The sequence below is a fragment of the Acidicapsa borealis genome (assembly GCF_059115245.1).
Genome location: NZ_JCACNY010000001.1, coordinates 2,301,426 through 3,224,171, shown reverse-complemented (window position 1 = coordinate 3,224,171; position 922,746 = coordinate 2,301,426). Strand labels below are relative to the sequence as shown.

Here is a 922,746-nt window from a genome sequence, read left to right as displayed (position 1 = left end):
GTATCCGGTGCTGCCGGCTCTCTACATTGTGATGGCGGGATGGATCTGTATCGTATTATTGCGATACAAGCCGCAATATACCTGGCCCGGATTGATCATCGTACTGCTTGGCATTCCGGTTTATCTCTTCTGGACGCGGCGTGGTCGAGTAGGCGTCGCATAGACATCTGATTTCCATTTCACCGTAAAGGAAGGCTCCTTTTCATGTCCCGATTGATGCGCATCAAGCCGCTCTCGCTTCTCTCGTTAGAAGCAGGAGAAGAAGGCGAGCACACACTCAAGCGATCCCTGGGAGCTTTGAATCTGGTCACGCTTGGTATAGGCGCCGTTATTGGTGCTGGTATTTTCACGCTGACCGGGACGGCTGCTGCACTGCATGCTGGACCTGCTGTGGCGCTGAGTTTCATCCTTGCCGGGTTTACCTGTGCTTTTGCCGGCTTGTGCTACGCGGAGTTCGCATCGATCATTCCCATCGCTGGGTCGGCATATACCTATGGCTACGCGACTTTGGGCGAACTGGTGGCGTGGATCATTGGTTGGGATCTGTGCCTGGAGTACGCCTTTGGCGCTGCGACGGTGGCTTCGGGCTGGGCGGCGTATTTCAACAGTCTTCTCCAGCAGGTGGGCATCGTAATCCCGCCTCCGCTTACAACAACGACGGGGACTGTCCTGGTGAGATATCAAGGCATCTGGATAGAGAAGATGTCCTTGCCACCTGGTGTGAGTGACGTGGGTCTGCAACATGCGACTGGCCTGTTCAACCTGGTTGCCGTACTGATTGTGGCAGTGGTTACGACGATCCTGGTCGTGGGTATCAAGGAATCGGCCAACTTCAACTCCGCGATCGTGATTGTGAAGCTGGGAATCGTAGGTGTATTCCTGGTGATCGGCGGTTACTTCCTGTTCAAGCATCCTGAGGTTGCGAGCCGCAACTGGCACCCGTTTATTCCTCCTTCAGACGGACACGGCAATTTTGGGTGGGGTGGCATTCCGACCGCGGCAGCTTCGATTTTCTTTGCTTACATTGGATTCGATGCTGTCTCGACTGCAGCGCAGGAGGCTAAGAATCCGAAGCGGGATATGCCGATCGGTATTCTGGGCTCTCTGGTTGTCTGCACGATCCTGTACATTCTGGTATCACTTGTGCTGACCGGGCTGGTCAGCTATAAGACCCTGAATGTTTCGGCTCCCGTGGCACTGGCTATTGACGCGACCGGAGTGGGCTGGGGATCGATTCTGGTCAAGATAGGTGCGGTGTTTGGTCTGGCGACCGTAATGCTGGTGATGCTGCTCGGCCAGTCGCGCGTTTTCTATTCGATGTCGAAAGATGGCCTGCTGCCGAAATGGGCTTCAGCGATTCATCCGAGGTTCCGAACTCCGTGGATTACGACGATCATATTCGGCGCATTTGCAGCGATCATGCCGGCTGTCTTCAATATTGACGTGCTGTCGCAACTGGTCAATATCGGTACGCTTCTGGCGTTCACGATTGTATGCGCTGGCGTCTGGATTCTGCGTGTGCGCAACCCAAAACTGGAGCGGCCGTTCAAGACTCCGCTGGTGCCGCTGGTGCCGATTCTGGGAATTGTCTCGGCTGTTTACCTCATGTCTCGGCTGACTCTTTTCACTTGGGGAGTGATGATTGTCTGGTTACTCCTTGGACTGATTATCTATTTTGGATACTCGATCAAACACAGCAAGGTCCAGGCGTTGCCTGAGTCTTCGCAGACAAACTGACCTGACGGATCGCAAATAGAAACGGCCTCCTGCGAGGGAGGCCGTTTCTATTTGTGTACTGAGAGGGATTGCTTACGCTGTAGCCTTGGCGCAAAGTTCGTCGAAGGCGCGGGTGAGTTCGCCGGCGATCTGCGGGGCGGTGCTGGACTCGATGATGTAGCGCTGCATGAGGTAGACGAGCTTGCCGTCGCGGAGGATGCCGATAGCGGGCGATGTCGGTGGCTGGCCGGCGAAGTAGGAGCGGGCACGCTCGGTGGCTTCGCGGTCCTGGCCTGCGAATACGGTGATGCTCTGGTCGGGCAGCGTTGCGTGTTGCAGAGCCATGCGGACGCCGGGGCGCATCTTGCCGGCCGCACAGCCACAGATCGAGTTGACGACCAGCATGGTTGTGCCGGGTTTGGCGAGGGCGGCGTCAACTTCTTCCGCAGAACGGGCTTCCTGGATGCCGGCGCGGGTGAGTTCTTCGCGCATCGGTATGACCATGACTTCGGGATACATGTGGTTCTCCTTGGGTGCTTTCAGTTGCTCGACTTGTCAAAAGCTTACAGGTAGTTGATTCGTTTTGAGTTGCTTGGATTCATTCCGCCGGCAGATCACGGGCTTTCCAGCCGGTGGCTTGGAAAATTGTCGAAGGTTGTGCGCACGAAAGATCACTCCTTCTCGCGCCCGTAACCACCTGTGCATATCTTACTCCCGGCGGGGATGCCGGGAAACTGAGGAATTGGTCAAAACGTGCTGGGGCGTGCCGGGGATGGTGCGGGGGACGCTAGACGGCGGGTTTGCAGTCACATTTTCGCGAGTGTACTGAACGGGCGAGCCAAAGGCTGGTAGCAATAAGGACGACCCAGAGCAATACGCGAGCTTCCCGGGGAAGATTGAGCCAAGCTCCGCAGGCGGCTACGGTGGCTGCTCCGGCCAGGCAGGTTGTCGTGCGCAGGATCGATTGGGAGCGACGGCGGAGGATTCTCCATAGGGCAAAGAGGAAAATCGCCAGGCCTCCGATTTCGAAGCCACGTTGGGCGTATCCGGCTGCGGCGAAGGAACCGGAGAGTGCCATCCAGCAGAGGGGGCATTTGGGGAGCAGAAGGCTGGCCGCAGCACCGGCGCTGCCGAGGAGGCTTTGCGCCGGTGTGCTGCGGATTGACGGTTTCAGCGGGATCGGTGTGGTGGCCAATGCTTCTGCTCCGGTTTGGTGGGGCTAGAGTGCGGCTGCGCCGGCTTCGGCTACTGCGTGGTCCTGGTCGCCCGAGCCGCCGCTCACGCCGATGGCGCCAACGACTTTTCCGTCCTGCTTGAGGGGGATGCCGCCGGCGAAGATCATGATTTTGCCGTCGTTGCTGGCGTGGATGCCGAAGAACTGGTTGCCGGACTGCGAGTGGGTTGCGAGGTCTTTCGTGGCGATGTCGAAGGCGCGCGAGGTGTATGCCTTCTTGATGGAGATATCGATGCTGCCGATCCAGGCTCCGTCCATGCGAGCGTGTGAGATCAGGTTGCCGCCGGCGTCGGCTACGGCGATGTTCATTGGCTGACCGATTTCGGCGGCTTTGGCCTCGGCGGCTTCGATGATGCGTTTTGCGTCTTTCAGGGTGATCATGAGTACTCCTACAGCGGGTTAGCGCGCTTGGCGCGTTAGCGAGTCAGCAAGTGAGCTGGATTCGTTCAGTGTTTGCAGCACGAGGTTGATTTGGCCTCTTTTTCTGCTGCGGCGGATGGTGGGACGTCGTTGGCTGGGTTTTCGTCGAAGAAGCCGTTGGGCTTGAGTAGGAAGCCGATGTAGGCAGTGGGCATGACGGGGTAGTCTTCGGGGCGCGGGATATGCGTGTGGCCGAAGGTGTACCAGAAGACGAGATCGGTGTCGGCGATGTTGCGGTTGGCCTGGACCCAGGTTTCGAGTCCTGCACCGCCGGTGCTCTGGTTGGGATAGTCGCCGGCGGCGAACTTCTCGTCTGGATGGTAGGGTGTGACCCAGACGTGATGGTCTACGAAGCGGGCACGCTTGCGCCACCAGGCGTTCGGCGAGGCGAGGGGAAAGGCGTTGTCGCCGGGGAAGAACTTGTAGCCGGTGGGATAGCCCATGGCGTTCTTGACGCTGGGGTTGATGATCTTCCATGCGCGGCCGGTTTCCAGGTTGAGATGAGCGAGGGATTGCTGCTCGGTCTCGAGGTTGGTGGCTTTGAGGTAGAAGGCGTTTTCGAAGGAGTTGGCTTCGCCGAGCTCTTCGGCAACCGCGTCTAGCTGCTGGACGGTGTTGCGCAGGCCGTCGATGCCGAAGTCGAGGCGCATGTTGAAGAAGTGCTGGTGGTTGGGGGCGTAGAGCAGCGGGGCAATCACGGTACCGTACTTGGGCCGGTCGCCTTCGCGGACGGTGGCCAGTGAGAGGATGCCGGTGAGCTTGATTTCAAACTGGATGTTGCCGTCCTGGTAGAAGTACCAGAAGAATCCGTATTCGTAGTTTTCGACTGTGGAGACGGACGAGATCACGAGGCGGCGGGAGCGACGAACTTCCGGGGTGTCTGGAAGACGGCGGTCGGTGTGCTTCCAGAGGATGCCGTAGTCTTCTTCATGGATGCAGATGGCATTGGGGATGGTGAGTGCGCCGCCACGGCTGTCGGTCATGTGCGCGTCAAGGTACTGAATGTAGCCGAGGCAGTCGCAGCCGAGGCGCAGGCTGTTGGCGCACATTCCCATGCCGTATTCGCCGACGTCGAAGGCGTTTTTCCGAACCTGCTGGGGCTGGGGATCGCCGTAGGGCACGACCATTTCTGTGAGTGAGGCGCGGTAGAGGATGGGGCGCTTCTTGCCTTTGTCGGTGTAGCGGATGTCGTGGAGGGTGAGGCCTTCGCGGGCGTTGAAGCCGATGACGATATCCCATTTCTGCCAGGCGATGCTGTTGCCGTTCATGGTGAAGCTGGGGCCTTCGGGCTGGGTGATGACGAGCGGCTTGATGTCGGTGCGCTGGTTTGGAACTCGGGCGGCGGCGTAGTTGCCAGACTGCGGTGGGAGAGGCCACTGGCCGTATTCCTCGACGCGAATCACTTTCATCAGGTTGAGATCGACGACGGGGCGGATGCCTTCGATGGGGCGGGCGTAGCCGTTGTCGGTTGCGTCGGAGCGGAGGAAGCAGAGCGGGCGGGTTAGGCGGCGGGTGCTGTCTTCTTCAGAGCCGTAGTTGCCGGCACTCCAGATATCGACCATGACAAGGGAAGTGTCGGTGATGCCGTACTGACGCTCGAGTGCAGCCCGGAATTCTTCACTGTGGATGACGGCGTGTTCGCACTCGACCTGTTCGTCGATGGAGAGCGTGGGCTGTGAGCCTGCAGGCGCTGTCGTTTGAGCGGTGACTTTGTCCTGGGTGAGGTTGAGAGTTACGGTATATGCGGTGTTGAGACCGTTGTCGAAGAGGACGGCGTCGGCTTCGCGATCCGGAGTCGCAGACGTTGGCAAAGCATAGATTGCGGCCTTGTCTGGCTCGTGGAGGGTGATGCTGATGATGCGGGTGGTCGCGGTGAAGGCGGGAAGACTCTTCAGGAGAGTGACGGCCTGGGCGACTTCTGGGGCAGTAAGTGGTTCGAGTGGGTGGAACGGCATTTGGGCGATGTTCCTTTCCGCTGATTAGCTGGAGTATAGATTCGGATTGCCGCGCAAAACCTATCGGATGAAGATGATTCTTGTGTTTAATGGCTGGCGCTTACGAAATCGGTGTGGGGATTTGCGGGTGCGCATGGCGGGGCGCTATGGTGAGCCATGGCGTTGAATTGGTGGAAGAGTGTGCGCTGGACGGCAACTCGGATGGCGGCCCAGACGGCATTGATCCTCGGGCTTGGCTCTTCAGCGTGGACTGCGTTTTGTCATGCGCAGACTCCGGCCGCCGATGCCGCTGGCTTTGATGCGCTGCTGAAGCAGGGCTTTTCACTGCATCAGGCTGCGCGGTATGCCGAGGCGATTCCCTTGTTGGACCAGGCACGGCGGATGATGCCCCAGGATTACTTTGCCAATCTTTTGTTGGGGATTGATCTGCTTCGTTCTGGCAAAGCGGCGGATGCGGTGCCGCGCTTGCGGATGGCGGCGAGGGTGAGGCCGACAGAAGAGTTCCCAATGGATTATTTGGGCGAGGCTGAGGAGGCGCTTGGCGAGCACGCGCTTGCTGCGGAGGCTTATCGGCAGGCAGTAATTTGTGGGCATGATTCGGAACAAGCGCTCGAGGCGTGGGCCGGGTTTGCGTTGGAGCGGTTTCGGAGTGTCGGGGAAGGTCTTCGAAGTTCGCAGGAAGGGTTGGCTGTGGCCAAGCGACTGCAGGCTGCGGATGTGAGCGCTAAGGGTGGCGCAGGTTGTGCTGAGGCAATACCGGGTTTGGAGCGCCGGTTGGCTTTGAAGAGTGCTCGTCTGGATGCGGAGGCGGCTTACCGGCTTTCGGTTTGCTATGCGGTGGAGGCGGGAAAGGCTGCGGTTCGGCTGGAGAGTGCTTCGGAGGATATGGCGGCGGTGTATCGCCTGCGCGGGGATGTGCTGTTGCGGTTGAAGGGCGATGGCGCTGGGGCAGAGGTTGAATACAGGAGAGCATTCGCAGTGCGCGCAGGAGATCCGGCGCTTCTGGAGCGGCTGGCTGAGGCGCAGTTGGCGGCGGGTGAGATGGATGCGGCCAAGCAATCGGCGCGAGGCGCGCTGGCGATCGATCCTCATCGCCTGGGAGCGCAGCGTACGCTGGCTGCTTTGGCGATGAACAATCGGGAGTATGCAGACGCGATCCCGCTGCTGCGGAAGTTAGCCGTAGAGGCTCCGGGGGATCGGGGTGTGGAGGTCGAATTGGGGAGAGCGCTGGCGCAGACGGGCGAAACGGAGGAGGCGCTGAAATTGCTTGCTCCCGCACTGGCTGCGGGGTATCCGGATGAGAAGGGCGCTTCGCATGCGCTGCTGGCGCGGTTGCTGCGCAAGGCTGGACGCGAGGCTGAGGCGGGTAGGGCTGAGGTTGAGGCGAAGCGGCTTTCGGATGCTTACCAGGCTCGGGACCATTCCGGGGAAGTAGAGAAGGTGCCGGATGCGATTCACTAGGCGGACTCTGCTGGGGGCACTGCCCACGTTGGCGGCAGGATCCTGGCTGCGGCGCGCATTTGCGGATGCAGCCGGGCCTACTTCGGGCATTCGTTTCGTGGATGGAGCGAAGGCGGCGGGGTTGGATTTTGTGCTGCGCAATGGGGCTGCGGGGCGCAGATATCAAGTAGAGACAGTACCGGGCGGAATGGGTGTTATTGACTTTGATGGAGATGGGTGGCCGGATCTTTTCTGTACGAATGGTGCGGCTTTGCCTTCGTTGGTGAAGAGCGGCCCGGAATACTGGAACCGGCTATACCGGAACAATCGCGATGGGACGTTCAGTGATGTGACGGAGAAGGCCGGGCTGGCTGGGGAAGGGTATTCGATGGGCGTAGCTGTTGGGGATTACAACAACGATGGCCATGAGGATCTGTTCGTTGCCGGGGTGCACGGGAATCATCTGTATCGCAATGATGGCAACGGTACATTTTCGGACGTGACGGAGAAGGCTGGGTTGGCTGGGCCAGGTTCTCTGGGACGACCGGCCTGGACGGTGGCTGCCTGTTGGATTGATTACGACGGTGACGGGAATCTCGACTTGTTTTTATCCAATTACTGCGACTGGGCGCCCGGAATTGATCCGATCTGCGGCGGGATGGAGGCGGATGCTCGAACGTACTGCCATCCTGATCGCTATAAAGCACAGCCGATGCAGCTCTTCCACAACAATGGCGATGGGACGTTTACGGAGATCACACACAAGCAAGGTTTGCCGGAGATGCTCGGTAAAGGGATGGGCATAGCTATGGGAGACTTTTCCGGAGATGGAATTCCAGGGTTGTTTGTTGCCAATGACAATGCGCGTAATTTCCTGTTTCGCAGGGGAAGCAAGGGGTTTCAGGAGACGGGGATTGAAGCTGGGGTAGCGTACAACGGCGATGGACGGAATATCTCCGGAATGGGCGCGGATATAGGGGATATCAATGGTGACGGGCGCGCGGACATTGTGATGACCGGGCTGAAAAATGAGACGTATGAGGTGTTTCTGAATCAGGGCGACGGGACGTTTGAGGATGGGAGCGCACAGACTGGCTTGCTGAGCCTGAGCCGACCGTGGAGCGGGTGGGGTTGCGGGCTGATCGATCTCAATAACGACGGATGGCTGGATTTGTTTGTGGCTGGTGGTGGGCTTGACGTTCAGGATGCGCAGCCGAATCGGGTATTCCAGAATCTGGGTGGGAAATTCAAGGATGTTTCGGCGGATGCCGGGCCCGGGTTTGCAAAGGCAGCGCTGCACCGTGGAGCGGTGTTTGCGGATTTTGATCGTGACGGACGGATCGATGTAGCGGTGAGCGCGCTGAATGCTCCTCTCGAACTGTGGTGGAACCGCAGCGAGACTGAGGCACGACATTGGCTGCAACTGCATCTGACCGGGAAGAGCAGTAACCGGTCGGCGATTGGGGCTATCGTCAAGTGTAGTGCGGGTGGGCGCACACAATCGCGCATGGTGACGAGCAGTGTGGGGTATGCGTCTTCGAGTGATCTTACGGTTCATTTTGGACTTGGAGATGCCGCGCGCGCGGTGGTGGAGATTCACTGGCCTTCGGGGATTGTGCAACGACTATTCGATGTTGCTGCAAATCAACGATTGACGGTCACGGAATCAGAACGCCCAAAGTAAAGGCCGTTTGCGGTGCAAATATTACAAAACCGCTAAAGCATAAGAAATATCGTCCTCTCGCATAGACGGCCATTTCTCGCAGGAATATCAATTAGTGCAGACGGGCCCGGCTCAGATTGAGACGTTCTGGCAGGGCTGGCTATTGGGAGGCGAGAAAGACATGCGTTCACTGTGGAGACAATTGGTGGGATACCGGGGTTTGATGTTCGCGGGTTTTGTGTTGTTGGTGGCCGCAATATCTTGTCCTTCGATGCAGGCCCAGACTGCGAATGCGCAGCTCACGGGAGAGATCACCGACACAACGGGCGCGGTTGTTGCTGGCGCGGAGATCAAGGCCGTGAACACTGCGACCAATGTGACTTACAGCAGTGTGTCCAATGGGGCCGGAATCTTTGTACTCCCTGAGTTATTGCCGGGTAATTACTCAATTACAGTCAGTGCGCCGGGATTTGGTACAGAGAAGCGCGCGGGCCTTAGGCTCAGCACCGGCGATCATCTTTCGCAGAACTTCGCTTTGAAGCTTGGCTCGGTAGAGACGACGGTGACGGTGAGCAGTGCTGCCGCGCTGATTTCTACGGATGAAGCGAGCACTTCCGCGGTGCTGGATAACAAGATGATCACGGAGTTACCGCAGCTGAACCGGAATGCGCTGGATCTTACCTCGACGATTCCTTCCATTCAGGGTGGCGGACCGGCTGTGGACCAGATTGGCACGCTGGGTAACTCGGCTTACTTGATCGCGAATACAGGAAATGGATTCTCAGTATCGGGTGGACAGGTTAACGGGACCAGCATCTATGTCGATGGAAGTTCCGTTCAGGAAGCTGAATTCAACGCAACGAACCGCGCTATTCCCACGCCAGACTCGATTGCGGAATTCCGCGTGGACAGCGGGGTTTTGACTGCAGACAAAGGTCGCTATGCCGGCGGTATCATTTCCATGCAGACACAGAGTGGCGCCAACATCTTCCATGGCCGCAGCTTCTTCTACTTTCGCAATCAGGATCTGAATAGCAACAGCTGGGTGAACAATTCACTGGGAACGCCGCGGCAGGATTTCAACCAATACAACTATGGCGCAGCAATTGGTGGACCAGTGCGCATTCCTCATATCTATAACGGCGTCGACAAAACATTTTTCTATGCCGCGTGGGAGGGGGAACGGTTTTCGCAGGGGCTTTCCGTGGTCAGCACTGTACCCACCGTGCTGAACCAGCAGGGTGATTTTTCACAGACGGTAATTAATTACAGCAACGGCAATCCGGTAACTGCAAATATCTTCGATCCGTTCAATGGGACTTACTCGAACAGTCCGGCAGATTGCACTGGGCCATTGGCAGGACAGTCGCCGTGCTGGATTCGTCCCCAGTTTCCAGGAAATAAGATTCCCGTCAACTATGGAAACTCGGTGACTTGTGGCAGCCAGACCTGCCCTATCTCCGGGCAGAGTAAGCTTTTCCTGAATTACCTTGCACTCTGGCCACAGCCAAATCATAGTCCTGCCGCGAATAACGATCACACGAATAATCGCTACGACACGATTAATACAACGCGTCCTACGGACAAGCTTTTCTTCCGAGTGGATGAGGCTTTACGGGCCAATCAGCATTTGCAGGGAACGCTCAGCCGGTCGAGCTTAACCAACAATATTCCTGCTCCATTTGCCCATGCGGCTGAGTCGGTAACGACGGACCGTGACTGGATTGGAAGCCTCCTCTACACATGGACACCGTCGCCGAAGACGGTCATCAATGCGCATCTTGGCTTTGCAGTTTCGAAGCTGATCAGCAACGGCGTTTCGGGCTTAGGCTCGGCCCCTGATCCAAAAGTGGATACTTCGAAATGGGCTTTCGATCCCTTGCTGGAAAATAACTCGGAGAAGTCCACAAATCAGATTCCTCCGGCTATGACCATCAGCGGATACACGCCGGTTGGTGGTGCAGAGTTTGACTCGTTTATCACTCAGTCGGATAACGGTTCTGTTTCTGTTACCCGGTTGCTGGGGCGGCATACGTTGAAGCTCGGTTATGAACAATCGTTCATTCGCTTCACAGAGCAGGGTGGCGATAAGACAGGAGCTGCGTGGGTCAATCCGGGCGGCGGTTCAAACCAATATTGGAATCAGAACGATGGGCTGACGGGTAGCCCGCTCGCTGAATTGATGATGGGGTCGTCGCAGTTCTTTCAATGGGGCAACTGGGACATCACTCCGTACGGATGGAACCAAGCTGCTTATGCGATGGACGACTGGAAAGTGAATTCCAAGCTGACGATTCAACTTGGTGTGCGCTGGGATCATGATGGAGCGAGGCAAGGGCGTCACGTACAAGGCAGTCTTGTGTATGACCTAAATGCGAAGAACGTGTTGACGGCAAACAGCGACTGGAACTGGGGCCAAGTGACGGCAGCTGTGCCGGAGTTGGCTGGAATGCCTGCACCGGAGTGGCTTTCCAAGGGAGCGACCGGCCGGGTGGCGCTGCTGGGGACGAAGGAGTATCCGCAGAAGAATCTGTATACAACGAACATTGCGAACTTTGCGCCGCGGCTTGGTATCAACTACGCGATCAATGACAAGACGGTGCTGCATCTTGCGGCGGGCATGGTGGATCAGGGGCTGAACGGCCTGGCTACAGACTGGTTGAGCTTCTACTACAACTCGAATACCTTCAACCAGGTATCGACGCTGGACGGGCAGCATTGGATCAGTGAGTTTGGTAACGATCATGGGTTGCGCAGCTTCCCTCAGCAGGCTAGCGGATCGAATCTTGGGTTTGTGCCGCCCCTTACGAACAATCCTGACTACTGGTATGCAAGCTATGGCGCTGCCGGTAACTTCGATCAGGCTGGAACTACGCTTGGACACTACGATACGCCGATGGACTACATGTGGGGTGCGAGCATCCAGAGGCAGCTTGGTAAGGACTGGGCTTTGACGGCTGAGTATCAGGGCATCAAGGGTGTGCATCTACTGACGAATATCTTCGGGTGGAGCCTGAATAACACGCCGACGTCGTTCTATTCGCTGGGCAGCCATTTGAACGACCAGGTGCCGAATCCGTTCTATGGGCAGTCGCAGACGTTCGCGAGTCAGCCTACTGTTTCGCTGAACCAGTTGCTGGCACTTTCGCCCCAATATGCTGGAACAAACTCGACGACACCGGGACAGGCGACATGGGGTAAGTCGTTCTCGAACTTCGCTAATATACAGATCCAGTCGCGTAATTATCACGGGCTGGCACTGCTGGCTTCCTATGCTATTCGCAAAACGCTGAGCAACACGGCGAGCAGCGACATTCATCAGTACGGGGCGACTGCGGGTAAGCTGCAGAATCCGCATGATCTGATGGAAGGCTATGGTGTGGCTCTCTATGAAGAGCCGCAGACGGTGAAGCTGAACTATAACTACGATCTGCCGTTCGGACGTGGCCGTGAGTTTATGAATCATCCGGATGGTATTGGCGGACATCTGCTCGATGCTGTTGCCGGCGGCTGGGCATTCGCGGGCATCACGACGTGGGATCCTAAGGGAACTCCAGTGCTGTTGCCGGCTGTTGATGGTGGCAACACTGCTCCCGGCGCGGCGTTGCGGTGGTCCTTGGCTAACCATAGCTATAAGCGTTCAGGAGCGAGCTACAGCGATGCGCTAGTGGTAAATGGACAGTTTGTGAACAGCACAGGTAAGGGCGTGCTGAACAGCGGCGCCTTTGAGCGGACAGCGGATTACACTTTGGCTAATTCCCCTGTGATGTTCTCGAACCTTCGCAATCCTGGAGACTTCTACACGGATGCAAGTATTCTGAAGAAGTATTATTTGAGCGACAATCAGAGTCGATATTTGGAGTTCCGGATTGAGGCCCTCAACATCTTCAATCACCCGAATTTTGGACAGATCATTGCCGATCCAGATTCACCGACCTTTGGCGGCATCAATGGCAAGACGGGCCAGAGGGTGATGCAGGTGGGTGGTCGATTCTTCTTCTAACGTGGCTGGTCATTGAGGGCACGGCATGGCGGTTGTGGCCGAGCGGAGCAGCCGCCATGTGTTTGTCAGGCAAAATTAGCATGAGTAGTCAGTGTGGTCAGACGATGGCACATAAGTTCGTGAGCGGTTTGCGATGGGCCGGCGTATATGGCTCGTTTGCAGTATTGGGCTTGTGTTCGGTGGCTGGCATGGCGAGACCTTCAGCAAAGGTTTCGCTGCAGACTTCGGACACGATGGTTGAGTTGCAGGCTGGACAAGAGGCGCCAGTGTTGCTTCGGCTGGTGGAAATTCGTTCCGGCAAGCCCGCCAACACCTGGGCGAATACTTCGACTCAAGCGCTTCCCGCAACGATCTATGAGGGAAGCGCGGCGGTGCCGGTGACATGGAAGCTTGTCGCTGGCGCTGGTCAGGTGGATCGTAAGCGGGTTGAGCTCATTTATGAGTCGATAGAGCCGCATCTAAAGCTGCACTGGATATGGGATGCGCGCGCGGCCTTTGGTCCTGTGGAACATCGTGTCTTGATCGAGAACTTGAGCGGTCGCGAATTCTGGCTGCCGATGATCGATAGTCTTTCCGTTGCTTGGAAGAGCGCGCCGGGCGAAGCGATTCGCGAGTTCCATGTAGAGAAGGGCGCGAACACTCCTTCCAAGGAAGGAACGCATCTGTCAACGGTCGGAGATGGCTATGCGTGGACAGGAAGGTCCGGGACGTATGCGCATCCCGAGGCTGGTGAAGCACGGGAGATCATTCCTGGTGAGTTTGTTTATCTGGATGATGCAGCAAAGGCGGGTTGGTTTGCCGGGATTGAGTTTAGCGGGCGCACGCGCGTTCATCTGGAGCGACATGGAGACAAGTTGATTAGCGTGCTTGGGCTTGATCCGGAGCCTGGGCCGTATCGTACGCGGCTTGAGGCGGGCGGGAGCTTTGAGACGCCACAGGTGTTTCTTGGGACGTTTCGTGGCGGGCCGGATGGTGCAGGGAACCAGTTGAGGCCATGGGTGCGAGCGGTCTTGGGGAATCCGCAGGCCTGGAAAGACCCGCAATATCCAGTGATGGTGAATAACAGCTGGGGTAGCGGCATGCAGGTGGATGAGGCGCTCGCGTTGCGAATGATCAAGGAATCGAAGGAACTAGGCCTGGAGATGTTTCATATCGATGCGGGCTGGTTTCGCGGGGTGGGTGACTGGTACCCCGACCCGAAGAAATTTCCGCACGGGTTGACGGCGATCGCTGATGAGGCACACAGGCAGGGGCTGCGATTTGGCATATGGGTGGACTGGACGCAGGCGGCGCTCGATACCGAGCCGGGTGCTTTGAACGTGCGGGATCCGAAAGTGAAGGATTGGCTTGTGAACGATCTGCCTGCAGACTGGAAGCCCGAGGAATTCAAGGGGCAGACGATCGATCTCGGTGTGCCTGCGGCGCGGGAATATGCGCGTGGCGAGGTCAAGCGGATTGTCGAGGACTATCACCTGGACATGTTGGAGCATGACGGCTACCTGGTGGCGCAGGGATGTACTCGGGATGACCATCCACATGCTCCTCCGATCATGAGCACGATGCACAAGACGCATGACAGTGGGTTTGATTTTTCGCTGGGATCGAACTCAACGGATGTGAGCTATCACGCCGTGCGGGCTTACTACGATATCTACTCGCAGCTTCGCCGGGAACATCCAGGGATACTGCTCGAAATCTGCAATGATGGCGGGCGCATGGTGGATTTTGGGTCGGCGGCGCATGGCGATTATTTCTCGATTACGGACTCCTATGATCCGCTGTCGAATCGTAGGGCTTTTTACGATGCGAGCTATGTGCTTCCGACGGCTATGCTCGAAAGTTACGTAGAGAAATGGCCGGTGCCTACGCTCGATAACTTCCGTTATATGCTGCGGAGCGGGATGATGGGCTGGACTACGATCATGCTGGATACAACGCAGTGGTCGGAAGAGCAGCATGCGGCTGCGAAGGATGCGATTGCCTTATACAAGGGGCAGTTGCGTCCGCTGATTCGTGATGCGCAGCTTTATCACGTTTCGGAACGGCCGGACGGAGTGCGCTGGGATGGGATGGAATACTGGGACCCATCCCGAGGCAAGGGAGTTGTGTTTGCGTTCCGTGGGAAGACTGCGGATGAGGCGCGGCATGCATTTGTGCTGAGCGGGCTCGATGCGCAAACGCGCTACAAACTGCACTACCAGGATGGGAGTGCGCCGGATGCCGAGACGACCGGCCGGGAGCTGATGACTACTGGGGTGCCAGTGCATTTAGAGAATGCGCTGAGTTCAGAGATGGTGTTTGTCGAGTCGGTTCAGCAGGGTAAGTAAACAGATAGCGCGGCACACTTTAAGGGAGTCAGGCAATGCTGGGTACATCGCCCGTTTGGAAAAATGAATTTGCGGGCAAGGTCGCTTTGGTGACAGGTGCAGCCCAGGGAATTGGGCAGGCAATTGCCGAGGATCTGCATGCCCGCGGAGCTCGTCTGGTGTTGGTGGATCGCAACGCCGCTGGCGTGACGGCTACGGCGGCAGCGATGGGCGGACGTGGCGGGGCTCCAGTCGATTTCATTGTTGCCGACTTGTCTGATCCGGATGCGATTACGAAGTTAGCGAAGCAGGTCAACGAGCTCGGTGCGGCGCAGGGGTATGGAGTCGATGTGCTGGTGAACAATGCCGCGATCGAACTCGATCTTCCATTCCGCAGCGTGACAGCCGATGTTTTTGACCGCGTACTCGCGGTCAATCTGCGAGCACCGCTGCTGATGAGCCAGGCTTTGGCATCGCAATTTCCCGCTGAGGGCGGCGCAATCGTGAATATCAGCTCGATCCATGCGAATTACGCATTTGCGAACTCGATTCCATATGCGTGCTCGAAGGCCGGTCTGGTGGCGTTGACGCGGAATTTGGCGCTGGAACTGGCACCACAGCGGATTAGGGTCAATGTGGTGTGTCCTGGGTATATTGACACCCCGATGTGGGAAGAGTGGCTGCGGCTGGCAGCGAACCCTGAAGCACTAGCGAGCGAGACTGAGGCGTTACATCCGCTTGGGCGTCGCGGTTTACCGGCGGATGTCGCATCTGCTGTGGCGTATTTGGCGAGTCCACAGGCGGCGTGGGTGACAGGAACGCAGCTGGTGGTGGATGGCGGGTTGACGATTCGTGCGCACCCATAGTCTATTTCGCCAGGTAGATGCTTCAACGGGGCGAGAATTTCAGGATGCTAAGCAGCTTATGCGAGTGTTTTAGGCGGAATTTTAATGAAATTCATCAATAGCCGATGATTTTGGCTGCTTTTCCAGTATCGCGTGTATTCAACGCACCCTATGATGAAGGCTCAATTCAGATATCGATCCCCCGATATCAACTCTTGATATTTGCGACAGGCATAGCCTCAGAGGCGGTCAGCATGAAGAAGCGGAAGTCTGCGTTCAGCGGCACACTCAAGCAGGAGTTCAAGAAAGATCTTGAGCTGTTCGAGTATTTCCTTGTTCTGATCAACAATTCCAGTCCGATCCGGAATGTCGAGTTGATGTGGGCGGAGGATCTGGAGCAATTCGATCCTGGGGAAAAAGTCACTACGGGCGATGCCTTGGTGCAGCTGCAACCACTAGGGTCGCTGTCCTCCCTTGCGACGAATGGTATGTCTGGGCTGGCGGGTGTGGAACAGCCGGCGCGGACTTCGCCCAGTCCCAGCACCTATTTTTGTGATCTGGTGCATGGCTTCGGGGCACATGAGGAAACTACCTGCGGGTTAAGCGACAAGCCTGCGAAGGAACGTTGTCGCAATACCGGCTGCAGCCAAGTGTATCCCTGTCACGTTGGCCTGACAGATATTGCGGTGCCGGTGGTGTGCGAGGGTCGCTACCTCGGAACGCTGTTCAGCGGTCAGGTGCTGGCAAAGCAGCCTTCGGCCGAGGGATTTGCACACGTGAAGGCTGTTCTGGAGGGTCAGGCTCACATCGATATGGTCAAGCTTGAAGAGGCTTACTACAAAGTTCCCGTAGTGACTACGGCTCAACTCGCGGAGATGGTGCGGATGCTGGAGGTGTTTGCGCGGTATCTGGCCAATGCGTGGAAGCGGCTGGAGATCATGAGCGAGTTCCAGCGGGTGCGGGAGAGAGAGTTGGCGCTGGACCGGCGGCAGTTGGCGGAAATGCTGCTGGCTGGGCAGGTGAATAATGGAGCGGAGAGCAACGGCGAGGCAATGCGGGCGCTGGCGCGGAATGTGGGGATGGACAAGCTACCGGATCGGGTGCTGGTGCTTCGAATGCCGGCCGTTGCACAGGAGACGAACGAATTCTCCGCAAGCAGGCGCGAGGCAGAGCGTGCTGCAACGATCGGCAACCATCTCACGCTGGCCAGGGTGGCGCATCTAATCGAAGATCGATGCCAGACCTGGCCGAACACGCTGGCAACGGTGGTGACGCCGGGCGAGTTGTGCATCTTCACGGCGCAGAAGTCGCGGACTCCGGGGCACGAACGAATGTTATTGGAAGAGATGGCTCAGACGCTGCTACGGACGGCGCGCGGGCAGGGACTGTCGCTGGCGCGGGTAGGCATCAGCGGATCGCATACACAATCGGCGGAACTGTTGCGGGCGTATCATGAGGCGGCTTCGGCACTTGATTCCGCGCATGCAACGGTGAACTGGTTTGAGGCACTGCCCGAGCGGCAACAGCAGCCAACGCAGACCTTGGCCAAGGTACTACGGGCGTTACAGTCCTCCGACCATGCGGCGATTACGGCTTCTGTGCGGGAGTTCCTTGCTGCTGCTGCGCCGGCAGGGGCTACTGTTGCGCAATTGCAGCAGGCGCGTGGCTTGCTGACGTGGGCGTGCGAGCACTTGGCGCGGGAGTTGACTGCGCTGGGCACCAGCGTGCCGGCGGTGACTGCAGCGAAGGAGCGTGCTGTCCAGGTGATTGTCGGATCATCCAGTTCTTTTGCCATGGCGGAGGCATTCCGGAGTTTCGTGGAGCAGATGCGGCAGCAGTTGCAGCAGATCTACAGTCAACGCGACGAGAAGATTGTGTTGGAGACGCAGAGGCTGGTGCGCGAGTTCGGGCCCGAAAAGGTTACGATCCAGGATATTGCGCAGGATCTCAAGCTTTCGGCGGGGCATCTAGGGCGCGTATACAGTCGGACCACAGGGCACACGCTGGAGGAGTACTTGATCCGGCAGCGGCTGGAGATGTCGCGGCGGTTGCTGCTGGATCCGCGACTTCACGTCTCAGAAGTGGCGGATCGATGCGGGTTTTGCAATCCGGCTTACTTTGCTTCGGTCTTCAAGAAGTATATGCACTGCACGCCGCGTGCGTATGCGAGCCAGCCGCAGCGGTGGAGTGTGCCCGAGTTTGGCATGTCGGCAGAGATTCTGGAGCAGGCCGGCTAGATTCTCGAGCAATGAGTTTTGCTGAGTCAAGAAATCAAGGTGGGTTATGCGCGTATTGATGTATACAGCGCCGCATCAGGTTGCGGTGCAGGATATTGCACGACCGGAGTCTTCGGCTGGAGAGACGGAAATCGCAGTAGTTTCGGCGGGAATTTGCGGGTCGGACATTTCGGGGTTTCTGGGGCATAGCAGGCGGAGAATTGCTCCACTGGTGTTGGGTCATGAGCTGGTGGGACGGACTCTGGATGGACGGCGCGTAGTAGCCAATCCGCTGGTGAGTTGCGGAAAGTGTACGGCATGTCTGAGTGGCGCGCAGAATCTTTGCCCAACGTGGCGGCTGCTGGGGATGGATCGGACTGCCGGATGTTTTGCGGAGTACGTGAGTATTCCGACGAGCCAGGTCTATGTGATTCCTGACAGTCTGCCGGATACGAGGGCCGTGCTGGCCGAGCCGCTTGCGAACATCGTGCATCTGTTCCGCCTGGCTGCGCCGCTGCCTTTTTTTCGGATGGGGATTGTCGGTGGTGGAACTATGGGCGCATTGGCGCTCTTGACGGCACAGCGGCTCGGAGTGCGCGAGGTGCTTGTGCAGGACGTGAGCGAGCAGCGGCTGGCCGTAGTGCGCTCGATGGGCGCGACCCTGGCGGTGAATGTTGCGACGGAAGAAGGACGCGCTGCGGGAAGCGATTTTGCCGGCTATGGGTTGGATCTGGTGCTGGATGCGAGCGGTTCAGACACGGCGCGTCAAGCGGCGTTTGATCTGTGCCGGCCGGGTGGAATGGTGATGCTGCTGGGAATGGCGAAGGAGCGAAGTGAGATTGATTTCGTGACCAGCATTCGCAAGGAGCATCGCGTGGCGATGTCGTTTGCTTATACGCCGGCGGACTTTGAGCGTTCGCTTAAGCTGCTGACGGCGGGCGAGATCGACCTGACGCCATGGACCGTTGAAATGCCGCTGGAAGATGGGCAGAAGGCCTTTGACTTGATGACCAAGGCGCCGGGAGACACTCTGAAGATGCTGCTGCGCGTGAGCTGATGCGCAGCAGCTTTCCGGGTCTACTTGCCGAAGCGGTAGCGCTCGATGGTCTCTGGGTTGAGCGTTACACCGAGGCCGGGCGCTGCGGGGATGCGGACGGCTCCGTCGGACTCGACAGGGAAGTGCTCATTGGTGGTTTGCCAGCGCAGCGGCGAGTGGCTGAGGGAGAATTCAAGCGGCTCGACGTTCGGCTGGGTCGCGAGGAAATGCAGGTTTGCCGCGATCTCGATGTTGGTTTTGTAGCCGTGGGTGATGACGCGCTTCTGGCGAGCGTAAGCGGCTGCGGCGATCTGCAGGATACCTGTGAAGCCTCCGACCTGGGAGATATCTGGCTGGCAGATGCTGGCGCCGCCGTGGTCCATCATTTCGATAAACTCGCGAACATGGGTAAGGCCGAGGTCGCCGACACCTGTCTGGATGCCGTGTTGGCTCATCTCGAAATGACCCTCGACGTCGTCGAGCGGCAGCGGAGCCTCGAGAAACCAGATGCCGACTTCCTTGAACGCGGGGAAGAGGCGCAGGCCTTCGGCGGCGGTGCGGTAAGAGAGTGCGGCGTCGACGATGAGATGAGCCTCATCGCCAGCCTGCTGGCGTGCGGCGGTCAGGAGCTTGCCGGTGTGGGCGATATCGTCGAGCCACCACGGGTCGGCAGCGAATTTGAAGTTGCGGAGGTTTTTGGCCTGGCCTGCGGCGACCTGCTCACTGACTCCTTCGGGAGTCTGTGCCATGGGATAGATGGTGCCATAGGCCGGAAGACGATCGCGCTTTGCTCCGCCGATGAGTTCGTGGACTGGCTTGCCTTCGATCTTACCTTTGAGGTCCCAGAGGGCTAGGTCGAGCCCACCGATGGCGTGCATGGCTAGACCGCGACGGCCTACGTAGTCCGTCGATTCGTACATGCGATGCCACAGGTCTTCTGGATCGGACGGATCGGCTCCTACGAGGACCGCGGAGAGCGAACGAGCATGGTTGTGTGCCGAGGGGCCGCGTACGATGGCCTGAATGGCGGGCGCCATGGATTCGGTTTCGCCGATGCCGGTGAGGCCGGAGTCAGTGGAGACGACAAGAACGCAGTCGTCGTAGGAGCCGTCGAAGAGTTCGATGAGTGGGTCTTCTGCACGCAGGTGAATGGCTTCAACGGATGTAATCTTCATGGCTTTGAACCTCTATTGGGCCGATGATAACGGGCTGAGTTGGGGCGATGAAAGATACAGACAGCCAGAGCGAAAGAATGAACCGGAAAACACGAGTGCAAGCGCATTGCCCACGGCTGGCTGGGCGGGTATGCTCGGCCTAACGAGGAATGGGATGACGGCAGAAACAGGATCGAGAAGATTTCCTTTGTGGTTGATCTGGTCGGTGACGACGATCCTGCTGTGGGGTGCGTGGGGACTTGTTTCGAAGATCGCGTCCGATGGCGTGGATATGTATGTGAATCAGCTCTTGTATACAGTGGGCCTGCTGCCGCTAATGGTGTTTGTCGGCTGGACGGTTTGGAAACGCAGCCCGCGTGAGGAACCTAAGGCGCGGCGCAAAGGTGTCTTCTGGGCTTTTCTGACGGGCATTCTCGGTGGGCTGGGAAATCTTGCTTTTTTTCAGGCTTTGGTGAAAGGCGGCAAGGCTTCGGTTGTCGCTCCGGTCACGGCGCTGTTTCCCATGGTCACCGTGCTGCTGGCGATGTTGTTCTTGAAAGAGCGGCTGGGAAGGGTGCAGTGGGTTGGGCTGGGGCTGGCTTTTGTGGCGATTTATTTATTGAGCGCTTAGGGGGGATTGCATGCAGTTATGGCTGGGGTTGGCGGCGCTGGCGCTGATTTTCTGGGGTATCACTGGGATTACGCAGAAGCTCTCGACGAATTCGATTTCGAGCGAGCGTTCGTTCCTCTGGTTCTGCTGGGCGATGGTGGCGCTGTCGGCAGTTGTGCTGCTGGTGGCGCACATTCATTGGGGCTTGGGGACGCTTGTAGTGGTGTGCGCGATTGCCGGTGGTGCACTGAACGGGATGGGCGCGTGGACGAGCTTTCGCGCATTAGAGTCAGGTGGGAAGGCTTCGATTGTAATTTCGCTGATCTCGCTCTATCCACTGCTGACGGTTGGGCTGGCTGTCATTTTTCTGCATGAACGGTTGACATGGATGCAGACGGCAGGCGCGCTGGTGGCGATTACCGCCGCGATTCTGCTTTCACTGGAGCCGACTCCGGCGAAGAGCGCTTAGCTTTCTTCGCCTTGAAGAATCGTTCCGTCGGCATTGACTCCGACGATTGAAGCAAGTCCTTCCTGCGTCGCGAAGACGACGGTGGTTTCGAGGCTCTCATTGGAATTGAGCCATCTGGCTTGGCCCTGGTCGATCATGGACTGGATGCGGAACGGATATCCAGTGGCTGGTTCGAGGACCGCTACATTCAGGTTGCGCCAGCCGCCGTGGCTGGCGAAGAGCCAGCAGCTTGAGAATATCCCGGGGTCGAACTTAAGCGCGGCTGAAAGGCCGTTGGCGCGATTGGTGATGCCGCACCAGCCTGCTGCGAGCTCTGTTCCATAGAAGAAGTGCACCGCTCCAGAATCCGATGCGGGGATTTGACGGAGGTCGATGCTGCGGTCTGGGAGTGGGGCTTGAGGCCAAGGAAAGCTGAGCGGAGCTTCGCCCAGGCTTCCTGGGAATCCTGGCTCGCGGACCGCGATCATGGCTGGGAAGTCGAGGCGATGATCGGCGGAGACGGCGAAGGCTGGGTGAAGCTTCCAAAGGAAGGGAAGTCTGTCTGCGCCCTGATTGAGGAACCGATAGTGGATCTTGAAGTTCCGGCTGGCGCGCTGGAGAACTATCGTTCGCTCGACGAGGAAGCTGGTGATAGGGGTCAGAAACTTGAGGCGAACACCGACGGTGTCAGCTTCTTCGAAGGTTTCGAACTTCCATGCACCTGTCCAAAGCTCTCCGTGGTCAGGAACGAATTCGCCCTGGAGATCGCCGGCCTCGTCGTTGGGGAAGAGCTCGTCCCAGCCGCCACTCCAGACGTCATCGTAGCGGGCGTGGATAGCCTGCTTTGCCGGCTCAATACGCGGATGGTTCCATAGCAATGGAGCATCGAGGGGCTTGTAGGTGATCTGCCAGATTTTGGCGCCGGCTTCGGGCAATACGACGATGCGCAGAAAGCGGTTCTCGAGAATGATGGTCTTAAGGCCGTGCAGCGTCCAGTCGGTCGATATCGAGAGAGATTCAGTGATGGCCAATGCCGGTGTCCCGTTCCGGCGCTCATATGCGAAGCGGTTTGAGCGCCGTCTCAAGCGTAGCGGGATGCGCGGAGTTGCTCAAGAGAGAAACCGCTGGATAAACGAGCATAGGTTTGCTTTCCCGGCTCACTTCTTGTTCAGCTGGCAGTGTGCTGCGATACGTCACACGCTAACTGAGCTTGTGGCGGAGGTAGCGGTTCCAGTACATAAGCAGGCCGGTGGCGGTTAGGACAGCAAGGCTGATGCCTAGGAAGCACCACACAGTTTTGAAGCCGAGGCCCCAGACGGTGCCGAAGTGAAGCGGATGCTGAGCCCACATGAACCAGTCACCGGCGGAATGATTCTGGCCGTAGTGCCAGACAGTGAGTGTCTGCGCATTGGTTGTATCGATGGCTACGATATCGCGATGAGAGAAGTCTGCAGGACGGCCCACGTCCATTTGTGCGTAGACGAGCGTTCCGGTAAGCGAGGGATCGCTGAGGCCGAAGAGCCGTCCGTGCGGCGAGGCCTGCTGCGCTGAGGCGATGATTGCATCCAGCGAGGCGCGTTGTGGCCCGGCGGAGAGTTTGGCTGGCAGAAGCGGTGGGGCCATGCCTTTGAGTGGCGAGACGGCGTTCACTACCGCAGTGAACTGGCGGAACCAGCCAAAGTAGACACCGGAGATAGACCACCAGACGACGATGGCCAACGTCCAGATGCCTATGGCGTGATGGGCGTCGAAGTTGAGGCGGCGCCAGTTGCGGCGAAAGTCTATCTTGAGGGCACGCGTCCAGTTCTTGAGGCCCTGCCACCAGAGGATCATTCCGGTGATGGAGAGCAGCAGAAGGATGGCCGCGCCGACGCCGTTGACCTGCGCTCCGTACGACGTGTTGAGCAAGAGATACACGTGCAAATCGTGGACCCAGTTGACCCAGGTTTTGGGTTGAGGGCAGAGGGCGGCCGTCGTGGGATCGGCGATGAGATTGAACTCTTCGCCGGAACCAAGTGCAGCTTGCAGGCTATACGCCGGGACGGTGGGCCACGGTGTATCGATGGCGACGACATGCGCGCCGGGATAGGCATGTTGGAAGGACTGCATGACGGTGGGGATCGAGGCTGTATTCGCGGGATCGTAGGGCGAAAGGTGTGCTGGCAAAGTGGTCGAAGTGAACTCATCTTCGAAGACGAGAATCGCACCCGTGAGAGCGATGACGATCATGTAGAGCGAGATCAGGATGCCCGACCAGAGATGAATCTGAAACGCAGCTTTGCGCAGAAAGAGTTTGCGCGGATTGTGGATTGCGTTATGGAGGAAGGCCACGGTCTGACTCGCTCTTATGCAGGTGGACTGGCGCTTGGGTGAAGCGCCAATCCGTTCTCTTCTAGTTTCCAGTGTGGGCGTCGTACCAGGCAAGGATGCGTGTGAGGGAATCGATCTGATGCTCGCGTTCGCGGAAGATGTGTGGCTCGCGCGGGTAACGAATCATGGTGGCGTCTTTGTTGAGGAAGTGGAGAGCGTGGTAGAACTCCTCGCCTTGCGAGATTGGAACGCGTGGGTCGGCTTCGCCATGAAGGATGAGTACGGGTGTGTTGCACTTGGCGGCGTAGCGTACTGGTGATTCGCGATCGTAAGAGGCGACGTTGGCCTGAAGTTCGCCCTGGTAGCTGGTCTCGTAGCGTGGTGAGATATCTGTCGTCGTCGCCATGCTGTAGAGGTCGGTGACGGCAGCGCCGACCATTCCTGCCTTGAAACGGTCGGTGTGGGTAACGGTCCACGAGGTCATGAACCCACCGAAGCTCCAGCCGCCTACGACGAGCTTGTCCGGATCGCTGATGCCCTGCGCTATGAGGTAGTCGACGCCGGCCATGATGTCGCCGAAGTCGCCTCCGCCCCAGTCCTGAAAATTGGCTTCAGTGAATGCTGGGCCCTGACCTTCGGAGCCGCGCGGGTCGGCGAGCAAAACAACATATCCATGCGAGGCGAGCATGGTGGCGTAGTTATACCAGTTGCCGTTGAAGCCAACCATCCAGGCTTCTTCGGGACCGCCGTGAATGTGAACTACTGTCTTATATTTCATTCCGACTTGATAGCCCGGAGGCAGAACAACGACTCCGTAGACCGTCTGATGATCCTTGGGATTGGTCCACGAGACTTCGCGCTGTGTGCCGATGTTCCAGTTGGCGACCTGCGGGTTGATTGTGGCAATGGCTTGCGATTTGCCATCGTGCCATACATAGGGATCGGTATCTTCCGTCGGTGTATCGCCGAGGAAGGCAAAGGTCTTGCCGTCAGGGGTGACGCTATAGGATTCATTCGATACGGGCAGGCCGGTGATGGGCTTGAAGGTAAAGTTTGAGGTGTCGAGATCCACGGCTTCGGCGTGTGCTGCGAAGATGATCGTGACCAGGAGGTGCGAACCGGTGCCCAGCCAGTGCATCTCGCGAATCGTCCCATGCAGCTTCGATTCAAGCTTGGTCTCTGCGCCACTGGAGAGGTTCCTGATGAAATGTTCATCGGTGATGCTGAGCTTGGTGAAGCGCGAGAAAGCGATGCGTTGGCCATCATGCGAGAAGGTTGGCGCGGCGTAGCCGGATACCTCTTCGGGAGTGCTCAGGATGGAGCCGCTCTTGGCGTCGAAGACGATGACCTTGGAGACGCGCCAGTAATCGTCGAGGCGCGGTGTCGCTGAGACGCGGGAAATGATGCGCGCGCTGTCTGGCGACCATTCAATCGTGCAGATATTCATGTCCTGCGAGGTAAGCAGGCGTGCCTGATGTGTGGCGAGGTCATAGATCCAGGTGCGGTCGTAGTGATAGTCACGATCGACAATGATTTGGTCGTTCTTGGCCTTTTTGCGGTCGCGCTCTTCGGGTGTGTCAGTGTCTGTTCGGACGAAGGCGATGGACTTGCCGTCGGGCGCATACTTGAAGGCGCGGATGCCGCCGGGGATATTTGTAAGCGGCTCGGCTTCCCCACCGTTGACCGCGATCTGCCACAACTGCATTGCGTCTGCATCGACCTCTGGCTTTGACGGAATGTCCTTGCGATTGGTCCCAGGTGCCAGGGAGAAACGATAAGGTGTGGGGGTGTCTCCTGCCAGTGGGTTGGGGCGGTTCGAAAGGAACGCGATATGTGTGCCGTCTGGTGAGAATGCTGGCGCATCTTCGGAGGCACCGCTGAAGGCAAAGGGGTGCGCTGAGTTCGCGCTGTTTGCGGATGCCAGATAGATGTGCGCATCGCGCTTCTTGCCTGCGGCTACCGGAGTATCGACGACGTAAGCAACAAGCTTGCCGTCTGGCGAAATTGCCGGTGATTCAGCGCGCTTGAGGTTGGCGATATCACTGGGTTGAATCGTGGACTTTTGCGCAATCAGTGAAACAGGAAAAATGGCAAGTAAGACCAGCAGATGTGTGTGGCGAAATGATTTCATTGAGCATGCTCCGGAAGATGTAACTGCCAGTTGAGGAATTCAAGTTCGTTCGCTGTTTGCTCGACTTCGGCATCGGCCGAGGGAACGCCGGAGTGGCCTGACTTTGAATCATAGAGCAGCAGGACTGGCTTGCCGGATGCTGTTGCGTTTTGCAGTGCCGCGGTCATTTTGCGTGCATGCGAAGGATCGACGCGTGTGTCGCCGTCGCCGGTGATGAGCAGTACGGCAGGATAATGCGTGCCCTTGATTACGTGATGATAAGGAGAATACGCGTAGAGCCATTTGAACTGTTCAGGGTCTGCTACAGAGCCGTATTCCGAGGTCCACCAGCGAGCGATAGAGAAGCGTTCGTAACGCAGCATGTCGATGAGCGGATAGCGGCCGATGGCAGCGCCGAAGAGTTCGGGATGCTGTGTGATTGAAGTGGTTACGAGGAGGCCCCCGTTGCTCAGGCCCTGGATGGCAATGCGCTCTGGCTTCGAGTAGTGATTGGCGATCAGCCATCGTGCTGCGTTAGCGAAGTCGTCGAAGGAGTTCTGCTTGGATTCGCGTTCGCCGCTACGGTGCCATTGTTCTCCGAACTCATTGCCGCCGCGAAGGTTGGCTACCGCGTAGACGCCGCCAAGCTCCATCCATACGGCTTCTTCCGGTGAGAAGCTTGGCAATTGAGCCCAATTGAATCCGCCATATCCGTAGAGCAGCACTGGCAGATTACCGTCCGGCTTCACGCTGCGTCTATGCGCGAGGAACATCGGTACCTTCACATTGCCTGTCGATGTGTACCACACTTGTTCAACGACAACATCAGCCAACTCAGCGGGGACTTCAGGAGCGCTGACGGCTGCGGGCTTCGCTGTACCCATACGCCATGTGTAAAAGCTATTTGGGGTCTGAAAGGACGAGTACGAAAAGCAGACCTCGGGCGAGAGCGGATCGGCATCGACAGTGTATACGGATCCCATTCCGGGGAGTCGAATCGCGTCTCGCTGCTTGCCGTCGAAGGAGTAGACCTGTAGCTCCGAGTGCGCGTTGCGCATGGCGTTGAGGATCAAGCGGTCGCTACTAACCGCGATGGCGTCGATGATACCGTCCTGCTGTTCCGGTATGACTACCTTCCAGTGCGACTGGTCTGGAGTGGCCAGGGGTGCGGTGAAGACCTGGCCGTGGCCCGCCTTCCAGTTCGTTTCTATGTAGAGCTTGCCGCCGGCAACGAGCCCGGTGAAGGTGGAGGGAATTCCCGAAACAACCGTCTTGAATCCATCGCTCGTGCGGAGGTCCTTGAGGAAGAGATCGGTCGCGCCGGAAGCGCCATACAGGACGGTGGCAACGAGATAATTGCCATCGGCTGAGATGCTTGCAGAGAGAATCTTTTCGGGACCCAGCTTGTCTCCGAAGATCATGGTGTCTTCTGCTACCGAATGGCCGAATTGATGGCTGTAGATACGAGGGCCTGCATCTTCGAACTTGACGTAATAGACTGTCGAACGGTTGGGCGAAATGAGCAGAGACCAGTAGATATATCGGGCTTCCGGTAGAGTGTCCGCGGCGAGGTCTGTACCTTTCGCAATATCGCGAAAGCGAATGCTCAACTGATCGCGTCCACCCTGGCGAACTCCATATGCAAGCAGCGATCCGTCTGCTGAGACACTGAGCAACTCGACGGTCGCGGAGTGATCGGAACTCAGTGTTACCGGGTCGACAAGCAACTCGTCCTTGCCGCTGATGCCATCGCGCATGAAGAGAGAGGCAGCCTGTTGTCCAGCCGGTTTTTTCTCGATGAAATAGCGATTGCCGCGGTGCAGTACGCGATGTGGCTCTTCAAGGTCGACCAGTTTGCGCGTGGCTGCGCGTAGTGCCTGCATGCCGGGTCGTGCAGAGAGCAGAGCGCCGGTGTATTGTTGCTGGCTCTCGATCCAAGTGCGCGTCTCGGTGCTCTTTGACTCTTCGAGCCACTGGTAGGGGTCGAAGACTGTAACTCCATGCAGGACGGCCCTTGTATCGTCTGCGCGGCTAGCTGGCGGAGGCGGGACGGCTGCCGGATTCTGAGGAGAAGCTGCGATTGCGCTTGGAATAAGGATGAGGGCGCATAGGGATACACGTCGAAGATAGGGAAGAGATGGCACAGGCGAAGCTCCGGCAGATGTAAGAGGCAATGGAAGAAGGTGAGCCACTCGCGTGACTCACCTTCCGATTGTATTTCCGGTTAGAAGCGGAGCTTGGCCGCGAACTGGAGCGAACGCGGTGCGCCGATCTGGTAGAGGCTGCTAAAGCCTCCGTCTGCACCACCGCCCCCGAGGCTGGAGGCGAGTGTCTGCGAGGAGATACCGAAAAACGTGTTGGTTGCCCCGTAATTGGTTAAAATGTTGCGCCCGTCGTTGACGCCTACGTCGCCGAACAGGGGCTTGTTAAGTACGTTGAAGGCTTCCGCACGGAAGAGGAGGTCGATGCCGTCGCGAATGGGGAAAGTGCGACGGAGAGCGATGTCTTCCTGCCAGACATTGAAGCCACGGACGCCGTTACGGGCGAAGTCACCTTGAGTGAAAGTGCTGGCTGGCTTTGAGAAAGCCGCTGCGTTAATTTTCTTACCTCCAGGTGCCGACGAATCCTGAACCCAAAGAGGTGCGTCAACATTGCGGTTGGGACGCTGGTTGGTTGCAGTTTCGTTATATACAAGCCCGAAGGAAAAGACACCTGTCGAGATGTTAATGGGGGCCGCGCTGTTGGAACGGAAGAGACTGTCAACAGCCCAGCCGTTGGCGAGGTAGTTGACGATCGCATTGCCCGGGTGCACCGTGGGTACTTCGTAGGTGATGGCGGTCGTAAAGGTATTGCGGATGTCGTAGTCAGAATCCCCGTAATCGAGAGTCGGGTTGTAGACGGTGTGATAGGGAACGGGCAGCGCAACTCCGGAGCCATTGTCCAGACCATGCGCCCACGAATAGTTGGCCAACATCTGGAAGTGATTCCACAGATTTTGCTTGAAGACAAACTGCAGAGCGTTGTAGTTCGAGTAGTCAGCATTCGTGACGACATCCAAGTACTGGAAGTTCGCGTTGCCACCCATGGCTGGCGTGAGCATTTCGTTGCGGAGCAAATCGCTGCCCTTGTTGCCAACATAGGTGATCTGTATGCTGCGGCTTGCACCTAGATTCTGCTGCAGGGAGACGTTCCACATGTACACCTTCGGATCACGCAATTGCGGATCAAAGGCGAAGACGAACGAATACGGCGGGTCAAGGGTGAACGGAATGGGTGCTGCCGCTGCGGTGGTCAACGGATACTTGCCTGCTTCACCGTAGAGATACTCAGAGCGGCTGTAAGGGAAGCCGAGCGTGCCTTGGCCACCCTGCTGGTTGCCGAGCCCGTAGAAGATCCCGCCTCCGCCCCGGACGACTGTTTCTGTACCAGCGGCAGGATGGATCACATACGAGAGCCCAAAGCGCGGAGCAAAATTGTGCTTGCTTGCGTTCCAGAGCTTGGTGCCCTTAGGCGCTAGAGCAACGTTGGCTGGATCATTGAGGTTGAGTGCAGTGTAGAAGGGATGACCGGTGTTTTCGCCCGGAGGAGGATCGAAATCCCAGCGAAGGCCGTAATTCAGCGTCAGGCGGGAGTTGACCTGCCATGCGTCCTGAGCAAAGAACGAAACGTTGTCGAAGACCGGCTTGAGTTCCGATGTTTCTGTGGTGTCGACATTGGCGTAGCCATTGGTTGGAATCTGCGTCTGGACTAGTTCCTGGACGCTGTCGAAGTCATAGCCTATATCCCAGGCGCGATAGCCGTTGGTCGGAGTCAGGTGGCGGAAGTCACCACCGAACTTCAGGTTGTGTTTGCCCTTGGTCCAACTCACGGTGTCCACGTAGTTCAACTGGCGCTGATGGTTGGTGGCGTCGTTGCCCACGTAGTAGTCCGTAGTGCCATCGTTGAAAAACAGCGCGAAGACCGAGTTGTTGATGCTGTAGTTCGGATCGGATTGAAACAGGTAGTCGCTGCTGGGGATGGTGGCTCCGCCGAAGGCGATTGGAACAACGGTCGTTGAGCCCTTGGCATGGCTGATGTTGAAGCGGAAGTCATTTACGATCGAGGGGCTGAAGATATAGGTTGCGCCAGCCGTGATTGTATCCACGTTGGCAGCCGTGGTGCTCAGACTTGATGTCGCATAGAAGTCGAATGCCCCGTGCTGTGATCCACTCGACGGAGCGTAGTTGCCACGGACGAAAAGGTTCAGTTTCGGGGTGGGGCTATAGTCCAGGCGAACGCTGGTCGCATTGAGGGTTGAGGGATTGGAGAAGCCGGCAAAGAACTGGCCGGTCCATGCGTTGGGGTCGTCCTGTCCAGAGGAAGGGAGTGGATATGCCTGCAATAGCGGCAGGACGACGGCATTTGCCTGACTGCGCGCATACGTGGTCGGAACCAGGTTGATCTTAGATTCCGGCACGCGCAGGCGGAGACCTTCATACGATCCGAAGAAGAAGGCTTTGTCGCGCAGGATGGGGCCGCCAACTACTCCGCCGAAGTCATTCTGCTTTTCGGCCAGACGGGCGATTCCTTCGTTGTTGTTGTACCAGCTGTTGGCGTCGAAGATATCGTTGCGGACATATTCAAATGCGGTACCGTGAAACTTGTTGGTGCCGCTACGGGTGACGATGGACAACTGTGCTCCAGGCGTACGGCCGTACTGCGCATCGAAGGAGTTGGTCTGAATCTTGTACTCCTGCATGGCATCGATCGAGACCATATTGTTGTATCCGCCGTTGCTGCTGGTGGCCTGCGATGCGCCTGCACCAGCTGCACCAAGGTAGACGTTGCTTCCCTGGGTGATGCCTACGTTTGCGCTGACACCGTCGATGGAGAAGTAGTTGGCATCGGTTCGCATGCCGTCAATGCTGAACTGGCCCGCACTGGTGTAGTAAGTTTTTGCCGTCACGTTGCCGGGAGTGAGCGCAATGAGCGCCTGGAAGCTGCGTCCGCTGAGAGGCATGTTCTCGATGAACTTACGGTCGACCGTGGTGGAGACTGAAGCCGAAGTTTCGATCTGCCCTATTTCTGCATTGACTTCCACCGAGTCCGATGATGAGCCCACAGAGAGCGTCAGGTTCTCGGAGAGCGCGTCCTGTGTGTGCAAGGTAATATCTGTGACGACCGTCTGCTTGAACCCGGCTGCGTCCACCGTGATTTTGTAGTGGCTGGCGCGCAGGGTCGAAAACGAGAATGCACCGTTATTGCCTGTGGTCGCTTTCACAGCGACGTTGGTGCCGAGGTCAGTAATGGTGACGGTGGCGCCGGCGACAACAGCTCCGCCAGGATCGGTAATCTGACCGGTGATGCTCCCCGTGTCACTCTGCGCGAAAAGCTGCGTACCAGCGCTTAGCGCCAGCAGTACAAGCGGTAGTAGGAACCTTAAATGACTGCGTTTCATGGAGTCCTCCTGGAGAAAGTACGGATAGGAAAAGTGGAATGAAAAGGCTCTGCTGATCACTATTCCCTTGAGTCTCAAACGTTCTGGGTTGTCTTCACGCTGCATCTTCATCGTTTTGCCTGCATTTTGAACGGAATTTGTAGGCCAGCCGATGAGCGCGCCGTCAGCAATGACGCGCTTGATTGTGCTTGCGAATGAGACCTGCAAGCGCGCGAGCATCGGGTGCCTCGCGAGTGTCGAGAACTTCAGCGACGGCCAGGGCATCGCGGATTGGTTCATCCTGGCCGAGTTTGAATTTGGCTTCGAACTTCGTCACGTTCATGCGGAAACCGACGATGCCGGCGAAGCGGCGCGTGATCTCACTGCGCGGAATTTCATTGGTCTTCCAACCCTTGGGGTAGCTCGACTCCATGTGTTGGGTCAGCGTTTCCAGCGATGCGTCGAGTGCTGGTTCTTCTTGCAATTCGATGGTTCCGTAGCAGTGAACGGCAGTGTAGTAGTAGGTCGAGGGCATGTCTCGGTTGGGATACCAGCTTGCCGTCACATAGCTCCAAGGACCTTCGAAAATGGCCAGTTGCGGTGCGGTTGCCTTGGCGAGATGCCGGGCATGTTCGTTGGCGCGTGCAATATGACCCACCAACACGAGATGCGAATCTGTGCTTGAGGAAGGAATGGGAGACTCGATCAGGAGCGGAAGATTGGTGGCCAGCGGTCCGTTCTCCCCATTGCTCACGAGCAGCGCCCAGGGATTCTGCTCGATAATGTCGAGCGCGTCCTGGGGAGAGGTTGGCTGCCAGCATGGTCGAACGAACATGAAGTGAACTCCTGACTGGTTGTGAGTGGTACTGATTGATGCTTGACTACTGCCGGACGATCTCGCCGCCGAGAACAGTGACGGCAGCCTTGACATGCTCGATCTGCACTGGATCGAGATGGAAGATGTCTTCGGAAAGCACCGTAAAGTCGGCGAGCTTGCCGGGCATCAGCGAGCCCTTGATATCATCCCGGCTCTCTGCATAAGCGGAGCCGACTGTGTAAGCGTGAACGGCCTGTGGCACGGTTAGCTTCTGCTCGGGAATCCAACCGTCAGGGTTTTTGCCGTCGAGGGTGCGCCGCGTGGTGGCGGCGTAGATGCCGTCCATTGGGTTGATGGGCGCTACGAACCAGTCAGAGCCGAAAGCAAGCACCGTGCCTGCATCGAGCAGCGACTTGAATGCGTAGGTGGTTAGCGCGCGCTTGTGGCCGATGCGCGTTTCAGCCCAGCGGCCGTCGTCGATGGCGTGATACGGCTGCACTGACGCGATGACCTTGAGCTGCGCGAATCGAGGGATGTCTTCTGGACGCAGATGTTGCGCGTGCTCGATGCGGAGGCGCCTATCTGCTGGACCATTCTCCTGCTCAAGACGTTCATACAAATCGAGGATAGTCTTGTTGGCTCGGTCACCAATGGCGTGCGTCGCGATATGAATGCCGAGGTGATCTGCGTTCTTCATGTCGGCATACATCTGGTCGGCGTGGGCCAGTTGATCTGTTGGCATTCCGGAAGACGAAGGCATGTCGTTGAAGGGATCGAAAAACCAGGCTGTGCCGGAACCGAGAGAGCCGTCCGCGAATGCCTTCACCGAGCCGATGACGAATGTGTCATTACCCATGTTGGTCATCACGCCGAGGTCGGCCAGGCGCTTGTAGTGGTCGAGCGGGAAGCGGGCGGCAACACGGACTTTCCATTTGCCCTGCTGTATGAGCCGCTGGTAGCCACGCACCATGATGGCCTGCATGTCTGCGGCGTGCGCGCCGGTGAAGCCCATGTCCTGCACACTGGTGACGCCGTTATCGAGTGCGTATTTCTGTGCCGCGAGTAAAGCCGCATCCACTTGTGCGTCGGACGGTGGCGGCATCTTCAACTCAACCAGATCCTTGGCTGCATCCTTGAAGATCCCGGTCGGATTGCCGTCTTTATCTCGACCTATGACGCCGCCCGGGACATCAGGAGTATCTCGGGTGATGCCTGTCAGCTTCATGGCGAGCGCGTTGGCCAGCATCATGTGGCCGTCAGAACGATTGACCCAGACGGGATTGTTCGGCGTGACAGCATCGATCCAGTCGTGAGAGGGCAGCTCGACTGGATTCCACTTCTGTTCATCCCAGTTGCCGACGACAATCCACTCTCCTGGAGGGATAGTTTTCACGAAATCGGCAAAGCGCTGAGTGAATTGAGCACGGCTGGTGACATCGCGTAGTTGAACGCTCGCGATGCCCTGGCCTCCCCAGAAGAAGTGAACATGCGAGTCATTGAATCCGGGAACGACACGACGACCACCGAGGTCGAGAACCTTCGTCTTCGGACCGGCAAGGCGCTGAATCTCGGCCGTGGTGCCGACGGCGACGATGCGATGGCCCGAGACCGCGATTGCTTCCGCTTCCGGCTGCCTTGGATTCTCCGTCCATACCTTGCCGTGAATGGCGATCAGATCGGCCTGCGCTTGCAGGTTGATCTGCGCCAGAATAGGCAGGAGAAGGAGGGTCGTCAGCATCAGGCGCTTCATCATCGGTGCTCCAAATTGCAATTGAGGCTACTGGTGAGTTGCGGAGTTCTGCCGGGTCAAGACAAGGGGAGCTATGAAATTGAACCGGTGCGAATGGCTGAATGCACTATGCGTTACGACTACCAGGGAAATTCAGAGGCGGAAGTTCTGTGTGATGCGATTGGGGGTATCGATCTGCTTCCAGCTTTCCTTTACAGTAAGGTGAATGCTGGACCACGTAAAGGGCCAGAGTTTGGCTTAGTGATGGTGCCAGATGTGCGAGGGTCTGCATGATACCGCTGCAAAGGCTGGTTTCAAACCGACTGGTTCTTGATCGCGAGACTGCAGGGTCGCTGCAGACGCAACTCGCTGCGCAGTTAAAAAAGCTGATTCAGACGGGTGAACTTGTGGCAGGCCAGCGGATGCCATCTACGAGGGAGTTGGCGACGGGACTGGGCGTTTCACGCAATACCGTGGTCGCTGCGTACGACATGTTGATAGGGCAGGGCTATGTTGAGGCTCAGATGCGCAGCGGCTTCCAGGTGTGCCACGCAGCGCAGGCTTTTCGTAGTCTGCCTGGAGTGGCGCCGAAAGACGTTCCGAATACAGGTCGGAGCGGAAAGGCATCCCCTTTACAGCCGGGTATTCCGGTGCCGTTTCGTCCCACGCAACCCGATGTGAATCTCTTCTCTCTCCAGACCTGGAATCGCCACCGGACAAGAGTGTTGAAGCGTGGTTCCTGCCTTCTTCACTATCAGTCCCGCTTTCCCGTTGGTCTTGATGAGCTGCGACAGAATGTGGCCGCCTATCTGCGCGACAGCCGGGGTGTGCGTTGCGACTGGCAGGAAGTAGCGATCGTGAACGGCTCACAGCAGGGACTTTTTCTGCTTTCGCACCTGCTCTTGAAAGTTGGGCAGCGGGTCTTTATGGAGGAGCCAGGGTATCCCGGCGCTCGTAATGCCTGGACGCAGGCGGGAGCCAGTGTTGTCCCTTCGCCGGTCGATGATGAGGGGATTTGTTTGCCCGAGGGTGACGCGGAGCCAGCGTCGCTGATTTATGTCACACCTTCACACCAGTTTCCGCTGGGCACGTGCATGTCTCTGGCGCGGCGATTGAGCCTGCTACGCTGGGCGCGTGACGCCGGAGCGTGGATTGTGGAAGACGACTACGATGCGGAGTTTCGCTACTCAAGCGCTCCGCAACCGAGCCTGCAGAGCCTCGATGAACATCGTCGCGTGGTCTATATCGGCTCATTCAGCAAGACTCTCTTTCCGGCGCTGAGGCTGGGATATGTGGTGCTGCCGCCTTCCCTGGTGGATCGTTTTGCCGAACTTAAGTCGATTGCAGACGACTACAGCCCGCTGATTGATCAAGCGACCTTAGCCAGTTTTCTAGAAAGCGGTGCCTTCTATGCTCACTTGCGCCGCTGCCGCAAGCATTACGCGGAACGGCAGAGTCACTTTCTGGAACAGGTTGCACGGTGTGGGTTGCCGCTGACTTTTCCGATCACCGGTCGGGGGATGAACCTGGCTGGAATGCTTCCCGATAGTTCCGACGACCGCGCGTGGAGCGAACGGCTGCGGAAAGCCGGGTTAGATGTGCCGCCTCTCTCGCGCTACGCCGTTCAGCCGACACAGCCCGGACTGTTGTTTGGCCTGGCCGCGTTCGATCTGCGGGCGATCGAGCGCGGCGTGGTCAGGATGGCGCAAGTCTGCGGCGAAGGCTAGGTGGTCTTTGGCGAGATTGTTTGAAACCCGGACGTCTCGTAGCGCCAATTGATCTTGCCATCGCGCAGGCTGACAACCGTGAAGCCTTCTGGCGTTCCCATACGCGAGCCATGCCACCAGTTGCCGCAAACGGCGCCGCTGGTGACGTAGTGTATCCCGTGATACTGCACGACTTCGTTGATGTGCGTGTGCCCCTGGAAGACTGCGAGTACGTTGTATTGCTCGAGGATGGGCAGTACTTCATACGAGTTCGCGACGACAAGCTGGGGATGGGCTGAAGGCGGCGTCAGACCTGAGCCGGTTGTTGCCGGTTTCTCGTAAGAAGTGAACGCTGTAACCAGCGGTACGTGGCAGGTAACGATGACCGGCGCACCCTTGGGCAGCTTGGCCAGGTCGGCGGTAAGCCATGCGAGTTGAGGAGCGTCGATGCGAGCCTCCCACGAACGGTCCGGCGTGGGCTGCACCGTATCCAGGGTGACGAAGTGGTAACCCTTGTGATCGAACGAGTAGTAGGTCGGGCCGAGATGCTCTTCAAAGAACTTCTTGCCGTAGCCAGGATCGGTGGCCTGCACGCCGGCCTTGTTCGTGATCCCAAACTGATCGTGGTTGCCGATGGTGTGGTGGACCTTGAGTCCCAGAACCTGCTCGGTGTGAGTGTAGAGGTCGAAAAGGCTGTCCGCATTCTTACGGTCCACGCCCATGATGTCCATGGCGTGGTCGCCGCCCTGAATTGCGAAATCGGCGTGGAGGGCTCCAGCTTTCTTGAAGGCCAGATTGCAGCCTTCCGGGGCATTCAGTTCCGGGTAGAGATGGGTGTCGGTAAAGAAGATGTAGTCAAAGCTGCCGGGAGTTGCGGTTGCGTTGACTCCTGCGCCATGCGCGAGGGAGGGAAACGTGACTCCGGCGGCAGCGGCGCCGGCGGTCATGGCGCTGAGGGAAAGGAACCGTCTGCGATTCAACAAGCTCATAGGGCGCATGGTAGCATGAGGCCGGTGAAAATTGCGCTTGTTGGAGCCTTCGTTTTCGATAGCGACGGTGCCTCAGGTCACTACTACGATTCACGTTGTCGTGACGGCGTATCCGAACCAGTGCATGCCAGACCAATTCCAAAATTGTTCTACTTTTCTCAACTATCAGGAGATCCCTTGCGAACCTATCAAAAAGTCCTTTCCCGCCCGTCGCTGTTTGTCGCCGCTGCATCCCTGCTTTTTGTCGTCTCGTGTCCGGCACAGTCGTCTGAGACTGGTTCCAGGCCGCCAGCGCCACATTCCAAAGAGATTCATGTGAAGCACGTTCTGGTGATCGCGCAGACCAAAGGCTTCGAGCATGACTCCGTCTCGACGGCGATGGCGACGATCTTCAATATGGGCAAGGAAAGCGGCCTGTGGGAGACGACGCTGCGCACGGATACAGAGCTGCTCACAAAGGGCGACCTGAGCAAGAAGAACGGCAAGAACCTGAATTATTTCGATCTGGTGGTCTTTGCCAGCACTACCGGAGAATTGGATATGGACGATCAGCAGAAGCGCGATTTGCTTTCGTTCGTCAAGGAGGACGGAAAGGGTTTCGTCGGCATCCACGCGGCTATGGACACTAACTACCAGTGGCCGGAGTATGGCGAGATGATCGGCGGGTGGTTCGATCAGCATCCATGGATGACGTTCAACGCGCCAATTGTGGTCGAGGACCCAAGTTTTCCTGCCGTGATGCACTTTCCGAAGGCTTTCACCAAATTTGACGAGATTTACCAGCCCAAGAGCTGGTCCCGCGAGAAAGTCAATGTGTTGCTCAGCCTGGATGCGAGCAAGCTGGATTACTCGAACAATCCGCGAATTCACCGCACCGATCACGACTTTGCCGTTGCCTGGAGCAAGATGTACGGCAAGGGTCGGGTCTTTTACTCGACACTGGGGCATACGGAAGAGTCCTGGTCTGACCCGGATATTCGCAAGATGTACTTCGAAGCGATCAAGTGGGCATTGGGCATGACGGAAGGCAGCACGGCTTCCCATCCCAAGCCAGCGATGTAGCTGGCATTACGGCGAGCACCTGCCCCTGAGGATTGTGAGGGTGGCTGTTATAGGCTGACGAGAATGGAGATTCAGGAACAGGTTCCTCTCGCGCCCTTTACGACCTTTGGCATTGGTGGTCCGGCGCGGTGGTTTGTCGAGGCACGGAGCGAGGCGGAGATTGCCGAAGCGGTGCAGTGGGCTCAGAGGCGGTCGTTGCCAGTCTTTGTTCTGGGCGGTGGAAGCAATCTCTTAATTTCGGATGCCGGTTTTGCGGGTTTGGTGTTGCGGGTGGCTCTGGCCGGGATTGAGACAGAGGATGGACCCGATTGGCGCTCGTTCCGTGTCGCAGCCGGCGAGAACTGGGATGCGCTTGTCTCACGCGCGGTAGCAGAAGGTTGCGCGGGGATTGAGTGCCTCGCGGGGATTCCCGGTACCGTTGGCGGTACGCCGGTACAGAACGTAGGCGCCTACGGACAGGAAGTGGCCGAGACGGTCGAGCTGGTTCGGGTACTTGACCTGGAGACGCTAGGGTTCTCGGAAATGATGGCCAAAGAGTGCGGGTTCGCTTACCGGAGAAGCATATTCAACTCCACTGAGCGCGGACGCTTTCTTGTGACACGGGTGGACTATCGGCTCCACCCCGGCGGCGAGGCGAATTTGCGCTATGCCGATTTGCAGAGGGCTTTTCCGTCTGGCATCATCCCGTCACTTACACAGGTTGCTGCTCAGGTGCGGAGGATTCGCCAAGCCAAGGGCATGCTGCTGGTGGAGGGCGATGTGGACTGCCGAAGTGCGGGGAGTTTTTTCAAAAATCCAGTCGTTGACGAGGAACAGCTCTTCGAAATCACCGCCCGCTTTGGAGAGCGGCCACCGACCTATCCAGCAGGCGAGGGCTACGTCAAGCTGCCGGCGGCCTGGTTGATTGAAAAGGCCGGTTTTCTCAAGGGATTTCGGTTGGGGCGGGCAGGAATATCTTCGCGGCACACCTTGGCGTTGGTGAATCTGGGCGGAGCCACTGCCGCCGATATTCTCGCATTGAAAGACCTGATTGTTGAGCGCGTTTCTTCGCAGGGCAGGGTGCAGCTGGAAATGGAGCCGGTGATGGTCGGCTTTTAGGGTTTCTTGTGAGCTGTTTTTTTTCGCATAGACGCTTTTGGTAAGGGCGCGGTTTCGATTTGCCGGTCCTCGCCGATCGCCAGGCGGTCGAGCAGTCGTCTGCGTTCGGCCGCGAGCACTTGCACTGCCGGTCCCTGGGCGATCAACCTGCCTTCTCGCATCAAGGCCACTTCGGCTTTTGTAGCGAGCGCATCGGCGGCGTCGTGGGTAACCAAAACAGTCTGAATGTTCTGCTCGGCAAGCCAGTCTCGCAGCCGCGCCAGGACTTCGTCGCGCGCGCTGGCGTCAAGTGCAGAAAGCGGCTCATCGAGCAGCAACAGTTGGGGCATGGGAGCGAGCGCACGTGCAAGCGCAACGCGCTGCGCCTCTCCACCCGAGAGTGCGCTGGGCATGCGCGTGGCGAGGTGCTCGGCGCCGACCAACTCCAATACAGAATTGATCCGTGTCGATCGAAGTGAAGGGGACAGGGACGGCAGACCGTAGGCGACATTGGCAGTGACACTGAGGTGCGGGAAGAGTGCCGGTTGCTGCGTGACCATCCCTGCGGAACGCTGAGCTGGATGGCTTCCGGGCGGAATCTTGAGGCCGATTTCTGTGTCTGTGACGTAGCGTCCGTGGATGGAGATTCGTCCGTAGTCTGGCTTACGGAGCGTGTCCAGTCCGGCGATCATGCGCAGCAGCGTTGTCTTTCCCGCAGCAGAAGGACCAAAGACTACAGTCCACGGAGCCGCAAACTCACAGTCGATATCCAGACTGAAATGCCCGCGCCGGGCTCGAATCTCGAATGCGATCATGGCGCACTCCGATCGGAATTCGTTCGGCCTTTCGAGATGCCGGAGACAAGAAAACCGGGACGAGCGTAAACCAGCGCAAGCGCGACGACACAGAAGAGCAGAAGCATCAGAGCCGTCCGGTTGGCGGCTGCGTAGTCAAAGCCTTCTACTTGGTTGAACAGGACGATGGAGAGTGTACGCGTGGCGCCGGGGATGTCTCCGCCAATCATAAGAACTACGCCGAATTCACCGACCGTATGCAGGAAACTGAGGATGGCGGCCGTAAGTAAGGACCGGCCTGCAAGCGGGATGAGGATGGTCGTGACGAGACGAACCGGGCCAGCGCCGAGTAGTCGGGCTGAGTCAAGAAGAGAAGCGTCGATGGCTGCGTATCCAGCGACGACAGGCTGCACGGCGAAGGGCAGGCTGTAGATCACTGAGCCGACGACCAATCCTGCGAACGAGAAAGCCAGGGGGTGGCCAAGCAATTCAGCAATCCAGCGGCCGGGACCAGTGCGTGGTCCGAGAAGAAAAAGTAGATAAAAACCTAGGACTGTCGGCGGCAGCACGAGTGGAAGACCGGTGAGCGCTTCGATAATGATGCGGAAGCGGGAACGTGTAAGCGTGAGCCACGCGGCAAGCGGGATGGCCACGCACAGCAGTATCACCGTGGTAATGGTTGCGAGTTTGAGGGTGAGAGCGAGTGCGTGCCAATCCATCGGTTATTTCACGGGCGTCAGGCCGCTCTGCAAGAGCTGCTGCTGGATTGGTTGAGATAGTAGGAAGTCGAGGAACTTACGAGCATTTTCATGCTGGGTCGAATGGGTCATCACGACAGCGCCTTGTTCAATAGCAGGATACAGTTCGGCGGGAATGACAAAATAGCTGCCTATCGACGCGAGGTGCTGAGTTTTGGCTGATGTCAGCGAGATCAGACCAGCATCGGCGTTGCCCGATTCCGCAAACTGCGCCGCCTGCGAGATGTTCTCAGCGGTAATCAGTTTGCCTTTGAGCGTATCCATCAGCTTGAGGCTGGTAATGGTAGCCATTGCGGCGCGGCCGTAGGGAGCGCGTTCGGGGTTCGCAATCGCCAGGCGGTTGAGGGCAGGGTCGCGCAGTGTGTCCAGCGTCGGGGTCGGCCAGTGAGAATCCTTGCGCGTCCACAGAACGAGGGTGCCACGCGCGTAGGTCAGGGGTGCTGCTGGGCCGCTGCTCTTGATATTCAAAATTCCCGCAGTGTCGGCAATGCCAGCGTCAATCAGGCGCTTTGGATAGCCGAGATCGGCAGAAAGGAAGAGGTCGAAGGGAGCTCCGTTCTGTATCTGCACAGTGAGCGCGGCGGAGGCCTGGTAGGTTGCCTCAGCCTGAATACCGGTCGATCTCTTGAAGGCCACCAGGATCGGAGGCAGGACAGGCTGCAGGTCGGCTGCGGCAGCGATTCTGAGAGGCCTATCCTGCGCAGCCGCAATGCCCGAAGCAACTCCCACGATCGCTAATGACAAGGTAACGGAGAAAAGAGCCGATGAGAGCAATGACAACAGCAGGAAGGGTTTTCTCATTCCGGAACCGACACTGCGCGCACTCTGAGACATCCCGCTTGCTCCCCCACACTACCCAAAACGCGGGTGCTTGCTGGTAGGCTAACACTTGAGATGAACGACAATCTGCATCAGTTGCGCTGTTTCGGTTGCGGCGCTCGCATTCGTGGGGAGCAAGCTGGAGCCACCTTCCGTTGTGTTGAGTGTGGCGATCTTTTCGAGGTGGAGTACCCGGGCTGGGGACTTGGTGCCAAGTCTGATGGCCGCCCTAATACAGACCGCCCAAATGCGGGAGCACTGAAGTGGCTTTGGCGCGAGCGCCGGGCTTCCGGAGAGTTACTGGACCATTCAGGCGTATGGCGTTTTCGTGAATTGCTGCCGGTGCTCAACAGCTTCGGCAATGCGGTCACGCTGCGGGAAGGGAACACGCCGCTCTATCATCTGCCGCGAGCCGCAAAGGCGTTGGGCGTGGACCAGCTCTTTGCCAAGCACCAGGGTATGAATCCGACCGGGTCCTTTAAAGACACCGGCATGACCGCTGCCCTGAGCGTGGCTAAAGAGCGTGGTTACGAGTGGGTTGCATGCGCGTCGACCGGGAACACCTCGGCGGCGATGGCCGCGTACGCTGCCCGTGCCGGGATGAAATGCCTGGTTCTCATTCCGCAAGGAAAGATTGCCTGGGGCAAGCTGGCTCAGGCGATGGATTATGGCGCGGTTACCTGCCAGCTCAACACTGATTTCGACGGCTGTGTGAATGTCCTCTCGACAATCGTCCAAGAGGCACCGATCTACCTGCTGAATTCCGTCAATCCCTATCGCCTGGAGGGACAGAAGACTCCGGCGCTGGAGATTGCCGAATACTTTGACTGGAGTGTCCCAGAGCACATTCTCGTTCCCGGTGGAAACCTGGCTAATAGTTCGGCTCTGGGTAAGGGTTTTCGGGAGATGAAGGCGCTGGGTCTAATTTCGCGGCTTCCGAAAATCTCTGTGATTCAGGCGGCCGGAGCTAATCCGCTGGCAGCGAGCTTTGCCGCGAACGACGGGCAATCCTTGGAGCCGGTGGAGGCCAATACGCGCGCAACTGCGATCCGTATCGGCAACCCGGCTTCGTGGCGCAAGGCGGCTAAGGTTATCCACGAGAGCGGCGGATGGTGTCTCGATGTGACCGAGGCGGAGATTGCTGTTGCCAAGGCGGAACTGGGCCGCGAGGGGATCGGATGCGAACCGGCATCGGCTGTGACCCTCGCCGGGTTGAAGAAGCTGGTGGCGCGCGGCGATGTGGCTCCTTCCGACACCGTCGTTCTGTTGCTGACAGGGCACACGCTCAAGGACGCCGACTATACCATCGATTTCCATCGCGGCACACTGCTGCAGCCGCAAGAAGCTGCGGCCCAAGCGCAGGAGATTGCCGCGCTGCGCCGCAATGCCGTAGAGGTCGAGGCATCGCCGGACGCGGTGCTGAGGGCTCTGGCGGAAATACAAAGCAGGTGGGTCTAGCTGTGAACGCCTTTCGACTTCGCCTGCCTGCTACTTCTGCCAACCTGGGAGCAGCTTTCGACACCGCTGCTGTCGCCATGGGTTTCTATCTCGAAATCGAGGCGGAAGTTGCCTCAGAGTTCTCGATCCTCGCTTCGGGAAGAAATTCGGAGCTATGTTCAAGGCTTGAAGACAACCTGATTCTCCAGACATATAGCTCCATTCTTAAGCGCGAAGGCCGTGCTGTTTCGCCGTTGACGGTCCGCATGGTGAACCAGATCCCTCTTGGAATGGGTTGTGGTTCTTCTGCGGCCGGGATTCTGGCGGCTGTGGCGATGGCGAACCACTTCGGTGAACTTGATTGGTCAAACGAGCGCATTCTCGCTGAAGCTTGCAAGCTCGAAGGGCATCCAGACAATGCGGCGGCCTGCTGGTTGGGTGGGATGGTGGTTGCAGCGATCGAGGGCGACCAGATTCATGTTGCGCGCGTCGATGCTCCTGCCGATTGGCGAGCGATGGTCGTGATTCCAGCCAATCCTCTGGCAACCAGCAAAGCCCGCGCAGTGCTTCCTAAGGAATATTCCCGAGCGGACGCCGTGGCAAATATCCAGGCTGCATCGCTGCTCGGCCTGGCCTTCGCCCATGGCCGGGGGGACCTCTTGCGACCGGCGATGGCTGACCGGATTCATCAGCCGTATCGCGCCGAGATTTGCCCGCTCCTTCCCCTCCTTCTACCCTTGGCAGGCAATCACGGAATTCTTGGAGTGGCCCTGAGCGGAGCTGGTCCGTCGGTCTTGTTGGTACTTGCGTCAGAGGCCGCGGCAGATGAGGCAACTTCGGCAGTTCATTCCTCGTTAGCTGGACGGGAGACAGCGGAGGTCCTCGTGGTCCCTTTTGCGACAGAGGGCGCTGCAGCAGTTCAGGAACGGTAAACATTCAATTGCACAAGCACTTAACTGCGCCTTACACATCAAGTTTCAAACTTTGGTGCAAACTTCACGGCCAAACTCGGAGCTAAGGCCGACTCTTTGGGGATTACTTTTTGCATTACCTAAGATTTCTTGCATTTCCCTGGACGAAAACCTAGATTCACCGTGTGGGCAGTTCTGGGGGAGGGCTGCTCTAGCGCCCGAGATTCCTTTATGGGATCCGGGCGCTTTTTCATGTCTGTGCAATTTCGTTGAATTCTTCCCTTTCGGCGACGGGAAGACGACTTGCGTTTCCTACTTTGCGACTTCCTTCCAGGTTTTGCATCTTATGGAGTGGCAAGTGCGGTTAGACTGGCGTAGAAGGTATCTCAAAACGTCGGAATCGCGAGGAGACACATGGCAGGAACCGGAGTATTTGAAGTAAGTGATGCAACCTTCGATCAGGACGTGCTCCAGTCGGAGCAGCCCGTATTGGTCGATTTCTGGGCAGTATGGTGCGGTCCCTGTAAGGCCATTGCCCCGATCGTCGACGATATTGCTGCGTCCTACGCGGGCAAGATTAAAGTTGCAAAAGTCAACGTCGATCAAAATGGCGCTACACCTTCCCGGTACGGAATCCGCGGAATCCCGGCTCTCTTGATCTTCAAGGGTGGTAAAGTGGCTGACCAGATCGTGGGCTATGTGCCTCGCGAAGTGATCGAAGAGAAGATCAATCGTGTATTGGCGCTGTCTCCTGCTGCTGTCAACTGACGGGCGCCGCCGACATTAAAAATCAAAGCGGTCCGGCACTCCTGCCGGGCCGCTTTTTGTCTTGCATCAGGCGATACCGCTAGCGGTATCGGCGCAATACGCCTAGCACGCGGCCCTGGATGGCTACCTGCGCTGCGGGGACGAAGATAGGATCCATTTCCAGATTGGCCGGCTGCAGCCGCACTTGGCCACCCTCCAGGTAAAAGCGTTTCAGAGTGGTTTCTGATCCGCGAACCAACGCCACTACGATCTCCCCCTGGCGAGCCGTCCTGGTACGCTCAACCAGCACGTAGTCTCCACTGATGATGTGCTCATCCCGCATCGAATCCCCACGCACTTCCAGTGCAAAGACGTCTTTGTTGCCGACAACGTCATGCAGGGAGATGCTTTCCACGTTTTCGGCGGCCTCGACTGGCAGACCGGCAGCGATCCGGCCCATCATGGGAAGGCGCTCGCTGGTGCGTGTACGTGTGCCGACCGGCACCACGTCGATCGACCGGCTGCGGTTGTGGACGCGGTCGAGCAGACCCTTCTTTTCGAGATTGGTGATGTGCTTGTGAACGGTCGCAAGGGACTTCAATTCCAGTCCTCGCGCAATCTCTTCAAAGGAGGGTGAATAGCCGTTGCGGTTAACGAACGACTCCAGGAAGTCGAGAACCTCTTTTTGTCTTCGAGTGACAGCCATGCGCGCATTCTAGCGAATGAAAAGCGAAATTGCCAGAATTATTTTCGCTCTCCGTTCTCCTCCCCGCACAATAGTGAGTTGGCTAAATTGTTTGCCCCTCCAATGGCCCTGACTAGCGAAGAGGGCACTCTCCATCTCTTTTGGGAAATTTTGTAAGGGAATCCCAATCTCGGAAGATCCTCTTTCTTCTCTTCACATTTGTCTTGAGTTGGAACGCTTTAAGCGGGAACGTTGATTCACGACACCCGGATTCGCCGTTTCAGCAAGCTTTAAGTACATGAGGCACCTACCGAGGGAAGAGAGCTATGAGGCTACTAATCGCGGAAGACGATCGGGCGCTGGCCATGTTTCTCACACGTGGACTGGAAGCGGAGGGGCACCGCGTGCGCTGCGCCATGGATGGTGCCGAAGCTGTGGAGGTATTTCGGGCTGAGCTGCCTGACCTGACCATCCTGGACCTGAATCTTCCAGTGAAGGACGGCGAACAAGCATTAGCCGAAATGCGCTCAGTCGACGCGCAGTCGCCGGTGCTGATCCTGACCGGAAGACAGGAGGTCAACACCCGCATCCGTTGCCTGGATCTAGGCGCCGACGACCTGATGATCAAACCCTTCAGCCTGCATGAGTTGCGGGCGAGGTGCCGCGCCTTATTACGCCGCAAGAGAGAGGCGAAATTGATGCTGCGTGTTGCAGATCTCGAACTTGACCGGCTGGACCACACCGTTCGACGGGCGGGAGAGCTGGTTTCACTCACGAACAAGGAGTTTGCCCTGCTGGAGCATCTGGTTCTACATCGCGGTCAGTGCATTTCACGGGTCGAGCTTTTGGATGCTGTCTGGAACATGGAGCCGGCGCAGACCACCAACAACGCTGGGACGGATCTGGTTGGAGATAACGGCAATGCCGGAGATATTTTCAGTGCTCCCACACAGGTTGCGGGCAGCGCGTTAAGTATGCAAGTGGTTATGAACGATCCAAACAAGATTTCCGCGGCTGCGCTAGGGCAGGGAACGGGTGACAATACAAACTCTGTTACTGCTGCGAGCCTTGCCACCCAGGCGATCATTAACGGTCAGACGCCCTCCGACTTTTACTCCAACCTAGTCAGCACACTAGGCGCTACTGTCTCTGAGACGACCATTCAGAACACGGCTCTGACGGCCTCAGTCAGCCAGTTGCAGACGCAGCGCGACTCGCTATCGGCGGTTAGCCTGAATGAGGAAGCGAGCAATCTACAGGAGTTTCAGCGCTCGTATCAGGCTGCTTCTCAGGTGTTTACGATCCTCAACAGCATTTACGCATCGGCTCTGAACCTAGGCGTCGAAACCTCAGTGGCATGACTGCGACGAAGCCCTAATCTTCGCCGGAAGAGGAAATTCTATGCGCGTGGACCCGTTTTTTGTGGTGAATCTGGCTGGTCCCTTGGATCGGACGCAGGTGACTCAGCAGCAGTTGACCGAGGAATTGTCGAGCGGCGTCCGGGTAACGTCTATCGGGCAGGATCCTGTGGCGGCGGCTCAGAATGTGCAGCTTTTGAATCAGATCCAGCGTGACGACTCGTTTACTCAGACAACGAGCCTGACGCAGGGACATCTGCAAGTTACGGATTCCGCGTTGGGAAGCGTCGTGGACCAGTTGAATCAGGCCATCGCGCTGGCTACGCAGGCCAACAACGGGACGCTTAGCTCCAGTGATTTGAAGTCGATATCGAGCGAGATTGCGGGACTGCGGGACGAAGTTCTGTCGCTGGCCAACACCAACTATCAGGGGCAATACATCTTCGGCGGCAGCCAGACGGCGGCGCCGCCGTTCACCATTGATAACACTACGACACCGGCCACAGTGACCTATAACGGCGACAGCAACGTGAATACGCTGACGGCTCCGAACGGCCAGACAGTCGAGTTGAATGTGCCAGGGAATCAGGTATTTACGGCACCTTCCTCGAACGTGCTTGCAGCCTTGAACAGTCTGATTGCCGACTATGCCAGTGGCACACAGGGCAGTGGTGTAGGGGACACGGCGGCGCTGAACACTGCCCTTAACTACATCGGGCAGCAGCGGGTGGCGATCGATAACTCGATTTCTCGGCTGAATGCTGCTTCCGGCGCGGCGAAAGCGGAATCGCTGCAACTGACGACGGTTCAGACGAACTTGATGCAGGCAGATCTTCCTGCCATTTCGACGCAACTCTCGCTGACGCAGTCGCAGCAAAAGGCCTTGATCAGCGTGATTTCGGCGCTTGGATCTGGAAGCCTCTTCGACAAGCTGTAGATGCGCGAAGAAAGATATGGCCATTGTTGACGCCGGAACTTCCGCGCAATATCTGGTCGGATACGCGCAATCCTCCTGTCACCTTGCGCAATCCGCGTGGCACACGTTGCAATCAGCGTGCGACGTTGCGCAATCCTCGTCTTGAATTTGGAGAAATTGTGACCTTTGGTCTCGGCGTCATCGCAGGACGTGTCTCGTTCGCTTCGCACTATACTTCTGGAAGAGGGACGAAAGCATGTTTGCGCCGCTGCGATTTATCTGGAATGCCACCCGTGGGAACCGGCTGACCCCTTGGAGGAGCGAGTACCTGAAGTGGCGTATCGAGACTTTTTCCGGCAAGAAGGCGGAAACGCTGGGTGCGCGCGAAATCTTCAAGTTCGTGTGGGAGTCCAAGTGGGAGCTGTTGGATTTTCTTTCCTGGACGGGCCGGGTGGAGCGCGATGTTCGGGTGGTGCAAGCTGGACGGCGTAAGTCCTGAGTAATCCTGAGCAGTCCGGGAGGCGGATTCGATGGGGCAGTCTCGAAAATGGACCCGGCGGGAAATGGTCCGGATGGCGGCTGTGGCTGGCTCGGCTGCGGTGGTGTGCTCATCGCTCCCCGTCTGGGCTTTTTCTAAGAAAGACAAGCAGGCTAAGGCAGATGGACCGGCGGCGGTGAACGGCGTGAATTCTCTGAGGGCGCATGCTTCCGCGGTTGGGCTACTGACCGGTTGCGCGGTGGTGCCGGAGCGGCTGGATCTGTCGCCCGCGACAGACGACCTATACACGCGGACGGTCATTGAGCAGTCCGGCATTCTAGTAGCTGAGAACGCGATGAAGTGGGCGAGCATGCGGCCTTCTCCTACGACATTCGAATTTTCAGCTGCGGATCGTCTCTTCGATTTTGCCGGGCGGAATGGCCAACTGGTTCGCGGGCACAATCTTTGCTGGCATGAGCAGTTGCCGTCGTGGTTTCAGGCGACTGCGACACGCGACAATGCGCGGGATTTGTTGACTCAGCATATTCAGACTGTGGCTGGACGCTATGCGGGCCGCGTGCATAGCTGGGATGTTGTGAATGAGGCGGTTCACGTGCCGGATGGCCGAGCGGACGGGCTGCGCAAGTCGCCCTGGCTGAACCTGATTGGGCCGGAATATATCGAGCTTGCGTTTACGACAGCGGCCAAGCCCGACCCGCGGGCAAAGCTGACCTACAACGATTACGACATCGAGCTGGATACTCCGGAGCAGACGGCCAAGCGGGCGCAGGTACTGTTGCTGGTCAGACGGCTGCACGCGCGGGGAGTTCCAATTCACGCGATCGGCATTCAGAGTCATCTGCAGGCGAACGGGCCGCGAGCAGGGACGGGAATCGTGAGCCTGATTCGCTCTGCGGCGGAGATGGGATTGGAGGTCTACATCACCGAGATGGACGTGAATACGCATGCTCTGCCTGGAGGACCAGAATTGCAGGATACTGCGGTGGCCGATGTTTATAGGAGCTATCTCGATTTGCTGCTTCGCGAGCCGAACGTGAAAGCGGTGCTGACATGGGGCATCACCGATCGATACACGTGGCTGAACCAGATCAAGCAGCCGTGGACGCAGCGTGCGGATGGTGCGCGACAGAGGCCACTGCCTTTCGATGATGATTACGTGCCAACGCCGGCGTTCTTCGCGCTGCGCAATGCGTATGACACGGCACGGGCGACGGTGACTCCGGCGGACATCATGAATCCGAGCGCAGCCGCACCGAAATCCGGCGAGAAGCCATTTGCGCCGTTCGCTGTGCCGGGCAGTCCGGGGACTGCTCCAGTTCCCCAAATACCTCCTCAATGAGAGCGACTGAGATCATAGGTGATCCTCACAGTTGACTGGAGAAGCCTCGTCAGGAGAAGCCTTGTAATTCAAGTACCGATCACACGAGTGAAAAAGCAATGGCTATTCTCATCTCGATTGCAGCAGCACTCGTTTCCGTTTGCGGTGTCTAAGATGTCAGGGCTCCAGTCGGGTCCGCATATTTCTTACGGAGATAGAAATGCTGCGTCCGAACGCGCTTCTCGCGAGTTGCCTCATCCTCTCCGCCAGCTGCTCACGTTCTCAGGCTAGAAGTACTCTAGTCTCCAAGACAATGCCGCAGCATTCGCCGAATGCGGTAGCAGGAGTAGACCCTACGGCCCTTGCGCTGGAATTGGATCGTGCCATCCTTGTCCTGAAGAAAGGATTAGCAGAAAACTGGGGAACTCGCGATCAATACCTCACCGCATTTGACAGGACGCCAAGCACTAACTCAGCAGGTCGATTGGTTGCGGAAGAGAAGGGGTATGTCGAGTGTGCCATTGGCGCACACCTCCGAGCTCATCAGGTCTGGGATGAGGGCCCTACCATCGGAGTAGAGGTCAGGCAGGCGATTATCGAGTTGGCGAAAACGCGCGACAAGGCATGTCAAGCGCGAGGGGCCCAAGCCTCATCTTCGAATCTAGAAGGTCAAGCCGCAGGGCTTCAGTTGCCGCGCTGCGCCGCCGGAGAAACACGCAGAGTCAAAGTCTCCGCTGGTGTAGCGGTTGGCCTGCTGAAGACCAGGATTGGTCCGGTCTATCCGTCCGAGGCGATCAAAAAGCGTGTCTCCGGCACGGTCATTCTTGGCGCCACGATAACCGCGGCGGGACTTGTGGAATCGCCACGCGTTATCAGCGGCCCTACGTTGCTGCAGCAATCCGCATTGAATGCTGTTCGACAATGGTCATACCGGCCCTATCTGCTGAACGACATGCCAGTCGAAGTCGAGACCACCGTCAACCTCGTCTTCTTGCCGAGGTAGCGGCACGGGCGTCTATCGGATCCTGTTCTCGATAATGGAATCGCAGGTCAGAAGACGAAACGGAAGAGTCATTCTCCGGTCCTGAAGCGTTCTGATCGAGATGCGAGGTAAGGGCGGTTCGCTAAGGCTTTTGACGGACCATAGGCAGCTGTCGCCGTACACTGTGCACCTTCGCTGGAAAGACAACTGCGGGTTGAAGGTGAGGTCACCGCATTCTTCTCTTGAGGAAAATGTGTGGCGATTTATCGCTCAATACTTTTGTTTTCTTGCGCGCTGAAAATGCTGGGTGTTAGCATCCGGGTGTCTTCTTCTTTTCCTTGTTTGCGGGCTTCCTCTGCTTCCTATTTTTCGCAATCTGGGTGTGTCCTTGGTTCAAGGTACGTTCGTTCGCCGCTGTGTAAACCTATGCCTGTTGCCGGGAGTCCTGCTGGCCACACTGCCGCTTGCCGGGACGATTCCTGCGACAGTCCAGGCGTCCGCCGCTTCCCACGCCGCTACAACGCAGGGCGCGCTGAATGGGATGCCGGTGGTGCAGAGCTACACCATCAAGGATTTTGGCACCGGAAACCAGTTCTGGAGTGTGGTGCAGGACAATCGCGGCGTGATGTATTTCGGCGCCTCGGGCGGCATCATTCTGGAATACGACGGTGTCACCTGGCGCAAGGTCTTCATCCCGACCGATGCGGTTCGTTCGATGGCGGTGGATGAGAATGGGCGTATCTGGGTGGGTGGTGAGCCGAACTTCGGCTATCTCGAGCCCGATGCCATTGGGGCGTTGCACTATGTTTCCCTCGTGGACAAGCTGCCGGCGGAGGAGCGGCATTTAGGCAGCATATGGCAGACACTGATCACACCGCAGGGGATCTACTTTCGCTCCTACGAGAGACTGATGCGCTGGGACGGAAAGCAGATGCGCGTTTGGGCTCCCGCGCCGGGCTCCAAGTTCCAGGGCATCGGTGAGGTCCACGGACATCTTTATTTGATCCAGGACGGAGTAGGTCTACAGGAACTGGTAGGGGATGAGCTTCATAGCTTGCCTGGTGGGGAGGCGTTCCGGGGCTATATCCGCGCGTATATTCTGCCTTATGACGACAGCCGCCTCCTGATCACGCATCGAGGCGGCCTGGTGAGCCTGTATGACGGGCAGAAAGCCACGCCCTTTGTCACCGGAGCCGATGCCTATCTTAAGGAACATTCTGCGTACAGCTCCCGTTTGTTAGCGGATGGGAGTTTGGCCATTACGACCCTGACGGGCGGCGCGGTGATTCTGGACCATGACGGCAAAGTACGCCAGACGATTGACGAGAGTACCGGGCTGACCAATGGGAATGCTCTGAGCGCCTATCAGGATCGAGAGGGTGCGCTTTGGCTGGGTACACTCGATGGGATCTCGCGGGTGGATATCGACTCGCCGATTTCGGTTTTTCTGCGCTACGCGGTCAATGATTCGATCCCGTTCCAGGGGTCGATCTACGCTGCGGCGAGCGGCAGCCTGAATGCTGTGGCGCGGTTGAAGACCGATCCGAAGACAGGCCGTCCGGTTCCGATCCCTTATCCGGCGGTGGCGCAGGTCTTCAGTTTTACGCCGTATAAGGATCTCGGCGGCACAATACCAGACCAGTTGTTGGCGGCGACCAGCGATGGGCTCGTGCGAGTGGAAATGGATAAGCTCGTTCCCGTCTTGCCGAATCCGAAGGGCGGCTCCTCGCCCTCTTTCGTTTCTTTTCCATCCAGCAAGACGCCGGGCAGGGCATTTGTTGGGCATAGCGAAGGTCTGAGCGCGATCCGGTGGAACGGCCATGCGTGGGAGGACGAGGGCGTGCTCCCGAAGGCTGCTTACGAAGCGAAGAATGTGATCGAAGATGGGGACGGAGTGGTCTGGGCGAGCGGCCAAGACGGGACTGTTCTGCGAGTGGAGCCGGATAAGGACCATTTTGCGCAGTCCCGGTTCGAGTATCTTTCGCACAATGCAGGACTGCCCGACGGCTCTTCGGATGCGGAGTTCATCGACGGACACGTCTTTGTCACGATGAACCGGTCGAAGAATATATATCGATGGGACAAGGCGGGTCACAAGTTTGTGGTGGATAACCGGTTCCTGCTGCCGGTGGATGCTCCCGACGCATCGGTTTCCCTCATTCCGGGGGATAAAGACAGCTTTTGGTCGGTTACGGATGCGGCGGATGGCCGGCGGATCGGCCAGTTTCGCCGGCAACCGGACGGATCCTGGCGGGTAGATGAGAACACGTATCGTGGCTTGAGCCGCTACCGTGTAGGGTATATACGCTTTGACCCGAGCGGCGCGATCTGGGCTTCGGGCGATCAGCTGATCCGACTGGCACCGCGCTCAACGGTGGCCGCGCCGCCGCCGCTGCCGACGCTGGTAAGGCAGGTAGTGGCGGGGTCGAAGGTAGTCCTGGGAGACTTCGCGGTTCCTTCGGCGATGAATCCGCAATTGGCTGCGGGAACGGATGCGATCCGGTTTCAGTTTGCGGCACTGACCTTCGACAACCTGACAGGCACAAGCTACCAGTACATGCTGGAGGGCGCGGACAGCGATTGGTCGCCCTGGGGAACGCAGAAGGAGGCGAACTACAGCGGTCTTGGGCCGGGGAGCTACCGCTTCCGGGTGCGTTCGCGAACGGATGATGGACGCGCGGGGAACGAAGCGGAGTACTCTTTTACGATTCTTGCGCCTTGGTACCGGACCACGCTCGCCTATGTTGCTTATGCTGTTTTGCTTCTGCTGCTGGGGGTCTTTGCGTGGAGGCTGATTGTTCGCTATGAGCGGGCGCAATCGAAGCGCAGGACACAGGATCTGGAGGATCAGGCGAAGGCTCTTGAAGCTACAGTGAACGAGCGCACGGAGGAGATCCGCGCGCAGGCTGCGGAGATCACGGCGCAGAAGGATTCGATCGAGCTGCTGAGCGAGATTGGCAAGGAGATTACAGCGTCACTCGATCTGAATACGATCCTCTTCAAGCTGTATGAGCGGGTCAATCAGATCGTGGACGCAAGCATCTTTGGCGTGGGCTTGTACAGGCCGGAGAAGAAGCTGATCGAGTATTCGCTGGCGATTGAGAACGGGCAGCGTTATGCGCCGTATACGCGCAGCACCGAGGATAAGAATCAGTTTGCGGTGTGGTGCATCGATCATCGGTTGCCGATCCTGCTGAACGATGTGGATGCGGAGTACGCGAAGTACATTCCGGTGTACGCGCATACCGGAGGGAGGCTTGAGGATGGCAGCGTCGCGCAGCCCCCGGCGTCGATTATTTACCTGCCGTTGGTGGCGCAGGAGCGCGTGTTGGGAGTACTGAGCATTCAGAGCTTCAGGAAGAATGCTTATACGGAGCGGCATTTGAGCCTGCTCGAAAACCTGGCGGCGTATACGACGATTGCTCTCGACAATGCGAATGCTTACCTGACGATCAACGAACAGGAGCACAAGGTTCGCGAGCGGGCTGCGGAACTGGCGACGGTGAACCGCATCACGCAGGCGCTGGCGACGCAACTGGATCGGGACAGGTTGATTCAGCTTGTGGGCGACCAGGTGAGGGATGTTTTCCGCGCGCCCATTGCGTATGTTTCGTTGCTGGACAGGGCGACGATGATGCTGCATTTCCCCTATACCTTTGGGGAAGAGGCGCCTTCACGGCCGTATGGGTCGGGATGGACTTCGCAGATCATCCGTACCGGGCAGTCTCTCCTGATCAACGAAGATATGGAGCGCAATCGCGAGCGGCTGGGCATTGAGCAGATCGGCAAGCTGACAGCCTCGTTCCTGGGAGTACCGATCCCCTCGGGAGGGCAGGTGATTGGCGTGATCAGCGTGCAATCGACTGACCAGGAAGGGCGGTTCACGGAGGCAGACGAGCGGCTGCTTTCTACGATTGCGTCGGCGGTCGGTGTGGCCTTCCACAATGCGCGGCTGTTTGAAGAAGCAAGCGCTGCGCGGGCTGCGGCGGAAGAGGCCGATGCGGCGAAGAGCTCGTTCTTATCGACGGTGAGTCATGAGCTGCGAACACCGCTGACTTCGGTGCTGGGCTTTGCCAAGATTATTCGCAGGCGGCTGGAAGAGCGGCTGTTCCCGCTGATTCCTGAAGAGGATCGGACTGTTGCGCGGGCCAAGCAGCAGGTGATCGAAAACCTGGGCGTCGTGGTTAGCGAGGGTGAGCGGCTGACCAAGCTGATTGATGATGTGCTGGATCTGGCAAAGATTGAAGCCGGTAAGTTCACCTGGAACATGGGCAGTGTCTCGGTGGCTGAGGTGATCGACCGTGCAACTTCGGCTACGTCGTCGCTGTTCGAGGCAAAGAAGCTAAAGCTGGTGACGGATGTTGCGCCGGATCTGCCGGAGATTACCGGGGATCAGGACCGGCTGATTCAAGTAGTGATCAACCTGATTTCAAACTCGGTGAAGTTCACCGATGCGGGGTCAATTACTTGCTCGGCCTACAAACGCGACAGCGAGTTGGTGGTAAGCGTGATGGACTCGGGCATTGGCATTGCGCTGGCCGATCAGCCGAAGGTCTTTGAGAAGTTCAAGCAGGTCGGCGACACGTTGACGGACAAGCCAAAGGGCACAGGGCTCGGGCTGCCGATCTGCAAGGAGATTGTGGAGTATCACGGCGGGCGCATCTGGGTTGAGAGCGAAGTGGGGCAGGGCAGCACGTTCTCATTCACGCTGCCGGTGCTTGGGCCTTCGGGACAACTTGATTTGCTGCCGGTGCGGCATTCGGTCGATCTTGAGGCGCTGGTGCGGCAATTACGCGATAAGGTTGCCACGCATCAGCCGCGTGACAAGTCAGTGCTGGTGGTCGATGATGACTCGAATATCCGATCGCTCTTGCAGCAGGAGTTGACCGAGGCTGGCTACACGGTGCGTCTGGCGGAGGATGGGCGCAAGGCGCTGACGCTGATTCGCGAGGAGACACCGGGGCTGGTGATTCTGGATGTAATGATGCCGGAGATGAATGGGTTCGATGTGGCGGCGGTCTTGAAGAACGATCCGGCCACGATGGACATTCCGATCATCATTCTCTCGATTGTCGAGGATAAAGAGCGCGGTTTCCGCCTCGGTGTGGACCGCTATCTGACCAAGCCGATCGATACGGCTTCGCTTTTTCACGAGGTAGATACGCTGCTCGGGCAGGGCAAGTCGCGCAAGAAGGTGATGGTGGTGGACGAGGATGCTTCGACCGTCCGGACGCTGGCCGATGTGCTTGAAACACGCGGCTATCAGGTTGTCGAATCGAATGGCTCGGAGCTTGTTTCACGAGCCGTCAATTCCAAGCCGGACATCATTATTTTGAGCTCTTTGCTTTCGAATGACGAAGCGGTGCGAGCGTTGCGCTTCGAGAAAGGGATGGAGAACGTTCTGTTCCTCATATACCAGTGAGACCGATGAAGATACTGATCGTTGACGATGAACCACACTTGCGCATGCTGATCCAGCAGACCCTGGAAGAGCTCGAAGACGATGGCGTTGAACTGTTCACGGCCAGCAATGGCGAAGAGGCGTTGGCGACGATTCGCGAGGAGGAACCGAACCTTGTGTTCCTTGATGTGATGATGCCGAAGAAGAATGGCTTTGATGTCTGTAATGCGGTTAAGCATGAACTGGGATTAAGCCATATTCACATCATTCTGCTGACGGCTAAGGGGCAGGAGTTCGACCGGCAGCGCGGCACGGAAGTAGGCGCGGATCTTTACATGACCAAGCCGTTCGATCCCGACGCGCTGGTGGCGAAGGCGCGCTCTGTGCTGGGCATCGCGGCGCCGGGACGATAAAAAGCTATGCCTGCCGTTTCCCTCAAAGCATTGCTCAGTGTGCGTTCCGGCAACCTGCCGGCACTGACTGCAATGCTTGCTGCGACAGGTGGCAGTGTTTCTATTCGTGACGCTTCGGATAAGGTGCTGCTCGGAGATTCTTCTTCGACGAATGCAGTGCGAGTTCCAGTTGAATTTGAAGATGCCATCCTTGGCTACGTAGATGGGCCGGAGAGCGCCGCGAGCGCAATCGCACTGCTCCTTGCACGGATGGCGGCGAAGGAGTCCGAGAGCAAGGCGCTGGGCTCTGAGGTGCTGCATCTCTATCGCGAGATGCATTTGATTGAGCAGCTCTCGGAGCAGCTCTCGGCACTCCTGCACTACTCGACGGTAAGCCAGTCAGCATTGGAACAGGCGCAGCGGCTGATCTCTGCGACGGCGGGCTGCATTCTGGTGATGGAGACGGCAGATGCACCGCTGGTCCAGGCTGCGTCCTTCGGGGATATCTGCGCGTTGACGCCCGATTCGCGCTTTGCGACTTCAGTGCTCGAACGTGGTGTGGCAGAGATCGTGAATGATTGCGCCAATGACCCACGGGTACTCTCATCGGAGTGTCATTTGAGTGCGCTGATGTGTGCACCACTGCGCTCCGGTCAGCGAACGGTGGGTGTCATTGCGATGGCAAGTAACGAACCGGGAGCATCGTATTCAGCGGCCAATCTGAAGCTGCTGAATACGATTGCGCTGCAGACTGCGGCGGCAATTGCCAATGCGCTGCTATGCGCGGAGATGGTGGAGACGGCGCAGGCACGCGCTGCGTTTGCGGCAGAGCTGCATGCGGCCAGTACCGTGCAAAATCTGCTCTTGCAGAGCGCTTCGCGACCGACGCCGGGGTTTCGCGTGGAGTCGGTCTATGTGCCGGCAAGCGAGGTGGGCGGGGATTTTTTCTTTGTGTCGTCGGCGCCGGATGGTTCGCTGACTGCGATTGTCGGGGATGTATCGGGTAAAGGGCTTACGGCAGCGATGCGCGTGGCGATGATTCTAGGCGTGCTGCGCCGTGAGACTTCGCATGATCCCAGCACAATTCTTGCGGCGTTGAATAATGCGCTTATCGTTGAAGGCCAGTTAGGGTTCACGACGGCTTGCTGTATCCGGCTGTCCCTGAACGGAGAATTTCTACTGGCCAATGCAGGTCATATCGCTCCGTATCTCTCAGGGCGCGAGGTGGAGACTGCACCTGCTTTGCCGTTGGGCCTTGTGCCGGACCAGCATTACGAACTAGTCTCAGGCAGTCTAGGAACGGATGATCGGCTAGTGGTGCTTTCAGATGGCGTACCTGAGGCTCGTGCACTTGATGGCGAGTTGTATGGTTTTGACCGGCTGGCTGAGCTGACTCTGCTGCCAGCGGCGGAGATTGCGGCAGCAGCGCAGGGGTTTGGGCAGGAAGACGATATTACTGTCCTCACCCTTGCCTTGGGCTTCTAGCTACGGCTGGTGGACTAGCTCTTCTTCGTTGTGATGCTCCACACCGTCAGCCTTGCGCCAGTAGGTCGCGTTGCCTTCAAAGAAGCCGTAGACGACTGGGATTAGCACAAGAGTCAATAGTGTTGACGTGAGCAGGCCGCCGATGACGACGATGGCCAGAGGCCGCTGAATCTCTGAGCCGGGACCGTTGGCGAAGAGGAATGGAACCAGGCCCAGCGCCGCTACTGTTGCTGTCATCATGACCGGGCGGAAGCGCAGACGAGCGCCTTCGCGGATGGCTTCCGCTTGCGAGAGGCCTTCGTTGCGCAGCTTACGGATATAGGAGACGAGTACTACACCGTTGAGCACCGCAATTCCCCATAGCGCGATAAAGCCGACCGATGCTGGTACTGACAGGTATTCGCCAGATAGGAAAAGGCCAAGCACGCCACCGATCGATGCTAGCGGAAGTACAGTGATGATGAGCGCGGCAAACCGCACGGAGTTGAAGAGAATAAAGAGCAGGAAGAAGATGGCTGCGATCGTGATAGGCACGATGATCATGAGGTGATGAAGCGCACGCTCCATGTTGTGGAACTGGCCGCCCCACTCGATGGTGTATCCAGCGGGCAATGGTACCTGCTGCTTGACCTTCTGCTTTAGCTCTGCGACGAAGCCGCCCAGGTCGCGGTCTAGTACGTTAATGCCGACGACGATGCGGCGCTTGGCCATGCTGCGATTGATGAGCGCCGGGCCTTCCTGCACTTTCACCTTAGCGAGGTCTTCCAGAGGCACGCGTGGGCCGTCGGGTGAACTGATCTGAAGATCCCGAATGTCGGGCACGCTATCGCGCAGATTCTGAGGCAGGCGGACTACGGCCTGAAAGCGGCGTTCGCCCTCGTAGATGTCGGTCGCAGTTTTCCCAGCGATGGCGGTCTCGATGACTTCGTTGACATCGGCGGCGTTGAGGCCATAACGGGCGATGGCGTTTCGGTCTATCTCTATGTTGAGGTACTGTTGGCCGCCGACGCGATCAACGCGTGTGTCCTGCGTACCACGCACCTGTGAGGCGACCTTGGCGATTGCGTTGGCCTTCTCAACAAGTACATCAAGATCTTCACCGTAGAGCATGACGGCGACATCGGCACGAACGCCCGAGACCATCTCATCGACGCGATCGGAGATGGGTTGAGACATGACCAGGTTCACGCCTGGGATAGACGCGAGGTTCTTGCGCATGTCTTCGGCGATCTTGTCCTGCGTGAGACTCGATGGGCGCTCATCATAGGGTGTGAGTGTTGCGAGCACATCGGCTTCATTGGGACCAGCCGGGTCGGCGGGAGACTCGCCGCGCCCGATGCGGGAGACGACGCTTTCAACGCCTTGCGATTTGAGCATGATCTTTTGCATGGCCATCTCCATCGACAGCGATTCATCGAGGGAGATGTTGGGGACGCGGTCGGCGTTGGGGGAGAGCGTGCCTTCGGCCATCTCAGGGATGAAGGCTGTGCCGAGGAAAGGGAAGAGGCAGAGAGCAAAGATAAACAAAGAGACAACAGAACCGACAGTGATGAACCGATGCGTGAGCGCCCAGTGCAGCAGCGCGTCATAGGGGCGGCGCAGCCAGCGAACGAGAAAAGTATCCTTCTCCGAACCACCCTTGAGCAGGTAGGAAGAGAGGACCGGCGAGAGTGTGAGCGAAAGGATCAGCGAGATGCCGAGAGCGATGGCGATGGTGTATGCGAGCGGCGCGAACATTTTGCCTTCCATGCCTTCGAGGGTCATAAGCGGAAGGAAGACAACGATGATGATGGTGACGCCGAAGACGACAGGCGTTGCGACTTCCTTCACGGAGTCAAAGACAAGCTTGATGCGTTGTGCTGGGGTCTTGACTTCATGGCCGCTATGACGCGCATGACTGAGCTTGGCAAAGACGTTTTCGACAATCACTACCGAGCCATCGACCATGAGTCCGATGGCGATGGCCAGGCCACCGAGTGACATAAGGTTCGCGGACAGGTTGACCGAGTTCATCACCAGGAACGTCAGCAAAGGTGTGAGCACCAATGTGGCGCAGACGATGAGGCTGGAGCGGATGTCTCCTAGGAAGAGCACAAGGACGATGATTACGAAGATGATGCCTTCGCCGAGTACTTCCGTGACAGTGTGGATCGCCGCATCGACGAGTTTCGACCGGTCATAGTAAGGCTTGATCTGCAGGCCGCCGGGGATCATGTGTTCGCTGTTGATCTCTGCGACGCGCTCCTTCACGCGACCTACGATCTCCTTGGCATTGCCGCCAGAGGTCATGAGGACCACGCCGCCAACGGCCTCGGTGTAGCCGTTTTTGATCATGGCGCCATAGCGGACTTCATTGCCGATGCGCACTTCCGCTACGTCGCGAATGTAGACGGGCGTGGCGCTTGACTCTTTGAGAACGATGTTGCGGATGTCGTCTACTCCGCGAAGAAGTCCGACAGAGCGGATGAGATATTGCTCGTCATGTTGCGGCAGGATGCCGCCCCCGGAATTGGCGTTGTTGCGGGCAAGGGCGTTGCGCACGTCCTGAATGGCGAGGTTGTAGTAGCGGAGTTTTTGGGGATCGACGAGGGTTTCATACTGCTTGACGTAGCCGCCAGTGGAGTTGATTTCGGCCACGCCGGGGATCGAGCGGAGCAGCGGGCGAACGACCCAGTCCTGGATGGTGCGGCGCTCCATGAGCTCTTCGCGCGTGAGCGGGCGCTTGCCGTCGGATGGTGTTTCGAGCGTGTATTGGTAGACCTCGCCAAGCGCGTTGGTGATAGGGCCGAGGATGGGCATGACACCCTCGGGCATGCGGTCGCGCAGCTCACTCAGGCGCTCTGAGACCATCTGGCGTTCGAGGTATAGGTTGCGGCCGTCTTCGAATACCAGCGTGATGAGTGAGAGGCCGGGCTTGTTGAGGGAGCGCATGTCGGTCATGCCGGGCAGGCCAGTCATGGCGATTTCGACGGGGATGGTGATGAAGCGCTCGACTTCTTCGGGGCTCTTGCCGGGGGCTTCGGTTGCGATCTGGACCTGAACGTTTGTCACATCGGGGAAGGCGTCAACCGAGAGATGCTGCGCGGCGTTAAAGCCGAAGCCGCACATGACTACGGCGACCACAACGAGGATGAGGCGGTGCTTGAGAGCGGCGTGAACGATGGCTGGCAACATGGGCTATTTCCCCCCGCGAATAGCGTTCTGCTTGCGCTGATTGTTGAGGTGGAAGGCGCCGTCGAGAACGATCTTTTCACCGGGCTTTACGCCGCTTTCGAGTACGCGGTCGTCCGCGTCTTCCGCGCCGAGGGTGACTTCGCGGAGGATGAAGTGGTTCGGCTCAAGCTGCACGAAGACGTGATCCTTGTTGTCCTCGCGCACGACTGCCGTAGCGGGTACAGTGATCTTCGGCTCGCTGGCATCGAAGAAGGTCATCGCGGCCAACATGGCGGGTTTGTACAGGCCCTGGGGGTTGTGCAGATCCATGCGAACCTGCACTGTACGCGTGGCTGGGTCGACGATGGGGGAGACGTAGGCTAGCTGGCCCTGGATGACTTCGTTGGGCAACGCGGGAATGTGTACCTTGACCTGCATGCCTTTGTGCAGGTGCGCTGCGTGTTCTTCGGGAACGTCAGCGAGCACCCAGACTGTGGAGAGATCGGCAACGAGAAAGGCAAGTCCAGCGGGTTGAACGATCTGGCCCAGCGTCACTTTGCGTTCGAGGATGGTGCCAGAGATCGACGAGAGCACAGGGTAGTCGGCGTTGAGCTGACGATTCTTTTTGAGTTCGGCCAGGGATGCTTCCGACATGCCAAGGCCGCGAAGCTGAGTGCCGAATGCGGCTACTTCGGCACTGGCCTGCAAGAGCTCGGCGCGGCGACGTTCGAGTTCGGCTCGACCGATAACATCGGCCTTGACGAGCTGCTCGGCGCGGTCGGTGGCTTGCTCTGCCAGCTTCTCCTGCGAGTAGGCCTTGATGAAGGAGAACTGGGTGTCGGAGAGGTCCGTGCTGTGCAACGTGGCTAGGGCCGCGCCGCGTCTGACGTGCTGGCCTTCAAGTGCGAGCAACCGTGTGATGCGTCCGGCAACAGGTGATCCTACGCGGGCAAGCTGGCTGGCGTCGGTGTCGATACGGGCGGCGACCTCGACCTTGGCGGCTACTTCGCGGCGTTGAGGTTCGCCGATCTTCAGTTGGAACGAGACATCGGGAGTGAGCTTGATCTCCTCCGGATTGTTGTCAGGCGTGGCTGCGGCTTGGACGGACTTCTTCTTGCAGCCGGCTGCGAGGAAGACGGTGCTCAGACAGATTGCTGCGATATAGGATCGGGTGTTGCGCGAGAAACGATGGCGTGCAGGGATCAAGGTCTTCCTCCGGGAATGACGACTCCGAGTTGTTCTAAATCGACGAGCGCTGACTGGCGGGCGAAGCGGGCGCCGAGCAGATCGCCGCGAACGCTTTGCAGGACACGCTGCGCATCGAGGACTTCGACGATGCCGCGCTCGCCAAAGCGATAAGCGGACTTAGCGGCCTCGACGGCGCTTTCGGCCTCGTGCATGGAGCCAGATTCGAGTGCGGTGGCTTGCTGGTCGGCGAGCTGGTACTGGTTGTACGCGCGTTCGAGAGACGAAATCAGCTCGATGCGGCGCTGGTCCCGAATGGCTGCGGCTTCATGAGCGATCGCGGTCGCTTCGGTGATCTGGCCTCGGCGCTTATCGAAAACAGGCAGCGGGACAGTGACGCCGATCCGCCAGAAGGTCTGGTCCGGCTGCCGCTCGTACTCCCCGTAGAAGTCGGGCCGGGGGAGACGCAGAGCCTTCTCATGCTCGATAGCGGTCTGATTCGCTGAAACGACGCTCTTCGCTTCAGCAAGCTGCGGATTTGTGCGCAGGACGAGTTCGCGGGTCTCGGTGAGTGGGGGGAGGGGGAGGGGTGTTTCCAGGTCGCCGGTGGGGTCGAAGACTGCATCGGCCGGAGCACCCATGACGGCACGTAGCACAGCGATTGAATTTGCCAGTGCGAGCTGTGAACTGCGGACGGCGAAGCGAGCGCGGGCGAGTTCGGCTTCGGCGCGGGTGAGTTCGAGGCGGCCTTTTTCGCCAACCTGAAACTCGACTTCCACGCGGCGGCGGAGGTCTTCGACAAGCGTCAGATTGCCCTGAGCGAGATGGACCTCTTCCTTGCTGCGGAGAGCGTTGTAGAAGGCGCGCTTAATGTCGGCGGTGAGGGCTAATTCTTCTGCCGCCGCACGGAGGCGGCTGGCGGACTCGTAGTTCCTGGCAACGCCGAGGCGTGCCGCGCGCTCGGAAGGGATTTCTACGGTCTGTGAGATCGAGAAGTGCTGCGTGATGCCCGGGACCGCGGGATTGGCCACGTCTCGAGCGCGCACGTCTCCACCCAGATATTGCACTTGAGGATTGCTGTAAGCTCGGGCGGTTTGGACCGCACCCGATGTGCGTTCGACAACGCTGCGGGCGGCGCGCAGGCGGGGGCTATTCTGCTGGCCCATCGCCAGAGCTTCGGTCAGTGTGAGGGGTTCGGATGGTGCTGATGAAATGGTGGGGGAGGTTTCGAGGAAGGACAGCTGGGTTGCGTCTGTGGAATGCGTTTCGGCGTTCGTTGGCTGCTGCGCGAGGACTGCGGCGCAGGAAACCGAAAGAAGGATGGAAAGGACAGTTCGATAAGCCACGCGCTCTACTTTGCAATTGCGAGGCCAAAAGGAAATGTGCGCAAATGGGGGTTATTTCGAGGCTTCTCTGTACCATTCCGTACAGTTGACGGTTGCCGGGTGTACGAAATGCGTAAGTGCGAACGCAGAATCGAGCGATGGCAGGCCAGGTGGAAAGTGGCGATGCAATTGCAATGATTGCGAGGTATGCATTCTTGGTTTGGCGATGGACCGATTACTGATGCTCAGCCTCTTGACTTCACCCGGAGGCACCAGATGACGGAGCACACTAGCCAGCCCAAGACGGGTGTGTGGAACAATATAAGCGGCATGGATAAAGCTGCGACCAATTTGAGCAAGACGATTTGGATTGCGGCGATGATCGTGCTGCTGGGTGTGGTGACCTGGTTTGTGCCACCAGAGATGGTGGAAGTTCACAACGTACTGCATCATCTGAACTTCTTACCGCTGATGATCGCCGGCATGCTGTTCGGCTGGCGCGGTGCGCTCTATGCTCTCTTGTTGGCCGCTGCGGTGGATGTGCCGAGCATCGTCCGGCACTGGAGCTCCATGCCTCTCGACGCGCAGGACCAGCTCGTGGAACTGGTGATATTTGGGGCGGCAGGGCTTATTGCTGGTGTGCTTTCGGATCGCGAGCGGGTGCAGAGGAAGCGCGTGGAGACGACTAAGGTCGAGCTTGAAGAGGTCTACGTCGCGCTGCGAGACAATATCGAACAGATGAAGAAGTCCGAGCGTCTTTCAGCTGCTGGAGAGCTTGCGGCAAGCCTGGCGCATGAGATTCGCAATCCGCTGGCAAGCATCTCCGGAGCGGCAGGGATCCTGAAGCGCGGCAATGCAACCGCCGAGAACGCTGTCGAGTGCCTGACGATTCTGGAAAAAGAGTCGCAGCGGCTGAACAAGCTGCTGACGAACTTCCTCGACTTTGCCAGGCCGCGGCTGCCCCGTTACCAGCGTGTCGATGCAGGCGCCATTGTGACTTCTGTTGCGGCTTTGGCCCGCCACGCGGCAACGCTGCAGCAGGTGGAGTTGAGACTTGAGGTGGGCGAGAGTCTGCCGCAGATCGAGTGCGACGCGGAGCAACTGAAACAAGTACTGCTGAATCTTGTCATTAACGCCGTGCAGGCGAGTGGCAGCCGCGCTGTGGTCGTGATTCGCGCCCTTGTGTATCGGGGCGTTCTGTCGATCGACGTGCGCGATGAGGGAACGGGAGTCCCGTTGGGGATGGAGGATCGCATCTTCGATCCATTCTTTACGACCAAGGAAGGTGGTACCGGGCTTGGCCTTGCAGTTGCAGCCAATATCGTGGAGCAGCATGGCGGCCAATTGAAGTGCTCTAACAACGCTGGTCGCGGCACGACCTTCCGTCTGGAGCTTCCTCTGGAGCAGCCCCTGAATGGGCCGCGGCTTGTGCGCAAAGGAATAGCGACACGATGAATGCCTTTGGCACTAAGGAGCTCAATCGCATTCTCGTTGTGGATGACGACAGCAGCCTGCGTTCTGTCATGAAGATGCAGTTGGAGGAGGCTGGGTATGACGTCGTGCTGGCTTCTGACGGTGCAGAGGCGTTAGCGATATTGCCTGACGCGAAGCCTCACCTGATCATCACTGACCTCAACATGCCGATGACCGGGCTGGAATTGCTGCGGCGCATCTCGGAAGAATTAGAAGTTCCTCCGACGCTGATTATCATCACTGCTTTCGGCTCGGTGGAGACGGCAGTACAGGCGATGAAGATGGGCGCGTATGACTATGTGACCAAGCCGCTGGACTTCGAGGCGCTGGTACTGGCGGTACATCGCGCTATGGAGCGCCAGAGTCTGCTTGAAGAAGTACGCAATCTGCGTTCGGTGCTCGATCAGCGATATGGATTCGAAGGGATCATAGGACGAGCGAAGAATTTTCTTCGTGTGCTGGATCAGGCAGCACGAGTTGCTTCGCGTGATACGACGGTGCTGATTCGTGGCGAGACGGGGACTGGTAAGGAGCAGCTGGCGCGGGCCATTCATCAAAACAGCCTGCGCAAGAGCAAGCCATTCGTGACCATCAACTGCGGGGCGATCCCCAGGGATCTTGTTGAAGCGGAGTTGTTCGGCTATGCGCGTGGAGCGTTTACCGGTGCAGTGCAGTCGCGCCCCGGCAAGATCGAAATGGCCGATGGCGGGACGCTCTTTCTGGATGAGATTGGTGAGCTGCCGCTGGAGGCGCAGGTGAAGCTGCTGCGCGTGTTGCAGCAGGGTGAGATTTCGAAGATTGGCGCGGGCGAAACGACGCATGTGAATGTGCGCGTAGTCGCAGCAACGCATCGTGATCTGACAGCCATGATCGAAGACGGAACATTCCGCGAGGATTTGTATTATCGCCTGGCCGTCGTGCCGCTGTTCCTGCCGCCGCTGCGCGAGCGCCGCGAGGATATTCCAGAGCTCGTCGAGCATCTGTTTCGCAAGGCTAAGGAGCGGCACGGAATCGAGGACGCGCAGTTGGCTCCGACAGTCATGCCGCATCTCACGGGATATCGCTGGCCGGGCAACGTGCGTGAGCTTGAAAACGTGCTGGAGCGGCTGCTGGTTTTGAGTGCTCAGCCGGTGGTGACCGAGGCCGATCTGCCGGAAGAGATTCGCCGTGTACCCGCGGAGGCCACAACGTTTCGCGTGGAACTGCCGGAGGGCGGAATCAGCCTTGAGGGGATTGAGCGCGAGCTGATTCTGCGCGCGCTGGAACGCTTCGAAGGCAACCAGACGCATGCCGCGAAGTATCTCGACATCAGCCGGCGAACGCTCATTTATCGAATGGAGAAGTATGGCATTGCGGCGGAGTAAGTTGTGCACGTTGACGGGTTGGATTGGAATTGCGCTAGGTTATCTGCTCATGCTCCTGCTCGCGGCGTGGGCGGTCTCTGCGCTGTACTTCGATCTGCCGGTCGCTTCGGTGCGTGCTGTGGCTGCGGCAATTTATCTGGCAGCATGGATCACCGCGATGGTTTTATTGCGGGGTCTGCTGAAGCGGATCCTCATCTCGGTTGGATGCTTTGCGGTGGTGCTGGTCTGGTGGCTTACGCTGCGTGCTTCGAATGATGGGCAGTGGCAGGCTGATGTTGCACAAACGGCTTACGCGGATATACAGGGTTCGCAGATCACATTTCATAACGTCCGCAACTGTGACTATCGCGCAGAACTCGACTACACCTGCGAGTGGAAGACCCGGCAGATCGATCTGAACCGCATTGAAGGAGTAGACCTGTTCATGGACTACTGGGGATCGCCGTGGATCGCGCACACCATCCTGAGCTTTACCCAGCAGCCAGGCCCGGATGGTTCGGCGCCTGAGCCGATCTCGTTTTCAATTGAGGCACGCAAGCAGGCAGGACAGAGTTATTCCAGCATTCGCGGATTCTTTCGCCAGTACACGCTGATCTCGGTGGTGAGCGAGGAGCGTGACGTGGTCCGGCTGCGTACGAACTATCGTCACGGCGAAGACATCTATCTCTTTCATACCGAGGCAACGCCGGAGTTTGCGCGGTCGCTACTACTGGATTACGCGAATATGACCAACCAGCTTCACGACCATCCGCAGTGGTACAACGCTGTAACGCGCAACTGCACGACCGAGATCTTTACTTTCCAGGCGATGAAGGGAAGACCGAAGGACTGGCGGATCCTCTTCAATGGGAAAGCTGACGAGATGCTCTACAATCAGGACGAACTGGCTACGGATTTGGCTGGACAGCAGTCCGCCGGCGCGAGCCGAATGAGCTTTGATGAACTCAAGCGGCGGGCGTTCATCAATCCCGCGGCGCAGGCTGCAGACAAAGACCCACAGTTTTCACGAAGCATTCGTGTGGGGCGGCCCGGGTTCGTGCATGTTCCAGAAGTGAGTGCCCCATAGGCAGATTGCCGCTACAGTATGACTCTGCGGTCTGCACCAGCTGCGATTAGCCATCGAAGAGGAATTCGAATCAATTCATGAAACAAGCGTTTCGCACTCCCCCTGTCCCTTCGTATGTTGCAGTCATCCTTGTAATGCTCATTGCCTCGGCTTCGGTCGGCATGGCGCAGTCCGGTGCTCCGAATCAGACACCTCCGGTAGAGCCGCAGGTGGAGGCGCCTTCTCAGCAGCCGAGTGGAGTTGACCAGGGTGGCCTTGGCCAGTTCAAGGTACAGTTGGTCCCGCCGAAGAGCGGCCGGGCAAGTGCGACGGACAACATCGATACGTCAGAAGCAAGCCTCAGCGCTGCGCCTGCTGTTACGGCGAATCTGCCTGCAGTAACTGGACGGCCGGTGATTGGGCTGGTTCTGGAGGGCGGCGGTGCGATGGGGTTGGCACACGTCGGCGTGCTGCGCTGGATGGAGGAGAATCACATCCCCGTCGACAGAATCACTGGAACGAGTATGGGTGCTCTCGTTGGCGGATTGTATGCCTCTGGGCACAGTGTGCAGGAGCTTCAGGAGATTGCGACGGGCAGGACGCTCGACACCGTGTTCACCTTGAGCGTGCCGTATACAGACGTGAGCTACAGGCGCAGGCAGGACAGGCGCGATCTGCCGCAGGCGATCCAGTTCGGGTTGAAGGGCGGGTTGAGCCTGCGCAATTCGCTGCTGACAGATCGCGCGCTGGACGCCTTTCTGCGCGAGCAGTTCACCTCGTACAACAGTCATACCGTTGATTTCGATCGGCTTCCGATCCCGTTTCGCTGCGTGGCGACCGATCTCAATGAGTTAAAGCCGTTGGTCTTCCGTGGCGGTCCGATGCCTTCGGCGGTCCGCGCCTCGATCTCGATTCCCGGCGTCTTCTCGCCAGTCGATTACCACCACCACTACCTCGTAGATGGCGCGATCATGGACAATCTGCCCGTCGATGTGATCCGGCGCGACTTGCAGGCGCAGGTGGTGATCGCCGTGCATCTCACGGATACGCCGTTTTCAGAGGGGGATATCGGTTCGGTTGTGGGAGTGTTTGCGCGAGCCTTCAGCGCAGGGACGCAGCGCAATGTGGAGGAGAGTGTCAAGCAGGCTGACATTCTGCTGCTGCCGGGTACGGAGAAGTTCACGACGATGGACTATGGCAAGGCGCAGCAATTGATCGACGTGGGTTACAAGGCGGCCGAGGCTCAGCGGGCGAAGCTGGTGCCGTATGCCCTCAATGACGCCGACTGGGCAGCTTATGTGGCGGCAAAAAACGCGAGAATGCGTCCCAAGCCGGGGCTGATGCAGTCGCTGCACGTCGAGACCGCGAGAGAAGCTGCCGGCTCAGACGGCGCCGAGCGCGAAGTGGCGATTGACCTGGCGCCGCTCAAACAGAAGCCGATTGATCCGCAAGCGCTCACCAAGGACCTCCGCCGCATACAGGGGAACGGAAGCTATGAAGCATCGTTTGAGACGTTTTCCGATGCAACACCTAAGCCCGGCCAGACTACCGGAGAGCATACCGTCAATCCACTTGATTCCCCTGACACAGGTGTGCTGGTGCGGTTGAACCCGGTGTCGAATGGGCCCCCGTTCCTGCTGATTGGCGGCGACCTGTCCGCGGCGAACTCGAATGTAACTCGGAGCGGCTTCGATTTCAGGCTGATTGATCAGAACCTGGGAGGCTTTGGTTCCGAGCTTCGTGCCGACCTTCGCGTGGGTTTTCTGACTCAGGCGAACGTGGAGTATTACCGGCTGCTTACCCCCGCTGGATGGTTCGTGCAGCCGAAGGCCGGTCTGCTGCGCCAGCCGGTGTACGAGTGGGTTGACCAGAAGCGCACCTCGGAGTGGTTTGAGCAGCAGGCCGGCGGTGGACTGGAAATCGGACGCACCTTCAATCGCAACTTCCAGAGTTCGCTGGAATACCGGAATCAGCTCCTTCGCTGGCATCTCACCTCAGGCAACGTTGCTGGGGACAATCTCTCCGGAACCGTTCAGACGGCAGTGGCGCATGCTTACTACGACAGTACGGAGTCAGGCACGATTTCGCCGCGCGGCTTCCGGATGGAGATCACCGCAGGCGCGCTGTTCCATGCCGTGTCTAGCGACACGGCGCCGCTGTTCCAGGCACGTGCGGCCAGGTCATTTTCCTGGAGAGAGAAGAATCTCTTTGGCGCCACCTTCGAGGCGAACAGCTACTTCCGCCGCAATGTAGCCGATCCACTTCGATTCACCCTGGGAGGCCCGTACCGTCTTTCAGCCTCTTCAACCGACGAATATCGAGCCACAGATGACTACCTGGCTCGCCTCGGCTACCTGCGCCGGCTGGCTTCGCTGCCCACCGGGCTCGGGCAGGGGCTGTATTTCTTTACGGCTTACGAGGCTGGTGAAGTCTGGACACCGGAGCGTCGGGCATACCTGCGCCAGGATATCTTCTCTGGCGTGACGCTCGATACTCCGCTAGGTGTGATTACGCTGGGCGGAAGCGTCGGCGATGCTGGACATAGAAAGGCGCTGATCTCGATTGGCCGGCTGTTCTAATGCGCGAAGTCAGCGGATGTGCAGTTCCTTCTTGTCTTCGAGCTTTCCGTTCAGCAGGTGAAGCGTGGCTGGAGTGCCGCCGATGGCGTTGAAGGCAACTTGTCCGATGCGGTCCAGCACTGGGGCTGCTTCGGGATCGTTCCAGACGCCTTCCTTCACAATGATGTAGACATCGACTCCGTGGCTACCCTTTGTCAGTACGGCTTCGCCACCCTTGCCCTGGAAGAAACCAACTTGGATCAATGCCTTGCCCAGAGCATCGGCATCCTGGCTGGTGGCCGAACCGGAGTACGACACGCTGTTGTCGCTGCCGACTTTGACACTCGGCCCGTATATCGCTTGATAGAAGGCGAGACGGTCCGGGCTGCTGTCTGAGGCCAGTGCACGTAGCGCAAGTGCCGAAAGTCCGCAGCCAACGAGGATCACGATTGCGGTGCGTAAAGGGTAGATGCGCTGACCGGAAGGGAAAATCGGACGGGCCAGCAGCGCTCCCACCAGGAAGCCAGTTACAAAGCCGCCAATATGCGCGGTCATATCGGTGTTGGGGCTTCTGAGGCCATAGACGATGTTGATCGCCAGAAAGATGCCGGATGACTTGGCGATTGACATAGCGCTTGCCTTCGGAACGACGCCACGCTGCACAGCCAGGTAGGCAAGCAGCGCTCCGTAGACGCCGAAGACTGCTCCCGAGGCTCCGGCGCTGACAGTGTTGGGGTGGATGTACAATCCCGCTAGATTGCCGCCCACACCGGCCAGGAGGTACATCACCAGATATCGCACGTTCCCGTAGAGTTTCTCCGTAAAGATGCCCACCTGGTACAGCACGATCATGTTCATGGCGATGTGGATCACGCCAAAGTGAAGGAAGCAGCCGGTGATGAGCCTCCACCATTCGCCGTTGAGGGTGAACGGGCCGAAGTTCGCTCCGAAGGGCAACACATCACCCGCCGTCGGCTCCATGAACGGCACGCCCTTGATGACCATGAGCACAAAGATCAGCAGATTGATGGCAATCAGCGTGATGGTTACTACGGATTGTGGAGCAGCGGCATAGGCGGCGCGGAAGTTCTCCGCCTCCTGCAGGTGTTGCTGAAACTCGGGAGGCACCTGGGGCTGGACCTGCTGCGTCGGCGTGTGGGTAAATGAGGGCGGCTCTTCAAACATGATGATTTCTCTCGCTATGTCTTCTGTTGGAGAATTGCAGGGTATTCATACCATACTGCGCAATCATGCGCTGTAACCCTTCAGCGATGTTACACATCTATGAAGACTGGGGCATTGCGAGTGACGGGTAACGCAAGGGGAGCAATTTCGGCAGGGGCTGGGCCAAACGGTTCGCCGGACGCGGTAATGGCGACCATTGCCCGCATTCAGGCCGGAGAAACGCAGCTCTTTCATTCCCTTATCCGCCCCGTGGAGCGCGCCGTCTACGTGATGCTGTTCACGATGTTACGGAACGAGTCCAACGCGGAGGATGCGGCACAGGAAGCGTTTATCAAGGTTTACCGCAACCTGCACAGCTTTCGCGGGGATGCCAAGTTCTCGACCTGGGTGCTGTCGATCGCGCGCAACGAAGGGCTGGCCTTTCTGCGAAAGCAGAAGACTCGCCCGGAGGAGCCGCTGGAGGCTGCAACGGACGAAGATCGCGGCGACTATACGCCGGCGCTACTGACCGACTGGCGAGAGGTTCCGCTGGAAGCGCTGGAGCGCAAGGAACTGCGGGAGTGCCTGTGTCAGGCTATTCTGAAGCTCCCACAGATCTACCGGGATGTAGTTCAATTGCGCGATATCGATGAGCTGGATGTGCAGGAGACGGCGAATTTCCTGCAAATCACGGAGGGCTCGGTCAAGGTGCGGCTGCACCGAGCTCGGGCCATGTTGCAGAAGGAGCTTGTCTCAGTCATGAAGGATTTTGCTCCAAAGGCATCGGGTTGGCGGGGGTTGTTCGGGAGGCGCGGATGAAGATCGATTGCAAGCACGTCTGGGATCACATCTCCGCCTACATTGACGGCGATGTGGACGAGGCTCTGCGCGCCGAGATTGACCGCCACCTGGAGCACTGCGAGATCTGCTCCGCGGTGATGGATTCGACACGCAACGTGGTCGTACTTGTTGCCGATGAGCGCGTCTTCGAGATTCCTGCAGGGTATAGCGAACGTCTGCATGAGCGGCTGGATGCCGTGCTGCGCGAGGAACCGCCGCCTGCTTAGCGAGTTTGCGTTTGCTGCACTGGCGGGGGGCCGGTCCGGTGGACCATCGAGTGCGTGGTGACTTCAGCGCCGACCAGGATCAGGGTCAGCAGTGAGAGCGCGAGCTGTAGCCGTTCTGAGCGGCGTTCGCGGGGGCTGATGCTGCGGCGACGCCATCCTGCGGAGGCGCGGGCGCGGAGTCTCCACACACGAATCAAAATGGCCAGATTCACCACCGCGCCGACCGTGCCCAGGATGAGCATGGGGATCCGGATCGCGTCCTGGTGGAACCCTCTCGCCGGGGTGTATACTCCGCTCGCGGCAGCCAGGGCGGTCAAGCCGATCGCAACACGAACCCCGCTCAGCGCCAGAACTGCCGTGCAGGCGCTTTGAAGTATGGCAAAAACCAATCCAGTTGCCCCAGCGATGCGTACACCAGTGGAAGGACGGGCTGTGGTAAGAGCGGCAGGTGAATCGGTATCAATCACAGGCCAAAGACTACCGCATTCCCCTATCCTCGATCAAAGTTGACATCGTTTTACAAAAAAGAGCTTCTAATTGGATCATTTCGCACGGACGCATATTTTTTGGTTGCGTCTTGTAACTTTTGCTCCCAGGCTTCACTCCAACGGGGCGAAACACCTTTCCTGTGGATGCACGAGAAAGCAAGTGCTTCTGCCAAGTAACGACCAGCGGAACCTTCCGCCAACCAACCTAAGTGAGGAATCAACATGAAGAACTCAATGAATGCACTTCTGCTCACCGCTGCTTTGACCGGTATGGTCGGTGGCACGATGGCCGCTGCACAGCCAGTCCAGAACAATAGCGGCTCCAAGACCACCTCGGTGAAGGCATCGGCAGCCGGCTATCGCATGGTTGGCATGGACGACAAAGACAAGCATGCTTGTAAAGGCAAAAACGATTGCAAAGGCAAGGGCGGCTGCAAGACAGGCGACAATGGCTGCAAGGGCAAGAACAGCTGCAAGGGCAAGGGCGGTTGCGCTACCGACGGTTCCAAGCCACCCAAGACTGTCTAACGTAACACTTCGCCACTCCGGCGAATGGAGTTGTTACGGGGACGGGCTCAACCGCCGTCCCCGTAGCCTTCTCGAACTAAGATAAGAATTCATCTGTGCAAGGGGCGCTCATGGCAGGGAACCGATTCAACGCATATCAGAATCACGGAGTCGGTATCGGTCTGCGCATTCCGCACTACGACCACATCTTTTCGCACAAACCGGCTGTCGACTGGTTTGAAATCATCTCTGAAAACTACATGGTCGATGGCGGGCGTCCGCTGCATATGCTCGACCGCATCATGGAGCAGTACAAGGTGGTCCAGCACGGCGTGTCGATGTACTTCGGATCTGCGCAGCCAGCCGACCAGGAGCATCTGCGCAAGCTGAAGCGCCTCGTCAAACGCACCAACACTCCCTGGCTTTCCGATCATCTCTGCTGGGGAAGCATTGATGGCAGCTATTCGCACGATCTGCTTCCGCTGCCGTATACGTGGGAAGCGGTTGAGAAGACAGCTGCCCGAATCCGCGAAGTGCAGGACTTTCTTGAAATCCCTGTAGCCGTTGAAAACGTCAGCAGCTACGCCGAGTTTGTCGCATCCGAGATGACCGAGTGGGAGTTCCTGAATGAAGTCGTCGAGCGCGCTGATTGCGGCATTTTGCTCGACGTGAACAACATCTATGTCTCCTCGGTGAACCACAATTTCGCCCCAATCGATTACGTCAACGCCATCCCTGCGGAGCGAGTAGCGCAGATTCATATCGCAGGACACACGAAGTACGAGAAGTACATCCTCGACACGCACGATCATCCCGTGATCGAGCCTGTATGGGACCTGTACGCTCGCGCCATCGAACGCTGCGGATCGACACCCACGCTGCTCGAATGGGATGACAGGATCCCCGCCTTTGACGAAGTCTGGGCGGAGGCGCGCAAGGCGGAACGCTATCTCCAGCCAGCGCAGGATCGTGTCCAGGAAGAGATGCTGGCGGCGGTGGCTCAATGAGCGCCTTAACGACCGCATCGATGAGTCTCGAAGAGTTGCAGCGCACCATGGCGGCTGCGGTGATGCAGCCTTTGACTTCCGACGAGGAGATGCAGGCGCACGACACGACCGGCCGTTGGAACGGCGCTCCCATGCAGCATGTCGTCGGGGAGTTCATCCGTCCGAACGATCGCCTCACCGCATTCGAGCGGCTTGAAATCTACAATCGCCAGTACTGGTTTCGCCTGCAGAGCGCATTCCTTGAAGACTTTCCGGGACTTCGTGCCGTAGTGGGAGCTGCGCGATTCGAGACGTTGGCTAACGCCTACCTAGGCGCTCATCCAAGCCGATCTTTTACATTGCGCAACCTGGGTTCAAAGCTGGCCGCATGGCTGGAGCAAAATCCGAAATTCGCAGAGCCCCGCATTGGGCTTGCGCTCGATGTTGTCCGGGTTGAGTGGGCCTGCATCGAAGCTTTTGATGATGCTGCGTTCGAGCCGCTCTCGCTTGCAGAGGTATCTGCCCTCGGGGGAGATTCAACGCTCACATTGCAGCCGCACGTGCATCTGCTTGCTCTGGACTATCCCGCGGATGATCTGGTGCTGGACATGCATCAGCGTCAGAGAAGGGAATCGAGCGAGGCTGGCACCCGCTCACACGAGGAAGCCGTACCGGTGAAGCCTCTTCGCTTACGCAAACGCGCAACCTGGCTTGCGGTGCATCGTGCCGATCACTCGCTCTACTACAAGCGTCTTTCGCGCGCCGAGTACCAAACCCTCCAAGCACTGCGAGAAGCAATGCCTCTGGGCAATGCGCTGGAAGCCGGCTTCAATGGATCGCGCTCTTCCACCGCGACCCGAATTCAGCTGGTCCAGGAATGGTTTGCCAACTGGGCCGAACTTGGCTGGATCTGCAAGCCAGAACACACGGAATAAAACCGAAAGACAGGTATCCAAATGATGCAACGTATAGCCACCTTGAATGAGTTCATCGTGGGAACGCTCGACCGTGGCCAAAGCCTGCTGTTATTGGCCGTTCGTCTCTACTGGGGCTGGCAGTTTGCCCAGTCCGGCTGGGGCAAACTCCACCGTCTCGACGGCGTCACCGACTTCTTCACCACGCTGGGCCTGCCCATGCCACACACCACCGCCATAGTCGTCTCACTGATTGAATTTGTCGGTGGCATCCTCTTCGCACTTGGCCTTGGCAGCAGGCTTGTATCGCTGGTTCTTTTCGTCAATATGTCTGTGGCCTATTGGACTGCAGATAGGGATGCGCTGATGCAGATCTTCAACGATCCAGGCAAATTCTACAATGCGGATCCCTATACGTTCTGGTTCGCGGCTCTAGTGGTTCTTGTATTTGGACCCGGCCTCTTCGCTGTCGATACGTTGTTGAAGCGGCTCTTCTTTTCCAGGAAGCAGACAAGCGTTTATGCCGTGGGAGCAGCGAGCTAAGCCGGCACGATATGATTTGCACATCCGCATTGTGCTAACGTAAGCAGCGGACCTTCCCTCAGTGCGAATCCTCTATCTACTCACGAGCCTTGGCATAGGCGGCGCGGAAAAACAGGTTAGCGACCTCGCTGAACGCATGGCAGCGCGCGGTCATACCGTCGCAATCATGTCTCTGAAGCATGTCGAAGAAGAATGGCCGGTGAAGCTGCCGGTCGTTCGACTGAACCTGCTCAAAACACCCATGGGTATTTGGCGCGGCCTGCGTTTCGCGAAGAGCTTCCTGACAGTCTTCCGCCCGGACGTGATCCATAGCCACACCTTTCCGGCCAATATCTTTGCTCGTATGCTGAAGGCCTATGGCTGCAAAGGCATCGTGCTGAACACCATCCACAACATCTACGAAGGCGGCTGGCACCGCATGCTTCTTTACCGCGCAACCGAGCCGTACGCTCAGGGTGTAACAGCAGTGAGCGACGCGGCAGCGCAGAGGTTTGTGCGCGGTGGCGCAGTGTCCGCGAGAAAGATGTCGGTGCTGACGAACGGCATCGATACAACATATTTCTCTCCAGATAAGAAGCGCCGCAAATCCGTTCGCTTGCGCATGCAGGCGGGACCCGCATTTATCTGGATTGCAGTAGGACGTCTCGCTGCGGCGAAAGACTATCCCAACATGCTGCGGGCATTTGCGCAGGTCCGCGATACGCATGCAGATGCTCAGCTTTGGATTGCAGGTGACGGCGATGACGGCGTGATCGATGTGACCGCAGCAGGCGTGCTTTGGCTGGGCTTGCGTCGGGACATTGTCGACTTGCTCGATGCTGCGGACGGCTTCGTGCTCTCATCGGAGTGGGAAGGAATGCCCCTGGCTGTTGGTGAGGCCATGACCATGGAGAAGACCGTCGTTGCCACCGATGTAGGCGGCGTTCGGGAATTGATTGGCGAAGCGGGCATCATCGTAGCCCCCAGGAACAGTGGCGTTCTAGCCGAGGCGATGCTGCAAGTGATGGCGTTGAACGAGTGGCAGCGCGGTGTGATGCGAAGGGATGCGCGCGAGCGTATTGTGCGGCTGTTCTCGATGGATGCGAAGGCCGCCGATTGGGAAGCATTGTATGAAAAGCTCATGCCCAGGGAGCAGGCATGAGGTGCTTGCTATCGCTCCGAATAAATGGAATGATTGCGCCGCTGGCCGTGGCTGTGCTGTTGCGATTGTCACTGATGATCGCAGCCTATCTGCTCACTGGAACCACCGTCATGACACAGGGCGATACGTTGAGCTATCTTCTGCCCGGACGCAACCTGCTGCTGCATGGAAGCTACGCTACAGCCGGTGTCCCGGAGATGGATCGCACTCCTGGATATCCGGTCTTTGCGATGCTGAGCGGCATGCTCTTCGACAATGTGCTGCTGGTTATCATCGCGCAGATTGCGCTGTCCGTGTTGTCACTCTTGTTGGTCAGGCGCATTGCGGCATTAGTCTTTTCAGACGCGCGCGCAGGTACTTTTGCAGCTTGGCTCTATGCTGTGGAACCTTTTTCGATCCTCTACTGCGTACGCGTGATGCCGGAGACTCTGTTTGTTTTGCTGCTTCTTGTTGTCATCGAGAGAGTCATTATCTTTCTGCGTACCGGACGACTCGCTGCCCTGGCGTTGTGCGGCGTCGCGCTCAGTGCTGCGACTTATGTGCGGCCAGTCAGCTACTACCTCGTGCTGCCATTGGTGATTGGTCTCATCGTTGTTTTCTGGCGGCAGAAGCGATTACGATGGCAGCCAACGCTGCTGCTGTTGGTCACCTTTCCTCTTCTGGCCGCATGGCAGGTTCGCAACTTTGTCGAGACGGGATACAGCGGCTTCTCCAGCATCGTCGAGAAGAATCTCTACTACTTTCAGTCGGCTGAAGTGACCGCTGAACTGCGACAAAGTTCACTCGAGCAGGAACAAGAGCGGCTTGGCTATCCCGATGATGCGAGTTATGTTGCACGCCACCCAGAGCAGCGCAACTGGAGCCAGAGCCAGAGATTACGCTTCATGAAGGCGGAAGCGCAGCGGGTCCTCATGGACCATCCGATGTTGTATCTCAGGACACATCTTGTGGGTGTGGGTATCGTCGCATTGACACCTGGCACGTCTGAGGTGCTTCAGATGCTCGGCGCCTATCCCGTAGATGGCGTGATGCCGCATCGCATGCTGAACGAGGGCATATTCTCTTCCTTGCAACGAGTGATTGCAGCGCATCCCATGATTGCCGTGGCCATGGGCATCATGGATGTGTTGCTTGTGCTGCTGTACTTTCTTGCCATCCGTGGCGCAAGTCATGTGCAAGAGAATCGGACGATGGTCCTGACACTTGTTGGTATAGCTCTGTATTTCCTGCTGATCTCGGGAGGAGCACAGGCAGTCGGGCGCTATCGTTTGCCGGTCTTGCCTGCGCTCTGTATCCTTGCGGGCGCCAATGCGAAACGGCACGAATCGCGAGACCAATTACGTTCGCAATCCGGGCCGTTTGCTGTTATGGCTAACTAGCTCTTAGAAGCTCCAGACAGCCTGCAAAAAGATGCGCCGTGCCGCTGAGCCCTGCGAGAAGATGCCGCCCTGCAGGCTCTTCGACTGGCCAAACGTATCCTTCTGTCCATTGAGCAAGCCTGGGGGAATGACTGTTCCGATCGGGGTGCCGTAGTCAATGTTGTTGAAGAGGTTCAGCGCCTGCACGCTGAAGTTCAAGTTGTACTTGCGGCCAGTGTTGGTGGGACCAAACATACCGCCCGGCCCACCGCGCCCGCTGCCGCCACCACCGAAGCCACCAGGACCGAAGCCTCCGCCAGGGCCACCACCACCCGGACCACCGCCGCGTCCACCCGGAGGTCCGCCACCCGGAGGTCCACCGCCCTGGTTAGCGTTTGGATCAGCCTTCACCAACTTAGGCCCTACGCCAAAAGTACGGCTGATGCGAATATTCACGGCCACAGCTGCGGGTCCGTTTCCGGCGTTGTTAGGAAGATAGGTTTCATCCGTCGTTGGTATTTTGCCCGTATCGAGGCACCCATAGCTTGTGAGTTTGAAGATGGTAGAGTCAGCCGTGCAGTTTGAAACCGGAGCGATGCGCGGACGATCATTGAAGAACGAGTCGCCGTTATTATCGTTCGCGTCCACGATGTTGAAGGGCTTGCCCGACTGCGCAATCAGGAACGGGTTGAAGCGCAGACCCCACGGGCCAGAGTAATTGCCGATTAGGAAAAGGCTGTTGCGTGAGACAAACGCGGCCCGGCCATAGTCATGACTGAGATTGTTAGAGTCGGAAGCCTGCGAACCGCCTGCGCCGTCTGTGTTGGCAAAGCTCAGTGTGTAGAAACCGAAGATGCTGAAGTTTGGGCTGAAGCGTGCATTCGTGTTCAATATGAGTTGGTTCTGCTTAAACACGCCTTCAGGCAGATACTGGTAGGCGTTGCCAGTACCGGTCGCGCCGAAAATCGAATTGGCATTGATTTCGACAAGCTGATGCACTCCGGTCGAGTGTAGGTAGGTCAAGGTCACAGTCTGTGCCTTGGTCAACTGCCGTTCCACGCTGGCGCCAAACTGCTGCGTGTAGGGCGAGTGATAGTTCGGCGCTACCGCGTAGGTAGAGCGAGCTGCGCTCGTTCCTGCACCGCATACGCTGGTATCCGTCCCGTCTTCAAACGCTGCAAAGCACGCGCCAGAGGGGTCGGAGATCGTGAACTGATCCAGAATGTCCGAGCGGTTAATCGTAAGAAAATTGTTCACGCCGAGGCGGTCGTAGAATATGCCATATCCGCCGCGCAGCACCGTCTTGGCCTGTTTGCTCTTGCCGCCGTCGACTGCCCATGCGAACGAGACACGAGGTGCCCAATCACTGTGGTCGCCCACATGATTCTGGGACTCCCAGCGGAGGCCGCCGGAGAGCGTCAATCGCGGACTGAACTTCCAATCATCCTGGATGAACGCTGCTCCATCGAAGACATTGGCTAAAGCACTTTGCGTCCCGCCGGCACCGCTGGTCGAGTATGTCAGCTGCTTGGCCGCAGCCGCTGCAGGATTCGTGACAGCAGTCTGAAAATCGGTCGTCGTGCTGAAGGTGAAGGTACCGTTGAAGCCAGAGTCTGCGTAGTTGGCATCGCGATTGTCGCGCAGCCGGGTGCCGAACTTCACCGCATGCTTGCCCAGCGACATGGTGGTCAGGTTCTGGAACTCCCAGCGATCGGAGTGGTCACGGATATTCTGCGATGCGTTACCACCGGCAGAGAAACCGGTAGAGACGTTGAGAGTCGGCTTGTTGCTGACAGGTGTCGTCGTCGTGATATTGCGAGCATATTGAAAACGCGTCTCGTTCACGATGCGGTCGGTGATGATCTGCGTATCGCTGAGCTGGATACTGTTGTCGTTGGTCTCGGTGCTGACAGCCAGCGTCGGTAGCTCAGTGGAACTGATGTCGCCAGACTCAGAGTCGCGGAAATACTGATAGCGCAGCGTGAGGGTGTTCTTGGCCCCGATCTGCAGATCGATGCGTGGCGAAACGTTGGTACGCGAGTGTGGATTCGAGAGCGTTCCACTCACACCATCTGCGGGGCAATCACCTGTGGCGTCGCAGGCTACGTTATATGGATTCTCATTATTGATCGAGCGGTGCTCCGCAGAGATGAAGAACGAAGTGTTCTTGTTCAGCGAGCCATTCAGCGTGCCGTTGTACTGGTAGCTGTAGTAGCCAGGTATTTTCTGCGCGAAAGGATTTCCGGTGTTGAAGTTGCTGTCGTTGCCCTGAATCATCGCCTGGCCATGCAGCTTGTCAGTGCCCGGCTTGGTGAGAATCTCGATGCGGCCAAAACCGAGCCGGTCAAACTCGGCAGAGTATGGGTTCTGGTTCACCCGAATTTCACGAATTGAAGACTTCGGCGGCAATTGTCCGCCGGTGAAGCCGTCAATGTAGATCTGTCCACCGTTCGGACCAGCAGAAGGACCGGCCAACGCCGAGAGCTCGTTGGATAATTCATCAGGATCGTCTGACAGAGCATCGAGATCCTTGCCCTTGATCACCAGGCTGTTGGCGTTGTTGTCGGCTTCGGTGCTCACACTGGGTGTTTCGTCAGTAACGACGACATTCTGCTGCTCGGTCTGGATCGCCATCGCGATTTCTAGGCGCTTGGCCTGTCCAGCTGTAAACACCATCGGCGCGGAGACGAAGGGAGCGAAGCCTTCGAAGGTCGTGGTCACGCGGTACGTTCCGGCAGGGAGCGTATGAATTTCGAAGTTGCCCTGAGCATCTGCGGTCGCCGTGGCCACAGTCTGCCCTTTCAGATTACTGACGGTCACCTGCGCGCCCGGTATCAACGCTCCCGACGGATCGGTGACCCGTCCGCGAAGCGTCGCCTGCGCAGCGGCGGCTGTGGCGGTAGTGGCCTGGGCCGCCTGAGGCGTTTCAGGCGTCTCAGCAATAGCCCCGGCTGTCGCGCTGAGCACCAGGCTGGTTAAGAACAAAATAGGCAGTTTTGAGTACACGAATCCCCCATGCATTGCGTTGCAAGATGACAAGATGAATTATTGAGCTGCTTCCGCTCCACCGGAACCCATGTTCCAGTTGGAGAGCAGCATGTTCTGCGTAGAGGCTGGAGCTTGCAGAAGCGGCTCGACGCCGGAAAGCAATGTGATTGCTGTGACCTCGCTCGTGCCCTGCGTTGAGACGAGCATGATCGCATCGCCCTTCTGGAGGTCGGCCAAATGAATTGCGGGCGCGCGACTCAGCATCTGCTGCAGATCGCCGCCGCGTCGCCCGGACGCTGTGTCTGCACCTTGGCCGCCCGGATAAGACTGACGCTGCTGGCCGCTGCCGGACGGAGTTGTCGGCGTTCCTGACGATGGTGGGTTCGCCATTGCCGCCGGTGTTCCGTTGGGTGCGCCGCCCTTCGCATCGCCTGCTGCTGGATTCGTCATGCTGGCCAGCATCTTTGCCATCGTTTCGGGAATCTTCCGCATCTGTGCGTCCGCCCCGATATGGACGATTACGTTCTGCTTGGTAGCCAGGTCCTTCAACGTGACCGTCATGGCTGACTTGTCGATGGAACTGATGACGCCGGAAATATTGCGGAAGCTGCCCGAAACTACCTCGGCTGCAGCCACCTCCAGTCCGTCGGGACTCTTGGTGCCACGGGCGCGCAACTGATCTCCCACCCGGATCGTCTCGATTGGCGCAGGTTTGGCCTGATCAAAACTGACCGAGTCCGGAGCATATCTGCGAAGAACCGTTGCCGGTGTAGTGTGCAGCGTGATCGTCTTTTGCGTCGGTCCGGCACCCGACGTAATGACAACGACGCCTGTGCCTGCGTCCACGCTCTTCACCAGGCCGCCAACACCGTTGCGCGCCCAGTCCTCGCGCTCCCTCTGCTGCTTCTGAGCGAGATCCGCCTGCGGAATCGCAACAATCAGAATTGCGGTGACCGGGTCGGAGGCCGGTTCAGGAGCGATGCGGACCAGAACTCGATCTCCTACAGCCAAATCGCTGAACTGGATCGTAGCCGCCTTGCTCAGGTCTTTTTCGCCGGGTGCAATGCGCTGGATCTTGATCCCCTCTGGCGCGGTGACCTTACGCTCCACTCCGGCATCGGTCTTGACGGAGAGCAGTCCGGGTCCAACAGATGTGATGGTGCCGACAAAGCGGTTCGCCGCTGCGGCCGGTGGCGCAACTGCAGGGGCCTGTGCGACTGCGGGACGCATCGCAGCTCCGGTCAGGTTCACGCCGAGGATCACGGCGCAGAATATCTTTGCAGTCTTCGATTGGAAAATGTTGGGTTGCATATTTTCTCCGGAGTTCAGGCAAACTAGCATAGCCAGGGAGCAATTCAGGCAACTTAGGCGTAACCGATTGCAAACCGCGTGACTCGATTCCCTCATGTAGACGAGGAGGCTTTCGAGAAAGTTTACTTTGGCTTTGTAACGAATCGTAACAGAATGTTTATTTTCAACACGTTGACTTCCCCCAATTGGACACTGCAAAAAGGGCTCTCCAGCGAATCACAGACCCCGACACGAATAGCCCGAAAGCGACCTGGGAAAGTCCTGGGTTTCGTATACGCATCGAGCCCTCGACAAGGATCCCCGAACGACCAAAAGATACTTGGCAGCATACCTCAAAGCCACACGTCCATGACCAGCGGGCACCGTGTCCCGGAGTCCGCAATGGCGATCGTTTGCATTCGCGAGAATTGTATCGACGTCGGTTGACTCCACACGTCAGAGGCGATCGTCTCTATCATGACCTTCGATACGAATCAAGAGTAGAAGGGGCGCAGATGCAGGAGGGCAGTGAAGCAGCCTGCCATCGAAGAAGCCTCACCAGCGCAGTGACGATGCTCTCCGAAAGACTGGTCTCGATAGCGCATAGCGCTCAGCCGTATCCATCCATTCCTAAGTCTTTGATTCGCGAAATAAAACGAGCTACATTGCTCAGACCCCATCCTGTTGTGAGGTCCATGCTGGGCAAGTCTTCCGCTTCTGCGACGCCGGAGCTTAGACGGACAGTTGTTCTGTGATCGCTGTCACAGCAACCCTTACAACCGGACGGTAACCTGTGATTGCCATCTGGGAGCAAGTCAGACACAAGCCGGTCAGCAGTCCATCCAGGCACTCTTCACCGAAGGTCAGGTGCAAATTGAGAAATTGGTCCAGGACGTTAGCGATGGCGATGGGACTTCTCTGTATTGCTCAGTCGCACGCAAATGCCCAGACCGTTTCGAACCCTCATCTGAAGGATCCACCTATCAGTACAGTGGTTCCACAAAATGCCTCAGACTTTGTCGGTTCTGAGACTTGCGCAACGTGTCACGCCACGGAGTCGAACCGCTTCGATTCAAGTCCTCACGCCAAACTGGCGCTGGAGCATGGAGGCAAGGGCGTCACCTGCGAAAGTTGTCATGGCGCGGGGAAGGCTCACGTTGAGTCAGGTGGCGACAAGACGAAGATTCTCGATCTTGCGGAAGCTAGTGCCAAGATCGTCGATGCCACTTGCCTTGGGTGCCATGCAGGCGCTCATCCGAACTTTCTTCGCTCTCCTCACGCGAGGGCGAACGTCAGCTGTGTCAGCTGCCACTCCGTGCATCAATCTGCTCCAGAGACTGCATTACTCAAAGTCAGCCAACCAGCCCTTTGCTTTCAGTGCCACACCGATGTCAAACCGAGCTTTGATATGCCCTTTCATCACAAGATCAATGAGGGCTTGATCAAGTGCTCCGACTGCCACGATTCGCATGGAACCTTTGGCAACAACAATCTCAAATCCACTGTCGATCAGAACGCGATCTGCACGAAGTGTCACACAGAGACACGCGGGCCTTTCGTCTTCGAGCACGCCCCAGTCAAGGCTGAGGGCTGTCTAGGCTGTCACACTCCGCATGGTTCGCAGAATGCAAGGCTCTTGAACATGCCGAATGTGAATACGTTGTGCAATCAGTGCCATAGTCCGGTCGCATCCGCTGCGGTCCATGGGATAAGTGCGGGATCGTCCGAGCTGACGCCGTGCACCAGTTGCCACACTTATATTCATGGCTCCAATGTCAATCCGGCGTTCCTACGATAATATGCGCGGATTGTTTTGACACGAGCTGTGAATCTTCTACAGAGGCGACGGGTTTTCTAGTGAGGCTAGTCATGAACACGGGCTTGTTATCCCGCAGATCAGATCAACGGTTCTTTCCGGCGACGGCCAGACGCATCGCTCCATGCGCTGTAGCTGTAGCATGGATGGCGACAGCCGGATTGGCCTTTGCCCAAAACCCAACGCCCACTGACCCAATCCCAACACCGGAGCCAACCGTATCTGCACCTGCCGGCTACAGCATCCACCACAGCCTAGACGTTGGGGGAAGGATCACCGGCCTTACGGGCAGTGGCGCCATGTATGACACCCTTGTCAACCTCCAATCCGGGCCTCGGGTGCTTGGTCAAACATTCGAGATGCGCGCTCTGAAAGGAACGAAGAATACCCTGGTCGACAGCTTCACCGGCGTGAGTACAGGATTCGGCGGCGATCCAAATAGCTTCACGAGAGTCAATGTATTCAAGGGTAAGATCTACGAGTTTACGGGGATGTTTCGACGCGACCGTCAATACTTTGATTACGATCTGCTTGGAAATCCGAACATTCCAGGTGGGCAGTCGATTCCGATCGGGCCGCCAAGTGCGCCTACAGGATCCTTTGCCTGGCCACAGGTTACACAATCTCCGTTCCTGTTCAACACAGTCCGCCGCATGACGGACACCAACCTCACCGTGTTTCCACTCGCAAGAGTTACATATCGCGCGGGCTACTCTCAGAACATTTTCGAAGGTCCGAGCCGCAGTCCGAGTGGTTATCCCTTCGCCATGTATGCCGCTGTGCTCGAAGAGTACCAGCGCAATAGTTCCGATAATTTCACAGGAGCCATTGACTGGAAGCCGATCCGGGGAACGACGTTCACCTTCGCGGAAGAGATCGATCACTACAAGGGAGATTCCTTCTTTACGATGCTCCCCAGCGACTTCAATGCGCAGGAGGCTGATGGAACGAAAGTAGCTCTGGGGGACTACGACAGTCAGACACCGTATCCCACAAGCAAGGCCTGCAATGCAAACAGCATAGGCGCCACGCCCATCTTCTCCGCGCCGTCAACACCAGGCGGTCTTCCGGTGATCAATGCAGCATGCGCCGTCGTCACCGGCTACCTGCGTTCGCAACCCACCAGGATTCTCTATCCCACTGAGATACTTCGATTCCAAAGCTCGAGTATCAAGAACATCGCGATGAACGGCGACTTCCGCTATACCAACGCGAACATGAACCTGCCGAATTATTACGATAGCTATCAGGGCCTGAGCGGTACGACTCGATCGCTCACTTACACTGCCAACGCGAATGCCCGCCGCGCCGTAATCGCTACAGACTTCGGCATCGTTTGGCAGGCATCCAAATCGATCAGCCTCTCGGAACAGGTGAATTTCTCCAGTGCACACCAACCGGGAAGCGCCACATTTACCAGTGTCACAACTCTTTCGACTCCTGCAACTACGGGGAACGAGACCATCAATTATTCGGGAGGGCTGATCACAAAAATTGCTGCACCCGGATCGTCATCCTTCGAAGGGAGTGGACCAGTCGGCACTGCGCTTACCGCGTACTTTGGCCAGAACTTTCTTACCAATAATGTAACGGGAACCTGGGATGTCTCATCACGTGCTACGGTTTCGCTCACTTTTCGTCATGAAACTCACACTATCGCTCAGGGTACACCCCACAACGTTCCACTGGCAGTTGGTGCGACTGAAGATGGAACTGTAACTATCAATCAGAATGGTGGAATCTTCAATGCTGCTCTGCGTCCTTCTGCAAACTGGAGCGTGAACGGCACTGTCGAAGTGCTCTATGCCGACAACGTCTTTACCCCGGTCAGCCCGCGACAGACGAAGCATTACCGCTTCCATACCATGTACCGTCCAAAGCCGTGGATTACGATTTCGGGTGCGTTCAATGATCTGGAGCGCCACAACAACACGAACAATAACCAGAGCGCAGTCTTGGCAGGCGACGATCCATACGAAGGCCCCATCAATCATGTCGATCACAGTAGAATCGTGAGCCTGGGTACTGTTCTTTCACCCAACGAACACTACGGAATTGATTTCAATTACGCCTACAGCGACGTATACACTGCGACGAATATCTGCTACGACAGTGGCGCTACAAACACTTTACCTGGCACCGCCTCTTTGACGAGCGGTGGGTTGCCGGATGTGTGCCTGGGAATTTACTCGCGAGGTTCGAAGACTCAGCTCGTGGATTGGCATGCGAGAGATTTCATGGATGCTCCGACGCAGTTCGGATCAGTGGCGATAACACTTTCTCCCGTAAACAAGATCCACTCTGCATTTGGCTATCGCATCAGCGCTGTAAATGGGAGTCAATTCTTCAATGATGCTCGATCTGTTAATGGATCGCTGAACTCCACTTACCAGTCGCCATTCGTCAATCTTGCGTGGACCATCCACAAGGGATTGATCGCAAAGGCGGAATACAACTTCTTCGGTTACGGTGAGGGCGGTCCGTCCGGGCCTCAGTATTGCAGCACTTCCACATCGACTACGTCGGCGGTCGTGCCGTGCGCCTCTTTGCCCTTTCCCACAGGTCTTACAGAATCGCCAGCCGGCCTGACTGCACCACGAAACTTTCATGCAAATAACGTGACCCTGAAACTGCACTACGAGTTCTGACGGTCGCGTAAGCCAAACCTTTGTCCCATAGGAGAAACAAACCATGTTGAATCGAACGTTTCGCGTTGCAGTCATAGTCCTGAGCTTGTCGATTACGGGTAGCATCGCCCAGGCGCAGGCGTCCGGATCTGCCACCTACACGGCCAAGTGTCAGATGTGTCACGGCGCAGATGGAATGGGCGCAACTCCTGCAGGCAAGTCGATGAAAGCGATTCCGTTCAACGACCCGCAAATCCTGAGTAAGTCAGACGCGGATTTGTTTGCGGCCACGAAGAACGGCAAAGGAAAGATGCCTGCGTACACCGGCAAACTCTCCGACGGAGATATCAAATCGGTGATTGCTTACATCCATACCTTGCAGAAGAAGTAGTGTTCGGAGTCGTGCGTATATGACCCTGTTGAGCGACTTCAGCAAGAACTGGCTACGCCCGATACTGTTCTTCGGGAACAACCCGGTAAGTCTCATTGGAGGTGCGATCACGAGCGCCTCCGCGATGACCCTCATTGGTTTCTGGGTCGTTGCAGTTCTGGGCCACGGCGGTTCCAATAACCCTTACCTTGGCATCATCTTCGATCTCTGCCTGCCCGCTGTTTTCATCTTCGGACTCATGCTCATTCCATGCGGCATATGGCTGCGGCATCGCCGTCTGAAGGCACTGGGACAATTGCCGCATACCTTCCCCAAGATCGATTTTGCAGACCCCGTGTTTCGGCACGGCATAGACTTCGTCGTCATTGCCACGTTCATCAACTTCGTCATCGTCGGCACCGCAAGTTATCGCGGCGTAGCCTATATGGATACAACAAGCTTCTGTGGTCAAGCCTGCCACGTCATGCAGCCGGAATTCAGCGCTTACCACTTCGCGCCACATGCCGGCATTGTCTGCACGGAGTGTCATGTCGCGCCGGGTGTGCCTGGATACGTGCATGCCAAGGTGAACGGAACAAAGCAACTGCTCATGGTGATCTTGCATAACTATCCACGACCCATCATGGCAGATGGCAAAGTCCCCGCCGCGCGCGATACCTGCGTGAACTGCCATAACCCGGACAGGCTCTCGGCAGACAAGCTGCTGGTGAGTTCAACATATGCCGACGACGAAAAGAATTCCGTCACGCGGTCACTCGCAATGATGCACGTTGGAGGCAAAGATCATTTAGGCAATCTGAGCGGGATCCACGGAGCTCATATGGGCCACATCGAGTACGTATCGACTGATTCGACGAATCAGTCGATCTCATGGGTTGGCAAGAAGAATGAGGACGGGTCTGTGACCGAGTTCACCGTCACGGGTGCACCAAGTGCTGGCTCCGGTCAAAGGCATGTGATGGACTGCATCGATTGTCACAATCGCGCAGCCCATTCTTTTGAGACACCGGAAGAGGCTCTCAATAAAGACATGGCTCTGGGCTCTCCCAGCGTGTCCCTTCCTTTCGCTCACAAGGAGGGGCTGGCGCTGATCAAAGCGACCTACACCTCGGAACAGCAGGCGAATGGAAAGATCACTGAAGGCTTCGAAGACTTCTATCGATCGCAGTATCCACTCGTGTGGAACGCACAACGGAATCAGATCAAGTTAGGTGCAAGAATCCTGGCAGGCATCTATAGCAGGAACGTGTTTCCCTCAATGAAGACCGGTTGGGGAACACATCCGAATAACCTCGGCCACAACGACTATCCAGGCTGTTTTCGCTGCCATGACGGCAATCACAACACCAGGCAAGGGAAGACCATCACGAATGACTGTTCGATGTGCCACAATCTGCTCGTCGTGGATGAGGCCAGTCCAAAACTTCTCACAGACCTGGGCATGAAGTAACCGTCGAACGGTCTCTGATTTGCCGTTATAGAAACGATTGAATGTAAATAAGAATAAGGTGGCGGAGAGACAGGGATTCGAACCCTGGATACCTTGCGGTATACACGCTTTCCAAGCGTGCGCCTTCAGCCACTCGGCCATCTCTCCAGTAATGAACTCGCCGTAAATCAGTGTACCAGAGGAGGCTGCCTAGCGGCATGCAGGCCGCAGGCTGGCTTCCAGGATGAAAGCGTTTACCATCCGCACCTCGATCCTGTATATTCGCAGTCGCACAGACACTGCCATCCTGCTTCAAATGAGGACTTCCGTCATGTCCAGCTTTTCGCGCCGCGACCTTCTCCGCACCGGCCTGATTTCAGGCACCGCCCTGTCCGCTTCCTCACTGATTACGCGCTCCGCATGGGCGCATGCCGACGCACTTCAGGCCCTAGCCGACGCCACGGAGCCCGCCGTCGCTCCACGTGAAAAGCTTCTCTTCGATTTCGATTGGAAGTTCCAGTTTGGCCACGCCAGCGATCCGGCGAAGGACCTCGGATTCGGCAACGATCAGGGTGATTTCGCCAAGACGGGCGACTTCAATTTCGCCAAAGTGAAGTTCGACGACGCAAAGTGGCGCACTCTCAATCTCCCACACGACTGGGCCGTCGAGCTACCCTTCGTCCGTGACGAAGCACTCGCTTCTCATGGCTTCAAGCCCCTCGGTCGCCGCTACCCGGATACAAGCGTAGGCTGGTACCGCCGCACCTTCGACCTGCCCGCTGGAGACCTCGGCCGCCGCATCACCCTCGATTTCGACGGCGCCTTCCGCAGCGTCATCGTCTGGGTCAACGGCTGCTTCATCGGTCGCAACGACAACGGCTACGCACCCTTCCATTTCGACATCACTGACTTTCTAAGCTACGGTGCCAAGAACGCCATCGCCATCCGCGTCGACGCCAGCTTCGGCGACGGCTGGTTCTACGAGGGTGCCGGCATTTACCGCCACGTCTGGCTCACCAAGACCGATGCCATTCACCTCGGCAAATTTGAGAGCTACGCGCGAACCGCCGTGAACGGCGATAGCGCCACCGTAAGTTTGGGCACGCTTGTGCAGAATGACAGCGCACAACCAGCCACCGCTAAAGTCTCCTGGAAGCTGCTTGATCCGGCAGGGAAGACCGTAGCCACTGCGGAAGCCGCGCAGCAGTCGATCGCTGCAGACGGTTCTGCCATCTACACTGCAAGCGCCGCAATCAGCAATCCGGCGCTATGGTCGATCGAGACTCCAAACCTCTACAGCGCCGTAGTTACAGTCGAATCTGCAGGCAAGACCGTAGATGCCGAGAAGTTCGCCTTCGGAGCGCGGACCGTACTCTTCGACGCCGACAAGGGCTTCTTCCTTAATGGAAAATCGATGAAGATCCAGGGTACCTGCAATCACCAGGACCATGCCGGCGTAGGGGCAGCATTGCCTGACCGCCTGCAGTACTTCCGTCTTGGCGTACTGAAAGAGATGGGCGGAAACGCCGTCCGCACCTCGCACAACGCTCCAACCCCGGAATGGGTTGAAGGCTGCGACCGCCTCGGCTTCATGATGATGTGCGAAACCCGCCAGATGAGCTCGAACCCGGAAGGCCTCGCGCAGCTGGAAGCCATGGTCAAGCGCTATCGAAACTCACCCTCCATCATCCTTTGGTCCATTGGCAACGAAGAGTGGGCGCTCCAGAACGACGATGCGGAACAGGGCCTTAAGATTGCCGGCACCATGGTCCGGCGCTGCCACGAGCTCGACCCCACGCGTGTCGTCTCCGCCGCCGTCAACGGCGACAACGAGAAAGGCATCTCAAAGACCTTCGACATCATTGGGTTCAACTACAACCTCAAATTTCCCGAGGATTACCACAAGAAGCACCCCAAGCTGGCCATCTACGGCTCGGAAACCTCCAGTGCCATCTCCACGCGCGGCGTGTACTCGTCCGATCCATTGCGCAACACCGTCAATGACTACGACGGCGTCGTGCCCTGGGGCGAGACTGCGGAAGAGTGGTGGAAGTTCTACGGCGAACGCGAATGGGAAGCCGGCGGCTTCGCCTGGACCGGCTTTGACTACCGCGGCGAACCAACTCCCTACGGCTGGCCGTCGGTCAACTCCCAGTTCGGCATCGTCGACATGTGCGGCTTTCCCAAGGACACCTTCTACTACTACAAAGCATGGTGGCCGCGCGGTCCCGTAGAGCCCGTCCTGCATCTCTTTCCGCACTGGAATTGGGAAGGGAAGGAAGGAGAGCCAATCAAGATCTGGGCGTACACCAACCTCGATGAAGTTGAACTCTTCGTTAACGGGACCAGCGTTGGCAGTAAGAAAGTCCCGCACCTCGGCCACGTGGAATGGACCGCCAAGTATGTCGCAGGATCCATCGAAGCCCGTGGCACGAAGGACGGCAAAGTCGTCCTGACCGAAAAACGCGAAACCACCGGCACGCCCGCGGCCATCAAAATCACAGCCGACCGTACAGAGATCGACGCAGATGGTGAAGACATCAGCATCATCCGCGTTGAGGTTCTTGACAAGGAAGGCCGCCACGTCCCCACGGCTGGCAATCTCATCGGCTTCAAAGTCTCCGGTGCCGGCGCGCTCATCGGCGTAGGCAACGGGGATCCGAACTGCCAGGAGTCCGACAAGGAGCCCAAACGCAGCCTCTTCAACGGCCTCGCCCAGGTCATTCTGCAATCCACCAAACGCCCCGGCGAAATTCACATCGAAGCCGTCAAGGAAGGCTGGGATGGACCAGAGTTAACCCCCGCCAAGCTAACGATCACCACCAAACGAGTAACGCTTCGCCCCGCAGTGCAATAGCGACCTAGCCAGCCAGCACACCACCGAGCGTCAACTTCGGTTGACGCTCGTCACTGGCTTCCAATTTATCCTTCATCATCTCCATGAACGCTGACATCGCCGGCGAAATCCACTTATCCTTGTGCCACACCAGGTGCGTGGCGATATCCAACGCCGGACCATCCCACGCCAGCGCTTTCAACTGCTGTAATCGCACCTCGCGAGACACCACAATCTCCGGCAGCAACGCCAGTCCCATCCCCGCCGCCACACACTGCTTGATCGCCTCTACGCTCGAGAATTCCACGATGCTCGCAGGCCGTACATTGGCCAAAGCCAGTACTTTGTCCAGCTTGGCCCTGTATCCGCAACCCGCCTCGGTCAACAGCAGCACCTGGCCCTCCAGATCGCCGGCACGTACCGTCGCGAAACGCGCCAGCGGATGACTCATGTCTGCCAGCAGATGGACAACCTCATTACGCAGGTGCATCGAAGTGATCCGCATTCCGGCCGCAGGCTGCGACGTTGGCGGAATCCCCTCATCATCCATATGAATCGCCAGATCCAGCTTGCCTGTCTCCAGTTCGGCCGCCAGCTTCGCATCGGCAAATGGCCGGAACACCAGCTCTACCTCAGGAAACTTCTTCCGAAACGCTCGTATCACCTCTGGCAACCGGTATGCCAGCACACTCTCAGGAGCACCAATGCGCAGCGGGCCGCTCGGCCCCGCACCCGCCACTATCGCTCTCTGGCCCTCCTCCATTGCCTTCAGAGCCCGCTCTACGAACGGCTGAAACCGGCGCCCGGCTTCCGTCAGCGAAACGCGTCTGCCCAGCCTGTCAAACAGAGGCGCACCCAGCTCCTCTTCGAGTGCCTTGATCTGCGTCGTCACATTTGACTGCACGGTGTGCACCAGCTCCGCAGTCCGAGTGAAGTTCAGCTCTTCAGCAAGTATCCGGAAAATCTGCAACTGACGAACTTCCATGGGAACTATCTCCAATTCAGATGGATACGATTCTATCAATCTATTGGACGCATCAGAAAAACGGGCAGAGACTTGGCCCATGAGAGTCCGAAGCCGCATCCATCTTCTGCTTTCGTTCCTAGTAGTCGTCACGGCCGAGGGCGCCTGCCTCAGTGCACAATCGGAGCCGGCCGCCAGCCCTGTGACCATGGCGATCTTCTCCGATCGCCCGCTTCCAGCAGAGGAGTGGTCCGCGCTGAATGCGGCGATCGAGTCCGAACGCACCGCCGGCGTCCCGGCGCTGGCTCATATCCGGCTTCAAATTCTGCGCGGCGATGCAATCGCTCCCGGCATCGTAGTAGACCAGTCTATCTCCGTCTTCCTGCATGGCAGCTGTATCCTGACCCCGCACATCACTCCGGCAATTCCGCGTCCCGTGACAGGTCCCCTCGGCTGGACCAAATCGACCCAAGGCCACCTTGAATCCTTTGCACACGTCGATTGCAACCGCATCACCCAGCTGCTCGCTCCACGAATCTCCGGTATGAACCGCGACGAGCGTAACCAGGCTATGTCCCTCGCTCTCGCCCACGTCATCCTGCACGAGTGGAGCCACATCGCCACCCAGAGCGCTCATCACTCCGAACGCGGCCTCACCAAGTCCACCTTCAACGCGCGGGACCTCGCGGTTCCGTTGGCGGAGCCTCTTGCCCGACTGCGCCAGCCATAATAGAAGGTCGTTGCAGACAGCTCCGGGACCAGCCGTGTATCCTCATCTGGGAGTCGCAATATGACCTGTTGGATGGCCCGGTACATGACATGGAAAACCCATTTACTCATAGCGCGCACAACCGTTGCTTTGCTGCTCGCCATGCCATTCTTCAGCCCGCTCCATAGCCAGACCTCATCCGATGCGCAGAAGCCCTACTACCTGCACGCGAATGACACCGTAGTCTTCTACGGCGACAGCATCACCGAGCAGCGCTACTACACGCAGATGATCGCGGTGTACACCACCACGCGCTTTCCCAGCATGCCCGTTACGTTCTACAACGAGGGCATCGGCGGCGACCGCGTCACCGGCGGCGGAGGCGGCCCGATCGACCTGCGCCTTACCCGTGACGTCTTCCCCGAAAAGCCCTCTGTCATCACCATCATGCTCGGCATGAACGACGGCGGCTATCGCGCCCTTACCCCTGAGATCGAATCGCAATACACCCAGGGCTACGAGCATATTCTCGAATCAATCCACAAGAATCTCACGGGCACACGCATCACGCTCCTCGGCCCGTCACCCTACGACGAAGTGACCCGGCCGGAGAAGTTCCCAGGCGGCTACAACGCCACTCTCGTTCACTTCGCGAAACTCGACGAGGGTCTCGCGAAGAAGCATAGAGCCACATTCATCGACCTGAACGCACCCTTCGTTGAAAGCCTGAAAACCGGCCAGGGCCTTATGCCCACCGCTACCCAAATGCTCATCCCCGATCGCGTTCATCCCGAACAACTAGCTCACTGGTTCATGGCAGCAGCCATCCTCAAAGGCTGGAACGCGCCGTCGCTCGTATCATCTGTCAGTATTGACGCGGCAAGCGCCAAAGCCCTCGATCAGCAGCGCGCCCGAGTCTCCGCGCTCACCGCCAGCAATGGCACGCTCTCCTGGACAGAGCTCGACGAAGCCCTTCCATTGCCCGTCGATACCGAAAACCATGCCGGCTACCATTACCTGAGCCAGCTCAGCACCTTCGTTGATGATCTCGACCAGCAGCCACTGAAGATCGAACACCTCAAACCCGGCACCTACCAGCTCACCATCGACGACAACCCCGTCGCAAAGTTCACCAGCGATGAGCTCTCCCACGGTGTCAATCTCGCTCTTTATGGAACCCCAATGCGCGGGCAGGCATACAGCGTGAGCTGGCTCATCCGTGACCGCGATGATGCCCACTACGTGCGCCTCCGCATGCTCGTCAATCAATGGAAGACAGGCGTCAATGCCGAACCCGGTGCGACCGACCTCACGCACTTCGAGGACGTCCTTCAGACCCGCATCTACGACGAAGCCAAGCCTAAACCCCACAACTTCCGGATCACACCAACCACCCCAGACGTCAAATAGGAGACATCGGTGCCTCACTTCGGCGCTTCGCGAAACCTCGCTCTAAAGACGACATGGATCTTCCTCGGCATGTGTCTCTGCTTTCTCGCGATGCCCGCACCGTTATCGCTCGCAGCTCAGTTGCAACCCGGAGAAAAGCAGAGCGCAGTCGGCGATGCACCGGCGGACGCCGGCCCACTGGCCACCGGCCTCTCGCCTGCATTCAAAAAGAAAGATGTCGCCCACGCCATCCGTAAAGTAGCCGACTGGCAACTCAATCGAGCGAAAGGGAACTACCTCCAGGACTGGACACTCGCTGCGCTCTACGCAGGTTTCATGGCCGTTCCACCTGAGATCAACGGCACCACGTACCAGTCCGCGATGCACGACATGGGCCAGCAATTTCAATGGCAGTTGGGGCCACGCAAAAGGTTCGCCGATGACCACGCCATCGGGCAGACTTACCTTGAGCTGTATCAACTTCACGCTGACCCTGCCATCCTCGCCCCAACGCAAGCCAGCATGAACGCGCTCGTGCAGAGCAAGGACGATCCCGCTAAAATCCTTTGGTGGTGGTGCGACGCGCTCTTCATGGGACCTCCTGTCCTCGCGGACCTCTCCCGCATCACCGGCGATCGCAAGTATCTCGACTACATGAATCACGAGTGGTGGCTTACATCGGCCCTGCTCTACGATCCCCAACTCCACCTTTACTCACGCGACGCGACCTTCCTCGACAAGAAGGAAGCCAACGGCAACAAGCTTTTCTGGTCTCGCGGCAACGGATGGGTCATGGCCGGCCTGGTCCGCGTTTTACAAGCCATGCCCGCCAACTACCCCGATCGTCAGCAATACGTGAAGCAACTGCAGGAGATGGCCAAAGCCCTCACCACAGTTCAAGGCGCTGACGGCCTCTGGCGTCCGGGCCTGCTGAATGCAGAAGCGTACCCACTTCCCGAAATTTCCGGCTCCGCATTCAACACCTATGCGTTAGCATGGGGCATCCGCAATGGCATCCTGGATCGCAAGACCTATATGCCTGTGGTACAGAAAGCGTGGGCGGGTTTACTCCAGCACGTCTACCAGGATGGCCGTCTCGGCTGCATCCAGCCGGTCGGAGCATCGCCCGACAAGTATGCTGCCACATCCAGTTATGTCTTTGGCGTAGGAGCCTATCTGTTAGCCGGGTCCGAAATCTACAAGCTCTCCCCGAAATAACACCTTCACCACTCGAGGGAATTCATTGAAGCATTTCTTGTGTGCACTCCATCTGTCTGCACTCTCCATCGCCTCTTCTGCATGTATTGCTACGTTCTCTTTGGTATCACCTTTGTCAGCCCAGCAAACCAAGGCTGATGCTCCAATATACAAAGATCCAAACGCCCCCATTGAAAAGCGCGTGGAAGACCTGCTTTCGCGCATGACCCTGGAAGAGAAGGTCCGCCAGCTTGATCTCTATTCTTCCGCCAGGCTGCTCGTCGACAAGACCAGCGACGAAACCCACGCCACGCCGGACGCAAAGTTCCTTCCCGCCAAAGCCGAAGAGGCCTGGGGAACACTCGGAGCCGGAGGAATTCACGACCTCTACCCCTCGCCCGCGTTGGCCAACGAAATTCAGAAATGGGCCATTAACCATAGCCGTCTTGGTATACCGGCTCTCTTCATCGAAGAAGGTCTTCACGGCTTCGACAACGGCACAGTCTATCCCGCTCCATTGAACCTGGCCGCAACCTGGGATCCATCTCTGGCGCAGCAAACCGCCGCTGGAATTGCCGCTGAAACCCGCGCCACTGGCGTACACATGATTCTCGCGCCGGTCCTCGATCTCGCCCGCGAACCACGCTGGGGCCGCATCGAAGAAGACTTCGGCGAAGACCCCTATCTCACCGGCCAGATTGGTTTAGCCTATGTCCGCGGAGCGCAAGGCACGAGCCTCGCTTCCGACCATAACGTCATTGCAGAACCCAAGCATTTCGCCGGCCATGGTTCGCCCGAAGGCGGCACCAATACTTCGCCTGTCCACATCGGCGAACGCGAACTTCGTTCCGTCATGCTCAAGTCCTTCGAGCCGGCATTTCGTGAAGGTCACGCCATGTCCGTCATGGCTGCTTATCACGAAATCGACGGCGTCCCCGTGACCGCGGACTCGTTGCTCTTCGAAACAATTCTTCGTAAGGAGTGGGGATTCCATGGCTTCGTCCTCTCGGACCTCGGTGCGATTGAGCGTCTCTACACGGCGCACCGCGTCGCCCCGACACCGAAGGACGCAATCTGCCTCGCCAACCGTTCCGGCGTCGACATGCAGTTTTATGACTTTCCGCATGATGTCTACCAGAAGGCCCTGATTGACTGCGTAAACGAAGGCTCTCTGCCATTGAGCGATTTCGACTACAGTGTACGAGCGATCCTGCGCGTCAAGTTCATGCTCGGACTCTTCGATCATCCTTACGTCGATCCTTCGCTCAACGCCCACGTGCACCGCGCTCCCGAGCACCTTGCTGTTTCACTGCAATCTGCGCGCGAATCGATGACGCTGCTCAAGAATGACAACAGCGTTTTGCCGCTTTCAAAGTCTCTGCGTCGCATCGCGATCATCGGGCCCAACGCAGCTATTGCCCGCTATGGCGACTACGAGAAGGAAGAGAATGGCAAGCGGATCAGCATCGTGCAGGGCGTGAAAACATTGCTGCCCCAGGCGAGATTAGAAACCAGCGACGGCAGCGATATTCCCGCTGCTGTTGCACTCGCGAAGAGCGCGGACACAGTTATCCTCGCGCTCGGCGAATATCAGGGCATCTCCGGCGAAGGCTTCGACCGTTCCAGCCTTGATCTCCCCGGAACGCAGGAGCAACTGCTCGAAGCAGTAGCCGCCACGGGTAAGCCCATCGTGCTCGTACTGCAGAACGGCCGGCCGCTCACCATCGGCTGGGCGAAGGCGCATATCCCAGCTATTCTCGAGGCCTGGTATCCCGGCGAGTTCGGCGGTCAGGCAATCGCGGAAACGCTCTTCGGCGACAACAATCCCGGCGGCAAACTAACCATCACTTTCCCGCGTAGCCTCGGCCAGTTACCTGTCTTCTACAACGCCGATCCCTCCCGCGTTCGCAAGTACGTTGACGATGACGGCAAGCCGCTCTTCGTCTTTGGCCACGGCCTTAGCTACACCACATTCGCGTACACTAACCTCGTTGCCAAGGCACCCGCTGCAAAGAGCAATGCAGATGTGGAAGTGACAGTCAATGTCACCAATACCGGCACCCGCGAGGGCGACGAAGTAGCCCAGCTCTACATGCGCCAGGACTACAGCAGTGTGGAAACGCCCGAGCGGGCACTGAAAGGCTTCTCGCGCATCCACCTCAAAGCTGGCGAAAGGAAGACGGTAGCGTTCCACATACCGCAACATGAACTCGAGATATGGAACATGCAGAAGGAATGGGTTGTCGAGCCAGGGCAATACACCTTCTGGGCTGGTGGTTCGAGCGAGGCTGCACTCACCGCCACGATCACCATGCAGCCATAGGTGGCCTGTGTGTGGAGTACTCTATCGCGTGTAGTACCAGGCCCATGCAATCAGTGGCATCTGCAGCGGCAAACGTATCCAGATCGCCCATAATGGAATGGTCGGGAAGTGGTCTGGATGCAGGCACATGTTGATGTGCACTGGAAGAAACGCGATGAGCATTAAGACCAGTCCCCATGCAGAAAAGGTTCTGGTGCGCGGCACGAGCACTCCGATACCGCCCAGTATTTCTGCCACGCCGCTGATCGCAACCATCGCCGCAGGCTCAGGAATGTACGGCGGCATCACGGCAAGATACGTCTGCGTGCTCAGGAAATGATTGGCTCCAGCGCCAAGGTAAAAAATCCCCATCAAACCAAGGCCGATATAGTATCCACGCGAATGTGTCTGGGCAGGGAAGTCATCCTCATCGTCATTCTCAGTCATAGATAAAGAGCCCTCGCAGTCGCCAAGCCTTGCAGCTCTTCAGTCCGGTTCGACGTAACATTTAAACTACTCCGATGGGCCAAGCTGCACAACACGGAAAAGGGCAAGAGTGGAAGAGGGAACTCGCGGCCCTGGTGAAGCTCGCGATCCCCGTCGTACTCAGCGAGCTCGGCTGGATGGCGCAGGGCGTCGTCGATACCATCATGGTCGGCAAACTTGGTCCTGCCGCCATCGGTGCGGTCGCCGTCGGCAACGCGGTTTTCTACACACCCTCACTCTTTGGCATCGGCCTGCTGCTCGGTCTCGATACTGTGGTGGCGCAAGCCTTTGGCCGCAAGGATTACGACGATTGCCATCGCTGGCTCGCGCAGGGCATCTATCTCGCACTCTTGATCTCGCCAATCCTGATGATCGTCGTTGCCATCGCCAGCTTCGGTTTTAGCCCGTTCGGTATTACGCCTGAAGTTGCCGGCCCGGCAGGCTCCTACCTCCGCATTCTCGACTGGAGCATACTGCCTCTGTTGATCTACGGCGCGTCGCGCCGCTATCTGCAGGGAGTCGGCCAGGTCCGCGTCATCACGCTGACGTACATCGGCGCCAACCTGCTGAACTGGGGAGGGAACTGGGTGCTCATCAGCGGCCATCTCGGCTTCCCCGCAATGGGCGTGCGCGGCTCGGCATTATCGACCGTCGTTGCGCGCATCATGATGGCCGCATCTATGCTTGGCTTTGCCTGGCGCTATGAACGCAAGCGCGGCCATCCGCTCTTTCAGCATTGGGCCCGTCCGCAACTCGATCGTATACGCCAACTTGTCCGCCTGGGCCTGCCTGCCGCCGGGCAGATCACCCTTGAAGTTGGCGCGTGGAACGTAGCAACGCTCTCCGCCGGATGGCTCACACCAATTGCGCTGGCAACGCACCAGATTGCGATCAACTACGCCAGCATTACCTACATGGTGCCATTGGGCATCTCGGCAGCAGCAGCCGTAAGCGTCGGCCACGCAGTAGGCGCGGGCGATAAGGCTCGCGCCCGCCGTGCCGGATGGCTTGCTCTCATGTTGGGAACGTGCGCCATGATACTCGCAGGCATCGTGTTCTTTATCATTCCGAAACCGCTGATCGAGCTGTACACGCACGACCCTCGTGTGCTGGCCGTAGGCCCCAGCCTGCTCTGGATTGCAGCCGCTTTCCAGGTCTTCGATGGAGTTCAATCTGTATGCACTGGCGCACTGCGTGGACTCGGCCAGACTCGCGCGCCGATGATCGCCAACTTCATCGGCTACTGGTGTGTCGGTCTGCCTCTCGGCCTTATCTTGTGCTTCGTGCTCAAGCGGGGCATTTACGGTATGTGGATCGGGCTGACGCTTGCGCTGATCGTGATCTCATCTATTTTGCTGCACCGGTGGCATAAGGATTCGCAGAAGTTGGCGCTCACGGGTGTGACGCCAAACGGCGCAATGCTGGTCTCACCAGCAGTTGAGTGATCGAAAAGGGGACTGAGCGGTCCCGAGGCAGGAGATTGTTCCACGATTTGTTCTACAGATTGTTCCTCGTGGAACAATTTCGATCCCCGGCAGCTAAACTTCTCTGTCAAGTAATTTTGTTGTAAGTTGCTTAATTTTGAGCAAGATACGATTGCGTTGAAGTATGGCTGTTTGTGCATCCAATTTCTGGCGATTTCCGGAATATCACGGATCGGCTATATTCGTTGTTTATTCGCCCACGGCACATTTCATCTCTGACTGGCTTCGCCGGCTGCGACCTTCTGGTTAAATTCCTGAGATTTGTTGCGAGGGACGCTCAGGGATCGCCAGTTTTGGCATTTGAGGTGTTTAGCCCAAAAGACGATTTGACCGCAGTGATACGGGTAATGGGCGAGTTGGCGATTGATGGTTTGCATGACCGAATGCGCTTCTCCGCGGATGGTTACGACGCGGCTTAAGTCAGATTCTGTCAGCGGTTCCAGGGCGGAGAAAAGCGCTTCCCAGCCGCTCTCCCAAAGCTGCATCAAGGCTTCGGGGGTCTGCGGCGGCTGTTCAAATTCCTCATCGCGATTGCGCCATGGCTTTTCGCCGTCGGAGTGGAGAAAATCGCTCCAACGGGAACGCATGTTGCCGGACATGTGCTTGACGATGACCGCAATCGAGTTCATCTCCGGGTCAAGCGACTCGTGGAGTTGGTGATCCTCGAGCTGAGCTATCGCCTCATCGGCGAGCCGCTTGTAGTAGCGAAAGACAGAGATCGCGTCGTCGAGATACGAGGTGGTGAACTTGAGTGCCATGGAAACCTCCACAAGGATCCGACTCAAGCATAAAAAGGGAAGCCCCTGCTGCGCCAATTGTGCGCACAGCAGGGGCTATCGGAAGGTAAACAGTGGGAGAATCAGGCTTTCGCTGCCGCCTCGATTTCAGCCCACTCGGAATCCGACAGTTGGACATCGGCTGACTTCAGGTTTTCTTCCAGATGTTTGATCGAGGAGGTGCCTGGAATGGGCAGGATCACCGGGGAATGCTGCAGCAGCCACGCGATCGAGATCTGTCCTACGGTTGCGTTGTGCCGCTTGGCTGCTGCGTCCAGAATGCCGCCGGGCTGAGCCAGCTTGCCGGCTGCGATAGGGAACCAGGGGATGAACGCGATATTGTTCTTTTCGCAGTACTCAAGGACATCTTCGTGGGCGCGATCGCTGAGGTTGTACTTATTCTGAACGCTCACGATGTCAACGACCTTGCGGGCCTGCTCGATCTCAGGCACCTTCACTTCGCTCAAGCCGATATGCAGTATCTTGCCGACTTTCTGCAGATCTTTGATCGCCCCCAGCGATTCTTCGACGGGAGTCTTAGGGTCGATTCGATGAAGCTGCCACAGGTCCAGCCTGTCCGTTTTCAGCAGACGCAGACTCATTTCGACTTGCTGCGTAAGGTACTCGGGGCGACCGACTGGCAACCACTTGTTCGGGCCCTGGCGGGTGAGTCCGCCTTTTGTTGCAATTACTAAACCGGGCGCGTAGGGTGAGAGCGCCTCGCCGATCAGTCTTTCGCTTACATCCGGACCGTAGGAGTCAGCTGTGTCGATAAAATTCACGCCGAGTTCTACGGCGCGCTTCAACACATTCCTGGAGTTTTCAGCATCTTTCGGCTCACCCCACACGCCATCGCCAACGATCCGCATGGCACCAAAACCGAGACGGTTGATCTCAAGATCCCCGCCTAGTTTGAACGTTTTTTGAAAATCACTCATACCGGGTTCGATGCGGCGGATTGCCGAAACGGTGCGGCCGGATGTCCCGCATTGAACGGAAGCGAGAAGTTGGTCTTACTTCTTAACAGCGGGTGCGGGGGCCATGGGGGCGTCGGAGTTATAGGTGTCGGCTACGCATTTCCATGTTCCGTCTGGCTGCCTTTTCCAGACTTCGAGCAGCTTGCCGGAGGCTGGAAGGGTGGAGCCTTTCGCGCCTTTGATCGTACCTTTCCAGGCACCAGTGAGGTATGCCAAATCGCCTGCCCGGGCGACCTCGATGGTCTTGACCTCCCAGGAGAGTTGAGCAAAGGTTTCAAGAGCACCGGCCCAAGAGTCCCGGATGGCCGGCTTCCCCTTGGAGACGGGTTCATCCGGTCCAAGCAGGAGGGCGTCGTCAGTGTAGTAAGAAACCACAGCCCCCAGGTTGTGCGCGCTTGCGTCTTTGGACCACTGCGCGTCCAGATCACGGATCGTCTGCTCATCCGCCACGCGCGTGTCCGGATTCGGAGCGTGCAGGCAGGCTGTGAGTGGCAGAAAGAAGACAGAAGCTGCGGCAAAGAGCAATTTTGCTGAGGATCGTTGGAAGACGTTCACTTGTAAGGATTCCTTGAAGTACCCGTTTGGGACGAGCCTAACATGTCTCAAGCGGTGTGGTTGTAACGACTGGTTGAAGGGGGCAAACCTATCCGTTAGGAGCAAGCTTCGATTGAATCATGTCTGATAACAGATATTCTGTAATAATTAAATCAGTTTCCATGTTTTTAATCATATTCCTTTCATGAATCATCACTTACGCTTCCCGTTACTTCCCCTAGGCAAGCCGCTTTTCATAGCAGAGAAAGCGTAGCCCTGGTCTAAACGCGAGTGTGATTTCGCCGGCGAGCTTGTAGCCGAGTTTTGGGAAGAGACGCCGGGTGACCTGATTGTTGGTGTTGGTGTCTACGCGTAACGCGGCGATTCCCTGGGACCGGGCTACCTCTTCTGCCTTAACCATGAGAGCCGCTGCCACGCCTTTTCCCTGGAAGGCCGGGTCTACGGCAACCCTGTGGACGACGATGGCGAGTTCGGTAATGTCCCAGCCTACCTGGGTGTATTCCTGGTCCTGATCGGTGGTAATCGCGGCCACTCCGGCGATCTGCCCGTCGAGCTCGGCGAGCCAGAGTTGATTGAGCGCGACATCCCGTTCGAAGACGCTAGGATTCGGGTAATGGTCATCCCACTGCAGGTTGCCGCTGGCGCGCATCAGTGGGACCACGCGGCGGACGACCGCCATGACTGCTGGTATGTCTGATAATGAGGCGAGCCTTATCTTCATGTCGCGTCGGTCAACTTCATATATATGTTTATCATACAGCCCATTCCTAATGCAGGATTGCCCGACAGCCCAAGGATGATCGTCTTGGGCCGTCGGGTCGGGTCGTTATTTCGCAGCCGTGACGGATGGAGGCCGATCCCCTGTCGCTGTGGCCCAACTGCTGGGCTGTTCGCCCATGGTGAACTCGAGCCGGCTCTCGTGTCCGAGCAGCTCTGCAACCGGAATCCACGAGCTGGATTGCGGTTTGCCGTTGAGCATGACCGATTGCACGTAGATCCCGGAGCCCTTGCGGGTGACGGTCAGCGTTCCCTTGCCGCCAAGTTGAATGACAGACTTGTCGAACATGGGCGTGCCGAGGACTACGCCGCCGAGTCCGGGGATGGCCGGATACATTCCCAGGGCGTTCCAGATATAGACCCCGGAGGTAGCGCCGAGATCGTCGTTGCCGGGGATGCCGCCGGGGGCGGTGTTGAAGGTTTCCTTTTCGACCCGGTCGATGACGGAGGCCGTCTTGGCGGGCTTGCCGAGGAAAGTGTAGGCGTAAGGGGTTACGAAGTCCGGCTCGTTGGCCATGTTGAAGCAGGGTTCGCCCCAGCAGACGAGCTTGGTGAAGAAATGGTCAAGGCGCTTTTCGACGACGGCGTCGTCACCGATGGCGTCGAAGAGGCCGCGATAGTCGAAGGGCAGCATGAAGGTGTACTGATAGGTGTTCCCTTCCTCGAATCCGGCCTGGTCGGTGGAGAGCGGCGAATTCTGGCGCTTGGGCAGAGATTTTTCTGCGTCAAAGCCCGGCTCCCAGGTGCCATCGGCTGCGCGTGGACGGAGCCAATGCGTTTCGGGGTCCATGACATTGCGCCAATTGCCGGAGCGCTTGAGCATCCGTTCGTAGTCGGCGTTGTCGTTGAGCGATTTGGCCAGTTGGGCGATGGAGTAATCGGCGCTGTCGGTCTCGAGCATTTCAGAGATCGAGATGTCGTCGGTCGAGGGGATGTAGCCGAGCTTCAGCGATTCGGCGAGCATGACGCGCTCGGGTCGGCCGTGCTGGCCGAGGCCGGGGGTGTCGGCGACTTTAAGCGCGTAATTCAGAGCTGTCTTCGCGTCGAAGCCTTTGGCTCCGAAGGCGTAGATGGAGGAGACGATGATTGCCGGCGAGTCCCCGCCCATGACATAAGTGCTGTCATTGGCCGCCACCCATCGCGGGTAGGAGCCTAGCTGTTCGGCAAAGTTTACGAGGGACTGGGCGAGGTCGGCGGCCTCCTGCGGAAACAGCAGGGCCTGGAACTGGACGGTGTTGCGGTAGATGTCCCAGTCGGAGACGTTGGTGTACTGGCCCATCTGGCCGGGCTTGACCTTGTAGATCTTGCCGTCCATGCCGGGGTATTCGCCGTTCATGTCGCTGAAGAGGGTCTGGCCGATGAGTTCGTGGTAAACGCCGGTGTAAAAGATCTTGCGCTGAGCTTCGGTGCCGCCATCGACTTTGACCTTTGCCAGAGTCTTCTCCCAGCGCGTTTGCGCCTGTTTGCGGACGGTGTCGAAGTCCCAGCCGGGGATTTCGGCTTTCAGGTTGGCGCGGGCGTTGTCGTCGCTGACGTAGGAGAGGCCAACTTTGATGATCTGCGTGGACTGGCTGCCCAGATCAACCCAGGCTGCGGCGCGTTTGCCAGAGACGTTCGTGGTTTTTTCCTGGAGTGTGCCGTTCTGCCAGAGAGCGACGGAGGTTGGCTTGCTCTTGAACTGGAAGGCGACGTGGATCGTGTATTTCGTCGGTGTGCCGCAGAAGCCGCCGGCGGTGATGGTGCCGGTGACGGCGCCGTCCGGTCCTACGGTGAGGGCTTCGGCGTCGTGCTCGCGGCCTACTGGCGGCAGGATGGCCATGTGGACGTCGGCAGAGGCGCTGCCGGGGCCATTGATGAGCAGGCCGGCGTGCTTGCCCTTCGGATAGGTGAGGCGGGCTATGCCGCTGCGGTCTGTGGTGGTGAGTTCGACGCGGGTACCGTCGGCGAGAACGACCGAGTAGTAGCCGGCCTGGGCGGTTTCTTTGCTGTGGTCGAAGGCGGCGGTTTCTGGATGCTCGAGGTCGCGTTGCGCTGCGGGGCGGTCGCTGAGCGGCAGGATCGGCATATCGGCGTAGAGCGGGCAGCCGGCGCCGCTGAGGTGCGTCACGCTGAAGCCGCGGATTGCCTTGTCGCCGTAGTAATAGAAATTCTGGCTGGTGTCGGGGCTCCACTGGATCATGCCGAACGGCACGGTTACTCCGGGATAGGTGTTGCCGTCGTTGGCAGTTCCGATCATGGGATCGACGGCGGCAACGAGCGAGTTCTGAGCGGAGAGTCCGGCAGCGCTCAGCAGCAGCGAGCCCAGAGCCAGGAGCGAAAATGGTAACGATACCTTTTCGGAGCGAGAGTTGCCAGGAATTTTCATCCCAGACAACTTATCAGACGATGCGCTGACCTGGCTTTCGTACGGACCGACTACTTTTCGTCGAGGTGTTTGACGATGGCCGGAGGGGCGGATCCCTGCTGGTTCGCAAGCAGCCAGTTCACTCGCTCTTCGATCTCGCCGGGCTTCATCTGGCCCAGAATGCGAGCGCGTACGACGCCTGTTTCGTCCAGGAAGAGGGTCGCGGGAACGATGTTGCCGAGTTGGAGGTGCTTCATGTCGTCGTCGGTTGCGCCGATCCAGATGGGGTAGGTGATCTGGCGCTTCTGGATGTAGGGAGCAATTTTCTTCTGTGTCTCTTCTTCATCGACAGAGGCTCCGATGAAGGCGACGTTCTTGCCGGCATAACTAGCAGCTGTCTTGACGAGCATCGGCATCTCTGCGTCGCATGGACCGCACCAGGTGGCCCAGAAGTTGAGTACGACGACCTTGCCGCGCAGGTCGCTTAGCTTTACTTTGCTTCCCTGCATGTCTTTCAGGGTTAACGAGGCGGGCTTCTCAGCTCCGGCACCCGCAATCGTGACCCAGCCCAGCACGCATAGAGCCATACATGCGAGACGCAGCAGACGGTAATTCATGACTTCTCCCATTTCCTCATCGTAATGACCAGTTGGCAAAAAGTTGCCCCATCCTCACCCTGCCGTACGCGAGTGAGAATGAGGCATGGCTGAAATTGTTGCAAAAACCTAAGACTGCGAGCTTAGAAGCGGTGCTGGAAGCTCGCCAGCCAGAGCCAGTCAGCAAACGCTGCATCGCCGTGCGTGCCCAACTGCATGTCCGGTACGCTGGCAATGCGGTTGCGGTAGATGGCGCGATCGATGTTGGCGGTGATAACGTCGTGACCGTTTTTCATGCTGTAGACGACGCCGGGTTCAAACGAAACAGCGTAGCCTGGGCGCCGGAAACCTTCGTTGCCGCCGATGAGGTCATGGGCTACAACGCCTTCCTTGCGGAGGCCGGCGGTTACGGTGAGTCCGGGAACCCGGGCGACCATGTAGGCGAAGCCGGCTTGCAGCAGATATTCGTCCGCAGCCGAAATCTTGGCATCCTGCGCTGGTTCTGGCGTTCCGAGCGGCGAAACGTTGGCAACGCCGTTGGTTTCGGACGGAGTGACCAGGTAGCTGCCGTTGAAGTAGGCCTGCGTCGAATGGCTGAGGGATTGGAACGAATTGATTGCGAATGGGATTGCCCAAACGCCGATTCCTGGCTGGACGGAGTAATCGGCGGTGTTATCGGTTGCCGGGCCGCCGGCGATCGGGGCGAAATGGTTCTGGATGTTGTCACGACCGGTTGGCATCTGCACGCCGAGGCCGATCTGGATGTTATGGGAGGGGTTCTTCTTTGGATTCCAGATCCAGCCCTGGCCCATGAAGCTGATATCGCCGACGCCGGAGAGGCCGAAATCGCCTACCAGGTTAACGCCTGGAACCCCATTGCCAAGACTGCCCGCAGCGATGTAGTAGCGGCGGCTGGCGAACTCGACGGGAATATTTCCCTCGACGCTGAAGCGCGCGGTGATCTGGTAGGTGAGGCCTGCGTCGAAGAGATTCACGCGGTTGCGGACGTTGGAATGGCCTTCGGTGCGGTAGACCTGCTCCACGGAGCCGACAAAATGTCGGAAGGAATACAAATGCCGGTAATCCAGATTCAGTTGCCAGTGCCCTGCTGTGAGATAGCCGCCGTCGTTATCGGGGCCTCCAACAGAACCCACGGAATGAGCTACGACGCATCCCTGAGCTTTTGATTGGGTGCTGAATCCTAGTGTTGCTAATAATGCTAAAGTTGCGCACGCGGCGACGCGTACACCCTGCCTCTTAAAAAACATCCAGTACTCCTTATTGTTTTTGCGTACTGGAGAACCATACTTGGTGCAAAAAAGGGTGTCATGGATCCAAAGTCAGAGGTGACAGTCAGCCTTAAGGTTGAGCCGGGTGAGGGTAATTACATCTTGTAGCGGCCGAGATCCTCGTCGTTCAAGCCCTCAAGCCATTTGCGCAGATGCTCGGTGCTGGCACTGTCCGGGGGACCTGAGGTGCTTAGGCGAGCCATGGCGAGGACTGGTTCGGCGACGTAGATTGGGCAATCGGAACGCAGAGCCAGGGCGATCGCGTCCGATGGGCGGGCATCGACGGTCATTTGTTCGCCGTTCTGGGTAAGCCAAAGTACCGCATAGAAAGTGTCATCAATAAGCTCTTTAATAACAACACGATCGAGGCGGCCATTCATGTAATGAATCAGGTTTTTCGTGAGATCGTGCGTCATCGGACGAGGTGTCGACATCTTTTCTATTTCGATGGCAATGGCATTGGCTTCGTAAATGCCGACCCAAATAGGCAGTACAGTGTCGGAGGCGACGTCCTTAAGGATGACGATGGGCATATTCGTGTTGGGGTCCATCATCAGTCCGCGAATGCGCATTTCTACGTCCATGTCGTCCTCCTTGCTTCCGTTCGTCTTCTAGACCGCTTCGCCGACCAGGCTGTTGGGGAACGTCTTAGTGATGAGAACGTTCCGATAGCTTCCCGGCGCGGGTGCGATGGGGCTGGCGGTGGTGAAGTTGACGGGCTTGTTCTGGGAGCTGCGGCCGATGATCTGCCCGCGTGCTGTGTTGGTTCCCTCAACCATCACTTCCATGACTTCGCCTAAGTGCTTGTCATAATTGAGGCGTTGAATGTCCCGCTGACGATCAAGGAGCACTTGAAGCCGGGTCGATTTCTCGGCATCCGGAATGGAATCAATCATGACGAGTGCCGGCGTATTGGGACGAGGCGAGTACTTGAAGCCGAATACCGCGTCGTACTGGACCTCATTCAGCAGGTCGACGGTCTCGATGAAGTCGTCGGGAGTTTCGCCGGGGAAGCCGACGATTATGTCGGTCGAGAGCGCGATCTGGCGCTTGGCGGACTTGATCCAGGAGATGCGCTCCAAGTACCAATCGCGGGTGTACTCACGAGCCATCATGCGGAGGATGCGCGACGAGCCGGACTGGACAGGAAGATGCACGTGGTCGCAAAGGGTCGGAGTTGCGTCGATGGCTTCGACGATGTCCTTCGTGAAGTCGCGGGGATGGCTGGTGGTGAAGCGGACGCGACGGACTCCGGGCAGTTCACCAAGGGCCACGAGTAGTTCGGCGAAGGTGCGCTTGCCGGAGGGGTCACGGAAGCTGTTCACGTTCTGGCCGAGAAGCTGGATCTCGGAGTAGCCGAGGTCAACGATCTTACGGGCTTCGTCGAGGACGGAGTCGGAGGTGCGGCTGCGCTCCTTACCCCGCGTGTAGGGGACGACGCAGTAGGCGCAGAACTTGTCGCAGCCTTCAATGATGGTGATGTAGCCGCGGTAGGGATTCTGGCGCGACGTGAACTCAGTCTCGAAGGTCAGGTCGGTCTGCCGGTCGTCAAGGCCGGTGATGCGGTTTTCGCCTGCTTCGAGGCGGGCGAGCATTTCTGGCAACTTGCGGTAGGAGGCGGAGCCGGCGACCATCGAGACATACGGGGCGCGCTCGAAGATCTTCTCGCCCTCCTGCTGAGCGACGCAGCCGATCACGGCAAAGCGCTTGCCCTGCTTGTGGAGCTTCTTATAGTCGTTGAGGCGGTTGAAGACTTTTTGCTCCGCCTTGTCGCGGATGGAACAGGTGTTGTAGAGCAGCAGGTCGGCTTCTTCTTCCACCTGTACCTGTGCGTAGCCTTCTGACTCCAGAGTGCCAATGACCTTCTCGGAGTCATGCGCATTCATCTGGCAGCCGAATGTTTCGAGATAGAAGGTTTTGCCGGTCGCCATAGTCTCTCCAGTATAGCGCCGTGAAGATTCCGAAACTTTCGCCGGGTGCGGAACGTTCTTGAGAACAGACTGAATCCATGCGTAGTTTTTGGAACGAAAGACTTTACGGAGTGCTGTCATGAGCGCTATGCGCGCCTGTTTGTCTAGGTTTCGGCCGTGTTTTGTTTGCTTTGGTGCTTCCCTGCTAGTTGTTCTCAGTGGCTGTGCTGGTCTGAAAGTGAAGATGGGTTGGCGAGTCTCGCTGGTAAAGATTCCGGTGACTTCCCTGGAGGCCAAGCTGGCTAAGAATCCTGGGATCGCGCCGGGGGAAAAGGCTGCGCTGGTGGTGACGCTGACCGATCAGACGGGCAAGGTCTGGGTGACCGAAGGCGCCGGCAAAGGCAAGGTTCTTTGGAAGGAACTGGCTGTCACGCCCACGGTTGTTTCTTTCAACAATAAGGGAACGCTGACGCTGCCGAAAGATCCGCGCGTGAGCGATGGCAAGGCGGGGCACGTGAGCATCACGGTGCCGAGCCATCCCGGACTGCAGGCTGAGCTTGATATTCCGCTGCGTTATGACTATGCGTTCCGGGCAAACTTTCAAGGTGCCAGCGGAACGAATGGCTTTGACGGAACTGCCGGCATAGACGGAACGAGCGGTAGTCCAGGCTCAACCGATCCGACTAATCCTTCACCGGGCGGTAACGGAACAGACGGCACGAATGCGACCGACGGAGGCAATGGCGGTGATGGCAGCGATGCTCCTGCGGTGACGGTGCGGATGACGATGCATCCCGCTACTCCGGGTCTGGCTGAGACTCCAGCCCTGGTTGAGATTTGTGTCTCCTCTGCGAATGGAAAGGAGCGATTCTACCTTGTCGATCCGCAAGGGGGTTCGCTGACAATTGACTCGCAGGGCGGGGCTGGCGGCAACGGCGGAAAAGGCGGCCGAGGAGGCCGGGGCGGTGCTGGTGGCATTGGCACCCCGAATGGTTCCAACGGACACGATGGCTCGGATGGGCACGATGGAATGAATGGCTCACCAGGGCGAGGCGGGTTCATTACCGTGACTTATGATCCTGCGGTGAAGCCATACCTCAGTCTTTTGAGGACCGCGAGCGAAAATGGACCCAATCCCGGTTTCTACGAGGAACCTGTGCCGCCGCTCTGGTGAGCGACGGTCCCGGAGTGTCAGGGTTTGGGAGTGAAGTCGCGCAACTGCTCGACTGTGGCGGCGTCGAGCTTGCCGAGAAGAGCGACGATGAGGTCGACCAGCTGATCGAAGTCCTTGCGGTTGAGAATGCCGCTGTGGGCATGCGTGTAGCGGATAGGGGCTACGAGATTAATCGTGGGTACTCCGCCGTTGCTGGTCTGGATCTCCGCGGAGTCATCGCCATAGCCCTGCACCAGGTCCAGCTGAAGCGGGATCGACTTCTCCTTCGCGGTGCGTTTGACGAGGTCGACAAACTTGCGATTGGCGAGGGCGCTGGAGTCGTAAAGAAAGAGGCCGGGGCCGGAGCCTAGCTTGGCCTGCGTCTCTTCTGGGTGCCCGCCGTAGGTGTCACCGGCAATGCCGCCCTCGATGGCGATTCCGATGTCTGGCTTGATGAGTTGAGCTGCCGTCCTGGCGCCGCGGAGGCCAATCTCCTCCTGGGTGGTCGCAGCGAAGAATATCTGGTTTGGGTGAGGCGACTTCGCGGTGCGGCGCATGGCTTCGAGCAAAGCCGCGCATCCGACGCGGTCGTCCCAGGCTTTGCCGAGATAGTTGTCAGTACCGTTGAGCTGGACGAAGGGGCTGTCGGGGACGACGGGGTCGCCCGGTTCGAGGCCCATGGCTGCGGCCTCATCGGCACTTTTCGCGCCTACATCGAGGTAGAGCTGATCGCGAGGATAGACCCGTGTGCGCTCGTCGGCCGGCGCGACGTGGATATCGCGGATACCGGTGACGGCATGAATGGGACCTTTGGAGCCGAGAATGATCCAGCGCTGATCCACCAGGGCCTGATCGAGCCAGCCGCCGAGCATCTGCATGGTTAGAAAGCCGTTGGGAGAGATCCGGCGCACCATGCCGCCTAGCTCATCCATGTGGGCGTCCACCATGATGCGTGGGCCGCTGCTTCCCTGCTGGGCGATGACCGATCCGAGGCCGTCATAGCGCAGGCTGTCGGACAGCGGCTTCATGACGCCGACCATGATGGCGCGGACAGGCTCTTCCGCTCCCGGAGGTCCGGGGGCATTGGAGAGTTGTTCGAGCAGCGCTTTGGTTGAGTCCTGCGCAAAGGCAGGCAACGTCAGGAGAGCAAAAAAGGCCAGTACAAGCTTCTGCATGGCCACGAGAGTAACACACGGGGTAGGGACGGAAGACTGTCTCGTGCTAACGCATTGCGGTGTGGAGATAGGACAGGAGGGCTTGCATTTGTGGCTCGGTAAAGCGGCCCTGGAAGGCTGGCATGTTGCCTTTGCCGAGCAGCACCTGGTTGCGAACGACGCTATCCGATGCGGGGATACCGCTGGGGAGTTTGGGCCTCAGAAGCACGCCGTGAATATCGGGAGGCGGGGGTTTGAGGGCCAGATCGTTGTCTTCGTGGCAATGGGCGCAGCGGACTGCGTAGAGATGCTGGCCTTCGGCTTGCTGCGGAGTGAGGGGAGTTTCTGAATGACATCCGATGCAGGCCATCCATGGGGATAGGAGCACTGCCAGCGCGAGCGTGTTTCTCTTCATTTTGCTTCGGCCACCAAGACAATGGATGCTCCGTTCCAGGAGCTCTTTCCGGAGGATACAGGAGCGGTGGCGTCGAGGGGCATGATGCCAATGTTCTTTGCAGGGAGATGGAACCGCTTTTCGATGTAGGAGGAGACGAGCAGCGAGCGGGAGCGGGACAGGATCAGCTCTTCTGCTGCAGAGGTTTGGTTGGCATATCCTTCGACGACGATGGGCCGGGTTGCGATGGATTCGCCGGCAGCGCCGATGAACTGATCGATCTGCATTTTGCCGGCTTCGGAGAGGACTTCGTGGCCCTGCTGGTCGTGGGTGAAGGCATCGTCGGCGTTGAGCCAGCCCCGCTGATTCTTCTGGTTCTGGAAGTACCGGTTGCTGCGATATTGCTGCGGCGTCAGTTCGGTCAGGCTGTAGAAACCCCGCTTCTTGAAAAATCCCCTGAAGAAGAAGCTGTGCTTTAGGGCTTCGGTGTCGTCAGCGAGATTTACCGTTGCGAGATTCACATTGGACAGAGTTTCGCGGATATTCTGTCCGGCGGTAGCGCCGCTCGAATCTGGTCCGAGTGCCTGATTCAGGGTCGTATTCAACTGTTGGGTCGTCAGGTCGATTTGGTGTGAGGCATCCCTAGCGTTGTTGAGGGTGTCCTCAGCTTTTTGAGGGAGGTTGCGGGATTGGAAGTCTGAGACGACCTGCTTTGCCTGAATAGAGACCTGGTTGAGATTGGTCGAGGCCTGGTCGGCATTGGCGACCACCTCTTTCATCTTTGCGGCGGTTTGGGGATCGTTCAGCAGCATGCCCACAGCTCCCTTGCCGTGGCGCGCATCGGACACGAGACCATTGGTGTTGACCACGGCGGCCTTCATCGAGTCGAGTGTGCCATCCAGCCTCCCGTGCAGGTCACCGATGGTTGCATTGGCCTGATCCATAATGCTGGTGGCCTTGTTGAGGACGGCTGAAATCTCGATCGGTTCCTTACTGAGGAGGGTGGTGCCGGGAGTTGCGACAGGGGCGTTGTCGCTTCCCTGCTGGATCATCAGGTATTTGTCGCCGACGAGGCCGTCGGTCTCTACCGAAACGACGGAGTCCTGGCGGATGAGGTTGTGGAGTGTGTCGTCGATGTGGAGGCGAAGGCGGAACTTAGCGGAAGGACGGCCGGGAATCTGGAGGCTGGTGAGCTCTCCCGCGTCGTAGCCTGAGACTCGGACTTTGGAGCCTGGAACGAGACCGTTGACGTCGCTGATCTCTGTGTAGAGGTCTTCGTGGTGGCTGAAAGCTTTGTGGCGGTCTCCGATAAGAAAGAGCGCGCCGCCGAAGAGCAGGAGTGCGCAGACGACGAAGATGCCTATGGGAAGCATGGGGATTTTCATGTGCAGGACTCCGAAACGAGCTGGCGTACGACGTCGTTGTCGCTGTTTTCAAGTTCAGCTGCAGTACCAAAGCCGACGAGCCGGCCCTGGTCGAGCACGGCAATGTTGTCGGCAATGCGTCTGGCGCCGCGGACATCGTGAGTGACGACGACGAGGGTGGTGTCGCTCTCCTCCTTGACTTTGAGCAGGAGGTCATCGATTTCAGAAGCGGTGATGCGGTCCAGCCCACTGCTCGGCTCATCGACGAGAAGAAGTTGCGGGTTGAGGACGAGGGCGCGGGCCAGACCGGCACGTTTCCTCATGCCGCCGGAGAGCTCGTTGGGCATCTTGCCTCGCTCTTTATCCAGGCCAACCGATTTGAGCGCCTGGCAGATGGCGATCTCGATTTGCTCTTCGGATTTGGATTTGTCGAGGCGGCGCAGGGGGAGCGCCAGATTGTCACCGACGGTGAAGGAGTCAAAGAGCGCTGCGCTTTGGAAGAGAAAGCCGATATGGCGCCGGACGCGGGAAAGATTGTCGGGATTAAAGTGTGAAATGTCCTCTGACTGGATGCAGACTTCGCCTTGATCTGGCTTGAGGAGGCCGATCATGAGCTTGAGGGTGACGCTCTTGCCGGTGCCGCTGCGGCCCAGGATGCAGAGGGCCTGGCCCCGGGGAATCTGAAAGGATACGTCGTCCAGGACTTTGCGCGTTCCGAAAGACTTGGTGACGTGCCGGAACTCCACCGCGAAGTCGCTTGCGTTGCCTGGAGAGGATCTGGCGACCGGCTCGGCAGCAGATTCTGGGCCGATTGCCTCGCGGGCGATTGCCTGGCTCATACCGCACTCTCCGGAAAGAGGAAGAAGATGCCTTTGACGAGGATGACATCGATGAGGATGATGAGCAGCGACGAGAGGACGACGCTGTTCATCGAAGCCCGGCGGACCCCATCGGAGCCCTCATTGGTGGTGTAACCGAAGTAGCAGGAGACGGTGCCGATGATGAAGCCGAAGACAGTGGTCTTGAGAGTGGGAGCGAGGAAGTTGGACCACTGCACGCTGTCAAAGGCGCGACTGACATAGAGTTCGAGAGAAAGATGGGAGCTAAAGTATTCGGAGATAAAGCCACCGATGAGCGCAGCGAAATCCATGAAGACAGTGAGCAGTGGAAGCGCGAGGATGCAGGCGAGGATGCGGGTGACGACGAGCATTTTGAAGGAATCGACGGAGAGCGATTCAATCGCGTCGATCTGCTCGGTGGCGCGCATGTTGGCCAGTTCCGCTCCGATGCCTGAGCCGACCCTGCCGGCGATCAGCAGGCCGGCGAGAAGCGGGCCTAACTCATTAAAGAAGCTGGTGGACTGAAGGGTGGGGATCATGGCGTCGGCACCGAAGCGGACGAGTGTGCTTCGGGTGTGAAGGGTGAGCACGACACCGAGAGAGAATCCGGCCGCGAGGATGAGAGGGAGTGAACGCCAGCCAATGTCTTCGAGGACGACGAGAAAGTATTGCCACTCGACGGGAGGGCGAAAGGCCTGAACCAAGGCTTTTACGCCGAAGTAGCTTAACTCGCCGATAAAGCGGAAAAATCCTGACACAGTTGCCATGGGCTGCTTGAGCCTCACGTTTTGGATGCGTCCGAGAGAGTGAAGATGCAGCGGAAGCGCACAAAAAACGGCCGCGTCATGGATGATTCATGACGCGGCAGAGGGTATACAGAGTCGGTCCGCAGAAGCTGTATCGGGCGATACGTTTTCCGGTGTTTATTGTGTGATGAAGCTTGAGGCTAGGCTTTCTTTGTATCCGCAAATTTGGCGCTGACTGCGTCCCAATTCACGGCTGAGAAAAAGGCTTTTACGTAGTCGGGGCGCTTGTTCTTGTACTTGAGGTAGTAGGCGTGCTCCCAGACGTCGATGCCGAGGATGGGCTTGAGGCCTGCGGTCAGCGGGCTGTCCTGGTTGGGCGTGCTCTCGATTTCGAGGCCTGATGGTGAAACGACGAGCCAGGCCCAGCCGCTGCCAAATACGCCGACGGCCTCCGCGGTCAACTTCTCCTGAAAGCTGGAGAAGGTGCCAAACTTCGCGTCGATGGCTTTGGCCAGTTCGCCTGTCGGCGCTGCTCCGCCTTTGCCGAGCGTTCCCCACCAGAAGGAGTGGTTGGCGTGGCCTCCACCCTGGTTGCGGACGGCCTTGCGGATCGGCTCCGGAACTGCGCTGAGGTTGGCCACTAACTCATCGACGGGCTTGCCGGCTACTTCGGGATGCCCGGCGACGGCAGTATTGAGCTTGTCAACGTAGGACTGGTGATGTTTGTCGTGGTGCAGGTGCATGGTCTCGGCATCGATGTACGGCTCGAGTGCGTCATAGGCATAGGGCAGCGGCGGAAGCGTGTACGGGCCGGTGGGCGCTGGTGCGGGCGCGGCCTGGATGCCCGAAGAGCTTGCCTTCATACTTGCGGAAGTCAGCAGGACGGCGCTGGCCAGTCCTCCCATTTGCTTGATAGCCATTCTGCGATTCATCGTGAAAATCTCCTCGGCATTGTGATTCAGGTTGCTGGAACCTGTACGTTACGCCCAACACATTAAAAGGGCGCTAACCGGAAGGATGGTCCAAATGCCTCATCCGATGCCGGTTGTTCGGTCCACCCTATCGTAAGCTGAAAATATGCAATTGCCCACTCTTGCTGAAATCGAAGATGCACAGAAGATTGTCTACAGCTCCATGCAGGCAACGCCGCAGTATACGTGGCCGCTGCTGAACCAGCGCGTTGGTACTGAAGCCTGGATCAAGCATGAGAACCATTCGCCGGTCGGCGCATTCAAACTACGTGGGGCGCTGGTTTACGCAACGTGGCTCAAGGAGACGCAGCCCGGGCTTACCACAATTGTTGCTGCTACGCGCGGCAATCACGGCCAGGGTGTCGGGCTGGCTGCGCGGCTGCTTGGGCTGAAAGCTGTTATCGTCGTGCCGCATGGCAATAGCAGGGAGAAAAATCTTGCCATGCAGGCGCAGGGCGCGCAATTGATTGAACATGGCGACGATTTTCAGGAGTCGCTCGAATATGCGCGTACGCTGGCCTCGCAACCGAGTTACGCGATGGTGGAGTCGCTGCATCTGCGCCTGGTGATGGGGACGGCAACATACGCGCTTGAGTTCCTGCACGCCGCCCCGAAGCTGGAAACGGTCTACGTGCCCGATCGGGCTTGGTTCGTCGATCTGTGGCGTATCCGCGGCTCGGAATGTTCTCGGTCTCGACACGGAAGTGGTGGGTGTTGTGGCGGCAGCATCGCCTTCATATGCGATCTCTTTCCGCGAAAAGCGCATTGTCGAATTTTCCTCCACCACGCAGATTGCCGATGGGCTCGCCTGCCGCTTGCCCAATGGGGACGCCATGGATGTGATTTGGAAAAACGTGAGTCGCATTGTTGAAGTGTCGGACGCTGAAATCTCCTCGACGATGCGCGCCTATTACGAGGACACGCATAATCTCGCGGAGGGCGCGGCTGCTGCTGCGCTCGCTGGAGCACTCCAGGAGAAAGACTCGCTTGGTGGCAAGCGGATCGGGATTATCCTGACTGGCGGTAACGTTGATCGCGAGAAGTATGTGCAGGTTCTGGAGGGAAAGCTTTGAGCGAGCAACCTTCGCAGGATCTCACTCCCCTCTTTCATGGTGCGCAGAATCACTGCTTCGGGTGTGGACCGAACAATGATGTCGGGCTGCGGTTGCAATTTTCTGTCGCTGAGGATCAGAGTGTCGCCTGCGAGACTGCAGTCTCCGATCAGTACGAGGGGCCTCCCGGCTACCTGCATGGCGGCATTATTGCGACCCTCCTGGATGAAGCGATGAGCAAGGCGAATCGCGCACGCGGCGTCACCGCCATGACCCGGCAGATGCAGGTTGAGTATTTGCGGCCCGTGCCTTCGGGATCTTCAATTCGCATCGAGGGGCGTGTGACACGTAGCGAGGGCCGAAAGCACTGGACGGAAGCGCAGATTCGGAACTCGCAAGGCACCGTTCTGGCTACTTCCAGCGGCCTCTTCATCGCCATCAAAGTCTGATAGGGCGCGGGAGCAAAAGCGGTAATCAAATTTATGGTTACCGAATTCTCTCCCGGTCTACCACCTTTGCCACAGCCGTGTGACGCCGAACGGGTATGTTGATTTTCTCGCGCGGCGGTGATACTTCGATTCAGGAATTCGGCGCAAGCCAGATAAGAAATCGGCACAAGCCTGAATCCACAAGTACGACTTTCAAGTCTTGATTGCACTCCTTAGCCTAGGTTCTCGCGCTGGTCGCGGGCACGCTCCTTGTGTCCGCGGCTGCGTCTTTTTTTTCTTGTTTTGCAAAGCGGCGTGCCTGTTAGCCAACTGGGTCCGCGACTGCAAGCCCGGACGTTCCGGCGGAAGATTCCAACAGGCCACCCCGGTAGAATGGGACTGTGCCTTCCGAAACTGCCAGCCACCGCGCCGTAATCGAATCCTCTTCACTGGCAGAAATCCTCCACAGCGCCTTTGGTTTCTCCGCCTTCCGAGCCAATCAGGAAGCGGTCTGCCGTGCTGCGGTGGAGGGGGATGATGTACTCCTCGTTATGCCCACGGGCGCAGGCAAGTCCCTTTGCTATCAGCTTCCGGCGATTGCTCGCGGTGGAACGGCCCTTGTCGTGAGCCCGCTCATCGCGCTGATCGAGGACCAGTGCGCCAAGCTCGCGAGCCTGGGATTTTCGGTCGCACGGATTCATTCCGGACTGGATCGTGCCGTCAGTCGTCAGGCCTGTGTGGACTACCTGAATGGCACGCTGCAATTCCTGTTCATTGCGCCGGAACGCCTGCGTGTGCCGGGCTTCCCGGAGATGCTGGCGAAGCGCAAACCTGCCCTGATTGCCATTGACGAAGCCCATTGCATCTCGCAGTGGGGTCATGACTTTCGCCCCGACTATCGAATGGTTGGGCAGTATATTCCGGCACTGCGTCCGGCGCCGGTGGTGGCGCTTACGGCGACCGCCACACCGTCGGTTCAGCGGGATATTCTCACGCAACTGGGACTGACTACAGCCAAAAAGTTTATCCACGGCTTTCGCAGGACCAATCTCGCTATCGAAGTGGCCGAGGTGCCGCTGCCGATGCGCGGCGAACTGATTGCCGAACTGCTCAAGGATCCGGCACGGAGGCCCGCCATCGTGTATGCGCCTGCCCGCAAGAAAAGCGAAGAGCTGGCCGCGCTGCTGAACCACAGCTTCCCTGCTGCGGCGTATCATGCCGGACTGCCGGCGGAGATCCGCGAGAACGTGCAGCAGAATTTTCAATCTGGGAAGCTGGATTGCGTCGTCGCGACCATCGCTTTTGGTATGGGCATCGACAAGGCTGATGTGCGTACGGTCATTCACGCTGCGCTGCCTTCGACGCTTGAGGGCTACTACCAGGAAATTGGACGCGCTGGACGGGATGGCAAGCCGAGCCGTGCCATCCTGATGCACTCCTACGCTGACATTCGGACGCATGATTTCTTCCTCAAGCGCGACTACCCTCCCATGGATTCGGTGCAGAAGGTCTACCGCGCGCTTACAGACGACCCCACGCCGCTCGATGAGATTCGCGACGCTCTGCTGGCGAATCCGAAGAACGGCGATCTGGATGAAGAGATCTTTGCCAAGGCGATCGAGAAGCTCTTCATTCACGGCGGCGCGGCGGTTGACTACAACAACAACGCCAGCCGCGGCGATAACCACTGGTCCGCGCCTTACACGCGCCAGTCGGATTACCGCCGCAACCAACTCGACCTGGTGCAGCGCTACGTCGATGGCAACCAGTGCCGCATGGCAGCCCTGGTGCTGCATTTCGGAGATGTGCAGGATGGGAAGGTGCGCTGTGGTGTCTGCGATTTCTGCAGTCCTTCGGGCAGCTCCGCGCAGAACTACCGCCCTGCGGACCGCGCCGAGATGGCCACGATGCACGCCATCCTCGACTGCCTGCGGCTGTCGCCGGGCAAGTCCATCGGCAAGCTGCTGAAGGAGGTTCCCGGCAATCTCAATCGCAAGGAGCTGGATACCTACCTTGCTGCGTTGGCGAAGGCTGATCTCATTACTGTCGAGGACGCGGAGTGGATCAAGGACGGCGAAACCATCCTCTTCCGCAAAGCCATTCTGACTCCGCGTGGCGAAGAGCTCGAACCCTCGGCTGATTTCGAAATTCAATTGCCGGGCACAGACCGCACCGGCAAGTCGCAGCAGGGCGGAACTCTCTTCGGGATCAAGAAAACTGCAGCCAAGAAGGCTGCTGCGCCGCAAGCAGCAGTCCCCGAAGAGCTCAGCCCCGACGCGCAGCAGTTGGAGCACGAGCTCAAAGGCTGGCGTACCACGATCGCGAAGAAGGTCGGCATGCCGCCGTTCGTCGTGCTGCACGACAAGACGCTGCGGGCCATTGCACATGTGCGTCCGGCGACTCCCAATCAGTTGCAGGAAGTTCCCGGCATGGGCCCGGCCAAGGTAGACAAGTACGGCGACCAGATCCTTGCTATTTGCAACGCGAGCTAGATTTGTCGTCGAGGTCCAGACCTGTCACTAGAACTTGATGTTGGCAGAGATCGTCAGGCTTTGCACCATGCCGGCAACGCGATTGTTGTCATACTCGCCGGCCAGCAGTTCACTCTTGCCTGACTGTTGGGAAGCGGGCAGTTGCACCTGGTAGGCGGCGTTCCAATGCCAGCGTTCGCGACTCCATCCGGCTCCCGCAGAAAGCGTGTTCTGCAGGATGGCCGAAGTCAGCTGCATGAGTGTTTTGTTGGGAACGGGGTTGGACATGAAGGCGTAGCCTCCGCGGACTACCCAGCCGCGTTTCAGAGGCATCTCTGCGCCCATGCGGACCACTCCCTGATTGCGCCAGTGAAACGGGTAGAAGTCTGTGATGTCGCTGCTGCCCGCAACGCTGTTAATGACGGCATTCGTACCGCCGGTAAGCTTGATTGGCAACTGTTTGAAGGCGTTACTCCAATCGACCCAATCCCCTTCCAGGCCGAGCCGAATGCGACTCGCCTGCCACGCCGCACCCACGGTTGCGGTATGCGGGAACTGATTGTCTACCTCTGCCTTGTACCGGAAGGTCGGGTCGGCACTGACGCCAAGCGCGGAGAAAAGTGCCGAAGCTGTTCCGGAAAGGCCGCCGTGGCTCTGCACATAGGTCGCGCTCTTCCATGCCGCACCGATACGCAGGCGCTCTGTCGGCTGCCATTGCGCGCCGGCACTGCCGCTCCAGCCAAAACCCCGCGTGTGCAGGTCGATCAAGACTTTGAGACCGGCCAGCTGCGGCTGCTGCTGAAAAATGTACGGAGCCTGCAGGGTGTTGGTGTTGTAGTCCAACCCGAGGGAAGCACCCAGCGCCCATTTCGGCCCGAAACGCTTCGCCAGAGCCACGGGGGTTCGCATCACGGCTGTCTCGGAGCTATTCGTCTGCAAACCGTAACTGACGCCAGCCGTACCCGCAGGATCGACATAGCGCCAGTGAACGCGCATGAGCGCATCGGGCGTGACACCGAGCGCAGCCACCCAGCCACTTTTGCTGAGCGGCAGGGCAAAGGCGCCATAAGCCACGGCGCCGGCATTGCCTGTAAGATGGCCGTGGTTGTCGGCGGAGTTCTGGTAGGAGCCGGTGGCCAGCAGCCCCGCACCGCTGACGTTGAGTACTCGCTCATGCAATCCCGCGAGCCCCGCTGGATTACCTTCCAGCGCGTCGAGTGGATCGCTGTGCTCGGCGGTCATCGTACCGCCGCGCCCCGCTGCTACGGCGCTCAGACCATTGGCGAACGCACCGGCAGTCTGTGCTGCGGCACCAACCTGGAACATCCCGCAGCTGACCAACACAATCAGGATGTAACACGTCTTCCTTCGATTTGCCGGAGGGAATGTCATTGGCACCTCTGCATCCGGTTCGCGTCCTATGCTCGCGCGCCCTGAATTTCAGCAAGCGGCTATCGCCTGTTTAGCCACTACAACGTTCGGCATCAGCGAGATCGTTACTATGGTTATCCGCCAGGTCCGATTTTCGGGAAATCCCTCAGTCAGTTGCTTCTATGACACGAAAGAGTCATGAGGCCCCATAACTCTCTCGACCATAAGTTATGACTGGCGCGTTGATCTCTCCGTTGCGCTGAGCTTTGAACGGCGTTTCCCTGTATGGATATGGGTTTTTCGTTATGGGAATAAGCCATCCCGGCCGAGATTTCAAACTGAACTCAGCGGCCAAGAACTTCGGAAATTCTAGATCCATGTCGACTGCCATTCAGTTTCTGCGAGCTGGGCCCCAAGCCCGCCTCATGCTTGTAAGTTAAGCAATATAAAAGATTAGTTTAAGCTGTTCGCTGCTGCCAGAAGAAAGACCAGCGGAGCGTTCCAGTTGATGGCGATTTCGTTGAGCGAGTAGGCGCGCTGATCATCCAGCCACATACGCATCGGCGGCTGCTTCGGGAGGGTTGCCGCGATCTCGTCGCCGCCTTTGGCATTGGGACCACCCGACAAAAGACCGGGCCATGGGGCTGCGATTCGATCCGCGGCGCTCGGGCGGTGATGCGGGTGTTGAAACGGCCGCTGTCCCAGCCCTGTCACCCAGGAAACGCCGAAGCAATTGCGTCCGACCAGATAGTGCAGGTTTCCCAGGGCCGCATCGCGCAGGACGCGGTCTGGGTGCATCCTGTCCGCCACGAGCAACAGCAGAGACTGGTTCGCCGCCTCGCCGTTCGAACCCCAGACATAGTCGTGCAGGCCCAGTGTATTGCCGTAGCCATTGGAATGGCTGCGAACAACAAGTGCCGAGGCTGCGGTGAGCGTGGCTTCACGGATGCGAGCCTTGACCGCCGCATTTCCTTCACGGTCGGCCAGGGCGTAGGTCCAGAAAGCCATCGAAGCCACGTCTCCCCATCCAGGAACACCTTCTTCGAGAGAGCCTTTGGGAACGCTGTCGAGCAGCGCCTTCTCGTACTGTGCTTCGCCGGTGGTGCGCCAGAGTTCAGCTGAGGCCCAGAGGATCTCGTCACCAACCTCTCGATCTCCGTACTCTCCGGTCGCTACACCGGGCGGATTTCTGAAAACGACGTTCGGATAAGCAATCGCCCAGCTCCACGCCCGTTTCGCCGCTTCCAGACAACGCTTCGCGAACGCGGCGTCGTAAGGCGCGTAACAGCGCGCGGCAATTGCCATCACAGCTGCCAGGTCCGCTGTGGCACCGGTGCTCTTGTAAGGCTCGCTGCCGGTCCCGATGATGTAGCTCACGAGCGAGTCATCCTGGGGCAGGATGAAAGCGCAGAACTTTTCGCTGGTCTGCTTGTGCCACACGCCGCCGTCGGCGTCCTGCAGGGTAAGCATCCACTCCAGATTCCAGCGCACTTCGGCGAGGTAATCCGGCAATTTGCCGCCGCTCTCTGGAATGGCGAGAGAAAGACCGCTCAATGGCTGCGGATACATTTCCCATGCCCAAAGCAACGTGCCGGTCGTGATCCCGGAGTTGACTATATAGCGACCGTAGTCTCCCGCATCGTGCCAGCCGCCGTGGCTCGCTGCCGGCCCGGTTCGTCCGGAAGAAGCGTGGTACGCCCCTGCTCCGTGACATGCGGGATGCGCATAGCCGCCGCCCAGGTCCACGACACAGCCGCAGCGTTGCCCATAGTAACTGCGCATGGTCAGTTTCAATGCGTCCGCATAGACATTTGGCTGGATGACAAATGGCTCGCTTACCTGGCCGCCCGTCTCGAGCGCGTAGGTGCCGGGTGTCTGCAAGGGGGAGAAGTCCGCAATCTGAATCGAGTCGCCAGAAGCAGCATCCACCGATGCTGCTTCCAGTTTCCCTTTGAGAATGACTGCATGGGTGCCGGCCGCGCGCACGCGGAAACCGTCGCCAGCCCGCTGCTTGCCCGGTTTGCCGCAGATGCTTGCCTGCTTCAACCCGTCCGGAAGGTAACCGAGCTGATTGAGAAATATGCCCTTGCGCTTGTCTGTTGCGTTGGCCGTCTGTGCCAAGCCAAAGGAAGAAGTCTGCAACTCCGGGCGAGCATACACGCCTGAATAGAGCGCAACACCCGACACGCCAAGATAGCGAAAGAGCTCACGACGGTTCATTGCGCCAATTCTATCCCGCGCCCGCCAGAGCACCTTCGCTATCCTTCACAGATTCTGCATCATCTGTGCAGTCCAACTTGAAGTTGTGAAGCAAGCCGGTCGTCGCCAGCCCTTAACCGGAGATGCGGCGGCGACCGTGCGCACCGTCTCTAGGGTCGGGGCCAGGAACGCTGTCCTGTCCGTTGCCGGCGACATGAGAGCTGACGTTCCGCCCGCTGTGACCACGGTAATATCGGTCACTCCGATGAACCCAAAAACGGCTTTCAGGTAGGGTTCAACGAAGTTATAGGCACCGTATGGACTTCCGGGCTCGTAGTTGCCGCCGGTGGCGATCAAGATGGTCAGCTTTTTGCCAGTCAAAAGGCCCTTCGGGCCGTCCGGACCGTAGGAAAAGGTGCGTCCTACGCGGGAGATCTGGTCGATCCACAGCTTGAAGACCGACGGAATCGAGAAGTTATGCATGGCCACGCCGAAGACGTACTCATCTGCCTGCTCCAACTCTTCGAGCAGCGCATCAGAAGTTGCCAGCGCCGCTGTCTGCTCGGGCGTACGGGCCTCGGGCGGGGTGTAAACCGCATAAATCCATCCCGCGTCGACCGGTTTCAAGGGTTCGGACGCCAGATCACGATAAATTACCGTGCCGTCCGGATGGGCGGCTTTCCAGGTTTTCTCGAATTCCTGTCCGAGTTCGCGGGTGACTGAGGTTGCCAGTGGGCTGGTGTCCAAATGAAGTAAGGTTGCCATAATCGCGAGTCTCCTTAAACAACGTATGTCGCCTATCTTAGGCGACACTCGTCGTTTAGTGGATTCTCTTTTCTTGGAAATTTTGTGATTTGCTACTCTGATTCAGGCGCCAATTCCTTATGCCAATCTCTGACTGCGAAGTTCGTGATCCTCGTATCCGCCGCACCCGCCAGCTTCTACAAGGGGCGCTGAAGACCCTGCTTCAGACGAAAAACTTCGACGAAATCACAGTGCAGGACATTACTGAAGCGGCCACGGTGAATCGCGCCACCTTTTACGATCACTACGCGGATAAATTCGCGCTTCTGGACGCTTTGGTCGCCGGAGGCTTTCATGCTCTTCTCCATCAGCGCGATGTACGGTTTGAAGGCAATTGCCCCTCAGAGGCGAGCGAGATCATTCGTGCAGCTTGCGACTACATTGTGCTCATGCGAGACGGACATTCCGATTGCAAGGAGCAGAGCGCCTTTGAGCCACTGATCGACGCTGCGATCACCGCCGCTATTCGTCGCGTCCTGACCCGGAACGACTCGCCCAGGTTGCGACTCTCCCCGATGACCGCGAGTGCAGCGAGTTGGGCGATCAACGGCGCTGTCAAGGCTTGGTTCAACACGCCCGACCGGCCATCGGTAGATGAGGTTGTGCCGCAAATTTTGGCTATGATCCTGCCGATGCTCGAGGGCGGCTCGCCGGGAGCGAATGGGTCGCCTGCGCATCAAGAGCACGTCGCCGCAACTCGCTAGGCGACGCCGTAGCTGAAGCCTATCTCCCGGAGCCATTTGCGATAGGCGATGGCCATGCGGTCGGAGCGTAGGTGCAGCTCTGCCTGCAGATCGAGCGGCAGCATTTCCGGTCTTTGCGACTCCACAATCACGCGGTCCTGGGCTACGACGCGATCCTGAAACGCAATCAGGTCTGCGTTGGAAATCTCCTCGCCGTAGTTGATCGCCATGATCATGCGCATCTCGCTCGTTTCTTCGTCGATTGGGGCCACCTGGGCCAGAAATCCCAGCCGCTGCTTGCCGCTGAGCTTCACGAAGCCTGCTGTCAATGGCCCTTGGACTGAATAGTGATAGGCAATCATTGCACCTACGCCGGTGCCGTCGGGATCCGGCTGCCAGATGCGAATTTCCTTCGCTTCCGGCCCTCGTACGCCCATGCCAACTTCGTAATCCTCGATCTCGCTGCGCTCCGGCTCTCCAAGCAGCCCGGCGTGCACGATGCCGAGGTGTGCCACATCCAGCAGATTCTCAATCAGTCGAGGGCCAAGTGCCCGGAAACGGTACGGGCCGGCGTGAAGGACGCGAAAGCCGGGCTCAGCGGCGACGGGAAACTCAGGAAGCCCGGTGGTGGGTTCGCCAAGGCAGACCCAGATCACCCCGTACTCTTCTCGAACCAGATAAGCGGTCGCCCGTGCCTTCGCCGGAGGGGTCATGCCTGGCTGTGCAGGAATGGCGACGCACTGCCCTGAGCCTGCGTATTTCCAGCCGTGATATGGGCAGACGAGACAATCTCCCGAAGTGGTTGAGGGCTGGATGACGCCGAGGGAGAGCTTGGCGCCACGGTGGATACAGAGATCGAGCCAGCAGTGCAGATCGCCATTCGCGGAACGCCACAGCACAACATCCCGGCTGAGGATTCGCCGGGCAAGCGTCTTCCCTGCTTCCACCTCGCTCGACCAGGCTACCGCGAGCCATTCGCTCAGCAGCATTGGATCGTTCAGACAGTTGTTGCCTTTACTGGTCATGCCGCCCCAAACAGAAATGCCGTGAATGCTCGCAGTCTACACGAGCATTCACGGCATATTACGACGATTGGTTTAGCGCTGTTCGTTCAGTTTGGAATCGACTGGCTTCAAAGCTGACACTGACTTAGTTCCAGTACGGCGCTTGGGCTTAACTGGTGGCGCGGAGCTGGGCGGATTCTTCTTGCCGTTGGCCCGCTTGCCCGTCTCGATGACGCCGCGCATCCAGTAGTCGCCGGCTGCGTCCACTTCGATGCCGTGAACTTCACGCTCAAAGCCCGGAAAGCGCTTGCCGAATTCTTCAAGTGCAAGGATGAGGTTGATGACGGGACTGTCCGGACCGCCTAGTCGCTCTCCGGGCATGCAGACAGGGATTCCCGGCGGATACGGCACGAGCATGACGCCGGCGACGCGTCCGGCCATCTCGGTGAACTTCACCTTTTCCGTGCCGTTGCGCAGGAGCTTCTGGTAGGTCTGCGCAGGCGTAAGTACCTGCACTTCTTCTACTTCGCAGGCTTCCCCTTCAAGAGCCGACAGCCGCAACTCCACCATCGCTGAATGCATCTCGTCGCTAAGCTCCTTCAGAGTGACGTTGCGGTAGCGCTGAGGATATTTTTCGACCAAATCTGGCAGGGCCTCGTGAAGGGGCGCTTCGGTGTCGTAGAGGCGCTTGAATTCGAAGAGATTTTCGAGCAGGCTGCCCCATTTGCCCTTGGACGTTCCGACCGAGAAGAGAACCAACACGGTGTAGTCGCCGGTGCGGGCGATTTCGACGCGTCGTGCGTCGAGGAATTCGGTCAGGATGGCCGCGGGAATTCCCCATTCCGCAACGACTCCCTGCGCATTCACGCCGGGCATGAGGATCGTGACCTTGGTCGGGTCCAGCATGCAGTAGTCGTCTTCAACGTCTTCGTCCTGGTAGCCGTGCCAGTCTTCGCCTGGCTTCAGCGTCCAGCAACTGGAGTTGGTCGAGAGTAGCTCGTCGGGAGCGTCTTCGATGAGGTAGCTCTTGTCGTCCTTTGGATCGACAACGCGGTCTGGCTGGAAGAGGCGGAAGAACCAGCCATCGCCTTCTTCGTAGACGCGGAGCCGATGCGCGATCGACGACATGGCTTTGCGGAAGCTGATGGCGTCGGTGATCGTCTCTTCCATCAGCGTCGTTCCGGCGGGCTCGTCCATCATGGCCGCGGCGACGTCGATCGAGGCGATGAGCGGATAAAACGGCGACGTCGTTCCGTGCATCATGAAGGCTTCGTTGAACTGGTCGAAATCGAGCGGAGCACGCGGGCTAAGCTTGATGTGCACCATCGAAGCCATTGAGAACGCCGCCAGCATCTTGTGCGTGGACTGGGTAGAAAAGATCGCTGGGCGTTCCGGCATCTCGTCGGGGACGTCCATCGCAAAGCGACCGCGATACAGCGGATGAAACTTCGCGTAGGCATACCAGGCTTCGTCGAAGTGCACGCGCGATACGGATGGGGCAAGCTCCGTTACGACCTTGTTTACGTCGTAACAGAGGCCATCGTACGTCGAGTTGGTTACGACGGCGTAGGTGGGAGTCTGCGATGCTGCTCCCTTTGAAAATGGGCTCTTGTCGATCAGTTCCTGGATCGCGGCAGGACTGAATCGCTTGAGCGGAACCAGGCCGATCATGCCGTAGCCGTTGCGCGTGGGCGTCACGTAAACAGGGCGCGCTCCGGTTACGGTGAGCGAGTGGCAGATGGACTTGTGGCAGTTGGCGTCCACGATGACGATGTCATCCTGCCCGACGACGCCGTGACCGACGATCTGGTTTGAGGTCGAGGAGCCGCCGAGGACGTAGAAAGTCCAGTCTGCGCCGAAGATGCGCGCCGCGTTCCGCTCGGACTCGCCCGGAGGTCCGACGTGGTCCAGCCACGAACCCAGCGGCGAGGTGGAGATGCCGAGATCCGAGCGCATGATGTTCTCACCAAAGAACTTGTGGAACTCCATCCCAACCGGATGCTTGAGGTAGGCCACGCCGCCCATGTGCCCCGGCGCGTCCCAGCTGTAGGCGCCCTGGTCGTTGTACTTCTTGAGCGCCTTGAAGTACGGAGGCAGGAGTTGCGCCTCGTAGCGCTCCACGGCGAAGTCCACGCGGTTGGCGATGAATTCCGGGGTGTCACCGAAAAGGTGAATGTATTCATGTACCTGCCGCACGACTTCCAACGGAAGTTCGCTCACCAGTGTGCGGTCGGCGATGAGGAAGATTGGCACTTTCTTGCTGCGGTGACGCACGGCGCGAATAATGGTCAGCGCGGCGCGTTCATCGAACTGATTGTCGCCTTCGAGGTCCCAATCCAGCAGAATCGCCGAGTGTGAAGGGTCAGACTTGACCAGTGATAGCCCATCTTCCGGCGTTGAAGTCCGAACAACTTCGTACCCCTCTTTGCTGATCGCGTGAACCAGGCGCTCCATAGCCCGATCTGAAACAGAATCCGTTCCGCCAACTTCGCTGGCGATCAGCAGTACCCAACGACCCTCATCCATCTTGCCCATCTCACCTCGATACTTCCTTCGTAATCCTACAACTTGCGGACGGTCAGCAATCCCCTGCGGGTCTCCGTCCGGCCAAATTCATAAATTTGTAACACCTCCGGCAAATCGCTGGATTTCGGCTCAAATTTCGTACCGCAAAATCCGGGTCTCGCCCCGGCTGCAGCACACCCGCATCACTGGTACACTTAGGTGTTGAAACGACAAGTGAAAAGCAGCGGATACGAGTCCGCGCTACCGGATTTTTAAGGAAGTGAGGAAGACAATGGCGGAATCGAACAGCAACGGAACTCACATCAACACCAGCCTTCGGCTCAAGGTCGGCCTGGCAGAAATGCTCAAGGGCGGCGTGATCATGGACGTGATGAGCGTCGAACAGGCCCGCATCGCGGAAGAAGCCGGCGCTGTCGCCGTCATGGCTCTGGAACGTGTGCCGGCAATGATCCGTGCCGAGGGTGGAGTTGCCCGCATGGCCAATCCGCGCCTGATCAAAGCCATCAAGGCCGTTGCGTCGATCCCGGTCATGGCCAAGGCCCGCATCGGCCACTTCGCTGAAGCCCAGGTGCTGGAAGCGCTCGGTGTCGATTTCATTGACGAGAGCGAAGTGCTGACACCGGCTGACGAAGTGCACCACATCGACAAGCACAAATTCACGATTCCTTTCGTCTGCGGCGCCCGTAACCTGGGCGAGGCTCTGCGTAGAATTGCGGAAGGCGCAGCCCTCATCCGCACCAAGGGCGAGCCGGGCACTGGCGATGTCGTCCACGCTGTGCAGCATATGCGCCAGATTCGCAAGGAGATCCGCGCTCTCACCGTTCTCGGCGAAGAAGAACTCTTTGCTGCCGCCAAAGAGCATGGCGCTCCCTACGAACTCATCCGCATGGTCGCCAAGGCCGGCAAGCTGCCTGTGCCGAACTTCTCGGCAGGCGGCATTGCCACCCCGGCAGACGCTGCGCTGATGATGCAGCTCGGCGCCGAGACAGTCTTCGTCGGCTCCGGCATCTTCATGAAGTCCGGCGCGACTCCGCTCGACGTAGACAACAACCCTGCGGAACGCGCTGAGGCTGTCTCACGCGCCCGTGCAATCGTACTCGCCACCGCCCACTTCGACGATCCGAAGATCATCGCCGAAGCCAGCGAAATCGTTACCGGCGAAATGAAGGGCTTGGCCGCTGCCGCAATCGAAGAGCAGCACCTGATGCAAACCCGCGGCTGGTAGCATTTGCCGTGCAGGCTGACCGCCCTTCGGGTGAAAGCAAGGACAAGAGCCGGAGATGCCTCGCGCATCTCCGGCTTTTGATTTGCCCTCGCATACCTGAAAAACGGCTATTGATATCAGCGATTGGACCCGCAAGCCTTCGAATGGTATCACTAGTAGGAAGGAGTGTCTCAGGAATGATCTCTACTGCCGATGACGCGCAGACCAACCTACGCGACCTTGTTGAGACCACTCTCAGAGATGGTCCTCTGGTCATCACTCAGAACGGGGTGGAGACAGCAGTCCTCGTGTCCATTGACGAGTGGAAGCGCATCAGCTCAAATACAAAACATTACGATACGCAAGCGCGAAGAACCCTGAAGGAAATCTTGCTCGACCCAAACGGTCCGCATGACATCGACGTCCCGCCGCGTGGAGAATATCGGAGCCGTCCGGTGGTTGAGTTCGAGTAACCGATGATTTTCCTTCTCGATACGAACGTGATTTCCGAGTTGCGGAGAACCAAGCCACACGGAGCCGTGCTGGCATGGTTTCAAGGCATAGACCAGATCGATATTGCGATACCAGCCATTGTTCTTGGAGAACTCCAGGCTGGCGTAGAGATTACTCGTCGACAGGATCCAATCAAAGCCGCAGGACTTGAGGCATGGATAGATGAAATCAGCCTCACCATGGCTGTGCTACCAATGGATGGCTCGATTGCTCGAGAGTGGGCCAGAATCATGGAAGGGAAAACCAAAATTCTTTCAGAAGATGCGATGATTGCCGCTACCGCACGCATCCACGGACTCAATGTTGTTACGCGGAACACACGTGATTTTGAACCTTTTAAAGTGAATATCTTTAATCCCTTTACATTCAAGTCCTGAAACTTTTCTTCAAGATTGAGCGAACGGGTTTCCGTGCGACTAAAGAAGTTTCATGTATTCTGTCTCCGCCCAAGAATCTGCGATCAGGTCGTGCGGAACATGAAATCTTCAATGCATTTCTTGCTTGCTCTTGCCATATTCACGGGCGCATGCTCAGGCAAGGCGCAGACGGCTAACACCTGTGCAGCACTCGCAAAGCTTGCCCTGTCCAACACCAGGATCACTGCGGCGGAAGAGATCAAGGCTGGCGCGTACAGGCCCACTTCATCGGCTGACCGCGAAGGCGACCCCGCCGACGCGGCGATTTACCAGAAGCTTCCCGCCTTCTGCCGTGTGGCTGCTGTGCTCGCACCGTCCAGCGATTCGGAGATCAAGATCGAAGTATGGCTACCGGTCGCAGGGTGGAACGGAAAGTTCCGCGGCCAGGGCAATGGCGGCTTTGCAGGGGTCATCGACCGCCGCAATCTTGCCGTCGCTGTTAGCCTCGGCTATGCCAGCGGTGGCACCGACACTGGTCACGAAGCCAGCGGAATTGACGCTCGCTGGGCACTCAATCATCCAGAGAAGATCACCGACTTCGGCAACCGCGCCGTACACGAAATGACGCTGAAGTCGAAGGCGATTGTTGAGGCCTATTACGGCAGCGCCGCCAAACGGTCCTACTTCGCAAGTTGCTCCGACGGCGGCCGCGAAGCGCTCATGGAGGCTCAGCGATTCGCAACCGATTACGACGGCATCCTCGCTGGCGCCCCCGCTAATAACTGGTCGCACCTGCTTGCGAATGCGGTGGTCAATGCGAAGGCGCTTACGGCTACCCCTGCCAGCTACATACCAGCCAGCAAGATTCCAGCGATCTCGGCAGCCGTGCTCGCAGCTTGCGACAAGACCGATGGCGTCGTCGACGGCATCGTGAGTGATCCGCAGCATTGCCGCTTCGATCCTGCAGCGATGCTTTGCAAGGGGGCGGATTCCAATAGCTGCCTGACTGCGCCACAAGTTACGGCGATGAAGCAGCTCTATGCCGGATCGCATGACGCAAGCGGTAAGCTGATCTTTCCTGGATACGTTCCGGGCGCGGAAGAAGGAGGCAATGGTTGGGGAAGCTGGATCTTCGGGCCCACGGCAAACCAGAGTGCGATGTATCTCTTCGGCACAGGCTATTTCTCGAATATGGTCTATAGCGATGCCAAGTGGGACTACAAATCCTTCGACACGGACGAGGGTCTGAAGGCCGCGGTGGATAAGACCAGCGTTGCTCTCGACTCCACCAATCCTGATCTGAAAGCCTTCGTCAAACGTGGCGGCAAGCTTATCCTTTACCACGGATGGAACGACCCAGCGATCTCCGCGCTCAACACGATCAACTACTACGAAGCGATGCTGAAGACCACGGGAACCGCTGAGGCTACGGCAGCGGTGCGCCTGTACCTGGCTCCGGGGGTTCAGCATTGTGCGGAGGGGCCGGGACCTGATCGCTTTGGCCAGGGAGGCGCATCTCCCGAAAGCCCGGCGACGGATCCCGAACACAACATGTACGCTGCGCTTGAGCAGTGGGTCGAAAGCGCCAAAGCGCCCGAGACCATCATTGCCACCAAGTTCGCGGGAGAAGGCGAAGCGCGCCATGCCACCATGACCCGCCCGCTCTGCCCTTATCCGCAAGCGGCCAAGTACAAAGGTAGCGGAGACTCGAACGACGCAGCCAACTTCACCTGCGTAGTGGGATCGAAATAGCGCTCTTTCATTTCGATGGGGCTGATGCAGGGCCATAAAACAGCGGGAGCTCCCTGCTCGTAATACGCGTATCCTGGGCAAAGCTGTAGAATCCTGCCAGCGCCACTACCTCAGCTCAGAAGGTCTGCGTCCCTTGCGTCCTCGATCGGCAATCATGCATTTTTTTTCTGCACGGCGAGGCCCTGTCTTCGTCTATTGCGTTTTGCTTCTTGGATTTTTCGGTGTTTCCACAATTTCGTTTGCGCAGCTGGACAAGCCTTCTGAATCCGCGAACGCTTCCCCAGCGCTCATCGATCTCAGACAGGGCCGCCAGGCCATCACTGTCGTCAGCAAGCAATGGAAGTTCCACCCCGGCAACGATCTGCAATGGGCGAACCCCACCTTTAACGATCATGACTGGAAGTTGCTGAACGTCAGTGACGACTGGGATAAGCAGGGATATCACGAAGAGCAGGATCAGGCATGGTTTCGCTTTGCCATTCTTGTTCCCGCAGACACCCCAGGCCTCGTCATCGAGATGCCCAAGATCCACAAGAATTACCAGCTCTTCGCCGACGGTAAACTTATCGGCCAGGTTGGCTTTTTGCCGCCTGAAAAAAGCTACTCGACCAAGGGCGCTGCGAGGGTGTTTACCCTTCCAGTAACACCTTCTGACAAGCCTCAACGCATGACGATGGCGCTGCGGCTCTGGCAGAGTCAGGCTTTCAAGTGGGCTGAGCGTGACGAGTTTGGCGAGGTGTTGATCGGCGAGCCGGACGTTCTGCTGGCTGACTTCGAACGCTCAAAGGCCGCCGATCTTGTCCTGAATCAGGGCATGGACTCAACGACTTTCATCTTCACGATTCCAGTGACGATTGCAGCCTTGCTCCTCTTCTGGCTCACGCGAAAGAGCCTTTACCTCTGGTTCGCTGGTGACATGCTGATGGGCTATGCCCAGTTCACCTGTACCGTGCTAGCCGGCCATTATGCCTGGCGGTCTGATGTAACACTCGGCATCCTTGTCGTTAGCGATATCCTTGCTGCGTTTGCGAACATCATGTTCATCATGGGGCTGCTCGGGTTGAGGCGGTCACGCTGGATGGCCACGGCGATCGGTTGCACGATTGTCGCCGAACTGAGTACGCAACTCGTGGTATTTCGCTTGCCCTTCGTCTGGGCCGACGGTCTCTTTTTTACCTTCACATTCGCGAGCCAGCTCATTCCGGCATGGTTGATGTTCCGGGCATGGCGCAAGGGCGGGACGGATACCGGCATTTTTCTCGTGCCGTTTGCTTTCAATTTGCTGGTTGCGGCCTCGCTCAACTTTGGATACACCCTCATGGATGCGGGAGTTGCCCCAGGCGTATTTTTGGGATTTCCGAATTTTCTGATTCTCGATAAGCCCTTTCCGGTCAATATAGTCTCTACGGCCAACTTGCTCCTGATGTTTGGGTATCTGGCTGTGATGGTCTATCACTTCGTGCGCATGAGCAGCGAGGAACAGCGCCTCTCCACTGCACTGCAGGCTGCCCGTGAGATCCAGTACAGCCTTGTACCCGCGCGGCAATCCGTTCACGGCTCTTTGCAAGCGGATATCGCTTATCTGGCTGCTGAGGAGGTCGGCGGCGACTTCTGCCAGATTCTCCCCCGTGCCGACGGCTCGGTGCTGGTCGTCGTCGGTGATGTGGCGGGCAAAGGCCTGAAGGCAGCCATGGTCGGAGCGATTGCCGTCGGCGCGTTGCGCACCATGACGGAGGAGCAAGTGACACCATCCATCCTCCTGCGCAGGATGAACGACCTGATGGTTCGCAACGATGAGCGTGTCTTCATTACGTGCCTGTGCCTCGAAATCGATCCGGACGGGACGATGACGATCGCAAACGCCGGCCACCTTTCGCCGTATCTCAATGGGGTTGAGATGGAATGTAACTCAGGACTGCCCATTGGCCTTATCTCCGGATTTCCTTACGGGGAAATACGGGCGAGTCTTCCTGACCGGGCGCGCATCACACTTATGTCTGATGGCGTGGTGGAAGCTCGCTCCAAATCCGGCGAACTCTTCGGCTTTGAACGGACACTCGGCATCAGCCGCCAGAGCGCCAGTCAAATTGCCGCTGCAGCCGAGCAGTTTGGCCAGGAAGACGACATCACAGTCGTTACACTGGATTGGATGGCATTGCCAGTAGCCGCTGCCTGAAATCGGAGACCCCCACTTGAACGAAACAGCCTCGTCGCCGCGTATCGGCGTCCTTGCCATCCAGGGCGACTATGAAGCCCACGCCATCGCGCTCCAGGAGTCCGGCGCGACACCGTCTCTCGTCAGAAACAAGGAAGCACTGGCCGGACTCGATGGCCTCGTGATGCCCGGCGGCGAATCCACGACGATGCTTAAGTTCCTCTTGCAGAACGGCTTTCTGGAGTCGCTCCAGGCGTTTGCTCACGAAAAACCGGTCTTCGGAACCTGTGCCGGAGCCATCCTACTTGCCAAGGAAGTGCGAAATCCCAGCCAGCCCAGCCTCGCCGCACTGGATATCGCCGTCGAACGCAACGCCTACGGTGCCCAGCGGGATTCGGCAATTCTCATGCTGGACACCGAACTTCCGGGAGGTCCACTGGAAACAGTCTTCATCCGCGCCCCGCGCATCGTGGCGGTGAACGAACAGGCTGTTCCCGAAGTCGAAATTCTCGCTGAACGCGACGGATTTCCTGTCCTTGTTCGCCAGGGAAACATCTTCGCGGCGACCTTTCACCCGGAGATGTCCGCAGACCGGCGTGTCCACGAGCTATTCGTTGGTACGGTGAAGGAAGCACGGGAGCAGCCGGCCAATTCGCCAGGGAATGCGGAAGCAAGAGGTTCAAAGCAGGCAACTTCTTTGTGAGGATATGCAACGTCCGCTGATTCCAGTGCATCATTTTTGCAGTGCGTGTAAGCTGAGTTCTATCGAGGGCCTAGGCCATGCCCACCACATACACAAAATATCCGGTAGAAACCGAGCGTAAAGACCCTGGGATCGGTGGCAAGCCGCCCGTAGACCGTCGCCCAACCGGCGGCGGGGGTAGCGGCGATGATGATGAATGGAAGAAAATGGGCAAAACCGGCCCGCGTGAGCTGCTGAACCGCATCCGCCTGTCGGTTTTTGTCTGTCTGGCCGGGGATATGATGTTCTTCCTTGCGCTGGCCGTGATGTTTTACGCTCACCAGGGGGCTGGCCATTTCAATCCCCGCAACCAGGACTTTATCGGCGACTGGCACCCGGTCCAGCTTCCGCCGATCCTCTTCCTGAACACTGCGGTTTTGATCCTCAGCAGCCTTACCATGGAGGTTGCGCGCCGTCACATCTTCCGCGAATTTGACGTTGTGGAAGAGTGGCTGGGTATGGGCCGCCCGGCCCTGCGCCGCACCTTGCCGTGGATTGCCGCAACGCTCGTTCTGGGCGTCCTGTTCGTTGCTGGCCAGTGGAATGCGTGGACGCAGCTCACCAGCGAGGGATTCGGTTTCGATCGATGGGCGACCCCTGCGCTTTACTTTTTCTACATCATCACCGGAATTCACGCTGCTCACCTAGCGCTCGGCATCCTCGTTCTTGCCGGCAGCCTTGGTACGCTCGGCTTCCTGCGTAAGGTGGAATACAGACAGATCGTCGTCGACAGCGTTGCGTGGTACTGGCATGCCATGGGTCTTGCCTGGGTTCTGTTGTTCGCACTGCTGTCCAAGGGATAAGTCTCTTATTGTCGACGTACGAGATTCGTAGAAATATCATGCCGGTAGCAGATCGCCCGGTTGTCGTTCCAGGTTACTTGGGGGCTCTTAACGCCGGTGGATTTGCGGGGATGGCGAAAGTGTCTTTCGCCTCGACCTGGAGATTGGCGGCGTTCGGGTCTGCCACTTTCCACATGACTCCCTGCAGCTTGTGATCACGCACCTCAACGGTGAGGTAGTGATAGACCGGAAACCCCGAATCTCGGTACAAGTCATGCGTTCCGCGGTAGAGGATCGGATACGGCACTGCGCCTCCACCGCCCGTTACCACATATTCAATCCCATGCTGCTCGAAGCGTTCGTAATTATGGATGTGCCCACTGAACACCACAACCTTGGCATGCATATGACTTACGCGAGCTTCGAGCATGCCGCGCAGTAACAAAGCGTCCTTGGTAGGCAAGCTCGCTACGAGCTGCGACTGTGTGTCCGCCACCCAAGGTATGTGATACAGAATCAGTAGGAACTCGACCGACGGCGGAATGTGATCGAGTTGCGCCGCAAACCACCGGCCCTGGTCTGAGTGCGGACCTACCTGCGAATTCATGTCCAGCGACAGTACTTCAACTGAACCCAGCAACGCAGAGTACCAGCGGTGCCCCTTTAAGTCCGGATAGTTGTTCAGGTAGTTTGCAACGCCCTTCGCCTTGTCGTGGTAGATTTCGTGATTGCCCATTGTGGGAAAGACGGGAAACCCTGCTTCCTTCCACGAAGCGGTCTCCTTCTGGTACTCATCCCAATCGGCCTGCACCTCACCGGTATACGGCATATCGCCTGTTACCAGGAGTGCCTGCGGTTTCTCCGCGCCGATCTTCTCCGCCAGCCATCTTCGCAGCCTGGGGTTTGTCCCATCTGTGCGCGCGGGATCGGTAAAGCGCATGTCGCCATAGGCAATCAGCCGCAGTGGTTGCCCGGCGGAGAACTGCTTCAGCACAAACGTCGGTTTCGATTCCACCGCAGCAGGCTTGGGAGACTGCGCAGGCGCATACAGAGCAGCGCAAGCCAGCAAAACTAGAAGAATGGGGGACCGGAAGCCATGAATCATCCAGCCCAGATTACCACCGCCCCAGTTCGCTCAGTACAACGTTATGCCCGCTGCACATGCAGCCACGCCCGCAACCGCTCGCTCAGCGTGGGTACTTCCGGGCAACTGAAGTAGACCTCGCGGTTACGCGCCATGAGCACTTCGATGGCCGCTACCTGCGGATGCTTCCCTTTCCCAACTTGCTGCCGCTCCTCGATGCAAGCCAGGGCGTGCTCGTCCGCCAGATACTCGATCGCGTGGCCCAGGATCTCAATCGCGCGGCCTGCCTCGGGAGAAATTCGACGACGCCTCACGACCTGTGGAGCTGGCGGGTTCTTCGCCATCGGGACACGCGCATTAACCGGCGTAGGGGCAGGACCACACAGCATGCTGTCGTTGGTCGCGCAGGCTATCAAATGAGCTACAAGATTCGCTGTATGGGTTGCCATGAAGAGTGTCCTCACAGCTCCCATCGGCACGATTCTGACCTGTTCCAGAGGACGAAAGTAACGTTTGGAGCGGAAAAATTTGAGAACTCTCATGTCTGAGATGCGCAGCAGCGTTGCTCAAACCCGCTTTCATCCAGCGGAAAGTATCCAGTCAGCCGTCCCATTTCGAAGCTGCCAGCCTGTTCGCAAACCTAATCCCGGCTTGACTCAGCGAGGGCGAAAACCTAAGCTCAAATCAGTGGTTTCCCAGCAGGTTCCGGGTTTGCAGCCCATTTTGCTCCTCCGGACGGTGCCTTCACCACATTCACTAAACCGGTTGGCCTAAACAACTTCGCCAAACCAACGAGCAAAAACCAGCTCGCTAGACAAGTTCGACAAACCAGAGAGTGTGCATGACAACTCCAGCGTCAACGATCCCTAACTTCTGGCAGTACCTGCCGCTGCTCCTTCAGATTCTGGCCGCTTTCGGGCTGGGCCTGGGAATGGCCTTCGGCTCCTACTTCATCGGCAAGCACCGCAATACCAAGACCAAGCTGGCCACGTATGAGTGCGGCATTGAGGCCGTTGGCGACGCACGAGGCCGCTTCAGCGTGCGTTTCTACATGGTCGCCATGCTCTTCATCCTGTTCGACGTCGAAGTGGTCTTCATGATGCCGTGGGCCGTGATCTACCGCGACCTGCCTAAGTACGTCGGGCCGTGGTTCGGCTTCTGGGAGATGCTGGTCTACCTCGGCTTTGTCGCCGTCGGACTCTTCTACATTGTGAAAAAAGGGATTCTGGATTGGTCGAACGATAAAGGGGATCTTTAAATGAGCACCACACTGCCCGATAAGGAAGCTGTTCTCCGCGAGAAGGCCGACCACCCTGGATTGTCCGCCGTTCTTTCCGCGGTGCCGGAAGCTTTGATCGACGCTCGCTGGGACCGGGACGAGATGACGCTGACCGTCGCCCGCGAAGGGATCGTAGCCGCAGGGTTCGCCGTGCAGGCCGCTGGATACAACTTCCTCGAAGACGTGACCGCCGTCGACTGGCTCCCTGCTTCGCCGCGCTTCCAGGTTAGCTATCACATTTTGTCTCACACTCTGAAGGAGCGCATCCGCCTGCGCGTGATGCTGGATGAGGCCAGTCCTGCGGTCGAGACGATCACCAGCGTCTGGCCCTCGGCCAATTACTACGAGCGCGAAGTTTTCGATCTCTTCGGCATACGCTTCGACGGTCACCCTAATCTTCGCCGCATCATGATGCCCGAAGAATGGTCTGGCCACCCGCTGCGCAAGGACTACCCTGTAGAAGGCTACCGGTGAGGTTGTGCGAGTGTGAAAAGCGATTTGCACACCCGCACTCCACACTCACACGCGCCGTTGTAAACTGAAGAGTCGCGACCTAAATCGACCGAAACCGTAACGCAAGGCAGCACGCGGGAGAGCCGACCTGATGGCCCAGTTCACAGAAACACCGATTCTCGAAGCACCGATCGCCGAGGGCTCCGCCGACCAGACCATGGTCCTCAATATGGGTCCGCAGCATCCTTCGACCCATGGCGTTCTCCGCCTCGTGCTCGAGATCGACGGCGAAATCGTCGTCCGCCTGTACCCGGAGATCGGCTATCTTCACACCGGCATTGAGAAGACCTGCGAAGCGAAGTTTTACCAGCAGGTTGTTCCCCTGACAGACCGCATCGACTATCTGAGCCCGATGCACAACAATCTCTGTTATTGCCTTGCCGTCGAAAAGCTGCTTGAACTTCCGATCCCAACCAAAGCGCAATGGATGCGTGTTCTCCTCTCGGAACTGACCCGCCTTAATTCCCATCTCGTTTGGCTTGGCACGCACGCCATGGATATCGGCGCGCTGACGGTCTTCCTCTACACCTTCCGCGAGCGCGAAGACATCCTCCGCATCTTTGAACTGGTCGCCGGCCAGCGCATGATGACCAGCTACTTCCGCATCGGCGGACTGTCGCTTGAACCGCCTCTCGACTTCTTCGACCGCGTACGCGCGTTCATGAAGACCTTCCCGGAGAAGATCGATGAGTACGCCAACCTGCTCACCGGCAACCCGATCTTCGTCAACCGCCTGCAGAACGTAGGCCATCTCTCTGCTGCCGACGCCATCGCGCTGGGCGTGACTGGTCCGCCGCTGCGCGCCTCCGGTGTGGACTTCGACCTGCGTCGCGACATGCCCTACTCCAGCTACGAGAAGTTTGACTTCAAGGTACCGACGTCGGACCGTTGCGATGTTTGGGGTCGCTACCTGGTTCGCCTCGCCGAAATGCGCGAGTCGGTGAAGATCATCAACCAGGCGCTAGACGGCATGCCGGAAGGCCCCGTCAAGGCGGACGCGCCAAAGATCGTGTTGCCCGATCGCGAAAAGATGAAGACCCAGATGGAGTCGCTCATCCATCACTTCAAGATCGTCACGGAGGGCTTCGCCGTACCTGCAGGCGAGGTATATCAAGGGATTGAATCCAGCCGCGGCCAGATGGGCTATTACGTTGTGTCGGACGGCACGGCAAAGCCCTATCGCGTACACATGCGCAACCCAAGTTTCGCATCGCTGCAAGCTCTTGAAACCATGTGTAAAGGCCGCATGCTGGCCGACGTTGTCGCTGTCATCGGCTCCATCGACGTAGTGCTTGGTGAAATTGACCGCTAGCGTTTGTTTTGAAGGGTTCGGCTTCAGCCGTGCCACACATTGCGATAGCAAGACCGGGGCAACCGCCTCTGAGGTAAAGATTTCTTGACCGTGGCCATCGACAATCCGAAGCTTCCCGCAGCCAGCCAACTCTGGCCGGAACTTTGGGTTTCGCTTGCCTCGGTCCTGCGTAGCTATACCGCAGCCCACGGACTGAACCGCCAGCATCAGGCCACTGTCGAACTGGGCACCGAACACATCATCGTCCGCGCGGGCGACCGCTGGCTCAAGCTTGACCGCCACGATGCAGAAGTCATCTGGTTTCGCGAAGACGGTACGCGTGGTCTGATGCGCTTTACCGTCGAAGGCAAATTGAAAACCCACGTTGGCATTGAAGAACATGAAGACGCAGAGGAAGAAATGGACATGCAAGCTGAAGCCTGGGCCAGGGAGTTAATGCAATGAGCGCCGAAACGATGTCGATCTTCTCACCTGCGCTCGCGTCCAAGTTTGACGCGTTGGTTCTTAAATATCCGTTGAAGCGATCCGCTCTCATTCCCATGCTGCTCTACGCACAGGACGAAGTCGGCTACCTCTCGGATGCTGTGATGGACGAGATTGCAGAACGCCTCTCGATCACGCCTCTCGATGTACGCAACGTGGCGACCTATTATTCGATGCTGCGCTTCAAGCCTGTGGGCAAGTACAACGTCCAGGTATGCACGAACATCAGCTGCATGCTGCGCGGGGCCTACGATCTGTTCGAGCATCTGCAGGACAAGCTCGGCATCGGCCATAAGGGCGTAACCGCTGATGGAGTCTTCTCGCTTGAAGAAGTCGAATGCATCGGCGTCTGCTGCTGGGCTCCGGCCATTCAGGTAAACTACGACTTCCATGACGACCTGACCAACGACAAGGTCGACGCCGTCCTCGACAGCTACAGAGCAAAAGCCAAGGAAGGGGTCAGCTAATGCCCAGGCTCGTATCCCACCCCGATGAAGTCAAGATTGTCACCAAACGTTTTGGTATGGGCGCCGCTGAAATCGACCGCTATGTCGAACTCGGCGGCTATGAATCCGCCAAGCGCGCACTCGCCGAAGGTCCTGAGTGGATCATCAACGAAATGAAGGCCAGCGGCCTTCGCGGACGCGGCGGTGCAGGTTTCCCGACCGGCCTCAAATGGTCTTTCGTCCCCAAGGTCTCGGCTAAGCCCAAGTATGTTCTGGTCAATGGCGATGAGTCCGAGCCGGGCACCTGCAAGGATCATCTGATCTTCCTGCACGATCCGCATGCGGTCATCGAAGGCACGATCATTGCGGGCCTTGCCATCGGTGCGAAGACCGGCTTTATCTACCTGCGCGGCGAGTATCGCTATCTCATCCAGATCGTCGAGAAAGCTGTTGCCGACGCTTATGCGAAAGGCTATCTCGGCACCAATATCTTCGGCAGCGAGACTGAGTTCCAGGTCATCGTGCAGACGGGCGCCGGGGCCTACGAAGTCGGCGAAGAGTCGGCGCTGATGGAGTCGCTTGAAGGCAAGCGTGGTGTTCCTCGCATCAAGCCTCCCTTCCCTGCTGTCGTCGGCCTCTACGGCGGTCCCACGGTCATCAACAATGCCGAGACCATCGCATCGGTTCCGCACATCCTCGCCATGGGCGGCCCGGCGTACGCAGCGGTTGGCAGCGAGCGCAACGGCGGCACGCGCCTCTTCGGCATCAGCGGTCATGTCAACAACCCTGGCATCTATGAGCTGCCCATGGGCTACAACCTCAAGAAAATGATCTACGAAGTTGCTGGCGGCATTCGCGGAGGTCGTACTTTAAAGGCGGTAGTTCCCGGTGGGTCTTCCACTCCCGTTCTGCTACCGAGCGAAATTGAAAACCTGGGCATGGACTTCGACCAGGTCGGCAAGGCTGGTTCGATGCTTGGCTCGGGCGGCGTAGTCGTGATCGACGACCAGACCTGCATCGTTGAATTCGCATTGCGCACCATCAGTTTCTACCAGCATGAAAGCTGCGGCTGGTGCATTCCCTGCCGCGAAGGCACCGACTGGCTGAAGAAGTCGCTGACGCGTTTCCATGCCGGCTTCGGCACCATGAAAGACATCGACAACATTCAGTACCTCGCGGAAAACATGATGGGACGCACCTTCTGCCCGCTCGGCGACGCAGCAGCCATGCCCACCATCGGCTTCGTGAAAAAGTTCCGTAAAGAATTCGAAGACCACCTTGACGGTAAACCATGCCCCTACGCCAAGCACCTTGAAGTGGCTTTGGTCTAGCAACGCAATATAGGTAATAAGACAAATTCACAACGGGCTTAAGCCCTTGAGGGAAGCACACAAGCCCCTCGCGAGCAAACGAGAGACGAATGGCAGACGTAACCTTCACAGTCGACGGCAAAAAGCTCACAGCACCCGCAGGGATGCTCCTCATCGACGCATGCCGCAAGGCAGGCATTGAGATCCCCGCCTTCTGCTACTATCCCGGTCTTTCGCTGCAGGCCGCCTGCCGCATGTGCGTTGTTCGCCAGGAGAAGGTGCCAAAGCTCCAGACTGCCTGCACCACCACGGTGGCTGAAGGCCAGGTTTTCACTACGGAATCGCCGGAGATCGCACAGGCTCGCAAGGCCACTATTGAACTCCTCCTCGGCAACCATCCACTCGACTGCCCCGTATGCGATGCCGGCGGCGAGTGCGAACTGCAGGACATGACCTTCAAGTACGGCGCAGGCGTGAGCCTCTATGCCGAGGCCAAGAATCACCGCGAAGAGCAGAAGTGGTCCCCCGCGGTCTACTTCGACCGCCCGCGCTGTATTCTCTGCTACCGCTGTGTGCGGATGTGCGGCGAAGGCATGGATGTCTGGGCGCTCGGTATCCAGAACCGCGGCTCTTCGGCCATCATCGCCCCCAACGGCGGTGATCATCTCGACTGTGAGCAGTGCGGCATGTGCATCGACGCCTGCCCTGTCGGTGCGCTGACGTCGGACACCTACCGCTACAAGACTCGCCCCTGGGAGATGAATCACGTCTCGACCGTATGCACCCATTGCGGTGACGGATGCAAGGTTACGCTCGGCGTGCGCCAGGCCAACGAAGGCACCGAAATCATCCGTGCCGACAACCGCGACAAGTCCGGCATTAACGGCGACTTCCTCTGCGCCAAGGGCCGCTTCGGCTTCGACTTCGTCGAGTCCGCCGACCGCCTCACCAAACCGCTCATCCGCAACGCCGCAGGCAAGCTTGAGCCCGCCACATGGGAACAGGCCATTCGCCACGTTGCCGCGAAGCTGAAGGAAATCCGCGACAGCAAGGGCGGAGCATCGATCGGCGTGATCGGCTCGAATACGACGACCAACGAAGAGAACTACCTCCTTCAGAAGTTCGCTCGCACCGTGCTGGGCACGAACAACATCGATCACGTTCGCTCGACGGATTACGCAGGGTTCGCCCACGCCCTCGCCGGAACCACTGGCCGCACCGCCAGCCTGCGCGATACGGAGTCAGCCAAGGCCATCCTCCTCATCGGCGGCAACCCGACCGAAGAGCATCCGCTGCTGGCCTGGAACCTGCGTACTAACTTCCGCTTGAATCAGGCGCGCCTCTACATCGCCACCGACAGCCCGATCAAGCTGGAGCGTCAAGCGATCAAGACGCTTCGTCTTCCTCTCGAAGGCTATGACTCGCTGGCCGGTTTCCTCAGCGGAGATGACTCGGCCCTTGAGGCGACCACCGACACCAAGTCCTTCCGCGATGCTATCGCTGCCGAAGATTCGCTTCTCGTTATCTTCGGCGAAGAGTATCGCGGCACCGCCATCGGTTCGCTCGTCAAGTGGGGGCTGGGCAAGGAAGGCGTGAAGTTCGCCTACCTCGGCGACTACGCCAACTCACGCGGCGCAGCCGACATGGGGCTCTTCCCTGACCTGCTCCCCGGCTATGTGCCAGTAACCTCCGCCGGTGCTTTCGGCGAAGAGTACAGCAACCTGTCTACCGCCAACGGCCTCGACTCGACGGCCATCTTCGACGCCGCGGGCGCAGGCAAGCTCGGCGCGCTCTACGTAGTCGGCGCAGACCCGGTCACGAGCTTCGGAGTCGATCCTGCCGCGCTCAAGAATACCTTTGTCGTCGTGCAGGATATTTTCCTCACGCCGACTGCGGCTGTAGCCGACGTAGTGTTCCCGTCTCAAAGCCTCTACGAGAAGACCGGCACCGTAACCAACAGCTATGGCGACGTGCAGCTCACCAAGAAGGCTGCCGACAAGGCAGGCACCAAGCCCGACTTCGAGATCCTCGTCCGTCTCGCTGGTGGCATGGGTGCCGATGTGAAGAAGCTCGTCCCCTTCGGCAAGACGAATGGTGTTTCAGCCGACATGGGCCAGTCCCGCGGCGCGCAATCGGGCGAAGCAGACCGGCACGCCGTCTGGCTCACCGCCAACGGCCTCGAACCTCGCCTCAGCCCTTTCGATCCGCTCGCCGTACTCGACGAGATCGAGAGGCTTATCCCCTCCTATAAACTGGACAGACTCAACCTCTTCGGCGGCAACGACACAGCCACCCAGCCCGGTTTCGTTCCGGTCAGCAGCTTGATCTCGGCAAAAGATCTGATCCTGCCCGCCCATGACGGCCTCTTCAGCTCCGGCGTCCTCGGCGCGCACACAGCAGCTCTTGTGGAGCTCAACCAGTATCAAAACGAGACGATAGCCGGAGTGAACGCCGAAGTCGCCGCAGACTGACGTAACCGGCAGCAGCCCGGTCGTATGGCCGGTGATGAACAAAAAGATAGAAACGAGGCTGTCGCCTCTGAGGTTTGGATTTTGAACATCTTCTGGGTGTTTCTGCTGTTGAGCATCTTAAAAATCGTGGTCGTGCTGGTGATCTTCCTCACCGCCGTGGCCTATACTGTGCTGCTGGAGCGCAAGCTCGTTGGCCGCATCCAGAACCGCTGGGGACCCAGCCGTGTTGGCCCATTTGGTCTGCTCCAGCCTCTCGTCGACGGCGCCAAACTCTTCCTCAAAGAAGACATGATCCCGACCGGCGTCTACAAGCCGCTCTACCTGCTGGCTCCGCTAATCGCCCTCGGCTGCTCACTGCTTTCAATTGCAGTCATTCCCTTCGGCGCGCCGATCACCTATCGCGGCATCAAGCTCTTTGAGATCGCCGACCTCAACGTCGGTCTGCTCGTCATCCTCGGCGTTACGTCCATCTCGGTTTACGGCATTGCGCTCGCCGGTTGGTCTTCGAACAACAAGTACTCGCTGCTTGGCTCCCTGCGTGCCTCGGCGCAGATGATTAGCTACGAACTAGCCCTGGGACTCTCGCTGGTTGGCGTCGTTCTTCGCACCGGTTCCCTATCGCTCTCTGACATCGTCAAGGTCCAGTCGGTCCACGGCATCTGGAGCTGGAATCTTTTCGGCGGCGGACAGTTCATCGCCTTCTTCATCTATCTCACCGCCGCATACGCCGAAACCAACCGCGCCCCCTTCGATCTGCCCGAAGCGGAAACAGAGCTCACTGGCGGCTATCACACCGAATATAGCTCGATGAAGTTCGCCATGTTCTTCATGGCAGAATACGGCAACATGATCACCGTAGGCTGCGTTGCTACGCTGCTCTTTCTTGGCGGTTGGTCAAGTCCGTTTGGAAATACCTTTTCTGCGATGCAAGGAACATTCGTTTCGGTCGTCATGCCGATTCTTTGGTTCGTAATGAAGGTGTTCTCGTTCCTCTTTCTCTACATCTGGGTACGCGGCACACTCCCGCGTTTCCGCTATGACCAGCTTATGGGCTACGGATGGAAGTATCTCGTCCCAGTTGCCATGCTCAACATCGTGGGAACGAGCCTCGTGCTCGCACTGCCCTAACTTTTCAATGCGTTACAATCGGGTTTGACCGGACGCAGCTGGCTCGCTTCAGATTCAGCATTATCAACAGCAGTTACAGACATTCTCTGGACGATTGAAGACACAATGCACCTGGTTCTCTTCCTCATCTTCGCGGGCTTTTGTCTGGCAGGAGCGATCAATCTCCTCCTCCAGACGCACCCCATCAACTCGGCGCTCTCGCTGATCGTGGTCATGAGCTCGCTTGCCGTCCTCTACCTGCTGCTGGGCGCTGAGTTCCTGGCCATTGCCCAGATCATCGTTTACGCCGGAGCGGTCATGGTGCTCTTCACCTTCGTCGTCATGCTGCTCAATGTCGGCGAGGAAGAAAAGACACACGGCAGCAAGGTTGCCAAGACGCTCGGCTTCCCCGCCGTTGCCGTGCTGTTGGGCGTGCTGACGACCATCCTGCTGCAGGCGCAGAAGAGCTTTGGTAACATCGTCCTCGCTGATGGCGTCACCACTCGAGAGTTGAGTCGCGTGCTCTTCACTGACATGCTGCTGCCTTTTGAAGTCACCTCCGTCCTCATCCTCATCGCCATCCTGGGCGCGGTAGCTCTGGCGCGAAAGGAAGGTCATTCCTAATGTCAAACCTGCCATGGAATGAAGTACCAAGCTCCTGGTATCTGATCCTGAGCGCCGCACTCTTCACACTCGGCGTCATCGGGTTCCTTATCAAGCGTTCGCTCATCACCGTTTTCATGTCCATCGAGCTCATGCTCAATGCGGTGAACCTTTCGTTCGTGACCTTTGCCCATGAATGGCATGCCGTTAAAGGCCAGGTTTTCGTCTTCTTCGTCATGATGGTCGCAGCCGCTGAGGCTGCCGTTGGACTCGCCATCATCATCAGCATCTACCGCGCACGCGCCACACTGAATGTCGATCAGATCGACCTGATGAAGCTCTGATGAACCTATACCTCTATCTCATTCCGCTGCTTCCTTTCGCCGGCTTCCTGGTGAACGGCCTCCTTGGCAAGCGCCTGCCTAAGCCGCTCGTCTCCGCCGTCGCACTGGCCTTCCCACTGGCAGCCTTTGGAGTCGTTCTCCGCGCCGCCATGCTGGTCTGGCCCGGCAACACTTCCGGCCCGCTTGCCGCAACGCTGCCTTTCAAGGAAACGCTTGGCTCGTGGATCAGTGCCGGCCCGCTGCACATCGACTTCACCTTCGCCGTCGACCAGCTCACGCTGGTCATGCTGCTCATCATCACTGGCGTCGGATTCCTCATCCATCTCTACTCGGTCGGGTACATGGCCCATGAAGAGGGCTACTGGCGCTACTTCGCCTATCTGAACCTCTTCCTCTTCTTCATGACCATCCTGGTCCTCGCCGAGAACTACCTGCTTATGTTCGTCGGCTGGGAAGGCGTCGGCCTCGCGTCCTACCTGCTGATCGGCTTCTACTACGAGAAAAAGTCCGCAGCGGACGCCGGCAAGAAGGCCTTCGTCGTCAACCGCATCGGCGACTTCGGTTTCCTTCTGGGAATGTTCCTGCTGCTCTCCCAGTTCGGTTCGCTCAGCTTCGGAGATATCAACAGCTGGCTCTCAACTCACCAAAGCACCTCGGGCGGCATCTTCACTGCTATTGCGCTTTGCCTAGTTGTTGGCGCCGCTGGCAAGTCCGCCCAGATCCCGCTCTACGTTTGGCTCCCCGACGCGATGGAAGGCCCCACCCCCGTCTCCGCTCTCATCCACGCCGCCACCATGGTCACCGCCGGCGTGTACATGATCGCCCGGACACACGCCATCTTTGCGCTGTCGCCCTTCGCGCTGTCGGTCGTAGCCATCATCGGCGCGGCGACGGCACTCTTCGCGGCAACCATCGCCCTTGTCCAGACAGATATCAAGCGAGTGCTGGCGTACTCGACAATCTCGCAGCTTGGTTACATGTTCCTTGGCTGCGGTGTCGCGGCTTACTCGTCGGCGGTCTTCCACCTCATGACCCATGCCTTCTTCAAGGCGCTGCTCTTCCTGGCCGCCGGCTCCGTTATTCACGGCCTGTCCGGCGAGCAGGACATGCGCAAGATGGGTGGCCTCTGGAAGAAACTCCCCGTCACCTTCTTCACCATGACGGCTGGAGTCATTGCCATCGCTGGCATTCCACCCTTTGCCGGCTTCTTCTCAAAAGACGCCATCTTGTACGAGGCCTTCCAGTCTGGCTCGCTGGGCAAGCTGCTCTACGCCGTCGGCCTCTTCACAGCATTCCTGACCAGCTTCTATATGTTCCGCCTCTGGTACCTCACTTTCCTGGGTGAATCCAGAGCGGATGCTCACGCGGACTCCTCGCACGCCGAGCCGAACCAGCATGCCGAGCATGCGCACGGCATCCACGAGAGCCCTTGGATCATGCTGTTCCCGCTCGTCGTTCTGGCTCTGCTCTCCATCTGCGGTGGTTGGATCGGCATTGAGCGCTTTGGTGGCTTCCTCGCGCCGGTCGTCGGCAAGGTGATCGATCCTGCAGAACTTCCCGGCGACAAGAGCCTTGACCTGATCCTGAGCATCGTCGCCGTCGCTTCCGGAATATTCGGCTGGCTTCTGGCGCACATTCTCTATGGCAGCAAGAACAAGCGCGCCGAAGGCATCGCCAAGAGCTTCTCCGGCGTACATACCCTGCTGACCAACAAGTACTGGATCGACGAGATTTACCACGCTGTCTTCGTCAAGCCGCTGCTGCTGATTTCCCAATTTGTCCTCGGCTGGATCGGCGAAGGTGTCATCATCCGCGGCTCAGCGTGGCTCATCGCCGGCATTACGAATCTCATTGGCGAGTTCCTCCGCCGCTGGCAGTCCGGCAACCTCCGCTCCTACGCCGCATGGCTGGGCGCGGGAGCAGCCGCTGTGCTCGTCTTCGCCTACATCTTCGGCTACACCAACTTCGACTTCGCATCTGTCGCGCACTGGGCGGGGCACTGAGACAATGAATAGTTTCGATACCATCATCCTCTCCCTCATCCTCGTGACTCCGCTCATCGGAGCCGCGCTGATCGTGCTGCTTCCCGATCGCGGCAAAGTGTCAGCCACCATTGCGCTTCTCACCGCTCTCGTCACTTTTCTGCTGACGCTCCACCTGCCCGCACACTTCGTTTATGGTCAGACCGGGTTCCAATTCGAACAGGAAATCCCCTGGATCGCCAACCCTAACATCAGCTACTCCGTTGGTGTTGATGGCCTATCGCTTTGGCTCGTGGTACTTACCGGACTGCTCGCCCCAATCGGCGTTCTCGCAAGCTGGAAGACCATCCAGACCCGCAGCAAGGTCTTCTACTCACTCTTCCTCGTCCAGCAGACCGCGATGGTCGGCGTCTTCGTCTCGCTTGATCTGATGCTCTACTACGGCTTCTGGGAGCTCTCACTCGTTCCCATGGCCATCCTCATTGCCATGTTCGGCCGCGGTGTGACAGAGAACGGTGGACCCAAAGCAGCCCTCCGCTTCTTCCTCTATACCTTCATCCCATCCGCGCCGCTGCTTGTTGCTATCCTCTATCTCTACGCGAAGACAGGAAGCTTCCACTTCAACGCATTGCGCGTCGCCATTCTGAACGGCCAGTGCCCTGCCGAAGCGCTCTGCTGGGTAGCCTTCGCGTTCCTCATCGCTTTCGCCGTCAAAGTCCCGGTCCTCGGCCTGCATGGCTGGCTGCCGGACACATTCTCAGAAGCCCCAGTCGCCATGGGCATGATCGTCGCCGGAAAGCTCGGCCTCTACTCGCTCATCCGCTTTCACGTTGGCCTCTTCCCTGTCCAGGCCCGTCAGGCGGCTCCGTGGCTCATCGGCCTGGCGGCCATCGGCATTCTTTACGGCGCTCTGCTCGCGCTGGTCCAGAAAGACTTCTGGAAGCTGCTTGCCTATGGAACGATCAGCAGTCTGAGCTTCTGCACCCTAGGCATCTATGGCTTCACTCTTGCAGGCCTTGATGGCGCTGTGTTCCAGACCGTCAACGAAGGCGTCATCGGGGCAGCCTTGTTCGTCTTGCTCGGCGTCCTCTACGACCGCTTCGGTACCAGCAAGATCGAGACCTACGGAGGCCTTGCCAAGAAGACCCCCTACCTCGCAACTCTCTTCGTCGTCACCAGCCTGGCCATGGTCGGCCTTCCGCTGATGAACGGCTTCATTGGCGAATTCCTCGTCCTCTCGAACACTTTCACCGGCGTCAGCAAGGGCTGGGCTATCGCAGGCACTGTTGGCGTCATCTTGTCGGCAGCCTACATGCTGACGCTGATCCAGAAAGTCTTCTACGGGCCGCAGTCGAACGGCGTCATCGCCAATCCAGGTAAAGATTTGACGTTTGCCGAAAGCATCATTCTCTGGCCCCTCGCTGTGCTCATGCTGGTCATGGGTGTCGCACCAAATCTGTTCCTGCAGGGCATCGAAACGCAGGCCAGCAACTCTGTCGCCATCTCGAAAGCGGCTCCCCATCTCCTCGATTGCATGACACACCATAACTGTAAGACCGTAGTGATCTTCACCGATAAAAGAGGCCAGCAATGAACCCTGTTATCCAGCAGGTCCCTGACCTCTACCGCATCCTTCCCGAAGTTCTGCTCACCCTGACGGGCGTGCTCGTCATGCTCATTGACGCAGCCCTGCCGCCCGCCAACACCCGGCGCGGTCTCGGCTGGGTCGCCAGCTTCGGAGTCATCGCCGCCCTCTGGGCCAGCCTCTGGCAGCTCTCCCTGCCCGCCGGCACAGCATTCTCGAACACCATTCAGACCGATGCCTTCTCTGTCTTCTTCCACGTCCTAATCTGTGGGATCGTCCTGACTGCGCTGCTCATCTCGCTCGACACGCTTCCAGCCGGTCAGCATCATCGCGGCGAGTATTTCGCCCTTATGACCTTCGGCGCGGTAGGCATGTGCCTGCTGACCTCGGCGGTCGAGTTACTCGTTGTCTTCATCGCCCTCGAAATCTCCTCGATCGCAACTTACGTCCTGGCGGGCTTCCGCAAACACACAGGCAAAGGTCCGGAAGCTGCCATCAAGTACTTCCTCCTCGGCTCCTTCGCCACCGGGTTCCTGCTCTACGGCGTCGCCCTGGTCTTTGGAGCCACCGGCACGACCCAGCTCAATGATCTAGCGGCGCTCATCCCCGTCGCCAAGTCGCACTCCCTGATCCTTGCGGCCTTCGCGTTCCTTATGGTTGGGATTCTCTTCAAGGTTTCCGCAGCACCCTTTCATGTCTGGACGCCCGACGTTTATGAAGGCGCACCCTCGCCCGTAGTCGCACTGATGTCCACGGCCCCGAAGGCCGCTGCCTTCGCGCTCCTCATTCGCGTCCTCTACACGAGCTTCCCATCCATCCGGCCCGTCTGGCTGCCCCTGCTCTGGATCGTCGCCGTGCTCTCGATGACCGTCGGTAACCTCGCCGCGCTCCGGCAGGAGAACGTCAAGCGCATGCTCGCCTACTCCTCGATCGCCCATGCCGGGTACCTGCTGGCAGCGTTCGCCGGGCTCGGAACATCGGGCATCGCCGCAGCCGCGTTCTACACCGCTGCCTACGCCGCGATGAACGTCGGAATCTTCGCAGTCGTCACCGTCGTCAGCGGCTACGACGAAAAACTGCCCCTCATGGCCGACTTCCGAGGGTTGCTCTATCGCTCGCCACTGCTAGGTGGTCTGCTGCTTTTCTTTCTCATCTCGCTTATCGGAATTCCCTTTACAGGCGGTTTCTTCGGCAAGTTCTACTCCTTCTCGACCGCCGCGCAAGGCGGAGCCATCTGGCTCACCCTTATCGGCCTGCTCAACTCCGGTGTCGCCGCAGCGTACTACCTCAAGCTGGCCCTCTCCGTAGCCCAACCAGCCGCAGCCAACGCCGCTCCAGTGCCTGCTCCCAAAGTCGGCATTGCAGTAGGAGCAGCCCTCGGCCTCTCAGCTTTGGCCACGCTGATCCTTGGGGTTGCTCCCAGCCAAGTCCTCGGAGCAGCCCAGGCTGCAGCAAGCACCTTCACCACAATCCTGCCCTCAATCAAGTAGGCCGTTCAAGAATCTCTACCCCATCCTTCCTGCGTAGTATCCAGGACGGATGGGGTACGTTAACTGCCTCGGGCACTCACACCGGCCATCGCTCGGTAGAACTCGACGGTCATCCGGAGCACGCGCTCCTGCGAGTATCTCTCTGTCGCCCATCTCCGCCCTGCTTCTGCCATGCGTTTGCGCCGATCCGGATCCCACAGCAGACGTAAAGTCGCATCGGCGATCGCCCCCACGTCGCCAACAGGAACCAGTATCCCCGTGACCTCGGGATCAACCGCATCCCTGGCACCTGTGGATTCTGTTGCGATGACTGGAACTCCGGAAGCCGCAGCTTCAAGTGCCACGTTGGGAAAGCCCTCACGGTGTGTCGGCAAGACCAGAATATCCATCACCCGGTAGCAGTCCACAACGTCCGTGACGTATCCCGTATGTCGTATCCGTGGATGCTCGCGAATTCGTCGCCGCCATTTCTCCTCGAGCGCATCTTCTGCCCCATCAAACCAACCCACCAGCAACAGCCAGCAACGTGACTCCCGCCGCAGCACCAACTCAAATGCCTCAATCAACTCCGGAATGCCTTTGTCCGTAGTCAATCGTCCAACAAACCCGACGACCCAGTCGCCATCCGGGATATGGAGCATCTGCTTCATCTGGCTCAATCCGGGCGAAAACCTGTTCGTATCCACGCCGTTGCTACTGCCGTTGCCGACCATGCTCAATTTTTCGGCAGGCGCGATCTTCAATTCCAGCGCTTTCCTTAAGAGACTCTCACTGTTACAGAACACTCTGTGAGCGCAACGGGCTGAGATGCGCTCCGTTGCAAGCAGAAGTTGCTTCTTGAACCCGCTCGCCGACTCCAGCTTGAGTCCTCGCAAGGAGTAAACGCGGTGCGGCACTCTTAATGTCCAGGCAGCTATATTCCCCAGCAATCCAGCCTTGGGCGTACTGAAATCCGTGATCAACGGCCGTATCCGGTACAGGAGTGTCCACAGTTGCACCAGCGAACGCAGGTCAGCCATTGGCGCGATGCAGCGCTGCATCCGAATCGGGCACACCTTCACGCCCTCGGACTGAGCCGTTCTCAAGAGCAGACCATCGGCCCCCGGCGAGGCCATCAGAGTCACATCGAAACCAGCTTTCTGCAGGGCCCTCAATCGTCCTGTCAGCACCAGGCAGGTCTGGTCCGTCGTAACGCCGACAACCATTCGTATCGACGCCCGATCCGTTTTGCCAGAGGAGGAACCCGGCGTTCTTTGAGAGTGATGATCCGTCCCCGGCAAAACTTTAGACATACCCATACAGCCCAATTTGAATGGGAAATCGGCGGATTGAAAAGAGCAGAGCTGCAAAAGTCCCGTATCAATTCAGATGGGCTGGACCATTGCGGGAACTGTATCGGAATGGGACACGTTGCGACGAAGAACAATCAATCAACAGCAATATCGTATTCGCAAGTTATCTAGATTTGAATTCACATCAGCACTTATGCCCCCGCGAACCAAACTTCTGCTGACCATCCCACATCTCGGCGGAGGCGGCGCGGAACGAGTCACCTGGCTGCTCGCGCGCCATCTCGACCCCGTGCGATTTGAAGTTCATCTCGCGCTCATCACAGCAGACAAACCCGGCTCACAGCCGCTGCCGGAAGAAGTTCGCCTCCATCGCCTGAATGTCGCCCGAGTCCGCTCAGGTTTGCTGCCTCTGTTGCGTCTTATCCGCACCCTGCGGCCCGATGTCGTTCTCTCTAATATGGCGCATTTGAATTTTCTGATCTTGCTGTTAAAGCCATTGCTACCCAAGCAAACTCACATTCTGATCCGCCAGAACAGCACCGCCTCCAGTTCCGTCCGTAACCGGATTGAGCGACTCTCATACCGCTATCTCTACCCCCTCGCGGACGCCATATTGTGCCAATCCCAAGCGATGGCGGACGACCTGGCAATCCGCTTCGGAATTGTGTCAAAGAAACTCGTCATCCTTCCCAATCCAGTTGAATTCCCGCTTCCGATCCGCGAAACAGCGATCAGCCCGATGCTGCTGGCGGTAGGCCGCCTCGCTCCAGAAAAGGGTTTCGATCTCCTGCTCTCGGCCTTCGCTCAGCTTCTTCCAGACCATCCCAGCCTGGAACTCACCATCCTCGGCCAAGGTCCCGAAGAAGGGCAACTTCGTGAGCAAGCCGAGGCTCTTAACATCGAGTGGAAAGTTCACTTTCCCGGTTACACGGACCCCGCGCCCTACTTCGCAAGCGCGACACTCTTCGTCCTGCCATCCCGGCACGAAGGCATGCCCAATGCACTCCTCGAAGCTGCAGCGCATGGCCTCCCCATCGTCGCTACTCCATGCTCTGAAGGCGTGAAAACACTGCTGGACAATCAACCTGGCACCTGGCTCTCCCAGGGCACCAGAGCCGAATCCCTCGCGAAGACTCTCCATCATGCGATCTCTGAGCTGGAAACTTCGACAGGCCGGTTCCAACATACCTTCCTGGCTCCATTCCGTCTCGAAAGCGCAATAGCAGGCTACGAAGCAGAAATCAGCCGCCACGCCCCGTCCACCCACCTTGCTCTCATCCTCCCCACCATCGACCAGATTGGTGGTGCCGAGAAGCAGGTTCTTCTCCTGGCCGGGGGATTTGCCGCCCGAGGCTGGCGGGTCACGCTGATCGCGCTCAGTGGCACCGGCCTCGCTCAGAAAGACACCTTGGCTGCAGCAGGCATCAGCTTCCTCTCGCTGGCTATGCGCAAGTCATGGATCGACCCTCATGGCTGGCTTCGCTACCTTCGCTGGGCTCGCAGCAACCGTCCGCGCATCGTCCACAGCCACCTTGCTCACGCCACGTGGTTCGCCCGTTGCATGCGTCTGCTGTTGCCAGTATGCGTCCTCATCGACACCATCCACACCAGCCAAACCGGCAGCGTAGCCAAGCAGCGTGCCTACCGCATCACCGGCTTCCTCTCAAACCAGGTCACGTGCGTAAGCCGCACAGTCTCGCAAGCGGTAACAACCGCCAGAATCGCCCCAAACCATAAAAACTGCATCCTCCCGAACGGCATTCTGGTGCCAAAATCGGCAACTGCGGATGCCCCGTCGCTACCCGCCGCTGCAGACGATTTTGAGCGCAGTCCATTCCGTTGGATTGCCATAGGACGCCTTGTTCCGCTCAAAGACTACCCGACCCTCATGAAAGCCGTGGTGCAACTCCCCACCACAACCCATCTCACCATCCTCGGCTCTGGCCCGGATGAATTGTCTCTTCGCGCCCTCGCCAAAGAACTACAAATCGCAGAGCACATCGAATTCGCAGGCTTCCAGCCCGACATTCATCCATGGCTAGCGCAGGCGGACGCGTTTGTTCTGAGTTCCCTTTGGGAAGGCCTGCCTGTCAGCGTCCTCGAAGCCGCATCCGCCGGTCTACCCATCGTTGCCACATGCGGCCCCGGAACCAGCGAAGCTGTTCCGCCAGGGGGCAAGCTGGTTCCGATCAGCAACCCGGAAGCCCTCGCCACCGCCATGGCGGAGATCATGGCGCTCTCCGAAATCGAGCGGCACGCCCTCGGGACAGCAGCCCGGCAGTTCGCCTCGTGTAACTTCGCGTTACCGCTCATCCTCGATCGATGGGAAACTCTCTATCACCGGCTCCTCGCCGAAAACCCAACGCCATCGCGCATGAGCTAGTGGCGAGCCAGCATTCTTCTTCGCAGTCGGCTAACGGCAATCCGGGCCAGCATCCACCGGTGAAACATATGGTCGCGCCAGCCGCGCCTCCGTGAAATTCCGTTCTCTACCACGGCATCCACGGAACAGAAGGACTCCGCAAACCGGCCTAGAAAGTTCCCTAGTTCCTCTACCGCAGCGTCCGAAGCGGTATTTGCATGCAGGCAGATCGTCCACACGCCATCCCGCTTCTCCACCGGCGCCCAGAGCTGCTGCGGAATCCAGGTCACTCCATGCTCCAGGAATGGCTCTCTAGCAAAACCATCGGAAACGAGAACGATCCCCTCTTCCCGCAGAACCTCCAGTGTGACGCGGTCAAAACCATGCCGCGGAGCCACCCATATCCGCGGGTCGAGTCCGTTCGCCCGCAACATGGACAATCCAGTGTGAATCCACTCCAGTTGCCTATCCTTTGCGACACCTGCAAATTCTGTATGTTTGTGCAGAGGAATCAATCCGCCACCGGTTCCTTCGCAAACATGGCAAAAGCCATGAATCCCAATTGTGGCGCCAGAAGCCTGGAGCCGTCGCATCCGTTCCCAGAACGTTGGATCAGCCTCTCCCCGCACCAGTTCAGAATCCCGGTTATCCGGCACGACCGCCAGGATAGGCCTCATGCGATGCTGCTCAATGAGCCGCTCGAACCGCAGCCACTGCTCCAGATCCATCGTCGGACACAGATCGTCGAAACGCAGCAGATATCGCGCACTCAAGTGACACCCTCCGCTTCTGCCTCAGGGGGCGGCAACAGCCGGTAAGCCCACCACGCCAGAAAGACGAAGGTGCTCACAGTCCACAGGGAAGTAGCCAGCGCAATCCCGGCGACCCCGTACCACCGCATGAGCAGCAGGTTCAACACCACGTCCAGCACTAGATTGATGATGCCGCAGTAAAGGATTAGCTTCGTCCGCCGGATCGCCACCAGGTACCGGTAAAACACCCGGCTAACGATATAGAACGGCAGCTGGATCGCGTACATCGCCTGCACAGGCGCGACCGCTGCGGTATCCGCTGCCGTGAATGCACCATGCTGAAATGTCAATCGAATGAGCAGCCGCGACCCAAGGATCATCGCCACCGCCACCGGCACTGAAACCAGAGCCGTGATCCGGACGTATGTGTTCAACGTGTGCCGGCACCCTGCCCAGTTTCGCTGCGCCACCATTTGGGAAAAATAGGGTGTCACTGCAGTCGCGATCGCTCCGGCTAGCAGGTTCAACACCACACTCACAAACCGGTTCGCGTATACCAGCGTCGAAACAGACCCAGAAGGCAATGCCGCCGCCATCCCCTGATCCACTAGCAGCCCACTCGAAGCCACCAGTCCGCTCAAGAGGATCGGACCATACTGCCCCGCCACCTCTCGCACGGCCGGCCGTATCGCCTCGCTCGCTCCATGCCAGTACAAACGGAAGCGATATCCGTGTGTCTCCATCATCCAGACCATCAACCCCGCGTGGATCGCTGCCCCGGCCACATTCGTCCAGACCAGCGACCACACCCCAATGCGCGGCGCCAGCAGCCACGCTCCCAGCATGATCGTCAACGGCGTCACGACCGGCACGATGGAAGGCCAGGCGAACCGCTCAAACGTGTTCATCACTGCCGTGCAATTGGAAGCAATTCCAGCAATCAGCACCACTGGCAGCAGTCCGTAAAACAGCCGTTCCGTCAGCAGCAACTTGTCCGGCGAAAAATGCTGCACCATCAGCGGAAAGAACAGTCGAGCCGCCAACCCCATGGCCAGCGAGCCACCAGCAAGCAGCAGACAGGTCCACGCCATTGCACTTGAAAGCAGCTCCTGCGCCCGGTCATGCCCCTGTTGCTCGCGCACCTTTACGAGGGTCGGAATCAGCGCCTGGTTCATCGACTCCGAAAACAGATTTACCAGCAGCCCCGGGATCAGGAAAGCAATCAGAAACGCATCCATCCCGTCACTGCGCCCGAACGCCCCGGCAACAACGAATTCCTTGATCGTTGCCACGACCTTCACCAGCACACTTGCCAGCGTCACAATGGCAGCAGCTCGAAAAATGCGCTGGTTCACGCTCAGCCCACGCAACGGGCCGGAATCGGAACTAGGCATCACACTCGAACTGTCGGAAGGTGAAGTCATCAGGGGAGGAATCAGACCTAACACCACTCTATCGAACGGCCTCTATCTGCGACGCAAGTTCCATGCGCTCCACTCCTGAAAACAGACGTTCCATCGCGTAAGGCTTCTCCGCCGCCAGCCGCCCGGCAACCGCCATCGCTCCAAACAGGAGCCATGTCACGCGATTCTCCTCGACCGAACCCACCATCGAGGTCATTCCCCAAACTACGAGCACGCTGCCCAGCGCGATCCGTAACAACCCCGCGGTCCGCCACACGGCCGCTACTGCCACAATCACAATCCCCAGAAATAGAGCCAGCCCGGCGACTCCGCCCATGACCATCACGGCCATCACTGTGTTGTGAGCTGTATCTCCAGGGGCGAGCTTTGCCGCCGCGGCGTAGGTCCCTGCACCATACCCCCACCACGGCGCCTGCACGAACGCCCGCCACCCCGCGCTCCAGATTCCGAGCCGGTCGTTCAGATCCCCGCCGCCGACCTCTTGCGGAATCGTAGCGAGACGCTGCAGTGAGTCTCCCGGCACGTAAGCCCAAAGAGCTGCCGCAGTCACAGCCAGCCCAGTAAATACACTGGAAGCCGATCGGGGCCGCCAGCTGAGCAGCAACACCGCCGACCCCAGCAGAGCCGCCATCGCCCCTGAGAATCCGCCCCGGGAAGCGGTTAGTAGTACCGCCAGCAGGCCGACGGGCACATAGAGAATTGCCATCAGCCGGACATACCACTGCTCCTCGATTGCAAACAGCAGCGCGGCCAACGGAAACCCCAGGTCAAGAAACCGCGCCACATCGTTCGGATCGGATCCCTCTGCAAAGAAGCGGACCTGCTCCGCTGCTGCCGCATCCGCAGAGAGATAACTCACCATTGTCAGTACGGCCAGCACCCAGCATCCAGCGACGAATGCCCGCATGACTCCGCGCAGCCCTACCGGCGACGCCACCACCTCCCAGGCAATCCAGACAACCATCATCACCTGAAAATACGCTCGCATCTTTTCCAGCGTCGCAACCGGATCAACCGTCCAGAAGTAACTCGCCGCGAAGTAGAGATACAGGCTCAGCACCAGCCATTGCATTGGGCCGGGCATCCGCATTCCCCAACGCCAAATTACCACCGCAACCGTACCCGCCAGTAGCAACAACCCGAGCACCCGCGCCACATTCCCGAGCGGCTCGCCAAGGTCAAGCGAGTACTCCCATGGCACAGCAAAGCTGTACAGCATCAGCAACCCAAGACAAACTCGCCGCACAGCCACCCCCTGTCGCTCAACTCTGTGGTCAAAACCGTTGCGAATACACCAAACCCGCGTAGATTGAAACTCCGATCGCCGACTGGATCGCAGACTCCAGCGTCTTGTTCATGAGCGCCTTGGTCGCCGAATCTGGCACGAACAAAATATCCCGGTCACGCACCGGCTGATCGGGATCCTCCCCGCGAATCATGCGACGTAGATTTAACGTCGTCAGTGTCCGCCCACCCGCCTGGTCGCGAATCAGGACCGCTTTCGAGAACGAAGCATTCGGTGTCGTCCCCCAGGCCAGCGAAAGCGCCTGGACCACGGTCAGCCCCTGTACGGGATCCACCGCAAACCCGCCCGGCCGCACCACATCCCCAATCACGTACACCAGCCCTGCACGGCTGACCATCACCGTATCTCCAGGCAAGAGCTCGGGATTATGCTCCGTCTTGATATCAGTCCCGCTCGGGTCAAGCACGAACGGATACACCGTCTTGGCGTCGTCACGATGCAACACAGTCACCAGGCGTCCCGCATTGGCGGTCAACCCACTTGCCGTAGAAATCACATCCAGCAGCCGGTGATGCAGCGTGTACGGATATACGCCTGGCCGCGCCACTTCGCCCATCACACTCACATCCTGTCCTACCGCATTCGTCACCAGCACTGACACCTGCGGGTGCAGTAGGAATTCTCCGTCAACGAAGGCCCTCTCAACTGCCCGGGAAGCCTCCTGCTCCGACAACCCCACCAGCTTTACCTGCCCCAGCATGGGCAGATGGACCGTCCCATCCGAGGCTACCCTTACAGCCGACCGAAACTCAGGCGTATGAAATTCGCTGATCTCCAGGAAGTCTCCCACCCCAATTGGCAGCGCCATTGCCGACCCAAGAAGTCGCGCTCCCTGATCCGGCTCTGTTGCTGCCGGAGCCAAAGTATTCCAGACAGGCGGCGAATCCTTCGGGTTCGGGGTTCGCGGCACGGGTGCATCCAAAGGCACCTTCACCACCCCACTCGGCAACCCCTGCGTATTCGGCGTAGGCGCCTGCGCCCAGCCCTTTGCCCCAACGAAACCGAGCAGCAACAATACCGTCGCCGCCACTTTCAGTGGCCGCCAGCGGTCCAGTCCAACCACCGCCGCCAATGACACCCAGAATCCTGTAAACAGCGTAATCGCCAGATAAACCGGAAGATCCGGCGCGACCGGCTTGAACGGCTCGCGTGCCCAGTCCACCACCACGATGCTCGAAGCGTGCACGCCGGCCGATAATCCGGCCTCCTGAATCCGCCTTCTCAGTCGCGAACAAAGCTCCCGCCCCGCCTGCACCTCTTCATGCAGCACTGCGTACTGAATCGCCGCGTCATTCTGCTTTACACCCTCCGCCATGCGCGACTCAACCTGGGTCTTTAGCAGTGCCTCTCGGCCCGCCGCAGCCTGCCAGGTTCTCCGAAATGCCTCCACCAGGTTCGCGTCTTCCGCACTGATCTGCGCATTGATATCCGCCCGCGCGCGCTCCAGTTCCACAACCCGCGGAAACTTCGGCCCATGCTCAGCCTTCAGCTCCGCCAACTCGACACCGAGATCGCTCGACTTTGTTCGAAGCTGCTGTACCAGCGACGCCCCGCCGGGCCCCATCTCAGCCTGTAATTCCGGGTTTGCCGCCAACACCAGCTCGGGATTTCCCGCCTGTGCTTCCCGATAAAGCGCCTCTCGCAATATCCGGTCTCCACTAGCCGCAGCCAGCAGCCGTCCGGCTTCGTCAATCTGGATCGCCGTGGGATCATGGAGAGTTTCTACAGGCTGCCCACCGGGCACCGTCTGCTGTGTTGTCGTGAACCCATGCTGACGTTCGAAATCCGCCAGCCGACGCTCCTTGCCTTGCACATCCGAGGTAAGCACATCCAGCTGCCGCTGCAACCACTCTGAACCCTGTTCAGTTGCCTCCAGCCGGGTTTCGCTCTCAATCTCCATGTAATCGCGAATTACCGCATTGACCACCTGAGCCGCCAATGCCGGGTCTTTGCTGCGAAACCGGAGCTCAATCAAGAATGTCCGCGGCATGGTCCGAACCATCAGCCGCTTCTCAAACGAATCCAACAGCAGACTTCGTTGCTCCGCTGTAGCGTTCCCGTACTGAAATCCTCCAAACCGCCGCACAAAGGACCGGTTAAACGCCTCGGATTGATAGAGCCGCTCCTCGCCGATCACCCGCCACGCCAGCCGCTCACTGCGAATCACATTCACCAGGGTCTCCAACTGCAGCGGTGTGCTCAAAATCGAGGCCGGAGCAAACGCCTCGGCCCCGTCTACGCTGAGCGTAGAGACAGCCTGCATCCGGAGCGCCACCTTACCGGAAGCCTCGTATTGGTTCGGCGCGATGAGGCAATACAAGAAGCACAGCACCACCAACCCACCCATCAATCCCAGGAATACAGACGAGCGCCGCCGTACCGCTCCGGTCAGCTTCCGAAAGGAATACAGTTCTGCTCGCCGCGCACTATCCTGCGGCAGAGCAATACGCTTATTGTCAGTTCCAGGAAAATCCGCCACGCAGCAAAGTCCTCAAGCCAGCAAACCACCAGCAAGGTCAGTACGCGCAGATTGGGAAGAATCAAACCAAATGCAGCAAAGTGAAAGTGCAGCCAGTGTCCCGCATTCGAACAATTCCGTCAAATCTATTTTTCAAAAACCTAATTTGTGCGCTCGAGATGGCACGTCTGCCCACCTCCGCCGCGCTTCCGAGGGAACCCCAACGACATGCCCTAGTCGTTGGCGAGGTGATTCAGGTGGGACCAAATTCGCGCCAGGCGTGAAAAGCTATTCCCTGTTCCCTAAGCCCTGTTCCCTGTACTTCGGTACCACGCGACGGTTTGCCGCAACCCATCCTCAAAGCTCACCGAAGGCCCATATCCCAGCAGCTCCCCAGCCAGAGAAATATCTGCGAGCGAGTGCTTGATATCCCCGGCCCGCTCCGGCGCATAGTGGACTGGACCAGCATAGCCGGTAATCCCTCGCAATACTTCGACGACTTCATTCAGCGTGATCCGCACTCCGGTAGCCACATTCATGACCCGCCCAGAAGCCTTTTCCGCCGGGGCAGCGGCCGCCAGCAAGTTTCCTTCGACGGTGTTCTGAATGAAGGTGAAATCCCGGCTCGTCTCCCCGTCCCCATAGATCGTGGGAGCCTCACCAGCCAGCATCTTCCGGCAGAAAACGGCCAGCACTCCCGAGTACTGCGAGGTCGGGTCCTGATACGGTCCAAAGACATTGAAGTAGCGCAGAGCCACCGTTTCCAGCCCATAGACCCGCGTAAATGACCGCAGGTAATACTCCCCCGTCAGCTTTGCTACCGCATACGGCGAGATCGGATCGGGAAGCATTCCCTCGTGCTTCGGTAGCGTCGGTGTATCCCCATAAGCAGAAGAAGAAGCGGCATACACCACACGCCGCACCCCTGCTTCCTTTGCCGCCCAGAGCAGCTGCACCGTGGCATCCACACAGGCCACGTTCGATCCCACTGGATCGATCACTGAACGAGGCACGGAAGGCAGCGCGGCCTCGTGGAAGATAATCTCCACTCCCTCACAAACCCGCCGGCAAACCGATGGATCAGCCAGATCGCCTTCAACAAACTCCATCGCCTCAAGCCCCACCAGATTCTCGCGCTTACCGGTGGAGAAATTGTCCACCCCCCGTACCGAATCCCCGCGCCCCAGAAGCGCAGCAGCAATCGACCGCCCAATAAACCCAGCCACTCCAGTTACCAAATACTTAGCCAAACCACACTCCTCAATAGACCACTCCCCAGCATACAACCGGCCATCGAACCGATACAGGCACCCAAGACAAAGCCCCGCGACTCAGACTGAGCCACGGGGCCGCATCGAATGTTGGAAATCAGTTCACAGTCTCTTCCCGCTGCGTCACCAGGTCCGTGTCCACCAGTCGAAGTTGCACTGGCAACCCGCCTACAGAAGGCGCTGCCGTCCGGGCAATGCTCTCGAAAGCCGCCACACTCGTAGGCCTGTTCCATGCCCCCTGATTGACTGCAAAGGACATTGTCGTGACCCCTGCCTCCTTGTTGATCGACACGTAGAAATTCTTGCCTTGCAGATAGTCCTGGTCCTTCAGCGACTGCCCAAAGGCGCGTGCATCCGCTTCGGTCGCCGTTCCCTTGTAGACAACGGCATCCCCCTCGCCAATCGCCACCCGGCCAACTGTTCCCTCCTTCTGTACTTCCTTCTCTCCGTTCAGCAGCTTCACATGGATCGGCATTCCGCCCACGGTCGGCGCCGCCCGACGGAAGATATCTTCAAACGTCTCCAGCATCCCCGGCTTGTTCCACATGCCTTCCTTCAGGATGATCGAAATGGTAGTACCGTCGGACGCCTTTTTCAGAAAGACATTCGCACCCTGATCCTGCAGCAGCCCCTGCGTCTTCAGAGAGTCGCCGAGAGCCTGCGCTTCATCCTTCGTAGCTGTCCCTGCATAGTAGATTTGATCGCTCGTCCCAATCGTCACCTTCGTCTTCGTCAACGATGGCAGCAGCGGTAGCAGAACCAGGCCCATCACAAGCGTCAGGAACGCCATTCCAACGCCAAAGCCAATCCACTTCGTCGCAAGCTTCCCGCCCGCGTCGACATGCTTGGCAATCGCTGGCCCCTGCAGCCGCTCTGCTACTTGCCGCATCGCCACAATCAGCCCAATCGCAATCGGGTACTGCACGCCATGCGGAATCACAAAGCCAAGCCCTGCAGCAGCCGCCATCACAGCAGCGCCACAAAGGTACGAAGACCAGGCCTTCCCCTGATCCCCCAGCCGCTGATAGTTGAGTCCCAAGAGAATCGAACCCGCCAACGGTCCGCCAAGGAACGAAGCAAGCGTGATATTGCCCACATCGAACAGCTTGTAGCGTGGCTCCCCGAATTGCTGGCTTACGCCCCACATCGAAGGTGCCTGGGCGGCCTGAGGTGAGTACTGCTGCGCGTACTGCGGCGCATTCGGTGGAGGCGGCGGTGGCGGAAACGGGTTCGAATAGTTGGACATAACGGTAGCGCTCCTCAATCCCATCGCTCAAGATGAGAATCTACCTCTATATGCGCAAAATCCTCGCGAACCCGCTCAAAAATTAGTGACTATTTCAGCGAGGCGATCTCCAGTCCGCGATAATAGGTCTCCGCGCCCTCGGTCTGGAACAGAATCCGTCCCTTCGTCGAGTTCAACTCGGTACCTTCATTCACAAGCTTCCCATTGACGTAGTACCAGACGTGGTCGCCCTTCACGACCAGTTCCAGCAGATTCCACTCGCCATGAGCCTTCTCCACCTCGTTCACCGGATCGCGATACCCCGTCACATCCTTCCAGGGGCCGCCGCCAAACCGCTGCGACTTCACATATTCCTTCGGTCCCGGCGCGTCCTCGCTGGCCACTTCCACACCCTTCACTTTCAGCGCAGCGCCCTTTACCAGCCAGATATCACCTGTTCCGCCTTCCTGGATCTGGAACTCAAACGCGCGCGGCCACGTATCCTTCGGCACTTCCAGCAGCGGCTCCGAGATGTGGTACAAAATCCCGCAATCCCGCGCCTTGCCGATCTTGTCCTGGTACGTCTTCTCGCCCCACTTGAACTCGGCGCGAAGATAGTAGTTTTCATAGGACTTCAGCGTTACGATGCCGCCAAAGTCATTCCCAGAAACATGGATAACACCCTTCTCCACGGAGAAGACATGGTCAGGGTCGCGGTTCATCCCTTTCGACTTCAGCATGATGTCGAAACCGGTAAGATCCTTCCCGTTAAAGAGCCGCTCCATCTTGCCATGCGCAGGAATATCCTTGGCCCCCTGCGCCAGTCCCATTCCCGAAGCCAACCCCGCAACCAATACAGCCGAGAGCAAAGCTCCAGCAAAACGTAACGAAGACCGCATCCCATCACCTCGTCTACCAAACCTACACGCAAACCACCCAACCAAGGCAAGCATCTGGTGAACCCAGTATTCCCACAGCCGTACAATAAGAAAGACATGACCACCGCCACGCCCGCCCCAGCCCCGACCCGCCTAGAAGCTCTTAAACGCAAATTTGAAACCCGCGAAGCCCGCATCGGCATCGTCGGGATGGGCTATGTAGGCCTCCCGCTCGCGCTCCTCTTCTCTGACGAAGGCTTCCGCGTCACCGGCTTCGACATCTCTGCGGAAAAGGTCGAAACCCTCAACTCCGGTGGCAGTTACATCGTCCGCATCCTCCCCGAAGCCATCCAGCAAGCCCAGAAATCCGGCTTCTGCGCGACCAGCAACTACGCCGACGTGGCCGAGATGGACGCCGTCATCATCTGCGTCCCCACTCCGCTCAACGAGTACCACGAGCCCGACCTGAGCTACGTCACCGGCACTGTCGAATCCATTGCCCCTTGGGTCAAAGAGGGACAGCTCATCGTCCTCGAAAGCACCACCTACCCTGGCACCACGGAGGAACTGGTAGTCCCTCGACTCGAAGCCGGAAACAAGCTCAGCCTGAAAGTAGCGCGGACCACAGAAAACAGCGGCCTCCACGTAGCCTTCAGCCCCGAACGCGAAGACCCAGGCAACGACACCGTCGCCCGCCACGATATCCCCAAGGTAGTAGGAGGCTGCGGCCCCGTTGCTTCGGAGCTTGCCGCCGCCATGTACGGCAGCATCTTCCGCCGCGTCATCCCCGTCAGTTCGCCGTCAGTTGCAGAGATGACCAAGCTGCTCGAAAACATCTACCGCTGCGTCAACATTGCCCTGGTCAACGAGCTCAAGCAGCTCTGCATGAAGATGGGCATCGATATCCATGAAGTCATCGACGCAGCCAAGACCAAGCCCTTCGGCTTTCAGGCCTTCTACCCGGGCCCCGGCCTCGGCGGTCACTGCATCCCCATCGACCCTTTCTACCTGAGCTGGAAGGCCAAACAGTACGACTTCCACACCCGCTTCATCGAGCTCGCAGGCGAAGTCAACACCGCTATGCCCTACTTCGTCATCGACCAGATCGCCGCCGGCCTCAACGAGCACAGCAAAGCCATCAAGGGCAGCAAGATCATGGTCCTCGGCCTGGCGTACAAACGCGACATAGACGACCTCCGCGAATCGCCCAGCCTGACCATCCTCGAGTTACTCCGCGAAAAGGGCGCCAAGGTCAGCTACAACGACCCGTACTTCCCAAAGGTAGGCCACGGCCGCCACTACGCCCTTAACATGACGAACACATCGTTGGATAACTTAGGCAGCTATGACGCAGTCGTCATCGTCACCGACCACACGACCTATAACTACCAACAGATAGTCGACGAATCGAAGTTAGTCATCGACACCCGCAACGCCACCAAAGGCATCGTCAGCGAAAAAATCCTCCGCTGCTGATCGATATGAGATATCAACTTGTTTTACAATTCCGGGCATCCAGCGTAGACGATTACGACAACCTGATCGAATTGGAAGATGCATTGATCGCGATGCCGGCTCGGGAATTCGAAGTCGATGGCCATGATATGGGGTCTAAGGAGTTCAATAGTTTCCTCTTTACGGACGATCTCGAGAGTGCCTTCGCACAAGTGGAAAGGGTCATCGAGCGTAAACAGTCAAGACAGCCAATCAAAGCGGCATATCGAGCCGTCGGTACAAAGGATTTTGTCTTCCTTTGGCCACCCAATCTACAAGACTTGAATGTTGAATAGAAATCGACTCTTCATCATCAGGAAAGGAGCTAAGTGTCGATACAGCCCATCATCCGCCCAGTGACACAGGAAAACGACAGCCAATGGCTAACCCTCTGGCAGGGCTACAACAAGTTCCACGGCCAGCAAGCCGAAATCGCCCTCCCCGAACCCATCACCCAGGTGACCTGGTCTCGTTTCCCTGAACCAAATGAGCCAGTCCACGCCCTCGTAGCCGAGCAGGATGGTGAACTCGTAGGACTCGTCCACTATTTCTACCACTGAACCACTCTATCTATTTCCCAAACCTGCTACTTGCGTGACTTATTCACCTCAGAAGCAGTAAGAGGCCGAGGCATAGGCAGACAGTTAATACAATCCGTAAATGAAGAAGCGCGAAAAGCTGGAGCATTCCGAGTCTACTGGTTAACTCACGAAACTAACAAAACGGCTACGTATTTATATAACAAACTAGCCGAAAAATCTGGCTTCCTGGTTTACAGCAAATCACTCGAATAATTTATCTATCCAACTCAGCAAAGACCTCGTTCAGAACCACCCGAATCGGCGTTCCGTCCACAGTAAGTTCTCCCGTTTCAACCAAGTGAAACCCTCCTCGATCCGCCCACCAGGCCACACGCTTCTTCGGATCGAAAACCCAGATATGTTCCACCCCAAACGCCAGGTACTCGTCGGCCTTCTCCTTCAAATCCCCAAGGCTGTCATCAGGCGAGAGTATTTCGATCGCAATCAACGGTGGTTGATCCAGCACACTCTCAAATTGCACCCCGGCCCGCACCACGAGCACGTCCGGAATCCGGAAACTCTTCAAAGCCACCCGAGTCCGTAATTCCGGATACACCTCAACTCCCCAAGCCACACGATTGAGCATGAAGAGAAAGCCCAGAAACATCTGCAGCCGAGAATGCCCTTTATCTCCCACATTCCGCTCCACTATGCGCCCATCAATATACTCGCAATCCGGGCTGTAGCTCGTCCGCAGATACTCGCGCACCGAAACGTATGTCTCGTCAATCGGTAAAGTCGCCATACCATCAGTATCCTCTCATTTCAACCATCCGCCAATCCCCGAAATTCACTTGCCATCCGCCCCTGGCCCCATTATTGTTCCCCCATTGCTGTAACTTTCCCGAAAGGATATCTATGCGGAAATTGGTTTTACCTCTTGCTCTCGCTTGTCTCGCGCTCTCAGCGCCCGCCGCCCAGGCCGCTCACATCACCTGCAATAACTCTGGCCAAGTCCCCAACGCAAACCTGCTCAGCTACGATTTCAGTATCGATGTCGCTGTCAGCAACACAGGGTCGGGCGGTAGCGCCAGTAAAGCCACGACCAGCCTGTCTGTCACCGTGCCCCTTGACGCAAGCGCCGTAGCGCTCAGCCAGTTTGTTGCAGCAGGCAAACACACTGCCTCCTGCACCATCAGCGATTCAGGTTCGCCTATCGAACTCGTACTGTCTGATGTCGTTTTTTCGAAGTTCGAAATCGTCAACGGACCAACGTCCACTGGAAAGTTGAGCAGTGCAGTCCTGCTCAATCTCAGCTACTCCAAGTACGCCTTCACTGGAATCTAACAGCGACACCTGTCCGGCTGCTGACGCCGGCAGCCGGACCCTTACAACCAGCGTCACAGACCCTCAAGGAAAAGCAATTCGGGCGGCAATAAACACGCGCCGCACTAGCTTGCGTGCCCGCTTCGGTAGCATCCGTTGCGAAAACGGCATCACTAACCGGGCGCATATCTGTCGCAGTACCAGGCTTCGGTCATCCCAGGGAATAAACCGCCAGACGCTGAACCGGTTCACGAGCAACTCCCAGGGCTGAACGCGCAGAAAATGCGCCATCTGCACTGGCTCGCAATCGGAGCCATCGCCCAGGCCTTCCCGGCATAGAGTTTGTCCTGCCACGAACCAGCCGCGAATCCTTCCCGCTGCATCCTCGCCGTAGAACCTCGACATATCAACCCACGCATTCGGACGCATATCCGCCTCAAAGTAGTACCGTCCCGAACCATCCGCAGCGTCCATGCAGGTGATGTTCACGCATCCATTCCCATCCAGTGCAAGTCCCAGCCGCTCAAGCTCGTCAAATACGGCATCCTCCACCAGCGGCAAAGGAAAGAACGTTCGTACCGCCGACACCGCCTGCGATTCCCGAATCGACCGCTCCACGCGGGAATACGCAAAATGCACCAACTTCCCGTCGAAATAGATCGCCGAAAGATCCAGCTCTCGGCCAGCAATCCACCGTTGCACCAGCAACGGCCGCACTCCGAAAAGTCTTTCTAGCGCTCGAATCTCTTCCTCACACGCGCAACGATGAACCCCAAATCCCCCACGATCGGAGTCCGTCTTGATCAGCACCGGATAACCAAGTTGCGCGGCCGCCGCCAGGGCCTCCTCAAGACTCCCCGCCACCCGATACGCCGGTGTTTGCACCCCACCCTCGGTTAAAGCTTTGGAAAGCCCGATTTTGGAGTAAATGTGGTCGAACCGGTCCGTTCGAGATCTGGCCAGATGCCTGGGTTCCCTTCCCTCGGGCCAATCCAGTCGACTCAACTTCCAAAGCGTCGGATCGTCGCACGCAATCACCCAATCATAGGGCCGGTCGCGACGGCTGATGCGTTCCCACGCCAGCTCTATCATGGCTTCCGCTGAATCGAGACGATCGACCTTCCGAACAAACCGGCTCGCCTCGGGCAGCCCACTGGTTGTAATCACGTCCACCGCAAAGCCAGCTCGGGCTAGCAGGAAAGGAAGGGGCCCGATCAGAATGCTCGCCTCGCCAACCACACATGCTTCCATCGACCCGCCAAATTCTGTAATAACTTGTTTACAACACTATACGCAGCCCCCCGAAGCATCTGGCAAGAGTCGACTTCGAATCAGATCGATCAGTTCCGCAGAAGCCCACTCCCCCGCTGCCAGCATAAAAATACTCTTGGTGTCGGCAGGTACGAAAGATGCCTGTGTTGCACCACCTGCAAACACAAGAGCATCGGCTCTTCGGGCAAAATCGATAAGGGAAAACTTAGGGGGGCGCTCCTCGCCCGCGATTACGGAAATCGAAAACATGGCCTCAGTGGGACGAGCCAGGGAACTTGCGACGATTAGGTTCGACTCCACCAGCAGCGAATCGCAATCGGTTGCCAACCTGCGCACTTTCTCAAGGAGCGAGAGCGCGTCGCCGACTCCTCGAATCAGAAAAGCGCGTCTGGCACCAGCCCTCAGATACCTCCCGGTATCCTTCTCAGAATCGCGGTCCGCTTCTTCCCGGAACCCGTCTTCCAGCTCATGAGAATGTGGTGAAACCTTGACAGCCACCCACCTTAACTCAGGCATGGCCGCCATCAGTGCGCAGGCTACAGCAGTCTTCCCAGTTCCACGCCCGCCACCGCCAACCACCAGGACTGCCAAGTCTGCCTTCCTTCCCTACAAAGACACATTCGGGTACCCCATCCTTTCCGCGTACCATGCGGAAAAGGGTAGAAAAACTAATCCCAATAGCCTTTATTCCTTCTTCCGCCGCGCCAGCCGGCTAAGCGTAGCCAGCTCCCGCAAATACTCACGCAAAGGCTTCGCCGGAGTTCCCCAGAGCACTGTTCCAGTCGTATCGACGGTCTTCCCGCTCAACACCCCAGCTTGCCCGCCCAGAATCACTCCAGGTCCAACATGCGCATGATCCCCAATCCCTACTTGCCCGGCAATCACCGCGCCCTTACCCACCGTAGAAGATCCCGAGATCCCTGTCAGCGCGGCAATCACAACATCCTCGCCAATATCGCAGTTGTGCCCTATGTGCACAAGATTGTCGATCTTCGTCCCCCGCCGGATTCGCGTCTCACTCAGCGCTCCCCGGTCGATCGTCGTATTAGCGCCAATCTCAACATCGTCCTCAACGATCAGCTGACCCTGCTGAGGAAACTGCGTATATGCTCCCGTCTCTTTATCGCGGACATAGCCAAACCCATCCGCTCCGAGAACCACTCCGGCATGAACCAAAACCCCGCGACCGATGGATGTACCGCGATAGATCACAGCCCTCGGATAGATGTGGCAGTCCATTCCAACAGTTACGGAATCTCCGATGACGACCCCGGCTTCAATTCGACTGCCGTCACCGATTTCGGCCTGATCCCCAATCACTGCTCCCGCTCCAATTGACACATTCTCTCCAATTCGTGCGCTGGGAGAGACTACTGCCGCTGGATGAACTCCGCTCGCAACCTTGGCGATTGCAAGCAGCTTGGCTGCTTTGGCAAACCAGAGCCGAGGCTGCCGGTAGGCGACCACCGCGCCTGCATTCTTCTTGCGATCCGTTGGAACAGCGAAGCCTGCCGGCACTACCGCCAGCCCAGCACAGGACCGCACTGCCCGCTCGGCACCGTCCGCATTCTCGCCAAAAACAATCTGCCCCGCGTCTGCACCTCCGATGTCAGCGACACCGACCATCTGTGTCCCTGCATCTCCGAAAAGCAGCTCCCCGCCCAGCTCGTCGATCAACTCGCCAACAGTCACCCGCGCTCCCTCGTCTTTGTTCCTATTCCCTAATCCCTATTCCCTCGTCCCTGGTCCCATCCGGCCGAGTCTTCCAACGGCGGTGAATCCACAACCACTGATCCGGATACCGCCGCACCCAGCTCTCAATCACCGCGGTACATCGTCGCGTCAGCTCCGTCACATCCGCTTCTGAGTCACCCGTCTCAGGAAACCCAATCTGCGGCCCAAAGTGCAGCACATACTTCCCCTCAGGCTCTTCCCAAAGCAGGAAACCGGGCACCACCGCCGCGCCTGTCCGAAGGGCCACTCGAGCCAGCCCTGATGCCGTGCATGCCGGCGTGCCAAAGAAGTCCACAAACACCCCAGCCGGCGGCGTCATGTTGGTGTCCATCAAGATTCCAACCGACTCCCCCGCCCGCATCGCCGTAATCAGTCCACGCGCAAAGTCATCTTTGTGAAACACCTTGTTCCCATGCAAACACCGGATCCGGTTGACGAACCGGTCCAGGAGCCTGTTATCCAGTCGCCGGATCACCATCCCCATCGGATGGCCCATCAGCGAATGATAAAAGCTCGAAAGCTCCCACGCTCCAAGATGCCCCGTCAGAATGAGAACGCCCTTACCCTCAGCTTCCGCCGTCAAAAAGTGCTCCAGCCCCGAATAGCGAATCAGTCCCGCTGTATTCGCCGCCGTATATCGCTCCATGCGGCAGAACTCTGCCAACTGCCAGCCAAGACTGCGGTATACCCCACGAAGAATCCGCTCCCGCTCCTCCACCGGCAACTCAGGCATTGCCATCTGCAGGTTGCGCTGTCCCGTCCGCCGCAGCCGTCCAAGTGACGCATACACCACTCGCCCCAGCCCAGCTCCCAGCCAGCGTGCCAACCCGCGCGGCAACCATCCAAGACACCGGGCAAGGCCCCAAACCACTAAGAATTGTAAGTATTCAACGGTTCTCGTCATTTAACCCGCATAAGAAATCACTCCCTCAAGTGTAACCGGGCGCACATCACGGGCCTACGAAACTGAAGATGGGAGGAATATCGAAATCTTGAGAAGGAAGCATCGCGTCAGCCATCGATTGCACAAAGAAGAAGGGAACAGTCAGTCCACCAAAAGCCGCAAAATTAGCGACCCAGCGGACCAACTGTTCCCTATTCCCTGATCCCTATTGCCTAAGCTTAGTTCGCTTTGGCAGTAACGAAAGCCTTGGCCACGGTCTTCACGAACGGAACCGCGCCAGCCGGAACAGCAACATTGCCCTTCAGAATGCTCTGGAAGGTATGCGCCTGTCCGTAATACTTTTCCGTGTCGTCGGTGCTCTGGCTGACAGCGACGCCGTTGAGATCGATGCCGGCAAACAGACCCTTGCTCCGTGAGTAGGTCAGCAACTCAGCATTCATTTTCCAGTCGGTAGCTGCCTGCGAGTTGCGCCCCACTGGACCAGCAGAAGCAGCAGCGTCGCCGCCGATCTTGAACTTGCTCTTCAGCAAATCCTGAAAACCCTTGTCGTTGACAGCAACCAGAACAAGGTCAGTCGCCTGTCCGCCAATCTGGAAACCAAACGATCCACCGGCCAGAGTGATGAACGCCGGTGCGCTCCAACCGTGCCCTGTGCGGCAGCTCACAACGCCGCGGCCGTACTCGGCGCCAACCAGAAATGCGCCCTTCTTAAGGCTCGGGATGACAGCAACGCAGGTTGCCTGCTCAAGAATATTCAGTGGAATCGAGTTGTCCGGTGTGTTCAGAATCTGATCCAACGCGGTTTTGGCCGCGTCTACTCGGTCCTGAATGTCGTCACGGTTAGAAGCTGCAAATGCAGAGCCAGGGATAAGGAGACCCAGGCAAAGGGCTAGAACTGGAGAAACCATTTTCTTCATCATCATTCGTACTCTCCTCGTGCGCGAAGTACTCTTTTTGACTTCGCTGTAAATACTACATTCAATTCGAAGTTGCTTGGTCACAGGCCAAATGAAAGACGGATCGGCCTGCATATGTATGCAGCGGGATAGTCTTAATCTGCGTACCCAAAAAGTGGACGTTGGCAGACTGGATACCATCCCGAAGGGGTTCGTCGGCTACGGAACCCGAATCCGAAACGTGAGGCTTCGCTGGCAGATAGCAAACGAAATCTCACACCTTCACTTGACTAAGACGCTGTATTCGCAAAAAAGGTTGGCAGGGAAATCGCACGAACCGTTGTGTTCACCTTGAAAGGAACCATGGGAGGGAAGCAGATTCGCAGCAACGGAGCGCTGCAAAGCCACGATGATAACAAGCAACGAACCAAAAAAGAGGACTTCCCTGCTGCCTCGAAGTACAAGATATCAGGGAAGTCCTTCCCCAGATCTGCGTTGTTATGCAAGTATCATGCGGCACTCAGCGTAGTACTTCAACATAACCAACGGGCATTGTCTTGAAGTAACTTTCCTAGGTAATCGGATATATACAGAACATACAATATCGACGATGAGCTGCTCCTGAGCGTGCAAAGACGTCTCCTTCTCGCAAACTACAAAGAGGGTGGCAGTGACGTTTTTTTGATGGATTAGGAAGAGAGTCTATCTATTGAGCACACACCCTACCACCAAGTTATCCCAATTTAGGAAAGTTGCCGCTGTTGGTCCCGTAATGAAACTTGAGTTGCCTGAACTGATAGAGACACGCGGTTATCCGAACCCGTCTTGCGAAGCAGGCTCGTCACATACGCCTTCACCGTGCGCTCTTCAATACCTAGCTCCATCGCAATCTCCCGATTGGATCGCGCCGTCATGATCAAATCCAGCACCTGCCGCTCACGGGGGCTTAAGACTGGAGCGGGTGGCGGCGTTCCCGGTCCCGTGGTGGCGAGCAATCGATCAATCAACATAGACAGCAATCTTCGCGGTGCCCAGATCGATCCCTGGATGACCGCCTCCACTGCCTGTCGCACCGCCAGTGGCCCGCAATTGAAATCAAGATATGCGCGGGCTCCCGCCCGAAGGGAGCGAAGAATTAACTCATCATCTCCGGAGGGACCGAGCACTACCTGACGTATGTCTGGCCTGGCTCTTCTCACCAGAGTCTGCGTCTCCATGGTTCTCGCAGTGTCTCCCAGATCCAGCACTAAGTGATGTACAGAAAAATCGAGAAAGATAGATTCGAGATCTCCAAGAACGATCTGAATACTAGGATGATTGTCAAAAACGCTTACCAGGCCGGTGAGTCGAATTGGCTCGGACGCAATAACTCCAACCACAGGCGGAAGCGGCCCGCAACTATAAGGCATAGATACTTTACCCCCCGATAAAGTCCCAACCATAAACGCAGCGCGACACTGGTCTCTCCCCTAAGAGACCACGCTCAGCGTAACCAATATATCAGGGGGCCCGTATTCCAGAAGTAACTTGAAGTCTGCGTCGAATTGTAACCGTGAACAAAAATATCTGCAAGGAGCTTTCATTGCAGGAAAGCCACTTGCGAATAAAACATCGAAACTACCTAAAAATCATTGACTAGAAGTCTCATGCCGATGGGAAAAAGCTCTTCAATGTCCTCGCAAGCCGTCCCGGAATGGATCAGGCGAGTACCACGCACCGCAGCTAAAGCCTCGGCAGAACAATCCCCTGTTGCTTCTGATATTTGCCCTTGCGGTCGGCATAACTCACTTCGCACGGCTCCGATCCGCGAAAGAACAGAATCTGGCAGAGCCCTTCGTTCGCATACACCCGCGCTGGCAAAGGTGTTGTGTTCGAAATCTCCAGAGTCACATAACCTTCCCATTCCGGTTCAAACGGAGTTACGTTCACGATGATCCCACATCGCGCATACGTAGACTTGCCCACGCACACGCTGATCACATCCCTCGGTATCCGGAAATATTCGACCGACCGCGCCAGGGCAAAGGAATTTGGCGGTACGATCACCGAATCTGCCTGTACGCTCACAAACGATCGCTCATCAAAATGCTTCGGATCGATAATTGCCGAATTCACATTCGTGAAAATCTTGAATTCGTCAGAAACCCTCAAATCGTATCCGTACGAAGAAAGCCCGTAGGAAATTACGCCTTCCCTCACCTGTTTTTCGCTGAATGGCTCGATCATTCCATGCTCAAGTGCCTGTTCTCGTATCCAGCGATCGCTTTGAATCGACATAGTCCGTTCTTCCTCCCCTGTCAGGCGGCACGTGGCCCCCATGCGGCGGTACAGATGCTGAGTCCCTAAGTTGCTTATGCTATTGGAGTACGCGAAGATTGACAACCGCGCCAACTCACAATAGCATCTGGCCAGCAGGCCACTGCGAGCAGGCGAGCAATTCAACACACCAAGGGGCTACGACATTGATCAAGCAGGACATCGTCCATCACGTCATCGAGCGGACAGGCTTGCCGCGGGCCAAGGCTGAGGCGGCTGTCGATACTGTTTTTGAAGGCCTCAAGCAGGCCCTCGCTGCCGGCGACCGCATTGAGCTGCGCGGCTTCGGCGTCTTCAGCGTCCGGCCGCGCAAAACCGGGATCGGGCGCAATCCACGAACCGGTACCGAGGTCAGCATCGCTCCAGGCAAAGCTGTTCGCTTCAAACCAGGCAAGGAACTACACGTTCTGGACACGGGAAAATGACCACACAGCCAGTTGCCTCCCGCGCCGCCGGCAACTGGGTGTGAAGTAGAAATCCACATCCGGTCCTGCCTTGCGTCCATTCGCGCGCTCAAGGGCCCCAGCAAGGAAGAGAAGTTGAACGATACCCAGGGGACAGTCTCAGTAACGGCTCCCCCTATCCGGTCCGACGACACCGGTACAGCCGGAGTGTCTGCCCCGGTGTCGCCAACCCTCCGTAAAACGGAAGACCGTGGCCTTCTCAGCAAGTACGGCATGCCCCTCCTTCTTCTGCTCATCAGCATCGTCACCACGACGGCCATTGGCGCCCGCTTCATGCAGAACTTCAACGACGGTCTACCCGCCGTCGCGCGCGATGGCGACCTGTGGCCCTGGCCTTGGCTCCTCGCCGATCCCTCCCGCTTTTTTCTCGGATGGCCCTTCTCGCTCTCTCTTCTAAGCATTCTGCTCGCCCATGAATTCGGCCACTACTTCGCCTGCCGCTACCATGGTATCCGCGCCACTCTACCCTGGGTTCTCCCCGCCCCCACTCTCAGCGGCACCGCCGGCGCCGTCATCCAGATCCGCAGCCGCATCCCGAGCCGCCGGGGTCTCATGGACGTAGGTGCTTACGGGCCGCTAGCTGGCTACCTGGTAGCCCTTGCCGTGGCCGCCATCGGTTTTTGCAAATCACACCCCGGAAAGCCTTCCCCAGCCATCATCCACTTCGGCGAACCTTTTTCGCTCCACATCATTCACCGAATACTGCTTGCCTTCCGTCCCGAAACTCCCTCCTTTGAAGCAGCCCTGCGCCACCCCATCCTGATCGCTGGCTGGGTAGGACTCTTCGTCACCGCCCTGAATCTCATCCCCGCAGGCCAGCTCGACGGAGGCCACATCCTCTACGCCCTCTCTCCGCCCTTGCACAAGTGGGCTACCAGGATCATTCCCGCTGTTCTCCTCATCTGTGGCTTCTTCTACTGGGTCGGATGGGTCCTATGGGCAACCCTGCTCCTCATCCCCGCGATGCGCCATCCACGCGTCCCAGCCGATCAGCCTCTCGATCGAAAACGCATCCTCTTGAGTGTCCTGTGCCTGGCCATCTTCCTGCTCACCTTTGCTAAAGAGCCGTTCCGGGATAGTTCCATCCACCACTACATCCACTGGCCTGCCGGACAAAACAAAAGGCCAGCCCCGGATACCCCCTGAGCCAGCCTCGTTTTCATTCACTTCTCACTGGATTGCTTGTCATTCCCGCAGCGAATCTGCTTCTACAATCTAAGTCTGACCAGCAACAGCTAATTCGCAGCCTTTGTGATATCCAGGGCAGATTCCTTCACCGGCCTTCCCTTGACCTCACTTGCCTGCCCGACCACCGGCCGCTCCACCAATTCCCGCGCCGGCTTGTGTGTCACTTTCAGCAGTCGCCCGCTCTGCGCAAAAGTGAGGGTCCAGTCCTTGGCCCCTGGCTTTGCCGAAGTATCCGCAAACCGCACCTCAGCGCCGCCCTTGCCCGAAACTGCCAGCGTTGCCGGGATCACCAGCGGATAGTGCTCGTCTGTGGCCGACTCAGCAATCAACCCGGCCCGCACGTGGCCACCCGCAAGCGCGCCGTAGCATAGCCCTAACGTCAGCCAGTCCGCCGAAAGTCCCGCAGGCTCTTCCTTCACCATGTGGTTGAAATCGTTCAACGTCAGCGCATTCGAAGAGGCCGGTGTCCACAGTGAATACCCCCGTCGCCGTACCGGAATCACGCGCACATGCCCCTCGCCCCGCGGCACCACAACAGAAAACAGCGTCACATCCCCGGCGCCATTGTCGCGGCTGTACTCGAGCACAACCTGGTTCGGGAAAACAGGACATACCGCCTGCTCATATCCCCAACCTTTGTCGCCGCTCCCAGCGCCATCCAGCCGGAACCCCTGCAGCTCCGCACGGCGCTCAATCTCGTCTTCGTTGGCCTGCACCAGCGATGTATCAGCGGCCGTCATCTGCTCCGGAGTGCGAAACTCCAAGGTCTGCGTCCGGCCAGTCGGCACTCCCAGCGGAAAAGGCGTAGGCGTCTCCGGCCCGTGTGTCTCCCGCACCGTCAAGCCGTGCAAATCTTCAGCAGGTCCCGGCTTCGCACTCTGCGCAAACGCCGCTCCACTCAGCCACACCACAGATACAGCAGCGAACGAGACAGCTCGGAAAGAAAAAAGGCTCATATCACCTACAGCTTACCATCCGCCAAATTCCAGAGTCGGCTCCGATGGATAACGAGCCCCGCCAATCTGATCTCTTTGCCGCACCCTATGACAGAAAAGGCGCCCCCGAAGGAGCGCCTCTTTCGCAAAGCCCACCTGAGGTCTAGGCTGGCTTCTTGTGCGCCGCTGAAGGCTTGTGCGCAGGAGTCGTCGGCTTCTTCTTCTCCGTAGGAATTTCACCATCGCGCAGGATAATCTGCGGTGGGTCCTGCGTGTATGAGTCAAAGGTCCCAATCACACTCTTCAGCTCAGTACCCGCTGCTGGAATCGCGCTGTCCGCCAGAGGAGTCTTGAGGTTCACCGTAACGTCAGCCTTCTTGTCGGCCTTCGCATCGTCAGTCACAGCAAGCTGGAGCTGGCTGGCCGTCGCAGCAATCACCACCGCCGGGAACTGGGCAGTCTGATCCTTCACAATAGCCCAGACCTTCTCGGCATTCTCCTTGGAACCATTCGCAAGAATGAATTCCTTGTCCGAAAGTCCCAGTGCGTTCAAGTCAGGATTGTCCGCAACAGCCTTGTCCGCAATTTCCTTCGGTGTTGGAGCAGCCTTGATCGCATAATCAGCTGAAGGGAAAACAGACGTGCCGGCTTTGGTCTTGATGTCGTCAAAGCCATCCGTGCCGCCGTGATAGCGGTTGTACCAATACTTGTCCGTCTTGTCGATCACCGGCTTGAAGTTGTCGGGAGCAAAATCTTCCGCACGCGAAAGGAACCAGATTGCGTTGACGGGGTCAGGAGGCGTCAGCTGCAGATACGTCTGTCCCAGGATTAAAGTGTCATTGAGATAGGGAGGCTTCTTCGTGCTTTCCGGATCAGCCGCCGCTGCCAACTCCAGCTCCGTACGGAACTCCGAGATCGCAGTCTTGTAATCCTTCTTCGAATACAGCGCGTCATACGCCAGCACGGAGTGGAAGAAAGGATCGGTGGTAGCCTTTTGCGTTTTCCATTCAGCGTCACTGACCCCATCCGGCTTGGTCGCCACCAGGCCCTTGGTCGCCAGTGCCGCCGCATCGTCCAGCAATTGAGCCTGCTGCGACGGATTGCTCTGCGCCACCTGAGCCGCTTGTGTCTTCTTGATATACGCGATCAGGTACATCGACTTCAGGTTGTTCGGGTCAAGCTGTAACATTCGGGTTGCTGCGTCGACCGTCTTCGTCTGGTCAAACGTGGCATAGGCACCCAGTACGCCATCCAGGACGGCCTTTTTCACAACACTTTGCGGGTAGGTTATCAGAAACGTTTCGCCCGCCGCAGCCTTCGCCTTGGGGTCGGTAGACGTCGCAAAATCGTTGTAGGCCTTGTACTCCGCAGGATCTTTAATCGTGACTTGGTCTGTGGCTGCTGGAGCCTGTGCCAGAAGGGTGGGCGCGGTCGCAAGGCTGAGCCCGGCAAGAAGGATTACGGGCGCGAATACAAACTTCTTCATTCATTGCTCCTGGGAGTTCGAGAAAATCACCAACAATCAGCGGTTAAAGACCCTTCAATACAACTATTTCGGTGCCCCGCAAGAAAAAGCTACCACATTGCCCCTTAGACGCGATAAGGCAACAAACGGCAATGTTGTCTTGTTTTGCACCCGCTTCCCCGGTCTGCGGAACGGGCGCTGTAGGGGGATTATAGAAACACAGCCGCCAAGTGACAAGCATCGAATCTGCAGCACCTTGCATGCAGCTAGTTCGACCTCAAATGCAATAGGCGAACAAGTTCCTCCTGCTCCGCCAAAAACGCATCGTGGCCATGCTCTGTCACCATCTCACGATACTCCGCCTTGGCCCCCGCATTCGCCACTTCCTCCGCCATTCGCCTCACGTGCGCGGGAGGAAACAACCAGTCCGAGCTGATCCCTACCAGCGTCATCTCGGCCTGTATCCGCCCAAAGGCGTCAGACGCAGACCGAAACGCACGCGCCGGATCCCAAGTATCCATCGTCCGCAGAATCGCAAGGTAAGCGTTCGCGTCGAACCGTTCCAGGAACCGCTCTCCCTGGTAATCCAGAAATCCGGCCACATCAAACCGGCCGGCAGATCCGCCGCCTAACCCTCCGCCGTGATTGTCCAGCGCCCACGGATCTTCCCCATTCCGGTTTGGTTGCCGCGCGAACCGCTCCTCAAACAAGGCGGCAGACTTGTAGCTCAGCATCGCAATCTGTCGCGCCAGCGCCAATCCCTTCCGCGGCTGCCTGAGATAATTCCCACCCAACCACTCCGGATCATCCTGGATCGCTCGCCGCTGTAAATGATTCAGCGCCAGCCCCATCGCCCCCAGCGGAGCAACAGCAATGACGACCGCCCGCGCAATCCGCTCAGGATACAGAATTGCCCAATCCAGCACCTGCATCCCGCCTATCGACCCGCCCACAGCCAGCTTGATCCGTTCAATTCCCAACGAATCCAGCAAACGAGCCTGCGCCCGCACATTGTCCGCAATCGAAATCAGCGGAAATTCCGCCCCGTAAATCTGCCCAGTCTCCTCATCCACTGAACCCGGCCCGGTCGACCCATAGCAGGACCCCAGCAGGTTCACGCAAACCACGCAATCCCGCTCCAGATCCACAATCCCACCCGGCGCAAACAAACCCGGCCACCAGGTACCCACCAGCGCCGACCCGGAAAGCGCATGGCATACCAGCACAGCATTATCGGCAGCCTCGTTCAGCCGACCATAAACGGCGTAGTGCAGCGTAGGACGCACCAGCGTCCGCCCACACTCCAGCAGCAAGTGCCCCTCCAGCACAAAGTCGCCTTCATACGTAGGCACCAGCAAGTCCGTACTCACCAAAATCGCCAAACCATCTCCGTAAACGGCTGCTGCTTTTGCCGTTTTCCCTGCCATTTCCTTTTGTTGTTGTCATTCCCGAAGGGAATCTGTTTTCAAGTCATTCGACCGAAACAATTGCCCGTTGCCCCATCCTTTCGGCGTTCTCTGCCGAAAGGGTGGGACAAACAGATACCCGGCGACCTACCCTACCGCCACAGCAGCCGTAGCCTTAGCAATCGCCTGCTCCAGATCCGCCAGGATATCCCGCAAATCCTCAATCCCCACCGACAGCCGCACCAGTTCCGGCGTAACCCCGGTAGAAGCCTGCTCCTCGACAGTAAGTTGCTGATGCGTAGTAGAAGCCGGATGGATCACCAGCGACTTGGCATCGCCAATATTGGCCACGAGAGAAAACAACTTCAGTGAGTCGATCAGCGTCTTCCCAGCCTCATACCCACCCTTGATCCCAAAGGTGACCAGCGCACCCTGCCCATCGGGCAGATACTTCTTCGCGCGTTCATAGTATTTGCTCGAAGCCAGCCCGGGATAATTCACCCATTCAACCCCAGCATGACCCTCCAGCCACTTCGCCACCGCCAGAGCATTCGAAGAATGCCGCTCCAACCGCAAATGCAATGTCTCAATCCCCTGCAGCAACAGGAACGAGCTAAACGGCGACAAAGCCGCCCCGGTATCCCGCAGGCCCTGAATTCGCGCCTTCAGGATGAAAGAAATTGCCCCAAAAGCCTCCCAGTAAGACAGCCCATGGTACGAAGGATCAGGCTCTGTAAACTCCCCGAACCGCCCCGAAGCAGCCCAGTCAAATTTGCCGGCATCCACAATTACGCCGCCAATCGTCGTCCCATGCCCGCCCAGAAACTTCGTCGCCGAATTCACCACGATATCCGCGCCGTGTTCGATCGGCCTCACCAGCGCCGGCGAAGGCGTCGTATTGTCCACAATCAGCGGCAACCCATTTTCATGCGCAATCGCCGCCAGCGCAGCGATATCCACCACATCCAGCTTCGGATTCCCCAGCGACTCCGTATAGATCGCCCGGGTCCGCTCATTCACCGCCGCCCGCATCCCATCAAAGTCATCCGCGTCCACGAACCGGACCGTGATCCCCAGCCGCGGCAGCGTGTAGTGAAACAGGTTGTAAGTCCCGCCATACAGCGAAGTCGTCGAAATAATCTCATCGCCCGCCTGCGCCAGCGTCGTGATTGCCAGCGTCTCCGCCGCCTGTCCAGAGGCAGTAGCCAAAGCCGCCACGCCGCCCTCGAGCGCCGCCACCCGCTTCTCAAACACGTCGGTCGTTGGATTCATCAACCGCGTGTAGATATTCCCAAACTCTTTCAACCCAAATAGACGCGCCGCATGATCCGCATCCTGAAAAACATACGAAGTCGTCTGATAAATCGGCACCGCCCGCGCCCCGGTCGTAGGATCAGGCACCTGCCCGGCATGCACCGCCAAAGTTCCAAAATGCTGCTTCACTTCATCCGCCATAGAAACCTCCTCATTCGAATCTGTGATCAAACAGTCTTTTTCGTGACTCAGAAATGTGATTTGTCATCCTGAGCGAAACGTGGAATCAGCTTCCGCCTTCTTCCGTGAGCAAAAACAAAACGGCCCAAGTCCGTCAGGACCCGGGCCGCTCGGCTGAAACTTGGCGCTTAGCGCAAACTCAAGCCAACGGCACAGATCCCCCGCGCATGCTCAGAAACATGCAGCAGCAACCCATCCCGAATTGGCAATCGTTCATCATCGACTGAAGTATCCCCTCCCCCACCTCACCAAGTCAAATCAAAAGTCCTACTCCTGAACTCCCAGCGCATACCGCCGGCAGTGCTCCAGATAAGCCATCTCATGCGCCGCCACCAGTTCCACGACGCTCGTCCACAGCCAGCTCGGCGCATCTAGTGAGATCCCTGTCTTTCGCTGACGGTTCAGCTTCACCAGCCAATTCTTCCGTGTAGTTGTATCCATCTGCCGCGCATGAGCCCGGCCCACCACGCCCGCCAGGAAACGCGCCGCACCAACCGCCTCCTCCTGCGTAATCCCCTCCAACTCAAATTTCAAATCCTGCGGTCGAAGCTCCCGAATCACCACCGACCGGCCCAGTAACTTCGCTGCCACCATCCTCTCGCCAAGATAAGGCGAAAGCGCCCGTGCGCCCGTCACCAGCCTCTCAGCCGGATCTCGCGGCACCCCGCCAGCAGCAACGCTCGGCGCACTAGCCTTCACCGCTTCTTTGATGTCGATCAGGCAAAAACTCTTCCCCACACTCAGCAGCACTGCATAGCGCAACTTCCCAAGCGAGCTGCAGCCCTTCATCCAGTAAGCCGCATCCAGCACCTTCGCTTTGTGCTTCTTGCCGTCGTTGCGCAGCCGCGCCACCAGTTCCCGTGCAGCCTTCGACTCAAACAGTTCCTTGATCTCCTGGTGTTCCGTCTTCGAAAGCGCCCAGAACTTTGCCCCGAGCGGAATCGTCGGCCGCACATCCTCGATCCGCTCCGTCGCCAGATGCCGCCACTTCCGCTGCAGCGATTCCTTGAGCACGAGCCGGATCGACTCCGCCGCCTTCTTTGGAAGCTCAACCTCCCCGTCCTTGGTCTTCAGCGCATCCGAATAGCCCACCATCATCTGCTCCACCATCAGCGCCGTCGTCACTCCCGGCAGATCCGACCCACGCGAGGCCATCGCCAGCGACAACGCCAGCCGGATCAAATCATGCGCAGGATTGCCAATCACGGTCTGGTCCAGATCGCGAATCTCAATCTCGATCTTCCCTTCCGCATCCGCTACCGGCCCCAGGTTCCCCACATGGCAATCCCCGCATATCCAGATCGGCGGCCCGGCGGGTATCTTGCTCTTCGCCTTCTCCAGCCACTCGTAAAACTTCACCGTGCTCCCGCGCACGTACGCATGCGCCGATCGCGCCATCTTCAATTGTTGCTGCCGCTGCAAGATCTCCGCGCGGTCTCGTTCCTTCGGTTGTGTGAACGTCATCGCGTAACACTATCACCTGCTGAAAGCCCTTTCCCGAAAATCTGTTCTCTTTAGCTCAGGTCCTGCACAACTTCAAACACCCGTTGCGCCTCTCACAAACGGGCACCAATCCGATTCACATCGACTCGCAAGGGAGAAGCATCAATGGCACTCAAGGACGTTCTCATCGACGAACTGCGTGATATGTACAGCGCAGAAAACCAGCTCATCAAAGCCCTGCCAAAACTGGCCAAAGGCGCAAAGAACACCGAGCTGAAAACCCTCTTCACCGCCCACCTCGCCGAAACCAAGGGCCAGGTCGACCGCCTCAAGCAGGCCTTTGGCATCCTCGGCACAAAACCCACCGGCGAACACTGCAACGGCATGGAAGGCGTCATCGAAGAAGGCGCGGACGCACTCGAAAAAGACGAAGAAGGCCCATCCTTCGACTCCGGCATCATCGGCGCCGCCCTCCGCACCGAGCATTACGAAATCGCCGGCTACGTAGCCGCCATCGACATGACCAAAACTCTCGGCCTCTCCGACGTCGAAGCCCTACTGACAGAAAACCTCAACGAAGAACTCTCCGCCGCGAAGAACATCCAGGCCGTCTCCCAATCCATCTTCCAGGAAGCCTCCGGCCAGCCCGAGGAAGAAGAGGAAGCCCCCAAAACCGCAAAAGAGAAGACCTCCGCAAGAAAGAGTAAGGAAGACGAAAAGAAAGCCGCTCCAGAACTAAAGAAACGCAGCAAATAAAACAAGATGAGGCCGCCAACCCGGCGGCCTCACTTATAAGCCTTTTGGTTTGTAATTCTGCAGGAAATCTGCTGTTGCAATCTAAGAATAGAAACGCATTTTCACGGTCTAACAAATAAAACGAGAATGCATCCTACCAATTCATAAACCTTCTCCGCCGCCGGTCCACGCTCTTCCGAATCACCGCATACACCTCTTCCATCGCCACCGGATACGTCAGGAAAGCATCCCCTGGATGCCGCGACCCCGGCACCGAACCCTGCGCGGTATGAAACACCACCGCCACATTCGCTGTCCGCGGATCGTTCCTTAGCTTCCTGCACACCTCAAACCCGTTCATATCGGGCAGATTCATATCCAGCAGCACCGCATCCACCGGATGGTTCTGCGCAGACTCCACACCAGCCCCGCCAGTCAACACATGCGAAGCATCAAACCCAGCCAGCTGCAACAACTCCGCCAACCCCTCGGCATGCGCCTTGTTGTCATCAATCACCAGCACCCGAATTGCAGCTTCCCCCGTCAACGTGCTCTCCGCCTAATCTCTTTGTTTAAGTATCGAAATACCTGCATACCAGCATAACCTGCATGGTACCAACCCACGAGAGAACCCAGCACTGCATAAGGATTTCCTCAAAGAACCCTATGCAATTCATCAGGAATTGATTGCCATTCCATAAATCCAAAGCCAGTCTTTAGGGAATCTTGATAGCTTTGCGAGTCTCCTCAACTCAGGGCGGTTGCCAGATAAACCGCCAGGAGACCATCATGAAACGCCACAGAAAGAAAAAGAGCATACCTTCTACCGTCCTGATACTCGCCCTACGTACACTCTCGCACCGAGCTTTTCTCCGCACCTGCGCCACCGTCCTCGTCGCTTTGGCTCTCTGCACTCAGGTCACGCTCGCGCAATCCACCTTCGGCAGCATCCGCGGCATCGCTCAAGACAACTCCGGCGCAGTCCTTCCCGGCACACAGATCACCCTCCACAGCATCGACGAAAACACCGACCGGCTCATCAAAGCCGACGACGCGGGCAATTTCGTCCTCGAAAACGTGAAAGCCGGCCACTACACCGTCCTCGGCCATCTAGAAGGCTTCGCCGACACCAGGCTCAACGGAATTACCGTGGAAGCCCGCCAGGACCTCCGTCTCAACCTCACCCTAACCGTCGCCGCCAACACCACCACGATCGAAGTCACCAGCGCCGCCGACCAGATCAACACAGAAAATGCAGCCATCGGCGACTCCAAAGACAACACGCAAATCACCGAACTCCCGCTCAACAACCGCGCCACCACCACCAGTCCGCTTGGCTCCTTGACCCTTTCGCCGAACGTCCAGCAGGACTCGAGCGGCAACATCGCCCTCGGCGGCGCCAGCTCATCCATGGTCAACTTCTCCGTCGACGGCATCTCCACCGCCAACGTCCGCCAGAACGGCGCCCTCCAGGATGCTTACCCCTCGCAGGAAGGCATCTCCGCCGTCAAAGTCACCGCCTTCAATAACAGTGCCGAATTCTCCCAGGTAGGCGACGTTACCTTCACCACCAAGAGCGGCACCTCTTCCTGGCATGGCAGCCTCTTCGAATATCTCCAGAACGACGCTCTCGACGCCTCACCCTACGGCTTCAGCGGCAAAGCCCCCAAGCGCTTCAACACCTTCGGCGGCTCACTCGGCGGCCCGGTAAGCATCCCGCATGTATCGGATCTCGGCGGCAAGACCTTCTTCTTCGCCGACTACGAAGGCAACCGCCGCACCACCGCCATCGCCCAGCAGTTCCTCGTTCCCACGCAGGACGAACGCAACGGCAATCTCTCCGCTCTCGGCAGCGATGTCATCATCCCCGAAGCCAGCATCACCCCCACAGCGAAAGCCCTGCTGGCCTACTACCCGCTGCCTAACGTCACCGGCCAGCCCAATTACAACTACGAGCACTTCCAGTCCACACCCGCCACCACCAATGGCGCGGATCTTCGCGTCGACCAGACCATCACCTCGAAGCAGTCGGCATACGCCCGCTTCAGCCGTAAAAACATCGCCTCTGACTACGCCAACCCGCTCCTGCCCAACGACGTAGACAGCATCCACAACCGCAGCCTGCTCGTCTCTCACACCTATGTCATCAGTCAGCGCCTGCTCAACGAAGCCCGCTTCGGCTTCACTAACGCCATCACCACTGTCAACTTCCCCATCGAAGGCGCAGATGCCATCGCCCAGCTTGGCCTGCAGGGCGTAGACCTAAGCCAGCACCCCACCACCCACGCCTTCCCAACCTTCAACTTCAGCGCCGGCACCAATTTCACCCCCATCGGTCGTGACAAAACCGGCTCGACGATCTCGAAGACGCTGCAGTTCAGCGACAATCTCACCTACACCCTCGGCAAGCACACGCTGAAGGGAGGCATCGACGTCCGCCGCCTACGCTACTTCGATACCGAGCTCTTCCTTCCCTCCGACGACTTCGGCCTCTTCACCTTCCAGCCCACCTTCACCGGCAACGCCTTCGGCGACCTGCTGGAAGGCACGCCGACCTCGATCTTCTTTGCCGTTTCCAGTCCCGACGTAGGCGGCACCGCCACCCAGTACAGCCTCTTCGCCCAGGACGAGTTCCAGCTCTCGAGCCGACTCACCCTCAGCTACGGACTACGCTGGCAGCTTCTCCCCAGCTTCCACGAAGACGGCGGCAACCTCGCCAACTTCGATCAGCGCAACAACTCCATCGTTGTACCCAACGAGCTGAGTTCCTACCTCACCAAGGACAACCTGCAGGCCTCCAACCTCGCCTTCCAGCAGTCCTTCAACGCCTGCAACCTCAACTACACCGCACTCCCTTGCACGAACTACGTCACGGCGTCACAGGACCATCTCCCACAAGGTCTCCGCAACACCTATCACTTCAACTTCCAGCCCCGCGTCTCCATCGCCTATCGCCCCTTCGGCGATACGAAAACGGTTATCCGCGCAGGCTTCGGCATCTACACCATGACCAACCTCGGCCCGCTCTCTTTCAACAACAGCGGCAACCCCACCTCCAACCTCCACACCTACGCCAATAGCGAAGTCACAGACGCGAACGGTACGCATCCGCTCATCCAGTTCCCCAACACCGCACCCGCCTCAGTAGGCGTCCAGTACGGCGGCGGCAGCCTGGACCAGGGCGTTGACCCCGACTACCGCGACCCGCAATCCAACCAATGGAGCCTGACCGTAGAGCGTCAGCTCGGCGCCAGCACCTCCCTCCGCGTTAGCTACGTCGGGATGCACACCTATCGCCTCAACATCACCTCGGACCTGAACCAGATACCCGCCAGCACCACCCCCTACTCCACCACCGCGGCCAGCCCGTACGTGGACCCCCGCGCCCAATACCTCAACTGGTTCTCCCTCTACAGCACCTTCAACCAGGGCAAATCCAACTATCGTGCTTTCGAATTCGAAGCCACCCATCGCATGGCCCACGGCCTCTACTTCGACGCCAACTTCACCCAGTCGAAAAACCAGGCCGACAACCAGGGCGATGCTCCCAGTTCCTTCGCCGGAGAAGTCAATTACGGCATCCCCGTAGCCGACCGCTTCCACATCGACCGCAACTACGGCAACGTCGAAGGCACCCGCCGCCAGCGCTTCCTCCTCACCGGCGTCTACCAGCTTCCCTTCGGAGCCGGTCGCGCCTTCCTCAATCACAACGGCCTGCTCGACCGCGCTCTCGGAGGATGGGAACTGACCAACGTCACCCTGCTCGAAACCGGTCCATGGCTCACCCCTTCGATCAGCGGCAGTTACGACCAGTCCAACACGAACGTAGTCAACCGCGGCGCCATCCTCCGCCCCGACGTCGTCAGCACCAACTACTCCGCCGGCCGCTCCAACGCTCACTACTTCAACCCCGCCGCCTTCGCCCCAACCCCCTCCGGAGCAGGCCGCTTCGGTAACGCCGGCGTCGGCATCCTCGAAGGGCCTGGAACCGCAGCCGTCAGCCTCGGCGTCGGCAAGAACATCAAGATCTCCGAGCACCTGAAAGGCCGCTTCGAGTCCACCTTCACCAACGTTCTCAACCACACCAATTTCGCCCCACCCACCACTCAAATCGACAACACAGCAGCCTTCGGCGTCCTGAGCGCCCCGCAAACCGCTGAAAATGCAGGCAATCGCACCGGCCAGGTAGCATTCCGTCTGGACTTCTAAACCGCATCAAACTGCATCGAAAACCACAAGAGGCGTGTTCCGAATCAAGCTCCGGAGCACGCCTCTGTGCGAAAACCACCTCTTCAAGCGATAATCATTCCCATGATCCGCCCGTGCTTCCTCGTCATCGACCGCGAAACCTCAAGTTCCATCTCCACCCGGAAGCTCATCCTGGAGACCGCCAAGTTCAACGTCATCACTGCCTACAGCTCAGAAGAGGCCATCCAGACCCTGAAGAAGTACCCCGCCCTAGACGGAATCGTCGCCGACGCCGTGATGACTGACCTCTCCTGCGAAGAGCTCGTAGACGCCCTTAAAGACATCAACCCGACCATCCCCATCGTCGTCATCGCCAGTCCGCGCTGTACCCCCAGCAAGCGCGCCGACCACGTCCTCGACAGCTTTGACCCCCGCAAGCTCCTCGGTCTCCTGCAAAGCCTCTTCCCGGAAGCCACCATCCAGATCGAAAAGCGCAACGAAGATCTCGAAGACCGATATCACCAGGTTGAAGGCTCCAGAAAATAACCGTCCTCACAAATCCGTCCTCCGCATCGCAACATCCAGAAATACCCCTCCCCCCAAGCTCCCGTCACAGTTTCGGCTCCGAAACCACTCCTATTGCGGCGGACACTTCCGCCGCGTTCGGAGCAATCCCGCTTCGCCACCCTAAGCCGATAACCACCCACCATCGGAGTCCGGCAATGCCACAGACCATTCGCAAATTCTGGGGACCCCTCCAGGGCCGTACCACGCTCAATTTCAACTGGCCCATCATCAACCACGACTCGGTCGTCCTGGTCACCGCTTCGGAATACGCTGCCGCCGTACCCGCAAGCAACGAGCACCGCTTCATCGGCGCTGCCTCCATCACCGTCGAAAACATTGCACCCCACGGCCCGCCGTTCGACCCCAACCACGGCGTCACCTTTGTCGTGAATGTCGATTGGGGCGCACCCCTCACCATCGTCACCGACATCACCGTCCTTGACGCCCCGCCCATTGAAGTGGACTAAGCCTGCACCCATAAGGAAAAAGCGATGCCCAAGACCATTCGCAAATACTGGGGAGCCTTCAAAGGCCGAGTCACCCTCAACTACAACTGGCCCATCATCGACCAGGACTCAACCGTCCTCGTCACCGTCAGCGAATACGACGCCCGCCGCGTCCGCTTCATCGGCGCAGCCTCCATCACCGTCGCCAACATCGCCCCCCATGGCCCGCCCTGGGACGGCAATCACGGCGTCACGTTCGTCGTAAACGTCGACTGGGCTTCACCCCTGAACATCGTCACCGACATCACGGTTCTCGATCAGAAACCCGTCGAGGTCCAGTCCTACACCCCACCCACCCCGAATAACATCGGCCTCCGTATGCAATATCAGGAGTCCGACGAGTGGTGCTGGATCGCCGTCGCCACGAGCATCAACCACTTCTACCACCCCAACAGCACCTGGACGCAGTGCAAGGTCATGACCGACGTCGGCCAGCGCATCAACAAGTTCGCCAGCAACACCAGCGGATGCCCCAGCAGCGCCGTCATCTCCGCCAACCCCGCACTCGCCAACGCGCTCAACAATCCATACAGCTCCGCCGCCGAGTACATCCTCGACAATCCCAACTACGGGGTTGATCGCGAATACCTCAAATCGGGGGGCGTCTCCGACCCTCTAACCACCACCGGCAACTTCGCCAGCTACCACGGTTCCGACCTCACCCTCGCGCAAATCACCGCCGAGATCAACGCCGGGCACCCCATCGCTGTCGACATCACATGGAACAAGGCAAACTCAGGCTCCCACGTAGTCGCCATCGCAGGCGTCTCCGGAGACAACCTGCTCATTCTCGATCCTGCCAATGGCACTTCAGTAGTCCGCTTCGGCGTCTTCCCCAGCACCTACTTTGACGGCGCCAAGCTGGACGGCTACACCTTCACCAAATCCTGAAGAACTCACACTGGAAAAGGAAGCGGCCCCATTGTTCAGGAATGGGGCCGCTCACTGGCTGAAATTTCGCTAATTGAGTTGAAAAGCCTGAAAAACCCGTAGAAGATAATCCCGTCGACTCAAGCCATGGAAAGGCACGTACGATGGCCACCACATCTCTGCCCAGCCGCACCAAGCAGCCCGTTCTTTATCCATACGCGCAGTGGTATTTCTTCCTCGCCATGGCCATTACGTGGCTTGGCTTCTCCCGCACTTACTTCGTCGTCATCACAGCGGAACCATTCATCCATCACATCCACGGTGCGCTCATGGGTGGCTGGATTGCCCTCCTCATCCTCCAGCCCATCCTCTATCAGCGCGGCAAACTCCAACTCCACCGCACTCTCGGTCGCTGGGGAGCCTACATTCTCGTCCCCGGCATTGTCGTCTGCGGCTTCCTGATGGTGCAGCGAATGCTCGCCCTCGGCACCGCACCGCCGTTTGTCATCGACCAGTTGGCCTTCCTCGACCTCGCTTCACTGATCGTGTTCCCAACCCTCGTCATCCTCGCCATCTTCTACGGACGCAACACCGACCTCCACGCCCGCTACATTGTTTGCACCGTCCTGCTCCTCATGCCACCGGCCCTCACCCGGGCGCTGTTCATGATTCCGTCGATGCGATCTTTCCAGGTCAACGGAAACACAGCGGAACTCCTCGTAGACCTCGTGCTCATCGTCCTCATCGCTGGCGATTGGCGCCGCGGCAAGATATATGCCCCCTACCCTCTTGCGCTTGCCACCTTTACGGCATTGACGGTGGCCTCAAACTACGCCAAAGACTGGGCCTGGTGGCACCGCCTCACGAGTTGGATCGCCTGAGATGCGAATATGAGTGAAATCTCACTCTGCATCAGAATCACCTACGCTCTTCCGCCCGCAAACACCAGTTGACCAGAGCGCCCACGCCACCAGCAGCGGCTGAAAAAACAACCGCGCGAACCGCTTCTGATCCGTATCCAGTCCGAACGCGCTGCGCCGCTGTGTGTACTGCGAAATATTCCCCGGAAAAATAGCGGTAAAGAACGCGCCTGCCACCAGTCCCACCAGCCGCTTCTGCTTCGGCAGAAACAGCAGCGCAGACCCCAGAGCAATCTCCACCACCCCCGACTGCAGAACCACGGTATCCGTGTCGATTCCAGTCAGCTCCGGCACCCAGTCCGGCACCTGCGCCTTGAAATCCTCCCGTGCAAACGTCAGGTGCGAAGTCCCCGCCGTGGCCAGCATCACTCCCAGCGCAATCCGCGCCGCATCTTGCGCTCGGCTTGTCGCGATCTCCCGTTTCCCTGCAACTTCATCTTCCAGTTCATTCAGCAGCTGAGCCATTTCGAGCCCTCCATCCCCGCTTGGATGCCAAAACCAGAGACGCCGCCGTCAGGACCCCGATCCTGCTACCCGGTCGACGACACACCCCAAGGCCTAAAAGCCTGTGAATAACCAGCCGCGAGGCAAAATCCGGAATCGTGAAATAAATCCCTGCGCAATGACAGTTCCGGGAGATTCCCTGCGCAATGAGAGGTAAGGGCTGACAGCTTCCCCCGATGCGACCAGGCCTGGACCCATGTCTGCGAAAGAGGAAGGTAACTAGTATGGCGACGGCGACGAATCAGCTTCCACACGAATCAATCGTGCACCTGCCTTCGAAAGAAACCCGAAATGCGGGCAAACAGTCAGGTCAAAGTTCTTGCGCCACGACCGGCTTCCGCTGGTGGGCATGGCTCATGTGCCTGGTCGCCGTTGCATCGGCCCTGCCGCTTTCCGCAAGCGCGCAAACCTTTAAGCCAGTACCGGCCCTGAGTTTCAGCAAGACCTTTGGGGGCGACAACCCTCTTCCTCAGGTCATCACGATCGCCAGCACAGGTACGGCCTTTGACTTCAATGCCACCGCGACGGCAACCACCGGCGGCGCCTGGCTGACCATTACGCCGAGCTCCTTTGGATGCTGCGCTGCAACCCCGACCACAGTCACCGTAACCGCAAATCCCGCAGTGACTCTGGCCGCAGGTACCTACACCGGCCAGATCCTCGTCAAGTCCAACTCAGGCACCACCACCATGACGATTCCCGTCAGCCTGACGGTCCACGCAACCACCGACACCTACTTCGATCAGGTGGCCGGAGGTTTGACCTTCACTATGCAGACAAACTCCATCGCGCCCCCCGCGCAAACCATCTCGATTCGCAATGCCGGCACCGGATCGCTGGCCTGGACCTCGTCCGTCAGCACATCCGATGGCGGCGCCTGGCTCAGCATGGCAGCCGCAAGCGGTACCGCGCCCTCCGTAGCGAACGTCAGCGTCAATATCGCAAAACTCCCGGGTCTCGGATTGACCGCAGGAACCTTCACAGGGCAGATCATCCTGAAATCCACCAGCGACACGATAACCATTCCAGTCACAATGCAGGTTGGCGATTCCGTCTTCCGCCAGATCAACCCGATCAGCTTCACCAAGGCCTATTCAGGAGCCAACCCCGTCTCACAGGTCATCACCGTCGCCAGCACAGGCTCGCAGTTCGACTTCAGCGCGGCAGTGCTCAACTCAACCGGCGGCAGCTGGCTCACGATCACCCCAGCCTCCTACGGATGCTGCGCTGCCACTCCGCAGGCCATCACCCTCACCGTAAACCCGGCCGTTACCCTCGCTGCAGGCACCTACATGGCAGAAGTCCTCGTGCGGTCCAATGTCGGCGATGAAGCGCTCAGTATTCCCGTCACGCTCACCATCAATCCATCGACCGCAGCCTTCTTTGACGATATCGCCGGCGCTCTCAACTACTCCATGGCAACCGCCGGCACAGCCCCGCCCCCACAGATTCTCCAGTTGCGAAACGCCGGCACCGGCAGCTTGGTATGGACTGCCGCAACAACCACGGCGGACGGAGGCAAATGGCTGACGATCAGTGCCGCGAGCGGAACCATAACCACATCACCCGCTACATTGACAGTCACCGTGACACCGGCAAACCTGCCCGGCCAGGGGCTCGTAGCCGGAACATTTGTCGGACAGGTAGCCTTCCAGACAACTACGGGATCGGTGACCGTTCCAGTCACCATGGTTGTCGGCGCAGGAGTCTTCCGCCAGATCAACCCCCTCAACTTCACCAAGGTCTTCGGCGGAGCCAATCCACTGCCGCAGGTATTCACAGTTGCCAGTACAGGCACGGACTTCGATTTCAATGCCGTTGTGGTCAACTCCACCGGAGGCAGCTGGCTCTCCATCACACCCGCGTCCTACGGTTGCTGCGCCTCAACGCCGCAGGCCATCACCGTCACCGTCAATCCAGCCGTCACGTTGGCAGCAGGCACCTATCAGGCAGAAATCGTCGTAAAGGCCAATGCCGGCAGCCCATCCTTGACAGTACCGGTAACGCTGACCATTCAGCCGCCAACCGCAACCTTCTTCGACACTCTGCCCGGACAGTTGACCTTCTCCATGGTCACCAAGGGAGCCAATCCTCCGCCGCAGCCCCTCGAAATCAGAAACGCGGGAACTGGCACACTCACATGGACCGCCACCACCAGCACCGCCGACGGCGGCGCATGGTTGACCATCTCTCCCGCCAGCGGAACCGCGCCCTCAACTCCCAGCGTCGCCGTGACAACCTCGAAACTTCCAGGAGGCGGACTGACCGCCGGCACCTTCACCGGTCAGGTCACGCTCATCAATGGAGTCAATCGCGTCACCATACCGGTAACCATGATCGTCGGAGACTCCGTCTTCCGCCAGATCAATGGACTCGACTTCAACAAGCTCTTCGGCGGACCCAATCCGCTTCCGCAAGTGATCACCGTCAGCAGCACTGGAGCCGCATTTGATTTCAGCGCTGCAGCGGTAAGTTCCACCGGCGGCAATTGGCTGGTCATCTCTCCCAGCTCCTACGGCTGCTGTGCTGCAACTCCTCAGGTCATCACCGTGAGTGCCAACCCCGCAGTCACCCTCGCGGCCGGCACGTACACCGCAGAGATCATCGTGAAATCGAACGCAGGCAGCCCATCCATCGTTGTCCCCGTCTCGTTAACCGTTAACCCGCCAACAGCAACCTTCTTTGACGACCTGCCCGGAGGCATCAGCTTCTTCCAGGCAACCTCAGGAACCGCCCCCGCGGCACAAACAGTCCCCATCCGGAACGCAGGAGCAGGCACACTCAATTGGGGTGCTACGGTAACCACTTCAGACGGTGGCGCATGGCTGGCCCTCTCGCAGGCCACAGGGACCGCGCCGTCGAATCTGACCGTCAGCGTAAAGCCCGCCAGCCTGCCCGGAGGAGGGCTCGTTGCCGGAATCTTCAACGGAACCATCCTTCTCAGCAACGGAACAGACCGCCAAACCATCCCGGTCAGCTATGTCGTCGGAGCAAATGTCTTCAAGCCAGTTCCCGCTCTGTCATTCGCCAAGTCTTTTGGTGGAAGCAATCCGGCAGCACAGGTCATCAGCCTTGCCAGTACAGCCGCCGCCTTCGATTTCACAGGAGTCGCCACCAGCGCCACCGGCGGCAACTGGCTCACCATCACCCCATCTTCCTTCGGTTGCTGCGCCGCCACCCCTCTTTCCGTGACAGTCACCGTGAACCCGGCAGTCACGCTTGCAGCCGGTTCCTACGTCGGAGAAGTCGTCTTCCGCTCGAATGCAGGCGATCAGGGATTGGTCGTTCCCGTCACCCTCACCATCACCGGCACAGGAGCAACCGCAACACCAACATTCACACCGCCAGGAGGCAGCTACTCAACCACGCAGTCAGTCACGCTCAGCGACACCACACGGGGCGCGGCAATCTATTACACGCTCGACGGAACCACACCGACCACCGCCTCAAAACAGTACAGCCTGCCTATCTCGGTGACCGCCACAGAAACCATCAAAGCCATCGCAATCGCCCCCGGATTCACCCAGTCGGCACTCGGTACGGCCATCTACACAATCACAACTCCACCAGCCGCCACACCAGTCGCAACACAGACCGTAACCATCAGCGAAGCGACTACCGGAGCAACCGTCTACTACACCACCAACGGCTCAACGCCCACCACAGCATCAACGAAGTACACCGGCCCCATCACCTTCTCGACCAGCGCAGTTCTCAAGTTCATCGCGGTCGCAACAGGTTACTCTCAATCGGCTGTCCGGACAATAACCGTAACCGTTCAATAGAGCGTCCCAACAGCACAAGCAGGCGGCCCATTCCAACCATGGAATGGGCCGCCTGCTTGATGTAAACATTTGAAAAAGGGCATAACTTTGGTCGCTCTACCCTGCTGCCACGAGCTCCCGCGTGTGATCTTTAGAACTTCGCTTGGCAGGAATCGAACAGACCGTCCCCGACCGCGCGTATTGCCTCGGAGAACATCCCATCACGCGACGAAAAGCCTTGCCGAAAGCGCTCTCGGACTCATAGCCCAACGACTGCGCAATGGCAGAAAGACCATCCGAGGTACTCTTCAAACGATCCGCAGCCAACAGCATCCGCCACTGCGTGAGATATTCCATCGGCGTGACACCCACCGTCTCGCGAAAACGCAGCGCAAAAACCGACCGCGACATGCCCACGCGTTCCGCAAGCAACTGCAACGTCCAGCCATAGCCTGGATCAGAATGCATGCTGGCAATCGCAATGCTCATATGTCTGTCAGCCAGCGCAAAGAGCCAGCCGCGGCCAGCACTCGCCCCATCCGCCAGGTGCAGCCGCAGCGCCTGGATCAGCATCATGTAAGCAAGCTGTTGCGCAATCAGCGAGCTGCCCGGCTGCGGGTCGCGCAACTCCTCACGCATCCGCTCCAGCGACCAGCGCATCGCGGCCTTATCCGACTCACGACGGATGTGAACAATCGGCGGCAACGCCTGAAGCAGCATCTCCGCATGGCCGCCCGTCAGCTTAAAATGGCCGCCGGCAATGTACCGCGCAGCACCCGTGACTTCCGGTGTCTCGCTCCGGACGCCGAGCCGCGCAAAGGCCTCAGCATAGGGCATCGGTTCGAGCGAGAGGTCCGTAGTGAGCTGGAACGGAAGTCCACGCGGAAGCAGAAAGCAGTCTCCAGCCCGCAGCAACACCGGCTCTGCGACACTTTCCACCACCAACCAGCATTCACCCGCAAGCACTGCATAGCACTTGATCCCGTTATGCTTCGGAAAGTGAATGGCCATGTCGCCCAGCACCGCAAACCCTCCAGCGACATAGAGCTGCGGCTTCATCAGCGCCAGAACCTCCGACAGCGGATCCATCCGCTGACCCGATTCCAGGTTCAGCTGCAAAAGCGGTCGACCCGACCTTTGAGGCTCCGAATTGTGTGGCGGCAGGACGATTGAACCGATCATACGGACTTTCAGTATAGATCGTCCGCGTACTGAGCCCATCTACTATGGGACGGCATAAGTTGGCCCTTTCCAACACGGCCGCAGTCCACTTAAGGGAGACACATCATGCGTATCTTTGTCACCGGAGCATCAGGATTCATCGGTTCGGCACTCGTTCCAAGGTTAATCAAAGCCGGGCATAGCGTCCTCGGGCTTACCCGTTCCGAGGCAGGCGCCGAAGCACTTCGTACCGTAGGCGCCGACGTCAAATATGGCAACATCGAGGACCTGGACAGCCTGCGCGACGGGGTAGCCAACTCCGACGGAGTCATCCACCTTGCCTTCAACCACGACTTTTCGCAGTTCCAGAAAAACTGCGACGACGACCGCAAGGCGATCGAAGCCATTGGCGAAGTCCTCATCGGCTCCGACCGTCCCTTCATCATGACCTCAGGCACAGCAATCGCAGCGAGTGTGGACGGCAAGCCATCCACCGAAGATGGTCCAATAACCTCCTGGAATCCGCGCGCAGCCTCAGAAGCGATGATGAAGGAACTGACTGCTCGCGGCGTCAACACCACCGTAGTCCGTCTGCCGCAGGTGCATGACACCCGCAAGCAAGGCCTCGTTCCCTACATCACCGCAGCGGCCCGCGAAAAGCGCGTCTCCGCCTACATCGGCGACGGCAGCAATCGCTGGCCCGCCGCCCACGTCTCCGACGTAGCGCGGCTCTACCATCTCGCCTTCGAGAAGGCCGAACCCGGCGCAATCTACCATGCCGTCGACGAGGAAGGCATCTCCATGAAAGCTATCGCGGAAGCTCTTGGCCGCGGCCTCAAAGTCCCGGTTGTGAGCATCAAGCCCGAAGAGGCAGACACCCACTTCGGCTGGCTCGGCCGCTTCGCCGCGCACGATATGCCGTCCTCAGGCGCCATCACCCAGCAGAAGCTCAACTGGAAGCCCACCGGCCCCGGCCTCATCGCAGACCTCGACGGCATGGACTACACGCAGTTCTAAACCATCCAGCAGCGCACCGGCGCCCATCCCCAGGGCCGCCGGTCCGCTGCATCGATCGGATCTACCGCGCCCCGCGCACTTTGCCTCTGAAAGAGTCTTCAATCACCGGCATGAATGCGCACTGCCGAAGCTTCTCCGGCGAAGTAACGGCCCCGTATCCAGAAAGCTACCCTGACGAGACCAATGAGCGCCGGAACTTCGATCAGCGGCCCAACCACGCCCACGAATGCTTCTCCCGACTTGAGCCCGAACACCGCAACCGCGACCGCAATTGCCAGTTCGAAATTGTTGCCAGCAGCGGTAAACGAAAGTGTCGCCGACTGAGCGTAGTCGGCACCCAGTTTCTTTCCCATCCAGAAGCTGACGAGAAACATCACCAGAAAATAGATAACGAGCGGGATAGCGATCTTGACTACGTCGAGCGGCAGGCGCACGATTAGATCGCCTTTCAGCGAAAACATCACGAGAATCGTGAAGAGCAATGCCACAAGCGTGAGCGGACTGATGCGAGGCACAAAGCGCGTCCGATACCACGCCTCTCCCTTCCACCGGATCAGAACGAAGCGCGTCAGAAATCCAGCCACGAACGGAACCCCAAGATACAGTCCCACACTCTTGGCAATCTGACCGATCCCGATCGGTAAGACGCTGCCCTGAAGCCCCAACCACTTCGGCAGAACCGTGAGAAACACCCACGCATACAAGCTGTAAAAGAACACCTGGAACACACTGTTGATCGCAACCAGGCCGGCAACATAATCCGTATCGCCATCCGCAAGTTCATTCCACACCAGAACCATTGCGATACAGCGCGCGATTCCGATCAGAATCAGGCCGCGCATATAAGCCGGTTCACCGCGCAGAAAAAGGATCGCCAGCAGAAACATCAACACCGGACCGATCAGCCAGTTCTGCACGAGCGAAAGTCCAAGAACACGTTTGTTCCGGAAGACCTCGCCAAGCTTTTCATAGCGAACCTTCGCCAGCGGAGGAAACATCATGATAATGAGGCCGATTGCAATCGGAATATTCGTCGTACCGCTCTGGAAGCGGTTCACAAAATCAGAGGACGAAGGAACAAAATGCCCGACCGCAACCCCAATCGCCATCGCAAGGAAGATCCAGAGCGTCAGGAAGCGGTCGAGAAAGGACAGTTTCTTCCGAGCAGCCGGTGCGCAGACTTGGCCGTGTGTCACAGGAGAAGCAGACATCAGCACCCTTCGCAGCAAACTTCGTTGATGGTGATGGGAAGCGGTGCACCTTCAAGAAGTGCGTACCGGGAAGGTGAGCAGCAGGCCTTTGTGAGCTTAGCCCGATCCGCTTGCATAGCTTTTTCCTCTTTCAGCCAGCTGAGAGTCTGCCGCAAAACCTGGGCAGCCCCGATGTGTGGCGGCATGACGATGCGGTAGTGCATCCACTTCCCTTCCCGGCGAGCCTCAACAATTCCTGCGCTGCGCAGATACGCCAGATGACGGGAGATCTTTGGTTGAGGACCACCCAGAATCTCGACAAAGTAGCAAACGCAAATCTCTTGTTCGCCCATCAGGTTGAGTAAGCGCAGCCGGGTATTGTCGCCGAGCGCCTGAAAGAATCGCTCCGTGTCATATGTCTTTCTTGCAGCCATGTCTAACTTATACGCCTTGACGTATACGAGTGCAAGACATATAGTCGCCTAAGCAGATATGAGGGGGCATCGATGTCAGAGCAACTATTGGAGTCTGTCAAGTCGAAGTACGGAGCAGTTGCAGAGAGTACGCTATCCAGCGACCACGCAGGAGTGAAAGCCGTCGCAGAGGCCTTCGGCTACAGCGCAGAGGAATTGACCTCGATTCCGGCGGAGGCCAACATGGGCCTCTCTTGCGGCAACCCCACAGCAACAGCGCATCTACGCCCAGGAGAAGTTGTGGTCGACCTTGGCTCAGGCGGCGGCCTCGATGTGTTTCTGGCGTCCAAGATGGTCGGGCCTGAAGGCCGCGCCATCGGCATCGACATGACAACAGCCATGATTGAGCGCGCAAAAGACAACGCAAAAAAGGCTGGATATACAAACGTCGAGTTCTACCAATCCACCATCGACAGGATTCCTCTTCCAGACGCCTCCGTGGATTGCATCATTTCAAACTGTGTCATCAATCTCGCCCCCGACAAGCCTGCCGTATTCCGCGAGATCGCCCGCGTACTCAAACCAGGCGGACGCGTAGCGCTCAGCGATATCGCGCTCAAGCACGATCTTCCCGATGCCGTTGCGAACAGCATGGCAGCCTACGTCGGCTGTATCGCTGGAGCGATTCGCATTGACGACTACCGCGCTGGACTGCTCGAAGCTGGATTCCAACACGTCGAAATCGTGGACAGCGGGGCCGACCTCAATGCTTATGCCAAGGTTGAGAACCAGTCCGCATGTTGCTCTCCCGGCATGGATGCCAACAACCCTTTTCAGGTCGTTCCAGAGTCCTGCTGCACTCCCGCCGCCTCGCCATCGCTGCATGAGCAATTGACGACTCTCCTCTCGCAATACGACGTAAACGCGGCTGCAGCAAGCGTCAAGGTCTACGCGCTGAAACCCATGGCCTGATCCAAGATTGCTGAGCAAGCTTTATGCAGCCGCACAAGAAAGTTCTTCTCCGCTGCATGAGCAAATGCTAAGGAACGGGAGACCGCTCGTGCTTGCACTTCCCCTCGCAACAATCGACTTGCTCGCGATCATGCGTGAATTCCTCAACGTCGGCACGAGCAAAGCAACAAATTTCTCAACACCCCAGGAGAACGGATGATCAAAGTGATCTTCGCCTGCGTACACAACGCCGGTCGTTCGCAAATGGCGGCAGCTTTCTTCAATCAGCTTGCCGATCCATCGAAAGCTACCGCTGTATCCGCAGGGACAGAGCCAGGTCCGCGAGTCCATCCTGAAGTCTTAGAAGTAATGAACGAGGCTGGCATCGATCTCAGCAAGGCTCAGCCCCGGAAGCTCACGACAGAACTCGCCGAGCGGGCGCAACTGCTGATCACCATGGGTTGTGGCGAGAACTGCCCTTACGTGCCTGGCCTTCGCAGAGAAGACTGGCCCCTGCCCGACCCCAAAGGTCGCCCGCTGGATGAGGTACGCCGGGTTCGCGATGATATCCGCTCCCGAGTCCGCGCATTGTTAGAGACAGAGGGCTTGTTGGCTGCTTAGTCATTGTGTGGCGGCGGACAGCTCCGTCTCTCCAGATGGGTGATACGAGGGAGGGTTCCGAAGAACCCTCCCCTGCGTTTACTACATCTGTGCCTGTCGGCGTGCCGTTTTCATGATGGTAATCATCAGCTTTTGCAGTTGATCTTTCCGGTCAGCCTCCGCTGGCTCCGGACCGCGATCCGGGAAGTACACCTTCTCTTTTATCCGCTTTTCCCGCAGTCGCCGCGCCGTCACATCCGGCCGCATCCGCATCGACAGGCTCGCCGCATCCAGGTCCCACTTTTCCATGCGCACCTCCGCCCGGGTCACACCCATCCGCCTGAGCGTCGTCAGCGCAGCCGCGGGATTCAGGAATCTCCGCAAACTCTTCCGGTGAGCCGTCACCATCTGCACACGCACGCCGGAGATTAGCTCCGCCCATATCTCAAATTCGGCACCCTTCGTCTCAATCCAGATCTGACGAACCGACCTCGCCTCGATCAGGGTGACAAATTCCCCTTGGGTGTACTGCACCGTCTCCACTGCAACCTGTCTCTTCCTGCCCATCGCTCTTCCCTCCTTGTTTTTCCGCAGTTCGATTGCGCAATCGTTCGAACCGCATTGCGCGCCAATCCTGCCGGCATTGCGCACGCCTGGACGCCGATTGCGCAGCATCGAACAGTTATTGCGCAACCCCCGACGCGGCTCCCACGCGTAAACTCGCGAAAGCCTATAATCAGGATTGGATTTTTGTGTTTGGGTCCCTGCAATCATCTTAGCGAAACGGACCATAATTCAACGCAATCCGGCAGTCCCAAAGGTCAAATGTCGAACGATGCAATCCAGATCCGCGGCGCGCGGACACACAATCTAAAGAACATAAGCTGCGACATTCCCCATGGGAAACTCACCGTTGTCAGCGGCGTAAGTGGTTCAGGAAAAAGCAGCTTAGCCTTTGACACCGTTTACGCCGAAGGCCAGCGCCGCTACGTCGAAAGTCTCAGCGCATACGCCCGTCAATTCCTGGAACGTATTGAAAAGCCAGATGTTGACCTCATCGACGGCCTCGCTCCTGCCATCGCCATCAAGCAGAAAAACACCACGAGAAATCCCCGCTCAACCGTAGCCACAGCGACGGAAATCTATGATTACATGCGACTTCTGTGGGCCCGCTGCGGCACCGTCCACTGCATCCATTGCGACGGATTAGTAGGCCGCGACTCGGTCGACGAAATCGCAGAGTCGATTCTCGCGTTACCCGAAGGCACGCGCCTGCACGCCATCTTCCCCGTCCGCTCGCAAGCCATTGAAGCCAAAGAAGATGCGAAGGCTACAGCGCCTGCCAGGCGCCCCCGCAAGACAGCCGCAAAGCAGGTCCCGGAAGTGGACCCCTCGCCACTATCCGAAGCTATGAAATCTCGGCTCGTAGAGCTAAGAGCCAATGGATTCAATCGCTTATACCAGCACAACCAGATCTTCGAATTCTCCAGCCCGGAATCGCTGCTCGACCTGGACTTCTCGCTCCCGGTTTTCGTTCTCGTCGACAGAATCGTAGTCTCCGCAGAAAATCGCGCCCGTATCGTGGACGCCGCCGAGATTGCCTACCGCGAAGGCGGCGAGATCATCTACGAAGAAGTGCCCCGCGACGACACCGGTGCGGAACGCACAAGGCACCGCTTTTCAACAGCTTACGAGTGCCGCACCTGCCACCGCCCCGGTCAGGAACCGGAGCCGCGCCTCTTCTCATTCAATAATCCCTTCGGCGCCTGCCCCCGCTGCCAGGGCTTCGGCAACACCATCGACTTCGACCTGAACCTGGTGATTCCAGATAAGTCCTTATCCCTCAACGACGGAGCCATCGATCCGTGGAATCGCCCCAAGTACCGGACCTGGTTCACCGATCTCAAGCGTCAGGCCAAAGCCCTCAGCGTTCCCATGGATGTGGCGTGGCAGGATCTGACACCCGAGCAGCACGAGACCCTTCTGTACGGCAAAAAGGACATTGGATTTCTGGGGGTGTATGGATTTTTTGAGGAGATGGAGCGCAAGAAGTACAAGCTTCATGTCCGCGTAATGCTCTCGAAATACAGAGGTTATGCCACCTGCCCCGAGTGCCGCGGCCAGCGCCTACGCGCCGAAGCCCGCTCCGTCCGCATCAGTGGCAGAAACATCTGTGAATCCGCTGCGTTGACCATCGCTGCCGCATTCAAGTTCTTTTCGGAGCTCAAGTTGAGCCCAATGCAGACGGAAATCGCTGGTCCGATTCTCGAAGAAGTGCGCGAACGCATTAGTTTTCTAGATGCAGTCGGTCTCGATTACCTCACGCTCGACCGCCTGGCCAGCACCCTCTCCGGCGGCGAGGCGCAGCGCATCCAGCTCGCGACTTCGCTTGGCTCGCGGCTGGTTGGCGCGCTTTACGTACTCGATGAACCATCCATCGGGCTGCACACGCGCGATACCGATCGTCTCATCCGTATCCTCAAGAATCTGCGCGACTTGGGCAACACCATCCTGGTAGTCGAACATGATCCAGATGTACTTCGAGCCGCAGATCACCTGCTCGATCTCGGCCCAGGCGCCGGCGAATTCGGCGGCAAACTGCTGGCTGAAGGCACAGTTGAAGAAATCCTCGCGAACCCGAATTCGCTGACAGGCCGCTATCTTTCCGGCCAGTTGAGCATTCCGGTTCCGACACGCCGCCGCGAGCCTGGCAAGGAAAAGCTGATCCTGCGCGGAGCCCGCGCCAACAATCTGAAGAACGTCGATGTTGAGATTCCACTAGGAATGCTGGTTGCGATCACTGGAGTTTCCGGCTCAGGTAAGTCTTCGCTGGTGCATCAGGTTCTCTATCGCGCTCTCGCTCGCGCCCTTGGCCAGACGGAAGGCGCAGATCCAACCGGACTCTACAAGGATCTCAAAGGCGCTGAGCGACTGAACGACGTAGTGCTTGTCGATCAAACGCCGATTGGGCGCACACCTCGTTCCAATCCAGTCACTTACATCAAGGCATTTGATCTGATTCGTGAGCTTTTTGCCGCACAGCCAGACGCGAAAAAGCAATCACTTACGCCCGGCCATTTCTCCTTCAACATCCCCGGCGGACGTTGCAAGACCTGCGAAGGCGACGGTACCGTGACGGTCGAGATGCAGTTCCTGGCCGACGTGGAGCTGCCCTGCGAAGACTGCAACGGCACCCGGTTCCAGCCGAAAATTCTCGCCGTGCAGTACAAGGGCAAGAACATCCACGAAGTGCTTAACCTCACGGTGAAGGAAGCCCTGCGCTTCTTCGTCGGCCTGCCCCGCCTGTTGGACAGGCTCGCGGTACTCGACGAGGTCGGCCTCGGCTATCTGCGACTGGGCCAGTCGGCCACGACGCTTTCGGGGGGCGAGGCCCAGCGTGTGAAGCTGGCCGCGCATCTTGCCCAAGTGCGAGCGTCGAATGCGAACATCCGCACCTCGGGCGTGAGCCGCGTACTCTACGTTCTCGACGAGCCGACGACCGGCCTGCACTTCGACGATGTCTCCAAGTTGTTGACGGCATTGCGCAAACTGATCGACGGCGGTGGCTCGCTGGTCGTCATCGAGCACAATCTGGACGTAATCAAGTCAGCCGACTGGGTCATCGACATGGGCCCGGAAGGCGGTGCCGGCGGAGGTCGGGTCGTCGCTGTCGGCACACCCGAGGAGATTGCTGCGAATCTGCATTCGCACACCGGAAAGTGGCTCCGAGAGGTGCTGTAGCGGACTCATTTCAACCTGGTCAGAGGGAAAAACCTGATTCCGGCGGATCATTCGAGCCGTCTAATCTTCATATCCGTTTCAGGCTTCCTGGCCCGATAAACTGGAGATGAGGTTTTGTGTGCGTCGTTTCGCTTTTGCTCTCTTTCTGTTGCTTCCTCTTCTCACTCCCGCATGCGCGCAGGAATCTTCTTCCCTGGACAAACCCAAAGAGCCTGCTGCCAGTGATTCCGCTGAAATAACGTCGTCCGAGGTGGCCAAGGCGGAAGCGGCCATGGTCAAGAGCGACTGGAAGACGGCTGAGACGGTGCTGGACACGTGGCTCGCCGGCCATCCCGGCGATGCTCGCGCGCTGTTTGACGCGGGCTACATCGCGGATGCGCAGGGTCGCAACGACGACGCTGTTGGCCTGTACCGCAAGGCGACGGTGGCGGATCCGAAAAGCTTTGAAGCGCAGATATCGCTGGGGTTGCTCCTAGCGAGGTTAAATAAGCCAGCCGAAGCGCGTGCGGCACTGGAAGTGGCCACGACGTTGACTCCTGATCCTCCCGCGCCAGCGGTAAAAGCGAAGGCGTGGCGTGCCTTGGCGCAAATCGACGAAGCGGGGATCGACGGCAAGCCCGACGCGGCGCAGGCCTCGATCGATCTGCTGGAAGCTCTCAAGGTATCTCCGGAAACTGCAGCGGACACTGTGATGGCGGCGCATCTGGCAGAGATGAACAATGACCAGGCGGGCGCAGAGACTGCGTATCGCCGGTTGTTGAAGAACGATCCGGACTCGAGCGCTGCGCAGGCTGGCCTTGCGCATCTGCTGATTGTGCAGAAGAAGTATCCTGAAGCGGAAGAGATGCTGCAGGCGGCCTTGAAGAAGTCCCCCGACGACCCTGCGCTGACCGCACAACTGGCAGCTGTATTGGTTGCGGAAGATAAAACGGATGCGCTTCCTCTCCTCCAGGGTTTCCATGACAAGCACCCTCAAGATGTGACAATCACCAAAATGCTGGCGCAGGTGCAGGCGGATGCAGGAGAGTACGAAGCCTCGGACAAGTTGTACGTCAGGCTACTCGCTGCAAATCCCGAGAACGCGGATTTGCTTGTCGGTCATGGACAAAACCTGATCCGCCTTCATAACTACGCTGAAGCGCTTACCCTTTTCCAGCGGGCCGCGCGGATTGATGAGACGAACGGAGACGCCTGGAATGGCGTAGCGTTTGCATCCTTTGAATTGCATCAGCCGACGGTTACGCTGCAAGCCCTTTCAGCCCGATCAAAATATTTACCGGATTCGCCAACAATTCTCTTCCTATGGGCCACGGCTTACGATACGCTTCACGACAAGAAGCAGGCAGCCGCCTACTATCACAAATTTCTGGACGCCTCAGCCGGCAAGCTTCCAGATCAGGAATGGCAGGCAAAGCAACGATTGGTGCTACTGGAGAAATCGAGGTAGCGCGCCGACAAACTGAATAGCTGTGGAGGTCCTGTTATGCGTGTCCTCTGTTCCCTTCGCTCAATCGGCTCCGTTTCAGTTCTCTCGCTTGTCGTCGCAATCACCTGCTCTGTCAACGCAAACGCTGCCATCGATAATAAGCAGCCCGATGCTCAAAGTATTGCTGCGCTTGAGGCCAAGGCCAGTCAGGCCTCGCCTCGCGAGCAGTGCTTCCTGTACGCCGAACTGGTGCATGAGATGATCGAGTTTTCCTCGGCACAATACGCCGCCGGAGAGTTTGACAAGGCATCAGAAACACTGAAGCGTGTCAGCACGTTTGCGCAAAAGATCCATATCGCCGTTGCCAACGACGAAAAGCGGCTGAAGAACGCCCAGATCCTGCTTCGACACACTGCATTCCGCCTGAATGAGCTACTGCATGCCACCGCAGTCGAAGATCGTCCCCTGGTCGAGCAGACTCTGGCGCAGTTGAACCAGGTGCAGACTGAGACAATGATGCAGGTATTCCGCAAGTAACAGACCAGTTTCGACTCCGTGCGTCCTTCCCGTCTAACATGTTTCAATGAAAGGTCTGTGAGGACCGGCCTGTCATTCATGAGCACTCCGCCTATCGTTCGTGCCATCTTTTTTTGCGCGCTCATCGCTGCCAGCCCCCTGGGTGCTCAGCACGTTCGCACCGCCAGCCTGACAGAGGCTGAGGTGGAGCTGGTACGGGAGAGCGCCGTCTTCCCTGCCGAGCGCGTCAAGGTCTATACCAAGTTTCTGGAAGAGCGCGCGGCTCGGATCAAGGATCTGACTGGGCGTCCGAAGTCGGCGCAGCGGGTTTTGAAGCTGGATTCTGCCTTGCAGGATTTCACCGCGCTGATGGACGAAGCCGGCAGCAACCTAGACCAGTATTCGGACAGGCATTCTGATATTCGCAAAGGGCTGAAGCCATTGACCGAGGCGATGCCGCGCTGGCTCAGCATTCTGCGGACGCTGCCGGGTGAGTCCGGGTTCGATCTGGCGCGCAAAGAGGCGATCGAGAGCGGCGAGGAACTTTCCGATCAGGCGACCCGGCTGCTGCGCGAGCAGGAAGAGTATTTCGCTGCGCATAAAGACGAGAAAGATCAGGAGCGCAACGACGATGCGGTGAAGCCTGCCGATCCCAAGCCTGCTCCCAAGCCGAGAACTTAGCTCAGGAACCTCATCAAGCCGGTTGGTGGCAGATCTGGCAAAAGGATACTGCGTGGCTCGCCCAGGTTGAGGCAGAGGGCTTCAGCAGCCAGATGACCACTGCGCGCGGCGGATTCCATGGTGGACGGCCAGCCAGTCGCAGTCCAGTCTCCGGCGAGAAAGCAGTTGGGCCAGGGAGAGTCGGCGGTGGGACGGATCGTGTCCACTCCGGGTTGCACGCCGAAGGTGGCGCGGACTTCCTTGATGAGCGCTGACTTCACGATTGTCGCTTCTTTCACAGATGGGAAGAATTCCGCGAGCTGGGTGATGGCTCGGCTGAGCGCCTGTTCACGGCTGAGCGCGGCGAATTCGCGGGATACGCTGATGACGAGTTCGATATAGCTGGCCCTGCGGTCGCGCGAGGGCTGCCAACGGGACTTGTGATACATCCAGTGGATGTCGCGGTCGAGGAGAACGGCGTGGTCGAGCTCGGTGATTTCGCGATCAAACCAGAGATGCACGCTGCAGATGGGCCAATGTTCCAGCTTGCCGATGCGATTGGCGAGCTGGGTCGCAGCTGGGTTTTGAGGCATGCGCGAAAGAAGCTTGCCGGTGGCTTCGAAAGGCAATGCCAGAATGAGATTTTCTGCGATGAAGGACTGGGCTGAGCTTTGCAGGTTCCAGGTTTTGTTCGCTTCGTTCCAATCCGCGGACTCGATGTTGGTGTTGAAGACGATGCTGCCGCCGCGGGCTTCGATGTACGCCTTGGCTCCCGCGTAGAGCTCAGTCAGCGGCACGCGGCTCATGCCCATGCTGCCCGCGTAGGCGGAGTTGAGGAAGAGCTCGCGCATGACCTTGGTGGCGTAAGGGAGCGAGATGTGATCGAGCTCTGAGTTGAGCGCGCTGGCGATGACAAGGTGCCAGAAGCGGTTCATGGCGCCTCTACTCTGGTGGTGTGCCTTGAGCCATTCGGAGAGACGGCGCGATGGATCGGGCCGGCGAGTGAACATGACCGAGGCCAGGGCGCCGATGATCGAAAGCTTGTCGGCGAGCGAGAAGCATTTCGCCTTCAGAATGCCGGAGAGACCGTGCATCGGCGCAGGCAGCGATGTCGGCTTCAGCGTGGAACGGCGGCCGCCGGGCTCGATCAGCGTCATGCGGTTGTCCCAGAAGATTTTGTCCGCGACGCCGATGCGTTCGTAGAAGCCGACGAGGTTGGTGCAGCAGCCGAAGAGGACGTGCTGGCAGTTGTCGATCATCTCGCCTGTGCCGGGATGCAGGTAGGAGGATGCCCGACCGCCCAGGTAACCGCGCCGCTCGAAGACTGTCACTTTGAAGCCCGCATCCGCTAAAGCACACGCCACTGCAAGTCCTGCGACACCGCCGCCAATGATGGCGACAGTGCGGGCGATTGTGTGGACCGGCTGAACTTCGGTGGCGGGAACTGAGGACATAGGCCTATTTCGAGGATAGCGGCTTTGGCGGCTTGAACAGACGCATGGCACCCATGCGTGCCATGCCGCTGGCAAGGATGGTCAGCTTCTGGATGGTCGGTACGCTGCGGCGCTGGGTGAAAACGTCGTAGTCGGCGGCGATGATTCGTTTGAGGAGCTGGTGGTAGATGGAGACAAGCACATGCAGGGCGGGACGGCTTTCGGCGTCGATGAGCGGCAATAGTTCGGCAGCTGAGGCGTAGTAAGCTTCGGCGCGGTCTGCGATGGACTTGAGCAGGGCGCGTTCAGTTGCGGTTGGCTTGGTGACCCCGTGGTTGCTCAGCTGTTCGACGGTCACGCTATGCGCGGCGAGATCTGCGAGAGGCAGGTAGATGCGGTTGCGCTCGGCGTCTTCCGCTACGTCACGAAGGATATTGGTGAGCTGGAAGGCGATACCGGTTTCTTCTGCGAGCTTTTCAGCCCGCGGGTCGGAGTAGCCGAAGATCCGGATGCAGACCAGCCCGACAACTGAGGCTACAAGGTAGCAGTAGCGGTAAAGATCGGCGAAAGTTTCATACGTATCGGGCCTAGCGGAGGTGGGAGCCTCCAGGTCCATAGTGGTACCGGCAACCAGTTCATCGAGCAGGCTGTAAGGGATGTTGAAGCGCGCTGCTGCGTCGCGCACGGCCACGAACACTGGATCTGCGGTCGGAGTTCCCTGCCGGGCTGCGTGCCACTCTGCCAGCCAGCCATCGAGCTGCGCCCGGCGTGCTTCGCGGGTGAAGCTTTCGTCGTCGGAGAGATCGTCTGCCTTGCGCATGAAGGCGTAGATGGCGCAGATGGCGTTGCGGCGTGCAGGAGGCAGAGCGACGAAGGAGTAGTAGAAGTTCTTGGCTTCGCGCTTGGCGATGGCGCGGCAGATCTCGTAGGCTTCTTCCAGCGTGGGCTGGGTCACTTGCTGTTCAACCACGGTCACGCCGCCTTGGCCTTGAGGCGCAGCCCTGGCAGTAGCTTGCCACTGACGGCGCGCAGGGCTAGAGCGATCTTGGTGGTCTTCGAGATAGCGGGGCGGGCGCTCAGAACATCATAGTTGCGCTGCTCGACTGCATTGAGGATTTCCAGGCCGCCGCGGCTGAACAGGTCCAGGTCGAGCGCGAGGTCGTTGTCGACCATGCCGATGAGCGGCAAGCCGGTTTCAAAGAGCTGGCGTGCCCAGGCGACCTGATCGGCGAGCAGGGCGCGGAACTCCGCCGTTGCAATCCCACCCGCGATCGTGGCCTCGGTTACGCCGAAGCGCTCCATGGCGTCCTGAGGGATGTAGATGCGGTCGCGCTGCTGGAAGTCGCTGGCTACGTCCTGCCAGAAGTTGGCGAGCTGGAGCGCCGAGCAGGTGGCGTCGGAGAGCCGGAAACGATCCGGGTCCGAGTAGCCGCAGGTGTAGAGAACGAGTCGGCCAACCGGATTGGCCGAGTAGCGGCAGTAATCCAGCACCTCTTCCGCGTTGCGGAAGCGGGTTTTGGTCTGGTCGCGCTCGAAGGCGGTCAGCAGGTCGGAGAAAGGCTCCTTGGGAATCTGGCAGGCGCGGATGGTTTCCGCGAGCGCCACGAAGACCGGATGCCGGGCCTTGCCCTCGTAGCAGGCATCGAGTTCCTCGCGCCACTGGGCCAGCAGTGCCAAGGATTGCTCTCGACTGCCGGTCTCGTCGCCGAGGTCGTCCGAGACGCGGCAATAGGCGTAAATGGCGTGGAAATGGGGCCGCAGCTTCTTCGGCAGAAACCAGCTAGCGACATGGAAGTTTTCGTAGTGCGTCTCGGCCAGATGCTTACACCAGGCGCGGGCCTCGTCGAGCGTGGGCGCAACGGCGGGGATGCGGTAACTGGCGGGCAGCGCCGCCCAGCCCTGCTCTCTCAGGGACTCGATATCGGCGATGGATCCAGTGGTCACAGACACTATCGTACCGCTTCCGCAGCCGTGCCGGGGAGGATGGCTGTCTTGATCAGGTTGGCTCCGGCCTCGCGGTTGAGCAGTTGGGCGAAGACAGCATTGAAATCTCTTAGGGCCGCATGTCCGGTGATGAAGCGGTCGGCCTTGAACTTACCGCCAGCGATGAGATCGAACGCGCGGCGGCATATGGCAGGCGTGTGGTGGAAGGTCGCCTTCAGCGTGAGGTCTCCGTAGTGCAGGCGATTGGTGTCGAGCTTGACCTCAGTGCCTGCTGCCGGGCCTCCGAAGAAATTGACCGTGCCGCCGTTACGAACCATCGCTACCGCCTGCTGCCATGTCTCAGGGAGAGCGACAGCTTCGATGGCGATATCCACCCCGCGTCTGTTTGGCGTCAGTTCTCGAACGGCTGCGACGACGTCGTCAGTGTGCTTTGTCTGAATCACGTGTGCGGCGCCCAATGCACGCGCTGCTTCGACCTGCGAGTCGTGCTTGACGACGGCAATGACTTCGCATCCAGCCAACGCTGCTACGTGCAGGATCATGAGCCCGAGCGGACCACCGCCGATGACTGCAACCGTGTCGCCTGGACGTGGGCTGGAATCTTCAAAGCCATGGACTGCGCATGCAAGCGGCTCGGTGAGAGCAGCGTGCTCGTACGGTACATGCGCGGGGATGTGCAGGGTATTCTTCGCCACGATGCGCGCGGGGATGCGAATGAATTCCGCGTATGCGCCGTTGTTGAAGAGCAGATCTTCGCACAGATTTTCCTGACCTCGCTCGCAGAAATAGCATTGGCTGCAGGGCGCGGAGTTGAGCGCCACGACGCGGTTGCCGAGCCTGCAGGTCGTTACACCTTCGCCCACGTCTGAGACTGTGCCTGCCAGCTCGTGTCCGAAGAGAGCGGGCGGCGTAATCATCTTCGCGTGATAACCGCGGCGGAAGACCTTCAGGTCGGTCCCGCAGGTTAGAGCGGCCGCTACGCGAATAATGATTTCGCCGGGCGCAGCGCGAGGCACAGGCACCTGCTCGATGCGCACGTCTTCCTTGCCGTAGAGTACGGCCGCGGTCATGGTTGATTGAGATTCTGGCATCGCGGGCTAAAGACCAGACTCGATACCGGGCTCGATACCGGGCTCGATCATGATCTTCATCGAGCTTGCGGTTGGGTGCGAGGCAATGTCAATAGCCTCGACGGCCTGTTCGAGCGAGTAGCGATGGGAGATGAGCCGCGTGAGGTCGAAGGTGCCGTCGAGGTAGCCTTCGAAAACCAGCTTTGCGCCCTCTTCCTGGATGTCCACTGCGGCGGAGTAGGAGCCAAGCATCGCTTTCTCATCCATGCAGACTGCGCCGGGATCGAAGGTGGCCTCGCCATGCTGGGTCTGCGCAAAGAGCAATACCGTGCCACCGGGACGCACGGCATCCATCGCAGTCTTGATGAGCGCGTCGTGGCCTACGGCGACGAGCACGGCATCGGCGCCACGGCCTTCCGTTGCGTCGCGCAGTTGCTGGGCAACGTCGGTACGGGCATCGATCGGATGCTTGAGGCCGAAGGTTGCTGCGACTGCGTGACGTTCGGGATAGAGATCAGAAGTGTAGACGGTTGCACCGGTGCGCTGCGCCAGGGCTGCGAGCAGAATTCCGATGGGCCCCTGGCCGATGACAAGTACCGTTTCGTCGGGCTGCAGGTTGAGCATCTTCACGCCCTTGAGACAGGTATTCACCGGCTCGACGAAGGCAGCCTGCTCAAAGGGAATGCCGTCGGGGATGCGAACGACACCGCCGTCGCGAACGATCCAGTCCATCACGCGCACATAGCCGGCGAAGCCCCCGCCGGCGGGCTCAAACCCTGCGGTCACGCCGACCTTTTTGTATGTGGCGCATTGGGCGAAAGTTCGTTTCCGGCAGTAGTAGCAGTCGCGGCACGGGATGTGATGGAAGACCATCACGCGGTCGCCAACGGCGAAGTCTGTGACGCCTTCGCCAACCGCAGCAATGGTGCCGGCCGTCTCATGTCCGAAAATGCGCGGGGCAGAATGCGAGCCGGTGTGGATCTTCTTCAGATCTGTGCCGCAGATGCCGCATGAAGCTACCTGAATGAGGACTTCGCCCACGCCGATAGAAGGTACAGGGACAGTCTCGACGCGCACGTCGTTGACATTGCGATAGACGGCTGCGCGCATCGTTGTTGGGATTACTTCTGCGGTCGTGGAAGAGGATGCTGTGGCAGTGCTCATGCGGTTCGATTCCGGTGTTGCGAGATGTGCTTTCGAATTGCTTCCTGCAGGTTCGCTGCTGCCAGTTTACTGCCTTTGGCCATGGCGATGACAGGCTTCAACAGAGCAGGGTGCAGGGCGACGTGTAATCCGAATGCCGCCTCGCGAAGCTGGCCGCTGGACGTTGTAAAGGACGAAAGATCAGGCAGTTCGAAGCGGGCGTCATCGCTGATGGCTTTGATAGCGTGGAATGGCAGTTCATGGGCGCGTGCGATGCGAGCAACAGCCGCTGCTTCCATGTCGACCGCAGACGCGTAATAGCTCACGGCCAGTCGTTCTTTCTCAGTCACAGTGGCTGGAATCGGCACGGTGACCAGGACTTCCAGGCCTTCGATTGCTTCCCGATCGGTGTCAGCGAAGAAGCGTTCGCCTGTCTTGCTGTCGACCACGACGTCCGGCGTGATGACTTGCCCTACGCGCAGCCGATGAATGCATGCCCCCGCCCAACCGATGGAGATGAGCTGCGTCGCTGGACCGAGAGACAGTGCCGCTTCGACGGCAATCCGCGCGCGGTCGGCACCCATGCCTGCGCAGGCGATGATCGCTTGCGCGTGCTCGAAAAGATGAATGTTGCGCGAAAGCAGCTTTGGCTCAGCGCGCCAGCCGCGTTCACGAACCAGGCCGGCGATTTCACGCGGAAGTGCCGCGATGTAGACGGGACGAGGTGTGGGCTGGCTGCTCATGATTTCGGCGCGTAGCCGTTGGCGCGGAACCACTCGATGGCTGCCCGCATCGCGGGATAGACAGGCGCGACCCGGAAGCCTAGCTCCTGCTGGGCGCGGGCAGAAGAGGCGTACATCTTCTTGCGGCCCATGCGAACCTCTTCGAGTGTGGCGCGCGGCTCTTTACCTAGGATGCGGCCGGTGATGTTCTCTTCGAAGAAGGCATAGGTGGCGGCGACGGCAAATGGGATTCTTGTTTTAGGCGAAGGGATGCCGGTGATGGCGGACATCTTATCGAGGATCTGCTTGAGTGTGAGGTTCTCGCCGCCCAGGATATAGCGCCGGCCGGGTGTGCCGACTTCGAGGGCCATGGCGTGCGTGCGCGCGACTTCCTGCACGTCGACGAGGTTAAGGCCGGTATCTACGTATGCGGGAAACTTGTGATTCAGGAAGTCGACGCAGATGCGCCCTGTCGGCGTGGGTTTGGTGTCATGCGAGCCAATGGGCGTCGTCGGGTTGAGGATCATGACATGCTGCCCGGACTCCGCAGCTTTGATGGCCTCCTGCTCGGCGAGGAACTTCGACCGCTTGTAGTGACCAACCATGTTGGCGAGCGATACAGGCGTCTCTTCGTTCACGATCAGGCCATCGCTGCGAAAGCCCATCGTTGCCACGCTCGAGGTATAGACAAAGCGCGGAACGCCGGCTTCGCGCGCCATACGCAGCAGTTCGCGGGTGCCATCGACGTTGGCGCGATACATGGCTGCGGGGTCGGGGATCCAGAGGCGGTAATCCGCTGCGACGTGCATGACTGCGTCACAGCCTGCGAGTGCAGGGGCAATGGTGGCCGGGTCGCTCAGGTCGCCCACATGCGTGTCGCCCGTGATGCCTTCCAGATTGGCTAGATTGCTGCTCTTGCGGACAAGAAAGATCAGCTTGGCGCCCTGATCGGCAAGGGTGCGCGCCACATGGTGGCCTACAAAGCCGGTCGCGCCTGTCAGAAAGATTTTCATTGGAAGGACTTACTGGTCGGCTTTGACGCCGCAAGCGGCTCCAGTAGTCGACTTCGAAATGTCTGCCTTTTGAATCAGTGTAAGTGTAACGCTGGAGCCATCTTCGGTGGCCTGAAACTCGAACGTCGCTCCGGGGTAGAGCCCCGTGATCGCCTGCAGATCGGCAGGGAGAGCAATGCACCCACAGTCCTGAACGGAACCGCGGGCGTTGATCTCTTCCGCCATGACTAGTCGAGCGCCTCGGGCATCAGGGCGATGTTTTTCTCGCCTGCGGCCTTCTTCTCGGCGTACTTCTTGAGCCAGGCTTCCCAGTGCTTGCCGGCTGCGCGATCCTTGCCGCTGAACTCGATGCGGGCGATGTCGGCGTAGCTGGCTTTGCGCTTATCGAGTGCGTTTGCGGGGTAGTACTGGATGAAGGAGTCTGCGAGGCCTTTGCCGGTCTGCCGGTTGAAGAGATATCCCTCGACCTTCTCGCCGTTCTTGAAGGTCAGCGAGATATCACCACGATAATCGAATGCCTTTTCCAGAGCGACTTTCAGATCAGCTTCAGAGGCTAGTTCGGGAATCCAGCCTTCCAGATTCTCGTGCGCGAAGCCGTCGACTACTTCAATGTCATCGACATTCACAACTTGAACAGGCTGGCTCATGCGCGTGTCTCCTCAAGCTGGGCCACGGGAGCAGCTGGCGCGATGCTGTCGATCTTCACGAAATGGTCGTGCTGCGCGGCGAAGGTGGAGTGATTGTTGAGCAAGTCGAGTGCGCCCTTGTCCTTGTAGCTGGAGAAGAGTGCTGCCTTGGCCATCGCGAAGAAGCCGGAGAGGGAGCCGAATCCGTGGCTCACGGCGCTCGGCTCATAGCCGCAGCTCACCATGCAGTTGGCACACTTGGGATTGCCGCTGGCTGTGCCATACTCTTCCCACTTCGTCGTTTCGACGAGTTCCTTGAAGGTGTCGACGTAGCCATCCTGGAGCAGGTAGCAGGGCTTCTGCCAGCCAAAGATGTTATAAGCAGGCGAGCCCCAGGCGGTGCACTCGTAGTTGCGCTTGCCCATCAGGAATTCGAGGAACAGGGGAGACATGTTGAACTTCCACGACTTCTTGCGGTTGGACAGAATCGCGCGGAAGAGGCGGCGTGACTTGGCGCGGCCGAGGAAGTGCTGCTGATCGGGAGCCTTGTCATAGCTATAGCCCGGAGAGAGCACGATGCCCTCGACGCCCATGGCCATCACTTCGTCAAAGTATGCGCGAACCATGTTCGGATCGGTGCCGTCGAAGAAGGTCGAGTTCGGCGTTACGCGGAAGCCACGCGCAACCGCCTCCTTGATGCCCTCGACTGCGAGATCCCATCCGCCTTCGCGGCAGACAGACATATCGTGGTGATTGCGCTGGCCGTCGAGATGGACTGAGAAAGTCAGGTACTTCGAGGGTGTGAACTCGTGGATGCGCTCCTTGAGCAGCAGCGCGTTGGTGCAGAGGTAAATGTATTTCTTGCGGGCGATGAGGCCGTTGACAATCTCAACGATGCGCTTGTGCAGCAGCGGTTCGCCACCGGGCAAAGTGACCATGGGTACGCCGCACTCTTCTACCGCGGCGAAGCACTCCTCGGGCGTGAGTTCCTTCTTGAGGATGTGCGGCGGATACTGCACTTTACCGCACCCGGCACAGGCCAGGTTGCAGCGGAAGAGCGGCTCCAGCATCAGCACCAGGGGATACTTCTTCTCGCCCTTGAGCTTCTTCTTGATTACGTATGATGCAACGGCCCACATCTGAGATATAGGTACAGCCATTCGTCAAACCTCCTGCGCCCGAGGGCGGTTTTGCATTGCCCTAGGCGGGTGTTTCCATCGCCCGCTTGTAGGTGGTCAGCGCCAGCAGCGGGAAGAAGTTGCGATACATGTGGTACGCGAGATAAAAGACGCGCGGGAAGCCGGTTCCGGTGTACATGGATTGCCGCGTGATGCCTTCGCCGGTCGATTCATCCCAGGAGCCATCGGCCTGCTGGCGGTCGAGCAGCCAGCGTATTCCCTTGGCCACGGAATCGCTGCGATCGTCGCCAGCGGCGAGCAAACCAAGAACAGCCCAGGCCGTCTGTGAAGGCGTGCTGGGCCCGATACCACGCTGGTTTGGGTCGTCGTAGCTGAGAAGGCTTTCGCCCCATCCACCGTCGGAATTCTGCACCATGCGGATCCACTCGGCGGCCTGCTGAATCTCCGGCTCATGGTTCCAGACGCCCATGGCCTCGAGGCCGCGCAGAACCAGGAAGGTGCCGTAAAGATAGTTGACACCCCAGCGGCCAAACCAGCTGCCGTCCGGCTCCTGCTCCTTGTAGATGAACTCAATGGCCCGCTGCACACGCTTGTCTTCCCGTGTATAGCCATAAGCTGCCAGCATTTCGAGCATGCGCCCGGTGATATCGACTGTCGGCGGATCCAGCATCGCGTTGTGATCGGCAAACGGGATGTACTGGAAGATCATCTTCGTGTTGTCTTTGTCGAAGCTCGCCCAGCCGCCGTTCTTGCACTGCATGGCGAACTCCCACGCAATGGCGCGCTGCGACACATCGTACTGATAACGCTCGCGTGGATTGCTGACCTTATTCAGCGCCAGCAGCACCTGCGCGGTGTCGTCGGTGTCCGGGTAGAACTCGTTGTTGAATTCGAAGTACCAGCCACCAGGCTCAGTATTCGGAACCTTCACTGCCCAGTCACCCTTGTGGCGAACTTCCTTCGAAAGCATCCAGTCCGCCGCCTTGAGCAGCCGTGGGTCGTCGCTGGGAACACCAGCCTCGCCGAGCACAAAAACCGCGTAAGCCGTGTCCCACACCGGGGACATGCAGGGCTGCATGCGGAAGGTGGGCTCGATCAGATCGGGAACGCCCGGATCTTCGATACCCAGCTTTTCAAACTCGTCACGCGCGCGGATGACCTGAGGATCATCGTCAGAATATCCGAGGCAGCGCAGAGCGATGATGGCGTTCAACATGGCCGGGTAAATGGCACCGAGACCGTCGGACATCTCCAGCCGTTCGAGCATCCACTGTTCGGCCTTCTTGAGCGCGAGTTTGCGCAAAGGACGGATGTAGACAGCTTCAACCCAATGGAAGGCGCGATCGGCGACGAGAAAGAAGTTTCGCCAGCTGACGATTTTGTCTCGATTGAAGCGGAGGCGAAGATTGGCGTTCTCGCGGCCACCGACGAAGAGTTCGGCGATGCCCTGCTCTGGCGCGATCTTCTTGTAAGGCTTTTTCGCGTAGATGATCGAGAGCGGAACGAGAATGGCGCGCGACCAGGATGAGATTTCGTAGATGTTGAAGTAGAACCAGTTCGGCGCGAGGACGATCTCCGGCGGAATCGCCGGGACAGCGTCGTAGTCGTATTGTCCGAGCGCGCAGAGGTAGATTTTGGTGAAGGTATTGCACTCCACCACACCACCATGCGCGAGAATCCATGCGCGGGCTTTGACCAGGGTCGGTTCATCCGCACTCATGCCCATCAACTTGCAGGCGAAGTAGCACTTGACGGAGAGGGAAATATTGCCGGGGCCGCCGGGATAAATGCTCCAGCTGCCATCCTCATTCTGATAGCGCAGCATTTCGATAAATGCCCGGCGCATTTTTCCGGGGTCGCCGCTTTCGAGCAGGACGTGGAGGAAGATGTAATCCGCCTCGAGCATCGAGTCGGCCTCGAGCTCCGCCGACCAGTATCCGTCCGGGTGCTGCTGAGCCAGAATATAGTCGCGCGAACGGTGAATCGAGGCTTCCACCTGGGACAAATCGGCGTCGATCCGGCCGAAGCGCGGAGCGACAAATCCAGATGCACCGGGTTTTGCCTTCGTGGGTATTGAGCTCATGTGTACCAGTTTGACGGGTGACGCGTCGGTTGCTACGGCAGCACCCACAGCAGAGTGCAGTTCTCAATTACAGCTATGGAAGTTACTCTGCGCATCTAGCGAACAGGAATAGCCTGACCGCCGCCCGCGCCGCCAATTGCCTGGATGATCTCGGGTGGCAATCCAAAGCGAACATTCTCCGGCATTACTTCTACTTCTTCGACGCTGGAATATCCGTTAAGTTGCAGATAATTGATCACATCCTCAACCAGAACCTCAGGAGCCGAAGCGCCAGCGGTAACCGCAACCGAATCAACACCCTCCAGCCACGTTGGATCAATGGCAGCAGAGTTATCGATCAGGTACGCCTGGGTGCCCAGGTTGTTCGAAACCTCAACCAGACGGTTTGAATTCGAACTGTTCGTCGAGCCAACCACGAGAACCAGGTTCGCACCCGGCGCTACGTTACGCACGGCAACCTGGCGGTTTTCCGTTGCGTAGCAGATGTCCTGCGTGTGGGGACCGACGATATTCGGGAACTTTACCTTCAACGCGTGGATGATGTCGCGCGCTTCATCCAGCGAGAGGGTGGTCTGCGTAAGGTAAGCAACGCGGTTCGGATCCGGGACAACTAGCGCCTCAACTTCTTCGACATTGGAAACGACCTGGGTAGCCTCAGGCGCCTCGCCCAGTGTGCCCTCGATCTCGTCATGATCGCGATGGCCGACCAGTACCAGGGAGTAACCCTGTTTGGCGAACTTGACAGCCTCAACGTGGACCTTGGTCACGAGCGGGCAAGTAGCGTCGATCACTTTAAGACCGCGAGCCTTGCTTTCGTCGCGAACCGCCGGAGAAACGCCGTGAGCGCTGTAAATGACGCGCTGCCCCTCGGGAACCTCGGAGATTTCATTCACAAAGATCGCGCCCTTTTCCGCCAACTCGTTGACGACGAATCGGTTATGCACGATTTCGCGGCGAACGTAGATCGGTGCGCCAAATGTGTCGAGGGCAATCTTCACAATATCGATCGCACGAACGACGCCCGCGCAGAATCCGCGAGGCTTGAGCAGAAGAACGCGCTTCTGACCAGCGGTTACGCCTGCGTGGTCAGAACTGGATACGGAGGTGGCTACGGAAGTTTCGGCTAGTAGTGTCACTTCCCAAGTATACCAAGGAGTTAGCCCCCCGGGGATAAGGGATTCGTGGGTGGGGAAACCAGGCAGCCAACGGTCATTCCGCTAGGCTGAATGGCTGTTGCCTGCTTTTCAACCCTACAGGATCAATTTGCGATCACTTCTTTCTTGCGGGCTGCTTAGCGATGATCAATCCCGCAATCTTGTCATAGGTTGCCGCCGGCACAATCCCCTTGGTCTTCAACTGCGTCTTCATCGCATAGGGGCGGCCGTCGATGATGCGTTGCGAATAGGCATCGCCAATACCCGGAAGGGCTTTAAGTTGATCCTTCGTCGCAGAGTTGATGTCTACCAGAACGCTGGATGCAGCCGCAGGTGCGGCAGTAGCGATTGGATCGGCCTTCCACGCTACTGCCGGCAAGACGCCGAAAAGAAGCGCAGCAACAAAGCACAACACCGGAGCGATCGATCGATTCAGTTTCACCATTCCCTCTTCCGTTGAGCAGGGTTCCGGCCGTGAGAAGCCGGGCGCGGTAAGCACAATCCCGATTAATGCGAGTCTGGCAAGTGGATTCCTGCTTCGCAAATGCCGTGCTAGCGGCTAGCTTCAATCATCTGGCTGGCGTGGTGCTGGCTGGCTTCCGTTACCACAGCCCCGCTCAACATGCGGGCAACTTCTTCCACTCGAGCACGGTCGTCAAGCAGCCGGACGGCGGTCTTGGTGCGGCCGTGATCCTCACGTTTTTCGATGAGGAAATGCTGATCAGCGAAGGCGGCGATCTGCGGCAGGTGGGTCACGCAAAGCACCTGCTGCGCACGGCTGAGAACTTTCAGTTTGTGGCCGACAGCCTCAGCAGCGCGGCCGCCGATGCCGATATCGATTTCGTCGAAGACCAGTGTGCGCGGCGAAACCAGCTTGTTACGCACATCGGCAGGCTTGGGCTTGCCGCTTCCCTCTTCCACGCTGACCTTGAGCGCCAGCATGACGCGGCTCATTTCGCCTCCGGAGGCGATTTCGTCGAGCGGCTTCAATGGTTCGCCAGGGTTGGTAGCTATGCGGTATTCAACCGCGTCCCAACCATGTGCAGCCCAGGCCGACTCACTCTGCTGGCGGCTCACGGTAACCTCGAAGCGCACCTTCATGGCGAGATCGTTGATCTGCCGCTCAGCCAGCTTGGCCAGTTTACCGGCAGCGGACTGACGGTTCTCGGTAAGCGCCTGCGCTGCGGCGACGTAACCAGCACGCGCCTCGGCCAGCTCCATCCGAAGTTGCTTCAAAATCTCGTCGCGATCCTCAACTTCAGCCAGCTTCGACGACACGCTCTCGCCGAATGCAATCACCTCAGCGATCGTATTCCCATATTTGCGCTTGAGCCGGTCAAGCGTAACCAGGCGGTCTTCGATCTCCGCCAGCCGGTCAGGTGAGGCATTGATGCCCTCGGCGTAATCACGCAGGGTATCTGCCAGGTCGTCGACGATGGCTCGCGCTGAAGTCAACTGTTGCACCGCATCGGTGAACTTGTTGTCGTAGCGAGCCAGCTCCTCAACGTTGCGAAGAGCACTGCGCAGCGCCGATTCCGCCGAACTCGAACCATCATAGAGCTGATCAAATGCGCCCATGGCCGCCGCGTACAACTTTTCAGCATTCGCTAGAACGCGTTTCTCATTCTCGAGTTCGTCATCTTCCCCGGCCACGAGCTGCGCGGAATCAATCTCCTTGCGCTGGTAGCTCCACAAATCCACCATGCGCAGCCGGTCCTGCTCACCCTCTTCGAGTTCCGCAAGCTTGTTGGCCGCCGCCCGCCAGCCAGAATAAGCAGCAGCGACCGGTCCAGTCTCGATACCCGCAAAACGATCAAGTAGGCTCCGCTGCTGCGCCTGGTCAAAGCTGCTCAACGTCTCGCTCTGTGCGTGCACCAGTGCCAGCTCCGGCGCCAGCAGCTTGAGCACGGTCACCGTCGCAGGCTGGTTGTTGACGAAGACACGGCCCTTGCCGTTCACGAGAATTTCACGACGGAGAATGATTTCCGTACCCGTCGAATCGATCCCGTTCTCTTCGAGAATGCCGTCGGCAACCGCGGTCGCCTCAAAAACGCAGGAGACGACCGACTTGTCCGCACCGTGCCGAACCACATCCGCGGATGCCTTGCCGCCCATCAACAGCGCAAGTGCGTCTACTAATATGGACTTGCCCGCGCCGGTTTCGCCGGTCAGCAGGTTAAGCCCCGGCCCGAAGACCGCGATGGCATGATCGATGACGGCATAATTCTCAGCGCGAAGCTCTACCAACATAATGTGCTCATTCTCGCTGAATTTACCGGTTCACGCTGGCGGTCTGTGTGAACCTGGTTAACCACTTGGATACTGCCAACCCATCTGCTAGTTTTGAAAGTGAGGTACAAGCCGATTTTTTACGCTCCCCTTGCCCTGCTACTTCAGACTGACCCTGCAGCTCCGCCCACGGCGGCCAGCTCCAATGCCATCGTCGAGATGGTCTCGAACAGCGGACCTGTCGCGCTCTCCGTTCTGCTCGTTCTGGCCATCGCCAGTATCTATTCGTGGACTCTGATCTTCGGCAAACTTGCCGCTTTTTCAAAGGCCACCAAGCAGAGCCGGCGCTTCCTGCGCACCTTCCGCAAAGCGACGCGCCTGCAGGATATTGCCGCGATCACTGCCGATTACGCTCCAAGCCCGCTCGTGCTCGTCTTCGAAGAAGTTTACGAAGCATACAAGCGGCAGACCGGCGGCTACGGCCCACCGCGCAACCTTGCCCCACTGGAGCGCTCGGCCCAAACGGCCAGCAGCGAAGCCGTCACCCGGCTGGAACAGCGGTTGACCTGGCTGGCCACGATTGCTTCCATGAGCACCTTTGTCGGCCTCTTCGGCACGGTGATGGGTATTGTCGACGCCTTTCACGGCCTCGGCACCGCCGGGTCGGCCACCCTGCGCGCGGTCGCACCAGGCATTTCGGAAGCTCTGATCACCACCGCTGCTGGCATCCTCGTTGCCGTTCCTGCGGGTGTCGCCTACAACCAGTTCGCCGCGCGGCTGCGTAACTTTGCTTCCGGTACAGACGATTTCGCGCGCGAACTGCTGAATTCTCTTGAAGAGATTCCGCAGCGTACGGCTGCCCAGGCTGCGCCACAGGGTGGTCCTCGTCCGCTGGACCGGGAGTTTTAGCGATGGCCTTCACCAGCAGCAGCGGACGCACGCAAACCTCGATGGCCGAGATCAATATCACGCCGCTCGTCGACGTGGTGCTTGTGCTGCTCATCATCTTCATGCTGGCTGCGCCGGTGCTTCAGTCTGGCATTGAAGTGGCTGTGCCCAAAACGCGAACTGTAAAGGAAATTACTGAGCAAAGGCTCGTGGTCAGTATTTCCAAAGATCAGTCCGTTTACCTTGGCGACAAGATCATAAATATCCACGATCTCCCTGTTCAATTGCGCCAATCAGGCCAAGACTCTGGTCACGACCCGGCTCACCAGTCGATCTACCTTCGTGCAGACGAGCGAGTTCCTTTTGGTGTAGTGGCAACGGTGATGGATGCAGCTAAACAAGCTGGCATCACCAACGTCAATATCGTCACCCAACCCCTGGAGTCAAAACCCGGCGGAGAACGGTAATTTTCACCGTCGAATCCATTGCAACGACAGAATAGCCAACGGGAACCATGAGCAGCCTGATGCCAGCGCCGGAGTCGATCGAGAGGATTGAGCGGGAGTTCGCGCGCGAGCCGATCGGCAAATTCATGTTCGCGGCGCTGGCTTTCCATGGGCTGATGATCGGGGCTGTTTTCGCGTACGCCTTTGTGCATGGCTTCCTGCCGCACTACGTCGGTGGCGGGGGCGAAGGCGATGCAATCGCTGTGAACCTCGTCAGCAATGCAATTCCTCTTCCGGCCAACGAAAAGCCCAGCGACAACGTTCTGGCTACGGAGCATCCGAGCGAAGCTCCGGCACCGCCAGCGCCGAAGGCTCAGGCAACCGTCGATCAAACTGCGATACCGATTCCCAACAAAATCGAAGCCCCCAAGAAGCCAGCCGAAAAGAAGCAGGAAATCAGCAAACCGACCAAGCCAACCACTGCCCCGCCGGTGACCAAGCCGTCACCGCACAACGTACCTGTTCCCAAGCCTGATAACCGCGTTCAGGTAGGCGAGCAGGCGAATACGCAGCTTCAGCGCGCCACGCAGACTTCGACCACTACGACCGTGGGCACAGTAACGGCCAGTTCAGGAGGGATTAAGGGCTTTCCTTATCCCTGGTATCTGCAGAACCTCGAACGCAAGATGCAGCAGAACGTTTATATGAACGAAGTCGACCCCCGTACTCCCAAAGGCGCTGAAGCCAATATCACCTTCGTGATTCATCGCGATGGAACCCCCGCGGAGGCCAAGCTGGACCGCTCCAGCGGCAGCCCAACGCTGGATCGTGCCTGCCTTAACGGCGTTCGCCGAATCGACACCTTCGGCCCGCTTCCTTCCCCGCCCGGCGAAGGCAACCTCTACGTCTCGCACCATTGTGACAACCACTGAGATCCTCTCAGCTTCAGGTTGACACTTTTGGGCCATTCTCGCGACGGATGCGCAAAACTCCTTGCTCCAATCTCTTATGATGGATGTGTCTTCACGTGTCCTGAATTTTCACAGGCGCATCCAATTCTCGTACCCTGGTCTCAACCCTGGCTCTTTCCAGGAGAAGGACAGATTCACGAATGACTGCATCCCTTCGCCATCTTCCCCGCTTTCTGGCTGGCATCGTTTCCATCGTGTTCCTCGGTTCGTACTCTCTCTCCGCAACAGCACAGGTTGGGCAGCAGGACTGGGTTCGCACGGGCAGCGGCCTTTCTGACCAGAAGATCCGCCTCGCCGCAGCCGACTTCAAGCCCCTCGGCAGCGATCCGCAAACCCCGTCCCTCAAAGCCAGTTTTGACGCCACACTGTTCAATGACCTGTCGAACGCAGGTGTCTTCGACATGGTCTCGAAGAGCATGATTCCGCCTGCCAGCCCCGGCTCGCCGCAGGAGATCAATCTCGGTCAGTGGGCAGCGGCGCCAGCCAATGCATCGATGGTGGCCTTCGGTGGTCTGTCTACGGCGAATGGCCGAATCTCCGTTTCGGGATGGGTCTTCGATGCCAAGAATCAAGGCAGCCCGCAGGTCATTGGCAAGCAGTACAACGAGGTGGCGAATCAGGACAACGCCCGCCTGATCGCTCACAAGTTCGCCGACGAAATCATTGCCCGTCTCGGTGGCGGCCTGATGGGCATCGCCGAGACCAAGATCTACTTCGTCAGCTCCCGCACCGGCACCAAGGAAATCTGGGTGATGGACTACGACGGCCAGAACCAGCACATCGTAACCAAGCAGGGCACGATCTCGCTCTCACCGCGTATTTCGCCAGACAACAGCCGCCTTGCCTACTCTGCCCTAGGCAAAGAGGGCTGGACGATCCGCATGTTCTCGCTGGAGCTTGGCCGCCCGGTTGGCTTCCCCGCAGGCATTGCAGGAGGCAGCAACTTCTCCCCGGCATGGGCTGCGGACGGCACCAAGATCGCCTTTTCTTCCTCGCGCTCGGGTGACCCTGAGATCTGGGTGGCTGATGCCAATGGCGGCAATCTGCGCAAGCTCACCGCCTTCCACGGTCCGGATGTTTCCCCGACCTGGAATCCAAAGACCAACTCGCAGCTCGCCTGGGTGAGTGGACGCACCGGCCTGCCGCAGATCTACACCATGGATCAGGACGGCGGCAACGTGCAGCGCATGACCGACGGCGGCTATGCCATCTCACCATCATGGGCTCCCAACGGCCAGTTCCTCGCCTTCAGTTGGAACCGCAAGTATGGTCCCGGAGCCCCTGGCGGGCAGGATATCTACGTGATGGATATTGCCTCCCTCAAGTGGATTCAACTGACCCACGATGCCGGCAGTAACGACTTTCCGAGCTGGTCTCCGGACGGCCGTCACATCGTCTTTGAACGCTCCATTGGCGGACATGCAGAGATCTGGACCATGCTTGCCGACGGTACGGAACAGCACGCCCTGACCCACTCCGGCAAGAACTTTATGCCAAACTGGAGTTGGAAATAGTTTTCGCCGGCAACACCGTCATTGAGAACGGTAACCCGGCAAACCGAACCCCCGCGGTACGTTTTGCAGTCTTTCACGGAACGCAACTGAGGCTGGACCGCTTGCAAGTTAAACGACAAATTCGTACAAGGAGAACACATTGAAATTGACACGCAACATTTCCACTTGCCTGCTTCTACTCGTTGCTGTGATTGGCTTTGCAGGTTGCGGTAAGAAAAAGGTTCGCGACACCACGCCTCTAGCTCCGACCATGAGCGGCCCGGCACCTACTGCGCAGCTTACCGCCACGCCGACCACCATCACTGCAGGTGATCAGGTCGTGCTTTCCTGGCGCACCACCGACGCAACCAATATCACCATCGAAGGTATCGGCGACGTGCCCAGCTCCGGCGTGAAGACCGTGACCCCGACGGCTTCAACCAGCTATCACCTCGTAGCCCGTGGCGATGGCGGCTCTGCCGACGCCACTGCGCGCGTGACCGTGAATGGCCCGCAGATGGCAGTCGCCGTACCTACCGACAACTCTGACGCCAACATGACTGCCGACGAGAAGTTCAAGGCGAGTGTGCAGGACATCTTCTTCGACTACGACGCCTACGAAGTGCGGCCCGATCAGGCCGGCCAGCTCTCGAAGGCCGCAGCCTACCTCGCTCAGAACCCCACCATCAAGGTCCTGATCGGCGGCTACTGCGATGAGCGCGGTTCCAACGAATACAACCTCAACCTCGGCCAGAGCCGTGCGAGCTCAGTGAAGCAGGCCCTTGTCCAGGCCGGTGTGGCGAGCGATCGTCTGCGTATTGTGAGCTACGGTAAGGAAAAGCCGTTCTGCACAGAGTCCACCGAAGAATGCTGGCAACAGAATCGTCGCGCCGGATTCACTATCGACAGGTAAGTTGACCCGATAAATCGTAACTGGAAGCACCGAATCTGAAACCGAAACTGCGGCAGTTGGAATACTCTTCCGGCTGCCGCAATCTCCATCTAAGAGAGATTGCGAGAATGCTCATGCAACGTCGTTCCACTTCCTTCCGATTTGCACTTCCCTCCATCGCCTTGGCAGCACTGCTGATCCCTGCGCTGCCCTCGCAGGCGCAATCCACCAAGGACCGCCTCACCGATCTGACGGACCAGGTTAAGATACTCACCGACATGACCCAGCGCCTGCAGTCCACAGTCGACTCAAAATTTGGCGTGCTGCAGCACCTGGTCGAGCAGAGCACGGACAGCGTGAACCAGATGAGCGCGGCCGTAGCCACCATGCAGCAAAAGCTGAATGCACAAAGTGAAAACAGCAGCGGCAAGCTGGATGGCGTCTCAGGACAGGTGCAGTCGCTCAACGACTCCGTTGACGAGATGAAGTCCCGCATTGGCAAGCTGGACAAGCAGCTCCAGGACATTCAGGCCCAGCTCCAGACCATTCAGAGCCAGCCCGCCGGGGGAACACCACAGCCCGGCCAGCCACTTCCCGGATCCGGAGTAGTCGATCCCAATCAGCCTCCAGCTCCCGATGCTGGACAGGCTCAGGCTCCGCCACTCAAAGAGACTTATCAGAGCGCCCTGCGCGATTACAACGCGGCACACTACGATGTGGCAACCTCCGAATTCGGTGACGTGCTGCACTACTACCCTCACGACGACCTGGCCGGAAATGCGCAGTTCTACCTGGGCGAAATCGCCTACAAACAGCAGAAGTTCCGCGAAGCAATCAAGGCCTACAACTCGGTCCTCGAAGACTTCCCCGGCAACCCCAAGTCTCCCGCGGCGCAGCTCCGTAAGGGCCTGGCGCTGATCCAGATCAACCAGAAGGACTCTGGCATACACGAGTTGCGTTCGCTGATTCAGCGCTATCCGCAGTCGCCGGAGGCCCTGCAGGCGCGCAGCAAGCTCAATGCCATGGGCATCCGCATCGCTGTGCGATAGGTAACTTCATCGCATTTGGGCAAAGAAAATCCCCGCTCAATCGAGAGACTGAGCGGGGATTATTGTTGTCTTGAATCATCCTACTGGAGGCTGGCCATGACCTTATTCAGCACTTCCTGCGAAGGCCGCGTGACGGATTCGGGCAGCGAGCTCAGTGGTTGATCCACCAGGTTCAACAGATCGATGAACGTAGGCTTCTCGGTGTCGACATAGAAGACTCCCGTGAGTACCTCTCCACTTTCATGAGCTTCCATCAGCGTCTTCACTGCCGCGATCTTATCGGTCGGATCGTAATCCTCACGGATCTTGCGCAGACGCAGGCTGGAACCATCGTGCATGCGAACATCGGTCGTTGTGCCGTGATCGTACTCAACTTCGATATCCTCGAAGCTGGGCACAAATCCAAGCTCATTGATCGGCTCGTCATGCTCCTGCATGAACTTGTAGCTCTTCGTCGAGCCTTCGTGATCGTTGAAGGTCACGCACGGGCTGATGACGTCGAGCATCACAGTGCCCTTGTGAGCAATAGCCGCCTTCAGCATAGTCAGCAGCTGCTTCTTGTCGCCCGAGAACGAGCGGCCGACGAAGGTTGCGCCGAGCTGAATCGCCAGCGAACAGGTGTCGATGGGAGGAAGATCGTTGATGACGCCGGTCTTCAGCTTCGAACCGATATCGGCAGTCGCCGAAAACTGGCCCTTGGTGAGACCGTAAACGCCGTTGTCTTCGATGATGTAGATCATTGGCAGGTTACGGCGCAGCAGGTGAACAAACTGTCCCATGCCGATGGAAGCCGTATCACCATCGCCCGAGACGCCAAGCGCCTTCATCGTGTGATTGCCGAGGATCGCACCGGTCGAGACGGAAGGCATACGCCCGTGAACACTGTTGAAGCTGTGCGAACGGCTCATGAAGTAAGCCGGGCTTTTCGACGAGCAGCCAATGCCGGAGAGCTTCATCAGCCGCTCAGGCTGCACACCCATCTCGAACATCGCATCAATGATGCGCTCGGAGATGGCGTTGTGTCCGCAACCGGCGCAGAGCGTCGTCTTGCCGCCACGGTATTCAAGTACGGGAAGCCCGATGCGATTTACCTTAGGAGCCGGCGGAACCGGCGGTGTTGCTGTAGCTGTGGCCATCGACTAGAGGCCCTCCTTGGTGACCAGATCCGAAGTCACCGACTGCGCGTCCATCGGCAGCCCGTTAAAGTGCAGAATGCTCCTGAGTTTGGTCACCTGATCAGCCGCCAGATCGAGCTTCAGCAGGCTGGCCAGTTGCGCATCGCGATCCTGCTCCACGACATAAATGCGGTCGTGGGCAGAAACAAAGTCAGCCACCTCATCCGTGAAGGGATACGCGCGAACACGCAGGTAATCCACATCCAGATCGTAGGCCTTCTTGATTTCATCGAGCGACTCGGCGATAGCGTAGTGCGATGTGCCATACGCGATGATGCCGATTTTCGCGCCAACGCTCTTTTCGAGGACAGGCTTAGGCACCAGGGTCGCAGCCGTCTCGAACTTGCGTGCCAGCCGCTCCATCAGGTCGACGTAATCCTCGGGCTTCTCCGTGTAGCCAGCCTTTGAATTATGCCCTGAGCCGCGCGTGAAGTAAGCTGCCTTGGGATGATCCGTGCCCGGCAAAGTACGGTAGCCGATCGCATCGCCGTCCACATCTTCGTAGCGGGCAAATCCACCTAGCCGGTTCAGATCCTCAGCCGTCAGTACCTTGCCACGATCCAGAGGCGTAGTCGGATAGACAAACGGCTCCGACATCCAGTTATTCATGCCCAGATCGAGATCGGACAGCACGAAGATCGGCGTCTGCAGCCGCTCGGCAAGGTCAAACGCCTGGTAGGCGAACTCGAAGCACTCCTTCACCGAACCCGGCAAGAGCACAACATGCTTGGTATCGCCATGGGAAAGAAAGACCGTTGAAAGCAGGTCAGCCTGCGAAGTGCGCGTCGGCATACCCGTCGAAGGACCAGTACGCTGCACGTCAAAAATCACGCCCGGAATCTCGGCAAAGTAGCCCAGTCCAGAGAACTCCGCCATCAGCGAAATACCGGGCCCTGAAGTAGCCGTCATCGAGCGAGCGCCTGACCAGCCTGCGCCCAGCACCATGCCGATCGCAGCGAGCTCATCCTCTGCCTGAACGACCGCGAAAGTCGCCTTGCCCTCTTCGGTCACGCGGAACTTCTTCAGATACTCGATCGTCGCTTCTACTACCGAGGTCGAAGGCGTAATCGGATACCATGCAACCACAGTGACGCCCGCAAATACCGCGCCCAGACCTGAAGCCGAGTTACCGTCAATGACGATCTTGCCGGCCGTAGCGTTCATTCGCTCGATGAAGAAAGGATCCTGCTTGGTGAGCTTTTCGACAAAGTAAGCAGCACCAGCCTTGACTGCACCGAAGTTCAGGTCAAGAGCCTTTTGCTTCTTGGCAAACTGCTTGCCGAGCGCAGCGTGTACCGCGTCCATGTCGATCTCGAGTAGATGCGCTACGACGCCGACATAGACCATGTTCCGTACCAGCTTGCGCAGCTTGGCTTCCGGACAAACGGCAGCTGTAATTTTGTCGAAGGGAACCGGATAACAGACCACATCATCGCGGTACTGCTTCAGATTCAGACTCTCGTCATAGATCGCCACACCGCCGGTTGGCAGTGCCAGGATATCTTCACGAGCTGTTTCGGGGTTCATCGCGACCAGGATGTCGATGAATTTCTTGCGGGCGACGTACCCGTCTTTGCTGGCGCGGATGGTGTACCAGGTTGGAAGTCCGGCAATATTTGAAGGGAACAGATTCTTTCCGGAAACCGGAACGCCCATTCCAAAAATGCTCTTCAGCAGAACGCTATTGGCCGATTGCGAACCGGACCCGTTGACCGTTGCGACCTGAATGCTGAAGTCATTGACAACGCGCTTTGGCGCGTCTGTTACCGCTGATGTGCTCTGCTGTTGACCCAGAGCGAGGTCTCCTATCGCCATGTGGCGGGATCCCCTTCACTTGAAAATACAGAAAGAACTAATGCTTCTCTCAGCCAACAATTATAGTCACTTAGTCATAGATATGTCCGAATGTGGACCCAAGTGGTTACTGTTCAATCGGATAGGCCTCAACCAAGCTGTCGATTTCCCTCATTGGTCCCAATATGCGGGTCAATTGAGACAACTCATCGAAATTATTATGCAGTGCATCAACAAATATGACGATCAAATGTACCGTTCCAATGGATTTCCCTCAATGAAAGCCGCTGTTTGCCAGTGAAATCGCGGAGACTGCTCAGTTCCGGATCTGCGCCAGCAGACGCTCAATCTCGGCCTTCGATTCCGCCGTCAGTGGCAGCAGCGGCGAACGCCCATTTCCGCCGAAATACCCGTTCCAGTCGCAGGCATACTTAATTCCCGGCACACCGAGCTTCCCGCCGATCACGCTGCTAGCCTCGGCAATGTGCTTCTGCCGGTCAATTGCCAGCTGATCATCATGCTCTTTCCAGGCAATGTAAATCTCCTGGCATGCCTGCGGAGCGCAGGTGGCAAAGGCCAGAATCGCGCCGCTCGCACCCGAGTCCAGCGATTCCTTCAGCGTCCCGGCCGAGCCGGTCAACACCTGGAAGCCAACTTCGCGCGTACGCGTCTTCAGCGCAGGAACCGGCGGCGCCACAGCCAGCGCAATCCCGCCATCTCCACCGGAAGCGAGCCCCTCAGCAGAGATGAAATTCCCAGAGCCAGTAGGCTTTGCCGCCAGCATTCTTCCCGTCACAGCCTCAAAGATCGTGGTAACCGTCACAGTCCTTCGTGGAGCCAGCCGCGTCGCCTGCACCACATCTCGCACACGCTCCACCTTGCCGCTCGACTCTTTCAGACCGATGATGTTCGGATGCTGCGCCAGTTCCTTCACCACTTCCAGCGGAATCTCAAACTCGGTGAACTTCGGAATCGAATACAAAATCACCGGCAGAGGCGACCGGTCTGCCACCGAGCGGAAATAATGCAGAATCGCCGCGTTGCTCAACTGAGGCCGGTAATAGCAGGGATTGCGCACCAATACTGCGTCGTACTTGAACTCCGCCGCAGCCTCGGCCAGCGCCATCGTAGCGTGCACGCTCTCCCGGCCTACTCCGGCAATCAGTACCTTATCGTCTGCCGCTGCTCCAGCCGCCACGCGCAAAACTTCGCGGGTCTCCGCGTCATCCAGTGCCACAGCTTCGCCGGTAGACCCAAGGACGACGAGTCCAGCCAGCCCGGTCAGCGAAAGCCGCGCAACGTTATACTCGAGCTTTTTCCAATAAACTCGTTCATTGGCATAAAACGGGGTGGTGACGGGGGCAAAGATTCCTTCAAGCAACATATTTCCATTCTAAGGCTTCCTGCCAGAACCTTTTCAGGATGGCGCGCTCACTCTCTCCCGCACCAAAATCGCCACCTTTCATCCCGCATGGAGTATTTCCCAGGTAATCACTCCTGGCGTACACTCAAGTCACCACTGCAGCCAGCCGGAGCGTACCGCAATGACCGCCGAAATCAGCCCGAGTACCGCAGCAGACGCCGACGAAATTGCCGTCCAGGAAGAGCAGGAGAACGTCTCCAATCTCGGCAACCAGGCGCTCTGGGTTCTGATCCACACAATCCTGGCCGCCGGTTCCTGGGTCGCCATGATGCTGGCGGTCACCCTTGCAAAGCCGGAGAGCGTACCCGTCCTCATCACCACAGCGATGACCTTCGCGGTCCCCTGCCTGGCCGGCTATCTCTTTACGCGAGTCAAGCAGAACGAAATGGCACCCTACACCTGGCTTATTGGCCTGATTTGGTTCCTGGTTATCTGCCTCTGGATCCTGGACATGCCGACCGGCCCCAATCAGTGCTACCACTGCGATGCGTCGCAGAAGATCTATCTGACCTTCTTCAGCCCCAATGAAGAAAGCGGCCTCATCGACAATGAGGGCCGCTTGTTCGGGACTTGGCCGGCGATTGCCTTCGTCGCCTATGGCATCGGCGGCAGTTTCGGGCTCAAGAAGAAAAAGTGATCAGCGGTCCGTGGTCAGCGATCGACGGCTTTTGGAAGCAGACCACTGACCACGGGACCCTGATCACTAGCTCACAGGGTGCAGCTCTTGCAGCGAAATGACAGATGTATGCCGACGCTGCATTGCAGAAATACCTTCAGCAGCGGCCTGCGCCGCAGCAATCGTGGTGATCGTTGGAATGCGCGCCAGTACGGCAGCGCGCCGGATTGCCTTCTCGTCGAAGAATGTGTCCTGCCCGCGCGGCGTATTCACAATGAGCTGAATGCGATCGCCCTTGATCAGATCCACGATGTTCGGCCGGCCTTCCTTCACCTTGAAAACCCTGTCCACGATCAGCCCACCCTGCTCCAGTACCGCCGCCGTACCCTCAGTCGCAACTAGATGGAAGCCGAGCTCAACGAAGCGCTTCGCAAGCGCTGTCGCGGCAGGCTTGTCATGATCATTCACGCTGAAGAAGACCGTTCCCTCACCCGGCAGCACCTGTCCAGCGGAGAGCTGTGCTTTGGCAAACGCCTCACCAAAGTTGTCCGCCACACCCATCACTTCGCCCGTCGACTTCATCTCCGGACTCAGGACAGTGTCGGCCCCAGGAAACTTGTTCCACGGGAAGACCGGCGACTTCACGTAGAAGTACGGCCCAGGATCGAGATCGGTCTTGCTGTCCAACTGCTCCGGCAGGAACTCGCGCAACTTGCGCCCAGTCATCAGCCGCGCAGCGATCTTGGCCAGTTGCACGCCCGTAGCTTTTGAAACGTAAGGCACGGTCCGCGATGCACGCGGGTTCACCTCGATCACGTAAACATGATCCACATCCTGCTCATCGCGCTGAATCGCGAACTGCAGATTGACCAGACCAACGACCTTCAGCGCCAACGCCAGCTTGCGTGTGTAGGTCCGAATCGTCTCCAGCGTCTCCGGCCGGATCGAAACCGCCGGCAGCACGCACGAAGAGTCGCCCGAGTGAATGCCGGCCTCCTCGATATGCTGCATGATCGCCGCGATGACGACATCTTCCGAATCGCAAAGCGCATCCACGTCAACCTCGACAGCCGACTCCAGGAAGTGATCCACCAGCACCGGCCGGTCGGAAGAATACTCAACCGCCGTCGTCATGTACCGCGCTACTTCCTGAGCGTCGTAGGCGATGACCATCGCCCGCCCACCCAGCACATACGAAGGCCGCACCAGCACCGGATATCCGACACGCTCGCCCACCGCCAGCGCCTCTTTCACCGACGTAGCCGTGCCGCCCGGAGGCTGCGGAATCGCCAGATCTTCGAGCAACTTGCCGAAGCGCTTGCGATCCTCAGCGAGATCGATCGACTCCGGTGAAGTTCCAATGATGGGTACCCCAGCCTTGCGCAACCGCTGAGCCAGGTTCAGCGGAGTCTGCCCGCCAAACTGCACAATCATGCCAATCTCTGCGCCCGACTTCGCTTCGTGCTCGTAAACTGCAAGCACGTCTTCAAGCGTCAAGGGCTCAAAATAGAGCCGGTCTGCAGTGTCGTAGTCCGTCGAAACGGTTTCCGGGTTGCAGTTCACCATGATGGTCTCGTAGCCATCTTCCTTCAACGCAAAAGCCGCGTGGCAGCAGCAGTAATCGAACTCGATTCCCTGCCCGATGCGGTTCGGTCCGCTACCCAGGATGATGATCTTGCGCTTGTCCGTCGGGGGCGCCTCATCCTCTTCGTCGTAGCTCGAATAGAAGTACGGCGTGTGCGACTCAAACTCCGCAGCGCAGGTATCCACCAGCTTGAAGATAGGCCGAATGCCATGCTCGTAACGCAGCTCACGCACCTTGGCAATGCCTTCGTGTCCCTCGAGCTGCCACTCATTCGCAATACGCTCATCGCTCAAGCCCATGCGCTTGAACTTGCGCAACTGCTCCGGCGTCACCGTCTCGGCAGACAACGTTCCAGCCAGCCGCTGCGCTTCGCAGATCTCACGCACCTGGAAGAGGAACCACGGGTCCATCGTCGTGTAGCGCGCCACTTCGCGCACACTCATGCCCCGCTCAAAGGCGAAGCGGATGTAGTTCAACCGGTCCGGCTGCGGCGTCACCAGCTTCTGCGTCAGGCGGCGCGGTTCCAGCTCTTCCGATCCGGTCTTCTTGCCCGTCTCCAGCGACCGCATCGCCTTCATGAGCGATTCCTTGAAGGTCCGCCCAATCGCCATCACTTCGCCGACCGACTTCATCTGCGGCCCCAGCGTCTCATCCGACCCAGGGAACTTCTCAAACTGCCACTTCGGAATCTTCGTTACGACATAGTCGATGGTCGGCTCGAAGCACGCTGGCGTCATGCGCGTAATGTCGTTGGGAATCTCATCGAGCGTGTAACCCACAGCGAGCTTCGCCGCAATCTTCGCAATCGGGAAACCCGTAGCTTTCGAAGCCAGCGCCGAAGATCGCGAAACACGGGGGTTCATCTCGATCACCGTCATGCGCCCGTTCGCCGGATTCACGGCGAACTGCACATTCGATCCGCCCGTCTCCACGCCAATTTCGCGCATCACGGCAATGGCCGCATCGCGCATCTTCTGGTACTCGCGATCCGTCAGCGTCTGCGCCGGAGCCACCGTGATCGAGTCACCGGTGTGCACGCCCATCGGGTCAAAATTCTCAATCGAACACACGATGATCACGTTGTCTGCAAGGTCACGCATCACCTCCAGCTCATACTCTTTCCAACCCAGCACGGACTCTTCGATGAGGCACTCATGCACCGGCGAAAGGTTCAAGCCATTGGATAGAATCTCGATCAGCTCTTCACGGTTGTAAGCAATGCCACCGCCTGAACCACCCAGCGTAAAGCTGGGCCGGATCAGCACCGGAAAGCCATTCTTCTGCGCAAAGTCCATGCCGTCGCGAAGATTGTTCACCAGCATCGACTTCGACACTTCAAGGCCGATGCGCACCATCGCATCCTTGAAGAGCAAACGGTCTTCGGCCTTCTTGATGGCTTCGAGCTTGGCGCCAATCATCTCCACGCCATACTTGTCGAGAATGCCCGAGTCGCTCAGATCGACAGCAAGATTGAGCGCCGTCTGCCCGCCCACCGTCGGCAGCAGAGCAAACTTGCCCGAACCCGGCCCCATCATCGCCGACTCCACACGGATGATCTCCTCCACGTACGAGAGCGTCAGCGGTTCGATGTAGGTGCGATCAGAGAACTCCGGATCCGTCATGATCGATGCCGGGTTGGAGTTGACCAGCACCACTTCATAACCGTCCGCTTTGAGCGCCTTGCAAGCCTGCGTACCGGAGTAATCAAACTCCGCCGACTGCCCAATCACAATCGGCCCCGAGCCGATCACAAGAATCTTCTGTATGTCATTTCTGCGTGGCATTCTTCTTCACTGCTTCCTGAAATCGTTTCTTGTTCGCGTGAATCTCCCCCAGGAACTCATGCTTCTTGGTGGTGATCCAAGGGCATGTTAATCCGGAGAGACCGAGAATTACATAGAGAGTATTTGGGTGGAAAGAATTGCTGATATCTCGACCAACATTCAAATTCCCAGCGGCCATTTCGAAGCCGGGCATTTTGACTGTCAAGTGATGCAGTCCCGGACCAGACTTGATACGAAATTTCCCATAGACGTCAGTCTTAACGGACATCGAATTGACGCCGTCGGAATCAAGCGATACCAGCGCCTCTGGTATCGCTTGACCATCAGGATCGTAAACTCGCCCCTGAATTTTTCCTACAGAGGTACTACGAGGAGATACGCAGTCAATCTGCGCTTCAGCTTTGAATGAGAAAGAAATAGCCCCCAAGACCCCGGCCCAAAGTATCAGGATTGGGAGCCATTTCTTCATCCCTTCCACTCATCCATCATGTTGCGAAAATCGCGGAATAGATAATGCGAATCATGCGGCCCCGGAGCAGCCTCAGGATGATATTGCACACTGAACAGCGGCAGCGTCTTATGCCGCAACCCCTCCAGCGTGTTGTCATTCAGATCGACGTGAGTCAGCTCAACCTCATTCGCATTCACCGAATCCGGATCGACAGCAAAGTTGTGGTTATGCGCCGTAATCTCGACCTTGCCAGTGATGTTGTTCTTCACCGGATGATTGCCGCCATGATGCCCGAACTTCAGCTTGTACGTCTTGCCACCCAGCGCAAGCCCTGTCAGCTGATGCCCAAGGCAGATCCCGAAGATCGGCACACGGCCCATCATCTCGCGAATCGACTTCACCGCGTAATCGACCGGCTCAGGATCGCCCGGCCCATTCGACAGAAAGACACCATCCGGCTTCAGCGCAAGCACATCTTCCGACCGCGTCTCCGCCGGCACCACGGTCACCCGCATACCTTCGCGCGTCAGCATCCGCAGAATATTCCGCTTCATGCCGAAATCGTACGCGACAACATGCAGCAGTGGCTTGCCGTCACCATCTCGCGGCGAGCCAGCCAGCATCGTGTCTTCGCTTTGCGCCAACTCATCGTTCGCGTCAAAGTTATAGATCGTCTTCGTCGAAACCACGCGAGCCAGATCGGTCCCGTCCATCTTGCGAATGGAGCGAGCCTTGGCGACCAGCTTCTCAGGGTCGTTCTCTAAAGTAGAAATAACCCCGCGCATCACGCCATAGGTACGCAGATGCCGCACCAGCGCGCGCGTATCGATCTCCGCCAGCACAGGAACCTTGAAGCGCTCCATGTACTCGTCGGTTACCTGCTCCGAACGCCAGTTCGAACTGACAGGCGAAAACTCGCGCACGATCAGGCCTTCGATATAAGGCTTGGCAGCCTCATTATCGGCAAGATTGGTGCCGTAGTTTCCAATTTGTGGATTGGTAAGGACCACGATCTGGCCCGCATACGAAGGGTCAGTCGCTATTTCCTGATAACCAGTGAGTGAAGTATTAAAGACCACTTCGCCGAGACATTCGCCCGCGGCTCCGTACCCTTCGCCCGTAAAAATGCGCCCGTCTTCGAGCGCAAGAGTCGCTTGCATCGCGTCTCCCAGGAGTGGATTCAATCGATTCTATCAGGTTTTGCGGGTGAAGTCTCTGCAGAGCTACGCCGCTTGCAGGATGCCTTGTCAAAGTTTGAGAAATAGCGCATTGTTGGCCACTCGCGTGATCGGCCATACTTGGGAGCAGGAGGCCCTGTTGAAAGGCCTCAGTGAACGACCCCAACATCCTGCGTAGGCCAATAGACAAACGACGCCTTGCCATAGATAAGATCCCGCCGCACCGGCCCGAACTCACGGCTGTCTTTCGAGATCAAACGGTGGTCGCCCATCACGAAATACTCATCCGGCGGTACCACCATGCTATCCATCGACTTCGTATCTCGGTAGTCCTCTGGAACGTAAGGCTCTTTCAGAGGATTGTCGTTGACATAGACCTGACCTCCATCGATCCGCAGCCTGTCGCCAGGGATAGCGATAATCCGCTTAATGTAACTCTGAGTCTGGTCTTGCGGATAACGAAAGACCACTACGTCGCCACGTTCGATATTGATGAATTTATATACGAATTTATTGATGAATAAGCGGTCCTGATCCACCAGCCGCGGCAACATGCTGACGCCTTCCACGCGCACCGGCTGATACAGAAAAGTAATGATCAGCACCGAAGCAGAGGCCGAAAACAGCAGATCTCTCAACCAGAGTTTCCAGCCCTCGTGCGGCCGTCGAACTTCGGGTGATGCTGCGGGTAGCTCAGCCGCTTCAGCCTGCTGTTCCAACGGTTCTGACGTTACTTCGTCCATATAGGTGATTTTACTAGGAATTTCACTGGCAGCCCAGAGTGCCCGGAGGGCAAACCAGATGCGCCCGCGGTCCGCCCGGTTTGCCAAGCGGCTTCGGCTGGTTAGCTGCGGGGACGAGCGCCGTCGCAGGACTGGCTCCATCCTGCACCGTCGCCGAAAGATTCGCCTCTTCCAGAATCAACGGCCTCTGCAGCACCATCTCCACCTGAGTCCCGCTCGGAATATCTACATCCGCACCTCGCGTGAACAGCGCCACGATGCCCGTCGCAGCCAGTCCTGCTCCGATACCGGCGATCCCCCCTGCCAGCGGATGTCCACCTTCCAGCCCACCGATCGCCCCGATTGTACCTCCGGTAGGAATGGCGATTTTCGCCACTTCCCCGGCGTTGCGTCCCTTATCGGCAGACTGCTCAATCGTTCCTTCGCCGTTGTCCTTCACGGACTGCTTCTTGGCGCCCGGCAGGCTATTCACCATCCCAGGAATCTCAACCACTGTTCCGTTCGGAAAGATGATGGAGGAAAAATGCATATCCAGCTGCGACTTGCCCTTCACTCGCCCGGCGCGCACCACGCGGTCCACGACCCCCTGTACATAGACGCCCGAAGGAATCATCACTCTTGTTCCAACAACCACCGGGAAAGTCGACGCCAGATAAACCCCGTCACCTGGTTTCGCGCTCTTGGTATTGACTGAGCTCCGCAGTTGCAGCAGAACCTTCGTTCCAGCCGGGACGATATATTGCTTCTTAGCTGGAGGAGCAGGCACTTCCGCGGCTGGAGGGTCTCTTACCGGCTGCTGATTTGGCTGTTGGTCTGTCGGTGTTCCAACGACCGGCGTTTGCGCTATGCCCAGCACAGCACAACTCGAGAAACTCGCAGCCAGCAATATGTGACGCAAACCAGCCATGCCATCCTCCCCGCAAAAGCCCAACATAACTCTAGTCCCTATTTTCGATAGACGCATCTCGAGAGGCTCAGGATAGCGCGAGCAGAATCTTACTGGAAGAAAATTCCCAGCTCCTCCCGTGTGGCACCCGGCATTTCGCGTTACGATGCGAAGGTGGCCGCTGCCCCTCAACCCGGTCCGCCCTCCGCTTTCGCGCCGCAAGATCAGCAGTCGCGATTCGCTGCGGCATACTCTGTCCTGCGCGAAGCAACCGCCGCGCAAGCCTTTCCAGGCTGCGCCTTCGGTCTGCTCCACAATGGCCAGATCCTCCTGCAGGACTCTCTTGGCAGCTTCACCTACGAAAGCTCGGCTCCATCCGTCACACCGGAAACCGTATATGACGTTGCCAGCCTGACGAAGGTCGTCTCCACGACAGCCGTAGCGATGCTCCTCCACCAAAGCGGAAAACTGGATCTCGATCTACTCCTCGGCGAGTTGCTTCCCGGCTTCATTATTGGCCGCGACGATTCGCGACAGGCCCGCCGGGTCACGCTTCGCCACCTGCTCGCCCACAGTTCAGGCCTTCCCGGATACGTGCCGCTCTTTCACACCGCCACCACCCCATATGCCGTCCTGCGCGGATGCCTTGAGCTCCCCATCGAAGCCGAGCCAGGAACCCGCGCCGAATACTCTGATCCCGGCTTCATCCTGCTCGGGAAGGCCCTCGAAGCCCTCCTGAATGAACCGCTGGCCGCATTCGCCTCCCGTGAAGTTTTCGCGCCCCTCGGTATGGCAGCCACTCGCTTTTGTCCCACCCCGTCGCAGCGCCCCGGCATACCGCCTACAGAAGAGGACGAGCTTTTTCGACAGCGTCGCATCCAGGGAGAAGTTCAGGATGAGCACGCCTACCTGCTCAAGGGCGCCGCCGGACACGCCGGCCTGTTCTCCAACGTCCCCGACCTGCTGCGTTTCGCCCAGTCCATTCTGACCCCGGACCCGGCTTCCCTCTTCCATCCCAAAACGATTGAGATCTTCGCTCAGCGCCAGCCTCCGCCCGGCAGCTCACGAGCCCTGGGATGGGACACGCCCTCCGAAAATTCCTCCATCGGAACCCTGTTTTCGCAAAACTCCATCGGCCACCTTGGCTATTCAGGCTGCTCCCTCTGGATCGACCGAGACGCCAGCATTGCCGCCGTTCTGCTCACCAACCGCACCTGGCCACACCGCGAATCCCAGCTCATCCGCTCCGTCCGCCCCGCATTCCATGACGCGCTTCGAAAAGCTGTTTGAAAGTTCTCCCGTTCGGTTTACATTCGGTTTGGACTACCCCAAAAGCCGTAACAAGGGGGAGTGACCAGAAAACTTCACTCCCCCGAAAGCGTAAAGAAACGAACAGTCTCTGGGCACGGCGAGGGACTACAATTGGGAATCGGGGCCAAAATGATGATGACTACCGCATTACTGCACGAACCCGCTAGCGCCACAGAAAAGCCGAAGAAAGATACGGCGGCGCAGTTGCAGCTTTTGACTACGGAAAGCTCGAACGAAGCATCGCAGGGCCTGGACACGAAATCCGCCCTCGAAATCGCCCGCATTATCAACCATGAAGACTCCAAGGTTGCCGCGGCCGTCAAGAAAGCACTCCCCGAAATCGCCCAGGTCATCGATCAGGTCGCCCGCAGCCTTCGCGACGGCGGACGCCTTATTTATGTAGGTGCCGGTTCCAGTGGCCGCATCGCCGCCCTCGATTCCTCCGAATGCCCGCCTAACTACTCAACCGCCCCCGGACAGGTTCAGTACATTATGGCCGGCGGACCGAAGGCTCTGGCCTCGGCGGTCGAAGTCAATGAAGATTCCGAAGAACTTGGCCAGCGCGACATTGCCCGTCGCCGCCCGACCCGAAAAGACGTCGTGATCGGTCTCTCGGCGTCTGGCCGCACTCCGTATGTCGTAGCAGCTGTAGCCTATGCAAGAGCCCGCGGAGCCAAAACCGCCGCCGTCACGTGCAACTACGGCACCCCGCTCGCCGCCGCCGCTGACACCGTCATCGTCGCTGAAGTCGGACCCGAGGTCATCTCAGGCTCCACCCGCATGAAAGCTGGCACCGCCCAGAAGATGGTCCTGAACATGATCACCACCGGCACCATGACCCGCCTTGGCTACGTGTATGAAAACCTGATGGTTAACGTGCACATGCAGAATTCCAAGCTGGTCGAGCGCGGCATCCGCATCCTCATGCGCGCCTGCTCCATCGATCGCGAAACCGCCGTCAACACCATTAAGAGCGCCGGCCGCAGCGTCCCCGTTGCCCTCGTCATGCTCAAAGCAAAGGTCGACAAACCGGAAGCAGTCCGCCGCCTGGCGAAATCTGACGGGAACGTTCGCTTGGCCATTGAGGATACCGTCCTCGAACTCTGAAACATATCGGTTAACCGCTCAAAGAAAGCCTGATCGTCCGGACTGGAGATCAGGCTTTTGTTTTTCTTGTTGTCATTCCTGAAGGGAATCTGCTGCTTCTCAGTAGGTAGTCAGCTTCACCCGCAGCACGACATCCTCATCCGCCTTCAGATTCAAACCATAGTCCGTCTGATCCCCATTCCAAACCCTGTCAGTCACCCAATCGCGTTCCGGCGTCATATGCTGCTCCTCGACCCGAATAAAAAGCCGTTTTTTGCCCGGAGCGGCCGGCACAAAGTCCACCCTCGCGTGATGTCCCGCCACTAGAAACTCATCCGGAAAAACCTGCGCCACAATCACCCCGCCATCGACAGGCGAATTCCCTTTCGGCTCCATCCCATTCCCAAACGAAGGCATCCCGTAGCTCACTTCCGCATTCCACCCCTTGAACTCCAGGGCCTCCCGATGCACCGCAGGGTCCTCGCTCGACCCTTTCACGAGCCTCCCCTCATACATCCAGTGGGCCAGCTTTCTCTGCATCGGAGCCAGCAGCGCATACTGCCGTGCAAATGGTGTTAGCGTACTCGCCTCCATCCCAAGTGGCCCCTTCGTTTGGTTGCTGTACCCGGTCAGGTCCAGTCCAAACGGCGCCCAGCCAATCGCTCCGTGCCCGATCGCTGCATACACATACCGCGCAAACTCCGCCGGATTCCCCGTCTCCGGAATCAGCAGTGCATTGTCCTTCCGCGCATACAACTCCATCGCCTTGCGATATTTCGGATACTCCGCGAGATAAATATCTGGCGCTACCAGGCTGATCGAAGGCGCGGCTACCTTCCACAGATCGATCTGGTTATCCGTCGGAGCACCCGACTCATAGCTCCCAACCGTCGCATGAAACGGATCGCGCAAGGCAGCATTCACATACAGCGGCAGCGGATACTCAGCCTTTCCCGCAGCTGCAACTTCCTCGACATAGGTAGCGATGCACCAGGCCTGGAAAGTCTCGTCCGCCTCATCCCCGAAAACCTGCTTCCAAGTCCCGGGCTGTTTCCCAAGCCGCTTGACCAGACGCTCCGGCACCTGCCCGGCAAAAGCTTTCTCGGCCGCCGCACCATAATCCCGCACAGCTCCCCAGATCCCGACCTCGTTCTCCACCTGCACCATCACCACCGTGCGCTCGCCATCCACCTCTTTCAAGTGCTGCATCAGCGCCGCAAACGCCTTCTTATCCGACTTCAGCCGCGCCGGAGAAAACGTGCTCGGCGAATCGACCGTCTGCCCATCCTTCCCACGCACAAACGGATACTTCACCTGGTCCGTTTTCACCCACTCCGGCGTGTAGTGCGAACTGCCGTTTTTCCATGTACCGAACCAGAGCAGCACTAGCCGGACCTTATGCTCCCGCGCCTGCTTCAGAATCATGTCTACCAGCGAAAAGTCATACTTCCCCTGCACCGCCTCAACCTGCTCCCAATAGATAGGCAATTCGACCGTATTGGCATGCAGCGTCTCTGCCGCTGGCCAAACCTTCCCTAGATACGCCGGCCACGCGCTCGAATTGTTCGCCTGCACTCCCAGCATCAGGAACGGCTCCCCATCCACCATCAGCGCGAAATGCCCGTTCTTCTCAGCGATCGAAGGAATCGGCTTAGGCCCGTTCGAACTCGTGCCCTGCGCGACACCCTCCCGCGCCGCGCCTAATATCCCCAAAGCGACCAGCACCACCACCGCAATAAACCGATTAATCAAAGCCTTGAACCCCCGGTGCCGCAAGTATAACCTCCCCCCTCCGCGCCCGGCACCCAGGCGGATTTACACTTGAAACTCAGGAGTTCGCACTCATATGGATAAGTTCGTAGTACGTGGCGGCAACCCGCTCGTCGGCACCATTCGCGTTTCCGGAGCAAAAAACTCCGCCCTCCCCTGCATGGCCGCCGCCATCCTCACCGAAGACGAAGTCACCCTAGAAAACATCCCGCAAGTCCAGGACATCGAGACCGAGCGCAAACTCCTCGCCTCCATGGGCGCCGAAGTCGAACTCGGCTATGGCCGCGCCCAGCACCGCACCACCATCAGCGCCCGCAACCTGAGCGATCCAGTCGCCAAATACGAAATCGTCAAGACCATGCGCGCCAGTTCCCTCGTCCTAGGACCGCTCGTCGCCCGCTGCGGCATGGCTCGCGTCGCCATGCCCGGCGGATGCGCCATCGGCGGCCGCCCCATCGACCTGCATCTCAAAGGTCTCGAAAAGATGGGCGCCGTCATCACCCAGGAACACGGCTACCTCGAAGCCCGCGCCGAACGTCTCAAGGGCACCCATATCGTCTTCGACAAGATCACCGTTACCGGCACCGAAGACCTGCTCATGGCCGCCGTCCTCGCTGACGGCGAAACCCTTTTTGAAAACTGCGCCCGCGAGCCCGAAGTCACCGACCTCGCTGCCATGCTCGTCTCCATGGGAGCCCGCATCGAAGGCGCCGGCACCGCCACGATTCGTGTCAAAGGCGTCGAACGCCTCCACGGCACCCGTCATCGCATCAACCCCGACCGCATCGAGGCCGGCACCTTCCTCGTCGCCGGAGCCATCACCAAGGGCGACCTCATCGTCGCCAACTGCAACCCCAGCCACCTTGGCGCCATCATCGGCAAACTGCAGGAAGCCGGCGCCCGCGTCGACATCCTCAACGCCGACACCGTGCGCGTTCGTGCCGACGACGGCCTCGAAGCCACCGACATCTCCACCCAGGAATACCCCGGCTTTCCCACCGACATGCAGGCCCAATACATGGCCCTGCTCACCCAGTGCGAAGGCGTCTCCCAGGTTAAGGAGAACATCTTCGAAAACCGCTTCATGCACGTCCAGGAACTCAACCGCATGGGCGCCAACATCGCCGTCGACGGTCGCACTGCCACCGTCCGTGGCAAGACGCCCCTTTCCGCCACCGCCGTCATGTGCAGCGACCTCCGCGCCTCAGCCTCTCTGGTACTGGCCGCGATGGTCGCAGACGGCGAATCGATCCTCGACCGCGTTTACCACATGGACCGCGGCTACGAGCGCATCGAAGAAAAGCTCCGCGGTGTAGGCGCAGAAATCCGCCGCCTCGGCAACGTCTTCGCCAAAAAGGAAGCCTCAGTAGCCAACGTGTAAGGAAATATCGGCAAATTTGATCGCCCATCCTTCGCCAATCGGGGAAGGGTGGGTCTGGCAAGAATCGACAGGATCAGGCATCCCGCCTTATAACTGTAAGTCTTATGTTTAAGAGGCGATGGAAATGGTTCGGGCCGATTATCTCGGATGAAGGCTTTAGCCTCAGCTTCAGCCACAATACTGTTCTATACACAGACCTCAGGGGTACTTTCGCCTTCGGATTCGAAGACGGATTTCTATTTCCTACGCCGTTTCAGGTGAAAGGCGAGCCTCTCAGCATCACTCCGACTGTGCTGGATCAAATGGTAGATCGGACACTGCGCGGACTTCGATTTGACGGACACATCGTAGAAATCTATTCCGACAAGAAGTAGTTCCAGGAACTAACGCCAGCTAACCGCCAGATGCCATCTCAGGCCGCGCGCCGAAGTTTTCCGCAGCACGGTCTCGTACTCATGAAGCTCCCGGCCCACCATTTCTGAGTCCGACCCAAGCGCAGTCGGGGACATTGCCAGAAAATCCTGCAGCGCTCGCACAGTCCGCAAACCATCCTCAGGCCTGAACCACTGCGGCTGTGGAAGGTTCTGCGTCCACTCCGGATTTCCTGCGCCCTGTTCCATAAGCAGCGCCATCGAGTTCCGGTCTGCCGAGAAAAATTCGAGAAACGGCTGTACGCTCAGCCGCTCCGACAGGCGCTCCAAGGCGTCCTCATTCCGGGCCAAAGCCTGCCCGTTCACGAAGATATCGAACCCCGGATCGTCGCCCTCGACCACGATGTACATACTCGCGCTCATCGGCTTGAGTCTACCCGAAAACCAGCCATACTTCAGCAATATCTACCACCCACGAACCCGTCTAACACTTTTGATCGAAAATTCGCATAAATAATGAGTACTAAAGTGCCACATTCTGTATGGTTACTACCACCATTGCGGGATCAAAATTCCATTATTTTTCCTGCATTCTTAGTTGGAGCGAATAGGGCCCAAATTCTAAGGAAAGGCGCACCCATGGATTGGTCAAGAGTTCCTGACTTGCTGGCGATCTTCGCTTTGGCCTGCGCCTTTAGATCCCTTCTCCGTCACAATCACACCCCTGCCCATCGCCTCTGGCTCGTAGGCTGGACGACCATCGTGATGCACTTCTCGGCGGCAATCTTCGCCAGGCTTCCCGGTGTCATCGGGATCCTGGCAGATATAGTCTCCCTGCTCACTCTCGTTGCGGCAAGCATCTGCTTCATGTGGGCCACCGTTCCCACAGAGAAAAGCATTAAGAGCCGCCGCATGGCGGCAGCAACATTCCTGAGCACTTCTCTCTATATGATTCTGGATTGCCTGCCGAACGTCCCGGGGTGGGCTTTCGACGCCTCCGCGATTCTTATCGCCGTCGGCCCACTCAGCGTAGCAATCACGTATCGCCGGTACTACCAGCATGGATTGCGCTGGCTTACGGTCGGACTGCAGTTCGCTCTTGGCGCCGAACTCCTCGTCCTTCGCCGCCAGTCCGGCAACGCCGAACTCGGCGTGTACGCCATCCTCTTTGTCGTCTACATGGGCTGCTGTGTTTACTTCTGGTACTCCCACCAGATTTCAACCACCGGCTCGATCATCACCATCGGCGGATTCCTCGCCTGGGCATTGGTGTTCGCGATCTCCCCGGCCCTCTCCTACTTAATGCCCAACTTCGTGCTGGAAAGCGAGGTCTGGAATATCCCCAAGTACGTCGTCGCCATCGGCATGCTCCTTCTGCTTCTCGAGAAGCAGATTGAGCGCTCACAGTATCTCGCCCTGCATGACGACCTCACCTCGCTCGCCAACCGCCGCCTCTTCCAGGACCGTCTCACCAGCGCTATCGAACGGGCCAAGAGGAGCAACACCAGTGTCGCCCTGTTGCAGATCGATATGGACGGCTTCAAGGCCGTCAACGACACCTATGGTCACCACATGGGAGATCTTCTTCTGAAATACGTCTCCGGCATTCTGGAAGCGCGCGTCCGTCGCTCCGACACCGTCGCCCGAACCGGTGGCGATGAGTTTTGCATCATCCTCGAAGACTCCGGCCGCCGCCAGGCCGCAGATTCCATTGCAGCCGGACTTCGCGAAACGCTCTCCCAGCCCACCATGCTTGACGGCCAACTCATCAACGTAGGCGCCAGCATCGGCGTAGCCATCTTCCCCAAAGACGCAGAAGACGCAAGCTCACTCTGCGTCGAAGCAGACCTCCGCATGTACGCCCACAAGCAGGAGAGCAAAGAGGGAGTCGCTGGCAGTCGCGAAGCCCTGCCACAAGTGCAGGAACAGATCCGGCAACCACACACCATCGCCAGCTAGTTCTTCTGCGAAGTTCCCTCGATCCATACCTCCCGAAATGAAAACGGCCATCCCGCTCAGGGAAGCCATTCCTGCCGGCGTGTACAAACTCAATGCGAACCGCCAGCAGCGCCTCCAGGAGCAACAGACTTCAGCTTCTCCGTAGCCGCCTTGATCGCCTTGCTTTCCTCCACAAGCACCTGCCCCACCGTCACCGTAGAAGCGTCGGCAATCGACCATTTCCGCTGCTCAATCGCCTCGCGGACTGCAGGCAGCGTCTTCACTCCGTAGCCTGTGTAAGCTCCCGGCGCATAAAGCTGATGTTTGAAGTAGCTTCGCCCCGGCAAACCCTCCGAGCGGAAGTAAGCACGCTCTGTCTGCATCAACAGCTGGTTCACAGCATCAATACCCGACGCATCCAGGGCCGCTCCACCATTGGCCTCGGCTGCCTTGACGGCCTTTTGATACTCCTTTGCGCTAACAGTCAGAGCAGCAGCACCATTCTCCAGCGGAGCAAAGTTCAGAAACGGCGGCATCTCCTCTCGCTTCGGAGCAGCAATCGGATTCTTCGGATCGCTCGTCGCCTCAAACACGCCCTCGTCGATCTCCTTGTTTTTCTCGGCAATCTCATCCTGCTCCGACTTCAGCAGTTTCTTCACCTCATCGACATAGGTTTCAACGGTATCGGCCGTATTGGCGAAGTTATAAGGCAAGAGCTGTGCATCCGCCATCCGCATCACCGCCGTGCCGCTCACCTGCGCCAGCGCTTTCCCGTAGACGAAATCCGTATCCTCGAAATGCGTGTAGAAGTAGAAATCATCATAGATCGAGTGATACTGGCTCCCTCGATCCTCACCGCCAAACCCGATGTCCAGCGAAGGGATGCCGGCAAAGTCCAGGAACGAAACATAGTCCGACCCATCCCCCAGCGCACCAATGCGGAGATCAGGCCGATTGCGTACCTCCGTCCGATCCCCACCGCGGCCACGAGCAATCGAAGCCTTCCGCGTCCGCTCCGTCACCGGAATTCCCTTTTCCGGATCCGTAACCTCAGCGCCTACCCCATTGATGAAGTGCTCCAACCCATGCGAACCCTCCATAAACAGATACCCGCGTCCCGAGCCGTCGGTGTTCAGGTACATCACCGCTTTCTTCTTCAACTCGTCAGCATGCGTCTCCACCCACTCGGTGGATCCGAGCAAACCCGGCTCCTCACCATCCCAGGCCGCGTAAACAATTGTCCGCCGCGGCTTCCATCCCTGCTTCAGCAACTCGCCCAAACCGCGCGCCTCTTCCAACTCAGCCGACATACCCGAAACAGGATCGCTCGCCCCATTCACCCCCGCATCATGATGGTTCCCGCGAATCACCCACTCATCCGGCTCCGTCGAACCCGGAATCTTCGCAATCACGTCGTACAGCGTCTTGATATCCCAGTTCGAAAACATCTTCAGGTGAACCTTCGCGACACTCGCCGGCTCTTTGGTTCCCTCGCCCTGCCCAAGGTGATACGTCAGCGGCAAACCGCCACGCCACGCTGCCGGAGCCACCCGCCCGGCAATTGCCTGTAACAACGGCGTCGCATCTGCATACGAGATGGGCAGCACTGGAATCTTGGTAATGATCGGCGAATCCTTCCGCTCCAGCCGCTTCGCATCTTTGGTCGCGCCAACTTCCGGCGTCAGCGGATCACCCGGAAAATCGGTATCGTTCACGCCGCCGCGTTGCACCCCGTCCTTCGGCCGTCCTGCGCCCTTCGGAAAGGAATCAGCAACACCATACCCATCGTTCGCCGGATCGGAGTAGATAATGCATCCCACAGCCCCATGCTCCGCAGCCACCTTCGGCTTGATCCCGCGCCACGCCCCGCCATACCGCGCGATCACCACCGCGCCCTTGACCGAAACGCCCAGCCGGTCCAGCTCTTCATAATCCTCGCGAGTCCCGTAATTCACATACACCAGCGGCCCGGTCACGTCCCCATCCGCCGAATACGCGTTATAGGTCGGCAACTGCTCCGCAGTCTGCCCGGAAGTCGGATCGTCCGCCACCACCGGCTCCTTCAGGCTCGCCGTAAACACCGTCTTCCCGGCAGCATCCTTCAGCTCAACCAGCCGCTCCTTCGGCGTCGGAAAGAGCACGTAGAAGTTCTCAATTTGCGCGTCAAACCCCCACTCTTTGAACTTCGACAGCATCCATTCCGCATTGTCCTTGTCATACGGCGACCCGACATGATGCGGCCTCGCCGAAAGCCGCCGCATATTCTCCTTGATGTTGTCCGGCACCGGCGTCGCCCGAAACTTCTCCTCCCATCCACGCTCAGCATCCGAAGCTGCCTTCGAATACCCATCCAACGGCCCGGCGGACTGCGCTTCGGACTTCATTTGGCCCATCAACAATTGCGGCGGAAAAACCAGCGTCGGCAGTAATGCCACTGCAAACAAACGAGAACGGATCATCGTATCTCCAAAAATCGAAAGGTATGTGGGAGTGCGGGCCGGCGAGGTCGGGCAGATCGAATACGCATCCAGCACGCGTCTTGAATCAGGTATCTTCGGCTCACGCAAAGTATATCCGCCCTGTCTCCAGCCTCCAGCGAATTCGAATTTCTTTATTCGTCGCATTCACCCCGTCTATCCATTTCCCGGCCATGCGTCGAATTCCCCCTCCCGGAAGGAAAACCAAGGTATGCTGTCGAGGTGAAATTACTCATTCTCACGCTGGCTCTTCTTTCCACCGCCGCGTCCGCCCAGTCGCGGATGACGGCGATGCTCAACAAGCCCGTGCCAGATGCCGACCGCCGCCTAACCTACGGCGCTGAACCGCTTCAATTTGGAGAGCTGCGCCTGCCAAGAACCCCAGGCCTGCACCCGGTCGCCATCATCGTGCATGGCGGCTGCTGGCTGGATCACTTGCAGAAAGCCGACCCCCGAACCACCACCTACGAGCCACTCAGACCACTCGCCGCAACCCTCGCTGCGGACGGTGTCGCCACCTGGAACATCGAGTACCGCCGCGCTGGAAGCCCCGGAGCAGCCTGGCCAGACACCTTCCTCGATCTCGCCGCCGCCACTGATTACCTCCGCAAGATCGCACCCACCTACAACCTCGACCTCAAACGAATTGTCATCGTCGGGCATTCTTCCGGTGGCCAACTCGGCCTCTGGATCGCCGCCCGGCCAAAGATCCCAGCCTCCACCCCGCTCTACGTCAAAGACCCGCTCGCAGTGAAAGCCGTCATCGATGTAGACGGGCCGCCCGACCTGGCCGCTGCGCAGCCCGTGGAATCGAATTTCTGTCCGGATCCAGGCATCGCCCCGCTCATGGGAGGCACCTCTGCCCAGCAGCCCATTCGTTACCGCGACGGCTCCGCCCAGTCCTTCCTGCCGCTCGGCATGCCGCAGATCATCGTCACGGCAGGCCTTCTCCAGCACTCAGCCCCGCTCGTGAACTCCTATCGAGCCGCAGCTGAAACCAAAGGCGACCAACTGTCCGTAGTCAACTTGGAAGGCGCAGGCCACTTCGACATGCTCGACCCAGACGGAAAATTCGGCAAAATCCTCATACAGCAAATCCTGAGAGCCACCCAATAGGCGCGGACGCGCTCGGCCGTTGTAGTTGCGTGAAAGTGAGCAGGAACTGTTCTGTACAATTCAATACATTTACAAGAGCGAAGTTATCGCTCTATATATGAATAGCTTGATAATAAATATCTAAAGCTTTTGTTAAAGCAATCATGCTGTCAGGTAACTGTTATGGTTCTGTCGAATACGTTCCATGAGTACCGTGATACCGTGAGCAAACTCTTCAACCCGGCCCAGCAGGCTAACCACGAGCCACCCCTTCCGCGGCATCCCGAAGAAATGCCCCGGATGCACCCAGACACCAAGATGCAGCAGGTCCTCCACCGTCTCATCGTCCGGCCTGGTTGCCGGGATTCGTAGCACGGCATACCAACCACCCTCCACCCTCAGGCGATTCACCAGCACATCGCCCTCGAAGTGATCTCCAAGCGCCTGATCCAACTCAGCCAGGTTCTCCGCCACCCGATCGAGAATCTGTCTTTGCATCCCTAGTCTTCCAGCCAGCCAAACCGGCAACGCCCGCTGGACCGGCGCGTTCATCGAAAGATACGTATCCGCCAATATCTCCAGCCGCGCCAGCGCCTCATGAGAACCCGGCCCCACGGCCACCAGCCATGCCGCTTTCATTTGAGGAAGGCCACATATCTTGCTGATTCCACTAACGATAAAGACTGGTATATCCAATCCGAATCTGGCAAAGCTCCGCGCCAGGCCGCCATAACCCGGTAGCGGATAGTCCAGAAATACCTCGTCCACGATCAGCGCCAGCCCATACTCCCGGCAGATCACCTCCAACTCTCGCGCCTCGCTCATCTTCACGAAGTGTCCGGTCGGATTATTCGGATGCACCAGCACGACTGCTCTTGTCCGCGGTGTGATGCTCTCCCGAAGCCCATGCATATCGAGTTGCCACCCATGGTCATACACCAGCGGCGTATGGACCAGAGTCACTACCTCAGCGTCAGCAAGAAAATCGAACAGAGGATAGCTCGGCTGCGGCACAAGAATCGCATCCCCAGGATCGCAAAGTAACTTGAATAAGTAGCTGTATGCCTCACTTGTGCTTGTAGTTAAGATAATCTGCTCAACTTTAACTTCGATCTGATGCTCCGCATAGTAAGCACTGACCGCCTCTCTCGCCCTGAAACTACCTCTCGGGTCCGGATCGTAATCAAAAGCCTCGGCATCGCCGAGCGGCGTCAGCAAATCTTCCGGATACGCAAACCCACACCGAGTAGGATTCGAGGCCGTGAGATCCGCCACCGGCAATCCCGCCGCAAGCCGCTCCCGATGCGCCCGCGCCAGCTCGCTCTCTTCGGTATTCCATTCTGTCCGCTTTGAAAATCTCATGAAAGCCGCTGATTCCACTCCATTTGTCACAACGCTATCAACCCTCGACCATTCGGCTCAAGCACAATAGAGTCAGGCAGGGACGCAACACCCACCATACACGCTTGAGGAGTGCAAAGTGCCTATACGCGCAGTCGTCTTCGATTACGGCATGGTTCTAACCGATCAACCCCTCGCCGAAGCCCGCGAACACCTTTACCGCATCTCCGGCCTGAATCATGAACAGCTTGAGAAGCATTACTGGGTGGACCGCCACGCATATGATCGTGGCGACATCTCCGGTCTGCATTTTTGGGAGCGTCTCGCAGCCGCAGCCAACCTTCCGCTCTCCCCAGAAGAAATCGCCGAACTCAACCGCTGGGACGCGCGCATGTGGACCACGGCCAACCCCGCGATGATTGCTTGGCACGCAGTCCTCAAGCAGAAAGGCCTAACCACCGGCATTCTCTCCAACATGGGTGATTCTGTGCTCGAAAGCATCGAAGCCACCTTCGCCTGGATAAACGACTTTGACGTCCTCATCTGGAGCTACCAGCACCGCCTCGCCAAACCCGAGCCGGCAATCTACCAGCTCCTCTTGGAAAAGCTCGGCACCGCGCCGGAAGAAACACTCTTCCTCGACGACAAGCTGGAAAACATCGAAGCGGCGCGCCGCGAAGGAATTCAGGGCCTGCAGTTCTCGACAGTCAGCCAACTCCGTCAGGACCTCATCTCCACGGGCCTCGACGAATACTTGCCCCTGCCCTAAATAGCAACCTCATCGGCATCTTGGGTGACTCCCGTATTGCCCTTTTCCGCAAGCGGAACCCAAAGCCGGAAAGTCGTCCCTTTCCCCGGAGTACTTTCCGCTTCAATCCCTCCACCATGTGCTGTCAGAATCGCCCGGGCGATCGCCAACCCCATCCCCGATCCCTTGGCGTTCGTTACCCTCTGTCGGCCACGATAGAACTTGTCGAAAATCAGCGGTAGATCAAATACATCGATCCCCGGACCATCGTCCCCCACCGTAAACTCAACCCTCCCCGGCACACGACGGCTTGAAAGCACAATCCTGCTGTTCGCAGGCGTATACCGGGCCGCATTCTCCAGCAGATGCCGCAGCACCCGGCCAATCAAATGCGGGTCGAACCACACCGTCGTCTCCGGCTCCGGTACGTCGATCAACACGCGATGCTGCGCCAGAAGCGCATGCGATTCCTCCACCGCCTGCTCCAGAAACGAGCCTGGCAACATCGGCTTTGGCTTCACTCGAATCCCGTCCGACTCGATCTCCGCGATCTCCATCGCCTCGCCGATGAGTGCATCCAGCCGGAAGCTCTCCTCGTCCACAATCGCCGCCAGCTCCGTACGAGTCTCCTCGTCTAACCCCTGTCCATCCACCAGCGTCGTTGCCGCCGCGCGAATCGCCGTCAAAGGCGTGCGTAGTTCGTGGGTCAGCGAATCGATCAATGCTGAACGCAGCCGGTCCGCGGATCGCGCCGCTTCCAGCCGTGCCGTCGTCTCAATGGCATGCGCCCGTGTCATCGCAATCGCAACCTGCGCCGCGATCAGCGTGGCAACCTCGCGCGAAAGCGTCGCCGGCTTCCACGCCAGGGTACCCACACTGTTCATGCCAAACACCAGATCGATAGGAACGTAGCCTTCCGGCAACATAAGTCCCTGGTCAGGAGGAGCGGCACCCATCCGTAAGATTCGCCGCAAATTCTCCGAATTGCTCTCAGCCTCGGTCGAAGCAGGCAGTCCCTCAGGCCCCGAACTGCTACCAGGCACCGACGAATACAGTTGATCCTCACTCCGCACGTACAGGACAACAGCCCCAAGCGAAAAATTGCGCTCCACCAACCGCGGAATTTCCCTCACCAGCCCCGCCGCATCCTCATGCAGCATCATCTCCTGGCTCAGGCTATACAGCCTTTCCACGTCTTCTCGGCGTTGTTCTGCCTGTCGTGTCTGCCTGCGCGCACGCTCCGCCACGCGCCCCGTCACCACGCATGCCACCACGAACGAAACCATCGCAACTACATCCTGCGCGGAGGCGATTGTCAGTTTGAATCGTGGCGGAAGAAAGAAATAGTCGAACGAGAGGGCGGACAGCATCGCCAGGTAAAGCGATGGCCAGGTCCCGACCAGCGTAGCGAACCAAACCACCACCACCAGATAAACAATCCCGGCAGTGCTTGCATCCGCACCCAGCAGCAGCATCACAGCCGTAATTCCGGCAGTGACAGCGGTCGCCAGCACCCATCGCGCCCGACGACCAAGCAATGATAAATTTCGGAGCATTTCCATCCAGTGCGATCATAGCCGTTTTCGATACCATGCCATGCAGAATGCCCCTCCTCAGCGCAGGCCGCCCCCTCCGATGCTGTATCGTTTTCCTTGGACATCCCCTCATTTCAGCCGAGGGTAACGGAGCAAGATGAGTACTGGAGTAGCACAAGGACGAATCCTGGTCATAGACGACGAAGCGCAGATCACGCGCGTACTGCGCGCTTCCCTTTCCGCCCAGGGTTATCAGGTCCGCACCGCCAACGACCCCGAAGAAGGACTGCAGGTCTACCGCGAATGGGGTCCCGATCTGGTCATCACCGACCTGATGATGCCCACCATGACCGGTGTCGACGTATGCCGCGCCATCCGTCTGATCGCCACCACGCCCGTCCTGGTCCTTTCCGTCCGCGACCACGAGCGCTCCAAGGTAGAAGCCCTCGATGCCGGCGCCGACGACTACGTGACTAAGCCCTTCAACATCCAGGAACTGCTCGCCCGCGTCCGCGCCCATCTCCGCCGCGCCCCGGAACGGGCAAACCATGCCACCGAGGTCGGAGATTTTGTCGTTGACGCCTCAGCCCACAGCGTCATCGTCCTCGGCAAGCCAATCCATCTCACCCCCAAGGAGTTCGACCTGCTTCTCTACCTCGCCCGTAACTCAGGCAAGGTAATGACCCACCGCGCCCTGCTCACCGCCGTCTGGGGAGCGCAATCCGCGCATCAGCCCGAATACCTGCGCGTCTTCGTAGGCCAGTTACGCAAAAAACTCGAAGCTGAAACCGGCAAGCAATATATTCAGACCGAGCCGTGGGTCGGCTATCGATTCCTAGCCGACGGCTGGAGCGAAACCGAGGAGCACGCAGGCGAGCTCTAAAACAAAGCCAGACCTGCCCACTGGCACAACGAATTCCGTTGGGCATCGCCGCCTCTTGTTGTAAGGTTCAAGTGCGGACCGATCAACAAAAGCAATGACTTAGGTTGCCGGGATCGAACTGACACCGGATCCGTGCAGTGTATGCAATCGCATCGGAAAGCCCTGGCAATCCTCCTTCAGACGGCAGCGGCTGAAGGCATCTGGGACTGGGAACGCGGCAAGCCACTTTATCTTTCCGATTCGTTGCCACGTCGAAGTAAACCAATCTCTGAAATTTGTGAAATTCTTGCAGTGCTGGGAATATGCACCATCTGACTGCTGTAGGAGGAGCGGAACAACGCTTGCTCCTGCAGGCTTCCATCTTTTCTTCGAACGGCGAGACATCTCATGAGCACCACTCCAACTTCGAACTCGACGGAAGATCCGGAAGCGTCGCTGGTTGCCGGAATCGCTGCCGGCTCCCGCGAATGCGAAAGCGAGTTTGTGGCCCGCTATCTTCCCAAGGTGCGGACGTTGCTCCTGATCCGCTCCCGCAACCCCGAGTTGACCAAAGACCTGCAGCAGGACGTGATGATCGAGGCTCTCTGCGCCCTCCGCAAAGGGCAGCTCCGCGACGCCGAGCGCCTGCCCGCCTTCGTCGCAGGCATCGCCCGCAATCTCCTCAATAATCATTACCGCGGCCAGACCCGAGCGCCGATCCATGAAGAACTTCCGCCGGAACTGCCCGATACCTGGGAAGAGAATCCCCTGGATTCTAAGGAGTCCCTCGAGCGCCGCCAGATGGTCGACCAGGCCCTGGCTACCCTCGACCCTACCGACCGCACCATTCTGCAAATGACCCTCGTCGACGATCTTAAGCCCGGTGTCATTGCTGAACGCCTCAATCTCAGCCCCGAGGTCGTCCGCCAGAGAAAACTCCGCGCTACTCGCCGTGTCATGGAATCTGTCCAGCAAATGTCACAATCCCGCAGCACCGCCCACATACGTGCAGGAGATTTTTCATGACCGAGTGCAACGGCGGTCCCGTCGAAGAATTCGGAGCACTCTACATCACCGGCCAGTTGTCGGACGAAGAGGCAGCACGCTTCGAAGACCACTACTTCGCCTGCGATCAGTGCCATGAGCTCCTTCTCGTTCTGCGCCAGATCCAGGAAGGCCTCCAAGAGCAGGTCACCAGTGCCGCACGACTCGAGTCCGCAACCCAGCCGCAGCCGCCCCTGCGCATCGTCTCGCGCCGTCCCGCACCGTCTTCGTCCGGCACCCTGCTGCGCAAACCGTCCCTGCGCGTAGCCGTATGGGGCTCCATCGCCGCCGCCATGCTCCTCGGCTCGGTCCTCGCGCTCGTCAAGTTCCAGACCGGCAGCCTGATCCACCTGGACAACAACACAAGCAAAGCTGCCAGCCCCAATCCCGTCCCGCCCGATCCAGTAAAGCCCAAGACCAAGGCCGGCAAACAGCCCGCTCCTTCGTCCGATCAGCAAATAGCCTCCCTCGCAGACCTGCAGCTCCCCGTCTACCAGCCCGAAGCACTTCGCGGCACGGATTCCTCAGGTCAACAGCACTCCGCGCTCGCCAACGGTCTCAAGAGCTATGCCGGTGGAGACTGTAACACCGCTCTGAATCAGTTCAAACAGATCATCGAAGCACTCCCCGAGAAGAATCCCGACACCATTACCGCCAACTTCTACTCCGGCCTCTGCCGTTTGAAATCGCACGATCTCCTCACCGCTCAAACGCATTTCGAAAGGACCATCGCCGCCGGCGACAGCCCTCAGCTTGAAGCCGCCGAGTACTTCCTCGCGCAAACCCTGATCCTCAAGTCCGACGCCGCCAGCGCCCGCAACTGGCTCCGCAAGACCATCTCCCTGCACGGCGATTACCAGCAGCGCGCCGAAGCCCAGCTCACGCGACTCGTTCACATCGCGCATCAGCCCTGGAACCTCAGATGAGCTCTTCAACAAACGCGCCCTCAGCGGCAGCTATCTCTTAAATGCCATGAAATCCCTCGTCCTACTCGCGCTGGCGTCCCTGCTGCTTACCTCCAGCGGCACCAGCCAGACCCGCATCGCGGGCATTCAGGGAAGCAATGGCACGATCTACGCCAACGAGAGCGACGATGAAGCAAACGCTGCGTCGCAAACACAGAAGCCACCCGCCGAGACCGACCCCGGCCTCGAAGCCATCCAGCAGGCCCGCCGCCAGCTTCGGAGTGCAGAGGCCGCTCATCCCGGCAATACCCCGGAAGTCACGGCAGCTCTCGAAAACCTGATCGGCCTCATCCTTGACGCCCGCCTCACCAACGCCGAAACCCTGGCTCTAGCCCGCCGACACGTTCTCGTCGCTGAAGGCGCATTCAACCGCCGCAGCAAGCAGTACGTCGCCGCCATCGACGAGCTTGCGGAAGTCCTGGTCGCCCTCGACCGCCCCGCCGAAGCCCGCCCTCACGCGGAGCTGGGCCTCAACATCGCATCCATACGCTTTCCGGATACAACGGAATATGGCGACGCCGCCGACGTTCTCGCTCTTGTCTGCCGCGCCCTCGGCGATTTCTCCTGCGCACTCCGCGTCGAGCGCCTTGCCGTCGCCACCGCCCGTAAAGTCGACCAGGACAAGCCCTTCGAAATCGTCGGTGCGCTCTCCAACCTCTCCCAGACCCTCAACGCCAGCGGCGATAAGATAGCCGCCGTCGCACCGCTCGAGGAAGCCGTCGCCCTCGCAAACGAAAAGATCCCCAACGACCCGCGCGTCGCTGTCATCGAGAACAATCTTGGCTTCCAGTACTACCAGACCGGTAACTTCAGCCAGGCCATCATTCACCTCACCCGCGCCCTCGACCTCAACCGCAAGCTCTACGGCGAAAACGCCCCGCTCGTCACCGATACCCGCGCCAATCTCGCCCAGTTCTACGGCCGCAGCGGACAATTCGATCTCTCGTTCAAGACCTACGACGAAACCCTCGCCCACATGAAGATCAGCGGCACCGACGCCGCCAACACCCACTCCAACTACGGCCGCTCCCTCGCCTCAGGAGGCCGCCTCCTGCCCGCCATCCAGCAGGGCCTGATCGGCGCCCGCCTGGGCCGCGAAACCTTTGTTCTCGGCGCTCGCACCCTCCCCGAACGACAGGCCCTCGCCTATGACCGCATCCGCGCCCACGGCGTCGATCTAGCTATCTCCGTCCTGGCAAAACATCCCGAGCTACCCCTCGCCGAAACCTACCAGGAAGTCATCCGCTCCCGCTGCCTAGTCGCCGAAGAGATGGCCCGCCGCCAAACCAATCTCAATCGCACCCACGATCCCGAGCTGACTCAGTTGCTAAAAGAGCTGGATCGCACCCGCACCGAGCTTCTGGAACTCGAGCAGTCCCAGCCCAGCCCCGTCGCCACACCCGAAGCCATCGCCCGAGCCACCGAAGCCATGGAGCACGCCGAGGCCGCGGTAGCCCAGAAATCTTCCGCCTTCCGCCACGACGAGCGCATCCGTACCGTCCTTCTCGATGATCTGCGCCGCAACATGCCCAAAGGCTCGGTCCTCATTTCCTACGTACGCTATGGCCGCTCCAAGGTCGAAGAAGTCGATCCAACCGGGGTAAAAATCTACTCCTACGTGGCCTTCGTCTTCCATCCCGACACCGGCAATCTGCGCATCTTCGACTTGGGACCGGCAGACGACATCGACAAGCTCATCGAATCCGCCCGCCGCACCGTCGACACCGAAATCCACTCCGGCGGCATGGGTGGCAAACGGAACGAGCGAAGCACTCACACACTGCCCATGTTTCTCTGACGATTCACTATGCGCATCATCCTCAGTGTGGGCGGACGGTAACGCTAGTTCGGCGCGTTTCGTTTTCCGGGCAGCCTCGGAACCAGCTTCAGTTGCTTCTTCCCAGCGGCGATCAGCTTGTCGTTCCCGCATGGATGCTCGATGAAGAGCATTGCCGCGGCATGGCGGTGGTCGAACGACCAGTGATAGCGCTCTCCGCGCTTCTTGCCCTGCGCTCTCTGATCGACACCCAGCCAGAAGACGGCTGCCCCGATGACTCGCTACCTTCAGAAGCATCTTCGCCAGGAGGTGCATTCGGTGAGCCCACCACGCCAGGGATCTCTTCCCTGGGACAAGACCAAGCCCCAGCAGCTCCCGCAGACAGCGCAGGTGCGCTGTCGCGAGTTGCTCAGCCAGATGCTGCTCCGAACCATGAGCGGCGTAACCCCCGCAGAACAGGAGAGCGATGAGCGAGAAGATTCAAGCCATTCACATTGATCGGGAGGCCTGCGTCTATGTACGGCAGTCCTCCATGCAACAAGTCCGGACACGTCTTGAAGGGCAGCGTCGCCAGTACGACCTTCGCGAACGTGCGCAGACACTGGGCTTTCAGCGTGTCGTCGTGATCGACGAAGACCAGGGCCGCACTGGAACGGGTTCGGTCGAACGTCCCGGCTTCGGCAGATTGCTTGAGTCCGTTTGCTCCGGCAGGGTCGGCGCCGTCTTCGCTTTGGAGGCCTCGCGTCTGGCAAGGAACAACCGCGACTGGCATCACCTGATCGATCTCTGCGCGATGGCCGGGACACTCGTCATCGACCACGACGGCGTCTACGATCCCAGTCTGCTCAACGACCGGCTTCTGCTCGGTCTCAAGGGCACCATGAGCGAGTTCGAGATCAGTCTGCTGCGCCAGAGGGCGATGGAGGCGCATCGTCAGAAGGTGCGGCGCGGCATGGTGATGACGCAAGTGCCTTTGGGCTACGTCCGCACCGAAGAGGAAGGGATAGAGAAGACGCCCGACCGCCAGGTGCAGGAGGCCATCGCCGGTATCTTTCGCAAGTTCCATGAGCTGGGCAGCGTGCGTCAGGTGCTGCTCTGGTACCGCGATGAAAAGCTTCCCCTTCCCGTTCTCTCGCGTGAGTCCGGCAACCGCAAGACGGTCTGGATCGAACCCATCTACTCCAGCCTCTGCGGCATCCTCAAGAACCCGGCCTATGCAGGCGTCTTCGTCTGGGGCAGGAAGCATACGCGCACCTCCATCGTCGAGGGCCGCGCCCGCAAGACACGCGGTCACGCTCGACCGCAGGACCAGTGGGAGGTCGTCATCCCGGACCACCATGAAGGGTATATAACGTGGGAAGAGTTTATGCGCAACCAGCAACAGATTCGCTCCAACGCAGGATGGAACGCCCGCATGGGAGGACTGAGCGGCGCGGCGCGCAACGGGCCCGCACTGCTGGCGGGACTGCTGCGATGCGCACGCTGTGGCCGCGCGCTTCAGGTCTTCTATACCTCCAGCAAGCGGGACGGGCCGCTGCCGCGCTACGAGTGCAGCGGAGACCGCGCCCATAAGTTGAAGCGCAGTTGCATCACCTTCGCTGGTTGGCGAGTCGACCGGGAGATCGCAGCCGAGGTGCTCGAAGCCCTGCGCCCTCTCGGCGTGCAGGCCGCGCTCGATGCGCTCGAACAGACCCAGAACCGAACCGATGAGAAGCGGCGCTCGCTCGAACTCGCACTCCAGAAGGCACGCTATGAAGCTAGCCGTATCGAACGGCAGTACCAGGCAACAGAGCCGGAGAACCGTCTCGTCGCAGCAGAGTTGGAGAAGCGATGGAACAACGCACTGACTCATGCCGACGATCTGGAGCGCCGCCTGGAAGACGCGACCGCATCGGCACTTCAACTCACCCCGGAACAGCGGGAACAGTTGCTCACGCTCGGCGACGATCTCGAACGCTTGTGGGACCATCCCAGCTCGCCGATGGCGTTGAAGAAGCGCGTCCTCAGAACGGTGCTTGAGGAAGTCGTCGCCGATACCACCGATGAGCCTCCCGCCGTCCATCTCAAGCTGCACTGGGCTGGCGGTACCCACACGCAACTGACGGTGCGCAAGAACAGGACTGGCGACCATAACAACGTCAACTCGGAAGAAGTAACGGAGTTGATTCGTGAACTCGCTCTTGTCTGCGACGACCGCGCCATCGTGTCTATCCTGAATCGGTTGGGTTATCGAACGGGTCACGCTAACACTTGGACGGAGAAGCGTGTGCAGCACGTTCGACATACCAAGGGATTTCCGGCATGTCCGCCGCCGGAACAGCGCCTCTGGATCACGATGCAGCAAGCCGCCGTCGCACTGGGTATCAGTCAGGCGTCGGTTCGCCAATTGATCGAACGAAAGATCTTACCGGCAAAACAAATCGTCAAGTTCGCCCCGTGGACGATCGAACGCGCTCACCTCACGCTGCCAGCCGTCCATAGAGCCGTCCGTCTCATCCACACGGGCCGCCGATCTCCATCGCGCGTAACCAGCAACGCCCAAACCCCTATGTTTATTGACTCCAGCGAGGTGTAGCACTATGTCACTGCTTTCTGCGCGCCTATCGCGAATCCGCCGGCGCACTCCGCGACAAAGTCTGGGATCCGCTGCTTCCCGAGTTCACAGGTGCCCGCCTGCTGCTCGTCGTCCCCGACGGCGAACTGAATCTCATCCCCTTCGCCGCTCTCCCCGACGAAGATGGTTATTGGCTCGACCACGGCCCAGTCATTCACACGCTATCGAGCGAACGCGACCTGATCCCCGACGACCGCGCCGCTCGCAAATCCGGCTTGGTCGCCATCGGCAATCCAGCCTTCAACCGTCCGCTGACGATCGCTGCAAACCAGCCCGCTCCCAGCGAACTTTCACCCGACACCACCCGCAGCGCCACCCTCTCCTGCGACGAGTTCAAGCAGGTCCGCTTCCATCCCCTCCCCGCCTCAGCGTTGGAAGTACAAGACATCTCAGCACAATGGCAGGCAGCCAACGGCGGTAGCACCGCGGAACGCCTGCTCGGCGCCGACGCCACCCGGGAAGGCTTCCTCCGAGAAGCCGTCCGCGGCCGAGTGCTCCACGTAGCAACGCATGCTTTTCTGCTCTCCCAATCCTGCGGAGACGGCAATCCCCTGCTCCACTCCGGCCTCGTCTTCGCCGGAGCCAACAGCCAGCGTGAATCGTCGCTGCTCACCGCCCAGCAGATCGCGTCGCTCGATCTGGATGGCGTAGACTGGGCCGTCCTCTCCGCCTGCAACACCGGCACCGGCGAACTACGCGACGGCGAAGGCGTCCTCGGCCTGCAGCGTGCCTTCCGCGTCGCAGGAGCCAGGTCGGTCATCATGACCCTCTGGCCCGTCGACGACAACATGAGCCGGCGCTACATGCACCAGCTCTACACCCAGCGATTTGGCCAGAAAGCTACCACCGCCGACGCGGTATGGAACGCTTCCCGCAAGCTGCTCGCCGACCGCCGCGCCGCAGGGAAAAGCACCCACCCCTGGTACTGGGCAGGCTTCGTAGGCTCCGGCTCCTGGGAGTAGGAAGTAGTTCCCTCAGCACCGTTCATCAATTTGCTTCGAGAAGGGTTGCTGTCCCATGGTTGTTATTCCCAAAAAATCAGCCTTAAGGCCCCGATTTAGTCCCGGGAAAGATTCGTTATCGCGCAGCCGAGCGCGATGCAGGTGAAGAGGAGGGCGCAAAAAGCCTCCTCAGCGTCTCAAGACGCCGCTCAATATGGCGAATACTCATCATGGTGAGCGGGAGCAACTCGTCCGATGCGGCATCGTGAGCCGGAAGGCGGTTTTTCGGTTGCCTTCATCGGCCCGCGATCGCTCTTCGCCGCGCGACACAACCCTGCACAACCGCCGCTATTTCGTTGATGCCAACAGGGTATGTGAGAAAGGCATCGGCAATCCTGGCAACCGTGGCCGTCGGTTGCGATCCAGTATGGAAGATGATCGCAGCAGCGGCCGTCACGGAATTCGCTCTTAGCTTTTCACAGACTTCATAGCCGGTCATGTCCGGCAAGTCCAGGTCGAGTAGTACCGCGTCGACTTGGAGCCGCGCCGCCATCTCCAGACCGTTTGTACCATCGCAAACCGAAACGCAGTCAAAGCCGGAGAGATTGAGCAATTCTGTTAAACCTTCGGCATGGTTCTTATTGTCGTCTATAACCAAAACCTTTATCGGTTCCATAACTCTTGCCTCCAGCAGTCTGAAATGGATCGAGGGGCCAGAGAAACTTCCAGGATTCTAGCACTGTGCGCGCAATGGAGAGTCGCCCGAAGAGAGGGAGATACAGCGTTTACGGCTCGTGTTGATAAGACCTGGGAATATTTGTGGTTGCCTCGCAGGGATTCTTATCGTCATATAAATCAGTCACTTCCACGACCCATATACAAAATATATACAACGTGCTCAGAATTAGTTCCTGCCATCAAACTGATAGCTGCTCAGTAGAGCGTGATTTCGGTGTTTCCAGACAGGTTCGACCGCTTAAGATTCTGGGATGATCGAGTCACCAGCTTCAACTCCACCTGAAACATTCCTACACTTTACGAGTACCGCATGGACGGCTATAGGGTCGATCATTAGTGCCGGATCACTGATCTTTCTTGCTGGATTCAACTTAATTTACTTGCGTAGAGCGCATGAGCAAAGCGTAGCCGCCAGAGAACAGGCTGACGTAGCCAAGAGAACACTAGATGCTTTGCAGTCGCAGATAAATCACGACAAGCGAACCGATTACATGAAGACTCAGGCGATCATCTCCGGATGTGCCGTTGAGCTTGCTCAATTAGCTATTCGACTGAAAGGAGAAATTAGGACTACCGCTGAACGCTTTTCAATCCTCCCTGACGATTGGAACGAAGCAGTGGTGTACATCTCTCGTGAATTCCCTGAGATTCAATCCAAGATTATGTTCGCAGGTTCTTCACTGAAAGGTTTGGAAGGAGATATAGATCAACTACTAAGAGTTCCATTCAACCAGCGTGGACCTAACAGTTCAACCGGACAGCGAATACAGAACGTTGCGGTCTCTCTCAATAAATTTAGTTTCGAGCTAAACAGCATTCTTGCCGAGATGTCGAAGTAACAGTCCAGTCAACAGGCGTAAACTGTCAGGGCTAGGGGGCAGAATACACCAAAATGAGCGATAACGGATTCTTGAAAACTGCGGCAGTGCTGGTGGGAATCATCGCGGGGATTATTGGAATCTACCGGGCTTTCAGGCCAGCGGTTGACACCGGCAAAATACGGTCGCAGGCTGCTTATCTCCAGCCGCTGAATGCCACGATAGAAAAAGTAGAAGGCAAACGTCCCGTGCTCAGCATCACGGTTCAGAATCTGAGCAAAGAGGGAGACGCAATCGATACCAAACTAACTTTTGAGGACAGCGGTAATTCCATTTGGAATGTTAATCGGACCGAGCCATTGATACGTCCAAATGAACAAACGACCATCAGATACTATCTGAACGATGGAAGACTGCCAATGCGCAGCTTGACTGTCAGAAATACAAAGATTCCTTTTTATTTCGACTTTGAGGGGTCAATCACATGGCATGATCGAGTGTCAGATGGCGACCTCACCAGTCGCTTTTGCTTTGAAGGGATGCCAGATGTCTTCAAAGACGGAATGAATTACATCACCAAAGATCAAGACTTGAAGCAATGCCCATCTCGCAATTAAGACCTTCACACCTGATACTCACGTAAACTGGTCTGGCGAGGGCGTCAGCCCCGCCGTTAACCGGGAACTCGCAGGGACAAGGGCGACGAGGCAACTTCCTGTGAACTTGACTCCCAAGCCTCGATTACCAAAAAATGTGCAACACATGAATCAGCCCTTCAACAGCCTTCGTTATGAACCAGAGAGATTTAGCCCAAGCTGTGATCCGGTCAGGCCAACTGTTGTGAGGTTATGAAGTCTGCGCCATGTAGACACAATGGCATCTACTTTCCGAATAACGGGTATCACCCCAAAAAGCGAATCCCCCGCCTTTTGAGGGGCGACGGTTCAGAAGGTCTGCGAACGCAGACTGGGTTGATTTCGAATTTACCTGTGGCTTAATTCCACGTCAACTCAATTCTCTACCTGAACTCTATGCGCAAAATACCCTCTCTATGTTGCATTCGTAGTACAAGGCCAATAGGAGGAATTTATGCGTAAGGTATTCAAGATTCGCCGAAAGAAACTGAAGGCACTTGAGCGCAACCGGCGACCTGTGAGAACACGCCGTCGAATCAGAGATGGCTCAGGCCGCTGGGCTGGATAGACTACTTCCCTGCTTTCTTCTGCCTTGCCCACCGTGCTTTTACGCCATCAGCAATCCGCTGGCGACCCCGGGGGTCAGGTTGCGCTTCTTGGCTTGGGTTGCCGGGGCAACACCCACATCCTTACGTCGTCGTCCTCGCTTCGCTGGAGCCGTTGTGGATTCTGTCAAGATGGCCTTCGCCTGTTGAAGTTTAGCAATCTCTGCGTCGAGTGCGGCAACGATGTTCTTCGAGTTGAAAGTCATGAGGCCAGTATAGCCGTCAATGTGTGTGGTAGATTCAATCGACCATCAAAGCCAGCCGGTTAGAAGGTGGCCATGAAGATAGGTCTGAAGGTAATACCACAGATGAACAACTGTCCGAAATGCTCTCTCAGAGAGCGCATTAAATCATGGCTTAAGTTTGCAGCATATGCAATCACGGTCGTGAAGTCTCTAGTTGAACTGATCCACGAGTTCAGCAACTAGTAGAGACCCGGTAGGAGAAATCTGAACCGGGTCACTTTAATTCTCAGGACTCCACAGCCGAGAGTAAGCCTACCGCCTCAATTTCCAAGTCAATATCTACAAAATAATGCAACGCTATATCGCTCTCCGTCCTAGAACCATGGAGAATGATTTTTGCCCTCTTTATCTCCTCTGGAAGTTTCTTCGCATCCGAACCATCAAAATTGACCCACCCATCCCTTCCGAGAATTGCAACTATCAGATAACGACTCTCGAATTTTGGAAGGTCAATCTTGGCACTGCTACGTTCCAGCCATGAAGCGGCGGCGGAATGAGCAACTTCGGTCGCAGTTGCATTCAGATAAAAAACTGAAGCCTGCACATCTCTCCATTTTGGAAGTGATTCTTCACCCAAAGGTTGATTTCTGAACTCCGCAACCATTGCCTTGGTAGAACCGGTGCGCTTCTCTTCTGGTTCAAAAAAGCTATCCCCTGCTTGGTCTACCCAAATGACCTTAGCCTTCTTGGCAACGATATTTGGCAATCTTCTTGGCTTCTTAACCATCAAAGGTAATTGCAGGGTTGACGGTTGCGGATTACCTGAAATCTCGGTCTTGATTTCCAGTAAATTTGTGCTCTTGTCGTCAGGTGCTTCTGGCTTATCCGAGGACAACGCCACATACGCAATGAGACCGAGTAGCAAGGCGAAGTTCCAAGTTTGCAGGTCTGCTTTAGCTATTGCGTCCGGAAGATGGCTCTTTATGAAGTCTGTCTTTTCAGCAATCTCGAACACGATGCTTATAGGTACGACGATGTATATGGCTAATTTTCTGCGCAAGATCATTGAAGAATCGTCTCAGTTATGACCACCTCCCGCCAAGACCAAAATCTTTACCTCCACCTTGCGTTTTCGCTTCTTCTTTGCCTAAAATCCCGGCATGGCGTTCTTCAACCCAGCGCGAGAAAGACTCCAAGTCGTTGTCCGATGCAAGCGATGTCTCAGAGACGTGCCAGCCGGGGTCGATTCAACGCCGTCAACTTACATCCCTGTGAAGTGCATCCTGTGTGGGGAGAAACGCCTCTACCTCCCAACAGAGGTTGGTGCCGGGATTCCACACCGTGAAGCACTTCGGGTGATGCGAGGGCAGGTGAGAAGGATCACTAGTGCGTAGAGGCAAAGTAGACCCCACGAAGTTTGACCTCACCCACCAGTGCCCTGCTTGCGGGTACAAGATTCCCCCGGCAGAATTGATGCACGTCGACGGGGTCAACATCACGTGCCCCAAGTGTCAAGCTGATACCCCGTACATCACCGACAGGCATCAATCAACTTCGTAAGTCACCCAAGTACAATCTGTTGATAGAGAGACCACTATGGAAACAGATTCGATCACGGCCCTGTTCAACACCCCTATACCGCCATGCCTTTGGCACTACACGTCAGTAGCTGGTTCCATGGGCATCGTTTCAAGTAAGAGCATCTGGGCAACAGATGTTCGCTGTCTGAACGATACCGAAGAGTTCACCCACATTAGAAGAATTCTTCAGCAATGCATCGAGGATGCTCCAGAAGTCGGAGAATTTGGTTTTCAGCAAAAGTTTACGATTGAGTGGGTCGTTACAGAGTTGTTGAAGTCAGACTTTATGAATCCGGATAGCGCACAGATTTTTGTGGCATCATTCTCGGAAGCCGGTAATGATCTGCATCAGTGGCAGCACTACACACATGACAACAATGGCGGTGTGAGTCTTGGCTTTGATCTGCATCGGTTTCGACCGCCTCCGGAAATGGGAAGTGCCGCCACCCTAGCACCTTGCGTATATGATCCGAATCAAAAAGCAGAGCTAGTCCGTGAGGCTTTGGAATATTTTGTTAAAGAGAGCCGTGCCGTATGGATCAATGCAGTCCAGCAACTTATTGAGGATTTGAACAAAACTGGGGTAAAGCCGACTTCTGAACAGATGGCGGAATTCGCGACTACCGTTTACACCAGTCAAGAATTTACTGATGCTGCAAAGACTGGGCTTTTCCAAACTCAATTACGCATATTCCGTTTGGCTGGGTTGTTCAAACATGATGCTTTCCACCATGAACAAGAGTGGCGACTAGTTCTTCCGATTTCCCCCGGAAAAGATAAGACAAGCCTTGTACAACCCATCCAGATTCGCAAGGGACAGATGATTGAAGAAATTCCCTATATAGCTTTTCCACTGGGGATAATCAAAGTGGGCGGTGATCCAAACGATGTCAAATTACCAATCGTAGATGTCATGCTTGGCCCAACATCCTCTGAGACCTCGGTCACCGAGTACAACGATTTTCTAAAATCTGAGAACATTTCAGTGACGGGCCACCGCTCCAAGATACCTTTCAGACGCCTTTAACAGTACTGAAATAAACTGATCTGGCGAGAGGTCTGGCCTCAGCAATGAGAACCAATAAACGAGAGGGCGACGAGGCCGCTCCCTGCTGGCCTGACCCCGAAGCCTCGAATCGAGTGATGAAGGAGATGTGATGCTCAAGAATGGTTCATACGTCCGCATGGTGTTGTCTCCCCAAACGCAGCGGGGGACAATCACCGAGGAAATCAACCACCGCGACCAACCCCAATTCGTGTTCCGCACAGACCCGCGCTTTACAGAGCAGGTGGAAGCATTCATCTACGACGGGGACGTTGAGGAGGGCGAAAGGCCGAGTGACATCGAGGTGGCACGTATCAACGCCCTGCTCAAAGCAAACCCGGTGCAGTGACAGATAATGCCCCAAAGACGTGAAATCTCGCCAGCAATGAATCTATCGGCTGAGGACGTTTTTGCAGCCGTGCCACCAGAACTGCAAAGTGTCATTTCAACCATCCGTGCAGAGAAAGACGCAGATACTCGACCACGCCCATCCAGTTCTCTGATAGACCAATCAGCGATGCTGACACCTTCTAAACGAGCAGTTCTGCTCGACAAGGTAGCTTCGTTGGTGGATGAGAATCTTGCAGGTCGGTCGGAGATGTGTCTTCAGTTTGCGTCTCTACTCAGTCTTGCTCTCCGGCACCTTGGTTATCAAGCCTACGCTGTGACGGGCAACGCCACTTATCTGTCTGACAAGGGCAAGAGAATCTTCACTTGGACTCACGCATGGGTGAGAGTCGGAAAAGAAGCTATCGACGGCAATACTGACAGCATTGCAGAAAACATTATGGTTCCAAAGACCGTCTACGCAGCACCCTACTGGGGAGCAGTAGGCAACCTGCAGGATAGAGTTCTTGCGCAGACTGGATACGTCGAAGATGATCCTGACGTTCTGAACACTTGGTGGCCTGAATTGAAAATCTGGCTAGATGCGGAATTGACACGGATTTGATGTGAACTGTGGGCTTCCGTTCTACGCAGCAGCGGCAACTAGAGCGGCTACGGTCGTCTCAACTTGCGTGATTAGGCTGTCGATCAACGCAGCGTAATCGTCCCTGTCTTCTCCAAGCCTGTTCGCTACCGGGTGAACTAGCGCGATGATTGCCATGAATATAGGGCACTCCAATCTCAGCGTTATGTCGGGTACTTTGAAGGTGAGGACGATGGCCTCATCATCGTGTTTTAGTTCCGCTCTGTTGAGCACTTGGGTGAGGGGTTCCTGACCTTCCCTGAACCCTGTGACCCTGACCTCGATTCTCCCAACTGACAAGATGACCGTTTTAAGCAGCTTGTGTTTATTCGCGTTATCGATGTCTCTGATAATTGCGAGGTCATGCACGGCAACTCGTGGTGGGAGTGGGTCGTGGTAAAGCTGCACGGACTCAACCGCATCCAAAAGTTTCCCTTTAATGGCTGCATAGGGTCTTCTTTGTTCAGAGTTGGGGGGAGTGTCCCAGATTGGGAAACTAATCTTCTCAGCTTTAACGGGGATGACGCCGCAGAACTGTTCAAGAGTAAGCGCCCACATCGTGTGGTCGAGAGCACAACGGAGGTTATGAATGATGTCCGCGATGATGAGAGACCAACGAATTGTGTCAGGCTTAACTCTGACTTTGACGATAACGCTTGCGCGAGTCTTCTCAGGGCTTACGTAGCAGTAAAATCCACAAGGGTCTGTCGCAAGCCAAGCACGAACCTCACTGTCTAGTCCGTCAAGCAGTTCTTTGGCACGGATGATCTTGAGCCGGGCACTGGTAAGGTCTGGTGACATGACCAATCATAAAATGATATGAGAACGGGAAACGTGGCAATCTTACTGAAGCAAATGAATACCCTGAACTTTAGGTTTAGTTGACGCAGAATACACTGGTCGGCGAGACATGATTGCAGTTTTGTAGTCGCCGTCATGCGGCCAAGCCATCTGCTGGAACTCAAATTTCAAAGATAACTCCGCAGTAGACAGCAAAGCGAAGGCATCATTCAACTCCGCCTCGACAAATTGCGCCACTCGGTTGATGCATTGCTAGATAGAGTTCAGAGCCGTTCGGAGAGTAGAGTACTGGCACAGAAGCGGTAGATGAACATGCAGGGGATATTGGTAGGTCATCGGGCATTGTTGCTACTTGCCACGGCGAATGTTCTGGACATACTCCATCGCTTTTTCAACGGTCACTTCAAGCCCATCCAATGCAGTCTCCAGACGGTCTAGCTTGCCATCTAAATCCTCATACCCAAGCAGAACGGCTGACACGTTCTGAGCATTCGCAAGCCGGCGTGAATCCTTTACTACCTGCAACGTCGCTAGGGATGCGATGGGTGTAAAGCTGCTAAGAGCCAACGTAAGCTTGGTGTTTGCAGCCTTTTCAGCCTCCGCATATGTCGCTGAAGTCACTTTCTCCGAATCATCGCCAACGATCTTGTAATGCAGTTCGTGCAATTCTGCAAAAAATTGCTCCTGCGGGAACCTCCTTTGGAATTCAGCCCGTTTCAAACCCTCATCTACATTGTCGGCGAAGGGAGCAGGTAGTCCAGCAATCCTGTTTTCTATCGTTGCGACTCTTTGCCTCAAGTCATCCTCAAGCGTAGTCCGCATGTCGGCCAAGGGTATACCCATTTCCTCGTTGAGTTTTGCTGCCACCGCTGAACTTGCTCGACCAAACGAAAACGAAGAACCTTCAATGCCATACGCGGCAAGCCAAGGCTCATGTACACCGCCCACCGTGATGCCATTGTCAAAGTAATCGACAAAGAGCGCCATTACCGTGGAAAACAGCACATGTCCAAACAGTCCCAGAACACATGGATTATGCGAGTCTCTGTGGTAGGCGGCATTCCGATACGAATGTCCAATCCGAAGAACGGTCGCGTTCGACTCTGTAATCAGGTTCAAGTCGCGAGCCACGGCTAATTTTCGTCCAAAACCCCTCCCAATTTTGTCCCTTCGCTCAGGATCATATTTCGGACGCCTTATAGCCGCCAGCTCGGATTGCCGGTCGAATTCTCGAAGGGAAATATCGTACATTAGCGTGTCTGAGATGCTGTCGAGGAGTATGACGGCTACCTTGGCTTGAACCGCTGAATCCGTTCTTAGAAAATCGCGTATCAGCTCAAATTGCTCCGTAAGAAGACGTAAACTCTCAGTGTTAGTCTTAGGCATAGCGCTAGGGTATCAAAGCCGAGCATCGAGTGTTACATGGCGTGTAGGGTTTTGCTAACTCGGCTAAGGGATATGCTCTGAAGGACAACATTAAGAAGCTCAAGAAAGTCTCTCTTCCAATAGAAGTGAAGACTCTCCTCTTCAAAGGCGATGGCGGGGTTAATCGCACGATTTGAGCGTGTGCTTCTTTGCTGAGTGCTGGTGCATTTCACTCAACCAGCACCAGCAATATATAACTGCACCTCCATCCGAGTCAGACAAAGTTTCTTCCGCAACTCTGCAGCCACTGTATCAATTTCATGGGCATATTGTATGATGAGCTTCTCGGCTTCATTCTCCCATTTTGTAATCTGGAACAACTCTTCCGTTTGAAGTTTCGCGCATAGTGTCTTCATTAATTTGCGATCGGAAAATCCCGGCGAATCACTTGTCGAGGATATCGCCTTACGATCCACATGGCGATACCGCGCTTCAGTAACATATCCCGCTGCCGTTGCAATCCCAATCTGCTCGGCCATGATCTTCATTTCCGGGGTCAGGGACGGAGATTTAATTAGCGCATCGATGGCTTCAGACTGAGCAAGATCGTATTCTGTTCGGCCATGGCAAGTTGCCGGGTCAATAGATGTGTCTTGTAATGTGAGTCCGAAAACCGTATTGATGACAGCGTGGGCCGCTTCATGGACTGCCAGAGAATACAGCATGTGGTCCTCAGCGAACTTATGCAGCATACAGATAAAATAGCAGAACGAAGTTCTCAGGCCATCCAATCCGTGCACACACAACGACCACCACTAGGATCGGCTCCATGGGAGGTAGAGGTCTATAGACTAATCGTTATTGACCACTGCCAAGGCCACGATTTGGATGGCAAATAGCCCTGAAAATGGAGGGTCGGGAATGAGACCTTGTAAACCACCGACTAGTTCTCCAGTTGCTGCAACCCTTAGACACGATGACTGTGCATCGCAAGCGTAGGAAAGCAGTAGTCTTCAGTGCCGCCTTTGCTACAGCATCCCGGCAAGACGCCTCCAGCTACATTTGCATCCGCTTTCTCATCTGGTCAATTACCGCCCTCGTCTCTCGGTTGACATCATCCACTTTTTTGCGAGTGGCGTCCAGAGCATCTATTAGTTCTTGTTCGGTCAGAACTTTGCGGCCTAGCTCCCGTGTTTCTAATCCGCTTTCGCCCTGTGCCGACGCTGGAGCAGCCTGATGCTCAATCTTCTCGCCCGCCGTCGTCGCACTCGCCGATTGGTGAGGGGCTGGTCGTGGCTCATTGCCATCGATGCCGTCGTCCGGCCTCGTCCTGACCTTACAATCCCGCAGGATATGGTCGCACGCAAGGTTAACGCTTTGGTGCTGTGCTAGGGCTACACGGCGTGCGTTATCACTCATTGTCCGTAGCCGGTCATCGTGTAACAACTCAGCGAAAGCATGTTTCTTGGCCTTGACTTCCTCATCTAATGCTCCAAGCGGGAGGTTAAGGAGACGATATGCGTTAACGCACTCTTCGCAAGTTGTCTCCGTCGCATAAACGCGATAGGAGTGACTCGCACTGTCAGCATAGCCAACGTTGATGTATGGCTTCAACACATTGAGGTATTCTCCTACTACCATCTTGACAGCGATGGAATTAGTTAGCAGAGCGGCAAACGACAATAGAACGGTGCGATAGGTGACGGCAGCTTTTGATGCCAGTTGTGTCTGTGCGTGAACGTCATACATGGTTAGGATCGACACAACAGCGGGGAGCCTCAACGGCGATGCGGTGTTTTGATTTGCAAGTGTTGGATACAAGTCGCATATCAACATCTCCCAATCCCGAGCAGTAAGGAGTTTGGGCTCGACCACACAGCACAATGCTTTCAACAAATGCTGAGGGGCACCTAACATACAGTTGTCATCGACTCTCTGTAGTCTGCCCCAGATTTCCCAAATATCCATGAGGATTGCCTCATTAGCGTTGACGAGGGTATCACCACTGAGCACAGAAGTACCGCGCAACGCATCCTCAAGTGGCTGTCTACAGGAAGAGGCGAACTCCTTCATATTCTCAATAGTGTCACGGTGCTCTCTTTCAAATGCTGCCTGTACAGTCGCTTGCTCATTCCTCTTTAGGCTGTCCTCATTCCACCATTCGCCAATACTCAGTTGTTTTGCTTTGGGTTCCTCGGCAGACAAACGACGGCGGATGAACTTGTACAGGCCACCAATGACAAAATAACCTAGCATGAGGAATTTGAAACCGAAAGCCTCCCCATTCATAGGATGAGCCCATGAGAGACTATCGTAGTTATAAGCTAAGCACGTTATTGTTAGAAACACGACGACGCCACCAAGTATCGTGTAGTACGGCCTGTAGAAGAGACTGACAATAATGAGCGCGGTCAGGAGCGACAACATAAATGCACCTAATACGTGGAGCGGGGCGAGGGGGTAACCATCGCCCCCCAACAGCACGTAAAGCGGGTATCCCAACCCGATGAGAATTACGATGCCTATGATGATCAACGTTTGTATTAGACTTTTAGCAGCACGCACCGGAGTCAGCAACGTGTTCATGCCTTCGTAGTATTTATCTTCCGGTGTGGGCATAGCTGTCTCCCTTTACGTTGATAGGTCTTCACTGGACTCTGCGCTACAACAAAATGCTGAACAGTGGACAGCAGAGTTGTGGTGGATGTCTCTTCAATCTGGGTTCAATCATCCATCGTCCATCTCGGTATCTTGACTACTTCCCGTCTCGAATCGAGAGCGCGAGTGGGTGCTCATGTCGTATTGCATGATGCTCCGTACTAGGCGAGATTTCCTTTGTGACAGCGTTGAGCACTCCGTTCTCCCCGTTCAGGTCTAACCAAGCAAACTGCCCGTTTGGGTTTACTTCGCAGAACCAGTATCGCTGCTCATCGTCCAACAAGAAGTCGAGACGCCCAAAGTTTAGGTTCAGGTTATCCATGTATGTGGACACTGCTTGAAGCAGCTCTTGGGGAAGGACAACCGGCGTCCATCGTTGGTCTTGGGACATGTGCTTCCGCCAGTCCGGAGAATCGCCGAGGAAGTCTCTCTCCAATCTGAAGCCGAACATATCGCCCCGCACGAATACCACCGTGACGTCGTAAATGGCCGGTACGTACTGCTGAAGGAACCATGGATAGCGCAGGTCAAGGTCGTCAGTGTTAACTTTGGTCGTATAGAGCACTTTGCCGTCTACGGGTTCTCCAGAGAGCGACTTCACGACTGCATCTGTTGCTGCTGGAGCATGGCTGGACACGAATTCATATGTTGGAACATGGAAGACATCTTTTGCACGAAGCAGTTGGAGAAGTTTTCCGGTTCTGAGTTCGGCGAATGGTTCGACTAATACGAACCTATTCTCTGCCCAGAGCAGATTCACTATTTCGTTCAGCAGATAGCGCCATTCAGCATGTACGAATTGCCTCGCAGCACCTAGACTCTCTGCGTCCGGGTCCGCATTGAGAGGCTTACGCCAATAAGCTTTCGCGACAGTCTTACTATGGACTGCTCTTCCATCTGGGGCTGAGATGGAGAAGCCACTCTGGTCGAAGCGAATCTTGTACTTGTCAATTTGATCGAAGTTAAATCGGAAGACACTTCCTTCCGGAAGCCTGTCGAGAAGCAAGTCGGTCGTCACATCGTACGAGTTTGTGATTATGAGTAGTTCGCTCATCTTTAAGGAAGGGGAGACGAACCTCATAAGGTTCGCCTCGCTCCATGTCAATCATTGCCCTATCGATCAGAATCCATGGGTTTCCCCGTCGTGCTAAACGTCTGCGTTGTGCCCATCTTGTATGCGTATGACGTGCTAACGTCAATGCGCCTTTGAGTGGAAAAATCATAACGGTGTTCCCCGACAGCTAAACTTACCGGGGCTTGTACAAGTTCAACGGGTGTCAGTTTCATGCATTTCTCCTTAGGGTCGTTCTAGGGCTGTTGTTTCAGATTATCTCTCTTGCTGGGATTACTTGGCGGTAGAATATCACGCTAATCTGCTCGTGGTGTTTCTGCTCGTAACACTTTAATTCTCAGAGCGTGGCGAATCAAGTTTCATTCTTCCGCGCTTTGGGTACGAAGGTTCGGGAGCTTCGAAAGAAGCGTGGGTACTCGCAGGAGGACATGCTCAGTTTTGGCTTTTCCACCCGCCACTGGCAACAAGTGGAGGCCGGTCGCCCCATAACCGTCACCACACTGCTTCGAATTTGCGAAGTGTTCGAGCTTTCGATGTCCAAATTGGTCAGTGGCCTAGATAAAGAAGGCGTGTACGAAAAGCTGGAAGTCGTACCACTCCCCCGTCGCCGCAAGCGGTCGTAATCACCGCCGATTGACGTATTGGTAGCCGTTCCGAATCATCGATAAATCCCCGCGCTCATAAAGCGCCTGAACGCATGGGGAGCAGACACTGGAGGTCTTTGCCGCGTGTTTGCCGGAGTGGCGGACGGGAACTGGGTCGTCATGCACCGAGCAGATGAGCAGAGCACATTCGGCACACGGCACCCAGTCCGTCTCCAAGCAGGGAAAGGAATGGGCGGTGTGGCAGTCAGGCTGGGGGAAGTCCATGTACGATGCCTCTGCCCTATTGTTGCCTCAAAATCTCAACGCTCTCCCGAAGTACAGCCACCTGTTTCGCCAAATTGTCAGTCATCTTGCGAACTTCATCGAGGATTTTGCCGCTGTTTGTTTGGATGGTCTCAGTCCATATCTTCATGTTCGCCAAACGAGCAGCTTCCTTCTCGACAGCCAAGATAGCGGCGTCCATGTCATCCCAATTGCCTTCTTCGTCGTCCTGATCCTTTAGTCGGCGAACACACAGAGCTTTTGCCAGCGATAGACCGGCACGCAGGATTACATCGGACTCAATCTTCTCGGCGTCCCACACCAAAAACACATCCTCGCCTTGTCGAAGCAGTATGTCGATTCCTTCCGGTGCCGTCAAAGCAGAGAACAGGAAGAGGCCCACTTTTGCCCCACGGTTCTTCCGGGCTGTTTCAATCTCGATCCGAGCCTTTGTCAGCGTATAGCTGGCGTCTTCCTTCGCCTCGATCACAAACTTTTCCCCGGCGGCAACACAGTCGGCACCAAGCTCAATTACGAGGTCGCCGACCTTACAGTTCTTGATCAAGCCGGTAGTGTTTCCAGTCCTGCTTGCAACGTCACCAGATTTCTGGGCTTCCTTTTCCAAGAATTCACAAGCTGTAGCTTCGAAATCCTTTCCATGCTGGGTCGAACGGGCGGATTCTTTACGTTGTGCTTTCATCGCTTCGAGTGCCGACTGAACATTACCTTGGAAAACCTGAACTTTCTGCTCATGGGAATGGAGAATTTCGACCAGTTCCCGCTTCAGACGAAAGAGTGCAGAGCCCTCGTTGTCGAGGGTCAGGTTCGCATCAATGGAACCCTTAGCGGCGTTGATGACGGTCGAAAGCCGGGAAAGGGCGGAACCATCTTCGTCGAGGGAAAACTCTTTCGTTATGGTCTCCTGTGCGGTTTCCACCCGCTTTACGAGCCGACTCAGAGCCGAGTCTTCCTTGTCTAAAGAGAACTCCTGCACCACATTGCCGATGTCCCCTGCGAGGTCTGTTCTCATCCTCCCGTTGGCTTCGGTCAATTCTTTGACCAGCCGCTTGAGGGCGCTTTGGTCGTTATCCAGCGAGAATTCAGCGAGGATTAGCTTTTGCTCCTGATCAATCACCAACGAAATGGCGGAGCGAACCGATGAGACAAGTCCGTTGGCCTCTTCCGGGTTCAATAGCTTCATCAACGGGCTGTTCTTGCCGATGTGCTCGGCAAGGGTTACAGCCAGCACGGAGCCGGTGCCGCCGATTTGCCGCTGTAACACCTTCTCAAGGTCGCCATCCTCTTTTATGAGACGCTCGATGCGCTCTTGGAAGCGCCCGTTATTTGGGTCGAAGTATTCCTTGAGCGAAGCCGTAAGATTCGCGCGGATATCGTCTCGGGAACCATCCAAGGCATTCTTCATGTCTTTGAGCAGCTTCTCGCCTTCCCGCCTTACCGCGTCAGCATCAATCTGTCCACGAGCGTGCTTCAGAGAGAGAACGCCAATCCTGAGCGCGGCTAGGGCATACTCATCTCGCTCCCTACCATCACTCTTCTGAAGCAACTCCACGACAGTCTCGGAGTCGGTGACAACCAATGTGAGTGGAATTGACTGGGCATCGTCGGCTGCTGACGCGACAGGCTTGCGGGGAGGTAACGCATCGGCAAATAAAGCGTCGGCCATCTAGTGACTCTCCTTCTAAAATGGGGGAGTTATGGGCTAGGAATTCTGATAGTGGCCATTGTAGCGAAAAGCCACCAGACGGTCTGGTCAGATGTCAGGTGGTTTCTGTACTGACAGAATCGGCGGTGCAGTCCGCCGGGTTCAATTCCATCAAGGCAGGAGTTTGCCGCCGAGAGTCGTGGACGTTGACACTTTGCCGTTTGATTGGACAACGGTGACCGTCTGACAGACAGGTCGGCCAGTATGGATATTGTATAGCGTATTCGTGCTAATGCTCTTTCCGTCAAGAGTCCGGAAATGGTTGATCTCACCGATGAGCTTGCCGCTATTGTCGTAGGTCTTCATAGTTGCTCCTTTGTGATGTGAAGTAATACGGGGCGTCCCTTTCGGTTCCGGAACACTTCAATTGCAAGCGTCATGACCTCCTCGGTTGCCTCATCCCTCAATGAATGAAGTTCCTCAGCTTCAGCCAGAGAGTCCAATGTGTCACTCAGACTCTCGCTCGTTGGGGTTTGCCCCCTGCCGTTAGGGGGCTTGAATCTGACAATCACCTTCTCCGTCATGCTGCTACCTCCTCTTTGCATTGATTCTTCTCAGGAGCCTGAGCGGAGCCAGATTGCTTGGCTTCTCGTACCCACCGCACAACCGAGGCTCTACTCACGCCGTATCGCTTCGCGACATCAGTCAGACTCATCCCGCCGAGCCGGTCGGAAACGATGGCGTCATGGTCAACCTCTAGAGGCTGTCTGCCGCACGGAAGGCCGTCCATCTTCCGTCTCCGCATACCGGCGCGGATGCGCTCCCTAATCAGGTCCGCCTCCAGTTCAGCGATGCTCGAAATAATGGTTAGAAATAACCGTCCCATCGCACCGTCGGTCGCGATGTTTTCTCGGCGAGAGACGAACTCTACGCCTAGGGAGTCCAACTCATCGACAACGCCTAGAAAGTGTTTCGTACTGCGTGCAACGCGGTCGAATGCGGCGACAATGACAACGCCGAACTTCCTCTTGCGGGCATCCTTTAGCATCGCGTCGAGGCCGGGGCGACGTGCCTTGCTGCCCGAGATACCGACATCGGTGTACTCGCAAGCGACCTCGTAGCCACGCTGCTCAGCGAATTTGCGGAGATCATACAACTGGTTGTCCACACGCTGGTCTGAGGTACTCACTCGGGCGTAGATTGCACATTTCTTCATGCCAGTTGCCTCCTATGGCTCTTAATCAAAATCATCTGAGAGATGACAAACGTGAATTGTCTGGGCTTCGTTCGCATTATGACCTTTTTGCACTTTGTCCAATGGTCATAATATAGACCGCCTTTGAGCGAGATGCAAGATTATTCTGACCGGAGGTCAGTATGTATAATTCCCGCATGGGCTGGCGGCTACAAAAAGTGGCGGTGTGCGATATTTGCGGCCACGCTTGGATTCCATCGGTCGAGCGTCCAACTATCTGCGCCAGTAAGAAATGCAGAAGCACACTGTGGGATAAGGGCGGCGTGGATGGGCGTACGAAAGAGGCTAGGGTTAAGAAAAAGCGGACCCAGAAAACTCCGAAAACTTCCCCGGCGGAGAAAGGGGCGACTACATGAGCAAGAAGCTGCTTCTCGGAATCGTTGTTATTGTCGCGGTTGTCTTTGTTCTTACGCGAACAAGACCCGTCACACCAGCGCCGTCAAAGGTGATTACGTCTTCCTCGGACACAACATCTTCCGAGAAAGACCAAACTGACACCTCTTCGACATCAATAAGCCCACTGACTTTTCACGGAAACCCGTGCTCCTCCGATTGCGGTGGACATGAAGCGGGATATAACTGGGCGGAAGAACATGGGATCGACGATGAGAGCGACTGCGACACAGCCGGGGAGACTTCGAACTCGCCATCATTCGCGGAAGGTTGCAGAGATTATGTGATTGAAAACAAGGCTGACAATGACAAGTCCGATGATGATTCTGACGAATGAGACTGCGGTGAATGATGAAAATAGATGATCCAATTGAACACACCCGCGCTCTATTACCAGAGGAAGCTCCAGACGTGATTGGTGACGTTCTCCAAATAGCTGGCGCATTTCTGCCATTGGCTGGAATCATCTCAGCGGTCGAAAGCACATTGAGTAATGCCGAGCGTTGGCAGCGGGTCACAACCGCTGTTCGCTCTCTGTGCAATGAATTGGAGCGGACTCAGAATCGTTGGCCATCTGATATGCAAACTGTCTTTGCTTCAGTCTGGTTCAAGAGAATGTTGCAAACGTTAATTGAAGAGTCCAAACGTTCCGTAAATGAAGATCATGCAAGCCTGTTAGCGAGGGTTGCCGCGCATGGTTGTTTCCCGACTGGACAGGACGAACATCGGCAGGAAGATTTGGCGACGTACGTTCACGATCTCGCCGAACTCGGGGAAGACGACATTCAGATGCTCAAATTGCTAGGTGAATCCTACCGGGAAGCTTTGACTAAGACTCCAAATCTGCATGATCCCAACTACTTCTCGATGCACTACAAGGGTTTCTGCGATAGAGCGCACCAACTGAAAATTCACAACGACGACCGATTGTCCACTGGATCACGATTAGCGGGATTCGGTTTAGCGATCCTCAGTCCAATCCCATACACGAGCACAGGTTCCTCTGAACAGTTCTATAGGCCCAGCAAGCGGGGATTCTATTTGCTCTCGCTACTTGACGCCGCAGAGCTTCCGGCTGACAAACAAAACTGATCTTTGTACCTAAAGCGGGGCCTTTTAACTTCTCGCTCTTTATGAGCGCCTTACGATTAAACCTTGATCAAGCGTGCTACCACTGGGTCATAGACGTATTCAGTAATAGTCCCATCCTTGATGCGCTCAACTGCTTCGTCGACAGCATGGAGCGGAACGAGGAACCATTCACGCGGCCTGACCGGGGTTCCGAAGCGGTCTTTAATTTCCAAATTCAACTGAGCGCTGTCGAACACCCGGTGGATGAGGTTCTCCAGCTTGACCCGGTTTATGTTGTACAGGCTGTAAGTCGCAACAACTTCCACGTCGGCCATAAGGAACGTGGGGTCAAGCCTTGCGTTAGCAAAGCGTGCTTCAACCTTACCGCCCGTGACGCCAATCTTGTGGAGAACGTTGCGGTGTGCGGCGATCTCTGGCTGCTCTGACTTGCTCCGCAATACGTAGATGGTACCGCTGCCGAGTTGGTCACCGGTTAGCTCCTGAGCAAACAGCGGCCCGTTGTCCGGGTTTGTAATGATTCGTGCTGTCTCATCCCGATGAAGCGCACGTTGGAATGAGCGCATTAACAAATCGCTTTCGGTTCCGTTGTCGTAAATGACCCGCAGGCGGCTGTCGCGCCGGTCATACTGTGTCTTGAAATCTTCACCAACTTCGGCGATGTAGGCGATTTGCCCCTGAACGATGAAGAATGGATTCGCCTGAATCTCCGCAAGCCTAACTTCATCAAGCTTCTGAAACGGTAGAGTCTGTCTCACCCCGTCCTTTAGCTCTCGCTTCACTTGCTCAAAGAGGGGCTTGTACTCTTCAAAGTTCTCGCAGACGGCACGATGAGCAATCTCTTCCGCAGCCCGCTTTTCTGCACTGCTGCGGACGTGCCGAAGCTCGTTTATGTCGCTGGAGCCGATAGCGCCTTCGAGTTCTGAACGCAGTTCGTCAAGGTCGACGTCATCATCACTATGGGCTGGCTCCGCAGATACGACCAACAGTCTTTGATGGTCGAGGGGAGCAAGGAGAGCGCGAAACTCCTCAAGCTCTCTCAGCCGGTTGAGACGAACTGCGTACTGCCGCTCAAATATGTCCTTGTCTTCGCCATGCTGCGGTACGTAACCATGCTTCTCGACAAAGCGTTGAATCTCCTCAAAACCCGCTATGACTCTCTCTTCAACAGCAGATCGGCCTCGCGTTTTCTCTGGTTCAGCGTACTCGGAAAGCTCAGAACGAAGTTCATCAAGATCGAACTCATCCGGCATACCGTCCCTCCTTGTCGAAGCGGAGGAATGCCGACGCACCTTCGGCCATCTTCTTTTCCCATGGGTCTTGTGCGGTAGGCGAAGGGACTCTGCCACGCTCCTTTTTGAATTTGAGCGCCCGTACCGCTAATGTTTTAGCCTCGTCGGGCGTCAGGACTGTTCGCTTGGCCGAAATAGCCGCAGCGACATGCCTCAAGCTTTCCTCGCTCATCGTCTTTGCCAAAATGGCGTAAGCCTCTCCGAATGGATTGATCCGGTCAATCAGGTCAATGTCGAGTTCCCGGACGTCCATCGCAAAACGCCTCACACCTTCAATTAGCGACATATTCGCCTTGGGCTCGTCGTCGCCGCTAGACGCTTGCTTCGCCTGTTGAGTGAAGTTGAGAGCGGCAATCGCGTGCTGACGAACTGCCTCTTGTTCTTCGGCATCAAGCGCGGGATACTTATCCTTGACAATCTTGCCCATCCGCACTTGCGTCAGCTCTTCTGGTACAAGTTCCTCATCAAACAATCCACGCTCGATGGCCGTCTTGTCCTGTACGAAGGCGGCTATCACTTCATTGAGGTCTTCTTGACAGATGCGAGTCGCCTCTTTTGTCTTGGGCAGTGTCAGCCCCTTAATCTCAATTTGGATTGCACCCGTCTGCTCGTTGACGCCAACGTTGCATCTGTTCTCGTCGTAGCCACCGGCTCCGTATTCGTAGCCCGGAGTAGGTTGGTTCGCCGAATTCTTTGGGCGGAACTCGAAGCGTGGTGCAAGAACCTGTTCCATGAGCAAGCTGGCGGCAATGGCCTTGAGCGTATCGTTGACAGCTTCGGAGACAGCCTCCTCGGCGGCATCCGGCTCTGCAATGAGATTGGTAAATTGAGCGGTGGCCTTCCCCTCGGCATCGCGAGTGACACGCCCGATGATTTGAACAATCTCGGTCAGGCTGGAGCGATAGCCAACCGTCAGGGCATGTTCACACCAAATCCAGTCGAAACCTTCCTTTGCCATGCCCAATGCAATGATGATGTCCACGTGGTCACGAGTGAATTTTTTGGTGGGGTCTTTTAACGCACTCACAACGCGATCCCGTCTGGCCGAGTCATCATCCACAAGGTCGGCAATTCGAAGAATCTTGCCACTGGGAATCTTCACAAGCTGGAAACCTGTTGCCGGGTCGATGCCCTGCCATTCTCCCAACGCCCCGATGATGTGCTCCACTTCTTTAATCTTGTCCTTGGTACTCTCCCGCGCATTCACATTGGGGATGTGGACAATCGTCTTCTTCGCCGGGTCAAGCACGCTTAGAATCTCGTCAGAGTACGAGCCACTGTAGAAGTAGTAGCCGATATCGAGTTGCTTAAGGTACTCGTACCCATTCAATTGCTCATAGTAGGTGTAGGTGACGGTTTCAAATTTGCTCTCGTCCACCGGGTCAAGGATTGCCCCGGCATCGCCACGGAAGTACGAACCCGTCATAGCGAAGAGGTGTACACGGTTCCGGTCGATAAGCTGGCCGAGATACGTACCGAGGATGTTCCCATCATCGGCGGCGTCCTCGGCCACGGCCTGAATCATCGAGCCGAAGATGTCAGGGTTGATTTTCTTCCAGTCCAGATTGCCAATGTGCAGTAGGTATGAACGTGCAATCTTGCTGAAGCGTGGTACTTCAAGGTTGCCGGAGAACAGTCCACCGTTCACATAGGGGAAGCCGATAGCCCACCGGGGGATGTTGCCTGCATCCCTGTCTTCTGCCTTGGTGTTCATGGCAAGGAATAGCGTACGAATCACATCATGGGTGTTGGAGGAGTCCCGGTCGCACATCCGTTCGATGGTGCCGGTGAACAGGTCGGTGTTGAAGATGCCGGTGTCCTCCGCGAAGAAACAGAAGATGAGCCGCGCCATAAAGTGGTTCATGTCATGGCGGCGTTCCCCTGTCTCCCAGTCAGGGTTATCCTTCCGCAGTTCAACATAGAGGCGGTTAAGCCGACTCGTTGCCCGGATGTCGAATGAGTTTTCCGCGATTTGCCGCACTGTGGTTATTCCAGCGAGAGCCAGAAAGAAGCCGAAGTGGTCAGGGAAATCCTTATAGGCGCAGGCGACCGTTTCACCATTGGTCAATTCCTCCGCCTCAAAATCCACGCCGTCAGTCGCCAGAATGAACTTTGCCTTGGCTTTAGCGGTTGCCGGACTTTGACGGAGTGCAGCCAAAGTCCGCGTCACCTCACCTGCATCGCATGTAGCAATGTGGATATTGTTCGTTTGGAGGACGCCGCCGAGATCAGATTTGTTCGAAGCACCGGCCTTGAGACGCTTGATGGTTGTGTCCTTGTTACCAAAGGCTTCGAGGAAAGCGTAGGGGAAGTGTTCCCGGTCAAACTGCCGCTCAGCCAGCAGCGATACTGCCTCTTCAATCTCAACTGCGTTCAACGGTACTTCCCTCCCGCTTCAAGTACACAACCTGCAATGCTTCCATTCGAGGTCGGTCAAACGGATGCCACAGGCGGCCCCCACTGCCCACTGTTGGTTGGACATGGCGGATGCAACCGAATTCCCGCCGTGCCTATGAGTAATGGATTCTCAATCTTCTAGCGTAGTCTCGCGACTAGCACTGGTCAACGTGTGCTCGGAAGTCATTGGAATCGCTGGATTGCCCACCTCGTATCGCGTTAGTCGCGATCAATACCTCGTTGGACAGGGGGAAAACCCAAGAGCGATAATAATTTCCAACCTTCTAGGTTAGGAATAGAATGCGCCTCTTCGTCGCCATCACCGACTCGGACTGGTTTGGCTACTTGACAGACCTGCGCCCGGACGAAGTCAACTTCTGGCGACCGAGCGGAGCAGAGTCCTTCCATTCCCTCGTTCCCGGGGAGCCACTTCTATTCAAGCTCCATAGCCCGAACAATTTCATCGTTGGGGGTGGTTTCTTCAGCCACTACACCGTCGTGCCAGCGAGTTTCGCGTGGGCGGCTTTTGGGAAAAAAAACGGTGCTAAGACCGAATCTGAGATGCGACGGCGGATTGAGAAGTATCGGCGTGTAGAACCGGGCACTGCCAACGATTACAACGTCGGTTGCATTCTTCTGCAAAGCCCCTTTTTCTTCCAGAGGGATGAGTGGCTTCCTGTCCCCGACTGGCCTAAGCACACGGTTCAGGGAAAGGGGTTCACAACCGACGAGGAGGCCGGTCGCCGGATTTGGTCGGAGGTCAGTCTTCGGCTGGAAGCTCGTGCCCTACCGACAATGGAACCAGAACTCTTCGAAAATGGATCTCGGTTTGGGGAACCTCAGACGATTATGCCTCGCCTCGGTCAGGGTGCGTTCCGCGTGATCGTGACCGACGTATATAAGCGGCAATGCGCCCTCACCAACTCGCATGTACTTCATGTGCTTGATGCTGCCCACATCCGACCCTACGCTGAAGGTGGAAGTCATAATCCCACGAATGGCCTCCTGCTCCATCAAGATATCCACACCCTGTTCGACAGGGGATACATGACGGTCATGCCGGATTTCCGTGTTGAGGTGAGCCGTCGTCTCAAGGAAGAGTTCGATAATGGCAAGGAATATTACGCGCTGCAAGGCAAGGTAGTGCACCTGCCCGGTGACCCAGCATTCAGACCGTCCGTGGAGCAACTGGCGTGGCACAACGAGAATAGGTATAAGCCTTGAGGGATAGGACTACTCAATCGATATTGGTTGACAAAACTCCTAGGAGCAAAAGGTTCTGGTAACCGACTAGGACTCCACTTGAAGTGGTCAGACAAGTGACTCTTTTAACAATGTGAGGAGAACAAGAAAGTGGCGATACTCTCTACTCGTGAAGGACTAAACGGTATCCTCGATGCCGCGACCCAATGGAAGGAACAGTGCCTCCTCTCAAGCGGTTCCATATTCTCAGACAAAGAACTTTGGAACGCCAAAAATATTGACCTGCTCGATAAATATTTTGTGCAGAATCCCATTGAAGGTAAGGACAGCTTCATCAATAAGCTTCGCCTGCAGTTGAAGCCAGCAGAACAGGAAGTAAAGCAATTGGCGGCAGAGATGATATGGGCTTTGCTTCTTTTCCCATCCAACATCTCTGGCAACAAAAAGAGGGAAAGCGTGATGGAGGTGTGGTCATGGTCTGGAATGAAGATCGACAGTGAACATCCCATGCTCAAAATACTAGACTTCGGCGTTGGCTCAGGAGGGATAGCGTACTTCATCAAGAGGCCGTATGAACTGGCTTTCCAGATAGAATTACTTCAATTCTTGAAGGCCGACGGTTCACCCGGACGAGCATTGCTGAAGTCTAGCCCGTGGGATTTCGGAAACTGGGTTGATAGTCTTCCGAGCACTGGAAAGCGTCAATTCAGGCATATGCTGCTGTACCTTCTATTCCCTAATGATTTCGAGCGTGTGTCGTCCGGCTCCGAGAAGCAGACGATTGTGGACGCGTTTCCAGAACTTGCTTCCTCGTTCGTGGCCACGCGGGACGAATCGTCAGCGATTGAACTTGACCGGACACTCTTGATCATTCGAAGAGGTTTACAGCAAAGGTTTCCGAGGGAAGAAATCGACTTTTACCACCCTCCCGTCAAGGAAATTTGGAAACCAGACAGTGTGGCCGACAGCCCCGAAGAAAAGCTTCCCCAAGCTGAAGAAGAAGTGCCAAGCGATTTTGAAGTCGATGGCGCGTATTCGATAGATTCAGCAATTCAGGACATCTTCTTGGAGCGATCCGAATTCGAGGAAATCCTCGAAACGATTCGCAGCAAGAAGAACGCAATACTTCAGGGGCCTCCGGGAGTTGGAAAATCCTTCGTCGCGCAGGAAATTGCATATTCATTGATTAAGTCTAAAGACCCACAGAGAGTGAAGTTCGTTCAGTTCCACCAGTCATACTCGTATGAGGATTTTATTGAAGGCTTTCGCCCTCAAAAGAACGGCGGGTTCGAGCTGCAGAAAGGGATATTCCGCCAGTTCAGCGAAAAGGCTACTTCAGAGCCACAGAATCAGTATGTTCTCGTGATTGATGAGATAAACCGAGGAAACCTCAGTAAGATTTTCGGCGAACTGCTGCTTCTGATTGAGCACGATAAGCGGTCTCCACGATTTGCGCTCAATCTTGCCTACTCGAAAGACAGCTTTTTTGTCCCTCCGAACCTCTACATTGTCGGGTTAATGAATACCGCTGACCGTTCCCTCGCACTTGTCGATTACGCTCTCCGTCGTCGCTTTGCTTTCATTCCGTTGTCTCCGAAATTCAAATCACCGAAGTTCCGTGCATGGTTGGCGGAAAGAGCCACGGAACAAATTGCCGATGCGGTGGTAGAGCGAATGACTGATCTAAATAATCTGATTGAAGCGGACGGATCACTTGGTCGCGGATTTTGCATCGGTCACAGCTTCTTCTGTCCGAGCAAGCTGGAGACAAATTTGGACGAGAAGTGGTTTAAGCGCGTGGTGAAGACAGAAATTCAGCCACTGCTCGAAGAGTACTGGTACGACGATCCTAAACAATCAAGCGGATTGATCGATAAGCTGAGTGCATCCATTTGACAATCCCGATCCAAAACGTCTACTACCTGCTCTGCTTCGCGTGGAGGTATGCGCCAGAAGAACTCGCCTTTGACGTTGGCGCAATTCCAGCAAGTTCCGATGTTCTGGATTTATGCTCTTATGTGCTCGTCTCGGGCGTAGACCGTCTTCTCAGGAGGGGGCTAGACAGAGGGTACACAGTGCTCGTGGAAGAGGCAGCGGTTCTCCGTGGCCGGATTGAGTTCACTCAGACCGTCAGACAGCGGCGTCACGCGACCATACGTGCAGTGTGTAGCTACGATGACCTAACAGCGAACATACTACACAATCAAATAATTCGCTCATCGATAGGTATCTTGATGGGAGCGGGGCATGTAAGTCTTGAACTGAGAGACAGCCTCAAGAGAACTTACTCAAAATTAGCAGGGGTGGACACGATACGAGTGGACGCCAGCCACTTTGGAAAGATTCAACTCAATCGGAACAACCGATACTATGGATTCCTACTCTCAGTGTGCAGACTCGTCCATTCCCTTTTGCTTCCAGACAGGGATACAACCGGAAAGACCCAATTCACGGACCTCCTGTCAGACGAGAATAAGATGTCAAGGGTATTCGAGGAGTTCCTTCGCAATTTCTATAGACAAAAGCAGGGAGAATTTACAGAAGTGGGGTCTAAGACTCTGAAGTGGGAGGCGTCTGCACTCGTTCCGAGCGATTTACAATTTCTTCCCCGAATGCAGACAGACATCACGTTGTACAGCAATACGAGAAGCGTGATAATCGACGCAAAATATTATCAAGATGCTCTTCAATCACATCACGGTACTAAGAAGGCACACTCTGCCAATTTGTATCAGCTTCTTGCATACCTACGAGCCGAACATGCGCTCAAGTCGGTGATTCTGCCGGAGGGAATGCTGATCTATCCAGTGGCAGACAGTTCGATGGATTCTTCATTCGTCATTGATGGATTCCCCGTAACGCTTTTCACATTGAATTTGAATCAGCGATGGGAAGCAATTGAGGAGGAACTTCTGTCTCTTTTGGGAACTCAGAGGCATGTGGCGCATAGCCCCTCTGTATATAGAGAGAATCTCAATTGAGCGGAACGGTGAGATGCACGCTGCAATGCAATAAGAGCAAAGCTTTACATTATCGTTAGTTGGTAGATCATCGCAGGAAATGCAACGCTTGTTCAGAACTGACAAATCTCGCGATGCTCGATAATGGAGCATTTGATTCGGGGCATATTGCGCTACTCCTTATAGAAGCCCTCAGGACGCGGCAGCACGTGAAAGCAGGGGAAGACGTCCCGGCGGCGGCAAGGTAGGCTCTACGGGTGGTCAAAAAGGTCTACGGAGCAATTTGAGCAAGGGTGACCGAAGCCACGGCAGGAGTGAGGCTCCATCAGAGAAATAAATGTGAAGATTGCTACGCAAAGCAGCTAGGCTCATCTACCGGTTTATGCACTGAGATCGGGAATGGCCACTTTGGGCTCAATTTTGGGGTGCCACGCATATTTAGAGATATGATCTACGAATCATGCCAAACCTTTCTGAACTTAAGTCTGGAGTAGACGACATCGCCCAGCGGTTTTTCACGCTTCTCGAATCTCTACCTATCCCAACCGACGAGGTAACCGGTCGGTTCTATCACATCACGACTAGTCTTGGTAGAACCGCGCTCATTAACTACAGTTTGCTTACGAGAGCATTCGACGATGATGCTCAGGACTACCTAGCGTGGTCATGTCGCAATCTGCTAGAGATCGATGTTTTCATGCGCAATATACTCTTATCAGAAGTAAAAGCAGACGAATTCGCCTCTCATAGGTGGATAGACGGTATCGAAATTTTGAAGAAGCTGAAGAAGCTGGAACTATTGGCGAACCCGTCTCTGACAGTAAGCTCATTCGACGCCATGTTGTCTGACTTCACTTCAAAGATGACTGCCGAGGGGGGCGTTATTACAGGGCACCTGATAACGCGCAATTGGGCTAACGATGTAGGGCTTGCTGAGGAATTCGACAGCCTTAATAAAGTGTGCTCTAAGTTTGTTCATCCAACTGTGTGGTCAATTCTGACGGAAGATGTCGGCGCTGCTCGATTTCCTGATGCCCGTGACTTGTTCTATGGCTACGGAGCGAACTACTTTATGGACATCTACCTGAAATTCAAGGGGCACATTGATAAACACGGCTTGAGGCATCCCTAGCGGGATGGAATTCCTCGCAGTCCCCCACTTTTTCATTGAGCCTTAGTTCGGTTTCCCGCTGTACGACCTGCCAACGTGAGCTAGATACTTGAGAAAATCTTGTCCATTGAAAGACACCTCTACCATTTCGCTGGGATAGATCACAATTAGCATTCGATCCTTCATGTATGCCATCCACTGTTCGAAGGAATAGTCCACGTATGTTTTCGGGTAGTTCTCTACAGCCTTCTCATAGTGTTCTTTAAGATCATTCACTGGAATAGGACCACGAGAAGTTAACTCTGCTAAGGCTTTGACTTGGCTTCCAAATATTGTGTACCACGTAATGTCGTGCTGATAAGCGACCGCACCGACACCTATGAAACGGGCATAGAATGCTTCCTTATTGGTAGCAGAATACTTTTGAGCGACTATTTTGATATTGTTTTCCATTTCTGCTGTTACCGGACTGTAGTATGCCTTGGCGAAGAACACATTCGTATCGAAGTCAACACTGGGATGCTGACCGAGCAACGCTGATAACGATGGAACCCCCGGAACTATTCCCGGTGCTTGTACTGGGACGATAGCGGCAGACTCTTCCTCCTCCTTGACGAAGGACATCGTGACTAACACGATGGCATCAACCACGAGCATTGTTCCTAGCCCGTAACCTACTCCGATGGAAATCCAGTGGGTCCAGCCGCTTACCTGTGCCCCGAACGCGCTTCCTGCGATGGCCAGACCTGTAGCGAACGTCAAACACCGGAAGTTCGTGAAATGCTCTCTCGTGGACATAATTCATTGTCCGCTCAAGCATCCCTCGATGACAAGTACGCAGTTCGCTACTCACTCATATGCGCTTTAGCTGTTCCCCGGCTTCCACAACACCAGTGTCCTAGTCCCAACCATCGTGCCCGATGCCTTAAAGCTGCCTGATGGGTTGGCCTCATCCATCATGCAGTATTCGTCCAGAAGCTCTTGGAAAGCTGCGGTCTTTTTGTCTTTGCGGTATTGCCAGCCGCCTCCGCCGATAGCAGCAAGCCTGCCACCCGGCTTCAAGAATTTGAACGCATGGGTAATGTGCTCAATGTCGCCCTGTTGTTCAAAGGGCGGATTCATCACAACCCGGTCGTAGATGGGCTCGGGATCAACACTCAGGAAGTCTGCCAGCGAATCTCGTAGCACTTGATTTTAGCGTCAGGATGAAGCTCTCTAATCACATCAGCAAGGCCACCAGAACCGGCAGACGGTTCGAGGACGGATAAACCTCCATCCCAAATGTCTGCGTAGCCTACAACGACCTCCGCAAGCTCTCTAGGGGTTGGAAAATAGCCATTCTTGGACAACAGCATGACTTCGCCGGTGCTGATGATGGTTTGGATTTCAAACGATGGGTCATGCGGGAAGACATGGCCTTTCTTTGCCTTATTCCACTTTCCTCCGACCTCTTTCAGAACTTTGTCAACTTCGGTGTAGGTGGTTCGGTCGAGTGTGCCGGGTAGGGTGAGAATGTTATTTAAGATTGTTGAGGCTGATAGGGCTTCTACTGCGAGTGCGGATAGCTTTGTTTTTCTCATACCAAGGAACTTGGTATTTGCCTTTTCTACCTCACCCGCTCAGAATTAAGACAGGTGACGGGAGGCACTACTGGAGAGAAACAACATGACAAATAGAAATGGAAAGACCTGCTACGCCTGCGACCAACCGGCAACGACTAGAGAGCACGTTCCGCCACAATCGTTTTTCCCGGAAGGCCATCGAATCAATCTCATTACTGTGCCCTCATGCCCAGCTCACAACAATGCAAACTCGCTTGACGTGGAATACACACGGAACGTCGTTTGTCTGGCTTTGGGAGTCAACGAGGTAGGAGACAAACATTTTCAAAACAAGGCCATGAGGTCTCTTGAACACAGCCCAGCCTTGCTCTATGCATCTTTCTCAGACATCCGCCCTGCAATGGTTCAGGGTGAGACAGTTGGTGTATTCACTACCGACGTCGAGCGCGTTAACGCGGTGATGAGGGGTATTTTCACAGCGTTGCACTTCCGGGAGACCGGAGAGAAGATTCAACTTTGGGAAGTCCTGACACCAAACTTGTCGCTGCCGCAAGAAGGAACTACGCTGGAACAGGTATTGGCCTTTCGTGCCGTTTATTCTCTAATCTCACAGATGAGGTTTGAGATTCGACCTACGACTACACCAAAGGTCTTTCACTATGCGGTAGCGGAGATAGACGGAGGCCGGGTGTACAGGATGATGTTCTACGACGGTTACCTAGTCTATGGATTTATGTCTGAAAGCTCAACCGAGCCTCCGCAATAGCAGCATACTCTTCACTCAACTCGATGCCGGAGACATCATCCCAACCGGCACGGGTTCCTCCAATCATTTCGCTGCTGGCGCCGGAGAATGGCAGAAGCGCAGCCGTCAGCTCCGCTTGTATGGAGTAGAGCCAAAACTATCTAAGGCTTGTTGGGCTCAATCGAGAGGGCAGGAGTCGCCTGTATACAGCGCCAAGCGCCAGAATTGATGTTCGTCACTGCCTTACCAGTGAACCTGTTAAATGAAAGAGTTTCCAATGCGTGTTTGTCGTTGTTCAAGGCCAAATTTAACCTGACGGTGTCGTCATCTACACTGACTTCTAGTTGTGGGAGTTGGGCGGCACGCAATGCTTCATCGGATTTAGGATTTCGAGTTAGTGTTCCGTCCGCATTGAGAGATACCAATTGAGTCTTGCCGTCGCCTAGCCAGATTCCCGGGGTCCATAGAGACGAATGATCTTTGGGGTATTGTCTCCATTCGAACTCCGCCATCGCTCCATTGATTTTCAGTCCCTTATGGTAGGTTGTCAGTAATCCCCAGCCATTGGGTTTGGTCTTATCCGGATTGTCGATGTCTTGGCCTATCTCTACGAAGATGAATAGGTCATCAGCCTCATGCGGTAGATCAACTGCGAAGCAGCCATAAGATTTAACGGTCGATGCTTGCTTGATTTCGATTCCTTTGGCGACCACAAGCTCATTAAATGACTTGCAGCCTAGCATGATGCCTGCATCAGGAAGGGATTTTGAGGCTTCCTTACTCTCGTTATAAACGGCACAGGCAATCTGGCTCAGAGAGGCAACGGGTGAGATGATCAGGAACAAAGTTACCATTAGACGAATCACGACTCGCTCCCTTGTATCGGCATGTTTGATTGGTAATGTCTGATAGTACAGAGACGATGGAACCCGTGTCTAGGGATAGCAGCAAACCCGGATTCCGCATCCGCGAGGGCGGCCGGGGCTTTCTCGTAATTTGTTTTAACGGAACTCTCCCGGTCTCTGCTATCGGTCTTGTCGATCGGTTCGTTGTTGGGCCTCTTCCTCCGTTTTAGACTATTGAGAAATCATCTAAATGACGTATCCGTCATTTGATAGAGGTACGCTGACGTGTTCACTTACGGTTTAATACTTACGGGTTTTGTTACGGGATATTGACGGATTATACGCCGTTCCGCATTAGAATCAGTTGTTTAAGTCTTTTTCCGTAAACAGTAATGTATCCAATACAAACAGTTGCTGTTCTTGACACAGACATGAACAGTTCGCGATACGAATAGGCTGTTCATAATAAAGACATTCCGTATTCGCCATGTGGACGGAAGTATTCCAATAAGAACGGTCTACAATTGCTAGGTCATAAGCTAAATAAAAAAATCATCACTGGCACATTCTGTTTTTATGAACTACGAGTGTCTCTATTGTAGGCAACCCCTACTTGGAGAACTACATGGATACACTTATTATCATCGTGACGCCTGTTCGGATGGGCATCAACATACACAAGGCCAACCGCTACACTTCTATTTCCAACATGGAGGAAAACTCCAATGTCATTTGAATTTACAGATAAAGTCGTAAAGATTGAAGGTTGGTATGGAAACCACAAAACAAAGTTCGGTGCGATAGATAAAGCCGTCCTACTTGATCTCGCGGAACGTGCAAATAAAGACAATCAAACATGGGCTGGTTACACCCGACTCTGCAAGCGCACGTACTATTCCCGAGCCGCCGTATCGAAAGCGATTCAAAACCTTCATGCTCTTGGCCTCATCTCTATTTCCCCTCCTACCGAGGATCGAAGAACCAACACCTATACCCTCAACTATGACAAGATTTGCGAGGCAGCAGGTGTTGATGCTGATTCGGTCAAGGGGAAAGGCAAACTTTCCGGTCGGAGATTCACTCGTAAGCCGTCGATATCAACGGCGGAGGTGGAAATACCTTCCGATGAAGTTATGGGAGGAGGCTGGCATCGGTGCAATTATGGGGAGTTCCATCACGGTCGATGTGATTGCGATGACCCGGTTGGCTTGTATGTAGATTCATCATCATCAATACCTGCTCCGTATCTGCTCGAGGACGACGACGACGAACTAGCATGACGAGAAGCGCCACCTTAAAGACATCTCGCCGCATCTGCTCACTGAAACACTATTCAAATCAGCTTGCGGCGAGATAACTTTGGGAGAGACGCACATAGTCGGACTCTGCCTTGCGAGAAATCCGAGCCCTAAAGAAAGCTCTCGAAGGGCAATCAGAATCGGCGAAAGCGTTTTGGTACATCTCAACACTTGGCTTTTGCATTTGTGTTTGTCGTATTGTCTAGGAAGGGACTGAGTCGTCCCGACGGGCAAGTATTGAAGCTCGTTCCAACTCTTCGCCGTAGTCCGACAAAGCTGAGGTGAGGTCTTCGACGTGCAATCGATTTCGGTTGAGTGCCTCAGTCTGCTCATCCAGTAGCAGGTTAAAGCGTTCGGTCTCTGCATTGATGCTTTGCATGAGCGTACTCACTTGCGCAAGAAACCGAATCAATGTGACAAACCGGTTGAGATCATCAGGTGATGGAGTGCCGTAATTATTCATGGCGATCCCCACCGGCATCGGCTGGATCATGATCGCAGGAAGGCGGGTTGCTATTCCGACTCAAACTGCGAAGCTTGGCTACTTGGTAAACCAACTGCTCACTGCATCCCAGTTCGGACGCGATTGCAGCATAAGGCTTTCCTGAATAGCGTATCCGGCATTGGATTGCGTCATAAAAGACCTCTCGCACTGCATTGATGGCATCTTGCAACTTATTTTTCTTGATATTTGTCATTTACTGTCTCCGTAGACGGTCTTGTCTGAAACCACCGTCTATAAAGGTGAGAGGTAGAGCGTTCTTGTATGTTGATTGTTGACTGACAAAATAGAAAGTCCAATAGACATGCAAAAAGTACGGTATCTTCGTAAACACGTAAACTGGCTAACACTTGTGAGAAGCCGCTCTCTCACAACTCTGGCAGTTGACACCATACTTAAGGAAGTGTAAAGGTACTGTATTACGAGTTTTTGAATAAGTAGACCGGCTCAAATTTGTACGGCGACCCAGCACGAGTTCCCGGCATTGCGTCCAATGCAAGCCGACGGGTTTCGATGAGCCGGAACCCACACCACCGTGACAGCCATCGCCATCACCGCCAACAAAATTAAATATTTCATTTCGCCAGACCGGGTTCCCTGCGCGGGTACGGCAAAGATGGCAGCTTGACCGCGTTCCTTAATCGCTTCACAACTCCCGGTGAGCCATAGACCCCGATATAGCGATGCTTCGGAAACCCCGGGACAAACAGAGCGCCTTGTTCAAACAGTAACCGCTTCTGTTCAGCACGAGAGCGTCGGTACTTCATCGGTTCGCCCTCCCGATGGCCGCGCCGGTCGCGTGCGAGGCCACTAACCTGTCGGCTGTCATGCAGCCTCCCGTTGAGGATAAACTGCTGAGCTGGCTGTGTGGTCCCGGTGTAAGTCCAGTTCAGCGAAGAGTAAATTTGACCCAATTCCCCGGCCTCCTCGGTCCCGTAGGCAACAAAGAGATGCTTAGCGTAAATTTGTGACATTTGTTTGCACGCTTCGGAAATGAGATAACTGGCACTGTTCTTCGGTGTCCACGGAAAACAGCAACCACGCACCAAGGTGCAAACTGTGTGGGCGTTTTCCATTCCGGCCACGGATTCGGCGACATGAGTTCCGGCAGTTGCGCCAAAGCAACAGACACCACCCAAGTGTTCGCCGAAGTACAGGCCAAAGCACCAGCGTGCAGACCCCATTGACTGAAGCCATTCGTAGCGCATCACCAGCGCCTTCGCTGTAGCGTAGTCAATCTCCTTCACAGATGCGCGTGCGAAATCTTTAGCCAGCTCCCGCTTGACGACCTCATCTTCTTCGGACGGGGCAGTCTCTCGGATCGTGCGCTGAAATGCTTTCATGCTGCCTCCTCTTGCCTTTCAATGATCTTAATGGCCCAAGTAAGTTCTCTTGCATCACGTAGCAACTTGCGCCATGGCTTCGATGCGCTTTCAAGGTCACGCTTTTGCCGGTCGCTGAGAGTCACATTGCCCGAGTAGACGACGCGTTCCATCACCCTGATGTACCGTTCTGCCACTTCTGCAATGGCCGAAAGCCGCTTGTTGATCTTCAGGTCGGCCTTTGGTTCCTCCGTCTCGGGTTCTGTGGCCTCAGTCGCAGCAACGGCTTTAGCGTGAGCTTGTTCGTACTCGGCAAGGTATGCTTTGGCCTGTGGATTCCCGTTTTCAGCCAACGGCCCCAACTTTGCCTTTGCTTCGATGAGATTCTTTTCTGCCTCAGTTACGGCTGCACTCGCGGATGCAGGGGCGGGATTGCTCCTTCTACGTGCTGTTTTGCCCTTCATCGCTCTACCGGCTTCGGTTGGGCCAACCACCTCACCCAACTGTTTCATGGCCGCATCAATCCGACTCTTCCAAGAACGGTAGGTTCCCGGTGGAACGCCCACGGAAGCCAAGAACTCGTGAAACCCCGGTTCCTTCAGGTCGTGGAGGTCGGTGCGAGCACCCTGCTTTTTGTTGTACCGCGCCTCAGCCTCAAGCAGTGCGGGGTATAACTCGGTCCATCTTCGTCTGAAACCCTCGACGTGAGCATTGCAGCGGGCGGACCGATACTCGACATATTTGCGAAGCTGAAGACAAGTCATCGTGCGAAAGCTGGCGACTTGTGTTGCAGCCGCAACACAGGTTGAATTAGTGACTAAGGCCGTGCTGGATGCCATTACTCGCGGAGAATCTGCGTGAGAAAGGGAAATATTCTGGGAGTTTTGATTGGCAACCTCAGTTGCGGGGGGAACGTGTGTACATCCAATTAAATTTTCGTAGCTCATTAGCTTCCTCAATCATTTACTAGGCTGGCTCACGAATCGCCGTCTTTACAAATGATGAGGGGATAAATGATTGCAGGCTGGGAAGAAGTCTGGAGTTTTAGACGGATGACTTTTTCATAGTCGCGTAAGAGCCTCTATTGTGTGGTTTGACTTTCTGTATGACTTGCCCAATGACATTCGCGCTATCGATAATCTTCTTGGCGAGAGCTTCCTTTTTGGCGCGGATGGTACCTCTGTCCACTGAGCCTGCACCAAACGGAGCCACCTGCTCATCTGTACAGCCATGTGCGAGCAGTGCACAACGAATTACTGCATGACACTCCGCTTGAGAAAGACCATGTGTCTCCTGAAGTTCCCAAACAAGACCTATGCAGCAGTCCACGAGTTTTATCGGCTGGATGTATTCTCTTTTAACTAGAGTAGATGCAGTTGCAAGGGAAGCTGAGAGAAGATGGCAGCAGTTGAGCACATAGTCAAGTGAGACATGGAAACCTCCATCTTGAGTTGGTAATTTCGCATTTCGAAGCTGAATAGCGTGAGAGAAGGAAACGACAGATGCCCGCATCTTGTCCATCCTCTCGGTGAACTGCTTATCAGATTCGATTGCAAGAGTGCGTTCTTTAACGTTCGGTACGGTACCTCTCCAAAGGTTCCTTAACACATCAACTCGCGCGTCTTCAGGCTTTGCAAACTTGGCAAGATCAGGTTCAACTCCAATTCTTCTACAAGTTTCTATCACGAAGGCAACGGTTGAGGTGCGCCTCGCGGCCTCACTGCTAATCCACTTCTTGAGCCCTTCCGCAGCCTTCGTGCGAGTTATTGGCGCTTTAGACAAGGCGGAATTCCACTGGATAAAATCCCGCTGAGGGTAACTAGGAATTGCTTGCTGCTTCCGGCGCGAACCATTTGTTTGAGTCTTGCTGCCGGTTATTGGCTGCTGTTCCTTGACACCTGTCCGCTGAGGTGATTTGGCGGTACCTGCCGCCTGTCCTTTGCTCGACTCTGATCTAGCCGACGACTGACGCGGAGGAGGTTCAGGTGTGGCAGATGACTGTCGGGTAGTCTGTGCACCTCCCTTTTTGGGAGGAGTGGACAGGTATTTGTATGCCAGATTTATGCGCTTTGCTCTATCCTCTGCGATCAACAACCCTACTGTTTCTTTTCCATGCTTGTCTGGATGCCATGCCTTGATCTGATCCCGATATGCTGCCTTGATCGAAGCCTCATTCGCTGACTTATTTAAACCAAGCTCGTTGAGCGCTTCACACCTACGACATTGAGTTCTGCTTCCTACAACCTTCTTACCGCACTTGCAAACGCCCATAATCTGCTTACCTCACTTGCAGTGTAGCGAAACTATGCCGGTGGGAAAAAGTCCATATCGGAGAATGAGCAACATCTTCCCAAGCTGAGAGCCTGTCTCCAATGACACTAAGAGAGTACCAACCGTTCCGCCAATGTCATGAAGTTGAAGAATTGTACGGGGCATCGATGGCACGTTAAACCAATATCAATGAGGAAGGAAATGCATCAGCTTGCCTGTTGCAGAGGGTTGAAATATGGAAGCAGAGAAGGCATATCGAAGCGTGATTCGTCGGTTAGAGAATCACTTCAAACTAGAGCAACGCTACGCAGTTACTACAAATAGCGTTTACCTCGATGTATACGGCTCGTGCAACAAAAGATGCAAAGAGCATCATGACCCGTGGTGCGGTAGTAATCCTTGCGTGACAAGGCTTCGCTGCTCGGATCATCCTAGCAATAACTTCAGAGGGGTTAGCTTGGAGAGCGGCGAGGACAATGGTAAACAAGCGCGTGAGTTTGTGAGAGAAGTGTTTGAAACCCTCACCAAGCGCCGTTACCAGAAAGATCGTGGCTTGTACACAATCTGGAGTTAACCGCAATACACGCAACAACTCACGCCGAAGATTCAACCCGAGTCGCTGCTTGTGTTCAACATTCACTCTTCAATCCTGAAAGGATGAGAAAGCGATGAATCATGCCAGCGGAGTTCCAACTTAAGTTCTTAAGACTGCCACAGGTGAAAGAGTTGACCGGGCTTTCCCGATCTGCAATCTATTCCCTGCCCGACTTCCCTCGCCCGATTAAACTCGGACACACGAATGCCTCCGCATGGGTCGAGTCCGAAGTGATGGACTGGATGCGTAGGCAAATTGAGAAGCGTGATTATGCGGTTGTGCGTCCGAGAGCAAGCTGAGCATCGAGATAGTCGGCCCATGCCTGCATCATCTCCGTGCGTTGAGGTACATACTTCGCATGGTTGTATGCACGTTCAACTGCATCGCCAGACAGATGTGCAAGCTGAGTTTCTACATGCTCTCGTGCGTATCCCTTCTCTCGCATCGTCGTGGAGAACACTCCACGCCAGCCGTGACCAGTCATGCGTCCTTTGTACCCCATTCCATACATGGCAAAGAGTACGGTGTTGTTCGACATCGTCTCGGCTTTCTGCTCACCGGGGAACACGATCTTCCGGTTGCCGGTGATGAGGCGTATGGCTCTGAGTATTTCGACTGCCTGACGTGACAGCGGTACTATGTGAGGCGTCTGAGTGCCCCGGACGGTCTTCATGCGCTCTCTTGGGATCACCCATGAACTCTTCTGCAAGTCAATCTCATCCCACGTCGCACCGATCATCTCTTTAGTTCTCACTACCGTGAGTGCCAAAAACTTCTGAGCCAGCTTCGTCAGTGCCTGTCCGTCGTACTCATCTATATCGACCATCAGCTTAGGTAGATCACTGGCCGATACTCTCGCCATGTTCTGAACCTTACGCGACTTGAGCAAGTCTGCTGGCCTGATGCTGGCAACCGGGTTGAAGTCACAGATGTCTCTCGCAACTGCGTATCGGAAAATCTGACCCACGGTTTGCAACGCTCGACGGGCGATGTCCAACGCATCGCGTGTTTCGATTTGCTGGATCATCTTCGCTACGTCGCCAGCTTTGATTTTGGTGATGTCACGCGAACCTAACGCAGGGAGGACATCTGCCTGCAATCTTCGTCTTGTGGTCCCTGCGTGAATAGGGTTCTTATCCGACTTCCAGTGTTCCCACCATGCCTCTGCAACGGTCTCGAACGATGTGCTCTCTACATCTGCGTCGGGTTTAGCCATCGGGTCAATCCCATTGGCAACTTGCTTTCGTGCCTCCAGATGTCTCGCTCTCGCATCAGCCAAACTGACGACGGGATATGACCCCAGCGACATCAGCCGCTGCCTTTTATTGAACTGATACTTGTAGCGCCAGAGTTTCGAGCCGTTCGTCGATATGACGAGCGACAGCCCATGTCCATCTAAAAGTGAATAAGGCTTTGCCCCGGGCTTGGCCTTCGTTATCTCCAATTGCGTGATCGCCATTTGCCCCCCGCTTTTCTCGGTATACAAGTTCAGCTCGAAATATATACAAACCGTATACAAAAGACTACTGGCTCCGGGGGGATTCGCTGGGACGCCTGAGGACGGTAAGCGAGCTAAGTTGTTGATATTATTGAATGCATGGGATTCGCCGGGACGTGCAGGGATGGATGTTGGTTGCCTCGCAGGGATTCGAACCCCAATATGCTGAGTCAGAGTCAGCTGTCCTACCATTGAACGACGAGGCAACAAGCAAAGGTCGAAGGACTCAACCTTGCGACTTTCGTCAGGGTTCCAGCAGAGCGCCGGTCAACCACCAACTCACTCATCATACGAGGAATCCCGCCCATGGGTCAATCGCTCGTCAACCATGGACGAACGAGCGCTCCATATCCATCCTCTCCGCTCTTCAGGAAGACAGCAAAGGTTTTATAAGTTTTTAACGCCGTTTCCACGTCTAATGAGACGTATCCAATCAACGACTCCTCTACTCGCCAATCTGCAACTGCGTTAGAATCTCACTGAGCGATCGGAAAATGGAACTTGTACTCAATCTCGCGTGGGCGCTCTGCTCCCTCGGCCTCATCTGGCTCTGGGTTCGCAGCTCCCCGTCGCGTTCCAAACATCCGATCCCGCGCGCCGCTCAAGCTCTTGCTCTGGTCATGGTCGTCCTGCTCCTGCTTCCCGTCATCTCGCTCAGCGACGATCTGGCAGCGGCGCAAGGCCCGGCAGAGACAGACTGCTGCGTCCGCCGTGCTCTCCAGTCCCACGAACTCCACCCCTCCGTCGTCCCGGCTTCGCTGGCGATGCCCGAGCAGGAGTTCGCCATCTTTGCGCTGAACGGCCTTTCTCTGGCCACGGTTCAAATCGACGGGCAAACGGCGCCCACTCCCATCCTCAGCCGTTCACTCGACAATCGGCCGCCGCCTCGCGCCTGATTCAGCCATTTTTCCCGGCAATCTACCCCTTCAGATAATGTGAATTCCGGCTGTCGTGCTCTTCGCGGCACCCCTAAGGTGACATGAAACAACCCCGACCCTTGCTGTATGCAGCTGCACTGCTGTCTCTGGCCCTCGCCTCCACGCGCCTCCACGCGCAGCAGGCAGCGGTTCCGCCGTCCCTAACTTGGGAACAGGTCAAAGCGCGCTTTGAAGCCGCCAACCCCGCCCTCAAGGCCGACGCCCTAAGTGTCGACGAAGCCAAGGCCCAGGAAACCACAGCCTTCCTTCGTCCCAACCCTACCCTCACCGCTGGCGAAGACGGCACCCAGCTAAACCCGCATCACGGCGTCTGGCAGCCCCTCTCCGGTACGCAATATCAAACCGGCCTGAGCTACCTCTACGAGCGCGAACGCAAACGCCAGCTCCGCCTCGAAACCGCGCAGGACGCGACCAAAGTTGCCCAGTCCAACCACGAAGACGTAGAGCGCAACCTGGTTTTCCAGCTTCGCTCTGCCTTTGTCCAGACGCTCCAGGCCAAGGCCACTGTCAAGCTAGCCGAGGCCGACCTCGTCTACTACGACAAGCTCATCGGCATCACCCAGGAACGCTACAAAGCCGGAGACATCGCCCAGATCGACCTCGACCGCATCGAGCTCCAGCGCGTCCAGTACGAGTCCGAACTGCAGTCCGCAATCGTCAACTTGCGCACTTCGAAGATTCAACTCCTGCAATTGATGAACGACCGAACCCCCGTCGAGCAGTTCGACGTTGACGGTCCCTTCGGCTTCACTGAAGATCTCCAGGCTCTCGAAGCAGTCCGCCAGACCGCCCTCGACAGCCGCCCCGACCTACGCGCTGCCATCCAGACCATCGAGCAGGCCAAAGCCGCGCACAAGCTGGCCATCGCCAACGGCTCAGCCGACCCCACCTTCGGTGGCACATACACCTACAATGGCTCGTTCAATAACCCCTACGCCGAAAACGCCCTGGGCCTCAACATCAGCATTCCGATCCGCCTCTTCGACCGCAATCAGGGCGAAAAGAAGCGCACCCAGATCGACATCGACCGTTCGCAGCAGCTCACCGACTCCTCTCGAGCCCAGGTCTTCGCCGACGTGGATTCCGCCTACGCCCAGGTTCAGAGCAACATTACCCTCCTCAAGCCGTATAAGGCGAAGTATCTCGACCAGTCCACCCGCGTCCGCGATACCGTCACCTTCTCCTATCAGCATGGCGGCGCCTCGCTTACCGACTTCCTCAACGCGCAGAGCGAATACCGCACCGTGCAATTGGCCTACCTGCAACTCATCGGTACCTATCTAACAGCGGCCAGCCAACTCAATCTGGCTGTCGGACGCGAGGTGATTCCCTAATGCGGCTTCCTAATATCTCCCACTCTCTTACGTTCGCAACAGCTCTCGCAGCCTGCCTCACCCTCGCAGGCTGCAAGAAGGAAGAAAAGGGCGACACCGCGCCTCCGCCGGCCAAGGTCACCACCGTTGCCGACATGAACCTTATCAACGTCGACCCGGCCAAAGCGAACCTGTTCTCCACCGTGCCAGCCGGCAAGCTCGAAGCTGCCTCGCAGCTCAACGCCACCGGCACCGTCAGCCCTGACGTCTCTCGCACCATCCCGGTCATCTCGCTCGCCAGCGGCCGCGTCGTCGAAATCAAAGTCCGCTTGGATGACGCTGTGAAGAAGGGCCAGCTCCTGATGAAGGTCCAGAGCCCCGATGTCACCAACGCCTTCGCCGCCTATCGCAAGGCCGTCAACGACGAGCAACTCACCAACAAGGCCTACCTCCGCGCCAAGGAGCTGAAGGACCATGGCGCTATCTCCCAGGCCATGCTCGAACAGGCCGAAAACGCCGAACAGGATGCCAAGGAAGGCCTCACCGCAGCCGACGAGCAACTGAAGCTCTATGGCGTGGACCATGACCACCCCACCAGCGTCGTCAACGTCTACGCTCCAACCTCCGGCGTCATCATCGCCCAGAATGTCACCAATGCAGCCGCAGCGGGCGTCACCTACTCGGGCTCGTCGACCGCAATGACCATCGCCGACCTTTCCCGAGTCTGGATCCTCGCCGACGTCTTCGAAAACGACCTCGCTAAGCTCCAGCTCGGCCAGTCCGCGCAAATCAAGATCAATGCCTACCCCGACAAGCCCTTGACCGGCCGCATCAGCGACATCGGCCCCGTGCTCGACCCCACCATGCGCACCGCCAAAGTACGCATCGAGGTCGCCAATCCCGGCATCCTCAAGCTCGGCATGTTCGTTACCGCCACCTTCTCAAGCAAGAAGCTCGAGACCCACGCTGTCGTCCCCGCCACCGCTGTCCTTCACCTCCATGATCAGGACTGGGTCTTCGTCCCCGCCGGTAACAACCAGTTCAAGCGCACCTCCGTCCGGGCCGGAAAAATGGTCGAAGGCGGCAATCAGGAGATCCTCTCCGGCATCGATCCCGGCCAGCAAGTCGTCACCAAGGCCCTTCTGCTCGAAACCGCGGGGGACCAGTAGATGATTCGTGGCATAGTCGATTTCGCGCTCAAGAGTCGATGGCTCATCCTCGGTGGTGTCATCCTGCTCACCGGATGGGGCATTATGGCCTTCCGCAACCTGCCCATCGAAGCCTATCCCGACGTGGCCAACAACTACGTCACCGTCATCACCCAATGGCCCGGCCGCAGCGCTGAAGAGATCGAGCGCCAGGTCACCGTTCCGGTCGAAATCCAGATGGCCGGCATCCAGCACCTTACCAGCTTGCGCTCCAGCACGCTCGCCGGCATCTCCAGCCTCATGCTCATCTTCGACGACGAGTCGAAAGGCTTCGAGAATCGCGAGCATGTCCTCGAGCGGCTCAACCAGGTCAATCTCCCCGCCGGACTAACCCCCCAGATGGGCACGGACTGGAGCCCCGTCGGACAGATCTACTGGTACACCCTCGAGAGCACCAACCCCTCCTATGACGTTATGGAGAAAAAGTCTCTCGAAGATTGGACCATCGAAAAGCAGTTCAAAGGCGTAAAAGGCGTCGTCGATGTCGCCAGCTTTGGCGGCCCCACCAAGGAGTATCAAATCAAGCTCGATCCGGAGAAACTCATCTCCTACGGGCTCAGCATCGGCCAAGTCGAACAGCAGATCGCCAACAACAACTCCAACGGCGGCGGCAGCTTCATCGAGCAGGGCGCGCAACAAATCAACGTCCAGTCCATCGGTCTCTTTTCAACCGTGCAGGACATTGAAAACACCGTAATCAAGCCCCTCAACGGCACCCCGATCCGCGTCAAGGACATCGCTACCGTCCAGCAGGGGCCCAAGATCCGACTCGGTCAGATCGGCCGCGCCTGGCATCACACCGACAGTTCCGGCACAAGCACCATCCTTGACAACCCAGACACCGTCGAAGGCGTCGTTCTGCTCCAAAAGGGCACCGACTCCGACCCCGTTCTCCAAGGCATTCACGAGAAGGTCAAAGAGCTCAACACCAACATCCTTCCCAAGGGTGTAACGGTCATTCCCTTCCTCGACCGCTCCAAGCTTGTCGCCTTCACCGTCGAGACCGTCGAGCATAACCTGCTCGAAGGCGTCATCCTCGTCTCCATCATTCTCTTTCTCTTCCTCGGCAACATCCGCGGCGCCATCATCGTCGCCCTGACCATCCCATTCGCACTTCTCTTCGCCTCCATCTGCCTGGACCTGAGCCACATCCCGGCTAACCTCCTGTCCCTCGGCGCTCTCGACTTCGGCATGGTCGTCGATGGCTCCGTCGTCATGATCGAAAACATCGTCCGCCATCTCTCCAAGCGCGACGACACGCGCACCCCGGCCACCAAGATCCGCGAAGCATCCCACGAAGTCCTTCGCCCCGTCTTTTTCGCCATCGGTATCATCATTACCGCATACCTGCCCATCTTCACCCTGCAGGCCGTCGAAGGCCGCCTCTTCAAGCCCATGGCCTGGACCGTAGCCTTCGCACTCCTCGGAGCACTCACGTTCTCCATCATCATCTCGCCCGTGCTCGCGAGCATCCTCTTCCGCAAAGGCGCCAAGGAGTGGGAGAACCCCGTCCTGCACTGGCTCGTCGAGCACTATCGCGTCGCCGTCCGCAAGGCCATCCACCATAACCGCATCACCGTCGGCATCGCCGCTATCCTTTTCGGAGTAGCAATCTTCCTCGCCTTCGGCGGCCCCATCGGCTCTGAATTCCTGCCTCACCTTGATGAAGGCTCCATTTGGGTCCGCGGCACGTTGCCTCCCAGCGAAGGCCCCACCACGAGCATCGACTTCACCAACAAGGCACGCCAGGTTCTCGCCAGCTTCCCTGAAGTGATCCAGGTCATCAGCCAGACCGGCCGGCCCGATGACGGCACCGACGTCACCGGTTTCTTCAACACCGAATACTTTGTCGACCTCAAGAAGAAAGAAGAGTGGCGCCCAGGCTTCCATCAGGATAAGGAACAGCTGATCGCCGCCATGGACAAGGAGCTGGAGAAATTTCCCGGCGTGCTGTGGAACTTCTCCCAGCCCATCTCCGACAACATGGAGGAAGCCGTCTCCGGGGTCAAAGGCGAGCTGGCCGTCAAGCTCTATGGCGATGACCTACGCACACTCGAACACAAAGCCGAAGAGATCCAGTCCCAGATGTCCACTGTCCCCGGCGTCCAGGACCTTGGCATCTTCCGCATCATCGGCCAGCCCAACCTCAACCTCTCCGTCGACCGCGCCGCCGCCGCGCGCTGGGGCATCAACGTCGCCGACATCCAGGACGCGATCCAGACCGCCGTCGGTGCCAACGCACTCACCCAGGTCCAGCAAGGCGAAGCCCGGTACGACGTCACCCTCCGCTACGAAAAGCAGTATCGCGACACCCGCGAGGCCATCGAGAACGTTCGCCTACTCGCTCCATCCGGCGAACGCGTCTCGCTGGCCCAACTCACCAAAATCTCCACCGACGATGGCGCTGAAGAAATCTACCGAGAGCAAGGTCAGCGCTACATAGCCATCAAGTACTCCGTCCGCGGCCGCGACCTCGGCTCCACAGTCGAAGAGGCCATCAACCGGGTCAACACCAAGGTTCAGCTGCCCACCGGATATCACCTCGAATGGGCCGGTGAATACCAGAGCCAGAAGCGGGCCAACAAGCGCATGTCGATCGTCATCCCGATTACCGTGCTGGCCATCTTCCTCATCCTCTACACCATGTTCCGCTCCTTCAAATGGGCCCTGCTCATCCTGGTCAGCGTCATCATGGCCTCCGTCGGTGGGCCGCTCGCCCTGTTCATCACCCACACCAATTTCTCCGTCTCATCCGCCGTCGGATTCCTCGCCCTCTTCGGCGTCTCCGTCCAAACCGGCGTCATCATGCTCGAATACATCAACCAGCTCCGCGGCCGCCGCAAAGGCATGGAAGAGTCCAGCCAGCAGCACATCGTTGAGGCAGCAGTCGAAGGCGCAGTCCTTCGACTCCGGCCCATCATGATGACCATGCTGGTAGCAACACTCGGCCTCATGCCGGCAGCCTTCTCCCACGCCATCGGCTCAGACTCGCAACGCCCCTTCGCCATCGTTATCGTAGGCGGCCTGTTAGCCAACCTGGTAATAGGAATCTTCCTCCTACCCACCCTTTACGTAATGTTCGCCCGCGAAACCGACGAGCTCCCAACCTCCGAGATGGAAGAAGAGTTCTAAAACAACAAAGGCCCCTCAAACAGAGGGGCCAAACCACCATTGCACGAGTTTTTGCTTTGTCTTTGCCTTTGCAGTTGCTGTTCGGTTTGTCATTTTCGAAGGGAATCTGCTGTCGGCCCTTGCATTTGCTGTTACTTGAACTGACCACTGTTCTCTGATCACTGTCCACTGTCTTGCTACTCCTCCCGCAACACCTCAAGAGGACGCAACCCAAGAATCCGGTAGCTGGCCAACCACCCAGTAGCCGCCGCTAAAACCGCAGTACCAACCAGAGCAATCAGAGTCGCACGCCACTCAAAATGCCACTGAGCTTCCATCTGCCGCAGCAACACCTTCGTCAACAGATTGGCAAAGACCGCGCCAACGGTCCCAGCCAGCAGCCCCAGCACGCTGAACTCAACCGAAAAGATGCGGACAATCCGCCAACGAGTAGCCCCGAGAGTCTTGAGCACAACAGCCTCCCGAGTCCGCCGGAACCGCGTACTGGCAATCGATGAAGCCAGAATCATTAACCCCGCAAAGATCGAAAATCCAGCCAGGAAGCGCACCACAAACGTGATCTGATTCACGACCGTCTCGATCCGGTCCAGCACGTCCGCCAGGTTGATCACCGTCACCGTCGGGAACGCCAGAAACAGCGCCCGCTCCACCTGCCCCACTTGCTTCGAATCCACCCGCACCGCCCCGTACCAGACCGTAGGCGCATCCTTCAGCATCCCCGAAGGCAGCAGAAAATTCGCTCGCCCGGCGATATGCTGCCCATCGGTATGGAAGATCGCAGCGACCGTAACATGCAGCTCCTGCCCAGCCACCTCCAGCTCCACCGCCGACCCCACACCGAGCTTGATCCGCGAAGCGATCCCCTCATCGATCGCGATGGACTTGGCATTCGCATCCGTCCACCACTTCCCCTGCTGGACCCGGTCCCCATCCGGCAGCTTGTCCGCCCAGCTCAGCTGCACGCTCTCCAGCATCCGTCGCGGAAAATGCTCCACCTTCAGCTTCTCCAGCGGCACCCCATTCAGCGCAACAAACCGCCCACTCACCACCGGCAGAAGATCCAGCTCCGCCTTCTGCCCAGCCTTCTGTCCCGGCTGCGTAGCAAAGAATGCCTTCATCCCCGGCACTTCATCGGTCGTGACATCCACCAGAAACATATTGGGTAACTTCGGCGAAGCCGTCTCCTGAATCTCCCTAAGCACCTGCGACTGCATCAGGTACACCGCCAGAATCAGCATCACTCCAGTCCCCAGCGCCGCCAGCACAGCAGAAGACTGATTCCCCGGCCGGTAAAGGTTCGCCAGTCCCTGCCGCAAAAACTGCGGCAACCGCAACCGAACCAGTTTCAGCAGCCACTTCAGCAGCCGCAGAAACCCAGCCGAAAGCGCCAGCAGGACCACAAGGATAAACACCAGCGCCCCGCCAAACCACGCCCCCACCTGCGCCGAATCCGTAAGCAAAGCAGCTATCCCCACCAGCGCCACCAGGATCACAAACATCGCGACAATCTGCAGCTTCCGCTGTCCCCATCGCGTAAGAAACGCAGCAATCCCCTTCTGCTCCGCGTCCTCCACCATCCTCCGCAGCACCAGGATCGGCCGCACCTTCCGCACATCAAGCAACGGCGGCAAACAAAACAGCAGCGTAGTCAGCAACCCGGTAGCCAGCCCAGCCAGCGCCGACTTCCACGGAAACGCCAGCGTCGCGTGCACCGGCAGCAGGTTCCCAAACACCGCCGGCAGCGCCAGCATCACCCCGCCACCAGCCGCCACCCCCAGCAGCGCCCCAGCCAGCCCCAGCCCCATCGTCTGCAAGAGAAAGATCCGCAGCAAATCCCCCGACCCGGCCCCAATCGCCTTCAAGATCGCAAGCACATCCATTCGCTGCTCTAGATGCGCGTGCATGGACATCGCCACGCCAATCGCCCCCAGCACCATCGCCACCAGGCAAATCAAACTCAAAATCGAAGTAGCCCGGTCCAGCCCCTCCGTCAGCGCAGGATTCCCCTCGCGATAATCGATCACCTGCGCTTCAGGCAGAATCCCCTCCACCTGCTTGCGCACATCCGCCACCGCGCGACCCACAGGCACTTGCACCAGCAGCCGCTCCGTAGCCCGGCTCCCCGGCGCCAACAGCGTCGTAGAATCCAGCGCCGCCCGCGAAATCAACACCCGCGGCCCAAGCCCCGCACCAGCCGTGATCCGATCCGGCTCCTGAACCAATCGCGCAGCAATCCGAAAGCTCCGCCCACCCAGCCTGATAGAATCCCCGACCTTCGCATGCAGCCGGATCAGAAACTCATCCGCCACCACCACGGAATCCGCCGTCAGCGCCTGCGCCAGCGGCATATCCGGCTCCAGAATCGCCCGGCCATAGTACGGATACTCCCCCGGATCGACCGCCTTCAGCGCAACAAGAATCGGCACCGGATCAGGCGGCACCGAAGCCATCGAAACCGTCTCCGTCACCAGCGTCGCCCGAACCCCCTGCCCGCGCAGCCCCTCAATCTTCTTGTTTTCAACATCCGAGGGCAACTGCTGCGTCCGCGCCGCAATATCCCCAGCCATCAGCGAGCGCGCCTCGCGCGTCAGCGTCGACCGGAAACTCTCGCTGAACCCGCGCACACCCACCAGCGCCGCCACGCCCACAGCCACCGACAGCACCACAAACACAAATTTCCCCGGCGCCGACCGCAAATCCCGCCCAGCAATCACCGCCGCCCGCGTCCACGTCAAAGATCGTTTGGCCATCTAGCTCAGCCCGCCAGCAGCCGTCAGCACATCGGCCCGCAACACATCCTCAACCACCATCCCATCGCGAATCACAATCTTTCGATGCGCCAGCGCCGCCACCTGAGGATCATGCGTCACGAGCACCAGCGTCGTCCCCGCATGCTCATTGCGCCCCAGCAGCAACTCCAGCACCTTCTCACCATTCACCGAATCAAGGTTCCCGGTAGGCTCATCCGCCATCACAATCGGCGGCTCCACAATGAATGCTCGCGCCAGCGCCACCCGCTGTTGTTCACCCCCGGAAAGCTGCACAGGATAGTGATCCATTCGCTCGCCCAACCCCACCTGCTCAAGCAACTTGCGCGCCCTCGGAATCCCATTTCCCGGCAGATTCAGCTCAAACGGCAGCAACACATTCTCGAGCGCCGTAAGCGTAGGAATCAGCTGGTACGACTGAAACACAAACCCCAGCTTCGACCCGCGCACAACAGAAAGCTCAGCCTCATCCAGGTTATGAATCTGCACCCCATCCAGAATGATCTCGCCCTCGCTCGGCGTATCGAGGCCCGCGAGCAGCCCCAGCAGCGTACTCTTCCCACTCCCGCTGGCACCCACAATCGCCACAAACTGCCCCGAAGGAATACTGATATCGATTCCCTTCAGAATCTCCACCCGCCGCGACCCATTCTGGATCCACTTCTTCACACCGCGCACTTCAATCATCCGCGTCTCACCCTCACCTGCACTCACCTCTGATCCTACGCACTTTTCCGCCCCACCGTTCCAGCGCCTTCCATCCCACGCAATTTGTCGTAGCCTTTGCCTTTTTTGTTGTCATTCCCTGCGGGAATCTGTTGTTGCCCTTGCTTTTCCTTGTGTCATTCCCTACGAGAATCTGCTGTTGCCCTTGCCTTTCTTTCTGTCATTCCTTACGGGAATCTGTTGTTGCCTTTGCTTTTGTTACTGTCATTCCCTACGGGAATCTGCTGTCGCCCTTGCCTTTCTTTCTGTCATTCCTGAAAGGAATCTGCTGTTCTAAGCGCCAAAGGCGCGCCGCTATACCAGCCCAGGGCAACGCCCTGGGTACGCGTCACAACAGAAACCAAGGGCTGAAAGCCCGCCCCATCCCATAAACTAAGAACGTGAAGACCCGCGCAATCCTCGCCCTGTTCGCGATCACGGCCATCACCGCCCAAGCCGCCCAACAAAAGACACTAGTCTGCTTCGGCGACAGCATCACCGCCGGCTACAACCTCGACGCAGCCCAGGCCTACCCCGTCCAACTCCAAAAGCTGCTGAACGCCAAGGGCTACAACTACAAAGTCCTCAACCAGGGCGTAAGCGGCAACACAACAAAGGATGCCGTAGCCCGCGTCCAATCCATCGTCGCCCTCCACCCCGAAGTCGTCCTCGTAGAGTTTGGCGGCAACGACGGCCTCCGCGGCCTGTCCCCCGACATCACCCGTAAAAACATGGACACAGTCCTGACCACCCTGCAAGCCGCCCACATCCGCATCCTGCTCGTCGGCATCACCCTGCCACCTAACTACGGCGCGGACTACATCAAGAGCTTCAGCGCAATTTACAAAGAAGCGGCCACAAAGCACCACATCCCGCTCATGCCCATGCTCTACGACGGCATCTACACCGTCCCCGGCACCATCCAGGCCGACGGCATCCACCCCACCGCCAAGGGTTCCCAGCTGATCGCCGAGCACTTGGTCCCGCTCCTCACCCCACTACTCCATAAATAATCGAGTTCGCCAATCTAGTACGCCGGCACGCCAGGCCCAGCCGCACGAATGGCGGCAGCAATCGCATACGCCTTCGTCCGGTTGTAATCGTCCGTCCGCCCCATAATCAGAAACCAATCAATTAGCGTAAAAATCCCAAACACGCCAAAAGTAAACAGCTTCAGCAAGCCCAGCCCAATATCCCCCAGCAAAAATCGGTCAATCCCAAAGTGACCCAGAAATATCGAAATCACCAGCATGATCGTCCGATCCTTCCGCACGGAACCATATTGCGCATTGAAATAAAACTTCTGCTGGTCCGTCATCCCCTGCGTCAGCGCAGCCAGATCGTAAACCGTCAATTCCGCCATAACTCACCCGCGAAGCCGCTTCTCACTCCGAAGCCAGCCGCATCCCTCTCACGATCAAAAATCTCTCTCTGGAATATCACCCACCCCAAGCCCTGTAAACATAAAAGCGCAATGCGTCACGTTCGTTGCGCACGCGCAATCCCCAACTCAAAGGCTTTACTAAAGGCAAAACGTAAGTCCCATGTGATACTCTGCGTCCCTCAGAAAGCCAACCATCTTTCGCCGCACCTGGAGTTCACTGTGCCATTCAAACCGCGGTATTGGCTCATCGTCCTAGCCTTAATTCCAGCTTTCAATTCCCTTACAGCACAAGAGCCTTTCCGAAACCCCAACCTCCCCGCCGAAACCCGCATCACCGACCTCCTAAGCCGCCTCACCCTCGCCGAAAAGATCCATCTCATGAGCGGCAGCCCCACAATCCCCCGCCTCAAGCTATCCTTCACCGGCCAGGTCGAAGGCCTTCACGGATTAGCATTAGGCGGCCCCGGCCACTGGGAAGGCAAAGGCAAAGAGCCGCTCCCAACCACAACCTTCCCCCAGGAACGCGGCCTCGGCAATACCTGGGACCCTGCGCTTATGGAGAAGATTGGTGCCCTGGAAGGCTACGAAGCCCGCTACAACTACCAGAACCCCAACCTCGACCGCGGTGGCCTTGTCGTCCGCGCCCCTAACGTCGACCTATCCCGTGATCCCCGCTGGGGACGCACCGAAGAGTCCATGGGCGAAGACCCATATCTCGTCGGCACCATGACAGTCGCCTTCCAGCACGGCCTGCAAGGCCCTGACCCCAACCACTGGCAGACGGCCTCGCTTATGAAGCATTTCCTCGGCAACGAAAACGAAGATACTCGCGACTCCAGCGACTCCGTCTTCAGCGAGCGCCTCTTCCGCGAGTACTACTCCGTTCCCTTCCGCATGGGCTTTGAAGAAGGCGGCTCCCGCGGCGTCATGGCCGCCTACAACTCCTGGAACGGCACCCCCATGATGGTCCACCCCATCCTCAAAGACGTCATGATCAAGGAATGGGGCAACGACGGCATCATCTGCACCGACGGCGGCGCGCTCGGTCTCCTCATCACCGCCCACAAAAGCTATCCCGACAAGGAACATGGCGCCGCAGCAGCCGTCAAAGCCGGCATCAACTACTTCCTCGACACCTACGAACCCGACCTCACCAAAGCCTTCGAAGACAAGCTCATCACCGAAGCCGAACTCGACCAATCCCTCCGCGGCTGGCTCCGCGTCCTCGTCAAACTCGGCAAGTTCGACGCCATCACCGAATCCCCCGCAGGCGCAGACGAATCCGGCCAGATCGCCCACGGCACATCCACCCTCAGCCCCACCGACCCCTACGCCAAAATAGGTCGCGAGTCAGACACCCCACCAGCCCAGCGCGAAAGCAGCAAGCAGCTAGCCCGGCAAGCCACCCAGGAGTCCATCGTTCTCTTAAAGAACGAAAATCACACCCTCCCCCTCGACGCGACTAAGCTGAAAACCATCGCCGTAATCGGTCCCTACGCCGACGAAGTCCTGCTCGACTGGTACAGTGGCACCCCACCCTATTCGATCACCCCGCTCAAAGGCATCCAGGAAGCCGCACCAAACGCAAGAGTTCTCTTTGATAAAGGCGAAGACCCAGCCAAAGCAGCAACCCTCGCCAAACAAGCCGACATCGCCATTGTCATCACAGGTAACCACCCCTACTGCAACGCCACCCGCTGGAAGCAGTGCGACAACCCCAGCAATGGCCGCGAAGCCGTCGACCGTAAGACCATCGTCCTCGAACAGGAAGATCTAGTCAAAGCCGTGTACGCCGCCAATCCCAGGACCGTAGAAATCCTCATCAGCAGCTTCCCCTACGCCATCGTCTGGAGCCAGCAAAACCTCCCCGCCATCCTCCACCTCACCCAGAACAGCCAGGAGCTGGGTCACGGCCTCGCCGACGTCCTCTTCGGCAAAGTCTCCCCCGCCGGCCGCCTCGTCCAGACCTGGCCCACCGGAGACGACCAGCTCCTGCCTATCCTCGACTACGACCTCACCCACGGCCGCACCTACCTCTACGACAAACACAAACCGCTCTACCCCTTCGGTTACGGCCTGAGCTACACGCAGTTCGCCTATCAGAAAATCACCACCAGCCAGAAATCCATCCCCGGCACAGGCGAAATCAAAGTCACCGTCTCCATAAAGAACACCGGCAAAACCGCCAGCGACGAAGTAGTCCAGCTCTACGTCCAGCACTTGGGCTCCGCGGTAACCCATCCCATCCAGGAGCTGAAAGCCTTCCAACGCATCCACGTCGAACCAAACCAGACCGCCGAAGTCCCGCTCACTCTAAAAGCCCGCGACCTCGCCTACTGGGACACCGCCTCCCACTCCTGGCGCGTCGAAAAAGAACCGATCCGCATCCTCGCCGGCGGCTCCTCGGACAACCTGCCCCTGATCACAGAGGTCCAGATCACCACCGCATCCGAAGCCAGGCCCTGATAGCATTCGCCAACCCAGCGCCAGATACGAATCATAAGAAGAGCTGAGGCTCGCCACACCAATCAGCGCCAAAGGCGCGTGCCATACCAGCCCAAGGCAAAGCCCTGGGTCGGCATCGAATCGCGGGATTCGAGGGCTGAAGGCACGACCCATCCCCGTCCGTCAACAGGACGCCCAGACGCAACCAGAGCTCAGACCATTGGGGGAGAATGGGCTGAGCTCTGTGCTCCATGCGATCTTACGACCGCATAAACTGGTTTTCGGAAGCTGGGCTGAATAGCCCGAAGAAGTCTATGGTGCGCCCGGAGAGATTCGAACTCCCGACCTATTGATTCGTAGTCAATTGCTCTATCCAGCTGAGCTACAGGCGCAAACCGTTGGTCACCCAACGAGTCTTAGAATACCAAGAGTTGCCGCGAAAAGCAACGCAGCCAACACCTTGCGGAACCAGGCGCGAAACCTAATTCTTCGTCGCAGGAGGCGGCTCCACCGAAGGCACCACCACCGGCGCAGGCACCTCAGGAATCGGCAACGGCGCCTCCTCAATCAGCTGTAACCCCGAACGCCGCACCAGCTGCGTCACCGTAGCCGCATTCAGCCGCGTAGCGTCATACTCCACTAGCAGCGTGCTCGCCGCCCGGTCAAACGAAAGCCGCCGAATCCCATACACGTCGCGCGCATTCGCCAAAGCAAACGTCTCCGCCTCGGTAGGCAGCCCGCGATACCGAAAAACAATCTCAACCGTAGTCATATCCGCATCATACCAATTCCGCAGAACCGTTCCGCAATCTGTCTCTTTGTTTGTCATTCCCGCAGGGAATCTGCTGCTGCCTTTGCCCTTGCTCTTCTTGTTGTCATTCCCGGAGGGAATCTGCTGTTGCCCTTGTCGTTGTCGTTGCCCTTACTTTTCTTCTGTCATTCCCCTCAGGGGAATCTGCTGCTAAAGCGTCTTCAAAAACCGCACAATCTCCGGATCAGTCCAATCCGTAGCCCCAATAAACCGCCGCCGAATCTTCCCATCCCGATCAATCACAAAAGTCTCCGGCCAACCCGTCGTCCCATACTTGTTCGCCGAAACTTCCTGCGGATCGCGCACAGTGATGAAATCCACCCGCCGCTGAATCAGAAATCGCTTATAAGCCGACTCATCCTCATCAATGCTCACTGCCAGAATCGGATACTCCGGGTGCTCACGATGAAACTGCTGCAGCGAAGGCAGCTCCTGAATACAAGGCGCGCACCAACTCGCCCAGAAATTCAGCAGCACAACCTTACCCCGGTAATCCGCCAAATGAATCGAAGTAGTGCCATCCGCAACCTGAAAATCCGGCGCAGGCTTGTTCACCAGCAAAGGGTGACTCCCGCGATCACAACCAGCCGACCCAATCAGCAGCCCAGCCACCACAAAACCCGAAATAAAATTCCGCATGCCCACATCTCTATAATACGGAGCGGGAGCCTCACCCACCATGCCAGAAGGCATCACCGAAGAAGAACAGTCCATCCACGCACCCGAGTCCATCCAGCCAACGATGGAACTCACCGTCATCGTCCCCGCCCGCAATGAGGAGGACTGCCTCGCCGCCTGCCTCCACTCCCTCGTCTCCCAATCTGACGAATTCTTTCAACTAGGCCGCGATTGGGAACTCATCGTAGTCGACGATCAATCCACGGACAACACCCGCAAGATAGCCAAGTCCATCCCCGGCGTTACCGTCATCAGCCCCCAGAAGCTCGAAAAAGGCTGGACCGGCAAAGCAAACGCCTGCTGGACGGCCGCAGAACAGGCCAAGGGCCAATGGCTTCTCTTCACTGACGCCGACACCGTCCACGAACCCGGCAACCTCCGCCGCGCCATCCACGAAGCCGAAAAATACAAAGTCGGCGTCCTGAGCTACTCCCCCAGGCAGCTCGTCTCAGGCCTCTGGCAGCGCGCCCTCATGCCCCTCGTCTTCAGCGAACTCTCCCTAGCCTACCCCCCCGCCAAAGTCTCCAACCCCGACCTCCGCATCGCCGCCGCCAACGGCCAGTTCCTCCTTGCCAGTCGTCAGGCCTACAAAACCATCGGAGGCCACGCCAGCGTCAAAGGCCACATCCTCGAAGACGTAGAACTAGCCTTCCTCGCCAAGAAACGCAAAGCAGGCCTACGCTTCCGCTACGCCGCCGACGCTCTCTCCACCCGCATGTACCGGACCACCACTGCCATGATCGAAGGCTGGACCAAGAACCTCGCTCTCCTTTTCGGCAACTGCCTCATCCTGGCCGCCTGGCGCCTCCTCGACATCTTCCTCATTCTCGGCCTGCCCATCCTAGGCTGGACCTATCGCACCGCGTCCCTGCAATACCTCCCATGGTTTACCGCAGGCCTGCTCTTCACCCTGGTCTGGCTCCGCAACCTCTGGCGCTTCTACGCCCGAGTAGCCAAATCCAACTTTCCCGCCCTCGACTGCGCCCTGTCGCCGCTCGCCCTGCCTCTCTTCGCAGCACTCCTCTACCGAAGCTGGTTCCAGAACACAATCCTCCACAAAGTCACCTGGAAAGGCCGCACCTACCCTTCCTAAGTCCGTCTAATCTCTGCGTTCCAAAGAGCGAAACGAGTATCATGATCAAAACAGGAAGCTGACAGCAAGCATCTTCGAAAGGGACATCCCGATGATGATTGAAATTCAAAAGCCAGAACTTGAAGCTCTCATCCACGAACGGATGCAGTCTGGCCAGTTCGCAGACATCGAAGACGTACTAATGCAAGCCTTGAAGTCGGTCCACACGCCAGGCTCCATGAACCCCAATAAGCCTACGTCCAAGTCGAGGACACTCCGCGAAGTCTTCGAAGCCGTCTCCGGGATGGCCGACGATCTTGATTTCAGCCGCAATCCTTCTAGCAGTCGGTCGGTGCAAATAGCGTGAGTGGGTTCCTGCTGGACACCAACATTCCATCCGAACTCATCCGAACGCGGCCAGAATCGAAGGTTGCCGACTGGTTTTACGCCCAGGACGAATCAGAACTCTACCTAAGCGTCGTCACCATCGGCGAATTGCGAAAGGGCTTCTCTCTCCTCACAGCAAGCACCCGGCGCACACAGCTCGAAGAGTGGTTCGAAAACGACTTGATCCCGCGCTTTTACAATCGGATTCTACCCGTGACTTACCTCATTGCTGAGAGGTGGGGAAATCTAGACGCACAAGGCCAGAAGAATGGAACTCCCCTGAACACTGCTGATGGCATGATCGCAGCAACTGCCCTAATCCACGACCTGACAGTCGTCACTCGGAATATAAGAGACTACACGGGACTCGGCGTTACGTTATTCAATCCATGGGAGTTCTGAGAGCTCATCAATTTCTCACTGGGCCAACATATAGAAGAGCTTTGTTCACCAATGCAACACCGGCACCAAATGCTGAAACCGCCCAACCCCCGCAGCATCCTATCCCTGAAAGCAACCCAAGGACACACAGCATGATTTTCCTCACCCGCCGGGCTACATTCTCCGCAGCGCATTACTACTGGAACCCCGCCTGGTCAGAGGAGCAAAACCTCGCGACATTCGGCAAGTGCGCCAACCGCAACGGCCATGGCCACAACTACACTCTCGAAGTTACCGTCTCCGGCACCCCCGACCCCGTCAGCGGCTTCGTCGTCGACCTCAAATGGCTCAAAGACGTCATCGAGCACGAAGTCCTCGACATCTATGACCACCGCCACCTCAACCTTGAAGTCCCGGAATTCGCTGATACCATCCCGACTACCGAAAACATGGCCGTAGCCATCTGGAAGCGCCTCGAAACCCCGGTAGCAGCGGCCGGCGGTGCCCAATTGGCCCGAGTTCGCGTCTACGAAACCGCCGACATCTTCGCCGAATACCGGGGCGAGTCATGACACAGATCGCAAAAGCCTACTTCACCCGCGCCTACCACTTCAGCGCCAGCCACCGCCTCCACACCGAAGATCTCTCACTCGAAGCCAACCGCGCTACCTTCGGCAAATGCAATAATCCCAACGGCCACGGCCACAACTACCGCGTCGAAGTGACCGTTGTCGGCCCCATCGACCCCGCCACCGGCATGGTCATCAACATGGCCACGCTCGACAGCGTCGTGAATGAAAAAATTTTCGCCCGCTTCGACCACATGAATCTCAACCTCGATCCCCTCTTCGCAAAGCAGGTCTCGACAACAGAGAATCTGTGTATCGCGATATTCGATATCCTGAAACAACAGTTCCACCCGGCACAACTGGACAAAATTCGCGTCGAAGAGACTGAGAACAACTTTTTCGAATATTCCGGCAACGAAACCAGCCCCACATGAATCCGTAGTAAGCCGGAAGCCGTTCCAATAAGAATTCGCAAAGCACTCACCATTTCAAAGCAAGTCGCCCGCGCTGAGACGCAGGCCAAGGACAACGCAATGGCGCACCCCATGGTGGTATCGAAATCCCCCAAGTCTGTAACCGCACTCCAAGAGACAGAGCCCGGACTCGCCGGGTACTCCACTCAGGATCTCTACCGCGAATTGTTGGGCCGCTTTAATGAAGATCCCAACCGCGACGGCCTACTCGATACCCCAAGCCGCGTTGAAAAGTCCATGGCCTTCCTCACCAAGGGCTACACCATGAACCCAACGCAGATCCTCCGCGGAGCCCTCTTCGACGTCGATTACGACGAGATGGTGATCGTCAAGGACATCGAGCTCTACTCGCTTTGCGAGCACCACATGCTCCCTTTCTGGGGCCGTGCTCACGTCGCTTACATCCCCAACGGCAAAGTCATCGGACTCAGCAAAATCCCGCGCCTCATCGATGTCTTCGCCCGCCGCCTCCAGGTCCAGGAACGCATCACTCGCCAGATCGCCGACGCCATCCAGGAAGCCATCGAGCCCCAGGGCGTAGGCGTCGTCATCGAAGCCCGACACATGTGCATGATGATGCGCGGCGTCGAAAAGCAGCAATCCACCACCGTCACTTCGGCAATGGTAGGCTGCTTCCAACAACAGCAGACCCGCACAGAGTTTCTTTCCTTAGTCCGCCACCCCGGCGCCACCAACATCTAGTCTTTAGCTCTTTGAATTTGCTCTTGTTTTTCTTGGAGGAAGCAGGGGCCTTCGGGCCCCTGAATAGCAGCCCTTGCAATGAGGGCTGCGGTCCCGGGCCTCTTCAACGCCCTTAAAATAGAGAAGTGAACGCCCTCCTCGTAGTAGACAAACCCCGTGGCATTACCTCGCACGACGTAGTCAGCCGCATCCGTCGCCTTACCGGAGAGCAATCCGTAGGCCACCTCGGCACCCTCGACCCCATGGCCACCGGCGTCCTCCCGCTCATGCTTGGCAAATACACCCGTCTGGCCCAGTTCTTCTCCACAGCAGAAAAAACTTACACCGGCACCATCCGCTTCGGCTTCGCCACCGACACCTACGACGCCGAAGGTCAACCGGCCGGCGAAGTCACCGAACCCACTCTGACTCTCGAAGAAATCCGCGAAGCCGCCAAGCCGTTCGACGGCGAAGTCTCCCAGATGCCTCCGGCCTACTCCGCCAAGAAGATCAACGGCAAACCCGCCTACAAACTGGCCCGCGAAGGCCAGCCAGTCGAATTGAAACCCAAACTCATCCAGATCTCAAACTTCACGATCAATGAGCTAGCAGGCCTGAAAGCCACCTTCCAGATCACCGTAAGCGCGGGCGGCTACATCCGCTCCGTAGCCCACGAACTCGGCCAGATCCTGGGCTGCGGAGCCCACCTGAGCAGCCTGCGCCGCATCCAGGCCGGCCCATTCACACTGGCGCACGCCCACACGCTCGAATCCCTCGCAGCCCTGGCTCCAAATCTGGGTCCAAATCTCGACGCAGCCACGCTCCACCCGCGCACCTTGCTCCCCGAAATGCCTTCAGTCACGGCAGACCCGGTAGCCCTCGGCAAACTCCGCAACGGCGCCCAGGCCAACCTCGCCGACTACTCCACCGCCGAACTCGTCAAGGTCTTCTCCAGCCAGCGCGACCTCGCCGCCATTGCCAAGCGCATCGCCGGCACCCTTTTCCAGCCGCTTGTCGTCATGGGTTAAGCAGTAAGCTGGAGTGCCCCTGATCCGCGATCAATCTCACAGCTGCCTTATCAAACGAGACAAAGGTATCTCCGCCCATCCAGCGCCCTTCATGGGCAATCGCTCCATCTGCAAAATCCCCGCCCGCATCCAAAGAAGCTAAACCAGCCAATACCGCTCTTCGATCCATTTGTATGTATTCAGTATCGTGAAGTGCTCGTATGGCTGCACTGATGTCGTTTGCGGGTATCTTGTAACGGCTCCTCAAGACCCAAACCAATTCGCAGAGACAGGCTGTCGATACAGCCACGATCTCTGCGCGATGCAAGAGCTGGTCAACCGCTTTCGCCTGACCCAGGTCGTCGCGTACTACTCCGCGAACAAGAATATTTGTATCGACAGTGATCCTCACAAGAGACCGGCCCACCCCTTCTCTATCGTTTCGTTCATTTCTTCAAGGGTCGCTTTTACGGTTGTCTTATCCGCGAGCAGTCCCAAGAACGCATCGATAGAACCTTTAGGGCGATCAGCTTTAAGTTCGATTCGTCCGTCCGGCAGCATATCCACAACGATCTTGCTTCCCGGCTTTACACCTAAATGTTTTTGCAGCTCCTTGCGAAAGGTGACCTGCCCCTTAGCTGTTAGTGTCAGAGTAGTCATAACAAAACCTCGAATACCAGTAATGCAATATTACCTTACTTTTAGGATAGGAGATTGCGCATGGGATCTCTTACGAACGCAGAAAAGCCCAAAGCAGCAGGCTTCGGGCTTTCCTATCACTGACCACAATGACCAAACCAACTGCGAGCGCCAGACGCACATTGCGCATTCTTCACAAAGACCGAACTTCGTTGAACCGGCTAATACAAACGGAACCGAACCTCGATATTCAACATCACAGGCACCGGTTTCCCAGTCTTGCTGTCGATCGAAGGCTTGAACCTGTACTGCTTCACCGCTTCAAGCGCCTTCTCGTCCAACCCCATACCGAGGGACCGCGCAGTGTGCACATTCTGCGGATTCCCATTGGCATCCACAATCAGCGCAACCACCACCGTGCCTTCATACTTTGCCCGGCGCGCCTCGTCGGAGAACTCAGCCTCCACCGAATAAATCAGCTTTGGCTCAGAAACGCCATTCCCAATCTGCCGCGGCCCGCCACCAGCATTGCCACCAGAGCCAGGTCCATAGCCATTGCCGTTTCCCGGTCCTACACCGCCGCCCTTGCCGCTTCCGATTCCATTTGCACCAGTGCCATTGGAAAGCACAACGCTCGGACCCTGCGTAGCGCCAAAATTCGGTAGATTCGGGTTATCAGGCAGCTTCAGATTCGGCTGAACATCGATTTTCGGATCCACCGCCAGCGTCGGATGATCAATCTTGGCAATCATCGGAGGCACAATCGGCTTCGGATCAAACTTCGGCAGCTTCCCCTTCGAAGCAGGAGTCAACGAATGGTCGCCACCGCCACCGCCGCCGCCCACAGGCTTAGGATTCTTCGGAGTCTTCGGCTGGTACGCAGGCACATCCAGACTCGTGAGCTGCAGCTGCTTCGGCAGAACCTTATTGATTTCCTTGCGGAATGCAAACAGCAGCAGCAGAATCAGCCCGACATTCGCCGCAGCAGCAATGATCCAGGCCACCGGGCTGCGCTTCTCCGCCATCGGGTCAATAACCGGAATTGGCGTGCTCGTCAGCTCCAGCGGCGGCAGCTTCGTCGGGAAGAAGATCTCATGAACGCTGTCATACAGGCTCGACCACGCGGATTTCTCTTCAAACGCCTTGCCTAAAAAAGCATCGAGCTCATGCCCGGTCTCGGCATACGGCTGCGGCGGCGTATACACATCGTGTTCGCGGCCGTTCTGCGAAGCCCCGGTTGTCTCTGTTTCAGGCGGATTGAGCAGATCGTTTGCCATAGTTTCTGCCGATTCTCACTTCCCTGCTGCCCTACGTGGCTTGCACATTCGACGTTGCAGGATCGGCCAGGGTTGCGTGACATTGAATTCTTCAAATCTTCAAAGAACCCATTTCACTATTATGCGGGACCAACTGCCCCGCTGTCTCGCCCTGGAACCCGTTTCCGCTACCCCGATTCCGTCCCGTACCCAATTGAACACAATCGCTTCCACACACACTGCATTACAGGCTCTTCACAATAGACGATACGCAGCCAGAGTAGTTACCGGATTTTCTTTCGCTATCGATTCCCATCAAAATCACACTGCAATATGTATCAGAAAACCCACTACGACTGAGGCAAGTGAAGCGAAACCACCACATCGACAGAATTCGAGCGATACCACTAACACAAATCGACGCGAAACCCGTTACTCTTCGCGAAAGCAAGACCGCTCAAGTCGCAACAGCTCCAAGCGCCAAAGGCGCGCCACCATACCAGCCCAGCCCAACGGGCTGGGTTAAAGCCGCAAGTCAACGCCCGAGGGCTGAAAGCCCGGCCTATCCGTCACCTCGATAACCCGGCCTCAATCCATTTACACTGAAGCTTACAAGCGAAGCACACGGGAGTAAGAATGTCCGCAGTACCAGAGCTTAAGTCGACCCTCACCCTGCCCAAAACCGACTTCCCCATGAAGGCCAACCTGCCTCAGAACGAGCCCGCGCGCCTCGAAAAATGGGCCCAGCTCGGTCCCGCCGGCATCTACGGCGAACTCCGCAAAGCCGCAGCAGGCAAGCCCAGCTACATCCTCCACGATGGCCCCCCGTACGCCAATGGCCCGCTCCACCTCGGCCACGCTCTCAACAAGGGCCTCAAGGATTTCGTCGTCAAATCCAAAACCATGGCCGGCTTCGACTCCCCCTACATCCCGGGATTCGACTGCCACGGTCTCCCCATCGAGATCAAAGTCGACGAGCAGCTGGGCCGCAAAAAGCTCGAAATGCCCGCACCCGCCGTCCTCGAAGCCTGCCGCGAGTACGCGCAGAAGTATGTCGACCTGCAAACCTCCCAGTTCGAGCGCCTCGGCGTCTTTGGCCGCTGGAACGACCCGTACAAAACCATGTCCCGCGACTACGAAGCCCGTACGCTGGAAACCTTCTACGGCTTCCTCGAAAAGGGCTTCGTCTACCGCGGCCTCAAGCCCGTCTACTGGTGCATCCACGACCGCACCGCCCTCGCCGACGCCGAAATCGAATACGAGCAGCACACCAGCCCCTCCGTCTACGTCCGCTACAAGCTGACCTCGGACGTTGCAAAGCTAGGCCCCGAATCCGCCGCCCTCGAAGGCCGCGAAGTCTACACCATCATCTGGACCACCACCCCCTGGACCCTGCCAGCGTCGCTCGCCGTCGCCTTCCACCCCAGCTTCGAATACGTCGCTATGGCTTCCGGCCAGGGGCCTAACGCGCCCGTCTACATCGTAGCCAGCGAACTCGCCGCCAAGGTAGCCACCGCCTGCCATCTGGGCGAACCGCTCGTCCTGGCCCGCTTCCCCGGCAGCCACCTCGATCGCGCCACCTTCCAGCACCCATTCCTCAATCGCAGCGTCCTCGGCGTCAACGCCGATTACGTCACCGCCGATGCCGGCACGGGCGCAGTCCATACCGCCCCATCCCACGGGGCTGATGATTTCTACACCGGCGTCCGCTACGGCCTCGATCCAACCACCCGTGTCGACAACGCCGGCGTTCTCCACTACGACCCCACCGTCTGGACTGGCGCCGAGCCGCCCACCTGGGACGGCAAGAAAGTCTTCGCCGCCAATCCGCTCATCATCGAACTGCTCTCCGAGCGCGGCGCGCTCATGGGCCGCCACGACCTCGAGCACTCCTACCCCCACTGCTGGCGCTGCCACAAGCCGGTCATCTTCCGCGCCACCGAGCAGTGGTTCATCGGCCTCGAAACTCCGGTCTTGCGTGAAGACGGTTCCGACACCACCTTCCGCCAGCTCACGATCGAAAAGATTGCCGAAGTGAAATGGGACCCAGCCTGGGGCCAGGAACGCATCACCAACATGATCGCCACCCGCCCCGACTGGTGCATCAGCCGCCAGCGCATTTGGGGTGTGCCCATCGCCGTCTTCCTCTGCAACGTCTGCAATAAGCCGCTCGAAGACCCGGCGCTCAACGCAAAGATCGTCAAGCTCTTCGAAGACCACGGCGCGGAAGCCTGGCACACCACACCCGTAGAAGACCTGCTGCCCAGCGGCACCGCCTGCAAACACTGTGCAGCCGAAGGCCAGTCCAGCACGGACTTCCGCAAGGAAATGGACATCCTCGACGTCTGGTTCGACTCCGGCGCAAGCTGGCACGCCGTCGCCGAAACCGACCCCGACCTGCGCGACGCCTACGCCAAGCCGGACCGCACCGTTCTCTACCTCGAAGGCGGCGACCAGCACCGCGGCTGGTTCCACTCCTCGCTGCTGACGTCCGTAGCCCTGCGCGGCAAAGCCCCCTACTCCAACGTAGCCACCGCCGGCTGGACCCTCGACGAACTGGGCCGAGCCATGAGCAAATCCCTCGGCAACGGCGTTGACCCCGTCAAAGTAGCCAATGAAATGGGCGGCGAAATCGTCCGCCTCTGGGTCGCTTCCGTCGACTTCCGCGAAGACATGGCCGCCAGCGACAACCTCATGAAGCGCTGCGCCGAAATCTACCGCAAGCTGCGCAACACCTTCCGCTTCCTCCTCGGCAACATCGCCGGCTTCGACCCGGCGCAGCACGAAGTCGCCTTCCACGACCTCGAACCGCTCGACAAGTACATGCTCGCCCGCACCCGCGAGCTCACCGAACAGATCCTCGACTGGTACCAGCGCTTCGAATTCCACCGCATCTACCACTCCGTCAACGAGTTCGCCATCGCCGACCTGAGCGCCTTCTACCTCGACGTGCTCAAGGACCGCATGTACACCTTCGCGCCCAGCTCGAAGGCCCGTCGCTCCGCGCAAACTGTCCTCTGGAAGATCACCGAGGCCCTCACCCGCCTCGTCGCCCCCATCCTGAGCTTTACCGCCGACGAAGTATGGGATTACCTGCCGCAGCTCGCAGGCCGCGAAGCCAGCGTCCATCTCGCGCTCTTCCCCAAGCCGGAAGACGTCTACCCCGAACACCCCGCAAAGTTGTTGGAGGAGTGGAAGCAGATCTTCGGTGCACGCGACGCAGCCATGATCGCACTCGAAGAGGCGCGCCAGGAAAAGCGCATCGGCAAAGGCCTCGAAGCTGAAATCGAGATTCGAACAACCGGGCTTGCCTTCGAAGTCCTTCATCGTCATGCCATCGGACTGAAGGAAATCCTCAATGTTTCGAAGGTAACGGTGGTCGAAGATTCCACGACAAAGGTTCTCGCTCTGCCAGCCTCAGGAACCAAGTGCGCTCGCTGCTGGAACTTCATGCCAGTCGTCAGCAATTACGGCGTCTGGGAAGGCGTCTGCACCCGCTGCCACGAAGCTTTGAAAGCCATGGGCGTAGAACCCCCGTCCGGCGAGGTTTAAGCGTGAGCCAACCATCACACTCGCACACGCACGCTCGCACTCGGCTTCCGTGGCTGCTCCTACTCTCCGCAGCGGTCGTCGGTTTGGACCGCTGGAGCAAACTCTGGGTCATCGGCCACATCGAGCTCGGCCAGGCCATCAACGTCATCCCGGGCGTCTTTCGCATCACCCACGTCCTCAACGACGGAGCAGCCTTCTCACTCTTCGCCGACTCAGCCTCCCCGGAGCACGTCCGCTGGGGCCTGATCGCTTTCTCAACCCTGGCCGCACTGGCTGTCCTCATCGCGCTCCTGAAAATGGGCCGCCAGATCACGCTGACGGCGGTTGCCCTCGCCCTGATCCTCGGCGGCGCCATCGGCAATGACTACGACCGCATCCGCTTCGCCTCCGTAGTCGACTTCCTCGAAGTCCACATCGTCCACTACCACTGGCCCGACTTCAACGTAGCCGACTCCGCCATCGTCGTGGGCGCATGCCTGCTCTTCCTGGACGCCCTCATCCCCAGCAAGCAAAGAGCAAAGACCGAAGCACTTCCCGAGGCAGAAACCGCAGAACCCGCTGACTGACGGCAGAGAAACCCCAACTGCCGTCCGTCCAGTAGCCGCCAACGCTTTCTCGTTTGTCATTCCCGAAGGGAATCTGCTGTTGCATTTGCCTTTCTTTTTGTGATTCTTGAAGGGAATCTGCTGTTTCTCTCCCAAGACAGCTGATACGCCACCCCGCACAGCGTGTTACCCTCCGAATCAACCATGAAACTAAAGCACCTGTTACCAGCCCTCTGCCTCGCCGTTGCCGCCGTCGCCTCCGCCCAGACCGCCAAGCCGGAAGCCAAGGCCACTTCCGCCATCCTCGCCGGCAAGCTGATCGACGTCCGCACCGGCCACGTTCGCAGCAATGCCTACATCGTCATTGCCGGCGACAAAGTCCTCTCGATCGAAGACAAAGCCCCAAGCGGCCTTCCCGTCACCGACCTATCCGCCTACACCGTCCTGCCCGGCCTCATCGACGCCCACGGACACATCCTCTCTGACCCCACCAGCCAGTCGTTTGCAGCCGGGCTTCGCACCTCAATTCCCCAGTCAACCCTATGGGGCGTCTACAACCTCCGCCTCTGGCTCGATCACGGCTTCACCGCCGTCCGCGACGCCTGCGAAGGCCCCGCAGACTACCCGCAGTTCGCCCTGCGCGACTCGGTAAATCGCGGTCTCATTCAGGGTCCGCGCATCACCGCCGCTGGCAGCTGCGTCTCGCTCACCGGGGGCCACGGCGACGGCGCGCCCTTCTCCGCCGACATCCATCTCCCGCGCGGCGAGAACATCGCCGACACTCCCGACGAAGTCGCCGTAGTCGTCCGCCGCGACATCAAGTACGGCGCCGACTGGATCAAGCTCATGGCCACCGGCGGCGTCATGGACCCCATCTCCGATTTCCACGTCCAGGAGCTCAGCGAAGCCCAGATGGCCACCGCCGTCGAAGTTGCCCACCGCGCCGGCAAGAAGGTCATGGCCCACGCCGAAGGAGCAGTCGGCATCAAGGCCGCCGTGCGTGCCGGAGTCGACTCCATCGAACACGGCACCATGCTCGATGAGGAGGGGGCAAAGCTGATGGAAGAGCGCGGTACCTGGCTCGTTCCCACGCTCTACTGCTTCCAGCACGATATGGAAACCGGCCTCTCCAAAGGCCGCGACCCCGACTCCTATGCCAAAGGCGTGGAGATCCTGGCCGCCCAGGGCCCGGCCTTCAAGCTAGCCCTCAAGCATCACCTGAAGATCGCCTATGGCGTCGATGACGACGACGTGGATGAGTCCGTCTCCCGAGAATTCGGTGCACTGGTCGCCGGCGGCATGAGCACCCTTGGAGCCATCCAGGCAGCTACCATCAACGGTGCCACCATGCTCGGCAAAGACAAGCTCTTCGGTTCCATCGAGCCCGGCCACTACGCCGACATCATCGCCGTCACCGGCGACCCGCTTGCCGACATCACCGTCATGTACAAGGTCGACTTCGTCATGAAAGGTGGCCAGATCATCAAAGACCCCGCCCACCCTGACCGCAACCCCGTCGTCCATTTGAAGTAATTCACCACACGAAATTTAAAGCACACATACACCCTTCGTAGCGAACAGATAACCCATTCGCGCGAAGGGCGCACCTTTGTGGGCTGCACATCTCGCGCACCATATGGTATTCGTTGAATTCGCAGCAGTTACAGTGCGCAGTGGTGCGGTATGGCGGATGAATCCGGCGAAGTAACGCAAATGCTCGAACGCTGGAGAGATGGCGATCCAGCAGCAGTGGAAAGCCTGATCCCTCTCGTCTATGCGCAGTTGCACCGTATTGCGAAGGGCTACATGCGCCACGAGCGCGAAGACCACACCCTGCAGCCCACCGCGCTGGTCAACGAAGTCTACATGCGCCTGCTCAACCAGCGAAAAGTCGCATGGAACGATCGCGGCCACTTCTTCACCTTCGCCGCCCGCATGATGCGCAACATCCTCAAAGATCACGCCCGCGCACACCTCGCCGAACGCCGCGGCGGCCCCGGCGCCATCAAGCTCCCACTCAACGACGACATCGCCTGGATCGGCAGCTCCTCCGCCGACATGCTCGACCTGAACAGGGCCCTTGACCGTCTCGAACAGCTCGACCAGCGTAAGGCTCAGCTCGTGGAATTGCGCTTCTTCCTCGCCCTCACGATGGAAGAAACCGCCGAAGTCCTCTCCATCTCGCTCGCCACTGCCGAGCGCGATCTCAAGTTTTCACGAAGCTGGCTCTTCCACGAGCTCAACGCCACACGCAGCGAAAAGTCCGTCTAGCCCCTTCGGTCCCCCGGCGCTATCCACCAGCAGGCGCACAGCCCTAGCCGCTGTGTGACAGGAATCCCTCGATGCGTGTCGCGATCTCTTCGCCATGGGTCTCAAGCGCGAAGTGTCCCGTATCGAGAAGATGTGTCTCCACGTTTGGTAGATCCCGCTTGTATGGATAGGCACCTTCCGGAGGAAAGATGAAGTCATTCTTCCCCCAGACAATCAGCATGGGCGGCTGGTACTTGCGGAAGAATTCCTGGAACTGCGGATAGAGCGGCACGTTGGTGCGGTAGTCATACAGCATGTCGAGTTGAATGTCCCCATTGCCTGGACGATCCAGCAATGCCTGGTCCAGCGTCCATGTCGTCGGATCAAGATGCGTCAGCTCGCTCACACCGTTCTGATACTGCCACTTGGTCGCGTCCGCCGATACCAGGAAGTTCAGCGCAGCTCGATTTTCCGCGGTTGCTTCTCCCCAGTATTTCTTGATCGGATCCCAGAACTTCAACAGACCTTCGTCATACGCATTTCCGTTCTGCACCACGATCCCCTTGATCTTTTCAGGATGCAGAAGTGCCAGACGATAACCAATCGGCGCGCCGTAGTCCATCACGTAGAGCGAATACGAGGCGAGCTCAAGCTTCAACGTGAGTTGCTCCACGATCCTGGCCATGTTCTCAAACGTGTAAGCGAACTTCGTATGATCGGGCGCACTACTGAACCCATACCCTGGATAATCCGGCGCAATCACTCGAAACGACTTCGCCAGCCGCGGAATCAGATTCCGGAACATATTCGAGGAAGTCGGAAACCCATGCAGCAAAAGAATGACAGGAGCTGTTTTGGCACCTGCGTCGCGGTAGAAGATATCGACATCCCCAATCGTTACGGTGTTGTAGTGGACGGTAGTAGTCAGCTCAGGCAAGGTTGCGGTCGCGCTCATTGTAGGCTCCTTCACGGAAAGTCGGGCGAGTGAATATCACCTCGTCCTAGACCATAGCCATTGAACCCGGGGCTGCCTATTACGTCTTCACATTAGGCAAACCGCTCACAACATTTCGACCGTCACAAGGCGCCTCTCAAGCGCACCCGGATAGCTCTCAGCCAGCAAACGGTAGCGGCGCCGAAGCACCCTAATGGGAACACGTAATTGCTATGCACTGAGCACCCTACTACCTTCGCACCTAAGAAACGCTTCCCGCGAATTTCGGATAGGACAAGGAGGGATCATGAACCAGGTCATCGAGAGACGTTCAGCACCCGCACACATACCCGTTTCAGCCTCTGCAGAAAGCACACTGGTCTCACTCGCGAAGATCGGCGATCGCTCCGCGTATTCCGAACTTTGCAGGCGACACTCGAAGCAGATTTTTCACACTGCGTATCGTGTGACCGGAAATCGCGAAGATGCGGAAGACGTCGTACAGGACTCTTTGATGAAGGCCATGATTCACCTGAAGGGCTTCGATGGAAGATCCGCATTCTCCACCTGGCTTACCCGCATCGCCATCAACTCTGCTCTGATGTTGAAGCGTAAAGGAAGTAACCGTACTCATCTGTCACTCGATTCTCACGACGATGCAGATCTGAACGGCAGCATGCAGGTGCCGGACCAATCACTCACTGCAGAAGATCAGTTCATCCTCTCCCAGAGAAGTACTCAAGTCCTCAGGGCCGTCAAGGGGCTTCCCACCAATCTGCGCATTCCAGTTGAGCTTCAACTCATGCATGACGTTTCCGTCAAGGAACTGGCCGTTCTCGCAGGCATATCTGTCGCTGCAACAAAATCCCGGCTCCTCCGGGCAAGACTACGCCTGCGGCGGTCCGTTGTAGCAAAACACCTCTAAGGTCCCGCCCACAGCACACTTCCCGGGAGCACCGCGACGCCCCAATGCGAGGAAGGGATAGCCCGTGAAAGCGAACATGCAATGCGACCTCATTGACGTTACTCCGCCCATGGGCTTGGCATGGGAGCGGCCACTCGGTCCATTGGAAACATGGTTCTACGTGATGGACCAGAATCGTCCCAACCACTTTTCCATGGCTATCGACGTAGTCGGTGAAATCACGCAGGAAGAATGCTCCCTTGCTCTCGCCCGCCTGCAGGCTCGACACCTTCTTCTCAATGCATCGATCGTCATGAGCGCCACGGGACAACCCTCATTTCGAGGATCATTCAAGGACAAAATTCCGTTACGAATAGCAACGTGGGAAGGACCCGGCAGTTGGAAGACAGAAGTGGAAAAAGAGATAGGATCGCGGATAGACACAGCAAGAGCACCCCTCTTCAGGACGGTCTTGCTCACGCATGCGGACCGCTCACAATTGATCTTCACCACGCATCATAGCGTTACCGACGGAATTGGCCTGCTGCTCTTGATCAGAGACTTCTTCCGTATCTTGTCAGGCCACATACTTACGCCTCTTCCCCTCCCCAAACCCATCGAAGAGATTCGGGATTTCTTGGGTCTTTCTCCTCCCGCACCCATCTCCATGGACGACGGGATTGCTGGCGCAAACCTCCCCATAACCTACCGCCCGGCAACATCCAATGTGAGCGTGACTGCTCTTCGACTCAGCGAAGATGAGACGGATCGCATCGTCAACGCCACGCGCCTGCAAGAGGTGACCTTGCACGCAGCTCTCACCGCTGCCCTCGTGATCGTTGGTCGTGAACTCTCCAGTCGATGGAGACACGCTCCCGTGCGAGTGTTTTCACCCATCAACATCCGCGATAGTCTCCAGATACCAGAGGAAACATCCGTAGTCCTGGGCGCGGGAGCGATTCGCTTTGGAGTTGACGAGAACCCTACTTTCTGGGACATCGCGCGCAAGGCACTCAGAGCTCTCGCCCCTTTTCGCCATCCCGAGAGCAATTTCTTCCTCACGCAGTTAGTTGGACAAATTGCCACCGACGCAGACATGACCGCAGCCGTCACAGCGGAACACTTCGGGTATGAGCTCATGCTGACAAATCCGGGAAGGGTCACTTTCGATCTCGATTCGGATCGCTTTCAAGTGGTCGACATATGGGGACCATCCGTCGCATTTGGGTTCGATCAGGAACAATCCGTCAGTGCCCTTACATTCAAGAACGCGCTCCACCTCACGCACGCCAGTCCGAAGCCCATTGCTTCCCTGTTACCGCGAAGTGCGCAATTGCTGCTCGAAGTCAGCCAGCTACCATAAGCAAGGCTATTGCTGGTCGAGTTGTGCCTTGAACGAACGTAGTCGCTGCAACGGGAGATAACCCGTGTCCGCACTCTTCCAGTTCTCTGCAGCATCGTGATAGGCGCGCGCAGCCTGCGCGTGGTCCCCAGCATGCTCGGCGGCTACTGCCAGCTGAAGTGCCGAGAGGGACAGATACGGAGAAGCCGGATAAATGGAACGATGATCCAGAACCTTTTGAAATTCTGCCGCAGCCTCTTGCCACTGCCCCTCGTTCAAGTAAGCGAGCCCCCGATAGTAGACAGTTGAGAAAAGCAATTCAGGGCACAATTCATAGGGCTGCGCTTTCTGAAGGGATTGAATTGATTTCTCCGGATCGTGTTGGGCCAGCGCGATCGCTGCATCCACCGTGGCCAGTTGCAGCGAGTTCAAAAGCGTGTCTTGAGGTGAGAGATTCGCTGCCTTCCGCGCCTGCGCACGAGCACCCGCATCGTCTCCTGACCTCGCCATCACAAGCGCAGCCTCGGCCTTGACATCGGCGCCCTCACCTGCCATCTTCAGTGCCGCCACAATATGCTGTTTTGCTTTGCCTGGATACCCCGCGTCCGACGCAAGCTGTGCTTCTTCAAGCTCAATCATCGCTGCAAACTCAGTGAGGTCATGATGGAGCGCATTCTCTCTTGCCTGCGAAAAGAGATGCTCTGACTCAGCCAGCCGTCCGTGTGATGCGGCGATTTCAGCTTCGAACAGGAGGAGTGTGCTTTCGAGAGGTTTACCCTGTCCCCACCGCATCTCGCGCTGCATCGAAGCCTCGTCATTTCTCAGGAAAGCCCCCGCATAGCAGGCCAGGTGCATATCCACCATGTTGCTCTTTTCTGCCCTTGCTCTGCATAGCTTCGCCAGCGCCTCGTAATCTCCAGACATGGAAAGCGCTCGTGCCAGCAGCGCATATGGTTGCTCCAGTTGAGGATTCAGTTGAATTGCTTTGCGCGCCAGAACACCTGCCTGCTCTCCCTGACCCAGACGCAAGTATTCCAGCACAAGATTATTGACGGGAACAGCATCGCGTGGGTAAGAGTCGATCCAGAGTTGGTAGATCTTGATTGCCTGCCAGATCTGACCAGTGGCAGAGCTGTAGTAACCGGCTGCAATATAGAACCGTTCTCGGTCTGTGGCGCGCTCGCGAAGGTTGAAAGCCTTCCGGTAATACTCGCGGCTGAGCGCTACCTCTCCGCTGGCAGCATAGATCCCACCAAGGCAGGCATAGGCCAGCGTAAACTTTGGATCGAGAGCAATGGCCATCTCGAGGTCAGGGATCGCCTCGGATGCACGCCCGCTTCGAAATTTCGCATCTCCAAGGGAATAAGCGCGCAGCGCGCCCATCGAGTCTGACGTCGCCTGATCCAGAGGAATGTTAGACCTGAGAATCGAGCTTTCCGGCTCGCCTAACCGCCGCCGCATCTTATCGGTGGCAACGCTGAGAGCCTGCAGTACATCCCTGTTCGAGCGCGCCACAGCCAGTTCGCTCGCAAGCGACTGGCCATCCGCGCACCGCCAGGCCGAGACCCGTACAGCATACTGTTCCTCTCGCTGTATCAGTTCTCCACGCAACAACACTCGCGCAGGTACCGCAGTGCACGCGTGAAGTTCATCGGACAGCGTCGGAACATCGGACGTACGGGCAAGCTGCCGCGCAACAGCCAGGTTCAGATAGGAAGACTCTTCCAGTTTCACCCGAAATGGAAGAGTCAGGCCCGTGTCAAAGTCATGGCTTCCCGTACGATTGACAAATGCGCCGACGACCACGCTGTCCTCACTGTGAATGAGAGGACGCGAGAATCTCCAGTAGCCATAGAAAGCGAGCCCTGTCAGGAAAACGGCCAAGGTCAGCAACCCATACAGAGAGGGCCGCCCGAAGACACGCATCTTGTCCTTCGGTACAGGCACCGGCGGCACTTCAGTCAAACCGGCAGGCACCTGCTCCGCGGCTGCTTCAATTGACTGCTCCTCCGAGTGCAATTCCAGCACCGGCTCGATCAGAAACTTATATCCCTGCTTGGGCACCGTCTCCAGATAGACCGGATCGGAAGCGCAATCTCCCAACGCCTCGCGCAGCTTCGTCGCCGCAACACGAAGGTTCGTATCAAAATCCACGAACGTGGTGTCGCCCCAGATCTTGCTGCGCAGTTCTTCCCGCAAAACCACTTCATTCGGCTTCTCAAGCAATGCCAGGAGCATACGGAAAGGCAGCTTCTGAATCCGTACCTGCTTCCCCCGATGGAAAAGCAGTTCATCGCCGATACGAACCTCAAATTCATGGAAACGGTAAGCGATAACTTCCTGGCTGCTGGAAAGTGATACGGGCATGGTAACTCCATCATAACAATCACTGTACCCGGTAAGGAGTGCCGGCAGGCGCTGCGAAGACCCGGCTCTAGAGTCACCATCGAAACAATTCCACAGACACGCGCATAAACACCCCGGTTAACAGTCAATTTATTTGACAATCCTCCAGCCACCGTCCCTCATGGATCAAGACACAACATAAAAGACAGCATCCAGTGCCTAACATCCGCAGGATTCGATGGAAAAAGATGTACCGTCACACTCCTTCATTTCCCCGGAGTAACCTTCGTTCTTGCCGTCCTTGATTGACTTTTACCCCAGGCTCTAGACCGAACGACTCGACTCACCAGTTTTACTCGCCGGCTAGGCAAGGTCACGTTCCATGCGACCGCGCACCAAGCCTCTCCGCAATAGACGACACAGGGCCACCCCGCCCCTGCTACGCCTGCGAACTAGCTTCCATGGGATCCCTGCATGCCGAATGGCAGCGTCCCATCGTGGCGTTCGATGATGCATGCAACGATTCGCAATTCCAACCTATGTTAATTGGAAATCCAAATGCTTCTTGTTGAACCTGAAGTTGATCCACGTGTTGATCCCGGCGACCAGATTGATCCTGATAGCGGTCTCTCTGAGTTCACCTATCATCCGAAGCCCATGCTGACTCCAACGCTTTGGAGTCGCCTGACCTATGTCCCGCGATTGATCTGGTGGCGCTTCAACGGGCCAGAGTCTGAAGCCGCAGCCTGGCGTCGAAACCATTACTGACACACGCACATAACTCGCAGATTCCAGGTATCTCGCAGTCGACCATGCAGATATGCCTGTTCGACTGTGCAACCGCAAGACAGCTACACAGACTCGCGTGTTAACCGGCCAGTTAACGGCCAATTTATTTGACAATCCTCCAGCCACCGCCCTTCATGGATCCAGCCACCACGCAACAGACTGCATACAGCACCCAATATCCACAAGATTCAAATGGAGAAAATGTGACCTCAAGTCGTTTAATTTCGGCAGCCCGAAAATTCTTCCCTTTCGCCGGACTAGCCGTCGTGTTTGCCGTCATCTGCCAGGCTCAAACTGTCCCTCAGATCACCCAGCAGGTTCTCGATTCGCAGCTCACAACTCTCAAAGGCAATGTCCATCCATTGGCTCAGGCGAAATACGATCAGGGAGCCTTGCCGGATTCAGCGCCATCTGGCGGCCTGACGCTGGTACTCAGGCGCTCCCCGGAGCGCGAGACCGCATTGCAGCAGTTCCTCGCAGAGGCACACAAAAAAGGCTCTGCCAATTTCCACAAATGGCTGAAACCGGATCAGTTTGGCCAGCAGTATGGCCCCTCCGACGAAGACATCGCGACCGTGGAATCCTGGCTTCAATCGCACGGCTTCTCGATCGGGAAAGTAACTCCAGGGAAAACGGCGATTCAGTTCTCAGGCACCGCAGGACAGATCAAGAGCGCCTTCCACACCTCGATCCATCGGTACAACGTCCACGGGGAAGCTCACCACGCAAACTCGACGGATCCGCAAATTCCTGCCGCCCTCGCCCCAGTCATTGCAGCGGTCAATGGCCTGAGTGATTTTTCGCCGAAGCCTTTGGCTCACCCGCTCGGCAGAGCCACCATCGATTCAGCCTCGCATAAAGCTACCCCGCAATGGACAATCCCGGGCGACACGCACCCGTATTACACCCTCGCCCCGAAGGACTTCGCCACGCAGTACAACCTCGCGCCGCTATATGCTGCCGGGATCAACGGCGCCGGTCAAACCATCGGCATCATCAACGTATCCAATATCGACCTCGGACAGGTCAGCGCCTACCGCAAGCTCTTTGGCTTGGACAAATCCGGTGCCACCGCGAATCTCCCCCAGGTCGTCATCGAAGGTGCCGACCCCGGCGTGAACTCCGCAGCCATCGAAGCCTATCTGGACGTGGAGCAAGCCGGAGCGGTCGCCCCCCAGGCGACAGTCAAACTCTACATCGCAAACGACCTCAACTACGCCATTCTGCGCGCTGTTGCCGACGACGAGGCAAGCGTTCTGAGCGTGAGTTTCGGAGAATGCGAAGCCTATCTGGGCGCAGCCCAGATGTCGTTCTACAACGCAATCTGGGAGCAGGCAGCAGCCCAGGGACAGACCGTACAGGTCTCCACCGGCGACTCTGGCTCGGCAACATGTGATGCATTTGGAAATCAGTTCGCCCTGCTCGGATTGCAAGTCAACGGTTTGGCCTCCACTCCCTGGAACGTCGCGGTGGGCGGCACCGACTTCTATTACAGTGACTACGCCTCCGGCGGCGCCAGCATGGCTACGTACTGGAGCCAGACAAACGATGCCAACTATGGATCGCTTCTCAAGCCCATCCCCGAGCAACCCTGGAACGGCACCGTCTATGGGCTGAACACACTGCCTGTGGCCTCCTTCAGCGCCGCCGGCGGCGGGCAGAGCAGTTGCGCAGTCCCCGGCGTTGGGACCAACCCGATCTCGGCGACTGGAATCGCTGACTGCTCCAAACTGGCCGGCTTTCCCAAACCGGCGTGGCAATCCGGACTCGGCGTTCCAGATGACAACGTCCGCGACCTGCCCGACGTCTCCCTGTTCGCCTCTTCCGGCTCCAACTACACCTTCTATCCGCTCTGTGTCGAACCCGGCGACTGCGTCAACACCGACTCCTCAGGAGTCTTGTACGTCACGGGCGTCGGGGGCACATCGGCCTCAAGTCCCTCCTTCGCCGGCATCATGGCACTCGTCAACCAGAAGTACGGTCCGCAGGGGCAGGCCAATTACGTCCTCTATCCACTGGCAGCCCGCAATCCCGCTGTCTTTCATGACGTAACTGTCGGCTCAAACAACGTGCCCTGTACTCTGGACTATCCCCCGTACACGGTCGACTGCACTGCCGATGCAACCGGAGGCGGTTTCTCTCTGCATGACTGGCCAGCCACCGAGGGATATGACCTTGCAAGTGGCCTGGGCAGCGTAGATGCCAACGCACTCGTCACGAATTGGGACAGCGTCAAGTTCGCGTCTACCAACACCACATTCGAAGCAACACCAGGCAGCATCACACACGGCCAGAAAGTTACTCTCACCGCGTATGTAGCACCCACCTCCGCTGCATCGGTCACCCCAACCGGGAGCGTCGCCGTCATCGCAGACGCAAACCTGCCTGACAATCGAGGTCAGCTTGCCTTGAAGCTGGATGCCACCGGAACCTCCGCGACGACGGTGGACTATCTTCCCGGAGGCACCTATAAACTCTACGGCCACTATGGCGGAGACTCTGCCTTCGCCAGTAGCCAGTCAACCCCCGTCTCGATCACCGTAAGCCCGGAAGAAAGCTCTCTCGTCATTACAACGGCGCAATTCAGCAATTTCCCTTTCGGCGGTCCGTTTCCGAACGGATCCACCTTCCCCTACGGTGCACCGGTCGGATTGACCGCGCAACCCGTCGGAGCCAACGGACAGACCGATTCGTACGCCACAGGGAGCGTCACGTTCCTCGATAACGGCGCTCCGGTCGCAACCGTTCCCCTCGGTGGCGGCAGTGCCAGCTATTACCCGCAGGGTCTGACCGTCGGCAACCATAGCTTCACCTACAGCTATTCAGGGGATGCAAGCTATCGCGCCTCTTCCGTCACCACACCAACCACGTTCAGCATCGTCCAACCGCTCCCTCAGCAGATTCTCATCGGCTACATTCCTGGCACACTCAACCTCAGCGCCGGTGCGTCCTTCCTGGTCCTCTTCGAACTCTGCCCACAGGCATCCGCGGGGATTGCACCCACCGGCAGCGTCGTCGTAAGCCTCGGCCCGCTAACCCAGACAGTAACCCCTATTCCCGCCGCTCCTGGGTCAGGCCAATGCTCCCCCGGCGAAGCAGTCTTCAGCAACCTCGCGCAGGGAACCTATCCAGTCGCGACCGGATACCTGGGCGACAGCTTCTACGCAGCGCAGCCTATCTCACCCGCTGGTTTCTCCGTCCAGGTAGGACCGGCAAATGGCTTGTTGCCGACCTCCACCGCTCTCACCCTGACCTCGCCAAGCGACCAGAGCACCATCCAGCCCGGCACATTGGTCACAATCACAGCAACGGTGACAGGCAGCTCCAGCGCGCCAACGGGTATCGTCGAGATCATCGGCATCAACGCGGCGGGTAAGCTGAAGCCCACAGCAGACGGACATACTTCGACCACCACGATCACCTTCCCTGCATACGAAGGAACCTCAGGAGCACCCTTGTCCGCAGGCCTCCTTTCCGCGAGCTATCAGGGCGACTCCACCTACAACACCTCCATCAGCCAGGTACTGCAATACAAATACAACGCTCCCGGCGACTTCTCAATCGTCACCACGACACCGAATATCACCATCGCTTCAGGCGCGTCCGGCTCCGCCAACATCGTGGTTAACTCGCTGGCCCCCTTCAGCGGCAACGTCAATCTCAGTTGCGTTGTGACTGGCAGTGGAACGGTTCTTCCCCTGTGCACCGTACCCGCCAGCGTAGCCGTCACCTCCAACGGAATGGTCTCCACCACTCTGCAATTGGCAACATCCATTCCAGCAAAAACCACGCAGTCGGCCAAACTCTCATCGCGCGGCCTCTGGACCACTGGTGGCGGAGCAGCTCTGGCCTGCGTCTTCCTCCTCGGCATACCCTCGCGCAAACGCAGAGGTCAGGCGATCTTTGGCCTTCTACTGTTCGTCAGCCTTGGCTTTGGATTGCTAACCGGCTGCGGCGGAAGTTCAAAGACTTCAATCCCCACCCCACCGGTGCAACCGACCTTGGTTCCCGCCGGCACGTACAACGCGGTTCTCACAGCCTCGAACGGCACCTCAACTCACAACATCGCAATCACCATCGTCGTGCAGTAGACATCAGCTCGCTACTGAACCAAAACCGATTCAACCAGGGGTTGCAGATGTTCGTCTGCAACCCTTTCCTTTTGGAGGATGGCCCAAAGTCAACGTTGTAGGTATGCCGGTCTTCGCACCTCGGGAGTCGCGTCGCGCCGAAAGCGAAGAATTCAAATGCAAGAGATGGCTCACGCAAGAAATCGAGATGCTAGGTCGAATATTTCGACAGCATCTCGATCGTGTTTTTCTGAAGCTTCTATTGGTGCCCGGAGGGGGACTTGAACCCCCACTCCCTTGCGGGTGACGGATTTTAAGTCCGCTGTGTCTGCCAATTTCACCATCCGGGCATCTACCGCGCAGCTCCTCAAAAAGCAAGCCAGCGCTAGCATCATGCTACCGGAGATGGGGCCTGGAGCGATAGTTACGGTACGCGGAAAACCAGCGACTCACTGCACCGAGCGATAGCGGATAGTATCCCCGTCGAAGCCAAACTCCGCCGAGCATTCGTCGCCCCCGCAAATCATCGTTTCAAAGCCATGCAGCTGCCGCCGCGTGATCAAGCCGACAGTGCCGCATCCAGGGCACGCAAGCACCGCAACGAAGGGGTTGTTGCCCTGACCGAGCGAGTTCGGCCCTTCCAGCAGAAAGACCGTGCCAGGTTCCATCTTCTCGGGAATCCATGCTTCGAGGAACTGCAACTCAGCTGTCATACTTCCCCTCCAATGGGTGAATTCGACAGGGTTGCGACCAAAACGTAAGCCGCAACCTTGGGTAGTTCGCAGCAAGCCGTGATGTGAAGCATCTTCCGGAACAGGTTCTTTACGTTTACGTACGCTCAGTCTTTCGTGCGAAATCAAATTCGTCAATCACAATCGCAAACTGATGTCCCGTATGAACAAAAATTCATCATGCAACCCTACCGCTGCGTCGCTGCCCCCAACGCCGGCCGCACTGCCGTTCGCATAGAAGCGGTAGGAGCCTTCACCGCAGCAGCGACAGGCTGAGCCGCAACTGGCGACACCTCATCCCGCAGCGGCTCCCTGACCCCATCTTTAGGCTGCCCCGCAGCCAGCCCGGTAGCCTGCGCCTTCTGCAGACTCTGCGCGTAGACATCAATACCCCGATAGATATCCTGGTTGCGCAAAATCCCCTGCACATACTCCCGCGTCTCGGTAAACGGAATCGATTCCACAAACTCATCGATGCCGTGATACGGCCCCGAAGCCTGCCAGTCCGTCACGCGATTGTCGCCGGCGTTATAGGCCGCAAGCGCATACTCCGGCACCCGTCCAAACTTCTCCATCGTCTCCCGCAGATACCGCGTACCCAGCCGGATGTTCAACAACGGATCAAGCAATTGCCGAGGCTCAATCGATCCAATCCCCTCTTCGCGCGCCATCTGCCTGCCCACCGAAGGCAGGAGCTGCATGAGCCCGTACGCGTTCGCCTTCGAAATCGCGGACGGATTGAACTCCGACTCCTGCCGGATCAGAGAAGCCACAAGGTAAGGGTCGAGCCCGTTCTTCGCCGACTCCGCCTTGATCGTGTCCCAGTAAGGCTCAGGGAACAGAATCCGCCAGTACTCCAGCGGAATCGACTTGATCGGCGCAGAAGCCGCAAACGGAAGCGTCCGCTTCAGTACCCGCATCGCACGGTACGTCTCTCCGTACGACATGTAAATCTTCGCCTCGGCAATCCCGCTCCACGACGAGCTCCCCGGCGCTGCAGCAATCTCCTGCGGAACATACTCCGTCAGCCCGGCATTCACCAGCAGATGCGCCTTGATCAGATGCGGCTCACCCTCCGGGAACGCCACCTCCAGCTTCGGAATGACCGCAGGAGCATAGTTGTCTAGGACCGGCGCCGCAGCCGGCACAGCATCCCCCAGTGCAGCTAAGCGCTGCTTGGCCATTTGCGCATAGAAGTAGTGCGAATAGACCGATACAACCTTGCGATAATGCGCCGCAGCCATCGCCGGTTGATGATCCAACTGCTCATACAGCCGCGCCCGCCAGTACAGCGCGCTGACAGTCTCCTTCGCGCCGGGATACTGCTTGATCTGTTCCTCAAAAATCTGCGCGGCCTGCGGATACAGCCCCTGCCGGTAAGACCACCATCCCGCCCGCCAGTGCGCTGCCGCAGCATTCTTGTCCGCCGGGAACTTCTCCGCCAGATCGGCATAGTACGTTACCGCGCGCGCATAATCCTTGCGCAGCAGATACATGTTGCCACTCGAGAACAGCGCCTCCGCATACCACTGGCTTCGCGGAAAACTCGTCTTCAGAACGTCCACGTACGCAGCCTGCGCAGTCAGATCATCGCGGTTCCGCGCCAGCTCCATCAGCAGATAAAGCCGCCGCGCGCCATTCTCATCGTTGGTTTGCGCCAGGCCCTCAGCCTGCTCCCGCGTCAGCCGCTTCAGCTTGAGATCACAAGCCGCAGCCGCCACGGCAAAGCCGTTCCGCTGCGCCAGATCCGCGCCACTCTGCCGCGCCAACGCATGATACTGCTCGGAAGCCTCAGCATACTTCCCGCCGTTGTAATACGCATCCGCCAGGCTGCGAACCTCGGTCGGCGTCAGCGTCGACTCCAGCCCCAGCGCCGTCAACCGCGTCCGCGCCGTCGAAGCCTCAAAGGTCAGCGGCCAGGTTAGCAGCACATGCTTGTACACCCGCCCCGCCTCAGCGCTCTGCCCCAGCGCTTGGTCAACCTCGCCCAGCGCAAGCTGGTATCCCGCGCGCCCCGCAGCCTCAGGAGCAGCCGCCAGCACCTGCCTCGCGCCCGCAGCATTGTTCATTCCCAGCAAAACCTGCGCTTCCAATTCCGGGATCTGCCCGTTAAAAATGCTCCCCGGATTCCGAACCGCGAATCCCTTAAGCAAATCTTCAGCTGCAACATCGTTCCCGGCATCATGCTGCGCCTTCGCTCCCAGAAAGTCGGCATAATCCGCCAGCGCATCCCCAGCCACCCGCGCCAGCCGAAAGTTCGTAGCCGCCTCGGCAAACCGGTTGTCCAGCAGATAAGCATGCCCCAGCGCAAGATAAGCAGCCGAAGCGGCCTCGCCCGTGTGCGACTTGGCATAAGCCGCAACTCCCGCGTATGCCGCTGCAGTGCGCTGGGTAGCAAGTTGTTGCGCCATCGGCCGCAGCTCCGTAGAAGCCACAAACGCCTGCTTCAACTTCGCCGCCTTCGCCGACCTCCCGGCGTTCCGTCCCGCAGCAGACTTAGCCGTCGCCTTGCCGGTCCTGGGCTTATGCTTCACCGCGGCAAACCCAGGCAAGGCAAGCGTAAACATAGCCAGCGTCAGCCCCATAACGCCAGCCGCAACCCGATCCCGGTAATTCCAATTCATGCTTTGAGTCTATGCCGATTTCCCATCTTTCGCAGTTCCGCCACGCCCAGCGAATCCAGAAAGCGAACCACCCCCGTCAACCTGCTTGGAAACACCATCCTCGTCCGTTACACTGATCTTTCGGCACAAGCACAGCGTGCAAAGTGGAAAGGCAGCGGATTTTTCGCATCTATCACGAATGGCGACCATCCAAGTAACTGGGGAGAACGAGCAGCATCCCGACGTAGCACTGGTAGACAGTGCGCGTGGAGGAGACGTTCATGCCTTTGAAACACTGGTCAACAAGTACGACCGGCAGATCTTCCGCATTGCGCAGCACATCACGCAAAATCGCGAAGACGCGCAGGATGTAGTCCAGGATGCATTTCTAAAGGCGTACGAGAAGTTGGATCAGTTCCAGGGCAACAGCAAGTTCTACACCTGGCTGGTTCGCATCGCGGTGAACGAATCCCTCATGCGGCTGCGCAAGCGCCGCACCGGGAAAATGGTCTCCATCGATGATGATATTGAGACTGAAGAAGGCAGCGTCCCGCGTGACCTCGCCGACTGGAGTCCCAATCCGGAACAGAACTACGGCCAAGCAGAACTAGCCGAGATTTTGCGAAAAACGATTCAGGGACTGCCGCACGGTTTCCGGATCGTCTTTGTACTAAGGGATGTGGACGGGCTGTCCACGGAAGAAACGGCTGAAACCCTCGGATTGAGCGTTCCCGCCGTCAAATCGCGACTGCTCCGCGCGCGGCTCCAACTCCGCGAACGTCTCAGCCGCTACTTCCGCAAAAAGAAGGCTGGTGAGAAGTGACCTGCACTGAGTTTCTGGCTCTGCTCGACGAACTGATCGATGACGATATCTCCTCGGCCACCCGCGCCCAAATGCAGGAACACCTCGGGGGCTGCGACCACTGCGAAGTAACCCTGAGCACCACCCGCAAAACCATCGAAATCTACCGCTCCCACGAAGTCTACGAACTCCCCAACGCAGTCCGCGAGCGCCTCCACGCGGCCATCATGGCCCGCTGCAAAAATGGCTGCTAAAACCACCAAAGGCCGCTCCCCAGGAGCGGCCTTTGCAAGTTGTTCCCTGTTCCCAGTTCCCTGCCTTCACATCGCCTTCCGCCACCACGCCGACTTCTCAAACCCAAGAAAATGCGTCTTCGCCCCGCGCGATAGATAGAAGTCCTGCGCCTTCTCGCCCTCAAACTTCGAGCAGTCCGGCCAGCTGTCATCCTTGTCGAGCCGCGTAGCCTTCTGGTGCGGATCCACCAGCACAATCTCGTGCGACGAGCAGGCCACAACCGTCTGAGCCTTCAGGCTGAACGAGGTTCCCGATGCTCCGTCCGCCGGCACACGGTTCGCCAGATTCGTAAGCACCACCATAAACAGAAACACGGCAGCAACAACCAAGATTCGTTTCATAGCAGGGGGCAGTCATCGCGAAGTAAATTTCCGACCGGGATGGCCAATCTTGCTCAGACTTCCCAGGCAGTTAGCTCGCAACTGCACACAGTATAGCCCTGAATCAAATCAGCACAAACAAGAATGCACCCCAGCTCACGGAAGGGGTGCATCCTGTTACAGCCATACCAAATCAGCCAGATCGGGCTAGTTGTTATCCTCGCGCCGGTGCAGCGTTGGCTTATCATCCGGGCTCGCGTTGGGGTCCGTCTGCTGAGCCGTCTTGTCATCCTTCGAAGTGCTCGCCTTGCGCAGCGAAGGCTTCTTCCCGTCCTTCGAGTCCGTCAGCCGGCGCTTGTTCTGAATGCGCGCCAGTCGGGCCTTCACATCGTCGAACTCTGAAGTCGTAACCGTGTACTCGTCCTTCGCCGGCAGAATGTGCGAAATCTCATTCTGCGAGTGCTCAATCCGGTCAGGCGTTTGCGGATGGTCCGAGAACGCCTTTGAAACCAGCCCCGGCTTGCGCTTCTCCAGCGCCTGGATTTTCTCAAAGAAGCTGATAAACGCCTGCGGATCGTACCCGGCGCGGTACATATACTGCACGCCCAGATAGTCCGCCTGCGCCTCAAACTCGCGCGAGAAGTGCAGGAAGGTAATCGGCACGCCAATCGAAGCCGCCTCGTAAATTCCGTACCCTGTCCATCCACCAATGAAGATCAGCGGAATCGTTCCCAGCTGCGCGTAGTTCGCGCGCGTCATCTGCCGCGCTGCGTGGTGCGCACACACATGAGCCGTCTCATGCGCCATCACGCCCGCCAGCTCCGCTTCCTCATCCGCATTCAGGATCAATCCCGAATTGACGTAGAAGAAGCCCCCCGGCAGCGCCATCGCATTGATCTCGTCCGTATCGATCACCTTGATCGTGAACGGCACCTTGCAGTCGGAGTTCTTCACGATATTCTGCCCGATGCGGTTCACATACTCCGTGACCACAGGATCGGTGATGAACTTGGTGCTCTTCTCAATCTCCGCAGCGTACTGCCGTCCCATGCGAATCTCGGAGTCCGTCGAGTACCAATTCCCCATGCCGCGCGCGCCGATGTCGCGATTCCCCACCGCGCTCACATCGTCGATGCTGCCAGGCTTGATCGTCTCCATATGGCTGCCCGGTTCCGCCAGCACAATCGGCGTCCTCGCTGCAGCCGCGGCCTTGGCATCCTCCTGGGCCTTCTTGCTGGCCTTCGAATCCTTGCTGTCCTTGCCCTTGTCTTTTGCCGCATCCCCCGAATCCTTGGAGGAATCATCGGGCGGCTTGGAAGCATCCGCTGGCGTTGCATCCGGAGTGGTCGTCTTAGTCGCCTGCCCGTCGCCCGACTGAGCATAGCTCGCCGTCGCCATCCCCAGCGGCAAAGCCAGCAGCAGCCCCGGCAGCAAAATCCGTGTGCGCAAATAGCTCAGATTCATCTGTAGCCTCCCGGCAGCCGCACCTCGCCTCACTCTGGATGCAGTTCCACCTCGTTAGACGACAGTATGCGCTCTTTCGTAACAACCGTACGATCTGATTTTCATGCCGCGCATAAATCTTTGCCCGCCAATAAAATCCACTTCAAACTTCACTCAAACCCCGTTCCCTAAGTATCAATTGGAAGAAGAAGCCGTCTGCGATAAAGTGGAGGGCAACATGCAAGCCAAACAACCGCCGTACCGGACCCTCCGAATGCCAGCTCCTCTCCGTCGCCGAAACCTTCCCGCGACCATTTTGAACTCGGCAGGATTTCTGGTTGCGGTTGTGATGCTGGCCCTCGTCGCCTTGACCGCCCCGGCCCACGCAGTGCAGGCAAAGCCGTCCGCTCAACCAGACCAGCCCGGTCAGTCCGATCACCCCCACGGGCCGCCTCTCGGTCTTCCCCTGCCGCACCCTAGAATCAGCGCGCCCAAAGGCAATGTGCCGCCAGCAGGAACTGATGTCAACTTCGACGCCACAGGCATCGGCTCGCCCCTCGTCCTCGACCACAACTGGCGCCTCGGCATTGCCCCCGGCTCTGAACCCGCTAAACCTGATTTTGACGACTCGCAATGGCCGGTCCGCGACGCCAAAGAGGCCTTGGCAGACATCAAAGAACCACCCGACGACGACGATCGTCCTCCCAGCCCCGAGGACCGCCGGAAGCATCCCCGCGGCAACCGTCCCTTCGCCTGGTTCCGCATCCACATCCAGTTGCCCGAAAATCATGCCCCCCTGGTCGTCATGGTCCGCGTACCCGTCTCCCGCAACTCGCAATTCTCCGTCGGCACCGGCACCGTCGGTATGGACCTCTACGCCAACGGCAAGAAGGTCATCCCTGCAGGCCCGCAGCCATCCACACCCGAGTCCTATCAACAAATCTCCCGCATCTATCCCATAGACATCCCAAGCACCCAGACAGACCTGGTCATCGCCGTCCGAACTCCCTTCAACAACCTCGGCATGGATGCCTACACCAGCTTCTTCGCCCATCGCACCTTCTTCATTGGTGAAAAGGAAGACCTGGCCTCGCACCTCGATCTCTGGAACCACGCCATGCTTTTCGAACGCCTCCCGTCCCTCATCGACGGCGGCATGAAAATGATGCTGGCCCTGTTCCTCTTCGCACTCTTCTATACCCAGCGCGATCACCGCGAATACCTCTGGCTCGGACTCCACCTCATCTTTGTCGCACCCATCGTCTACATCAATACCGCTGGCAGCATGGGACAGCTGGATCAGCTCTGGATGGCTTCCCTCTTCACAGAATGCCTCCTTATCTCCGCCTACTTCTACTTCGAGTTCCTCGTATCCTTCCTCGGACTGCGCCGGCGCTGGTACATCATCGCCCTGCGCTACTCCGCGCCGTTGCTGCTCTCCGTAGGACCGCTCCTGCTACTGGTGCGCGAAAGCCAGGCCATCGCCATTGGTCTTGTAATATCGATTCTCTTCGCCGCCCTATGGACCTTCTCCTGGATCCTCTTCGTAGGCCTGACCCTCACCATCGCCGCCATCAAGCGCAACTACGAGGCGGCCCTGCTCCTGCTGCCGCTCCTCCTCAGCATCGTCGGCACCATCGAACTAGCCTCCACCGCCGCGTCCTCCAGCTGGCTCGGTACCCCCATGCAGTCCCCGCTCACCTTCGAGGCCGGCCCCATCCCCATCCACTTCTCTGACATTGCCGACTTCGCCGGAATCTTCGTCATCATCCTCATCATCTTCGTCCGCTTCCAGCGCATCCACCGCGAACGAGAACGCGCCTCCAGCGAGCTCGCCGCCGCCCGCAGCGTTCAGGAGCTGATGATCCCCCGCGAGTCCCCGCAAACCCCCGGCTTCCACGTCGACACCGTCTACAACCCGGCCACCGAAGTCGGCGGCGACTTCTTCCACATCCAGGCCACCGGAGACGGCGGCCTCCTCGTCGTCATCGGCGACGTAGCCGGCCACGGACTCCAGGCCGCCATGAACGTCTCCATGGTCATGGGCGCCCTGCGCCGCTCCCCGCAAACGGACCCCGCCGCCCTGCTCGCCGGGTTAAACGAAGTCCTCATCGGCAGCTCCAGCCTCACCACCTGCGAAGCCGCCTACTTCTCCGCCACCGGTGAACTGGTCATCGCCAGCGCCGGCCATCCGCCGCCGTACCTCAACAGCCAGGAAATCGTCCTCCCCGGCGGCCTTCCCCTAGGCGTAGTCCCCGGCGTCACCTACGAGGAGACCCACCTCTACCTTCACCCTGGCGACCGTCTCCTCATGATGTCCGACGGCGTCTCGGAAGCCCGCAAGTCCAACGGTGAGCTCTTCGGCTTCGAGCGCGTCCGCAACCTCAGCAGCCAGTCCGCCTTCTATATCGCCAACGCCGCCAAGGAATTCGGCCAGGAAGACGACATCACCGTCCTCACCGTTCGCCGCCTGGTCCATGGCGCCGCAGCTGCCGCCTGAGTTAAGCAAATGGTAAACTCACTTTCAACGTCGTCAGAAGTCAGGAGTCAGGATGGCGACCAACGTAATCTATGAAGCAGAAGATAATTTAGGCAAACTCCTTGATCGCGCTGAGGCTGGAGAGGAAGTTGTCGTCACCCGCCACGGGAAACCATCCGCCCGTCTTATACTACTGCCCGTTGTGACAGAGGCCGACACGCAGCGAGCCCTTGAAGCCCTTGATCGCATAAGCCAGCATGCCAAAGAAATGAAATTAGGGCCCTTTAATTAGGAGGGGTGGAAAGCCTACCGTGATGAGGGGCGTCGGTGAGCCTGGTACTCGATTGTTCGGCAACAATGGCCAATATCTTCGAGAAAGAACGAACCATCGCTATCGAAGACGTTTTCTCAAGAATCGCAATCTCTGGCGGTTGGATTCCGGCTCTCTGGAAGATAGAAGTTGCAAATACTCTTAACGTAGGAATGAAGCGTGGTCGAATCAACATGGTGGACCGGCAGAAAGCCCTGTTGCATCTGAGCTCCCTGCCGATCTTCCTTGATTCACAAACTGACTTTTTCTGTTGGAATCGGACCATCGGGCTAGCTGAGCAATACAAATTGGCCGTACACGACGCTACCTATCTCGAACTAGCTTTGCGCCGGTCCCTCCCGCGAGCCACCCTCGACCAGGACCTCCGCACAGCAGCCCAGGCCGAAGGCATTCCGCTCCTCGGCCTGTAACTAGCCGCTAAACCAGGTTCTTCTTCAGAAACGCCAGCGACCGCTCCCGGGCCAGCTTCGCCGCATCCGCCACAAAAGCATGTGGATCGGCATCCCGGTTGAACGCATGTCCCGCGTCATACCAGAAGATCTCCACATCCGGATTCGCCGCATGAACCGCGTCCGCCACCGAAGCGGGAATGTGCTCATCCTTGGAACCAAAATGCAGCATCACCGGAGCGTTCGGCTTCTCCGTAGCAAAGTTGCCAATGTACCCGCCGTAATACCCCACCGCCGCGCCAATCTTCAGTCGCGTCGCCGCAAGCCAGGCCATCGTTCCACCAAAGCAGTACCCGACAACGCCAACCTTCTTGCCCGATTCCTTAGCTGCATATTCGATCGCCGCTTCCACATCGTTCAGCGAAACCACCGGGTTCAGCTTCGGAACAAAGCTCATCGCCGCCTTCCACCCCGCCTCGTCATAGCCCAGCTCCACGCCTTTTTCGAAGCGGTCAAACATCGCCGGAGCCACCGCCAGAAAACCATCCTTCGCATACCCATCCGCCACTGAACGAATATGCGCATTCACCCCGAAAATCTCCTGCACAACGATCAGCGCAGCAATCGGTTCGCCCACAGGCCGCGCCACATAAGCGCCGATCTCAAACCCATCCGCAGTCTTTAACGTTACAAACTCACTCATGAAATCTCCTCAAAAACCTCGCCGGAATAACCAGCCAATCCAAGCCTAAACCATCTCAGAGAACCCGACTTCATCTCACAAAAAAGCCCCATCCACGAAGGATGAGGCCTTTGCATTTGCCGACCAAAGGGAGGCGTCCGCCCGCACGGCAGGTGCCAGGTGCCTAGTCGTAGTATTCCAGTCCAAGATGAGTGATCAAATCCTCACCCATAATGTGCCGCAACGTGTTTTTCAGCTTCATCAGCTGAATAAACAAATCGTGCTCTGGATACAGCCCCGGCGCAGTCTGTGGGCTCTTCCAGTAGAAGCTCAGCCACTCCTGAATCCCGATGTTCGCCAACTGCGGCGTCCGTTTCGCCAGATCCAGAAACAGCACCAGATCCAACGCAATCGGCGCAGCCAGAATCGAATCGCGACAAAGGAAATCTACCTTGATCTGCATCGGATAGCCCAGCCAGCCAAAGATATCGATGTTATCCCAGCCTTCCTTGTTATCTCCACGCGGCGGATAATAGTTGATCCTTACCTTGTGATACAGATCCTTGTAAAGGTCGGGATATAACTCAGGCTGCAGGATAAAGTCCAGCACTCCCAGCTTCGACTCTTCCTTCGTCTTGAAGCTCTCCGGATCATCCAGCACTTCGCCATCGCGATTGCCCAGGATGTTCGTCGAATACCAACCCGCCACACCCAGCATCCGCGCCTTGAACGCAGGCGCAAGCACAGTCTTGATAAACGTCTGCCCCGTCTTGAAATCCTTGCCCGTAATCGGCGCGCCATACTTCTTCGACAACTCCACCATCACCGGCAAATCGACAGTAAGATTCGGCGCACCATTGGCAAACGGCACACCCTCCTTCAGCGCGGCATAAGCATACAACTGCGAGGGCGCGATCGAAGGATCGTTGTCCACCATCCCCTTTTCAAAGGCCTCAATCGACTGATGCACAGCCGTAGGCTCAAGAAAGATTTCCGTCGATCCAGCCCAAAGCACCACTACACGATCCACAGTCTTCTTGAACGCCTGAATGTCGGCAATCAACTGCATCGCAAGATCGCACTTATGCTTGCCCTTCTTAACATTTGTCCCACTCAGCCGCTTCACATAATGCTGGTCGAACACCGCGGGCATCGGCTTGATCGCCTCGAGAAAAGGCTTGATCTGCGCCAGATGATCATTGTCCAGCACCTTCGCATGAGCCGCAGCCTCATACACGTTGTCATCGAACAAATCCCAGCCAGTGAAGACAATATCGTCAAGATCTGCCAGCGGAGCAAAGTCCTTGATCAGCGGCGACTTTCCATCCGTCCGCTTGCCCAGCCGTACAGTACCCATCTGCGTCAGCGAACCAATCGGCTTAGCCAGTCCACGCCGTACAGCTTCAACACCCGCAATCAAAGTAGTGGCCACAGCGCCCATGCCCACCACCATCACACCTAACTTCCCGGTAGCCGGCGCAATCTGCTGCGCGGCTGTTTCATGCGTTGCCATTCTGTCTACAACCATCCCTTCTGTTCTTAGTGCTTCCATAGACCGCAGTAGCCAAATTAACTTACAAATCCAGCGAACTTGCTGACTCGCTCACGCGCGCTAACTCGCGGCTTCACTACCGGCGCCGCGCTTCTTCCAGTGCGTCCAGACAAACCAAACCACCGCTGCTACCAACGCAAGTTCCACGACTAAATGGAAGCGATGAAACCACTCATGAAACCGCGGATCGCTGTTCCACTTATCGCCCAGTTGCTTGCCCACATAAGCCAGCGCAAAACACCACGGCCACGATCCCACAAACGTATAAACGTGAAATCGCAACTGCGGCATCCGTGCAATCCCAGCGGGAAACGCGATAAACGTCCGCACCACCGGAAGCAGCCTTCCAATCAGCACAGCAATCGACCCACGCTTCTCAAAGAAGGCCGTCATGCGGTCCAGGTCGCGAGGGCTCATCAACACATAACGGCCATACTTCAGCACCAATGGCCTTCCGCCCAAAGCGCCCACCCAGTAAGCAACCACGGATCCAAGGTTGCAACCGATTGCGCCTGCTGTGGCTACCAGGATCAGCCCCATCCACGCATCACCACCGCCAAATCGTCCGGTCGACACCAGGTAACCGGCAAAGGGCATGATGATTTCAGATGGAAGAGGAATACAGGCCGACTCTATGCCCATCAACAGCGCCACACCAGCGTAGCCAGTAGAGCTGATGACACGAATTACGAACTGCACAAGAAACGACACAATATGTTCGGTCACAGCAACCAAGTATAACCGCCCACCCACACCCGCCGTTCCAGTAAGCAGCCCTCTCGTTACCACTTTCAATAGAACAAGAATTTCAACACCAACCAAAGCTCCAGGCGCCAGAGGCACGTCAAGATATCAGTCCAGAGCATCCCCCTGGATAAACATCAAAGAAAGACCCTAAGGCCGAAAAGCAGCCCTATCCACCCCTCGCGCATTATCCTTGAAGAAAGAGGATCAAACCGTGCCAGAAACCCCAGCAGTCCCCCTCACGCTCGAAGGCTCCCCCATGCTCCACCAACTCTTCCGCTTCCATTGGAAGGCTTGGCGCACTCTCTCCCCTGCCGAGCAGCAGCGCATCGCCTCCGCCGCCATTGCCAAACTCAGCACCCTGGCAGACCCCGGCGATTCCGGCACCAAACACCAGACCGCTCTCTTCTCGCTGCTCGGCCACAAAGCCGACCTCATGCTCGTCCACGTCCGCGAATCCATGGAAGCCCTCAACCAGGTCGAACTCCAGCTCGCCCAGACAGAACTGTACGACTACCTCGAGCAGACCTACTCCTACGTCTCCATCGTCGAACTAGGCCTCTACGAGTCCACCGCCAAGACCTACTCGGCACTCACCGCCCAGGGCATCGTCCCCCACACGCCCGAGTGGGATGCCGGCATCCAGGAAACCCTCGACCGCCAGGCAGCAGCCATGGCCACGCGCATCTACCCCGCCCTGCCCACGGCCAAATACATCTGCTTCTACCCCATGGACCGCAAGCGCGGCGAAGCCGTCAACTGGTACACAGAATCCATGCCTGACCGCCAGCACATGATGCACGACCACGGCCTCATCGGCCGACGCTACGCCGACCAGGTCCGCCAGATCATCTCCGGCTCCATCGGCCTCGACGACTGGGAATGGGCAGTAGACCTCTTCGCCGACGACCCCGTCGTCTTCAAACGCCTCATCTACGAAATGCGCTTCGACGAAGTAAGCGCCAAATACGCCCTATTCGGCAGCTTCTACGTAGGCCTAAAACTCCCCTTCGAAAAGTTAACCAATTGGCTAAACGGAACGCTTTAACAGTCATGAATCTAACTGCGTCCCAATTTCTAAGGAACCCTGAAACGATTGCGATCAACGAGTCAAATCTCTACTACGCAACGAAGATTTATACCTTCGGCTTCAACCAGCTGGAAATTGAGATCGAAGAAGCCTACGTCAACGAATCCAAGCGAGGCCAGATTCTCGCAGCCATTCTGCCCGGGCTGGGTTCTCTGAATGAATCCAGCGCGCCTATCGAGGTAAGTCCGAGTGGCAAGAGCTTCCGGCTTAGTTGGAAGCTGTGTGCGGCGTATTGCGTTACGGAGGAACTAGTTGGCAGTTGCGGCCATTACGAAGATGAAAAATACGAAGGATCCGTACTGCGCATATACGAGAAATCGAACTTTCTCGCACATCTTCAACGCGACACGGGTGGTCACACAGGCGACCTCAAACACGTTAAGCTCGTAACCTTAAACCACCTGATCGACATCGCTTTCTATGATTGGCCGGAAATTGTCGAATTATCGCCTGAACAACAATTGCCCGTTTTATGACGCAATCATGATCTGCACGCGAGTGCCCTATCCTTTCCAACCTCATCTGGAAAGCGTGGGCTATCACTGACGCCGCCCATCGTGGAACAATAAACCCCATGCCCACGAAGCCCACAAAATCCGCCGCGAAGAAACCAGCAGCAAAGAAGCAGCCAACAAAAAAATCAGCCATCAAGAACGCGGCAAAGAAGCCCACAAAGAAAGCCGCGGCAAAGCCCCTGCCAGCCAACCGCCCCGCCGGAAAGAGAATCGCACAAGCCCCCTCCGGCCACGGCGTAGCCAAGCTCGAAATCAAGCCCGACCGAGTCAAAGAAATCCTCGACATCCTCCATCAGACCTACCCCGACGTCGAGTGCGCGCTAGTCCACAAAGACGCCTGGCAGCTCCTGGTCGCAACGATCCTCTCCGCCCAGTGCACCGACGTCCGCGTCAACATGGTCACCCCCAAACTCTTCGCTACCTACCCCACCCCGGCAGCTATGGCCGCCGCACCCATTGAAGCCCTGGAAGAGCTCATCCGCACCACCGGCTTCTACCACAACAAGGCAAAATCCATTCAAGGTGCAGGCCGAGTCATCAGCGAGCAGTTTCACAACAAAGTCCCCGAAACCATGGCCGAACTCCTCACCGTCCCCGGCGCCGCCCGCAAGACCTCCAGCGTAGTCCTGGGCGTAGCCTACGGCAAAGCCGAAGGCATCGTTGTCGACACACACGTTTACCGCCTGACCCGCCGCCTGGGACTCTCCCGCAGCGACACCCCGCAAGCCGTAGAGCAGGACTTGATGAAAATCATCCCCCACAGCCGCTGGATCGAATTCAGCCACGAACTCATCCACCACGGCCGCCAAATCTGCGAAGCCCGCAAACCCAAATGCGCCGCCTGCCCCCTCGAACAACTCTGCAAAGCCCCAGACAAAACCTGGCATTCGTAAGGGCAGCTCTGCAGGGTTTTCGGACCTGTTTTTCTTGTTGTCATTCCCGTAGGGAATCTGCTGTTGCCCTTGTCCGCACTAAAATAGGGCCACGCATGCCAAATCAGCCCATCACCGAACAAGACCTGACCCACCTCCGCCATGCCATCGACCTCGCCGCCCAGGCCCGCGCCCACGGCGCCCACCCCTTCGGTGCCCTGATCGTCAATGGCGAAGGCAAAATCCTGGTCACCGCCCGCAACAACGCCGTCCCACCCAAGGGCGACCCCACCCAGCACGCCGAACGCCTGGCCTGCTCCCTCGTAGGCCGCCAGTTCACCCAAGCCCAGCTAGCCACCGCCACCCTCTACACCAGCACCGAACCCTGCGCCATGTGCTGCGGAGCCATCTTCTGGACCGGCATCCGCCGCATCGTCTATGCCTTCCCCGCCAAATCCCTCTACGCCCTCACCGGCCCCAACGCCCCATCCCTGGAACTCCCCTGCCGCGAACTCCTCGCCCACGCCAACCACCCAACAGAGATCCACGGCCCCCACCTCGAGGAAGAAGCCGCCAAAGTCCACGAAAACTTCTGGACCAATCTATCGGAAGAAACAGAAAAGCCTCCCACTCCAGCAAAAGAGTGAGAGGCAATCCAACAGAGCCGGCTGTTCCCTATTCCCTGTTCCCTATCCCCAGCACCACAGCATCAACCAGCCGCTGCAGATCCGAAGCCAGCGCTTCCCCAGCCGGCTCCCACCCAAACTCCCGCATCGTCGCCGAAGTCACAGGCCCAATCGAAATCCCCGGTACCACGCCATTAGGCCCAGCCAGCGGAAATCCAACATCAGCCTCCCGAGCCACCTCCGCCAGATTCCGCACCGAAGAAGAGCTGGTAAACGTAGCCGCATCGATCCCCGTCTGCAGCGCCTCCGCCAGCCGTTCCCGCGAACCCTCCGGCAGCACCGTCTGGTAGGCATCCACCACCGTCAAATTCGCACCAGCCTTGGTCAAGCCCTCAGGAATCACATCCCGAGCCACCGCCGCCCGCGCCAGCAAAACACGCCGCCCTGCAATCTCTACCCCCAGCGCATCAACTAGACCCTCAGAGTTATAGCTGTCCGGCACCACCGTCACGCGGAAACCAACCTTCCGCGCCGCCTCAGCCGTCGCCGAACCCACCGCCGCCACCTTCAGCAGCTTGATCTCGGAAACATCCAACCCCAGCGCCGTACAACGCGCCGAAACCGCCTGCACCGCATTCGCGCTCGTCAAAATCAACCAGTGATAGGTATCCAGCTTCTTAATCGCGCCATCCAAAGCCTCCAGCGAATTCGGCGGCCGGATCTCCAGCACCGGAACCTCAACAGGCTCCGCCCCTAGCGCCTTCAGCCCATCGCTCAACTTCCCGGCCTGCTGCACAGCACGGGTCACCAGCACACGCTTGCCCGTCAAAGGTCCCACAATCCCTGCCACAACTTCACTCAAAGCATCCCAATTCCTTCAAACAGTTCCGCTGCACCCTGCTTCACCAGGTCCGCCGCAACAGCACGGCCCAAGTCCTCCGCACAATCCCCAACAGCCCGAGCCCGAATCACTCGTTCCCCAACCGGCTCAGCAACAATACCAAGAATTTCGTAGCTCCCTGCCTCAGCAGGCCAGCAATAAACCCCAATCGGCACCTGGCATCCACCGCCCAGTGCCGCCAACGCAACCCTCTCCGCTGTCACCGCGAACCTCGTCGTCGCATCGTCCAGAAACCTAACGGCCGCAGCCGTCCGCGTGTCTCCCGCGCGAATCTCGATACCAAGCGCACCCTGGCCCGGCGACGGACACACAACCTCGGGCGAAATCCGCTCTCGCACCCACTCCGTTTTTCCGAGCCGGTCCAGGCCCGCCGCCGCCAGCACAATCGCCGCCGCTTGCCCCTCTCCGAGTTTCCTAAGCCGCGTGTCCACATTGCCGCGAAACTCCACATACTCCAGATCGCTCCGCAGATGCCGCAGCTGAGCACGCCGCCGCAAACTGCTCGTTCCCACTCGCGACCCAGCCGGCAACTCAGCAAAACTCGCAAAATCCTTCGAGACCAGAACATCCCGAGGATCAGCCCGCTCCGGCGTCGCTCCTAGAACAAACTGCGCTGGCAATTCGGTTGGCAGATCCTTCAGCGAATGAACCGCCAGATCGATCCGCCCAGCCTCCAGCGCCTGTTCAATTTCGAGCGTAAACATCCCCTTCGTCCCAACCTGAGCAAAAGTGACCTCCTGCAAGCGGTCTCCTGTGGTCTTAATGACTTCAATTTCAACCACATACCCCTGTCCGCGCAGCAACCCGGCAACATGATGCGCCTGCCAAAGCGCAAGCTGCGATCCTCGCGACCCAATCCGAATCTGCCTGTCAACCGTCAAGAACGCACCTTCTCCGCCGCCAAAGCCACAGCATCCTCGATCTGTGCCTCTAGCAAAGACTCCCCGGAAGCTGGCCCAATCAATTCCGTTCGCTCAACAAGCACCGGCCCAGCCTCCGCCTCAATCCCATACACCGCCCGAATCGCCTCCACCCGCGCCAGATCTCCATCCCGAGCCGCCTGCTTCAGCGCCGACATCGGTCCATGCAAAAACTTGTTCATCAGCGCCCGGCTCATCGCCTCCACAGCCGCCGCCTGCTCCACCGTCAATCCCGCCAGCCTCGCCTGCGCCCGCCGCAACTCAGCCTGCCGCAGCTCCTCAGCCCGCATCTGCAAACCCACGATCGCCGGAGCCACATTCACCGTCCGCAACTTCAGGTGGTACCGCTCGACCTCGGCAGCAATCACTGCCTCAGCGTCCGCCGCCTCCCGCGTCCGCTCCTCAAGATGCGCAGCAGCCACCTGCTGCAGATCGTCAATGTCGTAGAGGAAAATCCCCTCCAGCCGGTTCATCTCCGGATCCACATCTCGCGGCACAGCAATATCGATAAAGAACATTGGCCGGTTCTTCCGCTTCTGCAGAAAAGCCTGCCCATCGGATTTTCTGAATATCGGCTCCTGCGCCCCGGTCGAGGTAATCACGATGTCCGCCGAAGCCGCCGCCGTCCGCATCTCGCCCCACGGAATCACCTGCAGTGCCACCTTCGTATCCCCAGCAGCAGCAAATTTCTCCGCCATCGCCACAGCCCGCTCCGGCGTCCGGTTCGTCACCAGGATCATCCCCGCGCCCTGCCGGATCAGATGCCGCGCCGCCAGCTCACTCATCTTCCCCGCGCCAATGAGAAACACCGTCTTCCCATGCAGCGACCCAAAGATCTTCTGCGCCAGGTCGACCGCCACAGAAGCAATCGAGACCGTCGAACTCCCAATCTCCGTCTCCGAGCGCACCTTCTTCGCCGCCGCAAAGGCCGACTGCAGCAGCGGATCAAGCTGCGCCGCCACCGTTCCCGCCTCGCGCGCCACGGAGTAAGCGTCCTTCACCTGCCCCAGAATCTGCGGCTCCCCCACCACCATCGAGTCCAGACTGGCAGCCACCCGGAACAGATGCCGGATCGCCTCCCGGTCACGAAACTCGTAAAGGTGGTCCTGCAACTCCGCCGGCTCAATCCGGAAATGCCGATGCAGAAACCCAGCCACATCCGCATCCGGCTCGGCAGCAGTCAGTATCTCTACGCGATTGCAAGTAGAAAGAATCATCGCCTCAGACACGCCAGCGATCTCCACCAGCGAATGCCCCGCCCCAGCCAGTAACTCACGCGGAATCGCCACCCGCTCGCGCAGCTCAATCGGAGCCGTCCTGTGGTTGATCCCCAGCAGCCGCAGAATCATGGCGCCGTAAACCTGTGCACCTGGCTAAGCTGGTTGGCCGCAAACACAATCAGCATCACCACGAACACGCCGCTCGAGAGATAAGCAGCCCTCCGCCCCCGCAACCCGGCACTCCGCCGGATATACAAGAGCACGACATACAAAATCCACATCGCAAACGAGAGCAGCACCTTTGGATCAGCAAAATACTCCGGCCCAACACTCGCCTGCGCCAGCAAAGACCCCACCAGCAATCCCAACGTCATGCAGGGAAACCCAAACAGCAAAGTGGACTGCGCAATCCGCTCCAAAGTATCCAAAGGCGGCAACCGGTCCAGAAACCCCGCCCGAAGCAGCGGCTGTGGATGCCCCACCCTCGCCACGCCATCGTTTTTGTAGCTAGCTTGGGAAGTGCCGACCCCAGCAAACCCCACCACCCGCAACGGATTCTTCAACCGCCGCTCCTGCACCAGGTACAGAAAACTGGCCACCATGCTGAATCCCAGCGCCGCATAAGCCGCCAGCAGGAAGGCAATATGCACCACCAGCCAGCCCGTCTTCACACCCTCCGAAGGAAAGGCATACCGCGTGGTCCCCAGAGCCGGAACAAACACCAGCAGGAACGAAGCCGGCAGCGCAAACACCCCAAACGAAAGCGTCCCATAAATTCCGCCAATCGCCAGAAACAGCGCCGCAATCACCAGTCCCAGCAGCGACTCCACCTCGCCATACCCCACCGGGTAGTAACGATGCGCCAACCCCAGCATCTCCGTCACCGAAACCAGGTGAAACAGAAACGCCAGCCCCGCAGCCGGCAAACAAACCTTCCGCCACCGCGGAAAAGCATAGAGCACAGCCGGCAGCGCAGTAAGACTCGCCACCGCATACAAAACCGCCGCCACCCTAAGCCAAACCAGATACATGCCAACCCCAGCTAAACCCTAATCTCTAAGTATACTGTGCCCCCAAACACCACAAAACCAACCCAAGACCGACCTCGGAGCGATCTCTCTTACTCCCTCTCACAAGCTTGTCATCCTGAGCGAGGCCCGAAGGCTGTAGTCGAAGGATCCGCTATGCCTTTGCAGTTGTCGTTGCCTTTGCCGTCGTTTTTCTTGTTGTCATTCCCGAAGGGAATCTGCTGTTGTCAAATTCGTGCGCAGCACGAACTCTCTGAAATGCAAGTCCCTATCCTTATGCGCCCCATGCAAAGGGTAGGCCTAGCAAGTGCTTCGTGACACGATCCCGAAGTCCTCCCAAGTTCGACGCCACCAATCAAGCAAAAGGCGCACCCAAAACTCGCACAAAGCACGAACCGAAGACACCAGGGCATTCACGCCGACGTAGAAAAGCGCCAAAGTGGCGCACCATACCAGCCCAGTGCAACGCCCCGGGTTCATACAATCGATACGTCACAGGGCTGAAAGCCCGGCCTATGTAACTGGGTTACGATGTACCCCAGGTTCAAACGAGCGCACGAAAAAAAAACTTCCCCCAAAATTGCGTTGGATTTAATCGAAAAAGCGCATAATGGGAGCGACAACAAAGCAATCGACAATCAGGAATCACAAATGCGCAATAGAACTGTACAAAAGCGCATCAAAACGGCGCGAAATTCGTCCATAACCGCCACACCAGCATAGGTTTAGAGCCAAAACACTTACCCCACCCCCCTCAACGGATCTTGCACGCATTTCACCCCAAAAGCCAGGCAATCCACAACCTAAACTAGGCCCAACCAACCCCTCCACGGTAAAGTGAACACAAGCCGTGGCCAACCCAACCAACACATCCGAAACACCAGCGCAAAATCCAGGGGCAGACAACCTAACCCCCTTCATGCGCCAGTGGACAGCCGCCAAGCAGGAGAACCCGGACACCCTCCTGTTCTTCCGCATGGGAGACTTCTACGAGCTCTTTTACGACGACGCCGTCATCGCCGCCCGCGAACTCCAGATCACCCTCACCGCCCGCGACCGCGAACGCGCCATCCCGATGTGCGGCGTCCCCTACCACTCGGCGGAAGGCTACCTGCAGCGCCTCCTCCGCAAAGGCTTCCGCATCGCCATCTGCGAACAGATGGAAGATCCTAAGCTGACCAAAAAGATCGTCCGGCGCGAAGTCACCCGCGTCCTAACCCCAGGCACCGCCCTCGACACAACGCTGGGCCAGGAACAAAACAACTTCCTCGCCGCTTTGCATCAAGAAGGCCAGACCTCAGCAATCGCCCTGCTCGACCTCTCGACAGGAGAGTTCAGAACCGCCGAATTCACCGGACCCGAAGGACACAGCCAGGCGCTCGACGAGCTCCTGAAGGCCCAGCCAAGCGAACTGCTGCTGCCCAACTCGGCGCCAGTAGAATTCGCCGCCGAAATCGACCGCAACGGCGACAAAATCATCGCCCGCACCAGAATCGACGACTGGGTCTGGACCCGCGACTACGCCGTCCCGCTCGTCCAGCGCAAACTAGGTGTGCAGTCCCTCGAAGGCTTCGGTCTGCACACGCATCCCGCAGCAGCCATCGCAGCCGGAGTAGTCCTCCACTACGTCCAATCGACCCAAAAGCTCGACGCACTCCACCTCGACTCGCTCCGCTTCACCGAGCGCTCCACCGAACTCCAGCTTGACCCAGTCACCGTCCGCAACCTGGAATTAGTCGAGCCGCTGATCTCAGGGCAAGACACGCGCTCCACGCTCTTCCACACCCTCGACTGCAACTGCACCCCGATGGGCAAGCGCCTTTTAAGGGCCACCATCCTCCGCCCTCTGTTCGACGCCACAGCCATCAACGCCCGCTACGAGGCAGTCGCCGAAGCGCTTGGCAACCTGATGCACCGCGAAGAACTCCGCCGCAGCTTCAACGGCATCCTCGACCTCGAACGCCTGCTTTCGCGCCTCTCGCTCGACAGCGCCGGCCCAAGAGACGTAGCAGCCCTGGCCGCAAGCCTCGCCAAGCTGCCCAATGTCCAAAACGCACTGAAGGTATTCACAGCACCGAAGTGGGCCGAGCTGACCCAAAACCTCGACCCGCTCATCGATATCACCAGCCTCATCCAGAACACGCTCATCGCCGAGCCACCACTGACGCTGGCCGACGGCGGAGCCATCGCCGAAGGCGTCTCAGCAGAGCTAGACGAGCTACGAGCTATCAGCCACAGCGGCCGTTCCTCCATCGCAGCCATCGAAGAGCGCGAACGCCAGCGCACAGGTATCGGCTCACTGAAGGTCCGCTATAACTCCGTCTTCGGTTATTATATCGAAATCAGCAAATCGAACCTGGCCAACGCGCCCGCCGACTACGAACGCAAGCAGACGCTGGTTAACGCCGAACGCTTCACCACTCCTGAGCTCAAGGACTACGAAACCCGCGTCCTCAGCGCCCACGACCGCAGCATCGAAATCGAAAAGCAGCTCTGCACGCAGCTCCGCCAAAGCGTCCTGGAAGCAGCCAGCCGCATCCGCCGCGCCTCAGCCATCGTCGCCGAAGCCGACTTACTCGCCAACTTCGCCCACTTAGCCAGCATCCGTAACTACATCCGTCCCGAACTCACCGAAGAACCAATCCTCGAAGCAGTAGCCGCGCGCCATCCAGTCATAGAGAACTGGATGACCGAGTCCAACACCAGCCGCTTCATTCCCAACAGCCTCTACCTGCACGGCAGCAACGGCGAGAACGCCGAGCCAAGCCCGCCGCCAAGCCTGCTCCTCATCACCGGCCCCAACATGGGCGGCAAAAGTACTTACCTCCGTCAGGCCGCCATGCTCGTCCTCATGGCTCAGATGGGCTGCTACGTTCCCGCGGCCAAGATGCGCTACGGCCTCGTCGACCGCATCTACACCCGCATCGGCGCCAGCGACAACGTAGCCCGAGGCCGCTCCACCTTCATGGTCGAGATGACCGAAACAGCTACGATCCTCAACACGGCAACAAGCAGATCTCTGGTCCTGCTCGACGAAATGGGTCGCGGGACTGCAACGTTTGATGGCCTCTCGCTCGCCTGGGCCACCGTCGAATTCCTCCACGCCGAGATCGGCGCGCGCACACTCTTCGCCACGCACTACCACGAGCTAACTCTGCTCGCCGAGAAGCTCCCGCGAGTCCAGAACCTGCGCGTCGGCGTAAAAGAAACACCATCCGGCATCGTCTTCCTGCACTCGATCGAACCCGGCGCAGCCAGCAAGAGCTACGGCATCGAAGTCGCCAAACTGGCAGGCCTGCCCAAGGCAGTCCTCGAACGCGCCCGCCATATCCTGCGCCAGCACGAGAAGCAGGAACGCCGCAGCGTCCAGGTCGAAGCGACAGCCGCAGCCGAACCCATGCAGATGACCATTTTCACTCCGCTCTCGCAGCGCATCGTAGACCGCATTGCCGAAACCGACATCAACTCACTCACTCCCTTGCAAGCCCTGAATCTGCTAGAAGAGCTAAAGCAGGAGCTGGGCAAACCATGACCGCGAACATTCGCCAGGCAGCAGGCAGCGTATTAGTCGTCGGACTCGCAGGTACGGAGCTCAGCGGCCTGGAACGCGCCTGGCTCAAGCTGATTCGCCCTTGCGGCATCATTCTCTTTCGCCGCAACATCGCCGATGCTGGTCAGACGCGAGCCCTGCTCGCCGAAGCCACTTCGTTCTGCGCGTCGGCCAACATGCGCTGCGTCGACATCGAAGGCGGCACAGTCGACCGGCTCCGCGATGCCGTTGCGCCCATGCCTTCGGCGCAAGCCGTCGCCAGCACCGGCAGCCAAAAACTGATGGAGCAGCACGGCGAACTGATCGCCCGCGAAGCACTTGCGGTCGGCTTCAACACCACGCTTGCGCCAGTGCTCGATCTCGCTTTGCCTGCCTCCGCTGCCGTCATGGGCACACGCGCCGCAGCCGCATCACCGCAGGCTGTTACGGACTATGTCCGAGCCTTCCTCAACGGCCTTGCTGCGCATGGCGTCTCAGGCTGCGGCAAGCACTTTCCTGGACTTGGCGGAGGAACGCTGGACTCGCACCACGCCACGCCGGAGATTCAGCGAACCTATCGCGAACTTTGGAACGAGGATCTCGTTCCCTACCGCGAACTTGTTCGAGAGCTGCCGATGGTGATGGTGAGCCATGCGGCATTCCCGAAGACTCGCAGCAAGAATCTTCCGGCCACGGCTTCACCCTTCTGGCCGACGACTGTGCTGCAGAAGCGGATCGGCTACAAGGGCCTCATCTTTTCCGATGATCTAGAAATGGGTGGGATCCTGAACTACGCGCCGATGGAAGAAGCGGCGATCCTGGCTCTGCGCGCCGGCATCCACATTCTCGAAATCTGCCATAGCCCGGAACTGATTCTGCGCTGCTACGAATCGCTCATCCGCGAGGCTGAACGGTCCGCAAGCTTTCGGAACCTGCTGCTGGAACGCTCGGCAACCGGAGGCAGGCTGCGCAAGCGGCGCTACAGCGTGCCACCCTCGCGGGCGCATACTGCGAAGCAACTCGACAAACTGCGCGATCAGGTTCTTGGCTTCCGTGCTGCCGTGGAAAAGGTGCAAAAACCATGACGCGGATTGCGCAACGTGCCACGCCGATTGCACATCGTACGACGCGGATTGCGCATTGGGCAGTCAAACAATACTCAAGTAAGGACGCTGATTGCGCATCTGCAAACGCGGACTCCACAGACACGAATTGCCCGGAGGGGAACGGATGATCGTGGCAGGCATCATGAGCGGAACCTCGGCGGATGGCATTGACGTGGCCCTGACGAGAATCCAAGGGAGCGGCGACGGCTATCCAAAATTGAAACTGCTGGCTCACGAGGCATTTTTGTTCCCGGCTGCGTTGCGCAAGGCCATCCTCGGAGCCATGAATGCCCAGGCCACCTCGACGGCTGAGCTGGCCCGGCTGAACTGGCGTCTTGGTCTCGCCTACTCCGAAGCGGTTCAGAAGACCCTGGCCAAACACCCCTTGAAGCTGGACCTGATCGGCTGCCACGGCCAGACGCTCTATCACCAGGCCACACCGCAAAGCTATGCAGGCAAAAGGTTTGCGTGTACCTGGCAGGCTGGAGAGGCAAGCATTCTGGCTGGAGAGCTCGGCGTCCCGGTAGTCTCGAATTTTCGCCCAGCGGACATGGTTGCCGGCGGACAGGGAGCGCCGCTGGTACCGCTGCTCGACTACGTTTTCTTCCGTCACGCCAAACGCGGTCGCGTCCTGCAGAACATTGGCGGCATCGCCAATTTCAGCGCCATCCCGCCATCTGCTGGTCCGGAGGACGTCCTGGCCTTCGACTCCGGCCCCGGAAATATGATCATCGACGCGCTGATGCTCAAGCTTTACGGCAAGCCTTACGATGCGAGTGGCCGCATTGCAGCGAGCGGGACAATTCTCGAAGCTGTTTTGCTTGCATCACTTAAAGGAAGATACTTCAAGAAGAATCCGCCGAAGACTGCGGGGCGGGAAGAGTTTGGCCGCGAATATGCCGCGGCATTTCTAGCCAAATGCCGTAAAGTGAGCCAGCGGAAACAGGACGCAATCGCGACCGCAACGGCGCTTACCGCTGCTTCCATCGCGGACGCTTATCTCCGCTTCGCGCTCGACCACATGCGGGGTGCGCAGGTGGATTACACCGTCTCCGGCGGCGGAGCGTGGAACCAGACGCTGATGGGCCAGCTGGCTGATCGGCTCGAGCCCCACGGTTGTAAGGTCGGCAAGACGGACGAATTCGGTCTTCCGGCAGAAGCGAAGGAGGCAGCGGCATTTGCGCTGCTGACCTGGCAAACCTGGCACGGCAGGCCGGGCAATCTGCCGTCCGCGACCGGCGCGAAACGGCCGGCGATTCTGGGGCAGATCACCTATGCCTAGATCCCTGAACCGATTTTTCACTCTCATCATGGCATGTGCTTTGCTCTGCTTTGCGGGGTGCAGGGGTGGAAACGCCCGCAGGGACACGGTTGTGTTCCTGATCGAAACCAGCCCGACCAGCCTTGATCCCCGGATTGGTGTCGATGCCCAATCGGAGCACATTGACGAGTTGCTCTTCGATGGACTCGTGGTTCGCGATGCCAGCTTTCGTGTGGCTCCTGGGCTTGCCGAGCGGTGGGAGCAGCCCGACCCGCTGACCATCGTCTTCCATCTACGGACAGGCGTTCAGTTCAGTGACGGGAGTGCGTTGACCTCGCGCGATGTGGTTTGGACGCTGAACTCCATGCGTGATGGAACTGTGATTACGCCGAAGTCGGGTAGCTACGCAGCGATTGCCAAAGTGGAAGCGCCTGATGCGGCGACTGTCGTGCTGCATCTGAAGAAGCCGGACAACTTCTTGCTGACGAACCTGTCTTCCGGTGCAATGGGAATTGTGCCCTACGGCAGCAAGCGTGATTTCTGGCAGCATCCGGTTGGGTCGGGGCCGTTCCGGTTTGTCAGCCAGGAGATCGATAAGGAAGTGGTGATCGAGCGCAATCCGCGCAGCTGGGAAACGACGGCACAGGGTAATATTCAGCGCGTCCGGTTTGCCGTGGTTCCGGATGTGACGACGCGGGCGCTGGAGCTACGCAAAGGCTCGGGCGATGTGGCGACAAACTCCATTGTTCCAGATATGCTGCCAGTGCTGGCGGCGCAGAAAGATCTGCAGGTGGAGAGTACGGGCGGAACGCAGGTGCAGTACCTGGCCTTCAATACCGTCGATCCGGTCCTGCGCGATGTGCGGGTTCGTCAGGCCATTGCCTGCTCGATCGACCGCCAGTTGATTCTGAAAACGCTGTTGGCCGGAAGAGCGCGTCCTGCGGTGAGCCTGCTGCCGGAGGGCCATTGGGCGTGGACAGGCGACGTGGCGCGGTATGACTACGATCCTGCGCGATCGCGGGCCCTGCTTGAATCTGCCGGTTACCGTGCCGATAAGCATGGTGTTCGCGTTCATCTGACGATGAAAACCAGTACGGATGATGGAACGCGACTGCTCGCGGCTACGCTTCAGCAACAGCTCGCTGCCGTGGGCATAGACCTGCAGATTCGGAGTTATGAGTCGGCTACGTTTCTACAGGATCTGAACCGTGGATCCTTCCAGATGTACGGGCTGCGTTGGGTTGGCGGCAACGAGCAGCCGGATATTTTTACCACGCTGAGCACGGCGCGTATTCCTCCGAAGGGACCGAATCGTGGGCGCTACAGCAACCCGGTGATGGACAAACTTCTGGACGATGCCAGCCAATCGACTGACCAGGCGCGGCGCACGGCGGATTATGTTCAGGTCCAGCAGATTCTTGCTCGCGATCTGCCTGCGATCAATCTCTGGTATCCCGATGCGGTGGTTGTACACGACCGGAGACTGTCTCAGATTGCGCTCAGCCCCTCTGGAAGCTACGACTTTCTGCGGACTGCGCACTGGCAGCCATAATCGATAACTCTCGAAGGTCTCCAGAAATATCCAAATTTGCTCTTGCTATTCCCATGAGCGGCGCCTGTTCTCCATCGCTCTTCAGACCAGTCGATGAGGTGCGATTTGCCTTGTTTTTTCTCCGCTATGCCCTAGTAAATGGTTTTAGCCTGACATCTGATCCAGCTCCGGTCATGGTTGCCTGTGCACTTTTGGCGTGATAGCTTGGGGCATGAAGTTCAATAAATACAAGTTTTCGGTGTTCACGCTGGACTCAGCAGAGGGCGTGTTACGACGCCATGACCGCTATCTGCGTGTTCCTCCGCAGACGCTGCTGTTGCTGACGGCACTCCTGGAGCGGGCGGGATCCGTGGTGAGCCGTGAAGAGTTACGGAAGGTACTTTGGCCCGATGGGGACGTGCTTGAACATGATCACGCAATTAACCGTGCGGTCAATTATCTGCGCGCGGTGCTTCGCGACAACCATCGGGAGCCGATGTTCATTGAGACGCTGCCGAAGAGGGGATACAGATTTGTTGCGCCCGTGACGCGGACCCTGGAAGAGGCAGAGATGGTGGACCCAGTGGTTGAAGCGGTAGTTGTGGTCCCGTTGCAGGCATCGACAAGCGGCGCCCAGGATGCGGTGTCCAGGGGCGGCTTGTCGCTCACCCTGCTGGGCAACGAAGGGCATGAAATCGAAGATATTTCGCCGCAAGTGGCTGGGGCTGGACCAGAATCAGCTGTGGCCGGTCGGGTTGACGTAGAGACGACCGAAGTTGAATCCAATCCGGGATTGCCGCGTTCCGGTGCGGGAGGGCGGCGAGGATTCCTTGCCCATTTGTCGCAGCGTTTTCGGCAGGCTCCGGCGGCGTACGGGGTGAGCGTGTTGCTGCTGGTTGGGCTGGGAATCTTCCTCGCGATGCAATGGCCGCGCCGGAACAGTGGCGGGGAAATGACGATGGGAGTACTCCCGTTCGTGACGAGCGGGTCGGACGCGCCGCAGCTGGCGGGCGCCATGCGAGCGGAACTTACTGACACATTTTCGCAAATGCCGGGGTTGCTGGTGCATGCGCAACACTCTCTCGATGGCGTGCGTCAGGATGATCCCAATTTGTTCGTACTGGCGAAGTCGCTGCGCCTGGATCTCTTGCTGCTGATCGGGCTGTCGGCTGACGAGAACCAGTGCGCCCTCAAGGTTGAGGTGATACGAACCCGGGATGGAGCGCATCTGGCTTCGTTTCACTACTCTGGAGCGCCGCAGGATCTGCTGGCTTTGCGCAGCCAGGCGCAGCGGGATATTCTGTCGCGTCTGCATCTGGATGGGAAGGCGACAAATTCGGCCGGTACCGAGAGTGCCGCGGCCTACCGGGATTCTCTGCGCGCGTGGAGCAGTGCCAGCAAGGTGTCTCCAGCTGGGCTCAAGGAGGCACAGGCGCTTTACCAGGGAGCCATTCAGCAGGACCCCGGGTTTGCCCTCGCTTATGCAGGACTGGCTTCGGCGTACCTGAACCTGGCGAGAACGGAAGACCCGGTGGAGAATCTTCGCGAGGCGAAACTGTTCGCTGAGCGTGCACGAACGCTGAATCCGCGGGTAGCCGAGGCGCATGCGGTGCTGGCCTGGGTGGCGATGCGCCGCGACTGGAATATCGCGCTGTGTGAGACCGAGATGCGCACGGCAGTGGAATTGCAGTCGAGTGACGCTTCTTATCATGCGCTGCTGGCCGAGTGCCTGGGATACGAAGGCCGGGGAGACGAGGCTTTGCGTGAGATCGAGCTGGCGCGGGATGATGATCCTCTTTGGCCGCAGGTGAATGCGATGGATATTTTTGTCTCCGGCGTGACCCGGCAGTATGAGCGCGGGGTGGACGTTGCGTGGCGCAATGTCGCTGAGCGGCCTCACTCGACCTCGGCGCGCGCGCTTCTGGCCTGGTCGCTCTTCGATGCGGGCCGGTATGAAGAAGCGATTCACGAGTGGCGCGAGATGGCTGTGATGGAGAAAGATACCGCGCGGGTTGCGCTGGAGGACAAAGGGCTGTCGGAGCTGCGGCGCGGCGGCCCGAAGGCTTACGCCGAGGTCCGATTGGGCGCGATCGAACATCATCCGGAATGGACGAAGTCGCATCCTGGCGATTTCGCTCCCGAGGAGTGGTATGCGTACGTCGGCGATCGCGACCGTGCTATAGCCGCGCTGGAGCAGGTGGTGGCGCGGCGCGAGCCGTCGGCCATCAACATGGCGGTCAATCCGATGCTGGACAACCTGCATAGCGACCCCCGGTTTCTTTCGATCCTGAGTCGTGTTGGGCTTTCCTTGCCTGCTGCTCCGCATACACCACCGCTGAGGGCTTCGCTGGACCGCCAGCCCGATCGTTAGCCTGAGCTCTGATGGGATGGCCGTTGCCGTGACGGATATCTTCGCTGAGAAATGCGTGCCGCATCGATGACTCGATGCGGCACGGTTGCTTGTGGGTTACTGGACGGTCACCGCAACGGTCGTGGTGTTGACGATGGTTCCGGTGGCGCTGTCCTTTCCTGTGACGGTGAAGGTGTAGTTCCCTGCTCCGGGGGGTGGCGTGGTGACGGAGTGGCTGCTTCCTCCGCAGCCGGTGACCATCGCGATGCCCACTGCGAGAAGCAAAAGCGTCATCAGGGAGGTACGGTAGCGCCGGAGGGCCGGGATCCACAGCAGCAATCCGGCAACCGCGATGCCTGCCGCGGCGGGGACCAGCATGCCCGGCTTTGTGGAGCGAAGCGCGGCCGAGGTGCTGGTGGTGGTGATGGTCATGGTTGCCGTGACGGCGCTGGTTCCCGTAACGGTAACACCGCTTTGTGAGCCGAAGGAGCAGGCGGCATCACTGGCAGCGCCGGTTGGGGCGGACGCTTCGGCGCAGGTCAGATTCACCAGTCCGGTGAAGCCTCCAGATGGGGTGACGGTGACGGTGGACGTACCGGATGAGCCTAGGCTGGCGATCGTGACTGCAGTACCGGTGAGGCCGAAGCTGGCCGGAACGGTGGCTGCGTTGACGGTGAGTTGGATGGTTGTAGTTGCCACGGTCGTACCACCGCTCGTGGCGGTGATGGCCAGCGTGTAAGCTCCTGCGGTCGTGCTGGAGGAGGTTTGGACCGTGAGCGCCGCAGTTGTTGCTGTTGCGCCGGTGATTGAAGTAGTGGCCGCCGGGCATGTGGGTGCCGAGACAGCGCCGGCCGGAGCTGCGGAAACAGTGCAGCTGAGGCTGACTGCGCCGCTAAAGCCGCCGGCGGGAGTGAGGGTGATTGTCGAGGAGCCGGTGGCGCCAGGACTGGAGACGGTGACTGCGGTACCGGCGATGCTCAGCGAAGGCACGGCAACTGCATCCACTTTGACCGGAATCGTGGTGGATGCGGTGACCTTGCCGGTTGTATCGGTTCCCGTAACGGTGAGGCTGTAGCTTCCGGCCGCGAGGGTCGAGGCTGCATGGATCGTGAGCGTCCCCGAGCCGCCGGAGGTTGTGGCCGTGATCGAAGCTGCGTCGCAGGTGAGTCCTGTGCCGGAGCAGGTGAGAGCCACCGACCCGGCGAAGCCGCCCGACGAGGCGAGGGTGATACTGGACGTGCTGCTCGCGCCGGGTCCACCGGTGATCTCAACCGGGGTGCCGCTGAGAGCGATGGCTGGAACTGGAGCATTGACGGTGACCGGGATGACGGCAGTCGAGGTGAGTTTGCCGGTTGCCGCATCGGTTCCGACGACCGTCATGGAATAGCTGCCGGACGGGGTCGACGCCGAGGTGGTGATGGAGATGCTCGCGGTGGCCGCTGCGGTGCTGGTCACATTGGCGGTCGCTGAGGTGCAGGCAGGCATTTGAGCTGCCTGGGCTGGCCCAGTGATGGAGCAGGTGAGATTGACCGTTCCGGTAAATCCGCCGAACGGGGTTACGGAGATCGTTGCCGAGGCGGAGCTGCCTGCGCTCGGAATGGTCACACTGGATGGACCGCTGACGCCGATACTGGGTGTTGGCACTCCGGTGACGTAGATCGCCACTCCATTTGAGGTGGCGGAGCTGTAGTTGGTGTCACCGCCGTAGACTGCCGTAACGCTGTTGATGCCGTTTTTCTTGAAGAGTGTTCCCGGAATGGTTGCGGTGCCGATGGCAAGATCGGTGCCGTCGTTCGCGTTGATGCCGTACTGCATGGTTGCCGTCCCGAGAAGAGTATTGCCGCTCATGAAGGTGACGGGACCGGATGGCTCTGCGCCGATGCTGTCCGTCACGAGCGCGATGGTGAGCGTAACCGTGCCGGAGTAGGCCACCGACGATGCGCTGGCAGAAAGCTGCGAGGAAATCTGCGCCTGTGTCACGGTGAAGTCGACTGGAGAACTGACGCTTGGGTTATAGCTCTTGTCGCCGGAGTACGAGCCTTCCAGCTGGTAGGAGCCGGGAGCGAGCGCAGTCTGGCTGAGGCTGCTGAAGGAGGCAGTTCCAGCGCTGTTGATGCTTACGGGAGTGCCAAGCTGCTTGCCCTGGTTGCTGTAGGTGACTGTGCCGGTGGGAATGCCGTTGTCCCCGCTTGCGGCCGTCGTACTGGCCGTAGCGAAGAGGTAGGAACCGTAGGGAACGGTCGTGCTGGATCCGAGCTGGTGGGCGGTGGATGCGTCATAAAACTTGACCGCCAGCGAAGTGATGCTGGCTTCCGGCCCAATGGTGACAGAGATGGGATTGGACTTGCTGGGTGCGAAGTTGGTGTCACCTGCGTAGTAGGCGTATAGGTTATAGGTGCCGCCCGGCAGATTGTTGAGCGTGCCGGCCACGACGCCGTTTGAAGAGGTGCCTGAGTTGACTGGATAGAAAGCAGTCGGTGCGCCGCTGCCCGGCATGACGGAAACATCGCTATCGCTCACGAAGGTCATGTCGCCCGAAACCGAGGCGCCGGGATTGATCGCGACGTTGAAGCTGAGTGGATCGCCATGCGTGGCGTGAATGGGAGCGGTTCCGAGCGAGGACGCGGTTGATCCCATTTCGAGGTTGGAGGTTGTGGGCTGGTACGCGACGCTGGGCCAATCGCTGACGAGATTGCTGGCGTTGATGGTTCCAAGTCCGGTGGCCAGATCGTAGCCGGTGGCAGTGTTGTATCCGGTGAGGTAGCCGTTGGCATTGCAGTTCGGGCTGCCGGTGTAGCAGGCCACGGAGTTGTTGCCGATGGTTACATCGTTGAAGTCGGCCGGCTTATGCTCAGCGAGCTGATACAGGGTGGGATTGACGTTGCCGAGGCGTCCGCCGATGGACTGGCTGACCAGGGCAAGCATGCCTGCGAAGGCTGGTGCAGATGCCGAGGTACCGCCGATGCCGGATAGCGTCGTGTTGCCGGTCGGTTTACCGTTGGAAAGCTGGCAGTCGGTGAAGGTCGTGTTCCCACCCAGGTCGGCATCGTCTCCGCAAATGCCCCAGACGGCGAGGTTGAATCCGTTGGAGGCAAAGAGCGAGACATCAGGCACATCGCGCGCGCCATCGGCGGGAGTCAGATTCGCCTGGTAAGAGGGCTTGGCGTAGCCGCCAAGACAGTTGCCGCTGCTGTCGATAGTACTGCAGGAGCTGACGCCGCCTCCGCCGCCGATGATATCCGAGCCCTGGGACGAGGGTTGATTCATATCCAGCGTGGTGTTGACCGTTGTGGAATCGTTCCAGACCGACTCCGGGATATAGCCGTTGACACTGGCGTAGTAGGGGGCGACGCCGCCACTGGCGTTCATGTACTGCGAAAAAGAGGACGGATAGTTGGAGGTCAGGACAGAAAAGTCGGTTCCGCCAACGGCCGTCGCATAGGGGGTTGAGGCGAGACCGCTGACCGCCAGCCCGTATTGCGCGTAGCCTTCGGTGTTGTCGTTATCGCAGTTCGCCGATCCGCTGTCGCCGGAGGAGACGGTGACGCTGATGCCCTGCGCGGCGGCCTGTTCCCACATCTGGTAAATCCCGAGGTTGCCCGCAGTTCCCTGTGCAGCCTCGCATCCGCCGAAGCTCACGTTGAGGATGTCGACGGCGTTGTCATCGAGCGCGCGCCAGATTGCGAGGAAGAGTCCTGACTGCAGATCGGTGCTCTGGGCTGTATAGAAATTGATCTTCGCGCCCGGAGCCAGACCACCGAGGATTTCGTTGTCGAGAAGCGCTTCGCCGGAATCGCCGTTGAGACCCGGGTCGTTGCCGTCGATAATGACGCTGGGCAGGTGGGAGGCTGAAGTGTCATTGAGGAAGAAGGCGCGGTAGTTGGCGACGTTCTGCATATTGAAGTTGGCATCGCCGGCGATACCCACGGTTACGCCCGCGCCGTCGAGGGTCTTGCCGGTGAAGTTGGGGTTCAGCTGCGCGTTTGGCGTGTTGTAGAGGATCGCCGCATCCGCAGGGACCATGTAGAGGGCTTGATACCCGTTCGGATCGGTCCATGTGATCTGGCCTTTGACGCCTTTGGCGTCGGCGTTCAGGTGCGCGGGTTTTCCGAGCACGCTGTGGGACCTTGGCGTGAAGTTGTTGAGTTGGGTGATGCCTGCAACCACCGGGGCAAGAGCGGCTGGAATCTCCGGATCGGATGCATTGGCGAAGTGTTCTTCACCGTTGACGCGATAGCGATGGATCGAGGTGTGGAAGGCCTGTTGCACAGCTCCGGCGGTGCCGGAGAACTCGATCAGGTTGCGGGACTTGGCGACGCGGCCGATGGTGAAGCCGTAGGAGCGGAGCCAGGACGAAATGGTTTCAATGTCCTGATCGGAGGCGCCGTAATTTGCTCCGAACTGCTCGGGGGTAAGCCATTTGTGATAGCTGGCAGAATTCTTGTCCTTGAGGTCGGCGAGATATTCGCGAAGAGCCTGGGCTTGTGTGGGGCTCTGCTTCAGAACTAGCGTGAGACGGGCAGCTGGAGTCGACGCGGCAACTGCTCCCTGATCGAATTTCTTCTGGGCAAGAGGATGCGTGTTGCCCTTGAGAGTAATGCGGTTACTATCATCCACCACTGTAGTGATGCGCTGGACCGGAGAGGGCCGTGAAGGCGTTGTGGCAGCGCCAGCGGAAAGAGTACTGATAAGAGCGAGGGAAAGACCCAGGGAAAGAATGACTCTGCGTAGCATGGCTATCCTTTGGCTGTTAGGCGAGACTAAGGGAGATTTGACCTCGACTGCCACAGCTAGAAAAATGAAATGCGAGATCGTGGATGAACGTCGCTGGATGAGTTTGCGGACGCTGGATTCGATATTTGGAACAGCAACAGATATTGAAGCCAGAGAACCGGCGGCGCTGTGAGGCTGCCGCCAGTCCGCGGACCAGGAGCTACTGCAGGGTCAGGTTGACGGTGGAGCTCTGGATGATGCTGCCGGAGGTTACCGTGACGGTGAAGGAGCTCTGCCCGGTAATGACCTGCTCGATGGCAGTCGCAGTGCCCGCGGAGTTGTGGGTGCTGTCTCCCGCGTAGCTGGCTGTGATGCTGTGGCCGCCAACGGCGAGAGTGCTGATGGAGAGTTGTGCGGAACCATTGCTGATAGTGCCCTGTCCGATCTGCGTGCCGCCGTCAAAGAACGTCACGCTACCAGTGGCCTTGGTTGCGCCCGTTCCAGTGAGTGCAGCGGTGAGAGTGACTGAGCTGCCACTTGCGCTCTTGATCGCCGAAGAGCTGACGTTCAGCGTGGTCGCCTGCGGGCCGTGATTGGAACTGCCGCCGCAGCCTGCGAGCGCAGTTGCTCCGGCTGCTCCGGCCAGAAGGATCAGCACTACCATCCACGCATTGCGACGTCTCCGGGCAGGGATGCCGAACATGACCAGCGACGCGAAGGCGATTGCGCCACCAGCGACTGGAAGTACGGACCGGCGCAGCATCGAGCTGGTTCCGCTGGAGGACGGGGGTGGAGTGGCTATGGTCAGTGTCGACTGCATCGCGGTAGAGCCCAGCGTGCCGCTCGCAGGCGAAAAGCCGCAGCTGACGCCAGGTGGCAGATTACCGCAACTCAGGCTGACGTTGCCCGTGTAGCCGAAAAGCGGTGTGATGCTGACGCTCTCCGTGGCCGTGGATCCGGCGCTGACAGTGATGGCGTTCTGATTGAGCGCCAGAGTCAGCGAAGGTGCTCCGACTACAACTGAAACCGCAGTCGAGGTGGCAGCGTTGAAGTTGCCGTCGCCTGCGTAGCTGGCGGTGACGGTGTAGCTACCCGCGGCGAGCGTTGAGGTGTTGAGTGTGGCGATACCGGTGGCACTGAGCGGAGCCGAACCAATCGAGTTTGCCCCGGAGAAGAAGTTCACGATTCCGGTCGGGACTGCGCTGTTGCCGGAGGTGACGGTGTCGGTCAGGGTCAGGGCAGCGCCTGCATCCGTCTGGGCCGCCGAAGAGGTGAGAGCCTGGTTGACGTTGGCTTTGGAGACGGTGAAGGCGGCAGTGGCTGTGCTCGGTGCGTAATCATTGGAATTGGTGGGAGTGAAGGTCGCGGTCAGCGTGTACGATCCAGCCGCCGGCAGGGTTGCGCCGGAGTTGATCGCGATTGCCGCCACTCCAGCCTGCTGCGCCGTATAGGTGATGGAGCCAGGGATGTTGTTCTCCACCTGGGCATCGAGCGCGCCGGCAGGAATACCGGTGCCGAAGACAGCGGTTGAGCTGCCCGGAGACCAGTCCAGCTTAGTGGCGATGGTGCTGTTGGAACCCGACAGGGTTACCGCAGGCGAGGTGGAAGCGGCATTGGAGCTGTCGCCGAGGTAGCTGGCGGCGAGCGTTTCCTGCTCGCTGGAACTGCCGTAGAGGGCCACGTTGGAGTACTTCTGTGTCCAGAGCGAGCCGAAGAGCATTGCTCCGACAGTGCCCGTGGCTGGTTCGTTGACGAGGATGCCTGCGTAGCCATTGCCGGCAAGGTTAGCGGTCACAACCTGGTAAGGCGAGCCTTGCGTGTTGATGAGCGTGGTGCCCCAGAAGTTGAAGAGCGATTCCTGGCCGTTGCCGTAAATTACCGACACCTGGTTGTAGTAGCTATCCGCTACGACTATGTCCAGATTGCCATCGTTGTTCACATCGCCAAGGGCAACGCTGTTTGGCCCAGGGAAATACGTTGGCGGACCGTTTTGACTATAGGCTGCCGGGAAGGTCTGCGGCCCGGAGAAGGTTCCGTCGTGATTGTTGATCAGGACGGCAATCTCTCCGTTGTCGTAGATTGGCGCCACGATATCCGGGTAGCCATCATTGTTGACGTCGCCGACAGCTCCGGCGCGCGTTCCGAGGCCGGTCGCATACGTCGTCGCTGCCTGAAATGTCCCGTCGCCGTTGCCCAAGGATACGATCACATCACCGTCGAGGTGGCTGAAGGAAATGAGATCAGCCTTGCCGTCGCCGTTGAGGTCGGCGGTGATGAGATGCAGTGCTAGCGATGGCGGCTCGGTGGACGCCAGGTTCGGAATCGTCGCCGGTGCGGGATTGAAGGTACCGTCGCCGTTGCCGGCATAGATCTGAATCGATGCAGTACCCAGACCCGGGTCGTTTACCAGCGCCAGATCCTGGACTCCGTCGGAGTTGAAGTCAGCCGTAACAATGTCGCCGAGGATGGCGCCGCTCGCTCCGGGTACATTCGGAACACGCAGCAGTTGGCCCTGGCGGAAGGTGCCGTCGCCGTTGCCGAGCAAGATGACTACGGCGTTCCCGTTGCCAAAGCTGATGGCCACGTCCACTACGCCGTCAGCATTGTAGTCGCCAGCCGTGATGCTGCTGGGAACGGTGATCGTTGGGTCCGCTGTCACGACTGTGCCGGTCGCCGTCTTGAAGGTGCCGTCACCGTTGCCAAGCGACACCATCAATTGGGTAGCCAGTGAATCGCTGGCGGCGGCGAAGTCGGGGATGCCGTCGCCGTTGAAGTCGGCAGAGACAATCACCGGGTTCTGGCTGCCGGAAGCTGCAGGGAGTTCAGGCGAGACCCCTGGGACTGCGGTTGTAGGGTCGATGGTTGCGGTCTTGAGGTTTGCGCTTAGGCTGGGCTCGTTGAGGGTGAAGGTGCCGGTGGGCGCGATGCCGCCCTCTGCCAGGACCGTTGCGGTTACATCGTAGTTGGTGGCAATAGTTGCGTTTGGTGCTGCCGTCAGAGTGGTGCTGGTCGTCTGTGGTGCTGCGGTGACGATGATGGGAGGCGTCACGTTGCCGGTTGGATGGAGAAGATTGCCTGCGCCGCTATAGATGCCCAGGATGACGTGCGTTCCAGCACTGAGCCGCGTTACGAACTTGGCCGTTCCTGGTGTGCTGCCGGCTGCCGGACTGAGACCGACGACCGGGACCACAGCCAGGGGCTTGCCGTTATCCGAAAACTGCACGCTGCCGAGACTTACTGGGACTCCGCCTGCGGTGAGCGTGGCCACAATCGTTACCGGCTGGTTGCTGGTTGCCGAGGTTGTGCTGGGGGTGATGGTCAGCGTCGTCGGCGCATCGCCGGAAACGCTGGTCAGCGACCCGGCGCTGGTGGTGGATGGAAGGAAGTTGCCGTCGCCTGAATATGCGGCGGTGATCTGGTCTGCGCCTGCGGGGATAGCTGAGGCATTCACGGTGATGGTTGCCGTGGCCGTCCCTTCGCCGGATATGGGATCACCACCCGGAATTACGTTTGTTGTACCAACGGCGGTACCGTTCAGGGAGAAGACGACCTGCCCTGTCGGCGGCACTGCACGGCTGCTGGTGGTGACTTTTGCCGTCAGGGTCACCGGGGTTCCGATGGCGACAAGGCTTGAGCTGGCCGAGGCCGCAATGCTCGTTGGAGCCTTGACGACGTTGTAGGTCTGCGTGACGGGCGTTCCTGCGTTGTAATTCGGATCGCCGCTGTAGGTGGCTGTAATGTTGAAGGCGCCGATCTGAGCGACCTCAACCTGATAGGTGGCCGCGCCGTTGGTGAGCGGGACGTTGGCCAGCGTTGTGCCTCCGGAGGTAAATGCAACGCTGCCTCCTGGCGCTGTTACCCCTGTCGCGGTCGAAGGACTGGTGACGGTCATCGTGGCGTTGAGGTTGGCTCCGTAAGGGATGTTGTTGCCGGTGACAGGCAGAGCCGCTCCGGTGTAAACGTCACTGGCGCTGAAGCCCAGGGTATTGATGGCTGTCGCCTCGGCTACAACCAGGGCAACCTGCGTGGAAGAGCTGTTCTGCAGACCTCCCTCGCCGATGTAGTTGGCGGTAATGCTGTAAGCGCCCGGCAGCAGGTTCGCTACCTCCTGACTGAATACGCCGTTGACTACCGGGATCGATACCTGGTTTTGCTGCGCACCAATGATCGCAACTGTGCCCGAGGCCATAGCCGCGCCGGAAGCAGGCGTGACGGTGCCGGAGATGATGATTGGCTGACCGTAGGTCGGATTCGTGCTCGATACGCTGAGAGTCGTGGTCGTCGGTACCGTGGCACTGGACAGCGTGGCCCACTGGTTGACGAGATTGGCTATGTTCATCGAGCCGAGGCCGGTGACCGGGTCATAGCCAGGATTCGAGTTGAATGCCGACAGCACGCCGATGTCGCCACCGGGGCCCTGCTGCGGACCGTTGATGCAGTTGGGGCTGCCGTCATCGCAGGGGGTGGAGTTGGTGCCAACGGTGATGTCGTAGAATACGCAGCTATTGCCCGAAGCCTGATCAGAGGAGGCGTTGCAGGCGCTGGTCTGAGACTTGTTGGGCGAGGTGGTGGTGCCGTATTCCTGTTGCGCCAGAGCATACAGGAAGGAATTGGCAAGACCTTGCGAGGAAGAAGTCTTCTGATTGACCAGCGCCATCACGCCCGCAAAAGCCGAGGCTGAATAGAGCGTGCTCCCGGTGGCGAAATACTCGACCGAGTCGGGGTTGGTATAGTCGCAGGCGGGTACCTGCTGATTGTTGACTACCCCGGACATGCAATAGAGATAGCTGCTGCGGAATGTGCCGGTGCCACCGAAGAATGAGACATCCGGGATGTCGCGAACATTGTCGTTGGGAACGCCGGCTACGTTTGCCTGCCAGTCAGGCTTGGGATAGCCGGCGACGCAGTAGGCGCGGGTGGGATAGGCCGCTGGATTGAACGTGGTGCATGTGCTTGCACCGCCTCCGCCTGCCTGGGTGGACGAGAGGTATTGGTTGGGTACATTGACATCGTCGCACCATTGCGCGGGAGTCTGATCGCCGGAAGTTGCGCCGAAGGCAGCAAAGACCTGCGGGCTGGCGCAGGTGCCGTTCCAGGGAATTTCAGGAATGTAGGAGAGCGCCGAAGCCTGGGTGGCTGGATCGTTGGTTGCGCTCCAATACTTGGTGGGGTCGCTGATATTGGAGGGAAAATCCGTACCGCCAACCGCTACATCGAAGGGCGTGGAGGCAAAGCCATTTACGGCCCGGCCATTGTCCACGAGATTGAAGAAATAGATGTCGCACGCCGCCGCGCCGCTGTTGCCAGTAGCCGTGACGACGGTGATGCCTTCGGCGGCTGCCTGCTGCCATGTCTGATAGACAAAGAGATTGCCAGCCGGACCGAGGGCGCTTTCGCAGCCAAGATTTGTATCGGTGATGACAGGCGCTACAAGATTGTCGACCGCATAGGTCATAGAGAGGAAATGCCCGTCAGAGACTGCGGTTCCGGCAGTAGTGACCAGGTCGATTGTGGCGTTCCTGGCGATTGCTCCGGCCCATTCAACTGCAGCGGTGGCGTCAATCTGATCGCCGTCCTGGGTCACGCCGGGATCGTCTCCGCCGTGAATCGTATTGATATGTGCTGCCGGCAGACCAAAGCTGCTACGGAATTGATCGATGTCGCCAAGGGCCACGTCGCTGTAGCCGAGAACGGCAATCTGCTGGCCAGTGCCATCCACGCCCGCGTCCCAGAGCGGCTTGATGTTGTAGATCGTGGCGAAATCGTAAGGTGTGAGAGGGTAGATCGGGGCTCCGTCATTGGGATTTGTAGTGGTCAGGCTGGGGCGAGCCGTTGCATTTTGGGAGTTATTGCCTTGAGCCTCCGATGCCAGCGCTTTGCTAGCGGACGCATCCGCGACGACCGACCAGGTCTTCGTGTGCTTGTCGAACTTGACCAGGCTCGCGGCGCGCGAGGTGGGCTGTGAGGGAAAGTTGTTCAGAGAGGCGATACCTGCAACCACCGGGGCCAGGGCTGCGGGAATTTGCGGATCCGCCACATTGGCCGTGTAAACCTTGCCGTTCAGGGCAAAGGAATGAATCGACGTATGGAACGCGGTCGCAACCTGCCCGGCGGTGCCCGAGAACTCAATCGTGCTGCCGGCGCGAGAGATTGTCGCAACTCGGAAGCCAGAGCTGGTGAGCCAGTTCGTCACAGTTGCAATGTCGTCTGCGGCAGGACCATAGGTGGCTCCGATCTGCTCAGGAGTCAGCCATTTGCGATACGTCTTCGACCCGGGGCGCTCCATTTCAGCAATCGCCTTGGTCAAGGCTTTGTCCTGCTCAGGCGCACGCTTCAGCACGAGCAACATGCGGTTAATCGGGGTCAAGTCAGGCGCCGCGCCGTGATCAGCGCTGTGGCTCACCATAGGATGGACGCTCCCATAAAGGGTGACGCGGTGATTGGCGTCAACAGGAGCGGTAATGCGCGGAGCCGGCCGGGATGGCCCAGCCGCGTTGGCAAGGACCGGTAGTGCCGCAATCATGGCAAACACAAGGCTGTAACCAGCAAGAAGTTTCCGTAACATGGCGTCCTATCAGTGCGGCCCCTGGAATGGGTAATAGCCCATCCGCCGCCTCGAAGAATTTTGGGATAGAGAACGATGGGACTGTTCGGCCGGGATTGCTTGAGAGCAGCCGAAGACAGGTTGATTGACTTCTCAGAGCCGTCCATCCGGTCTGCTTGGATGGCTGGGGTACTGCTATGCGATGGGACCGTGGAATCCCTCTCAGCAATGAGCGGATGATAGGGCGGCTACCGAATCCGCCGCCCGCCCATAGGCACTGCTTCGATGGGCTGATCATAAACACAGGTTTAAGAAAATTTTCCTACGCAAATTCCAATCGTTATATACGGGCCATATACGCACGTAAATTGCTTAAAAACATATATTTACAGGTCAATATTTTCAAACACTTCTTGTCCGGCTGGCGACAGAAGAACCTGTTAAAGCTGAATAGTTGATCTGGGTTGATCCCGGTATGCGGATCCAGCACTTGAACTGCACTACAACAATTGCCGTTGCATCCTGGTAACGTGTGGAATCTGGGGGACACACCGGTATCGGCGTCTCAAATTTTTAGACGCCCGTTCATCGGAGACTTAATGGTTCTGCCGGAGGAGATGCTAACGGGAATAAGCCCCCTGCTGCGCAGAATGGATGCGCGGCAGGGGGCGGGTCGGAGCTCTTACGGTTATTTCGTGAAGATGGAATTTTTGTTGTCGTATTTCTGTTCGGTCTTGCTGGCCTTCTTTGCCATTTCGTCGGCTTCCCGCTCGACACGCGAATGAGCCGTATTCTCGCCCTTTGCGTCATCGGACTTGAGGGGTGTTGCGTCTTTTTCTACCTGCGGCATAATAATCTCCTTGCTAGAGAAGATGCATAGATCATCTCGGGGGTTATCCACGAGGGTTTATGCACCCTTCACCTCAGGCTGGCCATTCTGTGGCACTGACGATTCGGATACACCTGATTTTCCCTGTAAGTGGCTAATTGGAAGGCGGATGTAGAAGCGGTTCCCTGCGGTGAACGCCGGGTCTACCCCGATCTTTCCGTCATGTACCTCAACCGCCCACTTTGCGATCGAGAGGCCGAGGCCAGTGCCGCCGGTCTCACGCGAGCGTCCTTCATCCGCCCGATAGAAGCGGTCGAAGATCAAAGATCGGTCTGCGACGGCGATTCCCTTGCCGTGATCAGAGACTGTAATCTCGGCAGTTTCGTTCCCTAGCCTGTTTACCTCTATCCGGATCTCTCCGCCTTCAGGCGAATACTTGATGGCATTGTCGATAAGGTTCAGGATCGCGTGGCGGAGGATGCCTCGGTCTACGTGAATCATGAGTGTTCGATCGCCTTCGATGAGGATGGTCTGCTGCTTATCTTCCGCCAGAATGCCGAGGAGTTCCGTGACTTCTTCCACCAACTCTATGCAGGAAATGGTCGAGAGTTGGAGGGTGATCTGGCCGCTATCGGCGCGAGAGATCACCAGCAAACTATCCACCAGGCGTGTGAGGCGTCGGACCTCTTCGAGCATGCTGGCAATGACTTCCCTATATTCATCGCCTGAATGGGTATTCCTCAAACTCACTTCCCCGATACTTCGCAGGGATGCCAGCGGGGTACGCAACTCATGCGAAGCATCGGAAGTGAACCGCCTGAGTTGCGTGAAGGAGTCTTCCAGACGCTGCAGGAGTTCGTTGAAGACCTGCGCGGTGTGCCCTAAATCGTCTGACGGGTACTCGACGGGCAACCGCTCGTTGAGCCGTTCCGCGGTGATTTTTTGAGCTCTGCTGACCATAGTCGTAAGAGGAGAAAGTGCGCGGCGCGTAATTCTGTAAACAACGAACACTGCAATTGCGACAGCCAATGGGGCAAGCGCCAGGAGAACGAGCAGGAACCGCCATACGCTGGCGTAAAGAGGAGCTCGTACATACGCCTCTCGAATGATGATTGGACGGCCATTGAGTAGATGGAAGTGGCTAATGATGAAGACGTCGCGCCCGTCGCTCAGTCGAGCCGTGCGCTCGTTGTAATTGTCGTTCTTACCCTCATCGTGCAGTACCTCTCCACCGAGGTTGACTCCATTGAGACGGTCGCCCTGATAGAGAATTTGGCCGTCCGGCGAGAGTACCTCTAACAGCCGCTCGAGGCGCAGCCTGAGTTGCGGACGATTAAAATAAGTTTCGTTGAGAAGGACGCGTCCGTCGGAAGTCTGATAGAGCAAACCCTCGACTGTCTCTAGATCTTGTATTTGTGCATGCAAAGCCTGATCGACGAGTTGCCTGTAGTGCACATAGGTGGCAACACCAATGTGCAGGATCAGGAGGACTGCGAAAGCGCATCCGTACCACAGCGTTAGCCGTACGCGAAGGTTGCCAACGCCCAAGGAGATGCGCACTACTCTTCCCTCAGCACAAATCCTACTCCGCGGACAGTATGGAGCAGCTTCACATCGAATGGATCGTCGATTTTACGTCGCAGTCGAGCTACCTGCACGTCAATCACATTATCGAGCGAGGTGTACCGCGACATTTCTTTCCAGACATCACGGGCAAGCATTTCGCGGGAGACAACGCGGTTTCGATTGAGCATCAGATACTCGAGGAGATCAAATTCACGGCTGGTTATCTCGATGGGAACGCTTTGGCGCGTGATCACGCGGCCGGTAAGATCCATGTGCAGATCAGCAAGATCCAGAGAAGATTGGGGCGCTAGACTCGTTCGCCGTAGAAGTGCTCGAACGCGGGCGATCAGCTCGGACAATGCGAATGGCTTTACGAGATAATCGTCCGCACCTGCGTCCAAACCAAGCACTCGATCCTGCACGGAATCAAGGGCGGTTAATAGCAGCACCGGGACATGCAATCCTTCGCGCCGAACCTCTCGGAGAACACTGAGTCCGCTGCGTTTGGGCAGCATGACGTCCAGCAGCACGAGATCCGCGCGACTGCCCGCAAGCCAACGCAGGGCCTCTTCGCCCGAGAGGGCTACCTCCGCAGCATACCCCTCCTCGATCAAGCCCTGCTGCAATGCAAGTGCCAGCTTACGTTCATCTTCAACAATCAGGATTTGCATAGTTCCTTCAGTAGAATCATTCCAGGCAGCAAAGATGTGCAGTCTGTTGCTGAGATCGAATTTACAGCAATGACATCCCTTCGTTAAGCGTCGCGGTCATTTGTCAGGGAAATGTAAGGTGACCGGAAAAAGAAAAGTGTTTTCCTGAACATGTCGCCGCACCCGTATGAAGTTTCTGCGGATTGTCCACTTCGGACACGAATCAGACCGTCAGGCTGATTCAAGAAAGTGACCTTGCAATGTGGATTGTCAAAATAGCGCTGGATCGACCTTATACATTCATCATTCTTGCCCTTTTGATTTTGCTCTTGAGTCCGGTTGTCATCTCACGGACGCCGGTCGATATGTTTCCGGAAATCAATATCCCGGTCATCTCCCTTGCGTGGTCCTACACTGGTCTCAACCCCGAAGAACTTGAGGGACGGCTGACAACTCCCTTTGAAAAGAACCTCACCACGTTCGTCGATAACGTCGAGCATATCGAGTCGACTACATACAACGGTGTTGTGGTCGTTCGATGCTTTCTGCAGCCGAATGCCAATATTGCCACTGCAAATGCGCAGGTTTCAGCGGCATCCGAGTTTCTGCTTCGCCAGCTTCCTCCGGGCATTTTGCCACCGCAGATTGTGACCTATAGCGCATCGAGCGTGCCCATTTTGCAGCTTGGAATATCTGGCAAGGGCTTACCTGAGCAAATGTTGAACGACTATGCTCAGAACACGATTCACTCGCAGCTGATTACAGTGCCAGGAGCGGTGATTCCTGCAGCGTATGGCGGTAAGCAGCGGCAAGTCTCGATCAATCTCGATCAGGCAGCGATGCAGTCCAAGGGAATCGCTCCAGCAGATTTGCTCAATGCGCTCACGCTCCAAAATGTCGTCACACCGTCGGGTACCATCAAGATCGGCGAAAAGGAATATGATGTGCGGACCAATGGAGCGCCACGCACCATTGATCAACTCAGCCGCGTTCCTATCGAGCAGCAGAATGACGTGACCACCTATCTCGGCGACGTCGCAACCGTGAGCGATGGCTTCCAGGTGCAGACAAATATTGTTCGACGTGACGGGAGTCGCGGCGTCCTGATGTCGGTGCTGAAAAACGGTCAGGCTTCCACCGTCAGTGTGGTACAAGGCATTCGGGACAAACTGCCTCGCATCGCGACGATGGTGCCTTCGAATCTGCGGATTACGCCTCTTTCGGATCAATCCATCTTTGTGAAGGGCGCTGTCAACGGAGTCATACGCGAGGCGATCCTTGCTGCAGCTCTGACGGGCTTAATGATCCTGCTTTTTCTGGGCAGTTGGCGAAGTACGCTGATCATCGCGGTTTCGATTCCGCTGTCAATTCTCAGTTCTGTGATTGTGCTGAGCTTCCTTGGGGAGACCATCAACACGATGACGCTTGGCGGTCTCGCATTAGCCGTAGGCATCCTTGTCGATGACGCTACGGTGACGATCGAGAATATCGAGAGATTCCTTGAGAATGGTCATCCGCTGCGAGAGTCGATCCTTGAAGGCGCTGCACAGATCGCGGTGCCGGCATTCGTGTCGACCCTGTGTATCTGCATCGTATTCCTGCCCATGTTCTTCCTCACAGGTGTGGCGCGCTATCTCTTTGTACCACTTGCAGAAGCAGTGATCTTTGCCATGCTTGCTTCGTACATTCTCTCGCGCACACTGGTTCCAACTTTGGCGGTCTACCTACTGCGTGCCCATGAACATGGCGCTGCTCCGCGCAACATCTTTTCGCGCTTTCAACATGGTTTCAATCGAGGCTTCGAGTGGTTGCGGAAATCGTACGAGACACTTCTCACCACACTCGTTGGTTGGCGCAAGGTGTTCGTCCCTGCATTCCTCCTCCTCTGCGTGGTGTCTTTTGCGCTGGTGCCTTTTCTTGGGCAGGATTTCTTCCCGGCTGTCGATAGCGGCCAGTTCACGCTGCATCTTCGCGCACCAACGGGCACTCGCATCGAAGAGACAGCACGGCTTTGCGATGAGGTAGAGGCCACGATTCGGAAAACCGTTCCTCAGAAGCAGTTGAGCGGAATTCTGGATAATATCGGTCTGCCTTACAGCACGATGAACACGCAGTTTATGACCTCCGGAGCGGTCGGCGCAGCGGATGCCGACATCATGGTCAGCCTCAACGAAGATCATGGACCAACAGCTGACTATGTGCGTCAATTGCGTCTGTCTTTACCGAAGGAATTTCCCCAAGCTACGTTCTATTTCCTCCCGGCGGACATTACTTCGCAGATTCTCAACTTCGGCTTGCCTGCCCCAATCGATATTCGATTTGAGGGAGATGATGTCGCGGCCAGCCGTGAACTTGCCATGAGCATGTTGCCCGAACTTCGGAAGGTAAAGGGCTTGGCAGACATACGCATTCAGCAACCGTTTGACTACCCTACTCTTGATCTCACTGTAGAGCGAACCAAGGCTGCTCAGGGTGGATATACGGAGCGTGATGTCTCATCGAGCGTGCTGAATTCACTGAGTGGAAGCTTCCAGACTTCTCCCATGTTCTTCTTGAACTGGAAGAATCATGTGAACTACAACATGGTTGCGCAGACACCTCAATACACGATGGATACTTTGACTGCGCTTCAGAATATTCCAGTGAATCATGCGGCAGGTACAGGCGCTGCAGTCTCCGCTGCGCATGGTATGCAAGGGAGTGAAGCAGCCCGTCCAGCGGAGATTGTCGGGGATATCGCAACGATTCATCGTGGTCAGGAGATGGCGGTTGTCTCTCACTTCAACACGCGACGCGTCGTCGATATCTATGCGACCGTACAGGATCGCGGACTGGGCGCGGCAGCGAATGATGTTGACAAGATCATTCATGCTGCGCAGAACAAATTGCCGCGCGGTACATTCCTGACGATGCGAGGCCAGGTTGAGACGATGCGTAGTTCCTACATTGCTTTGATTGGCGGGTTAGTGTTTTCGATCGTGCTTATCTACATGCTGATCGTAGTGAACTTCCAGTCATGGCTTGACCCGTTTGTCATTATCACAGCGCTGCCCGCGGCCCTGGCTGGCATTGTACTGTTTCTATTCTTTACCCATACGCGATTGAGCGTGCCCGCGCTTATGGGCGCGATTCTTTGCATGGGGGTGGCGACGGCGAACAGCATTCTTGTGGTGAACTTTGCCAAGAGCCAGTTGCAGGAACATGGTGAACCGATTCGTGCCGCCATTGAGGCGGGCGGAACGCGCTTCCGCCCTGTAATGATGACGGCCTTGGCTATGATCATCGGCATGGTGCCGATGTCGCTTGGACTTGGGGATGGTGGTGAGCAGAATGCGCCTCTTGGCCGCGCGGTCATTGGCGGTTTGCTCTGTGCAACAATGGCGACACTGGTCTTTGTCCCTGCGGTCTTTGCAATGGTTCACAGCAGCAAAAAGCATGACACCGCGAATGCAAAGGATCGATTGAATGCACACTTAGTCTGAGCGTTGGACAATGGGCAAGTTGTCGAGAACTTGTATCACAATGGACGTGTTGGAGACTCAGGTGGGACTATGGAAATGTTAGAGGCGAACAAAGAGGACGTGCGGGAATCTGATCCGGAGGGTATGAAGCCCTTTCCGCATCCTATGGTTCAACCGACGAATACGCGCATGGTTTGGATAGTTTGCGTTGTCATCGTCGTGCTCGCTGTTGGGATTGTCGCTGGCATTCGCTCGCGAGGGTCGGCGGAGGCTGCACTCGCCAATATCGCGACCGAGTCATCTGTGCTGACTGTGCGGGTCACGCACCCCACTGTGGGCAATCAGCTTGAGAAAGTCGATCTGCCCGGCAATGTCCAGGCATTCAATGACACACCTATTTACGCGCGCACCAGCGGCTATCTGAAGAGATGGTACGTCGACATCGGCACCCATGTTCGTAAGGGCGAGTTGATGGCGGAGATTGAGACGCCGGAAATGGATCAGCAATTGCAGCAGGCGCAAAGCGATCTCAAGGCTGCTCAAGCGAATCTTGACATGGCTGCCATTACGAGCAAACGCTGGCAGAATCTGCTGGCCAAGCATGCAGTTTCAAAGCAGGAAACGGATCAGGCGATGAGCGATCTTTCTGCACGCCAGTCGGCGGTTGCGGCGAGCGAGGCTAACGTGAGACGCCTGGAGCAATTGCAATCGTTCGAGCATGTAACAGCTCCGTTTGATGGTGTCGTGACAGCTCGCAACATTGATATTGGATCGCTGATTGAAGCAGGTGCGAATTCAAGTCCGAAGGAGCTATTTCACCTTGCGGCACTCTATCGCTTGCGCGTGTATATAGCTGTGCCTGAGGCGTACTCAAGCGCCGTCACGAACGGAGGCAAGGTCACGCTGACTGAAGTTGATCATCCCGAGCAGACGTATGTCGGCGTGTTGTCGCGCAACAGTAACGCCTTCGATCCGATGTCCCGCACTTTGACGGCTGAGGCGGATGTCGAAAACGCAAAGGGCACGCTCTTACCTGGCGCATATGTATTCGTTCATTTTCAGCTGCCGGGCAATGCGCATTCTGTGACACTTCCTTCGAACGCACTGCTGTTCCGCTCTGAGGGACTTCGTGTCGCTGTGATTCGCGATAACCGTGTCGTACTGACTCCGGTGACGATAAGCCATGATTATGGCAACAAGGTTGAGATCACATCCGGAGTCGTCCCAGATGACATGGTCGTGCTTGACCCGCCAGATTCATTGGCGGCGGGACAGACGGTCAAGGTGATGGCAGCCGATACGGAGCCTGTTCCGGGGGGACAAACCAACAAGCATGGTGCTGCATGAATGTGACTCTCAAATCTTTTTTGATCCTTGGCGCTCTACCGCTCCTTCTGGTGGGTTGCAAGGTTGGTCCGAATTACACTCGTCCAAAGGCAACGGCACCTTCTGTCGAGATGCCTGCAGCTTTCTCTGAGAAGCCGTCAACGTCAGTCGAATATGGCGAATGGAAAACGGCTACACCTGCCGACGTTGCGATTGGCGGTGCCTGGTGGAAGCTCTTCTCGGATGCTGATCTGGATAAGCTCGAAGAACAGGTGGCAATTGCCAATCAGAGCCTCAAGGCTGCGGAAGCAAACTTTCGAGCTGCACGCGCACAGGTGTCGGTAAGCAAGTCACAGCTGGCTCCAACCATTGGCGTTGGGCCTTCCGTCGGAGTAGTACGAGACTCCGTCAATCAGCCTTATTTCAATCAAAACTCAGCGAACAACGGGACAGGCGACTTCTCTCTGCCCGTCGATCTCAACTACGAAGTTGACCTGTGGGGACGTATCCGGCGCGGGATCACGGCTGCGCGGGAACAGACCCAGGCGAGTGCCGCGGACCTTGCTGCAGTGCGGTTGAGTTTGCAGGCAGAACTTGCGCTCGACTACTTCAATCTACGGGCCATTGATTCGCAACTGCACTTGCTCGACGACACGGTGAAGGCCTACCAGCAGGCATTGCAGTTAACGCAGGATCGTTATGATGAGGGCATTACTCCACTCTCCGATGTTTCCCAAGCGCGCACGCAACTGCAGGCTGCGGAGGTGATTCGAACGGATCTCGGAAACGATCGAGCTGCGGATCAACATGCGATTGCGATTCTGATTGGGTTGCCCCCGGAAAACTTTCATCTCGACCCAGCGCAGGCTGACGCTGCACAGAAACCATTGCCGACTATTCCTCTGACAGTGCCTTCCACCTTACTCGAGCGACGCCCGGATATCGCTTCGATGGAGCGGCACATGGCAGCCGCCAATGAACAGATCGGTATTGCCAGGAGCGCGTATTATCCGACCTTGAATATCTCTGCGGCGGCGGGATTTGTCGGAACATCTGCGGTCAATTGGCTTAGCTGGCCGAGCCGTTTCTGGGCGATTGGCAACACTTTGACACAGACAGCCTTCGATGGTGGCAGGCGCCGTGCTGGAGTGCAGGCAGCACAGGCAAACTACGATGCAACAGTGGCTAACTATCGGCAGACTGTGCTGACCAGTTTTGGGCAGGTGGAGGATAATCTTGCTGCGTTGCGCGTGCTTGAGGCTGAGGCAAAGCAGCAGCATGATGCGACTCGCTCGGCAGAAGAGACCCTCGATCTCTTCAACACGCGCTATGAGGGTGGAGTGGACACATACCTACAGGTGATCACTTCACAGACAGTTGCACTGCAGAATGAGCGGAATGATATTCAAATACAGCTGCGGCGAGAACAGGCAAGTGTTCTCTTGATCAAAGCGCTTGGCGGTGGGTGGACTACGCAGGACATTCCCAAGATATAAACAGCGCTCGGAGTTATTCGTTAGCTTCGAGAGCTCTTTGATTGGATGATCTGCGGCCATACAGGGCATAGCAAAGGAGGCCAACTACGCCCCACACTGTGCCGACGATCCATGCCAGGCGGCCAAGGTTGCACCACAGAAAAAGACAAACGGCAAAGCCCGCCAGTGCACTGAGAACGGGCAATGATCGTTTCAGCCTCGTGCTACGCCATGCGTTCAGGCCGGCGGCAATGTTGACACCCATAAAGGCGAGCAATGCACCGTAGTTCAGGAGCTCAGTGCCAAGCTGGTAACTGAATGCCAGAGCTCCGATCAGGCAGATTGCGCCGATCAGCAGGATATTGTTGCGCGGGATGCGGTTCTTAGGATGGACCTCTCCGAAGAAGCGGGCGGGAATGGCGCCGTCTCTTCCCATCGCCAGCAAGAGCCGTCCAGCACCGAGTTGTGAAGCCATGCCAGAGCCGATCGTTGCGAGAAGCAGGGACGCGTTTACGATGGTGAACATGAGAGCTCCGCCGGCGCGTCCCGCCACGCTGACATAAGCGGTATCGATATCAGGAAAAGCCTGTCCCCGCGGCCATACCAGTTGCCCCAGATAGACTTCAATCGAAGCGAGTATGCCGGTGATGAGACACGTAGCTACGATGGCGCGAGGTACGTTGCGGGCGGGGTCTTTCGCTTCATCTGTCAAGGTAGAAATACCATCGAAGCCGATATACGTGAGGACTGCGATGGATGTACCGCGGAAGAGCGCAGTGGATGAGAACGTCCTCGGGTCATAGAACGGAGTGGTGTAGAACGAGCCTGCTTGGTGCGGCAATAGGAACAGATAGCGCAAGATCGATACGACAACTAGCAGGATGACAACGCCCAGTGCGGCGGCCATCATGGCATTGATGCGAGCCGATGTTTCAACGCCACGCAGATTCAGGATGGTGAAGAGTGCTGCAAAGAAGATGGCCCAGATGGGATAAGGGACTTCAGGAAGAAAGTTCTGCGCTGCTTTGCCGCACCAGATGGTGCAGATCAGCGGGTTGAGGATGTAGTCCATGGCCATGCACCAGCCGGTGATATAGCCGAGCGAAGGACTCAATTCACGACTGACGTACAAGAAGGCAGAGCCGCCCTGTGGGTAGACGCGCGCCATGCGTCCGTAGCTGATGGACGTGAAGAGCATCGCCACCAGTGCGCAGAGGATTGCTGTCACAACATGGCCGTGTGCCTCTTGATAGATGACACCAAACACGGGCATGGGCGCGGTGGGTTGGATGAGAATGATGCCGTAGAGAATAAGATCCCAGAAGCGCAAACTGCGCTTGAGCGTTACGCCTGATGAGCTGGTTGTAGAGTCTGGCATCCGCCTCCTTGGCAATGACAATGTGCTTCTTACTTTTGCGTCTCTTGTGCAACAGTTTTCCTGACGTCTGCCTTGAGTGTTGTAGGAGCGATGTTCCATCCGGTGATGACGACAGAGGATTCCGGCTCTGGCTGCGGCGGCTTCGCCGACAGGACACGTGTTTCTCCTGGCAGCAGTTCGATGTAGTTATCCGACCAGGGCATAGGTGTAATCGTCGATCCGCCTTTACCGATAGCATCTGCTGCGATCTGGAAGGCGAGGGCTTTCGAGGAGTTGTGCAGGCGGACCCGCCAGGTGCCATCAGCGTCGATCTCGAAGGATGATTCGACTTGTGCCTTCGGCAGCTTGCGCAGCTCTGTGAAGTCTTCGTGGCTAATGGCTGGCGTATGCGTGTAGTCGGTCTTATTCCAGTCAAACTGCGTAGGTTTGCTTGGCACCCAATAGAAGTTTCGCGAAACAACCTCGCCCTTGCTGTCTTTCAGCGTGAGTTGCACGAAGTAGAGTGACGAGTCTGCCGAGAATTTCTCCTCTGGAATGGTGATGGCTTTGATGGCTGAATCTGCGGAGGAATCTACGGCAGCATGACCGGAGAAGAGTTCCTTCATATGAAGGTCATACAAAGTGACGCTGGCATCGAGTTTGCCAAGAGCTTGGTATTCACTATTCACAACGTAGACACTGTGATCATCATAGGAATACTGCACATGGATGGGTTCACAGGCCTTTTTGGTGCCGTAGTAGCCACCCCCTGCGTCGAGATAATAGTCATAAAGGTGCCAGATCATGGAAGGCCATGCGTTATTGAGCATCCACTGAATGACTCCAGTGGACCGGTACTTGTTGCGACCGTATGCTTCAAACATTGCGCGTTCGCCAGCGTAGGCCATGGTCTGTGAAACACGGAGATAGTCGTCGAGGTTGTTCGCTTCGCCGTAGCTTGCGGCGAGTGCATCGTTATAGACGGTGAGCTTCCGGAACCCTCCGCCACCGTAGTGCAGGGACCAGGTGTCGTCCGGCGGCCACAAACTCTTAGCAGGGATAAATTTCTTTAGACTGCTGAGAGTGGGAATGGCAGGACCCGGGCTGGTTTCTGTATTGAAGCCGTAAGCTCCACCGTACTTATTGGCGTCCGTAAGCCAGTAGGATGGCGCTACGTAATCGTAAGGGCCGGTCATCTTTACTCCGCTCTTGCCGCTCACTGTGGTGGGCGACTGCGATGCTGAAGAGAGCGTCGGGTTGGGCCAGTGAGTCTCGGCCTCTACATCGAGGTACGCCTTTTCGACGTCGGCCGGCGGAGGACCGTCACTGCCGTTGAGCCAGATGAGCAGGCTTGCGTGATAGCGCAACCGAAGCATCTGCGAATGCAGGGATTCGATGGAGACTGCATGATTTTCTGGGGTCCATTTATTCCAGTGCTCCCATTGGTCGCAGCAACACCACCCAAGCATGACGAGAATTCCCTGCTCATCGGCAAGGCGGAAAAACTGTTCGGTTTCCAGCTTGCCTTCCAGCCGGATGGTGTTCAGATGCATGTCGCGCACCAGACGGAACTGCGCCTCCAGGCGCTCAGGCTGCTGACGGAGAAGCATGTCCTGGGACCAGCCGGCGCCACGAATCAGGATTGGCTTGCTGTTGACCTTGAAGAGGCGAAAGCCCTCTTGCGTGAGTTCGGAGGTGACTTCGCGTATACCGAATCGAACTGTCTGTTCATCCGAGATCTTGCCGCTCTCTTCAAATGCGATGGTGGCTGACTCGAGGTGGGGCTTGCCCATCTGATAAGGCCACCATAATTCGGGATGCTTGAGGCTCAGCGCTGGATAGTTGTTGGTGTCGAAGACAATCGTCTTGTTCTGGTTGGGCTGAAGCTCAACTGGCTGACGAACACGGATGCCGGCAATGGTAGCTACGACTTCGCCTTTGACTGCGTTGGCGGATGCATTATGAAGTTCGGCGTAAGCTGTCAGTTCTGCCGTAGGATCAGCCTCAGCTCCAGTCAGATGTGTTGTGACCAGCGGCGAGCGCACGGAGACCGGGCCGCTCGTAACCAGATCAACTGCACCCCAGAGGCCCATGTCTTTGTCGGGCGGGCAGGGGTTCCAGTCCACCCAGTTGATGCCAAGGTCGAGTTCGGTCGGCGCGAACGTCTCCACGGCAACGACGTTGGGCTTGCCTGGTTGTGCAAGAGACGTGATATCGAATTCATATGTCCGATACGCTCCGGCCACTTGCGTGGAATCGGCGATACGCTTGCCGTTGATCCAGATGTTGGCGCGATAGTTGATTCCGCCAAAGCGCAGCCATAGGGTGCGGCCTTTGTCTGACGCTGGGATGATGAACTGCTTGCGATACCACCAGCCGCAGCGATAGGGGCTGTCATCGGACATGGGCAGATTCGCAAATATCTGGCCCACTGGATAGGTGGTGCCAGGGATCTTGCGCAGGTTGTCCCCGTAATAGGGATCTTTGATCTGTCCAGTCGCAAGCTGCGCGGCCAGCACTGTCGAGGGCACGGTAATTTCTGACCACGCTTTCGGATCAAAGGCCGTTTGCGAAATCATCTCGCCCTTGGCATCTGTCTTGCATGCGGATTGCAAACGCCAGCCTTCGTGAAGCGCAACGCTGCCCTGCCCCAGAGAGTGGACAGAAGTGCCGAGAATGCAGAGGGGCAAAGCTAACAACAATCTCAATTTACTTCGCATGACAAATGCCTGCCTTTCACTGGCGCAAGGGCGCGGTTGAATCGCGGACGATAAGTTCTGGGGGTAAGAGCCGCAATGTGCCGGGCAATGCGAGCGACTCAGCAGATTCTGAAATGGAGACTTCTCCCCTGCTCTGGGCAAGAGAATCGAGGACCCAGCGAGCGGTGATGCTTCCCATCTCTTCCATTGGTTGGCGGATGGTGGTCAGACCGGGAGTATTCATCGCCGCGTGAGGAACATCGTCAAAGCCGACGACAGAACAGTCCTCGGGAACGCGGCGGCCAGCCTGACGCAGTGCGCGAATCGCGCCCAGACCTGTGAGATCGTCAAAGGCCAGGAGAGCGGTGAAGTGAGCGCCGCGCTCGACCATGGATTGAGTAAGACTGAAGCCCTCGTCGAAGTTCGAGGTGGGCTCAATCGCAGGCGAGAGCTGAGCAACGCAAGTAAGGTCGAACGCGAGGCCAGCATCGGCGGCAAATCGTTGCATGCCATACCAACGCCGGTCGCTATCCGAAAGCTCAGAGGGCCCACGAAGGACGGCGATCTTACGGTGGCCGAGTTCATAGAGATGGCGGGCTGCCGTGTAGCCACCCGATTCGTTATCGACCTGAATGGAGTACACACCGCGAGCGGTGAGGTCGCGGCCCACGGCGATGGTGGGAATCTGAGATCGCTGAAGCTCGGAAAGCTGGTCGAATTCTCCGAAGAGCCAGTTGGCGACGAGAATGAGACCTTCCACGCGGCGTTCCATCAGCATCTCCAGGTGGCGGCCGAACTGCTTGCTCTGGTTGTGCGCGATCATGATGATCGGCAGATAGGGAGTCGGGTAAAGGGTCTTCTCGATTCCCTGCAGGATGAGTGTGCAGAATGGGTCGGAGATGTCCGAAACCATGATGCCGATTGTATGACTGCGGCGGCTGCGGAGGGAGCGTGCCGAGGCGTCTGGCCGATAGCCGAGTTGGGCTGCGATGGCGCGAATATGCTCTTTGGTTGCTGACGCAACATAGCGGGACAGCGCGGCCTCGTTAAGAACGATTGAGACCGTCGAAGTCGAGAAGCCGCTGGCCCGTGCCACATCGACTATCCTGACGCGATCGCTGCTGGGTCTCTCTTTAGGCAAGTACTCATTCCTCGATCTACTGCGTACGATGATGATGAAATCATCAGCACGGTTACCGCGAACTGCCTACTGGAATTGCGGATGATAGAAGCTGGCTGCCGCGCCCAGCAAGGTTGCATGCTCACCCGTGGTGGCACGGACGAATCTTACGTTATCTCTCGGAAATGCTCCTGCATGAACTTGGAAAGACGCAATTGCTGCTGCCATGAACGCATCACCCGCCTGCGAGAGGCCTCCGGCGATGGCAATGCGATCCGGGAAGAAGATGTTGGCAAGCGATGCGGTGGCGATTCCGAGCCAACGTCCGGCTTCTTCGAGTAGGGTCTGCGCAGAGACAATACCCTGTCGAGCATCTTGAACCAGCTCGCGGAATGTGGAGCGGTTGCTAACGAGGCTGTAGCGCTCAGCAAGGTAAGCGGTCGAGAGAAGCGCCTCTGCGCAGCCGTGTCCTCCGCAACTGCAAAGCGGACCGTCGGGGAGGACGATGACGTGGCCTGCGTCGCCCAGACAGCCGTGTGCAATACGCATCAGCCGCCCATTTGCGATCATGCCGACGCCGAGACCTGTGCCGCCGGTGAGGCAGAGAAAGCGATTTGCGCCGCGTCCTTCGCCGAATATCAGTTCTGCAACTGTGGCTGCGTTCGAGTCAGCATCAGCGTGGACGGGCAGGCTCAACTCTTGTGTCAGGAACTGAGCTATCGGGAATCGCTCAAGCCAGGGAAGGTTAGCGTTGAACGTGAGAAAGCCCGCTTTATCGACGAAGCCGGCGATCGCCACTCCGACTGCGGCGACAGGCGACTCAGCCTCACTCAAGATCTGTAGCGCGGAAGCGACAACGCTCTTGAGGAAGGCTGCAGGGTCGGGGCCCGATGTCGGCAGTGAACGCCATAGCCGGATCGTTCCGGCCCGGTCGACGAGCGCCAACTTAGTTGTGCTGCCGCCGATATCGATGGCAAGGACGTTTGCTTCGTCTCTCTCGGCGGTATTGGCCAGCCTGTGCATATTGATTTTCGTTATCCGTCCTGGCGAATGCCTATTCTTGCGCTGCACTTTGAGCGTCGGCCGAAGAGTCGCCGAGCGGATCGGACTGCAAGCGGTCATTGATGGATTTGAAGAGCTTTGCTGCAGCCTGAAGCTCAGCATTCGCTTTTTCTGTCTGGCCAAGATGCTTGAGAATCTGACCGCGGGTGAAGTGAACACTCGCGCTGTTGGGTGCAAGCGCCACCGCGTGATCGACCATCTCCATTGCATCTTTGTACCGCCCTGAATCGGCATAGAGTTTGGCCAAGCCAAAGTAAGAATTGACAAGCTGTGCGTTGCGCTCGATGGCCTTGCGGAAGTTCAGTTCGGCTTTGTCCGTTTGGTTAAGCAGCACGTACATCGCGCCGAGATCTTCGTAGTTGTAGGCGAAGTCGGGTTCGATGGCTGTGTCTCTCTCCAGCTCCGTCTCAGCGCTGGGCAACTCATGACGCTCCAGGTATGTGCGACCCAGAAAGTAGTGAACCAACGGCAAATTGGGCTGAGTTTCTGCCGCAGCCTTAAACTCTTCGAGTGCCTTGCCTGTATCGTGTTCGGCGAGCCGCGCCCTGCCGAGGTAGAGATGAAACTCGGCAGTTCCCTGCCCGACTGTCAACATCTGGTCGAAGGCTCGTCTCTGCAAAGCGGAGTTTCCAGCCTTGCTCGCGGCAATGCTGAGCACGTAAAGATAGTTGAGTTTGCCGGACTGTTTTTCCCAGAGCGGTTCAAGGGTAGAAGCGGCCTCTTTGTAGTCATTTATGAAGAAGTAGCAGAGGCCGAGCAGGTATCGAGCCTGCTCGGAAGCCTGCCTCTGCCGCAAGACGGAGGAAAAAGGCTCAATTGCCGAGGAGAAATCGTTCTTGCGGTAGTAGACGAGGCCGATATTGAGCAGGACGCCGGGCTCATGGGGAGTGAGCTTCTCAGCCTGATTGAGTTGTACGAGAGCCTCGTCCCAGCGCTTCTGGCGCATGAAAACGACACCGAGATTCGTATGGGCGGCACCGGAATTTGGATCGAGTACCAGAACTCTGCGGAAATCGGCCTCGGCCTGCACCCATTCGCCGCGCTGCATGGCCTGCTTGCCCTCCGCGAAGAGGGCTGCGGGGGACGGTTTCGCGGCGATACCAGGTTGAGCGATGGCCGGCGAAACAAGTCCCGGAAGATTCGGCATGAAGAGCGAGACAAGCAGAAGTATCGGCAGGCGCAGTCCTGGGGAGACCGGCTGTCTGCCTTTGCACGAGTTTTGATTCATAAAAAACTTTCGCTTGACATGCACTTAAAACGTTTTAATATCACAGAAATCAATTTGCAAGTTCCATTTGCAATCATCGAAAAGTTTTATGTTCCCGGCTCTAGTTGATCGCTTGGCCTTTATTTGTTCATCAAGCGCGAGTAGTCAGGCGGTTCATGATCAGTGAATGCGTCAATCGGCTCCACGATCTGTTCGCAAGGAAAAGTCCAACTACTCACGGAGGCACTGTCACCCTATGAGTTCATTCCGTCATTCCGTTCCGGACCAGTTTGCCAAGTCTCAACCTTTTGCCTTTGCGTTGATCTCCCTAAAACTGATGCGACTAGCGCTCATGCGACCGGCCCTGATGCTTGCCGTCCTGGCTCTGATGGGGGCCCCCGCCTGCAAGCTGCTTGCTCAGCAGTCGAGCGCGATCAATGGATCGGTGACTGACGAGAGTGGCGGCATCGTACCCAACGCCAAGGTGACGCTGACCAACACAGCCCAAGGAACTGCTCTCAAGGCGGTCAGCAATTCAGCGGGCGAATATACATTTCCAGGGCTGGAAGCAGGGGTCTACAGCCTGCAGGTGACAGCCCTCGGATATAAAACATTCCAGGCAAGTGCGATTACTGTGCGCGTTGCGCGTACGGAGCGTATTGACGCGAAACTTTCCGTTGGCGACGTGACGACAGAAGTGAAAGTGACAGGCAGCGATCTGGGCGCAATTCAGACAGAGACGCCGGAGATTTCTTTCACCATCACCGGCGAACAGATTACACAGCTCGTACTCAACGGCCGCAATTTCAGCCAGCTTGTGACACTCTCGCCGGGCGTCGCCAGCCAGACAGGACAGGACGAAGGAGAAACCGGCGTTGCGGGGAGCGTCTCCTACAGCATGAACGGTGGTCGTCCGGAGTACAACAACTGGGAGCTCGACGGCGCCAGCATCATGGATAACGGCAGCAATTCGACATTGAATGTTTACCCCAATGTCGATGCAATTGCTGAGACAGAAGTACTCACCTCGAACTACGGCGCCCAGTATGGACGCAACGCATCAGGCACGGTGCAGGCCCAGACCAAGTCTGGCACGGAACACTTCCACGGCGACGTCTTTGAATTTCTGCGTAATGACGCTTTCAATGCGCGCAACTATTTCCAGACGTCCGTTCCCGAATACAAGAAACATGACTTTGGATTCACCGTCGGCGGTCCGCTCTTCATCCCAAAGCTTTACAACCCGGCACGCAAGAAGACTTTCTTCTTCTATTCGCAGGAGTTTCGTCGTGAGCTGGTTCCGGGGCAGGTCTTCAATCAGCCTGTGCCATCGGATGCGGAGCGTGGCGGGAATTTTTCCGACCAGTGTCCGGACAACTCCGGCAGCATGGACAACTGTCCGAAAGATCCAACGACGGGCGCGTATTATGCGAACAATCAGGTGCCGGTCGATCCGAACGGTACAGCGCTATTGGTGCTCATACCCCACGCAACATCCGGCACCGGAAGCTCTTCGATCTATCAGTCGTCTCCTGCGCAATTGACGACCAATCGTGAAGAGCTCTTCCGCATTGATCACACCTTTAACGACAAGTTCCGCGCCTTCTATCGCTTTATTTACGATTCCTGGTCGCAGGCCAGCCCAACGCCAACCTTCCAAAGCAATCCTTTCCCGACGGTGCAGAACAGCTTCGCCGGCCCTGGTGTGGACATGGTGGTTCACATGACCTACGCCGCTTCGCCCTCGCTGGTGAATGAATTCGTGGCAGACTATACAACCGATCACATCACCCTTATCAATACCAGTCCAGGACTGGGACGGCAGGATTTCACAGGGAATGGCTTCTTCGATAACGGATACGGTGGCGTACTGCCCTCGATCGGTCTGGGCGGCGGCACCGCGTACGGCGGCGGTTTTGGTGTCAGCACCGGGTATTTCCCATGGCAGAACTCGAACCCAAGTTACAGCTACCGCGACGACCTGACCAAAACTCTCAAGAACCACACGTTGATCTTTGGCGCGAGCTTCATTGCAGCGCAGAAGAACGAGCCCAGTACCGGATTCAATCAAGGCAGCTTCAGCTTCAGTACCTCGTCGACGGTGACCACGGGCAATGCTTTCGCGGATCTGCTGACCGCAAATGTCGCGTCCTTCTCTCAGACGTCGGCACAACCCAAGTACTACAACCGCTACAAGATCCTCGAACCGTACCTGCAGGACAACTGGCATGTCAGTCCCCGGCTCACGCTCAATCTCGGCCTCCGACTGAGCCTCTTCGGCACGTATCACGACATCAGTAACCAGTCGGGGAACTTTGAGCCGGCAACATGGAGCACGGCAAACGCACCAACTATCGATACCGATGGCTCGATCACCGGCCAGGGTGGCGCCATTGTTCCCGGAAGTGGAAACCTCTTCAACGGCATCGTCCGCTGCGGGCTGAACGGAGTCTACTCAGGCTGCATGACCGGGCATCTCTTTAACCCCGCGCCAAGGCTTGGTTTTGCATTGGATGTCTTCGGCAACGGCAAGCTGTCGGTTCGCGGCGGCTACGGTATCTTCTTCGAACACACCAATGGCAACGAGAGCAATTCGGAAGTTCTTGAAGGCACTGCGCCCGTCGTGCAGACGCCGAACAAATATAACTTCGTCGGTTACGACCAGGCAGGCGGCAGCGGGCTCCAGTTCCCGCTCAGCATGATTGCCATCCCCACGCACGCGACGTGGCCCTACGTACAGCAGTTCAATCTTGCGGTACAAGGCCAACTGCCAAGCCATACCGAGATGCAGGTTGCTTACGTCGGCAGCCTGGGCCGGCACATGCCTGTGCGCCATGAATTGAACCAGTTAAGCCCGTTGACCGCTGCCGAAAATCCATACCAAAAGGGCCAGCCGATCGGCCCTAACGATTGCACGCCGGATGATGGCGGTAACTACACCGTGAACGGACAGACGCTTTCCGGCAACGTCCTGAATCATCTCTTGATCGCCTGCGGCAACGACCCCAATCCCTATCGTCCGTTCTACGGGATTAGTGGCATCGACCAGATCAACAATGTAGGCATCTCCGAATACGATGCACTTCAGGTATCGCTGAGCCGCTACTTTGGTCATCTCAATGGCAGCCTCGCATACACGTACAGCCACTCGATCGATGATGGCTCCGACGGGACGTTCACTGAAATCATCAATGGCCCCAATCCGAAGTACAGCCTCGCCAGCTCCAACTTTGATCAACGTCACCTGTTGGAAGCAAGCCTTGTGTACGACCTGCCCTTCTTCCACAGCCCGGGTCTCTTGCACTCTCTGCTTGGAGGATGGCAGATTTCAGACTTAACCTCCTTCCAGACTGGTAACCCCTTCAGCATTGCCAATACAACGATCAACGACAATGCCGGCACTGGCAACACTGTCAGCACAGTGACTTCCTATCCGGACATCGTCGGCAGCCTTCATGGCCATATCACGGACCGCCATCCAACCGGCGTACAAGGACCGCGTCTCTTCAACACCGATGCAGTCACGCAACCACAGGGGCTTACCTACGGTAATGCAGGGCGCAACGTGCTCAACTTGCCTGCACGGACCAATTTTGACATGGGCCTCTTCAAGAACTTTGCCATCAAGGAAACGATGCACTTCGAGTTCCGAGCGGAAGCCTTCAACGTCTTCAACCACACGCAATGGAGTGGCGTCGACAGTTCGGCCTGCTACGGAGACAGTTGTTCTGCTTCGACGTCGCTGACCGCGACTTCAGCGCATAACCCACGCATCATGCAGCTTGCGGCGAAGTTCATCTTCTAGCGCGAGAGATTTCAGTTGAACGATCGCGGGGAAACATGGTCTCGTAAAAGCTCACTCGTCTAAGTATTGGAGACCGTCGGGATGATCCAACGCTGGTTCACTGCATTCGCCTTAGTTGCCTCTGCCATCTTCCTGTCCAATAGCGCGCATGCTGAGGATTTGCAGGACTTCAGCGCGCGCTTCTGGCAATGGAGGGCTCAGGAGCAGCCCTTCACCAATGACGATATTCCCCGAATTGACCGCCCGGCCGGATTCAAAGTGGATTGGTCAGCGGCAACAGTGTCGCAACGCTTACGCGAGTTGCAGGAATATGAGAAACGCTGGCAGCAGCTTGCACCAGCATCGACAGCCTCTGTCGCAGAGCAAGTGGACTACAGGCTGGTTGGCTCAGCCATTGCGCGGGTCCGGTGGGAGCTTTCTGTTGTTCAGGACTGGAAGCGCGATCCTGCCTTCTATGTCGATCAGACCCTGGGCTCCATCTTTGTCTTGCTCCTGCAACCACCGCCGTTTTCGGCAGGACGCCAGAACGATCTCGTCGCCCGCATGCAGCAGATTCCGGTCACGATCGCCGCAGCCAAAGAGAACCTGACCGATATGCGGCAGCCGTTTGTGGAGCTGGCAATCGACGCGCTGGATCGTGTGTCGGAGCGGACGGAAGCCATGGAGGTTGCCCTTGCGCCGCAGCTTTCAGCAGCGAACTACGCGGCGTTGAAGCAGGCAACTCCAGCGGCTTTGACGGCACTGACCGAGTATCGTGCGTGGCTTGCTGGCAAACTACTCTCAGCGCGAAAAGATACGGCCATCGGCCGGGATAACTATCAGTGGTTTCTGCAAAATGTAGCCCTCGTACCCTACACACCGGAACAGATGCTGGCACTCAGCAGGCAGGAGTGGAGCCGCTCGGTGGCCTTCGAGTCGTACCAGCAGGGGAGGCTGGCTGGACAAGGGCCTGCACCCATCTTCCCGACCGCCGCAGCTCAAATTGATGCGGAAGCAAAGGGCGAAAGTCAGATAAGAGAGTTCCTTGGCAAGGAGAAGATACTAACCGTACCGGACTGGATGAAGCACTATCGAAATCAACTGCTGCCGCCGTATATCGTCGCCTTTGAAGATCTGGGTGTGACCGATGACCTGACGGGTCCATCACGCCTCAAGGAGGATGGCACAAGCTATATTCACAATCCAAGTGCCGATCTGGGTTTCTTTCATCTATCGACGGCGCGTGATCCGCGGCCGATCATTGTGCACGAGGGAGTGCCGGGACATTATTTTCAACTCTGTCTCGGCTGGCACAATGCGGACCCCATCCGGCGGCACTATTACGATTCCGGCGCCAACGAAGGCATCGGCTTCTATGCCGAAGAGATGATGCTGCAGGCGGGACTCTTCGAAGACAATCCCCATACACGCGAGACCATCTACAGCTTTATGCGGCTCCGTGCCTTGCGCGTTGAGGTGGATGTGAAGCTGGCGCTGGGCGAGTTCACTCTGCAACAGGCCGCTGACTATCTCAGCACGACAGTGCCGATGGATAGGAAAACTGCGCTTGCCGAGGCAGCTATGTTCTCAAGTACGCCCGGCCAGGCCATCACGTATCAGATCGGCAAAGCGCAGATTTTCGAACTACTCTCCGATGCGCGGCGGAAACAGGGCGACAACTTTTCGCTACTCGCGTTTCATGACTTCGTCTGGAACAACGGCAATGTCCCGATCTCTCTGCAACGATGGGAGATGTTGAACGATGCAAGTGAGGTTCCACAGATTTCACCATTGCCTCGACAGAATTAGCGATGTGGGTAGCCATCGTGGTTACGGATTGGGCGGCGACTGTTTCGCGTCACTTGCCGTCGCCGGTTTCGTCATCTCGACCTGCTGCGCCGCCAGCCACGGCAGTAATTTCGCTGTGACAAGCGCCGCTCCGTCATCGGAAAGATGGATGCCATCGCTCTGCCGCAGTCGTACTGTGCGGTGGTCTACTTCTCCAAAGTCGCGGAACTGGCCGCTGTCATCGCCAACAGTGCCGCCAATGCTGAACCAGATCGCATGCGGAGAATTGCTCACAACGCTGTAGGCAATACGATTGACCAGCGCAATCTTTGCGTTATAGGCGTCTGACTTCATCGGTGGCAACCCCACCCATACAACCGTGGCGCCATCCGCCTGAAGCATTTGCAGATACGCTTCAACCCGCGCCTGATAGATCCTCTTCCATCCCTCCGTACCAAAGGGATAGGTCACGCCGCCGTCAACAAAACCTTGCCCGTCGTTAGCGCCGATCGCCACCAGAATCACATCCGGCTTGGCCCCTTTTAGCATCGGGGGATATTGCTCCTGCCAGTTGTAAACCTCCGGCCGCGCCAGCCCTGTGCCAGACTTGAACGCCGATATCAAAACCAGATCCTTATAGCGCGGAGCCTGCCGCTGGATCGTCGAGGCCAGACCGACAGCCATCATGGAGTCGCCCGCCAGCGCAACAGTTCTCTTTTGGTCGGCCGCCACCAAAGGAATCGGTGGCAACACACTGTTCAGTGGCGGATCATCGGCCATCAGCATCAAGGGTTTTCTTGCGGTATTCACTGGCTTCGCCGGGATCAGCGGCGTCCCCGGTGCGTTCACGGACGGCAGCTTCTTCGTTGCGCTTGCCCCGCCAGCCGTAGAGTTTCCCGGCTTGCCGTTTGCTGCCGCCAATAACGCCGGATCATCACTCCAACCAACCCGCACCAACGCAACTAGCAATCGCTGTCGCTCCCCTTCAATTCCAACTCGCTCCAACCCTTGATGAAGAGCAGCAGCTATCGGTAACGCAACAGTACGCTCCGGCCCCAGTTCAAGCCGCTGCGCCCAGTCATACAAGCCTCCAGATTCAACCAGCAGAATGCTCACCGCGAATACGCCAAGTGCGGCGGCCATCTGCATGAGACTCGAAAATCGGCGATAGCTATGCATAACTCGGCGTGAACTCAAAAGCGAAAATAGATGAACGGCGCAACCCCGGTCGGCCCCAGCAGTTCAATCACGAACACGCCCACGGCGAGGACTGCGCCGTTTACGGCGACCGGCACTCGCGACATCGTAGCTTCCACGGTGCGCCGCCACACGGCGGGCATGTATTGGCCGAGAAGGCCACAGGCGAGTGCGATAAGCGCGGGCGCTGTCGCCAGGGTGACGACTCCAGCGCTGCCAAGCTGACGAAAGATTCCAATTGCGAGTTCGAAAGTCTGCGCCCGGAAGAAAACCCATCCGACGCAAACGGCGTGAAACATGAGCAGCCGCGCAATCCATCGCCAGGCCACGCTGTACCGCAAGCGCAGCAGTGCAGGAGAAGGAATCGCAGCCCACAGCCGATGGATCACCAGGTACAGTCCCTGCAGGCCACCCCAGATGACAAAGGTCCACGCAGCCCCGTGCCATAGCCCACCCAGTAGCATCGTGATCATCAGATTGATATAGGTACGAACGGTGCCGTTACGCGAACCACCCAATGGAATATAGAGATAGTCACGCAGCCAGCTGGAAAGCGAAATATGCCAGCGCTGCCAGAAGTCCTGCGGATCTGTCGCCGTGTACGGTGCATTGAAATTGCGCGGGAAGTGATATCCGAGGAGCAAAGCGCAGCCAATCGCAATGTCTGTATAGCCGGAAAAATCACAGTAAATCTGCGCAGCATAACCGTAAATCGCCAGCAACACATCACCCGCATGATAGTTCGCCGGAGCAGCGAAGACAGGCTCGACAAGCCGCTCCGACAGCGTGTTCGAAAGCACGACTTTCTTGAACAGGCCGGCAAGAATCAGCAGAAACGCGCGATTGACGCGGATCCGACTCGGGTCGGGCCGATGCGCAAGCTGAGGGATGAACTTCGAAGCGCGCAGAATCGGCCCAGCGATGAGTTGCGGAAAGAATGCGATATACAACAGCACATCGATCACAGCCACCGGAAGCCGCAGCTTACGCCGGTACACATCAAACATGAGCGAGATCGCGTGGAACATGAAGAACGAGATTCCAAGCGGCAGCAGTGGCGCAGGCACGTTCCAAGCTGGAGGATGCGCAAAGATTCCCCACGCGTTCAGCAGGCTCAGCAGCAGAAAGCTCGTGTATTTGTAGTACGCCAGCACCACCAGGCAGACGGCAATCCCACTGACGAGAAGCCGCTTCCGAACCGTTTCGGTCTCGCTCCGCTGGATACCCTTCGCAATCCCATAAGCGAAGAGCGAAACCCCAAGAAGCAGCGGAACGAAAGCCCAGCTCCAGAAACCGTAGAAGACGTAACTCGCCAGCAGCAGAAAGACCTTATGCGCAGTGAGGCGCGGCGCCAATACCCAGGCGACGGCCAAAACGATAAGGAAAAAGACGGCATATTCAACGGTGGGGAACAGCATCGATGGGTCTCACGAGGTAGGGCTGGCTCCAGAGTACGACGGACAGGCGTTCCCTTCATGAGCGAAACCGGCAGACGTAGCGAAGTTGTCAATACACCGGCACGCCCGGTTCCTATTTTCGCTGAAGCATCAGGGCGATTCCACTGCGGAAGTCGGGGGAATGCACCACCGTTTCACTGCCCTGCGACTTGATCGTTCCCTGGCTGCTGGTTTTCCCGGAAAGAGTGTCGATCCACTGCACGGAGTATTCCCCAGTCGGCAACGATAGACCCAATTCTGCAGGACCATTGCCATCAAGGTAAATGGCATACACCCCCGTCTCACTGGACAACGCATGCGTATAAACGCCTGAGGCTCGCAGGACCGTGCCTGGGTCTGGCTTCATCCTGGCGAGCGGTAAGGACTCAAGAAAGTGCTGCAGAATCTGCAAGCGCCGCCGCAACTCAGGACTTCCTCCACCCGGGCCGTTCGGAGCCAGATCGCTGCCATCCTCGTGTCCCGGCGAGAAGGAATAATCGAGCCCGTTGAAGACACTTCCGCCGGCAAGCATGAAGTTCCAAGCTTGGCGAACATACTTCTCGTCCTCGCGGCCAAGAAATCCTGTTTCATCGTAGGAGATGGCCTTGTCCAAACCGTAGTTGAGCGTCACGGCTTCGGGATAGGCGTAATGAAAGTTAACAATGCTGACGCCCGCAATCAATTGTCGAATTGGCAACAGGAAGTTTGAATAGTTCTGGGCAATGAGATGCTTGTTCGGCAGCGCTGCTTCTTCGCTCGTGACCCACTTTGCCACCTCCGCCTGCCAAGCCATCGCCGCTTCATCCGGCAAATCAATCGAGTTTGGATACTGGTCGCGCCCGGGTGGAAACAGAAACGGGTTCACCACATCCGTCAGCACCGGCCGGTCTGACCACGGCTCATTCTGTATCTCAAAAATCACGTTAGGGTTCCGGTTAGCCTCGTGCACCAGCTTGCGCACATACTTCTCCTGATACCCAAGTACCTTGCCGTTGTCCGCAGTGTTGACCTTCTTCCAGTCCAAATCCCCAGTGTGATTGACGTTGTTGGCCTGGTTAAATGGACTCACGTTCCACTGCGTCTCGTTGTATTGCGCGGAAAACAACGAAATCTCAACGATGATCCCGCGCTTCTCCGCTTCATCCAAAAAAGCATGCAGCCGCTTAAAATACGCCGGATCCCAACGCTCCAGATCGAATCTGTTGCCTCCACCTGCGTACCCGTCCGTTACACTCCGCGCCCACGGAATGAGAAGCCTGCCCGACTTCGGAGCAAGATCATTGCGCAGGATGCCAAACGACTTCTCCGGCACTTCGATATAGCTGCCACCAAACAGGCGAGTGTAACGAAACCCCGCTGACTCAATCGTGTGCAGATAACGGCTCGAATCCACATCAAGATTCAACACCGCACCGTAGTGCTCACCGCTCGAGATAAGAGCCATCGTCTTGCCGTGATACTCGAAATAATGCGGATTCTCCGGACTCAGACGCACCGGAGCATTGCCGCTCTGCCCCATACAGCCCAGCGATGCGGCAACCAGAGCAATCGCACCCAGCATGACTGCGCTAACTCTCGGGAGAGAAGGCAGTATCCAAGAACATTGTTTTCGAGCGTTTCCAGACATGGCGGCGATTATAGCTGCCGCGCCCCAACTGCTGCTCGCAGCCAGGGCACGGTAAGGAGGCAGAGTCAATTCACCCCGCTCACGTCGAAGCTGTAACTCCCAGCCGGCAGAGTGAAGTCGGTCTTCTGTCCACCCTTGACACGTCCCGCCAGATTGCTTTGAGCGATCGCCGAGCCATTCACCTTATAGTTGGCAGCCTCCGCATCACTCAGCGTCAGCAAACCACTCGTGTTGGCAGGAATCGTTAGATCCCAATGTGCAGCGCCGTTCTTGATCGTCCACGCCGAATGAATGTCTCCGTAGGGCGACGGATACGTGAAGTCGATACTGCCCAGTTGCTTGTCAAACGCCGGATGCAGATCGATCGTATGGAACCCGGCATCGATCGGCGTTGTATCCACACCGGCTGCGTAGCGATAGATCCAGTCCGCAACGGCGCCATAGGCATAGTGGTTATACGAGTTCATGCTGGGATCCTTCTTCATCTGGTCGCCGTTCCAGCGCTCCCACATCGTCGTCGCGCCATGATCCACCAGATAACCCCATGAAGGATAGTTTGTATTGAGCAGCAGCTTATAAGCCAGATCGCGATGCCCACTCTCCGTCAGCACCGCCAATAGGTACGGCGTTCCAAGAAATCCCGTCCCAAGCAGGTCATGATTGTCCTCAATCTTGTGCACGAGCCTCTCGGCCACCGCAGGCCGTAGCGAATCTGGAACAAGATTCATATGCAGTGCAAGCACGTAGCCAGTCTGTGTATCGCCGCTCTTGGCTTTCGCATCCGGATTGTTAATCACGCCAAACTGCGACGGCCCCATATCCGCCCCAGCCACAAAGCCATCTTCATGCACAAACGCCTTCGTAAACGCAGCCTTGATATTGCCGAAGAGTTGAGCATACTTGGCCTCGTCCTCTGTCTTGCCCAGAGCATGCGCCATCTGCTGCATCAGCGTCACGTCATAGGCCCAGGAAGCAGTCGCCACCAAGGGATAAATCGTCGGACCTTCTGGCGATAGCCAATCCCCAAAGCCAATCCCGGCATTCTTCGTCCATAGGAAATCAGGATTGGAGCGTTCGATTGCCGCAAGATATTTCGTCATCGCGTCCCAGTTCTGCTCGACGATGCTCGTGTCGCCAGTCTGTACCCACGAGGTCCACGGAATGATCACGCCAGCATCGCTCCATCCCGCGCCGGACTGCGAAGAAGTAGTAGCAATCGCAGGGGCAAAGATGCCGAAGAGGTCTCCAGCGACGTCCGTTCCAGCACCGCTGCCAACCTGCGTCCCACGGATGTCGCCTGTGTATTTGCGCGAAAACGCAGCCAGATCCATATTGAAGGTCGCAGTACGCCAGAACACCTGCGCATCCGCCGTCCAGCCCAGCCTCTCATCGCGCTGCGGACAGTCCGTCGGCACACCGACAAAGTTCGACCGCTGCCCCCATAGAATATTGCTCCACAAACTGTTGATCATGCTGCTGCCCGTCTTGAGTTGAGCCGTGAACGGTGCGTCCGTATGGAAGACAATGCCCTTCACCGCTCCTGCCAATGGCTTGCCCGGAAGTCCCGTCATCTCGAGATAGCGGAAGCCATGAAACGTGAATTGCGGCGTGAATTCCTCGACGCCTTTACCTGCAAGAATGAAGTGGTCCGTCGACTTTGCCGTGCGCAGATTCTCGGTATAAAGCGTCCCGTCCGCATTCAGAATCTCACCCGTCCGGACCTGCACATTCGTCCCGGCGGGCCCTTGCAGATGCAGTTGTTCGACGCCGGAGAAATTCTGTCCCATGTCGAAGATGTACACGCCCGGCGAAGGTTCCGTCATCGCTTTCGGCGTAAGGGTACGCTCCACACGAATCGGCTGAAAGTCCTGTCCATCAATCTCGATACCGGCAAGATCAGGCGAACGGACTTCCACAGGCTTCCAATTTGCCGCAGCGAAGTGAGTCCCATTCCAACCAGTCTGAATTAGCCGAGCATCCTGCGTCTCTCCGTCGTAGATTTCCGCCTTCAACGTAGGCGAAACATCCGCCTTCCAACTTCCATCCGTCGTCACCCAGTCAACACTGCCATCCGTATACGTAATACGCAGTTGGGCCATCAGAGACGGCGCAGTTTTCCCATAGAGATTGGGCTGCTGAAACCATTCCAGCGGCGTCGAATACCACCCCGGAGCCACCAGCGCTGCAATCGCGTTACCTCCCTGCATCAGCATCGGAGTCACATCATAAGTCTGATACTTCAGGCGCAACCGGAAATCCGTCCATCCCGGCGACAGAACATCATTTCCAACTCGCTTACCATTGAGAAAGACCTGATACGCGCCAAGCGCAGTAGCATAGAGCCGCGCAGACGCAATCTTCTTCTTCACATCGAAATCGTGGCGCAGCGCCTTCACCGTCTGCGCAGGCCACGGACTGCTGAGCGGCTCTGCCGCAGGTCCCGGAGCAGTCTGAAACGCAATCACCGGCTTCCACGACGCATCCTCCTCCGATGCCTTCATCCAGCCGTCTGCAGGATGCACCGAAGTCTTCCATCCCGAGGCAGCATCACTGGCAAAGTGGACAATCGAACCATCCGCCATCTGCGCCACCAGCGTCGCGCTCATCGGCGGAGCGTCCTTGCCTGCCATGCCATTGGGATTCACCACATAATGCGTAATCTCAACTGCCAGCAGATTCGCCCCGCTGCGAAGCTTCGATGTCACATCCACCTGCACATACTTCTTCCACGGCAGCTGCTTCCACGGCGGCAACGCCGCACCAGTCGCAACCTTCTCTCCGTTAATCCACGCAGAGGCAACATCTTCGCCAGTCACAAACAGATAGGCATGCTGCGGAACGCCGCTCAGCGTGACCGGCAACCGGTAAGCAATCTTCTGTTCCGCCGTCTTGGTCCCCGCCATTCCTTCTGCATCCGGACTCGTCACCCACGTTGCGTTGGCCGCGCGCACAGCAGCTTCTTCCCACGTCTGATATCCAATCCACTTGCCACGCCATCCATCCGATGAGACCAGTCCCGTCTCCCAAGAACTAACCTCGCTCGCCGGATACTGCTTTCCATCCTTATCCCACGCCAGCAATCGCCAGAAGTAGCGTGTGCTCGGCACCAACGGAGAGCCATGATAGACCACCCCAAGTGACTGCCATGTGCTCACCTTGCCACTGTCCCACGCATCGGGCTTGCTGGAAGTGAGCAGTGCGGGAGTAGTAGCAACCTGAATCTGATAAGCAGTCTGTACAGCGCCCTGTCGTCCATCCGACAACTGCCATGCGAACCGCGGTGAAGGATCATCCAGGCCCAGCGGCGACACAAGATCATCCACGCGAAGCTTCACCGGCGCACCAGGTTGCTTTGCTGCTGCCTGCACCACCACCGGCGCACACAAGGCTGCACTGAACGCACTCAAAAGGCCCATCTTCATCCATCGCTGCATTGGTCTTCGTCCTCTATCTGGTTAGAAACAATACCGGTCGTGCAAAATTATGGTTGTACCTTGTCATCCAGCTGCTGCGGCGTAACCTCGCCCGCTTCACTCAGGATTCCGGTCTTCGCCACCTTGCTGTTGGAGATGGCATGCAGGCGTTGAAACTCAGCCATCGCCTTCTTCTCCGCATCACCGGACTGGCCACTCTGCCGGAAAGCACGCGCCAGTCGATACCAGGCCACCTCGTCCTTAGGATCGAGCTCGATCGCGTGCTTCAATGGCGCAACAGCATCAGCGGCCTTCTGACTCTCCAGCAACACTCCGCCAAGCCCCACATACGCCTGCTCAAATTCCGGATGCCTCGTCACGACTGAAGTAAAGCCTTGTCCCGCCTTCTCCAGATTGCCAAGATCGTAGTCAATCTGAGCAAGCTCATACGCGGCATTGCCGTTGCCAGGATCATCATTCAGCTCCGCGCGGAACTGCTCCTGCGCAGCCTCTCGATCCTTCGCCTCATGCGAAGCCTCAAAGCGGCGCAGATACACTCGTCCCATCCGATAATGAATCCCCGGCCTGTGTGGATCGACGTTCAGCACACGTTGAAATGCAGCAATCGCGCCCTCGTAGTCCTTCTGGCTCTCGTAAGCCTCTCCCTGCGCCTGCAACATCCAGATCGAATCAGGTGCATCGTCATGCAGGCGCTGCATCGTCAGGAAGGTATAGTTCCCGTAGATCCTCCCTGTTTGATAGAGAATCTCTGGATCTTGCGGATACAGTTTGTTCAGCGCCAGCGCAGTCATCACTGCATCTGCATCGCGGCCCAACCCCGTGTATGTGCGCAACAGCTGCAGTCCGCACATGCGCTTCACTTCCGTATCCGTTGACTGCTTAAATCCCTTTTCCAACCCCGGCAATGCATCGTGAAACTTGCCCTCTTCAGCCAGGGACATGCCAAGCAAACTGTCCAACTTCGGCAACGAGGGCTTGAGCTTCTGTGCCGTTCGAATCTCGCGTTCTGCCGAATCGTAAACACGCAGTTTGAAATAAATTACTCCCAGCGTTGCGTGAACCTCTGCAATACCGGGCTCCAACTTAGCCAGCTTTTCAAAATTATCCTGTGCCTCAGCGTAATGTCCGGCTGCAAGTGCCTGCTGCCCGGCCGAGGCGTATTCTGACGCAGCCTCGCCTCCGCCAGCCTGCCCCTTCGCGAGGAAGGGGAACATCCATGTAAGAGCAACAAGCCATGTGATTATCGTTCGGTTGCAAATCATCGATGTAGTGTATCCCCTGCATAGAAAAGTCCGCCACGCCGAGCAGGCGTGGCGGAGATAAGAGGTTCAAGAGAGACGCGAAATCAGAAGCTGAGCTTTCCGCTGAGTTGCAGAATACGTGCAGGTGAAGTGCTGGTGATCAGCCCCTGGTATGTATCCCCTACGCCGTTGTCGATCGACGATCCACCACCTGAACCACCGCTGGCCAATCCGCCCACACCCACTGCGTACTGGTGATGATTGAACGTGTTGAACGTATCCAGGTGGAAAGCGAATTTGATTCGGTCCGTGAACTTAATATCCTTGCTCAGCGCGATATCCCAATTGTTCAATCCCGGCTGGCGAAGATAGTTGCGGGCAGTATTGCCGTACACACCGATCGCAGGCTGTGTAAAGCAGGCCATGTTAAGACGCTGGAACTTGGCCGTCAGATTACCGTGAATATTGCATCCCGGCGTATAGTTAGCGCGCTGGAACTGTGTATCCAGCAGACCGCTCGCATCCGAAGCTGCAATGCTGAATGGGAATCCAGTCTGGAAAGTAGTGATGCCGGCAACCTGCCAGCCACCAACAGCCAGATCCGTAACGCGATTCACGTTGCCCAGGAACTTCTTACCCCGGCCAATCGGCAGCTGGTACACATAGCTGGAAACAAAGCGATGGTTGACCGAGAAGTCAGAAGGACCATAATCCAAACCAGGATTGTGGTTATCCATCGTTCCCTGGTAACCGCTGCCCGTAGCGCCAACACCGGCGGCTGCCGACTTGTCGTCCATGCTCTTGGCCCAGGTATAAATACCGGTAATGGCCATCGCTCCAGCGCGATGCTCGAACTTCACGTTCATCGCGTTGTAGTTGGAATAACCATGCCAGTCGCTGTTGATGTAGAAGCCGGTAAAGTTCGGGTACGGCAAACGTGTTGACACTGGGCAATTGTGCGTTACATCGGTCGGGTCCGTCTGGCAGAAAGGCAGATCCGCAGCGGGAATCCCATAAGGCTGGGCGATGTTCCGCCGATCCAGAAGGTGGGTTCCCTTGGTTCCGATGTAGTTCACTTCCAGTGTGGTGTTGCGTGCGAGCTCATGCTGAATCGAGAGCGTACGCGACTGGATATACGGGTTGCGCGGATCCTCAGACTCAATGACCGCGATGAACGAGAGCGTCGATACCGGGAACGGTCCAAGGTTGCCGTAGCTCGGGAAGAGAGCATTGGTCGTCTTCGGCACGCTTGCACTCTGCGTCGGGTTCAAGCTGTTGCGAATCGCGTAAGGATAGATATCGCCTGAATCGTCGATCTCACGCCCTTCGGCTGAATCCCAGAAGATTCCATAGCCGCCACGCAAAACAGTTTTATCTCCGCGGAGGCGATAGGTAAATCCAAAGCGCGGCGCAAACGGAGTCTTCGAAGCGGGCTTTGGCACATTCGAACCGCAGTACCGCAGAATCGGGCCGCTGGTGGAATCACCACCGGGAGCAACGCCGAGAGTTGCAAGAGACTTATCCGCGTAGCAAAGTCCGCCGCGCGCGTTCGTCGCATCCAGCCAGAAGAAGTGATTCTTTTCTTCGTAAGGCGCTGCACGGTAATCGTAGCGAAGGCCAAGGTTGAGGGTCAGCCGCTGCGTCACCTTGAAGTCATCCTGCGCGTACGGAGCAAGATAGCTGAAGATATGCGTCTGCGGGTTACCAGCTTCCGTCTTCGGGCTGAGCGGACCAGGAACATATCCGGCCGCACCGCTGTAGTAGCCAAGCAGCATATCGGCCACAGCATTGCCGGTTCCGCAGAGGCCAGTCTCATTCGGGCAGTTAATGTTGTTTGTTAATAGCGTGGCTGCGCCGAAGTTGTAATCGCCGTAGAAGTCATCATCGAGGTTACGAATTAGACGCCAGCGGCGATAGTCGATGCCAAATCCAAGTGTATGTTTGCCGTGAACCATGCTGACCGAATCGGCATATTCCCAGGCCGGCTGCTCGGAGCCGGTGTAGGAATTCACCGGTCCGCCAAAGCCGTTGTATTGAGAAAGACCAATGTTCGGCCACGTCTGCTGCAGCGGTCCAAAGGTCGTAAACACACCCGTCAGGCCGAGAGCGCTGACAGCCGAAGCAGGAGGAGCAGGAGCACCCTGCGGAGCCTTTGCATCCAGATAGCCAAACCGGAAGTTGTTCACCGTCTCTTTGCCCAGGCTGATCGTGTGCGAAACTTCCCAGTTCTTCTGCGTCTCGTACTGCGTTTCGAGCCCGTAGTTCAGGGTTCCGGTATTCAACGAGCTGTTCTGATATGTCGAGTAAGTGCCGCGCCCAAAGATCGAACCGAACTTGCCGAGCGTCTGGTCCAGTCGGTAGGTCTGTTGGTCCGTGGTCAAAGGCAGACCAAGGTTCTTGATGAAGTTCACTGTACCCGGTGCAACGTTACCGTTACCAGTGTTCGGCGTCGGGAAGTAGCCATTGGCTATGGCTACCTGCGCCAGGCGGGAGGTGATTCTATCCGTAGGAATTTTGTTGCCCGGGAATGGCTGACCGGTCAACGGATCCACCGGAAGACAGTTCTGACCTTGGTTCAAACGGGTTGTGCAGGCGGCTGTTCCGTAGGCAGGTAGCGGTTCAGCAGAGAAGTCGCCACCGAGAATCGCTGAGTTGGGGACCGCCTGCTTCGAAACAGTGCCGTTGTTGATCCGCCAGCCCTCATAATTCGCCAGCCAGAAGGTCTTATTACGACCGTCGTACAGCTTCGGAATCCAGATTGGGCCGCCTGCTACAAAGCCGAACTGATTCTGACGAAGAACAGGATTCGACGTTGGGACGCCGCTGTTGTAGTCCACCGCATTGACAAACGGCTTGGCATCGAAAGCATCGTTACGATTGAACTCAAACAGCGTTCCGTGAATCTGGTTCGTACCGCTCTTGCTCACCAGGTTGATCTGGCTCGCGCTGAAGCCGTACTCCGCAGAGTAATTTCCGCTCTGCACCTTGAATTCCTGAATGGCATCCTGCGACAGGATGACCGCAGGCGTGACCAGTGCCTGGTCGGTGTTGATCAATCCATCGAGCGTGTAGTTGTTGCCCTCAGGCCGGCCGCCGTTGATGCTGACCGCGTTACCCACGCCCTGACGCATCGTTCCCTGCTCGCCACCGACGGTAACCGCGCCAGCGCCCACGAGCAGCAGCTGCATGAAGTTGCGGCCATTCAGCGGCAACTCACCCACTTGCTGTTGGCTCATCAACTGCGAAAGAGCAGCTGAGTCCGTGTCGAGCGTCAACGCCTGCGCTGTGACCTCGGTCGTTTCGCTCACCGCACCCGGCTTCATCTGGAGATCGATGCGGACCTTCTGATCAACCGCAAGCGGGAATCCCGAAGTCAGCGACTTCTGGAATCCAGGAGCCTCGGCTGTAACCGTGTACATGCCCGGATTCAACGAAGGCGCGTTGTAATCGCCCGCCGAATTCGAAACCGTACGGAATATCGAGTTGGTGGCCGTATTCGTCACCGTAACCTTCACATTGGGCAAAACCGCCCCAGTGCTGTCGGTCACCGTACCCAGAATCGTACCGGTCGCTCCCTGGCCGAACGCTGTGCCTGCCGAAACAAGCAGCAACAGTGCCGAGAGTAAAACTAAACCTCTTCGCATCATCTTGAAGCCTCCTTAAACTTTGTGCCGCCATGTGACTGCACATTCCGCTTTCGTTGCTGGCGTGCGCCCTTCGGGATTTAAACCTTCCCCAAAACACGGGCCCGGTTCGCGTCACGCTAACGACGAATTTCTGCGCACGCCGAGACTAACGATTGATTTCAAAAATTGTCAACAACGAATTTATTTTCTGATTGAAATTTTATGAGAAAGGGCTAGCTCGCTGAAATGCCCCATCCCCGAGGCGAATCGATCGCCTCGATGCAGGATTTCATTCGCTTATGTATCGAAAGTGCCGCTATGTAGGAAAACGTAAATGGAACCGACTTTCGGGCTAGCTAAATCGAATTATTCAAGATTAATAAATTTCCTATTGAAATCCGTAAATGGCGAATTGCCTGGTCTCTTGACCAGGCAATTTGCCATCCGCTCCCTACTTCATCCATGAATACTGGGTTACGTTGATCTCAAGCATAACTGCCGCCCGTCGGCTGCTTACCCGCGCGGTCTTTCGCGATCCGCTCGACATAGCCGCCTTCCCGCAGCGCCCGCAGAGGATCCTCCGGCAGGCCGCGCGAGACCCGCCAGGCAGCCGCCAGCGGTCGCACATCCTGCCAGAAGGCAGCACGCAGTGTCTCCTCGGCACGCACCAACTCACAGCTATCCTGCAGCGCCGCGAGTGCTTCTCGATCCACGAGAGCGGCTTTCAGCCAAAGCTCCTGGGCGCTCACCACCGTCTGCACCATCGCCTCCATCTTGCCCTTCATGTTGTGGCTCTGGTCGATCATGAAGGCGACATCCAGCTCCAGTCCCTCTGTGCCGGCCGTCAGGATCTCATGGAATATGCGGAAGACCTGGTAGGGATCGATCGAACCCAATGTAAGATCGTCGTCTGCGTAGCGCCGGTCGTTGAAGTGGAATCCGCCCAGCATCCCGGTATGAATCAGCCAGGCTACGATCTGCTCAATGTTCTGCGCCGCATAGTGGTGCCCTGTGTCGACAAGGACTTTGGCCTGCGGGCCTGCCGCTTGGGCAAGATGCAGCGCCATACCCCAGTCAGCAATATCCGTGTGATAAAAAGCGGGCTCGAATGGCTTGTACTCCACGAGGAGGCGCTGACCGGGGGCCATGTGCCGGTGCGATTTCTGGAGCGCTTCCTCCAGCCATCCCACCCGCTTCCGAATGCTCTGAGTTCCCGGATAGTTTGAACCGTCCGGCAGCCACAGCGATATGTCCCGTGACTTCAATGCTCCGGCAATCGAAATCGAGTCCACCATGTGCTGCACCGCCCGCCCGCGAATTTCCGCCGACGGATTGCACAAAGAGCCAAATTTATATTCCTGGTCCTGGAAAAGGTTGGGATTGATCGAGCCCGATCGAATCCCATACTTCTCCTCCAGCGATTTCACAGCCTCAACATCCGCCAGACCATTCGGCAGGTCCCACAGGACGTGGAGCGCCATCGTCGGAGTGCTACCTGTCAGCCGGTGCACTTCAGCCGCGTCGCTAAACTTCTCTTCGATGGTTGAGGCCGCCGCGGCCTGTACGAACTTGCCAAACCTGGTTCCGGTGTTCGCGAAGCCCCAGGAGGGAATTTCAATTTGAAACGCGTCGAGAATGGGAAAAGCCAGCTCGGCCATATCAATCTGTGATTCTGCCATGTCATTCATTCCTTTCATCCTCTCGCGTTCCTCTCAACGACACAATGCAACAATGCGGCAGGCGCCAAATATCGAGCCGTCCTTTGCAGTACGATGCAAGAACGATGGGATCGCCTCCGCGGAAATTCTTCTAAAGGGGCCCCGTAAACGCTACAGCCTGCAACATCTCCCTTAAACTCGTTCAACATCGGGCCCAAAGATTCTGTAAAGATATAGATTGTCTATTGCATCAAGTCAAGGCTCGAAATGGTGCTCCTATCACGATGCCTGTCCAAATTCTGTTCCAGAGGCAGATCTATATTTGTTATTCAAACCAGGCTCCAACAGAAAAGGACGCAAATATTCCGCAACACCTAAAATTTCAGATCAGGAACATTTGCCGATCGGAACTTTTTCATGATACTCCTGTAGCGCATGAATACAAGGCCTTTGAGCCGGGTCCAAATCCCCGGGTTCTTGTCCTGAACCTCGCCGTATTCAACAATACGAATCAATCCTGGAGGCAGTAACGTGATCGATCTCTCTCCTCGTGGAGCAACAAAAGCAAGCCGCTCAATTGGTAGAACACCTCAGACACTGATCCGGTACAGTCTCCAGGCATGCGCATCGCTCTTACTTGTGCTTCCATCCGTTTCTATTTTCGCGCAGGCGCCCGGACAGGGCACCGTGACCATTGACTGGGACAAGACTGTAGTCACCTCCCGCTCCACTCCAACACTCCAGGTCGTCGTCAATCCGATGACTCTCGAAGGCTCGCCCATCCACGACGGTGCTTATGGTGCTCTCAAGGACCTGGGTGCCGAGTACGTCCGTTACGTGCCGTGGCTGCCGTACCCAAAGTGGGCCGTTGCTGAACTGGAACCGCCGACCGCTACCAAGACGTCGTGGGACTTCTCACTGATTGATCCCCAGACCAAAGACTTCCTGGCCGCAACCGAAGGCCATACTACGATCCTGAACTTCAGCACCATGCCGACCTGGATGTTCAAGACTCCAAAGCCAGTCCCCTACCCCAGCGATCCCAATCAGGTCGTATGGGACTACACGCAGGGAACGGAACTCCTCGATCCGACCGGTAAACAGATTGGCGACTACTACGCGAGGCTGATCAGCTGGTACGCCAAAGGCGGATTCACCGACGAACTCGGCAAGCGCCACGATTCTGGCTATCACTACAAGATTCCCATCTGGGAAGTACTGAACGAGCCGGAATTCGAGCACAACACCACACCGAAGCAATACACCGAGCGCTATGACGCCATTGTGTCCGCAATTCACAAGGTCAGCCCGGATACGAAGTTCATGGGCATGGCGCTCGCTCAGCCCAGCCTCGTTCCCGACTACTTCGAATACTTCCTCAACCCGAAGAACCACAAACCCGGAATCCCGATCGACTACATTTCTTACCACTTCTATGCCTCGCCCGGGCCAAACGAGACGATCCACGAATGGCAGTACAGCTTCTTCGCCCAGGCCGAAGGCTTCCTGAACACCGTTCGCTATGCTGAGGTCATTCGTAAACGGCTCAATCCGACCGTGAAGGTCGATCTGGACGAACTCGGTGTCATCCTCTTCGACGACAATACGACCACCAAGCCGAATAAGGTCGTGGATCGCGTTCCGGCTGAGTATTGGAATCTGGCTGGAGCGATGTATGCCTATCTGTACATCGAGCTGGCAAAGCAGCAGATCGACATCGTCGGCGAATCGCAGTTGGTCGGCTATCCGACTCAGTTCCCCAGCGTGAGCATGATCGACTGGGACAACGGCAAACCCAACGCCCGCTTCCTCGTGCTCAAGCTGCTCAAAGACAACTTCAGCCCCGGAGACAAGCTGGTCGCAACTTCGATTCCAGGCGCAGCGAGCAACGATGTCGCAGGACAGGCTTTCGTCACCGCGAAGGGCAAGAAGCTGCTGCTCGTGAACAAGCACGATCACGCTGTTGACGTTCCGCTTCCCGCTGGTTCGGATGGCGCAAAGGCAGTCGCCGTGGATCCGAAGAGCGGAGAGAATCCAGCGCGTGATGTAACGATCAGCGGCGGTAAGATCACGGTTGAGCCATTCTCGGTCACGGTGGTGAGTTGGTGAGTCAGCAGAAGCAGCGCGTAGCCTTCCTCCTCCATTTGAAGCCTGGAATGGAGGAGGCTTACGACGAGTCGCACCAAGCGGTCTGGCCGGAGATGCTGGACCTGCTCAAGCACAGCGGAATTTCCGAGTACTCCATCTTCCGCCGCGACACAATGCTTGTGCTGGCAATGACCGTCATGGATAGCTTCGATGAGGTTTGGGAGCGCATCGAAGCTGATCCGATCAACACGCGCTGGCAGGAAGCGATGAAGCCTTACTTCGCTGAGCTCGGCGCCTTACGCCCAGGCGAGCGCTTCCCGATGATGCGCGAAGTCTTCTATCTTGCATAAGTAAGAGTCTTGTAAAACTCCAGGAGCGATTGCATGAGCAGACTTCGCGTGGGCCTTTGCGGCATCGGCCTCGACGCCTATTGGCCCCAGTTCGACGGCCTGAAAACACGCCTCGAAGGCTATCTGCATCGCGTGTCTGACATGATCCGCGAACACGATGTGCAAGTCGTTCCGCTCGGTCTCGTCGATAACCTCAAGACTGCTCGCGAGGCTGGACGCAAGTGCCGCCGCGAAGAGTGCGACATTCTCTTTCTCTATGTAACCACCTATGCTGTATCGAGCACTGTCCTCCCTTTGGCGCAACGCGCAGGCGTTCCAGTCGTCGTGCTGAACCTGCAGCCCGAAGCAGCCATCGACTACGAAGCTTTCGCCAAGCTGCCGGATCGCACTGCGATGACTGGACATTGGCTTGAATACTGCTCGGCTTGTCCAGTGCCGGAGATTGCCAACCTGTTCAGCCGCGCTGGAATTCCCTTTCACCAAGTCACTGGCTATCTCGGCGAGTTGCATGTGACTGCAGAACTCGCCGGATGGATCGCTGCAGCGAAAAGTGCGGCAGCGCTGCGCGAGGCGACGCTTGGTTTGATGGGACACTATTACAGCGGCATGTTGGACATTTATACCGATGTGACGCGAGTCTCAGCCATCTTCGGTACGCATATCGAAATGCTCGAAGTCGATGAGCTGAGCGCGCTGCGCGAGGACATTGACGAGATCGCGCTCAACGACAAGATTGCCGAGTTCCATCTCAAATTCTCCGTTCAACCGGATTGCTCGCATGCTGAGTTGGCACGCGCTGCTCGAACATCCGTTGCGCTCGATCGCTTCGTTGCCGCGTATGATCTGCAGGCTTTGGCTTACTACTACCAAGGCTCAGGCAATGCAGCGAACGAAGACACAATGAGCTCGATCATCCTTGGCACTTCGCTGCTGACTTCTCGCCACATTCCAGTCGCTGGCGAGTACGAAGTGAAAAATGCGATTGCGATGAAGATCATGGATTCGCTTGGTGCGGGTGGGTCGTTTACCGAGTACTACGCAGTCGATTTCAAGGCGGACCAGGTTTTGATGGGGCATGATGGGCCGGGTCATTCGGGTATTGCTGAGGGGCCGACCAAGGTGCGGCCACTTGGGGTGTATCACGGCAAGGTTGGGCGCGGGCTTTCGGTGGAGATGTCGGTGAAGCATGGGCCGGTGACTTTGCTCTCGGTCGTCGAGGACCGTGAGGCTGGGTTCAAGCTGCTGGTGGCCGAGGGGGCGAGTGAGCCGGGGCCGATTCTGGAGATTGGGAATACGAACAGCCGGTACAGCTTTCCGGTTGGGGCGCGGGGGTTTGTGGAGCAGTGGAATACTCAGGGACCTGCGCATCATTGCGCGATTGGAGTTGGGCATCGGGCTGAGGATTTGAAGAAGCTGGCCCGGCTGCTTGGGATTCCGTGCGTTCAGGTTTGCTGAATTTTGGCGCAAATTTTGGACCTAGGGTGGGGGGTACCTGATTTTTCTCCTATCCTTCTGATTCCAGTTTGGTTATAGCCTTTTCTTGTGGCGCTAAGAGGGGGTTAAGGGTGGTTAATGCAGCGCAAATCAACAGCAGATTCCCTTCGGGAATGACCACAAGAAAGACAAAAGCAGCGGCAGATTGAGTTCTTACATTTAGTGTGCGCTTTTTGCATTTAATTCAACGCAAGTTTTGGAAAATTATTTTGTGCTGAGCAGGTTGCCGTAGCCTACGATGGCGGTCGACGAAACGAGGACCAGCAGCGTGAGAAAGACAAGTGTCTTGGTTCTCCCGCTGACGCCGCGCCATTCGTGGAGTGCGATGCCCCAGAGGGTGCTGAAGATGATGATCGAAGCCATGTGCAGGGTCCAGCTGGAGAAGCCGTACTTCTTGCCCATCTGGGTTTCGCCCATGGTGTAGAAGAAGAACTGCAGATACCAGGTGAAGCCGGCGACTGCGGACAATATATAGTTGCGCAGAATGGATGGCTTCTTTCCAGCGATGCCTAGCCAGTTCCTGGGGATGCGGCGGTACTCGGCGAAGGATCGGTTGCGGTAGCTGAGGATCATGCACCAGACGAAGTTGGTGGTGAAGCCGCCGGTGAGCACGACGATCAGTACGGGCAGACCGGCCCAGACTGCTCCTGTGCCGTGGGCGAGAGTGAGCTTGTTGATCTCCTCTCCGGCGGCGAGGCCAAAGGCCATGCAGGCGCTCATGACGCCGCAGAAGGTGGCGACGGCTAGGCCCAGTTTGAGGTTGAATTCGGGGATGTCTTCCTTCGATTGCTCGCGGGAGAGCTCGCTGTCTTTGGAGATACCGGCAAGTGCTCCGAAGATGATTCCCAGGACACAGACGCCGACGCCGATGAGGATGACCTGGCCGGACCGCTGGGAGAGCAGTTCGTGCATCTGACCGCGGAAGATGGGCGGCATCAGGGTTCCGAAGACTGCTGTGTAGCCGAGGGCTACTGCCATGCCGAGCGAGAGGCCGAGGTAGCGCATGGTGAGGCCGAAGGTGAGGCCACCCATGCCCCAGAGGACGCCGAAGAAGTAGGCCCACCAGATGGTCGAGCTGGACGCTTCGTGCAGGACCGGGATCAGGTCTTTGGTGAGGATGGAAGCCATGATCCAGGGGGCGATGAGCCAACTTACGATGCCTCCGGCGAGCCAGTAGGTTTCCCAGGACCAGCCGGTGACTTTGCGGTACGGAACATAGAAGCTGGCGGAGGCCAGGCCGCCGAGCCAGTGAAGGAAGACGCCGAGAATGGGGTTGGGAACCAAGGATCTCCTTCACCTTGAAACATTGTGCTTAATGAAATACAGGCGAATCGTAGGGGTTGGCGCGGATGGTTGTCAATGGATTCGTTGTTGCTGTTTGGGCGGGTTGATACGAAAGACAACAGCACATTCCCTTCGGGAATGACAACAGAAGGAGTAATCGCAATCAGTTTCTCATCGGAAGATTTGCGTGTGCGAATTCCAAACACGGATTCTCCAATTTCTGCGAATATAGACGATACGGTTGGATAACTTGATGGCTTGCTTGCGGTTAGAGAGCTATTCGCCGAGTTTGGCTCGTGAAGGAGTTCATCGTTGGCCAGCGGCAAAATTAAACGCTTATATCTGATCCCGATTCTCTCGAAGGCTCTCGATGTGCTGGAGATGCTGGAGGAGCAGAACGCTGCGATGACGCTGGAGGATGTATACCAGCGGACGCAGATTTCGAAGACCAGCGTGTACCGGATTCTCAAGACGCTGGTGCATCGCGGGTACGTCGCGCATGGGGAGAGCGGCGAGTACCGGCTGGTTTCGCGGCCTAAGCGGCTGCGGTTTGGCCTCGCAGTGCAGTCTGCTGACCTGCCGTTTTCGCAGCAGGTGGCGGCCAGCGTGACGGCGGCGGCGGCGAGTTCGGGCGTAGAACTCATTATTCTCGACAACCATTTTGACGCCGAGACGGCGATTAGCAACGCGGAGGAGTTTGTTCGCAAGAGGGTCGACCTGGTGCTGGAGTTTCAAGCGGAGGAGCATGTGGCGCCGCATGTGGCCTACATCTTCAAGAACGCCGGGGTGCCGCTGATTGCGATCGATGTGCCGCACCCGAATGCGACGTACTTTGGCGTGGACAACTTCGAAGTGGGGTACGAGGCCGGGGTTCTGCTGGCGCAGCATGCTTTGCGCAAGTGGAAGGGCAAGGCGGACTGGGTTCTGGGGATTGGGCTTGCCGAGGCGGGGAGCTTTGTGCAGAGCCGGATTACGGGCGCTTTCGAGGGGATTCGGACGCGGCTGGCGGAGCACGATGCGCAGATTCCAGCGGAGCGGTTTCTGCGACTTGAAGGTCGCGGGATGCGCGGGCCCAGCAACCTGGCGATTCAGGAGTTCCTGGGGAATCATCGCAAGGGCGAGCGGTTTCTGGTCGCGACGGCCACAGATTCGAGTGCCCTGGGTGTGCTGGATGCGGCGCGGAATGCCGGCCGCGAAGCGGATTTCGCGATTGCCGGGCAGGATTGCATTCCCGAGGTCATTGAGGAAATGAAGTCGGGCAAGAGCGCGATTATCGGTTCGGTTTCGCATGAGGCGCAGACGTACGGGCCACGGCTGGTGCAGCTGGGCATCACGATTGTGCGTGGAAATTCGGTGCCGCCTTACAACTACGTGAAGCACCGGGTGGTGACGCCTGAGGACCTGAAAACGGAGTCCGAGACCGAATAATCCGAGAGGCAGGGCTGGGCTGCGAAGAGCGCCCGGCCTTCTTTTTAATTTCAAGAATTCGAATCGGAAATACTTCCCCTATTGTTTTTTCGTATGCTATGGTGGTTGGGTTCCCTGAGCTGGGGCCGATAGACTTGACCCTGTAACTTTCCTCTACCTAAGGATTTTGACTATGAGTACTGCTACGACTTCTTCGCCTACCTTGAAATACCTGGAAGACCGCTGGGATGATGCGGTGGCCGCCACGCTGGATGCGCCGGAGTTGCTGCGCTACCGGTCCAATCTGCTGGGATCGGACCTGCGGATTACCAACTTTGGTGGCGGAAATACCAGCTCGAAGCTGACGGAGATCGATCCGCTGACGGGTGAGCCGGTGGAGGTGCTGTGGATCAAGGGTTCAGGCGGCGATGTGGGCAGCATCAAGCGGTCGGGCTTTGCGACGCTCTATCTAGATAAGGTGCTGGCACTGGAGAAGAGCTATCGCGGCGTGGAGTTTGAAGACGAGATTGTGGGGCTGTATCCGCTGGCGGCTTTCCGGGCGAACCCGGTGGCGGCTTCGATCGATACGCCGCTGCACGGGTTTCTGCCCTTCCCGCATGTGGACCACCTGCATCCGGACTGGGGGATTGCGCTGGCGGCGGCGGCGAACGGCGTGGAGAAGATGGAGGAGTTCAACGCTGAGTTTGGGCATAAGCTGGTCTGGCTGCCGTGGCAGAGGCCGGGGTTTGAGCTGGCGATGATGCTGAAGCGCGCCGTGGCCGCGAATCCAGGGTGCGACGGGATTGTGCTGGGTGGGCATGGGTTGTTTACGTGGGGTGAGACACAGCGCGAGAGCTACCTGAACACGATCACGATTATTGATCAGCTGGGGCAGTTCATCAGCCGGCATGGGCTGAATGTTGGGACGGCGGTTTTTGGCGGGCAGGTGCAGGAGGTTCGCGAGGACCGGAAGGCGATTGCTGCGGCGATTCTGCCGTTTCTGCGCGGGCAGCTGGGCCAGCATCGGCGGGCGATTGCGAGCTTTTCGGACTCTGAGGATGTGCTGGGATTTGTGAATTCGCGGGATGCGCAGGAGCTGGCGTATTTGGGGACGAGTTGCCCGGATCACTTTATCCGCACGAAGATTCGGCCGATGTTTGTGCCTTGGGCTGAGGGTGCGGATGTGGCGGCGCTGAAGGCTCAGGTGATTGAGTCGCTGAATGTGTATCGCGCGGATTACGCGTCGTATTACAAGGATCATGCGTTGCCGGATTCCCCGGCGATGCGCGATGCCAGCCCGACGGTGGTGCTGATCCCGGGTGTGGGCATGTTCAGCTTTGGCAAGAACAAGACTGAGGCGCGGATTACGGGTGAGTTCTACACGAACGCCATTCATGTAATGGAGGGCGCGAGCGCGCTGGGGCATGGGTTGCCGGCGATCAAGACGGGCGATGAGGTGCCGCAGGCTGGGCCGGCTGCCCCTTCTTCGGCGTTCTCTGTGTGTACGAATTATGTGGCGCTGCCGCCTTCTGAGGCTTTTCGGATTGAGTACTGGGCGCTGGAAGAGGCGAAGATTCGCAGGCAGCCACCGGAGAAGGAGCTTAGCCGCAAGGTGATTCTGGTGGTGGGCGGGGGCAGCGGCATCGGGCGCGAAGTGGCGCGGCTGGCGGCGGAGCGCGGGGCGCATGTGGTGGTGGCGGACCGCGATACGGCTGGGGCGGAGCGGGTGGTTGGCGAGTTGAAGAAGATTGTGCCGGCTGAGTTTACGGCGTGGTCGGCGGTGGATATTACGAACCGCGAGACGATTCGCGGGGCGCTGGCTACGGCTGTGAATGCGTTTGGTGGCGTGGATATTTTGATCAACACGGCTGCGCTGTTTCCTTCTTCGCCGGATGGAACGATTTCGGATGCGATGTGGGCGACTACGCTGAGCGTCAACGTTACGGCGAACTATCAGTTGGCGGATGAGGCGGCGAAGCTTTTCAAGGAGCAGGATCTGGATGTGACGCTGGTGCTGACGAGTTCCGCCAACGCTGTCGTTCCGAAGCGCGGCAGCGAGGTTTACGACATCAGTAAGACGGCGCTGAGCCACCTGGTGCGGGAGCTTGCTGTCGGGCTGGCGCCGAAAGTTCGCGTGAATGGGATCAGCCCGGCGACGGTGGTGAAGGGCTCGACGATGTTCCCGCGGGACCGGGTGCGGGCTTCGCTCGCGAAGTACAACATTCCGTTTGAGGAGACGCTCTCGGATGAAGAGCTGCGGACGCTGCTGGCGCACTTCTATGCGAAGCGCACGTTGACGCATGTGCCGATCGATCCGGTGGATTGTGCGGAGGCGATTTTGTATCTGGCTGGGGATAAGTCGCGCTGCACTTCCGGGCATTTGATTCCTGTGGATGGCGGGCTGCCGGAGGCTTTCCTGCGGTGATCCAGACTTCGGCGCAACAGCGGGAAAGAAGGGCTTCGGTGGCCATTGATCTGGGCGCTGAGAGCTGCCGTGTCTCGCTGCTGCGGTGGGTTGACGGGGAACCCGAGATTGAGTTGATACACCGGCTGCCGAACGGGCCTGTGTTCGATGCAGATGCTGGGCCGAATGGTGAGTTGCGATGGCCGCTGGATCGGATTCTAGCGGGGCTGGAAGAGGGTTTACGCAAGGCTGCTGAGGCTGCGCCGGAGGGGATTCGGTCGCTGGCTGTGGATGGCTGGGCTGTCGACTATGTGCGGCTGCGGGCGGATGGAACGCCGATTGCGCTTCCCTTCTGCTACCGCGATGTTCGCAATGAGATTTCGAAGACTGCGGCCGACAAGCTGATTGGGCCTGAGGAGTTTTTTGCGCAGACGGGGGCGCAGCCGTTGCGAATCAATACGGTGTATCAGCTGCTGGCCGATCAGGCTGCTGAGGTTTCGCCGGGGACGCCGTGGTTGCTGCTGCCGGAGTACGTGCTTAGCTGGCTGGGTGGGCGGCGGGTGGCCGAGTATACGAATGCTACGCATACCGGGCTGGTGGATATTGAGACCGGGGACTGGTCACGGCCTATCTTTGACCGGCTTGGATTGTGGATTGAAGCTGCGCCGGAGATTGTGCCTACGGGTACGATTCTGGGCAAGCTGCGTGGGCCGCTGGCGAAGCTGCCGGCGTTTGCGGATACGACACTGATTGCTCCGGCTTGCCATGACACGGCTTCGGCGATTGCTGCTGTTACGGCGGACTTGTCGCATACGGCCTATATCGTTTCAGGGACCTGGTCGCTGGTGGGGACGGTGGTGGATGCGCCGATTACTACTGCGGAAGCCGAGCATGCGGGGTTTACGAATCAGGGTGCTGGTGCTGGCGGGTACTGCTTTCATACCAATGTGAATGGCATGTGGGTACTGAAGCAGTGCATGGACCACTGGTGCGACGAGGGGCGCGAGATCGATCTGGTGACACTGATTGCGGGGGCTGCGGAGGTCGCGGAGATTCCTGGGGTGATTGATGTGGACGCTCCGCAACTGCTGCTCGGTGGGCGCATGCCAGAGCGGTTGAATGAGGAGCTTGCGAAGGCCGGCTTGGCTCAGATTCCTGATGTTCAAGGCAATGAGCCGGTGTTTGCGCGGATGATCTTTGCCAGCCTGGCGAGCCGCTACGCCACCGTGCTGCGGAACCTTGAGACGCATACGGGACGGAGCTTCAGGAAGATCACGATCCTGGGTGGAGGGAGCCGTAATTCCCTGCTGAGCAGGCTGACAGAAGAGAGCACCGGACTGCCTGTTTCGGCGGGTGAGGCGGAGGGCTCTACGCTCGGAAATTTCGCGGTGCAAATGGCCGCGCTGGAACAAAATCCCATCTCGCCGGCGCTCGTTCGTGGCTGGGCGGAAAGGCTTACGGCGGCCGCACTCGCAAAACGCTGATATCTCATCTGAAGGTCAATCCACTCTCTCTTTTTCGCTCTCATTCCTCTGTTTCGATTCACGTCAGACCATCCAGTATTTGGAGACCAGCCTATGCAATTGCGCACCCCACGAAATAGACCGTCCCTGCCTCGCAAGATAGCTGCCGCTACGACGGCGCTGCTGCTTGCCGCTTCCCCTGTTCTAGCCTCTGCACAACAAGCATCCGATTCGCTGAAGGCAGGCTTTGAAAATCCTCCGGCATCCGCGCGGCCTCGCGTCTGGTGGCACTGGATGAATGGAAACATCACGAAGGAAGGCATCAAGCTTGACCTGGAGTGGATGCATCGCGTGGGTATTGCCGGGTTCCAGAACTTCGACGCTGCGCTACAGACGCCGCAGGTGGTCGATAAGCGCCTCGCTTACATGACGCCGGAGTGGAAGGATGCTTTCAAGTTCGCCACGACGACGGCAGACAGCCTGGGCATGGAGATGGCTATCGCCGGTTCGCCGGGTTGGAGCGAAACCGGTGGGCCGTGGGTACCCGGTTCCGAGGGCATGAAGAAGTATGTGTGGAGCGAGACGCTGGTGGAAGGCGGGAAGCCTTTCACCGGTAAGCTGGTGCATCCGCCTACAGTGACGGGAGCGTTCCAGAACCTGGGCATTCACGATATGTTGGAGGCGCCAGCCGGGTCCAAGCCCGCGCCGCAGTTCTACGCGGATGGCCCGGTGGTCGCGTACAAGCGCGCTGCCGGCGACGTACCGCTGGAATCGCTGCATGCGAAGGTGACTGCCAGCAGCGGGTCGCCGGATGCGGCGATGCTGGCGGATGGAGATTTGGAAAAAACGACCAAGCTGCCGATTCCCAAGATTGGAGAAAGCTCCTGGATTCAGTGGGAGTTCCCGGAGGCCGCGACGATTCGTGCGGTCTCGATCGTAACCCCGGACCCGGGCCAATTCGCCGCCCTGGCGGGTATCGCGGCGCCGGTGAAGACTCTCGAAGCGAGCGATGACGGGCAGACCTTCCACGAGGTTGCCAAGCTGGATGCCGGTGCGGGTGGTGGGGCGACGAGCAGTGCCGCGCAGCACACGATTGCGTTTCCGGCGACGAAGGCGAAGTACTTCCGCGCGGTCTTCAAGCGTGGGCCGGCGCCGCAGATTCCAGAGTGGGCACAGGGGATGGATTTCAGTTCGATGGGAATCAAGATTCCGCCGCCAGCGACCGATTACGACATTGCCGAACTGTCACTTTATCCGGGTGCGCGCGTTAACCATTTTGAAGATAAGGCGGCGTTTGTACCTGTCAATGATCTATACGAATACTGGTCACCGTCGGGCGACACGAGTGCGGCGGTGGCCAAGTCTGAGGTCATCGATCTGACGAGTAAGATGCATCCGGACGGAACGCTGGACTGGACTCCGCCGCCGGGAGACTGGGTCGTGCTGCGTTTTGGTTATTCGCTGCTGGGCATTACCAATCATCCGGCTACTGCCGAGGCCACCGGTCTCGAAGTAGACAAGCTGAACCATACCTATGTGAAGAAGTACATGGACGGCTATCTCGACAGCTACAAGGAGACGGTGGGCGCGGACTGGATGGGTAAGAAGGGTATCCGCTACGTGATCACCGATAGCTGGGAAGCCGGTTCGCAGAACTGGACCGACGACATGATGGCGCAGTTCAAGAAGTATCGCGGTTATGATGCAACGCCGTGGCTGCCTGTCCTGGCTGGTGTGGTAGTGCAGAGCCCGGAGGCAAGCGACCAGTTCCTTTGGGACTTCCGCAAGACCATCGGCGACCTGATTGCCGACGAACATTACGGACAGGTGCAGGCTTCGCTGAAGGCTCGCGGCATTAGGCACTACGGCGAGTCGCATGAGTCTGGACGCGCTTTTGTCGCCGATGGCATGGAGGTCAAGAAGCTGAACGACATTCCGATGAGCGCGATGTGGACGCAGTCGCCGGGCGTGAACAACCCGACGTACGGCTACAACGCGGACGATCGCGAATCGGCTTCCGTGGCGCATATCTATGGGCAGAACATTGCTGCTGCGGAATCGATGACAGCGGCGGCGGCCCCGTGGGCCTGGTCTCCAGCGACGCTTAAGCCTACTGCCGATCAGGAACTGCTGAACGGCATCAACCGCTTCGTGATTCATGAGTCGGCGCATCAGCCGTTGATTGACAAGAAGCCGGGGCTGACGCTTGGACCGTTCGGGCAGTGGTTCAACCGCAACGAGACCTGGGCGGAGCAGGCCGGGCCATGGATCAACTATCTCGCCCGCAGCAGCTACCTGCTGCAGCAGGGGCACTTTGGCGCGGACCTTATCTACTTTTATGGGGAGGATTCGAACCTCACGGCGATCTTCGATCAGAAGGCACCCGAGATTCCAGCTGGGTATGGGTTCGATTACATCAATGCGGACGGGCTGATTCACGAACTGAGCGTGACGGGCGACCGCATCACGACCAAGTCTGGGATGAGCTATCGCGTGCTGGGTCTGGATGCGTACAGCAAGCATATGTCGCTGCCGGTTTTGCGGGCACTGCATAAGCTTGTTTCAGAGGGTGCGACCGTTGCAGGTGCCAAGCCTGCGGACGATCCGAGCCTTGCCGATGATGCGGCTGAGTTCAGCAAGCTCAACACGGAACTGTTTGGCGACGGCACGGGTGTACACAAAGTGGGCAAGGGCACGGTGTATGCCGGTCAGTCGCTCTCGGATGTGTTTGCTGCTCTCAAGCTTCCGGCGGACTTCGACTACTCGAAGCCGGAGCCGGATGCGCGGCTGGAGTTTGTACACCGCAAGCTGCCGGATGCCGATGTCTACTTTGTCGACAACCGCAAGGACCGCAGTGAGAGCCTCGATGCGACCTTCCGCGTGACCGGTAAGGCGGCTGAGCTATGGCATCCGGAGACGGGCAAGACTGAGCCTGCTTCCTACACCATTGCCGATGGCAAGACGACTGTGCCGTTGACGCTGGAGCCGTGGGGAACGGTGTTTGTGGTCTTCCGCAAGGCGGCGAAGGGAACCTCGTTCGCTGTGCCGAAGATGACCGAGGCTACTGTGGCCACGGTGGACGGGCCGTGGGATGTGACGTTCGATGCCAAGTGGGGCGCGCCTGCTTCGGTGAAGCTGGACAAGCTCATCTCGTGGACGGATAGCCCCGATGCTGGCGTGAAGTACTACTCCGGCATCGGCACCTACACCAAGACGATCGATCTGCCGGCTGCTTCCTTGAAGAAGGGTTCGCAGTTATGGATCGATCTCGGCGATGTGAAGAACCTGGCCGAGGTTACGGTGAACGGTAAAGCGCTTGGGCAGGTGTGGCATGCTCCTTACCGGATCGACGCGACGAGCGCGCTGAAGGCTGGCGCGAACACGGTCACAATCAAGGTCACGAATGCGTGGGTGAACCGGATGATCGGCGACGAGCAGCCCGGCGCGACGAAATACACCTTTGCGGATGTGAAGCCTTACAGGGCGAAATCGCCGCTGCTGCCTTCGGGGCTGCTGGGGCCGGTGACGGTGGTGCAGGAAAGCAAATAACTTTGTTCAACAGAAACGCCCGGAGCTCTCGCGAGTTCCGGGCGTTTTTCTTTGCTTGAAGTTTATGCTTCGACGGAAGCCTGCAGACGTTCTGACATCTTGCTGAGCAGCTTGGGGCGGACGCTGGGGCGGGTCCAGGGGCACTCGGCGATGCAGATGCCGCAGGAGGCTGCTTCGGCGAAGAATGGGATGCACTTGTCGAAGTCGACATACCAGCGGTTGACGCCGCGGACGAGCTGCTTCTCTTCGAGAATTGCTCCCGGCGGGCAGGCGCGGGTGCAGACCTGGCAGGTCTTGCAGAAGTCATCGACGCCGAAATTTATGGGGCGAGAGGGGACGAGGGGCATGTCGGTGGTGATGCCGGCCAGGCGAACGCCTGCTCCGAACTTGGGGCTGATCAGTGAGCCGTGCTTGCCGAGTTCCCCCATTCCTGCTTCAATGGCCGGCGGAATCAGCACTACCGCGCTGGCGCCCGGACCGGGGTAGGCGGTGGCGTTGTAGCCTTGCGAGCGGATCCAGTTGGCGAGGCCGTAGGAGGAGCGAGTTCCCTTGGCGTACTGGTCGCCTACGTCGCATACGCCGATGCCGTTGGTCTCGTCGGAGGGGACTTCCTTCAGGCGATCGTAGTTATGCGCGAGGCCGAGGACGATGATCCAGGGCTCCTTCACCTCATACCCCTGAAAGATGTACGTCGGTTGCATTGCCGCCACGCCGAAGTCATCTGCCTCGTGTGACAGAGCGAACTCCCTCGCCATTGCCGTCAGTTCTTCGGGCGAAGCTGGATTCTTTGTCGCCGCTACAGGAACCTCTTCGGGGTAAGTGTAGGCAGCCATGAAGGCCGGACCGGAGCCGGGGCAGTTGCGGGAGCTTTCGCGGGCAACGATCTGGAGTTCGCCGTAGGGGTGCATGTCGGGCGGGTGCCAGAAGAAGGGCGATGGCTGGCGGACTTCAGTCTCGCCGAGGCCGTTGATAGGGTTGCCGGAGACTTTCAGTGCTGCCAGTGTTTCCGGGCGCGGGCGATACGTGCCTCGCGCGGGGCGGCGGGGATTTGTGCCGGAGGGCTTGGCGGCTGGCAGCGCTGTGGGCTGGCCTGAAATGGCTTGTTCTGAGACGGCTTGTTCGGGCACGCGGGACCTCGCTGAGGCGATGGGAAATCGGTCCAAGTATAGGCGCGGCGAGATGAAGCTGGCATCGACCGAATGGTGGAGACGGGCGGCGCGAATTCCCTGCCCCGCCGGCGTTGATTATCATCCAGGTATGCCCAAATTTGACGGACAGACACTGCTGATTGACGCTGACGATACTCTCTGGGAAAACAACATTTACTTTGAGCGAGCGATTGCGGCGTTCATCAGCTATCTCGATCATGAAGAGCATTCGCCGGAGCAGGTGCGGCTGGCGCTGAACCAGGCAGAGCGGGAGACGATTCTTTCGCATGGATATGGGCTGGGAAGCTTTACGCAGTCGCTGATTACCTGCTTTGAGCGGCTGACGGCGCCGCCTCATACCGAGACGCAGCATGAACAGATTCGGCGGTTTGCGCAGAGTATCGCGGAGCAGGATATCGAGCTGCTGCCGGGGGTGGCGGAGTTGCTGCCGGAGTTGGCTTCGCGGCATCGGCTGATCCTGATGACGAAGGGCAGCCAGGCGGAACAGGCGGATAAGCTGGCGCGCAGCGGGCTGGCGGAATATTTCAGCGCCGTCGAGATTGTGGCGGAGAAGAATCCTGCGGCTTATCTGGATGTCACGGCGCGGCATGAGTGTGTGCCGCATTCGACGTGGATGATTGGGAACAGCCCCAAGTCGGATATCAATCCGGCGCTGGCGGCGGGGCTGCATGCTGTGTTCATTTTTCATAAGGACACATGGGTGCTGGAGCATGCGGAGATCGATGCGGCGCCTGAGGGGCAGCGGTTGATCGAGATTGATGCGTTTGCGAGGCTGGCGGAGATCTTCTAGCGCGAGAATCGGAAGAGCGGGCCCGATTGACAGGCTGTTACCGCAACCGATAGCCTTGGGCCGTTCCGCCCACTACTCTTTATTAAGGAATTCATGTCCTTTCTTGCCAGCTTGAAATGCATTGTGACGGACAGCCATTTCCTGGTGCCGTTTGTGGTTTTGCTGGCGGGGATTGCCCTGCTGATCGCCCTCCATTGATGTCGACTCCTGCAACCAAACCCGCGCGGCAGACGATGTCGCTTCATCAGCTTGGCGTGGTTGCCGGGCTTACGGCTGGCGTGTGGCTGGGCGCTGCTGAGGCTCCTACGAAGCTGGTGAATGCGGGGCTTTCGCCATTTACGATTTCGCTCTGCATGGTGGCTGGTGTCTTCACGGCGCGATGGACGTTTCCCACGCTGCTGAAGGGCACGAGCTATGTGGCGAAGGATCTCGCTAGCAAAAAGCATCTGATCGTCTGGGCGCTGCTGGCTGGGGCGCTGTGGGCAGTGGCGAATACGCTGACCGTGTATGCAATTCGCGATGTGGGGCTGGCGATTGCTTTTCCGATGTGGAATGCGAATTCGCTGATTGGCTTGTTCTGGGGGCGGGTGCTGTTTCGGGAGCTTGAGGGTGCTAAGCGCACTGTGATTATGCGAGTGCTGCTGGGGTCGCTGGCGATTGTGGCGGCGGCGATCATGCTGGGGTTCAGCAGCATGCACGGCGGGGCTGCTCCTGCGCCCCATGCGGTTGAGGGGATTCTGGCAGCGATTGGCGCGAGCTTTATGTGGGGCACGATGTATGTGCCGTACCGCAAGGCTTACCTGAGCGGGATGAATCCGCTGTCATTTGTGACGGCGTTTACGGTGGGCGAGCTGGCTACCGTGGGGATCCTGGCGGTGACGCTGGGCGGTGGCGCTCATGCCGTCCTGCTTGAGTTGCAACACGCTCGCGGAGTCCTGTTCTGGCTCTTCCTGGGTGGATTTGTCTGGGTGATTGGCGATCTGTTTCAGCAGTTTGCTACGAAGTATCTGGGGATTGGGCGCGGCATTCCGTTGTCGAATACCAACCAGCTTTGGGGTTTGGCGTGGGGCGCGCTGGTCTTTGGCGAACTGGCTGGGGCGGATCATTCCCATCTGCTGCTGGTGCTGGGCGGGTCGGCCATCATGATCGTCGGGGCGGCGCTGATCAGTTCCGCGGTCGCTACGGGCAAGGAAAATTCGTCGCGCAACGAGGCGATGCTGCGCGAGTGCGACCGCTATGGGCTGGATTACCAGGCTACGCTTTCGTCGATGGCCGGGGACAGTTCGGACCATACGGGCAAGCGGCGCTGGTGGGATTATGCGATTGTGCTGGTGGCTACGGGGGTCTTTGTCTACCTCGCCGCGCAGGCGCGGTATCCGGAATTGCAGATGAACATGACCTGGGTGGTGGTGCTGGGCGTGCTGCTGCTGGTGAGCCTGGCTGCGGGCTGTTTGAGTCTTTGGCGGACGACGAAATTTTCATAGTTGGAATTTCAAAGTAGATTTCCAGCCGGTTGCCGCGTTCGACATTGCCAGTCACCTGATATTTGCGTATCGTTTTCATAGCTTGGGATTCGCCTGTTTTCAGGCTCTGAAGGAGAACTCATATGGCCACGATGATTGTGAACAAGACGCCGCTCGGTGCGGATATGGAAGAGTGGGATGAGTTCCTGAAAGGGCGCTATAAGGAGGGCAAGAGCGAAGAAGAGTTTCGCGTGTACGACGCCCAGGCCAACCCTGGCGTTGCGGAGTTTTACCGGCTGAACCATGAGAACCAGACCTTCGACTACGTGATGCAGAAGGAAAAGGAGTACTTCGGCCTGGACAAGGGCGAGAAGTCGATCTGGGAGGCTGCAGAGTTTCTGAACACGCTGGTGGACGAGAGCGATCCAGATACTGACCTTACGCAGATCGAGCATCTGCTGCAGACTTCGGAGGCGATGCGCGCCGATGGGCAGCCTCGCTGGATGATCGTGACCGGCTTCGTGCATGACCTGGGCAAGGTGCTTTGTCTCTGGGGTGAGCCGCAGTGGGGCGTGGTGGGCGATACCTTCCCTGTTGGGTGTGCGTATTCGAAGGATATTGTCTTCCCGGAATACTTCGCCGCGAACCCTGACCTGCACCACCCGGTCTATTCCACCAAGTACGGCATCTATGAGCCGAACTGCGGTCTGGACAAAGTGCATATGTCGTTCGGGCATGACGGCTATATCTACGAAGTGATGAAGAACTACCTGCCGATGGAGTCGCTTTACCCGCTGCGATATCACTCTTTCTACCCGGCGCACAAGCATGGTGCGTATGACTACCTTATGAACGATCAGGACCGCAAGATGTTCAAGTGGGTCAACGAATTCAACAAGTATGACCTGTACTCGAAGGGCCACTCCAAGCCGAACATGGCTGAACTGAAGCCTTACTACGACGATCTGTTCGCGGAGTTCTTTCCGGCCAAGATTGCTTGGTAAGCTGATAGCCCAGGTCTGTCGGGATTGACTCGGTGTCCCGGCCTCTGCTCTACTCGAAGAATCATGAGCATTTGCATCGACATTCGCGCAATTCGAATTAGCAGCCCAACTCCATTTCGGGGCGCGCGCGGGAGTCGACGTCCGGTTTAGTTCCGAAGCAATTCGGCAGGCAATGTGAGCCACCTCCCGCAATGCGGTTGGTGGCTTTTGAATTTTCCGGGCTAAGATTAGCCCTCAGAGATTGAGGAGATTCCTCGTGGGAACAGCAACGCAACCGACTGTAAGTCTCGCCAGCATCGAAACCGCCCGTGAACGTATCGGGGATGCGATTCACCTTTCGCCATGCCAGCTTTCGCATCACCTTTCCGAACGCATTGGGATGCCGATCTTTTTGAAGCTCGAAAACCTGCAGCGTACCGGCTCGTTCAAGGAGCGCGGTGCACTCAATAAGCTGCTGACGCTGACTCCGGAAGAGCGAAAGCGCGGGGTCATTGCCGCTTCAGCCGGTAACCATGCGCAGGGTGTGGCCTTCCACGCAACCAAGCTGGGAATTCGTTCGCAGATCGTGATGCCGCAGGCGACGCCGCTGGTGAAGGTGGTTTCGACGCGGGGGTTTGGTGCGGAAGTCATTCTGCACGGGGCTAATTACGACGAGGCTTGCGAAGAGGCGTTGGCGCGATGCGTGCAGCAGGGGCTTACCTTCATTCACCCTTTTGACGATCCGGATGTAATCGCCGGCCAGGGAACGATCGCGCTCGAGTTGTTGGAGCAGGTGCCTGATCTCGAAGCGGTGGTTGTGCCGATTGGCGGAGGTGGGCTCATCAGCGGCATCGCCTGCGCGCTGAAGGAACGCAACCCGAAGATTCGCGTCATCGGCGTCGAACCGGAAAAGTTGCCGTCGATGCTTCGGGCACGCGAGGCTGGGACGCCGATCACGCTGTCGCCGCAGGCGACGATTGCCGACGGCATCGCAGTGCGCCGCGCCGGGGACCATACGTTGCCGCTAGTTTCGCGCTATGTGGACGAGATTGTGACCGTCGATGATGAAGAAATCGCGAGCGCCATCTTGATGCTGCTGGAGCAGGAGAAGACGCTGGCCGAGGGCGCGGGTGCTGCGGCTCTCGCTTCCCTGCTGCAGGAGAAGACCAGCCTTCGTCATCAGCGGACGGCGGTGCTGGTATGTGGCGGGAACATTGATGTCTCGCTGCTGGCGAAGATCATTGAACGCGGCCTGGTGAAGGATGGGCGGCAGCTTCGTATTCGGGTTTACTTGCTGGACAGGCCGGGCGCGCTTCTGCACCTGACGCAGATTCTGGCCGACCAGCGTGCGAACATTGTGGAGACGATCCACAATCGGTCGTACTACGGCGTGAGCCTGGCGGAGACCGTGATCGATGTGACGCTCGAAACGCGCGGAGCCACGCACATTACAGCCATTAGCCATGCGCTCGGCGAGGCTGGGTTCCGCTTCGAACGTATTCTTTAGAGGCCGCATGTACACGCCTGCCTTCAACAAAGTCGACGACCGCTCTGTGCTGCAGGAAGCGATGCGCACGTGGTCGTTCGCTATTCTCTTTGGACCCGGTCTGGATGGGGCGCCGACCGCGACGCATTTGCCGCTGGTTGTGCATGACGAGGGTGAGTTCGGCTCGCTGGAGGGGCATTTCGCAAAGGCTAACCCACACTGGAAGGCGTTGGCCGGGCGCGAGGTGCTGGTAGTCTTTGCCGGGGCGCACAGCTATATTTCGCCGACGCTCTATTCCAACCCAAAGTCCGTCCCGACCTGGAACTACATCGCCGTGCATGCAACCGGCGTGCTTGAAGTGATGGATGAAGATCCGGCGGATGACCAAGGCACGTTCGAGCGCAAGGACGCGCTTCTGAAGCGGCTGATCGCGGTCAACGAGCCATCCTACGCGGAGCAATGGGATGCGCAGCCGATCGGCTACCGGATCTCAATGGCCAATGGCATTGTCGGTTTCCGCATCCGCATTGCTAAACTCGAAGGCAAGTTCAAACTGAGTCAAAATCGACCAGAAGACGATCGCGCGCGGATCCAGGCGGCACAAGCTGAGGGATCGGCGGACGAACGAATACTTTCTGCGTGGATGAAACGTCTGATTCCTTGAGCGACAGTCCCGGGTGATTCGGCGAGGCTCTATGGGCGGACTACCGGCAATGGACGTTGCAATTCCGACTCGGTTCTCGGCGACAGTGTTTCGCCTTAAGGCGGCGCTGCTGCAAATTGCCCGGGTTGCAAGGAATGTTCGCGGAGGGATTCGGCGGCATCCGCAACATGCCGCTCCAGAATTCGTCCATTGCGCGGCGGCATCTGTAACGAGATTGTGGACGGACACGAACCCTTCGGAAGCCTGGCATCAGCGAGGAAAAATACAAAATCTGCGTGTGGCTGCAAGCCGGCTGGATGGGTGCGTGATTCCAGCGGGAGAGGTGTTTTCGTTCTGGGCACAGGTGGGCCGGGCATCCGCGCGGCGGGGGTTTGCGCATGGAAGGATGCTGCAGGAAGGTTGCATGATTCCATCCATCGGCGGCGGCATCTGCCAGCTCTCGAATGCGCTGTATCAGGTTGCGCTCGATGCCGGATGCGAGATTGTGGAGCGGCATTCGCACTCGCGCGTGGTGCCGGGTTCCGCAACTGCCGAGGGGCGAGATGCCACGGTGGCCTGGAACTATATCGATCTGCGCTTTCGGCCGAAGGTGGCGATGCAACTCCGCGTGCGGCTGACGGCAACCGAACTGCAGGTCTCATCGCATACTGTTGTCGCGGCACAAGCACCGGCCCAGCGGAATTTACTCCCCGTTTCGGTACCTGTCGTTTCAAACGATCATGCTTGCGAAAGCTGCGGGAAGACAGCTTGCTTTCGGCACGCAAGTGCGTCAGCCCAGCGAGACGAACGAGCATTGAACGTTGACCAGGAGGATGCTTCAAGAACTGTTTGCACAGATTGATGCTGCTGCGCTTACGCAGCAGCTTGGGCTTTGATATACTCGGAGAGTTGCCCCCAAGCGGAGGTGGCGAAATTGGCAGACGCACAAGCTTGAGGTGCTTGCGCCGCAAGGCATAGGGGTTCAAGTCCCCTCCTCCGCACCAAAGATTCCCGTCGTGATCATCCTGAAGGACTTAGGCAGGGATAGACCAGCAGACGAGGCCCAGGAAAGCAGTTCCAGAATGCATTTTTTGCTCTATACGGTTATTGTTCTTCACGTGATCATTTGCCTGTTTCTGATTGGCGTTGTTCTGCTGCAGCAGGGTAAGAGCGCTGATCTGGCCGGAACTTTTGGCGGTCAGGGTTCGCAGACAGCCTTCGGCCCGCGCGCGGCAGCCAACCTGCTCACCAAGATGACCAGCTGGGCGGCGGCTCTGTTCATGATCACTTCCCTTTCGCTGACGATTCTGTACCTGCGCACGACTGGTTCCAACTCTTCGGTGTTCTCTGGCGTTAAGGGACCGGCACCGGTTTCCGCACCTGCCAAGCCGGGCAAGTAAGCTCTTCGATCTCACGCCATAGGCAGGCCTTCGGGTCTGCCTTTTTCGTGCCCATTTTTGTCTCTTCAGGCTCCTATTCTAGAATTGACCTATGGCTGAGTCGACCGTCGTGATTGAATCCTTCCCTGTTGGGCCTCTCCAATGCAACTGCACAATTCTTGGCGACTCGGTGACGGGTGAGGCGATCGTGATCGATCCGGGAGAGGAAATCTTTCGCATTCATGCGCGGCTGACTAAGCTCGGGTTGAAGGTTAAGCAGATTCTCATTACGCATGCGCATATCGATCATGTGGGTGGAGCGCTGAAGCTGAAGCGGCTAACCGGGGCGCCGATTCTGCTCAATGAGAACGATCTGCCATTGCTGCAGATGATGGAGCAGCAGGCGGGCTGGCTGGGTGTGGATACGCCAGAGACGGAAGCGCCGGATGCAAGCTTGCAGGATGGGATGACGGTTGGGCTCGAAACCCTGCCGGGAGAGGTGATTCATACGCCTGGGCATACTCAGGGGAGCGTCTGCCTGCTGTTTGCGCCGCTGAACCTGCTGGTCGCTGGGGATACGCTCTTTGCCGGGAGCATTGGCAGGACCGATCTGCCTGGGGGTAATAGCCGGCAGATTATCGACTCGATTCATAGCCGGTTGATGGTGCTGCCGGAAGAGACACGGGTGCTGCCGGGGCATGGGGGCCTGACGACGATCGGTGAGGAGAAGGAACGGAATCCGTTCCTGGTCAAATACTAGTTTCGGCAATCTGCGCTAGCCGTTGTGGAAGTAGAAGATGTTGCCGTCGAGATCTTCGACGGTGAACTGGCGGATTCCCCAGGGCTTCAGTTCGAGAGGGTCCGTGATGTTTGCGGCCGTGGATTTGAGCTGCTCATAGGTCGCGTTGATATTTTCATCGAAGACCCAATGGATGGCAGGCTCGAATGACGACTCGCGTCTTCGGAAGAAGATTACGACGTTATCGCGTGAGACGGCTCCAATTTCCTTCTCGGGGGTTAGCCAGCCTATCTCAAATCCGAAGACGTCTCTGTAGTACTGCTGTGCGCGTTCGACATCGACGACCGGCAATTCTGGCACAGGCTGGCCTTTGATGATTCCCTTCCCGCTGGCGATCATGGAGTCCTCCGCTGCTCTCCTTTATCTGACGAGATTACTGATTCGTCAATCGGAATACGGTTCAGCTTCGGCATTCAAACCAAAAGGCTCCCGCAACCTGCGGGAGCCTTTTCGTCTTCTGATTGCTGCTTAGTTGCTGCTGGGGCCGCGTCCACCGCCACCACCGCCAGGACCGGGACGGCCGCGACGACGACGACGACGGTTGTTATTGCCGCCTGGGCCACCAGGGCCACGTCCACCACCGGGGTTTGCGGAAGGAGCTGCCGGAGCAACGCCATCGGCCAGATTGAAGTTCGGCTCGTTCTCCTCGTCGAACTCCTCGCCTTCGTCTTCTTCGGAGTCATCGCCGCCTTCGATCAGGATGGTGCTCTGATTGGAGGTGGGCTGACGCTCGTCGAATTCGTGACGGGGACGCTCAGTCCGTTCAGGACGGGCAGGGCGTTCGGGGCGCTCGGAGACTGGCTCTTCAGAGGCAGAGATTTCCGATGCGGGGATACCGATAGGACCATCACCGATTCCCAGCTTCGCCTTCTGTTCCTTGATGAGCGCCTTGCGGCTGAGCTTGATGCGGTTGCCCTCGATGGCGAGGACCTTGACCATGATCTGATCGCCTTCGCGCAGCTCGTCTTTCACTTCCTTGACGCGATGTTCCGCGATCTCGGAGATGTGGAGGAGGCCGTCGGTTCCGGGGAAGAGCTCGACGAATGCGCCGAACTCGGCCAGCCGGACAACCTTGCCGAGGTACGTTTTGCCCAGCTCGGGGGTTGCGGTCAGGTTGTTGATGATGGCTAGTGCCTGGGCGAGGCCGTCGGCATCGCTTGAAGCAACATTGACGCGGCCGGTGTCGTCCACATCGATCTTGACGCCGGTCTGCTCAATGATGCCGCGAATGGTCTTGCCGCCCGGTCCGATGAGGTCGCGGATCTTGTCCGTCGGGATATGTACGGTGCGGATCTGCGGAGCGTACTTGGAACGCTCGACCTTGGGGCCGTCGAGGTGGGCATCCATGGTGTCCAGAAGGAAGAGACGGCCAACGCGGGCCTGCTCCATCGCTTCCTGAAGGATCTGGCGAGTGAGACCGCCGATCTTGATGTCCATCTGGAGAGCGGTGATGCCCTTGCGGGTTCCGGCAACCTTGAAGTCCATGTCGCCGTAGTGATCTTCCGCACCTGCGATGTCGGAGAGGATGGCGTAGTTATCGCCTTCCTTCACCAGACCCATGGCCACACCGGCAACCGAACCCTTGAGGGCAATGCCGGCGTCATAGAGAGCGAGGCTCGCGCCGCAGACCGAGGCCATCGACGAGGAACCATTCGACTCCAGAATGTCGGAGACGATGCGGACCGTGTAGGGAGACTCGTCCGGGCTGGGCAGAACGGCGGAGATGGCGCGCTCGGCGAGTGCGCCGTGGCCCACTTCGCGACGGCCGGTGCCGGTCATGCGGCCTACTTCGCCAACCGAGAACGGCGGGAAGTTGTAGTGCAACATGAAGGGCTTCTTCTGCTCGCCTTCGTAGCTCTCGAGGCGCTGGCCGTCGTCGGTGGTGCCGAGGGTTGCGGTGACGAGTGCCTGGGTTTCGCCGCGGGTGAAGAGAGCGGAACCGTGGGTGCGGGGCAGAACGCTGGTTTCGATGGTGATCTCGCGGATCTGGTCGAAAGCGCGGCGGTCGGGACGGATGCGGTCGACGGTGACCTGGGTTCGGAAGATGCGTTCGCGGAGCAGCTCGTAGTAGGTGCTGAGCTTCTTTTTTGCGCCCGGATCATCCGCAGGAAGCTCGGCAACGAGCTCAGCCTTGATGCTCTTGATGAGCGCATAGCTGTCGGTCTTCGAGTACTTCGCGGTATCGAGAGCATCCTTGAGCTTGTCGCCAACCTTGTTGTAGAGCTCGTTGTAGTAGTCCTCGTCGATGACGGGAGCAGTGAAAGCCCGCTTGGGCTTGCCGGCGAGAGCAACCAGCTGGTCGATCGCGGCGGCGATCTTCTTGATTTCTTCATGAGCGAATTCGATGGCGGCGAGGATGTTCTCTTCCGACTCTTCCTTCGCGCCGCTCTCGATCATCGTGATGCCGTCTTTGTGGCCGACAACGATGATGTTCATGGTGCTTTCCTTGCGCTCGGCGTAGGTCGGATTGACGACGAACTCGCCGTTCACGCGACCGATACGCACCGCGCCAACGGTGGCGCCGAAAGGAATGTCCGAAAGAGCAAGAGCGCAGCCAGCGGCATTGATGCCTACGACATCAGGATCGTTTTCCTTGTCGGCAGACATGACCAGGGCGATAACCTGAGTTTCATTGCGGAAGCCTTCAGGGAAGAGCGGGCGGATGGGGCGGTCAATCTGGCGGCAGGTAAGAATTTCCTTCTCGCTGGGACGGCCTTCGCGCTTGATGAAGCCGCCGGGGATGCGCCCGCCGGCGTAGGTGTACTCGCGGTAATCGACCGTGAGGGGGAAGAAATCGATGCCCTCTTTGGGGTCTGGGGAGGCTACTGCGGTGGCCAGCACGACACTCTCACCGAGCGTCACAAATGCTGCGCCAGAAGCCTGTTTGGCGATGCGTCCGGTCTCAAAGACCAGGCGCTTTCCGCCAGTCAGCTCGACTGCTACTTCATGTTTCATAGAGTCCTCTTTCGTTTTGTCATTTTCATCATTATGGAAACTTGGGAGCCGGAATCTGCCGCAGCATTTGCGAGGAAACGAGGACGAATTCCGTCGAGAGTAGCGGCAATTCCGCTTTCGGGCTCCAGACGTGCAGAACCCGCGCAGAGCGTAAAACTCTGCGCGGGTATGTACTCATTTCTGCGGTGGCTATCGACAGTTACACCTTGGCCGCAGTCCCTTTGGAACGATGCAGCCGGGACCACAATCCGGTCTAGGCGATTCCTGGTCAATGTCGAGGTTCGCTTACTTGCGGATGCCCAGTTTAGCGATGATCTCGCGGTAGCGGTCCGTGTCATGCGTCTTCAGGTAGTCCAGCAGACGACGGCGTTTGCTGACGAGCATCAAGAGGCCGCGGCGCGAAGCGTGATCCTTCTTGTGGGTCTTGAAGTGCTCAGTCAATTCGACAATACGCGTGCTCAGAATCGCAATTTGGACTTCCGGCGAACCGGTGTCGGTATCGTGGGTACGAAAACGTTGAATCAGGTCAGTTTTTGCTTCGGCGGCTAACACAGCTATCTTGTTACTCCTGGTCTTCCAGAGTTTGAGACTCCAGAAAAGATCATCAAATCACTCAATGTCTCCAGCTAGATTACCACGAAACGGTACTCCGGGGGAATGGACGTACCGCCCGGTGGAGTTGGCTCCTGAATTCGATCGGGGCTGTGCCATCGCGGGAATCTTCGCCAATTCTGGCCGTCATGGCTCATCCACCGCCCAGTAATTGGCACGGGCTACGATGTGGGCTCCGTAATCGTCCACCGTGCGGACGCGCAGGGTGTGCAGGCCGGGGGTCGAGTGGGTGGGGTGGAAGCTGAGCAGGTAGCGGTTACGGGCATGCTGGGCAACCTCGCTGACGCGATCCTCGAAGGCCTTATCGCGCGTAAACGGAGCGTATTCGCCGCCACTCATGACGGCAATCTGCTTGGCGACGTTCTTTTTCATCAGCGCGGTGGCCATCATCAGTGTGCTGATCATGTTCATCGTCCGGTTGTCGCCGTTGTCCTTCATGTCATGCAGAATCTCAGCGCGGGAGGGGGAAAACGTGAGGCTGAGCACGAGCACGTCGGTCAGTCCGATACGCTCAACCAGTTTTTCCGGCTTCATGTTCTTGCTGCCGTGGTCGCGCTGTTCGCTTACCAGCAAAAGGACCCGTCGGTACTCCTTGGGTTGCGACTGGAGTAGATCAACGGCATAGCCGACCGTATCGAGAATGGCTCCGCCGCCGTCACCGGGCTGCATGTGGCGCAGATCGCTGGTCAGGTCTTCCGTTGACTTGGTGAAGTCACGGACGAGCTGGGGCTGGCTGTCGAATCCGATGATGGCGGCTTCGCTCTTTCCGTCGCCGAGGAAGAGATCGAGCAGAGGGCCGAGCTTGGCGACCTTGTCGAATTCGAGGCCTGCCATTCTTCCCTGCTCCACGGCGACGACAAGCGCAACCGGAGCTGTGTCCATATCTTCCTCGACCTTGATCTGCTGGGGAACGCCGTTGTCTTCGAGGATGAAGTCCTTGCCCTTGAGGCCGTAGATGACCTGGCCATGGTCTTTTTCGACCAGCGTCGGCACGAGTACGACGTTGGTGGTCACGCGCAGCGTTCCGGTCTGGTCCGGCTTAGGCAAAGGCTTTGGCGGCTCGGCTGGCGGCAGTGGCTGTTGTGCCTGCGCCGTTAGCCAAGCGGACCCAAAAACTCCCAGCACAAACACCCAACCTGCCCTGCGAACCGACGATTGACGCACACACGCTCCCAAAATCTCTGAACTCTCAAGACGTACTCTCAGCTTAGACGAATCAGGACGCGATTCTGCCTTAGAAGAAACAGCTCCCGATGCCTTTATGGAGTTCGGCACTCGGATGGGGTATACAGAAGCGGCACGCTGGGCTGACATTCAGTACGCATACACGCCAGGCAGCGACATGGTGACGGCGGCAGCCAGATGGATCCGAGGATTCGCGGTCCGGCTATGGGCTGCGATGCCACTGGAAAACAGACATTCAACCTGCCGCGGAGATGCCGTACTTTCCTTCAAGAAACTCCTGGAGCTCTGCCGGAAGTGCGACAGCCAGTTCCTGCCATGTAAGCAGCTTAAGGCGGCAGCGAAGCTCCGCCTGCCGCACCGCGCTTAATACCCTGAACCACTGCTCGATGAGATCAGGCCTCCGGGCATCGCAGAAGATGCAGAACGATTGGCCCAGCGCATGCGCCGCGAGGGTGCCACGGATCAGTTGATACCCGCCAAATTTCTCGTTCCTGAGAGGCAATTCTTCCAAGTTGAAGACCGCGTCAAGGTCGCGATAGCGGGCAAGCAGCCTGGGGCTTGCCCATTGAAAATCCGACTCGGTCAGCTTGGCTTCGACGAGCAGGTCGCCGAGCCTCATGTCGATCTCGGTATTGTCCCGTTTGCCGTTTGCGAGCGGAACGCGCGGCTTGTAGCCAAACTCCGGATCTGCACCCGGCTCCGTGTTCAGCAAACGAGACACCTCCGGTCTGGTGATCACGCCGGGATAGCAGAAGATGTTCATCAGCAGAGCATCCGAGCTGTTCGAGCAATCCAGCTCCTTCCATTCCCAGTTGGCGCGTGCGCGCCTCTTTTTGTAGGCAGTATGAACCTTGGCAAGTCGTCGCGACCACGCTTCGCTGGCGCAAATCCGCTGATAAGCCTTCGCGTGGAAGTTCCCGTGAAGGCCTCGCTCATCGCGCCCGAAGAGAATGCTCGGTACGGAGCCATCGGTGCGATCGTGGAGAAAGCCGCACGTCGCGGCCAGCCGCATACTGCGAAGACTCAATTCAGCACGCAGGCCAACCCCGTCGGGAATTACGATTCGCAATTGCGGGTACAGCGTCATGCTCCTATAATAGGCGAATATTCGGCGAAAAAGCCGATCCGATTTAAGAGCAGTTTAGGGGTCCGCAATCGATGACCAGGGCACCTCGAAAGATCGTTCACGTGGATATGGACGCTTTCTACGCGTCGGTCGAGCAGCGGGACAATCCTGAGCTGCGCGGAAGGCCGGTCGTAGTCGCATGGCGCGGCAATCGATCTGTGGTCTGCGCTGCCTCCTATGAGGCGCGGCGATACGGAGTCCGTTCGGCGATGCCGGCGGTTCGCGCGGAGAGGCTCTGCCCGGAGGCAGTTTTCATTCCTCCTGACTTTGTGCGGTACAAGGCGGTCTCGCGGGCGGTGCGGGAGATCTTCCAGCGTCACACCGATCTTATTGAACCGCTTTCTCTCGACGAAGCCTACCTCGACGTGACGGAAAACAAGCTGCAGCTTCTCACGGCGACTCGCGTTGCGAAGATGATTCGTGAGCAGATCCGCGAGGAATTGAACCTGACCGCGTCGGCGGGCGTCGCACCCAACAAGTTCCTCGCCAAGATCGCTTCCGATTGGAAGAAGCCCGACGGCCTTTTCGTGATTCAGCCGCATGAGGTGCAGGCCTTCCTACTTCCCTTACCTGTCGGTCGTATCCCGGGCGTCGGGCAGGTGACAGAGGCGCACATGAACGGCCTCGGCATCAAGACCGTTGGCGATCTGTATGCGATTGAGATCGCCACGCTGGAGCGTAACTTTGGCCGCTATGGTCATCGCCTGTACGAGCTGGCACGCGGCATTGACCACAACCCCGTGGTTCCCAATCGAGCCGGCAAGTCTATCTCCGCTGAAGACACCTTTCCGGAAGACATTCCGCTCGGCGAAACCAGGCCGCTGGTTCGAACTCTCGCCGAAAAGGTCTGGACTGCATCTGGTCAGAACTCGCGCCTGGCGCGAACCATCGTGCTGAAGCTCAAGACCAAAGAGTTCCAAACGCTGACGCGGAGCCTCACCCCGGCGGTCATGCCGTCGTCCATGCAGGAGTTCGCCGATGTCGCGGTATCGCTCTGTGAGCGCGTTCAGCTTGGCCAAGGGCAATTGTTTCGCCTGGTTGGCGTTGGCCTGAGCAATTTTCAAGCTGAGCCCGAGCCGGACGTTCCTCTTTTCGCGAACGGCGATCTTGAGAGTCTGCAGTCCTCAGCCTTTCACGAATAGTAAAAACCTCGTTAGACAGATCGCTTCACCCGCGGGGATTGTCGGAATTTGTACGAAATGGCACATAATGCATAGCGGCAGGAGCACAGCATCTCTAACGTAAGAATTTGACACTGACCGACCCGGCAGAATCAGATATCAATCTCTGCGATCATCAACAGAGTCAGGAGACACAATGCAACAGCGCAAACTTGGCAACAGCAGTCTCACAGTATCAGCCCTCGGCCTGGGCTGCATGGGTATGAGCTTTTCGTATGGAGTGGTGCATGACGAAAACGAGATGATCCACCTGATGCATAAAGCCGTGGACATGGGGATCAACTTCTTCGATACAGCAGAGGTCTATGGTCCGTTCACGAACGAAACGCTTCTCGGCAAGGCGCTTTCGCCCATGCGCGAGAAAGTGGTGATCGCTACGAAGTTTGGATTCAATCTGAATCCGGATGGCAGCCCCGGCTGGCAAGGGTTGAACAGCCGGCCTGAACGCATCCGGCAGGTAGCCGAGGCATCACTGAAGCGTCTGCAGACAGACGTGATCGACCTGTTCTACCAGCATCGCGTTGATCCTGACGTGCCCATTGAAGACGTTGCCGGAACAGTAAGAGAACTCATCGCGGAAGGAAAGGTCAAGCACTTCGGCCTCTCCGAAGCGGGCGCCGGAACGATCAGGCGCGCCCATGCGGTGCAGCCGGTCACTGCACTGCAGAACGAGTATTCGTTATGGTGGCGTAAGCCGGAGCAGGAGATCATTCCACTTCTCGAGGAACTCGGTATTGGCCTCGTCCCCTACAGTCCGCTGGGAAAGGGATTCCTGACTGGCAAGATGGATGCATCCGCGGAACTCGGCAAGAGTGACTTCCGCAGCCAGTTGCCTCGATTCGCGCCGGAGGCGATGAAAGCCAACCAGGCCTTCGTCGATCTCCTCAGTGCGATTGCCAAGCAGAAGAGCGCTACTCCTGCGCAGATTGCACTCGCATGGCTTCTGGCGCAGAAGCCGTGGATCGTCCCAATCCCAGGCACGACGAAGCTTTCTCGCCTAGAAGAAAATATCGGAGCAATCTCAGTTGAGCTCAACGCGACTGAGCTGAGCGAAATCGATACGGCTGCTGCGAAGATTCCCGTCGAAGGCGACCGGTATCCCGAACATCTGGAAAAAATGACAGGGCGGTGAGAAGTTGTTGGGGCGGCGATTTGCCGCCACGCGCAGTGGTTGGATGCATCTTCGCCTACAATATCCTTCATGCCGGCTCTCAGCTCTTCTGTCAGTCAAATATCAGTACTCGATTCTCATACGGCGGGCGAGCCTACGCGGGTCGTGATGAGCGGCGGACCGGATATTGAGGCTGCGCTCGGTCTCAAGCCGCTTGGCGAACGGCGAGAACTATTGCGGATGCAATTTGACAGCTTTCGCCGCAGCGTCATACTTGAGCCGCGCGGGTCGGATGTGGTGGTTGGGGCGCTTCTTTGTAAGCCGACAGATCCCGCTGCCGCTACCGGGGTCATCTTCTTCAATGACGTGGGGTACCTGGGAATGTGTGGTCACGGCACTATCGGAGTAGTGACAACACTCGCCCATCTTGGTGTGATCACCCCCGGCTTGCATTTGATCGAAACACCGGTCGGGAATGTACGTACTGAACTGCATGCAGATCTAAGCGTGTCTGTAGAGAATGTCCGGAGTTACCGGGATCAAGCGAATGTTTCCGTGGATGTTCCCGGATATGGCTGCTTCACGGGAGATGTTGCGTGGGGCGGCAATTGGTTCTTTTTGATTGGTGAACATGGGTATGATCTGCAGTTAGCCAATCGTTCTGGACTCGTTGCGGTGACCGTCGCCATCCGTGCAGCGCTTTCTGCGAACGGCATTATGGGACGGGATGGGGGGATGATCGATCACATCGAGCTGTTCTCCGCGCCCGAAGATCCTCTCAATTCCAGCAGGAACTTCGTTCTCTGCCCCGGTACTTCCTTCGATCGCTCGCCTTGCGGTACGGGCACGAGCGCCAAGATGGCCTGTCTGTTTGCGGACGGAAAGCTTTCCGCAGGCGAGCTATGGCGGCAGGAAGGAATTCTCGGTTCGGTGTTTACGGGGTCTGTCCAGCCGGATGGCGAAGGCGTTATCCCAACGATCACCGGGCGCGCATGGATGACGGCGCAGTCGACACTCCTTTTTGACTCCACCGACCCCTTCCGCGAGGGCATCCGTTTCTAATGGCCAGCTTTGACGTCATCGTGATCGGGGCTGGCATCATTGGCTGCGCCTGTGCGCTGGAGTGTGCGCAGGCCGGACTTCGCGTGGGCGTGGTGGAGCGAAATGTACCCGGGGGTGGCGCGACGGCTGCTGGAATGGGCCATGTTGTGGTGATGGATGATTCTCCAGCCCAGCTTGCACTTACCAGATACTCGCGCAGTCTTTGGCTCGACTTACTCGCAGAGCTGCCTCCTTCGGTCGAATATCAATCGCGTGGGACCATCTGGGTGGCTGCCGATGACGACGAGATGCAAGAGGTCCGTAACAAGCAAGCAACCTATCTCGCTGCGGGGGTTGCATCTACGATCCTCAATGACAGAGAGCTCGCAAGGGTGGAGCCGAATCTACGACAGGGTCTCGCAGGAGGCCTGCTCGTACCGGACGATGGAGTCATCTATCCGCCGGCTGCGGCTGCCTGGTTTCTCGATGAGGCTGTCCGCAGAGGCACCACTCTATTTCGAGGACACTCTGTTGTTGAAGTGACGAATGGTGAGGTGCGCTTGAGCAATGGACATTTGCATCGTGCGGCGCATGTTCTTATTGCCAGTGGAGTGGACATTGACCTCCTGCCGTGGCTGCCTATCCAGAAGCGCAAGGGTCATCTGCTCATCACTGACCGATATCCTGACATGGTGCATCATCAGCTTGTCGAGCTCGGTTATCTCAAGAGCGCGCATTCGCTGTTGGAGGATTCCGTTGCGTTTAATATTCAGCCGCGTCTTACAGGGCAACTGTTGATTGGATCTTCTCGTCAGTACGGGGATGAGGAGCGCGCTGTCAATCCGGCCCTGCTACGCCGCATGCTCGATCGTGCGCTGGAATACATGCCCGCCCTGCGGCAGGTTTCGGGTATTCGCGTGTGGACCGGCTTTCGCGCTGCAACGCCAGACAAACTTCCACTCATCGGTCCGACGCAAGATCCATGGATTCATCTCGCTGTTGGATTTGAAGGCCTGGGTATTACCAACGCGCTTGGCGCGGCCCGTATCGCGGTAGATCACCTTCTGGGCCGCACCCCCGAGATTGATGCTGCGCCTTATCTTCCATCGCGCTTTGAACTTGCATCTCTGGCTCCGTGTCATGAGGTGACTCGTGCCTGAACAGTCGATGGTTAGTCTGTCGATCAATGGGTTGCGCATCACGGTGCCGCACGGTTCGACTGTAAGTGTCGCCATGCTTACTGCTGGCGTTGCCTGTCGTACATCTGTGGTAGGTGAATCTCGAGGTCCTCTTTGCGGCATGGGGATCTGCTTTGAGTGCCGTGCGGTTGTCGACGGCCTTGCGCAGCGCCGGACATGTCAACTGGAATGTCGCGAAGGTATGGAAGTGGTGACACAGCGATGAGACAGACAATCACCCCTGTACGAAGTGTGGATGTTGTTGTCGTAGGTGCTGGTCCTGCCGGGATAAGTGCGGCGACTGCTGCGGCGAAGTACGGAAAGAGCGTTGTCATTCTTGATGACAACCGGGCGTGTGGCGGGCAGATCTGGCGCGATGGTGTGAAGACAGAGCGCAGTTCAGGAGAGCGGGAAAAGGCAGCGGCTGTCGCTGCTCTCCACGCTTCCGGCGCGGAGTTTCTTGCCGGAAGATGCGTGGTTGATGCGCCTCAGAGAAATGTCGTAGCGTCGATTGTTGAAGATGGCGGCGAAGAGCGAATTGAGCGCTTCCAATGGCAAAGTCTGATTCTTGCGACCGGAGCGCGGGAGCTCTTTCTTCCCTTTCCGGGATGGACGCTGCCAGGAGTGTTTGGAGCTGGCGGCCTGCAGGCTCTGGCGAAGAGCGGCCTGCCTGTGGAAGGCAAGAGAATCGTCATCGCTGGAAGCGGCCCATTGCTTCTGGCAGTAGCTGCATATCTGCAGGATCGAGGCGCGCTCATCGTATCGATCGCGGAGCAAGCTTCCTACAGTCGTTTATTGCCGTTTGCGGCTGGACTTATTACTGCCCCATCCAAGCTGCTGCAAGGAGCGCAATATCGCAAGGCTTTGTCGAAGGTTCCGTATCGGATTGGTTGCTGGCCGGTGGCCGCGGAGGGTGAGACTGCTTTGAAGTCAGTGCGGCTTACGAACGGCCGGCGCACCTGGACTGAGCAGTGCGATTACCTCGCCTGCGGCTTTCATCTCGTACCTAACACCGAGCTTGCTTCCCTGCTTGGCTGCCGGATCGAGGATGGCTTTGTAAGTGTTGATGACGAGCAAAGGACTTCCGTTGAGAACGTCTATTGCGCCGGCGAGCCTACTGGCATCGCGGGGCTCGGAGCGGCATTGATCCAAGGAGAAATCGCCGGTCTGGTTGCTGCGGGGGAATTGAAGCGTGCAACGGCGCTCTATGCTCGCCGCGACCGTGAGCATGGCTTTGGTAAGCGCCTCGACAAGGCATTCCGAATTCGGCAGGAAGTACGAAAACTTGCTGCGCAGGACACACTGGTATGCCGATGCGAGGATGTTCCGTTTGGACTGCTGGAACGCTATGGTTCCTGGACCGATGCCAAGCTTCAAACGCGCTGCGGAATGGGCCCGTGCCAGGGGCGCATTTGCAGCGCTGCCACTGAAGTCCTCTTTGGCTGGAAGACTGAATCCGTGCGACCACCGATCTTCCCAATTTCCGTCGCTGCGCTCAGCGATGAGAGCTCTATTCTTACAACCCAAGACACAGTTCTTCAGGAGATGCCATGCAATGGACAGGAGTAATGCCTGCCGCCACGACACCCTTCGATAGCAATCTTGCAGTCGATCACAATTTGCTCTTCCGACACACTTCATGGCTTCTCGACAACGGCTGTTCAGGCCTGGTAATGCTGGGTTCTCTGGGTGAAGGAGCGACGCTCGAACACGAAGAAAAGCTTGCCATTCTTAAGACGGCTTTGCGGGCCTCTGAAGCCAGGAAGACGCCGGTTGTGGCAGCGATCTCTTCCCTTTCCACTGCCGCGTCGGTGCGTCTGGCAAAGGAAGCCGAAGAACTCGGCTGCTCTGGCCTGATGGTTTTGCCTCCCTATGTCTACAGCACCGATTGGCGCGAAATGAAGGCGCACGTTGCGGCTGTGTTCTCGGCCACGAAACTGTCGTGCATGATCTACAACAACCCCGTGGCATACAAGACCGACTATCTGCCTGAGCAGCTCATGGAACTGGCAAGCGAATTTCCAAATCTTGAGGCGGTCAAAGAATCGAGTACGGATGTGAGAAGAGTGACTGCCATTCGAGCCATCCTTGGAGATCGGCTGTCCATTTGCACAGGTGTCGATGACGCTATCGTAGAGGCAGTCGGCGCTGGTTCGCGCGGTTGGGTTGCGGGCCTCGTGAATGCATTCCCCGCGGAATCTGTTGAGCTCTACAATCTCGCTGTCGCAGGCAAGCACGAAGAGGCATTCGCACTCTATCGCTGGTTCCTGCCTCTGTTACGCCTTGATACCGTGCCCAAGTTCGTCCAGCTCATCAAGTGGGTCCAGGGCGAGACCGGTACTGGCAACGCACGCGTTCGTCCCCCCAGGCTTGAGCTCGCCGGTGCTGAATTGGAGGAGGTTCAGAGCTTGCTCAACACAGCTCTCGCAAACCTTCCTCTGATCAAGTCCACTCCATTCCCAACGTTGCAAGAAGTATAAGGATGACAGGCACTATGACCGATAGCCCGGAGTTGACAGGATTTTCTATGATCGCTGGCCAGGTTGCAGAGAAGGTCGCCGGTGATGCCAGTGATCGATTCCATGCCTTCGATCCCAGCAACGGACGAGCGCTGCAACCGGGTTACGCGACTGCATCGCGACGCGAAGTTGATCTGGCTGTCGAAGCGGCTGTGGCGGCAGCTCCATCGCTGGCCAGGAGCTCCGGAGCAGAGCGCGGTCGCTTGCTGCGGACTATCGCTGACAAATATGATACGGCTGCGCCGCAGCTCATTGAGCGGGCTCATCTTGAAACGGCGCTCCCAATCCCACGTCTCACGGGAGAGGTCGCACGAACAAGCGGGCAGTTACGGCACTTCGCCAGCGTAGTGGAAGAAGGATCATGGGTAAGTGCACGCATTGAAACCGCAGATCCCGCAAGAACTCCGCCGAAGCCCGATCTGCGTTCGATGCTGCGTCCGTTGGGACCTGTAGCAGTTTTTGGCGCGAGCAACTTTCCACTCGCGTTTTCTGTGGCCGGAGGAGATACGGCTTCGGCGCTTGCAGCGGGCAATCCGGTCGTATTCAAAGCACACCCGGCACATCCGGGGACGAGTGAAATCGCGGGTTCTATCATCGCCGATGCGATGCGCGCTTGCGGCTTTCCTGGCGGTACGTTCTCGCTGCTCTTCGATAGTGGGCACGCGGTGGGCGCGGCTCTCGTGCAGCATCCTGATATTTGTGCTGTCGGATTCACTGGCTCTTTTCTCGGTGGGCGCGCGCTGATGGACCTGGTTGCGCAACGCTCTCATCCCATTCCCGTCTACGCAGAAATGGGTAGCAGTAATCCCGTGTTCATCCTTCCCGGTGCGCTTGCGGAACGCAGCCAGCAATTAGCTACTGGGCTGCATGGTTCGTTCACTCTGGGGGGTGGACAGTTTTGCACCAAACCAGGTCTGGTGTTTGTGGAAACGCAGCAGGCGGACAGCTTTACGGAGCAGTTACGTGCAGCGACCAGCAATGGTCCTGCGTTTTCCCTTCTCACGGCAGGCATCGCAAGCGCTTATGGGGGAACGCAACAACAGCGAGAGCGACTGCAAACTGCAAAGGGTGCGCACGGTGGCGAGGGCTTTTCTGCACAGCCCACGTTGCTTGAGACGAGCGGAAGTGAGTTTCTCTCCGATCGAACACTGTCCGAAGAAGTCTTCGGTCCTACGACCTTGCTGGTGCACTGCACTGATCGCGAGCAGATGTTGAACTCCGCACGCGGACTGGAAGGTCACCTTACCGCAACCATCCTGGGCACCGATGCAGACCTTCGCGCATACGCGGATCTGCTGGAGATTCTCGAAACCAAAGTGGGCCGGCTTATCTTCAACGGCTTTCCTACCGGTGTCGAGGTGTCGCATGCCATGGTGCACGGCGGACCGTATCCAGCCACGTCGGATGGACGGTCGACTTCGGTCGGTAGTCAGGCCATCTTCCGCTTCGCTCGTCCAGTGTCTTACCAAGGACTGCCGCAGGAGGCTTTACCCGAAGCTCTGCAGGATGGCAATCCTCTCGGCATACTTCGGCTGTGGAATGGGAAGTGGATTGGTCTGAATACCGTGTGATTTATCTCGACGAATAGCTTACTGCTTGTATCCTTGCCACTCGCCACGGCTCTTAGATGCAGATCGGGATCTGAGTCTTGCGACTTCAGATCCCGGCGGAAGGAGAGGATGGGTGAGCCATCCTCTCTGCCGTCTGTGTGCTATTTGGATTGACAGCTGAATGTTTAACCCACTCAGCTCATTGGATTGTGAGAGCAAGATTTGCGCTGCTGCTATTGCCATTGTTGTCTGTCACGCTGATCGCAATCGTGCTTGAGGAAACTACGTCTACAATGCCCGCTGTGCTGGAGGATCCGGCATAGGCTGAGTCGCCTCCGTAAACGGCGGTGATCGTTTGGCTTCCGGCGGGGAGTGATGCTGCGGAGAACGTAGCGGTGCCGGAAGTCAGCGTTTGCGAGCCCAGCGATTTTCCGCCAGACATGAAGGTTACGTTACCGGTTGGTGAGCCACTGCCGGATGCTGCTGTGACCTTGGCAGTGAGAGTTACTGGTGTGTTGAAAGCCGGGACGGACGACGAGAAGGACAGTGCCGTTGTTGTCGCGATCAATGGCTGCGTCTTTGCAGGGGAACTCGAACCCCCGCATCCAATAACGAATGACATGGAAGCGAAGGCTACCAACGCTATCAGGTGGAATAGGCGACGGCGGCGTGCTGGCAGGCCGAGCATCAGTAGCCCTGCGAGACTTGCCACACCGCCCGCACCAAGCCATCCGCGACGCGCAGGCGTATTGCTAGCCCGCGTATTCTGCTTGATTCGGAGCGGGGATACGGTTTGTAGGGTAAGTGTTGAGGTAACAGAGCCAGCGCTTGCTGCGACCGGAGTGCTGAAGGCGCAGGTGAGTCCGGCAGGCAAATTGGACGGGCAGGCGAATTTCATTACCGCAGCGCTTAGTGCGGTTGTGCCATTCGGTGTGACTGTGACCAAGACTCTACCGGAGGTGTTGGCTGCGATCGTCAGTGAGGCAGGGTCAATGGCAGCGGTGAATGCTCCGATGAGACTGACAGAAGCTGTGGCTGGAGAAGCTGATCTGTAGTTTTCGTCCCCGGAATAGGTCGCGGCAATGGTATTCGCGCCCGATTGCAAGGTAGCGGCGACGACAGTGATGGACGCACTCGAGAACGGAGTCGCTGTCGTCGAAGATGCAACGGTTACAGGCTGTGTGCCAAGAGTCTTTCCGGTAGTTGTGTTGGTGAAAATCACAGTCCCTGTAGGATTGACGCCGTTCGGCACGCCAGGAATGGAGAGCGTGAACGTGGCGTACTGTCCACTTGCGACCGAGTTTCTGCTTGCTGTCAGCGAAGTGGCCCCGGCGTTTGCCGGAATGATGTTGACCGTGAGGCCGGAAGAGACACTGGGCGCGAACGTTGCATCGCCGGCATACCGAGCGAAGAGTTGGTAGGTCCCACCCAGCATGTAGTTTGCCGGAATAGTGACCTGGCCGTTGGAGAGCGTGCCAGCGGCGATCGAGAGGTTGCCTGCAATCGTGCTGTTGGTAGTGATCCCTACATCGCCGCTGGGAGTTCCAGAGACGGATGTTGGAGCTACAGAGATGGTCACGTTGACAGGAGTGCCATACTGCGCTGTTGTCGTACCTGCCGCTGCGATGGTGCTTGTGGTGGGCAGAAACGTGGTTGAGGCTGTGCTCCATTCATTGACGAGATTGAAGGCGTTGACAGATCCGAGGCCGGTACTGAGGTCGTAGCCTGCGCCAGCGTCAAACCCAGGCAGGACAGCGAATTGATCGCCGGTTGCTGAAGCTGTGCAGTCCGTAGTTCCACTGAGGCATGGAACTGCATTTGTGCCATCGGTGATGTCGTAGAAGACGCAGGAGTTCCCGATGGCGACGTTAGCTGCACTGCAAGTGGCTGCGTTGCCGCTCTTGACGTATTGGGCAGTTGCGAGCTTGTATAGCGTGTAATTGACGTTACCCAGTTGCGATGCCGACTTCTGCTGGACCAGGGCTAGCATGCCGGCAAAGATGGGGCTTGCAAAGGATGTTCCGCCTGCGCCTTCAAAGGCGTTGTTCACGTCGCAGGCTCCGATCCCGGTGGCGTCAGACTGGCAATAAACATAGAGGCTGCTCCAGATGCCGTTGCCTGCCATGAGAGAGACGTCAGGCAGATCACGAACACCATCGTTGGGAATGCCCTTGATACCGTTTTGCCAGGCTGGCTTTGCGGTCCCGCCTGCGCACGCCGTAGCGTCGCTGTTGAGGATGGAGCAGTTGCTGGCGCCGCCCGAGCCTCCTGCCGTTGTGAGGAAGGAGTACTGTTCGTTCGCGTCATTGCAGAGTGCTTCCGTTGTTTTATCCGTCACGCCGCCAGCCTGGAGAACGGAAAGAATCTGCGTGCTGCCGCAACTGTCGTTCCACGGAGACTCAGGAATATAGCTCTTCGCAGACTGGAGGGTGGTGCTATCGTTATCGGTGTTCCAGTATTGATCAGGATTGACGAAGGAAGCATAGAAATCAGTACCGCCAACCGCAACGTTGTAGGGCGTGGATGCGAGGCCGCTCACGCTTAGGCCATGCTGTGCATAGGGTTGATTGCCATCGCATACCGCGGAGCCTGCATCGCCTGTGGCTACCAGAACGGTAATGCCCTGCGCCGCTGCCTGTTGCCAGATTTGGTTGTAATAGAGATTGCCCTGTGTGCCTAGCGCGAGTTCACATTCTCCGTAGCTTACGTTGAGAATGGACGCGAGGTTGTTGTTAATAATGTAGGCCGCGGCTGCGTCGATACCTGCTGAAGTCGCGGTGTCCGCTGCTACAACGAGGTCGATAGTTGCGTTTTTGGCGACTGCTCCGGCCCACTGCACGTCGAGATCAGCCTCGCCTTCATTTCCGTTGGGACCGGGGTTGACTCCGTAGTAGATGACGTTGAGCCTGGTGGCGGGAAGACCGAATGTGCTACGGAAGTAATCGACGTCTGCTGTATTGATATCTGTGTCACTGACGATCGCGATGGTTTGATCGGTGCCGTCAATGCCCGCATCCCAGAGAGACTTGAAGTTGTAAATAGTGGCAAGATCATAGGGAGCGATGGCATGCAGCGTCTGCCCCTGATACGGGGTGTTGAACTGCGGATGCGCTTCCTTCGACGAAGCCGCCAGCTTCCAGGAGGATTTGTCACGGCGAATGATTTGAGACTGTGTGTGCAGTGCTTTGCGCGGGAAGTTATTCAGCGAAGAAAAACCGGTAACAACCGGTGCGAGCGCTGCGGGGATCTGCGGATCCCCCGCGTTCGCGTAGTAGGACTTGCCATCAACCTGATAGGTGTGAAGTTCGGTATGAAAGGCTGCTTTGAGCTGTGCATGCGTGCCTGAAAAGAAGATGAGATTCCGGCCCGGGACTGGAGCTTCAACCTGGAGGCCATACCTTTCGAGCCACTGCGTGATCTTCTGGACATCCTGCGGTGCTGCTCCGAACTGGGCTCCAAATTGCTCCGGCTTGAGCCATTGATGGTAGTTGGAGGATTTGGGATTCTGCTGGTCGTCAAGAAGCTTTTTGAGCGATGCCTGCTGCGCATCGCTGCTCTTCAGCATGAGAATCGTTCGGCCGATTTGCATGGAGTCGGACACCGCTCCGCGATCTGCTGCGGCGGTGGCCAGAGGATGGCGACTGCCAGTCAATGCGACAAGACGGCTTTCGTCGATGGGCTGGGTAATCAGTGGCTGCGGGGCGCCTGGATGAGAGGCTGAAACCTTAGCGGGAAGCTGCGCCGATGCTGCGGCTGCGATCAATATAGACAAGAGAAGAAGTGCAAAGTTACGCCATAAATTCGAAAGAAGCAACATGCGGGTAGAGCCCTCCAAAATCGTATGTGTTGCCGGTCGCGCCTGCCTGAGCGCTTTGCATGCGAATGGCCGCAGTGCAGCATCTGCTGCGGTGCGGCCATTCGCCAAGTAATTACTGCTGTGTCTTTGTGACCGTCAGCGCAATCGTCTGAGTCTGTGTGATGGAGCCAGAGGTAGCCGTGACAGTGATGGTCGAGTTGCCGATGGGCGTTCCTGGATAGCGATTGCTGCTGCCGCATCCGCTCAACGTCGCCATGGAAACCACGGAGAGCAACGCGAAGGCGATGATACCCATCGTGCTGTAGATCCGGCGCCGGCGGGGAGCGACAAATAGAAGCAATCCGGCCAGGCTGAGACCGCCGGCGACCTTGCCCAGTGACTTGTCGCTGGCTTGGTAATGGTTATTGCCGGGCGTTGTGGCTACGATCACCGAGACACTGCCCGATTGACCTGGGCCGAGTGTGACGCTTGCCGGGTTTACCGCGCAGCTCGCTTCTACAGGAGCACCGGAACAGGCAAAGTTGATCACGCCGGCGAAGGTGCTGTTCGATGCGAGACTCAAGGTGATCGTTCCGGTTGCGCCCTGCTGAACCGCAAGAGTAGTTGTCGTGGGCGTGAGAGTGAACATGGGAGCCAGAGGGCTAATGCTAACCGTAACGGCGCCAGAGGATGCATTGTGATGATCATCCCCGGAATAATTTGCGGTGATTCTGTTCTGGCCGACTGGAAGCGATGAAGTTGTGAATGTTGCAGCGGCGCCGTTGAGCGGGGCTGCGCCGATGATTGCTCCGTTGTCTGAGAAGGTGACCGAGCCGCTCGGTACGAAGCCATTGGCAGCCTGGCTGACGGTAGCGGTCAGTGTAACGGCCGATCCCTGCGCAGGCGTGACGGCGGAGGCTGTCAAGCTCAGCGTGTTCGCCCCCTGATTGAGGAACTCAGCAGTGTTCAAGTTGCTCGTAACCAACAGATCTGCGCCACCGGTGTTGCCGAAATTCCCGGTAAAGAGATACGTTGACCGGACATCCTGCGCGGAATCGAGCTCGGTAAGCACGGGACCGAACGAGCCATGCTGATTCGGAAGAATCTGTACCAGCGGTACGTCCGGCGGGGGACGGAGAGGATGAGCGAGGCCGTAGTCATTATTCACCGTGGCAACTGCGAGATCCGGGTATCCGTCGCCGTTGAAATCTGCATAGGAACCCCAGAGTGCGTAGAAGCCTCCATCGACGAGGTTGGGCGAGCCGAAGTTGAAGTATCCCTTTGTTCCGAGTGACGGCAGCATGAGAACACCGGTAGTGTCGGGAACAGTGCTGAAGGAGCCGGCCACTGCCTGGCCCGCTGTGGTCAGCGTGAGATCCTGCAAGCCGTCATTGTTAAAGTCGCCGGGGATGATGTCGGAGACGATGTACCCATTGGCATTTTCGGTGAGAGCACCGGTATTGAAAGTGCCACTGCCATCGGCATTGTTGGGAATTGCGTAGACACTGTAGTAGGCGTCGATGTTATCGAGGTCATCCACGGCGAGGTCGAGGTTGCCGGGTGCTCCATTGAAGTTAATGAGCTTGACCATGTAGAGTGCGCCGCCAAGCTGGGTAAAGGTCGCGGGCTGATACGAGCCTGCTCCTGTCCCCAGGAAGGTGAAGTAGCCGGATGGAGTTGAGCCGAGGCCTCCGCAGGCGAGATCGCCACCGTAAGGGATGACGATGTCCGGAACGCCGTCGCCGTTGATGTCGCCAGCATCCGCGTAGTTGAGGGTGCAGTCGGTGTGCACGCCGAGATTGAGCGAAACAGGCGGTCCAAAATTGCCGTTTAGATCGCCGGTATAGAGCAGAACGCCGTACCCTGTGACGAGCAGGAAGCTGGTTCCCGAGCCACTGCGAAAGGTGACTGGCTCAACGAAGGCCGCGTTTTCGTCGTAGAGGGTCATGCCGGGGATGATGGTCTTGAATGTGAAGTTGCTGGTCTGATTCCCGGTGTTGGCGTGACCGTTGTTGATGCCGAGGACAACATCCGGTATTCCATTCACGATGGAGTTGGTGAAGTCATAGGCGATGACGTCCTGAAGGCCATCTCCGTTGAAATCGCCGGTGGCCTGCACCAGCAGATTCCCGCCAAGGATGTCGTGGTTTCCGGCTTGTCCTGAGACTGTCGGGGCGGCATAGAACTGACCTGCGCCAGCTGAATTCAATGAGCCGAGGTTGCGATAGTAGCCCAGGTGATTGAGATAGGCGTCGGTCCAGAAGAAGGAGTTATGGCCACTTCCGTCAAAGTCCGCCGGTTGAGGCTGCTGATAGCCGCCCATGCCACCCACGACCTGAGCCGGAAGGCCAAAGGTACCGTCGCCGGCTCCCGGATATATGAGGGCTGATCCCGACGTGTAGACGATCAGGTCCAGGTTACCGTCACCGTTCATATCCGCGAGATTGAGCGAGCTGATGTTGGGGATCGGCGAGCCTGTGGACGGAAGTGCAGCGTCATGGGACGAGACGGAGGACTTCTGAAAATCTTTACTTCTTGATTTGGTGAAGGCAGTCAGGGAGCCTGGGTCATTCTCGTTCGCACCTGCGAGAATCTTGGGCGCGGGCAGCACGGCGCTGGTGGTGCCAGGCTTGAACGGAATGTCGTAGATGGCACCGTCACCGTTCGCGAAGACAATATCTGTTGTCGGAACTCCGACACTGGCGCTGGGAGCGGCGTTGCCGCTGCGCTTGGAGGCGGAAGCGATCGGCACGCTGAGATTGGTCGCGTAGAAAGATCCGTTGCCCTGGTCGTAGGTGGTGACGGGAATAGCTCCTGCCTGAGGCTCTACGGGCTTAGTAAACGTTCCGTCGCCGTTGCTGGCAATGTAGAGGACACTCTCCCCTTGTTTGGCGGCGGTGTTTGAGCCATAGCAGTAGAGCAGGAAAGCGATCCCTGCCGGGGTGGCGCTATCACTGGTGACAACCGCAGCCTGACCCGGATGGGAGTAGTAGAAATCGGAAAATGCGGTGTCGCTCTCGGTCGTGGGCACGATGAGCGAGCCCGCGTTGTCCCCTTGATTGAGAAAGGTCTGCACGGCGATGGTCGTCTTCAGAGGCCTGCTGAAGTCCTGCCCGATGGTGATGGCCGCGACGTCGGGGTGACCGTCGCCGTTGAAATCGCCAACCAGCATGGCGCCGCCTTCAAACCAGCTTGCTCCGGACTGCGGCTGGACGGAGTAAGTTACGGCGTCGCCGAAGGTTCCATCGCCGTGGCCGAGCCAGACCGCAATCTGGTACTCACCGTTGTCTTCGCCAACGAGGTCAAGATTGCCATCCCCGTTGATATCCACGGCAACCAGGGCGGTCAAAAATGGAACCTGGGACTTGAGGCTGGCATTCGGCGGTAACGGAATGGCGTTGCTGAAATCCTGAAAGTTGCCTGAGTTGAGGAAGGTGGTAATCGAGCCCCCGGCCTGGCCAACTACGAGATCCGGCTTACCGTCGTTGTTGAAGTCACCGGTCACCGAGACTTCGATGGAGCTGCCGTCTCCGGTGGAGACACTGTCAATGGTGTAGAAAGGCGCCGCGACAAAGCTCGGAAAATTGGGACTGCTGCTGTTGCCTGCCCCTGTTGCGTCGAACTGACGAACGGCAGCGTTGACTTTCGAATCAGGGTGTATTCCCTGCTGGTGGGCCGTCCGAATGATTTCGGTGAGTTTCGGTTGGATTACGCGATCGAAGGGGGTCTTGAACTGGGGAGCGATGTGGCGGGTTGGGATGGGCGAGTTACCGCCAGAGTCCGCTGTCGTAGACGCGCCATGGTGTGCGGCTAAGGCTTCCGCCGTTCTGGGTTTTGCAGAGCTTGCACACCAGCCAGTGATCGCGGTGATTGCTGCAGTCAGCACGAATGCAGCCATCCGCCGACCGAAAGATTTCTTTCTCATACAACTCCTTGGGAAGTGAGTGAAGACGTGAGTCAGTTAGCCGGAATTTGCGGCGCCGCGGGATTTCAACAGGTGGCAGGCGCGACAAGCTCAAAATTCTTATGAAAGGACCTAGTCCGAGGTTGAGAACAAAGCAAGCCGAAGTTAATGTCAACAGAAATTAAATTACCCCAAATTAACTGACATTAACGGAATAAGTCTTATTTTATGAATTACTTGCGAGAATCTTTCCTGACGACTCCGTGCCGTGAAAGCTCTCGTGATGCGACAGCTACAATGAATCTGGGATGTTTGTTCAGGATTCATACTCATTGACATACACTATTTTTCGATTTGATGGCTTCAGCGTGCTCGCCGGTTCTGGAGTTTTGCTACGGGATGAAAAGCGAGTCAAGATACAGGATCTGCCCTTTCGTCTACTTCTCCTGCTGCTCGAAACGCCCGGTCAGGTCATGTCGACCGAGGAACTGTGTAAGCGGCTTGGCCAATCGGAGAACCCGCTTGAAGTAGGCAGCCTTCGGGTAGCAGCGACCAAATTACGCGAGGCTCTCGGTGATGATGCCAACAGTCCTCGATTCATCAAGACGATCTCAGGGCAGGGCTACAAGTTCATTGCCCGTGTGTCGGCAGATGCTGAGGCCGTTATCGCGACAGATATCTCTGCGGCGGAGATGGAGACCGCTCCGCATACGCAGGAGCCATCTACCGTCGAATCGTTACATGGCAATCGGTACGGGGCGTGGAAGAGGCGCCTGCGGTTCTCTAGGCGTGCGATGAGGTGGGCAGCCGCTGCGTTCGGTGTGGGGATTTCAAGCGTTGGAATCTGGATGGGGCTCCGCATTCTCGAGGCCCACCGACATCGCGAAGGTCTTATGGGGGACACACATCCGGGATCGGTGGTGGTGGGAGGTTTTGTCAACGAAACCGGTAACCACGATATGGACGAGACGCTGTCCTCTGCGCTCCAAGTCAAATTGGAGGAATCGCCATTTCTGAGCCTTGTTGCTAACAGGGCTTTCCGTGACCTGGTGCGAAATCCCGAAACCGCAACGTTGGAGGAGGAGCTCAGTGCCTGCCGTTTATTGAAGGGCCACACTCTTCTGCGTGGACAGCTGACGCCCCACAAGATAGGCCAGGAGATAGCGCTCACGGCATGGACATGCTCGGATGGACAGCTACTGGATTCGGAAAAGATCGACGCCGACTCGACAGGCGACATTTTGCCTGCGCTCAATCTGGTAACAGAACAGATGCGTCGACGGCTGGGGGAGCCGGATGACACTCTGCAGAAGTTCCATGTGCCGTTGAGCCAGGCTACGACGACTTCCCTGGCGGCGTTGCGAGCCTTCACCCAAGCTGAAGAGAAGCGGGCTACGGGGTCGGAATCAGATTCCATTCAAGACTACAAGCTTGCTGCTGATCTCGATCCACAGTTTGCACTTGCCTACGCCCGGTTGGGTGCCATCTTCTTCAACTCCGGCGAATACGTGCTAAGTCAACAAAACTTTGAGAAGGCATTCGCTTTGCGTGGGCGTACGACGGACCGGGAGCGGCTTTACATCACGGCCAACTACTACGGCTTCACGACCGGCGAAATCAATCGAGCAATCGAAGCTTATGAGTTGTGGCACAAGATCTATCCGCAGGATGTAGCGCCAATCAACAACCTGGCAATCGAGTACCTTCTGTTAGGCCAACCCGAGAAGGCCGTGGCGCTGGCCAAGACCGCGATTCAGTCGGACCCGACGGCATACCTTCAGTATGGCACCTGGGTCCAGGCATATCTGAAAGTCGGAGACTATGCTTCGCTCAATGCATTGTGCGACGGGCCGATGAGCCAGCAGAACAATTCGCCTGTATTTCACATGCACTGCTTCCAGGGCGCCTATGCGCAGCACAACGAGGCCGCAATGGCGCGCCAGCTGCAATGGGCAAAGGGTAAACCGCAAGAAGGACTGATCCTGCAGGAAGCCGCCATGGTCGCCCTCTGCCGGGGCATGAGCGCGGAGAGTTGGCGTTTGTTCCGAAAGACTGAAGAGGCTGGACTCAAGAACGACATGATTGAGTTCACCGCCGGCACGATGCTGAACGAAGCTACCTTCAAGGCTGACGTGGGGCTGACACGGGACGCACAAGCGGAAATCCTGAGTGCCAAACGGCTAGCTGCCAAGGGAGCGGACTTGTATGCGTCCGCATCCCTGGCATTGGGCCGTGCGGGGGTTGTGGCCGAGGCCCAGTCTGATGCCGATAAGGCCGCATCAGAAGCTCCGTTGAATACGCTACTCAATTTGGGAACACTGGCTTCGGCGCGCGCCGCAATTGCGATGAATCGACATGATCCCGATGCCGCTTTACAGTTTCTCGAAAAATCGCGGCCTTATGACTTCAATGAATTTCTATTTCTCGCGCCGGGGTATTATCGTGGCTTGGCCTACCTCCAGAATAAGCGCCCCGGGGATGCGGCGGAGGAGTTCAAACGTGTGCTGGATCACCGCGTGATGGCGCCTGACTCGCCATACATTCCTCTCACGCAACTGGAACTTGGGCATGCGCTTCAGTTGACCGGCGACCGCACTGACGCTGCGATTGCATATCGCCAGTTAGATGAGCTATGGAATCGCGCTGATCAGGATTTTCCACCGCTGAAGCAGCTTCACAGCTATGAACGCGAATTGGAGCGGCAAGGTCCGATGTGAGATCGACGTTTCCAGGGAGCGCGATCGAGCGATTGGTCTTCCAGGGAAGGTCGACTTTCGATTAGTAATGAGAAGACGCTGCACGGAACAAACGGAAGCTACGGAACGTCTGAAAAGGAAAGGCCTAATGGACTGTCAAAGTAGCGTTTCGCTCAGTATCGCTCTATATTCTTCTTCGGTTTTGTCGCTCTTATCTTGATTGCAGCTCAGGCAGCAAAGGACGAGATTGCGCCTCGATATTTTATGTCCGCCCTTAGATTTCGGTATCTTGTGGTCAAGAGTCGCGGTGTTCCTCAAGAGTGTGTCGTCGCTCTTCAGTACCGTCAACGACCGGCAGTAATAGCAAGTCGGATCTGCCGCGAACATCTCCTCGCGGATCTTAGCCAGTATCCCTTTTGCTTGTCTCTGAGAAGCGGGCTTACGGTGCATGCACAATGATCTCGTATTCTGAATCGCTCGGCTTAGTTGAAATCTCCGGGTCCACATCTGCAGTGAACCCGGAGATTATGGAATGCTGTTCCTACTTCAGACCTGGCACCTTCGGAAGACCACACGGACCAATCCAATTGGGGCCGTCTGGATCGTTGCTCAATGTGATACCGAGGATGACGACATAGCGATTCTGCGGTAGTTCTACGGATGCAACTGTCTTCGACGCATTGATAGGCAGAGTGTATTCGTAGAGGTTAAAGTTTTGGGCATCTTGCGAGCCATCGTTGAAATCGCGATACGGCATGAGAACTGCGACGGACTCGTTCGGATATCCCTGTGGTGTGAACCAGTCGCTGAAGCCCTGGGTAAACGTCGTCGTTGATCCATCGGTGTAGTGCACCAGGATAGTCTGCGATGCTTGATCTCCTTGTACTCCGGTACCCAACAGATGGAGTTCGTTGAAGACTCCCTTGGGCATCGCTATCTTCTGTCCGTTGGCATAAGCGACGTTCGGCTGGTTCGCTGCGCCCAGATTGAACTTGTGATCATGCACCACGATGCTCGTGGGACCGGTCACATCTCCCAACAGATTTCCGGAGTAGGCCGCGCCACCTGCGTCGATACCGCCATCGCCAGCGAACGTGGTTCCATCGCTGTAAATGCCCGTAGCATTAAACGCCGTTGTCAGATTCGCCTGCGTGCCAAGCTGCTCAGTAACCAGCGTTGCAGCGAGGATGATGACAGCGCGATTGTTCGGAAGAGTAAGGCTCTTGACGGAGCGAGTGGGGTCAAGCAGCAACGAGTAGCCATACACATTGAAAGGGCGATTGTCCTTTGTACCCGTAGACGTGTTTCGGTAAGGCATGGCAACAGCTTCCGCCTCATTCGCATTCGGATTGGGGCTGAACCAGTCACTGAAATTTTGCAAGAAAGTTGTCGCCGTTCCGTCTGTGTAGGTTACGACAAGCGTCTGTGACGTCTGGTTGCCATCGATGCCGGTCCCTAGCAATTGGAGCGTGTTGAACTTGCCGGCAGGAAGTGCGATCGTTTGGCCCGCTCCGTAGACGGCGTCATTGGTATTGGCCGGCCCGAAGAGGAACTGCGTACCGTCGAGAACACGAGCCGAAGTCAGGACCGTCGCTGAATACGCTGCTCCACCGCCATCCAATCCACCGCTGGTGAAAGTCTTTCCGTCGGCATAGATAGCGGGAAGGTTGTAAGAGGAGGCTAGATTGATCGGCGTACCGGAACCGCATTTACCCAGGCCCGCACTGACGGCCAGCGTGAGCGAAGAGAGCGTGTGCGTGATGCTCCCTGAAGTACCGACAACACTGATGGACCTTCCTGGTTGCGTGTACGCTTTTCCGGCGGCCGCAACGGCCAGCGTACTCTGCGATTTCGTGCTCGAAGGATACAAGATGTCGAACACTCCGTAGGGCAATCCCCCTGAGAGAGATAGAGCAACCTTACCCGCAAACCCATTTTCCGGACCCACGGAGATCGTATCGGTGACGTAGTTGTCCTGATTGACGTACAGAGCCGAAGGCGTCGCCGTCAGTTCAAAATCCGGCAGAGCGAGCGTAATGTAAGCCGTCTGGGTGATGCCATTGCTCGTGCCTTTCACAGCGATGACAATCGTGCCGCCGGGAGTCGCGCTCGTCGTTGACACGTTCAAGATCGACGAGCCAGAGGTGGCAATCGAAGTTGAACTCAGACTTGCGGAGACGCCAGTCGGAGCGCCAATCAGTGAGATCGAGAGTGCCACATTCCCGCTGAAGCCGTGTGTCGGGGCAACGGCGATGGTAGTTGTTCCGCTGCTGCCGGGAGTGAGGTGAATTGTTGATGGAGTTGCGGCAACAGTGAAATTCGGCGTGTTTTCGCGGTAAGCAGCCAGGGCGGCGATCACGCTCGCGCCGTTGGGGCTGCCCCATCCGGTGACCAGGTCATAGCCGGCATTGGCAGTAAAAAGATTTGGGCTGCTGTCATTGAAATTATTGCCCGAGGTGATGTCATGGAAAACGGTCTTGTAGCTGTCGGACTGTCCAATACCGTAGATCGTAGGATTCACAAATCCAACTGCAAGCCCATTCGCCTGCTCGTTCGCCAATGCCAGAAAACCAGCAAAGCGAGGGGCAGCGAGGCTGGTACCTCCGATGCCGCCCGAGCACGAACCATTTGCGCAGAAGAAATTGTCCGTGTTCGCTTCCATCGAAACATCAGGGATATTGCGGTATGCGGTCGACCCTTGATTCTGCTGTGTGATCGCGGACTTCTGATAGGCAGGGATTGGGGATTCTGTATTCCACCCGCCACCACTGCCAACCCATCCCGTTTCGGAGACCCACGCGCCGCCAGGCCCCGCCGTTGTCAGGTCAGTTCCACCAACGTCAGTGATGTTGGGACTGTTGCCGGGATAGCCAACCGTACCCACCGAAGCTCCACCATCGCCCGAGGCAACAAACGTGTTCTGTCCCTGGGCCGAAAGCTCCATGAATATCTGTTCGTAACCTGGCTCAGTGTCCGGTGTGCCACCCCAGCCAAAGGACAGGCTGAGTTGCTTTGCAACGTTGTCAGCTGCAGCCTGCGTAAATGCAGCAAGTGCATCGCTGTCACCGTAAGCTTCATAAACAATCAGGGCCGAAAGATTCGGCGCCATGGAGATGGCTTGCTGGATATCGATCACTTCTTCGCCGTCATCACATCCACCGGACGAAGGGGTGCCCGAGCAAACACCATCCACACCGAGAAGAACGTTGTAGATGGGAACCTTGAGCGGCTGACCCACAGCAGTGAAGTACGCCTGCACGTCGCTCAAATTGTAGGGTCCGAGTTCGATAAGACCGATCGACTGCCCTGCGCCAGCCAAGGTCACTCCGGGGACATACGCTGCGCGCATATCGCTGCCAAGAAACTGCCCGCCATCGCCAGAACCCGTGGTGTCACTCTTCAGCAATGCGCCGGCTGAAGCGCGTTTCAACATCGGGCGCGGCAGGTTGTAATTGCTCAAGCCATGCACACTCAACACGGGAAGGCTTTTGTCGATCGTGGGCTCGACATCCGGCGCATAGAACTTGCGATTCTCAGTCGGGTGCTGATACTGCCCCATTGTGACCCGGAAGATTTCATTGACCGTCGCGACCGAACCGGAGAGATTGACCAGACTCCTGTTTGCATAGGTCTTCGTTACTGTCAGACCATGCTGTTTGGCGTAGGTGAGAACCTTGTCATAATCCGCTTGAGTCGGCCCATACTGCTCCGTGAATTGCTCAACACTCAGATATTTCCGGTATTGGGGACTTGTGGGGTCATTGAGTTGTTTGATGAGCGATTGGAGCTGTTGCTGATTGCGATTCGGCAGCGACAGCGAAAATCCAAGGCGCTGGGAAGCAGGTAAACGACCGAGAGCAGGAGCTCCAACGGGAGCGGAAAGCCGTGTGGGAAGAGCCATTCTCTGTTGGCCTTGGGACGGCACAGCGAAAATCATGGCAACTACAAATGTTGCTAGGGCTAAAAATCCCAGACGTGGGAAGGAGGTTCGGCGCATATCTCTTTTCTCCATCCTGCATGAGCAGGGGTTGGCGTGCTTGGATGAAGTTGCTGCGTAAATCCAATTACATGCAGCTGGCCAGAAAACTACACAACAAGGCAGAAAAGAGGCATGCGAAACAAGGACAACTCTGTGCTACTGCAACTAAAAACAAAGTGAGCGCAGAGAAGTACCATAGGAACTGAACTGCTGAGAATTGGGTGACGGTCCCTACGCGTTCGATACGCGCAAGTCCAAGCGCAGATGGCGGGACATGAACACCAGGATTCAATGTCAGCGGAATTATACAAACCTAAACCAACAAATGGTATCGATTCCAGTTTTAGATCTACTTCTGTCCGAAATGATGCTGTGAGTACTTTCCTGACGATTAATTTTGGCGACCAAATTTGCGCCGTGAGTTCATCAAGGCATGCTCATGCTCGATTCGCCTCAAATCAGCAGGTCTTGCCGCAAGTTTTGAATTTCCCGTTTGACAGTCCTAGACAGCGGTTTCTACTATACGGTTGTCATTGTAGTGGAAACGATACCACTCAATTCCTTCTCCGTTCGTTCGTCGGAACGCTCCAGTACTACCATTCCACCGCTCCCGCAGTTCACCTAGCGTCAACTTTCTCTCCACGTGAGGTCCCAGTGTCCCGCTTCCACCGAAATCCACTCTTCGCCGCAATCGCCGCCTTTGCCTTCGCTTCCGTATTGAATTCAGCTCAAGCGCAGACCATGACTGCCCCCGACATCACCAAGCAGCCGACCCTCTACGTGGTCCCGTATGCCCACCTCGATACCCAGTGGCGTTGGGAATATCCGCAAGTCATTAGCGAATACCTGCTCAAGACCATGCGCGTCAACTTCGACTACATGGATAAGTATCCACACTATGTCTTCAACTGGTCCGGCTCCAACCGCTACCGCCTCATGAAAGAGTACTACCCGGCCGACTACGAGCGCCTGAAGGGGTATGTCGCCAAAGGCCAATGGTTCCCCACCGGCTCCTCGGTCGAAGAAGGCGATGTGAACCTTCCCAGCGCCGAATCCATCTTCCGCCAGGTGCTCTATGGCAATACCTACTATCGCCACGAGTTTGGCAAAGCCAGCTTTGAATACATGCTGCCGGACTGCTTTGGCTTCCCCGCTTCGCTGCCAACCATCCTCGCCGCCTCCGGAGTGAAGGGTTTTTCCACCCAGAAGCTGAGTGCAGCGTGGCAGCCTGCTCCCCGGATCGGCGGCCCAGATTCACCGGAGAAAACTCCCGAAGGCATCCCATTCAACGTAGGCATCTGGACTGGCCCGGACGGTGAAACCATCCTCGCCGCCCTCAATCCCGGCGACTACGGCAGCCAGATCACCTCCGATCTCAGCAAGTCCCCTGAGCCGGAAGGACCACCGATCGCCGGCTCACCCCTACGCCGACGCCGCGAAGTCGACTGGCCATCCCGCATCAATATCGACGGCAAGGCCACAGGCGTCTACGCTGACTACCACTACGTCGGGACAGGCGACATAGGCGGGGCCACCAATGAAGAGTCGGTCAAGCTCCTTGAAGCCACCGTCACCGGCGGCGAAGCAGTTCTGCCCACCACGTTCTCACCCACGCCCGCTGGAGCGACTGGCGATATCGTGACCGCCGGCACCCCGGTCAGGATGGGCGATGGTCCGGTCAAGGTCATTTCCGCCACCGCCGACCAGATGTTCCTCGACATCAAGCCCGAGATGCAGACCAAGATGCCGACCTATCAGGGGGATCTTGAACTCATCAATCACTCCGCCGGCTCACTCACCTCGCAGGCCTATCACAAGCGCTGGAACCGTAAGAACGAGCTCCTCGCTGACGCCGCGGAAAAGGCCTCAGTAGCAGCGGCATGGATGGGCGGACGTCCTTATCCGCACGAACAACTCACCAACGCCTGGACCCTGGTCATGGGCGGCCAGTTCCATGACACCGGCGCGGGCACAGCAACTCCACGCGCCTATGAGTTCGCGCAGAATGACGACATCATTGCGTCCAATCAGTTCGCGGACGTCCTCACCAGCGCGACTCAGTCCATCGCCTCTGCTCTGGACACAGAGGTTAAAGGTACCCCCATCCTTGTCTATAACCCGCTGAACATCGAGCGCGAAGACATTGTGGAAGCAACCGTTCCAGGCGGCAGCACCAAAGGGGTAGAAGTTTTCGGTCCCGATGGCAACCAAGTCCCGGCGCAGATCAAGGATGGCAAGGTTCTTTTCCTCGCTAAAGTCCCCTCTGTCGGCTACGCCGTTTATGACGTTCGCGAAGGCAAGAAGTCCGAGACTTCCAAGGAATTGAAGGTCACCGACTCCACCCTCGAGAACGCCCGCTACAAGGTTAGCCTGAACGCAGCAGGCGATGTCAGCAGCATCTTCGATAAGTCGATCAACAAAGAACTTCTCGCCAGCCCCATGCGTCTCGCCATCAACAACGACGCGCCCATCAACTGGCCAGCGTGGAACATGGACTTCGACCAGGAGCAGGCTCCTCCCCGCGCCTTCATCGGCGGGATGGCTAAGGCACGCATCGTCGAGGACGGCCCTGCACGCATCGCCATCGAAGTAACCCGCGAAGGCGAGGGCTCCAAGTTCGCCCAGACCGTTCGCCTCTCCGCAGGAGACGCCGGCAACCGCGTCGAATTCGGCGAATCGATCGACTGGCGTTCGCTCTCTGCCAACGTCAAGGCGGTTTTCCCGCTCGCGGCAACTAACAAGCTCGCGACGTACAACTGGGAAGTCGGCACGATCCAACGTCCCGTTGCCTTCGACCGCCAGTTTGAAGTGGCGTCGCATCACTGGATTGATCAGACCGACGAGTCCGGCAGCTTCGGCGCCACCATCCTCACCGATGTCAAGAACGGCTCGGACAAGCGCGATGAGAGCACCATTCGGCTGACGCTGCTTCGTTCGCCTGGCGAGGCATCTCACATGAAGGGCGCCTACACCGACGAGCTCAACCAGGACTGGGGCCACCACGAAATCCTCTTCGGCCTCGCCGGTCATGCTGGCGACTGGCGTCAGGGCAGGACAGACTGGCAGGCCTACCGCCTCAGCACACCGCTCATCGCCTTCAACACCGCGAAGCACGCCGGAACCTTAGGCAAGAGCTTCTCACTGCTCTCGATCGACAACCCCAACATCCGCGTCCTTGCTCTCAAGAAGTCCGAGATCAGCGACGAAATCGTCATCCGGCTCGTCGAGCTGAACGGCAAGCCCGCGGACAACGTCAAGGTCAAGTTCGCCGGCCCCGTTGAAGCCGCCCGCGAAGTCAACGGACAAGAGCTGCCTCTCGGCTCGGCGACCGTCACTGAGGGTGCTCTCCAGACCTCCTTCAAGCCCTATCAGCCGCGCACCTTCGCTCTGAAGTTCGGCGCGCCCGCCGTCCACGAAGCCGGTGTAACCTCGCAGCCTGTCACTCTCAACTACGACCTAGCCGTCGCCAGCAATGACGACACCAAGTCGGTCGGCGGCTTTGACAAGCAAGGCAATGCCCTGCCTGCCGAGATGCTCCCCACCAGCCTCAAGATCGACGGAGTCGACTTTACCCTCGTCCCCGCCGGGACCGGCAAGCCAAACGCTGTCGTCGCCAAGGGCCAGACCATCGATCTCCCTCAAGGCAGCTTCAACAAGGTCTACGTACTCGCCGCCTCGGCAGATGGCGACCAGCAAGCTACCTTCAAAGTCGGCAAGACTCCCGAACGCATCACCGTGGAAGACTGGGGCGGCTTCATCGGCCAATGGGACACGCGCCTTTGGAAGCCCAAGCCTGAAACTGTAACTGAGGGCGGTCGTCGCGGAACACCCGAACACCAGGTTGCGCTCCGCAAAGACTATGCCATCTCTGCAAACCACCAGGATTGGGATCTCAAGAGCGGCGGCACACCCGACTGGTCCCCCAAATACCCGCAGGACTATATCGGCCTCCGTCCCGGCTACATCAAGCCTGCAACCTTGGCCTGGTACGTTTCTCACCACCACACCGCCGATGGCCTCAACGAGCCTTACCAGTACAGCTACCTCTTCGTCTACGCGCTCGACTTACCCTCCGGCACTAAGACAATCACGCTCCCCGAAAATGCCAACGTCCGAATCCTGGGTATCTCAGTAGCCAAGGAAGAACCGGCAGTAAGCCCAGCTCAACCACTCTTCGATACTCTCGATAGAACAAGCAGAACCGAGAAGTTCGAAGCCGCCAAGAAGTAACCCGTTCCACGCAAGAAGTCTTATATCGAGCAGTGGGGGTTGAATGACCGCGCAGACCAGCGCTAGTCTTGAACCCTCACTGCTTTTTCAATCTTGAAGGCTTCCAACCCAACTGAGTACCAGCTTTCTTATAGACGAGCGTTCATACAGCTCCGACGGCCGAGAATCCTGTTGTGCTTTGCCCGGCTACCCTTGAAATCAAAACTTGGCGAGGGCGCCGACTTCAGGAGCCCATGATCACGAATGCGATCTGATCGCTCAGTACATTCGGGGTATCGACCGTGGCGATGCTGTGAAAGCACTGCCGACGCAGCAGGAGTAGTTTTCCCGAAGCAAAACAGCGCAAGGACGATCTACCTCGGCGTTTTCGGATCGCTGCCTGTCGATCTAAGTCTTAGCGCGTTGGTAATAACGGATACGGAACTGAGACTCATGGCTGCGGCGGCCACCATTGGGTTGAGCAGAAGATGAAACGCTGGGTAGAGGACTCCGGCAGCCAGCGGGATACCTAAGATGTTGTAGATGAAAGCGAAGAAGAGATTCTGACGAATGTTGCTCATCGTGCGCTGACTGAGCAGACGGGCTTTGAGGATGCCCCTGAGATCGCCTTTTACAAGCGTGATTCCGCCGGTCTCCATGGCCACATCGGTTCCTGTTCCCATTGCGATACCGACCTGAGCCTGTGCCAATGCCGGCGCGTCATTCACACCGTCCCCAGCCATAGCGACAATACTCCCCTGAGACTGGAGCTTCCTCACAACTTCAGCTTTCTTCTCCGGCAAAACATCAGCCTCGAAATCAATCTCCAGCTTTTGGGCGACGGCCTCTGCTGTCGTGTGATTGTCGCCCGTAACCATCACGACCTTGATTCCGGCTTCCTGCAATTCCTTGATTGCTTCTGCCGCCGAATCCTTGATCGGGTCAGCTACCGCGATCAGTCCAGCAAACCGCCCATCCGATGCAATCAACATCACAGTCTGACCCTCTTTCTGCAGGCCTTCTGCTCGACTCTTGAGTGCGTCCGGATTAGCGCCAAGATCTTGCATGAGCACTGCGTTGCCTATGCCGATGATTTTCCCCAGCAGGCTTCCGGTGACGCCCTTGCCCGTAATCGATTGGAAGTCTGCGACGTCAATCAGCGCAACTTTCCTCTCATTTGCGCCTGCGAGGATCGCCGCAGCCAGCGGATGTTCGCTTGCTTTCTCCAGACTTGCGGCCGATTGTAGAAGGTCCTGCTCATCGAAGCCTTCGGCTGGAATTACTTCGGTGAGTCGTGGCTTGCCATCGGTAAGGGTTCCCGTCTTGTCCACGACCAGGGTATCGACCTTCTCGAAGATTTCAAGAGCTTCCGCATTTCGAATGAGGACGCCTTCGCGTGCACCGCTCCCGGTCCCGACCATGATCGACATCGGAGTTGCCAGCCCTAGAGCACACGGACAGGCAACGATCAGCACAGCGACTGCATTCACAATCGCGTGGGCATAGTGTGGCTGGGGACCATAGATTGCCCAGACCACAAACGTGATTGCAGATGAGACCAGAACCGCGGGGACAAAATAGGAAGCAACCCTGTCGGCAAGGCGTTGAATGGGTGCACGTGTCCTTTGCGCCGCACTCACCATCTTTACGATCTGGGCCAGAAGGGTATCGGATCCCACGCGGTCAGCTTTCATCACGAAGCTGCCAGTGCCGTTGATCGTGCCGCCAATTACCCTCGCAGCGACCATCTTCTCCACCGGAACGGGCTCGCCACTCACCATCGATTCGTTGACTGAACTTCGTCCATCCATGACTACGCCGTCCGTCGGGACTTTCTCGCCGGGACGCACGCGGAGTTGGTCCCCTACCTGAATTTCACTCAGGGGTACATCCTCCTCTCCATCAGCGGAAATCTTCCTTGCTGTTTTCGGCGCAAGTTCAAGCAGCGCCTTAATTGCACTGCTCGTTTGACTACGGGCATTGAGTTCCAGAACCTGTCCAAGGAGCACCAGGACTGTGATCACCGATGCAGCCTCGAAGTACAAACCAAGATTGCCCGACATGTCTCGGAAGGTTGCGGGAAAAATACCTGGAGCCAGCACTGCGATGACGCTGTAGAGATAGGCAGAACCTGCACCAATCGAAATCAAAGTGAACATGTTAAGACTGCGATGGACGACGGACGCCCATCCCCGCTCAAAAAATGGCCAGCCCGCCCAAAGCACCACGGGCGTAGCTAAACCAAACTCAATCCATCCGAGTTGTAATCCTGACAGCAGATGTTGAATTGGGTGTCCAGAAACAATGTCAGAGACCATGATGGCAAGCAACGGCAACGTGAGCGCTACTCCAACCCAAAAGCGGAAGGTCATGCTCGCCAGCTCTGGATTGGGCGAGTCTTCTGAGCCTAACGCCACGTTTGTAGGTTCAAGAGTCATCCCGCAGATGGGGCAGTTTCCTGCCTTGTCGCGGACGATTTGAGAATGCATCGGACAGGTGAATTGCACCGCTGGCTTTGCGGTTTCAATAATTGAGGGCTCGAGCGCCATTCCGCATTTCGGACAGTTCCCAGGTTCAGGCTTATGAACGTCCGGATGCATGGGGCAGGTAAAGTCCCCAGCGGCCTGATTTTTGCCTAAGTCTTTCTGCGGTGAGACTACTTGAGTCCTGGGGACATACTTGGCTGGATCATGCCGAAACTTCGCTGCGCACTCGTTGCTGCAGAAGGCAAACTTTTCTTCGCTGTGAACCACTGATATCGCCGTTGCAGGATCGACCTGCATACCACAAACCGAATCCCGAACCAGCCGGATCGTCTGATTGACATCTTTGCCCATAGCGGAGCCTCTCGTGAGAGCGTCGTCTTCCCTTGGATCGAAGCGGTAAGAACTTCAAGGTAAGTTTGGAAACTGGCCTAGTATGGTCAATCGGGTACGCCGCTCTATGCCTTCGATGCACCGGCCTGCATGAGTGTTTCGTCTCTGAAGTTTCGCTCTTTTATCGTTGAAAGGATTCGCTGACTATCTTGCTTGAAACATCATTTCGGCAGAGTTCAATCACGCAAGCTGGTATCGGGGAAAATGTGATCAGACGGCACAGCTTCGGTCTCTCGCCTGCCACGAATTCTCGTGCGGTACGCCGAGATTTGAACTAGCTGTTGGAAGTGTTTTGTCACGCCAAAACACGCAACTCACCCGAGGTCTAAACCCAAGCAGTTTGGCGAAGAAGCGAAAAGCTGAGAATCGCGACAAGACACTGATGCCCAAACAGGGAGGCCATCAGACTTATGCATCGTCAAGATATCTCTGGGAATGCCACAATGCCACCGAACCTATTATTTCTTAGGTTGATGGCGGGGACGACGGGGCTCGAACCCGCGACCTCTGCCGTGACAGTGAGCCTGAAACCCGTAACTTATAGAATCGCCGGGCAATGGGTGGCTCCAATAGGCCCTAAAAGGTACACCGAGGAACCGTTATTGTGTCCATGCTGTGCCCTCAATTTCCTTCTAAATCGGCGCCGAACCGCGCTGCGACCTCTGCCATTCAGCGGCAACGATCTTCGTTGAAATAGCTGCCTTCTCATCAGGATTCCAAGGACAAGATGTATGAGATGGCGCATTCGCGGGTCGCGGTCCGTGACGCAACAAAGGCATCGATGGCCGCATTCCCGACGACCACAGCAGTCGGTCCCGCCAATGCGATGAGGTGTGGCCATGACAGGGCTCCGAAGAGCGTGAGTCCTACAGCTCCGACCGGCACCGTGCCGACTGCAGTCAACGCGCCCTTTGCGAGACTGCCGACGAAAGTCTCCCCGATGGTTTCCAGTTTCTTGCGGTACGCTGTCGCAGCAGGCATGATGTCCGTCGAGACAATCTTTGAGACCGCAGCGTTGTAATCATCGTCGGATTTGATGGCACCTTGCTTCGCTTGGAGGACGGAAAGATGTTCGAGAAATTCCTCGCGTGCGATTGCCGAGTCTTTTCGATAGCAAACTGCATCGCCAAAGGTCATCTCCTCAAGAACAGCGGAAGGAATGAGTTCGTCGAAGACCTTGAAGCTGAGGTCGGTCAACTGCACCGTGGGAGCCGACTTATTCGCTGCGGCAATGGCGCGATGGTATTTGCTGCCAAGAAGTTCACCGAAAGGAGCCGCATCGGCGAACGGTGTCATTCCGTTGGTATTGCTTGCCCGGAGTGCGACGTTGATATTGAGGGAGCATCTCGCAGCGGCATGAATCAAGACCCTGGCTTGCTCGGTTGCAGTTTTGGTCCGGAATGGCTGCACCTTCCCATCCACTAAGAGCTCCATGGCATTTTCATGCTGACTCAAGCCCTCAGCGAGATTCAGCTTGCTGAGAGTTCTGACCAAGTCCTCTTGCATTCCGGATTCGCCATAGTTTCCAGGAGCGATCTCGATATCCCGGAAGGTTGCGGATGTTCCCAATCCCGCCTGGAAGCGCGACAGAAAGAGTGGGTCGTTGATATCCGCTGCCACCTGCTCCAAGGTTTCTGTAGGCAGCGGTCCACTTGGAGCATCGTGGATATAAAGAGGGACTCCATGTTCGCGAAAACTTGCCTCGTAGGCACGCAGTGGAGAAGCACACCCGATCGTCATCGGCTGACCTTGGCCGCCACCACCAAAGGAATAGGAAGCACGATCGACGAAATGGATTTCGTCGAAGAACAAGATCGCTTTCTTTAAGGTCAAATCCGACGAAATCATGTCGGGGTAGTAGAACGCGTTGATTGGTGTTCTCATCGAAGGCCCCTCACTATCGTTGACTCTCCGCCTTGAGGAGCGGAATGCACCGTTGCGATTGAATGAAGTTAGTCTCCTCTGCTTCCGATTCCGTCATGATGAGCAGATGTATCGGCCACTCGTTGCATAGCGTCTCCAACTCCTGTCGAATGGCAGATGCCCCTTCCACGTCGGCACAAACTGCCAGCAGATCGATATCGGAAAATAAATGGCTCTCGCGAAAGAACGAGCCGAATCCGTACCACGCAGTGCGGGATCGATCGCCGGTCTGGATGGCTACTAGGATGTCCTGATATGCGGGATTGTCCCTCATCGAGAGCCGAGCCTCCCGAGGAACTGACGCCAGGGCAGGATCGCAACCTGCATCGTCTTTGCGGTGTCCAACGCGTCTTTGGTTGGAGTGCCATTCGGATTGGTCATCAAGACGATATCGAACGGGCCATAGCTCGTGCGTGCCGTTCGCACGTGTTCAGCGGTCAACTCGTACTCATTGAGCAGTACGACGCGCAGGGACTTCATCCCCGGTCGATGAACCAGATACACCCTATCGTATTCCTGGTCGAAATGGCTGACGTTATCGTGCTGGTTCAGCCCACGCTCGACGAACGCGTTCTCCTTCTTGACGAAAAGACTCACGTCGTCCAGCTTCTGGTGGATCGCTGACATCAGTTCGCCGATACCACCGAATGCGCAATCATGGTTGCGGGCTGTGGCGATACCAGACTCCGTCCAAATGCCATTCTTTGGGACGTTCACGACGAAAGAGGCCGACCGTGCCTCCTCCAGTAATGGATCAAGGATGTCATCAGTTACTCTCGATGCAGAGAGAACCAGTACCTCGAAGGACGGCAGACGGTCTTTCCTATTCACGCGAAAGGTAAACGGGCTCGTCACCTTGGTGCTGCTTGCGTCGGTTGTCTCGGCGATCCTGTCTGCTACCCAGGCGGTCGTATCCTGAGGTGGTCTAGGCACGTTGCTCTCCATCGGTCACGATCGAGTCCATTTCTGTTGGAAAGCGGCGCTGAACCCCTAAAACAATGTCGGTCAGATGGTGCGCTTCCAGGTCGAGTATGTGTTGCCGGAACAGCTCAAGCGTTCTCGACTCATTCGGCACAAGGTGGTTCCGGTTCACGTCCAGGATCGCAAGAATGCGCCTGTTGTTAGGAATAATCCTCTCTCGCATGTACCGCTGCCAGGTGGATGCCATCTCGCTTTCGGGGTTCTCCTGATATCCAGCATCTGGGCCGTATTCCTCGAAGATGACGCGATTTTGCAGTAATAGAGGCTCTATTGCCGATCGCACATCCCTACGTTCCGCCATAGTGACGGCCCCAAACATCTGATCGAGCCTAGCCTGCTGATCTCGTTTCCAGCCGACCAGTAGTGCGTCCGGAAATTGGCTGGGCGCCTTATCGATGAGGGTATGGCAGTTGGCGCAGAGCAAAATGAGATTTTCAAAGGCACCCCGGTCGGCTGCAGACATGGCATCGACTGCGCGTGGCCCTTGATTGCTGGCGGCCAGGATATGGGCCATTTCTGCGATGTGGATGCGATCTGTTCCAGCGGAGATAAACAATGGACGGTAGCAGGCAGGATTCTGACAATAGCCTGCGGATGCCGCGAACAGGCGAAGTGCGGTAGTGCGATCTGGGGCAGCGGCACCGCGTGAGCAACTCATCGTTCACGGCTCTCTTTCAGTGGAACCAATTTTAGGGCATTCCATGACACATTAGCTAGATCGCATCTCGCATTAAGCCAAATCTACTCACTATTCAATCGCACGATTTCCATTGAGGCGAGACGCAGAAACAAACGGCACTGCGATTAGGGCCGCGTTGATTTGAACAAAGGAGACTCCAGCGTGACCCCGTGAACCGTGGAAGGGGTATACATCACCGTAAAATCGCGACCTTCTACGGGGAGCCAATCGTAGGTCAGCATGGTCTGTACCAACTGATGAAGGTTCTTGCTCTTCTGAAAATCGGGCAAGAGGGCGTCGAAATCAACTAAGGCGATTGCGTCGTTCGGCGGATGCCAGTACCAGAAGTCTCTTATCAAAAGCAGGTAGTACACATGCGTGTATTCGTCGAGCGGTTTATTGAGCTTCCCACGCTGCTTCAAGAAGTTTGGGTACTTGCGAGTGTAGTCACGAATGAGTGCGAGTTGACGCAAGCCCTTAGCAACATCGGCTTCACGGTCGATGCGCTCCAACACTCGATTGGGCTTTCGGATCCACTTCAGTTCTGCGAGAACCACGGTCGATGATGCCTCATCTTCCAGCAGGATGTCGATCTCTGTTGATTTGTCCGGTAACTCAATAGAATCTTCGATGCGGTATCCCGGGTTCGCTGTTCGCAATGCGGTCTTCATCGCAGCATCCTTTTCGGTGTTTTGCGCTGAAAACAAAGCCGGGTAGAGATAAGAGAAGGTACGAAGAACATTCTCATCTACTGCGCTGGCGAGGGGAAACTGAGGCGCTACAGCGAGGGTGAACTGATCCAGTGGAACAAAGGGGTTAATACAGAGGCTTGCGTTCTTACTGAGAGGATCAAGCGTAAGGTCTGTGATGATCTGCTGGCATGTATCCAAAGATAAACCGGATATCTGTTGTAGCTCGGCTATCCAAGTCGCACGGCTCTTCACCATGACTAGCGATGAAACGGGTACGGGCTGCCCCGGCTGGTTCCAGGGATAGCAAACATATTCGTGAATGGCGCAAAGGATCAATAGCGCGACATAGAAGGATTTGAACTCCTTCAAGGTATACCCATTCAAAACGAAGGAGTCGGGATGGCGAAAATTGCTCTCCAGACGTTCCTGATATTCCGGGCGAAGAGCTTCAATGACTTCCGGGGTGGGTTTATAGGTGAACTTTCCAGCGCCACCTCTCGGGCGAATCCTTTGATGGAAGTCGTTCAAGAGACGGGTAACATGCGTTGGTGTGTTCTTTCGCTTCATATATGGAGCGTTGCCAGTTATTCCAAGAGGACGCTCCCCTTGCTGATAGGCGATGACCTGACGCTGACGCGGTGTGTCGTCAGGGATATGGAAGCGAACGCATTCGTCGGTAATCAGTTCGGCTTCTTCGTGGTTCTTGTGCCACATGGGAAATACATTGGCAAAATCGAGATAATGCTTGCTGATCAGCAAAGCGTGTTCGGCATCTTGTATCAACGTGCCGTTCCAGGTGTATGTTGTGCTCAATCTGGAGGGAGGCTTACCGTGTTTGGCAATGAAATTGAAGCCTGTGACACACTTGTCCAGCACGACGACTGCGACACGGTGAAGCGTTGTGTTCGCTCCGTATTGTTGTTGCCGATTCTCCAGTTCCAAAGCCATGCGGGTTAAGAGCGCCCATGTAGCCTGATTGCGCGGTCGGTGGAGCAAGCGTAGAAGTTTGTAGCAGCCATCTGCTACGTCTTCGATGTTCTGAATCTTCACGCGCTCGTCGACTGGGGCTGCATTATGGAGATATCGCATGGGGAGGCTCCGATTTCATCTTGCTATCCTCGCTTTAGGAACGCGAGTACTCCGCGGGAAAGATATTGGGGCGAGAGTCGTCACCCATCACGCGCGACATATCATCCTTCAAAGACAATCACGCCCCCGTCACCCCATACTCCCGTTGCTGCAGCAGGCTTAGAGGGGGCGTCCATACTTAGCCTCGAAGTCCTGGTTCGCGCGAATGTAACGTCGCTGCAGCTTTGCAAGCTCTTTTTGCTCTGATTGGGACAGAATGTAGGTTCCACGACCAGGAAGGTTCGCCTTGAAGGTATTCATTCGTGAACTTGCCTTGAAGAGTTCGTGAATAAGATCATCGTCAATCAATGCCATGCGACGGTTGTCCCGTAAACGCCATCCCTCAAAATCAAAGGTAGCGTCGGGATCTGCGACAAATAGGCGTTTCCGAAAGCCGTCCGGACATGGCGTGATATCCAGAAGAGAGTTTCCACTGCCTGCCTCATACACGGCGTGGTGTTCGGCTTCTATATAAACGCCTGGCCGCTCCCAGAGAGCCCAGCCGGTTTGCATGATCCCCCCAGACTCCACTGTCTTCCTGCGAACATTGATGAAGCAATCACCTGGGCTGCAGCCGTTCTCGGGGGTGATTCGAAGAACGAGAGGGGGCGTTGAAAGGTCAAGAACATCGCGGATGAAGGATAGAACATGGGCCTTTGAAGGATCTGGCAAAACGATATTCAACGCTATACCTCACTCTTTTTATCAACGGTGATCCCTTAGGAACTTTTCAAACTGCTCGTAGGAAGCCTTCGATTGACTTTTCTGAAGCCGACCAACAAGCGTGCTGTCGATCTTTGCGTGCATGAATTGCACCACCTCTTCGAAGCGTGAGATCGGAATATGTTCCCACGTGGCTTTGAAACGGTTTTTGATGCTGGCGTAAACGGCTGGAAACTTGAAATTTCGGTCGGTCTGCCTTTTGGCAAACTCCTGATACCTGTCGATGAGGTACTTCAAATAGGCTCTGTGGTTAGGACTGCCCCCGATAACGTCCTGAGATAAGAGTATTTTGGGACGTGCTTGACGGGGTGCTTTGATCGTAACCGTATGAGTTTGGATCGTACCTATTCGGAGGTCACCCTGAACCCGGATAGACTGCTCTCGTAACAACATCGCTTGTCGGCCCATATTCGTCGTGATCTCAGTATCTTCAGGGCCTTCGATCTCACGCTTAAGTGCGATAAGAATATGCACCGGGTAGGACTGAGGATCGTCATCGACGACTTTGTGATGACGTCCACACATCAGTATGAGATTTTCCACGGCGTTTCGTTGAGCATCTGTTTGACTCTGGTCATATCGTGGGCCGCCTCTGTTTAGGGCTTTGATGTGACAAATTTCTCCAGTGACACAATCATTGCCTTCCACAAGAGGGCATAGGCATCCTGGATAGGCGCATCTGTTACCCGACCTGGCAAATAGCACTTTTATCGTTTTTGCAGATGGCAGACTCAACGGCATGTCCGTTCATTTGGAATGCATAGTGATCGAGATGATGAATTCACTTGGCATTTCCCCGCTTCTGTGCAAGAGCTTCCCCATATGCAGTGAGCGGCCTCTTTTGTGATCCAGAATGCAGAACAATGGAGTCGATGTCTCCAGGCGGGATGTCAGACGACTTCCGGAAAATGAGAGATTTCTTGCGAATACCAAGTTCTACGATCCGTTCCATGGACCCATCAGAATTGAGTATCGCCGGAATCAGAAGGAATTCTCCCTTCTCCTCATATACCTCCTTGAATAGAGCCAGGTATGGTGAGCCCGGCTTCGGATTCATGCGGTTGAGTCGGGTCGTGGAGGTGAAGAAGGTTTTCTTGTCCGGCTCCAACCCTGCTTCTTTGTAACGCTCGAAGACGTTTTCGAAGTTCAATCCGACGTGGACGGTGTAACCAGCGTCTTCTCCAGGGATTTCGCCTTCGATGATTGCAATCCGAAGCTCTTCATGGGTATCCGCATCACCGTAGCGATTACGCCAATCGCGAAAGATTCGGAGAGCGGCGTCGCGGTTTGTAAATGCGAGCCCAAGAATTGGCAGTGACTCTGGCATCACCAGGAAGGCGGTGCCACGCCATTCGGCTTTGTTCCAAAGGGGGATATCTATCGGTGTGCGTAGAAACGAGCCGATATCTGTCTGTACTTCCTTCTTCGGCATGGCAGGACGCTCACCTAAAGGCGGCTTTGCTGCTGGCGGCAAACCAAGCAAACGGTTATAGAGACGCTGTTGGCCGGCATCCGTTTCGATGGAGAAATAGCTGGCACCTTGAAGAGGGATGGGAATGTAAGCCTTGTCGGAGTCCCGCATGAGAACGGGTATGAACTTTCGGTTTTCGGCGCCCTGGTTATAGAGGTGCTGGTAGATGATAGTGCCTTCCCACTTCACTCCATTGCCTTTGCCTTGCTCCTCTTCGCCCATCACTCGCGCCAAATATGTCTTTGTACAGATCACAATTACGAGGTCGCAGCTGGCAATTTTCCGATCCATCCATCGTGGCCATCCCTCAGGGGGCGAGACTTCATACTGATCTATCACGCAGTCGATGCCTTTCGAGCGCAGGCGGTCTGAAAGGGCAAGTACGTCTTGAACATGAGACTCGCTGTCCCAGCTATAGCTAATAAGCACTTCGCCGGGCTTCTTTGTTGCTGTATCCATTCGACCTGTAGACCTCATTTATCCGATTTGCTGCGCGGCCGCTCTCCTAGTCCGATTCCAGGAATCTCGGCTTCGATTTCTTAAGGCTTTACGGTAGTCCGTACCAAGTGGAACGTCCCCCGCCGTGCCTGAGTAGCAAGCCCTTATCAACCATCGAAGAGAATGTAGCTTTGAGTGTGTTTGGACTCGCACCGAACTCTCGGACCATGTCCCTGGTCGTGACACGTCCCTGATCACGTGCATAGTCGAGAATCTTGATAGCGAGGTCCGGTAGCGTGGAAAGAGAGATTTTCTCTCTTTCCACCTTTACTGCGAGGCGACGCTTTTGCTGTTGAAGTGCCCGCATGAAGAAGAGCAGCCATGGTTGCCAGTTGGGCGTGTCTGTTCGGATGGTGCTTTGCGTTTGCCGTAGGCTCAAATAATAGGCGTCCTTACTGTGCTCGACCACGCTCTCTAACGACGAATAAGGGACATAACTGTAGCCTGCCTGAAGCAAAAGCAACGTGGTCAGAACACGGCTCAAACGGCCATTTCCGTCCTGAAACGGATGAATTTCCAGGAACACCACAATGAACACAGCAACGACCAAGAGAGGATGAAGATAGCGCACTTCGCGCGCTTCATTCAGCCACGAGACGAGTTCGGTCATGCGGTGCGGCGTGTCGAATGGCGTGGCGGTCTCGAAGACGATGCCAATCATCTTGCCATCAGCATTGAAGGCTCCAACATCGTTACGCAGGGTCTTGTAGTTCCCACGATGCCGCTCGTCTTTCTGGCTGTACTGGAGAAGATCACGATGGAGCTGCTTGATGTGATTCTCAGTCAGAGGAATATCTGCCCACGCCCGGAAGACAGTCTCCATAACGTCTGCGTAGCCGGCGACCTCCTGCTCATCTCGAGTTCCAAATTGCCTGATCTCAAGGCTCCCGAGGAGGCGTTCTACCTCCCGATCTGTCAGCTTGCTACCTTCGATACGAGTGGATGATCCGATACTCTCCACGGTAGCTACTCGGCGCAGGGCATTCAGTCGCTCCGGCGCTATGCTGCCGAGAGCGCGCCAAGCTCCCTTGAACTCATCCACTTCCGAGAGAAGTGCAAGAAGCTCTTGCGTGACGAGAATGGTATCGGTGCTGACCATACCGGATAATATACCGGATTATACCGGAATCGCTGCCGTAAAAATTGCTAGTTTATACCGGATTGGGCACTGGATTCGGAATCCGTGGAGCAATGACGAAACTCACGAAGGCACTCCAAGCTCACCAAAATGATCGGACTGCCAAGAACGACAATGACTGAGCATCACGTTTTGGAATACCCAAAACTCATTCCGTTATTGGACACCGAAAGCTGAGCAATCTTAGCTTTGCGCCATGCTGACACCGAGTCAGCGGAGGTGCAAAGATGCTCAGAATCCGCCGCGCAATCCGGTTGGGAAAGACTCTCAACCGGTCGTTCAATCTCCCCGCCAAATGGCGGACAAACCCCTTCTCAAAGCAGTCCCTCCGCCACGTCCTTCACGTAATGGGGCCGACACTTGCCGCGCTCCTGTTTGCAGGAGTCGGAAGTGGTGTCGCTCATGCCCAGGGAACGATGGACTTCTCCGGGGCGCAAACCTTGATGGGAACTTTTAAGACTTTCTGTATTTATGCGGGTGCTGTCATCTGCTTCGGCGGCTTGATCTTCGCCGGAATCCGCATGATGTCAGGGAGATTTCAGGACGCTATTCCTGGACTCTTCGGCGCTCTTTTCGGTGCCGGAGTGCTCGGCTGGGGAGCGGGCTGGATAGGCAGCTTAACAGGTCAACAGATGTGAACAGGAGGCATCTGTGACAAGCCGTCGGGGAGAGCCGTTACCGATCAATCAAGCGCTGAATCGACCGAGAGCCAAGCTTGGTCTCGATCTTACAGCATGGATGGCGATCATATTCGTCTGCGTAACGGTTTTCCTCGTAGGGTTTCGCCTGCTGGCGATGCTGGCCTTTCCGACGCTCGCTGTAAGCGCATGGCTCATCGTTCGCAAACACCCAAAGATGTTCCAACTCTGGGGCCTGAGCCTCAACCAGAAGTCCTACTATGACCCACGCAAACACTGAGCAAATGAAACATACGCCGTGGTTCGCAAAGGCCGGAGCCGCGTGCTCGATTGTGCCAATCTCACGCTTCATCGGCCCGGCGGTCTTTGCGCTCAAGGGAGGCGGCTATGGATGCCTGTTCTCACTGACCGGCATCGACGAAGAGGGTTTGACCGATCAGGAACTAGATGCGCGGATGCGGTCCATTGAGGGAGCACTGCGTGGGCTGCCTGAAGGCTCCTGCTTGTACCAGTATGCCCGCGTTAGATCGGGCTTTGAGCTTCCCCGCCAATCGAAGTACGGCAACCCCGTCACCGAGGTATTCGTAGACGACCGCCTTACGTTCCTTGAGAAGACGGCGGCCTTCCGCCGCATCGACCTTCATTGGTGTCTCACGCTGGAGCCGTCGAAGGCCAAATCGTTTGAGCGCGAGCCACAGGAGAACACCGCTGACACGTCGCGCATGTTGGCTGAACTTCAGAAGACGGCAACCATCCTTGAATCCCATCTCGGCAGCGCGCTTGGATTGCGCCTTCTGCCGAAGAACGATGTCTTTCAGTTTTTCAGCTATCTCTTCAACCTTGAGGATTGGGCGAATGATGACCAGCTCCGCAGCGATACCGGCGTAGACCGTCAGATCGTGAAGAACCCGGTTGCGTGGCACAGCGACTACCTGCAAGTCGGCAAGCGCCACGTACAGATGTTCTCTCTGAAGACGACGCCGGAGGCATCGCGGCCTTGCCAGTTCTCCGGCTTGCTTACGCTCGATTGCAATAGCGTCTTGTGCTCGACATGGCGTGTGAAGTCCACCACGGCGGCCCGCAGTGAGATCGACGCGCAAGAAAAGTTCATCTCGTTCTTCAAGGTGGGTGTACTGACTCGCGTGATGAGCGGGAGGGATACGGCATCGCTCGAAACCGGGGCCCGTGCAAAGGCCGCCAACAGCAACGTCGATGACTTGAGCCAGGTCATCCGCGAGTTGGATAAGAAGGCGCAGGGCGAATATTCGCTCCGCTTGCTACTGGCTGCCAACAGCGCGGAGCAGTTACGCGATACCGTGCCTGCCGTGCATCGGATCTTCGTCGATGCTCGCGCTCAGGTGATGGAGGAGACTCTTGGCAATCTGTCCGCGTTCTACGCTATGTTTCCCGGGAATCACAAGTTCAACGTCTTTCCGCTGTGGCTTGCCGAGGACCACCACGCTCGTCTGTCCTCGGTGTTCGCTCCCCACATCGGACACCCGCATTCCGAGGACCTGGACTCGGAGTACCTAAATATCTTCGAGACCCGTACACGGACGCCGTTCTTTCAGGATGTGTATGTGGATGGCGTGCGCGTCATGCTCATCATCGGTCCAACCGGCACCGGGAAGTCGGTTCATGGGAACCAGATCATCGCGCTTGAGCAGAAATATGGCGGTTTTACCTACATTTTCGACATCGGCGGCAGCTACGAGAGCGTTGTCGAATTATACGGCGGACGGGTCGACCGCGTGGGAAAAGACGGACCGCGTGTCAACCCCTTTGCCCTGGAGCCGACCGAGAGCAACATCAAGTTCCTGTATTCCTTCGTGAAGCTCCTGCTCGCCAATGGCGGTGCGGAGTTGGAGCCGGAAGACGATGATGTGATCCACAAGGCCGTGCAGGATATGTACCTGCTCGATCTGGAGAACCGGCGTCTGTCGAATCTCTTCCTGCCCAAGAAGCTCGACCGCTATATGTCGAAATGGGTTGGCAAAGGCATCTATAACGCCGTCTTCGACAACGTAGAAGACAGCCTCTCGCTCTCCCGGCTGCAATGCTTCGACTTCCAGGGCGTGAATAACGAGCAGTATGCTGACCTGATCGAACCGTTGATGGTGTGGCTGCTCCGGCGTATCAACGATGTGCTCTACAACCCCGCCAATCTTGGCGTGCCCAAGCACATCCTCATCGAAGAGATCTTCTCTTCGATGAAGAACAAGCAATTGCTTGATGGTGCTCTGGCCTCGATCAAGACCGTTCGCAAAAATCTAGGCGGCGTGACGATGATTGGGCAGTCCGCCGACGACCTCGGGGCCAATGCTGACAGCATCGTGAACTCCTGCACGTCGTTCCTATTCCTCAAAGACGCGACATTCAATCGGAAGCGGTACGCCGAGTTGTTCAAGATGACCGAACAGCAGCTCGCTCTCTTCGAAAGCTTGCAGGACCGCGAGGGTTTGTACATGCGGCGTGACGGCCTCACCAAAGTCGTCACGCTCAATCTCGACAGCCGCAGCTATGCGACGTTCTCCACCAAACCCAAGGACCGGGTGCGCCGGTCGAAACTCATCGCCAAGTACGGACTCACCGAGGGCATCACGCGGTTCGCCCAGGGTGAGTCCGCTTAACCCGAAAGGACCAGAGCAATGAAACCACCGATCCCCGTCATCGTTACCGTTGGCCTTGCATTGACCGCAAGCATTGCGTCTGCGTCCGGCCCAGCGACACCCGAGCAGAAGCACCTTCAGCCGAATGCGCCGCGCACCATCACCGTGTCCGAGGCGGACACGCCGCCTGTGGTTCGTGCCGGTTTACTGCAATCGACGCTCATTCTGCTTCCAGATCAGGAGAAAGTTGCGAACGTCTTTGCTGGGGACACCGTGGATTGGGTGTTCGATGGCGGCCACGTCGCCAGCCGCTTCATCAGCATCAAGCCGAAAGTCGCGGGTGGTACGACGGACGTTCACATCGTCTCCGATCACGGCAACGAATACACCTTGCAGTTGCGGGAAGTCTCCGGTGAGGATGATCCCCACTTCGACTCTAAAATCTTTATCGCTCCCGGCGACAAAGCTGCAAAGGACAGACTGATTGAGATGCCCGTCTTCGTTCCGGCCGCCGAGCTGGACAAGGTGAAGCAGGAAGCGGTCGCCGCGCAGGCGGCCCAGGCCGCAACGCTGAAAGCGGAAAAGACGCAGGAAGAGGCGTATCGCAGCCAGTATCCCGGCTCATTGCACTTTGACTACACATGGGACAAGTCGAAGGGCAAAGAGCTTGGCTTGCAGGCGATATGGCGCGATGACAAATTCACCTATCTGCGCGGTCAATTTCAGGAGACGCCTGCTCTCTATGAGGTCAAAGATAAAAAGCCCTCGCTCATCAACTTTGATTTCTCGAATGGCCTCTATACCGTACCGAAGCACTTAGAGAACGGCTACCTCGCCATCGGTAAGCAGAAGGTCGAGTTTCACCGCACCGAGGAAGTGAGGTAGCCATGCCGGAACCAAATCAGAACGTCTCTGCAACCGTGCCTGAGCAGCCGGAGGCAAAGCCTCCAGTGCGGAAGAGTATGCCGGTGGTCATTGCCCTGGTCGTCATCATCGGGCTTATCGGCATCGCTAATCTGTCTAGCCTGTTGAGCGGCAGCAAGAAGAACGCTCCGGCCAGCGCTATGCCAATGCGTCCGGCAGCGCCGAACGCACGGCAGGTCAACAGCTTTGAGTCGCAGCAGCAGTTGCAGGCGCAGCGTGATGCCGAGGCGCGGCAGCACCAGCAGGAACTCAATACCGCGCTCCAGCAGCTCCAGCAAACGGAGGGTGCGCCGGGCCCGGAGGCCGCAGGCGCGCCGCCGATGACCGCTGCGCAGCGGTCGGCGATTTATGGCGATAATCCCAACGCCCCCGCGCACACGTCCGAGATGTCGCAGGCACAGGCCGAGGCCAAGCAGAAGCAGCTTGCCAAAGAAAAGCAGCAGCAGGACGCGATTAACAGCGACACCGTTGCGATTGACTTCGAGCGCATGACTGCCGCTACTGCCCCAGCCGGGATAACGGAGGCCGCGCGAGGGACGGCTGCTACCGCAGCCGGCAGCGCGGCACCGGCCAAACCTGCATCTGTCGAGGCAAAGGCAGACAGCAAGAGCAACGCGATGGCCGGGTACAACTTCGATACCTACGATGGCAGCCTGTATCGCATCTTCGAGGGAACGGTACTTGAGGGTGTCGTCACCAATCACATTGATGGCGGGTTTAGCGGCCCCATCATGGTCTCGCTCACGACCGACCTATACTCCCACGACCACCAGCAGCTTCTCTTGCCCCAAGGGACACGGTTGCTTGGTGATGTGCAGAGTGTCGGCAATGCACAACAGCGCAAGATGTTCGTCACCTTCCATCGTGCCATCTGCCCCGATGGGTTCTCTCTGGAGTTTGCCAAATTCATCGGCCTTGACCAGATCGGTACGACCGGCCTCGCAACAAAGGTGGATCACGGCTACCTGCAAGCCTTCGCCGCCGCTGCCGCTATCGGTGGTTTGGGCGGCCTAGCCCAGATCGGCAACAACGGCAGCGTTCTTGAGCCTTCCACTCAGATTCGGAATGGCATCTCCGAGCAATCCGCCACCGAAGGAGAGCAGGTCTTGAATCATTTCCTGAATCGGCTCCCCATCATCACGCTCAAGGAAGGTTCCCGCGCCCGCGTGTATATCTGCACTGACTTACTCATCCCTGCTTACGCAGAGCATCGCGTCGATCCAACGATGTAGGAAAGGAGCATTGCGATGAACGATCGTTACGAACATCTCCTTCGCAAGTCGCGTGATGCCAGACGTGGAGGACATGACGCGTGGGCCGTGCAGTCCACTGGCGAGAAGCTCGCCGTGGCGCTTGTCCTCAATCGTGCCGATTGGCTTGAAGAGATGCAATACACCATCCCCGAGGCCATCGAACGCAGCGGGCCGGAATGGGTGGCGATCATCCCGCAGGTAGCTCGGCAGCTTGCGGAGGAGGAGTAATGGCCATGCATACGACTGTGTTCCATCGGTTCACTCAGGTGTCTGGAATTATTGCCGCGATGCTGCTTGCTCTTCTGCTTATAGGAACAGATACAGGCCGGAATGCTCTCGCATGGGTGTACCTCCAGACCACCGATTCGATTTCACGCGCAACACATATCCACGAGTTTCCCCTGGACAGGTTGGACCCGACCTGCCCGCAGTGCATGTAGTTCAACCCAACCGTAGGAGGCTCTATGAAGATCACACTGACTAACCGCCGCAAGTGGCTCCTCGGGGCAGGCGCAGCGGTGCTACTCACCGCGACGCCCAGCTTCGCCCTGTTCGGCATCGGGGATATCGTCTTCGACCCGACCAGCTACGCCAGTCTCGTCTCCCAGCTCACCACGCTGGAATCGCAGTACAACATGCTTAAGAACAACATCACGCATTTCTCAGCCAAGCAGCAGTGGCAGACGACCCTACATGCTCTCGAAAACGTGAATGTCGCAAATATGTTTGGCGAAACGGCGGGTATGAGCATTGCGCTCAACACCAATTCGCCTTCTACATCAAGCACAGCATGGAAAGCGGCCACGGTCACGATGAATGGCAGTGCGTCGGCCTACCTTGCCAGTCAATCTCTCGGCAGCTCCCGCACATCGCAGCTCGCCATGATCGAGACTGCCGACTCTGTATCTCCCGACTGTCTGACGGCTGTGGGTCAGTACCGCGCCTCCAGAAGCCAAAACAGCACAGCCAACAGCTTATTGCTCTCGCAGCAGTTCGACGGCTCAAACAGTACCAACAGCGAAGTCCAGCAGCTCAATCTTCTGAACGCATCGGAGGCGCAAAGGTTGAGCGAGATGCAATCGCAAGGCACGCTCCATGCCTGCCTCGCTTCGCAGATGACGGTCGCCAATATGGAACGTCGCAACGCCCACGTTGAAGACCTCAACACCGCAGTGTTCGTGCAGCAACAGCGTTCCGCCAACGACACGAGCGCCGCCAACGAATCGAGTACCTGGCAGACCTACCTTCCTTAGTCCGAGACCCGATGCTGAAAGCGATCAACACGAAAATACTGCTTGCCATCCTCGCGGCGTTGACCGCGATAGGCGGCGCATTGACCTACCAGCGGCATGAGGCGGCGAAAGCCGCCGCTGCCGCCGCAAAAGCAGCGGCCATCCTTCAGCAACAGCAGAAGGAGGCCGAAGATCAGCGCCAGCGTGATGAGGCATTCCGGCAGCGTGTAGAGGCGGACAAGAAGAAGCACAGCTCCGCCGCTGCCCACGAAGGTAAGACATGGCAGAAGTACATCCCCTAAACCTCACCTGAGAGAGTGTGCGATATGGTTTCCCTGGCATTGTTGGCACAAGCATTACCGAGCGCAAGTTCCGGCGTCGATTGGCTGTATCAGTTCACCAATAATCTGACCAATCTCACCACGCAGAACGGTGGCGCGTTGACCCAGCTTGGACTTACGGAACTTAGCTGTATCGCACTCTTCACCCTCATCAGCATGGTCATCAACTGGAATACCACGAGCATGACTCTGCGCTTCCATGCTCAGCCGGTCCACGCAGGCGATCTAGTCAACTTCCTGCTCCGGCTCATCCTTTGCTGCCTGCTCGAAAGCTATTGGGTTAACCCGTTCCCCGGCGCGAGCTTTGGCATCAATCACTTCTTTTCCTACATCGCGCAGGCGATGGTCGCGGCGTTCGATCAGAACTCGCTCGACAGCCTTCTCCAGCTCTTCAAGACCGCTGGCGACAATACCGCAATGCCGTCTCTCATGGCTCCCGTTCAGATCCTTTGCTACTTCGTGGTGCAGGCTTTGTTAGGCATAGCGTCGGCCATCCTCTTCGTCATTAATTGCAGTGCCTTCATACTTTATGGAGTGACCGCACTGTTTGGTCCTATCTTTGTTCCGTTGCTGATGACAAAGACGTTTCGAGCAAAGTTCTTTCACTTCCTTGACGTGCTTATTAGCTTCGCCATGATTCGGGCTGTAGCAGCCGCATTCATCTTCGTTTGGGGTGGTTTTATGAACGCCTTTATCCAGCAGACGTTCAATGGAAATTACTCAATGGAGATGTGGCTTGCCAATCTCATTCCGTGCATCATGGTATTTGTCGCATTCATCGTGAACATGCTCTTTATTCCGAGCATGACTCAAGCAATCTTTGGTGGAGCGGCGGGAATGGCTGAAAGCATCACGAAGGTTGCTGGCACGGCTGCATCGCTAGGAATGTCAGGAGGAGGATAAGGCCCATGTTCGACTATGCACTAAAAGTCGCATTTGTTCGTCGCATATTGCGGTTGCGGATCGTCAGGTTGGCGATTGTCCTGATCCTTCTAGGTTCTGTAGTGGCCGGAGCTATCTACACCTATGTGATCTTCCAAGCGGTTGAGCAAAGGAGCCATTCCCATGTCCACACACACGGCAGTCCATGAGCAATACGTAACGCCAGAGCAGGCATTGCTCGCAGACCACATCGGCAATGAGGTCTATTCCTCTCATTATGCCGAGCGCAAAGCATACCGCCTCATTCTCGGTTGTGGGACGATTCTACTCTGCGGGTCGATGTGCCTTAACTGGTCCCTGGCGCATCGGCCCATTGTCAACCGCTACGTTCGCATCGACGAGATGGGCCGCGCCCAGGCGATCCAATACAGCGATCTCAATTACAGTCCGCGCGAGGGCGAAGTACGCACGTACCTCATGGACTGGGCCAACTATCGCTACACCATCAACCGCGACACCATTGGGAAGAAATACTCGCTCAATTACTACTTCATGGGGCAAGCGCTCGCCTCGCAGTTGATGCTCGAAGACAACCAGAACCACCTCGTTTCTCAAGTAGTGGCAGGCCAGATCGAGCAGAGCGATGTGAATGTCAAGAATGTCACCATCACGTCGATGTCCCAGGAGACTGTGCAAGGTGCCGCCATCGCCCGTGGCACGGCACTTATCGCCATCGACAGGCTCTACTCTCCCAGCCATTCGCGGGAACCGCGCACAGAGCATTGGCTCCTGAGTGTGACCTACTATCTGAATCCCAAACAGGTCAGCGATCAGGCGAAGATTTACCCACAATACGAGTTCATCAATCCGCTGGGACTGACCATCACCGAGTTCCATGAAAACCGTGTGTCCGTAGATCCGATCATAGTCGGAGCAGCAGGGACAACTTCTATGGCTGCGCCAACCTCGGCGGCGGGAGTGTCGCGGTGAGCTACGAACTGATCCTCCCGTTCTTTCCGCCAGAGTTGCGCGAGCTTCTGCTAGACCCGTCCATCTCAGACCTGATGATTAATGGCACTACGGGCGTCTACGCAGATCGTGGTGGCGTTGTGCAGCATATCCCGCTCACTGCGCCATACACGAATGAACGACTCCAGGCGGCGATAGAGCGTGTCGCTCGTATCCTCGGGCAAGACCTCACCACACAGAATCCCATTCTGAATACCCGCTTGCCGGACGGCTCGCGCGTTGCCGTTGTCGGCCCTCCATCTTCGATCAACGGGCCGACCCTCACTATCCGCAAATTCAACCGCTGGTATAGCTCCGATGAGCTGATTGCATCGGGCAGTATGCCGCCCCATGTTCGGGATACTGTCGTGCGTCTGATTGGAGACAGAAGGAACGGGATTATCAGCGGTGGAACCGGTAGTGGGAAGACAACTCTGATGAAGGCGTTCCTTGACCATATTCCGGAGTGCGAACGCTTGCTCATCATTGAGCAACCCGCCGAGCTGAAGGTATCTCATCCCAACGCAGTTCGTTGGGAGGCCGTCGAGGAGATTCCCGGCCAGGTTGCCATCACCCCGAGCGAGCTTCTGGCTGCTGCGCTTCGCCACAGGCCGGACAGAATCATCATGGGCGAGATTCGCAATGAGTGCGGGTATGACCTCCTGCAAGCGATGAATACAGGGCATGGCGGCACCCTCTCCACCATTCATGCGAAGTCGGCGCTTGACGCGTTGAACCGCCTCTCCAATCTGGCCCTGAGTGCCAGGCCCAATCTCAACCACGCATTCATGCGTTCAGAGACGGCAGAAGCCATCGACTTTGTTCTGTACTGCGAGCGCGATCATACGGGCCAACGCCGGGTGCGCGAGGTGATTGCCGTGAACGGCTACAGCCATGCCGAGCAGTGCTTCCTTACGGAAGACATCTATCGAGCTTCCACGACGGCAAGCGCGGCATAAGTCAAGGACGGAAACCCGAATCGGAGCCTACCGGCATGAAAGACCTTCTTGAGCATGATGTAGCGAATACGCCTCGCCTCTGGCATGTGCTCTTGAGCATGGCCGCTCCGAACTTCAAGACGAGCGAATCGGGACGCAAGACGCGCCTCTTTGTACGGAGGTCAGGCAGAGACGTGGTTTTGGTTTGCCGATGGATAGCGTCGTCAGGAAGCAGAGGGTGTGCGTGGTTCTGGAGTGTGTCTCCCAAGTTCCATTCCGTCCATGTTCGGTCACTGCTTCGGGGCCTATGCGACGCCCGGCGGCAGGCTCGCTCTTCTGCTTTGCTACGCACCCTCCGGGTTACGGTTTCCATCTTCGACGGACCCACCGTAAATGCAGAGCTTCGGCCTTGGGAGTCGCGCCCATTCGCTTGGCTTCGCCCGGTGTGACCCGAACAAAGTTCGGGAATTCAGAAACGGAGACACCACCATGTACCTCAATCGCGCAACCCTCATCGGCTACCTCGGCAACGACGCAGAGATTCGCAACGGCAAAAACGACCAGAAGTTCACCACGTTCTCGGTTGCCACCAAGACCTCCTACAAGGACAAAGAGAGCGGCGCGTACGTCTCGCATACCGAATGGCATCGCTGCATCGTCTTCGGTAAGTTTGGTGAATTCGCGGCCACGCTCAAGAAGGGCGCACACGTCCAGGTTGAGGGTGAGATTCGCCACACCGAGTACACGCCCAAGAAGGCGAAGAAGCCGGTACGCACCGATAGCGTCCGGGTGACTTCCATCCTCAAGCTCGATCGCGCGGAGAAGGCCGCCGCAGACGAGCAGGAGTTCGATGAGATGCCCATAGAGGAAGAGGCCGAATAGGCCCCTTCCTTCGCATGGTGAAGCCCGGCACATCACCGGGCTTCTCTTACTGCTTAGGCCCGCATGATCGTACTCGCAAAGAGGTTCCGCTATGAGTCAAATCGCCGCCAGCTTCCTCAGACGTTGCTTTGCCCCTGAAGAGACGATAGCCGTCCTGTTGCGGGGAGAGAATGGCGCTGCTCCGATGCAACGAGTCGTGCGCTTGGAGCAGGCTTTAGAAACACGGTACATGGCGTGGCTCTCCTACGAGAACCAGCATGGCCGCAACAACGTCTATGTCGCTGCCAATCCGCTTCTCCCCGGCAGCCGCAGACGCACGAAGGAAAGCATCGCTTCCGTCCGGCATCTGTATATAGACATCGACACGGATGGAGATGCCCGACTCGCTGCGCTCCTGGCATCGGAGCTGGTGCCGCCGCCGACTTCGATTCTGTCTACGTCGCAGGGCAAGTATCAGGTGCTTTGGCGCGTGGAAGGCTTCGACTTTGCCTGTCAAGAGCAGATGCTCAAGCTGCTCGCCATCGCCTTCGGCGGAGATCCTGCTTGCACCGACTGCAACCGTGTCCTTCGCGTCCCCGGATTCCTCAATCGGAAGTACGATCCGGCGTACAGAGTCACGGCCGAATATCCCGACGATTCCATCTGGACTCCCGATGACTTCGGGCTGGACGCGGTCGCGGTCGATGCCATGTTCTTCGACCACGTCATTCCGCCCCAGGGGCAGACGGGAAAGCATAGCCATTCCGAGAACGATTGGGCATGGGTCTCCCATGAGCTTGCTCACGGCAAAGATGCCACGAAGCTGACGAGGGAGCTGGCTTCGCGCCGCTCCGACAAGCCCAATCCTCTTTACTACGCGCAGCGCACTGTCGATGTCGCTTCGGCTCGCCTCTGGCTCATCGAAGGAATCGCCATTGATGACGTAATCACGATGCTTGAGTCCCGCCGCCGTGCCGAGCTTTCCGCGGTACTTTACTCCACTCGTGCGCGGGAGATTGCAGCGACCGGCTCAGCGCATGATTGCCCATCGAAAGACCGCCTGATTTCAACCCAAAGGAGAATGCAATGCCGCTACTTGAAGTCACCCAAACTCGCCACCTCAGCGCTTCCATCCGTCTCACGGATACGACTGCTTTGCAGACCGATCAATATGCCGCTTTCATCCATGCTTCTGCGGATGATGTCGTGGAGCAGGCGCTCACGTATGTCTTCGCTAAAGACCGCGACTTTCAGGAGTATCTGAAGTCGCCGGAAGCACAACGGATTACGCCGACGCTTCGCGTGCGTCGTGCCAGTGCCAATGATGGTGCGGAAGCATCGGCAAAGAAGCCGGTCTCCGCTGCATCATCCGCTCCCCAAACACCGGCAGTTGTGGCGGGTTCGAGAGCATGATCCTCCCTCTACATCCGTGGCAGTACCAGAGCGGTGCTGCGCACCGGGTGTATTTCGACACTCCACCCCTAGTAGGGAGCTGTTTAGCTCCCTGCGGGAGCTAATGGGTTCCGTGGCAAAGTACAGGACTTACGAAAATCAGGGAGCTAGTTAGCTCCCTGCAATTTTCGAGAATTGGAGCACTGCGGCATGGCGATTCTTGATGCACAGATGACTACAAAACGCGGCAAGATTCGTGGCCGTGAGAGCCGAAACCAGACGCTCACGACCAAAGTCACGGCGACGGAATATCGCGCCGTAGAGGATGCCGCAAGCGCGGAAGCCAAGACAACCGGCGAATGGTTGCGCGACCTGGCATTGGATGCTGTTGCCGCACGAACAGAAGCCGGGGCAGAAACGGTCATGCTGCCGGAGATCGTAGGCGTCCGTTTGCTGCTCGTGAATGCGCTGCGCTCGGTTGCTATCGGGCAAACGATGACACCCGAAGCATTCGACAAGTTATTGGACCAGATCGGTACGGCGAAGCATGAGCTGGCCGGAAAACTCCTGGCCGAAGGAAGGAGATAAGGCAATGACAAAGACGATGTGGGGTCGCAAGGAGACGATCATCTGGCCGCAACACCGGCCCATCTATACCTATGGCGCGATTTTCGCCGCCATCATTCTGACGGTCGTGTTTGTCTATGCTCGACTTCGGTTTGTCGGTACGCCGTTGCAGCGGTTTTATATGCCGGTCTATGTACGTACATCCTTTCTTGGATCACTCAGCCGGACGCATCGCAGCCAGTACCGGATGCTCTTTCTGGCAGGACGCGGCATAAAGCCAAGCCCTGCCATGACTAATGACGTCGTGCATGGAAAGACCATCGAGCCGGGCGGGAAGATCATTCCACTGGCGCTCTCCCCTTCTGCCGTTCAGCACGGAAACGACCTGCTCTTTCGCGGCCCGGTCCGGAACTATGTGGACGCCCGGCTGTGCGACTACCTCAAAGTCGCCATCTATAAGAATGACCTGTCGGCCACGCTCAAAATCCCGCTGATTTGCGTCGCTGGCATCTTCCTGCTCCTATTGCCGTTCGCCGTCACAAAAGACGTGAAGCGGCAGAAGGCGCTCAAGTATGGACGGCGGCTGAAAGGCCCAGAACGTCTCACGCCGCAGGAGTTCAATCGAGCCGTCAAGGGCGATGGTATCGGCTTCAAAACCGATGACATGAAAGAGATGATTCGCATTCCGGCGAAGGCCGAAGCGCAGCACATGCAGATCATCGGCGACACAGGTTCAGGCAAGTCCGCCTTGCTATTTCAAGTGCTCCGGCAGGTGCAGGGTCGTGGCGATTCCGCCATCGTGTATGACCCTGCCCGCGAGTTCGTGAAGCGGTTCTACGATCCATCACGTGGTGACGTAATTCTCAATCCGCTAGACGCTCGCTGCCCATATTGGGGGCCAGCCGAAGACCTGCGCAGCCGTTCCGAAGCAAAGGCGTTGGCCGCGTCGCTCTTTCAACCACCACAGGATCGTAAGGGAGAGTTTTTCATCGAGTCACCGCAGAAAATCTTTGCCTTCCTGATGGCCTACAGGCCGACGCCGGATGAGCTGGTGCAGTGGATGTCGAACCCGGATGAGATCGACCGCAGGCTGAAAGGGACGGAACACGCACACCTGATTGACCCGCGAGCGCAGCAACAGCGTGCCGGTGTTCTCGGCTCGCTTGGCCTGGTTGCGGACAGCCTGCGCCTGCTCCCGAAGAGAGGCGAAGGCAACGGCGCATGGACGGCAACGGAATGGGCCGAGAAACGGAAAGGGTGGATCTTCATTACGTCGCTTCCAGCAGAGCGCGAAGCCCTCCGTCCGTTGCAGAGCCTATGGATTGACTGGCTGGTTTTGCGGCTCTTGAATGAACCGACCAAAGAGCAAAAGCGAGTATGGTTCGTCATTGATGAGTTGGCGAGCTTGCAGAAGTTGCCGCAGCTTCATACGGCCATCACCGAAGGGAGAAAGGGTCAGAATCCCGTGCTGCTTGGCTTCCAGGGCAAGGCGCAGCTGGAGTATCTGTACGGCCATCTAGCCGAGGTGATGCTGTCGCAGCCTGCGACCAGCGTTTGGCTTACGACCAAGGAGCCGAATGCCGGGGAATGGGTGTCCAAGTTCATCGGCAAAGTCGAGATCGAACGTCTGCGTGAGACGCACTTCGATGGGACACGCGCAGGACACAATTTCACCATTGAGAGGCAGGTTGAGCCGTTGGTGCTGGAGTCCGAAATCTCCGGTCTGCCGGACCTTCATGCCTTCATGAAATATCAGAACAAGGTCACGTACTTTTCCTTTCCGTACTTCGATATGCCGGAGGTCGCCAAGCCCTTCGAGCTGCGCGAACGCCCAGATGACAAGCTGCCGTATATCCCAAAGACGGAACCCGGTACGGCTGAATTGGCACAAGAGCCGCAGCCATCCGCTGCTCCCGTCGAACCTCAGCCACAACCCAATGAGCCTGCCGCAGCGCACGAGATACAGCAGGAAGTCACCGTGCAGGACGATACCAGCGAGCAACAGGCCCTCACCTTCAAGGGATAAGGAGCTGCCATGCTGAACATCTCGAAGCCGCTCTCCGCGTCCCAGGCACAGACCTATCATGCCAAAGAGTTCACCGCCGCCGACCAGAACTACTGGAAGCAGGGCGACACCATTCAGGGCGAATGGCAAGGCAAGCTGGCCTCTGAGTTTGGTTTGTCTGGAGCCGTGGGCGCGGAAGAGTTTGCCTGTTTGTCGGAAGGTCAACACCCGGATACCGGCAAGCAGTTGGTATCGCATCGCGTCGTCCATGAATACAAGAACGCGGATGGCAAAGTCATCTCTCCGGTCGAGCACCGAGCCGGTTGGGATGCCACGTTTTCCGCACCCAAGTCCATCTCTCTGACCGCCCTTGTCGGTGGCGATGACCGCGTGCGCGAAGCACACCGCGAAGCCGTGAACGTCGCCTTGAATGAATTGGAGAAGTACACGCAGGCTCGCATCGGCGGCAACAATCCCGCCGAGACTACTGGCAAGTTTGCGGCGGCGAAGTTCGAGCATGACACCGCCCGTCCGGTCGATGGTTACGCTGCGCCGCAGCTCCACACGCATGTCGTCATCTTCAACATGACCGAAGGCGACAACGGAAACATGCGGGCCTTGCAACCGCATTCTCTTTTTGAAAGTCAGCAGTTCGCCACCGCCGTCTATCAATCCCACCTGACCTACAAGCTGCGCGAGCTTGGCTATGAAATCGAAGCCGGTAAGAGCGGCGCACCTGATGTGAAGGGCTATACGGCAGCCTATCTTGAGGCATCCAGCCCACGTCGTCAGCAGATAGAGGAAGCCCTCTCTCGCAGTGGCTTCACTGGCCCGGAGGCTGCGCAAATCGCGGCACACAACACCCGCGATCGGAAGGTGATTCTGTCTCCCGATCAAATCCTCGCGGCGCACAAACAGATAGCCGATGAGTTCGGCAATCAGGCCGATAGAGTTGTTGTCGAGGCGCGAGCGCGCCGACAGGGGCAGGCGCAAGAAGCACCCGCCAAGGAACACCAACAACAGGTGCGCGAAGCTGTGACCTTCGCCCGCGATAAGGGCTTCGAGCGTGAGGCGGTTGTAGACGAACGCGCTCTCTACGTGGATGCGTTGCGCCGGGGTATGGGTGAGATGACCTACCCGGAGGTCCGCGCCAGCTTCGAGACCCGCATCGCCTCCGGCGAGTTCAAACAAATCGTTGACGATGACTCGAAGGCCGGGCGCAGGTTCACCACCGCGGCGACCATCAAAGCCGAAAATGAAATCGTGCAGAAGGTGCGAGACGGACAGAGCCGCGCACCGCAGATTATGGGGATTGAAAGCGCGGTCCCGCTCGTAGATTCCCGTCCTCATTTCAATGCCGCACAGAAGCGGGTTGTCGAAGAAGTGCTTATTTCTTATGACCGCGTACAGGGATTGCAGGGACGGGCAGGCAGCGGCAAAACTTCAGTCCTGGCAACCATCCGTGAAGGAGCGGAACAGAACGGCTACTCTGTGGAAGGATTTGCGCCGACATCGCGTGCTGCGAAGCAATTGCGAGACGCCGGAATTCAGGCGGACACGTTGCAACGCTTCCTCGCGGGCGGCGGCCTGCAAGCCGCCGACGATCCCGCGAGAAGGCATCTCTACATAGTCGATGAGTCCTCGTTGGCATCGACACAGCAGATGCGCGACTTCCTGAATAAGATTGGCCCGCAGGACAAGGTTCTGTTGATTGGCGACACTCGCCAGCATCAGGGCGTCGATGCCGGGAAGCCCTTTGAGCAGTTGCAGGAGGCGGGCATGAGGACGGCGCAGCTTGACCAGATCATGCGCCAGAAGGATGCCGCACTTCTCAAAGCCGTAGAGCATTTATCTAACAATGAAACCGCTGTGGGCGTTGAGATGCTGGCGCAGCAGGGCCGCATCACTGAGATCGTTGATCCGGAACAACGGGTCGCAGCTATCGCCAAAGACTATTCTGCCCATCCCGAAAATACGCTCATCGTGTCGCCGGATAACACTTCGCGCCGCACCATCAATCAGGCCGTCCGGCAGGAGTTGCAGACGCTTGGAGTCTTGGACAGCAAGGACCATTCCATGCGCGTGCTCACGCCGCGCAATGACATGACCGGAGCCGACCGCGAATGGGCCGCACGCTATCAGCCCGGCGATGTGCTGCACTACGTTCGCGGCAGCAAAGAACACGGCATCGAGGCCAGAAGCTATGCCCAGGTCGTGACGACCAATGCTCCTGAAAATCTCGTAACCGTGCGAAAGGCGGACGGCCAGCAAGTGACCTACGATCCCTCACGGTTGCGTGGCGTCGCTGTCTACCGCGAGATCGAGCGGGAGTTTGCGATTGGAGACAAGATCCAATTTACGGCTCCATCGAGAGACTTGCAGGTTGCTAACCGTGACCTTGGCACCATTCAGCACATCGGAGAGGATGGCAAGATCAGCGTTCGCATGGATGGTACAAAAGACAGGGTGGTGCGCTTCGATGCTAACGACATGCGGCATCTGGACCACGGCTACGCTGTCACGTCGCACAGCTCACAGGGACTCACATCGGAGCGGGTGTTGGTCAACATTGATACGGGGATTCATCCCGAGCTGATTTCGAGCAGATTCGCTTACGTGTCCGTCTCTCGCGCCTCGCACGATGCACAGATTTATACCAATGACGCTGCTTCGCTCGCTGGCAAACTCAGCCAGGAAGTGAGCAAGAGTGCTGCTGTCAGCTTTGGCAATACACAAGGCAATTCCACGCAGCAGGGACTATCCCTTGGTGTACGCTAGTTGGGGATTTACCCATGTTTCGAGAACACGGCGGTAGCCTCCAAGTGGAGATGCTAAGACCTATTTAAGAAACCGATTCCTCATAGGTCAATCTTCGACGACTTCTCTTTGCGGTGAACCATGGCCACATGAGCTTCGCCGTTCGGTAGTCCTGAATACAACATTTGAAGCTGATGGAACCCATTTACCGAATCGCTGCATTCGATCACGAATAACAAGCGTCCACCTATATCCGACGGCTTGAAAGGTGCAAATTGCACCTCCGTCGTTTCTCCTTTAAGTAGTTCGTGGACGGTGTGTTCACCCAAAGTAACATGACCGGTCCGAGTCAAAATCGAATCGTCGATCCGAAACGTTGCACTTACGACCTGCGCCCAAGAACCAAGATAAATTGCAGCCCCCTCGCCGACGTTCCGAATTGTCACAATAGCTCGAACCGCAGTGACCGTCGGATCGAGAAATCCCAACTCACTGGCTGGACTGTGTTCGGTGGCAGATGTCTCCAACTGGACGGACCCGCTTGAAACCAGAAGAGGCGTGATTGCGGCTCTGTTCGTGATCTCTCCCAGTTCCATCATCCTGCGCGCATACCGGGTGTAGAAATACAACCCCACCAAACCTAGTAAGCCCGCTAAGGCGGCCAACCCCGTCGCGTTCTGCCCGTACGTCAACCAGTGCCACGGATGGAGAATCTGATAAGAGAAGTTCTTCATAGATATCTTGCTTTGTCCTTAAATGCCTGACGATTTGTGAGCTTGCGTCATGTTGCCGCCTCGCCAGCCTTCGCCAACGTACCAGATCGTTTGCTCCCCACTACGGTGAACGACATTTAGTGAGTCGGTGAGGGTCAGCTCTCCTTTGATTTTGGCGTTGGCGAGACTCAGCGTTTCGGGAATATAGAACTCAAGGTATCCCCGTAAGTGCTGCCCGCGTGCAACCAAGTTCTCGCTCAGAATCGCCGCAAGATCATCCGTTTGCATGTTGACCAGGTTCTCAGCACCCGTGCCGGGTTCCCGCATTGTGACCAAGTTGAACGGATCGACCGTCGTCCAACCTGCGTCTTTCACAGTTCGTCCATCCTCAAGCGTCAATGTCACTGTGAAATGCTTCATGGTTGCCATTCCCACGGAGCGGTTGACTACGGTGGCTTCCAGAAGGACGAAAGGCCCCCCGCCGCCCGTCCAGCGATAACATCTGCCAAGTTCAATCTTCAGGTCTGGGGCTACAAGGTATTCCTCTGCCGCGATACCTTGTTGTCTCTCCGTTGCCCAGATGCGATAGGTAGCAATGAGCGCGCAGATGCCGGCAAATATCCCGAATGTCATCCGGGCATACCTTGCGTTATAGAAGAGCGCAAGGGCTGCGGCAACCACTGAGAGGGACCCAGACATAAGCGATCCAGCGTCTTTGAGTAGTGCGCCTAAGAATGTCTGGATGGATGCACGAGGAACCATGCTTAGGCACCGCCTCTATACAGTAGACGTTCCATTTCGTGAGCTTCCGTGACGCCGAGGCCTACTAGATGGCTCAGAAATCGGTCAAGCCTCGTCCGCACCGCGTCAGCTTCGAACGCTTTTGGCGATTCGTTCAGAATCTTCACAAGCACCGCACAGATGCGACGACCGACGCTCCACTCGACCCAGAACTGATTGCTCTCGGGAAACCGTTCAAGCCATTGTTCAGCGCAACCTAACACGTATGGCACTTGAACTTCGTGCGGTGCGACCTCAAAGTAGTTCAAATACAGAAAAGCCAAAAACGGAGAACGGCATGCGCCGATGAACTCTTCAAGAAGCGGCAAAAACGGATCTGTGTCTCGAATGAGATTTGGAGGAACGTAGCATTTCGATGGAGCGAAGTGAGCGTTGTAGATGTTGAAGCAGATAGCCGCAAACGCCGGCGCGATATCCGAAGTCACGCTTGTTTCGTCCCGATCCTTGTTCCATGTGAACATGCGCGTGCTTTGCAGTTGCGCCATAACGAAAGCGCGAACGCGAGTGAGTTGCGAGGGGGAAAGCGTTTGGAAGTCGAGATAGCCAACATCGGCACTGCGTAAAAACGGTGTCACGGTATCCATCAAGGGCTCGTCCGGAAGCTCTGTAAAGAAGTCGCGGAGGCGCTGTTCAAACGCTTCCTCTTCCATGTGCTTCATACACCTGGCTGCAGCTTCAAAGTAGACGGCATTCCACTCAGAGGGGCCACGTTCAAAACGCTCCTCCTTGTCTCCTCCATACCCGTTCGCTTGCTGCGTCCAGATCAGGTAGGCCTCGATCATGTCCGCCAGCCATGACGCGGGAGACTTTCCGAGCAGTGGACGGCTATGTCTGAGCCACAAAGCTGCGCGGTGATAGTCAACTCGGACATGCATCAACTCTTTTGAGACAGGTTCGGGCGTCTCGGGGGAAAGCGTTCGTTTCCGCGGCGGTCTGGGCTTTGCACGCTTTATCGGGAATGCTGGCCACATCGGTTCGCTCGCATCACCATTTAGCCAGCTTTGTTCGCGTCGGATGCGGTCGGCAATTCGGGCTTCCAAGAGCTTGTTGCGTTGAGCTTTTTCTGTTTCCGAGATGTTCCAGGCATTGTCAGGCCTGATAGCTCCTTCGAAAGCACAACGTATCAGAGAGGCAGTAAGCTTAGGGTCGGTTTGCTGAATGAGGGGTAAGGTCGCCCCATAGCCGTGAGCGGCTCCATACCCGACAGCGCATGCGAAACGTAGGAGGCGGTCTTCATCTCCTGCACGACGGGAACGACGCATTAGTAAAACCTGTCCCGCGAAAGCAATGGCTGGCGGATTGAAACGCAAACCGTCCCGATGCAAATAAACCGGGTCAGCCTCACCCTCGTACACTCGTTCGAATATGGATCGCACCCAAGAGCCTTCCTGCTCCAGAAGCTCTATCGAACCACTGCGCGCTACTAGCGTTGCAGTGGATACGACTGCCTCTGTCATTGTCAGAAATTCCCCAGAAGCATCGAACCCCGGTCGCTTGTCAAAAACGCTCTCGTGCTTCTTCGCCCACGTCACCGCTTGAGCTAGAAACTCCTGTGTCGTTTCCGCGCGTTTATAAAGCTCATTCAAGATCGCCATTCGAAGCATGTTTTCTTCCAGATGCGGCGCCGCCTTCTTTCGAATCGGTCCCATCTGGTTTTCTTCTGCTGGCGGTGCCTTGTATTGGTATTGCCCTGTCGCTTCGCCTCCGGCTCCGACCACAGCAACCCAATTCTTTTGATCAAGGACATTCAAAGCATGAAGAGCCATCATCCGTGGGTCACCAAGATCGGAGTGCTTCATCGGCTGGCCCAGGCGCTTACTCGCGTCGTCGAGCAGTGTGTGAACGACCCGTCGTTTGTCGTTCGGGCCAAATGTGACCTGTGTCAGTAAATCGTACAGACTGACCTTTCTGGAAGGACGCTGCCTAAGGCTGTCTAGAGTTGCTAATCCATTCGGCTCTTTCTGAAGATCCTTCAGGCCGAAGATATCGGGGAACTCCACATTTTCATGGCCAGGACGCCCTAGTTCCAAACAAAGCAGCTCTGGACATCCGAGGAACGGGAGGGCGGCGTCCGCAGATTCCGGCCAGTGGGAAATGAGCATGTCTACGGCAATGAGCAGCACAGCGGTTGAGCAAGCAGGATTGCTCACAATATCGCTCACGACCCCCTCGACTGAGTCTCTAGCCTCAATCCGACGATGCCCCCATGCTTCCAATGCCATCAGTGCGGAGACGGCGAGGCTTGGAGCATTGCCATACTCCCTAGACCACATATAAAAATCAGACCAGTCATACCGTTCCTGCTTGCCATTGCGAACCAGCAAAACTGGCCGGTCATCCTGCTCATTCTCTCGCTCAAAGCCTACGGCATACCGCACAAGGTCGTGGACGAGACGCAAGCCTTCTTGTGGAGCATGAACCAAGAGATCGAGAAATGGGCCTTGTGCAGGACTCGACGGCAGAAATTGTGAGTCGGTGTACTCGAATGGCCGTTCTGGCAGCGCATCATATTGGCCTCGCCGCCTCCGTCGTGGCTCCTTTTTGATGAATGTATCTAAGGCAAAATCAACGAGGTCTTTCGGAGCGGTTTGCGCCAGTGTTCCTTTGAGCTTGAGAATTTCAATGCGCGTCTCTTGACTGTTCTTTGTCCCTTTGAAGGATTGAAGGTATTTGCTCGCAAGTTCCGGTGTGTGCTGGCTGAAGAACAACAGCGTTGTCCGACACTCCTCCTCCATGACCTTGAGCTGGGGCCTTTGGATAGTTCCTCCAAATGCTCGCTTCGACAGGTCGTAAGGATCAGCTTCGTGTTCAGCCTCAATCGCAGTCAGCCACTCATACATGTATGGAAGAATGAGCTTCGTGAGCGGGTCGGCTCCGAGGGTTCCCATGATGTATGTGGAGTACAGCTTTACAACGTCTGGAAGAAGGGTCTTTGGCAGTTGATCCACCATGACAAGCGACCACATGATGAGATGGGCAGCCGACCTGTTCCGAGGGACTTTCCAGCTATCAGGGATCAGGCCAAGCTCAATGTTTGCTCCTTGCAAGCGCCGGAGGGCCGGTTCAAACTCCACTGCCAGTGTGTAGCGAACAAGTTCCTTGAAGAGTGCGCCTTCGTCTTCCAATAGCAGAAGGCCTGCAACCATCATGCGCTTCACTGAATCTTCGGAGCGAACGATTGCGAGAACAGCCGCCCTTCTCCAGGTCTCATGTGATCCGTTCAGCGTTGTGACAAGCTCTTTCCATCGTTGCACGCCCTCGGAGTCTTCCAGCGCAAGCCGCGCGGCCAATTCTGTACCGCGAGCTTGGTCAGGGTTCGCTCTCTCTTGAATATTCGGAACTGAGGTGAACCCACGATCTTCGAAGAAAAGGTTCGCAAACGCCCACTCGCGTAAGACATCGTGCCGAAAAGCAAACCGATCCCTGCCATACTCCCGTATGCTGCCGCTTTGCTTGAGCGAATCGATTACTTGGGCGCTTTCATTTGAACCATCGAATAATTCATTGGATACGAGCGCGTGACGACCTAGTTTCACAAGGAATCGAGCGCGCTCCCGTAGGTTTGCGTCTTCAGCTCCATCGGCAAGCTCCCACCAATGTCTTGCCATCTGCGCCTCTGTCGCAGGCCAAGAGTCGTTATCGCTACGTTCAACGAGTCGAGAGAGCCGGAACAGATTTCTTACAATTTGTCGCGCCGGATGTTGTTCCGAAAGAAGAGAAGCCAGTCTCGGAGCACCGGTACGCAACTCATCAACCTCTTCACCACTCAGTTCGTCAAGCTGAAGCAAAGCTGGGGTTCCCAAACGAGTCATGGCGTCCTTCGGTAGCCACGATGGTTCGAGCTTGCCAAAGTCGATACGAGCGGTAGCAATCACTCGCATGGTTGGGTGCCGTGACGCGAAACTCACAAGATCGCCGACCGTCACCCGTTCTTCTGGACTGTAAAAATCCAGGTTGTCTACGAACAGGGCCTCGACACCGCTGAGGGACACCTCATTCATTAGGTCGCGCCCATCGCCGTCGTAGCCAGTGAGTGCTTTAAGTGTCATCCAACCGCGTCCCACCACCCGATTCGGACTTAGCACAAGGTGACGAGCTTGCACCGATGAAGATTCAGCCAGTCGGCGTAGTAGTCCCGATTTTCCGACTCCAGCGTCCCCACGGATTTCGATATAGCGCGAACTTTGCATCGCGTCCTGGACGGCCAGGACACGCGCTTCGCGTAGGAGGGTCACTCCTCCAACACTTTCGTCAAAGCCGTTCATCGCCAGTTCTGTTTCTTCGAAGAGCGTTGCGAGCGCCTGCCGATTGCTTCGCGTTCCAACCAACCTAAAGGCGTGTAAGGCGGTAATCAGCTCTGCGCGATTCTTACTTCCGCCGACCTCCGCCATATCCTCAGCCAAGGTAATGAGTTGTGACCACAGTTTCGAGGCTTCTGCGGAGCTTCCGTTCTCAAGCGCACGCAACGATCGTTCACGCATGAGCTCTGTTGTTGGAGCCGCAGGTGAGTCGAAATCGAAGACAAGAATCTGTACGCGACGCAACAACTTCCAGACGAACTCGTCTCCGTGGTCGTATCCAGCAGCCTCCAAATTGTTGCGGAAGACCGATACGAAGTTCCGCATCGCTTGGTTCGACGTCCCGGTACGATTCAGGCGTTCATGGAACGTCTTCGCGTCCTCTAGGTTTCTCGCCCAGCCCAAGACATCCTGATAGGACGGCTCCGTGCTTTGCGTTGGGCGAGCTACAGCGATTCCAAGTTGATGATGGTTCGTCCAGAAACCTTCGAGAGACGCTGCCTTTCCCATCTGGGCGACGACATCCCGGAACTCTTCATCGGAGGCGGTGAACGTCATGCTTCGCTTTACTTGAATTTCCAGAGTCGCGGCATTGCCGTTCTGATCGACTCCGCGGATAACGATGTCATCAAGCGGATGTCCTTCTTCGCTCCGCTGTGTTCGGACGGATTCAATCCGGCAACCGGGCAGACCACGGGCATCGACCTCCAGAAGCATCGACAGCAGATAGCTCGCACCGACTTTCCCCTCAAAATGTGTTCCCGCGCCACCACTTGAAGCTGGACTCGTCATCTTGCGCCCGTCTCCGAAACACTAGATATGCTGTTGTTCCAACAGTCCATTAGACCCTATTTCCCTGTGTAGTCGGATAATCAAACTTGCGGGTGATTTTGCCCATAGGAGAACGATGTCGTCGTCAAACCTCGATAGCAAGTTTCAAGGCATCTGGCAGCGAGCGCTCAATGAACCTTCGCTTGAGAATTTAACGCCTGAGATCATCGTGGAGTGGGCAGTAAGCAAGGGCCTAGCGAATCCGATAGCGACCTTACGCGATGTCGGCCCATTCCATCCGACACCGAGCATCGTATTGGAAGTTGCCGGCGGAAAAGCTTGCTTTCCCAAAAAGAGCGCGACTGGCGACCCTTCGTGGGAACTGCGGCGTCAGGCCAAAGAAGATGAAGCAGTCCTATGGAAAAAGATGGAATGGTTTGCCCCTCTCTGGTTGCCGATGGGGAAGATTCAGAAGATGTTGGCTGCGGTTAAGCACTGCACGAACGAAAGGGCGATCGAGCTTTTCGACTACCATACGTCAACGCTCTACACGCTGGCTTTCAAGGCAGTATGTATCGCTCAGATAATGCCTCTGGCCAGAAGTCTTCAGGAGATCGTTCCTTTAGCTCGGGAAGCCTATCTCGGCTTCTATAGCGGCTATAAAGCGTCTAGTATCGCCGCGCTCATTCCCGCGATAGAAGGCAGTCTCACCAGAATTGCCGCGCATCTCAGTCCGGACGCATCTGCGCCAGATAAGATCGATCATGCAATCAACCGTGCAATTCGAACAGCGGCTGACCTCCACTTTGAGGGAATGTGGGCTCCTGACACATACAAAAACGTTGATTATCTCTTTGCGCAAGATGAATGCGTATTTGCCTTTGAGACGTTTCGCCGTTGGCTCAAAGACTTTTTTTTCTGCAATACAGACTCGTATCAAGGGTTGACATGGCTCAACCGGCACATGTTCGCACATGGAACGGCTTCTTCATGGCAAGAACCGGCCAACTTCAGCCGGTTGCTAATTGCGCTCACGACCTTAGCTGCAATCGAATCCTGGTACGACGCGAGCCACTCTGTGTCGTTTATGCTCCCCGCTATGAATAATGACAGTACATTGCTCTGGCAGCAGGCTCGACTGCAGGCTGACGTCCAAATGAAGCTGAAACTGATCGAACAGGATACCTATCAAAAACATGGTCGGCTTGTTCCAGAAACGCCCTCCGACAACGGCGTTACGCTTCGGAGCGCTCTGCTTTCTGAAGAATGTATGCGCGATCTGGTCCGTCCATTGCGCGATGCAGGCTGGAGTGTCGAAGTAGGCGAGCCTGACGCGAAGGCGCTGCATATGACCGTCACAGCATCCCACCGGGACAAGCGCCTCGCTGTAGCGCTGCTCTTTAGTTGCGGAACCGCTAACAGCATCTACCAGATGCTGGCTGAAAAATGTGACGTGATTCTCTACCGAGGCGCGCCATACCATCAGGAATCATTCGCCCACGGTGTCTCTATTCATGTTGGCCCTGTACTAGGATGGCAGCCTCCGCAGGCACGTTGGCGTTGGAGATTCTTCTGGGATAGCATCGCGAGCTGGATTCGCAGGTGTCTCAAAGCGATAGTTTCGCTATTCTCATAAGCATGATTGGTCAGATTGAACTTACGGATTCCGAAACTGCCCTTTACGCTCAGGTATCGGAGGCAGAACGCTTGCTTGGCACGGATCATGATTACCAGCGGGTTCAGCTTGCAGGGGTGGCTTCGCGAGAGCTGATCCAGCTCCTGATGCAACGACACGCGATTCCAGAGCAGCGGCTTCGTTACTTCGCTGAGAAAGCCTACAATCCTTCCGACGCGCGTGCTTCGAAACGGGACCGGTTCCTGCAAAACGCCGGTTCTGCTGATGCGATGTACGAGCATCCCCACTTTTGGAAGTGCTTACTGTACTTCATTAACGGCGCCGACTTGCCGCGTCCGGTCGTCCTGGCATTTGCCGAAATTGCTAAGAATGAGATGCGCGACTGGGACGCTCTTTCCAAATATGCGCGGAAGGCAACCCGGACTCTTCCAGGCGATTCAGGGAGCAAGGCAGAGGAATTCTTCAAACTTGCGTTAGATTGTGGATGCAGCTTGACCGAAGCGACGGGTATCCGCCGTGCCGTGATGCAGGTGAAAGCGAAGTAGCTTTACCTCTGATGTTCGATCCGGCTGGTGTCTACCGCGCATCGTTCTGCCGCACTACTTGCGGAGTTCGCTCCCAGCCAACCACCGTGAACGGCGTTTCTCAGGACCGGTGTTTTCGGCAGGCGCGAGCGATTCATTGAGTGCATTGGCCTGTTACCAATAATTGAAGTCAGAGGCTTGGCTGAGTCGCAAACGTCCATCTTCGGATGGATGTTATGCCTAGGCCTGGGCCGGGACCTTGAACCCAAGTCCTCTGCCGTCCCGCCGTAGAGGTTTGAATCATGCAACCCCAACAAACCACGTACATCGGTTCGCCCGTTCCAGCATTCTCGAGCGATCCTAGTCAGCTTATCAAACCCTCAACGAGCCCACGCCTTCTGTCTTCTCGGCCTAATTTTCTAGCCCAGCATATCCAACATGTTTCCAACATGTTGCAACTTGAGCACCTCGCGCTCATATTATCTACATGTTCATTGACGGCATATCTTTCTCAGGCGATAATGAACGCTCCCTCTGATAGCTGGTCCTTTTGACGATCTGTCCAAATGGGGACCATTTATTTCAACACCGCATTCAAAAGGACAGATTACTGATGAGCACAACCGAACTGACTACCCTTGGTCTCGCTCTCGACCGTTTTCTTCAAGAAGAGATTGCTATTCCGGTGACCGCCCGCAGCAGTGCCTCAACAAGCCAAAACTATCTTCGCGGCGTTCTCAGGAACAAGGCATCTGCTGACGCCGAATTTCCCGAAATTCTCACGAAAGCCGATGCGGACTTTCTCGGTGGATCTTTTGCACGCCACACCAAGATCTGGCCGCTAGACGATATCGATCTCTTCATTCCTCTGAACGGCGGCGATTTGATTTACATAAACAATGGATACCGCCTTCCATATCGAATAGCTGCGGATTCGGCAACCACCCGGCTGACCTTGCCGAAATGGAAGGTTGGCGAATATGTGAGTTCAGTGAAGGTGTTGGAGGGATTTCAAGCCGCTCTTCAAAAAACATATCCTTCGTCGGAGGTTAGCGCGGATCGTCATTGTGTCAGCATGCAAATGACGGTAGCGGCAACAAGTGCATCTGATGGAATCGGCTTCGACGTGGTACCGTGCTTCCTGTTGCATCCCGATGACGGTTCCGAAAACTTTTATCTCGTTCCCGACGGCAACGGAGGGTGGATGCGATCCAATCCTAGAAAGGACACCGACATTTGTGCAGATCTTCAGGATTATCACGGAGGAACATATCGCAAAGCCGTACGCCTCTTGAAATATTGGAACAAGACTCAGCTTGACGATCAATTTCAGTCGTACTACATCGAGTTAGTCGTTTCCAAGCGATTTGGTCAACTTAAGGCGGAAGGGAAGAAAGTCAGCTACACCGCGCAAGCATTTGATTTTGCATTTGGCGCACTTGCGGCTGCATACGCTTCCGGCGCGGCTCGCTCGTTAGTCGTTGACGCACCCGATGTGCCAGCACCGAATCTTACTGCAACGCAGGTGGCGACACTAAAATCCGACACAGCAAATGCGAATATTGCATTTCGGCAAGCCTACAATGACAACAGCGCTGAAACCGCATTTGTAACGATGAATGCCATTTTTGGCGTGGATTTCTTTTGATGAATCTTTATCAAGCTTCCCGTTGGTTCTTCTCGCGCAGCGAGAGATGCATGAAGTGGTCTCTCTACTTAGGCGTGCTTCTTTTGGGTTTGACTGTTGTAGGCATAACTGGACTAAGTCCAGTAGAAGACGCATTTCTTATCTTGAGCGTGGCTACGATTCAAGTTTCCCAAATGTGGATGAAATACCGCTCGCTCTATTGGTTTGGAAAAGGAGACGAGCCTCGGAGGATGGACCAATTCCGATCAGGCTTGGGACTAGCTCCTTCGCGTGAAAGATGCGCTGCAATAGAACTCATCACGGGGGAGTGTAACGAGCCTACCAAAGCCGATTATTGGCTTTCTCGAAAACCTGCAGGACCTCTTCGGATGACTGAAATGATCCTCGAGTCGTCTTTTTCGACCAGGTATTACGCCCAGAAGTGCTTAGTACGCTTTTGGACAATTGGGGCGATTGGCTTGGGAGTCTGCATCGCCGCCATCATCACTGCATTTGAGCTCAGGAAGTTGGACCAAACCTCCGATCTGACGGCGCACATCATCATCACGATCTTCATATTCTTCCTTACCGGAGATTTTTGGATATTGGGTTCTCAGTATAGGGACCTGAAAGTTTCAGCGAACGACTCTCACTTACAAGCTGTTAGCCTTTTGGAGACTGGAGCTCAAATAACCGAAATCCGAGCCTTGGAGCTGGCGATGAGCTACAACACAGCGGTTGCCCAAGCACCGCCCTTGCTATCCGGTTTCTATAAAAAGCGGCAGCCAGAAGTTGACGCAGTCTTTAGGCGGAATTACGCCACCTTGCTCGGAATCTGAAACGTACTTGGGGGCTGAGTCCATCGAATTGGACCTCAAGCCAACCGGTTTGAACGGGAGACTCACATTCGTGCGTCGCGTGGATCGAATGTGGCAGAGATCGGCCAATCATCAAACCGCAGTGCAAAGTGTAGAGCAAGCAGTAGACGGTCGGGCGAGTTATCGGCAACTCGGAATTTGCCGATCCTTTTTCTCGGTTTGCGCAAAATCGCCAACTCACTCGTGGAGGCAGACGGGGCTAGTAACACGCATTGGCCTGTTGGCAACAATTGACAATTTCTCAGAACTATTCACCTAGTCCTCAGCGCTCAAGACGAACAAGGGGCATGAAGACATCGTCTACGATTTCGCGGATGACTTCGTCAGAGAGCGGTCGACGGGTCATAAGGATGTCATGACGAACCAAATCCGTAGGGAGCGCGATATTCCTTGGCGTTAGCCGAACAACATCGATCTCTCCACGATCAACCCCGCGTTTCAGGATGCTCCGCACCAGTTCGCCATCCGTGAGCTCTTCTCTGACATCGCGGAAGTTTGATCCTTCCTCAGCAAGGTCCCGGCTCATGTCGAAAGCCAATTGAACCAGATTCGGCCGCACGCGGTTAGACATGTGAGTCAATAGGAGACGAAGCTCCTCGCGGACACTTCCCATATCCGGGACGCTTACGGGGTTCAGTTTGTATTGGCGAGCCAAGGCTGCTGTCGCCAGCTTCGAGCGCGTAGGCCAACGGCGCGAGAGTACCGGACGGCTGGTTCCAGCTCGCTTTGCAACCGATTCCATCGTCATGCCCGCGTAGCCGACCTCATTCAACTCTGCCCATGTGGCGTCAAGAATCGCGTCCTCGAGTGCCGTACCCCGTCGTCTGTTGCTGCTCGCTTTCATGTTTATAAGATACATCTTGCATCCTAACCGCTTTTGGAGCATGTAAGATACATAACGCATCTTATAACGCGTAGGAGGTTCTATATGCCGCAGAGCAGTAGCAGGACACCCCGCTCCATCCTGATCTCAGGTGCTAGCATTGCCGGCCCGGTTTTGGCTTATTGGCTCGATCAATATGGTTTCGAGGTAACGGTAGTGGAGCGAGCGTCCGCCGTGAGGAGCGGCGGGTATCCGATCGACATACGCGGTACAGCGTTCGATGTGATGGAGCGCATGGGCTTACTGCCAGCGGTTCGGGCCGAACACATTGAGTCGCGCACGATAAGCTTCGTGGATGTAGATGGAAGGGCTATGGCCACGATCTCGCCCTACGATCTGGCCGCGAATGAGGCCCGCGACGTCGAGCTACCACGCGGAGTGCTTACAACCCTCTTCTACGACCTGACCAAGAAAGGCTCTATTCGCTATCGGTTCGACGATTCCATCGAGTCGCTGGATGATGACGGTGCCGGAGTCGAGGTCCACTTCAAGAGCGGCGAGGGGGAGCGATTTGATGTAGTGGTGGGCGCGGACGGCCTGCACTCCAACACCCGCAAGCTGGTGTTCGGTGCGGAGGAGCAGTTCCGACGCGATCTCGGATTTAGCTTTAGTCTCTTTTCCTTGCCGAACGATCTGGGCCTTTCACACGGTGCGATGATTTACTCCCAGCCAGGGCGAGCGGCAGTTGCTTTGGCCGTGCGCGACAGTCCGGATTTATTTGCCATGCTAGCCTTTGCAACCGATAAGCAGAGCGCTGGCGCACGTCTCAGTAAGGAAGAGCAGATCGAGCGTACGGCCTCCGTGTTCGCGCATGATGGTTGGGAGGTGCCCAGGCTGGTCGAAGCGATGCGACGCACCGATGACTTGTACTTCGACACTGTTAGTCAGATCCGTATGCCTCGGTGGTCGAAGGGACGCGTAGCTATGGTCGGCGATTCAGCCTTCGCACCCTCTTTCCTGTCTGGTCAAGGCACGAGTCTCGCTATCGTCGGTGCCTATGTGCTCGCTGGTGAATTGGCTTCGCACGATAATCCGGCAGACGCATTCGAAGCCTATGAACGCATTGCCCGTCCTTTCGTGGAGGCAAATCAAGATTTGCCGCTTAGGAACGGTGGAACGTCGTTGATCCTGCGTACCCAAGAGGAGCTGAATGCCCGGAATCAAAGGTTTGCTTCTCTTGCGGAAGGTGTCGTTCCTAAACAGCAGAATGACTATGTGAGACAGGTTCATAACTCACTGCGCCTAACGGATTATGAAAGATAGCCTGCACTAAGACTGCTGGCTCGACCAAACGCTGTAGGCATGTGCGTCCGTGATACGTATAGGCTCGGGCTTGAGAAGCCGATCAGACGCGATGCATTGAGTCAATGCTCAGAAGAGTCCTCGATAGTGCCAAATCGCCGATGCACTCAGCCATAAAAGTTGATTGCTTTCGATACGCCGACTTACCGATACTATCCGAATCGATGTGTGCATTTGGCGATCTTGCATGAAGCACGTGCCCCAGTCCACCCAGCGGATTGCCGGAGCAAAGCGTGTTCTAACGGCGACCGTGCACTGTCCCGGGTTCACTCCGCGGTCGTGGACTTGTTGTGCGGAAAAGGTTGATGGTTTCTTATCCCCGCTACCAGCGTCGTGATCTCTTGAATCACCAGATCGGGCCTATCGTTCTGGATGTAATGATCGCTGCGTTTGGCGATGATGCGGATGCTCTGAGTGGACAGAGCTTTTGATTCCTCCTGCATCTGGTTCCAGACGACGGAGTTCGCTTTCGCGACAGAAGCGGGCCAGTTCGAAGAAAGTACCGTGGGGTCGCGCGAAAGGATCAGGACCGGAAGATCACCAAAGGGTCCTACATGGATCGTCTCTTCTCCTGAAGCCCGCTCAGCATCGAGTTCATTCTCTATTGCGTCCATTTGAGATGGAATACACGAATCTGCCTTGATCCATGCGCTGTAGGCGTCGAAGCCTGGAGGGATAGATGTGCAGGCGCCCTGGAGCCTATACCAGCCCAGCATCATGAGCAACTTCTGCCACGGCATCTCACGACGCTGGTCCTCCTGGATCTTTACCAGTTCCTTGGGAACGCGGTCGTCCTGCAGCGGCGTAGCTCCATCGACGAACACAAGCCCGGCCAGATCGCCAGGAAAATGCGCCGCATAAGACCTCAGATAGAGTCCTGAGATGGAGTGTCCCACCAGCACAAACGGCTTCTGGACAGAGGCCGCCCCGACGAGCTGGTGGAGTTCCGAGGCAATTGTATTCGCATCCTGAACGCCGGGACGCGATTCGCTCCAGCCGAAGCCGGCGCGGTCGTAAGAGCAAACTCTAGTCTGCCGTGAGAGCGCAGGTTGCACCCTCGCCCAGCTCGTGAAGTCATCACCCAAACCTGAACTCAGCACGATCGTTGGGGAGCCTTCGCCCGTGCAGTACAGGTGCATCGGATGGCCGCCAATGTTGTATAGCTTGCCGGGAACTCCAGCAATCGCACGATAGTGGCGAATGCTCAGCTCGTTGTAGGCAAATCCACAAACCCCAGCCAATACACACACAAGAATAATGATCGTGCTGATTCTGATGAGAAGCTTGCGGAATACCATCCAACTCATCCTAACAAAGCTGCCTCAGTTGCATGATTGAGCCGTCGCGTCTCGCTGGACGCGTTCAGACCAATGCGCTCATGGCGCAAGGGACTTTGGCCTACAGCGGGACATTAGTCCTGTGAAGCGCCGTTGCCTCCAGTAATCGGCGCACTTCCGAGACGCCGAGTTCAGGATAGGGGTTTGCAATTTAGGTATTACCTGGAGCGGGCTTACCTATCGGATCGGAACCTCGGGACCGTACTTTGCGTATGGTGAGGTATGCGAAGAATGTTGCCGTACGGCCTTGTACTTATGTTCACCTCGCAGGCTGGCTTGATCTTCGCCCAAAGCAAAGCCCCATCGCTCAATGGCGCACGGATTTCTCCTACGCTTTACTTTCCAAGTGCGACAGCCGAACTGTCCTCGCGGGCACCCTTGCAGGCGCGGGTGACAGAGAAGATCAAGCAGCTTCCGAATGCTTCCGTCGCGCAACTTGCCCGCGGTCTGGATGGAGTGGACGACCTCTTCGTCGCCCTGCAACGCCATCTTGCTTACATCAAGGTGCAGGCTTTGGAGAATATCGAGGACCAGGCGCTGCGTGCCGGCGGCGACCAGATTGCTGCCGCGCAGGCACAGTTGGATGCGGCCATAGCACAACGGCTACGGCTGGTGCCGTCGCCCGAGATCGCGGCTCTCGGGCGATATGCGTATCTTGCCCAGCAGCTTCAAGGGGAGGTATCTCACGGTTTCTCGCCGGATGCCGAGAGGTATCGCGATGCGGTGACGATACCGCTAGAAGCTAGCCTTTCCGACAGTTACGACAGAACGATCGAATCTCTGGGAAAGGGCGGCAAAGGGATCGCTTCGCCTGATACGGCTACGCGCCGCGCAGCTCTAGCCGCGCGCAAGAACTCTTACGATCAAGCTGCTCCTGCCGTGGCTACGTTGCTCGGCACGCTTGTTGAGGTGGAAAATCGCGACGCCATCGCCCAAGGCTATGCGAACGCAGCGGAACGCAAGTATGAGTCGCTAGGGCTGAACTCCACGCTGGTCGATCAGATGGTCGCCTCGGTGCAATCGCAGGCCAGCGTCTATCGGCATTATGAGCAAGTACGTGCTGAGCATACCGCGAAGACGCTGGGGGTTTCTACTGCACTGGCCGATGAACAGGACATCGCCAGTGCTGGCGCGAACCAGATCTCACTCGCGGAAGCCCGCGGGATGATTCTTGCGGCGCTTAAGCCGCTCGGGCCGGATTACACACGTCGATTCTCGGCTCTACTTGATCCCGCGAACGGTCGTCTCGACCTGACAGGCGGAAGCCATCGTGCTGAAACGGGGACGTCAATTAGTGCCTACGATGCACCGACCGCCCTTTACGTAGAGGGTTATCAGGGTTCGCTGCGCGATGTGAGCAAGATCGCGCACGAAGGAGGACACACCATTCATCGGGAGCTGATGAACAGTAGTGGTATCCCCGTATACGAACGAGAAGGTCCGCATTACCTCTTTGAGAGCTATGCGATCTTCAACGAACTGCTGCTGCTCGACCAGGCCACGCGATCGGCAACAACGCCGGCTGCGAAGGAGTATGCGCTGGAGCGCCTGCTCTCCAAAATCGCTCTGGAATTATTTGTCTCGACAGAAGAGACTTCCTTTGAAAAGAATCTCTATACGCAGGCTGCCGGGCACGCAATGCTAGACCGCGAGAAGGTCGATTCGATCTTCCAGAGCACACTTCAACCGTACGAGTTCTATCCGATGGCCGACGCGGGCGCTTCGCGCAACTGGATGCGCAAGTCCCTCGTGTTTGAAGATCCGCTCTATCTCGTGAACTATCTTTATGCCTCGGTGATCGCGGTCGCGCTGTTCGACAAAGCCCACTCTGACCCTGGCTTCTCAGAAAAGTATGCAGCGCTTCTGCGCCGTGGTTTCGACGCGGATCCAAAAGTGCTGCTCGCCACAATAGGCATCCGCCTCGACGACGCGCACCTGGTCGAAGGAGCTGCCCATCTCTTCGAGCAAAAGACAAATGAATTGCAGGGACTATACGCGTCCCGGTGAAGACGCATCGCGGAGAACTCGGCTGTCTCCACAACCGAGAATGCCTAAGACCGTTAGGAAATCGTTGCGCTGCGCGCGGGGGCAGAGTCCTTTAGCGAGGTCTGGCTTCCTTATTTATGTGCTCTCTGTCCAACCTGGACTCCCGGCGTAAAGAACTGGAATCCCATCGGCGAGGGGGGCTGTGAACCGGCGTGCGCAACGCTCCTACTCCAGGTCCCTTGCCCCAGAGCGCCCCTGTGATCATCGCTTCGTCCGAGCATTTTCAGGTCGAGCGGCTTCTTTGAAAAGGGCGCTCCTGCGGATCACTTCCCGTAGGCCGAATTATTGTTACCCTGTGCAGCAAATCCTAGCGCGTCGCCGAATCGATCCAGCTATGCAAAGGGTCTGTAAGGGTGGACGTGCGAAAGTCACAGCCCGGTCGGTAGTCCGGGTGACGATTTGCGTTCGTACAGTCCCCCCATCCGCTTAGGATGTAAGGCTACCTGTACGTCCTTTCCCCATCCCGGGGAGAGGAGCGATCTATGCAGATCGCAAAGTGGATCATCGCCTTTATCGCAGTTGTTTAACTCCTCACTGGTACAAAACATCGGGCGATCCAGGAACGACAGTTGGATCGTGGATCAACGCCATATGCAACCAGCGGTCACTTTGCTTCCTTCGGACGTACAATCGACCAATGACCACAAAATCGACGAGCCGACAGGCAGAGCGGCGGGATAGACGGCGTCAGGACATTCTTGACGTTGCGAGCCGTCTCTTTTCGAAACTCGGGTATGAGAATGTGACCCTCAGGGCGATCGCGGAAGAGATGGGTTATGCGCACGCGAGTCTTTACCGATATTTTCCAGATAAGTCGAACTTGTTGGCGGAGATTTGTCGAGAAACATTTTCGCTGCTTGTCATCGAGTTCGATGCGGTGTTAAGCGCGACAACTGACCCTGATGAACGCCTCTTCCAGACGACACGAGCCTTTCTCCGATTCGGCCTCGACCACCCCCAGCATTTTCGGATTGTGTTTTTCGGGCCAGAAGACCGAAACGGGATCCGGGCCGGTGACTATATCAACGAGATCGGTCGGCCCCTCTTCGATCGTCTGGTCGACGTTTTTATCGCCTGTTCGGTTGGACAAGGGGATGCAGCCAAGCCTCCACTCGATGCACGCACATGGTGGTTCTGCATCTTTGGGCTTACACAGGTTCTGGTCACGCAAGGCGAGCTCCCGCATTTGCCCAAGCCGGAGACGGTGATGGAACGAACGATCCAAGTTCTGTGGGCAGGACTGAACGCGGTGCCTCAGGTATCGACCCCTAAGAGGAGTGCGATAAAAAGTCCGCGGTTTGCCAGAAAAAAACCGTAAGTCACTTTGCAACCATTGGTCATTTATCGCATCTATTAAGACATGAACGATGTAGGCCGCTCGCCGGCCGAACTGCGTCGCTCACTAGGCATCCCCATGCCTGTAATTATGGGCCATTTCAAGCAAGAGACTGCGACGGTACGGAGTGAGTGAAAAAGATGGCGCCAACAATTGCGGTAGCAGGAGCAACGGGAAATCTGGGAATGCGCCTTGTGAGGGCGCTTCGCGAACGTGGTGCGGAGGTTGTGGCCCTCGTAAGGACGGCAACCGATGGGACCAAGGTGGCTGAACTCGAACGGCTTGGGGGCAAAGCAGTTGAGGTCGATCTGGCCACGGCTACTGATGTCGCTGAGGCGATGAAAGGGGCAACTTGCGTCGTGTCCGTCCTTGCTGGACTTCATGACGTGATCGTGGAGAGGCAGAAGGTCCTGCTTGAGGCTGCAATTCTGGCAGCTATTCCGAAATTCATCCCGTCAGATTTCTCGACAGACTTCACGGCGCTCACGCCCGGAGAGAATAGGAACTTCGACCTTCGTCGCGAGTTCCACCAGACGCTGGACGTTGCGCCTATCGCATCGACGGCCATCTTCAACGGAGCATTCGCCGAAATCCTTACCTATAACGTGCCTCTCCTTGACTTCAAGGAGAAAGTCGTCGGGTACTGGGAAAATCCTGACTGGGACATCGACTTCACGACCATGGACAACACGGCTGCGTTCACTGCTGCAGCGGCACTCGATCCGGATACGCCGAAGTCTTTGCGGATTGCGAGTTTTCAGGTCAGCCCGAACGATCTCGTAGCCTTTACCGCAAGGACTTTTGGGACGCCGTACGAACTCGTGCGACTCGGCAGCCTCGAAGACTTGCGTGCTTACAACAAGCACGAACGTGCGGCTCATCCGCAGGGGGAGAACGAGTTGTATGCAAAGTGGCAACAGAGTCAGTACGTGCAGAGCATGTTCAGCACGCATCACGAGTCGCTCGATAACGACCGGTACCCAGGCCTCATCTGGTCCAAGCTCGAAGATGTGATCAAGCCGCGGTGAGGATCGCTCGCTTATCCCAGTCTCTGAATCAGAGCATGAGGAAACCTTCTATGCGCCGTCGCACATTCTTGAAACAAAGCACCTTCGTTTCCGGTGCAGCACTCTTGTTGCGTCATTCTGCCCTTGCTGCTCCCGACCACAGCAACGCCTTACACGGAGACCCGCACATGTCTACCAAGATCGAGGCCTTTCGCCTCAATGTACCGGAAAGCCAGCTCGCCGACTTGCACGACCGGCTCACCCGCACACGGTGGCCGGAGCGGGAAACAGTAGAGAATACCAGCCAAGGGCCGCAACTGACCAAGATCCAGGCCTTGGTTGCGCACTGGCAGACCAAATATGACTGGAGGAACTGTGAAGCACTCTTGAACGGCTTTGGCCAGTTTAAGACCAACATCAACGGCCTCGACATACAGTTTCTTCACATCGTCTCACCTGAGCCCGATGCACTGCCGTTGCTGATGTGCCATGGATGGCCCGGTTCGATTCTCGAGTTCCGCAAGGTGATCGGGCCACTCGCCAATCCAGCCAAGTTCGGCGGCGATCCCCGCAAGGCATTTCATCTCGTGATCCCTTCGATGCCCGGCTTCGGCTTCTCTGACAAGCCGTCCGGCACCGGATGTAGCATTCCTCAGATCGCCGACGCGTGGATCCCGCTGATGCATCGCCTTGGCTACAAGCGCTGGGGCGCGCAGGGTGGCGATCTCGGCTTTGCGGTAATCGATTCGATCGCAGAGAAGAAACCGAAAGGATTCGTTGGCTTTCACTCGAACTTCATCATGATGCAACCTACCCCGGATGAGATTGCGCTGGCGACACCCCAGGAAAAGGATATGTTCGCCAGCGAAAAGGACTTCTGGGATAACCTGTCCGGCTATGCCAAAGAGCAGTCGACCCGGCCACAGACCATCGGGTATTCACTGGCAGATTCTCCGGTCGGTTTGGCTACTTGGATCTACGCCATGTTCCAGGACACCTGCGGTACCCCGGGGAACGCGGAAGCGACCTTCACCCTTGACGAGTTATTGGACGACATCATGATGTACTGGCTGCCGAACACAGGCGCTTCTTCGGCAAGACTGTATTGGGAGATGGTGAACTCTCACTGGCATCCCTCCGCAAATCCGTCAAAACCTATTCATGTTCCAGCCGGATTCACCATGTTCCCACAAGAAGCCGTTCGCAAATCCCGGCGACTCATTGAAGCGAGGTACAACAATCTCGTTTACTTCAATGAGGCCGCGCACGGTGGGCATTTCGGCGCACTGGAACAACCTGAAGTAATTGTTTCCGATGTTCGGAATACATTCGATACCTTGCGGTAAGAAGGCTTCAGCAGGTTACTGCCTGAAGCCATGCTGCAAGTGTGTCGAAAACCTCCGTTCTTCCCCATAGGTACCGGTCAGGACACAGGAATCGTCAGACGTTGCTGGCAGGAAGGGTCAAGATTCTCGCAGCCCCTTCGCGGCGTTTCTTGACTTCTTGGTAGGCAGGGCTTGTGTACCAGCGCCTTGCCTCGTCCATGGATGGAAACTCAAATAGAACCACACCCAAGACGCCTCCTGCGCCCTCAAGAATTTCGAACGGCGCGTAGGCTACAAGCGGCTTAGCCTCGAAGCCCTCGAACGCTGGCTTCACATTTGCCCAGTAATCTTCAAGGCGATCGCGTTCAGTTGACTGTCCTCATCAGGGCTCCAGCGACTCTGACGTGGAACAATAGAAAAATGGCAATGAAGGCGAAACCATCAAAGCGTGACGCCATACTCGAGGCGATGCTCGACATTGTTGTGGAGCGTGGCTTCCATGACGCTCCCATGTCCTTGCTCGCCGAGCGCTCCGGAGCCAGCGCCGGTGTTATCTATCACCACTTCTCCAGCAAGGAAGAGATCATACAGGCGCTCTACGAGCACATTCGCGGCCTGAAGCTGGAAGCCCTGCTCGCTGGATTTTCCCCGGACGAGGAACCCCGCAAGACCTTCCTGCGTGGCTGCCTGAACGCCTACAACTTCTACCGGAAACATCAGCGCGAGATGCGGTTTTATGAGCAATATGAGCATGCCGGTTTCAGCTGCAAGACACGAAGCCGCGAAGAAACCGCGCGCGTAAAGGCCTACGCCCGTCTGTTCTCCGGCAGGTCGAAGGGCGGCGTGCTGAACGATTGGCCTGCGGAGGTCATTCAGGAATTGACGTTGAATACCATCAGCCGCCTCGCCAGCCAGGGCAGGAAGCTCCCCGAACCTCTGCTGCTAGAAATCGCCGATAAGCTCTGGAATCTCGTTGCAATGAGCGAATAGAGCGAACGTTCGGTTTATCGTGTAGACTCGCTTCATGGAAAATGATTCGGTTCTCGTCACCGGTGGCTCGGGCTTTGTTGCCATCCATTGCATTGACCAGCTGCTACGTGCGGGTTATCCGGTTCGCACCACGGTGCGCTCGCTCAAGCGTGAAGCGGATGTTCGAGCGATGCTGAAGACCGCGGGGACACCACGCCAGGAAGCCCTCACATTTTTCCAAGCCGACCTGATGCAGGACAAGGGATGGCCAGAAGCCGTTGCTGGATGCCGGTTTGTCCTCCACGTAGCCTCACCCTTTCCAGCATCCGTGCCTAAGCACGAAGACGAGTTGATTCTTCCGGCGCGTGAAGGCGCTCTTCGCGTTCTCCGGGCCGCCCGCGACGCAGGTGTCCAGAGAGTTGTTCAGACCTCTTCCTTTGCCGCCATTGGATATGGCCACAAGCCCCAAGCGGCTCCGTTCGACGAGACCGTGTGGACAAACGTCCACGGTGCAGGTGTCAGCGCCTATGCGAAGTCCAAGACACTTGCGGAGCGTGCTGCCTGGGACTTTATAGCGCGCGAAGGGGGCCACCTCGAATTGTCCGTGGTCAATCCTGTCGGCATCTTCGGTCCGACCTTTGGCCCTGACTACTCAACCTCTATTCTCATCGTGCAGAAGCTGCTTGATGGGGAGGTTCCGGCCTGTCCTCGTATCAGCTTCGGAGCAGTGGATGTTCGCGACGTAGCTGACATGCACCTCCGGGCGATGACAAACCCCGCCGCAAACGGAGAACGCTTCCTCGCCACAGCCGGAGAGTTCATCTCGCTGCTCGACGTGGGCACAATTCTCAAGAAAAATATGGGTTCGATGGCAAAGCGTGTTCCCAGCCGGGAGATGCCAGACTGGATCGTGCGTTTCCTGGCTCTCTTCATCGCGGACATGAAAGCAATCTCGCCAGAGTTGGGCATCAAGAAGAACGCGTCGAACAAGAAGGCCGAGCGCATTTTGGGCTGGACCCCGAGGTCAAATGAGGAAGCCGTCACAGCAAGCGGTACAAGCCTCGCTCAGTTGGGCCTTCTAAAGGGTAAGTAGGCAGAGACGCATTTCTTGAATATGGACTGACGCCAAATCGCCGAGTATCCATTCGACCGGTTCCAGGCTAGAAACGCGCTGTGGCCTGTTGTCGCTGGTGGAGATCAGTAGAGTTTCTTCAGGTGCTCGGATGGAGTAAGCCCTGTCGCCTTACGAAACATCGCGGAGAATGCCGCATGGCTTGCATAGCCCAGGGCGGTTGCAATGCGCGAGCTGGACTGTCCTTGCGCCAGTCGAACCTGTACCTCCAGCAGGAGAAGCTGCGCTTTCCATTCGCCAAAGCTCATTCCCGTCTCCGAACGAAAGAGACGCGCGAGTGTTCGGCTGCTCACGTCTGACCGTGCTGCCCAATATTCCATATCCCCGGACAACGTCGGGTTCCGCTGCATAGCAGAGCATGTCTTGCGGAGTTTAGCATTCCGAGGCCACGGCAAAGAGAGCGGCAGAGTATGGCACACGCGGAGCTCGCTGGAGATGAGTGCTGCAATCTGCGCTCCGCGGCTGGTAGGAGCGTATCGGACTGGTTCCTGCAGCATGCTGACGATAAGTTCCCGCAGCAAGGGGGATACGCTGACCACCGCACAACCGGTGGCTGGAGCGACCACGGTGTGGTCAAAGAAGACCGTACGCATGCGAACCGAACCTCGCATCCGGATAGAGTGCTGAGTCTTCGCCGGTACCCACAAGGCTCGTGTAGGCAGCAATACCCATCTGCCTTCACGTGTTGAGAGCACCATGGTGCCCTCAATGGCGTAGATAAGCTGCGCCTTGACGTGCTCATGCAAGGGAACATGATCGTCCGCAGCGTAGTCAAAGGCTAGGGCCGTAACGGGACGGGCCACGCGCAAACATGCCGCGAGCGCTTTATCTGTCCTGATATCGATAGTTTCTGTCTGCATATCGCGATCCAGCCGCTCTAGCCTTTCAGTATATGAGCGGCGAACGCATTGTCACCACAAACCGCAACATGTGGTTGATCGCAGCCGCGGCCATCATCGCGCCGTTTATGGAGGTGCTCGACACATCCATTGCAAATGTTGCGCTGCCGTATATCGCAGGCAATCTTTCGTCGTCATTGGATGAAGCAGTTTGGGTACTTACCTCGTACCTGGTTGCCAACGCGGTGGTGCTGCCGATGAGCGGTTGGCTCTCAGGACGGATGGGACGGAAGCGGTTCTACCTGCTCTCGATTCTGATGTTCACCGTAAGTTCGTTCTTTTGCGGCATCGCACCCAGCCTGCCGATACTTATTCTTTTTCGTGTGCTGCAAGGTCTGGGCGGAGGGGGGTTGCAACCAACCACACAAGCCATCCTGGCTGACCTGTTCCCGAAAGAACGAATCGCAGCTGCATTTACGCTCTACTCCGTGGTTATCGTTCTGGCCCCAACGCTGGGACCGGTGCTGGGTGGGTGGCTCAGTGATCACTGGGGGTGGCGCTGGATATTTTTTCTGAACATCCCGTGCGGCATTGCGGCGTATTTTCTCAACCGCGCTCTACAACCGGAGAAACCGCAGGATCACACGAAGGAGGACTCTATCGACTACTCCGGGCTCTTCGCCATCACGGTAGGACTCGGATGCCTGGAGTATGTGCTGGATCGTGGTGAACGCGCGGATTGGTTCGCATCGCCCGCGATTTGCACGGCAGCAGCCCTATCGTGTGCGTCTCTTCTATTCCTCGTCTTTCACGAGTTGTTCCGTGCTAGGCACCCGGTGCTGCAACTTCGCCTGTTGGCGAACCGCAATTTTGCGCTGGCGAGCGGCATGATCTTTTTCACATACTTCGCCCGCTATGCCAGTACCGCGCTGCTTCCCGAGTTCACGCATGGAATGCTGGGTTATACCGCCACAGACAGCGGCATGGCGCTTTCTCCGGGATCATTTGTCCTCTTGCTGTTTCTTCCGCTGACTACGTGGCTGATGAAACGGATTGACCATCGCATCTTGATCATCAGCGGGCTTATGCTGACGACATTCGCGTTCTATCGGTTGAGTGGCCTTTCGCTTCAAGTCGATTACGGAGCGATTGTGAAGCTTCGCATTCTCGAAAGCTCAGGGGTAGCGCTTTTTCTTACACCCATCAGCGTTCTTGCGTTCTCTCAATTGAAGACGGGAAAGAATGATGCGGCGGCCTCACTGTACGGACTCTTCCGCAACCTAGGCTCCGCCATCGGCATCTCCGTCGTGAACACCATGCTCGTGCGAGATGTACAGGTCCATCGAACGTACCTCGTTCAAAACCTGTCCGCATCTTCGACCCTCTTGTCTGGCACGTTGAAGGACCGGGCCTCCTATTTCGGCACGTTGTCTGGCGACTCCAGAACCGACTCCACGGTGCGCGCCCTCGGATGGATTCACGAAGAGATCAATCGGCAGGCACTTCTGCTCTGCTATATCGACTGCTTTCGGTTGCTGATGTATGTTTCACTTGCGCTTTCGCCGGTCGCAATCTTCTTCGCTGTCCGCAAGCGACCTACGTGAGTCAGGAAGCGTGCGATGGGCAAGTGACGGGAACCGTTTTTCAGTTCTCTGATTTTCAACTGATGCAAAATCGCCGATGCACTCATTGAGCAGGCTGATTACTTACTATAAGCCGACTTGTAGGTACCAAGCAGGATTTCGTTGGAAACAGCTGTTTCTGAGCTGGTCTGGAGCGTTCGATTTGAATCGCGTCGTACCGGCTTGGAGATTGGGCGTATGTGAAGCGGGGAAGCCAGCCTTGCCACCACACGATTCTTTACGCTATGGTGGGTCGTGCGAACGGGACTTCCCCGTTGCCCTTACATCTCGAAGTGGAGAACACCCGTGTCGAAGCAGGCGTGGAGCAGAAGACAAATTGTCCATTTTGGAGCGTTGGGCGCAACCGCGGGACTCGCGCGATATGCAGCTGGTCAGCAACTGCCCACGCCCGCACGCCTGGAAGATGAGCGGCAAGCGGTAATGACCACGACATTCGATAAACCTTGGCAGCCCGGGTCAATCTACGAGCCGACGTTCCGTTGGGACATGCTGAACCTGAATATCAGCGATGAGGACTTGGCGCAGGCCGCTCGCTCGGCGCATACGATGCAGGGTTTTGGCGCATGCTTTAACGAGCTTGGCTGGGTCGCTCTCAAGAAGCTTTCGACAGCGGACCGCAACCTTGTCATGCGGGAACTCTTCGACCCGCACGCCGGCGCTCGATTCTCTTACTGTCGCATGCCCATCGGAGCAAATGACTTTTCGACGGCGGCTTATAGCTACGACGAGACCGATGGTGATTTCGAGTTGAGGGATTTTTCGATCGAGCACGACCGAACATCGCTCATCCCATTCATTCATGCCGCTCAGCAACATCATCCGTCGCTGCGCCTCTGGGCATCGCCATGGACACCGCCAAGCTGGATGAAGCGAAATCATTTCTACGCAGAAGCAGAAGCTCGCGGCGGGTGGAAGCCGAACGGTATCCGGCCCGACCAGATCGGCCACGAAGGTCAAGACTTTTTTATCCTGGAGCCTCGCTATTTAAACGCCTATGCGCATTACTTCTCGAGGTTTATAGAGGCATACCGCACCGAGGGCATTCGGGTGGGGATGGTGATGCCGCAGAACGAGTTCAACTCAGCGCAGAATTTCCCAAGCTGCACTTGGACGCCCGAGGGTCTCATCCAGTTTGTACGCGCCCTCGGCCCGGAGATGCAGAAACTGGGTGTCGAGATCTTCTTCGGAACAATGGAACGTGGCAATCCTGCGCTCTTTGCAACTGTTCTTGCCGATCCAGTTGCGGGTCCCTTCCTCAAGGGTATCGGTGTCCAATGGGCTGGAAAGAACGCGCTCCCCGGACTTCACAAACGCTTTCCTGATCTGCCCGTCTATGGCTCGGAACAGGAGTGCGGCGACGGAACCAATACATGGTCTTACACCGGCTATTGCTGGGATTTGATGAAAGAGTATTTCCGGAATGGCGCCCGGGGCTACATGTACTGGAACATCGCACTCGAACAAGGGAGCAAGAGCACCTGGGGCTGGTCGCAGAACTCGCTTGTGCTGGTCGATGCTGCAGCCGGTACTTTCCGTTACACCCCCGATTATTACCTGCTCAAGCACTTAACCCACTACGTAGACATGGGGGCCAGCTTGCTTCCGACCAGCGGCACCTGCGATAACGTCCTGGCCTTCCGGAATCCAGGCGGCGGTGTTGTGTTGCTCGTTCGCAATGAGCTTCCTCACCCACAGTTCCTGCAGGTCCAGATTATGGACCGGGGATTCTCGCTTGAATTGGCAGCAGACTCCATCAGCACCGTCACCTTCCCTTAAAGCTGACGGCGTAGAGGCGGGTAACACCCAATTCAGGTGCAGATCACTCCCGAAAAACGCTCTTCTCGGCAACTGATGCGTAAAGGACGAGAAGCTGACTGATCAGGTTCGCCTCTTAGAACAGCAGCGCCAATGACTTCCTATGGTTGGGCCGGCCTATAGGTATGGCGTTCCTTTCAAGGCAGAACGCACCCCGTTTGTTCCCCGATCAATCAGGTCCAGAAAAGCTGAATTCGCTTCCTTCAAGTCGTGATCCTGCTGGAACATGCGATGCGCTTCCACGAGAGCCACGGCCCAGGTTGCGATCAGCAAGGACGCCGCAAGTCTCGCAATAGGATCAGGCAACTTGCGCTCCACCGACTGGGCGAGCGCGACGGTCAGCATGTCTGTCAACTCGTCACGGATCGCCCGTGCGCGCGCTTTCAGTGCTTCACTCTCCTGAATCGCAGCCATAAATCTGTCGCTGCCTTCGTCAAAGAAGCGAACGTAAGGACGCTGATGAGCGACCGCCCAGTGCGCAAAAAGTCGCAACGCTTCTATGGGAGGCGTTCCCGACTTTCGTTTCTGGAGGCTGGCCAGCATCTCTTCGCGACCCTCCTCGTCAAGGTCGAAGAACATGTCTTCCTTGCGAGGAAAGTGATTAAAGACGGTCATCCGCGATACATCAGCTGCGTCCGCAATCTCCTCTACCTTCACCTTGTCGAAACCACGCTCGATGAAGAGGCGCGTGGCAACGTCAGAGATCCGCTGTCGCGTGGCCAGCCGTTTCCGAGTCTGTCGATTGAGCGCTGGAGTCATTTTTGCAACCTCACTCAGTTTACAGCATCTATATTTATACTTAGTATAACTTTAGAGGTTTACATGATCGAGATCCCGGAAGGCATTAGCACAAGTGAAACGACAACCCCAAGCGTTCTCATCTCAGGCGCCAGCTTTGCGGGACTGACTGCAGCTTGGTGGATGCGCAAGCTCGGATACTCCGTAACCCTCGTCGAGATTGCAAAGGGACTCAGAAAAGGCGGAACGCCGGTCAACATACGGGACGGCGTCATCGACGTTGTCCGTCGTATGAATTTGCTGGAACGTATTAAGTCACACAGCCTGCCATTCAGACCCGTCACCTTTCTGGATGCCGACGGATCGCCCTTGCCGCTCGATCTTTCGCAGGCAGAAGAGCAGCCGGAAGAAGAATATGAAATCGAGCGTGACGTGCTCCTCGACATGCTCTTCGGTGAAGTCGCGGACGAAGTCGAGTTTCTCTTCGCGGAAAGCATCGCCGGCCTGCGGGAGTCCGCAGATGAGGTAGCCGTCACCTTCGCGAGCGGAAAACAGCGTTCCTTTTCCCTAGTGCTCGGCTGCGATGGCACTCATTCGGCAGTCAGGCGGATGTGCTTCGGCGAAGAGTCTTCCTTCCTCCTATTTCTCCAGTGCTACTTCTCTCTCACCATCGTCGATAAGCTGCTCATCGAAGAAAACACATCACAGATGCTCAACGTTGCGGGCAAGACCGTCATGCTGAATGCGTACAACGGCAAGACGGACATCGCATTTTGTTTTTCCTCGGATAAGGAAATCGACTACGATCGCCGGAACACGATCGAGCAAAAACACATGGTCCGCGAAAACTTTGAAGGCGGGGCCTGGAGAACACGCGAGCTCCTCGACGAGATGGACCGCTGTGAAGATTTCTACTTCGATAAGCTATGCCAGATTCGGATGCGACCGTGGACGAAGGGGCGCGTCGCTCTGGTAGGCGATGCATGCTGCTGCCCGTCACCGGCCGCGGGGAGGGGTGGCTCCGTGGCAATCCTTGGCGCTGCGGCCTTGGCCGATGCGCTTTCGAAATACCCGGGTGATGTCAGAACAGCCTTCCAGCTGTATGACGAAAGTTTTCGGCCCACCGTAGAAGCGATCCAAACACAGGCAGTCGAGTTCGGCCTGGAGATGTTTCTGCCTAGAACCGAAGAAGCGATACACGGCAGAAACGCCCGACTCAGCATGCGATGAGTAGTTGTCGTGAGTCCTGATAAACGCCCTTGTCGTCCGTATCTTAGTTTTGGTGCAAGAGGAAAGGAAACAATCGAGTTCAGAAGTGATTTACTTGCAGTCAGTTGGAGTAGGTAGAGGGTGCTTGAGCACCCTTCCGCACCTTCGAAATTCGATCGTCACGCATTTCTGGCGGACCTCTGCCCAAGTCGACCTCACTGCCTACGCACGGCAGAGGTCAAGCTCTCACAACACGATTTCGGCGAGGGTGCTGGCGAGGGTGCTGAAATTTCAGGCTTACGTTCTTCCCAGTGTTTTTGAGTGCTCAAGGGTGCTGTAGTTAGCCATCAACGCCCATGAAATCATTTAGATACTACCAGTTAGCGTAACTGTCACGGCAGAGGTCGGTGCAATCTCCTAACGCTGCCGTGCCTATTTCGAATGTGTGATAAATCGTCAAGGCACTCGTTGACTGTAGACGGGGCTAGAAATCTGCATTGGCCTGGATGCAGCAATCCAGGCCTAAGTCACATGTCCGAAAGCCGACTTTAAGGCCAAGTGCCCCAAAGCGTGTTTTCGGAGACTGGTCTGTTCCTCTGATCGCGCAGTCTTCGGCAGAGAGCAGACACGCTTGCAGGATGCGGGTTTCCGAGGACTATTACTGTTCTTGTCTTAGAAGTCTACCGATTCGTCAGTGCCCGCCAACTGAAAGCGGCATCTTGACGAAGCTATCGCTATGCCAGCGAACTACAAGAGGAACGCCAGCATCCTTGATGGACTCATCGCTCACGTCTTTTCCAGTTCCATAATTGATCTGGGCATAGGGATTCTTATTGACGTCCAACAGCACTACCAGCTTGCTGCCCGGAGCCATCACGCGGCTCACTACATTCGTCGTGAACGGTATCCTGATCGATTTTCCAGGCGTCAGGAGAACGCGCTTCTCCGGGTGTCCGGCGTAGCTTGCACGCCCCAACCAATAGCCCAGATGGAATAGCCGTCCATCGGCCATCTGTTCAAACACCGCCACTCCGAGGTCGGCATCCCTTTTGTTGAGGGTAACGTCAAGTTCTCCTATAAAAGCTCCGCTAACGGTTTGAGGCTTTGCGAAGGGCTTGCTCGCGTAGACCAACTCCGTGACCGGCCCATCATCTTCAAGCTTTGCTTCGATGATGGGACGAGGGTAATAGTGCATGCCGTTCAACTTGGAGCGATCCGCGAGGTCCACTGTCTCGGTTACTGCCGCGCTCTTATCAGTCTTTTGTTGAACGAGTGAGTAGTGTCCCTCGTCCTTTGCGCTGCTGAAGTAGAAAGGAATTTGCTGCTGTGTCATTTGGGCCAGAGATGAAGCGTGATGCCACTCGTTCGCGCCCATCACCTCGAAGTTGATTTTGTCTTTGAGCAGCGTAGGTTTTGGGCCGCCGCGCATAACGTAATCCATCCATTCATATTCAAGCTCTGGCGTGCTGAACTGCGCTGCGGGATCGATTTTGTAGCCGCGTAAAACCTTCGCCTTTTCGGTGCGGTGACTCCCGAGGTGGTCATAGGGTCCGATGACGACATAATCCTCCGCCCGCGGATTGTATTGAGCGTGCTCTCGTACGAAGTCCAGCGCCGACTGTTGTGCGTCGTCGTAATAGCCGGTGATGGTAAGAACCGGAATGTTGATCTGCGCGAAATCCTGTTTGTAGGGCACCATGTCCTGCCAGAACTTGTCGTACGCAGGATGCTGAAGCCAGCGCTGCAGCAAGGGATTTGGCTGCCCGTCGATCTGGTCGATCTTGCGATATGGTTCACCGCTGGCGAACCACGTCTCCTGCATACGCTGCCAGCGGGCGGAGTCGCTGTTGGTCTTATCGTCCAGCAGCTTGTTGTCCGTAACGTAGAATGCCCAGCTGTAGTTGGCATTCAGAAAGATGTTGTTCGCCATCGGAAGACCGTCTCCGGGGATGGCTGCAGCCGAAACGGCAATGGTTTTCAACGCCGGGTGTAACCTCTTTGCTGCCGCCCAGGCGGTGAATCCTTGGTAGCTTCCTCCTCGCATCCCGACCTGACCGTCGCTCCAGGGCTGCTTCGCGATCCAATCAATGACGTCGTACCCATCCGAGGCCTCGTGTTCGTAGGGCACGATAGGGTCCGGGCTCAGGCGTTTGCCACGCGTATCGGCTATGACGCCAACGTAGCCGCGGTCCGCTGCATCTTTCGCTCTGGCAAGTTGTGCAGGCGGATCGGTGTAAATATCGACCGTCAGCAGCGCAGGTAGCCGATCGGCTGTCCCTTTTTTCTTCACCACGACCGCCGAGACAACACCACCGTCCCGCATGGGAATCAGCACCTTGTCCCATATCTGATAGTCGCCGTCAGGCTGAGCTGAGGGAGGCTGGACTTGCTGAGCCGAAACTGCGGAACAACCTGAGAACAGCGTTACTAAAACAAAAAGCGCCGTTGCGACCAAACGCTGTGCAAACCGGGGGATCGTCATGATGACGAGTTTACAATTTGATCGAGTCGCGCTCGAAGTGCGAAGTCTCGAACGACTTGAGCTGCGACCGAAAGGCAAGCGCCCAGACGCTTTGGATTGGAGGCCAAACACAAGACAACGAACGACACCGGCGAAGTGGGTTGCGCGGATGCCCTACCGCTGCTAAGGGAAGCAGGCCCGAAACTGCCAGGAGACGCCATCTATGACCAAATTCTCTCCCCAATCGCAAATCGGCTGATCAAGCGTTGCGATGCTGTGCTTCGGCTACCCAGGGGCTTCGAAGGGAGCTGATGAGGACGTGCGACTCGCGCAAGAGCGAGGCCTGCCAGTCTGGACATCACTTGGTGAGGTTCCCGGATACGCTAAACTGGCCAAGAGATAAGCGCATGATTCGTGGCGGTGAACGCCCCATGGTCCTGGAGATTTCACGACGATGGCGGTGAGCTAACAGAAGCCGACGGTGTCAGCCTCAACGGAGCGTCTTGGCACACAAAGATTTACCGTGAGAACCGGTGTTCTAAATAAGATCTTTGCTCTCTCAACCCCGGATGCGCCCCGGTCGGGAACTTCTTCGGTCCGATACCGTAAGAGTGATATATGCGTGTTTCTCTGCTGCTTCTAGCCGTTTCCCTTTGCAACTGTCCTTTGATGTCCCAGGCGAACCTGTCAACAGCAGGGTCCACGTTGCAGCCTCTGCAGGTCCCGAGCGGGAAAGCAGTAAGCAAGCCTTTTGCATTTCCTTTGCAGCTGGAGATGCGCGTCCCATTTGACCCTACAGCGTTTCCAAACGGAATCAACTCGTATCTGCTGTATGAGCTTTACTTGACGAACTTCGCGCAGACTCCCATCACTCTGAACCGTATCGATGTCCTGGATGCGGCCGGTACAGGAACACCGCCGATTGGGAGCTTCGATGCCACTCAACTCGAAGCCATGGTGCAGGGCTATGGGGCCAAGACAACTGCCGGCTCAAAAGAGAAGTTGACTCTTCTTCCCGGCCAAAGCGTCGTCGTGTTCATATCCGTGGTCGTCAATCGTAATGCACCTATGCCGAGCAAACTGATTCATCGTGTGATTGCTGCTGACTCGATGGTTCAGGGTGCGGTAATTTCAACCCAACACACCACGTTGCACGTGCTCAGTCCTCCCGTAGAAGGTGCAAGCTGGCTTGCGGCAGATGGTCCCAGCAACGATGAAGACAACCACCATCGCCGCGGAATGGTTGTTCTGGATGGAAGAACGGTGGACTCCAGGCGTTACGCAATCGACTGGAAGAGGGTCAAGAACGGAGTCTCTTTTGCCGGCGATCCTCGAGATGTGAACTCTTATTTCTCCTACGGCCAAGCGGTGCTGGCAGTCGCGGACGGACGTGTCTTCATGGCGCGAGATGGTCTGCCGAATAACATCCCTGGGCACAACGAAGCATTTCATCCTGCCGTTCCCATCACGTTCGACACCATTTCAGGCAATACCATCGTGCTCGATCTCGGTGGCGGCCAGTTTGCCTACTATATGCATTTGAAGCCGGGAAGCGTACTCGTGAAGTCGGGAGACTCCGTTCGAAGAGGTCAGGTATTGGCACGTATCGGTGCCTCTGGAGACGCACGTGAGCCACACCTGCATTTCGAGGTCACCACTTCTTCGACACTCCTTGTGGGAGAGGGAGTGCCGTACTTGATTGACCACTTCCGCACACAGAACGAAGGCGAAAGTCAGCCCGTGATTCATAATGACGAGTTACCACTCGGCAAGAGCATCATCAGTTTCGCAAACTCAGAGCATGAGTGACCGTGAGACGTCGCGAACATTCATCTCGGTCCTTTTCGCATTCGCCGTCCTGAGACGGTTCTGGGCCGCTTGAAATGTTCTCGACGAGCGCATCGGCCTGATTGCGTCAGCTGAGCGAATTTCTGCCATCAAGTCTGGAAAATGCGGAACTGCCGAACAGTGGCTTCCGTATATCCATCTACGCAGAAGATGCAACTCTTATTCAGGCCATTCGTTCGGGCGCCCCATTGGTGCGCTCAAAGTGGAGCCGTTTGCAGTCCGGATAGCTAAGGCGAACAACCAACAGAAAGGAAATAGATGAGCAAGACGAGCACAGCGTTATTCGGGATACTTTTGACCGTACTGTCGATAGCCGCTCCTGCGTACGCAGCCGTACAGGTGAATGACTGTTCTCCGAACGTCTCGACCCTGCAGGCCGAGAAAAAGCATTATCGTCAACGTTTCATATCGGTAGGTGACGACGTAAAGCTCGAGGTTCTGGATTGGGGCGGAAGCGGGCGGCCGTTGGTATTGCTGGCGGGCCTGGGAAACACAGCACATGTGTTCGACACGATCGCGCCTGAACTTGCCCATCACTTCCACGTTTATGGGATTACTCGACGCGGCTTTGGCGCGTCAACGGTGCCCAAGACAGGCTATACCCCCGAACAACTGAGCGAGGATGTGATGGCGGTACTTAAAGCCCTCGACATCCACCGGCCTATCATCGTGGGCCACTCGATTGCCGGCGAAGAGTTGAGCGCAATCGGGAATCGCTTTCCCGATCGACTCGCCGGTCTGGTCTATCTCGATGCCGCACATGAATATGCAGTCTACGACCTACAACGGGGCGGTTACCTGCCTGATCTAAAGCAACTCAGCACGCAGATCGCGCGTATGCATGACGACCCGCTCGACACACAGCAGATGATCGCTCTTCTGGACGATACCAGCGCATTACAGCGAAGCCTTGCCGAAACGATCCACTTCAGGAGCATTGAGGAAGCTGGCAAAGCCGGAGCATCACCGGCTGGGCCGAGTACGACCACGATGGCGAGTTTCGCGGCGTTCCGTTGTTTTGTCTCATCTCAGTTGGGCGGTTTATTTCCCGAGGATGAGATACGCCAGACCTTCACCCAAACGGCTAGAGGCGGAGTCGGCGATCAGAAGGCGCCAGACTTTGTCTCCACCGCGATCTTGGAACAGGAAGAACGTTTTCAGGCACCCAATGTGCCGATCCTGGCCATCGTTCCGGTACCGAGTGCGTCTGATCTACCGGTCGGCAGCGATCCTGCGAAGCGTAGCGCCGCTGAAACATACCGCACGCAGTCGCAGGAAGCCGAGATAGCTACGCTTCAACTTCAGCGGCCGTCTGCGAAAATCGTACGGATACCCCATGGACACCACTACATCTTCCTCTCGAATCAGTCGGAGGTCGTGAGTGCCATCGACGCCTTCGGCAGCGGATTGCCGTAGCAGCAAGAACTGCATTGCGTAGCGACCAACTTCCAGAAATCTGCCAAGGAGGAGCGTCGCTGCGTGGTGGCCCGGTCTAACTTCCGAACTCTTGCTCCAAGGCTGCAAGTTCCATCGCGTAGATATCGCCGACGAGTTTGATTCCGGCTTTTGCCATGCGGGCCTCAGTCACTTTGCCGACACCAGGAATCCGACCCACTGGGAGCGTGAGGAGGAACCCCTGCACCTCATGAGGCTGAATCACAAACTGGCCATTTGGCTTGCGCCAATCCGAGGCAATCTTCGCCAGGAATTTATTGGGAGCTGCGCCTGCCGAGGCCGTGAGCTGCAATTCGTCCCATATCTGTTGCCGGATCGCCTTCGCAACAAGGGTGGCGGTCGGTATGCCTGTCTTGTTCTGCGTGACATCGAGATAGGCTTCATCCAGAGACAACGGTTCTATAGCGTCGGTGTGGCGTTGGAAAATCTCCCGCACCGCCTGCGATGCTGCCTTGTAGCGCACGAAGTCGGGTGGAACAAAGACGGCTTCAGGGCACAACCGCTCTGCGCTTACCGCAGGCATCGCGGACCTCAATCCAAAACGCCGCGCCTCATAGGAAGCCGCACAGACCACCGAGCGTTTTCCTTTCCATGCCACAACCACAGGACGTCCCCGAAGGCTTGGATCGTCGCGTTGCTCGACAGAGGCGTAGAAGGCGTCCATGTCGACATGAACGACCTTGCGACTGCCGATTCCGGAAATATCGGCCCCGCCTAAAACCTTGAGATCAAGCATGGCAGAGCCCGCAGGATCGACAGTGCTCCGAGAAGGCGTCCCACTCCGCAATGCCCGTAAAGGCTGAGTTTTTCAGGTCAGCCAGATCGCTCGATGTCAGGAAGGTGAAATCCGATGGACGGTTCTGGGCGAACGCACGCAACAGCGCTATTGCTTCGGGGCGGGGCGAGTTCTCAGCGACTTCGAATAGATGTCCAACTACTTCGTCTCTGATCCGTCTGCCCATCGGTTTTCGGTCCTCAAACCCATCCTTTCATATTCTCTTTATGTTCGCCCAGAGGTGTCATTGCAACGTTCGGTCGTTGGCGATAATGTTGCAATTTTTGACCCGTTCCTGAATGATTTGACTGGGACGGGCACGCACCGTCCTGGGGTGTGGAAACCCCTTCAAACCGAAGTGCGCCATACGGCGCACGAAGATTCCCTACGCCTTTGCGGTCGGGGAGCCTGCGACTATGTCCAGGCCCCTAAAGCTAAAGGTCCAGGAACCGCGCGGTTTGACGGTTTTCCAACTCCCCGATCACGGGTTTTCAAGGGCTGTTTGCGGGGGCGCACCGCAAATGTTTTCCCCTGAATCCGGTTGAGGAGACAGATTCCATGTACCCCGCGTCATCGCCCGAACCCCTTCGCCTGGCTCGCTTCGTATTCGTGACCACTAGCGATACCGTTTCCCAGCATCTTGCGCTATCCTTTTTCGTTTTGCGAACAAATTTCCCTTGGGCCATCCCCCGGCCTTACGACCTGCCTTGATGGCGGGCCGAATGCCCCTGCCGACCAAATGATGCGTCATTTGCCGCATCCCTTATGACGGAGGATTGGAGTGATCGAGTGTGCGGAGTTCATTGGCAAAGTTGTAAGCAAATTCACGATCTACGAAGACACCATCGATGGCCCGGAGATCTGTATCGAGTTCACCGATGGCACCGTATTTTCTTCTTGTCTAAAAATGTCCACATCTCTGGAAGCCACGATGACGCGGGATGACGGCGGCCAACCACGCGTGCTCAAGGACTACTCCACGCCACCGATCTCACGCTGAACTTGGCTGTCGGTGCTACGGGTCAGATCGGCTCCCACCTCTGCGGCACTTTTCAAGGCCGTTACGAAGCTCCGGCTCGGGTCTGTCCCTGCAAACACATTCTGGATACGTGGATCTATTGGTGATGCGCCGCTGGAATTAGAATCGCCTAGAGGTTTCCATGTCTAAAGATCTTGACAATCCCAAAGTGGTGAATATCTATCACGGTCGCGTCAGCCAGTGGTATGGCCGTATGTTGGACTGTGTCGAAAACCTGCCGCCTGATGAGCGCGTCGAGTTCGACAAATGGGATCGTGAACGCCCTGTGGGCGTCGCGACTTCGGATTGGCCAGGGTTTGCCAAGTACCTGCCTGCGCGTCCGTGGGACACAATCCAGTAATATTCGCGATCAGGAGCGATAACAATCCAATGATGATGGGTGCCGGTCTCCTCTCGAAATTCGTCGAACTCGTCGCGAGCAAACTGATCGGAAAACGTCTCGACATCGCGCTTGATGATAAGCGTAGGGCTTGTTACTCGTTCGTCGAACTGTTGTCGATTCTGAAAGGCTTCTACGCCGTCACAACCAGCTTCCTTGAGGAACTCGAAGCGCATGAATCTGAATCGTGGGTGACGATCAATCTAATCGTTATCCACCGTCGGACAATCGGATCATTGACTTCGCGCTTCTTCGAATTGACTGACAACCTGTTTCTAACTCTTGAAGTGCTCGATCCTGCTCTGGCGGAGCTCTTTGAGCAGATTCACACCTTCAAAGGATCTCTCTTCTATTCCTTGGCGGACTCGGTCACCATTCCGGAAGAGGAGCCGAGAAATCAGTCGATCCTCTACAGGCATCCTTCCGAGCGTGTCCTTGCCATCGATCTGGAGCAGTTCTATCAATCTCTTCGACGGCACCGGGCAAACGATGTAGATCGACCGTGGATGTGGCCAACTGAGCTTGTCGAAGTCGCCGACTGGCAAGAAGCCTTTCCTTCGATCCAATTCAAGACTGAAGATAAAGAGAAATTGGCAGGATTTGTAAATGACCTCAGAGATCAGGCAAACCGATTAAACGCAGCCATCGAGCAACTGCGGGTTCTGATCAAGGAAAATTTCACTCTGGACGAGGTTCTAGCCAGCTCAAGCAAGCTACCTCGGGGCTAAGGCCATTTGCACTCTCATCCGATATCACTAGTTCTCTCGTCAACGTTTATACAAACTTCGAGAATCGTCGTTGGTCTTGGTCGTGGTGGGAAGAAGCCTCTTCCCACGCTCCAGTCGCAAAGCGTCTTCCGCTCCCATCTCTGCGGGCCGTTCCCGCCCGCAACGCCCGCCCCAATAATTCCTGTGCGCTGACGCGCACTCATACGGAAGACAAGCCTTCCTAAGGGGGGCGCCGCCCCCTCGCGCGCGCAAGGAGTCTCCCCAGGCTTCCGCGCTTCGCTTGTGCAGCCCTTCGCTCTTTCCGCTCCAGCTTTGCTTCCGCTTCAAGAGTGGGTGATCCCCCTCTCCTTGCACTTGCTACCCCCCGCCTTCGCCAGGAGGCGTTCGGCATGTACATGCCGCGTTCAACGCGGACGTGCAAAAGCAAATGCCGACAAGGAGACTCCACCATGAGCAGCACAGACACCACCAACGTTGCCAGCATCGACAGCAAGAAGCCTTCCACCAAACAAGAACTCATTGCCGCCAATATCAAGCTGCTGATTGAGCAGTTGGAGGCCGGACACTCCGAAGCCCTCACCAACTACCTCACCGCCATGAGCCGCTTCCATTCGTATTCCTTCGGGAACGTCTTGGAGATTGCGCGGCAGAAAGCAGTGACATAGTGCTACACCTCGCTGGAGTCAATAAACATAGGGGTTTGGGCGTTGCTGGTTACGCGCGATGGAGATCGGCGGCCCGTGTGGATGAGACGGACGGCTCTATGGACGGCTGGCAGCGTGAGGTGAGCGCGTTCGATCGTCCACGGGGCGAACTTGACGATTTGTTTTGCCGGTAAGATCTTTCGTTCGATCAATTGGCGAACCGACGCCTGACTGATACCCAGTGCGACGGCGGCTTGCTGCATCGTGATCCAGAGGCGCTGTTCCGGCGGCGGACATGCCGGAAATCCCTTGGTATGTCGAACGTGCTGCACACGCTTCTCCGTCCAAGTGTTAGCGTGACCCGTTCGATAACCCAACCGATTCAGGATAGACACGATGGCGCGGTCGTCGCAGACAAGAGCGAGTTCACGAATCAACTCCGTTACTTCTTCCGAGTTGACGTTGTTATGGTCGCCAGTCCTGTTCTTGCGCACCGTCAGTTGCGTGTGGGTACCGCCAGCCCAGTGCAGCTTGAGATGGACGGCGGGAGGCTCATCGGTGGTATCGGCGACGACTTCCTCAAGCACCGTTCTGAGGACGCGCTTCTTCAACGCCATCGGCGAGCTGGGATGGTCCCACAAGCGTTCGAGATCGTCGCCGAGCGTGAGCAACTGTTCCCGCTGTTCCGGGGTGAGTTGAAGTGCCGATGCGGTCGCGTCTTCCAGGCGGCGCTCCAGATCGTCGGCATGAGTCAGTGCGTTGTTCCATCGCTTCTCCAACTCTGCTGCGACGAGACGGTTCTCCGGCTCTGTTGCCTGGTACTGCCGTTCGATACGGCTAGCTTCATAGCGTGCCTTCTGGAGTGCGAGTTCGAGCGAGCGCCGCTTCTCATCGGTTCGGTTCTGGGTCTGTTCGAGCGCATCGAGCGCGGCCTGCACGCCGAGAGGGCGCAGGGCTTCGAGCACCTCGGCTGCGATCTCCCGGTCGACTCGCCAACCAGCGAAGGTGATGCAACTGCGCTTCAACTTATGGGCGCGGTCTCCGCTGCACTCGTAGCGCGGCAGCGGCCCGTCCCGCTTGCTGGAGGTATAGAAGACCTGAAGCGCGCGGCCACAGCGTGCGCATCGCAGCAGTCCCGCCAGCAGTGCGGGCCCGTTGCGCGCCGCGCCGCTCAGTCCTCCCATGCGGGCGTTCCATCCTGCGTTGGAGCGAATCTGTTGCTGGTTGCGCATAAACTCTTCCCACGTTATATACCCTTCATGGTGGTCCGGGATGACGACCTCCCACTGGTCCTGCGGTCGAGCGTGACCGCGTGTCTTGCGGGCGCGGCCCTCGACGATGGAGGTGCGCGTATGCTTCCTGCCCCAGACGAAGACGCCTGCATAGGCCGGGTTCTTGAGGATGCCGCAGAGGCTGGAGTAGATGGGTTCGATCCAGACCGTCTTGCGGTTGCCGGACTCACGCGAGAGAACGGGAAGGGGAAGCTTTTCATCGCGGTACCAGAGCAGCACCTGACGCACGCTGCCCAGCTCATGGAACTTGCGAAAGATACCGGCGATGGCCTCCTGCACCTGGCGGTCGGGCGTCTTCTCTATCCCTTCCTCTTCGGTGCGGACGTAGCCCAAAGGCACTTGCGTCATCACCATGCCGCGCCGCACCTTCTGACGATGCGCCTCCATCGCCCTCTGGCGCAGCAGACTGATCTCGAACTCGCTCATGGTGCCCTTGAGACCGAGCAGAAGCCGGTCGTTGAGCAGACTGGGATCGTAGACGCCGTCGTGGTCGATGACGAGTGTCCCGGCCATCGCGCAGAGATCGATCAGGTGATGCCAGTCGCGGTTGTTCCTTGCCAGACGCGAGGCCTCCAAAGCGAAGACGGCGCCGACCCTGCCGGAGCAAACGGACTCAAGCAATCTGCCGAAGCCGGGACGTTCGACCGAACCCGTTCCAGTGCGGCCCTGGTCTTCGTCGATCACGACGACACGCTGAAAGCCCAGTGTCTGCGCACGTTCGCGAAGGTCGTACTGGCGACGCTGCCCTTCAAGACGTGTCCGGACTTGTTGCATGGAGGACTGCCGTACATAGACGCAGGCCTCCCGATCAATGTGAATGGCTTGAATCTTCTCGCTCATCGCTCTCCTGTTCTGCGGGGGTTACGCCGCTCATGGTTCGGAGCAGCATCTGGCTGAGCAACTCGCGACAGCGCACCTGCGCTGTCTGCGGGAGCTGCTGGGGCTTGGTCTTGTCCCAGGGAAGAGATCCCTGGCGTGGTGGGCTCACCGAATGCACCTCCTGGCGAAGATGCTTCTGAAGGTAGCGAGTCATCGGGGCAGCCGTCTTCTGGCTGGGTGTCGATCAGAGAGCGCAGGGCAAGAAGCGCGGAGAGCGCTATCACTGGTCGTTCGACCACCGCCATGCCGCGGCAATGCTCTTCATCGAGCATCCATGCGGGAACGACAAGCTGATCGCCGCTGGGAAGAAGCAACTGAAGCTGGTTCCGAGGCTGCCCGGAAAACGAAACGCGCCGAACTAGCGTTACCGTCCGCCCAAACTGAGGATGATGCGCATAGTGAATCGTCAGAGAAACATGGGCAGTGTGTGAGTGCTTCGCAAATGCCACAGGCCACGCGGGTGGCCGGGTTCTGGACGTGGAAGAACCTAGGCCGCAGCGTGAAGGCCGGACAGAAAGGCATTCGCATCCTTGCCCCTATCGTCGGCGTTCGCCGCAAGAAGGACGAGGAAGCACAGAAGGACATCACCAAGCAGAATGAGCGCGTGTTGCTTGGCTTCCGCAACGCCTACGTCTTCGACGTATCGCAGACAGACGGCGTAGACCTGCCGGAGATGCGCGAGGTCTCCGGCGACCCTGGCGAGAACTTGGACAGACTGGCCGCGTTCGTCCAGAGCAAAGGCATTCAGCTTGTCTATAACCCCAACATCGCACCCGCCCTCGGCATGAGCTACGGCGGACGCATCGCCATCCTGCCCGGACAATCGAAGGCCGAAACTTTCGCCACGCTTGTTCACGAGACGGCGCACGAACTCCTGCACAAGGCAGAACGCCGCACGGCAACCACCAAGACCGTGCGCGAGACAGAGGCCGAAGCCGTGGCCTTTGTGGTTGGGAAGGCCGTTGGTTTGGTGACGGGTTCCGCGTCTGCTGACTACATCAACCTGTACCACGGCAATGCCTCGCTGCTGGCCGAGAGCTTGGAAGTCATTCAGCAGACCGCCATCGTCATCCTTGCTGCATTGGAGCCGCCCGTCGCGGACGCAGCCACCGACGAACTTACGGAGGTAGCCGCATGAAGACCGTACTCGACATCCTTCGCAAAGCGGGAGGCTGGCGGCCCAACCTCTACCTCAAGATTGAGAACCCGCCTTATATGGAACTCGTCATCGAGGCCATCGATGAGTCCGGTCCGTGTGGTCTGCCTTCGCTCTCGGTTGCCCACTACGGCGTCCAGAATGGCGACGCCATGCGTGACCCGGAGATGTGCTTCGAGCTTGGCCTCGCAGGTGACGCTTATCTGAACGGCTTCTACTACCGGAACGATTACGCAGGTATCGAGCAGTGGAGCCGCTTCATTCAGGAAGGCAGTTACTGCTATCACATGCAACTCCACCAGCAGCACCAAAGCTTCGCCAAGCTCTGGGACAACAACCTACGGATGCAGGGCTTCTCCGAAGTCTTCACGGACAGGTGCATCCTCGGCTAGTCCGCTCCCGTTGGAGCGGAACCATGCCCAACGTGTGCCGCTCCGTGACCTTCAACCCTGAACCGCTCGAAAGGAGCACACTCTCATGGAAACCCAAGTCATCCAAGCCACCGAATACCGCAGCGTCTCGCTGTCGCTCTTGAATGAGTCCAAGACCAACCCGCGCCGCACCTTCGAGGAAACCGCCTTGAAGGAACTGGCAGATTCCATCCGTACCCAGGGCGTTCTGTCTCCGCTGCTGGTGCGCCCCATCACGGAGAAGGGCTTCGAGATCATCGCCGGAGCACGGCGTTACCGGGCCGCGCAGATGGCCGAACAAGCTACCGTTCCTGTCCGCATCGTCAACCTCTCCGATGCCGAGGCGTTGGAGGCTCAACTGGTTGAGAACCTTGTCAGAAGTGAAATCCATCCGATGGAGGAGGCACAGGGCTTCCGCGCCTTACTCTACTTGGAAGAGCCAAAGTACAGCATCGAGCAGATCGGGGCGCGTGTCGGAAAAAGCCCTGCGTTCGTCGCGCAGCGCCTCAAGCTGACCGACCTCATCCCGTCCGCCGTCGATGCCTTCTATGCAGACGAAATCGGCGTGGGGCATGCGCTGTTACTGGCGAAACTGCCAGCCGACCAGCAGGAAGACGCACTCAAGGCATGTTTCAAAGAGGTCTACAACGGAGCCGCCAAACCCGGCCGTATTCTTCTGCCCGTCCGGAACCTCCAATTCTGGATTGATTCGAACATCTTGCTCGTCCTGAAGGATGCGCCGTTCAACAAGCGTGATGCGCAGCTTGTTCCCGCCGCTGGCACTTGTGCCGATTGTCCTAAACGAACAGGCCATAACAAGCTGCTGTTCGGCGATGACCTCGGCAGACAGGGTGACCGCTGCACCGACCCCACCTGCTATCAGGCCAAAGTCTGTGCGCATGTAGCGAAGACCATCACCGCCAAACCGGAGCTGGTGCAGATCAGCACGGCTTATGGCGGACAGAAGGAAGGTAGTCATGTATTGCCGCGCAACAGGTACACCGCCATTAGGGACGACAAGCCGACGTCTACCGACGAAGCGAAGCGCCCGGAGTTCAAGGTGTGCAAGTTCACCACGGAGGCCATCATCACCGAAGGCTCCGATGTGGGCACCATCCATAAGGTGTGCGCCAATCCTGCCTGCCCGGTACATCATCCGAAGCAGAAGAACGACGGTGACGACCAACGCTGGAAGGCCGAACAGGAGAAGCAGCGGAAAGAGCAAGCCATCGCGAATGCAACCGGGCTTCGCGTCCTCTCCGCCATCGGCGCTGCCGTGCCGGTGCGCTTGCTCAAGCGTGACCTGCTGTTTGTCATCGAGCGGTTGGTGTCGGTACTCGATGAGAGCCGCATCGAGATGCTGGCGCGGCAGCATGGCATCCGGCAAAAGCGAGACGATGGAGGCCTGAAGAAGACTCTGACCGCCTTCTTTCGCCGTGCTGATGAAGGAGCGCTCTCGCGGTTGCTGGTGGAGGCTTGCATCCTGTTGGCCGCTTCGCGCGGTAATCCAACCGCCATCCTCAAGGAAGCCGCGTCTGTCTATAAGGTGGACGCGGACGCCATCGCTGCGAAAGTTCGGCAGGAGTTCGCTGCTAAGGAGAAGGCGAAGGAGGCATCAGAGCCAGCAACCAAGATCGCGAAGAAAGCGGCTTAGACAATTTCATTCAGTTGAGGGCGGCGAACCTGCCGCCCTTCCTCTTGCGCCGAAACGGCGGCAGGGGAAACACATGCTGTTTTCCCCCTGCACCCTCATTCGCTTGACTCCGGCCCCCGCTCGCCGGCTGCGCGGCAAAGAGTCGAGTTCCTCCTCTTTGCATTCTTCCCCTTTGCTCCTTTCGCGCATCTCTCTGAAAACCTACCGCACTGCGAGGAAGCAGTTAGAGAATGGCCATGAGCGATGTGCTCAATCTTAGTAGCGCATATCCGTCTATCGGACCGCCTCCATTCGATTACGGAGGTGTTATCTGATCCTTCATGGCGACCGTGGTGCTGTAAGGGGCGTGGGATCGTATCCCGTATACAGACACGTCACGTAAATGAGGGTCTTCGAGTAGACGCCTGATCACAAACAGGTTCGTGCTGGTCGCCTCAATCCGTCCGAGTCGGTGCATCACATCACCAACACGGATACCCGCGTGTTCCGCTGGGCTACCAGGTGCAACTGCCACAACCTGCAGTCCGATGCCACCCGTCAGTCCTAACCAAAGACCGCTTCGGTCATAGCGGTCAGGTGAATCAAATGCCGGTCCCTCAGACAGCCACATCACATGATGCAGATAATCAAACCTCACCTCGAAGCGACTCAATATACCCATGCCGATGCTTCCAGCACGATCAGCGCGTGTGAAACTTCCGCCTGTCTGAAGTGAGAGTCGAGTCACCGGAGGCGGCAACATTACGCTGCCTATCCTCACAACCTTACTTCTCCCGACAATCGAGAGAATAGGCCCTCCGGCTCCATATCCGGTCATCGTCTTGATCGTCGGCCCGACATGCTTGTCGAGATCGTATTTGCGCCAAAAGCTTCCGAAGAGAGTGAGGCTGGAACGATCACCCGTATCCACTTGGAACGATCCTGTCACTCCGTTGACGGACGCCTGCACCACCGGCATATCGTTTTCGTCAAGGATGAACGGGATTGCGATTGCCCGATCTTGTACCCGAATCCTTGGATCCCGATCAAGCGAAAGACGCTTACGGAACGCATCTAGTGTCACTGCGTGAGTCCTAAAGATCTCAGTGCCCAGTACGCCGTCGAATCTGCGAAAGCCGATCACTTGACGGAGACACTTTTCGTCAATCGCCGGCACATCCATGGGGCCAAGGGATACGGATCCTACGTCCACCGAATTCACGTGGATAACTTTGAACTCGATGGGCTCATTACCTGCACCCGAGCCTTGGTCGCTTTTGATTGGACGAAGACGCAGACGCTCAGCGAGGTCAGCGGTGATGGTAGTCACCGAAGAGCCCGTGTCAACCAAAAACGAGAATGGTCCTTTGCCGTTAATACGAACTTGCACGAAGGGACGCCTGTCCACAACAGAAACGGACAAGGTCGTCGCAGGCCTCGCGACCGCTGGGGCTAGAAGTGTTGCAAATAGAACCAGTGCAGCTTTCATGGGTTACCGCGTTCGCCCTTCTTCACTTCTCGGCCAAGCTGGGTCCACACATACAGTCCGGCCGAGGGGGTTGCGTCCGGCATCTATCGTGCGATCCAGTCTGTTTCCGAAGCTGTAGTTGTGAAAGCGGCTCAAGGCGTCGAGGTGGTCAGTGCGTCCGACTTCCCGGCCTCAAGCTGCTCGATAATGCATTGCACGTTAGCGGCAATCATTTCCTTTGCCGTTGCTGCGGCTGTTTATGGTTTTCCTTGATCGGGGTGATGGTGCACATATCCGCGGACCGCCATTCATCATGGGGCCCATCATGTTCGATGAGTGTATTGGCCTGTGTTTAGAAGGACTTGATGTGTGGCCACAGAACTCCAAGTGGGGGATAAATTCCTCTACACATGAAGATCGTGAATCGCTCATCCTCACGCGAGTAATCCGATCTCACCTCTCCCGCAGCCTCGACGGAGCGAAAGTGTTCGCGATCTCCACTGCCGTCGCTTCCCAGAACGATCACGCTTCGTCCGTCGTACTGGCGTGGGCCCCACAACCAGTAGGTCTGGGCCTTGCTAACCGAGGCCGGTAATCCATACCGAGGTCCAAAGAAGTCGATCGCAGCCGCCTGACCATAGTCGTTGGCGAAGATCGCTGTATAAGCCTGTTCTTGTGGAGGGAGGTGGTGGAAGATCTGCGCGGTCGTCTGGGTCATGGCTTCCCAGCCGAACTCATCCGAGAAATACTGCGGCAAAGGCCGCTCGGGCTGGTACTCGAAGATGACGGGCGTGAAATCGTGCCACAGGTGATGGTAGGCGAGGAATCCCTGCGGAGACAGGATCGGCATCACCAGAGGCGCGAGTGCGCATCCGGAGACGATGATGCAAACCGGGTAAGCCGCTCGGAGCCAGAACCGGTGTGCAGACAATCGCTCCCAAAAAACCGCGCCGCTTGCTAAGAGGACCGGATAAACCGGGGAAACGTAATAGTTCTTGGCCTGCATCCCGAGTAGCAGCAGGATAACGAAGAGCGCGGCAATGCCAATCGGACGGAGAGTCTTACCTACCCTTGTGAAAAACCAACCCGCGCCAAGCAGCATGAGCGGGGCCAGCACGGGATTCATGATGCGTGCCTGGTCCACCATGAAGGACAAAGGACCTCGAATAATGCGTGAGCCGCTCGCCCTCGAATTTCTCTCGAACTCTAGGAATGGAAATCCATGGTGAACGAGCCAGAGCAGGTTTGGGAGGAAAAGCATCACCGCGACCACGCACGCAATCGCAACATACGGTGATCGAAGCCATTTCCGTTCCGGCGTGAGCAGCATTCCGACGAGCAGGCCCGCCAGAGGAAAGACGATGGAGTATTTGTTTTCGATGCCAATGCCCGCCAACACTCCAATCAAGACTAAGTAGCGTGGCTCTTGGCGAAGAATCAGGCGCGACGCGGCCCAGAAGATACCCGCCCAGCATAGGGGTTCGAAGGCGTTCATTGTCAGCCAGTGTTGGAGAATGAGATAGATCGGGACTGGAGCAATAGACAGAGCTGAAAGGAATTGAGCATAGTGCCCGCCACCCCATTCCCGCGCGATCCGTGCGGTCATCCACACGAGAGAGCCACTTGCCAGCGCTGGAAGCAGCCTCAGCGCAAGTAACGAGGAACCGAGAGTGTGCAGAACCATCCAGGTGATCCATGCAATCAAGGGTGGATGATCGACATATCCGGCTCCGAGGTGTCGGGCGCACGCAATGTAATACAGTTCGTCACGAAAGATGCCATAACGGGTCGCCGTAAGCAAATGGGCAAGCACGACGAAACAGGCGATGGGAAGGACTAGGGGAGAGCTGCGCTTTTCCTCGAATGGCATAACTTCTCCAGCAGGGGTCTATGCTTGCACCTAAAACGCAGCGCCTTTACTCAGCGGGCCGCAGTAGATCGCTGTTTTGCCAGCGCTTGCTCAAACGTCTTTTCAGCTTCCGTAACGAACTCTGTGTAGCCTGCAGGATCAATAAACACACGAGGACCGTCATGCGGGTAGCGCTGCAATTTCGTGAGCAAATCGAAGTATCCGCCATGAGCTCCTAGAAATACGTCGCAAGGAAGGCTGTGCAATGTGGCGAAGGTATGGCGGAAGTCTTGAGCGATGTTCGGGTAGCTAGCGGAATGGCCAGGGGAAGCGATGAAATGATACTCCGACCAAAATCCAACACCACCGACAATGACAATATTCCGCAACGTTCCTGCTGGCTCGCCGGGTACATGAGAGCGCATCGTCCATGTAGTGCATCCGCGCGTATGCCCCGCAGTCTTGTGTGCTGTCAACGTAACGCCGCCAATCGATACTGTGTCTTCATCATGTAGCACTCGATCCACGTGGACTGGAGAGTAGCCAGGGACATTGGGTGACGGCGCGAGGAAATCCGTCCGCGCACCGGTTTCGACTACGCTCACATCGCCATCCATCACCGCGTTCTGTGCGTGCGTCTCATGAACGATCTCTGCCGCACCACCCATGTGATCGTAATGAGCTTGGCTATTGAGTAGAACCTTCACATCAAACCAGGAAAAGCCAAGCTTTTCCACGCTCTTGCGAATCTGGGCCGGTGAGCTATCTAGATTCGCGTTGATGAGGACAAGCCCTGAAGCGGTCGTGACCAGATAGGCAGCCAAGTCGCGGCTTCCTACGTAGTACAAATTATCTGCGATTCGAAACGGGGGAACCGGGGTCGTCCATTCGCGATTAACGTCACTCTTCGCAGGGGCAGGCTGCCTCTTGAGTGGCGCCGGCACCATGTGTGGTTGCGCGGATGTTTCGCTGGACCCTGCTACGGTCTGCTGGAGGTATCCGGGAGTGATTTGGGCCGTGTCGCGATGCTGGGCTTCGTTGATGGCTTGATAAACCGATCGTTCGAAGGAACGGAAAGCGTGGATCGCACCATCGTCGTAAAACGGAAGCACCTGCATCATCATCACGCCGCCAATACGCTTTACTGGATCGATCCAAAACTCAGAGTTGTAGACTCCTGCCCAACTCACGCTGCCTGGACTTCTGTATTGCGCATATCGCGCCTCTCCGGCGGCTATCTGAAAGCCGAGACCAAACTTGTCTTGGCCTGCTCCGATTGGAAACGAATTGGAGATTGAGGGATCTGCTCCCGGCTGTAGCTCCACGGTCACAGTTCCAATGTTGTTCTGCTCCATTGATTTCACAGTTGCTTCGCGCAGAACTCTCTTTCCCTCCAACTGTCCACCATTGAGAAACATCCTCATGAATGTGCCATAGTCTTGAGCTGTGGAATAGAGTCCACCGTCGCCAAGAAACGGCGGCGTCGGTGTGGATGGAATGGGGTGGTGGCGTACCAGCTCTTCGAGACGTCCATCCGTCCGACGATGTACCGAGGCCACCCGCGTTTGCTTCTCCAAGGGCACCGCGTATGAAGTATCCGTCATGCCCAAGGGCCTGAAGATGTGCTCCTGGAAGTATGTTTCAAGGGATTCTCCGGAGACCTTTTCAACAATCATTCCCAACACAGCGGTACTTGCTCCGTAATTCCATTGGTCGCCGGGGTCACTCAAAAGCGGAAGCTGCCACTCGTCTTTCTTCGTTGCTTCTGTCAGGCGTTTCACAATCACATTGGAGAACCCATATCCGATACCGGAAGTGTGAGTCAGCAGATGGTAGATCGTCATTGGGCGTTTTGCCGGACGCGTTTCGTAGCTCGCATTGACTTCGTTGAACTTTGTGATAACTCGGAGGTTGTCGAAGCCGGGAAGGTACTTCGAAACGGGATCGTCAAGTTTGATCTTCCCCTCTTCGACTAGTTGCATAGCTGCGACTGACGTCACCGGTTTTGTCATAGAAGCGATTAAGAAAATGGCGTTCGCTGGCATCGGAGCGTCATGCCCACTCCCAAGTTTGCCCGCAGTGCCTTCGTACAGAACACCTGCAGTTCCAACAACAAGGGCTACGAGGCCAGGCGTGTCGCCTCGAATGACAGCTTGCTTGAGTTCTTGGGTTATGGCCTCTTTCCCAGCATCAGACAGTCTTCGGGATGGAGTAGCGTATTCGCAATACGAGAGCATCGTAGTACCAATGAGAAGAGCGCAGACGAGCATCGCACTGGTCAACCGGTGCACAATCCGCCAGCCACGTTGTGTAGCTATCCGCGAAACATCAGATGGAGCGATCGTTTGGAGTTGTGTCTCAGTTGACTTCGAAGTGATTGGGGCTAGCATCTACTGCTACTCCTGTTTAAATGACCCATGGCAAGCTGAAGTTACAAGGCAAGAGAGAGTCAGCACAAGTGCGTAGTTTTGAACGCATACATCAGGCACTCTCATGGATTCAGGTTTCAATAATCCGTTGATGATACTCACCAATCAGTTGAGAAGTTTGAACTTGCTTTCCTGATCGCTGAGGCTAGCCTTGTTTTGTGAATAGGCTCACCGTCACTTGCGTGGTTGGAGTTGCTCTCGTCCTCTCGTCGATCACCGGCACAGGGCAGACACAACGTCATTCAAAGTCAGTCATGGACTCGCAATCGATTCATCATCTGTTCGCGAGCTATTGGGAGGACTACCTTCGCGAGAATCCCGAGGCAGCGACGGCTCTGGGTGACAAGCGTTACAACGATCACTGGCGTGATCTTTCGCCTGCTGCCGTCGAACTATCGCTGCGGCGAGATAGGCGATACGAGAGGCGTTTGCTTGCGATTGACCCCGCAAGACTTTCCGAAGAAGACAGGCTCTCAGTCGAGTTGCTTAAGCGCATGCTTAGCGAGGAGGAAGAGAGCGTCCGCTTCAAAGAGTGGGAGATGCCTCTGAACCAGATCCATGGCATCCACTTCGAACTTCCACAACTGATCTCCTCGACACCTTTTGAAGATGCACATGATTACGAAAACTACATCAGGCGTTTGAGGAAAGTGCCCGAGCTTTTTGATCAGCTCCGAACCGTCATGAGCTTGGGGATGACGGATGGTCATATGCCTGCACGACTCGTTTCCGAAAAAGTACTCGTGCAAGTGAACTCCATCTTGGCGATCGGACCGGACGACAGTCCGTTTCTCGCGCCCGTCAAGAAGTTTCCCGAAAGCATTTCCGCCGATGATCAGAAACGGTATGAGCAAGAGATCAAAACAGCCTTCTCGCAGGATGTCGTACCTGCATATAGAGCGCTGGCCAAGTTCCTTGAGACGCAATACATTCCTCGCAGTCGTACTGAGGCAGGGGTGTGGTCGATCCCTAACGGAGAAGCCTATTACGATTACTGCATCCGGCGAAACACAACGTTGAGGATGAGTGCCGATCAGATTCACCAAATCGGACTCGACGAAGTAAAACGGGACGAGGCAGCAATGCTCGTCATCGCAAAAAAACTCGGTTACACCGATCTGAAAAGCTTCAACGCTGCGATCAACGCGAACCCAAACCTTCACGCGACATCGCGAGAGCAGGTTCTCGATGCCTATCGTGGTTATCTGAAGCAGATGAAGGCGAAGCTGCCCGAACAATTTGGGACTCTGCCCAAGAGCGACCTCATTGTGGAAGCAACCCCGTCCTACACAGAAAAACAAAGACCACCTGCTACATACGAACCCGCCACAGTAGACGGTAAACATCCTGGGCGCGTGGTGGTGAACACGTACAACTACTCGCAGATCCCGCTTTGGGACGCTGAGTCTATCGCTTATCACGAGGGCATCCCTGGACACCATTTGCAGTTCTCCATTGCACAGGAGAAGGACGATCTTCCCGATTTTCGCAAGCATAAGGAATTCACCGCGTACACGGAGGGCTGGGCTCTGTACTCGGAACAGCTTGGGAAGGACGTGGGGTTCTACCAGGACCCTTACAGTGACTATGGGCGGCTTGAAGGAGACATGTGGCGCGCCATTCGCCTTGTTGTGGATACAGGACTTCACTCCAGGCATTGGACTCGACAACAAGTCGTGGACTACTTTCACGACCATTCTTCTATAGACGAGACGAACGTTCAGCGGGAGACGGACCGATACATCGCTTGGCCCGGACAGGCCCTTGGATACAAAATCGGCCAATTGAACCTGCTCGAACTCCGCCAGCGTGCCGAGTTAAAACTTGGTCCGAAATTCGACATCAAGAAGTTTCACGATCTGATCCTTGGCTCCGGGGCTTTGCCGCTCGACATCCTTGATCAACACGTGAATGACTGGATCGCCGCTCAGAAGTGAGTGCACGTCATCCTTCACCATCAAATGCCATTGCAATCACAAGGAGAAATATGCCGTTCAAACGAGTCATCACTATTTTAGTTGTTGCAGCATGCATCGGGAGCGCATCGCACCTGCACGCGCAAGCTGCAAGCCCCGTCGCTTCGGCCCAAGTTGAACCGTCCAAGAGCCTCGATGCTCTCGTGACCGGACTTGAGAAGCAACTTGTTCCGCTTGCGGAAGCGATGCCGGCCGACAAATACAGCTTTGCACCCGGCAATGATCTGTTCAAAGCCGGAGGCGATGTGAACTACAAAGGTGTGCGCACCTTTGGACAACAGCTCGCTCACATCATCCAAGCAAACGATTTCTTCTTTCTGGGAGTGAAGGGGGTTGCAAAGCCGGACGCTGAAACAACAGCCAAGCTAGCGGCGACTGGAAAACTTACCCAGAAAGAGGATCTGCTCAAAGCGTTGAAAGAATCTTTTGCCAACGCCCATGCCGCGGTTGCCACTCTGACTCGGGAGAACGCCTGGGATCATGCAGGACGTGGTGTCACTGATACACGGGCCGAAGAAGTGGGCCATGCTGTCGGGCATGCCTACGACATCTATGGTCAGCTCGTCGAGTACGTTCGAATGAACGGCATTGTGCCACCGGCCAGTGAAGGCAGACCGCTCGCTAACCCGGCGAAGACGAATTGATTTCGATGTCTTAAGCGAATCGTTGCTTCTGTACGGGGACTAGTCTTCTTCGCTGGTCCCTGACAGCACTTTGCCGCTTCGCGCTCTTCAAAGTTCCGGTAACACATTCACGGATGATAGCGCGCAATCGCTCCACTCCATCGCTCATTTCGCTTGTTTGTGTGTGCAATGTGACCGGGAAAGAAGGCAATCTTGGCAGGTCAAACATCACCTTGTCCCAAACGAGTCGGGCAGGTAGCCCAAGTGAACTCCGAGCAGTAATGCCGAGGCCTCCAATCGCCGAAGCCCAGAGTCCCGCCAGACTTGGGCTTACCGCTGCGATCCGCCATTGCATTTGGGCGTCGTCAAGCTTCTGAATTGCTTCTTTGCGAAAAGCGCATTGCGGTCCTAGTAGCACAAGCGGAAGCGGCTGGTCTGCACGTGAAGAGAACTCCTGGCCAGCGATCCAAACCAGATCAAGTTCCCCAAGAATCTCGGCTGTCGCGTGGTCAGCCTGTCCGACGGCAAGAGCGATATCCAATTGGTTCTTCTGGACCGCTTCTACGAGCGCGGCATTGCCCTCAATGCGAACTTCCATTTGCACTAGGGGATACAACTTCATGAATTGTGACAGGACTTCTGGCAGCACCGTCTCGGCAAAATCCTGAGAACAGCCAAGCCTCACATGACCCGCGAGAGACGCTCCACGGATCGTGTCCAGCAGCTCATCATTGATCGCAAGCATCCGCCGCCCGAAGCGAAGAACGATTTCGCCAGCTTCCGTTAGAGCAACCCCTCTTCCATTCTTACGGAAGAGATTCGCGCCAACATCTTCTTGAAGTCGCTTCATCTGCAGGCTTATGGCAGATGGTGTTCTGCCTAGCCTCTGAGCAGCCTGACCGTAACCGCCTAAATCTGACGCGACGGCAAGCGTCCTAAGAGTGTCGAGATCCAAATTCGCCATATTCATTGTTTAGTTTTCCTCATCGATTGGTTGATATCAATCAACTTGAAGTGAGCACGACTCAATTATACCCTTGGCTTTGCTACCAGGCTCTCGTGGATCGCACGATGCGGTACCCGTCCAGCCTCGTTCCGGGGAGATGGAATGAAGTCCGCACTAAAACTTTTCGCTCTGGTTGGTCTTGCCTATTTCCTTACTGTGCCCGGAGCCAGTGGGGCTATGTCGCCCTCTCTCAATCCGTTGCAGCCAATCTACGATTCGAGAAAGCCAAAATTGGTCAGATTCCGAGTTCAAAGCGATCTCACAATCCCAGTCGATCTGAAAGTCGGAGAAAACCAGACGACTCTTCAACCAGGGCAGACGATTGACGTTCGACTTCCTGTTGGAACTCAGATCACCGTCGCCACTGCTGTCGCTGGCCATCCGGTGGGTGAAGTCATTGTTCGGGTTGAACCATTGCTAGACGACGCAATCGTTCACATCAAATCCTGACCCCCAGCGCGCAAGCCACGGAGCTGTTGCTTCTTTTTACAGCAAGAACAAAGGAACCCTCGGTCTCACGCCATGCTTAAATTGATTTCCTCGCGATCCGAATTGAAACGCCCGATACAATCGTGGCCATGGCGAACGCTGCTGCGATGCGCGTTAATCATTTGCTTTTACGTTTCAGTTTCAACTCTTCTTCACGCGGACGGACAAGCCGCTACGACGCCTCCGCTATGGATGCGATATCCCGCGATATCACCAGACGCCAAAACAATTGCCTTCATCTATCACGGCCATCTCTTCTCTGTGTCGAGCACTGGTGGGCAAGCTACCGCGTTGACGGCAGGGATCTCCCACGAAACCACGCCTGTTTGGTCTCCGGATGGAAAATGGATCGCTTTCGCCTCAGACAGATTTGGACACTATGATGTCTTCATCATTCCGGCCGAAGGCGGAGCCGCGAAACGGCTCACCGCCTATTCTGTGGATCAAATTCCCACCGCCTTTACACCGGACGGCAAGTTTGTCATGTTCAGCGCGCATCGGACAGACATCAGCCAGAGCGCAAAGTACCCCTCGCGGATATTTCCGGAGCTTTATAAAGTCGCAGTTACTGAAGGACACGCTCCAATTCAGATCTTGAGCACGCCAGCGCTGGGAGCGCACTACGATCACCAAAGCTTACGAATTCTCTACGAAGACGTTAAGGGCTATGAAGATCCATGGCGCAAACACGAGACATACGCAAACGCACATAAGATCTTTCTCTATGACTCGCGAGGTTCAAGCTTCAAACAACTGACCTCGTACGTAGGAGAAAATCGCAATCCTCAGTGGGCTCCCGACGATCAGTCGTTTGACTATCTAAGCGAGGAGAGCGGCTCCTTCAATGTCTGGCAGATGCCATTCAGTAATGACCGTGTCGGTAAGCCGAAGCAACTGACACATTTTGCAAAGAATCCTGTGCGCTTTCTGACTGTAGCCGCGAGCGGCACACTTTGCTTCGGCTTTGACGGCGAAATTTACACGCTGGGTGTGGGTTCTTCAACTCCGCAAAAGCTGAACGTACGAATTGCGTTGGGTGAAACTCGACCGAACCAAGAGCTCCTTCACTTTAAAGACAGCGCCACCGAGATGACCTTGAGCCCTAATGGGAAAGAGGTTGCCTTCGTTGTGCGAGGCGACGTCTACGCCGCTTCCGTTGAGACGGGCGATACGAAGCGCATCACGAACACACCAGGCCAGGAACGCAACGTATCCTTCAGCCCGGACGGGCGACGCCTCGTCTTCGCTGCGGAATATGAAAGGCCGTGGGCTCTCTATGAAGCCTCGATCGTTCAGCCCAAGGAAAGCGAGCCATACTTCTTCTCGGCTACCAGCATCGACATCAAGCCGCTGCTTCGCAATGATCAAGAAAACTTCCAACCAAAATATTCACCAGATGGCCGAGAGGTCGCTTACCTTGAGAACCGCACGACGCTCAAGGTGCTTAATCTCGAGAGTCGGACGTCTCGCACCATCCTACCGGGCGAGTTCAATTTTTCATCTGAAGATGGTGATCAATGGTTTGCGTGGTCGCCGGATAGCAAATGGCTCCTGGCTACCTTTCTAGATCGCACGCGATGGTCGAAGAAGGCCGGCCTGATCGCCGCGGATGGCCAGCATCCGCTCACAAATGTCACTGTGTCCGGATATGAAGCCACGCATCCGCAATGGAACAAGGATGGCAGCGGAATGACGTGGATCAGCGATAAGTATGGTCTTCACGGCTCAGGCTATGACAGCGACTTTAATGGTGACATCCTGGAAGCTTTCTTCTCCCAGGCCGCAGCCGATCGCTTCCGTCTCTCCAAATCTGAGTACGCTGTGGCGAAGGAACAGGACAGGGACAAGCCAAAAGCTAAGTCGGCCACGGGCGATGCCAAAGACGAGCCTTTTCCTGCCGTCAGCTTCGATCTGAAGAATCTGCAGGATCGAGAAGTGAGGCTAACACTAGGTTCCGCCGACGTGCTGGACAGTCATCTTTCGAAAGACGGGGAGTCCCTGCTCTATCTGGCGAAGGGCGACAACGGGGACGATTTGTGGATCCTTAAGCTCCGGACCAAAGAACTCAAACGTCTCGCATCGATGGATGCACCAGAAACAGATGCCGCTCCGATTCTGCAAGTCTCCGAGGACGACGCGAACGCTTATGTTCTTGCGGCTGGGAAAATCACGAAGGTTGATGTTGCGACCGGTACTTCGCATCCTGTCCCCTTCGACGCGGAGAAAGAGGTCGATGGTACTGCCGAGCGTGCTTACTTGTTCGATCACATCTGGAGGCTCGAAAAAGAGAAGTTCTTCGATCCGGGCATGAATGGAGTTGATTGGAACTACTACAAGAAGGTCTACGCCCGGTTCTTGCCATATATCGACAACGATGAAGACTTTGCCGAGATGTGCAGCGAGATGTTGGGCGAACTGAATTCGAGTCACACCGGCTGCAGATATCGTCGCAAACCTATCGACGATACCGCCGCGCTCGGAGCGTTCTACGATTCGGGGTACACGGAGAGAGGCATCAAGATTCAGGAGATTGTAGACGGCGGTCCTTTGATTGCCGCGACTGCTCGTCTCTCGGCCGGCATGGTGATCGAAGCGATCGATCAAACTCCCATTCTGGCGGGTGCCGATCCAAGCCCGTTGTTGAATCACAGGGCGGGCCATCGCATTTCGCTGAGCATTTACGACCCTGCACATGAGAAGAGATTTGTAGCAGTGGTGAAGCCAATCACCCTGGCCCAAGAACAAGACCTCCTCTACAAGCGTTGGCTAGAGCAGCGTCGAATCGAGGTCGACAAACTGAGTGGAGGCCAGATTGGTTACGTCCATGTCAAGGAAATGAACCAGCGCAGCTATCGTGAAGTATTCTCCGAGGTTTTCGGCGAGAACAGTGGAAAGACGGCAATCGTCGTAGACTCACGTTTCAATCACGGGGGACACCTCCGTGACGATCTCGTCACACTTCTGAGTGGAAAGCAATACCTGCACTACATTCCTCGCGGGCAGATGTTGGGCTGGGACCCTGTAGCGCCGGTCGGAAAGTGGACCGGCATGAGTGCTCTCCTTGTCAACGAAGACGACTACTCCGACGGCCACCTCTTTCCTTGGGTCTATCAGCATCTTGGTATCGGTAAATTAATTGGGACCCCGATTCCAGGCACAGGCACTTCTGCGGCTTGGGAGCAGCAACAGGATCCCCAACTCGTCGTCGGTATCCCATACGGAACCATCGAAGACGTTGCAGGGAATGTGATGGAAAAGACACAGATCACGCCGGATGTGCAGGTGACGAACACTCCAGAAAGCCTCTCGCATGGCACCGACTTTCAGCTTGAGCGCGCAGTTCAAGTTCTCATGGACCCCAAGAGTGCAGTTCCACCGTCCCGTCCTTGAATATCTCGTTGACGTTGAACGCAGTGAGAACATGAGTCTTCATTGTTGATGCTTTCTCACTCTTCACTTCAATATTTCGAACTGGTAGTCACCTTCGAGCGGAGGTAGCCTCAAGCAATAACGACGAAGCGTTGCTGGCGTGAGAGTTGAATGGCGCCGTCAGCTGCGACTCCAGAAACAAGATCGGGCGAGCGATATCCTAGATGATTCTGAAAAAGCTGCAACAAAGTCTGGTCCGTGCTGGCTTCATGTCCCTTCTTTCCCTATTCCTGATTTCCCAATCCGACCATGCGCAGGTGCCTCGACTAGCTGATGGAGATCTAGGCGGAACCGTGATTTCGGTCAGCGCCAATCAAGCTTCGATCAAAACGATCGCGAATGAGCCTTTCCTGATCATGTTTGGTGCGGACACGTCATTTTTCAAGCAGGTCGGTGCATCATTCAAAACAATTCCCGCGAAGTTGAGCGACATACATGTCGGTGACTCGATCAATGTCACAGGTCATCTTGATACAGATGGAACAACCAAACACGCGACAATCGTGATGATTCTCAACGCTCAAACGTCCGAAAGGCTCTTTGCTCACGGAGGTTCTGGAACCTCTCAGGTTTCCGGAATGGTTGAACAGATCAATGGTTCGAGACTGACCGTTGTGCGCTACGACCAGGTCTCGCAGGTGATCGAAGTTGGCCCCGCGACGGAGTTTTTTAAGGGATCGACACCGCAGAGCCTGGCGCAGCTGTTCATTCCGGGGGCGACAACGAATCATTCGGGTCTGGAGGCTACCACACTGGCTGCCATCAAGATCGGAGACATCGTGTACACGTCAGGTGCACTTAAGTTCCCACCAACTACGCCGCTGAAGGACAACATCTACGTTGCGAACAAAGTGGGGGTCTCGCCCAAACCGGACCGCGTTGTTCCCAACGCTAAACCACAACCATGAGTTTTCGCGCCACTAGAAGTTCGAGTAGGAATCTTTTTCAAGATCGAGTCTGAGGAGAAGCAATATGGAGTGCGTAGTGATTGAAAGTGGCATAGCAGGGCGGCGCATGTCTATAGCGTCGAAGCTGCTGATGTGTGTACTTGTGCTGTTTGTGAAATCGGCCATGGGACAAAATGAATGCGCAACAAACCTTAAGGTCAATGGTGACCCGCGCAACGGGGCAGCTTACGTGACATACGTCACGATTCCTCGGATCGACATTCACAGCGCCCTTGGGCAAGTAGAAAAGATCGCTATAGACGGTGGATTCGTCCCGGGCGCGGAGAGCTACGAAGGAGATGTGGGGAGCCTCACGTTTGTCAGGAAAGATAAGAGCGGGCTGCTGCACCAGAACAAAGGTTTCCCGATTCTTGTCAAGGCCGACAAGAGCAATAACCGGCTGATCATGGCTCTCCAGCTTAATCAGGGGCAAGTGTCGACCGCCGAGAATATGCAAAATTTTATGTGTACGATCCTTACGCATGTCACGATGGACAGCGCCGGAGCCGCCGCCGCCGCAGCAGCCCACGCGCAGACTCATAGCGATGAGATCACCAACATCACGGCAATCGAGTTGGCCCAGAAGTTGACCCGACGTGCATGGGGCCTCTCCTTCAAGCCCGGAGACCTCGAAAATGAATATGTGGGAAGGGTGTATCGTCTAGACGGCAAAGTAGTCATCACTGATCCTCTCTCCGCATATACCAGGGCGATAAAGGTTCAGGAGGGTAATCCATCTATTGATATCTCTTACGATACGTCGAAGGTCAAGACCGGGCTTCTGGGCAATTCGGGCCTGGGCGGTGTTCCGGGAGCGCTTGGTCAGGTGATATGTCATTCGGATCCCAAACAATTGGACCGATTCGCCGCACTACGGAGCGGAGATTACGCAACTGTGATTGGCAAAGTGGTGCAAGTGATTGCGACGAAAAACTCCGCAACCCTCTATCTCGACTGTCACTTTGAAAAATAGCTAATGTGGCCGCCTACGGACCTTCTCCTGAAGGCGGCTATTTTGATGGGTATAGCAGACATGAAGCTTTTCGTCCTTTCTTGCTTCGCCGTTTTCGCCGCCACCCAAGCCCATTCGCAAACAAATATCATGGGACATCACCTCGGTGAGAGCGTGTCTCAGTTTCTTGCGAGTGAGCCTGGGCTACAAAGCAGAGTCGCGGAGTGTCGTGTGTCTGAACCGAAACCGTTGACTGTCGAAGAAATTCGCTCGTTGCCGAAACATGATGTCGAATTGCTTGGCGCAAAGATATTTCAAGACATCGTGAGCTCGACGGACACGAAGTTCCGAATCAAGCTAAAACGGAATCCTAATCGTGAAGAACTTGAGGACCTTGCCCGCCAAGGCATGTCTATTTCGATGGACAAGCGAATGCCAGATGTGATCGAGACTTGTACTGCACTCTCCCTATTGAGTCAACCCACACCTTCCAGTCCGGTCCTCATTCATTCGCTGCCTAATACTTGGCCACATCCGCTGACCTGGCATTTCAATCATGGAGTTCTGAACCAAATCGACATCGACTTCCATGGAAGCGATTTTGCTCAAGTCGCGGATGATTTCTCGCAAAAGACTGGTGTGCGCCCGAATGACAGCAACGAAATCGATACGCCAAACATGTACGGAGCTACGATCCACGTTTCTCAAAAAGCCACTTGGCTCACGCGAGAGTTGTATGTGCTTCTCGAAGGGGAGTCGGGTGGCATCGACTCGCAGGTAAGCGCTATGGTGATGACCCGGGACGCTTATGACGAGTGGGCGAAGAGGCATCCTGCTAAAGGCACTCTCGATTGATCAGCCTAGGTGCGGACAACATCAACCTAAAGTCTTCCCGAAAGTCCCGACGAGCTTTACGAAACAGTGAAGAGTGGCTGTGGGCTCCAGTTGACGTAGAGATCTTGTTGAAAGTCCCGCTTTCTCTCCGAATAAAAAATAACTCCTCCCCGCTAGTGTTCAGAGTGTTGGCTAGCTGCAACCTTGGAATCTGGATTCTCTACAGAATTAAGCGAACCATAGAGACATGGATAACGTAGGGGTAAAGATGAGACCTAACGCGCGTCTACTGAGAGTTAATTCAAGCATCGAGGCCATTGTGTTGAAAACCCTTACGTTGTTTCTGTGCCTTCTGGCGTGTGCGCTTTCGCATGCCGAGGTTATGTCGGTGGAGATCACGCACAGGCAGCTCTGGGCTGGCGGCCAGGCGTTTGGCAAAGTGGGCACGTATGAACTGCTGCGTGGCACGGTTCATTACGCTATTGACCCGCACAGCCCATCGGCTAGTAGCGTGGCCGACATCCGCCATGCGCCGGTCAACTCACGTGGTCTTGTAGAGTATTCCGGCCCTTTTGTACTCATCCGTCCCGTCGATGCGGCTCGGGGCAACCACACAACGCTGGTAGAGGCCCCGAATCGGGGAGGGACGCAGATGGAGGGCATATTTTTTGAAACAGAAAACGGGCTCGACCTGATGTCCCCCGAATCGGTGCAAAAGTTGAACGACACGACTCTGTTCCAGTTAGGTTATTCGGTGGCATGGGTGGGTTGGCAGGCACGGATGCTGCCAGCAGAGTTCGGTCTTAACGTTCCCGTGGCTAATGTGCATGGCCCGGTGCGCGCCTCGTTTGCCGAGGGTGATATGACGCCGGACCACAAAGGCTTCGACCTGTCGGAAAGCGGCTTCTACTGCGCACGGGACGCCAGGGAACGTAAGGCCGTGCTTCGTACGCAGAAAAGTTTTGATGACCCTGGAACCATCGTGCCCCGCAATACCTGGCATTTTGCCGCTATCGCAAAAAACAAGGATGAGCGTTGCGGCATTGTCCTAGATCAGGCTGCAGCGGCCAATACGTATTTTAGCCTGGTCTACGAGGGAGGAAATGCGGAAGTAGCAGGGCTTGGCCAAGCGGCGCTTCGTGACTTTGCATCGTATCTGAAAGATCGCAAGGTCCCTTCCGAGATCAACAGACAGGGCTATGCGGACGCGATCGTTGCGTTCGGTTATTCGCAAAGTAGTCGTTTACTGCGTGACTTCGTCTATCGCGGTTTCAACACCGACACGGCTGGTGCGCGTGTGTTCGATGGCATGCTCATCGTCACCGGCGGAGCAGGACGCGGTTCGTTTAATCACCGTTACGCGCTGCCTGGTGAAGCGGGCAATTCGGTCTTGAGTGATTTGCGCGCCGTCGACTTATATCCATTTGCCGATGTTCCAACGCCGGACATCGACCACAAAGGCAAGGAAGGTCTTCTCGACCGCGCAATGCGCGACCACACTGTGCCGAAGATTATGTATGTCTTCAGCAGCTCCGAATACTGGGCACGCGCGGGATCATTGATCCAAACAACCACTGACGGCAAGCAGGCAGTGGCTCTGGGCGCTGATAGTCGGCTCTATTATTTTTCCGGCGTACCGCATGCTCTGCGGCGTGCGGGCGATTTTACGAAGGCCGGAAAGGAAGCGGCTTACCCCTACAATGCCAACGTTGACCTGGCAGACGGTATGAGTGCGCAACTGGAGAATCTGCGTCTCTGGATCGTCGACAATATCGCGCCCCCCGAAACGGTTGCGCCGGTCCTGGGCTCGACGCTGGTTGCCGCAAGTGACATGAACTTTCCGGCCATACCAGGCATTCGCGTGCCAACAAATCCTCCACCGGTATGGCAACTCAAATTGGGGCGCGATTATGCCACCAAAGGAATACTGAGTGAACCACCGCATATCGGCCCACGCTATCCGTTGCTGGTACCAGCCGTAGATCATGACGGCAATGAACTGGGGGGCTGGCGGGGTGCGATGTCGTCTGTGCCGCTTGGCACTTACACCGCATGGGATTGGAGGTCGCCGGAACTTGCCCCTTTCGGTTTCATCTCAGGCCTCAATGGCGCATTCATTCCATTCGCACGAACCCGCGCCGAACGCTTAGCCGCGAACGACCCCCGGCTATCGATCGAAGAACGCTACGGCAATCGCGAAGGCTTTATGAAAGCGGCCACCGCGTCGATTGACAACGCGATCGCGCGACGCTTCCTCCTACCAATGCAGCGCGACGCCATCATTGCGAAAATGAACGGATACTGGGATGAAGTAGCTAAATTCGATTGGTACCTGGGCAAGCACGAGGCACAGAAATGACGTCAGGATGTGCCGAGCAATCGATGAGACCGGCATGCTGTTTAGTAGGTATCACCGTTCTCCGGCAGGTCTGAAGGAGCCGAGGTAGTCATGATGTGCATGAAGATTCGGGAACTGTTCGTTATGCAAATTGCCGCTATTGTTTTTGTTTGCACGGCATTCGCGCAGACTCCAACAGCAGATACCAACAACAAGCCTGTTGAGGTCATGGTTGTCGGCATGTACCACATGTCAAACCCTGGTCACGATCTGCATGACGCCAAGTCTGATGATGTCCTGCAACCCGCGCGCCAAACCGAACTAGACAAACTGACCGATAGGATCAATGGATTTCACCCGACTAAGGTCGGGGTTGAATGGGACGCTTCCGAGGTTAAAGAGCGTTATCCACTATTCCTTTCAGGAAAGCTAGCTCCTAGCCACAATGAGGTCGTCCAGGTGGGATTCCGTCTCGCCCAGAAAGCAAGCGCCGAGGTTTACGGGCTGGACGCCGATGGAGAATTTCCATGGCAGCGTTTGGAAGATTATGCGAACGCTTATGGATTCAAGCAGCTTCTCACTCCCCCTGGATGGGGAGATGATCTTGAGCTTCAGCGTCGAATCGACCATGAAGGGATCATCTCTGCGCTTTGGTACTTGAATCAGCCAGAGCACATCAGAAGAGAAAACAGCGGATACAGAAGTCTGCTTCGAATCGGTTCAGGTGCGGATCAGCCTGGAGCGGATCTATTGGCTGCATGGCAGCATCGGAACCTTCTCATCTGTTCCAATCTCTTGCAGGTGGCCAAGCCGGGAGATCGTATCGTCGTCTTCTTTGGAGCGGGCCATGCATACTTGCTCCGCCAGTGTGTCGAGGAGACACCCGGCCTAGTGCTTGTCGATCCTCTTCCAATTATCGGTCGCGAGTAGAGCCGTTTCTCCAAAGGATATGTGTCAAGTGGCGCTCCAAGAAATCGCTTGGCACTGACCAGTGCTGATTGTTGCGCCGCCCTCAAGTGTCAATTGAAATATTCGAACTTGTGGTGAGTGGCACTCACTTGTAGTTTGAGGGCATGACGGCTATATCCAAGCCAGAACGGAAGCCAGCAAACTCTGCAGCAAGTTCTGCAGCGTGCCTATTCCTAACAATGGTTTTCGGTACGTACGGTGCTTGCGCTCAAGCGCATGAGAATTCCGTTGGTGAAAGCCGGATCGACAAATAGCAAGCAACACGAAGGAGCCCGTTGATGAAAGCACTTGTAAAGTCCGCCGTTATGGCTCTGAGCACTGTTCTTCTGAGTGCAGGGCTCTTGAATCCAATCCAAAACCTGAAGGCACAAGCCCCTATGACCACATCAATAGTAACGGCCTCATCGCTTGTTGGAACATGGACCCTAAGCGCGGCAGACGATTTGCTGCCAGATGGCACAAGGGTTCACGCCTACGGTTCCAATCCTTCCGGCCTCCTAATATTCCAGGCTGACGGGAGATATGCGCTCCAGATCTACAGCGCAGAACGAGCGAAGTTCGCCGCGGGCGACAAGAAAAAGGGGTCTCCCGAAGAATATCGAGACGCATCCGTTGGCGCGAGCTGCCATTTTGGGCGTTACACGGTTGATGGGGAGAAGGGCACGATCACGTTCAAGATTGATGGCGCATCATTTGTCAATTGGGTGGGAGCTAGCCAAACACGCCCCTTCACCATTAAAGGAGATGACTTGGAGTGGCATGTTCCGGCAACTCCTGACGGTAAGGTTCCAATCTCCGCGTGGCATCGAGTCCAATAATCAGAACCTAACGATCCACTCCAATTGGATAAATCGATTCGAGGAATGATGAAGAGATCAAGGTGTGTCATTCTTGCCTCCGCCATCGCATGCCCAGGTGGCCTATGCTTGACTGCGGAAAGTAGATCTTCAGTTCAGCACGTTCAGACTGATGCCGCACCCATCGCGACAGCCGTGTGGGCGAAAGGCCTTCTCTTCGTTAGCGGACAGACGGCCTCGCCGGTGACCGGGGCAGTAGGCTCTCCCCAAGGAGAGCCTGCCTACGGCGATACCAAAACGCAAACGATCAGCATATTTCACAAGATCGACGACATCTTGAAGGCGCAGAATCTTGCGCTAAAAGATGTTGTGTCGATGCGTGTCTATCTCGTTGGTGTGCCGACACAAGGCGGCGCGATGGACTTTGCGGGATTTCAAGAGGGCTATGCGACCTTCTTCGGAACGCCTGCTCAAAAACTAAAGCCGGTACGTGCCACTGTGCAGGTTACCGCTCTCGCACATCCTTGGTCTCTAGTGGAGATCGAAGTGATAGCAGCACGGTAAGGACACAATGCCTGATTGCAGCAGCATTGGTTGTGTTTCGGGAGAGCGTAACGCCAAAGGAGTGCAGATGATACGTACGACGATGATATGTATTGGCCCGTCAGGTCAGCGCTTCCACTCTCGCCTCTTCAACCTGTTCGATCAGCAAAGCTTACCTCCGTTGAACTTCGTCTCGATTCGGCTGGAAGACAAGAATTGGACCAAGTTCCAGATCGAGGGTTCAGATAATCGAATTCTCAGACTGAAGGCAAAACTCCAGGGTCTGACTGGAGTGGAGTTGTGCGCCGATGGCCAGATCGCCCAGCTCTGTTCCATCCCACGAGCGGTTGAAGATGGTCTTTCTTCCTTGGGGGTTTCAATAGCACGCAAACGAGATGATCGAACCGTTAGAGGCCTTCAATAAGACGTGAACGTCCTGCCCTTGGATGCAGAGACCACTCTCAGAGCCGGTAATGTTCAACACCACAGTTCATCCAGTCGATCAGTTCGCGTCCTGCTGCAGCGCTTAGCAATATATGGGCGTTGAAGCGAGGTCGATCTTTCTAAGAAGCTTCGCGATGTAAGCAACGAGGAGCCGGACGTCTGTGCCAACACAATGGGAACACGCGCACCAATGTCAGGTATGTGGACACATCGTTCGCATTGACGATATTGATGCCAAAGTTATCGCAGCGGGAATTGTCTCTTGTCAGAAATGCGACGCTTCCGGCCCGGTGAACGTAAAGATCATTGACGCTCGACAGATCTCAAATGTCATACCTACGTTACGTGGGAAGAGGCAGTGACATCTGACTGTCCCAGCGCGTGTGTTTGAGCTTTCGCATGAAGGTCCGAAATAGCTCGCTGATCGCCGGGGAGGGATTATCGGCTCGGGAGATCAATTGCGTCTTCATTCTGAGGCGAGTGTCATCAAGCGGTCTCATGGTGAGTCCATCTCGTGCAATTCTTAGAGCCCCCGATTTCGGCGCAATGACAATTCCGCCAGGATCGAGCAGGAGAGATAGACACTCTTCCGGCACCATGAAGTGCTGTAGGGTAGACGGAATGACGCGGCCCTCACGCGCTAGCTTCTGAATCAGATCATAAAGCGGAGGATGAAGGTTACGTTGAAACATGATCCATCGCCTGCGCGAGAGATGATCTAAGTCGAGAGCAGGAAGTTGAGCCAACTGATCTTCCCTGGACATGACAACGTAGAAGGGCGACTCTTCAATTTCAAACTCGACCAATTGGCCTGACTGCGGCGGCTCGTTTACTAGGGCTAGATCAAGGTCACCATTGAGGACATCCTGAGTCAGGTCGCAGGAAAATCCACTGGAGAGTTGCAAGTGTAGTCGGGGAAACAGCGGTAATCGGATCGAGCGGAGCATTGTGGTGAAGTAAGGATCAACATAAGGTGATCGACCGACGTTGAGGACTAGTTCTGCCTCTTGCTGAGCAGCACGTGCAGCCTGTACTGCGCGTCCGGCGTGAAGGACGACGATTCGGGCTTCTTCCACATAGGCCTTTCCGGCCTCAGTCAAAGAAACAGTGTGGTGCGCACGAACGAAGAGGAGAGCACCTAGGCTCTCCTCAAGTTCGCTGATGTATTTTGTGACAGCCGGTTGGCTAATATGGAGGCGCTTGGCAGCTCGGGAGAAGCTGAGCGTCTCTGCCACCGCGATGGCCGCTTCCATATGTTTTAGGTCGATCCGGCGTTTTGCCTTGCTTCGGGCCATGCCTACCCCCACTTGAAACTCTGCCTGGGGACCAAGAGAGCCTGCAATGAGTAGTGGAAGGGCTCTCAGATAAATGGAAACGCGAAACTTTCTTGAAATCTTCTGGTGGGAGACTATCCCGTGAATAGTTTGACACATCTGCTTCCGTTTCCGTGGCCTACGGCGTGCAGCTTGCGTAGAGGACTATCACGTTTTGGAATAGTCGCTCGGCAAAATGTGATTGGACTTTTGGAGGCCTCTGCGCCAATCGTAGTCAGCAAGCAGTATCCGAAGGATCAATAGCGGACACACTTCGTAGCAGTACGCCGCACAAGTCGCCGCGTTGAGACAGTGTGACGCTGCTCCGGCTTCAGAGGAGGCACAGTGATGATGGACAGACTACCGGATCAGGAATTGGGAAGAAAGCCTGTACGAAGTGAGCCGTTCGTTCCTGAGCCTTTGCTGGATACCGACCAAGCAGCAGCCATCATGCGGATACATCCAAAGACCCTCCAGCGATATGCACGACAAGGAATCGTTCGAGGCTTTCAGTTGGGTTCCATGTGGCGTTTCCGAGCCAGCGACATCGATCGATGGATCACTGAGCAGCTTGCAAGCTGAATTTCCACTAGACCTCTACCCGGCGCAGCGATAGCCTTGAATCAAGCCACCCGTTGCGCCGGAGACCAGGAGTATTTATGGCAAGGCGCACACGGTATCAGCAAGGAAGCGTGCAGCGTAGCAAGCGGCAGAAGGGGCCTGATGTTTGGGTCTTTCGCTGGAGAGAGATTGGGCCGGACGGCAAGAACCTACAGCGTAAAGCTGTGATCGGCACGACCATCACTCTCCCGTCGGAAGCAGCAGCCCTGAAAGCCGCCAACGCGTTGCGCATCGACGCCAACCAACAAACCCCGCGGGCGGTGAGCTGCCCGAGTACGATAGCGGAGCTGATCGGGCACTATCGGTTGAAAGAGCTGACCGAAGACGAACAAGGACGCAAAGCGCACTCGACGCGAGCCGGCTACGAATGCTATCTGAACGGCTGGATTCTTCCACGGTGGGGCGACCACCGCTTGCAGCAGGTCAAGTCAGTTGCCGTGGAAGAGTGGTTAAGCAGCATTCAGCGGGCACGAGGAACAAAAGCGAAGATTCGGAACATCATGAGCGCTCTCTTCAGTCACGCGATGCGGTACGAGTGGACGGACAAGAATCCGATCAAGCTCGTGCGCCAAAGCGCGAAGCGGGAGCGTATTCCCGATGTCCTCGAACTGCACGAACTCCAGGCTCTTTTGACGAAGCTCGCCGTGCGGGAGCGGACCTTGGTTCTGCTCGACGCGGCGACGGGTCTTCGGGTCAGTGAACTTCTCGCCTTAAAGTGGGACGACATTGATTTCGAGAACTTGGAGATTCGCGTCACCGAGTCCATCTGGCACCAGGTGATGGGTGTCTGCAAAACAGAAGCGTCGGCCAGGCCAGTCCCGATGGACGGTTACATGGCCGAGGATCTTCTGCGATGGAGAAAAACCTGCCTCTATCCGATGGAGTCCGATTGGGTCTTCGCCAGCCCGACCATGAAGGGCACACAACCCTATTGGCCGGACAACCTCATGAAGCGGCATATCAAGCCAGCAGCGAAGGCGGCTGGCATCCACAAGAACATCGGTTGGCATACCTTCCGCCATTCCTTCGGCACACTGCTCAAGGCAAACGGAGAAGATGTGAAGACCGTTCAGGAGCTTTTGCGGCACGCCAACAGCAAGATCACGCTCGACGTTTACACGCAGGCCGTGAACTCGCACAAGCGGGCAGCACAGAGCAAGGTTGTTCAAATGATGGTGCCGAACGTGGGCACAAACGTGGGCGCACAGCAGAAACAGGCGCGGACGGGCGCAGAAGCGTAATCATAGGGCGATTCGCTATTGTGACCTTATTGTGTCCTGATTTGCTTGTCACTTAGGTCCCATATATTCCGTAAGTCCTTTGGAATGTATGGCGGGGACGACGGGGCTCGAACCCGCGACCTCTGCCGTGACAGGGCAGCGCTCTAACCAACTGAGCTACGTCCCCAAGGCCGTGTCTGGCGACATGGCTTGTTTCAACTTTTTGATTCTAGCAGAAGCACCGGGGTGTGTGCATCCTGAGCTCTGGAAAACTTAGCCGCTAGCTTCGCTTGGGGCTTGCATTAGGAATAGCCGCTCATAGCGAGGCTGAGAACCAGGTTCTCAACCTCACCCTGAAACCGGTCAGGAACTCAGGCTGCTACGAGCGGCACGAGCCGCTGGGACGAATCCCATATCGAGCGAGATGCCGCGGACGCATTGCAGCAGATTGTTGGCAATGGCCGGGAGCTTCTGCGCGGTAACTCGGAAGCTTGGGCCGGAGATGCTGACTGCTGCTACAGGCTGGCGCTGAGCGTCAAGGACTGGCACTGCAATGCAGCGAAGACCTTCTTCGAGTTCTTCGTCATCGACGGCGTAGCCGCGGCGGCGGGTCTTTTCGATCTCGGTGCGAAGGGCTTCAGCGCTACCGATCGTGCGGTGCGTGAAGCGCTCGAACTTGGTACGGCGGATCACGTCGGCGATGCGCTCTTCGGGGAGGAAAGCGAGGATTGCTTTGCCGACCGAAGTACAGTGGACCGGGTTGCTGGCGCCGACGCGGGTGATCATGCGGACTGAGCGGGCGGGCTCGATCTTGTCGAGATAGATGATGTGGGCCTGCTCCAGAATGCAGAGGTGGGCGGTTTCTTCAGTTTCGTTGACCAGGCGGCGAAGGTGCGGCTGAGCTCGGTCACGGAGGTCATATTGCTCGATGGCGCGGTTGCCGAAGTCGAATAGACGGAGTCCCAGGCGGAACTTGCCGTTGACCGTGCGCTCGACCATGTGGTGGCGTTCTAAGACCATCAGAAAGCGATGGGCGGTGCTTTTATGCAGTGCCAGCGACGAGGCGACCTGCGCTAAACCTAATGGAACGTCACTTTCTCCCAGTAAATCCAATACAGCGAAGGCCCGGTCAAGTGCTTGGACCTTATAGGTACCCTGCGGTGCAGTGTCTCGCATTATGAATCCTCATACCGCCCAATGAACTAATAGCAGTTTGCTCCCCTCCCCCTGGGCGTGTCAAGAACTAAGACGGCATCTCAGCCTGTGCCGTCTGCGAGGCCATACATCTGCGCTGTCGGCCATTGGTCGACAGCGTAGCGCTCTGAGGGGGTTTAGGTTTGGCGTCAGGGGCACATTCTACGAACGATTGGCGGCCATGGGAATGCAGAAGGGGGGAGGGGATACACTTCTTGTCGCAGGTGATTGATATAGCAGCACTTAGAGCCAATTTTCATGCGCTTTTGTGGCACTTTTGTGCACTTACTTGCGTTGAGCTCATGCTGATTGAACTTAGGACTACGTTCATTGTGCCTGAAATGCAGTAAATAAAACGCAATTGTCACTGCAAAAACTTTATGGCGTAGACAGAGTGCCGGTGGCCAGGAATTCCTTGACCCGTTTTGAAACTGCCGGGGCGTCGCAGCTCATGATGATGTGGGCGCAGGAGCCGTGGGAGATGTAGGTTGGCGCGCCGAGGGCGGCGGCCCAGTCGATAGCGGGCTGCGGGTTGACGAGGTGGTCTTCGCCGGCAACGATGACGAGGAACTTGGCGCGGGTGGAGCGGGCGGCGGCGGCGAGAGACTGTTTGCCGATCACATCCTGGGCCATGATGGCGCGAAGCTGCCAGACACGGTCGTTCGCGTCGAAGGGTTGCAGTGCACCTTTGGCCTTGACCAGAGATTCGAGCTGGTCGCGCGGGGTCTGCTGATTGACCTGCTCCGGTGTAGTTACGACCAGGGCACCGATGAGATTGGCGAGATGCAGATCCGGCGGAGTCGTATAGTTGCCTTCGTTATAGCCTGGTGCAGTCAGGATGGACTGGGCCTGGATCTGCTTGACGAAAAGGTCGTAGGTTGTCGGGCGCGGCGTGCCGAGGATGGGCACAGCGAGGTCAAAGAACTCGGGGTGCAGGACGGACCACACAAACGTCTGTTCGCCGCCCATGGAAAGGCCTATGACCGCGTGGAGATGTTTGAGGTGCAGGATCTCGGTCATGACGCGATACTGCGCCGCGATGTTGTCACTGGGCGTGAACTGCGGGAATGCGGTACCGTGTTGCGGGCCTTTGTCGGAGGGAGAAGACGAGACGCCGTTGGCGAATGCGTCGATGGCGATGCCGAAGAATTTTGTCGTGTCTACGAGCTGCTGCGGTGAGCTGCCGTCGCCGAAGAGCCCTGATAGGTCGGAGCTGAGGCCGTAGAGCCAGGTGGGCATGAGGACGGCGTTATCGCCTTTTGCATTTAAATGCCCGAATGTCCGGTAGCCGACGTGGCAGTTGTCGATGGTCTGACCGCTTTCGAGCTTGCACTGGCCGAGGTCGGCGATGCGGAGCTTGCCGTCCTGAGCGTTTGCGGCGATGACGAAGACACCTACGAAGAACAATGCTATGGGAGTAAAAACGATGCTGGCACGTATCGACATGGACTGCTCCTCGTTACGTCTTTATACAATGCGGGACGATCTTTGTTGCGGACGCCGCCCACCTTGAACACGATGAAGCCGTGTTGAAGGTGGGGCACTCGCGGTGGTGGAGGACGATGGAAGAAGCAGATTCCCTTCGGGAATGACAACAAGAAAGGCAAAGGCAACGACGGGGGCAACTGCAGCAACGAAAGCAGCGGTAGCAACGACGCCGATATGTTTTGCCGAGTGTGGGGCCTAGGAAGGACAATGAATTGTCGCCAGGTTGAATGCCTGCGCACGCCTTAGTACCTGCGAGAAGAAACGACCCCTGGAGAGAACGATGACGGATGAACGGAAGCAATTCCCTGCCCCTGCGAGCGAATTTAAGAGCCAGACTGCGGTTGAAAATGGTAACGATACCACCGGCATCAGCCGCAGAGAGCTGCTCGGAAGCCTATCGGCTCTGGGTGCGATTACTGCGCTGGGTGGTTCGTCGGCGCTGGCGAAGGCTGCTGGTGCGCCGGTAAAGGCGAAGATTGCGTCTGCGGGTAGCCTAGTGAATGTGTTCCAGGGGACCGGTGGACACGGACACTTGTATCCGGGAGCGACGATGCCGTTTGGCATGGTGCAGCTGAGCCCGGACACATTCAATGATGAGTGGGACTGGTGCTCGGGCTACCACACCAGTGACACGTCGATCATGGGATTCAGCCACACGCATCTGAGCGGCACGGGCTGCGGCGACCTGCTGGACTTTTTGGTAATGCCGCGCACGGGCGAAGTGAAGCTGGAGCCGGGCGACCGTAAGAATCCGGAACAGGGGTATCGCTCGAAATTCGATAAGAAGACGGAGTTTGGCGAACCGGGGTACTACAGAGTGTTGCTTGCGGATACGGGCATCAAGGCGGAGCTGACGGCGACCGAACACGCGGGCTTCCATCGCTACACCTTTCCGGCGAGCGACTCGTCGCATGTGGTGATCGACCTCGCGCACATCTATGGGCCGATCGAGCATGGATTGAACTGGGGCAGCCTGAAAGTTGAGGGCAAGGACACGCTGCTGGTTGGGCACTCGACGAATTCGTGGGGCGCTAAACGTGAGCTTTTTGGCGCGCTGCAATTTTCGCGGCCCTTCGACAAGGTTGAGGTGTTTGTAGACGGCAAGCCCGCCGGATCGCCTTCAGACGAAGTGCGCGGCAAGGTGGTCAAGGCGGTCGTTCACTACAAGACCAAGGCCGGCGAGCAGTTGCTGATCAAGACCGGCATTTCCGGCACGGGGATCGATGGTGCGCAGAAGAATCTGAAGGCGGAGATTCCGGCGTGGGATTTTGGCAAGGTCCAGGCGGATGCGGCGGCGGCTTGGAAGACGCAGCTGGCGAAGATCGAAGTGGAGACGACGGACCGGAATCTGCGGACGCTTTTCTATTCGTCGCTCTATCACTCGATGCTGGGGCCGACGCTGTTTGACGATGTGGACGGTCAGTATCGCGGCATGGACGGCAAGAATCATCAGCTGGAATCCGGGCAGCGGAACTACACGACCTTCTCGCTGTGGGACACATTCCGAGCAGAGCATCCGCTGTTTACGCTGATCCAGGCGGATCGTGTGCCGGACATGGTGAACAGCCTGATCCGCATGGCAGAGCAGAGCCCGGCGGGAATGCCAGTGTGGCCGCTGCAAGGGACCGAGACGGGCACGATGACCGGGTATCACTCGGCATCAGTAATGGCTGAGGCCTGCGTGAAGGGCTTCCAGGGAATCGACTGGGAGCGGGCGTACGCGGTAATGCACAAGCGCGCGTTCGTCGATAACTATCGCGGCCTGGATTGGTATCGCAAGATTGGCTACATTCCCTGCGATCTCGAGGATGAAGCGATCTCGAAGACGCTGGAGTATGGCTACAATGACTGGGCCGTGGCGCATGTAGCGGCGAAGGTCAACGAGAGCAGCGACGCGAAGACGCTGATTGAGCGGAGCCGCAACTACCGCAGCTACTGGGATCCGTCTACCGGCTTTCTGCGGCCAAAGTTCGAGGACGGCAAGTTCTCGACGCCCTTCGATCCCATCGACATGGGGCACTGGGATAAGTGGCGTGACTACACCGAGTCGAACGCGTGGCAGACGGCCTTTGGCGTTCAGCACGACGTGACCAGCTATATCGAATTGTTTGGCGGAGACGAGGCATTCCTGGCCAAGCTCGACAAGCTATTCAACCAGCCGTCGACGCTGCCCAAGGATGCTCCGCCGGATATTGCGGGAATGATCGGGCAATACGCACATGGCAACGAGCCGAGCCACCACATTGTCTACTTGTACGCCTATGCCGGGCAGCCTTACAAAGCGCAGCAGCGGATCCATGAGATTGTGACGACGCTGTATTCGAACAATCCGGACGGCATGGCGGGCAATGAGGATTGCGGGCAGATGTCGGCGTGGCTGCTGCTGAGCACGATCGGCTTCTACCCCGTGGACCCTGTCAGCACGAAGTACATTATCGGGACGCCGATCTTCGACAAGGTGACGCTGAACCTGGCGGGTGGGAAAAAGCTTGTCATCGAAGGGCGGAAGCCGGCTCCGGGTGCGTTCTATGTGCAGTCGGTCGAGTTCAACGGGCAGCCGCATCCTCGGTCGTGGTTCACACACGGCGATATTGCCGGAGGCGGGCAGTTTGTCTTTAAGATGGGGACGAAGCCGAATCCGGAGTTCGGGAAGTCGGCGGCGGACCGGCCGAAGTCGGAACTGACGATTTAGCCATGACTTACGGCATCTCGGGACGGCGGGTTGGGGGGTTCCCTGACCCGCCTGCTTTTTGTGGTTTTAAAATTTCCACAGATTTTGATAACTAATCCTTTAGTTGATCGTCTATTTTGGTAGTGCGAGAACCCTTCCTGGGTTTGGCGCGGAGATTACGATGCCGCCGAAGAAGTCCATTACGCTGACCGAAGCTGAGCTGAGGCTGATGAAGATCCTTTGGCTGCGCGGGGAGTCCGTGGTAAGCGATATGGTGGCGGCGATGCCGGATGGTGAGGCGCTGGCGTATAACTCCGTATTGACGACGATTCGCATTCTGGAGCAGAAGGGCTACGTGGAGCACCGGCAGGAGGGGCGCGCCTTTGTCTACTGGCCGACGGTGGCCGAGCATGAGGCTGGGCGGTCGGAAGTGCGGCATGTGCTGAGCCGATTTTTTGGAAATTCGCGGGAACGGCTGCTTTTGTCGCTCTTAGGAGATGACGACCTTTCTCCGCAGGAGTTACAGCGGTTGAAAGAGGCGATTGCCAATGCTGCCGACGATAGCGAAGGTGCGGGTGGGCTTGAATTGGCGGCGGGGGAGGAACTGCGATGATCGAGGTTAGTTCCCTTCTGCGCGAGGATGTTCAAGTCGCCTTTTTACAGCTGTCGCAGGGCGCGGCGGCAGCGCTGCTTACGGCGGTGTGGCAAGGTGCGCTCGTGGCTGGGACGCTGACGGTGTGCCTGAAGTTTGTGCCTCGGACCACGGCTTCGCTGCGATTTGCGCTCTGGGCCGCGGGATTCGCTCTGGTGGCGGGGCTTCCCTTTCTTCCGGCCCTGCTGACGGGACCCGCTTCTCATGTGGCCATGGGTGGTGGGAGTGCCGGTCACGTCTGGCTGCAACTGGATGTGCGCTGGAGCGTGGCGATTACCGCGCTCTGGGCGTTGGCGTCGTTGTACCGGGCTGGTGATCTTGCGGTGCATTGCCTGCGGCTGCGGCGGTTGTGGTCAACGGCTGTGCCAGTTGCCGATGCAACCATGCAAGTTGCGAACGGGCGGCGTGTCGAGCTTTGCACGACGGCCGAAGTGGATCGGCCTAGCGTCATTGGATTTTTCCGGCCGCGCATCTTGGTTCCTACTTGGCTGCTGGAGCAGCTCTCTGCCGATGAGTTGAATCAGATTGTGCTGCATGAGATGGAGCATCTACGGCGTCGGGATGACTGGACGAATCTGCTGCAGAAGCTGAGTCTCGTCGTGTTCCCCGTTAACCCGGTGCTGCTGTGGATGGAGCGTCGGCTCTGCCGGGAACGCGAGATGGCCTGCGATGATGGCGTGGTGCGGGTGACGCAGGCTCCGAAGAGCTATGCAGCCTGCCTGGCGAGCCTTGCGGAGCGCGGGATGGCACGTCGCTCTTCTCTGGCGGCGCTGGCGCTGGGAGCGTGGCAGCGGCGTCCGGAACTGGTGGAGCGGGTGCATAGTCTGCTTCGGCGTGGACGGGTGCTGGGGCCGGTGGGTTCGCGGGTGTTGGCTGGAACGGTGGGTTGCGCGCTGGTTGCGGGGGCATTTGGTCTTTCGCGTTGCCCGCAATTGGTGGGTTTCCGCAGTGAAGCGTCTGAAGCGATCGCGAAGGCAGAGCCACCTGTGAAGTCAGCAATCTACTCCGCGACGAGCAGCAGTGGAGATCGATACTTTGGAGCTGGGCCGGCGGTTCAAGCTGTGAGTGTACCGTCGAAAGAGCGATTTAGAGCGGTTTCCCTGAAGGTGACTCTACCCGTGTCACCTGCTCCCAAGTTTGTCCACGCGTTGGAAAATCATCCCTTGCGCACTGCGCAGACGGTGGCGAATCGGGAACGCAAGCTAATCGCGGCTCAGAGGCCGGATGCCGAACAACTGGTGAACGCGCAGGCGAATCTGTTTGCCGACGCCGGGTCTACACGCGCTGAGATGGTGCGCTGGAGCGAATCGATGGCCAATGTTTCCGACGGCCAGGGGCAGACTGAGAGCTACGTTGTCCTCACCGCCTGGGAAGATGATGTTCGGCCCGGTACGAATGCTCTTCAGTCGGATGGTGCGCAGTCGAACGATCTCGATCCGAAGCCTTCCAATCATGTCGCAAAAGAAGTTTCGAGGCCGGCTGTGTATCGCCGCACGGTGACACAACTGATCTTCCGCGTGTTGCCTACAAGTTTTGATTCCACTTTGCCTGCCGGTTTGCCTGCTCCGAATGAGCGTGGCGGCTGGCTGGTTTTCCAACTCTAAACGCTCAACAAACTCACCCAATGCGAGGAAACCATGTCACCATCAACTAATTCATTAGTATCAAAAATCAAATCGCTGAAGTCCGCCAAGCGGTTCGCTCTTCCAATCGCTGGAGCAGCGGCGCTGTTGGTCAGTATCCCCTTCGCGCTCGGTCATGGCGGAGTCCATGCAGCGAGCGGAGCGATGGCGATGGACGAGAACAGCGTCTCTTCGCTGGTGGCGCTCGACAATGCCGTTGAAGCAGTGGCCGCCAAGGTCACGCCTGCCGTGGTCAACGTGTCTGTCACTTCAACGGGAAGGCACGAGCAGGCCGATGGCGATGATGACGGCCAGGATGGACAAAGCGGGCAGGGGCAAATGCCAGACGGCATTCCTCCGGCGTTGCGCCGCTTCTTCGGCCAGGGTGGCGGGGGGAATTTCGCTCCGCAGGGTCCGCAGGTGGAACACGGAATCGGAAGCGGTGTCATCATCTCCCCGGATGGCTACATTGTTACCAACAACCATGTCATCGACAATGCCACGGAAATTCGCGTAACGCTCAATGACCGCCGCGTGCTCAAGGCGAAACTGATTGGCGCGGATAAGCTCACCGACCTCGCCGTAATCAAGATCAACGCCGGCGGCAACCTGCCCAGCATCGCTTGGGGAGACTCGGGCAAACTGCATCCCGGCCAGACGGTCCTCGCTTTCGGCAGTCCGTTCGGTTCGCTTCAGTTCTCTGTAACCCGCGGCATTGTGAGCGCGCTGAACCGCCCCAACCCTGACCTGCAGGATCGCCGCAAGCCGGGCGACTTCATCCAGACCGACGCGGCCATCAATCCGGGCAACTCCGGCGGACCGCTGGTCAACGCACATGGCGAGCTAGTGGGTATCAACACGTGGATCATCACTGGCGGTACGGGAGCGTTTGCCGGTGCAGGATTTGCGATTCCGTCGCAGATCGTTCACTCCACCGCTGACGCGCTGATCAAGAACGGTACGGTACACCATGGCTACCTGGGCATCAGCATGAATGACGTCACTCCGGAAAACTCCAGCTTCTTTAACCTGCCGGATGCGAACGGCGCGATCGTCAGCGATGTAACGCCTGACTCGCCCGCAGCCAAAGCCGGCCTGAAGGGTGGCGATGTTCTTCGCGAGCTCAACGGGCAGAAGATCGTCAATGGCGGGCAGCTGCAGGTAGTTGTGAGCCAGATCGCACCTGGTAATTCGGTCAACGTCGGTATCCTGCGCGATGGCAAGCCCGAGACGCTCAAGGTTACTCTGGGCGAGTTCAAGGGCAATAAGGAACTGGCCAGCAACGGCAATGGTGGAGCTCCCAAGGGCGGCAAGATCGGCGTTGGCGTCGGCGACCTGACGCCTGACTTGCGCGATCAGCTCAACGTGCCGAAGCAGGTCAATGGGGCCGCAATCCAGAGTGTTCGTCCAGCCAGCCCGGCGGAAGATGCTGGCCTGTCGCCGGGCGACATCGTCCTCGAAGTGAACCGTCATCCGGTGACCTCTGCTGAGAAGTTTGTCAGCGAAGTGCGCTCTACCCCGGCGGGCAAGGACATACTGCTGCTCGTCTGGTCCCGTGGCGGCACAACGTACCGGGTTGTCCATACCGATGGCGCAACCCAGGGCGATCAGGGCAACCAGAACGGCCAATAAAGATCAACTCAAACACAACAAACGAATCAACGGCCGCCTCTTCTTGCGAAGAGGCGGCCGTTTGTCCGGGTTCTACCACTTACAAGCGATGCGCTAGGCTTTGGTGGCGAACAGAATAGCGCCCTTGCCGCCGTCTGCTTCGCCGTCGAAGATGGTGAAGTAGCCATTCATGATGGGCAGGCCGAGGATCGCGAGTCCAGCTTCGCCCGAAGTGATAGCAGCGGCCGCCGATCCTACGTTTTCGGTGTTTACCTGCCAGTAATCGGAAGGCACGACTTCCAGCGAAACGTCCGCCGTATCGCCCTGGAGAATGAATGTGATTGTGGGCCAGTCGGCGAGATTCAGCGAAGACATATCCACCAGCTTGCCGTCCTTGATCGACTGGTTCAGCAGGGCCTGCTGCGCCGTAGTGAACTTCGAGATGACCGCCTTGAGCAGTTGAGGGCTGAGGCTGAGGCTGTTGGTTCCGCTATCGATGATCGAGTTCGAAGGCATACCTTGGGGACCATGCAGACGCGCCGCAATCGGCGAGCTCTTTCCAACGATGATGGACTTCAGATTCGTGCTGTACCAGTCATCGGAAAGAACCTTCACGGTCTGGAAGCTCCCCGTATAGAGATCGGTATTTTCAACGCCGCCACCGACAATCATCCAGCCGTTGTTGAGCGGATCGCTGGCCGGATCAGGGCCGGCGTGGACAAAGGAACGATGCGTGATAAACGAGATCTTGTCCGATACAACGCCCTCGTCGGCGAGTTGCGTCAGATACGGCTTGATCACTCCTGATTTGCCGGTCCGCACATCATTCGAACTGTACTGGTCTTTCCACGTGTCGTTGGGCATGGTGAAGGCATCATCGAGCGGCGCGTAAGCAAGACCAAGAATGCCGTCCGTATCCTGCCCGAACATGTCCTGCGAGGCCTGATAGGCGACAGCGACATTGGCATCAGGCAGAACAATCTGCGTGTCACCTGAGCCAATGGTCACGGGCGTATTCAAGACCGCACCGGTCCAGCTGCTACCGTCCCCGTACGAGTCGGTCTGAGCAAGGTTTGTGGATTGCTCGCCACCCGTAAAGGTGGGTTTGTATTTGCTGCCATCGATCGCCAGCGCGCTGCTGCCGGTGTCAAGGATGACGTTCATTGGCTGCTTGTTGGGACCGACCAGGATCTGACCGGTGTAATCGCCGCCCATGTAGATATTGGTGATCGGGATACGAGCGTTCTTTGCCATTGGAATTTACCTCGCTTTATACAGTTTCGATTTCACTCCACCATACTTGCAGGAATGGAATTGCAAGAACAGGAACTGCAAGACAAGGATCGCAGCAACAGGCACATGGAGTTCCAACGACGGGGAATGTGGCAGCGATCATAACTTGCACACGCACCGGTGACAAGACTCAGCAACGAGGGTTGTCCAGGGCGGTCATTGAGTAGGTGGCCGAGGGAGGTTCTTTGTGACTAAGAATAGGAATAGAAAACACGCTGATAACTTTCGATAAGCCGCCTCGCGAGATCATTCTTGCCATTTCGAGCATCAGGCGCAACTTACCGTGTCAGCAGACTTCCGTCGATTCAAGTCCATTACGTGGCGCCTGCGATTCACTGTCCATGTCATCCAGGAACTGGTCGCAACGATGAGTTTTGGTGAGAACCCGGCTCGCAGAGAGCCGGGTTCCGTTGCCATTAAGGAAGCTTAACGGCGCTGATTGCGGTGGATTTGGTTGGAGTTGACTGCGTGGTGCGAGGTTGATGGCTGCGGGTGATTTGTTTGTCGGCACCCTGCCCGTAGAGTTCTGGATGCTTGTAAAGGCCGCGATCCCGTGGAGCTTTGTCCAGCTCCACGACGAGCGGATGAGCCTTCGCATACGCGTCCTGGCGAACGCCGGTGACCTGCCAGGAGACCTTGGCGTTGGTGGCATCGCTGGCGATCTGGAATTTGCCGTCTTTGATCTCCTGGGAGATCCAGGCCTGAGCCTTGCGGCCTACGATGGTGAGCTGGTAGCGGAAATCACCATTGACGGATTCGAACCAGCTGGGAAGCTGTACGGTGGCGAGGCCGAATTCATTGGTGGTGACGTTGCCGGAGTAGATGTTGACCATCTCTGAGGATTCGATGGAGGCGTGAACGAGGTACTTGTTGGCTGGATCGGTGGGGTGATCGATCTGGAAGTTCTTTTGCTCGGCGTTGAGCGTGCCGTCAATGGTGACGTTTCCGTTGAAGAAGCCCGCCAGGCCGTTGTCATTGCTGTTGTTGGGATTGGTGCCGGCCTGAACGAAGATGCCGTCGCCGGCTGCGCCAGTGGTGGATCCGCCGCCGTAGAAGTCGCCGCCATCACCCGCATAGGTGCTGCTCGATCCGCCTGTAGCCTGGATACCATTTCCGCCGCCGTCGTAGCCTACGCCGCCGGTCGTGACTACGCCGTTGCCGCCGTTAAAGCCGCTGCTGGATCCGCCGGTAAACTCGCCGCCGACGCCGCCGATACCGTTGTTGCCTACATTGCCTCCGACGGCAAGAGCACCGATTCCTCCGACACTCGCCGTGCCGCCGCCGTAGAATTCGCCACCGTTGCCGGTTGCGCTGGCGCCCTTCACACCGGTGGTTGTACCGGCGGAGTAACCGTAGATGGCGGTGACGCCAGCGGTGCTGGAGTTGGTCTGGGCGTAGAGTCCGTAGCTATAGGCGCTGAAGCCGTCGACACCAGGGGCGGTTGTGCTGGAGCCATAGACTCCATAGCTGCTGTAGCTCTGTCCATCCACTCCTGAGGCCGATGTGCTGGTCCCGTAGACGCCCGCGTGCGTGGAAGAATCGCCCCAGACTCCGGCGATGCCGTTGAAGCTTGAGGTGTTTGCGCTTCCGGCGAGGCCGTAGACGCCGGCGGTGTGGAGGGTGTTGCCGAGGGTGGTGCCATAAAGACCTGAGCCCGTGGCGCTATAGCCGTTGACGCCGGAGGCGGAGTAGCTGGTGCCGTTAATGCCGTTTCCGCTGCTGCTTGTTCCAACTATACCGACGCCGGAATTGCTGGTGCCCTCTATGCCGTAGCTTGTGGTGCTGGCACCGTCTATCGCGATCGAGCCGGCGTTCGTGGCTGCGAACGTCTGTCCCGAGGCGAAGTGGATGGTGCCGTTGGGGTTGAAGTAGAAGCCGGTTTCAGACGGGGTGGTGTTATTGCCGAAGAGCAGATTGAGCGTTCCGGTTGGGCTGGTGGTGTTATTGCCGACCGGCTCAGCCTGCAGCGAGAAGATGGGTGTGACGGTCGCTTTGGAGGATGAGTTATAGGCGTTGGCGAGGAGGTAGATTGGCTGGGAATCTTTGCCTCCTGAGGATGTAGCGGCGGCGGTGTTTTCCATCTCCAGGGGGCCGCGTTGCAGGTGGGTGCCGGTAACGTCGAGTGCGGCTGCGGGAGAAGCGTTGTTGATGCCGACGTAGGTGCCGGATTGTTTCACGACGGAGTCCACAACGGTTGAGGTGGAGTTAAACATGGGCAGGTAGCCGGAGACTCCGCCGGTCGTGGTGACGCTGACAACGCCGTTCGGCGTGATGCCTTGCGGCGAGGCCTGGCTGGCTACCTGAACAGCCCCGGTTCCAGCCAGAGCGAAAGCCGAAGCAGGAAGTCCGCCGAGGGTGGTGGCGTCGGCTGCCTTGAGGGCATAGGGAACGCTGAGCAGCAGGACGCGGGGTTGGGGAGCGCGACCGGCAATCTGGACTTCGAGCCAGCGGGCTTCGCCGGAGGAAAAGAGGTCTTCGGGCAGGCCTTTGGTGAGGGTTGCTCCGAGTTTGGCGCTGTAGCGTTGCTGGGTATCGACGTTGACGATCTGGGATTCTGACCAGAGAGGTTCGCCGCCCTGCTCGTCTTTATAGATGAGGAAGGTCATGGTGGCTGGGCCGGTGAGCGCTTTGGCACCTGAGCTTTCGACGATTCCGGAAAAGGGGATGAGGGCCGGTACCGCTGTTGGGGCGGTGGCTGCCGCGGGGGTGCGGGCGGGAAGGATTTCGGGCGACTGGCCCATGAGCAATGCGGCCGGGCTTAGAAGCGAAGAAACTATCGCGACGCGATAGATGGCTTTGGTGGTGGTCTTGCAGATGCTTGCAAACATGTCGTTCTCCTGCCGAGGGATTTTGGTGATGCAGGGGGTTGCATCTGATCCAAACCTTAGCGGGACGGTGAATTTGAAGTCCTCAATGGGCTTCAGGGCTTCTCATTTGTTCTCACCGGGTCTTTTTGAGGGATTTTTATTGAAAGAAAGACCCGGTGAGGCTGGCGGCGCGCGGCCGCGTGGAGGCGGCTAAGTACTTTATTTGCCGACTGTAGGCTTTTTTACGAGCCTGGCTGTCGCTTGCAGGCGTTTGGCAACACGGACTTGTTCGGCCTGAAAGCGATCGGTGACGTCAACCAGCCTTTGTGACTCAAATCCTCGGCGTTTGGCTACGATGCGGTAGTCGAATGCGAGGGTGGACGTGCCGCCGCCTGATTCGTGGACCTCGAATCCGGTCGCTGTCATATTCGAAACGTAGAGGCCTCTGGAGTCGCCACGCGGGGTGAGGAAGACGTGATAGTCGGCATTGCCGCTGACAGTTTCGGCGAAGGTGGAGTCGATAGTTATTTTGGCTACCCCTTGCTGCAGGTCGCCGGAGCCGAAGTCTTCCATCCAATTTTCAGGGGATTGCATGGCGTAGGTTTCAACGGTTCGCGTGCCGCTGGCGGCGAGGGTTTTTACCTGGCCGGTACAGGTGAGATCCCCCTTGTCACCGATACCGCAGGTTCCGCTCTGGCCTACGGCCTCGAAGGTCTTGAACATCGGTTGGCTTCCGGGGTTCACCGGGGTTGTGTTGTTGCGGTTTACAGCGGAGATGGTGGGTTGATCTTCGCTGTTGTTTTCAAAGCTGGCCGCCGTTGAGACCACAGATGTTCCGTAGACGCCGTAGCTGTTCGTGCTGGCGCCAAAGACGCCAGTTTCGTCTGTGCTGCTCCCGTAGACCCCGACAAATTCGGCGGCATCACCTCGCACTCCGGCTATTCCTGAGAGCCCCGAGGGATTTCCAGCCACGCCAGTGACTCCGGCTGTATTCTCTGGGGGATCCAGGCTGATGTTTCCCGTGACGCCGCTGCTTTTCGTGCTTGTGCCTGTCACTCCTGGACCGTTGTAACTTACGCCATCCACCCCCGCGTATAGATAGCTGCTGCCGTAGATTCCTACATGGGAGTAGGAGTCGCCCCAGACGCCGGCTATTCCTGTGAAACCGGAGCGGGCAGTCGCTGTGCCCAGAACACCGGCGGTGTTGTTGGCTGATCCGGTAGTGAAGCCGCCCGCGCCTGTCCTTGCGCCTGCGCTGAAGGTTGGGCTGTCGGTCAGGGTAGGAATCACTCCTGGGTTGAGGCTGAGGGTGATCGCGCCGGTTGAACCGCCGCCGAGCAGGCCAGAGCCTGCGTTCACGCTGGTGATCGATCCCTGGCTCGGAAATGTTTGGCCGGGGGCGAACTTCAGGATGCCGCGGGAGTTGATAGAAAGGCCCGTTTCGGACGTGGTTGAGCCGGATCCATAGAGCAAATTCAGTGTGGCGTCGGGAGAGTTGGTGTTGTTGTCGACGGGTTCTACCTTGAGCGAGAAGATTTCATTCACTGCCGTCTTGGTACCGGAGTTATAGGTGCTGCCGATGAGGTCGATTGGCTGGGAGTCTTTGCCTGCAGCTGAGGTGGCTGGAGCGACGGGGTTGAGGGCGAATAAGCCTCGTGCGACAGTTGGGCCGTTGATGTCGAGCGTAGCGGCGGGGGTTTTGGTATTGATGCCAATGCCGGAGCCGGATTGGAAGATGGTGGAGTCGCCGATGGTGGCCGCTCCGGTGAAGACGGGCAGGTAACCGGCGGCGCCACCGGGGGTTGTTACGGAGTTAGCCACGCTAGACGAAGCCTGGGCCTGAGTGGCGAGTTGCGGCTCAGCCGACAATGGGGACCCGGCGAGGGCGAATGCTGAGACTGGCAATCCACCGAGCGTGGTGGCGTCCGCGGCCTTGAGGGCGTAGGGAACGCTGAGGAGCAGAACGCGCGGCTGAGGAGCCTGGCCGGCGATTTGGACTTCGAGCCAGCGGGCTTCGCCTGAAGAGAAGAGATCTTCGGGAAGACCTTTGGTGAGGGTCGCTCCGAGCTTGGCGGTGTAGTGCTGCAGGGCGTCGACGGCGATGATCTGGGATTCAGACCAGAGAGGTTCGCCACCCTGCTCTTCCTTGTAGATGAGGAAGGTCATGGTGGCTGGGCCGGTGAGAGCCTTGGCGCCTGAGTTTTCCACGGTTCCGGAGAACGGGATCAGGGCTGGGACAGCAGTTGGGGCGGTGGCCGCGGCCGGGGCGCGGAGGGTTTCCGGAGACTGGGCGAATGCGAACGCAGCTCGAGTAAGCAGCGACGTGACCATTACGAGATTGCGGATGACCTTGCCCGTGGACTTGCTGCTGCCTGAGGACATGTAAGACTCCTGCCGAGGGATTTTGGGATGCAGGGGGTTGCATCTGCTCCAAACCTTAGCGGGAGGGCGAAATTGAAGTCCTCAATGGGCTTCAGAGGTTCTCATTTGTTCTCAATGGGCGTCTTGGAGTTCCGCAAGTTCCTTCTTGGCTTGGAGCAGGAAAACGGCGTCTGGATCGGCATGAGCCCACAGGGTGAGGAAGTGCAGGTAAGCGTCGATAGCATCCTTCTTCTTGCCCTGTGCGGCAAGAGTGCGTGCCAGCCCGAGCCAGGACTGCGGATAGTCGGAAATGGAGGGATCGAGTTCGCGGTGGGCAAGCGCTTCGCGGAAGGTCTGTTCGGCGCGTACCGGCTGACCGGCAGCGAGGTAGGCATTGCCGAGGAACTTGTGGGAATCGAGAGCGCGGGCTTCGGTAGGGCGAGGCTTTTGGAGAATATCGATTGCCTCCTGCGGCTTGTGGTTGGCCATGGCTGCCGCTGCTTCAATGCGGGGGCCGTAGTAGACATTCCAAAGCGTGCTCTGGGGGTATTTCTCGTGGATGGAGTGCAAAGCAATTAGGGCCGCTTTGCTGTCCCCGGTTGCTGCCAGACCAGCAAGGTCTGTACTGCTTTCAAGATCTGGACGCCCGCTTTGGAACATGCGCATTCCGGCCGCGACGTCTCCGTCTTCAATGAGGTATAGGCCCTCTGTCCTGTTCAGTTCGTCAGCAAAATCGGAGAGGCCCTCGTGGCGGAAGATTTCTGTGGTTTGGGCCAGCAGGCGGCGAGCTTCCTTGAAGCGGCCTTCGCCAATGGCAACTTCGGCCTCTTCGTCGTGGAAGAACGGGGCGTCCGGATGAGCATTGCCCCAATCGAGTTGGGCTTTGAGAAGGACCGGGTCGTTCATCAGCACGGCTACATCAATATAGATATTCCGGACGCGGTCGCCGTCAAGGTGATTGGCGATAGCCGTCTCCAAAGTGGTTCGGGCTCCCTGAAAATCGCCCACATGGATTTGGCTGTAGGCGAGATTCACGTAGTTACCCTGATTGTAGGGGGCCAGGGCGAGGGTACGCCGGTTCGCTTCCACGGCACCTGCGAAGTGGCCGAGGTCGCGCTGCACGACGCCCAGCAGGTTCCAGGCCTGTGGCACCTGGGGATAGAGCAGCGTCCAATTGCGATTGTTCAGCTCGGCTTCGTTCAGGTCCAGACTGTTATACGCGTGGTAGAGCGCGGTAAAGGCGAAACGGGTGGACTCGCTGGCGGTGTTGCGCAAGGCATAGGCGTTTTCGATCACGGCGCGACCGTTGACCATGTCGCCATTGGAGACATAGTTGGCGGCCAGGTCGTAGTACGCAGTGGCAAAATTTGGGTCAGCGGCGATAGCCCGCTTGAGAAGGGTGATGGCTTCGGCCGGCTTGCCCACGCTGGTGAGCTGGTAGGCCTGGCTGAAGTCTTTGAGTGCCTCGAGGGAAACGGTATTGACGGCGAAGAGCGGCGTACTGAAGCGCTCGATGCTGCGGCGCGATTCTCCCAGCTTCTGGCGGAGGTTTTCGGCCAGTTTATCGATGCTGTGCGGAAGGTCTTCGGTGCTACTCGCTTCCCGCTTCGCTTCGGCTATCACGGAGCCATCAACGCAATTGGTGGCTTCCTCGGTGAGCAGAAAATGCTGTCCCAAGCGGGCGACGTTGCCGGAGAGAACGGCCTGGCTACCGGTGCGTTCGCAAACCTCTCTAGCCGTCGCAGGAGTGAGAGCCTCGGTAGGTTTGTGCGTCATCTGAACCAGCGTGGCGCGGACTGCCGAGCCGGAGACGACAGTGACGTAGGGGCTCTGGGCAAGATCGATGCGCAGGGCGTCGGTGAGGGCGCTGTCGAGGATCGTGTCGCCGGTGCTGCCGTCGAGTTTGGTGAGTACGACCTTGACTGGTTCACCGCCGGATTTGTCGAGCCAGTACTGCCAGCCAAACCAGCCTGCACTGGCCAGGACGGCAACAAGGGCGAGTCCCGAAACGACTTTGGCACGGCGGGTGAGATGCCACGAGATTCTTTCCTCTCGCTGGATGACAAGTTTTCTCTGAGTGGCCTCGATAGCTCTGGTCTGGGCGGACGAATCGGCTTCGTCACCGACGGATGGAACAGTGGCGGGCATAGCCGAGTTCACGCGGACAACCTCGGCCGCGAACTGATAGCCGCGACCAGCAAGCGTCTTGATCGGGCCATCGCCGCCGGAGCCCAGCACCTTTCTCAGCAGAAACACATTCTGGCTGAGATTCGATTCCTCGACGATCGTCTCCGGCCATACTGCTTCGAGCAATTCGGCCTTGGTAAGTGGACGACCAGGGTTCGAGGCCATATATGCCAGCAGGTCAAATGCCTTGCTGGGAACCGGCAACGTCGTCCCCTCACGCTGCAATTCGCGCAGACGCAGATTGAGGGTGAATTCGCCAAATTGCAGGTTTTCTGCTTCCTTGGACATGATCGCGTTTTACGCACTCCGGATTGCTATCTACAGCCTTAGTGGGCAGTGACACGGTTTTGTAACAGCGCCAGTTCCTGCTTGCCCTGCTTTAGGTACAAGGCATCCGAGTCGGCATGAGCCCAGAGGGCGAGGAAGTGCTGGTAGGCGTCGATGGCGTCTTTGGTCTTGCCCTGCGCGGCGAGAGCGCGGCCAAGGCCCAGCCATGAAAGCGGATAAGGAGCGAGAGTTGGATCGAATTGGTGGTGAGCGAGAACGGCACGGTACTCTTTTTCCGCCAGAAGCGGTTGACCGGCGGCCAGATAAGCATCCGCCCGCAGCTTTGGCATGTCGAGATCACGGTTGTCGAGAGATCGAGCGGCATCCAGAAGCGTCACCGCCTCCTGTGGCTTGTGGTTGGCCAACGCCACCAACGCCTCAATGTGTGGGCCGTAATACTGATTCCAAAGTGTTCCCTGAGGATATTTGAGGTGCATGGCGTGCAGATAAGCCAGGGCTGTTTTGCTGTCTCCTGCCTCAACCAGCCCTTCGAGTTCGTTGCCGTTTTCGGGATCGACCGGCGCACTACGGAACAGCCGCAGGCCGCCGTCCCTGTCACCGGATTCCATCAGGTTGATGCCGAACGCTTTGTTTGCAGTGTTGGCGAAATCGTTGAGACCCTCCCGCCGAAATGCTGCCGTCGTCTTCTCCATAAGGCGGCGGGCATCGGCGAATCGGCCCTCCCCGGCAGCGACATTTGCCAATTCGAATTGGACGAATGTCGCGTCCGGATGCGCATTCGCCCAGTCTTCTTGAGCTTTGAACATGCTGGCGTCGTTGAGCAGGCGGGCAATACCGACGTATTCATTACGAATGCGGTCGCCGTCTAGATGACGGGCGATGGCCAGGTCACAGGTCGCTTGCGCGCCTTTGAAATCGCCCATGCGGGCTTGATGGTAGGCAAGATTCGCATACATGCCCTGGTTTCCTGGGACAAGAGCCAGCACGTGTTTGCTGGATTCCGTCGCATCGGCAAAGTGCGCCAGATCGCGCTGCACGACGGATAGCAAATTCCAGGCCGTCGCCGAGTTGGGATACCGCTGAACCCAGTTCCGGTTATTGCGCTCCGCCTCGTAGAGATCTTCGGTACTGTATTGCGAGTAAAGCGCCATGATGGCGAACCGCACCGGTTCGGTGGCATTGTCGCGCATGGCGTAAGCCTTTTGCAGAACTGCCCTGCCATTGATGAAGTCACCATTCGAGATATACGCAGCTGCCAGGTCATAGTAGGCGGCAGCGAAGTTCGGGTCGGCGGCGATAGCCTGCTTCTGCATGGCGATGGCTTCGGCCCATTTGCCCTGGGCCGATAGTTGGCTGGCCTGGCTGTAATCCTTGAGCGCTTCGAGCGAAACGGTATTCATCGGGAAAAGCGGAGTACTGAAGCGGGCAATGCTGCGACGGGACTCCCCGAGCTTCTGGCGAAGGCTCTCGGCGAGTTTGTCGATGCTGCGGGGCAGGTCTTCCGCACTTTCGGCTTCGCGCTTGGATTGAGCAAGCACCGAGCCGTCCACGCAGCTTGTGGCCTCTTCTGTGACCAGAAAATGCTGACCTACCCGGGCAACGCTGCCGGCGAGTACAGCCTGGCTATTGGTGCGTTCGCAGACCTCACGCGCCGTGATGGGGGTCAGCGCCTCATCGGGTTTGTGGGTCATCTGGGTCAGCGTGGCGCGGACGGCGTAGGGGGACACCAGGGTCACGTAGGGACTCTGGGCCAGATCCATGCGCAACGCGTCGGTGAGGGAGCGGTCAAGAATGGCGTCGCCCGTGGTGCCGGAGAGATTGGTGAGCACTACCTTCACCGGATCTCCGCCTGACCGGTCAAGCCAGCGCTGCCAGAACAACCATCCACCCGCCGCAAGAGTACACATCACGATGACAGCAGCCGCTATCTTGGTGCGGCGCGTGAGACTCCAGGAAATGCGCTCTTCGAAATCGTGCTCGACGATCATGCGCGTCTGGGTGGCTTCTACGGTGATGGATTGCGTTGCGGCTTCAACGCCCGGTCGTGGAAGGCTATCGGGCGATGCCGGTTCAACTTCCGTGACTTCGGCCGCGAACTGGTACCCACGTCCGGCGAGCGTCTTGATTGGACCATCGCTGCCTGAGCCGAGCACCTTCCGGAGAAGGAAGACGTTCTGGCTGAGATTCGATTCTTCGACGGCCAGCTCCGGCCAGACCGCGTCGAGTAATTCGGACTTGGTCAGCGGACGACCTGGGTTTGAAGCCATGTAAACGAGCAGGTCAAAGGCTTTTCCCGAGACCGGGAGGAGTGTCTCGTTTCTGCGCAGCTCCCGCAGGCGCAGGTTGAGCGTAAATTCTCCGAATCGCAAGTTACTCATTTCCTTGAGCATAGAAGGCCTTGAGAACTCCTGAGAACGATTGAGACAGGTTGAAGACGGAAACTGGGCGGCTGTCGCAACTTAAATTTAGACCGCAGCACCGAACGTGCGCTCTGGAGGAAACATGCTCGTCCGACGACACCGGTTGAGGATCGAAATCGAACAGCAGACGCTCCGCATCGAGCAGATCTTCGGACCGACCGCAAGCGGCCCTCAACAGTCCCACCATACTTCAGCCGACGGCCTGGCTCCAATGGATTCTGTCGCAATGGGTTCGGAAGCAACGGATCTGGTCCCGCCGGCAGATACGTCCGCCCATGTTTCGCGCAATGAACGCAAAATTCTGCCGAAGGAAGACGCTCTGTGAGAATACGCCCGTTTGACTCAACGCCACCCCCCATTCCCTCCCCCGGAAGGTTCCAAATCATGGATATGCCGACTCGCTTGCTCATTCGCAAATATACGTTCGCTCTCCTGCTCCTGATAGCTGGAGTCTGTGGGCCTCTGAGGGCGTTCGCAGCAACCGCGACCGTCTCTGCCAAGCTCAACCCGGCAGCGCCGTACTACACCGACAATGTCAGCGCCACGGTCACCGTAAGCTCCGCCAGTGCACCTCAGCCGACAGGAACAATTTCCTGGTCGATCGACGGCACTCCTCAGGCGGCGGTGGCTGTTACCAGTGGAGCGGCGCGGCTCAATTTGAAGTTCTTCGCTCCTGGCGCGCACAGCCTGACCTATTCCTATGGCGGCGATGGCAATTATTCCGCGACAGCCTCGCAGACGGTTTCATTCACCGTGGCTGACCGCCCGTTTGCGGTGGTTGGCGGAGAGTCGCCTTTCCTGTTGAGAGGTTCGACGAACGTCTACCACTACACGGTTGCTCTGGATTCGAAGCAAAATCTGTATCTGCCAGACGCCCTCGCGAACACCATCACTAAGTCTGATCCAGCCCGAAACTTGACTGTTGTGCCCACAACTGGGCTAAACCGTCCGGATGGAATTGTGCTGGACGGAAACGACAACATCTTCGTCGCCGACTCGGGCAATGGACGAATCGTGGAAATCACCGCAGGAGGAACACAAAGCACAGTTCCAGTGACCGGTCTCATCGATCCGATCGGTCTGGCTTTCGATGCCGCGTACAAGACCCTGTACATCACCGATCAGGGAAACGGCAACGTGGTGATGTACAACGTTGCTTCCAAGACGCAGAAGTCGATCGCAACCAACCTCAGTCCCCTGTGCGGGATCGTGCCCGACGGCTCCGGAAACATCTATGTAGCTACCAGCGGAGGATTTACAGACCAGGGGGATGTCTATCGCATCGACTCAGCCGGCAATATCACTCAGCTTTATACAGGTGTGCCGGGTCCCAGCGGTCTGCTACTTCGCCAGGGCAACCTGTACATCGCTGCAGGAGGCGGGGTCTTCGAGCTCGATTCCAATGGGCATCTGAGCCAACTGAGCTATGAGCGGGCCGGGATTGAGGCAGTGAACGGCGAGATTGTTGCCAGCGGCATCGCCATGGACACGCGCGGCACGATCTATTACACGAACGCTGGGGCACTGGAAGCTCTCGTTCAAGGCCCCGATGCAAACGCCGGGATCAGCCCGATTGGGCTGACATCGAGTAACGGAGCCACAGAGTTCTTTGTGTATTACCAGGTCTCGTATCTGCAAACAGTGATGCCGGCGGTTGTGCCTCCAAACGCGCCGATCAGCATTATTGCGGCAGATTACACTGGCATGACCATTTCTCCCTTCAACAATGTACCCTTCCTCTGGGAAACGGAACTGGCTGTTACGCCGCAGGTGCCCGGGCCATTCTCGACCTATGTCACCGTTACCGACTCGAATGGAGTGCCGCATACGGCGCTGGTATACGGTGTTGGATTAGGGTCTGAACTCGCCCTTTCTCCCGGAGTGGTAACGCAGCAAAGCGTGGCTGTCGGTAGCATCGGCGGCGTGGCGCAGGATTCTAACCGCGTTGCGTATCTGTCGGACACGGCCAACAACAAGGTTTTTCAGCTTGCGGGGTCCTCTCCGGTAACCGTGCCCTTCACCGGCCTGAACCAACCAACGCAGGTCGCCGTGGACGGTGCAGGAACCGTGTATGTTCTCGACAGCGGTTCTTCACGCATCCTCCGCGTTGATACCACAGGGAAGCAAACTGTGGCGTTTGACCTGGCCAGCCAGACTGCTCTGACCTCCCTTCAAGCTTTCACCATCGACGGCGGCGGCAATCTGTACCTTGGAGGCAATTCCGCTACCGGTGGAGCGGGTATCTACTATTACGATTTGCTGGGTAATCAGGTGCTGGTAGCCGGCAACGTCGCGCTGCCGGCCGCTCTTACGGTTGACGGATACGGAGCCCTTTACAGTGTGGAATCCGCCAACGGCATCCTGCGTCGCTACGACCGCGGCGGAGATGCCACGGTCGTAGCGAGCGGTCTGACTGATCCGGTTTCAGTCGCGATCGATCCCAGTGGAACCGCGTATGTCGCGGGTGCGCCAGGCTCAGGCCTGACCATCGTGCATAGCGACGGCAGTACCGAACAATTCCCCTTGCCCGCATTGACGAACGCATCTGCAGTGGCAGTGGATGGCGGTGGCAACCTCACTGTGGCAGACAGTGCAGGCAAGCAGGTCTACAGCCTGGTGCGCGGACAGACTATCGCTCCGATTAACAACTACGACTTTGGCGACGTGACAGTCGGCACGACCAAAACGATCTCCAATACAGTCACCAATGTCGGCAATCTTCCCAGCCAGACCTTCACCGTTTATCCTCCCGAGCCGGATTTCTCCTGGGCCACGGTTGATAACGGATGCGTGTTTGGTGGATCCAGCATGAATCCATCTCTCGCTGCAGGCGCTTCGTGTGCTCTGAAGCTGGCATTTACGCCCACGGCGATCGGAAACCAAACCTCCGACAATTTTGGCGTCACCTTTTACTTCGATATGGACGCCACAGGCAATGGCGTTGCGGCGGCGGCAGCGCCTTCCATCTCGATCAGCCCGAGCAGCCTGTCGTTTCCGTTGACGGTGGCGGGCGGGATAAGTGCGCCGCTGACGCTGACGGTGACCAACAGCGGCGGGGCGACGGCTAATCTCAAGTCCGCTCAGCTGGGTGCGCCGCAACCTGGCGCTTTCGCGGTGACCGATGCCTGCGGGTTCACCCTGGCTCCCAAGAGCAGTTGCACGCTTTCGGTTGTCTTCGAACCGTACGCGCCGTCAACGACGTACACTTCGTCGGTTTCGGTGGCGAGCGACGATCCTAAGTCGCCGGCGATTACCACTGTCACCGGGACCAGTGCCCCGGCGCCCTCGCCGAGCGCGACCCTGACACCCGCGACGGTCCCATTTGGGCCGGTTGCCGTGGGTGCCAGCGCAGCGAAGACGCTCACGCTGACAAACACAGGGAACGTCGATCTCACCATTAACTACAACAGTGTCCCTGCCGCGCCATTCAGCCTTTCCGGTTCTACCTGCGGCAACAAGCTGTCCGTAGGGGCCACATGCACCTACACGCTGGTCTTCACTCCGACAACCGGAGCCTCAGCGACACAGCTTTTTTCGGTGACCGATTCCGCAGGCACACAACTGTCCACGCTGACCGGGACGGTGACTGCTCCAGCAACGCCGACGGCAACTTTGACACCCTCATCGTTCGCCTTCGGTTCCGTTACATCCGGCACCAGCGCAACGACGACACTCACACTGACTAACACTGGAACTGTCGATCTTTCGATCAGTTCACACAGCACACTGACAGCTCCCCTGAGTCTTTCTGCGACAACCTGCGGTAGCACGCTCGCGAAGGCAGCAACCTGCACCTACACCGTAGTCTTCAGCCCAACAAGTGATGCTTCTACTTCAGAGAGCTTTACCGTAACTGACTCCGCCGGAACACAGACCACAGCACTTACCGGGACGGGCACAGTTACAGTACCCACAGCTCCAGCCGCAACGCTTACGCCGTCCACGTTGAACTTCAGCTCCGTTCAAACCGGAACGAAAAGCGCCGTCCAAACAGCGACACTCACCAGCACCGGCACAGCGCCCTTGTCCATCACCGGCATCCAGATCACGGGTACCAACGCTGCTGTCTTCGCAAGCACAAACACATGTGGCACTACGCTTGCGGTTGGTTCGTCGTGCACCATCTCGGTCAGCTTCGATCCGACGGCTGCGGGCTCCGATACGGCAACGATCTCGGTTGCGGACAATGCATCCGGATCGCCGCAAACGGTAGCTCTTACCGGTACGGCAACGGCTCCCCCACCCGCGGCTGACTTCACCATTGCCGCAACGCCAACGAGCCAAACGGTCGCTGCGGGATCGAGCGCGGTCTACACAATCGCACTGGCTTCCAGTGGCAGCACCTTCACGCAACCCGTCACTCTCACCGCCAGCGGCCTTCCTACTGGCGCAACTGCTACCTTCACGCCTTCCTCAGCAACACCCGGGACCAGCGGAGCATCTTCGACCCTCACCATCCAAACCGCAACGCAGCAGACGGCGCTGGATGGCAGCAGGTCGCGATGGCCGCTCGGCATAGGGATGGTTAGTACTGCGCTCTTGATCCTGCCATTCAGACGGCGGAAGCGCTTCTCTTCCCTGCTCGCATGCCTGGGCTTGCTGCTCTTCAGCGTTGTCTCGCTGACTGCCTGCGGCGGAGGATTTGCGCTACCCAAGACGGCCACGTCCCCCACGACTTACACAGTGACGGTGACAGGCGCCGGCGGAACTCTTCAACACAGCACAACCGTGCAGATCACGGTGAGGTAACGTAACGTGACGAACCGAATTACTTCTCTCCTCATCCTCGTGTCCCTGACAATGGCAGTCGCTCCGTCGCAGTTGCGTGCGCAAGCCAAGCCAGCAATGGAAAGCCATCCCTCCCCCGAGATTGCTTTCGAATACACCTACGTCCGCTCCAACGCGCCTCCGGGAGATTGCGACTGCTTCTCGCTCAACGGCGGCAGCTTGTCTCTCGCGCAGCCATTTCGTTCGCCGCATTTTGCTGCCGTCTTCGATGCGACGGTCACACACACATCCTCCATCACAGGAAGCAGCCCGGCGGACACATCCGTGTTGATCAAGCGGCGAGCCTCATCGGGAAGTGCAGCCACGTACGACCTTACCCTGTTGGCGCTGACAGGAGGCATACGATACAGGCCCATGCCTGCTCACAAATGGAGCCCGTTCGGCCAGATCCTCATCGGCGTCGCTAACGCCAGCGGCTCGCTGGTCGAGGGTGACACTCCGGCAGCGAAAGACTCAACCCTCAACTTCGCCAGCCAGGTTGGCGGAGGGCTGGATTATCGGCTTGGTAGACGCTTTTCCATCCGCGTCGTCGAAGCTGACTATCTGCTCACCACCACTACGAACGGCGTCAACGACCATCAGAACAATCTACGTTTCAGTACGGGTATCGCCTTCCGGCTGGGACGGCGATAAAGCAGCGGCGTCCATTTCAGCTGATAAGCTTCATGCGTCGAGCAGCACTCTGATCAGGGTGCTGCTCGACGCGTACAGCTCGCCGCCTGTTCAGTGAAGTTTGCTGAACTCCCGGTTGGCTTCCTGCAGCAGCGCGAAATCCGGATCTGCATCTTTCCAGGCGTCTAGGAGCTTTCTGTATTCCTCGCGTGCAGGTGCGATGTTGTTTTGCAGGACCAGAACGCGGGCAAGATTCAGGCGCGCGAGGGAGTACTCAGGTGAAATCGGATTGACTCCCGGATGATCGAGGATAAGCCGATAGTCTGCGGCGGCGGGTTCGAGCATTTTAGCTTCAGTCTCTGCCCGCGCTCTCCAATAGAGCACACTGTAATCGCGCAACTGATAGGGACGGGCTGGTTCCAGGAGCTGGACTGCAGCCGCAGGCTGATGGTCGTTCAGAGCTAGAACAGCGCGGAGAATAGGCAGGTTAACGTAGTTACCAATCGTGTCGCGTGGATTGATCGATCCTGATGCCAGGAACTGCCTTGCGGGAGCAGTATCGCCGTTTGAGGCTTGAACAAAAGCCACGTCGCCTGGATCACCCATCTCTGGTCTCAGTTCTTTCAGATTTGCCGCGGCCCGGGCTTTGTCTGCCATCTCAATCCACATTGAGGTGGAGTCAAGCAGAACCTCGTTCGCGAATTCCGTTTCGTCATTTCTCAGGGATTCGGCCCGCGCCCGGGAAAAGCATTCCGCTGCTTCATGCATTCGACCGCGCGCCATAGCAGCGAACCCCGAGTAATACAGTGAGGTGTTCGCGTGCTGATGCGATAGCCCCCACTCACCCTCCGACTTGATGGCCGCAGCGTCTCCCTGCGCGAAGGCGATCTGAAAGAGGATGCTGTGTATCTCCCAATCGTCTTTCCCCTCGGCGACTGCTGCCTGAGCGATCCGCGCGGCATCGGCGAAGCGGTTGGCGCGCAGATAAGCGCGAGCCAGCACCACAGAAGCAACACCTGAGTGGGGGTCAAGGCGCAGAGCGTGTTCACCGGCATCGACCGCCGCGGGATATTGTCCCAACTGCGTCAGAAGATCGCACAAGGTTCTCCAGCTCTCGGCGACGTCTGGATAGATCTGCAGGAACTGACGGCTACGGCGGATCGCTTCTTCCAAATCATTGATTGAATAAGCGTAGTACATCGTCTCGATACTCAACCGTTCGCGCTCCGTGGTACGTTGGCGCAAGTCAAAAGCCTTCTTGAAAAACTCAGAGGCCTTTCGGTAGTCCGAAAGGCTGTAATAGCTCAAGCCCAAGATCCGGTAGGCCGAGGCAAAGTTAGGGTCGAATCCGATTGCGCGGTCGAGCAAGGTCTGAGCGGCTTTCATATCACCTCGGCGGAAACTCTCCTGCGCTTCGGAGTAGGTCTTCAAGGCTATGAGTGAAGGTGTCGTGGCCTGCACGATGGGAAGCTTGTAGCGGTCGAGCGAAGCGGCCGACTCACCCAGTTCTCGACGCACTTGTCCAGCAACGGTGTCGAGAGAATTCAGAACCTCCTCCTCCGAGTTGGCGACGGTTTTATCTCCAGCAACGGACTTACCGGTGACGCAGCTGTCGGCATTCAGAAGAACCAGGTACTTGCCGCCAAACTTTGAAATCAAACCATGCAACACCACCAGGGCGTTGTTTCGTTGGCAGACTTCGCGAGCCAGCGTGGGAGTGAAAGGCTCGGCTTTCTCCCGCTGCATCTCGGCTAGCGTCTCCTGAATTTTCGTCCTGGAAAGGATCTCCAGGTGGGGAGACTGTTCCAGGTCGATCTGGAGCGCTTGATTGAGGGCGTAGTCGTATTTAGCCTCGCCGGTGGTATTTTCAAAGTCCGCCAGGACCGCGGTCACGGGTTCGCTCGCCGTTTTCTTGAGCAGCGAAGCACGTTTCCACGCCAGGATCCCGGCGACCAGCGCAGCTGCAAGGACCAGAAACGCCAGAGAAACGAAGATCCTGATTGACCTTGCAGCGGCCAGAGAGGGGTATTTCGTTTCCTCGGTGATCACGCTGGTGCGAAGGGTTCGCTCCTGAAAAAGAACATCTGTGCTTCCGGTGTCCTCCGGCGCGGGCCACGGTGATGGTCGAGAGTCGGGGACCGATTGTTCTGAAAGGGATTTCCCGATCGATTGCACCGGAGCGACGAACTGGTAACCCCGGCCGGCGAGGGTCAGGATGAAGTCGTTCTCTCCCGGCTGGTCGCGGAGGGCTTTGCGGAGTGCCGAGATGCTTTGCGTGAGACTGCTCTCATCGACAAAGGAATCCGCCCAGATGTTTTTCAGGAGTTCTTCTTTGGAAACGACCCTTCCTGGGTTCTGGGCGAGGTAGAGGAGAACGTCGAAGGCGCGCCGACTGAGAAGGACAGGAACGGAATTTCGTTGCAGACTCCGCGCAGGAATGTCGATACGGAACTCCCCGAATGTCAGAAGTTCGTTATTTATCAACGCCATAGGCCAATTCACGTTCTGTCAGAAGTTGTCACAACCTGTCACTGGTGTCCGGTAGCGATGGGTCACATAATCGCACCCAGAAATTTACGAGGCATGAATGCTTCGACTTTATCAATGGCTACACCGGCGGGCAAGTTTGCTTTTCTCTGCTCCTTCGAAGTTGCACCGGCCGGTCACCACGCGCCGCGTTGTCACTTTCGAGTGGGAGGAGCGAGTCCTGCTGGTTCGTCCTCGATCAACCGGCCAAGGCTCGTCCGAGAACAGGCCAGGCGAGGCCGAGCATCCAGATCAGGCGATTACGGAGGGTCAAGCAGCACCACCGATCCTCCCGGATCAGTTGGAAGATTAACTCCCAAGCCCGAGGGAATCGTGCAGGGGAACCGACGAGCAGCTTTATCAACCTTTTGTATGGAGAACCACGGTGAAGAACGAGAAGACTCAAACCGACGCAAGAGAGCAGGAATACATTGGCTCCTTTCCATCCCTTCGGAATTTCGCATCCCCAAGGAGTTTCGCTTTTTTGATTGCCGCGGTGCTGTCGCTGTTAGCCGCGCTGTCGCAGCCCCTGTGCGCACAGGAGACTCAATCCGTTGCTTTCACGGGCGTCACAGCTCGCTACCTGGGTGCGGCGGAGCAGGAAACTGCACGAGCGAACCAGCGGCTGGCTCATCCGATGGGGGTGACTGCTACCGGGCCTACGCCACCGGTCCTTACCTTCAATCCAGCTGCCGTAGGGGTGGCTCCTGCTTCCGCCCAGACCTTGACCGCGACCTTCGCGGTCTCCGGTTACTCGGGTAGCTTTACCCCGACCGCCACCTTGCATTTTGGCCTCAACTACACGATTGGAACGGTGACCTGCACTGCCAGCGGAACCGGCGAGACCTGTTCGGTACCCGTCAAGTTTGTACCCATCTATCCGGGTGGCCGCAAGGATGCCATCTTCCTCAGCGACGGCACGACACGGCTGGCGACGGTTCTGCTTGGCGGCGTTGGTCAGGCGCCCTTTGCTTTTACCCAGGCTGAGTCGAGCATCGTGTCATCCACGCCCTTTCCCGGCCAGTACATCTATCAGTCACAAACGGATGAAGATGGCACCCTGTATGTTCTTACCTACAATCACGATATCGGTGTGGTGACCAAGGCGGGCGCAATCTCGACCCTCCCCCTGACCCGTAGTCCGTATATATACAGCTTCTCGCTCGATGGGGCCGGGGTACTTTACATCCAGACCTCATTCGGCAACCAGATGATCACCTATGACACGGTGCAAGGCATCCAGGGCACATACACACTGCCTTCCAGCGACTACTGGTATGCCTCGGCTTTCAGCGTGTCGGGCAGCCTCTTTGTGCTGAACCAGGACACCCAGTTGCTTTGGGAATTTAAGCCAGATGGCACCACGGCGACCACGCATGTCAACCCGTCGGTCAATCAGGACTACCAGATGACGGTGGACGCGGCCAAGGACATCTTCGTGAGCGGCTACACCATCAATGAACTCACCGCTGCTGGCAATCAGACGGAAGTGAACACCGTCGGTGCCAGCGATGGGCTGGCAGTGGATGCCGCCGGTACCCTCTATGCCACGCGCTATAACCCAACCGGTGGGGTCGCGATCCTCTCGCCCTCGGATTACTCCACGCCGATCTCAGCAATCGATACTGAGTCTTCGCCTTTGGGTGTCTCGGTCGGACCCGATGGCACGGTCAACATCTCGAACTACACAACGCTGGACGTGGTCGACCGCTCGCACTCGAGCACGGTGATCGATTTTGGCGACGTAGTGATTGGCTCGACCAGCAGCGCCGAGGCGGGCGCGATCTACAACGGCGGCAATGAGCCGCTCGCCATCTCGGATTTCAACCTGGACGATACGGATTTCAGCCTGGATGCCACCCAGACCAATCACTGCGCCCCTGGCATCCAGATTGCGGCTGGAGCAGTCTGCCAGATCGTGGCGAAGTTCACCCCGGCGCATCCGGGCAAGTTTTCCGGAACGATCACCGTCAAGTCCAATTCGCTGAATGCATCGAACGCAATTTCCACCATTTCGGTCACGGGCACGTCGGTTGGCATCTACAACGTGGCCACGCCTGCGACCCTGAGTTTCGGTTCGCAAAATACGGGTACCACCAGCGCCGCAAAGACTGAAACCCTGACGGCTGAGGGTTACAACGAATCCTCTCAAATCCAATCGATAGCGTCCAGTGACCCGGCATTCGCGGTCACTGCGGGGAATTGCACCTCCAGCTACTCTCCAGGACAAAGCTGCCAGCTCAGCGTGACCTTTTCACCCACTTCGGCGAAGGCCTACACCGCGACCATCACGGTGGTCAGTGCCATTCCCGCAGACAGTAACATGACAACAACCACGACCTTCGCCGTGAGCGGTACGGGCATTCAGGCCATTACCACCGCAACTCCAGTTCTGACACCGGCGACCGGCACGTACTACGCGAACCAATCCGTCACGATCACTGACAGCACCGCGGGCGCCAAGATCTACTACACCACCGATGGGTCCACACCCAGCGCCGGTTCCAGGCTCTATAGCTCTCCTGTCGCCGTCTCGCAGAATGCCACGACGCTCAAGGCAATTGCCATCGCCGCTGGGGACGCGAACAGCGCTGTCGCTTCCGCCACATATACGCTGCAGGTCGCCACGCCAACGCTGACGCCGCCGGGCGGAACGTACTCGGGCGACCAGAAGATCAGCCTGGGGTCCACCTCGACGGGAGCCCAGATCTACTACACGACCGACGGGTCCGATCCCGCCAACGGAGCGCTATACTCGGGGCCGATCACGATTGCGACAACCGGTACAACGTTGAAAGCGATCGGCAAGCTGGGCGGTTATGAAAACAGTGCCGTCGCCTCCGGTACCTATACGCTTCAGTTCCCTGGAACATCGCTCTCTGCGAGTTCGCTGAACTTCGCCAATCAGACAGAGGGAACCACCAGTTCGGCCCAGTCTTCTACACTGACCAACAACGGCCACTCGGTGCTCCATATCACCGGCATTTCGATTACGGGCGCAAACCCGGCCGACTTTGCCCAGACTAACAACTGCGGTGCCACCCTGGCTGCGGGCGCAAGCTGCACAATCTCCGTCACTTTCACCCCGGCGGCCGCGGCAGCTTACTCTGCGTCTGTCGCCATTGCAACCGATGCATCTGGTTCGCCGGCTCTCATTGCTCTGAGTGGAACCGGCACCGTACCCCCAGCCCCAGTCGTTGCGCTAAGCCCCACTTCCCTGGCGTTTGGGAATCAGACCACTGGTACCAGCAGCACCGCGAAGACAGTTACGATTACCAACTCGGGCAACGCGACACTCAGCAACATCTCCATCAGCCTGTCTGAAACTAAGCCAGCTGCGGCTGGGATTTCTTCCATGGCCGCGGGCATCGCCTCGACAAACTACGCTGCAACCACTACCTGCGCCAGCACCCTTGCGGCCGGTGCAAACTGCACCGTTAGCGTAATGTTCTCGCCCACCGCCACGGGTTCGCTCTCTGGCGAACTGCTCATCTCCGACAACGCCGCCGGATCTCCCCAATCGGTATCACTTTCCGGCACGGGAACTGCCCCTCCCCAAGGTGAATTCACCGTGAGCGTCAGCCCTGCCACGGCTTCAGTGAAGCACGGATCGGCCGCGCAGTTCTCGGTCCAGATCGGCACCACTGGAGGCCCGTACAACAGCGCTGTCATCCTGACTGCCTCCGGCTTGCCAACCGGCGCGACCGCCAGCTTCACGCCTGCGTCTGTCACCCCGGGTAGCGGTACGGCGAACGCGGAACTTACCATTCAAACCTCGTCCTCAACCGCAAGTAACGAGAGCCGTCCGCTCTGGCCAGCCGCGCCGCTGTCCCTCGGATTGCTCTTTTTCACCTTGCCCCTGCGCCGCCGCCTCCAGCGATCCGGGAGACTGCTTCTGGTCTTCCTGATGCTGGGCTTGCTCGGAACAGCCGCTGCGCTGAGCGGCTGCGGGGGCCACTCCAGGAAACCGGTAACCTCAACGATCACCATCACCGCAACCAGCGGCACGGACGCGCATACGACTACCGTCACGCTGACGGTGGACTAAGCCGGCCCTGATGCCCCTCGCTACGGGATCAATTCTGTGCAAGCGGCGGCTTGTAAGGAAAGTCGCCGCTACGCCCGGTGTCCTTCGCGTCGGGAACAGTCGAGAGAATTCCATTGCAAACCCAAAGGAGGATAGAACAATGAACCCACCCTTAGAAGGCGATTCGACGAATGCAAGCGTTCCCGGTGTCTATGGCAGCAACACAGCCGGAGGCATTGGAGTCAAAGGCTCCAGCAATGCTTACCAGGGTGTCTCCGGAGTCAGCGTAACCAATGCCGGCGTTGCCGGGGAAAGCAGCCAGTTTCATGCGATCTATGGTGTTTGTCACGATCCGAACAATGCCGGTGTGATTGGGATCAACGATGGCCAGGGCTGGGGCGTCACGGGACGGAGTGACAAGGTTGGCGTTTCAGGCGAAACGGCCGCTGGAGACGGCGTGGTCGGCACGGGCCAGCGTGGCGTCGTTGGCACCAGCCAGAATCCGGGCGGTATCGGCGTCTATGGATTCAGCCAGAGTCATATTGGAGTTGTCGCCGAGAGCACTCAATTTCACGGAGTTCGTGGCGCCACCACAGGCAATGACAGCGCAGGCGTCTTCGGCATCAATGACAAGTTCGGCTGGGGAGTGATCGGCCAGTGCGACGAGTTTACCGGTGTCTCCGGGATCAGCGCGAACGGGGTTGGCGTCCACGGGAAGGGCGGCTGGCTCGCCGGATTCTTCGAAGGTGGGGTAAGGATCAACGGCGAGGTCTATGTGCAGAGCGAACGCTCCGCGCTGCGCGTCGATGGCCCGGTGCAGTTCAACGGCAGCGCCGAGGTCAACGGCCCGTTCACCCTGGGCGGAACGATGACAGTGCAGAGCGGAGGGGATGTGGTCTTCGCCGATCTTGCGGAGAGATTTACGTCGTCTCCGGGCGAAACCGTGGACCCAGGTTCGGTGGTCGTCCTGACCGAATGCGGGCAGATCCAGAACTGCCAGTCCGAGTACGACACGCGCGTGGCCGGAGTCGTTTCTGGCGCAGGATACTTCCGGCCCGCGATGGTTCTCGACAACCGGCAGGACAACGCAGCCGAAGCGCAAGTCGCCCTGGTGGGGAAGGTCTTCTGCAAGGCCGATGCGACCCGGTTCCCGATCCGGGCAGGCGATCTACTCACGAGTTCCTCGCTTGCCGGCCACGCCATGCGGGCAGGAGACCGGACAAAGAGAGCCGGGGCCATCATTGGCAAGGCGTTGAAGCCACTTACCGAGGGCGTAGGGTTGATCCCCATCCTCGTGACGCTGCAATAGGAGTCCCCATGAGCGATAACAGTCTGCCCTATCTCGTCGATGTCACGGTGTCACGACCCACTGCTAGCTACGATCACTCGGGCGCCCTGATGGTCAGCTTCACTGCCCGATGGAAGTTGGGAGCAGTACAGCCGGACCGGGTCGAGATCTACCGGCAATTCGGTTCGGACGCCGCTCTGTTCGACCTCGGCAATCGGATCGCCAGCCAACCGGCAGGCCAGAGCCTGTTGACAATCACCACGCCCGCCTTCGATCGCATTCCATCGCTCTATCTCGGAGTTGCGCCTCGCACACTAGAGGATGGCGTTCTGACCGACACCATGCTCGATGCCAGTGGGGAAGCTCAACCGTGGGATACCTTCGCGACGGAGGGCGTTTTTTCGATCACCTATCCGCCGGTTCCGCCGGGCAATGGCATTCCACCGCCAAACATCGAAGCTGTGTCCATCCCCATGACCCTGACCAGCCATGACCGGATCGATGTCACGGTCATCGCAACGATCAGTCCCGTCGATCACTATCACATCATTGTGACTTATGAGGGAGTCGACCAGCCGCAACAGGACAGCGATCAACCCGTGTTTACCTTTGCATCGGTCCCGGGCGGCAGCTACTCCATCAAAGCGCAACAGAGAGGAGTGAATTTCAATGGTGATCCGTGGAGCGCCTGGTCCGTTCCCGCGGTAATCGTGGCAAACCAGAGAACGCGATCGCTGCGCTTGTTCCTTAATAGGAGCGGCGTGTTCGAATCCGGTGTAGGAGTGCGTCAGTACGCTCAGAACGCAGGAGGCTCAATTCGTTCCATGATGGGGATATGATCGCCTTCGGGCTCGTGGTGCGAAGGGTGGCATCCCGTAGCACTGCCGGAAATCGCGTAGTCGTTGCCATATCCCGTAACAAACAGGAGGGCGGCGGCCCGGTACAGCCGCGCAGATGCTCGGGGCGAAACGATCTTGACATCGTGAACTGCAAGTGTCATCCGGTGTCTGCGCGGCAGGCACCTCACACTCGATCTCATCCTCCCTCAAACTACTTGTAGTCAACGGTAACGTAAATGCTTTATGCTTCGACCGTTCGTTCCAGTCGAGGACTCTTCCACATGAAATTTACCCGTCGCCAAGCCATACAGTTGTTCAGCGCCGCCGCTTCGTCCATGGCAATTTCGAAGGCCTTCGGCCAGTCAGCGATACAGGTCACTCCTGGCCGCTTCAGCAACACCCGCGATTCGCTGAAGTCCTACGTCCTTCCTGAGTGGTTCGGCGACGCCAAGTTTGGCATCTGGTCGCATTGGGGTCCGCAGTCTGCCGTCGGCGATGGCGACTGGTACGCCCGCAACATGTACATCGAAGGCAGCGAGCAGTACGAGTATCACGTCAAGCGCTTCGGTCCACAGTCCAAAGTCGGCTATAAAGACCTCGTCCATCTCTTCACCGCAGACAAATGGGACCCCGAACATTTGATGGATCTCTACCAGAAGGCCGGCGCCAAGTACTTCTTCTCCATGGGCGTGCACCATGACAACTTCGACCTCTGGAACTCCAAGTACCAGCCTCGCTGGAACGCCGTCGCTTCCGGTCCCAGGAAAGACGTAGTTGGCCTCTGGGCTGCGGCTGCTCGCAAGCGCGGCCTCCGCTTCGGTGTCTCCGAGCACCTCTCCAACAGCTACAACTGGCTCGCGCCGTCTCATTTAGCCGACACCAAGGGTCAGTATGCGGGCGTTGCCTACGACGGCCAGAACGCAGAGTACGCCGATCTCTACCATGACTTCAGTCATGAGCCCGCCAACTACGCTCACACCGTGGCCGAGGAACCGATGTCGCGTAAGACTCCCGACTGGTGGAAGCTCCAGTACTTCAACCGCATCAAGGATCTCGTTGACCAGCACCAGCCCGATTTGCTTTACACCGATGGCGGCATTCCGATGGAAGAGTACGGCCTCGGCACCGTTGCTGAAGCCTACAATGTCGGTCCCGTCTCGTCCCAAGGCCATACCGAGACCGTATATTTCAGCAAGACCGGCAGCGATTGCGTTACAGGTACCTGCGCTCTCGACCGCGAGCGCGGCGTCCTCGACGATATCTCCCCCAAGCCCTGGCAGACCGACACGTGCATTGGCCAGTGGCACTACAAGGAAGGTGCCCAGTACAAATCGGCAAAGAAGGTCATCGACCTGCTCGTCGATATCGTCAGCAAGAACGGCAACCTGCTGCTGAACATTCCGCTACCCGCATCCGGCGAACCCGATGCAGAAGAACTGAAAACCCTTGCTGGCGTCACTGAGTGGATGTCCGTTAACAGTGAAGGCATTTTCGGCACCCGCCCCTGGACGGTTTACGGCGAGGGTCCAGCTACCAAGGTCGTCATTCCCAAGAACGGCAAGGAATTCGATCCCACTGAGGACGAAAAGCCGGACCTTGGCGTGCGCGACGTACGCTACACGGTTAAGGGCAAAACACTCTACGCGCTAGTCCAGGGATGGCCGGCAAGCGGCTCCAGCGAAGTTGTGCTTGAAGCTCTGGGCACCAACAGTCCCCAAAAACCAGCAAAGGCCACAGACGTTCGCCTGCTCGGCCGTGACGAAGCTCTTAAATTCAAACAGGACTCCAGCGGCCTCCGAGTAACCCTGCCTCCGACCAAACCCGCAGCCGCAGACATCGGGATTGGCCTGCGCATCAATTTCGTTTAGACAGAATGTTGGCCTTCGATGTTCTTATCACTGCGCGATGGATTACTTGCTACCTGCCATTGCCATGCTATGTGCGGCCACTTCCCTACATCCGTAACGCAAAAAGGCCCGGATCGCTCCGGGCCTCGATGTTTTCGTAATTGCGCGACTCGGTTAGAAGTTGATCTTCGCTGCCAGCTGCATCTGTCGCGCTGCGTTCGAGGTGTAGGAGATGACGCCGAAGTTCGGGTCGTCGATCGATTGATCCGGCGTTCCAAAGACTGGATGGTTGAACACATTCTGAGCTTCGAGACGCAGCTCCATCGTCAGGCCTTCGTGAGCGCTGGAGAGGGCAAAGACCTTGTTCACGCTTGCTGAAACCTGGAAGGAGCCCGGCGTACGGATCTCTCCGTCAGCCCGAGGAACGTTGCCCAGCGTATACGGTGCCGGCAGCACTAGCGAACTGGGATTTGCTATGTACCCGTTGATCCACACCGAGTCTTTGCCGCGGGTACGAATTGGCCTGGCCACACGGTTTGGCCGCTGTCCTCCGTAGGTCGGCAGAGAAGTCCCGTCGTAGGTTCCGAAGTTGAGCGGACGACCATCGCTGGCTCGCCAGATCCCGTTCGTCTTCCATCCACCGATCAGCGCGTCTGCCCACCTTGGCATATTGCCTCCAAGGAGCCTCTTGCGGCCGACTGGCAGTTCGTAGGTATAGCTCACTTGAAAGACCTGGGGAAAGTCGAAAGTGGAAAGGCTCTTTTCAAGCCATGGCTTGTTCGGGTCCTGCAGGCTGGTAAAGCTGCCGAGAAAGGTCGTGTTGTCGTCGGGAACCGAAGAGTCGTCCATCGACTTCGACCAGGTATAGGTCGCCAGGATCTGCATGCCGTTTGAATAGCTCTTCTCGAAGACTGCCTGCATCCCGTGGTAGATCGACCACGCGATCGGATGTGCCTCGGTCGAGACGCCGCCGCAGGAGAACTGCGGATAAGGCTCCTGCAACTGGAACTGTGGTACCTGCGGAGAAGACAGGCAGCTATTGGGATTGGTGATGGCGCTGGCGTAGGGATTATCGACGTAGTTGAAGAGATTGGCGACCTGGTCCGGCGAGTAACTCTCTACCTCTGGCCCGAGATGATTGATGTAGTTGGCACCGGAGAAGTAGAGATGCACTCCCTTCTTGCCAATATAGGAAAGGCTGAACTTCATGTTGGACGGGAGCTGGTGCTCGAACCCAAAGCTCCAACTCTCCTCATAGGGCGTGGCAACCATGTTGCGCAGCGGGCCGGTAGCTCCCAGGCCAACATCGTTTAGCAACCCCAGCGTGTTGCCGGGCGGCTGGTTGAGGCCGCCTGGGTAGGGGTTGCTCAGGTGCAGGTACGCGGTGGCGCCATCGTTGTTGTAGGTTGGGATCATGCTGGTCGACTCGTTATAGCCCTGCGAGCCGTAGGGAGTGACGCCGCTTGCGCCGTTGCGCGACTGCGAATAGTAAATGCCGAATCCCCCGCGCAGAACCAGCTTGGGTGCAAGCAGATAGGCGAAACCAAAGCGCGGTTGAATGTCTCTCCAGTCGGTGTTGACCATGTGACGCTCGCCGGAACTGGCGAACCTCTCGCCGCCCACTGCCGGGATGCCTCCAATGCTGTATCTTGCCGTCGGGTCAAACCAGTTCTGCCTGTTGTGACGGTCTGTGCGCGGAATGGAGGCGTCGTAACGCATCCCGAGATTCAGCGTCAGCTTGGGATTCACCTTCCAGTTATCCTGCCCGTAAACCGCAAACTGGTGATCTTCGGTCGCGGGCCGGTCCTGGATCTCATAGTAGCCGGTGTTGCTGAGCGAGACCTGCCCCATCATGAAGCTGGCCATCGCATCGCCGCCGCATGCAGCGTATGTAAACGGGCAACCCGCCGAGCCGGAGTTGTCGAAGTTGAAGATGCCTTCCGGCGCATTCGTCTGGATGTAATTCATCTGGTGCAGGCGACCTTCAAAGCCAACTTTGAGGTCATGCGGGCCGATCACCCGATCCAAGGCCTCCGTGATCTGCGCGGTATCCTGGCCTTGCCTGTAGTTGCCATAGGGGTCGCCGCCCAAGCTTGTGAATCCGGCTGAGTAGTACGTGCTGATAAAAATTGCCGGAACCCCGGGGAAGCCATTGGAGTTGAGGTACCCAGGGAAGCCCAATGCGGCCAGCGGATCTTTCACACCGCCGGCGCCATTGTAAGCATCGATATTCTCCGTGCCGCGCGTGAATCCGAAGATCGTGGTCAGTTGTAATTTCGGGCTGAACGTATGAGTGTCGTTGATTGAGACAAGGTGCGATGTTCCCTTGTTTGGGCCGCTGGAGCACGGATCGACGAAGTTGCCGAAGCAGTTGAAAGACACTGCGCTGGTCCACTGGTCGGAATACTTGACGCTAAGCAGATTCCTGGGGTTGATCTGATAGTCCATTTTGACGTCGTACTGGTCGTTTGGCGAGGAGCTTGCGCCCGTGGCATTCCAGTTATGGTAGATCGTCCCGCTCTGCGCAAGCACCGATGCCTGAGCCGCCGGGAAGAGCTTCATCATCTTCTGCGCGACTGGGTCGATCAGGTTGCCGGGACCGGCCGGCAGGTTTGCATATGGGTTGCCTGGGCTGGTGTAGGTGCCCATATTGTTAAACGGAATGAAGTTGCTGCGTAACGGGCCTGCGCCTTGGTCGGTGGAGACATAAGTTGCCACATATGGATCCCAAATCTGGCCCGCTGCAACAGAACACATACCCTGTGCGTCGAACGTGCCACCGGCGTTGGAACAAACCTCCCCAAAGTCGCCGTTATTGCGCTCGGCATCGGACGGCACTCCAGCCTGGTAGTTGCCGGCGTTGCTCTGCCGCGTTCCGTCGTAGTCCACGAAAAAGAAAAGCTTGTTGCGCCATATCGGACCACCGAGGACACCACCGAAATTTTGCCGATGCACCGGCGGCAGCGGATCGCCGTAGTAATTACTGAACCAGTTGTTGGCGTCGGTGATGGTGTTGCGAGCGAAATCGTAGACTTCCCCGTGGAACTGATTGGTTCCCGAACGGGTGACCATGTTGACCACCGAACCGCCGGAGAAGCCGTACTCCGCACTGAAGTTCGATTGCTCCACACGCAACTCTTCTACAGCTTCCGATGATGGCACATACGTCACCTGCGTTACGCCGCCGTTGGGCTCGAAGTTGGTGATCGTCGCGCCGTCCATGAGCACGTCGGCTGTCGAGTTACGGCTACCGTTGGAGACGAAATTGGTGCCGGTACATCCAGTGCCGCACTGGTCGTCAACTCCGGTGACCCCCGGCGCCAGAGACGTCAAGTCCAGCACATAGCGGTCGATAGACGGCAGGCTATTGATGAAATTCCGACCGACCGCCACACCCGTCGTAGCATCGTCCACGTCCAAGTGCTCATCGGTCGCGTTCACCTCCACCGATTGCGTAGAGCCGATTTTCAATCGAAGGTTGGCCGCTGGATTCTCGCTGATATTGACGCGGATGTTGGTCTTTTCCTCTTTTTTGAAACCTGGAGCCTCAGCGGAGACGGTGTATACACCGGGCGGCACGGCGCGGAAGAGATACCTTCCGGCCTCGTCGCTCTTGCCGTCGAAATGAAAACCCTTGTTCTGGTCGACAAGAGTCACCTTGGCGTTCGGAATCAACGCCCCCGAAGGATCGGTGACTAGTCCACTGACAGTGCCGAAATATCCCTGTCCAAACGACAAGGCAGTCAGCATCAAAAAGCTAACGACGAATGCAGACACGGTTCGCAGCCGAACGAGCAATGAACGGGACATGGCGGCTCCATAGAAAGATGCTTCGCCGGGACTCATGGGATATTGCGAGGAAGAGCGTACTGGGCCTCGTTGCGCCCCGCAAGTTGATCGGCAATATAGCCCTTATACACCAGTTGCAGTTTTTGGCAAGCAACGATCTCAAATGTCCCATTCCGGAATGATTTTTGCCCGAGTCCTAGCCTCTTGAGCTGGCTCGCTCGAAGCGGAGGGCGCTGGAGCTTCCGACGGTCGCCATAACCCAAGCCTTAGCCCTGGCAAAAACCAAATTGCCGGTTGAAGAGACGACCAGACGGTGAGAAGAGGGTTGATCAGTCAGGCATTTTAAGTCTTTTATTTTTTATGGTGGGCCGAGAGGGACTCGAACCCCCGACATCCTGCTTGTAAGGCAGGCGCTCTAACCAACTGAGCTATCAGCCCACTCCGGGCAAATCTATGGGCTCTGGCAAGCCCGTTTCTTCATCATACCAGCGATTTCGGAAATCGGCGACCTTGCTCTGACGGCTCACGGCCGGGCGCGGCCGGGTTGCTAAACTCAGGGAAGTGAAGCGGCTTATCGTCAATGCGGATGATTTTGGACTTACCTCCGGCGTCAACCGCGCGGTGATTGAGCTGCACCAGCGCGGAGTCCTGACAAGCGCTACTTTGATGGCAAAAGCGGCGGCGACCGACGAGGCCATTGCGCTCGCCCTTGCCCATCCTACGCTGGGGGTCGGCTGCCACATCGTGCTGGTGGACGGCCAGCCAATACTGGACCCACGCCGGGACATTCCCTGGCTGGTGGATCCGATCAACGGCCAGTTTCGGCCCACATTAGGCAGATTTGTGAATGATCTCTTTGGGGATCACATTCCCGCCGCGGAGTTTGAAGCGGAGGCAGCAGCGCAGATCGCCCGGCTTCAGGATCGTGGGCTAAAGTTGACGCACGTCGACACGCATAAACACACGCACATGTTCCCCAAGGTGCTGCGGCCAGTGCTGCGAGCCGCCCGAGCGGCAGGGATTCGCTCGGTGCGCAATCCCTTCGAAGCACGATGGAGCCTTGCTGCAACCCCGGGGGCGCCACTGATGCGGCGGACACAGGTGCATCTGCTGCGGCTGCTGGAGCCGGCTTTTCATCGCATCGTTGCTGAAGAGGGATTCATCACGACACAGGGCGCTGTAGGGGTTTTGGCAACCGGCACGCTGGACCGGAAGACGGTTGATGCCCTGCTGCCGCAGATGCCCGATGGAACATGGGAACTTGTCGCCCACCCTGGTTACAACGACGGCGATCTGGCCAATGCGCGTACCCGGCTGTTAGCCTCGCGTGAGACGGAGATGGACGCGCTTCAGGCACTCAACTCTTCGTCGGATATTCAGCTTCTTCACTATGGTCAGCTGCATCCAACGAACTGACAGATCCTCCTCGGAGCCCTCGCCGCATGCGTATCGGAATCACGTGTTATCCCACCTACGGCGGCAGCGGCGTAGTGGCAACGGAACTTGGCATTGAACTCGCGGCACTCGGGCATGAAGTGCACTTCGTCAGCTATTCGCAACCCTTCCGCCTGACGGGGCGTGAAACCGGCATCTACTACCACGAAGTTCCGGTGTCGAATTATCCGCTGTTTGAGTTTCCTCCCTACGATCTCGCTTTGGCTTCGCGTATGGCGGAGGTAGCCGAGTATTACCACCTCGATATCCTGCATGTGCACTACGCGATTCCGCATTCCGTCAGCGCCCTGCTGGCGCGTCAGATGCTGGCCGAGCGCGGCAAGCATTTGCCCTTCGTCACGACGCTGCACGGCACCGATATTACGCTGGTCGGCATGGACCGCAGCTATCTTCCCATCACCAAGTATGCGATCCAGCAGAGCGATGGAGTGACCAGCATCTCTGCCTATCTCAAGGAGGTGACCGAGTCCAGCTTCGGCATCACCAGCCCGATTGAAGTGGTGCATAACTTCGTCAACTGCGATGTCTACAAACCGTACGCGGAAAGCGATGCGAATGTCCGAGCAAAGGCTCGCGCCAGGCTGGCTGAGCCGGATGAATTCCTCCTGACGCATCTTTCCAATTTCCGACCAGTCAAGCGCGTGGCAGACGTAGTGCAGGTCTTTGCGCGAGTGGCGAAGGTGCTACCGGCGCGGCTGGCGCTGATCGGCGATGGCCCGGATCGTTCCACTGCGGAATGGCTGGCACATTCGCTGGGGATTCACGACCGCATTCATTTTCTCGGCAAGCAGGATCGTGTCCATGAACTGTTGCCGCTCGCCGACCTGATGCTGATGCCGAGCGAGATGGAGTCCTTCGGACTCGCGGCTCTGGAAGCGATGGCCTGCCAGACTCCTGCAATCGCGACAACAGTCGGTGGCGTACCTGAGCTGATCACCGACGGCATCGACGGCTTGCTCTTTCGAGTGGGCGACGTGGACGCGATGGCGGCAGCATCGATTGCCCTGCTGAGTGATCGCGAGCGCCATCAAGCGATGCGCAGGGCAGCGCGCAAGACAGCGCAGGATCGCTTCTGCTCGACACGCATTGTGCCGCGCTATGTCAGTTTCTACGAGTCGCTGCTGAACAAGTAGATGGTTGTCACTCAGCTGATTTGCGGTTCACTCAATCTCTGCCGGAAGCTCGATGGAGACGAGCGTTCCCCGCCCTGGCCGCGAGACAACGGTGAATCTGGCCCTGGCACCGTAGAGAACTTCGAGCCGCTCCTGCACATTCTTCATGCCGATGCCGTTGCCTTCGCGATTCAGTGCTGACGGAGGTTTCAGGGCGATCCCCACCCCGTCGTCCTCGACTTCGACAATGACATTGCTGCCCTCCATCCGGCTTCGAATGGTCACGGTGCCGCCCTGGATCCGTGGTTCGAGACCGTGCTTGATGCTGTTCTCGATCAGCGGTTGTAGCAGGATGCTGGGCACGAGCACGTCAAGCGTCCGCGCATCGAGGTCTTTCACGACGCGAAGCTTTTCCGAACCAAAGCGTACGACCTCGATATCGAGGTAATCGTCCGTGAAGCGCATCTCATCCCGCAGTGGTACGTAGGTATCGTGATCTTTGAGCAGGGCGCGTAAGAGGTTAGCCAGCTTGACGATCATCTCGCGCGCCAGGTCAGGGCGGAAGCGAACGAGCGAGCCAATCGAGTTGAGCGTATTGAAGAGGAAGTGCGGATTGATCTGGCGTTGCAGCGCATCGAGGCGCGCTTCCAGCACAAGCCGCTTCTGCTCTTCCAGCTTGAGTTCAATGCGGAGTGCGTTCCACACCTTGAGCATGATGCCCACGACAACCGGCGCGCACAACCACACCAGCACCTGCAGCCAGTCGGAATCGGAATCCAGCGCAAAGAGGCGGTGAGGATAGGCGCTGGACAGCCACACATGCGCCACTTCCATACCGGTGATGAGCACAAGCAGCAGAATCTGGCGGTCGAACTTGGGCTGGCGCAGATTGCGGCGCACCCAGCGATACACGCTGAGATCGACAAAAGGTGTGAAAGACCAGATCTCCTCCTTCTCAACCCAGGCGCCGAAGGTCCCCGCGATCAGCCCCACCGCGCACAAAAATGGTGGCGCGAGATATTCATGCTTGAGGAGGACCGCCGGCAGGGAAAGCACGACGGCGCTGACCACGGCCCATCCCGGACCAAGAAGCAGGCCCAGCAGCGTTACCGTTTCGAAGGAGATGTCAGCGGCAAGGAAGTTTGGAACTGTGGTGCGCACCCACACGCCGAGCGTGAGCGGGATCAGGAAGAAAGCCAGCAATGAGATGGTTTGACGGGGGCGGCGGTGCTCGGCAAAGAGCAGGCGCTGGAACGACCGCGAGCGCGCCAGTGCGCTGGCCACCGAAGCTGCGACACCCAGCTTCACCAGCAGGGTGATCAGTATGAGTTTGTCGTCCGCCACGGAACTACTCTATCGTGTGCCGTGCGCGATGCACGAATCGAACGTCCGGGCCAGCTCATCCAATCACGCAGAAGCACTGCGACAAGCCGGCTTCCGCACAAAGTCGTAAAATGAGAACATGGCATTCGATAGCGTAGTGAAAGTAGCAGACGCAGACTTCCCCACTCGTTGGGGACACTTCAGAATTCTCGGCTTCGAGGGCCATTTGCCTGAGCCGCGTCCCTGCTGCGAAGAGTCAGCGAGGCACGGCAAGCGCGTTGAAGGGCTGGTTGCGCTGGTAATGGGTGATATCCATTCGGCGCCACCTCTGGTGCGGATTCACTCCCAATGTCTGACCGGCGATGTATTCGGCTCCCTGCGTTGCGACTGCCGCCTCCAGCTGGAGTTGGCGCTGAGCAAGATTTCGCAGGAGGGCGCCGGGATCCTGCTCTACGAACAGCAGGAAGGCCGCGGCATTGGTCTGATGGCCAAGCTGCGCGCGTACGAGCTTCAGGACCACGGACGCGACACCGTTGAAGCGAATGAAGAGCTCGGCTACGCCGCGGATTGCCGCCAGTTCGAGTTGCCCGCCGAGGTTCTCAAGCTGCTGAATGTTTCAGCCGTACGCCTCATCACCAACAATCCTGAGAAGGTCGCTGCCCTCGAAGACGGTGGCATCACCGTAACGGAACGCGTTTCCGCGGAGGTCGTGCCCCAAGACACGTTCGAGAAGTACATGAAGACGAAGCAGGAGAAGATGGGCCATATCCTGGATTCGCATGTGGAATCCGCGGTTTAGTTCCGTAAGAGCCTCAATCGGGCCGTTCGCCTGCCTTGATCCTCTGCTCCACCTCTTCCAGGATTGGCATCACGTCGGCGATACTCTGCGCCGTAGAGTGCGCTCCAGCGTCGCTTAACTCCGCTGCCGCGCGAGCCAGGAGCGTCCCTTGTTCCTCTGTGCTCAGGTGATGCCATTCCTCTTCGGTGAGGCCGACTGAGTTGCCGCTTCGGGTCAGCCCGATCGTCCACATACCCGCGTTGCGACCCTCCTCCATATCCGACGGCGTATCCCCGATCTTTACGCAGGATGAGAGCGGATAGATCTGCAGATCGATCGCCAGTTTAAAGCACATCCACGGATAAGGGCGCCCCGCTCCCACGTCTTCCGGCGTCAGCGAAAGATCTGTCCGGTAGCCCTGTTTCGCAGCCAATGTTTCCAGTTGAGCAAGCATGGGACGCGTATACCCCGTCGTTCCGGCAATCTTGATGCCTCGCGCGCGCAGCGCTGTCACCGTCTCCACTGCACCTGAGATCAATTCGGCATACCCAGCCAGCCGCTCCATCATGCGTGGTTCAAACTGCGCGTAGAGCCGGTCCACCTCGGCTTCCCGAGAGAGGCCAGGACGCAGCGCTTTCCAACGCTCTTCAACCTCAGGCTCTTCCAGCAGCTTGCGGATATGGTCGCGCTTGGCCAGCCCCATATACTTGCGCACCAGCGCGCGGTCGACCGGAATACCTGCCTCAGCAAAAATATCTTCAATTGCTTTCACCGGCGCAATGCTTCCGTGATCGACCACTGTGCCAGCCCAGTCGAGAAACACCGCGGGGATCGGCGAGGATGTTGGATTAACCATGCACGATTCCTAATTCGATGAGAGTTTTCTCGGCTACGCCGAAAGACAACGTCATGCCCGACCCGCCGGGCGAAGCAACGATACGCACGCCCGGCCCCGGCTCCATCCTTACGAGAGGCTTGTCGGGATGCTTCGCGTACACGCCATACCATCGCTCTGCAATCGTCCAATCCGGCGCGCGCAGAAATTGCTGCGTATAGTTCAGAATCAGATCGTCAATCTCCTGACGATTGAAGATATCAACATCCAGCCCATACTGGTGCGAGTCGCCAAGCGTGAGCGCTCCATCAGCAGTCTGCGAGACCAGGGCATGGATGCCCCAGCGATCGAACTCGGGCGTCTCGTCCGCGATGCGCCGTGCCAATTCGGCGAGCGTGCCGCACACCTGAAACGCCGGGTAGAAGCGCAACGTGAGCCCCGCCGCCAGCGAAGGTCCGAGTTGCCAGTCACCCGGTTGCGGAGCGGTGCGCATCATCTGCAGTTTGCACCGTGTGAGCCCGCTGGAAGCGTACAGCTCGGAATAGAGAGACTGAAAATCTTCCCCGCTACAGACGATCACTGTCTCCGCATGCCAGTCACCCCTGGTCGTCCGAATGGCAGGCAGTTCAATCGACTGAACAAGCGTTTCAAAGTGAAACTGCACTCCCAGAGCCTCAGCCAAATACAAAGGCAAAGCCTGCAGTATCTGACGAGGATCAACGGTCAACTCAGTCCCGCTCCAAAGCCCTCCCAGCAAATCAAAAGGCTGCACAGCATGCGACTTTTCCAGAACCTGATCTCTCGAAAGCCAGCAGCAGTCATATCCCAGCCCCGGCCCAGCCTGGGCAAACTCCTTCACCACGGCTGACTCGTCCTCGCGATAAGCGAGGTGCAGAGAGCCAGTGTTGCGATACGGCAATTTCGCCGCATGGAGCACTTCAAGCCATAGTTCGCGGCTGCGCAGCGCCAGATCGAGCATTGCGCCGGCGGGCTGCCCGATCGGCCACACCATGCCGAAATTGCGCACCGAAGCGCCCGAAGCCCTGGGGTGCTTCTCGAAAACAGCAACGGACTTCCCAGCCCTGGCTGCAAGATACGCATGTGCCAAACCGAGAATGCCCGCGCCGACAATCGCTACATCGAACGACTTACCGCTCATTCACCCTTCCGCGCCGCTTCAAACAAGTCCACAAACTCGCGATAGCGCGAGGCAATCTGTCCAATCGCTTCATCCCGGGTAATCTTCGCAGCGCGCCAGTTGATCAGCGGATCCCAGAAGTCCGTGCGGCCCACCGCGAAACCGATGAAGCCAGGGACCGACGCTGCCGTAGTCAGCCATTCGCGCACCTTGGCGTCATTTTCGCCGCGTCCAAGGATGATACAGCCCACATTGTCACGCCCATCCTTTTTCGCAACCGCCACGATCCGCTCGCAGTCTTCGCGCCGATCGAGCCCTTCGATCTTCCAAACATCCGGCTCAACGCCCGCTGCCTGCAGCTCTTCAAGCGCGCGCACCATCAGCGTCGGTCGAAGCTCCAGGTCGTACGCTTTCTTGTCGCCATGCACCGAGTCCAATTGCGCCTTCTCCGCCGGCACCAGCAGCTCAAACATAAACAGGCTGCCGGCAGCTTGCTGGAGGTAATCTGAGAGCCGTTTGAGGCGCGCAGCCTGCTCCGCGTTGACCTTCGCGTCTCCACCCGGGTTATAGCGGACCAACACCTTGGCAAACGTCGGTTTGAACTTCTCGATGTGCGCAGCAAAGTCCTCGCCGTATTCAAAATCGAACTCTTCCTGGCCGCTCTTTTCCACCGCCATCGCAAAATGGAAGCCCTTTTCAGCAGCGTCATTCAAAATCGCTGTGCCGAATTGTTCGTCAACCAGAATGGCGGCCTTTGAGGGCGCAACGCCGTCTTCTACCGCCTTGAGAAAACCCTCGTAGATCACGTGCTTGGTTGCGGCAATCTCGGATGTCTGTGCCGAGGTGAGAGCACCCGTCCAACCGAACATCTTCGTCTGGAAAGAACCGCGATGATCAAAAGGAAGTACGTAAAGTGGCTGGGTGAATCCGCGTGGGGTCATGTCATCTCCTCAGACTCTTAGAGTGTCAGAAACGGCTGGAAGACTCCGTTCCAAACAAATCAATTCGATATTTGTTGCTATGGGAGTCTCAGTCATCGTCCTTATCGATTCGTTTATGCCGTTCGGTGAGCGATGGCGGCACAGGCGCATCGCCCCTCGCGTCCTTCCACAAAATCACGTTGAGCTTTTGCGCGTCAGCGCGGTCCGCGTGGCGAAAGTCCATCTTCATGCTTTCCTTCGCGCCGGCGGCAGTCTTCGCATTCGCCGTGTAGATAAGGCTGTTGTCGATGTTGGATCTGTCTGCGGTGTAGGGCGGCTGGTCTCCGGGGCCTGTGAACAAAGTACTTATCATCGAACTGAGCGCGTCGTTGTTGTTCATCGGCGGCAGGCCAAGCAGCGTCTCCATCGTCCGCAGAACACTGACGGTGGTGTAAAAACGGCTATCGACAAAAGCCGCGCCATTGGCAGCATGTGGAGCATACTTGCTGATCACCAGGGCTGTACTGCGATGCGCCTCCACATGATCGCCACCATCCTGTGCATCGTCTTCGAGAATGAAAAAAGCAGTGTCGTCCCAGTAGGGCGAATGCGAAATATCCTCGACCGCCCGGCCCACCGCAAGATCATTATCCGCCACCGATGCGGCAGGCGTTGGCCCTCCCGGACGCGTACCGGCTGTGTGGTCATTACCCAGGCGCAGAAGCACAAAACTGGGCATCGTGTCGCGGCCTTGCTGGCGGTCGGCAACCCAGCGTTTGAGATGCCTCTCAAAGATGTTCACACGCACCTGGTCCGGCACCATCAGCTCGAAGTCGGGTGCCTCTTCGGCAAAGTGACCGACTAACTCCGGCTTAGTGGCGATGTTACTTGCCATGCGCGGAATCGGCCATGGCCACTTATTCACGCCTCCGCCCCATTCAGCCGGCATAGCTTCACCAGGAGCGATGGACGCCGTCGAACAGTCGCGACCTGCCAGCACCGGCCCCTGTTGCGGATTGGCCGTCGCCTTCTCTCCGCAGAACGTAGTCGCGATGAATTCTCCAAAGTGGTAATAGCTCTTGCCATGAGCTGCGAGATTTCCCCATAAATAGCCGCTTTGCGGCTCATTCACATCAGGAATCTTCTGCAGGAGCGGATACCCTTCCGCCACAACTCCTTCATAGTCATACGTACGCTCACCGCCGCGATACGACTGCTGCCAGGTCTTCTCTAAATAGTCCGTCCCAATGCCCGCAGTGGACCACACGTGGCCATCGCCCGAAACTTCACCCGAGTCAAAAAAGTTATCCAGTACGCCGAACTGGAGGGCCAGCTTATGCTCGTTGGGAGTGATTGCCTGACCATAGATGGTCAGGCTAGGATCGCCATTGCCGACAGGCTTTCCATCCTTCTGCAGGTCGCCGAGAATCTGATCGTACGTACGGTTCTCCTTGATGATGTAGATCACGTGCTTGATCCGATTAGCAGAACCATCAGCGAATTGAATCTTCTCTTCGGCAGCCTTCATGCGGTTGGACTCAAGCACCACGTCGGTCCAGTGCGCCAGATCCTTCTCCACGGATGCCGTATCAAGTGTCGCCAGCGAACCATGCATCAGCGTGCCAATGTATGTGTACGGACGCAGCGCACGACTTCCCTTGGTCGCCGCAGTCTCGCGCATCGGGCGCCCATTCGGTCCCGCACCCTTGCCCTTTGCCGTGGCCACGTACAACTTGCCACCTGCCGAAGACGGAAGAAAGGCCAACGACATCGGCATCCACTCCGTGGGCACAAAGCCGATGGGCTCGACCATCCCTTTGCGTGCGGCTTGCGCCGTGAGCTTGCGCGTATCAAGGATGGCGATGGCATCCGTAATGGCGTTGGCGACATACAGGCGCGAACCGTCCGCGTTGAGCGCCAGTGCTTCAGGCTCAGCGCCAAAATAGCTTTGCCGCGGCAGACGCACATCAAAGTAGCCCTTCACCGAAAACTGACCAGATCCTACATTTACGGCAGCAACCGCATCGCGATTGGCAAGCGCGACATAAAGTGTTTTCCCGTCGGGAGAGAGCTCGAAGGCACAAGGATGCGTCCCCGGAGCTGTAGGCGTAGCTGGCTTCAACAGCGAAAGCTTGCGACCAACCTTGCCCGAATCCAAATCCAGTTCCGCAATCTCGGAAGCGTTCCACAGCGCAACATACGCATGGTGGCCATCCTTCGCAAGCGCCAGCGCTATCGGGTAAACCGACGGGACAGCGTTGCTCTCCGCCAAATCAAACCGCTTCTCAATCGTGCCCGTAGCAGGATCAAGCAGCAACACATCATCCGAAAGGTTATCGGCGACCAGCAAACGTGCGGAAGCACCCGAACCAACCAAAGCCAGTGCCGCCGGAAATGGTATGCCCTTGTCTCCATCGTCACCGCCAATCAGCTTTGTCTTCCGACCCGGCGCAAGCTGCTGTAGCGGCAACGGAATCATCCGCTCAGGCGCGATCTTACCGTCTGTAAAGCTGTAGACCGCCACGCCGTTGCCTGTGTTCTTCTTACCGTCGCCTACGGGAGCCGTAATCGAACCCATGCTCGCGTATAGGTGCCTGCCATCACGGCTAAAGACGAGTCCCGAATACAGCGTCTGCTTGGCGCCCACCAGAGTCCGATCATCAGGAAAGTCGGCAACTGTCCCGGTGCGCGTGTCCAGCACCGCCAAGGACTGCTCATACTCTGACTCAAAGCTGCCAAAGCCTGCATTCACAGTAACGACATAGCGTCCGTCCGGCGAAACAGCCATGGTCATCGGAAGGTTGTTCAGCTGCTGCGGACTGCCCGGCACCGGGCCGATCAATTGCTTGCTCGTGGGAAGGTCGATCGTTTGGCTCGACTGCGCAAAGAGTGCAGAGGTCAGCATCAGGCAGCCGCCAAGCGATAGAAACGTTTGAGGAGTCCGCATCGACATGCGTATACCCTAGCAAACCTTGCCTTGCTCTATCTTCACTGGACTGTAATAAATCTGCGGGAATTATCCACGCAGCGCCAGCAGCACCTTGGCCGTCGTGACAACCTGCCCTACATGACGCTGGGTGTGATCGGCCACGTGGATCAGCGCGCCTCCAAGAGTCGTAGGCAACTGCTTGCGTCCTACTCCGCGCGGCGTGTCAAAGTCTCCGGTTGCGAGTACACGGATGCGCTGAGCAGCATTTGCAAACGACGCGGCAACCTCAGCCAGCAACTCCGCCAGCGACTCGTTTCCGGTCTGTTCCGCCTTCAGCACTTCGAGCTGCGCCTCAGAGAGCTGATTGCCCTCCGCATAACAGAGGATACGGTCCACGCTGCGTGCAATGTGACGCAGTTGAAAAGCTACCGACGGCAGCCCAAGTGGATGCGCGTGCGCTTCGGCATCGGTAAGGCTAGCAGTCCACTTCGCGAGATCCTCCGTGGCCAGATCAAGTGCGTGCAAAACAGCCCGGCCCACCGCTGGCACTTCAGGATAGGTTCCGCTCATCCACGGTTCGGGCATACGCTCTTCTCTCTGAAATCGGGACTAAGCAGTCGCCTTCACCCGCACCACGGTAATCTTGCTGAAGCCTTCATCAAACGCCGGAGCCTTCAGCCGCTCGGCCATCTTCTGCATGACATCGTCGCTGACCGGCCGGTCGCGCTTGCTGTTACGGTCAAGGCAAACTTCCAACGGCACGTCGAAGAAGACCGCCTGCACCTCGTAACCAAAACTCGCAGCCATCTTGATCCACTGGCGGCGCTCATGCGGCGAGAGATTCGTCGCGTCCACGTAGTTCCACGGCATGCGCGCAATCAGCCGGGCGCGCAGCAGAGATCGCAGCGTCGAAAACACAAGTCCCTGGTAGCGCTGCTCTGTAATGTCGTCGAAGAGAATGGTGCGCAGCATGTCGCTCGACAACGGCGTAACCCCGCGGCGCTTGAACCAGGTCGTCTTGCCCGAACCGGGCAGCCCGATGGTGAGCACCACGAACCCCTTGGGATCCGTCGCAGTGCGCCCCGCGGCTGCATTTTCTTCCGGAGGCAGCGAAGGCATATCCGGCTGCGTCTCTTCTTCCAGGCGACCCGTGCCGCGATCCTCATCCGCATAGCGCGGCGCAGGCGCAGGATGACGATGCTGCCGGCCACCCCGCCCAAAATCAGGCTTGGAGGATGGCGGTGGAGGGGGCAACGGTGCGGCAGGCACTGCAGCACGCTGCACAGGCGCAGCAGGCGCGCTGCGCGGCAGTTCGTCAGGGTAGTTGGGCACCAGCGGGCGGGGTTGATTGGTCGGCAGTTCGTGACCGATCTTGCCGGTCGATTCCGTATTGTTGGGCTCTCGCTTCGAACGTCTTCTCATGCTGTTGGCAGTCTTCGCCTCTATTTCGAATTATCCCACTCCACCACATCATACTCACCTGGATGCACAAAAATCCGTGCATATTTCGTTACTCCCCTGCCCTCGCGCATCCCCGCCGCCGCGTCATGATTTCTGTACAACGAATCGCCAGGAAAATCGATTATTCAGCGAATTCATTTTGATCGCGTTGACAAGAGTGGTAATCTGATGAGTTTGGTGGGAGTCTCTGCGCGCAATCCAATAGGTAACCAATGTTCGCGAAATAACGGCTTGCGTCAAGACGTCATCGACTTCACAACAGTGGCTTTTTTCAACATCATCACCGGCACTTAATCAAGGAGAGTTCACACATGGCAGTTAAGGTTGGCATAAACGGCTTCGGCCGCATTGGCCGTAACGTTTTCCGCGCAGCGCTCGGCAACCCCGATATCGAATTTGTGGCGGTCAATGATCTGACCAGCCCCGCGATCCTGGCTCACTTGCTCAAGCACGATTCGATCCTGGGCAACCTGAAGAACGAGATCGTTGCTGGCGAGGATTCCATCACGGTTGACGGTAAGACTTTCAAGGTATTTGCCGAGCGCGACCCTGCCAAGCTGGACTGGGCTTCGACCGGCGCGGAAATCATCGTTGAGTCGACCGGCCACTTCACCGACGCGACCAAGGCCAAGGCTCACCTGGGAACCACCGTCAAGAAGGTCATCATCTCCGCCCCGGCCACCAACGAGGACCTCACCATCGTCCTCGGTGTGAACGACTCGAAGTATGACGCCTCCAAGCACAACGTCATCTCGAACGCCAGCTGCACCACAAACTGCCTCGCACCCGTCGTCAAGGTGCTCATCGAAAACTTCGGCATCGTCAGCGGCATCATGACCACCATTCATAGCTACACCAATGACCAGGTCATCCTCGACTTCCCACACAAGGATCTGCGCCGCGCCCGCGCTGCGGCCATCAACATGATCCCCAGCTCGACCGGTGCCGCCAAGGCACTAAAGCTGGTCATCCCTGAGACCGCTGGCAAGCTGGACGGCTTCGCCATCCGCGTCCCAACCCCCAACGTCTCGATCGTCGATCTCACCTTCATCTCCGAGAAGCCGACCGATGCAGCAGCCGTGAACGCCGCTCTCAAGGCCGCCAGCGAAGGCGAGCTCAAGGGCATCCTCGGCTACGAAGACCACGAGCTGGTAAGCTCCGACTTCAAGGGCAATCCGCTCTCGTCGATCGTAGACGCGCCGCTGACCAAGGTCGTCGGCAACAGCGTGAAAGTGCTGAGCTGGTACGACAACGAGTGGGGCTACTCCAACCGCGTCGTCGACCTGATCGGCTTCCTGGTGAAGAAGGGTCTCTAGTCAACCCGTATGTTGTGTTCAAGAGGCAGCGAGTTTCACGACTCGCTGCCTTTCGTTCCATAAACTAGAATTGTCATCCTGAGCGAAGCGAAGGATCTGCTTGGCCTGCGATGCTCGCCCGGAATCGAACACGTCAATGACAAGAACCAACCACCCCGGCACATCTCCCTACGAGCCCATCATCGGCTTCTCCCGCGCCGTGCGCGTTGGTAACACAATCTACGTGGCCGGCACGGGGCCAGTAGGCGCGGACGACGCCGACGCAGCAGGCCAAACGCGCCAGATTCTCTCCATCGCCAAAGACATTCTCGGCCGCGCCGGAGCCTCCTTCAGCGACGTCGTCCGCACCCGCATGTTCCTCACCCGCGCCGAAGACTGGGAGACTGTTGGCCAGGTCCACGGCGAAGTCTTCCGAGACATCCGTCCCGCCGCGACAATGGTCGTTGTGGCTGCACTTCTCAACCCCAAATGGCGCGTGGAAATCGAATTCGATGCAGTCGTTTCCACCCCGGAAAGCAACTAATCCATATGTCCAAGCTCTCCATTCGCGATCTCGATATCACCAACAAGCGCGTCTTCATCCGCGTTGACTTCAACGTGCCGCTCACCGAAGACGGCTCCGCCATCACCGATGACACCCGCATCCGCGCCACCCTGCCCACCATCGAATACGCGCTGCGCAAGAACGCCAAGGTCATCCTCGCCAGCCACCTCGGCCGCCCCAAGGGCAAGCACAACCCGAAGTACTCGCTGCGCCCGGTCGTTGACCGCCTGCGCGAGCTGCTCGATGAGGAAGTCTCGCTCGATGTCAACGTAGGCTTCTCGCCCGACTGCGTTGGTGAAATCGCCAGCGAGCTAGCTAACAACCTCGAATCCGGCCAAGTGCTGCTGCTCGAAAATCTTCGCTTCCACCCGCAGGAAGAAGCCAACGACGCGGAATTTTCGAAAGAACTCGCCGGCCTTGCCGATGTCTACGTCAACGACGCATTCGGCTCCGCTCATCGCGCTCACGCATCCACCGAGGGCATCACCCACTTCGTCAAGAAGGCCGCTGCTGGCCTGCTGATGGAGAAGGAGCTGACCTACCTTGGCAAGGCTCTAGAAGCTCCGGAGAAACCTTTCGTCGCCGTCATCGGCGGCAGCAAGATTTCGGGCAAGATCGACGTGATCGACAATCTGCTCGACAAGGTCGATACACTCATCATCGTCGGCGGCATGGCCTACACCTTCCAGCGTGCGCTCGGTGTAACAACGGGTAAGTCGCTTGTCGAAGAAGACAAGATCGACATCGCCAGGGAAGCTCTTGCAAAGGCAAAGAAGAACGGCGTCAAGCTGCTGCTCCCCGTCGATAACATCCTCGCCGACGACTTCTCACCGACGGCCAGGACGCAGGAGTGGGACAGCACCAAGAACTTCCCCGCTGACTGGCAAGGCCTCGACATCGGCCCGAAGACCATCGCGCTCATCAAGGACGTTGTCACCGACGCCCGCACCATCCTCTGGAACGGCCCCGCCGGCGTCTTCGAGTTCCCTGCCTTCGCCGTGGGCACCAACGCCATCGCCCATGCAGTCGCAGCGAACAAAGCAGCCATCAGCATCATCGGCGGCGGCGACTCCGTAAGCGCCATCAACCAGGCAGGAGTCGCGGACCAGATCACCCACATCAGCACCGGCGGCGGCGCCAGCCTCGAATTCCTCGAAGGCAAAAAGCTCCCCGGCGTCGAAGCGCTGGCCGATAAGTAACGCTCGTGGAGCATCATCATTCCGACTGCGGGAACGGTGATGATGATGCTCCCTATCAGTTTGAATCTTTCTAGTCAGACACGAATACTCCGCGTAGAATCGTAGCGTGAGCTCATCGAAGACAATCCAGCGCTTCGCAAACCATGCTGAGCAAAAGGCAGAAGTAAACCGCTATTGGGCGAAACGTACGCCGGGGGAGCGCCTCTCAGCAGTGTGGGAGGCGACAGCTGCAGCTTATGCCTTCAAGGGAATTCAGTATGACCCTACCCGAAGATCTCCGGCAACTCTTACTCGCGTTCAACGAACACGGGGTTGAGTATCTAATCATCGGAGGGTATGCCGTAGGTGCTTACGCAGAGCCTCGTGCCACCAAAGATCTTGACCTGTTCATTCGGTCGGAAATCGCGAATAGCGAAGCAGTTTTTCGAGCTCTTGCCGTGTATGGAGCACCGGTCGCCGGTCTGAGTCCGGCTGATTTTCGCGATGATCCGCGCTCCGTATTTCAGATCGGCCAGCCGCCTGCCCGCGTAGACATTCTCCAGCACATCGACGGCGTTGAATTCGATGAAGCCTGGGATGATCGAACCGAGACAACAGTTGCTGGTATACCGGCACACGTCATTTCCGCCCGGCACTTAATTCAGAACAAAATTAAGTCCGGAAGAATGCGCGATCTGGCAGATGTAGAAGCCATCCGTGAAGCTCAAGGCTAGACATAATTAGCCGAAATGGTTTACCTAAGAATCCACGCGCTCCGGCTCCCACTCATCCGCATACGTCCGCTCGATGGTGTCTTCCAGGTCCTGCTTCTTCAATTCTTCCAAACGCTTCTCGCGCTCTTCGCGCTCTTCCCGGCCATCGCTCATAGCGTCCCTCCTGCTTCCAGTTTAAGCAAATCGCGGATCACAGTCAGTCGCGCACGGCGAGTTCTCGCGCAGGCACCAGAACACCTTCCGTCGCAACCTCTGCTTCAGGAGGCGGCTGCGGCCTGTGCACCAGCGTCACCAGGATAAAGCTGATAATCATCAGCAGAAACCACGCGCCATACTTACCCGCATTCACCATCACCCAGCCCTCGCGCTGGTTGGGATAAACCCACGCTGCCGCAAACGTCCCGATGTTCTCCGCAGCCCAGATAAATAGCGCCACCAGCGCAAAGCCGACGATCAACGGCATCCGCCTGTATTTCTGATATGGCTTGTAATAGACCATCGTCCGACCGAAGGCGATCAATACCAGTGCAAACAGCCCGATGCGAATATCGGGCAGGTAGTGATGCGTGAAGAAGTTGGCATAGATCAGACCGGCCAGCACCACCATAACCCATCGCCCGGGAAAGCGCGTGTAGCGCATGTCGACGATGCGGCTGACACGCGCCAGAAAGCTTCCCACCGAGGCATACATGAATCCGCTGAAAAGCGGCACATGCCCGAGGTGAAAGATCGTCCCCTGCGCCAGCTCCGGATAGGCCCACGACCCCACGCTGGTCTTGAACAGCTCCATCAGCGTGCCGACAACGTGGAAGACAAGGATGATCTTAGCCTCCCGCACCGTCTCCATACGCAGCACCAGCATGAAGATCTGGATCGTCAACGCGGCCAGGAAGAGAAAGTCATATCGAGCGAGAAAGAACGGGTGCGGCCAGAACCATTTCGTCACGAGCACCAGCGTCAGCAGCAGCCCGCCAAACAGGCAAGCCCAACCCTGCTTGAAGGTGAAGAGAAACAGCTCCCAGAGCACAGCATTGCGCGGACTCGAAGGAACATGATTCTCAAACCGGATACGAACGGAATGAAACCGGGATTTCGTGTAGGCCAGCATAGTTAGAGTGTCACCTCAAGAGTAATGCAGGTCCGCTCCGATATGGCGCGGACCGGACAGACCGATGGTGACATTGCCCTTGTCATTAACCGGAAAATCATCAATTTTGGCACGCTACGACCTGCGCTGGTCTGATAAGGTCTCTCGGACGAGTGCTCCGCCGGCGCAATATCAAAGAGCCTCGTGAACCTATCCTTGGGAGAAGCCCAACATGCCCTGCGCTCCAGAAGAACTGCGACACATTCCGCTGTTTGAACTACTCGATGAAGAAGAACTGGAAGTGCTCGCCGCTCAGGTAGAGATGAAGCAGTTCGCCGCGCGCGAGCGCATCTTCAAGATCGGTGAACCCTCAGGCCGGGCCTACATGCTGATCTCCGGTCACGTCCGCGTTACCACCATCGATGAAGACCAGCAGGAAGTGCTGATCGACGAACCAGGACATGGCGAATTGTTCGGCTTTGCATCCATGCTCGACCAGGCGCCGCACCAGGCCAGCGCCATGGCAATGAAAGAGACCATCTGCGTTGAGCTGGACCGCCACGACATCTCCACCCTGCTTGAACGCAAACCCATGGCCGGGCTGGACATGCTGACTGTCATGGGGCGCCAGCTGCATGCCTCGCAGCGTCTGATTCAAGTGCGAGCCAGCCGCAACGCCAACGAAGTCATCGAAGAAGAGGCGACATTCGGCGAGCGCATCGCAGACGCTGTCGCCCGCTTTGGCGGATCCTGGAACTTCATCATTTCCTTCGGCATCGTATTGGTGGTGTACTCCACCCTGAACGTCGTGCTCCAAAGCCGCGCGTGGGACCCCTACCCGTTCATTCTGCTGAATCTGTTTCTCTCCATGCTGGCCTCGATCCAGGCGCCAGTGATCATGATGAGTCAGAACCGGCAGGACACGAAGGACAGACTTCGCAGCGAACTCGACTTTGACGTAAACCGCAGGGCGGAAGCCGAGATTCAGGCGCTTTCCCAGAAGCTGAACCTGCTAAACGACAAGATGGGGGATGTTGAGGAGCTGTTGCGCGGCAAAGGCGGTGTCCCAATTGGCAGTGGTAACTAGAGTGACTCCCCGCCGCAAAAACAAAACGCTGCTCCCGAAGAGGGGGCAGCGTTTGTTTTGAAAATCGCGACAAAGATGGCGCGAAAAATATCCTACAGAGTAGATTCGATTTCGAATCCCCAGGCCTCAAGCAGCGCTTCCGGAATGTACTTGGAGTTGCGGTTGCGGCGCGCCCATTCACGAAGGCGGGTCGAACGGATGTACTGGTCCGGGGTGAGCTTGAATTCCTTGACGATCTGCTCGAACGAGGTGACGGTGGGTACTACCGGGCCGATCGGCTCAGGCTTGCCCCAGTTCGGATTTCCACGACGCTTTGCCATCGATGTGTTCCCTCTTCTTTTGGAAAGGTAATTGCGTTATTGCGAGCCAACCAGCCGGACTATTTACCCTGATCCGATCCACTTTCGACCTCTGCGGGCCGAAGGACGATCTAGGAAGCATCGGACTGAACAGTGAGACCAACGGGCAGGCTACGAAACTCTTATACTAGGCGATTTTGCTTCAAAAATCAATAGAAAAACGCAGCCAAGGTCCGAGATTCCATAGATTGACGTAGGCGTTCAAGTCGGACGAAACCCTTATTTATGTTGACTTTAAGCAGAACGCCGAGTGGGTTCGGCTGAGTGTCCCGCAACAAAGTTTCCCACGCCTCCCTGTTCCAGGGTAACCATGATGCGCCGATGCCAGGATATTCTTTAGTAAATACCAAGCTCAGTCCCAACTAAGATGTCAACTCCACACTTCATCGCTCTGCGGGTCATGCAAGGTCCATCGGGCGAGGCGAATCCTACGAGACGAATCATGCCAGATTGCTCAACCCCGGCCACCCCGGTGCGATAAGATTCTGGTTTGCATTTGCCGGTCCGGCGTGCGCCAATCAGCGCACTCGACCGGCTTCATAGAAATTCCGGAGGTCGCGTCCGTGCGAATCCTGCTTGCCACTCTTCTCTGCTTCGCCGCTGTCCCCGCCGCAGCCTATGGCCAGGACGCAGCCGCCGTTCCTGCCGCGACCACCACAGCAGCTCTGCTGCAACCCTCCCTCGACGGACTCGGACAAACGGTAGCATCCGTCAAACTCGAGAAATGGAAGGGTGGATCGGTTCGCGAAGAGGCCGGTCAGTACATCGTTTCGATCCAGAAGGACCTCCAGGGTCCGCTTCCCGCGCTCATCACTACGGCCGATGCCGCTCCTGGCTCATTGAGCAAGGCAATGGCTGTGTCGCGCAACGTGAACGCCCTGTACGACGTTCTACTCCGCGTCGTCGACGGCTCGCGCATCGCCGGGCCGGTCGACCAGGTAAACCGCCTGCAGGACGCCATGGTAGCCCTCGAAAAGTCACGGCACGCTCTGGACGACCACCTACTCGCCATGGCCTCCGCGCAGGAAAAGCAGATCGTTGACTTGCAGGCAGCACTCAAACCCCCGCCGCCAGTCGTAGCAGCCTGTCCCGCTCCGCCGCCCGCTCCCGAGCCAACACAGAAAAAGAAGGTCGTGAGAAAGAAGAAGCCAGCCGTCACTCCAGCTCCCGCGAACACTCAGCCCGCGCCGGCGTCCAAGCCGAATCCGTAAGACGAGTTAAAGCATGCGAGTCCGGATCAGCCTGGCAATGGCCTCAATATCCGGCGCCGGAACGCGGTCTTCGTCCAGATGTGGCACCACGGAGCGTATCGTCGCATGCGCTGCCGCGACCGCATGGCTCGGCTTGAGCGGCAGGCGATAGTCCAGACCCTGCGCCGCACACAGTAGTTCAATCGCGAGAATCAGCTCGAGATTATGCGCGATCTGGCGCAACTTCAGCGCGCCCGTCATGCCCATCGAAACATGGTCTTCCTTGCCGCCTGACGTTGGCACCGAGTCCGTACTCGACGGATGCGCAAGCACTTTGCATTCGTTCAGCAAGGCCGCCGCAGTGACATGCGCGATCATGTAGCCCGACGAGAGCCCGGCATCCGCGCAAAGAAAGGCGGGCAGTCCTTCGTTGATGTCCGGATTGATGAGCCGGTCAATGCGGCGCTCACTGATGCTGGCCAGATCGGTCAGCGCAATCGCAGCGTAGTCGAACGCATACGCCAGCGGCGCTCCGTGAAAGTTCCCACCGGAAATCACGCAGGCATCGCACCCTAGCGCCCGGGGAAAGACCAGCGGATTGTCCGTAGCCGAGCCGGATTCCGTCTCCAGAATCCGCGTCACATGGTGCAGTACATCACGCACAGCCCCATGCACCTGCGGCATGCAGCGCAGGCAATACGCATCCTGCACGCGGGGATCGTTCGCCACATGCGACTCACGAATCTCGCTGCCTTCCAGCAGATCAGTAAGATTGGCCGCGCTGGCTATCTGCCCAAAATGCGGCCGGGCAGCATGAATACGCGGATCGAACGCCACCGGCGTACCCTTCAGCGCTTCGAGTGACATCGCCCCGGCAAGATCCGCCAGTTCCGTCAATCGCATCGCGTGCGTCACCGTCAGCGCACCGACGCCTGTCATCGCCTGCGTTCCATTCAGCAGCGCGAGACCCTCCTTCGCCGCCAGCGCCAGCGGCGCAAGCCCCGCAGCAGCCAGTGCCAGCGCTCCCGGTTGGCGAAGATGCTGATGCACAGCTTCCCCTTCGCCGATCACAACCAGCGCCAGATGCGCCAGCGGCGCAAGATCCCCGCTCGCTCCTACCGAGCCCTTTGCCGGAATCACTGGATGCACGCCCCGGTTGAGCATCGCCGCCAGCAACTCCACCAGTTCCGGGCGTACGCCGCTGTGCCCCTTCGCCAGCACATTGGCCCGCAGCAGCAGCATCGCGCGCGACTCAGCCTCAGAAAGCGGCTCACCAACGCCGCACGCATGGCTGCGAACAAGATTCGTCTGCAGCTGCGCCAGCTTCTCTGGGGCAATATTGACGTCAGCCAGCTTCCCGAAGCCGGTGTTCACGCCATAGACCGTCTGGCCAGTGGTCAGAATGTGCTCAATCACCTGGCGACTCTGATGCATGCGGGCCGCGGCCTCCGGAGCGACATGCACCGGCCGGTGATGAACAGAGACAGATTCGATTTCGGCAAGCGTGAGCGGGCGGCCGTCGAGATGGAGAGGTTCCAAATGCATGCTCTTGATCGTAGGCCGATCACGCCCCACGGTACAGACACGATGCCCGGCAGCAGTTGGCCTGGAACGCGGAATCCACTATGATCGGTTGCTATGGCCATGGATTCCACCACACTGATGGACAGCTTTGGGCGAAGCCTCCTCGCCGAGCTGCAGGATAATGCCCGCCTTTCCGTCGCTGAACTGGCGCGACGCGTCGGCCTCTCCGCCACCGCGACCGCCGAGCGCATGAAGCAGATGGAAGAGATCGGCATCGTGCGCGGATACACGGTCGAGATGGACCGCGAAGCTCTCGGCCTCGAAGTGCTGGCCTTCATCCGCCTCACCTGCGACGGGCAGCACTACTTCCGCCTGATGGAATTCGTGCAAACACTCGAAGAAGTCCGCGAATGCCATCACCTCACCGGCGGCGACGCCTTCTTACTCAAGGTGACGACCACCTCCATGAGCGGCCTGGAGGCTCTCATTGAGGCGCTCTTGCCCTACGGCAATCCAGTGACGAGCGTGGTACTTTCAACTCCCATCGAACGGCGCAAGTACGCGGTCACCGGCAAGCTGACCTCAGTCGCGAAGCGCAAGCCATCCATCCCCGGACGCCGCTAGCGCGGCCTTCCGGCAATGCCGATGGCGTGCCAATCCACCGATTATGACTTTGGAGAGCATCCGTGTGCGATTTCACTCAGAAATTCATCTGAGTTCAGACATACTTGGAGTCAATGCTGAAGCGCGCTCCGCGGATTCGTTCTGTACTGGTTCTGGCCGTGGCGCTCGCATGCCTTGACCATCTCCTCAACACGATTCCGTCCCTGAGAACTTCTTTTGCCAACTACGCGACCCAGCTCATCATTCCATTGATCGCAGTCGCGGCGTGCTGCTGGCGGGCACGCTCCCTGACGGACCGCGCCCGAGTGGTCTGGTTGCTGCTGGCCGGCAGCGTGGCCGTGTGGGCCTGCGGCATGGCCATATCGATCTGGGAAGAGCACATGCTCGTCATTCCCTTTGCGATCGCCGGCGTCTCTGACTTCGCTTTCTTCTTCTACGGCGTCCCGATTCTCTTTTCCTTAGCCATGCCCGTCGAAGGCATGCGGATCTCACTCTTCCGCTGGCTCGATGGCTTTCAGGCCGTTTTTGCCGGCTACCTGACCTACGTCACGATCTTCTCCGTACTACCGTTTTCGTCTCAACCACTGCATCCCGTACCGACATCGCTGCTTGTCCTGACGTACAACGTCGAGAACCTGATCCTGGTGGTTTGCTGCGCCTTCCGGCTTGCTGCCGCACCCAGAGGCGGAGAGCAGTGGCGCTTCTACAGAACGCTTTTCATTTTTCTGCTCTGCTACGCCATCGGGGTCGGAACATACAACCACCTCGAGATGCTGACCGACGGCCATTCCGGTGCGAACCTGCTAGCCGATATCCCAATGTTGCTGCTTCCCGTGCTCATCGCGTGGCTACCGCCGGTACTTCCCAACACACCAGAGCTGCAGGCAGAATCGGCGGCCGTCGAGGTCGCTCGCCAGAGAAATCCTCTGGTTCTCTTCATCGACAATGTGAGCCCGATCCTCATCACGCTGGCACTGCTGGCGTTGGGCATGGGCGTCCTGCGCGAACACTTCCCGCTGGGCGCGGGAGCGATCTGCGTCGCACTGGGGGTGTACGGCGTTCGAACCACCATCCTCCAGCTCCGCTACCGCGAAGTCCAGCTGGAGCTGCAATCTGCCCGCGACCGGCTGGAAGAAATGTCCCTGCAGGACGCTCTGACCGGAATTGCCAATCGCCGCAGCTTCGACCGCACGATCGAGTCCGAGTGGCACCGCGCCATGCGCACGCTCCATCCACTCGCTCTGCTGATGATTGACCTCGACCACTTCAAGCAAATCAACGACCGCTTCGGGCATCCCTACGGCGACCGCTGCCTGATTCAGATCGCAAGCGCCCTGCGAGCCGTCGCCTCTCGCAGCGGCGACCTGGTAGCGCGCTATGGCGGCGAGGAGTTCGCGGTCATCCTTCCCGCCACATCGGGGGAAGCAGCAGAACTGCTCGCCACTCACATGCAGGCCGCCGTGCGCGCCCTTGAGATCGCCAACGAAACCCCAATAGGGCCGTTTGTCACCATCAGTGTTGGAATCTCAACATACATCTCCCCGGAGCCTGGCTCTCCCGAGCTGCTCATCGAAGCAGCTGACCGCGCGCTGTACCGGGCCAAGGCGCGCGGACGCGACAGGATCGAGCAGGCCGCCATGTCCGAGCTCGCTTCCCGATGATGCCATCAACAGCCGCTCGTGAAGACGCTGTGACCGCAATTGCAAATAGATAGAATCAAGTCATGAGTGGAGAATTGGAAGTTGGAAACATCGCGCTGCATCCGGACCCGTTGGCACTCTTCGATCAATGGTTCAAGCTGGCTGAAGCCAGCGAACCGAACGATCCGAATGCAGTCGCACTGGCCACTGCAACAGCCGACGGCACACCCAGCGTGCGTATGGTGCTGGCGAAGCCGGTTGACAACTATCCTTTCTGCTTTTTCACCAATGCAGAAGGACGCAAGGGTCGCGAACTAGAGCAGAACAAGCGTGTAGCGCTCTGCTTCCACTGGAAGTCCCTGCGGCGCCAGGTCCGCGTCGAAGGCACCGTTTCCCTTCTCGATGCGAAGGCGGTCGATGCGTACTTTCACAGCCGCTCACGCAGAAGCCAGATCGGAGCTGCAGTTTCGCAGCAAAGCCGCGAGCTCGCCAGCCGCGAGGAGTTGGAAGATGCAGTGCGGGACTTTGAAGCGGCACACCCCGGAGAAATTCCCCGCCCGGAGTATTGGGCAGGTTATCGCGTAACCGTGGAGCGCATTGAGTTCTGGATTGACGGTGCCAACCGCCTCCACGACCGTTTTCTCTTCACCCGCTCAGGGGACAGCTGGACCACCGTCCGGCTTTATCCGTAGAGCCTGATTCCCGGATCGGTGTCTTCAGCGGTGCTGCTATGGAGCAGGCTTCTCGGGCGGCGCGTACTCGGGATCCTCTTCTTCGATTACATAGCCCTCGCCGGCCGGCTCGCCCAGCGGCACGGGAGCTGTCAGGTCTTCCTGCTTCGGAGGATCCGGCAGCGGAATGATATCGACGTTGGTGTCAGGATTCGGTGCCAGCGGATCGCTTAAGGTTCCCATGGTTACCTCCTGCCCAGTGAGATGCAGAAAATCCCCTGCGCGCGCTGCTTGCGCGATACGTCACCTGCGGCCCCGGTAATCATCCTCGTCGCCGTGCAGAAAGATCGCCGTGTGCTCCACAAAAAGCCTTGGATATTGGAACAGCGAGCCATGCGCTGCGTCCGGGTAGATCGTCAGGTACGCGTTGGGCAGATTCTCGGACAGTATGTAGGAATTTTCCGGGTTCACGATGATGTCGGACTCACCATTCACGACCAGCACAGGCATCTTGATGTGCTTGAGATACTGGAAGCGCTGCGAGTAGAGACCGGAAGGCTGGCCCCATTCCTGGAACGCAGCGAATTGCGCGGCCTGAACCGTGGTCAGCACCGGCGTGTCGCGGTTTTCGCTGCGGGCGTCGCGGCGCTTGAAGAACTCGCGTCCGGCGGCGCGGCTCGTCTCCGACGAAGTAAACAGGCCGTCCATCCAGAAGTCATCCGGGTCCGCATAGGCGGTGCTGAAGAGCACCTGGGACTTCGGCGTGAGCGGAATATCATCCCCGTTGCGCGGTCCGCTGCCGACCAGCACCAGGCGGCGCACGAGATCCGGCCGCTGCAAGGCCAGTTCCTGCGCCACCATCGAGCCAATCGAGAAGCCGAGCACGTCGACGCGAAACAGCCCCAGCGCATCCATGAAGATGCTGGCATCGCGAGCCATCTCCGCGAAGGTCTCCGGCACCGTCCCGGAGGAACTGGCAACACCCGCATTGTTGAAGAGGATCACTTCGCGACCCAGCGCGAGGCCGTCGGTGATGACCGGGTCCCAGCTATCCATATTACCCATTAAATGCTGGTGGAAGACCAGCGGCACGCCCCGCGGATTGCCGAATCGGCGATACGCAAAACGGATGCCATTGGCCACGACAAACTGCGTCGGAGCAGTATGGTGCGTGTGAATGATAGGAATAGCCAACACCTCTGGAGAAAATGGGCATTTCTACGCGATCCGGGCTCTAATGACCCGGTATCTCGGTAACGACTTCTGCGCAAAATGATACATCGTCAAGAAGCATTTGCGACGTCATTGGGCGAATGCTTTTCGGGACAGTTCGCTGGTCAAGCACAGTTAGGGGGTGGGGTACCCATTTTTTCCTCCGTTTGTGCTTCAAGTTACTGACTTGAAGCAGGTTGGAGCTATGCAGCCGTGCGCTTTTGCGACGTTTTGTGCGCCCTTTGTGCAGTCCCGTTATGTCGGCTGGCCCGGGGCGGTCTCATTCACCTTGAACGAGGCGCTGTTTCGATTGTGCGCTCTTCCCGTGAAATCCAACGCAAATCGCTTCATCCGCTAAACTTCTTTGAATGGAACGAGTTAAGCGGCAAAAGCGTCAGGCGCCGCTTGACAGAACCGAAGCCTCATATGGCGTACGGAATGTGGTACTGCAGTTCCCTGCTGCTCCATTCCGCCCTAAGAACGTTGCTTAGAACGAGTTCAATTGAGAGGGAAATTTGCGCCGGATCCAGACGTTGCGGTTGAGGCGTCAGCGGTGGGTTCGAGCAGGTGATATTGGGTAATCACATTCTGCATCGCGTCGCCGAGCTTCCGCAAGGGCTGCCCTCTATCCTTTACTTCCTGCTCGGTACTGATTGCAGCGAAGATACCTTGATCGGTGAGCAGGTAAAATGTGACCTCGCCAGTCTGGGGCAAGGGAAAGTTTGTTGTCAGGTGAGCTTGCTTCTGGCACTCTGCGGCTAACTCTGTTGCTTGTTTCGCTGCACTGTTGATTGTCTCCTTGGACTGACCGCCTATGTATCCCCCTCCACTGCTGAGATAGACGCTGGCGTTCCCATCCGAAAGAGCGAGCACGGTCACGGATCCGTTGGAATGCCCCAATCCATGACGACGCCCCAGGGTGTTGCGGACGTTGCGGCAGGAGGAATGCCCAGCTTTTCACGAGAACTGGTGATTGCTGACTGGCGCAAACCCATGTAAACGTCGTTGGAGGAGATTGACTGCTTTGCGCGTTGCCGGCCGCGAAGAAGGAAAACAACGGAAAGCACGACGAGCAGTGCGGCAGCCAGACAGGTTGCAAAGATTTTCACAAGCTGAATTTTACGATAGAAAAATCAGCGGTCGTGCTTCCCACCCGCATTTGTGGTGGTGCGAACTTTAGGGTGGGGCACCCGCCGATGTTCACCCCAGCGACGAAGACCTGTCGCTGGGGTCCCTGATGGCTTGGGCTGGTTTTGTGCTGGCTCATGAAGCTAGGGTTCGTGCTTCACTCGAATTTGATCTCGCATTTCAAAAACGACTTACATCGTGTCTATTAACTTCTCTTCCCGAGGTAACAGGTGGTGTGGGTCAATTTGCCCTAGTTCGACAAAACCGCCTTCCCAAATGAAGTCTCCATCATCATTGATATAGCCGATCTTCTTCTCCGTTTCGACTAAGCAGTAACCTTCCTGAAATCTCCCGGCCGAGAACAGTTTTGGCTCGATAGCAAAATCGCCCTCGCGATTAATGAACCCAGTCCTGCAAGACAGTATCTCGGGATGGTAGGGTAATCCCGAGGCATGCCTAGCCTGTGCCAGGCCGCAAGAGAAATTTCCTACGCGCTCGAATGAAGGCTTAATCGCAACATTTCCAAAGCGATCGACGAATCCGTATCGACGATCAACTTCGATAAATGCCAAACCTTCCGAGAACTCGAATGCTCGATCGAACTTTGGTGGAACAATGAAAGTACCCTCTTTATTGATAAATCCCCACTTATCGTCCTTTGCCACTCGGGCTAAGCCTTCGCGGAAAGGGCCAGCCATGCCTGATTTCCATACATAGTCGATCGCAATAGCTGTTGAACCGTCAGGATGGATGTAGCCCCATTTGCCGTTTAGCTTCACGGCTGCCAAACCTTCTGAGAATCCCCTTGCGTCTTCGAAGAATGGCGGAATGACCTGATTTCCACCCTCGTCAATGAATCCATAGAGTGCGCTGGACTGGTGTAGGTCCCGATCTCTAAAACATGCCAACCCGTTGCTAAATTCGCTAATAGTTCCGAAGCGTGGCGCAATGACAACCTCGCCTTTTGAGTTGATCACGCCCCTTTTATCGTCTACGTTACTTGTGCTGAATTGTGACAGTCCGTTGATAAACTGAAAGGGGTAGGTTGATATCGGATTGATCACTAGATCACCTAGTCTGTTGATCGCTCCCCAACGCCCAGCGAGTTTTACCGAGGCTAGGCCGTTGTAGAACGGTTGCGCATCCTCGTAGACGGGAGGGACAACAACTTCACCTCTGAAGTTGATAAATCCTGCCTTATATTTTGTGCTTCGACCTTCTCGTACGAATATCGGGAAGAGACGACGTGGTTCGGCTCGTTTTGATGGAAGTGTCACGAAAAGAGATTAGCAAATAACCCAGTTGAGCCGCCGGGGCTAAAGCCCGCTCACGGTCACGGCGCGAATCAGAGGCCTGAAGGCCTCTGCTCCCTCCGTATCAAAAACAAAAGCAGATCCTTCGCTGCGCTCGGCATGGTACACGTGGAGATTTGCTCTCATACGAGGACAACCTAACACCCGCGTTTGACCTGCGTTGATGGGTGGGGTGTATGATTTGGCGCTTGTGGGGATGAGCGTGGATTTGCTGCACCGCATCTCCGCATTTGAGGTGAATCATGGCTACTTTGACATCTTTATCGCCCGGAATCCTGGGTGGCAGCCGCCACGGTTTTCGTGCGCGCTATGGCAACTACATTGGTGGGGAGTGGGTTACGCCGCTCTCCGGGCAGTACTTTGAGAACATCACGCCGGTGACGGGCAAGGCCTTCTGCGAGATTCCGCGCTCGAACGCTGCGGACGTGGAGCGCGCGCTCGACGCTGCGCATGCCGCGAAGGATGCGTGGGGCAAGACCAGCGCCACGGAGCGCGCCAACATCCTGAACGCGATTGCCCAGCGCATGGAAGACAATCTCGCCATGCTGGCCGAGGCTGAGACGTGGGACAACGGCAAGCCGATTCGCGAGACGATGGCCGCCGACCTGCCGCTGGCGATCGACCATTTCCGGTATTTTGCGGGGGCGATTCGCGCGCAGGAAGGCGGCATTTCGCAGCTGGACAACGACACGGTCGCGTACCACTTCCATGAGCCGCTGGGCGTGGTGGGACAGATCATTCCGTGGAACTTCCCGATCCTGATGGCGGTGTGGAAGCTGGCACCGGCCTTGGCCGCGGGCAACTGCGTGGTGCTGAAGCCGGCGGAGCAGACTCCGGCGAGCATTCTGGTGCTGGCGGAGCTGGTGGGCGACCTGCTGCCTGCGGGCGTGCTGAACATTGTGAACGGCTTTGGGTTGGAGGCGGGCAAGCCGCTGGCCTCGTCTTCGCGGATTGCCAAGATTGCGTTTACGGGCGAGACGACGACGGGCCGCCTGATCATGCAGTATGCGAGCCAGAACCTGATTCCGGTGACGCTGGAGCTGGGCGGTAAGAGCCCGAACATCTTCTTTGACGACGTGCTGCGCGAGGATGACGACTTCTTCGACAAGGCGCTGGAGGGCTTTGCGATGTTCGCGCTGAACCAGGGCGAAGTGTGCACTTGCCCGAGCCGCGCGCTGGTGCAGGCGAGCATCTATGACCGCTTTATGGAGCGGGCGATCAAGCGCGTGGAGGCGATCAAGCAGGGTAACCCGCTGGACAGCTCGACGATGATTGGCGCGCAGGCTTCGAGCGAGCAACTGGAGAAGATTCTGAGCTATCTCGATATTGGCAGGCAGGAGGGCGCGAAGGTGCTCACCGGCGGCTCGCGCAATGAGCTGGAGGGTGACCTGGCTGGCGGGTATTACATCAAGCCTACGGTCTTTGAAGGCCATAACAAGATGCGCATCTTCCAGGAGGAGATCTTTGGGCCGGTTGTTTCGGTGACCACGTTCAAGGACGAAGCCGAAGCGCTGGCGATTGCCAATGACACGCTCTATGGGCTGGGCGCTGGCGTGTGGAGCCGCGACGCGAACCGCTGCTACCGCTTTGGGCGCGGCATCCAGGCTGGGCGCGTTTGGACCAACTGCTACCATGCTTATCCTGCGCATGCGGCCTTTGGCGGTTACAAGCAGAGCGGCATTGGGCGCGAGAACCACAAGATGATGCTCGACCACTATCAGCAGACGAAGAACATGCTGGTGAGTTACTCGCCGAAGAAGCTTGGCTTTTTTTAGCGAGTTAGCGTGCTCCGCACGTTAGCGGGTTAGCTGGATTCACTGTAGTACTTACCCCCGCTTGGCCCTGCTGGCGCCTAACATTGCGCCGCGGGGCTTTTCGTTTGTTAGCGGAAGCGGGTGGCGCGGGCTGCGGTGCGGTTGAGGCTGAACGCGGCGAGTTCGGGGCGCGGCTTATCGGCGAGGAGATCGGCAGCGATTTCGCCGTAGACTGGCGCGTACTTGAAGCCGTGGCCGGAGCAGCAGCTGACGACCAGCACGTTTGCGTGGTCCGGATGGCGGTCGAAGAGGAAGTTGTGATCGGGCGTAATGGTGTAGATACAGGCCTTCATCTCTGCCGGCTCGGGCTCGACTCCGCTGAAGTAGTTGCGAATGCATGGGGCGAGAAAGGCGGCGTCTTCGGCGGTGGGCTCGATGGTGGCTTCGTCCGGGTTGATGGCTTGCGCCTTGTGCTTGTCGTGGCCGATCTTGATGCGGCCGTCGGGTGTTGGCATGCCGTACCAGCCGTTGTCAGCGTCGAAGATGAAGATTGGGGTGTCGGCGGGTAGCGGCGATGCTGGCTGATGCCAGGAGAGGACGCGGCGCTCCGTTCGCAGGGGCAGATGCAGCTTAGGCAGCAGCTTGGGCAGCCAGCTTCCGGCTGAGACGATGAGTTGGTCGGCTGTGATTGCCTCGTCAGCCGTGTGCACAGTGACGCTATGCGCCGCTGGTTCTATCGCGATCACGGCGCTGTTGTGCAGCAGGCGTGCTCCGTGGCTGCGGGCTTGCGCGTGAAGGAAGGTTCGCGTAGCGTCCGGCCAGACGACGCCGCTGGCTGCCTGGTAGACAACGCGCCAGTCTGCGGGCAGGCGGAACGTGGGATGCTGGCGGCTCCAGGTTGCTCCGGAGACGAGCTCGAAGGGCTGCTCGTACTCAAGGCAGAGTTCTTCGGCGGAGAGCACCATGGCGCTGTCGGACGGGCCGGCGTCGATGCCTCCCGTAGCCACGTAGAGCGGCTTGCCGGAGAGCTGGTTCCAGCGCAGCCAGCCTTCGAGGCTCTGCGTGGCCATTCCAACATAGACGGGCCCCTCGTGCGGGACGCGGCGGAAGATGCGCGAGTCTCCGTGCGACGAGCCGCGATCATGCAGCGGGCTGAACTGCTCGATCGCCGTTACGCGATAGCCGCGTTCGGCCAGCGTGGCGGCGATGCTGCTTCCGGCGATTCCTAATCCGAGGACGATGACGCTCTGACTGCTGGACACACTGGACATATGCCTATCGTACTTCGCGCGTGCTAGGCTTTTGCATCAAGAGGTGGTACGCACCATGCCTACGGAAAACGCCGTCGCTATTCCATCACAAGTGCTCGCCACAGATGCCGCAGTGGCGCTCATCCGCAAGCTGCGCGCGCTGCACGGCGAGCTGATGTTTCACCAGTCGGGCGGATGCTGCGATGGCAGTTCGCCGATGTGTTATCCCCGCGGGGAGTTCCTGACTGGCGACTCGGACACGCAGCTGGGTGAGGTCGACGGCGTGCCCTTCTACATGAGCAAGAGCCAGTTCGAGTACTGGAAGCACACGCAGCTCATCCTTGACGTTGTACCCGGACGCGGCGGCATGTTTTCGCTCGAAGGCCCGGAAGGGGTCCGCTTTCTCATACGCTCTCGCATCTTTACCGACGAAGAGATTCGCGAACTGCGGGCGGCTGGACGAATCTGAATGCGATCGAGAGCGAACGATTGAACTGCTGAGAAACGCAGGAGGGCCCCCATGAAGGTTTCACTTCGATGCATGCTTGCTGTTGGTAGTCTGCTGGTGCTGGGGTCTGGAACCGCGATGTCTCAGGATGCACCTGCGATCAGGATTGAGCCGGCGAAGATGAGAAGCTCCGGTACGATTGACGAGCGCTTCCAGTCCTACAACATCGAGATGGTCGAGGTGACAGGCGGCCGCTTCTGGAAGCCCTACGCGAGCGCGACCGAGAACAAGACTGCGCCATCAACAGCGAATCAGCCCGCGGGCATGGACCCGAATCTGTATGAGTACCGCCCGCCAATCGACCTCTCCAATACGCGTCTGCGCAAGCTGGCTGCGGCACTGGGTCCAGCCTACGTGCGAGTGAGTGGGACATGGGCGAATACGACTTACTTCGCGCCGGACGCCGACGCAGCGCCCGAAAAACCGCCCTCCGGGTTCAACGGCGTGCTGACGGGCAAGGAATGGCGCGGTGTGGTTGACTTCTCGCGTGCGGCGAACGCGGAGTTGGTGAGTTCCTTCGCCACCAGTGCGGGGACACGCGATGCGGCCGGTGTCTGGACGTCTGCCGAGGCAGAAAAGGTGCTGGCATTTACCAAACAGGCGGGCGGGCATATCGCGGCAGCCGAGTTCATGAACGAGCCGACCTTTGCCCAGATGGGTGGCGCGCCAAAGGGCTATGATGCTGCCGCCTTCGGCAAAGACATAGCCGTTTTCCGCAAATACATTCGGCAGGCCGCTCCGGGGATGCTGCTGCTCGGACCGGGAGGCGTAGGCGAGGGGACACGGCTGGTGCCCGCATCCATGCAGATGGTTTCAACGGAGTCCATCCTCAGCGTGACAGGGCCGGTTTTCGATGTATTTTCCTATCACTCCTACGGTGGCGTTTCCAGCCGCTGCGGGCAAATGGGCGCAGGCGGAACCACCACGGCCGATGCCGCTCTGAGCGATGAGTGGCTTGGGCGATCCGATGCAATTGAACAGTTCTACGCCGGGCTGCGTAATCGCTTTGAGCCAGGCAAGCCGCTCTGGAATACCGAGACCGCGCAGACGGCCTGTGGCGGCGACCGCTGGGCGTCCACCTTCCTTGATAGCTTCCGCTATCTCGATCAACTCGGCGATCTGGCCCAGCGCGGCGTGCAGGTCCACATGCACAACACGCTGGCCGCCAGCGACTACGGCCTGCTGGACGAAAAGACGTACGAACCGCGCCCCAATTACTGGGCAGCGCTGCTCTGGCGGCAACTGATGGGGACCACCGTTCTGGTCGAAGCAACCGGCTCGGCAAGCGGCGCTGCAACCGCGCCCCAGAAAAGCCTGCGGCTCTACGCACACTGCCTCCGCCCTCACCACGGCGGCGTCGCCGTGCTGGCCATCAATACTGACAAGACGGGCCCTCGCACGCTCGATCTGCCCATGGCCGCGGAGCGCTACACTCTCACGGCGAAGGAGCTCACTGCAAAAGTCGTCCAGTTGAACGGTGCCGACCTGGAGTTGGGCCCAAACGATTCCCTGCCGGCTTTGACCGGCATTCCAGTGAAGCCCGGTCACCTCGTCCTGCCGCCGGCCAGCATCACCTTCCTGACCTTTGCGCGAGCGGAAAACGCCAGTTGCCGATAGGCGCCCATTGCTTCAGCCCGGCTGGATTACACTGACTGATTCTCGTTTACGTAAACCTGCCAATCCAATAGGCATATATTTTCGCGTACACTGGTGCGGCCTTTGAATTCCATCCTTGGAGACTGCTTTGCTTCGGATCGCCTCTCATGTTCTCAAGTCGTCGTTCTTGCCCGTGTGTCTGGTGCTAGGCATGACCGCAGCCGCAGCCGCGCAGACAGCGCACTCCGGCGTCACGCCTTTCCCGGCCCGCACTGAGTGGAAAGGCCAGTGGATCAGCCACCCCACCGCGCCGCTGAAGGAACCGATCACACTGCACTTCAAGAAGACGATCGACATCCCCACGGTCCCCGCGCACTTCGTCGTCCACGTCAGCGGCGACAACCGCTTCGTGCTCTACGTCAATGGCGCGCGCGTCGGCGACGGGCCGGCCCGCGGAGATATACAGCACTGGCGTTACGAGACTTTCGACCTGGCTCCGATGCTCAAGACCGGCGCCAACACCATCGCTGCAACGGTGTGGAACTTCGGCATCTACGCGCCGGTGGCCCAGTTCAGCGACCGTACCGCTTTTCTCGTCGAGGGCGATACCGCAGCCGAAGAAGCAGCCAACACCAACGCGAGCTGGTGGGTTGAAGAAGAGAAGGGGCAGACCGTCTTCCCACGCGATCCTAAAGGCTTTTTCACCTACTTCGCCTCGGGCCCTGGGGAACGGCTCCGCGCTGCCGACTTCGACTGGAACTGGCTCAATGCCGAGACCGGCGGAAGCTGGCTCCACGCCGCCGCAGCCCTGCGCGAGAACGTCTTTCCCAACGCCGGCATAGCCGCTCCGCGCGGCGTTCAGGCGGATGAGCAGTGGGCGCTTGTACCAGACCTGCTGCCGCGCATGGCCTATGAAGCTGAACCTGCCGGCCACGTCGTCCGAGCCTCCATTGACGAAGCGAAAACCTTCCCTGAACAGCCCGTCACAATCGCCGCTCACAAGCATGAACACATCATGCTCGACCGCTCCGAGCTGACGACCGCCTACCCCAAGCTCACCTTTTCCGGCGGCAACGGCGCACACGTCACGATGGTCTACGCGGAAGCTCTCTACGACGAAAAGCTGCACAAGGGCAATCGCAACGAGGTCGGCAACCGCCAGGCCCACGGTATTTCGGACGAGTTCTACGCCGACGGCGGCCAGCATCGCTTCTTCGAGCCGCTGTGGTGGCGCACGTGGCGCTATCTCGATCTCGACATTGAAACCGGTGATCAGCCGCTGACCCTCGACGGCCTGGAAGCGCACTACACCGCCTACCCCTTCAAGCCCACCGCGACCTTCAATGCAAGCGACCCGGAGCTCGACAAGATCTGGGCCATTGGCTGGCACACCGCGCAGCTCGATGCGCACGAAACATACATGGATACGCCCTACTACGAGCAGCTGCAGTACGCGGGCGACACGCGTCTGCAGGCCATGATCACCTACGCCATGACGGGCACAGACCTGCTGCCGCGCCAGGCCATTACCGCGCTGGATGACTCACGCATTCCGGACGGCATTACTGCCAGCCGTTACCCCTCCGCGCTGCCGCAGTACATCCCCACCTTCTCGCTGCTCTGGATAGGCATGCTGCACGATAACTACATGTACCGGCCCGATACGAAATTCGTTCAATCGATCCTGCCCGGCACCCGCACCGTACTCAGCTGGTATGCCAGCTATCAGCATGACGATGGCGTGCTTGGCCGGTTGCCCTGGTGGAGCTTCATCGACTGGATCGAGACCGAGACCACGCACCCGGTTCCCTCCTACGACAAGAACAACGAGAGCTGCCTCACGACCATGCAGTACATTGGCGCTCTCGAAGACGCGATCGAGATGGAGAAGGCGCTCGGCTCGCCCGAGTACGTTGCGATGTACACGCCGCGCCTCGAACGCGCCAAGAAAGGCGTCATCGCGCAATGCTGGGACAGTGGCAAGGGCCTCTTCGCTGACGACGCGCAAAAGGACATGTGGAGCGAGCATACCAACATGCTTGCCGTGCTCTACGATGTCGCGCCGAAAAAGGATTGGCCTGCGCTGATGAAGAAGGTCGAAGCGAAGCAGCTCGGACAGCCTTCGGAAACCAAGCTCATTGGGGCCAGCTTCTACTTCCGCTACTACCTGGCCCGCGCGCTCGACCATGCAGGCATGGCCGACGACTACCTCAAGACGCTGGGCGACTGGCACGGCTTCTTGAAAATGGGCTTTACCACCTGGCCCGAGCAGCCCGGCGATACCCGCTCCGACTCGCACGCATGGACTGCGCATCCCACCTACGACCTGCTCACGCTTGTCGCTGGTATCGCGCCGGGTAGTCCTGGGTTCAAGACTGTCCGCATCGCTCCACATATCGGCGATCTCACGCACCTCGAAGCCTCTGTCCCGCACGACAAAGGGCTCATCAAGGTGAAGTATGAAGGCGGCCACGCGGAGCTAGAATTGCCTCCCGGCCTGACTGGGGAGTTTGTCTGGAAAGGCAAGACAACAGCATTGAAATCAGGCAAGACTACTGTGCCGATGCCTTAGTCTGTTCGTGCAATAACGTCAGAGAGGACACAAGAAAAGGCAGAGCTCATGCTCTGCCTTTTCGCTGCTCCAAAGATGAAGAATTAAGCAGGGGAAAGCAGATTCGCAAAGTAGGGATTCAGCAATCGTCCCGCGGGATCAGCCGCGCGCACCGCATCGGAGAACTGTTTCCATCGCGCGCCAAACCCAGCCTCGCAGTGTGCCTGCGTCACCAGCGGGCTCTGGTTCAGCAGCGGGATCCCATTGTGTGCCGCAGCAAAGTCATTGAAGGCCGCAAGGAACGCATGCCATGCTGCAATGTCCGTCGGTGCGTGGATCGGATCGATCGAAAACATGTCGCCATCCCAACTATAGGAGAGCAGCGAATTTGTATCCTGCCGCACGCGATACGCGCCGAGTGGCATATTGCAGCGAAAGCCTGTCGATGCGAAGTACTGGTCGGCGAAATCAAGATAGGCTTGTAGCGTCGTTAGCCACTGGCCACGAGTAAATGTCCAGAAGGTAAAGGCATACTTCGCATTGGCCGGAGTCTCTTCATAGTTGATGGTCTTATCGGGAGCAAAGATGGTAATGCCGCCGAGCAGATGCAGCGTTTCATACAGCAGCTGCGCCACATCGGCGCTTCCCTGCTCCAGCGCATTACGCAGCGTGTTGTCCGAAAAATATCGATCGATGAATTGCCCGATATGCGCGCCGGTGAAGTTCCATAGCCGGTGCCGGATCGCCGCCTGAAGGCTGGCGAAAATGCTTGGCTCCTTGACCTGGTGCCGCTGCTGAAAGATCACCGTGCGATTCACCGTCCACGCCACCAGGCCCTCTGACGTGTTGAGGATGTTCGTCACTTCGTCTTCGGTGAGTTCAGCCGCAGGGCGAGGCAGATAGGTGAGATGAATGACCTCGATAGGCTTGATGCTCATGGTGACCTCGTAGATCACGCCCATGAGTCCATAGCTTGATCGCATCAACTGCATCAGGTCGGGATTGTCGGCAGCCGTAGCTTCGGCAAGATCGCCTGCAGGCGTCACCCACTTCATGCCTACGACATACGAACTCACTTGACCCCACTCGATGCCGTCGAGACCGTCCTTGCTATGGCAACAGGCAGCCGATCCCAGCGTCATGTTGCCGATCTCGATGTTTAGATGCATCTGCAGATTCTGCGCGCGAAGAGCCTGCGAAGCCTGAATGATCTGCACACCGGCCTGCGCAGTCATGGTCATCGCCGTCACATCGATGGCAAGGATATTGGCCATCTTTGACATACCGATCATTGTGCCATCGGACGAAGCGCACGGCGTGAGCGAGTGATAACTTCCCATCGCGCGTACCGGCGAGGGATACGTGGCCGTATCGCGCAAGATAGCCTGAATCTCATCGACCGACTGCGGATAGACAAGCTGCTGCGGACTGGCGGTGATACTACCGTCGTAGTTGATAACTTGATTGGACATGGAGACTCCCGTCGAGCGAAGCTCAAGCGGAACGCTGCTGAGAACAGGAGGGAGTGAGAGCGCTTCGCCGCGAATACGGTAGCACAGCGCGGATATTCAGGCGCAAGTTATTTTTCGATAAGTTGCTTGTAACGTAGAGCAGCCCCTGCACGTCCCGGCATAACCGTTTCGCGCAGAGGCTGCATGGTTGGTGAACAGATCACTTACTTCTTCAGGTCGTACCGGTCGAGCTCCATCACCTTGTTCCATACGCCCACAAAGTCGTTGACGAACTTTGTATGCGCATCCACGGTGCCGTAGACCTCGGCCAGAGCGCGAAGCTGTGAGTTCGAGCCGAAGACCAGATCGGCGCGAGTCGCAGTCCACTTGACCTCGCCGGTCTTGCGGTCGCGACCTTCGAACTCATGCTCATCCGCCGAGGTGGCCTTCCAGGCCGTCTTCATGTCGAGCAGGTTGATGAAGAAATCGTTGGTGAGCGCTTCCGGCTTGCCGGTGAAAACGCCGAAGTTGGTACCGCCGTGGTTGATCTTGAGCACACGCAAACCGCCAACCAGCACGGTCAGCTCAGGCGCGGTGAGCTGAAGCAACTGCGCCTTGTCCAGCAGAGTGACTTCAGCAGGAGTAGTGCTGCCGTTGCGATAGGAGCGGAACGGATCCGACGTGAGTTCCAAGACCTTGAACGACTCAACGTCGGTCTGCTCCTGCGAGGCGTCGGTACGGCCCGGCGCAAAGGGTACCGTGACGTTGACCCCGGCGTTGCGGGCAGCCTGCTCGACGCCGGCGTTGCCCGCGATCACGATCAGGTCGGCGAGGGAAAGCTTCTTGCCGCCGCTCTGTGCGCCGTTGAACTCGGCCTGGATAGCTTCGAGCTTCGAGAGCACCTTCTGCAGCTTCTCTGGCTCGTTGACCGCCCAGTCCTTTTGCGGAGCGAGACGAATGCGCGCGCCGTTGACGCCGCCGCGCTTGTCCGAACCGCGGAAGCTGGCGGCTGCGGCCCATGCGGTAGAGACGAGCTCAGAGACGGTCAGGCCGGAAGCGAGCACCTTCTCCTTGAGCGCAGCCACGTCCAGGTCATCGACGGGAACATGATCGACGGGAGGAACAGGGTCTTGCCATAGCAGCACTTCTTCCGGAACTTCCGGTCCGAGATAACGGGCGCGCGGGCCCATATCTCGGTGCGTGAGCTTGAACCAGGCACGAGCGAAGGCGTCCGCGAACTCTTCCGGATGCTCATAGAAGCGGCGCGAGATCTTCTCGTAAGCCGGGTCTTTGATCATGGAAAGATCCGTGGTGAGCATGCCGGGCGCGTGATGCTTGGATGGGTTGTGCGCGTCCGGAACGGTGCCCTCACCCTCCGTGCCCTTAGGCTTCCACTGATGGGCGCCGCCGGGGCTCTTCGTGAGCTCCCATTCGTACTTGAAGAGGTGGTCGAAATAGTCGTTGGTCCACTGCGTGGGCTTGGTGGTCCAGGTCACTTCGAGACCGCTGGTGATGGCGTCGCCCGCAGCGCCTGAAGCGTAGGTGCTGCTCCAGCCCAGGCCCTGATCTTCGATCGCCGAACCTTCCGGCTCTTTGCCAACGTGAGTTGGGGGGTGAGCAGCGCCGTGCGTCTTGCCGAAGGTGTGACCACCGGCGATCAGGGCGACTGTTTCCTCGTCGTTCATGGCCATGCGGCTGAATGTCTCGCGAATATCGCGGGCAGCAGCCACTGGATCAGGCACGCCTTCGGGGCCCTCGGGATTCACGTAAATGAGGCCCATCGTCGTAGCACCGAGCGGCTTCGCCAGATCGCGTTCACCGGAGTAACGCTTGTCGGTGCCCATCCAGGTAGTTTCCGCACCCCAGTTCACATCGAGGTCCGGCTCCCACACGTCCGCGCGGCCACCGGCAAAGCCAAAGGTCTTGAAGCCCATGGATTCGAGAGCTACGTTACCGGTGAGAATCAGCAGATCAGCCCAGGAAATCTTCTTGCCGTACTTCTGCTTGATGGGCCAGAGAAGACGCCGTGCGCGGTCGAGATTCACATTGTCCGGCCAGCTATTGAGTGGGGCGAAGCGCTGCTGCCCACGTCCCCCGCCGCCGCGACCGTCATAGATGCGGTACGTGCCGGCGCTGTGCCAGGCCATGCGAATGAACAGCGGCCCATAGTGGCCGAAGTCAGCGGGCCACCAGTCCTGCGAGTCGGTCATGAGCGCGGTCAGATCCTTCTTGAGCGCTTCGTAATCGAGACTCTGGAACTCCTTGGCGTAATCGAACTCCTCGCCCATAGGATCAGACTTCGCAGAGTGCTGATGAAGGATATTGACATTCAGCTGATTCGGCCACCAGTGATGGTTCACGGTATGGGTATGGGTGCTGCCGCCGTGGGGGAACGGGCATTTTGCTTCGTCTGACAAGGTTCTCTCCTTTGTTTCGCTGCTTTGCTTCTTTGCTGTCGATGCCGCCGCTCCTTGAGGACACGACCGCGATTGTTTGAGTCACTGCATCTGAAAAATGGCTCGCCAAATTTTCAGCGATCCGCGAATTCTACGAGTCGTACAAATTCCTTGGCAACCTACGCTGACAACCTTAGCCCCTCCACCTGCCATTTGCAAAATCGATTGTTTCTACCGTGACGATTGAGTAGGGCTATGATGAATGGAAGCAGATATAAGTGCGGAGTGCGGGGACTGATCGATGAACTTACAGGAACTCAGGTATTTCGCGGCTGTCGTCGAGTTTCGCCATTTTGGGCGGGCGGCGGAGTCGTGCAACGTAAGCCAGCCGACCCTGAGCAGCCAGATCCGCAAGCTCGAAGACGAGCTTGGCGTGACGCTGCTCGAGCGCACCAATAAGCGCGTTGACGTTACGCCGGTTGGCCGCCAGATACTCGAGCATGCGCAGCGTGCCCTCGCAGAGGCCGGGCAGATCGAGTCCGTCGCCCGCGCCGCCCGCGACCCGCTGGTTGGCGCGCTGAGGCTGGGAGTGATCCCGACGCTCGCGCCCTACCTGCTGCCGCTTATTCTTGGCCCGTTGAAGAAGGCCTACCCCGGACTCGCGATCGAGCTTTGGGAAGATCAGACCCGCCTGCTTGTCGACGGCTTGCGCAGCCACAGGCTGGACGCAGCACTGGTCGCATCATCGCTGGGCACGCACGAAATATCCGAGGTCGCCCTCTTTGCCGAGCCGCTCATGGCCGTCCTGCCGCAGGACCACAGGCTCGTCTCTGAGAAGACAGTGAACGAAGAAGACCTCGCCCCAGATTTACTCGTCATGGCTGATGGCCACTGCCTCGTGAATCAGTCTCTCGCCGCCTGCGGAGCAAAAGCCGGGATCCAATCCGCCATGCAGGCCGCGACGCTTGAAACCCTCGTCAACCTCGTAGCAGCGGGCTACGGCACCACGCTGATCCCCGCACTAGCAGCAACCGGCTTTTCCAGCCGCGCCGTCGAGCTTCGCCCGCTGCTTCAAGGGTCCACGCGCAGCATCCGCCTCGCCAGCCGCCCTGGCTTCCCTCGTCCGCAAGCGTTGCGAGCCATCGAAAAGGTCGTTCGCCGCTCCGTTCCGGCGGACTGGCGGCAGTAGACCGCGGTCCCGCCCGTTAACGCCTAGACTTCCGCTTTGCATCCGCCTTCCGCCAGTACTGAAACGGGTCGGCGTACAGCTCGCCCGTAAGGTCAGTGACTTGAAGCTGAAGCCGTGACTGCGCGTCTGCCACGCCCTGGTTGTAGATCGCCGGTCCAATCTCTTCGAGGATGTAGTTCAGCAACAGCCCGGCAGGCATTTCGCCGATCGGATCCAGATTCTCTTCAAAATAGCGCTTGATGGATGCAATCGCGTCCGCGCGCAGGTGCTTGGCAAGTTCAATCGCAGGCATGACGGCTTCTCCGTTACTCTGAGTCTAACCATGCCAGCCTTCTCCGAACTGTCCGAATACGCCAGGCACCTTCGACGCATCCGCCTCTGGCTGGTCGTGTTCATGGCCGGACTTGTGATCAGCGGTGTCACGGCATTCCCAATTAAAAGCGAACTGCATTGGGCGGTTTCTGTCCTGCACCATCCGGCGATTGAGCCTCTTGCGCAGTCCACGCACCTGCTGCCATGGGTCGAACGAGTCTGCAACGCCTTGGCGCAGACCAACGCCCAGTATCCATTCCTCGCCTACGGCACGGACTGGCTGGCGTTCGGCCACCTAGTCATTGCCGCCGCCTTCATTGGCCCGTACATGGATCCGGTCCGCAACGAGTGGTTCGTCACCTTCGGCCTGATCGCCTGCGCGGGAGTCATTCCGCTCGCCCTGATTGCCGGCCCCATCCGCGGTATCCCGTTCTGGTGGAGCATGATCGACTGCAGCTTCGGCGTCTTTGGCTGCATTCCGTTGCTACTCGTTCGCCGGTCAATTGCAATAATGGAACGCCAGAGTACGTAGCTTCTTGCCTTCCCTAAGCGGGAATCGGTCAGGCTTTCTGCTGCTTCAAACTACACTTTGCCGAAGAATGAGTGGCATACTGTAGCTGAGGTACATAGCGATGTCCGCAGCCGCAGTCCAGCCTGATTGGATCGAACTCGAAAAATCGACAGGCGGAGCTGAAGTTCTGGCCATGGTCGAGCGGAGGTTTCCGCCTTCGATCATCGATGCGCTGCTGGGCCTTGGCTTTGAGCGGGCCGAAGTGCACTCGATTGTGTTGCCGGCCCGAACGCTGCAGCATAGGCGCTCGCGTAAGGAATTGCTGACCCTCGACGAATCCGACAAGGTAATCCGACTGCTGCGTGTGCTGCGAGCCACCGAGGCTGTTTACGAAAGTCGCGAGCGAGCACTGGAGTGGCTGCGCACACCCAATCCTCGCCTCGACCCAGCACTGCGGAACGTGCTGTTTGCCCAAGGTGGCCGGACGCCGCTTTCACTCTTGACCACTGAAATCGGCGCTCGCATGGTCGAAGAATTACTCATCCAGATCGATGAAGGTATTTACATTTAGATGCTCATCTGGCGAATCAGCAAACATCTCGATCTCAGCGGAAAAGGGTGTATTAAGGCTGCTGGCCGATGGAATCTTGCCGGTGCACCGATGGTCTATACTTCCGACTCACCGGCGTGTGCGCTGCTCGAAACCTGCGTCCATATCCTGGCCCAAAAGACACCGCCGAGCTACACGTTGCTGCGAATCACTGGGCCGGATGTTGCCATTGAAGAAATTTCTCGGGAGGACCTCCCTGCCGAATGGACAACTGCAATTTCTCTCACACAACAGACTGGCTCCAAGTGGCTCGAAAGCCGCAGATCGCCCATTCTGCGCGTTCCATCGGCGATTGTCCCCGAGACTTGGAACTACCTCCTCAATCCCTTGCACCCGGATGCCCCTCAGTTCTCCATCGAACGTCACTACGACTACCCTTTCGATCTACGATTGAAGCAGGAAGACAGTCTGAAACGAAGAATCACCGGAGCGGCCGATGCCCACAATCCGATCCGTCTTTGTCGGCCAGCCGAAGGTCATGCACGACGCCAGGGGCGAGTGGACGTCCTCGATTGCCCGCGATCCGGTCGTCGGGCCGATCGACGTGACCCCGCGCGGCCTGCTGGGCGACCGGGTCACGCAGCCCTTCCACGGCAGCCCGGACGCGGCGATCTGCTGCCAGCCGGCAGATCATTACCGCTTCTGGCAGGAAGTCTACGGAGTAGAGCTTGAGGATGGCGCCGTTGGCGAGAACTTCACCCTGGGCGGCGTGACGGACAGCGAAATCTGCGCGGGAGATCGCGTCCAGGTTGGCTCCGCGATTTTCCAGGTGACCGGGCCGCGCGTCCCCTGCGCTACCCTGGCACGACGCATCGGCAGGGCGGACTGGGTCAAGCTCACGACGCGCGAGAACCGCAGCGGTTTTTATATGCGCGTACTGCAGCCGGGCATTGTGCAGGCAGGAGATCGCTGGCAACTCCATGACCGCCCCCACCCAGCCGCGACCATCACCGCCATCAACCGCTGCTTTTTCCTGCAGTTCGACGGCGACCTGGCGCGGAGCCTCGTGCAGATGAACGGACTTGGGAGCCGGTGGCGCGATGAGTTCCGCAAAAAGCTGCAAGAGGCCGAGCAGAGGGGCGAACAACTGCTCCTCGGGCTGGAGAAAAACTAAAGCTGTTTACTCTTATGGTTCGCGTTTTCTGAGGAAAACGTGGGTTTAATTCCGGTCCATTTCCGGGTTATTTCGCAGAACCGGGGTTTCGGCCTTCTTATCCACAAGAACCGCTCCCTGAGCCGTTGACCCTGCCAGATTCGACCCTTAGCGTTGTACTTGGACGGCCTTCCCGGCACGTTCCGGACCGTCGCGGGCGAATTCAAAACCGTTTCGTCCGGGCCCGAGGACCGGGAACACGCAGCACGACGGGAGTTTGCATGCTGAAACTGAAGAAGATACACATCCTGGGCTTCAAAAGCTTTTGCGACCGCACCGAACTGGCCCTGCCAGGCACCGGCATCGCCGTCGTCGTGGGGCCCAATGGTTGCGGCAAGTCCAACATTCTGGACGGCGTGACCTGGGTTCTCGGCGAGCAATCGGCCAAGACCCTGCGCGGCTCGCACATGATGGATGTCATCTTCGCCGGTACACGCGACCGCAAACCACTCGGCATGGCCGAAGTCACCATCACCATGGTCGACCCCGAAGCCTACGACGGCCCCATCCTGCTCGACACTCCCGAAGTCGAGATTGACTCTGACCACCCGGAAGACTGGGACGAGCAGGCTCTCCGCCGCAAACGCGCCGCTGAAGCCGAAGAGATCATCGCCGAAAACCAGCCCGGCCAGGCGCTGGAGGACGGCGAAACCGAAGCTCCCGTTGCTGAAGCCGCCCCGGAAGGCGAAGCTACTCCGAACTCAGAAGCGTCAACCGCCGCGCCTCAATCCGTAGTCCTCAAGATCCGCCGCCGCAAGTTCTCCCGCACCCCGCAAAAGGGCGAAATCGTCATCACTCGCCGCCTCTTCCGCACCGGCGAGAGCGAATATCTGCTCAACGGCAAGCTCTGCCGCCTGCGCGATATCCAGGACATCTTCATGGGCACCGGCCTTGGCCCGGAGAGCTACGCGATCATCGGGCAGGAGCGCATCGGACAGCTGCTCAGCTCCAAGCCCCACGATCGCCGGTCGATCATTGAAGAAGCCGCCGGCATCACCCGCTTCAAGACTAAGAAGCGCCTCGCCGAGCTGCGCCTCGAATCCGCACGTCAGAACCTCGCCCGCATCGACGACATCTTCGAAGAAGTCACGCGGCAGATGAACTCGCTCAAGCGCCAGGCCGCCAAGGCTGAGCGCTTCGCCGAGCTGCGCGACCAGCTCCGCGCCAAGCTCCGCGTCACCCTCGCCAGCCGCATGGCCCGCATGGACGCTGACCAGCTTCGTCTCAACACCGAGATCGCTGAGCTCACCGTCAAAATCGATACTTCCGCAGCCGAAATCGAAACCCTCGATGCTTCCTCGCACGAGCTCAGCAGCCGCGGCTTTGAGCTGGACAAGCAGGGCCAGGCCGCCAGCCAGCAGGCCAACGCAGCAGCCGTCGAACTCGAACGCGCCGGCAGCCGCGAACGCAGCAATGCGGAGCGCGTCGCCGAGCTGGAATCCCGCCTCGCAGCCACCGCAGCCGAGCTGGAACAGACCCGGACCCAGATCGGCAGCATTGCCGAAGAACGCCTGCAGCATAAGTCGTTCCTGGAAAACGCCGCCGAAGAATCCCGCGCCTTCCGCCAGCAAGTTGAGGCTCGCCAGAACGAAGCCCGTCTGGCCGCGCAGCAGGTAGGCGACGCCGAGCGTCAGCTCGAATCTGGCCGCCGCCAGGCTATGCACCTGCTCACCCAGGCCGGCATTGCCCGCAACCAGACCGCCCAGGCCGAAGAGTCGCTGGCGTCGATTGAACGCGAAGCCCAGCGCCTCGAAAATGAAATGTCCCAGGCTCGCAACGAGGCGGAAAGCCTCGGCGCGGAACGCGGCCAGGCATCCATGCGCTTTGAAGGCGCCGCCGAAGCCCTCAAGCAGCTCGAAGCCGAGATCAGCGAACTCCGCAACAGCCTCACCGCCAAGCGCCAGGAAGAGCAGGCTCTCCGCACGCGCTCCAACCAGCTGCGCGGCGAACAGGCCACGCTCGCCGGCCGTCGTAACTCGCTCGATGCTGTGATCAAGAATCACAGCTACTCCACCGAGACTGTCCGCAAGCTGCTCAAGCCCGACTCCCTCGGCCCCGGCATGACTCCCATTGGCACGCTGGCTGATTTTGTCGAAGTCACCGGCGAGCACGAAGCCGTTGCCGACGACTTCCTGCGCGACGAGCTCAACTACATCGTCGTCAAGGATTGGAAGTCCGCCGAGGAAGGCATTCGCCTCCTCCGCTCCGGCATGGATGGCCGCGCCACCTTCCTCGTGCACCCAGACGAAGCTCCCGGCGACCTCTTCGCTCCTGAACCGGAGATCGCCGCAGACGGCCTCATCTCCCTGCGCTCCACGATCAAGGTGCTCAACGGCTTCGCTCACTCGCTTGAAGCGATGCTGCCCAAGCTGCGCAACGGCTATCTCGCGCCCAACGCGGAAGCCGCACGCACGCTCTCCAACACGCATCGCCACGGCTACTTCCTCGCCCCCACCGGTGAGTGCTTCCACAACGCGACTGTCAGCGGGGGCAAGCCCGCAGCCGAAGGCCCGCTCGCCGTCAAGCGTGAACTTCGCGAAGCGCAGAAAAAGCTCGAAAAAGTAGAAGCCGAGCTAAGCCAGGCCGAGATCAACGCCGTCTCCGCTGCTCGCGCCATTGAAGAGGCCGTAGCCCGCCTCGAACTGCTCAACGAACAGCGCCGCCAGGCCGAACGTGACGCAGCGAACCAGGGCGCTGCGCTCAAGCAGATGGAGTCCGAAGTGCAGCGCATTGAGCGCCGCCTTCAGGAGTGGATGCTGCAGGCCTCGCGCAACAAGGATGCACGCGAGCAGAAGCAGGCCCTCATTGGCCAGAAGATGGAAGAGGCCGAGCGCCTGGAAGCCGAGCACAAGGCCGCAGAAGTTCGCCTCGAAGAATGGCAGCAGGGCCTTTCCGAACTGCGCCAGAGCCGCGAACATCTGCAGCAGGAAGCAGCCAAAGTTACGGCAGAGTTGGCAGGCCTTGAAGAGCGCCGCCGCGGCGCGGAGAGCGCGTATCAGCGCATCGACCGCCTGCACGCCGACCTCGAACGCCGCCTGCTTTCAATCGAGCAGCAGCGCGTAGCCGCAGAAGCAGAACGCGACCAGCGCCTCAACGAAAACGACGGCCTGCAAGCCCGCCAGGTCGAACTCAAAGCCGCCCGCGAAGAAGCCGTAGCCGCAGCCAAGGCCGCCACGGAAGAAGCCGCAGCCCTGCGCGAACAGCTCGCCGCCAGCGACGCGCAGCTCAAGGCTCTTCGCGCCGCGACGGACAGCCATCGCGAAAACCGCAGCCGCCTTGCCAGCGTCGCGGCCAAGCTCGTCAGCGACCTCGAACATCTTGAAGCCAGCTGCCTCAACGAACTCAACATTGAAGCCGCAGCGCTGCGTGCGGAAGAAGGCATCCTCTATCTCGAAGGCGAAGACCTCGTCACCGCCGAAGAAGACAGCCGCAGCCTCAAGCAGAAGCTCGAAGCCATGGGCCCGGTCAACATGATGGCTCTGGACGAGTACAAGGAAACCGCCGAACGCCACGCCTTCCTCGAAACCCAGCGCAAAGACCTCGTCGAATCCATCGACAATACGCAGAGCACGATCAAGGAAATCGACCAGATCTCGCGCGTCAAGTTCGATGAAGCCTTCGCCCGCATCAACGAAAACTTCGCCCGCGTCTTCAACAAACTCTTCCCCGGCGGCCAGGCATTCCTGCGCCTCACCGACGCAGAAAACCAGGCCGAAAGCGGCCTCGAAATCGTCGCCTCACCCCCAGGCAAGAAGCTGCAGAACGTCCTCCTACTCTCTGGCGGCGAGAAGGCTCTGACCGCGCTCAGCCTGCTCGTCGGCATCTTCCAGTACCAGCCCGCGCCCTTCTGCGTACTGGACGAAGTCGATGCCGCGCTCGACGAAACCAACGTAGGCCGCCTCGCCGACCTGCTCCACGGCATGAGCCAGGACACGCAGTTCCTGCTGGTCACCCACAGCAAGCGCATGATGCAAACCGCCGACATGATCTACGGCGTAACCATGCAGGAGCCCGGCGTCAGCAAGATCGTAAGCGTCCACCTCGGCAATCAGAATCAAAACAACCGCGACCGCGAACGAGTCAGTGCCTAAGTCGCAATGGGTCGTAATCATCGTGATGTCGACCTGCAGTTAAGATGGATATATCTTCCTGCGGGATCAGGTGTATCCATGCGTCCATTTGCCTTGATCGTCTTCTCTGCCTATCTTTCGATGACCTTTCCAGCGAATGCCCAGACAAATGGGCCTTTCCAACCGAGTCGTGAAGAGTTGGCGAGTCACCTGATGTCCTGGACTCCTCCTGTATATCCAGCGATTGCTCAGGCGGCTGGATTTCAAGGAGAAGTCGTCGTCAGGGTTGAGATCGGTCCGGATGGCCTTGTGAGATCGGCGAAGGCGGTAAGCGGATCGTCTCTGCTCTATCAGGCAACCACGGATGCGGTGAAACAATGGCGGTACGTTCCTTTTCGTAACGGTACAGCTTCTATAGCAGTCGACGGTGAAGTTTCGGTGATCTTTTCTCTGCACGACAAGCCAGAAGTGCACACAGCGCACGAAACTCAAGCTACCGGAAACTACTCAACAACAATCACTCTAACGAAGCCTGACAATAGCGGGAAGCCGGATACTGCCATCGCCGACCGCTTCGACGCTGCATGGGAATTATGTTCCCGAGGCGTAATAGCGCACGCAGCAGACGCTGGTACGATCGCATATTGCAGAAAAGCCGCAGCCATTGCCGATGAATTTGAACCTGACCAGCGATATGTCGAACGGCGCAGCGTAAATGTGTATACGGCGACAGCATTGGCAAATGCGCACGATTTAGCTGCGGCAATGCCTTACGCAGACAAAGCTGTACAAATTGTAAAGCTGGGCCACGATGACGATTCTGGAAGCGAAGCGGCCTTTGCCACTCGCGGTCAGATACGCGCATTTTCGGGCGACTTGAAGGGCGGGGACGAAGACTTAACCGCCGCTGAAGAATTTGCGCGCAAGACATCTAGATCGAGCGTGTTGAAGAAAGACCTCCTGTTTCATGCCGAGTTACTGGAGCGCATGAATCGCGCAGCAGATGCCCAAAGCAAAAGAGATGAGGCTTCAAAACTCTAGCCAAGGAGCCGTCATCTAGCAATTCTTCCAACTTGCCTAATGACGTTAGCAAAGATCCTAACCAAGTTGACAGTTTTACACCTGTCACCATAGTTAACACATGGTCGAATTCAGCCACTACGACACGGCAGATTACCTCACCGACGACGACCGCATTGCCGCGTATCTCGAAGCCGTCATCGAAGAGGAGGGAGATGATCCGCTGTTGATCGCGCATGCTCTCGGCGCCGTAGCTCGTGCGCGCAATATGAGCCAGCTTGCTCGTGATACAGGCATGACGCGCGAGGGTCTCTACAAAGCACTTTCAGCAGAGGGCAATCCCAGCTTTGCGACAGTCATCAAGGTAGCGAAAGCTCTGGGACTACGCGTAGCGTTCCGGGCGGCGTAGCTTCTCGATGCCCCTGATGACTTTCACTTCACATCCAGAATCAGAACATGCTTGCTGTGCTCTCCGGCAAGATGCAGCATGGCCCGATCAAAGGTCGCAAGCACCAGACCATTGTGTACTGCTAGGCCCAGCAGGTAAGCATCGGTGACCTGGTTGTGGCCGAAGAGGCGCTTGAAGAACGGCCCGCTCAGCGCCAGCCAATCCGCGGAAACTGGTTGAAAATGATAGCCCGGTTCCTGTGCCAGTTGCGCCAGCATCGCAGTGACTTCTTCCATGCTCAGGTTGCCTGTCCTGGGCCGGGTCATGTGGCGCAGAAGGCCGGCTTCTGCGAAAGGGCAAATAGCCCACTGAAGGCCCGGCGTATCGAACCACTTGGTCGCGGCCCGGTGATGCACATGGTCCTCGTCGAGGATCGCCACCAGCACGTTGACATCTAGCAAGTATCGGGGAGCCTTAGCCAAGATCGTCTTCCGAACTCTCCCGAACCATCTCGGAAGTCACGACATTGCCCGTCTTCGCCTTGACGAAATACCCGCGCCGAGTCTTCTTCAGCCGCAACGATGCTCCGGTGTGCGACTCCGGCATCTGCTCCGCTCTCTGGCGCAGAAGTTCACTTACCGCCGATCCCAGCGGCAGCCCCTTGGCACTCGCATACGCCGAAGCAAAATCATAGACATCCTTATCGAGATGGATATTCGCCCTAGTTCTCATATACCAATCATGCACCTTTGAGCGTAGGAGTGCAAGATTTGATACCAGTGCATCATATTGAAAGTTGCACAAACGGTGGGGGAAAGGAGAAGTCTACTAATCTTCTACCCAACGTGCGACCCGGAAGTTAAGAGGCTCTTGGGCGGCTGGTGCGATTCGTACTTCAGCTTGCCGTTGCTGATTGGGGTGAAGGTCTCTTTGAGCAGCAGGTTGTTGCTCAGGATGTCGTGGTAATCGATGATGAGCTTTTCGCCGTCAATGGTGGCAATGAGGTGGCCGTTGTAGCCAACTCTTGTCTTGGGGTGATCCTTGTCGATCGGGTGGCTTCTCGGGTCGTAGAAGAGAACGTCGGGGCGCGGAGTGGTGATCTTCGTAACGTCCACCGGCATGCCGCCGTGGCCTATGCAGCGTGGATAGACTTGCAGTCCCGCGATGGCTTGCTTTTCGTAGATGGTGAAGCGATGCTCGTGGCCATAGAACCAGAGAAATTCGCGGTCATGAAAGAAGTCGAGGCTGGCCAGTTGCTGAGCTGGTTTCAGAAATGGACGCTCAAAGGCGCTGGTGGGCTGGTGATGGGTAAGGACGATCACTGGCTTGCGGATTTCGCTACGATCGAGTCGCGTGACAGTGTTGCGCAGCCAGGTCATCATCTGCTCGTCAAAGCGCGCATCGACGTTGAGCCATGGGATGCGGTTGACGTAGGGAACGTTGGTGAGCGGGGGCACTCCGCCGGAGTGGTAGCCGGTGTCGAGGCCGAGGATGATCCAGTGCTCTGCTTCGAGGCAGAAGTAGCTGGCGCGTTGCGGAGTCTGGATGGAATGGCCGGGGCCAAACAAGCCGAGCCGCGGGATGAACCGCTCGAAGTAGCCTTCCCCGCCTGAGTACATCTCATGGTTGCCCATGAGGGCAAAGCTGCCTTCCGATCCGAGCGGCCAGGTAACGCCCTTATGAGTGCTGCTCGCCTGCCCGAAGCAGTTCTCGGCGATCTCGTCGCCTTCACCGGTGAAATAAACATCTCCCAGGTGGACGGTGTAGTGCGGACGGCTGGACTCGATGTTGGAAGCGACTGCCTCGGCCTCCTGCGTGCCGGTTCCCCAGTCGGCAGTGAGGGCCAGGCGAATGGGGCCGCCGTCCGCTGCGGTGATGGGAAATATGCCTGTCTCGCCGCCTGTCTCGCCGCTGGGGTAGCTCTGGTAGGGATGCTTGCGCTTGTAGATGTTGCGCAGGTAAAGGACGAGCCAGTTCCAGAACTGCAGGAAGGCCGTGAGGCGGGTGTACTTGGTGCGTCCATCGAGCTTTTGCGCAATGCGCTGAACGTGCGAGACGAGGATACTGCGGCCAAGCAGCGGGATATTGCTCAGTTGCGCGATGTGCCGGGATTTGTGGCCGGTTTCTCTGGAACGCCGGGGATTGGAGATGTGCGATTGAAGATCGGGATTGCGATGTCGCACTCGGGGCTACCCTCTGCTGATTTTTGGCGAGCTACGACCCGATTATATGTTGGCGAATGTTGTTGGTCCGTGCGACCGCGTGGCTACTGCCTTGTTCTACTGCTTGGTCCCTATTGTTGAGCCCGCCCCGGAGCGTAGTAACCCGTGCGCACGGTCACGTCGTTCACCCGCTCCGGCATGCGCAGTTCAATGCGGTGAAACGCTCCGTCATGCGCCAGCTCCGCAGGCTTGTAGACCAGCCGATATTGGTTGCGCATCTCCCCTTCAATGACACGCAGATCGGTATCCACGGCGGCTTCCGCATCATCGTCATGGAAGACGCGCCCACCCGTCTGCTCGGTCAGATCGACAAGCGTCTTCGGGCCGGATGACGAGCTCCCCGGCGCAGGATCGGCGCGAAAGGCATAGATCGCAGTGTTGCTGCGCTGGCACATATCGACAGCCTCGCTCAGCGAAGTGTGACTTGCATTGTCCTCGCCATCGGAGAACAGCAGAATGAAGTTCCCGCTCCCGGCATGATCCACCTTGCCAAACTCATTAAAGCAGGCGTGAAAGACCGCATCGAAAAGCGCCGTCCCGCCCAGAGAATTCTGCCGTCCCGCAACAACGCGATGCAGTGCATTTGAGAGGGTCGCAGCATCCCCGCTCCACGGCTGCGTGACCACAGAGGTGTAGCCAAACTCCATGACGAAAGCACTATCCGTCTTCTGCCGCATCACGCGTTGCGCAAACTGCGCCGCAATCGCCCGGTCGCCATGCAGATGCGGCTCCATCGACTTGCTCGTATCGACAAGAATGCCTGCCCGGATTGGATGGTCCTGCGCCACTTCGAACGAAACGATCTTGTGTGCAGGCTTGCCGTTGTCCAGCACCTTAACTTCGTCCTGCTTGAGATCATTGACCGGCAGACCATGCGCGTCCGCCGCATGAAACGTAAGTCCAACTTCGTCGACGGCGACCTGCAGACGATAGGACTCGACATCACTGGTCTGCGCGGCCACAGGAAGGCAGCATAAGGCAGCAAGAGGAATCAGAGATATCGAACAGATCAGCGTCTTCAGCATAGCTCTGCAGCTTGGACAGACCCACGTACAATCTGTCACCGCAATGCTGCAGCTCTTCGAATATACCTATCCATTCAGTTCTAAACGAGCATCGCCGGGCCCGACTTCCATCGGACCCGGCGCGCTTTTGTCCTCGTAGTGGAGTTTCAGACCGAACTCGATCTGGCGTGAAGTGCCCAGTCCGATGGTCGATCCGAAGGTGCTGAAAATCTGGCCGAATGTCGAGTCGCCGTAGGTGCTGTCCGGCTGCCCAAAATTCGGGTGGTTGAACATGTTGAAGAACTCGGCGCGGAACTCAACGCTCCGGCCTTCCGACAGCTCTGTCCGCTTGATCAACGACGAATCGATCTGCGCAAACCCAGGCCCATAAATTCCGTTGCGAGGCGAGTTACCAAAAGTGCCCGCGGCTGGCATAGCCCACGCATCCGGGTTGAAGTACTGGCGATGGCTCCGGTTGGTTACATACTGGTGAACGCCGGGCACAAAGTCAGGACGCTGGTTGGTGTAGTCGCCATTGCCATAGGTGTTGGTGCCCAGCGAGATGTTATCGGCGATGCCGCTGTGGATGATGCCCAGAGCGTTGACCTCCCAACCGCTTGCCAGGAAGGAAACGGCCTTCGGAGCGCTGCTCAGGAAGCCATAGCCCCTGCCCATGGGCAGATCGTAGAGGACGTTGAACGACATGTTGTGGCGGATATCACCTGAGCCATTGCCGCGCTCCGCCTTGATATTGTTGTTGTCCTGTGGTTCGCTGGCAAACAGTCCCTGATCCTGGACGTTATCGATAGCGTGCCCATAGGTGTAAGCGGCCTCAGCATGCAACCCCTTGGCTACGCGCCGGATGATCGAAAGCTGGAAGGCGTTGTAACCGCTGAATCCGGAATTCGTCTCCAGGTAGATATCGCTGAAGTTGGAGTTGGGGCGAATCGACGTGTTCTGGGCAACGTAGTTTGTGTCGATTTCACGCCACAGGTTTACGCCATGATTGCCGACATAGGCCAGTTCCAGGCCGGTGTTCGCAGCAATCTGATAGGCAAAGCTGAAGCTCCGCTGGATCGAGTAGATATCCGGCTTGTGGGTCGGAAATCCGAAGACCGTAGGAGCGCCTGCAGTGTTATCACCCAGATAGGGAGTGTATGGATAGGACAGTTCAGGAACAGTGTTGGAGTTGAGCGAAACGTTGCCCGGAATGTTGTTCAGAGGAACGTTGTATGCGCCAAAACCCACCGGGTAAGCCTGATAGAACATGCCGATGGCGGCATGCACCACCATCTTCTCCTTCGGCTGCCAGGCAATACCCAGGCGCGGCTGGAAGTCAGCGTGGTTCCCATCGAAATAAGAGCCGCCAGGCTTGGCCAGCGCTCCTGTTTGCGGGTCAAAGGTCTGAGTCGCGAAGTGAGAATCATGCGGCACGGTTTCAAAGTCGTAACGCAGGCCGTAGTCGAGCGTGAGGTTATGCAGCAACTGGTAAGTATCCTGAGCAAAGAAGCCAAGCTGGGTCGCGCGTGTGCCGTGTCCTGGATCGCCAACGGTGATGCTCACTGACGAGAGCTTGTCGTTGATGAAGTCTGGGATCGACGAGAAAATCATGTAGTTGTAGTCTTTGCTGCTGCGGTTCACCTGGATCCTGTAAATCTGCGTGCCCGCTTTGATGGTGTGCTTACCCTTCACGTAGGTCAGGCTATCGCCATACTGGAAGCTGGTGCCCGCCTGGTAATAGAAACCTTCATTGCCAGGCGAGATGGCCAAACCCGCAATGATCGTATCGGGCACCGGCTCGTAGGAATCAATGGTGCTAACCCAGCGCTGCACGCCCACAAGCGCGTCGTTAACCAAACGCGGGCTGAAGATATGCGCCTCATGGATCGCCGCATTGGTGGTGCGGATCGGAACCGTCTGGTGGTCGTTCACGCCGAAGGCGCTGCCTTGCACGCCAAACAGCGGCCCGAATACGTTGGTGTCGTTGATGTTGATTCGGGCAAAGGCGCTGTCCTTGTCCGAGAAGACCTGATCGACGCGCGCGCTGCCCGTATCTTCCCGCACGTTCGACACCTTGTTCGCTGTGTAGACACCCACCAGAGGATTGCTTGTGGTGGAAGTCGCATCGGGAAACTGGGCGAGAATGGGAGCCAGTTGCGGCGAAGTCGCCATCACTTCTGCAATTAGCTCGGGGCTCGCCGTGGTGCCGTTCGCAGTAATGCCAACCAGCTGACGCGAGCCTTCATAGTTCGCGAAATAGAAGGTCTTATCGTGGCGGATCGGGCCGGCAACATTGGCGCCAAAGTCGTTGTAGCGAAACTCCGGCTTGGTTGTCGCGAAGAAGTTTGATGAGTCCAGCGCATCATTGCGGAAGAAGTCGTATACCTCGCCATGGATCTTGTTTGATCCAGACTTGGTCACGATGTTGACCTCAGACCCGGCCGCGCGGCCATACTGCGCCTGGTACGCGCTCGTCTGCACCTTGAACTCGGCAACCGTCTCCATGCTGCCCGTCAGCAGTCGGGCGCCGCGCTCGTAACCATTCGCCATGTATGGCTGGTCAACGCGGGAAGCATCGATACCGTCAATCGAGAACTGGTTATGCACCGAGTGCAGGCCGTCAAAGCTCAAGTCCGCAATGTAGTTGCTGCGCGCCACGGCTCCCGGCGTGAGCAGGCTGAAACGGCCGTAGTCGCGGCCATTGATGGGCAGATCGGACAACTGGCGCGAATCCATCGTGTTGCCCAGCGCCGCCGTTGTGGTGTCGATGGCCAGAGCCTGTGAACTCACCTCCACCATCTGACTTACGCTGCCCAGTGTCAGGGTGAAGTCCAGTCGCAGCGAGCTGGCAACATTGACCATCACCTGGTTCTGCACCTCGGTCGTGAACCCATTGCTCGACGCAGAGATACGGTATGTGCCAACTGCAAGATTCGGGAAAGTGTAAAAGCCCTCGCCATTGGCGGTAGTTACGCTGGTTGCCCCGGTGTTGATTTCAACGGCCGTGATCTTCGCCGACCGGATGACGGCATGCGACGGATCGTGCACCGTGCCCGACACGCCGCCATAGGTCTGCGCGAAGGAAGTTTTTCCTGCCATCGTAAACATCACGAGGCAGAGAAAGAGTGTAACGATACCACTCTTGAATCGTAGGAATGATTGCATTGCTGTCCTCCTAAAATGTGAAATGAACTTATGAAAGAGAATGATGCTTCCTGGATTGCAGCGGCACTAAGGCCACCGGTCACCAGAGACGAATGAACCATAGGAAAAATGTGAGTGCGGTCGATTAAGCCACCCGATCGAAGCAGGCAATCACGACAGACAATCGCAATAAACAGTCGAGATAGACCACTTCAAGGACTCAACCGACAAGTCTGCTCAGTCAATCTCCGAGACAATACGGAGACCAACTTGCTTCCGGCACACTTACCGTGAATAAAATTGCATGCTTTGCGTTGAATTAAAAAGATGACGGCGAGACGCCAGGTCCGTTCGGTCTTACGACCGGGCGTACTCGTTCGGCACCGGATAGCGATGCGAATAGCGAGTATGCCCCTTCTGTCCGTTTGCCTGAGATTGTTATCCCGTCGGCGGACTCCACCAAGGAGTCTCTCTTCAGAAGTTGTACCTGTCGTGGTCCTTTTGCCTGAGAGTTTCCGGGGCGGTTGCTCCTTCGGCGTCGGTTTTTCTCGATCTCTCCCGCGACAGATTGATTTACGAGTAAGCGCTGACTGGAGCCCCTACGGGGTTGGTGCCGTCGCTATCGGACGATCCTTGACGTGAAGATACACGGGATTCCGCGACGAAAATCATGGATCGGTAAGATTTATCGACCTCATAAAGCCCGTTTATCTCATCATTCAATCGCAAATGTCATGACATAAGAGCGAACACCGCTACTGCCCGGGAGCTTCGAAGCATCATCCATGCTTCCACCAATGCGGATTCAGCCGCCTACAGAATGTTCACGGCCCGAGCAGCCAGTAGCGCCACCGTGGTGAAGGAGATCAGCGACTGCACCATCATCAGCATCTTCGCCCAGCGAGACAGCACAGGCACATCCGTCGGCGAGAACGCAGTGCTGGTGTTGAATGCAAGGAAGAGATAGTCGACAAAACCAGGATTCCAGGACTCCTCGCCCATCTGCTTCTTCGCAGCCTGGTCCAGCGTCATCTGCGGAAACAGAAACGCCCCGTCCGTATGTACCCCGCGAATCTCACGAGCCCGCGGTCCGCCCGCATCCAGCCGCCAGTACCAGCTGGCAAACACCAGCACGTTCGTCACCCACAGCGCAGCCGCCGAGATCAGCAGCGTTTGCGGCGCTTCCTTGTGCGATGGAAGCGCCCCAATCAGCAGATACAGCGACCAGCCCATATCCAGCGTCAGGATCGACGTAATCAGGTAGCCCAGCACCTGGTTCATCAAATGGTTGCCGCGTTTACGAGCCACGATCGTTGGAACAATCAGTACGCCAACGATCAGGATCATCAACCATTGCGGCCCGGCTGCAAGTTCCTGGGGTAACGCGAAACGCAGACCTCCAACAGCGAAGAGAGCAAACACCGCAGGCCAACGCGGCTCAACCTCTCGCGCAACCTGCTCCTCAAGCTTGTGGTCTTTCGTCGGCATCGCTTCCATGATGCTAGGTTTAGCCCGCAATGGCAAACCTTGCGCCTACTCAGTGTGGAGCGTGCGCGCAATATCGAGATGGAACGCTCTACGAATCGGCACCATGGCCGCAGCGATCAGAATAGCCAGCAGCAATGCAATCGCAGTGAAGTAGCTGATCGGGTCCAGCCCGCTGATGCCGTAGAGCACCCGTCGTATCACCTGCGACAGCGCCGTCGTAATCCCCACTCCTGCAACGAGGCCAATCAGCACAGGCCACGCAAACCGCCGCAGCACAGACGTCGCAATCTCGCTCCGGTTTGCCCCAAGCGCCAGCCGGATTGCCAGTTCCTTCATCCGCTGCGAAACAGCAAAGCTCACCAGCCCCAGCAACCCAACGGTTGCAAGAAAGATCGCAACACTTCCCAGCAGACTGACGATCGTAGCAATCTGCTCCGCCGTCGCCACGCTCTTGCGAAAGCCCGACTTCAGCGAAGTGATGGTCGGATAGAGCCGCGGATCGATTGCGCTCGCAATCCCCTTCAACCTCGGCAGGACCGCTTCGGACCCACCACTGACTTTCACCAGCACGCTCATGTTCGGCATATTGTCTGCGGCGGGCGAATAGTAAATCTCCGTGGCGTCCGTGTTGTTCATCTCCTGAGCGCGCGTGTTTCCCACCACGCCAACAACCGTGTCCTTCCCTTCCCTATCCCACTGCTTGCCAACAGGATTCTCAGTCGGCCAGCGCCTGCGCGCCAGTGACTCACTGATCACCACAGCATGCTTCTCACCTGCGCGCAGAAAGCGCCCATTCAGCAGAGGTATCCCCATCGTCTCAAAGAATTCAGGCCCGACCCAGTTCGGATAGATGATCACGCGCTTGCCCTCGACATCAATGCTGGTCATCATCACCATTTCGTTGACTAGCGGCGGATTCTCCGCCAGCGAAACAGAGGTAACCCCAGATACCCCGCGAAGCCGCGTCTGCAACGTCTCAAGATACGCTTCCGCTTGCGGGCCAGTGTAACCATGCGCTCCCAGCGAAGGATTGATTGCATACACCTGCTCATACGCAAAGCCTGGATTTGTATAGAGCGTATGCAGCGTTGCGCGCACCAGCAGCCCGGCAAGAATCAGCAGCACGCAGCTTGCGCCCACCTGTGCACAAACCACGAGCTGATGCCACCACGTTCGCTCCTTCTTGCCGCGCACCGATTGCCATGCCGGAGCTATGCCAAAGAACAGCGAAGCCACAATGCCCATTGCCGCCGTAAAGAGCAGTACACGCCAATCAGGCATCGCATTCATCCAGCTCGGAGCATTGGCATACAGCAATGCAACACGCAGCACGCAATAGCTGAAAGGCAATGCAGCCACCGCACCCAGCACACCAAGCAGCAAACTCTCCGTAATCAATTGGCGGAAGATGCGGCCCCGCTTCGCGCCGAGATCGATGCGCAATTGAATTTCAGGCCTGCGCTTCACACCCCGCGCCATCAGCAATCCGCCAAGATTCGCGCACGCGACGGCAAGAATCAGCAGCACCAGCATCCCGACAATCGCCAGCACAGGAGGCCCATCTTCGAACGAGAAGAAATGCGCTCCAGGACTGAGCGGAATGTACTCCCCATCCCAGATATCTTTCGGATACAGCTTGCGCAACTGGTTCGTCAGCGCAAGCAACTCCTGCTGCGCCTGCGCCCTGGTCACACCCGGAGCAAGCCGCGCCCACATACCCACCTGGGCATCGTAGTCTTGCTCTGCAATGGGCTTGCTGCCGGCAACGAAATACGAGTACTGCTGCAAGGGAAGATAGATATCCGGATTCATCGTGCCCAAATTCGCAAAGCTCTCCGAAGTGATCCCAATCACCGTCACAGGCTTGCCCGCAAGATGAATTGTCTTGCCCACAACAGCCGCATCCCCCGCAAACTTCCGTTGCCACAGTCGATAGCTCAACACCGCAACCGGAGCCGCGGCCAAAGAGTCATCGCGGCTCGCATCGAAGAGTCGGCCATTGGCCGTCGTGGCTCCCAATTCAGTGAAGTAGTTAGCAGAGAAAAAGCCAGGCACAATGCGCTGCTCATCCTGCTCCAGCTCCATCGGCGAACCGATCCGCGTCGCCATCACAGCAGAGAGAGTCTTGGCATGATCGCGGTAGTAAGCGATCGAAGGCCACGGCACACCCGGTGCAATGTTGCCCGGCGACCTGCGCTGCGTCGAAACCAGCGTCTCGGGATCCCGGACAGGTATCGATTGCAACGCAATGAGGTTATAAAGGCTGAACGCAATCGTGCTCACGCCAATGCCCAGCGCCAGCACCACAATCGCCGTCGCCGAGAAGCCAGGAGACCGCCGCAGGATGCGCGCACCAAAGCGCAGGTCCTGCGCAATCGAAGCCAGCCACAGTGTTCCGCGGCTCTTGCGGCACTCTTCCTTGATCTGCTGCATGCCGCCAAATTCCACGCGCGTCGCACGCCGCGCATCCGTCTCGCTCATGCCGGAACGCATCTTGTCGGCCACCTGCGACTCAAAGTGAAAGCGCAGTTCAGAATCAAGCTCGGTCTCCATCTTTCGTGTGCGGAACAACCGCGCAAACCAATTCATATCGTGTCTCCTTGCGGATGCTGCAGAATCATCCCCACCACTTCCGTCAGCCGTGCCCAGCTCTCTGTCTCAGCCTTCAATTGCGTGCGGCCCTTCGCGGTTAGCTTGTAGAACTTAGCCTCGCGGCCAGTCTCTGTCGGGCCCCACTCTGCGGCAAGCAGCTTCTTGTTTTCCAGCCGGTGTAGCGCCGGATACAGAGATCCCTGCTGCACCTGCAGAGCTTCCTTCGATATCTGCTGAATGCGCTGCGAGATGGCATACCCGTGCACCGGCCCAAGCGCGACCACGCGCAGGATGAGCAGGTCAAGCGTTCCCTGAGGTAAATCAAACTTGGAAGACATCGTCACACCTATAGCTTCTACATATACATGCAACACGTGTAGAAGCGCAAGGTGTCCAGGCAATTTTGCTGAAGTAATTCCGTTCTTACCATGCCGTTGCATTGACAAAGCGAGTCGGCCCTTTGAGAATCGATCCTTTAGAACTTCGTCGAAAGGCCTCCCGTTGTCCTCACTCCTGACCACTGACCTGGGCGCGATTCCGCTGATTGGCCGCGGAAAAGTCCGCGATCTCTACGCCGTCGGCGATGATCTGTTGCTGGTAGCCACCGACCGCATCTCCGCCTTCGACCACGTTCTCGGCTCCGGCATCCCCGGCAAGGGTAAAATCCTCACGCAGATCTCCCTTTTCTGGTTCGATCTGCTCAAGGACATCGTCCCCAATCACCTCATCACCGCCGAAGTGAGCAAGTTCCCAGCCGAGCTGCAGCCCTATGCCGATCAACTCGAAGGCCGCACCATGCTCGTCCGCCGCGCCGCCATGTTCCCCGTCGAGTGCGTTGCCCGCGGCTACCTCGCCGGCTCCGGCTGGAAAGAGTACCATGCCACCAGCACCGTCTGCGGCATCGCGCTCCCGGATGGCCTGCAGGATGGCTCGCGCCTGCCCGAACCGCTCTTCACCCCTGCCACGAAGTCCCAGGACGGCGCCCACGACGAGAATATCCCCTTCGCCACCATGGAGCAGGTCATCGGCACCGAAGACGCGACGGAGCTCCGCCGCCTCACCATGGCGCTCTATACCAAGGCAGCCGCACACGCCGAGTCCCGCGGCCTCATCCTCGCCGACACCAAGTTCGAGTTCGGCGTAGTCGACGGCCGTATCACTCTTGGTGACGAAGCCCTCACTCCCGACTCTTCCCGCTTCTGGGAAGGCGCAGCCTGGAAGCCCGGCGGCGCTCAGCCCAGCTTCGACAAGCAGTTCGTGCGCGACTACCTCGAAAGCATTCACTGGAACAAGCAGGCACCCGCGCCCTCCCTGCCCGACGATGTGGTTGTCCGCACCCAGGCCAAATACCTCGAAGCCTTCCGCCTGCTCACAGGTCACGAACTGGCGCTCTAAGCACCGCGTAACCGCTCCGTAAGAGGGCCGATGAATCTGGTAGACCTCGCCATCCTCCTCACCCTGATCCTGAGCGCCGGTCTCGGCTTTCGCTCAGGCATCATCCAGAGCGTAACTTCGCTCGTCGGCCTCATCGCCGGCATCGCCATTGCCAGTTGGAACTATCGCCCGCTCACCGATCGCCTCGAACCCTACATCCACAGCCACGCCCTGGCCGAGGCCGTAGCCTTCGCCCTGATCGCCTTGCTCGTCATGACCATCTTCGGGCTCATCGGTATGGTCATCCGCAAGCTCATCCATGGCATCGGTCTCGGCTGGCTCGATCGCCTTGCCGGGCTTGTCTTCGGCATTCTTCGCGGAGCATTACTGGTAACGCTGTGCATCGTGACCATGGCGGCGTTCTTTCCGCAGACTCGCTGGCTGGGCGACTCCCAGTTTGCAAAATATTTCTTAGGCAGTGCTCATCTCACCACAACCATCACCCCGGAAGAGTTGAAACATCGCATTCTGGATGGCTTGCAGGTGCTTGAGGCGGACGCTCCAAAATGGCTTCGAGAGAAATAAATTCACCACGGAAGAAATAAAGCGTAAATACGTCCCCGAAGTATGGGACAGGGACCCCACCGACGTGGCAATCTATTGAGACACGAGGACGAGACGTGAAGCGCGAACTAGACACCCTGATCACCCAGATGCATTCCACCGGCGTTCGTTACGAAGACGCCGTACGTCAGTTCAAACGGCAGTACCTGCTTGAAGTGCTGCGTGCCCACCGCGGCAACCAGTGTAAAGCGGCCGAGGAACTCGGAATGCACCGCAACACGCTCAGCCGTACCATGGCCGAGCTGGACCTTGAGGTCGCAGAAGTTCGCGCCGGACTCAAGCGTCCGGTGCGGAGCGAACGTCTTGTCTTTAACGGGCTACGGCAGCAGATTCGCTAGGGGCATATTCCCTGGCATTCCCTGCTCTGTGGCCCGGAAAGCGAGCCCCAAAACCGAGATATGTCCACAACTGCAACGACACCCGGCACCCGAGTTCAGATCCGGGACGGATTTGTGTGGGACGCGCAGGACGCGTACCTCTTCGATATTGACGGCACCCTGCTCCGCAGCCGCGACCGCATCCATTTCAACGCCTTCGCTTCCAGCGTCCGCGACGTCACCGGACACACCATCTCGCTCGACGGAGTAACGCTCCACGGCGGCACGGACACGGCCATCCTCGCCGAAGCTTTCGATCTTTCCGGCATCGCTCGCCAGGAATGGGAGCCGCACAACGAAGCCATCCTCCAAGCCATGTGCCGGATCGTCATCGGCCAGCGCGACAAGATGGACATGTGGACCATGCCCGCCGCCGCAGAAACTCTTGCACACCTCGCTGAACGCGGCGCCCTGCTCGGCCTGGCCACCGGCAATCTGGCCGAAATCGGCTGGACCAAGGTCGAAGTCGTCGGTCTGCGCAAGTGGTTCCATTTCGGCGGATTCAGCGACAAGTTCTCCGTCCGCGCCGACATGGTCGCCGACGCCATCGCCCAGGCTCGCGCCCTGCTCAAGTCGACAAACCACCCCAGCCCCGAAACGGCCAGCATCTGTGTTGTCGGCGACACTCCACGCGACATCCAGGCAGCCCGTGCCAACGGCATCCCGGTCATTGCCGTAGCCACCGGTAATTATTCCTTCGAAGCACTGGCCGAACTGGAGCCCGACGCCTGCGCCACCTCGCTCGCCGTCCTGCTGGAAGCAGCCAACAAAACGGAGCAAGCCTGATGCGCAACCGTCGCCGGCAGGGCCGACATAGCTTGCAAAGCGCAGCCTGGCTGCTCGCCGCAGCCGCGCCTATCTGCGCCACCAGCAGCCTGCATGCTCTGGAGCCAGTTCCGCAAGCGAGCCAGCCGCCAGCGCCAACCGCGGGCATCAACGCGCCCGACCCCGCGCAGAAGACGGTAAGAACCATCGAGCTCGGCGGCCCGGTCCAGGCTGAGCCTCTGCGCGAACAGCGCAAAGCCGCCAAGTTCTACCTACGCGGCGTAAAGCTCCTCGCCAAGCAGCAGCCGGAAGCCGCCTGGAACCTCCTCAAGCAGGCCGTTGAAATCGAGCCCAACAACCAGACCTACGTCCGCGCCTCAGAGCTGGCCCGCCAGAGCGCCGTCTCCCAGCTCGTCCAGCAAGCAGGGCAAGCCAAACAGGGTAGCGCCCTCGGCGTTGACTCTCAGCCTGCTCAACTCCTGCACCACGCTCTCGAAATCGATCCACAGAGCGAAACCGCAAAGCAGCGCCTGCACGAGTTATCCGCAGAAACCGGCCCGCCACCCGGCATGACCGCCAGTAAGGTCCTCAACCCGCAGGCGGCCGCTGGCGAATACCTCGCCGAAGGCATTCGCCTCGAACCCCAGCCCGACAAGCACAGCTTTCACCTGAAAACCTCCCAGCAGCAGGCCATCAAGGAAGTCTTCCGTGCCTACGGAATCGACGCTTCCGTCGACGACAGCGTCCACGGCCAGCCCGTACGGCTTGAAGTCGAAAACGCGACCTTCCCCGAAGCCGCGCGCATCCTCGCCCTCACCACGCGCACCTTCTACGAGCCGCTCGACCCCCGCCGCGTCATTGTCGCTGCTGACACCAGGGAAAACCACACCAAGTTCCAGCGCCTCCAGATGGAAACCGTCTACCTGCCGGGCCTCTCCGACAAGGAGCTCACCGACGTCGCCAACCTCGCCCGCAACGTCTTCGACGCCCAGCAATCCGTAGCCGAGCCCAACTCCGGCACCATCACCCTGCGTGCCCCGGCCAAGGCCATGGCCGCCTTCAATCGGACCGTAAGCCAGCTCGTCGACGGCAAGGCCCAGGTCGATCTCAACGTCAAGATCATCGAATTGGCCCACACCAGCAGCCGCAACACCGGCACCACCTTCCTTCAGAGCACCACCGTCGCCAACGCCTACTCCGAAATTCAGTCCATCCTGAATCAAAACCAGGCCGCCGTGCAGCAGATTATCGCTTCCGGCCTCGTGCCGAACGCGATCGGTCTCACCAACCAGCTCACCATCATCGGCATCCTGCTCGCCTCCGGCTCTCTCTCCGGCTCGTCCATCCTGACCGGTGGCTTCGCCCTCTTCGGCGGCGGCATCACCGAGAGCGCCCTGGGCCCCAGCCCGGCCACGCTCAATCTCCAGCTCAACTCCAGTGACACGCGCACCCTCGACGACGTCCATATGCTTCTCGCCGACCAGGAAGACGGCACCTTCAAGACCGGCGAACGCTACCCCATCGAGACCTCGTCCTATTCGTCAGTCGCCATCTCCACCATCTCCGCCCTGACCGGCGGCGCAGGCAACCAGACCATCCCCCAGATCCAGTACGAAGATCTCGGCCTCACCATCAAGGCCACCCCATCCATCCTCCGCTCCGATGACGTCGCTCTCAAACTCGACATCAAGATTGAAGCCCTCGGCGGCACCAGCCTCAACGACATTCCCATCCTCGACAGCCGCAACATGTCCGGCGTCCTCACTCTCAAGGCCGGCGAAACTGCTGTCATGCTCAGTGACCTTACAAAATCCCAATCGCGTGCCCTCAGCGGCCTGCCGGGAATCAGCGACATCCCCGGCCTGCAGGACATCAGCGACATCTCCCGCGACCTCAACGTAGCCCGCCTGCTCATCATCATTACTCCGCGTGTCGTCCGCGAAAACCAGCAGCTCGCCCGCAGCCCGCGCATGCCTGTCGACAAGTCCAGCAGCGCTCACTAGGCACAGACGCCGGTCACTGTTCCGCCACCCACCGGGCTTCCTCCCCCGCTGCCAGTTCCGCCGTAAACCGCGTTCCAGCCTTCCCCTTCAGCGAATACCGCCCTTTCCCGTCCCCAAGCCCGGAGAGATCCACCACAATCCGCCGCTTCTTCTCGGACAAGTTCCTGAGCGAAAACCCGCTCGCCGAATACTCATACCGCACCGCGTACGCCGGCACCCCAAACTCCACCGCCCCATACCCCGCCAAATGTGGAGCAACTGAAAGATCAGCATCCGCAGGCACCGTCAGCCCCAGCACCTTCGAAATCAACACAGCCGCGTAAACGTTTGGATACTCGTAATACTTCTCCGCCCCGTGCGCGTTCTTGCCATCGACGTAATACACATAATCCATGTCATACCGCTCGCCCATGAAGTAGTTGCTGTCCTTCGCACCCTCAGCCGCAACCGCCTTCACCTGATCCAGCAGCACGCCGTTCTGCCCGCGCCACTCGCGGTAAGCCGCATCCCAATACCAGTACCGCCCCGCAGCACTCAGGTCATACGGCCCGCCATCGCCAATTTCCGACTTGTTATACCCCGCAATATCCACCGCCAGGAAGCTCGGAAACCGCTCAAGAGCCCCATCGTTCGCATCCACCAGCTTCGCCACCGCCTCGGTCTGCGCTGCCGTTGCATACCCATAGGTCACAGGCAGCGAATTCGCAACCAGATGCACATGGTCATGCACCCGGCTGTCCCGGTCCACCCAATCCACAAACCGACCATGCCCCTCATCCCAGTAGCCCATCGGCAACGGAGACACCAGCACCTGCGCCATCTTCTTCGCCAGCGCCGCATACTCTTCAGCCTTCGCCCCGCGCCCCAGCACCCGCTCCAACCCCGCCAGCAGCTCAAAACTCCGCGCCCCAAAGCCCTGGATCTGCGTCTCCCGCCCATCCTTCATCACCTGGTCTTCGTAATACACATCGCCCCATAGCCGCCCGTACTGGTCCACATGCGCCATCGTCCACCCCGCCGCATGCTCCAGGCTCTCGATGTTCTCCTTCAACCACGCCGTGTCCTTCCGCGCCGCGTAATACCGGGACGCCTCCTCGATGACCTCGATATTCCCCGTCACCGGAAACATCGCCGCATTCACCCTGCCATCCTCGCTGCTTCGGCGAACGTGATATTCCCTGTTCCCATTCGGCTGCACCGCGCACGGAGCCCGCCACAGCCCCTCAGGGTCATCCTTCATCAGCTGAATCTGCAGCCCGATCATCCGCTTCACCACATCCAGATCCAGCTCCGACCCCATTGCCATCCGGCCCTTCGTCTGGAACTCATGGTCCACTGCCGGATACGACCCCGCATAAGCCTTCACGTTCAAGGTGCTCAGCACATACCCATCGTGGTACGGAAACCCCGCCGCAACCGTCTTCTCAGCAACCAGCGGCAGAATCGTCCCCCAATAAAAACCAGCCAGCGCATCCTCCAGCCCATCCCCGCCGGCAATCTTCACCGAAAACCGGTTCCCAAACGGATCACTGTGAGGCCGCGCCTCAGCGTTGCGTATCGCGAACGAATCCGCGTCCACCGCCACTCGCAGCCCGGCAGCAGTCCTGGTCGCCGTTGCCTTCCCGCCGGTCAACTCCAGATACCACGACCGGTCCCGGGAGTGAGCATCCACCGGCAAAACCCAAAACCCATGATTGGCTGCAACCGTCTTCACCGGCTCAACCCGGCGCCCCTCAGCCCTGGACCCCTCCGTGTCCCCAATCGGCAAAACCCACCACTGGCCATCGGCCCGATCGACACCCAAGCCTTGACAGTCCCGAAAGGTCATCACCACCGGCGCTGCATGGTCCTTCCGCGAAGCTGCAAATCCATCCCCGCTCGCTGTCACGCTGGCGTTGTCAACCCGCTGAAGAATTCCCTCCCCACCCGCCAGTGCCGTTATGCCTCCCTGCGCAAACAGAACCGTCGTAGACCAAAGCAAAAACACCACCGCCACCAGCCTCTTCATAAGTCCCCTGTGTCTAGAATTTGCAATGCAATACCGACGAAAAGAATATAGCCCCGTGCCCAAAGCATGAAGTTTCTCGAAAGCATAACTCCAAAGCACTCGATTGGATGTCCAAAGCATGATTCACCGCGGCAGCTGAATCATGGAAAAACGTATCGGATTGAACATTATTTCGATTCTTGGAAGCGCATGTTCGCTGGATGCATGTTAGCCCATTGCGACCTGATCCTGAATCCGGTTCGATCTTGTCACGCTTCGTTAGCCCTCACACTGGCATAGCCATCGAGCGCGTTTCCCCCCGCAGTCTTAGAAACAGCTTTCCGTCTTATCCCGGAGCGCAATGAAAACAAGGTCCTCTGTGAATAGGAAAGTGCAGTTAGCGTTCGGTTCCGCCATCCTGGCTTTGCTCCTCGTCGGCACCTTCTCCTACCGCTCCATCCTCGAGTCCAGTCAGAGCGACCAATGGGTCGAACACTCCTATCAGGTGCTTGCAAATCTCAACGGTTTACTCGCCGCAATGGAGACCGTTGAATCGAGCTATCGGGGGTTTGCCCTGACCGGCGATGAACCTCATTTATCCTCCTACCGCACCTCGGTTCAGGCCGCGATGCAGGACGAGAGAGTCCTTCGCGACTTGACGGTGGACAATCCTCTCCAGCAACTCCGGCTTCCCACCCTGGAAAACCTCGTCGCGGAGAAAATTCGCTTCGACGACAGAGTGGTCGAATTGCGCCGGACAGGAGGTCTGGAGGCGGCAAGAAATGGTCTTCAAAGCGGATCAAGCCAACGAACCATGGACGACTTGCAGGCAATGGTTCACGACATGCACAACGAAGAGTTGCGATCATTGTCTCTTCACAATGCGGTTGCAAAGCACCGTATGGAACAAACCCGGATCGTTCTGTTAGTCGGAACGGTGCTCGGATTACTGATCGCGGTTGTCGCAGGCTGGATCGCCAGGAGCAACCATTCTGCACGCCAGGCCGCGGAGAACGCCCGGCTGGAAGGCCAGGAGCTCTTCCGCAATGTAGCCAATAACATCTCTCAGCTTGCCTGGATGGCCAACGATAATTTCTTGGTCTTCTGGTACAACGATCGTTGGTTTGAATACTGCGGCACCACTCCAGAGGAGATGGCGGGCCTGGGCTGGAAAAAGGTAGTGCATCCGGACCATCTGGACCGGGTTGTGGAAGCGCGCAATCGATCCTTCCTGAGCGGCGAGACACTGGAAGACACTTTTCCCATTCGCGGCAAGGATGGGATCTACCGCATGTTTTTAAGCCGGGCCGTCTCCATCCGCGATGCAAAGGGAAAGGTGCTGCACTGGGTTGGCACAGACACAGACGTCAGTGAAAGTCAGGCCATTCAAGACGAGTTGTTCGCGGAGAAGGAACGAGCGCAGGTCACCCTGAACTCCATAGGCGACGCCGTTGTCTGCACGGACCTGGCCGGCAATATCTCTTTCATGAATCCTGTCGCGGAAAAGATGACCGGCTGGTCTCCGCAAGACGCGTTGGGCATGCCAATGCGGGATGTACTCCGAATTGTGAACGCCGCCAGCCGGCTTGTAATCCCGAATCCCATGGAACTGGCAGCGGCCCGGGACATCCATCAGGATTTGCCTTCCAATAGTCTGCTGATCCAACGGGATGGCGTTGAAATTCCTATTGAAGATTCGACCGCGCCAATTCACGACCGCGAGGGACAAGTTACCGGTGCAGTGATTGTTTTCCGAGATGTAAGCGCTGCCCTGGCAGTGCAGCGCGAAATGACGCATGCGGCGCAGCATGACTTTCTAACTGGCTTGCCCAACCGGATGCTGTTAAACGAGCTCATCAACCATGCGATCTCCATGGCTTCGCGCCATCAAAGAAAGATAGCGATACTTTTCCTGGATTTAGATGGTTTCAAACATATCAATGATTCTCTCGGGCACCGGGTCGGTGACAAGCTCATTCAGTCCGTCGCAAGGCGTCTGACGGATTGCCTGCGAGGCGCCGACTCCGTCTGCAGGCAAGGCGGCGATGAATTTGTAGTGCTGCTTTCAGAAACAGAGCAGAGTGAGGATGCCGGTATCACTGCGGCAAGGATGCAGCAGGCAATTGCCATGGTTCATCGCATTGACGACTATGAGGTTCATGTCACGGCAAGCGTCGGCATCAGCGTTTATCCCGGCGACGGTCAGGACAGCGATACGCTCATTAAGAATGCGGACACTGCCATGTACCACGCCAAGGAGCTTGGGCATCATAGCTATCGGTTTTTCACACCCGCCATGAACATTAGGGCAGTGGCTCGACGATCGATTGAGGAAGGACTGCGACGTGCATTGGAGCGGCATCAGATTACGTTGCACTATCAGCCGAAAGTTAACCTGAGAACCGGGGAGATCACTGGCGCAGAGGCTCTGATTCGCTGGAAGCATCCGACGCATGGCATGATCTCCCCCACCGAATTCATTCCCATTGCAGAAGATTCCGGTTTGATTATGCCAATCGGTAACTGGGTACTTCGCGAGGCCTGCCGGCAAGCGCGCGCGTGGCTTGACGAAGGCCTGTCCCTGCAATCGGTCGCGGTGAACGTCTCAGCGATCCAGTTGCGGGACAGGCACTTTCTTCAGGGAGTATTGCAAGTCCTCGAAGACGTGGGATTAGAGCCGAACTTTCTCGAACTGGAATTGACCGAAAGCGTCTTGATTAAGACCACTGAATCCACCCAATCCATTCTCAAGACGCTAAGAGCAAGAGGCGTGCAGATTGCCATCGACGATTTCGGAACTGGATATTCCAGCTTGAGCTCTCTGGGGAAGTTTCCGGCCGACTCTCTGAAAATCGATCAGTCATTTATCCGCCAACTCACAGCCGCTCCCGAAGATACTTCCATCGTCACCGCAATCATCAGCATGGCCCGTAGCCTGAAAATGAGAGTCGTTGCCGAAGGAGTGGAAACGCAGGAGGCGACGGCATTCCTCCAGGCAAATGAATGTCACGAGGCGCAAGGCTACTATTTCAGCCGTCCGGTGATCGCCGATCAGTTCGCTCAGCTTCTCAGAAGTGGTATCTCGACGCCCGTTGCCTCGAACTGATTCCCTCTCGGTCTCAAAGGACCCACAGATTACTGGAGGAGTGCGTGGAATCACGCGGGATAGCCATTCTCTGGCAACTGTGATCCAGCCTCGCCGGGTGTGCTCGCTCCAGGACTGAGAAAGTTTCGTAACAGTCTCGTTCTCATTCGCGGCTCTCACGCGAAAGAGTCCAGCCAGACCTTACCACCAGGCATCTCGCTATTCCCGTTGCTCGTCCCCAGAAGGAATTCGACGTTCTGAGCCGATCCGAAAAAGCCGCAAATCAAAAGGCCTCGTGGAGTATCCATGAGGCCCTTCGAGAGATCACCCAGCAGAGTTTGGAAGGAGCGCTTTTCACACTCGCACTCCGCACTCACACTAGCTTCTGAGCTTCGCCAGAAGATCCTGCGGATGTACCGGCTTCGCCAGAATTTCAAACTCGTACCCGCGCTCCCGGGCCTTCTCCAGCAGGTCGGCGGTCGCCGCCTGGCCCGAAAACAGCAGAATCTTGATATTCGGCAGGATCTCCCGGATCTGGATGGCCGCATCAATCCCGTTCAGACCGGCCATGATCACGTCCGAAATCAGCATCTCCGGCTGAAACGTCGAAGCCATCTCCAGCGCCTTCTCGCCCGTATATGCCACTTCGGCACGAAAACCACTCTGATTGAGGATCATCGCCAGCGTATCGGCGATCACCCGCTCATCGTCCGCCACCAGAACTTTTGGTTTATTCAAGTTGTCTGACATATCCCTCTATTTTACCGCCACCCGAACAGTTGAAAAGCGCAGGAATGGAGCCCGAACGACCGGCGCCGCAAATCCTTTATCAGGACATCTGCCGAATGGACGAACGAACAAGCCTTCTGGTTGCGTTAGAAGGATGATACGCTGTGGCCAGAGATTGGCGAAATTATTTGTCAGCCACACCAGCCAATAGCTCCTCCGGCATCGGGTGACAGCGCGCTCCCCCGCTGCCTTCACAGCGATTCATCCTTCTGCAACCTGCCTGCAATAAACTGATAGGAATCTTGAACTTGCCCGAATACGTCCAATGGGCAACAGAACACCGGAGACTTGCCCTTGCAGGATGCCGCAGCCATCACGAATCCCGCTCCCGCTCAAAGCCCGCTGGCTGAAGAGCCGATCATACGCGCGCATCAGATCCAGAAGTACTACGCCCAGCCCAGCCAGAACCGCATTCAGGTCATCTCCCCGACCGATCTCTCCATCGTCCCCGGCGAAATCCTGGCCCTGCTCGGCCCCTCCGGCTCCGGCAAATCAACCATGCTGCGCATGCTCACCGGCCTCAGCAAACCCTCCGCCGGTCAAGTCTACTGGCACGAAAAACCCATCGCCGAAGCCGAAATCAACGTCTCCATCGTCTTCCAGAGCTTCGCGCTCTTCCCCTGGCTCACCGTTCTCGAAAACGTGGAAGCCCCCCTGCAAGCCCGCGGCATTGACCCCGAAACCCGCCGCGAACGCAGCCTCAAAATGCTCGACACCGTAGGACTCGACGGCTTCCAGGCCGCCTTCCCGAAGGAACTCTCAGGCGGCATGCGCCAGCGCGTCGGCTTCGCCCGCGCCCTCGTCGTCGAACCAGAAGTTCTCTTCATGGACGAGCCCTTCAGCGCCCTCGACGTCCTCACCGCTGAAAACCTCCGCTCCGAACTCCTCGAGCTCTGGGCCAAGAAGTCCATGCCCACCAAGGCCATCTTCATCGTCACCCACAACATCGAAGAAGCCGTCCTGCTCGCCGACCGCATCATCGTCCTCGGACGCAATCCCGGCCACATCCGGACGGATTTCAAAGTCCAGCTCCAGCACCCCCGCGACCGCAAATCCGAGCCCTTCACCAACCTCGTCGATTACATCTACAAAGTCCTCACCCGCCCCGACATCGCCGCCGCCGCGCCCGACCAGACCACCGGCAAGCCCGTCCGCGACCAGCGCCAGATGCACTACCAGATGCTTCCCCACGCCCGCCCCGGCGGCGTAGCCGGCCTCCTCGAACTCCTCATCGACAAAGGCGGCCGCGACGACATCTACCGCCTCGCCGACGACCTCGCCTTCGAAATCGACGACCTGCTCCCCATCGTCGACGCCGCCCAGCTGCTCGGCTTCCTCACCATCGCCGACGGCGATGCCGCCATCACCCCCACCGGCGCCGCCTACGCCAACTCCGAGATCCTCCACCAGAAGGAGCTCTTCCGCGCCGCCGCTGTCGAAAACGTTCTCCTGCTCCGCCAGATCCGCCGCGCCCTCGAAACCAAATCCGACCACACCGTCCCCGAAGAATTCTTCCTCGACATGCTCGACGAACAATTCTCCGCCGACGAATCCCAGCGCCAGGTAGAAACCGCCGTCAACTGGGGCCGCTACGCCGAACTCTTCGACTTCGACGCCGCCCGTCGCCGCTTCATCCTCCCCGAACCCCAGGAAGAAGCCGTCACCGCCCCAGAACAAGACACAGACGAAACCGAGGACACCCCCACCGAGGCCACCAAATGACCCAAGGCCTCCAACCTCGCGCGTCCGTAGTCAATATTTGCCCTCCTGAGCAAAGCGAAGGACCCGCCTTTACTGTTCTCTGCTCTCTGCCCTCTGCCAGCTGTTCCCTAATCCCTGTTCCCTATTCCCTGGCATCCGCCGCAGGCGGTGCCCAATGAACCTCCGCTCGCCCCTCCAGCACCCCTTCGCCCGCTCGCTCGTCACCGTCCGCACCTGGCCCTTCTTCATCGACGTAGGCATCGCCGCCTGCCTCCTCGCCATCTTCTTCGCCATCGTCCACATGGGCACCTACTGGATGCACACCCCCATCCCCGTAGTCCCCATCTCCCACGACATCAGCGCCCTGCCCATCTACGCCTTCTACTCCATCATCCGCATCGGCATCGCCTACCTGCTCTCCCTCGCCTTCGCCATCAGCTACGGATACATCGCTGCCTACAACCCCCGCGTAGAAGCCTGGATGATCGGCCTCCTCGACATCCTCCAGTCCATTCCCGTCCTCAGCTTCCTCCCGCCCGTCGTCCTCGCCATGGTCGCCCTCATCCCCGGCCACCAGCTCGGCATCGAACTCGGCGTGATCCTCCTCATCTTCACCGGACAAGTATGGAACCTGGCCTTTAGTTTCTATTCCTCCCTCAAATCCATCCCCAAGGAGATGCTCGAAGCCTCCCGCATCTACCGCTACTCCGCCTGGCAGCGCTTCTGGCAACTGGAAATGCCCAACGCCGCCATCGGCCTCGTCTGGAACTCAATCGTCTCCGTAGCCGGAGGCTGGTTCGCCCTCATCGCCTGCGAAATGTTCACCATGGGCGACCGCAACTTCCAGCTCCCCGGCCTCGGCAGCTACCTCCAGACCGCAACAGCGTCAGGCGACGTCAAAGCCCTCCTCGCCGGCATAGCCGTAGTCATTTTGATCGTAGTAGCCACCGACCAGCTCCTCTGGCGCCCACTCATCGCCTGGTCAGACAAGTTCAAATTCGAGCAGGTAGAGTCCAACGACCGCGTCGTCTCCCCCATCCTCACCCTCCTCCAGCGCTCAACGTTGCTCAGTAACATCCCCGGCCGCATCTGGACCAGCATCGAAGAGCCCATCTACCGCCGCCTATCCAAGACAGCAGCCTGCAAAATCGTCCAGCCCCTCGACGAAGACCAGACCCGCCGCAAAAACACCGCCGGCCTCTGGCTCCTCGCCATCGCCGCCGCCGCCATCGTCGCCTGGGGAGCATCCCGCGCCTTCATCATGCTCAAGTCCGTCACCTGGCCCGACCTCCGCCTCCTCCTCGAAGGCGCCGGCGCCACCTTCCTCCGCGTCAACGCCTCCCTGCTCATCTCCGCCCTCTGGACCATCCCCGTCGGCGTCGCCATCGGCTTCAACCCCCGCCTCGCCAAAATCGTCCAGCCCTTCGCGCAAGTCCTCGCCAGCGTCCCGGCAACAGCCTTCTTCCCCATCCTCCTCATCGGCCTCGTCAAAATCGGCGGCGGACTCGGCATCGGCAGCGTAGCCCTCATGCTCCTCGGCACCCAGTGGTACATCCTCTTCAACGTCATCGCCGGAGCCATGTCCATCCCCTCCGACCTCAAAGAAGCCGCCAGCCTCTACAAATTCACCCGCTACCAGCGCTGGACCACCCTCATCCTCCCCGGCATCTTCCCCTACCTCATCACCGGCATGGTCACAGCCTCAGGCGGAGCCTGGAACGCCAGCGTCTTCGCCGAATACAGCCACCTCGGCGACAAAACCCTGTCCACCATAGGCCTCGGCGCCCAAATCGACCAGGCCACAGACGCAGGCCGCTTCCCCATCCTGCTCCTGGCCACAATCCTCATCAGCCTCATGGTAGTAAGCATGAACCGCCTAATCTGGCGCCGCCTCTACCACCTGGCAGAAACAAAATACAAACTCCTCGCCTAACTCCAGCGGCTAAATAGCTCTGCCTCTGCACTTGCCTTTGCACTTGCTTTTCTTTCTGTCATTCCCATTAGGGGAATCTGCTGTTACACTCGCCTTTGCCTCTTTGTTTGTCATTCCCGGCAGGGAATCTGCTGTTGCACTCGCCTTTCTAGCCACGAACCGCTCGCACGCCAAATCATCCGGAGAATCCTACGTTGCACATGGATTTGATAGACTCTGGTCAAGAGTCGAACGCGACGACAGTCGAACGTACATGAAATCATCCCTTTTGAAGTGACCGCTGCGAACACCCTGGGGCTCGCCAGCCTTTCTGAGGAGCCTTTGAATGAGTCCAGCGACGAAGAGATCTCATGTTTCAACGAAGCCCGCAGCTTCCGCCAAAATCAATCGGGAAGAGACTCCTTTCGAGGCGCTGGCCAGCATCTGCTCAGTTCTAGTGGTGGGCCTGTTCATTCTGACCTTTTTATCTCAGAACCGAGTCATTCCATCAGGCTCGATGGAGAACACGCTGCTTATAGGCGATCACCTGCTCGTCGACCAGATCACGCTCGCGCCGCCCGCTTCGTGGATGCCGCTAATAAGGTATCGCGAGCCGAGGCGCGGCGATATCGTGGTGTTTTACAAGCCCGTCAATCAGCCTGGTATTGATGCCACTGACGCCGACGGAACACCACAATACACTCCCCTGGTGAAGAGATTAATTGGCGTGCCGGGCGATCATATCCATTTACGCAACGGCATTGTGATTGTGAATGGTGTTGCACAGCCCGTGGGATTTGCGCAGCCGACGACGACGGATAACTTCAACGAGTTCCTCGACGATTTCCCCGCAGTACAGCCAGCTGGGGTACCCGGGGCAGCAGAGTCATGGGCCGTGAACTTCCCGAGTCATATCCAGGACGGCGACTTAGTGGTTCCACCCGGCATGTATTTCATGATGGGCGACAACCGGCACAACAGCCTGGACTCGCGCTACTGGGGCTTCGTGCCGCGCGCCAACATAATTGGCCGGCCTCTTGTCAACTATTGGTCGTTCAAGGCCCAGGACGGGCAACTTGAACAAACAGGATTCGGTCAAAAGATAGCGTGGATCGGCCACGTTCTCGTGCATTTCTTCCCAGACACCCGCTGGAAACGCACTTTCCACATCGTTCGTTGAACCAACTTTGTACGATCCCGATTTGATCTCGGTTTAGATCTCGGTCCGGCGGGTGGCACAGGTCTTACCAAAGCCAACCGAGGGCGCCCCATATCTCGCTCTTGAGACATGGATTTCACGACCTCAGCCAACTTTCGCCGGAGAGAAGCGAACTCAACCCTGATAACAACAGAACCCAAAGACACCTACCCCTTCGGATACCAATCCGAATGCGCCGAAATCCCAAGGCAAACCAGACACTGCGTAACACGCCACGGATACAAGCACTTCGGACAAACCCCACCCGTATCGAACGTGTTCCAGATGTGCAGACACTGGCACATCCGTGCGCAGCACGAACCCGGAGGGAGCAGGGGCCTTCAGGCCCCTGAAAAGAAAACAAGAGAAATGGGGCTTTAGCCCCGGAGGCACCCCAACGCCCTGTAACAGGGCACGACTTCAGTCGTGCCGATAAATCCAACGTACGGATGCTTCCGAGGGGCCTCGATGGCCCCGAGCCGCACTCCCCGGCAAATTGTCAAGACCCCCTCGTAAGGCCGCTACTCATAAACCAAACAAAACAAATAACTAAGCGATACAAAAATACCCCGTCAGCCTTGCATGCAATTAACCGCAAAAAGCGCACAATAAAGCCGACACCAAAAACAAGCTGCCCAGGAGCGAAACCATGGAAGAATCCGTGCAGGAAAAATCCGCGCCAAAAGAATCCGAACAGGAGAAATCCGGACCTGCCCAGCCCGCGACGCACCTGTTCCCCCCAGAGACACCCGTAGAGGAAATGATCGACTCGATGCACTCCCTCATCGACGCCATGGAAAACAGCGGCCTGAAAATGCCCGAGTCACCCAACCGCGCTGTCCGCCGTCTCGCCGAACGCATCGGCGTCTACCCCATCCCAAACATAGCCGTAGAAACCTGCGTCAGCACCTACACCACACTCCTGCAGGAAAAGGTAGAAGCAAAGGTTCCGAAAGACCAACTAGCCCGCATCGGCCGGATAGCCTACTGCGGCTCCCTGCCCCACCTCACCAACGCCGACAGCATCCGCGACTTCATCGCCTGCGTCGTTCACGGCATGGCCATCGGCGTCATCCCCAGCGCCGAAGGCACCCGCCTGCTCTATGGCGCCCAGGTAGCCCACGCCGCACAGCCCTCACCAAAACGCCGCAAAAAGCGCAACAAAAGCGCGCAAAAAGCGCATCTTACCCAACCCATAACCCACGCCGAATCAGCAGCCTAGAAGCCATTTTCCAGCGAAAAACACCCCCACCCCCCTCTTACCCCCTAAAAATTGCCCAGCCCCTGCCGCACCCAGCCCTGCCGCACCAGCCCTGCCGAAAACGATCCGTAGCCTGCTACACTTGCCCGGTTACCGATAACTTGCGCAGGAGCACCACATGCGTCCGCCACGAAAGCCATCGCACACAGCTGCAATCCTCCTCACCGCACTGCTCGCCTTTGCCGTGGCTCCTCTCGCACGCGGACAATGGGCACCCATCGTCACCGACCCCGCCGCCGACACCCGCATCCAGTGGTGGCGGGACGCCAAGTTTGGCCTCTTCATCCACTGGGGACTCTACTCCATCCCCGGCCGCGGCGAGTGGGTCCAGTGGAACGAGCAGATCCCCGTCGACCAGTACGCCAAGCTCGCCGGCCAGTTCCACCCCGACAAGTTCGACCCCAACGCCTGGGCCAAAGCCGCCAGTGACGCCGGCATGAAATACGTCGTCCTCACCAGCCGCCACCACGACGGCTTCGCCCTCTTCGACGACCCGCAAAGCACCCTCACCGCCGTCAAATCCGCCGCCCACCGCGACCTCGTCGCCGAATACGTCACCGCCGTCCGCAAAGCAGGCCTGCGCGTCGGCCTCTACTATTCCCCGCTCGACTGGCGCTACCCCGGCTTCTTCTTCCCCGACCTCTACCAGCCCAACGCCCGCGAACTCCGCGACCAGTATCATCGCCAGCTCAACCAGCTAGCCTCCCACTACGGCAAACTCGACATAGTCTGGTTCGACGGCGGCGGTTCTGACTGGCTCGGCTTCGGCGGCGTCCAATTCAAAGGCGGCTGGCAAGCCCGTCCCAAAAGCGAAAGCTACACCGGCACCTTCTCCTGGCAGGACGTAGAAGCCGTCAGCAACCTCCGCAAACTACAGCCCTCCGTCATCATCAACGACCGCACCGACGCCCCCGCCGACTTCCGCTCCCGCGAAGGCGACAACGCCATGGGCAACTTTGAAAACAAGCACCCCTGGGAACTCTGCACCACGATCACCGACGGCGCATGGGGCTATCAGCCGGACGCAAACGTGAAATCGCTGGACCACATCATCAACCTGCTGGTCGGCGCAGTGGGCCGCGATGGCAACATGATCCTCAACGTTGGCCCTCAGCCCAACGGCGAGATCGATCCGCTCCAGGTCCAGCGCCTCAAAGAAGTCGGAGACTGGCTCCATGCCAACGGCGAGAGCATCTACAGCACCCGCGGCGGACCCTACCTCCCGGGAGACTACGGCGTCTCCACCTACCGGGACAAGACAATCTACATCCACATCCTCAATCGCTCCGTCCAGCGCTTGAGCCTGCCCCCGCTTTCGGCCAATCTCCTCTCCTGCAAATCTCTCACCGGCGGACAGCCTACTTGCTCCCAAACCGTAGCCGGAGTCGACATCACACTCGACCAGACCGACGAGTCGAAGGCCCCAGTCGACACGATCGTCGCCCTGACTCTGGCTACCCCGGCAAGCGAAATCTCCCCGATCTCGACCACCAACGGCGCCTCGGACATAGCCCCGATCGCCAAGAAATAATTCACGGATCGCCCAACCGCACTTATGGACGGCTTCGCCACGTGGGCGGCGCCGCATCCATTCTCGGTGGTGCGCTCCCATGGATTGGTTTTTGGAGTTGATGTGGAGGGAGAGACAATTCACCTGTTGCCGATTCTTTGTCCTGGCACGCGACAGCGTCTCTGGTGATACAGTGGTGCGGCACGAAAACATCGCAAAAAATCGATTTAACGGAAGGTCAGCCATGTCTCGAATCCTTCTCGGTGCTCTCGCCGCCTCGGTTGCTATTGCATTGGTCCTGCCTGTCACCGCAACTGCATTTCAGGTCGCTACCGAAGTCCCTCCGGTTATCCCAACCGCCAAGCCGGTCAAGGCAGAACACATCAAGATCCATGGCGTTTCCCTGGAAGGCAACCTCGAAGGCGATGCCGTCGATCGCGATGCCATCGTGTACCTTCCGCCGAGCTACGCCACCAGTAAGTCCAAACGATATCCCGTCGTATACGCTCTGCACGGTTACTCGATCGGCGCGGAACAGTGGAGCGGCGAAATCCACGTCCCGCAGACCATCGAAGGCGCCTTCGCGCAAGGCGCCAAGGAGTTCATCGTCGTCCTGCCTGACTCGAAAACCGTCCACAACGGGTCCATGTACTCCAACTCAGTCACTACCGGCAACTTTGAAGACTACGTCGCCCATGACGTTGTAGCGTATATCGACGCCCACTACAGAACCATTCCAACCCGTGCGGCCCGCGGCCTCGTTGGGCACTCCATGGGCGGCTACGGAGCTACCCGCATCGGAATGAAACATGCTGACGTCTTCGGCAGCCTGTACATCATGAGTCCCTGCTGCCTCTCCGCGCGGCCTGCTGGCAATGGCGACGCCATGAAAGCCCTCGAAGCCATCAAGTCCCCTGCCGAATCAGCCTCCCTGCCCTTCTTCGCCCGCGCGCAGCTGGCCACGGCCGCTGCCTGGTCTCCCGATCCGAAGAATCCACCGCTCTACCTCGACCTGCCTACCAAAGACGGCGTTCCGCAGCCCGATGTTCTGGCCAAATGGGCCGCCAACGCGCCCCTGGCTTTCGTGGACCAGTATGTAGCCAGTCTGAAGCGGTACCGCGCCATATCGATGGACGTCGGCGACCAGGATGGCCTTCGTGTCGACGCTGCCAAGCTTCACGATGTCTTTGACACATATGGCATCGCCAACAGTTTCGAAATCTATAAGGGCACGCACACCAGCGCCGTGGCAGTACGATTCCAGAATTACGTGATGCCCTTCTTCAGCAAGAACCTCTGCTTCACCGGCAAGTGCGACTAGCTGTCACACAGTCGTCGCAAGGTCTTGCCGGAGACGCGGCAACTTCTTACTCGGTTCGCAGCGCCTCCACCGGATTCACCCGGGCAGCCCTCGCGGCGGGCACGGCAGAAGCCACAACCGCAGACGCCAGAATGGCCGTTGCTGCCGCCACCAGCACGAGCAAACCCGGCGTCTGCGCCTCGGAAAAGAACCGCACCGCCAGCCGCCCCAGCGCAAACGCCGCCAACAGCCCCGTCCCAACGCCGATGCCTGCAATCAGCAGCCCCTGCGAAAGCACATCGATCAAGATGGTCCGAGGCTGCGCTCCCAACGCCATCCGAATGCCAAACTCACGAGTCCGCCCACTCACAGAGAACGCCAGCACACCCGCGACGCCAACAACTGAGATGAGCAACGCCACTCCGGCAAACCCGCCAAAAACAATGGCATTCAATCGATCCGGCGTCAGCACTTCGGCGCGAATATCCCCCAGAGTAGAGGCCCGCTCCACCGGCTGATCCGCCGACAAATCGTGAATCGTCTTGGTAATCGTAGGCACCATCGCATAAGGGTCACCCTGCGTCTTTACAAACAGCCGCCCATTCCACCCCTGCTGGTTCACCGACTGATACACCGCCATGGCCGGCGAAGGAATGATGTTCTCATCATCGAAATCCGGCACCACGCCAATGATCCGCCACGGCATCGCACTGATCCCGATAAACTTCATCACGCCGTCGGTCCACCGAAATTCCCGATTCAGCGCCGTCTGCCCCGGGAACAGCTTTTGCGCCAGACTCTGGCTCACGATGACGACGCGCTCCGAACTGTCGGTATCCGAATCCTGAAAGTCCCGCCCTTCAAGCATCGGCATTCCAAACGTGTCAAAGAATCCCGGTGATACCGACCGGAACCGCGCCCGCAGATCCGACTGCCCGTTCTCCCGCTTTGCCCCATCCACCTCAAAGAGAAAGCTGAGACCAGCCGCTTGCTCGTCGCGCCAGGGCGTGCTGAAACCGGAAGCAGCATGCTCCACTCCAGGCAGCGCTCCAACCCTCCGCAACGTCTCGCGATAAAACTGGTTGACCTGCTCCGGGGTCCGCCCATACGACATCACCGGCAGGTTGATCGCCAGCACACTCGCCGTATCGAACGGCGACTGCAGCTTTTCAAGTTCAAACAAAGTCTTCATCAATGCGCCAGCCCCAGCCAGCAGCAGGAACGAAGCCGTAATCTGCGTGATCGCAAACACCCGCAACCGCCTGCTGCTTCCCGTCGCAGAACGCGTGCCGCCGCTATTTAACTGGAGGCCGCTGGCTGACTCCGCAGAAGGCAGACGAGGCACAAATGCCAACGCGATCGCGGCCACCAGCGCCAGCCCAATCCCGAACCAAACGAGGCTGAGGTCCAGCGACAGCCCATCCGCCCGCACCGAGAAGCGCGAAGCATACTTCCCCAGAATCGCCACCATCGGCGCTGCAACCAGCAATGAAGCAATCACGCCGCTCCCGCAGAGCACCAGGCTCTCCGCCAGCAGCGACCGACGCAGCGCTGCCGTGCTCGCGCCCAGAGCCGACCGCACCGCCAGCTCGCTCTCGCGGCGGACTGTCCGCGCCAGCACCAGATTCGCCACGTTCGAGCAGGCAATCACGAACAGCAACCCGGAAGCAGCAAACAGTACCCATAGGATCGTGTTCGCCTTCGAATTAATCTGGTCATGCATCCGCGTCACATCGAGCTTGAACTGGTCATTTGGCCTGTACACCTCAGGATGCGCCTGAATCATGCCAGAGTGAATCGCCCGCAGCTCTGCTCTAGCCGCGTCGAGTTCCGCCCCGGGAGCCAGGCGCCCAAACACCTCCGTCATCCGGTGCTCGCGCCCGGTCACCATCGTGGCCGAGAGATGATGCGGGCTGGTCACAATATTCGAGATCAGCTCCGTCTCCACCGGATACGGCACAGATGGCTCGAGCACGCCGACAATCGTCGCATCGCGGCTGCCCTGCTGGCTGCCCAGCCGCACGACTTTGCCGAGCACATTCGGATCGGAATGAAGCGAGCCGGTCCAGAATTTATAGGTCAGCACCGCCGCGCCAGGCGCATTCGGGCCATCGTCTCCTGGCCCAAGCAACCGCCCAAGCACTGGCTTCAGTCCCATGACGTTGAAGTAGTTCCCATCGACCACACCGGCATGAATCTCCCGCGGCGTTCCCAGCCCGGTGATGGTGAAATCAATCGCCGAAAACGTGCCGAGGTTCTCGACCGTCTTCAAGCCGTGGCTTATGTCCTGAATCTCGGGCACCGAAAATGCTTCGTTCGCCACTCCTAAGCCAGGCGCGCTTTGCCGCACGTACAGGAGCCGATCTTCGTCCCGATTAGCCAGCGGTCGCAGCAGTACAGCCCGCACTACGCTAAAGATGGCCGCATTTGCGCCAATGCCCAATGCCAGTGTCAGGGCAACTGTGGCCCAGAGTGCGGGCGTCCGCGACAGCGAGCGGACAGCAATTCTAAGATCATGAGCAAAGGGCATAACAGCCTCCTATCCACGAAAGCATTCTTGAGGTTTGGCGATGATTCAAGCTGCTGTAAGCCGCAGCTTTGTGCAGGAGCCATCATGAGCCGACAAGTTATGTTGATATCAACCTATTGAGCATGGTGTCAAGACTCAAATTCACTCATGGTGAAAAGTTATCTCGGAATCTCGCAACATTCTGCACCGGCAGGTGTCACTGTTTTCAAATCCGGAGTACATCTCCCAAGACGAGGGGCCGTCATGACGCGAATCCTCATCCCAGTGCTGGCATTCGTGCTCGCTTCGCCCTGCGCCTTACAGGCATCTTCCCACCAGAATGATTGGCTCGTGGTCCCCGGCGAACGCGTAGGCCCCATCGCCGCTACCAGTACCCGCGCTGACCTGAACAAGCTCTTCGGATCCGCGAATCTCAGGGATCAGCCCGTTGACACCGGGGAGGGCCGGGAACCTGCAACCGTGATCTTCGCGTCCGACCGTTCTTCCTCGCTGGCCGTCCTGTGGCAGGACCGGCGAGTGGATCGCATCCTGATCTGCTATCAACCCGCAACCCATACCTGCAGGTGGCATACAAAGAACGGCATTACTCTTGGAACGACACTGGCCACTCTTGAGCGCCTCAATCAGACGCCATTTGCGATCGAACCCTGGAGCTCCGATGTCGGTGGCAATATCACTTCATGGAACGGCGGTAAACTGGCCGAAACTCTCGGCGAGGGCGCTCATCGGTCTCTCCTGGTTTCGCTTGGATACGCTCATCCTGCGAACGGGAAGCGAACCAGACTTGCTAACCAGGTCGATCAACTCGGCCCCCACGCCACCTCCAGCGATCCACCGGTTCGCGAACTCAACCCGGTTGTCGACCGCCTCCTGGTCCAGTTCGCCGGTTCTGCGACAACACGCGCCGGCAAGTAGAGGCTCTGCCCGGGCTGTTGCACTGCATCCACCGCGAAAACGCGGGCCCAGTCTTTCGCAGAACCCCGGCTTTCGCAGACGTAGATATACTGTCCTCATTCTGCGAAAACAATGAAACGCCAAGTCCTCATCTACGGTCTGGTCGGCGGCATCCTCATCACCGCCCTCAAGTGGACCGAGTACCGCTACCTGGTGCTCGAACACTCGCTGGAAATCTACGGCGCACTGACGGCTGTCATCTTCGCCGCGCTGGGTATCTGGTTAGGCCGGAAACTCTCCAATCGCCATCAGGTCGTGTACGAGCAGGTTATCCGGGAGGTCCACATCCCAGCCTCGCCTGCCCCGGCGTTTGCCGCCAATGACGAAAAGCGAGAACAACTCACCATCACGCCGCGCGAGTTGGAAGTACTTGGACTGATCGCTCAGGGCATGAGCAACCGAGAGATCGCCGCGCACCTCTTCGTCAGCGAAAACACCATCAAGACCCATTCCAGCCGCGTCTTTGACAAACTTGGCGCCCGCCGCCGCACACAGGCGGTCCAACTTGCGAAAGACCACGGCCTGCTGCCCTGATTTCTGCAAGACTAGGTCATGCAAACAGGTGATTTCGCACTCGCAGCGCAAAATCACCCGAAAGCATGACGACACTCACTCGGGCTTTCGCGCTACTGTGGCTCCAGTTTCAACGCAAAGCAGGGAGCAAACCATGAAAAAGACCATTCTCAAATTCGGCCTGATCTCGGGCGTCTTCACCTCGGTCGCGATGGCCGTAACCGTCCCCTTCGAGGACAAAATTGGCCCGGAAAAAGCTGAATATCTCGGCTACACGCTGATTGTCTTGTCGTTCCTGCTGGTCTTCTTTGGTATTCGCTCTTACCGGGAAAGCCAGGGCGGCGGGCAGATTACGTTCGCCCGCGCGTTCAGTGTCGGCATCCTTATCACGCTCATTACCTGCGCTTTCTATGTGGCCACGTGGGAAGCTCTCTACTTCACCGTCCTGCACGACTTCATGGCAAACTACTCGGCCCACCTGATTGAGAAAGCCCGCGCCTCGCACCTCAGCCCGGCTGCGCTGCAGGCTCAGATCGATCAGATCAATCATGTCAAAGCCATGTACGAAAATCCGTTCTACAACTGTGCGATCACCTTCCTTGAACCGTTCCCCGTAGGACTTGCCATCACGCTGATCTCAGCCGCCATTCTGCGCAGGAAAACGAAGCAGGCTCCCATCGCCGCAACTAGCTGACTCGCGCGGTGCAAATGAGGGGACAAGCAAATGCCTCCCGCGTGGAGGACATCGCAGGAGCCGCATGCAAGTCGCTCCGCGATCTGTAACAATTCTTGGGAGAGTTTCGGAGTGAACCACTATGACAATTGAAGCCTTATCTGCCCAGGCCTCAACCCAGATCGACCGCGTCCGCAAGTCAGCCCTGGCGCTGCCCGGGACCAGCGAAAAGCTCTCCCACGGCGAGCCAACCTTCTTCGTTGCCAAGCGCGTATTCGTCATGGTGGCCAACAACCATCACAGCGACGGCCATACTGCCATCTGGATCCCGGTTCCCGCCGGAGCACAGGCAGAAATGATCGAGGAGGATCCTGCGACGTACTTCAAGCCGCCCTATGTTGGGGTCAAAGGCTGGGTCGGCGTGGAGCTGCCGCGCGTCTCCGACGAAGTGCTCTCGCAACTTATTCGCCAGGCCTGGCAGCTCACGACCCCGAAAGCGCTGCTGCGTCCTCGCCGCTAAGTTAATCGCCAGCGCCCATCAGCATCAGCGAACGCTGCGCAAAGGGCGAATACACCAGCGGCGTTACGCAGGCAAGCGCCAGGCCGTAGGGGATGTGGTGTAGCAGGAGAAACGGCGCTAGCGCCCAGACGCAATCCATTGGCAGTAGAACCCACCAGAGACGCCGATACTTCCCCGGCAATCCGGGCGCACGGAATGCTACGGCGCACAGCAGGAAGATCCGCACCGGGATCAGCAGGGTCGCCGATACCACCAGCAGTGCGAACATCCATCCCGGCAACGGCTCCATCAGGCCCTCAATTTCCGCCAGGTTGGCCAGCGCGCCGACATAGAACCCTACGTACATCGCCTGCAGCAGGACAAAAAGCGTCTTCACCACACGATGAGAGGTTCGGGGTAGGTCTTCGGGGCCTGCCAGTATCGAATCCAAAATTCCGGGTGCAGGTTCCGGTGCGGGCGCGGTATCTCCTACCGTTTCGACTGACGCCAGAAACCGGTACCCACGCCGCGCCAGGGTTTCCACGAACTTGGGATTCGCTGCCTTGTCTCCCAGCGCCTCCCGGAGCCGGTTCACTGCCGAATTCAGCCCATGCTCATAGTCGACAAACGTTCCCTCCGGCCAGAGCGCACGGCAAATCTCCTCGCGACTGACCATTTCCCCAGGCCGGTCCAGCAGCATCAGCAGCACAGCGAATGGCTGCGCGTGCAGCCGCACCCGCAGTCCCCTGCGGCGCAGCTCGCCGGTAACGACATTTACTTCAAAAACTCCGAAGCGGTAGCCCTTGGCTGGACGCATCTCGGCTGGCATGTCAGACATATCTGCACTTGAGTGTACAGAAAGGCTGTAGGACAGGACGGGCCGACCGTGATATCTCGAGATAAATCACTGACGCAGAAACACTTAAACCGTGAGGATTAAAATCGCACCGGTTACCCAACTTGTATTGCTTCCTCGCCGGCCTCAAGTCAGAATCCAATCCATGAATCGCCTGTGCTTCAACACAATCCGCCGAGCGGCCATCCTGGCTCTCTGCATCCTGACTCCGAGCCTGCCAGCCGAGCCTTCACCTGCGGCAGTTGCCGCTTTCGATACCTATGCGGCCGCGGTAGAATCCCGGCTTGTCCGCCAGCATCAGGGCGCGACGAGTATCCTCGCGACCACGGATGATTCGCGCCTTCTTAACGGCGAACTGGTCATCGAACATGTCAGCGAGCCGTCAGCGAACTCCACCAATCCGCCCGGTGCCATCCTTCATCACTGGCGCGGTACAGCCTTCGCGCGCGGCGCCAACGCTGCCGACTTCCTGATCCTCATGCGCGGCTTCGATAGCTACCCTCAGCATTTCTCCCCTGAGGTTGTCGCCGCCCATACGATCTCACAGAAAGGCGGTCACATTCAGGCGAGCATGCGCATCCGCCAGCGGCACGTCATCACTGTCGTGATGGACTCGGCTTACGATGTGGCGTTTACTCCAGTCGACGCGAAACACGGCTACAGCATCTCCCGCAGCACCCGTATCCAGGAGGTCGCATCGCCCGGCACACCACAGGAACATGCCCTGTCCTCCAGCGAGGAACACGGCTTCCTCTACCGCCTCAACACTTACTGGTCCTATGAAGAGCGCGACGGCGGCCTCTATCTCCAGGTCGAAGCCGTCTCCCTGTCCCGCTCCATCCCTACCGGCCTCGGCTGGGCAGTCGGCCCTTACGTCGAAAGCATCCCCAAAGAATCTCTCGAATTCACCCTGAGATCCGCCACCAACGCGCTCCGCAAATAGACAACCTGCTCCCTCGAATGAAGCGCACGGGCTTTCGCTCGTGCACGAGCCCGCGTGCGTCTTCGCAGCTCTGGCAACCGAAGGCCTCAACCAGTCCAACTTCACCGAAAGGAAACCATGTCAACCCAATCGATCCCTATCAAATCCGCAATCGCCCCTGCGTTCAAGTCAGCCCTGCGCATTAACCAGTCGCTGACCGCCGGCGTCGAGAAAAAGATTCTCGAATGGATGGCCCACCGCCTTCCCGGCTGGGTCACCTCCGATCAACTCACCCTCCTCGGCCTCACCGCCCAGATCGCCGCCGGAGTGGCCTACGCAGCCGCGCACGTCAACCGCTACTGGCTCCTCGCCGCCATCCTCGGCATCGCCCTGAACTGGTTCGGAGACAGTATGGACGGGACCCTCGCCCGCGTCCGTCGACAGCCCCGTCCTCGTTTTGGCTTCTATGTCGATCACATGGTCGATCTCTTCGGCTCGATTGCCCTGATGACCGGCCTCGCTTTCTCCGGTTACCTGCACTGGCCCGTCGCCGTCGCCATGCTCGTCGCCTTCCTGCTGCTATCCGCCGAGAGCTACCTTGCCACCTACACTCTTGGACAGTTCCAGCTCTCGCAGGGCATCTTCGGTCCCACCGAAATCCGCCTGCTCTTGATCGCCGGGAACCTGGCACTCCTGCACAGCCCCTGGTCTCACCTCTTTGGGTACCGCGTTCTGCTGTTCGATTTGGGAGGCATCATCGCCTCTACCTGCATGTTTGCGCAGGCAATCACGCTCACAGCACGCCACACCGGCCAGCTTTACCGAGAGGAGCCCATCCCGTGAGCACACACACAACTCTGCGCCGCTGGGCAAAGTTCAACCTCGTCGGGCTGCTGGGCATGGCCGTTCAGCTCTCCACCCTCGCCTTCCTGAACCGGCTGCTCCCGGGCCACTATCTCATCGCGTCCTCCGCAGCCATTGAACTCACTCTGCTGCACAACTTCCTGTGGCACCTCAACTACACCTGGAGCGACCGCCGCGGTCATTCCTCTCGGGTCATGCAATGCCTTCGCTTCCACCTGACCAACGGCGCAGTCTCGCTGCTCGGCAACCTCATCCTCATGCGCGCCCTCGTCGACCGGGCGCACTTGCCTTTGCTGCTTGCAAACCTCATCGCAATCATCGCATGCTCGATCGTCAACTTCATGCTGAGCCACTTTTGGGCCTTCGCCGCAAACTCGCAATCGATCCAGGAGCCGGGTGCGCCGCGCTCCATCGCTATGCATTCAATCGCTCTGCTTGTTTTCGTCTTCACCGTCGCCGGTCCGGTCTTTGCCCAGCCTGTGCCCACTGCGACTCCGCCTGATCGCTATAGCCAGGGCCTTGGCACCGATTGCGCCTACGCCAACGTCTTCGCCGGCCCAGCTGCTGCGACGGGCAACGGCAGCACGCATTTGACCGGCACCACCGGAGTGACCATCGGCCAATACTTTGCCCGAACGCTTGGTAAAGGCATCCTTGCCTCGCCTCAATTCGAGCTGGGAGTCGTTGGTCCAATCCCGGGTGGCCACCCCGTCGACGGCTTCTTCAGCGTCGATGCGATGTTTGCCAACAAGCTGCCGCGCCGTCGCATCTATCCTTTCCTGACCGGCGGCTACACGCGCGTCTTCGCGACCGGGAATGCCGTCAACTTCGGACTCGGCGTCGATTTTGGCAAGGACGAATACAAGCGCCTGGTTCGAGTTGAACTTCGCGACTACTATCTGTTCACCGGCCCTACACAGCACATTGTGAGCATACGCGTCGCGTTTGGAAAGTTCATCTCCGACTGACCGGCAGATGCTAAAATAAAGACCGTTCGGTTTCTTTTTCAGCCAACCGTACTGCGAGGAGGGCAAGTGTCCAAAGGTGAACTCACCCGGCAGCGCATCATCGCCCAGGCCGCACCTCTCTTCAACCAGCGCGGCTATGAAGGCTGTTCCCTGCAGGACATCATGCTGGCTACTGGCCTTGAAAAAGGCGGCATCTACCGTCATTTCGAGAGCAAGGAAGAACTCGCTGCCGAAGCTTTCGATTACGCGTGGACTTACACCAGCAGTAAGCGCCGCATTCATTTCAATGACACGCCCGACCCGGTGCAGCGTCTCAAGCAGCACATCGCCAACTTCGTTACGCGCACTGGTCTCCCCGGCGGTTGTCCCCTGCTGAACACCGCTGTTGACGCGGATAACGGCAATCCTGTTCTCCGTGATCGTGTCCGCAGAGCGCTGCGTGGCTGGCAGACGATGCTTCGCGATCTGCTCAACGAAGGCATCGCATCTGGATCTGTACGCGCCGGACTCGACACCAGCTTCGCAGCCAATCACATCATCGCCAATCTCGAAGGCGCCATGTTGATCAGCCGCGTCGAGCGCAATGACCAGGCTCTTCGTCAGGCACTCGAATATCTTGACCAATACGTCGACGCCCAGCTCTTGGGTGCACGAAGAAACAGACGCAGTTTGTAGTGCGCACCATAATTCCCTACTCAATTCGCGAATCGAACGAAACGCCTTGCGCATCATAAAAGCGACCGAACGGTTTCTTTTATATCTGCCATTCTGATCGAGCATCGGATGCAGCGCAGCGCGAAAGGCAGTCCCATGGCAGAATCCGCAGTACTCGACGCACCGGAGATAGTTCAAGCGAGCGCGAAGCCAACGCCCTCGCGCCCCGCAATCAACCCCTGGATCATTGCGCTGACCGTCACCCTGGCTACATTCATGGAGCTGCTCGATACCTCCATCGCCAACGTGAGCCTGCCCTACATCGCCGGCGGCCTGGGCCGCAGCTTCGATGAAGTGACCTGGATTCTTACCACTTACCTCGTTGCCAATGCGGTGATACTGCCCATGAGCGCCTTCTTCAGCCGCGTTTTTGGCCGCAAGCGATACTACATGGCCTGCGTCGCGCTGTTTACGATCACATCGTTTTTCTGCGGCATTGCGCCGAGCCTGAACATCCTGCTCATCAGCCGCGTGCTCCAGGGGATCGGCGGCGGCGGTCTGGCGCCAGTCGAGCAAGCTATCCTCGTCGATACGTTCTCGCCGGCAAAACGCGCTTCGGCATTCGCACTGTACACAGTTGCGATCGTCACCGCGCCGGCCATCGGTCCGGTGCTGGGCGGCTGGATCACGGATAACTACAACTGGCGCTGGGTCTTCCTGATCAACATCCCCATCGGCATCCTCTCGCTGTATCTGACCAATCGATTTGTACACGACCCACCGGCCTTTGAAGCAGAGCGCAAGTCGCTTCGCACCGCCGGCAAACTCAAGATCGATAGCTTTGGCATTCTGCTGGTCGGCGTCGGCTCGGCAACGCTGGAAATCGTGCTGGATCGTGGCCAGATTGACGACTGGTTCGGCAGTCCAGTCATTTGCTGGATGCTAGGTATCTCGATCGCTGCCTGGGCCGTCGCTGTCTATTGGGAACTCAACCACCCCGACCCAATCATCGAACTGCGCCTGCTGGCCAATCGGAATTTCTCGATCGCCTCGGCCTTCTACTTTGTCTTCGGCGTAGGCCTCTTCGCCAGCACCACCATGATCCCGCAGGTGCTGCAGTCACTCTATGGCTATCGCGCTATCGATGCTGGCCTCGTCCTCGGGCCTGGAGCCTTTGTCATCACTCTGCTCGCGCCGGTCGCGGCACAACTGATCCAGCGCGGCATCGTGCATCCGAAGACGCTGCTGATTTTCAGTCTCTTCACGGTCACAGCATCCATGTTTATGTATAGCGGCTTCACACTGCAGACCGACTATAACCACTATGCATGGGCGCGTGCTCTGCAGGGCCTGGGCTATGCCTTCTTCTTCGTACCGATCTCGGTGATCGCCTACTCCCAGCTCAAGCCGGAGCAGAACAATCGAGCATCAAGCCTGACGAATCTCGCGCGTAACTGGGGCGGCAGTTTCGGCATTGCTTTTGTGACCACGATGAGCGAACGGCGACAGAGCCTCCATCAATCGCGGGTCGGCGACACGCTGGCGTCCAGCTCAGGCCAACTGCAGCAATCCATTCATGCGATGGCCGCCTATCTGAACGAGCACGGGGTGGCCGCAGCCAACGCAACGCGCGCGGCAACGGTGTACTACTACAATCAACTTGATCAGCAGACGCGTCTGCTGGGCTTCATGGATTGTTTTCACGGGATCGGCTGGCTGACCATTGCTACAGTTCCACTCGTCTTCTTCATTCGCAGCTTCAAGGTTGGCGGCAAAGCCCCGGCTGGCCACTGATCGTGATCCTGCAGTAACAGCGCTCGAAAGGTTCTCTCCCATGTCAGAAGCACCATCGACAGAAGCCCTCCTCATCACCACTGCGATCAAAGCCTGGGACGGCTGGCTGGGCCGCGCTACCAAGCTCTTCGATTCGCTCACGGACGATCAGCTCCGCACCGAGATCTTCCCTGGCAAGAATCGCCCAATTTACCTGCTCGGTCATCTCATCGCCGTCAACGACGCGATGTTCTCGCAGCTACGTCTGGGCGAAGCTAACTTCCCGGCGTACGTGGATCAGTTCGTCAAGAACCCCGACCATACAGTACCCGACTCTGAGCTTCCATCGGTTGCTACGCTGCGCCAGGACTGGAAGACTGTGCACGCGCAGCTCGCCGCGCGTTTCGCGGAGCTGACCCCGGCGCAGTGGCTCGAACGCCACGCGACAGTATCGGAAGAGGACTTCGCCAAGGAGCCCCACCGTAATCGCCTGGCCATCCTGCTCAGCCGCACCAGCCACATCGCGTACCACCTCGGGCAGCTCGTGCTGCGGGCGAAGTAAGGCCAGCTGCCAGGCCAGCGCGGACTGCTAAACTCGATTCCAGATTTGACTTGGGAGAGGACTCACGCATGATTCGCGTTGGCCTGGTTGGTTTTGGAATGGCGGGGAAGGTCTTTCACGCGCCGATGATTACGGCAGTCGAGGGGCTTGAACTGGGGGCGGTTGTCGAACGCAATACGCGCAATGCGGAGGCTCAGTACCCAGGCATCACGACTTACACCAGCCTTGAAGCGATGCTGGAAGATGAAACGCTTGAACTGATCGTCGTCGGCACGCCCAACACTCTCCACGTTCCACAGGCTGAGCAGGCACTGAAGGCGGACCGGCACGTTGTGGTGGACAAGCCGGTGGCCATCACTTCCGCCGAAATTGCAGGCTTGATGAAGGTGGCAGACGATCACGGCAAGCTGCTGATTCCCTTTCATAACCGGCGCTGGGACAGCGATTTTCAGACCCTGCAAAGGCTCGTGGGCCAGGGACATCTGGGCCGCATTGTGGCGGTTGAATCCACCTTTGACCGCTGGCGGCAGCTGCCCAAGCTGGAAACGTGGCGCGACAAGGGCGGACCCGGCACCGGCATCCTGCTGGACCTTGGAACCCACCTGGCTGACCAGGCGCTGCATCTTTTCGGTTTGCCTGAGGCGGTGTCTGCCGAGGTGCTGGTGGAGCGCGATACGGCCATCGCCAACGATTCCTTCACCATCCGGCTTTACTATCCGCGGAACGTCGTTACGCTCGCTGCCAACTGCCTCTCCGCCACTTCGCGGCCACGCTTTACGGTGCGCGCGACCAAAGGCAACTACGTGAAGTGCTGCCTGGATCCGCAGGAAGCGAAGCTGAAGGAGAGCCATCGCGTAACCCCGGTGGGCTGGGGAACGGAACCGGCCGAGCGCTGGGGCAAGCTGACGCTTGAAGTCGGCTCGCCGACAACCGGCGATGTGATCACCCAGCCCATTGAACCGATCCCCGGCGACTACCGGCTCTATTATGCCGGGGTGCGAGATGCGATCCTGGGTAAGGCTGAGCCTCCGGTTGCTGCCCGGGATGCTTTCCGCGTGGCACGCGTTCTGGAATGGGCGGAGCAGAGCTGGGCCGAAAAGCGGACCATCCCCTGCGACTGGGCTGGTCAAGTCTGACTCAGGTCTGAATCAGGTTTGAGACAGACTCAGGCCGCCTCGGCCATCTCTGCTGGTTCTTTCGGCTCGGGGGTGCGCCGGCGGGCTCGCACGATCAGCACTACTCCCGCGACAACCGAGCCGATGCTGGCCAGTTGCGCGTTCGACATACCCAGGAAGATGCGTGGATTGAGCCGGATGAACTCGACCAGGAAGCGCGCAATTCCGCTGAGCAGCAGGTAGAAGCCGACCATCTCGCCGGCACCATAAGTCTTTTTGCCGCGCCGCCAGAGCCACAGGCCGATCAGTATTCCAACGATGAATTCATAGAGCGGCGTGGGGTGCACGCGAACGCCGGGAGGTGTCGGATCCAGTCCTTGCGGAAAGCCCATGGCCCAGGGAAGAGTGCTGGCAATGCCGTAGTCGCCATCGCCGGAGGTGAGGCAGCCGATGCGGCCTACCGCATAGCCTACCGCCGCAGCGGGAGCCGCCAGATCGAGCGTACGCAGGCCGCCGAGACCTGCCTGTTTCCCCTGGACCAGCAGGGCGACGATGCCACCGACGAGACCGCCAAACCAGGCAAATCCGCCGGTCGAGTAAAGCACCGCCCAGCCGTCAGCCTGGAATTCGGCCGGGGAGTCAATCACATGCCACAGTTTGGCGCCCACCAGCCCGGCTACGACCGAAAACGCTACGATTCCCAGCGCATCGGCCTGGACGCGCTCGCGGCGAAAGCTCATGTGCAGCACAATCGCGCCGCAGACGGTGGCCACCCAGAGCATCAGGCCAAAGGTCGGGATATCGAACGGGCCGACAGGGATGTGACGACCGAAAAGGTTCATCACAAAGTGAATTCCAATATGAATAAAAGGCAACATGCTGATTGAAGTATAGACGGGCGAGCTTTAGGAACTGAGTCTCATGAAATACTCGCGAACCTTTTGCATGACAAGCCTTATTCTGAGCGATTACAGGTCTAATGTGGAACTAGACCGGGGGAAGCGTGAAGAAACTACTAATTATCGAGTGCTTTGCATTGGGGATCATGTTGTTGGGAACTGAGATTCGCGGACAAGATCGCAAACAGCAAGACTCATTTGCCCTTGATCCTCAAAAGCCCTTTGTCTACCTACGGTTCGATCAAATCGCGCCCGGTAAACCGTGGGGCGAAGATGAACCTCCCCTGCGAATCTGGCTGGAACTCGTCAATAACAGCAGGGCCATAGTTGAAATAAGGACATTTGGTGGGCCCGACGAAGCGATCGGTGTCATGGACAACGTTGTCGAGGATACTCCACCATCCATGGTCATCTCGCGGGAGAAAGACTCAGATTTATTTCGCATGGATGCAATCGACTCATCCAATAACGACTCCACGGGACCTACCGCGCCCTCGCAAGAAAAGGAACTCAAACCTAGGCGACCTTACGGCTACGGGTTTGATGTGTCATCTCTGTATCCAATTTCACCCGGAAAGCGAGTAAGGTTCAGTTTGCCCGTCAATCACCTCGGCAAGACATGGCATATCGAAATTCCATTCACCTTCTCTGAGCCAGCCGTACACTGTTGCCGAGACGAGAAGGATGGCGGAGAGCCGGTAATGCACATCCTCTATGGGCTTTGGGATCTCCCTAAAACAGAACAGCAGAAAATTCTCAAGTTCAAATAGCAATGCAACTGAAACTGAGTGCAACCAAAGCTCTAAAGTTGGCTACCTGCGGTCTGGCGCGTAATACTAGTTGTCATGGCAACCACGACATACCAAGGCCTTGAAGTTCTTTATACCCGCGAGCAGATCGCCGAGCGTGTGCGCGAAATGGGCGCACAGATCACCAAAGACCTCGAAGGCGAAAAGCTGGTAATGATTGGCGTCCTCAAGGGCGCGGCACCTTTTCTGGCCGACCTGGCACGCGCCGTCACGGTCGATGCGACCTTTGACTTTGTCGCTGTCTCCAGCTACGGCAAGAGCAATCGCACCTCGGGCGCGGTCAAGCTGATCAAAGACTTGGACGAGTCGATCGAGGGCAAGAATGTGCTCGTCGTCGAAGACATTCTCGACACCGGGATCACACTCACCTACCTGCGCAAGATCTTCCTACAGCATCATCCGAAGAGCCTGCGCATTGCCGCCCTTCTCGACAAGCCTTCGCGGCGGCTCGAAAAAATCACGGCGGACTACGTCGGATTCTCCATTCCCAACCTTTTCGTGATCGGCTACGGGATGGACTTTGCCGAGCGCTACCGCAATCTGCCCGACATTTGCCTGATGCCGCCGGAAGAGTCTTAGCCATCTCATAAGCGCCTCGCAGGCCATTGGTAGCAAAGGAGAACCAGCAACATGCCCACGCAATTCCCAGCCGCCCAGCAAACGCGCTACACCGATCCGGAGATGGATTTCGATTCGGATTCCGACAATGGATACTTTGATGCGGCCGGTTTTGCCTCCGACACGCTTTCCGACTGGCGCAAGCTGGCCGCGGTCATCGACCACACGCTGCTGAAGCCGGACGCGACGCGGACGCAGGTGGAAAATCTCTGCGATGAGGCGATCCGCTACCGCTTCGCCTGCGCCATGATCAATCCGGTCTGGGCTGGGCTGGCGGCGCAACTGCTTTCCGGAACCGGTGTGCCGCTGGGCGTGGTGATCGGATTCCCACTCGGTGCTTCGCTTGGGTCGACGCTGCGATATGAGGCTGAGTCGCTGTGCAAGCTGGGAGCGAAAGAGCTGGACATGGTGATCTCTGTCGGCCAGCTGAAGAGCGGCGAACATGCTGCTGTGGAGCGGACGATTCGCGGGGCCGCTGAGGTAGCACACGACCACGGCGCGCTGTTGAAGGTGATCCTCGAAACCTGCCTGCTGACGGTCGAAGAGAAGCTGCGCGCATCGGAAATCGCCATCCAGGCGGGCACGGATTTTCTCAAGACCTCGACCGGGTTTTCGACCTCCGGCGCGACTCCGGGCGATGTGGCTTTGCTCCGCGGCGTAGCAGGTGCGCGCTGCGGTGTAAAGGCTTCCGGCGGTATCCGCACGCTGGCCGACGCGAAGGCTATGCTCGAAGCCGGCGCGAACCGGATAGGGGCTTCCGCCTCCGTGGCGATGGTTCGGGAGCTGGGCGCAGAGTAAGCTATCTGATCAGGCTACTCGGCGCGTAGTGCTTCCACCGGCTCTAGCCGCGAGGCGCGCCACGCCGGCAGCAGGCAGGCCAATACTGCAGCCAACAGCAGGGCTCCGCTGACGAGAGCGAAGACAACCGGATCCAGCCCAGTGGTGGCGTAGAGCAGCGACTCGATCAGCCTCGCCGCGCCCACGCTGGCGATCAGCCCAATCACGAGTCCGATCACCGCCGGACGCAGGCCATCTTTCAGCATCAACCCCAGCACCTGGTTGCGCTGCGCACCGAGCGCGAGGCGAACGCCGATCTCGGTCGTTCGTTGCGTGACCAGGTACGAGAGCACCCCAAATAGGCCGACCGCGGCCAGCAGCAGCGAGATGATGGCAAAGCCGAGTAGCAGCGTTGCGTCGAAACTGGCGTCGATGGTCGATTCACCGATGATCTGATCCATGGTCAGCACGCGCGATACGGGCAGGTCCGAATCGAGGCTGGCGATCATTCTCTGCGCAGGAAGTGCGAGTGCCGCCGGATCATGGCCGGGAGCTGCGCGAAGGGTCAGAACGTTGGTGCGCTGCGTGCCCATGAACAAAGGAAAGTAGATCGTCGGGCGGGGTTTCTGTGAGAGCTCTTCGAGCGTGTTGCCGACGACACCAGTAATCTCAAAGGTGCGCGACTCATCGGTGACGCCGCTGGTGACATGCTTGCCGACAGGATCTTCGCCAGGAAAATAGGTGTTCGCCAGCGCCTGATTCACTACGACCTGCTGCACCGGGTCACCGGGCTGGGCGGTGCGGAAGATTGCGCCCTGCAACAGCGGAATCTGCATCGCGTTGAAATAGAGAGGGTCAGCGAACAGCGTATTGGCGACTAGCACTTTCCCCTGCGGTAACGGAGGGTGCTCGGGAATCTTGAAGATGTCGTCGCCGTTCGGTCCATCGCCCGGCACCTGGGTGACGAGGCCCGCCGCTTGAATGCCCGGCAATGCGCGGACCCGGCTGAGCAACTGCTGGTCGAAGTTGGAGATCTTTTGCGACGAGTTGTAGCTGCCCTTGGGCAGTTTGTAGCGCATGGTCAGCACGCCATCCGTTGCGCTGCCAATGTTGACTGAGCGAAGTTGCCGATAGCTCTTGATGAGCAGGCCAGAGCCGACCAGCAGCACAACGGTCAAGCCCACTTGAAAGGAGAGCAGGATGCGACGCAGACGCAGGCCGGACTTGCCACCAGTCGTTGAACGGGAGGACTCATGCAGCGCCCTAAGAATTTGCCGGTCGCTGGTCGAAAGCGCGGGAATCAGTCCGGCAAGCAGACCGCTCGCCAGCATCAGCCCCGTGGTGATGAGGATGATGGAGAGATCGATGTGAATGGAGTCGGCGCGGGGAATATCCTGCCGGACGGAGACGAGCCATTTCAGCGCGAGAGCGGCAAGGGCAAAGCCTGCGATTCCGCCTGCAGAGGAGAGCAATACACTCTCAGTGATTTGTTCGCGAATGAGGCGTCCCTGGCTGCTGCCGAGTGCGGTGCGGATGGCGGTTTCGCGACGGCGGGCAGCGCTGCGGGCTACCAGCAGATTGGCAATGTTGAGGCAAGCGATGAGCAGCAGGCAGCCGGTGGCGGCAAGCAGGGTGTAGAGGCCAGTCTTGACCTGCGTGGTTTCGGCTTCGAGCATCGGCAGCAGGCTGGTGGCGTCGTTGACCGGGCCTTCCGGATTCAACTTGCGGATGTTGCGTTGAATGGCACTCAGCTCCGCATTGGCCTGGGTGATGCTTACGCCGGGCTTGAGGCGGCCGATCGCGTCAAAATTGTGCGTGTCAAACATCTGCATCCCTGCTCGCGACCGCTCGTGACCGAGCGCCGTCCAGAGCTGGATTTTTGCGTCAGGATAGGTAAACCATTCGGGGACGACGCCGATGACCGTGTATTTGCGCGCGTCGAGCAGGATGGTTTTCCCGATGACGCCAGGGTCGCCGCCAAAGCGGCGCTTCCACAGGCCATGGGTAAGAACGACAGTCGCCTCCGCCTCCGGAACGTCGTCGGCAGGCAGGAACAGGCGACCCAGCTCAGGCCGAATGCCGAGCATGGGAAAGAGATTCCAGGTTCCCATTTGAGAGGAAACGACCTCAGGCAGTTGCCCGCCGCCCTGGCCGGCCACCCCAGGAGTTACGCCGGGACTGGCGAGGTCATAGTCGACTGAGCGCTTGATCGCCATATCCTCGAAGCTCCGCGACTGGGCCTTCCATGCGGCATAGCATCCGCCGGCAACGCTGTTGTAAAGAAAGGCGCCACGGGAGTCAGCCTCGAACATGCGGACGAGCTGGTGCTGGTCGCGAAACGGCAGCGGGTTTAGCAGGACTGACTTGACAACGGTGAACAGCGCGACGTTGGCGCCGATGCCGAGGCTCATGACCAGGATGGCAAGGAGCGAAAAGCCGGGTGTGCGGATGAGCCGGCGGACTCCCTGCCGCAGGTCGGCGGAAAACAGCTCCGCCCAGCGCCAGCTCCAGGTCTCGCGGGCCTGCTCGCGCATCTGTTCAGGGTTGCCGAAGAGGCGGAGGGCGGCCAGGCGCGCCTCTTTCGGGTTCATGCCGGCGGCAATGTTCTCCGCGATCTGCTGGTCGAGGTGGAAGGCGAGTTCCTCGTTCAGCTCGCTTCCGGCGCGACCACGGCTGAAAAGCATCTTGATCCGCATCATGAGTTGCGACAATATGCGCATGGCTACGCCTCCTGGATAACGATGTTGATGGCCTGCGAGAGGCGGCTCCACTGGGCGGTTTCGGATTCAAGCTGGGCTCGTCCGGCAGCGGTGAGTGAGTAGAACTTGGCCTGCCGGCCGGTTTCGCTTTCGTCCCACTTGGCCGTGATCCATCCCTGCTGCTCGAGCCGGTGCAGTGCCGGGTAGAGCGATCCCTGCTGCACCTGCAGCACTTCGCCGGAGATCTGCTGGATGCGCTTGGCGATGGCCCAGCCGTGGCGCGGCTCCATGGAGAGAGTCTTCAGAATCAGCAGATCGAGAGTGCCCTGGACGAGATCGCTTGGTTTTCCCATACTGTGATTATCTACACAAGTGATTGTAGATAGTCAAGGTATCGTTTATGAAAGCACACTGCGGATTGTGGCGATGCTCCGGCTGGCTGATTCCGCTACAATCAACTCCGAATGGCGAACGATCCCCAACTCCCTGTATCTGCACCGGAAGCTCCCAGCTCCCTCCCTGTCCCTGTCCCTGGGCAGGAGGAGCCGGAGCTTGAGGGAGATTATCGTCCCGCGGCCGGAACCTATCTCGATCCGATCAACGTGCGCATCGAGCAGGCAGACTATGGCTACCTCCTGGGGCTGAGCGAGGCGCTGAACAATACACTCGACCTGCGCACTCTCCTGAAGCGAACGGCAGAGCTTGTGCGCTCGGTGATCGAGTATCGAATTTTTGCGATCCTGCTTCTCGATGAGCGCGGCAAGGAGCTGCGCATGCGCTTCCAGATCGGCCATACGCCGGAGATCGAGCGTCAGCCGATTCCGCTGGGTGAGGGCGTCGTTGGACAGGTTGCGTTGACGCGCAAGGCAATCCTGGTCAATGATGTTTCGCAGCTTGAGAATTACATTCCGGCGAACAAATGCGTGCGCTCCGAGCTGGCCGTTCCGCTGATCAACAAGAACAAGGTGATCGGCGTCCTCGACATCGAGAGCGAAGAGGCGAATTACTTTCGTCCCGAGCATCTGCACCTGCTCACGCTGACGGCCTCGCGCATTGGGCAGGCGATCCAGAATGCGCGGCTGTACTCGAAGGTGACGCGACAGGCGCAGGCGCTGGAAGTGCTGAACGAGATTGCGACGGAGCTGACGTCGATTCTCGATCTCGACCAGCTCTTTGAACGCATTGGGCAACTGCTGCGACGGATTATCGACTACCAGATGTTCACCATCATGCTCGTCAACCCGGCAGGAGACCGGCTGGTGCTGCGCTATACGTGGCGCTTCGGGCATTCGAGCACGCCTTCGACCTGGCTGCCGATTGGGACTGGCCTCGTTGGAGCGGCAGTCAACGAGTGGCGGCTCATCAACGTGCCGGATGTGAGCAAGGATCCGCGGTACGTCATGGTCAATCCCGAGTCGCGCTCGGAGATGGTGGTGCCGCTGTTTTACAAGAACCGCGTGATCGGCGTGCTCGACCTCGAACACGTGAAGATCGGCTACTTCCATGAGCGGCATGAACGGACCCTGACCACGCTGGCCGCGCAGATCGCCATTGCGATTGAAAACGCCCGGCTCTATCAGCAGGTAGTGCGGCACGAGCAGCAGCTTGAGCGTGATCTTTCGATGGCGCGGCAGGTACAGCTGCGCCTGCTTCCGTCCACCTTGCCACAACACACAAACGCCGAGTTTGCCGCACGTTTTCTGCCGGCGCGGTCGATCGGTGGCGACCTCTATGACTTCGCGGAATACGACAGCAACCGCTCGGCAATCATCCTGGGCGATGTAAGCGGCAAGGCGGCTCCTGCGGCGCTGTTTGCGGCGCTGGTAAGCGGCATCATGCGGGCAGCCACTGCGCAGAAACCTTCGCCTGGAGCGATGCTGTCGCTGCTCAATGAGGCGCTGCAGGAGCGGCGGTTGGATTCGCAGTATGTGACGATGCTCTACGCCGTGTGGAACGATGACAATCGCACGCTTGAAGTGGCCAACGCCGGCGCGGTGCAGCCGATCTTCTGTCGAGGCGGCGAGATCAACACACTGCGCGCCGAGGGCCTGCCGCTGGGGATGTTTCCGGGAGCGGAGTACGAGGAATTTTCCGTCTCCGCGCAACCAGGCGACGCCTTCGTTTTCATCTCCGACGGCATTACCGACGCAGAAAACAATCAGGGCGAAATGTACGGGACTGACCGGCTGCAGCTGATCCTCTGCGGCCACCGGCACCTGCCGGCGGCGGCGATTGCCGACGCCATCTTTGCCGACGTGGGCCGCTTCCAGGCCGGGCAGCCGCGCTTCGATGACGAGACGATTCTGGTGCTGTGCGTACGCTAGCTTCCAGCCGCCGCCTGGCGATCGCCTGATTCCGATTCGATAGACTCATAGAGATACGTCAATCTCGAGGACCCATGCATACCGCTACAGAAGAACGCCTCATCCGCCCTGCCACGAACATCTACGGCAGCCTTCGCCTGCCGGGCGACAAATCGATCAGCCACCGCTACGGGATGCTGGCGGCTTTTGCGGAGGGCACTTCGCGCTTCAGCAATTTTTCAACCGGGGCAGACTGCGCCTCGACGCTGGCTTGCATGGAAGCGCTGGGCGCGAGCGTGAATCGCCGCGAAGACGGCATCGTGGAAGTAACGGGCGTCGGCGGCAAGGTCGGGCAGCCCGGCGGCCCGCTGGACTGTGGCAACTCCGGCTCGACCATGCGCATGATCTCCGGGCTGCTGGCGGCGCAGGAGGGTGAGTTCACCCTCATCGGTGACGCTTCCCTTACCCGGCGGCCGATGAAGCGCATCCAGACGCCGCTGGCGGAGATGGGAGCGGACCTGACGCTGACCGACGGCCACGCCCCGATCACCATTCGCGGAGGCAAACTCAAGGCCATCGACTACACCACGCCGGTACCAAGCGCCCAGGTGAAGACGTGCGTCCTGCTCGCCGGCCTGCAGACCGAAGGCACGACGACCGTTCGCGAAAGCATCCGCACCCGCGACCACAGTGAGTTAGCACTTCGCGCCTTTGGAGCGCAGGTTGATCGCAGCGTGGACTCGGTCAGCATCCGCGGGCCGCAGACGCTGAAGGCCATCGAAGCCTCAGTCCCGGGGGATATCAGCTCGGCAGCATTCTTCCTCTGCGCCGCAGCCATCTTCCCTGGCTCGCAACTGCTGCTCGACTCCCTCGGCCTGAACCCGACGCGCGCGACGCTGCTGGACGTGCTGACTTCGCTGGGCGCCCAGATCAGCGTGCTCAATCTTGAAGACAAACATTCCGAGCTGGTCGGCACGGTGCAGATCACCTCACCTGCTGAAGGCCTGGGCACCACTTCTGTCTCCGGGGCGCTGGCCGCGCAACTGATCGATGAGCTGCCGGTGCTTGCGGCGATTGCTCCCTACACACGCGGCGGCATTCGCATCCGCGATGCCAAGGAACTGCGCGTCAAGGAGAGCGACCGCATCGCATTGGTCGTGCAGAACCTGCGCGCGATGGGCGCTGAAGTGACAGAGCATGAGGACGGAATGGATGTCCCCGGCGGCCAAAAGCTGCACGGCGCCACTATCGACTCCGGCGGAGACCACCGCATTGCCATGGCGTTCAGCGTCGCGGCACTCCGCGCCACCGGGGAGACGCTGATCCACGGCTCTGAGTCCGCCAACATCAGCTTCCCGGAGTTTTTCGACCTGCTTGATTTCGTCGCCGAACGGTAATTGTTCGGACCAGCAAAAAGCCCGGCTCCTCGAAGGAGTCGGGCTTTTGTGTTGTTAGGTCCAGCTGGTTAGTTTGAAGGAGGGTTCGCTGGAGGATTCGCTGGAGCCGGATTCTGGGCCGGATCCGTCGCCGGAGTCTTTGGAACGGTCGGCTCCTTCGTCGGCTTGGCTGGCTCGAGCCCGGAAATCACAGGCACGGTATTCACTACGCCGGTAGCAGCTTCGTTCAGGTTGATGCCGTAGTGCTGAAGCGTCGTGGCCAGCAGCTGATAGAGGCTGGCACGATCCTTGGCATACGCCGCCCGGGCAGCGGTCAGGCTGTTCTCTGCCGTGGCCAGGTTACGCGACTGCTGCAGAACCAGCGCGGTCGTCGAAGCACCGAGATGTAGCTTCTTCTGTTCCGAGTCCAGGCTCTGCGCATTGAACTTCTGCGAAGCCTCCGCGGCCAGCACGGCAGCGCGATCGTTAGTCAGCGCGAACTGCTGGTTGATCACCTGCATCTTGATCTCGGTGTAGAGCTGCTCCAGCCGCAACTGCGCCTGGCGATATTCGATCAGCGAACGGGCGCGGTCCGCTTGTGCGGTGCGGTTACGCAGTGGAATGTTCACGTTGAAGCCAACACCCTTGTCGGGGTCCCGGCTATTGAAGAGATTCTCCAGCACGGTGCCGTACCCGATGGTCGGGAAGGTACCTGCTGGGTATGGATTATTGGTCAAAAAGTCTTTGGCATAAGGGCTCTGATGACCGCCCAGGGCGCTCGATCCATAAAACGCATATCCGTCGACAACTGGCAGCAGAGCGTTCTTGGCGCCGCGCAGGGTGATCTCATCTTTCTTGATCGAGAGCAGGGCCTGTTCAAGTTCCGGACGCTGCTGGAAGGCGATCTTGGCCAGCTCGTCTGCGCTCTGCTTCTCTTCCGGCAGCTCGTCCAGGCTTACGCGGTCAGTCGGGATGATTGGCGCGGCTATCAAAGCTGGGTCGTTCAGATTGCGCGCAATCGCCTGCTTGATGATCAGTTGCTGGTAGTTCAGGTTGCTCTGCGAGCTGATCAAGGCCTGCTTGTCTGCTGCGACCGATGAATCTGCCGTCACGACATCGAGCGGAGCCATGGTGCCGATCTCCAGCTGCTTGCGATCGTCCGCGGCAACCTTGCTGCTCTGCTCCAGCGCGCGCTCCTTGGCCTGCAAATCCTCATACGACGAAACCAGCGACCAGTAGATATTCTCGATCTGATTCACGGTATAGAGAATCTGCTGGCGAAACGCCGAATCTGTAATGCGGCGATCGTAAATCGCTTCCTGCTGGAACCGCTTGTTGACCCAGATTCCGCCGCCCTGCAAGAGGTGCTGCGTCACCGTCGCCTTGAAGACAGACTGGAGCAACGGGCTGTAGCTGGAGTTGGGGCTGGTGGTTGTAGTGCGGGTGTTCTGCAATCCCACCTGCAGATTGGTGCCGGTGATGAAGCCTTCGTTATAGCCGAAGTTATATTCGTTGGTATTCGACGTGATATCCGGTTCATTGCCCGCGAAGAGCGGGTTGGCCTGGGGAGCTCTCGCCCTCTCGAGCTGGATTGTGCTGGTGATATAGGGATCGAGGTTCTCAGGCAGCGGTCCTGCTCCGTCCGTCGACACAACGAGGCCCGAGCTGCCGGTCGCAGCGCCGGCTGACGTGCCACCTGGTCCACCGCCAACGGTGATCGTCTGGGTGGTGCCGCCAAGCGTGTTCTCTACCAGTCCGGAATTGACGCCGCGCAGCGTGGAACCAGCCCTGGCCCTCAGGATATCCGTGTCGGCAATATCCAGGTTGTAGCGGGCAATGGCGAGGTCGTAGTTGTTCTCAAGCGCAAGCGTAATGGCATCGCTGAGGCTCAGATAGATCTTGCCGTTCTTCACCAGGTCGTTGAGGCGCAGCGAGTTCATGAAGTTGGCTGCGGGAACGTCCGGTCCGGTGAAAATCCTGATCGGATTGGGAAAGAAACCATGCGGCTTGGTGTAGTCCTTCATGGTGTCGCGCAGGAACAACGGCTCGGTAGCGACAGGGGCCGGCGCGGCGGGTAACTCGTTCAATACCTTATCGCCTGCCTGTGGCGCAGTCTGCTGGGCAAAGCCCGAAGGCATAGCGGTTGAGAGTCCCAGGAATGCCACGGCAACGGCGCGTAAGCGCCCTGTGCTGCTCTTGAAATTGCGGGCCTTGCCGTTGCTGGCCATATCGATATGCTCGTCCATCTGCTCGCTCTTCTCCTGCGCAACTACACGATTCGGGTACAAATGCATGAATCCTCTCCACTGGTACATGAGGCATGTGTGGCATGTGGGGTGCCTCACATCAAGACGCTTACCCGGGCATTCCAGACGCATTCACTCCGCGTCGCGAATCTCGACAGCAAACAAGGTCCGGCCCAACAGTTTCCTTACTCCGTACTTGCCAGCCAGTATTCGCCATCCGGGTCTACAGGTGTTTTGCCGGCATGTTTCAGCTACCAAACGGATACGTCCACGTCTCTGAATTCGTTCCCGTAAAAAGCACCGGGGAACCGGGGCGCACATCGCGGATGAGACTTTCCGGAACTCTTGCGATCGGCTCCGGGGTAGCTTCGCCGGAAAAGCTGAGTATATCCCAGCACGGGTTGCCGGGAGCTCAAGTCCTGTGGGTTGAAGCGGATGCGCTATGCTGTGGCTTCGGACGCCCATGCAGAACTGGAAACTCACACTTACGTACGACGGCACCGGCTTCCACGGCTGGCAGGTGCAACCCGGTCTGCGGACCGTTCAGGGCGAGTTGCAGTCGGCCCTGCACCGCGTATTGGGAGAGTCTCCGCTGCCACAGGGCTCTGGCCGGACCGATGCCGGTGTGCATGCGCTGGGGCAGGTAGCCAGTTTCGCGCTCAAGGCGCCGATTCCCGCCGGCAATCTGTTGCGGGCTCTGAATCGTACCCTGCCGGCATCGATCAAGGTGCTGGAGGCGCTGCCGGTTGGCGACGGCTTTCACGCCCGCCACTCCGCGGAAGCAAAAACCTACGAATACCGGATCTTTCGCGGGGAGCTCTGTTCGCCCTTTCTCGCGCCCTACGTGCACGCCTGCCGCTGGCCGTTGGATCTTTCGCGGCTGGAGCAGGCAGCGCTGGAGGTGGTAGGCGAGCATGACTTTGTCAGCCTGGCGGCCAGCGACCCGGACCTTGTGACTCGGGGAGATGAGGACGGTCCTTCGACGATCCGGACGATCTTCTCTTCAGCCTGGTCCGCCGAACCCGGTGATCTTCTGGTCTACCGCGTTCGTGGCAACGGGTTTCTCCACCACATGGTGCGTAATCTCGTGGGTACGATGCTGGAGATTGGCCGCGGACAGTTCGCAGCCGATGCAATGCCGGGCATCCTTGCTGCCAGGGCGCGATCCGCCGCTGGACCGACGGCGCCGGCAAAGGGTTTGTTTCTGCACTCCGTGGAATACCCGGCAGAATCGTTGCTGTAGCGCGTGGTGCAGCCGCCGGATCCTTGGACGTTCGCTGATAACCTGAAGGTAACGATGGCTTTGCTGGGACGCAGTTCGGCGTTTTCTCGGGTGACGGCGCTGGCGGAGTTGCGTCCGCTGCACGAGGCTTTTCGCTGGCTGCATCTCAATGGGCAGCAGATGATGCGCTGGCAGGCTGAGCTCGTGGCCATTCCGGGGCCTCCGTTTGGTGAGGAAAAGCGCTCCGCCTGGATGGTCGATAAATTTAAAGAAGCAGGTTTGGAATCGGTTGTAACTGATTCCATCGGCAACGTTTTTGGGGAACTGGTCGCAGTTGGAGAGAGCGTTCCAGTGGTGCTGCTTTCGGCGCACCTCGATACGGTTTTCCCGGCTTCGACGCCGCTGAAACCGATCGTGGATGGTGACCGGCTCGAAGGTCCAGGAGCTTGCGACAACGCTGCCGGCGTGATCGGAATGCTGGGGATTGCCCATGCGCTCCGTCGAAGTTTTGGCACGCAAACTACTGGAGAATTTGGACTTGTTTTTTCTGGAAACGTCGGTGAGGAGGGTGAGGGCGACCTGCGCGGGGTGCGGCGGATTTACCAGAATTCGCCTTATTCGGGCCGGATCGCCGCGCATATCGTGCTTGACGGAGCCGGGGCTGAGACGGCAGTGACGCAGGCGCTGGGCAGCCGGCGGTTCCAGGTGAAAATCAGCGGCCCCGGCGGACACAGCTTTACCGATGCGGGGACGCCTAACCCGATTACGATCATGGCATTAGCTCTGGCTCGAATGGCTGAATTGCCGCTTTCGAACGGCCCGGATGAGCCGCGGACGACCATGAACGTGGGAACCATTTCCGGCGGAACTTCAGTCAATTCCATTCCCGAGAGCGCTGTCGCAGCGCTGGATTTTCGCTCTACCGATCCTGAGCAACTTCTGCGGCTGGAGGTTGCACTCCACCGCTGCGTGGAGGATGCGGTCGATGCCGCCAACGGTGCGGATGCGCGGAGAGAGAAGAAGCGGGACATAAAGTTGAGTCGTAATCGCATCAGCTATCTTATAGAAAAAATAGGGGATCGACCTGCTGCCAGCTTGCCCCACAATTCCGCTTTATTGGAATCGTTGCGAGCGGTGGACCGCCATCTCGGGCTCAGAACCGACCTGCGTTTGGGTTCGACGGACGCGAATATCCCGCTGTCGCTGGGGGTTCCGGCGGTTTCACTGGGAGCGGGCGGCGATGGTGGCGGGGCGCATACCCGGGGCGAATGGTACTCGGCGACGAACCGGGAACTTGGATTGCGACGGATTCTGCTGCTGGCGCTGACGATGATGAACCAGGCGGCCCGGGACTAAATTCAAGCGGTCTTGATCGAGTGAACCGCTGTAAGTCCTGATCGAAATTACGCAATAGATGTACCACAACGCGCAATCGGTATCTCGCGTTGCGCAATCCGCGTCTCACGTTGCGCAATCGGCGTGCGAGGTTGTGCAATCCACAGTTGCTTTTGGGAGTGACGGATGGGTTGGTGCCAGGCAGGCCGAAAGGCGAGTTCTGGTCAGCCCCTCATGCGCGGATTGACCAGGCGGTAGGTCAGGTCGGTTAGCAGGTTGACGAGGACGTAGGTGAGGCCGATGGCGAGGAGGCTTCCCTGCACCAGCGCGTAGTCCCGGCCGGAGATGGCGCTGACGACGAGGCGTCCAAGACCGGGCCAACTGAAGATGGTTTCAGTCACGATGGCTCCGGCGAGCAACGCGCCGAATTGCAGGCCGACAACAGTGACGATGGGCACGAGGGCGTTGGGCAGGGCGTGGCGGTAGACAACCTGGTTTTCACTGAGGCCCTTGGCGCGGGCGGTGCGGATGTAGTCCCGGTTGAGCTCTTCGAGCATGGCAGTGCGGACCATGCGGGTGAGGATGGCGGCGAGCGAAACTCCCATGGCAACGGTGGGAAGGACGAGGTACTTCCATCCATTGCCTGAGAAGAGCCCTAGAAATGCTGAGCCGGGTGCCGCTCCCGAAACGGGTAGCCAGCCAAGGCGGATGGAGAAGATGAGGACGAGAATCGGCGCGAGGGCGAAGGAAGGGATCGACAGGCCGAGCAGACTGACGAGGCCGATGGACTGGTCATGCCAGCGACCGCGGCGGACTGCGGCTAAGACCCCGGCGGGGACGGCAAGGAGGAGGCCTACGATCAGGGCGGTGACCGTGAGCTCGATGGTGTAGGGATAGCGGGTGGAGATGAGGTGCGTCACGGTGTCGTTGAGGCGGATGGAGCGGCCCAAATCGCCGTGGAGGACGTTGCGCCAGTAGTGGAGATACTGCGTGTGCAGCGGCAGGTCCAGTTCGTACTGGTGGCGCAGGGCGGAGAGGTCGGCGGCTGTTGCTCCTTCACCGAGCATCTGCTGGACGGGGTCGCCGGGTACCAGGTGAATGAGCAGGAAGACAAGCGAGACTACGACCCAGACGACGGGGAGAGTGAGGGCGACGCGGGTGAGGATGGACTTCATGACTCGATTTCAACCATAAAGGCTCCGGGTCGAAATACGAAGTCATCATCACCAAACGCTGGAGGCGCAGCTGGGTTCAGAGAGCAACAGGCACTCTTTTTGGAGCATCGAACAGGGATCGACGGGCTATGATGTTGGCCATGTCTGGAGGTCTGCACATGAAGCACCTGTTCGATAGCAAAGGGAGACATATCGCGAGCCTGAACGGCCCGGACCTGTATGCGCCGGGTGGAAAACACGTTGGCCGTCAAGTACAGGAAGGGGTATTCGCCGATCTTGAAGGAAAGTATCTGGGCGAGGTCGTGAGTGACGATCGATTGGTTTACGATCCAGTCTCGCCGCACCTCGGGACCAATTTCGGCGCAGTGGCTGAGCGCAGATTTTTCGGGACGATCGCGCCTCCGAGGGAATATGCCGGCATCCTCATGCAGAACGGCCGGGTGGATCTTGACCCGGATTGGTTCGAATAGACCTATTTTCGAAACAGGCGCGATCATAGACTGAAATTCGGGGTGAGGATTGAATCGAAAACTCGCGGTGATGCTTGGGGCGATGCTCCTGATGATTGGGCAGAGTGTTGGATGGGCGCAGAAGGCGGCTACCCGGGTAGAAGAGGTTGAGTGGACTTGGGAGGTCCGGCCGGCACATCCGGATGCGAAGCTGCCGAATGTGTTGCTGCTGGGAGACTCCATTACACGGAACTATTTTCCGGACGCGACGAAGGCGCTGGATGGGGTAGCCAATGTCTACCTGATGGCGACTTCTGCTTCTGTTGGAGATCCGCGGCTGGAGCAGCAGGTCGATGCATTTGCTTCGGGTCAGGGAGTTTCTTTCAGCGTGGTGCATTTCAACAATGGAATGCATGGCTGGGATTACTCCGAGGAGGAGTACCGGGCGGCTTTCGGTTCGTTGGTGAAGGAGATGCACGCGATTGCTCCGCATGCCAAGCTGATCTGGGCGACGATCACAGCTGTGAAAGCCGACAAAGAACCGGGACCGACGAATGCCCGGGTGGGAGCGCGCAATGCCCTGGCTGAAGCTGCTTTGAAGGGGAGCGGAATTGCGGTAGATGATCAGTATTCCCTCATGAAGAAACATGCCGACCTTTATAGGGACTCTGTGCACTTCGATGAGCAGGGGGCGGCGTTGCAGGGGAAGCAGGCGGCTGAGGAGATTCGGCGGGCGCTTGGACGCGCCAGGGAATAGGGATCAGCAAGAGCAATCGAGAATTGATCCGGGGTAGAATGACTGTATGAGTACGCTGGTGCGCTTTGAGGCTAGTCTGGTGCCTCGCAACCTGGTGGTCGATCCTCCGATGTCGGATGCGGAGCTGGAGGCTTTTTGTGCCCGAAATCAGGATGTGCAGATTGAGCGGACTAGCGATGGAGTGATTCGGGTGAACCCACCAACTGGGGCTTTGACTGGGCATGGAAATTCTGAGATCATTCGCCAACTTGGAAACTGGTGGCACACACATCAGCGTGGACGGATATTCGATTCCAGCACGGGATTTTTTCTGGATGATGGCTCTTTGATGAGTCCCGACGCGGGCTACGTGGCAACTGGGCAACTGACGGGCTTGACCAAGGCTGATATAGCGCATACGCCATATCTCTGCCCCGCGTTTGTAATCGAGTTGCTGTCACGAACCGACAGTCTGGCCGAGACACGGGAAAAGATGGAACGCTGGATTCGCAATGGCTCGTCGCTCGGCTGGCTGGTTGACCCGTACCGACGGTGCGTTGAGGTTTACTCCACCGATTCCCTGCCCCGCACTGTCGACGGTGCGCAAATCCTTGGCTCTGGTCCGGTCGACGAGTTCGTAATGGATTTGGCTAAGGTTTGGCGCTGTTACGACGTTTGAGTTTCCTGTATACGGAAACAGATTCCCTTTGGGAATGACAACAAGAAAAGCAACTGCAACTATCGAATCACTCAGCCGTGCTCCCTTATGTGGAGCACGGCTGATCTGTTTTGAGGTCCGCTCTAGACGTTACGAATGGCGAGGAGTTTGGGCGACTTCTTATCGAGGGTCAGGATCAGCTCGCCGAAGAGGGTATTGGCCCAGGCGAACCACTCTCGGGTGAATTTTGCCGGGTTGTCCTTGTTGAAGGACTCGTGCATGAAGCCGGTGTTGGCGTGGGTGGTTTTGAGCTGGTGGAGGCACTCCAGCTGCTCTTTTTCGTCTTCGGTGGTGAGGGCACGCATGATGATGGCCATGGGCCAGATCATGTCCTGCCCGATGTGCGGGCCGCCGATGCCTTCGGCTGCTGTGCCTTTGAAGAAGTAGGGATCGTTGGGGCCGAGGACGAACTTACGAGTGGCGAGATAGAGCGGGTCCGATGGAGAGCAGGCACCCAGGTACGGCAGCGCCAGGAGGCTGGGGACGTTGGCGTCGTCCATGAAGAGGTTGTTGCCGTAGCCGTCGATTTCGTAGGCATAAATGTGGCCAGCGACGGGGTGTTGTGCTGCGGCATATTGCTTGAGGGCGGCTTCGATTTCCGCGCGGAGGCTGGCGGCTTCGCGTGCGGAGGCTGTGTCCTTCGCGATCTCCGTGAGCATTTCTTCCATGCGGTGCAGGGTCTGCACGGCGAAGAAGTTGCCGGGGATGTTGAAGGGGTAGATGCAGGCGTCGTCCGAGGGGCGGAAGCCGGAGTGGATGAGGCCGATGGGGCGGGAGGGGTTGCCGAAGCCGGAGCCGGGTAGGGTGTCGGTGGGGTTGTTCGCGGTGCGCTGGAAGGAGTAGGGGCCGGGGCCGGTCTTGCGCTGCTGTTCGCGGAAGGTGGCAAGGATTCGGTTCTGCGCCTGATGCCAGGTATCGTCGAACGGGGTGGTGTCGCGGGTTTCTTTCCAATAGCGGTGGGCGAGCCGGACGGTATAGCAGAGGGAGTCGACCTCCCATTTGCGCTCGCCGACGCCCTTGGTCATTTTGGTGGTGTCGGTCTTGGACCAGTCGAGGGGTTCGGGGCTGTCGAGGTTGGCCATGAAGGCATTGGCGTAGCTGTCGATGAGGATGCAGCGGGCCTGGCGGTGGATGACGCCCTGGATGAGGGTGGCTAGTTCGGCGTCGGTGCTCAAGAAGGGCAAATACGGGTAGACCTGGGCTGAGGAGTCGCGGAGCCACATGGCGTTGATGTCGCCGGTGACGACGACGGTGTCCGGCTTGCCCTGGTAGGTGCCGGGTTCGACTGTGGTGTCGAGGGTGTTGGGGAGACAGTTGGCGAAGAGCCAGGCTAGTTCGGGATCGGCGATTTTGGCGGAGACGGAGGTGATGGCGGCGTCGACGGCCTTGCTGCGGAATTTGCGCTGCGCCGGGGCTGGTCGCTTCGACGGATACGTATCGGCCATGGCGTTGGCTGTGGGGATGAGCGGGAGGGCTACGACGCTTACAGCGGCGGAACGTAGAAGGTCTCGGCGGGAATAGTGATTTGTGTGGGTCATAGTTTGGTCTCAGCCATTATATGCAGTATGGTGACGTTTCCACCGGTACATTCGCCGTGGCCAGCCTGCTGGTGTCGTCGGATATGCTGACTGGGTTGTTTGGAGGCTTTGAAGGATGACGCGAATCGATGCGCATCAGCATTTCTGGCGGTATAGCCCGGTGGATCATGGGTGGATGTCGGAGGCTATGGGGGCGCTGAAGCATGACTTTTTGCCTGCGCAGCTTGAGCCGCTGCTTCGCTCTGCGGGTTTCGACGGATGCGTGGCGGTGCAGGCCAGCCAGACGCTGAACGAGACGCGGTGGCTGCTGGAGCTGGCTGCGGAGTACCCCTTTATTCGCGGGGTAGTAGGTTGGGTGGATCTGCGATCGGACCCTTTGGATGAAGAGCTGGCGGAGTTTGCCGGGAATCCCAAGCTGGTGGGTGTGCGGCATGTGGTGCAGGACGAGCCGGATGACCGCTTCCTGATGGGGACTGAGTTCCGGCGCGGAATTGGGAAGCTGGCCGGTGCCGGGCTGGTTTATGATCTGCTGCTGTATCCGAAACATCTGCCGGTGGCGGTGGAGCTGGTGCGGGAGTTTCCGGAGCAGCGGTTTGTGCTGGATCACGTTGCCAAGCCGCGGATTGCGGATGGGGTTCTTTCGCCGTGGGACGACGATTTGAAGCGGCTGGCAGAGTTCCCCAATGTCGCCTGCAAGCTTTCCGGGATGGTGACGGAGGCGAAGTGGGCTGCGTGGCGGCGTGAGGATTTCGATCCTTACCTGGAGCAGGCGCTGGAGGCCTTTGGCGCGAGTCGGCTGATGATTGGTTCGGACTGGCCGGTTTGTACGCTTGCGGCTGATTATGCAACGACGATGGGGATTGTCACTGACTTTATTGGGCAGCTTTCGTTGTCGGAGCGGGATGGAATTCTGGGTGGGAATTGTGCACGGATTTATGGAATTGAGGAGAAACGATGAAGACTTTGCGTGGACCGGGGATTTTTCTGGCGCAGTTTGCTGGAGATGAGGCGCCGTTTAACAGCTTGCCGGCGATTGCGGATTGGGCTGCTGGATTGGGGTATGCGGCGGTGCAGCTGCCTACCACTGACGCGCGGCTTTTTGATCTGAAGTTGGCGGCGGAGAGCGTTGCTTATTGCGATGAGATTTCGGGGATGCTGGCGGAGAAGGGGCTAGTGGTTTCTGAGCTTTCGACACATCTGCAGGGACAGCTGATCGCGGTGCATCCTGCGTACTCGGCGCAGTTCGGTGCGTTCGCGCCGAAGGAGGTGCATGGCGATGAGAAGGCGCGGCGGGCGTGGGCTGAAGACCAGCTTCGCCTGGCGGCGAAGGCCAGCCGCAATCTTGGACTGACGGCACATGCTACGTTTTCAGGCGCGCTGGCGTGGCCCTACTTCTATCCTTGGCCGCAGCGGCCTGCGGGGCTTATCGAGGAAGCCTTTGCGGAGCTGGCGCGGCGGTGGCGGCCGATTCTAGATGCCTTTGAAGAGGCTGGCGTGGATGCCTGCTATGAGCTGCACCCTGGCGAGGATCTGCACGATGGAGTGACGTTTGAGCGATTCCTGGAGGCGGTGGGGAATCATCCGCGCTGCCGGATCTTGTTTGACCCTAGCCACATGGTGCTGCAGCAGTTGGACTATCTGGCCTTCATCGATCACTATCACGCTCACATTCGCGCATTCCATGTGAAGGACGCGGAGTTTCGCATCAATGGCAAGTCCGGCGTCTATGCGGGATATCAGGGCTGGGTCGAGCGGCCGGGGCGGTTCCGTTCACTGGGAGACGGGCAGGTGGACTTTGGCGCGGTGTTCAGCAAGCTGGCGCAGTATGACTATCCCGGCTGGGCTGTGCTGGAGTGGGAGGACTGCCTGAAGAATGGTGAGGATGGGGCACGCGAGGGAGCGGAGTTTATCCGCAAGCACATTATTCGTGTGACGGAGAAGGCGTTTGATGATTTTGCCGCCGGAAGTGCGGACGCGGAGCAGAACCGGCGGCTGCTGGGGATCTAAGCTCCGGGATCAGCTCGCGTCTGCCTGTTCGAGGCACTTTTTCATGCCCGCCCAGCTGATGCGGGTGGAGGCCTCGGGAGTGCCTCCGCCGTGCCAGTGAGTTTCGAGGCTGACGGCGTTGCTATAGCCCGCTTGCTTGAGGACGCGGAACTGGGCGGTCCAATCGACGAAGCCCTTGTCTACTGGGGCCCATTCGATCTTGCCGTCTGTCCCCTTCACTGCGTTCTTGCAGTGGCAGTGGTGGATGCGGTTTTTCGGCAGCGCGTCCCAGCCGTTGGGGAAGGCGTCGAGCTCGCCGCGCATGACGGCGTTGCCAGGGTCCCAGTTGAGAAAGAAGTTGGAGGCGGGGACGCCGGCCAGGGTTGCAGCTGCTTCGCGGCCTGTCGCGGTGTTACAGGCGAACTCGTTTTCGATGACGAGCTGAATGTTCTGCTTTGCGCAGACCGCCGCAGCTTCAGTGAGCTTCTGGTTGATGGCGGCGCGATGGGGCGCGACGTTTTCAATGCGCCAGAAGTCGAAGCAGCGGACCTTGTCGGTCTTGAATTGCTTGGCGAGAGAGATGCTGCGTTCGAGGACTTCATCCTGCTTCTTGAAGCTGGTGTCAGCGGCGCCGTGCATGTCTTTCTGCGTGCTGTATTCGGACTTGGGCGCATCGGGCCAGTCGACTTTGAAGAGCGGGCTTGCGATGTCGGTGACGGTGAGTTTGTAGCGCGCGAGGATCTTCTGCGCTTCAGCGATCTCGGCGTCTGTGGAGACCTGAAGGTTCTTGCCCCACATCTCGCGCAGCTCGACATAGTGAAGGCCAAAGTCATTGGCGATGACGGAGCAGGCGTGGTCGAAGTCCTGCGAGATTTCATCGCTAATGACGGCGACCTTGAACTGCGAGGCTTTGGCGAAGCTGCGCATGGCTGGTGTGGCGAGGGCGGTGAGTGCTGCTGCGTGTCCCAGGAAAGTGCGTCTCGAAGTCGTCATGCTGCTCCTCTACTGCTTTGTTTCGATCCCGAACATCTTAGAAGCCAAAGGCTGTTTACGCTGTCGAAGATGGTACAGCGACTTCCCTGTTCTGCTGGCGGGCCTGGTCGGCTTGCACGACACAGAGTGCTGAACCGAGACCGACGTGAACGTTGGCGATGGGTGTGGCGTTGTTGCGCAGGCAGTAAATGAAGGCGCGCGCTGCGACCGTTGTCGGGTCTTCGGCGGTGGCAATCTCTACTGGCTTGCCGGGTCCGCGGTAGGGCATCTCGCCACCGGGGCGGTAAGAGGCGCTGGTCGTAACGCCTCTCTCTTCCCCTTTAGTGACGTGCGGCACGGGAGCGATCTGGCGGGGTTCATAGAAGAAGGTTGCATCTTCGAGGGTGAGATTGAGGGAGCCTTTGGTGCCATAAAGCCAGAGCTGGTCGCCCATCTTGGCGTTGCTGGTCATGGAGGTGAAGATGAAGCGCCGGCCTTCGGAATACGTGAGGACGACCTGCACGTTGTCGTCGGTTTCGCGGCCGTCGTGGTAGTGGCAGATGGAGCCTGAGGCCAGCGCAGCTGTAGGCGTGGAACCGAAGACCCAGTTGGCGATGTCCATGTGGTGCGAGCCGAGTTCGGCGATGAGGCCGAGGGACCACTGGTGGTAGAGGCGCCAGTTGATGAGGCGTTCGAATTGCGGGTCAGGGACGGGGCGGCGCCAGCTGTTGTTGCGGTTCCAGTAACCCATGATGTGTGTGACGTCGCCGATTTCGCCTTGCTGAACGCGCGCGATGGCGGCGCGTATCCACGGAGAGTAGCGGTACTGGTGGCCTACCTGGAAGATGCGCTTGTGCTCGGCGGTCGCGGCTACGATCTTGCGGGCATCTTCGACGGTGTAGGCCATGGTCTTTTCGCCGTACACGTGATGGCCTGAAGCTAGCGCGGGCAGGACGTGTTCTGCGTGCAAGCCGAGCGGGGTGGCGACGATGACAGCGTCGAGGTCTTTGCGGTCGAGGAGGGCGCGGTAGTCCGTGTGCTTCGCGACCTGATAGCCGCAGAGGTGGTTGAGTTGATCGAAGCGCGGCTCATAGACGTCGGCGGCGGCAGTGATGGTGACGCCGGGGACACGGAGGAAGTTGCGGATCATCTCCTGCCCGCGGCTGCCGGGGCCGATGATGCCGAGGCGAATGGGAGTGCTATCGCGGGTGGGGGCGGTTTGCTTGGCTACTTCTGTGTCCGTTTCTGCAGGGCTCTGGGCCAGAGAAAGCGCCGATGTGGTAAAGGCAGAGGCGGACAGGCCCTGCAGGAAGAGGCGGCGGTCGATCATTCGTTCTCCTTGTCCTATTTGTTCGACGGAGTAGCTGTGCTGCAGGCCTCATCGAGCCAGTGGATCGCGAGGCAAGATGGGCCGGTCGGGCCTTTGGTGAAGAGAAGAACCCGCGCTGAGTTGAGTCGCTCGAAGAATGTGCGCGAGGCTGCTGGTTCAAGAACGAAGGCAACAGTCGAGAGCGCGTCGCTATCGGTGGCGCTGGGGTCGATGACGGTGGTTTGCAGCATGCCTTCGACGGGGTGCATGGTGAGCGGGTTGAAGATGTGGCAGTAGCGATGGCCGTCCTGGATGAAGAACTTTTCTGTGCATGCGCCGGTGGAGAGGGATTCATCTTTGAGCAGAATCGTATCGAAGATCTTGCCCGGTGTTGCAGGGTCGGGGATGTTGACTGGCCACCCGGTTTCATTGGGCGGGGCGCCGATGGCGTAGAGCGTGCTGTTGCCTGCGGAGATGAATGCGGATCGGATGCCGCGTTCCCGAAGAAGAGCAACGACGCGGTCTACCGCGAAGCCCTTTCCGATGCTGCCTGGGTCGAGGTCCATCGGCTGATGATTGCGGAACTGCACGGAGCGGGTGCTCGCGTCGAGTGCGATGTTCTGCCAGCCGATCTTGCTGCGGAGTGCGGCCAGCTCTGCGTCGGACGGGATGCGGCCGCCGTGAAAGAAGAATCCCCAGGCACGCAGGAGCGGGCCTACTGTAATGTCGAATGCGCCGTTCGATTGCTGGCTCCAGTATTGGGAGCGGGTTAGGAAGGCGAATGTCTCAGGATCAGTGGTGATGGGGCCATTGCCTGCTTCGCGACTGATGCGAGAGAGCTCACTCGAAGGGCGGTAGTTGCTGAGCAGCGCTTCAAGGCGGTCAATCTCTTCGAAGGCTTCATCGGCGATCTGTGCGGCGGTTGCTACATCCTTTGCGTAGAGATCGATCGTGAATTCCGTGCCCATGGCGCGGTGGACTTCGTGGTAGCGCGTGAGTTGCGGCTGAGCCGATGCTGCATGAGTGAACGCAATTCCCGCGCATACGGCGAAGGCAACCAGTGCGCGCGTCCGCGCGGTGTTGATCATCCTTTGTAGCCCATGCCGGCGAGGACTCCGCGCATGTAAGCAAAGCTCTTGATGACGCCAGGCATTGGGTCGTCTGGGAAGATTTCGTATTCGAGGTCGACGTTGCCTTGATAGCGCAGAGCGATGAGCGTCTGGAAGATTTCTCGGACAGGCATGAGGCCGTCACCGACGGCTACCTGACTCTCTTTGTCGGTCTTGATGGCGAGGTCTTTCATGTGGATATCGAAGAGGCGCGGGCCAGCTTTGAGAATGGCCTGCACAACGTCTGTGCCGGTGCGCATGGTGTGGCCTACGTCGATGCAGCAGCCGATGCGCGGGTCCAGCTTGTCGATCGCTGCGAGCACGTCGAGCGGTGAGGCGAAGTGCTTGTCTTCCGGGCCGTGGTTGTGTATGCCGAGGCGGATGTTGTATTCCTTTACGAATTTCTCAACGCGCGGCAGCGTTTCATGCGTGGGGGCGCCGACGATGAGCGTGATGCCTGCCGCTTTGCAGTACTCGAACTTGCTGCGTACGTCTTCATCGGTATCAACAAGGAACGAAATAGTGCCGCCGGTGCTGAGTTGCAGGCCTGCGGCACGATACTCGGCCGCGCGCGGCGCAACCTGGTCGAGAGGCGTCATCGGCAGGTGCACATCTTTGACATTGAGATAGGGCGTCTTCAATGTCTTCATGAACTGGATGAGATGCGCCTGGTCAAAGTTGCGGAAGGTGTAGCTGGCAATGCCCAGACGTATCGGGGACGTGTTGTCCGGAGCGGGTGCGGCGTTGGAGAAGCGCGGCAATGCGCTGACGGTGGCAGCAATAGCGGCAGAGTTCAGAAGCTGGCGGCGGTTCATGGTGTTCTCCATGGAAAGGTGACACAGCGCAGAGATTAGACGTGCGGCTCCCAGCCTTTTTCGTAGGTGCGGGTGCACAGTTTGGTGGCTTCCGGATCATTGACGATTGCGCCGGTGGCGGAGTCGAGCTTGATTTCGCGCTGTACTTCCCAGGCGATGTTGGCTATGAGCAATGTAGCTACCGAGACGCTGCCTTCATCGATGGGTGAGTCGAGCTTTGTTCCGTTGCGAATGCCGTCGATGAGGTTCTTGAAATGGAGGTCGGTCATCGAATCGCGGCCGACCAGATCGGCGCTCGATGTCGCATCCTGCTTGACCTTGAATTCGTTGAGCAGCTTGCCTTTGAGATCGCGGACCTCGTAGCCGTCGCGGTCAACGATCACCGTGCCTTCGGTGCCGTGAATGGCGCTGCCTCGGTCACGATTGTAGAGAGGCATGCCGTTGCTGCACATGTTCTCCCAGGAGATGAGCTTGTCCTGGTATTCAAAGCTGGTGACGAGCGTGTCGTAGAACTGCCAGTCGTCTTTGAAGGCGTAGCGGCCACCCGATGCCGTGATGCGTTCAGGGTAGTGAACATCGAGAGCCCAGCGGCAGACATCAACTTCGTGAGTGCCGTTGTTCAACGTCTCGCCGGTCCCGTAGATGCGGAACCAGTGCCAGTTGTAGGGGTGGATGTTATCGGTGTAAGGGCGGCGTGGAGCGGGGCCTTGCCAGAGGTCCCAGTCGAGCGTTGCGGGCACCGAGATCACGTTGCCATGACCAATGGACTTGCGGGTGTTGGAGTACCAGGCCTTCGCATAGTAGGCGCGGCCGATGAGGCCATCGTGAATCTTCTTGACGATCTCAATCGTATGCGGCGAGGAGCGCTGCTGGTTTCCCATCTGGACCTGCTTGCCGTACTTCTTCTGCGCGGCGACGATAAGTTCGCACTCGTGCACATTGTGGCTGCATGGCTTTTCGACATAGACATGCTTGCCTGCCTGCATACCGAGCAGCGACATGGGCGTGTGCCAGTGGTCGGGAGCGGCTATGGTGATGACATCGACATCTTTCGATTCGAGAGCCTTGCGGAAGTCCTTGTCAGCCTTGGGCGCAGTGCCGAATTCTTTTTCTGTAGCGCTGGCGAACTTCGTCAGGATCGTCGAGTCGACATCGGCGACATGCGTGATGCGGGCGTTCGCGCTGTTGGCCTTGAGCGAAGAGAGGTGCGCGTAAGCGCGGCTGTTGAGGCCGATGACAGCGAAGTTCAGGCGATCGTTTGAGCCCATGATCTGCGCGTAACTGCGGGCAGAGGAAGCAATGGCTGCGCCGGCAACGCCCGTTCCGACTGTCGAAAGAAAATCGCGTCTGGAAATCATTCTTGACCTCTATGTTTTGAATATCAGCCATGCAGCACTCAGGCAGCTGCGGGTTAGTTTGAACGGTAACGTGCAACCGTGGATGTTGCCAGCCGTTCCGTGCGTGGCTGAGAGAGAAAAGATCGACGCGGCTATCCTAATCTGCCGGATGTGCCTAGGGCCAGATAACTGACGGGTATTTTATTGAGATTATGTGGAAAGAGTCAGTGCTGAAAGGCACAGTGGCCATGCGGGAGCATGACCACTGCGGATGCTGCGTTAAATCGACAGGTTGAGGACACGGTTGAGACGGCCAACGAAAGCAGCTGGATCGCGTAGTGCTACGCCTTCCATGAGCAGGGCCTGGTCGAAGAGGAGCCATGCTGCGTCTACGGCGACCGGGTCGTCGGGACGGGCAACGAGCTTCTTAACGATCTCGTGGTCGGGGTTGATTTCGAGCGTGGGCAGTGGGGCAGGGATATCCTTCTGGCCCATGGCGCGGAGCATCTGCTGCATCTGCAGGGACGGCTCTTCTTCGTCCGAGACGATGCAGGAGGGGCTGTCGGCAAGGCGCGAGGAGATGCGCACGTCTTTCACGCGATCGCCGAGCGTGGCCTTGAGCCTGTCGAGCAAGGGCTTGAGCGATTCGGCCTGCTCTTCCTTGGTTTCTTTCTCGGCTTCGGCATCGGCGGCAAAGTCTTCGCTGGTGGCTGCCTTGCTGACGTTCTTGATGTCCGTCTCGCCGTACTTGTCTACTCCCGAGAAGACGATCTCGTCGATATCGTCGTCGAGGATGAGGACTTCGTAGCCCTTCTTCTTGTAGATCTCAAGCAGGGGTGAGGTGCGCAGCAGAGACTCAGATCCACCGGTGATGTAGTAGAGGCTCTTCTGCCCTTCCTTCATGCGCGACATGGCGTCTGCGAGACTCGTCAGACCTTCCTGCGTTGTGGACTTGAACCGAATGAGGTCGAGCAGCGTTTCGCGGTTGGCGTAGTCGCTGTAGAGACCTTCCTTGAGTGGGCGGTTGTACTCGGTAATGAACTTGACGTACTCTTCCGGCTTATTGTTTGCAACCGATTTCAGCTCCGACAGAATCTTCTTCACGCTGGCGGTGCGAATGCTCGTCAGGGTGCGATTTTGCTGGAGAATCTCGCGGCTTACATTGAGCGGCAGGTCTTCGCTGTCGATGATGCCGCGAACGAATCGCAGATACTGCGGGAGCAGTTCCTTGGCGTCGTCCATGATGAAGACTCGCTTGACGTAGAGCTTGACGCCGACCTTGTACTCGGCCTGATAAAGGTCGAGCGGCGCCTTGGCCGGTATGTAGAAGAGGGTGGTGTATTCGAGACTGCCTTCAGCCTTGGTGTGGAACCAGAAGAGCGGGTCCTGCGAGTCGCCGGAGATGGACTTGTAAAGTTCCTTATAGTCGTCGTCGGAGAGCTCGTTCTTGGGGCGGCGCCAGAGGGCGCTGGCTACGTTGACCTGCTCAGTGACGCGGGTCTTGTTGGACTTCTTCTCTTCGGCATTCCACTCGCTCTTGTCGTAGGTGAGGAAGATGGGGAATGCGATGTGGTTGGAGTACTTCTTGACGATCTCCTGGAGACGCCAGCTATTGGCGTACTGCTTCCCTTCCTCGTTCAGGTAGAGGGTGATTGTCGTGCCGGGGACCATGCGTTCGGCGGGTTCGATGTCGAAGCCGGTCTTGCCGTCGGAGGTCCAGCGCCAGGCGAGCTCTTCGCCGGCCTTGCGGCTGACGACTTCGATCTTGTCGGCGACCATGAACGCCGAATAGAAACCGACGCCGAACTGGCCGATGAGGTTCGAGTCCTTCTTGGCGTCGCCCGAGAGTTGCGAGAGGAAGTTCTTCGTTCCGGAGCGGGCGATGGTGCCGAGGTGTGAGACGAGGTCCTCTTCGTTCATGCCGATGCCGGTATCTGCGATGACGAGGGTCTTGGCTTCTTCGTCGAGGTCGAGATCGATGCGCGGGTCGAAGAGGACGGTCTTGAGGGCGTCGTCGGTCAGGGTGAGGTGGCGCAGCTTGTCGAGCGCGTCTGAGGAGTTCGAGATGAGTTCGCGGAGAAAGATTTCCGGGTGCGAGTAGAGAGAGTGGATGATCAGTTGCAGCAGCTGACTGACTTCTGTCTGGAATTCCTGTTTAGGCATTGTTTTCTTCTCACCTGTGTTGCGTCTTCTGAATTGTCCTGCATTGGCAGCTGGGGCCACAGTGACTTATCGCTCACTTTGACGCAAAGTAATCTGGCAAATTTGGCCCAGGCGCCGGGTCGGTTCACAGAAACTAGAAAACGCTCTTGAACCAAGTATAAAAGCAAGCGTCGGCGTCGGCTACCCCACACATAACTGGATCTAACCGCGACGGGCAAACCCATTCGCCGATTGACATGGAGAACTTGGCAACGATATATGTGAGGACGTTCTCTTGCATTCGACATGCCGCGCAGGGAAACCTGCACGTCAATATGCGCTTCACTTTCCGGTGGTGCTGCTTCTGATCCGGGCCGCAAGACACCTCCCTACTTGGTTAATCCCACAGCAAACCCGTGAGGACTTACATTGAGCACTTTGAACCGGCGTAGATTCGTCCAGCTCTCCAGCGGTGCCCTGCTTACCGCAGCATCCACCAGGCTCCTGGGCAGTACAGATGCGCCATCCATTACCAGCCAGGGCGGAAAGGTGCGAGTGAAGGGCGCGAATTACTCCTGGGAATATACCCAGGCAGAAGATCGATTTGCGCTGCGGGATGCCAGCAATCGCCTTATCGTCGGCGGAACGATGCAGCCGGCCATTGTTGTAGCCTCCGTTGACAGTCCGACGGAACACTTCTCCAGCGCGGGCAAGGTTGCATCGGTTCGCGCGGAGGACGGCAAGGTGACGATCCACTATGACGGCGTCAACGGGGCAGGCCTGGTCACAATTCCGTGGCGCTTCGACGCACACGGCATCTGGACTGACCCGGTCGTCTATGACGCGCCCTCAACCCACGATATTGTGAGCCTGCAATACTTCAGGGACACAGGCGGGAACAGGGCGCCAGCGCTTCACTCCACGTACGTGGTTGCTCCCGGCATCATGGAAGGCGGCACGGTCAGTCCCATCGTGCATGAAGCGGCGCATCTGGATGCAAGCGTCTGGCTGGGACGCGGGAGCGAGGCACAGGGCTTCAACCAGCAGTGGGGATTGCCGGTGCACTACTTCTGCGGATTCTCTACCGCCTGGCCCGGTGGCGAGAAGAACCTCTACACCAGCGGGCGCTCGGAAGCCTTAACCTGCGGCCTTGCCGATCTGCCCGGTGGCGACTACTTTCTGCAATTCCACAATGGGCAGGCCAGTCCATGGATCGATTACCGCAGCGATCTTTGGAAGCATCTGCGAGGTCCAGGCAAACTCAAGCTCGGCGCTACGCTGCTGTGGGTGGTGGCACCGGACTACTATGAGGCGATTGCCGCTTACTACGACGCCTTGCTGCAGGCCGGCATCATTCACCGTAAGCAGAACTCCGCGAAGAAAACGGCGATTTCCCTGCTGCCTGAGTACTGCACATGGGGCGCACAACGCGTGCGCGGTAAGACCGGCGATAAGTTGGATGAAGCCTTTTTGAACGACGTCTATCGCGACCTGAAAGCCGCCGGGATGAAGGCCCAGCTGTTTTCAATTGACGATAAGTGGGAGGGCGCCTATGGCAACCTGGAACACTCGGCGACCAGGCTGCCCCACTTTGAAGAATTTCTCGCTCGATTGCGGGCAGATGGAGTCAAGATCGGTCTATGGGCGGCTCTGATGCGCTGCGAACGGCCGGCCGATCTGGGCCTGACCCTGGACAATATGCTGAAGAAGCCCGACGGCACTGCCTTCGCCGTCAATCCGAACGGGCCGAATACCTATTACATCCTCGATTTCACGCAGCCAGTCGTAGCTGAAGTGCTCTCCGCGCTGGTGAAAAAGTTCATTCGAAGATACAAACCAGATGTCTTCAAATTCGACTTTGGCTATGAGTTACCCGCGGCCGGGGTAGCTTCTCCGCAGGATAAGAACTGGACTGGCGAGCGGCTCATGTGGAAGGGGCTTGAGGTTGTCATCAAAGCCATGCATGAGGAGAATCCGGATCAGGTTGTGATGTATTACAACTTATCTCCGCTCTTCCTTGAGTATTTCGACTTGCATAGCTCGGACGATCTGTTTCTCAATTGGGGTAATTATCAGGTAGAAGCTAATCGGAGATTCTTCTTCAGCAGCCTGATGGGCCGCCTGGGTGTACCAACCTATGGCTCTTCCGGATACGACTGGTCCAGTTCTCCGAGTATCTGGTTCGACTCCACGGCACTGGGTACGGTGGGTTCACTGAATGACTTCGCGGGGGATGAGGAAGGGGAATTGCCCACGCCAGAGATCGTTGCCAAGTACAACGGGATCAGCAAGACACTGCGCAGTTCGAATTTCTTCGAGATCCTGCCATTGGGCGATGTCTCGCAGGCATCGGTGCTGGGAGCGCATGCAAGTTCCTGGGCACGTATGGAGAATGGGCAGCTGGTCTTGCTGGCTTACCGGCCTCCCGTTGTTGGCGAGGAAAATCTGCTGGCGTCGTGGAAAGCAAGCCGCGAAGTAAAAGATGCCGTACGCGCAAATATGCCTGTGGTCGTCGCTTCGAAGGACGAAGGGAGTATTGCCCGCGCCCACGTTTTTGCGGTCGTTCCCTACGCGAGTGGCGAGGTCGTCATTCGCAGGCAACAGGGCAAATCAGCTGAGATTGTGAACCACTATTTCGGAGGGAGTTCTTCCGCGGCCACCGCGACGATTGCCAACGGTGAGCTGAAGCTGGTTTCGCAAGAGCACAGTCCCGACGGAAAGCCGCTCGAATGGATCGAAGTACGCATTTCCTAGAAGCCACAGGCCGCGTCGAAATGGCTCCAAGGTAAGCCCGGCCACCTCGTTAGAGCCAAGCGTCAAGGCCCTCTGCGATAAGAGCAACTGGCCATCTCCAGGCAAAATAAAAGCCCGCTGGAAGAGCGGGCTTCTGCCGCGTCCTACACGTCCGACACCACCGCAACCCGCTTGGGGCTTCGGCTATTATTCGCCTAGCATCAGGCGTGGCATTCTTCAACCCAGCGCGGGCGAGACCCCAGGCCGTGGTCCGGTGTAAACGGTGCCAGCGCGACATGCCGGCCGTGGTGGACGCAACACCCTCAACTTACATCCCTGTGACGTGCATCCTGTGTGGGGAGCAACGTCTGTATCCATGTTTTTTGCAATGACTGTGTGACGATCTTACTCTCACACACTATTCATAGCGGTATGACCTAGGTAATGATGCTTTGCCACGAGACTGAATGCAGTGAGCAACTGGACACATACAACGATTCTCTTGCGTGAAAAGTTGGTTATGTGAAAGTAGGTCGGCTACTGAAGAATCGGATGTTATCAAAGCTTGGATACCTCGTTCCGAAGCAAGACCATCACTTCGTACAGAAGCCGATGAACGTTGCTTACGAACGTTATGAGTGATCAGTAACACGTCCTGTTGCTAATGGTGACGCTGACAGCACTTACAGAAGGAGGCTGAGCCGTTAGGTTTCATCTCGGAATGATCCGTTAATACAGAGACATTTCGCTGAGAAGCTCAGGTATATGAGGGATTCACTGTGTCTGAGATGAATGCAATATACCACTCACCCCTTTTAGCACTACGCGGAAAAGACGACGGCCTCCCTGAGAAGCGAGTTCCTGCGCGCCATGTTTCGGTATGTCAACTGATGTCAAGCAATGGAATTGTGCTTTTTGAGCGCCAAGGAGTATTACGTGAAATCTATCTCCCGAATCAACCGACATATGTTGGCTTCCATGATCAGGAAACTATGCCTCTATTCGACCTGTTTTCTTAGTGTGTTTACCTCAGCATTTGGACAGACTCCCACTGTGGTGTTGAACGACGAGTCTGTTGTCCAGGCAACGACGAAGCGTATCGGGATTAACATCGGCTCCATCAATTATTGGGACAACGGCCAGATCTATAAAAATCTGATCGGCACGATCAATCCAGGTTTTGAACCACTGCTTCAACGGCAGATTGGTGTATTGCTGGTCGCAGGTACAACAACCACGTTCACGCAACCGGACAGATACGATGTGGTCCCGCCGAACTATTGGGCAGGGGGAACGTTCACCGTAATTACTTCTCAGTCTGGTGGTGCGGAGCTTGGCTGCACTGGCACTATCGCCTCAAATACCGGGCCGAACTATCCGCCCGGTTCAGGTGGCAACACAAGCCCTGTTTATACCGTATCCACGCCGTGCGCTGCTCCCTTTGCTATAGGCGATGGCATCACCATCAGCAAGTCAACTGTGCCGACTCCAGAAATTTGGTGGGAGGCAAGCAAAGGAGGCATTTGGGCGTCCATTTCGGGAGGAGGTAAACTGACTTCCGACACGACGGATCTTTGCCCGACTTGCGGCGCTCAGGCTCTTACATTGGATGCAAGTGCATCCGGGTCCAGCGCAGGGCTCAATTCAGCTTTCGATGCCTCCCCGGGTTACGACATGTTCGTACTGATGAACGGAACCTACGAAATCTCGTTCTGGGCCAAGGCTGCTTCCGGATCGCCGGTCTTGACCATAACGGCGCATCGTCTGTCCGCGGGTGGATTCAACTGCGGCACACGGACACAAACGTTGACACCTGAATGGGCCAAGTACACCCTTTCTTGCACCGCGTCTGAGACACCGGCGACGACGACACCAGGAACTGCAGGCGTGGGATTCTTCGCTTCCGCAGGTGTCGTGTATTTCGACAACATGAGCTTCAGCAAGACCGGTACAGACCCAACGAACACCACTGTGTTTCGCGATGAGCTCGTAAACACTCTGAAGAGTTACTATCAGGCGGGTAGTGGCGGTAATCCCGGGATGTTTCGCGACTGGATGAACCAGAACGCGGAAACTTATGCTAATTGGACCTCCCCCAATTATGCGCACTGGCCGACGGGTACGGGAAACTATTATGTGGGTCCGGCTGGAGCTGGAACTATCGGCCTGACAGTGGAGGATTACCTGGAGCTATGCAAGGCTATTGGCGCTGAGCCTTACCTTGAAGTTCCTGTCAACTTTTCCACGCAGGACGCATCAAGTCTGATTGAGTTCCTCGCTGGGCCGGTAACTAGTGCGGGCGGATCGAGGCGCGCTGCTCTTGGACAAACTGAGCCCTGGACGAACGTGTTCGATTTGATCCATCTGGATTACTGTAATGAATGTTGGAACGGTTATTCCTTTGCCGGTCAATCTTTGCCCGGCCGGCCGAACTCTCCAGGTCAGGAGGCGTACTACGACTACAGTGTACGCGCAAAGGCTATATTTGCCGGTATGCGCAGTAATACGTACTACTCTCCAAGTGCGTTCGATCTGGTGATGGGGGCGCAGACGGCGGTTAACTATACGATGGACGACGCAATCGCTCGCGCGCATCCGGACTCGATTGAGATCGAAGGATATTGGTACCTGAATGTAAGCAGTTTTGCCACCGATGCCGCTCTTTGGACCCCGCTATACGCCGGTATCTATGAGCGAGGCGTGAACCCGGATGACAAAACGAATTTCTATCAGTCTGTCCACGACTATCAGAGTCAATCGACTTGCGGCGCAGACGGCGCCAGCCGATGCAAAGTAAATGTCTATGAATTTGGTCCCGGAACCGGGGGAGGATCAATTGATCAGCAACACCTCGATTACATCACGGCAGGCGCGGGCTCAGGGCTGGCAGCCGCTCTCCAGTCGCTGGAGGTCGAGCAAGACTATGGAATCACGGCATCATCCTTGTTTTCGTTGACGGAATTCGTGAATTCAACGGGAGCAGGCTTGCTTGCAAAGGTGTGGGGTACCGTAGTCGATATGGGCGGAGCAACCAATCACGTGCGCCCAGAGTTTCTGGCGATGCAACTTGTCAATGAATCCACAATAGGGCCGATGTACGCGTGCCCAATTTCTAACAATCTTGTGTACAACTTCGCCGGTAGTCCTACGAATGGAACACAGGTGCCACCGGGAGTTCCTGCGTGGACAGGAGTTCCATACTTGTATTCGTTTTGCTTTGAGAATGGGAATAAACGTTCGATCGTTCTCATCAACACCGATATAACCACTAACCACACTGTCACTTTTTCAGGAACTAACACTCCTGCTGGCACTGTCACGGTTAGATCGTATGCACCTTCCTCGCTCGATGATCTGAATGAAGCGCCTTCTGGAACGCCGAGTAACTTGTCGTTGCAGAAGGTCTTCTTGACTAGTTCAACGGTCACCAATCCAACGGTACTCACTCTGCCTTCCAAGTCAGTGATCGCGATCGACTATGTCGTTGGAGGTTCTACCGAACCTGGTATTGCCGCTACGCCTTTGTTCAACCCACCCGCTGGCACGTACACAGCCGCACAATCAGTTTCGATCAGCGATGCAACCTCAGGAGCGACGATCTACTACACGACCAATGGCACGATACCAACGACATCGTCGAGCAAGTATGTGAGCGCGATCCTGGTCTCTACCACCACAACTGTCAATGCAATCGCAATCGCGGCGGGCTATTCCCAGAGCGCAACCGGGAGTGCAACCTACACTTTCGCATCAAAGCCTGTGGCTGCCACACCGACGTTTACGCCTGGCGCAGGCAGTTACAGTAGTTCGCAGACTGTTGTGATTCAAGACGCGACACCCGATGCCACCATCTACTACACGACCAACGGGAGTACCCCCACCACCGCTTCCACACCGTATACCTCGCCTCTCAATGTCGCCGTTAGCGAATCAGTCCGAGCGATTGCCGTCGCAACCGGCTACACCAACAGTTCAGTCGGTCTCGCTTCCTACGTCATCGCACCGGCAGTCGCTGCGGCACCAGTGCTTTCACCGGGCGGAGGTACTTATAACAATGCGCAGACTGTGGCATTGAGCAGCACCACCGCAGGCGCGGCCATCTATTACACGCTTGATGGAACTATCCCAACAACTGCTTCCAAGAGGTATCTAGCACCTATCGATGTGATAGCAACGACCAAAGTTGAAGCCATAGCTGTCGCCACCGGATTCACCTCTAGCACAGTTTCCGCTGGGCAGTACACGTTCGTCGTGGCGACACCTGTCGTAACGCCGGCGGCGGGGGTCTACGCTGGATCACAGGTTGTGACAGTCACGGATATAACATCGGGGGCAAGCATCTACTACACGACTTCGGGCGGAGCCGCACCAGCTACCAGTCCCGCACTCTACACGGGACCGGTAAGCATCAACGCCTCGGTGACATTCACCACTGCTGCGTCGAAAGCTGGATATTCATATAGCCAGCCCGTTTCGGTTGTCTATACGATCAACCCTGTTGTGCAGGTACCAGTGGCAACTCCCGTTTTCACTCCCCCTGGCGGAACATACCCGTCGACCCAGTCCGTAACGCTCAGCGATTCTAATGCCTCAGCGACCATCTACTACACAACGGATGGCACCCTTCCATCATCCGCGTCTAGGATCTACGCTGGCCCTGTCAGTGTCGGCATAACCGACACACTGAAGGCGATTGCAACAGCGCCAGGATTTCTACCGAGCGCTGTTGGCGTCTCCAGTTACACGATCCCAGTCCAACCGCCAACGATCAATTTCAGCTCAGGATTTGCCTCCGCGTCGGCACTTGTGGCGTTGAATGGAAGCGCAAGCATCAGCGGATCGAGGGTACAAGTGACTGGAGCCTCTGCGGGCGAGGCGAGTGCGATATGGAACAAGGCGCTCGTGAAGGTCGCGAAGTTTACAACAGATTTCACCTTCCAGCAGATCAATGCGTCCGGCGACGGCATGACGTTCTGTATTCAAAATAGTCGCAAGGGTGTAAACGCAAAGGGAGGCAATGGAGGGTCGCTCGGCTACGGGAGTATCGAGAAAAGCATCGCTTTGAAATTCGATCTCTACAACAACTCAGGAGAGGGGTCAGATTCGACAGGACTTTATCTGAACGGAGCGGTTCCAACCATACCGTCAACTGACTTGAGTTCAACAGGAATCGATCTTCATAGTGGACATGTGTTTGCCGCTCACATCACCTATGACGGAACAACGCTTATACTCAAGCTGACGGATCAATCAAACCTATCTACCTACACGACGAGTTGGCCTGTCGACATTCCATCCGCTGTGGCTGGCAGTACAGCGTTCGTGGGTTTCACGGGCAGTACTGGCAGCCGTACTGCAATTCAGGATGTGGTCACCTGGACTTTCCAGTCTCAATAACCCAGGATCTCAAATCACGGCGAGAAGCTGTCGTGCCCGTGGTGTACCCGATGTGTCGCGCCGACGAAATTGCCGTTGGAGCGCAGTACTCGTGATAGCTTTTTTCATCGGAGCTGACGTGTCGAGAAGTGGAAAGTGTTCTTTGCTTTCCACTTCTCTATGCCTCTCGGATACTTCTAACTTAGTGCGTTTGCGTAAGGGCCGCCGTGAAATAGACGCAGAGCTTGATGAATGATACTGAATGGATATACTGGGCGGGGAAACGGAAATAGACGTCTCTCTTCGCGCTAGATACTAAAGAGTGTAGAACAATTACTTTCGCTTCTGCATACATGTTGATATCCTGCATCGAATTCCGATCCCAGCTGCAGTGAAGTCCGCTTGTTCGCAGCCGATCGTCTGGCAAGCTACCAGCAGCCGCAAAGATTGAGCCTCGTGTGGGGATTCTATATCTCTAAGTGATGAGCCGCATTGACCAGTCTTACAAGCAAGTGCGGTGTCAGTCTCTAACTAAGCTGCACCTGACTTATACAGTTAGCGATCTTGGAAGAGCACTTGAGTCGAAGAGTAAGCAGCGCATCTTAGGATGCAACTGTCATCTTGGTGACCTTGCTTTTCTTGAGGCCGGGAGAGGTTGATACTTATGGAACACCGCCGAGCCGGCTGGTCCGTTATCGCTGTCGCAGTCGCTGCCTTCATTCTGGTCTGCATGGATGTCCGACAACTCAATGCAGCCACCGCCGTAACGACATTCGGCGTTTCGGCGAACGTTGTAGCGACTTGTCTCATCTCTGCGACGGCGCTTAGCTTCGGGACTTACGCGGGTGTAATTGATCCGGCCATATCAACGATCACTGTTCAATGCACGGCTACGACGCCTTATAACGTTGGGTTCAGTGCCGGACTTGCCAACGGTGCCACCGTAACAACCCGAAGCATGACGGGGCCTGCTGCTGCATTGCTTGGCTACGGCCTATTCTCGGACGCGGGCCACGGGACCAACTGGGGTGCTACTGTCGGCACCGATACAGTGGCCGGTGTCGGGAACGGAGCGGGCCAAGCACTTATCGTTTTTGGGGAAATTTCGGCGGCAGAATATGTGGTTCCAGGTCTCTATTCAGACACGATCACGGCCACCGTCACCTATTGAGTGTTGGTATCTAAGTCTCAGGAAACGGCCATCATTCGCCCTCTGCGCACGCACCTTCAACAGACTGTTTAGGAGTTTCACAATGAAAATCCTCTCGGCAACAAAGCTCGCAATGTCAGCATCGCTTCTTGGCTGCGTGGCACTCGGGTTAGCTCCAACGCGCGCTAATGCTGCCACCGCGGTAACCACATTCGGCGTCTCGGCAACGGTTGTGGCGACCTGTCTCGTGTCAGCTACGGCACTCGGCTTCGGACCTTACACAGGCGTGGTCGACCCAGCCACTTCGACAATCACGGTCACCTGCACCAATACCACTCCCTATAGCGTGGGGTTGGATGCTGGAACGGGTACTGCTGCCACAGTCACTGCCCGAACCATGAAGAGCGGCGCCCTTGTTCCGGAGCTTGGGTATGGACTCTTCCAAGATGCCTCACACGTGACGAACTGGGGCTTGACAGGCGCGGCAGCTGTTGCTGGAGTGGGAACCGGTGCAGCTCAGCCGATCATTGTGTACGGGCAGATTCCGGCAGCCGAGTATGTATCGCCGGGCGCGTATACCGATACGATCACGGCCACGGTAACTTACTAAACCGAGTGGCACGATGGCGCGGTCGCCAGGATGAGGCCGAATCATGATGTCATGCACTCGTTCGGTGGCAGCGAAGGCTGCCACCATTCTTCTTGTTGCTACTCTAGTCTTCTTGTCGGGCAAGACATTGCTTGCCCAGGCGCTCATGGTGCTGCCAGTCAACATTCAAATGGTCCCCGGACAGAAGACAACAACACTGACGGTCATCAACCAGGGTACGGTGGAGACATCGGTGCAGGTCAGGACCTATCTTTGGGACCAGAAAGATGGCGAGGACAAACTCAGCGATTCCGATACAGTGCTGGCGAGTCCGCCGCTTGTTACGATCGCGCCGGGAGCGTCTCAGGTGATACGGCTCGTGTTGCGCCACTCGCCGCAGGGCCAGGAGGCAACCTACCGTATTCTTCTCGATCAGATACCGCCACCTGCCGTCCCCGGCGTGGTGCGTGTGGTGTTGCGCATGTCAATTCCAATCTTCGTGCAGCCGTCCGCGCGAACCGCTCCGCATGTCAAGTTTCACGCGGAACTCAACGCCGGCAAGTTATATCTGGTGGCAGTCAACGAGGGCGCCCATCATGATGCCATCCGCAATATTGTTTTGTGGACCAACGATGGTCGTCAGTTAACTCCTGGATCCACCAGCGGTTCAGCGTATGTCCTGGCCGGCGCGACCCGGCGCTGGCTCATCCATGTGGATGGCCCATTACCTCCCCACAGCGAAACCCTGAAGCTGGTGGCACATGCCGATGGGGGGCCCATCCAAGAGCAGGTTTATGTCGTTGGGACTCCCTAGCGTTCGCGCTCCATTCGTTGATTGGCTCTGCTACGCCGGGAGCCTCGTCTTTGCGCTGAGCCTGCTGTCAATGCCAGCGAAGGCCGAAGACCCGACGTTGCTCCTGGATGTCCGGCTGAATGGTAACTCCATCGGAAAGATAGGTGAATTCACAATGCGCAATGGCTCTTTGATGGCGACGCGCAGCGAACTTCACGATCTTGGGATCAGGGTTCCACTGTCGATCCTTCCGAGCAGCGCAACTTCGCGGCCATGGAGCGATCCGGATTTGATCGCGCTCTCCGATCTTCCAGGGCTGACGTGGAAGATCGATGAAAAGGCCCAGACCCTGGAGATTACAGCCGTCGATGAGCGACTGGTACGGACTGTCTTTCCGATGGAGGGCAGGCTGCCTTCCGACGATCATCGCGTCATTGAGAGTGGGAAGGGTATCTCGCTGAACTACGACCTGCTCGGTTCGCTTTCGGATGGCAAAATAGGCGGCAGCGGGTCACTGGACTTCCGGGCATTTTCTCCGTGGGGTGTTGCCAGTTCCGGGATGCTGGTTTTCGCGGGAGCTGGCCAGGGTAGCTCCGGGCGAAGCTCAGCCATACGCCTCGACACAGCGTATACGTTTGCCGATGTGAACACGCTACGACGCTACAGCGTGGGAGATTTTGTTACCGGAGGGCTCTCCTGGACGCGCCCAATCCGCATGGGCGGCTTGCAGGTGCGTTCCGATTTCAGTATGCGTCCGGATCTGATTACGTTTCCGCTTCCATCGATTACCGGTTCCGCAGCGGTGCCTTCAGTGCTGAGTGTCCTGGCAGACGGAAACGCATTGGTTTCCCGAGATGTAGACGCTGGTCCATTCGAGATTCCTCAACTCCCAGTGATCTCCGGCGGAGGCACGATCTCAATGACGCTGACAAATGCACTGGGGCAGCAGGTCACAGTGACTGAGCCTTACTACGCCAGCTCAACGCTGCTTGCACCAGGCTTGCACACGTTTTCCGTACAGGCAGGGCTGGTACGCAGAAACTGGAGCGTGCAGAGTAACAACTACGGCAAAGTTGCAGGAACCGCGATGTATCGTCGTGGCCTGACGCCTGTCTGGACCCTCGAAGGGACTTTCGAGGGCACATCCGGGGCCATTTTGGGTGGAGCTGGTGCCGTGGTGCAAGTGGGGCATCTGGGTGTGGTCAATTTTTCAATGATCAGCAGCTTCGGCGCCACGCATCCAGGGGCGCAGTTTGCTCTCGCTGTCCAACGGATCGGGAGACGGCTCAGCTATGGGGGCTCGGCGATCGTGGCTGGCCGTAACTACCGCGATGTTGCGGCGATGAACGGAGAACCGATTCCGCGTAAGCAACTGACGGGGAACCTGAGCGTTTCCCTGAAGCAGTTTGGCAGCGCTGGCGTATTCTATTCGGGCACCGACCAGGATCCCACTCCCACGCCGATCTACCTCGGTCCTGTTGCGGCACAACACACCAGGATTTTTTCCGCGAACTATTCTCTCCAGTTCCGGCACATGTCGGTCTATGCGAACGAATTTAAAGATCTTTCCCGAGGTGGCAACGGCGGGGTGCAGGTCGGGTTGACGATCCCGTTGGGCAGTCGTAGTTCTGTCCAGGTCGGGGCCGGGTCGGACGGTTCCGTGCAGTTACAGGTACAACGGTCCGCAGCCATGATCGGCCAATTGGGCTACCAGGCGTATCTCTCCACTGGAAATGAGACGCACCTATTCGCCCAGGGACAATACAAATCGAAATGGGCGCTGCTGACGGCAGGTCTTGACCTCAATGGCGGCCAGCCTTCGGAGCGCCTGGAGGCGCAGGGTGCGTTTTCCTTCGTGGATGGTGGCTTCTTTTCATCGAACACCATCTATGACAGTTTTGCCATCGTGGATACCAGCCCGATGGGCGGCGTCCATGTGCTGCAGGAAAATCGCGATGTGGGCAATACCGACCGCGCGGGGCGTTTGCTGGTGCCGGATATGCGCTCCTTTGATCTCAATCACATTGCCATTGCGCCGGAAGATGTCCCCGCGGATGCTTCGATTGATATCACGACACGCGAAGTACGGCCCCAGGATCGTTCCGGGGTTGTCGTTCGTTTCCCCGTGAAAATCAGCCACGGAGCGTTGCTCAAACTCGTCGACAGCAGTGGCGTCGCCATCGTCATGGGAAGCACCGCTACGCTGAGCAGTACTGGAATCAGCGTACCCATTGGATTTGACGGCGATGCCTATGTTGAGGGTCTAAGTCTTCACAATTCAGTCACTATCGCGAATCCTGACGGTCGATCCTGCCAGGTTACCTTCGACTACCATCCAATCGCCGGAGACATTCCGACCATTGGCCCGTTGCGTTGCGTGGAGAAGAAGCAATGAACACGACAGCCGTGAGGAACTCACCTGAGATTGACCGTCTCAGTCTCGCATCTGCCGCCCACCCGAAGCCCAGGGTGTTACGGCCACAGCTGAGCTGCTCTATCGACAGGCGACCGGAGGGCAACGTAAGCAGCCTTGAGACTGTTCAATCTTCGGAGTCAAGTCTATGAGAGCCTGGCTGGTACCGGTGGTACTTATGCTCATGGCGCCCTTCGCGTCAGGTCAGTGCGTTGCCGACTCGTTCCCGAACGTAAACCTGGGCGTCTATACAGGTGTGCTATCGACGTCGGGCGTCACTGCCGATACGGTCGTATGCTCAAGCGGATCGGTACTTAACATAGGCTTCAATCAAGGTACGGCACCCGGCGCAACCGTCACGACGAGAAGTATGACCGGGCCCGGCTCCGCCCTGCTGTACTACGCCCTCTACCAGGACGCCGCTCGGACTATGAACTGGGGCAATACGATCGGCACCGACACCAATCAGTTCACTGGAACCGGTGCAAGCCAGAACATCTACGTTTACCCCAGTGTGGCGGCAGGACAGACCGTTCCTTCAGGCTATTATGTAGATACAATCTCAGTTTTGGTAACGGGCTTTGTTTCAACTAACTCGGCAACCTTTACCGTTTCCGCCACGTATTTGCCCACATGTTCTGTTTCCACTACGGCACTCGCCTTCGGTAACTACATACCCACCGCAGAGAGTGACGCAACCAGTACTATCACGGTCAACTGCACAAATTCCACACCGTACACGGTCGGTGTTGACTACGGCCAGAATGCAAACGCAACCGCGCGTTATATGCGGATTGCCGGGGGCGGCGCAAGCTTGATTGGATACGGCCTGTTCAAGGACGCAGCCCATACGATGCCGTGGGGCACGGCCGCCAATGGTATCAGCAACGTCGTGGCTGGAACGGGAACCGGCGTGGCGCAGTCGCTCACCGCTTATGGGGCAATTCCCTCCCGGCAATTTGGCCCGGCTGGCGCGTACTCAGATTTGATGACAGTCACGGTCACGTATTGACCAGTGAACACGATCACGAGCATTTAACCGAACTCCTCCAAGAGACGGATCATGTCAATAGGTAATGGTGACCGTGATGGTATCTTGATAGGATCCCGGCGCGACGTTCTGATTTTCCAGGACGAGGCCATAGACAGTGACTGGCTGAGCAAGGCCGTTACCGGTGATGGAAGCGCTAGTGGTAAAAGTTACATAATCGGGGTAGTCAGTCTGGAACAGACCATAGATAAGCTTAAAAGCCGATGTGCCCGGCAGAAATAGGACGCGATTATACTGGTTTGCCCCATACACTCCGGCATTCAAAGTGATTGTGTAGGGAGTGCCATTGGAGCAGGTTGGCGTGATGGTCCCGTTGCCGAAGATTCGATAACCAGTGTAGCTTCCAAAGGCTATGGGCGTTGCTGACACAGTGCAGGTAGCTACTAAGGTCGCGCTGACAGCGATGGTGGCTGTGGCCGTTGACGCAAAGACGGGTGAAGGTGCGAATAGAAACAAGATGGCGGCCAGAAGCCCAGGGCAGACAAGCGAAATACCTTGCAAACAAGAGCACTTCACATGCACTCCGTGTGATTCTGGCAGATAGAACAGTGGATGATCTGAGATGGACAGCGTGAGAACTTCTGTCACAGGCAGGCGGTGGACTGTCGTTCGTGTCTGCCCCGGAGCCTCTTGTCGCAGAACACCAGACCACACTTGTAAACTAGCCCCGGTGTCCACTAACGTCTGTGCTGTCCGATACATTTACCGCCGTGTGCCGCCCCACCTTGGGCTACGGCCGCCGCTTTTGCCACATTTTAGAGCAACCGTTGCAACTCAATCGCAGCAGTTGATAGAACAGGCTTTCAAGGCCGAGCGCCAAGGTCACAGTAAAGAGTCGGATTGACCAGTATTGTGAGCGTTGCAGTGTAAGTCTCATTCCAGATGTTTCTGAGCTGTCTATCCATTGTGTGGGCCATCGAGCAGCCTAATGCGATATCACCTTTATACGGATGCAACTCGCTCGATAGAATGGGGCACCACGACTGGCAAAAACGAAATCACATTGAACGGCAACGGCGCGGCTCAGACCATCATGGTCTGTGGTACGTCATCTAAGAGTCTAATACTTACGTATACGGCTCGTACAGCGACACGGTGACCGCTATAGTACCTTTCTAATTACAACTCAGTGGATAGATATCATCCAACATTGTTAGTGGCTTGATCTAACACAAATTGACTTTCGAGGAGGATCAGAATGCAATGGACTAGCCTGGCTCCTTTCGGTGTTCCGGCCATGCTTTGGGTCATTTCCATTTTGCCTCTCTCAGCCCAGGTACAGGCATCTGCATCAGTAAACCGTCTAGAGGTTGGCGTGGGTGCAGGTGTATCGGATTACTACCTTGACTATGGCTCGGGACGATGGATGCAGGGTGCCGTTGTCCGGGCGAGCCTCGGCGTTACCAAAGGCATAGGGATCGACGCAAGTGCACGATCTATCTTCCTGAATACCCCACTTGTGCTTACACGCATGCAGCAGAGTACCTTTCTCGGCGGCGTCTATTATCGGAGCCGACCGATCCTTCACATGCGTCCGTTTGTCCGGGGAGCGATGGGATTGGGAACGATCGAGTTCCCTTCGTCCAATCCGAAGGTTACTCATGCTTCAAACGAAGTGTTTGCCTCCAGCGCCGGCGCTGAATTTCCAGTTGGACCACGGATATATTTACGCGCAGAGTACGAGTATCAATTCTGGAAGGACTTTCACAACTCTCGGTACCTGAACCCAACCGGGTTCACACTCGGCTTCACTTACTATCTGCCAGGAGGTCACATGCGTCCGCATCCTCTTTACTGAGTTGCCGAGCCTGCACGAACGAGGGCGAAATGAAGAATCGTTGAATGAGACCTCTGCCACACGCGTTATCTCAGTCCGCGTTTAACAGCCTGTCCTGAACCTGTCATCCTACGGTTGAGACTCCTTTACACCCACGTTCTATCTAGCGCAGCAACTGGTAGATGTTTGATGGATCCGTCGAGACTTATAACCTTATCTCGTGACAGCTCTTTTCTGCTCTCATTCACGCGCCTGACGATTCACTCCTCAGAAAATGAGCGGCGTCCAGCGATAGGTTTTACGCATGATCTGTATGGACCATTATGCGTCGCGTGACAGGTCTAGTCTTACCGACGGGCCGTCTTCAGGGCGATTTTGACCATACATTTGGACCAACAAATTTTATGCCATCTTTGTCGGACTCGATCCGCTACGTTCTCACAAGGACTCTGACTCCGGTGAGGCACTATCCAGTCAAGCGTTGCTAGGCGGATTTGGATCTGACTATTTCTGTCTAAGTGCTTCGCAGCAGTATAACCGCCATATTGCTTCTGAGGTCTACACAAGATGAAACCGTTCCGGATCACGTACTTTCCTCAGACAGCAGGCTCGGCGGTTTCTGCACTTGTACTGACTATAGTCTTTGAAGCCATCAAACAGCTGGCGTTTAGCCACATCACCATTTGGTGGTCCCACATTACCACCATCGTCTTCGTTACCCTTCTCGCGTTCGTGACACATTTGGTTTACGGCCGCCGCGAAGGTAGCGCGACGGAGAAGCTCCGTGCGTCTTTGGCGTTTACGGAAGTACTGATGAATAGTCTTCCAGCGGCGATTTGCATCATCGACACCAAAGGTCGATACCGACAATGGCATGGAAAATTCCTTGGTTATCAACCTGCGCAAATGCTTGAACGAGGATTGGACACGTTGATAGCACCCGAAAGCCTCGCCCACATACAAGAATCGAACAGGAATACATTCGCCGGCAAAGGGAAAACTGAGACAGAGGCTTTGATGATCGCAAAGAGCGGGGCAAGGGTTCCATGCTATCTCACGGGCGAGCTCATTCAGTATGAGAACGAACCTTGCGTCCTTGGGATCGCCATCGACATCAGCAAACAAAAACGAGCGGAAGAGTTCAGCCATCTCCAATCCATCGCGCTCGAGTCCGCCGCCGATGCGATCGTCATCACCGATGCGGAGGGAACCATCCAGTGGGTTAACCCCGCATTTACAACGTTGACCGGGTATCCTCTCGCAGAAGCGGTGGGGCATAACCCTCGTATTTTGAAGTCCGGAAAGCAGGACAACTCTTTTTATCGAACGCTTTGGAACACTATCCTTGCCGGACGTTTGTGGGCTGGAGACATAACAAATTTACGTAAGGATGGCAAGATTTACACCGAAGAGATGCGCATAGCTCCAGTACGCTCGCTTACCGGGACAATCACCAATTTCGTCGCAATCAAGCACGATGTCACTGAGCGAAACGAGGCCGAAGCCAAGATCGTCCGAAGCAAAGAACTCGCAGAACTTGCTAACCGTGACCTCAGAGCCGCAAACGAAACGATCAAACAGCTTGCAAGGGCGGACGAGTTGACTGGGCTGGCCAATCGTCGGGCGCTGGATGAGGCATTGAAGAGCGAGGTCGGTCGAGCACAGCGGTTGGACAAAGGTCTGAGCTTAATTATGGGTGATCTGGACCACTTCAAGTGGATCAACGATGAGTTCGGTCATCTAATCGGGGATGACGTCCTCACCGCCGCAGCCGCAGTCTTTCTTAACCAATCCAGATCCTATGACCTGGCGGCGCGATTCGGAGGGGAAGAATTCATTCTGCTGTTGCCCGAAACCTCAAGCCAGGAGGCCAGCATCATCGCTGAACGCATTCGCGTGAAGATGGAAAGCATGAAGGTTCCAACCTGCCCCAAGCAAGTTACGATCAGCCTTGGCGTAGCAAGCTGGAAACAGGACGACACTCCTGCTGACTTGATTGCCCGCGCCGATACAGCGCTCTATGCAGCCAAGCACGCAGGTCGCAATCGCGTTAGCACGACAGTTCAGTAGAACCATCGCCGGTTCTTCTTCATCGCAAATCTACTCGTTATGGGACCACTGCCCTCGGCATTAGACCACAGTCTCAGGCCACATCACCGATTGATCGGGTCTCTGCTATGGCCTTCAAGGTAGGCTTTCCGGATCGTAACATCGCGGAGCAATCCTGTGCCGATAGAGGTGGACTGTAGATGAAACCTTGAATCTCATCGCACTTCTTCAGGTCGAGATAATCGAGTTGCTGGGTAGTCTCGACTCCTTCAGCTATCGTGGCGAATCCGAGGTTTCGCGCCAGGTCGATAATGCTCGTGACCACCGCCTCTGCGGGGGCGACCATAGGGATATCGCGCATGAAGGACTGATCAATCTTGAGCCGGTCAAGGGGGAACCTCCTCAGATACGAGAGGGACGACCAGCCAGTTCCAAAATCGTCCAGCGAAAGGCGCACCCCCTGGAGCTTGAGTTTCTTCATGATATTGACTGCGGTTTCGGAATCATCCAGGGTCAATGTCTCGGTAAGTTCCAGTTCTAACCACTTGGCTTCTAGTCCACTGGCGTGGAGCGCCTCTTGAACGATATGCACCAAATCGCCCCTATAAAACTGTTGGGCCGAAACGTTCACTGCCATCCATACTGGCGCAAGTCCTTCTTTCTGCCACGCGACATTCTGTGCGCATGCTGTATGCAGGACCCAGGTCCCGATCTCGACCATCGTGCCCATCTGCTCCAGGAGAGGAATGAATTCCACCGGACTTATCATGCCTTGCGTTGGATGATTCCAACGCATGAGTGCTTCCACTCCGGTGATCGCCCCCGACTTGGTCGACACCTGTGGCTGGTAGTAAAGGACAAACTCTCCGCGAGCGCTGGCTTGGCGCAGATCGTTCATCAGTGAGATTCTCCTCTGGGTCGATCGGTCAAGCTCCGGCGTGAAGAATCGATAGCTGCCGCGCAGATTCGACTTGGCAGCATACATTGCCATGTCTGCAACCCGTAACAGAACGCCCGGGTTCTCACCATCGTCTGGGTACTTGGCGATACCAATGCTGCCAGTGACCACTAGCTCATGGCCTTCAATTCGAAATGGTTCGTGCAATGCCGCCAGCAGCTTTTGAACGACTTCTTCAATCTCCGGGTCGCCCGATACCTGCTGGAGTGCAATCACAAACTCATCTCCGCCCACGCGCGCGACGGTATCACTGTCTCGCAGGCAGCCCTTCAAACGTCTCGCGAGCGCCTCCAGCAGCCCATCGCCGATTTGGTGTCCCAGCGAATCGTTAATATCCTTGAAATGATCGAGGTCGAGCATCAGTACGGCGACGCGTTTGTTGTTGCGGCATGCCAGTGCAATCGACTGAATGAGACGATCCTTCAGAAGAGTCCGATTCGGCAGTCCGGTAAGTCCATCATGCAGGGCCATAAAGGTAATGCGCGCCTGATCCCGGATTCGACTTGTAATGTTGCGTATGTTGCATTGCACCATCCTGCAGTCATCCACGTCATAGGCACTTGCCACAAACTGAACATCCACGATCGATGAGTTTTGGGCTGTAAGAGGCCAGTGATCAAAGGAAACACTATCCTGATTTTGTAGCTCTACGAGTGCGGTCTTGCAGTCTTGAACTGCTTCGAAAGGCTGCACCTCCGTGAGCTTCCGCCCTAGATAGTGATCGGCGCTGAAACCCAGCATTTCTATCACCGAAACATTGACGTCACTAATCAGCCCGGTCTTGAAGTTGAACAAGATTATCCCGTCTTTGGCCGTTTCGAAGAGTCTGTGATAGCGGGTTTCGGATGCGTGCAACTCTGCGTTCTGCGATGCAAGTAGCTCATGTGCGGCCCGCAAAGACAGGTGTGTGTTGATACGAGCCAACAGTTCTTCGAGCTGGAAAGGCTTGCTGACATAGTCGACAGCACCAGCTGCAAAGGCTTTTACCTTGTCGCTTGTATCGGTGAGTGCGGTCATGAAGATCACCGGGATCTCCCGGGTGCTCTCGATTTTCTTCAGGCGGCGGCATGTTTCAAAGCCATCAATGCCCGGCATCATCACGTCAAGCAGAATCAGGTCGGGAAGCACTAACTGTGCTCTCTGCAGGCCCTCTTCTCCGTCCTGTGCCACCAACACGGTGAAGCCTTTGCCCTCAAGATAGTCGACCGCAACTCCCAGATTGGCAGGGGTATCGTCTACGATCAATATCGTGCGTGGCCGAACGACGGGGGTGAGATTTGTCATGATTTATTCACTGGGTCCGCCTGTTTCTGGGTTCCTTGCATCTCCACCAGACGAAGAAGAGCCTTGGATTGATAGGCCAGTGTCATCTGGATGATCTTGTCAGCAAATGGCCGATATTTCGCGTCAAGTGCGATGAATTGATCGGCCTTTTCCCGCGCCGCTCGCATGTTGCCCGTCATGGCTGCTTCCCGTAAAGACGCCATCTGCGCTGCATCCGGTACAACAAAACGCTCTACAACATCCGCGGCGGGAGGGAGGGGCTTCCTCTTCTCTTCACGAATCCATGCCACACCGAGAATTTTCCCTACCTCGTCCAGCAGGGCGTCGATCTCAATAGGTTTCATCAGAAAGGCCTTCGCGCCTGCCGCAGTACAACTGGTTCGCTCATCGTCCGTGACTCCTGCTGAAACAGCGATCACCGGAATCATGCTCAAGTCATCCTCCTTCTGCATTCGCCGCATTGCCTCGATACCATTCATAACCGGCATACGAATGTCCATAAGCAGTAGGTCAGGCGGATCCATTCGGGCGGTCGCCAGTGCGTCCGATCCATTCGACGCCTGGCTGACATCAAAGCCCAGAATGCGAAGCGTGTCTGCCAGCATGTGCCTACTCTCGTCAGTGTCGTCCACAACCAAAACGCGCTTGCGCAATCCTGTGTAACCGGTTACGTCACCGAGCGTTTGCGACGCCATGCCTTCCGAGTCGGCCGGTGACGCGGGGATATCGAAGGAGAAACTGCTACCCTGGCCGAGTGTGCTTTCTACCTGGATTTTCCCACCCATCAGCCCCACTAACTGCCGACTGATATTCAACCCGAGTCCGGTGCCGCCGAAACGATGCCGCTCGTCTCCTACCTGTACGAATGGACGAAAGATTAACTTCAATTGGTCTGCAGACATCCCGGTACCGGTGTCCTTCACTTCAAATCGAATTCGCCTCTGCCCTCCTGTCAGAGATAAGACCTTAACGCTCATGGTGACGCGCCCCTTATCAGTAAACTTGACCGAGTTGGAAAGCAGATTTAGCAGCACCTGGCGTAGACGTTTCTCGTCAGCATTCACATTCGCTGGCACATCCGAACCAATTGTGTATGTATATTCAAGAGCTTTCTCTTCCGCTTTGATACGGATGATGTCGGAAATCCCGCGTATGAAGCCGGCTACGTTGACGGCAGTCAGCATCAGTTCAACCTTCCCGGCCTCGATCTTCGACAGATCAAGAATGTCGGTGATGAGCGTAAGCAGATGTTCGCCACTTTGCTCAATCGTGTTGGATGCGTTCGTTTGCCAAGTTGTTAAACTGTGGTCTCGCTGCAGCAATTGCGCATACCCCAGGATCGCGTTGAGAGGTGTCCTCAACTCGTGGCTCATATTCGCGAGGAACACCGACTTCGCGCGATTCGCGGCATCGGCGTTGTCTCGCGCTACGGCGAGTTCCTTCGCCTGAAGAGCCAGATTGGCTTCACTCTCTCGCAACTCCCGCTCGGCCTGGGAACGACGTTTCTCATGGAGCAGCAGGGTTCCGAGTCCTCCCGCAGCGAGAGTATTAGAGACTATCGCCGGAAGAATCGAAGAGGGTACTTCACTCATGCCCTGCGTGAGTCCTAGAACCATTACACCTCCTGCAGCCGAGACGATGCCTAGCAGTGGAAGATGGAGATATTGCAATTCCTTCTCAGGCCTGCCTGGCCGAGAGACCAACGCATAGCGAAAGCCCAGGCCCAGCAACGCTGAGGCGAGCAGGGACACAATGGCAACGTGGTCGGACTGCTGCGTCGCTGCCCAGGGCAACATTTCAACTGCTACCGAGATGACAACTCCACCCACGACTGCCATCCATCCGTCGAGCGGGCCTGCAATCGCCAGTAGGATCGTCGTGCAGCCTACAGCCGCGCCGCCCTCAAGGTGAATTGGCAACAAAAGAGCTGCCGCCGTCGCAGCACCGAATAAGACACCGGATGCAGCTCGCGGGACCGCCAAGCGTCCGTAAGAGACATAACCTGCAAGGGTTCCCACAGGCCCATACAGGATGATCGCCCCCGAGAAGATGGCCACGTTCAGGAGGAACTCGATCAGCGTGATTTGCCAGAAAAGATTCATATCGGTTCATTAGAAGTGGATAGTCATCGTACCGAGCACACGACGCTCAACTGCAGCCCCAGAATTTTGGATCTGGCTTGCATGAGCAAGGTTCTGCCCCGAGACAGACCATGTCACCCGGCTCGTCCACTTGTAGGCCACGCGGCCATCGAATGATACAAACCCGGGAATGGAGGCCAGTGTCGCCATCTGGGAACTGGCCTGCAGACCATGCGTCTGAGACTGGTAAAGGAGATAACCATCTATCTCCCATCGATTGTTTGACCAACCTAAGTTGCCCTTTACGAGATGAACGGGGGTGGTGTGCTGATAATCGAGGAAGGCCGCTGCGTTTTGCGCGGCGGGGATGAGATGGTCGTAGATCCATTCCGGACGGTAATCCACATTCCAACGGTAGCTCTTCAGGCCGACTCCTCGCAGCCCCAGTTCGAAACCCCTCGCGTCCGAGCTGCCGATGTTCCCAGGTACTACATACACCGCCTCTGGAGTGACGACTGTGGCCCCGTCCACGGAGATAAGGCTTGCACTGGCCTGTTCGAAAGCGCTGCCGCGGAAGAGGACGTGATGTCGGGGCATCCGATGGTCCCAACCAATCTCATAGTTCGTTACGGAAGAGGGATTGAGAAAGGGTGACCCCGTAACTTTGACATCCGGTGTGTCCTGCACGTAGCCGCCAGTCAGGACCAGACTCGGAAGCTCGGTGCCGCGGCCTATCATAAACCGGAGAGAATCCGCGATCCCCACCTTCCACACAAGTCCGCTGTTGAAAGTAAGTCGTGTAATCGACCGGTTCCAATCGGAGTTCTTGAACAGATAGCCTTCCGGCAACATCCCTTCACGGCCAAGCGCAAGATGATCAACACGCAGTGCGTTCGTCAGAGAGACATTGGGAGTAATTTTCCAGTCCCACATGCCGCTTCCTGAGAAGACGTCATAGTGAACGGTGCCGCCCGCAAACGGGGTAGTATTCTCGGTGTTGTGCCGATATTCAACTGCTGCGCGGAGCGTGTGATACGGTCCCGTCTGGAAGACTTCCTCGAGTTGAACAACTGTCACCCGGTTTTTGGGCCGGAACGGCTGGTCGAGAGAACCCGGGACGCCTATGGCTCTCAGCCAGTTCGTGTACGCCGTACCCCGGAGAAGTCCTATTCGGCTCTCCGCCGTCACTTGTCCTCGGATGGATGAGACGGTATACCGCAAATCATGCAACTGATAACCGGGGATCATCTCATTGTATTGAGCGAACGACTGACTGCCTTCAAAACTCAAATCCATCTTGTGATTGATGCGAATAGCTGCGTTGATATCGACTACTCCGCGATACTGTCCCTTCCGTGGTTCAAGCTCGGCGGACGGTGGGATCGGTGTCGAAAAATCACTGTTATAGTCACCACCAGCGGATACCCGCACTCCTACTCTGTCCCCGAATTGAGTCGTGGTAACAATCGAACCTCCGCCCAGATCCTGACTTCCGCCTGTCACTGTCGACGCGTTGACCTTGTCGTAGAGTGGGTTATAGGTGATGATGTTGATCACTCCGCCTGCCGCGTTGAACCCGAATAGCGCGCTGTTGGGACCCTTGATTACTTCAATTTGTCGAATTGCTTCCAGTTCGACCGGCACCGTACTCCATGGGACATAACCATAGGTATCCGCATAAACCTGACGTCCGTCCAGCAAGACGAGCAGCCGGGAAGAATAGGCTTGATCATATCCTCGAACGCTTACGTCGATATTGTCATTGCCCCACTCCAGGGTATCGACACCTCCAACCTGACGAAGCACACCCGGTATATCCTTCGCGCCTGAACGACGAATATCTTCTGCCGTAATAATGACCATCGTCGCAGGAGCATCACTAACCCGTTGGGGCGAGCCAGTTGCGCTAGTCGTCACCGGTTCTTTGAACAATTGCTCAAGCGCGCCGTAGTCGACAGACTGGCTATGAAGCAACGGAGTCAGGCATACCAGAAGCACGGCTACTCCCGCACCTGATACTGTCGCCGATCTCTGGCTGCGGATCGTATATGTACCTATTTTATTCATCTGCGTTTCACCACCATGACAAAGACCAGCGAGAAGCGCGCTCCGACTGCGCTCGCCAACGACGTGTTCAGTGAAATCTCGACCTGCTGACCTGTGCGGACCAGGAGCACACAACAACGCGTGTCCATGCACGCTGGATCGGCCGAAATACTTACCGCGTGAAGACGACCCATCGCACTCAGTATCCGTTCGGGGTGCATCGAAACTCCGGGCGCCAGAAGCATTACGTCCAGCCGTCCTTGAAACCTATCGAGATCGCTGGGAGATAACACGATGGGTTGAAGTATTCGTGAGCTCGGGCCGCGCATCACTCCGAGCGTCTTTGCAATATCCTGGGCCGCAGCTGCGGAACCAGCGACTTCGGGAGCATAGATAACCCCAACGACGATTGCCCCTTCGGCCGGGAGGGACTCAAGAAAATTCAGTGTCCGTACCGCTGCCTGAAGATTGTCGGCTGATACTTGATCGAGAGCATCCGCAGACCGCACGAGGACGAGGATCGCGACAAAGACCACGAGCCTCAAGGCCGAAACACTCGTACTATGCCGAAGCCACTTCATAAGGAGTGCAGAAATCGCGCGATGTCCTGTCAGTGCCATGGGTTGCATAACGTAAGAGGCGTCGCCAACGCTCTTGTTCTCGTCGAACGAGAAATCGTTGACTCATCAGAGGTCCAAACGCAGATTATGCGAAGCTTTCGCGCACTGCAGTGTAACGTTTGAGTTCAAATTGCTGATAGACATCCAATTGGCTCTACTCCTCTTGGAAGAGCCCTAAGTCATGTTGCTCTCCGCAACTTCTTACCCTGAATGACCCGAGACACTCTGGCCATAGTCATGGCGGAAGTAGTGGGAACTGCAATGAGGACCATTCATGTTTCCCTGTTTCTGTCAGGATTCTGAGGCTTACTCTTGCGTCTCTTGCTGATAGGGAAACTACCCCCGGCTTCTGCATCTGCGATAACGCTTGACCAAGACTGACGTTACCGAGACGGATAGTCTGTATGCTTTTGCACAAGCTACAATACCCTGCTGTAATCGTTACGCCTTGTTGATGGATAGGTTATCGCTGTCGCTCTGAAACGGAATATGTCACAGATACAGAGCAGAGATATTCCCCGCCCAGCAGAGGCTAGCATCCAGAAAGCGCACGTATTGCGAATTCGGGGTGAGACTCCGGACGAAGCAATGTCAGACGATACAGAGCGAGTGCAGTGGCCATTATCTTCAATGTGATGTCCTTAGATATTCTCGTCTCAGCGATATAGAGCGACACTGAAAGACACCGGGAGGCAAAGGAGCGTTACCAAACAATCACTCACGTTTGCATCCGTCCGAGATCTTCTCTGGAAATCGACAATGACGCTCCCAGCCCCGCGCTGCTGTCTGCATGCGAGCCTAGATAGAACTGTCAAAACACCAGCAAGAGCTAATCCCTGGACGTCTTCGTCGCCTCTTTCGGTATTGCTCCATGCCAAGGAAGAGCCGGCGTCGTTTCCCCATCCTCGCCAGTCGTGTTTTCTATGGGTATATCCCTCTTTGTGGTGTTGAGTGATGCGGATGCAGTTGAACCAATACTGGCTTCGCACTTCGGTCTTTTTCTCGATTCAGTTATGTGAGTCTCCAATTTCTGCAAATGATTGCCATATCCATTGCCCGTGATCCTGAAGGGGACAACTAAGTCAAGTCTGCGGTGCTGTACGCCGAAGTTGCAATTAACCGCTTTGCGTCTTCGGCACCCGTCGGCTCCAGCATTATCGAACTCTCCCTTACACCTAAAACGGAGAAGAGCGCTATAGGCGCACTAAAGAAATATGTCTCCCCGCAATGCTAAAGCCTGTAATCTCACAATCAGCTGGGGTCTCGCCGCTTGGGGCTATACCCCAAGTCTAAGATGCAGAACTGGGTACACCGCGTCAGTTGAAAATAGCTCCTACTGCTTCGTTATTTCCCATGGTGACGGTGCAATAGTTCGGACCATTGTGATTGATTGAAGCATTCGGGATGCAGTTTGAGGAGAAGCCGCCGAAGCTGCGAGTGGCTCCCTGTGTTGCCTTGACGATAACCAAGGAACCGATGGGATAGGTTCCGACACATACGTTGCCGCCATCGGCTCCGGTTCCCGGGCCGCAATGGATCTCGTCTGCCACGCCGGTCGCTGACGGCGACGATACAGTCCAGTCCGTAGTATCGATTCCAGCACTGTAGATCGTGAGAGTTGCGAGTTGCGGAGGTGTTTTGTCTCCATCCAGATCTTGAAAGGTTGCAACACCGGTGACGATGGCACCATCCTCGTTTGAGCTTGAGTCGACGGCAAGTATTGTTGTAATACCCCCGCTGTTGGCGGTGGCCAACCCGGCAGAGTTGATGGTAGCGACCTTAACGTCGCTGGACCGCCAGCTCACGATACTGGTGATATCCCTAACCAGTGGGTCTGAAGAGAAGGTTCCGAAGGCGATGTATTGCCCAGTTTCGCGGTCCGTAGCGACAGGTTGGTTCGTAGGCAACACTGAAATCGACAGCAGGTTCGCTTTTGCCGACCCAGCAACAGCGGTGTAGGTTGCGGTTGCCTGCACAATGGTGGAATCGGGATTGGTGTAAGTGGCGGTGATCGTCGTTGTGCCAGCGCTAAGAGCGAGGGCCAGGCCTGGGGTGCCATTACCGGAGGTGCCGATCGTGGCAATAGCGGTGTTGCTTGAGGTCCACGCAACCTCGGTCGATGCCGTGACATTTTGCAGCAGGCCGGCGCTATTTGTCCCGATGGCGATGAACTGGCCGGTTTGATTGAGCGCTGCGGATGTCTGTGAACTGGGAGAGAGAGTCAATGCCGAAATTGGTTCGGTCGTGCCACCGATTACAGTGAAGTTAGCCACGCCATAGACCAGTGTGCCGTCAGGATTGGATGTGATGGCCGAGATGACGGCCGAACCCTGACCTGTGGCGCTCACCAAGCCGGGCGTCGTGCCGGTCAGACCAGGACTGCCCACGGTGGCAACTGACGTGTTGCTGGATATCCACATCGTCGGATAAGTCGTGTTGTTGCTTGTCAGATTCTGCGTGGTTGGCACAGTGGAGAATGTTCCGATCGCGAGTAGCTGGCTGGTTTGCCCTGGAGAAGCGACTGACTGGGAGCTTGGCAGAACTTGAACTGCAAGCAGAGGCTCCTGTACAGCTGACGTGGATACCGTAAACGTGGCGCTTGCCGTCACGACTGTGCCGTCAGGATTCTTAGCAATTGCCGAAATCGTCGTTGCCCCAGGACCGGCAGCCGTCGCGAGCCCCGTGGCTGCGTTGATGGTCGCCGCCGAGGGATTGCTGGAACTCCAAACAGCTGGCTGAATAACTGCTCCGTTGATGGTTACCGTCCTGTTTGTCAGGTCAACCGTAGTTCCCGAGCCAGTTGTGGCGAAAGCTGTAAATTGGGCAGTTTGATTGACCGCGGATGCCGAGGATGAGGCAGGAGTTATTGCCAGCGAGACCAATGACTCGATTGCCGTGGTTGAGGTGACCGTCAATGTGGCGCTGCCGATCAGTGTGCCGCCGAATCCATTGGTGGTCGCCGAAATCGTCGTTGTGCCTGCCGTCAGAGCAGTCGCTAGTCCGGTGGCGCTGACGGTTGCGATGCTGGGAGCGCTGGAGGCCCATGTCACGGTGTTGGTAATGTTGACGGTCTTGGTAGGGTGACCAGTGTGAGTCTCGATTCCACTAGCGGTGTATTGCACCGTGCTGCCACCCGCGATCGACTGGCTTGCTGGCGTTACTACCACCGAATCCACATCTCCGCCGCCGGCACAACCAACAAGCATAAGAGCGACCAGCATTGACACCAGCCATCCGAAACGAATCGACATACGGAACAGTCCAAACGCTGCTGGCCAGTTAGCTTGCATACATGCACAATTCAGCAGAAGTACGTGGCAACTAGAGAATCTACATTGGTGATTGCTCATGTCCGGTCTCTATTGACCGTCGACTCAGGATTAGTAAAATTACCCCTTAGCAGGTACCCCCTAATCGATCGCGGAATGGCGATGCTTTGGCGCCTTTCTGGTCAGGTGACTTTACTGCTGGGGAACTACACGACTGTCGCGAACTGTTGAGCTTCGCCATCATCATCTGAATGCCTCAACTCCCACAGCTACAAACTCGACCGTCGTTGCCGCCTAAGACTAAAGCTCGCAGCCGGCTAACTCTTGTTCGGTGTCGCATGATGTGACGTATAGATGCATTCTGACTGTCCCGTTGCATACTTCCCGACGGACTACTCCAGAAAGGACATGATGAAGCGATCCTTTGATCGAACTAAGTCGAGGGTTGAGCCGTCAAAGACAATTTTCCTCTCATTGAGCACGAGAAACGTTGTACTCATGTTTGCCTCGTTGTCTGGCAGCTTGACCAGCTTCTCTGTCTTCCCCTCGAACTAATGAGTTGCACAAGTAAATGCGTCTATTAGGCGTTCAGTCACCAAAAGGCAACTGGAGCCGTGCACGTCTCTTTGCTTGATGACGAGTTCGATAATCATTTCCGACGTGACGGGATCAAGTCCACCCGTTGGTGAGTCGTACAGAAGTAACTCAGGATTGCCTATCAGGGCTCGAGCCACCGCCACCCGACGTTGCATACCCCCAGATAGTTCTGGGGGAAACGTGTCAGTCGTTCCGTCAACACCGACGAAGCGCAACACCTCGAGAACTCGGCTGTCTATTTCATCTTTGGCGACGTGGTTCTCTTCTAGCTGATACGCTACGTTATCGCGAACGGATAGTGAATCGAACAAGGCGCCTTCCTGAAATACCATCCCGATGTCTTGCCGGAGTGCGAATAAATCCTCTTCATTGACACAGTTAAGGTCATGGCCAAATACATGAACACTACCTTCATCGGGCTTGAGAAGTCCATCCGCGAGCTTCATGATGAGGCTCTTGCCGGCTCCATTACGCCCCAATAGAATGCGAGTTTCGCCCCCACTGACCTTGAACGAGATATTATCCAAGATGACCCGGTCTTGATCTGCGAAAGATACACCGCAGAATTCAAGGAGTGGTTCGTTTGGGTGATCTCTCTGCCAACGGTGTTCATCAGCCATCTCACGCATCCTAACAGTCATCCACAATCGGTTTGTAGCTCATGAGGGCAATTGCTCTCACGAGCGAATAACTTAGATGTGTCTGGTTGCTCCCCAACTGCCGGGAACGAACGACGACGAGAGCTTTTACGCTGCCCCAACTGTAGAGCGAGCAAGGGGCTCATAATGCGTTTCGAGTGCGCTGGCTTCGTCATGCAGACAACACGAATTGAATGGTGTTGTCGAGATCACAGCTTTCGCACGTGCTAAGGCTTCGGGAGTACCATGCAAGACCAGCACGAACTTTTCTGTCTTAAAAGCAGACTCATACTCGATATCCGATCCCCGGTGGTGTAGTAGCCCACAACATGCTCTTCGACGGACTCGCCTCTAGCTCAATCGAGAGACTTTGCGTATCGGCTCCGGCTTGCTGAAGGTCTTTTACAGCATCCTCCGCGTGATCGTGCGTATCGTATAGGGCAATCACCGAATTGGTCTTGAACACTCTGTAGCCTCCGATTCCGAGCTTTGAGTCTTCCACCTTGCTGATGCAATCATCTGAGCACTGCGACACAGACCGTGTGGATTGGTGTACAGGCAATCATCCTGCGTAGATGGTCCGTCCCCGCACACTTTGTCGTCCGCACTCCCGACAGTCTGGATGACACGCATGTTGTCCCTTTGCTGTGTGCGGGCATCATAGACTTTCGCAGCCTGCGTGTGGCTGGAGTGCTACCTGAGGAGCGGACTGGGCTGTTCGGCTGAGGAAGTTCTGCCAGCCTGTTGATTGCCATCATGCAATTATGGGATTGTGAAGTGTATGTGGTAGCGTGAGGTGATTCGCACCGGCAGTTGTCCGCTATATCCCGGCCAAACTAATTCATCATGGTCCTTTGATTATCTCTATCTGGTCGCCGACTGCAATCTTGCACCTGCCAGCTTCTCCCGCCGGCAACTCCAACATAGAATGAATCCTAAAACTCAGGGTTGTCATTCGAAATGGGGGTAAGCTCTTCCATACCTTGACTACCTGCAACTGTCTGTTCAGCGCAACGACATCAATTGCGAATCGCATGCCAAAGGTATGAATGCCGGATGAGGGCCTGATCAAAAGCCCACATCCGGAGCCTAGCGTTTTCCTTCCTGTCAAACCTAGAAGGCGAGACAAAGAAGTGTCCGCCAGAGCGATTTTTCTGCCAATGATACATTCCTTCGTTTTGTTCCAGAGGATCATCGTGGTGGTCACATATCAACCTTTGTTTTGAAGACTTCCGATTGATATCTACGCTGCGTTTTTTGCTTTTCTGCGATAAATCACATACGCGAGGACGAGCACGGCTAGAATACCCGCGACCACTCGAACTACTGTTGTCGAATCCATGTTTTTTCTCCTTTCCCTTCAATCTCGACTACAAACCTCTTTGCGTAACGGGTACCGTCACGAACACCTGGGGTACGGGCGGAAACTGATCTTACTTAAATGCCTGCATATTTTTCGAAATACTTAGAATTGCTGGTGCAAGCAGAACAATGAAAATACAAGGAAAAATGAACAGGACAAGTGGAAAGAGAATCTTAATTTTCGTCTTGGCAGCCATCTCTTCAGAGCGCTGTCTCCTCTTCATGCGAAGCTCATCGGCAAATCGGCTCAGTGCTCTGACGATTGGCGTACCAAAACGATCAGCCTGTGTGAGCATTGTCACAAAGAGCGAAAACTCAGCAACCTCTGTTCTCGTAGCGGCGCTCTTCCACGCCTCCAGTCTTGGCTTACCAGCGAGTTGCTCCAAGTTGATTTGCTTGAACTCCTGATTGATCTCAGGATGACTGATGGTGAGCTCCTGTCCAACTCTCAGCATCGCCTGGTCGAGACCAAGTCCGGCTTCAACACAGATGACGAGCAAATCGAGCGCGTCGGGGAGTCCATTCCTGATCTTTGTTCGCCGCTTTTTCACTCTCATGCCTAACCACATATCTGGAAGAAGATAGAAAACCGCGCCAAGAGAGAGCGCCCAAAAAATCGTATTTGAGCGGATGAACGTTCCGAGACCAACTCCCACAATTGGGACGAGAAAGCGGGCAGCGAAGTACAGATTGACGCTGCGCATGCTCTTCAGTCCGGCACCGGATAGACGGCCTCTGAGTTTCTCATTCTCAACAAGTCCAAACTTGCTTTGGAGGTTGGACGCTATAGAAATGACGAGATCCTTCCACCGTTCCTTGGCGCTGATTCGGCGTTGATCGGGGCGTGTGCTCTGTACCATTTCAAGGATGCGCCGGGCAGACGGCGAAGGGGCCAGAAGTACCGGTGCCAGCAACAAGGCAAGCACCAGGAATACAGTGAGTGTCGCGGCGATGTAGAGCAGCACGGTCATAGCTGTTTAGACCTCGATTCCATTGACAATACGATGAATGACGAACGCCCCAAAGGCCAGCATTCCTAGACTGACGTAGATCAACTTGTGACCTATCGGTTCCGTGAGCAGGATGCTCGAATAGCCAGGGTTAACAAGATTGATCAGTATGAGCATCACGACCGGAAGAGCGGTGAGGATCCATCCAGTCAGTCTTCCCTGAGCCGTCTGGACCTGAATCTCGCCTTGGATGCGCAGTCGCTCGCGAATGACAAATACCGTTCGATCTAGAATCTCTGCAAGGTTGCCGCCGGTGTCCTTCTGTACCAGGATCGCGGTGACCAACACGCGTAAGTCGAGCGAGGGAAAACGATCCAGTAGCTGCATGAGGGCGTCACGAAGAGGAAGACCCAGATTCTGCTGCCTGAAGATTTCGCGAAACTCTGTGCCCGCCGGTTCCTGCGCATTCTGAGAAATCATTTCAATGGCTCCAACCATTGAGTAACCGGCACGCAACGCACGGGCCAGCATATCAATGGTGTCAGCGAGTACCGCATTGAAGGCTTTGATTCTTCTCGATCGCTTGAACGAAAGGATCCAATAGGGTAGGAAGCCGAATGCAAACGCTGCTGCCATATCGACGAGTGCGACTGGTATGAAGAACCACGTGACAGCATACGCAACAAGCGAGAGGCCGAGGCTGCAAAGTATAAGTGTGCTTACGGTTGTAGCGCTGTTGGCCTGCATGATGCGGAGTTTGAGATTCTTTCCCAGTTTGAATTGCAGGACAATATCATCGAGCCAGGCAAAACTGCCTGCACCTCTTTGCTTGAGAAGAAATTGAGCAGATCCGGGGTCAAGTGTTGTTCCCTCCCCCATGGATGCGTGGATGAGCTCCATGCGGATATCCACGGTCTTTTCGATCGTAGATCTGCGAGTCATCGCGATGATCAGCACGAAGGTGACCAGCAGGATTGAACTAAAGCCGAGTATAAGTAGAGCCATTGATTTCACTCCTAGACTTCTACCGAGTAATCGAACAGGCCAGCCTGAACAGGTATGCCGGCGGCGAGAAGCTTCTCATTCAATTTTGGGACAATTCCCGTTGCGCGAAAGCGGCCTTTGACTTTTCCATTTGGGCCGAGACCTTCCTTTTCGAAGACAAAGATGTCTTGCATGCTGATGACATCACTGAAGGCTCCGGTAAGTTCAGTGATAAAAGTGATACGACGGGACCCATCGCTCATGCGGGCAATCTGGACAATGAGTTGAACTGCAGAAGCGATCTGCGCACGGATCGCTTCATCAGGCAGACGCACGTCGCTCATCATGGACATGGTTTCCATACGAGACAACGCATCGCGTGGTGTGTTCGCGTGAACTGTTGTGATTGATCCATCATGGCCGGTGTTCATGGCTTGCAGCATATCGAGGCATTCCTCCCCACGCACCTCACCCACGATGATGCGGTCGGGGCGCATGCGGAGCGCGTTCATGACAAGTTCTCGTTGACGTACCGCGCCTTTGCCTTCAACGTTTGGTGGGCGACATTCAAGACGAACGACGTGGTCCTGTTTCAGTTGCAGCTCGGCTGAATCTTCAATGGTGATAATTCGCTCCTCGGGAGAGATGAATCCGGAGAGCACATTCAGCAGCGTAGTTTTGCCAGCGCCTGTACCACCCGATACGATGATGTTGAGCCGTGCTTTAATACAGCCTTTGAGCATCTCCATCATTGGCCTGGTCAGCGCCTTATTTCGTAGCAGATCTTCGGCTACGAGCGGCTTGGCGCCAAACTTGCGGATTGATAAAATTGGACCATCCACAGCAAGGGGGGGGATGATTACGTTGACTCTTGAGCCATCCTTGAGACGAGCATCAACCATCGGTGAAGACTCATCCACACGGCGACCAACTGCTGAAACGATCTTGTCAATAATCTGCATGAGGTGCTGGTTATCCTGAAAGACGATGGCCGTCTTCTCTAATAAGCCATGCCTCTCCACATAGACGGAGTTATAGGTGTTGACGAGAATATCGTTGACACTTGCATCCTGGAGCAAAGGCTCGAGGGGTCCCAACCCAAAGACTTCATCGAGAACCTCCTGCGCAAGACGATCGCGTTCGGTGGAAGACAGCGGGATATTCTGTTCATCAATCATCTGAAGGATCACGGCGAGCAGTTGTTGCTGCGACGCACGGTTCTCATGCATCTGGCTGATCTTCTCCAGATCCAGTCGCTTGATCAGTTCCTGATGAACTGCGGACTTTATTTCCTGTTGAAGCTTCTCTGCTACGGGCCTCGTTAGCCTCACAATAGGAGGAACAATTCGCGCACTTTCGTTAAAAGTCGAATTAGCCATGGAAAGAAACCTCGGTATCACGGTGAAGTAAATTTGCCATTACCAAAGGGCGAACCACTTCTTGGGTTGCACTGGAGTCACGGGACTATTGGCTCCCACTAATCCCGTAGCCCATTTCATCATCTGTTTCGTAAAGTCAGATTTCTTTTCTGAACTTACAGGCTCTCCTGTATTGATTGCCCTTACCAGTTCGAAGTAGTCATTCGGAATCTTGAACGCGATAGGGAGACGCACTGCTTTTTCTATCTGTTCGATGGTAACGGCCTCGCTGGATGAGTAGCGGTTGATTACAACTTGCAACTTGTCCGTGGCGTGTTCGTTTTGAATAAGCCCATCGACATACCGCGAAAGATCGCGAATCGCACCGATTTCGGGAGTCGCAATGAGATAAACCCAATTCGAGAGATCGATGATGGCAAGGTTGATGTCGTCGAAAGATGCTTCGCAGTCGATCAGTACAAACTCATACTGGCTACTGAGGAACTCCAGAGTTTGTTCTACTGCCTCTGTATCCGTATTTTTTTCCCCACCGTATACATCAGGTGATGAGAGTATGTCGAGGCCACTTGGATGGGTAACGATGAATCCCCGCAACAACTCTTGGTCCAGGCGACTGACGTTGGATACTAGGTCATGAAAGGCATGATGGGTTCCGTCTAGTCCAAGGTAGAGAGCGACATGTCCGAGCTGCGCATGGTTGTCGATCAGTAGCACTTTTTTCTTGAAGTCCTTCACCAGAAACATGGCCAAGTGGACTGTAAGTGTAGTAGTTCCCACTCCACCCTTTGCTCCAAAGAAAGAGAGCACCTTTCCGGCATTGAGCGTATGGGCACTGATGGCAGACCATCGACGTTGGAGTCGGGATAAAGTCTCTTTGAATTCTCCTTCGTTGAATGGCTTTCCGAGGAACTCGCTACAGCCAGCGCGCATAGCTTGAAGCAGCAGGTCAGGGTCGGTGGCGGAGGAGATTGCAATGATCGCGATCTTGTGGAAGAAGCTACTACGCAAGAATTCTGTAGTCTTGAGAGCGAGTGCGTGATCCTGGTCGAAATCCACCAACGCAATGCAAGCTTGTGCATCGATCACTTTCTGATTGAAGTATGGACGCTTATCAGTGGAGAAGTAGCTTTCGAAATCTGCCTGTACAAGTGTCCACGGCATCTCCGCTGCTCCTGCTCGAATGCTTTCCAACATTTCTTTGTCTATCTTTACAGTTACCAAGGCGACTCGAAGGTTGTCTGGATTGCTCAAGTTGTCATTCATGGCTTACCACCCGACCCGGTTGGGGGTGTAGACGATGTTTTTTGCTTTGGCGTTGACTTGTCGAACTCTCCATTGTCGAGAAGGGGTACAGGAAAGACGGGAAGGGTGGGCTCCGTAGTGTCGGTAAGCGGGTCGACGAGAGTGGGCGTGACGAGTACTACCAACTCGACGGTTGTCAGGGTTGTATTCTTTGAGCGGAACAGTTTGCCGAGAATGGGTATGTCTCCAAAACCTGGCATCTTGTTGAAGAGGTCGATGGTGCGATGGTCAAGCAGACCAGAGATGACAAAGCTCTGTCCATCTCGCAACTCGACCTGCGTCTCAGCGCGACGCGTCGAGATTGCAGGGATCGTATAGCCAGAGATAGTTACAGCGCTGGCATAGTCCAGGGCGCTTACTTCAGGTGCGACTTTGAGTTGAATCGTCCCGTCGGGGTTGACGATGGGCGTAAATTCGAGCTTTACGCCATAGGGGCGAAACTGGATGGTAATAGACGCAAGTCCACCAGAGGAAGCCTGAACTACTGGAAAGGGAAATTCACCACCAGAGAGAAAAGAGGCTTTCTGTCCACTCACGGTTGTGATCGTCGGTTCAGCGAGAATTTGCGCTACCTGCTTATTCTGCAGATCCTGAAGAATGAGACCAATATTCACACTCGAACTGTAGAGCAACAGATTCAGTGGATTGGTCACTGTGAGCGTGGGTGGATTCACACTTCCAGGGGTCGTCGTGGTTGTGGAAGTCCCAACGGCAGGAAATTGACCGGTCTGGACGGCCGATGTATTTTTGCCCTGACTGAAGAAGTTGATGCCGAAGGATTCGATCTTCGAGCGATCAATCTCAATCATCCGCACCTTGAGTCTTACCTGGCGAGGATGCAGTGGTTGCACAACCACTGAGTTAACAACTGTTTTCCCGTATAGGGCGGCGAGCTTTGCGGCTAATTCCGACGAAGCATCATTGGAAGCTCTCCCCGTAAGCGTAATGCGATCCTGCTGGGTGTAGACATGGATATTGTCTCTGGGAAGCGCATCCCTGATCTCGTTCGTCAGGTTGGTGACGTCGATGTCAGAAGAAACCGCGTATACCTCAGACTCGCCGATGTCATCCCAGAGAATAAGGCTGCTGATGCCGGGTGCTTTGGCGGTAATGACAATCTGCGTGGGGCTGGAAGTAAATGAGTCGAGCACAAGGGGATCGCTCACGTAGACGCGCTTCAAACGTGATTTCGTTGTGATAAACATCGAGCGCCCGACGAGCAAGTGTAAAGGGTGGCTCTGATCCTCAGGGTGGCTTGCGAGGGCGGTGGTTGCGTCTGGTGGAAGCGTCACGCGTGCCGCATCCGGCGTCGCTGGGGCTGGCTCTGAAGGGACTTGACTGGGCGCGGCCCCAGCTTGTGCGGCAAGAAGACAGACGAAGGTGGCGGCGAACATTGCGCAACCTCTGCTCATCGACACGTCTCTTGCGAAGTTCAACATGGAACCCTCACTTGAATGACTTGGTAACGCGCTTATCGCCGAGGTAGGTCTCTACTTCGTAGGACTTCGGCTGCTTAGTACTCCTATTACTTGGACCCACGCTACTGGTAGGCGACGGAGGAGCATTTCCAGCGAGTTGACTCAGTCCAACCGGTGCCCTCAAGACCTGTTCACGATCTGCACCGTTTCTCAATACGAAGTACATACCGCCGAGACTGGTAGCCAAAACGATCTTCTCGGCATCTTCAGGCTTAAGCAAAAGAGTGACAACATTGACCGTGACCGGCTTGCCGGCAGGATCGGGATGGATCTGCTGCCCCGCAGCAAGTACGACTACGTCCTGTAGCACGGTCGCAGTATGAGGTTCAGCAGAAGAATCGGAACGATACGTCATCAAAACATCAACATGGGTTCCCGGCAGTAGAAAGCCGGCGACGCCAACAACTTCATCCGATCGTACCGAAATGGCTCTCATACCTTCCGGGATGTTGGCTGAAAGCCCCGAACCAGATCCCGCAGCAGATAACTGTCTTTCAATGATGAATTCGCCTTTTGCTAAAGGGTAGAGGACCGCCCTACCGACTACATCGGTCGTCTTGGTGAATCCTTCTGTAAGTGCAGAGGATCCGTACCAGTCAATTAATTGAAGGCTCTCCGGCTTGAGTATTTCTCCCGCTTCAAGTGGTTTTGCCGCAGCGACGTAAAACTTTGACTGCGGAGTATTGACACGCGCCGCTTTGGCGACGCGCCTGCTCAGAAAATAGGTAAATAGTCCGGAAACCAACAGCGCTATGACCAGAGCTGTTACCAAGCGTTTTGTGGTCATCGCTTCACCCTCTCACAATCAGAAGGCAGAGTGTTACCGCGCTTCCCACGGCGATGGCTAGAGCATAGGGTAGGCGCAAGGTCTCTTCGTTGCCCAAGTTGAGCCTGGGATGCTGTGCAAAGCCATTGGTGCCGTGGTGTCCTACCAGCGAGACGACATTGCGTACTGTCTCTCTGAGGCGGTGATGATAGAGCGCGAGGAGCAGTGCCATCACTCCTCCCGATAGGGCTGTCCAAATCAAGAGAGAGCCTGAGAGTGAGAGTCCTGAGATGCAGCCTGCTGCAGTGATCAGCTTGACATCTCCGGCACCCATACCGCCGCTGAGATAGAACACTAGAAAGATAACGCCGCACAGGAGGCCTCCCAAAGTGGCAACCGCCAGTTGTTGCCAGCCACCCAATAAGCTATGAAGAAGCAGACCGAATAAAATTGCAGGCATCGTAAGGAGATTGGGAATTCGGTGCCTGGTAACATCGTAAATCGCACCAATTCCAGCGCACAACAGAGTGCAAGTAGCGTAGGTGAGGTCGGTCGTAAGCGCTATCAACGCGCATTTCCACTTCTAGATTCTGCGCAAACAGAGTGAAGCATCTGATTCCCCTAGTTAGACTGCTTGTCCTGTGAAGGTGCCATCATCATACGGCGCTGGCTATCCTATCGCCCATACGTGTTAAAACAAAAGCGATACTCGACGCACATTCTTTAATCGCAGCCAGGCCTACCAAGGATATGAACGCGAGAATCAGCGCATATTCCACAATGTCCTGCCCGGACTCATCCTCCCTGAAGTTACATAAGAATTGTGTGAGGCGTTTCGTTGTACTCTCCATGACGTTGGCCTTAAGACGCAACATACGAGGGGGTGTAAGTTCCCGAGATTGTGTCGCTGCCCTAGGGGGCTCATGAACAGCCCCCGGCAACCACATCGGTTCCCTCATTTATATTGCGTTCGATAATTTGGTACCAACGCTGGTAAATGCACCGGAAATGGCCGTCGCGAGAGTGGTCATTGTGGCGACCGCACCCAAAGCAATGATCGCTGCGACGAGCGCATATTCAATAAGATCCTGTCCCGACTCATCGTTAACTAGATTGGAAATCGTAATCTTCAGAAACTTCATTGTCATTCTCCTTTAGAGTGCCCTTACTGATTGCACTACCGAGAGCAGAGCAATCTATTCAGGCTCCGCTACCTGAATACTGCGCGGCGTAGAATCAAATGTCAATTGCGCATCGCGCCCAGAATGTCTAGTAGATGCCGCCTATGATTAGGTGGCGAAGATAGGGGTTAAATAAATAGGTAAGTAATAGAGATAGTTGTGACGACTTAAGAGCAAAACAGACCTAAAGAGACGTCGTCAGCTCCATACAAAAAATAAATTTAAGTTGGCCGATACGCCTACTCGCCTATCCCCGAAGAAACCTTGCACCTTGAAATGCTCCTGATCGATATTCGCATAGAAAAGGTATTCAATATAGGTGGTAACGCTGAAACCGGCAATGCTTTTGGACGAGGATATTACAGAATAATCTGAATAACTGAGAAAGTGAGCAATAGCGACCGATAAGTGATGAGGAATGTGATTAAAGATAGCGACGACATGTTCCAAGTGACTCCCGTTCTAGGTGGAGCGCTCCGAATGACGTGTCGGGCTGAGGCTAACAATGTCCAGATTGTATAGATTTTACTTCGAACTTCTCGGCGACTCAAGCCACGGTCTACTTGCGTCTACACGTGGACAGAGCCTCATAGAGGTGGCCCTGATGGTGCCAATCTTTACGATCCTTGTTTGTTACACCGTGGATTTCGGATACTTCTTTATGGTCGCTACTTCGCTGACCTCTTCGGCACGCGACTCAACTGAGTATGCGGTCCAGGGTTCGTCATCACCGGCACAAGGCGCACAGCCAGGCGCCGCTGCTGTTGCGACTCAGGCGATTGCCGGTATCGGTCTTTCCGGAGCTTCAACAGGTTCTGTCTCAGTGCGCGTGTGTTCGAGCTCCGTCGGTACCGACCTCCCAGCAAATACCGCACAGTGTGCGACCCCAAGTTCAGGCGCTGGGGAGATTTCCGGCACCCCTGATGTCGATCCTGAGTCTCCCATCTTTCAATTAAACCGTGTCGATGTGGTTTTTAAAGTAAGTGCACTCGTTCCAATTCCAATGACCATATTCCCCACGCAAACCTTTCATCGCACCGTTGAGATGAGGTCAATACAGTGAGCCTCCACGAGGAGGAGCGATCAAGTGAACCTGCCGGTCCTGCGAAATACATAGCCCTGAAGCAGACATGCACTGCGAGGATACGGGAATCAGAGGCCGGTCAGGCGAATTTGGAGATGATAGTGTCGCTGATGGTGCTGATGTCACTTGTGTTCTGGTTGTTCGAACTCTGTATGTTCACCTACACGTGCAGCGTACTCAACAATGCGGCACGTGAAGGCGTGCGCTATGCGATCGTGCATGGAACGGACAGTTCGGTCTGTAGTGGGCCGGATCCTTCCTGTACAGATCAGCTCCCCTATTCGAATGTGCGCGCTGTGGTGACTTCTTTTGCCTCTGTTTCTTTGCATAACATGTCCGCAATGATTGTGAGTGTGAACTACGGAAACAATACGGCAGCGGTAGGGAACCCAGTTTCAGTCGTAGTCGTTTACACCTATATTCCCTATCTAAATCTTCCCGGTCTACAGAACCGGGTAACCTTCAGTTCGCAGGGACAAATAGTTTATTAGTCAGGAGACTTGTGGCAAAACGGCCAAGGAGCGCACGTCAGGTACCTCACAGGAAGTTCAGGGCTGGCGAATCAGGCCAGGCCTCTGTGTTGCTAATTGTCATTCTGGGTACGTTTCTACTTGCTTCGCTGGGTTTCGCTGTGGATCTGGGCAGCATGTGGTTTCATCGGCAAGCCGCGCAATCGGCTGCGGATGCCGCCTGTGTGGCGGGGGCTATGGATATGCTCTATCTGCATAACGGCAGAATTACTACAAGTCCTGGCTTTACGTCCGGTACTGCTGGGGACTGCAGTTCCTCTTCGACCGCAGCGATATGTAAGTACGCTGGGTTCAATGGCTATACCGCGAGTGCATCTGCCAGCGGTTGGGGTTCGGGTACAGCGGCAGGCGCAATCGCGGTGAACTGGAGTTTTCCTACCTCGGTGACTGGCGCAAAGGCATCGCCTGGCATCACCTACCCATATCTAACTGTTATTGTTCGTGAGAAAGCTGCCACCTGGTTCATCGGATTGGTTGGGATACGGTCGATGTCAGTGGGAGCGTCCTGTACATGTGGACTACCGCCGGGCGCTGGCGCACCGCCCATTGTGGTACTAGATCCAACGACTGATGGGGCTCTTGCATTCACCGGTGGAGTCCATGTAGTGATCACAGGCGGCCCAGCGATCAGTATGGTTGTAAATTCCTCTTCGATGAATGCTGTCACATGCAACGGCGGAAATGGATATTCGATTGATACAACTACGGCTGGGCCTTCGGGAAATGGCGGTCAACTGGCTATCGTGGGAGGTCCGACGATTAACCCATACTGCGGCGCAGCAACAACATTGAAAGACCCTGCAAGTAATCTATGGAAGAGTGCTGCGGGGGCAATTCCAGACCCGTACAGCTATGTGCCTGTGCCAGCCCGACCCGGTGCACCTCAGCTTCTGACAGTCAGCCCGATCGGAGACACTACGGGTTGTATTCAAAACGCGGTCAATTCGAGTTCGAACGGATGCGCAAGGAAAGATGCGACGTACGGCTTGATCAGTGGCATCTGGGTTGGGCCCGGGACAGATAGCTGCCCGCAGACAGCGACGTTAACCAATCAGCAGCACTACATGGGTCAGGACCCTGGCACTTATGCCCTCTATTACGGCAACTGCCTTGAGTTCAGCCCAGGCTACTATCCCAGCGGCATTGACGTCACCAACCTCGCGGGTGACGCAAACGACGTGTCGATCTTTCGCCCGGGCGTCTATTTCCTGAATGGCAACCTGACTGTATCAGGCTCGTCCACGATTCGCAACGCTTGGATTGGAACTCAACCGTCGACTCAGGGAGTATTCTTCTATTTCCTGACCGGTGGACCCGTATTCTCAGGCGGCTCCGGCCATGCCAATAGTCTCATCAGTGCCGTGCCGACTTACTACCTCAATTGCCTGAGTTCCGCCACTCCAAGTGGGATGCCTGCGTCACTCGGAGGGAATGTGCTGGCTTCTCAATGTACGGAGGGAGGATCGTATGTCGGCTCCCCGAGCTCAGATAGCTTCTCTTCTGCAGGGCTTCGAGGCCTCCTGTTTTTCACCGACCACTCAAATGTGTATAACAACACGTTGATGGATGCCGGCTCCTCGCTGAACTTCAGTGGAGCGTTGTATTTTCATAGCAATGGCTTTGCCGATTCGGTGACATTGAGCGGCGCAGGCAATTCCGCTACATACGCAAGTGGAAATATTGTCGTCGATCAGTTGACTTTCAACGCGGCAGGAACGATCCAGATGGGGCTGACGGGGATTTCGCTTCCGGGGGCCCCCACCGTTGGAATACTGCAGTAGCAGGGTACCAGCGGACTACCTGAGCCAGGCCAACGATCGAGGCCGGTGAGCCTATCCATAGAGCGGAGTAAGCCTTGCCGGAATACGTCGAACAGGAACGAGTCTTCGCACTATGAGAAAGCTACTGCTTCATCCGCAGTTGCGAGTGAGGGCGCGAGTGTTCTGGTATATCCTCTGGACGGTCATGTTGGTCATCTCCGCTGGGAACACTTTGTCTGTCAATGGAATTTTCTCCTCCAACCTCGGGTTTGTCTTCAGTGTATTGCTGGCCGCGATTGCTGGCGTGCATCTGATGTCTAGGCCTGAGCTTCTGAGCCAGAAGAACACCACTCTTGCGAGAGTTGTTCTAGGTATATTCGGTATGGCGCAATGCGGCTGGTGGCTGCGTACTCTCGGGCCTCCTTATCCCTATCGTGGCTTTGACTTCAGCGCCTATTATCTTGCTGCCAAACTCGTATCGACGACCAGTGGGCACAACTTTTACACGCTCCCTTTATATGCAGATGGCCGAATGAACTTTCTCGCTCCTGCTCCCATCCACTCTGCCTTTACCGCGGCTGCGTTGCGATATGACGTTCCGCAGGCCGCAACCTATATCTACCCGCCCTTCTTCGCATTGCTAATGAAGCCTTTTGCACACCTATCTTTTTTATCTGCTTACGCGCTATGGGACACGATCAGCGTTCTCTTCATCATTGGAGCTGTACTACTCACGTTCAGCATCGCCTTCGTCCGCATAGGCGTGAAGCTTGGGCTTGTGTTGGGCGTCGGGATATTCTCCTACTATCCGTTGTCTGAGTGCTTGATTATGGGGCAGGTGAGTGGCTTGATCCTTTTCCTGTTGGCTGCGGGTGTTTGGCTTTTGGTGCGAAACCACACGTCACTTTCAGCACTGAGCTTTGCCGCTGCAACCATGATCAAGCTGACCCCATTTCTCGCCGTGCCGATACTCATCCTTCATCGACAATGGAAGTGGCTTGCAGCGTACTTCGGGTGGATGTGTGCCCTGTCATTGTTTTCAATATGGCAAGGTGGATGGAGATTGCATTGGGAGTTCTGGAATGAAGTGTTACCGAGGATGTCATGCGGGGCCGCCGTCGACCAGAACAATTCGATCGTTGCGTACGTACAGGAACTGTTCCTCGGATACGTGCCCATCGCACCAAATAGCCCGCTGACGCTACCGAAGTATGCGTGTACCGTCTCTCGAATCGCTGCTCTTTCAGTGTATTCCCTCATGTTGTTCCGATTCTACTGCAAACGATATGACCGAGACATTGTGCGCGATCTTGTCCTCATGGCTTTGCTTGGTCTTGTCGTCTCTCCGATAAGCTGGACGCATCATGCACTAATCGCTTTGCTGCCTATGGTCTATCTATGGTGCAGGATGCCCAGGAAAGGCAATCGTGTCTTGCTAGCTCTGTTCCTCGTGATTGGTAGTAACATCATCGGCTATTCCCTGCTGGCAGTCAGCGCTCCTGCGGCACAACTTGTACTTGCTGGAGTGGTTCCAGGCCTTATGGTCACGCTGGTCTACGCCAATCTCAGATCCAATCTCGGGTCCGTCGATTGCCAACCAGCGTAATGCTTGCAGCATCATCCACCCCAGAGACTAACGGCAGCTGAGGTTAGATTTGGAAACATTGGATGAACTATAGCTCAGTAACGCAATGTAATGTGAGTTATGTCGTGAGGTCGCAGGAAGACGATCCGAGGTACGAGATAGCGGAAACTAGGAATGACCGACAAGCCGCCAAAGTTGATGTTTAAGTTCGCTGTAGTGCTATCCGTGGTCGACCATCTTCAGTCACCGATCCTGCAGATGTGTGACCGCTCTTCGGCTGTTATAGTTGCGGTTCACCAGTGGTCTGGATGAGACCGATTCAGTGAAGCATCGACATTGCGGGCGCTGTGTTCTGTGTGCATCGCAAGTCGATAGCGATCCCGCACTACAAGGTGCTCTCGACACAATCTCATGCAAACATTGAGGCCGTTCACAGGCCGTAGCTTTATTGAAGGCGCAATCGGTGGAAGGTTTCAGTTTGCCCTATTTCGAGCCGGACAACTGGATATGATCTATCAGTGTGCAGTTGGGAGTAGCCCAAGAAATGCCAACGAAGAATGAAATGAATATCTGCCGGGAAGCTTTCGATCAATTCAAAGACATTGGAGACGCTTGTGCAAGATGAGTCGCAATTGCTTTCACTGATGCGGGCTAATTGGCAGGCCGAGATGGAGGACAATGCCACATATTCGGCATTGGCTGAAAAAGAGTTAAACCCGAATCGACGCAACGCGATGAGAGGCTTGGCTGCCGCTGAGAGTCATCATGCTGATCTTTGGGCCAGGAGAATTCAAATTCTCGGGAGTCAACTGTGCTTCTATAGCGGTCCGTCGAAAGGTCACGCAGCTCAGTTTACAGAAGCTGCAGGCGGAGTGGATTTTGCCCTTCGAAGCCTTAAAATTAAGGAACGGAATGATATCGAGAGGTACACAAAGCAGTCTTCAGTTCTCAAAGACAAGCCAACGCTAGATGTCCTCAGCGAGATTATCGCCGACGAGAATGAGCACTACAAAGTTCTCAGCAATTTGATCAGGGCCAGACCTCCGATTCCTGAGCTTGCGCCGAACGAAGCGAGTCGAGCGCTTGAGGCCTTATTAGCTGTCCGTCGCCACAACAAGCCAGAGGCGGCAACATGGTTCAGTGACGCTCTCTACGCAGCCAACGATGGGCTCGGGTCGATCTTTTGCGTTGTCTCTGGCATTGCAGGAGCGACCTTAGGAAATAGTCACTTCATACTTTTGGCGGGATTCGCTGGTATGGTCGGCAGTTCCTTATCTACTGGAACGAGCGCCTATCTCGCATCGAAGAGCGAACATGAAGTCTTCCAGGCAGGATTTCAAAGAGAACGTACTGCTGTGGAAGAAAACGAAGCGGAAGCTCGGGAGGTCCTCACTCTCAGTTATCAGAGTAGGGGCCTGCCAGCAGATGTGGCAAGCAGGCTGGTCCATTTACTAGCCGAGGATAAAGAAAGATTGGTCGGTGCCCTTGCCCGCGCGAGATTAAATACCGCAGAGGAAGATTTGAGCGTCCCGTGGGTATCGGCGATCTCAGGAACACTTGCAACAGCACTCGGCGCATTTGTACCGATTATCCCTTTTTTCTTTATGGCTGGAATTCCAGCGTTGATCGCCGCGACAATCCTCTCACTTGCTGCCCACTTCGCTGCTGGCGCGGCGAGATCAATCATGACAATTCGCCCGTGGTGGAGCACTGGACTGGAATTAGCTGCTATTGGAGCGATTGAGGGCGCCCTTACGTACGGCGTTGGGATGGCTCTCGGGTATTTTGTGGCGGCACATTAGAAGTTATTTCGAGCATTTTTACCACTTGCTGCTCATACAACGGGCATCGCTACCCTCCCAAGCGATGTTCCAGACAATCGAGGCAAGAGCCGCGTAGCGCGAGTGGATCTCTACAACTCCGGTTCTCAGCGATTCGATTCGTGGTGCGATCCTCTATGACAAAACGATTCGACAGGCAGTATCGGGTCGAAGATCGTTTGTACTACTTGTCACAGACGCGGGATTATCTCTGCGATCAAGGTCAATCTCACCGACTCCGCAGAAGATACTCACACCTTTCTGATAACCGATCATGTTGTGAATCATCTCTGTAAGCGACCCGGTCTTGCCCACTCCCTCTACACCAAATAGGCACGCTTTTCCTCCACGCTCCAATGGAACCAGAACATCGATAGCCTTGATCCCGGTCACTGAGGAGAATTCCTACTGCGAAGAGATCGCGAGAGATATGGCGGGTTCGAAAGAGATCATCCTAGTTCGACACACAAAGGTCAAGAGCAGCGCCATGGACTGCCTCATCGACTTCTTGACTGCTCATCACCCTAATCTATTCAAGCAAGTTAGAGCTACTGATATCGTGGATCTTTCTGGGCTTATGCAGTCAGAGATTGAGGTGATTGCCAAAAAGCACCTTCGCGAATGACAGCCGTATCCGATTGAACCAAGGGGCCGCTAGTCAGCCACCGCGACTGCTGCATCCTTGACAGATCTGAGAAGGAGGAAGGGGTACTGGACCAGCTTGACCAATCTCTCTGCGATAGATCCAAAGACGATTGCGCGCCATCTTGAAATGCCATGTGTTGAGAGCACGACGAAGTCTGACCTTTCGCGTTCTATCACCAGCATGATGTTGCCCACAACATCGTTTCCGCTTTCAACTCCACATTGCGCAGTAATTCTGCATGCGACCAATCCGGCTGCAGCCTTGGTCAACCGTATCCCGGCAGGTTCTCTTGCGTCTCTTAGAAAATCTCCCTCTGGGAAATAGTCGGTCGGATACCCTGTTCCCGGAATCATCGTCAAGACCGGGACAACATGCAGCAGGTAAATTTGCGCTTTGTAGTGTAAAGCGATTTCGATTGCGGTTTTCCAACGCCGCGTCGGACGATGGGCTGGATCCACTGGTACGAGAATCCTGGTTGATGCAAAATGCGAATCGGATGAATTGGACACTGGTATCTCTTTGAAATCTCCGAATGGGCCGTACTCCACATCGTGGTGCATGGATGCACAAAAGGAATGCGCTTATTCGTTTTGACGTAGGGCTTCACGTATTGTGCCGGCATGAACCTTACGTCACGGCCTTGTTCCCGCGGGGCACGAGCGAGGTAGTGCGCGCCTCCGCAGGCTTCCATGCCCATCGATATCTGCTGTCGGTTCGCAGTGAAGACTAGAAGCTGCTTACGAGAGAACTTCTTCCGTAGCACGATCTCACCTCGTGCGTTCAGGTCAATAACGCGAAAGGTGGTTTTGCTTAGGTCAATGCCGAGTGTTGAGATATCCATGGTAAGCCTCCTACCCGCCAAGATCATCCTCCTGTAACGCAAGCGGCAGACCATTACAGTAGACAGAGTATGGAAGGCATGGAAAGCCATGAAGCCTGCTTCCCATTCCGGTACGCTCAAGGCAGACATCGAATCGCAGCCGCTGACAGCTGTCAATGATATTTTCAGGAGGTTGCAGCATGGAGACGTCATATCGCGCGTTGTCCTCGAATTCGCACAGGTGCCGACTTTTCCATAATCCATGTTTGAAGTTCAAAGTCATTTTTGGTAGTCGTCGCTTTCGCTAGTCGGGCCCAGAGACGGACGCCGCAAGAATATTCCTATCGGGAGCGAACTGCAGAGCGCCGCCCGCACGAATCACGCATGAGTCCCGCCACTGATGGGTGCTTATCTCTGCAGCCTCCGGCTACAAGACTCAATGAGCAAGACTCGTCAATAAGTTTCGACTATCTGGATTAGAGGATTCTATCTGCCGCTTGCAGCCTTCTCCCGGCTACAAACCCCAGATAGTCGCGCCCCCAGCGAGCCAGTAAGAGACAGCACCCGGTGACGGCGAGAAAAAGGAGCCATGGGTGCTCAGCGAGCCAGATCCGAAACAACCCATATTTCGAGATGTTACCCACGTGATAGATGCTGGATGCTGAATCATAAGATACGAAACTGGCTTCTCCCAGTACGCTTACCGATTCTGCGATATCACTCGATTGTGATCTCCCCGGGAATACATCCTCAAATCTTGAGATGGCATCATCGTTCTGAGAAGGAATTAATACGATCGACCTACCTGCGAACGACGGATTCTCTATCTCCTCGATCACTAGTTGAGGTAGACCATTTACGCTCTCCGGAAGGCGTCGCTGCTCACTTTTGCCTTGCAGCCGTCCCCAATTGTCCACGATCTGATCCCGTACGCTCTTTGGCATCCCATGGATACCATCCGCAGCAACCGTAATAGGCAGAAAGCTGTGCAGTGACGCGTATGCTGGCTGGTCGCTCACATTGCCCAGGATGAGATAGTCCCGGTGGCTTCGAATGACCGCATCGGGGCCCTCAATTTCGACTCTTAAACAGGGATACCCAGTCTGTGCCCCGAAGTGGCTCATCAGCGCGAGCAGCAAAGCAATTTCCTTTAGGCTGGGACTCTGAGGCATCACCACGACAGTCTCCCCTAGATCTGCAATTCGTGTAAACGGAAAGCCTGCATTTGCAAACAGCTCGAGATTTGGCAATGCGACCCAGTTATCCAGCGTACGAAGATCCATCGACGAGGCGCTCGAAATGTATTCTGGCAGCTCTGCATTCAAATCCGGTGCACCCCCGGCCTGCCTCAAAGGCACGATGTCGAAGTTGATCAGCATCGTGTTGCTGAACGGGCGCATCCGTTCCACGGGAACCAGCATGACGCGATTTCGATCTGACTCGTTAGTGCGCTGGGTAAGTGGAACTTCGTTGATCAATGAACCGTTGAGGTAGACCCGCAACGCCGATTCCTTGGCCATCGGCAATGGGTTCAAGCGGTAGCTCAGCTTGAGTCTGAGGTTTTGGGTTTCACCGTAGTAGAGATCTGGAGGAAGGCGGAAGTAGATCGGTCCCGCCTTAGAACCGCCCGTACCCAACGTTGGATGAGATTGGTTAGTCCAGGATAGAGGCTGCGAAGTGGTGCTCATCCAGCGTGGAGCGTCATCAGGTTCCCTCTCCGGCGGCATCACAAAGTCTTCAACATTTGCGGTAGTTCCGATCAACGAAGCCTCTTGATTGGACGTTGAAGTACTCTTAGCCATCCTGGTGAGCGTTCGCGCGACCACCAAGAGCTGCTCATCACTTTCGCCAGCAAGGATGAGAGCCGTCCCGTCTGCGTCCGATGGATTTATCTTGATGCTCAGCGACGCTCCCCGCGCTGGAACGTTCAGTGAGGTAAGCAAGGCGCCAGGACTGTTAGCGAATACGATCACGTTGCCAGGCGGAATATTTCCTATAGCTACCGTGTATCGAATCGGTTTTGAATCTACTTGCGTCCCTAACCACGATGCGACGACCGCAGCAGCCTGCAACGCCTGAGGTGTCGGCGATGACAAGAAGACAAACGGGACCGTGGTTGTTGTTTGCAGTTCCCTGTCAAAGAGTGGCAATGGAAGGAGGCTCAAGTCAAGCTTCAGTGGCAGAGCATCACCTGCTACCACTACCAGTGAGCTAGCCCCAATCATGGCCAGTGGTGAAAGCTCCGTCTGCTTCCCCGCCTGAAGAACTGACGCTCCCTTGAACTCGAAGGTAATCTCATTGTGTCGCACCAGCAATTCAGCGGGGACAATGAGCGATACGAAACTGAATTGACCATCCTTGTGCGGAATGTCAGGCGCAACAATCTTCCCGATGGTAATGCTATTGATCATCACGTTGATTGAACCCGTGTGTGCAAGAATTGCAGGGCTGAAGAGGTATGAGAGGTCCAGTCGACTCGTGCGCGGCACTCTACCTTCGGATAGCACGAATCCCACGGAGTAATAGGAGTGCGGTCCATTCATTCGAATGGCGTCCTCCACGCCCATGTCCTTTAAGCTGATCTTGTCCGTTGCAATAGTCTCTCTGGAGTACAGGCCTTCCTGCGGCGATGACATCCGCCTCTGTGCAACAAGCAGCGGCGAACTCACGAACGCTACCGCAAAAAGAGCGACAGCGATGATCTTCTTCCTGGGCAGCAGTCCTCGGACGACCTGATGGAGGCCCGTGAATGAAAGCCGAATAACACGTGCCAGACTAATCAGAGGCCGGTCTGCTTCCATCGCTCCTGGCTGCGTGATCCACGCATCTGCGCGAGAATAAATCGCTCGAGTTAGGGTTTCTTGTTCCTCGATGCTCAATTTGTCAAATTGAAGTCGCAGAATTGGCCCTTCCTGGCCAACCACTACTGCATGAATTTCCAAGTCCCCTGTTTGATCTGGAAATGACACGTGAAACCGGCCTCCCGTATGGAGTTGCAAACCGCCGGACAGCGGCATGGACACGCCGCCAACAGAAATGTCACTGGTCATGGCGCTTGTTACACTTCCGTCGTCCGCTCGCAGTTGAATTGCGATATCAGTGGGGATTCGCACTGTCGCGCGTCGTTGCCGATGCTCGTTGGCCACGGCGGCTGCCACCCCCAAAATAACCATGTTGAACAGAATCCAAACCAGGTTACTCAATACCGCACCTGGATGTGTTGGGTCTGTGACCAAAAGTCGATATGGAACCATACAGATTCCAATGAGGTTCAGCCCTAACAGAACAATCGTCGGTGTTGCGATGTGTCGGTCGAACACCGTCTCTTTAAGAGTACTGTCCTTATCTGTCACATTGAACTTCCCAAACTTGGGATTGATCAGTGCCAGCAGTGTCGGCGCGAGGATGTACGGGGCAAGTACGGTTTCGTAGATCTCGTTCCAGAACGAGTGACGATGCTTCCCCTGTACACGTGAGTTTGTCAGGTTGGAAATAATCAGATGAGGCATCGCATATGCAAGAATCGCCAGCCAATATCCAGGGAGGATTGTCCATCGAAACAGTAGATACGCGAGCGGCGCAGTCAAAAAGATGAGACGCGGCACCGCATACATGAAGTGCAGCATTGCGTTGAAGTAGCACAACCTCTGCATTAACTTCATCCCTGAACCGAACAACGGGTTTTCCGTTCGCAATATCTGGATCATTCCGCGAGCCCATCGAACGCGCTGCCCCACGTGTGCGGAGAGTGTTCCGGTTGCAAGGCCTGCAGCCTGTGGAATATTGATATACGCTGTGTCCCAACCTTTCTTCTGGATTCGAAGCGACGTATGTGCATCCTCCGTCACGGTCTGCGTTGCGATCCCACCGACCTCATCCAATGCTGTCCTGCGGATCACCGCGCAGGAGCCACAAAAGAAGGTCGCGTTCCAAAGATCGTTTCCATCCTGAATGACGCCGTAAAACAACTCCCCTTCATTTGGAATGGTCTTGTACTGCTGGAGATTTCGTTCGAACGGGTCGGGTGAATAGAAGAAGTGTGGCGTCTGCAGGATGGCCAAATTCTCGTCGGCCAGGAACCAGCCAACGGTAGTTTCAAGAAAGCTGCGGGTTGGAACATGATCGCAGTCGAAAATTGCTACCAGTGAAGAATTCATCTGCGTCAGCGCATGGTTGATGTTGCCCGCCTTTGCATCGTTATGTTCTGTTCGAACGATATACCCTATGTCAGCCTGCTTGCAGAATACGCGGAAATCTTCCCGTGTCCCGTCGTCCAAGATATAGATGTGCAGCTTATCGGGTGGATAGTCGAGATAGATCGCTGCCAGTGCCGTATATCGGACAAGGGTGAGGGGCTCGTTGTATGTGGGAATCAGAACATCCACGTGAGGCCACAGACTTGAATCGGAGGGCAGCGATATAGGCTTCCTGCCGAGTGGCTTCACTGTCTGCAGATAGCCAAGCACCATGATCAGCATGGTGTAGGCCTCAGCCGAGAACAGAACTACCATTAACACAGAGCTGATTGTGATTCGCTGATTCGACTCGTCAGTAAAGAAGTCCAGCATAGTGTGGATTCTCCACCAACCGTATCGGATGGTGGTCACGAGAGAAAGCAGCATCAGAGCTATCGTCATTGCGGTAGACTTCGACCGCCGATTTAATGCAAGAGCGACAACTATGCTCACCGCTCCTAAGACAATCTGTTTGGGCCAGCTTAAATAGAGAGTTGCGAACTGGAATAAGAGAAAGAGTGCGACACAGGTAGTCACAGTCCGGATGAATCGGGAGAGTGGGCTCACCGTGTCGAGATAAGATGTCACACCTTTACTCTGTGCTTAACTGACAGTATGTCAAGAGCACAACGACACACATCATTCATTTGTGCTCGCCCGTCCCGCACCAGTAGGTATCTGATCTCCGCAGCACCAACTACCTCGATATTAAGGAAGCGGTGGACGCGATCGTGACCGCTTCCCGCAACCAGCTCCGTCACATCGTCAACCCGGAAAGCGACGCTTCGAGCAACTGGGCAGCATTAGAAGTGAACCATGCAAGACCTAACGATTTTGATCGCGCAATCACGACGATGCGAAGCGCTACGTATATCACAGGCGCCGCCTCTTTTTTCCAAACAATACACGCGGCAAATGGACATCCGCTGGCGTTTCCGGGTGCCGTCCTGTTCGCTATTCTCTCGTGGCGGTTGTGTAAGTATTCTTTCGAATGGGCAATCGCCGGAGTCGCAATCCAATCCTTCGAACTATCCTACAGGGGGTTCTTTATGAGAGTGGCGCGTTCGATAGAGGCTAGCGTTTTCCTGCTCGTCTTGATTCTGGCGCTCCGAGCAAGCATCTACCTGGGATCAAACCCGGAGCCACAGATTGACCCACAAATCGAACCGGTGGTCGATTCGGTCTAACTTTCCCACGTTGGTCTAACGGCCACGAAGAACCACCCACGAGCTGCGTTCGCACCCTCCACGCCTGTTATCTTGAGCCTTTGGTGGCCGGCCTATGTTGCCATCGAGATCGTTTGCTCCACCATCGGGTCGATGCCGCTGTTCATCTTCTGCCTCGCGGCCAAGTGCAGGTCACGCGCATCTGCCAACGAAACCAGAGGGAAGGAGCCCAGCGCCATGAGCCGCTGTACCCTCCCGATCCGATACTTGTAGCGCCACAGCTTAGAACCGTTGGATGTAATGAGCAAGGAAAGGCCATGCCCGTCTGAAAGAGAGCAGGGCTTCAACCCCGGCTTTGCTCTCGTAATCTCAAATTGTGTGAGTTCCATTCGTCCCCTCAGATGGTCGTACACCAGGGAAGACTGAAATAGATACCAACGATATGCCCAATACCACGAGCTGCATGTATACATGAACAGACACGAGTACACCATAAACTGGGTCCGTTCTTGATTTGGTTGGGTGGTTTAGGACTTTTCGAGATATATCTAGATGCCTGTTAAAAGTAGTTGGTAGCGCCAACGGGAATCGAACCCGTGTTTTAAGATTGAGAATCTCACGTCCTAACCCCTGGACGATGGCGCCACACTGGTGAAAACTGCTGTATCAGGTCTTAGGACAAACTAGACCGGCACTCGCTTAGTTTAACAAAAATTGCACATACTGCCAAAGTGCAAAACCCGGAACAATCCCTTAAATGCCAAGCCGGCGAACTTCGTCGTTGTAGTACTTGCGGTAGAGGATGTCCCACTCCTGCGTACCTTCCTGGATGATCTTGCGCTGCGAGCTGATCTTGAGGCGGGCTGCCTGGTCGATCTTGGTCTCTTCCAGAAGGAGCTGTTCGAGGATCTTGCGGGCTTCCTGCCGGATGGTGTTGCGGTCGTCGAGGAAGTCTACCTGGTCAACGTCAGCCAGGGTATCCGCTACGGTATGGGCGAGCTTGTTGAGTTTGTCGCGGGAGATTCTCATAGCACCGCCTTGTATTTGCGCGCCAGCTCGCCTTTGACCTTCTTGAACATCTCAGCGTATTGCGCGCCGGACTTCAGCATCTCCTGCTGGTAAGCCTCCAGGATCACGCGCACTTCGTCGTTGATGCGGTCTTCGAGGGAAAGCTCCTCGATCATACCTTCGGTGACTCGGGCTTCCACCAGAGCGGCGTCGCTGGTATGGATCTTTTTGGTCTCGACCAGGTGCTTAACCGTGCGACGAGCCAGATAACCGATATATTCGCGAGAGAAGATCATGGACTAACCTCTACGATACCGTATCGACCCGGCGGCTGTACATTCCAGAGCATTTGCGGCCCTCACGATGCCGCGCGCCCTGAGTCAGGCGCGGTGCGGGCAGCTCTTGGTGTTGATGCACTCGTCAGCGAGGCGCAGGCGCTCGACCGGCTTGCCGCCGACGAGGTGTTCACGAACGATCTCTTCGGCATCTTCGGGCTGAACGTGGCCGTACCAGACCGCCTCGGGGTAAACGACCATCACCGGGCCATGTTCACACTGATCGAGGCAGCCGGATTTGTTAATGCGAATTTTGCCGGCGAGGCCAGCAGCCTTGGCGAACATCTGAAGCTGGGGAAGGAGTTCGCTCTTACCGTCTTTGGTGCAGGACGGGCGCGGTGCGCCTTCCGGTCGGGAATTCTGACAGACAAATACGTGGCGTTCAAAAGGTGCCAAAACGGAAAATCCTCCAAACGTTCATGTTAGCTTGTGCGATGGCGCGCGGTTTCCACAGCCTGGGATGGCGGACCGCGCGCAGTGCTCAGATTCGAGCCGTTTTCATCTGAGACAATGAATAGCGACCTATGGAAACCGATAACCTCGTAGTACTCAAAGACGACATGGTGGCCTTTATTGAAGGGCACGGCATGAAGCGCCTGCCTGGATACGTCACCGAAGATATTCCCGCGATCCTGTGGGAGAGCGAAGACAATCCGGACTCGTGGAAGGATTTCGTCGAGATGGCGAAATACTCCGGCGCCCTCTTCGTCACGATCAGCGAGGTGAAGCTGGACCACGAGGAGCTGGAAGAGCTGCTCGAAGAGGCCAGCGAAGTGAACTTTCCGGACGAAGATGCTCCTGAGCTGGTGGAAGCCCAGTGGCTGCAGAAGTATGCCGGGAAAGTCGGGTATCTCCAACTCGGATTTGTGCACCAGGGCATCGTATTTCTGCATGAGACGACAACGGAGTGGTACGAACGCTACCAGGAGTTGCTGGAGGGCATTGAGGCGCTTGGCGACATCCTGATTGACGATCCGGACGGAGAGAACGAAGAGCTGTGAGTCCGGCACCATCCGCTCCCTCTGACGTTACGCCTGTGACTCCAGCTCCACCTGTACGCTGGCAACTTGCTACCGCGCATCCGGAGGCCGCCGAACTGGCGGCCTCTGCGCATATCCCGCTCGTAATCGCTGAGCTTCTGCTGGCTCGTGGGATCACTTCGGCCGGCGAAGCCTACACATTTCTCCATCCTGACGTCAGCCAGCTCATCGACCCTTTTCTCATGCTGGGGATGGCTGCTGCCGTGGACCGGCTGGAGCGGGCGATTGCCAACTGCGAGACCATTCTGCTCTACGGCGACTACGACGTGGACGGCACCACCGCCGTCGTTCTGCTGAAGACGGCAATCGAGATGCTGGCTGGCCCTGCTTCTGAGAAGGGTTGCAAGGTGCGCTTTCATGTGCCGCATCGCATTCGAGAAGGGTATGGCATCCAGACGGCAGTGCTGGAACAGGCATCCGCGGATGGCGTCCATCTCGTCATCAGCGTCGATACCGGGATGCGAGCCTTTGCCGAGGCGCGGCGGGCCCGTGAACTGGGGCTCGACTTAATCATCACGGATCATCATTTGCCCGACGCCGGCGACGAGATTCCTGACGCGCTGGCAATCCTGAACCCGAACCAGCCAGGCTGCGAGTATCCGGAAAAATCGCTGTGCGGTGCGGCGATTGCATTCAAGCTGGCTGTGGCTGTGCTGCTGCGCAAGTATCCGGAGCGTACGCGCGAGAAGGTGATTCCCTCCTTCCTGAAAATGGTGGCGATCGCTACCGTCGCCGATGCCGTGCCTTTACGAGGAGAAAATCGCGTGCTGGCCGCGCTCGGGATTCGGGAGTTGCAGAAGCCTGCGGGAACAGGGCTCAAGGCGCTATTCCAGGCGGCGGCAATTGACCCGGCCACCAAGCCGTTGACGAGCTTCGACCTCGGCTTCCGGCTCGGGCCACGCATCAATGCCGCAGGCCGCATGGATATTGCCGCAGAGGTCGTCGAACTGTTTACGACACGGGACGCTGCGCGCGCGCATGAACTGGCCGCGAAGCTGGAGCGGCTGAACACCGACCGCCGCGAGACGGAGGCGGAGGCGCTGCGGCAGATTGAGCATCGGCTGGCCACGGATGCTTCGCTGGCGAACAACAGGATGCTGGTGATGGCGGGCGACGGTTGGCATCGCGGCGTGATCGGCATTCTGGCTTCGCGGGTGGTCGACAGGACCGCAAAACCTGCGCTGGTGATCAGCATTGAAGACGGTGTGGCTTACGGCTCAGGACGGTCGATCGACGGCTTCCAGTTGCTGGAAGCGATTGAGACTTGCGCCGATCTCTACACGCGCTTTGGCGGACATGCCTTCGCCGTGGGGTTTGCCATGCCGGCGGAGAATCTGCCGGAGATGGAGCGACGGCTGTACCAATTTGCCGCAAAAAAGCTGGCTGGGCAGCCAGCGGAGCATGTGCTTCGCATCCACGCGGAGCTGCCGCTCGATCGCGTGACGGCTGTGCTTTCCGGATGGCTCAGGAAGCTGGAGCCGCTGGGCCACGGAAATTCTGAGCCTGTCTTTCTCGCGCGGAATCTACTCCTGGCTGCTCCGGTGCGGCTGATGAAGGAAAAGCATATCCGGCTGGAGCTGGTGCCTGCCTCACAGCCTGGAGCAGTTCATTCCGCCCCAATGAAGGCGGTGGGGTGGAACCTCGCGGCGCGAGTTGCGGAGCTAGGGCTGGATCAGGGCAGCCTGGTCGATCTAGCCTACAAGGTCCGCGAGAACGATCATCCGCAGTACGGCGGATTACAGGTAGAAATCGCCGGAATCCGGCTGGCGGAGTAAACCTTCCCCAAAGAAAAGGCCATGGTCCCCATCGGAAACCATGGCCTTCTTGCTGACAGAGGTTGCGTTAGCGTCCGTTATAGAAATGCTCCACGCCCACGCGGTAGCCCCGCTCGAAACCGCGGCGATAGGGTTCGCGGTCGCGTCCTCGAAGGTGCGGATTGCGATATTCGTCCCGGTTATTCACGTCCGGACGGCGGTGATTGCCGTAGTCGCGGCGGGCGCCTTCCACCCCGTCGTGGAAACCACGGCGTTCCATTTCCTGGAATTCGCCGGGGGGCTCATCCCAACGGCGATCCTGCGCGTAACCGGCCATCGCCGGCGAACCTGAAGTCATAGCGTAGAGCGGAGCAACGGCCACAGAGGTGGCGAACACCGTAGCCAAAACGGTAGCGGCGAAAAGACGAACATTGAGCTTCATACTTCCTCCTGACACTACAAAGGATGAAAGAAACAGCCCACGGGTTGGCCGTGGGCTGCGGTGGAATAGCTGACAGCGGGCTTCTGCAGTCAGCTATTGAGGGTGGTCCGGTTAGCGTCCGCGTCCGTGCGGATGTTCCGGCCTCTCACTCGGGTGAGGAGCAGGTGCCGGCCGCGATTGAGGCGCCGGACGGGACTGCGGAGCCGGGCGCGACTCAGGACGGGACTGCGGAGTTGCGGGACGCGATTCCGGACGGGGTTGAGGTGTCGGACGCGACTGGGGACGCTCCTGGGGCGTGGGACGAGCTTCGGGCCTGGGCTGCGGCGTAACCGGCCGGGACTCAGGACGGTTGGTTGGGGTTGCAGGACGAGTCTCGGGACGATTCGTTGGCGTCGTGGGACGCATCTCGGGACGGCCTGGCTGGACAGCAGGACGATTCTCGGGGCGATTTTCCGGCCGGGCACCACCAGCGTTACCGGGCTGAGGACGTCCGCCATTGGCCGGTCCAGTGATGGGACGGGCAGCGGCAACAGTTGCGGGACGGCCATGATTCGTAGCAAAACGCTGCTGGGGATCGCGGGCGGCAGCCTGGAAGTGCTGCTGCTGCACGGCGGTCGGAGCAATGTGGCGCTCGTTCATGCCGATCCGCTCCTGCGGCGTGGGCTGGTGATTGATGCCGCCAGGGCCACCTGCGTAGGCCACGTGATTGTTGTTGATGATCGTCGTGTTGTGCACGATCGTCTCATTGACGTATGTGTTGTGGATCACGGTGCGATTCACATTGACCACAGCCGTGTTGTAGGCAAAGTGTCCGCCGCGCCATTCGCCACCGGCAAAGCCGATACCCATGTAGCCGAAGCCATAGTTGACGCCACCGTAGTAGCCAACGTGAGGTCCCCAGTAGCCGTCGAAGAAGCGATAGTGGCCGCCTTCAAAGCCCCAGTAAGGCGGGGTCCACAGGTAGCCGGGCTGAGGAGCCGGAACCCAGGCGCCAGGAACCCAGTAGTAGCCGTCATCCCCGTAGGCCCAATAGCCGGGCGTCCAGAGATAGCCATCCTGCGGGCATGGGGGCTGTTCATAAACAACCAGTGGGGGAGGCGCAATGCCGATACTGATAAATACCCGGGCGTAGGAAGACGCCGGGATCACGCTGAGCAGGAGCGCAAACAGCATAAGACGCGCTGAGCGAAATACTTTCATGGGATTCCTCCAAACCTTTCATTAGGGCAATCAAGCAGCCGGGGGAGTGGATCCGGAGCTGACGGCCGGTTGATCTTCGACTGCAACCATGCAGTCAGCGTACAGCCATTCGAACCCACGCAGGATGAAGAAGTTGCCCTGGTAATTTGAAAAACTGAACGCTACAAATTTCTAGAACAAATACCGCATCCTTGTCTGCTCTTTCCGGTCAAGTGAAGTCATGAATAAGGAGTCAACCAAGGCCGCCGCTGCCCTAGGCCTTGAAGCGGAAGTGGAAGATATCGCCGTCCTTGACAAGGTAGTCGCTGCCTTCCAGACGCATCTTACCCGCCTCCTTGACCGCGGCCTCAGAGCCGGCAGCAACGAAGTCTTCATACGAGATCGTTTCCGCGCGAATGAAACCTTTCTCAAAATCGGAGTGAATGGCCCCGGCAGCCTGCGGTGCCTTGGAGCCTTTTTCCACAGTCCAGGCATGCGTCTCCTGCGGGCCCACGGTGAAGAAGGTGAGCAGCCCAAGCAGCTTGTATCCAGCGAAGATCACGCGGGCGAGCCCAGTCTCTTCGAGTCCCAGCGATTCCAGGAATTCCTTCTTCTCGGCGTCGTCGCCGAGCTGCGAAACCTCCGCTTCGATCGCGGCGGAAATAACCACGCTGACCGCGCCAAGCGACTTGGCGAACTCAGCCACCTTGGCCGAATACTGATTGCCCGTGCCTGCTGAAGCCTCCTCAACATTGCACACATAGAGGACCGGCTTCGACGTGATCAGGCCGAGCTGATGCAGGATCTTGTGCTGCTCCGGCGCGAGTTCAGGCAGGATGGTGCGGGCAGACTTCCCTGCCTGCAGCGCAGCCAGCGCCAGCTCCATCACCGGCAGCTGTGCCTTGGCTTCAGGATCGTTGCCCTTCATCTTCTTCTGCGCGGCGACCACGCGGCGTTCCAGGCTGTCGAGGTCAGCGAGCATGAGCTCGGTCTCAACAGTCTCAGCGTCACGAACCGGATCGACAGATCCTTCGACGTGGGTCACATTGCCGTCTTCAAAGCAGCGCAGGACATGCGCGATCGCGTCCACCTCGCGGATGTGGGCGAGGAACTTGTTGCCCAGACCTTCCCCGCGGGACGCACCCCGCACCAGCCCGGCAATATCCACAAATTCCAGCTGCGTCGGGATAATCTTCTTCGACTCAGCCAGCCTGGCCAGCACATCCAGCCGCGGGTCGGGCACTGCAACGCGGCCCACATTAGGCTCGATGGTGCAAAAAGGGTAGTTTGCAGCCTCAGCCGCAGCAGTCTCCGTGAGCGCATTAAACAGCGTGGACTTGCCCACATTCGGCAGACCAACAATTCCGCAATTGAATCCCATGAATTTCCTGACTTTCAACAAATTGCCGCATCGCGGCTTCGGCTCACCGGAAGGGATCGCCTTATCTATCATAAGGGCGTCGAAAGAACGATTCAGCGGACCTACGGAAGTACGGTCTAATTAGGTTAGCCAGCCCTAGTATTCGTCGTTGAGGCTCAGGGTATCCATGATCTGCTTACCAACCTTCCAGGCCGCGGGCCAATCCGCTTCCGGACTTTCAAAGATGAATAAATAGAGTGTATGTGTCTTTGGATTCGCAACGGTCAATGCATGCATGAGGATGGTTCCTGTGGCGTCCGTGTCCTTCAGATCGCAGCCGAACTCCTCAAATGGACCAACCGTCTTACTCCACGACGTAACGTTGTGCGTGGAAGCCATGTTTGCAATAAGTAACTTGCCTCGCTCTACGACTGAGTCGGACTTCAGATGAAAGACATTCAGCGTCAGGCCAGTCTTGAATTCACCGGTGTTGCTGATATCTTCCCGGGTGATGAAATATGCCTGCGTGCCTTTCTGCATTTCCTCCCTAAAAAACCAGCCATCTGGCCTGAGGAAGGATGCCTTGATTGCAGGTACTTTCTGCCAGCCAAATCCTGCCGGAGGATCGGGTAATTCATTCGCGCGAAGAGGCAACGCAAACAATACCGTTGCAAACAAGAGGGCAGTCAACTTTTTCATATTGTGTCCTTGAGCACGCGAACTGCGGTACCGTCTTTTCCTACTGACAATACACGACGAGCGACTGATTTTCGGCTGGCCATGCTAAGGACGCCGTCGAAGAAGCGTGAACGAGACAGCTCCCCTGCAGTGGTGCATGGGGCGAACCTGCATCGCAATTTGTTACGCTGCAAACCATCCTCAAAACTTTCTTGGAAGCGCGAAATGTGCATCATATGATTTCAAAAGGATCAACATGCTACCCTCACCCTCCATACCGGGCCGTCCTGAGGCGCTGAGTGTGCTGCTGGAAGCTTCCTCCCTGCTGCTCCATGCCAGTAGCGAGGATATCCTTCTTTCAAAGACGCTTGATCTGGCCAGCAATCTGCTCGTTGCCGATGCGTATGGAGTTTGGCGCGAGTCAGAGGACCATCGCGTCTGGCGTGCCATCGCGCAGCGCGGGCTGTCCGAAACCTATCCGAAGGAAGTTCAGCTCGAGGGTATGAGGCTGCCCCAGGGCGTGTGGTGCGTCGAGAATATGGCTACGGATGACCTGGTGGGCGACCGGGTTCTCTTCGACAGATCCGTGTACCAATCCGAGGGCATCCAGAGTTTGTTGGTCGTGCCCTGGGCACTGGATGCGACGATGAACGGCGCGATCGTCTACTACTGGCGAACGCCTCGCCATTTCAGCCAGGATGATGTGGATTACGCCCTGGCATTGTCCAACCTATCCGCTTCCGCGCTGAATCAGCTGGAACTCAACGAGCAGAAACAACGCGAGACGCAGCGTCTGGCATTCCTTGGAGAAGCAAGCACCCTGTTGGCGTCCTCGCTCGACTATGAGTCAACACTCCAGAGAGTGGCACACCTCGCCGTTTCTCACATCGCCGAATGGTGTACGGTCTATATCGCTGAGCAGAGCAGGGTGGCGCAGATCGTCGTTGCGCACGCTGATCCCTCGATGGCCTCGTTCGCAGAGGAGTACTCCCGCCTCTATCCGGAGCAGATTCATCCGAACTCTGGCGTTGGAAAAGTCATGAGCACCGGCCAGCCCGAGATCGTTTCTGTGATCACGGAGAAAATGTTGGAAGCCGCCGCCATAGACGAGCAGCATCTGCAACTCTTGCGACAAATGAAGTTGACGTCAAGCATTGTCGTTCCGCTGGTGTCGCGCGAGAAAACACTCGGCGCAATCCGCCTGCTGGGAACAAATGGGCGCTACTTCGGCGAAAGTGACGTGCAACTCGCGTTGGATCTCGCCAGGCGTGCGGCTGTTGCCATCGAGAATGCGCAGTTACATCGCGCGCTGCTCGATCAGGATACCGAATTGAGGCTGTCCCACACGGCTGCGAAGATGGGAAGCTGGACCTGGGACCTGGAGCAGGACAAGCTCTTCTGGTCCGCTGAATTCAAAGCTCTGCACGGCCTTCCTGAAGACACGGAAGCTTCCGGGGAAGCAGGCTACGAACTGGTGCATCCCGAGGATCGGGAGCGGTCAAAACGGGAGTTTTGGGCAACCCTCGCTTCTTCTGCCTCCGTGTTCCGCTCCGATCATCGCTCCGTCACTCCTGATGGACGCACTCTGTGGCTGCAGGTACGCGGGCGCATTCGACGGGACAAGAGCGGCAAAGCCACCTGGATCGCCGGGCTCATCATCGACGTGACCGAGTCACGCATGGCGGAACACGCGCTGCGCCGGGCGGAGAAGCTGGCAGCCGCCGGGCGTCTTGCCGCAACCGTTGCCCACGAAATCAACAATCCTCTCGAAGCCCTGGTGAATACCGTCTATCTCGCGCAACACACCGATGGGCTGCCGCCGCAGGCCGCCGCGCACCTTCGCCTTGCAGAAGCTGAGTTACGCAGGATGACGCATATCGTCAAGCAGACTCTCGGCTTTTATCGCGAGTCCACGCATCCGCAACCGACTGGAGTCGCGCAGCTCGTTTCGGAGGTGCTGGACTTGTACAGGTCAAGAAGCAACTCCCGCGGATTGACCCTGCGCAGCTCCGAGCAGACGGAGAACGAGGTATGTGTCACCGTCATCGCCGGTGAAATTAAGCAGGTAGTCGCCAATTTGGTGGCGAATGCCATCGACGCGACACCGGCCGGTGGGACAGTCGAGACTTTTGTGCAGCAACTTGAAGACTCGGTCGAGATCACTGTCTCAGATACGGGATGCGGAATCCCCGAGACAAACCGGAAGCAGATATTTGAGCCATTTTTCACAACTAAGGCGGATGTAGGAACCGGACTCGGACTTTGGGTGTCGAAAGGAATCATCGAAAAGCACGGCGGCACCATCCGTTTCGATCACCGGGCAGACCAGGGCACAACCTTTCGTGTACAGCTTCCGCTGCACAGGTAGGCGCGCCTTTCTACTCCTATCTTTCTCGTCAACCGACAGGGTCGCCATGCCGTTCGGAACCAGCCCGCACTCCGGGCACACAAGAGCACTTCGCAGCTGGAACACGAGACCTCCGTAACCTGCAGGAAGCCTGAGTGCCCTGAAATGAGGCAGGTCGCCGATGCTAAACTCCATCCATGTCCTTGGTGCCGTCGACGCGCAAAGCTGGTTTTTTTCTTACGTTTGAGGGGCTCGATGGGTCCGGCAAGACAACGCAGATTCTGCGGCTGATTACCTGGCTGCATGGCCAGGGCTTGGAGCCACTGCAGACCCGGCAGCCCGGCGGAACGGCCACCGGCGACCGCATCCGTGCCCTTCTTCTCGATTCAAAATCAGCCGGTTTAGCACCGCGAACGGAGCTGGCAATGATGTTTGCCGACCGCGCGCAATCGATCCAGGAAGTAATCGGTCCCGCGCTCGCGGCCGGGCGGGTGGTCGTCTGCGACCGCTTCACCGATTCGACCGAAGCTTACCAGGGCGGCGGCCGCGAGTTGGGATCCGAAGTCGTGCTGGACCTGCACCGGCTGATCTGCGGCGGCTTGCAGCCGGACCTGACCATCCTGCTCCTGCCCGACTTGAAAGCATCGCTGGCCCGTGCCCGGCGGCGGAACACGCGCGAAACCAAGGCCAACGGCACGGACGAGAGCCGCTTCGAGAGCGAGCAGGATGCCTTCTTTCAGCGCGTATACGATCAATACCGCGCCATCGCGGCCCGCGAACCTGTGCGTGTGGTCACAATCGAAGGCGACCTGGACGTTGAGGAAGTCTACGTAGAGGTTATAAAGACAGTAGGGGCTCGTTTGCGGCAGGCTGGCATGCTCTAGCCAGTCGCCACAGGATCATACCCCGCCGGTAGACAATGGCCAGCGTAATCGAAGAACTTCGCGAAACAATCAAACCTGTCGAACAGGATGCCGCGCCGGTCCTCGTCCCTAAAGGCAAGTACCTTTTCCCGCCGGGCCTGCGGCGCAACCTGGTACTGCACACAGGCAGCAAGTTCTTTGATCGCAACAATCCCATCCTGCTATTCGAACACCTGCGCAAGTATGGACGCGCCGCGCACTACAAGATCCTGACGCACAATGTGGTCCTGCTGCACGACCCCAGCGACATTCGCGAAGTCCTCGTCGACAAGGCACATCTCTTCGTGAAGGAGCGCACCCAGAAGCGGATGAAGATTCTGCTCGGCGAGGGGCTCATCACAGCCGATGGCGAACTCCACAAGCGCCACCGCCGCATCGCCGCTCCCGCCTTCCACCGTCAGCGCATTCAGGCCTACGCCGGGACAATCGTGAGCCACGCCGCAGGCATGGCAGCCGAGTGGCTGCCGGGCAAGCAGATCGACGTGGCTGCGGAGATGATGCGGTTGGCGCTCCAGATCACTGCCCGCACGCTCTTCGACACCGAGGTCACGCCGGAGATTTCAACCATCAACGATGAAGCCAATGCGGTGATGGATATGTACAACGATCTCGTAGCCATGCCCAACGCTGAACTGCTGCTGCGAACGCGCATGCCCGTGCCCGTGCTCACCCGTTTCCGCCGCTCGAAGCGCCGCCTCGATGCCGTAGTCGACTCGATGATCGCAGCCAAGCAGGCTGAGAGCGCAAAAGCAACGAAGGAAGGCCGTCCAGTCGGGAGTGATCTGCTGTCGATGCTCATCGCCGCACGGGATGACGAGGCCGGCTCCGCTCTCCAGAACAAGATGTCCAGTAAGGAACTACGCGATGAAGTGCTGACCATCTTCCTCGCCGGATACGAAACAGTAGCCAACGCGCTGGCGTGGACGTGGCTGCTGCTCGGCCAGAACCCCGAAGCGGAGTCCAAGCTCCACGCCGAGTTGGACTCCGCGCTGGGCGGTCGTCTGCCCACACTGGAAGACCTGCCCCGCCTGCCTTACACAGAGATGGTTGTCGCCGAGTCAATGCGGCTCTATCCGCCCGCCTGGGCCATGGGCCGCATGTCCGTTGCCGATGTAGAAATCGGCCCATACAAGCTGCCCAAGGGCACGTTCCTATTCTTCAGCCAGTACATTGTGCACCGCGATCCCAAGTACTTCCCCGAGCCGGAGGTTTTTCGCCCCGAGCGCTTCACGCCGGAGGCCAAGGCCAGCCGTCCCAAGTTCGCCTACTTCCCTTTTGGCGGCGGCGGACGCCAGTGCATTGGCGAATCCTTCGCCTGGATGGAGGCGATTCTGGTGCTGGCCACCATGGCCCAGAAGTGGCGCCTGCGGATCGTAGCCGATCAGAAAATCGCACTGCAACCGAAGATCACCCTCCGCCCTAAGTACGGAGTCCAGGTTGTGACGGAATCGCGAGCCTAGTCTTCTAACACTTGCCCGACAGGATGCCCACTCTCTACACTCGCTAAACAGCCAATTGGCGACGTGAGGGGATCGATACCACAATGGACAAGAGGCAATTCTTGAAGACGACCAGCGCATTTGTAGCCACTTCCCTGCTCTCCCGTTACGCCCACGCCGCTGGCGGCGATGAGCCCATTCCCACGACCAACTGGGCTGGCAATCTCGAGTACCACGCCGAGCACTTCTACATGCCGAAAGACGCGGCTGAAGTGCAGCAGTACGTGAAGAACCTGGCCACGATGCGCGCGCTCGGCTCGCGGCACTCATTCAACACCATCGCCGACACGACCACCAGCCAGCTCTCGCTCCAAAAGCTCGACTCGATCGTCATCAACGAGAAGGCGAAGACCGTCACGGTGGGCGCGGGTGTACGCTACGGCACGCTGGCTCCGGTGATCGACGCCAAGGGCTTTGCAGTACACAATCTCGCTTCGCTGCCGCACATTACAGTGGCCGGAGCGATCGCCACAGCCACGCACGGCTCGGGCGTGAAGAACGGCAACCTGGCCACGGCTGTTTCGGCAATTGAACTGGTCAATGCCGACGGCGAATTGGTCACCATTTCGCGCAAGAAGGATGGCGCTGCCTTCGCCGGCAAGATCGTGCACCTGGGCGCGCTCGGCATCCTCACCAAGGTCACGCTGGACCTGCTGCCCCGCTTCGACATGACCCAGGTCGTCTATCGCAACCTGTCATTCGATCAGCTTGAGCACAATCTCGACGCGATCATGAGCGCCGGCTATAGCGTTAGCCTCTTCACCACTTGGCAGGAGAATCGCATCGCGCAGGTCTGGATTAAGGACAAAGCCGCGAACGGGCAGAAAGCAACGATTGCTCCGGACTTCTTCGGAGCCAAGCCCGCGGACAAGAACATGCACCCGATCGAGGCAAATTCCGCCGAAAGCTGCACCGAGCAGCTTGGCGTGCCGGGCCCATGGTACGAGCGCATGCCGCACTTCAAGATGAACTTCACCCCGTCCAACGGCCACGAACTCCAGACCGAATACTTCGTCCCACGCAGCAAGGGCTACGAAGCGATTCGCGCCGTGCAGACGCTGTCCGACAAGATCGCCCCACTGCTGTTGATCACAGAGCTACGCACAATTGCCGCCGACGATCTCTGGATGAGCATGGCCTACAAGCAGGATTCGCTCGCCATTCACTTCACGTGGAAGTTCATGAGCCCCGAAGTCATGGCGCTGCTGCCCGAGATCGAAGCAAAACTGGCTCCATTCGGCGCCCGCCCACACTGGGCGAAGTTATTCACAGTGCCTCCCGCAACCCTCGCTCAAAGATATGAGAAGCTCGGCGACTTCAAAGCACTGTTGAATAAGACCGACGCCAAAGGCAAGTTCCGGAACGAGTTCATCAATCACAATCTCTTCGGAGCGTAGCTTGTAGCGACTAACCCACAGATCGTCGATATCTGACATATTGAATCGGATGGCGCAGAATGTGCCAAAAGCTCCAATGACCCAACGTATTCGCCATCTCACCCATCGTGGTATACGATTCGCCTGAAGCAAGGGCAGTTACCTCGACGGTACTTACCGAAGTTGAAATCGTACCCACGCTCTGCTCGCCGCTTAGCAGCGAAATCGCTTTGAAGCGAATTCTTTCCGCCCCTGCTGCTGCCTCGAAGTCATAAGTGCCTGAAGGTGCAGAAATCCGGAACTGACCGCAGCTGTTGGAGCGGGCTTCTGCGATGACTGCTCCATTCGCGCGGAGAGAGACCAATACTCCATCCTTGGGTCCGGAACCATCGTTCTTCATCACGGTTCCTGTAAGCAACGCCTTCTCTTCACCAGGCGTTTCCTCAACCAGGGTCGCCGAAGGCGAATGAGCCAACTGGAGCTCCGGTTCCGACTCACTGTCCTTGGAAATCACGATAACCTGGCCTACCAACGCATGGTCGCCTGGGGCAGGTGGGCTCGCAATCTGTTCTGCGCGCTCCGGAGGCTGCGATTGCGGCGACGGCGAAGATTGAGCAGCAAGTGCGGTGGCACTCAAGGCCAGTGAGGCCGTTGCAACGAGCTGAGCTGCAAGCGGGTTTCTTGTGAGCGAGTCCAGCGTCACCAGCGATCCGTCTTCGCGATGAGTGATGCGAGCGCAGAACTTCCCGTTCTGCTCACGAGACAGCTTCTCAATTTCACGCGAAGTCATGGCAGCGAAGTTATACACCTGCTTGTCGCACTGTTCGCAATGGCGTTCCCGCTGGCCGCCCCGCATCGCAGCCCAAGACTCTTCGCAAGGCTTAGCGATGCTGGGCGAGAAGGATAGCTTGCTGTGCGCCATGATAACTCCGCTTTCAATGTACGGCAGCGTTGCTGTGGCGCGCAAACTAAACTCTGCTTGCTGGATACAGCCGCGTAGCTAATTAAACGACGTGCAAACCATCCCAGCCGTCGTCCCCTCAACCGCGAGGCCGAGCAGGCGTGACCGCACATTTTTCGGCTCCGTCCAGATATCAAAGCCGTAGTCCCGGCCGCCCTTGGTCCACATTGTTTCCCGCCAGACAACACCCCGGGTGGGATGAATATGCCGCGCGGCCTTCCCTGTCTCCGCGGCAACAATGGCGTAGGCGAACGTGTCTTCAATGAAGCGATCGGCTTTTCGTTTAATCAGATATAAATTCAATTGCCTGGCCTCACGCGGTCACGTCATTTTCTGGGCAAGTGTAACCAGTATGCTCCAATCCATCGGCCCGTGGAGGCTACGTAGGTCAGAAGCCGCACACGGGAGTACCGCGCCCACTTTTCCAGAGCCCATTTCTGCTAGCCTCAAGGTATGGGCTTTCGCGAATTTCTGGGCAATGAAGCGACCGTGGAGCGGCTGCGCGAGAGCGTTGCGCACAACCGCATTCCACAGGCGATCATTCTTGCCGGCCCGCGCGGAGCAGGCAAGTACACCCTGGCACTGATGTACGCGCGCCTGGTGAACTGCCTCAATCCCACCGAAACCGACAGCCTTCCAGATTACTGCGGCGTCTGCCGCAACTGCGAACGCATCGGCCAGGCCGCCGATCTGGACGCCAGCGTAGCCGCCGCGCTCGCCAGCCGCGAAGACATGCGTGACGTGGACAAGCGCGAAACCCGCATCCTCATCCAGCCCCACCCCGACGTGATGATCGTCCCGCCCGACCCGCCGCAAAATCTCATCAAAATCGGCCAGGTCCGCCAGGTCATCCACAACGCTTATTACCGCCCGCCGGCAGAGGCGAAGCGCAGCTTCTTCCTCTTCACCGCGTCGTCCTTCATGAAAGAGGCCGCGAACAGCCTGCTGAAAGTGCTCGAAGAGCCGCCGCCAAACTGCACGCTCATCCTGCTCAGCGAAAATCCGGCGGAGATGCTGCCCACGATCCGCTCGCGCGCTATGCTCTTCCGCCTCGGAGCCGTTCCAGCGGAGACTCTGGAACAACTCCTCGCGACGCGACGGCCGGACTTGAAGGGCGCGAAGCGGTCCCTCGTAGCCCGCATGTCCGAGGGCGCAGTCGGACGCGCACTCGGCTTTGACATCGACAGCTACCTGACCAGCCGCCAGGACGCGCTGGTCATTCTGAAATCAGCTTTGCGCGACCCGGATTTTTCCACGCTTTTCCGCACCACCGAGACCTACCGGACTGGCGCGGAAGGACAGGAAAAAACACTCACCCTGCTCCGAACAGCAAACCGCCTGATAGAGGATCTGCTCATGCTCGTCGCCGGGACGCCGGAGTTGATCCGCAACCAGGACATTGAAAGTGATCTGAGACAACTCGGCTCTGGAATCACGCTGGAGTGGATCGACCGCGCCGCTTACGCCATGGGTGAAGTGGAAAAGGGAATGCGGCGAAATCTATTGCGTTCTCTCTCCATCGATTCGATGGCACTCGCGCTGGAACGAGCCTGACGAGCAAGGCGGTTTTCGCTCGGAAAACTGCTCGCAGCTGCCGTCCGATGCAACCACGCAGAGGGCAGCGGCATCTTTACAGACAGACATTCAGTATTTACGACCTTCTGCCGGGTGAAAACACGCGCTTCCCTGCGCTGAGAAAGTTCGTTCCTTTGGTTCTTATCATGTGATTTTTCTCAGGGAACCGACGGCAGTGGCAGAACGTAATGCTTGTATCCGCCATCCAACACGTACCGCTCCGGTCAGCGAATCAAACCCGATTGTACTCCGGGCGTAATTCGAACCGGGCGCTCAAGGAGTCAGTCCTCATGACCAAACGCATCGTCCGGGACTCCCCCGTTCCCCCGCCGATCGCGCCGCCGGTTCTCTCCGCACTTGCTCCGCCTGCGGCGGCGACTGCGGTTCTCGAAGTATCCACTACCGGCGAAGCCGCTCCACCAGCAGCGCGTTCGCCCAAACGTGCACGCCCCTTGTCGGTATCCGCTTCGCAGCGATTCGCGGCGCAGCATTTCGATGAACACGCCTCCAACCGCCAGGCTGAGCTGTTTTATCTGCAGAAGCAGATCCAGCAGCAGACCCAGATGGTTTTTGTCCTTGAGGACGGCTCGCGGGTCCAGGGCGTGGTGGAGTGGTACGACCGTCAATCCATCAAGGTCCGCGGTAAGTCCCGCGTCCTGATCTACAAGTCGGCCATCAAGTATCTCTATAAGGCCGGCGAAATTGGCTCGGCTCCCGTAGCCTGAGCTGCTACTTCGCTCTACGCTGATTCCGGGACCGCAGCCTTGCGCAAACGGTCCCGGATGGCCGCCCCGATGCCTCGCTCCGTCGGAATCGGGCAGAGAATCACCTCACAACCCAGCATATCCAGATGGCGTAGTCCGGCGAAAAGCCGCTGCGCCAGTTCCTCGGGATCTTCTCCCTCTGCCGGCCAATGGCCCCATCGATACACTTCGATTCCCTGCTCAGCCAGCCGCTGGCTCTTCCCGTCGAAGGCGTCAGGGAGCATGACTCCCGTCTTCTGCCCTCGAAACTGTTGGCCCTCCGCTAACCACTGCCCGCCAGCATCCGCCTCGCGCAGGAGCAGTCGCGCCCTGGGTGCGTAGTGGCGCAGTCCAACGCCCGGCGACGGCAGCGCCTCTCTGGGCAACTCCGCCAGTGCAACCGGTTCGGCATAAAGTTCCGCCAGACCTCCGACAGCACGAATCTGGTCGAGGGTGATAGCGCCAGTGCGATAAACGATCAGCGGAGATGCCGTAGCATCGACTACAGTCGATTCAACCCCCACAGACGTTTCGCCGGCGTCAAGCACAGCGTCAATGCGCCCGTCGAGATCGTCCAGCACATGCACCGCGGTCGTGGGGCTGGTGTGGCCAAACCGGTTGGCGCTGGGCGCAGCGATCGGCACTCCGGCGCGCCGGATGACCTCCAGCGCCACCGGATGCGCCGGCATCCGCACCCCGACAAGCGGACGCCCCGCAGTCACCGCATCAGGAACTGCAGCCGTGCGAGGCAGCAGCAGCGTCAGCGGTCCGGGCCAGAAGGCGGAGATCAGCTTTTGCCCAGCTTCAGGAACGTCTTCGGCCACCTGGGCCAGCATGGCTGTATCGCAGATATGAACGATCAACGGATCCCACCCAGGACGTTGTTTGGCGATAAAAATAGCGGCCACCGCAACAGGATCAAGCGCATTAGCACCGAGCCCGTATACCGTTTCGGTGGGTATCGCCACAGTTCCGCCGCGCCGCAAAATACCCGCTGCCTGATCAAGGGCAGCTTCGTCTGCCGCGCTCGCAGGGGCTGCGGGGCTGCCGTAGCTCGCGGCAATCGAAAGGCGCAGGGTCTCCATCCCTCCATTATCCAATGTGCGCTATCGTATACTCACCTCCAATGGGAGCAATTGAAACAGAGATCAAGTTTCGCGTAGCCGACGAGGCGAAACTCGAAGAGCAACTCACGGCGCTCGGCTTCACTCTGGTGACGCCGCGCAGCTTCGAAAGCAACACTCTTTACGACACTGTCGGCCGCAGCCTCCGTCTGAAGCGCGAACTCGTGCGCATCCGCAACTACGCCGGTCGCTGGCTGCTGACGCACAAGCGAGTGCCTGACTCAGGCATCGGCGAGGATCGGCACAAGCACCGCGTGGAGACCGAAACCGAACTCTCCGACGGCCCCGCACTGGCCGAGGTGTTTCGCTCCATCGGCCTCGAGCCGGTCTTCCTCTACGAAAAATGGCGCGCCGAGTGGGCCGATGCCACCGGCCACTGTGTCATCGACGAGACACCGCTCGGCACTTTCGCCGAACTCGAAGGGCCAGCAGAATGGATCGACCGGGTTGCAAGTGATCTGGGCGTAGGCCCGGAAGATCAGCTCACGCTCAGCTACGGTCGCCTCTTTGACCAGTGGCGCGAGCGAACCGGCAGCAACGCTCAGCACCTCACCTTTGAGGCGGTTGGGACAGCCGGACAAGCAGAGCAAGTTCGCTAAGGAACCACTAATCCAGACCGGCTGCTCACCGGCTTGCTCTCCCCATTCACAATCTTCAGGAACTCCTCCCGAACAACGTTATACGGCGGCTGGCCTGAGAAGAACTTGAATGTATAGTGCGTTTGCGTGCGCTTGCCCTCGCTGTTCAAGCCGGTCTCGCGATAGGCATCCAGCGAAAACTGCCGCAGCCCCTTGGCCGCTTCCTGCGGATGCTCTTTCGCGAAAATCGGCTGATCGGTGTCGTTACTCTCCAGCGAAATACTTAGAAATAACTTACCCTCGGCATCGACAACTTTCCCGTACGCGTAGACCTTGTAGTATCCCCATGGAACAAGCGACCAGTTGATCGTGAGCGTATTCGGACCGGTCTTGATGACCTCCAGCTTGTAATCGCGCATGCTGGACGGGATAATCCCGCGATTATGCAGATCAAGCAAATGCGCCATCCCCGCACCGCGGCCAACCGCGTCGCCGGTCTCGGCGCATGCCCGTGTAAGCATCATAGCCGCCTGCCAATCCTCGGGATCGGCCTCGGCAACAGGCTTGATCAAGCTCAGTGCATAGGCCGTCTCACCTGCATTCAGCGCGCTTTCCACTGTAAACTTCGTGAGAATCGCGTCACCTGGTAGCTCCCGTAACATGCCCTTGAACGTGGCAAGCGAATCTGCATAGTGGCCTTCACGGTAGGCCTTCGTCGCTTCACCGAATTTGGCCTTTTGCGCATCACTGAGCTTCGCGCCAAAGTCCTGCATCGTTTCACGCGCCCCAGGCGCTGGCCCTGCAGGCGTTGTATCCTGCGCCGCTCCGCGCGCTGCAGACACAGCCAGGTACACGCCTGCCACGGCATGCAGGAACAACCGCATCTCATGCCTGTATTGCATGCTCACCTCATCCAGCGAGAGTTTTGTGCGGCCAGCCCAGGTTATTTGCTTCACGTTACTCGCTTCGAAATTCTGAATCTTCCCCAGAACGAAAACTCTAACCTAACTTGCAATAAAAACTCATTGAAATCACCTAACCTTCCACAATCCTCCGCCGATATAGCAGTCAGGCGACGCTTTCGCTCTGGAAAAATCAGGATGACAAGGCTTACTCCTTCTTTCTCTGGCTTCAAAATCCGGCGTATAGCCGCTGCTCTTCTTCTCGCTGCACTCTCATGTGCCGCAACTTTACCCCTGCACGCGGCAGACGACCGCCCAGTCAAGCAGCGAGTATCCCCCACCTATCCCGAACTGGCCAAGCGCATGCGCGTCAGCGGCGTCGTGCGCATCGCCGCCACCGTTGCGCCCGATGGCTCAGTGACGGCGACAAAGACCGTCAGCGGCAACCACATGCTGGCCGGCGCAGCTGAGGATGCCGTGCACAAATGGAAGTTTGTCTCCGCCGCCGACCAGTCGACCGTAGAAGTCGACGTGAACTTCGCGCTGGCTCAGTAATTCGAACTTGCTCATAAGAAAAATCTAAGTCTCGAAACACAAAGATGCATCGGCGCGCCCGAGGGACAACCATCCCCAGGCAACGCCGTACAACGCAAAACCGGAGCCACAATGGGCTCCGGCGCGGAAAGAGTTTGCTGCGATAGGCCTTGCAGTTCCGGGTGGGAGAACATCCCCACCCATTTTTCGTGCGCGAGTCTTACGCCTCAACTCCGTGGCACTTCTTGTACTTCTTGCCGGAGCCGCAGGGGCAGAGATCGTTTCGACCGACCTTGTTCGCAGCGTTGCGCTGGATCGGCTCGGTAGCCACTCCACCGCCGGCCTGGCGCGCCGCATTCAACTCGCGCTGCTTCTTCCGCTCGAACTCCCGCTCCAGCGCATCGATTGTCGTCGACGGAATACGCGTCGGAACAGGGATCTCACGAGCCGCAGGCTGCCGCGAAGTCGCAGGTGCGGCAAGCTCCGCCGGCGCAGGCAGGGATGCGCTCTCGACCGGCGGCGCAGCAGGCACTTCACGCCGAGCTTCCAGCTCCAGCGGAGGAGCCTCAGTGTAAGGCTCGCCATCCGGCCCGACAATCTGCATCCGGAACAGGAACCGCGCCGTATCTTCCTGGAAGCGCAGCATCATCGCTTCGAACATATCGAACGACTCGCGCTTGTAAGCCACCAGTGGATCCTGCTGAGCGTAACCGCGCAGCCCGATGCCTTCCTTCAGGTGATCCATCGAAAGCAGATGGTCCTTCCACAACCCGTCCAACACCGACAGCATGACCATGCGCTCGTGATACCGCATCGTATCCGCGCCAAGGATGCGCTCCTTAACCTCGTAATCCTTGCGCAACTGGTCGTAAATACCTTCACCAAGCTCATGGCGCGTGATCTCCAGCGGATCAAGACCAGACTTGTTCAGGTCGAAGCCGAACTGCTCGATCAGCTTGCCCTTCAGTCCCTTGATGTCCCACATCTCAACGTTCGCCGTCTCCGGCGCGTACTGGTCGAGGATGGCGCTGAGAATGTTCGAGAGATAATCCTCGAGAATCAGCTCACGCTGCTCCACCGCCATCAGCAGCTGCTTTCGCAGCCCATAGACAGCCTCACGCTGCTTGTTCATCACGTCGTCGTACTCGAGCAGGTGCTTGCGGCTCTCGAAGTTCTGGCTTTCGACTGCCTTCTGCGCGCCCTCGATCCGCTTCGAAATCATGCGTGACTCGATCGGCACACCCTCTTCCATGCCAAGCCGCTCCAGCAGCGTCGAAACCCAGGCCTTGGCGAAGATGCGCATCAAATCGTCTTCGAGCGACAGGTAGAAGCGCGAAGCACCCGGATCGCCCTGACGGCCCGCACGTCCACGCAGCTGGTTGTCGATACGCCGCGACTCATGCCGCTCGGTGCCGAGAATGAACAAACCGCCGGCAGCCAGCACAGCCTCGTGCTCAGCCGAAACCGCAGCCACGTGAACCTGGTTCACTTCCTGCCACTGCTGCTCCGGCGTTTCAAACTCCTGCCCCTGGTAATAGAACCGTAGATATCCAGCCGGGGCCATCGGATTGATCGCGCCCTCAGCACCGCTGATCGCACGCGCCAGGCCCTTCTTCACCAGCTCCTGCCGGGTCATAAAATCGGCATTGCCGCCCAGCGTAATATCTGTACCGCGGCCCGCCATGTTGGTCGCAATGGTGACCATGCCGAGCCGTCCGGCCTGCGCAACAATCTCAGCCTCGCGCTCGTGGAACTTCGCGTTGAGCACGACATGCTTCACACCCTTGCGCTGCAGCGTCTGCGAAAGCAGCTCCGACTTCTCAATCGAAGTCGTACCTACCAGAATCGGCTGGCCCGTCTCATGCACCGTGGCAATATCGTCGGCAACCGCCTTGTACTTTTCCTTGATGGTGCGGTAGACGATATCCGACCCATCCTCGCGCAGCATCGGCTTGTTGGTCGGGATAACCGTGATATCCAGCTTATAAATCTTGTCGAACTCAGCAGCTTCCGTTTCCGCGGTACCGGTCATGCCGGAGAGCTTCTGGTACAGGCGGAAGTAGTTCTGGAACGTAATCGTCGCCAGCGTCTGATCTTCCTTGCGAATATTGACGCCTTCCTTTGCTTCCACTGACTGATGCAGACCATCCGACCAGCGCCGGCCCGGCATCAGGCGGCCCGTAAAGGTATCGACGATGATGACCTCGCCGTCCTTCACCACATAATCCACGTCGCGCTTGTAGAGCGCATGCGCCTTGATGCCGGTCTCGACATAGTGCTTCAGATCCCAGTTCTCCGGATCGGCAATGTTATCGATGCCCAGCATCTTTTCAATCGTGATCCAGCCTTCGTCGGTCACACCAATCGTCCGGTGCTTTTCGTCCACCACGTAGTCGCCGGTAAAGATCTTCGCCTCGCCACCACCCGGGTCTGTCTCCTCGCCGAGTACTAGCTTGGGAATGATCTGGCGAACGCGCGCATATTTGTCCGTCGTCTGGTCGGTCGGGCCGGAGATGATCAGCGGCGTGCGCGACTCATCAATAAGGATCGAGTCCACTTCGTCTACGATCGCGTAATACTGCCCGCGCTGCACGCAGTCCTTCAACTCGAACTTCATGTTGTCGCGCAGGTAGTCGAAGCCAAACTCGTTGTTCGTCCCGTAGGTAATGTCGGCATTGTAAGCATCGCGGCGTTGATCGTCCGAAAGATCGTGCACGATCACGCCGACCGTCATCCCGAGGAACTCGTAAATCTTGCCCATCCACTCCGCGTCGCGCTTGGCCAGGTAGTCATTCACCGTGACGACGTGCACGCCATGTCCGGCAAGAGCATTCAAATAGCAGGCGAGCGTAGCGACAAGCGTCTTACCCTCACCGGTCCGCATTTCAGCAATCTTGCCCGAGTGCAGCACCATGCCGCCGATCATCTGCACGTCAAAGTGGCGCATCTTCACAGCGCGCTTGCCCGCCTCGCGAACGACAGCAAAGGCTTCGGGCAAAATCTCATCCAGCGCCGCATTCTCCGCAGCCTTGATCTCTTCGGCATCTGTGAGCCCCTGGATACGGGCAGCAATGCGCTCGCGGAACTCGACAGTCTTGGCGCGCAGCTGTTCGTCAGAGAGCGAAGCCAGTTGCGGCTCAAACGAAGCAATGACAGAAATCCTAGGCAACAAACGCTTTACAGCGCGGTCGTTGCTCGTACCAAAAATCTTAGTGAGTACATTACCGAACAAGGCAGAATCTCCATCAACCAGTGTAACGGCACGCGCGTTTTCGCAGCATGCGGGAGGGTCTCACGAGCAACTTGCCGGAACACGCTTCCCCATTCGGGAAGGCCAGCAAAGCGCTCACGTCAAAGTGACGATATAGAGTGGGAAAGATTAAGGAGCAGGACTGCCCAGATGCTCGACTACCGAAATGGCAGGAACATGAACTTGGATCGGCCGGACAGACGCCATTCCCAGATCGGCATTCGGTAACGGTTCAAATCGAACCGCGGCTAGCCATGTCTGATCGAATTGGTTGAAAAGGCCACGAACCGTGCCGGCGTTCGCCGCGCGATATTTCCGCGAAACCAACCGGTAGTTAGCCAGGAAGTCAAACCCACCGCTACGGGCTTCAGAGATCGTATCCGACTGAGCGTTGCCCGAAGTCTCGGCTGGCCCCGTCTCAGGCGTTCCAAGATTCTGGCTACCGCGATGCGCCTCCCGCAATACCTGCTGCAGGATCATTCTGTCGCTGGTGTCAACGCCGACAGGAACAGAAGCAGAAGCCCGAGCCACATCCGCCAGCAGAACCAGCAGAAAGACGAGATACGTAGCTCGGTCAATTCTCTTCATATCTAATTATTAGCAGGAATAGCCACGAAAGTCTTGCCCAAGCCACACTCGACAGCCAGTCTGTTCCTAAAGAGGCGCACGGTCCATCGAAACGATGAATTTTATCCCTGGGACGATCTTCTGGTTCAATCGATCATCATTCGTAATAAACAAATCGCAGCCTTCAACCGCTGCGGTCGCGAGATGCACAGCATCGGGAGGTTTGATCTGCCGGTCCTGCCGAATCAGAGCGAATCGTTCCGATGCCTGCTCGTTGAAGCCGAGCAATTTGACTCCCGGTCCGCGCACAAATCGCCGATATCTGTCCGCCAGGACATGGTCGCCTACCCTCAGAGGCTTGACCAGCATTTCACCCAATACCAGTGTTGAGACGATCAGGAAATCCTTCCGCAGGGAGAGCGCAGAAACAATCTGCATCGCTCTCGCTCCCCTGTGACCAGTGTCTTCGAAGAAATAAATCAGAATATTGGTGTCGAGAAAGACTTTCGTCACTCCCACCCCTCCCGCAACTGACGAACTTGCTCATCCGGATCGGTCCCGTCAGCCAGGTGAACCCCGGCCAGGCGCAAGCTGAGTAAATCTTCCAGCCATGTTGCTGGTTCAGACGGTATTTCGCCCGTTCGAGCATAGCCGGAAGCCAGGAGCGAGTCCGATCGAAATTGCCGCACCCGCTCAGTCGCATCCTCGGCCCAAAAATCCGGTGCATTCAAACGTTGCTCAAATCGTTCTCTTGCCCACTCAAGTACCGGAAGGTATGGCACCGGAACTTCATCCGCTTCAGGGAAGATCCTCCCCGTCCGTCCTTCATACGCAATATCGCCAGGGAGGACCAGGCGCCGCGTGTGCTTACCTGTTGCAAATAACATGCGGTGTTTCGCAGGATTTGGAATCTTGTTGGCAACACAGTGCTGCGAAACGTGCACGTGAATTCCAGGGCGTAGCCTTCCGTATAAGTTCTCCGCCTCAACCCGATTCATGATCTCCTGAATCGTAAACTCCGATCTTTGGGGATTCTCGCGATGCAGAAGAGCAGTAACCAGAAAAACTTCAACCGCACACGAAATGTCGACTGACTGTTCAATTGGCAATAAAGACGTTGCCATTCCATATCCCCCTGCATGACGAACAGCAAATCTTTGCGCAAGGTGTGCTTTAAGCGCCTCGCGAATCATAGTATACAAAATCCTAAATTTTCACAATGTATAAATGACGAAATTTATCGTCAGATTACGCCCGCCCGGATATCTGGAGCGAGTTCCCGTCCGGATCTTTGAAGTTGCACATTTGGAACGCCCCGGCGTCGAGCAGCTTGCCCATTTTGACGCCGCGCTCGATCAGCAGCTGCCGCGCCGCCGTCACATCTGCCGCGTAAAAGGCAAGCTTCGGCGGCTTCGACCCCACCTCGGACTTCCCCTTGTGCAGCGCGATCCGGCACGCACCAGCGTCGAAATCGACCCAGCCCTGTTCCCTGCCTAACTCCGGCAGACCCAAAACCTCCCCGTAAAACCGCAGCATCCCTTCAAGATCATCCGTAAACAGGATGACTCGCCGCAGCTCCAGTCCCAATGCCAAAGGTTTGCCCAAAGCCATCATCCTCGTCTCCGCAGCACTTCTTCGTAGACCCCAACATAGTCGCGTGCCGGGTGCTGCCAGGAGTAGTCCTTACCCATCCCGTTCCGCATCAGGGTCTGCCAGCCGTCCTTGTCGTTGGCGAAGACCCAAAGTGCCCGATCAATCGCCCACAGAAAAGCCCCCGAGTGATACCCAGAAAACTTGAACCCAGTCCCGGTCCGATTGTCGGCATTCCACTCTTCAATCGTGTCCTCAAGCCCACCCGTCGCCCGAACAACCGGAATCGTCCCGTATTTGAGCGAATAAATCTGATTCAAACCGCATGGCTCGTAGCGCGAAGGCATCAGGAAGATATCCGCGCCAGCCTCGATCTTGTGCGCAAGTGCATCGTCATAGCGAATCTGCACGGAAACCTTGTCTGGACGGCGGGCCGCCCAGCTGCGGAAGAAGTCCTCGTAGAGACGCTCGCCCGTTCCAAGCGCGATCACGATGACATTGCGCTCGATCAGTTGGTCGGCAATCCGGGCCAGAATATCGAAGCCCTTCTGCGTGGCAAACCGCGACACAATCCCCAGCACCGGCGTCTCATCCGGAACGTTGTCGAAGCCGAAGGCATGCAGCAGATCCTTGCGGCACTCCGCCTTCCCTTCCAGATTGTCCGCCGAATAATGCGCCGCCAGCTTTCCATCATGCGCCGGATCCCAGGCGGTATAGTCCACGCCGTTGAGAATGCCACGCAGATCCCAGTGCCTCTTGCGCAAAATGTCGTCCAGTCCCGCGCCAAATTCAGCGGTCTGAATCTCCTCAGCGTAGGTAGGACTCACCGTCGTCAGGTAGTCCGAGTAGTTCAGCCCACCCTTGAGCCAATTGAAAGTGTCATTCTGCTCCACCTTCTCGAACGTGAAGATATCCCAGGGCAACAGCAGTTGCGGCACAGTCTTCGGCGGAAACCACCCCTGGTACCCGGCATTGTGAATCGTGAGCACCGTCCCCACCGCACGCAGCACCGGATCGAAGTAGTAGACCGTCCGCAGGTAGATCGGAATCATCGCCGCCTGCCAGTCGTGCACGTGGAAAACCTCCGGCACACCCAGCTGCTTGGTTGCCTCAATCACCGCGCGACAGTAGAGCCCGAAGCGCTCTGCGTTGTCCGGCCAGTCGCCGGCACCGTTCTTCGGCCCATAGAAGCCGTCGCGGTCAAAAAGCTCCGGGCAATCCACAAAGTAATACTGCACACCCTCCCGCAGACCGCCATCCACAATGCCGGCAAAGCGGTTGTAAAACTCGAACGGGATCGTAAGAGAGCGGATCGCGAAAGTAAGCTCAGCAGGCAAGAACGGGCGGACAGACTGATACAGCGGAAGGTAAACCGTGACCTGATGTCCCAGCTTGACCAACTCCGGCGGCAGTGCTCCCACAACGTCGGCCAGGCCGCCCGTCTTGGCAAAGGGCACACACTCCGAAGCAGCAAATACAATATGCATAAGGCGATTCTCCCTGGCCGCCCATCCCACCGAATCGGCGACCCAACCCGCCAAGTCTACTACGCCCGGCAACCCGGCTTCTCCCACGCAAAGGACATCAGGAACATCCATGGCCGCTAAACCAAAGCTGGGACAAAATTTCCTTCGTGACTCTGCCGCCATCCAGCGCATCGCTCATGCACTCGGCGACATCACCGAGAGTACAGTAGTCGAAATCGGCCCCGGCAAAGGTGCCATTACCGACCACCTCGCGCCCAAAGCAAAAGCCCTCGTAGCCATCGAAGTAGACCGCGAACTGGCCTGGAACATCCAGGAACGCTTTCTCCCGGAAAAAGGCTTCCCCTCAGTCACGGTGACCCGGCAGGATGTCTTACAGTTCGACTTCACCGCGCTGGCTCAGGATGCGGGGAAAAAACTGATTGTTGTCGGGAACCTGCCCTACTACATCACGTCCCCCATCCTGCTCCACCTCGCCGCACATTCGGCCGCTCTCGACCGCGCTGTCTTGATGGTCCAGCGCGAAGTCGCCGACCGCGTAACCGCCGCGCCCGGTTCGCGTGAATATGGCCTGCTCACCGTGACTCTCCAACTCTACGGCCGCACCGAATCCCTATTCACCCTACCGCCAGAAGCCTTCAATCCCCCGCCTGAAGTCCATTCAACAGTCTTCCGCTGGACCTTCGCGCCCCGCTTCCCCGAACTGGGCCTTGATCAGGCCGCAGATGAGAAGCCCTTCATTACCCTCCTCAAGCAATGCTTTGCCCAGAAGCGGAAGACGCTCTCCAACAACCTGCGCGCGGCAGGCGTTCCCTCCACTGAAATTGCTGCGGCACTCGAAGCAGCGGCGATTCCCCCGCAGGCTCGCGCCGAGACGCTGTCCCTCGCGCAGTTCGCAGCCCTCTGGCGCGCCCTCCCGAGGAAGTAAAACGAGCGCCGGATCCCATGGAAAAGGACCGGCGCTCCGTTCTACACCTTAGACTTGAAGCTACTTGTGCGGCGAACCGGATGGATGGCTTCCTCCACCGCCGCCACCCGACGGATGGGGTGCTCCACCTCCACCACCACCCGATGACGGACGGGGAGCAGGTGCGGGCGCCGGCCTCGAAGGCTGCGGCCGATACGAAGGCTGGTTCGTCGGACGGCCACCCTGCTGCGGGTAGCCGGGCTGCATGTTCCCTGGCCGCGCCCCTCCAGTCGATCCTGACGATCCGGAAACCACTCCGGGTCGCGAACCGGGATAAACCGGCTGATATCCGCTGCGTGCGCCTCCGGGGGTAGCAAAGCCGTTCCGGTCATACGGTGTGCGCACAGGAGCCACAGGACGGAGCGGTTCGACCACATGCCCGCCAATCACCACCGGCTGTGAACCATGGCTGCCCGAGGCAACATTCCCAACCCCAGGCTGACGGCGATCGACTGCCACCACGCCTACGCCACCGTGGAGTCCAGTCCGAGGTCCCGGACCGGGCCGTGGGTGAATTGGACCCGGCGTAGGACGACGCGGCGGAAGATAACCGTGAGGATGGTTGCCGATGTTATACCAGCCGCCGCCACCGCCGTAGAAGCCATAACCGTAACCCCAGGAATTGCATCCACCACCCGGCGCCCATCCCCAGCCGAAGCCGTCATAGAAGTTCCAAAGGCCGCAGCGGTACGGGGCATAACCCCAGCCGTAGCCGGAAACCCAAAGATATCCGTAGCGAGGATAGTTGACCCAGTGGCCGTATCCGTAGGGATCCCACGAAGCGCCTGCCGCCTGCGCATCATAGGGAGACCACACATAACCCTGTCCGGGCACATCGTACCAACTGCCGTTGGCGTCGAGGTCGCTCATGCCCTGGTTGTTTACAAAATTGCCCGAAGCCTGTGTCTTCTCCGCCGACTCGGCGTTCAGAAGCTCATCCCGGTCCGAGTTCCAGCTGTCCCAGGAGTTCGGTTCGATCGATTCCGCAATATCGTAGCCATTGCCGTCAGCGGCATTGAGATTCAGGCTCTCACCGCCATGGAGATCGAGTTGCAATGCGTTGCCGCGCTCCAAATGGATGTTGCCGGAAAAGACAGCCAGTTCGCCGGGCATCTGGTCGGCAAGCACGCGGGCCACGGTAAAGCTGCTCGCCGCAAAAGAGGTGCGGCCATAGTTCACGCGGAGGCTATGATCGGCGTTGCTTGGCTGCAGCTCAAAATAAGCCAGGCCAGCGTTCACCACGATTTCTGTCTTGGTGCTGGTCCCCTGCGCCTGCATCACAGAAAAGGTCAGGGTGGTGTTTGGAGAAAGGCGGGCAATGCTGCCATCCTCCAGCTGGATCTCAGCCTGTCCATCGTTTGCTGTGATGATCTGCGACCCCTCAAAGAGCGGCTGATTCACCAGCGCAGGATCGGCCACCACTTCGCCGTCCAGAACAACGCGGACTCCGCCTTCGACGCTGCTCAGGCGAACCGAACGGCCACCAGGAGCTGCCGCTGCAGCATCGGGGGGAGCATTGTCGTCAGCACGCGGCGACGCAATTGCAGGCAACAAACCGAGAGCAAGAACGCCGGACGCAGCCAGCGTTGCAAAGAGGCGACCAAAGCCAGGAAATTTCATGGAGAGACTCTCCTCCGTTCAAAGCAAAAACCCGATCGCAACTTAAGACTCGTAACCCGTGCCGACAGCCGCGTATCGATTCTCTGCCCAACACCATAGAGACACAACCCCGAATCAAAAGTCGCAACGCGGAATCGAATCTCACCAAAATCGTTTCCGTGGCGCGCAATTGCCCTCAAGGAGTGTCAGCTAATAATAGACGCGCGCGCTTACGGACCCGCTCCAGAACCTGATCGTCCTCTGCAAGGCGGGCCAGAGTCTCGCGAATTGTACCCAGTTCGATAGCTGTTCCCTGGTGAGCTTCATTGGCCAGATTGCTAATCTCCAGGTCCAGACCCAGGCGGTCGTGCTGCAACATCTTTTCCAGCCGCGCGCCGTAAATCAGCGTGGTTTCAACGGCGATCATCGAATCCCCCAGAGCCTGGATGTCCTTGTCCTTGGAATAATTGTATTCACAGGCACCGCTGCCCTCAGGCCCCGTATAGCTGAACCGCTTGATTCCCTGCTGAGCCACTTTCATGTGGCTCTCGCAGGGAAAAGCAAACAGTTTTCGCGCGCGAGCCACCGCGAACACACGGCTCGTGAACGCAGGGCTGAGCTGTATCGGTCTGTTGATCGCCCCGACAAGAATGCCGTGGTTGTCTCCAGGCGTCGGCTCACCGGCATCGGCTTCGAACCGCCCGCTACCCTCGGCATTCAAACTCAGGTGCCAATGCGGAGGAATCAATTTAGCGTTCGTGAATTCGACATCGACCGTCGCGGGCTGCTGAGCCTGCGCGGTCCCCACTCCACCAAGTATCAGTACCAAAACCCTGAGTCTCGAAGCCGGTTTCATCGCCGAACTCCCTGGAGGGCCAGAGTCTGGGCCGTGTGGAGATGACAGATAGCGACGGCAAGCGCGTCAGCGGCATCGGGCGGCTCCGGCGGCTCGGGAAGTTCCAGCAGCCGCGCCACCATAAACTGCACCTGCTCCTTTCCGGCCAAACCGTACCCCACCACCGAAGACTTGATCTTAAGCGGCGCGTACTCTGCCAGCGGCTTGTCCATCATAGCCGCGGCAAGCAGCGCCACGCCCCGTACCTGTCCCAGCTTGAGCGCCGATTTCGCATTCACCGAGTAAAACACCTCTTCAATGGCCACAACATCCGGCTGCCACAACTCTATCGCCGCCAGCAGTTCGTCGTAGACCAGCTTCAGCCTCTGGGCCATGGACTTCTGCTTCGGCTGCCGGATCGCTCCGAAAGCACAGCAGACCAGCCGGGGATTGCGGCTCGCCTCGTCGGACTCGACCACCCCGTACCCAGTAATTTCCGTCCCGCAGTCGATCCCAAACACGCGCATCAACCTGAGTGTACCCCAGCCCGTTCCGCGTCAGAATCTGTCTGCGCCAGCATTGTCCGCTTGCCCTCCGCTACCTTCGATCTGATACCTTCGATGCATGCAGATTACCGTCCAACTGCCCGACGACCTTGCCCATCATCCCGATCCCGCTCGGGAAGCTCTGGAAGCGCTCGCCATTGAGGGGTACCGGTCGGGGGCACTTTCTGCATACCAGACACGCACCCTCTTAAGCTTGGACACCCGCGAAGAATTGGACGGATTCCTGAAGGCTCACGGGGTCTGGGAACACTCCTACAGCGTCGAAGATCTCGAAAAGGATGCTGAAGGATTCGAACGAGTTGCATGATCGTTGTCGCAGACACCACTCCAGTCAACTACCTTATACTCATCGATTTGATTGACCTCCTGCCGGCACTGTTCGAAAAGGCGGTACTCCCCCAAGCCGTCATACAGGAACTGCAGCATCCGAAAACCTCAGACAAAGTTCGAAACTGGGTGGCCAATCTTCCCGGATGGATTGACGTATGTTCCGTGACGTCCGTGGCTCTTCAGGAACTCATGTCGCTCGATCCGGGCGAACGAGAAGCAATTCAACTCGCTCTCGAAATGGGGATTGGCACCGTCCTGATGGACGAAGCAGCAGGACGTCGCCAAGCGGAAAAACTTAACCTCGAAGAGCGAGGAACGCTCGGAATTCTTGAACGTGCGTCGAGACTCGGCTTGATTGATTTTCGCCATGCACTGAACGACCTACAACAGACGAAATTTCGTGCCTCGGCAGCCGTATACGCAGCATTCCTGGCCAGAAACACCTAGAAACTTCGTTGCAACAGGACTGAAGCCTCCGGCTGAAACAATTGCCCCTGGCGCGTGCCTGGAATCCCGCTTTCCCTAGTCGACCGTGGGCACCTATACTCGCTAGGCATTCGTAGCGGACCAACCTCGACTCATCCTGGAGTGAAAACGATGCATCTGACCCGCCGGGACTTTACCAACCTCACCGCCATGGGCCTCGCCGCCGAGTTGATACAGCCAGCATACGCGCAGCCCTCCGGCAAGAAGGTCGGCTACGCCATCATCGGACTGGGTCGCATCGCCGATCTCCACATGCAGGGCATCCACGCTTCTCCTAACTCGAAGATCACCGCCCTCGTCAGCGGCCATCGCGAAAAGGCGGAGAAATACGCAGCGCAATACGGCATCCCCGCCACGTCCATCTACTCCTACGAAACCATGGACAAGCTTCGCGACAACTCTGCCGTCGATGCAACCTATGTATGCCTGCCCAACTCCATGCACGCCGAGTACACCATCCGTTCAGCGAAAGCCGGCAAGCACGTATTCTGCGAAAAACCCATGTCCACCTCCGTCGTCGATGCAGAGGCCATGATCGCCGCATGCAAGTCAGCAAACGTCAAGCTGATGATGGGCTACCGCTGTCACTACGAGACCACAAATCTCGCCGCGATCAAGCTAATTCGAGACGGAGCGCTCGGCAAGGTTCGTTCCATTCAAAGCGCCTTCGGATTCAATGCCGGCGCCAACGAGTGGCGGCTCAGCATGCCCCTCGCAGGTGGTGGACCGCTGATGGATGTAGGCATCTACTGCCTCAACGCAACCCGCTACCTCACCGGCGAAGAGCCCGCCGCCTTCTCTGCCTACTCCACCAATGATCCTCAGGATCCGCGCTTCAATCACCCCAACTCGGTTGAGGAAGACCTCGTCTGGACAACGAAATTCCCCTCCGGCATCGTCGCCAGTTGCAGCACCAGCTACGGAGCGCAAATGCAGGGCTACTACCGCGTCTACGGCTCCAAAGGATGGCTGCAAGTCACCGAAGCCTTCAGCTACGAAGGCCTCCACCTGACCGGACAATACTGGCGCGACACAGGGAAGGAAGCCGATCGCTTTGTACAACTCGATCAGCCCAATCTCGAAAAGATTCCGCAACAATTCGTCAACGAAGCAGACCACTTTTCGCACTGCATCCTCACCGGCCAAACGCCCCAATCCCCCGGAGAAGAGGGTCTGCGCGACATGCAGTACATCCAGCAGATTTACAAGTCGGCAGGAATAACAATGGCCTGACAGCGCTACCTGCACGCCATCAGGCCATCGTCACTTACTGGCAAAGTTAGAAACTGACTTTGCGGGTCGGATACCAGGTGAGTTTCACTGTCGTTGAAGTTACCGACTGCTTATTGGTGAGATAAATCGGGATCAGATACTGCTCGTAAGTAAAGTTGCCCTTCACCTCAAAATCAGGTCCAATCCGCTTCACCACCTGCGCGCTGATGTCGTTCAGCGTGGTGCCGCCGGGGATGAAATCCTTGGCCGCCTTTTGCCCGCGATAGCTCACCTGGATCAGTTCGTTGCCGCTGAGGTGATAGGTCAGCCATGCCTGCCCGCCCTTGGCCTCGCGTCCCATCCAATCACCAAAGATCTGGCCCTTGTTGGTATAACCCTGCGGCTGCTGCGCCTCGTAATAGGTGAAATTGCCTCTAACACTGCGGGAAGTCGACTGATCATCCATGGCCGCTTCAACGCGAAGATCGAGCTTCGGTATCGCCGGCACATGCGAAAGATATAGCCCAGTTCGGAACGCCGCCCGGCGAGGAGCCGAGATCGGCGAGACGTCGTCATGGGCATCGGAATCCACAAAGAACGTCAGCCAGTCCCGCACAAACGGAAGCCTGTAATTCACGTCAAACGCTCCGAACCGCGCCCCTGGATCATTGCGCGAAAGCTTCTCTGCGGCCGTCACATTCTGGAAGCTGAAAAAGCTCTTCAGGAACGAATGAATGGTGATCGGCACATGGCCTTTGCCGCCCCAGATGTCGGTGCGCTCAAAGCCGATCTCGAGATTCGGCGTAGGTTTCAGGCTGATCTTCTCCGCATGCACCCACGGTTCGTTAAAGAACGTGTGTCCCTTCAGCGAACCCACCATGAACTGGTACCGGAAAGGCCCAGTCACCCGCGACAACAGCGGCACACGAAGCGGCTCCACGCGATCGATGCGGAACGAATAAATATTCTCGGCATTGTTCGAATATGCGTAAGCTCCGCCCTTCGCGGGACCCCACCACGCATCGCTCTTACCAAACGAGAACTGATGATTGAACACCTGGGCCGCGACATAGCCTTCCACCACGCGGCCATTGGTCATCGAACCAATCGGCCCAAGCGGAATCGTATCCTGTCGAGGATTGGTCGCCACCGGTATCCCATCGTTCGTTGAAAGCAGATCGAACAATCCCTGCGAATATCCGGTTGCCGACGGAGCATACTGAAACTCAGTCCGCGCATACAGCGAAAATATCCCAGCCGTCGCATAACCACTCACGCCGGAGTAACTGTTGAAGCCATTCTCTATCGGCCGGCCATAGTCGTTCGTCACCGTCTCGCCCAGATGCCAGCTGTCATGAAGCGGCGTGCCCGTGATTCCCCGAGCAACCGTGTAAGCCGACTCAAAACGAACCTGCCCACGATGCGCACGGCACGGCCCCTCCGCATCAATGTTCAACTCATGCCACAGCTTGTCGTAGAGTTCCTGCGCTTGGTCCGTCGCAGCAATATCCGGAGCGTCCTCAAGCAATGCCGCCGTATCCTCCAGCATGTGGATCACGGCCGACCGAGTCCACGGCCGCTGTCCCAGAAATGCCGTATCCAGATAGCCTAGAGAGTAGAGCCGCGTAAGCGAGTCATACATCCAGCTATCCACTGGGATATAAGGCGAACCCAACTGCGCCGTCTCGCAAGGCGCTGCCACCCGGAAATCGCGCGGCATGCCGCCCGTGGCAGCAACAGGTGCTACCGGTTCCGCTGGAGCTTCAGCATTGCCCGGCACTCCACTCAGCAACAGGATCATTGCAGAGGAAAACAAAGCACTGATGAGAACACCAGTGCGGGTCCGACGGCGAAGCATACTCATACCCTCAACTCTACTGAAGCGCCCTAAGCAGGGTCAACGAAACAACGCCCTCCCCGAAGGAAGGGCGTACTCTTCGATACACAAATGCCGCTAGTAGTTGAGAAGTTTCGTTGCCGCTTCCACGATCTTGTCCACCGAGGGAAGATAGAACTTCTCCAGCGGGGCCGAGAACGGAATCGCTGGAACATCCGGAGCAGTCAGGCGAACAATCGGTGCGTCCAGGCAGTCAAACGCCTGCTCCGCTGCAATCGCCGCGATCTCAGCGCCGATGCCAAGCGTCCGGTGATCCTCATGCACGATCAGCAAACGGCCCGTCTTGGCCAGCGACTCAAGGAACGTATCTTTGTCCAGCGGGTTCAGGATACGCAGATCCACAACTTCGACTTCCGCGCCCGTCTCCGCATGAATCTTCTCCGCCGCCTGCAACGAAAGCTGCAACGTCCAGCCGTAAGTCACCAGCGTGAGGTCAGTCCCAGGACGCCGAACGGCTGCCTTGAAAAGGTCCGTGACGAAATCATCGCCATCGGGAAGGTCTTCCTTGATCGAGCGATACAGCTTCTTGTGCTCGAAGTAGATGACCGGATCGTCCTGGCGAATCGCCGCCTTCAGCATGCCTTTGGCATCAGCAACGGTCCCCGGAGCAACGACAATCAGGCCAGGCTCATGCGCAAACCAGGTCGTGTTGGTCTGCGAGTGATACAGGCCACCACCCACGCCGCCACCGTAGCAAACGCGCAGCGTCAACGGGCACGTCTGCGAACCACCCGAGCGATAGCGCAGCTTCGCAGCCTGCTGCGTAAGCGCATCCATCGCCGGCGTGATGAAGTCGGAGAACTGAATCTCTGGCACCGGCCGCAGACCAGCAAGAGCCGCGCCAATCGCAGCAGAAACAATCACGCCCTCAGCAAGAGGCGAGTCGATCACGCGGTCCGCACCAAACTCTTCGTAAAGCCCCTTGGTCGCCTTGAATACGCCGCCTTCAACGCCCACATCCTCGCCAATAATGAAGACCTTCTCGTCGCGAAGCATCTCTTCGCGCAGCGCTTCGGTAATCGCGCTGATATATGTCACTAATGCCATAACTCGACCAATCCTGACTTGGCTGCAATTCCGCCGTTGCTCTTGCTTTTCTTGTTGTCATTCCCGAAGGGAATCTGCTTCTGATCTTGCTATTGCTGCCCTACCCACGGGAAGCCTGCGTTGCAGAAGTTAGTAAGTCGGCGAGTAAGTCTTCGGGTTCAACGCCCGATCACGAATATCAAACGAATAAACGTGATCCAGTGCCTCAACACCCTCAGGCAAAGCCGACTTATCCGCAATCTCAATCGCAGCATCCAGCTCCTTGTTGAAGCTGTCCACGATCTCCTGCTTCCACTCCGCCGTAAACAGACCCTTGCCCGTCAGATACCGTTCCATCCCGGCAATCGGATCCTTCGCCTTCCAACGCTCCACTTCCTCAGGATCGCGATACTTGGCCGGATCGATCTCCGAGTGCCCATACCAGCGATACGTCTTGCATTCGATCAGCGTCGGTCCCTGCCCACGGCGAGCGCGCGCAATCGCTTCCTGCGCCACGCGATACACAGCAACCACGTCATTACCGTCCACCGTAATGCCAGGGAAGCCATATGCCGCTGCCTTCACGCTGATGTCTGGAACCTTCGTCTGGAACTGCAGATTGACCGACTCCGCCCACAGATTGTTCTGGCAAACGAAAACGATCGGCAGATCATGCACCCCGGCAAAGTTCAACGCCTCATGCCAGAAGCCAAGCGAAGTCGATCCATCGCCCGAATAAGCAACAGCGATGTTATCGTTTTTTTTCATCTTATTGGCCAGCGCAACACCCGTAGCAATATTCAACTGCGCGGCAATCGTCGAAGCCGGAGTAATCACATTCAGAGGCTGATACCCAAAGTGAGCCGGCGAAGAACGGCCCTTGTCCGGCGAGTTAGCACGCGCATATAAGTGGCAGAACATCTTATCGAGCGGCGCGCCCTTGATAAATCCCGAGATAAAGTCACGATGCGAAGGCCCGATCGTATCTTCGTCGCGCAGGTCAATGGCCGTGCCCACGGAGGCCGCTTCCTGACCTACCGCCGCATAGTAGTTGCCGGTGAATTTGCTCTGCTTGAACAGCACACGGCACCGCTCTTCGAGCGTGCGGCACTTCAGCATGGTTGCGTAAAGCTGGCGCAGCTTGTCATTGCTGATCAGCGGAGAACCATTCGTTGATCCGTTCGCCGATGCCACAGGAGCCGAAACCGGCTCTTTCACCTTGGTCGCCATAATCCGTATACCCTCAATCGATCAGATTGTAGAAGCGTCGGAGCCTAAATCTGTGTCTTGAACAACACACCCGGAGACCCGAACCGGACACCCGCTCAACCAGCACCCGGCGCGAGAATTCGGCAAGAACTCCCACTCTCAATGTGCATGACGGACGGCACAATCGGCAACTCACATTCCGGTACAAGTTCCGCAATGCGGTAAATCATGTTTTGGAGGATAGACACCCACGACACTACCGTTCGCATTCTGAGCGAAGCGAACACTCCGGTTTTGCCGTTGCTTTTCTTGTTGTCATTCCCGAAGGGAATCTGCTGTTAAGCTGTCGGCGGTAAACTCTCAATTCCGCAACAGCATGGTGAGCCCACGCACATCATCCAGTCCATTCCTGACCAGGAGCGCATGCGCCTCCTCAAGAAACTGCGGATGATGCTCAAAGTGCTTGGAAGCCGCCTGCACTGTCATCACAACATGTTCCGCTCCAAAAGCCGCGCCATGGTATCCCGCTACACCGATCAGCAACCCCTTGTGGAGCGCGAACTGCGTCGCCAGCAGCGAGAACTCGCGCGCCATCTCCGGCGCGGCCTGCATGTGGCCAGATCTGTGGCCAAAGGGAAAGAGCGAGCGGAAAACCGCATTGATCAAGAGGTTCTCAAGCATCGTGCCATGTTTCGCAAAAAACGGCGCGTAATAGACGTCATGCGCTTCGGCGTACCGGCCGCTCAACTCTGCCAGGGTGGTATTCGGGGTCGCTTCGAGACCGCACCCGATTCCCTGCGCAAACCACCGCGCCGTCTGCTGGAACCGCTCACCCACATGCGAGCGCGGCAGTTGCAGACTCGCCAGCCGCAGCACCATCTCCAGCTGCAGCGGCACGTTCGCCGGAATGGCATCCATTGCCGGCCGGAGCTCGCCGGACCCAACCGCAGCACGGAAATCCCCCAATATCGCGACGAACCCCACACGCGCGCCCTCTCGCGCGAAAGCATCCATCCGCCGCGTGAACAGACCAAGCAAAAAGAGCCGCTGCCAGAGCGCATAGGCGCGGTTCGTCAGCAATTCCAGCACAAAGATGCGAATGGCCCAGAAATGCGCCAGCAAAGGCGCGTCCGTCCGCACAACATCGCCCTCTTCCGCCGCTGTTTCCGCGAAATCCCCCGCCAGCTGCGGCGCCAGGAGAACCAGCCGCGCAGCCTCAGGACAGGACAAGGAAAGAGATCGCTCTTCCACCCCATCGATCACATGCCGAATGCGCGGATACGTCGCGCAGGTCGCGGACAGATACGTCTCCCCATGTTCCACCTGGATCTGGCACAGCTTCTCCCGATTCAGGAACGGGCAGCGTTTCTCCGGCGGCATCAGAACACGCGCAAACCACCCCGGTGTCTGCGCCTCAGGCTCAAGCCGAACCACGCTGGTGTCCACCAGCGTGCGCAGCGGCCCCGGCGCCATCGCCTGATACCGATCCCACGACGCCTCATCGAAATAGACCGACCAGCCAATACAACAGGAGTCTTCACAAGCGGGACCAATACAGCGAAAATTCTCCGCATACCGCGGCCGGACTGCGATTATCGTGCCAGCTTCCGAGGTCGCCACTCCCCGGACGTTGCAATCCCAAAGCCCAAGGTGCCTCCGTGAGATGTGAAAGTTCTAGGCGAGGAATATCGCTTCACCCTTGCCAGTCGGGTAGCTTTGTCAGAAACATCCAACAGTATGTAAATTTACGCAGATTATTGGATCGTTCAAATGATTTAAGTCATTGAATTAGAAATACTTAGGATTTGGCGTAAAGAATGCCAGCGATGTAGCCGAAGTAACACATAACGGATGGAACCGGTCTATTACCTTCTTAACCCACCGGGACCAGCTGCCAAGGAGAAACTCATACCAATGTCCTCGACTCCTTTCTTCCTGTCCAACGCATATCAGCCGGCGCAATCGCGCCGGTCAATTTTCCTCCAGGCTTGGGTTCCTGCCCTGCTCTTCGCCTGCGTCTTTGCCGTCGAATCCACTGCCAGTTTCGGCACCGACCACACCAATGGCCCCCTCCGTCACGCATGGGAATGGGTCACCGGTGCATCCGCGGGGCCGGGCTGGACCTTCACCCACCACATCCTGCGCAAAGTAGGCCACTTCAACGGCTACGGCCTGCTCTCGGTCATCTGCTTCCGCGGCTTCTGGATGACACTGCAGAACTCCACCATCCGCATGCGCAATCCGCTTAGATCTCGCTTCCTCGCCCACGCCATGGCTCTCGGCGCCACGCTCTTCGTCGCCAGCGCTGACGAGATCCACCAGACTTTCCTGCCCAACCGCACCGGCACCTTCGCAGACGTCGTCCTCGACACCTCCGGTGGCCTCGCCTACCAGACCTTACTCTTTCTCATCCTCATGAGCTTCATGCTCTGGCACGGATCGAGCAATGCAGAGTCGCGTCAAGTCCACCTGACGATGCAAGGAACCAGCGAAGAGACACCCATCAAGATTCGCTGCCGCATCCGCAACCGCCTGGCAATCGAGCGCAGCGCCGTCGGTTCCTTCGTGACCGCGAAACGCAACGAGACGAAAGCAGCCTGAACCGGTCTTGCAGCCCACACCCTCACCCTGGACGATGAGCCCAGCGACGTCACCCGCTCACAGCAAAAGGCCCCACACCATCGGGGCCTGTCGCTCTCTTACTGTCAAAAACCCCTATCATCTGTTCCCTATTCCCTATCTTTTAAGTCGAGTAGTCTGCATTGATGCTGACGTAAGCGGTCGTCAGATCCGTAGTCCAGAAGACGCACTTGCCCGCTCCCTGGTGTAGTTCGATCGAAATCGAGAACTCCGGCTGCCGCAGATACGCATGCGCGGCAGCCACATCCATCTCCACCGCCCGGCCACCATCGCGGCAAATCCGCAACTCCCCAAACCAGATATCGATCCGCTCCGGATCAATCTGCGCCCCGGAATTCCCAATCGCAGCCATCAGCCGCCCCCAGTTCGGATCCGACCCTGCCCACGCCGTCTTCACCAGCGGGGAGTGCGCAATCGCCTTCGCCACCACCACCGCCTCAGCGTCCGAAACCGCCCCATTCACCCGCAGCTCGACCACATGCGTAACACCCTCGCCATCGGCCACAATCTGCTTTGCGAGCGAAGTCGTGACCTGCGTCAACGCCGCCTCAAATTCCGCATCCCCGGCAGCAACATGCGCCCCCGAAGCCCCACTCGCCAGCAGCAGCACCGTATCGTTCGTCGAAGTATCCCCATCCACAGAAATCCGGTTAAAGCTCACCTCAACCGCCCGTTCCAGCATCCCCTGCAGCACCTCGGGCGCCACAGCAGCATCCGTCAAAACATAAACCAGCATCGTAGCGTGAGGCACTGCAGGTACGAGTCTTGGATGAATCATCCCCGACCCCTTGCCCACCGCCGCAATTCGCACTTCCTTGCCGTCAATCGTCACCCGCGCAAACGCCGTCTTCTCCACCAAATCCGTCGTAAGAATCGCCCGCGCCACCTGCTGAAAGTGATCCGACTCAGCCCCCAGATCCGCCTTCAACGCCGGCATCGCCGCCACCAGCTTCTCCACCGGCAACGGCACCCCGATAATCCCGGTCGAAGAAGGAAAAACCTCCTCCGCCGCACAACCAAAAACCTCAGCCGCAGCCGCACAAGTCGCATAAGCAGCATCCAGCCCAGCCTGCCCAGCCGCGCAATTGGCATTCCCAGCGTTCACCGCAACCACGCGCACCTTACCGCCAGTAGCCGCCAGATTCGCCTTATCCACCGCCAGCGGCGCCGCAGAAACCCGGTTCGCCGTAAACACCGCCGCGGCACTCGCCGCCTCATCGGCCACGATCACCGCAAAATCCGTCCGCCCGCTAGCCTTCAAGCCAGCCTTCCCGGCAGCAAACCGAAACCCCGCCGGAATCAAAAATCCAGAAACATCACTCATCGAAACCAATCCTTCCATCTCTCAACCGAAGCCTGGCCTTTCACACTCACACTTCACACTCACACTCGGTGGGCGCACTCGCTTACTCTAAACGAGATGACCTCGCCCGCCGAAGCACCCACCAGTCCGCCATTCTTAAAGATGTCCAACGTCCACGTCGCCCTGGGCGACAAGATCGTCCTCCACGACATCAACCTCACCATCCAGACCGGCGAACACGTCGCCATCCTCGGCGCCAACGGCTGCGGCAAATCCACCCTCATCCGCACCATGACCTGCGAACTCTACCCCATCGTGCAAGAAGGCATGGAAGTCCGCATCTTCGGCCGCCCCCGCTGGGACCTCACCCAGCTCCGCAAGCACTTCGGCGTCGTCTCCGACAACCTCCCCGGCCTCCAGTCCCTCGCCAACCGCACGCCCGACTCAGCAGGCAGCACCACCGGCCGGACGACAGGATTTGACTCCGTCCTAGCCGGCTTCTTCAGCGCCAGCACCCTCTGGCCCAACCTCGTCATCACCGAAGAAATGCGCGAACGCGCCGCCGAAGCCCTCGCCCGCATCAACGCCACCTACCTCGCCCACCAGCCCATCGGCGAAATGTCCGCCGGAGAAAAGCGCCGCATCCTCATCGCCCGCGCCCTCGTCCACCGCCCCCAGCAGCTCCTCCTCGACGAGCCCTCCAACGCCCTCGACCTCGCCGCCCAGCGCAACCTCCGCGAATCCATGCGCCAGCTCATCCATCAAGGAACCGGCCTCATCCTCGTCACCCATCACCTCAACGACATCCCACCCGAAATCGAACGCGTCATCCTCATGCAAAAAGGCCGCATCGTCCAGGACGGCCCAAGAAAAGACCTCCTCACCGCCCCAGTCCTCTCCGAACTCCTCGGCACAGAAGTCCGCATCGGCGAAGAAGAAGGCTGGCTGCACAGCTGGTAACACAGCTTGTAGCGCTCTGTGGCCCCGCCCCTCAAGAGCCACAGAGCGAAACCAAACACATCCTTTCATCCGCGGCGACTATACTCACGCGAGGCTACTCGTACAGTCGCCGCCAACTTATGCGCGCATGCATCGCCATCCTCCTCACTCTGATCCTGACCTGCACCGCAGCCCAAAGCCAGCAGCCACCCCAGAATCCACCAACCCCCGAAGCCCCCCAACCCGCCGAAACCCCCGCCAACTTCTTCCAGCGATTAGCCACCGCCTACCATCAGGATTGGAATCCCGCCTGGCACCCCGCACCCCCAGCCCCCGAACCACCAGCCCGGCGCGGCCCACCCTCCCCGCTCGATTCCCCGCCCTTCCCCAACTCTGACTGGTCCTATGGCGGCTCACCAGTCATCGGCGAACCCGACACCGCCACCTACCCCCTAATGACCGCCCTAAGCAAAACAGGCGAAGTAAAAAGCCGTATCAAAGTCTTCGGCTGGCTCGAACCATCCCTCAACTTCAGCACCTCCAGCACCACCAACGCCCCCGAAGCCAACGACGTCTACTCCAACCGCTTCCAGCTCTCCCAGGCCGTCCTCTACCTCGAACGCCTCCCCAACTCCGTCCTAACCGACCACGCCGACTGGGGCTTTCACCTCACCGCCCTCTATGGCGCCGACTACCGCTTCACCACCGCCAAAGGCTACTTCAGCCACCAATGGCTCGTCCTCCATCGCCAATACGGCTTCGACCCCGCGATGGAATACTTCGACCTCTACCTGCCCCACCTCGGCCGCTGGAAAACCCAGGGCACCAACATCCGCATCGGCCGCTTCATCTCCGTCCCCGGCGTAGAAGCCCAGCTCGCCCCCAGCAACTACATCTTCAGCCACTCCCTGCTCTACTCCATTGACCCCTTCACCGACACCGGCATCCTCGCCACCACAAAGGTGAACGACAATTGGCTAGTCCAGCTCGGCCTCACCGGAGGCCACGACGTAGCCCTCTGGACCCGCGACGCCAAGCCCTCCCTCACCGCCTGCGTCAGCTACACCACCCATTCGGTGAACGACAACTACTACCTCTGCGCCAACGGCATCAACGACGCCAAATACGCCTTCAACAACCTCCAGCAATACGACGCCACCTGGTACCACAAATTCTCAAAATCGCTCCATGCCTCCAGCGAAACCTGGTACATGTACGAACGCGGCGTGCCCTCTCTCTTCGGCACCATCACACCAGAAACCGGCAGCACCCCAGCCTGGTGCCTCCCCGGCGAACAGCGCTGCACCGCCGCCGAATACGCCGCGATGAGCTCCATCCAGAAAGAGCTCTCCCCACACAACTTCGTAGCCTTCCGCGCCGACTTCCTCAACGACAAAAAAGGCCAGCGCACCGGCTACGCCACCCGCTACTCAGAAAACTCCATCATGTGGGGACACTGGATCGGCTCCACCATCCAACTCCGCCCAGAACTAAGATTCGAAAGAGCCTGGGACCGAAAAGCCTACAACAACGGCCAACACCAAAACCAACTAACAATAGCGTCGGATCTCATCTATCACTTTTAGAAAGACTTAAGACAGTTCGGTTAAGTGAGATACATTTGTGAGCTAAAACACTGACGATGGTCGTAGAATTTTTATATGGCAGAGAAGAAGGATCAACATCTCGTTCCAAAGTGCTACTTGAAGGCGTGGTGCGATCCTGTCACTCCAGCAGGGCAAACGCCTTTCATTTGGCTTATGTCTAAAGACGGCAAAAATATCAGAAAGAAGTCTCCGAAAAAATCGTTCAGAGAGTCCGACAGATATACGATTCATCTTTCCGATGGGACTCGAAACCTCACTGTAGAAAATTCACTAGGCCAAATCGAAAACGATTTTACAAATGTCCTGAATCGAATAAGAAATCGAGATATCTTAACCCCCAGGGATCGAGCACATCTCTGTTCATTTGCAGCCGCTATGCATACCAGATCGAAAGCGATGGGCAATCACTGGCAAGATCAGATGCGTAATTTTCATAATCAGGTAGTTGAAATGGAAAAGGCGTATGAATTGGAGCCGGTAACCTCAATCGAAACAGCAGAAATAGCGGACCGAGCCATCGCTGATTTGGTGACGAACGGTATCAAGACTCAGGTTCCAATCCTCTTTGCCATGCCGATGACAATCCTGACAACCAATGACGATTATGGTTTCATTACCTCGGATACCCCTTGCGTATGGTTCAACCCCGAATGGTACAAACTGCCTCCTTTCTATCGAAGCCCTGGTCTAATGATGCGTGAGATTGAAGTGACACTGCCATTGACCCCAAGGCACACTCTGTTTATCTCTCATCATCAGATGAAGGGACAATATACCGCAGCCAGTGGTCAAGTTCTGAACGACATAAATAGAAGAACTAGATTTCATTGTTTAGAGGAATTTGTTACTTGGAAGGGAAAGAGTCGATCAGAATGGTTTGACGAGGGCGTAGAGCCGAACGATTCTTGGGAGAAAAACATGCAAGCCAAAGAAGCTATAGAGCAAGCGGGCGGAACATCAGCCGACAGCGAGAGTAACACCTGAGAATCTTGTCCGCAGCAAGCTTACAGTGACAGCTACAACACACGCACGTACGCGCATTGCAACAATGGTCTTGAGCAACAGAGAACGAATCGAGAGAGCCTGGAATGAATACTTCGGCTAGCCCAACCCAAGTCCGCCCAACTCAAGTCCGCTTCGACGAAGACAGCTTCTGGGTCGAGCTGAGCGATGGCCGTGTCCTGGGCGTCCCGCTCGCCTGGTTCCCTCGCCTGCTGAACGCCTCCCAGCAACAGCGTGAACAACTCCGCCTAAGCACCCGCGGCCTCCACTGGGAAGCCCTCAACGAAGACATCTCCGTAGCAGGCCTGCTAGCGGGACTAAGCGATCACTCAAACCACCAAAAAACCTCCGCCGCCTGACCCCAGATCTCAAGCAGCATGGCCGGGTTCACATCCGCCGAAGCTTTGGAATAAGGGCACGGCTTCAGCCGGGCCAATAAGCCACAAAGGAGAAAAAGGGCTTCAGCCCCTACCAATCCTAAGGAATCACAAACGCACAGAAATCAAACATCCAGCGCGGCAGCTCCGCCCCATGGCGCAGCAGCCAACTACAAAAGATGCCCATCCGTCTTCACCCAACCCGGCGAAAGCCGGCATTGCGCGAGAGCAAGACGGAAGACTCTGCCCGGGAGTACTTCGAAACAGGGCGCAACTTCTGAGGGGTTCAGAGAGGACGCGCTCTAGGGTAGGCCGGGGATTTATCCCCGGCACAAAGCAAGCAAAATCAACCGGGCTTCAGCCCCTGCGGTTTGCCTTCCATCGATCTCGCCCGGATCTTCGAGTTCCATCGCAATCCGTTCAGCCGGGCCAATAAGCCATAAAAAAGAAAAGGAGCTTCAGCCCCACTCCTAAGCAACCACAAAAGCCCCAGGAATCCGCCCATCCAGCGTAGCCAGTACCGCCCCACTCGAAGCAGCCAACTGCAAAAGATGCCCATCCGTAGTCTGCCCACCCGTCTTCACCCACACAGGCAAACTCGAGATATCCTGATCGTCCGCGATGAAGTCCCAGGTGATGTAAGGAGACGGTTTTTGGAGGTCGATGAGAAGGTTTTTAGCTTGAGAGACCGAAATCCCGTAAACAGAGGTCTGAGCGATTACCCGGACAAATCCCAACTCCGTAATGGAGCAGGTCATGAATTTCAGTCCACTGCTTGACTGCACCCACCCGACGACTCGGGCGTTGAATGAATGCTGAGTCAAACCGAGAGCGACCAGAACATTTACGTCCAGCAGGTACTTCACGGAAAGTCCGCCAGTATCTCCGCAACCATCTCACTTGTGACCTCAGGAGCGCCTTCGCCCAGCGTCGCCGTCGGCAGTCCAGTCCGCGGATCAGTGATGATCCTGGCCCCATAGCTGCGCTTAACTGGCTGCGCAATCACAATGCGCCCACCCTCGATTGTGGCCACAAGAGCGTCGCCAGGACGAATCCCAAGCTGATCCCGAAGCCTCGCCGGAACCACTACCTCACCATCAGCTGTAGCGCACATCTCCATAACCCAATCGTACCCCCGTTCAATCTCCACCGCAACGAAATCGAGCCCGTACCGGAAGCCTGCGTTCTGTTTCAGGAATCAACCGCCCTCAAATTCCCAAGAAAGGTAAATTTACGAATGGCCAGTCCAGGTTGCGTAGATTGAATACCCAAAAGCCTACAATGAAATCAATCTCAATTTGCAACGCATTCTCACCTGCTTTCGAACTCAGGACGCACGCATCAAGACGCGCCCAAAAGCGCGCCTTAACCACCCTTAAGCGCACCAAAAACACGCACTAAACCATTTCCTTTCAGAGGATTAACCACAAAAGCACCCACCCCCACCCCCTGAAGTCAGAAACGCACCACCGAATCGCCTCCGGAGAGCGAAGCGCAAACCTGTTGATGTCATAGACACCGCCCAAAGCTGTCAAGCGCGCCGCCAGCATCCAACAGCAGCATGTGCCCGACGAAGCGCATCAGCCGCCGCCAAACCACTACTGAGCGAGCCCCCGAGCCAGCCACCACCCACGACCCAGCCGAAGCCGCCAAAGCCGCCGGCCTCCGCTACATCACCGACGCCAAACCCGGCATCCGCCGCCTGCGCAAAGGCAAATCCTTCCGCTACCTCACCCCCGAAGGCAAGCCCCTCCACGACGCCGAAACACTTGCCCGCATCAAGTCCCTCGTCATCCCACCCGCCTGGAACGAAGTCTGGATCTGCCCCACCCCCAACGGCCACCTGCAAGCCACCGGCCGGGACGCCAAAGGCCGCAAGCAGAGCCGCTACCACCCCCACTGGCGCAAAACCCGCGACGAATCCAAATTCGAACACATGCTGGACTTCGGAGCAGCCCTGCCCGCCATCCGCAGCCAGGTCGACCACGATCTCACCCTCCCCAACCTGCCCCGTGAAAAAATCCTCGCCACCATCGTCCGCCTCATGGAAACCACCTTCATCCGGATCGGCAACGAAGAATACGCGCAGACCAACCACTCCTACGGCCTGACAACGATGCGCAACAAACACGTCTCCGTCACCGGCTCAACGCTGAGATTCAACTTCACCGGCAAGAGCGGCGTGCAGCACGCCATTAAACTCACCGACCGCCGCCTCGCGAGAATAGTCAAGCGCAGCCGCGACCTGCCCGGCTACGAGCTCTTCACCTACCTCGACAGTGAAGGCAAGCAGCACCGCATCGACTCCACAGACGTCAACGATTACCTGCGCTCCATCACTCCTGAAGAGACGCCAGGCAACTTCACAGCGAAAGACTTCCGCACCTGGGCAGGATCAGTCCTAGCCTGCGCGATGCTGCAACAGTTCGAGCCATTTGCGACAGAGAGCGAAGCCAAGAAGAATGTCGTGCGTGCTATCGAATCCGTTTCCAAAGAGCTCGGCAACACGCCGACTGTATGCCGTAAGTGCTACGTGCATCCAGTGGTCGTCGAGAGCTATCTCGGCGGCGAGATGATGAAGGCGCTGGAGCACAAGGTCGAGGAAGAGGTGGAGCATCAGCGCCACGGTCTGCGTGCCGAGGAGCGGGCCCTGCTCCGCCTGCTCCATCAGCGGCTAGCGCATGCCGCATAGCGCGCTCTTGACGCAGACGCTGCTTCAGGATTAATTTGTAGCTAACACGGGAAAGGAGGATGATCCAGCCTATGAGTTCTGACAGTTGTTCGTACTACAGTACCGATCAACGTGAGGTGACTGAGGCCTAGGGCATCGCGCCCAAGCCCCAGTTGTAAGACCCGGCGGAGAACACCCCGTCTGGCCACTGGCCTTTGCCAACAGCGCGAGTGCCTTAGTCAAGACCGCCAATCCCAACAGTTCACCCGACAGCAGCCTGCGCATGCAAATGCTCAGGCCGTTGTTGCGTTTGCGCTGCCCATTACCGGGTCAGCGCGAAAAGCGGCGCGCCATCACGGCAATGGGCAGACCGACAAAGATCATGACGACCACAACCCCCGCGACGATCCCAGACGAAGGTCCGATGGGCCGTGCCGCAATCTTCGAAAGCGGCAGGATCACAAAGTTCATGAAGAGATATACCGGGATGCCATACAACAGTCCGCAAAGCACAGGCTGCGTGACCATGACCCGTACCCTTCTGCTCAACAACCAATAAACGGCAGCCGCACCAAAAGCGATTAGAAAATGTAGCAGCAAGCCCAGCGTGCCGGTCGTCCACCCGCCAAGATACGCCCGCGTTCCCAGCAGCCCGCTGGCGATGTAATGCAGCACCCGGTCCGGCCCGACTTGCCTCATCCCGGCAAGCACAAATGCGACAAGAATATCCAGGGTTCCAGCGATCAGCCCGCCCCAGCCGATTGCAGCCCACGGCTGGTCCCTCTTCAACAGATTCCTCATCCCGCTCTCCATTGGCCCCGCATCGACGATCGCACCATGTGCCGCATCCTTACTCAGTATTCTCTCGCGCGGGCGCGGCCGTACGAGACATGAATTTCCAGGGGGAGTGTCGGCTTACACGTTTTAGCTGTACACTTGCGCGGTAGACTTCGCCTCAAAAAACAAATCTCCCGGGATGGTTCTCATGTTCTCAGCAGTGCCTCGGCTCCGATCCGTCAAAGCTCTCGCCACGACCACTCTACTCGCATCCTTCGCAGTCACTTCCGTCGCTCAATCTCCGCGCAGGAAGCCGCCCGAGCCGGAATGGGCGCATGCCGCCTGGATGAATAAGAGTCTCTCTCCCGATGAGCGCGCCGATCTGGTCATAAAGGAACTGACACTGGACGAGAAAATCGACTTCCTCCACGGCCAGGGCATGCCGGGCTGGGGACCACCCAAGGCCAACTACTATCTCGGCAACGGCGGCGCCGGCTTCGTCCTTGGCGTTCCCCGCCTCGGTATTCCCTTCATCCAGATGAGCGACGCGGCCTACGGTGTCCGATCCAGCGCGATGAACGGCAAGTACTCCACTGCCCTGCCCTCGAACGTCGGCGCAGCGGCAAGCTGGGATACGCAATCGGCATGCGATTATGGCGCGCTCATCGGTCGCGAACTCCGCGCCCAGGGCTATAACATGACGCTCGGTGGCGGCGTGAATATTACCCGCGAACCGCGCAACGGACGTACCTTCGAGTACCAGGGCGAAGACCCAATCCTGGCCGGCACCCTGGTCGGCAACCGCATCAAGTGCGAACAGGCGCAGCACGTTCTCGGCGACATCAAGCACTACGCCGTCAACGACCAGGAGAGCGGCCGCAATGAGGTCGACTCCATCATCGACAAGCGGTCCCTGCGCGAGACCGACCTGCTGGCCTTCGAGATCGGCATTGCAGTCGGCGACCCGGCGGCCGTCATGTGCAGCTACAACGCCATTAATGGCGACTACGCCTGCGAAAACAAGTACACGCTCACCGATGTGCTCCGCAACGACTGGCACTTCAAAGGTTTCGTCCTCTCTGACTGGGGCGGCACGCACTCGACCATGAAAGCGTCTGCCGCAGGCCTCGACAACGAAGAGCCCGGCGAAAACTTCTTCGGCGACTCCTATAAGAAGGCCGTCGAAGATGGCAAGATCTCAAAGGCTGAACTCGACGAACACGTCCACCGCATCCTGCGCTCGGAGTTCGCGGCCGGCCTCGTGGACGACCCGATCAAGAAGAGCGTTGTCGACGTCATCGGCGGCCTTGAGACCGCGCAGCGCATCGAAGAGTCTTCGATCGTCCTGCTCAAGAACACCAACCACCTGCTCCCGCTCGACAAGTCCAGCCTGAAGAGCATTGCCATCATCGGCGACCACGCCGACATGGGCATGATCTCCGGCGGTGGTTCGGCGCAGGTCGATCCTCCGGGCGCTACCGCTCCGCCCTGGCTCGCGCACGTCTGGTTTCCCACCTCGCCGCTCAAGACTGTTATCGCCAAGGCACCTACGGCCAAAGTACTTTTTGCGTCGAATGCAGACATCGCGGCTGCCGCGGATCTCGCAGCGAAATCCGACGTGGCCATCGTCTACGTGCAGCAGTGGACAAGCGAAGGCATGGACCTGCCCAACCTTTCGCTCCCCGATAATCAGGATGCGCTCATCGCCGCCGTGGCCAAGGCCAACCCGAAGACTATCGTTATCCTCGAAACCGGCACCGCCGTCACTATGCCCTGGATCGACCAGGTTGGCGCGGTGGCCGAGGCCTGGTACTCCGGCAGCCGCGGTGCTGAAGCTGTTGCCAACGTTCTCTTCGGCGACGTGAACCCCAGCGGCAAGCTGCCCATGACCTTCCCTAAGTCTGAAGCCGACCTGCCCCACCTGACCGTGAAGCAGCCGCCGCGGGGCTCGCAGGGAGCTTCGCCGGTCATGAAGGACGGCGACGCCAAGGCCAAGTTCAGCACCACGTACGACGAAGGCTTGAAGGTCGGCTACAAGTGGTATGACGCGGAAAAGAAGCCGGTCCTTTTCCCCTTCGGCTTCGGTCTCGGCTACACCACATACAGCTACACCGCTTTGCAGGTTGCGCCCGGCGCAACGCCAACCGTCACGTTCAAGATCACCAACATCGGCACCCGGCCCGGTACGGAGATCGCGGAAGTCTACGCCGCTCTGCCCGCCAGCGCACAGGAGCCCCCGAAGCGCCTGGTTGGCTTCACCCGTGTCACGCTGGCTGCCGGAGAAACCAAGACCGTATCGGTCGCGGTCGATCCAAAATATCTGTCCATCTTTGATGTGGCGGCGGATAAGTGGAAGCTGCTTCCCGGGAGCTATAGCTTCCTGGTCGGTGGCTCCTCGCAGGAGCTGCCATTGACTCAGACTATTACGCTCAATTAAGGAACCATGGAGGTCGTTACGGGAGGCCTGTCCGTCTCTCGTAACGATCTCATCTTTATAGATTTATATCGATCTAAGACTGAATCACAGGCACTCCTGAGAAGTTCCGGTTGACGACAGCACTGTTACGGGATCAAAAATCATCTGAAATTTGCGGACCCGTGGCCCATATCGGGAAAATTACCTTGCCTGAGGCAAGCGTTTGTGGAATTATCCCGTCTAAGCCGCAAGCCTCAAAAAAGTCACAACCCACATCTTCGCTCCACGTAGTACCGACCATTCAATTGCTTCCCCGGAGTCCAATGTCTCGACGCCTTGTCTTCTCCCTCGTCGCCCTCCTCTCTGCCCTCGCGCTCTATATGCCCAGCACATCCGCTGCTCAGAGTGCCTCCTCCGTGCTGGCCGGTTCGCCACAAGCTCCCCGGATCCGCGGCGAAATTAACGAGTCCCGGCTCACTCGGCTGACTGGGAACGTGCCGCACCGCGCGCAGGCAAAATTCGATACAGGCGAGGCAGCCTCATCTACACAGCTGACCCACATGCGGCTGGTGCTGTCGCGTACGCCGGAGCAGGAAGCGGCGCTGGAGACGTTTCTCGGAGAGCTTCAGAATCCGGCCTCTCCAAACTACCACCGGGGATTGACGCCAGAGCAATTCGGCAAGCTTTACGGACCTGCTGACTCAGATATTTCCGCCCTGGTTGCGTGGCTTGAGTCGCATGGCTTCCAGATTGAGACTGTTCCACCGGGCCGCACCAACATCGCATTCTCCGGCACGGTGGGGCAAGTGGAAGAGGCCTTCCACACCACCATTCATACCTTCAATGCCAACGGCGAAGAGTTCACCTCAAACACAGTGGATCCCAGCATTCCGACAGCCCTGACTTCGGTGGTAAGCGGCGTGGCTCACCTGAGTACTCTGCATCCCCGGGCACACCACTCAACCGCCAGACCGGGAATTCTCGATGCCTCGACAAACCGCTTGGTCCCGGCGGGACGTTCCCTCCAGCCGGAGAAAAGCCACGTCAGCCCTGAGTACACCGCTGGCGGAAACTTTCTGTACATCACGCCAGGCGACGCAGCCACTATCTACGACACGCCCAACTCCTTCAATGCCAACTTCACTTCCGGTACTAGCGCCAACGGTACCAATATTAAGATTGGCGTCGGCGGCGACGGACTGATCCAGGCCAGCACCGTTGCCAACTACCGGAGCACCTTCACCGGCTCGACCGCTTCCGTCACCATCATCAACGTGGACGGAGTCGTCGCCAATGGCGACAGCGACGAGGCCTATATCGATACAGAACTCACGGCTGGCCTGGCGCCGGCTGCCTTGATCTACTTCTACGCGTCCACTGACCTGTTCACGGCAGTCGACAAGGCCGTCCAGGACAACATTGTCGATATCTTCAGTCTCAGCTTTGGCGCATGCGAACTGGACTTCACTACTTCCGACAATAGTTTGATCAACGGTTGGTGGAGCGAAGCGGCCGGTCAGATGCAGACCATTACCGTATCGACTGGGGATAGCGGCTCGGCGGGATGTGACGTCACCTCGGACAGCAATGGCAACAATATTCCGACGGCTAGCGAAGGCCTGGCTGTGAACGGTCTGGCGTCCACGCCTTACAACATCGCCGTGGGTGGAACCGACACCGATGGACTCCTGAACGGATTCTCCACGTACGTCAATACCTCGAAGGGGTCTTCTGGCACCTTCTACCGGACAGCCAAGAACTATATCCCGGAATCGACCTGGAACAATTCCACGCAGAGCGATACGACGATCAGTCTGAATTCTCCTTATACCGGTTCCAATGCCAACATTGTCGGTGGCAGCGGCGGCAAGAGCAGCTGCTCAACGAACACAACGACAAACACGCTTGGCGTCTGCACCAAGGGCTATGCCAAACCCAGCTGGCAGCGCGGGGTCGGCGTACCAGCCGATGGCGTTCGCGACCTTCCGGATGTTTCTCTGATGGCCGGAAATGGATACGACAATGCAACATGGCTGATCTGCACGGATGACACGTTTAATCAGAACGGAACGACGTACACAGCCAACTGCTCCAACACTGGAACTGGATTTGCCTTCACCGGCTTTGGCGGTACATCGACCGCTTCTCCCGCATTCGCGGGCATTCTAGCGCTCGTGGCTCAGAGCAACGGACGGCTCGGACAGGCGGCGCTGAATCTCTATGACCTCTACAACGGCAGTCATAGCTCTGCGGTTTTCCACGATGTAACCGTTGGAAACAATTCCGTATCCTGCGTGCCGGGTTCCCCGAATTGCACGCAGAACAGCAGCGGCTACTACTACGAGTCAGGGTACGACACGACCACGGGGTATGACCTCGCAACCGGCATCGGCAGCGTCGACGCAACCAACCTGATCACCTACTGGAAGACAGCCGTTGGCGTTACGGCAGCCAAGGTCACCCTGACTCCGTCAGCAACCTCCATTACCAACACACAGAGCGTGAACATCGCTGTCGCGGTGACCGGTGGCAGCGGCACTCCGACAGGGACGGTAGCTCTCACCGGCGGCGGCTATACGGCGACCGGCACTCTGACTTCCGGCGCTTATACTTTCGCCATACCCGCCGGTTCGCTTTCGACAGGAACCGATACGCTCACGGTGACTTACGGTGGCAACCCGACTTATGGCTCCGCCACTGGAACGACCAGTGTGACCGTAACTCCGCCGCCTGCGCCGGCCGTAACGCTCTCACCGACCAGCCTCACCTTCAGTTCGACGAATGTCGGATCGAGTGCGCCGATTCAGACCGTCACACTGAAGAACACAGGGAACGCCACGCTCTCTATCTCCGGTGTGACTGTGGGTGGCACCAATGCCTCTTCTTTCACGCAGACGAATACATGCGGGGCCTCTGTAGCCGCTGGCGTAACCTGCGCGATTACGGTCACCTTCATACCAACTGCTTCGGGAACATTGACGGCGACGATCTCCATCGCCGACAACGCAGCCGGGGCGCCACAAACCGTCAGCCTCACCGGAACTGGGGTCAAAGTGGTTTCGGGAAGCTTCTCGCTGGCGGCGACTGCAGTGACTGTAACCAAGGGTTCCAGCGGCACCTCTACGGTCACCGTCACACCGGCGGGCGGTTACACGGGCAGCGTATTGCTCACCTGCTCCGTGGCGCCGATCACCGGCGGCACCCATACTCCAACCTGCTCCGGTTCGACGGTGCCAATCACCGGCGCAGCAGCAGCGACCGGCACGATCACCGTCTCAACCACGGCACCAAGCAGCAGTGCGCAGAAGGCGCTGAAGGCCAAGGCGGAGAACCACACCGGCGGGATCCTCGGCGGCACACTGGCTCTGGCCTGCGTCGTCTTCTTTGGCGTACCTGCCAAGCGGCGCGTTTGGAAGTCGTTCCTGAGCTTGCTGGTGCTGGTTGCCGGCCTGACCGTTCTGGCGGGTTGTGGCGGCGGTGGTGGGACGGTCACTCCCGTCGATCCGGGAACGACGGCGGGCACCTACACTGTTACGGTCACCGGCACGGACTCAACCAGCTCCAGCCTCACCTCTTCAACCACCTTTACCTTGACTGTTCAGTAGAACTTCAGAGCAAGACGAAGGCCTCCGCGGTTGATCGCCGCGGAGGCCTTTTTCTTGTTCTCGAATGAGTGCCGGCAACCTGTCTATTCCGGCTTCAGAACCCGCAGGTCGCCGCCGGTCATCTCGTGGGGCAGATGCAGGCTCAGCAGATTGATCAGGGTCGGGCTGATGTCTCGCAGGCTGCCGTCAGCGCGCAGCGTATACCGGTTCGCATTCTCGCCGACATAGATCATCGGCACGGGGTTGGTGGTGTGCGCCGTGTGCGGGCCACCTGTAAGGGGGTCGACCATCTGCTCGGCGTTGCCGTGGTCGGCGGTGATGAGCCAGCTTCCGTTCTTCTCGCGCAAAGCTTTATAAATACGGGTGAGTTGCGCATCGACAGTCTCAACGGCTTTGATCGTCGGTTCCAGCTGACCGGAGTGACCGACCATGTCGGCGTTGGCGAAGTTGGCGATGATGAGGTCAAAGGCTGTGTCGTGGATGGCGCTGACGATGGTGTCACCGATACCTTCCGCGGACATCTCCGGAGCTAGGTCGTAAGTGGCGACTTTCTTCGACTGGATCAGTGTTCTATCTTCGCCGGGGAATGGAGTTTCAATGCCGCCGTTGAAGAAGTAAGTTACATGCGCATACTTTTCTGTTTCGGCCACGCGCAGATTTCTCAGTTGCGCATTGCCTAGAACGTTGGCCAGCAGGTTGTCCATTGACTCGGGCAGGATGACCAGCGGCAGGCTGTAGTTCTTGTCGTACTGGGTCATGCAGAGGTAGTAGAGCTTCTTCGGTAACTCGCTGCGGGGGATGATTTCGTCGAGCGATTCCCATGCGTCGAGGTTGCGGCCACCGGATTGATTGAGGCCGCTTTCGCGTGTGAGGACGCGGGTGATTTGACGTGCGCGGTCGGCGCGATAGTTGAAGTTGATGACTACATCTTCGTCGCGAATGACCCCGTTCGGCTTACCCGCTGCGTCCGTGACTACGAAGGGAATGGTGAACTCGTCGGTGATGCCGTTGTTGTAGCGATCCTTGATGATTGCTACGGGATCACTATGTTGGCCACCTTCTGCTTTGCCGATCACCATGGCTTCGAAAGCCTTGCGCTCACGGTCCCACTTACGGTCGCGATCCATGGCATAGTAGCGGCCACTTACTGAGGACAACTTACCCACGCCATACTCCGCCATCTTTCCGAGTAACTTCTCCACATAGCCGGCGCCTGAAGTCGGCAACGTGTCGCGGCCATCAAGAAACGCGTGGACGAAGACGCGGGTCACTCCGTGCAGCTTCGCCGCGCGCAGAAGCGCATACAGGTGCTCCTGGTGCGCATGTACTCCACCGTCCGAGAGCAGCCCAATCAGGTGAAGCTGGCGTCCGCCTTCGCGGGCGCGCTGCATGGCTGTCGCAATTGCCGGGAACGTAGCGAACTCATCCTTGGCGATCAGCGCATCGATGCGCGTGATGTCCATCTGCACGATGCGGCCCGCACCGATATTCAGGTGGCCTACCTCGCTGTTGCCCATCTGCCCATCGGGTAATCCGACGAAATGCTCCGACGCGCGAATCAGCGTGTTTGGATACTCGGCGAGCAGCTTGTCGTAGGTGGGCTTGCGGGCCAGTGCGATAGCGTTGTTCGCAACCTGAGGAGAGTAACCCCATCCATCCAGGATGGTCAGAACTAATGGGCGTCTGCAGATAGACACAAATAACCTCGACTTAGTTTGGAGCCGATGGCGAAGTTTGCGTCGGTAACAGCAGATCCTTCGCCAAGCTCAGGATGACAAAACTTAAACTATGTTCACTGGCGGACTTACCAGGATCGATAGCCGTGTCGAATAGAAGCAATGCCAGCCGCGACCAACGGGGGCGCCACAGAAGACCGTGGGCGGCCAAAGGCCGCGGCTGCTGCATGCAATGCTATTCGTTGTAGTTGATGCTTTCGATGCCGAGGAAGTTGGCGCCCTGGCCGAGTTCTTCTTCGATGCGCAGCAACTGGTTGTACTTGGCGATACGGTCGGTGCGCGAAGCGGAACCGGTCTTGATCTGGCCTGCACCTGTCGCTACTGCGAGGTCGGCGATGAAGGTATCTTCGGTCTCGCCCGAGCGATGCGAAATGATGCTGGTGTAGCCGTAACGGCGGCCCAGTTCAATCGCTTCGAAGGTCTCGGTGACGGTACCAATCTGGTTGACCTTGATCAGAATCGAATTGGCAATTCCCTCTTCGATGCCCTGCTGAATGCGCTTCACGTTGGTGACGAAAAGATCGTCACCGACGAGTTGAATGCGGCTGCCTGCCTTCTCGGTAAGGATGCGCCAGCCTTCCCAATCGTCTTCGGCAAGACCGTCTTCGATGGAGATGATCGGATACTGCCGCGACCAGTCATCCCAGAAGCTGGCCATCTCTTCGCTGGACAGCTCGCGCTTGTCGCTCTTCTTGAAGACGTACTTCTGCTTTTCCTTGTCGTAGAACTCGCTGGCCGCAGGGTCGAGCGCAATACAGATATCTTCGCCCGGCTTGTAGCCTGCGAGCTGGATCGCTTCGAGAATGAGGTCGATAGCTTCCGAGTTCGAGCTGAGCGAAGGAGCAAAGCCACCTTCGTCGCCAACGGCGGTGTTGTAGCCCTTCTTCTTCAGCACGCCCTTCAGGGTGTGAAAGACTTCGGTGCCCCAGCGCAGCGCGTCCGAGAAGCGCTCGGCGCCGACCGGCATAACCATGAACTCCTGGAAGTCCACGTTGCTATCGGCGTGCGCGCCGCCGTTGAGGATGTTCATCATCGGGGTCGGCAGGATGGACGCGTTGGCTCCGCCGAGGTAGCGGTAGAGCGGAATTTCGAGGGTCGTTGCAGCGGCGCGGGCCACAGCCATGGAAACCGCCAGAATCGCGTTGGCTCCCAGCTTGGACTTGTTCTCGGTGCCGTCCAGCTGAATCATCGTCATGTCGATGAGGCGCTGGTTGATGGAGTCGAAGCCCTCAAGTTCGGGAGCGATGACGGACTCGATGTTTTCAACGGCCTGCAGCACGCCCTTGCCCATGTAGTGGCTCTTGTCGCCATCGCGAAGTTCCACGGCCTCATGTTCGCCGGTGGAGGCGCCTGAAGGCACCGCAGCGCGGCCCATGGCGCCGCTTTCGAGGATCACGTCTGCTTCTACAGTGGGGTTGCCGCGGGAATCAAGAATTTCGCGTGCGCGAATCGATACAATTTCACTCATCTTTGTCCTCATAATTCTGTGTTGCAGCCGATCGTTCAGTTTGGGGCGGCGATCTACCGCGACAGCTTTGCCGCCGGTGCTCAGGATGCTGGTCAGCATTTCGGCCATCGAGCGCGCTCCCCCTTGCAAAAGTTGAATAGAAATACCTTGGGTAGTCTAACAAACCGGCTGCCCGCGAAGATTGACGCGCGGTTTTTCGATGCTGGAGTAACGAGTCTGATTCGTGCCGGGCGCGATACCCAGGCAGCACTTAAGCCCTATCAATTGAGCAGATCTAACGTCCAAAAACGCTAATGTGAGAGTAGTAGAGATTCCGCTCAACCCCTTGGATCAGAGCTTCTTTACGCAACATTGCAGTACTTCAGGGGTCTAAAGAAGTGGTCAGAGCCCTGCAAAGTGATTTTGCGCCATTTTCGCGCCTGTTTTGAACGACTTAAACGAGCAGCCAGTGCGGGAACGATGTTCGCCGGCCCAGTGGCATGAAGGAGAAACTCTTATGAATTCCAAGACTCTTGCAATCCTCATCGCGGCGTCTGCCTCGCTTAGCCTGGCAACTGCAGCGAGGGCGCAGCAGGCCAGCCAGTACGAAGGTACATCAAAGCCTCCCGCTGACATCATTGAAGCTTCGCCGGATGCTCCGCCGCCGCCGCCAATTCCCAAGCCTTCGGCCGCAGTGGTAGCGCCGGTACAGGTTGTCGTGGCTCCGCAGCCTACTTCGTATGGCCCGGTATCCGCACCCACGGGATCCGACGACACCATCATCGCGAATATTGCACCGCCTCGCGACAACAGTGTCGCTCTCACGAAACGTGCACCTGTCGACGATCCGGATGGAGATATTGTGCATGTGCGGCCGGCGCGGCCAGGCGAGTTGCTGGAAGGCGCGACGATTCGGGTTAAGCTGCTGGACCGTCTCTCTTCGACCGACAGCGAAAAAGGTGAGCCGTTCCGCGGCGAAGTTGCCTATGACGTGCTGCAGGATGGCCGCGTGCTGATTCCCCGCGGATCGAGTATTGAGGGCCGCGTCACTGCGGTTTCGGCCGGCCACTTCGGAGGCCACGGCAGCATGCACTTGCGGCCGGATGTGGTGGTCCTGCCTGACGGATCGCGCTATCAGCTCCATGCGGAAACGACCGGTGCGACAGGCACTAAGGCGCGTGTTGGTGCGGAAGGGAGCATCAATCCCGGATCGCGGGCCAAGAAAGTCGGCATTGAATACGGAGCGGTCGTTGGGACCGGCGCTGTCACGGGTGCTGTCCTTGGCGGTCCGGTTGGCGCTCTCACGGGCAGTCTGGTCGGAGCTGGCATCGTGACGACCCACGTGCTGGTCAATCATCCTCAGGCTACGCTTGAGCCCGGGTCGATCCTGCTGTTCTCCCTCACGGAACCGATGAATTTGACGCCTGCCACCAACTAGGTACAAACGCAGAACATACATAGAATCGGGCCGGCGGAGAGCGATCTGCACCGGCCCTTTTTGTCGCTGCGGCATCCGGTTCGCCCCTTCTTGTAAACTTGAGCCGATGACTACCGCAGCCAACACGCCTACCTACAAGCAACAATTGCTCTCACTTCTCTCGAAAATCAGCTTCCGCCTTGGCCACTTCACTCTGTCTTCAGGTGGCACCAGCGACTATTACATTGACTGCCGCACCACGACACTGCATGCCGAGGGCGGACGCCTGACCGGCCATGCCGTCCTGGAGCTGCTCGATGAACATGGCATTGAGGCGGACGCCGTCGGAGGGCTCACGATGGGCGCCGATCCGATCGTTTCGAATGTGGCGACGGCGAGCGCCTGGAATGCGCAGCTCGATCCTGAATATCCGCTGTTGCATGGCTTTCTGGTGCGCAAGGCAGAGAAGGCGCACGGCACCGGGCGCCGTATAGAAGGCTTCTGCAAGGAGCGCGCGCGCGTGGTGATTGTGGATGATGTCTGCACGACCGGCGCTTCGACGATCAACGCGCTGCAGGCGGCTCGCGAGGCGGGAATGGTGATTGCTGCCGTGGTCTGCCTGGTGGAACGGCAGGAGGCCGGAGGGCGGCCAGCAGTCGAAGCCGCGGCCAATGGTGCACCGTTCCTGGCGCTGTTCACGGCGAATGACGTTCGCGCTGAACATACCAAGTCGTAGCGATAAGAAAGGCCAACCGGGGGATTGGCCTGAAGCAGAAAATCTGCGAATTGTTACCGGATTCAGTTGATGTGGAGCTTGTCTCGACGCGACTCCTTACTTTTCAGAGCCGTCCCATAGGTCCCGTATAACCGGAATTCGTACCGGAGCTCTTGATCATGGCTGAACTGGTCAGCCATAGCGACTCGGCATTGCCGCGTGTAAAAAGTAGCGGCAGGAGAAAGAGAAGGCCGGCTTTCCAACCGGCCCATTCTCTGAAAGTACCCAGTGTTGCCGTGTTGCCGTGCTTTGACTGCTCAAGCTAGCGACCGCCTGAGGTGGGTACGGGAGCGCCGTCGGTCTTACCGATGTTCGACAGGAGGCGGATATCTACGCGGCGATTCTTGGCACGGCCTTCGCGGGTCTTGTTGTCAGCCACTTCCTTGTCCTTGCCAATACCAATCAGGTAAAAACGGTGCGCAGGGATCGAGTACTTCGAGGCGAGGTACTGAACCACCGCATCGGCGCGACGCTGGCTAAGGGCGTAGTTGTAGTCTGCGTTGCCGGTCGAATCGGTTCCGCCAGTCACCTCTACGATGAAGCTTTTCGCGTTTGCCAGAGTTGCAGCGAAGGCATCGAGCTGTTCCTTGTCTTCCTTGGTCAGGTTCGATTTGTCGAAGCCGAAGGTCACGGAGGCATTGCCGATGGGCTGATAGTTGTCCAGTCCGGCAACTACGCTGGCGAGCGAGTCGGCGCGATGTACGGCATCGTTGGCCGCGGTGGTCGCGTCGCCGGCAGATTTCTGTGCAGTCATGGCGGATTGCGTGGCGGCGTCGGCTGCACCCTGCGCCTTGGTGATGCCGGCCTGGGCGCGATCATCGGTGTCCTTAATGGCGCGATTGTTGGCTGCCGTTTTGTCGTTCAGTTCGTTGGTCTGGTCTATCAGGGGAGCGGTCTGCTTGCTGACATAGTTCTTGGTGGCGCAGCCCGAGAGCCCGGCGATAGCGATCGCCAGAACGGAAGCATTCAGAATATTCATGCGTTGCAAAGTCATTGGACCTTCCTTATCCCCGGTGGGGGCTCTGCATAATGGATTCCGGCAGAGTCGTGGAATCAGTTTCGTCTTGACTATGGCAAGTGTGGGGCCAAAACGGTAACTGGAATTTTCTGTTGATATCAAAAGACTTAACGTGAGGCATGTCAAGCCGAGAAGGCTGGTAGCTATGTAATTTTTACAGAACTGAGTAAGCCTTACGCGCAAAACTGTTTCATCAAGGCTGGTCTCAGGAGTACGCAACAAACACTGCGCCAGAGCATCTATCCTAGAGACTCATCTGCGGCATGGCCGTGCTTCAACCAATACTTGATGGACTTTTACGAGAAAATCCGGACGCTGCCGACCCAACCCGGCGTGTACCTCTACAAGAATGCTGAGGGGCAGGTCATCTACGTGGGCAAGGCGCGCAACCTGCGCTCTCGCGTACGCAGCTACCTGCTTGCCGCCAGTCAGGCCAATGCCAAGACGGGCACGCTCATGCGCGAGGCTGTCGATCTCGACTACATTCTGGTAGCGAACGAGATGGAGGCGCTGGCGCTTGAGAACAATCTGATCAAGCAGCGCAAGCCGCGATTCAACATCCTGCTGCGGGACGACAAGACCTATCCGTATGTGAAGCTGACGCTGGGCGACCGCTTTCCCAAGGTCTTCGTGACACGCCGTTTGCGCAAGGATGGGTCGGCCTATTACGGCCCGTACTTTCCCGGCAATCTTGCGTATCGAGTCGTCGAGTTGATTCACCGCAGTTTTCTTATCCCGAGCTGCAAAGTGGATCTGTCGAAGTACCATCCCCGGGCGTGCCTGCAGTACTACATTCATCGCTGTCTTGGGCCGTGCGTGAAGGAGCTGACCACGCCGGAACTCTATGCCGGGGCCGTCAAGGATACTCAGCTTTTTCTGGAAGGGCGCCATGCTGAGCTGGAGCGTTCTCTCGAAGCGCGCATGATGGCGGCGGCCGAGAATGAGCAGTTCGAGCTGGCTGCGCGTTACCGCGACCTGATCGGCACCGTTCACCAACTGGAAGAAAAGCAGCGCATTGCCACGGCGGACTCGGACGATGCCGATGTGTTTGGATACCACTACGAGGCGGGGTGCATTGCCGCGAATCTTTTTCATATCCGGTCGGGCAAGATCGTTGACCGGCGGGAATTTTTCTGGGAGGAACTGCCGGACTTCCTTGAGGCCACGCCGAATCTTGAGGCTCAGGCGGAATCGGAAGAGGATCTGGAAGCTGCGCTGGTGGCTGCCTCTTCCACTGAAACCCCGGCCGAACCAGCCACCTTCAGCCCTGGCCAGTTTTTCTCGGCGCTGCTGAAGCAGCTCTACATCGATCAGCAGTATGTTCCGCGGTCGATTCTCGTGCCGGTGGACTTTGAGGACCGCGAAGCGCTTGCTTCCCTGCTGGCGGAACGCAGTGGACACCGCGTGGAACTGGCGGCTCCGCAGCGCGGTGACAAGCGTTCGCTGATTGACCTTGCGGGGCAGAATGCGAAGCAATCCTATACGCAACGCTTCCGCGTGCTTGAGCCTTCGCGCAAGGCGACGCAGGAGGCTCTGGCCGATGCTCTCATGCTGCCAGAATTACCAAAGCGCATCGAGTGCTTTGATATTTCGCACATCCAGGGTGCCGAGACCGTTGCTTCGATGGTCGTGTGGGAAGACGGTGAGATGAAGAAGTCGGCCTACCGCAAGTTCCAGGTGAAGACGGTGACCGGGGTAGACGATTTTGCGTCGATGCGGGAGATCGTGCAGCGCCGTTACAAGCGTGTGCGGGATGAGAACGGAACGATGCCTTCGCTGATCCTGATTGACGGTGGGCTGGGCCAGTTGCACTCGGCTTTTCAGGCTTTGGAGGAGCTCGGCTTCACCAGCCAGCCGCTTGCATCCATCGCCAAGCGCGAAGAGGTGATTTACGTCTATGGCAACGAGGATGAGCCGGTGGTGCTTGACCGCCGCTCACCGGTGCTACACCTGGTGCAGCGCATTCGTGACGAGAGCCATCGCTTCGCCATTGGCTACCATCGCAAGCGCCGCGAGATGCGCGATCGCGACTCCGAACTGCTGGAAATTCCGGGCGTGGGCCAAGGGACGCGGCAGCGTCTGCTGACGCATTTTGGTAGCCTGCGCGAAGTGCAGCAAGCCACGGCGGAATCGCTTGCGGCAGTCGTCCCACGCAAGACAGCCGATGCGATCTGGAGTCATTTCCACGTCCAGGTCTCGTAGGTAGATGGACGCAGTTTTAGGTTCGCCAAAGTTCATTACGCGAGGCCAAGCTATTTCTGAGGCTTGTCGAAGGGCTGCTTTTCGGTGATGCGCGGCCTTGACTCAGCCTGAAGCTGCTTGGCTACGGCTTCCACTTCTTTGAACACGCGGAGGAAGTTTCCGCCGAGGATCTTGTCGCAGTCGGCAGCGGAATATCCGCGCGCCATCAGAGCCGCGGTGATCTTCGGCAGGTCGGCTGCGGAATCGATCCCTTCCGGAAGCTGACCGCTGACGCCGTCAAAATCCGATCCAAGGCCGACGTGGTCCACTCCGGCCACTTTGGCGATGTGGTCGATGTGGTCGATCAACGCGCTCAGCGGAGGACGAGGAATGCGGTCGGCCAGTTCGCGCTGCAGCTTTTCGAGGTCGGAGTACGTGATCTCCTTGCCCTGGGACTTGAACTTAGCCTTCAACTCGGCAGTGGCCTTGTCAACCTCAGGCTTCTGCGCGATCTGGGCATCGCGGTAGGCCTGCGAGATAAATCCCGAGTAGAAGTTCACCATGATCACGCCGCCCTTGCTGCCGGGGCCACCGTAGGTTGCCGCGGCCCGGAGCATGTCGTCGGTCATGTTGCGGGGTGCGTCGCAGAGAGCGCGCGCCGCCGAGTGCGAGGCGATGACGGGAGCGCGGCTGATGTTGAGCGTCCGGTAGAAGGTCTTGTCGCTGACGTGCGAGATGTCGACGATCATCCCCAGTCGGTTCATCTCGTAGACAACGTCTTTACCAAAGTCGCTCAGGCCATCCTTGGTGTGGGGCACGCTCGTGTCTTTGTCGTCACCGGATGAGTCGGCCCAACCGTTTGAGTTCGACCAGGTAAGCGTCATGTAGCGCACGCCCAGCTCGTAGTAGCTGCGCAACAGTCCCAACGAATCCTCGATCGAATGGCCGCCTTCGATGCCCATCAGCATGGCGTACTTGTGTTCGCGATGCGCAGCCTGAATGTCCGCAGCCGTGAAGGCGAATGTAATTTGATCCGGATGTTTGGCGGCCTGCATGCGCGAAGCGTCAATCAGCTCCAGCGTGCGCCGGGCATAGTGGCCTTTGTACAGATCCGGTTCCACCCAGATCGACATGAATGACGCGCCGAGGTTGCCCCTGTGGATCGCATCCAGGTTCAGGTTGCCGCCATTCAGCGGGTCAGACAGATCGAAGTGGTCGTCGAGAAAGCGCTGTGGCGTGTCCTCGTGGGTATCGATCACGAGTGCGCGGCTGTGCACCTGTTCGGGGGTCAGTCTTGCGGCGGGTTTCTTTTCGGGCGTGGGTGCAGTCTGGGCAAAGGTCATCATAGGGAAAAGCACGGCGGCGGAAGCGAAGAGAATGGCTTTTTTCATAGGGTTGAACGCGGCAGAACCGATGGTCGGATTGTAGCAGGACGAGTCGCGACGGCTGACCGTTCTATCTAGGCCTTGGCAGGAACGAAGTACAGACTCACCACCGTGATATCGTCTGTCTGGCCGAAGTGCTGAGCAGTCTGCGCAATATACCGCGCCGGCTCATGACTTACCTGTTGTGTACGCTCAAAGCCGAACAGCTCGCCTTTTGCATCGGCGGCCTCAACCACGCCGTCGGAGATAAACGTAAGCCGATCGCCATGCTTCAGCTTGAACGTGGTCTGTTCATACTCGACATCGGGAATGATCCCCAGCGGCAGGCATGCGGCAAGCTCCATCTCGCGGCCATCGCGATACGGGCTGAGGTGCCCGGCGTTCGCGATGGTCATATCTCCATTGGGATAGATTCGCGCACAGAGGCAGGTGGCGAAGCCGGCGACAGCTCCTGAGGTTGTCCCCAACATGACTGAATTCAAATGCGCCAGCACTGTTGCCGGATCATGCGAAAGTTCATTGCGAAGCGCGCCGACCAGCGTGCTTGCGTTCATCGCCGCCTGGAGCCCCTTTCCGCTTACATCGCCGACCACGATCAGCATGGAGTCGTCTTTGAGCGGAAGGACCTGGAAGAAGTCTCCGCCAACCCCCTTGGCAGGGAGGTATGCGCTCTCGAGCACGAAGTTTCGATTTGAGGGCAACTGCGTGGGGATCAGCAGCGCCTGTACGCCGCGTGCCGCGTCGATCTCGGCAGCCGACCGCTGCTCTTCCTGGCTGACGTGGACAAAGCGATAAAGGATCACGGCAATCAGGCTGACCAGGAAGACCATATAAGTCACGACACTGGTGCTGAACTCCACCGGACCAATGTGATAGCGGTGCGAGGCAAACTTCTCCGACAGCCAGTGCTGCGCTGCTGCAAAGTCGAGCACAGTGTCCAGCGAATCTGCCGTAGCTGCGAGGAAGAATGGCAGCAGCATTACTCCGGCCTCGAGGCGGCCCTTGCGCCAGGAGCGGAAGAGCATGACCACAACGAGCGTGCAGAACACGATCTGCGCAGCCACCGAGCAGTACGAGTAAATGACCTGGGGCTTCAGGAAAGAGAGAAACGGCAGCAGCAGGACTGCGATCTGCGTGCCCTGAATAAGCTTTCGGTTGGGGCTGGCGGTGAAGCGCCGCACAAACTCCAGCGTGACCGCCATGAAGATGCGTCCGGACCATAACTCCAGGAATGACGACACCTTGAGCGAAAGCAGGGCCATGCTGTAGCCGGCTTCGATCAATCCCGTCAACGAAACTGACACGCATAGCAGCGAAAGCCACAGATATTCCGAGTGGTTGCGCTGTGCCAAATAGAGTGTCGCTCCCAGCACAGCCACGGAGAGAAACAGGAAACTCACGACGAGGCCGGCGATGACGTGCTTATCCCACTGGTTTCCCTTCTCCAGCGTCTGCTTCTCGTCGATGCTGGCCGGCTCGCCGAGCTCAACATGATCCACCAGTCCGCGATTGATCGATGCTTCTGCCCAGGTGCGAACAGCAATGACCACTGTCCCGTCCGGAGCCACCTTGCCCAGCGGCATGATCATCGGCGTGGACTGGTACATGGTGGGCAGCTTCATCCCGATGTCGGTCATGCCCTTGCTGCGGGACAGCTCAACGCCATTGGCGAAGACTTGAACCTGCCCTACCGAATTCGGCACCACCAGCAAAGAGAGAGCCAACTCCCCCGATTCGGGAGCGGGAACCGGATGAAGCCGCAACCGGTACCAGCCGTAGCCGGAGTAGCTCTCGATACCCTGCTCCAGCAGCGGCTCGGTCACATTGACCTTGTCCCACTTCGAGTCGTCAAAGGCCGGGTCAGCCCACGCCGGATCATCGCCGACGCGGAAGCGCCATCCGCCGTCGAGCTTCAGCGTTCCATGGATGGTTGCCGCCACCGTCAGCTGGTCACGCGACGCAGGAGCGGCTTGAGCTGAGGCCGGGCTATTGGGCGATGGCGCTTGGACAACGGTCTGGGCCAGCGCGATAGCAGACGCTGCCATCGCCAGTAAACCCAGCAGCATCAGCCGCCAGCCAACCTTTACCCTCGTCTTGCCGACCTTCTTCATGCGCCTCACCAGTGTAGCGGCATCCACGCTCCTACAACACAACGGATCAATCGTGCTTGTGTTGCATGGTCTCCCACAGAAGGTACGGCAGGTGCGGCAACTTGGTTCCTCGGAACCCCGGACACAAAGCGAAGAGCCGTCCGCAGAAGCGGACGGCTCTTCCAGGACAGCGCATTCTTCTTGGCTATCCGCGCAGGAAATCCTTGGCGACCTGGAGGGTTACGTCGCGGGTCACGTCGGAGATGGCTTCGGTCAGCGGAAGCTGCTTGGGGCAGGCATTCACGCAGTTCTGCGCGAAGCCGCACTCCTGGACGCCGCCGTCGCCGGCCAGCGCGCGCAGGCGGTCTTCCTTGAGCACCTTGCCGCTGGGATGCGAGTTGAAGAGCTTCACCTGGGCAATGGTGGCCGCGCCGACAAAGCCGGTGGCATCGTTGAACTGCGGGCAGACTTCCATGCAGATGGTGCAGGAGATGCAGTTCGACAGCGGATAGGACGCTTCCTGCTCCTGCGGGAAGATGCGCGGGCCGGCGCCGAGATCGTAGGTGCCATCGACCGGAACCCAGGCCTTGACGGCCTTGAGATTCTCGAAGAGCACGCTGCGGTCGACAGCCAGATCGCGCACAACGGGGAACTTGGTCAGGGGCTGAATCTTGATCGGCTGCTCGAGCTTGTCGATCAGCGCGGTGCAGGCCATGCGCGCTTTGCCGTTGATCACCATCGCACAGGAACCGCAGATTTCTTCCAGGCAGTTCGAGTCGTAGGCGATCGGCGTGGTTTCCTGCCCGGTGGCATTGACCGGGTTGGCAGCGATTTCCATCATTGCCGAGATGACATTCATGCCCGGCTTCCAGGGCAGCTCAAACTTCTCCCACGAAGCCTCGGCGGTCGGGCTGGCCTGGCGCTTAACTTCGATCTGAATCGTCTTTGACATAGTCTTCTCTCGCTTACTTCACGAACAAAATTCGGTCGCCTGCGCAGCTCTTGCACTGAATTTCCTGCGGTCATTCCCGTAGGATGTCTGCTTCTCTCTTAGTACTTCCTCGGTCTCGGCGCAATGTACTGCGTGTCGACTGCTTCCCATTCAAACCGTGGCTCATCCGCATCCGGGGCGAAGGTAGCCTTGGTCGTCTTGAGGAAGTTCACATCGTCGCGCTCGGGGTAATCGGGCTTGTAGTGTGCGCCACGGCTTTCATTGCGCAATGCCGCGCCCTGGGCCACGACGCGCGAGATCTGCAGCATGTTGTAGAGCTGCCGCGTGAACGCAAAGCTGGTGTTCGCCCACTGGCTCTTGTCGCTCAGGTTGATGTTGCCGAAACGACCGAGCAGGTCGACGATCTTTTCGTCGGTCTTGTTGATGCGGTCGTTGTAGCGGATCACGGTGACATTGGCCGTCATCGTCTCGCCCAGCTCGCGCCAGATCTTGAAAGGATTTTCCGTGCCGCTCGAAGTCATTAACTGCTTGTTGATCTGCGTCTGCCGCGCCAGCTCATGAGCCGCGCCGCCGTCTCCGGGAGCAGCAGTCAGGCTCTTGGCGTAGGCCAGAGCGTTCGGGCCTGCCTGGAAGCCGCCGTAGATGCAGCTCATCAGCGAATTCGCACCAAGGCGGTTCGCGCCGTGGTACTGATACTCGGCCTCGCCCGCCGCAAAGATGCCAGGGATGTTGGTCATCTGGTTGAAGTCCACCCAGAGGCCGCCCATGGTGTAGTGCATGCCGGGGAAGATCTTCATCGGCACTTCGCGTGGATCGTCGCCGACAAACTTTTCGTAGATTTCGAGAATGCCTTCGAGCTTGCGATTCAGCGTGGCCTTGTCGATGTGGGTCAGGTCAAGATAGACCATCGGTTGGCCGTCGATGCCGAGGCCAAGTTCGTAAACCACCTTGTGGATTGCGCGCGTCGCTACGTCGCGCGGAACGAGATTGCCGTACTTCGGATACCAGTCCTCCAGGAAGTACCAGCGGTCGCTCTCCGGGATCGACTTACCGGCGCGCTTGTCTCCTGCTGTCTTTGGAACCCAGACGCGGCCGCCTTCGCCACGGGCAGACTCGGACATCAATCGCAGCTTGTCTTCGCCGGGAATGCAAGTCGGATGCACCTGGATGAACTCGCCGTTGGCGTAGAAAGCACCCTGCTGATAGAGCGCGGATTGCGCCGAACCGGTGCAAACGACGGAGTTCGTGCTCTTGCCGAAGATGGCTCCGTTGCCGCCGGTGCAGATGATGATGGCGTCCGCCGCGAAGGTCCTTACTTCCATCGAGCGCAAATCCATCGCACAGATGCCGCGGGCTACTCCGTTCGAATCGAGAACCGCTGAAAGAAACTCCCAGCCTTCATACTTGGTGACCTTGCCCTCGGATTCATAGCGCCGCACCTGCTCGTCGAGCGCGTAGAGAAGCTGCTGCCCGGTCGTAGCGCCGGCAAAGGCGGTGCGGTGATAGAGCGTTCCGCCAAAGCGCCGGAAGTCGAGCAGGCCCTCAGCTGTACGGTTGAACGGCACACCCATGCGGTCGAGCAGGTCGATGATCCCCGGCGCGGCCTCGCACATGGCCTTCACGGGAGTCTGGTTGGCGAGGAAGTCGCCGCCATAGATGGTGTCATCGAAGTGCTTCGCGGTGGTGTCGCCTTCGCCCTTCAAATTCTTCGCCGCGTTGATACCGCCCTGCGCGCAGACTGAGTGCGAACGCTTTACCGGGACGATCGAAAACAGGTCCACATTGCCGCCGGCTTCGGCGATCTTGATGACAGATGCCAGACCAGCCAGCCCTCCGCCAACCACGATAATCTTTGGTGCTGCCATGATCGGGTGAATCCTTTCCTATGCGTGTACCGGTTCCGGTGCCGTTGCCTGTGGTGCCGTCTGCGCAGCTTGAATCTCGTGATGCAAAATCGGAGGGGCGTACTGAAATGGCGCAGCCAGGCGGTTCCATGCGTTAATCAGCGCTATCGAAGTGCTGAGCCAGGCTAATTCTTGTGGAGCGAACTGCGAAGCTACCGCCGCGTAATCTTCGTCCGTCACGTGGCTGGCCGCCAGCTTGGTCAGAAGTTCCGTCCAGGCCAGCGCAGCTTTCTCGCGCTCGGAGAAAATCCCCGCTTCGCGCCATACTACGAGCAGATCAACCTTGGGCGCCGGAATCTCCATGTGCCGCGACTCGTTCAGATGCAGCTGGGTGCAGTATGCGCATCCGTTCAACTGAGAAGCCCGCAGCTTGATCAACTGCAACAACTCTGGCTCGAGTCCAGAGGCGGCGACTGCCTGCCCCACGGACGTGAGCGCAGCATTGGCCTCGTGCGCATGCTTTTGAAACTCCCGTGCTGTGATGCGAACCGGAGATGGGCTCATGGTTTCTCCTCTTAAGCGTACGGCGTAACAGCGCGAATAGCGATGCTGCTTGTTGCCGGAGCTATATTCTCCGGGGTGTTCTTGTAGTTGGGTCCAACGAAGGCGTAAATGCTGGCCAATCCCATGCCTGCGAGCACGATTCCGAGCGCCAGGCAGACGTAAGCGAAGCGCTGCCGCGCCTTGGTCCCAGGCGTAATGCCCCACTTCGCGCAGAACAGCCAGATGCCGTAGGAGAAGTGCCAGCAGACCGCGAGCATGGCGATCACGTACACCGCCAACATCCACGGGTTGGACAGTTCCATCTGCACCTTGTGGAAGGCGGCGCCGGGATTCTCCGGCAGGCTGGTGCCCATGAACCGTTGCCGGGCCACGTGCTGCACGATGTAGACGAACGCGATATACCCCGTCCAGCGCTGGACAACGTACATCCAGTTCCCTGCCCACGAGTAATAGACCACGTTGCTCTTGCCGCGCAGCGCGATGTAGACGCCATAGAGCATGTGATAGGCGAGCGGAATGAAGATCAGTCCAATCTCCAGCACGCGCACCAGCGGCAGGCTGTTGAGGAACTTGACCTGTGCCGCGTATGCGGCAGGCCCTTTCAGCGCTTCGAAATTGGAGAGGACATGTTCAACAAAGAACGCGCCAATCGGCACGATGCCCGAGAGCGAGTGCAGCTTGCGCAGCAGAAAGGAGTAGCCCTTACCGGCGCGCAGAGGCTCGACGCCTCCCGGCAATCGCCGTGATGAACCGGCAGGCTGTGTGGCGGTAGCCATGAATGAAACTCCTTGTATCGATAGCGAACGAGTTAGAGCAGAGGTCGTTCCGCACACGATTGTCGAATCTATGTTGCATTATTGGTGCCTGATAGAACGACCGTCAAGGAAGCGCAGCAATGCTTTGCCGCATTGCGAACATTGGACCGAATCGGGGTGCATGGGCAAATCGGGATGAACGAATCGGGATCAACGAATGCGGGCATCGAGTAGGGCGGGATCGAGGCCTACGTCGCGATAGTGCTTGCGGCTCATTTCCAGCATGGTGAACCCGTCCTCGTAAGAGCCAAATTGGCCCTCGCCTACTGCAGCGGGCTTGTCCATGTAGATTTGAGCGCCGGTGACGACGAAGAGCGTGATCATCGGGCCGGGGGAGTCTGCCGGGATGACCAACGTATGCATGCCGCCGGCTGGCTCGAAGACAAAGGTGCCGGGCTTCGCTACCCAGTCGTGCTCCATGTAGTACCAGTGGCCCGATATGGTCCATGCCTGGACGGTGCCGACATGGTAGTGGGTTCCGATGATGGCGCCGGGAAGAGCCTTGGCGATGACGCTGAATCCGCCGGAAGTGACGTTGAAGTGGCAAGGCTGGAACCAGACACCCTCAGAGTATGGCACCCAGAGCCGTTCGTCCTCGAGGTCCATGTCTGCGATGAAGTGTTCGCGGCTGCGCTGATGCGGCTCGAGGCCGTCTGTGGAATTGGAAAAGGTGATGACCGCCATGACATTTGGCTCCGGATGATTTTTTTCGCCTTGGATTTTGCAGCCCAACCACAATATATAACCTGCCGCTACGTCACAATGCCTTTGCACTCCCGTGAGACGATGCCTACTCCGCCAACCGTGGAAACAGTTCAACGAACGCCAGCCCGCAAATTTGCAGCCTTAAACAACCCGGTTACGCGAATATGAAGCTTGAGAAGCAATCAGACCAAACCGAATTTTGAAGTCTTCAATTTGTGTTTATCCAGCTCATCCAGATCAGGGAGACTGTTGAACCATTGGTAGAAGTAGCCGTCGAATTGATAGAGTTCTTCAATATTGATCGTGGGAAATCGATCATCATTGGGTTCAAATACCAAATGCCAAACGTTAGGTCCCTCTCCGCTATCGTCACAATACTTCCGCCGGCCCTTAATCTTGTCACGAGGTAGTACCTTCTTCCCACTCAGGGTGCTCGCCTTTAGTTCGATCTCAGAAAGGGCTACCCAATTACTAAACGCCCTGAGCGTAAGCACTCCTGCGAATCCTACATACAAAAAAGGGAAAAACAGCAACAGAAATGTCGGTTGAGTCATTCCTGACAGAACGCCATACCAGATTCCGACGCCCATCAAAATTCCAAATAAAAGCAGCAGAAGGCAAACAAATCGCTGCGAGGTCCGCATTCGATACACTCGGCGCAATTCCGTGGAAGGTTGAGCGTCGTTCATTAGAGTTGGCTAAATTTTACGGCACAAGCCGCGGTAGCAACTCCGCAAACGCCAGTCCGCGATGGCTTACCGCGAACTTCACGCTCAGATCGAGATCGGCCATCGTCTGATCCAAATTGGGGAGGTAGAACAACGGATCGTAGCCGAAGCCGCCAGTGCCGTGGGGCGCTTCGAGGATCAGCCCTTCGACTGTGCCTTCCGCGGTCTCCAAGACTTCCCCGTCCCGGGCCGCCGCCAGCACGCAACGGTAGCGCGCCGTGCGCTGCTCCATCGGAACACCGTCCAGCTTCTGCAGCAGGATCATGTTATTCCAGACATCGGTGTTGTCGTTGGCATCCGGCGAATCGACCAGCCCGCTGTCCGCGGCAAACCGAGCCGACCGCACGCCGGGAGCGCCGTTCAGAGCGTCCACTTCGAGACCCGAGTCGTCGGCAATGACCACATCACCGGGCGCGAAGCCGCTGTAATAGATGGCCTTGGTGATGGCGTTGGCCTCAAAGGTGAGCCCATCTTCATGCGGCGCGGGAATGGTCCGCAGCCCGGGCACGGGGTCGAGCACGATTTCGTACTCCTCCGCCGCCTCGCGGAAGTCGGCAAGCTTGCCTTCACTCGTCGTCGCAACAAAAAGGCGCAGCGCCATTCCCTAAGTCTACCCGTAGAAGTTCCGAAATCACGGAGCGGTATTGCACTTATCTACCGACTTACCCGGCGTCAATGCGCCAACAGGTAGACCCCGATGCAGACCAGCACAGCCGCTGTCCATCGCCGCCGGTCGACGTTTTCCTTGAGGAAGAGCTTGGCTGCAATGGCATTAGTCACGAGAGTTAAGGATGCTGACGCCGGGGCCACCAGGCTCAGCGGCAGATGGTTCAGCGCAAAGAGCAGCGCAAAGAACGCCAGCGCGAGGAATCCGACCCCGGCAAAGAATAGCGGACAGGTCACGACCGCCTTGATCGCGCCCTTCATCCCGGCGCGCGCGCGGATCTCGTCGAGGTCTCCAATCGACTTCATCGCTGCAGCCGTCAGCACTTCTCCGGTGGTCGAACTCAGCACCACCACCGCGATCATCCCCGCGGCAGCCCACTGTTCCGAAGCTGGGACTCCAGACATGATAGCCATCATTCCACAACCCCGCTATCCGGGTTGGGCTCCGGCGACACTGCTGGCGGATGTTCGGTAAGCGATGGCCCCTGCGCCACGAACCCGACGCCAACCGTGATCAGGATAATTCCGGCCCAGCGATACGGCGTGATCGGCTCATGCAGCCAGAACTTGGCCAGCAGCGCCACAATCACGTTGCCGAAGGCGGTTGCCGGCAGAACATATGTCAGGTCAGCCCAGGAAAGCGCTGTCAGGTAGCAGGCAAAAAAGCAGATCAGCAGCGCGATGCCGGCAACAATCCAGGGGGTGAACACCGCCGCAAGCAACTGCTCCGGATGCGCCAGCGAAATCGCCGGCATGCGGCTCATGCCGCGGTCCAGCACCGTATCGCCCAAAGGCGCGCAAATGGCCACCAATCCGAGGATCGAGTACTGGCCCAATGTAAGTCTGGCCTGAGCCATCCCGAAGTGCACTCCTATTTCGTAGTCAAAGGAAAATGGCGGCAAGCCGATAGGCTGTGCCGCCACTTATATCGCAGCAGTGTGCAGCTAGGCAGCCGCCGGATTCGGCGTCTTGTCCTGCACCTTCTTGGACTCCTTGACCATGTTCATGCGCTGGCGGCGAAGCTTGAGGAAAGCCTTCGCTTCAACGTAGAGCCGTGGCACGTCGCGGTTGATGATGGCTTTCCAGATCACACGGAACGCCGCCTTGGGCCGGAAATAGTAGGCATCGTAGAACTTATGCACCATCTCCAGCACGTATTCCTTGGGCAGACCGGGGTACTCGATGTGCGCCATCTGGTGGCCGCCCGCGTCGCTCATGGCATCTTCGTTGGTGATGTAGCCATTCTTCTCGGCGTAGTCGAAGAACTCGGTGCCCGGATAGGCGTGGGCAATGGAAACCTGGATCGTCTCGACATCGAGCGACTTGGCGAAGTTGATCGTGTTCTGGATCGACTCCTTTGTCTCGCCCGGTAGTCCCAGAATGAAGTCGCCGTGAACAACCAGCCCGAGGTCATTGCAATCCTTCGCAAAGGCCCGCGCGCGCTCGACGGTGGCACCCTTCTTGATGTTCTTCAAAATCTGCGGATCGCCTGACTCAAAGCCCACGATCAGAAGACGGCAACCGGCTTCTTTCATCGCCTTGAGCGTCTCGCGATCAGTCGTTACGCGCGAAGTGCAGCTCCAGGTCAGCGTCAGCGGCTTCAGCTTTTCGCAGAGCTCAATGGTGCGGGCCTTCTGAATGTTGAAGGTGTCGTCGTCAAAGAAGAATTCCTTTACTTCCGGAAAGTTCTCTTTGGCCCACTTCAGCTCCGCCGCCACGTCGTCGGTCGAGCGCTTGCGCCAGGCATGGCCGGAAAGCGTCTGCGGCCACAGACAGAAAGTGCACTGCGCCGGGCAGCCGCGCGTGGAGTAGAGCGAAATGTACGGGTGCAGCAGGAACGGCACGTTGTACCGCGTCACATCCATGTCGCGCTTGTAGATCTTAGTCGCCCACGGCATTGCGTCCAGGTCTTCCACCTGCGGACGGTCAGCATTATGGATGATGGTGTATCCACCGTTGGCAGTGCGGGCCTTGTAGCTGATGCCCAGAATCTCGCTCAGCGGCTTGCCCTGCGCAAATTCAACGACGGAATAGTCGAACTCGCGGCGGCAGATGAAGTCCATCGCCGTGCACTCGTTCAGAGCCTTGTCTGGCGAAGTGGTCACCGGTGGTCCGACGAACGCGATCTTGATCGTGGGATTGGCAGCCTTGATCGCTTCGGCCAGGCGGTGATCGCCTTCCCAGCCCACCGTGGAGGTGAACAGAACCAGAAACTCGTATTCCTTGGCAATCTCGATCGTCTCATCTGCGCTCACGTGGTGCGGCGGAGCGTCGAGCAGGCGCGAGCCTTCCAGCAGACCAGCCGGATACGCCAGCCAGACCGGGTACCAGTACGATTCAATCTCGCGTGTTGCGGGCCAGCGCGAACTGGCGCCTCCGTCGAAGTTCTCGAACGAAGGAGGATTCAGGAAAAGCGTCTTCAATGGTTTGGTATTCAAAGTCGTTGACATCCCTTCAATTTTAGCACTTCGGCTCATTCTCAGCCGTCCTGCCGATACAATCTTGCCGTTACTAGTTCGTTACTGGAGTAACCGGTGCCGCGCCGGCAGCTTCCGCAGGCCCAACTTCGCGCAACCAGTCGTCCATATGGCCCAGCGCGCGCAGCAGGCCGAGCCGAGCCTTGGTCAGGTCGAAACCGGTATCGAGAGCGTCAATCGTCTTCTGACGCTCGTCGATTAGAGCCTGCTGCTCCGCCTTGGGAGACTGCTGCGGCGGCGCGCCAGGATCGATTCCCGCACCGTTGCCGTTCTCAAGCGACGTACGAACCGTCTTTACCTGCTCGGTCGCGATCTGTTGTTTTAGACTCGCCACTTCTGCCAAGGCACTCAGTTCGCGCAAATTAGCCGACAACGTTGCGATCTGAACATCATTCTGGCGCTGGGCCTGCTCTGCCTCGACGGTCGCGCGCAAGGATTCTGCCGCGGTCTCCCGCGACTTGTCCCTTTTACTCCGGTCGTAAATCGGAATCTGGATATTGAAACCAGCGTTGAAGTTATCTGCCTTGAATTTCTTCTTCGCGCTGAAGTAGATGTTGTAGTTGTTCAACGATGTCGCGTCGCGGTTGTACTGCGCTCCGAAGGCTATCAGCGGCCAGTGTTTCGCCGACAGGTAATCTCCCTTGGCTTGAAATTGCTTTGAAGCCGCCTGCGCCCGCGCCGCCTGAATGCCCGCAAGGATGAGCGGATCGGAGCCCGCAGGCTGCTCCGCCGTTACGGCAGGCACTTCAGGGATGGAGGTGTGAAGCGTCCGAATCGAGGCAGCCGGCAGTCCGGTCAGCGAAGCCAGCTGACTGAGCAGGGTGGACGCCCGCGATTGCAGGTGCGTCACGCGCAGCTTCAACTGCGCCACAATCAAGCGCGCCTGGAGCACTTCGCTCAGTGGATCAACGCCAGCTTCTTGCCGCTGTTGCTCGATGAGTAACAACCGGTCGGCAAACTCCGACTGCTGCTGAGCCGTTTCCAACTCCCGGCTCACCGTGTCCAGCTCAATATAATCCGCCGACGCGTCCAAAGCCGCCTGCTCCTTCGCGTCCTTCAGATTCAGGGTGGCGGCATGCACGCCTTCCTGAGCGGCCAAAATATATTGCTTTTGCGGATAGCTGTAGAAAAGTGACTGGATTGTCGCACTGGCAATCGAAGGCTGGCTGAAGGTGAAGCCGATCGACGGTGGACCTACGCTTGAGCCCACGACGAGGTTGGGCACGTATACGTCCTTTGACTGTTTCAGGAGCGACTCTGCTCTGAGCACGTCTGCGCTCGCGAGCTTCACTGCACTGCTGTTGCGCTGCGCCATGTCCACGACAGCTGCCAGCGAAATCTGCGCAGTCAAATGGACGGGGCTGACCGCGATAGCCAAGACTCCAGCAGCCATTACTCCGAACTTGATCCGGTCGAGTCTCGAGTTCCTGCCAACTTTACACGTACCGTTCAAAACTTGGCCTCGATCGCAGGTTTGTACTCGTGTGCCAGCGCCAGGGCTGCATCCCGATCGCGCTTCGCACCGGCTGCATCGCCAGTCTGGCTGCGTAGCTTGGCTAGCCTGGTGAGCGCGTCGAAGGCAGGCGCCTCTTCTGTCTTGTCGGGAGATGCCAGGTAGGTCTCGTAAAGCTTGATCGCCTGCGGAAGCTGGCGGTTAGTGCGGGCCAGCGTCGACGCACCGTTGAACAGCGCAATTGCTCCGTGTTTGGAGTGAGCCGCAGCCGCCACGCCGCTATTGATGGCAGATTCCATATCCGCCCATCGAGACTGACGACGATAGAAATTCGCCAGTTCGATCCAGGCCTGCGCATCCTTATCGCCGACCGTCGCCGCCTTGTATTCCTTCTCAGCTCCGGGCAAATCCTTCTGCTTTTCCGCAATCGTTCCGCGGAGCACATGCGCTCGTGACGGGCTCACCGCATCCAGCTTTTTGGCAATCTCTTCGGCCTTGTCCATGCCGCCGCCGACCACACCGGGCGCTTCCTTGTAGAACTCACCCAGGTCGGCCAGGGCTTCTGCGTCCTTCGGATCAAGCTTTACAGCTTCTTCGAACTCGGCTCTCGACTTTTTCGCCAGGGAAAAGGCACTGAAGGCATTGGCTTTGCTTGCCCGCTCGCCAATGGCCTGGCCCAGCCAAAGATGGTACTTCGCACTCTGAGGGTTGGCCTCGACCGCTTTCTGGCAGTGCTCCGCTGCCTGGTCGAACTGGTCCAGGGTCAACTCCACGCGGCACAGCAGATTGTTTGCCTCCGCCGACTTCGGATCAGTCTTGAGGGCAGCGTTCAACTTCGCGATGGCCGCGTCGGCGCGGCCAGCCTGAAGATCGGAATTGGCGGAAGCCAGAGAACCCGATTGAGCGAAGCTCACGCACGGCAGAGCAATTGCCAGGCTCAGTAATGTTCTTAACGCAAAGTCATTCCGAATCCGCATTGCAACCGTCACCTCACAACCTTTACCGGCGCGCCGTCTTCGAGCGTCATTCCATTGAGGCTGCCGGTTGCCACATGGTCACCTTCATTCAATCCTGACAGGATCGGGACCAGAGTCAGATTTGGCGTGCCGATCGTAACCGAAGTGCGAACAAGGTTTCCACTCACAATGCGATAAACAAACTGCTTGCCGTTTTCGCTGTGCAGAGCTTCGCGCGGCACGGTCAGAGTATTGGGCGCGGTGGAAGTGGTCACCGTCACCGTCACGTGGGTCGCAGGCAGCAGAACGTTGTCAGCATCGTCGATGGCGATCAACACTTCACCGACGTTGCGTGTGGTGTAGGCAACGATCGTCGAAGGCAGTTGCACGATGTGTCCGTGCCAAACCCGGCCCGGCTGTGCGTCCCAGACAAACTTTGCTTTCTGGCCAAGCGCCAGGCGGCCGGTATCCGGCTCGTCAAAGTAAGCTCGCACCTGCACTTTACTCAAATCGGCAACCTGCAGGAGCAGTTTGCCTTCTTCGACAAAATCAGACCGGCCGACGGGGATTGAATACACCGTTCCGTCCACCGGGGACCGGAGCGACGTCTTGTTCAGAACTTCGCGTGCAGCGGCAAGATTCGCCAGGGCGTCAGCAACAGCTGCGGCGGACCGCTGCTGTTCGCTGGGCGCGTAGCGAGTCTGCTGGCGGCCCTGATCGGTCTTGAGCGTGTCCTGAGCGAGAGCCAGGCGCTGGCGGCTCGCTTCGACTTCACTGGCCGAGGCTGCGCCTGTTCCCTGCAACTTCTGCAATGCTTCGAGTTCCCTCTGACGCTGAGCCACGTCAAGCTGATCCCGCGCGATGGTCGAGGAAAGCGACTGCCGCTCCTCCAGGGTGCCTCCCTTGGTGACGGCCTCGTTGCTCGCCTCGGCGGTACGCAACGCACTCTCGGCAGACGCAACACGCGCGCGGGCGGTGAGGTCATCGAGCCGCATCAACAGGGCGCCTGACTTCATACGGTCGCCTTGATGCACCAGAATCGCTTTAACCGTGGTCGCGAGCGGGCTGTGGAATTCGAAGTTTGTCACCGGCTCAACGAGGCCGTTGGTACTCACCGTGCCGACAAGTTCGGTGCGCGTAGCGCTTGCGGCGTGGACCGGCATCCGGTCTCGGGTAAGCGCTCGGGCGACGAAAAAGACGATCACCAATACGACTGCGGCCCCGATCCACAACCAAAGCCGACTCTTCTGCTTGCTTTCTTCTGCCATGAATGGGACGCGTCCTATGCGTGGCGCATAAATTCGTTGCCCGGCCACACCTGTCGAAGGTCAGTATATAAGACTCACGTTTGGCGATTTGGACTCAACTAGATGCAGCAACTTTCCCAAGCCTGTGACAGCCGCGTCAACACCCGGTCCGGCTTGGTCTGAAGCACCAATCCATCTACAATGGAAGCATGGCACTCGAACAACGCTACACTGACGAACATGCAAAATCCGGCCTGGACTTCCCTTTTCCGGCCATCGAAACCTGGCCCAACCAATTCCAGGGCTACGAAATTCTGATCGACGATCCGGAATTTACCTCCGTCTGCCCCAAGACCGGCCTGCCCGACTTCGGCGTACTGACGCTGCGCTACATGCCCCGCGAGCGCTGTGCTGAGCTAAAGAGCTGGAAGGAATATCTGTTCTGCTACCGTAACCTGGGGATTTTCCAGGAGAACGTTGTGAACCAGGTGCTCAACGATCTGGTGAAGGCCTGCGACCCGGTCTGGGCTGTGGTCAAGGGCGACTTCCGTCCACGCGGTGGAATTTCGACGACCGTTGAGGCACGCTGGCCGCGGCCCCAGGTTTAGGCCTGGCGCCCCCCTGGTAGGTTGGCAAATTTTGTAGCACGTTGCGCAATACGTGTGGGACATTGCGCAATCTTCGTCGTACGAGTTGCAATGCCTGGATGACAAGTTGCAATGCCGGTGCGAGGATAGGCAGTGCGCAACATCAAATCTGCCCTGGGAATGGTGCCGATGCCGGAAGCCCCTGGCAATTCTGAAGCCGTCCAGCTCGAACTGACCGGTGCACGCTTGTCTGGCTTAGGCCAACCTGCGCTGGTCGCTCTACTGCTGCTCACCGGGCTGAACCTGCTCAATTTTCTGGATCGCTACATTCTGCCTGGGACTCAGCCGCTGATCCAGGCAGAATTTGGCGTTTCGGACGAGCGGATGGGTGCGCTGACGACGGCTCTGTTTGTCACGTATATGCTGACGGCGCCGTTTACCGGGTGGATGGGGGACCGTTTCCGCCGCAAGCCATTGATCGTGGCTGGGGCAGTCCTCTGGAGCACCGCAACGCTTTTCACCTTCTGGGTGCATGATTACTGGTCGCTTTATTTCCGCCACGCGCTGGTGGGTGTTGGCGAGGCCACCTTCAGCATTTTTGCGCCAGCGGTGATCTCGGATTTCTATCCTCCGAAAGAACGAAACCGCGTACTTTCATGGTTTTACCTCGCCATTCCGGTCGGCGCGGCGCTGGGGTATCTGGTGGGCGGGCAGCTTGGGCAGCGCTACGGCTGGCGCACTCCGTTTTTTGTCGGCGCGATTCCGGGGTTTCTGATCGCCGGAGCTTTCTGGTTGTTTACAGTTGAGCCGACGCGCGGCGGAACGGATCTCGCGACACCGATTGCAAAGCCCACCGGTCGAGCTATGTGGTTCAATTTCTGGGGGTTATTTCGTAATCCCGCTTATATCTTTGCCGCGCTGGGCATGGCTATGATGGTTTTCGCCATGGGTGGAATTTCGACCTGGATGCCAACATTTCTGCACCGGTTTGCGGGCATGAGCGTGGCCAAGGCGGGGACGATTCTGGGTGGGATCACCGTCGTGGACGGACTGGCCGGGACGGCGATCGGCGGCTGGCTGGCGCAGCGGTGGCTGCGGACAAATCACCGGGCGCTTTATCTGCTTTCGGCATGGAGCATGATTTTGACTCTGCCGCTGGCGGCGCTCACGTTCTTTGGGCCGCCTGCATGGTCTGTTGCGGCGCTGGCTGGGGCGGAGTTCTTTCTCTTTCTCAATACGGGCCCGCTGAATGCCGCGATCTGCAACTCGGTTGGACCGGGAGTGCGGTCATCGGCGATCGCTCTTGAGTTGTTTCTGATCCATTTTCTGGGGGACACGTTTTCGCCACAGATCATCGGGCATATCTCAGGGATGGCCAACTCCAACCTGCGGATTGGGCTGGGGTTGACGCTGGTCACGCTGGTGGTTTCGGGGCTACTGCTCTTTGTTGGCTCGCGGTTTGCACCGGTGCTCGAAGAGCGTGTCTGCTAGCGAAGCATCAGCTTTGTATGAGTTCTCTTCGGCGGCTCGATATATGTATAGCGTGTATATCGTTGGTGAGATCGCTCGATCTTCCCGCTCTGGTCCCAAGTGAATATCAGGAGGCGTTGACAATCTGCGTCTGTGTCTTGGTGGCAGGGGCCTGTTGCTGGGAGTGCCAGTGCATTAGGCTGAAGCCCGTCTTAACAAGGCCATAGGCGGCGAGGACGCCGAGCAGCATGGCTGCGATCGAGGCGAGGACCAACAGTACGAGATTGACGAAATCCTGCATACAACTCCTATTAGCGCAATCCAGGGTAACGGCTGCGCAGGTAAAACATTGGAATCCGGCAACTCAATAGCAATACGCGAACAAGGTAGACATGCATTTTTCCCAGCGGCTCAAAGCGCGCTTGGGCGGTTGTTGCCCTGCAACAAGGATTCTCTCAGAGAAATCCGGTTTCGTTGACCCTGCTGGTGTTGGCAACTAGAATACCTCTAGAGGGTTCCGCCGATTGTGACAATCTGGTTGCTGTTGGGTGTTGAGCCTCTGGACACGCTTCAGTGTCGCCTTCCGGTTTACGCTTCCCTGCTCAAAATATGACAATTACGCACATTTCGGTCCGTGGCGCACGGCAGCACAATCTGCGCGACATTAACGTTCGCATCCCCAGGAACACGCTGACGGTGGTTACCGGGCTTTCGGGCTCGGGCAAGAGTTCGCTGGCCTTTGACACGATCTATGCGGAGGGGCAGCGGCGGTATGTGGAGACGCTGTCGGCGTATGCGCGGCAATTCTTGGATCAAATTGAACGGCCGGATGTGGACTCGATCGAGGGGCTTAGCCCGGCAATTTCGATTGAGCAGAAAACGACGAGCCGCAGTCCACGATCGACTGTCGGGACGATTACCGAGATCTACGACTACCTTCGCCTGCTGTATGCGTCGGTGGGCACGCCGCATTGCCCGAACTGCGGGAAGCCGATTGCGCGGCAGACGGGCGAGCAGATTGTGCAGCGCATTCTAGCGCTGGGCGATGGGCAGCGCGTGGTGATCATGGCGCCGGTGGTGCGAGGGCGCAAAGGCGAGTTTCGCGAGCTACTGGATCAGCTGGAGCAGCAGGGGTTCCGGGCGCGGATTGATGGTGAGTTGCGTGACCTCGCTGAGACCGTGGTACTCGACCGGCGCAAGAATCACACCATCGAAGCTGTCATTGACCGGATCGTGCTGAAGCCCGGCGTTGAGAAGCGGCTGGAAGCTTCTGTCACCAAGGCGCTGCAGATGGCCAACGGGCTGGTGATTGTGGCGGCTTCGAGTTCGGCAAGCGCGGAGAAAGAGGAGCAGCTTTACTCTTCTTCGATGGCCTGCCCGGATTGCGGGCTGGACGTACCGAAGCTGGAGCCGCGCAGCTTTAGTTTCAACTCGGCTTTTGGAGCTTGCCCGGAGTGTCACGGGCTCGGGTCGCTGTATGACTTCGATCCGGCGAAGGTGATTACGGATTGGTCGAAGCCGCTACTGGATGGCGGGCTTGGCCCGGGGTCAGCTTCGCAGTATTTGATCAAGCTGATTCATGTAGCGGCGGACCGGTATGGGATCGATCTGAAGACGCCGTTTGAGCAATTGCCGAACAAGCAGCAGCATATTCTAGTCTACGGACCGCCGCGCACGGAGGCTCCGAAGACGGGCTTTCATGGGATTCTGTCATACCTGCGTGATGGCCTTGAGGATGCGAAGAGCGAGGGTTATCGCGAGTACATGATGAACTTCATGTCAGCCTCGCAGTGCCCGACGTGCCGTGGGAAGCGGCTTCGGCCTGAGTCGTTGGCGGTGAAGGTTGGCGGGTTGTCGATCAGCGACTTCACGGCGCTTTCGCTGAACAAGGCGCTGGCCCAGGCTCGGCTGCTGAGCTTTACGGCGCGCGAGGCACTGATTGCGGAACGTATTCGCAAAGAGGTCGTGGAGCGCCTGGAGTTTTTGTCTGGCGTGGGGTTAAGCTACCTTTCGCTGGATCGGAATGCCGCTACGCTATCGGGCGGCGAGGGGCAGCGGATTCGGCTGGCTACGCAGATTGGTTCACGCCTGCGTGGTGTTCTGTACGTGCTGGACGAGCCTTCGATTGGTCTGCATCAGCGGGACAACATGCGGCTGATCGATGCATTGACGCGGCTGAGGGATTTGGGTAACACGGTGCTGGTCGTGGAGCACGATGAAGATACGATTCGCGCTGCGGACTATGTGCTGGATCTTGGTCCTGGCGCTGGGCGGCTGGGCGGATATGTTGTGGCCGAAGGGACGCCGGCGCAGATCATGGCGGAGCCGGAGTCGCTGACAGGCCGGTATCTTTCAGGTGAGACGAGCATCATGCATCGCGAGCGGCCTCGTGCGCTCACGGGCAAGTGGCTCACGATTGAGGGCGCGCGCGAGCACAATCTGCAGGATGTTTCGGCTAGGTTTCCGCTGGGCGTGATGACTGTTGTGACGGGTGTGAGCGGAAGCGGCAAGAGCACGCTGGTGAATGACATTCTGTATCGCTCACTGGCGCAGACTTTGTACTCTTCGCGCGAGGAGCCGGGCAATCATGACACGCTGACCGGGACCGAGCTGATCGATAAAGTGATTCGCATCGACCAGTCGCCGATTGGGCGCACGCCGCGGTCGAACCCGGCTACGTATACGCAGTTGTTTTCTCCGCTGCGGGATCTCTTCGCGATGTTGCCGGAGTCGCGTGAGCGTGGGTATAAGCCAGGACGGTTCAGCTTCAATGTGGCGGGTGGACGATGCGAGGCTTGCCAGGGCGATGGGCAGCGGCGCATTGAGATGAACTTCCTTCCCGACGTATATGTGCAGTGCGAGGTGTGCAACGGCAAGCGATATAACCAGGAGACGCTGGCAGTCAAGTTCAAGGGGTACTCGATTGCGGGGATTCTGGAGCTGACGATTGAGGATGCGCTGGCGGTGTTTTCCGACGTGCCGTTGCTGCGGGTGAAGCTGCAGACGCTGGTGGATGTGGGCCTTGGATATATCCATCTGGGGCAGAGTGCTACGACGCTTTCGGGCGGCGAGGCGCAGCGGATGAAGCTGGCTCGTGAACTCTCGAAACGGCAGACAGGGCGCACGCTGTATCTGCTGGATGAGCCTACGACGGGGTTGCATTTTGACGATGTGCGCAAACTGCTGGAGGTGCTGCACCGGCTGGCCGATCTGGGGAATTCGGTCGTCATTATCGAGCACAATCTGGATGTGATTCGCAATGCGGATTGGCTGATCGATATGGGGCCCGAGGGTGGCGAGGATGGTGGCCGAGTAGTAGCCGAAGGACGACCAAAGGATGTGGCTGCTGTAGCTGGGTCGTTCACCGGAGAGTTTCTCGCGAAGTATTATGCGGAACATGGTGCTCCTGCGGATGCGCCTGCTGAGCTGGCTGCGCCAATCGAGGAGAAAGATCCTGCGGTGCTGGCGCGCAATGCGAAGAAGGCTGCTCCGAAGAAAGCCGGCGCGGATAGGCCCAAGGGACCACGCAAGAAGAAGATGGGAATCGCATGAGTGATGACTGGCGAGAAGGCGAGTATCAGGCCGAGGAGACTCGTGGCGGGATGAGTGAGCTGCCGGCTGCGCCAGCCTTTCTGGTGCAAGAGCCACTTGGCGTTGAGCCGCCTTCGTTTGCGTTTCTGGAAAGTCTTCCTTTACGGCCTATGCCGCGAACTCCTAACTTTGCCGACGCTTTGTTGTTTGGCGTGTTTATGGTGGCCGGCGCGCTGGTCACGATCGTTGTGCTTGGACTCTCGGCGCATTACCACTGGTTTGGACTGAATGATCTGGCGCAACTGGTCAACAAGACTTGGCTGGCGCTGGTTTCGCAGTTGCTCATCTATGCGATTGGGCTGGCGATCGCTGTTCCCTTCTTTCGTACGACGTGGGGGAAGCCTTATTTTGCGGGGCTGCACTGGCACGCTGCGACGGCGAAGCGACTGGCGCTGAGACTGCTCGGCTGTGCGGTGCTTTGCAATGTGCTGGCGATGCTGGGCGACTACATTCTGCCATTTCCCGAGCATGCTCCGATTGACAAGATGTTCAGCACGTCGACCAATGCCTGGATGTTGACGGTGTTTGGTGTGACGATTGCACCGCTGTTTGAGGAGATGATCTTTCGCGGGTTTCTGCTGCCGGCGATGGCTACGGCGTGGGATTGGGCGATTGAGCGATCGACAGGGGCGCGTCCGAGGCCGCTGGACGCCGAGGGACAGCCGGTTTGGAGCGCGGGCGCGATGATCTTTGCGGCGATGCTGGTCAGCGTGCCGTTTGCGCTGATGCATTCGGCACAACTGGGGCAGGCGTGGGGGCCGTTGCTGCTGCTCTATTGCGTAAGTCTGGTGCTGTGTACTGTGCGGTTCGTGACGCGCTCATTGGCTGCGAGCACGCTGGTGCATTCGATCTATAACGCGATCCTCTTCGGCATCATGCTGGTGCAGACGGATGGTTTCCGGCATTTGGATAAAATCTAGCGACGCTACTGCTTAGCCTGCATGAGAAACGATATTTGACTAGCCTTATAGACTGATTTTCCAGGGCCACCGGATTTTGCCGCTACTTTGCCGCTCCTGACTGATTCAAAATCTTCGACTAACCTGGGTAGGATCGTTGGCGGCGTGAGCGGGAAGTTATGCGCGCCGAGTACCTCTTTCACTTGCGGCGCCAGCGCTGCGAGGCGATGGATGGATGCTTCGTACGCTTGCAGACTGGTCTCTGGGGCGAAGAGATAGATGGTGCCGGGGTAGTAGGTGTCTCCGGTAAAAAGCAGGCCGTTGGCGCGGTCAAAGAGGCAGATGGCGTCGGGTGTGTGGCCGGGGGTGGAGATGACTTGGATGGTGCGGCCGCCGAGATCGATGCGATCGCCGTCGTGGATATATTTTGTGATCCTCCAGGGCCGGGTGACGTAAGTCTTTGCTTCGAAACCCACAGGGAGCGCGCCGCAGAGTTCGCTGGGCTGGATCTCTTCTTGCGCCTGCTTGCTGGAGCCTTTCGCGTTTTGACGCGAGAAGTCTGTGTCCATGCTGTAGATGGTGGTGAATTGCCAGTTGCCGCCTACGTGGTCGCCGTGGGTATGTGAGTTCAGAACGATCACAGGGAGTTTGGTAAGCTGCGCGACGATGCTCTTGATATCCGCAATGCCCATACCGGTATCGAAAAGGATGGCGCGCTGGCTGCCTACGATGAGATAGCCGATGGTGCTTTCGGACTGGCGCGGTTCGTAGAGGGCGAAGACTGCGGGCGATACTTCGTAGACCTCGAACCAGGTGTCTGGCAACGGGATGCGCTTGAGGGCCTTGTATTTCGGATTCGGAAGAGACTTACACCATTCCGGCTGGACTACTGGTGATGGCGTTTGCGCGGAAACTCTTGTTGCGAGAGCGGCGAGTGCGATGAGGAGGATGGCGAATATCTTCATGGATTGAGGATGAGTATAGCTGCCGCCACAGCGATCTGATTTCCTGATTCTGGAGGATTCGCACAGCGGCTGGCCATGCTAATCTCGGTTCAACCATGAGCCAGCCTCCTACCACTCTCGCTGCGAATGACAAGACACAGGATCTGCCGCGCGTACTGGGTGGCAGCCATGCGATGGCGATTGTGGTGGGCACGATTATCGGCAGCGGCATCTTTCTTGTGCCGACGGAGATGATGAATGCTGTCGGGTCTTCGGGGCTGGTGTATCTGGCGTGGGTCGTGGGCGGTCTCTTGTCTCTCTTTGGGGCGATGACCTATGCCGAGCTGGGCGCGATGATGCCCTACGCGGGCGGCGAATATGTGTATCTGCGCGGTGCTTATGGGGACCGCACCGGATTTCTGTATATGTGGACCTGGTTTGCTGTGGCCAAGCCTGCATCGATTGCTTCGGTGACCAGCGGGCTGGCGCGAACCCTGGGAATTTTTGCGATGTTTCATTGGCTCGATACGCAGGCGGTTGGCGGACCCTTGCCGGTGATGTGGTCTCAGTTGTTTGCCATTGGAATGACCTGGCTCATTACCGGGCTGAACTATCTCGGGATCAAGAAGGCTGGCGATTTTCAGGTTGTCTTCACTGTGCTCAAGGGTGTGCTCATCCTGGTTGTCGCGGGCTTCTGCTTTTCTTCCGCGGTGGGGTCGTGGGGGAATTTCCATACTTCGCTGACGCATGCTACGGGCGGAATCAATGGCTTCATGATTGCGCTGATTGCTACGCTTTGGGCATACGACGGATGGAACGATCTGACGATGGTGGCAGGCGAAGTGAAGCAACCGGGTCGCAATCTGCCAATTGCCTTGATTGGCGGATTATTTATCGTCGGTGTGCTCTTCATGGCGACCAACGCGGCGATCCAGTACATCCTGCCTGCGGCACAGATTGCTGCTTCTCCTCGGCCTGCTATCGAGGCGTTGCGGGTAGTGGCGGGGCCTGCGGGCGCTGCGCTGGTTGCGGGCGGGATGGCGCTCAGCATCTTTGTCACGCTCAATGGAACGATCATGTCCGGCGCGCGTATTCCATTTGCTGCTGCGCGGGACAAGCTTTTCTTTCCTCGCTTTGGCGAGGTACATCCGAAGTTTAAGAGTCCTGCGTATTCGCTGGTGGTGCAAGCGATCCTCTCGTCTGTACTGCTGCTGGCGCTGGGGCGGTTTCAGCAGTTGTTTGAGTTGGCGGTATTCGCAGAGTGGCTCTTCTATGCGCTTACAGCCACGACGGTGTTTGTGTATCGACGCAAGCATCCGGAGATGGCGCGGCCGTATCGTGTCTGGGGATATCCGGTGCTGCCGGCATTGTTTGTGTTGTGCGCGCTTGCGGTGCTGGTTTCCAGCTATACAAGCAACCTTCGCGGGTCGCTGATCGGTTCGGGCTTGATCCTGCTTGGGTTGCCGTTGTATGAGTGGGTGCGCTGGCGGTACGGCAACAAGCCGACGCATGCGTAGGCTGCGATCTGCTCGTCACAAGTTCAAAATCAGCGCCACCTCAGAACGGCCTTACGGAGTACACTGATTTTCGAATTTTGGAACGAGTTTTGAAAGAGGACAACGCATGCCTAAGTTCTTGATTGAGCGCAACATTCCTGGTGCTGGAAAGCTGACCCCTGAGCAGCTTCAGGGGATTTCGCAGACTTCCTGTGGTGTGTTGCGGTCGATGGGGCCGGAAATTCAGTGGGTGCAGTCGTATGTGACGGACGACAAGGTGACGTGCGTATACATCGCGCCGAATGCGGAGATGATTCGTGAGCACGCAAAGCTGGGTGGGTTTCCGGCCGATGCAGTGCTTGAAGTTCGTGGAATCATTGACCCTACGACGAGCGAAAGTAAATAGCTACGCAGCGCGAACTACTTGGCTCGCGGATGGGTCTTGTCATAGACCACGGTGAGTTGAGCAGCGGTAAGCTGCGTGTAGCGCTGTGTGGTGCTGAGGCGCTCGTGGCCGAGTAGTTCCTGAATGCTGCGCAGGTCTGCTCCTTCTTCCAACAAGTGCGTTCCAAAAGCGTGGCGCAAGGTGTGCGGATGCACATCTGAAGAGAGTCCACGCTCGACGGCAATGTGTTTGACGATGCGGGCTACAGAACGCGTGGAGAGACGGCCACTGCCGCGCAGGTGCAGGTTGAGCAGGAGCGCATCGAAGTCGGCTGGATTGCGTTGTGCTGCGGTGAGACGAGCCTGGCGTTCGCCAAGGTAGAGGCGGATGGCTTGCGCGGCTGCGTCGCCAAGCGGAACATAGCGCTGCTTCTGGCCTTTGCCGCGAACGAGGATCGCTTCGTTGGCCCAGTGAATGTCGGCGAGATTGAGGCCAGTGAGTTCGGCATTACGCATGCCGCATCCGTAGAGCAATTCGAAGATGACCGCGTCGCGGGCTGGCCAGCTTGCGGTCGATTCCTCTGAATCGCTGTGGGACGTTACGGAATCGATGACCTGGTTCATCTGCTCGATGGATGGGACGCGTGGCAGATGCTTGGGCAGCTTGGGTGTGGCCACCAGCGATGCCACATTCTGCTCGACATGATGGAAACGGGCCAGCCAGCGGAACCAGCTTCGCACGGCTGCCAATGCTCGCGCTGCTGAGGCCTTCGAGAGACCACGTTCATACAATGAACCAAGCCATGCGCGGATGCGCGTGTGTTCGATGGCGGATGGTGCTGTGTCGTAGCCTTGCTGCTTGACGATATAAGCAGTGAAGGCGCGAAGCTCGCGCTCGTAGGCGCGGAGGGTATGAGGCGAGCTGCCGCGCTCGTTGGCAAGTACAGCCAGGTATGCAGTCACAAGCTGATCGAGCTGCGTCGGCGCAGGATGCTCCGATGCATCCTCCAAGCTCGCTACGGATACGTCTTCGAGAATTGCGCTCATTGCTGATCCTCATCGGCTGTCGATTTTGCGACGAGGAACAACTTACTTGGCGGCGCTTGGGGCTCGGCCGCAATGCGCCGGTTGCCTCGTGGATGGTGTTCGCGATGGACTGCCTTGAGGCGACCGAGAGCAAGGTGCGTATACACCTGCGTGGTTGAGATATCTGCGTGACCGAGGAGGAGTTGCACGGAGCGCAAATCTGCGCCGTGCTCGACCATGTGCGTGGCGCAACTGTGGCGCAAGGTATGCGGGCTTGCAGAGTTGTTGCTGGCTTTCACCAGCAGCCAGATGGACTGGCGTGTCATCGGCATGCCGCGCAAGGAGAGGAAGAGCGTGGAGGCATCAGAAGCTCGGGCGCGAACGCGCGCCAGATGCGGACGGCCTTCTTTGAGATAGATCGACAATGCTTCAAGAGCAGCTACGCCGAGTGGAACAATGCGCTCCTTGTCGCCTTTGCCGCGAACCATGACTCTACCCAGGTCAAGAGCGAGATCGCTTGTCGAGAGGCTTGTGACCTCAGAGACGCGCAGACCCCCGGCGTACAGCAGCTCAAGGATGGCGCGGTTGCGGAGTGCTGTGGCACGCGACTGTGGGCCGTTGGCGGGAGCTTCGGTCTGGGCTTCGGCGGAGGTGAGCATGCCATTGATTTCCGACTCGGCGAGAGACTTGGGCAGAACCTTCCAGGCTTTCGGGGATTCGATGTTGATTGTCGGATCGTGATGAATGCGGCGATCGAGCAGGAGCCACTTATAGAAGCCGCGGAGACAGCTTAGTTTGCGTGCCGCGGAGCGGGCGTCGATACCGTGCATCCGCAGATGTTCGAGGAAAGCGGCGACGTCCTGCTGTGTAGCGGTTAGCAGCACACCGTGGCGGCCTTCGAGGAATTCAGCGAAGGTCTTGAGGTCGCTGTCGTAGGCCTCGCAGGTGAGCGGACGGAGACCTTTCTCCACGCGTAAATAGGTCAGGTACTCCGTCAAGAGGACGAGATTGCGCGCGGTATCCACTCCTGTGATTATGGGCTGGGCGCGGTCCCCGGTGTGCAGGATTGCGCGGCTACAGAACCATGATGAACACCGAATCAAATCCAGCAACAGGTGTAAAAGAATCTTTGCAGCAGCGGCATTCCGGGCGAGAAAATGCCCCGCATGCGAGAAGCCTGCGGGGCATTTCTGTTCGGTCTATCACCCGGATTAGAAGTTGTACTTGCCGGAGAACTGCATCTGGCGAGGCTGGACCAGCAGCGAGGCGTACTGGCCAAAGAGGGTGCTGGAGCCATTGGTGGTGGTGCTGTTGACGTTCAGGCCGTCGGCAGACTGCGTGTTGAAGCGGGTGTCGTTGAGGACGTTGAAGACTTCAACCGAGAGCTTCAACTTGTGCTCGTGAAAGATGCGGAAAGACTTCGAGAGACCGTTGTCGAGTGAAAGGTAGCCATCTCCGCGGAAGTTGTTGCGCTGGCCTGTTTCGCCTGGATACGCGAAGCGGAGGTTGTTCAAGACCTGCTGCACCGTCTGATTCTTCCAGGCCGTCTCAAAGCCGCCGTTGCTGGCAACATAGCGGTGACCGCCGGACTTGATTTTACCGATCTGCACCATGTTGCTTTCATTGGCGAAGTTGGTGCCGTAAACGTAGGTCGCATGGGCCGAGAATGGAAGTGCAGAGCTGTAGTGAACGAGACCGTCGAGTGTCCATCCGCCGATGATGTGGTCGATGAGGCTATTGGCGTTGGAGAAGAACTTTGCGCCGCGGCCAACCGGCACATCGAGGATGTAGTTGGCGGTAATGTTGTGGCGGATGTCGAAGTCCGAGGGTGCATACATCTGCGATGGCGAGAACGTGTTGATGATCGGGTTCCAACCATTGTTGGCCTTGCGCTCGGGGTCGGAGCCGTAGTCGAAGGAATGGCCGTAGGTGTAGTTAAAGTCGTACTGCAGGCCATACTTCAGCGTCTGCCGCAGTGAGACCTGCAGCGCGTTGTAGTTGCTGCTGGCGACCGACGACTGCGTATAGATGGACGAATACTGCGGGAAGAAGAAGCGGAAGGTGCTCTGGCCGTCGGCGGCCGAGCCGGGGTTGAGGTCGTTGTTGTAGAGCGTATCGGTTTCGTTGCCGCGATCGCCGCCCTGGATCGATGCGTAGATAGCCTGCGTGCCGGTGTAGGTACCGATCTGATTACCGTTGGCGTCGAACTGAGGGTGCGTGGCGTTGGGGAAGATGTCCTGCCAGTACTTCATGGTCGGCACGGCGCTGGGGTCAACGCCCTGATCGACGAGCTTGTCGATGGCGGTAATGGCCTGGAAGTAGGTCTGGTTGCTGCCGGGGTCGTAGACGTTGGATGGCGCTGCTACATCGAGGCTGGCAAGGACATGACGTCCGAGGCGGCCAACGTAGGTTGCGGTAAGCGTAACGCCCGCTTTGAACTGATGCTGGACGGTGAGGTTGAAGGTCTCTGCGTACGGCGTCTTGATGGTGTCGTCGATGCTGCTGACGAAGGAGAAATTCTGGTCATCCGGCGTGACGGGGAAGGTACGTGGTGAGGCAGTGATGGTGGGCACCGGAACGTTGTGGTACCCGGTGAACCGCTGAGCCGTATCCACGCTGCTGTAGTTGGAGACATATTGGGTATTCAGCGTAAAGGCGCCATTGGCATCGTAATTGTCAATGACACCCTCGCCGAAGTGGTCAAAGACCAGACCGAAACCGGCGCGGATGGAGGTCTTTTCGTCGGGTGTGGAGTAGGCGACGCTGAAACGCGGCGCAAAGTTGGTTTTCTGCGGCGACCAGAGGTTGGGCTTGTTGTTGGCCGAGCCTGCGGGGACGACGGAGATACGGTTGTTGAACGGATTGCCTGCTGCGGCCGCACCGGAGTTCGACGCCGTGATGCGGTTGGCGAGGAAGGTGCGCAGCGGCGCGCTGGGGGCTACTTGCTGGCCGTTCGTTTCGTACGGAACGCCGAGATAGCTATAGCGCAGGCCGGCAGTGAGTGTGAGATGAGGCGTCGCCTTCCAGCTGTCCTGAACGTAGTATTCCTGTTCCGCGGAGCGGTAGTGGCGAGTCGGTTCGGTGCCGGGCGCGAGCGGGTTGAGTTGATTGCCCTGAATCTTGAAGTTCAGATATTGCGAGGCATAGGTGATGCCGCCAACGGCTCCAAGAATCGAGCTGTTGTAGAAGGTGGAGAAGCTCGGATCGACCGGCGTGTAGCCGAAGGCGCCAGGATCGAGGCTGGTTCCTTTGCCTGCGATGGCTGCCGTCGCGAGCAGGTCGGCGGTCACGTCACCGGTGGGATAGAGGGTGAAGTCGGCATAGCGGGAGTTTGAGATGAAGCGGTCGTTGATGCCGAACTGGATGGTGTGGCGGCCCTTGATCCACGTCATGTCGTCGATCACATTGTGCACCGGCACGATATTGATTGAGGAGGTGTTGGTGGAGGTGAGGTTAGTGACGGCATCAAAAGATACGTAGGGCTGATTGGTTGCGCCGCGAATCGCCTGATTCTGACGGATGTAGCCGTAGCGGAAGTTGTTGGTGAGCGAGTTGGTGATGCTCCAGATATGGCCGGCAGCGATACCGCGGGAGTTGCTGTAGGTGGCCGAGTTCGGCGGTCCACCGGGGAATTGCACCGGGCTCAGAAGGTTGTCGGCCTGCAGATTGCCGCGGACGAATAAGGTCTGCCGTGAGGTCAGGTTGTAATCGAGGCGGGCGATGTTGGTGATGAGCGATTCCGGCGCGGGTGAGGCGAAGACGAAGCCGCCGGTGTTGTAGCCATCGCCGGCGTTATTGGAGTTGGCTTTGGGGAACTGGTTGAAGTAGGCGATCGCTGCAGCATCTACGCCGGGGCCGTTGGGGCAGGCTCCGGTGGCCGTACAGTTGGGATCCATCTTGGCGATGTCCGAGGGTTGCAGCGTGGTGATGTGAGCCGTGCTGTCGGTGCTCAGCGAGTCGCGATAGGTAACGGTCTGGGTGATCAGGCCGCCGAAACCATCGACGGTAGGTACGCCAGCAACCGGGTTGAGCACGGAGGGTACCTGGTTGAGAACGACGGAATCGCTGGCTTGCTTAAAGCCTTCATAAGCGCCAAAGAAGAAGAGCTTGTCCTTCTTGATGGGGGCGCCAAACGACGCTCCGTAGGTGTGCTGCAGGATTTTGGCAGCAGTGTTGGGCTGGCCGCTCGCCAGTTCGCCCTGCTTGTAGAACCAATCATTGGCGGAGGCCGCCGGGTCACGGTAGTACTCGTAGGCGCTGCCGTGAAGTGCGTTGCTGCCGCTGCGGGTGACCAGCGAAACCTGTGCGCCGGAGGAGCGGCCGGAGTCGGCATTGGGGTTGCTGGTGACGACACGGAACTCTTCTACGGAGTCGCGGGTGGAGCGAAGGACGCCGTTGAAGGCGTAGCCGTTGTTCTGGTCATTGTCGTCAACGCCGTCGAGTGTGACATTGGTCTGATCCTGCCGCGCGCCATTGACGATACCGGTACGGGAGTCCTGGTTGAGGCCGGCGGTTTTGCCACCTGGGTCGAGCGACTGTACGCCAGGCTGGAGCGAGAGCAGCGAGAGGACGTTGTCCGCCTGGTAGGGGAGATTCTGGATCTGCACGCTGTCGAATGGCTTGCCGAGCGTGGCATCCGCGGTGTTCACCGTGGCTGCTGTGGCTTCCACACTGACCGTGGTTACGGCCCCGATGGACATTTTGACATTGACCGTGGCTGGCGACGCGACCAGCAGTTCCAGTTCCTGCTTGAAGTCGGAGAAACCCGGGGAGCTGACGGTCAGTGCGTAATGACCGGGAGCCAACTGAGGAAATTCGAATGCACCCTTCGACTTGCTCGGCGTGGTCTTGACGGTGCCTTTTGAAGCATCCGTGATGGTGACCGTTGCGCCTTCAACGGCTGCCCCGGAAGGATCGTAGACTGCGCCGCTGAGGGACGTAGTGTTGGTCTGAGCCACCAGAAAAGACGGCGTGAACAGGAGCGCTACGAACGTTACAGGTATGAAAAGGAGTGCAAGACTGCGACGAATCCTCAAGAGGACCTCCGGGAATTTTGGACTGCATGTAGTGCTCTAAAAATCGAAGCAAAAGATGAATCGAGATGAACCGGCGCATCCATGAAACAGTTTTTAAGCTGCTGGTGATAAGTGCGTTGCGGGGAAGATCATGGATGCAGCTTGGGGCTGAGGTTAGCCTGTTGTGGCCCTTCGTGAGGGACAGACATTGCATTAAGCCCCGGAGGGCATTTCGGACCCTGCCAGATTTCCAGACAGGGTTGCGGAAGCAATGGTGCATCCGCTGGCGACAAGTGCGGCAAAAGCTGTCACTGGCCTGATGAAGGCTGCTCGCCGCGAAGGAATTTCCAGCGGGTATGCGCTCAATCTATCAAAGCTGCAGTGATATTCAGGCTTATGAGATTCTTTTATGGCTGGCATAAGCGCACACGACCGCCAGCAGGAGGTTTTAGCTATAGGCTGTTCGTGCGGCAGGTCGAATATAAAAGTTTGTCGGGGGTGGATAGTCAAAATGCGTCCGCTGGGGGAGAATGGTAGGAACGGTACACGATAGCGCATGTAACGACGCGATGGCCTGAGCCGAGAGATACCGATGGCCGGAACGGCGCGGTTTAAATGAGGTTGAAGACGAGTGACAGTCAAAGAACTTGAAATTCCCCGCTGGACGGCTGCAGAACTGGAACAGCTGGTAACAGGGCTCGATCCCAAGGTTGCTGTATTTGATTGCGATGGCACGATCTGGAGCGGCGATGCCGGTTACGGGTTCATGGTCTGGTCGATTGAGCAGGGTCTGGTGTCCCGAACCGCCAGCGACTGGATCGATACGCGGCACAGGGCTTACATGGCCGGCAAGGTTTCCGAACTGGACATCTGCGGCGAGATGACGCAGGTGTACGCGGGCTTACGCGAACAGGAGCTGCGCTCGGCGGCGGCGGAATTTGTGCGGAGCCATGTGCAGGGTCGAATCTTTCCGGAGATCGACCAGTTGCTCGAGACCCTAGGAGCGAAGGGCACGACGCTCTGGGCTGTGAGCTCCACCAATAAGTGGGTTATCGCAGAAGGCGTCCGGCAATTTGGCATTCCTGAAGAGCGGGTGTTGGCGGCTGAGGTACGGGTCGAGAGCGGGTTGGTTACGGCTGACTTGATCGATGTACCGACGGATGAGGGCAAGGCTGCTTCGTTGAAGCGGGTGGGACTTCCGTACCCGGACGCCGTTTTCGGCAACTCGATTCACGATCTAGCCATGCTGGAGATTGCCCGCAAGGCCTTTCCTATCAATCCTTCTCCTGCTTTGCTCGCTGCTGCCGGCGAACGGGGGTGGGGGTATTTCCGGCCTGCAGCGGCCGAAGGTGTGCACGCAGCGGTCGCCGGAGAGTAGCCCGGCGCTGCAAATTTCTCGACCTTTGTCCAATCGAACTGGTTTGTCTTCAGGAGTTTCCGGCTTGGCGCCTTGAGCGGCTACACTGGTTACGTGACGGAAGAGCTGCCAGATTCTGAGGTCCATTCTGTACCGGGCGGGGAACCCGCCCCGGTGTCCGGTGCGCGACCGGGAGCGCTGCGCCTGGTGGTGGCAGCGCTTATGTTGCGTGGCGACCATGTACTGATTTGCCAGCGTCGTCCCGATCAGCCGATGGCCTTGCAGTGGGAGTTTCCCGGCGGCAAAATCGAGCCGGGCGAAGGACCGGAGCAGGCTCTGGCTCGCGAACTCAGCGAAGAACTGGGCATTGATGCGACCATCGGGAAGCGGGTTACGCATATCAGGCACAACTACAGGCATGGCGGGGCGGTCGATCTGCAATTTTTCGCGGTCTATGAGTTCCGCGGTGAGATTGAGAATCGCATCTTCAAGGAAGTGCGCTGGGTGAAGCTGGAAGAGTTGCCGGGATTTGACTTCCTGGCGGCGGATCGCGGACTCATCAAGGATCTGGCCGCTGGCAAGCTGCTCTAGTCTCTCACGCGCACAGAAAGTCACTACCGGCAATGGATTCGGTGAGGAGTTCCTACCGTACTCTCGACTCTCCCGGGATTGCACCCAACTTAGGCGATAAATGGTACGATCAAAGGTATGGCAACTCAGGCGACATTCAACAAAATCAAGCGAAGCTTTACGATTTCCCCTGAATCCGCTGCTTTTCTACAGGAAGCAAGACAGCAGAGTAACGCAGGGTCGGACTCTGAAGCATTGGATTTGCTGCTCCGCGAACTGATGCTTAAGCGAAGATTGGCCGCGATCGAGGCGGCCTATACCGACTACTACGATGCAATATCAGGCGACCAGCTTCAAGAGGACTCTGCATGGGCTGAGATGGTTGGCCGCAGTCTAGTAACCGGGGTCGACCAATGAGCGCTGCTCAGGCAAGACTTCCACAGCGGGGTGAAATCTGGTGGACGCGCTTCCCTACTGATCCCCCTGACAAGGGGCGAAGGCCGGTCATTATCGTGTCGCCGAATGCGCGCAACACTCATCCACGAGCCAACACAGTACTTGCGATCCCACTCTCGACATCCATTCACAAATTGGGTCCAGCTCAACTTCTCCTTCGAGCAGGCGAAACCGGCCTTCGAGAAGATTGCGCAGCACAAGCAGATAACCTTTGTGTTGTATTACGTGACGATCTAGCCGAACCCGTTCAAGGACATCGGCCCGTTTCCAACGCGCAAATTTGTCGGCTGGCATCTCTCGTGAGAACTGCCATGGGATGCGTTGAATAAGCTCGGGCACCCACGTTATCAACTGATCGAGTAACGTTCACCGCGCGGGAATCAGTCCATAGAGCATGACCAGTGTCATCCCGATGACAATGAGACTGGTGCCCCAGGCGATAACGTTCCAGAGCGGCGAGTTGCTGTGCTTGCCCATCAGATCCTTGCGGTTGATGAGGATCAGCATCAGGATGATGACGACTGGCAGCAGCATCCCATTCAAGACTTGCGAGAGAATCGCCACATTCACCAGCTGAGAATCTGGCAGGATGAGCACGGCAATGCCACCCCCGGCGATCAACAGCGTGTAGAGCCAGTAGAAGAATGGCGCCTCTTTGAAGCTCTTGTCGACGCCGGACTCGAGTCCAAGTCCTTCACAAACCGTGTAGGCCGTTGAAAGTGGCAGAATCGACGCCGCGAAGAGGGATGCATTGAAGAGGCCGAAGGCGAAGAGCAGGAAGGCGTAGTCTCCCGCCAGCGGACGCATGGCCTCCGCGGCGTCAGAGGCGACCTGAATCGAGCCCATTCCGTGTACGTACAGGGTTGCAGCGCAGGCTACGACGATGAACCAGGCGACGATGTCGGTAAAGAAGCTGCCAACAATCACATCGAGGCGCGAGGCAGCGTAGTCCTTGACGCGGATTCCCTTTTCGACGATGGACGACTGTAAATAGAACTGCATCCAGGGCGCGATGGTGGTGCCGACTACGCCAATGGCCATATAGATGTAGGCCTTGTCGCTCCAGACTGTCTTATGCGGCGGCTTGATGGTGGCGATTAGCGCATCGTGCCAGCTCGGCTGCGAGAGCACCCCGGCAAAGATGTAGGCGATGTAGACGACCGAAGCGATGAGAAAGATCTTTTCGACCTGCTTATAGTCCCCGCGAACAACGAGAAACCAGACCAGTACGGCGCAAATCGGCACCGAAATGAACTTGCTGATGTGGAACAGGTGCAGGCTGCCGGCAATACCGATGAATTCGGTAATAACGTTCGTGAAGTTGACGATGACCAGCAGGGCCATCATGACCACAGTGATGCGCAAGCCGAACTCTTCTCGGATGAGGTCGCTGAGCCCCTTGCCTGTGACGACACCCATGCGGGCGCACATCTCCTGGACAACGATGAGAGCCAGCGTAATCGGGATCATCATCCAGAGCAGTTCATAGCCATACTGCGCGCCTGCCTGGGAGTAGGTGAAGATGCCGCCGGAGTCGTTATCGACGTTGGCAGTGATGAAGCCGGGGCCGAGCACGGCGAGGAAGAGCATGATCCGGATTCGCGAGCGCTTCCACATTCAACCGCTTCCTTCCCTGCCGTTCGGCGTGATGCCCAAACCTGAACATATCACCCGGAGAGGCGTTCGCCGAACCTCTTGCAGATGCGTATCTTGGTGCGTCTTTTGACCGAGCCTGCGAGATGCTCGCGATGCTATGCTGACTCGTGTTTGGAGTTGCGAATCAGAGGAGACCTATGACCGTGCAGCCATCAGGCAATGAGGACAATTCGCTGGATAACATAACCGAACCGGCAAGCGCAGGGATTGCCCGGCGCCGGATGCTTGGACTGCTTGCGTCCGGGGCAGTGTTGGCAGGCTTGAGCCCGGCAAGTGCGACGGCTGAGAGCGCCGCAACTCCTCCACCGGAGCCAGCCGCCATTGCTCCAGAGGAATTATTCGCGGAGGCTCGACTGCGCAACTACAAGACACGGCGCTCTTCGAGCTGGGACAGGACTGGCGGCAACGCGGATGCCGTGCCGGTTGAGCCTGGAAAGTCGGCGACCGTTCTCGACGTGAAGGGAGCAGGCGTGGTGACGCATATCTGGTTCACCATTGCCACGCCGGACGACTATCATCTCAAGAACCTCGTCCTGCGGGCCTGGTGGGATGGAGAGAGTTCCCCTTCGATCGAAGTGCCTGTCGGCGACTTCTTCGGTTTGGGATTGGGCGAATACTTCACCTACCAGTCTTCCCTGCTGGCCGTAGCTTCCGTGAAAGCGCTGAACGCCTATTTCAAGATGCCGTTCTCTACCGCTGCCAAGATGACTGTGACTAACGAAGGCGACGTGAAGACAGATGCTCTTTACTTTGCCATCGACTATGTCACGCTGCCATCTCTGCCGGGCGATCTGGGACGCTTTCACGCGCAATACCGGCAGGCGGCTCCGTGCAAGGGGATCGTCGATAACTGGAAGTTCAACTGGGACAAGTCCGTCAACGACATCAAGAACCTGGACGGCAAGGACAACTATGTCTTCCTGGAAGCGACCGGGCGTGGGCATTTCGTGGGCGTGACGCATGCCGTCCTGCAGAACCAGGAAGGCTGGTTTGGCGAGGGCGACGACATGATCTTCATCGACGGTGACGCCCTGCCTACCATCACCGGAACCGGCACGGAGGACTACTACAACGGAGCCTGGGATTTCAGCAGTCAGCCCTTCGCCTTCCAGCACAATGGCGCGCCCTACATCAAGGGCGACGAAAGACTGGGCAGCCGGTACTGCCTCTATCGCTGGCATACCGAGAGTCCAATCGCATTTGAGAAGTCGATTCGAGTGACGATGGAGCATGGCCACGGCAACAGCCGCTCCGACGACTTCTATTCGACAGCGTACTGGTACCAAACCGAGCCGCATGCCGCCTTCCCTGCCCTGCCAGCACCAGAAGCCCGCGTGCCGCGCATCTTCCACGTAGCTGGAGCTGGGGCTATCGAGCCGCCCGGCAAGTAATCTGGCTTACGCTCAGCGGAACGCGGCAAGCGTCAGCGCTGTTGGAGGCACGATGAAGATCCTTATCTTTGGTGCGACTGGAATGGTTGGGCAAGGTGTGCTTCGGGAGTGCCTGTTGGCCGACTATGTCACCGCTGTGACAGCAGCTGGTCGCACTGCCACTGGAGTACGGAATGCCAAGCTGCAAGATCTGGTCGTCAACGATATGTTCGACACGGCTTCGTACGCGCAAAACTTATCCGGTTTCGATGCATGCTTCTTTTGCCTGGGCGTTTCTTCGGGTGGCATGAAGGAGCCCGAATATACCAGGATGACTTACGATCTGACGATGGTTGTCGCCGAGGCTCTGGCCGCAGAAAGCCCTGAGATGACCTTTGTCTACGTCTCTGGAGCGGGTACAGATAGTACGGAACAGGGACGATCGATGTGGGCGCGGGTCAAGGGTAGGCTGGAAAACTCCCTGCTGCGATTGCCTTTTCGAGCGGCGTATATGTTTCGCCCCGGAATGATTCTGCCCTTGCACGGGATTCGATCCAAGACAAAGTCGTACCGGATCTTATACACAGTGATCAAACCCCTCGGACCGCTGCTGCGATGGGCGTTACCCAGACAGGTGCTGACGACGGAAGAGGTTGGCTTAGCCATGCTTGCTGTTGCAAGAAATGGTGCGAGCAAGCGCGTACTGGAAACTGGCGACCTGCGAGATATCATCCGTTAACTTACGGCTTATAACTTCTCCATGAGATAGCTGATGACGTGGTCTGAGTGGACAACCCCAACCATCTTGCCGTCCTTATCAACAACCGCTAAGGAACGCAGATTGTATTTGTCGAATAACTCGGCCACATCCGACTGGTGCATATCTGCCGGGCAGGAGCGGACGCGGACTTCTGCAAGAAGACGCAAGTGGCTGGCCGGTTGAGCCACTACCATGCGTGAGAGCGGAACCGATCCGCGCAACAGATCGTCTGTATCCAGCAGGTAAATCTCCGTCACAGACTCGGGATCGCCGTCGAAGTCGCGCAGAGCCTGAACCGCGTCGGCAACCGTAGCATCGGCCGGAACTGCGACGTAGTTAGTTGTCATGCGGCCGGCGGCGGAGTCTTCATGGAACTCAAGCAGCTCTTCAACCTCGTGACGCTCTTCCGGGTCCATCTCTTCAAGGATGGCCTCGGAGCGTTCGTCGGTCATTTCGCTGAGCAGGTCGGCTGCAGCGCCGGGGTCCATCTCTTCCACGATGTCCGCGATGCGCTCTTCGTCGAGTCCGGCGAGAAGAGCCTTTTGCAGCTTCGGCTCGACTTCTTCCAGTGTCTCCGCTGCAACCTGCTCATCAAGGGTCGTGAAGATCGCTTCCCGCTCGGCGGGAGCGAGATCAGCAAGGATCTCTGCGAGTTCGGACGGGTGCATATCCGCAAGCCGTTCATGCTCAATCTTGAGTTTCACACGCCGGGCAGGATCGACTTCGATGACATCGACGAACTGCCATGGAATACCCCGCGAGGAGAAGCGCCGGGAGAACGATTCGAGGGTGTGGCGTGGCAACAGTCCTTTGAAGACGCGCTGCACCGCGCCACGCAAGCCTACCTCTACCTGTGATACGCGCAACAGGTGGGCACCGCCATGGCCAAGCCATTCCAGTTCGACATCGTTCACGCGAACGACTTTGCGGCCATGGATATCGATGATCTGGCGGTCGATCAGGTCCTGCTGCAGGAAGAGGTAATTTTCGTCGCCGTTGAGCGGACTGAGTGCACCTGGAGACCGGAGTTCGAGCGTGCCTGCGGGGGTTTCCATGACCTGTAACGACGGGACGATTCGCAGGCCCTGCCGGGTCTTGAGGACAAGACCAGCAACGCGGCCTGCTTCGGATCCTGTGGCCACGGCGATATCTTTAATGCGGCCACGGATGTTGCCCTGCGTGTCGGTGACGGGCGTGCCGAGCATGGCAGTAAGGCTGACGCGGGTTGCGGTACGTGGGCGCATGGCAGAGTCCGGAGTTGCAGCAGCTTGAGTTTAGCTTGATTTACCGAAGGTACGCGAATGGGGCTTGTGATCGCTGGCGTTGGCTGTCATATGGACGATGTCAGCGAACCGGGCAACGATCGGGCGCGACTCCCCAGTCAGCGTAGCGAGCTCGATGGTGCTGTCGATCCTGGGGCCTTGCTTGCTTGGCTGCAGAGGCAGGCAGACGGCCTCAGTTGAGTTGATATGGAGCACGCAAGCCGGTGCGATCGAGACGCCGAGACCGGCTCCGATGAGGCGCAGGATGCTCAGCCAGTGCGAGGCCTCCTGAGCGATCTGCGGGCGAAAGCCAAACTGTTCGCAGAGAGCCAGTGGCTTCTCGAAGGCGCGGGTACCAGCGCTGCGCGGGTAGTGGATGAAGGCTTCATTGCGCAGCGAGGCAGGGGAGATGGACTTCTGCTTCGCGCGTGGATGATTGGCGGGAAGGACAGCCACGAATTGCTCCGCGTAAATGGGCACGGCATCGAGGCCGAGTGTCGGGTCCCCATCACGAAGCAGTCCTGCGTCCAAGGTGCCGTTCTGCAGCCCTTCGACGACCTTGCTGGTGAAGGATTCGTGAAGGTGCAGCCGTACGAGCGGGTTGGCTTTGCGGTAGGCACGAAAGATCGCTGGCAGAGTCGTCAGCATGGCCGACCCTACAAAGCCGATGTGCAGCGAGCCGACTTCGCCGCGTCCTATGCTGCGCGCCTCTTCAAGGTCACGGTTCACATTATGCAGAGTGCGCTGGGCGCGTTCGAGAAAGGCCGTGCCCGCTGGAGTAAGGCTCACGGAGCGCAGGTGCGGTCGAAGAGCGGGTAGCCAAGGATCTCTTCGAGTTTGCGAATCTGCTGCGACAGCGGCGGCGGGGATGGTTCGGGTCGGTCTGTCTTTGGGGTGGAGAGGTTTGTGCTACTGCCAAGCCCGGGGACAGCAGGGCGAGAGTGGCAGCGAGCACTGTGATTCGAATGAGGGTCATCATAGAATTCGTTCTTATGTAGACACTGCGGACACCTATTTTGGAAGCAATGAGCGACCAGAGCTGTCCGGCCCTCTTCAAACCTTGACACTTTGAGCCTCAGACTTGAAACTGACCGGGAGTGGCTTGTTCGCGTATTTTTCGAAGAGCCTCGTAGGGCGGCTGGGTAGCTGCCGCGGAAATTCAGGCTTAGTCGCAACGGGAGAGATAAGTGACGGAACCACAGGGCGGGCGGCGAAGCTTTAAGCTGGCATCGACGATGGACAGCGTGGCGGAGGTCGAGGCAGCGGCGGAAAAGCTGACGCAGCAAGCCGGCATGGACGAGGACGAAAGTTTCAAAGTCGTGATGGCCGTGCGCGAGGCGGCGGTGAATGCTGTTCTGCATGGCAATGGCTACGATCCCAACAAGCAGGTCAGCGCAAGTTTTGAAAATACCGGCAAATCGTTGGTGATTACGATTGCCGATGAGGGCGAAGGCCTCGATCCGGACAAGCTGCCAGATCCCCTGGCGCCCGAAAATTTATTGCGCGGGACGGGCCGCGGCATCTTCCTGATACGATCCTTCCTGGATGAGGTACACTTTCGTCAACTGCATCCGGGAACGGAACTGACGCTGATCAAGCATCTGTCGCCTGCACCCAGCGGAGAAGCACCCCAAACACTGGATACGAAATAATCTGAATACCCCTAAGGAGGGAACTCTGTGGCACTCTCAATTGCAACTCGGCAACTGGATGGCGTAACGATTCTGGATTTGAGTGGGCGGATCACGCTCGGCGAAGGCAGTGTGCAGTTGCGCGATGCGATTCGTGACCTGATCAGCAAGGGTGTGAAAGACATCCTGCTGAGCCTCGGCGACGTAAACTACATCGATTCGTCAGGCCTGGGTGAACTGGTGAGCGCGTTCACCACGGCAAAGAATCAGAATGCCAACGTGAAACTCCTCAACCTGACCAAGAAGGTCAAGGACGTTCTGCAGGTGACCAAGCTCTACACCGTATTCGATATCTACGACGACGAAGCCAGCGCCATCGCTTCCTTCAAGTAGTCTCTCCGGTTTTGAAGCATGCAAAAAGGCTGCGCCGAGGTTGGATTCTCGGCGCAGCCTTTTTGCGTTCTGGGGCAGGAATTCTGTAGTTAGAATTTCACGTTGGGCACGGTGCGAGCCGTCGGGCTGGCCTGGAAGTAGGCGTCGTTGACGTGGAAGCCGAGGATGCCCGCCCATACGCTGTTCGGAAACTGGCGAATGAACTTGTTGTAGTCCTCGAGCGACTCGTTATACCTTCGGCGGGCTACGCCAATGCGGTTTTCCGTTCCCGAAAGCTCATACTGCAGGTTCTTGAACTGCTCGCTGGAGCGGAGTTGCGGGTAGTTTTCCGTGAGCGCCAGCAGGCGGCCGAAGGCTGAATCCAAAGTGCCGTTGGCGGCGATCTTGGTCTTGGGGTCGGTCGCGTTCAGCAGGCCGGCGCGGGCGTTGGCGATATCGCCAAAGACGGTGCTTTCTTCCTTGGTGAAGCCTTTCACCGTCTCGACCAGGTTCGGAATGAGGTCAGCGCGACGCTGCAACTGCACGTCCACATCCGACCAGGTCTTTTTGACATTCTCATCCTTGTCGACCATCTGATTCTGCGCGGATTTAAAGCTACCGAAAATCATCAATCCGATCAGGACGAAGACGCCGAGAATGCCGAGTACGATCCAAAGTCCACGACGCATACAGTTCTTTCTCCTTGGGCTTCCCTTGGGAAGGCCGTTTCAACAAAAATCTTTGGTTTACCAGCTGCCGTCGGCCCCGCCGCCGCTCGATTGGCCACCGCCGCCACCCCCAAAGCCGGAGTCTCCACCGCCACCTCCGCCTCCGCCACCCCAGCCGCCACCGCCTCCGCCCCAACCGCCGCCTCTTCCGCCACCGAAAAGCATTCCCAGGCCGAAGCCGAAGAGTCCCCTGGCACCAAAAAAGATAAGAACGAGAACGATGATGGCAATGCGGAAGATGAGGCCGATGAGTGAAGTTCCATGGCGAGGAGCGCGGCGAACTGGAGCACCCTGGGGCGTTCCGTCGTCTGGATTGGCGTCCTGTAAGGTGACCTTCGCGTCTGCCGCGATGACATTGGCAAGCTGAACGACGCCGGAGGTGATGGCCGCGTCATAATTGCCCTGCCTGAGCGCGGGAATCATGCTGTCGCCAATATCGCCGACCTTGGCGTCGGGCAGAATCCCCTCAAGGCCGTCGCCAACTTCAATGCGGCGCTTATGGTCCTGGATGGCAAACAGCAGGATCAGGCTGCGATCGGAGCCCTTCTTGCCGAACTTCCATTTTTCTTCGAGGCGGCTGGCAAAGTCCGAGATCGCGTCGCCATCTAGCGTCTTGATGGTGACGATGGCGATCTGTGTATCTGTCTTCGAATGATCGAGCTGTCCGCAAAGGCGATTCAGCCGGTCCGTCGTCTCCGGAGACAGAACATGCGCAAAGTCTGAAACGTAATTAGTTGGCTTGGGAAGGTCTTCGACGCGTTCGGCAGACGCCGGTATGGCGGCCACAGTCGAAAAAACAAGGAGTGCAAGGCTCAATAGGAGCTTGGTGAGATTCGAATAGGGACGGCGCACTTGCATCTCTCTCCTATTGTACGCAGATTCGCACGTGGCGGTTCCATCGGCGCTCCCGCCCGGCGCCCTGCACGACTGGCTAGCAAGATTGGCCCGCGGGCGCAGCGGACAGCTATTCTGTTGGATGTGATGACTAACGATTCTGCTGTTCCCTCTGTTACCGACCCCTCGCTCCTGACCCCTCCCACCGCCCGCCGCGACCCGAAAGTCACCGAATTGCACGGAATCGCTCTCGTGGATGACTACAGTTGGCTGCGCGAGAAAGAGTCCGCCGAGGTAATCGAGTACCTGAACGCGGAAAACACCTATGCCGAGGGGGTGATGGCTCCGCTCGCCGGATTGCGCGACCAGCTTTACGAAGAGATGCTGAGCCACATCAAGCAGACGGACATCTCCGTCCCCTACCGCGATGGCGGCTGGTGGTACTACTCGCGGACAACCGAAGGACAGCAATATCCGGTGCATTGCCGCAAGGCCGATGTGGCTGGCGAAGCGGGCGGCGAGGAACAAGTGATTCTGGATGGAAATGCACTTGCGGTCGGGCATGCGTTTATGGCCATCGGCGACACCGACGTGAGCGATGATGGCCGCTGGCTGGCCTACAGCATCGATCACACCGGCTTTCGGCAGTACACGCTGCAGATCAAGGATCTAAACACGGGAGAGGTCCTGCCCGGCGAAGTCGAGCGCGTCGGTTCGATCGTCTGGGCTGCCGACAACGCGACCCTCTTCTACACCGTGGAGGATGAGGAGCAGAAACGTCAGTTTCAACTCTGGCGGCATCTGCTCGGGACGGAATTCTCCACGGACGTGTTGGTATTTCAGGATGATGACGAACGCTTCAACCTGGCCGCCGGACGCACGCGCGATGGAAAGTTTCTGCTGATGGAGGCCGGAAGCCACACCACGACCGAAGCGCGCTTTCTGGCAGCGGACAAGCCCACCGGCGAATGGACCCTGGTGGCCGAGCGCGAAGATGAACACGAGTACTCGATCGATCATCGCAACGGGCTGTGGTTCATTCGCACCAATGATGCGGGCCGCAACTTCCGTCTCGTGACGGCACCCGTTGCCACGCCTGGACGCGATCACTGGACGGCCCTGCTGGATCACCGGCAGAACGTCATGCTGGAAGACATTGACCTCTTTGAGCGCTTCTTCGTGAGTTGCGAACGGGAGGATGGCCTCCCTCGCCTGCGCCTATGGAACTTCACCGAAAACGACCGCGCCATCCAGTCAAACGAAATCAAGTTTCCGGAGCCGGTCTACAGTGCGTTTCCGCATGTGAACCGCGAGTTCGATACGAGCAAATTTCGCTACGCCTACCAGTCCCTGGTCACGCCTAGCTCTGTCTATGAATATGACCGGGCAACGAACAACTCGACCTTACTGAAACAGGTCGAAGTGCCGGGTGGATTTGATCGTGAGCGATACGCTTCCGAGCGAGTGTTTGCAACGGCTGCGGACGGTGTGCGTGTGCCCGTATCGCTGGTGTACCGCAAAGACAAATTCGAGCGTGGAAAGAATCCGCTGTACGTTTACGCGTACGGATCCTACGGCTATTCACTGCCAATCGGCTTCAACGCCAATCGGCTGAGCCTGCTGGACCGCGGCGTAGTGATGGCCTATGCGCACATCCGCGGCGGCGGCGACCTCGGCAAGCCTTGGCATGACGCCGGGAAGATGCTGGTGAAGCGCAATACGTTTACCGACTTCATTGCGGCCACCGAATATCTGACGGCCTCAGGCTACGGCGATCCGGCGCGGGTGGCCATTGAAGGCGGATCAGCGGGAGGATTGCTGATGGGCGCGGTGACCAACCTAAAGCCGGAGATCTTCCGCGTAGTCCTGTCGCATGTCCCCTTCGTCGACGTGATGAATACGATGCTCGACGCTTCCCTGCCCCTGACCGTTCCCGAGTACGAAGAGTGGGGCAATCCCAACGAAGCCGAGTATTTTCACTACATGCTGAGCTACTCGCCGTATGACAATCTCAAGCCAGGAAGCTACCCCTCCATCCTGGTCAAGACGTCACTCAACGACAGCCAGGTCATGTACTGGGAACCAGCCAAGTATGTCGCCAAGCTGCGTACCCTCAAGACGGACAATCACCCACTGCTTCTCGTGACCAACATGGAAGCTGGCCATGGCGGCGCAAGCGGCCGCTACGACTACTTGAAAGAGATAGCTTTCGACTACGCCTTCCTTATGAGGGAATTACAAATTTCTTGATAGATTTGCGGGATGCGTATCCATTTGAGTATCTCTCGCGCACGGCGAGCAGGGTCCCTCGTATGTCTGGCACTGTATGCATGCATCGCGATCGCTCAGGCAGGTTCCCCAGCGATCATCCAGCAGCCGCAACCGGATGTTGAGGGGAACTATTTTGTAGGGCCGATGGTAACTGCTCCGCGGATCGCCAAGGCGATGGCCGCCGGGTACCCGTCAGACGTGCCTCTGAAAAAAGTTGCTGGGTTCACGGTTCTGTCGATGGTGATCGCCGTGGATGGGACACCGAAGGGCATCGAGGTGCTGCATACGCATGGCGACGCATTCGATGCGGCGGCGATTGCGGCGGTGAAGCAATCGAGATTTGTGCCGGGGATGCTGACCCCCGCTGGAGGTCCTGCAAAGCCGCTGCCGGTGCGCATCGATGTGAGGGTTTCTTTTCATGCCAACCTCGCGCAGGCCGTGCCGGTGGTGGTGATTGCCGAAAGGGATCTGGCTGCGCCCGATCTCGCGAAGATCAGGAAGGGCTCGTACACGCCGCCAATTCCCATTCACACAGTCGATGCAGACTTCGTCGATCCTACGGCGAAAACGACATATAACTCGGTGGCGATTGTCACCGTGGATGTGAGCGCAGAAGGCTTACCGACGCAGGTGCGGCTTCGGCGCGGGCTGGGCTTTGGCACCGATGCGAAGGCTGTCGCAGCGGTGAAGCAATACCGCTTTTTGCCTGCAACAGAGAAAGGCCGACCGGTAGCAGCAAGCCGCGAGGTCGAGGTCAAGTTTGCTGTGTTTTAAAAGACTGTGCAGGCGCTTTAGCGGGCCGCGACTGGGACCGCATCGCCTTCGCCGGGAGCCAGGAAGAGATTGGCTTCCAGCCCATGCTGACGGGTGTAGAGGTCGTAGTAGCGGCCTTTCAGCGCATATAGCTGCTCATGGTTGCCGCGTTCGACGATCTGGCCACCTTCCACCACGAGAATCTGATCGGCGCGGCGGATGGTCGACAGCCGGTGAGCAATGACGAACGTGGTCCGGCCCTGCATGAGCTGGTTTAGTCCATCCTGGATCATTGCTTCCGATTCAGAATCGAGCGAGCTGGTCGCTTCATCGAGAATCAGAATCCGAGGCTGCGCCAGGAGCGCGCGGGCGATCGAGAGCCGCTGGCGCTGGCCGCCTGAGAGCTTCACGCCGCGTTCACCAACGATCGTGTCGTAGCTCTCGGGAAAGCGCTCAGCAAACTCGTCCACGCGTGCAGTGCGACAAGCGAACAGGAACTGCTCTTCGCTCGCATCGGGCCGCGAAAACATGACGTTGTCGCGAATCGATCCGTCGAAGAGAAAGGAGTCCTGCAGAACCACGCCCAGCTGCGAGCGGTAGGTATTCAGATTCACGCTGGCAAGGTCAAAGCCATCGACCAGCACGCGCCCCGTGACCGGATTGTGAAACGCGCAGATCAGGCTGATGATCGTCGATTTGCCTGACCCAGAAGATCCGACCAGCGCTGTCACAGATCCTGGCTCGGCGACAAAGTCGATGCCATGCAGGACCGGCTTGTCCGCCTCGTATTCAAAATGCACATCGTCAAACTGGACGCGGCCGGTAATCGGCGGCATCAGCAGCCCGCGCTTCGGATCGGCGTTCTCTTCCATCTCGGAAAGAATTTCAGTCGTGCGGTCGAGACCGGCGAAAGCCTCCGTCAACTGCGTCCCGATATTCACGATCTGGAAGACCGGCGCGATCATAAAGGCAAGGAACATGTTGTAGCTGAAGTAGTCGCCAACCGTCCAGCCATGCTTCAGGACAGCGTTACCGCCCAGCCACATAACGATGCCGGAGACAAGGCCAAGCACGGTCGTTGACGCGGAGGAAAGCGTGCTGGTCATGGTCAGCGAGCTGACCACGTTGCGAAGCAGGCGATCGACGCCGGCGCCGAAGACGGTGGCTTCGCGGTCCTCGGCATGGTAGCCCTTGATGACGCGAACACCGCCGAGGGACTCAGTGAGGCGTCCCGTCACTTCAGCGTTGATCTTGGCCCGTTCGCGGAAAATGGGGCGAATCTTCTTGAAGGCTGACTGCAGCACGACGACGAAGACGCCGACAACAGCGAAAACAGTGAGTGTGACGGAGACACTGCGGCTCAGCAGATAGGCGAACGCCAGGATCGCCGTTAGCATGCCGCCGACGAACTCGACGAGCCCGGTGCCAATAAGGTTCCGCACGCCTTCGACGTCGTTCATGATCCGAGAAACGAGTGTGCCGGTGCGGTTGGCGTCGTAGTAGGAGACCGAAAGGCGGCCAACGTGCTGCTGCACCTGCTTGCGCAGTTCTGAGATAAGCTTCTGGCCTTCCTTCGAAAGCAGTTGCGTCAACGAGAAGGACACCACCGCCTGGATAAGCGTGGCACCAATCACAATGGCAATCAGTTTCGGCAGCATTGCCGGCTGGGGATGCGCGGACGCGAGCACATTGTCCAGCAGGAACTTGCTCAGATACGGCAGCGTAAGGCCGGAGACGGTCTTGATCGCCACCAACGCGAAGCCAAGCAAAATGAGCCAGCGGCGCGGCTTGACCAGCGTCCAGATGGTGGGCCAGAGCTTGCGGAAGTCGACCTTCTTCTTGGGCGCGTCGCTTCCCTTGCCCAAACCGCGGCCTCCGCGTTCTGCTTGCATCGCCATTCCGCCACTGCGCATGCTGGGCATGGTTAGACCAGCCTTGCTTTACGCGCTGCAATGAAGGACCGCACACAAAGGATCACGTAGAACAAAGACAGCAGCGCCATCGCAGCCTTCGACTCGACCGCCGGAGGATTCGCTACCGTCTTGCCGGCGAGGGTGCCAAACCACTGAATCAGCCCCATGACCGTGCCGAGAAAACCGAGCAGCGCCAGGGTTACATTGATATGCATGAAGAGCTTGCGGCGTCCGGCGTCGGGGCTCAATGCCAGAATGCCGAAGATGCCGAGCAGCAGCCCCAGCGCGGCGGGAATCAGCGCCGTAGGGTGCTGGCTCCCCGTGGCGACATAGCCGATGATGCCAAGCACGATGAAGACGACAGCGAATCCGATGGTGACTTTTGCCATATAGGGATAAGACCTCTGGAAGTGCAGTTCCTCTTTGAGTCTACTGGAAGGGATGAGGCTGCGCTGGCGGCGGATTCAGTCGTTTTCGTCCGGCTCGTGAAAGTCAAGCCAGTCCAGCACGGTGCGAATCTCTTGCTCCACCGGCTCTGACCCGTCCAGCCGCAGCGTCAGCGACCCGCCTGTCGGAGCCTCAAGCGTCGCAATCTGGCTGTCCAGCAGCGCGGCCGGCATGAAGTGGCCAGGCCGATGCGCCATCCGCTCGGCCAGAACCGCGCGCGGCGGATCGAGCCAGATGAAGCGCGCTTCCGGCAGATTGGCGGTGAGCCGCTCTCGATACGAGGCCTTCAACGATGAGCAGGTCACAATCCCGGACTGCCCCGCCTGGTGCCAGCCGAGCATGAGATCGTGCAGAGCGTCCAGCCAAGGCGCGCGATCTTCATCGGTAAGCGGAGTGCCGGCTGCCATCTTCGCCTTGTTTGCAGCGGAATGATAGTCGTCGCCCTCGGCAAACTGCCAGCCGGTAGCTTCAGCGAGTTTTGCAGCGAGGTACGACTTACCTGAACCGCTAACCCCCATCACGATCGCGATCATGACCTATGCCTTCGGATAAAGCTTAGCGACGTCTGCGAGTACCTCTTGCGGAGTCCACTCGTTGCCGGGGTAAAACTTGACCACTTTGCCGTCGGCGCCAATCAGCGTTGTCGACAGAGTGTGTGTGATGGTCTGGTTCTGCTCGGTCGTAAGTCCCACGTCGAAGAACTGCGCCATGGGAGTCAACACCGCCTTGCTCGGAACCGCAAAATCCCAATGCTGAAAAGCCTTCGGAGCCGCCGCGCCCATGTACTGCTCGCCATACGCCTTCAGGCGGTCCGGTGTGTCTCCTTCGGGGTCGAAGCTGGCGCAGAGCAGATGGGTGTTGTTGTAGAGCTCCGGATGCAGAGCCAACGACTTTTCGATCGCCGCGAAGTTGCGCGTCACGCGCGGGCAGAAATCCGGCAGCGGGCAGCGTGTGTAGAGAAACGTCACCAGCAAGGCCTTGCCCTTGAACTGATTCAGGTGGATATGTTTGCCATCCTGATTGGTCAGCATGAAGTCCGGTACCTGGTCACCCGGCTGCGGGACGTGAAACTGCATCGCCGGCCGGTAGTCCGGCTTCGCCTGTCCAATGATGACAATATGATCGACAAAAATCTCGGCATCAGCTGTTTGCGAAACAAGCACGTCGGCAGTAATCAGATCGCCGGGATGCAGTTCGCCGAGGATGCGCGTATCGCGCAGTTTGTAAGGCATGGTCATCGCCTCCATAAATCCGGGGATGGCCTGATGGTCGAGCGTCACTTCACCTTTCGCAGCGTCGGTTGAAACAACCTTCCCGCGCAGCGGATACGTCTTGAATTGCTGGGGAGTGCTGCTCGCCGAAGAGCTGTCAGCGGCCTTATGGCAGCCTGCAATGCCGATAAGCGCGGCAAAACAGAGCAGAAGAGAAGTGGTAAGAAGTTGGCGTTTCACATACCAGTGTACAACCGCGCAGCAGGTTTTCCAGAGGGGCACCGCGGCAGCGCTAGAGGACAGCCGACCCGCACCGTAAGATTAGGAACGGATGAGCAAACTCGAAACCAAGAGGAATGCCACGGTGGATAGGTGGCTTGCGACCGGCGGAGTAGTTCTGGCCGCCAACGACCGCGCAGCCCGCGCTGTCTCCGGCGCCGTCCATGCAGCGCGTGTCGCAAACGGCAGTTTGGCGTGGGAAACGCCTGCGGTCTTTGGCTGGGATGCATGGGTTAGCGAGCGTTGGACGGAGCGAAACCGCGAAGGCCTGATTTTGCTGAATGGGCTTCAGGAGCAGTCCATCTGGGCAGACATCATTCGCCGCAGCCCCATCGGGGCGAGCATGCTGCATCCGCAAGGGATGGCCGGCGCTGCAATGCGGGCCTACCGTCTCCTCACAGGCTATGCTCCGGAAGCCCTTCCGGCAGCCGCGCGAGCCGCGTGGAGCGAGGATGCCGCCGTCTTCAGCGGATGGCTCAAAGAGTTTGACAGCCATTGCCGGCGCGAGGGCCTCATCAGTGCGGGTCGAGTAGCGCTTTCGCTGACAGAACTACTAACGAGTGAGAACGCGGTTGCTTCCCGGCCCTCTTTGCTGCTGATCGGCTTTGACCGACTGCTGAAAACGCAGCAGACGCTGCTCGATGCCTGGGGTACCTGGGAAATTCTGTCACCAGACTCAGAGGACTCAGCAGCGAGATGCTATGCGTTTCCTGACGGAGCCTCGGAGTTGCATGCCTGTGTCCGCTGGGTGCGGCAGCGCCGGTCCGAAGAACCGGAAGCACGCGTCATGATCGTGACCACGGGTCTGGCACAACGCCGAGGCGAGCTGGAGCGGGCGCTGCTGCGCTCCGAATCTGACAGCCAGACAAGTTTGGAGTTTGAATTTTCCCTCGGTGTGCCTCTTGGAAGAGTGGGGTTGGCGCGCGGCGGTCTGCTCTTGCTGCGTTGGCTCTCCGAGAAGCTGACGGAGCCGGAAGTGGATTGGCTGCTCACTTCGGGATGCAGCGTTGCGAGTGCTGATGAGGAGATTGCGCTGGCCGAGGCAATGCGCACAGTGCGGCATCGCGGCCAGGAGCGGACGGAATGGTCCCTGCCGGAATTCGCCACCTGCGCCGCGAACCATCCCTCCAGCGAAGCCTGGGCTGGCCGCATGCTGGCCGTGCGAGAGCAGTTAGCGACAGAACCTCTGCAGCAGGGCCCTTGGGAGTGGGTCCGGGTAGCCAGCGAACTCCTGGAATCGACGGCCTGGCCGGGATTTCGCCCACTGGGAACTGTAGCCTTCCAGGCACGTCGCCGCTGGGAGGAAGCGCTTGAGAAATGCGGTTCTCTGGGCTACGACGGCCCGCTGATGGAGTGGAGCGAGTTCGTTCAGACGCTCACCCACGCTGTCACCGACACCATCTTTGCCGCCGAATCGAAAGAGGCTGCAGTGCTGATCACGGAGCCGCTCGAATCAGCCGGGCAGTTGGCGGACGGCATCTGGTTTCTCGGCGCGGACGAAGAGAATTGGCCTGGACGTGGACAGCCGCATCCGCTTCTGCCAATCGGCCTGCAGCGCGAAACAGGCATGCCCCACGGGAGCTCGCAGGCCGACTGGACGCTGGCGGAACAGGCCACAACGCGCCTGCTCGCGTCAGCACCCGAAGTGATCTTCAGCTTCGCGCGACAGGCGGCCGAGGGCGAACGTCGGCCTTCGCGCCTTGTCGTGAATCGTGCTGTCCAGCCATTTGCGCCGGAACCGGTTCCGCCCCATCTTGCTGACAATCCTGAAGCCGCCACCAAGACTCCTCTGACCGAAACTTTCGTGGACCAGAGCCAACCCGCGTTTCCCCTGAGCATTCTTGCCGGTGGTGCAGCAACGCTGACAAAGCAATCCCTGTGCCCGTTCCAGGCATTCGCAACAGCGCGCTTGAGCGCCCGCGACTGGGACCCCGCCGAGGCGGGACTGAATGCGCGGCAGCGTGGACAGTTGCTGCATGATGTCCTGCATCGGGTGTGGGGCGGCGAGGAAACCGGCGGTCTGGCCTCACTGGAGGATCTGCGGGCGCTGGCGGATCCGCGTTCGTTCGTCGCCAATCACGTGGCCAGAACCATGCGCAACGCATTCTCTCCCGAAAGGAAGAACGCATTGCCCAACCGCTTCCCTGCCCGCCTCCTGGAGCTGGAGGCGGAGCGGCTTACCGATCTCGTCACCGAGTGGCTGGCCTACGAACAGATGCGCCAGCCCTTCACCGTTGCCGGGACTGAGGTCAAGAGTGAAGCAGTCGTCGCCGGGATGACGCTGCGGCTCCGTCTCGACCGCGTGGACGAGGTCTCCGGCGGCAAGCTGATCATCGACTACAAGACCGGGGACGTTACCCCTGGAGCATGGATGGGCGATCGCCCGGACGACGTGCAACTGCCTCTCTATGCCTCGCTGGCCATTCCAGATCGCGTTGAGGGGTTGGTTTTCGGCCGCGTGCGCGCAGAAGACGTGAGCTTCTACGGCCGCGTTCGCGACGCTGCCGGTACGCTCCAGCCTGATCTGCATGCCACAAGCGCACTGATGAAATTTCCTCTGACTGACCAGCAGTTACAGGCCTGGCGGGAGCTGATCGAGCAACTCGGCCAGGATTTTCTCGCCGGACGAGCCTCCGTCGATCCCAAGAATGGATTGAAGACCTGCGTGAACTGCGGACTGCAATCTGTCTGCCGCATCTACGAAAACCTCGACAGCACAGCCGAACAAGAAAGCGAGGAGGACGCGGATGTTTAAGCCGGAAGCAGGCCCCATTCCCTTCCTTCCAACCGCCCCGCCCGACGCCGAAGAGCGCCGGAGAGCCCTCGACCCGAACCGATCCTTCCTGGTGCAGGCTCCCGCCGGCTCGGGCAAGACGCAACTCCTCACGCAAAGATTCCTGCGCCTCCTCGGCCAGGCCGAACGGCCCGATGAGATTGTCGCAATCACCTTTACCAACGCCGCCGCAGCCGAGATGCGGCAGCGCATTCTGGGCGAACTGGAAAAAGCCGCGGCATCCGCAAGCGACGCTGCAAGGCCGGAGGACCCGGAGAGTCTGGCCGCCTTGGCGTTGCGCGCGATGGACCGCAGCCGCCGCCTGGGCTGGGAAATCCTCGATCAGCCCAACCAGCTTCGCATCACCACCATCGATGCCTTCTGCCGCGGGCTCGCCTTGCAAAGCCCTCTGAGCTGGGGATTGCTCTCCGGCCTGGGCGGCAGGCTCGATCCCGCGGATGCACCCAAAGAACTCTACCGTCAGGCAGCAAAGCGGACGCTGGGTTTGCTCGATGGCCCAGACACTGCCGCGCGTCGTTCCGTAGAAGCATTGATGCGCTGGCGGGACAACAACTGGACCGATCTGGAAACGCTGATCGTCGAAATGCTCGGCGTAAGGAACCGCTGGTACCAGGAATTCGTCTTCCTGCCGGACGGCGACTGGGACGCACTTCGAACCCGTCTGGAGCGGCCATTTCTGCGCGCTGCCCACGGGTGCATGGCATGTGTCGATGAGATTCTGGACCGCCTGCCCGAGAGCCGCGAGTTCGCACTGGAGCTGGCCCGTTTTGCCTGCGGGAACGGCGGTAAGTCCGTGCCGCTGGGCCTTGCGGAGCGGGCGGAGATGCCGCATTCGCGCCACCTGAAGGGCGATCCCGCTGGACTGGAAGACGGAGTTGCCGCGATGCGCGAGCTGGCCAATTTCCTCATGACCAAAGATGGAGGCTGGCGCAAGAAGGGCGGCGTCAATGTGAACCACGGCTTCCCTCCAACGCCCGCAGGCAAAGCTGCAAAGGACCGCTTCGTGGATTACCTTGAAGGCCTCGCCATCGAAGCGGAGCTGGAAGCAGCATTAGGCGTCTTTCAGCGCCCGGTGCCCATACGCTACGAGGACGCGGAGTGGGCGCTGATCCGAGATTGCTTCTCGGTGCTGCGTGCTGCGTATGCCGAACTGCAGGTCGTCTTCGCCGAGACCGGCTCCGTGGACTTTACCGAGATCGCGCAAATCGCCCTGCGCATCCTAGCTCCCGAGAACGGCTTTCCCTCGGACATTGCCATGCGGGAAGCGGACTCGATCCGGCATCTGCTGATCGACGAATTTCAGGACACGAGCCGGAATCAGCATCTGCTGCTGGCGCGGCTCATTGGAGCATGGCCCGATCGCGAGGGGCGAAGCTGCTTCTGCGTCGGCGACCCTATGCAGTCGATCTATGGCTTTCGCGATGCCGAGGTCGAGCTGTTCGAGCGCGTGAAGACCCAGGGACTTGAGATCCCATCCGACATAAGTGCATTGGACGCAGAGCCGTTTCCACTGGAGTTCGTGCAGCTGAAAGCCAATTTCCGCACCGCTCCCAGCCTGGTGAACGATCTGAATGAGCACTTCACGAATGTCTTCGCAGAGAACGACGGCAGCGGCGTGGAGTTCTCAGAAGCCGTGCCCGCTCGGACATCTCTTTCAACAGCCAAGACAGAACTGCATCTCGCCTTCACCCGGTCAGGCGCGGACGCATCCGGCAGCGCCTCTGGCGAGCCGGATCAGACACGTGCAACGCAGCTTGAGGAGTTAGTCGGACTAGTCCGAGGCAGGCTGGCGGCGGAACAAGGCAAGAGCCGTTTCCGCATCGCGGTGCTGGCTAAGAATCGAAAGTCCCTCGTGGCTGTAGCCGAGGCTCTGCGCGAGGGCGGCATCGGCTTTCGCGCAATCGAGCTGGTCAAGCTCAACGAGCGGCCCGAGGTCCTGGACGCATTGGCACTGGCCCGAGCGTTACTCAATCCAGTGGACCGGGTGGCGTGGCTGGGAGTTCTTCGCGCGCCATGGTGCGGACTTTCGCTGGCGGAGCTGCATCAGCTCACGTCGAATGACGACGCTGAAATCGTCGCAACATCCATACCAACGCTGCTCTCCGAACGTCTCCCGATGTTGTACCAGCATGGCGTACTCGATAAGCGCGCGTTTGAATCGGCGGCACGCGTGGCCCGCGTCATCATGCGAGCCGTCGCCGAACACGCCGCCGCAGCCGAGATGGCGCTAGGGACATGGCTTGAGTCGGTATGGAAGGCACTCGGCGGTGAGGCTACCGTGAACGCCGAACAGAGAGAGAATCTGCGCGTACTCTGGGCAGCGTTGGATGGCTTGCCGGAGGGCGAACTGGACCTGCAGGGGCCGGGACTCAAGGCTGCTCTCGAGCGCCTGTACGCCTTGCCCGATCCCGCTGCGAGCGCCGAGTTTGGCGTGCAGTTAATGACCATTCACAAGTCCAAGGGGCTGGAATTCGAGATGGTCATCGTTCCGGACCTCGAGGCAACAGGCAAAACCCACGATCGCAGTCTGATGAGCTGGCTGGAACGCGGCCTGCCCGGCTCACAGGAAGACCAGGACGGCGCACTGACCGAGTTCCTGATCGCTCCCATTCAGGCCAAGGGCAAGGATGCCAGCGCCGCCAAGGCCTGGGTCGACCGGGTCAAGCGCGAGCGCGAAAAACAGGAGCTGCGCAGGCTCCTCTACGTGGCCGCAACGCGCGCCCGGGAAGAGTTGCACCTCTTTGCCCGGCCGCGTTTTACAGAGAAGCTTGTCGACGGGCGGATCGAACGGCAACTGGGGAAATCGAATGGACTTCTGGCCACCGCCTGGCCTGCCTTCGTTAAGTTCATCGAGAGCCGCTTCGCCGAATGGTGCTGTGAACGAACAGAGGCTGCCGGAGAAATCCCCGCTCTCGCGGCCTCGGCAATCCCGGCCAACTCCAACCTCGTGACCATGCCCGCCCTTGCATCCGCCTCTGCGCCCACGCCCGTAATAGCCAAGCCCACGATGCTGCGGCGGTTGCCCGAGGGCTTCGTTGAGCCGCAAACGATTCGTTTCGACGCCCCCGCAAGCGATCGCATCGGCTCGGAGCTTTTCACGCGCACTGAAGGCGGCCTGGAGTCGCGCCTTCTCGGCAGAGCCATCCATTCGCTGCTGGAGCATGTGAGCCATCTGCGCGTGAATCAAGATCCCCAGCAAGCTGCCGAGACCGTTGCCGCGATGCTGCCCTCCGTCATCGCGGCCATGCGTGGCGAGGGCCTGCCCTTGCAGCAGGCCAGGAGGCTCGCCGCCGAGGCACTGGCCGTGGCGCGACGAGCAGCGGTCCATCCCGAAGGCGCGTGGATCCTCGCGCCGCACCCGAACGCGGCCTCTGAAAGCCGTTGGTCGGGCATCTTCGATGGCGGGCAACGAAATCTGCGCCCCGACCGCGTCTTCTTCGCGCCGCATCCAGAAGAGAGCGGCAATCCGGTCTGGTGGATCATCGACTACAAGTCCAGCGAAGCCTCGGCTGCGGATCTGGCCGATGAAAACTCCATGCGCGATTTCTTCGAAGAGCGCCGGGCAGCATATGCAGACCAACTCGCCACTTACGCGCATTTGCTACGCCACCTCAAGGCAGACGCTACCCTGCCCATCCGCACCGGTCTCTATTACCCTCGGCTGAATTCCAAACGAAAGCTGGACTGGTGGGAGGCTTGATTGCCAGGACTAAACCCGGGTACCAACAACTGAAAATATCTGCGAAACAAAATTCTGCCACCTGTGTCTAAGTCAACTACAGCGGGTTGCGTGCACTGCGAGAACGTTCGCTTCCGGCTCACTTCTGTTTTTCTGGGGTCTCAGTTCCACTTCTGACCCGTTAGCGCCTGAACGGATGTTTTGCCTCCGCTGATCGAAACGCAGAGGACCTCCGGTCACGCGAATCGCTCATCGCTGCTCTACATGGAATCTACGGCGTGTTCTCGCCCGACTGGCGCTCGTATGCCTGAGACGAACACTCCATGAGCCAACGCAGGACTTTCAGATTGCAGGGATGGCCATGAAAAACTTTGCTTCAATATTGCAGCAGCACCTCCTCCTCCCCTTATGCCTGTGCGCATCGCTCGCGTTTGTCGCGAACACAGCCCAAGCCTCTGTGCCCCAGGCGCGGATTTCCAGCGAAATTTCGAGTGCGCAGATGACCGTACTCCCAGGGTCGCAGCATCCACTAGCCCAGGCCCGATTCGACAGCGGCCGGCTCGCTGCAGGCACCCGGATCCAGGGCATCAGCCTCTATTTCAGCCGCACCCAGGCGCAGGAAGCTGACCTGCAGGCGCTGCTCGCCGCGCAGCAGAATCCCTCATCCGCGCAATATCACAAATGGCTCACACCCGATCAGTTCGCCGCGCGCTTCGGCATGTCGGACGCCGATCTCGCCAAGGTCAAGAGCTGGCTGGAGTCGCAGGGCTTCTCCATCGACTCAGTCGCGCGCAGCCGCAACCTGATCCGCTTCTCCGGCACCGTCGCTCAGGTTGAGTCGGCCTTCGCCACCGAGATGCACCGCTACTCGCTATCCGTGCGCGGAGTCGCCGAGACTCACTTTGCTCCGTCCACAGCACTCAGCGTGCCAACAGCGCTCGCCGGAGTCGTCCAGGCCGTGCATAACCTCGACGATTTTCGTCCGCACGCGCACTTTGTCGCCAGGAAATCAGTAACCGCGCGCCCCGCGTTCACCTCCGGTCAGACGCAGAACGTCTACTTCTCCCCAGGAGACATCACCACCATTTACGACGCGCAGAAAGAGTACAACGCGGGCTACACGGGCACTGGACAAACAATCGCCATCATCGGCCAATCCGCCGTTGCCAGCGCCGACCTTGAAGCCTTCCAGAACGCCGCCGGCCTGCCGACAAAAGATCCAACCATCCTGCTCATGCCTTCCACCGGGTCCTCCACCTTCCGGTCTGGAGACGAGACAGAGTCAGATCTCGACCTCGAATGGTCCAGCGCCATTGCGAAAGGCGCTGATATCACGTTCATCTACACCGGCAGTGATTCCAATTACGGGGCTTTCGACTCCCTCGTCTACGCCATCGACAACCGCATTGGCAACATCATCAGCAGCAGCTACGGCACCTGCGAAGCAGACCTCGGCGGTCAGAACCTCGAGAGCTACTTTGCGCAGGCCGCCACGCAAGGCCAGACCATCATCTCCGCCTCTGGAGATAGCGGATCCACAGACTGCTATGGCATCTCCGACACCAACATCACAACCACCGCTGAGCAGGAAGCGCTGGCAGTTGATTACCCCGCCAGCAGCCCCTACGTTACGGGATTGGGCGGCACAGAAGTCTCTCTCGCCAGTTCCACGTACCTCACCAGCGGCTCCGCCTATTGGGAAGCTGCCAGCGGCTCGGACGTGATCGCCTCCGCCCTCCAGTACATACCCGAACAGGCCTGGAACGAGGACAGCTCCGGCTGCGGCCAGACCGACTGTCTCGCCTCCGGTGGCGGCGGCGCCAGCGCCCTCTTCGCCAAACCAAGTTGGCAGACCGGCGTGACCGGAATTCCCAGCGATTCCAAACGCGATGTGCCTGATATCTCCCTCAACGCCGCAATCGTCACACCCGGATATCTCTTCTGCTCCAGTGATACATATGCCTGGCAGTCCGGTCAGGCCGCCAGCTGCAACAACGGTTTCCGCGATGCCACCTCGGGCCTCCTGACTTCCGCTGGCGGCACCAGCTTCGCCGCCCCCATCTTCTCCGGCATGCTGGCGCTGATCAATCAGCAGCAGAACTACACGACCGGTCAGGGCCTCATCAATCCAACCCTCTACACACTGGCCGCCGACAGCGCCACCTACGCCTCAGCCTTCCACGACATCACCACCGGCGACAACGACTGCCGCGCCGGCTCTGCAAACTGCAGCGGGACCATCGGATTCTCCGCAGGCACTGGCTACGACCAGGCCACCGGCCTCGGGACGATCGATCTCTACAACCTCGCCAACGCCTGGCCCGCCAACACAGGCGCAACCCTGATCGGTACAACCACCACGGTCTCGGCCTCGAACGCTACCCCTGTCGTGGGCGCTTCCGATACCTTCACCATCACCGTTGTATCCTCCACGGGCTCCACAGTTCCGACAGGCACAGTGAACATCACGGTTGACTCCGGCACGCCCATCACCGGCAACGCGCTCACGGCCAACGGCACCTTCACCTACACCACGAGCTTCACCACAGCCGGAGCACACACGGTCATTGCCGCTTACTCCGGCGACGCCACGCACGCCGCTTCGACCGGCACAGCATCGATCAACGCAACCGCCGTAACTTCCGGCAAAGGCACCTTCACCGTCGCAGCCACCAACATCACTGTCAGCCAGGGATCCACCGGCACGAGCACCATCACCGTGACCCCGGCGGGCGGCTACACCGGTACCGTGCAACTTGCTCTCGTTTCCACCAACTCCAACATTCAAAACGATACCTGCTACACCGTTGGCGACGCAGTCATACCCGGAACAGCAGCGGTCACGCAGACTTTAACGATCTACACCAGCGCAGCCACGTGCGTTGCTCAAGGTGCCGTTCGCAAGACCCAGATCAAGAAGATCCAGGCTGCTGGCTTTGGCAGCGGATCGAACCTTCAAGACAGCCCGGTTACCGCACTATCTGTCTTCGCCGGCCTCCTGCTGGCAGGATTGATTGGCCGTTATGCACGCAGGCTGCGGTCGCTGGCATTCGTGATCCTACTGGCCACCCTAGGCGTTGCCTTCACCGGGTGCGGCGGAAGCAGTTCGTCGTCCGGGAATCTTCCCTCCGGAACCTACACGCTCACCGTTACCGGTACGGATGCCACCTCGTCAGCGATTCCCGTGGCGACCACTACCTTCACACTCACGGTCCAATAACCTTCACCAGTTGAAGATCAAAATAAAAATGGCAGGCTCTCATCAGAGCCTGCCATTTTCATTTTCCGCAAGAACGATACTTAGCCGGCGACAGGCGTAGACTTCGCCTCGCCCAGACTTCCCAGATGCCGCACATCCGCGCCCTGAATCCAGAAAATCACGTCTTCCGCAATGTTCGTAGCATGGTCCGCAACCCGCTCCAGAGCACGAATAATCATCAGCGCGCTTAGCGCCTGCGGAGCCAAATGGCTCTCTGTCGCCATCACGTTCGTCAGCGTCACATGCGCGGCGCGATTCATCCCATCCACGGCATCATCCAGGCTGAGCACCGAGCGCGCCATCTCCGCGTCTCCCTCGATGAAGGCCTGCAGGCTCTTGCGAACCATGTTTGAAGCCAGCGTCGCCATGCGCGGGATATCGACAGGAAGATCGGCAGCAGCCATCGACTCCATCGTGCGAACACGATCGCTGATGCTCTTCGCCGCATCGCCCACACGCTCCAGATCGGCATTGATCTTGATGACAGCGAGAATGAAGCGCAGGTCGATGGCCATCGGCTGCTCCATCGCCAGTAGATCAAGCGCAGCCTGATCGATGTCGCGTTCCAGCCGGTTGATGGCCAACTCTGACCGGCTCACCAGATCGCAGATCGAACAATCACGCGTGCGATAAGCCTCGATGGCGCGCTGAATGGCTTGCTCCGCAAGACCAGCCATCACCAGCAGCTTTTCCTTGAGGTCGTCGAGGCTCCGTTGGAAACGAATACGGGTCATCCGAACCTCCCAGTGATGTAGTCTTCGGTCCGCTTGTCCGTGGGGTTGGTAAAGATCTTATGCGTCGAATCGAACTCGACCATGCGGCCATTCAAAAAGAAGCCCGTCTTCTCCGCTACACGCGCCGCCTGCTGCATATTGTGCGTCACGATGACAATCGTGTACTGCGTCTTCAACTCGAAGATCAGATCCTCGATCTTCGAAGTCGAGACAGGATCAAGCGCCGAAGCAGGCTCGTCCATCAGCAGCACTTCCGGATCGACGGCCAACGCGCGCGCAATGCACATACGCTGCTGCTGACCACCGGAAAGGCTCGCTCCCGACTTCTTCTTGAGATCGTCCTTGACTTCATCCCAGAGAGCAGCGTTGCGCAGCGAGCGCTCGACAATCTCATCCAGTGCCTTGCGATTGCTGTAGCCATTCAGCTTCAGCCCCGAAGCAACATTGTCATAGATCGACATCGTCGGAAACGGATTCGGCCGCTGAAACACCATGCCAACGCGACGGCGAATCTCCACCGGCGAAGCATCCGCGTAAATATCCAGATTTCCGATGCGCACCGAACCAGTCACGCGTGCCACGGGATTGGTCTCATGCATGCGGTTCAGGCAGCGCACAAAGGTCGACTTACCGCAACCGGAAGGTCCGATCAGTGCTGTCGCGTGATTGGCTGGAATAGGCAGGTTGATGTCCTGCAATGTGTGATTGGCACCATACCATGCATTCAGGTTGGTGACTTCGATCCCGACTCCCACTAGCTTGCTCCCTTCAAAATGCCGCGGCTGGCAACATACCGCACCAGCGAAACGGCCAAAACGATCAGGACGATCAGCACCAGCGCTCCAGCCCAGGCCAGGCGGTGCCACTCGTCGTAAGGGGAAATGGCGTAAATATAAATCTGCAGCGGCAGCGCGGCGATCGGCTGATTGAGGCTCGCGCTCCAGAACTGGTTGCCAAAGGCAGTAAAGATCAGCGGAGCCGTCTCACCCGCCACGCGGGCAAAGGCCAGCATGCAGCCGGTAATCACGCCGGGCGATGCCGTCTTCAGCGTAATCGATAGCACCGAGCGCCAGTTCGGCACACCCAGTCCCAGCGCTGCTTCGCGTACCGCGTTCGGCACCATCAGCAGCATTTCTTCGGTCGTTCGCGTCACCGTCGGAATCATCATCACGCCAAGAGCGATACCACCCGACAAGGCCGAAAAATGATGCTGCGGCACGACAATCAGCGAATAGATTGCAATACCCATCACAATCGACGGCACGCCGTTCAGCACGTCCGCGGTAAACCGAATCGCATTCGCAAGCCGTGTGCCGCGTCCAAACTCAGCAAGGTAAATACCGCCGCCTATACCGATCGGAATTCCCAGCATGCTGGCCACAGCCAGCAGCACTCCGGAACCCACGATGGCGTTCGCCATGCCGCCACCCTCTTCACCGACAGGCTTTGGCGTCTGGGTGAAGAAAGCGAGATTCAGCGAGCTTGCACCCTTGATGATCAGGTAAACGAAGATCGCAACCAGCGGCGCGATCACCAGGATCGTCGCCAGCACTGCGAGACCCGTCGCCAGGTAATCAACACCCGTGCGCATGGCGGAGCGGTTTCGATAGGTTGGATTGCTGGCTTTCACAGTTGCCTCTCAGCGATACGCATCTAGTTCACCCGCGCCGGCGCACCGCGCGTCACTGCCCATACCAGCAGCCGGGCCAGCGCATTCACGATGATGGTCACGATAAACAACGCCAGGCCGATCTCAATCAACGCGCTGAGATAGAGATTGTCGGAAGCCTCGCTGAATTCATTGGCAATGACCGAGGCCATCGAATTCCCCAGCGACAGCAGCGACCTTGAAATTTCAGGCCGGCTCCCGATCACCATCGCCACGGCCATCGTCTCGCCCAGTGCACGGCCCAGGCCAAGGATGACAGAGCCCACGATGCCAATGCGAGCGTTGCGCAGCACACCCATGCGGACCATCTCCCAGCGCGTCGCGCCGAGCGCCAACACGGCTTCGCGCTGGCTGTGTGGCACAGCGCTCATGACTTCCCGAGTCAGCGAAGAGATAATCGGCAGGATCATGACCGCCAGGATCACCCCAGCAGCCAGAAATCCAAGACCGTAGTTCACGCCACCGAAAAGGCCGTTCTCGCCAACCAACCCGGTCCAGCCAAAGAGCTTGACCACTACCGTATTGCCGAATGCTTTGATGAGGAGCGGGTTCACCTGTTCGCGCAGGAGCGGCACCAGAACAAAGACGGCCCACAGACCATAGACAACGCTGGGAATCGCCGCCAGCAACTCCGTCACGAAGGCCAAAGGACCGCGCAGAAACTTCGGGCACATCTCCGTCAGAAAGATCGCCAGGCCCACTGCCAGCGGCACGGCGATGACAAGAGCAACCAGCGACGAAACCAGCGTTCCATAAAGAAACGGCAGCGCATAAAACGTTCCGCTGACAGGATCCCAGAAAACAGGCAGATGTGTATCCGGATCGATATTGAACTTGTAAAAGAACGAGATGCCAAACTTGTGCCAGCTCATCTGCGATCGCAGGACCAGCTCAGCCGCAATCAACGCCACGATTCCAAAGATAGTGATTGCGCAGGTCAGCATCAACCCGCTGAATGCCCGGTCGGCAAGAGCCGAAGGTCCGCGGGAAAGCAGGAAGCTGCGGACTTCGGAGACCGGCTCCTGCCGCGGAGATTGAGTACTGCCGGTAGGCTCGGCACGGGATTCCGCGAGCGTCTCCGGCTTTCTTGTAGAAATCTCTGACAAAGGCACAGTCACCTTCTTGAGGCTAACGGCGAAATGTGAACAGGGTGTTAATGAGCTGCGAAATCCGGCACATACAGGTCGATTCGGTAACGATTCGATAACGCAACACTGCTTCAGGATGCAACAAGGCCCGGATGGGGGAGATCCGGGCCTTGCCGCTGAATGCTTCGCAGCTTACTGGAGGCTGTTGACCGTCTGGTGTTCCTTAGCGATCACAGCCGCCGGCAGCGGAGCGTAATACAGCGCAGAAACTTCCTTTTCGCCGTCATTCAGCATCCAGTTCAGGAAGTCCTTGATCACCTTGCCCTTGGCCGGATCAGCCGACTTGACCGGCACCAGCAACCAAGTAAAGCTGGAGATCGGGTAGGCCTGCGCGCCCGGAGCGTTGGTGATCGACACACGGTAATCCGCCGGCATCGTCTTCACGCTGGCTGCAGCTTCCGTCACACCGGCGATCGAAGCCTTGACCCAGTTGCCGGCCGCGTTCTTCACTTCGCCAAAGCTGATCTTGTTCTGCATCGCGTAGATCAGCTCAACGTAACCAATCGAACCAGGAAGCTGACGGACCAGACCGGCAACGCCTTCGTTCCCCTTGCCGCCAATGCCCTTGGGCCAGTTCAAAGCGGTTCCCTTGCCCGGTCCGCCTGCCCAGTCCTTGCTGACTTTGCTCAGGTAGTCGGTGAAGATGTAGCTGGTTCCGCTGCCATCCGAACGATGGATCACATTGATCGTTTCGCTCGGCAGCTTCGCGCCTGGGTTGTCCTTGGCGATGCGGCCGTCGTTCCAGGTAGTGATCTTGCCGAGGTAGATATCAGCCAGCACGTCAGGCGAGAACTTCAGGTCGCTGACGCCGGTCACGTTAAAGATCGGCACAACCGCGCCCATCACGGTCGGGAAATGGATCAGCTTGACCTTGGAACCAGCCAGCTGCTCGTCAGTCATCGGGCCATCGGTTGCGCCGAAGTCGACCAGACCAGCCGTTACCTGGCGAATACCGCCGCCGGAACCGATCGACTGATAGTTGATTTCAACACCGGGATGCGCCGCGCTGTACTCGCTAAACCACTTGGAATAAATGGGATAAGGAAAAGTGGCTCCTGCGCCAGTAATCTTCTGTGCCTGCGCCGTGCTCACGGCCAGAATCGCCAGACTTGCGGCGACGATCAAAGTCTTTCTCACATTCGCTCCTTGCTTACTGCTACTGAGGCTATTGTCTGCGCTTCATGTTACGGGAATTTGAACTTGCCTTCGGTTTTGCCCAGTCTGGGCGCAATTCGCGTGATTCAGCGTTCAGAATGAGACAAGTAAAGCTGGATAAGACTGGAAAGCGTCAGTTCGCTCGCAGCCCGGGAGCCGCATCCTGCGCGTGCCACGATGCGCAAGAAGCCTCCGAAATCGCGCAATCCGCCTCATACGATGCGCAATCCCTGTGATCACGATGCGCAATCCGCGTACGACGTGATGCAATCGACATGCACAAATCCGAGCTTAAGTTACGGTTGGTTCTCGACCGTTTCCGGCTCTACCGTCACGGCGGGCGATGGCACGGTTTTGAGGGTAAAGTGGAAAGCCGCGCCGTGTCCCAGTTCGCTCTCCGCCCAGATGCGTCCGCCATGAGCCTGCACGATGTGCTTCACAATTGCCAGTCCCAGTCCCGTCCCGCCTGAGTCACGCGAGCGAGCCTTGTCGATGCGGTAGAAGCGTTCGAAAATGCGCGTCAGGTGCTCGTAAGCCATTCCAGGGCCAAAGTCCTGGACGACAAATTCAACTTCATTCTCTAACTGCTGAGCGAAGACACGGACGCGGCCTCCGGACTTGCCGTACTTCATCGCGTTCTCAATCAGGTTGCCAAAAACCTGCGTCATGGCGTCTGGATCTGCCATCACCATACTCGAAGGCGCACCGCCCGATTCGAGCAGAATGCCGGAATCGACCACCATGCCGGCCAGCGACTCGATCGCATCTTCCACCAGCGCCGAAGCGCGGATCGGTTGCGGGCTGAGCTTGTAGTCTGGGCTCTCAACCCCCGCCAGTTCCAGCAGATCCTCGGTTAGCCGGTTCATGCGGTTCGAGTTCTTGAGGATGATCTGGAGGAACTCGCGAGTCGTTTCAGGACTTGGATTTGCATCCTCCAGCAGCGTCTCAACGTAGCCGGAGATCGAGGTCAGGGGTGTGCGCAGTTCATGGCTGACATTGGCAATGAAGTCGCGGCGAGATTTTTCGGCAGCCTCCACATTGGTTACATCGTGCAGGACGACGACTGCTCCGCCGCCAGGCATCGGCGCGGCATTGATCTCAAAGGTGCTGCCGGGCAGGAGCGTGGTGGCGCGACCGTAGCGGATGGTGCGGTCGCGGAGGGCGATCTCTGCGCACCGGAGCACATCGGGGTCGCGGATCAGCTGGACCAGTGCGCGGCCTTCGCGGATCTGGGTGCCGGCGAGGCGTTGCATCACAATGTTGGAGAGACTGACATTCCCTTCGCGGGTGATGGCGACGACAGCCTCCTGCATGGAATCGAGCAACGTGGCCAGCTCGCGACGGCGGCTTTCCAGTTCGTCAAAGCTCTGCTCAAGTCGCGCGGCTGTCGTGTTCAGCGCGTCCGCCATGGTGGAAAGTTCATCCCGGTAGTTATCTTCGAGACGAGCGTCCAGATTCCCCTCCGCGATCCGATGAGCGAAGTTGACCATGCGGCGCAGGCGGCGCGAGATGCTGAAAGAGAACCAGGCAGCAAGCGGCAGCGCAAGCAGGATTGCGGCCAGACCTGAAAGCAACGCCTCCCTGCCCAGAACCGGCAAGGAGTGTACAGCCGCATTCTCCACGATGTGATGGAAGAGCAGTTCCATCACTACTCCGTGAAAGAGCAGCAGGAGGGCGAACAATCCCAGGAGCTTGTAGAAGACTTTACGGGTCATGGGTTGGTCTGGTTTCGCGGCATTGTTCTTGCTCAAACGAGGAGAGTCGTTGTTCCCACGCTAATCCTCGTTCGCCCTTCTTCCCGAGAAGGCGCGGCTCGATCTGGAGTTACTCGCCTTTGGGGATTTCGAAGCGGTATCCTGCGCCGCGGACGGTCTTGAGATAGCGCGGGTTTTCCGCATCCACCTCGATCTTCTCACGGATACGGCGCACGTAAACGTCGACCGAACGCGGCGTAACAAAGCGCGCATCGCCCCAGACGGCATCGAGGAGATGGTCACGGCTGAAGACGCGGCCGGGATGGCGGGCGAGGTAGTCAAGCAGGCGAAACTCGGTCGCCGTAGTGGTGGTCAGTTCACCGCGCACCTTGAGCTGCATGGCGTTGGCGTCGATGATCACTTCTTCAAAGCTGATGATCGACGGAGTGCTGGGGCGCTCGAAGCGGCGCAGGACGGCTTTGACGCGGGCGACCAGTTCGCGGGTGGCAAAGGGCTTGGTGATGTAATCATCGGCGCCGAGCTCGAGACCAAGGACGCGATCATTCTCTCCGGCGCGGGCGGTGAGGAAGATGATTGGGATGGTCGAGAGTGCCGGGTGGTTGCGCAGACGGCGGCAAACGTCGAGGCCGTCTCCGCCGGGAACCATGATGTCCAGCAGAAAGAGGGCGGGAGCCTGGCGCTCGGCGTCTGGGATGAGATTGGTGGGGGTGTGGAAGACGCGGGGTGAGAAGCCGGCGGCTTCGAGGTGATGCTGGACGAGACGGGAGATGTCGGTGTCGTCCTCAAGCACAAATACGATCTGGCTCAACTGCGTTATCCTCGCTGGACTATCCGTCCAATAGGCCTGAAAGGCCAGTTCGATGGTAGATCGGCGAGGGCAAAGAAAGTGCAAACGTTTGATGAATTTCCGCTATACGCAGGGATCAAAGCACATACTGAAATCACGGGCATCACCCGGGCGGTACTCCGTTGTTTGCTTACAAGTTATTGCATCTAATACCGATAGCTGCCGAATGATAAACTGAAGTTTGATCCGAATGATCGACCGATCGATGCTCGGTCCGGTTTTGGGAAAGGGTGTTTGCGTGGCGGTAGTGAAGTATCTGGTGACGGGCGGGGCTGGCTTCTTTGGCGGGATTCTAAAGCAAAGACTTCTGAAAGACGGCGCGGAAGTGGTGAGTGTCGACCTGGTTCCGGATACAGCGCGTCATCCGGCACTGACCAGTATTCAGGGTGATATTCGGGATGAAGAAGCGATGCGGGCCCTCTTTGCGAAGCATCAGTTTGCGGCGGTCTTTCATATTGCCGCGATGCTGGCACATGACAAGATGGACCGTGAACTCCTCTGGACGAGCAACGTGGATGGGACGGCAGTCGTCGCCCGGTGCGCACGGGAGGCTGGCGTTCGGAAGCTGATTTACACATCGACCAACTGTCTTTGGGCCAGCAATCTGGGGCATCCGGTCCGCGAAGACGATTCCCCTGAGCCGGCGGAGATTTACGGGGAGTCGAAGCTGGCTTCCGAGAAGTTGCTGAGAACGTTCGAGGATAGCCTGGATGTGGTGGTGCTGCGCTGCCCGACGATCATCGATAGCGGGCGGCTGGGTCTGCTGGCGATTCTCTTCGAGTTTATCCGCGAAAATAAGACGGTCTGGGTGGTGGGCGCCGGGGCCAACCGCTACCAGTTCATCTACGCGGGTGATCTTGCGGAGGCCTGCGTTCTCGCACTGAATCTGCCGGGCTCTGCAACGTTCCATGTGGGCAGCGACAATGTGCCGAGCCTGCGCGGGTGCTACGAAGCTGTCATACAGGAGGCAGGGAGCCGATCCCGGGTGCGATCGCTGCCCAAAGGGCCAACGCTGGCCATCATGCGCCTGGCGCACCAGTTGGGTGTTTCTCCGCTCGGTCCATATCATTACCGGATGATCGCGGAGGATTTCATCTTTGACACATCGCGCATCCGTGAGGCGCTTGGCTGGAGGCCGACAGTGACGAACAGTGAAATGCTGGCACGCGCATACCGGTATTACGTGGAGAATCATCAGGAGATTCTGGCAAGGGAAAACGTGTCCGCTCACTCGCGCCCCGCCCAGATGGGTATCCTACGACTACTGAAGTGGATCTCATGATCGAGCGTTCCGTACCTACGCAACCCAGTTCCTTTCGCGCGCCCGCGGCTATCTTCTGGACGGCCTTTCTGGTGCGCGTCGCCTACATCACGATTGCTCGCAGTTATCACACGCCCCTGATCAACAATCACTTCGAATTTGGGTGGGAGACGGGGCGCGTAGCGGCTTCGTTGGCGGGCGGCCATGGCTATAGTTCTCCCTTTAGTGGTGATACAGGGCCTACTGCCTGGATGGTTCCCGGGTTCACGCTGCTTCTGGCCGGCGTTTTCAAAATCTTTGGCATTTACTCAAATCTTTCGGCCTGGGTCATCCTCGTGTTGAACAGTCTCTTCCAGGCTGCGACCGCTCCTCTTGTCTATGAAATCGGAGCCCGGGTGGCCGGACGACGCAACGCACTATGGTCAGCGTGGGTATGGGCCTTGTTTCCGGCGATCCTGCAGTATGGGGTGAAGTGGATATGGGAGACTTCCCTTTCCACGATGCTGTTTGCAGCGGTGCTGGTACTGGGGATGCGGATGCGTGGGATTGGATCGAGCGAGGACGATCCTGAAGCGAACGCAATCAGGGTGCGGTATTGGGTAGGCTTCGGGCTGCTCTGGGGAGCTATTTCCATGACCAATCCAACGTTGCTTCTTTTGGCCCCGGTGCAAGGGATCTGGGTTCTGGTATCACTCAAACGCTGGCAAAGCCTGGTTCGTGGTGCCGCGCTTGCGGTGCTTTCCGCGGTGCTATGCACTGCTGTAGCGACTCCCTGGGTCATTCGTAACTGGGTCGTGTTTCACGCTTTCATTCCAACCCGCGGAAATCTCGGGGCGGAGCTGGCGATGGCCTGGTCTCCGCAAGCCAACGGCTTTCCCTGGGGAGCTACCGTTCCAACGATTGAACAGGACCCTGAGCATCAGCTTTACGCGAGGATGGGCGAGGTGGCCTATGTGAAGATGCGGGGCGAGATGGCTAAGCAGTGGGCTCGGGAAAATCCTGGACGGTTCTGGCAGTTGGTGCGATTGCGGATCCTCATGTTCTGGGCGGGCGTGCCGCATACGCACGGGCCACGGGCTGCGGAAGCTGTCCGCATTGGGACCTATTGCCTGGGGTCGATTACCGGCATCCTGGGACTGATGCTTGCGTTGCGTCGCGGGCTTCCTGCTGCCTGGCTCTTTGGCTGGGCGATGCTGCTGCTGCCGATGATCTATTACTTCGTCACGGTCGGTTCCCGTTTTCGCAATCCTCTGGAGCCCATCATGGTGGTGCTTACCGTCTACCTTTTCCAACAGGGAAATGACCGGTGGAGACTTACCAAGTTGCGCCGTTTCCAAGCAGTGTGAGTTGTCCGGGGCGAAGATAGGGGGAATGGGATGGGGGGAGGGGGGTTATTTTCTTTGACCTTCATGCCGGACTTCGGTCATGGCGCAAGTTTCTCCGGGCCGTTGAAGGCCTGTTCTCTCGATTGTCGCTGATTTGGAATTCATTCAACGCAATTTGGCTGGTGCGGCTAGTGGCCTTTCCTTTGAGGGATTTACCTGCTTAGTTGAAGACTCGTCAGTTGACAGAAAATAAGCCGGGCTTTCAGCCCTCATGCATTGTTCGGACTCGTCGCCCAGGGTGGTGTGGCGCGGGCCTTTGGCCCTGTTGCAAGTGCAACGGCAAATGCAAGTGCAACAGCAGATTCGCTTCGGGAATGACAAACAAAAAGCAAAGGCTAGAACAACAGCACCACCAACGTTTAGCTGCGGGCGATGAATCTCAGGCGGACGTAGTCTGTGCTCCAGTTGCCCTGTTCGTCGCGGAGGTGAGGTTCGAGGAGGGCTGCAGTTTCTTCGAGAATTATGGGGCGAATGGTTTCTGGGAGGGCGTCGAAGACGCCGCGGCGGAAGGTGGTGAGCCATCCTTTCATGCCGGAGGCGGGCAGGGGTGTGGGGCGGGGGATGAGCTGGATTTCTTCGACGTGGAAGCCTGCGCGGAGGAGTCGTCGGGTGTAGGCGGCGGGGGTTGGAAAGTAGTTGCGCTGGTCGGCGGTGAAGGCGGCGAGGTGGCCGTGACGGGCGAGGACTGCGGCGAGGGCTACCTGGATGGAGGCGATGTTGCCGTGGCCGCCCATTTCGGCGACGAAGCGGCCGCCGGGTTTGAGGGCGCGGTGGACGCTCGAGAGCATGGCGTCCTGGTCGCGAACCCAGTGGAGCGCGGCGTTGGAGAAGACGGCGTCGAATTCGTGGTGGAAGGGGAGTGCTTCCGCATTTTGGACCTGGGCTTCGAGGCCGCGGGACCTGGCGGCTTCGACCATGTTGGGGGAGGCGTCGATGCCGAGGACTTCTGCGCCGGCGGCGGCGATTTTAGCGGTGAGTTGCCCGTCTCCGCAGCCGAGGTCGAGGATGCGTTCCTTGGGTTGAGGGGCGAGCCATTCGAGCACGCCAGCGCCCAAGGCGGGGACGAAGCTGCCGTTTTCTGCGTAGGCGGTGGGGTTCCAGGTCTGGGTCATGTTTGCCTCTGGAATGATTGTCTGGGAAAGGCAAGTATAAAGCAAAGTTATTCTATTTTGGTTTTCTATAAGATATTCTAATACTTTGAAGCCGTAGTAGAAGCGGATTCCCTGCGGGAATGACAAACCAAAATGGGGATTGATGCGGCTACTAGATCGACTGGACGGGGATCAGGGTGAGGTCGTCTACGAGGCCTACTTCGCGCTGGACAAAGGGTTCGCCGTACTTTACGCCGGCGAGGAGGCCGTAGTGGCGGGCTTCGGCGAAGGTGCGTTCGCGGATTTCTTCTTCGGGGACGAAGAGGGTGCTGCCCTGTTGCTGGTTGGCGTACTGGGATTTGTAGGCCATCAGCGAGGCGTGGCGCTGTTCGATGAAGTCGGTTATATCGACGATGAAGGTGGGGCGGACGTCGGCGTAGAGGCTGGCGTAGACGATTTTGAAGGGGCGGTGGGGTGAGAGTTCTTCGACGCCATTGCCCTGAAGGCGGGACAGGCCGGCGAGGAAGCAGGCTTCGTAGCCGAGCGGGGCGGCGATGGCGTGGTCGGGGTGCCGGGCTTCCCAGTAGGGGAGGATGACCACTCTGGGGCGGAGCTGGCGGATTTCGCGGGCTACTTTGATCCTGTTTTCGAGGGTGTTGGCGATGGCGCCGTCGGGCAGATCGAGCGCTTCGCGGTGGGTAACGCCGAGGATTTTGGCGGCGGCGGCGGCTTCGGCAGCGCGCTCTTCGGCGCTGCCTCGTGTGCCGGATTCGCCCTGCGTCAGGTCGAGGATGCCGGTGCGGAGGCCGCGGGAGGCCATGCGGAGGAGGGTGCCGCCGCAGGTTTGTTCTACGTCGTCGCGGTGGGCGGCGATGGCTAGGATGTCGACGATGTTCAGGGGGTTGGTGGGATGGGGCATGGTTGTGAGTGTGAGTGTGGAGTGTGAGTGTGAAGAGCCTGGCCCACCTTCAACGCAGAGTATCGCGTTCAAGGTGGGAGCTGGTTAGGTGGGTAAAACCGGGGCGATGTGCACACTCTCGCACTTCACACTCACACTTCACCCTTAATAGACGGTGTTGTTGGCGTCGGTGAGGCCGTCCATGTAGGCGACGTCGTAGGCGGTGCCGGTGACGGTGACGTAGAAGTTGTTGATGGCCGAGCCATCGGCGGTTTTGTAGATGTAAACCTGGCCACCTTCGGCGATGTAGACCTTGTGCTGGCCGGTGACTGCGGCGATGCCGGTAAGGTCGCCCTGCCAGGGTTCGAGCATGGTCACCGTGTTGGTGGAGGTGTTGAACATGGTGAGGCAGCCGTAGGGCTGGCCGGTGGCGTAGCGTTCGCCCTGGTTGCAGCGGATGGTGCCGATCCAAAGGGTGTTGTCGTCGGCGAGGATCATGCGGGTGCGCTGGCCGGGCGCCCCGTCACTGACGGAGATGGGGGCCGCTGCGGTGTTGTTGGTGAGATTGACCAGGGTCAGGTTGCCGGCAAAGAGGCCATCCGGCATGAGTTGCTGACCGAGGACGTACATGGTGTTGCTGTCGACCAAGGCGTTGCTGGCACCGCCGGGAGTCAGGATCTTTGTCGGCGATGTGGGCAGCGTACCAGCCTGTTGGCCGCTTTGCAGGATGATGGGACCGGTGGGCAAGACGGTGACGGAAGCGGTGGTGCCGCCGCACTCGGGGCCGCAGTTCAAGATGTAGGCTGAGCTGCCGTCAGCGGAGAAGATTGCCTTCACGGGTCGATCAAAGGTGAGAGGGGTACCGCTTGCGTCCTGAGCCTGGGCGAGGCACATGCCAGGCAGATTCTGGGGTTCGCAGTCGATGTAGGGGGCGGGCCAGGTGTGGTTGGCGAGATAGTAGGCGCCGAGCGAGATGGACTCTGCTGACTGGAGTTTGCGGGGGTAGTAGGCGTAGTTGGAATTCTCTACGAAGGCCAGCATGACGGAGCCGCCGGGGTTCATGGAGACTTTGTAGACACCGGGGAGTCCGAGAGAATATTGCTTGCCAGCGGCTTTATCGACCACCGTGACGGTGTGTGTCTGCTGACTGGCGGCGATGACATAACTCTGACTGCGTGAGACGAAGATGCTTGAGGAGAGGCTGCCGATGGAGGCGATGCTGCCGGAGACGGCTTCCTTCTGGTAGTTGATCAAGCTGTAGCTGCCATCGCCCGAACCATAGACGGCACCGACCTGCTCTTCGGGCATGTTCTGAATGGTGACGGGGAGCGCTCCGCTGTATCCAGTGATGCTGAAGGAGGGGATGGTGTCGTTGTAGTTTTGGCGAATGTCGTAGTAGGCATCGACGAACTGAAGCAGGCCCTTGCTGGCTACGCTGGGATTCTGAATGGCGATGAGGACGCGGTTGGCGATGCCGCTAGGGGGCAAAATACGCCCTGCAAAGTAGTAATTATTCCCGCAGCCCGCCAGTAAACCTGCGGTCACCAGTGCCGCCAGGGCGGAAATCACGAGACTTCTTTTCTTCAAAATCCTGTACCTCAATTAAACGAGCTGACTGGCAAAGTATAACAAAGCGGAGCGGTGTCATTTCCGGGTAGCGGAAGTTGACGGCGTCGCACCGCATTGCTTCTTGGTTGGACGCGGCTGGGGCGGAAGGGATAGGCGGGCGGGGCGACGCAAGAGCAAAAGCATATTCCCTTCGGGAATGACAACCAAAAAGGCAAACGCTCAAAGTACTGAGCCAACCTACTGCGCCAACGACATGGGGTTCGAAACGCGGTAGCATGTGTTTATCGTGGCTATTGAGATGGGGAACGCGCAGAAACTAAAAGATATCTTTGCCGGAAGGCCCGTGCTCTGTGATGGGGCGATGGGGACGGTGCTCTATGGGCGCGGCGTGTTCATCAACCGCTGTTATGACGAGCTGAATTTGTCAGACCCGGCACTGATTCTGGCGATTCATGAGGAGTACCTGCAGAGCGGGGCGGAGATCCTGGAGACGAACACGTTTGGGGCGAACCGGTTCCGGCTGGCGCGGCATGGGCTGGCGGAGCGGACGACGGAGATCAACATTGCCGGGGTGCGGCTGGCGCGCGAGGCTGCGGAGCACTTGAAGGACAAGCAGGCTGGGGATGCGTGGGTGGCTGGGTCGGTGGGGCCGCTGGGGGTGCATCTGGAGCCGCTGGGCAAGACCAGCCTGGGTGAGGCACGGGCGGCATTTGCGGAGCAGATTGCCGCGCTGGCCGGGGCGGGCGCGGACATGCTGATGATTGAGACGATGCCGGCGCTGAACGAGGCTCGCGAGGCGCTGCTAGCGGCGAAGGAAACAGCGCCGGAGTTGCCTGTGTTCGTCATGGTGACGGTGGATGACGATGGAAATTGCCTGGACGGGTCTACTCCGGAGCATGCCGCGGCGCTGCTGACGGAGTGGGGCGCGGACGGGATTGGCTGCAATTGCTCTACGGGGCCGGCTACGGTTTTGACTGCGATTGAGGCGATGCGCGGGGTGACTTCCCTGCCCCTGGTGGCGATGCCAAACGCGGGCATGCCGCGGGCGATTGAGGGGCGGAATATCTATTTGTGTTCGCCGGAGTACATGGCGAGCTTTGCCCGGAAGGCGATCAAGGCTGGGGCGCAGTTTGTGGGCGGGTGTTGCGGGACGACGCCGAACCATATCCGGGCGATGAAGTCGGCGATTCGGGCGATTGATGCGCAGACCCGGAACGAGACGCGTAGCCAGGGGACGTCTGCTGGAGTTGAGTTTGTCGGGAAGGTTACGCCTGCTTTGAATGCTGAGGTGCAGCCGGCTCCGCTGGCGGCGCGGTCGCGGATCGGGGCGCTGCTGGCGGAGGGGACGTTTGTCTCGCTGGTGGAGATTGTGCCGCCGAAGGGGATTGACTGCATCAAGGAGATCGAGGGAGCGCGGCTGCTGGCTTCGCTGGGGGTGCATGCGATCAATGTGCCGGACTCGCCGCGGGCTTCTCCCCGGATGAGCGCACAGAGTCTTTGCATCCAGATTCAGCAGCATATGGGGATTGAGACGGTGCTGCACTACACGTGCCGCGACCGGAATGTGCTGAGCATCCAGAGTGATTTGCTAGGGGCTTCTTCGATCGGGCTGCGGAATGTGCTTTGTTTGACGGGTGATCCGCCGAAGTTGGGGAACTATCCGGATGCTACCGCGGTCTTTGATGTGGATGCTATCGGGCTGGTGAACATTGTCCGGCGGCTGAATCATGGGCTGGATATTGGCGGGAATCCGATTGGGGCTTCTACGGGGTTCACGATTGGGGTTGCGGCGAATCCTGGGGTGCCGGATATTGAGCAGGAGTTGCGGCGGTTTGCGTGGAAGGTGGAGGCTGGGGCGGAGTATGCGATTACGCAGCCGGTCTTCGATCTGCGGCTGCTGGAGACATTTTTGCGGCGGATTGAAGAGTTCCGGATTCCGGTGATTGCGGGGATCTGGCCGCTGACGAGTTTGCGGAATGCTGAGTTTATGCGGAATGACTTGCGGGTTTCGATGCCGGAGGCGGTGATGCTGCGGATGGCGCAGGCGGAGTCGCCTGAAGCGGCGCGGCTGGAGGGCGTGAAGATTGCCCAGGAGATGCTGACCGAGGCGCGGCCGATGGTGCAGGGTGTGCAGGTGAGCGCTCCGTTTGGGCGGTATGCGCTGGCGGCCGAGGTGATTGCTTCGGTGCTGCCGGAGACTACGCAGCCTTCTCGGTAACGAATTTGCGATAACGGATTTAGGGTTCGGGTTAGGAGCAGTTTGGGCTTATGGCCAAGTTTGAGGAGTCGCTGAAGAAACTGGAAACGATTGTGGCGCAACTGGAGCAGGGCGATCTGGCGCTGGAAGAGTCGCTGAAACTGTTTGAAGAGGGCGTCGGGCTTTCGGCGGCTTGCAAGCAGGAGCTGGACGCGGCTGAGGGCAAGGTGCAGATGCTGGTGAAGCAGCGGGATGGGAGCCAGAAGCTGGAACCGTTTGCGACGGAGAACTAGGTGGAATGGCGGGTCTGACGGACCTTTCTGCGATGTTGGCTGGGCTTGATCCGGAGCTTTTGCGGGGAGAGTTCGTCTTCTGTTCCCTGCCCGCTGCATCTCTTGTCGATGCTCTCGTGCTTGAGCCGCTCGGGACGTTTTTTGAGCCGGAAGGGTTGAGCTTGATCCTGCACAGGGAAATTGCGGAGGCTCGCGGAATGCAATTTGACCTTGTGCTGCGATGCATTACGCTCCATATTCATTCCGATCTGGCAGCGGTGGGGCTGACGGCTGCGGTTGCTATGCGGCTGACCGAGGCTGGTATCAGCGCGAACGTGATTGCCGGTTTCTATCACGATCATTTGTTTGTGCCGGCGCCAGACGCCGATCGAGCGATGCAGGCTCTGCGGGGCTTGCAGGCCGAGGCGATTCAGTCTCGTGGAAAGAGTTCGACAACAGTTGTCTGACAGGCGCTTGCTTCAGGATGTATGATTTCGGAGTTAACGCTAACGTTGCTGACCGGAAGCTTTCCTGACTATGACTGATGCTGTTGCAAGTTTGAATTCCTTGCCGTCCCTGGAGCATGAGACTTTCGGATTTACGCCGCGGCCGATTGTTTCGATTGGCGCGGGCGGAATTGTGCATGACTCGCACCTGCCGGCGTATCGCAAGGCGGGGTTCCCGGTATCGGCGCTGATTGACCCAAACCTGCAGAAGGCGGGGGATCTGGCTGCGCAGTTTGGGATTGCAAACACCTATGCCTCGATTGCCGAGGCGCTGCCGAAGCTGCCTGCTGAGGTCATCTATGACGTGGCGGTGCCGGCGAGCGCGATCTTGAAGGTGCTGCCGCAGTTGCCGGATGGCGCGGCGGTGCTGATCCAGAAGCCGATGGGGGAGACGCTAGCGGAAGCTGTGGCGATCGAGAAGCTTTGCCGGGAAAAGGGGCTGACGGCAGCGGTGAACTTTCAGCTGCGCTGGGCTCCGGTGATGAAGAAGGCGCGGGAGATGGCGTTGGCCGGGGCGATTGGCGACGTGCACGATATGGAAGTGCATGTGAGCTGCTTTATGCCGTGGGATCTGTGGAGCTTTCTGGCGACGTGTCCTCGGCTGGAGATTCTGTATCACAGCATTCATTACGTCGATCTTTGCCGGGCGTGGTTTGGGAATCCGAAGCGGGTGCTGGCGAAGACGGTACGGAATCCGCTGTCGCCGAAGCTCGCGGCGACGCGCAGCGTGATCATTCTGGAGTACGACGACTGGAAGCGGGTGAGTATCTCCGCGAGCCATATGCATACGTACAACGGGACGCAGCGGAGCCAGGTGACGTGGGAAGGTACGGAGGGCGCGCTGGAGGCGATTATGGGCGTGAACCTTGACTACCCGACGGGCAAGCCGGACCGGCTGCGGTTTGCGAAGCGCGATCCTGAGGGCAACAGCGACTGGGAGGTTGTGCCGACGGAAGGCAACTGGTTCCCGGATGCCTTTATTGGTTCGATGGGGTCGCTGCAGGCTTTTGTCTGCGGGGCTTCCGACGAGTTGCCAACGCGGGTAAGCGATGCGCTGGATACGATGCGCACGGTTGAGGCGGCTTATATTTCGAGCGAGTTGGACGGGCAGGCTTTGCCCGATGTTGGATAAGGACCGGAATGACTTCATTGACTGACAATGCTTTTCGTTTGGATGGTCTTCATGCGCTGGTAACTGGTGGCGCTAGCGGGATTGGCGAGGCTACGACCAAGGAGTTGGTGCGGGCTGGGGCGTTTGTTTATATCGCGGACATAAATCTTGATGCGGCTGAGGCGCTGGCTACTTCGGTGGGCAATGCCAAGGCTGTGCGGATGGATGTGACTTCGCCGGAGTCGATTGATCTGGCTGCGAACCAGCTGTTGCAGCTGGACATTCTGGTGAACAACGCCGGCATTGGGCATGTGGGGTCGATTGCTACTACGGTTGCCGAAGACTTCGACAAGCTGATGAATGTGAATGTGCGCTCTGTTTATCTGGTCACGCAGCGGCTGTTGCCTTTGTTGCTGGCCAGCCCGGCTAAGGGTGCGATTGTGAACATTGGGTCGGTCGCGGGACAGATCGGGATCAAGCAGCGGTTTGCGTATTGCACGAGCAAGGGCGCGGTGCTGGCGATGACGCGGCAGGTTGCTGTGGAGTATGCAAAGGAGCTGCGGGTGAATGCGATTTGTCCTGGGACGGTGGAGACGCCGTTTGTCGAGGGGTATCTCGATAGGTACCACGCGCATGAGAAGGAAAAGATTCGCGAGGAGCTGAAGGCTCGGCAGCCGATGGGACGGTTGGGGCAGCCGGAGGAAGTGGCTTCGATGGTGCGGTATCTGGCTTCGCGCGAGGCTGGGTTTATTAGCGGGTCGCTGTTTACGCTGGATGGGGGATGGACGGCGGCGTAAAGGCAGGGAACAGGGTTTAGGGAACAGGGATCAGGAAACAGGGTTTAGGGAATAGGGTTTAGGGAATAGGGTTTAGGGAATAGTAAAAGCGGATTCCCTTCGGGAATGACAAACAAAAAGACGGGGGCGGCGCTTTAGCGCTGCCCCTTTTTGTTTTGACTGCCGCTTTGTCTTCGCTGCTACTTTGTGATTCGTTATGCGTCTACGTCGATTGGTTTGGGTTGGGAGAAGAGGAAGGCGTAGATGGCAACTAATGCGAAGCAGACGCCGGGTACGAAGTAGGAGACTGCGATGTCGGGTAGTTTGCCCATGATGGGTGGGATGGCTGCTCCTCCGATGATGGACATGACGAGGATGGAGCCTGCTGTCTTGGTGCGGGTGCCGAGGCCTCGGATGCCGAGCGCGAAGATGGTTGGGAACATCATGGACATGAAGAAGGACATGAGCAGCAGGCACCAGACGCCGAGCCATCCGGGATGGAGCGCGACTACAGCGACGAGCGCTGTGTTGATGACGGCAAAGATGCCGAGCAGTGTGTGTCCGGAGATAACGCGCAGGAGGGCGCTGGAGGCAAAGCGGCCGGCGGCGACGGCAGCGAGGCAGCCGGTGAGCCAAAGGCTGGCGCTGCGTTCGGCGGTGCCTGTGTAGTGGTGGACGTAGGAGATGAGATAGCTCCAGACGCCGACCTGGGCACCGACGTAGAGGAACTGCGCGACGACAGAGGAGACGAAGTGGCGGCGCTTCCAGACGGGGCGCGAGTGGTCGCGCTCGAGCGTGGCGCGGGAGTAGTCCAAGCCGCCGTGCGGGAAGGGTGTGCGAGCGATGAGCAGGGCCCAGACGAAGACGACGGCTCCGATGACGATGTAGGGCACGACGACGCGCAGGGTTTCGGAACGGAGATAGTCCTGGTAGGTGTGGGCGGCCTGCATGGCGGCGATCTGGTCGGGTTTGAGTTCGATGCCGGAGAAGATGAACTGGCGCCCGATGAGGACGGCGGTGATGCTGCCGAGGGGGTTGAAGGCCTGGGAGAAGTTGAGGCGGCCCTCGGAGCTTTCAGGATCGCCCAGCTGGACGATGAAGGGACTGGCGGCGGTTTCAAGGAAGGCCAGGCCGCTGGCGATGACGAAGAGCGCGGTGAGGAAGAACCAGTATTGGCCGACCATGGCGGCGGGCCAGAAGAGGCAGCAGCCTATGCCGTAGAGGACGAGGCCGGTGAGGATGCCCGCCTTGTATCCGACACGGCGCATGAGCAGGCCGGCGGGCAGGGCGAGCAGGAAGTAGCCCATGTAGAAAGCGAATTGTACGAGGCTTGCTTCAAAGCGGTTGATCTCGAACGACTTCATGAACTGCGGGATGAGGATGTCGTTGAGGTTGTTGGGAATGCCCCAGAGGAAGAAGAGCGCGGTTACCAGGATGAATGGAAGGAAGCGGCCTGCGGGTACGAGCGGCTGTTTGATGCCTGAGTGCTTTGATGATGTGCTGCCGGATACGGTGCTGGGTCCGCTGATATTCAACTGTTGCTCCCTTGCATGGATGCGGCTGCTTAACCGCTAACTTCGCCATCGTACTCAATCGAGTGTTGGGTTGGCTATGGTATTCTCCGCGAGGCTGGTGAAAAC

General features: G+C 57.7%; 726 protein-coding genes, 8 tRNA genes, 9 pseudogenes and 1 riboswitch (1 of these 744 cut by a window edge). Of the genes and pseudogenes, 387 read left to right on the top strand and 356 right to left on the bottom strand.

Translation table 11 applies throughout. The annotated features are described in order from the left end of the window. Window positions 1-163, top strand: the final stretch of a protein-coding gene (locus tag AC5S27_RS13250; RefSeq protein ID WP_493937314.1) for an APC family permease. Its footprint begins 1,343 nt before the window's first position; 163 of the gene's 1,506 nt are visible here — the last part of the coding sequence; its start codon lies beyond the left edge, outside the window; the stop codon is at window positions 161-163. A 41-nt stretch (window positions 164-204) separates the two neighbouring features. Beyond that, window positions 205-1,737, top strand: a complete 1,533-nt coding sequence (locus AC5S27_RS13245; protein WP_493935032.1) for an amino acid permease — start codon at window positions 205-207, stop codon at window positions 1,735-1,737. Window positions 1,738-1,809: 72 nt separating this feature from the next. Here the strand turns inward: AC5S27_RS13245 and AC5S27_RS13240 are convergent, their stop codons facing one another. The 4 genes from AC5S27_RS13240 to AC5S27_RS13225 all read right to left on the bottom strand — a co-directional run bounded on the left by AC5S27_RS13240 (window position 1,810) and on the right by AC5S27_RS13225 (window position 5,325). Further along, window positions 1,810-2,235, bottom strand: coding sequence for a BrxA/BrxB family bacilliredoxin (locus tag AC5S27_RS13240; RefSeq protein WP_493935031.1), 426 nt, complete (start codon window positions 2,233-2,235; stop codon window positions 1,810-1,812). Window positions 2,236-2,503: 268 nt separating this feature from the next. Then, complete coding sequence (locus tag AC5S27_RS13235; RefSeq protein WP_493935030.1) at window positions 2,504-2,911, bottom strand: hypothetical protein; 408 nt, start codon at window positions 2,909-2,911, stop codon at window positions 2,504-2,506. 24 nt (window positions 2,912-2,935) lie between these two features. Continuing rightward, window positions 2,936-3,331, bottom strand: a complete 396-nt coding sequence (locus AC5S27_RS13230; protein ID WP_493935029.1) for a GlcG/HbpS family heme-binding protein — start codon at window positions 3,329-3,331, stop codon at window positions 2,936-2,938. A gap of 65 nt (window positions 3,332-3,396) precedes the next feature. Further along, window positions 3,397-5,325, bottom strand: a complete 1,929-nt coding sequence (locus AC5S27_RS13225) for a primary-amine oxidase (RefSeq protein WP_493935028.1) — start codon at window positions 5,323-5,325, stop codon at window positions 3,397-3,399. Window positions 5,326-5,481: 156 nt separating this feature from the next. Between AC5S27_RS13225 and AC5S27_RS13220 the strand changes: the two genes are divergently transcribed. The 7 genes from AC5S27_RS13220 (at window position 5,482) to AC5S27_RS13190 (ending at window position 18,855) form a co-directional block, all read left to right on the top strand. Further along, window positions 5,482-6,786: a tetratricopeptide repeat protein gene (locus AC5S27_RS13220; protein ID WP_493935027.1), complete on the top strand. Its 1,305-nt coding sequence runs from the start codon at window positions 5,482-5,484 to the stop codon at window positions 6,784-6,786. Continuing rightward, window positions 6,773-8,449 (top strand): CRTAC1 family protein, encoded by a 1,677-nt coding sequence (locus AC5S27_RS13215; RefSeq protein WP_493935026.1) that lies wholly within the window; start codon window positions 6,773-6,775, stop codon window positions 8,447-8,449. Before AC5S27_RS13220 ends, AC5S27_RS13215 begins: the two co-directional genes overlap by 14 nt. 160 nt (window positions 8,450-8,609) lie before the next feature. After that, complete coding sequence (locus tag AC5S27_RS13210) at window positions 8,610-12,431, top strand: carboxypeptidase-like regulatory domain-containing protein (RefSeq protein ID WP_493935025.1); 3,822 nt, start codon at window positions 8,610-8,612, stop codon at window positions 12,429-12,431. Between the two features lie 188 nt (window positions 12,432-12,619). Continuing rightward, the gene (locus tag AC5S27_RS13205; protein WP_493935024.1) at window positions 12,620-14,758 is read left to right on the top strand and encodes an alpha-galactosidase; all 2,139 of its coding nucleotides are present in this window, start codon (window positions 12,620-12,622) and stop codon (window positions 14,756-14,758) included. 35 nt (window positions 14,759-14,793) lie between these two features. Beyond that, a complete protein-coding gene (locus AC5S27_RS13200; protein WP_493935023.1) occupies window positions 14,794-15,603 on the top strand; it encodes an SDR family NAD(P)-dependent oxidoreductase in 810 nt (269 codons plus the stop codon). Between the two features lie 233 nt (window positions 15,604-15,836). After that, window positions 15,837-17,819 (top strand): PocR ligand-binding domain-containing protein, encoded by a 1,983-nt coding sequence (locus AC5S27_RS13195; RefSeq protein WP_493935022.1) that lies wholly within the window; start codon window positions 15,837-15,839, stop codon window positions 17,817-17,819. Window positions 17,820-17,865: 46 nt separating this feature from the next. Next, window positions 17,866-18,855, top strand: coding sequence for a zinc-dependent alcohol dehydrogenase (locus AC5S27_RS13190; RefSeq protein ID WP_493935021.1), 990 nt, complete (start codon window positions 17,866-17,868; stop codon window positions 18,853-18,855). A 20-nt stretch (window positions 18,856-18,875) separates the two neighbouring features. Here the strand turns inward: AC5S27_RS13190 and AC5S27_RS13185 are convergent, their stop codons facing one another. Beyond that, window positions 18,876-20,009: a mandelate racemase/muconate lactonizing enzyme family protein gene (locus tag AC5S27_RS13185; protein ID WP_493935020.1), complete on the bottom strand. Its 1,134-nt coding sequence runs from the start codon at window positions 20,007-20,009 to the stop codon at window positions 18,876-18,878. 154 nt (window positions 20,010-20,163) lie between these two features. Between AC5S27_RS13185 and AC5S27_RS13180 the strand changes: the two genes are divergently transcribed. Next, entirely contained in the window at window positions 20,164-20,619 is a 456-nt protein-coding gene (locus AC5S27_RS13180) for an EamA family transporter (RefSeq protein ID WP_493935019.1), read from the top strand. A gap of 10 nt (window positions 20,620-20,629) precedes the next feature. Then, entirely contained in the window at window positions 20,630-21,067 is a 438-nt protein-coding gene (locus tag AC5S27_RS13175) for an EamA family transporter (RefSeq protein WP_493935018.1), read from the top strand. On the opposite strand, the gene AC5S27_RS13170 is transcribed toward AC5S27_RS13175, so the two are convergent. The 7 genes from AC5S27_RS13170 to AC5S27_RS13140 all read right to left on the bottom strand — a co-directional run bounded on the left by AC5S27_RS13170 (window position 21,064) and on the right by AC5S27_RS13140 (window position 33,452). Further along, window positions 21,064-22,077: an aldose epimerase family protein gene (locus AC5S27_RS13170; RefSeq protein ID WP_493935017.1), complete on the bottom strand. Its 1,014-nt coding sequence runs from the start codon at window positions 22,075-22,077 to the stop codon at window positions 21,064-21,066. The two genes, AC5S27_RS13175 and AC5S27_RS13170, sit on opposite strands and share 4 nt — an antisense overlap. Before the next feature lie 169 nt (window positions 22,078-22,246). Further along, window positions 22,247-23,377 carry a PepSY-associated TM helix domain-containing protein gene (locus AC5S27_RS13165; RefSeq protein ID WP_493935016.1) on the bottom strand — a complete coding sequence of 377 codons (1,131 nt, stop codon included), beginning with the start codon at window positions 23,375-23,377 and terminating at the stop codon, window positions 22,247-22,249. 61 nt (window positions 23,378-23,438) lie between these two features. Next, window positions 23,439-25,487 carry an alpha/beta hydrolase family protein gene (locus AC5S27_RS13160; protein WP_493935015.1) on the bottom strand — a complete coding sequence of 683 codons (2,049 nt, stop codon included), beginning with the start codon at window positions 25,485-25,487 and terminating at the stop codon, window positions 23,439-23,441. Then, window positions 25,484-27,610, bottom strand: a complete 2,127-nt coding sequence (locus AC5S27_RS13155; protein WP_493935014.1) for a prolyl oligopeptidase family serine peptidase — start codon at window positions 27,608-27,610, stop codon at window positions 25,484-25,486. The genes AC5S27_RS13160 and AC5S27_RS13155 overlap by 4 nt, the downstream gene beginning before the upstream one ends. An 80-nt stretch (window positions 27,611-27,690) precedes the next feature. Next, the gene (locus AC5S27_RS13150; RefSeq protein ID WP_493935013.1) at window positions 27,691-30,903 is read right to left on the bottom strand and encodes a TonB-dependent receptor; all 3,213 of its coding nucleotides are present in this window, start codon (window positions 30,901-30,903) and stop codon (window positions 27,691-27,693) included. A 163-nt stretch (window positions 30,904-31,066) separates the two neighbouring features. Beyond that, complete coding sequence (locus AC5S27_RS13145) at window positions 31,067-31,717, bottom strand: FMN-binding negative transcriptional regulator (protein WP_493935012.1); 651 nt, start codon at window positions 31,715-31,717, stop codon at window positions 31,067-31,069. A gap of 46 nt (window positions 31,718-31,763) precedes the next feature. After that, the gene (locus AC5S27_RS13140) at window positions 31,764-33,452 is read right to left on the bottom strand and encodes an amidohydrolase (protein ID WP_493935011.1); all 1,689 of its coding nucleotides are present in this window, start codon (window positions 33,450-33,452) and stop codon (window positions 31,764-31,766) included. 266 nt (window positions 33,453-33,718) lie between these two features. Here AC5S27_RS13140 and pdxR point away from each other — a divergent pair, with 266 nt between their 5' ends. Further along, complete coding sequence (gene pdxR / locus AC5S27_RS13135; RefSeq protein ID WP_493935010.1) at window positions 33,719-35,155, top strand: MocR-like pyridoxine biosynthesis transcription factor PdxR; 1,437 nt, start codon at window positions 33,719-33,721, stop codon at window positions 35,153-35,155. On the opposite strand, the gene AC5S27_RS13130 is transcribed toward pdxR, so the two are convergent. Further along, window positions 35,152-36,123 carry a metallophosphoesterase family protein gene (locus AC5S27_RS13130; protein WP_493935009.1) on the bottom strand — a complete coding sequence of 324 codons (972 nt, stop codon included), beginning with the start codon at window positions 36,121-36,123 and terminating at the stop codon, window positions 35,152-35,154. The genes pdxR and AC5S27_RS13130 overlap by 4 nt on opposite strands. Before the next feature lie 177 nt (window positions 36,124-36,300). Here AC5S27_RS13130 and AC5S27_RS13125 point away from each other — a divergent pair, with 177 nt between their 5' ends. Together AC5S27_RS13125 and AC5S27_RS13120 are read left to right on the top strand one after the other, a co-directional pair. Then, the gene (locus AC5S27_RS13125; protein ID WP_493935008.1) at window positions 36,301-37,185 is read left to right on the top strand and encodes a ThuA domain-containing protein; all 885 of its coding nucleotides are present in this window, start codon (window positions 36,301-36,303) and stop codon (window positions 37,183-37,185) included. A gap of 63 nt (window positions 37,186-37,248) precedes the next feature. Then, a complete protein-coding gene (locus AC5S27_RS13120; protein ID WP_493935007.1) occupies window positions 37,249-38,283 on the top strand; it encodes a UDP-N-acetylmuramate dehydrogenase in 1,035 nt (344 codons plus the stop codon). Here AC5S27_RS13120 and AC5S27_RS13115 read toward each other — a convergent pair. Genes AC5S27_RS13115 through modA form a run of 3 tightly spaced genes read right to left on the bottom strand, consistent with a single transcriptional unit; the run spans window position 38,280 to window position 40,615 of the window. Then, window positions 38,280-39,077: an ABC transporter ATP-binding protein gene (locus AC5S27_RS13115; protein WP_493935006.1), complete on the bottom strand. Its 798-nt coding sequence runs from the start codon at window positions 39,075-39,077 to the stop codon at window positions 38,280-38,282. The two genes, AC5S27_RS13120 and AC5S27_RS13115, sit on opposite strands and share 4 nt — an antisense overlap. Continuing rightward, entirely contained in the window at window positions 39,074-39,775 is a 702-nt protein-coding gene (modB, locus tag AC5S27_RS13110; protein ID WP_493935005.1) for a molybdate ABC transporter permease subunit, read from the bottom strand. Before modB ends, AC5S27_RS13115 begins: the two co-directional genes overlap by 4 nt. Window positions 39,776-39,778: 3 nt before the next feature. After that, the gene (modA, locus tag AC5S27_RS13105) at window positions 39,779-40,615 is read right to left on the bottom strand and encodes a molybdate ABC transporter substrate-binding protein (protein WP_493935004.1); all 837 of its coding nucleotides are present in this window, start codon (window positions 40,613-40,615) and stop codon (window positions 39,779-39,781) included. Between the two features lie 93 nt (window positions 40,616-40,708). Between modA and thrC the strand changes: the two genes are divergently transcribed. The 3 genes from thrC to trxA all read left to right on the top strand — a co-directional run bounded on the left by thrC (window position 40,709) and on the right by trxA (window position 43,749). Then, window positions 40,709-42,091, top strand: a complete 1,383-nt coding sequence (gene thrC, locus AC5S27_RS13100) for a threonine synthase (protein WP_493935003.1) — start codon at window positions 40,709-40,711, stop codon at window positions 42,089-42,091. Window positions 42,092-42,093: 2 nt separating this feature from the next. After that, entirely contained in the window at window positions 42,094-43,002 is a 909-nt protein-coding gene (gene thrB, locus AC5S27_RS13095) for a homoserine kinase (RefSeq protein WP_493935002.1), read from the top strand. Between the two features lie 393 nt (window positions 43,003-43,395). Then, entirely contained in the window at window positions 43,396-43,749 is a 354-nt protein-coding gene (gene trxA / locus AC5S27_RS13090) for a thioredoxin (RefSeq protein WP_493935001.1), read from the top strand. Window positions 43,750-43,828: 79 nt separating this feature from the next. On the opposite strand, the gene lexA is transcribed toward trxA, so the two are convergent. Continuing rightward, window positions 43,829-44,434 carry a transcriptional repressor LexA gene (gene lexA, locus AC5S27_RS13085; RefSeq protein WP_493935000.1) on the bottom strand — a complete coding sequence of 202 codons (606 nt, stop codon included), beginning with the start codon at window positions 44,432-44,434 and terminating at the stop codon, window positions 43,829-43,831. A gap of 305 nt (window positions 44,435-44,739) precedes the next feature. On the opposite strand from lexA, the gene AC5S27_RS13080 reads away from it, so the two are divergent. The 8 genes from AC5S27_RS13080 (at window position 44,740) to AC5S27_RS13045 (ending at window position 56,764) form a co-directional block, all read left to right on the top strand. Then, window positions 44,740-45,774 carry a response regulator transcription factor gene (locus AC5S27_RS13080; RefSeq protein WP_493934999.1) on the top strand — a complete coding sequence of 345 codons (1,035 nt, stop codon included), beginning with the start codon at window positions 44,740-44,742 and terminating at the stop codon, window positions 45,772-45,774. A 40-nt stretch (window positions 45,775-45,814) separates the two neighbouring features. Further along, on the top strand, window positions 45,815-46,708 hold the full coding sequence (gene flgL, locus AC5S27_RS13075; protein WP_493934998.1) for a flagellar hook-associated protein FlgL: 894 nt from the start codon (window positions 45,815-45,817) through the stop codon (window positions 46,706-46,708). 235 nt (window positions 46,709-46,943) lie between these two features. Next, on the top strand, window positions 46,944-47,186 hold the full coding sequence (locus AC5S27_RS13070) for a hypothetical protein (protein ID WP_493934997.1): 243 nt from the start codon (window positions 46,944-46,946) through the stop codon (window positions 47,184-47,186). Window positions 47,187-47,259: 73 nt separating this feature from the next. Then, entirely contained in the window at window positions 47,260-48,525 is a 1,266-nt protein-coding gene (locus AC5S27_RS13065) for an endo-1,4-beta-xylanase (protein WP_493934996.1), read from the top strand. A 199-nt stretch (window positions 48,526-48,724) separates the two neighbouring features. Further along, window positions 48,725-49,507 carry an energy transducer TonB gene (locus AC5S27_RS13060; RefSeq protein WP_493934995.1) on the top strand — a complete coding sequence of 261 codons (783 nt, stop codon included), beginning with the start codon at window positions 48,725-48,727 and terminating at the stop codon, window positions 49,505-49,507. A gap of 361 nt (window positions 49,508-49,868) precedes the next feature. Continuing rightward, window positions 49,869-54,908 (top strand): GAF domain-containing protein, encoded by a 5,040-nt coding sequence (locus AC5S27_RS13055; protein WP_493934994.1) that lies wholly within the window; start codon window positions 49,869-49,871, stop codon window positions 54,906-54,908. Between the two features lie 5 nt (window positions 54,909-54,913). Further along, on the top strand, window positions 54,914-55,300 hold the full coding sequence (locus AC5S27_RS13050; protein ID WP_493934993.1) for a response regulator transcription factor: 387 nt from the start codon (window positions 54,914-54,916) through the stop codon (window positions 55,298-55,300). A gap of 6 nt (window positions 55,301-55,306) precedes the next feature. Beyond that, the gene (locus AC5S27_RS13045) at window positions 55,307-56,764 is read left to right on the top strand and encodes a GAF domain-containing SpoIIE family protein phosphatase (protein ID WP_493934992.1); all 1,458 of its coding nucleotides are present in this window, start codon (window positions 55,307-55,309) and stop codon (window positions 56,762-56,764) included. On the opposite strand, the gene AC5S27_RS13040 is transcribed toward AC5S27_RS13045, so the two are convergent. The 3 genes from AC5S27_RS13040 to AC5S27_RS13030 are packed head-to-tail and all read right to left on the bottom strand — an operon-like array spanning window position 56,765 to window position 62,448. Further along, window positions 56,765-59,938 (bottom strand): efflux RND transporter permease subunit, encoded by a 3,174-nt coding sequence (locus tag AC5S27_RS13040; protein WP_493934991.1) that lies wholly within the window; start codon window positions 59,936-59,938, stop codon window positions 56,765-56,767. Between the two features lie 3 nt (window positions 59,939-59,941). Further along, entirely contained in the window at window positions 59,942-61,123 is a 1,182-nt protein-coding gene (locus AC5S27_RS13035) for an efflux RND transporter periplasmic adaptor subunit (protein WP_493934990.1), read from the bottom strand. Continuing rightward, on the bottom strand, window positions 61,120-62,448 hold the full coding sequence (locus tag AC5S27_RS13030) for a TolC family protein (RefSeq protein ID WP_493934989.1): 1,329 nt from the start codon (window positions 62,446-62,448) through the stop codon (window positions 61,120-61,122). Before AC5S27_RS13030 ends, AC5S27_RS13035 begins: the two co-directional genes overlap by 4 nt. A 255-nt stretch (window positions 62,449-62,703) precedes the next feature. Between AC5S27_RS13030 and AC5S27_RS13025 the strand changes: the two genes are divergently transcribed. From AC5S27_RS13025 to AC5S27_RS13010, 4 genes are all read left to right on the top strand, one after another. Beyond that, a complete protein-coding gene (locus tag AC5S27_RS13025; protein ID WP_493934988.1) occupies window positions 62,704-63,882 on the top strand; it encodes a two-component system sensor histidine kinase NtrB in 1,179 nt (392 codons plus the stop codon). Next, window positions 63,879-65,264, top strand: coding sequence for a sigma-54-dependent transcriptional regulator (locus AC5S27_RS13020; RefSeq protein ID WP_493934987.1), 1,386 nt, complete (start codon window positions 63,879-63,881; stop codon window positions 65,262-65,264). Before AC5S27_RS13025 ends, AC5S27_RS13020 begins: the two co-directional genes overlap by 4 nt. A gap of 10 nt (window positions 65,265-65,274) precedes the next feature. Then, on the top strand, window positions 65,275-66,330 hold the full coding sequence (locus AC5S27_RS13015; protein WP_493934986.1) for an Lnb N-terminal periplasmic domain-containing protein: 1,056 nt from the start codon (window positions 65,275-65,277) through the stop codon (window positions 66,328-66,330). Between the two features lie 77 nt (window positions 66,331-66,407). Next, on the top strand, window positions 66,408-68,888 hold the full coding sequence (locus tag AC5S27_RS13010; protein WP_493934985.1) for a patatin-like phospholipase family protein: 2,481 nt from the start codon (window positions 66,408-66,410) through the stop codon (window positions 68,886-68,888). Between the two features lie 9 nt (window positions 68,889-68,897). Here AC5S27_RS13010 and AC5S27_RS13005 read toward each other — a convergent pair whose 3' ends face one another. Continuing rightward, complete coding sequence (locus AC5S27_RS13005; protein ID WP_493934984.1) at window positions 68,898-70,052, bottom strand: rhomboid family intramembrane serine protease; 1,155 nt, start codon at window positions 70,050-70,052, stop codon at window positions 68,898-68,900. A gap of 186 nt (window positions 70,053-70,238) precedes the next feature. Here AC5S27_RS13005 and AC5S27_RS13000 point away from each other — a divergent pair, with 186 nt between their 5' ends. After that, complete coding sequence (locus AC5S27_RS13000; protein WP_493934983.1) at window positions 70,239-70,850, top strand: RNA polymerase sigma factor; 612 nt, start codon at window positions 70,239-70,241, stop codon at window positions 70,848-70,850. Then, window positions 70,847-71,098 (top strand): anti-sigma factor family protein, encoded by a 252-nt coding sequence (locus AC5S27_RS12995; protein WP_493934982.1) that lies wholly within the window; start codon window positions 70,847-70,849, stop codon window positions 71,096-71,098. Before AC5S27_RS13000 ends, AC5S27_RS12995 begins: the two co-directional genes overlap by 4 nt. On the opposite strand, the gene AC5S27_RS12990 is transcribed toward AC5S27_RS12995, so the two are convergent. After that, entirely contained in the window at window positions 71,095-71,565 is a 471-nt protein-coding gene (locus tag AC5S27_RS12990; protein ID WP_493934981.1) for a hypothetical protein, read from the bottom strand. The two genes, AC5S27_RS12995 and AC5S27_RS12990, sit on opposite strands and share 4 nt — an antisense overlap. A 243-nt stretch (window positions 71,566-71,808) precedes the next feature. Between AC5S27_RS12990 and AC5S27_RS12985 the strand changes: the two genes are divergently transcribed. The 6 genes from AC5S27_RS12985 to AC5S27_RS12960 all read left to right on the top strand — a co-directional run bounded on the left by AC5S27_RS12985 (window position 71,809) and on the right by AC5S27_RS12960 (window position 77,056). After that, window positions 71,809-72,114 carry a hypothetical protein gene (locus AC5S27_RS12985; RefSeq protein WP_493934980.1) on the top strand — a complete coding sequence of 102 codons (306 nt, stop codon included), beginning with the start codon at window positions 71,809-71,811 and terminating at the stop codon, window positions 72,112-72,114. A 110-nt stretch (window positions 72,115-72,224) separates the two neighbouring features. Continuing rightward, on the top strand, window positions 72,225-73,100 hold the full coding sequence (gene bufB / locus AC5S27_RS12980; RefSeq protein WP_493934979.1) for an MNIO family bufferin maturase: 876 nt from the start codon (window positions 72,225-72,227) through the stop codon (window positions 73,098-73,100). Then, window positions 73,097-74,014 (top strand): HvfC/BufC family peptide modification chaperone, encoded by a 918-nt coding sequence (locus AC5S27_RS12975; protein WP_493934978.1) that lies wholly within the window; start codon window positions 73,097-73,099, stop codon window positions 74,012-74,014. Before bufB ends, AC5S27_RS12975 begins: the two co-directional genes overlap by 4 nt. Before the next feature lie 21 nt (window positions 74,015-74,035). Next, window positions 74,036-74,536 carry a DoxX family protein gene (locus AC5S27_RS12970; RefSeq protein ID WP_493934977.1) on the top strand — a complete coding sequence of 167 codons (501 nt, stop codon included), beginning with the start codon at window positions 74,036-74,038 and terminating at the stop codon, window positions 74,534-74,536. A gap of 61 nt (window positions 74,537-74,597) precedes the next feature. After that, window positions 74,598-75,677 (top strand): glycosyltransferase, encoded by a 1,080-nt coding sequence (locus tag AC5S27_RS12965; protein WP_493934976.1) that lies wholly within the window; start codon window positions 74,598-74,600, stop codon window positions 75,675-75,677. Window positions 75,678-75,706: 29 nt separating this feature from the next. Next, window positions 75,707-77,056: a glycosyltransferase family 39 protein gene (locus AC5S27_RS12960; RefSeq protein WP_493934975.1), complete on the top strand. Its 1,350-nt coding sequence runs from the start codon at window positions 75,707-75,709 to the stop codon at window positions 77,054-77,056. 3 nt (window positions 77,057-77,059) lie between these two features. Here AC5S27_RS12960 and AC5S27_RS12955 read toward each other — a convergent pair whose 3' ends face one another. Together AC5S27_RS12955 and AC5S27_RS12950 are read right to left on the bottom strand one after the other, a co-directional pair. After that, window positions 77,060-80,041: a TonB-dependent receptor gene (locus tag AC5S27_RS12955; protein ID WP_493934974.1), complete on the bottom strand. Its 2,982-nt coding sequence runs from the start codon at window positions 80,039-80,041 to the stop codon at window positions 77,060-77,062. Between the two features lie 39 nt (window positions 80,042-80,080). After that, window positions 80,081-81,334, bottom strand: a complete 1,254-nt coding sequence (locus AC5S27_RS12950) for a hypothetical protein (RefSeq protein WP_493934973.1) — start codon at window positions 81,332-81,334, stop codon at window positions 80,081-80,083. Window positions 81,335-82,214: 880 nt separating this feature from the next. Here AC5S27_RS12950 and AC5S27_RS12945 point away from each other — a divergent pair. From AC5S27_RS12945 to AC5S27_RS12930, 4 genes are all read left to right on the top strand, one after another. Beyond that, complete coding sequence (locus AC5S27_RS12945; RefSeq protein WP_493934972.1) at window positions 82,215-83,111, top strand: DmsE family decaheme c-type cytochrome; 897 nt, start codon at window positions 82,215-82,217, stop codon at window positions 83,109-83,111. Window positions 83,112-83,275: 164 nt separating this feature from the next. Beyond that, window positions 83,276-85,777, top strand: a complete 2,502-nt coding sequence (locus tag AC5S27_RS12940) for a hypothetical protein (RefSeq protein ID WP_493934971.1) — start codon at window positions 83,276-83,278, stop codon at window positions 85,775-85,777. A gap of 43 nt (window positions 85,778-85,820) precedes the next feature. After that, a complete protein-coding gene (locus AC5S27_RS12935; protein ID WP_493934970.1) occupies window positions 85,821-86,147 on the top strand; it encodes a c-type cytochrome in 327 nt (108 codons plus the stop codon). A gap of 19 nt (window positions 86,148-86,166) precedes the next feature. Continuing rightward, window positions 86,167-87,597: a NapC/NirT family cytochrome c gene (locus tag AC5S27_RS12930; protein ID WP_493934969.1), complete on the top strand. Its 1,431-nt coding sequence runs from the start codon at window positions 86,167-86,169 to the stop codon at window positions 87,595-87,597. Between the two features lie 59 nt (window positions 87,598-87,656). On the opposite strand, the gene AC5S27_RS12925 is transcribed toward AC5S27_RS12930, so the two are convergent. Next, a tRNA-Ser gene (locus AC5S27_RS12925) sits at window positions 87,657-87,744 on the bottom strand. A 163-nt stretch (window positions 87,745-87,907) separates the two neighbouring features. On the opposite strand from AC5S27_RS12925, the gene galA reads away from it, so the two are divergent. Next, window positions 87,908-90,433, top strand: coding sequence for a beta-galactosidase GalA (galA, locus tag AC5S27_RS12920; RefSeq protein WP_493934968.1), 2,526 nt, complete (start codon window positions 87,908-87,910; stop codon window positions 90,431-90,433). Between the two features lie 4 nt (window positions 90,434-90,437). Here the strand turns inward: galA and AC5S27_RS12915 are convergent, their stop codons facing one another. After that, window positions 90,438-91,397, bottom strand: coding sequence for a LysR family transcriptional regulator (locus tag AC5S27_RS12915; protein ID WP_493934967.1), 960 nt, complete (start codon window positions 91,395-91,397; stop codon window positions 90,438-90,440). Window positions 91,398-91,476: 79 nt separating this feature from the next. Here AC5S27_RS12915 and AC5S27_RS12910 point away from each other — a divergent pair, with 79 nt between their 5' ends. The 4 genes from AC5S27_RS12910 to AC5S27_RS12895 all read left to right on the top strand — a co-directional run bounded on the left by AC5S27_RS12910 (window position 91,477) and on the right by AC5S27_RS12895 (window position 96,994). Beyond that, window positions 91,477-92,106 (top strand): hypothetical protein, encoded by a 630-nt coding sequence (locus AC5S27_RS12910; protein ID WP_493934966.1) that lies wholly within the window; start codon window positions 91,477-91,479, stop codon window positions 92,104-92,106. Window positions 92,107-92,190: 84 nt separating this feature from the next. Next, window positions 92,191-93,495 carry an SGNH/GDSL hydrolase family protein gene (locus AC5S27_RS12905; protein WP_493934965.1) on the top strand — a complete coding sequence of 435 codons (1,305 nt, stop codon included), beginning with the start codon at window positions 92,191-92,193 and terminating at the stop codon, window positions 93,493-93,495. 9 nt (window positions 93,496-93,504) lie between these two features. Next, window positions 93,505-94,692 (top strand): glycoside hydrolase family 88/105 protein, encoded by a 1,188-nt coding sequence (locus tag AC5S27_RS12900; RefSeq protein WP_493934964.1) that lies wholly within the window; start codon window positions 93,505-93,507, stop codon window positions 94,690-94,692. Between the two features lie 181 nt (window positions 94,693-94,873). Next, on the top strand, window positions 94,874-96,994 hold the full coding sequence (locus AC5S27_RS12895; protein ID WP_493934963.1) for a glycoside hydrolase family 3 N-terminal domain-containing protein: 2,121 nt from the start codon (window positions 94,874-94,876) through the stop codon (window positions 96,992-96,994). Between the two features lie 21 nt (window positions 96,995-97,015). Here AC5S27_RS12895 and AC5S27_RS12890 read toward each other — a convergent pair whose 3' ends face one another. Then, the gene (locus AC5S27_RS12890) at window positions 97,016-97,420 is read right to left on the bottom strand and encodes a DoxX family protein (RefSeq protein ID WP_493934962.1); all 405 of its coding nucleotides are present in this window, start codon (window positions 97,418-97,420) and stop codon (window positions 97,016-97,018) included. A gap of 134 nt (window positions 97,421-97,554) precedes the next feature. On the opposite strand from AC5S27_RS12890, the gene AC5S27_RS12885 reads away from it, so the two are divergent. Further along, window positions 97,555-98,904, top strand: coding sequence for an MATE family efflux transporter (locus AC5S27_RS12885; RefSeq protein ID WP_493934961.1), 1,350 nt, complete (start codon window positions 97,555-97,557; stop codon window positions 98,902-98,904). Window positions 98,905-99,152: 248 nt separating this feature from the next. Here the strand turns inward: AC5S27_RS12885 and AC5S27_RS12880 are convergent, their stop codons facing one another. The 9 genes from AC5S27_RS12880 to miaB form a co-directional block, all read right to left on the bottom strand. After that, window positions 99,153-99,701, bottom strand: a complete 549-nt coding sequence (locus AC5S27_RS12880; protein ID WP_493934960.1) for a DUF1572 domain-containing protein — start codon at window positions 99,699-99,701, stop codon at window positions 99,153-99,155. 101 nt (window positions 99,702-99,802) lie between these two features. Further along, a complete protein-coding gene (locus AC5S27_RS12875; RefSeq protein ID WP_493934959.1) occupies window positions 99,803-100,657 on the bottom strand; it encodes an aldo/keto reductase in 855 nt (284 codons plus the stop codon). Between the two features lie 75 nt (window positions 100,658-100,732). Further along, on the bottom strand, window positions 100,733-101,251 hold the full coding sequence (locus AC5S27_RS12870; protein WP_493934958.1) for a YybH family protein: 519 nt from the start codon (window positions 101,249-101,251) through the stop codon (window positions 100,733-100,735). A gap of 217 nt (window positions 101,252-101,468) precedes the next feature. Next, entirely contained in the window at window positions 101,469-101,930 is a 462-nt protein-coding gene (locus AC5S27_RS12865) for a GNAT family N-acetyltransferase (protein WP_493934957.1), read from the bottom strand. Between the two features lie 147 nt (window positions 101,931-102,077). Further along, entirely contained in the window at window positions 102,078-104,393 is a 2,316-nt protein-coding gene (locus AC5S27_RS12860; RefSeq protein WP_493934956.1) for a GH92 family glycosyl hydrolase, read from the bottom strand. 50 nt (window positions 104,394-104,443) lie between these two features. Then, a complete protein-coding gene (locus AC5S27_RS12855) occupies window positions 104,444-104,989 on the bottom strand; it encodes a TlpA disulfide reductase family protein (RefSeq protein ID WP_493934955.1) in 546 nt (181 codons plus the stop codon). A gap of 122 nt (window positions 104,990-105,111) precedes the next feature. Continuing rightward, window positions 105,112-106,122, bottom strand: a complete 1,011-nt coding sequence (locus AC5S27_RS12850; RefSeq protein WP_493934954.1) for a hypothetical protein — start codon at window positions 106,120-106,122, stop codon at window positions 105,112-105,114. 230 nt (window positions 106,123-106,352) lie between these two features. Then, on the bottom strand, window positions 106,353-106,841 hold the full coding sequence (locus AC5S27_RS12845) for a bifunctional nuclease family protein (protein ID WP_493934953.1): 489 nt from the start codon (window positions 106,839-106,841) through the stop codon (window positions 106,353-106,355). A 27-nt stretch (window positions 106,842-106,868) separates the two neighbouring features. Then, window positions 106,869-108,188, bottom strand: a complete 1,320-nt coding sequence (gene miaB, locus AC5S27_RS12840; protein WP_493934952.1) for a tRNA (N6-isopentenyl adenosine(37)-C2)-methylthiotransferase MiaB — start codon at window positions 108,186-108,188, stop codon at window positions 106,869-106,871. 223 nt (window positions 108,189-108,411) lie between these two features. Between miaB and AC5S27_RS12835 the strand changes: the two genes are divergently transcribed. Next, a complete protein-coding gene (locus tag AC5S27_RS12835; RefSeq protein ID WP_493934951.1) occupies window positions 108,412-109,341 on the top strand; it encodes a hypothetical protein in 930 nt (309 codons plus the stop codon). Window positions 109,342-109,358: 17 nt separating this feature from the next. Here the strand turns inward: AC5S27_RS12835 and AC5S27_RS12830 are convergent, their stop codons facing one another. From AC5S27_RS12830 to AC5S27_RS12805, 6 genes are all read right to left on the bottom strand, one after another. Continuing rightward, entirely contained in the window at window positions 109,359-110,495 is a 1,137-nt protein-coding gene (locus tag AC5S27_RS12830; protein WP_493934950.1) for a M42 family metallopeptidase, read from the bottom strand. 46 nt (window positions 110,496-110,541) lie between these two features. Then, window positions 110,542-110,889: a c-type cytochrome gene (locus tag AC5S27_RS12825; RefSeq protein ID WP_493934949.1), complete on the bottom strand. Its 348-nt coding sequence runs from the start codon at window positions 110,887-110,889 to the stop codon at window positions 110,542-110,544. Further along, on the bottom strand, window positions 110,886-112,253 hold the full coding sequence (locus tag AC5S27_RS12820; RefSeq protein WP_493934948.1) for an MlaD family protein: 1,368 nt from the start codon (window positions 112,251-112,253) through the stop codon (window positions 110,886-110,888). Before AC5S27_RS12820 ends, AC5S27_RS12825 begins: the two co-directional genes overlap by 4 nt. Next, window positions 112,250-113,071, bottom strand: coding sequence for an ABC transporter ATP-binding protein (locus AC5S27_RS12815; RefSeq protein ID WP_493934947.1), 822 nt, complete (start codon window positions 113,069-113,071; stop codon window positions 112,250-112,252). Before AC5S27_RS12815 ends, AC5S27_RS12820 begins: the two co-directional genes overlap by 4 nt. After that, the gene (locus tag AC5S27_RS12810) at window positions 113,068-113,838 is read right to left on the bottom strand and encodes an MlaE family ABC transporter permease (protein WP_493934946.1); all 771 of its coding nucleotides are present in this window, start codon (window positions 113,836-113,838) and stop codon (window positions 113,068-113,070) included. The genes AC5S27_RS12815 and AC5S27_RS12810 overlap by 4 nt, the downstream gene beginning before the upstream one ends. A gap of 179 nt (window positions 113,839-114,017) precedes the next feature. Beyond that, window positions 114,018-114,749 (bottom strand): superoxide dismutase, encoded by a 732-nt coding sequence (locus tag AC5S27_RS12805; RefSeq protein ID WP_493934945.1) that lies wholly within the window; start codon window positions 114,747-114,749, stop codon window positions 114,018-114,020. Window positions 114,750-114,894: 145 nt separating this feature from the next. On the opposite strand from AC5S27_RS12805, the pseudogene AC5S27_RS12800 reads away from it, so the two are divergent. The 4 genes and pseudogenes from AC5S27_RS12800 to AC5S27_RS12785 all read left to right on the top strand — a co-directional run. Beyond that, window positions 114,895-115,365 (top strand): annotated as a pseudogene (locus tag AC5S27_RS12800) (pyridoxal-phosphate dependent enzyme); the annotation flags it as partial. Window positions 115,366-115,378: 13 nt separating this feature from the next. Continuing rightward, complete coding sequence (locus AC5S27_RS12795) at window positions 115,379-115,861, top strand: pyridoxal-phosphate dependent enzyme (RefSeq protein ID WP_493934944.1); 483 nt, start codon at window positions 115,379-115,381, stop codon at window positions 115,859-115,861. Next, window positions 115,858-116,289, top strand: a complete 432-nt coding sequence (locus AC5S27_RS12790; protein ID WP_493934943.1) for a PaaI family thioesterase — start codon at window positions 115,858-115,860, stop codon at window positions 116,287-116,289. Before AC5S27_RS12795 ends, AC5S27_RS12790 begins: the two co-directional genes overlap by 4 nt. A 380-nt stretch (window positions 116,290-116,669) precedes the next feature. Beyond that, complete coding sequence (locus AC5S27_RS12785) at window positions 116,670-118,760, top strand: RecQ family ATP-dependent DNA helicase (protein WP_493934942.1); 2,091 nt, start codon at window positions 116,670-116,672, stop codon at window positions 118,758-118,760. Window positions 118,761-118,787: 27 nt separating this feature from the next. Here the strand turns inward: AC5S27_RS12785 and AC5S27_RS12780 are convergent, their stop codons facing one another. From AC5S27_RS12780 to AC5S27_RS12770, 3 genes are all read right to left on the bottom strand, one after another. Continuing rightward, the gene (locus AC5S27_RS12780; protein WP_493934941.1) at window positions 118,788-120,131 is read right to left on the bottom strand and encodes an OmpP1/FadL family transporter; all 1,344 of its coding nucleotides are present in this window, start codon (window positions 120,129-120,131) and stop codon (window positions 118,788-118,790) included. Between the two features lie 432 nt (window positions 120,132-120,563). After that, window positions 120,564-122,330, bottom strand: coding sequence for a glycoside hydrolase family 9 protein (locus tag AC5S27_RS12775; protein WP_493934940.1), 1,767 nt, complete (start codon window positions 122,328-122,330; stop codon window positions 120,564-120,566). Between the two features lie 45 nt (window positions 122,331-122,375). Then, window positions 122,376-123,074, bottom strand: a complete 699-nt coding sequence (locus AC5S27_RS12770) for an FMN-dependent NADH-azoreductase (RefSeq protein ID WP_493934939.1) — start codon at window positions 123,072-123,074, stop codon at window positions 122,376-122,378. A 119-nt stretch (window positions 123,075-123,193) separates the two neighbouring features. Between AC5S27_RS12770 and AC5S27_RS12765 the strand changes: the two genes are divergently transcribed. After that, window positions 123,194-123,817, top strand: coding sequence for a TetR/AcrR family transcriptional regulator (locus tag AC5S27_RS12765; protein WP_493934938.1), 624 nt, complete (start codon window positions 123,194-123,196; stop codon window positions 123,815-123,817). On the opposite strand, the gene AC5S27_RS12760 is transcribed toward AC5S27_RS12765, so the two are convergent. Together AC5S27_RS12760 and AC5S27_RS12755 are read right to left on the bottom strand one after the other, a co-directional pair. After that, on the bottom strand, window positions 123,814-124,821 hold the full coding sequence (locus tag AC5S27_RS12760; protein ID WP_493934937.1) for a Rieske 2Fe-2S domain-containing protein: 1,008 nt from the start codon (window positions 124,819-124,821) through the stop codon (window positions 123,814-123,816). The genes AC5S27_RS12765 and AC5S27_RS12760 overlap by 4 nt on opposite strands. A 72-nt stretch (window positions 124,822-124,893) precedes the next feature. Then, window positions 124,894-127,326, bottom strand: a complete 2,433-nt coding sequence (locus AC5S27_RS12755; RefSeq protein ID WP_493934936.1) for an Orn/Lys/Arg family decarboxylase — start codon at window positions 127,324-127,326, stop codon at window positions 124,894-124,896. Between the two features lie 271 nt (window positions 127,327-127,597). Here AC5S27_RS12755 and pdxS point away from each other — a divergent pair, with 271 nt between their 5' ends. The 7 genes from pdxS (at window position 127,598) to AC5S27_RS12720 (ending at window position 134,851) form a co-directional block, all read left to right on the top strand. Continuing rightward, on the top strand, window positions 127,598-128,551 hold the full coding sequence (gene pdxS, locus AC5S27_RS12750; protein WP_493934935.1) for a pyridoxal 5'-phosphate synthase lyase subunit PdxS: 954 nt from the start codon (window positions 127,598-127,600) through the stop codon (window positions 128,549-128,551). Between the two features lie 176 nt (window positions 128,552-128,727). Next, a complete protein-coding gene (locus AC5S27_RS12745; protein WP_493934934.1) occupies window positions 128,728-129,003 on the top strand; it encodes a type II toxin-antitoxin system prevent-host-death family antitoxin in 276 nt (91 codons plus the stop codon). 3 nt (window positions 129,004-129,006) lie between these two features. Then, entirely contained in the window at window positions 129,007-129,420 is a 414-nt protein-coding gene (locus AC5S27_RS12740; RefSeq protein ID WP_493934933.1) for a type II toxin-antitoxin system VapC family toxin, read from the top strand. A gap of 111 nt (window positions 129,421-129,531) precedes the next feature. Beyond that, window positions 129,532-131,151 carry a tannase/feruloyl esterase family alpha/beta hydrolase gene (locus tag AC5S27_RS12735; RefSeq protein WP_493934932.1) on the top strand — a complete coding sequence of 540 codons (1,620 nt, stop codon included), beginning with the start codon at window positions 129,532-129,534 and terminating at the stop codon, window positions 131,149-131,151. Window positions 131,152-131,305: 154 nt separating this feature from the next. After that, on the top strand, window positions 131,306-133,327 hold the full coding sequence (locus AC5S27_RS12730) for a PP2C family protein-serine/threonine phosphatase (RefSeq protein ID WP_493934931.1): 2,022 nt from the start codon (window positions 131,306-131,308) through the stop codon (window positions 133,325-133,327). A gap of 16 nt (window positions 133,328-133,343) precedes the next feature. Then, on the top strand, window positions 133,344-134,009 hold the full coding sequence (pdxT, locus tag AC5S27_RS12725) for a pyridoxal 5'-phosphate synthase glutaminase subunit PdxT (protein WP_493934930.1): 666 nt from the start codon (window positions 133,344-133,346) through the stop codon (window positions 134,007-134,009). 77 nt (window positions 134,010-134,086) lie between these two features. Then, on the top strand, window positions 134,087-134,851 hold the full coding sequence (locus AC5S27_RS12720; RefSeq protein ID WP_493934929.1) for a cytochrome c oxidase subunit 3: 765 nt from the start codon (window positions 134,087-134,089) through the stop codon (window positions 134,849-134,851). Between the two features lie 73 nt (window positions 134,852-134,924). Here AC5S27_RS12720 and AC5S27_RS12715 read toward each other — a convergent pair whose 3' ends face one another. Next, the gene (locus AC5S27_RS12715) at window positions 134,925-135,935 is read right to left on the bottom strand and encodes a metallophosphoesterase family protein (RefSeq protein WP_493934928.1); all 1,011 of its coding nucleotides are present in this window, start codon (window positions 135,933-135,935) and stop codon (window positions 134,925-134,927) included. 41 nt (window positions 135,936-135,976) lie between these two features. Then, on the bottom strand, window positions 135,977-136,363 hold the full coding sequence (locus tag AC5S27_RS12710) for a hypothetical protein (protein WP_493934927.1): 387 nt from the start codon (window positions 136,361-136,363) through the stop codon (window positions 135,977-135,979). A gap of 392 nt (window positions 136,364-136,755) precedes the next feature. Between AC5S27_RS12710 and AC5S27_RS12705 the strand changes: the two genes are divergently transcribed. From AC5S27_RS12705 to AC5S27_RS12645, 13 genes are all read left to right on the top strand, one after another. Then, the gene (locus AC5S27_RS12705) at window positions 136,756-137,172 is read left to right on the top strand and encodes an NADH-quinone oxidoreductase subunit A (RefSeq protein ID WP_493934926.1); all 417 of its coding nucleotides are present in this window, start codon (window positions 136,756-136,758) and stop codon (window positions 137,170-137,172) included. After that, on the top strand, window positions 137,173-137,667 hold the full coding sequence (locus AC5S27_RS12700; RefSeq protein WP_493934925.1) for an NADH-quinone oxidoreductase subunit C: 495 nt from the start codon (window positions 137,173-137,175) through the stop codon (window positions 137,665-137,667). Window positions 137,668-137,797: 130 nt separating this feature from the next. Continuing rightward, a complete protein-coding gene (gene nuoD, locus AC5S27_RS12695; protein WP_493934924.1) occupies window positions 137,798-139,018 on the top strand; it encodes an NADH dehydrogenase (quinone) subunit D in 1,221 nt (406 codons plus the stop codon). Window positions 139,019-139,102: 84 nt separating this feature from the next. After that, entirely contained in the window at window positions 139,103-139,462 is a 360-nt protein-coding gene (locus AC5S27_RS12690) for a transcriptional regulator (protein WP_493934923.1), read from the top strand. Continuing rightward, window positions 139,459-139,968, top strand: a complete 510-nt coding sequence (locus AC5S27_RS12685) for an NADH-quinone oxidoreductase subunit NuoE family protein (RefSeq protein WP_493934922.1) — start codon at window positions 139,459-139,461, stop codon at window positions 139,966-139,968. Before AC5S27_RS12690 ends, AC5S27_RS12685 begins: the two co-directional genes overlap by 4 nt. After that, on the top strand, window positions 139,968-141,278 hold the full coding sequence (gene nuoF, locus AC5S27_RS12680; protein ID WP_493934921.1) for an NADH-quinone oxidoreductase subunit NuoF: 1,311 nt from the start codon (window positions 139,968-139,970) through the stop codon (window positions 141,276-141,278). Before AC5S27_RS12685 ends, nuoF begins: the two co-directional genes overlap by 1 nt. A gap of 89 nt (window positions 141,279-141,367) precedes the next feature. Continuing rightward, window positions 141,368-143,728: an NADH-quinone oxidoreductase subunit NuoG gene (nuoG, locus tag AC5S27_RS12675; RefSeq protein ID WP_493934920.1), complete on the top strand. Its 2,361-nt coding sequence runs from the start codon at window positions 141,368-141,370 to the stop codon at window positions 143,726-143,728. Between the two features lie 81 nt (window positions 143,729-143,809). Then, on the top strand, window positions 143,810-144,856 hold the full coding sequence (gene nuoH, locus AC5S27_RS12670; protein WP_493934919.1) for an NADH-quinone oxidoreductase subunit NuoH: 1,047 nt from the start codon (window positions 143,810-143,812) through the stop codon (window positions 144,854-144,856). 105 nt (window positions 144,857-144,961) lie between these two features. Continuing rightward, complete coding sequence (locus tag AC5S27_RS12665; RefSeq protein WP_493934918.1) at window positions 144,962-145,459, top strand: NADH-quinone oxidoreductase subunit J family protein; 498 nt, start codon at window positions 144,962-144,964, stop codon at window positions 145,457-145,459. Beyond that, on the top strand, window positions 145,459-145,782 hold the full coding sequence (gene nuoK / locus AC5S27_RS12660) for an NADH-quinone oxidoreductase subunit NuoK (RefSeq protein WP_493934917.1): 324 nt from the start codon (window positions 145,459-145,461) through the stop codon (window positions 145,780-145,782). Before AC5S27_RS12665 ends, nuoK begins: the two co-directional genes overlap by 1 nt. Continuing rightward, window positions 145,782-147,785: an NADH-quinone oxidoreductase subunit L gene (gene nuoL, locus AC5S27_RS12655; protein ID WP_493934916.1), complete on the top strand. Its 2,004-nt coding sequence runs from the start codon at window positions 145,782-145,784 to the stop codon at window positions 147,783-147,785. The genes nuoK and nuoL overlap by 1 nt, the downstream gene beginning before the upstream one ends. Before the next feature lie 4 nt (window positions 147,786-147,789). Further along, window positions 147,790-149,358 (top strand): complex I subunit 4 family protein, encoded by a 1,569-nt coding sequence (locus AC5S27_RS12650; protein ID WP_493934915.1) that lies wholly within the window; start codon window positions 147,790-147,792, stop codon window positions 149,356-149,358. Then, complete coding sequence (locus AC5S27_RS12645) at window positions 149,355-150,839, top strand: NADH-quinone oxidoreductase subunit N (RefSeq protein WP_493934914.1); 1,485 nt, start codon at window positions 149,355-149,357, stop codon at window positions 150,837-150,839. The genes AC5S27_RS12650 and AC5S27_RS12645 overlap by 4 nt, the downstream gene beginning before the upstream one ends. 59 nt (window positions 150,840-150,898) lie before the next feature. Here AC5S27_RS12645 and AC5S27_RS12640 read toward each other — a convergent pair whose 3' ends face one another. Continuing rightward, window positions 150,899-152,044, bottom strand: coding sequence for a glycosyltransferase family 4 protein (locus tag AC5S27_RS12640; RefSeq protein WP_493934913.1), 1,146 nt, complete (start codon window positions 152,042-152,044; stop codon window positions 150,899-150,901). Between the two features lie 280 nt (window positions 152,045-152,324). Here AC5S27_RS12640 and AC5S27_RS12635 point away from each other — a divergent pair, with 280 nt between their 5' ends. Beyond that, window positions 152,325-154,514, top strand: a complete 2,190-nt coding sequence (locus tag AC5S27_RS12635) for a glycosyltransferase (protein ID WP_493934912.1) — start codon at window positions 152,325-152,327, stop codon at window positions 154,512-154,514. On the opposite strand, the gene AC5S27_RS12630 is transcribed toward AC5S27_RS12635, so the two are convergent. The 7 genes from AC5S27_RS12630 to AC5S27_RS12600 all read right to left on the bottom strand — a co-directional run bounded on the left by AC5S27_RS12630 (window position 154,511) and on the right by AC5S27_RS12600 (window position 163,828). Continuing rightward, entirely contained in the window at window positions 154,511-155,266 is a 756-nt protein-coding gene (locus AC5S27_RS12630) for a DUF2334 domain-containing protein (protein ID WP_493934911.1), read from the bottom strand. The genes AC5S27_RS12635 and AC5S27_RS12630 overlap by 4 nt on opposite strands. Beyond that, the gene (gene murJ, locus AC5S27_RS12625) at window positions 155,263-156,639 is read right to left on the bottom strand and encodes a murein biosynthesis integral membrane protein MurJ (RefSeq protein WP_493934910.1); all 1,377 of its coding nucleotides are present in this window, start codon (window positions 156,637-156,639) and stop codon (window positions 155,263-155,265) included. The genes AC5S27_RS12630 and murJ overlap by 4 nt, the downstream gene beginning before the upstream one ends. Window positions 156,640-156,697: 58 nt before the next feature. Beyond that, window positions 156,698-157,915: an O-antigen ligase family protein gene (locus AC5S27_RS12620; protein ID WP_493934909.1), complete on the bottom strand. Its 1,218-nt coding sequence runs from the start codon at window positions 157,913-157,915 to the stop codon at window positions 156,698-156,700. Window positions 157,916-157,943: 28 nt separating this feature from the next. Beyond that, the gene (locus AC5S27_RS12615; protein ID WP_493934908.1) at window positions 157,944-160,454 is read right to left on the bottom strand and encodes an SLBB domain-containing protein; all 2,511 of its coding nucleotides are present in this window, start codon (window positions 160,452-160,454) and stop codon (window positions 157,944-157,946) included. A 281-nt stretch (window positions 160,455-160,735) separates the two neighbouring features. After that, complete coding sequence (locus AC5S27_RS12610) at window positions 160,736-161,683, bottom strand: SDR family oxidoreductase (RefSeq protein ID WP_493934907.1); 948 nt, start codon at window positions 161,681-161,683, stop codon at window positions 160,736-160,738. Window positions 161,684-161,801: 118 nt separating this feature from the next. Further along, the gene (locus AC5S27_RS12605; RefSeq protein ID WP_493934906.1) at window positions 161,802-162,950 is read right to left on the bottom strand and encodes a hypothetical protein; all 1,149 of its coding nucleotides are present in this window, start codon (window positions 162,948-162,950) and stop codon (window positions 161,802-161,804) included. Window positions 162,951-163,039: 89 nt separating this feature from the next. Beyond that, window positions 163,040-163,828 (bottom strand): 3-keto-disaccharide hydrolase, encoded by a 789-nt coding sequence (locus AC5S27_RS12600; protein WP_493934905.1) that lies wholly within the window; start codon window positions 163,826-163,828, stop codon window positions 163,040-163,042. Between the two features lie 96 nt (window positions 163,829-163,924). On the opposite strand from AC5S27_RS12600, the gene AC5S27_RS12595 reads away from it, so the two are divergent. From AC5S27_RS12595 to AC5S27_RS12580, 4 genes are read left to right on the top strand one after another with little or no spacing between them, the layout of a single operon-like run. Further along, the gene (locus AC5S27_RS12595) at window positions 163,925-165,283 is read left to right on the top strand and encodes a nucleotide sugar dehydrogenase (RefSeq protein ID WP_493934904.1); all 1,359 of its coding nucleotides are present in this window, start codon (window positions 163,925-163,927) and stop codon (window positions 165,281-165,283) included. 5 nt (window positions 165,284-165,288) lie between these two features. Continuing rightward, window positions 165,289-165,597: an ABC transporter gene (locus tag AC5S27_RS12590; protein WP_493934903.1), complete on the top strand. Its 309-nt coding sequence runs from the start codon at window positions 165,289-165,291 to the stop codon at window positions 165,595-165,597. A 33-nt stretch (window positions 165,598-165,630) separates the two neighbouring features. Continuing rightward, window positions 165,631-165,861: a hypothetical protein gene (locus AC5S27_RS12585; protein WP_493934902.1), complete on the top strand. Its 231-nt coding sequence runs from the start codon at window positions 165,631-165,633 to the stop codon at window positions 165,859-165,861. Window positions 165,862-165,873: 12 nt separating this feature from the next. Beyond that, complete coding sequence (locus tag AC5S27_RS12580) at window positions 165,874-166,095, top strand: GNAT family N-acetyltransferase (protein ID WP_493937313.1); 222 nt, start codon at window positions 165,874-165,876, stop codon at window positions 166,093-166,095. Window position 166,096: 1 nt separating this feature from the next. Here AC5S27_RS12580 and AC5S27_RS12575 read toward each other — a convergent pair whose 3' ends face one another. Then, window positions 166,097-166,627, bottom strand: a complete 531-nt coding sequence (locus AC5S27_RS12575; protein ID WP_493934901.1) for a Uma2 family endonuclease — start codon at window positions 166,625-166,627, stop codon at window positions 166,097-166,099. A gap of 113 nt (window positions 166,628-166,740) precedes the next feature. Here AC5S27_RS12575 and AC5S27_RS12570 point away from each other — a divergent pair, with 113 nt between their 5' ends. After that, window positions 166,741-167,169 (top strand): Hcp family type VI secretion system effector, encoded by a 429-nt coding sequence (locus AC5S27_RS12570; protein WP_493934900.1) that lies wholly within the window; start codon window positions 166,741-166,743, stop codon window positions 167,167-167,169. Window positions 167,170-167,232: 63 nt separating this feature from the next. Here the strand turns inward: AC5S27_RS12570 and AC5S27_RS12565 are convergent, their stop codons facing one another. The 7 genes from AC5S27_RS12565 to dcd all read right to left on the bottom strand — a co-directional run bounded on the left by AC5S27_RS12565 (window position 167,233) and on the right by dcd (window position 174,231). After that, the gene (locus AC5S27_RS12565) at window positions 167,233-168,399 is read right to left on the bottom strand and encodes an ATP-binding protein (RefSeq protein ID WP_493934899.1); all 1,167 of its coding nucleotides are present in this window, start codon (window positions 168,397-168,399) and stop codon (window positions 167,233-167,235) included. Window positions 168,400-168,435: 36 nt separating this feature from the next. Then, window positions 168,436-169,011, bottom strand: a complete 576-nt coding sequence (locus AC5S27_RS12560; RefSeq protein ID WP_493934898.1) for a hypothetical protein — start codon at window positions 169,009-169,011, stop codon at window positions 168,436-168,438. A 93-nt stretch (window positions 169,012-169,104) separates the two neighbouring features. Next, window positions 169,105-170,112 carry a UDP-3-O-(3-hydroxymyristoyl)glucosamine N-acyltransferase gene (gene lpxD / locus AC5S27_RS12555; RefSeq protein WP_493934897.1) on the bottom strand — a complete coding sequence of 336 codons (1,008 nt, stop codon included), beginning with the start codon at window positions 170,110-170,112 and terminating at the stop codon, window positions 169,105-169,107. Between the two features lie 22 nt (window positions 170,113-170,134). After that, window positions 170,135-171,058 carry a lysophospholipid acyltransferase family protein gene (locus AC5S27_RS12550; RefSeq protein ID WP_493934896.1) on the bottom strand — a complete coding sequence of 308 codons (924 nt, stop codon included), beginning with the start codon at window positions 171,056-171,058 and terminating at the stop codon, window positions 170,135-170,137. Between the two features lie 218 nt (window positions 171,059-171,276). Next, a complete protein-coding gene (locus AC5S27_RS12545; RefSeq protein ID WP_493937312.1) occupies window positions 171,277-171,975 on the bottom strand; it encodes a lipid-binding SYLF domain-containing protein in 699 nt (232 codons plus the stop codon). A 722-nt stretch (window positions 171,976-172,697) separates the two neighbouring features. Next, window positions 172,698-173,171 carry a LuxR C-terminal-related transcriptional regulator gene (locus AC5S27_RS12540; RefSeq protein WP_493934895.1) on the bottom strand — a complete coding sequence of 158 codons (474 nt, stop codon included), beginning with the start codon at window positions 173,169-173,171 and terminating at the stop codon, window positions 172,698-172,700. Window positions 173,172-173,676: 505 nt separating this feature from the next. After that, window positions 173,677-174,231, bottom strand: a complete 555-nt coding sequence (dcd, locus tag AC5S27_RS12535; RefSeq protein WP_493934894.1) for a dCTP deaminase — start codon at window positions 174,229-174,231, stop codon at window positions 173,677-173,679. Between the two features lie 98 nt (window positions 174,232-174,329). Here dcd and AC5S27_RS12530 point away from each other — a divergent pair, with 98 nt between their 5' ends. After that, window positions 174,330-174,695, top strand: coding sequence for an HU family DNA-binding protein (locus tag AC5S27_RS12530; RefSeq protein ID WP_493934893.1), 366 nt, complete (start codon window positions 174,330-174,332; stop codon window positions 174,693-174,695). 114 nt (window positions 174,696-174,809) lie between these two features. Beyond that, a complete protein-coding gene (locus tag AC5S27_RS12525; protein ID WP_493934892.1) occupies window positions 174,810-175,880 on the top strand; it encodes a site-2 protease family protein in 1,071 nt (356 codons plus the stop codon). An 89-nt stretch (window positions 175,881-175,969) separates the two neighbouring features. Here the strand turns inward: AC5S27_RS12525 and AC5S27_RS12520 are convergent, their stop codons facing one another. The 5 genes from AC5S27_RS12520 to AC5S27_RS12500 all read right to left on the bottom strand — a co-directional run bounded on the left by AC5S27_RS12520 (window position 175,970) and on the right by AC5S27_RS12500 (window position 182,686). Next, the gene (locus AC5S27_RS12520; protein WP_493934891.1) at window positions 175,970-176,878 is read right to left on the bottom strand and encodes a hypothetical protein; all 909 of its coding nucleotides are present in this window, start codon (window positions 176,876-176,878) and stop codon (window positions 175,970-175,972) included. 142 nt (window positions 176,879-177,020) lie between these two features. Further along, window positions 177,021-178,343, bottom strand: a complete 1,323-nt coding sequence (locus AC5S27_RS12515) for a hypothetical protein (protein WP_493934890.1) — start codon at window positions 178,341-178,343, stop codon at window positions 177,021-177,023. Window positions 178,344-178,588: 245 nt separating this feature from the next. Next, a complete protein-coding gene (gene metX / locus AC5S27_RS12510) occupies window positions 178,589-179,704 on the bottom strand; it encodes a homoserine O-acetyltransferase MetX (protein ID WP_493934889.1) in 1,116 nt (371 codons plus the stop codon). Between the two features lie 171 nt (window positions 179,705-179,875). Next, window positions 179,876-181,183 carry a homocysteine synthase gene (locus AC5S27_RS12505; RefSeq protein WP_493934888.1) on the bottom strand — a complete coding sequence of 436 codons (1,308 nt, stop codon included), beginning with the start codon at window positions 181,181-181,183 and terminating at the stop codon, window positions 179,876-179,878. A 306-nt stretch (window positions 181,184-181,489) separates the two neighbouring features. Then, window positions 181,490-182,686: a DUF2252 family protein gene (locus AC5S27_RS12500; protein WP_493934887.1), complete on the bottom strand. Its 1,197-nt coding sequence runs from the start codon at window positions 182,684-182,686 to the stop codon at window positions 181,490-181,492. Between the two features lie 144 nt (window positions 182,687-182,830). On the opposite strand from AC5S27_RS12500, the gene AC5S27_RS12495 reads away from it, so the two are divergent. Then, entirely contained in the window at window positions 182,831-183,421 is a 591-nt protein-coding gene (locus tag AC5S27_RS12495) for a YciE/YciF ferroxidase family protein (RefSeq protein ID WP_493934886.1), read from the top strand. Between the two features lie 133 nt (window positions 183,422-183,554). On the opposite strand, the gene AC5S27_RS12490 is transcribed toward AC5S27_RS12495, so the two are convergent. Continuing rightward, window positions 183,555-183,947, bottom strand: coding sequence for a response regulator (locus AC5S27_RS12490; RefSeq protein WP_493934885.1), 393 nt, complete (start codon window positions 183,945-183,947; stop codon window positions 183,555-183,557). A 242-nt stretch (window positions 183,948-184,189) separates the two neighbouring features. On the opposite strand from AC5S27_RS12490, the gene AC5S27_RS12485 reads away from it, so the two are divergent. From AC5S27_RS12485 to AC5S27_RS12465, 5 genes are all read left to right on the top strand, one after another. Further along, window positions 184,190-187,609: a carboxypeptidase-like regulatory domain-containing protein gene (locus tag AC5S27_RS12485; RefSeq protein WP_493934884.1), complete on the top strand. Its 3,420-nt coding sequence runs from the start codon at window positions 184,190-184,192 to the stop codon at window positions 187,607-187,609. Between the two features lie 102 nt (window positions 187,610-187,711). Further along, a complete protein-coding gene (locus AC5S27_RS12480; protein WP_493934883.1) occupies window positions 187,712-188,134 on the top strand; it encodes a response regulator in 423 nt (140 codons plus the stop codon). A gap of 176 nt (window positions 188,135-188,310) precedes the next feature. Further along, window positions 188,311-188,622 carry a hypothetical protein gene (locus AC5S27_RS12475; protein WP_493934882.1) on the top strand — a complete coding sequence of 104 codons (312 nt, stop codon included), beginning with the start codon at window positions 188,311-188,313 and terminating at the stop codon, window positions 188,620-188,622. A gap of 24 nt (window positions 188,623-188,646) precedes the next feature. Beyond that, complete coding sequence (locus AC5S27_RS12470) at window positions 188,647-189,552, top strand: C39 family peptidase (protein WP_493934881.1); 906 nt, start codon at window positions 188,647-188,649, stop codon at window positions 189,550-189,552. A gap of 143 nt (window positions 189,553-189,695) precedes the next feature. After that, entirely contained in the window at window positions 189,696-190,412 is a 717-nt protein-coding gene (locus AC5S27_RS12465) for a hypothetical protein (RefSeq protein WP_493934880.1), read from the top strand. Between the two features lie 21 nt (window positions 190,413-190,433). Here the strand turns inward: AC5S27_RS12465 and AC5S27_RS12460 are convergent, their stop codons facing one another. After that, window positions 190,434-190,916, bottom strand: coding sequence for a DoxX family protein (locus AC5S27_RS12460; protein WP_493934879.1), 483 nt, complete (start codon window positions 190,914-190,916; stop codon window positions 190,434-190,436). A 263-nt stretch (window positions 190,917-191,179) separates the two neighbouring features. Here AC5S27_RS12460 and AC5S27_RS12455 point away from each other — a divergent pair, with 263 nt between their 5' ends. After that, window positions 191,180-194,740: a chitobiase/beta-hexosaminidase C-terminal domain-containing protein gene (locus tag AC5S27_RS12455; protein WP_493934878.1), complete on the top strand. Its 3,561-nt coding sequence runs from the start codon at window positions 191,180-191,182 to the stop codon at window positions 194,738-194,740. 96 nt (window positions 194,741-194,836) lie between these two features. On the opposite strand, the gene AC5S27_RS12450 is transcribed toward AC5S27_RS12455, so the two are convergent. Then, window positions 194,837-195,808 (bottom strand): AraC family transcriptional regulator, encoded by a 972-nt coding sequence (locus AC5S27_RS12450; protein ID WP_493934877.1) that lies wholly within the window; start codon window positions 195,806-195,808, stop codon window positions 194,837-194,839. Between the two features lie 198 nt (window positions 195,809-196,006). On the opposite strand from AC5S27_RS12450, the gene AC5S27_RS12445 reads away from it, so the two are divergent. Continuing rightward, entirely contained in the window at window positions 196,007-196,897 is an 891-nt protein-coding gene (locus AC5S27_RS12445) for an SDR family oxidoreductase (RefSeq protein ID WP_493934876.1), read from the top strand. 98 nt (window positions 196,898-196,995) lie between these two features. Here the strand turns inward: AC5S27_RS12445 and arsB are convergent, their stop codons facing one another. Both arsB and AC5S27_RS12435 read right to left on the bottom strand, forming a co-directional pair. Next, the gene (gene arsB / locus AC5S27_RS12440) at window positions 196,996-198,108 is read right to left on the bottom strand and encodes an ACR3 family arsenite efflux transporter (RefSeq protein WP_493934875.1); all 1,113 of its coding nucleotides are present in this window, start codon (window positions 198,106-198,108) and stop codon (window positions 196,996-196,998) included. Then, window positions 198,108-198,521, bottom strand: coding sequence for an ArsR/SmtB family transcription factor (locus tag AC5S27_RS12435; RefSeq protein ID WP_493934874.1), 414 nt, complete (start codon window positions 198,519-198,521; stop codon window positions 198,108-198,110). The genes arsB and AC5S27_RS12435 overlap by 1 nt, the downstream gene beginning before the upstream one ends. 72 nt (window positions 198,522-198,593) lie before the next feature. On the opposite strand from AC5S27_RS12435, the gene arsM reads away from it, so the two are divergent. Both arsM and AC5S27_RS12425 read left to right on the top strand, forming a co-directional pair. Then, window positions 198,594-199,472: an arsenite methyltransferase gene (arsM, locus tag AC5S27_RS12430; RefSeq protein WP_493934873.1), complete on the top strand. Its 879-nt coding sequence runs from the start codon at window positions 198,594-198,596 to the stop codon at window positions 199,470-199,472. Between the two features lie 195 nt (window positions 199,473-199,667). Beyond that, window positions 199,668-200,072, top strand: coding sequence for an arsenate reductase ArsC (locus tag AC5S27_RS12425; RefSeq protein WP_493934872.1), 405 nt, complete (start codon window positions 199,668-199,670; stop codon window positions 200,070-200,072). Window positions 200,073-200,153: 81 nt separating this feature from the next. On the opposite strand, the gene AC5S27_RS12420 is transcribed toward AC5S27_RS12425, so the two are convergent. Beyond that, complete coding sequence (locus AC5S27_RS12420; RefSeq protein WP_493934871.1) at window positions 200,154-200,618, bottom strand: hypothetical protein; 465 nt, start codon at window positions 200,616-200,618, stop codon at window positions 200,154-200,156. Between the two features lie 258 nt (window positions 200,619-200,876). Between AC5S27_RS12420 and uvrA (AC5S27_RS12415) the strand changes: the two genes are divergently transcribed. The 4 genes from uvrA (AC5S27_RS12415) to AC5S27_RS12400 all read left to right on the top strand — a co-directional run bounded on the left by uvrA (AC5S27_RS12415) (window position 200,877) and on the right by AC5S27_RS12400 (window position 206,415). After that, the gene (gene uvrA, locus AC5S27_RS12415; RefSeq protein ID WP_493934870.1) at window positions 200,877-203,792 is read left to right on the top strand and encodes an excinuclease ABC subunit UvrA; all 2,916 of its coding nucleotides are present in this window, start codon (window positions 200,877-200,879) and stop codon (window positions 203,790-203,792) included. A gap of 118 nt (window positions 203,793-203,910) precedes the next feature. Continuing rightward, window positions 203,911-205,239, top strand: a complete 1,329-nt coding sequence (locus tag AC5S27_RS12410) for a tetratricopeptide repeat protein (RefSeq protein WP_493934869.1) — start codon at window positions 203,911-203,913, stop codon at window positions 205,237-205,239. Window positions 205,240-205,275: 36 nt separating this feature from the next. After that, window positions 205,276-205,755 (top strand): hypothetical protein, encoded by a 480-nt coding sequence (locus tag AC5S27_RS12405; RefSeq protein ID WP_493934868.1) that lies wholly within the window; start codon window positions 205,276-205,278, stop codon window positions 205,753-205,755. A 78-nt stretch (window positions 205,756-205,833) separates the two neighbouring features. After that, window positions 205,834-206,415, top strand: coding sequence for a hypothetical protein (locus tag AC5S27_RS12400; protein WP_493934867.1), 582 nt, complete (start codon window positions 205,834-205,836; stop codon window positions 206,413-206,415). Here the strand turns inward: AC5S27_RS12400 and hpnE are convergent. The 14 genes from hpnE to recN all read right to left on the bottom strand — a co-directional run bounded on the left by hpnE (window position 206,412) and on the right by recN (window position 220,971). Beyond that, complete coding sequence (gene hpnE / locus AC5S27_RS12395) at window positions 206,412-207,848, bottom strand: hydroxysqualene dehydroxylase HpnE (protein ID WP_493934866.1); 1,437 nt, start codon at window positions 207,846-207,848, stop codon at window positions 206,412-206,414. The two genes, AC5S27_RS12400 and hpnE, sit on opposite strands and share 4 nt — an antisense overlap. A gap of 4 nt (window positions 207,849-207,852) precedes the next feature. Then, window positions 207,853-208,797, bottom strand: a complete 945-nt coding sequence (locus AC5S27_RS12390; RefSeq protein ID WP_493934865.1) for a phytoene/squalene synthase family protein — start codon at window positions 208,795-208,797, stop codon at window positions 207,853-207,855. Between the two features lie 2 nt (window positions 208,798-208,799). Then, window positions 208,800-209,771, bottom strand: coding sequence for a squalene synthase HpnC (hpnC, locus tag AC5S27_RS12385; protein WP_493934864.1), 972 nt, complete (start codon window positions 209,769-209,771; stop codon window positions 208,800-208,802). Window positions 209,772-209,776: 5 nt separating this feature from the next. After that, complete coding sequence (locus AC5S27_RS12380; RefSeq protein WP_493934863.1) at window positions 209,777-210,841, bottom strand: zinc-dependent alcohol dehydrogenase; 1,065 nt, start codon at window positions 210,839-210,841, stop codon at window positions 209,777-209,779. A 27-nt stretch (window positions 210,842-210,868) separates the two neighbouring features. Next, entirely contained in the window at window positions 210,869-212,005 is a 1,137-nt protein-coding gene (locus AC5S27_RS12375) for a zinc-dependent dehydrogenase (RefSeq protein ID WP_493934862.1), read from the bottom strand. Continuing rightward, window positions 212,002-212,727, bottom strand: a complete 726-nt coding sequence (locus AC5S27_RS12370) for a phosphorylase family protein (protein WP_493934861.1) — start codon at window positions 212,725-212,727, stop codon at window positions 212,002-212,004. Before AC5S27_RS12370 ends, AC5S27_RS12375 begins: the two co-directional genes overlap by 4 nt. Next, window positions 212,724-213,719, bottom strand: a complete 996-nt coding sequence (gene hpnA / locus AC5S27_RS12365) for a hopanoid-associated sugar epimerase (protein ID WP_493934860.1) — start codon at window positions 213,717-213,719, stop codon at window positions 212,724-212,726. Before hpnA ends, AC5S27_RS12370 begins: the two co-directional genes overlap by 4 nt. Window positions 213,720-213,728: 9 nt before the next feature. Further along, entirely contained in the window at window positions 213,729-213,944 is a 216-nt protein-coding gene (locus tag AC5S27_RS12360) for a hypothetical protein (RefSeq protein ID WP_493934859.1), read from the bottom strand. A 2-nt stretch (window positions 213,945-213,946) separates the two neighbouring features. Then, a complete protein-coding gene (locus AC5S27_RS12355; protein WP_493934858.1) occupies window positions 213,947-214,366 on the bottom strand; it encodes a hypothetical protein in 420 nt (139 codons plus the stop codon). After that, complete coding sequence (gene hpnH / locus AC5S27_RS12350) at window positions 214,363-215,505, bottom strand: adenosyl-hopene transferase HpnH (RefSeq protein WP_493934857.1); 1,143 nt, start codon at window positions 215,503-215,505, stop codon at window positions 214,363-214,365. Before hpnH ends, AC5S27_RS12355 begins: the two co-directional genes overlap by 4 nt. A gap of 40 nt (window positions 215,506-215,545) precedes the next feature. Then, complete coding sequence (gene shc / locus AC5S27_RS12345) at window positions 215,546-217,567, bottom strand: squalene--hopene cyclase (protein ID WP_493934856.1); 2,022 nt, start codon at window positions 217,565-217,567, stop codon at window positions 215,546-215,548. 95 nt (window positions 217,568-217,662) lie between these two features. After that, complete coding sequence (locus AC5S27_RS12340) at window positions 217,663-218,703, bottom strand: 4-hydroxy-3-methylbut-2-enyl diphosphate reductase (RefSeq protein ID WP_493934855.1); 1,041 nt, start codon at window positions 218,701-218,703, stop codon at window positions 217,663-217,665. Window positions 218,704-218,836: 133 nt separating this feature from the next. Then, the gene (locus tag AC5S27_RS12335) at window positions 218,837-219,166 is read right to left on the bottom strand and encodes a ComEA family DNA-binding protein (RefSeq protein WP_493934854.1); all 330 of its coding nucleotides are present in this window, start codon (window positions 219,164-219,166) and stop codon (window positions 218,837-218,839) included. Between the two features lie 107 nt (window positions 219,167-219,273). Next, window positions 219,274-220,971 (bottom strand): DNA repair protein RecN, encoded by a 1,698-nt coding sequence (gene recN / locus AC5S27_RS12330; protein ID WP_493934853.1) that lies wholly within the window; start codon window positions 220,969-220,971, stop codon window positions 219,274-219,276. 99 nt (window positions 220,972-221,070) lie between these two features. Here recN and AC5S27_RS12325 point away from each other — a divergent pair, with 99 nt between their 5' ends. The 6 genes from AC5S27_RS12325 to AC5S27_RS12300 all read left to right on the top strand — a co-directional run bounded on the left by AC5S27_RS12325 (window position 221,071) and on the right by AC5S27_RS12300 (window position 226,689). Further along, window positions 221,071-221,859, top strand: coding sequence for a MotA/TolQ/ExbB proton channel family protein (locus AC5S27_RS12325; RefSeq protein WP_493937311.1), 789 nt, complete (start codon window positions 221,071-221,073; stop codon window positions 221,857-221,859). Between the two features lie 2 nt (window positions 221,860-221,861). Then, a complete protein-coding gene (locus tag AC5S27_RS12320; RefSeq protein WP_493934852.1) occupies window positions 221,862-222,305 on the top strand; it encodes an ExbD/TolR family protein in 444 nt (147 codons plus the stop codon). A 47-nt stretch (window positions 222,306-222,352) separates the two neighbouring features. Beyond that, a complete protein-coding gene (locus tag AC5S27_RS12315; RefSeq protein ID WP_493934851.1) occupies window positions 222,353-223,216 on the top strand; it encodes a TonB family protein in 864 nt (287 codons plus the stop codon). A gap of 179 nt (window positions 223,217-223,395) precedes the next feature. Next, window positions 223,396-224,769 carry a Tol-Pal system beta propeller repeat protein TolB gene (gene tolB, locus AC5S27_RS12310; protein ID WP_493934850.1) on the top strand — a complete coding sequence of 458 codons (1,374 nt, stop codon included), beginning with the start codon at window positions 223,396-223,398 and terminating at the stop codon, window positions 224,767-224,769. 139 nt (window positions 224,770-224,908) lie between these two features. Continuing rightward, the gene (gene pal, locus AC5S27_RS12305; protein ID WP_493934849.1) at window positions 224,909-225,661 is read left to right on the top strand and encodes a peptidoglycan-associated lipoprotein Pal; all 753 of its coding nucleotides are present in this window, start codon (window positions 224,909-224,911) and stop codon (window positions 225,659-225,661) included. A 113-nt stretch (window positions 225,662-225,774) separates the two neighbouring features. Continuing rightward, window positions 225,775-226,689 (top strand): tetratricopeptide repeat protein, encoded by a 915-nt coding sequence (locus tag AC5S27_RS12300; protein ID WP_493934848.1) that lies wholly within the window; start codon window positions 225,775-225,777, stop codon window positions 226,687-226,689. A gap of 80 nt (window positions 226,690-226,769) precedes the next feature. Here the strand turns inward: AC5S27_RS12300 and AC5S27_RS12295 are convergent, their stop codons facing one another. The 3 genes from AC5S27_RS12295 to AC5S27_RS12285 all read right to left on the bottom strand — a co-directional run bounded on the left by AC5S27_RS12295 (window position 226,770) and on the right by AC5S27_RS12285 (window position 231,042). Then, the gene (locus AC5S27_RS12295) at window positions 226,770-227,825 is read right to left on the bottom strand and encodes a 2-oxoacid:ferredoxin oxidoreductase subunit beta (protein WP_493934847.1); all 1,056 of its coding nucleotides are present in this window, start codon (window positions 227,823-227,825) and stop codon (window positions 226,770-226,772) included. Between the two features lie 3 nt (window positions 227,826-227,828). Further along, on the bottom strand, window positions 227,829-229,679 hold the full coding sequence (locus AC5S27_RS12290) for a 2-oxoacid:acceptor oxidoreductase subunit alpha (RefSeq protein ID WP_493934846.1): 1,851 nt from the start codon (window positions 229,677-229,679) through the stop codon (window positions 227,829-227,831). A gap of 295 nt (window positions 229,680-229,974) precedes the next feature. Beyond that, on the bottom strand, window positions 229,975-231,042 hold the full coding sequence (locus AC5S27_RS12285) for a dihydrodipicolinate synthase family protein (protein ID WP_493934845.1): 1,068 nt from the start codon (window positions 231,040-231,042) through the stop codon (window positions 229,975-229,977). 160 nt (window positions 231,043-231,202) lie between these two features. On the opposite strand from AC5S27_RS12285, the gene AC5S27_RS12280 reads away from it, so the two are divergent. Further along, window positions 231,203-231,718, top strand: coding sequence for a hypothetical protein (locus AC5S27_RS12280; protein ID WP_493934844.1), 516 nt, complete (start codon window positions 231,203-231,205; stop codon window positions 231,716-231,718). A 66-nt stretch (window positions 231,719-231,784) separates the two neighbouring features. On the opposite strand, the gene carB is transcribed toward AC5S27_RS12280, so the two are convergent. The 5 genes from carB to AC5S27_RS12255 all read right to left on the bottom strand — a co-directional run bounded on the left by carB (window position 231,785) and on the right by AC5S27_RS12255 (window position 238,345). Further along, entirely contained in the window at window positions 231,785-235,066 is a 3,282-nt protein-coding gene (gene carB / locus AC5S27_RS12275; RefSeq protein WP_493934843.1) for a carbamoyl-phosphate synthase large subunit, read from the bottom strand. Next, window positions 235,050-235,535, bottom strand: a complete 486-nt coding sequence (locus tag AC5S27_RS12270) for a carboxypeptidase-like regulatory domain-containing protein (RefSeq protein ID WP_493934842.1) — start codon at window positions 235,533-235,535, stop codon at window positions 235,050-235,052. The genes carB and AC5S27_RS12270 overlap by 17 nt, the downstream gene beginning before the upstream one ends. Beyond that, window positions 235,532-236,677 (bottom strand): glutamine-hydrolyzing carbamoyl-phosphate synthase small subunit, encoded by a 1,146-nt coding sequence (gene carA, locus AC5S27_RS12265; RefSeq protein WP_493934841.1) that lies wholly within the window; start codon window positions 236,675-236,677, stop codon window positions 235,532-235,534. Before carA ends, AC5S27_RS12270 begins: the two co-directional genes overlap by 4 nt. 167 nt (window positions 236,678-236,844) lie before the next feature. After that, window positions 236,845-237,438, bottom strand: a complete 594-nt coding sequence (lepB, locus tag AC5S27_RS12260; protein ID WP_493934840.1) for a signal peptidase I — start codon at window positions 237,436-237,438, stop codon at window positions 236,845-236,847. 22 nt (window positions 237,439-237,460) lie between these two features. Beyond that, window positions 237,461-238,345, bottom strand: a complete 885-nt coding sequence (locus AC5S27_RS12255; RefSeq protein WP_493934839.1) for a hypothetical protein — start codon at window positions 238,343-238,345, stop codon at window positions 237,461-237,463. Between the two features lie 153 nt (window positions 238,346-238,498). Between AC5S27_RS12255 and AC5S27_RS12250 the strand changes: the two genes are divergently transcribed. Then, entirely contained in the window at window positions 238,499-239,614 is a 1,116-nt protein-coding gene (locus tag AC5S27_RS12250) for a serine hydrolase domain-containing protein (RefSeq protein WP_493934838.1), read from the top strand. A gap of 153 nt (window positions 239,615-239,767) precedes the next feature. Next, window positions 239,768-240,742 (top strand): N-acetylmuramic acid 6-phosphate etherase, encoded by a 975-nt coding sequence (murQ, locus tag AC5S27_RS12245; protein ID WP_493937310.1) that lies wholly within the window; start codon window positions 239,768-239,770, stop codon window positions 240,740-240,742. A 99-nt stretch (window positions 240,743-240,841) separates the two neighbouring features. On the opposite strand, the gene AC5S27_RS12240 is transcribed toward murQ, so the two are convergent. Then, window positions 240,842-242,473, bottom strand: coding sequence for a DUF5597 domain-containing protein (locus AC5S27_RS12240; RefSeq protein WP_493934837.1), 1,632 nt, complete (start codon window positions 242,471-242,473; stop codon window positions 240,842-240,844). 94 nt (window positions 242,474-242,567) lie between these two features. On the opposite strand from AC5S27_RS12240, the gene murA reads away from it, so the two are divergent. Continuing rightward, window positions 242,568-243,872 (top strand): UDP-N-acetylglucosamine 1-carboxyvinyltransferase, encoded by a 1,305-nt coding sequence (gene murA, locus AC5S27_RS12235; protein WP_493934836.1) that lies wholly within the window; start codon window positions 242,568-242,570, stop codon window positions 243,870-243,872. A gap of 383 nt (window positions 243,873-244,255) precedes the next feature. On the opposite strand, the gene AC5S27_RS12230 is transcribed toward murA, so the two are convergent. Beyond that, window positions 244,256-244,666 carry a hypothetical protein gene (locus tag AC5S27_RS12230; protein ID WP_493934835.1) on the bottom strand — a complete coding sequence of 137 codons (411 nt, stop codon included), beginning with the start codon at window positions 244,664-244,666 and terminating at the stop codon, window positions 244,256-244,258. A 216-nt stretch (window positions 244,667-244,882) separates the two neighbouring features. Here AC5S27_RS12230 and AC5S27_RS12225 point away from each other — a divergent pair, with 216 nt between their 5' ends. Next, window positions 244,883-246,202 carry a diguanylate cyclase domain-containing protein gene (locus AC5S27_RS12225; RefSeq protein ID WP_493934834.1) on the top strand — a complete coding sequence of 440 codons (1,320 nt, stop codon included), beginning with the start codon at window positions 244,883-244,885 and terminating at the stop codon, window positions 246,200-246,202. Between the two features lie 89 nt (window positions 246,203-246,291). Here AC5S27_RS12225 and AC5S27_RS12220 read toward each other — a convergent pair whose 3' ends face one another. Then, the gene (locus AC5S27_RS12220; RefSeq protein WP_493934833.1) at window positions 246,292-248,640 is read right to left on the bottom strand and encodes a transferrin receptor-like dimerization domain-containing protein; all 2,349 of its coding nucleotides are present in this window, start codon (window positions 248,638-248,640) and stop codon (window positions 246,292-246,294) included. A gap of 240 nt (window positions 248,641-248,880) precedes the next feature. On the opposite strand from AC5S27_RS12220, the gene AC5S27_RS12215 reads away from it, so the two are divergent. Further along, complete coding sequence (locus tag AC5S27_RS12215; protein ID WP_493934832.1) at window positions 248,881-249,774, top strand: alpha/beta hydrolase; 894 nt, start codon at window positions 248,881-248,883, stop codon at window positions 249,772-249,774. A 141-nt stretch (window positions 249,775-249,915) separates the two neighbouring features. On the opposite strand, the gene AC5S27_RS12210 is transcribed toward AC5S27_RS12215, so the two are convergent. Beyond that, window positions 249,916-251,115, bottom strand: coding sequence for a pyridoxal phosphate-dependent aminotransferase (locus tag AC5S27_RS12210; RefSeq protein WP_493934831.1), 1,200 nt, complete (start codon window positions 251,113-251,115; stop codon window positions 249,916-249,918). Between the two features lie 118 nt (window positions 251,116-251,233). On the opposite strand from AC5S27_RS12210, the gene AC5S27_RS12205 reads away from it, so the two are divergent. After that, the gene (locus AC5S27_RS12205) at window positions 251,234-251,863 is read left to right on the top strand and encodes an HAD family hydrolase (RefSeq protein ID WP_493934830.1); all 630 of its coding nucleotides are present in this window, start codon (window positions 251,234-251,236) and stop codon (window positions 251,861-251,863) included. On the opposite strand, the gene AC5S27_RS12200 is transcribed toward AC5S27_RS12205, so the two are convergent. Continuing rightward, entirely contained in the window at window positions 251,860-253,398 is a 1,539-nt protein-coding gene (locus AC5S27_RS12200) for an ATP-binding protein (protein WP_493934829.1), read from the bottom strand. The two genes, AC5S27_RS12205 and AC5S27_RS12200, sit on opposite strands and share 4 nt — an antisense overlap. Before the next feature lie 136 nt (window positions 253,399-253,534). Between AC5S27_RS12200 and AC5S27_RS12195 the strand changes: the two genes are divergently transcribed. The 7 genes from AC5S27_RS12195 (at window position 253,535) to AC5S27_RS12165 (ending at window position 261,601) form a co-directional block, all read left to right on the top strand. Continuing rightward, complete coding sequence (locus AC5S27_RS12195) at window positions 253,535-254,260, top strand: response regulator transcription factor (protein ID WP_493934828.1); 726 nt, start codon at window positions 253,535-253,537, stop codon at window positions 254,258-254,260. 387 nt (window positions 254,261-254,647) lie between these two features. Beyond that, a complete protein-coding gene (locus AC5S27_RS12190) occupies window positions 254,648-255,265 on the top strand; it encodes an RNA polymerase sigma factor (RefSeq protein WP_493934827.1) in 618 nt (205 codons plus the stop codon). Beyond that, window positions 255,262-256,209, top strand: a complete 948-nt coding sequence (locus AC5S27_RS12185; protein ID WP_493934826.1) for a hypothetical protein — start codon at window positions 255,262-255,264, stop codon at window positions 256,207-256,209. The genes AC5S27_RS12190 and AC5S27_RS12185 overlap by 4 nt, the downstream gene beginning before the upstream one ends. A gap of 46 nt (window positions 256,210-256,255) precedes the next feature. Then, window positions 256,256-258,046, top strand: coding sequence for a tetratricopeptide repeat protein (locus AC5S27_RS12180; RefSeq protein WP_493934825.1), 1,791 nt, complete (start codon window positions 256,256-256,258; stop codon window positions 258,044-258,046). Window positions 258,047-258,298: 252 nt separating this feature from the next. Continuing rightward, the gene (locus AC5S27_RS12175) at window positions 258,299-258,523 is read left to right on the top strand and encodes a hypothetical protein (protein WP_493932670.1); all 225 of its coding nucleotides are present in this window, start codon (window positions 258,299-258,301) and stop codon (window positions 258,521-258,523) included. Then, on the top strand, window positions 258,492-260,600 hold the full coding sequence (locus AC5S27_RS12170) for a recombinase family protein (protein ID WP_493932671.1): 2,109 nt from the start codon (window positions 258,492-258,494) through the stop codon (window positions 260,598-260,600). Before AC5S27_RS12175 ends, AC5S27_RS12170 begins: the two co-directional genes overlap by 32 nt. Before the next feature lie 17 nt (window positions 260,601-260,617). After that, the gene (locus AC5S27_RS12165; RefSeq protein ID WP_493937309.1) at window positions 260,618-261,601 is read left to right on the top strand and encodes a CHAT domain-containing protein; all 984 of its coding nucleotides are present in this window, start codon (window positions 260,618-260,620) and stop codon (window positions 261,599-261,601) included. Between the two features lie 274 nt (window positions 261,602-261,875). On the opposite strand, the gene AC5S27_RS12160 is transcribed toward AC5S27_RS12165, so the two are convergent. Then, window positions 261,876-262,256: a response regulator gene (locus AC5S27_RS12160; RefSeq protein WP_493934824.1), complete on the bottom strand. Its 381-nt coding sequence runs from the start codon at window positions 262,254-262,256 to the stop codon at window positions 261,876-261,878. A 313-nt stretch (window positions 262,257-262,569) separates the two neighbouring features. Between AC5S27_RS12160 and AC5S27_RS12155 the strand changes: the two genes are divergently transcribed. Further along, complete coding sequence (locus AC5S27_RS12155) at window positions 262,570-263,157, top strand: hypothetical protein (protein ID WP_493934823.1); 588 nt, start codon at window positions 262,570-262,572, stop codon at window positions 263,155-263,157. 53 nt (window positions 263,158-263,210) lie between these two features. Beyond that, complete coding sequence (locus AC5S27_RS12150; protein ID WP_493934822.1) at window positions 263,211-263,753, top strand: hypothetical protein; 543 nt, start codon at window positions 263,211-263,213, stop codon at window positions 263,751-263,753. 625 nt (window positions 263,754-264,378) lie between these two features. Here the strand turns inward: AC5S27_RS12150 and AC5S27_RS12145 are convergent. After that, window positions 264,379-264,582, bottom strand: a complete 204-nt coding sequence (locus tag AC5S27_RS12145) for a hypothetical protein (protein WP_493934821.1) — start codon at window positions 264,580-264,582, stop codon at window positions 264,379-264,381. 265 nt (window positions 264,583-264,847) lie between these two features. After that, entirely contained in the window at window positions 264,848-265,627 is a 780-nt protein-coding gene (locus AC5S27_RS12140; RefSeq protein WP_493934820.1) for a hypothetical protein, read from the bottom strand. 530 nt (window positions 265,628-266,157) lie between these two features. Between AC5S27_RS12140 and AC5S27_RS12135 the strand changes: the two genes are divergently transcribed. From AC5S27_RS12135 to AC5S27_RS12125, 3 genes are all read left to right on the top strand, one after another. After that, a complete protein-coding gene (locus tag AC5S27_RS12135; protein WP_493934819.1) occupies window positions 266,158-267,168 on the top strand; it encodes a DUF2971 domain-containing protein in 1,011 nt (336 codons plus the stop codon). Window positions 267,169-267,298: 130 nt separating this feature from the next. Further along, entirely contained in the window at window positions 267,299-267,535 is a 237-nt protein-coding gene (locus AC5S27_RS12130; protein ID WP_493934818.1) for a hypothetical protein, read from the top strand. Window positions 267,536-267,541: 6 nt separating this feature from the next. Then, window positions 267,542-268,138, top strand: coding sequence for a hypothetical protein (locus AC5S27_RS12125; protein ID WP_493934817.1), 597 nt, complete (start codon window positions 267,542-267,544; stop codon window positions 268,136-268,138). Window positions 268,139-268,159: 21 nt separating this feature from the next. Here AC5S27_RS12125 and AC5S27_RS12120 read toward each other — a convergent pair whose 3' ends face one another. The 5 genes from AC5S27_RS12120 to AC5S27_RS12100 all read right to left on the bottom strand — a co-directional run bounded on the left by AC5S27_RS12120 (window position 268,160) and on the right by AC5S27_RS12100 (window position 274,061). Next, window positions 268,160-268,957: a hypothetical protein gene (locus AC5S27_RS12120; protein WP_493934816.1), complete on the bottom strand. Its 798-nt coding sequence runs from the start codon at window positions 268,955-268,957 to the stop codon at window positions 268,160-268,162. 348 nt (window positions 268,958-269,305) lie between these two features. Next, entirely contained in the window at window positions 269,306-270,343 is a 1,038-nt protein-coding gene (locus AC5S27_RS12115) for a hypothetical protein (protein ID WP_493934815.1), read from the bottom strand. A 212-nt stretch (window positions 270,344-270,555) separates the two neighbouring features. Continuing rightward, window positions 270,556-271,047 carry a hypothetical protein gene (locus AC5S27_RS12110; RefSeq protein WP_493934814.1) on the bottom strand — a complete coding sequence of 164 codons (492 nt, stop codon included), beginning with the start codon at window positions 271,045-271,047 and terminating at the stop codon, window positions 270,556-270,558. A gap of 331 nt (window positions 271,048-271,378) precedes the next feature. Further along, window positions 271,379-272,941: a hypothetical protein gene (locus tag AC5S27_RS12105; RefSeq protein ID WP_493934813.1), complete on the bottom strand. Its 1,563-nt coding sequence runs from the start codon at window positions 272,939-272,941 to the stop codon at window positions 271,379-271,381. A gap of 136 nt (window positions 272,942-273,077) precedes the next feature. Further along, complete coding sequence (locus AC5S27_RS12100; RefSeq protein ID WP_493934812.1) at window positions 273,078-274,061, bottom strand: MvdC/MvdD family ATP grasp protein; 984 nt, start codon at window positions 274,059-274,061, stop codon at window positions 273,078-273,080. Window positions 274,062-274,480: 419 nt separating this feature from the next. Here AC5S27_RS12100 and AC5S27_RS12095 point away from each other — a divergent pair, with 419 nt between their 5' ends. Then, on the top strand, window positions 274,481-274,675 hold the full coding sequence (locus tag AC5S27_RS12095) for a hypothetical protein (protein WP_493934811.1): 195 nt from the start codon (window positions 274,481-274,483) through the stop codon (window positions 274,673-274,675). A gap of 262 nt (window positions 274,676-274,937) precedes the next feature. Here AC5S27_RS12095 and AC5S27_RS12090 read toward each other — a convergent pair whose 3' ends face one another. Together AC5S27_RS12090 and AC5S27_RS12085 are read right to left on the bottom strand one after the other, a co-directional pair. Continuing rightward, window positions 274,938-276,602: a hypothetical protein gene (locus tag AC5S27_RS12090; protein WP_493934810.1), complete on the bottom strand. Its 1,665-nt coding sequence runs from the start codon at window positions 276,600-276,602 to the stop codon at window positions 274,938-274,940. Window positions 276,603-277,161: 559 nt separating this feature from the next. Next, complete coding sequence (locus AC5S27_RS12085; RefSeq protein WP_493934809.1) at window positions 277,162-277,797, bottom strand: recombinase family protein; 636 nt, start codon at window positions 277,795-277,797, stop codon at window positions 277,162-277,164. Between the two features lie 391 nt (window positions 277,798-278,188). On the opposite strand from AC5S27_RS12085, the gene AC5S27_RS12080 reads away from it, so the two are divergent. Both AC5S27_RS12080 and AC5S27_RS12075 read left to right on the top strand, forming a co-directional pair. After that, the gene (locus AC5S27_RS12080) at window positions 278,189-278,566 is read left to right on the top strand and encodes a hypothetical protein (protein ID WP_493934808.1); all 378 of its coding nucleotides are present in this window, start codon (window positions 278,189-278,191) and stop codon (window positions 278,564-278,566) included. Window positions 278,567-278,577: 11 nt separating this feature from the next. Beyond that, window positions 278,578-279,321, top strand: a complete 744-nt coding sequence (locus AC5S27_RS12075; RefSeq protein ID WP_493934807.1) for a hypothetical protein — start codon at window positions 278,578-278,580, stop codon at window positions 279,319-279,321. Between the two features lie 56 nt (window positions 279,322-279,377). Here AC5S27_RS12075 and AC5S27_RS12070 read toward each other — a convergent pair whose 3' ends face one another. Together AC5S27_RS12070 and AC5S27_RS12065 are read right to left on the bottom strand one after the other, a co-directional pair. Then, entirely contained in the window at window positions 279,378-280,571 is a 1,194-nt protein-coding gene (locus tag AC5S27_RS12070) for a GIY-YIG nuclease family protein (protein WP_493934806.1), read from the bottom strand. Beyond that, on the bottom strand, window positions 280,561-282,987 hold the full coding sequence (locus AC5S27_RS12065; protein ID WP_493934805.1) for a type IIL restriction-modification enzyme MmeI: 2,427 nt from the start codon (window positions 282,985-282,987) through the stop codon (window positions 280,561-280,563). Before AC5S27_RS12065 ends, AC5S27_RS12070 begins: the two co-directional genes overlap by 11 nt. Before the next feature lie 320 nt (window positions 282,988-283,307). Between AC5S27_RS12065 and AC5S27_RS12060 the strand changes: the two genes are divergently transcribed. The 4 genes from AC5S27_RS12060 to AC5S27_RS12045 all read left to right on the top strand — a co-directional run bounded on the left by AC5S27_RS12060 (window position 283,308) and on the right by AC5S27_RS12045 (window position 288,302). After that, the gene (locus tag AC5S27_RS12060; RefSeq protein WP_493934804.1) at window positions 283,308-284,231 is read left to right on the top strand and encodes an HNH endonuclease; all 924 of its coding nucleotides are present in this window, start codon (window positions 283,308-283,310) and stop codon (window positions 284,229-284,231) included. Between the two features lie 129 nt (window positions 284,232-284,360). Beyond that, window positions 284,361-286,106: an AAA family ATPase gene (locus tag AC5S27_RS12055; protein WP_493934803.1), complete on the top strand. Its 1,746-nt coding sequence runs from the start codon at window positions 284,361-284,363 to the stop codon at window positions 286,104-286,106. Further along, on the top strand, window positions 286,103-287,191 hold the full coding sequence (locus AC5S27_RS12050; RefSeq protein ID WP_493934802.1) for a 5-methylcytosine restriction system specificity protein McrC: 1,089 nt from the start codon (window positions 286,103-286,105) through the stop codon (window positions 287,189-287,191). Before AC5S27_RS12055 ends, AC5S27_RS12050 begins: the two co-directional genes overlap by 4 nt. A 439-nt stretch (window positions 287,192-287,630) precedes the next feature. Next, window positions 287,631-288,302, top strand: coding sequence for a hypothetical protein (locus tag AC5S27_RS12045; protein ID WP_493934801.1), 672 nt, complete (start codon window positions 287,631-287,633; stop codon window positions 288,300-288,302). 42 nt (window positions 288,303-288,344) lie between these two features. On the opposite strand, the gene AC5S27_RS12040 is transcribed toward AC5S27_RS12045, so the two are convergent. The 3 genes from AC5S27_RS12040 to AC5S27_RS12030 all read right to left on the bottom strand — a co-directional run bounded on the left by AC5S27_RS12040 (window position 288,345) and on the right by AC5S27_RS12030 (window position 289,861). Further along, window positions 288,345-289,079, bottom strand: coding sequence for a hypothetical protein (locus AC5S27_RS12040; protein WP_493934800.1), 735 nt, complete (start codon window positions 289,077-289,079; stop codon window positions 288,345-288,347). 66 nt (window positions 289,080-289,145) lie between these two features. Next, window positions 289,146-289,403 (bottom strand): hypothetical protein, encoded by a 258-nt coding sequence (locus AC5S27_RS12035; protein ID WP_493934799.1) that lies wholly within the window; start codon window positions 289,401-289,403, stop codon window positions 289,146-289,148. Window positions 289,404-289,438: 35 nt separating this feature from the next. Further along, window positions 289,439-289,861 (bottom strand): hypothetical protein, encoded by a 423-nt coding sequence (locus AC5S27_RS12030; RefSeq protein ID WP_493934798.1) that lies wholly within the window; start codon window positions 289,859-289,861, stop codon window positions 289,439-289,441. A gap of 85 nt (window positions 289,862-289,946) precedes the next feature. On the opposite strand from AC5S27_RS12030, the gene AC5S27_RS12025 reads away from it, so the two are divergent. Then, the gene (locus AC5S27_RS12025; RefSeq protein WP_493934797.1) at window positions 289,947-290,609 is read left to right on the top strand and encodes a hypothetical protein; all 663 of its coding nucleotides are present in this window, start codon (window positions 289,947-289,949) and stop codon (window positions 290,607-290,609) included. Between the two features lie 140 nt (window positions 290,610-290,749). Here AC5S27_RS12025 and AC5S27_RS12020 read toward each other — a convergent pair whose 3' ends face one another. Further along, window positions 290,750-291,454, bottom strand: coding sequence for a hypothetical protein (locus tag AC5S27_RS12020; protein ID WP_493934796.1), 705 nt, complete (start codon window positions 291,452-291,454; stop codon window positions 290,750-290,752). 704 nt (window positions 291,455-292,158) lie between these two features. On the opposite strand from AC5S27_RS12020, the gene AC5S27_RS12015 reads away from it, so the two are divergent. Further along, window positions 292,159-292,713 carry a helix-turn-helix domain-containing protein gene (locus tag AC5S27_RS12015; RefSeq protein WP_493934795.1) on the top strand — a complete coding sequence of 185 codons (555 nt, stop codon included), beginning with the start codon at window positions 292,159-292,161 and terminating at the stop codon, window positions 292,711-292,713. 220 nt (window positions 292,714-292,933) lie between these two features. Here AC5S27_RS12015 and AC5S27_RS12010 read toward each other — a convergent pair whose 3' ends face one another. The 6 genes and pseudogenes from AC5S27_RS12010 to AC5S27_RS11985 all read right to left on the bottom strand — a co-directional run. Then, window positions 292,934-293,110, bottom strand: a complete 177-nt coding sequence (locus AC5S27_RS12010; protein ID WP_493934794.1) for a hypothetical protein — start codon at window positions 293,108-293,110, stop codon at window positions 292,934-292,936. A 76-nt stretch (window positions 293,111-293,186) separates the two neighbouring features. Next, complete coding sequence (locus tag AC5S27_RS12005) at window positions 293,187-293,429, bottom strand: hypothetical protein (RefSeq protein WP_493934793.1); 243 nt, start codon at window positions 293,427-293,429, stop codon at window positions 293,187-293,189. Between the two features lie 379 nt (window positions 293,430-293,808). Further along, window positions 293,809-294,576 (bottom strand): Mom family adenine methylcarbamoylation protein, encoded by a 768-nt coding sequence (locus AC5S27_RS12000; protein ID WP_493934792.1) that lies wholly within the window; start codon window positions 294,574-294,576, stop codon window positions 293,809-293,811. Next, complete coding sequence (locus AC5S27_RS11995) at window positions 294,573-295,502, bottom strand: hypothetical protein (protein ID WP_493934791.1); 930 nt, start codon at window positions 295,500-295,502, stop codon at window positions 294,573-294,575. Before AC5S27_RS11995 ends, AC5S27_RS12000 begins: the two co-directional genes overlap by 4 nt. Window positions 295,503-295,599: 97 nt before the next feature. Beyond that, window positions 295,600-296,337, bottom strand: coding sequence for a hypothetical protein (locus AC5S27_RS11990; RefSeq protein ID WP_493937361.1), 738 nt, complete (start codon window positions 296,335-296,337; stop codon window positions 295,600-295,602). A 252-nt stretch (window positions 296,338-296,589) separates the two neighbouring features. Beyond that, window positions 296,590-296,826, bottom strand: a pseudogene (locus tag AC5S27_RS11985) (J domain-containing protein); the annotation flags it as partial. A gap of 675 nt (window positions 296,827-297,501) precedes the next feature. Here AC5S27_RS11985 and AC5S27_RS11980 point away from each other — a divergent pair. Continuing rightward, entirely contained in the window at window positions 297,502-297,720 is a 219-nt protein-coding gene (locus AC5S27_RS11980; protein ID WP_493934790.1) for a helix-turn-helix transcriptional regulator, read from the top strand. Here AC5S27_RS11980 and AC5S27_RS11975 read toward each other — a convergent pair. After that, window positions 297,690-298,880, bottom strand: coding sequence for a tyrosine-type recombinase/integrase (locus AC5S27_RS11975; RefSeq protein WP_493934789.1), 1,191 nt, complete (start codon window positions 298,878-298,880; stop codon window positions 297,690-297,692). The genes AC5S27_RS11980 and AC5S27_RS11975 overlap by 31 nt on opposite strands. Window positions 298,881-299,051: 171 nt before the next feature. After that, window positions 299,052-299,125 (bottom strand) — tRNA-Gln (locus AC5S27_RS11970). Window positions 299,126-299,413: 288 nt separating this feature from the next. Between AC5S27_RS11970 and AC5S27_RS11965 the strand changes: the two genes are divergently transcribed. The 4 genes from AC5S27_RS11965 to AC5S27_RS11950 all read left to right on the top strand — a co-directional run bounded on the left by AC5S27_RS11965 (window position 299,414) and on the right by AC5S27_RS11950 (window position 305,510). Beyond that, the gene (locus AC5S27_RS11965; RefSeq protein WP_493934788.1) at window positions 299,414-299,815 is read left to right on the top strand and encodes a hypothetical protein; all 402 of its coding nucleotides are present in this window, start codon (window positions 299,414-299,416) and stop codon (window positions 299,813-299,815) included. A gap of 83 nt (window positions 299,816-299,898) precedes the next feature. Continuing rightward, the gene (locus tag AC5S27_RS11960; RefSeq protein ID WP_493934787.1) at window positions 299,899-301,191 is read left to right on the top strand and encodes a TolC family protein; all 1,293 of its coding nucleotides are present in this window, start codon (window positions 299,899-299,901) and stop codon (window positions 301,189-301,191) included. Then, a complete protein-coding gene (locus AC5S27_RS11955; protein WP_493934786.1) occupies window positions 301,191-302,339 on the top strand; it encodes an efflux RND transporter periplasmic adaptor subunit in 1,149 nt (382 codons plus the stop codon). Before AC5S27_RS11960 ends, AC5S27_RS11955 begins: the two co-directional genes overlap by 1 nt. Next, complete coding sequence (locus AC5S27_RS11950; protein ID WP_493934785.1) at window positions 302,340-305,510, top strand: efflux RND transporter permease subunit; 3,171 nt, start codon at window positions 302,340-302,342, stop codon at window positions 305,508-305,510. Window positions 305,511-305,686: 176 nt separating this feature from the next. Here the strand turns inward: AC5S27_RS11950 and AC5S27_RS11945 are convergent, their stop codons facing one another. Together AC5S27_RS11945 and AC5S27_RS11940 are read right to left on the bottom strand one after the other, a co-directional pair. Next, window positions 305,687-308,260 carry an ABC transporter permease gene (locus AC5S27_RS11945; protein WP_493934784.1) on the bottom strand — a complete coding sequence of 858 codons (2,574 nt, stop codon included), beginning with the start codon at window positions 308,258-308,260 and terminating at the stop codon, window positions 305,687-305,689. Further along, complete coding sequence (locus tag AC5S27_RS11940) at window positions 308,261-308,992, bottom strand: ABC transporter ATP-binding protein (RefSeq protein WP_493934783.1); 732 nt, start codon at window positions 308,990-308,992, stop codon at window positions 308,261-308,263. A 392-nt stretch (window positions 308,993-309,384) separates the two neighbouring features. On the opposite strand from AC5S27_RS11940, the gene AC5S27_RS11935 reads away from it, so the two are divergent. Next, window positions 309,385-309,996 carry an arylesterase gene (locus tag AC5S27_RS11935; protein WP_493934782.1) on the top strand — a complete coding sequence of 204 codons (612 nt, stop codon included), beginning with the start codon at window positions 309,385-309,387 and terminating at the stop codon, window positions 309,994-309,996. A 14-nt stretch (window positions 309,997-310,010) separates the two neighbouring features. Here AC5S27_RS11935 and AC5S27_RS11930 read toward each other — a convergent pair whose 3' ends face one another. Continuing rightward, window positions 310,011-310,346, bottom strand: a complete 336-nt coding sequence (locus tag AC5S27_RS11930; protein WP_493934781.1) for a TM2 domain-containing protein — start codon at window positions 310,344-310,346, stop codon at window positions 310,011-310,013. A 240-nt stretch (window positions 310,347-310,586) separates the two neighbouring features. Between AC5S27_RS11930 and AC5S27_RS11925 the strand changes: the two genes are divergently transcribed. Continuing rightward, entirely contained in the window at window positions 310,587-312,833 is a 2,247-nt protein-coding gene (locus tag AC5S27_RS11925; RefSeq protein ID WP_493934780.1) for a glycoside hydrolase family 3 C-terminal domain-containing protein, read from the top strand. Between the two features lie 294 nt (window positions 312,834-313,127). Here the strand turns inward: AC5S27_RS11925 and AC5S27_RS11920 are convergent. The 3 genes from AC5S27_RS11920 to AC5S27_RS11910 form a co-directional block, all read right to left on the bottom strand. Beyond that, window positions 313,128-313,204 (bottom strand) — tRNA-Arg (locus tag AC5S27_RS11920). Window positions 313,205-313,293: 89 nt separating this feature from the next. Beyond that, window positions 313,294-313,584: a hypothetical protein gene (locus AC5S27_RS11915; RefSeq protein ID WP_493934779.1), complete on the bottom strand. Its 291-nt coding sequence runs from the start codon at window positions 313,582-313,584 to the stop codon at window positions 313,294-313,296. A 189-nt stretch (window positions 313,585-313,773) separates the two neighbouring features. Then, complete coding sequence (locus AC5S27_RS11910; protein WP_493934778.1) at window positions 313,774-314,262, bottom strand: TlpA family protein disulfide reductase; 489 nt, start codon at window positions 314,260-314,262, stop codon at window positions 313,774-313,776. 40 nt (window positions 314,263-314,302) lie between these two features. On the opposite strand from AC5S27_RS11910, the gene AC5S27_RS11905 reads away from it, so the two are divergent. The 7 genes from AC5S27_RS11905 (at window position 314,303) to truB (ending at window position 318,892) form a co-directional block, all read left to right on the top strand. Then, a complete protein-coding gene (locus AC5S27_RS11905; protein ID WP_493934777.1) occupies window positions 314,303-315,394 on the top strand; it encodes a glycosyltransferase family 2 protein in 1,092 nt (363 codons plus the stop codon). Between the two features lie 91 nt (window positions 315,395-315,485). Further along, window positions 315,486-315,740, top strand: a complete 255-nt coding sequence (locus AC5S27_RS11900) for a hypothetical protein (protein WP_493934776.1) — start codon at window positions 315,486-315,488, stop codon at window positions 315,738-315,740. Then, on the top strand, window positions 315,737-316,162 hold the full coding sequence (locus AC5S27_RS11895) for a type II toxin-antitoxin system VapC family toxin (protein WP_493934775.1): 426 nt from the start codon (window positions 315,737-315,739) through the stop codon (window positions 316,160-316,162). Before AC5S27_RS11900 ends, AC5S27_RS11895 begins: the two co-directional genes overlap by 4 nt. A gap of 131 nt (window positions 316,163-316,293) precedes the next feature. Then, on the top strand, window positions 316,294-316,713 hold the full coding sequence (locus AC5S27_RS11890) for a 6-pyruvoyl trahydropterin synthase family protein (protein ID WP_493934774.1): 420 nt from the start codon (window positions 316,294-316,296) through the stop codon (window positions 316,711-316,713). Beyond that, window positions 316,710-317,144: a 6-carboxytetrahydropterin synthase gene (locus AC5S27_RS11885; protein WP_493934773.1), complete on the top strand. Its 435-nt coding sequence runs from the start codon at window positions 316,710-316,712 to the stop codon at window positions 317,142-317,144. Before AC5S27_RS11890 ends, AC5S27_RS11885 begins: the two co-directional genes overlap by 4 nt. Before the next feature lie 111 nt (window positions 317,145-317,255). After that, window positions 317,256-317,885 carry a GTP cyclohydrolase I FolE gene (gene folE, locus AC5S27_RS11880; RefSeq protein WP_493937308.1) on the top strand — a complete coding sequence of 210 codons (630 nt, stop codon included), beginning with the start codon at window positions 317,256-317,258 and terminating at the stop codon, window positions 317,883-317,885. Window positions 317,886-318,010: 125 nt separating this feature from the next. Beyond that, window positions 318,011-318,892: a tRNA pseudouridine(55) synthase TruB gene (gene truB / locus AC5S27_RS11875; protein ID WP_493934772.1), complete on the top strand. Its 882-nt coding sequence runs from the start codon at window positions 318,011-318,013 to the stop codon at window positions 318,890-318,892. On the opposite strand, the gene AC5S27_RS11870 is transcribed toward truB, so the two are convergent. The 3 genes from AC5S27_RS11870 to AC5S27_RS11860 all read right to left on the bottom strand — a co-directional run bounded on the left by AC5S27_RS11870 (window position 318,882) and on the right by AC5S27_RS11860 (window position 320,787). Next, the gene (locus AC5S27_RS11870) at window positions 318,882-319,283 is read right to left on the bottom strand and encodes a type II toxin-antitoxin system VapC family toxin (RefSeq protein WP_493934771.1); all 402 of its coding nucleotides are present in this window, start codon (window positions 319,281-319,283) and stop codon (window positions 318,882-318,884) included. The two genes, truB and AC5S27_RS11870, sit on opposite strands and share 11 nt — an antisense overlap. Beyond that, window positions 319,280-319,531, bottom strand: coding sequence for an AbrB/MazE/SpoVT family DNA-binding domain-containing protein (locus tag AC5S27_RS11865; protein WP_493934770.1), 252 nt, complete (start codon window positions 319,529-319,531; stop codon window positions 319,280-319,282). The genes AC5S27_RS11870 and AC5S27_RS11865 overlap by 4 nt, the downstream gene beginning before the upstream one ends. A 200-nt stretch (window positions 319,532-319,731) precedes the next feature. Next, the gene (locus AC5S27_RS11860) at window positions 319,732-320,787 is read right to left on the bottom strand and encodes an energy transducer TonB (protein ID WP_493934769.1); all 1,056 of its coding nucleotides are present in this window, start codon (window positions 320,785-320,787) and stop codon (window positions 319,732-319,734) included. 615 nt (window positions 320,788-321,402) lie between these two features. On the opposite strand from AC5S27_RS11860, the gene ileS reads away from it, so the two are divergent. The 4 genes from ileS (at window position 321,403) to AC5S27_RS11840 (ending at window position 327,134) form a co-directional block, all read left to right on the top strand. After that, a complete protein-coding gene (gene ileS / locus AC5S27_RS11855; RefSeq protein WP_493934768.1) occupies window positions 321,403-324,318 on the top strand; it encodes an isoleucine--tRNA ligase in 2,916 nt (971 codons plus the stop codon). Window positions 324,319-324,320: 2 nt separating this feature from the next. Continuing rightward, entirely contained in the window at window positions 324,321-324,884 is a 564-nt protein-coding gene (gene lspA, locus AC5S27_RS11850) for a signal peptidase II (RefSeq protein WP_493934767.1), read from the top strand. Between the two features lie 183 nt (window positions 324,885-325,067). Beyond that, window positions 325,068-326,396 carry a metal-dependent hydrolase family protein gene (locus AC5S27_RS11845; RefSeq protein WP_493934766.1) on the top strand — a complete coding sequence of 443 codons (1,329 nt, stop codon included), beginning with the start codon at window positions 325,068-325,070 and terminating at the stop codon, window positions 326,394-326,396. Window positions 326,397-326,546: 150 nt separating this feature from the next. Next, the gene (locus tag AC5S27_RS11840) at window positions 326,547-327,134 is read left to right on the top strand and encodes a sigma-70 family RNA polymerase sigma factor (RefSeq protein WP_493934765.1); all 588 of its coding nucleotides are present in this window, start codon (window positions 326,547-326,549) and stop codon (window positions 327,132-327,134) included. Window positions 327,135-327,177: 43 nt separating this feature from the next. Here the strand turns inward: AC5S27_RS11840 and AC5S27_RS11835 are convergent, their stop codons facing one another. Further along, on the bottom strand, window positions 327,178-328,068 hold the full coding sequence (locus AC5S27_RS11835) for an alpha/beta fold hydrolase (RefSeq protein WP_493934764.1): 891 nt from the start codon (window positions 328,066-328,068) through the stop codon (window positions 327,178-327,180). A gap of 286 nt (window positions 328,069-328,354) precedes the next feature. Here AC5S27_RS11835 and AC5S27_RS11830 point away from each other — a divergent pair, with 286 nt between their 5' ends. Together AC5S27_RS11830 and AC5S27_RS11825 are read left to right on the top strand one after the other, a co-directional pair. Then, the gene (locus AC5S27_RS11830; RefSeq protein WP_493934763.1) at window positions 328,355-328,972 is read left to right on the top strand and encodes an RNA polymerase sigma factor; all 618 of its coding nucleotides are present in this window, start codon (window positions 328,355-328,357) and stop codon (window positions 328,970-328,972) included. Window positions 328,973-329,036: 64 nt separating this feature from the next. Then, the gene (locus tag AC5S27_RS11825) at window positions 329,037-330,314 is read left to right on the top strand and encodes a condensation domain-containing protein (RefSeq protein ID WP_493934762.1); all 1,278 of its coding nucleotides are present in this window, start codon (window positions 329,037-329,039) and stop codon (window positions 330,312-330,314) included. 6 nt (window positions 330,315-330,320) lie between these two features. Here the strand turns inward: AC5S27_RS11825 and AC5S27_RS11820 are convergent, their stop codons facing one another. Continuing rightward, window positions 330,321-332,660: a winged helix-turn-helix domain-containing protein gene (locus AC5S27_RS11820; protein ID WP_493934761.1), complete on the bottom strand. Its 2,340-nt coding sequence runs from the start codon at window positions 332,658-332,660 to the stop codon at window positions 330,321-330,323. Window positions 332,661-333,197: 537 nt separating this feature from the next. Between AC5S27_RS11820 and AC5S27_RS11815 the strand changes: the two genes are divergently transcribed. Continuing rightward, complete coding sequence (locus tag AC5S27_RS11815; protein ID WP_493934760.1) at window positions 333,198-333,407, top strand: hypothetical protein; 210 nt, start codon at window positions 333,198-333,200, stop codon at window positions 333,405-333,407. Window positions 333,408-333,631: 224 nt separating this feature from the next. After that, window positions 333,632-337,519, top strand: a complete 3,888-nt coding sequence (locus tag AC5S27_RS11810; protein WP_493934759.1) for a protease pro-enzyme activation domain-containing protein — start codon at window positions 333,632-333,634, stop codon at window positions 337,517-337,519. 242 nt (window positions 337,520-337,761) lie between these two features. On the opposite strand, the gene AC5S27_RS11805 is transcribed toward AC5S27_RS11810, so the two are convergent. The 3 genes from AC5S27_RS11805 to AC5S27_RS11795 form a co-directional block, all read right to left on the bottom strand. Further along, window positions 337,762-337,848, bottom strand: a tRNA-Leu gene (locus AC5S27_RS11805). Between the two features lie 99 nt (window positions 337,849-337,947). After that, on the bottom strand, window positions 337,948-338,211 hold the full coding sequence (locus AC5S27_RS11800; RefSeq protein ID WP_493934758.1) for a hypothetical protein: 264 nt from the start codon (window positions 338,209-338,211) through the stop codon (window positions 337,948-337,950). 206 nt (window positions 338,212-338,417) lie between these two features. Next, window positions 338,418-340,853 (bottom strand): lytic transglycosylase domain-containing protein, encoded by a 2,436-nt coding sequence (locus AC5S27_RS11795; RefSeq protein ID WP_493934757.1) that lies wholly within the window; start codon window positions 340,851-340,853, stop codon window positions 338,418-338,420. A 178-nt stretch (window positions 340,854-341,031) separates the two neighbouring features. On the opposite strand from AC5S27_RS11795, the gene AC5S27_RS11790 reads away from it, so the two are divergent. Beyond that, window positions 341,032-341,655, top strand: coding sequence for a sigma-70 family RNA polymerase sigma factor (locus AC5S27_RS11790; protein WP_493934756.1), 624 nt, complete (start codon window positions 341,032-341,034; stop codon window positions 341,653-341,655). Next, entirely contained in the window at window positions 341,652-341,888 is a 237-nt protein-coding gene (locus tag AC5S27_RS11785) for an anti-sigma factor family protein (protein WP_493934755.1), read from the top strand. The genes AC5S27_RS11790 and AC5S27_RS11785 overlap by 4 nt, the downstream gene beginning before the upstream one ends. 66 nt (window positions 341,889-341,954) lie before the next feature. Here the strand turns inward: AC5S27_RS11785 and AC5S27_RS11780 are convergent, their stop codons facing one another. Together AC5S27_RS11780 and AC5S27_RS11775 are read right to left on the bottom strand one after the other, a co-directional pair. Beyond that, the gene (locus tag AC5S27_RS11780) at window positions 341,955-342,269 is read right to left on the bottom strand and encodes a hypothetical protein (protein ID WP_493934754.1); all 315 of its coding nucleotides are present in this window, start codon (window positions 342,267-342,269) and stop codon (window positions 341,955-341,957) included. A 186-nt stretch (window positions 342,270-342,455) separates the two neighbouring features. Continuing rightward, a complete protein-coding gene (locus AC5S27_RS11775) occupies window positions 342,456-343,712 on the bottom strand; it encodes a M48 family metallopeptidase (RefSeq protein ID WP_493934753.1) in 1,257 nt (418 codons plus the stop codon). A 217-nt stretch (window positions 343,713-343,929) separates the two neighbouring features. Here AC5S27_RS11775 and AC5S27_RS11770 point away from each other — a divergent pair, with 217 nt between their 5' ends. The 3 genes from AC5S27_RS11770 to AC5S27_RS11760 are packed head-to-tail and all read left to right on the top strand — an operon-like array spanning window position 343,930 to window position 346,911. Next, window positions 343,930-346,191, top strand: coding sequence for a PP2C family protein-serine/threonine phosphatase (locus AC5S27_RS11770; protein WP_493934752.1), 2,262 nt, complete (start codon window positions 343,930-343,932; stop codon window positions 346,189-346,191). A gap of 52 nt (window positions 346,192-346,243) precedes the next feature. Then, window positions 346,244-346,462 (top strand): type II toxin-antitoxin system Phd/YefM family antitoxin, encoded by a 219-nt coding sequence (locus tag AC5S27_RS11765; protein WP_493934751.1) that lies wholly within the window; start codon window positions 346,244-346,246, stop codon window positions 346,460-346,462. Between the two features lie 35 nt (window positions 346,463-346,497). Next, on the top strand, window positions 346,498-346,911 hold the full coding sequence (locus tag AC5S27_RS11760; RefSeq protein WP_493934750.1) for a type II toxin-antitoxin system VapC family toxin: 414 nt from the start codon (window positions 346,498-346,500) through the stop codon (window positions 346,909-346,911). A gap of 7 nt (window positions 346,912-346,918) precedes the next feature. On the opposite strand, the gene AC5S27_RS11755 is transcribed toward AC5S27_RS11760, so the two are convergent. From AC5S27_RS11755 to AC5S27_RS11745, 3 genes are all read right to left on the bottom strand, one after another. Then, window positions 346,919-347,593 carry a dienelactone hydrolase family protein gene (locus AC5S27_RS11755; protein WP_493934749.1) on the bottom strand — a complete coding sequence of 225 codons (675 nt, stop codon included), beginning with the start codon at window positions 347,591-347,593 and terminating at the stop codon, window positions 346,919-346,921. A gap of 163 nt (window positions 347,594-347,756) precedes the next feature. Further along, the gene (locus AC5S27_RS11750; RefSeq protein ID WP_493934748.1) at window positions 347,757-349,085 is read right to left on the bottom strand and encodes an inositol-3-phosphate synthase; all 1,329 of its coding nucleotides are present in this window, start codon (window positions 349,083-349,085) and stop codon (window positions 347,757-347,759) included. A gap of 99 nt (window positions 349,086-349,184) precedes the next feature. Continuing rightward, the gene (locus AC5S27_RS11745; protein ID WP_493937307.1) at window positions 349,185-349,850 is read right to left on the bottom strand and encodes a DedA family protein; all 666 of its coding nucleotides are present in this window, start codon (window positions 349,848-349,850) and stop codon (window positions 349,185-349,187) included. 232 nt (window positions 349,851-350,082) lie between these two features. Here AC5S27_RS11745 and hemQ point away from each other — a divergent pair, with 232 nt between their 5' ends. The 4 genes from hemQ to AC5S27_RS11725 all read left to right on the top strand — a co-directional run bounded on the left by hemQ (window position 350,083) and on the right by AC5S27_RS11725 (window position 352,992). Further along, entirely contained in the window at window positions 350,083-350,916 is an 834-nt protein-coding gene (gene hemQ / locus AC5S27_RS11740; protein WP_493934747.1) for a hydrogen peroxide-dependent heme synthase, read from the top strand. A 5-nt stretch (window positions 350,917-350,921) separates the two neighbouring features. Continuing rightward, window positions 350,922-351,434 carry a hypothetical protein gene (locus tag AC5S27_RS11735; RefSeq protein WP_493934746.1) on the top strand — a complete coding sequence of 171 codons (513 nt, stop codon included), beginning with the start codon at window positions 350,922-350,924 and terminating at the stop codon, window positions 351,432-351,434. 98 nt (window positions 351,435-351,532) lie between these two features. Further along, window positions 351,533-352,366 (top strand): endonuclease III, encoded by an 834-nt coding sequence (nth, locus tag AC5S27_RS11730; RefSeq protein ID WP_493934745.1) that lies wholly within the window; start codon window positions 351,533-351,535, stop codon window positions 352,364-352,366. Between the two features lie 95 nt (window positions 352,367-352,461). Next, a complete protein-coding gene (locus AC5S27_RS11725; RefSeq protein WP_493934744.1) occupies window positions 352,462-352,992 on the top strand; it encodes a nucleoside deaminase in 531 nt (176 codons plus the stop codon). Between the two features lie 28 nt (window positions 352,993-353,020). On the opposite strand, the gene AC5S27_RS11720 is transcribed toward AC5S27_RS11725, so the two are convergent. Genes AC5S27_RS11720 through AC5S27_RS11705 form a run of 4 tightly spaced genes read right to left on the bottom strand, consistent with a single transcriptional unit; the run spans window position 353,021 to window position 357,043 of the window. Then, the gene (locus AC5S27_RS11720; protein ID WP_493934743.1) at window positions 353,021-353,833 is read right to left on the bottom strand and encodes a uroporphyrinogen-III synthase; all 813 of its coding nucleotides are present in this window, start codon (window positions 353,831-353,833) and stop codon (window positions 353,021-353,023) included. Next, the gene (gene hemC / locus AC5S27_RS11715) at window positions 353,830-354,753 is read right to left on the bottom strand and encodes a hydroxymethylbilane synthase (protein ID WP_493934742.1); all 924 of its coding nucleotides are present in this window, start codon (window positions 354,751-354,753) and stop codon (window positions 353,830-353,832) included. Before hemC ends, AC5S27_RS11720 begins: the two co-directional genes overlap by 4 nt. Next, the gene (gene hemA / locus AC5S27_RS11710; RefSeq protein ID WP_493934741.1) at window positions 354,750-356,141 is read right to left on the bottom strand and encodes a glutamyl-tRNA reductase; all 1,392 of its coding nucleotides are present in this window, start codon (window positions 356,139-356,141) and stop codon (window positions 354,750-354,752) included. The genes hemC and hemA overlap by 4 nt, the downstream gene beginning before the upstream one ends. Then, window positions 356,138-357,043, bottom strand: coding sequence for a cytochrome C assembly family protein (locus tag AC5S27_RS11705; RefSeq protein WP_493934740.1), 906 nt, complete (start codon window positions 357,041-357,043; stop codon window positions 356,138-356,140). The genes hemA and AC5S27_RS11705 overlap by 4 nt, the downstream gene beginning before the upstream one ends. A 916-nt stretch (window positions 357,044-357,959) precedes the next feature. Here AC5S27_RS11705 and mutS point away from each other — a divergent pair. From mutS to AC5S27_RS11680, 5 genes are all read left to right on the top strand, one after another. After that, on the top strand, window positions 357,960-360,572 hold the full coding sequence (mutS, locus tag AC5S27_RS11700; protein WP_493937306.1) for a DNA mismatch repair protein MutS: 2,613 nt from the start codon (window positions 357,960-357,962) through the stop codon (window positions 360,570-360,572). Next, window positions 360,569-361,654 (top strand): beta-N-acetylhexosaminidase, encoded by a 1,086-nt coding sequence (gene nagZ / locus AC5S27_RS11695; RefSeq protein WP_493934739.1) that lies wholly within the window; start codon window positions 360,569-360,571, stop codon window positions 361,652-361,654. The genes mutS and nagZ overlap by 4 nt, the downstream gene beginning before the upstream one ends. Window positions 361,655-361,799: 145 nt before the next feature. After that, on the top strand, window positions 361,800-362,957 hold the full coding sequence (locus AC5S27_RS11690; protein ID WP_493934738.1) for an anhydro-N-acetylmuramic acid kinase: 1,158 nt from the start codon (window positions 361,800-361,802) through the stop codon (window positions 362,955-362,957). Between the two features lie 91 nt (window positions 362,958-363,048). Further along, the gene (locus AC5S27_RS11685) at window positions 363,049-364,488 is read left to right on the top strand and encodes an ABC transporter substrate-binding protein (RefSeq protein WP_493934737.1); all 1,440 of its coding nucleotides are present in this window, start codon (window positions 363,049-363,051) and stop codon (window positions 364,486-364,488) included. A gap of 211 nt (window positions 364,489-364,699) precedes the next feature. Further along, window positions 364,700-366,838, top strand: a complete 2,139-nt coding sequence (locus tag AC5S27_RS11680) for a winged helix-turn-helix domain-containing protein (protein WP_493934736.1) — start codon at window positions 364,700-364,702, stop codon at window positions 366,836-366,838. 96 nt (window positions 366,839-366,934) lie between these two features. Here the strand turns inward: AC5S27_RS11680 and AC5S27_RS11675 are convergent, their stop codons facing one another. Next, window positions 366,935-371,551 carry a protease pro-enzyme activation domain-containing protein gene (locus tag AC5S27_RS11675; protein ID WP_493934735.1) on the bottom strand — a complete coding sequence of 1,539 codons (4,617 nt, stop codon included), beginning with the start codon at window positions 371,549-371,551 and terminating at the stop codon, window positions 366,935-366,937. 37 nt (window positions 371,552-371,588) lie between these two features. Between AC5S27_RS11675 and AC5S27_RS11670 the strand changes: the two genes are divergently transcribed. After that, window positions 371,589-371,723, top strand: coding sequence for a hypothetical protein (locus AC5S27_RS11670; RefSeq protein WP_493934734.1), 135 nt, complete (start codon window positions 371,589-371,591; stop codon window positions 371,721-371,723). 27 nt (window positions 371,724-371,750) lie between these two features. Here the strand turns inward: AC5S27_RS11670 and AC5S27_RS11665 are convergent, their stop codons facing one another. The 4 genes from AC5S27_RS11665 to AC5S27_RS11650 form a co-directional block, all read right to left on the bottom strand. Next, entirely contained in the window at window positions 371,751-378,095 is a 6,345-nt protein-coding gene (locus AC5S27_RS11665; protein WP_493934733.1) for an Ig-like domain repeat protein, read from the bottom strand. A gap of 667 nt (window positions 378,096-378,762) precedes the next feature. Then, window positions 378,763-378,924 carry a hypothetical protein gene (locus AC5S27_RS11660; RefSeq protein WP_493934732.1) on the bottom strand — a complete coding sequence of 54 codons (162 nt, stop codon included), beginning with the start codon at window positions 378,922-378,924 and terminating at the stop codon, window positions 378,763-378,765. Between the two features lie 57 nt (window positions 378,925-378,981). Next, on the bottom strand, window positions 378,982-380,463 hold the full coding sequence (locus AC5S27_RS11655; RefSeq protein ID WP_493934731.1) for an ATP-binding protein: 1,482 nt from the start codon (window positions 380,461-380,463) through the stop codon (window positions 378,982-378,984). Further along, the gene (locus AC5S27_RS11650; RefSeq protein ID WP_493934730.1) at window positions 380,463-381,140 is read right to left on the bottom strand and encodes a response regulator transcription factor; all 678 of its coding nucleotides are present in this window, start codon (window positions 381,138-381,140) and stop codon (window positions 380,463-380,465) included. The genes AC5S27_RS11655 and AC5S27_RS11650 overlap by 1 nt, the downstream gene beginning before the upstream one ends. A gap of 239 nt (window positions 381,141-381,379) precedes the next feature. Between AC5S27_RS11650 and AC5S27_RS11645 the strand changes: the two genes are divergently transcribed. The 3 genes from AC5S27_RS11645 to AC5S27_RS11635 all read left to right on the top strand — a co-directional run bounded on the left by AC5S27_RS11645 (window position 381,380) and on the right by AC5S27_RS11635 (window position 387,402). Then, window positions 381,380-384,601, top strand: a complete 3,222-nt coding sequence (locus AC5S27_RS11645) for an efflux RND transporter permease subunit (RefSeq protein ID WP_493934729.1) — start codon at window positions 381,380-381,382, stop codon at window positions 384,599-384,601. Window positions 384,602-384,724: 123 nt separating this feature from the next. Beyond that, a complete protein-coding gene (locus AC5S27_RS11640) occupies window positions 384,725-385,927 on the top strand; it encodes an efflux RND transporter periplasmic adaptor subunit (RefSeq protein ID WP_493934728.1) in 1,203 nt (400 codons plus the stop codon). After that, window positions 385,924-387,402 (top strand): efflux transporter outer membrane subunit, encoded by a 1,479-nt coding sequence (locus AC5S27_RS11635; RefSeq protein ID WP_493934727.1) that lies wholly within the window; start codon window positions 385,924-385,926, stop codon window positions 387,400-387,402. Before AC5S27_RS11640 ends, AC5S27_RS11635 begins: the two co-directional genes overlap by 4 nt. Before the next feature lie 13 nt (window positions 387,403-387,415). Here the strand turns inward: AC5S27_RS11635 and AC5S27_RS11630 are convergent, their stop codons facing one another. The 5 genes from AC5S27_RS11630 to AC5S27_RS11610 form a co-directional block, all read right to left on the bottom strand. After that, entirely contained in the window at window positions 387,416-388,759 is a 1,344-nt protein-coding gene (locus AC5S27_RS11630; protein ID WP_493934726.1) for an APC family permease, read from the bottom strand. Window positions 388,760-388,788: 29 nt separating this feature from the next. Continuing rightward, window positions 388,789-391,428, bottom strand: coding sequence for a glycosyl hydrolase 2 galactose-binding domain-containing protein (locus AC5S27_RS11625; protein WP_493934725.1), 2,640 nt, complete (start codon window positions 391,426-391,428; stop codon window positions 388,789-388,791). A gap of 46 nt (window positions 391,429-391,474) precedes the next feature. After that, window positions 391,475-392,578 carry a LacI family DNA-binding transcriptional regulator gene (locus AC5S27_RS11620; RefSeq protein ID WP_493934724.1) on the bottom strand — a complete coding sequence of 368 codons (1,104 nt, stop codon included), beginning with the start codon at window positions 392,576-392,578 and terminating at the stop codon, window positions 391,475-391,477. 66 nt (window positions 392,579-392,644) lie between these two features. Continuing rightward, window positions 392,645-393,580: an ROK family protein gene (locus AC5S27_RS11615; RefSeq protein WP_493934723.1), complete on the bottom strand. Its 936-nt coding sequence runs from the start codon at window positions 393,578-393,580 to the stop codon at window positions 392,645-392,647. Between the two features lie 31 nt (window positions 393,581-393,611). Further along, window positions 393,612-394,847: a tetratricopeptide repeat protein gene (locus tag AC5S27_RS11610; RefSeq protein ID WP_493934722.1), complete on the bottom strand. Its 1,236-nt coding sequence runs from the start codon at window positions 394,845-394,847 to the stop codon at window positions 393,612-393,614. A gap of 235 nt (window positions 394,848-395,082) precedes the next feature. On the opposite strand from AC5S27_RS11610, the gene AC5S27_RS11605 reads away from it, so the two are divergent. Next, window positions 395,083-398,631 (top strand): carboxypeptidase-like regulatory domain-containing protein, encoded by a 3,549-nt coding sequence (locus AC5S27_RS11605; protein WP_493934721.1) that lies wholly within the window; start codon window positions 395,083-395,085, stop codon window positions 398,629-398,631. A gap of 81 nt (window positions 398,632-398,712) precedes the next feature. Beyond that, window positions 398,713-400,419: a DUF885 family protein gene (locus AC5S27_RS11600; protein WP_493934720.1), complete on the top strand. Its 1,707-nt coding sequence runs from the start codon at window positions 398,713-398,715 to the stop codon at window positions 400,417-400,419. Window positions 400,420-400,440: 21 nt separating this feature from the next. Here the strand turns inward: AC5S27_RS11600 and AC5S27_RS11595 are convergent, their stop codons facing one another. From AC5S27_RS11595 to AC5S27_RS11565, 7 genes are all read right to left on the bottom strand, one after another. Continuing rightward, a complete protein-coding gene (locus AC5S27_RS11595; RefSeq protein ID WP_493934719.1) occupies window positions 400,441-401,577 on the bottom strand; it encodes an SGNH/GDSL hydrolase family protein in 1,137 nt (378 codons plus the stop codon). Between the two features lie 14 nt (window positions 401,578-401,591). Continuing rightward, the gene (locus AC5S27_RS11590; RefSeq protein ID WP_493934718.1) at window positions 401,592-403,013 is read right to left on the bottom strand and encodes an MBOAT family O-acyltransferase; all 1,422 of its coding nucleotides are present in this window, start codon (window positions 403,011-403,013) and stop codon (window positions 401,592-401,594) included. Between the two features lie 112 nt (window positions 403,014-403,125). Then, the gene (locus tag AC5S27_RS11585) at window positions 403,126-404,592 is read right to left on the bottom strand and encodes a hypothetical protein (RefSeq protein ID WP_493934717.1); all 1,467 of its coding nucleotides are present in this window, start codon (window positions 404,590-404,592) and stop codon (window positions 403,126-403,128) included. 131 nt (window positions 404,593-404,723) lie between these two features. Beyond that, the gene (locus AC5S27_RS11580) at window positions 404,724-408,080 is read right to left on the bottom strand and encodes a family 78 glycoside hydrolase catalytic domain (protein WP_493934716.1); all 3,357 of its coding nucleotides are present in this window, start codon (window positions 408,078-408,080) and stop codon (window positions 404,724-404,726) included. A 59-nt stretch (window positions 408,081-408,139) separates the two neighbouring features. After that, window positions 408,140-409,354: a tetratricopeptide repeat protein gene (locus tag AC5S27_RS11575; RefSeq protein WP_493934715.1), complete on the bottom strand. Its 1,215-nt coding sequence runs from the start codon at window positions 409,352-409,354 to the stop codon at window positions 408,140-408,142. Between the two features lie 83 nt (window positions 409,355-409,437). Further along, window positions 409,438-412,980: a carboxypeptidase-like regulatory domain-containing protein gene (locus AC5S27_RS11570; protein WP_493934714.1), complete on the bottom strand. Its 3,543-nt coding sequence runs from the start codon at window positions 412,978-412,980 to the stop codon at window positions 409,438-409,440. A 464-nt stretch (window positions 412,981-413,444) separates the two neighbouring features. Further along, window positions 413,445-414,638: a sugar isomerase gene (locus tag AC5S27_RS11565; RefSeq protein ID WP_493934713.1), complete on the bottom strand. Its 1,194-nt coding sequence runs from the start codon at window positions 414,636-414,638 to the stop codon at window positions 413,445-413,447. Window positions 414,639-415,304: 666 nt separating this feature from the next. Here AC5S27_RS11565 and AC5S27_RS11560 point away from each other — a divergent pair. From AC5S27_RS11560 to AC5S27_RS11550, 3 genes are read left to right on the top strand one after another with little or no spacing between them, the layout of a single operon-like run. Further along, a complete protein-coding gene (locus AC5S27_RS11560) occupies window positions 415,305-416,726 on the top strand; it encodes a GH39 family glycosyl hydrolase (protein ID WP_493934712.1) in 1,422 nt (473 codons plus the stop codon). Continuing rightward, window positions 416,723-417,055: an L-rhamnose mutarotase gene (locus AC5S27_RS11555; protein ID WP_493934711.1), complete on the top strand. Its 333-nt coding sequence runs from the start codon at window positions 416,723-416,725 to the stop codon at window positions 417,053-417,055. The genes AC5S27_RS11560 and AC5S27_RS11555 overlap by 4 nt, the downstream gene beginning before the upstream one ends. A 33-nt stretch (window positions 417,056-417,088) precedes the next feature. Further along, the gene (locus tag AC5S27_RS11550) at window positions 417,089-418,510 is read left to right on the top strand and encodes an arabinose isomerase (RefSeq protein ID WP_493934710.1); all 1,422 of its coding nucleotides are present in this window, start codon (window positions 417,089-417,091) and stop codon (window positions 418,508-418,510) included. 243 nt (window positions 418,511-418,753) lie between these two features. Here the strand turns inward: AC5S27_RS11550 and rhaT are convergent, their stop codons facing one another. Beyond that, complete coding sequence (rhaT, locus tag AC5S27_RS11545; protein WP_493934709.1) at window positions 418,754-419,833, bottom strand: L-rhamnose/proton symporter RhaT; 1,080 nt, start codon at window positions 419,831-419,833, stop codon at window positions 418,754-418,756. Window positions 419,834-420,145: 312 nt separating this feature from the next. On the opposite strand from rhaT, the gene AC5S27_RS11540 reads away from it, so the two are divergent. The 4 genes from AC5S27_RS11540 (at window position 420,146) to AC5S27_RS11525 (ending at window position 428,656) form a co-directional block, all read left to right on the top strand. Further along, window positions 420,146-421,261, top strand: a complete 1,116-nt coding sequence (locus AC5S27_RS11540) for a sugar ABC transporter substrate-binding protein (protein ID WP_493934708.1) — start codon at window positions 420,146-420,148, stop codon at window positions 421,259-421,261. 172 nt (window positions 421,262-421,433) lie between these two features. Further along, window positions 421,434-423,665: a bifunctional rhamnulose-1-phosphate aldolase/short-chain dehydrogenase gene (locus tag AC5S27_RS11535; protein WP_493934707.1), complete on the top strand. Its 2,232-nt coding sequence runs from the start codon at window positions 421,434-421,436 to the stop codon at window positions 423,663-423,665. Further along, window positions 423,662-425,128, top strand: a complete 1,467-nt coding sequence (locus AC5S27_RS11530) for a rhamnulokinase (protein ID WP_493934706.1) — start codon at window positions 423,662-423,664, stop codon at window positions 425,126-425,128. Before AC5S27_RS11535 ends, AC5S27_RS11530 begins: the two co-directional genes overlap by 4 nt. A gap of 93 nt (window positions 425,129-425,221) precedes the next feature. Beyond that, entirely contained in the window at window positions 425,222-428,656 is a 3,435-nt protein-coding gene (locus tag AC5S27_RS11525; RefSeq protein WP_493934705.1) for a glycosyl hydrolase, read from the top strand. 62 nt (window positions 428,657-428,718) lie between these two features. On the opposite strand, the gene AC5S27_RS11520 is transcribed toward AC5S27_RS11525, so the two are convergent. Then, window positions 428,719-429,783: a 4Fe-4S dicluster domain-containing protein gene (locus tag AC5S27_RS11520; protein WP_493934704.1), complete on the bottom strand. Its 1,065-nt coding sequence runs from the start codon at window positions 429,781-429,783 to the stop codon at window positions 428,719-428,721. A 52-nt stretch (window positions 429,784-429,835) separates the two neighbouring features. On the opposite strand from AC5S27_RS11520, the gene AC5S27_RS11515 reads away from it, so the two are divergent. The 10 genes from AC5S27_RS11515 to AC5S27_RS11470 all read left to right on the top strand — a co-directional run bounded on the left by AC5S27_RS11515 (window position 429,836) and on the right by AC5S27_RS11470 (window position 437,329). Then, window positions 429,836-430,615: an HAD family hydrolase gene (locus AC5S27_RS11515; protein ID WP_493934703.1), complete on the top strand. Its 780-nt coding sequence runs from the start codon at window positions 429,836-429,838 to the stop codon at window positions 430,613-430,615. Window positions 430,616-430,708: 93 nt separating this feature from the next. After that, window positions 430,709-430,813 (top strand): translocated intimin receptor Tir, encoded by a 105-nt coding sequence (locus AC5S27_RS11510; protein ID WP_493934702.1) that lies wholly within the window; start codon window positions 430,709-430,711, stop codon window positions 430,811-430,813. Beyond that, window positions 430,813-432,099 (top strand): GRP family sugar transporter, encoded by a 1,287-nt coding sequence (locus tag AC5S27_RS11505; RefSeq protein ID WP_493934701.1) that lies wholly within the window; start codon window positions 430,813-430,815, stop codon window positions 432,097-432,099. Before AC5S27_RS11510 ends, AC5S27_RS11505 begins: the two co-directional genes overlap by 1 nt. A gap of 122 nt (window positions 432,100-432,221) precedes the next feature. Continuing rightward, a complete protein-coding gene (locus AC5S27_RS11500) occupies window positions 432,222-433,082 on the top strand; it encodes an inositol oxygenase family protein (RefSeq protein WP_493934700.1) in 861 nt (286 codons plus the stop codon). 256 nt (window positions 433,083-433,338) lie between these two features. Continuing rightward, window positions 433,339-434,568 (top strand): threonine ammonia-lyase, encoded by a 1,230-nt coding sequence (locus AC5S27_RS11495; RefSeq protein WP_493934699.1) that lies wholly within the window; start codon window positions 433,339-433,341, stop codon window positions 434,566-434,568. A 7-nt stretch (window positions 434,569-434,575) separates the two neighbouring features. After that, a complete protein-coding gene (locus AC5S27_RS11490; RefSeq protein ID WP_493934698.1) occupies window positions 434,576-435,211 on the top strand; it encodes an FMN-binding negative transcriptional regulator in 636 nt (211 codons plus the stop codon). Between the two features lie 31 nt (window positions 435,212-435,242). Then, window positions 435,243-436,052 (top strand): VanW family protein, encoded by an 810-nt coding sequence (locus AC5S27_RS11485; protein WP_493934697.1) that lies wholly within the window; start codon window positions 435,243-435,245, stop codon window positions 436,050-436,052. A gap of 57 nt (window positions 436,053-436,109) precedes the next feature. Next, window positions 436,110-436,194: transfer RNA gene (locus AC5S27_RS11480), tRNA-Leu, on the top strand. A 78-nt stretch (window positions 436,195-436,272) separates the two neighbouring features. Further along, a complete protein-coding gene (gene secG, locus AC5S27_RS11475; RefSeq protein ID WP_493934696.1) occupies window positions 436,273-436,590 on the top strand; it encodes a preprotein translocase subunit SecG in 318 nt (105 codons plus the stop codon). Between the two features lie 91 nt (window positions 436,591-436,681). After that, window positions 436,682-437,329, top strand: coding sequence for an MBL fold metallo-hydrolase (locus AC5S27_RS11470; RefSeq protein WP_493934695.1), 648 nt, complete (start codon window positions 436,682-436,684; stop codon window positions 437,327-437,329). Window positions 437,330-437,344: 15 nt separating this feature from the next. Here AC5S27_RS11470 and AC5S27_RS11465 read toward each other — a convergent pair whose 3' ends face one another. The 5 genes from AC5S27_RS11465 to AC5S27_RS11445 form a co-directional block, all read right to left on the bottom strand. Next, the gene (locus AC5S27_RS11465) at window positions 437,345-437,707 is read right to left on the bottom strand and encodes a VOC family protein (protein WP_493934694.1); all 363 of its coding nucleotides are present in this window, start codon (window positions 437,705-437,707) and stop codon (window positions 437,345-437,347) included. A 129-nt stretch (window positions 437,708-437,836) separates the two neighbouring features. After that, entirely contained in the window at window positions 437,837-440,323 is a 2,487-nt protein-coding gene (gene pnp, locus AC5S27_RS11460; protein WP_493934693.1) for a polyribonucleotide nucleotidyltransferase, read from the bottom strand. 285 nt (window positions 440,324-440,608) lie between these two features. Next, window positions 440,609-440,875, bottom strand: coding sequence for a 30S ribosomal protein S15 (gene rpsO, locus AC5S27_RS11455; RefSeq protein WP_493934692.1), 267 nt, complete (start codon window positions 440,873-440,875; stop codon window positions 440,609-440,611). Window positions 440,876-441,061: 186 nt separating this feature from the next. Continuing rightward, the gene (locus AC5S27_RS11450; RefSeq protein ID WP_493934691.1) at window positions 441,062-442,099 is read right to left on the bottom strand and encodes a VWA domain-containing protein; all 1,038 of its coding nucleotides are present in this window, start codon (window positions 442,097-442,099) and stop codon (window positions 441,062-441,064) included. Window positions 442,100-442,355: 256 nt separating this feature from the next. Beyond that, window positions 442,356-443,207 carry a PGN_0703 family putative restriction endonuclease gene (locus AC5S27_RS11445; RefSeq protein WP_493934690.1) on the bottom strand — a complete coding sequence of 284 codons (852 nt, stop codon included), beginning with the start codon at window positions 443,205-443,207 and terminating at the stop codon, window positions 442,356-442,358. 71 nt (window positions 443,208-443,278) lie between these two features. Here AC5S27_RS11445 and dinB (AC5S27_RS11440) point away from each other — a divergent pair, with 71 nt between their 5' ends. The 8 genes from dinB (AC5S27_RS11440) to AC5S27_RS11405 all read left to right on the top strand — a co-directional run bounded on the left by dinB (AC5S27_RS11440) (window position 443,279) and on the right by AC5S27_RS11405 (window position 451,847). Beyond that, the gene (dinB, locus tag AC5S27_RS11440) at window positions 443,279-444,388 is read left to right on the top strand and encodes a DNA polymerase IV (protein ID WP_493934689.1); all 1,110 of its coding nucleotides are present in this window, start codon (window positions 443,279-443,281) and stop codon (window positions 444,386-444,388) included. A 175-nt stretch (window positions 444,389-444,563) separates the two neighbouring features. Further along, the gene (locus AC5S27_RS11435) at window positions 444,564-445,559 is read left to right on the top strand and encodes an aldo/keto reductase (RefSeq protein ID WP_493934688.1); all 996 of its coding nucleotides are present in this window, start codon (window positions 444,564-444,566) and stop codon (window positions 445,557-445,559) included. A 69-nt stretch (window positions 445,560-445,628) separates the two neighbouring features. Beyond that, on the top strand, window positions 445,629-446,600 hold the full coding sequence (locus AC5S27_RS11430; protein ID WP_493934687.1) for a proline racemase family protein: 972 nt from the start codon (window positions 445,629-445,631) through the stop codon (window positions 446,598-446,600). Then, the gene (locus AC5S27_RS11425) at window positions 446,600-447,739 is read left to right on the top strand and encodes an NAD(P)/FAD-dependent oxidoreductase (RefSeq protein WP_493934686.1); all 1,140 of its coding nucleotides are present in this window, start codon (window positions 446,600-446,602) and stop codon (window positions 447,737-447,739) included. Before AC5S27_RS11430 ends, AC5S27_RS11425 begins: the two co-directional genes overlap by 1 nt. Before the next feature lie 7 nt (window positions 447,740-447,746). Continuing rightward, window positions 447,747-447,983, top strand: a complete 237-nt coding sequence (locus AC5S27_RS11420; RefSeq protein WP_493937305.1) for a (2Fe-2S)-binding protein — start codon at window positions 447,747-447,749, stop codon at window positions 447,981-447,983. Continuing rightward, window positions 447,980-449,326, top strand: coding sequence for an FAD-dependent oxidoreductase (locus AC5S27_RS11415; RefSeq protein ID WP_493934685.1), 1,347 nt, complete (start codon window positions 447,980-447,982; stop codon window positions 449,324-449,326). The genes AC5S27_RS11420 and AC5S27_RS11415 overlap by 4 nt, the downstream gene beginning before the upstream one ends. Next, window positions 449,308-450,237 carry a dihydrodipicolinate synthase family protein gene (locus tag AC5S27_RS11410; RefSeq protein ID WP_493934684.1) on the top strand — a complete coding sequence of 310 codons (930 nt, stop codon included), beginning with the start codon at window positions 449,308-449,310 and terminating at the stop codon, window positions 450,235-450,237. The genes AC5S27_RS11415 and AC5S27_RS11410 overlap by 19 nt, the downstream gene beginning before the upstream one ends. 47 nt (window positions 450,238-450,284) lie before the next feature. Continuing rightward, a complete protein-coding gene (locus AC5S27_RS11405) occupies window positions 450,285-451,847 on the top strand; it encodes an aldehyde dehydrogenase (NADP(+)) (protein ID WP_493934683.1) in 1,563 nt (520 codons plus the stop codon). Window positions 451,848-452,025: 178 nt separating this feature from the next. Here the strand turns inward: AC5S27_RS11405 and AC5S27_RS11400 are convergent, their stop codons facing one another. Continuing rightward, on the bottom strand, window positions 452,026-455,643 hold the full coding sequence (locus tag AC5S27_RS11400; RefSeq protein WP_493934682.1) for an Ig-like domain repeat protein: 3,618 nt from the start codon (window positions 455,641-455,643) through the stop codon (window positions 452,026-452,028). A gap of 112 nt (window positions 455,644-455,755) precedes the next feature. Continuing rightward, window positions 455,756-459,547, bottom strand: a complete 3,792-nt coding sequence (locus AC5S27_RS11395; protein WP_493934681.1) for an FG-GAP-like repeat-containing protein — start codon at window positions 459,545-459,547, stop codon at window positions 455,756-455,758. Window positions 459,548-459,858: 311 nt separating this feature from the next. Between AC5S27_RS11395 and AC5S27_RS11390 the strand changes: the two genes are divergently transcribed. Then, complete coding sequence (locus AC5S27_RS11390; protein ID WP_493934680.1) at window positions 459,859-462,243, top strand: winged helix-turn-helix domain-containing protein; 2,385 nt, start codon at window positions 459,859-459,861, stop codon at window positions 462,241-462,243. Window positions 462,244-462,378: 135 nt separating this feature from the next. Here AC5S27_RS11390 and AC5S27_RS11385 read toward each other — a convergent pair whose 3' ends face one another. After that, window positions 462,379-462,609 (bottom strand): HNH endonuclease, encoded by a 231-nt coding sequence (locus AC5S27_RS11385; protein ID WP_493937304.1) that lies wholly within the window; start codon window positions 462,607-462,609, stop codon window positions 462,379-462,381. A gap of 154 nt (window positions 462,610-462,763) precedes the next feature. Further along, window positions 462,764-466,123: a beta-sandwich domain-containing protein gene (locus AC5S27_RS11380; protein WP_493934679.1), complete on the bottom strand. Its 3,360-nt coding sequence runs from the start codon at window positions 466,121-466,123 to the stop codon at window positions 462,764-462,766. Between the two features lie 732 nt (window positions 466,124-466,855). On the opposite strand from AC5S27_RS11380, the gene AC5S27_RS11375 reads away from it, so the two are divergent. After that, window positions 466,856-470,431 (top strand): alpha-mannosidase, encoded by a 3,576-nt coding sequence (locus tag AC5S27_RS11375; protein WP_493934678.1) that lies wholly within the window; start codon window positions 466,856-466,858, stop codon window positions 470,429-470,431. Window positions 470,432-470,784: 353 nt separating this feature from the next. Here AC5S27_RS11375 and AC5S27_RS11370 read toward each other — a convergent pair whose 3' ends face one another. The 10 genes from AC5S27_RS11370 to AC5S27_RS11325 form a co-directional block, all read right to left on the bottom strand. Beyond that, window positions 470,785-473,247 (bottom strand): heavy metal translocating P-type ATPase, encoded by a 2,463-nt coding sequence (locus tag AC5S27_RS11370; protein WP_493934677.1) that lies wholly within the window; start codon window positions 473,245-473,247, stop codon window positions 470,785-470,787. Window positions 473,248-473,994: 747 nt separating this feature from the next. After that, window positions 473,995-475,170, bottom strand: coding sequence for a hypothetical protein (locus AC5S27_RS11365; RefSeq protein WP_493934676.1), 1,176 nt, complete (start codon window positions 475,168-475,170; stop codon window positions 473,995-473,997). Window positions 475,171-475,183: 13 nt separating this feature from the next. Further along, window positions 475,184-475,483, bottom strand: a complete 300-nt coding sequence (locus AC5S27_RS11360; RefSeq protein ID WP_493934675.1) for a hypothetical protein — start codon at window positions 475,481-475,483, stop codon at window positions 475,184-475,186. Beyond that, window positions 475,480-476,142 (bottom strand): hypothetical protein, encoded by a 663-nt coding sequence (locus tag AC5S27_RS11355; RefSeq protein WP_493934674.1) that lies wholly within the window; start codon window positions 476,140-476,142, stop codon window positions 475,480-475,482. The genes AC5S27_RS11360 and AC5S27_RS11355 overlap by 4 nt, the downstream gene beginning before the upstream one ends. Further along, window positions 476,135-476,848: a hypothetical protein gene (locus AC5S27_RS11350; RefSeq protein ID WP_493934673.1), complete on the bottom strand. Its 714-nt coding sequence runs from the start codon at window positions 476,846-476,848 to the stop codon at window positions 476,135-476,137. The genes AC5S27_RS11355 and AC5S27_RS11350 overlap by 8 nt, the downstream gene beginning before the upstream one ends. A gap of 146 nt (window positions 476,849-476,994) precedes the next feature. Further along, window positions 476,995-478,611, bottom strand: a complete 1,617-nt coding sequence (locus AC5S27_RS11345) for a hypothetical protein (protein WP_493934672.1) — start codon at window positions 478,609-478,611, stop codon at window positions 476,995-476,997. Window positions 478,612-478,809: 198 nt separating this feature from the next. Continuing rightward, window positions 478,810-479,373, bottom strand: coding sequence for a hypothetical protein (locus AC5S27_RS11340; RefSeq protein ID WP_493934671.1), 564 nt, complete (start codon window positions 479,371-479,373; stop codon window positions 478,810-478,812). A gap of 21 nt (window positions 479,374-479,394) precedes the next feature. Then, window positions 479,395-479,955 carry a hypothetical protein gene (locus AC5S27_RS11335; protein WP_493934670.1) on the bottom strand — a complete coding sequence of 187 codons (561 nt, stop codon included), beginning with the start codon at window positions 479,953-479,955 and terminating at the stop codon, window positions 479,395-479,397. 238 nt (window positions 479,956-480,193) lie between these two features. Then, window positions 480,194-481,342 carry a toll/interleukin-1 receptor domain-containing protein gene (locus AC5S27_RS11330; RefSeq protein WP_493934669.1) on the bottom strand — a complete coding sequence of 383 codons (1,149 nt, stop codon included), beginning with the start codon at window positions 481,340-481,342 and terminating at the stop codon, window positions 480,194-480,196. Between the two features lie 88 nt (window positions 481,343-481,430). Next, window positions 481,431-482,480, bottom strand: a complete 1,050-nt coding sequence (locus AC5S27_RS11325; protein WP_493934668.1) for a Fic family protein — start codon at window positions 482,478-482,480, stop codon at window positions 481,431-481,433. Between the two features lie 386 nt (window positions 482,481-482,866). Here AC5S27_RS11325 and AC5S27_RS11320 point away from each other — a divergent pair, with 386 nt between their 5' ends. The 16 genes from AC5S27_RS11320 to mobF all read left to right on the top strand — a co-directional run bounded on the left by AC5S27_RS11320 (window position 482,867) and on the right by mobF (window position 499,947). Further along, on the top strand, window positions 482,867-483,157 hold the full coding sequence (locus AC5S27_RS11320) for a hypothetical protein (RefSeq protein ID WP_493937303.1): 291 nt from the start codon (window positions 482,867-482,869) through the stop codon (window positions 483,155-483,157). Between the two features lie 13 nt (window positions 483,158-483,170). Then, window positions 483,171-483,437, top strand: coding sequence for a VirB3 family type IV secretion system protein (locus AC5S27_RS11315; protein ID WP_493934667.1), 267 nt, complete (start codon window positions 483,171-483,173; stop codon window positions 483,435-483,437). After that, on the top strand, window positions 483,418-485,787 hold the full coding sequence (locus tag AC5S27_RS11310; RefSeq protein WP_493934666.1) for a VirB4 family type IV secretion system protein: 2,370 nt from the start codon (window positions 483,418-483,420) through the stop codon (window positions 485,785-485,787). Before AC5S27_RS11315 ends, AC5S27_RS11310 begins: the two co-directional genes overlap by 20 nt. Before the next feature lie 18 nt (window positions 485,788-485,805). Then, window positions 485,806-486,651 carry a TrbG/VirB9 family P-type conjugative transfer protein gene (locus AC5S27_RS11305; RefSeq protein WP_493934665.1) on the top strand — a complete coding sequence of 282 codons (846 nt, stop codon included), beginning with the start codon at window positions 485,806-485,808 and terminating at the stop codon, window positions 486,649-486,651. A 2-nt stretch (window positions 486,652-486,653) separates the two neighbouring features. Further along, a complete protein-coding gene (locus AC5S27_RS11300; RefSeq protein WP_493934664.1) occupies window positions 486,654-487,922 on the top strand; it encodes a TrbI/VirB10 family protein in 1,269 nt (422 codons plus the stop codon). Window positions 487,923-487,937: 15 nt separating this feature from the next. Continuing rightward, window positions 487,938-488,171 carry a hypothetical protein gene (locus AC5S27_RS11295; RefSeq protein WP_493934663.1) on the top strand — a complete coding sequence of 78 codons (234 nt, stop codon included), beginning with the start codon at window positions 487,938-487,940 and terminating at the stop codon, window positions 488,169-488,171. A gap of 236 nt (window positions 488,172-488,407) precedes the next feature. Continuing rightward, window positions 488,408-489,196: a hypothetical protein gene (locus tag AC5S27_RS11290; RefSeq protein WP_493934662.1), complete on the top strand. Its 789-nt coding sequence runs from the start codon at window positions 488,408-488,410 to the stop codon at window positions 489,194-489,196. Between the two features lie 11 nt (window positions 489,197-489,207). Further along, window positions 489,208-489,477, top strand: coding sequence for a hypothetical protein (locus AC5S27_RS11285; protein ID WP_493934661.1), 270 nt, complete (start codon window positions 489,208-489,210; stop codon window positions 489,475-489,477). A 24-nt stretch (window positions 489,478-489,501) separates the two neighbouring features. After that, window positions 489,502-490,419 (top strand): hypothetical protein, encoded by a 918-nt coding sequence (locus AC5S27_RS11280; protein WP_213803162.1) that lies wholly within the window; start codon window positions 489,502-489,504, stop codon window positions 490,417-490,419. Between the two features lie 162 nt (window positions 490,420-490,581). Continuing rightward, window positions 490,582-491,388: a VirB8/TrbF family protein gene (locus tag AC5S27_RS11275; protein WP_493934660.1), complete on the top strand. Its 807-nt coding sequence runs from the start codon at window positions 490,582-490,584 to the stop codon at window positions 491,386-491,388. Beyond that, complete coding sequence (locus tag AC5S27_RS11270; protein WP_493934659.1) at window positions 491,385-492,365, top strand: TadA family conjugal transfer-associated ATPase; 981 nt, start codon at window positions 491,385-491,387, stop codon at window positions 492,363-492,365. Before AC5S27_RS11275 ends, AC5S27_RS11270 begins: the two co-directional genes overlap by 4 nt. Window positions 492,366-492,833: 468 nt before the next feature. Further along, window positions 492,834-493,226 (top strand): single-stranded DNA-binding protein, encoded by a 393-nt coding sequence (locus AC5S27_RS11265; RefSeq protein WP_493934658.1) that lies wholly within the window; start codon window positions 492,834-492,836, stop codon window positions 493,224-493,226. A gap of 91 nt (window positions 493,227-493,317) precedes the next feature. Then, on the top strand, window positions 493,318-494,469 hold the full coding sequence (locus AC5S27_RS11260) for a RepB family DNA primase (protein ID WP_493934657.1): 1,152 nt from the start codon (window positions 493,318-493,320) through the stop codon (window positions 494,467-494,469). A 338-nt stretch (window positions 494,470-494,807) separates the two neighbouring features. Continuing rightward, on the top strand, window positions 494,808-495,185 hold the full coding sequence (locus AC5S27_RS11255) for a hypothetical protein (RefSeq protein ID WP_493934656.1): 378 nt from the start codon (window positions 494,808-494,810) through the stop codon (window positions 495,183-495,185). A 4-nt stretch (window positions 495,186-495,189) separates the two neighbouring features. Further along, window positions 495,190-497,190 carry a type IV secretion system DNA-binding domain-containing protein gene (locus tag AC5S27_RS11250; protein WP_493934655.1) on the top strand — a complete coding sequence of 667 codons (2,001 nt, stop codon included), beginning with the start codon at window positions 495,190-495,192 and terminating at the stop codon, window positions 497,188-497,190. Between the two features lie 9 nt (window positions 497,191-497,199). Then, window positions 497,200-499,947 carry a MobF family relaxase gene (mobF, locus tag AC5S27_RS11245; RefSeq protein ID WP_493934654.1) on the top strand — a complete coding sequence of 916 codons (2,748 nt, stop codon included), beginning with the start codon at window positions 497,200-497,202 and terminating at the stop codon, window positions 499,945-499,947. 80 nt (window positions 499,948-500,027) lie between these two features. Here the strand turns inward: mobF and AC5S27_RS11240 are convergent, their stop codons facing one another. From AC5S27_RS11240 to AC5S27_RS11230, 3 genes are all read right to left on the bottom strand, one after another. After that, window positions 500,028-500,660, bottom strand: coding sequence for a hypothetical protein (locus AC5S27_RS11240; protein WP_493934653.1), 633 nt, complete (start codon window positions 500,658-500,660; stop codon window positions 500,028-500,030). A gap of 18 nt (window positions 500,661-500,678) precedes the next feature. Further along, a complete protein-coding gene (locus tag AC5S27_RS11235) occupies window positions 500,679-501,338 on the bottom strand; it encodes a hypothetical protein (protein WP_493934652.1) in 660 nt (219 codons plus the stop codon). Window positions 501,339-501,403: 65 nt separating this feature from the next. Beyond that, window positions 501,404-506,530, bottom strand: a complete 5,127-nt coding sequence (locus tag AC5S27_RS11230; RefSeq protein ID WP_493934651.1) for an NACHT domain-containing protein — start codon at window positions 506,528-506,530, stop codon at window positions 501,404-501,406. A gap of 115 nt (window positions 506,531-506,645) precedes the next feature. Between AC5S27_RS11230 and AC5S27_RS11225 the strand changes: the two genes are divergently transcribed. From AC5S27_RS11225 to AC5S27_RS11210, 4 genes are all read left to right on the top strand, one after another. Then, window positions 506,646-508,145 (top strand): hypothetical protein, encoded by a 1,500-nt coding sequence (locus AC5S27_RS11225; RefSeq protein ID WP_493934650.1) that lies wholly within the window; start codon window positions 506,646-506,648, stop codon window positions 508,143-508,145. Beyond that, window positions 508,112-508,690 carry a hypothetical protein gene (locus AC5S27_RS11220; protein ID WP_493934649.1) on the top strand — a complete coding sequence of 193 codons (579 nt, stop codon included), beginning with the start codon at window positions 508,112-508,114 and terminating at the stop codon, window positions 508,688-508,690. Before AC5S27_RS11225 ends, AC5S27_RS11220 begins: the two co-directional genes overlap by 34 nt. Window positions 508,691-509,282: 592 nt before the next feature. Then, complete coding sequence (locus AC5S27_RS11215) at window positions 509,283-510,317, top strand: hypothetical protein (protein ID WP_493934648.1); 1,035 nt, start codon at window positions 509,283-509,285, stop codon at window positions 510,315-510,317. Next, a complete protein-coding gene (locus AC5S27_RS11210) occupies window positions 510,317-511,135 on the top strand; it encodes a hypothetical protein (protein WP_493934647.1) in 819 nt (272 codons plus the stop codon). The genes AC5S27_RS11215 and AC5S27_RS11210 overlap by 1 nt, the downstream gene beginning before the upstream one ends. 301 nt (window positions 511,136-511,436) lie before the next feature. Here the strand turns inward: AC5S27_RS11210 and AC5S27_RS11205 are convergent, their stop codons facing one another. Further along, the gene (locus AC5S27_RS11205) at window positions 511,437-512,033 is read right to left on the bottom strand and encodes a TetR/AcrR family transcriptional regulator (protein ID WP_493934646.1); all 597 of its coding nucleotides are present in this window, start codon (window positions 512,031-512,033) and stop codon (window positions 511,437-511,439) included. Between the two features lie 69 nt (window positions 512,034-512,102). On the opposite strand from AC5S27_RS11205, the gene AC5S27_RS11200 reads away from it, so the two are divergent. After that, on the top strand, window positions 512,103-513,320 hold the full coding sequence (locus AC5S27_RS11200) for an FAD-dependent monooxygenase (RefSeq protein WP_493934645.1): 1,218 nt from the start codon (window positions 512,103-512,105) through the stop codon (window positions 513,318-513,320). 305 nt (window positions 513,321-513,625) lie between these two features. On the opposite strand, the gene AC5S27_RS11195 is transcribed toward AC5S27_RS11200, so the two are convergent. After that, window positions 513,626-514,657 carry an alpha/beta hydrolase gene (locus AC5S27_RS11195; RefSeq protein WP_493934644.1) on the bottom strand — a complete coding sequence of 344 codons (1,032 nt, stop codon included), beginning with the start codon at window positions 514,655-514,657 and terminating at the stop codon, window positions 513,626-513,628. A gap of 261 nt (window positions 514,658-514,918) precedes the next feature. Here AC5S27_RS11195 and AC5S27_RS11190 point away from each other — a divergent pair, with 261 nt between their 5' ends. The 4 genes from AC5S27_RS11190 (at window position 514,919) to AC5S27_RS11175 (ending at window position 520,431) form a co-directional block, all read left to right on the top strand. Beyond that, window positions 514,919-516,703 carry a M3 family metallopeptidase gene (locus tag AC5S27_RS11190; protein WP_493934643.1) on the top strand — a complete coding sequence of 595 codons (1,785 nt, stop codon included), beginning with the start codon at window positions 514,919-514,921 and terminating at the stop codon, window positions 516,701-516,703. A 676-nt stretch (window positions 516,704-517,379) separates the two neighbouring features. Further along, window positions 517,380-518,060, top strand: coding sequence for a TetR/AcrR family transcriptional regulator (locus tag AC5S27_RS11185; protein WP_493934642.1), 681 nt, complete (start codon window positions 517,380-517,382; stop codon window positions 518,058-518,060). A 158-nt stretch (window positions 518,061-518,218) separates the two neighbouring features. Continuing rightward, the gene (locus tag AC5S27_RS11180; protein ID WP_493934641.1) at window positions 518,219-519,106 is read left to right on the top strand and encodes an NmrA family NAD(P)-binding protein; all 888 of its coding nucleotides are present in this window, start codon (window positions 518,219-518,221) and stop codon (window positions 519,104-519,106) included. A 167-nt stretch (window positions 519,107-519,273) separates the two neighbouring features. Continuing rightward, complete coding sequence (locus tag AC5S27_RS11175) at window positions 519,274-520,431, top strand: epoxide hydrolase family protein (protein WP_493934640.1); 1,158 nt, start codon at window positions 519,274-519,276, stop codon at window positions 520,429-520,431. Window positions 520,432-520,525: 94 nt separating this feature from the next. Here AC5S27_RS11175 and AC5S27_RS11170 read toward each other — a convergent pair. After that, window positions 520,526-520,768, bottom strand: a pseudogene (locus AC5S27_RS11170) (DUF1330 domain-containing protein); the annotation flags it as partial. A gap of 68 nt (window positions 520,769-520,836) precedes the next feature. Between AC5S27_RS11170 and AC5S27_RS11165 the strand changes: the two are divergent. Both AC5S27_RS11165 and AC5S27_RS11160 read left to right on the top strand, forming a co-directional pair. Further along, on the top strand, window positions 520,837-521,400 hold the full coding sequence (locus AC5S27_RS11165) for a TetR/AcrR family transcriptional regulator (protein WP_493934639.1): 564 nt from the start codon (window positions 520,837-520,839) through the stop codon (window positions 521,398-521,400). 34 nt (window positions 521,401-521,434) lie between these two features. Continuing rightward, window positions 521,435-522,472 carry an SDR family oxidoreductase gene (locus AC5S27_RS11160; protein ID WP_493934638.1) on the top strand — a complete coding sequence of 346 codons (1,038 nt, stop codon included), beginning with the start codon at window positions 521,435-521,437 and terminating at the stop codon, window positions 522,470-522,472. Between the two features lie 104 nt (window positions 522,473-522,576). On the opposite strand, the gene AC5S27_RS11155 is transcribed toward AC5S27_RS11160, so the two are convergent. Next, window positions 522,577-523,371, bottom strand: coding sequence for an AraC family transcriptional regulator (locus AC5S27_RS11155; protein ID WP_493934637.1), 795 nt, complete (start codon window positions 523,369-523,371; stop codon window positions 522,577-522,579). Window positions 523,372-523,403: 32 nt separating this feature from the next. Between AC5S27_RS11155 and AC5S27_RS11150 the strand changes: the two genes are divergently transcribed. Both AC5S27_RS11150 and AC5S27_RS11145 read left to right on the top strand, forming a co-directional pair. Beyond that, window positions 523,404-524,954, top strand: coding sequence for a DHA2 family efflux MFS transporter permease subunit (locus AC5S27_RS11150; RefSeq protein WP_493934636.1), 1,551 nt, complete (start codon window positions 523,404-523,406; stop codon window positions 524,952-524,954). Between the two features lie 459 nt (window positions 524,955-525,413). Further along, window positions 525,414-526,769, top strand: coding sequence for a glycoside hydrolase family 30 protein (locus tag AC5S27_RS11145; RefSeq protein ID WP_493934635.1), 1,356 nt, complete (start codon window positions 525,414-525,416; stop codon window positions 526,767-526,769). Window positions 526,770-526,925: 156 nt separating this feature from the next. Here the strand turns inward: AC5S27_RS11145 and AC5S27_RS11140 are convergent, their stop codons facing one another. Continuing rightward, complete coding sequence (locus tag AC5S27_RS11140) at window positions 526,926-527,567, bottom strand: TetR/AcrR family transcriptional regulator (RefSeq protein WP_493934634.1); 642 nt, start codon at window positions 527,565-527,567, stop codon at window positions 526,926-526,928. Between the two features lie 63 nt (window positions 527,568-527,630). Here AC5S27_RS11140 and AC5S27_RS11135 point away from each other — a divergent pair, with 63 nt between their 5' ends. Beyond that, the gene (locus AC5S27_RS11135) at window positions 527,631-528,776 is read left to right on the top strand and encodes an FAD-dependent monooxygenase (protein ID WP_493934633.1); all 1,146 of its coding nucleotides are present in this window, start codon (window positions 527,631-527,633) and stop codon (window positions 528,774-528,776) included. Between the two features lie 670 nt (window positions 528,777-529,446). On the opposite strand, the gene AC5S27_RS11130 is transcribed toward AC5S27_RS11135, so the two are convergent. Then, window positions 529,447-531,237 (bottom strand): CocE/NonD family hydrolase, encoded by a 1,791-nt coding sequence (locus tag AC5S27_RS11130; protein ID WP_493934632.1) that lies wholly within the window; start codon window positions 531,235-531,237, stop codon window positions 529,447-529,449. A 753-nt stretch (window positions 531,238-531,990) separates the two neighbouring features. On the opposite strand from AC5S27_RS11130, the gene AC5S27_RS11125 reads away from it, so the two are divergent. Both AC5S27_RS11125 and AC5S27_RS11120 read left to right on the top strand, forming a co-directional pair. Then, window positions 531,991-533,025 carry a M23 family metallopeptidase gene (locus AC5S27_RS11125; protein WP_493934631.1) on the top strand — a complete coding sequence of 345 codons (1,035 nt, stop codon included), beginning with the start codon at window positions 531,991-531,993 and terminating at the stop codon, window positions 533,023-533,025. Between the two features lie 297 nt (window positions 533,026-533,322). Continuing rightward, a complete protein-coding gene (locus AC5S27_RS11120; RefSeq protein WP_493934630.1) occupies window positions 533,323-534,480 on the top strand; it encodes an alpha/beta fold hydrolase in 1,158 nt (385 codons plus the stop codon). 76 nt (window positions 534,481-534,556) lie between these two features. On the opposite strand, the gene dinB (AC5S27_RS11115) is transcribed toward AC5S27_RS11120, so the two are convergent. Next, a complete protein-coding gene (gene dinB, locus AC5S27_RS11115) occupies window positions 534,557-535,255 on the bottom strand; it encodes a DNA polymerase IV (protein ID WP_493934629.1) in 699 nt (232 codons plus the stop codon). An 820-nt stretch (window positions 535,256-536,075) separates the two neighbouring features. Here dinB (AC5S27_RS11115) and AC5S27_RS11110 point away from each other — a divergent pair. The 4 genes and pseudogenes from AC5S27_RS11110 to AC5S27_RS11095 form a co-directional block, all read left to right on the top strand. Then, on the top strand, window positions 536,076-536,294 hold the full coding sequence (locus tag AC5S27_RS11110) for a hypothetical protein (protein ID WP_493934628.1): 219 nt from the start codon (window positions 536,076-536,078) through the stop codon (window positions 536,292-536,294). A gap of 160 nt (window positions 536,295-536,454) precedes the next feature. Next, complete coding sequence (locus AC5S27_RS11105) at window positions 536,455-536,673, top strand: hypothetical protein (protein WP_493934627.1); 219 nt, start codon at window positions 536,455-536,457, stop codon at window positions 536,671-536,673. 29 nt (window positions 536,674-536,702) lie between these two features. Further along, window positions 536,703-537,440 carry a hypothetical protein gene (locus AC5S27_RS11100; RefSeq protein ID WP_493934626.1) on the top strand — a complete coding sequence of 246 codons (738 nt, stop codon included), beginning with the start codon at window positions 536,703-536,705 and terminating at the stop codon, window positions 537,438-537,440. Window positions 537,441-537,889: 449 nt separating this feature from the next. Beyond that, window positions 537,890-538,093 (top strand): annotated as a pseudogene (locus tag AC5S27_RS11095) (DUF1738 domain-containing protein); the annotation flags it as partial. A gap of 14 nt (window positions 538,094-538,107) precedes the next feature. Here the strand turns inward: AC5S27_RS11095 and AC5S27_RS11090 are convergent. Beyond that, window positions 538,108-540,216, bottom strand: coding sequence for a recombinase family protein (locus tag AC5S27_RS11090; RefSeq protein WP_493932671.1), 2,109 nt, complete (start codon window positions 540,214-540,216; stop codon window positions 538,108-538,110). Beyond that, complete coding sequence (locus AC5S27_RS11085; RefSeq protein ID WP_493932670.1) at window positions 540,185-540,409, bottom strand: hypothetical protein; 225 nt, start codon at window positions 540,407-540,409, stop codon at window positions 540,185-540,187. The genes AC5S27_RS11090 and AC5S27_RS11085 overlap by 32 nt, the downstream gene beginning before the upstream one ends. 279 nt (window positions 540,410-540,688) lie before the next feature. Here AC5S27_RS11085 and AC5S27_RS11080 point away from each other — a divergent pair. The 3 genes and pseudogenes from AC5S27_RS11080 to AC5S27_RS11070 form a co-directional block, all read left to right on the top strand. Beyond that, window positions 540,689-541,393: pseudogene (locus AC5S27_RS11080) on the top strand (ArdC-like ssDNA-binding domain-containing protein); the annotation flags it as partial. Next, window positions 541,390-541,803, top strand: a complete 414-nt coding sequence (locus tag AC5S27_RS11075) for a DUF6908 domain-containing protein (RefSeq protein WP_493934625.1) — start codon at window positions 541,390-541,392, stop codon at window positions 541,801-541,803. The pseudogene AC5S27_RS11080 and the gene AC5S27_RS11075, both read left to right, overlap by 4 nt. A gap of 85 nt (window positions 541,804-541,888) precedes the next feature. Continuing rightward, window positions 541,889-543,475 carry a ParB/RepB/Spo0J family partition protein gene (locus AC5S27_RS11070; protein ID WP_493934624.1) on the top strand — a complete coding sequence of 529 codons (1,587 nt, stop codon included), beginning with the start codon at window positions 541,889-541,891 and terminating at the stop codon, window positions 543,473-543,475. Window positions 543,476-543,770: 295 nt separating this feature from the next. Here the strand turns inward: AC5S27_RS11070 and AC5S27_RS11065 are convergent, their stop codons facing one another. The 4 genes and pseudogenes from AC5S27_RS11065 to AC5S27_RS11050 form a co-directional block, all read right to left on the bottom strand. Beyond that, window positions 543,771-544,844: an aspartyl protease family protein gene (locus tag AC5S27_RS11065; RefSeq protein ID WP_493934623.1), complete on the bottom strand. Its 1,074-nt coding sequence runs from the start codon at window positions 544,842-544,844 to the stop codon at window positions 543,771-543,773. A gap of 430 nt (window positions 544,845-545,274) precedes the next feature. Further along, the gene (locus AC5S27_RS11060) at window positions 545,275-546,792 is read right to left on the bottom strand and encodes an ArnT family glycosyltransferase (RefSeq protein ID WP_493934622.1); all 1,518 of its coding nucleotides are present in this window, start codon (window positions 546,790-546,792) and stop codon (window positions 545,275-545,277) included. Between the two features lie 50 nt (window positions 546,793-546,842). Then, window positions 546,843-547,718: a subclass B3 metallo-beta-lactamase gene (bla, locus tag AC5S27_RS11055; protein ID WP_493937302.1), complete on the bottom strand. Its 876-nt coding sequence runs from the start codon at window positions 547,716-547,718 to the stop codon at window positions 546,843-546,845. Between the two features lie 150 nt (window positions 547,719-547,868). Then, window positions 547,869-549,008 (bottom strand): annotated as a pseudogene (locus AC5S27_RS11050) (serine hydrolase domain-containing protein); the annotation flags it as partial. A 446-nt stretch (window positions 549,009-549,454) separates the two neighbouring features. On the opposite strand from AC5S27_RS11050, the gene AC5S27_RS11045 reads away from it, so the two are divergent. Then, window positions 549,455-551,137 (top strand): DUF885 domain-containing protein, encoded by a 1,683-nt coding sequence (locus AC5S27_RS11045; protein WP_493937301.1) that lies wholly within the window; start codon window positions 549,455-549,457, stop codon window positions 551,135-551,137. Between the two features lie 50 nt (window positions 551,138-551,187). Further along, window positions 551,188-551,820, top strand: coding sequence for a DinB family protein (locus AC5S27_RS11040; RefSeq protein WP_493934621.1), 633 nt, complete (start codon window positions 551,188-551,190; stop codon window positions 551,818-551,820). Window positions 551,821-551,830: 10 nt separating this feature from the next. Here AC5S27_RS11040 and AC5S27_RS11035 read toward each other — a convergent pair whose 3' ends face one another. Then, window positions 551,831-552,763, bottom strand: coding sequence for a LysR substrate-binding domain-containing protein (locus tag AC5S27_RS11035; protein ID WP_493934620.1), 933 nt, complete (start codon window positions 552,761-552,763; stop codon window positions 551,831-551,833). Between the two features lie 144 nt (window positions 552,764-552,907). On the opposite strand from AC5S27_RS11035, the gene AC5S27_RS11030 reads away from it, so the two are divergent. The 9 genes from AC5S27_RS11030 (at window position 552,908) to AC5S27_RS10990 (ending at window position 564,124) form a co-directional block, all read left to right on the top strand. Then, window positions 552,908-553,255, top strand: a complete 348-nt coding sequence (locus AC5S27_RS11030; RefSeq protein ID WP_493934619.1) for a hypothetical protein — start codon at window positions 552,908-552,910, stop codon at window positions 553,253-553,255. Window positions 553,256-553,486: 231 nt separating this feature from the next. Next, window positions 553,487-556,684 carry a S41 family peptidase gene (locus tag AC5S27_RS11025; protein ID WP_493934618.1) on the top strand — a complete coding sequence of 1,066 codons (3,198 nt, stop codon included), beginning with the start codon at window positions 553,487-553,489 and terminating at the stop codon, window positions 556,682-556,684. A gap of 203 nt (window positions 556,685-556,887) precedes the next feature. Beyond that, window positions 556,888-557,631 (top strand): hypothetical protein, encoded by a 744-nt coding sequence (locus tag AC5S27_RS11020; RefSeq protein WP_493934617.1) that lies wholly within the window; start codon window positions 556,888-556,890, stop codon window positions 557,629-557,631. Between the two features lie 76 nt (window positions 557,632-557,707). Beyond that, window positions 557,708-558,643, top strand: coding sequence for a hypothetical protein (locus tag AC5S27_RS11015; RefSeq protein WP_493934616.1), 936 nt, complete (start codon window positions 557,708-557,710; stop codon window positions 558,641-558,643). Window positions 558,644-558,703: 60 nt separating this feature from the next. Further along, on the top strand, window positions 558,704-559,477 hold the full coding sequence (locus AC5S27_RS11010) for a hypothetical protein (RefSeq protein ID WP_493934615.1): 774 nt from the start codon (window positions 558,704-558,706) through the stop codon (window positions 559,475-559,477). Between the two features lie 301 nt (window positions 559,478-559,778). Beyond that, window positions 559,779-561,815 (top strand): alpha/beta hydrolase domain-containing protein, encoded by a 2,037-nt coding sequence (locus tag AC5S27_RS11005; protein ID WP_493934614.1) that lies wholly within the window; start codon window positions 559,779-559,781, stop codon window positions 561,813-561,815. Window positions 561,816-561,914: 99 nt separating this feature from the next. Beyond that, window positions 561,915-562,724, top strand: a complete 810-nt coding sequence (locus tag AC5S27_RS11000; RefSeq protein ID WP_493934613.1) for a DUF5694 domain-containing protein — start codon at window positions 561,915-561,917, stop codon at window positions 562,722-562,724. Between the two features lie 317 nt (window positions 562,725-563,041). Beyond that, window positions 563,042-563,581 carry a lipocalin-like domain-containing protein gene (locus AC5S27_RS10995; protein ID WP_493934612.1) on the top strand — a complete coding sequence of 180 codons (540 nt, stop codon included), beginning with the start codon at window positions 563,042-563,044 and terminating at the stop codon, window positions 563,579-563,581. 108 nt (window positions 563,582-563,689) lie between these two features. Further along, window positions 563,690-564,124 carry a Rid family hydrolase gene (locus tag AC5S27_RS10990; protein WP_493934611.1) on the top strand — a complete coding sequence of 145 codons (435 nt, stop codon included), beginning with the start codon at window positions 563,690-563,692 and terminating at the stop codon, window positions 564,122-564,124. A 764-nt stretch (window positions 564,125-564,888) separates the two neighbouring features. Here the strand turns inward: AC5S27_RS10990 and AC5S27_RS10985 are convergent. Next, a complete protein-coding gene (locus AC5S27_RS10985) occupies window positions 564,889-565,842 on the bottom strand; it encodes a LysR family transcriptional regulator (RefSeq protein WP_493934610.1) in 954 nt (317 codons plus the stop codon). A gap of 366 nt (window positions 565,843-566,208) precedes the next feature. Here AC5S27_RS10985 and AC5S27_RS10980 point away from each other — a divergent pair, with 366 nt between their 5' ends. Then, window positions 566,209-566,442: a helix-turn-helix domain-containing protein gene (locus AC5S27_RS10980; RefSeq protein WP_493934609.1), complete on the top strand. Its 234-nt coding sequence runs from the start codon at window positions 566,209-566,211 to the stop codon at window positions 566,440-566,442. A 77-nt stretch (window positions 566,443-566,519) separates the two neighbouring features. Next, window positions 566,520-567,722, top strand: coding sequence for a tyrosine-type recombinase/integrase (locus tag AC5S27_RS10975; protein ID WP_493934608.1), 1,203 nt, complete (start codon window positions 566,520-566,522; stop codon window positions 567,720-567,722). 89 nt (window positions 567,723-567,811) lie between these two features. On the opposite strand, the gene AC5S27_RS10970 is transcribed toward AC5S27_RS10975, so the two are convergent. From AC5S27_RS10970 to AC5S27_RS10960, 3 genes are all read right to left on the bottom strand, one after another. Continuing rightward, window positions 567,812-567,888: transfer RNA gene (locus AC5S27_RS10970), tRNA-Asp, on the bottom strand. Window positions 567,889-568,064: 176 nt separating this feature from the next. Further along, entirely contained in the window at window positions 568,065-568,877 is an 813-nt protein-coding gene (locus AC5S27_RS10965) for an IclR family transcriptional regulator (RefSeq protein ID WP_493934607.1), read from the bottom strand. A 396-nt stretch (window positions 568,878-569,273) separates the two neighbouring features. Then, on the bottom strand, window positions 569,274-570,341 hold the full coding sequence (locus AC5S27_RS10960) for an alpha/beta fold hydrolase (RefSeq protein ID WP_493934606.1): 1,068 nt from the start codon (window positions 570,339-570,341) through the stop codon (window positions 569,274-569,276). A 322-nt stretch (window positions 570,342-570,663) separates the two neighbouring features. Between AC5S27_RS10960 and AC5S27_RS10955 the strand changes: the two genes are divergently transcribed. From AC5S27_RS10955 to AC5S27_RS10940, 4 genes are all read left to right on the top strand, one after another. After that, window positions 570,664-573,075, top strand: a complete 2,412-nt coding sequence (locus AC5S27_RS10955) for a GH92 family glycosyl hydrolase (protein WP_493934605.1) — start codon at window positions 570,664-570,666, stop codon at window positions 573,073-573,075. A gap of 160 nt (window positions 573,076-573,235) precedes the next feature. Beyond that, a complete protein-coding gene (locus AC5S27_RS10950; RefSeq protein WP_493934604.1) occupies window positions 573,236-573,667 on the top strand; it encodes a BlaI/MecI/CopY family transcriptional regulator in 432 nt (143 codons plus the stop codon). Continuing rightward, window positions 573,664-575,310: a M56 family metallopeptidase gene (locus AC5S27_RS10945; protein WP_493934603.1), complete on the top strand. Its 1,647-nt coding sequence runs from the start codon at window positions 573,664-573,666 to the stop codon at window positions 575,308-575,310. Before AC5S27_RS10950 ends, AC5S27_RS10945 begins: the two co-directional genes overlap by 4 nt. A 33-nt stretch (window positions 575,311-575,343) precedes the next feature. After that, entirely contained in the window at window positions 575,344-576,960 is a 1,617-nt protein-coding gene (locus AC5S27_RS10940) for a trypsin-like peptidase domain-containing protein (RefSeq protein WP_493934602.1), read from the top strand. A 93-nt stretch (window positions 576,961-577,053) separates the two neighbouring features. Here the strand turns inward: AC5S27_RS10940 and AC5S27_RS10935 are convergent, their stop codons facing one another. The 5 genes from AC5S27_RS10935 to AC5S27_RS10915 form a co-directional block, all read right to left on the bottom strand. Then, window positions 577,054-578,193 carry a pepsin-like aspartic protease gene (locus tag AC5S27_RS10935; protein WP_493934601.1) on the bottom strand — a complete coding sequence of 380 codons (1,140 nt, stop codon included), beginning with the start codon at window positions 578,191-578,193 and terminating at the stop codon, window positions 577,054-577,056. 455 nt (window positions 578,194-578,648) lie between these two features. Further along, window positions 578,649-581,060, bottom strand: a complete 2,412-nt coding sequence (locus AC5S27_RS10930) for a DUF8740 domain-containing protein (RefSeq protein ID WP_493934600.1) — start codon at window positions 581,058-581,060, stop codon at window positions 578,649-578,651. 198 nt (window positions 581,061-581,258) lie between these two features. After that, entirely contained in the window at window positions 581,259-583,421 is a 2,163-nt protein-coding gene (locus AC5S27_RS10925) for a DUF8740 domain-containing protein (RefSeq protein WP_493934599.1), read from the bottom strand. A gap of 111 nt (window positions 583,422-583,532) precedes the next feature. Continuing rightward, window positions 583,533-585,875 carry a tetratricopeptide repeat protein gene (locus tag AC5S27_RS10920; RefSeq protein WP_493934598.1) on the bottom strand — a complete coding sequence of 781 codons (2,343 nt, stop codon included), beginning with the start codon at window positions 585,873-585,875 and terminating at the stop codon, window positions 583,533-583,535. A gap of 38 nt (window positions 585,876-585,913) precedes the next feature. Further along, window positions 585,914-588,244: a tetratricopeptide repeat protein gene (locus tag AC5S27_RS10915; RefSeq protein ID WP_493934597.1), complete on the bottom strand. Its 2,331-nt coding sequence runs from the start codon at window positions 588,242-588,244 to the stop codon at window positions 585,914-585,916. Between the two features lie 133 nt (window positions 588,245-588,377). On the opposite strand from AC5S27_RS10915, the gene AC5S27_RS10910 reads away from it, so the two are divergent. Genes AC5S27_RS10910 through AC5S27_RS10900 form a run of 3 tightly spaced genes read left to right on the top strand, consistent with a single transcriptional unit; the run spans window position 588,378 to window position 593,716 of the window. Continuing rightward, a complete protein-coding gene (locus tag AC5S27_RS10910) occupies window positions 588,378-588,620 on the top strand; it encodes a hypothetical protein (RefSeq protein ID WP_493934596.1) in 243 nt (80 codons plus the stop codon). Window positions 588,621-588,679: 59 nt separating this feature from the next. Beyond that, window positions 588,680-593,044: a choice-of-anchor D domain-containing protein gene (locus tag AC5S27_RS10905; protein WP_493934595.1), complete on the top strand. Its 4,365-nt coding sequence runs from the start codon at window positions 588,680-588,682 to the stop codon at window positions 593,042-593,044. Window positions 593,045-593,050: 6 nt separating this feature from the next. Continuing rightward, on the top strand, window positions 593,051-593,716 hold the full coding sequence (locus AC5S27_RS10900) for an outer membrane protein (protein WP_493934594.1): 666 nt from the start codon (window positions 593,051-593,053) through the stop codon (window positions 593,714-593,716). Between the two features lie 90 nt (window positions 593,717-593,806). Here the strand turns inward: AC5S27_RS10900 and AC5S27_RS10895 are convergent, their stop codons facing one another. Further along, entirely contained in the window at window positions 593,807-596,185 is a 2,379-nt protein-coding gene (locus AC5S27_RS10895) for a winged helix-turn-helix domain-containing protein (protein ID WP_493934593.1), read from the bottom strand. A 421-nt stretch (window positions 596,186-596,606) separates the two neighbouring features. Between AC5S27_RS10895 and AC5S27_RS10890 the strand changes: the two genes are divergently transcribed. The 3 genes from AC5S27_RS10890 (at window position 596,607) to AC5S27_RS10880 (ending at window position 602,375) form a co-directional block, all read left to right on the top strand. After that, window positions 596,607-600,269: a choice-of-anchor D domain-containing protein gene (locus AC5S27_RS10890; RefSeq protein ID WP_493934592.1), complete on the top strand. Its 3,663-nt coding sequence runs from the start codon at window positions 596,607-596,609 to the stop codon at window positions 600,267-600,269. Window positions 600,270-600,408: 139 nt separating this feature from the next. Beyond that, entirely contained in the window at window positions 600,409-601,557 is a 1,149-nt protein-coding gene (locus AC5S27_RS10885; protein WP_493934591.1) for a hypothetical protein, read from the top strand. 8 nt (window positions 601,558-601,565) lie between these two features. Next, window positions 601,566-602,375: a hypothetical protein gene (locus AC5S27_RS10880; RefSeq protein ID WP_493934590.1), complete on the top strand. Its 810-nt coding sequence runs from the start codon at window positions 601,566-601,568 to the stop codon at window positions 602,373-602,375. On the opposite strand, the gene AC5S27_RS10875 is transcribed toward AC5S27_RS10880, so the two are convergent. Beyond that, the gene (locus tag AC5S27_RS10875; RefSeq protein WP_493934589.1) at window positions 602,333-602,536 is read right to left on the bottom strand and encodes a hypothetical protein; all 204 of its coding nucleotides are present in this window, start codon (window positions 602,534-602,536) and stop codon (window positions 602,333-602,335) included. The two genes, AC5S27_RS10880 and AC5S27_RS10875, sit on opposite strands and share 43 nt — an antisense overlap. Before the next feature lie 120 nt (window positions 602,537-602,656). On the opposite strand from AC5S27_RS10875, the gene AC5S27_RS10870 reads away from it, so the two are divergent. Further along, entirely contained in the window at window positions 602,657-604,243 is a 1,587-nt protein-coding gene (locus tag AC5S27_RS10870; RefSeq protein ID WP_493934588.1) for an alpha-L-fucosidase, read from the top strand. 153 nt (window positions 604,244-604,396) lie between these two features. On the opposite strand, the gene AC5S27_RS10865 is transcribed toward AC5S27_RS10870, so the two are convergent. Both AC5S27_RS10865 and AC5S27_RS10860 read right to left on the bottom strand, forming a co-directional pair. After that, entirely contained in the window at window positions 604,397-608,032 is a 3,636-nt protein-coding gene (locus AC5S27_RS10865; RefSeq protein WP_493934587.1) for an outer membrane beta-barrel protein, read from the bottom strand. A 340-nt stretch (window positions 608,033-608,372) separates the two neighbouring features. Continuing rightward, window positions 608,373-608,449: transfer RNA gene (locus AC5S27_RS10860), tRNA-Val, on the bottom strand. A gap of 123 nt (window positions 608,450-608,572) precedes the next feature. On the opposite strand from AC5S27_RS10860, the gene AC5S27_RS10855 reads away from it, so the two are divergent. Next, window positions 608,573-609,427: a ChbG/HpnK family deacetylase gene (locus AC5S27_RS10855; RefSeq protein WP_493934586.1), complete on the top strand. Its 855-nt coding sequence runs from the start codon at window positions 608,573-608,575 to the stop codon at window positions 609,425-609,427. Window positions 609,428-609,453: 26 nt separating this feature from the next. Beyond that, a complete protein-coding gene (bshA, locus tag AC5S27_RS10850) occupies window positions 609,454-610,599 on the top strand; it encodes an N-acetyl-alpha-D-glucosaminyl L-malate synthase BshA (RefSeq protein WP_493934585.1) in 1,146 nt (381 codons plus the stop codon). 27 nt (window positions 610,600-610,626) lie between these two features. Here bshA and AC5S27_RS10845 read toward each other — a convergent pair whose 3' ends face one another. Then, window positions 610,627-611,922 carry a sensor histidine kinase gene (locus AC5S27_RS10845; RefSeq protein ID WP_493934584.1) on the bottom strand — a complete coding sequence of 432 codons (1,296 nt, stop codon included), beginning with the start codon at window positions 611,920-611,922 and terminating at the stop codon, window positions 610,627-610,629. 118 nt (window positions 611,923-612,040) lie between these two features. Here AC5S27_RS10845 and ribA point away from each other — a divergent pair, with 118 nt between their 5' ends. Beyond that, window positions 612,041-612,700, top strand: a complete 660-nt coding sequence (ribA, locus tag AC5S27_RS10840; RefSeq protein ID WP_493934583.1) for a GTP cyclohydrolase II — start codon at window positions 612,041-612,043, stop codon at window positions 612,698-612,700. A 13-nt stretch (window positions 612,701-612,713) separates the two neighbouring features. Here ribA and phnX read toward each other — a convergent pair whose 3' ends face one another. From phnX to AC5S27_RS10810, 6 genes are all read right to left on the bottom strand, one after another. Next, window positions 612,714-613,535 carry a phosphonoacetaldehyde hydrolase gene (phnX, locus tag AC5S27_RS10835; protein WP_493934582.1) on the bottom strand — a complete coding sequence of 274 codons (822 nt, stop codon included), beginning with the start codon at window positions 613,533-613,535 and terminating at the stop codon, window positions 612,714-612,716. Continuing rightward, window positions 613,528-614,673, bottom strand: a complete 1,146-nt coding sequence (locus tag AC5S27_RS10830) for a TIGR03364 family FAD-dependent oxidoreductase (RefSeq protein ID WP_493934581.1) — start codon at window positions 614,671-614,673, stop codon at window positions 613,528-613,530. The genes phnX and AC5S27_RS10830 overlap by 8 nt, the downstream gene beginning before the upstream one ends. After that, complete coding sequence (locus AC5S27_RS10825; RefSeq protein ID WP_493934580.1) at window positions 614,670-615,593, bottom strand: 2-deoxy-5-keto-D-gluconate 6-phosphate aldolase domain-containing protein; 924 nt, start codon at window positions 615,591-615,593, stop codon at window positions 614,670-614,672. The genes AC5S27_RS10830 and AC5S27_RS10825 overlap by 4 nt, the downstream gene beginning before the upstream one ends. Window positions 615,594-615,681: 88 nt before the next feature. Then, on the bottom strand, window positions 615,682-618,477 hold the full coding sequence (locus tag AC5S27_RS10820) for a beta-propeller fold lactonase family protein (RefSeq protein ID WP_493934579.1): 2,796 nt from the start codon (window positions 618,475-618,477) through the stop codon (window positions 615,682-615,684). Between the two features lie 111 nt (window positions 618,478-618,588). Further along, on the bottom strand, window positions 618,589-619,086 hold the full coding sequence (locus AC5S27_RS10815) for a DinB family protein (protein ID WP_493934578.1): 498 nt from the start codon (window positions 619,084-619,086) through the stop codon (window positions 618,589-618,591). 24 nt (window positions 619,087-619,110) lie between these two features. Beyond that, window positions 619,111-619,923: an AAA family ATPase gene (locus AC5S27_RS10810; protein WP_493934577.1), complete on the bottom strand. Its 813-nt coding sequence runs from the start codon at window positions 619,921-619,923 to the stop codon at window positions 619,111-619,113. A gap of 350 nt (window positions 619,924-620,273) precedes the next feature. Between AC5S27_RS10810 and gap the strand changes: the two genes are divergently transcribed. The 4 genes from gap (at window position 620,274) to AC5S27_RS10790 (ending at window position 623,734) form a co-directional block, all read left to right on the top strand. Then, window positions 620,274-621,278 (top strand): type I glyceraldehyde-3-phosphate dehydrogenase, encoded by a 1,005-nt coding sequence (gap, locus tag AC5S27_RS10805; protein WP_493934576.1) that lies wholly within the window; start codon window positions 620,274-620,276, stop codon window positions 621,276-621,278. Window positions 621,279-621,414: 136 nt separating this feature from the next. Next, window positions 621,415-621,801 carry a RidA family protein gene (locus AC5S27_RS10800; RefSeq protein WP_493934575.1) on the top strand — a complete coding sequence of 129 codons (387 nt, stop codon included), beginning with the start codon at window positions 621,415-621,417 and terminating at the stop codon, window positions 621,799-621,801. 5 nt (window positions 621,802-621,806) lie between these two features. Next, window positions 621,807-623,021: a phosphoglycerate kinase gene (locus tag AC5S27_RS10795; RefSeq protein ID WP_493934574.1), complete on the top strand. Its 1,215-nt coding sequence runs from the start codon at window positions 621,807-621,809 to the stop codon at window positions 623,019-623,021. Window positions 623,022-623,278: 257 nt separating this feature from the next. After that, window positions 623,279-623,734: a nucleotidyltransferase gene (locus AC5S27_RS10790; protein ID WP_493934573.1), complete on the top strand. Its 456-nt coding sequence runs from the start codon at window positions 623,279-623,281 to the stop codon at window positions 623,732-623,734. 24 nt (window positions 623,735-623,758) lie between these two features. On the opposite strand, the gene AC5S27_RS10785 is transcribed toward AC5S27_RS10790, so the two are convergent. Continuing rightward, window positions 623,759-623,887 carry a hypothetical protein gene (locus AC5S27_RS10785; RefSeq protein ID WP_493934572.1) on the bottom strand — a complete coding sequence of 43 codons (129 nt, stop codon included), beginning with the start codon at window positions 623,885-623,887 and terminating at the stop codon, window positions 623,759-623,761. Window positions 623,888-623,930: 43 nt separating this feature from the next. Further along, a complete protein-coding gene (locus AC5S27_RS10780; protein WP_493934571.1) occupies window positions 623,931-624,842 on the bottom strand; it encodes a DUF817 domain-containing protein in 912 nt (303 codons plus the stop codon). 211 nt (window positions 624,843-625,053) lie between these two features. On the opposite strand from AC5S27_RS10780, the gene AC5S27_RS10775 reads away from it, so the two are divergent. Further along, entirely contained in the window at window positions 625,054-625,908 is an 855-nt protein-coding gene (locus AC5S27_RS10775) for a DUF1003 domain-containing protein (RefSeq protein ID WP_493934570.1), read from the top strand. Between the two features lie 92 nt (window positions 625,909-626,000). Here the strand turns inward: AC5S27_RS10775 and AC5S27_RS10770 are convergent, their stop codons facing one another. Then, window positions 626,001-626,228, bottom strand: coding sequence for a hypothetical protein (locus AC5S27_RS10770; protein WP_263332867.1), 228 nt, complete (start codon window positions 626,226-626,228; stop codon window positions 626,001-626,003). A 602-nt stretch (window positions 626,229-626,830) separates the two neighbouring features. Here AC5S27_RS10770 and AC5S27_RS10765 point away from each other — a divergent pair. Then, the gene (locus AC5S27_RS10765; protein WP_493934569.1) at window positions 626,831-627,478 is read left to right on the top strand and encodes a hypothetical protein; all 648 of its coding nucleotides are present in this window, start codon (window positions 626,831-626,833) and stop codon (window positions 627,476-627,478) included. A gap of 6 nt (window positions 627,479-627,484) precedes the next feature. Here AC5S27_RS10765 and hutH read toward each other — a convergent pair whose 3' ends face one another. Beyond that, entirely contained in the window at window positions 627,485-629,002 is a 1,518-nt protein-coding gene (gene hutH, locus AC5S27_RS10760) for a histidine ammonia-lyase (RefSeq protein ID WP_493934568.1), read from the bottom strand. Between the two features lie 93 nt (window positions 629,003-629,095). Here hutH and AC5S27_RS10755 point away from each other — a divergent pair, with 93 nt between their 5' ends. The 3 genes from AC5S27_RS10755 (at window position 629,096) to pdxH (ending at window position 631,937) form a co-directional block, all read left to right on the top strand. Continuing rightward, window positions 629,096-629,605 carry an Lrp/AsnC family transcriptional regulator gene (locus AC5S27_RS10755; RefSeq protein WP_493934567.1) on the top strand — a complete coding sequence of 170 codons (510 nt, stop codon included), beginning with the start codon at window positions 629,096-629,098 and terminating at the stop codon, window positions 629,603-629,605. A gap of 113 nt (window positions 629,606-629,718) precedes the next feature. Continuing rightward, complete coding sequence (locus tag AC5S27_RS10750; protein WP_493934566.1) at window positions 629,719-631,266, top strand: GGDEF domain-containing protein; 1,548 nt, start codon at window positions 629,719-629,721, stop codon at window positions 631,264-631,266. Between the two features lie 62 nt (window positions 631,267-631,328). Then, entirely contained in the window at window positions 631,329-631,937 is a 609-nt protein-coding gene (pdxH, locus tag AC5S27_RS10745; RefSeq protein ID WP_493934565.1) for a pyridoxamine 5'-phosphate oxidase, read from the top strand. A 36-nt stretch (window positions 631,938-631,973) separates the two neighbouring features. Here the strand turns inward: pdxH and AC5S27_RS10740 are convergent, their stop codons facing one another. From AC5S27_RS10740 to AC5S27_RS10715, 6 genes and pseudogenes are all read right to left on the bottom strand, one after another. Then, window positions 631,974-632,159: a hypothetical protein gene (locus tag AC5S27_RS10740; RefSeq protein ID WP_493934564.1), complete on the bottom strand. Its 186-nt coding sequence runs from the start codon at window positions 632,157-632,159 to the stop codon at window positions 631,974-631,976. 60 nt (window positions 632,160-632,219) lie between these two features. Then, the gene (locus AC5S27_RS10735) at window positions 632,220-633,059 is read right to left on the bottom strand and encodes an alpha/beta fold hydrolase (RefSeq protein ID WP_493934563.1); all 840 of its coding nucleotides are present in this window, start codon (window positions 633,057-633,059) and stop codon (window positions 632,220-632,222) included. Between the two features lie 567 nt (window positions 633,060-633,626). Continuing rightward, window positions 633,627-634,007 carry a hypothetical protein gene (locus AC5S27_RS10730; RefSeq protein ID WP_493934562.1) on the bottom strand — a complete coding sequence of 127 codons (381 nt, stop codon included), beginning with the start codon at window positions 634,005-634,007 and terminating at the stop codon, window positions 633,627-633,629. Next, window positions 634,004-634,237, bottom strand: coding sequence for a hypothetical protein (locus tag AC5S27_RS10725; protein ID WP_493934561.1), 234 nt, complete (start codon window positions 634,235-634,237; stop codon window positions 634,004-634,006). The genes AC5S27_RS10730 and AC5S27_RS10725 overlap by 4 nt, the downstream gene beginning before the upstream one ends. 210 nt (window positions 634,238-634,447) lie before the next feature. After that, a complete protein-coding gene (locus AC5S27_RS10720) occupies window positions 634,448-635,320 on the bottom strand; it encodes a WG repeat-containing protein (RefSeq protein WP_493937300.1) in 873 nt (290 codons plus the stop codon). 39 nt (window positions 635,321-635,359) lie between these two features. Continuing rightward, window positions 635,360-635,533, bottom strand: a pseudogene (locus AC5S27_RS10715) (WG repeat-containing protein); the annotation flags it as partial. A gap of 278 nt (window positions 635,534-635,811) precedes the next feature. Here AC5S27_RS10715 and adh point away from each other — a divergent pair. After that, on the top strand, window positions 635,812-637,344 hold the full coding sequence (gene adh / locus AC5S27_RS10710) for an aldehyde dehydrogenase (RefSeq protein ID WP_493934560.1): 1,533 nt from the start codon (window positions 635,812-635,814) through the stop codon (window positions 637,342-637,344). Between the two features lie 107 nt (window positions 637,345-637,451). Here the strand turns inward: adh and solA are convergent, their stop codons facing one another. Next, window positions 637,452-638,594 (bottom strand): N-methyl-L-tryptophan oxidase, encoded by a 1,143-nt coding sequence (gene solA, locus AC5S27_RS10705; protein ID WP_493934559.1) that lies wholly within the window; start codon window positions 638,592-638,594, stop codon window positions 637,452-637,454. A 55-nt stretch (window positions 638,595-638,649) separates the two neighbouring features. On the opposite strand from solA, the gene AC5S27_RS10700 reads away from it, so the two are divergent. The 3 genes from AC5S27_RS10700 (at window position 638,650) to AC5S27_RS10690 (ending at window position 643,249) form a co-directional block, all read left to right on the top strand. Then, window positions 638,650-639,042: a DUF779 domain-containing protein gene (locus tag AC5S27_RS10700; RefSeq protein ID WP_493934558.1), complete on the top strand. Its 393-nt coding sequence runs from the start codon at window positions 638,650-638,652 to the stop codon at window positions 639,040-639,042. A 51-nt stretch (window positions 639,043-639,093) separates the two neighbouring features. Then, complete coding sequence (locus AC5S27_RS10695) at window positions 639,094-640,698, top strand: hypothetical protein (RefSeq protein WP_493934557.1); 1,605 nt, start codon at window positions 639,094-639,096, stop codon at window positions 640,696-640,698. Between the two features lie 190 nt (window positions 640,699-640,888). Beyond that, complete coding sequence (locus AC5S27_RS10690; protein ID WP_493934556.1) at window positions 640,889-643,249, top strand: alpha-L-rhamnosidase-related protein; 2,361 nt, start codon at window positions 640,889-640,891, stop codon at window positions 643,247-643,249. An 83-nt stretch (window positions 643,250-643,332) separates the two neighbouring features. Here AC5S27_RS10690 and AC5S27_RS10685 read toward each other — a convergent pair whose 3' ends face one another. Together AC5S27_RS10685 and katG are read right to left on the bottom strand one after the other, a co-directional pair. After that, on the bottom strand, window positions 643,333-644,700 hold the full coding sequence (locus tag AC5S27_RS10685; protein WP_493934555.1) for an FAD-binding protein: 1,368 nt from the start codon (window positions 644,698-644,700) through the stop codon (window positions 643,333-643,335). Between the two features lie 203 nt (window positions 644,701-644,903). Continuing rightward, window positions 644,904-647,096: a catalase/peroxidase HPI gene (katG, locus tag AC5S27_RS10680; RefSeq protein WP_493934554.1), complete on the bottom strand. Its 2,193-nt coding sequence runs from the start codon at window positions 647,094-647,096 to the stop codon at window positions 644,904-644,906. Between the two features lie 280 nt (window positions 647,097-647,376). Between katG and AC5S27_RS10675 the strand changes: the two genes are divergently transcribed. Continuing rightward, window positions 647,377-648,264: a LysR substrate-binding domain-containing protein gene (locus AC5S27_RS10675; protein ID WP_493934553.1), complete on the top strand. Its 888-nt coding sequence runs from the start codon at window positions 647,377-647,379 to the stop codon at window positions 648,262-648,264. Window positions 648,265-648,280: 16 nt separating this feature from the next. Here the strand turns inward: AC5S27_RS10675 and AC5S27_RS10670 are convergent, their stop codons facing one another. Then, window positions 648,281-648,556, bottom strand: a complete 276-nt coding sequence (locus AC5S27_RS10670; protein WP_493934552.1) for a DUF2164 domain-containing protein — start codon at window positions 648,554-648,556, stop codon at window positions 648,281-648,283. Between the two features lie 30 nt (window positions 648,557-648,586). Here AC5S27_RS10670 and AC5S27_RS10665 point away from each other — a divergent pair, with 30 nt between their 5' ends. The 7 genes and pseudogenes from AC5S27_RS10665 (at window position 648,587) to AC5S27_RS10635 (ending at window position 656,349) form a co-directional block, all read left to right on the top strand. Further along, entirely contained in the window at window positions 648,587-649,108 is a 522-nt protein-coding gene (locus AC5S27_RS10665; RefSeq protein ID WP_493934551.1) for a hypothetical protein, read from the top strand. A gap of 100 nt (window positions 649,109-649,208) precedes the next feature. Then, on the top strand, window positions 649,209-649,658 hold the full coding sequence (locus AC5S27_RS10660; RefSeq protein WP_493934550.1) for an Xre family toxin-antitoxin system antitoxin: 450 nt from the start codon (window positions 649,209-649,211) through the stop codon (window positions 649,656-649,658). Next, a pseudogene (locus tag AC5S27_RS10655) lies at window positions 649,659-650,078 on the top strand (RES family NAD+ phosphorylase); the annotation flags it as partial. A 55-nt stretch (window positions 650,079-650,133) separates the two neighbouring features. Continuing rightward, window positions 650,134-650,811 (top strand): MOSC domain-containing protein, encoded by a 678-nt coding sequence (locus AC5S27_RS10650; protein ID WP_493934549.1) that lies wholly within the window; start codon window positions 650,134-650,136, stop codon window positions 650,809-650,811. Window positions 650,812-651,071: 260 nt separating this feature from the next. After that, window positions 651,072-654,941 carry a chromosome segregation protein SMC gene (gene smc, locus AC5S27_RS10645; protein ID WP_493934548.1) on the top strand — a complete coding sequence of 1,290 codons (3,870 nt, stop codon included), beginning with the start codon at window positions 651,072-651,074 and terminating at the stop codon, window positions 654,939-654,941. A 6-nt stretch (window positions 654,942-654,947) separates the two neighbouring features. Continuing rightward, on the top strand, window positions 654,948-655,961 hold the full coding sequence (locus AC5S27_RS10640; protein ID WP_493934547.1) for an energy transducer TonB: 1,014 nt from the start codon (window positions 654,948-654,950) through the stop codon (window positions 655,959-655,961). A gap of 100 nt (window positions 655,962-656,061) precedes the next feature. After that, a complete protein-coding gene (locus AC5S27_RS10635) occupies window positions 656,062-656,349 on the top strand; it encodes an addiction module antidote protein (protein WP_493934546.1) in 288 nt (95 codons plus the stop codon). A 23-nt stretch (window positions 656,350-656,372) separates the two neighbouring features. On the opposite strand, the gene AC5S27_RS10630 is transcribed toward AC5S27_RS10635, so the two are convergent. From AC5S27_RS10630 to AC5S27_RS10595, 8 genes are all read right to left on the bottom strand, one after another. Then, window positions 656,373-656,810: a TA system VapC family ribonuclease toxin gene (locus AC5S27_RS10630; protein WP_493934545.1), complete on the bottom strand. Its 438-nt coding sequence runs from the start codon at window positions 656,808-656,810 to the stop codon at window positions 656,373-656,375. Continuing rightward, the gene (locus AC5S27_RS10625) at window positions 656,803-657,060 is read right to left on the bottom strand and encodes a hypothetical protein (protein ID WP_493934544.1); all 258 of its coding nucleotides are present in this window, start codon (window positions 657,058-657,060) and stop codon (window positions 656,803-656,805) included. The genes AC5S27_RS10630 and AC5S27_RS10625 overlap by 8 nt, the downstream gene beginning before the upstream one ends. A 104-nt stretch (window positions 657,061-657,164) precedes the next feature. Next, window positions 657,165-658,511, bottom strand: a complete 1,347-nt coding sequence (locus AC5S27_RS10620; protein WP_493934543.1) for a metallophosphoesterase family protein — start codon at window positions 658,509-658,511, stop codon at window positions 657,165-657,167. 110 nt (window positions 658,512-658,621) lie between these two features. Then, window positions 658,622-659,575 carry a VWA domain-containing protein gene (locus AC5S27_RS10615; RefSeq protein ID WP_493934542.1) on the bottom strand — a complete coding sequence of 318 codons (954 nt, stop codon included), beginning with the start codon at window positions 659,573-659,575 and terminating at the stop codon, window positions 658,622-658,624. 66 nt (window positions 659,576-659,641) lie between these two features. Beyond that, the gene (locus AC5S27_RS10610; RefSeq protein ID WP_493934541.1) at window positions 659,642-662,719 is read right to left on the bottom strand and encodes a TonB-dependent receptor; all 3,078 of its coding nucleotides are present in this window, start codon (window positions 662,717-662,719) and stop codon (window positions 659,642-659,644) included. 462 nt (window positions 662,720-663,181) lie between these two features. Further along, a riboswitch (glycine riboswitch) is annotated at window positions 663,182-663,269 on the bottom strand. 242 nt (window positions 663,270-663,511) lie between these two features. Beyond that, on the bottom strand, window positions 663,512-664,186 hold the full coding sequence (locus tag AC5S27_RS10605) for a hypothetical protein (protein WP_493934540.1): 675 nt from the start codon (window positions 664,184-664,186) through the stop codon (window positions 663,512-663,514). Between the two features lie 45 nt (window positions 664,187-664,231). After that, a complete protein-coding gene (locus AC5S27_RS10600; protein WP_493934539.1) occupies window positions 664,232-666,775 on the bottom strand; it encodes an ABC transporter permease in 2,544 nt (847 codons plus the stop codon). After that, window positions 666,772-667,116, bottom strand: a complete 345-nt coding sequence (locus tag AC5S27_RS10595) for a PadR family transcriptional regulator (protein WP_493934538.1) — start codon at window positions 667,114-667,116, stop codon at window positions 666,772-666,774. Before AC5S27_RS10595 ends, AC5S27_RS10600 begins: the two co-directional genes overlap by 4 nt. A gap of 163 nt (window positions 667,117-667,279) precedes the next feature. On the opposite strand from AC5S27_RS10595, the gene AC5S27_RS10590 reads away from it, so the two are divergent. The 5 genes from AC5S27_RS10590 (at window position 667,280) to AC5S27_RS10570 (ending at window position 671,921) form a co-directional block, all read left to right on the top strand. Further along, on the top strand, window positions 667,280-668,173 hold the full coding sequence (locus AC5S27_RS10590) for a phosphoribosylaminoimidazolesuccinocarboxamide synthase (protein WP_493934537.1): 894 nt from the start codon (window positions 667,280-667,282) through the stop codon (window positions 668,171-668,173). Window positions 668,174-668,203: 30 nt separating this feature from the next. Further along, a complete protein-coding gene (locus AC5S27_RS10585; RefSeq protein ID WP_493934536.1) occupies window positions 668,204-668,737 on the top strand; it encodes a CvpA family protein in 534 nt (177 codons plus the stop codon). A gap of 95 nt (window positions 668,738-668,832) precedes the next feature. Next, window positions 668,833-669,114: a helix-turn-helix domain-containing protein gene (locus AC5S27_RS10580; RefSeq protein WP_493934535.1), complete on the top strand. Its 282-nt coding sequence runs from the start codon at window positions 668,833-668,835 to the stop codon at window positions 669,112-669,114. Window positions 669,115-669,174: 60 nt separating this feature from the next. Further along, on the top strand, window positions 669,175-669,939 hold the full coding sequence (locus tag AC5S27_RS10575) for an HAD family hydrolase (protein ID WP_493934534.1): 765 nt from the start codon (window positions 669,175-669,177) through the stop codon (window positions 669,937-669,939). Continuing rightward, window positions 669,939-671,921, top strand: a complete 1,983-nt coding sequence (locus tag AC5S27_RS10570; protein ID WP_493934533.1) for a secretin GspD/PilQ domain-containing protein — start codon at window positions 669,939-669,941, stop codon at window positions 671,919-671,921. The genes AC5S27_RS10575 and AC5S27_RS10570 overlap by 1 nt, the downstream gene beginning before the upstream one ends. A 13-nt stretch (window positions 671,922-671,934) precedes the next feature. Here the strand turns inward: AC5S27_RS10570 and AC5S27_RS10565 are convergent, their stop codons facing one another. Then, the gene (locus AC5S27_RS10565) at window positions 671,935-673,929 is read right to left on the bottom strand and encodes a glucosidase family protein (protein ID WP_493934532.1); all 1,995 of its coding nucleotides are present in this window, start codon (window positions 673,927-673,929) and stop codon (window positions 671,935-671,937) included. Between the two features lie 358 nt (window positions 673,930-674,287). Between AC5S27_RS10565 and AC5S27_RS10560 the strand changes: the two genes are divergently transcribed. Next, a complete protein-coding gene (locus AC5S27_RS10560) occupies window positions 674,288-677,014 on the top strand; it encodes an EAL domain-containing protein (RefSeq protein ID WP_493934531.1) in 2,727 nt (908 codons plus the stop codon). 357 nt (window positions 677,015-677,371) lie between these two features. On the opposite strand, the gene AC5S27_RS10555 is transcribed toward AC5S27_RS10560, so the two are convergent. After that, the gene (locus tag AC5S27_RS10555) at window positions 677,372-677,743 is read right to left on the bottom strand and encodes a response regulator (RefSeq protein WP_493934530.1); all 372 of its coding nucleotides are present in this window, start codon (window positions 677,741-677,743) and stop codon (window positions 677,372-677,374) included. A 381-nt stretch (window positions 677,744-678,124) separates the two neighbouring features. Between AC5S27_RS10555 and AC5S27_RS10550 the strand changes: the two genes are divergently transcribed. The 6 genes from AC5S27_RS10550 to AC5S27_RS10525 all read left to right on the top strand — a co-directional run bounded on the left by AC5S27_RS10550 (window position 678,125) and on the right by AC5S27_RS10525 (window position 686,685). Beyond that, window positions 678,125-679,504, top strand: a complete 1,380-nt coding sequence (locus tag AC5S27_RS10550; protein ID WP_493937299.1) for an ABC transporter ATP-binding protein — start codon at window positions 678,125-678,127, stop codon at window positions 679,502-679,504. 154 nt (window positions 679,505-679,658) lie between these two features. Beyond that, window positions 679,659-681,416, top strand: coding sequence for an ABC transporter permease (locus tag AC5S27_RS10545; protein WP_493934529.1), 1,758 nt, complete (start codon window positions 679,659-679,661; stop codon window positions 681,414-681,416). Window positions 681,417-681,741: 325 nt separating this feature from the next. Next, window positions 681,742-682,575, top strand: coding sequence for a signal peptidase I (gene lepB, locus AC5S27_RS10540; RefSeq protein WP_493934528.1), 834 nt, complete (start codon window positions 681,742-681,744; stop codon window positions 682,573-682,575). Window positions 682,576-683,242: 667 nt separating this feature from the next. Beyond that, entirely contained in the window at window positions 683,243-683,815 is a 573-nt protein-coding gene (locus AC5S27_RS10535) for a hypothetical protein (RefSeq protein WP_493934527.1), read from the top strand. Between the two features lie 157 nt (window positions 683,816-683,972). Further along, complete coding sequence (locus tag AC5S27_RS10530; protein ID WP_493934526.1) at window positions 683,973-685,385, top strand: alpha-L-fucosidase; 1,413 nt, start codon at window positions 683,973-683,975, stop codon at window positions 685,383-685,385. Between the two features lie 223 nt (window positions 685,386-685,608). Further along, window positions 685,609-686,685, top strand: coding sequence for an alpha/beta hydrolase (locus AC5S27_RS10525; protein ID WP_493934525.1), 1,077 nt, complete (start codon window positions 685,609-685,611; stop codon window positions 686,683-686,685). Window positions 686,686-686,731: 46 nt separating this feature from the next. On the opposite strand, the gene AC5S27_RS10520 is transcribed toward AC5S27_RS10525, so the two are convergent. Continuing rightward, window positions 686,732-689,194 (bottom strand): ADOP family duplicated permease, encoded by a 2,463-nt coding sequence (locus AC5S27_RS10520; RefSeq protein ID WP_493934524.1) that lies wholly within the window; start codon window positions 689,192-689,194, stop codon window positions 686,732-686,734. A gap of 243 nt (window positions 689,195-689,437) precedes the next feature. On the opposite strand from AC5S27_RS10520, the gene AC5S27_RS10515 reads away from it, so the two are divergent. The 4 genes from AC5S27_RS10515 (at window position 689,438) to AC5S27_RS10500 (ending at window position 691,854) form a co-directional block, all read left to right on the top strand. Then, window positions 689,438-690,109 (top strand): hypothetical protein, encoded by a 672-nt coding sequence (locus tag AC5S27_RS10515; RefSeq protein ID WP_493934523.1) that lies wholly within the window; start codon window positions 689,438-689,440, stop codon window positions 690,107-690,109. 111 nt (window positions 690,110-690,220) lie between these two features. Then, on the top strand, window positions 690,221-690,682 hold the full coding sequence (locus tag AC5S27_RS10510; protein ID WP_493934522.1) for a response regulator transcription factor: 462 nt from the start codon (window positions 690,221-690,223) through the stop codon (window positions 690,680-690,682). A 133-nt stretch (window positions 690,683-690,815) separates the two neighbouring features. Then, on the top strand, window positions 690,816-691,355 hold the full coding sequence (locus tag AC5S27_RS10505; protein WP_493934521.1) for a DUF4199 domain-containing protein: 540 nt from the start codon (window positions 690,816-690,818) through the stop codon (window positions 691,353-691,355). A 121-nt stretch (window positions 691,356-691,476) separates the two neighbouring features. Continuing rightward, window positions 691,477-691,854 carry an MmcQ/YjbR family DNA-binding protein gene (locus tag AC5S27_RS10500; protein ID WP_493934520.1) on the top strand — a complete coding sequence of 126 codons (378 nt, stop codon included), beginning with the start codon at window positions 691,477-691,479 and terminating at the stop codon, window positions 691,852-691,854. 1 nt (window position 691,855) lies between these two features. On the opposite strand, the gene AC5S27_RS10495 is transcribed toward AC5S27_RS10500, so the two are convergent. Continuing rightward, entirely contained in the window at window positions 691,856-692,671 is an 816-nt protein-coding gene (locus AC5S27_RS10495; protein WP_493934519.1) for a winged helix-turn-helix domain-containing protein, read from the bottom strand. Window positions 692,672-692,834: 163 nt separating this feature from the next. On the opposite strand from AC5S27_RS10495, the gene AC5S27_RS10490 reads away from it, so the two are divergent. From AC5S27_RS10490 to AC5S27_RS10460, 7 genes are all read left to right on the top strand, one after another. After that, window positions 692,835-693,632, top strand: a complete 798-nt coding sequence (locus AC5S27_RS10490) for a hypothetical protein (protein WP_493934518.1) — start codon at window positions 692,835-692,837, stop codon at window positions 693,630-693,632. A gap of 117 nt (window positions 693,633-693,749) precedes the next feature. Next, window positions 693,750-694,454: a CDP-alcohol phosphatidyltransferase family protein gene (locus AC5S27_RS10485; protein ID WP_493934517.1), complete on the top strand. Its 705-nt coding sequence runs from the start codon at window positions 693,750-693,752 to the stop codon at window positions 694,452-694,454. Next, window positions 694,451-695,443 carry a GtrA family protein gene (locus tag AC5S27_RS10480; protein WP_493934516.1) on the top strand — a complete coding sequence of 331 codons (993 nt, stop codon included), beginning with the start codon at window positions 694,451-694,453 and terminating at the stop codon, window positions 695,441-695,443. Before AC5S27_RS10485 ends, AC5S27_RS10480 begins: the two co-directional genes overlap by 4 nt. Before the next feature lie 66 nt (window positions 695,444-695,509). Continuing rightward, window positions 695,510-696,118 (top strand): TetR/AcrR family transcriptional regulator, encoded by a 609-nt coding sequence (locus AC5S27_RS10475; RefSeq protein WP_493934515.1) that lies wholly within the window; start codon window positions 695,510-695,512, stop codon window positions 696,116-696,118. A gap of 135 nt (window positions 696,119-696,253) precedes the next feature. Beyond that, entirely contained in the window at window positions 696,254-697,891 is a 1,638-nt protein-coding gene (locus tag AC5S27_RS10470) for a DHA2 family efflux MFS transporter permease subunit (RefSeq protein WP_493934514.1), read from the top strand. A 40-nt stretch (window positions 697,892-697,931) separates the two neighbouring features. Then, a complete protein-coding gene (locus AC5S27_RS10465) occupies window positions 697,932-698,432 on the top strand; it encodes a DinB family protein (protein ID WP_493934513.1) in 501 nt (166 codons plus the stop codon). Window positions 698,433-698,500: 68 nt separating this feature from the next. After that, window positions 698,501-699,568 (top strand): Gfo/Idh/MocA family oxidoreductase, encoded by a 1,068-nt coding sequence (locus tag AC5S27_RS10460; RefSeq protein ID WP_493934512.1) that lies wholly within the window; start codon window positions 698,501-698,503, stop codon window positions 699,566-699,568. Between the two features lie 29 nt (window positions 699,569-699,597). Here the strand turns inward: AC5S27_RS10460 and AC5S27_RS10455 are convergent, their stop codons facing one another. Next, window positions 699,598-700,389 carry a prolipoprotein diacylglyceryl transferase gene (locus tag AC5S27_RS10455; RefSeq protein ID WP_493934511.1) on the bottom strand — a complete coding sequence of 264 codons (792 nt, stop codon included), beginning with the start codon at window positions 700,387-700,389 and terminating at the stop codon, window positions 699,598-699,600. A 161-nt stretch (window positions 700,390-700,550) separates the two neighbouring features. Here AC5S27_RS10455 and AC5S27_RS10450 point away from each other — a divergent pair, with 161 nt between their 5' ends. The 3 genes from AC5S27_RS10450 to deoC all read left to right on the top strand — a co-directional run bounded on the left by AC5S27_RS10450 (window position 700,551) and on the right by deoC (window position 702,671). Then, on the top strand, window positions 700,551-701,216 hold the full coding sequence (locus AC5S27_RS10450) for a hypothetical protein (protein ID WP_493934510.1): 666 nt from the start codon (window positions 700,551-700,553) through the stop codon (window positions 701,214-701,216). Window positions 701,217-701,291: 75 nt separating this feature from the next. Beyond that, window positions 701,292-701,834, top strand: a complete 543-nt coding sequence (gene hpt / locus AC5S27_RS10445) for a hypoxanthine phosphoribosyltransferase (protein ID WP_493934509.1) — start codon at window positions 701,292-701,294, stop codon at window positions 701,832-701,834. Window positions 701,835-701,885: 51 nt separating this feature from the next. Continuing rightward, entirely contained in the window at window positions 701,886-702,671 is a 786-nt protein-coding gene (gene deoC, locus AC5S27_RS10440; RefSeq protein ID WP_493934508.1) for a deoxyribose-phosphate aldolase, read from the top strand. Window positions 702,672-702,685: 14 nt separating this feature from the next. On the opposite strand, the gene AC5S27_RS10435 is transcribed toward deoC, so the two are convergent. Both AC5S27_RS10435 and AC5S27_RS10430 read right to left on the bottom strand, forming a co-directional pair. Beyond that, window positions 702,686-705,370: an ABC transporter permease gene (locus AC5S27_RS10435; RefSeq protein ID WP_493934507.1), complete on the bottom strand. Its 2,685-nt coding sequence runs from the start codon at window positions 705,368-705,370 to the stop codon at window positions 702,686-702,688. A 2-nt stretch (window positions 705,371-705,372) separates the two neighbouring features. Continuing rightward, window positions 705,373-705,702, bottom strand: a complete 330-nt coding sequence (locus AC5S27_RS10430) for a PadR family transcriptional regulator (RefSeq protein ID WP_493934506.1) — start codon at window positions 705,700-705,702, stop codon at window positions 705,373-705,375. 111 nt (window positions 705,703-705,813) lie between these two features. Between AC5S27_RS10430 and AC5S27_RS10425 the strand changes: the two genes are divergently transcribed. Together AC5S27_RS10425 and aroA are read left to right on the top strand one after the other, a co-directional pair. Beyond that, window positions 705,814-707,673 carry a SpoIIE family protein phosphatase gene (locus AC5S27_RS10425; RefSeq protein ID WP_493934505.1) on the top strand — a complete coding sequence of 620 codons (1,860 nt, stop codon included), beginning with the start codon at window positions 705,814-705,816 and terminating at the stop codon, window positions 707,671-707,673. A 74-nt stretch (window positions 707,674-707,747) separates the two neighbouring features. Then, complete coding sequence (aroA, locus tag AC5S27_RS10420) at window positions 707,748-709,049, top strand: 3-phosphoshikimate 1-carboxyvinyltransferase (protein ID WP_493934504.1); 1,302 nt, start codon at window positions 707,748-707,750, stop codon at window positions 709,047-709,049. 68 nt (window positions 709,050-709,117) lie between these two features. On the opposite strand, the gene AC5S27_RS10415 is transcribed toward aroA, so the two are convergent. Further along, on the bottom strand, window positions 709,118-711,322 hold the full coding sequence (locus AC5S27_RS10415) for a TolC family protein (RefSeq protein WP_493934503.1): 2,205 nt from the start codon (window positions 711,320-711,322) through the stop codon (window positions 709,118-709,120). Window positions 711,323-711,716: 394 nt separating this feature from the next. On the opposite strand from AC5S27_RS10415, the gene truA reads away from it, so the two are divergent. Together truA and AC5S27_RS10405 are read left to right on the top strand one after the other, a co-directional pair. Further along, complete coding sequence (truA, locus tag AC5S27_RS10410; protein WP_493934502.1) at window positions 711,717-712,517, top strand: tRNA pseudouridine(38-40) synthase TruA; 801 nt, start codon at window positions 711,717-711,719, stop codon at window positions 712,515-712,517. Between the two features lie 54 nt (window positions 712,518-712,571). Further along, the gene (locus AC5S27_RS10405; RefSeq protein ID WP_493934501.1) at window positions 712,572-713,852 is read left to right on the top strand and encodes a M20/M25/M40 family metallo-hydrolase; all 1,281 of its coding nucleotides are present in this window, start codon (window positions 712,572-712,574) and stop codon (window positions 713,850-713,852) included. A gap of 203 nt (window positions 713,853-714,055) precedes the next feature. On the opposite strand, the gene AC5S27_RS10400 is transcribed toward AC5S27_RS10405, so the two are convergent. Beyond that, window positions 714,056-715,006 carry an ABC transporter permease gene (locus AC5S27_RS10400; protein WP_493934500.1) on the bottom strand — a complete coding sequence of 317 codons (951 nt, stop codon included), beginning with the start codon at window positions 715,004-715,006 and terminating at the stop codon, window positions 714,056-714,058. Between the two features lie 158 nt (window positions 715,007-715,164). On the opposite strand from AC5S27_RS10400, the gene AC5S27_RS10395 reads away from it, so the two are divergent. Genes AC5S27_RS10395 through AC5S27_RS10385 form a run of 3 tightly spaced genes read left to right on the top strand, consistent with a single transcriptional unit; the run spans window position 715,165 to window position 716,870 of the window. Next, window positions 715,165-715,476, top strand: coding sequence for a hypothetical protein (locus AC5S27_RS10395; protein WP_493934499.1), 312 nt, complete (start codon window positions 715,165-715,167; stop codon window positions 715,474-715,476). Between the two features lie 49 nt (window positions 715,477-715,525). Further along, window positions 715,526-716,212: an SGNH/GDSL hydrolase family protein gene (locus tag AC5S27_RS10390; RefSeq protein WP_493934498.1), complete on the top strand. Its 687-nt coding sequence runs from the start codon at window positions 715,526-715,528 to the stop codon at window positions 716,210-716,212. 46 nt (window positions 716,213-716,258) lie between these two features. Continuing rightward, window positions 716,259-716,870, top strand: coding sequence for a Uma2 family endonuclease (locus tag AC5S27_RS10385; RefSeq protein ID WP_493934497.1), 612 nt, complete (start codon window positions 716,259-716,261; stop codon window positions 716,868-716,870). A 122-nt stretch (window positions 716,871-716,992) separates the two neighbouring features. Here the strand turns inward: AC5S27_RS10385 and AC5S27_RS10380 are convergent, their stop codons facing one another. Continuing rightward, a complete protein-coding gene (locus AC5S27_RS10380) occupies window positions 716,993-718,447 on the bottom strand; it encodes a glycoside hydrolase family 125 protein (protein WP_493934496.1) in 1,455 nt (484 codons plus the stop codon). Between the two features lie 115 nt (window positions 718,448-718,562). Between AC5S27_RS10380 and AC5S27_RS10375 the strand changes: the two genes are divergently transcribed. Together AC5S27_RS10375 and AC5S27_RS10370 are read left to right on the top strand one after the other, a co-directional pair. After that, window positions 718,563-719,405, top strand: coding sequence for an amidohydrolase family protein (locus AC5S27_RS10375; protein WP_493934495.1), 843 nt, complete (start codon window positions 718,563-718,565; stop codon window positions 719,403-719,405). Then, a complete protein-coding gene (locus AC5S27_RS10370; protein WP_493934494.1) occupies window positions 719,402-720,454 on the top strand; it encodes a sugar phosphate isomerase/epimerase family protein in 1,053 nt (350 codons plus the stop codon). Before AC5S27_RS10375 ends, AC5S27_RS10370 begins: the two co-directional genes overlap by 4 nt. A 9-nt stretch (window positions 720,455-720,463) precedes the next feature. Here AC5S27_RS10370 and AC5S27_RS10365 read toward each other — a convergent pair whose 3' ends face one another. From AC5S27_RS10365 to htpG, 6 genes are all read right to left on the bottom strand, one after another. After that, a complete protein-coding gene (locus AC5S27_RS10365) occupies window positions 720,464-721,426 on the bottom strand; it encodes a sugar phosphate isomerase/epimerase family protein (RefSeq protein WP_493934493.1) in 963 nt (320 codons plus the stop codon). Between the two features lie 55 nt (window positions 721,427-721,481). Beyond that, window positions 721,482-722,735 carry a Gfo/Idh/MocA family protein gene (locus AC5S27_RS10360; protein ID WP_493934492.1) on the bottom strand — a complete coding sequence of 418 codons (1,254 nt, stop codon included), beginning with the start codon at window positions 722,733-722,735 and terminating at the stop codon, window positions 721,482-721,484. Window positions 722,736-722,749: 14 nt separating this feature from the next. Further along, window positions 722,750-723,802, bottom strand: a complete 1,053-nt coding sequence (locus AC5S27_RS10355; protein WP_493934491.1) for an FAD:protein FMN transferase — start codon at window positions 723,800-723,802, stop codon at window positions 722,750-722,752. Beyond that, complete coding sequence (locus AC5S27_RS10350) at window positions 723,799-724,638, bottom strand: sugar phosphate isomerase/epimerase family protein (RefSeq protein ID WP_493934490.1); 840 nt, start codon at window positions 724,636-724,638, stop codon at window positions 723,799-723,801. Before AC5S27_RS10350 ends, AC5S27_RS10355 begins: the two co-directional genes overlap by 4 nt. A 35-nt stretch (window positions 724,639-724,673) precedes the next feature. After that, the gene (locus AC5S27_RS10345) at window positions 724,674-725,996 is read right to left on the bottom strand and encodes a Gfo/Idh/MocA family protein (RefSeq protein ID WP_493934489.1); all 1,323 of its coding nucleotides are present in this window, start codon (window positions 725,994-725,996) and stop codon (window positions 724,674-724,676) included. Window positions 725,997-726,254: 258 nt separating this feature from the next. Continuing rightward, a complete protein-coding gene (htpG, locus tag AC5S27_RS10340) occupies window positions 726,255-728,138 on the bottom strand; it encodes a molecular chaperone HtpG (protein WP_493934488.1) in 1,884 nt (627 codons plus the stop codon). Between the two features lie 408 nt (window positions 728,139-728,546). On the opposite strand from htpG, the gene AC5S27_RS10335 reads away from it, so the two are divergent. The 7 genes from AC5S27_RS10335 (at window position 728,547) to AC5S27_RS10305 (ending at window position 742,183) form a co-directional block, all read left to right on the top strand. After that, window positions 728,547-730,871, top strand: a complete 2,325-nt coding sequence (locus tag AC5S27_RS10335; protein WP_493934487.1) for a TIM-barrel domain-containing protein — start codon at window positions 728,547-728,549, stop codon at window positions 730,869-730,871. Between the two features lie 957 nt (window positions 730,872-731,828). Continuing rightward, window positions 731,829-736,247 carry a chitobiase/beta-hexosaminidase C-terminal domain-containing protein gene (locus AC5S27_RS10330; protein WP_493934486.1) on the top strand — a complete coding sequence of 1,473 codons (4,419 nt, stop codon included), beginning with the start codon at window positions 731,829-731,831 and terminating at the stop codon, window positions 736,245-736,247. Between the two features lie 643 nt (window positions 736,248-736,890). Then, on the top strand, window positions 736,891-737,397 hold the full coding sequence (locus AC5S27_RS10325; RefSeq protein ID WP_493934485.1) for a Csu type fimbrial protein: 507 nt from the start codon (window positions 736,891-736,893) through the stop codon (window positions 737,395-737,397). A gap of 82 nt (window positions 737,398-737,479) precedes the next feature. Then, window positions 737,480-737,986 carry a Csu type fimbrial protein gene (locus AC5S27_RS10320; RefSeq protein WP_493934484.1) on the top strand — a complete coding sequence of 169 codons (507 nt, stop codon included), beginning with the start codon at window positions 737,480-737,482 and terminating at the stop codon, window positions 737,984-737,986. Window positions 737,987-738,029: 43 nt separating this feature from the next. Then, window positions 738,030-738,779: a fimbrial biogenesis chaperone gene (locus tag AC5S27_RS10315; protein ID WP_493934483.1), complete on the top strand. Its 750-nt coding sequence runs from the start codon at window positions 738,030-738,032 to the stop codon at window positions 738,777-738,779. Continuing rightward, entirely contained in the window at window positions 738,760-741,153 is a 2,394-nt protein-coding gene (locus tag AC5S27_RS10310; protein ID WP_493934482.1) for a fimbria/pilus outer membrane usher protein, read from the top strand. The genes AC5S27_RS10315 and AC5S27_RS10310 overlap by 20 nt, the downstream gene beginning before the upstream one ends. Before the next feature lie 166 nt (window positions 741,154-741,319). Continuing rightward, window positions 741,320-742,183, top strand: coding sequence for a Csu type fimbrial protein (locus AC5S27_RS10305; RefSeq protein ID WP_493934481.1), 864 nt, complete (start codon window positions 741,320-741,322; stop codon window positions 742,181-742,183). Between the two features lie 54 nt (window positions 742,184-742,237). On the opposite strand, the gene AC5S27_RS10300 is transcribed toward AC5S27_RS10305, so the two are convergent. Then, entirely contained in the window at window positions 742,238-742,723 is a 486-nt protein-coding gene (locus AC5S27_RS10300; protein ID WP_493934480.1) for a Csu type fimbrial protein, read from the bottom strand. 427 nt (window positions 742,724-743,150) lie between these two features. Between AC5S27_RS10300 and AC5S27_RS10295 the strand changes: the two genes are divergently transcribed. From AC5S27_RS10295 to AC5S27_RS10285, 3 genes are all read left to right on the top strand, one after another. After that, complete coding sequence (locus AC5S27_RS10295; RefSeq protein ID WP_493934479.1) at window positions 743,151-743,321, top strand: spore coat protein U domain-containing protein; 171 nt, start codon at window positions 743,151-743,153, stop codon at window positions 743,319-743,321. Window positions 743,322-743,420: 99 nt separating this feature from the next. Further along, window positions 743,421-744,020 (top strand): outer membrane beta-barrel protein, encoded by a 600-nt coding sequence (locus AC5S27_RS10290; protein WP_493934478.1) that lies wholly within the window; start codon window positions 743,421-743,423, stop codon window positions 744,018-744,020. 546 nt (window positions 744,021-744,566) lie between these two features. Further along, on the top strand, window positions 744,567-746,069 hold the full coding sequence (locus tag AC5S27_RS10285; RefSeq protein WP_493934477.1) for a sensor domain-containing diguanylate cyclase: 1,503 nt from the start codon (window positions 744,567-744,569) through the stop codon (window positions 746,067-746,069). Window positions 746,070-746,142: 73 nt separating this feature from the next. Here AC5S27_RS10285 and AC5S27_RS10280 read toward each other — a convergent pair whose 3' ends face one another. From AC5S27_RS10280 to AC5S27_RS10205, 16 genes and pseudogenes are all read right to left on the bottom strand, one after another. Beyond that, a complete protein-coding gene (locus AC5S27_RS10280) occupies window positions 746,143-748,290 on the bottom strand; it encodes a two-component system response regulator (RefSeq protein WP_493934476.1) in 2,148 nt (715 codons plus the stop codon). After that, window positions 748,287-750,119, bottom strand: coding sequence for an ATP-binding protein (locus AC5S27_RS10275; RefSeq protein ID WP_493934475.1), 1,833 nt, complete (start codon window positions 750,117-750,119; stop codon window positions 748,287-748,289). Before AC5S27_RS10275 ends, AC5S27_RS10280 begins: the two co-directional genes overlap by 4 nt. Before the next feature lie 282 nt (window positions 750,120-750,401). Then, complete coding sequence (locus tag AC5S27_RS10270; protein WP_493934474.1) at window positions 750,402-752,369, bottom strand: TonB-dependent receptor plug domain-containing protein; 1,968 nt, start codon at window positions 752,367-752,369, stop codon at window positions 750,402-750,404. A gap of 65 nt (window positions 752,370-752,434) precedes the next feature. Further along, the gene (locus AC5S27_RS10265) at window positions 752,435-752,962 is read right to left on the bottom strand and encodes a hypothetical protein (protein ID WP_493934473.1); all 528 of its coding nucleotides are present in this window, start codon (window positions 752,960-752,962) and stop codon (window positions 752,435-752,437) included. Between the two features lie 1,391 nt (window positions 752,963-754,353). Then, on the bottom strand, window positions 754,354-756,288 hold the full coding sequence (locus AC5S27_RS10260; protein ID WP_493934472.1) for a beta strand repeat-containing protein: 1,935 nt from the start codon (window positions 756,286-756,288) through the stop codon (window positions 754,354-754,356). Window positions 756,289-756,857: 569 nt separating this feature from the next. Beyond that, the gene (locus AC5S27_RS10255) at window positions 756,858-757,523 is read right to left on the bottom strand and encodes an ABC transporter ATP-binding protein (protein WP_493934471.1); all 666 of its coding nucleotides are present in this window, start codon (window positions 757,521-757,523) and stop codon (window positions 756,858-756,860) included. A gap of 862 nt (window positions 757,524-758,385) precedes the next feature. Beyond that, window positions 758,386-758,736 carry a DUF192 domain-containing protein gene (locus AC5S27_RS10250; RefSeq protein WP_493937298.1) on the bottom strand — a complete coding sequence of 117 codons (351 nt, stop codon included), beginning with the start codon at window positions 758,734-758,736 and terminating at the stop codon, window positions 758,386-758,388. Window positions 758,737-758,974: 238 nt separating this feature from the next. Then, window positions 758,975-759,874, bottom strand: a complete 900-nt coding sequence (locus AC5S27_RS10245; RefSeq protein WP_493934470.1) for a type II secretion system F family protein — start codon at window positions 759,872-759,874, stop codon at window positions 758,975-758,977. 6 nt (window positions 759,875-759,880) lie between these two features. Continuing rightward, on the bottom strand, window positions 759,881-760,858 hold the full coding sequence (locus AC5S27_RS10240; RefSeq protein WP_493934469.1) for a type II secretion system F family protein: 978 nt from the start codon (window positions 760,856-760,858) through the stop codon (window positions 759,881-759,883). Between the two features lie 11 nt (window positions 760,859-760,869). Beyond that, window positions 760,870-762,216: a TadA family conjugal transfer-associated ATPase gene (locus AC5S27_RS10235; RefSeq protein WP_493934468.1), complete on the bottom strand. Its 1,347-nt coding sequence runs from the start codon at window positions 762,214-762,216 to the stop codon at window positions 760,870-760,872. A 39-nt stretch (window positions 762,217-762,255) separates the two neighbouring features. Then, window positions 762,256-763,479 carry a CpaE/TadZ family protein gene (locus AC5S27_RS10230; protein ID WP_493934467.1) on the bottom strand — a complete coding sequence of 408 codons (1,224 nt, stop codon included), beginning with the start codon at window positions 763,477-763,479 and terminating at the stop codon, window positions 762,256-762,258. Continuing rightward, on the bottom strand, window positions 763,476-764,930 hold the full coding sequence (locus AC5S27_RS10225) for a type II and III secretion system protein family protein (protein ID WP_493934466.1): 1,455 nt from the start codon (window positions 764,928-764,930) through the stop codon (window positions 763,476-763,478). The genes AC5S27_RS10230 and AC5S27_RS10225 overlap by 4 nt, the downstream gene beginning before the upstream one ends. A gap of 34 nt (window positions 764,931-764,964) precedes the next feature. Further along, window positions 764,965-765,783: a Flp pilus assembly protein CpaB gene (gene cpaB / locus AC5S27_RS10220; RefSeq protein WP_493934465.1), complete on the bottom strand. Its 819-nt coding sequence runs from the start codon at window positions 765,781-765,783 to the stop codon at window positions 764,965-764,967. 4 nt (window positions 765,784-765,787) lie between these two features. Next, the gene (locus AC5S27_RS10215) at window positions 765,788-765,994 is read right to left on the bottom strand and encodes a hypothetical protein (protein WP_493937360.1); all 207 of its coding nucleotides are present in this window, start codon (window positions 765,992-765,994) and stop codon (window positions 765,788-765,790) included. Window positions 765,995-765,997: 3 nt separating this feature from the next. Further along, a pseudogene (locus AC5S27_RS10210) lies at window positions 765,998-766,285 on the bottom strand (prepilin peptidase); the annotation flags it as partial. A 436-nt stretch (window positions 766,286-766,721) separates the two neighbouring features. Beyond that, window positions 766,722-766,904: a Flp family type IVb pilin gene (locus tag AC5S27_RS10205; protein ID WP_493934464.1), complete on the bottom strand. Its 183-nt coding sequence runs from the start codon at window positions 766,902-766,904 to the stop codon at window positions 766,722-766,724. A 544-nt stretch (window positions 766,905-767,448) separates the two neighbouring features. On the opposite strand from AC5S27_RS10205, the gene AC5S27_RS10200 reads away from it, so the two are divergent. The 5 genes from AC5S27_RS10200 (at window position 767,449) to AC5S27_RS10180 (ending at window position 773,704) form a co-directional block, all read left to right on the top strand. Next, a complete protein-coding gene (locus tag AC5S27_RS10200; protein WP_493934463.1) occupies window positions 767,449-768,006 on the top strand; it encodes a TadE/TadG family type IV pilus assembly protein in 558 nt (185 codons plus the stop codon). Next, window positions 768,003-768,518: a TadE/TadG family type IV pilus assembly protein gene (locus tag AC5S27_RS10195; protein WP_493934462.1), complete on the top strand. Its 516-nt coding sequence runs from the start codon at window positions 768,003-768,005 to the stop codon at window positions 768,516-768,518. Before AC5S27_RS10200 ends, AC5S27_RS10195 begins: the two co-directional genes overlap by 4 nt. Before the next feature lie 86 nt (window positions 768,519-768,604). Beyond that, entirely contained in the window at window positions 768,605-770,338 is a 1,734-nt protein-coding gene (locus tag AC5S27_RS10190; protein ID WP_493934461.1) for a pilus assembly protein TadG-related protein, read from the top strand. A gap of 112 nt (window positions 770,339-770,450) precedes the next feature. Then, window positions 770,451-771,923, top strand: coding sequence for a glycosyltransferase family 87 protein (locus AC5S27_RS10185; protein ID WP_493934460.1), 1,473 nt, complete (start codon window positions 770,451-770,453; stop codon window positions 771,921-771,923). Between the two features lie 593 nt (window positions 771,924-772,516). Then, window positions 772,517-773,704 carry a VIT1/CCC1 transporter family protein gene (locus AC5S27_RS10180; protein ID WP_493934459.1) on the top strand — a complete coding sequence of 396 codons (1,188 nt, stop codon included), beginning with the start codon at window positions 772,517-772,519 and terminating at the stop codon, window positions 773,702-773,704. Window positions 773,705-773,857: 153 nt separating this feature from the next. Here the strand turns inward: AC5S27_RS10180 and AC5S27_RS10175 are convergent, their stop codons facing one another. The 3 genes from AC5S27_RS10175 to bcsA form a co-directional block, all read right to left on the bottom strand. After that, entirely contained in the window at window positions 773,858-774,115 is a 258-nt protein-coding gene (locus AC5S27_RS10175; protein WP_493934458.1) for a hypothetical protein, read from the bottom strand. 261 nt (window positions 774,116-774,376) lie between these two features. Continuing rightward, entirely contained in the window at window positions 774,377-774,877 is a 501-nt protein-coding gene (locus AC5S27_RS10170; protein WP_493934457.1) for a universal stress protein, read from the bottom strand. 787 nt (window positions 774,878-775,664) lie between these two features. Then, window positions 775,665-779,960: a UDP-forming cellulose synthase catalytic subunit gene (bcsA, locus tag AC5S27_RS10165; RefSeq protein ID WP_493937297.1), complete on the bottom strand. Its 4,296-nt coding sequence runs from the start codon at window positions 779,958-779,960 to the stop codon at window positions 775,665-775,667. A 182-nt stretch (window positions 779,961-780,142) separates the two neighbouring features. On the opposite strand from bcsA, the gene AC5S27_RS10160 reads away from it, so the two are divergent. Beyond that, complete coding sequence (locus AC5S27_RS10160) at window positions 780,143-780,610, top strand: hypothetical protein (protein WP_493934456.1); 468 nt, start codon at window positions 780,143-780,145, stop codon at window positions 780,608-780,610. A gap of 92 nt (window positions 780,611-780,702) precedes the next feature. Here the strand turns inward: AC5S27_RS10160 and AC5S27_RS10155 are convergent, their stop codons facing one another. The 5 genes from AC5S27_RS10155 to AC5S27_RS10135 form a co-directional block, all read right to left on the bottom strand. Continuing rightward, a complete protein-coding gene (locus tag AC5S27_RS10155; RefSeq protein ID WP_493934455.1) occupies window positions 780,703-780,978 on the bottom strand; it encodes an Arm DNA-binding domain-containing protein in 276 nt (91 codons plus the stop codon). Between the two features lie 181 nt (window positions 780,979-781,159). After that, window positions 781,160-781,234, bottom strand: a tRNA-Glu gene (locus AC5S27_RS10150). 108 nt (window positions 781,235-781,342) lie between these two features. After that, window positions 781,343-781,618, bottom strand: coding sequence for a DUF507 family protein (locus AC5S27_RS10145; protein ID WP_493934454.1), 276 nt, complete (start codon window positions 781,616-781,618; stop codon window positions 781,343-781,345). Then, the gene (locus tag AC5S27_RS10140; RefSeq protein ID WP_493934453.1) at window positions 781,615-781,893 is read right to left on the bottom strand and encodes a DUF507 family protein; all 279 of its coding nucleotides are present in this window, start codon (window positions 781,891-781,893) and stop codon (window positions 781,615-781,617) included. Before AC5S27_RS10140 ends, AC5S27_RS10145 begins: the two co-directional genes overlap by 4 nt. A gap of 84 nt (window positions 781,894-781,977) precedes the next feature. Continuing rightward, window positions 781,978-782,328: a (2Fe-2S) ferredoxin domain-containing protein gene (locus tag AC5S27_RS10135; RefSeq protein ID WP_493934452.1), complete on the bottom strand. Its 351-nt coding sequence runs from the start codon at window positions 782,326-782,328 to the stop codon at window positions 781,978-781,980. A gap of 128 nt (window positions 782,329-782,456) precedes the next feature. On the opposite strand from AC5S27_RS10135, the gene AC5S27_RS10130 reads away from it, so the two are divergent. Continuing rightward, complete coding sequence (locus tag AC5S27_RS10130) at window positions 782,457-782,933, top strand: hypothetical protein (protein ID WP_493934451.1); 477 nt, start codon at window positions 782,457-782,459, stop codon at window positions 782,931-782,933. Continuing rightward, complete coding sequence (gene recJ / locus AC5S27_RS10125; RefSeq protein WP_493934450.1) at window positions 782,930-784,747, top strand: single-stranded-DNA-specific exonuclease RecJ; 1,818 nt, start codon at window positions 782,930-782,932, stop codon at window positions 784,745-784,747. Before AC5S27_RS10130 ends, recJ begins: the two co-directional genes overlap by 4 nt. A gap of 67 nt (window positions 784,748-784,814) precedes the next feature. On the opposite strand, the gene AC5S27_RS10120 is transcribed toward recJ, so the two are convergent. The 4 genes from AC5S27_RS10120 to AC5S27_RS10105 form a co-directional block, all read right to left on the bottom strand. Then, on the bottom strand, window positions 784,815-785,168 hold the full coding sequence (locus tag AC5S27_RS10120) for a hypothetical protein (RefSeq protein WP_493934449.1): 354 nt from the start codon (window positions 785,166-785,168) through the stop codon (window positions 784,815-784,817). A gap of 111 nt (window positions 785,169-785,279) precedes the next feature. Further along, entirely contained in the window at window positions 785,280-786,368 is a 1,089-nt protein-coding gene (locus AC5S27_RS10115; protein ID WP_493934448.1) for a YXWGXW repeat-containing protein, read from the bottom strand. A 253-nt stretch (window positions 786,369-786,621) separates the two neighbouring features. Continuing rightward, window positions 786,622-787,728: a redox-regulated ATPase YchF gene (ychF, locus tag AC5S27_RS10110; RefSeq protein ID WP_493934447.1), complete on the bottom strand. Its 1,107-nt coding sequence runs from the start codon at window positions 787,726-787,728 to the stop codon at window positions 786,622-786,624. 135 nt (window positions 787,729-787,863) lie between these two features. Continuing rightward, window positions 787,864-788,406 (bottom strand): hypothetical protein, encoded by a 543-nt coding sequence (locus tag AC5S27_RS10105; protein ID WP_493934446.1) that lies wholly within the window; start codon window positions 788,404-788,406, stop codon window positions 787,864-787,866. Window positions 788,407-788,641: 235 nt separating this feature from the next. Between AC5S27_RS10105 and AC5S27_RS10100 the strand changes: the two genes are divergently transcribed. From AC5S27_RS10100 to AC5S27_RS10085, 4 genes are all read left to right on the top strand, one after another. Beyond that, window positions 788,642-790,753, top strand: coding sequence for a GAF domain-containing sensor histidine kinase (locus AC5S27_RS10100; protein ID WP_493934445.1), 2,112 nt, complete (start codon window positions 788,642-788,644; stop codon window positions 790,751-790,753). Between the two features lie 176 nt (window positions 790,754-790,929). Then, window positions 790,930-791,616: a dTMP kinase gene (gene tmk, locus AC5S27_RS10095; protein ID WP_493934444.1), complete on the top strand. Its 687-nt coding sequence runs from the start codon at window positions 790,930-790,932 to the stop codon at window positions 791,614-791,616. Between the two features lie 35 nt (window positions 791,617-791,651). Further along, window positions 791,652-793,115: a cytochrome P450 gene (locus AC5S27_RS10090; RefSeq protein WP_493934443.1), complete on the top strand. Its 1,464-nt coding sequence runs from the start codon at window positions 791,652-791,654 to the stop codon at window positions 793,113-793,115. Window positions 793,116-793,216: 101 nt separating this feature from the next. Further along, a complete protein-coding gene (locus AC5S27_RS10085) occupies window positions 793,217-794,551 on the top strand; it encodes a D-arabinono-1,4-lactone oxidase (protein ID WP_493934442.1) in 1,335 nt (444 codons plus the stop codon). Window positions 794,552-794,561: 10 nt separating this feature from the next. Here AC5S27_RS10085 and AC5S27_RS10080 read toward each other — a convergent pair whose 3' ends face one another. Both AC5S27_RS10080 and AC5S27_RS10075 read right to left on the bottom strand, forming a co-directional pair. After that, window positions 794,562-795,497, bottom strand: a complete 936-nt coding sequence (locus AC5S27_RS10080; RefSeq protein WP_493934441.1) for a hypothetical protein — start codon at window positions 795,495-795,497, stop codon at window positions 794,562-794,564. A gap of 33 nt (window positions 795,498-795,530) precedes the next feature. Further along, window positions 795,531-795,794, bottom strand: coding sequence for a hypothetical protein (locus AC5S27_RS10075; RefSeq protein ID WP_493934440.1), 264 nt, complete (start codon window positions 795,792-795,794; stop codon window positions 795,531-795,533). 150 nt (window positions 795,795-795,944) lie between these two features. On the opposite strand from AC5S27_RS10075, the gene AC5S27_RS10070 reads away from it, so the two are divergent. Beyond that, entirely contained in the window at window positions 795,945-797,045 is a 1,101-nt protein-coding gene (locus AC5S27_RS10070) for a DNA polymerase III subunit (protein ID WP_493934439.1), read from the top strand. A 311-nt stretch (window positions 797,046-797,356) separates the two neighbouring features. Beyond that, window positions 797,357-797,791, top strand: coding sequence for an Hfq-like protein (locus AC5S27_RS10065; protein ID WP_493934438.1), 435 nt, complete (start codon window positions 797,357-797,359; stop codon window positions 797,789-797,791). A gap of 14 nt (window positions 797,792-797,805) precedes the next feature. Here AC5S27_RS10065 and AC5S27_RS10060 read toward each other — a convergent pair whose 3' ends face one another. After that, entirely contained in the window at window positions 797,806-798,894 is a 1,089-nt protein-coding gene (locus tag AC5S27_RS10060) for an L-threonylcarbamoyladenylate synthase (protein WP_493934437.1), read from the bottom strand. Between the two features lie 41 nt (window positions 798,895-798,935). On the opposite strand from AC5S27_RS10060, the gene AC5S27_RS10055 reads away from it, so the two are divergent. Further along, window positions 798,936-799,532: a class IV adenylate cyclase gene (locus AC5S27_RS10055; RefSeq protein ID WP_493934436.1), complete on the top strand. Its 597-nt coding sequence runs from the start codon at window positions 798,936-798,938 to the stop codon at window positions 799,530-799,532. On the opposite strand, the gene AC5S27_RS10050 is transcribed toward AC5S27_RS10055, so the two are convergent. Then, on the bottom strand, window positions 799,529-800,467 hold the full coding sequence (locus tag AC5S27_RS10050; RefSeq protein WP_493934435.1) for a tetratricopeptide repeat protein: 939 nt from the start codon (window positions 800,465-800,467) through the stop codon (window positions 799,529-799,531). The genes AC5S27_RS10055 and AC5S27_RS10050 overlap by 4 nt on opposite strands. Window positions 800,468-800,611: 144 nt before the next feature. Here AC5S27_RS10050 and AC5S27_RS10045 point away from each other — a divergent pair, with 144 nt between their 5' ends. Further along, window positions 800,612-800,968 (top strand): energy transducer TonB, encoded by a 357-nt coding sequence (locus tag AC5S27_RS10045; protein ID WP_493934434.1) that lies wholly within the window; start codon window positions 800,612-800,614, stop codon window positions 800,966-800,968. A gap of 199 nt (window positions 800,969-801,167) precedes the next feature. On the opposite strand, the gene secA is transcribed toward AC5S27_RS10045, so the two are convergent. The 6 genes from secA to glgA form a co-directional block, all read right to left on the bottom strand. Further along, complete coding sequence (gene secA, locus AC5S27_RS10040; RefSeq protein ID WP_493934433.1) at window positions 801,168-804,179, bottom strand: preprotein translocase subunit SecA; 3,012 nt, start codon at window positions 804,177-804,179, stop codon at window positions 801,168-801,170. A gap of 147 nt (window positions 804,180-804,326) precedes the next feature. Then, on the bottom strand, window positions 804,327-804,785 hold the full coding sequence (locus AC5S27_RS10035; protein WP_493934432.1) for a hypothetical protein: 459 nt from the start codon (window positions 804,783-804,785) through the stop codon (window positions 804,327-804,329). Window positions 804,786-804,851: 66 nt separating this feature from the next. Continuing rightward, the gene (locus AC5S27_RS10030) at window positions 804,852-805,277 is read right to left on the bottom strand and encodes a type II toxin-antitoxin system VapC family toxin (protein WP_493934431.1); all 426 of its coding nucleotides are present in this window, start codon (window positions 805,275-805,277) and stop codon (window positions 804,852-804,854) included. Then, the gene (locus AC5S27_RS10025) at window positions 805,274-805,957 is read right to left on the bottom strand and encodes a hypothetical protein (protein ID WP_493934430.1); all 684 of its coding nucleotides are present in this window, start codon (window positions 805,955-805,957) and stop codon (window positions 805,274-805,276) included. Before AC5S27_RS10025 ends, AC5S27_RS10030 begins: the two co-directional genes overlap by 4 nt. A gap of 55 nt (window positions 805,958-806,012) precedes the next feature. Beyond that, complete coding sequence (locus AC5S27_RS10020) at window positions 806,013-806,378, bottom strand: VOC family protein (RefSeq protein ID WP_493934429.1); 366 nt, start codon at window positions 806,376-806,378, stop codon at window positions 806,013-806,015. Then, window positions 806,375-807,841 (bottom strand): glycogen synthase GlgA, encoded by a 1,467-nt coding sequence (gene glgA, locus AC5S27_RS10015; protein WP_493934428.1) that lies wholly within the window; start codon window positions 807,839-807,841, stop codon window positions 806,375-806,377. Before glgA ends, AC5S27_RS10020 begins: the two co-directional genes overlap by 4 nt. Before the next feature lie 109 nt (window positions 807,842-807,950). Here glgA and rsmA point away from each other — a divergent pair, with 109 nt between their 5' ends. Then, window positions 807,951-808,766, top strand: coding sequence for a 16S rRNA (adenine(1518)-N(6)/adenine(1519)-N(6))-dimethyltransferase RsmA (gene rsmA, locus AC5S27_RS10010; protein ID WP_493934427.1), 816 nt, complete (start codon window positions 807,951-807,953; stop codon window positions 808,764-808,766). Between the two features lie 60 nt (window positions 808,767-808,826). On the opposite strand, the gene AC5S27_RS10005 is transcribed toward rsmA, so the two are convergent. The 3 genes from AC5S27_RS10005 to ruvC form a co-directional block, all read right to left on the bottom strand. After that, window positions 808,827-810,425: a DUF6600 domain-containing protein gene (locus tag AC5S27_RS10005; protein WP_493934426.1), complete on the bottom strand. Its 1,599-nt coding sequence runs from the start codon at window positions 810,423-810,425 to the stop codon at window positions 808,827-808,829. A gap of 175 nt (window positions 810,426-810,600) precedes the next feature. Continuing rightward, window positions 810,601-811,260 carry a hypothetical protein gene (locus AC5S27_RS10000; RefSeq protein WP_493934425.1) on the bottom strand — a complete coding sequence of 220 codons (660 nt, stop codon included), beginning with the start codon at window positions 811,258-811,260 and terminating at the stop codon, window positions 810,601-810,603. Further along, a complete protein-coding gene (ruvC, locus tag AC5S27_RS09995) occupies window positions 811,257-811,766 on the bottom strand; it encodes a crossover junction endodeoxyribonuclease RuvC (protein WP_493934424.1) in 510 nt (169 codons plus the stop codon). Before ruvC ends, AC5S27_RS10000 begins: the two co-directional genes overlap by 4 nt. Before the next feature lie 97 nt (window positions 811,767-811,863). Between ruvC and AC5S27_RS09990 the strand changes: the two genes are divergently transcribed. The 3 genes from AC5S27_RS09990 (at window position 811,864) to AC5S27_RS09980 (ending at window position 813,854) form a co-directional block, all read left to right on the top strand. Beyond that, entirely contained in the window at window positions 811,864-812,112 is a 249-nt protein-coding gene (locus AC5S27_RS09990; protein WP_493934423.1) for a UPF0175 family protein, read from the top strand. Further along, window positions 812,109-812,582, top strand: coding sequence for a PIN domain-containing protein (locus tag AC5S27_RS09985; RefSeq protein ID WP_493934422.1), 474 nt, complete (start codon window positions 812,109-812,111; stop codon window positions 812,580-812,582). Before AC5S27_RS09990 ends, AC5S27_RS09985 begins: the two co-directional genes overlap by 4 nt. A gap of 150 nt (window positions 812,583-812,732) precedes the next feature. Beyond that, a complete protein-coding gene (locus AC5S27_RS09980) occupies window positions 812,733-813,854 on the top strand; it encodes a Gfo/Idh/MocA family protein (RefSeq protein WP_493934421.1) in 1,122 nt (373 codons plus the stop codon). Between the two features lie 46 nt (window positions 813,855-813,900). Here the strand turns inward: AC5S27_RS09980 and AC5S27_RS09975 are convergent, their stop codons facing one another. The 4 genes from AC5S27_RS09975 to fliB all read right to left on the bottom strand — a co-directional run bounded on the left by AC5S27_RS09975 (window position 813,901) and on the right by fliB (window position 819,585). Further along, on the bottom strand, window positions 813,901-815,691 hold the full coding sequence (locus AC5S27_RS09975) for a capsule assembly Wzi family protein (protein ID WP_493934420.1): 1,791 nt from the start codon (window positions 815,689-815,691) through the stop codon (window positions 813,901-813,903). 96 nt (window positions 815,692-815,787) lie between these two features. After that, window positions 815,788-816,777 (bottom strand): alpha-ketoacid dehydrogenase subunit beta, encoded by a 990-nt coding sequence (locus tag AC5S27_RS09970; RefSeq protein ID WP_493934419.1) that lies wholly within the window; start codon window positions 816,775-816,777, stop codon window positions 815,788-815,790. Between the two features lie 129 nt (window positions 816,778-816,906). Further along, on the bottom strand, window positions 816,907-817,986 hold the full coding sequence (locus AC5S27_RS09965; protein ID WP_493934418.1) for a thiamine pyrophosphate-dependent dehydrogenase E1 component subunit alpha: 1,080 nt from the start codon (window positions 817,984-817,986) through the stop codon (window positions 816,907-816,909). Window positions 817,987-818,325: 339 nt separating this feature from the next. Next, window positions 818,326-819,585, bottom strand: coding sequence for a flagellin lysine-N-methylase (gene fliB, locus AC5S27_RS09960; protein ID WP_493934417.1), 1,260 nt, complete (start codon window positions 819,583-819,585; stop codon window positions 818,326-818,328). Window positions 819,586-819,879: 294 nt separating this feature from the next. Here fliB and AC5S27_RS09955 point away from each other — a divergent pair, with 294 nt between their 5' ends. Beyond that, a complete protein-coding gene (locus AC5S27_RS09955) occupies window positions 819,880-820,566 on the top strand; it encodes a VanZ family protein (protein WP_493934416.1) in 687 nt (228 codons plus the stop codon). A 142-nt stretch (window positions 820,567-820,708) separates the two neighbouring features. Here the strand turns inward: AC5S27_RS09955 and argJ are convergent, their stop codons facing one another. Beyond that, on the bottom strand, window positions 820,709-821,929 hold the full coding sequence (gene argJ, locus AC5S27_RS09950) for a bifunctional glutamate N-acetyltransferase/amino-acid acetyltransferase ArgJ (RefSeq protein ID WP_493934415.1): 1,221 nt from the start codon (window positions 821,927-821,929) through the stop codon (window positions 820,709-820,711). Window positions 821,930-822,025: 96 nt separating this feature from the next. On the opposite strand from argJ, the gene AC5S27_RS09945 reads away from it, so the two are divergent. The 4 genes from AC5S27_RS09945 (at window position 822,026) to AC5S27_RS09930 (ending at window position 825,815) form a co-directional block, all read left to right on the top strand. Continuing rightward, on the top strand, window positions 822,026-822,868 hold the full coding sequence (locus AC5S27_RS09945) for an ABC transporter ATP-binding protein (protein WP_493934414.1): 843 nt from the start codon (window positions 822,026-822,028) through the stop codon (window positions 822,866-822,868). Window positions 822,869-822,987: 119 nt separating this feature from the next. After that, a complete protein-coding gene (locus AC5S27_RS09940; protein ID WP_493934413.1) occupies window positions 822,988-824,433 on the top strand; it encodes an outer membrane beta-barrel protein in 1,446 nt (481 codons plus the stop codon). A gap of 75 nt (window positions 824,434-824,508) precedes the next feature. Further along, window positions 824,509-825,438, top strand: coding sequence for a DUF4238 domain-containing protein (locus AC5S27_RS09935; protein WP_493934412.1), 930 nt, complete (start codon window positions 824,509-824,511; stop codon window positions 825,436-825,438). Window positions 825,439-825,542: 104 nt separating this feature from the next. Next, a complete protein-coding gene (locus AC5S27_RS09930) occupies window positions 825,543-825,815 on the top strand; it encodes a DUF2442 domain-containing protein (protein WP_493934411.1) in 273 nt (90 codons plus the stop codon). 488 nt (window positions 825,816-826,303) lie between these two features. Here the strand turns inward: AC5S27_RS09930 and AC5S27_RS09925 are convergent, their stop codons facing one another. Both AC5S27_RS09925 and AC5S27_RS09920 read right to left on the bottom strand, forming a co-directional pair. Next, window positions 826,304-826,699: a PIN domain-containing protein gene (locus AC5S27_RS09925; RefSeq protein WP_493934410.1), complete on the bottom strand. Its 396-nt coding sequence runs from the start codon at window positions 826,697-826,699 to the stop codon at window positions 826,304-826,306. Then, window positions 826,696-826,947: an AbrB/MazE/SpoVT family DNA-binding domain-containing protein gene (locus AC5S27_RS09920; protein WP_493934409.1), complete on the bottom strand. Its 252-nt coding sequence runs from the start codon at window positions 826,945-826,947 to the stop codon at window positions 826,696-826,698. The genes AC5S27_RS09925 and AC5S27_RS09920 overlap by 4 nt, the downstream gene beginning before the upstream one ends. A gap of 447 nt (window positions 826,948-827,394) precedes the next feature. Here AC5S27_RS09920 and AC5S27_RS09915 point away from each other — a divergent pair, with 447 nt between their 5' ends. After that, window positions 827,395-828,525, top strand: coding sequence for a DNA topoisomerase IB (locus AC5S27_RS09915; protein ID WP_493934408.1), 1,131 nt, complete (start codon window positions 827,395-827,397; stop codon window positions 828,523-828,525). Between the two features lie 309 nt (window positions 828,526-828,834). Here AC5S27_RS09915 and AC5S27_RS09910 read toward each other — a convergent pair whose 3' ends face one another. Continuing rightward, a complete protein-coding gene (locus tag AC5S27_RS09910) occupies window positions 828,835-829,305 on the bottom strand; it encodes a hypothetical protein (RefSeq protein WP_493934407.1) in 471 nt (156 codons plus the stop codon). A gap of 184 nt (window positions 829,306-829,489) precedes the next feature. Here AC5S27_RS09910 and AC5S27_RS09905 point away from each other — a divergent pair, with 184 nt between their 5' ends. Beyond that, window positions 829,490-831,718, top strand: a complete 2,229-nt coding sequence (locus AC5S27_RS09905; protein WP_493934406.1) for a beta-glucosidase — start codon at window positions 829,490-829,492, stop codon at window positions 831,716-831,718. Window positions 831,719-832,020: 302 nt separating this feature from the next. Then, window positions 832,021-835,302: a protease pro-enzyme activation domain-containing protein gene (locus AC5S27_RS09900; protein WP_493934405.1), complete on the top strand. Its 3,282-nt coding sequence runs from the start codon at window positions 832,021-832,023 to the stop codon at window positions 835,300-835,302. 83 nt (window positions 835,303-835,385) lie between these two features. On the opposite strand, the gene gpmI is transcribed toward AC5S27_RS09900, so the two are convergent. Both gpmI and eno read right to left on the bottom strand, forming a co-directional pair. Further along, window positions 835,386-836,999, bottom strand: a complete 1,614-nt coding sequence (gpmI, locus tag AC5S27_RS09895; RefSeq protein WP_493934404.1) for a 2,3-bisphosphoglycerate-independent phosphoglycerate mutase — start codon at window positions 836,997-836,999, stop codon at window positions 835,386-835,388. A 214-nt stretch (window positions 837,000-837,213) separates the two neighbouring features. Beyond that, window positions 837,214-838,506 carry a phosphopyruvate hydratase gene (gene eno, locus AC5S27_RS09890; protein WP_493934403.1) on the bottom strand — a complete coding sequence of 431 codons (1,293 nt, stop codon included), beginning with the start codon at window positions 838,504-838,506 and terminating at the stop codon, window positions 837,214-837,216. A gap of 496 nt (window positions 838,507-839,002) precedes the next feature. Between eno and AC5S27_RS09885 the strand changes: the two genes are divergently transcribed. Both AC5S27_RS09885 and pyrE read left to right on the top strand, forming a co-directional pair. Then, window positions 839,003-839,923 carry a TraB/TrbI/VirB10 family type IV secretion system protein gene (locus tag AC5S27_RS09885; RefSeq protein WP_493934402.1) on the top strand — a complete coding sequence of 307 codons (921 nt, stop codon included), beginning with the start codon at window positions 839,003-839,005 and terminating at the stop codon, window positions 839,921-839,923. Between the two features lie 106 nt (window positions 839,924-840,029). Next, a complete protein-coding gene (pyrE, locus tag AC5S27_RS09880) occupies window positions 840,030-840,638 on the top strand; it encodes an orotate phosphoribosyltransferase (protein ID WP_493934401.1) in 609 nt (202 codons plus the stop codon). 301 nt (window positions 840,639-840,939) lie between these two features. Here the strand turns inward: pyrE and AC5S27_RS09875 are convergent, their stop codons facing one another. Further along, complete coding sequence (locus AC5S27_RS09875) at window positions 840,940-841,671, bottom strand: OmpA family protein (RefSeq protein WP_493934400.1); 732 nt, start codon at window positions 841,669-841,671, stop codon at window positions 840,940-840,942. A 312-nt stretch (window positions 841,672-841,983) separates the two neighbouring features. Between AC5S27_RS09875 and uvrC the strand changes: the two genes are divergently transcribed. Further along, a complete protein-coding gene (gene uvrC / locus AC5S27_RS09870) occupies window positions 841,984-843,897 on the top strand; it encodes an excinuclease ABC subunit UvrC (protein ID WP_493934399.1) in 1,914 nt (637 codons plus the stop codon). A 50-nt stretch (window positions 843,898-843,947) separates the two neighbouring features. Here uvrC and AC5S27_RS09865 read toward each other — a convergent pair whose 3' ends face one another. From AC5S27_RS09865 to AC5S27_RS09795, 15 genes are all read right to left on the bottom strand, one after another. Further along, entirely contained in the window at window positions 843,948-845,267 is a 1,320-nt protein-coding gene (locus tag AC5S27_RS09865; RefSeq protein ID WP_493934398.1) for a dipeptidase, read from the bottom strand. A 68-nt stretch (window positions 845,268-845,335) separates the two neighbouring features. Beyond that, on the bottom strand, window positions 845,336-847,372 hold the full coding sequence (locus AC5S27_RS09860; RefSeq protein WP_493934397.1) for a SpoIIE family protein phosphatase: 2,037 nt from the start codon (window positions 847,370-847,372) through the stop codon (window positions 845,336-845,338). Between the two features lie 184 nt (window positions 847,373-847,556). Continuing rightward, window positions 847,557-848,303, bottom strand: coding sequence for a succinate dehydrogenase iron-sulfur subunit (gene sdhB, locus AC5S27_RS09855; RefSeq protein ID WP_493934396.1), 747 nt, complete (start codon window positions 848,301-848,303; stop codon window positions 847,557-847,559). Window positions 848,304-848,401: 98 nt separating this feature from the next. Next, entirely contained in the window at window positions 848,402-850,171 is a 1,770-nt protein-coding gene (gene sdhA, locus AC5S27_RS09850; RefSeq protein WP_493937296.1) for a succinate dehydrogenase flavoprotein subunit, read from the bottom strand. 15 nt (window positions 850,172-850,186) lie between these two features. After that, a complete protein-coding gene (locus tag AC5S27_RS09845; protein WP_493934395.1) occupies window positions 850,187-850,711 on the bottom strand; it encodes a carboxymuconolactone decarboxylase family protein in 525 nt (174 codons plus the stop codon). Between the two features lie 11 nt (window positions 850,712-850,722). Beyond that, window positions 850,723-851,487 carry a succinate dehydrogenase/fumarate reductase transmembrane subunit gene (locus tag AC5S27_RS09840; RefSeq protein WP_493934394.1) on the bottom strand — a complete coding sequence of 255 codons (765 nt, stop codon included), beginning with the start codon at window positions 851,485-851,487 and terminating at the stop codon, window positions 850,723-850,725. A 189-nt stretch (window positions 851,488-851,676) separates the two neighbouring features. After that, window positions 851,677-852,210 carry a 2,4'-dihydroxyacetophenone dioxygenase family protein gene (locus AC5S27_RS09835; RefSeq protein ID WP_493934393.1) on the bottom strand — a complete coding sequence of 178 codons (534 nt, stop codon included), beginning with the start codon at window positions 852,208-852,210 and terminating at the stop codon, window positions 851,677-851,679. A gap of 203 nt (window positions 852,211-852,413) precedes the next feature. Continuing rightward, window positions 852,414-852,875, bottom strand: a complete 462-nt coding sequence (locus AC5S27_RS09830) for a hypothetical protein (protein ID WP_493934392.1) — start codon at window positions 852,873-852,875, stop codon at window positions 852,414-852,416. A gap of 61 nt (window positions 852,876-852,936) precedes the next feature. Next, window positions 852,937-853,560 (bottom strand): non-canonical purine NTP pyrophosphatase, encoded by a 624-nt coding sequence (locus tag AC5S27_RS09825; RefSeq protein ID WP_493934391.1) that lies wholly within the window; start codon window positions 853,558-853,560, stop codon window positions 852,937-852,939. A gap of 71 nt (window positions 853,561-853,631) precedes the next feature. Continuing rightward, complete coding sequence (locus tag AC5S27_RS09820; protein ID WP_493934390.1) at window positions 853,632-854,030, bottom strand: EamA family transporter; 399 nt, start codon at window positions 854,028-854,030, stop codon at window positions 853,632-853,634. Window positions 854,031-854,038: 8 nt separating this feature from the next. Continuing rightward, on the bottom strand, window positions 854,039-854,482 hold the full coding sequence (locus AC5S27_RS09815) for an EamA family transporter (protein ID WP_493934389.1): 444 nt from the start codon (window positions 854,480-854,482) through the stop codon (window positions 854,039-854,041). Window positions 854,483-854,569: 87 nt separating this feature from the next. Beyond that, window positions 854,570-856,063: a hopanoid biosynthesis associated radical SAM protein HpnJ gene (gene hpnJ, locus AC5S27_RS09810; RefSeq protein ID WP_493934388.1), complete on the bottom strand. Its 1,494-nt coding sequence runs from the start codon at window positions 856,061-856,063 to the stop codon at window positions 854,570-854,572. 73 nt (window positions 856,064-856,136) lie between these two features. Beyond that, entirely contained in the window at window positions 856,137-857,495 is a 1,359-nt protein-coding gene (locus AC5S27_RS09805) for a TolC family protein (protein WP_493934387.1), read from the bottom strand. 56 nt (window positions 857,496-857,551) lie between these two features. Next, complete coding sequence (locus AC5S27_RS09800; protein ID WP_493934386.1) at window positions 857,552-858,532, bottom strand: tetratricopeptide repeat protein; 981 nt, start codon at window positions 858,530-858,532, stop codon at window positions 857,552-857,554. A gap of 8 nt (window positions 858,533-858,540) precedes the next feature. Beyond that, the gene (locus AC5S27_RS09795; RefSeq protein ID WP_493934385.1) at window positions 858,541-859,779 is read right to left on the bottom strand and encodes an efflux RND transporter periplasmic adaptor subunit; all 1,239 of its coding nucleotides are present in this window, start codon (window positions 859,777-859,779) and stop codon (window positions 858,541-858,543) included. 188 nt (window positions 859,780-859,967) lie between these two features. On the opposite strand from AC5S27_RS09795, the gene queF reads away from it, so the two are divergent. Both queF and AC5S27_RS09785 read left to right on the top strand, forming a co-directional pair. Further along, entirely contained in the window at window positions 859,968-860,366 is a 399-nt protein-coding gene (queF, locus tag AC5S27_RS09790; protein WP_493934384.1) for a preQ(1) synthase, read from the top strand. A gap of 132 nt (window positions 860,367-860,498) precedes the next feature. After that, entirely contained in the window at window positions 860,499-861,836 is a 1,338-nt protein-coding gene (locus tag AC5S27_RS09785) for a spinster family MFS transporter (RefSeq protein ID WP_493934383.1), read from the top strand. 106 nt (window positions 861,837-861,942) lie between these two features. Here AC5S27_RS09785 and AC5S27_RS09780 read toward each other — a convergent pair whose 3' ends face one another. After that, a complete protein-coding gene (locus tag AC5S27_RS09780) occupies window positions 861,943-862,116 on the bottom strand; it encodes a hypothetical protein (protein ID WP_493934382.1) in 174 nt (57 codons plus the stop codon). A gap of 308 nt (window positions 862,117-862,424) precedes the next feature. On the opposite strand from AC5S27_RS09780, the gene uvrA (AC5S27_RS09775) reads away from it, so the two are divergent. Further along, entirely contained in the window at window positions 862,425-865,367 is a 2,943-nt protein-coding gene (gene uvrA / locus AC5S27_RS09775; RefSeq protein ID WP_493934381.1) for an excinuclease ABC subunit UvrA, read from the top strand. Continuing rightward, window positions 865,364-866,326 (top strand): CPBP family intramembrane glutamic endopeptidase, encoded by a 963-nt coding sequence (locus tag AC5S27_RS09770; protein ID WP_493934380.1) that lies wholly within the window; start codon window positions 865,364-865,366, stop codon window positions 866,324-866,326. Before uvrA (AC5S27_RS09775) ends, AC5S27_RS09770 begins: the two co-directional genes overlap by 4 nt. 5 nt (window positions 866,327-866,331) lie before the next feature. Here the strand turns inward: AC5S27_RS09770 and AC5S27_RS09765 are convergent, their stop codons facing one another. Beyond that, a complete protein-coding gene (locus tag AC5S27_RS09765; protein WP_493934379.1) occupies window positions 866,332-867,270 on the bottom strand; it encodes an MBL fold metallo-hydrolase in 939 nt (312 codons plus the stop codon). 95 nt (window positions 867,271-867,365) lie between these two features. Here AC5S27_RS09765 and AC5S27_RS09760 point away from each other — a divergent pair, with 95 nt between their 5' ends. Both AC5S27_RS09760 and AC5S27_RS09755 read left to right on the top strand, forming a co-directional pair. Next, the gene (locus tag AC5S27_RS09760) at window positions 867,366-868,766 is read left to right on the top strand and encodes an APC family permease (protein WP_493934378.1); all 1,401 of its coding nucleotides are present in this window, start codon (window positions 867,366-867,368) and stop codon (window positions 868,764-868,766) included. A gap of 106 nt (window positions 868,767-868,872) precedes the next feature. Further along, window positions 868,873-869,151: a DUF4242 domain-containing protein gene (locus AC5S27_RS09755; protein WP_493934377.1), complete on the top strand. Its 279-nt coding sequence runs from the start codon at window positions 868,873-868,875 to the stop codon at window positions 869,149-869,151. 14 nt (window positions 869,152-869,165) lie between these two features. Here AC5S27_RS09755 and AC5S27_RS09750 read toward each other — a convergent pair whose 3' ends face one another. The 3 genes from AC5S27_RS09750 to AC5S27_RS09740 all read right to left on the bottom strand — a co-directional run bounded on the left by AC5S27_RS09750 (window position 869,166) and on the right by AC5S27_RS09740 (window position 875,191). Beyond that, window positions 869,166-870,176 (bottom strand): tyrosine recombinase XerC, encoded by a 1,011-nt coding sequence (locus AC5S27_RS09750; protein ID WP_493934376.1) that lies wholly within the window; start codon window positions 870,174-870,176, stop codon window positions 869,166-869,168. Beyond that, entirely contained in the window at window positions 870,173-871,180 is a 1,008-nt protein-coding gene (locus AC5S27_RS09745) for a site-specific tyrosine recombinase (RefSeq protein ID WP_493934375.1), read from the bottom strand. Before AC5S27_RS09745 ends, AC5S27_RS09750 begins: the two co-directional genes overlap by 4 nt. A gap of 186 nt (window positions 871,181-871,366) precedes the next feature. After that, window positions 871,367-875,191: a carboxypeptidase-like regulatory domain-containing protein gene (locus tag AC5S27_RS09740; protein ID WP_493934374.1), complete on the bottom strand. Its 3,825-nt coding sequence runs from the start codon at window positions 875,189-875,191 to the stop codon at window positions 871,367-871,369. 610 nt (window positions 875,192-875,801) lie between these two features. On the opposite strand from AC5S27_RS09740, the gene AC5S27_RS09735 reads away from it, so the two are divergent. The 4 genes from AC5S27_RS09735 (at window position 875,802) to AC5S27_RS09720 (ending at window position 877,882) form a co-directional block, all read left to right on the top strand. Beyond that, window positions 875,802-876,548 (top strand): HAD family hydrolase, encoded by a 747-nt coding sequence (locus AC5S27_RS09735; protein ID WP_493934373.1) that lies wholly within the window; start codon window positions 875,802-875,804, stop codon window positions 876,546-876,548. A gap of 72 nt (window positions 876,549-876,620) precedes the next feature. Next, on the top strand, window positions 876,621-877,118 hold the full coding sequence (locus AC5S27_RS09730) for a (deoxy)nucleoside triphosphate pyrophosphohydrolase (RefSeq protein ID WP_493934372.1): 498 nt from the start codon (window positions 876,621-876,623) through the stop codon (window positions 877,116-877,118). Between the two features lie 117 nt (window positions 877,119-877,235). Continuing rightward, on the top strand, window positions 877,236-877,514 hold the full coding sequence (locus tag AC5S27_RS09725) for a hypothetical protein (RefSeq protein ID WP_493934371.1): 279 nt from the start codon (window positions 877,236-877,238) through the stop codon (window positions 877,512-877,514). Further along, the gene (locus tag AC5S27_RS09720) at window positions 877,511-877,882 is read left to right on the top strand and encodes a type II toxin-antitoxin system PemK/MazF family toxin (protein ID WP_493934370.1); all 372 of its coding nucleotides are present in this window, start codon (window positions 877,511-877,513) and stop codon (window positions 877,880-877,882) included. The genes AC5S27_RS09725 and AC5S27_RS09720 overlap by 4 nt, the downstream gene beginning before the upstream one ends. A gap of 37 nt (window positions 877,883-877,919) precedes the next feature. On the opposite strand, the gene AC5S27_RS09715 is transcribed toward AC5S27_RS09720, so the two are convergent. Continuing rightward, window positions 877,920-879,170 carry an Nramp family divalent metal transporter gene (locus AC5S27_RS09715; RefSeq protein ID WP_493934369.1) on the bottom strand — a complete coding sequence of 417 codons (1,251 nt, stop codon included), beginning with the start codon at window positions 879,168-879,170 and terminating at the stop codon, window positions 877,920-877,922. 176 nt (window positions 879,171-879,346) lie between these two features. On the opposite strand from AC5S27_RS09715, the gene AC5S27_RS09710 reads away from it, so the two are divergent. Beyond that, a complete protein-coding gene (locus tag AC5S27_RS09710) occupies window positions 879,347-880,600 on the top strand; it encodes a glycoside hydrolase family 172 protein (RefSeq protein WP_493934368.1) in 1,254 nt (417 codons plus the stop codon). Window positions 880,601-880,652: 52 nt separating this feature from the next. Beyond that, entirely contained in the window at window positions 880,653-881,318 is a 666-nt protein-coding gene (locus AC5S27_RS09705; RefSeq protein ID WP_493934367.1) for an NAD(P)H-binding protein, read from the top strand. An 8-nt stretch (window positions 881,319-881,326) separates the two neighbouring features. Here the strand turns inward: AC5S27_RS09705 and AC5S27_RS09700 are convergent, their stop codons facing one another. Continuing rightward, window positions 881,327-882,583, bottom strand: coding sequence for a magnesium transporter MgtE N-terminal domain-containing protein (locus AC5S27_RS09700; RefSeq protein ID WP_493934366.1), 1,257 nt, complete (start codon window positions 882,581-882,583; stop codon window positions 881,327-881,329). 30 nt (window positions 882,584-882,613) lie between these two features. After that, window positions 882,614-883,390 carry a LysR family substrate-binding domain-containing protein gene (locus AC5S27_RS09695; RefSeq protein ID WP_493934365.1) on the bottom strand — a complete coding sequence of 259 codons (777 nt, stop codon included), beginning with the start codon at window positions 883,388-883,390 and terminating at the stop codon, window positions 882,614-882,616. 398 nt (window positions 883,391-883,788) lie between these two features. On the opposite strand from AC5S27_RS09695, the gene AC5S27_RS09690 reads away from it, so the two are divergent. Continuing rightward, entirely contained in the window at window positions 883,789-884,253 is a 465-nt protein-coding gene (locus AC5S27_RS09690; protein ID WP_493934364.1) for an ATP-binding protein, read from the top strand. Between the two features lie 27 nt (window positions 884,254-884,280). Then, entirely contained in the window at window positions 884,281-884,625 is a 345-nt protein-coding gene (locus tag AC5S27_RS09685) for an STAS domain-containing protein (protein ID WP_493934363.1), read from the top strand. 89 nt (window positions 884,626-884,714) lie between these two features. Here AC5S27_RS09685 and AC5S27_RS09680 read toward each other — a convergent pair whose 3' ends face one another. Together AC5S27_RS09680 and AC5S27_RS09675 are read right to left on the bottom strand one after the other, a co-directional pair. Beyond that, the gene (locus AC5S27_RS09680) at window positions 884,715-885,293 is read right to left on the bottom strand and encodes a LemA family protein (RefSeq protein WP_493934362.1); all 579 of its coding nucleotides are present in this window, start codon (window positions 885,291-885,293) and stop codon (window positions 884,715-884,717) included. A 57-nt stretch (window positions 885,294-885,350) separates the two neighbouring features. Next, on the bottom strand, window positions 885,351-886,190 hold the full coding sequence (locus AC5S27_RS09675; RefSeq protein WP_493934361.1) for a TPM domain-containing protein: 840 nt from the start codon (window positions 886,188-886,190) through the stop codon (window positions 885,351-885,353). Window positions 886,191-886,313: 123 nt separating this feature from the next. On the opposite strand from AC5S27_RS09675, the gene AC5S27_RS09670 reads away from it, so the two are divergent. Next, a complete protein-coding gene (locus AC5S27_RS09670; RefSeq protein ID WP_493934360.1) occupies window positions 886,314-888,416 on the top strand; it encodes a S9 family peptidase in 2,103 nt (700 codons plus the stop codon). Between the two features lie 165 nt (window positions 888,417-888,581). Next, window positions 888,582-889,211 (top strand): TonB family protein, encoded by a 630-nt coding sequence (locus AC5S27_RS09665; RefSeq protein ID WP_493934359.1) that lies wholly within the window; start codon window positions 888,582-888,584, stop codon window positions 889,209-889,211. Between the two features lie 17 nt (window positions 889,212-889,228). Here the strand turns inward: AC5S27_RS09665 and AC5S27_RS09660 are convergent, their stop codons facing one another. From AC5S27_RS09660 to AC5S27_RS09645, 4 genes are all read right to left on the bottom strand, one after another. Continuing rightward, complete coding sequence (locus AC5S27_RS09660; RefSeq protein ID WP_493934358.1) at window positions 889,229-891,082, bottom strand: ABC transporter ATP-binding protein; 1,854 nt, start codon at window positions 891,080-891,082, stop codon at window positions 889,229-889,231. Window positions 891,083-891,114: 32 nt separating this feature from the next. Continuing rightward, a complete protein-coding gene (locus tag AC5S27_RS09655; RefSeq protein ID WP_493934357.1) occupies window positions 891,115-891,492 on the bottom strand; it encodes a MotA/TolQ/ExbB proton channel family protein in 378 nt (125 codons plus the stop codon). 75 nt (window positions 891,493-891,567) lie between these two features. After that, window positions 891,568-892,083, bottom strand: coding sequence for a gluconokinase (locus tag AC5S27_RS09650; protein ID WP_493934356.1), 516 nt, complete (start codon window positions 892,081-892,083; stop codon window positions 891,568-891,570). Window positions 892,084-892,086: 3 nt separating this feature from the next. Beyond that, window positions 892,087-893,001, bottom strand: a complete 915-nt coding sequence (locus tag AC5S27_RS09645) for an SCO family protein (protein WP_493934355.1) — start codon at window positions 892,999-893,001, stop codon at window positions 892,087-892,089. A 91-nt stretch (window positions 893,002-893,092) separates the two neighbouring features. Between AC5S27_RS09645 and AC5S27_RS09640 the strand changes: the two genes are divergently transcribed. The 3 genes from AC5S27_RS09640 to AC5S27_RS09630 all read left to right on the top strand — a co-directional run bounded on the left by AC5S27_RS09640 (window position 893,093) and on the right by AC5S27_RS09630 (window position 902,733). Beyond that, entirely contained in the window at window positions 893,093-895,795 is a 2,703-nt protein-coding gene (locus tag AC5S27_RS09640) for a PD-(D/E)XK nuclease family protein (RefSeq protein WP_493934354.1), read from the top strand. Then, the gene (locus AC5S27_RS09635; RefSeq protein ID WP_493934353.1) at window positions 895,788-899,534 is read left to right on the top strand and encodes a UvrD-helicase domain-containing protein; all 3,747 of its coding nucleotides are present in this window, start codon (window positions 895,788-895,790) and stop codon (window positions 899,532-899,534) included. The genes AC5S27_RS09640 and AC5S27_RS09635 overlap by 8 nt, the downstream gene beginning before the upstream one ends. A 478-nt stretch (window positions 899,535-900,012) precedes the next feature. Next, window positions 900,013-902,733, top strand: a complete 2,721-nt coding sequence (locus AC5S27_RS09630; RefSeq protein ID WP_493934352.1) for a protease pro-enzyme activation domain-containing protein — start codon at window positions 900,013-900,015, stop codon at window positions 902,731-902,733. Between the two features lie 80 nt (window positions 902,734-902,813). Here the strand turns inward: AC5S27_RS09630 and phoU are convergent, their stop codons facing one another. The 7 genes from phoU to AC5S27_RS09595 form a co-directional block, all read right to left on the bottom strand. Continuing rightward, on the bottom strand, window positions 902,814-903,506 hold the full coding sequence (gene phoU / locus AC5S27_RS09625; protein WP_493934351.1) for a phosphate signaling complex protein PhoU: 693 nt from the start codon (window positions 903,504-903,506) through the stop codon (window positions 902,814-902,816). Next, complete coding sequence (pstB, locus tag AC5S27_RS09620; RefSeq protein ID WP_493934350.1) at window positions 903,503-904,261, bottom strand: phosphate ABC transporter ATP-binding protein PstB; 759 nt, start codon at window positions 904,259-904,261, stop codon at window positions 903,503-903,505. Before pstB ends, phoU begins: the two co-directional genes overlap by 4 nt. Beyond that, complete coding sequence (gene pstA, locus AC5S27_RS09615) at window positions 904,261-905,136, bottom strand: phosphate ABC transporter permease PstA (RefSeq protein ID WP_493934349.1); 876 nt, start codon at window positions 905,134-905,136, stop codon at window positions 904,261-904,263. The genes pstB and pstA overlap by 1 nt, the downstream gene beginning before the upstream one ends. A 23-nt stretch (window positions 905,137-905,159) precedes the next feature. Then, complete coding sequence (gene pstC / locus AC5S27_RS09610; protein ID WP_493934348.1) at window positions 905,160-906,287, bottom strand: phosphate ABC transporter permease subunit PstC; 1,128 nt, start codon at window positions 906,285-906,287, stop codon at window positions 905,160-905,162. A gap of 168 nt (window positions 906,288-906,455) precedes the next feature. Further along, window positions 906,456-907,460, bottom strand: coding sequence for a phosphate ABC transporter substrate-binding protein PstS (gene pstS, locus AC5S27_RS09605; protein WP_493934347.1), 1,005 nt, complete (start codon window positions 907,458-907,460; stop codon window positions 906,456-906,458). Window positions 907,461-907,774: 314 nt separating this feature from the next. After that, window positions 907,775-909,193, bottom strand: coding sequence for a sensor histidine kinase (locus AC5S27_RS09600; RefSeq protein ID WP_493934346.1), 1,419 nt, complete (start codon window positions 909,191-909,193; stop codon window positions 907,775-907,777). A gap of 109 nt (window positions 909,194-909,302) precedes the next feature. After that, window positions 909,303-910,001 carry a winged helix-turn-helix domain-containing protein gene (locus tag AC5S27_RS09595; RefSeq protein WP_493934345.1) on the bottom strand — a complete coding sequence of 233 codons (699 nt, stop codon included), beginning with the start codon at window positions 909,999-910,001 and terminating at the stop codon, window positions 909,303-909,305. A 229-nt stretch (window positions 910,002-910,230) separates the two neighbouring features. Here AC5S27_RS09595 and AC5S27_RS09590 point away from each other — a divergent pair, with 229 nt between their 5' ends. Next, window positions 910,231-911,322 (top strand): NAD-dependent epimerase/dehydratase family protein, encoded by a 1,092-nt coding sequence (locus AC5S27_RS09590; RefSeq protein WP_493934344.1) that lies wholly within the window; start codon window positions 910,231-910,233, stop codon window positions 911,320-911,322. Then, window positions 911,319-912,647: an ArnT family glycosyltransferase gene (locus AC5S27_RS09585; RefSeq protein ID WP_493934343.1), complete on the top strand. Its 1,329-nt coding sequence runs from the start codon at window positions 911,319-911,321 to the stop codon at window positions 912,645-912,647. Before AC5S27_RS09590 ends, AC5S27_RS09585 begins: the two co-directional genes overlap by 4 nt. Window positions 912,648-913,045: 398 nt before the next feature. Here the strand turns inward: AC5S27_RS09585 and AC5S27_RS09580 are convergent, their stop codons facing one another. From AC5S27_RS09580 to AC5S27_RS09570, 3 genes are all read right to left on the bottom strand, one after another. After that, window positions 913,046-913,798: a class I SAM-dependent methyltransferase gene (locus tag AC5S27_RS09580; protein ID WP_493934342.1), complete on the bottom strand. Its 753-nt coding sequence runs from the start codon at window positions 913,796-913,798 to the stop codon at window positions 913,046-913,048. A 151-nt stretch (window positions 913,799-913,949) separates the two neighbouring features. After that, window positions 913,950-914,696 carry a bacillithiol biosynthesis deacetylase BshB1 gene (bshB1, locus tag AC5S27_RS09575; RefSeq protein WP_493934341.1) on the bottom strand — a complete coding sequence of 249 codons (747 nt, stop codon included), beginning with the start codon at window positions 914,694-914,696 and terminating at the stop codon, window positions 913,950-913,952. A 144-nt stretch (window positions 914,697-914,840) separates the two neighbouring features. After that, on the bottom strand, window positions 914,841-916,262 hold the full coding sequence (locus tag AC5S27_RS09570) for a hypothetical protein (RefSeq protein WP_493934340.1): 1,422 nt from the start codon (window positions 916,260-916,262) through the stop codon (window positions 914,841-914,843). Between the two features lie 343 nt (window positions 916,263-916,605). On the opposite strand from AC5S27_RS09570, the gene AC5S27_RS09565 reads away from it, so the two are divergent. From AC5S27_RS09565 to AC5S27_RS09545, 5 genes are all read left to right on the top strand, one after another. Next, window positions 916,606-918,462 carry a bifunctional homocysteine S-methyltransferase/methylenetetrahydrofolate reductase gene (locus tag AC5S27_RS09565; protein WP_493937295.1) on the top strand — a complete coding sequence of 619 codons (1,857 nt, stop codon included), beginning with the start codon at window positions 916,606-916,608 and terminating at the stop codon, window positions 918,460-918,462. A 50-nt stretch (window positions 918,463-918,512) separates the two neighbouring features. Beyond that, window positions 918,513-918,734: an exodeoxyribonuclease VII small subunit gene (locus tag AC5S27_RS09560; RefSeq protein ID WP_493934339.1), complete on the top strand. Its 222-nt coding sequence runs from the start codon at window positions 918,513-918,515 to the stop codon at window positions 918,732-918,734. Between the two features lie 5 nt (window positions 918,735-918,739). Continuing rightward, window positions 918,740-919,180, top strand: coding sequence for an ACT domain-containing protein (locus AC5S27_RS09555; RefSeq protein ID WP_493934338.1), 441 nt, complete (start codon window positions 918,740-918,742; stop codon window positions 919,178-919,180). Window positions 919,181-919,250: 70 nt separating this feature from the next. After that, entirely contained in the window at window positions 919,251-920,351 is a 1,101-nt protein-coding gene (locus AC5S27_RS09550) for a Gfo/Idh/MocA family protein (protein WP_493934337.1), read from the top strand. Between the two features lie 8 nt (window positions 920,352-920,359). Then, window positions 920,360-921,127: an SDR family NAD(P)-dependent oxidoreductase gene (locus tag AC5S27_RS09545; RefSeq protein ID WP_493934336.1), complete on the top strand. Its 768-nt coding sequence runs from the start codon at window positions 920,360-920,362 to the stop codon at window positions 921,125-921,127. A gap of 194 nt (window positions 921,128-921,321) precedes the next feature. On the opposite strand, the gene fucP is transcribed toward AC5S27_RS09545, so the two are convergent. Continuing rightward, window positions 921,322-922,641, bottom strand: coding sequence for an L-fucose:H+ symporter permease (fucP, locus tag AC5S27_RS09540; protein ID WP_493934335.1), 1,320 nt, complete (start codon window positions 922,639-922,641; stop codon window positions 921,322-921,324). Window positions 922,642-922,746: the final 105 nt, after the last annotated feature.

Coding starts and splice junctions, on each gene's coding strand:
- AC5S27_RS12825 (WP_493934949.1), bottom strand. CDS start 110,889: ATGAAGAGAAACACGCTCGCGCTGGCAGTGCTCCTATCCCCATGGATG.
- AC5S27_RS12400 (WP_493934867.1), top strand. CDS start 205,834: ATGAGCACTCCGCCTATCGTTCGTGCCATCTTTTTTTGCGCGCTCATC.
- AC5S27_RS09760 (WP_493934378.1), top strand. CDS start 867,366: ATGAGCCAGCCTCCTACCACTCTCGCTGCGAATGACAAGACACAGGAT.
- AC5S27_RS11780 (WP_493934754.1), bottom strand. CDS start 342,269: ATGAAACGAATCTTGGTTGTTGCTGCCGTGTTTCTGTTTATGGTGGTG.
- bshB1 (WP_493934341.1), bottom strand. CDS start 914,696: ATGCCCCATCCCACCAACCCCCTGAACATCGTCGACATCCTAGCCATC.
- AC5S27_RS11165 (WP_493934639.1), top strand. CDS start 520,837: ATGAAGGCGAAACCATCAAAGCGTGACGCCATACTCGAGGCGATGCTC.
- AC5S27_RS09755 (WP_493934377.1), top strand. CDS start 868,873: ATGCCTAAGTTCTTGATTGAGCGCAACATTCCTGGTGCTGGAAAGCTG.
- AC5S27_RS10810 (WP_493934577.1), bottom strand. CDS start 619,923: ATGAGAAGACGTTCGAAGCGAGAGCCCAACAATACGGAATCGACCGGC.
- AC5S27_RS11285 (WP_493934661.1), top strand. CDS start 489,208: ATGCTGAAAGCGATCAACACGAAAATACTGCTTGCCATCCTCGCGGCG.
- AC5S27_RS09660 (WP_493934358.1), bottom strand. CDS start 891,082: ATGCAAGCAGAACGCGGAGGCCGCGGTTTGGGCAAGGGAAGCGACGCG.
- AC5S27_RS11125 (WP_493934631.1), top strand. CDS start 531,991: ATGCGCGTCCCATTTGACCCTACAGCGTTTCCAAACGGAATCAACTCG.
- bshA (WP_493934585.1), top strand. CDS start 609,454: ATGCGTATCGGAATCACGTGTTATCCCACCTACGGCGGCAGCGGCGTA.
- AC5S27_RS10740 (WP_493934564.1), bottom strand. CDS start 632,159: ATGGGAACCTTAAGCGATCCGCTGGCACCGAATCCTGACACCAACGTC.
- AC5S27_RS13220 (WP_493935027.1), top strand. CDS start 5,482: ATGGCGTTGAATTGGTGGAAGAGTGTGCGCTGGACGGCAACTCGGATG.
- AC5S27_RS11250 (WP_493934655.1), top strand. CDS start 495,190: ATGACAAAGACGATGTGGGGTCGCAAGGAGACGATCATCTGGCCGCAA.
- AC5S27_RS11955 (WP_493934786.1), top strand. CDS start 301,191: ATGCGGCTTCCTAATATCTCCCACTCTCTTACGTTCGCAACAGCTCTC.
- AC5S27_RS12225 (WP_493934834.1), top strand. CDS start 244,883: ATGGATTGGTCAAGAGTTCCTGACTTGCTGGCGATCTTCGCTTTGGCC.
- lexA (WP_493935000.1), bottom strand. CDS start 44,434: ATGGCTGTCACTCGAAGACAAAAAGAGGTTCTCGACTTCCTGGAGTCG.
- AC5S27_RS12110 (WP_493934814.1), bottom strand. CDS start 271,047: ATGCTGTATTCTCTGGCAGTCCATGAAGCGGCCCACGCTGTCATCAAT.
- AC5S27_RS10130 (WP_493934451.1), top strand. CDS start 782,457: ATGGAAACCGATAACCTCGTAGTACTCAAAGACGACATGGTGGCCTTT.
- AC5S27_RS12815 (WP_493934947.1), bottom strand. CDS start 113,071: ATGAGCCAGGCAATCGCCCGCGAGGCAATCGGCCCAGAATCTGCTGCC.
- AC5S27_RS09940 (WP_493934413.1), top strand. CDS start 822,988: ATGCGCGCATGCATCGCCATCCTCCTCACTCTGATCCTGACCTGCACC.
- AC5S27_RS10695 (WP_493934557.1), top strand. CDS start 639,094: ATGAAGGTTTCACTTCGATGCATGCTTGCTGTTGGTAGTCTGCTGGTG.
- AC5S27_RS09920 (WP_493934409.1), bottom strand. CDS start 826,947: ATGTGCGCTACAGCTGATGGTGAGGTAGTGGTTCCGGCGAGGCTTCGG.
- AC5S27_RS12195 (WP_493934828.1), top strand. CDS start 253,535: ATGAGTACTGGAGTAGCACAAGGACGAATCCTGGTCATAGACGACGAA.
- AC5S27_RS10465 (WP_493934513.1), top strand. CDS start 697,932: ATGTCAGAAGCACCATCGACAGAAGCCCTCCTCATCACCACTGCGATC.
- AC5S27_RS10405 (WP_493934501.1), top strand. CDS start 712,572: ATGGCTTTGCTGGGACGCAGTTCGGCGTTTTCTCGGGTGACGGCGCTG.
- AC5S27_RS12380 (WP_493934863.1), bottom strand. CDS start 210,841: ATGACCGCGGCCGTACTCTACGGCAAGGAAGACGTGCGCATCGAGCAG.
- AC5S27_RS09965 (WP_493934418.1), bottom strand. CDS start 817,986: ATGGCGACCAAGGTGAAAGAGCCGGTTTCGGCTCCTGTGGCATCGGCG.
- AC5S27_RS09795 (WP_493934385.1), bottom strand. CDS start 859,779: ATGGCAGAAGAAAGCAAGCAGAAGAGTCGGCTTTGGTTGTGGATCGGG.
- AC5S27_RS13240 (WP_493935031.1), bottom strand. CDS start 2,235: ATGTATCCCGAAGTCATGGTCATACCGATGCGCGAAGAACTCACCCGC.
- uvrA (WP_493934870.1), top strand. CDS start 200,877: ATGTCGAACGATGCAATCCAGATCCGCGGCGCGCGGACACACAATCTA.
- AC5S27_RS11615 (WP_493934723.1), bottom strand. CDS start 393,580: ATGCACAGGCTGGCCAATACCGCCGAGAGAGACGAAGCAAACGTCCTT.
- AC5S27_RS11420 (WP_493937305.1), top strand. CDS start 447,747: ATGGTTAGTCTGTCGATCAATGGGTTGCGCATCACGGTGCCGCACGGT.
- AC5S27_RS12665 (WP_493934918.1), top strand. CDS start 144,962: ATGCACCTGGTTCTCTTCCTCATCTTCGCGGGCTTTTGTCTGGCAGGA.
- mutS (WP_493937306.1), top strand. CDS start 357,960: ATGCGCCAGTGGACAGCCGCCAAGCAGGAGAACCCGGACACCCTCCTG.
- AC5S27_RS12765 (WP_493934938.1), top strand. CDS start 123,194: ATGCCAATCTCTGACTGCGAAGTTCGTGATCCTCGTATCCGCCGCACC.
- AC5S27_RS12300 (WP_493934848.1), top strand. CDS start 225,775: ATGCAACGTCGTTCCACTTCCTTCCGATTTGCACTTCCCTCCATCGCC.
- AC5S27_RS10045 (WP_493934434.1), top strand. CDS start 800,612: ATGACAAGGCTTACTCCTTCTTTCTCTGGCTTCAAAATCCGGCGTATA.
- AC5S27_RS13120 (WP_493935007.1), top strand. CDS start 37,249: ATGGAGATTCAGGAACAGGTTCCTCTCGCGCCCTTTACGACCTTTGGC.
- htpG (WP_493934488.1), bottom strand. CDS start 728,138: ATGCCTAAACAGGAATTCCAGACAGAAGTCAGTCAGCTGCTGCAACTG.
- AC5S27_RS10065 (WP_493934438.1), top strand. CDS start 797,357: ATGACCAAACGCATCGTCCGGGACTCCCCCGTTCCCCCGCCGATCGCG.
- AC5S27_RS11240 (WP_493934653.1), bottom strand. CDS start 500,660: ATGAAGAACTTCTCTTATCAGATTCTCCATCCGTGGCACTGGTTGACG.
- AC5S27_RS11900 (WP_493934776.1), top strand. CDS start 315,486: ATGATGATTGAAATTCAAAAGCCAGAACTTGAAGCTCTCATCCACGAA.
- AC5S27_RS12890 (WP_493934962.1), bottom strand. CDS start 97,420: ATGACTGAGAATGACGATGAGGATGACTTCCCTGCCCAGACACATTCG.
- AC5S27_RS10825 (WP_493934580.1), bottom strand. CDS start 615,593: ATGACCCCACGCGGATTCACCCAGCCACTTTACGTACTTCCTTTTGAT.
- AC5S27_RS10380 (WP_493934496.1), bottom strand. CDS start 718,447: ATGACCCACACAAATCACTATTCCCGCCGAGACCTTCTACGTTCCGCC.
- AC5S27_RS09725 (WP_493934371.1), top strand. CDS start 877,236: ATGGCAACTCAGGCGACATTCAACAAAATCAAGCGAAGCTTTACGATT.
- AC5S27_RS11210 (WP_493934647.1), top strand. CDS start 510,317: ATGAATCTTTATCAAGCTTCCCGTTGGTTCTTCTCGCGCAGCGAGAGA.
- hpnA (WP_493934860.1), bottom strand. CDS start 213,719: ATGAAAATCTTTCTGACAGGCGCGACCGGCTTTGTAGGCCACCATGTG.
- AC5S27_RS12140 (WP_493934820.1), bottom strand. CDS start 265,627: ATGATCTTGCGCAGAAAATTAGCCATATACATCGTCGTACCTATAAGC.
- AC5S27_RS10750 (WP_493934566.1), top strand. CDS start 629,719: ATGCTGAAGCGCGCTCCGCGGATTCGTTCTGTACTGGTTCTGGCCGTG.
- eno (WP_493934403.1), bottom strand. CDS start 838,506: ATGAGTGAAATTGTATCGATTCGCGCACGCGAAATTCTTGATTCCCGC.
- AC5S27_RS13080 (WP_493934999.1), top strand. CDS start 44,740: ATGAGGCTACTAATCGCGGAAGACGATCGGGCGCTGGCCATGTTTCTC.
- AC5S27_RS10225 (WP_493934466.1), bottom strand. CDS start 764,930: ATGAGCAGAGGTTGCGCAATGTTCGCCGCCACCTTCGTCTGTCTTCTT.
- dinB (WP_493934629.1), bottom strand. CDS start 535,255: ATGCTTGATCTCAAGGTTTTAGGCGGGGCCGATATTTCCGGAATCGGC.
- nuoL (WP_493934916.1), top strand. CDS start 145,782: ATGAACCTATACCTCTATCTCATTCCGCTGCTTCCTTTCGCCGGCTTC.
- AC5S27_RS11350 (WP_493934673.1), bottom strand. CDS start 476,848: ATGAGTTGCTCACGCGGTGCCGCTGCCCCAGATCGCACTACCGCACTT.
- AC5S27_RS11445 (WP_493934690.1), bottom strand. CDS start 443,207: ATGACGCTGTACCCGCAATTGCGAATCGTAATTCCCGACGGGGTTGGC.
- AC5S27_RS09665 (WP_493934359.1), top strand. CDS start 888,582: ATGGTAACTGCTCCGCGGATCGCCAAGGCGATGGCCGCCGGGTACCCG.
- AC5S27_RS10575 (WP_493934534.1), top strand. CDS start 669,175: ATGTCCACAACTGCAACGACACCCGGCACCCGAGTTCAGATCCGGGAC.
- AC5S27_RS10945 (WP_493934603.1), top strand. CDS start 573,664: ATGATCGAGGTTAGTTCCCTTCTGCGCGAGGATGTTCAAGTCGCCTTT.
- AC5S27_RS12075 (WP_493934807.1), top strand. CDS start 278,578: ATGATGAAAATAGATGATCCAATTGAACACACCCGCGCTCTATTACCA.
- AC5S27_RS10755 (WP_493934567.1), top strand. CDS start 629,096: ATGGCCATGGATTCCACCACACTGATGGACAGCTTTGGGCGAAGCCTC.
- AC5S27_RS11575 (WP_493934715.1), bottom strand. CDS start 409,354: ATGATTTGCAACCGAACGATAATCACATGGCTTGTTGCTCTTACATGG.
- AC5S27_RS13210 (WP_493935025.1), top strand. CDS start 8,610: ATGCGTTCACTGTGGAGACAATTGGTGGGATACCGGGGTTTGATGTTC.
- AC5S27_RS09635 (WP_493934353.1), top strand. CDS start 895,788: ATGTTTAAGCCGGAAGCAGGCCCCATTCCCTTCCTTCCAACCGCCCCG.
- AC5S27_RS12945 (WP_493934972.1), top strand. CDS start 82,215: ATGGCGATGGGACTTCTCTGTATTGCTCAGTCGCACGCAAATGCCCAG.
- AC5S27_RS11790 (WP_493934756.1), top strand. CDS start 341,032: ATGGCGACCATCCAAGTAACTGGGGAGAACGAGCAGCATCCCGACGTA.
- AC5S27_RS09715 (WP_493934369.1), bottom strand. CDS start 879,170: ATGTGGAAGCGCTCGCGAATCCGGATCATGCTCTTCCTCGCCGTGCTC.
- AC5S27_RS12100 (WP_493934812.1), bottom strand. CDS start 274,061: ATGAGGTTCGTCTCCCCTTCCTTAAAGATGAGCGAACTACTCATAATC.
- AC5S27_RS09565 (WP_493937295.1), top strand. CDS start 916,606: ATGGGGACGGTGCTCTATGGGCGCGGCGTGTTCATCAACCGCTGTTAT.
- nuoF (WP_493934921.1), top strand. CDS start 139,968: ATGCCCAGGCTCGTATCCCACCCCGATGAAGTCAAGATTGTCACCAAA.
- AC5S27_RS10490 (WP_493934518.1), top strand. CDS start 692,835: ATGAATCGCCTGTGCTTCAACACAATCCGCCGAGCGGCCATCCTGGCT.
- AC5S27_RS09600 (WP_493934346.1), bottom strand. CDS start 909,193: ATGACCCGTAAAGTCTTCTACAAGCTCCTGGGATTGTTCGCCCTCCTG.
- pdxR (WP_493935010.1), top strand. CDS start 33,719: ATGATACCGCTGCAAAGGCTGGTTTCAAACCGACTGGTTCTTGATCGC.
- carB (WP_493934843.1), bottom strand. CDS start 235,066: ATGCCACGCAGAAATGACATACAGAAGATTCTTGTGATCGGCTCGGGG.
- AC5S27_RS12230 (WP_493934835.1), bottom strand. CDS start 244,666: ATGAGCGCGAGTATGTACATCGTGGTCGAGGGCGACGATCCGGGGTTC.
- AC5S27_RS13225 (WP_493935028.1), bottom strand. CDS start 5,325: ATGCCGTTCCACCCACTCGAACCACTTACTGCCCCAGAAGTCGCCCAG.
- AC5S27_RS09555 (WP_493934338.1), top strand. CDS start 918,740: ATGGCGGGTCTGACGGACCTTTCTGCGATGTTGGCTGGGCTTGATCCG.
- AC5S27_RS09640 (WP_493934354.1), top strand. CDS start 893,093: ATGAGCAAACTCGAAACCAAGAGGAATGCCACGGTGGATAGGTGGCTT.
- AC5S27_RS10000 (WP_493934425.1), bottom strand. CDS start 811,260: ATGAAACCGGCTTCGAGACTCAGGGTTTTGGTACTGATACTTGGTGGA.
- AC5S27_RS10675 (WP_493934553.1), top strand. CDS start 647,377: ATGAACTTACAGGAACTCAGGTATTTCGCGGCTGTCGTCGAGTTTCGC.
- AC5S27_RS10385 (WP_493934497.1), top strand. CDS start 716,259: ATGAGTACGCTGGTGCGCTTTGAGGCTAGTCTGGTGCCTCGCAACCTG.
- AC5S27_RS11295 (WP_493934663.1), top strand. CDS start 487,938: ATGAACGATCGTTACGAACATCTCCTTCGCAAGTCGCGTGATGCCAGA.
- AC5S27_RS09835 (WP_493934393.1), bottom strand. CDS start 852,210: ATGGCGGTCATCACCTTTTCCAATTCCACAGACGGCCTCGAGCCGCAT.
- AC5S27_RS11755 (WP_493934749.1), bottom strand. CDS start 347,593: ATGAGTGAGTTTGTAACGTTAAAGACTGCGGATGGGTTTGAGATCGGC.
- AC5S27_RS11085 (WP_493932670.1), bottom strand. CDS start 540,409: ATGACTCGCTACCTTCAGAAGCATCTTCGCCAGGAGGTGCATTCGGTG.
- AC5S27_RS10910 (WP_493934596.1), top strand. CDS start 588,378: ATGCTCGTCCGACGACACCGGTTGAGGATCGAAATCGAACAGCAGACG.
- AC5S27_RS11035 (WP_493934620.1), bottom strand. CDS start 552,763: ATGGCGAATTTGGATCTCGACACTCTTAGGACGCTTGCCGTCGCGTCA.
- AC5S27_RS10660 (WP_493934550.1), top strand. CDS start 649,209: ATGTCCGCAGCCGCAGTCCAGCCTGATTGGATCGAACTCGAAAAATCG.
- nuoG (WP_493934920.1), top strand. CDS start 141,368: ATGGCAGACGTAACCTTCACAGTCGACGGCAAAAAGCTCACAGCACCC.
- AC5S27_RS11595 (WP_493934719.1), bottom strand. CDS start 401,577: ATGCATAGCTATCGCCGATTTTCGAGTCTCATGCAGATGGCCGCCGCA.
- AC5S27_RS10950 (WP_493934604.1), top strand. CDS start 573,236: ATGCCGCCGAAGAAGTCCATTACGCTGACCGAAGCTGAGCTGAGGCTG.
- AC5S27_RS10055 (WP_493934436.1), top strand. CDS start 798,936: ATGGGAGCAATTGAAACAGAGATCAAGTTTCGCGTAGCCGACGAGGCG.
- AC5S27_RS10115 (WP_493934448.1), bottom strand. CDS start 786,368: ATGAAAGTATTTCGCTCAGCGCGTCTTATGCTGTTTGCGCTCCTGCTC.
- AC5S27_RS10250 (WP_493937298.1), bottom strand. CDS start 758,736: ATGATCCTCTGGAACAAAACGAAGGAATGTATCATTGGCAGAAAAATC.
- AC5S27_RS10365 (WP_493934493.1), bottom strand. CDS start 721,426: ATGACGACTTCGAGACGCACTTTCCTGGGACACGCAGCAGCACTCACC.
- AC5S27_RS09560 (WP_493934339.1), top strand. CDS start 918,513: ATGGCCAAGTTTGAGGAGTCGCTGAAGAAACTGGAAACGATTGTGGCG.
- AC5S27_RS11765 (WP_493934751.1), top strand. CDS start 346,244: ATGGCGACCAACGTAATCTATGAAGCAGAAGATAATTTAGGCAAACTC.
- AC5S27_RS10350 (WP_493934490.1), bottom strand. CDS start 724,638: ATGAACCGCCGCCAGCTTCTGAACTCTGCCGCTATTGCTGCCACCGTC.
- AC5S27_RS11200 (WP_493934645.1), top strand. CDS start 512,103: ATGCCGCAGAGCAGTAGCAGGACACCCCGCTCCATCCTGATCTCAGGT.
- AC5S27_RS12595 (WP_493934904.1), top strand. CDS start 163,925: ATGACCACCGCCACGCCCGCCCCAGCCCCGACCCGCCTAGAAGCTCTT.
- lepB (WP_493934528.1), top strand. CDS start 681,742: ATGAGTCCAGCGACGAAGAGATCTCATGTTTCAACGAAGCCCGCAGCT.
- AC5S27_RS09765 (WP_493934379.1), bottom strand. CDS start 867,270: ATGAAGATATTCGCCATCCTCCTCATCGCACTCGCCGCTCTCGCAACA.
- AC5S27_RS12155 (WP_493934823.1), top strand. CDS start 262,570: ATGATCGAGTCACCAGCTTCAACTCCACCTGAAACATTCCTACACTTT.
- AC5S27_RS11090 (WP_493932671.1), bottom strand. CDS start 540,216: ATGAGCGAGAAGATTCAAGCCATTCACATTGATCGGGAGGCCTGCGTC.
- AC5S27_RS12470 (WP_493934881.1), top strand. CDS start 188,647: ATGCCCAAGACCATTCGCAAATACTGGGGAGCCTTCAAAGGCCGAGTC.
- truA (WP_493934502.1), top strand. CDS start 711,717: ATGCTGTGGCTTCGGACGCCCATGCAGAACTGGAAACTCACACTTACG.
- AC5S27_RS10240 (WP_493934469.1), bottom strand. CDS start 760,858: ATGGCTCTACTTATACTCGGCTTTAGTTCAATCCTGCTGGTCACCTTC.
- AC5S27_RS12650 (WP_493934915.1), top strand. CDS start 147,790: ATGAATAGTTTCGATACCATCATCCTCTCCCTCATCCTCGTGACTCCG.
- AC5S27_RS12935 (WP_493934970.1), top strand. CDS start 85,821: ATGTTGAATCGAACGTTTCGCGTTGCAGTCATAGTCCTGAGCTTGTCG.
- AC5S27_RS12605 (WP_493934906.1), bottom strand. CDS start 162,950: ATGTCCAACTATTCGAACCCGTTTCCGCCACCGCCGCCTCCACCGAAT.
- solA (WP_493934559.1), bottom strand. CDS start 638,594: ATGTCCAGTGTGTCCAGCAGTCAGAGCGTCATCGTCCTCGGATTAGGA.
- AC5S27_RS11675 (WP_493934735.1), bottom strand. CDS start 371,551: ATGCTACGCAGAGTCATTCTTTCCCTGGGTCTTTCCCTCGCTCTTATC.
- AC5S27_RS12830 (WP_493934950.1), bottom strand. CDS start 110,495: ATGCAGAAGCTTGTACTGGCCTTTTTTGCTCTCCTGACGTTGCCTGCC.
- AC5S27_RS11835 (WP_493934764.1), bottom strand. CDS start 328,068: ATGAGCGCGACCGCAACCTTGCCTGAGCTGACTACTACCGTCCACTAC.
- AC5S27_RS09670 (WP_493934360.1), top strand. CDS start 886,314: ATGACTAACGATTCTGCTGTTCCCTCTGTTACCGACCCCTCGCTCCTG.
- AC5S27_RS11320 (WP_493937303.1), top strand. CDS start 482,867: ATGGGGCCGACACTTGCCGCGCTCCTGTTTGCAGGAGTCGGAAGTGGT.
- AC5S27_RS12810 (WP_493934946.1), bottom strand. CDS start 113,838: ATGGCAACTGTGTCAGGATTTTTCCGCTTTATCGGCGAGTTAAGCTAC.
- AC5S27_RS11385 (WP_493937304.1), bottom strand. CDS start 462,609: ATGTTCGCGGCAGATCCGACTTGCTATTACTGCCGGTCGTTGACGGTA.
- rsmA (WP_493934427.1), top strand. CDS start 807,951: ATGGCCGCTAAACCAAAGCTGGGACAAAATTTCCTTCGTGACTCTGCC.
- pyrE (WP_493934401.1), top strand. CDS start 840,030: ATGACTACCGCAGCCAACACGCCTACCTACAAGCAACAATTGCTCTCA.
- AC5S27_RS09580 (WP_493934342.1), bottom strand. CDS start 913,798: ATGACCCAGACCTGGAACCCCACCGCCTACGCAGAAAACGGCAGCTTC.
- AC5S27_RS10090 (WP_493934443.1), top strand. CDS start 791,652: ATGGCCAGCGTAATCGAAGAACTTCGCGAAACAATCAAACCTGTCGAA.
- AC5S27_RS12835 (WP_493934951.1), top strand. CDS start 108,412: ATGGGTTGGCGAGTCTCGCTGGTAAAGATTCCGGTGACTTCCCTGGAG.
- bla (WP_493937302.1), bottom strand. CDS start 547,718: ATGGTGCCGGCGCCACTCAAGAGGCAGCCTGCCCCTGCGAAGAGTGAC.
- AC5S27_RS11100 (WP_493934626.1), top strand. CDS start 536,703: ATGATGATGGGTGCCGGTCTCCTCTCGAAATTCGTCGAACTCGTCGCG.
- AC5S27_RS09680 (WP_493934362.1), bottom strand. CDS start 885,293: ATGCGTCGTGGACTTTGGATCGTACTCGGCATTCTCGGCGTCTTCGTC.
- AC5S27_RS10230 (WP_493934467.1), bottom strand. CDS start 763,479: ATGAATGACAACTTGAGCAATCCAGACAACCTTCGAGTCGCCTTGGTA.
- uvrC (WP_493934399.1), top strand. CDS start 841,984: ATGGACTTTTACGAGAAAATCCGGACGCTGCCGACCCAACCCGGCGTG.
- AC5S27_RS12540 (WP_493934895.1), bottom strand. CDS start 173,171: ATGGAGACGCAGACTCTGGTGAGAAGAGCCAGGCCAGACATACGTCAG.
- AC5S27_RS12015 (WP_493934795.1), top strand. CDS start 292,159: ATGTCATTTGAATTTACAGATAAAGTCGTAAAGATTGAAGGTTGGTAT.
- AC5S27_RS10320 (WP_493934484.1), top strand. CDS start 737,480: ATGAAAATCCTCTCGGCAACAAAGCTCGCAATGTCAGCATCGCTTCTT.
- AC5S27_RS11430 (WP_493934687.1), top strand. CDS start 445,629: ATGCCGGCTCTCAGCTCTTCTGTCAGTCAAATATCAGTACTCGATTCT.
- AC5S27_RS12130 (WP_493934818.1), top strand. CDS start 267,299: ATGCTCAAGAATGGTTCATACGTCCGCATGGTGTTGTCTCCCCAAACG.
- AC5S27_RS12855 (WP_493934955.1), bottom strand. CDS start 104,989: ATGAATTACCGTCTGCTGCGTCTCGCATGTATGGCTCTATGCGTGCTG.
- AC5S27_RS10870 (WP_493934588.1), top strand. CDS start 602,657: ATGAAATTTACCCGTCGCCAAGCCATACAGTTGTTCAGCGCCGCCGCT.
- phnX (WP_493934582.1), bottom strand. CDS start 613,535: ATGGTTAATCCAACATCCTCGCCGATCCCCGCGGTGTTTCTCGACTGG.
- AC5S27_RS10500 (WP_493934520.1), top strand. CDS start 691,477: ATGACAATTGAAGCCTTATCTGCCCAGGCCTCAACCCAGATCGACCGC.
- AC5S27_RS11510 (WP_493934702.1), top strand. CDS start 430,709: ATGTCCTTTCTTGCCAGCTTGAAATGCATTGTGACGGACAGCCATTTC.
- AC5S27_RS11215 (WP_493934648.1), top strand. CDS start 509,283: ATGAGCACAACCGAACTGACTACCCTTGGTCTCGCTCTCGACCGTTTT.
- AC5S27_RS11365 (WP_493934676.1), bottom strand. CDS start 475,170: ATGAGAACACCAATCAACGCGTTCTACTACCCCGACATGATTTCGTCG.
- AC5S27_RS12095 (WP_493934811.1), top strand. CDS start 274,481: ATGCTCAGTTTTGGCTTTTCCACCCGCCACTGGCAACAAGTGGAGGCC.
- AC5S27_RS12480 (WP_493934883.1), top strand. CDS start 187,712: ATGATCCGCCCGTGCTTCCTCGTCATCGACCGCGAAACCTCAAGTTCC.
- cpaB (WP_493934465.1), bottom strand. CDS start 765,783: ATGACCACAAAACGCTTGGTAACAGCTCTGGTCATAGCGCTGTTGGTT.
- AC5S27_RS11680 (WP_493934736.1), top strand. CDS start 364,700: ATGAAGTTCAATAAATACAAGTTTTCGGTGTTCACGCTGGACTCAGCA.
- AC5S27_RS11890 (WP_493934774.1), top strand. CDS start 316,294: ATGATTTTCCTCACCCGCCGGGCTACATTCTCCGCAGCGCATTACTAC.
- AC5S27_RS11975 (WP_493934789.1), bottom strand. CDS start 298,880: ATGGCGATCACGCAATTGGAGATAACGAAGGCCAAGCCCGGGGCAAAG.
- AC5S27_RS11290 (WP_493934662.1), top strand. CDS start 488,408: ATGAAGATCACACTGACTAACCGCCGCAAGTGGCTCCTCGGGGCAGGC.
- AC5S27_RS12700 (WP_493934925.1), top strand. CDS start 137,173: ATGAGCACCACACTGCCCGATAAGGAAGCTGTTCTCCGCGAGAAGGCC.
- AC5S27_RS13020 (WP_493934987.1), top strand. CDS start 63,879: ATGAATGCCTTTGGCACTAAGGAGCTCAATCGCATTCTCGTTGTGGAT.
- AC5S27_RS12435 (WP_493934874.1), bottom strand. CDS start 198,521: ATGGCTGCAAGAAAGACATATGACACGGAGCGATTCTTTCAGGCGCTC.
- AC5S27_RS09720 (WP_493934370.1), top strand. CDS start 877,511: ATGAGCGCTGCTCAGGCAAGACTTCCACAGCGGGGTGAAATCTGGTGG.
- AC5S27_RS11735 (WP_493934746.1), top strand. CDS start 350,922: ATGAATCTAACTGCGTCCCAATTTCTAAGGAACCCTGAAACGATTGCG.
- AC5S27_RS11690 (WP_493934738.1), top strand. CDS start 361,800: ATGATCGTGGCAGGCATCATGAGCGGAACCTCGGCGGATGGCATTGAC.
- AC5S27_RS09825 (WP_493934391.1), bottom strand. CDS start 853,560: ATGGCGCTGCGCCTTTTTGTTGCGACGACGAGTGAAGGCAAGCTTGCC.
- AC5S27_RS13215 (WP_493935026.1), top strand. CDS start 6,773: ATGCGATTCACTAGGCGGACTCTGCTGGGGGCACTGCCCACGTTGGCG.
- AC5S27_RS13010 (WP_493934985.1), top strand. CDS start 66,408: ATGAAACAAGCGTTTCGCACTCCCCCTGTCCCTTCGTATGTTGCAGTC.
- murQ (WP_493937310.1), top strand. CDS start 239,768: ATGATGACTACCGCATTACTGCACGAACCCGCTAGCGCCACAGAAAAG.
- AC5S27_RS12445 (WP_493934876.1), top strand. CDS start 196,007: ATGCGTATCTTTGTCACCGGAGCATCAGGATTCATCGGTTCGGCACTC.
- pnp (WP_493934693.1), bottom strand. CDS start 440,323: ATGAAACATGAAGTAGCAGTCGAGCTGACTGGCGGAAAGCGCCTGGTC.
- AC5S27_RS12645 (WP_493934914.1), top strand. CDS start 149,355: ATGAACCCTGTTATCCAGCAGGTCCCTGACCTCTACCGCATCCTTCCC.
- AC5S27_RS11000 (WP_493934613.1), top strand. CDS start 561,915: ATGAAGATTCGGGAACTGTTCGTTATGCAAATTGCCGCTATTGTTTTT.
- AC5S27_RS12545 (WP_493937312.1), bottom strand. CDS start 171,975: ATGAAGAAAATGGTTTCTCCAGTTCTAGCCCTTTGCCTGGGTCTCCTT.
- AC5S27_RS10685 (WP_493934555.1), bottom strand. CDS start 644,700: ATGTCCAATCAAGTTATCAACTACGACGGTAGTATCACCGCCAGTCCG.
- murA (WP_493934836.1), top strand. CDS start 242,568: ATGGATAAGTTCGTAGTACGTGGCGGCAACCCGCTCGTCGGCACCATT.
- AC5S27_RS11030 (WP_493934619.1), top strand. CDS start 552,908: ATGAAGTCCGCACTAAAACTTTTCGCTCTGGTTGGTCTTGCCTATTTC.
- folE (WP_493937308.1), top strand. CDS start 317,256: ATGGTGGTATCGAAATCCCCCAAGTCTGTAACCGCACTCCAAGAGACA.
- AC5S27_RS11255 (WP_493934656.1), top strand. CDS start 494,808: ATGGCGATTCTTGATGCACAGATGACTACAAAACGCGGCAAGATTCGT.
- AC5S27_RS12005 (WP_493934793.1), bottom strand. CDS start 293,429: ATGACAAATATCAAGAAAAATAAGTTGCAAGATGCCATCAATGCAGTG.
- AC5S27_RS10530 (WP_493934526.1), top strand. CDS start 683,973: ATGCGTCCGCCACGAAAGCCATCGCACACAGCTGCAATCCTCCTCACC.
- AC5S27_RS10535 (WP_493934527.1), top strand. CDS start 683,243: ATGGAAGAATCCGTGCAGGAAAAATCCGCGCCAAAAGAATCCGAACAG.
- AC5S27_RS10495 (WP_493934519.1), bottom strand. CDS start 692,671: ATGTCTGACATGCCAGCCGAGATGCGTCCAGCCAAGGGCTACCGCTTC.
- AC5S27_RS12875 (WP_493934959.1), bottom strand. CDS start 100,657: ATGAGTGATTTTCAAAAAACGTTCAAACTAGGCGGGGATCTTGAGATC.
- AC5S27_RS09865 (WP_493934398.1), bottom strand. CDS start 845,267: ATGAAAAAAGCCATTCTCTTCGCTTCCGCCGCCGTGCTTTTCCCTATG.
- AC5S27_RS09860 (WP_493934397.1), bottom strand. CDS start 847,372: ATGAAGAAGGTCGGCAAGACGAGGGTAAAGGTTGGCTGGCGGCTGATG.
- AC5S27_RS12745 (WP_493934934.1), top strand. CDS start 128,728: ATGATCTCTACTGCCGATGACGCGCAGACCAACCTACGCGACCTTGTT.
- tmk (WP_493934444.1), top strand. CDS start 790,930: ATGTCCTTGGTGCCGTCGACGCGCAAAGCTGGTTTTTTTCTTACGTTT.
- aroA (WP_493934504.1), top strand. CDS start 707,748: ATGCATACCGCTACAGAAGAACGCCTCATCCGCCCTGCCACGAACATC.
- AC5S27_RS12720 (WP_493934929.1), top strand. CDS start 134,087: ATGCCCACCACATACACAAAATATCCGGTAGAAACCGAGCGTAAAGAC.
- AC5S27_RS11370 (WP_493934677.1), bottom strand. CDS start 473,247: ATGGGCAAAGATGTCAATCAGACGATCCGGCTGGTTCGGGATTCGGTT.
- AC5S27_RS11190 (WP_493934643.1), top strand. CDS start 514,919: ATGCGAAGAATGTTGCCGTACGGCCTTGTACTTATGTTCACCTCGCAG.
- AC5S27_RS12960 (WP_493934975.1), top strand. CDS start 75,707: ATGATTGCGCCGCTGGCCGTGGCTGTGCTGTTGCGATTGTCACTGATG.
- AC5S27_RS09930 (WP_493934411.1), top strand. CDS start 825,543: ATGAATACTTCGGCTAGCCCAACCCAAGTCCGCCCAACTCAAGTCCGC.
- AC5S27_RS12120 (WP_493934816.1), bottom strand. CDS start 268,957: ATGTCACCAGACCTTACCAGTGCCCGGCTCAAGATCATCCGTGCCAAA.
- AC5S27_RS11405 (WP_493934683.1), top strand. CDS start 450,285: ATGATCGCTGGCCAGGTTGCAGAGAAGGTCGCCGGTGATGCCAGTGAT.
- AC5S27_RS13160 (WP_493935015.1), bottom strand. CDS start 25,487: ATGAAATCATTTCGCCACACACATCTGCTGGTCTTACTTGCCATTTTT.
- AC5S27_RS13070 (WP_493934997.1), top strand. CDS start 46,944: ATGTTTGCGCCGCTGCGATTTATCTGGAATGCCACCCGTGGGAACCGG.
- AC5S27_RS10070 (WP_493934439.1), top strand. CDS start 795,945: ATGGGCTTTCGCGAATTTCTGGGCAATGAAGCGACCGTGGAGCGGCTG.
- AC5S27_RS12125 (WP_493934817.1), top strand. CDS start 267,542: ATGCCCCAAAGACGTGAAATCTCGCCAGCAATGAATCTATCGGCTGAG.
- AC5S27_RS12035 (WP_493934799.1), bottom strand. CDS start 289,403: ATGAATCCGCCCTTTGAACAACAGGGCGACATTGAGCACATTACCCAT.
- AC5S27_RS09945 (WP_493934414.1), top strand. CDS start 822,026: ATGACCTCGCCCGCCGAAGCACCCACCAGTCCGCCATTCTTAAAGATG.
- AC5S27_RS12040 (WP_493934800.1), bottom strand. CDS start 289,079: ATGTCCACGAGAGAGCATTTCACGAACTTCCGGTGTTTGACGTTCGCT.
- AC5S27_RS10515 (WP_493934523.1), top strand. CDS start 689,438: ATGACGCGAATCCTCATCCCAGTGCTGGCATTCGTGCTCGCTTCGCCC.
- hpt (WP_493934509.1), top strand. CDS start 701,292: ATGGCAACCACGACATACCAAGGCCTTGAAGTTCTTTATACCCGCGAG.
- AC5S27_RS11865 (WP_493934770.1), bottom strand. CDS start 319,531: ATGACTACTCTGACACTAACAGCTAAGGGGCAGGTCACCTTTCGCAAG.
- AC5S27_RS11705 (WP_493934740.1), bottom strand. CDS start 357,043: ATGTATCTGGTTTGGCTTAGGGTGGCGGCGGTTTTGTATGCGGTGGCG.
- AC5S27_RS11505 (WP_493934701.1), top strand. CDS start 430,813: ATGTCGACTCCTGCAACCAAACCCGCGCGGCAGACGATGTCGCTTCAT.
- sdhB (WP_493934396.1), bottom strand. CDS start 848,303: ATGTCAAAGACGATTCAGATCGAAGTTAAGCGCCAGGCCAGCCCGACC.
- AC5S27_RS12860 (WP_493934956.1), bottom strand. CDS start 104,393: ATGAAAATTCCTGGCAACTCTCGCTCCGAAAAGGTATCGTTACCATTT.
- AC5S27_RS10625 (WP_493934544.1), bottom strand. CDS start 657,060: ATGAGAACTAGGGCGAATATCCATCTCGATAAGGATGTCTATGATTTT.
- carA (WP_493934841.1), bottom strand. CDS start 236,677: ATGCAAGCGACTCTTGCGCTCGAAGACGGGCGCATTTTTACGGGCGAA.
- AC5S27_RS12085 (WP_493934809.1), bottom strand. CDS start 277,797: ATGAAGAAATGTGCAATCTACGCCCGAGTGAGTACCTCAGACCAGCGT.
- AC5S27_RS10790 (WP_493934573.1), top strand. CDS start 623,279: ATGACCCTACCCGAAGATCTCCGGCAACTCTTACTCGCGTTCAACGAA.
- AC5S27_RS10425 (WP_493934505.1), top strand. CDS start 705,814: ATGGCGAACGATCCCCAACTCCCTGTATCTGCACCGGAAGCTCCCAGC.
- AC5S27_RS09780 (WP_493934382.1), bottom strand. CDS start 862,116: ATGCAGGATTTCGTCAATCTCGTACTGTTGGTCCTCGCCTCGATCGCA.
- AC5S27_RS11465 (WP_493934694.1), bottom strand. CDS start 437,707: ATGATCGCCAGCGGGAAGGGAATCATCAAAGGCCAGCCTGTGCCAGAA.
- AC5S27_RS10585 (WP_493934536.1), top strand. CDS start 668,204: ATGAATCTGGTAGACCTCGCCATCCTCCTCACCCTGATCCTGAGCGCC.
- AC5S27_RS11040 (WP_493934621.1), top strand. CDS start 551,188: ATGCCGTTCAAACGAGTCATCACTATTTTAGTTGTTGCAGCATGCATC.
- AC5S27_RS09955 (WP_493934416.1), top strand. CDS start 819,880: ATGTCCTCGACTCCTTTCTTCCTGTCCAACGCATATCAGCCGGCGCAA.
- AC5S27_RS11120 (WP_493934630.1), top strand. CDS start 533,323: ATGAGCAAGACGAGCACAGCGTTATTCGGGATACTTTTGACCGTACTG.
- AC5S27_RS12495 (WP_493934886.1), top strand. CDS start 182,831: ATGGCACTCAAGGACGTTCTCATCGACGAACTGCGTGATATGTACAGC.
- nth (WP_493934745.1), top strand. CDS start 351,533: ATGCCCACGAAGCCCACAAAATCCGCCGCGAAGAAACCAGCAGCAAAG.
- phoU (WP_493934351.1), bottom strand. CDS start 903,506: ATGACCCGTATTCGTTTCCAACGGAGCCTCGACGACCTCAAGGAAAAG.
- smc (WP_493934548.1), top strand. CDS start 651,072: ATGCTGAAACTGAAGAAGATACACATCCTGGGCTTCAAAAGCTTTTGC.
- AC5S27_RS10815 (WP_493934578.1), bottom strand. CDS start 619,086: ATGCCCGAACCGTGGATGAGCGGAACCTATCCTGAAGTGCCAGCGGTG.
- AC5S27_RS12820 (WP_493934948.1), bottom strand. CDS start 112,253: ATGAAAATCCCCATGCTTCCCATAGGCATCTTCGTCGTCTGCGCACTC.
- AC5S27_RS10920 (WP_493934598.1), bottom strand. CDS start 585,875: ATGTCCAAGGAAGCAGAAAACCTGCAATTTGGCGAATTCACCCTCAAT.
- AC5S27_RS10140 (WP_493934453.1), bottom strand. CDS start 781,893: ATGATCTTCTCTCGCGAATATATCGGTTATCTGGCTCGTCGCACGGTT.
- AC5S27_RS11980 (WP_493934790.1), top strand. CDS start 297,502: ATGCCAGCGGAGTTCCAACTTAAGTTCTTAAGACTGCCACAGGTGAAA.
- AC5S27_RS12000 (WP_493934792.1), bottom strand. CDS start 294,576: ATGAAAGCATTTCAGCGCACGATCCGAGAGACTGCCCCGTCCGAAGAA.
- AC5S27_RS12770 (WP_493934939.1), bottom strand. CDS start 123,074: ATGGCAACCTTACTTCATTTGGACACCAGCCCACTGGCAACCTCAGTC.
- AC5S27_RS10665 (WP_493934551.1), top strand. CDS start 648,587: ATGCCAGCCTTCTCCGAACTGTCCGAATACGCCAGGCACCTTCGACGC.
- queF (WP_493934384.1), top strand. CDS start 859,968: ATGGCACTCGAACAACGCTACACTGACGAACATGCAAAATCCGGCCTG.
- AC5S27_RS12270 (WP_493934842.1), bottom strand. CDS start 235,535: ATGAAGAAATGGCTCCCAATCCTGATACTTTGGGCCGGGGTCTTGGGG.
- AC5S27_RS10285 (WP_493934477.1), top strand. CDS start 744,567: ATGAAACCGTTCCGGATCACGTACTTTCCTCAGACAGCAGGCTCGGCG.
- AC5S27_RS11590 (WP_493934718.1), bottom strand. CDS start 403,013: ATGCTGTTCCCCACCGTTGAATATGCCGTCTTTTTCCTTATCGTTTTG.
- AC5S27_RS11160 (WP_493934638.1), top strand. CDS start 521,435: ATGGAAAATGATTCGGTTCTCGTCACCGGTGGCTCGGGCTTTGTTGCC.
- AC5S27_RS10290 (WP_493934478.1), top strand. CDS start 743,421: ATGCAATGGACTAGCCTGGCTCCTTTCGGTGTTCCGGCCATGCTTTGG.
- AC5S27_RS12220 (WP_493934833.1), bottom strand. CDS start 248,640: ATGATCCGTTCTCGTTTGTTTGCAGTGGCATTACTGCCGACGCTGGTT.
- AC5S27_RS13190 (WP_493935021.1), top strand. CDS start 17,866: ATGCGCGTATTGATGTATACAGCGCCGCATCAGGTTGCGGTGCAGGAT.
- AC5S27_RS10345 (WP_493934489.1), bottom strand. CDS start 725,996: ATGATTTCCAGACGCGATTTTCTTTCGACAGTCGGAACGGGCGTTGCC.
- AC5S27_RS11645 (WP_493934729.1), top strand. CDS start 381,380: ATGTGGATTGTCAAAATAGCGCTGGATCGACCTTATACATTCATCATT.
- AC5S27_RS12970 (WP_493934977.1), top strand. CDS start 74,036: ATGATGCAACGTATAGCCACCTTGAATGAGTTCATCGTGGGAACGCTC.
- adh (WP_493934560.1), top strand. CDS start 635,812: ATGGCTACTTTGACATCTTTATCGCCCGGAATCCTGGGTGGCAGCCGC.
- AC5S27_RS10460 (WP_493934512.1), top strand. CDS start 698,501: ATGATTCGCGTTGGCCTGGTTGGTTTTGGAATGGCGGGGAAGGTCTTT.
- AC5S27_RS11265 (WP_493934658.1), top strand. CDS start 492,834: ATGTACCTCAATCGCGCAACCCTCATCGGCTACCTCGGCAACGACGCA.
- ileS (WP_493934768.1), top strand. CDS start 321,403: ATGTCCGCAGTACCAGAGCTTAAGTCGACCCTCACCCTGCCCAAAACC.
- AC5S27_RS10360 (WP_493934492.1), bottom strand. CDS start 722,735: ATGATCGACCGCCGCCTCTTCCTGCAGGGCCTGTCCGCCTCTGCCTTT.
- AC5S27_RS10305 (WP_493934481.1), top strand. CDS start 741,320: ATGAGAGCCTGGCTGGTACCGGTGGTACTTATGCTCATGGCGCCCTTC.
- AC5S27_RS10520 (WP_493934524.1), bottom strand. CDS start 689,194: ATGCCCTTTGCTCATGATCTTAGAATTGCTGTCCGCTCGCTGTCGCGG.
- AC5S27_RS13000 (WP_493934983.1), top strand. CDS start 70,239: ATGGCGACCATTGCCCGCATTCAGGCCGGAGAAACGCAGCTCTTTCAT.
- AC5S27_RS11585 (WP_493934717.1), bottom strand. CDS start 404,592: ATGCTGGGTGCGATTGCTCTGGTTGCCGCATCGCTGGGCTGTATGGGG.
- AC5S27_RS10470 (WP_493934514.1), top strand. CDS start 696,254: ATGGCAGAATCCGCAGTACTCGACGCACCGGAGATAGTTCAAGCGAGC.
- AC5S27_RS10310 (WP_493934482.1), top strand. CDS start 738,760: ATGTCGTTGGGACTCCCTAGCGTTCGCGCTCCATTCGTTGATTGGCTC.
- murJ (WP_493934910.1), bottom strand. CDS start 156,639: ATGCCTAGTTCCGATTCCGGCCCGTTGCGTGGGCTGAGCGTGAACCAG.
- AC5S27_RS10395 (WP_493934499.1), top strand. CDS start 715,165: ATGAAGCACCTGTTCGATAGCAAAGGGAGACATATCGCGAGCCTGAAC.
- AC5S27_RS09970 (WP_493934419.1), bottom strand. CDS start 816,777: ATGGCATTAGTGACATATATCAGCGCGATTACCGAAGCGCTGCGCGAA.
- AC5S27_RS10435 (WP_493934507.1), bottom strand. CDS start 705,370: ATGCGCATATTGTCGCAACTCATGATGCGGATCAAGATGCTTTTCAGC.
- AC5S27_RS10640 (WP_493934547.1), top strand. CDS start 654,948: ATGGGTCGTAATCATCGTGATGTCGACCTGCAGTTAAGATGGATATAT.
- AC5S27_RS12375 (WP_493934862.1), bottom strand. CDS start 212,005: ATGAGCACTGCCACAGCATCCTCTTCCACGACCGCAGAAGTAATCCCA.
- AC5S27_RS12685 (WP_493934922.1), top strand. CDS start 139,459: ATGAGCGCCGAAACGATGTCGATCTTCTCACCTGCGCTCGCGTCCAAG.
- AC5S27_RS11305 (WP_493934665.1), top strand. CDS start 485,806: ATGAAACCACCGATCCCCGTCATCGTTACCGTTGGCCTTGCATTGACC.
- AC5S27_RS11635 (WP_493934727.1), top strand. CDS start 385,924: ATGAATGTGACTCTCAAATCTTTTTTGATCCTTGGCGCTCTACCGCTC.
- AC5S27_RS11130 (WP_493934632.1), bottom strand. CDS start 531,237: ATGACGATCCCCCGGTTTGCACAGCGTTTGGTCGCAACGGCGCTTTTT.
- modB (WP_493935005.1), bottom strand. CDS start 39,775: ATGGATTGGCACGCACTCGCTCTCACCCTCAAACTCGCAACCATTACC.
- AC5S27_RS12635 (WP_493934912.1), top strand. CDS start 152,325: ATGCCCCCGCGAACCAAACTTCTGCTGACCATCCCACATCTCGGCGGA.
- AC5S27_RS10795 (WP_493934574.1), top strand. CDS start 621,807: ATGTCCAAGCTCTCCATTCGCGATCTCGATATCACCAACAAGCGCGTC.
- AC5S27_RS10105 (WP_493934446.1), bottom strand. CDS start 788,406: ATGAAAAAGTTGACTGCCCTCTTGTTTGCAACGGTATTGTTTGCGTTG.
- AC5S27_RS12010 (WP_493934794.1), bottom strand. CDS start 293,110: ATGCAAAGCATCAATGCAGAGACCGAACGCTTTAACCTGCTACTGGAT.
- AC5S27_RS10315 (WP_493934483.1), top strand. CDS start 738,030: ATGATGTCATGCACTCGTTCGGTGGCAGCGAAGGCTGCCACCATTCTT.
- AC5S27_RS12150 (WP_493934822.1), top strand. CDS start 263,211: ATGAGCGATAACGGATTCTTGAAAACTGCGGCAGTGCTGGTGGGAATC.
- AC5S27_RS11515 (WP_493934703.1), top strand. CDS start 429,836: ATGAAGCTGGCATCGACCGAATGGTGGAGACGGGCGGCGCGAATTCCC.
- deoC (WP_493934508.1), top strand. CDS start 701,886: ATGCCCACGCAATTCCCAGCCGCCCAGCAAACGCGCTACACCGATCCG.
- AC5S27_RS12425 (WP_493934872.1), top strand. CDS start 199,668: ATGATCAAAGTGATCTTCGCCTGCGTACACAACGCCGGTCGTTCGCAA.
- AC5S27_RS11180 (WP_493934641.1), top strand. CDS start 518,219: ATGGCGCCAACAATTGCGGTAGCAGGAGCAACGGGAAATCTGGGAATG.
- AC5S27_RS09875 (WP_493934400.1), bottom strand. CDS start 841,671: ATGACTTTGCAACGCATGAATATTCTGAATGCTTCCGTTCTGGCGATC.
- AC5S27_RS12590 (WP_493934903.1), top strand. CDS start 165,289: ATGAGATATCAACTTGTTTTACAATTCCGGGCATCCAGCGTAGACGAT.
- AC5S27_RS09590 (WP_493934344.1), top strand. CDS start 910,231: ATGATCGACCGATCGATGCTCGGTCCGGTTTTGGGAAAGGGTGTTTGC.
- AC5S27_RS12735 (WP_493934932.1), top strand. CDS start 129,532: ATGCATTTCTTGCTTGCTCTTGCCATATTCACGGGCGCATGCTCAGGC.
- AC5S27_RS13025 (WP_493934988.1), top strand. CDS start 62,704: ATGACGGAGCACACTAGCCAGCCCAAGACGGGTGTGTGGAACAATATA.
- AC5S27_RS10975 (WP_493934608.1), top strand. CDS start 566,520: ATGGCAAGGCGCACACGGTATCAGCAAGGAAGCGTGCAGCGTAGCAAG.
- ribA (WP_493934583.1), top strand. CDS start 612,041: ATGGCATTCGATAGCGTAGTGAAAGTAGCAGACGCAGACTTCCCCACT.
- AC5S27_RS11820 (WP_493934761.1), bottom strand. CDS start 332,660: ATGCCCGTATCACTTTCCAGCAGCCAGGAAGTTATCGCTTACCGTTTC.
- AC5S27_RS12180 (WP_493934825.1), top strand. CDS start 256,256: ATGAAATCCCTCGTCCTACTCGCGCTGGCGTCCCTGCTGCTTACCTCC.
- AC5S27_RS10185 (WP_493934460.1), top strand. CDS start 770,451: ATGAGAAAGCTACTGCTTCATCCGCAGTTGCGAGTGAGGGCGCGAGTG.
- AC5S27_RS10635 (WP_493934546.1), top strand. CDS start 656,062: ATGGTCGAATTCAGCCACTACGACACGGCAGATTACCTCACCGACGAC.
- AC5S27_RS11580 (WP_493934716.1), bottom strand. CDS start 408,080: ATGAAGATGGGCCTTTTGAGTGCGTTCAGTGCAGCCTTGTGTGCGCCG.
- AC5S27_RS11225 (WP_493934650.1), top strand. CDS start 506,646: ATGTCGTCGTCAAACCTCGATAGCAAGTTTCAAGGCATCTGGCAGCGA.
- AC5S27_RS13180 (WP_493935019.1), top strand. CDS start 20,164: ATGACGGCAGAAACAGGATCGAGAAGATTTCCTTTGTGGTTGATCTGG.
- AC5S27_RS12105 (WP_493934813.1), bottom strand. CDS start 272,941: ATGCCCACACCGGAAGATAAATACTACGAAGGCATGAACACGTTGCTG.
- AC5S27_RS10905 (WP_493934595.1), top strand. CDS start 588,680: ATGGATATGCCGACTCGCTTGCTCATTCGCAAATATACGTTCGCTCTC.
- AC5S27_RS12455 (WP_493934878.1), top strand. CDS start 191,180: ATGGCGACGGCGACGAATCAGCTTCCACACGAATCAATCGTGCACCTG.
- AC5S27_RS12550 (WP_493934896.1), bottom strand. CDS start 171,058: ATGACGAGAACCGTTGAATACTTACAATTCTTAGTGGTTTGGGGCCTT.
- AC5S27_RS12905 (WP_493934965.1), top strand. CDS start 92,191: ATGACATGGAAAACCCATTTACTCATAGCGCGCACAACCGTTGCTTTG.
- hemA (WP_493934741.1), bottom strand. CDS start 356,141: ATGATTCTGCGGCTGCTGGGGATCAACCACAGGACGGCTCCGATTGAG.
- AC5S27_RS13040 (WP_493934991.1), bottom strand. CDS start 59,938: ATGTTGCCAGCCATCGTTCACGCCGCTCTCAAGCACCGCCTCATCCTC.
- AC5S27_RS12175 (WP_493932670.1), top strand. CDS start 258,299: ATGACTCGCTACCTTCAGAAGCATCTTCGCCAGGAGGTGCATTCGGTG.
- AC5S27_RS11640 (WP_493934728.1), top strand. CDS start 384,725: ATGAAGCCCTTTCCGCATCCTATGGTTCAACCGACGAATACGCGCATG.
- AC5S27_RS12845 (WP_493934953.1), bottom strand. CDS start 106,841: ATGGACGTAGAAATGCGCATTCGCGGACTGATGATGGACCCCAACACG.
- AC5S27_RS13005 (WP_493934984.1), bottom strand. CDS start 70,052: ATGTTTGAAGAGCCGCCCTCATTTACCCACACGCCGACGCAGCAGGTC.
- AC5S27_RS11570 (WP_493934714.1), bottom strand. CDS start 412,980: ATGATGCGAAGAGGTTTAGTTTTACTCTCGGCACTGTTGCTGCTTGTT.
- AC5S27_RS10895 (WP_493934593.1), bottom strand. CDS start 596,185: ATGGCGTTGATAAATAACGAACTTCTGACATTCGGGGAGTTCCGTATC.
- nuoD (WP_493934924.1), top strand. CDS start 137,798: ATGGCCCAGTTCACAGAAACACCGATTCTCGAAGCACCGATCGCCGAG.
- AC5S27_RS11830 (WP_493934763.1), top strand. CDS start 328,355: ATGAACCAGGTCATCGAGAGACGTTCAGCACCCGCACACATACCCGTT.
- AC5S27_RS10355 (WP_493934491.1), bottom strand. CDS start 723,802: ATGATCAACACCGCGCGGACGCGCGCACTGGTTGCCTTCGCCGTATGC.
- AC5S27_RS10415 (WP_493934503.1), bottom strand. CDS start 711,322: ATGCATTTGTACCCGAATCGTGTAGTTGCGCAGGAGAAGAGCGAGCAG.
- AC5S27_RS12030 (WP_493934798.1), bottom strand. CDS start 289,861: ATGAGAAAAACAAAGCTATCCGCACTCGCAGTAGAAGCCCTATCAGCC.
- AC5S27_RS11415 (WP_493934685.1), top strand. CDS start 447,980: ATGAGACAGACAATCACCCCTGTACGAAGTGTGGATGTTGTTGTCGTA.
- AC5S27_RS10005 (WP_493934426.1), bottom strand. CDS start 810,425: ATGAAATTTCCTGGCTTTGGTCGCCTCTTTGCAACGCTGGCTGCGTCC.
- AC5S27_RS11360 (WP_493934675.1), bottom strand. CDS start 475,483: ATGAGGGACAATCCCGCATATCAGGACATCCTAGTAGCCATCCAGACC.
- AC5S27_RS12090 (WP_493934810.1), bottom strand. CDS start 276,602: ATGGCCGACGCTTTATTTGCCGATGCGTTACCTCCCCGCAAGCCTGTC.
- AC5S27_RS09805 (WP_493934387.1), bottom strand. CDS start 857,495: ATGGCTGCTGGAGTCTTGGCTATCGCGGTCAGCCCCGTCCATTTGACT.
- AC5S27_RS10215 (WP_493937360.1), bottom strand. CDS start 765,994: ATGGCACTGCTCCTCGCGCTCTATCATCACCGCCTCAGAGAGACAGTA.
- AC5S27_RS10615 (WP_493934542.1), bottom strand. CDS start 659,575: ATGCTGAAGACGCTGATCTGTTCGATATCTCTGATTCCTCTTGCTGCC.
- AC5S27_RS11770 (WP_493934752.1), top strand. CDS start 343,930: ATGCAAGCCAAACAACCGCCGTACCGGACCCTCCGAATGCCAGCTCCT.
- AC5S27_RS13185 (WP_493935020.1), bottom strand. CDS start 20,009: ATGAAGATTACATCCGTTGAAGCCATTCACCTGCGTGCAGAAGACCCA.
- AC5S27_RS09710 (WP_493934368.1), top strand. CDS start 879,347: ATGACCGTGCAGCCATCAGGCAATGAGGACAATTCGCTGGATAACATA.
- AC5S27_RS11535 (WP_493934707.1), top strand. CDS start 421,434: ATGAGTACTGCTACGACTTCTTCGCCTACCTTGAAATACCTGGAAGAC.
- AC5S27_RS10020 (WP_493934429.1), bottom strand. CDS start 806,378: ATGATGGCTTTGGGCAAACCTTTGGCATTGGGACTGGAGCTGCGGCGA.
- AC5S27_RS12210 (WP_493934831.1), bottom strand. CDS start 251,115: ATGAGATTTTCAAAGCGGACAGAATGGAATACCGAAGAGAGCGAGCTG.
- AC5S27_RS12355 (WP_493934858.1), bottom strand. CDS start 214,366: ATGAGCCAGCCTGTTCAAGTTGTGAATGTCGATGACATTGAAGTAGTC.
- AC5S27_RS11525 (WP_493934705.1), top strand. CDS start 425,222: ATGCAATTGCGCACCCCACGAAATAGACCGTCCCTGCCTCGCAAGATA.
- AC5S27_RS13045 (WP_493934992.1), top strand. CDS start 55,307: ATGCCTGCCGTTTCCCTCAAAGCATTGCTCAGTGTGCGTTCCGGCAAC.
- hpnH (WP_493934857.1), bottom strand. CDS start 215,505: ATGGCTGTACCTATATCTCAGATGTGGGCCGTTGCATCATACGTAATC.
- AC5S27_RS11025 (WP_493934618.1), top strand. CDS start 553,487: ATGCGATATCCCGCGATATCACCAGACGCCAAAACAATTGCCTTCATC.
- AC5S27_RS10200 (WP_493934463.1), top strand. CDS start 767,449: ATGTCCAGATTGTATAGATTTTACTTCGAACTTCTCGGCGACTCAAGC.
- AC5S27_RS09800 (WP_493934386.1), bottom strand. CDS start 858,532: ATGCGGATTCGGAATGACTTTGCGTTAAGAACATTACTGAGCCTGGCA.
- AC5S27_RS11795 (WP_493934757.1), bottom strand. CDS start 340,853: ATGAATTGGAATTACCGGGATCGGGTTGCGGCTGGCGTTATGGGGCTG.
- AC5S27_RS10780 (WP_493934571.1), bottom strand. CDS start 624,842: ATGCTGGCCTACACGAAATCCCGGTTTCATTCCGTTCGTATCCGGTTT.
- AC5S27_RS11995 (WP_493934791.1), bottom strand. CDS start 295,502: ATGAGCTACGAAAATTTAATTGGATGTACACACGTTCCCCCCGCAACT.
- AC5S27_RS13050 (WP_493934993.1), top strand. CDS start 54,914: ATGAAGATACTGATCGTTGACGATGAACCACACTTGCGCATGCTGATC.
- nuoK (WP_493934917.1), top strand. CDS start 145,459: ATGTCAAACCTGCCATGGAATGAAGTACCAAGCTCCTGGTATCTGATC.
- argJ (WP_493934415.1), bottom strand. CDS start 821,929: ATGAGTGATGTTTCTGGATTTTTGATTCCGGCGGGGTTTCGGTTTGCT.
- AC5S27_RS11660 (WP_493934732.1), bottom strand. CDS start 378,924: ATGCCGCAGGTAGAAAAAGACGCAACACCCCTCAAGTCCGATGACGCA.
- AC5S27_RS11945 (WP_493934784.1), bottom strand. CDS start 308,260: ATGGCCAAACGATCTTTGACGTGGACGCGGGCGGCGGTGATTGCTGGG.
- AC5S27_RS10280 (WP_493934476.1), bottom strand. CDS start 748,290: ATGACAAATCTCACCCCCGTCGTTCGGCCACGCACGATATTGATCGTA.
- AC5S27_RS13230 (WP_493935029.1), bottom strand. CDS start 3,331: ATGATCACCCTGAAAGACGCAAAACGCATCATCGAAGCCGCCGAGGCC.
- hpnE (WP_493934866.1), bottom strand. CDS start 207,848: ATGTCCTCAGTTCCCGCCACCGAAGTTCAGCCGGTCCACACAATCGCC.
- AC5S27_RS11195 (WP_493934644.1), bottom strand. CDS start 514,657: ATGGTATTCCGCAAGCTTCTCATCAGAATCAGCACGATCATTATTCTT.
- AC5S27_RS11325 (WP_493934668.1), bottom strand. CDS start 482,480: ATGGTCAGCACCGATACCATTCTCGTCACGCAAGAGCTTCTTGCACTT.
- gap (WP_493934576.1), top strand. CDS start 620,274: ATGGCAGTTAAGGTTGGCATAAACGGCTTCGGCCGCATTGGCCGTAAC.
- AC5S27_RS11750 (WP_493934748.1), bottom strand. CDS start 349,085: ATGGCAACGCATGAAACAGCCGCGCAGCAGATTGCGCCGGCTACCGGG.
- tolB (WP_493934850.1), top strand. CDS start 223,396: ATGACTGCATCCCTTCGCCATCTTCCCCGCTTTCTGGCTGGCATCGTT.
- AC5S27_RS12465 (WP_493934880.1), top strand. CDS start 189,696: ATGGCCACCACATCTCTGCCCAGCCGCACCAAGCAGCCCGTTCTTTAT.
- nagZ (WP_493934739.1), top strand. CDS start 360,569: ATGACCGCGAACATTCGCCAGGCAGCAGGCAGCGTATTAGTCGTCGGA.
- AC5S27_RS13145 (WP_493935012.1), bottom strand. CDS start 31,717: ATGTTCGTTCGACCATGCTGGCAGCCAACCTCTCCCCAGGACGCGCTC.
- AC5S27_RS13150 (WP_493935013.1), bottom strand. CDS start 30,903: ATGAAACGCAGTCATTTAAGGTTCCTACTACCGCTTGTACTGCTGGCG.
- AC5S27_RS11485 (WP_493934697.1), top strand. CDS start 435,243: ATGGGCGGACTACCGGCAATGGACGTTGCAATTCCGACTCGGTTCTCG.
- AC5S27_RS10955 (WP_493934605.1), top strand. CDS start 570,664: ATGACGGATGAACGGAAGCAATTCCCTGCCCCTGCGAGCGAATTTAAG.
- AC5S27_RS09550 (WP_493934337.1), top strand. CDS start 919,251: ATGACTGATGCTGTTGCAAGTTTGAATTCCTTGCCGTCCCTGGAGCAT.
- recN (WP_493934853.1), bottom strand. CDS start 220,971: ATGTTGGTAGAGCTTCGCGCTGAGAATTATGCCGTCATCGATCATGCC.
- AC5S27_RS09885 (WP_493934402.1), top strand. CDS start 839,003: ATGAATTCCAAGACTCTTGCAATCCTCATCGCGGCGTCTGCCTCGCTT.
- AC5S27_RS12565 (WP_493934899.1), bottom strand. CDS start 168,399: ATGGAAGCATGTGTGGTTGGCGAGGCGAGCATTCTGATCGGGCCCCTT.
- AC5S27_RS10325 (WP_493934485.1), top strand. CDS start 736,891: ATGGAACACCGCCGAGCCGGCTGGTCCGTTATCGCTGTCGCAGTCGCT.
- AC5S27_RS13060 (WP_493934995.1), top strand. CDS start 48,725: ATGCTGCGTCCGAACGCGCTTCTCGCGAGTTGCCTCATCCTCTCCGCC.
- AC5S27_RS12290 (WP_493934846.1), bottom strand. CDS start 229,679: ATGGCGATAGGAGACCTCGCTCTGGGTCAACAGCAGAGCACATCAGCG.
- AC5S27_RS12280 (WP_493934844.1), top strand. CDS start 231,203: ATGACCGCCGAAATCAGCCCGAGTACCGCAGCAGACGCCGACGAAATT.
- AC5S27_RS12520 (WP_493934891.1), bottom strand. CDS start 176,878: ATGAGCCTTTTTTCTTTCCGAGCTGTCTCGTTCGCTGCTGTATCTGTG.
- AC5S27_RS11075 (WP_493934625.1), top strand. CDS start 541,390: ATGAAGACCGTACTCGACATCCTTCGCAAAGCGGGAGGCTGGCGGCCC.
- shc (WP_493934856.1), bottom strand. CDS start 217,567: ATGAGCTCAATACCCACGAAGGCAAAACCCGGTGCATCTGGATTTGTC.
- AC5S27_RS10985 (WP_493934610.1), bottom strand. CDS start 565,842: ATGGCCCGAAGCAAGGCAAAACGCCGGATCGACCTAAAACATATGGAA.
- AC5S27_RS11280 (WP_213803162.1), top strand. CDS start 489,502: ATGGTTTCCCTGGCATTGTTGGCACAAGCATTACCGAGCGCAAGTTCC.
- AC5S27_RS10505 (WP_493934521.1), top strand. CDS start 690,816: ATGAAAAAGACCATTCTCAAATTCGGCCTGATCTCGGGCGTCTTCACC.
- AC5S27_RS10965 (WP_493934607.1), bottom strand. CDS start 568,877: ATGCGAGACACTGCACCGCAGGGTACCTATAAGGTCCAAGCACTTGAC.
- AC5S27_RS11150 (WP_493934636.1), top strand. CDS start 523,404: ATGAGCGGCGAACGCATTGTCACCACAAACCGCAACATGTGGTTGATC.
- AC5S27_RS11815 (WP_493934760.1), top strand. CDS start 333,198: ATGCTTCTTGTTGAACCTGAAGTTGATCCACGTGTTGATCCCGGCGAC.
- AC5S27_RS11470 (WP_493934695.1), top strand. CDS start 436,682: ATGGCTGAGTCGACCGTCGTGATTGAATCCTTCCCTGTTGGGCCTCTC.
- AC5S27_RS10785 (WP_493934572.1), bottom strand. CDS start 623,887: ATGAGCGATGGCCGGGAAGAGCGCGAAGAGCGCGAGAAGCGTTTGGAA.
- AC5S27_RS09675 (WP_493934361.1), bottom strand. CDS start 886,190: ATGCAAGTGCGCCGTCCCTATTCGAATCTCACCAAGCTCCTATTGAGC.
- AC5S27_RS12190 (WP_493934827.1), top strand. CDS start 254,648: ATGAGCACCACTCCAACTTCGAACTCGACGGAAGATCCGGAAGCGTCG.
- AC5S27_RS11915 (WP_493934779.1), bottom strand. CDS start 313,584: ATGACTACGGTTGAGATTGTTTTTCGGTATCGCGGGCTGCCTACCGAG.
- AC5S27_RS12995 (WP_493934982.1), top strand. CDS start 70,847: ATGAAGATCGATTGCAAGCACGTCTGGGATCACATCTCCGCCTACATT.
- AC5S27_RS12255 (WP_493934839.1), bottom strand. CDS start 238,345: ATGGCTGGTTTGCGTCACATATTGCTGGCTGCGAGTTTCTCGAGTTGT.
- AC5S27_RS13115 (WP_493935006.1), bottom strand. CDS start 39,077: ATGATCGCATTCGAGATTCGAGCCCGGCGCGGGCATTTCAGTCTGGAT.
- AC5S27_RS11930 (WP_493934781.1), bottom strand. CDS start 310,346: ATGGCGGAATTGACGGTTTACGATCTGGCTGCGCTGACGCAGGGGATG.
- AC5S27_RS12500 (WP_493934887.1), bottom strand. CDS start 182,686: ATGACGTTCACACAACCGAAGGAACGAGACCGCGCGGAGATCTTGCAG.
- AC5S27_RS12025 (WP_493934797.1), top strand. CDS start 289,947: ATGACAAATAGAAATGGAAAGACCTGCTACGCCTGCGACCAACCGGCA.
- AC5S27_RS09650 (WP_493934356.1), bottom strand. CDS start 892,083: ATGATCGCGATCGTGATGGGGGTTAGCGGTTCAGGTAAGTCGTACCTC.
- AC5S27_RS11500 (WP_493934700.1), top strand. CDS start 432,222: ATGGCCACGATGATTGTGAACAAGACGCCGCTCGGTGCGGATATGGAA.
- AC5S27_RS09705 (WP_493934367.1), top strand. CDS start 880,653: ATGAAGATCCTTATCTTTGGTGCGACTGGAATGGTTGGGCAAGGTGTG.
- AC5S27_RS11885 (WP_493934773.1), top strand. CDS start 316,710: ATGACACAGATCGCAAAAGCCTACTTCACCCGCGCCTACCACTTCAGC.
- AC5S27_RS11725 (WP_493934744.1), top strand. CDS start 352,462: ATGCCAAATCAGCCCATCACCGAACAAGACCTGACCCACCTCCGCCAT.
- AC5S27_RS10690 (WP_493934556.1), top strand. CDS start 640,889: ATGACCGCAGCCGCAGCCGCGCAGACAGCGCACTCCGGCGTCACGCCT.
- AC5S27_RS12915 (WP_493934967.1), bottom strand. CDS start 91,397: ATGGAAGTTCGTCAGTTGCAGATTTTCCGGATACTTGCTGAAGAGCTG.
- AC5S27_RS13205 (WP_493935024.1), top strand. CDS start 12,620: ATGGCGAGACCTTCAGCAAAGGTTTCGCTGCAGACTTCGGACACGATG.
- AC5S27_RS09900 (WP_493934405.1), top strand. CDS start 832,021: ATGTCTCGACGCCTTGTCTTCTCCCTCGTCGCCCTCCTCTCTGCCCTC.
- AC5S27_RS13200 (WP_493935023.1), top strand. CDS start 14,794: ATGCTGGGTACATCGCCCGTTTGGAAAAATGAATTTGCGGGCAAGGTC.
- AC5S27_RS10510 (WP_493934522.1), top strand. CDS start 690,221: ATGAAACGCCAAGTCCTCATCTACGGTCTGGTCGGCGGCATCCTCATC.
- AC5S27_RS11410 (WP_493934684.1), top strand. CDS start 449,308: ATGCAATGGACAGGAGTAATGCCTGCCGCCACGACACCCTTCGATAGC.
- AC5S27_RS11020 (WP_493934617.1), top strand. CDS start 556,888: ATGATTCTGAAAAAGCTGCAACAAAGTCTGGTCCGTGCTGGCTTCATG.
- bufB (WP_493934979.1), top strand. CDS start 72,225: ATGGCAGGGAACCGATTCAACGCATATCAGAATCACGGAGTCGGTATC.
- AC5S27_RS11185 (WP_493934642.1), top strand. CDS start 517,380: ATGACCACAAAATCGACGAGCCGACAGGCAGAGCGGCGGGATAGACGG.
- AC5S27_RS10610 (WP_493934541.1), bottom strand. CDS start 662,719: ATGCAATCATTCCTACGATTCAAGAGTGGTATCGTTACACTCTTTCTC.
- AC5S27_RS11610 (WP_493934722.1), bottom strand. CDS start 394,847: ATGAATCAAAACTCGTGCAAAGGCAGACAGCCGGTCTCCCCAGGACTG.
- AC5S27_RS09845 (WP_493934395.1), bottom strand. CDS start 850,711: ATGAGCCCATCTCCGGTTCGCATCACAGCACGGGAGTTTCAAAAGCAT.
- AC5S27_RS12570 (WP_493934900.1), top strand. CDS start 166,741: ATGCGGAAATTGGTTTTACCTCTTGCTCTCGCTTGTCTCGCGCTCTCA.
- pdxS (WP_493934935.1), top strand. CDS start 127,598: ATGGCGGAATCGAACAGCAACGGAACTCACATCAACACCAGCCTTCGG.
- AC5S27_RS10775 (WP_493934570.1), top strand. CDS start 625,054: ATGCCCTGCGCTCCAGAAGAACTGCGACACATTCCGCTGTTTGAACTA.
- AC5S27_RS12865 (WP_493934957.1), bottom strand. CDS start 101,930: ATGGCGGTCGTCCGCCGCGTGGTCCCACTGATGCGCGCCAGCGGCAAC.
- AC5S27_RS10400 (WP_493934500.1), bottom strand. CDS start 715,006: ATGAAGTCCATCCTCACCCGCGTCGCCCTCACTCTCCCCGTCGTCTGG.
- AC5S27_RS11135 (WP_493934633.1), top strand. CDS start 527,631: ATGATCGAGATCCCGGAAGGCATTAGCACAAGTGAAACGACAACCCCA.
- AC5S27_RS11605 (WP_493934721.1), top strand. CDS start 395,083: ATGAGTTCATTCCGTCATTCCGTTCCGGACCAGTTTGCCAAGTCTCAA.
- AC5S27_RS10670 (WP_493934552.1), bottom strand. CDS start 648,556: ATGCCTGCGATTGAACTTGCCAAGCACCTGCGCGCGGACGCGATTGCA.
- flgL (WP_493934998.1), top strand. CDS start 45,815: ATGCGCGTGGACCCGTTTTTTGTGGTGAATCTGGCTGGTCCCTTGGAT.
- AC5S27_RS11205 (WP_493934646.1), bottom strand. CDS start 512,033: ATGTATCTTATAAACATGAAAGCGAGCAGCAACAGACGACGGGGTACG.
- AC5S27_RS10060 (WP_493934437.1), bottom strand. CDS start 798,894: ATGGAGACCCTGCGCCTTTCGATTGCCGCGAGCTACGGCAGCCCCGCA.
- AC5S27_RS12160 (WP_493934824.1), bottom strand. CDS start 262,256: ATGGAACCGATAAAGGTTTTGGTTATAGACGACAATAAGAACCATGCC.
- AC5S27_RS09700 (WP_493934366.1), bottom strand. CDS start 882,583: ATGCGCCCACGTACCGCAACCCGCGTCAGCCTTACTGCCATGCTCGGC.
- uvrA (WP_493934381.1), top strand. CDS start 862,425: ATGACAATTACGCACATTTCGGTCCGTGGCGCACGGCAGCACAATCTG.
- AC5S27_RS09830 (WP_493934392.1), bottom strand. CDS start 852,875: ATGCGGACCTCGCAGCGATTTGTTTGCCTTCTGCTGCTTTTATTTGGA.
- thrC (WP_493935003.1), top strand. CDS start 40,709: ATGAACGACAATCTGCATCAGTTGCGCTGTTTCGGTTGCGGCGCTCGC.
- AC5S27_RS09905 (WP_493934406.1), top strand. CDS start 829,490: ATGTTCTCAGCAGTGCCTCGGCTCCGATCCGTCAAAGCTCTCGCCACG.
- AC5S27_RS10995 (WP_493934612.1), top strand. CDS start 563,042: ATGAAAGCACTTGTAAAGTCCGCCGTTATGGCTCTGAGCACTGTTCTT.
- AC5S27_RS12600 (WP_493934905.1), bottom strand. CDS start 163,828: ATGCGGTCTTCGTTACGTTTTGCTGGAGCTTTGCTCTCGGCTGTATTG.
- pdxH (WP_493934565.1), top strand. CDS start 631,329: ATGAGTGGAGAATTGGAAGTTGGAAACATCGCGCTGCATCCGGACCCG.
- AC5S27_RS09545 (WP_493934336.1), top strand. CDS start 920,360: ATGACTTCATTGACTGACAATGCTTTTCGTTTGGATGGTCTTCATGCG.
- AC5S27_RS12475 (WP_493934882.1), top strand. CDS start 188,311: ATGCCACAGACCATTCGCAAATTCTGGGGACCCCTCCAGGGCCGTACC.
- lepB (WP_493934840.1), bottom strand. CDS start 237,438: ATGGACGAAGTAACGTCAGAACCGTTGGAACAGCAGGCTGAAGCGGCT.
- AC5S27_RS12370 (WP_493934861.1), bottom strand. CDS start 212,727: ATGAGCAGCCAGCCCACACCTCGTCCCGTCTACATCGCGGCACTTCCG.
- AC5S27_RS10485 (WP_493934517.1), top strand. CDS start 693,750: ATGTCAACCCAATCGATCCCTATCAAATCCGCAATCGCCCCTGCGTTC.
- AC5S27_RS12045 (WP_493934801.1), top strand. CDS start 287,631: ATGCCAAACCTTTCTGAACTTAAGTCTGGAGTAGACGACATCGCCCAG.
- AC5S27_RS12170 (WP_493932671.1), top strand. CDS start 258,492: ATGAGCGAGAAGATTCAAGCCATTCACATTGATCGGGAGGCCTGCGTC.
- AC5S27_RS12755 (WP_493934936.1), bottom strand. CDS start 127,326: ATGGATGAGGGTCGTTGGGTACTGCTGATCGCCAGCGAAGTTGGCGGA.
- AC5S27_RS12730 (WP_493934931.1), top strand. CDS start 131,306: ATGCATTTTTTTTCTGCACGGCGAGGCCCTGTCTTCGTCTATTGCGTT.
- AC5S27_RS12460 (WP_493934879.1), bottom strand. CDS start 190,916: ATGGCTCAGCTGCTGAATGAACTGGAAGATGAAGTTGCAGGGAAACGG.
- AC5S27_RS09910 (WP_493934407.1), bottom strand. CDS start 829,305: ATGAGGAATCTGTTGAAGAGGGACCAGCCGTGGGCTGCAATCGGCTGG.
- AC5S27_RS10865 (WP_493934587.1), bottom strand. CDS start 608,032: ATGTCCCGTTCATTGCTCGTTCGGCTGCGAACCGTGTCTGCATTCGTC.
- AC5S27_RS12760 (WP_493934937.1), bottom strand. CDS start 124,821: ATGACCAGTAAAGGCAACAACTGTCTGAACGATCCAATGCTGCTGAGC.
- AC5S27_RS10960 (WP_493934606.1), bottom strand. CDS start 570,341: ATGTCGATACGTGCCAGCATCGTTTTTACTCCCATAGCATTGTTCTTC.
- AC5S27_RS10455 (WP_493934511.1), bottom strand. CDS start 700,389: ATGAACCTTTTCGGTCGTCACATCCCTGTCGGCCCGTTCGATATCCCG.
- AC5S27_RS11260 (WP_493934657.1), top strand. CDS start 493,318: ATGAGTCAAATCGCCGCCAGCTTCCTCAGACGTTGCTTTGCCCCTGAA.
- AC5S27_RS10370 (WP_493934494.1), top strand. CDS start 719,402: ATGAAGACTTTGCGTGGACCGGGGATTTTTCTGGCGCAGTTTGCTGGA.
- AC5S27_RS12335 (WP_493934854.1), bottom strand. CDS start 219,166: ATGGTGAAACTGAATCGATCGATCGCTCCGGTGTTGTGCTTTGTTGCT.
- AC5S27_RS09990 (WP_493934423.1), top strand. CDS start 811,864: ATGCAGATTACCGTCCAACTGCCCGACGACCTTGCCCATCATCCCGAT.
- AC5S27_RS10025 (WP_493934430.1), bottom strand. CDS start 805,957: ATGATTCGCGAGGCGCTTAAAGCACACCTTGCGCAAAGATTTGCTGTT.
- AC5S27_RS10555 (WP_493934530.1), bottom strand. CDS start 677,743: ATGTCAGACAACTTGAATAAACCAAAAGTTCTGGTGGCGGACGATGAG.
- AC5S27_RS12505 (WP_493934888.1), bottom strand. CDS start 181,183: ATGGCGGATGAAGTGAAGCAGCATTTTGGAACTTTGGCGGTGCATGCC.
- AC5S27_RS11550 (WP_493934710.1), top strand. CDS start 417,089: ATGAGCAGACTTCGCGTGGGCCTTTGCGGCATCGGCCTCGACGCCTAT.
- AC5S27_RS10570 (WP_493934533.1), top strand. CDS start 669,939: ATGCGCAACCGTCGCCGGCAGGGCCGACATAGCTTGCAAAGCGCAGCC.
- AC5S27_RS12485 (WP_493934884.1), top strand. CDS start 184,190: ATGAAACGCCACAGAAAGAAAAAGAGCATACCTTCTACCGTCCTGATA.
- AC5S27_RS11145 (WP_493934635.1), top strand. CDS start 525,414: ATGACCACGACATTCGATAAACCTTGGCAGCCCGGGTCAATCTACGAG.
- AC5S27_RS12405 (WP_493934868.1), top strand. CDS start 205,276: ATGCGTGTCCTCTGTTCCCTTCGCTCAATCGGCTCCGTTTCAGTTCTC.
- AC5S27_RS11230 (WP_493934651.1), bottom strand. CDS start 506,530: ATGACGAGTCCAGCTTCAAGTGGTGGCGCGGGAACACATTTTGAGGGG.
- dinB (WP_493934689.1), top strand. CDS start 443,279: ATGACCAGGGCACCTCGAAAGATCGTTCACGTGGATATGGACGCTTTC.
- AC5S27_RS12880 (WP_493934960.1), bottom strand. CDS start 99,701: ATGGCACTCAAGTTCACCACCTCGTATCTCGACGACGCGATCTCTGTC.
- AC5S27_RS12200 (WP_493934829.1), bottom strand. CDS start 253,398: ATGCTCCGAAATTTATCATTGCTTGGTCGTCGGGCGCGATGGGTGCTG.
- AC5S27_RS09770 (WP_493934380.1), top strand. CDS start 865,364: ATGAGTGATGACTGGCGAGAAGGCGAGTATCAGGCCGAGGAGACTCGT.
- AC5S27_RS12145 (WP_493934821.1), bottom strand. CDS start 264,582: ATGACTTTCAACTCGAAGAACATCGTTGCCGCACTCGACGCAGAGATT.
- AC5S27_RS11435 (WP_493934688.1), top strand. CDS start 444,564: ATGCAACAGCGCAAACTTGGCAACAGCAGTCTCACAGTATCAGCCCTC.
- AC5S27_RS11400 (WP_493934682.1), bottom strand. CDS start 455,643: ATGTTGCTTCTTTCGAATTTATGGCGTAACTTTGCACTTCTTCTCTTG.
- AC5S27_RS11300 (WP_493934664.1), top strand. CDS start 486,654: ATGCCGGAACCAAATCAGAACGTCTCTGCAACCGTGCCTGAGCAGCCG.
- AC5S27_RS12450 (WP_493934877.1), bottom strand. CDS start 195,808: ATGGATCCGCTGTCGGAGGTTCTGGCGCTGATGAAGCCGCAGCTCTAT.
- AC5S27_RS12420 (WP_493934871.1), bottom strand. CDS start 200,618: ATGGGCAGGAAGAGACAGGTTGCAGTGGAGACGGTGCAGTACACCCAA.
- AC5S27_RS10600 (WP_493934539.1), bottom strand. CDS start 666,775: ATGAATTGGTTTGCGCGGTTGTTCCGCACACGAAAGATGGAGACCGAG.
- AC5S27_RS10980 (WP_493934609.1), top strand. CDS start 566,209: ATGATGGACAGACTACCGGATCAGGAATTGGGAAGAAAGCCTGTACGA.
- AC5S27_RS12985 (WP_493934980.1), top strand. CDS start 71,809: ATGAAGAACTCAATGAATGCACTTCTGCTCACCGCTGCTTTGACCGGT.
- glgA (WP_493934428.1), bottom strand. CDS start 807,841: ATGCATATTGTATTTGCTGCTTCGGAGTGTGTGCCCTTTGCCAAGACG.
- AC5S27_RS13065 (WP_493934996.1), top strand. CDS start 47,260: ATGGCGGCTGTGGCTGGCTCGGCTGCGGTGGTGTGCTCATCGCTCCCC.
- AC5S27_RS12710 (WP_493934927.1), bottom strand. CDS start 136,363: ATGGCAACCCATACAGCGAATCTTGTAGCTCATTTGATAGCCTGCGCG.
- AC5S27_RS11010 (WP_493934615.1), top strand. CDS start 558,704: ATGAAGCTTTTCGTCCTTTCTTGCTTCGCCGTTTTCGCCGCCACCCAA.
- AC5S27_RS10880 (WP_493934590.1), top strand. CDS start 601,566: ATGAGCGATAACAGTCTGCCCTATCTCGTCGATGTCACGGTGTCACGA.
- AC5S27_RS12640 (WP_493934913.1), bottom strand. CDS start 152,044: ATGGTTGTCGGCGTTACGACGGACCAGACCTGCCTGGTGCTGACAGGA.
- AC5S27_RS11845 (WP_493934766.1), top strand. CDS start 325,068: ATGAAACTAAAGCACCTGTTACCAGCCCTCTGCCTCGCCGTTGCCGCC.
- AC5S27_RS11105 (WP_493934627.1), top strand. CDS start 536,455: ATGTCTAAAGATCTTGACAATCCCAAAGTGGTGAATATCTATCACGGT.
- AC5S27_RS12115 (WP_493934815.1), bottom strand. CDS start 270,343: ATGCCTAAGACTAACACTGAGAGTTTACGTCTTCTTACGGAGCAATTT.
- AC5S27_RS13195 (WP_493935022.1), top strand. CDS start 15,837: ATGAAGAAGCGGAAGTCTGCGTTCAGCGGCACACTCAAGCAGGAGTTC.
- AC5S27_RS11275 (WP_493934660.1), top strand. CDS start 490,582: ATGTCCACACACACGGCAGTCCATGAGCAATACGTAACGCCAGAGCAG.
- AC5S27_RS10930 (WP_493934600.1), bottom strand. CDS start 581,060: ATGTTTGCAAGCATCTGCAAGACCACCACCAAAGCCATCTATCGCGTC.
- AC5S27_RS13130 (WP_493935009.1), bottom strand. CDS start 36,123: ATGAGCTTGTTGAATCGCAGACGGTTCCTTTCCCTCAGCGCCATGACC.
- AC5S27_RS10255 (WP_493934471.1), bottom strand. CDS start 757,523: ATGGCTGATGAACACCGTTGGCAGAGAGATCACCCAAACGAACCACTC.
- AC5S27_RS10120 (WP_493934449.1), bottom strand. CDS start 785,168: ATGAAGCTCAATGTTCGTCTTTTCGCCGCTACCGTTTTGGCTACGGTG.
- AC5S27_RS11155 (WP_493934637.1), bottom strand. CDS start 523,371: ATGCAGACAGAAACTATCGATATCAGGACAGATAAAGCGCTCGCGGCA.
- AC5S27_RS12285 (WP_493934845.1), bottom strand. CDS start 231,042: ATGTTGCTTGAAGGAATCTTTGCCCCCGTCACCACCCCGTTTTATGCC.
- AC5S27_RS12910 (WP_493934966.1), top strand. CDS start 91,477: ATGAGAGTCCGAAGCCGCATCCATCTTCTGCTTTCGTTCCTAGTAGTC.
- AC5S27_RS11665 (WP_493934733.1), bottom strand. CDS start 378,095: ATGTTACGGAAACTTCTTGCTGGTTACAGCCTTGTGTTTGCCATGATT.
- AC5S27_RS12930 (WP_493934969.1), top strand. CDS start 86,167: ATGACCCTGTTGAGCGACTTCAGCAAGAACTGGCTACGCCCGATACTG.
- AC5S27_RS10260 (WP_493934472.1), bottom strand. CDS start 756,288: ATGTCGATTCGTTTCGGATGGCTGGTGTCAATGCTGGTCGCTCTTATG.
- AC5S27_RS10545 (WP_493934529.1), top strand. CDS start 679,659: ATGAACCTCCGCTCGCCCCTCCAGCACCCCTTCGCCCGCTCGCTCGTC.
- AC5S27_RS11630 (WP_493934726.1), bottom strand. CDS start 388,759: ATGCCAGACTCTACAACCAGCTCATCAGGCGTAACGCTCAAGCGCAGT.
- AC5S27_RS12295 (WP_493934847.1), bottom strand. CDS start 227,825: ATGGCCACAGCTACAGCAACACCGCCGGTTCCGCCGGCTCCTAAGGTA.
- secG (WP_493934696.1), top strand. CDS start 436,273: ATGCATTTTTTGCTCTATACGGTTATTGTTCTTCACGTGATCATTTGC.
- AC5S27_RS09750 (WP_493934376.1), bottom strand. CDS start 870,176: ATGAGCGCAATTCTCGAAGACGTATCCGTAGCGAGCTTGGAGGATGCA.
- AC5S27_RS10830 (WP_493934581.1), bottom strand. CDS start 614,673: ATGAGCGGTAAGTCGTTCGATGTAGCGATTGTCGGCGCGGGCATTCTC.
- AC5S27_RS12950 (WP_493934973.1), bottom strand. CDS start 81,334: ATGCAACCCAACATTTTCCAATCGAAGACTGCAAAGATATTCTGCGCC.
- AC5S27_RS12740 (WP_493934933.1), top strand. CDS start 129,007: ATGATTTTCCTTCTCGATACGAACGTGATTTCCGAGTTGCGGAGAACC.
- arsB (WP_493934875.1), bottom strand. CDS start 198,108: ATGTCTGCTTCTCCTGTGACACACGGCCAAGTCTGCGCACCGGCTGCT.
- mobF (WP_493934654.1), top strand. CDS start 497,200: ATGCTGAACATCTCGAAGCCGCTCTCCGCGTCCCAGGCACAGACCTAT.
- AC5S27_RS10295 (WP_493934479.1), top strand. CDS start 743,151: ATGCGATATCACCTTTATACGGATGCAACTCGCTCGATAGAATGGGGC.
- AC5S27_RS11060 (WP_493934622.1), bottom strand. CDS start 546,792: ATGCCATTCGAGGAAAAGCGCAGCTCTCCCCTAGTCCTTCCCATCGCC.
- AC5S27_RS09820 (WP_493934390.1), bottom strand. CDS start 854,030: ATGTCTGGAGTCCCAGCTTCGGAACAGTGGGCTGCCGCGGGGATGATC.
- AC5S27_RS11905 (WP_493934777.1), top strand. CDS start 314,303: ATGCCAGAAGGCATCACCGAAGAAGAACAGTCCATCCACGCACCCGAG.
- AC5S27_RS12775 (WP_493934940.1), bottom strand. CDS start 122,330: ATGAACCGTCGTGAGCTCTTTCGCTATCTTGGCGTGTCGGGTGTTGCG.
- ychF (WP_493934447.1), bottom strand. CDS start 787,728: ATGGGATTCAATTGCGGAATTGTTGGTCTGCCGAATGTGGGCAAGTCC.
- AC5S27_RS10375 (WP_493934495.1), top strand. CDS start 718,563: ATGACGCGAATCGATGCGCATCAGCATTTCTGGCGGTATAGCCCGGTG.
- AC5S27_RS10770 (WP_263332867.1), bottom strand. CDS start 626,228: ATGGCAAAGCGTCGTGGAAATCCGAACTGGGGCAAGCCTGAGCCGATC.
- AC5S27_RS10935 (WP_493934601.1), bottom strand. CDS start 578,193: ATGGCAAAGAACGCTCGTATCCCGATCACCAATATCTACATGGGCGGC.
- AC5S27_RS11175 (WP_493934640.1), top strand. CDS start 519,274: ATGTCTACCAAGATCGAGGCCTTTCGCCTCAATGTACCGGAAAGCCAG.
- AC5S27_RS12060 (WP_493934804.1), top strand. CDS start 283,308: ATGCGCCTCTTCGTCGCCATCACCGACTCGGACTGGTTTGGCTACTTG.
- AC5S27_RS11070 (WP_493934624.1), top strand. CDS start 541,889: ATGGAAACCCAAGTCATCCAAGCCACCGAATACCGCAGCGTCTCGCTG.
- AC5S27_RS10925 (WP_493934599.1), bottom strand. CDS start 583,421: ATGTCCTCAGGCAGCAGCAAGTCCACGGGCAAGGTCATCCGCAATCTC.
- AC5S27_RS11960 (WP_493934787.1), top strand. CDS start 299,899: ATGAAACAACCCCGACCCTTGCTGTATGCAGCTGCACTGCTGTCTCTG.
- AC5S27_RS11650 (WP_493934730.1), bottom strand. CDS start 381,140: ATGCAAATCCTGATTGTTGAAGATGAACGTAAGCTGGCACTTGCATTG.
- AC5S27_RS11565 (WP_493934713.1), bottom strand. CDS start 414,638: ATGGCAGAATCACAGATTGATATGGCCGAGCTGGCTTTTCCCATTCTC.
- ruvC (WP_493934424.1), bottom strand. CDS start 811,766: ATGCGCGTGTTTGGGATCGACTGCGGGACGGAAATTACTGGGTACGGG.
- AC5S27_RS11840 (WP_493934765.1), top strand. CDS start 326,547: ATGGCGGATGAATCCGGCGAAGTAACGCAAATGCTCGAACGCTGGAGA.
- AC5S27_RS11330 (WP_493934669.1), bottom strand. CDS start 481,342: ATGGATACAGCAACAAAGAAGCCCGGCGAAGTGCTTATTAGCTATAGC.
- dcd (WP_493934894.1), bottom strand. CDS start 174,231: ATGTCGATTCAAAGCGATCGCTGGATACGAGAACAGGCACTTGAGCAT.
- AC5S27_RS09985 (WP_493934422.1), top strand. CDS start 812,109: ATGATCGTTGTCGCAGACACCACTCCAGTCAACTACCTTATACTCATC.
- AC5S27_RS11965 (WP_493934788.1), top strand. CDS start 299,414: ATGGAACTTGTACTCAATCTCGCGTGGGCGCTCTGCTCCCTCGGCCTC.
- AC5S27_RS11395 (WP_493934681.1), bottom strand. CDS start 459,547: ATGAGAAAGAAATCTTTCGGTCGGCGGATGGCTGCATTCGTGCTGACT.
- AC5S27_RS11775 (WP_493934753.1), bottom strand. CDS start 343,712: ATGAATCTGAGCTATTTGCGCACACGGATTTTGCTGCCGGGGCTGCTG.
- hutH (WP_493934568.1), bottom strand. CDS start 629,002: ATGCATTTGGAACCTCTCCATCTCGACGGCCGCCCGCTCACGCTTGCC.
- AC5S27_RS12070 (WP_493934806.1), bottom strand. CDS start 280,571: ATGCCGGATGAGTTCGATCTTGATGAACTTCGTTCTGAGCTTTCCGAG.
- AC5S27_RS11380 (WP_493934679.1), bottom strand. CDS start 466,123: ATGGCTCTTCCCACACGGCTTTCCGCTCCCGTTGGAGCTCCTGCTCTC.
- AC5S27_RS13245 (WP_493935032.1), top strand. CDS start 205: ATGTCCCGATTGATGCGCATCAAGCCGCTCTCGCTTCTCTCGTTAGAA.
- AC5S27_RS10145 (WP_493934454.1), bottom strand. CDS start 781,618: ATGAGAATCTCCCGCGACAAACTCAACAAGCTCGCCCATACCGTAGCG.
- AC5S27_RS12360 (WP_493934859.1), bottom strand. CDS start 213,944: ATGGCGGAAGAGATCAACGCCCGCGGTTCCGTTCAGGACTGTGGGTGC.
- AC5S27_RS11950 (WP_493934785.1), top strand. CDS start 302,340: ATGATTCGTGGCATAGTCGATTTCGCGCTCAAGAGTCGATGGCTCATC.
- AC5S27_RS10820 (WP_493934579.1), bottom strand. CDS start 618,477: ATGCTGACCTCTGCACTCTTTGCGCAGTCGAGCCAAACGATCGACCTT.
- AC5S27_RS10875 (WP_493934589.1), bottom strand. CDS start 602,536: ATGACACTTGCAGTTCACGATGTCAAGATCGTTTCGCCCCGAGCATCT.
- AC5S27_RS12975 (WP_493934978.1), top strand. CDS start 73,097: ATGAGCGCCTTAACGACCGCATCGATGAGTCTCGAAGAGTTGCAGCGC.
- AC5S27_RS11425 (WP_493934686.1), top strand. CDS start 446,600: ATGGCCAGCTTTGACGTCATCGTGATCGGGGCTGGCATCATTGGCTGC.
- AC5S27_RS10100 (WP_493934445.1), top strand. CDS start 788,642: ATGCTACCCTCACCCTCCATACCGGGCCGTCCTGAGGCGCTGAGTGTG.
- AC5S27_RS10565 (WP_493934532.1), bottom strand. CDS start 673,929: ATGAAGAGGCTGGTGGCGGTGGTGTTTTTGCTTTGGTCTACGACGGTT.
- AC5S27_RS12185 (WP_493934826.1), top strand. CDS start 255,262: ATGACCGAGTGCAACGGCGGTCCCGTCGAAGAATTCGGAGCACTCTAC.
- AC5S27_RS09585 (WP_493934343.1), top strand. CDS start 911,319: ATGATCGAGCGTTCCGTACCTACGCAACCCAGTTCCTTTCGCGCGCCC.
- AC5S27_RS10430 (WP_493934506.1), bottom strand. CDS start 705,702: ATGGGAAAACCAAGCGATCTCGTCCAGGGCACTCTCGATCTGCTGATT.
- AC5S27_RS13140 (WP_493935011.1), bottom strand. CDS start 33,452: ATGATGAAGCGCCTGATGCTGACGACCCTCCTTCTCCTGCCTATTCTG.
- miaB (WP_493934952.1), bottom strand. CDS start 108,188: ATGGCGACCGGCAAAACCTTCTATCTCGAAACATTCGGCTGCCAGATG.
- AC5S27_RS10650 (WP_493934549.1), top strand. CDS start 650,134: ATGCCCACAATCCGATCCGTCTTTGTCGGCCAGCCGAAGGTCATGCAC.
- AC5S27_RS11310 (WP_493934666.1), top strand. CDS start 483,418: ATGACCCACGCAAACACTGAGCAAATGAAACATACGCCGTGGTTCGCA.
- AC5S27_RS09630 (WP_493934352.1), top strand. CDS start 900,013: ATGACCGTACTCCCAGGGTCGCAGCATCCACTAGCCCAGGCCCGATTC.
- AC5S27_RS10035 (WP_493934432.1), bottom strand. CDS start 804,785: ATGAAGAGAATTGACCGAGCTACGTATCTCGTCTTTCTGCTGGTTCTG.
- trxA (WP_493935001.1), top strand. CDS start 43,396: ATGGCAGGAACCGGAGTATTTGAAGTAAGTGATGCAACCTTCGATCAG.
- AC5S27_RS10800 (WP_493934575.1), top strand. CDS start 621,415: ATGACAAGAACCAACCACCCCGGCACATCTCCCTACGAGCCCATCATC.
- AC5S27_RS10595 (WP_493934538.1), bottom strand. CDS start 667,116: ATGTCTTCCAAGTTTGATTTACCTCAGGGAACGCTTGACCTGCTCATC.
- AC5S27_RS10330 (WP_493934486.1), top strand. CDS start 731,829: ATGATCAGGAAACTATGCCTCTATTCGACCTGTTTTCTTAGTGTGTTT.
- galA (WP_493934968.1), top strand. CDS start 87,908: ATGTCCAGCTTTTCGCGCCGCGACCTTCTCCGCACCGGCCTGATTTCA.
- AC5S27_RS12575 (WP_493934901.1), bottom strand. CDS start 166,627: ATGGCGACTTTACCGATTGACGAGACATACGTTTCGGTGCGCGAGTAT.
- AC5S27_RS09655 (WP_493934357.1), bottom strand. CDS start 891,492: ATGGCAAAAGTCACCATCGGATTCGCTGTCGTCTTCATCGTGCTTGGC.
- AC5S27_RS12320 (WP_493934852.1), top strand. CDS start 221,862: ATGGCCTTCACCAGCAGCAGCGGACGCACGCAAACCTCGATGGCCGAG.
- AC5S27_RS10940 (WP_493934602.1), top strand. CDS start 575,344: ATGTCACCATCAACTAATTCATTAGTATCAAAAATCAAATCGCTGAAG.
- AC5S27_RS12940 (WP_493934971.1), top strand. CDS start 83,276: ATGGCGACAGCCGGATTGGCCTTTGCCCAAAACCCAACGCCCACTGAC.
- AC5S27_RS12780 (WP_493934941.1), bottom strand. CDS start 120,131: ATGACATTCCCTCCGGCAAATCGAAGGAAGACGTGTTACATCCTGATT.
- AC5S27_RS10525 (WP_493934525.1), top strand. CDS start 685,609: ATGTCTCGAATCCTTCTCGGTGCTCTCGCCGCCTCGGTTGCTATTGCA.
- AC5S27_RS10245 (WP_493934470.1), bottom strand. CDS start 759,874: ATGACCGTGCTGCTCTACATCGCCGCGACACTCACTGTATTCCTGGTG.
- AC5S27_RS09935 (WP_493934412.1), top strand. CDS start 824,509: ATGGCAGAGAAGAAGGATCAACATCTCGTTCCAAAGTGCTACTTGAAG.
- AC5S27_RS11600 (WP_493934720.1), top strand. CDS start 398,713: ATGATCCAACGCTGGTTCACTGCATTCGCCTTAGTTGCCTCTGCCATC.
- AC5S27_RS11800 (WP_493934758.1), bottom strand. CDS start 338,211: ATGACAGCTGAGTTGCAGTTCCTCGAAGCATGGATTCCCGAGAAGATG.
- AC5S27_RS11140 (WP_493934634.1), bottom strand. CDS start 527,567: ATGACTCCAGCGCTCAATCGACAGACTCGGAAACGGCTGGCCACGCGA.
- AC5S27_RS12805 (WP_493934945.1), bottom strand. CDS start 114,749: ATGAATCGCAGAATGGCTATCAAGCAAATGGGAGGACTGGCCAGCGCC.
- AC5S27_RS12135 (WP_493934819.1), top strand. CDS start 266,158: ATGGAAACAGATTCGATCACGGCCCTGTTCAACACCCCTATACCGCCA.
- AC5S27_RS12515 (WP_493934890.1), bottom strand. CDS start 178,343: ATGAAGAAGTTTGTATTCGCGCCCGTAATCCTTCTTGCCGGGCTCAGC.
- AC5S27_RS10700 (WP_493934558.1), top strand. CDS start 638,650: ATGCCTACGGAAAACGCCGTCGCTATTCCATCACAAGTGCTCGCCACA.
- AC5S27_RS12715 (WP_493934928.1), bottom strand. CDS start 135,935: ATGATTCATGGCTTCCGGTCCCCCATTCTTCTAGTTTTGCTGGCTTGC.
- AC5S27_RS09815 (WP_493934389.1), bottom strand. CDS start 854,482: ATGGCTCAGGCCAGACTTACATTGGGCCAGTACTCGATCCTCGGATTG.
- AC5S27_RS10155 (WP_493934455.1), bottom strand. CDS start 780,978: ATGGAACTCACACAATTTGAGATTACGAGAGCAAAGCCGGGGTTGAAG.
- AC5S27_RS11235 (WP_493934652.1), bottom strand. CDS start 501,338: ATGTCTGGGTCCCTCTCAGTGGTTGCCGCAGCCCTTGCGCTCTTCTAT.
- AC5S27_RS10885 (WP_493934591.1), top strand. CDS start 600,409: ATGAACCCACCCTTAGAAGGCGATTCGACGAATGCAAGCGTTCCCGGT.
- AC5S27_RS11490 (WP_493934698.1), top strand. CDS start 434,576: ATGTACACGCCTGCCTTCAACAAAGTCGACGACCGCTCTGTGCTGCAG.
- AC5S27_RS12315 (WP_493934851.1), top strand. CDS start 222,353: ATGAGCAGCCTGATGCCAGCGCCGGAGTCGATCGAGAGGATTGAGCGG.
- AC5S27_RS12080 (WP_493934808.1), top strand. CDS start 278,189: ATGAGCAAGAAGCTGCTTCTCGGAATCGTTGTTATTGTCGCGGTTGTC.
- AC5S27_RS11910 (WP_493934778.1), bottom strand. CDS start 314,262: ATGCGGAATTTTATTTCGGGTTTTGTGGTGGCTGGGCTGCTGATTGGG.
- AC5S27_RS09915 (WP_493934408.1), top strand. CDS start 827,395: ATGTGCCCGACGAAGCGCATCAGCCGCCGCCAAACCACTACTGAGCGA.
- modA (WP_493935004.1), bottom strand. CDS start 40,615: ATGAGAAAACCCTTCCTGCTGTTGTCATTGCTCTCATCGGCTCTTTTC.
- arsM (WP_493934873.1), top strand. CDS start 198,594: ATGTCAGAGCAACTATTGGAGTCTGTCAAGTCGAAGTACGGAGCAGTT.
- AC5S27_RS09840 (WP_493934394.1), bottom strand. CDS start 851,487: ATGGCTACCGCCACACAGCCTGCCGGTTCATCACGGCGATTGCCGGGA.
- AC5S27_RS12705 (WP_493934926.1), top strand. CDS start 136,756: ATGACAACTCCAGCGTCAACGATCCCTAACTTCTGGCAGTACCTGCCG.
- AC5S27_RS11045 (WP_493937301.1), top strand. CDS start 549,455: ATGGACTCGCAATCGATTCATCATCTGTTCGCGAGCTATTGGGAGGAC.
- AC5S27_RS10205 (WP_493934464.1), bottom strand. CDS start 766,904: ATGAAGTTTCTGAAGATTACGATTTCCAATCTAGTTAACGATGAGTCG.
- AC5S27_RS09980 (WP_493934421.1), top strand. CDS start 812,733: ATGCATCTGACCCGCCGGGACTTTACCAACCTCACCGCCATGGGCCTC.
- AC5S27_RS13175 (WP_493935018.1), top strand. CDS start 20,630: ATGCAGTTATGGCTGGGGTTGGCGGCGCTGGCGCTGATTTTCTGGGGT.
- AC5S27_RS09975 (WP_493934420.1), bottom strand. CDS start 815,691: ATGCTTCGCCGTCGGACCCGCACTGGTGTTCTCATCAGTGCTTTGTTT.
- AC5S27_RS10605 (WP_493934540.1), bottom strand. CDS start 664,186: ATGCCGACGAAAGACCACAAGCTTGAGGAGCAGGTTGCGCGAGAGGTT.
- AC5S27_RS10235 (WP_493934468.1), bottom strand. CDS start 762,216: ATGGCTAATTCGACTTTTAACGAAAGTGCGCGAATTGTTCCTCCTATT.
- AC5S27_RS11860 (WP_493934769.1), bottom strand. CDS start 320,787: ATGGCAAACGATCTGCTCAATCCGCCTGAAACAGAGACAACCGGGGCT.